The 689,332-nt window shown below is 73.0% G+C and carries 687 protein-coding genes, 13 tRNA genes, 1 other RNA gene, 2 pseudogenes and 2 riboswitches (1 of these 705 only partly in view); of the genes and pseudogenes, 489 read left to right on the top strand and 214 right to left on the bottom strand.

Translation table 11 applies throughout. The features are described from left to right. From BJZ21_RS20540 to BJZ21_RS20530, 3 genes are all read left to right on the top strand, one after another. Positions 1–363: hypothetical protein (locus BJZ21_RS20540; RefSeq protein ID WP_218851574.1), on the top strand; the 363-nt coding region annotated here is incomplete at its 5' end. Between the two features lie 239 nt (positions 364–602). After that, entirely contained in the window at positions 603–1,040 is a 438-nt protein-coding gene (locus tag BJZ21_RS20535; protein WP_179665404.1) for a hypothetical protein, read from the top strand. After that, complete coding sequence (locus tag BJZ21_RS20530; protein WP_179665403.1) at positions 1,037–1,738, top strand: hypothetical protein; 702 nt, start codon at positions 1,037–1,039, stop codon at positions 1,736–1,738. Before BJZ21_RS20535 ends, BJZ21_RS20530 begins: the two co-directional genes overlap by 4 nt. A 93-nt stretch (positions 1,739–1,831) precedes the next feature. Here the strand turns inward: BJZ21_RS20530 and BJZ21_RS20525 are convergent, their stop codons facing one another. Next, positions 1,832–2,125 carry a hypothetical protein gene (locus BJZ21_RS20525; RefSeq protein ID WP_179665402.1) on the bottom strand — a complete coding sequence of 98 codons (294 nt, stop codon included), beginning with the start codon at positions 2,123–2,125 and terminating at the stop codon, positions 1,832–1,834. A 42-nt stretch (positions 2,126–2,167) separates the two neighbouring features. On the opposite strand from BJZ21_RS20525, the gene BJZ21_RS20520 reads away from it, so the two are divergent. From BJZ21_RS20520 to BJZ21_RS20445, 16 genes are all read left to right on the top strand, one after another. Then, positions 2,168–2,437 carry a hypothetical protein gene (locus BJZ21_RS20520; protein ID WP_179665401.1) on the top strand — a complete coding sequence of 90 codons (270 nt, stop codon included), beginning with the start codon at positions 2,168–2,170 and terminating at the stop codon, positions 2,435–2,437. Between the two features lie 273 nt (positions 2,438–2,710). Continuing rightward, complete coding sequence (locus BJZ21_RS20515; RefSeq protein WP_179665412.1) at positions 2,711–2,983, top strand: hypothetical protein; 273 nt, start codon at positions 2,711–2,713, stop codon at positions 2,981–2,983. A 400-nt stretch (positions 2,984–3,383) separates the two neighbouring features. Next, positions 3,384–4,625 carry a hypothetical protein gene (locus BJZ21_RS20510; RefSeq protein ID WP_179665411.1) on the top strand — a complete coding sequence of 414 codons (1,242 nt, stop codon included), beginning with the start codon at positions 3,384–3,386 and terminating at the stop codon, positions 4,623–4,625. Beyond that, positions 4,607–5,749: a phage portal protein gene (locus tag BJZ21_RS20505; protein ID WP_179665398.1), complete on the top strand. Its 1,143-nt coding sequence runs from the start codon at positions 4,607–4,609 to the stop codon at positions 5,747–5,749. Before BJZ21_RS20510 ends, BJZ21_RS20505 begins: the two co-directional genes overlap by 19 nt. Next, a complete protein-coding gene (locus BJZ21_RS20500; RefSeq protein ID WP_179665397.1) occupies positions 5,746–6,411 on the top strand; it encodes an HK97 family phage prohead protease in 666 nt (221 codons plus the stop codon). The genes BJZ21_RS20505 and BJZ21_RS20500 overlap by 4 nt, the downstream gene beginning before the upstream one ends. A gap of 142 nt (positions 6,412–6,553) precedes the next feature. Next, positions 6,554–7,786, top strand: a complete 1,233-nt coding sequence (locus BJZ21_RS20495; RefSeq protein WP_179665396.1) for a phage major capsid protein — start codon at positions 6,554–6,556, stop codon at positions 7,784–7,786. A 78-nt stretch (positions 7,787–7,864) separates the two neighbouring features. After that, positions 7,865–8,107 carry a hypothetical protein gene (locus tag BJZ21_RS20490; protein ID WP_179665395.1) on the top strand — a complete coding sequence of 81 codons (243 nt, stop codon included), beginning with the start codon at positions 7,865–7,867 and terminating at the stop codon, positions 8,105–8,107. 78 nt (positions 8,108–8,185) lie between these two features. Beyond that, complete coding sequence (locus BJZ21_RS20485; protein ID WP_179665394.1) at positions 8,186–8,530, top strand: hypothetical protein; 345 nt, start codon at positions 8,186–8,188, stop codon at positions 8,528–8,530. Next, complete coding sequence (locus BJZ21_RS20480; protein ID WP_179665393.1) at positions 8,527–8,904, top strand: hypothetical protein; 378 nt, start codon at positions 8,527–8,529, stop codon at positions 8,902–8,904. The genes BJZ21_RS20485 and BJZ21_RS20480 overlap by 4 nt, the downstream gene beginning before the upstream one ends. Continuing rightward, entirely contained in the window at positions 8,901–9,173 is a 273-nt protein-coding gene (locus tag BJZ21_RS20475) for a hypothetical protein (RefSeq protein WP_179665392.1), read from the top strand. Before BJZ21_RS20480 ends, BJZ21_RS20475 begins: the two co-directional genes overlap by 4 nt. A 28-nt stretch (positions 9,174–9,201) precedes the next feature. Beyond that, positions 9,202–9,624: a hypothetical protein gene (locus tag BJZ21_RS20470; RefSeq protein ID WP_179665391.1), complete on the top strand. Its 423-nt coding sequence runs from the start codon at positions 9,202–9,204 to the stop codon at positions 9,622–9,624. A 54-nt stretch (positions 9,625–9,678) separates the two neighbouring features. After that, entirely contained in the window at positions 9,679–10,020 is a 342-nt protein-coding gene (locus BJZ21_RS20465) for a hypothetical protein (RefSeq protein WP_179665390.1), read from the top strand. Beyond that, a complete protein-coding gene (locus tag BJZ21_RS20460; RefSeq protein ID WP_179665389.1) occupies positions 10,017–10,343 on the top strand; it encodes a hypothetical protein in 327 nt (108 codons plus the stop codon). The genes BJZ21_RS20465 and BJZ21_RS20460 overlap by 4 nt, the downstream gene beginning before the upstream one ends. A 134-nt stretch (positions 10,344–10,477) precedes the next feature. After that, positions 10,478–14,275, top strand: coding sequence for a phage tail tape measure protein (locus BJZ21_RS20455; protein ID WP_179665388.1), 3,798 nt, complete (start codon positions 10,478–10,480; stop codon positions 14,273–14,275). Beyond that, positions 14,272–17,559: a tail fiber domain-containing protein gene (locus tag BJZ21_RS20450; RefSeq protein WP_179665387.1), complete on the top strand. Its 3,288-nt coding sequence runs from the start codon at positions 14,272–14,274 to the stop codon at positions 17,557–17,559. The genes BJZ21_RS20455 and BJZ21_RS20450 overlap by 4 nt, the downstream gene beginning before the upstream one ends. A gap of 42 nt (positions 17,560–17,601) precedes the next feature. Continuing rightward, on the top strand, positions 17,602–19,779 hold the full coding sequence (locus BJZ21_RS20445) for an alpha/beta hydrolase family protein (RefSeq protein ID WP_179665386.1): 2,178 nt from the start codon (positions 17,602–17,604) through the stop codon (positions 19,777–19,779). On the opposite strand, the gene BJZ21_RS20440 is transcribed toward BJZ21_RS20445, so the two are convergent. Further along, on the bottom strand, positions 19,776–19,967 hold the full coding sequence (locus BJZ21_RS20440; RefSeq protein WP_179665385.1) for a hypothetical protein: 192 nt from the start codon (positions 19,965–19,967) through the stop codon (positions 19,776–19,778). The genes BJZ21_RS20445 and BJZ21_RS20440 overlap by 4 nt on opposite strands. Positions 19,968–20,130: 163 nt before the next feature. On the opposite strand from BJZ21_RS20440, the gene BJZ21_RS20435 reads away from it, so the two are divergent. The 9 genes from BJZ21_RS20435 to BJZ21_RS20400 all read left to right on the top strand — a co-directional run bounded on the left by BJZ21_RS20435 (position 20,131) and on the right by BJZ21_RS20400 (position 25,511). Next, positions 20,131–20,511, top strand: coding sequence for a hypothetical protein (locus BJZ21_RS20435; protein ID WP_179665384.1), 381 nt, complete (start codon positions 20,131–20,133; stop codon positions 20,509–20,511). Positions 20,512–20,579: 68 nt separating this feature from the next. Continuing rightward, positions 20,580–21,245 (top strand): hypothetical protein, encoded by a 666-nt coding sequence (locus BJZ21_RS20430; protein WP_179665383.1) that lies wholly within the window; start codon positions 20,580–20,582, stop codon positions 21,243–21,245. Continuing rightward, positions 21,242–21,955 carry a hypothetical protein gene (locus BJZ21_RS20425; protein ID WP_179665382.1) on the top strand — a complete coding sequence of 238 codons (714 nt, stop codon included), beginning with the start codon at positions 21,242–21,244 and terminating at the stop codon, positions 21,953–21,955. The genes BJZ21_RS20430 and BJZ21_RS20425 overlap by 4 nt, the downstream gene beginning before the upstream one ends. Continuing rightward, positions 21,955–22,155: a hypothetical protein gene (locus tag BJZ21_RS20420; RefSeq protein WP_179665381.1), complete on the top strand. Its 201-nt coding sequence runs from the start codon at positions 21,955–21,957 to the stop codon at positions 22,153–22,155. The genes BJZ21_RS20425 and BJZ21_RS20420 overlap by 1 nt, the downstream gene beginning before the upstream one ends. A gap of 2 nt (positions 22,156–22,157) precedes the next feature. Further along, on the top strand, positions 22,158–22,280 hold the full coding sequence (locus tag BJZ21_RS21610; protein WP_281380853.1) for a hypothetical protein: 123 nt from the start codon (positions 22,158–22,160) through the stop codon (positions 22,278–22,280). Between the two features lie 104 nt (positions 22,281–22,384). Beyond that, on the top strand, positions 22,385–22,627 hold the full coding sequence (locus BJZ21_RS20415; RefSeq protein WP_179665380.1) for a hypothetical protein: 243 nt from the start codon (positions 22,385–22,387) through the stop codon (positions 22,625–22,627). A 13-nt stretch (positions 22,628–22,640) separates the two neighbouring features. After that, positions 22,641–22,883 (top strand): DUF3263 domain-containing protein, encoded by a 243-nt coding sequence (locus BJZ21_RS20410; RefSeq protein WP_179665379.1) that lies wholly within the window; start codon positions 22,641–22,643, stop codon positions 22,881–22,883. Between the two features lie 382 nt (positions 22,884–23,265). Beyond that, complete coding sequence (locus BJZ21_RS20405; protein WP_179661906.1) at positions 23,266–24,672, top strand: tyrosine-type recombinase/integrase; 1,407 nt, start codon at positions 23,266–23,268, stop codon at positions 24,670–24,672. Positions 24,673–24,737: 65 nt separating this feature from the next. After that, positions 24,738–25,511, top strand: a complete 774-nt coding sequence (locus BJZ21_RS20400) for a DUF3800 domain-containing protein (protein ID WP_179661905.1) — start codon at positions 24,738–24,740, stop codon at positions 25,509–25,511. 197 nt (positions 25,512–25,708) lie between these two features. Here BJZ21_RS20400 and BJZ21_RS20395 read toward each other — a convergent pair whose 3' ends face one another. Together BJZ21_RS20395 and BJZ21_RS20390 are read right to left on the bottom strand one after the other, a co-directional pair. Beyond that, positions 25,709–26,122 carry a hypothetical protein gene (locus BJZ21_RS20395; RefSeq protein WP_179661904.1) on the bottom strand — a complete coding sequence of 138 codons (414 nt, stop codon included), beginning with the start codon at positions 26,120–26,122 and terminating at the stop codon, positions 25,709–25,711. A 38-nt stretch (positions 26,123–26,160) separates the two neighbouring features. Then, entirely contained in the window at positions 26,161–26,601 is a 441-nt protein-coding gene (locus BJZ21_RS20390; RefSeq protein ID WP_179661903.1) for a helix-turn-helix domain-containing protein, read from the bottom strand. A 112-nt stretch (positions 26,602–26,713) separates the two neighbouring features. On the opposite strand from BJZ21_RS20390, the gene BJZ21_RS20385 reads away from it, so the two are divergent. The 34 genes from BJZ21_RS20385 to BJZ21_RS20220 all read left to right on the top strand — a co-directional run bounded on the left by BJZ21_RS20385 (position 26,714) and on the right by BJZ21_RS20220 (position 42,713). Continuing rightward, positions 26,714–26,923, top strand: a complete 210-nt coding sequence (locus BJZ21_RS20385) for a helix-turn-helix domain-containing protein (protein WP_179661902.1) — start codon at positions 26,714–26,716, stop codon at positions 26,921–26,923. Continuing rightward, a complete protein-coding gene (locus BJZ21_RS20380) occupies positions 26,920–27,144 on the top strand; it encodes a hypothetical protein (protein ID WP_179661901.1) in 225 nt (74 codons plus the stop codon). Before BJZ21_RS20385 ends, BJZ21_RS20380 begins: the two co-directional genes overlap by 4 nt. Continuing rightward, positions 27,141–27,458: a hypothetical protein gene (locus BJZ21_RS20375; RefSeq protein ID WP_179661900.1), complete on the top strand. Its 318-nt coding sequence runs from the start codon at positions 27,141–27,143 to the stop codon at positions 27,456–27,458. The genes BJZ21_RS20380 and BJZ21_RS20375 overlap by 4 nt, the downstream gene beginning before the upstream one ends. A gap of 199 nt (positions 27,459–27,657) precedes the next feature. Continuing rightward, on the top strand, positions 27,658–28,140 hold the full coding sequence (locus BJZ21_RS20370) for a hypothetical protein (RefSeq protein WP_179661899.1): 483 nt from the start codon (positions 27,658–27,660) through the stop codon (positions 28,138–28,140). Further along, positions 28,137–28,499: a hypothetical protein gene (locus BJZ21_RS20365; protein WP_179661898.1), complete on the top strand. Its 363-nt coding sequence runs from the start codon at positions 28,137–28,139 to the stop codon at positions 28,497–28,499. Before BJZ21_RS20370 ends, BJZ21_RS20365 begins: the two co-directional genes overlap by 4 nt. Next, positions 28,496–28,885, top strand: a complete 390-nt coding sequence (locus tag BJZ21_RS20360; RefSeq protein WP_179661897.1) for a hypothetical protein — start codon at positions 28,496–28,498, stop codon at positions 28,883–28,885. Before BJZ21_RS20365 ends, BJZ21_RS20360 begins: the two co-directional genes overlap by 4 nt. Next, positions 28,882–29,724 carry a DUF2303 family protein gene (locus BJZ21_RS20355; RefSeq protein ID WP_179661896.1) on the top strand — a complete coding sequence of 281 codons (843 nt, stop codon included), beginning with the start codon at positions 28,882–28,884 and terminating at the stop codon, positions 29,722–29,724. Before BJZ21_RS20360 ends, BJZ21_RS20355 begins: the two co-directional genes overlap by 4 nt. Before the next feature lie 138 nt (positions 29,725–29,862). Continuing rightward, positions 29,863–30,051, top strand: a complete 189-nt coding sequence (locus tag BJZ21_RS20350; protein ID WP_179661895.1) for a hypothetical protein — start codon at positions 29,863–29,865, stop codon at positions 30,049–30,051. Positions 30,052–30,136: 85 nt separating this feature from the next. Further along, positions 30,137–30,385, top strand: coding sequence for a hypothetical protein (locus BJZ21_RS20345; RefSeq protein WP_179661894.1), 249 nt, complete (start codon positions 30,137–30,139; stop codon positions 30,383–30,385). A gap of 119 nt (positions 30,386–30,504) precedes the next feature. Further along, positions 30,505–31,428: a PD-(D/E)XK nuclease-like domain-containing protein gene (locus BJZ21_RS20340; protein ID WP_179661893.1), complete on the top strand. Its 924-nt coding sequence runs from the start codon at positions 30,505–30,507 to the stop codon at positions 31,426–31,428. After that, positions 31,425–32,348, top strand: coding sequence for a hypothetical protein (locus tag BJZ21_RS20335; RefSeq protein WP_179661892.1), 924 nt, complete (start codon positions 31,425–31,427; stop codon positions 32,346–32,348). Before BJZ21_RS20340 ends, BJZ21_RS20335 begins: the two co-directional genes overlap by 4 nt. Further along, complete coding sequence (locus BJZ21_RS20330) at positions 32,348–32,806, top strand: DUF3850 domain-containing protein (protein ID WP_179661891.1); 459 nt, start codon at positions 32,348–32,350, stop codon at positions 32,804–32,806. Before BJZ21_RS20335 ends, BJZ21_RS20330 begins: the two co-directional genes overlap by 1 nt. Next, entirely contained in the window at positions 32,803–32,973 is a 171-nt protein-coding gene (locus tag BJZ21_RS20325; RefSeq protein ID WP_179661890.1) for a hypothetical protein, read from the top strand. Before BJZ21_RS20330 ends, BJZ21_RS20325 begins: the two co-directional genes overlap by 4 nt. Next, complete coding sequence (locus tag BJZ21_RS20320; RefSeq protein ID WP_179661889.1) at positions 32,966–33,460, top strand: hypothetical protein; 495 nt, start codon at positions 32,966–32,968, stop codon at positions 33,458–33,460. Before BJZ21_RS20325 ends, BJZ21_RS20320 begins: the two co-directional genes overlap by 8 nt. Then, positions 33,457–33,693: a DUF1508 domain-containing protein gene (locus BJZ21_RS20315; protein WP_179661888.1), complete on the top strand. Its 237-nt coding sequence runs from the start codon at positions 33,457–33,459 to the stop codon at positions 33,691–33,693. The genes BJZ21_RS20320 and BJZ21_RS20315 overlap by 4 nt, the downstream gene beginning before the upstream one ends. Next, positions 33,690–33,839 carry a hypothetical protein gene (locus BJZ21_RS20310; RefSeq protein WP_179661887.1) on the top strand — a complete coding sequence of 50 codons (150 nt, stop codon included), beginning with the start codon at positions 33,690–33,692 and terminating at the stop codon, positions 33,837–33,839. The genes BJZ21_RS20315 and BJZ21_RS20310 overlap by 4 nt, the downstream gene beginning before the upstream one ends. Before the next feature lie 13 nt (positions 33,840–33,852). After that, positions 33,853–34,314 carry a hypothetical protein gene (locus BJZ21_RS20305; protein WP_218851190.1) on the top strand — a complete coding sequence of 154 codons (462 nt, stop codon included), beginning with the start codon at positions 33,853–33,855 and terminating at the stop codon, positions 34,312–34,314. Then, positions 34,311–34,532 (top strand): hypothetical protein, encoded by a 222-nt coding sequence (locus BJZ21_RS20300; protein WP_179661885.1) that lies wholly within the window; start codon positions 34,311–34,313, stop codon positions 34,530–34,532. Before BJZ21_RS20305 ends, BJZ21_RS20300 begins: the two co-directional genes overlap by 4 nt. A 68-nt stretch (positions 34,533–34,600) precedes the next feature. Continuing rightward, the gene (locus BJZ21_RS20295; RefSeq protein ID WP_179661884.1) at positions 34,601–35,116 is read left to right on the top strand and encodes a hypothetical protein; all 516 of its coding nucleotides are present in this window, start codon (positions 34,601–34,603) and stop codon (positions 35,114–35,116) included. Continuing rightward, a complete protein-coding gene (locus tag BJZ21_RS20290) occupies positions 35,113–35,382 on the top strand; it encodes a hypothetical protein (protein ID WP_179661883.1) in 270 nt (89 codons plus the stop codon). Before BJZ21_RS20295 ends, BJZ21_RS20290 begins: the two co-directional genes overlap by 4 nt. Then, complete coding sequence (locus tag BJZ21_RS20285) at positions 35,379–37,208, top strand: DNA cytosine methyltransferase (RefSeq protein ID WP_179661882.1); 1,830 nt, start codon at positions 35,379–35,381, stop codon at positions 37,206–37,208. The genes BJZ21_RS20290 and BJZ21_RS20285 overlap by 4 nt, the downstream gene beginning before the upstream one ends. Continuing rightward, positions 37,205–37,609: a helix-turn-helix domain-containing protein gene (locus tag BJZ21_RS21275; protein WP_179661881.1), complete on the top strand. Its 405-nt coding sequence runs from the start codon at positions 37,205–37,207 to the stop codon at positions 37,607–37,609. Before BJZ21_RS20285 ends, BJZ21_RS21275 begins: the two co-directional genes overlap by 4 nt. Next, a complete protein-coding gene (locus tag BJZ21_RS20275; RefSeq protein ID WP_179661880.1) occupies positions 37,606–37,836 on the top strand; it encodes a hypothetical protein in 231 nt (76 codons plus the stop codon). The genes BJZ21_RS21275 and BJZ21_RS20275 overlap by 4 nt, the downstream gene beginning before the upstream one ends. A 29-nt stretch (positions 37,837–37,865) precedes the next feature. Continuing rightward, positions 37,866–37,988 (top strand): hypothetical protein, encoded by a 123-nt coding sequence (locus BJZ21_RS21605; RefSeq protein ID WP_281380807.1) that lies wholly within the window; start codon positions 37,866–37,868, stop codon positions 37,986–37,988. Further along, positions 37,985–38,362, top strand: coding sequence for a hypothetical protein (locus BJZ21_RS20265; RefSeq protein WP_179661878.1), 378 nt, complete (start codon positions 37,985–37,987; stop codon positions 38,360–38,362). The genes BJZ21_RS21605 and BJZ21_RS20265 overlap by 4 nt, the downstream gene beginning before the upstream one ends. Next, positions 38,359–38,682: a DUF4031 domain-containing protein gene (locus BJZ21_RS20260; RefSeq protein WP_179665410.1), complete on the top strand. Its 324-nt coding sequence runs from the start codon at positions 38,359–38,361 to the stop codon at positions 38,680–38,682. Before BJZ21_RS20265 ends, BJZ21_RS20260 begins: the two co-directional genes overlap by 4 nt. Next, entirely contained in the window at positions 38,675–39,013 is a 339-nt protein-coding gene (locus tag BJZ21_RS20255) for a hypothetical protein (protein WP_179665409.1), read from the top strand. The genes BJZ21_RS20260 and BJZ21_RS20255 overlap by 8 nt, the downstream gene beginning before the upstream one ends. A 367-nt stretch (positions 39,014–39,380) precedes the next feature. After that, positions 39,381–39,989 (top strand): hypothetical protein, encoded by a 609-nt coding sequence (locus BJZ21_RS20250; protein WP_179661876.1) that lies wholly within the window; start codon positions 39,381–39,383, stop codon positions 39,987–39,989. Continuing rightward, positions 39,982–40,137, top strand: coding sequence for a hypothetical protein (locus BJZ21_RS20245; protein WP_179665408.1), 156 nt, complete (start codon positions 39,982–39,984; stop codon positions 40,135–40,137). Before BJZ21_RS20250 ends, BJZ21_RS20245 begins: the two co-directional genes overlap by 8 nt. Then, positions 40,119–40,529 (top strand): DUF4326 domain-containing protein, encoded by a 411-nt coding sequence (locus BJZ21_RS20240; RefSeq protein ID WP_179665407.1) that lies wholly within the window; start codon positions 40,119–40,121, stop codon positions 40,527–40,529. The genes BJZ21_RS20245 and BJZ21_RS20240 overlap by 19 nt, the downstream gene beginning before the upstream one ends. Then, on the top strand, positions 40,526–40,903 hold the full coding sequence (locus tag BJZ21_RS20235; RefSeq protein WP_179665406.1) for a hypothetical protein: 378 nt from the start codon (positions 40,526–40,528) through the stop codon (positions 40,901–40,903). The genes BJZ21_RS20240 and BJZ21_RS20235 overlap by 4 nt, the downstream gene beginning before the upstream one ends. Before the next feature lie 52 nt (positions 40,904–40,955). Beyond that, complete coding sequence (locus BJZ21_RS20230) at positions 40,956–41,339, top strand: hypothetical protein (protein ID WP_179665405.1); 384 nt, start codon at positions 40,956–40,958, stop codon at positions 41,337–41,339. A 238-nt stretch (positions 41,340–41,577) separates the two neighbouring features. Continuing rightward, entirely contained in the window at positions 41,578–42,015 is a 438-nt protein-coding gene (locus BJZ21_RS20225; RefSeq protein ID WP_179665404.1) for a hypothetical protein, read from the top strand. Then, positions 42,012–42,713, top strand: coding sequence for a hypothetical protein (locus tag BJZ21_RS20220; protein WP_179665403.1), 702 nt, complete (start codon positions 42,012–42,014; stop codon positions 42,711–42,713). The genes BJZ21_RS20225 and BJZ21_RS20220 overlap by 4 nt, the downstream gene beginning before the upstream one ends. Positions 42,714–42,806: 93 nt before the next feature. Here BJZ21_RS20220 and BJZ21_RS20215 read toward each other — a convergent pair whose 3' ends face one another. Beyond that, positions 42,807–43,100 carry a hypothetical protein gene (locus tag BJZ21_RS20215; protein WP_179665402.1) on the bottom strand — a complete coding sequence of 98 codons (294 nt, stop codon included), beginning with the start codon at positions 43,098–43,100 and terminating at the stop codon, positions 42,807–42,809. A 42-nt stretch (positions 43,101–43,142) separates the two neighbouring features. On the opposite strand from BJZ21_RS20215, the gene BJZ21_RS20210 reads away from it, so the two are divergent. From BJZ21_RS20210 to BJZ21_RS20135, 17 genes are all read left to right on the top strand, one after another. Further along, positions 43,143–43,412, top strand: a complete 270-nt coding sequence (locus BJZ21_RS20210) for a hypothetical protein (protein ID WP_179665401.1) — start codon at positions 43,143–43,145, stop codon at positions 43,410–43,412. Positions 43,413–43,600: 188 nt separating this feature from the next. Further along, positions 43,601–44,056 (top strand): hypothetical protein, encoded by a 456-nt coding sequence (locus tag BJZ21_RS20205; RefSeq protein WP_179665400.1) that lies wholly within the window; start codon positions 43,601–43,603, stop codon positions 44,054–44,056. A gap of 55 nt (positions 44,057–44,111) precedes the next feature. Further along, positions 44,112–45,458 carry a terminase large subunit domain-containing protein gene (locus BJZ21_RS20200; protein WP_179665399.1) on the top strand — a complete coding sequence of 449 codons (1,347 nt, stop codon included), beginning with the start codon at positions 44,112–44,114 and terminating at the stop codon, positions 45,456–45,458. 11 nt (positions 45,459–45,469) lie between these two features. Beyond that, positions 45,470–45,601: a hypothetical protein gene (locus BJZ21_RS21600; RefSeq protein WP_281380854.1), complete on the top strand. Its 132-nt coding sequence runs from the start codon at positions 45,470–45,472 to the stop codon at positions 45,599–45,601. Beyond that, a complete protein-coding gene (locus tag BJZ21_RS20195; protein WP_179665398.1) occupies positions 45,583–46,725 on the top strand; it encodes a phage portal protein in 1,143 nt (380 codons plus the stop codon). Before BJZ21_RS21600 ends, BJZ21_RS20195 begins: the two co-directional genes overlap by 19 nt. Further along, on the top strand, positions 46,722–47,387 hold the full coding sequence (locus BJZ21_RS20190; protein ID WP_179665397.1) for an HK97 family phage prohead protease: 666 nt from the start codon (positions 46,722–46,724) through the stop codon (positions 47,385–47,387). Before BJZ21_RS20195 ends, BJZ21_RS20190 begins: the two co-directional genes overlap by 4 nt. A 142-nt stretch (positions 47,388–47,529) precedes the next feature. Next, positions 47,530–48,762: a phage major capsid protein gene (locus BJZ21_RS20185; RefSeq protein ID WP_179665396.1), complete on the top strand. Its 1,233-nt coding sequence runs from the start codon at positions 47,530–47,532 to the stop codon at positions 48,760–48,762. Between the two features lie 78 nt (positions 48,763–48,840). After that, entirely contained in the window at positions 48,841–49,083 is a 243-nt protein-coding gene (locus BJZ21_RS20180; RefSeq protein ID WP_179665395.1) for a hypothetical protein, read from the top strand. A 78-nt stretch (positions 49,084–49,161) separates the two neighbouring features. Next, positions 49,162–49,506, top strand: a complete 345-nt coding sequence (locus BJZ21_RS20175) for a hypothetical protein (RefSeq protein WP_179665394.1) — start codon at positions 49,162–49,164, stop codon at positions 49,504–49,506. Continuing rightward, complete coding sequence (locus BJZ21_RS20170; RefSeq protein ID WP_179665393.1) at positions 49,503–49,880, top strand: hypothetical protein; 378 nt, start codon at positions 49,503–49,505, stop codon at positions 49,878–49,880. Before BJZ21_RS20175 ends, BJZ21_RS20170 begins: the two co-directional genes overlap by 4 nt. After that, on the top strand, positions 49,877–50,149 hold the full coding sequence (locus BJZ21_RS20165) for a hypothetical protein (RefSeq protein WP_179665392.1): 273 nt from the start codon (positions 49,877–49,879) through the stop codon (positions 50,147–50,149). The genes BJZ21_RS20170 and BJZ21_RS20165 overlap by 4 nt, the downstream gene beginning before the upstream one ends. 28 nt (positions 50,150–50,177) lie before the next feature. After that, on the top strand, positions 50,178–50,600 hold the full coding sequence (locus BJZ21_RS20160; protein ID WP_179665391.1) for a hypothetical protein: 423 nt from the start codon (positions 50,178–50,180) through the stop codon (positions 50,598–50,600). A 54-nt stretch (positions 50,601–50,654) separates the two neighbouring features. Beyond that, positions 50,655–50,996, top strand: a complete 342-nt coding sequence (locus BJZ21_RS20155; RefSeq protein ID WP_179665390.1) for a hypothetical protein — start codon at positions 50,655–50,657, stop codon at positions 50,994–50,996. Beyond that, on the top strand, positions 50,993–51,319 hold the full coding sequence (locus BJZ21_RS20150) for a hypothetical protein (protein WP_179665389.1): 327 nt from the start codon (positions 50,993–50,995) through the stop codon (positions 51,317–51,319). Before BJZ21_RS20155 ends, BJZ21_RS20150 begins: the two co-directional genes overlap by 4 nt. Positions 51,320–51,453: 134 nt before the next feature. Further along, entirely contained in the window at positions 51,454–55,251 is a 3,798-nt protein-coding gene (locus BJZ21_RS20145; RefSeq protein WP_179665388.1) for a phage tail tape measure protein, read from the top strand. Further along, entirely contained in the window at positions 55,248–58,535 is a 3,288-nt protein-coding gene (locus BJZ21_RS20140) for a tail fiber domain-containing protein (RefSeq protein ID WP_179665387.1), read from the top strand. Before BJZ21_RS20145 ends, BJZ21_RS20140 begins: the two co-directional genes overlap by 4 nt. A 42-nt stretch (positions 58,536–58,577) precedes the next feature. Further along, on the top strand, positions 58,578–60,755 hold the full coding sequence (locus BJZ21_RS20135) for an alpha/beta hydrolase family protein (protein WP_179665386.1): 2,178 nt from the start codon (positions 58,578–58,580) through the stop codon (positions 60,753–60,755). Here the strand turns inward: BJZ21_RS20135 and BJZ21_RS20130 are convergent. Further along, positions 60,752–60,943 (bottom strand): hypothetical protein, encoded by a 192-nt coding sequence (locus BJZ21_RS20130; protein WP_179665385.1) that lies wholly within the window; start codon positions 60,941–60,943, stop codon positions 60,752–60,754. The two genes, BJZ21_RS20135 and BJZ21_RS20130, sit on opposite strands and share 4 nt — an antisense overlap. Positions 60,944–61,106: 163 nt before the next feature. Here BJZ21_RS20130 and BJZ21_RS20125 point away from each other — a divergent pair, with 163 nt between their 5' ends. From BJZ21_RS20125 to BJZ21_RS20100, 7 genes are all read left to right on the top strand, one after another. After that, entirely contained in the window at positions 61,107–61,487 is a 381-nt protein-coding gene (locus BJZ21_RS20125) for a hypothetical protein (RefSeq protein ID WP_179665384.1), read from the top strand. A gap of 68 nt (positions 61,488–61,555) precedes the next feature. Further along, a complete protein-coding gene (locus BJZ21_RS20120; RefSeq protein WP_179665383.1) occupies positions 61,556–62,221 on the top strand; it encodes a hypothetical protein in 666 nt (221 codons plus the stop codon). Next, entirely contained in the window at positions 62,218–62,931 is a 714-nt protein-coding gene (locus BJZ21_RS20115) for a hypothetical protein (protein ID WP_179665382.1), read from the top strand. Before BJZ21_RS20120 ends, BJZ21_RS20115 begins: the two co-directional genes overlap by 4 nt. Then, entirely contained in the window at positions 62,931–63,131 is a 201-nt protein-coding gene (locus BJZ21_RS20110; protein WP_179665381.1) for a hypothetical protein, read from the top strand. Before BJZ21_RS20115 ends, BJZ21_RS20110 begins: the two co-directional genes overlap by 1 nt. A 2-nt stretch (positions 63,132–63,133) precedes the next feature. Then, positions 63,134–63,256, top strand: coding sequence for a hypothetical protein (locus tag BJZ21_RS21595; protein WP_281380853.1), 123 nt, complete (start codon positions 63,134–63,136; stop codon positions 63,254–63,256). Between the two features lie 104 nt (positions 63,257–63,360). After that, the gene (locus BJZ21_RS20105) at positions 63,361–63,603 is read left to right on the top strand and encodes a hypothetical protein (RefSeq protein ID WP_179665380.1); all 243 of its coding nucleotides are present in this window, start codon (positions 63,361–63,363) and stop codon (positions 63,601–63,603) included. Positions 63,604–63,616: 13 nt separating this feature from the next. After that, positions 63,617–63,859 carry a DUF3263 domain-containing protein gene (locus BJZ21_RS20100; protein ID WP_179665379.1) on the top strand — a complete coding sequence of 81 codons (243 nt, stop codon included), beginning with the start codon at positions 63,617–63,619 and terminating at the stop codon, positions 63,857–63,859. A 420-nt stretch (positions 63,860–64,279) separates the two neighbouring features. Here BJZ21_RS20100 and BJZ21_RS20095 read toward each other — a convergent pair whose 3' ends face one another. Next, positions 64,280–64,813, bottom strand: a complete 534-nt coding sequence (locus tag BJZ21_RS20095; protein ID WP_343052249.1) for a winged helix-turn-helix domain-containing protein — start codon at positions 64,811–64,813, stop codon at positions 64,280–64,282. Positions 64,814–65,319: 506 nt separating this feature from the next. Between BJZ21_RS20095 and BJZ21_RS20090 the strand changes: the two genes are divergently transcribed. The 3 genes from BJZ21_RS20090 to BJZ21_RS20080 are packed head-to-tail and all read left to right on the top strand — an operon-like array spanning position 65,320 to position 68,778. Beyond that, complete coding sequence (locus BJZ21_RS20090; RefSeq protein WP_179665378.1) at positions 65,320–66,465, top strand: radical SAM protein; 1,146 nt, start codon at positions 65,320–65,322, stop codon at positions 66,463–66,465. Then, positions 66,462–67,715: an MFS transporter gene (locus BJZ21_RS20085; RefSeq protein ID WP_179665377.1), complete on the top strand. Its 1,254-nt coding sequence runs from the start codon at positions 66,462–66,464 to the stop codon at positions 67,713–67,715. Before BJZ21_RS20090 ends, BJZ21_RS20085 begins: the two co-directional genes overlap by 4 nt. A gap of 52 nt (positions 67,716–67,767) precedes the next feature. Continuing rightward, the gene (locus BJZ21_RS20080) at positions 67,768–68,778 is read left to right on the top strand and encodes a LuxR C-terminal-related transcriptional regulator (RefSeq protein WP_218851572.1); all 1,011 of its coding nucleotides are present in this window, start codon (positions 67,768–67,770) and stop codon (positions 68,776–68,778) included. A 32-nt stretch (positions 68,779–68,810) separates the two neighbouring features. Here the strand turns inward: BJZ21_RS20080 and BJZ21_RS20075 are convergent, their stop codons facing one another. From BJZ21_RS20075 to BJZ21_RS20060, 4 genes are all read right to left on the bottom strand, one after another. Next, positions 68,811–69,098 (bottom strand): hypothetical protein, encoded by a 288-nt coding sequence (locus BJZ21_RS20075; RefSeq protein WP_179665376.1) that lies wholly within the window; start codon positions 69,096–69,098, stop codon positions 68,811–68,813. 365 nt (positions 69,099–69,463) lie between these two features. Continuing rightward, positions 69,464–70,234: a hypothetical protein gene (locus BJZ21_RS20070; protein WP_179665375.1), complete on the bottom strand. Its 771-nt coding sequence runs from the start codon at positions 70,232–70,234 to the stop codon at positions 69,464–69,466. 1 nt (position 70,235) lies between these two features. Then, positions 70,236–71,108, bottom strand: a complete 873-nt coding sequence (locus tag BJZ21_RS20065; protein ID WP_179665374.1) for an ABC transporter permease — start codon at positions 71,106–71,108, stop codon at positions 70,236–70,238. Then, the gene (locus BJZ21_RS20060; protein WP_179665373.1) at positions 71,105–72,046 is read right to left on the bottom strand and encodes an ATP-binding cassette domain-containing protein; all 942 of its coding nucleotides are present in this window, start codon (positions 72,044–72,046) and stop codon (positions 71,105–71,107) included. The genes BJZ21_RS20065 and BJZ21_RS20060 overlap by 4 nt, the downstream gene beginning before the upstream one ends. Before the next feature lie 150 nt (positions 72,047–72,196). On the opposite strand from BJZ21_RS20060, the gene BJZ21_RS20055 reads away from it, so the two are divergent. Beyond that, a complete protein-coding gene (locus tag BJZ21_RS20055; RefSeq protein ID WP_179665372.1) occupies positions 72,197–72,751 on the top strand; it encodes a Dps family protein in 555 nt (184 codons plus the stop codon). A gap of 68 nt (positions 72,752–72,819) precedes the next feature. After that, positions 72,820–73,479 (top strand): hypothetical protein, encoded by a 660-nt coding sequence (locus BJZ21_RS20050; RefSeq protein ID WP_179665371.1) that lies wholly within the window; start codon positions 72,820–72,822, stop codon positions 73,477–73,479. A 54-nt stretch (positions 73,480–73,533) separates the two neighbouring features. On the opposite strand, the gene BJZ21_RS20045 is transcribed toward BJZ21_RS20050, so the two are convergent. Both BJZ21_RS20045 and BJZ21_RS20040 read right to left on the bottom strand, forming a co-directional pair. Beyond that, positions 73,534–74,979, bottom strand: coding sequence for an ATP-binding protein (locus tag BJZ21_RS20045; RefSeq protein WP_179665370.1), 1,446 nt, complete (start codon positions 74,977–74,979; stop codon positions 73,534–73,536). 55 nt (positions 74,980–75,034) lie between these two features. Further along, positions 75,035–75,718 (bottom strand): response regulator transcription factor, encoded by a 684-nt coding sequence (locus BJZ21_RS20040; RefSeq protein WP_179665369.1) that lies wholly within the window; start codon positions 75,716–75,718, stop codon positions 75,035–75,037. Between the two features lie 54 nt (positions 75,719–75,772). Here BJZ21_RS20040 and BJZ21_RS20035 point away from each other — a divergent pair, with 54 nt between their 5' ends. Further along, on the top strand, positions 75,773–77,062 hold the full coding sequence (locus BJZ21_RS20035) for an MFS transporter (RefSeq protein WP_179665368.1): 1,290 nt from the start codon (positions 75,773–75,775) through the stop codon (positions 77,060–77,062). Here the strand turns inward: BJZ21_RS20035 and BJZ21_RS20030 are convergent. Continuing rightward, positions 77,043–77,270 carry a hypothetical protein gene (locus BJZ21_RS20030; RefSeq protein WP_179665367.1) on the bottom strand — a complete coding sequence of 76 codons (228 nt, stop codon included), beginning with the start codon at positions 77,268–77,270 and terminating at the stop codon, positions 77,043–77,045. The two genes, BJZ21_RS20035 and BJZ21_RS20030, sit on opposite strands and share 20 nt — an antisense overlap. A gap of 174 nt (positions 77,271–77,444) precedes the next feature. Between BJZ21_RS20030 and BJZ21_RS20025 the strand changes: the two genes are divergently transcribed. From BJZ21_RS20025 to BJZ21_RS20015, 3 genes are all read left to right on the top strand, one after another. Further along, a complete protein-coding gene (locus BJZ21_RS20025; RefSeq protein ID WP_179665366.1) occupies positions 77,445–77,945 on the top strand; it encodes a glutathione peroxidase in 501 nt (166 codons plus the stop codon). Further along, positions 77,942–78,412 carry an SRPBCC family protein gene (locus BJZ21_RS20020; protein WP_179665365.1) on the top strand — a complete coding sequence of 157 codons (471 nt, stop codon included), beginning with the start codon at positions 77,942–77,944 and terminating at the stop codon, positions 78,410–78,412. Before BJZ21_RS20025 ends, BJZ21_RS20020 begins: the two co-directional genes overlap by 4 nt. 120 nt (positions 78,413–78,532) lie before the next feature. Next, positions 78,533–79,912, top strand: a complete 1,380-nt coding sequence (locus BJZ21_RS20015; RefSeq protein WP_179665364.1) for an NAD-dependent malic enzyme — start codon at positions 78,533–78,535, stop codon at positions 79,910–79,912. 9 nt (positions 79,913–79,921) lie between these two features. Here the strand turns inward: BJZ21_RS20015 and BJZ21_RS20010 are convergent, their stop codons facing one another. Next, positions 79,922–82,060 carry an MMPL family transporter gene (locus BJZ21_RS20010; protein ID WP_343052248.1) on the bottom strand — a complete coding sequence of 713 codons (2,139 nt, stop codon included), beginning with the start codon at positions 82,058–82,060 and terminating at the stop codon, positions 79,922–79,924. A gap of 63 nt (positions 82,061–82,123) precedes the next feature. Here BJZ21_RS20010 and BJZ21_RS20005 point away from each other — a divergent pair, with 63 nt between their 5' ends. Beyond that, complete coding sequence (locus BJZ21_RS20005) at positions 82,124–82,705, top strand: MarR family winged helix-turn-helix transcriptional regulator (protein ID WP_179665363.1); 582 nt, start codon at positions 82,124–82,126, stop codon at positions 82,703–82,705. Here the strand turns inward: BJZ21_RS20005 and ppgK are convergent. Next, positions 82,675–83,436, bottom strand: coding sequence for a polyphosphate--glucose phosphotransferase (gene ppgK / locus BJZ21_RS20000; protein WP_179665362.1), 762 nt, complete (start codon positions 83,434–83,436; stop codon positions 82,675–82,677). The two genes, BJZ21_RS20005 and ppgK, sit on opposite strands and share 31 nt — an antisense overlap. 300 nt (positions 83,437–83,736) lie before the next feature. Here ppgK and BJZ21_RS21590 point away from each other — a divergent pair, with 300 nt between their 5' ends. Continuing rightward, positions 83,737–85,170: a fatty acid desaturase gene (locus tag BJZ21_RS21590; protein WP_179665361.1), complete on the top strand. Its 1,434-nt coding sequence runs from the start codon at positions 83,737–83,739 to the stop codon at positions 85,168–85,170. A gap of 23 nt (positions 85,171–85,193) precedes the next feature. Here BJZ21_RS21590 and BJZ21_RS19990 read toward each other — a convergent pair whose 3' ends face one another. Beyond that, on the bottom strand, positions 85,194–85,823 hold the full coding sequence (locus BJZ21_RS19990; RefSeq protein WP_179665360.1) for a fasciclin domain-containing protein: 630 nt from the start codon (positions 85,821–85,823) through the stop codon (positions 85,194–85,196). Between the two features lie 129 nt (positions 85,824–85,952). On the opposite strand from BJZ21_RS19990, the gene BJZ21_RS19985 reads away from it, so the two are divergent. Next, positions 85,953–86,549 (top strand): TetR/AcrR family transcriptional regulator, encoded by a 597-nt coding sequence (locus tag BJZ21_RS19985; RefSeq protein WP_343052247.1) that lies wholly within the window; start codon positions 85,953–85,955, stop codon positions 86,547–86,549. 55 nt (positions 86,550–86,604) lie between these two features. Further along, complete coding sequence (locus BJZ21_RS19980) at positions 86,605–88,011, top strand: DHA2 family efflux MFS transporter permease subunit (RefSeq protein ID WP_179665359.1); 1,407 nt, start codon at positions 86,605–86,607, stop codon at positions 88,009–88,011. Positions 88,012–88,096: 85 nt separating this feature from the next. Here the strand turns inward: BJZ21_RS19980 and purU are convergent, their stop codons facing one another. Further along, the gene (gene purU, locus BJZ21_RS19975) at positions 88,097–88,984 is read right to left on the bottom strand and encodes a formyltetrahydrofolate deformylase (RefSeq protein ID WP_179665358.1); all 888 of its coding nucleotides are present in this window, start codon (positions 88,982–88,984) and stop codon (positions 88,097–88,099) included. Between the two features lie 101 nt (positions 88,985–89,085). Between purU and BJZ21_RS19970 the strand changes: the two genes are divergently transcribed. The 11 genes from BJZ21_RS19970 (at position 89,086) to BJZ21_RS19920 (ending at position 100,976) form a co-directional block, all read left to right on the top strand. Further along, positions 89,086–90,375, top strand: a complete 1,290-nt coding sequence (locus BJZ21_RS19970; RefSeq protein WP_179665357.1) for a M15 family metallopeptidase — start codon at positions 89,086–89,088, stop codon at positions 90,373–90,375. A gap of 51 nt (positions 90,376–90,426) precedes the next feature. Continuing rightward, positions 90,427–91,407: an NADPH:quinone oxidoreductase family protein gene (locus BJZ21_RS19965; RefSeq protein WP_179665356.1), complete on the top strand. Its 981-nt coding sequence runs from the start codon at positions 90,427–90,429 to the stop codon at positions 91,405–91,407. Positions 91,408–91,570: 163 nt separating this feature from the next. After that, the gene (locus BJZ21_RS19960; protein WP_343052246.1) at positions 91,571–93,523 is read left to right on the top strand and encodes a M13 family metallopeptidase; all 1,953 of its coding nucleotides are present in this window, start codon (positions 91,571–91,573) and stop codon (positions 93,521–93,523) included. 1 nt (position 93,524) lies between these two features. Continuing rightward, positions 93,525–94,187, top strand: coding sequence for a response regulator (locus BJZ21_RS21895; RefSeq protein ID WP_179665355.1), 663 nt, complete (start codon positions 93,525–93,527; stop codon positions 94,185–94,187). Continuing rightward, positions 94,178–95,506, top strand: coding sequence for a sensor histidine kinase (locus tag BJZ21_RS19950; protein ID WP_179665354.1), 1,329 nt, complete (start codon positions 94,178–94,180; stop codon positions 95,504–95,506). The genes BJZ21_RS21895 and BJZ21_RS19950 overlap by 10 nt, the downstream gene beginning before the upstream one ends. Positions 95,507–95,554: 48 nt before the next feature. Continuing rightward, positions 95,555–96,388: a COG4705 family protein gene (locus tag BJZ21_RS19945; RefSeq protein ID WP_179665353.1), complete on the top strand. Its 834-nt coding sequence runs from the start codon at positions 95,555–95,557 to the stop codon at positions 96,386–96,388. A 190-nt stretch (positions 96,389–96,578) separates the two neighbouring features. Then, entirely contained in the window at positions 96,579–96,953 is a 375-nt protein-coding gene (locus tag BJZ21_RS19940) for a TetR/AcrR family transcriptional regulator (protein WP_179665352.1), read from the top strand. Position 96,954: 1 nt separating this feature from the next. Further along, entirely contained in the window at positions 96,955–97,314 is a 360-nt protein-coding gene (locus BJZ21_RS19935) for a hypothetical protein (protein WP_179665351.1), read from the top strand. A 227-nt stretch (positions 97,315–97,541) separates the two neighbouring features. Continuing rightward, positions 97,542–98,063 (top strand): hypothetical protein, encoded by a 522-nt coding sequence (locus BJZ21_RS19930; protein ID WP_179665350.1) that lies wholly within the window; start codon positions 97,542–97,544, stop codon positions 98,061–98,063. Between the two features lie 77 nt (positions 98,064–98,140). Further along, positions 98,141–100,318, top strand: coding sequence for a RecQ family ATP-dependent DNA helicase (locus BJZ21_RS19925; protein WP_179665349.1), 2,178 nt, complete (start codon positions 98,141–98,143; stop codon positions 100,316–100,318). Between the two features lie 118 nt (positions 100,319–100,436). Further along, positions 100,437–100,976 carry a hypothetical protein gene (locus BJZ21_RS19920; RefSeq protein ID WP_179665348.1) on the top strand — a complete coding sequence of 180 codons (540 nt, stop codon included), beginning with the start codon at positions 100,437–100,439 and terminating at the stop codon, positions 100,974–100,976. 98 nt (positions 100,977–101,074) lie between these two features. Here the strand turns inward: BJZ21_RS19920 and BJZ21_RS19915 are convergent, their stop codons facing one another. Further along, complete coding sequence (locus tag BJZ21_RS19915; protein WP_179665347.1) at positions 101,075–101,563, bottom strand: glutathione peroxidase; 489 nt, start codon at positions 101,561–101,563, stop codon at positions 101,075–101,077. A 112-nt stretch (positions 101,564–101,675) separates the two neighbouring features. On the opposite strand from BJZ21_RS19915, the gene BJZ21_RS19910 reads away from it, so the two are divergent. Next, on the top strand, positions 101,676–104,558 hold the full coding sequence (locus BJZ21_RS19910) for a DEAD/DEAH box helicase (protein ID WP_343052245.1): 2,883 nt from the start codon (positions 101,676–101,678) through the stop codon (positions 104,556–104,558). After that, positions 104,555–105,220 carry an SWIM zinc finger family protein gene (locus BJZ21_RS19905; RefSeq protein WP_179665345.1) on the top strand — a complete coding sequence of 222 codons (666 nt, stop codon included), beginning with the start codon at positions 104,555–104,557 and terminating at the stop codon, positions 105,218–105,220. The genes BJZ21_RS19910 and BJZ21_RS19905 overlap by 4 nt, the downstream gene beginning before the upstream one ends. Positions 105,221–105,299: 79 nt before the next feature. Here the strand turns inward: BJZ21_RS19905 and BJZ21_RS19900 are convergent, their stop codons facing one another. The 5 genes from BJZ21_RS19900 to trxA form a co-directional block, all read right to left on the bottom strand. Further along, positions 105,300–105,734 carry a hypothetical protein gene (locus tag BJZ21_RS19900; RefSeq protein ID WP_179665344.1) on the bottom strand — a complete coding sequence of 145 codons (435 nt, stop codon included), beginning with the start codon at positions 105,732–105,734 and terminating at the stop codon, positions 105,300–105,302. 418 nt (positions 105,735–106,152) lie between these two features. Further along, positions 106,153–106,725: an SACE_7040 family transcriptional regulator gene (locus BJZ21_RS19895; protein ID WP_179665343.1), complete on the bottom strand. Its 573-nt coding sequence runs from the start codon at positions 106,723–106,725 to the stop codon at positions 106,153–106,155. 70 nt (positions 106,726–106,795) lie between these two features. Next, entirely contained in the window at positions 106,796–107,059 is a 264-nt protein-coding gene (locus tag BJZ21_RS19890) for a metal-sensing transcriptional repressor (RefSeq protein ID WP_179665342.1), read from the bottom strand. A gap of 2 nt (positions 107,060–107,061) precedes the next feature. Further along, the gene (locus tag BJZ21_RS19885) at positions 107,062–107,496 is read right to left on the bottom strand and encodes a DUF302 domain-containing protein (RefSeq protein ID WP_179665341.1); all 435 of its coding nucleotides are present in this window, start codon (positions 107,494–107,496) and stop codon (positions 107,062–107,064) included. Continuing rightward, the gene (trxA, locus tag BJZ21_RS19880; protein ID WP_179665340.1) at positions 107,496–107,867 is read right to left on the bottom strand and encodes a thioredoxin; all 372 of its coding nucleotides are present in this window, start codon (positions 107,865–107,867) and stop codon (positions 107,496–107,498) included. Before trxA ends, BJZ21_RS19885 begins: the two co-directional genes overlap by 1 nt. A 188-nt stretch (positions 107,868–108,055) precedes the next feature. Between trxA and BJZ21_RS19875 the strand changes: the two genes are divergently transcribed. Next, positions 108,056–109,687: an amidohydrolase family protein gene (locus BJZ21_RS19875; RefSeq protein WP_179665339.1), complete on the top strand. Its 1,632-nt coding sequence runs from the start codon at positions 108,056–108,058 to the stop codon at positions 109,685–109,687. Positions 109,688–109,724: 37 nt separating this feature from the next. On the opposite strand, the gene BJZ21_RS19870 is transcribed toward BJZ21_RS19875, so the two are convergent. Beyond that, positions 109,725–110,159: a VOC family protein gene (locus BJZ21_RS19870; RefSeq protein WP_179665338.1), complete on the bottom strand. Its 435-nt coding sequence runs from the start codon at positions 110,157–110,159 to the stop codon at positions 109,725–109,727. 75 nt (positions 110,160–110,234) lie between these two features. On the opposite strand from BJZ21_RS19870, the gene BJZ21_RS19865 reads away from it, so the two are divergent. From BJZ21_RS19865 to BJZ21_RS19840, 6 genes are read left to right on the top strand one after another with little or no spacing between them, the layout of a single operon-like run. After that, positions 110,235–111,806 (top strand): carboxyl transferase domain-containing protein, encoded by a 1,572-nt coding sequence (locus tag BJZ21_RS19865; RefSeq protein WP_425490531.1) that lies wholly within the window; start codon positions 110,235–110,237, stop codon positions 111,804–111,806. Positions 111,807–111,814: 8 nt separating this feature from the next. Further along, on the top strand, positions 111,815–113,764 hold the full coding sequence (locus tag BJZ21_RS19860; RefSeq protein WP_179665337.1) for an acetyl/propionyl/methylcrotonyl-CoA carboxylase subunit alpha: 1,950 nt from the start codon (positions 111,815–111,817) through the stop codon (positions 113,762–113,764). A gap of 40 nt (positions 113,765–113,804) precedes the next feature. Then, complete coding sequence (locus BJZ21_RS19855; RefSeq protein ID WP_179665336.1) at positions 113,805–114,788, top strand: hydroxymethylglutaryl-CoA lyase; 984 nt, start codon at positions 113,805–113,807, stop codon at positions 114,786–114,788. Then, positions 114,785–115,882: a hypothetical protein gene (locus BJZ21_RS19850; protein ID WP_179665335.1), complete on the top strand. Its 1,098-nt coding sequence runs from the start codon at positions 114,785–114,787 to the stop codon at positions 115,880–115,882. The genes BJZ21_RS19855 and BJZ21_RS19850 overlap by 4 nt, the downstream gene beginning before the upstream one ends. Positions 115,883–115,916: 34 nt before the next feature. Then, complete coding sequence (locus BJZ21_RS19845; protein ID WP_179665334.1) at positions 115,917–117,059, top strand: hypothetical protein; 1,143 nt, start codon at positions 115,917–115,919, stop codon at positions 117,057–117,059. After that, complete coding sequence (locus tag BJZ21_RS19840; RefSeq protein ID WP_179665333.1) at positions 117,056–118,270, top strand: hypothetical protein; 1,215 nt, start codon at positions 117,056–117,058, stop codon at positions 118,268–118,270. The genes BJZ21_RS19845 and BJZ21_RS19840 overlap by 4 nt, the downstream gene beginning before the upstream one ends. Here the strand turns inward: BJZ21_RS19840 and BJZ21_RS19835 are convergent. After that, on the bottom strand, positions 118,231–118,911 hold the full coding sequence (locus BJZ21_RS19835; RefSeq protein WP_179665332.1) for an EcsC family protein: 681 nt from the start codon (positions 118,909–118,911) through the stop codon (positions 118,231–118,233). The genes BJZ21_RS19840 and BJZ21_RS19835 overlap by 40 nt on opposite strands. Positions 118,912–118,956: 45 nt before the next feature. Here BJZ21_RS19835 and aat point away from each other — a divergent pair, with 45 nt between their 5' ends. From aat to BJZ21_RS19820, 3 genes are all read left to right on the top strand, one after another. Next, positions 118,957–119,658, top strand: a complete 702-nt coding sequence (gene aat, locus BJZ21_RS19830; RefSeq protein ID WP_179665331.1) for a leucyl/phenylalanyl-tRNA--protein transferase — start codon at positions 118,957–118,959, stop codon at positions 119,656–119,658. Between the two features lie 183 nt (positions 119,659–119,841). Next, a complete protein-coding gene (locus tag BJZ21_RS19825; protein ID WP_179665330.1) occupies positions 119,842–120,330 on the top strand; it encodes a hypothetical protein in 489 nt (162 codons plus the stop codon). A gap of 484 nt (positions 120,331–120,814) precedes the next feature. Next, entirely contained in the window at positions 120,815–121,135 is a 321-nt protein-coding gene (locus BJZ21_RS19820; RefSeq protein WP_179665329.1) for a putative quinol monooxygenase, read from the top strand. A 194-nt stretch (positions 121,136–121,329) separates the two neighbouring features. Here the strand turns inward: BJZ21_RS19820 and BJZ21_RS19815 are convergent, their stop codons facing one another. From BJZ21_RS19815 to BJZ21_RS19790, 6 genes are all read right to left on the bottom strand, one after another. After that, positions 121,330–122,670 carry a lanthionine synthetase LanC family protein gene (locus BJZ21_RS19815; RefSeq protein WP_218851571.1) on the bottom strand — a complete coding sequence of 447 codons (1,341 nt, stop codon included), beginning with the start codon at positions 122,668–122,670 and terminating at the stop codon, positions 121,330–121,332. 93 nt (positions 122,671–122,763) lie between these two features. Next, entirely contained in the window at positions 122,764–123,309 is a 546-nt protein-coding gene (locus tag BJZ21_RS19810; RefSeq protein ID WP_179665328.1) for a hypothetical protein, read from the bottom strand. A 169-nt stretch (positions 123,310–123,478) separates the two neighbouring features. Next, positions 123,479–123,796: a cold-shock protein gene (locus BJZ21_RS19805; RefSeq protein ID WP_179665327.1), complete on the bottom strand. Its 318-nt coding sequence runs from the start codon at positions 123,794–123,796 to the stop codon at positions 123,479–123,481. 51 nt (positions 123,797–123,847) lie between these two features. Further along, positions 123,848–124,402, bottom strand: coding sequence for a hypothetical protein (locus tag BJZ21_RS19800; protein WP_179665326.1), 555 nt, complete (start codon positions 124,400–124,402; stop codon positions 123,848–123,850). Between the two features lie 564 nt (positions 124,403–124,966). Further along, positions 124,967–125,302, bottom strand: coding sequence for a rhodanese-like domain-containing protein (locus tag BJZ21_RS19795; protein ID WP_179665325.1), 336 nt, complete (start codon positions 125,300–125,302; stop codon positions 124,967–124,969). A gap of 55 nt (positions 125,303–125,357) precedes the next feature. Further along, positions 125,358–125,726, bottom strand: a complete 369-nt coding sequence (locus BJZ21_RS19790; protein ID WP_179665324.1) for an ArsR/SmtB family transcription factor — start codon at positions 125,724–125,726, stop codon at positions 125,358–125,360. Positions 125,727–125,776: 50 nt separating this feature from the next. Between BJZ21_RS19790 and BJZ21_RS19785 the strand changes: the two genes are divergently transcribed. Continuing rightward, on the top strand, positions 125,777–126,826 hold the full coding sequence (locus tag BJZ21_RS19785; RefSeq protein WP_343052244.1) for a cation diffusion facilitator family transporter: 1,050 nt from the start codon (positions 125,777–125,779) through the stop codon (positions 126,824–126,826). Positions 126,827–126,830: 4 nt separating this feature from the next. Here the strand turns inward: BJZ21_RS19785 and BJZ21_RS19780 are convergent, their stop codons facing one another. Then, positions 126,831–127,697: a DNA-formamidopyrimidine glycosylase family protein gene (locus BJZ21_RS19780; RefSeq protein WP_179665322.1), complete on the bottom strand. Its 867-nt coding sequence runs from the start codon at positions 127,695–127,697 to the stop codon at positions 126,831–126,833. Between the two features lie 88 nt (positions 127,698–127,785). Between BJZ21_RS19780 and BJZ21_RS19775 the strand changes: the two genes are divergently transcribed. The 5 genes from BJZ21_RS19775 (at position 127,786) to BJZ21_RS19755 (ending at position 131,752) form a co-directional block, all read left to right on the top strand. Then, the gene (locus tag BJZ21_RS19775; RefSeq protein ID WP_218851570.1) at positions 127,786–128,043 is read left to right on the top strand and encodes a hypothetical protein; all 258 of its coding nucleotides are present in this window, start codon (positions 127,786–127,788) and stop codon (positions 128,041–128,043) included. Positions 128,044–128,195: 152 nt separating this feature from the next. Beyond that, positions 128,196–129,410, top strand: a complete 1,215-nt coding sequence (locus tag BJZ21_RS19770) for an AAA family ATPase (protein WP_179665320.1) — start codon at positions 128,196–128,198, stop codon at positions 129,408–129,410. 108 nt (positions 129,411–129,518) lie between these two features. Further along, positions 129,519–129,887 carry a VOC family protein gene (locus BJZ21_RS19765; protein WP_179665319.1) on the top strand — a complete coding sequence of 123 codons (369 nt, stop codon included), beginning with the start codon at positions 129,519–129,521 and terminating at the stop codon, positions 129,885–129,887. 133 nt (positions 129,888–130,020) lie between these two features. Next, positions 130,021–130,800, top strand: a complete 780-nt coding sequence (locus tag BJZ21_RS19760; protein ID WP_179665318.1) for a glycerophosphodiester phosphodiesterase — start codon at positions 130,021–130,023, stop codon at positions 130,798–130,800. A gap of 10 nt (positions 130,801–130,810) precedes the next feature. Then, the gene (locus tag BJZ21_RS19755; RefSeq protein WP_179665317.1) at positions 130,811–131,752 is read left to right on the top strand and encodes a DUF5926 family protein; all 942 of its coding nucleotides are present in this window, start codon (positions 130,811–130,813) and stop codon (positions 131,750–131,752) included. Positions 131,753–132,085: 333 nt separating this feature from the next. On the opposite strand, the gene BJZ21_RS19750 is transcribed toward BJZ21_RS19755, so the two are convergent. Both BJZ21_RS19750 and BJZ21_RS19745 read right to left on the bottom strand, forming a co-directional pair. Beyond that, positions 132,086–133,201, bottom strand: a complete 1,116-nt coding sequence (locus BJZ21_RS19750; RefSeq protein ID WP_343052243.1) for an adenylate/guanylate cyclase domain-containing protein — start codon at positions 133,199–133,201, stop codon at positions 132,086–132,088. Positions 133,202–133,220: 19 nt separating this feature from the next. Then, positions 133,221–133,598 carry a cyclic nucleotide-binding domain-containing protein gene (locus BJZ21_RS19745; RefSeq protein ID WP_179665316.1) on the bottom strand — a complete coding sequence of 126 codons (378 nt, stop codon included), beginning with the start codon at positions 133,596–133,598 and terminating at the stop codon, positions 133,221–133,223. A gap of 123 nt (positions 133,599–133,721) precedes the next feature. On the opposite strand from BJZ21_RS19745, the gene BJZ21_RS19740 reads away from it, so the two are divergent. After that, on the top strand, positions 133,722–134,231 hold the full coding sequence (locus BJZ21_RS19740; protein WP_343052242.1) for a SigE family RNA polymerase sigma factor: 510 nt from the start codon (positions 133,722–133,724) through the stop codon (positions 134,229–134,231). Next, positions 134,228–135,445: a hypothetical protein gene (locus BJZ21_RS19735; RefSeq protein ID WP_179665315.1), complete on the top strand. Its 1,218-nt coding sequence runs from the start codon at positions 134,228–134,230 to the stop codon at positions 135,443–135,445. The genes BJZ21_RS19740 and BJZ21_RS19735 overlap by 4 nt, the downstream gene beginning before the upstream one ends. A gap of 84 nt (positions 135,446–135,529) precedes the next feature. On the opposite strand, the gene BJZ21_RS19730 is transcribed toward BJZ21_RS19735, so the two are convergent. The 5 genes from BJZ21_RS19730 to BJZ21_RS19710 form a co-directional block, all read right to left on the bottom strand. Continuing rightward, complete coding sequence (locus tag BJZ21_RS19730; protein WP_179665314.1) at positions 135,530–136,762, bottom strand: arginine deiminase; 1,233 nt, start codon at positions 136,760–136,762, stop codon at positions 135,530–135,532. 185 nt (positions 136,763–136,947) lie between these two features. After that, a complete protein-coding gene (locus BJZ21_RS19725; protein ID WP_179665313.1) occupies positions 136,948–137,544 on the bottom strand; it encodes a TMEM165/GDT1 family protein in 597 nt (198 codons plus the stop codon). An 8-nt stretch (positions 137,545–137,552) separates the two neighbouring features. Continuing rightward, complete coding sequence (gene larC / locus BJZ21_RS19720; protein ID WP_179665312.1) at positions 137,553–138,761, bottom strand: nickel pincer cofactor biosynthesis protein LarC; 1,209 nt, start codon at positions 138,759–138,761, stop codon at positions 137,553–137,555. Then, a complete protein-coding gene (larB, locus tag BJZ21_RS19715) occupies positions 138,758–139,483 on the bottom strand; it encodes a nickel pincer cofactor biosynthesis protein LarB (protein ID WP_179665311.1) in 726 nt (241 codons plus the stop codon). The genes larC and larB overlap by 4 nt, the downstream gene beginning before the upstream one ends. Before the next feature lie 45 nt (positions 139,484–139,528). After that, positions 139,529–140,377, bottom strand: a complete 849-nt coding sequence (locus tag BJZ21_RS19710; protein ID WP_179665310.1) for a prephenate dehydratase — start codon at positions 140,375–140,377, stop codon at positions 139,529–139,531. 157 nt (positions 140,378–140,534) lie between these two features. Between BJZ21_RS19710 and BJZ21_RS19705 the strand changes: the two genes are divergently transcribed. The 3 genes from BJZ21_RS19705 to BJZ21_RS19695 all read left to right on the top strand — a co-directional run bounded on the left by BJZ21_RS19705 (position 140,535) and on the right by BJZ21_RS19695 (position 143,485). Beyond that, on the top strand, positions 140,535–140,933 hold the full coding sequence (locus BJZ21_RS19705) for a DUF4446 family protein (protein WP_179665309.1): 399 nt from the start codon (positions 140,535–140,537) through the stop codon (positions 140,931–140,933). A gap of 137 nt (positions 140,934–141,070) precedes the next feature. Continuing rightward, positions 141,071–141,871 carry a hypothetical protein gene (locus tag BJZ21_RS19700; protein WP_179665308.1) on the top strand — a complete coding sequence of 267 codons (801 nt, stop codon included), beginning with the start codon at positions 141,071–141,073 and terminating at the stop codon, positions 141,869–141,871. 69 nt (positions 141,872–141,940) lie between these two features. Continuing rightward, positions 141,941–143,485 carry a DHA2 family efflux MFS transporter permease subunit gene (locus tag BJZ21_RS19695; RefSeq protein ID WP_179665307.1) on the top strand — a complete coding sequence of 515 codons (1,545 nt, stop codon included), beginning with the start codon at positions 141,941–141,943 and terminating at the stop codon, positions 143,483–143,485. On the opposite strand, the gene BJZ21_RS19690 is transcribed toward BJZ21_RS19695, so the two are convergent. From BJZ21_RS19690 to BJZ21_RS19675, 4 genes are all read right to left on the bottom strand, one after another. Beyond that, the gene (locus BJZ21_RS19690) at positions 143,467–144,147 is read right to left on the bottom strand and encodes a response regulator (RefSeq protein ID WP_179665306.1); all 681 of its coding nucleotides are present in this window, start codon (positions 144,145–144,147) and stop codon (positions 143,467–143,469) included. The genes BJZ21_RS19695 and BJZ21_RS19690 overlap by 19 nt on opposite strands. Next, a complete protein-coding gene (locus BJZ21_RS19685) occupies positions 144,144–145,712 on the bottom strand; it encodes a sensor histidine kinase (protein WP_179665305.1) in 1,569 nt (522 codons plus the stop codon). The genes BJZ21_RS19690 and BJZ21_RS19685 overlap by 4 nt, the downstream gene beginning before the upstream one ends. A 477-nt stretch (positions 145,713–146,189) precedes the next feature. Beyond that, on the bottom strand, positions 146,190–148,175 hold the full coding sequence (locus BJZ21_RS19680) for an APC family permease (RefSeq protein ID WP_425490530.1): 1,986 nt from the start codon (positions 148,173–148,175) through the stop codon (positions 146,190–146,192). A 119-nt stretch (positions 148,176–148,294) separates the two neighbouring features. After that, entirely contained in the window at positions 148,295–149,869 is a 1,575-nt protein-coding gene (locus BJZ21_RS19675) for a bifunctional phosphatase PAP2/diacylglycerol kinase family protein (protein ID WP_343052240.1), read from the bottom strand. 173 nt (positions 149,870–150,042) lie between these two features. Between BJZ21_RS19675 and serS the strand changes: the two genes are divergently transcribed. From serS to BJZ21_RS19650, 5 genes are read left to right on the top strand one after another with little or no spacing between them, the layout of a single operon-like run. Continuing rightward, positions 150,043–151,332, top strand: coding sequence for a serine--tRNA ligase (gene serS, locus BJZ21_RS19670; RefSeq protein WP_179665304.1), 1,290 nt, complete (start codon positions 150,043–150,045; stop codon positions 151,330–151,332). Continuing rightward, complete coding sequence (locus tag BJZ21_RS19665) at positions 151,332–152,189, top strand: HAD-IIB family hydrolase (protein ID WP_179665303.1); 858 nt, start codon at positions 151,332–151,334, stop codon at positions 152,187–152,189. Before serS ends, BJZ21_RS19665 begins: the two co-directional genes overlap by 1 nt. Then, complete coding sequence (locus BJZ21_RS19660) at positions 152,186–152,689, top strand: GNAT family N-acetyltransferase (RefSeq protein ID WP_179665302.1); 504 nt, start codon at positions 152,186–152,188, stop codon at positions 152,687–152,689. Before BJZ21_RS19665 ends, BJZ21_RS19660 begins: the two co-directional genes overlap by 4 nt. Continuing rightward, positions 152,686–153,504: an HAD family hydrolase gene (locus tag BJZ21_RS19655; RefSeq protein ID WP_179665301.1), complete on the top strand. Its 819-nt coding sequence runs from the start codon at positions 152,686–152,688 to the stop codon at positions 153,502–153,504. Before BJZ21_RS19660 ends, BJZ21_RS19655 begins: the two co-directional genes overlap by 4 nt. Positions 153,505–153,521: 17 nt before the next feature. Continuing rightward, positions 153,522–154,199 (top strand): hypothetical protein, encoded by a 678-nt coding sequence (locus BJZ21_RS19650; RefSeq protein ID WP_179665300.1) that lies wholly within the window; start codon positions 153,522–153,524, stop codon positions 154,197–154,199. 219 nt (positions 154,200–154,418) lie between these two features. On the opposite strand, the gene BJZ21_RS19645 is transcribed toward BJZ21_RS19650, so the two are convergent. From BJZ21_RS19645 to mobA, 4 genes are all read right to left on the bottom strand, one after another. After that, the gene (locus BJZ21_RS19645; RefSeq protein WP_179665299.1) at positions 154,419–155,033 is read right to left on the bottom strand and encodes a bacterial proteasome activator family protein; all 615 of its coding nucleotides are present in this window, start codon (positions 155,031–155,033) and stop codon (positions 154,419–154,421) included. Between the two features lie 347 nt (positions 155,034–155,380). Beyond that, entirely contained in the window at positions 155,381–156,358 is a 978-nt protein-coding gene (locus tag BJZ21_RS19640; RefSeq protein ID WP_179665298.1) for an NAD(P)H-quinone oxidoreductase, read from the bottom strand. 50 nt (positions 156,359–156,408) lie between these two features. Then, positions 156,409–156,732, bottom strand: coding sequence for a DUF6457 domain-containing protein (locus BJZ21_RS19635; RefSeq protein WP_179665297.1), 324 nt, complete (start codon positions 156,730–156,732; stop codon positions 156,409–156,411). Between the two features lie 64 nt (positions 156,733–156,796). Next, positions 156,797–157,375, bottom strand: coding sequence for a molybdenum cofactor guanylyltransferase (gene mobA, locus BJZ21_RS19630; RefSeq protein WP_179665296.1), 579 nt, complete (start codon positions 157,373–157,375; stop codon positions 156,797–156,799). 52 nt (positions 157,376–157,427) lie between these two features. On the opposite strand from mobA, the gene BJZ21_RS19625 reads away from it, so the two are divergent. The 3 genes from BJZ21_RS19625 to BJZ21_RS19615 all read left to right on the top strand — a co-directional run bounded on the left by BJZ21_RS19625 (position 157,428) and on the right by BJZ21_RS19615 (position 159,591). Then, positions 157,428–158,201, top strand: coding sequence for a carbon-nitrogen hydrolase family protein (locus tag BJZ21_RS19625; protein WP_343052239.1), 774 nt, complete (start codon positions 157,428–157,430; stop codon positions 158,199–158,201). 11 nt (positions 158,202–158,212) lie between these two features. Then, complete coding sequence (locus BJZ21_RS21575) at positions 158,213–159,262, top strand: hypothetical protein (protein ID WP_179665294.1); 1,050 nt, start codon at positions 158,213–158,215, stop codon at positions 159,260–159,262. A 95-nt stretch (positions 159,263–159,357) separates the two neighbouring features. Continuing rightward, positions 159,358–159,591, top strand: coding sequence for a biotin/lipoyl-binding carrier protein (locus tag BJZ21_RS19615; RefSeq protein ID WP_179665293.1), 234 nt, complete (start codon positions 159,358–159,360; stop codon positions 159,589–159,591). Positions 159,592–159,644: 53 nt separating this feature from the next. Here the strand turns inward: BJZ21_RS19615 and BJZ21_RS19610 are convergent. Together BJZ21_RS19610 and BJZ21_RS19605 are read right to left on the bottom strand one after the other, a co-directional pair. Further along, positions 159,645–159,729 (bottom strand) — tRNA-Ser (locus BJZ21_RS19610). Positions 159,730–159,812: 83 nt separating this feature from the next. Then, a complete protein-coding gene (locus tag BJZ21_RS19605) occupies positions 159,813–160,235 on the bottom strand; it encodes a hypothetical protein (protein WP_179665292.1) in 423 nt (140 codons plus the stop codon). A gap of 136 nt (positions 160,236–160,371) precedes the next feature. Between BJZ21_RS19605 and BJZ21_RS19600 the strand changes: the two genes are divergently transcribed. Both BJZ21_RS19600 and BJZ21_RS19595 read left to right on the top strand, forming a co-directional pair. After that, on the top strand, positions 160,372–160,833 hold the full coding sequence (locus tag BJZ21_RS19600) for a hypothetical protein (RefSeq protein ID WP_179665291.1): 462 nt from the start codon (positions 160,372–160,374) through the stop codon (positions 160,831–160,833). Between the two features lie 179 nt (positions 160,834–161,012). After that, positions 161,013–161,105: transfer RNA gene (locus BJZ21_RS19595), tRNA-Ser, on the top strand. 531 nt (positions 161,106–161,636) lie between these two features. On the opposite strand, the gene BJZ21_RS19590 is transcribed toward BJZ21_RS19595, so the two are convergent. From BJZ21_RS19590 to BJZ21_RS19580, 3 genes are all read right to left on the bottom strand, one after another. Beyond that, positions 161,637–162,650: a phospholipase D-like domain-containing protein gene (locus BJZ21_RS19590; protein WP_179665290.1), complete on the bottom strand. Its 1,014-nt coding sequence runs from the start codon at positions 162,648–162,650 to the stop codon at positions 161,637–161,639. A gap of 118 nt (positions 162,651–162,768) precedes the next feature. Next, positions 162,769–164,592, bottom strand: a complete 1,824-nt coding sequence (locus BJZ21_RS19585; protein WP_179665289.1) for a phosphoenolpyruvate carboxykinase (GTP) — start codon at positions 164,590–164,592, stop codon at positions 162,769–162,771. A gap of 244 nt (positions 164,593–164,836) precedes the next feature. Next, positions 164,837–165,409: a hypothetical protein gene (locus BJZ21_RS19580; protein WP_179665288.1), complete on the bottom strand. Its 573-nt coding sequence runs from the start codon at positions 165,407–165,409 to the stop codon at positions 164,837–164,839. Positions 165,410–165,514: 105 nt separating this feature from the next. Here BJZ21_RS19580 and BJZ21_RS19575 point away from each other — a divergent pair. After that, positions 165,515–165,587, top strand: a tRNA-Arg gene (locus tag BJZ21_RS19575). 79 nt (positions 165,588–165,666) lie between these two features. On the opposite strand, the gene BJZ21_RS21890 is transcribed toward BJZ21_RS19575, so the two are convergent. Together BJZ21_RS21890 and BJZ21_RS19565 are read right to left on the bottom strand one after the other, a co-directional pair. Further along, positions 165,667–166,467 carry a siderophore-interacting protein gene (locus BJZ21_RS21890; RefSeq protein WP_343052238.1) on the bottom strand — a complete coding sequence of 267 codons (801 nt, stop codon included), beginning with the start codon at positions 166,465–166,467 and terminating at the stop codon, positions 165,667–165,669. A 49-nt stretch (positions 166,468–166,516) separates the two neighbouring features. Beyond that, positions 166,517–167,353 (bottom strand): DUF1206 domain-containing protein, encoded by an 837-nt coding sequence (locus BJZ21_RS19565; RefSeq protein WP_179665287.1) that lies wholly within the window; start codon positions 167,351–167,353, stop codon positions 166,517–166,519. A 170-nt stretch (positions 167,354–167,523) separates the two neighbouring features. Between BJZ21_RS19565 and BJZ21_RS19560 the strand changes: the two genes are divergently transcribed. Then, positions 167,524–168,405, top strand: a complete 882-nt coding sequence (locus BJZ21_RS19560; protein WP_179665286.1) for an aldo/keto reductase — start codon at positions 167,524–167,526, stop codon at positions 168,403–168,405. A 54-nt stretch (positions 168,406–168,459) separates the two neighbouring features. After that, positions 168,460–168,858 (top strand): hypothetical protein, encoded by a 399-nt coding sequence (locus BJZ21_RS19555; RefSeq protein WP_179665285.1) that lies wholly within the window; start codon positions 168,460–168,462, stop codon positions 168,856–168,858. A 23-nt stretch (positions 168,859–168,881) separates the two neighbouring features. On the opposite strand, the gene BJZ21_RS19550 is transcribed toward BJZ21_RS19555, so the two are convergent. After that, the gene (locus BJZ21_RS19550; RefSeq protein ID WP_179665284.1) at positions 168,882–171,008 is read right to left on the bottom strand and encodes a PP2C family protein-serine/threonine phosphatase; all 2,127 of its coding nucleotides are present in this window, start codon (positions 171,006–171,008) and stop codon (positions 168,882–168,884) included. A 141-nt stretch (positions 171,009–171,149) separates the two neighbouring features. On the opposite strand from BJZ21_RS19550, the gene BJZ21_RS21255 reads away from it, so the two are divergent. Then, complete coding sequence (locus tag BJZ21_RS21255) at positions 171,150–171,464, top strand: chorismate mutase (RefSeq protein ID WP_179665283.1); 315 nt, start codon at positions 171,150–171,152, stop codon at positions 171,462–171,464. Between the two features lie 39 nt (positions 171,465–171,503). Here the strand turns inward: BJZ21_RS21255 and BJZ21_RS19540 are convergent, their stop codons facing one another. After that, on the bottom strand, positions 171,504–171,965 hold the full coding sequence (locus BJZ21_RS19540) for an Lrp/AsnC ligand binding domain-containing protein (protein WP_179665282.1): 462 nt from the start codon (positions 171,963–171,965) through the stop codon (positions 171,504–171,506). Positions 171,966–172,096: 131 nt separating this feature from the next. On the opposite strand from BJZ21_RS19540, the gene pdhA reads away from it, so the two are divergent. From pdhA to paaK, 4 genes are all read left to right on the top strand, one after another. Next, on the top strand, positions 172,097–173,191 hold the full coding sequence (gene pdhA / locus BJZ21_RS19535; protein ID WP_179665281.1) for a pyruvate dehydrogenase (acetyl-transferring) E1 component subunit alpha: 1,095 nt from the start codon (positions 172,097–172,099) through the stop codon (positions 173,189–173,191). Further along, the gene (locus tag BJZ21_RS19530; RefSeq protein WP_179665280.1) at positions 173,188–174,174 is read left to right on the top strand and encodes an alpha-ketoacid dehydrogenase subunit beta; all 987 of its coding nucleotides are present in this window, start codon (positions 173,188–173,190) and stop codon (positions 174,172–174,174) included. The genes pdhA and BJZ21_RS19530 overlap by 4 nt, the downstream gene beginning before the upstream one ends. Then, positions 174,174–175,622: a dihydrolipoamide acetyltransferase family protein gene (locus BJZ21_RS19525; protein ID WP_179665279.1), complete on the top strand. Its 1,449-nt coding sequence runs from the start codon at positions 174,174–174,176 to the stop codon at positions 175,620–175,622. Before BJZ21_RS19530 ends, BJZ21_RS19525 begins: the two co-directional genes overlap by 1 nt. Before the next feature lie 510 nt (positions 175,623–176,132). Beyond that, positions 176,133–177,440, top strand: a complete 1,308-nt coding sequence (gene paaK / locus BJZ21_RS19520) for a phenylacetate--CoA ligase PaaK (RefSeq protein WP_179665278.1) — start codon at positions 176,133–176,135, stop codon at positions 177,438–177,440. A gap of 197 nt (positions 177,441–177,637) precedes the next feature. On the opposite strand, the gene paaZ is transcribed toward paaK, so the two are convergent. Further along, positions 177,638–179,680 carry a phenylacetic acid degradation bifunctional protein PaaZ gene (paaZ, locus tag BJZ21_RS19515; RefSeq protein WP_179665277.1) on the bottom strand — a complete coding sequence of 681 codons (2,043 nt, stop codon included), beginning with the start codon at positions 179,678–179,680 and terminating at the stop codon, positions 177,638–177,640. 94 nt (positions 179,681–179,774) lie between these two features. Between paaZ and paaA the strand changes: the two genes are divergently transcribed. Genes paaA through paaI form a run of 8 tightly spaced genes read left to right on the top strand, consistent with a single transcriptional unit; the run spans position 179,775 to position 185,792 of the window. Then, positions 179,775–180,776, top strand: a complete 1,002-nt coding sequence (paaA, locus tag BJZ21_RS19510) for a 1,2-phenylacetyl-CoA epoxidase subunit PaaA (protein ID WP_179665276.1) — start codon at positions 179,775–179,777, stop codon at positions 180,774–180,776. After that, positions 180,773–181,078: a 1,2-phenylacetyl-CoA epoxidase subunit PaaB gene (paaB, locus tag BJZ21_RS19505; protein ID WP_179665275.1), complete on the top strand. Its 306-nt coding sequence runs from the start codon at positions 180,773–180,775 to the stop codon at positions 181,076–181,078. The genes paaA and paaB overlap by 4 nt, the downstream gene beginning before the upstream one ends. 43 nt (positions 181,079–181,121) lie before the next feature. Further along, positions 181,122–182,081: a 1,2-phenylacetyl-CoA epoxidase subunit PaaC gene (gene paaC / locus BJZ21_RS19500; RefSeq protein ID WP_179665274.1), complete on the top strand. Its 960-nt coding sequence runs from the start codon at positions 181,122–181,124 to the stop codon at positions 182,079–182,081. A 5-nt stretch (positions 182,082–182,086) separates the two neighbouring features. Continuing rightward, a complete protein-coding gene (gene paaD, locus BJZ21_RS19495; RefSeq protein ID WP_179665273.1) occupies positions 182,087–182,611 on the top strand; it encodes a 1,2-phenylacetyl-CoA epoxidase subunit PaaD in 525 nt (174 codons plus the stop codon). A 7-nt stretch (positions 182,612–182,618) separates the two neighbouring features. Then, a complete protein-coding gene (gene paaE / locus BJZ21_RS19490) occupies positions 182,619–183,716 on the top strand; it encodes a 1,2-phenylacetyl-CoA epoxidase subunit PaaE (protein WP_179665272.1) in 1,098 nt (365 codons plus the stop codon). Continuing rightward, positions 183,713–184,468 (top strand): enoyl-CoA hydratase/isomerase family protein, encoded by a 756-nt coding sequence (locus tag BJZ21_RS19485; RefSeq protein ID WP_179665271.1) that lies wholly within the window; start codon positions 183,713–183,715, stop codon positions 184,466–184,468. The genes paaE and BJZ21_RS19485 overlap by 4 nt, the downstream gene beginning before the upstream one ends. Beyond that, positions 184,465–185,307, top strand: coding sequence for a 3-hydroxyacyl-CoA dehydrogenase family protein (locus BJZ21_RS19480; RefSeq protein WP_179665270.1), 843 nt, complete (start codon positions 184,465–184,467; stop codon positions 185,305–185,307). Before BJZ21_RS19485 ends, BJZ21_RS19480 begins: the two co-directional genes overlap by 4 nt. Then, complete coding sequence (paaI, locus tag BJZ21_RS19475) at positions 185,301–185,792, top strand: hydroxyphenylacetyl-CoA thioesterase PaaI (RefSeq protein ID WP_343052237.1); 492 nt, start codon at positions 185,301–185,303, stop codon at positions 185,790–185,792. The genes BJZ21_RS19480 and paaI overlap by 7 nt, the downstream gene beginning before the upstream one ends. A gap of 44 nt (positions 185,793–185,836) precedes the next feature. On the opposite strand, the gene BJZ21_RS19470 is transcribed toward paaI, so the two are convergent. Continuing rightward, entirely contained in the window at positions 185,837–186,457 is a 621-nt protein-coding gene (locus BJZ21_RS19470; RefSeq protein WP_179665269.1) for a TetR/AcrR family transcriptional regulator, read from the bottom strand. A 282-nt stretch (positions 186,458–186,739) separates the two neighbouring features. Between BJZ21_RS19470 and BJZ21_RS19465 the strand changes: the two genes are divergently transcribed. Then, positions 186,740–187,198: a PGPGW domain-containing protein gene (locus BJZ21_RS19465; protein ID WP_179665268.1), complete on the top strand. Its 459-nt coding sequence runs from the start codon at positions 186,740–186,742 to the stop codon at positions 187,196–187,198. A gap of 31 nt (positions 187,199–187,229) precedes the next feature. Here BJZ21_RS19465 and BJZ21_RS19460 read toward each other — a convergent pair whose 3' ends face one another. The 3 genes from BJZ21_RS19460 to BJZ21_RS19450 form a co-directional block, all read right to left on the bottom strand. After that, positions 187,230–188,429 carry a 4-hydroxybenzoate 3-monooxygenase gene (locus BJZ21_RS19460; protein WP_179665267.1) on the bottom strand — a complete coding sequence of 400 codons (1,200 nt, stop codon included), beginning with the start codon at positions 188,427–188,429 and terminating at the stop codon, positions 187,230–187,232. Positions 188,430–188,490: 61 nt separating this feature from the next. Then, a complete protein-coding gene (locus tag BJZ21_RS19455) occupies positions 188,491–190,152 on the bottom strand; it encodes a sensor histidine kinase (RefSeq protein WP_179665266.1) in 1,662 nt (553 codons plus the stop codon). 37 nt (positions 190,153–190,189) lie between these two features. Continuing rightward, positions 190,190–190,648 carry a response regulator gene (locus tag BJZ21_RS19450; RefSeq protein ID WP_179665265.1) on the bottom strand — a complete coding sequence of 153 codons (459 nt, stop codon included), beginning with the start codon at positions 190,646–190,648 and terminating at the stop codon, positions 190,190–190,192. A gap of 137 nt (positions 190,649–190,785) precedes the next feature. Between BJZ21_RS19450 and BJZ21_RS19445 the strand changes: the two genes are divergently transcribed. From BJZ21_RS19445 to BJZ21_RS19435, 3 genes are all read left to right on the top strand, one after another. After that, complete coding sequence (locus tag BJZ21_RS19445; RefSeq protein ID WP_179665264.1) at positions 190,786–191,151, top strand: hypothetical protein; 366 nt, start codon at positions 190,786–190,788, stop codon at positions 191,149–191,151. 32 nt (positions 191,152–191,183) lie between these two features. Further along, positions 191,184–191,882 carry a response regulator gene (locus tag BJZ21_RS19440; RefSeq protein WP_179665263.1) on the top strand — a complete coding sequence of 233 codons (699 nt, stop codon included), beginning with the start codon at positions 191,184–191,186 and terminating at the stop codon, positions 191,880–191,882. A 176-nt stretch (positions 191,883–192,058) separates the two neighbouring features. After that, positions 192,059–192,212: riboswitch (cyclic di-AMP (ydaO/yuaA leader) on the top strand. 1 nt (position 192,213) lies between these two features. Then, entirely contained in the window at positions 192,214–192,735 is a 522-nt protein-coding gene (locus BJZ21_RS19435) for a C40 family peptidase (protein WP_179665262.1), read from the top strand. A 33-nt stretch (positions 192,736–192,768) separates the two neighbouring features. On the opposite strand, the gene BJZ21_RS19430 is transcribed toward BJZ21_RS19435, so the two are convergent. Then, on the bottom strand, positions 192,769–193,515 hold the full coding sequence (locus BJZ21_RS19430) for an IclR family transcriptional regulator domain-containing protein (RefSeq protein WP_179665261.1): 747 nt from the start codon (positions 193,513–193,515) through the stop codon (positions 192,769–192,771). Positions 193,516–193,585: 70 nt separating this feature from the next. Between BJZ21_RS19430 and pcaH the strand changes: the two genes are divergently transcribed. From pcaH to BJZ21_RS19405, 5 genes are read left to right on the top strand one after another with little or no spacing between them, the layout of a single operon-like run. Then, positions 193,586–194,389 (top strand): protocatechuate 3,4-dioxygenase subunit beta, encoded by an 804-nt coding sequence (pcaH, locus tag BJZ21_RS19425; protein ID WP_179665260.1) that lies wholly within the window; start codon positions 193,586–193,588, stop codon positions 194,387–194,389. Then, complete coding sequence (pcaG, locus tag BJZ21_RS19420; protein ID WP_179665259.1) at positions 194,386–194,967, top strand: protocatechuate 3,4-dioxygenase subunit alpha; 582 nt, start codon at positions 194,386–194,388, stop codon at positions 194,965–194,967. The genes pcaH and pcaG overlap by 4 nt, the downstream gene beginning before the upstream one ends. 4 nt (positions 194,968–194,971) lie before the next feature. Beyond that, positions 194,972–196,252, top strand: coding sequence for a lyase family protein (locus tag BJZ21_RS19415; protein WP_343052236.1), 1,281 nt, complete (start codon positions 194,972–194,974; stop codon positions 196,250–196,252). Further along, the gene (gene pcaDC, locus BJZ21_RS19410) at positions 196,249–197,523 is read left to right on the top strand and encodes a bifunctional 3-oxoadipate enol-lactonase/4-carboxymuconolactone decarboxylase PcaDC (RefSeq protein WP_179665258.1); all 1,275 of its coding nucleotides are present in this window, start codon (positions 196,249–196,251) and stop codon (positions 197,521–197,523) included. Before BJZ21_RS19415 ends, pcaDC begins: the two co-directional genes overlap by 4 nt. Positions 197,524–197,567: 44 nt before the next feature. Beyond that, positions 197,568–198,374, top strand: coding sequence for an IclR family transcriptional regulator domain-containing protein (locus tag BJZ21_RS19405; RefSeq protein ID WP_179665257.1), 807 nt, complete (start codon positions 197,568–197,570; stop codon positions 198,372–198,374). Positions 198,375–198,542: 168 nt separating this feature from the next. On the opposite strand, the gene BJZ21_RS19400 is transcribed toward BJZ21_RS19405, so the two are convergent. Beyond that, positions 198,543–199,097 carry a VOC family protein gene (locus BJZ21_RS19400; protein ID WP_179665256.1) on the bottom strand — a complete coding sequence of 185 codons (555 nt, stop codon included), beginning with the start codon at positions 199,095–199,097 and terminating at the stop codon, positions 198,543–198,545. Between the two features lie 114 nt (positions 199,098–199,211). Here BJZ21_RS19400 and BJZ21_RS19395 point away from each other — a divergent pair, with 114 nt between their 5' ends. The 6 genes from BJZ21_RS19395 to BJZ21_RS19370 all read left to right on the top strand — a co-directional run bounded on the left by BJZ21_RS19395 (position 199,212) and on the right by BJZ21_RS19370 (position 205,067). After that, a complete protein-coding gene (locus tag BJZ21_RS19395) occupies positions 199,212–200,417 on the top strand; it encodes an acetyl-CoA C-acyltransferase (RefSeq protein WP_179665255.1) in 1,206 nt (401 codons plus the stop codon). Further along, positions 200,414–201,070 carry a 3-oxoacid CoA-transferase subunit A gene (locus BJZ21_RS19390; RefSeq protein WP_179665254.1) on the top strand — a complete coding sequence of 219 codons (657 nt, stop codon included), beginning with the start codon at positions 200,414–200,416 and terminating at the stop codon, positions 201,068–201,070. The genes BJZ21_RS19395 and BJZ21_RS19390 overlap by 4 nt, the downstream gene beginning before the upstream one ends. Further along, the gene (locus tag BJZ21_RS19385; RefSeq protein ID WP_179665253.1) at positions 201,067–201,744 is read left to right on the top strand and encodes a 3-oxoacid CoA-transferase subunit B; all 678 of its coding nucleotides are present in this window, start codon (positions 201,067–201,069) and stop codon (positions 201,742–201,744) included. Before BJZ21_RS19390 ends, BJZ21_RS19385 begins: the two co-directional genes overlap by 4 nt. 192 nt (positions 201,745–201,936) lie before the next feature. Beyond that, on the top strand, positions 201,937–202,911 hold the full coding sequence (locus tag BJZ21_RS19380) for a TerC/Alx family metal homeostasis membrane protein (RefSeq protein WP_343052235.1): 975 nt from the start codon (positions 201,937–201,939) through the stop codon (positions 202,909–202,911). Between the two features lie 97 nt (positions 202,912–203,008). Beyond that, positions 203,009–204,481, top strand: a complete 1,473-nt coding sequence (locus tag BJZ21_RS19375; RefSeq protein ID WP_179665252.1) for an MFS transporter — start codon at positions 203,009–203,011, stop codon at positions 204,479–204,481. A gap of 31 nt (positions 204,482–204,512) precedes the next feature. Continuing rightward, positions 204,513–205,067, top strand: a complete 555-nt coding sequence (locus BJZ21_RS19370; protein WP_179665251.1) for a universal stress protein — start codon at positions 204,513–204,515, stop codon at positions 205,065–205,067. Between the two features lie 91 nt (positions 205,068–205,158). Here BJZ21_RS19370 and BJZ21_RS19365 read toward each other — a convergent pair whose 3' ends face one another. From BJZ21_RS19365 to BJZ21_RS19350, 4 genes are all read right to left on the bottom strand, one after another. Further along, the gene (locus BJZ21_RS19365) at positions 205,159–206,112 is read right to left on the bottom strand and encodes an acyl-ACP desaturase (protein WP_343052234.1); all 954 of its coding nucleotides are present in this window, start codon (positions 206,110–206,112) and stop codon (positions 205,159–205,161) included. A gap of 109 nt (positions 206,113–206,221) precedes the next feature. Beyond that, on the bottom strand, positions 206,222–207,244 hold the full coding sequence (locus tag BJZ21_RS19360; protein WP_179665249.1) for an App1 family protein phosphatidate phosphatase: 1,023 nt from the start codon (positions 207,242–207,244) through the stop codon (positions 206,222–206,224). A 69-nt stretch (positions 207,245–207,313) separates the two neighbouring features. Further along, positions 207,314–207,517 (bottom strand): cold-shock protein, encoded by a 204-nt coding sequence (locus BJZ21_RS19355; protein WP_179665248.1) that lies wholly within the window; start codon positions 207,515–207,517, stop codon positions 207,314–207,316. A 242-nt stretch (positions 207,518–207,759) separates the two neighbouring features. Then, positions 207,760–208,644: a LysR family transcriptional regulator gene (locus tag BJZ21_RS19350; protein ID WP_179665247.1), complete on the bottom strand. Its 885-nt coding sequence runs from the start codon at positions 208,642–208,644 to the stop codon at positions 207,760–207,762. Between the two features lie 73 nt (positions 208,645–208,717). Here BJZ21_RS19350 and BJZ21_RS19345 point away from each other — a divergent pair, with 73 nt between their 5' ends. The 5 genes from BJZ21_RS19345 to BJZ21_RS19325 all read left to right on the top strand — a co-directional run bounded on the left by BJZ21_RS19345 (position 208,718) and on the right by BJZ21_RS19325 (position 219,058). Beyond that, complete coding sequence (locus BJZ21_RS19345) at positions 208,718–209,689, top strand: EamA family transporter (RefSeq protein ID WP_179665246.1); 972 nt, start codon at positions 208,718–208,720, stop codon at positions 209,687–209,689. Positions 209,690–209,755: 66 nt separating this feature from the next. Beyond that, complete coding sequence (gene recC, locus BJZ21_RS19340) at positions 209,756–213,124, top strand: exodeoxyribonuclease V subunit gamma (RefSeq protein WP_179665245.1); 3,369 nt, start codon at positions 209,756–209,758, stop codon at positions 213,122–213,124. A gap of 50 nt (positions 213,125–213,174) precedes the next feature. Further along, on the top strand, positions 213,175–216,576 hold the full coding sequence (locus BJZ21_RS19335; RefSeq protein WP_179665244.1) for a UvrD-helicase domain-containing protein: 3,402 nt from the start codon (positions 213,175–213,177) through the stop codon (positions 216,574–216,576). Beyond that, positions 216,573–218,330, top strand: a complete 1,758-nt coding sequence (gene recD, locus BJZ21_RS19330) for an exodeoxyribonuclease V subunit alpha (RefSeq protein ID WP_179665243.1) — start codon at positions 216,573–216,575, stop codon at positions 218,328–218,330. The genes BJZ21_RS19335 and recD overlap by 4 nt, the downstream gene beginning before the upstream one ends. 119 nt (positions 218,331–218,449) lie before the next feature. Then, positions 218,450–219,058, top strand: coding sequence for an ACT domain-containing protein (locus tag BJZ21_RS19325; RefSeq protein ID WP_179665242.1), 609 nt, complete (start codon positions 218,450–218,452; stop codon positions 219,056–219,058). Positions 219,059–219,065: 7 nt separating this feature from the next. Here the strand turns inward: BJZ21_RS19325 and BJZ21_RS19320 are convergent, their stop codons facing one another. After that, on the bottom strand, positions 219,066–219,512 hold the full coding sequence (locus BJZ21_RS19320; RefSeq protein ID WP_179665241.1) for a nitroreductase family deazaflavin-dependent oxidoreductase: 447 nt from the start codon (positions 219,510–219,512) through the stop codon (positions 219,066–219,068). Between the two features lie 77 nt (positions 219,513–219,589). Between BJZ21_RS19320 and BJZ21_RS19315 the strand changes: the two genes are divergently transcribed. The 9 genes from BJZ21_RS19315 to BJZ21_RS19275 all read left to right on the top strand — a co-directional run bounded on the left by BJZ21_RS19315 (position 219,590) and on the right by BJZ21_RS19275 (position 228,889). Beyond that, a complete protein-coding gene (locus BJZ21_RS19315) occupies positions 219,590–220,525 on the top strand; it encodes a 1,4-dihydroxy-2-naphthoyl-CoA synthase (protein WP_179665240.1) in 936 nt (311 codons plus the stop codon). 49 nt (positions 220,526–220,574) lie between these two features. Further along, a complete protein-coding gene (locus tag BJZ21_RS19310) occupies positions 220,575–221,207 on the top strand; it encodes a class I SAM-dependent methyltransferase (RefSeq protein WP_343052233.1) in 633 nt (210 codons plus the stop codon). Next, on the top strand, positions 221,204–221,962 hold the full coding sequence (locus BJZ21_RS19305) for an SDR family NAD(P)-dependent oxidoreductase (RefSeq protein ID WP_343052232.1): 759 nt from the start codon (positions 221,204–221,206) through the stop codon (positions 221,960–221,962). The genes BJZ21_RS19310 and BJZ21_RS19305 overlap by 4 nt, the downstream gene beginning before the upstream one ends. A 66-nt stretch (positions 221,963–222,028) precedes the next feature. Then, a complete protein-coding gene (locus tag BJZ21_RS19300; RefSeq protein WP_281380848.1) occupies positions 222,029–222,133 on the top strand; it encodes a Sir2 family NAD-dependent protein deacetylase in 105 nt (34 codons plus the stop codon). Between the two features lie 113 nt (positions 222,134–222,246). Continuing rightward, positions 222,247–222,879, top strand: coding sequence for a class I SAM-dependent methyltransferase (locus tag BJZ21_RS19295; RefSeq protein WP_343052231.1), 633 nt, complete (start codon positions 222,247–222,249; stop codon positions 222,877–222,879). A 91-nt stretch (positions 222,880–222,970) separates the two neighbouring features. Further along, positions 222,971–223,921 (top strand): ABC transporter ATP-binding protein, encoded by a 951-nt coding sequence (locus BJZ21_RS19290; protein WP_179665239.1) that lies wholly within the window; start codon positions 222,971–222,973, stop codon positions 223,919–223,921. Continuing rightward, positions 223,918–225,282, top strand: coding sequence for an ABC transporter permease (locus BJZ21_RS19285; RefSeq protein ID WP_179665238.1), 1,365 nt, complete (start codon positions 223,918–223,920; stop codon positions 225,280–225,282). Before BJZ21_RS19290 ends, BJZ21_RS19285 begins: the two co-directional genes overlap by 4 nt. Before the next feature lie 3 nt (positions 225,283–225,285). Next, on the top strand, positions 225,286–228,075 hold the full coding sequence (locus BJZ21_RS19280; RefSeq protein WP_179665237.1) for a bifunctional YncE family protein/alkaline phosphatase family protein: 2,790 nt from the start codon (positions 225,286–225,288) through the stop codon (positions 228,073–228,075). Between the two features lie 121 nt (positions 228,076–228,196). Continuing rightward, positions 228,197–228,889 (top strand): NAD-dependent deacylase, encoded by a 693-nt coding sequence (locus tag BJZ21_RS19275; protein ID WP_179665236.1) that lies wholly within the window; start codon positions 228,197–228,199, stop codon positions 228,887–228,889. Here the strand turns inward: BJZ21_RS19275 and BJZ21_RS19270 are convergent. Further along, entirely contained in the window at positions 228,886–230,355 is a 1,470-nt protein-coding gene (locus tag BJZ21_RS19270; protein ID WP_179665235.1) for an amidohydrolase family protein, read from the bottom strand. The two genes, BJZ21_RS19275 and BJZ21_RS19270, sit on opposite strands and share 4 nt — an antisense overlap. Before the next feature lie 119 nt (positions 230,356–230,474). Between BJZ21_RS19270 and BJZ21_RS19265 the strand changes: the two genes are divergently transcribed. The 12 genes from BJZ21_RS19265 (at position 230,475) to BJZ21_RS19215 (ending at position 243,599) form a co-directional block, all read left to right on the top strand. Further along, positions 230,475–231,905: a serine hydrolase domain-containing protein gene (locus tag BJZ21_RS19265; protein WP_179665234.1), complete on the top strand. Its 1,431-nt coding sequence runs from the start codon at positions 230,475–230,477 to the stop codon at positions 231,903–231,905. Between the two features lie 46 nt (positions 231,906–231,951). Continuing rightward, positions 231,952–233,547, top strand: coding sequence for an ABC transporter substrate-binding protein (locus tag BJZ21_RS19260; RefSeq protein ID WP_179665233.1), 1,596 nt, complete (start codon positions 231,952–231,954; stop codon positions 233,545–233,547). Positions 233,548–233,565: 18 nt separating this feature from the next. Beyond that, positions 233,566–234,576, top strand: coding sequence for an ABC transporter permease (locus tag BJZ21_RS19255; protein ID WP_179665232.1), 1,011 nt, complete (start codon positions 233,566–233,568; stop codon positions 234,574–234,576). Next, positions 234,576–236,474 (top strand): dipeptide/oligopeptide/nickel ABC transporter permease/ATP-binding protein, encoded by a 1,899-nt coding sequence (locus tag BJZ21_RS19250; RefSeq protein WP_179665231.1) that lies wholly within the window; start codon positions 234,576–234,578, stop codon positions 236,472–236,474. The genes BJZ21_RS19255 and BJZ21_RS19250 overlap by 1 nt, the downstream gene beginning before the upstream one ends. Further along, positions 236,471–237,226 carry an ABC transporter ATP-binding protein gene (locus BJZ21_RS19245; RefSeq protein ID WP_179665230.1) on the top strand — a complete coding sequence of 252 codons (756 nt, stop codon included), beginning with the start codon at positions 236,471–236,473 and terminating at the stop codon, positions 237,224–237,226. The genes BJZ21_RS19250 and BJZ21_RS19245 overlap by 4 nt, the downstream gene beginning before the upstream one ends. Next, complete coding sequence (locus tag BJZ21_RS19240) at positions 237,223–238,644, top strand: serine hydrolase domain-containing protein (protein WP_179665229.1); 1,422 nt, start codon at positions 237,223–237,225, stop codon at positions 238,642–238,644. The genes BJZ21_RS19245 and BJZ21_RS19240 overlap by 4 nt, the downstream gene beginning before the upstream one ends. After that, positions 238,644–239,063 carry a M20/M25/M40 family metallo-hydrolase gene (locus BJZ21_RS21250; RefSeq protein WP_246298526.1) on the top strand — a complete coding sequence of 140 codons (420 nt, stop codon included), beginning with the start codon at positions 238,644–238,646 and terminating at the stop codon, positions 239,061–239,063. Before BJZ21_RS19240 ends, BJZ21_RS21250 begins: the two co-directional genes overlap by 1 nt. Next, entirely contained in the window at positions 239,041–239,787 is a 747-nt protein-coding gene (locus tag BJZ21_RS21245) for a M20/M25/M40 family metallo-hydrolase (protein WP_343052229.1), read from the top strand. The genes BJZ21_RS21250 and BJZ21_RS21245 overlap by 23 nt, the downstream gene beginning before the upstream one ends. After that, a complete protein-coding gene (locus BJZ21_RS19230; protein ID WP_179665228.1) occupies positions 239,784–240,584 on the top strand; it encodes a GNAT family N-acetyltransferase in 801 nt (266 codons plus the stop codon). Before BJZ21_RS21245 ends, BJZ21_RS19230 begins: the two co-directional genes overlap by 4 nt. Beyond that, on the top strand, positions 240,581–241,705 hold the full coding sequence (gene menC, locus BJZ21_RS19225) for an o-succinylbenzoate synthase (RefSeq protein ID WP_425490543.1): 1,125 nt from the start codon (positions 240,581–240,583) through the stop codon (positions 241,703–241,705). The genes BJZ21_RS19230 and menC overlap by 4 nt, the downstream gene beginning before the upstream one ends. Positions 241,706–241,794: 89 nt before the next feature. After that, on the top strand, positions 241,795–243,414 hold the full coding sequence (locus BJZ21_RS19220; RefSeq protein WP_343052228.1) for a PucR family transcriptional regulator: 1,620 nt from the start codon (positions 241,795–241,797) through the stop codon (positions 243,412–243,414). Then, the gene (locus BJZ21_RS19215) at positions 243,411–243,599 is read left to right on the top strand and encodes an SIR2 family protein (protein ID WP_179665226.1); all 189 of its coding nucleotides are present in this window, start codon (positions 243,411–243,413) and stop codon (positions 243,597–243,599) included. The genes BJZ21_RS19220 and BJZ21_RS19215 overlap by 4 nt, the downstream gene beginning before the upstream one ends. Before the next feature lie 46 nt (positions 243,600–243,645). On the opposite strand, the gene BJZ21_RS19210 is transcribed toward BJZ21_RS19215, so the two are convergent. Next, a complete protein-coding gene (locus tag BJZ21_RS19210; RefSeq protein ID WP_179665225.1) occupies positions 243,646–244,428 on the bottom strand; it encodes an IclR family transcriptional regulator in 783 nt (260 codons plus the stop codon). A 123-nt stretch (positions 244,429–244,551) separates the two neighbouring features. On the opposite strand from BJZ21_RS19210, the gene BJZ21_RS19205 reads away from it, so the two are divergent. From BJZ21_RS19205 to BJZ21_RS19195, 3 genes are read left to right on the top strand one after another with little or no spacing between them, the layout of a single operon-like run. Continuing rightward, entirely contained in the window at positions 244,552–245,610 is a 1,059-nt protein-coding gene (locus BJZ21_RS19205) for an aromatic ring-hydroxylating oxygenase subunit alpha (protein ID WP_179665224.1), read from the top strand. Next, a complete protein-coding gene (locus BJZ21_RS19200) occupies positions 245,607–245,852 on the top strand; it encodes a hypothetical protein (RefSeq protein ID WP_218851566.1) in 246 nt (81 codons plus the stop codon). Before BJZ21_RS19205 ends, BJZ21_RS19200 begins: the two co-directional genes overlap by 4 nt. After that, complete coding sequence (locus BJZ21_RS19195) at positions 245,849–246,820, top strand: PDR/VanB family oxidoreductase (protein WP_179665223.1); 972 nt, start codon at positions 245,849–245,851, stop codon at positions 246,818–246,820. The genes BJZ21_RS19200 and BJZ21_RS19195 overlap by 4 nt, the downstream gene beginning before the upstream one ends. A gap of 37 nt (positions 246,821–246,857) precedes the next feature. Here the strand turns inward: BJZ21_RS19195 and treZ are convergent, their stop codons facing one another. From treZ to glgX, 3 genes are read right to left on the bottom strand one after another with little or no spacing between them, the layout of a single operon-like run. After that, the gene (gene treZ, locus BJZ21_RS19190; protein WP_179665222.1) at positions 246,858–248,633 is read right to left on the bottom strand and encodes a malto-oligosyltrehalose trehalohydrolase; all 1,776 of its coding nucleotides are present in this window, start codon (positions 248,631–248,633) and stop codon (positions 246,858–246,860) included. Then, positions 248,630–250,972 (bottom strand): malto-oligosyltrehalose synthase, encoded by a 2,343-nt coding sequence (gene treY, locus BJZ21_RS19185; protein WP_179665221.1) that lies wholly within the window; start codon positions 250,970–250,972, stop codon positions 248,630–248,632. The genes treZ and treY overlap by 4 nt, the downstream gene beginning before the upstream one ends. 8 nt (positions 250,973–250,980) lie before the next feature. Continuing rightward, positions 250,981–253,170 carry a glycogen debranching protein GlgX gene (gene glgX / locus BJZ21_RS19180; protein ID WP_179665220.1) on the bottom strand — a complete coding sequence of 730 codons (2,190 nt, stop codon included), beginning with the start codon at positions 253,168–253,170 and terminating at the stop codon, positions 250,981–250,983. A gap of 174 nt (positions 253,171–253,344) precedes the next feature. Here glgX and BJZ21_RS19175 point away from each other — a divergent pair, with 174 nt between their 5' ends. The 3 genes from BJZ21_RS19175 to BJZ21_RS19165 are packed head-to-tail and all read left to right on the top strand — an operon-like array spanning position 253,345 to position 256,795. Beyond that, positions 253,345–254,802, top strand: a complete 1,458-nt coding sequence (locus BJZ21_RS19175; protein WP_343052227.1) for an MDR family MFS transporter — start codon at positions 253,345–253,347, stop codon at positions 254,800–254,802. Positions 254,803–254,853: 51 nt separating this feature from the next. Beyond that, a complete protein-coding gene (locus BJZ21_RS19170) occupies positions 254,854–255,999 on the top strand; it encodes an acyl-CoA dehydrogenase family protein (protein WP_179665218.1) in 1,146 nt (381 codons plus the stop codon). 55 nt (positions 256,000–256,054) lie between these two features. Continuing rightward, positions 256,055–256,795 carry a VIT1/CCC1 transporter family protein gene (locus BJZ21_RS19165; RefSeq protein WP_179665217.1) on the top strand — a complete coding sequence of 247 codons (741 nt, stop codon included), beginning with the start codon at positions 256,055–256,057 and terminating at the stop codon, positions 256,793–256,795. 94 nt (positions 256,796–256,889) lie between these two features. Here the strand turns inward: BJZ21_RS19165 and BJZ21_RS19160 are convergent, their stop codons facing one another. Continuing rightward, positions 256,890–257,906, bottom strand: a complete 1,017-nt coding sequence (locus BJZ21_RS19160; protein WP_343052226.1) for a LacI family DNA-binding transcriptional regulator — start codon at positions 257,904–257,906, stop codon at positions 256,890–256,892. Positions 257,907–258,011: 105 nt separating this feature from the next. Here BJZ21_RS19160 and BJZ21_RS19155 point away from each other — a divergent pair, with 105 nt between their 5' ends. The 10 genes from BJZ21_RS19155 to BJZ21_RS19110 all read left to right on the top strand — a co-directional run bounded on the left by BJZ21_RS19155 (position 258,012) and on the right by BJZ21_RS19110 (position 266,966). Then, complete coding sequence (locus BJZ21_RS19155; RefSeq protein ID WP_179665215.1) at positions 258,012–259,313, top strand: extracellular solute-binding protein; 1,302 nt, start codon at positions 258,012–258,014, stop codon at positions 259,311–259,313. A gap of 82 nt (positions 259,314–259,395) precedes the next feature. Continuing rightward, positions 259,396–260,424 (top strand): carbohydrate ABC transporter permease, encoded by a 1,029-nt coding sequence (locus tag BJZ21_RS19150; protein ID WP_218851565.1) that lies wholly within the window; start codon positions 259,396–259,398, stop codon positions 260,422–260,424. Further along, positions 260,424–261,344 carry a sugar ABC transporter permease gene (locus BJZ21_RS19145; protein WP_179665214.1) on the top strand — a complete coding sequence of 307 codons (921 nt, stop codon included), beginning with the start codon at positions 260,424–260,426 and terminating at the stop codon, positions 261,342–261,344. The genes BJZ21_RS19150 and BJZ21_RS19145 overlap by 1 nt, the downstream gene beginning before the upstream one ends. Positions 261,345–261,425: 81 nt before the next feature. Then, positions 261,426–262,016, top strand: coding sequence for an RNA 2',3'-cyclic phosphodiesterase (gene thpR, locus BJZ21_RS19140; protein ID WP_218852155.1), 591 nt, complete (start codon positions 261,426–261,428; stop codon positions 262,014–262,016). 42 nt (positions 262,017–262,058) lie between these two features. Then, entirely contained in the window at positions 262,059–263,198 is a 1,140-nt protein-coding gene (locus BJZ21_RS19135) for a Rossmann-fold NAD(P)-binding domain-containing protein (protein WP_179665212.1), read from the top strand. After that, entirely contained in the window at positions 263,195–263,539 is a 345-nt protein-coding gene (locus tag BJZ21_RS19130) for an NAD(P) transhydrogenase subunit alpha part 2 (protein ID WP_179665211.1), read from the top strand. The genes BJZ21_RS19135 and BJZ21_RS19130 overlap by 4 nt, the downstream gene beginning before the upstream one ends. Then, entirely contained in the window at positions 263,539–264,918 is a 1,380-nt protein-coding gene (locus BJZ21_RS19125; RefSeq protein ID WP_179665210.1) for an NAD(P)(+) transhydrogenase (Re/Si-specific) subunit beta, read from the top strand. The genes BJZ21_RS19130 and BJZ21_RS19125 overlap by 1 nt, the downstream gene beginning before the upstream one ends. A 49-nt stretch (positions 264,919–264,967) precedes the next feature. Then, a complete protein-coding gene (locus BJZ21_RS19120; RefSeq protein WP_179665209.1) occupies positions 264,968–265,549 on the top strand; it encodes a helix-turn-helix domain-containing protein in 582 nt (193 codons plus the stop codon). After that, on the top strand, positions 265,546–266,763 hold the full coding sequence (locus tag BJZ21_RS19115; protein WP_179665208.1) for an MFS transporter: 1,218 nt from the start codon (positions 265,546–265,548) through the stop codon (positions 266,761–266,763). Before BJZ21_RS19120 ends, BJZ21_RS19115 begins: the two co-directional genes overlap by 4 nt. Before the next feature lie 29 nt (positions 266,764–266,792). After that, the gene (locus tag BJZ21_RS19110; RefSeq protein ID WP_179665207.1) at positions 266,793–266,966 is read left to right on the top strand and encodes a hypothetical protein; all 174 of its coding nucleotides are present in this window, start codon (positions 266,793–266,795) and stop codon (positions 266,964–266,966) included. A gap of 7 nt (positions 266,967–266,973) precedes the next feature. On the opposite strand, the gene upp is transcribed toward BJZ21_RS19110, so the two are convergent. Further along, positions 266,974–267,615, bottom strand: a complete 642-nt coding sequence (gene upp / locus BJZ21_RS19105; RefSeq protein ID WP_179665206.1) for a uracil phosphoribosyltransferase — start codon at positions 267,613–267,615, stop codon at positions 266,974–266,976. A 148-nt stretch (positions 267,616–267,763) separates the two neighbouring features. Between upp and BJZ21_RS19100 the strand changes: the two genes are divergently transcribed. From BJZ21_RS19100 to BJZ21_RS19090, 3 genes are all read left to right on the top strand, one after another. Further along, positions 267,764–268,249: a tRNA adenosine deaminase-associated protein gene (locus BJZ21_RS19100; RefSeq protein WP_179665205.1), complete on the top strand. Its 486-nt coding sequence runs from the start codon at positions 267,764–267,766 to the stop codon at positions 268,247–268,249. A 63-nt stretch (positions 268,250–268,312) separates the two neighbouring features. Then, positions 268,313–268,762, top strand: coding sequence for a nucleoside deaminase (locus BJZ21_RS19095; RefSeq protein ID WP_179665204.1), 450 nt, complete (start codon positions 268,313–268,315; stop codon positions 268,760–268,762). Between the two features lie 250 nt (positions 268,763–269,012). Continuing rightward, positions 269,013–270,275: an FUSC family protein gene (locus BJZ21_RS19090; RefSeq protein ID WP_179665203.1), complete on the top strand. Its 1,263-nt coding sequence runs from the start codon at positions 269,013–269,015 to the stop codon at positions 270,273–270,275. Positions 270,276–270,336: 61 nt separating this feature from the next. Here the strand turns inward: BJZ21_RS19090 and BJZ21_RS19085 are convergent, their stop codons facing one another. From BJZ21_RS19085 to BJZ21_RS19065, 5 genes are all read right to left on the bottom strand, one after another. Then, a complete protein-coding gene (locus BJZ21_RS19085; protein ID WP_179665202.1) occupies positions 270,337–271,788 on the bottom strand; it encodes an HNH endonuclease in 1,452 nt (483 codons plus the stop codon). A 78-nt stretch (positions 271,789–271,866) separates the two neighbouring features. Then, entirely contained in the window at positions 271,867–273,225 is a 1,359-nt protein-coding gene (locus tag BJZ21_RS19080; protein WP_179665201.1) for a TIM44-like domain-containing protein, read from the bottom strand. 140 nt (positions 273,226–273,365) lie between these two features. After that, entirely contained in the window at positions 273,366–275,144 is a 1,779-nt protein-coding gene (locus BJZ21_RS19075; RefSeq protein WP_179665200.1) for a glycoside hydrolase family 15 protein, read from the bottom strand. A 1-nt stretch (position 275,145) separates the two neighbouring features. Beyond that, the gene (locus BJZ21_RS19070; protein WP_179665199.1) at positions 275,146–275,622 is read right to left on the bottom strand and encodes a hypothetical protein; all 477 of its coding nucleotides are present in this window, start codon (positions 275,620–275,622) and stop codon (positions 275,146–275,148) included. A 111-nt stretch (positions 275,623–275,733) separates the two neighbouring features. After that, a complete protein-coding gene (locus tag BJZ21_RS19065) occupies positions 275,734–276,204 on the bottom strand; it encodes a nuclear transport factor 2 family protein (RefSeq protein WP_179665198.1) in 471 nt (156 codons plus the stop codon). A gap of 111 nt (positions 276,205–276,315) precedes the next feature. On the opposite strand from BJZ21_RS19065, the gene BJZ21_RS19060 reads away from it, so the two are divergent. Then, positions 276,316–276,618 (top strand): hypothetical protein, encoded by a 303-nt coding sequence (locus BJZ21_RS19060; protein ID WP_179665197.1) that lies wholly within the window; start codon positions 276,316–276,318, stop codon positions 276,616–276,618. A gap of 6 nt (positions 276,619–276,624) precedes the next feature. On the opposite strand, the gene BJZ21_RS19055 is transcribed toward BJZ21_RS19060, so the two are convergent. Continuing rightward, on the bottom strand, positions 276,625–277,746 hold the full coding sequence (locus BJZ21_RS19055) for an aminotransferase class V-fold PLP-dependent enzyme (RefSeq protein WP_179665196.1): 1,122 nt from the start codon (positions 277,744–277,746) through the stop codon (positions 276,625–276,627). A gap of 115 nt (positions 277,747–277,861) precedes the next feature. Between BJZ21_RS19055 and BJZ21_RS19050 the strand changes: the two genes are divergently transcribed. Together BJZ21_RS19050 and BJZ21_RS19045 are read left to right on the top strand one after the other, a co-directional pair. Continuing rightward, positions 277,862–278,482 (top strand): DedA family protein, encoded by a 621-nt coding sequence (locus BJZ21_RS19050; RefSeq protein ID WP_218851563.1) that lies wholly within the window; start codon positions 277,862–277,864, stop codon positions 278,480–278,482. Then, positions 278,475–280,007 (top strand): GNAT family N-acetyltransferase, encoded by a 1,533-nt coding sequence (locus BJZ21_RS19045; RefSeq protein ID WP_179665195.1) that lies wholly within the window; start codon positions 278,475–278,477, stop codon positions 280,005–280,007. Before BJZ21_RS19050 ends, BJZ21_RS19045 begins: the two co-directional genes overlap by 8 nt. Before the next feature lie 39 nt (positions 280,008–280,046). Here the strand turns inward: BJZ21_RS19045 and BJZ21_RS19040 are convergent, their stop codons facing one another. Further along, a complete protein-coding gene (locus BJZ21_RS19040) occupies positions 280,047–281,606 on the bottom strand; it encodes a peptidase associated/transthyretin-like domain-containing protein (RefSeq protein WP_179665194.1) in 1,560 nt (519 codons plus the stop codon). A gap of 88 nt (positions 281,607–281,694) precedes the next feature. Between BJZ21_RS19040 and BJZ21_RS19035 the strand changes: the two genes are divergently transcribed. Together BJZ21_RS19035 and BJZ21_RS19030 are read left to right on the top strand one after the other, a co-directional pair. Next, on the top strand, positions 281,695–281,943 hold the full coding sequence (locus BJZ21_RS19035; RefSeq protein ID WP_179665193.1) for a hypothetical protein: 249 nt from the start codon (positions 281,695–281,697) through the stop codon (positions 281,941–281,943). Between the two features lie 76 nt (positions 281,944–282,019). After that, complete coding sequence (locus BJZ21_RS19030) at positions 282,020–282,361, top strand: metallopeptidase family protein (RefSeq protein WP_179665192.1); 342 nt, start codon at positions 282,020–282,022, stop codon at positions 282,359–282,361. Positions 282,362–282,482: 121 nt separating this feature from the next. On the opposite strand, the gene BJZ21_RS19025 is transcribed toward BJZ21_RS19030, so the two are convergent. Further along, a complete protein-coding gene (locus tag BJZ21_RS19025; protein WP_179665191.1) occupies positions 282,483–282,824 on the bottom strand; it encodes a hypothetical protein in 342 nt (113 codons plus the stop codon). A 62-nt stretch (positions 282,825–282,886) separates the two neighbouring features. On the opposite strand from BJZ21_RS19025, the gene BJZ21_RS19020 reads away from it, so the two are divergent. Together BJZ21_RS19020 and BJZ21_RS19015 are read left to right on the top strand one after the other, a co-directional pair. Further along, entirely contained in the window at positions 282,887–283,240 is a 354-nt protein-coding gene (locus BJZ21_RS19020; RefSeq protein WP_179665190.1) for an MmcQ/YjbR family DNA-binding protein, read from the top strand. Between the two features lie 85 nt (positions 283,241–283,325). Then, a complete protein-coding gene (locus BJZ21_RS19015) occupies positions 283,326–284,972 on the top strand; it encodes a phospholipase D family protein (protein WP_179665820.1) in 1,647 nt (548 codons plus the stop codon). A 10-nt stretch (positions 284,973–284,982) separates the two neighbouring features. Here the strand turns inward: BJZ21_RS19015 and BJZ21_RS19010 are convergent, their stop codons facing one another. The 3 genes from BJZ21_RS19010 to BJZ21_RS19000 form a co-directional block, all read right to left on the bottom strand. After that, complete coding sequence (locus BJZ21_RS19010) at positions 284,983–286,212, bottom strand: sigma-70 family RNA polymerase sigma factor (protein WP_179665189.1); 1,230 nt, start codon at positions 286,210–286,212, stop codon at positions 284,983–284,985. Then, positions 286,209–286,532, bottom strand: a complete 324-nt coding sequence (locus tag BJZ21_RS19005; protein WP_179665188.1) for a YciI family protein — start codon at positions 286,530–286,532, stop codon at positions 286,209–286,211. The genes BJZ21_RS19010 and BJZ21_RS19005 overlap by 4 nt, the downstream gene beginning before the upstream one ends. A 93-nt stretch (positions 286,533–286,625) precedes the next feature. After that, a complete protein-coding gene (locus BJZ21_RS19000; protein ID WP_179665187.1) occupies positions 286,626–288,167 on the bottom strand; it encodes a DHA2 family efflux MFS transporter permease subunit in 1,542 nt (513 codons plus the stop codon). A gap of 145 nt (positions 288,168–288,312) precedes the next feature. Here BJZ21_RS19000 and BJZ21_RS20665 point away from each other — a divergent pair, with 145 nt between their 5' ends. From BJZ21_RS20665 to BJZ21_RS18970, 6 genes are all read left to right on the top strand, one after another. Beyond that, on the top strand, positions 288,313–289,020 hold the full coding sequence (locus tag BJZ21_RS20665) for a VOC family protein (protein WP_218851562.1): 708 nt from the start codon (positions 288,313–288,315) through the stop codon (positions 289,018–289,020). Positions 289,021–289,086: 66 nt separating this feature from the next. Continuing rightward, a complete protein-coding gene (locus tag BJZ21_RS18990) occupies positions 289,087–289,884 on the top strand; it encodes an aldo/keto reductase (protein ID WP_218851561.1) in 798 nt (265 codons plus the stop codon). A gap of 143 nt (positions 289,885–290,027) precedes the next feature. Beyond that, the gene (locus BJZ21_RS18985; RefSeq protein ID WP_179665186.1) at positions 290,028–290,792 is read left to right on the top strand and encodes a (Fe-S)-binding protein; all 765 of its coding nucleotides are present in this window, start codon (positions 290,028–290,030) and stop codon (positions 290,790–290,792) included. Then, positions 290,789–292,330, top strand: a complete 1,542-nt coding sequence (locus tag BJZ21_RS18980; RefSeq protein WP_179665185.1) for a lactate utilization protein B — start codon at positions 290,789–290,791, stop codon at positions 292,328–292,330. The genes BJZ21_RS18985 and BJZ21_RS18980 overlap by 4 nt, the downstream gene beginning before the upstream one ends. Next, positions 292,327–292,953: an LUD domain-containing protein gene (locus BJZ21_RS18975; protein WP_179665184.1), complete on the top strand. Its 627-nt coding sequence runs from the start codon at positions 292,327–292,329 to the stop codon at positions 292,951–292,953. Before BJZ21_RS18980 ends, BJZ21_RS18975 begins: the two co-directional genes overlap by 4 nt. A gap of 13 nt (positions 292,954–292,966) precedes the next feature. Next, positions 292,967–293,515, top strand: a complete 549-nt coding sequence (locus BJZ21_RS18970; RefSeq protein ID WP_179665183.1) for a hypothetical protein — start codon at positions 292,967–292,969, stop codon at positions 293,513–293,515. Between the two features lie 9 nt (positions 293,516–293,524). Here the strand turns inward: BJZ21_RS18970 and BJZ21_RS18965 are convergent, their stop codons facing one another. Then, on the bottom strand, positions 293,525–294,478 hold the full coding sequence (locus tag BJZ21_RS18965) for a DMT family transporter (protein ID WP_218851560.1): 954 nt from the start codon (positions 294,476–294,478) through the stop codon (positions 293,525–293,527). 67 nt (positions 294,479–294,545) lie between these two features. Here BJZ21_RS18965 and BJZ21_RS18960 point away from each other — a divergent pair, with 67 nt between their 5' ends. From BJZ21_RS18960 to BJZ21_RS18945, 4 genes are all read left to right on the top strand, one after another. Continuing rightward, the gene (locus tag BJZ21_RS18960) at positions 294,546–294,845 is read left to right on the top strand and encodes a YciI family protein (protein ID WP_218851559.1); all 300 of its coding nucleotides are present in this window, start codon (positions 294,546–294,548) and stop codon (positions 294,843–294,845) included. A gap of 70 nt (positions 294,846–294,915) precedes the next feature. Beyond that, positions 294,916–296,004, top strand: a complete 1,089-nt coding sequence (locus BJZ21_RS18955; RefSeq protein ID WP_179665181.1) for a PLP-dependent cysteine synthase family protein — start codon at positions 294,916–294,918, stop codon at positions 296,002–296,004. A gap of 283 nt (positions 296,005–296,287) precedes the next feature. Next, on the top strand, positions 296,288–298,222 hold the full coding sequence (locus tag BJZ21_RS18950; RefSeq protein WP_179665180.1) for a CocE/NonD family hydrolase: 1,935 nt from the start codon (positions 296,288–296,290) through the stop codon (positions 298,220–298,222). A 55-nt stretch (positions 298,223–298,277) separates the two neighbouring features. After that, positions 298,278–298,367 (top strand) — tRNA-Ser (locus BJZ21_RS18945). A 465-nt stretch (positions 298,368–298,832) separates the two neighbouring features. Here BJZ21_RS18945 and BJZ21_RS18940 read toward each other — a convergent pair. Further along, positions 298,833–299,579: a DUF3626 domain-containing protein gene (locus BJZ21_RS18940; RefSeq protein WP_179665179.1), complete on the bottom strand. Its 747-nt coding sequence runs from the start codon at positions 299,577–299,579 to the stop codon at positions 298,833–298,835. Between the two features lie 71 nt (positions 299,580–299,650). Beyond that, the gene (locus BJZ21_RS18935) at positions 299,651–300,145 is read right to left on the bottom strand and encodes a GNAT family N-acetyltransferase (RefSeq protein WP_179665178.1); all 495 of its coding nucleotides are present in this window, start codon (positions 300,143–300,145) and stop codon (positions 299,651–299,653) included. A 48-nt stretch (positions 300,146–300,193) separates the two neighbouring features. Here BJZ21_RS18935 and BJZ21_RS18930 point away from each other — a divergent pair, with 48 nt between their 5' ends. Further along, complete coding sequence (locus tag BJZ21_RS18930) at positions 300,194–301,099, top strand: alpha/beta hydrolase (RefSeq protein ID WP_343052225.1); 906 nt, start codon at positions 300,194–300,196, stop codon at positions 301,097–301,099. A gap of 102 nt (positions 301,100–301,201) precedes the next feature. Here the strand turns inward: BJZ21_RS18930 and BJZ21_RS18925 are convergent, their stop codons facing one another. After that, complete coding sequence (locus tag BJZ21_RS18925) at positions 301,202–301,462, bottom strand: GlsB/YeaQ/YmgE family stress response membrane protein (protein ID WP_179665177.1); 261 nt, start codon at positions 301,460–301,462, stop codon at positions 301,202–301,204. A 106-nt stretch (positions 301,463–301,568) separates the two neighbouring features. On the opposite strand from BJZ21_RS18925, the gene BJZ21_RS18920 reads away from it, so the two are divergent. From BJZ21_RS18920 to BJZ21_RS18910, 3 genes are all read left to right on the top strand, one after another. Next, complete coding sequence (locus BJZ21_RS18920; protein ID WP_179665176.1) at positions 301,569–302,189, top strand: WHG domain-containing protein; 621 nt, start codon at positions 301,569–301,571, stop codon at positions 302,187–302,189. Further along, entirely contained in the window at positions 302,186–303,358 is a 1,173-nt protein-coding gene (locus tag BJZ21_RS18915) for an SGNH/GDSL hydrolase family protein (RefSeq protein ID WP_179665175.1), read from the top strand. Before BJZ21_RS18920 ends, BJZ21_RS18915 begins: the two co-directional genes overlap by 4 nt. A gap of 71 nt (positions 303,359–303,429) precedes the next feature. After that, a complete protein-coding gene (locus tag BJZ21_RS18910) occupies positions 303,430–303,699 on the top strand; it encodes a DUF1876 domain-containing protein (protein WP_179665174.1) in 270 nt (89 codons plus the stop codon). 83 nt (positions 303,700–303,782) lie between these two features. Here BJZ21_RS18910 and BJZ21_RS18905 read toward each other — a convergent pair whose 3' ends face one another. From BJZ21_RS18905 to BJZ21_RS20660, 6 genes are all read right to left on the bottom strand, one after another. Beyond that, positions 303,783–304,061: an HU family DNA-binding protein gene (locus BJZ21_RS18905; protein WP_179665173.1), complete on the bottom strand. Its 279-nt coding sequence runs from the start codon at positions 304,059–304,061 to the stop codon at positions 303,783–303,785. A gap of 191 nt (positions 304,062–304,252) precedes the next feature. After that, positions 304,253–306,802, bottom strand: a complete 2,550-nt coding sequence (locus BJZ21_RS18900) for a cation-translocating P-type ATPase (protein ID WP_179665172.1) — start codon at positions 306,800–306,802, stop codon at positions 304,253–304,255. Next, positions 306,765–306,971: a DUF1918 domain-containing protein gene (locus tag BJZ21_RS18895; protein WP_179665171.1), complete on the bottom strand. Its 207-nt coding sequence runs from the start codon at positions 306,969–306,971 to the stop codon at positions 306,765–306,767. The genes BJZ21_RS18900 and BJZ21_RS18895 overlap by 38 nt, the downstream gene beginning before the upstream one ends. Before the next feature lie 55 nt (positions 306,972–307,026). After that, entirely contained in the window at positions 307,027–307,884 is an 858-nt protein-coding gene (locus BJZ21_RS18890) for an ABC transporter permease subunit (RefSeq protein WP_218851558.1), read from the bottom strand. Beyond that, on the bottom strand, positions 307,872–308,870 hold the full coding sequence (locus BJZ21_RS18885; RefSeq protein WP_179665170.1) for an ABC transporter ATP-binding protein: 999 nt from the start codon (positions 308,868–308,870) through the stop codon (positions 307,872–307,874). The genes BJZ21_RS18890 and BJZ21_RS18885 overlap by 13 nt, the downstream gene beginning before the upstream one ends. Positions 308,871–308,994: 124 nt before the next feature. Continuing rightward, positions 308,995–309,669, bottom strand: coding sequence for a C40 family peptidase (locus BJZ21_RS20660; protein ID WP_218851557.1), 675 nt, complete (start codon positions 309,667–309,669; stop codon positions 308,995–308,997). 712 nt (positions 309,670–310,381) lie between these two features. Between BJZ21_RS20660 and BJZ21_RS18875 the strand changes: the two genes are divergently transcribed. Beyond that, positions 310,382–311,146, top strand: coding sequence for a crotonase/enoyl-CoA hydratase family protein (locus BJZ21_RS18875; RefSeq protein ID WP_179665169.1), 765 nt, complete (start codon positions 310,382–310,384; stop codon positions 311,144–311,146). A 34-nt stretch (positions 311,147–311,180) separates the two neighbouring features. On the opposite strand, the gene BJZ21_RS21955 is transcribed toward BJZ21_RS18875, so the two are convergent. Further along, complete coding sequence (locus tag BJZ21_RS21955) at positions 311,181–311,318, bottom strand: hypothetical protein (RefSeq protein WP_179665813.1); 138 nt, start codon at positions 311,316–311,318, stop codon at positions 311,181–311,183. A gap of 98 nt (positions 311,319–311,416) precedes the next feature. Then, a complete protein-coding gene (locus BJZ21_RS18865) occupies positions 311,417–311,743 on the bottom strand; it encodes a hypothetical protein (RefSeq protein ID WP_179665168.1) in 327 nt (108 codons plus the stop codon). Positions 311,744–311,887: 144 nt separating this feature from the next. On the opposite strand from BJZ21_RS18865, the gene BJZ21_RS18860 reads away from it, so the two are divergent. Together BJZ21_RS18860 and BJZ21_RS18855 are read left to right on the top strand one after the other, a co-directional pair. Beyond that, a complete protein-coding gene (locus BJZ21_RS18860) occupies positions 311,888–312,751 on the top strand; it encodes an AAA family ATPase (protein ID WP_179665167.1) in 864 nt (287 codons plus the stop codon). Beyond that, positions 312,748–314,130, top strand: coding sequence for a VWA domain-containing protein (locus BJZ21_RS18855; protein ID WP_179665166.1), 1,383 nt, complete (start codon positions 312,748–312,750; stop codon positions 314,128–314,130). The genes BJZ21_RS18860 and BJZ21_RS18855 overlap by 4 nt, the downstream gene beginning before the upstream one ends. Positions 314,131–314,206: 76 nt before the next feature. Here BJZ21_RS18855 and BJZ21_RS18850 read toward each other — a convergent pair whose 3' ends face one another. Next, on the bottom strand, positions 314,207–315,406 hold the full coding sequence (locus BJZ21_RS18850; protein WP_179665165.1) for an aminotransferase class I/II-fold pyridoxal phosphate-dependent enzyme: 1,200 nt from the start codon (positions 315,404–315,406) through the stop codon (positions 314,207–314,209). 115 nt (positions 315,407–315,521) lie between these two features. On the opposite strand from BJZ21_RS18850, the gene BJZ21_RS18845 reads away from it, so the two are divergent. Next, positions 315,522–317,012, top strand: coding sequence for a potassium/proton antiporter (locus BJZ21_RS18845; RefSeq protein WP_179665164.1), 1,491 nt, complete (start codon positions 315,522–315,524; stop codon positions 317,010–317,012). Between the two features lie 24 nt (positions 317,013–317,036). On the opposite strand, the gene BJZ21_RS18840 is transcribed toward BJZ21_RS18845, so the two are convergent. From BJZ21_RS18840 to BJZ21_RS18825, 4 genes are all read right to left on the bottom strand, one after another. Next, positions 317,037–317,546, bottom strand: a complete 510-nt coding sequence (locus BJZ21_RS18840) for a LytR C-terminal domain-containing protein (RefSeq protein ID WP_179665163.1) — start codon at positions 317,544–317,546, stop codon at positions 317,037–317,039. Continuing rightward, a complete protein-coding gene (locus tag BJZ21_RS18835) occupies positions 317,546–317,842 on the bottom strand; it encodes a type II toxin-antitoxin system VapB family antitoxin (RefSeq protein WP_179665162.1) in 297 nt (98 codons plus the stop codon). The genes BJZ21_RS18840 and BJZ21_RS18835 overlap by 1 nt, the downstream gene beginning before the upstream one ends. Positions 317,843–317,896: 54 nt before the next feature. Further along, entirely contained in the window at positions 317,897–321,877 is a 3,981-nt protein-coding gene (gene eccCa, locus BJZ21_RS18830; protein WP_343052224.1) for a type VII secretion protein EccCa, read from the bottom strand. A 134-nt stretch (positions 321,878–322,011) separates the two neighbouring features. Continuing rightward, positions 322,012–322,695, bottom strand: coding sequence for a hypothetical protein (locus tag BJZ21_RS18825; RefSeq protein ID WP_179665161.1), 684 nt, complete (start codon positions 322,693–322,695; stop codon positions 322,012–322,014). Between the two features lie 168 nt (positions 322,696–322,863). Here BJZ21_RS18825 and BJZ21_RS18820 point away from each other — a divergent pair, with 168 nt between their 5' ends. The 8 genes from BJZ21_RS18820 to BJZ21_RS18785 all read left to right on the top strand — a co-directional run bounded on the left by BJZ21_RS18820 (position 322,864) and on the right by BJZ21_RS18785 (position 331,281). Next, positions 322,864–324,264, top strand: a complete 1,401-nt coding sequence (locus tag BJZ21_RS18820) for an EsaB/YukD family protein (RefSeq protein ID WP_179665160.1) — start codon at positions 322,864–322,866, stop codon at positions 324,262–324,264. Positions 324,265–324,377: 113 nt separating this feature from the next. Next, the gene (locus BJZ21_RS18815) at positions 324,378–324,701 is read left to right on the top strand and encodes a WXG100 family type VII secretion target (protein WP_179665159.1); all 324 of its coding nucleotides are present in this window, start codon (positions 324,378–324,380) and stop codon (positions 324,699–324,701) included. Between the two features lie 26 nt (positions 324,702–324,727). Continuing rightward, positions 324,728–325,030, top strand: a complete 303-nt coding sequence (locus BJZ21_RS18810; RefSeq protein ID WP_179665158.1) for a WXG100 family type VII secretion target — start codon at positions 324,728–324,730, stop codon at positions 325,028–325,030. A 116-nt stretch (positions 325,031–325,146) separates the two neighbouring features. After that, on the top strand, positions 325,147–325,596 hold the full coding sequence (locus tag BJZ21_RS18805; RefSeq protein WP_179665157.1) for a hypothetical protein: 450 nt from the start codon (positions 325,147–325,149) through the stop codon (positions 325,594–325,596). Then, a complete protein-coding gene (locus tag BJZ21_RS18800) occupies positions 325,593–327,029 on the top strand; it encodes a hypothetical protein (protein WP_179665156.1) in 1,437 nt (478 codons plus the stop codon). Before BJZ21_RS18805 ends, BJZ21_RS18800 begins: the two co-directional genes overlap by 4 nt. Positions 327,030–327,163: 134 nt before the next feature. After that, complete coding sequence (eccD, locus tag BJZ21_RS18795) at positions 327,164–328,516, top strand: type VII secretion integral membrane protein EccD (RefSeq protein WP_179665155.1); 1,353 nt, start codon at positions 327,164–327,166, stop codon at positions 328,514–328,516. A gap of 6 nt (positions 328,517–328,522) precedes the next feature. Next, on the top strand, positions 328,523–329,983 hold the full coding sequence (locus BJZ21_RS18790; protein ID WP_179665154.1) for a type VII secretion protein EccB: 1,461 nt from the start codon (positions 328,523–328,525) through the stop codon (positions 329,981–329,983). Further along, entirely contained in the window at positions 329,974–331,281 is a 1,308-nt protein-coding gene (locus BJZ21_RS18785) for a S8 family serine peptidase (RefSeq protein ID WP_179665153.1), read from the top strand. Before BJZ21_RS18790 ends, BJZ21_RS18785 begins: the two co-directional genes overlap by 10 nt. A gap of 13 nt (positions 331,282–331,294) precedes the next feature. Here BJZ21_RS18785 and BJZ21_RS18780 read toward each other — a convergent pair whose 3' ends face one another. The 4 genes from BJZ21_RS18780 to BJZ21_RS18765 all read right to left on the bottom strand — a co-directional run bounded on the left by BJZ21_RS18780 (position 331,295) and on the right by BJZ21_RS18765 (position 333,713). Continuing rightward, on the bottom strand, positions 331,295–332,017 hold the full coding sequence (locus tag BJZ21_RS18780; protein WP_179665152.1) for an MOSC domain-containing protein: 723 nt from the start codon (positions 332,015–332,017) through the stop codon (positions 331,295–331,297). Between the two features lie 25 nt (positions 332,018–332,042). After that, positions 332,043–332,795 (bottom strand): TSUP family transporter, encoded by a 753-nt coding sequence (locus BJZ21_RS18775; RefSeq protein ID WP_179665151.1) that lies wholly within the window; start codon positions 332,793–332,795, stop codon positions 332,043–332,045. 50 nt (positions 332,796–332,845) lie between these two features. Then, complete coding sequence (locus BJZ21_RS18770) at positions 332,846–333,355, bottom strand: hypothetical protein (protein WP_179665150.1); 510 nt, start codon at positions 333,353–333,355, stop codon at positions 332,846–332,848. A gap of 269 nt (positions 333,356–333,624) precedes the next feature. Further along, positions 333,625–333,713, bottom strand: a tRNA-Ser gene (locus BJZ21_RS18765). 107 nt (positions 333,714–333,820) lie between these two features. On the opposite strand from BJZ21_RS18765, the gene ffs reads away from it, so the two are divergent. The 7 genes from ffs (at position 333,821) to BJZ21_RS18730 (ending at position 340,459) form a co-directional block, all read left to right on the top strand. Further along, positions 333,821–333,911, top strand: an RNA gene (gene ffs / locus BJZ21_RS18760) — signal recognition particle sRNA small type. Between the two features lie 112 nt (positions 333,912–334,023). Further along, positions 334,024–336,357, top strand: coding sequence for a DNA polymerase III subunit gamma and tau (locus tag BJZ21_RS18755; protein ID WP_179665149.1), 2,334 nt, complete (start codon positions 334,024–334,026; stop codon positions 336,355–336,357). A gap of 43 nt (positions 336,358–336,400) precedes the next feature. Continuing rightward, positions 336,401–336,775 (top strand): YbaB/EbfC family nucleoid-associated protein, encoded by a 375-nt coding sequence (locus tag BJZ21_RS18750; RefSeq protein ID WP_179665148.1) that lies wholly within the window; start codon positions 336,401–336,403, stop codon positions 336,773–336,775. Between the two features lie 17 nt (positions 336,776–336,792). Then, entirely contained in the window at positions 336,793–337,389 is a 597-nt protein-coding gene (gene recR / locus BJZ21_RS18745) for a recombination mediator RecR (protein WP_179665147.1), read from the top strand. After that, a complete protein-coding gene (locus tag BJZ21_RS18740; protein WP_179665146.1) occupies positions 337,386–338,015 on the top strand; it encodes a DUF5063 domain-containing protein in 630 nt (209 codons plus the stop codon). Before recR ends, BJZ21_RS18740 begins: the two co-directional genes overlap by 4 nt. A gap of 126 nt (positions 338,016–338,141) precedes the next feature. Further along, positions 338,142–339,416: an aspartate kinase gene (locus tag BJZ21_RS18735; protein WP_179665145.1), complete on the top strand. Its 1,275-nt coding sequence runs from the start codon at positions 338,142–338,144 to the stop codon at positions 339,414–339,416. Then, positions 339,413–340,459: an aspartate-semialdehyde dehydrogenase gene (locus BJZ21_RS18730; RefSeq protein WP_179665144.1), complete on the top strand. Its 1,047-nt coding sequence runs from the start codon at positions 339,413–339,415 to the stop codon at positions 340,457–340,459. Before BJZ21_RS18735 ends, BJZ21_RS18730 begins: the two co-directional genes overlap by 4 nt. Positions 340,460–340,516: 57 nt before the next feature. Here BJZ21_RS18730 and BJZ21_RS18725 read toward each other — a convergent pair whose 3' ends face one another. From BJZ21_RS18725 to BJZ21_RS18715, 3 genes are all read right to left on the bottom strand, one after another. Then, positions 340,517–341,182, bottom strand: coding sequence for a hypothetical protein (locus BJZ21_RS18725; protein ID WP_179665143.1), 666 nt, complete (start codon positions 341,180–341,182; stop codon positions 340,517–340,519). A 147-nt stretch (positions 341,183–341,329) separates the two neighbouring features. Beyond that, positions 341,330–341,406: transfer RNA gene (locus BJZ21_RS18720), tRNA-Pro, on the bottom strand. Positions 341,407–341,568: 162 nt separating this feature from the next. Further along, entirely contained in the window at positions 341,569–342,504 is a 936-nt protein-coding gene (locus BJZ21_RS18715; protein WP_179665142.1) for a metallophosphoesterase, read from the bottom strand. Between the two features lie 26 nt (positions 342,505–342,530). Between BJZ21_RS18715 and BJZ21_RS18710 the strand changes: the two genes are divergently transcribed. Continuing rightward, the gene (locus BJZ21_RS18710) at positions 342,531–342,992 is read left to right on the top strand and encodes a GatB/YqeY domain-containing protein (RefSeq protein ID WP_179665141.1); all 462 of its coding nucleotides are present in this window, start codon (positions 342,531–342,533) and stop codon (positions 342,990–342,992) included. 84 nt (positions 342,993–343,076) lie between these two features. On the opposite strand, the gene BJZ21_RS18705 is transcribed toward BJZ21_RS18710, so the two are convergent. Further along, complete coding sequence (locus BJZ21_RS18705; protein WP_179665140.1) at positions 343,077–345,479, bottom strand: penicillin-binding protein; 2,403 nt, start codon at positions 345,477–345,479, stop codon at positions 343,077–343,079. A gap of 198 nt (positions 345,480–345,677) precedes the next feature. Here BJZ21_RS18705 and BJZ21_RS18700 point away from each other — a divergent pair, with 198 nt between their 5' ends. After that, complete coding sequence (locus BJZ21_RS18700) at positions 345,678–346,016, top strand: WhiB family transcriptional regulator (protein ID WP_246298524.1); 339 nt, start codon at positions 345,678–345,680, stop codon at positions 346,014–346,016. Positions 346,017–346,059: 43 nt separating this feature from the next. On the opposite strand, the gene bagB is transcribed toward BJZ21_RS18700, so the two are convergent. After that, positions 346,060–347,244: an ArsA family ATPase gene (bagB, locus tag BJZ21_RS18695; RefSeq protein WP_179665139.1), complete on the bottom strand. Its 1,185-nt coding sequence runs from the start codon at positions 347,242–347,244 to the stop codon at positions 346,060–346,062. Next, a complete protein-coding gene (gene bagA, locus BJZ21_RS18690; protein ID WP_343052223.1) occupies positions 347,241–348,254 on the bottom strand; it encodes an ATPase BagA in 1,014 nt (337 codons plus the stop codon). Before bagA ends, bagB begins: the two co-directional genes overlap by 4 nt. Before the next feature lie 185 nt (positions 348,255–348,439). On the opposite strand from bagA, the gene BJZ21_RS18685 reads away from it, so the two are divergent. The 9 genes from BJZ21_RS18685 to BJZ21_RS21875 all read left to right on the top strand — a co-directional run bounded on the left by BJZ21_RS18685 (position 348,440) and on the right by BJZ21_RS21875 (position 354,618). Beyond that, entirely contained in the window at positions 348,440–349,219 is a 780-nt protein-coding gene (locus tag BJZ21_RS18685) for a 3-oxoacid CoA-transferase subunit A (protein WP_179665137.1), read from the top strand. A gap of 1 nt (position 349,220) precedes the next feature. Continuing rightward, positions 349,221–349,847, top strand: a complete 627-nt coding sequence (locus BJZ21_RS18680) for a CoA transferase subunit B (RefSeq protein WP_179665136.1) — start codon at positions 349,221–349,223, stop codon at positions 349,845–349,847. A 1-nt stretch (position 349,848) separates the two neighbouring features. Further along, complete coding sequence (locus BJZ21_RS21885; RefSeq protein WP_218851556.1) at positions 349,849–350,541, top strand: VOC family protein; 693 nt, start codon at positions 349,849–349,851, stop codon at positions 350,539–350,541. A gap of 126 nt (positions 350,542–350,667) precedes the next feature. After that, the gene (locus BJZ21_RS21880; protein WP_179665135.1) at positions 350,668–351,135 is read left to right on the top strand and encodes a DUF5709 domain-containing protein; all 468 of its coding nucleotides are present in this window, start codon (positions 350,668–350,670) and stop codon (positions 351,133–351,135) included. A gap of 33 nt (positions 351,136–351,168) precedes the next feature. Continuing rightward, positions 351,169–351,327 (top strand): Sp36 family protein, encoded by a 159-nt coding sequence (sp36, locus tag BJZ21_RS18665; protein WP_179665134.1) that lies wholly within the window; start codon positions 351,169–351,171, stop codon positions 351,325–351,327. Next, positions 351,324–351,788, top strand: a complete 465-nt coding sequence (locus BJZ21_RS18660; protein ID WP_179665133.1) for a RidA family protein — start codon at positions 351,324–351,326, stop codon at positions 351,786–351,788. Before sp36 ends, BJZ21_RS18660 begins: the two co-directional genes overlap by 4 nt. Next, a complete protein-coding gene (locus BJZ21_RS18655; protein ID WP_179665132.1) occupies positions 351,789–352,646 on the top strand; it encodes an NUDIX hydrolase in 858 nt (285 codons plus the stop codon). Continuing rightward, on the top strand, positions 352,643–353,491 hold the full coding sequence (locus BJZ21_RS18650; RefSeq protein WP_179665131.1) for an MBL fold metallo-hydrolase: 849 nt from the start codon (positions 352,643–352,645) through the stop codon (positions 353,489–353,491). The genes BJZ21_RS18655 and BJZ21_RS18650 overlap by 4 nt, the downstream gene beginning before the upstream one ends. A gap of 224 nt (positions 353,492–353,715) precedes the next feature. After that, positions 353,716–354,618, top strand: coding sequence for a DUF559 domain-containing protein (locus tag BJZ21_RS21875; RefSeq protein WP_179665130.1), 903 nt, complete (start codon positions 353,716–353,718; stop codon positions 354,616–354,618). Between the two features lie 61 nt (positions 354,619–354,679). Here BJZ21_RS21875 and BJZ21_RS18640 read toward each other — a convergent pair whose 3' ends face one another. The 3 genes from BJZ21_RS18640 to BJZ21_RS18630 all read right to left on the bottom strand — a co-directional run bounded on the left by BJZ21_RS18640 (position 354,680) and on the right by BJZ21_RS18630 (position 357,478). Beyond that, positions 354,680–356,107 (bottom strand): TolB family protein, encoded by a 1,428-nt coding sequence (locus tag BJZ21_RS18640; protein ID WP_179665129.1) that lies wholly within the window; start codon positions 356,105–356,107, stop codon positions 354,680–354,682. Continuing rightward, positions 356,104–356,601 (bottom strand): SigE family RNA polymerase sigma factor, encoded by a 498-nt coding sequence (locus BJZ21_RS18635; protein ID WP_179665128.1) that lies wholly within the window; start codon positions 356,599–356,601, stop codon positions 356,104–356,106. The genes BJZ21_RS18640 and BJZ21_RS18635 overlap by 4 nt, the downstream gene beginning before the upstream one ends. A gap of 199 nt (positions 356,602–356,800) precedes the next feature. Then, positions 356,801–357,478, bottom strand: a complete 678-nt coding sequence (locus BJZ21_RS18630) for a Crp/Fnr family transcriptional regulator (RefSeq protein WP_179665127.1) — start codon at positions 357,476–357,478, stop codon at positions 356,801–356,803. 144 nt (positions 357,479–357,622) lie between these two features. On the opposite strand from BJZ21_RS18630, the gene nth reads away from it, so the two are divergent. Genes nth through BJZ21_RS18610 form a run of 4 tightly spaced genes read left to right on the top strand, consistent with a single transcriptional unit; the run spans position 357,623 to position 360,814 of the window. Beyond that, entirely contained in the window at positions 357,623–358,327 is a 705-nt protein-coding gene (gene nth / locus BJZ21_RS18625) for an endonuclease III (protein ID WP_179665126.1), read from the top strand. Then, positions 358,324–358,929: a TlpA family protein disulfide reductase gene (locus BJZ21_RS18620; protein ID WP_179665125.1), complete on the top strand. Its 606-nt coding sequence runs from the start codon at positions 358,324–358,326 to the stop codon at positions 358,927–358,929. The genes nth and BJZ21_RS18620 overlap by 4 nt, the downstream gene beginning before the upstream one ends. Then, positions 358,926–359,642 (top strand): NUDIX hydrolase, encoded by a 717-nt coding sequence (locus BJZ21_RS18615; protein ID WP_343052222.1) that lies wholly within the window; start codon positions 358,926–358,928, stop codon positions 359,640–359,642. Before BJZ21_RS18620 ends, BJZ21_RS18615 begins: the two co-directional genes overlap by 4 nt. Next, positions 359,639–360,814 (top strand): MarP family serine protease, encoded by a 1,176-nt coding sequence (locus BJZ21_RS18610; RefSeq protein WP_179665124.1) that lies wholly within the window; start codon positions 359,639–359,641, stop codon positions 360,812–360,814. Before BJZ21_RS18615 ends, BJZ21_RS18610 begins: the two co-directional genes overlap by 4 nt. A gap of 109 nt (positions 360,815–360,923) precedes the next feature. Here the strand turns inward: BJZ21_RS18610 and BJZ21_RS18605 are convergent, their stop codons facing one another. The 8 genes from BJZ21_RS18605 to BJZ21_RS18570 all read right to left on the bottom strand — a co-directional run bounded on the left by BJZ21_RS18605 (position 360,924) and on the right by BJZ21_RS18570 (position 369,638). Then, on the bottom strand, positions 360,924–361,355 hold the full coding sequence (locus BJZ21_RS18605; RefSeq protein WP_179665123.1) for a phage holin family protein: 432 nt from the start codon (positions 361,353–361,355) through the stop codon (positions 360,924–360,926). A gap of 78 nt (positions 361,356–361,433) precedes the next feature. Beyond that, positions 361,434–362,789, bottom strand: coding sequence for a Na+/H+ antiporter NhaA (gene nhaA / locus BJZ21_RS18600; RefSeq protein WP_179665122.1), 1,356 nt, complete (start codon positions 362,787–362,789; stop codon positions 361,434–361,436). Positions 362,790–363,039: 250 nt separating this feature from the next. Continuing rightward, a complete protein-coding gene (gene acs / locus BJZ21_RS18595; RefSeq protein ID WP_179665121.1) occupies positions 363,040–365,028 on the bottom strand; it encodes an acetate--CoA ligase in 1,989 nt (662 codons plus the stop codon). Positions 365,029–365,098: 70 nt separating this feature from the next. Then, positions 365,099–365,713: an acetate uptake transporter gene (locus BJZ21_RS18590; RefSeq protein ID WP_179665120.1), complete on the bottom strand. Its 615-nt coding sequence runs from the start codon at positions 365,711–365,713 to the stop codon at positions 365,099–365,101. Positions 365,714–365,886: 173 nt separating this feature from the next. Further along, complete coding sequence (locus BJZ21_RS18585) at positions 365,887–367,404, bottom strand: sodium:solute symporter family transporter (protein WP_179665119.1); 1,518 nt, start codon at positions 367,402–367,404, stop codon at positions 365,887–365,889. 19 nt (positions 367,405–367,423) lie between these two features. Continuing rightward, positions 367,424–367,798: a DUF485 domain-containing protein gene (locus tag BJZ21_RS18580; RefSeq protein WP_179665118.1), complete on the bottom strand. Its 375-nt coding sequence runs from the start codon at positions 367,796–367,798 to the stop codon at positions 367,424–367,426. Beyond that, positions 367,795–368,520, bottom strand: coding sequence for a response regulator (locus BJZ21_RS18575; RefSeq protein WP_179665117.1), 726 nt, complete (start codon positions 368,518–368,520; stop codon positions 367,795–367,797). The genes BJZ21_RS18580 and BJZ21_RS18575 overlap by 4 nt, the downstream gene beginning before the upstream one ends. Further along, positions 368,517–369,638: a sensor histidine kinase gene (locus tag BJZ21_RS18570; RefSeq protein ID WP_179665116.1), complete on the bottom strand. Its 1,122-nt coding sequence runs from the start codon at positions 369,636–369,638 to the stop codon at positions 368,517–368,519. The genes BJZ21_RS18575 and BJZ21_RS18570 overlap by 4 nt, the downstream gene beginning before the upstream one ends. A gap of 95 nt (positions 369,639–369,733) precedes the next feature. Here BJZ21_RS18570 and BJZ21_RS18565 point away from each other — a divergent pair, with 95 nt between their 5' ends. Then, the gene (locus BJZ21_RS18565; RefSeq protein WP_179665115.1) at positions 369,734–370,366 is read left to right on the top strand and encodes an acetate uptake transporter family protein; all 633 of its coding nucleotides are present in this window, start codon (positions 369,734–369,736) and stop codon (positions 370,364–370,366) included. A gap of 78 nt (positions 370,367–370,444) precedes the next feature. Here BJZ21_RS18565 and BJZ21_RS18560 read toward each other — a convergent pair whose 3' ends face one another. Continuing rightward, positions 370,445–371,392 (bottom strand): class I SAM-dependent methyltransferase, encoded by a 948-nt coding sequence (locus BJZ21_RS18560; RefSeq protein WP_179665114.1) that lies wholly within the window; start codon positions 371,390–371,392, stop codon positions 370,445–370,447. Positions 371,393–371,460: 68 nt separating this feature from the next. On the opposite strand from BJZ21_RS18560, the gene BJZ21_RS18555 reads away from it, so the two are divergent. Continuing rightward, on the top strand, positions 371,461–372,189 hold the full coding sequence (locus tag BJZ21_RS18555) for a Fic family protein (RefSeq protein ID WP_179665113.1): 729 nt from the start codon (positions 371,461–371,463) through the stop codon (positions 372,187–372,189). Positions 372,190–372,499: 310 nt separating this feature from the next. Here BJZ21_RS18555 and BJZ21_RS18550 read toward each other — a convergent pair whose 3' ends face one another. Next, positions 372,500–373,300 carry an HAD family hydrolase gene (locus tag BJZ21_RS18550; RefSeq protein WP_179665112.1) on the bottom strand — a complete coding sequence of 267 codons (801 nt, stop codon included), beginning with the start codon at positions 373,298–373,300 and terminating at the stop codon, positions 372,500–372,502. 137 nt (positions 373,301–373,437) lie between these two features. Here BJZ21_RS18550 and ssd point away from each other — a divergent pair, with 137 nt between their 5' ends. From ssd to BJZ21_RS18515, 7 genes are all read left to right on the top strand, one after another. Continuing rightward, the gene (ssd, locus tag BJZ21_RS18545) at positions 373,438–374,484 is read left to right on the top strand and encodes a septum site-determining protein Ssd (RefSeq protein ID WP_179665111.1); all 1,047 of its coding nucleotides are present in this window, start codon (positions 373,438–373,440) and stop codon (positions 374,482–374,484) included. 83 nt (positions 374,485–374,567) lie between these two features. Then, positions 374,568–375,689, top strand: a complete 1,122-nt coding sequence (locus BJZ21_RS18540; RefSeq protein WP_425490542.1) for a TadA family conjugal transfer-associated ATPase — start codon at positions 374,568–374,570, stop codon at positions 375,687–375,689. Then, entirely contained in the window at positions 375,686–376,468 is a 783-nt protein-coding gene (locus BJZ21_RS21870) for a type II secretion system F family protein (RefSeq protein ID WP_179665109.1), read from the top strand. The genes BJZ21_RS18540 and BJZ21_RS21870 overlap by 4 nt, the downstream gene beginning before the upstream one ends. Further along, positions 376,465–377,193, top strand: coding sequence for a type II secretion system F family protein (locus BJZ21_RS18530; protein WP_343052221.1), 729 nt, complete (start codon positions 376,465–376,467; stop codon positions 377,191–377,193). The genes BJZ21_RS21870 and BJZ21_RS18530 overlap by 4 nt, the downstream gene beginning before the upstream one ends. Before the next feature lie 146 nt (positions 377,194–377,339). After that, the gene (locus tag BJZ21_RS18525) at positions 377,340–377,549 is read left to right on the top strand and encodes a DUF4244 domain-containing protein (protein WP_179665108.1); all 210 of its coding nucleotides are present in this window, start codon (positions 377,340–377,342) and stop codon (positions 377,547–377,549) included. Continuing rightward, entirely contained in the window at positions 377,546–377,920 is a 375-nt protein-coding gene (locus tag BJZ21_RS18520; RefSeq protein WP_179665107.1) for a TadE family type IV pilus minor pilin, read from the top strand. Before BJZ21_RS18525 ends, BJZ21_RS18520 begins: the two co-directional genes overlap by 4 nt. A 44-nt stretch (positions 377,921–377,964) precedes the next feature. Beyond that, positions 377,965–378,294, top strand: coding sequence for an Rv3654c family TadE-like protein (locus BJZ21_RS18515; protein WP_343052220.1), 330 nt, complete (start codon positions 377,965–377,967; stop codon positions 378,292–378,294). Positions 378,295–378,326: 32 nt separating this feature from the next. Here BJZ21_RS18515 and BJZ21_RS18510 read toward each other — a convergent pair whose 3' ends face one another. Further along, positions 378,327–380,666 (bottom strand): DEAD/DEAH box helicase, encoded by a 2,340-nt coding sequence (locus BJZ21_RS18510; protein WP_425490528.1) that lies wholly within the window; start codon positions 380,664–380,666, stop codon positions 378,327–378,329. Positions 380,667–380,834: 168 nt separating this feature from the next. Between BJZ21_RS18510 and BJZ21_RS18505 the strand changes: the two genes are divergently transcribed. After that, positions 380,835–381,173 carry an anti-sigma factor antagonist gene (locus BJZ21_RS18505; protein ID WP_179665105.1) on the top strand — a complete coding sequence of 113 codons (339 nt, stop codon included), beginning with the start codon at positions 380,835–380,837 and terminating at the stop codon, positions 381,171–381,173. A gap of 244 nt (positions 381,174–381,417) precedes the next feature. Then, the gene (locus BJZ21_RS18500) at positions 381,418–383,886 is read left to right on the top strand and encodes a sodium-translocating pyrophosphatase (protein ID WP_179665104.1); all 2,469 of its coding nucleotides are present in this window, start codon (positions 381,418–381,420) and stop codon (positions 383,884–383,886) included. A 74-nt stretch (positions 383,887–383,960) separates the two neighbouring features. On the opposite strand, the gene BJZ21_RS18495 is transcribed toward BJZ21_RS18500, so the two are convergent. Beyond that, on the bottom strand, positions 383,961–384,647 hold the full coding sequence (locus BJZ21_RS18495) for a hypothetical protein (RefSeq protein ID WP_179665103.1): 687 nt from the start codon (positions 384,645–384,647) through the stop codon (positions 383,961–383,963). A gap of 38 nt (positions 384,648–384,685) precedes the next feature. Between BJZ21_RS18495 and BJZ21_RS18490 the strand changes: the two genes are divergently transcribed. Next, positions 384,686–386,176: a DUF7059 domain-containing protein gene (locus BJZ21_RS18490; RefSeq protein ID WP_179665102.1), complete on the top strand. Its 1,491-nt coding sequence runs from the start codon at positions 384,686–384,688 to the stop codon at positions 386,174–386,176. 17 nt (positions 386,177–386,193) lie between these two features. Here BJZ21_RS18490 and BJZ21_RS18485 read toward each other — a convergent pair whose 3' ends face one another. Further along, positions 386,194–387,009 (bottom strand): hypothetical protein, encoded by an 816-nt coding sequence (locus BJZ21_RS18485; protein WP_179665101.1) that lies wholly within the window; start codon positions 387,007–387,009, stop codon positions 386,194–386,196. A gap of 266 nt (positions 387,010–387,275) precedes the next feature. Here BJZ21_RS18485 and topA point away from each other — a divergent pair, with 266 nt between their 5' ends. The 5 genes from topA to BJZ21_RS18460 all read left to right on the top strand — a co-directional run bounded on the left by topA (position 387,276) and on the right by BJZ21_RS18460 (position 393,738). Beyond that, the gene (topA, locus tag BJZ21_RS18480; RefSeq protein WP_179665100.1) at positions 387,276–389,990 is read left to right on the top strand and encodes a type I DNA topoisomerase; all 2,715 of its coding nucleotides are present in this window, start codon (positions 387,276–387,278) and stop codon (positions 389,988–389,990) included. Between the two features lie 106 nt (positions 389,991–390,096). After that, positions 390,097–390,759, top strand: a complete 663-nt coding sequence (gene tmk / locus BJZ21_RS18475) for a dTMP kinase (protein ID WP_179665099.1) — start codon at positions 390,097–390,099, stop codon at positions 390,757–390,759. After that, positions 390,756–391,943, top strand: coding sequence for a DNA polymerase III subunit delta' (locus tag BJZ21_RS18470; RefSeq protein ID WP_179665098.1), 1,188 nt, complete (start codon positions 390,756–390,758; stop codon positions 391,941–391,943). Before tmk ends, BJZ21_RS18470 begins: the two co-directional genes overlap by 4 nt. Next, positions 391,940–393,496, top strand: coding sequence for an alpha/beta hydrolase (locus BJZ21_RS18465; RefSeq protein WP_179665097.1), 1,557 nt, complete (start codon positions 391,940–391,942; stop codon positions 393,494–393,496). Before BJZ21_RS18470 ends, BJZ21_RS18465 begins: the two co-directional genes overlap by 4 nt. A 166-nt stretch (positions 393,497–393,662) precedes the next feature. Beyond that, positions 393,663–393,738 (top strand) — tRNA-Thr (locus BJZ21_RS18460). 294 nt (positions 393,739–394,032) lie between these two features. Here the strand turns inward: BJZ21_RS18460 and BJZ21_RS18455 are convergent. Next, positions 394,033–394,227, bottom strand: a complete 195-nt coding sequence (locus BJZ21_RS18455; protein ID WP_179665096.1) for a hypothetical protein — start codon at positions 394,225–394,227, stop codon at positions 394,033–394,035. A 342-nt stretch (positions 394,228–394,569) separates the two neighbouring features. Here BJZ21_RS18455 and BJZ21_RS18450 point away from each other — a divergent pair, with 342 nt between their 5' ends. After that, the gene (locus BJZ21_RS18450; protein ID WP_179665095.1) at positions 394,570–395,052 is read left to right on the top strand and encodes a hypothetical protein; all 483 of its coding nucleotides are present in this window, start codon (positions 394,570–394,572) and stop codon (positions 395,050–395,052) included. A gap of 19 nt (positions 395,053–395,071) precedes the next feature. Here the strand turns inward: BJZ21_RS18450 and BJZ21_RS18445 are convergent, their stop codons facing one another. Continuing rightward, complete coding sequence (locus tag BJZ21_RS18445; RefSeq protein ID WP_179665094.1) at positions 395,072–395,866, bottom strand: DUF2785 domain-containing protein; 795 nt, start codon at positions 395,864–395,866, stop codon at positions 395,072–395,074. Positions 395,867–396,116: 250 nt separating this feature from the next. On the opposite strand from BJZ21_RS18445, the gene BJZ21_RS18440 reads away from it, so the two are divergent. After that, on the top strand, positions 396,117–397,499 hold the full coding sequence (locus BJZ21_RS18440) for an NAD(P)/FAD-dependent oxidoreductase (RefSeq protein ID WP_343052219.1): 1,383 nt from the start codon (positions 396,117–396,119) through the stop codon (positions 397,497–397,499). A gap of 5 nt (positions 397,500–397,504) precedes the next feature. On the opposite strand, the gene BJZ21_RS18435 is transcribed toward BJZ21_RS18440, so the two are convergent. From BJZ21_RS18435 to BJZ21_RS18405, 7 genes are all read right to left on the bottom strand, one after another. Next, complete coding sequence (locus BJZ21_RS18435) at positions 397,505–397,996, bottom strand: MarR family winged helix-turn-helix transcriptional regulator (protein ID WP_179665093.1); 492 nt, start codon at positions 397,994–397,996, stop codon at positions 397,505–397,507. Then, positions 397,993–399,792, bottom strand: a complete 1,800-nt coding sequence (locus BJZ21_RS18430) for an MFS transporter (RefSeq protein WP_179665092.1) — start codon at positions 399,790–399,792, stop codon at positions 397,993–397,995. Before BJZ21_RS18430 ends, BJZ21_RS18435 begins: the two co-directional genes overlap by 4 nt. 117 nt (positions 399,793–399,909) lie before the next feature. After that, positions 399,910–400,377, bottom strand: coding sequence for a PTS sugar transporter subunit IIA (locus BJZ21_RS18425; RefSeq protein ID WP_179665091.1), 468 nt, complete (start codon positions 400,375–400,377; stop codon positions 399,910–399,912). 75 nt (positions 400,378–400,452) lie between these two features. Next, entirely contained in the window at positions 400,453–401,736 is a 1,284-nt protein-coding gene (locus tag BJZ21_RS18420) for a cation:proton antiporter (protein WP_343052218.1), read from the bottom strand. A gap of 4 nt (positions 401,737–401,740) precedes the next feature. Then, entirely contained in the window at positions 401,741–402,223 is a 483-nt protein-coding gene (locus tag BJZ21_RS18415; RefSeq protein ID WP_179665090.1) for a cation:proton antiporter regulatory subunit, read from the bottom strand. A gap of 40 nt (positions 402,224–402,263) precedes the next feature. After that, a complete protein-coding gene (locus BJZ21_RS18410; protein WP_179665089.1) occupies positions 402,264–403,559 on the bottom strand; it encodes an MFS transporter in 1,296 nt (431 codons plus the stop codon). A 118-nt stretch (positions 403,560–403,677) separates the two neighbouring features. Continuing rightward, positions 403,678–405,930, bottom strand: a complete 2,253-nt coding sequence (locus BJZ21_RS18405; RefSeq protein ID WP_179665088.1) for a SpoIIE family protein phosphatase — start codon at positions 405,928–405,930, stop codon at positions 403,678–403,680. A 131-nt stretch (positions 405,931–406,061) separates the two neighbouring features. Here BJZ21_RS18405 and BJZ21_RS18400 point away from each other — a divergent pair, with 131 nt between their 5' ends. Further along, positions 406,062–406,421 carry an STAS domain-containing protein gene (locus BJZ21_RS18400; RefSeq protein WP_179665087.1) on the top strand — a complete coding sequence of 120 codons (360 nt, stop codon included), beginning with the start codon at positions 406,062–406,064 and terminating at the stop codon, positions 406,419–406,421. Positions 406,422–406,450: 29 nt separating this feature from the next. On the opposite strand, the gene BJZ21_RS18395 is transcribed toward BJZ21_RS18400, so the two are convergent. Together BJZ21_RS18395 and BJZ21_RS18390 are read right to left on the bottom strand one after the other, a co-directional pair. Further along, positions 406,451–406,879 (bottom strand): ATP-binding protein, encoded by a 429-nt coding sequence (locus tag BJZ21_RS18395; RefSeq protein ID WP_179665086.1) that lies wholly within the window; start codon positions 406,877–406,879, stop codon positions 406,451–406,453. 13 nt (positions 406,880–406,892) lie between these two features. Continuing rightward, positions 406,893–407,204 carry an STAS domain-containing protein gene (locus tag BJZ21_RS18390; protein WP_179665085.1) on the bottom strand — a complete coding sequence of 104 codons (312 nt, stop codon included), beginning with the start codon at positions 407,202–407,204 and terminating at the stop codon, positions 406,893–406,895. Positions 407,205–407,345: 141 nt separating this feature from the next. On the opposite strand from BJZ21_RS18390, the gene BJZ21_RS18385 reads away from it, so the two are divergent. After that, positions 407,346–408,011 (top strand): biliverdin-producing heme oxygenase, encoded by a 666-nt coding sequence (locus BJZ21_RS18385; protein ID WP_179665084.1) that lies wholly within the window; start codon positions 407,346–407,348, stop codon positions 408,009–408,011. Between the two features lie 27 nt (positions 408,012–408,038). On the opposite strand, the gene BJZ21_RS18380 is transcribed toward BJZ21_RS18385, so the two are convergent. After that, positions 408,039–408,872: a M55 family metallopeptidase gene (locus BJZ21_RS18380; RefSeq protein WP_179665083.1), complete on the bottom strand. Its 834-nt coding sequence runs from the start codon at positions 408,870–408,872 to the stop codon at positions 408,039–408,041. A gap of 64 nt (positions 408,873–408,936) precedes the next feature. Then, positions 408,937–409,731 carry a putative protein N(5)-glutamine methyltransferase gene (locus BJZ21_RS18375; RefSeq protein WP_179665082.1) on the bottom strand — a complete coding sequence of 265 codons (795 nt, stop codon included), beginning with the start codon at positions 409,729–409,731 and terminating at the stop codon, positions 408,937–408,939. 52 nt (positions 409,732–409,783) lie between these two features. Here BJZ21_RS18375 and BJZ21_RS18370 point away from each other — a divergent pair, with 52 nt between their 5' ends. Further along, positions 409,784–410,167, top strand: coding sequence for a hypothetical protein (locus BJZ21_RS18370; RefSeq protein ID WP_179665081.1), 384 nt, complete (start codon positions 409,784–409,786; stop codon positions 410,165–410,167). Then, on the top strand, positions 410,160–410,639 hold the full coding sequence (locus tag BJZ21_RS18365) for a hypothetical protein (RefSeq protein WP_343052217.1): 480 nt from the start codon (positions 410,160–410,162) through the stop codon (positions 410,637–410,639). Before BJZ21_RS18370 ends, BJZ21_RS18365 begins: the two co-directional genes overlap by 8 nt. Here BJZ21_RS18365 and BJZ21_RS18360 read toward each other — a convergent pair. The 3 genes from BJZ21_RS18360 to BJZ21_RS18350 are packed head-to-tail and all read right to left on the bottom strand — an operon-like array spanning position 410,621 to position 412,827. Beyond that, positions 410,621–411,379, bottom strand: a complete 759-nt coding sequence (locus tag BJZ21_RS18360) for an FG-GAP repeat domain-containing protein (RefSeq protein ID WP_179665080.1) — start codon at positions 411,377–411,379, stop codon at positions 410,621–410,623. The genes BJZ21_RS18365 and BJZ21_RS18360 overlap by 19 nt on opposite strands. A gap of 57 nt (positions 411,380–411,436) precedes the next feature. Next, a complete protein-coding gene (locus BJZ21_RS18355; RefSeq protein WP_179665079.1) occupies positions 411,437–411,892 on the bottom strand; it encodes a GNAT family N-acetyltransferase in 456 nt (151 codons plus the stop codon). Beyond that, a complete protein-coding gene (locus BJZ21_RS18350) occupies positions 411,889–412,827 on the bottom strand; it encodes an alpha/beta hydrolase (protein WP_179665078.1) in 939 nt (312 codons plus the stop codon). Before BJZ21_RS18350 ends, BJZ21_RS18355 begins: the two co-directional genes overlap by 4 nt. Positions 412,828–412,958: 131 nt before the next feature. Between BJZ21_RS18350 and BJZ21_RS18345 the strand changes: the two genes are divergently transcribed. The 8 genes from BJZ21_RS18345 (at position 412,959) to BJZ21_RS18310 (ending at position 423,231) form a co-directional block, all read left to right on the top strand. Next, on the top strand, positions 412,959–413,552 hold the full coding sequence (locus BJZ21_RS18345) for a carboxymuconolactone decarboxylase family protein (RefSeq protein WP_179665077.1): 594 nt from the start codon (positions 412,959–412,961) through the stop codon (positions 413,550–413,552). Positions 413,553–413,632: 80 nt separating this feature from the next. Further along, positions 413,633–414,445 carry an RNA polymerase sigma-70 factor gene (locus BJZ21_RS18340; protein ID WP_246300008.1) on the top strand — a complete coding sequence of 271 codons (813 nt, stop codon included), beginning with the start codon at positions 413,633–413,635 and terminating at the stop codon, positions 414,443–414,445. 92 nt (positions 414,446–414,537) lie between these two features. Further along, positions 414,538–414,658, top strand: a riboswitch (TPP riboswitch). Then, positions 414,648–415,715: a thiamine ABC transporter substrate-binding protein gene (locus BJZ21_RS18335; protein ID WP_343052216.1), complete on the top strand. Its 1,068-nt coding sequence runs from the start codon at positions 414,648–414,650 to the stop codon at positions 415,713–415,715. (Overlaps the previous riboswitch by 11 nt.) A 7-nt stretch (positions 415,716–415,722) precedes the next feature. Next, positions 415,723–417,381 (top strand): ABC transporter permease, encoded by a 1,659-nt coding sequence (locus BJZ21_RS18330; protein ID WP_343052215.1) that lies wholly within the window; start codon positions 415,723–415,725, stop codon positions 417,379–417,381. Between the two features lie 21 nt (positions 417,382–417,402). Further along, a complete protein-coding gene (locus BJZ21_RS18325) occupies positions 417,403–418,428 on the top strand; it encodes an ABC transporter ATP-binding protein (RefSeq protein ID WP_179665075.1) in 1,026 nt (341 codons plus the stop codon). Between the two features lie 4 nt (positions 418,429–418,432). After that, positions 418,433–419,479, top strand: a complete 1,047-nt coding sequence (locus BJZ21_RS18320; protein ID WP_343052214.1) for a phosphatase PAP2 family protein — start codon at positions 418,433–418,435, stop codon at positions 419,477–419,479. 314 nt (positions 419,480–419,793) lie between these two features. Continuing rightward, the gene (locus BJZ21_RS21550; RefSeq protein ID WP_179665074.1) at positions 419,794–421,170 is read left to right on the top strand and encodes an NlpC/P60 family protein; all 1,377 of its coding nucleotides are present in this window, start codon (positions 419,794–419,796) and stop codon (positions 421,168–421,170) included. 63 nt (positions 421,171–421,233) lie between these two features. Further along, positions 421,234–423,231, top strand: coding sequence for an acyl-CoA dehydrogenase family protein (locus tag BJZ21_RS18310; RefSeq protein WP_179665073.1), 1,998 nt, complete (start codon positions 421,234–421,236; stop codon positions 423,229–423,231). A 59-nt stretch (positions 423,232–423,290) separates the two neighbouring features. Here BJZ21_RS18310 and BJZ21_RS18305 read toward each other — a convergent pair whose 3' ends face one another. After that, positions 423,291–423,794 carry an inorganic diphosphatase gene (locus BJZ21_RS18305; RefSeq protein ID WP_179665072.1) on the bottom strand — a complete coding sequence of 168 codons (504 nt, stop codon included), beginning with the start codon at positions 423,792–423,794 and terminating at the stop codon, positions 423,291–423,293. A 124-nt stretch (positions 423,795–423,918) separates the two neighbouring features. Here BJZ21_RS18305 and dacB point away from each other — a divergent pair, with 124 nt between their 5' ends. The 14 genes from dacB (at position 423,919) to BJZ21_RS21865 (ending at position 436,559) form a co-directional block, all read left to right on the top strand. After that, a complete protein-coding gene (gene dacB, locus BJZ21_RS18300) occupies positions 423,919–425,352 on the top strand; it encodes a D-alanyl-D-alanine carboxypeptidase/D-alanyl-D-alanine endopeptidase (RefSeq protein WP_179665071.1) in 1,434 nt (477 codons plus the stop codon). Positions 425,353–425,383: 31 nt separating this feature from the next. Beyond that, complete coding sequence (locus BJZ21_RS18295) at positions 425,384–426,511, top strand: zinc-dependent metalloprotease (RefSeq protein ID WP_343052213.1); 1,128 nt, start codon at positions 425,384–425,386, stop codon at positions 426,509–426,511. A 55-nt stretch (positions 426,512–426,566) separates the two neighbouring features. Further along, positions 426,567–427,547: a tRNA lysidine(34) synthetase TilS gene (tilS, locus tag BJZ21_RS18290; RefSeq protein ID WP_179665070.1), complete on the top strand. Its 981-nt coding sequence runs from the start codon at positions 426,567–426,569 to the stop codon at positions 427,545–427,547. Positions 427,548–427,628: 81 nt separating this feature from the next. Further along, the gene (locus tag BJZ21_RS18285; RefSeq protein WP_179665069.1) at positions 427,629–428,375 is read left to right on the top strand and encodes an Ig-like domain-containing protein; all 747 of its coding nucleotides are present in this window, start codon (positions 427,629–427,631) and stop codon (positions 428,373–428,375) included. An 83-nt stretch (positions 428,376–428,458) separates the two neighbouring features. Further along, complete coding sequence (gene hpt / locus BJZ21_RS18280) at positions 428,459–429,010, top strand: hypoxanthine phosphoribosyltransferase (RefSeq protein ID WP_179665068.1); 552 nt, start codon at positions 428,459–428,461, stop codon at positions 429,008–429,010. A gap of 204 nt (positions 429,011–429,214) precedes the next feature. Beyond that, entirely contained in the window at positions 429,215–431,272 is a 2,058-nt protein-coding gene (gene ftsH / locus BJZ21_RS18275) for an ATP-dependent zinc metalloprotease FtsH (protein ID WP_179665067.1), read from the top strand. Continuing rightward, positions 431,269–431,883, top strand: coding sequence for a GTP cyclohydrolase I FolE (folE, locus tag BJZ21_RS18270; protein WP_179665066.1), 615 nt, complete (start codon positions 431,269–431,271; stop codon positions 431,881–431,883). The genes ftsH and folE overlap by 4 nt, the downstream gene beginning before the upstream one ends. 92 nt (positions 431,884–431,975) lie before the next feature. Continuing rightward, the gene (locus BJZ21_RS18265; RefSeq protein ID WP_179665065.1) at positions 431,976–432,446 is read left to right on the top strand and encodes a hypothetical protein; all 471 of its coding nucleotides are present in this window, start codon (positions 431,976–431,978) and stop codon (positions 432,444–432,446) included. A gap of 44 nt (positions 432,447–432,490) precedes the next feature. Continuing rightward, positions 432,491–433,324 carry a dihydropteroate synthase gene (gene folP, locus BJZ21_RS18260; protein WP_218851552.1) on the top strand — a complete coding sequence of 278 codons (834 nt, stop codon included), beginning with the start codon at positions 432,491–432,493 and terminating at the stop codon, positions 433,322–433,324. Continuing rightward, complete coding sequence (gene folB, locus BJZ21_RS18255; RefSeq protein WP_179665064.1) at positions 433,321–433,707, top strand: dihydroneopterin aldolase; 387 nt, start codon at positions 433,321–433,323, stop codon at positions 433,705–433,707. The genes folP and folB overlap by 4 nt, the downstream gene beginning before the upstream one ends. After that, a complete protein-coding gene (folK, locus tag BJZ21_RS18250; RefSeq protein WP_179665063.1) occupies positions 433,704–434,273 on the top strand; it encodes a 2-amino-4-hydroxy-6-hydroxymethyldihydropteridine diphosphokinase in 570 nt (189 codons plus the stop codon). The genes folB and folK overlap by 4 nt, the downstream gene beginning before the upstream one ends. Continuing rightward, on the top strand, positions 434,270–434,761 hold the full coding sequence (locus BJZ21_RS18245; protein ID WP_179665062.1) for a DUF3180 family protein: 492 nt from the start codon (positions 434,270–434,272) through the stop codon (positions 434,759–434,761). The genes folK and BJZ21_RS18245 overlap by 4 nt, the downstream gene beginning before the upstream one ends. Positions 434,762–434,770: 9 nt before the next feature. After that, complete coding sequence (locus BJZ21_RS18240; protein ID WP_179665061.1) at positions 434,771–435,361, top strand: hypothetical protein; 591 nt, start codon at positions 434,771–434,773, stop codon at positions 435,359–435,361. A 94-nt stretch (positions 435,362–435,455) separates the two neighbouring features. Further along, complete coding sequence (locus BJZ21_RS21865) at positions 435,456–436,559, top strand: GNAT family N-acetyltransferase (RefSeq protein WP_218851551.1); 1,104 nt, start codon at positions 435,456–435,458, stop codon at positions 436,557–436,559. Positions 436,560–436,719: 160 nt separating this feature from the next. On the opposite strand, the gene BJZ21_RS18230 is transcribed toward BJZ21_RS21865, so the two are convergent. Then, complete coding sequence (locus tag BJZ21_RS18230; RefSeq protein WP_425490527.1) at positions 436,720–437,766, bottom strand: ABC transporter ATP-binding protein; 1,047 nt, start codon at positions 437,764–437,766, stop codon at positions 436,720–436,722. A 3-nt stretch (positions 437,767–437,769) separates the two neighbouring features. On the opposite strand from BJZ21_RS18230, the gene BJZ21_RS18225 reads away from it, so the two are divergent. The 8 genes from BJZ21_RS18225 (at position 437,770) to BJZ21_RS18190 (ending at position 449,978) form a co-directional block, all read left to right on the top strand. Continuing rightward, complete coding sequence (locus BJZ21_RS18225; protein WP_343052212.1) at positions 437,770–438,477, top strand: ABC transporter permease; 708 nt, start codon at positions 437,770–437,772, stop codon at positions 438,475–438,477. Further along, positions 438,474–439,238, top strand: a complete 765-nt coding sequence (locus BJZ21_RS18220; protein ID WP_179665060.1) for an ABC transporter permease subunit — start codon at positions 438,474–438,476, stop codon at positions 439,236–439,238. Before BJZ21_RS18225 ends, BJZ21_RS18220 begins: the two co-directional genes overlap by 4 nt. A 66-nt stretch (positions 439,239–439,304) precedes the next feature. Further along, positions 439,305–440,267 (top strand): ABC transporter substrate-binding protein, encoded by a 963-nt coding sequence (locus BJZ21_RS18215; protein ID WP_179665059.1) that lies wholly within the window; start codon positions 439,305–439,307, stop codon positions 440,265–440,267. Positions 440,268–440,351: 84 nt separating this feature from the next. Beyond that, the gene (locus tag BJZ21_RS18210; RefSeq protein WP_179665058.1) at positions 440,352–443,474 is read left to right on the top strand and encodes a CDP-glycerol glycerophosphotransferase family protein; all 3,123 of its coding nucleotides are present in this window, start codon (positions 440,352–440,354) and stop codon (positions 443,472–443,474) included. Positions 443,475–443,543: 69 nt separating this feature from the next. Next, positions 443,544–447,077 carry a CDP-glycerol glycerophosphotransferase family protein gene (locus tag BJZ21_RS18205; RefSeq protein ID WP_179665057.1) on the top strand — a complete coding sequence of 1,178 codons (3,534 nt, stop codon included), beginning with the start codon at positions 443,544–443,546 and terminating at the stop codon, positions 447,075–447,077. Positions 447,078–447,126: 49 nt separating this feature from the next. Further along, entirely contained in the window at positions 447,127–448,182 is a 1,056-nt protein-coding gene (locus BJZ21_RS18200) for a sulfotransferase family protein (protein WP_179665056.1), read from the top strand. After that, positions 448,182–449,267, top strand: a complete 1,086-nt coding sequence (locus BJZ21_RS18195) for a sulfotransferase family protein (RefSeq protein WP_179665055.1) — start codon at positions 448,182–448,184, stop codon at positions 449,265–449,267. The genes BJZ21_RS18200 and BJZ21_RS18195 overlap by 1 nt, the downstream gene beginning before the upstream one ends. 69 nt (positions 449,268–449,336) lie before the next feature. Beyond that, positions 449,337–449,978 carry a sulfotransferase family 2 domain-containing protein gene (locus BJZ21_RS18190; RefSeq protein WP_179665054.1) on the top strand — a complete coding sequence of 214 codons (642 nt, stop codon included), beginning with the start codon at positions 449,337–449,339 and terminating at the stop codon, positions 449,976–449,978. A gap of 28 nt (positions 449,979–450,006) precedes the next feature. On the opposite strand, the gene BJZ21_RS18185 is transcribed toward BJZ21_RS18190, so the two are convergent. Further along, entirely contained in the window at positions 450,007–451,428 is a 1,422-nt protein-coding gene (locus BJZ21_RS18185) for a bifunctional cytidylyltransferase/SDR family oxidoreductase (protein ID WP_218851550.1), read from the bottom strand. 113 nt (positions 451,429–451,541) lie between these two features. On the opposite strand from BJZ21_RS18185, the gene BJZ21_RS18180 reads away from it, so the two are divergent. From BJZ21_RS18180 to BJZ21_RS18150, 7 genes are all read left to right on the top strand, one after another. Then, entirely contained in the window at positions 451,542–452,648 is a 1,107-nt protein-coding gene (locus tag BJZ21_RS18180) for a hypothetical protein (protein ID WP_179665052.1), read from the top strand. Between the two features lie 150 nt (positions 452,649–452,798). Continuing rightward, a complete protein-coding gene (locus tag BJZ21_RS18175) occupies positions 452,799–453,725 on the top strand; it encodes a Rossmann-like and DUF2520 domain-containing protein (RefSeq protein WP_179665051.1) in 927 nt (308 codons plus the stop codon). Beyond that, the gene (gene panC / locus BJZ21_RS18170) at positions 453,722–454,714 is read left to right on the top strand and encodes a pantoate--beta-alanine ligase (protein WP_179665050.1); all 993 of its coding nucleotides are present in this window, start codon (positions 453,722–453,724) and stop codon (positions 454,712–454,714) included. The genes BJZ21_RS18175 and panC overlap by 4 nt, the downstream gene beginning before the upstream one ends. Before the next feature lie 4 nt (positions 454,715–454,718). Next, positions 454,719–455,138, top strand: coding sequence for an aspartate 1-decarboxylase (gene panD / locus BJZ21_RS18165; protein ID WP_179665049.1), 420 nt, complete (start codon positions 454,719–454,721; stop codon positions 455,136–455,138). A gap of 9 nt (positions 455,139–455,147) precedes the next feature. Beyond that, positions 455,148–456,881, top strand: a complete 1,734-nt coding sequence (locus tag BJZ21_RS18160) for an L-aspartate oxidase (protein WP_179665048.1) — start codon at positions 455,148–455,150, stop codon at positions 456,879–456,881. A gap of 20 nt (positions 456,882–456,901) precedes the next feature. After that, entirely contained in the window at positions 456,902–457,804 is a 903-nt protein-coding gene (gene nadC / locus BJZ21_RS18155) for a carboxylating nicotinate-nucleotide diphosphorylase (protein ID WP_179665047.1), read from the top strand. Positions 457,805–457,806: 2 nt separating this feature from the next. Continuing rightward, positions 457,807–458,580 (top strand): type III pantothenate kinase, encoded by a 774-nt coding sequence (locus BJZ21_RS18150; RefSeq protein WP_179665046.1) that lies wholly within the window; start codon positions 457,807–457,809, stop codon positions 458,578–458,580. Between the two features lie 58 nt (positions 458,581–458,638). Here BJZ21_RS18150 and BJZ21_RS18145 read toward each other — a convergent pair. Next, positions 458,639–459,309: pseudogene (locus BJZ21_RS18145) on the bottom strand (transposase); the annotation flags it as partial. Between the two features lie 295 nt (positions 459,310–459,604). Here BJZ21_RS18145 and BJZ21_RS18140 point away from each other — a divergent pair. Beyond that, positions 459,605–459,940 carry a histone-like nucleoid-structuring protein Lsr2 gene (locus BJZ21_RS18140; protein WP_179665045.1) on the top strand — a complete coding sequence of 112 codons (336 nt, stop codon included), beginning with the start codon at positions 459,605–459,607 and terminating at the stop codon, positions 459,938–459,940. Positions 459,941–460,211: 271 nt separating this feature from the next. Continuing rightward, positions 460,212–462,794, top strand: coding sequence for an ATP-dependent Clp protease ATP-binding subunit (locus tag BJZ21_RS18135; protein WP_179665044.1), 2,583 nt, complete (start codon positions 460,212–460,214; stop codon positions 462,792–462,794). A 151-nt stretch (positions 462,795–462,945) separates the two neighbouring features. On the opposite strand, the gene BJZ21_RS18130 is transcribed toward BJZ21_RS18135, so the two are convergent. Next, on the bottom strand, positions 462,946–463,812 hold the full coding sequence (locus tag BJZ21_RS18130; RefSeq protein WP_343052211.1) for an HhH-GPD family protein: 867 nt from the start codon (positions 463,810–463,812) through the stop codon (positions 462,946–462,948). 69 nt (positions 463,813–463,881) lie between these two features. Here BJZ21_RS18130 and BJZ21_RS18125 point away from each other — a divergent pair, with 69 nt between their 5' ends. Next, the gene (locus BJZ21_RS18125; RefSeq protein WP_179665043.1) at positions 463,882–464,697 is read left to right on the top strand and encodes a hypothetical protein; all 816 of its coding nucleotides are present in this window, start codon (positions 463,882–463,884) and stop codon (positions 464,695–464,697) included. A 15-nt stretch (positions 464,698–464,712) separates the two neighbouring features. Here the strand turns inward: BJZ21_RS18125 and disA are convergent, their stop codons facing one another. Then, positions 464,713–465,795 (bottom strand): DNA integrity scanning diadenylate cyclase DisA, encoded by a 1,083-nt coding sequence (gene disA, locus BJZ21_RS18120; protein WP_343052273.1) that lies wholly within the window; start codon positions 465,793–465,795, stop codon positions 464,713–464,715. A 194-nt stretch (positions 465,796–465,989) separates the two neighbouring features. Then, a complete protein-coding gene (radA, locus tag BJZ21_RS18115; protein WP_179665042.1) occupies positions 465,990–467,426 on the bottom strand; it encodes a DNA repair protein RadA in 1,437 nt (478 codons plus the stop codon). 137 nt (positions 467,427–467,563) lie between these two features. Here radA and BJZ21_RS18110 point away from each other — a divergent pair, with 137 nt between their 5' ends. Then, a complete protein-coding gene (locus tag BJZ21_RS18110) occupies positions 467,564–468,631 on the top strand; it encodes a LacI family DNA-binding transcriptional regulator (protein ID WP_246298522.1) in 1,068 nt (355 codons plus the stop codon). A 36-nt stretch (positions 468,632–468,667) separates the two neighbouring features. Here the strand turns inward: BJZ21_RS18110 and BJZ21_RS18105 are convergent, their stop codons facing one another. From BJZ21_RS18105 to BJZ21_RS18095, 3 genes are all read right to left on the bottom strand, one after another. Continuing rightward, on the bottom strand, positions 468,668–469,354 hold the full coding sequence (locus BJZ21_RS18105) for a class I SAM-dependent methyltransferase (RefSeq protein WP_343052210.1): 687 nt from the start codon (positions 469,352–469,354) through the stop codon (positions 468,668–468,670). A gap of 62 nt (positions 469,355–469,416) precedes the next feature. Next, positions 469,417–470,055: a VOC family protein gene (locus BJZ21_RS18100; RefSeq protein ID WP_179665041.1), complete on the bottom strand. Its 639-nt coding sequence runs from the start codon at positions 470,053–470,055 to the stop codon at positions 469,417–469,419. Between the two features lie 144 nt (positions 470,056–470,199). After that, the gene (locus BJZ21_RS18095; RefSeq protein WP_179665040.1) at positions 470,200–470,979 is read right to left on the bottom strand and encodes a DUF3109 family protein; all 780 of its coding nucleotides are present in this window, start codon (positions 470,977–470,979) and stop codon (positions 470,200–470,202) included. Between the two features lie 42 nt (positions 470,980–471,021). Between BJZ21_RS18095 and BJZ21_RS18090 the strand changes: the two genes are divergently transcribed. The 8 genes from BJZ21_RS18090 (at position 471,022) to BJZ21_RS18055 (ending at position 477,841) form a co-directional block, all read left to right on the top strand. Continuing rightward, on the top strand, positions 471,022–471,957 hold the full coding sequence (locus BJZ21_RS18090) for a Ppx/GppA family phosphatase (RefSeq protein ID WP_179665039.1): 936 nt from the start codon (positions 471,022–471,024) through the stop codon (positions 471,955–471,957). An 11-nt stretch (positions 471,958–471,968) separates the two neighbouring features. Further along, positions 471,969–472,772, top strand: coding sequence for a sugar phosphate isomerase/epimerase family protein (locus BJZ21_RS18085; protein WP_179665038.1), 804 nt, complete (start codon positions 471,969–471,971; stop codon positions 472,770–472,772). Between the two features lie 35 nt (positions 472,773–472,807). Then, positions 472,808–473,434 (top strand): TetR/AcrR family transcriptional regulator, encoded by a 627-nt coding sequence (locus BJZ21_RS18080; RefSeq protein ID WP_343052209.1) that lies wholly within the window; start codon positions 472,808–472,810, stop codon positions 473,432–473,434. Positions 473,435–473,564: 130 nt separating this feature from the next. After that, positions 473,565–474,278 (top strand): ABC transporter ATP-binding protein, encoded by a 714-nt coding sequence (locus tag BJZ21_RS18075; protein WP_179665037.1) that lies wholly within the window; start codon positions 473,565–473,567, stop codon positions 474,276–474,278. Next, positions 474,275–475,024 (top strand): ABC transporter permease, encoded by a 750-nt coding sequence (locus tag BJZ21_RS18070; protein WP_179665036.1) that lies wholly within the window; start codon positions 474,275–474,277, stop codon positions 475,022–475,024. The genes BJZ21_RS18075 and BJZ21_RS18070 overlap by 4 nt, the downstream gene beginning before the upstream one ends. A 109-nt stretch (positions 475,025–475,133) precedes the next feature. Then, on the top strand, positions 475,134–476,069 hold the full coding sequence (locus BJZ21_RS18065; protein ID WP_218851549.1) for a proline dehydrogenase family protein: 936 nt from the start codon (positions 475,134–475,136) through the stop codon (positions 476,067–476,069). A gap of 21 nt (positions 476,070–476,090) precedes the next feature. Beyond that, positions 476,091–476,894 (top strand): pyrroline-5-carboxylate reductase, encoded by an 804-nt coding sequence (gene proC, locus BJZ21_RS18060; RefSeq protein ID WP_179665035.1) that lies wholly within the window; start codon positions 476,091–476,093, stop codon positions 476,892–476,894. A gap of 32 nt (positions 476,895–476,926) precedes the next feature. Continuing rightward, positions 476,927–477,841, top strand: a complete 915-nt coding sequence (locus BJZ21_RS18055) for a haloalkane dehalogenase (protein WP_179665034.1) — start codon at positions 476,927–476,929, stop codon at positions 477,839–477,841. A gap of 115 nt (positions 477,842–477,956) precedes the next feature. On the opposite strand, the gene BJZ21_RS18050 is transcribed toward BJZ21_RS18055, so the two are convergent. Beyond that, the gene (locus BJZ21_RS18050; RefSeq protein ID WP_179665033.1) at positions 477,957–478,523 is read right to left on the bottom strand and encodes a VanZ family protein; all 567 of its coding nucleotides are present in this window, start codon (positions 478,521–478,523) and stop codon (positions 477,957–477,959) included. A gap of 102 nt (positions 478,524–478,625) precedes the next feature. Between BJZ21_RS18050 and BJZ21_RS18045 the strand changes: the two genes are divergently transcribed. Both BJZ21_RS18045 and BJZ21_RS18040 read left to right on the top strand, forming a co-directional pair. Beyond that, positions 478,626–478,940 carry an ArsR/SmtB family transcription factor gene (locus BJZ21_RS18045; RefSeq protein ID WP_179665032.1) on the top strand — a complete coding sequence of 105 codons (315 nt, stop codon included), beginning with the start codon at positions 478,626–478,628 and terminating at the stop codon, positions 478,938–478,940. Continuing rightward, positions 478,937–479,464 (top strand): SRPBCC family protein, encoded by a 528-nt coding sequence (locus BJZ21_RS18040; RefSeq protein WP_218851547.1) that lies wholly within the window; start codon positions 478,937–478,939, stop codon positions 479,462–479,464. Before BJZ21_RS18045 ends, BJZ21_RS18040 begins: the two co-directional genes overlap by 4 nt. 152 nt (positions 479,465–479,616) lie before the next feature. Here the strand turns inward: BJZ21_RS18040 and trpS are convergent, their stop codons facing one another. Next, a complete protein-coding gene (gene trpS / locus BJZ21_RS18035) occupies positions 479,617–480,570 on the bottom strand; it encodes a tryptophan--tRNA ligase (protein ID WP_179665031.1) in 954 nt (317 codons plus the stop codon). 224 nt (positions 480,571–480,794) lie between these two features. Here trpS and BJZ21_RS18030 point away from each other — a divergent pair, with 224 nt between their 5' ends. The 5 genes from BJZ21_RS18030 to BJZ21_RS18010 all read left to right on the top strand — a co-directional run bounded on the left by BJZ21_RS18030 (position 480,795) and on the right by BJZ21_RS18010 (position 484,861). Next, the gene (locus BJZ21_RS18030; protein ID WP_179665030.1) at positions 480,795–481,982 is read left to right on the top strand and encodes an acetoin utilization protein AcuC; all 1,188 of its coding nucleotides are present in this window, start codon (positions 480,795–480,797) and stop codon (positions 481,980–481,982) included. A 184-nt stretch (positions 481,983–482,166) separates the two neighbouring features. After that, on the top strand, positions 482,167–482,373 hold the full coding sequence (locus tag BJZ21_RS18025) for a helix-turn-helix domain-containing protein (protein WP_179665029.1): 207 nt from the start codon (positions 482,167–482,169) through the stop codon (positions 482,371–482,373). Positions 482,374–482,537: 164 nt separating this feature from the next. Continuing rightward, positions 482,538–482,639, top strand: coding sequence for a 30S ribosomal protein bS22 (locus BJZ21_RS18020; RefSeq protein ID WP_008356322.1), 102 nt, complete (start codon positions 482,538–482,540; stop codon positions 482,637–482,639). 13 nt (positions 482,640–482,652) lie between these two features. Continuing rightward, complete coding sequence (locus BJZ21_RS18015; protein WP_179665028.1) at positions 482,653–483,714, top strand: NAD-dependent epimerase/dehydratase family protein; 1,062 nt, start codon at positions 482,653–482,655, stop codon at positions 483,712–483,714. Further along, positions 483,707–484,861: a 1-acyl-sn-glycerol-3-phosphate acyltransferase gene (locus BJZ21_RS18010; RefSeq protein WP_179665027.1), complete on the top strand. Its 1,155-nt coding sequence runs from the start codon at positions 483,707–483,709 to the stop codon at positions 484,859–484,861. Before BJZ21_RS18015 ends, BJZ21_RS18010 begins: the two co-directional genes overlap by 8 nt. 85 nt (positions 484,862–484,946) lie before the next feature. Here the strand turns inward: BJZ21_RS18010 and BJZ21_RS18005 are convergent, their stop codons facing one another. The 3 genes from BJZ21_RS18005 to BJZ21_RS17995 form a co-directional block, all read right to left on the bottom strand. After that, positions 484,947–486,155, bottom strand: coding sequence for a DUF5667 domain-containing protein (locus tag BJZ21_RS18005; protein ID WP_179665026.1), 1,209 nt, complete (start codon positions 486,153–486,155; stop codon positions 484,947–484,949). A 169-nt stretch (positions 486,156–486,324) separates the two neighbouring features. Continuing rightward, on the bottom strand, positions 486,325–487,119 hold the full coding sequence (locus tag BJZ21_RS18000; RefSeq protein WP_179665025.1) for a sigma-70 family RNA polymerase sigma factor: 795 nt from the start codon (positions 487,117–487,119) through the stop codon (positions 486,325–486,327). Positions 487,120–487,255: 136 nt separating this feature from the next. Further along, complete coding sequence (locus BJZ21_RS17995; RefSeq protein WP_179665024.1) at positions 487,256–488,140, bottom strand: HAD-IB family hydrolase; 885 nt, start codon at positions 488,138–488,140, stop codon at positions 487,256–487,258. Between the two features lie 77 nt (positions 488,141–488,217). On the opposite strand from BJZ21_RS17995, the gene BJZ21_RS17990 reads away from it, so the two are divergent. From BJZ21_RS17990 to hemB, 7 genes are all read left to right on the top strand, one after another. After that, a complete protein-coding gene (locus BJZ21_RS17990; RefSeq protein ID WP_179665023.1) occupies positions 488,218–489,810 on the top strand; it encodes a class I adenylate-forming enzyme family protein in 1,593 nt (530 codons plus the stop codon). 45 nt (positions 489,811–489,855) lie between these two features. Continuing rightward, positions 489,856–490,104 (top strand): glutaredoxin family protein, encoded by a 249-nt coding sequence (locus BJZ21_RS17985; RefSeq protein WP_179665022.1) that lies wholly within the window; start codon positions 489,856–489,858, stop codon positions 490,102–490,104. 196 nt (positions 490,105–490,300) lie between these two features. Then, positions 490,301–490,999, top strand: coding sequence for a redox-sensing transcriptional repressor Rex (locus BJZ21_RS17980; RefSeq protein ID WP_179665789.1), 699 nt, complete (start codon positions 490,301–490,303; stop codon positions 490,997–490,999). Then, positions 490,996–492,291 (top strand): glutamyl-tRNA reductase, encoded by a 1,296-nt coding sequence (locus BJZ21_RS17975; protein WP_179665021.1) that lies wholly within the window; start codon positions 490,996–490,998, stop codon positions 492,289–492,291. The genes BJZ21_RS17980 and BJZ21_RS17975 overlap by 4 nt, the downstream gene beginning before the upstream one ends. After that, complete coding sequence (gene hemC / locus BJZ21_RS17970; protein WP_179665020.1) at positions 492,288–493,265, top strand: hydroxymethylbilane synthase; 978 nt, start codon at positions 492,288–492,290, stop codon at positions 493,263–493,265. Before BJZ21_RS17975 ends, hemC begins: the two co-directional genes overlap by 4 nt. Next, positions 493,262–494,929, top strand: coding sequence for a bifunctional uroporphyrinogen-III C-methyltransferase/uroporphyrinogen-III synthase (locus BJZ21_RS17965; protein WP_179665019.1), 1,668 nt, complete (start codon positions 493,262–493,264; stop codon positions 494,927–494,929). The genes hemC and BJZ21_RS17965 overlap by 4 nt, the downstream gene beginning before the upstream one ends. A 7-nt stretch (positions 494,930–494,936) precedes the next feature. Continuing rightward, positions 494,937–495,938 carry a porphobilinogen synthase gene (gene hemB / locus BJZ21_RS17960; RefSeq protein WP_343052208.1) on the top strand — a complete coding sequence of 334 codons (1,002 nt, stop codon included), beginning with the start codon at positions 494,937–494,939 and terminating at the stop codon, positions 495,936–495,938. A 149-nt stretch (positions 495,939–496,087) separates the two neighbouring features. Here hemB and BJZ21_RS17955 read toward each other — a convergent pair whose 3' ends face one another. Continuing rightward, positions 496,088–497,287, bottom strand: coding sequence for a lytic transglycosylase domain-containing protein (locus tag BJZ21_RS17955; protein ID WP_179665018.1), 1,200 nt, complete (start codon positions 497,285–497,287; stop codon positions 496,088–496,090). A gap of 295 nt (positions 497,288–497,582) precedes the next feature. On the opposite strand from BJZ21_RS17955, the gene hemL reads away from it, so the two are divergent. From hemL to ccsB, 6 genes are read left to right on the top strand one after another with little or no spacing between them, the layout of a single operon-like run. Beyond that, positions 497,583–498,980, top strand: coding sequence for a glutamate-1-semialdehyde 2,1-aminomutase (hemL, locus tag BJZ21_RS17950; protein ID WP_343052207.1), 1,398 nt, complete (start codon positions 497,583–497,585; stop codon positions 498,978–498,980). Continuing rightward, positions 498,977–499,657, top strand: a complete 681-nt coding sequence (locus BJZ21_RS17945) for a histidine phosphatase family protein (RefSeq protein ID WP_179665017.1) — start codon at positions 498,977–498,979, stop codon at positions 499,655–499,657. The genes hemL and BJZ21_RS17945 overlap by 4 nt, the downstream gene beginning before the upstream one ends. 2 nt (positions 499,658–499,659) lie before the next feature. Beyond that, positions 499,660–500,253 carry a TlpA family protein disulfide reductase gene (locus tag BJZ21_RS17940; protein WP_179665016.1) on the top strand — a complete coding sequence of 198 codons (594 nt, stop codon included), beginning with the start codon at positions 499,660–499,662 and terminating at the stop codon, positions 500,251–500,253. Then, a complete protein-coding gene (locus BJZ21_RS17935) occupies positions 500,246–501,007 on the top strand; it encodes a cytochrome c biogenesis protein CcdA (RefSeq protein ID WP_179665015.1) in 762 nt (253 codons plus the stop codon). The genes BJZ21_RS17940 and BJZ21_RS17935 overlap by 8 nt, the downstream gene beginning before the upstream one ends. After that, on the top strand, positions 501,004–502,671 hold the full coding sequence (resB, locus tag BJZ21_RS17930) for a cytochrome c biogenesis protein ResB (protein ID WP_343052206.1): 1,668 nt from the start codon (positions 501,004–501,006) through the stop codon (positions 502,669–502,671). The genes BJZ21_RS17935 and resB overlap by 4 nt, the downstream gene beginning before the upstream one ends. Beyond that, entirely contained in the window at positions 502,668–503,750 is a 1,083-nt protein-coding gene (gene ccsB / locus BJZ21_RS17925; RefSeq protein ID WP_179665014.1) for a c-type cytochrome biogenesis protein CcsB, read from the top strand. Before resB ends, ccsB begins: the two co-directional genes overlap by 4 nt. Before the next feature lie 39 nt (positions 503,751–503,789). Here the strand turns inward: ccsB and BJZ21_RS17920 are convergent, their stop codons facing one another. Next, positions 503,790–503,990, bottom strand: coding sequence for a hypothetical protein (locus BJZ21_RS17920; RefSeq protein ID WP_218851546.1), 201 nt, complete (start codon positions 503,988–503,990; stop codon positions 503,790–503,792). A gap of 44 nt (positions 503,991–504,034) precedes the next feature. On the opposite strand from BJZ21_RS17920, the gene BJZ21_RS17915 reads away from it, so the two are divergent. Further along, positions 504,035–504,304, top strand: coding sequence for a DUF4229 domain-containing protein (locus BJZ21_RS17915; protein ID WP_179665013.1), 270 nt, complete (start codon positions 504,035–504,037; stop codon positions 504,302–504,304). Positions 504,305–504,392: 88 nt separating this feature from the next. Here the strand turns inward: BJZ21_RS17915 and BJZ21_RS21545 are convergent, their stop codons facing one another. The 3 genes from BJZ21_RS21545 to BJZ21_RS17905 form a co-directional block, all read right to left on the bottom strand. Further along, a complete protein-coding gene (locus BJZ21_RS21545; RefSeq protein WP_281380847.1) occupies positions 504,393–504,521 on the bottom strand; it encodes a hypothetical protein in 129 nt (42 codons plus the stop codon). Positions 504,522–504,585: 64 nt separating this feature from the next. Further along, positions 504,586–505,476 (bottom strand): 1,4-dihydroxy-2-naphthoate polyprenyltransferase, encoded by an 891-nt coding sequence (locus BJZ21_RS17910; RefSeq protein WP_179665012.1) that lies wholly within the window; start codon positions 505,474–505,476, stop codon positions 504,586–504,588. A gap of 8 nt (positions 505,477–505,484) precedes the next feature. After that, a complete protein-coding gene (locus tag BJZ21_RS17905) occupies positions 505,485–506,771 on the bottom strand; it encodes an MFS transporter (RefSeq protein WP_343052205.1) in 1,287 nt (428 codons plus the stop codon). Positions 506,772–506,808: 37 nt separating this feature from the next. Here BJZ21_RS17905 and BJZ21_RS17900 point away from each other — a divergent pair, with 37 nt between their 5' ends. The 5 genes from BJZ21_RS17900 (at position 506,809) to BJZ21_RS17880 (ending at position 514,701) form a co-directional block, all read left to right on the top strand. Continuing rightward, positions 506,809–507,861 (top strand): AMP-binding protein, encoded by a 1,053-nt coding sequence (locus BJZ21_RS17900; RefSeq protein ID WP_179665010.1) that lies wholly within the window; start codon positions 506,809–506,811, stop codon positions 507,859–507,861. Positions 507,862–507,866: 5 nt separating this feature from the next. Further along, on the top strand, positions 507,867–508,871 hold the full coding sequence (locus BJZ21_RS17895; protein WP_179665784.1) for an o-succinylbenzoate synthase: 1,005 nt from the start codon (positions 507,867–507,869) through the stop codon (positions 508,869–508,871). Then, positions 508,868–510,484 (top strand): 2-succinyl-5-enolpyruvyl-6-hydroxy-3-cyclohexene-1-carboxylic-acid synthase, encoded by a 1,617-nt coding sequence (gene menD, locus BJZ21_RS17890; RefSeq protein WP_179665009.1) that lies wholly within the window; start codon positions 508,868–508,870, stop codon positions 510,482–510,484. The genes BJZ21_RS17895 and menD overlap by 4 nt, the downstream gene beginning before the upstream one ends. Positions 510,485–511,738: 1,254 nt before the next feature. Further along, positions 511,739–512,611 (top strand): LysR family transcriptional regulator, encoded by an 873-nt coding sequence (locus BJZ21_RS17885; protein WP_179665008.1) that lies wholly within the window; start codon positions 511,739–511,741, stop codon positions 512,609–512,611. Positions 512,612–512,826: 215 nt separating this feature from the next. Next, the gene (locus BJZ21_RS17880) at positions 512,827–514,701 is read left to right on the top strand and encodes a cation:proton antiporter domain-containing protein (RefSeq protein ID WP_179665007.1); all 1,875 of its coding nucleotides are present in this window, start codon (positions 512,827–512,829) and stop codon (positions 514,699–514,701) included. A gap of 88 nt (positions 514,702–514,789) precedes the next feature. On the opposite strand, the gene BJZ21_RS17875 is transcribed toward BJZ21_RS17880, so the two are convergent. Next, on the bottom strand, positions 514,790–515,284 hold the full coding sequence (locus tag BJZ21_RS17875) for a GNAT family N-acetyltransferase (protein WP_179665006.1): 495 nt from the start codon (positions 515,282–515,284) through the stop codon (positions 514,790–514,792). Between the two features lie 126 nt (positions 515,285–515,410). Here BJZ21_RS17875 and BJZ21_RS17870 point away from each other — a divergent pair, with 126 nt between their 5' ends. Then, positions 515,411–516,046, top strand: coding sequence for an MBL fold metallo-hydrolase (locus BJZ21_RS17870; protein WP_179665005.1), 636 nt, complete (start codon positions 515,411–515,413; stop codon positions 516,044–516,046). Between the two features lie 64 nt (positions 516,047–516,110). Here the strand turns inward: BJZ21_RS17870 and BJZ21_RS17865 are convergent, their stop codons facing one another. Together BJZ21_RS17865 and BJZ21_RS20655 are read right to left on the bottom strand one after the other, a co-directional pair. After that, positions 516,111–517,388 (bottom strand): isochorismate synthase, encoded by a 1,278-nt coding sequence (locus tag BJZ21_RS17865; RefSeq protein WP_179665004.1) that lies wholly within the window; start codon positions 517,386–517,388, stop codon positions 516,111–516,113. An 84-nt stretch (positions 517,389–517,472) separates the two neighbouring features. Further along, entirely contained in the window at positions 517,473–518,606 is a 1,134-nt protein-coding gene (locus tag BJZ21_RS20655) for a L,D-transpeptidase family protein (RefSeq protein WP_218851544.1), read from the bottom strand. Positions 518,607–518,749: 143 nt separating this feature from the next. Between BJZ21_RS20655 and BJZ21_RS17850 the strand changes: the two genes are divergently transcribed. From BJZ21_RS17850 to BJZ21_RS17770, 17 genes are all read left to right on the top strand, one after another. Beyond that, on the top strand, positions 518,750–519,442 hold the full coding sequence (locus BJZ21_RS17850) for a demethylmenaquinone methyltransferase (RefSeq protein WP_179665003.1): 693 nt from the start codon (positions 518,750–518,752) through the stop codon (positions 519,440–519,442). A gap of 93 nt (positions 519,443–519,535) precedes the next feature. Next, entirely contained in the window at positions 519,536–519,958 is a 423-nt protein-coding gene (locus BJZ21_RS17845) for an HIT family protein (RefSeq protein ID WP_179665002.1), read from the top strand. 334 nt (positions 519,959–520,292) lie between these two features. After that, a complete protein-coding gene (locus BJZ21_RS17840; protein ID WP_179665001.1) occupies positions 520,293–520,652 on the top strand; it encodes an NADH-quinone oxidoreductase subunit A in 360 nt (119 codons plus the stop codon). 96 nt (positions 520,653–520,748) lie between these two features. After that, positions 520,749–521,303, top strand: a complete 555-nt coding sequence (locus BJZ21_RS17835) for a NuoB/complex I 20 kDa subunit family protein (RefSeq protein ID WP_179665000.1) — start codon at positions 520,749–520,751, stop codon at positions 521,301–521,303. Beyond that, positions 521,300–522,073 carry an NADH-quinone oxidoreductase subunit C gene (locus BJZ21_RS17830; RefSeq protein ID WP_179664999.1) on the top strand — a complete coding sequence of 258 codons (774 nt, stop codon included), beginning with the start codon at positions 521,300–521,302 and terminating at the stop codon, positions 522,071–522,073. The genes BJZ21_RS17835 and BJZ21_RS17830 overlap by 4 nt, the downstream gene beginning before the upstream one ends. Positions 522,074–522,158: 85 nt before the next feature. Then, entirely contained in the window at positions 522,159–523,502 is a 1,344-nt protein-coding gene (locus BJZ21_RS17825) for an NADH-quinone oxidoreductase subunit D (protein WP_179664998.1), read from the top strand. After that, positions 523,499–524,323, top strand: coding sequence for an NADH-quinone oxidoreductase subunit NuoE (gene nuoE / locus BJZ21_RS17820; RefSeq protein ID WP_179664997.1), 825 nt, complete (start codon positions 523,499–523,501; stop codon positions 524,321–524,323). The genes BJZ21_RS17825 and nuoE overlap by 4 nt, the downstream gene beginning before the upstream one ends. Then, a complete protein-coding gene (gene nuoF, locus BJZ21_RS17815; protein ID WP_343052204.1) occupies positions 524,320–525,636 on the top strand; it encodes an NADH-quinone oxidoreductase subunit NuoF in 1,317 nt (438 codons plus the stop codon). Before nuoE ends, nuoF begins: the two co-directional genes overlap by 4 nt. 1 nt (position 525,637) lies before the next feature. Then, the gene (locus BJZ21_RS17810; RefSeq protein ID WP_179664996.1) at positions 525,638–528,118 is read left to right on the top strand and encodes an NADH-quinone oxidoreductase subunit G; all 2,481 of its coding nucleotides are present in this window, start codon (positions 525,638–525,640) and stop codon (positions 528,116–528,118) included. A gap of 32 nt (positions 528,119–528,150) precedes the next feature. Then, complete coding sequence (nuoH, locus tag BJZ21_RS17805) at positions 528,151–529,446, top strand: NADH-quinone oxidoreductase subunit NuoH (protein WP_179664995.1); 1,296 nt, start codon at positions 528,151–528,153, stop codon at positions 529,444–529,446. Next, positions 529,446–530,069, top strand: a complete 624-nt coding sequence (gene nuoI / locus BJZ21_RS17800; RefSeq protein WP_179664994.1) for an NADH-quinone oxidoreductase subunit NuoI — start codon at positions 529,446–529,448, stop codon at positions 530,067–530,069. The genes nuoH and nuoI overlap by 1 nt, the downstream gene beginning before the upstream one ends. Further along, positions 530,066–530,875, top strand: coding sequence for an NADH-quinone oxidoreductase subunit J (locus BJZ21_RS17795; protein ID WP_179664993.1), 810 nt, complete (start codon positions 530,066–530,068; stop codon positions 530,873–530,875). The genes nuoI and BJZ21_RS17795 overlap by 4 nt, the downstream gene beginning before the upstream one ends. Further along, positions 530,872–531,171 carry an NADH-quinone oxidoreductase subunit NuoK gene (gene nuoK / locus BJZ21_RS17790; RefSeq protein WP_179664992.1) on the top strand — a complete coding sequence of 100 codons (300 nt, stop codon included), beginning with the start codon at positions 530,872–530,874 and terminating at the stop codon, positions 531,169–531,171. Before BJZ21_RS17795 ends, nuoK begins: the two co-directional genes overlap by 4 nt. A gap of 13 nt (positions 531,172–531,184) precedes the next feature. Continuing rightward, positions 531,185–533,113 carry an NADH-quinone oxidoreductase subunit L gene (nuoL, locus tag BJZ21_RS17785; protein ID WP_179664991.1) on the top strand — a complete coding sequence of 643 codons (1,929 nt, stop codon included), beginning with the start codon at positions 531,185–531,187 and terminating at the stop codon, positions 533,111–533,113. Then, on the top strand, positions 533,110–534,648 hold the full coding sequence (locus BJZ21_RS17780) for an NADH-quinone oxidoreductase subunit M (protein ID WP_179664990.1): 1,539 nt from the start codon (positions 533,110–533,112) through the stop codon (positions 534,646–534,648). Before nuoL ends, BJZ21_RS17780 begins: the two co-directional genes overlap by 4 nt. A gap of 11 nt (positions 534,649–534,659) precedes the next feature. After that, positions 534,660–536,282, top strand: coding sequence for an NADH-quinone oxidoreductase subunit NuoN (nuoN, locus tag BJZ21_RS17775; protein ID WP_179664989.1), 1,623 nt, complete (start codon positions 534,660–534,662; stop codon positions 536,280–536,282). Further along, the gene (locus tag BJZ21_RS17770) at positions 536,282–537,289 is read left to right on the top strand and encodes a polyprenyl synthetase family protein (protein ID WP_179664988.1); all 1,008 of its coding nucleotides are present in this window, start codon (positions 536,282–536,284) and stop codon (positions 537,287–537,289) included. Before nuoN ends, BJZ21_RS17770 begins: the two co-directional genes overlap by 1 nt. Positions 537,290–537,444: 155 nt before the next feature. Here the strand turns inward: BJZ21_RS17770 and rarD are convergent, their stop codons facing one another. The 3 genes from rarD to BJZ21_RS17755 are packed head-to-tail and all read right to left on the bottom strand — an operon-like array spanning position 537,445 to position 541,425. Next, positions 537,445–538,353, bottom strand: a complete 909-nt coding sequence (gene rarD / locus BJZ21_RS17765; protein WP_179664987.1) for an EamA family transporter RarD — start codon at positions 538,351–538,353, stop codon at positions 537,445–537,447. 31 nt (positions 538,354–538,384) lie between these two features. Next, on the bottom strand, positions 538,385–539,455 hold the full coding sequence (locus BJZ21_RS17760; protein ID WP_343052272.1) for a 2-oxoacid:ferredoxin oxidoreductase subunit beta: 1,071 nt from the start codon (positions 539,453–539,455) through the stop codon (positions 538,385–538,387). Positions 539,456–539,493: 38 nt separating this feature from the next. Further along, positions 539,494–541,425, bottom strand: coding sequence for a 2-oxoacid:acceptor oxidoreductase subunit alpha (locus tag BJZ21_RS17755; protein WP_179665781.1), 1,932 nt, complete (start codon positions 541,423–541,425; stop codon positions 539,494–539,496). 203 nt (positions 541,426–541,628) lie between these two features. Between BJZ21_RS17755 and BJZ21_RS17750 the strand changes: the two genes are divergently transcribed. The 4 genes from BJZ21_RS17750 (at position 541,629) to BJZ21_RS21215 (ending at position 545,326) form a co-directional block, all read left to right on the top strand. Beyond that, positions 541,629–542,657 (top strand): sulfate ABC transporter substrate-binding protein, encoded by a 1,029-nt coding sequence (locus BJZ21_RS17750; protein WP_179664985.1) that lies wholly within the window; start codon positions 541,629–541,631, stop codon positions 542,655–542,657. Positions 542,658–542,749: 92 nt separating this feature from the next. Next, the gene (cysT, locus tag BJZ21_RS17745; RefSeq protein WP_343052203.1) at positions 542,750–543,523 is read left to right on the top strand and encodes a sulfate ABC transporter permease subunit CysT; all 774 of its coding nucleotides are present in this window, start codon (positions 542,750–542,752) and stop codon (positions 543,521–543,523) included. After that, the gene (locus tag BJZ21_RS17740; RefSeq protein WP_343052202.1) at positions 543,516–544,349 is read left to right on the top strand and encodes a sulfate ABC transporter permease; all 834 of its coding nucleotides are present in this window, start codon (positions 543,516–543,518) and stop codon (positions 544,347–544,349) included. Before cysT ends, BJZ21_RS17740 begins: the two co-directional genes overlap by 8 nt. Then, positions 544,346–545,326, top strand: coding sequence for a TOBE-like domain-containing protein (locus BJZ21_RS21215; protein ID WP_179664983.1), 981 nt, complete (start codon positions 544,346–544,348; stop codon positions 545,324–545,326). Before BJZ21_RS17740 ends, BJZ21_RS21215 begins: the two co-directional genes overlap by 4 nt. A 136-nt stretch (positions 545,327–545,462) precedes the next feature. Here BJZ21_RS21215 and BJZ21_RS17730 read toward each other — a convergent pair whose 3' ends face one another. After that, positions 545,463–546,083, bottom strand: a complete 621-nt coding sequence (locus tag BJZ21_RS17730) for a hypothetical protein (RefSeq protein ID WP_179664982.1) — start codon at positions 546,081–546,083, stop codon at positions 545,463–545,465. Positions 546,084–546,274: 191 nt separating this feature from the next. Then, positions 546,275–546,766: a YajQ family cyclic di-GMP-binding protein gene (locus tag BJZ21_RS17725; RefSeq protein ID WP_179664981.1), complete on the bottom strand. Its 492-nt coding sequence runs from the start codon at positions 546,764–546,766 to the stop codon at positions 546,275–546,277. 130 nt (positions 546,767–546,896) lie between these two features. Here BJZ21_RS17725 and BJZ21_RS17720 point away from each other — a divergent pair. From BJZ21_RS17720 to BJZ21_RS17700, 5 genes are all read left to right on the top strand, one after another. Next, positions 546,897–546,978, top strand: a tRNA-Tyr gene (locus BJZ21_RS17720). Between the two features lie 548 nt (positions 546,979–547,526). Next, a complete protein-coding gene (locus BJZ21_RS17715) occupies positions 547,527–548,567 on the top strand; it encodes a TRAP transporter substrate-binding protein (RefSeq protein ID WP_179664980.1) in 1,041 nt (346 codons plus the stop codon). Between the two features lies 1 nt (position 548,568). After that, positions 548,569–550,515 (top strand): TRAP transporter large permease, encoded by a 1,947-nt coding sequence (locus tag BJZ21_RS17710; protein ID WP_179664979.1) that lies wholly within the window; start codon positions 548,569–548,571, stop codon positions 550,513–550,515. After that, positions 550,512–551,576 carry a substrate-binding domain-containing protein gene (locus tag BJZ21_RS17705; protein WP_179664978.1) on the top strand — a complete coding sequence of 355 codons (1,065 nt, stop codon included), beginning with the start codon at positions 550,512–550,514 and terminating at the stop codon, positions 551,574–551,576. The genes BJZ21_RS17710 and BJZ21_RS17705 overlap by 4 nt, the downstream gene beginning before the upstream one ends. A 1-nt stretch (position 551,577) precedes the next feature. Then, a complete protein-coding gene (locus tag BJZ21_RS17700; RefSeq protein WP_179664977.1) occupies positions 551,578–552,339 on the top strand; it encodes a 3-oxoacyl-ACP reductase FabG in 762 nt (253 codons plus the stop codon). 75 nt (positions 552,340–552,414) lie between these two features. Here BJZ21_RS17700 and BJZ21_RS21535 read toward each other — a convergent pair. From BJZ21_RS21535 to BJZ21_RS17675, 5 genes and pseudogenes are all read right to left on the bottom strand, one after another. Next, positions 552,415–552,552, bottom strand: a pseudogene (locus BJZ21_RS21535) (CapA family protein); the annotation flags it as partial. Between the two features lie 122 nt (positions 552,553–552,674). After that, positions 552,675–553,460, bottom strand: coding sequence for an ATP-binding cassette domain-containing protein (locus BJZ21_RS17690; protein ID WP_179664975.1), 786 nt, complete (start codon positions 553,458–553,460; stop codon positions 552,675–552,677). Continuing rightward, the gene (locus tag BJZ21_RS17685; RefSeq protein ID WP_218851543.1) at positions 553,457–554,371 is read right to left on the bottom strand and encodes an ABC transporter permease; all 915 of its coding nucleotides are present in this window, start codon (positions 554,369–554,371) and stop codon (positions 553,457–553,459) included. Before BJZ21_RS17685 ends, BJZ21_RS17690 begins: the two co-directional genes overlap by 4 nt. A 216-nt stretch (positions 554,372–554,587) precedes the next feature. Beyond that, positions 554,588–555,553 carry a substrate-binding domain-containing protein gene (locus tag BJZ21_RS17680; RefSeq protein ID WP_218851542.1) on the bottom strand — a complete coding sequence of 322 codons (966 nt, stop codon included), beginning with the start codon at positions 555,551–555,553 and terminating at the stop codon, positions 554,588–554,590. Between the two features lie 118 nt (positions 555,554–555,671). Further along, positions 555,672–556,454 carry a nucleoside/nucleotide kinase family protein gene (locus tag BJZ21_RS17675; RefSeq protein WP_179664972.1) on the bottom strand — a complete coding sequence of 261 codons (783 nt, stop codon included), beginning with the start codon at positions 556,452–556,454 and terminating at the stop codon, positions 555,672–555,674. 147 nt (positions 556,455–556,601) lie between these two features. Here BJZ21_RS17675 and BJZ21_RS17670 point away from each other — a divergent pair, with 147 nt between their 5' ends. Further along, positions 556,602–557,618 carry a LacI family DNA-binding transcriptional regulator gene (locus BJZ21_RS17670; RefSeq protein WP_179664971.1) on the top strand — a complete coding sequence of 339 codons (1,017 nt, stop codon included), beginning with the start codon at positions 556,602–556,604 and terminating at the stop codon, positions 557,616–557,618. A gap of 70 nt (positions 557,619–557,688) precedes the next feature. Here BJZ21_RS17670 and BJZ21_RS17665 read toward each other — a convergent pair whose 3' ends face one another. Then, on the bottom strand, positions 557,689–558,201 hold the full coding sequence (locus BJZ21_RS17665) for a MarR family transcriptional regulator (RefSeq protein WP_218851541.1): 513 nt from the start codon (positions 558,199–558,201) through the stop codon (positions 557,689–557,691). A 25-nt stretch (positions 558,202–558,226) separates the two neighbouring features. Here BJZ21_RS17665 and BJZ21_RS17660 point away from each other — a divergent pair, with 25 nt between their 5' ends. After that, the gene (locus BJZ21_RS17660; protein WP_218851540.1) at positions 558,227–560,053 is read left to right on the top strand and encodes a chloride channel protein; all 1,827 of its coding nucleotides are present in this window, start codon (positions 558,227–558,229) and stop codon (positions 560,051–560,053) included. Here BJZ21_RS17660 and BJZ21_RS17655 read toward each other — a convergent pair. Beyond that, the gene (locus BJZ21_RS17655; protein ID WP_179664968.1) at positions 560,047–561,237 is read right to left on the bottom strand and encodes a permease; all 1,191 of its coding nucleotides are present in this window, start codon (positions 561,235–561,237) and stop codon (positions 560,047–560,049) included. The two genes, BJZ21_RS17660 and BJZ21_RS17655, sit on opposite strands and share 7 nt — an antisense overlap. 63 nt (positions 561,238–561,300) lie before the next feature. After that, the gene (locus tag BJZ21_RS17650; protein ID WP_179664967.1) at positions 561,301–562,419 is read right to left on the bottom strand and encodes a CapA family protein; all 1,119 of its coding nucleotides are present in this window, start codon (positions 562,417–562,419) and stop codon (positions 561,301–561,303) included. A gap of 142 nt (positions 562,420–562,561) precedes the next feature. On the opposite strand from BJZ21_RS17650, the gene BJZ21_RS17645 reads away from it, so the two are divergent. After that, a complete protein-coding gene (locus BJZ21_RS17645) occupies positions 562,562–563,347 on the top strand; it encodes a ribosome hibernation promotion factor (RefSeq protein ID WP_179664966.1) in 786 nt (261 codons plus the stop codon). Positions 563,348–563,417: 70 nt separating this feature from the next. On the opposite strand, the gene BJZ21_RS17640 is transcribed toward BJZ21_RS17645, so the two are convergent. Then, positions 563,418–564,365, bottom strand: a complete 948-nt coding sequence (locus tag BJZ21_RS17640) for a metallophosphoesterase (RefSeq protein ID WP_179664965.1) — start codon at positions 564,363–564,365, stop codon at positions 563,418–563,420. A gap of 61 nt (positions 564,366–564,426) precedes the next feature. On the opposite strand from BJZ21_RS17640, the gene BJZ21_RS17635 reads away from it, so the two are divergent. Further along, positions 564,427–565,719, top strand: coding sequence for a hydroxyacid-oxoacid transhydrogenase (locus BJZ21_RS17635; RefSeq protein ID WP_179664964.1), 1,293 nt, complete (start codon positions 564,427–564,429; stop codon positions 565,717–565,719). 192 nt (positions 565,720–565,911) lie between these two features. Here BJZ21_RS17635 and BJZ21_RS17630 read toward each other — a convergent pair whose 3' ends face one another. Next, positions 565,912–566,808, bottom strand: coding sequence for a TetR-type transcription factor C-terminal domain-containing protein (locus tag BJZ21_RS17630; RefSeq protein ID WP_218851539.1), 897 nt, complete (start codon positions 566,806–566,808; stop codon positions 565,912–565,914). Positions 566,809–567,006: 198 nt separating this feature from the next. Here BJZ21_RS17630 and BJZ21_RS17625 point away from each other — a divergent pair, with 198 nt between their 5' ends. From BJZ21_RS17625 to BJZ21_RS17610, 4 genes are read left to right on the top strand one after another with little or no spacing between them, the layout of a single operon-like run. Then, a complete protein-coding gene (locus BJZ21_RS17625; RefSeq protein ID WP_179664963.1) occupies positions 567,007–567,960 on the top strand; it encodes a cyclase family protein in 954 nt (317 codons plus the stop codon). 26 nt (positions 567,961–567,986) lie between these two features. Further along, positions 567,987–569,654 carry an AMP-binding protein gene (locus BJZ21_RS17620; protein ID WP_218851538.1) on the top strand — a complete coding sequence of 556 codons (1,668 nt, stop codon included), beginning with the start codon at positions 567,987–567,989 and terminating at the stop codon, positions 569,652–569,654. A 53-nt stretch (positions 569,655–569,707) separates the two neighbouring features. Further along, the gene (locus BJZ21_RS17615) at positions 569,708–570,724 is read left to right on the top strand and encodes a phosphotransferase family protein (protein ID WP_343052201.1); all 1,017 of its coding nucleotides are present in this window, start codon (positions 569,708–569,710) and stop codon (positions 570,722–570,724) included. Positions 570,725–570,727: 3 nt separating this feature from the next. Beyond that, positions 570,728–571,933, top strand: coding sequence for an acyl-CoA dehydrogenase family protein (locus tag BJZ21_RS17610; protein ID WP_179664961.1), 1,206 nt, complete (start codon positions 570,728–570,730; stop codon positions 571,931–571,933). Between the two features lie 109 nt (positions 571,934–572,042). Here the strand turns inward: BJZ21_RS17610 and BJZ21_RS17605 are convergent, their stop codons facing one another. Further along, complete coding sequence (locus tag BJZ21_RS17605; RefSeq protein ID WP_179664960.1) at positions 572,043–573,008, bottom strand: type IV toxin-antitoxin system AbiEi family antitoxin domain-containing protein; 966 nt, start codon at positions 573,006–573,008, stop codon at positions 572,043–572,045. 388 nt (positions 573,009–573,396) lie between these two features. Between BJZ21_RS17605 and BJZ21_RS17600 the strand changes: the two genes are divergently transcribed. The 6 genes from BJZ21_RS17600 to BJZ21_RS17575 are packed head-to-tail and all read left to right on the top strand — an operon-like array spanning position 573,397 to position 582,006. Next, positions 573,397–575,571 carry a malate synthase G gene (locus BJZ21_RS17600; RefSeq protein ID WP_179664959.1) on the top strand — a complete coding sequence of 725 codons (2,175 nt, stop codon included), beginning with the start codon at positions 573,397–573,399 and terminating at the stop codon, positions 575,569–575,571. Next, on the top strand, positions 575,568–575,999 hold the full coding sequence (locus BJZ21_RS17595) for a heme-binding protein (RefSeq protein WP_179664958.1): 432 nt from the start codon (positions 575,568–575,570) through the stop codon (positions 575,997–575,999). Before BJZ21_RS17600 ends, BJZ21_RS17595 begins: the two co-directional genes overlap by 4 nt. Before the next feature lie 11 nt (positions 576,000–576,010). Continuing rightward, positions 576,011–577,537, top strand: coding sequence for an FAD-binding oxidoreductase (locus tag BJZ21_RS17590; RefSeq protein ID WP_179664957.1), 1,527 nt, complete (start codon positions 576,011–576,013; stop codon positions 577,535–577,537). Further along, a complete protein-coding gene (locus BJZ21_RS17585; RefSeq protein ID WP_179664956.1) occupies positions 577,537–578,799 on the top strand; it encodes an FAD-binding oxidoreductase in 1,263 nt (420 codons plus the stop codon). Before BJZ21_RS17590 ends, BJZ21_RS17585 begins: the two co-directional genes overlap by 1 nt. Beyond that, entirely contained in the window at positions 578,799–580,226 is a 1,428-nt protein-coding gene (gene glcF / locus BJZ21_RS17580; RefSeq protein ID WP_246298521.1) for a glycolate oxidase subunit GlcF, read from the top strand. Before BJZ21_RS17585 ends, glcF begins: the two co-directional genes overlap by 1 nt. Before the next feature lie 25 nt (positions 580,227–580,251). Continuing rightward, positions 580,252–582,006 (top strand): L-lactate permease, encoded by a 1,755-nt coding sequence (locus BJZ21_RS17575; protein ID WP_179664955.1) that lies wholly within the window; start codon positions 580,252–580,254, stop codon positions 582,004–582,006. A gap of 58 nt (positions 582,007–582,064) precedes the next feature. Here the strand turns inward: BJZ21_RS17575 and fahA are convergent, their stop codons facing one another. After that, positions 582,065–583,282, bottom strand: a complete 1,218-nt coding sequence (gene fahA, locus BJZ21_RS17570; protein ID WP_179664954.1) for a fumarylacetoacetase — start codon at positions 583,280–583,282, stop codon at positions 582,065–582,067. Further along, positions 583,279–584,139: a hypothetical protein gene (locus tag BJZ21_RS17565; RefSeq protein ID WP_179664953.1), complete on the bottom strand. Its 861-nt coding sequence runs from the start codon at positions 584,137–584,139 to the stop codon at positions 583,279–583,281. Before BJZ21_RS17565 ends, fahA begins: the two co-directional genes overlap by 4 nt. Before the next feature lie 76 nt (positions 584,140–584,215). On the opposite strand from BJZ21_RS17565, the gene BJZ21_RS17560 reads away from it, so the two are divergent. The 3 genes from BJZ21_RS17560 (at position 584,216) to BJZ21_RS17550 (ending at position 587,255) form a co-directional block, all read left to right on the top strand. Then, positions 584,216–585,418 (top strand): homogentisate 1,2-dioxygenase, encoded by a 1,203-nt coding sequence (locus BJZ21_RS17560; RefSeq protein ID WP_179664952.1) that lies wholly within the window; start codon positions 584,216–584,218, stop codon positions 585,416–585,418. Positions 585,419–585,595: 177 nt separating this feature from the next. Further along, a complete protein-coding gene (locus BJZ21_RS17555) occupies positions 585,596–586,591 on the top strand; it encodes a pirin family protein (protein WP_179664951.1) in 996 nt (331 codons plus the stop codon). A gap of 85 nt (positions 586,592–586,676) precedes the next feature. After that, on the top strand, positions 586,677–587,255 hold the full coding sequence (locus BJZ21_RS17550) for a DNA-3-methyladenine glycosylase I (RefSeq protein WP_179664950.1): 579 nt from the start codon (positions 586,677–586,679) through the stop codon (positions 587,253–587,255). Between the two features lie 58 nt (positions 587,256–587,313). Here BJZ21_RS17550 and BJZ21_RS21195 read toward each other — a convergent pair whose 3' ends face one another. Further along, a complete protein-coding gene (locus BJZ21_RS21195) occupies positions 587,314–587,760 on the bottom strand; it encodes a MarR family winged helix-turn-helix transcriptional regulator (RefSeq protein WP_343052200.1) in 447 nt (148 codons plus the stop codon). A 76-nt stretch (positions 587,761–587,836) separates the two neighbouring features. Here BJZ21_RS21195 and BJZ21_RS17540 point away from each other — a divergent pair, with 76 nt between their 5' ends. Next, positions 587,837–588,181 (top strand): hypothetical protein, encoded by a 345-nt coding sequence (locus BJZ21_RS17540; protein WP_179664948.1) that lies wholly within the window; start codon positions 587,837–587,839, stop codon positions 588,179–588,181. A gap of 20 nt (positions 588,182–588,201) precedes the next feature. Here BJZ21_RS17540 and eda read toward each other — a convergent pair whose 3' ends face one another. The 3 genes from eda to zwf are packed head-to-tail and all read right to left on the bottom strand — an operon-like array spanning position 588,202 to position 592,191. Beyond that, on the bottom strand, positions 588,202–588,825 hold the full coding sequence (gene eda / locus BJZ21_RS17535; RefSeq protein ID WP_179665776.1) for a bifunctional 4-hydroxy-2-oxoglutarate aldolase/2-dehydro-3-deoxy-phosphogluconate aldolase: 624 nt from the start codon (positions 588,823–588,825) through the stop codon (positions 588,202–588,204). After that, a complete protein-coding gene (gene edd / locus BJZ21_RS17530; protein WP_179664947.1) occupies positions 588,818–590,683 on the bottom strand; it encodes a phosphogluconate dehydratase in 1,866 nt (621 codons plus the stop codon). Before edd ends, eda begins: the two co-directional genes overlap by 8 nt. Beyond that, the gene (zwf, locus tag BJZ21_RS17525; RefSeq protein WP_179664946.1) at positions 590,680–592,191 is read right to left on the bottom strand and encodes a glucose-6-phosphate dehydrogenase; all 1,512 of its coding nucleotides are present in this window, start codon (positions 592,189–592,191) and stop codon (positions 590,680–590,682) included. The genes edd and zwf overlap by 4 nt, the downstream gene beginning before the upstream one ends. Positions 592,192–592,291: 100 nt before the next feature. Between zwf and BJZ21_RS17520 the strand changes: the two genes are divergently transcribed. Both BJZ21_RS17520 and BJZ21_RS17515 read left to right on the top strand, forming a co-directional pair. Beyond that, complete coding sequence (locus tag BJZ21_RS17520) at positions 592,292–593,560, top strand: ROK family transcriptional regulator (protein ID WP_179664945.1); 1,269 nt, start codon at positions 592,292–592,294, stop codon at positions 593,558–593,560. An 86-nt stretch (positions 593,561–593,646) separates the two neighbouring features. Further along, positions 593,647–595,047: an amidase gene (locus BJZ21_RS17515; RefSeq protein ID WP_179664944.1), complete on the top strand. Its 1,401-nt coding sequence runs from the start codon at positions 593,647–593,649 to the stop codon at positions 595,045–595,047. A gap of 120 nt (positions 595,048–595,167) precedes the next feature. On the opposite strand, the gene BJZ21_RS17510 is transcribed toward BJZ21_RS17515, so the two are convergent. Continuing rightward, on the bottom strand, positions 595,168–595,977 hold the full coding sequence (locus BJZ21_RS17510) for an acyl-CoA thioesterase domain-containing protein (protein WP_218851537.1): 810 nt from the start codon (positions 595,975–595,977) through the stop codon (positions 595,168–595,170). A 29-nt stretch (positions 595,978–596,006) separates the two neighbouring features. On the opposite strand from BJZ21_RS17510, the gene BJZ21_RS17505 reads away from it, so the two are divergent. The 6 genes from BJZ21_RS17505 (at position 596,007) to BJZ21_RS17480 (ending at position 598,417) form a co-directional block, all read left to right on the top strand. Further along, positions 596,007–596,079, top strand: a tRNA-Thr gene (locus tag BJZ21_RS17505). A 53-nt stretch (positions 596,080–596,132) separates the two neighbouring features. After that, positions 596,133–596,206, top strand: a tRNA-Met gene (locus tag BJZ21_RS17500). A gap of 39 nt (positions 596,207–596,245) precedes the next feature. Continuing rightward, positions 596,246–596,416, top strand: coding sequence for a 50S ribosomal protein L33 (gene rpmG / locus BJZ21_RS17495; RefSeq protein ID WP_121804265.1), 171 nt, complete (start codon positions 596,246–596,248; stop codon positions 596,414–596,416). 174 nt (positions 596,417–596,590) lie between these two features. Beyond that, positions 596,591–596,998 (top strand): FAS1-like dehydratase domain-containing protein, encoded by a 408-nt coding sequence (locus BJZ21_RS17490; protein WP_179664943.1) that lies wholly within the window; start codon positions 596,591–596,593, stop codon positions 596,996–596,998. After that, positions 596,995–597,372 (top strand): MaoC/PaaZ C-terminal domain-containing protein, encoded by a 378-nt coding sequence (locus BJZ21_RS17485; protein ID WP_179664941.1) that lies wholly within the window; start codon positions 596,995–596,997, stop codon positions 597,370–597,372. Before BJZ21_RS17490 ends, BJZ21_RS17485 begins: the two co-directional genes overlap by 4 nt. After that, positions 597,365–598,417, top strand: a complete 1,053-nt coding sequence (locus BJZ21_RS17480) for a UDP-N-acetylmuramate dehydrogenase (protein WP_179664939.1) — start codon at positions 597,365–597,367, stop codon at positions 598,415–598,417. Before BJZ21_RS17485 ends, BJZ21_RS17480 begins: the two co-directional genes overlap by 8 nt. Before the next feature lie 137 nt (positions 598,418–598,554). Here the strand turns inward: BJZ21_RS17480 and BJZ21_RS17475 are convergent, their stop codons facing one another. Together BJZ21_RS17475 and BJZ21_RS17470 are read right to left on the bottom strand one after the other, a co-directional pair. Beyond that, positions 598,555–599,577 (bottom strand): adenosine deaminase, encoded by a 1,023-nt coding sequence (locus tag BJZ21_RS17475; RefSeq protein ID WP_179664938.1) that lies wholly within the window; start codon positions 599,575–599,577, stop codon positions 598,555–598,557. A 1-nt stretch (position 599,578) separates the two neighbouring features. After that, positions 599,579–600,826: a pyridoxal phosphate-dependent aminotransferase gene (locus BJZ21_RS17470; RefSeq protein WP_179664936.1), complete on the bottom strand. Its 1,248-nt coding sequence runs from the start codon at positions 600,824–600,826 to the stop codon at positions 599,579–599,581. 226 nt (positions 600,827–601,052) lie between these two features. Here BJZ21_RS17470 and BJZ21_RS17465 point away from each other — a divergent pair. From BJZ21_RS17465 to BJZ21_RS17325, 29 genes are all read left to right on the top strand, one after another. After that, a tRNA-Trp gene (locus BJZ21_RS17465) sits at positions 601,053–601,125 on the top strand. Between the two features lie 110 nt (positions 601,126–601,235). Then, complete coding sequence (gene secE, locus BJZ21_RS17460; protein WP_179664934.1) at positions 601,236–601,484, top strand: preprotein translocase subunit SecE; 249 nt, start codon at positions 601,236–601,238, stop codon at positions 601,482–601,484. A 103-nt stretch (positions 601,485–601,587) separates the two neighbouring features. Next, complete coding sequence (gene nusG / locus BJZ21_RS17455; RefSeq protein WP_425490526.1) at positions 601,588–602,436, top strand: transcription termination/antitermination protein NusG; 849 nt, start codon at positions 601,588–601,590, stop codon at positions 602,434–602,436. 152 nt (positions 602,437–602,588) lie between these two features. Further along, positions 602,589–603,020 (top strand): 50S ribosomal protein L11, encoded by a 432-nt coding sequence (gene rplK, locus BJZ21_RS17450; RefSeq protein ID WP_179664932.1) that lies wholly within the window; start codon positions 602,589–602,591, stop codon positions 603,018–603,020. Positions 603,021–603,099: 79 nt separating this feature from the next. Beyond that, positions 603,100–603,822 carry a 50S ribosomal protein L1 gene (rplA, locus tag BJZ21_RS17445; RefSeq protein WP_179664931.1) on the top strand — a complete coding sequence of 241 codons (723 nt, stop codon included), beginning with the start codon at positions 603,100–603,102 and terminating at the stop codon, positions 603,820–603,822. 68 nt (positions 603,823–603,890) lie between these two features. Then, entirely contained in the window at positions 603,891–604,841 is a 951-nt protein-coding gene (locus BJZ21_RS17440; protein ID WP_179664929.1) for a D-2-hydroxyacid dehydrogenase family protein, read from the top strand. Between the two features lie 284 nt (positions 604,842–605,125). Continuing rightward, positions 605,126–605,797: a 50S ribosomal protein L10 gene (gene rplJ / locus BJZ21_RS17435; RefSeq protein ID WP_179664927.1), complete on the top strand. Its 672-nt coding sequence runs from the start codon at positions 605,126–605,128 to the stop codon at positions 605,795–605,797. An 86-nt stretch (positions 605,798–605,883) separates the two neighbouring features. Continuing rightward, positions 605,884–606,276, top strand: a complete 393-nt coding sequence (rplL, locus tag BJZ21_RS17430) for a 50S ribosomal protein L7/L12 (RefSeq protein ID WP_179664925.1) — start codon at positions 605,884–605,886, stop codon at positions 606,274–606,276. Between the two features lie 321 nt (positions 606,277–606,597). Further along, entirely contained in the window at positions 606,598–607,551 is a 954-nt protein-coding gene (locus BJZ21_RS17425; protein WP_179664923.1) for an ABC transporter ATP-binding protein, read from the top strand. Between the two features lie 13 nt (positions 607,552–607,564). Next, positions 607,565–608,350, top strand: coding sequence for an ABC transporter permease (locus BJZ21_RS17420; protein WP_179664922.1), 786 nt, complete (start codon positions 607,565–607,567; stop codon positions 608,348–608,350). Between the two features lie 5 nt (positions 608,351–608,355). After that, positions 608,356–609,183, top strand: a complete 828-nt coding sequence (locus tag BJZ21_RS17415; RefSeq protein WP_179664920.1) for an MlaE family ABC transporter permease — start codon at positions 608,356–608,358, stop codon at positions 609,181–609,183. A 4-nt stretch (positions 609,184–609,187) separates the two neighbouring features. Further along, positions 609,188–610,465: an MCE family protein gene (locus tag BJZ21_RS17410; protein WP_179664918.1), complete on the top strand. Its 1,278-nt coding sequence runs from the start codon at positions 609,188–609,190 to the stop codon at positions 610,463–610,465. Next, a complete protein-coding gene (locus BJZ21_RS17405; RefSeq protein ID WP_179664916.1) occupies positions 610,462–611,505 on the top strand; it encodes an MCE family protein in 1,044 nt (347 codons plus the stop codon). The genes BJZ21_RS17410 and BJZ21_RS17405 overlap by 4 nt, the downstream gene beginning before the upstream one ends. Next, entirely contained in the window at positions 611,505–612,470 is a 966-nt protein-coding gene (locus BJZ21_RS17400; protein ID WP_179664914.1) for an MCE family protein, read from the top strand. The genes BJZ21_RS17405 and BJZ21_RS17400 overlap by 1 nt, the downstream gene beginning before the upstream one ends. Before the next feature lie 6 nt (positions 612,471–612,476). Then, positions 612,477–613,610 (top strand): MCE family protein, encoded by a 1,134-nt coding sequence (locus BJZ21_RS17395; protein WP_343052198.1) that lies wholly within the window; start codon positions 612,477–612,479, stop codon positions 613,608–613,610. 11 nt (positions 613,611–613,621) lie between these two features. Beyond that, positions 613,622–615,031 (top strand): MCE family protein, encoded by a 1,410-nt coding sequence (locus tag BJZ21_RS17390; RefSeq protein WP_218851536.1) that lies wholly within the window; start codon positions 613,622–613,624, stop codon positions 615,029–615,031. Then, positions 615,028–616,314, top strand: a complete 1,287-nt coding sequence (locus BJZ21_RS17385) for an MCE family protein (RefSeq protein WP_179664910.1) — start codon at positions 615,028–615,030, stop codon at positions 616,312–616,314. Before BJZ21_RS17390 ends, BJZ21_RS17385 begins: the two co-directional genes overlap by 4 nt. Next, complete coding sequence (locus BJZ21_RS17380; RefSeq protein WP_179664909.1) at positions 616,311–616,859, top strand: hypothetical protein; 549 nt, start codon at positions 616,311–616,313, stop codon at positions 616,857–616,859. Before BJZ21_RS17385 ends, BJZ21_RS17380 begins: the two co-directional genes overlap by 4 nt. Next, positions 616,856–617,656: a J domain-containing protein gene (locus BJZ21_RS17375; protein WP_179664908.1), complete on the top strand. Its 801-nt coding sequence runs from the start codon at positions 616,856–616,858 to the stop codon at positions 617,654–617,656. The genes BJZ21_RS17380 and BJZ21_RS17375 overlap by 4 nt, the downstream gene beginning before the upstream one ends. 257 nt (positions 617,657–617,913) lie before the next feature. After that, on the top strand, positions 617,914–621,378 hold the full coding sequence (gene rpoB, locus BJZ21_RS17370) for a DNA-directed RNA polymerase subunit beta (protein ID WP_218851535.1): 3,465 nt from the start codon (positions 617,914–617,916) through the stop codon (positions 621,376–621,378). A gap of 86 nt (positions 621,379–621,464) precedes the next feature. Beyond that, positions 621,465–625,370, top strand: a complete 3,906-nt coding sequence (locus tag BJZ21_RS17365) for a DNA-directed RNA polymerase subunit beta' (protein ID WP_179664904.1) — start codon at positions 621,465–621,467, stop codon at positions 625,368–625,370. 139 nt (positions 625,371–625,509) lie between these two features. Beyond that, complete coding sequence (locus BJZ21_RS17360) at positions 625,510–626,019, top strand: DUF4232 domain-containing protein (protein WP_179664902.1); 510 nt, start codon at positions 625,510–625,512, stop codon at positions 626,017–626,019. Between the two features lie 95 nt (positions 626,020–626,114). Continuing rightward, entirely contained in the window at positions 626,115–627,368 is a 1,254-nt protein-coding gene (locus BJZ21_RS17355) for a geranylgeranyl reductase family protein (protein ID WP_179664901.1), read from the top strand. Next, positions 627,368–628,162, top strand: coding sequence for a lysophospholipid acyltransferase family protein (locus BJZ21_RS17350; RefSeq protein WP_179664899.1), 795 nt, complete (start codon positions 627,368–627,370; stop codon positions 628,160–628,162). The genes BJZ21_RS17355 and BJZ21_RS17350 overlap by 1 nt, the downstream gene beginning before the upstream one ends. Before the next feature lie 5 nt (positions 628,163–628,167). Beyond that, complete coding sequence (locus BJZ21_RS17345) at positions 628,168–629,067, top strand: NUDIX hydrolase (protein ID WP_179664897.1); 900 nt, start codon at positions 628,168–628,170, stop codon at positions 629,065–629,067. Positions 629,068–629,185: 118 nt separating this feature from the next. Then, positions 629,186–632,008: an FAD-binding and (Fe-S)-binding domain-containing protein gene (locus BJZ21_RS17340; protein WP_425490540.1), complete on the top strand. Its 2,823-nt coding sequence runs from the start codon at positions 629,186–629,188 to the stop codon at positions 632,006–632,008. Positions 632,009–632,090: 82 nt separating this feature from the next. Beyond that, positions 632,091–633,347: a methyltransferase gene (locus tag BJZ21_RS17335; protein ID WP_343052196.1), complete on the top strand. Its 1,257-nt coding sequence runs from the start codon at positions 632,091–632,093 to the stop codon at positions 633,345–633,347. Further along, positions 633,340–634,344 carry an SdiA-regulated/phytase-like domain-containing protein gene (locus tag BJZ21_RS17330; RefSeq protein WP_179664893.1) on the top strand — a complete coding sequence of 335 codons (1,005 nt, stop codon included), beginning with the start codon at positions 633,340–633,342 and terminating at the stop codon, positions 634,342–634,344. Before BJZ21_RS17335 ends, BJZ21_RS17330 begins: the two co-directional genes overlap by 8 nt. Before the next feature lie 141 nt (positions 634,345–634,485). Beyond that, positions 634,486–635,490: a DNA topoisomerase IB gene (locus BJZ21_RS17325; RefSeq protein ID WP_179664892.1), complete on the top strand. Its 1,005-nt coding sequence runs from the start codon at positions 634,486–634,488 to the stop codon at positions 635,488–635,490. Positions 635,491–635,678: 188 nt separating this feature from the next. Here BJZ21_RS17325 and BJZ21_RS17320 read toward each other — a convergent pair whose 3' ends face one another. Beyond that, on the bottom strand, positions 635,679–636,509 hold the full coding sequence (locus BJZ21_RS17320) for a GNAT family N-acetyltransferase (protein WP_179664891.1): 831 nt from the start codon (positions 636,507–636,509) through the stop codon (positions 635,679–635,681). A 62-nt stretch (positions 636,510–636,571) separates the two neighbouring features. Here BJZ21_RS17320 and BJZ21_RS17315 point away from each other — a divergent pair, with 62 nt between their 5' ends. After that, the gene (locus BJZ21_RS17315) at positions 636,572–637,072 is read left to right on the top strand and encodes a macro domain-containing protein (RefSeq protein ID WP_179664890.1); all 501 of its coding nucleotides are present in this window, start codon (positions 636,572–636,574) and stop codon (positions 637,070–637,072) included. On the opposite strand, the gene serC is transcribed toward BJZ21_RS17315, so the two are convergent. Next, positions 637,051–638,199, bottom strand: a complete 1,149-nt coding sequence (gene serC, locus BJZ21_RS17310; protein ID WP_179664889.1) for a phosphoserine transaminase — start codon at positions 638,197–638,199, stop codon at positions 637,051–637,053. The genes BJZ21_RS17315 and serC overlap by 22 nt on opposite strands. Before the next feature lie 96 nt (positions 638,200–638,295). On the opposite strand from serC, the gene BJZ21_RS17305 reads away from it, so the two are divergent. Next, positions 638,296–638,733, top strand: coding sequence for a zinc ribbon domain-containing protein (locus BJZ21_RS17305; protein ID WP_179664888.1), 438 nt, complete (start codon positions 638,296–638,298; stop codon positions 638,731–638,733). Further along, positions 638,726–639,259, top strand: coding sequence for a GNAT family N-acetyltransferase (locus tag BJZ21_RS21530; RefSeq protein WP_281380846.1), 534 nt, complete (start codon positions 638,726–638,728; stop codon positions 639,257–639,259). Before BJZ21_RS17305 ends, BJZ21_RS21530 begins: the two co-directional genes overlap by 8 nt. Here BJZ21_RS21530 and BJZ21_RS17295 read toward each other — a convergent pair. Continuing rightward, positions 639,181–640,227: a TerC/Alx family metal homeostasis membrane protein gene (locus tag BJZ21_RS17295; protein ID WP_179664887.1), complete on the bottom strand. Its 1,047-nt coding sequence runs from the start codon at positions 640,225–640,227 to the stop codon at positions 639,181–639,183. The genes BJZ21_RS21530 and BJZ21_RS17295 overlap by 79 nt on opposite strands. 194 nt (positions 640,228–640,421) lie before the next feature. Here BJZ21_RS17295 and BJZ21_RS17290 point away from each other — a divergent pair, with 194 nt between their 5' ends. Next, positions 640,422–641,003: a VldE C-terminal domain-containing protein gene (locus BJZ21_RS17290; protein WP_179664886.1), complete on the top strand. Its 582-nt coding sequence runs from the start codon at positions 640,422–640,424 to the stop codon at positions 641,001–641,003. A gap of 57 nt (positions 641,004–641,060) precedes the next feature. Here the strand turns inward: BJZ21_RS17290 and BJZ21_RS17285 are convergent, their stop codons facing one another. Next, the gene (locus tag BJZ21_RS17285) at positions 641,061–642,164 is read right to left on the bottom strand and encodes a citrate synthase 2 (RefSeq protein ID WP_179664885.1); all 1,104 of its coding nucleotides are present in this window, start codon (positions 642,162–642,164) and stop codon (positions 641,061–641,063) included. 112 nt (positions 642,165–642,276) lie between these two features. On the opposite strand from BJZ21_RS17285, the gene pdxH reads away from it, so the two are divergent. The 7 genes from pdxH to BJZ21_RS17250 all read left to right on the top strand — a co-directional run bounded on the left by pdxH (position 642,277) and on the right by BJZ21_RS17250 (position 651,287). After that, on the top strand, positions 642,277–642,948 hold the full coding sequence (gene pdxH / locus BJZ21_RS17280) for a pyridoxamine 5'-phosphate oxidase (protein WP_179664884.1): 672 nt from the start codon (positions 642,277–642,279) through the stop codon (positions 642,946–642,948). A 46-nt stretch (positions 642,949–642,994) separates the two neighbouring features. Beyond that, the gene (locus BJZ21_RS17275) at positions 642,995–644,044 is read left to right on the top strand and encodes a S66 family peptidase (RefSeq protein ID WP_179664883.1); all 1,050 of its coding nucleotides are present in this window, start codon (positions 642,995–642,997) and stop codon (positions 644,042–644,044) included. Between the two features lie 100 nt (positions 644,045–644,144). Next, entirely contained in the window at positions 644,145–644,768 is a 624-nt protein-coding gene (locus BJZ21_RS17270) for a TetR/AcrR family transcriptional regulator (protein ID WP_179664882.1), read from the top strand. Next, positions 644,768–646,504, top strand: a complete 1,737-nt coding sequence (locus BJZ21_RS17265) for an ABC transporter ATP-binding protein (protein ID WP_179664881.1) — start codon at positions 644,768–644,770, stop codon at positions 646,502–646,504. The genes BJZ21_RS17270 and BJZ21_RS17265 overlap by 1 nt, the downstream gene beginning before the upstream one ends. Before the next feature lie 194 nt (positions 646,505–646,698). Then, positions 646,699–648,594 carry an ABC transporter ATP-binding protein gene (locus BJZ21_RS17260; RefSeq protein WP_179665770.1) on the top strand — a complete coding sequence of 632 codons (1,896 nt, stop codon included), beginning with the start codon at positions 646,699–646,701 and terminating at the stop codon, positions 648,592–648,594. Between the two features lie 513 nt (positions 648,595–649,107). Further along, positions 649,108–650,829 carry an MDR family MFS transporter gene (locus BJZ21_RS17255; RefSeq protein WP_343052195.1) on the top strand — a complete coding sequence of 574 codons (1,722 nt, stop codon included), beginning with the start codon at positions 649,108–649,110 and terminating at the stop codon, positions 650,827–650,829. Further along, positions 650,826–651,287, top strand: a complete 462-nt coding sequence (locus tag BJZ21_RS17250) for a MarR family winged helix-turn-helix transcriptional regulator (RefSeq protein WP_179664880.1) — start codon at positions 650,826–650,828, stop codon at positions 651,285–651,287. Before BJZ21_RS17255 ends, BJZ21_RS17250 begins: the two co-directional genes overlap by 4 nt. Before the next feature lie 91 nt (positions 651,288–651,378). Here BJZ21_RS17250 and BJZ21_RS17245 read toward each other — a convergent pair whose 3' ends face one another. The 3 genes from BJZ21_RS17245 to BJZ21_RS17235 all read right to left on the bottom strand — a co-directional run bounded on the left by BJZ21_RS17245 (position 651,379) and on the right by BJZ21_RS17235 (position 655,184). Continuing rightward, complete coding sequence (locus BJZ21_RS17245) at positions 651,379–652,983, bottom strand: glycoside hydrolase family 13 protein (RefSeq protein ID WP_179664879.1); 1,605 nt, start codon at positions 652,981–652,983, stop codon at positions 651,379–651,381. Positions 652,984–653,052: 69 nt separating this feature from the next. Beyond that, positions 653,053–653,832 carry a hotdog family protein gene (locus BJZ21_RS17240; protein WP_179664878.1) on the bottom strand — a complete coding sequence of 260 codons (780 nt, stop codon included), beginning with the start codon at positions 653,830–653,832 and terminating at the stop codon, positions 653,053–653,055. Next, complete coding sequence (locus BJZ21_RS17235) at positions 653,829–655,184, bottom strand: cryptochrome/photolyase family protein (RefSeq protein ID WP_179664877.1); 1,356 nt, start codon at positions 655,182–655,184, stop codon at positions 653,829–653,831. Before BJZ21_RS17235 ends, BJZ21_RS17240 begins: the two co-directional genes overlap by 4 nt. Before the next feature lie 80 nt (positions 655,185–655,264). Here BJZ21_RS17235 and BJZ21_RS17230 point away from each other — a divergent pair, with 80 nt between their 5' ends. Then, positions 655,265–655,951, top strand: a complete 687-nt coding sequence (locus tag BJZ21_RS17230; protein WP_179664876.1) for an iron-dependent transcriptional repressor DtxR — start codon at positions 655,265–655,267, stop codon at positions 655,949–655,951. Positions 655,952–655,984: 33 nt separating this feature from the next. Here the strand turns inward: BJZ21_RS17230 and BJZ21_RS17225 are convergent, their stop codons facing one another. After that, positions 655,985–656,869, bottom strand: coding sequence for a Sir2 family NAD-dependent protein deacetylase (locus BJZ21_RS17225; protein WP_343052194.1), 885 nt, complete (start codon positions 656,867–656,869; stop codon positions 655,985–655,987). Positions 656,870–656,982: 113 nt separating this feature from the next. Here BJZ21_RS17225 and BJZ21_RS17220 point away from each other — a divergent pair, with 113 nt between their 5' ends. Further along, a complete protein-coding gene (locus BJZ21_RS17220; RefSeq protein WP_179664875.1) occupies positions 656,983–658,236 on the top strand; it encodes an MFS transporter in 1,254 nt (417 codons plus the stop codon). Between the two features lie 33 nt (positions 658,237–658,269). On the opposite strand, the gene BJZ21_RS17215 is transcribed toward BJZ21_RS17220, so the two are convergent. Then, the gene (locus BJZ21_RS17215; RefSeq protein ID WP_179664874.1) at positions 658,270–658,542 is read right to left on the bottom strand and encodes a DUF2277 domain-containing protein; all 273 of its coding nucleotides are present in this window, start codon (positions 658,540–658,542) and stop codon (positions 658,270–658,272) included. 122 nt (positions 658,543–658,664) lie between these two features. Here BJZ21_RS17215 and BJZ21_RS17210 point away from each other — a divergent pair, with 122 nt between their 5' ends. Beyond that, on the top strand, positions 658,665–659,855 hold the full coding sequence (locus tag BJZ21_RS17210) for a saccharopine dehydrogenase family protein (protein WP_179664873.1): 1,191 nt from the start codon (positions 658,665–658,667) through the stop codon (positions 659,853–659,855). Positions 659,856–659,898: 43 nt separating this feature from the next. Here BJZ21_RS17210 and BJZ21_RS17205 read toward each other — a convergent pair whose 3' ends face one another. Further along, entirely contained in the window at positions 659,899–661,110 is a 1,212-nt protein-coding gene (locus BJZ21_RS17205; RefSeq protein ID WP_343052193.1) for an MFS transporter, read from the bottom strand. A gap of 37 nt (positions 661,111–661,147) precedes the next feature. Between BJZ21_RS17205 and BJZ21_RS17200 the strand changes: the two genes are divergently transcribed. Further along, complete coding sequence (locus BJZ21_RS17200) at positions 661,148–661,714, top strand: CGNR zinc finger domain-containing protein (protein ID WP_179664872.1); 567 nt, start codon at positions 661,148–661,150, stop codon at positions 661,712–661,714. Here BJZ21_RS17200 and BJZ21_RS17195 read toward each other — a convergent pair. From BJZ21_RS17195 to BJZ21_RS17185, 3 genes are all read right to left on the bottom strand, one after another. After that, positions 661,711–662,406 carry a response regulator transcription factor gene (locus BJZ21_RS17195; protein WP_179664871.1) on the bottom strand — a complete coding sequence of 232 codons (696 nt, stop codon included), beginning with the start codon at positions 662,404–662,406 and terminating at the stop codon, positions 661,711–661,713. The genes BJZ21_RS17200 and BJZ21_RS17195 overlap by 4 nt on opposite strands. Before the next feature lie 84 nt (positions 662,407–662,490). Next, positions 662,491–662,563 (bottom strand) — tRNA-Arg (locus BJZ21_RS17190). Between the two features lie 201 nt (positions 662,564–662,764). Further along, the gene (locus BJZ21_RS17185; protein WP_179664870.1) at positions 662,765–663,973 is read right to left on the bottom strand and encodes a hypothetical protein; all 1,209 of its coding nucleotides are present in this window, start codon (positions 663,971–663,973) and stop codon (positions 662,765–662,767) included. 164 nt (positions 663,974–664,137) lie between these two features. Between BJZ21_RS17185 and BJZ21_RS17180 the strand changes: the two genes are divergently transcribed. Then, positions 664,138–664,641 carry a SigE family RNA polymerase sigma factor gene (locus tag BJZ21_RS17180; protein ID WP_179664869.1) on the top strand — a complete coding sequence of 168 codons (504 nt, stop codon included), beginning with the start codon at positions 664,138–664,140 and terminating at the stop codon, positions 664,639–664,641. Beyond that, complete coding sequence (locus BJZ21_RS17175; protein WP_179664868.1) at positions 664,641–665,525, top strand: hypothetical protein; 885 nt, start codon at positions 664,641–664,643, stop codon at positions 665,523–665,525. Before BJZ21_RS17180 ends, BJZ21_RS17175 begins: the two co-directional genes overlap by 1 nt. 91 nt (positions 665,526–665,616) lie before the next feature. Here BJZ21_RS17175 and argS read toward each other — a convergent pair whose 3' ends face one another. Then, a complete protein-coding gene (argS, locus tag BJZ21_RS17170; protein ID WP_179664867.1) occupies positions 665,617–667,356 on the bottom strand; it encodes an arginine--tRNA ligase in 1,740 nt (579 codons plus the stop codon). Positions 667,357–667,492: 136 nt separating this feature from the next. Here argS and BJZ21_RS17165 point away from each other — a divergent pair, with 136 nt between their 5' ends. Further along, complete coding sequence (locus BJZ21_RS17165) at positions 667,493–668,722, top strand: LCP family protein (protein ID WP_179664866.1); 1,230 nt, start codon at positions 667,493–667,495, stop codon at positions 668,720–668,722. 10 nt (positions 668,723–668,732) lie between these two features. After that, on the top strand, positions 668,733–668,906 hold the full coding sequence (locus tag BJZ21_RS17160; RefSeq protein WP_179664865.1) for a hypothetical protein: 174 nt from the start codon (positions 668,733–668,735) through the stop codon (positions 668,904–668,906). A gap of 8 nt (positions 668,907–668,914) precedes the next feature. On the opposite strand, the gene BJZ21_RS17155 is transcribed toward BJZ21_RS17160, so the two are convergent. The 4 genes from BJZ21_RS17155 to BJZ21_RS17140 form a co-directional block, all read right to left on the bottom strand. Next, complete coding sequence (locus BJZ21_RS17155; protein ID WP_179664864.1) at positions 668,915–669,688, bottom strand: SDR family oxidoreductase; 774 nt, start codon at positions 669,686–669,688, stop codon at positions 668,915–668,917. A 22-nt stretch (positions 669,689–669,710) separates the two neighbouring features. Further along, entirely contained in the window at positions 669,711–670,073 is a 363-nt protein-coding gene (locus tag BJZ21_RS17150) for an MscL family protein (protein WP_179664863.1), read from the bottom strand. A gap of 53 nt (positions 670,074–670,126) precedes the next feature. After that, positions 670,127–670,765 carry an SAF domain-containing protein gene (locus tag BJZ21_RS17145; RefSeq protein ID WP_179664862.1) on the bottom strand — a complete coding sequence of 213 codons (639 nt, stop codon included), beginning with the start codon at positions 670,763–670,765 and terminating at the stop codon, positions 670,127–670,129. A gap of 74 nt (positions 670,766–670,839) precedes the next feature. Continuing rightward, positions 670,840–671,190, bottom strand: a complete 351-nt coding sequence (locus BJZ21_RS17140; protein ID WP_179664861.1) for an FmdB family zinc ribbon protein — start codon at positions 671,188–671,190, stop codon at positions 670,840–670,842. A gap of 136 nt (positions 671,191–671,326) precedes the next feature. Between BJZ21_RS17140 and BJZ21_RS17135 the strand changes: the two genes are divergently transcribed. Beyond that, complete coding sequence (locus tag BJZ21_RS17135; RefSeq protein ID WP_179664860.1) at positions 671,327–673,966, top strand: penicillin acylase family protein; 2,640 nt, start codon at positions 671,327–671,329, stop codon at positions 673,964–673,966. Positions 673,967–674,122: 156 nt separating this feature from the next. On the opposite strand, the gene BJZ21_RS17130 is transcribed toward BJZ21_RS17135, so the two are convergent. Beyond that, entirely contained in the window at positions 674,123–674,767 is a 645-nt protein-coding gene (locus tag BJZ21_RS17130; protein ID WP_343052192.1) for a 5-formyltetrahydrofolate cyclo-ligase, read from the bottom strand. Positions 674,768–674,789: 22 nt separating this feature from the next. Here BJZ21_RS17130 and BJZ21_RS17125 point away from each other — a divergent pair, with 22 nt between their 5' ends. From BJZ21_RS17125 to BJZ21_RS17060, 14 genes are all read left to right on the top strand, one after another. Continuing rightward, positions 674,790–676,199 (top strand): UTP--glucose-1-phosphate uridylyltransferase, encoded by a 1,410-nt coding sequence (locus BJZ21_RS17125; RefSeq protein WP_179664859.1) that lies wholly within the window; start codon positions 674,790–674,792, stop codon positions 676,197–676,199. Next, positions 676,192–677,424, top strand: a complete 1,233-nt coding sequence (glp, locus tag BJZ21_RS17120) for a molybdotransferase-like divisome protein Glp (protein ID WP_179664858.1) — start codon at positions 676,192–676,194, stop codon at positions 677,422–677,424. Before BJZ21_RS17125 ends, glp begins: the two co-directional genes overlap by 8 nt. Before the next feature lie 22 nt (positions 677,425–677,446). Next, on the top strand, positions 677,447–677,926 hold the full coding sequence (gene moaC, locus BJZ21_RS17115) for a cyclic pyranopterin monophosphate synthase MoaC (RefSeq protein WP_179664857.1): 480 nt from the start codon (positions 677,447–677,449) through the stop codon (positions 677,924–677,926). Further along, entirely contained in the window at positions 677,923–678,399 is a 477-nt protein-coding gene (locus BJZ21_RS17110; RefSeq protein ID WP_179664856.1) for a molybdenum cofactor synthesis domain-containing protein, read from the top strand. Before moaC ends, BJZ21_RS17110 begins: the two co-directional genes overlap by 4 nt. A gap of 22 nt (positions 678,400–678,421) precedes the next feature. After that, on the top strand, positions 678,422–679,006 hold the full coding sequence (locus BJZ21_RS17105; protein WP_218851531.1) for a GNAT family N-acetyltransferase: 585 nt from the start codon (positions 678,422–678,424) through the stop codon (positions 679,004–679,006). Between the two features lie 174 nt (positions 679,007–679,180). Further along, positions 679,181–680,131: a divisome protein SepX/GlpR gene (sepX, locus tag BJZ21_RS17100; RefSeq protein ID WP_179664855.1), complete on the top strand. Its 951-nt coding sequence runs from the start codon at positions 679,181–679,183 to the stop codon at positions 680,129–680,131. A 68-nt stretch (positions 680,132–680,199) separates the two neighbouring features. Continuing rightward, positions 680,200–680,275, top strand: a tRNA-Ala gene (locus BJZ21_RS17095). A 392-nt stretch (positions 680,276–680,667) separates the two neighbouring features. Further along, complete coding sequence (locus BJZ21_RS17090) at positions 680,668–681,669, top strand: substrate-binding domain-containing protein (protein ID WP_179664854.1); 1,002 nt, start codon at positions 680,668–680,670, stop codon at positions 681,667–681,669. A gap of 322 nt (positions 681,670–681,991) precedes the next feature. Further along, on the top strand, positions 681,992–683,569 hold the full coding sequence (gene arfA, locus BJZ21_RS17085; RefSeq protein WP_343052191.1) for an arabinosylfuranosidase ArfA: 1,578 nt from the start codon (positions 681,992–681,994) through the stop codon (positions 683,567–683,569). Further along, a complete protein-coding gene (locus tag BJZ21_RS17080; RefSeq protein WP_179664852.1) occupies positions 683,562–684,650 on the top strand; it encodes a carbohydrate ABC transporter permease in 1,089 nt (362 codons plus the stop codon). The genes arfA and BJZ21_RS17080 overlap by 8 nt, the downstream gene beginning before the upstream one ends. Beyond that, entirely contained in the window at positions 684,647–685,537 is an 891-nt protein-coding gene (locus BJZ21_RS21860) for an ABC transporter permease subunit (protein WP_218851529.1), read from the top strand. The genes BJZ21_RS17080 and BJZ21_RS21860 overlap by 4 nt, the downstream gene beginning before the upstream one ends. A 46-nt stretch (positions 685,538–685,583) precedes the next feature. Further along, on the top strand, positions 685,584–686,945 hold the full coding sequence (locus tag BJZ21_RS17070) for an extracellular solute-binding protein (RefSeq protein WP_179664851.1): 1,362 nt from the start codon (positions 685,584–685,586) through the stop codon (positions 686,943–686,945). Between the two features lie 24 nt (positions 686,946–686,969). After that, positions 686,970–687,206, top strand: coding sequence for a LuxR C-terminal-related transcriptional regulator (locus tag BJZ21_RS21525; protein WP_179665763.1), 237 nt, complete (start codon positions 686,970–686,972; stop codon positions 687,204–687,206). A gap of 155 nt (positions 687,207–687,361) precedes the next feature. Then, a complete protein-coding gene (locus tag BJZ21_RS17060; protein WP_179664850.1) occupies positions 687,362–688,090 on the top strand; it encodes a ZIP family metal transporter in 729 nt (242 codons plus the stop codon). Between the two features lie 24 nt (positions 688,091–688,114). On the opposite strand, the gene BJZ21_RS17055 is transcribed toward BJZ21_RS17060, so the two are convergent. Then, the gene (locus BJZ21_RS17055; RefSeq protein WP_179664849.1) at positions 688,115–688,519 is read right to left on the bottom strand and encodes a TIGR03618 family F420-dependent PPOX class oxidoreductase; all 405 of its coding nucleotides are present in this window, start codon (positions 688,517–688,519) and stop codon (positions 688,115–688,117) included. Positions 688,520–688,578: 59 nt separating this feature from the next. Between BJZ21_RS17055 and BJZ21_RS17050 the strand changes: the two genes are divergently transcribed. Beyond that, positions 688,579–689,332, top strand: the 5' portion of a protein-coding gene (locus BJZ21_RS17050) for an SDR family NAD(P)-dependent oxidoreductase (RefSeq protein ID WP_179664848.1). Its footprint extends 218 nt past the window's final position; the window shows 754 of its 972 coding nt (coding positions 1–754); its start codon is at positions 688,579–688,581; its stop codon lies beyond the right edge, outside the window.

Here is a 689,332-nt window from a genome sequence, read left to right as displayed (position 1 = left end):
GCCGAGGCGCCCAAGTCGCTCACGCTCGCCTCGTGGCCCCGCGAGGTCCGCCTCGCCTGGCACTACCTCTCGATGTACCTCGACGACTCCGGCCGCGGCGTCGACGACCCCCGCCTCGTCCTGGCCGAGTGCTTCCCGCTCGACCGCGACGTCACCGAGAAGAAGATGACCGGCTGGCTCGACCTCATGGGCGTCCCCGGCCCAAGCTCAAGCCCAACGACGACCCCGCGCTGTGCCGCTACGTCGTCGCCGGCGTCCGTTACATGCACACGCCCAAGTTCCGAGCCCACCCAGAAGATCAACCGGCCGACGAAGAGCAAGCTCCCGCCGTGCCCGATCCATGAGCCGGACGGGCTGTGGTGATGACCGACTCACCCCAGACGCGCACGGACTCACTGTCGGACTCACTGACTCGCGCACGGAGGACTCACTGAGCACTCACCCCCGGAACAAGGGAACAACGGGAACAAGGGAGTGAGGGAAGGGAAGACGGTGGTCACCCATCCATGACCCTCACTGGTCCGCGCGAGGCTTCGCGACCCGGGCCTGTGGATAACCCACGGGCTGCCGCCGTGCCCCAGGTCATGGATGGACCAGTCCCGATGAGCGTCTCCCGCCAGCAAGCCGACTGGCTCGCCCCACTCATCGCCGACTGCCGCCCCCACGGCGCACGACGCTGGGACATCCCCGGCATCCACGCCGCCATCGCACGCGTCAACCAACGCCAGCTCGTCGAAGTCATCCGAGCCTTCACCCGAGGCGCCGAAGACCGCACCGCCCACACCCCCAGCGTCGTCGTCACCAACCCCACCTACTGGCGCGAACCAGCACTCGAACAACTCGCCACCCGGGCCCAGTACTGCCGCACCCACAGCACCGCACTCAAAGCCGGCGTCTGCCCCTCCTGCCGCGCCGACCAGATCGGCGCCGACGGACCCGCAACCACCGCCCGCCCCAGCCGCGGCCTACCCCGCGACCAAGTCGCCGCCATCGTCGGCGAACTCCGCGACCACGCCCACCACACCCCGGAGACCCAGTGACCACCGACGAGCCCGACATCCACACGATGATGGCCGAGCTGACCCGGCCACACACCCACACCGAGGAGTACGCCGTCGACCTCGGCGGAACCCGCTGGTCACGACGACACCACACCCGCGTCCCCGCCCTCGTCCACCAGCTGCTCGGCGCCACCCCAGCCCGCACCGGCGCCGAATCCGGCAGCGGCCCCGTCTCCAAGCCCGCAGCACGCATCGAAGCGCTCGACACCCTCATGCTCATCGACGACGAAGCAGGGGAGTGGATCGACCGCCTCGGAGGCGTCATCCCAGCCGACACCATCGACCACCGCACCCAACGCACGGTCGCCGGCTCAGGGACCCTCGCCCGCCTCCTGCGGCTCAACGGCCTCCGCGACACCCACCGCTGCGACCGCCCCCGCGGACACCGCGACGAGAACGGCGCCTGGTGCTGCTCGGCCCACCACATCGAGCACGACGTCCGCCGCTGGTGGCACCAAGCCCGGATCATCACCGGCTGGGACACGCCCGCCTACCGACCCTTCAGTACCTGCCCGGTCTGCGAGCACCGCGGCGGCCTGCGCATCAACCTCGAACTCCAGGCCGGCTTCTGCGTCGAGTGTCGCTCGGTCTGGGACCGCACGCAGATCGGACTACTGGCCGAGCACATCCGCATCGAGAACGCCGAGCAGGAGGCCGACACGCCGGAAGGCGAGTAATGACGCCACCGCTTGACCACACCGGCCCCGTCGGGCACACTGGCGTCGACCAGTTTCGCGACCCCAGAACCCGCACAGGGCTTGGGGTCGCGGTCAGTTGTAGCCGTCGTTGTCGCAGTTCTCCGGCACCCACGCATCGCCCATCGACTTGGCCGGTGTGTCCAGGCAGTCCGCGACCTTGGCCGCATCCTTGACGCAGAGACGGTAGCCGTCGGGGTTCTGGTACCGGTCCAGGTCCATGCCCCGCCCGAGGTACTGCCCCGCGCTCGCGCATAAGTCCTGGGCCCGCTGACGGTCCTTGGCGCTCGGCCCACCATCGCCGCCGCCACCGCAGCTGGCGAGCAGCAGGGCCATGACGACGACAGCGGGCAACCCGAGCTTCTTCACGCCGACCAAGGTAGCCCCGCCGGAGCGAGGTGTCAGGCAAAGATGGCCAAGGCCCAGCACCGCACGCCGGAGTACCGCGCCGCCTACCAGCAGCTTCGACGAGCACAGGCCGCCGGCCAGTGGCTGGTCTGCGTCGAGTCGGAGTGCAAGCGCTCGAGCCGCGACATCTCACCGCTCGATCGAGCCTCGATCAGCCACGACCAGACCGGGACCGTGATCCTCGGCCCATCGCATCTCGGGTGCAACCTCTCGGAGGCGGCGAGCCGCGGCAACCGGATGCGCGCAGCGCGAGTCCGCCGTCTCGTGCTGTGACCCGACGGTCGAGTCCTTCAGGGATTCGAACAGGCCTTCGATTCTTTGGGTAGGGAGGTCGCAGAGACCGCCGCAGTCTCGCTGCACACACACGCGTTTTCCGCCAAGCCCATCGACGGCCGAAGGTCTGCAGCACGTCGGCCCGCTCCGGGCCACTTTCGACCGATCCGGGGAGGTTCTGAGACTCATGGCAGCCCGACGCCGACGCTGCGCGTTCTGCTCGACCCCGCTGCCGAAGGACGCCCGGCCCAACCGGAAGTACTGCAACGCCGATTGCCGCGCTGGCCGCCGAAGCCCGAGGCAGCGCCGAAGCCGAAGGCAGCGCCGAAGGCCGAAGGCAGCGCCGAAGCCGAAGGCAGCGCCGAAGCCGAAGGCAGCGCCGAAGCCGAAGGCGAAGGTCGCTATGTCGGTTGCCGACGCGGCGAAGAACGGACCGAGCGAGACCTGCTCGAGGCGATGCGCGACCGAATCGCCGAGGCGATCACCGATCCCGACTGCCCGAAGCGCGAGCTCGCCGCGCTGACCCTCCGCCTGCGAACATCGTGAAGGAGATCAAGGCGGTCGAGTCGGCCGAGGGCGATGACGCCATCGGTAAGGCCATGGACACGCCAGATGACAACTTCGACCCCAACGCTCTCTGAGGCAGCGCGGTACGTAGTCCTGCCGAAGGACATCGTCTCTACCGGCTGGCCGGCGGTGCGGGATACCTGCCTCCAGGTCGGGATCACCTTCGACCCCTGGCAGGACGGCGCCGGCAAGGCGATCCTCGGTAAGCGGAAGGACCACCTCTACGCGGCCGAGGCGGTCGTCCTGTCGATCTCCCGGCAGGTCGGGCAAGACCTACCTGATCGGCGCGATCATCTTCGCGCTGTGCCTGGCGAACCCGGGCACGCTGGTGCTCTGGACGGCTCACCGCTACCCGACCGCGAACGAGACGTTCCAGTCGATGAAGACGATGGTGGAGCAGCCCAAGCTGCGGCCGCACATCGTCTCGGCGACGAACCCGGGCGGCAACGGGGTCATCAAGTTCCGCAACGGCTCCCGGATCCTGTTCGGCGCCCGCGAGCGGGGTTTCGGCCGTGGCTTCCAGAAGGTTGCCGTGATCGTGTTCGACGAGGGGCAGATCCTCACCCAGTCGGCGCTGGACGACATGATCCCGGCGACGAACACACACCCGAACCCGCTGGTGTTCTTCATCGGCACGCCGCCCAAGCCGACCGATCCGTCAGACGTGTTCCTCAACATGCGGCACGAGGCGCTCTCGGGTGAGTCCGGGGACTACCTGTACGTCGAGTTCAGCGCCGACGAGGACGCGGACCCCGCCGATCGGGAGCAGTGGGCGAAGGCGAACCCTTCGTTCCCGCACCGCACGCCGGCCCGAGCCATGTTGCGCATGAAGCGGCTCCTTGGGATGGAGTCGTTCCTGCGCGAGGGCCTGGGGATCTGGGACCGGGTTGGCGGCCTGGGGATCTTCACTGCCGGCGCCTGGTCGCGGTGCTTCATCGGCTACGGCGAGGACGGCGAGACGCCGCTGGAGCCGGTCGGGGAGCCGCTCGCCCTCGGGATCGCGGCCGACCTTGACCAGACGTGGCTGTCGCTCGGCGCCGCCGTCGGCAACGACGGGAAGCACCACCTCGGGTCGGTGCTCAGGTGTCGAGCTGACGTTGACGCCGAGCGGTTCGTCGCTGAGGTCAAGCGCATCCAGGTGGAGCGCGGCGTCCCCGTCGGGATCGACAAGAAGGGTCCGGCGTCGTTCCTGATCCCGGCCCTCGAGGACGCGGGCGTTCAGCTGACGTATCTGGGGCTCGACGACTTCGTCCAGTCCTGCTCCGACCTCCGGACGGCCGTGGAGCAGGGCACGGTCACCCCACGGCGACTACGACGACCTCAACACGGCGGTCGACGCCGCCGGCTGGCGCAAGGTCGGAGAGCGGCGGGTGTTCGCCCGGAAGTCCGGCGACATCTCCTCCCTCGAGGGAGTCGCCATCGCCCGCTGGACCGCCGACAACGCACCCGTCTACGACGTGCTCGACTCGATTCTGTGAAGGAGGCAGCGATGCTGACCACCGCGCTCGACCTCCTGGGCGTTGCCTGCCTGGCCGGCTTCGCCTGGTTCGTGTGGCCGCCGGCCGCTCTCCTCGTCGTCGGCGCGGTCGCCCTGCTCGTGTCATGGCGGTCGACGCGGTGAGCCTGTTCTTCCGCGGCCGCACCGAGCAGCGGTCCATGCAGTCCTGGGTTGACGCCGACGGCTTCACGCGTCAGCCGAACGAGACCAGGGCTACGCGCCTCGGCCCCGTCTTCGCGGCGATCCGCCACATCGTCGACTACGGGTCCACACTGCCGTTGGACTCCTACCGCAAGCTGTCCGAGGCCGAGCGCATCCAGATGCCGCTCCCTCGCCTCCTGAGCCGGCTCGAGGAGCCGGGCGGGATCGGCGTCGACCAGTGGATCGGGCAGGCGCTCTACGGGCTCGCGGTGCACGGCAACGCCGTCGGCTGGGTCAGCGATGTCGACGGCTGGGGCTACCCGCTCGCGGTCACCTGGCTGCAGCGCGGGGACTGGGAGTGGAGCGAAGCCGCGCAGCGGTGGTACGTCTTCGGTGCCCCGGTGCCGTTCGCGAACGTCGTGCACATCCCATGGCTGGTGCCGTCGGGGAAGCGGATCGCGATGTCCCCGATCGAGCACTACGCCTCGATCACCTGCGCCGGTCTCTCGGCCCAGGAATACGCGGACATGAAGCGCGGCGGCGGCCTCCCGCCGATGGTGCTCCGCAACAGCGAGCGGCTCCTCGACGCCGCGGCCGCCGAGAAGGTCAGCGACCGACTGACCTCCCGCCTGGCGCTCGGCAAGCCGTTCGTCACCGGCAAGGACTGGGACCTGACGGCCCCCGAGATCCCCCCGAACCACCTGCAGTTCATCGACACGCTGAAGCTGACCGCCACACAGATCGCGGCGATCTACGGGATCGACCCGGTCGAGCTCGGCGGCGCGGCCCCGAACTCGCTGACCTACCAGACCGAGGAGCTGCGGCAGATCCGCCGCGCATCGGACATGCGGCCCTACCTGGTCCGGGTCGAGAACGCCCTCGCCAGGCTCCTGCCCAACCGGCAGTACGTGAAGTTCAACGTCGACGCCACCATGCGCGTCGACATCAAGACCCGCACCGAGATCACGGGCGCCCAGATCGCCGACGGGCGCCTGTCGGTGGACGAGGCCAGGGCGCTCGAGGACCGCCCGCCAGTGGCCGGCGGCGACCGCCACAACGTCCCTGCGCCCAAGCAGGAGCCGAACACACGAAAGGAACAGCCATGACCGACGCCGAGCGTCGTTTCACGTCGGTGCGGGTCGAGGTCCGTGCCGGCTCCGACAAGGCCCTGACCATCGGTGGGTACGCCGCCAAGTTCGAGCGGTTCTCCCAGAACCTCGGCGGCTTCGTCGAGCGCATCGCCCCGAACTTCTTCAACAAGTCCCGCGGCGACAACTGGCCCGGCGTCGTGGCCCGCTACAACCACGACGACAACATGCTGCTCGGCACCACCCAAGCCGGCACCCTGCGGCTCGGGGTCGACGACGTCGGCCTCGACTACCAGGTCGACCTCCCCTCGGCCAGGGGCGACGTGTACGAGCTCGTGCAGCGCGGCGACGTCGCCCAGTCCTCGTTCGCCTTCATGGTGTTCGAGGAGGAGTGGACGACGACCGACCAGGGGTTCCCACTCCGCACGCTGGTCTCCGGCCGGCTCATGGACGTCGCACCGGTCAACACCCCGGCCTACGAGGACACCTCCGTCGCCCTGCGCCACCTCGCCCAGAAGTTCGACGCTGCGCCGGAGGAGGTCCGCTCGCTCGCCCAGCACAACGAGCTGACCAAGTTCTTCAAGCGCACCGACAGGGGCGCTCCGGTGAAGCGTTCGGCCGCCGTCGCCTTGGCCGCGGCGAAGGCCGTCGACCTCAGCCCCCTCAAGGCCAAGCACTGACCACTGCCTACGCGCGGGCAGGACGAACCCACCCGCGTCGGGCAGCAGCACCACCCCAGCGCCGGGGCACGGCGCATCCGGCAGGGCGACCCCACCGGGATGACCAGCACCAACCAACTTCGTCCCGGAAAGGGGATCAGCCATGACCTCCGTGGCAGACCAGCTCATGGAGCGCCGCGCGGCGCTCGTCAAGGACATGCAGAACCTCGCCAGCGGCGCCGTGCAGGAGGGCCGCGACCTCTCGAGCGAGGAGCAGTCCAAGTTCGACGCGATGAACGCCGAGGTGGACGCCCTCGCCACGCGGGCGCAGTCGATCATCGACGGCGAGACCCGCGCGAAAGAGCTCGAGGACTCCTTCCGCAAGGTCACCGGCCGCGAGCCCGAGGAGCGCGGCAACGACGCCGAGTCCGAGTTCGCGAAGTGGGCCCGCGACGAGAGCCGCGGCGCCTACGACATCCCGGCCGTCCGGGGCCTCCTGACCCGGCTCACCGAGAGCCGCCGCGCCGAGGAGAGCCGCGACATGTCCGGCGCCGGCGGCCTGGGCAAGGCCGGCGTCTACGGCCAGCTGTGGGAGTACGCCCTGGCGGCCTCCGAGCTGCTGCAGGCCGGCGTGACGCTGTTCGACACCTCGGATGGCAACACCATCCCGATGCCGAAGGCGACCGCGCACGCCGACGTCGACGGCGCCGTCCTGAACCCGAACGACCCGGTCGTCGAGTCCGACTCCACCATCACCACGGTGGACCTCTCGGTCAGCAAGTACGGCTTCATCACCAACGTGCCGAACGAGCTGATCCAGGACGCCACGTTCGACCTCGAGGGCTACCTGGCCCGGAACGCCGGACGCCGCCTGGGCAACAAGGTCGCCGCCATCGCGGCCGCCGCTGCTGCCTCCGGGTTCACCACCGCCGGTGTGACCAGCCCGGCCGGTGTCCTGACCAACCTCGGTTCGCAGGACACCGCTGGCCAGGGCTCCGACCTGCTGATCGACCTGTTCCACTCGGTGCTCCCGGCCTACCGGACCGGCGCCATGTTCGGCATGAACGACCAGGCCGCGGCCGTGGTCCGCAAGCTGAAGACCTCGACCGGCGAGCCTGTGTGGCAGCCGGCCCTGGTCGCCGGCGACCCGGACATGGTTCTCGGCAAGCCGGTGAAGATCGTCCCCGAGTTCGACGGGTTCGCCGCCTCGAAGAAGCCCATCTTCTTCGGTGACTGGTCGGCGCTGTACGTCCGCATCGCGGGCGGCCTGCGCTTCGAGCGGTCCACCGACGCGGGCTTCGAGAACGACCAGACCAAGTTCCGCGGCATCGTCCGCACGGGCTCGGTCGCGATCGACCCCAACGCGGTCAAGCACCTCGCCACCCCGGCGGCGTGACCTGAGGTGACGGCCGCCCAGGGCTAGACCTTGGGCGGCCGTCCCCCGCCGACCACTGAGCGTCGAAGGAGAGAGCACATGAAGGTCCGCATCAAGGTCGCCCAGACGGGGCTCTACAACGGCGCCCCCTGGCCGGCAGTCGGCAAGACCATCGATCTGCCTGACCACGTCGCCAAGGGCATGATCTCCGCCGGCCACGTCGAGCAGGCGTCCGGCGGCAGCAAGGACGCCCCGAAGGTCGAGACCCGGCCGGCCCCAGGCGGGAACGTCGAGACCCGCGAGAAGACCGCCAAGAAGGCCACCCCGGCCAAGAAGGGCTGATCGCCAAGGACGCGCTGCCGTCCGTCGTCCTCGTCGACGGGCGGCAGCGCCAACCAACTTCGAAGGAAGGACCGGGCCATGGCTGTCGACGCCACCCAGTTGCGCGCCGAGCTCAACAACGTCCCGGCCGCGACGGTCAGCGATACGGTCCTCAGCAACTGCGTGAGCGTCGCCAATGAGCTGCTCAAGCAGTACGCCGGCGCCACCTACCTGACCGACCTGCCGACCGTGATTGCCGAGAAGGCTTGGCTCGCGGTCGCGGTCGAGCTGTTCAACCAGCGCCGTGCCCCGAACGGTGTGCTCACCCAGCAGTTCAGCACCCCTGACGGCGGCGCCTCTGTGCCGGTGCGGATCGGCGCCGACCCTCTGCGCCCCGCTTACGGCCTGCTGAGCCGCTGGATCACCGACATGGGGTTCGCGTGAGCGCCCTGGTCGCCAAGCGCACCGAGCTCAAGGACGCGCTGACCGCTGCCGGCTACTTCGCCTTCAGCACCGTCCCCGAGATCGCTCAGCCGCCGATGGTCTACGTGGCCCCGGCCGAGCCCTACATCTCGCTGGAGGGGGCGGCGTTCGGCGGGGTGATCGTGCACCACCAGATCGTGGTGGTCGCGGGCCCAGGCGTGAACGAGCAGCGCGCCGACGAGCTAGACGGCCTGGTCGAGGGCGTCCTGTTCGTCATCGCTGATCTGGTCGGCCTCTTCGAGGTCGGCCGGCCCGGCTCCATCGAGCTCAGTGGCCAGGCCTACATCGCCGTGGCCATCACCACCCAGACCGAGATCCAGCTGGAGGCATCATGACCGACACGACCGAGCGGGCCGAGAAGAAGCCCGCGCCGCGGACGCCGAAGGCCCGCCGGGTCGGGTCGCTGTGGGAGCTGAAGGTCAGCACCGACGCGCCTGTCGTGTTCGAGGTGTCCGGCCCGACCGGAACCCGCCGCGTCTCCGCCCGCCCAGTCGGGGCGGACCAGGTCGCCGTGTTCGTCCTGGACGCACCGGGCGACTTCACCGCCGTCGCGCACGTCGACGGCGCCGACAACGTGGGCGGCTTCGCCGTCACCGCCAAGTAGCACACCCACCTCAAGAAAGGCGCACGCCATGGCTGCCCTCGGAACCCGCTCCCTCACGCTCAAGCTCGCCGCGACGGACGTGACCGTCCAGGTGTCCAACTGCCGGATCACCTCCGGCGCGGGGGACTCCGACTTCACCAGCTTCGCCGACGCCGCCGCTGGCGGCTCCCGGGTCTACAAGCTGACCGGCACGGCCAGCCAGAACATGGAGACCGGCTCGATCTGGGACTACATCTGGAACCACGCCGGGGAGACGGTCGCGGCCATCATCGCCCCGAACGGCGGCGCGGCGGCGTCGGTGACCCAGCCGACGTTCACGGGCAACGTGATCATCACCGAGCCCGACGGCGACCTGCTCGGCGGCGAGGCCAACGCCTCGGCCACCGCGAAGTTCACGGTCGACTTCGAGTGGGAGTTCACCGCGAAGCCGACCATGGACACCGGCGTCTGATCGGTCGTCTGAGCCATGCCATCGGGCGGCGTCCGGGTCACGGGCCTCTCGGCCGTGGTCCGGGCGCTGCTCGAGATCGGTCTGGAGGTCAACGACCTCAAGGACGCCTTCTCCACCATCGCCGCCGAGGGCGCCCGCCTCGCGTCCAGTTACGCCCCGCACCGCTCGGGCACTCTCGCCGGCGATGTGCGAGGCAACAGAGCCCGGTCGTCGGCCCACGTGGCCGCCGGCCGGGCCTCGGTGCCCTACGCCGGCCCCATCAACTACGGGTGGGCCAAGCACCACATCGCCGCCAACGGGTTCATGCAGCGCGCCGACAAGGCGTGGCAGCCGTTCGCCCTGAAGCGGCTCGAACAGGAAATCAACGCACAGATCACGAGACGAGGACTCAGATGATCGAGAAGAGCACCATGGGCACCAGCGAAGTTCTGGAGTCGCTCACCGGCTACGACGAGCAGGAGATCGAGGCGCGCTTCGGCGCCATGCCCGACGTGCTGCTCACCACGAAGCCGTCCACCGGCCTGCGGGCCCTGGCCATGGTCGTGGTCGGCCGTGACCTCGATGCCCAGGAGATCAAGGACGCGAAGGGCAAGGCCTACCGGCACGTCATGGGGCTCACCCTCGCCCAGGTCAGCGACTTCTTCCCCGACGACGTTGAAGAGGTCGATCCGGACGAGCCGGAGACTCCGGCGGGGGAAGGCGACTCCTCCGCCGACTGAGGGCGGAGGACATGGGGTCCTGGTGCTATCTGACGCGCCAGCCCCCCGAGGTGTACATGGCGCTGTCTCGCCTCGAGCGGGATGCGTTCGTTCGGATGACCGAGAAGCTACGCGAGAAGGGCTGGTGAGCTGACATGGCCGGGCCCATCCGCATCGCGATCTTGGCCAACGGCCGGCAGGCCCGCGCCGAAGCCGCGCTCACCGCGCGCGCCTACGGCACCATGGGCAAGGGCGTCAGCCGGGCCAGCAAGGCTCTCGCCGGCGTCTTCGCGATCGGGGCCCTGGTCAAGGCTGGCGCGGCGGTCACGAAGACCGGCGGGGCCTACGTCACCACGCTGAACAAGATCCAGGCGCTCACCGGCTCGAGTAGTGCCGAGATGAAGCGCGCGGCAAGCACCCTCGAGAACAACGCCCAGCTCTACGCGAAGATGGGCCAGACGACCGGTGACGCTGCGTCCGGGGTCGTCGAGCTCGCGAAGTCCGGCCTGACCCTGAACAAGTCGCTGAAGGCCATCAACGCGACGATGATCCTCGCCAAGGCCGGCGAGCTCTCGGTGGCCGACGCCTCGACGTTCGTCTCGAACACCCTGAACACGTTCTCGCTGAAGGCCAGCCAGGCCGGGCACATCGCCAACAGCCTCGCGAACGCAGCGAACATCTCCTCGGCCGACGTCTCCGACCTGGCCGAGTCGTTCAAGTACGCCGCCCCGCTGGCTGCCCGGGCCGGCGTGGGCATGGACCAGCTCAACGCCCTGCTCGCCGAGCTCGCCAACCAGGGCATCAAGGGGTCCCAGGCGGGCACCGGCCTGCGGCAGATGTTCATCCGGCTGCAGGCGCCCACCACAGCCGCGAACATCACGCTGCAGCAGATGGGCGTCCACATCTTCGACGCCACCGGCAAGATGCGACCGTTCCGCGCGATCATCGGCGACCTCGCCCAGGGCATCGACAAGCTCAAGGGGCAGGACAAGGCCTACGCGCTGAAGAACCTGTTCGGCGTCAACGCCTCGACCGCTGCGTCGGTGATCCTGAAGGACGGCGTCAAGACCCTCGACGACTACACCCAGGGCGTCAAGAAGGCCGGGGCCGCGCAGAAGCTCGCGAACGCCCAGTCCAAGGGCTTCCTCGGCACCCTGCAGAGCCTCAAGGCGACCGGGGTCTCGGCCATCCAGTCGCTGTACCGGCAGTTCTCGCCGAAGCTGAACAAGCCGCTCTCGGAGGCTGCGGACTGGCTGGCGAAGAACCAGGACAACATGATCGCAGCTGGCGAGGCCGCGACGTCGAAGCTGGTGCCGGCGCTGAAGATTCTGGCCTCGATCGCCGGTTCGGCCGCAACTGCGCTGAAGGACACCGCGGTGCCGCTGGCCGAGGACCTCCTGCCAGCCGTGAAGACGCTGGCGGACCTCGCCATGTCCGCAGCGACGGCGGTCGACGCGCTGCCGCAGCCGATCAAGACCATCGGGGTCCAGGCCGCCATCGCGGCGCTGATCTTGCCCAGGCTCACCGGCGCGTTCACCTCGGCCACCGGTGCCGTGACCCTGAACATCGCGCGGATCCAGCAGTGGCGGGCCGAGATGACCTACGCCGAGACCCGGGCGCAGAACACCACGGCCCTCATGGGCCGCCTGGGGGCTGCCGCGCGCACCGCGGCCGGCGTCGGTGGCATGGTGGCTCTCATCCAGGGGGCCCACGCCAGCAACAAGGCCGTGGGGGCGCTGGAGACGACGCTGGGGGGCGCCGCGACCGGGTTCGCCGTGGGCGGTGTCGTCGGGGCTGGCCTCGGCGGCCTGGCCGGCCTGTTCGTCTCCATCGCTCGGAACAGCCGCAGCGCCGGGGACAAGGCCCGTGAGAGCTACGCGAAGATCGCGGCCATCAAGCCGATCGAGCAGGCCAAGAGCGGCCTGCAGTCGCTGAAGGACACCCTCGACCAGGTCACCGGGGCCTACACGGGGGCGACCCGGGCCGCGGTGCTGCAGAAGCTCCAGCAGTCCGGCCTGATCACCACCGCGGCGAAGTACGGGATCTCGTCGCGGCAGGTCGTGAACGCCGCACTCGGGCAGAAGAGCGCGATGGGGCAGCTCGGCGCCGTGGTCGGCGACTACAAGCGCAAGATCGCCGACCTGGACGCACAGCAGCGCGCGATCGCGACGAACCCGAACAACTTCGACCCCGCCGGCGGGCTCACCAAGTCGGCCACCGAGGCCGAGACGGCTCTGGAGAAGCAGAAGAAGGCGCTGCAGACCAACATTGCCGAGCTCAAGCAGATGCCCGGCGTGCTGCGGGGTCAGGCCCGCGAGGTGCGCGCCACGGCCGCGGCGACCGCCGACTACACGGGCAAGCTCAAGGCGATCCCGAAGAACGTGCGCGCCAAGATCGAGGCCGTGGGCATCATCCCCACCACGCGGGGTGTCGCGAAGATCGCCCAGCAGTACAACCTGCTCAGCAAGAAGAAGGTCCGGACCCTCATCCAGGCCTCGGGCGCCGACACCACGGTGAAGGCCGTCCAGCGCGTCACCCGGGCGGCCGACAATGCCCGGCGCTCTGCGGCCAGCAAGCTCGACATGGGGCCCTTCCTCAACAGCCTGAACGCCGGCATCACGAAGGGGTTGCACCAGGCGTCGTCCGGTAGCCAGGGGGTGCGGAAGAACCTCGAGAGCGGCCCCAAGAACGCCCGCGCGGACCTGAGCGGGTTCTCTGGCAGCCTGCAGTCTTCGGCCGCGCGCGCCGCGGGCGTCGCCCACAGCGGCGGTACCCAGATCGGTGGGGCGATGAAGGCCGGCGTCATCGCCGGGTTCTCCGGCACGGCTGCCCAGCTGGCCGCCCAGGCCGCCGCGGCGGTGGCTGGCGCGATCGGCGCGGCGAAGAAGGCCGGCGCCATCCGCTCGCCCTCGCGGAAGATGCGCGAGGTCGGTCAGTACCTCGGCGACGGTCTGGCCGACGGGCTCGCGCGGCGCAAGGGCAAGGCCAAGAACGCCGGTCAGCGGCTGGTGCACGAGGTGCTCAAGGGCGTCGACAAGGGCCTCTCGGGCGTGAAGTCGGCCCTGGACAAGATCGACCACCTGATCACGTCCCGGCTCGACGGGAAGAAGCAGGCCGGCCGCCGCAAGGCGCTGCTGCGCAGCCTGAAGGACGAGAAGGCGGCCCTGCTGGCCAACGGGCGGGCCCAGGACCACAACAGCAAGCTGCTCGACAAGGCCGTCGAGAAGTACAAGCAGCTCAAGCACGCCGCCGACGACTTCGCCAAGTCGATCCGCACGGGCTACCGGGACTACGGCAGCGTTGTGGGCCTCGGGACGGTCGGCGGGGGCACCGCGGTCACGCTGCCCGCCCTGCTCTCGCAGCTCGCGGCCCGGGCCAGTGTCGCCCAGCAGTTCTCGGCTGTGATCGAGAAGCTCAAGGGCAAGCTGAACAAGACGAGCCTGCGGCAGATCCTGAACACGGCGGCGTCCGGCGACCTCGAGGGTGCGCTGGCCACGGCCCAGGCGATCGCCTCAGGCGGGTCCAGCGCGGTCAAGCAGATCAACCAGCTGACCTCGAAGATCAGCAAGGCCGGCGGGAAGCTCGGCAGCGACATGCGCACCCAGTTCTACGGCGCCGGGCTGCGGGGCGCTGAGGGCGTCGTGAAGGGGCTGGAGAAGCGCCGGCACAAGCTCGACCAGATCGCCGACCGCCTGGCCGGGCGCCTGGTCAACCAGGTTCGCCGTGAACTGCACATCTCGGTGCAGAAGATCAGCCCCGCCCAGACGCACGCCGGCAACCGGTACTCCACGATCGGCCACGCTCCGGCAGCGAAGCAGGGTGACACCCACATCCACCTCGAGGTGAAGGTGCCCGTGGGCGCACGGGGCCCGGAGGTCGGCCGGGAGATCGCCCACTACCTCGACGACTACTTCAAGGCCGGCGGCCGGACCAAGGTTCGGTGGTCGAAGTGAGCGTGCGCGTCGACCAGCTGCTGCGCCTCGAGGTCGAGCGCGACCCCGACCCGGGCGAGCTGCTCAACCTGGTGCCCAACCCCTCGGGCGAGCTCGGCGCGTGGGGGTGGGTCACCCCGGTCGCCGGTTCACTGCTGCGCTCGGTGTCGGGCATGGGCCTGACGTACACCTCCCCGGGCGGGGCGGACAGCTACTTCTACACCGAGCCGATGCCGGTCGCCGCAGGCGGCTACGTCGCCGCGTCGTGGCAGGCGCCCTCGGTCGACGGCAAGTACACCGCGCAGATCGAGTGGCTCGACGTCTCCAAGACGCTCACTGGCTCGACGGCGCCGACCGCGCAGCTGCAGGGGTCGCTGACGTACCGGCAGATCGGGTCCACCGCGGTGCCGGCTGGCGCGGCGTACTGCCGGCTGCGCTTCGACCACTACGCCGCCGACGGCGGGCAGCCGATCGCCTCGACGTGGATGGCCGTTCTCGACGTGACGGTGACAGAGGCCGCCGCCTCCGACGGCCTGGTGTGGCAGCGCACCAACCTGATGCCGACCCCCACCGGGGCGCAGGGTGTCGGGGGCTGGAGCGCCCACGGCGGCGCCTCGGTGGGCACCTCGTCGTACCACCAGCTCGACGGCGAGGCCTCGCTGACGATCACCAAGACCGGCGACACGACCGGCCCCGCGCGGCTCGCCTCGGAGCTGATGCCGGTCACGGGTGGCCGGGACTACCTCCTCGCGGCGCGCAGCCGTCCGGGCGGGCACAGGCGCGACGTCACCCTCTCGGCGCGCTGGCTGAAGGCCAACGGCGACGAGATCGCCACGGTGGCGCTGCGGACCGTGACGGAGACGCCGGACGACTGGACGGCGCAGATCACCGCGCTGGCGACCGCACCCACCAACGCCACCCACGTGCGGCTGCGGGTGGAGTACGGCAACCTCGCGCCGGGAGAGGTGCACTACGTCAACCAGGTCCAGGTGGAGCCGTTCCGCGGGTTCGGCTTCACGTCGTTCTTCGACGGCGCCAGCACCCCGACCGCCGGGGAGACCTACGCGTGGGCGGGCACCCCATACGCCTCCGCCTCGATCGCGACCTCCGCGACCGGCGACGTCGGCACGCTGGTGCCGGTGCCGTACCAGAACATCCTCGGCCCGTCGGCGAACATCACCGTGGACCGCGAGGACCTCAACGTCGGCTCGATGAGCGTGCAGCTGTTCGACGCGATCCTCGACCCCACCCAGAACGACCTGATCCGGCAGGGCCGGCGCATCCGCCTGGTCACCGTCGACGGGGACGTGCTCTTCGCGGGGAAGGTGCTCACCGGGGCGGTGACCTACCACCTGCTCCAGGCCAACGAGCAGAAGCGGGCCGAGGTCAACCTGACCGCCGTCGACCCGATCAACACCCTGGCGGGCACGCCGCGCCTCGAGGGCGTCGCGACGATCGCCGAGCTGCCGTACCTGCTCGAGGGCGCGGGCGTGCCGTGGTCGTGCAACGGGTCCGGCGACCAGGTGGCGGCCGCGACGGTGGTGGCCTACAACGGGAACGCCTCGGTGCTCGACCAGGTGGCCGTCACCCGCGACACGGTGCTCGGCTTCGCGTGGGTGGACCGCAACGGCGTGCTGCAGGCATGGGACCGCGACCAGATCGACTCGACGGTGGCAGCGACGCTGGACGAGACGTCGTACAACACCGACCTCGACATCGCCTTCGACCTGGACAAGGTCATCAACTCCGTCACCGTCCGGGTGCTACGGGTGATCGCTACCAGCGGCTCGACCGAGGAGCTCGTGTTCGGGCCCTACGTCGACCAGGCGTCCTACCAGCAGTACGGCGAGCACGCCGCGGAGTACACGGTGCAGGGCTTCGACCCGGCCGACGCGGCGGGGATCCAGGCCTACGCCCAGCAGATCCTCGACGTCAACGCCACCCCGGCGCTGCGGGTGAACTCGATGGTGCTGCCGATCCGGGGCACCGACGACCTGGCGAAGGCGAAGCTGGACCTCTACGACCTGGTCGCGGTCTCGAACGACCGGGCCGGCCTGGCTGACGACTCGCGGATCACCACGATCACCCACACGATCACGCCGGGGAAGTGGCTGGTCACGCTCGGCTTCACCGTGGACGGCGCGGTCGCCTCGGCCAACGCGGTGCCGGCCCCGCCGCCGGGCGTGGGCGGGGTCAAGGACGACATCGACGGCACCCTCGACGGCGTCCAGGGCAACCTCGACCAGCTCAACAACGTCACGCTGCCGCAGGTGCAGTCCGACCTGTCGCAGGCCAAGACGGACATCTCGGGGCTGCAGGGGAAGTTCCCGATCACCTCGACGAGCATCAGCGACGGGGCGATCACCACGCCGAAGCTGGCCGCGAACTCGATCACGGGCGACAAGATCGTCGGCAACACCATCACGGGCAGCAAGATCGTGGGTCTGTCGATCACGGGCGACAAGATCGCGGGCAACTCGATCAGCGGCGACAAGATCGTCGGCAACAGCATCACGGCCGACAAGCTCGACGCCAACGCCATCAACGGCAAGACCATCACCGGCTCGACCCTTCAGACCGCGGCCTCCGGACAGCGCGTCACAGTCTCGACCTCTGGGGACATCAAGCTATACACCGGAGACGCCAGCGAGGTGTCGCCAGGCGGCCTGTACTCGCTGGTCACGGGCGGATGGCTGCAGACACGGCTGTTCTCTCCGCAGAGCTCGACTGGTGCGGCCTCATCGATCTGGCTGAACGGTGACCTGTCCACCAACGGCGATATCGAACTCCTCCCACGTGGAGGTAACGGCAACACCCTCAACTACGGCCAGATGCACTCCACCCAGGGCCTGTTCGACGACTCCGAAAACGGAGGCGGCAACGGCCGGGCGGCCAACTTCAACAACCTCGGCCGTCTCGTCCCCGCTTCTAGTTCGACACTCGAGGTGAAGGACAACGTCACCGCGCTGCCCGACGATGACGACCTGGCCCGCAAGTACCTGGAGCTGCAGGGCTACACGTTCACGATGAAGGGCGAGGCTGACGACCCGGCCAAGCGCACCTACGCCGGGTTCATCGTCGACTACGTCGAGGCCATGGGCGCGGAGATGGAGCCCTGGCTGCTGCGCGACCAGGACCACGTCGCCGGCGGGATCTCCTACGACCGCGTCCCAGCCCTTCAGCAGGTCATCCTGCGCTACCACGAGCGCCGCGCCGACGCCCTCCAGGCCGAGGTCGACGACCTGCGCACCCAGCTCGAGGCCCTCGCCCAGCGAGTCACCGCCCTCGAGCAGCCGGCTTCCTGACCGCCTTCCCGTCTCGACCACCCCTGATCGAAGGAGCCCACGTTGCCGGACCTCGACTACGCCAAGGTGATCGGCCGCTTCGGGCTCACCGTGGGCGACACCGGCGGCGACCCGGACGACAACCCGGACACCGTGTGGTGCACCGCCGGCCGCGTGCTGATCACCCCGCTGAACACCTTCGTGAAGGTCGCCGCCGGCTCCCCGGTGCCGTGGACCGGCGGGAACGCGGTCATCGAGTGCGCCATCGACGCCGACGGCTACCTCACGTACACCGCGCCGGCCGGCGGGGCCACGAACCCGTTCGTGTACGTCGTCGACCTGACCAGCACCAAGGTCAACCCCCAGGTCCCGGCCGGCGCCGCCACCCACCGGGTGACGTTCTCCGAGGTGTACGCGGGCACGACGCTGGTCGACTTCCCGGAGTTCACCTGCCGTCTCACCGCGGCCGGCGATGGCACCAGCGGAGCCGGGGTCAACGACCTGACGATCGTCGCGCCGATCAAGCCGGGCGAGGCCACGCCGATCACGCGGGGTGAGCAGGGCACCAGCGTCACGGCCGTCGCCATCCAGGGCGCCGACCTGGTCACCACGCTCAGCGACGGCACCACCGTCAACGCCGGCGAGCTGCCGGTCGGCCCGGGCGGCTCGGACGCCGGCGTGGCCACCTACATGGACGACCCGGCCTCGGACACGAGCACCACCACCGCGGCCAAGGCGAAGGATCCCGCCCACCCCCTGGGGGCCGCCCTTACTGCCACGATTGCCACGCAGACAGCCGACCACGCCAAGGCCCCCGACACCCTGTCCCTGCGCCGCCTGGAAGTGCTGGGCCGCGCCGACTCCATGAAGTCACTGGCGCTGTCCCGGCAGCGGTACGAGGACGCCGCCAGCCTCAACGAGACATGGGCATCGCTGGCGAACTGGGCCACCACCAGCACCGTGCAGGTCTCTGCCGGGAAGCTCTACTACCTGTCGGGAACTGCTGCCACCATGACCTACGACGGCCTCTCGCTGACCTCGGGTCGAGCCCGCCTCAAGACCACGCTCACGGTCCCCGCAGCCGGCGGCGCCGGGTCTGTCGTGATCGGCGTCGTCACCAGTGCCACCGGCTCGCCCGCCACCAGCGTCCTCTACGGAATCCAGATCAACAACGCCGACAACAGCGTCAAGGAGTGGCGGAAGTCATCGGGTGCTGTGGCTCTCGCCAACCCGACCAGCAACGCCTTGACCACGCTCGCAGCGGGGACCTATGCGGTTGTCGTCTCCGTCGACGAGAACGGCACGTCGGTGGCCCTCAGCGAACTCGACGGCAACAAGACGGCCCTCATGTTCAACGCGCGCACCGGGACTGCGCCCGCCCGGTTCGCCATCTACCAGGGCGACAACCGGGGCACTTCGGGCATCGGGGTCGGCGCCACGGTCATCCGGGCCGAGTCGGTGACGAGCAGCAACCGCGCGGTCGAGGGGGCCGCCCCGTCCGCCGAGTGGCGCTACGACGCCGCCGACGCCAGTCACCCCATCCACCTCACGCTCCCGGCGACCTACGACAGCCGCAAGCCGGTTCCGCTCGTGATCCACCACCACGGCGCCGACCAGAACGAGCTGGACATCTTCACCGACTCCGCCTCACCCTCGGTGTACGAGGCCCTGCTGGCCGCCGGGTACGCCGTCCTCTCGGTCAACGGCGGCGGCAACAACTGGGGCAACGACGCCGGCCAGGCGAAGATGCTCTCGGCGTACAAGTACGTCCGCGACCACTACGCCATCGGGCCGATCCTGCTGTGGGGCACCAGCATGGGCGGGATCGCCACCCTGAACGCCCTGATGCAGCGAGCCATCCCCGGCATCGCCGGGTGGCTCGGCACCTATCCGGTGTGCAACCTCGCCTCGATGTTCGCCAACAACGCGGGCACCTACGCCGGTCAGATCCGCACCGCCTACGGCATCGCCGCAGACGGCTCCGACTACGCCACCAAGACTGCTGGACACGACCCCGCCGCCGCGGCCGCTGCCGCGTTCCGGGGCGTGCCGATGCGGTTCTACGCCAGCCCGAGCGACACCACGGTCAGCAAGGCCGACAACAGCGACACCCTCGCCACCTTGGTCGCCGGCTACGCGCCCGAGGCCACCGTGGTCGCCTGCACCGGCAACCACGGCGACGCCAGCCACTTCCAGCCGAGCGACTACGTGGCCTTCTTCAACCGCTGCGTCGGCGCCTAACGACGCGGCAGTCCTCCCAGTGGGTACAACTCATCCGAGACCATTTCCTGCACCCGCCGCGCCAAGTCGGGCAGGGGCAAGGCGGTCGCCTCCGAACGGACAGCCTCCACGATGCCGAGGCCGACCGGGAGGTCGACGCCCATGCTCGTCGCGAGCGCCAGTAGAGCGATATCGGTCTGGTCGGCCATGCCGCACACCCTATGACACCGGCGCCCGACAGTGCGGCCTACTGCTCGGTATGCACGGCACCCAGCGGGCCTGACCGGGCCCTGACGAGCTCCTGACAACTCCAGACCGACTGCCACGAGGAGGCCGCCGTGAACCCGACGACCAGCCGAAGGGATCGAGTGTGTGAGTGAAGCAATCTGGGTGGCGCTGATCGCGACCATCGTCAGCCCGCTCGTGCTGCTGCTGCTCAACCGGGCGTTCGGCCACCGTCGGGACGAGGTCGAGACCGAGGCGTCGGTCTCCGCCCAATGGCAGGCGTGGTCCGAGGAGCAGGGGAAGCGCATCGAGAAGCTCGAAGCTCGCGTCACCGACCTCGAGCAGGCGCTGATCGAGGAGCGCCGCACGAACGCCTCGCTGCAGGAGCAGAACCGGCGGCAGGCGTCGATGCTGACCTCGCTGATCCGCTGGGCGATCTTGCTGCGCGACGAGGTGATCCGCCTGGGCGGCGACGTGCCGCCCGCCCCGATCGAGGTCGAGTCCGCACTGACGACGCTCGACCCCTGACATCCGTCTTCGTCTAGCCCTCGGCCGCCTGGTCGCGGGTCCACTGTCGCGCCCCCCAGGAGGCCCCCGTGCCCGACTTCACCGTCCACCGCTACGGCACCGACACCAGCGGCCGGGGCATCTACCTCACCGCCTACATGCACGACTGGTGGCAAGCCGTCGTCGCCGACCTCGGCTTCGAGCCCACGATCGTCCAGGGCGCCTTCATGACCCGCAACGGCGGCGGCGCCGCGGCCTCGGCCGGCTACCACGACCAGGGCGGCTGCATGGACGTCCGCATCTGGGACCTCACCGGCTCCCAGGTCGACAAGCTCGTCCGCACCATCCGCGAACACGGCGGCGGCGCATGGCGGCGCGACAAGACCCCGCAGCACGGCGGCATGGACCCCCACTGCCACATCACCCTCGGCACCGACCAGCCGCTCTCGGCCGGCGCCGCGGCCTCGTGGCGCTCCTACCTCGCCGGCTGCAACGGCCTGGCGAACAACGCCCCCGACTACGAGTGGCGACCCCGCCCGCTCGTCACCACCCCACCACCCCAGCTGGAGGACGACATGCCCGCATACCGTGACTGGAAGCCGGAGGACAAGCAGGCCATGGTCCAGGACCTGCTCGACGCCGACATGAACCTGCACGACCCGAAGGGCTCGCCCGACTTCGTCGGCGAGACCGTCCGCTCGGTGCTCAAGAAGATCGCTCAGGTCACCGGCGCCGTGGGCGGCCCGGGAAAATGACCCGCCCCGGCCGGCGCGGGACCTTCCGGCTCGCGCACACCAACATCGAGTCCCCGGACCCGGCCCGCCTGAACGCCGAGACGATCACTGATGCTCTCGCGCGCGGCGACGTCGTGACGTTCAACGAGGCCAAGGAGAAGACCTCCCACGAGGTCCTCCGCTCGGCCGAGGGCTTCTCCTGCCACATCGCTGGTGAGAACGCCATCTCCTGGCTCGTGGAGAGGTTCCGCGAGAAGGCGGTCGGGCGGCACGTGGTGATGCGCGGAGGCCACGTCGGCGCCGGGCTGCGACGGACCGACCGCCGCCGCGTCGGGCCCAGCCGCGAGCTGGCGTGGGCGCTGCTCGAGGACCTCCACACGGATGGCCTCCTCATCGCGGCCACCCACCACGCGGTGGCGAAGGCCGACACCACCGCGAAGTGGCGGCGCCGGCGCCGGGCCCGCGGGTTCCACGCCGTCGCCAAGGAGCTGCGCCGCATCCTCGCCCAGCACCCCGGGGCCGCGCTGGCGCTGACCGGCGACATGAACACCATCGGCCGGATCGTCTTCCGCGTCCACGGACTGCGCGAGGTGAAGACGCCGGCAACCTACGGCCGCCGCCGCTACGACCGGCTCTTCGTCCTCCGCTGCAAGGCGAGGCACGTCCGCGCGTTCCGTACCCACGCCGACCACCTCGGCCTATCGGCCGACATCACCCCCGAGGAGAACTGATGAACCCCCTGACCAACCTGCTCCAGTCCCTGCCCGCCCGAGTACGGCTGGCCATCTACGCCGCCGCCTTCCTCGCGACCCTCATCTGGGCCGCCTGGCAGGCCGCGGACGGCGACTGGGCCACCTTCATCGGCGCGCTCATCGGGGCCCTGGTCTCCGCACTCGCGGGCAGCAACGTGCCGAAGCGGCCCCGGAGCTGACCGTGTTCGAGCGGCTCGCGATCCTCGTGCTCGGCATGGGCATCGGCGCTTGGTGCACGCCGCCGGCCAGCGAGATCGTCGTGCGTCTGATCATGGGCAGGGCCGCGCTCCACCCCGACCGCTGACCGAAGCCTTCACCCGGCCCACTGAAGGCCGCGGCCTGAACCGCCCCCGTCACCCTCGCGCAGGGTGGCGGGGGCTTTCGGCATGCCGGTGGCAGGCTGGCCCGATGGCCAAGCAGCGCATCGTCTACGCCCCGATCGACCGGCCCGACGTCGAGGTGCTCGTCGACGACGCCTGGTGCCCAGGCGAGCTGCGCGCCTGGACCCAGCACGACGACGACACCTGGACCGCTGACGTGCAGTACCGGCCGCCGGGGGAGCGGTCCTCGTTCATCGCCACCTTCACCGCGGCGGACGTGCGCGCGGACACCGTCGACCGCTCCCACGGCCGTGGTGTCGGCGAGCAGTGACAGGCTCGTCGGCATGGCTGACCTGACCGACCGTGAACACGCGATCCTCGACTTCGAGCGCGCCTGGTGGAAGTACGCCGGCGCGAAGAACGCCCGGATCCTCGACGTCTTCGGTGTCTCGCCCACGCGCTACTACCAGGAGCTGAACGCGCTGCTGGACCGGCCGGCCGCGCTCGCCCACGACGCGGTGCTCGTGCGGCGGCTGCAGCGGGTGCGCGACGGGAGGCGTCGGCAGCGGGCGGCGCGACCCGCCTAGTCGGCCGCCTTGATGACCATGTCCAGCCCCGTTGTCCGGATGGAACGACCACTCCGCCGTGTAGTGCCGGTCGCGCGGGCGGACCGGAGACGCACAAACACCACCGGGGCGTGTGCACGAGATACACACAGAGACACAAAGCAAGGGTCTACAATCAGCAGAGACAAACGAGAACGCGCAGGTCAGAGGCCGTTTTCGCTGGTCAAGGGCCAAGCCCGAAGGGGGTTCAACTCCCCCCTCGCGCACACGAAGCACTTCGGCCCCTGGCCTGCGGAAACGCAGACCGGGGGCCGAAGTGCATTTCGCCTAAATGCACTCCCGTACACACCGCCCCCTGTCGGTGCCCGCGACTAGCGTCCGGCCACGACGACAGGAGACACCGATGCGCAAGGTCGAGACCCTCACCAACAGCGACGGAACGACCACCTACCGGGTCCGGTTCCGGCACGGCACCAGCCCGAAGACCGGGAAGCCGCTGCAGACCTCCGAGTCGTTCACGAAGAAGAGCGACGCAGAGACCTTCTCGAAGTGGCTCGACGCGCTCGGCCCGCAAGGCGCGCTCGACAAGCTCTACGAGGGCGAGCAGGAGAAGGGCATCCCGACGCTGGACGAGATCGCCGCCGACCACATCCGGCTGCTCACCGGCATCGAGGAAGGAACCCGCCTCGGCTACGAGCGCCTCTGGTCCCGGAGCTGGGGCCACCTGATCGGCACTACGCGCGCCGACCAGCTCACCGCCGACGTCGTCCGCCAGGCCGTGAACGACCTCGCCGCCGGCAAGGGCGCGACCGGCGAGGCCTACTCGACGAAGAGCCTCGAGAACCAGCGCGGCCTGCTCTCGGCCGTCGTCACCCGCTGCATCGAGCTCGGCCACCTCAACCGCAACCCGGCCAAGGGCGTCCGCCTGCCGGAGGGCCGGCGCGTCGCCGTCGACTCCGAGGACGACGAAGACGACGCCGAGATGGTCTGCATGACCCACGCGGAGTGGGACGCGCTCTACGACACCTTCCACCCGCACTACCGCCCCTTCCTCCGCTTCCTGGTCGGGACCGGCTGCCGCTGGGGCGAGGCCGTCGTCCTCCGCCGCGGCGACGTCGACCTCGGCGCACGCACCGTGAAGATCCGCCGCGCACTCAAGTGGTCCAGCGACGGCCAGCGCGTCATCGGGCCGCCCAAGACGAAGAAGGGCCGCCGCACCGTCGTACTACCGGCCGAGGTCGTCGAGGACCTCCGGCCGCTGCTCGACGGCAAGGCCGGCCGCGACCTCGTCTTCACCGCGCCCCGCGGCGGGATGATCGTCCACCGCACCTTCTGGTCGAAGAACTGGCGCCCCGCGCTCTGGCGCGCCCAGCACTGCCCGACCCACACCCCGGCGGCCTGCCGGTGCGGGACCGGCGAGCCGCAGCGGTGCAAGCTCCACAAGACCCCGCCGGCGCCGTGCGGGTGCACGGGCACGCTCGCCCAGGCCCCACGGATCCACGACCTCCGCCACACCCACGCGTCCTGGCTGCTCGCCGCCGGCACGCCGATCCACGTCGTCCAGGCCCGCCTTGGCCACGAGTCGATCCAGACGACCGTCGACACCTACTCGCACCTGCTCCCCGACGCCCAGCTGCTCGCCGCGGACGCTGCGTCCCAGGCGTTCGCCGGCCGGACCTCGACCGGTTCATGGCTCCCGCGGGTCCAGTCACTACCCGATGACGCGCTGCGCCAGCTCGCGGCCGCGCTTGCCGACGAGGCCGAGCACCGTGGTCTGCAGCTCGGGCCAGCGGCCATCGACGCTGCCTGATCGGTTCTCCACAGGCCACGCCGGCCTGCGCGCTGCCGGGGGAGCCCGACCGTAAGGTTCTGGCCGTGACCGCTACCACTGGACGCCGGCTGCTCCGCGTCTACATCGACGAGACCGGCGATCGGGGAGTTGGCCCGAAGGCCTCCCCGTTCTTCGCCTTCTCTGCCGTGCTGGTGGCGGACGAGGACGAGGCCCACCTGATGCAGGCCGTCCGCGATCTACGCCAGGACTTCGGCATCCCCGCAGGCAAGGCGCTCCACTGGAACGAGCACGTGAAGACCTTCCCGCGCCGACAGCGCGTCGCGTCCCTCCTCGGCGCGCTGACGCCTGCGATGGTGGTGCACGTCGCCGTCGAGAAGGCCGGGATCCCGCAGCAGGCCGGAATGAGGAACGATCACGCCCTCTTCTACAACTTCGCTGCCGGCATGGTGATGGAGCGGGTACTGCTTGCCGCCCGGGACTGGCCCGGAGGAACCCGCGATGCGCTCGTCCGCTTCGGCCACGTTCGCGGCTTCAAACACGACACCACGGCGGACTACATCGACCACCGCCGTCGTAGCAACAACCCGCACTGGGTGCCGTGGCACCTGATGCACAGCCTGCACTTCGACGGCCAGGCGAACTACCTCGGGCTCCAAGCCGCAGACCAGTACGCCGGCATGCTCGCGCTGGCCTTCCGACCGGACGAGTTCGGCGGCTTCGAGGAGCACCACTTCCTACGCACGGCGCACCAGATCCGCGCGGTCAACGGACGGCGCGTGAACTACGGCTTCAAGTGGCTCGGAAGGCCGGCGACCCTGGCCGCCATCCCGTGGTGGCGCCAGGCGGCGTGGAGATGAGGAAGCGACTGCTCGAGGGGCCCGGGGGCGCTGCATCCGGTCGAACCGGAAGGGTCTGGCAGCAGACCAAGCGCATCCCCGCGACCTCTCCAACAGCCGCTATATCCCGAATCTAGCGCGGTCCTGTTCGGGCGTACACATCCTCGGCGTGTTCAGCGCGCCGCGGCTTCTCAGAAATCCCGCCGGTCACGGGGCACTCACTCCGCCTGCGCCAGCCGGCGCTCGAGGTAGTGCAGCTCGCTGGGGTGCAGGTGCCGCAGCCGCTTGCGCAGGACGTATAGGTCCACGCCGAGCTCCTCGGCGGCCTCCATTGGTGTGTGCGCCCAGGCCAGGGCCTCACCGACCTGCCAGATGTCCGGGAGCATCTCGCGCGCCGTCTGGCGCCGGACGGTCTCTTCCTCCTTCGCCTTCAACCCGAACGGCTGGGGGCCGTTGTCCAGGTGGAGAAGCTCGTGCAGAAGCGTGCATCGGCGCTCCTCCCAGGTGAGGCCAAGTCGAAGGCTCACGGTCTGGGTGCCGTGGTCGACCTGGCCCATCTTGCCGCCCTCATGCCACTGGAGCGTGACGTGCGCAAGCTCTCGGAGCTGGCGCCAGGGGTGGGGAAGTGGCACGGGCGGGACCATAGGTGCCAGCTCCGACAGAGCTGCGGTCACTCGTCCCCCATGCGGGGTTTCTCGCGGTCTTCGTCGCGGGCGGCCTGGTCGGCTTCGTCGAAGGAGAACATCGGGCGCCGGGCGCGAATCGGGGTCGGCTCGGCGCTGGCATCACCCTGCAGCGCGTCGGCCACCAACTCCACAATCGCCGGCATTAGCCGGGCGCGCTCGTCTGTCGCCAGCCGCTGGAGCAGGGGCCCCAGCATGGCGACGAAGTTGCGGACGTCTGGGTCGAGCTCGAGCGACTGGGTCAGCCCGAGCGCCGTGAGGATCCGCTTGAGCACGTCGGTCTGCGCCGTCGTGTCTCCGCGCTCGATCGATCCGATCGTTCGGCGGGTCGTGCCCGCCATCTGCGCGAGCTCTTCCTGATCGATCTTCTGCGCCTTGCGCGCCTCACGGATGAGCGGGCCCCAGGCCCGCCTCTCATGTGCATCCATAGTGTCAAGCGTGCCTGATTCTTTCCCATTTGTGAAGTATCTGGGAAAGAATCGCCCAGGTTAGGCATGACCACCCTTGCCCCGATGGGAAGAAAAGATTAGGTTTCTTCCCATGACGGAAAGCATCAGCACCGGAGGGGTCGGCCCCGCTTTGCGCGCCCTTCGGCTCGCCGCCGACATGACGCTCGAGCAGGTTGCCGAGGCGGCCGGCGTTAGCCCCTCCTACCTCTCACGCGCCGAGAACAACCGGGTCACCCCGACCGCCGGCTGGGTCCAGCTCGTCGCGGTCGCGATCGGCGATCGGCTCGCGAGCGCGGCATGACCGACGCGAAGGTCTTCACTGTCTACGAGGTCGCCGAGGAGTTCCGCTGCGGACGCCAGAAGGTGGCCGACGTAGCCCGCGAACACGGCATCGGCGCCCAGCTCGGCGGCCGCGCCGGCTGGCGGTTCACCGAGGCCGACAAGCGTGCGCTCTGGGAAGCGATGAAGCCCAAGGAGAAGGCGCCCGTATCGCGGCGCCGGCGACGGAGGTCTGCCGCATGATCGCACCACCGGGTACTGCCCACGTTGCGGAGCCGCTGCCGGGCTATCAGGCAGGTGGGAGAACCGCCCCCACATCGAAGCGAGACGCGTTCCGCATCCTCCGTGCAGAGCTCGGCGTCACGGGTGCCCAGGCACACGCGCTGTACGTCGCCTACGAGCGCGACGTCGCCGACGCCATGCGGATCGGCAACGACACCGGCCGGTCGGACTTGACGTTCATCGACTGGCTGATGCGCCAGGCGCCCTCCCAGCGGCCCAGGTCGCGACGCCGCTGGCGCGTCGGTGAGGGCGGCGGATGGGCGGTGACGTCGTGAGCCATCGAGGCAGCAGCCCGCGCCCAGCGAGCATGGGTCGGCGCCGGATCGAGACCACCGACGAGCAGGACGTGCACACCCGGTGGTACCGCGTCATGACGAGCTACCGACGTTCCCGGAACCGGGCGAAGGTGAAGCGCCTGACGCGCCGTCGCGAACGGATGCAGGCGCGGCGCGAGATGCGATCCGAGGAGACCTGGTGAGCGGCGCGGGTCAGCCGCGCCACGCGCGCGCCGAGATCCGGGCATTCGCTAAGTGGCTGCGGACCAACGGCTGGGTGTACGAGTCGGTCGACTCCTCCGGGCACACGATCTGGTCGCACCCGAAGGCCTCCGGTCAGTACAAGCTGCCGGAGACCCCGACCCACTTCAGCGTGCAGGCCGCCCGCCGCGACGTCGCCCGCCTCCTGGGGCAGAGGGTGCCCGGGAAGCGGAAGGGCAAGGGGAAGCCGAAGCCCGAGCGCCGCGACTTCGCCCTCCAGCAGGCCCAGCGGCAGGCCGCGGTCCGCGAGCGAGAACGCGCCAGCAGTGAAGAGTCACGAGCCAGCGAGCGGCCGGTCCCATCGGGGCCGGCCGCTTCTGTTCGGCGCCCGGCGCGGCGCTTGCCGTGGGAGGACGGGGACGAGGACTACGACCGCGGGATCGAGCGGCTCATGCGCGAGATCCCGGGCGGCCGGAAGTGACCGCCGTCGGCATCGGCCCGCTCGACGAACCGGACCTGCTGATGCTGCTCGCCGACACGGTCACCCCGCTCGGGCACGTGCGCATGGACGACTTCCGCGCCGCGTGCCGCACAGACGCCGAGGCGCACGACGGCTGGGTCCACCCGTCCCGGGTCTCCGCGCTGCTCCACGCCCGGTTCGGGGAGATCAACCCGCAGAGCTTCTCGGCGAAGTGGGCGCCCGCCTGCGGCCCGGACGGGTTCCTCGACAAGACCAGCCGCCTCGACCCCATCAACGCCGAGCACTCGCGGGGCAACGGCAACAAGAAGGTCCCGCTCCGCCGCTGGCGCGGGTGGGCAGACACGGAAGGAAACGAATGACCGACACCAGCGCGGACGACGACCAGGTCGTCCGCCCCTTCGCGGACTGGCTTCGCGAGCAGGCCGGGGGCAAGTCGCACGACGAGCTCTCCGAGGCCCTCTTCGACCTGGTGCAGCGCGTGCGCGACACCGGCAAGAAGGGGTCCGTGCAGTACACGATCTCGGTCGGCCCGATGAAGGGCGACAAGGACGTCCTCGTCATCGACGACCAGATCAAGCTGAAGCTCCCCGAGCACGACCGCAAGGCGAGCCTCTTCTACACCGACAAGACCGGCAACCTCACCCGCAACGACCCGAACCAGCTCGCGTTCGAGTCGCTCCGCGAGGTCGGGGACGGGCAGGTCGTCGACACCCAGACCGACGAGCTCAAGGAGATCCAGGCGTGACCACCGACAACAGCAACGCCCAGGCCGTCATCGACGCGGCCACCCGCGCCACCCAGCCCGCCGAGCTCGTTGGCAGGTTCTTCACCGTCGTCTCCCCGGACGGCACGGTCAGGCTCATCGACCTGGAGGCCGAACGCGAGAAGGCGGAGTACGCCCACAAGCCGCGTCGGAAGACCGGCGAGTACCGGGTGCACGACGCCGAGAGCTTCGTCGCCTACCTCGCCAAGCACGCCGACGCCGACACCGAGGTGTGGGCCGACGCGGTCGCCGCGAAGATCACCGGCGTCCTCGACGCGAACACCACGGTCGACGGCCCTCGCCACGAGGAGCACCGCGTCATCTACGGCGTGCTGCTCACCGAGGCGTGGAAGACCTGGGCCAAGTACGACGGACACCTCCCCGACCAGCAGGTGTTCGCCGAGCTGATCGAGGAGCGCGCCACCGACGTCGTCACTCCCTCCGGGGCCGACATGCTGGAGATCGCGCAGACCTTCAAGGCCACGATCGGCGTCAACGTCGAGTCGTCCAAGCGGCTCTCCGACGGGCAGCGGCAGTTCGAGTACCGCGAGACCGTCGACGCGAAGGCAGGCAAGGCCGGCCGGATGGAGATCCCCGAGACGTTCGTCCTCGGCCTCCGCCCGTTCGAGGGCGCCGACGCTTTCAAGGTCACCGCGCGGCTCCGGTACCGGCTCGCCGACGGTGCGCTGCGGATCGGCTACAAGCTCGACCGGCCCGAGGACGTCCTCCGCGAGGCGTTCCTGTCCGTCGTCCAGAAGGTCGAGACCGGCATCACCGAGCTCGAGCTCATCAACTCCCCGGTCTTCCTCGGCTCCCGCTGAGGACCATCAGCTCCACCCCATAGAGCGCGGTGCCGGCTACCTAGCCGGAGCACCGCCACCCCCGGCGAAGGCCGGTCACCGCATCCCCCAGCGGTGGCCGGCCTTCGCGTTTCCCAGCCTCCCGAATGCGAGGAACCGATGAACACCACTGGCCTAGGAGCCGAGCACCCCGAGGAGCCGACCGACATGGCCGCGCGCGTGATCGACGCGCACGGCGTCGAGTGGGCCATGAGCGGCCGCGGCTGCTGGTTCGCGAGCCGCGGCCAGATCGACTGCTGCACGTGGGCCGAGCTCACCGCGCGCGGACCCCTGGAGGTGCGGTCGTGACCGACTTCCTGATCGCCCTGTGGCACCTCCTCCCGATCGCCGCCGTCGCGGCGCTCCTCCTGGCCGCCGCTGCCCTGGGGTCGGCATGAGTGCCGCGACCGGGGCGACCACGGTCGCGGCGACCGCCCCGCTGCAGTGCCAGGTCGAGGCCGGCCGGTTCTCCTCGACCGTGGTCGACGCCGAAACGGTCAGGGCCAGCACGATCAGGCTCGCCCTCCGCGAGCTCCGCGCCGGGCATGGCCGGGGCGCGGCGCTCGAGGTGATGTACGCGGGGCTGAAGGACCAGTGCCCACTAACCTTCCGCGCCCCAGCCACACCCGGTGGTGTCGCGTGAGCGGGAAGACATCGACCCGTCGGCCGCGCATCACGGGCTTCTGCAACCCAAGCAACCCGGCCGACTCTCACGCACGGTGCACCGGCGACTACCTACGTGGCCCGGCGTTCGACCCGGCCGTGTGCGAGTGCGACTGCCACCGCGCGCCGGAGCGCGACGTACAGCCCACGCTCACGGACGACGTTTCCGCAGGTCAGGAGCGTCGTACAGGCGAGACGCGGCTGGGCGTCTACGAGGACCTCGACGAGCTCGTCTACCACGCAGACCCGACCTCGGTCTCCGCCTCAGGGATGAAGCAGATCCTCAAGTCGCCGGCCCACTTCCTGCACTCCCGCACCCACCCGCAGACCTCGGCCGCGCTCGACCTCGGGACGGTCGCGCACTCGATGGTCCTCGGTACCGGGCCCGGGTTCGTGGCCGTCGAGGGGAACCGGAACCGCAACGACGTCAAGGCCGCGATCGCCGAAGCCGAAGCCGAGGGCAAGGTCGTCCTCAAGCCCGAGCAGCTGGCCGCCGCGGAACGGATGGCGGACGCCGTCTTCACGCACCCGAAGGCGTCGCGGCTGCTCACCAGCCCCGGCCGGTCCGAGTTGTCGATGTTCTGGCGCGACCCGGCTTACGACGTCATCCGGCGCTGCAGGTGGGACCGGCTCGGCGACGACGGGATTGGGGTCGACCTCAAGACGTCCCGCACGTCGGACCCGGCCGCCCTGCCGAAGCACATCGTCGAGTACGGCTACGACCTATCCGCGGCCTGGTATCTCGACGTGGCCGCCGGGCTCGGCGTCGACATCGCCGCCTACGCCCTCGTGTTCGTCGAGTCCACAGAGCCGCACCCCGTCGTCGTCGCCGAGCTCTCGGGCGACTTCCTCGAGCGCGGTGCCGCGCTCGCCGGCAAGGCACTGGCCACCTACCGCCGGTGCCTCGACACCGGCACGTGGCCGGCGTACTGCGACGACGACTTCCTGACCATCCACCCGCCCCGCTGGGCGGACACCGCCGAGTTCATCGCCAACACCATCCCCGAAGGGACAGCAGCATGACCGAGATCCAGCAGTACCAGCAGCCGACCGACCTCCTGCCCGGCAGCACCGAGACCCGCGTCGCCGGTTCGGCCCTCATCCGCGAGGCCGCAGCCGTCATGGCCGACGCGCGCGCCCTGGCCGAAGTCATCTGCCGCACCTCGATGGTCCCCGACCACTTCAAGGGCAAGACGGACGAGACCGCGGCCGCCATCCTCTACGGCTCCTCCCTCGGCCTCGACCCCATGCAGGCCGTCAAGGCCGTCTACGTCGTGCACGGCAACGCCGCGCTGTACGGCCGCTCCATGGACGCTCTGGTGAAGGCCGCGGGCCACCAGACCTGGACCATCGAGGCAGGCCCCGAGAAGGTCGTCATGGGCGGCCGCCGACGCGGCAGCAACACGGTCGAGACCGCCGAGTGGACCATCGAGCGGGCCACCAAGGCCGGATACGTCCCCGTCATCGACGAGAGCACCGGCAAGTACGCCGTGAACAAGAACGGCAAGATGCTCGGCAACGAGAAGTACCTCACCGACCCCGAGACGATGCTCCGGGCCAAGGCGACCGCCGAGATCTGCCGAACGATCGCCCCCGACGTGCTCAACGGCGTCTACTCCGTCGAAGAGCGCGAGATGGAGTACATCGACGCCGAGGTCGTCACGGTCAGGCGGCCCAGCGCGCCGAGCAAGGGCCTCGCGGCTGCACTCGAGCAGCCCAAGGACGACCCGGCGCCGACCCAGATCACGAAGGCGCAGATCTCCACGATGGGCCAGCTGATGAAGCAGGCCGGCGTGGACGGCAAGGACATGGCCCTCGCCTACGTCGCGGACGTCATCGGCCGGCAGGTCGAGCGCCGCGAGGACCTCTCCAGCGACGAGGCCCAGGCAGTGAACGACGCCCTGGCCGCCGAGGTCGCCGAGCAGCAGAAGGTGGAGAGCTGATGGCGCACCACACGCTCAAGACCTGGCCGAACTTCTTCGAGGCGGTCTGGCGCGGGGACAAGACGTTCGAGGTCCGCATCGACGACCGCGGCTACCAGAAGGGCGACACGGTCACGCTCTCCGAGTGGGACCGCAAGGACCCCTGCGACTGCTCCGGGAGCGACCACGGCGACCGCTGTGCGAAGTTCTCGGGCCGCACGGTCACCGCCCGCGTCGGCCACGTCATGGCATCCACCCCGCCCCGGGGCAGCCAGCGTGGCTTCGTCGGCAACGGCTACGTCGTGTTCTCGCTGTGCGACCCAGAGAGGCACGACGGCCGGGCCCGCGCCGACTCGTCCGGACAGTCGCGGGTCAACGTCCTCATCGACACGACCGACGCGAGCGAGGCGTCACGGATCATGGCCGCCGCCAATCGAGCGGCAGCCGCCGCGAAGGCAAATCTGGAGGGCCGATCGTGACGCGCCAACGCTCGCGGACCAGCTACCACGGTTCGGGGCTCGCGTCGTCGTCGATGGAGAACGAGTGCCACCGGTGCGGGCGGGACATCGAGGACTGGCGGCAGGCCACCAAGGTCAAGGACCGCTGGATCCACAAGACCTGCGCGGGAGGTGCAGACGATGAGTAGCGCCGTGACGCTCACCGGTCAGGAGCTCCGAGAGCTCTACGGCCCGATCGGCAACGAGGACGCCTACCCCGAACTCCCGGGAGTGGTTGGCGAGATCATCGACCGGCGCCTCGCCGGCGCCCCCGACGCTCTCGACCGCGTGAAGGACCTCCTCTACGACTGGGGCCAGGACTTCGCCGAGGACGAGGACGTGCGGATGCTCGACGTGCTCGAGGACATGTGGTCCGCGATCGCCGGGATGCCTGAGGGCACGAAGGTCGACGCCCTGCCCAGCCGTGCGCCGGTTGTCTGCCCGCACCTGCGCGAGGAGCAGCCGGCGTTCGCCGCCACCTGGGACTCCCTCTGGGAGGAGCTGACCCGGCTGCGCGCGGCTCGCGACCGGATCCGCGGGGTCTGTGACCTCGCTCAGCAGATCGCCAGCAGCGTCGCTGGGCCCCCGATCCTCGCCGTCGACGACGTCCGCACTGCGCTCGGAGGCGGCTCGTGAGCGACCGATTCGAGATCGTGCACACCGACGCCGGATGGCACGCCAGGTTCCGCGCCGCCAACGGTCGGGTCGTCTGGACGACCGAGAGCTACTCGCGGCGACGGACGGCCGCATCCGCGATCACCACGTTCGGCAAGGGTCCGCTCCACAGGACCGTCGTGCCCGGCGTCTACGTCAACGGTGAGTGGGTCGAGGTCCGTGACGTCGACGAGCGGACGGAGGCCACCCGGTGACCGCCCAGCAGATCGCCGTCGTCTCGATCATCCTCGCCGCCCCGGTGGCCCACGTGATCGCCGACGTGCTCGCAGTCCGATGGCTCGAGCGGTGGGAGCGCCGGTTCACCGAGGTCACCGACACCCGGGAGGCCACCGATGCCTGAGGCTCTCAAGCCCGTGAGGGCGCAGCTCACGGGGGACGAGTACATGGCACTGCTGCAGGAGCGCCAGGCAGCTTACGTCGCCGAGCACCCGCCGGCCAAGCCGTGGCTGGTTCCGCTCCTGGAGTGGTTCATTCGGGCCGGCGACGAGCTCCTGTTCACGCCACCCAAGGAGACCTCGCAACCGAAGCGGAGGACCAAGCCGCCGAGGACGTACCGGAGCGCCGCGTCGCTGCGCGACGAGCGCGCCAGGCTGATCGCCCAGCGCGCCCCTCTGCTCGAGCCGATCTCGCCCGACCGTGCCGCGTCCGGAGGCGTCGCGCTCGGCCCGAAGCGCACCGCGCGGATGCAGCGACGCGAGGACTCCCGACTGCAGAAGTACGTCGCCCTCACGCGCCGCATTGACTCCCTGACCAACCGCATCGAACGAGCAGAGATCCGCGAACGGAAGGCCAGCGGCGGCGGTGGTGGATCGTGAGCGCCCCGAGGAAGTTCGAGGCCCGCTACCCGGGCCGGTGCCCGGCCTGTCACGAGCCGATCGACGTCGGCGACGACCCGGTCATGGAGGACCACCGGGCCGTGCACTTCGAGTGCGCCGGCGACCAACCCCGCCCGCAGCTGGTGCCGCGCGAGATCTGCCCCCGCTGCTTCACCGAGAAGTCCGTCAGCGGCGCCTGCGCCTGCGACGACGCCTGAACCTCCCTCCCGCCGCCCGAGGCCATAGCCAGCGGCGGGAGGGACCCAACCCGAAAGGACGCACCCACATGGTGCACCGCCGGATACTCGCGATCGACCCGGGCAACATCGAGTCCGCCTGGGTCGTGCTCGACGCCGACACACGGCGCCCGCTCGCGTTCGCCAAGGAGCGCAACGAGCATCTGCTCGACATCATCTCCGGCACCGACGACGGGCCGCCTGCGGACCACTACGCGATCGAGATGGTCGCGAGCTACGGCATGCCGGTCGGCGCCGAGGTGTTCGAGACCTGCGTCTGGATCGGCCGCTTCCAGCAGACCATCGACCACTGGAGCCCGTCCGCGCCCTGCGACCTGGTGAAGCGGCAGCCCGTGAGGCTCCACCACTGCCACTCGACGAAGGCGAAGGACTCCAACGTCACCCAGGCGCTCGTCGACCGCTTCGCACCCGGCCAGCCCAACAAGGGCAAGGGCACCAAGGCCGAGCCCGGCTGGTTCCACGGCTTCCGAGCCGACGTCTGGCAGGCCTACGCCCTCGGCGTCTACATCGCCGACACCACCTCCGAGGAGACCACTCGACCATGAGTCACCAACCCACCACCCAGCAGCCCCCGGCGGCGCCCGAGACCCAGGTCTCAGGGCGCCGTTCTGTTTCTCCGGGCGACGTCGTCCTCCGCGCCATCCGCACTCACGCGGACTACGAGGTCGCCGACATCGACACGGACGGCCCGGACCGCTGCACCTGCGGAGCCGGGCTGGAGTGGTCGCGCTACGCGTCGATCGACGAGGTTCACCAGGAGCACCAGGCCGACGCCATCCTCGCGGCGCTGCTGCGGGAGGTGCTCGCGTGAGCCTCACCGTCACGGACCTGTTCTGTGGCGGCGGCGGGTCCTCGACCGGCGCCATCCAGGTTCCCGGCGTCGAGATCCGCATGGCCGCCAACCACTGGGACCTCGCCGTCGAGGTCCACAACCAGAACCACCCGACCGCCGACCACGCCGCGGTCGACCTCCACGAGGAGGACCCCCGCTACTTCCCCCGCACCGACATCCTGTGGGCCTCCCCGGAGTGCACGAAGTGGTCCCAGGCGTCCGGCGGCAAGTACGCGTCCGTGTCGGTCGAGGCGGACCTGCTGAGCCTCCTCGACCCCGAGCTCGTCGACGAGGACCCCGAGACCGCCATCGTGCAGCGGTCCCGGCTGCTGATGTTCGACGTCCTCCGGTTCGCCGAGCACCACCGGTACGCCGCCATGGTCGTCGAGAACGTCGTCGACATCGCCACGAACCCGAAGTACGCCGAGGCGTGGGCGCTGTGGAAGAAGGGCCTGCGGAACCTCGGCTACGACTTTCGGGTCGTGTCGCTCAACTCGATGCACGCCCAGGCCCACGGCGACCCGGCCCCGCAGTCCCGGGACCGCCTCTACATCGTGTGCTGGCTCCGTGGGAACCGGGCGCCGGACGTCGACGAGGTGATGCGCCCGCTCGCCTGGTGTCCGACCTGTCAGGGCGTGGTCGAGTCGCAGCAGGTGTGGAAGAACGGCCGGACCGTCGGGAAGTACCGCGCCCAGTACGTCTACCTCCACGGCGCCTGCGGGACCACCGTGGAGCCCGGCTACCTCCCGGCCGCCGCCGCCATCGACTGGTCGATGCGCGGTACCCGGATCGGGGACCGCACGAAGCCGCTGGCCGAGAAGACCCGCCGCCGCATCGCGGCCGGGATCGCGAAGTACTGGGCCCCGTTCCACATGGAGCAGGGCGGCAACCAGTACGACGCGGCCGACCCGAAGCACGCATCGTTCGGTGACCCGAACGGCTACTACCGGGCGTGGTCGACGCACGACGTGCTCCGGACGCTCCACACGATGGAGACGAAGGCCCTCGTGGTGCCGCTCGAGGGCCGCGCCGGCGACCGGTGCTCCAGCACCGACCAGACGCTGCGCACGCAGACGAGCCGCCACCTCGACGCCCTCGTCATGCGGAACAACGGAGAGAAGGGCGGCCACCCAGCCAGGCACACGACTCCGGCTTCGGAGTACCTGCGCACGCTGACCGCGAACGGGCCGATCCCGTCCCTCATCGAGCCGCCGTTCATCGCCGAGCTCCGCGGCGGCGGATCCACCGCCCGGCCGGTCTCCGAGCCCGCCTCGACCTTCACGGCGTCCGGTAACCACCACGGCCTCGTCGTGCCTGCCGGGGGGACGTGGAACGACGACGCGCGCCCGACCGACGAGGTACACCGCACGATGACCACCCGCGAGACATCGGCGCTCGTCATGCCCTACTACGGCTCCGCCCAGTCCTCGCAGCCCACCGACAAGCCGATCGGCACCCTGACCACCGTCGACCGGTACGCCCTGATCCAGCGGCACAACTCCAGCAAGGGCGACGGCGCCGAGATGGTCACCCCAGCCAGCGAGGTCATGCGGACGCTCACCACGAGCGGCCACCAGTCGATGCTGACGCCCGGCGACATCGCGGCGGCCGAGGCGCAGGTCGACGACTGCCTGTTCCGGATGCTCGAACCCCACGAGGTGGCCGCCGGCATGGCGTTCCCCGCCGACTACATCTGGGGCGGCACCCGCCGGCAGCGCGTGAAGCTCTGCGGCAACGCCGTCACCCCGCCCGCCGCACGCGACCTCATCGCCGCCGTGGCCAAGTCCCTCGGGGGTGCAGTGTGAGCCGCCTCGACGACCTCCTCCAGCTGCGCCGCCAGCTCGACCAGGAGATCGAGCGGGAGAAGGCCGCCGAGGCCCGGGTGCGGCGCCTCGCGGTCCAGGCCGCAGCCACCATGACCCGCGGCAACTGGTCCACCCGCGTCTTCTACGCCGCCTGCGAGCACTTCGGCGTCACGCCCGACCACGTCCTCGCCGGCCACCGCGACAAGACCAGCACGAACGCCCGCCACGTCGCCATGTGGCTCATGCGCGACGCCGGCCGCTCGTACCCCGAGATCGGCAGCCAGTTCGACATGGACCACACCACCGCCCTCAACGGCGTCCGCCGCGTCGAGGGCGACCCGCAGCTCCTCGGCGCCGCCACCCAGATCCGGACCGACCTCACAGGGGAGAACGCAGCGTGAGTCCCGAGGACCGCAGGTACCTCGACGGCCTCCGCGACGACCTCTGTGCGCGCTGGGGCTTCACCTGGCGCGACGTCGAGCGGGCAGAGCAGCGGCGACGGCTAGCCGATCTGACGGCCTTCGTCGACGCGACTTGGGCGAAGTTCGCGGCGAGCTTGGCGTCGTTCCGCGAGGCGTTCGCCGCACCCACCACCACCCCCCGAGACACCCACGAGGAGACCCGATGAACTGCAAGTGCAACGACGGACGCCACGACATGAGGACCGCACTCTGGCACCGCGCCTACTGCAACTGGTTCGACCACGACCGGGCCGGCCACAACGTCCGCGCCGCCGTGTGGGGTTGGCTGGCTGACCGGCTCGTGAGGTTCGTCCGATGAGCTCCGACCAGCGACTCACCTGCACGACCTGCCGAGCGAGCGACGTCGACGCCGAACACGTCGATCGGTGCGCAGCCCGGGCCAAGGCCCGAGCCGACGCCATCGCTCACGGCCGCGGCGACACTGGCATCCACGCCACCAAGACCGCCGACCTGTGGGCCCATATCCACACCCGCACAGGTGACCCGGAGGTGGCCCGCGACATCACCAAGCAGGTGATCGACCTCGGGTGGCGGCCAGTCGTCGGCCATCACGACCTCTGGACCGCGCCGAGTGGACGCGGGGACGAGACCGACCGCGCCATCCGCGCGCTGACCACCGACCCGCGTGCGACCGCCCGCGAGACCACCGAGCCTGAGGAGGGCGAGCGATGACCGTGTACGTGGACGACATGCGACGGCCGGCGCGGCTGACCGGACGGCCCGCGAAGTGGTCGCACCTGATGGCCGACACGTCCGACGAACTGGAGGCGTTCGCGGCGGAACTGGGGTTGAGACCGTCGTGGCTCCAGCACGAGGGCACGCACCGCGAGCACTACGACGTGACCGAGAGTCTCCGCGTCGAAGCGATCCGGCTCGGGGCCGTGCCGATGTCCTACCCGCGCGGGACGGGGGCACTGCTGGCCCGCAAGCGCGCCACCTCGCCCACCTCGCCCACCGTGGCGACCGAGGGCGACGGGGACAGCGATGTCTGAGGATCGTTGCGCCTGCGGGTCGCTCACGCTGAGTACCACCGTCAGCGAGCGGCACGACCGGGGCCTGCATGGCGCGGACGGGTGTGTCGGCGTCCTGCCGTGGCTCCGCCCCGCTCCCGACTCCACGCCAACGGAGCGCCTTGAGGAGGCCGTGGAAGCGGTGCTCACCGCAGACAGCCGGCGCACCGACCCCATCCCCATTGATCTCGCAGACGCCCTCGACCAGTTGCGCCGCTGCCGCTACGGCGCGCGGCGGCTCCTACCTGCCAACGCCGACCCGCGTGCGACCGCCCGCGAGACCACCGAGCCTGAGGAGGGCGGACATGTCTGAGCAGCAGAGGCCCGAGAAAGACGTGCCTGACGACGTGCGGGATTGCGGCCACGAACGCTGCCAGTGGGACGACGAAGCGTGGGCATCGTGCGTCATGGCGAGCGCCCGGTCGGGCGTCCCGGTGCCGCCCTCGCCGCCGAAGCGTGTCGGACGCCCTCGCATCATTCCGCCCGGAGTGCCCACCTCATCCACCGTGGCGACCGAGGGCGACGGGGGTGAGGGTCGTGGGTGAGGCTGTCGTGCACGGCATTGACCGGCGCACGCAGGAGCACCTCTGCGGAGCCCTGGCCGGGCTCGGGACCGATGCCCTGGCGCCCGGCATGAAGATCACGTGCCCGGCGTGCGTCGAGCTCCTTGGGGCGTACCGATGAGCGAGGACTTCCGCGAGTCGCTGCGGCGCCTGCTCGCGTTCAACTCCCGCGACTGGGCGCAGGACCGCGCGGACGCCTGGCTCTGGGGGGTCGTGCTCGGATGGGACGCCGACGAGAACGAGGTCGGCGAGGAGTCCGCAATGGACGAGGTCGCAGCTCGCCACGGCTGGGACGCTTCCGAGGTCGCCCGTCTGCGACGCTTGCACGCACAGTTCGCTGCCCCCGACTCCACGCCCACGGAGCGCGAGGCCGGGGACGTGGGGGAGGTCGCGGCGGTGCTGGCGGCGCACGTGACGCGCGTCGGCCCCATCAGCGGCGCATGGCATTGCCCGTGCGGTGCCACGAGCAGCAACGGGGACATTCGCGAGGGCAACCTGACGTCCCGCGCAGAACGAACCACTGAGTTCATCACCCATGTTGCCGAATCACTCGCACCCCTGATCGCTGAGCGTGAGCGGGCTGCTGGTGCGCGGGCGCTGCGGGAGGCGGCGGACGCATGGGAAACCGACGTCACCGACCCGACTCCGCGCACGGGGGCACATGCCGACTGCTGGCTCCGCGAGCGGGCCGACACCTACGCCGAGGGAGGCGAGCACTGTGGCTGAGCACCAGGTGTGGGAGCAGCGCATCCCCGGCACCGACGTCCCCACCACGAGGCTCCACATCGACATCGACGACCAGGGCCGCGCCCGCGTGCACGAGGCCGTGCTCGCCCAGCTGCTGCTCGACGCCGGATGGGAGCGCGCCCAGTGAGCGCCCCCAAGCGGATCCAGCGCCAACGCACCGCCGGGTGGCGCATGCCAGTCGACACGGTCTACGTCGGCCGCCCCACGCCGTGGGGGAGCCCGTTCCCCATCGCCTCCAAGGGCGGCGAGCTGTTCCCGCGTGAGGACTCGGTCCGCATGTACCGCGAGCTCGTCACCACCGGCGAGACCACCTTCACCGACGCCGGGGGAGTAGCCCACCGCTTCACCCGGACCGAACGCTCCGGCCCGCTCCACGTCCCCACCATCGACACCATCCGGCGCATCCTCGCCGGCCGCGACCTCGCCTGCTGGTGCCCCCTCACAGACACCGACGGCCAGCCCGTCCCATGCCACGCCGACGTGCTCCTCGAGCTGGCGAACTCGAGCGAGCACGGGTGACGACGACGTTCACCAACGTCCACCAGGGCCGCTACTACGGCTACAGCTACAGCGGACCGAAGTGGCGGTGCGCCGTCTGCGGCCGAACGGGCTACGGCGACCCGGCCACCGCCGGCCGCCACCACTGGTCGGAAGCGTGCAAGCGCGGCCACTCGCCCTGCGAGTGGTGCGGCCGGCTACTCACCCTCCGGCTCGATGGCACCCCACGGGTGCACGCCCGCTGCCCAGAACGGCCAGAGGACGTCGAACTTCTCCGCCTGCTCGCCGCCGAAGTCCGCACCGACACCCGGGCCGCCGTGCGCGGGCCCACCACCGACACCGCCGCCGCTCTCCTCGAGCGCCTCACCACCGACCTCCCAGGAGGAGACACCTGATGAGCCAGACCATCACCATCGCCACCCCGGCCGGGCTGGAGTGCTCGCACTGATGGCGCGCATCCGATCGATCAAGCCCGAGGCGCCCAAGTCGCTCACGCTCGCCTCGTGGCCCCGCGAGGTCCGCCTCGCCTGGCACTACCTCTCGATGTACCTCGACGACTCCGGCCGCGGCGTCGACGACCCCCGCCTCGTCCTGGCCGAGTGCTTCCCGCTCGACCGCGACGTCACCGAGAAGAAGATGACCGGCTGGCTCGACCTCATGGCGTCCCCGCCCAAGCTCAAGCCCAACGACGACCCCGCGCTGTGCCGCTACGTCGTCGCCGGCGTCCGTTACATGCACACGCCCAAGTTCCGAGCCCACCAGAAGATCAACCGGCCGACGAAGAGCAAGCTCCCGCCGTGCCCGATCCATGAGCCGGACGGGCTGTGGTGATGACCGACTCACCCCAGACGCGCACCGGACTCACTGTCGGACTCACTGACTCGCGCACGGAGGACTCACTGAGCACTCACCCCCGGAACAAGGGAACAAGGGAACAAGGGAGTGAGGGAAGGGAAGACGGTGGTCACCCATCCATGACCCTCACTGGTCCGCGCGAGGCTTCGCGACCCGGGCCTGTGGATAACCCACGGGCTGCCGCCGTGCCCCAGGTCATGGATGGACCAGTCCGATGAGCGTCTCCCGCCAGCAAGCCGACTGGCTCGCCCCACTCATCGCCGACTGCCGCCCCCACGGCGCACGACGCTGGGACATCCCCGGCATCCACGCCGCCATCGCACGCGTCAACCAACGCCAGCTCGTCGAAGTCATCCGAGCCTTCACCCGAGGCGCCGAAGACCGCACCGCCCACACCCCCAGCGTCGTCGTCACCAACCCCACCTACTGGCGCGAACCAGCACTCGAACAACTCGCCACCCGGGCCCAGTACTGCCGCACCCACAGCACCGCACTCAAAGCCGGCGTCTGCCCCTCCTGCCGCGCCGACCAGATCGGCGCCGACGGACCCGCAACCACCGCCCGCCCCAGCCGCGGCCTACCCCGCGACCAAGTCGCCGCCATCGTCGGCGAACTCCGCGACCACGCCCACCACACCCCGGAGACCCAGTGACCACCGACGAGCCCGACATCCACACGATGATGGCCGAGCTGACCCGGCCACACACCCACACCGAGGAGTACGCCGTCGACCTCGGCGGAACCCGCTGGTCACGACGACACCACACCCGCGTCCCCGCCCTCGTCCACCAGCTGCTCGGCGCCACCCCAGCCCGCACCGGCGCCGAATCCGGCAGCGGCCCCGTCTCCAAGCCCGCAGCACGCATCGAAGCGCTCGACACCCTCATGCTCATCGACGACGAAGCAGGGGAGTGGATCGACCGCCTCGGAGGCGTCATCCCAGCCGACACCATCGACCACCGCACCCAACGCACGGTCGCCGGCTCAGGGACCCTCGCCCGCCTCCTGCGGCTCAACGGCCTCCGCGACACCCACCGCTGCGACCGCCCCCGCGGACACCGCGACGAGAACGGCGCCTGGTGCTGCTCGGCCCACCACATCGAGCACGACGTCCGCCGCTGGTGGCACCAAGCCCGGATCATCACCGGCTGGGACACGCCCGCCTACCGACCCTTCAGTACCTGCCCGGTCTGCGAGCACCGCGGCGGCCTGCGCATCAACCTCGAACTCCAGGCCGGCTTCTGCGTCGAGTGTCGCTCGGTCTGGGACCGCACGCAGATCGGACTACTGGCCGAGCACATCCGCATCGAGAACGCCGAGCAGGAGGCCGACACGCCGGAAGGCGAGTAATGACGCCACCGCTTGACCACACCGGCCCCGTCGGGCACACTGGCGTCGACCAGTTTCGCGACCCCAGAACCCGCACAGGGCTTGGGGTCGCGGTCAGTTGTAGCCGTCGTTGTCGCAGTTCTCCGGCACCCACGCATCGCCCATCGACTTGGCCGGTGTGTCCAGGCAGTCCGCGACCTTGGCCGCATCCTTGACGCAGAGACGGTAGCCGTCGGGGTTCTGGTACCGGTCCAGGTCCATGCCCCGCCCGAGGTACTGCCCCGCGCTCGCGCATAAGTCCTGGGCCCGCTGACGGTCCTTGGCGCTCGGCCCACCATCGCCGCCGCCACCGCAGCTGGCGAGCAGCAGGGCCATGACGACGACAGCGGGCAACCCGAGCTTCTTCACGCCGACCAAGGTAGCCCCGCCGGAGCGAGGTGTCAGGCAAAGATGGCCAAGGCCCAGCACCGCACGCCGGAGTACCGCGCCGCCTACCAGCAGCTTCGACGAGCACAGGCCGCCGGCCAGTGGCTGGTCTGCGTCGAGTCGGAGTGCAAGCGCTCGAGCCGCGACATCTCACCGCTCGATCGAGCCTCGATCAGCCACGACCAGACCGGGACCGTGATCCTCGGCCCATCGCATCTCGGGTGCAACCTCTCGGAGGCGGCGAGCCGCGGCAACCGGATGCGCGCAGCGCGAGTCCGCCGTCTCGTGCTGTGACCCGACGGTCGAGTCCTTCAGGGATTCGAACAGGCCTTCGATTCTTTGGGTAGGGAGGTCGCAGAGACCGCCGCAGTCTCGCTGCACACACACGCGTTTTCCGCCAAGCCCCATCGACGGCCGAAGGTCTGCAGCACGTCGGCCCGCTCCGGGCCACTTTCGACCGATCCGGGGAGGTTCTGAGACTCATGGCAGCCCGACGCCGACGCTGCGCGTTCTGCTCGACCCCGCTGCCGAAGGACGCCCGGCCCAACCGGAAGTACTGCAACGCCGATTGCCGCGCTGGCCGGCCGAAGCCCGAGGCAGCGCCGAAGCCGAAGGCAGCGCCGAAGCCGAAGGCAGCGCCGAAGCCGAAGGCAGCGCCGAAGCCGAAGGCAGCGCCGAAGCCGAAGGCGAAGGTCGCTATGTCGGTTGCCGACGCGGCGAAGAACGGGACCGAGCGAGACCTGCTCGAGGCGATGCGCGACCGAATCGCCGAGGCGATCACCGATCCCGACTGCCCGAAGCGCGAGCTCGCCGCGCTGACCCTCCGCCTGGCGAACATCGTGAAGGAGATCAAGGCGGTCGAGTCGGCCGAGGGCGATGACGCCATCGGTAAGGCCATGGACACGCCAGATGACAACTTCGACCCCAACGCTCTCTGAGGCAGCGCGGTACGTAGTCCTGCCGAAGGACATCGTCTCTACCGGCTGGCCGGCGGTGCGGGATACCTGCCTCCAGGTCGGGATCACCTTCGACCCCTGGCAGGACGGCGCCGGCAAGGCGATCCTCGGTAAGCGGAAGGACCACCTCTACGCGGCCGAGGCGGTCGTCCTGTCGATCCCCCGGCAGGTCGGCAAGACCTACCTGATCGGCGCGATCATCTTCGCGCTGTGCCTGGCGAACCCGGGCACGCTGGTGCTCTGGACGGCTCACCGCTACCCGACCGCGAACGAGACGTTCCAGTCGATGAAGACGATGGTGGAGCAGCCCAAGCTGCGGCCGCACATCGTCTCGGCGACGAACCCGGGCGGCAACGGGGTCATCAAGTTCCGCAACGGCTCCCGGATCCTGTTCGGCGCCCGCGAGCGGGGTTTCGGCCGTGGCTTCCAGAAGGTTGCCGTGATCGTGTTCGACGAGGGGCAGATCCTCACCCAGTCGGCGCTGGACGACATGATCCCGGCGACGAACACACACCCGAACCCGCTGGTGTTCTTCATCGGCACGCCGCCCAAGCCGACCGATCCGTCAGACGTGTTCCTCAACATGCGGCACGAGGCGCTCTCGGGTGAGTCCGGGGACTACCTGTACGTCGAGTTCAGCGCCGACGAGGACGCGGACCCCGCCGATCGGGAGCAGTGGGCGAAGGCGAACCCTTCGTTCCCGCACCGCACGCCGGCCCGAGCCATGTTGCGCATGAAGCGGCTCCTTGGGATGGAGTCGTTCCTGCGCGAGGGCCTGGGGATCTGGGACCGGGTTGGCGGCCTGGGGATCTTCACTGCCGGCGCCTGGTCGCGGTGCTTCATCGGCTACGGCGAGGACGGCGAGACGCCGCTGGAGCCGGTCGGGGAGCCGCTCGCCCTCGGGATCGCGGCCGACCTTGACCAGACGTGGCTGTCGCTCGGCGCCGCCGTCGGCAACGACGGGAAGCACCACCTCGGGTCGGTGCTCAGGTGTCGAGCTGACGTTGACGCCGAGCGGTTCGTCGCTGAGGTCAAGCGCATCCAGGTGGAGCGCGGCGTCCCCGTCGGGATCGACAAGAAGGGTCCGGCGTCGTTCCTGATCCCGGCCCTCGAGGACGCGGGCGTTCAGCTGACGTATCTGGGGCTCGACGACTTCGTCCAGTCCTGCTCCGACCTCCGGACGGCCGTGGAGCAGGGCACGGTCACCCACGGCGACTACGACGACCTCAACACGGCGGTCGACGCCGCCGGCTGGCGCAAGGTCGGAGAGCGGCGGGTGTTCGCCCGGAAGTCCGGCGACATCTCCTCCCTCGAGGGAGTCGCCATCGCCCGCTGGACCGCCGACAACGCACCCGTCTACGACGTGCTCGACTCGATTCTGTGAAGGAGGCAGCGATGCTGACCACCGCGCTCGACCTCCTGGGCGTTGCCTGCCTGGCCGGCTTCGCCTGGTTCGTGTGGCCGCCGGCCGCTCTCCTCGTCGTCGGCGCGGTCGCCCTGCTCGTGTCATGGCGGTCGACGCGGTGAGCCTGTTCTTCCGCGGCCGCACCGAGCAGCGGTCCATGCAGTCCTGGGTTGACGCCGACGGCTTCACGCGTCAGCCGAACGAGACCAGGGCTACGCGCCTCGGCCCCGTCTTCGCGGCGATCCGCCACATCGTCGACTACGGGTCCACACTGCCGTTGGACTCCTACCGCAAGCTGTCCGAGGCCGAGCGCATCCAGATGCCGCTCCCTCGCCTCCTGAGCCGGCTCGAGGAGCCGGGCGGGATCGGCGTCGACCAGTGGATCGGGCAGGCGCTCTACGGGCTCGCGGTGCACGGCAACGCCGTCGGCTGGGTCAGCGATGTCGACGGCTGGGGCTACCCGCTCGCGGTCACCTGGCTGCAGCGCGGGGACTGGGAGTGGAGCGAAGCCGCGCAGCGGTGGTACGTCTTCGGTGCCCCGGTGCCGTTCGCGAACGTCGTGCACATCCCATGGCTGGTGCCGTCGGGGAAGCGGATCGCGATGTCCCCGATCGAGCACTACGCCTCGATCACCTGCGCCGGTCTCTCGGCCCAGGAATACGCGGACATGAAGCGCGGCGGCGGCCTCCCGCCGATGGTGCTCCGCAACAGCGAGCGGCTCCTCGACGCCGCGGCCGCCGAGAAGGTCAGCGACCGACTGACCTCCCGCCTGGCGCTCGGCAAGCCGTTCGTCACCGGCAAGGACTGGGACCTGACGGCCCCCGAGATCCCCCCGAACCACCTGCAGTTCATCGACACGCTGAAGCTGACCGCCACACAGATCGCGGCGATCTACGGGATCGACCCGGTCGAGCTCGGCGGCGCGGCCCCGAACTCGCTGACCTACCAGACCGAGGAGCTGCGGCAGATCCGCCGCGCATCGGACATGCGGCCCTACCTGGTCCGGGTCGAGAACGCCCTCGCCAGGCTCCTGCCCAACCGGCAGTACGTGAAGTTCAACGTCGACGCCACCATGCGCGTCGACATCAAGACCCGCACCGAGATCACGGGCGCCCAGATCGCCGACGGGCGCCTGTCGGTGGACGAGGCCAGGGCGCTCGAGGACCGCCCGCCAGTGGCCGGCGGCGACCGCCACAACGTCCCTGCGCCCAAGCAGGAGCCGAACACACGAAAGGAACAGCCATGACCGACGCCGAGCGTCGTTTCACGTCGGTGCGGGTCGAGGTCCGTGCCGGCTCCGACAAGGCCCTGACCATCGGTGGGTACGCCGCCAAGTTCGAGCGGTTCTCCCAGAACCTCGGCGGCTTCGTCGAGCGCATCGCCCCGAACTTCTTCAACAAGTCCCGCGGCGACAACTGGCCCGGCGTCGTGGCCCGCTACAACCACGACGACAACATGCTGCTCGGCACCACCCAAGCCGGCACCCTGCGGCTCGGGGTCGACGACGTCGGCCTCGACTACCAGGTCGACCTCCCCTCGGCCAGGGGCGACGTGTACGAGCTCGTGCAGCGCGGCGACGTCGCCCAGTCCTCGTTCGCCTTCATGGTGTTCGAGGAGGAGTGGACGACGACCGACCAGGGGTTCCCACTCCGCACGCTGGTCTCCGGCCGGCTCATGGACGTCGCACCGGTCAACACCCCGGCCTACGAGGACACCTCCGTCGCCCTGCGCCACCTCGCCCAGAAGTTCGACGCTGCGCCGGAGGAGGTCCGCTCGCTCGCCCAGCACAACGAGCTGACCAAGTTCTTCAAGCGCACCGACAGGGGCGCTCCGGTGAAGCGTTCGGCCGCCGTCGCCTTGGCCGCGGCGAAGGCCGTCGACCTCAGCCCCCTCAAGGCCAAGCACTGACCACTGCCTACGCGCGGGCAGGACGAACCCACCCGCGTCGGGCAGCAGCACCACCCCAGCGCCGGGGCACGGCGCATCCGGCAGGGCGACCCCACCGGGATGACCAGCACCAACCAACTTCGTCCCGGAAAGGGGATCAGCCATGACCTCCGTGGCAGACCAGCTCATGGAGCGCCGCGCGGCGCTCGTCAAGGACATGCAGAACCTCGCCAGCGGCGCCGTGCAGGAGGGCCGCGACCTCTCGAGCGAGGAGCAGTCCAAGTTCGACGCGATGAACGCCGAGGTGGACGCCCTCGCCACGCGGGCGCAGTCGATCATCGACGGCGAGACCCGCGCGAAAGAGCTCGAGGACTCCTTCCGCAAGGTCACCGGCCGCGAGCCCGAGGAGCGCGGCAACGACGCCGAGTCCGAGTTCGCGAAGTGGGCCCGCGACGAGAGCCGCGGCGCCTACGACATCCCGGCCGTCCGGGGCCTCCTGACCCGGCTCACCGAGAGCCGCCGCGCCGAGGAGAGCCGCGACATGTCCGGCGCCGGCGGCCTGGGCAAGGCCGGCGTCTACGGCCAGCTGTGGGAGTACGCCCTGGCGGCCTCCGAGCTGCTGCAGGCCGGCGTGACGCTGTTCGACACCTCGGATGGCAACACCATCCCGATGCCGAAGGCGACCGCGCACGCCGACGTCGACGGCGCCGTCCTGAACCCGAACGACCCGGTCGTCGAGTCCGACTCCACCATCACCACGGTGGACCTCTCGGTCAGCAAGTACGGCTTCATCACCAACGTGCCGAACGAGCTGATCCAGGACGCCACGTTCGACCTCGAGGGCTACCTGGCCCGGAACGCCGGACGCCGCCTGGGCAACAAGGTCGCCGCCATCGCGGCCGCCGCTGCTGCCTCCGGGTTCACCACCGCCGGTGTGACCAGCCCGGCCGGTGTCCTGACCAACCTCGGTTCGCAGGACACCGCTGGCCAGGGCTCCGACCTGCTGATCGACCTGTTCCACTCGGTGCTCCCGGCCTACCGGACCGGCGCCATGTTCGGCATGAACGACCAGGCCGCGGCCGTGGTCCGCAAGCTGAAGACCTCGACCGGCGAGCCTGTGTGGCAGCCGGCCCTGGTCGCCGGCGACCCGGACATGGTTCTCGGCAAGCCGGTGAAGATCGTCCCCGAGTTCGACGGGTTCGCCGCCTCGAAGAAGCCCATCTTCTTCGGTGACTGGTCGGCGCTGTACGTCCGCATCGCGGGCGGCCTGCGCTTCGAGCGGTCCACCGACGCGGGCTTCGAGAACGACCAGACCAAGTTCCGCGGCATCGTCCGCACGGGCTCGGTCGCGATCGACCCCAACGCGGTCAAGCACCTCGCCACCCCGGCGGCGTGACCTGAGGTGACGGCCGCCCAGGGCTAGACCTTGGGCGGCCGTCCCCCGCCGACCACTGAGCGTCGAAGGAGAGAGCACATGAAGGTCCGCATCAAGGTCGCCCAGACGGGGCTCTACAACGGCGCCCCCTGGCCGGCAGTCGGCAAGACCATCGATCTGCCTGACCACGTCGCCAAGGGCATGATCTCCGCCGGCCACGTCGAGCAGGCGTCCGGCGGCAGCAAGGACGCCCCGAAGGTCGAGACCCGGCCGGCCCCAGGCGGGAACGTCGAGACCCGCGAGAAGACCGCCAAGAAGGCCACCCCGGCCAAGAAGGGCTGATCGCCAAGGACGCGCTGCCGTCCGTCGTCCTCGTCGACGGGCGGCAGCGCCAACCAACTTCGAAGGAAGGACCGGGCCATGGCTGTCGACGCCACCCAGTTGCGCGCCGAGCTCAACAACGTCCCGGCCGCGACGGTCAGCGATACGGTCCTCAGCAACTGCGTGAGCGTCGCCAATGAGCTGCTCAAGCAGTACGCCGGCGCCACCTACCTGACCGACCTGCCGACCGTGATTGCCGAGAAGGCTTGGCTCGCGGTCGCGGTCGAGCTGTTCAACCAGCGCCGTGCCCCGAACGGTGTGCTCACCCAGCAGTTCAGCACCCCTGACGGCGGCGCCTCTGTGCCGGTGCGGATCGGCGCCGACCCTCTGCGCCCCGCTTACGGCCTGCTGAGCCGCTGGATCACCGACATGGGGTTCGCGTGAGCGCCCTGGTCGCCAAGCGCACCGAGCTCAAGGACGCGCTGACCGCTGCCGGCTACTTCGCCTTCAGCACCGTCCCCGAGATCGCTCAGCCGCCGATGGTCTACGTGGCCCCGGCCGAGCCCTACATCTCGCTGGAGGGGGCGGCGTTCGGCGGGGTGATCGTGCACCACCAGATCGTGGTGGTCGCGGGCCCAGGCGTGAACGAGCAGCGCGCCGACGAGCTAGACGGCCTGGTCGAGGGCGTCCTGTTCGTCATCGCTGATCTGGTCGGCCTCTTCGAGGTCGGCCGGCCCGGCTCCATCGAGCTCAGTGGCCAGGCCTACATCGCCGTGGCCATCACCACCCAGACCGAGATCCAGCTGGAGGCATCATGACCGACACGACCGAGCGGGCCGAGAAGAAGCCCGCGCCGCGGACGCCGAAGGCCCGCCGGGTCGGGTCGCTGTGGGAGCTGAAGGTCAGCACCGACGCGCCTGTCGTGTTCGAGGTGTCCGGCCCGACCGGAACCCGCCGCGTCTCCGCCCGCCCAGTCGGGGCGGACCAGGTCGCCGTGTTCGTCCTGGACGCACCGGGCGACTTCACCGCCGTCGCGCACGTCGACGGCGCCGACAACGTGGGCGGCTTCGCCGTCACCGCCAAGTAGCACACCCACCTCAAGAAAGGCGCACGCCATGGCTGCCCTCGGAACCCGCTCCCTCACGCTCAAGCTCGCCGCGACGGACGTGACCGTCCAGGTGTCCAACTGCCGGATCACCTCCGGCGCGGGGGACTCCGACTTCACCAGCTTCGCCGACGCCGCCGCTGGCGGCTCCCGGGTCTACAAGCTGACCGGCACGGCCAGCCAGAACATGGAGACCGGCTCGATCTGGGACTACATCTGGAACCACGCCGGGGAGACGGTCGCGGCCATCATCGCCCCGAACGGCGGCGCGGCGGCGTCGGTGACCCAGCCGACGTTCACGGGCAACGTGATCATCACCGAGCCCGACGGCGACCTGCTCGGCGGCGAGGCCAACGCCTCGGCCACCGCGAAGTTCACGGTCGACTTCGAGTGGGAGTTCACCGCGAAGCCGACCATGGACACCGGCGTCTGATCGGTCGTCTGAGCCATGCCATCGGGCGGCGTCCGGGTCACGGGCCTCTCGGCCGTGGTCCGGGCGCTGCTCGAGATCGGTCTGGAGGTCAACGACCTCAAGGACGCCTTCTCCACCATCGCCGCCGAGGGCGCCCGCCTCGCGTCCAGTTACGCCCCGCACCGCTCGGGCACTCTCGCCGGCGATGTGCGAGGCAACAGAGCCCGGTCGTCGGCCCACGTGGCCGCCGGCCGGGCCTCGGTGCCCTACGCCGGCCCCATCAACTACGGGTGGGCCAAGCACCACATCGCCGCCAACGGGTTCATGCAGCGCGCCGACAAGGCGTGGCAGCCGTTCGCCCTGAAGCGGCTCGAACAGGAAATCAACGCACAGATCACGAGACGAGGACTCAGATGATCGAGAAGAGCACCATGGGCACCAGCGAAGTTCTGGAGTCGCTCACCGGCTACGACGAGCAGGAGATCGAGGCGCGCTTCGGCGCCATGCCCGACGTGCTGCTCACCACGAAGCCGTCCACCGGCCTGCGGGCCCTGGCCATGGTCGTGGTCGGCCGTGACCTCGATGCCCAGGAGATCAAGGACGCGAAGGGCAAGGCCTACCGGCACGTCATGGGGCTCACCCTCGCCCAGGTCAGCGACTTCTTCCCCGACGACGTTGAAGAGGTCGATCCGGACGAGCCGGAGACTCCGGCGGGGGAAGGCGACTCCTCCGCCGACTGAGGGCGGAGGACATGGGGTCCTGGTGCTATCTGACGCGCCAGCCCCCCGAGGTGTACATGGCGCTGTCTCGCCTCGAGCGGGATGCGTTCGTTCGGATGACCGAGAAGCTACGCGAGAAGGGCTGGTGAGCTGACATGGCCGGGCCCATCCGCATCGCGATCTTGGCCAACGGCCGGCAGGCCCGCGCCGAAGCCGCGCTCACCGCGCGCGCCTACGGCACCATGGGCAAGGGCGTCAGCCGGGCCAGCAAGGCTCTCGCCGGCGTCTTCGCGATCGGGGCCCTGGTCAAGGCTGGCGCGGCGGTCACGAAGACCGGCGGGGCCTACGTCACCACGCTGAACAAGATCCAGGCGCTCACCGGCTCGAGTAGTGCCGAGATGAAGCGCGCGGCAAGCACCCTCGAGAACAACGCCCAGCTCTACGCGAAGATGGGCCAGACGACCGGTGACGCTGCGTCCGGGGTCGTCGAGCTCGCGAAGTCCGGCCTGACCCTGAACAAGTCGCTGAAGGCCATCAACGCGACGATGATCCTCGCCAAGGCCGGCGAGCTCTCGGTGGCCGACGCCTCGACGTTCGTCTCGAACACCCTGAACACGTTCTCGCTGAAGGCCAGCCAGGCCGGGCACATCGCCAACAGCCTCGCGAACGCAGCGAACATCTCCTCGGCCGACGTCTCCGACCTGGCCGAGTCGTTCAAGTACGCCGCCCCGCTGGCTGCCCGGGCCGGCGTGGGCATGGACCAGCTCAACGCCCTGCTCGCCGAGCTCGCCAACCAGGGCATCAAGGGGTCCCAGGCGGGCACCGGCCTGCGGCAGATGTTCATCCGGCTGCAGGCGCCCACCACAGCCGCGAACATCACGCTGCAGCAGATGGGCGTCCACATCTTCGACGCCACCGGCAAGATGCGACCGTTCCGCGCGATCATCGGCGACCTCGCCCAGGGCATCGACAAGCTCAAGGGGCAGGACAAGGCCTACGCGCTGAAGAACCTGTTCGGCGTCAACGCCTCGACCGCTGCGTCGGTGATCCTGAAGGACGGCGTCAAGACCCTCGACGACTACACCCAGGGCGTCAAGAAGGCCGGGGCCGCGCAGAAGCTCGCGAACGCCCAGTCCAAGGGCTTCCTCGGCACCCTGCAGAGCCTCAAGGCGACCGGGGTCTCGGCCATCCAGTCGCTGTACCGGCAGTTCTCGCCGAAGCTGAACAAGCCGCTCTCGGAGGCTGCGGACTGGCTGGCGAAGAACCAGGACAACATGATCGCAGCTGGCGAGGCCGCGACGTCGAAGCTGGTGCCGGCGCTGAAGATTCTGGCCTCGATCGCCGGTTCGGCCGCAACTGCGCTGAAGGACACCGCGGTGCCGCTGGCCGAGGACCTCCTGCCAGCCGTGAAGACGCTGGCGGACCTCGCCATGTCCGCAGCGACGGCGGTCGACGCGCTGCCGCAGCCGATCAAGACCATCGGGGTCCAGGCCGCCATCGCGGCGCTGATCTTGCCCAGGCTCACCGGCGCGTTCACCTCGGCCACCGGTGCCGTGACCCTGAACATCGCGCGGATCCAGCAGTGGCGGGCCGAGATGACCTACGCCGAGACCCGGGCGCAGAACACCACGGCCCTCATGGGCCGCCTGGGGGCTGCCGCGCGCACCGCGGCCGGCGTCGGTGGCATGGTGGCTCTCATCCAGGGGGCCCACGCCAGCAACAAGGCCGTGGGGGCGCTGGAGACGACGCTGGGGGGCGCCGCGACCGGGTTCGCCGTGGGCGGTGTCGTCGGGGCTGGCCTCGGCGGCCTGGCCGGCCTGTTCGTCTCCATCGCTCGGAACAGCCGCAGCGCCGGGGACAAGGCCCGTGAGAGCTACGCGAAGATCGCGGCCATCAAGCCGATCGAGCAGGCCAAGAGCGGCCTGCAGTCGCTGAAGGACACCCTCGACCAGGTCACCGGGGCCTACACGGGGGCGACCCGGGCCGCGGTGCTGCAGAAGCTCCAGCAGTCCGGCCTGATCACCACCGCGGCGAAGTACGGGATCTCGTCGCGGCAGGTCGTGAACGCCGCACTCGGGCAGAAGAGCGCGATGGGGCAGCTCGGCGCCGTGGTCGGCGACTACAAGCGCAAGATCGCCGACCTGGACGCACAGCAGCGCGCGATCGCGACGAACCCGAACAACTTCGACCCCGCCGGCGGGCTCACCAAGTCGGCCACCGAGGCCGAGACGGCTCTGGAGAAGCAGAAGAAGGCGCTGCAGACCAACATTGCCGAGCTCAAGCAGATGCCCGGCGTGCTGCGGGGTCAGGCCCGCGAGGTGCGCGCCACGGCCGCGGCGACCGCCGACTACACGGGCAAGCTCAAGGCGATCCCGAAGAACGTGCGCGCCAAGATCGAGGCCGTGGGCATCATCCCCACCACGCGGGGTGTCGCGAAGATCGCCCAGCAGTACAACCTGCTCAGCAAGAAGAAGGTCCGGACCCTCATCCAGGCCTCGGGCGCCGACACCACGGTGAAGGCCGTCCAGCGCGTCACCCGGGCGGCCGACAATGCCCGGCGCTCTGCGGCCAGCAAGCTCGACATGGGGCCCTTCCTCAACAGCCTGAACGCCGGCATCACGAAGGGGTTGCACCAGGCGTCGTCCGGTAGCCAGGGGGTGCGGAAGAACCTCGAGAGCGGCCCCAAGAACGCCCGCGCGGACCTGAGCGGGTTCTCTGGCAGCCTGCAGTCTTCGGCCGCGCGCGCCGCGGGCGTCGCCCACAGCGGCGGTACCCAGATCGGTGGGGCGATGAAGGCCGGCGTCATCGCCGGGTTCTCCGGCACGGCTGCCCAGCTGGCCGCCCAGGCCGCCGCGGCGGTGGCTGGCGCGATCGGCGCGGCGAAGAAGGCCGGCGCCATCCGCTCGCCCTCGCGGAAGATGCGCGAGGTCGGTCAGTACCTCGGCGACGGTCTGGCCGACGGGCTCGCGCGGCGCAAGGGCAAGGCCAAGAACGCCGGTCAGCGGCTGGTGCACGAGGTGCTCAAGGGCGTCGACAAGGGCCTCTCGGGCGTGAAGTCGGCCCTGGACAAGATCGACCACCTGATCACGTCCCGGCTCGACGGGAAGAAGCAGGCCGGCCGCCGCAAGGCGCTGCTGCGCAGCCTGAAGGACGAGAAGGCGGCCCTGCTGGCCAACGGGCGGGCCCAGGACCACAACAGCAAGCTGCTCGACAAGGCCGTCGAGAAGTACAAGCAGCTCAAGCACGCCGCCGACGACTTCGCCAAGTCGATCCGCACGGGCTACCGGGACTACGGCAGCGTTGTGGGCCTCGGGACGGTCGGCGGGGGCACCGCGGTCACGCTGCCCGCCCTGCTCTCGCAGCTCGCGGCCCGGGCCAGTGTCGCCCAGCAGTTCTCGGCTGTGATCGAGAAGCTCAAGGGCAAGCTGAACAAGACGAGCCTGCGGCAGATCCTGAACACGGCGGCGTCCGGCGACCTCGAGGGTGCGCTGGCCACGGCCCAGGCGATCGCCTCAGGCGGGTCCAGCGCGGTCAAGCAGATCAACCAGCTGACCTCGAAGATCAGCAAGGCCGGCGGGAAGCTCGGCAGCGACATGCGCACCCAGTTCTACGGCGCCGGGCTGCGGGGCGCTGAGGGCGTCGTGAAGGGGCTGGAGAAGCGCCGGCACAAGCTCGACCAGATCGCCGACCGCCTGGCCGGGCGCCTGGTCAACCAGGTTCGCCGTGAACTGCACATCTCGGTGCAGAAGATCAGCCCCGCCCAGACGCACGCCGGCAACCGGTACTCCACGATCGGCCACGCTCCGGCAGCGAAGCAGGGTGACACCCACATCCACCTCGAGGTGAAGGTGCCCGTGGGCGCACGGGGCCCGGAGGTCGGCCGGGAGATCGCCCACTACCTCGACGACTACTTCAAGGCCGGCGGCCGGACCAAGGTTCGGTGGTCGAAGTGAGCGTGCGCGTCGACCAGCTGCTGCGCCTCGAGGTCGAGCGCGACCCCGACCCGGGCGAGCTGCTCAACCTGGTGCCCAACCCCTCGGGCGAGCTCGGCGCGTGGGGGTGGGTCACCCCGGTCGCCGGTTCACTGCTGCGCTCGGTGTCGGGCATGGGCCTGACGTACACCTCCCCGGGCGGGGCGGACAGCTACTTCTACACCGAGCCGATGCCGGTCGCCGCAGGCGGCTACGTCGCCGCGTCGTGGCAGGCGCCCTCGGTCGACGGCAAGTACACCGCGCAGATCGAGTGGCTCGACGTCTCCAAGACGCTCACTGGCTCGACGGCGCCGACCGCGCAGCTGCAGGGGTCGCTGACGTACCGGCAGATCGGGTCCACCGCGGTGCCGGCTGGCGCGGCGTACTGCCGGCTGCGCTTCGACCACTACGCCGCCGACGGCGGGCAGCCGATCGCCTCGACGTGGATGGCCGTTCTCGACGTGACGGTGACAGAGGCCGCCGCCTCCGACGGCCTGGTGTGGCAGCGCACCAACCTGATGCCGACCCCCACCGGGGCGCAGGGTGTCGGGGGCTGGAGCGCCCACGGCGGCGCCTCGGTGGGCACCTCGTCGTACCACCAGCTCGACGGCGAGGCCTCGCTGACGATCACCAAGACCGGCGACACGACCGGCCCCGCGCGGCTCGCCTCGGAGCTGATGCCGGTCACGGGTGGCCGGGACTACCTCCTCGCGGCGCGCAGCCGTCCGGGCGGGCACAGGCGCGACGTCACCCTCTCGGCGCGCTGGCTGAAGGCCAACGGCGACGAGATCGCCACGGTGGCGCTGCGGACCGTGACGGAGACGCCGGACGACTGGACGGCGCAGATCACCGCGCTGGCGACCGCACCCACCAACGCCACCCACGTGCGGCTGCGGGTGGAGTACGGCAACCTCGCGCCGGGAGAGGTGCACTACGTCAACCAGGTCCAGGTGGAGCCGTTCCGCGGGTTCGGCTTCACGTCGTTCTTCGACGGCGCCAGCACCCCGACCGCCGGGGAGACCTACGCGTGGGCGGGCACCCCATACGCCTCCGCCTCGATCGCGACCTCCGCGACCGGCGACGTCGGCACGCTGGTGCCGGTGCCGTACCAGAACATCCTCGGCCCGTCGGCGAACATCACCGTGGACCGCGAGGACCTCAACGTCGGCTCGATGAGCGTGCAGCTGTTCGACGCGATCCTCGACCCCACCCAGAACGACCTGATCCGGCAGGGCCGGCGCATCCGCCTGGTCACCGTCGACGGGGACGTGCTCTTCGCGGGGAAGGTGCTCACCGGGGCGGTGACCTACCACCTGCTCCAGGCCAACGAGCAGAAGCGGGCCGAGGTCAACCTGACCGCCGTCGACCCGATCAACACCCTGGCGGGCACGCCGCGCCTCGAGGGCGTCGCGACGATCGCCGAGCTGCCGTACCTGCTCGAGGGCGCGGGCGTGCCGTGGTCGTGCAACGGGTCCGGCGACCAGGTGGCGGCCGCGACGGTGGTGGCCTACAACGGGAACGCCTCGGTGCTCGACCAGGTGGCCGTCACCCGCGACACGGTGCTCGGCTTCGCGTGGGTGGACCGCAACGGCGTGCTGCAGGCATGGGACCGCGACCAGATCGACTCGACGGTGGCAGCGACGCTGGACGAGACGTCGTACAACACCGACCTCGACATCGCCTTCGACCTGGACAAGGTCATCAACTCCGTCACCGTCCGGGTGCTACGGGTGATCGCTACCAGCGGCTCGACCGAGGAGCTCGTGTTCGGGCCCTACGTCGACCAGGCGTCCTACCAGCAGTACGGCGAGCACGCCGCGGAGTACACGGTGCAGGGCTTCGACCCGGCCGACGCGGCGGGGATCCAGGCCTACGCCCAGCAGATCCTCGACGTCAACGCCACCCCGGCGCTGCGGGTGAACTCGATGGTGCTGCCGATCCGGGGCACCGACGACCTGGCGAAGGCGAAGCTGGACCTCTACGACCTGGTCGCGGTCTCGAACGACCGGGCCGGCCTGGCTGACGACTCGCGGATCACCACGATCACCCACACGATCACGCCGGGGAAGTGGCTGGTCACGCTCGGCTTCACCGTGGACGGCGCGGTCGCCTCGGCCAACGCGGTGCCGGCCCCGCCGCCGGGCGTGGGCGGGGTCAAGGACGACATCGACGGCACCCTCGACGGCGTCCAGGGCAACCTCGACCAGCTCAACAACGTCACGCTGCCGCAGGTGCAGTCCGACCTGTCGCAGGCCAAGACGGACATCTCGGGGCTGCAGGGGAAGTTCCCGATCACCTCGACGAGCATCAGCGACGGGGCGATCACCACGCCGAAGCTGGCCGCGAACTCGATCACGGGCGACAAGATCGTCGGCAACACCATCACGGGCAGCAAGATCGTGGGTCTGTCGATCACGGGCGACAAGATCGCGGGCAACTCGATCAGCGGCGACAAGATCGTCGGCAACAGCATCACGGCCGACAAGCTCGACGCCAACGCCATCAACGGCAAGACCATCACCGGCTCGACCCTTCAGACCGCGGCCTCCGGACAGCGCGTCACAGTCTCGACCTCTGGGGACATCAAGCTATACACCGGAGACGCCAGCGAGGTGTCGCCAGGCGGCCTGTACTCGCTGGTCACGGGCGGATGGCTGCAGACACGGCTGTTCTCTCCGCAGAGCTCGACTGGTGCGGCCTCATCGATCTGGCTGAACGGTGACCTGTCCACCAACGGCGATATCGAACTCCTCCCACGTGGAGGTAACGGCAACACCCTCAACTACGGCCAGATGCACTCCACCCAGGGCCTGTTCGACGACTCCGAAAACGGAGGCGGCAACGGCCGGGCGGCCAACTTCAACAACCTCGGCCGTCTCGTCCCCGCTTCTAGTTCGACACTCGAGGTGAAGGACAACGTCACCGCGCTGCCCGACGATGACGACCTGGCCCGCAAGTACCTGGAGCTGCAGGGCTACACGTTCACGATGAAGGGCGAGGCTGACGACCCGGCCAAGCGCACCTACGCCGGGTTCATCGTCGACTACGTCGAGGCCATGGGCGCGGAGATGGAGCCCTGGCTGCTGCGCGACCAGGACCACGTCGCCGGCGGGATCTCCTACGACCGCGTCCCAGCCCTTCAGCAGGTCATCCTGCGCTACCACGAGCGCCGCGCCGACGCCCTCCAGGCCGAGGTCGACGACCTGCGCACCCAGCTCGAGGCCCTCGCCCAGCGAGTCACCGCCCTCGAGCAGCCGGCTTCCTGACCGCCTTCCCGTCTCGACCACCCCTGATCGAAGGAGCCCACGTTGCCGGACCTCGACTACGCCAAGGTGATCGGCCGCTTCGGGCTCACCGTGGGCGACACCGGCGGCGACCCGGACGACAACCCGGACACCGTGTGGTGCACCGCCGGCCGCGTGCTGATCACCCCGCTGAACACCTTCGTGAAGGTCGCCGCCGGCTCCCCGGTGCCGTGGACCGGCGGGAACGCGGTCATCGAGTGCGCCATCGACGCCGACGGCTACCTCACGTACACCGCGCCGGCCGGCGGGGCCACGAACCCGTTCGTGTACGTCGTCGACCTGACCAGCACCAAGGTCAACCCCCAGGTCCCGGCCGGCGCCGCCACCCACCGGGTGACGTTCTCCGAGGTGTACGCGGGCACGACGCTGGTCGACTTCCCGGAGTTCACCTGCCGTCTCACCGCGGCCGGCGATGGCACCAGCGGAGCCGGGGTCAACGACCTGACGATCGTCGCGCCGATCAAGCCGGGCGAGGCCACGCCGATCACGCGGGGTGAGCAGGGCACCAGCGTCACGGCCGTCGCCATCCAGGGCGCCGACCTGGTCACCACGCTCAGCGACGGCACCACCGTCAACGCCGGCGAGCTGCCGGTCGGCCCGGGCGGCTCGGACGCCGGCGTGGCCACCTACATGGACGACCCGGCCTCGGACACGAGCACCACCACCGCGGCCAAGGCGAAGGATCCCGCCCACCCCCTGGGGGCCGCCCTTACTGCCACGATTGCCACGCAGACAGCCGACCACGCCAAGGCCCCCGACACCCTGTCCCTGCGCCGCCTGGAAGTGCTGGGCCGCGCCGACTCCATGAAGTCACTGGCGCTGTCCCGGCAGCGGTACGAGGACGCCGCCAGCCTCAACGAGACATGGGCATCGCTGGCGAACTGGGCCACCACCAGCACCGTGCAGGTCTCTGCCGGGAAGCTCTACTACCTGTCGGGAACTGCTGCCACCATGACCTACGACGGCCTCTCGCTGACCTCGGGTCGAGCCCGCCTCAAGACCACGCTCACGGTCCCCGCAGCCGGCGGCGCCGGGTCTGTCGTGATCGGCGTCGTCACCAGTGCCACCGGCTCGCCCGCCACCAGCGTCCTCTACGGAATCCAGATCAACAACGCCGACAACAGCGTCAAGGAGTGGCGGAAGTCATCGGGTGCTGTGGCTCTCGCCAACCCGACCAGCAACGCCTTGACCACGCTCGCAGCGGGGACCTATGCGGTTGTCGTCTCCGTCGACGAGAACGGCACGTCGGTGGCCCTCAGCGAACTCGACGGCAACAAGACGGCCCTCATGTTCAACGCGCGCACCGGGACTGCGCCCGCCCGGTTCGCCATCTACCAGGGCGACAACCGGGGCACTTCGGGCATCGGGGTCGGCGCCACGGTCATCCGGGCCGAGTCGGTGACGAGCAGCAACCGCGCGGTCGAGGGGGCCGCCCCGTCCGCCGAGTGGCGCTACGACGCCGCCGACGCCAGTCACCCCATCCACCTCACGCTCCCGGCGACCTACGACAGCCGCAAGCCGGTTCCGCTCGTGATCCACCACCACGGCGCCGACCAGAACGAGCTGGACATCTTCACCGACTCCGCCTCACCCTCGGTGTACGAGGCCCTGCTGGCCGCCGGGTACGCCGTCCTCTCGGTCAACGGCGGCGGCAACAACTGGGGCAACGACGCCGGCCAGGCGAAGATGCTCTCGGCGTACAAGTACGTCCGCGACCACTACGCCATCGGGCCGATCCTGCTGTGGGGCACCAGCATGGGCGGGATCGCCACCCTGAACGCCCTGATGCAGCGAGCCATCCCCGGCATCGCCGGGTGGCTCGGCACCTATCCGGTGTGCAACCTCGCCTCGATGTTCGCCAACAACGCGGGCACCTACGCCGGTCAGATCCGCACCGCCTACGGCATCGCCGCAGACGGCTCCGACTACGCCACCAAGACTGCTGGACACGACCCCGCCGCCGCGGCCGCTGCCGCGTTCCGGGGCGTGCCGATGCGGTTCTACGCCAGCCCGAGCGACACCACGGTCAGCAAGGCCGACAACAGCGACACCCTCGCCACCTTGGTCGCCGGCTACGCGCCCGAGGCCACCGTGGTCGCCTGCACCGGCAACCACGGCGACGCCAGCCACTTCCAGCCGAGCGACTACGTGGCCTTCTTCAACCGCTGCGTCGGCGCCTAACGACGCGGCAGTCCTCCCAGTGGGTACAACTCATCCGAGACCATTTCCTGCACCCGCCGCGCCAAGTCGGGCAGGGGCAAGGCGGTCGCCTCCGAACGGACAGCCTCCACGATGCCGAGGCCGACCGGGAGGTCGACGCCCATGCTCGTCGCGAGCGCCAGTAGAGCGATATCGGTCTGGTCGGCCATGCCGCACACCCTATGACACCGGCGCCCGACAGTGCGGCCTACTGCTCGGTATGCACGGCACCCAGCGGGCCTGACCGGGCCCTGACGAGCTCCTGACAACTCCAGACCGACTGCCACGAGGAGGCCGCCGTGAACCCGACGACCAGCCGAAGGGATCGAGTGTGTGAGTGAAGCAATCTGGGTGGCGCTGATCGCGACCATCGTCAGCCCGCTCGTGCTGCTGCTGCTCAACCGGGCGTTCGGCCACCGTCGGGACGAGGTCGAGACCGAGGCGTCGGTCTCCGCCCAATGGCAGGCGTGGTCCGAGGAGCAGGGGAAGCGCATCGAGAAGCTCGAAGCTCGCGTCACCGACCTCGAGCAGGCGCTGATCGAGGAGCGCCGCACGAACGCCTCGCTGCAGGAGCAGAACCGGCGGCAGGCGTCGATGCTGACCTCGCTGATCCGCTGGGCGATCTTGCTGCGCGACGAGGTGATCCGCCTGGGCGGCGACGTGCCGCCCGCCCCGATCGAGGTCGAGTCCGCACTGACGACGCTCGACCCCTGACATCCGTCTTCGTCTAGCCCTCGGCCGCCTGGTCGCGGGTCCACTGTCGCGCCCCCCAGGAGGCCCCCGTGCCCGACTTCACCGTCCACCGCTACGGCACCGACACCAGCGGCCGGGGCATCTACCTCACCGCCTACATGCACGACTGGTGGCAAGCCGTCGTCGCCGACCTCGGCTTCGAGCCCACGATCGTCCAGGGCGCCTTCATGACCCGCAACGGCGGCGGCGCCGCGGCCTCGGCCGGCTACCACGACCAGGGCGGCTGCATGGACGTCCGCATCTGGGACCTCACCGGCTCCCAGGTCGACAAGCTCGTCCGCACCATCCGCGAACACGGCGGCGGCGCATGGCGGCGCGACAAGACCCCGCAGCACGGCGGCATGGACCCCCACTGCCACATCACCCTCGGCACCGACCAGCCGCTCTCGGCCGGCGCCGCGGCCTCGTGGCGCTCCTACCTCGCCGGCTGCAACGGCCTGGCGAACAACGCCCCCGACTACGAGTGGCGACCCCGCCCGCTCGTCACCACCCCACCACCCCAGCTGGAGGACGACATGCCCGCATACCGTGACTGGAAGCCGGAGGACAAGCAGGCCATGGTCCAGGACCTGCTCGACGCCGACATGAACCTGCACGACCCGAAGGGCTCGCCCGACTTCGTCGGCGAGACCGTCCGCTCGGTGCTCAAGAAGATCGCTCAGGTCACCGGCGCCGTGGGCGGCCCGGGAAAATGACCCGCCCCGGCCGGCGCGGGACCTTCCGGCTCGCGCACACCAACATCGAGTCCCCGGACCCGGCCCGCCTGAACGCCGAGACGATCACTGATGCTCTCGCGCGCGGCGACGTCGTGACGTTCAACGAGGCCAAGGAGAAGACCTCCCACGAGGTCCTCCGCTCGGCCGAGGGCTTCTCCTGCCACATCGCTGGTGAGAACGCCATCTCCTGGCTCGTGGAGAGGTTCCGCGAGAAGGCGGTCGGGCGGCACGTGGTGATGCGCGGAGGCCACGTCGGCGCCGGGCTGCGACGGACCGACCGCCGCCGCGTCGGGCCCAGCCGCGAGCTGGCGTGGGCGCTGCTCGAGGACCTCCACACGGATGGCCTCCTCATCGCGGCCACCCACCACGCGGTGGCGAAGGCCGACACCACCGCGAAGTGGCGGCGCCGGCGCCGGGCCCGCGGGTTCCACGCCGTCGCCAAGGAGCTGCGCCGCATCCTCGCCCAGCACCCCGGGGCCGCGCTGGCGCTGACCGGCGACATGAACACCATCGGCCGGATCGTCTTCCGCGTCCACGGACTGCGCGAGGTGAAGACGCCGGCAACCTACGGCCGCCGCCGCTACGACCGGCTCTTCGTCCTCCGCTGCAAGGCGAGGCACGTCCGCGCGTTCCGTACCCACGCCGACCACCTCGGCCTATCGGCCGACATCACCCCCGAGGAGAACTGATGAACCCCCTGACCAACCTGCTCCAGTCCCTGCCCGCCCGAGTACGGCTGGCCATCTACGCCGCCGCCTTCCTCGCGACCCTCATCTGGGCCGCCTGGCAGGCCGCGGACGGCGACTGGGCCACCTTCATCGGCGCGCTCATCGGGGCCCTGGTCTCCGCACTCGCGGGCAGCAACGTGCCGAAGCGGCCCCGGAGCTGACCGTGTTCGAGCGGCTCGCGATCCTCGTGCTCGGCATGGGCATCGGCGCTTGGTGCACGCCGCCGGCCAGCGAGATCGTCGTGCGTCTGATCATGGGCAGGGCCGCGCTCCACCCCGACCGCTGACCGAAGCCTTCACCCGGCCCACTGAAGGCCGCGGCCTGAACCGCCCCCGTCACCCTCGCGCAGGGTGGCGGGGGCTTTCGGCATGCCGGTGGCAGGCTGGCCCGATGGCCAAGCAGCGCATCGTCTACGCCCCGATCGACCGGCCCGACGTCGAGGTGCTCGTCGACGACGCCTGGTGCCCAGGCGAGCTGCGCGCCTGGACCCAGCACGACGACGACACCTGGACCGCTGACGTGCAGTACCGGCCGCCGGGGGAGCGGTCCTCGTTCATCGCCACCTTCACCGCGGCGGACGTGCGCGCGGACACCGTCGACCGCTCCCACGGCCGTGGTGTCGGCGAGCAGTGACAGGCTCGTCGGCATGGCTGACCTGACCGACCGTGAACACGCGATCCTCGACTTCGAGCGCGCCTGGTGGAAGTACGCCGGCGCGAAGAACGCCCGGATCCTCGACGTCTTCGGTGTCTCGCCCACGCGCTACTACCAGGAGCTGAACGCGCTGCTGGACCGGCCGGCCGCGCTCGCCCACGACGCGGTGCTCGTGCGGCGGCTGCAGCGGGTGCGCGACGGGAGGCGTCGGCAGCGGGCGGCGCGACCCGCCTAGTCGGCCGCCTTGATGACCATGTCCAGCCCCGTTGTCCGGATGGAACGACCACTCCGCCGTGTAGTGCCGGTCGCGCGGGCGGACCGGAGACGCACAAACACCACCGGGGCGTGTGCACGAGATACACACAGAGACACAAAGCAAGGGTCTACAATCAGCAGAGACAAACGAGAACGCGCAGGTCAGAGGCCGTTTTCGCTGGTCAAGGGCCAAGCCCGAAGGGGGTTCAACTCCCCCCTCGCGCACCATCACCATCGAGGGCCCCGGATGACTCCGGGGCCTTCGTGCATTTTCGTGCGCTGCATGTCGGCCGGCCGTGTCCGGGCGTGTCGGGTGGCGGCGATCCGCAGCCGCAACCCCGGCCGCCGACGCCTCCCCCCGTCCCCTCGTCCCACCAGTCGTCCCCGCTCGTCGTCCCGGTCAGCGGCGCAGCCGGTAGCCGAAACCGCGCACGGTCTCGATCACCTCGGCCCCGACCTTGGCCCGCAGCCGCTGGACATGCACGGTGACCAGGTGCTTGTCGGTCGTCCACTCGTCGTAGTCCCACACGCGCGAGAGCAGGCTCTGGGCCGACAGGACCGTGCCGCGGGCGTCGACCAGCTCGAGCAGCAGCCGCAGCTCCGTGGGGGTGAGTGAGAGCCGCTCGCCGTCGCGGAACACCTCGAGGGCGTCCCGGTCGAGCGTGAGGGAGCCGATCTGCTCCGGTCGCGAGGGCTGGTCCGCGTCCGCGGTGCGTCCCTCGGCCCGTCGTACGACGCTGCGCAGCCGGGCCAGCAGCACCTGCACGTCGAAGGGCTTGGTGACGTAGTCGTCGGCGCCGGCCTCGAGACCCCCGACGACGTCGACCGCGTCGTCGCGGGCCGAGATCATCACGAACGGGACGGTGGAGGACTCCCGGACCCGCCGGCACAGGGTGACGCCGTCGATGCCCGGCAGCATCACGTCGCTGAGCACCAGGCCGAAGGTCGTGCCCCCGTCCCGGCTCAGCGCGTGCCAGCGTCGAGCCCGTCGGTGAGCCAGGTGACGTCGTAGTCGTGTCGCTCCAGGTGCAGCTTGGTCGCCTCACCGATGACGGGATCGTCCTCGACCAGCAGCAGGTGCACGCGGCGAGGCTACGCCGCACCGCTGGTCGGGGCCGGTCAGGGCCCCGCGCGTCGGGTGCACCTGGCGCCGGCTCGTGTCCGGTTCCGGCCTCGTGGTGGTGCGGCCGCATCTGACCACTTCTGGCACCGGCGCCGGCGGCCGAAGGATGTGCGCACCAGCACCGGACACGACCTCGGGAAGGAGGTGGCCTCATGACCACGATCACCGCGAAGCTCGCCCGCGTGCTCGGCTTCTCGCGCACCGAGATGTTCGAGGACAAGTGCCCGGCCCGCGCCTGAGCCGGCCCAGCCGCCCCCGCCCTGTCCGCCGACGTGCCGACGGGGCGGGGGCGTCCCACCCACCACCCAAGGATCCGCATGCGCATCGTCACCGGCCCCTCGACACACTGGATGATCGACGCCGGCAGCGCCGTGCGCCTGCCCCGCTGGGCCGTCGGGCGCGGTGGCGGCCTGCGGCCCGGCCTGACCCCGCTGCTGCGTGCCGCGCAGGGCCCGCGCCCGCTGCCGCGCTACCACCTCACCGTCCTGACGACGACGGCCTGCAACCTCGGGTGCGGCTACTGCTTCCAGAACGTCACCCTCAACGAGGCGAACCCCTTCCAGCCGGGCCGGATCCCGTCCCGCACGCTGACGCCCGAGGTGGCCGGCCGGATCGGGGGCTTCGTCAGGCGGCAGATGGAGTTGGGTGAGTACGACGGCCTGGACCTGCTCGTCTTCGGCGGCGAGCCGCTGCTCAACCCGCGCGCCGTCTACGCCCTGCTCGAGGAGCTCCGCTCCTTCGATCGGTTCCGGGCCCACATGGTCAGCAACGGCGTGCGTCTCGACCGACGCACCGCGATCCGGCTCGTCGAGCTCGGCATGAGTGAGGTCCAGGTGACCTTCGACGGACCGCGCGACGAGCATGACATGGTCCGCGTGGACCACCGGGGGCGCGGCACCTTCGACACCATCTTGCGCAACGTGGGCGACGCGGTGGAGCACACCTCGTTGAGCTTCAACCTGCGGGTGAACGTGACGTTGGCGAACGCCACCGGCATCGCCGAGATGATCGACGAAGTCGGCCGCCGCATCGACCCTCGCAGGTGTCGTCTCCACTTCGCTGTCGTGGACGCCAACCAGACTGGGTTTGACGCCACGGCGTCCGCCGACGACCTTGAGCGCCACTTCATCGACTGGCACCTGCGTGCCCTGTCGGCCGGCTTCCGCGTCGACCCGCCTGTCGTGGCGAAGTCGTGTCGCTACTGCGACACCGTTGGCGGCCGCGACGGTGCCGTGGTGAGCGCGGACGGCAAGCTCTACAGCTGCTGGGACTCCGCAGGTCAGTCCGGGTTCGAGGTCGGCGACCTCGATTCGGGCTACGCGCCAGAAGCGGAGATCGCCGAACGCTGGGTCAGCTGCGGGTACCAGGCGGAAGGCCAGGCAGCTGCGCTCTGCGACGATCTCCTGGACCGCGCAGCCGGTGCGGTCCTCGAAGCCGGCTGGAGGAGCGGGGGAGCGCGATGACGACAGCCGTCCGCCTGCTCGGCTCGAGGCAGCTCGCGGCGCTCGATCCCGGCGAGCGGGCCGGCGTGCGACGGCTTGCCTTCACCAGGCTTGTCACCGAGCTCGGCACCCGGGCGGCTTTCGTCGCCCTGGTCCTGCGGGCCCAGGCGCTCACCTCGTCGGCCACTGCGGTCTCGTTCGCACTCGCGCTGACCGTCGTGGTCGACGCGCTGGCGACGCCGCTCGCGGGCGTCGCCGGCGACCGGTGGAACCGGCGCCGCGTGATGGTCGTCTCCGACCTCTGCGCGGCCGCGCTGTACCTGCTCCTCGCCGGCACCACGGACTTCGCGGCGTTCGTCGCCGTGGCGGCGGTCGCGGTCGCGGTCGAGTCGTTCTACTTCCCGGCCGCCGGCGCCGCCCTGCCCAATCTCGTGCGTCTCGAGCACCTCGGCACGGCCAGTGCCATGGTGAGCCAGTACCGACTCGTCGGCACGATCGCCGGCCCCGTGGTCGCCGGTCTCATCGCGGCCGCCGCCGACGTGAGGTGGGTCTTCGTCCTCGACGCCGCCACCTTCCTCGCCGCAGCTTGGATGGTCTCGGGCCTGCGAGGAAGCTTCCAGGCGTCCCGCGACGCAGGCCCTTCCCCAGAGGAAGTCACGGCCACGTTCTTCTCCCTCCTCGCGCGTTTCCCCCAAGTGCCGACCTTCATGCTGCTCTGGGTCGTGATCCAGCTCGGGGCGGGACTGCTCTGGGTGGGGCTGCCGGGGCTGGCGCGCGAGCTGGACACGCCGACGATCGGCTACCCGACGCTGCTGACGCTCGGCAGTGTCGGCAGCCTGGCCGGTGCGACTCTGGCGGTCCGGCTCTTCAAGGTGGCGACCACTCGGCGGCTCCTCGTCATCGCTCTCGCCTGCCAGGGCGGCTTCCTGCTCGTCACGTCGTGCTCGCCGCACCTGGTGATCGCTGCCGTCGCGGTGATCGGCTTCCGGATGGGCGAGAGCATCTCGGGCACCTCGGCCTTCACCGCGTTCCAGACAGCCACCCCGGACGCGGTCCGGGCGCGTGCGTCGGCGTGGGTCGACACCGCGACCATCGCCGCGTTCGGAGTCGGTGTGGCAGCCGGTGGTCCGGTCGTGGATCATCTGGGCGCCCGCTGGTGCTTCGTGCTCGCGGCCTTGGCTGCGCTGACGGGTTGCGCAGTCGCCGCGTGGCTGACCGGTCCGCGCCTGGCCGCCCGTGTGCCCCAGGCCACATCTGCTCGGCTACCCTGACGCGGCCGACGCCCGCGAGGGCGGGCGTCCCGGATCCACTCGGGGGACGCGCATGTCGTTGGAGCTGTTGGGTCTGGGAGCTTCCTCCCGGGTCGTCTACACGCTGATGCTCGAGAGGCCCGGGCTCGACCTGGCCGGGCTGCAGGCGGCCCTGGGGATCGACGAGGCGGAGCTGCGCGCCGCACTCGACGACCTCGCTGACCTGGCACTGGTCCGCTGGGCACGTCCGGGTGCGGAGTCCGACCCCCCGCTGCTGACGGATCCCGATGTCGCTCTGACAGCGATGATCACGCGGCGTCAGGTCGCGCTGGCCGAGCAGCAAGCCCAGGTGGAGCAGAGCCGGGCGGCTATCACCGAGCTTCTCGCGTTGCGCAGCTCCGCTCCTGCCGGGTCGACGGCGCCCGACTCCGAGCGGCTCCTCGGGGTCAGCGCCGTTCGCGACCGGATCACCGACCTCGCCCGCGAGTGCCAGCGAGAGATCTGGTCCTTCAGCCCCGGCGGCCCGCAGTCCGCGGCCAACATGTCGCGCTCGCGCCCGCTCAACGAGGAGACCCTCGACCGCGGGGTGCGGATGCGCACGGTCTACCTCGACAGCGTCCGCAACGACGAGGCCTCGATCGAGCATGCGCGGTGGCTCACCGAGCGCGGCGCGGAGGTGCGCACGGTGCCGACCCTCCCCCTGCGGATGCTCGTGGTCGACCGCGAGCTGGCGCTGGTGCCGCTCGACGAGAACGACTCCTCAGCGGGCGCCCTCCTGGTTTCGGGACGAGGCATCGTCGCAGCCCTGTCCGCGCTGTTCGTGTCCGTTTGGAAGGGGGCCCATCCGCTCGGTCAGCGCCGTGCCCGCCAGCCGGAGCGTCCCAGCGAGCAGGAGCAGCAGGCACTGCGCGGGTGGGTCCAGGGCGACACGGACCACCTGGTCGCCCGGCGTCTGGGAGTCTCGGAACGCACGGTGCGCCGCATCAGCGACAACCTCGCCGAGCGGCTCGGGGCGAGGAGCCGCTTCGAGCTGGCTGCCCGCGCGATGGAAGCAGGCTGGCTGTGCGCTGACGACCTGGTGTGACAGCTCAGGCGACCGCAGCACGGTCGACGGCCTCAGCGCGGGAGCCGGAACCACTCGGTCACGACCTCGACGTCCAGCACATCGGGGCGCACGGGCAGCGACGCCGCGGTGCGAATGACCAGCGCCTGGACCGCCGCGCGAGCCATCCCTGCGGTCGGGCTGTGCACGAACATGGCCAGCCGCCATTCCTCGGCGTCGTCCTCGACGCGGACGTGTGCGATCTGGTCGGCCGGCGCGGTGCTGGCGTCGAGCACCGTGTGCAGCCGGGCGGTCGTCCACCCGGGGGTCCGTGGACGCCACCGCACCAGGACCACTTGCATCAGCACAACTGCCCGGGCGCGCTCACTCCCAGCCCCAGTCCTGGCCGTCAGGTCCCACGGCAGCCGTCACGCTGTAGCCCGCCGCCGTGGGTCCGGCGTCGACCCTGGTCACGGCAGGATCGGATGCCCGGACGGACGCCGTAGCCGGAGTGGCTACGGCCAGGAAAGCGGCCAGGACCAGGGCGATGCGGGTCGGTCGGGCGAGAGTCATGTCTGCTCCTCGAGGTGGGGTGCCACGAGTCTCCGAGCGGACGCGGACCTGCGGGAGAGGTCGGATGCGGCCATGACCGGGACCGGCCACGACAGGGGGCTCCGGTGCGTCGTACGAACGCGCAACGGAGCCCCCGACGGGGTGAGTGCCCCGATCAGCCGCCCGTGACGGGCAGCGTGGTGCCGGAGGAGCCGACGCCGCGCTGGTAGGTCAGGGCGAGGTCCACGGACTTCACGCCGGCCGGCAGGGCGGGCAGCGTCAGCTTGGCGGTCTCGTTCTCGGCCAGGTCGAACGGCACCGAGCCCAGCTTGCGGCCGTCCGCGGTGGTGACCGCGATCGACCCGGCGCAGCCGTGAGCGCCGGTGGCGCACAACACCGGGACGGTGGCCCTGCCCTGCGCGTCCGGGGCCAAGGAGGTGGCGGTGAGCATCAGCGCCGAGGGGAAGCTCACCCCGGTCGGCGCGTTGGACGAGCCCGGGTCGAAGCAGACGTCCCACTCGTACGCCGGGTTGTTGACCGTGCGTCCCTGCTTGTCGGTGATGGTCTGGAACCCGGCCAGGGAGCTCGGGCTGCCCGCGGTGTAGCAGTCGTTGCTGTGCACGTTGAGCTCGAAGTGGCCGTAGCCGGTCGACGGCATCGGGGTGTTCGGGTCGTGCCAGCTCATCAGGCAGCTCCAGCTGGAGCCGGGACCGACGTTGTCGGCGCCGTCGTCGCACATCGCCTTGGCGTGCATCGTGGCGGGGGTGACGCCCTTGTGCCCGAGGAGCTTGGCCTGCTGGCTGTAGACCTGCGAGAACGACGTGGTCAGCGACCGCTCGAGGCGGGCCTTGGTCACGGTGCTTCCGCTGCCGGTGGCGACGGCGACCGAGCCCAGTCCCACGAGCACGATGAGGGCCACCAGGGCGGTGATGAGTGAACGTCGCATGTCAGCCTCCGGTGATGTCGCGACGGCGGAGCAGGGCGTAGGCGATGGCCAGCGTCACGGCCGCCCAGGCCCCCGAGGTGAGCAGGCCCTCGAGGAGCGGGCCGGTGAAGCGCGGCGCGGCCAGCAGGCCGTGCCAGGCCTCGTACGGCGTGGTCAGCAGGTAGGGGCGCAGTGCCTCCACGCCCCCCATGGCGCCGACGAGCTGCATGACCATGCCGATGACCACGGGCGTCGCGATGCCGACGGCCGGGTTGCGCGACCACACCGAGAGCAGGATCGCCAGGCAGGCGAAGCCGATCGTCGGGGGGATCGTGGTCAGCCAGCTCGCGGCGACCAGCTGCAGGGCGGTCGAGGACGGGACCAGCTGGCCGCTCAGGCCGATCAGCGGCTGGTGGCCGCCGACCAGGATGCTGCTGACGATGGTGGACGTCGAGAGGATCAGGAGTGTGAGCACGGCGAACCCGACCGCGGTCACGGCCTTGGCGACGAACAGCTGGGCGCGGCTGGCCGAGCGGGTCAGGACGGTCTTCCAGGTGCCGTGCTGGTCCTCGCCGGCGAAGATGTCACCGGCCACGACCGCGGTCAGCAGCGGCAGCACCCACTGGGCGGCGAAGCCGAGGACCAGCAGGGCCAGCGCGAAGCCGTTGGTCGTGGCGTAGCGGCCCATCAGCGTGTCCTTCGGCGGCTTCCCCTGCGCGTGGATGATCAGCGCGATCGGGATCGGCCCCAGCAGGGCGCCGAGCAGCACGGCCTTGGTGCGACGCTGGGCGCGCAGCTTGCGCAGCTCCCAACGCACGGCGCCGCCGAGACCGGGGCGGCCGGGCGTGCCCGCCGTCACCGGGCCGGCCGCGGGCAGGGTCGAGGTCGCGCTCATGCGGCCGCCTCCTTGGCAGACTCCTGGGCGGTCAGCATGAAGAAGAGCGACTCCAGCGGGGTGCGGGTCGGGGTGAAGGCCTTGAGCTGGATGCCGGCGCGCACCAGGTCGGCGACGTACGCCGCCACCGCGGGCTGCGGGCCGACGACGGTGAGCGACTCCCGGTCCGGCTCGGTCGCCTCGACCTGCACCCCGAGGTGGGCGGCCCCGATCTCGCGGGCGCGGCCGTTGTCGGTGGTGTCGAGCAGGTGACCCGGGTCCGGCGCCATCGCGCGCAGGTCGGCGATGCTGCCGTGGAAGGCCACGGTGCCGCGGTTCATGATCGTGACGTTGTCGCAGATCTCCTCGACCTCGTCCATGTTGTGCGAGCTCAGCAGTACCGTGAGTCCGCTGGCGGCCAGCCGCTTGACCAGCGCCCGCATGTCCCGGATGCCGGCGGGGTCCAGGCCGTTGGCCGGCTCGTCGAGCACCAGCAGCCGAGGCTCGCGCAGCAGGCTCGCCGCCACGCCGAGGCGCTGGCGCATGCCGTAGGAGTAGCCGCCGACCTTGCGGTCGGCACGGTCGGTCAGGTCGACGACGTCGAGGACCTCCTCGACCAGGCCGGGCCGCGCGCCTCCGTCGAGCAGCGCGAGGCCCTCGAGGTGCTGGCGGCCGGTGAGGTAGGGGTAGAAGCCGGGAGCCTCGATGAAGCCGGCGACGCCGTCGAGGACGCCGATCCCGTCGGAGTCCCAGGACCTGTCGAAGACCCGGAGGGTGCCGGCGTCGGGGCGGATCAGGCCGAAGAGCATCCGCAGGAAGGTGGTCTTGCCCGCGCCGTTGGGCCCGAGCACGCCGTACACCTCCCCGGGAGCGACCTGGATGGTGATGTCGTCCACCGCGCGGACCGACCCGAAGGCCTTGGTCACGGCCACGGCGTCGACTGCTAGTTGTGTGGTCACCGGGCGGACGCTAGGTACCGGCGGATGAGCGGACGGTGAATCGTGGTGTCTCGAGAGGCGGGTGTGACCGGCGCCTCCCTCCGCCCCGAGTGGTGCGACTTTCAACCAGTACGTCGTTTGCCCGGCCCCGCCGCTGGGTATCGGGGGGACATGTCTGCCAACTCCAAGCTGCACTTCACCACTCCCGGCCTGACCGAGGCGGACGCGTCGCGCGTCGTGGAGCTCCTCCAGGACCGGCTGAACGCCTGCAACGACCTGCACCTGACGCTCAAGCACGTGCACTGGAACGTCGTCGGCCCGCACTTCATCGCGGTGCACGAGATGATCGACCCCCAGGTCGAGGCGGTCCGCGGGTTCGCCGACGACCTCGCCGAGCGGATCGCGACCCTGGGCGGCTCGCCGCAGGGCACCCCCGGCGCGCTGGTCGCCGCCCGGAGCTGGGACGAGTACTCCATCGGCCGGGCCAGCACCCAGGAGCACCTCGGCGCGCTCGACCTCGTCTACCGGGGCGTGATCACCAGCTACCGCGAGGGCATCAAGGAGCTCGACGAGCTCGACCTGGTCACCCAGGACATGTTCATCGCCCAGACCGAGCAGCTGGAGCTCTTCCACTGGTTCGTGCGCGCGCACCTGGAGGACAAGGGTGGCCGGCTGGCCACCGAGGGCGCGGACTCCGAGCGCCAGGCCGCCGACCAGGCCGGGTAGTCCCCGACCCCTGCCCGGGCGCCCTCCCGGGGGCGCCCGGCGGGGGGCGGCGGGCGATACTGACGCCCATGAAGCGTCGCCCGAGACCCAAGGCGGTCCTGCTGGTCGCCCTGCTGGTCGTGATGATCAACCTGCCGTGGGCGCACAGCGCGCTCCAGCGCTGGGAGCTCGGGCACCGGGGCACCGACCTCACCGTGCCCCTGGTGGCCAGCCGGGTCATCGGCTCCGGGGCGGACGCCCAGCACTACATCTCCTTCTCCTATCCCGAGCGGATCGACCCCCAGCACGGCACCTGGCTGGCCCTGGTCGACGGGGCGGCGTACGACGCGGCGCTGGCCCGGCACCGGGTCGAGGTCCGGGTGCTGCCCGGGCATCCCTCGGTCTACACGGTGCAGGGGCAGGTGCGCTCCCACGCCGGCCTGGTCATCACCGTGGGCCTCGACCTGCTGCTGGTGCTGCTGGTCTGGCTGTTCTGGCGCTTCCGCAGCCGGCTGCGGCCGCGGCTGCGCGCGGTCGCGGTCGCGGACGTCGCGCCCGGCGAGCCCGGCGGCCTGCTGGACCGGCTCGAGGACGGGGCCTACCTGATCCGCGGCCAGATCACGCAGATCGACGGCGACGAGCTGCTGCTCGACCTCGGCGACCGGCTCGTGGTGGTCGCCCTCGACGGGCACGCCAACCCCGTGGGTCACCGCGAGGTGGCCGAGGTGCGCGGGCTGCTGGTCGGCTGACGCACCCGGCCCGGGCGTCCGGCCCGGGCGTCCGGTCGGTTCGACCCGAGGCGGTCAGGCCTCCTGCTCCAGCGAGGGCAGCAGCACGGTGACGGTCATCTCCTCGCCGTGCGTGCACGGCACGTCGAGGCGGGCGCCGTACCGCGCGTGGTGGCCGCGGCAGCACAGCCGCAGCTCGCCCTGGGCGCGGCTGACCAGCGTCTCGACCAGCGACAGCCCGAGCCCGAAGCCGCCGCGGCCGCGGGCGGAGTCGGCCCGGGCGAACCGCCGGGTGGCGGTCTCGAGGAGCTCCGGCTCCATGCCCGGGCCGGCGTCGCTGACCTGCAGGCACACCAGCTGGGCGACCCGGTCCACGACCACGGCGACCGGCGCGGCGCCGTACCGCTGCGCGTTCTCCAGCAGGTTGGCGACCAGCTGGCCGGCGGCCGCCTCCGACAGCGGCACCGCGGCCTCGGTCAGCGTCGCGCGCACCGGGGACGCCCCGAGGGTCGCCCGGGCCACGGCGTTGCGGCGCTCGACCTCCGCGCCGACCACCGCGGCCAGGTCGCAGCCGCCGTCGTCGACCCGGCCACCGGTGCCGACCTCCAGCAGGTGCTCGGCGAGCTGGACCAGCCGGACCACGTCGGTCTCGATCTCGGCCAGCACGGCCTCGTGCTCGGCGACCGTGCGCGGTCGCCGGCGGGCCAGCTGCAGCCGGGTGGTCAGCAGGGTCAGCGGCGTGCGCAGCTCGTGGCTGGCGTCGTCGACGAACCGCCGCTCCCGCTCCACGGCTCCCTCCAGCGCCTCGAGCATCGCGTTGAGGGTGTCGCCGAGCCGGGTCACCTCGTCGTCGCGGCCCGGGGGCACGTCGAGCCGGACCCCGGCCGCGCCGGAGGCGATGTCGGCGGCCTGCGCGCGGTACCGCTCGACCGGCCGCAGCGCGAACCGGGCCAACAGGTCGCCGACCACGGCCGTGGCCACGAGCGCGCCCAGCCCCGCCAGGGCCAGCTGGGCGAGCAGCTCGAGCAGCGCCTCGTCGCGGTGGTCGCGGCGCACCGCGACCAGCAGCACGGCGGCCCGGTGGTCCCCGGGCAGCGCGGTGGCGTAGACCCGCAGCGGGTCCTTGGTGGTGGGCAGCAGGTCGCCGATGTTGCGGAACATCGGAGCCTCCAGCGCCGCCGCCGTCCGCTGCGGCGAGATCAGGGGGTGCTGGGGCATCGCGGGGCTGGCGGTCAGCAGCCGCCCCTGGGCGTCCAGCACCTGGTAGAGCTCGCCGCCGGCCACGCTGGTGACCCCGGGCCCGACCTTCCCGTCCGGCCGGACGTACGGCGCGACCCGGTGGGCGTCACTGGTCAGGTCGCCGTTGAGCTGCCGGTCCAGCGCGTACTGCACCCGCCAGTAGACGAAGCCCCCCGCGGCGGTGAGGACCAGGAACATGGTGGCGGAGAAGCCGGCCACCAGGCGGGCGCGCAGCGGCAGCCCGGCCAGGCGCGCCCGCAGCCGCGCGAGCCGCTCCGTCATCGGTCCCTCACTCGCCCCGTCATCCGCCCCGTCATCCGCCCCGTCGTCCGCCGGGTCAGGCCGGCGCCGGCGGGTCGACGCGGTAGCCGGCGCCGCGCAGCGTGGTGATCGTGTCGGTGCCGAACGGCCGGTCGATCTTGGCCCGCAGGCTCGCGACGTGGACGTCGATGACGTTGCTGCGCAGGTCGGTGTCGCCGTCCCACACCTCGTCGAGGATGGTGTAGCGGCTCACCACCCGCCCGGCGCGCTCCAGCAGCAGCCGCAGGATGTCGAACTCGCGCGCCGACAGCTCGATCTCGGTCTCCCCGCGCCGGCAGCGCCGCGCGGCGGGGTCCAGCACCAGGTCCCCGGCCCGCAGCGGCTGGTCCTCGTCGCCGGCCGAGCGCCGGTGCAGGGCCCGCAGCCGGGCCACCAGCTCGTCGAGGTCGAACGGCTTGACCAGGTAGTCGTCGGCGCCCGCCTCGAGCCCGGAGACCCGGTCGGGGACGCCGGTGCGGGCGGTGAGGATCAGCACCGGGGTGCGCACCCCCGCCTCGCGCAGCCGCCGGCACACGGTCACGCCCTCCATGCCGGGCAGCATCCAGTCCAGCAGCAGCACGTCGTACGACGGGTCGCCGAGCGCGACGCCGTAGGCCGACCGGCCGTCGGACACCACGTCGACCTGCCAGTCCATCTCGGTGAGGGACTGCTCGAGCAGCGCGGCGAGCCGCGGCTCGTCCTCGGCGACGAGCACCTTCATGCCGACTCCCGCTGCTCCACGCTGCGACGGTAGCGTCCCGAGGGTGAGCGCCCGATGAAGACCGGCCACCCGGGGAGCCCGAGTCGCCCGGGCAGCCGCGGGTCGACGCCGCCCTGGTCGCCGTGGCGCACGGTGGTGTGGTTCGGCATCGTCAGCCTGTCCGCCGACATGGTCTACGAGGGCGCCCGGTCGATCACCGGTCCCTACCTCGCGGCGCTGGGCGCCTCCGCGCTGGTCGTGGGGGTCGTGACCGGCGCCGGCGAGGCCGCCGCGCTCGCGCTGCGGCTGGTCTCCGGGCCGCTGGCCGACCGCAGCGGCGCCTACTGGCCGCTCACCATCGTCGGCTACGGCCTCACCGCGGTCTGCGTGCCGCTGATGGCCGTCGCCCCGTTCCTCGGGGCCGCCGGCCTGGCCTTCGGCGCCGCGATGGTGCTGCTCGAGCGCACCGGCAAGGCGATCCGCAGCCCGTCGAAGTCGGCGCTGCTGGCGCACGCCGCGCGCGCCGTCGGCCGGGGCAAGGGCTTCGCGGTGCACAAGGCCCTCGACCAGGTGGGCGCGTTCGCGGGTCCGCTGCTGGTCGCCGGCGTGATCGCCCTGGCCTCGGTGCAGTGGCCGGGGCTGGCGGTGCTCGCGATCCCCGGCGCGGTCGCGATGGTGCTGCTGGGCGTGGTCCGGGTGCGGATCCCGGACATGCGCGTCTACGACGAGCCCGAGCCCGAGGTGCTCCCGGCCGCCACGGCCACCCCGGCCGACACGGCCACCGCGGGCGCCGAATCCGCCCCGCGTCGGCTGCCGGTGGTGTTCTACGCCTTCGCGGTCTCCTGCGCGGCCAGCACGCTGGGGCTGATGACCTTCGGGCTGATCGGCTTCCACCTCGCCGACGCCGGGCTGGTGCGGCCGGCGCTGGTGCCGGTCGTCTACGCGGCCGCGATGGCCGCCGAGGCGGTGGCGGCGCTGGCCACCGGCTTCAGCTACGACCGGGTGGGTGCCCGGGTGCTGCTGGTGCTGCCGTTCCTCGTCGCGGCGGTCCCGCTGCTCGCGCTCGCCGACCGGCTGCTGGTCGCCGTGGTCGGCGTGCTGGTGTGGGGCGCGGCGACCGGTGTGCAGGACTCCACGGTCAAGGCGCTGGTGGCCGACCTGGTCCCGTCGCGCCGGCTGGCCACGGCGTACGGCGTCTTCGCCGCCTTCCAGGGTGGCGCCGCGCTGCTGGGCGGCCTGGTCGCCGGCAGCCTCTACTCCGGCGGTCGGGCGGACCTGGTGGTGGTGGTCGGCCTGTGCCAGGTGCTGTCGCTGGTGCTGCTGGTCTGGGTCCTCCGGCGGCCGGTCAGGCAGCCAGCCGGGTGACCACGGCGGGCGACCCGTCCCGCGCGTCGTCCCCGCGGTCCGCCCCACCGCGCCGCTGACGGGCGGCCCGGCTCTCCGTGGGGTCGGACGCCACGGGGACCGCGCGTCGCGCCGGGGCGCCGTACACGAGGAGCACCATCACCATGGCGATCGGCACGAGGATCGTGAAGCTCATGGCAGTGGCGGTGAACACGGCGACGAACGACATCTCGAGCTGCTCCTTGTGACTGTTGACGAAAGCCGGCCCGGCTGGACGGTCGGCCGGCTTCCCTGCAACAACAACGTGCTCAGTGGACGCGCAGTTGAAACATTTTCGCGCCCCGCGGGCCGCGTGATCGCGCTCACGACGACGGCCGACCACGGCTTTGTCACACTCGATGTCATGCCCACCCTCTCCGACTTCCGCGCCCGCGGCATCGACGGCCGCGAGGTCGACCTCGCGGCCTATGCCGGCCAGGTCGTGCTGGTCGTCAACACCGCCTCGCAGTGCGGCTTCACCCCGCAGTACCAGGGGCTGCAGCAGCTGCACGACGCCTACGCCGACCGCGGCTTCACGGTGCTCGGCTTCCCCTGCGACCAGTTCGGCCACCAGGAGCCGGGCGACGAGCAGGAGATCGCCTCCTTCTGCCAGCGGAACTTCGGGGTGACCTTCCCGCTGTTCGCCAAGGTCGACGTCAACGGGGCCGACGCGCACCCGCTGTACGGCTGGCTGCGGTCGCAGAAGAAGGGCCTGCTCGGCGGCCGGATCAAGTGGAACTTCACCAAGTTCCTGGTCGACCACCACGGCCGGGTGATCGGCCGCTACGGGCCGACCACCAAGCCGGAGGCGCTGCGCGCCGACGTCGAGGCGGCGCTGGCCGACGCCGGCGAGGTGGCCGCGTGACCCGGTTCTCCGCGCGGACCGAGGCCCGGGCGGTGGTCGGCGCGGACCGCGCCGAGATCTGGGACGCGCTGACCGACCCCGGCCTGGTCGCCCGGCTCACGCCGTTCGTCACCCGGATCTCCGAGCGCGGCCGGCACTGGTTCTGGGAGATGAGCGGCCTGCAGGTGCTCGGCGTGGGCCTCACGCCGGCGTTCACCGAGCAGATGGCGTTCACCGACAAGGAGCGCATCGAGTTCTCCCACGACCCGCCCGCCGGGGAGAAGGAGCGGGCCGGTGCCTACGGCTGGTACGACCTGGCCGACCACGAGGACGGCACCACGCTGTCCACCCGGCTCGAGATCGCCGTGGACCTGCCGCTGCCGCGCGCCTCGGCGCCGGCGGTGCACGCCGCCATGCGCGGCGTGATGGGCCAGATGGGCGACCGGTTCTCGCGGAACCTGTGCCGCCACCTCGGCCTCGAGGGCTGACTGCTCCGAGGGGTGCCGCAACGGTCCCGGGCGTGATCACGCTCACTCCCGGCCCCGATTTCGGTCGTTACGGTCGCAGCTGACTTGCCGGTAACCGGGCGCCGGGAGCAAGGTTCGACCATGGCCGCCACCACGTCGTCGTACTCCATCACCATGCGCCTCTACACCGCGCCCGACCACGGCGTGGTCGGCGCCGTCGCCACGGCGATCTCGGAGGCCGGCGGCATCGTGATGGCCCTCGACGTCGCGGAGTCCAGCCACGAGCGACTCGTGGTCGACGTGACCTGCTCGGCCAGCGACGCCGACCACGCCGCGCTGCTGCGCACCGCGGTGGACGCCGTCCAGGGGGTCGAGGTCCACAAGGTCAGCGACCGGACCTTCCTGCTGCACATCGGCGGCAAGATCGAGGTCAGCTCCAAGGTGCCGCTGCGCAACCGCGACGACCTGTCGATGGCCTACACCCCCGGCGTCGGCCGGGTCAGCAAGGCGCTGGCGGAGAACCCCGACGACGTGTGGCGGCTGACCGCCAAGGGCAACTCGGTGGCGGTCGTCACCGACGGCTCCGCGGTGCTGGGGCTGGGCAACATCGGGCCCGGCGCGGCGATGCCGGTGATGGAGGGCAAGGCGGCGCTGTTCAAGCGGTTCGCGGGCATCGACGCCTGGCCGATCTGCCTGGCCTCCCAGGACACCGACGAGATCGTCCGGGCCGTGGAGATGATCGCCCCCGGCTTCGGCGGCATCAACCTCGAGGACATCGCGGCGCCGCGCTGCTTCGAGATCGAGCGCCGGCTCCGCGCCAGCCTCGACATCCCGGTCTTCCACGACGACCAGCACGGCACCGCGATCGTGGTGCTGGCCGCGCTCACCAACGCGCTGCGGGTCGTGAAGAAGGACCTCGCCGAGGTCCGCATCGTCGTCTCCGGCGGGGGCGCCGCCGGCACCGCGATCGTCTCGCTGCTGCTCGCGGCGGGCGTGAAGGACATCGTGGTCGTCGACCGGGCCGGCGCGCTGTCGGCCGACGACGAGGCGCTCTCGCCGGCGCACCGCGAGCTCGCCGAGGCCACCAACCCGCGCCGCGCGCGGGGCGACCTGCATGCGGTGCTCACCGGTGCCGACGTCTTCATCGGCGTGAGCGCGCCGGGGATCTTGAAGGCCGAGTGGATCCAGGACATGGCCGACGACGCGGTGGTCTTCGCGCTGGCCAACCCCGATCCGGAGGTCGACCCGGCCGAGGCCGAGAAGTACGCCGCGGTGGTCGCCAGCGGCCGGTCGGACTACCCGAACCAGATCAACAACGTGCTCGCCTTCCCCGGCGTCTTCCGTGGCCTGCTCGACGCCCGCGCCCACGAGATCACCACCGAGATGCTGCTGCGGGCGGCCGAGGCGATCGCGCTGGTGGTCAAGGACGACGAGCTGAACCCGAACTTCATCATCCCCACGGTCTTCCACCCCGACGTGCCCAAGGCCGTCGCGGCGGCGGTGCGCGGCGCCGACTCCTGAGCCTCCCGCTCACGCGGGCCGGCGCGGCCACCAGAACCGGTCGCCGAGCACCAGCGCCAGCGCGGGCACCAGCAGCGTGCGGACCACCAGCGTGTCCAGCAGCACGCCGAGGCAGATGATCGTGCCGAGCTGGGCCAGCACCACCAGCGGCAGCACGCCCAGCACCGCGAAGACCGCGGCGAGCAGGATGCCGGCGCTGGTGATCACCCCGCCGGTGGCCGACAGCGACCGCAGCATGCCCCCGCGCGACCCCGCCTCGGCGGCCTCCTCGCGGGCCCGGGTGACCAGGAAGATGTTGTAGTCCACGCCGAGCGCGACCAGGAACAAGAACGCGAGCAGCGGCACGCTGCTGTCCAGGGCGTCGAAGCCCAGCGGCCCGGTGAACAGCCACCAGGACGCACCCAGCGCGGCGACGTAGGTCGCCACCACGGTCAGCACCAGCAGCACCGGGGCCACGACCGCGCGGAGCAGCAGCGCGAGCCCGACGAGGACCAGGACCAGGATCAGCGGCAGGATCAGCAGCCGGTCCCGGCCGGAGGCGTCGCGCGCGTCCAGGGCCTGCGCGCGGGGGCCGGTGACGTGGGTGTCGTCGTACGACGCCAGGGCGCTGCGCAACCGGTGCAGGGTGCCGGTCTCGTCGTCGGTGGAGAGCACCGCGTCCACCACCGTGATCCCGGCTCCCGACCCCGAGATCCGGGCGGAGGTCACCCCGTCGGTGCTGCGGACGGTGTCCAGCACCTGCCGGCCGTCGTCGGTGGTGACGACCGTCGTCGGGTCGGCCAGCCCGGCGGGGAAGGACTGGGCGAGCCGCTCGGAGGCGGCGATCGACTCCGGCCGGTCGAGGAACTGGTCGGCCTGGTCCAGGCCCAGCCGGATCGAGCCCAGGCCGGTGGCCAGCACCGCGAGCAGGACCAGCGTGCCGGCCACCACGACGCCGGGCCGCCGGGCGACCCGCTCGCCGACCCGGTGGAAGACCGTCCCGGACTCGCTGGTCACCTGTTCGCCCAGGTGGGGCACCTTGGGCCAGAACACCCAGCGGCCGCAGACGACCAGCGTCGCCGGCAGCACGACCAGGGCGAACGCCGCGGCCACCACGACGCCGACCGCGCAGGCCAGGCCCAGCCCGCGGGTGGTGGGGAAGACCGACAGCAGCAGCGTGAGCAGGCCCAGCACCACGGTCGTGGCACTGGCCAGCACCGCCTCGGAGGTACGCCGCAGCGCGGTGGCCATCGCGGCGTGCCGGGACTCCTGGCGGCGCAGCTCGTCGCGGTAGCGGGAGATCAGCAGCAGCGCGTAGTCGGTGCCGGCGCCGAAGACCAGCACCGACAAGATCCCGGTGGTCGAGCCGTCCCAGGCCACGTCGAGGGCCGCCATCAGCTGGGTCGCGGCCACCGAGGCGAACCGGTCGGCGATGCCGACCACCAGCAGCGGCACCAGCCACAGCACCGGGCTGCGGTAGGTCACCACGAGCAGCACCGCCACCACCAGCGCGGTGACGAGCAGCAGCCGGGTGTTGGCGCCGTCGAAGACCGCCGCGAGGTCGGCCTGGACCGCGGCGGGACCGGTCACCTGGGCGGTCACCCCGTCGGGGGCGAGCCGGTCGGCCTCGGTGCGCAGGTGACCGACCTCGTCGGCCACCTCGGTCGCCGAGCCGGACGGGAGCGCCACGACCGTGAGGGCGGCGGTGCCGTCCTGGGAGGGCAGCAGCCCCGGCCCGCCCTGGTCCGGGCCGCTCTGGTCCGGCCCGGCCCCGGTCGGGCCGGACTGGGTCGGGCCGGACTGGGTCGGCACAGCCCCGGTCGGGCTCGTCCCGGTCCGGCCCAGCTCGGCCGCGGCGTCCTGCAGCCGGGCCAGCTGGTCGCGGGTCAGCTCGCCGGCGTCGGCGGTGAACAGCACCACCGCGGTGGTCGTGGTGTCCCGCGGCAGTCGGTCGAGCAGGGCGGTCCCGGCCGTGCTGTCGTAGCCGTCGGGCAGCCCGTCGGTGCTGCGCGTCGTACGCTCGCCCTCGCCGACCCCGACCATCACGGCAACGGCCAGCAGCACCGGCACCAGTGCGACCGCCCAGGCGGTGCGTCGGCCGGTGAGCAGGTCCGCGATCCGGTGTGAGGGTCGGGCTCGGCGGTCCGGTGCCGTCCGGGTCGTGGTCACGGGGCGCTCCTGGAGGTCGGGGTAGATTGTTAAGTAGATTAGACATCAAGTGGGTGAAACAAAATGTCGGGTGAGCAGCGGCCCGCGGGACCGGCGGGCGAGTACGTCGAGTCCTGGCGGCAGACCGGCAGCCTCCTCGCGCTGCGCGAGGTGGTCGCCGCCGGCGGGCGGCTGCGGCACACCATCGCCCGCCGTGCCGGCCTGACCGAGACCGACCTGGTCGCGATGGAGCACCTGATGGGCACGCCGGCCGGCCCCGGCGAGCTCGCCCGGATGCTCGACGTGACGACCGCGGCCGCCACCGGGCTGGTCGACCGGCTCGTCGGGCGGGGGCACGTCGAGCGGCGCCCGCACCCGCAGGACCGGCGCCGGACCAGCGTCGAGGTGACCCCGTCGGGCCGGGAGGAGGTGCTCGCGCACCTGCTGCCGATGTTCGTCGCGCTCGACCGGCTGGACCGGTCCTTCACGCCCGAGGAGCGCGCGGTCGTGGAGCGCTACCTGCGCGGGGCGGTCGAGGCGTTCGCGGCGGCGGAGGCTGCGCCCTCCGCGTCACCACAGCCGTCGCCCCAGCCGTCGCCTCAGCCGTCGCCCCAGCCGTCGCCTCAGCCGTCGCCTCAGCCGTCGGCCCCGGCTTCGGAGGCGTAGACGGCGGCGCCCACCACCCCGGCCCGGTTGAGCAGGGTCGCCGGAACGATCTCGGTGTCGAGGTCGAGCAGCGGGAGGAACTCCTCGGCCCTCTTGCTCACGCCGCCGCCGACCACGAACAGCTCGGGGGAGAACAGCCGCTCCAGGGTCCGGTAGTACTTCGACAGCCGGCCGGCCCAGTCCGCCCAGGACAGGTCCTCGGCCTCGCGGACGCTGTTGGCGGCCCGCTTCTCGGCGGCCACGCCGTCGATCTCGAGGTGGCCCAGCTCGGAGTTCGGCACCAGCACGCCGTCGTGCACGAGCGCCGAGCCGATTCCGGTCCCGAGCGTGGTGAGGATGACCAGGCCCGAGCGGCCCCGGGCCGCGCCGTATCGCACCTCGGCCAGGCCGGCCGCGTCGGCGTCGTTGACGACGTGCACGTCGCGGCCGGTGGCGTCGGTGAAGAGCCGGTCGGCGTCGGTGCCGAGCCAGGCGTCGTCGATGTTCGCCGCGGAGTGCACCACGCCGTGCCGCACGATGCCCGGCACGGTCACCCCGACCGGCCCCCGGGTGTCCGGGAAGTGCGCCAGCAGGTCGCTGAACACCGCAGCGACCGCGGCCGGCGTCGAGGGGTGCGGCGTGCGGACCCGCACCCGCTCCGCCGCGAAGTCGCCGGCCACCAGGTCCACCGGGGCGCCCTTGATGCCGGTGCCGCCGAAGTCGATGCCGACGGGCAGGTCGCTGGTGGTCATGGGTCCAACATCCATCCGGGTGCGGGCCAAGGCAACTCGGTCGCTCGCGGGGTGTCCGTTCAATTGCTCGGACTTCCGGGGGTTACTGGCTAGTAGGCCGGTCGATCTCCAAACAATTGAACGAAGGACCGACCCCAGGAGGCGCGGCAGGACCCGGCGCGGCCGGCCGCACCCGGTCCGGGCGGCGAGCCGAGCGGGAGGGCGCGGGCCGGGTCGCCGTACTTGACAACCGATCACCCCTTGTCAAGGAGGTTGACAGATTCTATGGTTCTGTAAACCTCTCGGCAGGAAGGCGACCCGATGATCCCCGCCACCAAGAGCACCGTGCCCGCCGGCTCGACCGCGCAGTGGACGGACAAGAAGCGCTACCTCTGGCTGATCGGCCTGGTGGTGCCCTCCCTGGCCTTCGTCGGCTGGGGGATGTGGTCGCTGACCGGCTGGGGGGTGTGGTTCTGGATCGGCCCGATCGTGATCCTGGTCGTGGTCCCCGCGATCGACCTGGTGGCGGGGCTGGACCGCTCGAACCCGCCCGACGACGTCATCGAGGCGCTGGAGAAGGACCGCTACTACCGGTGGATCACCTACCTCTTCCTGCCGATCCAGTACGCCGGGTTCGTGGGGGCGATGTGGCTCATCTCCGGCGGCCCGGCCGGTGCGAGCGGCCTCGCGATGTGGGACAAGGTGGGGCTGGCGGTCTCGATCGGCTGCATCGGCGGGATCGGCATCAACACCGCCCACGAGCTCGGCCACAAGAAGGAGAGCCACGAGCGCTGGCTGTCGAAGATCGCGCTCGCCCAGAGCTTCTACGGCCACTTCTACATCGAGCACAACCGCGGTCACCACGTCCGGGTGGCGACGCCGGAGGACCCGGCCAGCAGCAGGATGGGCGAGAGCTTCTACCGGTTCTGGCCGCGCACGGTGCTCGGCTCGCTGAAGAGCTCGTGGCGGCTGGAGAAGCGCCGCTACGCCCGCCGCAAGCAGCACCCGTTCCGTCTCGGCAACGATGTGCTCAACGCCTGGCTGATGTCGGCGGTGCTCTGGGGCGCGCTGGTCGCGTGGCTCGGCGTCGGGATCCTGCCCTACCTCGTGGTCCAGGCGGTCGTCGGCTTCTCGCTGCTCGAGGTCGTCAACTACATGGAGCACTACGGGATGCTCCGGCAGAAGGTCGGCGTCGGCGAGCGGCGGCGCTACGAGCGGGTCGATCCCTCGCACTCGTGGAACTCCAACAACATCGCCACCAACGTGCTGCTCTACCACCTCCAGCGGCACAGCGACCACCACGCGAACCCGACCCGGCGCTACCAGACGCTGCGCGACTTCGAGGAGAGCCCGGTGCTGCCGACGGGGTACGCCGGGATGATCGTGCTCGCGATCGTGCCGCCGCTCTGGCGACGCGTGATGGACCCGCGGGTGCTGGCCCATTTCGACGGCGACCTGAGCCGGGCCAACCTCAGCCCGCACCGGCGCGAGCGGCTCCTCGCGGCCTACCCGCCTCCGGTCCCGGTGGCCGCCGATGAGCACCCCGACGCCACCCCCGGGGCGGTCGCGGAGGTGCTCGCGGCCCGCTGCCCGAGCTGCGACTACGTGTACGACGTGGCCGCCGGCGACGAGCACGAGGGCTTCGCGGCCGGCACCGCCTGGGCCGACATCCCCGACACCTGGTGCTGCCCCGACTGCGGGGTGCGGGAGAAGGTCGACTTCGTGCCGCTCGAGCGCGAGGTGGGCGCCGCCTGACGCGCCGTGCCGACCGGGCGCCCTCAGTCAGGACTGATCACCCAGCTGATCCCGTGCGCGATCTGCCGGTTGCCCGCGTTGATGTCCCGCAGGGCGGGGATCACCCGCGCGTTCGGCGAGGCCGGGTTGTGGTCGTGGAGCAGCAGCCGGCCGTGCCGCTTCCGGACGTCCACGGACCCCCCCTGCATGGTCCGCAGGCTGGTCGGCGCCGCCTTCCGGGCCTGCGCGTAGGTGAGGGTCGCACCGCGGACCAGGTGGTAGAGCAGGACCCGCTCGGTGCCCCTCAGGCCTGCGGTGCTCCAGATCCCGCGGAAGACCTGCCGCTCCGAGCCGTAGTGGCGGTCGTTGATGTCGGAGATCGTGCGCCGCATCGCCCCGTCGGTGGGCAGGAACGCGGTGAGGCGTCGCGAGCCGTCGGTGAGGATCGCCAGCCGACTGTCCGGTTTGCGGGTCAGGACCCGGGTCACCAGCTTGTCGAGCACGTCGAAGTCGTGCGGATTCTTGTCGAAGTGGTGGCCGTCGGCGGCGAGCACCGTCGCGAGGCTGCGGTCGCCGGCGCCGGGACGTGCCGCGGCCTGCGCCGGCCCCGGGGTGGCGAGCGCGGTGCCGGTGAGCAGCAGGGCCGCCGCGGCGGCCGTCAGTCGAGGCTTCATGTGTGTTCCTCCGGGGAGTCGTCGGCTGGTGCTCCCCACTCTCGGCCGCCCCCGCCGCCCGAGGGCAGGGACGAACGCCCCGCGGGCTCGGGACCCGACCCGGCGTACCGGCCTTCCTAGACTGGGGGCGTGACCACCGCCGCCGCGCACGCCTCCGTCCCGACCATGCGCGAGCGCGTCGTCGACGTCGGTGTGGCGCTGACCCTGGAGCTCGGGTGGGCGCGGGTCACGATGGGGACCGTGGCGGAGCGGGTCGGCGTGAGCCGGCAGACCGTCTACAACGAGGTCGGCACCAAGGCCGGGCTGGCCGAGGCGATGATCCTGCACGAGCTGGACCGGTTCCTCGGGGTGGTGACGGAGGCGTTCGACGCGCGCCCGGAGCACGGTCCCGGGGACCTGGTCGAGGCGATCCGGGCCGCCGCCCGCGGGGTGCTCGAGCTGGCCCAGGACAACCGGCTGCTGCACGCGGTCGTCTCCGCCACCCATGGCGCGGACACCGAGCTGCTGCCGCTGCTCACCACGCACGCCGAGTCGCTGCTCGCGGCGGCCAAGCTGGTGATCGGGCAGCGGATCGCGGCGTACCGGCTCGACCTCGACGAGGCGCACCTCGAGGCCGCGATCGACATGGTCGTGCGCGTGGTGCTCAGCCACGTGATGCAGCCCTCCGGTCCGCCCGGACGGACCGCCGACGACATCGCCTGGATCGCGGCCCGGGTGCTGCGCTGAGACCGCCGTACCGCTCCCGGACGCCGCCCGCCCGACTCGGGAGCAGACTGGGCCCGTGACGCCCGCCGACCACCCCGCACCGGTGCGGGCCGGCACCCCCGCCGGTCGCTACGTGGTCGCCGCCGCGGTGCTGGGCTCGGGCATGGTGCTGCTGGACGGCACGGTGGTCAACGTCGCGCTGCGCACGGTCGGCCGGGACCTCGGCGCGAGCCTCGCGCAGCTGCAGTGGATCACCGACGGCTACCTGCTCGCGCTCGCGAGCCTGATCCTGCTCGGCGGGTCGCTGGGGGACCGGTTCGGCCGGCGCCGCGTCTTCGTGATCGGCACGGTGTGGTTCGCGCTCGCCTCCCTGGCTTGCGGCCTGGCGCCGACCCCCGGGGCGCTGGTCGTGGCCAGGATCGTGCAGGGGGCCGGGGCGGCGCTGCTGACGCCGGGCAGCCTGGCGATGATCCAGGGCGCGTTCGACGCCGAGGACCGCGCCGAGGCGATCGGCTCGTGGTCGGGGCTCGGCAGCATCGCGGCCGCGCTCGGCCCGCTGGTGGGCGGCGGGCTGGTCCAGCTCGCCTCGTGGCGGTGGATCTTCCTGGTCAACCTGCCCGTGGCGGTGGTCACCGTCGTCGTCGCCCGCCGGCACGTCCCGGAGACCCGGGACCCCGGCGCGCCGGACCGGTTCGACGTCCCCGGGGCGGTGCTCGCCACGCTGGCGCTCGGGGGCGCGACCTACGCGCTGGTCCAGTGGGGTGATCCGGGGATGGCGTGGGCGGTGGCGCTGGCGGTCCTCGCCGCGGCCGGGTTCGTCCTGCGCGAGCGGACCAGCGACCACCCGATGCTGGCGCTGGGCATCTTCGCCGACCGCACCTTCAGTGCCGCGAACGGGCTGACGGTGCTGGCCTACGCCGCGCTCGGCGCGCTGCTGTTCTTCCTCGTGCTGCAGCTGCAGGTGGTCGGCGGCTACGGCCCCCTGGCCGCCGGGCTGTCCACGCTCCCGATCACCGTGTGCATGCTGCTGCTGGCCGCCCGCGGCGGCCGGCTCGCGGCCCGCACCGGGCCGCGGATCCCCCTCACGCTCGGCCCGCTGGTGATGGCTGCGGGGAGCCTGCTGCTGCTCCGGGTCGGACCCGAGGTGCGCTACACGACCGACGTGCTGCCGGGCCTCACGGTCTTCGGGCTGGGGCTGGCGCTGATGGTGGCGCCGCTGACCGCGACGGTGCTGGCCGCGGCGCCCGCGGAGCACGCCGGCATCGCCAGCGGGGTCAACAACGCCGTGGCGCGCACCGGTTCGCTGCTCGCGGTGGCCGCGCTCCCGGTCGCGGTGGGCCTCTCGGGCAGCGAGTACGCCGACCCGCTGACCCTCGACCCGGCGTACCGCTCGGCGATCCTCGCCTGCGCCGGGCTGCTCGCCCTCGGCGGGCTGGTCTCGTGGCTGACCATCCGAACGCGGGTGGTCGGGCGGCGACCCTGACCTCCCGGGCGCAGCGCGGCGACCCTAACGGCCCCCGCGCCCCCGCGCCCCCGCGCCCCCGCGCCCCCCGACCCGGGCGGCGCGGTCAGCGGAAGACGACGGTCTTGTGCCCGTTGACCAGCACCCGCGACTCGGCGTGCCAGCGCACCGCCCGCGACAGCACCTGCGCCTCGACGTCGCGGCCGGCGGCGACCAGCGCCTCCTGGTCGTAGCCGTGGTCGACGCGGATGACGTCCTGCTCGATGATCGGCCCCTCGTCGAGGTCCGCGGTGACGTAGTGCGCGGTCGCCCCGACCAGCTTGACGCCGCGGTCGAACGCCTGGTGGTAGGGCTTGGCGCCCTTGAAGCTCGGCAGGAACGAGTGGTGGATGTTGATCACCCGGCCCGACAGGCTGCGGCACAGGTGGTCGGAGAGCACCTGCATGTAGCGGGCCAACACCACCAGGTGCACGTCGAGCTCGTCGACGAGCCGCAGCAGCTCGGCCTCGGCCTGCGGCTTGGTGTCCGCGGTGACCGGGACGTGGTGGAACGGCACGTCCCAGGAGCGCACCAGCGGCTCCGCGACCGTGTGGTTGGACACCACGCCGGCGATCTCGACGCCGAGCGAGCCGGTGCTGGCCCGGAAGAGCAGGTCGTTGAGGCAGTGCAGGTGCCCGGAGACCATGACCAGGGTGCGGTACGGCGCCGCGGCGTCGCGCAGCTCGACGTCCATGCCGAACTCACGGGCGATCGGCGCGAAGTCGGTGCGCAGGGTGGCCAGGTCGGGCGCGCCGGGCGCGAGCACGAACGAGATCCGCATGAAGAAGCGGCCCTCGAGCTGGTCGCCGAACTGCTGGCTCTCCACGATGTTGCCGCCGTGGCCGACGAGGAAGCCGGAGACCGCGTGCACGATGCCGGGCCGGTCCGGGCAGGCCAGCGTGAGGACGTAGTGGCCGGGCGGGGACCCCGGCCGGGGTGGGGCGACGTGGACCATGACCAACCTCGGGGGCGTGAACGGGAGGGTCACAGGGTAGTGACCCGGGCAGCCGGGTGAGGTGGGGCGTCATACCCTGAACGGCACGGGGAGGGAGAGCCATGCGCGGAGGGCGTACGGCGGCGCGGTGGCTGCCGGCGGTGCTGGCTGTGCTGGCGCTGACCGCGGCCTGCGCGACCACCCAGGCCGAGGACCCGGGCGACCCGGCCACCACCTCGACCGGCCCCGCGACCGGCCCCGCGACCGGCCCCGCGACCGGCACCGGCACCTCGACCGGCACGTCCACGTCCCCCTCCGCGACCGGGTCGGCGAGCGCGAGCGCGCCGCCGGTCGCCGACCCCGCGCACGCCGTGGACCCGCCCGGCCCGCGCACCGGCCAGGTGGGGATCGCCGACCTGATCGTCTACAGCACCCGCACGCTGCGCCCCGACATGGTCCGGGCGATCAAGCACCTCAAGGGCGTGACCCGGGTCGAGCCGATGGCCATGGGCCAGGTCGTGATCGAGAACAAGGCGCTGACCGTGGCGGCGGTCGACCCGGCGACGTACCGCAACTTCACGCCGTACGCCTCCGCCGAGACCCGCCAGGTGTGGGCCCGGGTCGCCGGCGGCGAGGTGGCGCTGCGGCCCGGGCTGCGGGGCAAGCTGCCCACCGACAAGCAGGACTACGTCCGGCTCGGCAGCGGCAAGGACGCCCCGCAGCTGCACGTGGGGGCCTGGGCGCCGCAGACCCCCGAGGTCGACGCGGTGGTCAACGACACCTGGATCGAGCCCCTCGGCATGCAGCCCGACAACGCGCTGCTGGTGACCACGGGGCTGGCCTCCCCGGAGTCGATGCGCAAGCCGATCGAGCGGATCGCGGGCGGCGGGGCGTCGGTGCAGCTCACCGACGTCGTGGCCCGCAAGGGGCTGGACACCAGCGTGCAGCAGACGGCGCTGCTGGTCGGCACCGTGGCCGACGCGGTCGGGACCTTCAACTACACGGTGCTCGGCGGCGGCCACATCGCGCCCGACCCGGCCTGGGTGCGCAGCCACATCACCACCGCGCCGGTCCCGATCCTCGGCGACGTCACCTGCAACCGGCTGATCTTCCCGCAGCTGCGGGCGGCGCTGCAGGAGGTCGTCGACCGCGGCCTGGCCTCGAAGATCCACCCGCAGGAGTACGCCGGCTGCTACTACCCCCGCTTCATCGCCGGCACCACCTCGCTGTCCAACCACTCCTTCGGGCTCGCGCTGGACCTCAACGTGCCCGGTAACCAGCGCGGCACCGCCGGCGAGATGGACCGCACCGTGGTGGCGATCTTCGAGAAGTGGGGCTTCACCTGGGGCGGCGACTGGCACTACACCGACCCGATGCACTTCGAGATGAACGCGCTGGTCAAGCCCCGCTGACGACCCGTCCGGCGGGCTCCCGCCGACCGCACCCCCGGTAGCGTCCGGGGCATGCGCGCCGTCCAGGTCCTCAGCCCCACCGGTCCCGCCGACGTCCAGGTCCGGGAGGTGGACGAGCCGACGCCCGGCCCGGACGACGTGTTGGTCGAGGTGCACCGGGTCGGGGTCTCCTTCCCCGACCTGCTGCTGAGCCGGGGGGAGTACCAGCTCAAGCCGGAGCCGCCGTTCACGCTCGGCGTGGACTTCGCCGGCACCGTGCTGCGCCCCGCCGAGTCCGGCGCCGGCGGGTTCACCGAGGGCCAGCGGGTCGCCGGGGTCGGGCCGTACGGCGGGGCCGCGGAGCGGGTCGCCTCGCCGGCGATGTCGACGTTCCCCCTGCCCGACGGGGTCTCGTTCGACGAGGGCGCCGCGCTGCCGATGAACTACCTGACCGCCCAGTTCGCGCTGGCCGAGCGCGGCCAGCTCCGCTCGGGGGAGACCGTGCTGGTGCACGGCGCGGCCGGTGGCGTCGGCACCGCCACGATCCAGGTCGCCAGGGGGTACGGCGCCCGGACCATCGCCGTGGTCAGCACCCGGGAAAAGGCGGGGGTCGCCGAGCGGGCCGGCGCGGACGACGTCGTCCTGCTCGACGGCTTCAAGGACGCGGCGATGGCGCTGACCGCCGGGGTGGGCGTCGACGTCGTCGTCGACGTGGTCGGCGGGGAAGTGTTCACCGACTCGCTGCGGGTGCTCGCGCCCCAGGGCCGGCTGCTGGTCGTCGGGTTCGCCGCCGGCCAGGGCATCCCCCAGGTCAAGGTGAACCGGCTGCTGCTCAACAACGTCGACGTGCGCGGCGTCGGCTGGGGCGCCTACGCGATGGTCCGCCCGGGCTACATGGCCGACCAGTGGCAGGCGCTGGTGCCGATGATGGAGCGCGGCGTGGTGCGCCCCCCGGTCGGCGCGACCTTCGCCCTCGAGGAGTTCGGCCGCGCGCTCAGCGACATGGAGCAGCGCCGGACGCTGGGCAAGTCGGTGGTGCGGGTCCGCGACTGAGCGGGCGGGCTGCAGGAATCCCCGGCCAGCCGGGGATCCCCTCGGTGGGGGGCCGTTGCAACGCCCATCAAGCGCAGGAAGAGGCCATCCACCCCGCCGCCGCGCCCGCGCCGCCGTCGCGGTCGTCTCGGTCGGCTCGGTCGGCTCGGTTAGGGTCGGCACCGTGACGATCCTCGATGACGCCCGCTCGGGCATGAACCCCGACATCCGGCCGCAGGATGACCTGTTCGGCCACGTGAACGGACGCTGGCTGGACGAGACGGAGATCCCGTCCGACCGGTCGAGCTGGGGCCCGTTCGTGCAGCTCGCCGACGCCGCCGAGGAGCAGGTCCGCGCGATCATCGAGTCGCTCGGCGAGGCCGTCACCCGGGGCGAGGAGGGCCTGTCCGAGGACGCCCGCAAGATCGGGGACCTCTACGCCTCCTTCATGGACACCCAGGCGATCGACCGGCTCGGCCTGCGCCCCGCCCGGCCGCTGCTCGACGCGGTCGCGGCCCTGCGCGACGTGCGCGACCTCGCCGCGTTCCTCGGGGAGTTCGAGCGGCTCGGCGGCCACGGCCTGTTCGGCTCCTACGTCGACACCGACGCCAAGGACTCCGACCGCTACCTGTTCCACCTCGGCCAGGGCGGCCTCGGCCTGCCCGACGAGTCCTACTACCGCGAGGACAAGTTCGCCGAGGTCCGGGAGAAGTACGTCGCCTACCTCACCGCGCTGCTGACCCTCGCCGAGATCGAGGACCCGGCCGGCAAGGCCGCGACCGTGCTCGACATCGACACCCGGCTGGCCCGCGGCCACTGGGAGCGCGCCGAGACCCGCGACGTCCAGAAGACCTACAACCTGCGCACGGCCGAACAGATCCGGGCGATGTGCCCGTCCTTCGACTGGGACGCCTACGTCACCAACCTCGGCGGCAACGACCGGACCCTCGCCGAGGCGTGCGTGCGCCAGCCGTCGTTCTTCGAGCACCTCTCCACGGTCCTCGACGAGGTCCCGATCGAGCAGTGGCGGGCCTGGATGCTGGTCCACGTGCTGCGCTCGGCCGCGCCGTACCTCACCGACGACTTCGTCGAGACCAACTTCGACTTCTACGGCCGCACCCTCAACGGCACCCCCGAGCTACGGGCCCGCTGGAAGCGCGGGGTGGCGCTGGTGGAGTCCTCGATCGGCGAGGCGGTCGGCAAGGAGTACGTCGCCCGGCACTTCCCGCCGGCCTCGAAGGCGATGATGGACGACCTGGTCGCGAACCTGCTCGCCGCCTACCGCGACTCGATCTCCCGGCTGGACTGGATGACCGAGGAGACCAAGCAGCGGGCCTACGAGAAGCTCGAGACCTTCAACCCCAAGATCGGCTACCCGCAGGAGTTCCGCGACTACTCCGCGCTGCAGGTCCGGCCCGACGACCTGCTCGGCAACGTCGCGGCCGCGTCGGCGTTCGAGACCGACCGCCAGCTGGCCAAGATCGGTGCGCCGGTCGACCGCGACGAGTGGTTCATGCTCCCGCAGACGGTCAACGCCTACTACAACCCCGGCACCAACGAGATCTGCTTCCCCGCGGGCATCCTGCAGAAGCCGTTCTTCAGCCCCGACGCGCACCCGGCCGAGAACTACGGCGGCATCGGCGCGGTCATCGGCCACGAGATCGGCCACGGCTTCGACGACCAGGGCGCGCAGTACGACGGGCAGGGGAACCTCAACGACTGGTGGACCCCCGACGACAAGGCCGCCTTCGAGGTGAAGTCGAAGAAGCTGATCGAGCAGTACGACGCCTTCGAGCCGCGCGACCTGCCCGGGGAGCACGTCAACGGCGCGCTGACGGTCGGCGAGAACATCGGCGACCTGGGCGGCCTGACGATCGGCCACACCGCCTACCTCCTCTCGCAGGGCGGCGAGGCGTCGGTCGAGGAGCGCCGGCGGCTGTTCATGAACTGGGCGTTCTGCTGGCGCACCAAGCGCCGCAAGGAGCAGGCGCTGCAGTTCCTGACCGTCGACCCGCACAGCCCGGCGGAGTTCCGCGCGAACATCGTGCGCAACCTCGCCGAGTTCCACGAGGTCTTCGAGAGCACCGAGGGCGACGGTCTGTGGCTCGACCCGGAGGACCGGGTCCGGATCTGGTGACGTGACCACGATCGGCGTCTGCGAGGACGACCGGCAGCTGCGGTCGGTCCTCGTCCGCGCGCTGAAGGCCGAGGGGTACGACGTGGTCGCGGTGGCCACCGGGGCCGAGGCGCTGCGGGCGTTCACCGGCCGTGGCCCCGACGTCGTGGTCCTCGACCTCGGGCTGCCCGACATCGACGGCCGGGACGTGTGCCTGGCGCTGAAGGCCAACGGTGTCGCGGCCCCGGTGCTGATGCTCACCGCCCGGGGCGGCGTGCACCACAAGGTCGCCGGCTTCGAGGCCGGCGCCGACGACTACCTCGGCAAGCCCTTCGAGCTCGCCGAGCTGATGGCCCGGCTGCGGGTGCTCGAGCGCCGGGCGCGGGCCCAGCGGCCGGTGCCGCAGGGCCCCACCCTCGACGCCACCACCCATGCGGTGGAGCACGAGGGCGTCTCGGTGGCGCTGACGCCGACGGAGTTCGCGGTCCTCGCCCGGCTGATGGGGACCCCGGGTGAGGTCGTCCGCCGCCGCGCGCTGGTGGCGGCCGGCTGGCCGGACGGGGCGATGGTCTCCGACAACACGCTCGACTCCTACGTGCGGCGGGTCCGGGCCAAGCTCGCCGAGCTCCCCGAGGGCGGACCGCGGATCGCGACCGTGCACGGGGTCGGCTACGCATGGCGCTGACCCGCGGGCCGGGTGGTGCGCGGGTCCGCGGGCGGCTGCGGACCCGCCTGGTCGCGGTCACCATGGTGATCACGGCGCTGGTCGTCGCCGCGGTGGTCGTGCTGCTGCAGGTCTACCTCGCTCGCGTCAACGACACCGACGCCACCGAGGTGGCCCGGGCCAGGGCCGCGGCGGTCGCCGGCACCGTCCGCGTCGCCGACGGGCAGGTGCGGGTGCTGGAGTCCGGCCCCAACGCCCTCGACCGGGACGTGTGGGTCTTCGGGGCCGACGGGCGGCTGGTCGACGGCCGGCTGCCGGCCGGCGACGCGGGCGCGATCACCCGGCTGGGCGCCCGGCCGGTCGCCGCCACGGCCTCGATCGGCGAGCAGATCCGGCTGGTGGCCCGGCCGGTGGTGGCCCAGGGCCGCCCCGTCGCCACGGTGGTGGCCGGCGTCGACCTCACGCCGTACGAGCATGCGGAGCGGCGCGGCCTCTGGCTCTCGTCGGTGCTCGGCCTGCTGACCGTGCTGGCGGCCGGCGTCGCGGCGTGGGAGGCCGCGCGGCACGCCCTGGGTCACGTGCACTCGATGGTGCGCAGCGCCCAGGACTGGGAGGAGCACGACCTCGACCGCCGCTTCGGCCTCGGGCCGCCGGTCGACGAGATCACCGAGCTGGGCCAGACCCTGGACCACATGCTCGACCGGATCGCGGACGCGCTGCACACCGAGCGCCGGCTCTCCGACGAGATGGCCCATGAGCTGCGCACGCCGCTGGCGGTGATCCGGGCCGAGGCCGAGCTGGCGCTCGCGACCGCCGGGCCGGCCGGCGAGGAGTCGCTCCGGGCGATCGTCGAGGCCGCCGGGCGGCTCGACGGCGTGGTCGGCTCGATGCTGGACGCGGCCCGGTCGCGACACGACCGGGAGGCCACCTGCGAGATGGCCCGGGTGCTGGCCGCGGTCGCCCGCGACGCGGCGTACCCGGTCGAGGTGCGGGTGCGCCCGGTCCCCGCCGGGCTGGTCGCGGCGGCCGCACCCGCGGTGGTGCGGGCCGCGCTCACGCCGCTGCTCGACAACGCCGCCCGGCACGCGCGCAGCAGGGTCGAGCTCGACGCGCAGCGCCGGGGCACCCGGGTGGTGGTGGCCGTCCACGACGACGGCCCCGGGCTGGCGGCCGCGGAGGTGGACCAGGTCTTCCGCCCCGGCCACCGGGGCGAGGGCGGCGGCACGGCGGGGCTGGGCCTGGCCGTCGTGGGCCGGCTCGTGGAGTCCGTCGGCGGCAGCGTGCGGGCGCTGCCCGGGCCGGGCGGCTGCTTCGAGGTGGAGCTGCCGGGCGGGGAGTGAGCCTCGCAGTCAGGAGTCCGGCAGGTCCCGGCCGCCATCGTGGTCACCATGACCATGACCACGAACGACCCGCGCCTGACCCTGCGGCCCGGGGTGACCCTGAACAAGGTCCCCGAGGTCATCGCGATCTTCTGGATCATCAAGGTGCTCGCGACCACCGTCGGTGAGACCGCCGCGGACTACCTCAACGAGACCCTCGGCTTCGGCCTGACCAACACCACGGCCGTGATGAGCGTGCTCTTCGTGGTCGTGCTGGCCGTGCAGTTCTCGCTGGAGCGCTACCTCGCGCCGGTCTACTGGCTCACCGTCGTGCTGATCAGCGTGGTCGGCACCCTGATCACCGACAACCTCACCGACGGGCTCGGCGTCCCGCTGATCGACAGCACGATCGTGTTCGGCCTCCTGCTCGCGGCCACGTTCACCGGCTGGTACGCCGTGGAGCGCACGCTGTCGATCCACTCGGTGGTCAGCCGGCGTCGGGAGGCCTTCTACTGGCTGGCGATCCTGTTCACCTTCGCGCTCGGCACGGCGACCGGGGACCTGATCGGGGAGCAGTTCGGGCTGGGCTACGGCACCTCGCTCGCGCTCTTCGCCGGCGTGATCGTGCTGGTCGCGATCGCGTTCTACGGCTTCCACATCAACGCCGTACTGGCCTTCTGGGCCGTCTACGTGATGACCCGGCCGCTGGGTGCCTCGATCGGCGACCTGCTCTCGCAGACGAAGGCCGACGGCGGGCTCGGCATCGGGACGACCGCCACCAGCTTCGTCTTCCTCGCCGTGATCCTGGCCCTGGTGGTCTACCTGACCGCGACCAAGCAGGACGTCCAGGAGCTGCACCGGCACCCCCACTACGACCTCGACGGCGAGCCCGAGGCCGCCTGAGCCGAACGAGTCAGTATCGCCGCTGATCAACCCGCCTATTGAGGCATCCATGTTCCACCACTGTGGCGGTCATCGACCACTGCTCCTCCTCGGCTCAGGCGAGCACGCTGGGCAGGTGCTCGGCCGCGACAGGTCGATCGCGTCATCGTTTTGTTGAACGAACGGTCGGTTATCTAATACGCTGTCCCATATGGGAAGGCAGCGCGGCTACGACGAGGGTGTGGTTCTCGACCAGTCCGCAGGGGCCTTCTTGCGGGCTGGCTACGAGGGCACCTCGATCGAGGAGCTGGTGGGGGCCACGGGTTTGCACCGCGGGAGCCTCTATCAGGCGTTCGGCAGCAAGCGGGGGCTGTTCATCAGCTGCCTGCGCCGGCGCCTGGACGAGCATCCGGAAGGCGAGGACACGACCGACCTGGTGCTCGTCGCATTGCTCGAGCTGGCCCCTCGCGACGAGGAGATCCGGGCCCTCCTCGCGAGGCACTTGAGCCGGCACGGCGTGACCGCGACCGACCTGGGCCGACGCTTGCTGACCCGCGCCCTGATGGACGAGACGAAGGACGACTGACATGCGCAACGACGTGACCCTCACCGGCGATCAGCTGGTCGTAAGGCCCCGTGGCCTCGACAAGCTGTGGGGCTTGCGCCGGCGGATCGAGGTGCCGCTGGCGCAGGTGCGCGGCGCGACTTACGACCCAGAGGCCTTCTACTCCGGCAAGGGACTGCGGGCGCCAGGCCTAGCGTTGCCGAACGTGAAGTGGGTCGGCACCTTCTTCCGCGACGGGCAGCGGACCTACTGGAACGTCCGGCGGGGCGGCCAAACGATCGTGATCGAGCTCGACTCGAAGGCGCCGTTCGCTCGGCTGTACCTGTCGGTCGACGACGGCCGCACGCTGGTCGACAGAATCAACGCCGCTATCACCGCTTGACGGCTGCAGAGAGGAGCCAGCCCACGCTGCGCTCGACGCGATGATCACGAACACTTCCGCGTCGCCCCCGCCCTCGCCGTGACACCTGCCCTTCAGGCAGCGCTCGCCCACGTCCACGGTCTCGTCCAGTGGGTCAGGGTTTAGCCGCCTCCGGGCCCTGAGCCCGCCCCGCGAGCAGGCCGGGGCGGGCCAGGCCCGGCCTTGCGTTGCGGAGTAATACTGATTACATGATTACGAGCGAGAGTGTGGAGCGGGTCCGTGGCTGGTTCACCGGCCGCCTGCCCGAGGAGTGGATGGTCGAGCGGCCCCGGGTGACGGTGGACCGCGAGGAGGTCACGGTGCTGCTGACCGTGGCCGACGTGCCGGCGGGCGAGGACGTCTCCGAGGTCGAGCTGGCCGAGGCGCGGGCCGGCCGGTCCCGGGCGTTCCGGGAGGACACCCGGGAGCGCCGGATGGAGATCGCGCGCGAGGCCGAGCACCGGTTCGAGCGCAAGGTCTCCTGGGGTGTCCGGGTCGGCGAGCGCGAGGAGCTGTGGACCCACGTCGCCGCGCCGGTGATGACCCGGCTGCGCCAGCCGCAGCGCATGGTGCTGGACACGCTGGTCGACGCCGGCGTGGCCAAGTCCCGCTCCGACGCGCTGGCCTGGTGCGTGCGGCTGGTCGGGCAGCACGAGGGTGACTGGCTGGCCGAGCTGCGGCAGGCCATGGAGTCGGTCGCCGACGTCCGCGGTCGCGGGCCCGCGGCCTGAGGGGCCCCCGACCGGTCGGGGTCCCGCCCGTGGAGGGGCCGCGGCCGGTGTCGCCGCCCGCTGGTAGACAGGGCGCCATGACCCCGCCGTCGAGCCCCGTCCACGAGCAGGCCCCCGAGCAGCGCCCCGAGCTGACCCGTGAGCAGGCCCGCGAGCGCGCCGAGGCGCACCTGCGGGCGCTGGTCGGTGTCCGTGAGGGGCGCGCCGAGGCCCGGCTGCGCGAGGACCAGTGGACCGCGATCGAGGCGCTGGCCGTCGACCGGCGCCGGGCCCTGGTCGTGCAGAAGACCGGCTGGGGCAAGTCCGCGGTGTACTTCGTCGCCACGCTGCTGCTGCGTGAGGCCGGCGCCGGGCCGACCGTGATCGTGTCGCCGCTGCTGGCCCTGATGCGCAACCAGATCGCGGCCGCCGAGCGGGCCGGCATCCGCGCGGTCACCATCAACTCCACCAACACCGAGGAGTGGGAGCCGGTCCAGGAGGCGATCCGCGCCAGCGACGTGGACGTGCTGCTCGTCAGTCCCGAGCGGCTGAACAACCCCGGCTTCCGCGACCAGGTGCTGCCCCGGCTGGCGGCCACCTGCGGCCTGCTGGTGGTCGACGAGGCGCACTGCATCTCCGACTGGGGCCACGACTTCCGTCCCGACTACCGACGGATCCGCACGCTCCTGGCCGACCTTCCGGCCGGCATCCCGGTGCTGGCCACGACCGCGACCGCCAACGCCCGGGTCACCGCCGACGTGGCCGAGCAGCTGGGCGTCTCGCGCGCCGTGGCCCAGGGCCACGCCGAGCACGACGAGGTGCTGGTGCTGCGCGGCTCCCTCGACCGGGAGTCGCTGCGGCTCGGCGTGGTCCGGCTCAAGACCGCCGAGCAGCGGCTGGCCTGGCTCGCCGACCACCTCGCCGAGCAGCCGGGCTCCGGGATCATCTACTGCCTCACGGTGGCCGCCACCCAGGAGATCGCCGACTACCTGCGCTCGCGCGGGCACCACGTCGCGGCGTACTCCGGCCAGACCGAGACCACCGAGCGGCACGCGCTGGAGCAGGACCTCGCGGCCGGGCGGGTCAAGGCGCTGGTGGCCACCAGCGCGCTCGGCATGGGCTTCGACGCCACCCTCGGCTTCGTCGTCAACATGGGAGCGCCGTCCTCCCCGGTCGCCTACTACCAACAGGTCGGCCGCGCCGGGCGCGGCATCGACGAGGCCACCGTCGTGCTGCTGCCCTCGACCGAGGACCGCGACATCTGGGCCTACTTCGGCTCGCTGGCCTTCCCGCGCGAGGAGCTGGTCCGCCAGACGCTGCAGGTGCTGGCCGAGGAGGGCCGGCCGATGAGCACCGCCGCCCTGGAGACGAGGGTCGAGCTGAACCGCACCCGGCTGGAGACGATGCTCAAGGTGCTCGACGTCGACGGCGCGGTCCGCCGGGTCCGCGGCGGCTGGGAGGCGACCGGCCAGGAGTGGGTGTACGACGAGCCGCGCTACCGCCGGGTGGCCGAGTCCCGGTCCCGGGAGCAGCAGGCGATGCTGGACTACCTCGACACCGACCGGTGCCGGATGGCGTTCCTGCGCGACCAGCTCGACGACCCGGCCGCGCAGCCGTGCGGGCGCTGCGACAACTGCGGCGGCCTCGAGCTGTCCACCGACGTCTCCGCGGCGGCCGTCGAGGAGGCGGGCGCCCGGCTGGCCCGGCCGGGCGTGGTCGTGGAGCCGCGGAAGATGTGGCCGACCGCGCTTGCCAACCTCGGGGTGGACCTGCGCGGCAAGATCACCGAGGCGGCGGCCGAGGGCCGCGCGGTCGCCCGGCTCACCGACCTCGGGCACGGGCCCGCGCTGCGCGCGCTGTTCCGCCCGGACGCCGAGGACGGGCCGGTTCCGGTGCCGCTGGTGCGGGCGGTGGTCGAGGTGCTCGGCGACTGGCAGCCCCGGGTCGAGGGCATCGCGGTGGTGGAGTCGGCGACCCGGCCGCAGCTGACCGCCGACCTGGCCGACGGCCTCTCCCGCTACCTGCGGGTGCCGGTGGCCGGCCGGTTCGCGATCGTCGACCCGTCCGTCGGGCCCGGCCAGGGCGCGATGAACTCCGCCCAGCGGGTCGCGGCGGTGGGCCGCCGCTTCAACCTGGTCGGCGCCATGCCCGCCGGGCCGGTGCTGCTGGTCGACGACCTGGTGGTCACCGGCTGGACCCTCACGATGGCGGCGCGGGCGGTGCGCCGCGCGGGGGCCACCGAGGTGCTTCCGCTGGCGCTGGCCCTTCAGTCCTGACCTCGGCGTGCCGAAGACATGGGGAGAGCCCGGTCGATACCGGGCCGGGCGCTCCGGCGCCGACCAGTCCGACCCACCGCCGAACGGGGGCGGCACTCATCTCGCGGAGGTTCCCCACATGCACCCTTCCACCCTGCTCGCCGCCGGCCTGCTGACCGGCTCGCTGGTCCTCACTGCCGGTGGCGCCTGGGCCGACAGCGACTCGGTCAAGGACAAGGCCGGTGACGCCGCGCCCGCCGGCGACATCACCAAGGTCACGGTCCGCAACACCGGCAAGGCGCTGACGATCCAGACCAAGCTGAAGAAGGCCTCGGCCGGCCGCACCCATGTGGTGGCCACGCTGACCTCGGCCACCGAGGGCGCCGCCACCTACGTGGCGCGCACCGTCGAGAGCGGTCACGGCCACCGGGTCGGCGCGACGCTCGAGACCAGCGCGCCCGACGCCACCGACCCGACCACGACCGTGGCGACGCCGGTGGACTGCCAGCGCCTGCACGCCGCGGTCTCCTCGGGTCGCAACGGCATGGTGACGATCAGGATCCCGCAGTCCTGCTTCGGCGCCGACGCCGGCACCTTCACCGTCGCGGTGACCACGGTCACGCCCGCGGGTGCGGTCGTGGACCAGACCTCGAGCGACCCGACGGTCGACGAGGGCTGAGCCCCGGGTCGTGTGGCCCCCCGTGCACCCGCGTGCACCCGGGGCCGCACGACTGCCGGTCAACCCGGCAGATCAGCCCGGCAGGTCAGCCCGGTAGATCAGCCCAGCAGGCGCTCGACCGCCTCGACCAGCCGCGGGTCGTCCGGCTCGACGCGCGGGGAGAAGCGCGCCACCACGGCCCCGTCGCCGTCGAGGAGGAACTTCTCGAAGTTCCAGGCGACGTCGCCGGTGCGGCCCTCCTCGTCCGGGGTGTCCACCAGGACCTGGTAGACCTCGTGTCGGCCGGGCCCGTTGACCTCGATCTTCTCCGACATCGGGAAGGTGACCCCGTAGGTCGCCGAGCAGAACTCCGCGATCTCATCGGCGCTGCCCGGCTCCTGGCCGCCGAACTGGTTGCAGGGCAGCCCGACCACCGCGAAGCCGCGGTCGGCGTACGCCTCGTGCAGCCGCTCCAGGCCGGTGTACTGCGGGGTGAGCCCGCACTTGCTGGCGACGTTGACCAGCAGCGCCGGGCCCCCGCCGGTGAGTCCGCCCAGGCTGTCGGGGGTGCCGTCCAGGCGGGCGATCTTGGCGTCGAGGATGCTCATGCCCCGACGATACAAAGGCCCCGCAACGCCGGGCCGGCTGCCGCGTCGTCCGGCCGTCGGTGCGGGTCGCTACCGTCGGGAGCCCATCGTCCCCGGTCCCGAGGTGCCTCCCGTGAGCTTCGTCCCCGTCACCGGTCCGGCGACCTTCCGCGCCGGCGACCCGCCGCGGTCGGGGGTCGTGGAGTTCACCGGGCCGCATCGCCAGGTCGCGCTGCCGGTCCGGGCGGCGTTGCCGGTGCTCACCCGGGCCCACGCGCGCGACGACCTGCACCCCAGCGTCGCGCTGCTCTCCGGCGCGGTGCTGCTGGGCATGCGGCTGGTCGCGGCCGGCAGGCTCGAGCCGGCCCCGGCCGACGCGGGCTCCGGTGCGGGCCCCGGTGCTGGCCCTGGTGCGCGCTCGGGTCCGGCATGGCGGCTGGCCGGGCTCGACGAGGCCGACGAGGACCGGGTGCGGATGCTGGCGCGGGCGCGGGCCCACGAGGCGGTGGGCGTCGAGGAGGCCGAGGCGCTGGTGCGCCGGGTGCTGGACGCCGTCGCCGACGCGATGCCCCGCAGCGCCCCGTCCCCCCGGCGGCCCACCGCCCCGGGCACCCGGCCGACCACCGGGTCGGGGGCCACCACGAGCCGTCCCGCGTTCACCGAGCGGCTGCGCGAGCGCCTCGAGCGCCAGCACGCGGCCGCCCGGCGACCCCAGCTGGTCGGGCTGTCGCTGCGGGTCGAGGCCGACGAGGAGGAGCTGGTCGCCGGCGCGGTCCGGCTGGTGCTGCAGGCCCACGACGTCGAGGACCCGCTGCACGTGTGCGACGCCGCGCTGCTGTGGACCGAGGACGGCGAGGTGCACGGCTTCGGCGACCGCGCCCGCACCCACGCCTCGATCGCGCTGCGCGCGGCCGCGGAGGCCTGGCCGGTCCTCGACCGGCTGCTGGACCGGCTGCTGGACCGCGGGGTGCCCGACGAGATCACCCTGGACACCGACGAGCTGGTCAGCCTGCTCGACGAGGGCGTCGCGGCGCTGGCGGCGCGCGGCGTCGACGTGCTCTGGCCGAGGTCCCTGGGCCGCGACCTGACCACCCGGGCCGAGCTGGACCGGGCCCCGACCCCCCGCGAGGGCGAGCTGGTCAAGGGGCTGCTGGGGGCCGAGGAGCTCTTCGCGTTCCGCTGGCAGGTCGCCCTCGACGGCGAGCCGCTGACCGAGGAGGAGATGACGCAGCTGGCCGCCTCGGCGTCCCCGGTGATGCGGCTGCGCGGGGGCTGGACGGTCGTCGACCCGGCGGTGGCGCGCCGCGCCAGGCGCCGACTGATCAGGACCGTGCCGCCGGCGCAGGCGATCGCCGCCGCGCTCACCGGCGTGCTGGAGGTCGGGCCGGCCGGGGGCGCCGAGGCCCCCGAGGAGACCCCGGTGGTGGTGGGGGCGAGCCTGCTGGGGGTGCGCGAGCGGCTGCTCACCGCGGCCGGGCGCGCGACGGTGCCGGCGCCGGCGGGTCTCTCGGCCACGCTGCGCGGCTACCAGCTCCAGGGGCTCACCTGGCTGACCGAGCTCACCGACCTCGGCCTGGGCGCCTGCCTCGCCGACGACATGGGTCTGGGCAAGACCGTCACCCTGATCGCGCTGCACCTGCACCGGGCGGCGCGCCCGGGGGCCGGGCCGACGCTGGTCGTCTGCCCCGCCAGCCTGCTCGGCAACTGGGAGAGCGAGATCGCGCGGTTCGCGCCCGGCGTCCCGGTCCGGCGCTTCCACGGCGGCCGTCGCTCGGTGGCCGACCTGGTGGCCGGGCCGGGAGATGGGCCCGGGGACGAGCCGGCGGACGGGCCTGGGGCAGGGTTCGTGCTCACGACGTACGGCACCCTGCGCAACGACCACGAGGTGCTCGCGGAGGTCGGCTGGGGCCTGGTCGTCGCCGACGAGGCCCAGCACGTCAAGAACGCCCGCTCGGCGACCGCCCGGGCCCTGCGCGCGGTGCCCGGCCGGGCCCGGGTGGCGCTCACCGGCACCCCGGTCGAGAACGACCTCACCGAGCTCTGGTCGATCCTGGACTGGCTGGTGCCCGGCCTGCTCGGCAGCCGGCAGGCGTTCCGTCGGGTCTGGGCCGCGCCGATCGAGTCCGGCGAGGAGCCGACCAAGGCCCGCCAGTTCGCCGACCTGATCGGCCCGTTCCTGCTGCGGCGCCGCAAGTCCGACCCCGGCATCGCGCCGGAGCTGCCCGCCAAGACCGAGACCGACCACCTGCTGGCCCTCACCCGGGAGCAGGTGGTGCTCTACGAGGCGTTCGTCCGCGACACGATGGCGCGCATCGAGCGGTCCGACGCGCAGGCCCGGCGCGGCCTGGTGCTCGCGCTGCTGACCGGGCTCAAGCAGATCTGCAACCACCCGGCCCACTTCCTCAAGCAGCAGGCGGTGCGGCTGCCCGGTCGCTCGGAGAAGCTGGACCTGCTCGACGAGCTGCTCGGCACGATCCTCGCCGAGGACGGCGCGGTGCTGGTCTTCACCCAGTACGTCGCGATGGGCCGGCTGCTCGAGGCGCACCTGACGCGCGCCGGCATCCCCCACCAGTTCCTGCACGGCGGCACCCCCGTGCGGGAGCGGGAGGCGATGGTCGCCCGCTTCCAGGCCGCGGAGGGCGAGCAGCGGGTCCCGGTCTTCCTGCTCTCGCTGAAGGCCGGTGGCACCGGGCTGAACCTCACCCGCGCCGACCACGTGGTGCACGTCGACCGCTGGTGGAACCCGGCCGTGGAGGAGCAGGCCACCGATCGCGCCTACCGGATCGGGCAGACCCGGCCGGTGCAGGTGCACCGGCTGATCACCCGCGGCACCATCGAGGAGCGGATCGCCGAACTGCTGCAGCGGAAGCGGGTGCTCGCCGACGCCGTGCTCGCCCGCGGGGAGGCGGCGCTGACCGAGCTCGGGGACGAGGAGCTGCGCGACCTGGTCACGCTGCGCCGAGAGGGCCGGGAGGCCCGGGAGGCCGACGCGCGCGGGCCCGCGGGTGCGCCGTGACCACGGTCGTGCACCCGGCCGGGCCGGGTTGGCGGCGGGGCGGCCGGCCCGCGACCTGGTGGGGCCGGGCCTGGGGGCGCGCGGTGGAGGAGGCGGCCTACGATGAGCAGGCGCTGGCGGCGGGCAGGTCCTTGGCCCGGGCGGGAGCCGTCGGGGCGGTCACCACCGAGGCCGGGCGGTTCGCCGCCGACGTGGCGGACGGCTCCGAGACCTGCCGGGTCACCGGCACCCTGCCGGTCCTCGACCCGACCGGCCGCGAGAGCCTGGTCGAGGCGGTGGCCGCCGGCGGTGGCCGGCTCGCGGCGCTGCTCGCCGGCGACCTGCCGCACGACCTCGTCGAGCACGCCGAGGAGGCCGGGGTCGAGCTGCTGCCGTACGGCGGGGAGCTGGTCACCGGCTGCACCTGCCGCGGCTGGACCGACCCGTGCCGGCACGCGCTGGCGCTGCTGACCCGGCTCACCTGGCTGGTGGAGGCCGACCCCCTGGTGCTGCTGCACCTGCGGGGGCTTTCGCGCGAGGAGCTGCTGTCCCGGCTGCACGCGGGCGGGCCGGCCGGCGACGCGGACGAGGACCTCGACGTCGCGCTGGACGCCGCGCTGCGGGCGGCCGCCGTGCTGCGCGTGCTCGACGACGACCACGCCCGGATCGAGCACCTGCTCTGACCGGGTGTGTCCCATGTCAGCGTGAGCTCGGCCCGGCGGCCTATCGGATCTTCGTAGGCGCGGGCCTCGCACCTGGCGATCAACGGACGCGTACGACAGCGGCTTGGCCGTACTCCGGGACCAGGGTCGCCCGGCCGGGCTTGACCTCCATCGGGAGCTCGACGGCCCAGGTCACCGCGCCGAAGTCGTCGTGTGTGGCGCGGGCGTCGGCGGTGCCGAGGGGCCACGTGCGTCCGTTCTGGCGCAGCGTCAGGGTGATGCCGCTCATCGGCTCGGGCTCGGGACCGTAATCGCAACTGCTGCAGCCGGGCGTGGCGGAACACGAGCCGGTGTCCTGGCAGCCGTCGGCGAACCCGGCGCCGTCGATCTCGGCGCTGGCGCCGTGGCGGAGCACCAGGTGGTCGGTGCCGATGAGGGAGGGCGCTGCGCACGAGGCGGCTGCCGGCTGTTGCCCGAACGGCAGGAGGGTTGCGGTGGTCAGGGCCGCGAGCAGAATCGCCGGTGCAGGTCGCATGCTGCTTCGACGTCGGCGGCGCGCCGGAGGTTCCCTCGCGTTACGGGAGGGCGCCGTCGCCGGACTCCGCGTCCCCGCGGTCCTGGAAGGTGGGTCCACTGTTCGAGGCACCCCGGGCCAGGTGGACGTCTCCTCGCCACGGCAACAGGGACACACCCAGTGAGCGCGTGGCCGGGCCCGGTCGCCCGTGGACAAGGATCTCGCCGGCTGGAGGTCGACGACCCGCCCAACCCGGCAGCGTGCCCAACTCGACCCGGCAGCGGGCCCAACTCAACCCGGCGGGGGGCCCAACTCGACCCGGCAGCGGGCCCAACTCAACCCCAGAACACCCCTTGTCGACCACGACGCGGACCTGCCGGGTGACGCGCAGGTAGTCGTTGACCATGCTGTCCGAGGCCCCGCGCGGGTAGGGAGGAAGTCAGCCGGCGGAGGGCAGCCCGAGCGCGCCCAGCGCCATCTGCGAGAGCAGCCCGTGCATCGGGGCGTCGGGCAGCAGCCCGCTGTGCGGGGTGGAGTTGATCAGGCCGAACGCCGCGTGCGCCATCGCGCGGGCCCGGTCGGCGGGCAGTCCGGGGTCGAGCGCGCGCAGCTGCGCGGCCCAGAGGTCGACGTACTCCCGTTGCAGGACCCGCACCCGCTCGCGCGCCGCCCCGGGCAGCGACTGCCAGTCCCGGTCCTGGACCACGATCAGCGGCCGGTGCCGCAGCGCGAAGTCGACGTGCCAGTCGACCAGGGCGGACAGGGCGGCGGCCGGCTCGGGCGCGGCGGCCGCCCGTTCGCGGCCCACGCTGAGCAGCTCCTCGCTGATCGAGACCAGCATCTCGGCGAGGACCGCGTCCTTGGACGCGAAGTGCTTGTAGAGCGCCGGCCCGGAGATGCCGCAGGCCGCGCCGAGGTCGGCGACCGAGACCCCGTGGAAGCCGCGGGCGGCGAACAGCTCGGCCGCGGTGGCCAGGATCTGGTCGCGACGCGCGACGGGCTCGGCACTCACCGGCCCAGGTTAGCGCTCGTTAACTGCGTGCGGGCCGGCACGCCACGGGCCGGGACCGGGGGGCGGACCGTCAGGCCAGCGAGAGGAAGAGCTTCTCCATCTTCTTGGCGTCGACCGAGTCGATGCCCTCGCCCTCGGCCAGGCACTGCTGCAGCCCGGTGGCGACGATGGCGAAGCCGGCCCGGTCCAGGGCGCGGGAGACCGCGGCGAGCTGGGTCACGACGTCCTCGCACTCCCGGCCCTCCTCGAGCATCCGCAGCACGCCGGCGAGCTGGCCCTGGGCCCGCTTGATCCGGTTGATCACCGGACTCATCGACTGGGGGTCGAGCTCCACGGTCAGTGCTCCTCGTCAGTGTCGGCGGCGGGGTCGGCATCGGGGTCGGCGGCGTCCAGGCCTGCCAGGACGGCGGTGAGCCGCCGGCGGGCGTCCGCGGCGACCTCGCCGAGCGCCTCCCCGGCCAGCTGCGTCATCGCGTCGGGGTCGAAGGCCTCGACGGTGGTGGTGGTCTCGTCGACCGCGCGGACCGCGACGTTGCACGGCAGCATCGTGGCGACGGCCGGGTCGATGCCGAGCGCCTGGTGGGCCAGCTGCGGCCGGCAGGCGCCCAGGATCACGTGCGGGGCGACGTCGACGTCGAGCTTGGCCTTCAGCGTGGCCCGCAGGTCGATCTCGGTGAGCACCCCGAAGCCCTGCTCGGCCAGCGCGTCGCGGACCTCGGCGAGCGTGCGGTCGAAGGGCCGCGCGACGGTGGTGGCCAGCGTGTAGCCCATCAGGCCTGCTCCCCCTCGGTCGCGGCGACCTGGGCGTGCACGTCCTCCATGTCGAGGTCGCGCACGGCCTGGATCAGCTGCTCGAGGGCCGGCGCGGGCAGCGCCCCGGGCTGGGAGAACACCAGCACGCCCTCCCGGAAGGCCATCAGCGTGGGGATCGAGGTGATCCGGGCGGCACCGGCGAGCGCCTGCTCGGCCTCGGTGTCGACCGAGCCGAAGAAGACGTCGGTGTGCTGCTCCGACGCGGCCTCGTAGACGGGCGCGAACTGGCGGCACGGGCCGCACCAGGAGGCCCAGAAGTCCACCAGGACGATGTCGTTCTCGGCGACGGTGGTCTCGAAGTTCTCGGCGGTGAGGGTGTTGGCGGCCATGCCTGCGTCCTTCTCTCGGTTGGTGGGAGGATACCCCCTGGGGTGTCCAAGGGCTCACCGGCTAGAACGCCTCATACCCCGACGGGTATTCCGCGCCAGCGCCCCCGACCGGCTGCCTGACCCGGCTGCCTGACCCGGCTGTCTGACCCGGCTGCATGACTCGGGCCCGGGCGGGGCATAACAGTTGCGTGAACGCACACATCTTCCTCCAGGCCCAGCTCTTCGACGGACACCGGTACGCCGGGGCGGACGCCCTGGGCGTGCGCGACGGACGGATCGTGGCGATCGGCGACCCCGCCGACGTCCGGGACCGGGTCGGCCCCGGCGCGCAGGAGGTCGACTGCGGCGGCGGGCTGCTGCTCCCCGGCTTCCAGGACGCCCACATGCACCCGATGGTCGGCGGCCTGGAGCGGCTGCGCTGCGAGATGAGCGGCCTCAGCGGCGCCGAGGAGTATCTCGACGCGTTGCGCGACTCCGCCGAGCGGCAGTCGGGTGCGGCCTGGTTCCGCGGCGGCGGCTGGTCGGTCGCCGCGTTCGGCCCGCAGGGCCCGACCGCCGAGCTGCTGGACCGGGTGATGCCGGACAAGCCGGCCTTCCTCCCGAGCACCGACCACCACGACGCCTGGGTGAACACCCGGGCGCTGGAGGTGGCCGGGATCACCGCGGACACCCCCGACCCCGAGGACGGCTGGATCGAGCGCGACGACCGGGGCAACCCGACCGGCACGTTGCGCGAGGGCGCCCAGCGGCTGGTCTGGGACCACGTGGAGACCACCCGCGAGGAGTACGCCGCCGCGCTGCGTGAGGCCCAGTCCTACCTCGCCTCGTGGGGCATCGTCGGCTGGCACGACGCCCTGATCGGCGGGTACGCCGGGCTCGACGACCCGACCCAGGCCTACCTGGACCTGAAGGAGGCCGACGACCTGCGCGCCCACGTGCGCTGCTCGCAGTGGTGGGACCGGCACCGGGGCCTCGAGCAGGTCGAGGAGCTGCTCGCCGAGCGGGACCGGCTGGCCGCGGCCGGCCTGACCGCGGACTCGGTCAAGGTGATGATGGACGGCATCGCCGAGACCTTCACCGCGACCGTGGAGGAGCCCTACCTCGGCCAGCTGCACTGCGCCTGCGGCGACCGGGGGCTGGCGTTCCTCGACGCCGAGCAGGTGCGCGAGGTGGTCGTCGCCCTCGACGCCGCCGGGCTCGCCTGCCACTTCCACGCGATCGGCGAGCGGGCCGTGCACGACGCGCTGGACGCGCTCGAGGCGGCCCGGGTCGACAACGGGATGCGGGGGCTGCGCCACCAGGTGGCGCACCTGCAGCTGGTGCGGCCCGGCGACCGGGCCCGCTTCTGGGCGCTGGGCGTCACCGCCAACGTGCAGGGGATGTGGGTGAGCCGCGACACCCCGGCGGTGAAGATGCTGCTGCCCCACCTCGACGAGGAGCGGGCCTCCTGGCACTACCCGCTCGCCGAGATCGCCGGCACCGGGGCGCACCTGGCCGGCGGCAGCGACTGGCCGGTCAACCCGCCCGAGCCGGTCGCCGGCGTGCACGCGCTGGTGAACCGGGCGTCGTACTCCTCCGACGGCGACGCCCCCGAGCCGCTGGTGCCCGACCAGGCGCTGAGCCTGGAGCAGGCGCTGTCGGCCTACACCAGTGGCACCGCCTGGGTGAACCACCGCGGCGACTCCGGGGTGCTCCAGGTGGGTGCCCGGGCGGACCTCACGCTGCTCGACCGGGACCCGTTCCGCGCCCCGGCCGAGGAGATCGGGGCGGCCGAGATCGTGGCCACCTGGTTCGGCGGCGAGCGGGTCTACGAGCGCTGACTCGGACCCGGAGCCGGTCCGCGCGGCCGGTGGGCGGTCAGCCCGGCGGCAGCGCCCGCAGCACGCAGAACTCGTTGCCGTCGGGGTCGGCCATCACCACCCAGGAGGTGTCTTGCTGGCCGATGTCGACGCGACGGGCGCCGAGGCCCTCGAGCCGGGCCACCTCGGCGCCCTGGTCCACCGGGCGCAGGTCGAGGTGGAGCCGGTTCTTGACCACCTTGCCCTCCGGGACCCGCACGAACAGCAGGTCCGGGCAGACGCCGTCCTCGGGGCTGCCGGCCGGCGGCTCGAGGACGACCTCGGTGTCCGCCTGGTGGGTGCGCCGCCAGCCGAGCGCCTGCTCCCAGAAGGTGGCGATCGCCGCCGGGTCGGCGGTGTCGACGCACACGCACTGCCAGCGCAGGGCCGGCGGGGAGGCGGCGGGGGGCGCCACGGGGGACGCCGGGGACGGGACGGGGGGCAGGTCGCTCATGGCGGCAGCCTCCCAGCGGGGCCGCGCCGGGGGCACCGCATTTACGGCGGGGTTAACGATCGCTAACCTAGGTCTGTGGCTCATGAGATGAAGGCGCTCGTCGACGAGCTGCGCGACCGGCTGGCCCTCGCGCGACGCGGCGGCAGCGAGAGCGCGCGCACCAAGCACACCGACCGGGGCAAGCTGCTGGTCCGCGACCGGGTCGACCGGCTGCTGGACCCGGGCAGCCCGTTCCTCGAGCTCAGTCCGCTGGCCGCGACCGGGATGTACGGCGCCAAGGACGGCGAGGAGGCCGTCCCCAGCGCCGGCATCGTCACCGGCGTCGGCCGGGTGAGCGGCCGCGAGTGCGTGGTGGTGGCCAACGACGCGACGGTCAAGGGCGGCACCTACTACCCGATGACGGTCAAGAAGCACCTGCGGGCGCAGGCCGTGGCCGCCGAGAACAACCTGCCCTGCCTCTACCTGGTGGACTCCGGCGGGGCGTTCCTGCCGATGCAGGACGAGGTGTTCCCGGACCGCGAGCACTTCGGGCGGATCTTCTTCAACCAGGCCAACCTCTCCGCGCGCGGCATCCCGCAGATCGCCAGCGTGATGGGCTCGTGCACCGCCGGTGGCGCCTACGTGCCGGCGATGTCGGACGAGACCGTGATCGTCAAGGAGCAGGGCACGATCTTCCTCGGCGGCCCGCCGCTGGTGAAGGCCGCCACCGGCGAGGTGGTCACCGCCGAGGAGCTCGGCGGCGGCGACGTGCACGCCCGCACCTCCGGCGTGGTCGACCACCTGGCCGAGGACGACGCGCACGCGCTGGCGATCGTGCGCAGCATCGTGGCCACCTTCGAGCGGCCCACCGCCGCGGGCTTCCCGCAGCACGAGGTGGAGGAGCCCCACGAGGATCCCGAGACCCTGTACGACGTGGTGCCGGCCGACACCCGCACGCCGTACGACGTGCGCGAGGTGATCCGCCGCGTGGTCGACGCCAGCCGGTTCCACGAGTTCAAGAAGCTCTACGGCGAGACGCTGGTCTGCGGCTTCGCCCGGATCCACGGCTACCCGGTCGGCATCGTGGCCAACAACGGCATCCTGTTCAGCGAGTCCGCGCTCAAGGGCGCCCACTTCATCGAGCTGTGCAACCAGCGCGGCGTGCCGCTGGTGTTCCTGCAGAACATCACCGGCTTCATGGTCGGCCGCGAGTACGAGAACCGCGGCATCGCCCGGGACGGCGCCAAACTGGTCACCGCGGTCGCCTGCTCGGTGGTGCCGAAGTTCACCGTGGTGATCGGCGGCTCGTTCGGCGCCGGCAACTACGGCATGTGCGGGCGCGCCTACGACCCCCGGTTCTTGTGGATGTGGCCCAACGCCCGGATCTCGGTGATGGGCGGCGAGCAGGCCGCCAGCGTGCTGGCCACGGTCCGTCGCGACGGGCTGGAGGCGCGCGGCGAGCAGTGGTCCGCCGAGGACGAGGAGTCGTTCAAGGCCCCGCTCCGGGACCAGTACGAGCACCAGGGCTCGCCGTACTACTCCACCGCACGGCTGTGGGACGACGGCGTGATCGACCCCGCCGACACCCGACGGGTGCTCGGCATGGGGCTGGCCGCCGCCGCCAACGCGCCGGTCCCCGAGCCGTCCTACGGCATCTTCAGAATGTGAGTTCACCCATGCTCGAGTCCGTCCTGATCGCCAACCGCGGCGAGATCGCGCTGCGGGTCATCCGCGCCTGCCGGGCGCTCGGGGTGCGCAGCATCGCGATCCACTCCGACCTCGACAGGGAGGCCCCGCACGTGCGGGCGGCCGACGACGCGGTGCGGGTCGAGAGCTACCTCGACATCGAGGCGGTGGTGGCGGCCGCCCGGGTTTCCGGGGCCGCCGCCATCCACCCGGGCTACGGGTTCCTCTCCGAGCGGGCCGCGTTCGCGCAGGCCGTGGAGGACGCCGGGCTCGTGCTGGTCGGCCCGTCCGCCCGGGTGATGGAGCAGATGGGTCGCAAGGACGCGGCCCGCGAGATCGCCGTCAAGGCCGGCGTGCCCGTGGTGCCGTCGTACGCCCTGGACGACCCGGTCGAGGACATGCGGTTCCCGGTGCTGGTCAAGGCCGCCGCCGGTGGCGGCGGCAAGGGCATGCGGGTGGTCCGGGAGCCCGGCGACTTCGCCGAGGCCGTGGCCGCCGCGGGCCGCGAGGCCGCCAGCGCGTTCGGCGACGACACGCTGCTGGTGGAGAAGTACGTCGAGCGCGGCCGGCACATCGAGGTGCAGGTGCTCGCCGACGGCCACGGCCGGGTCGTGCACCTCTTCGAGCGCGACTGCTCCACCCAGCGCCGCCACCAGAAGGTGCTGGAGGAGGCGCCGGCGCCGACGATCACCGAGGAGACCCGCCGCGCGGTCACCTCCGCGGCCGTCGCGCTCGCGACCGAGGTGGGCTACGAGAACGCCGGCACCGTGGAGTTCCTGCTCGACGAGGCCACCGGGGAGGCCTACTTCCTGGAGATGAACACCCGGCTGCAGGTCGAGCACCCGGTCACCGAGTCGGTCGTGGTGTGCGCCGGCCCCCAGCAACGCGCGACCGGGACCGCCGGCGAGCACGTCGACCTCGTGCAGCTGCAGCTGCGGATCGCCTCGGGCGAGCCGCTGCCGTTCACCCAGGCCGACCTCGGCCTGGCCGGGCACGCCATCGAGGCCCGCGTCTACGCCGAGGACTCCTTCCACGGGTTCCTGCCCCAGGCGGGCACCGCCGTGCTGGTCCGCTGGCCGGCCGCCGCCCGGGTGGACGCGGCCCTGGAGAGCGGCCAGGTCGTGAGCACGGCCTACGACCCGATGCTCGGCAAGGTCATCGCCCGCGGCCCGGACCGCGAGTCGGCCCGCAAGGCGCTGGTCGCCGCCCTCGACGACACCGCGATCCTGGGGCTGACCACCAACGTCGGCTTCCTGCGCGCGCTGGCCGCCGGCGAAGAGTTCCGCGACGCCACCATCGACACCGCCTGGCTGGACCGGCACCAGGTCGCCGAGCCGTCGCCGGAGACGGCCCGGGTGATCGCGGCGTGGACCGCGGCGTTCGTCTGGACCCAGGACGCCGGCGGCGGGGACCCGTTCCGCGCCGACGGCTGGCGGCTCGGCGCCGAGCCCGCTCCGGTGCTGGTGGAGCTCGACCGGCCGGTGCGCGTGGACCGGGCCCGCGGCCTGGTCGACGCCGGGGACGGCCCGGTCGCCGTGCAGCAGTTCTCCGCCGAGCAGCACACGGTGGTGCTCGGCGTCGACGGCACCCGGCACCGGGCGGTCGTGGACGTCGGCGCCCACGCCGTCGAGGTCGTGCACCGGGGGCACCGCTTCGTCTTCGAGCGTCCCGACGTCTTCGGCGACCACGCCCTCGACCTCAGCGACGGCGCGATCCTGGCGCCGATGCCCGGCACCGTGCTCGACGTGCGCGTGGAGCAGGGGCAGGACGTCGCCGAGGGCGAGGTGCTCGGCGCGCTGGAGGCGATGAAGATGGAGCTCGCGCTCAAGGCGCCGTTCGCCGGCACGGTCACCGAGGTCGGGGCCGGCGTCGGCGACCAGGTCGCGCTCGGCGCCCGGCTGTTCCTGGTCGCGCCGCTGGAGCAGCAGGCGGCCGGATGACGCCGCCCAGCACCCCCCGCGAGCCCCGAGGAGAGGCCTGATGCGCACCCCCACCGTGGTCCCGGCCACCGTCACGCCGGTCGCGTCGATGCCCGAGCGGGTGACGATCTACGAGGTCGGCCCGCGCGACGGGCTGCAGAACGAGAAGGCGCTGGTCCCGACCGAGGTCAAGGCCGAGTTCGTCCGCCGGCTGCTGGCCGCCGGCCTGCCGGTCGTCGAGGCCACCAGCTTCGTGCACCCGCGCTGGGTGCCCCAGCTGGCCGACGCGGCCGAGCTGATGGGCCTGCTGGGCGCCGCCGGCCGCGACTGCCCGGTGCTGGTGCCCAACGAGCGCGGCCTCGACCGGGCGCTCGAGCTGGGCGTGCGGCACATCGCGATCTTCGGCTCGGCCACCGAGACGTTCGCGCAGAAGAACCTCAACCGCAGCCTCGACGAGCAGTTCGCGATGTTCGAGCCGACCGTGCGCCGCGCCCGCGAGCACGGCCTGGACGTCCGCGCCTACGTCAGCATGTGCTTCGGCGACCCGTGGGAGGGGCCGGTCCCGGTCGCCCAGGTCGTCGAGGTCGGCAAGCGGCTCTTCGACCTCGGCGCCAGCCAGCTCAGCCTCGGCGACACGATCGGGGTCGGCACCGCGGGCCACGTTTCCGCGCTGGTCCGGGCGTTCGTGGAGGCCGGCATGGGCACCGACCAGCTCGCCATGCACTTCCACGACACCTACGGCCAGGCGCTGGCCAACACCTACGCGGCCCTGCAGTCCGGGATCACGACGTACGACGCCAGCGCCGGCGGGCTCGGCGGCTGCCCGTACGCGAAGAGCGCCACCGGCAACCTGGCCACCGAGGACCTCGTGTGGATGCTGCGCGGCCTGGGCATCGAGACCGGGGTCGAGCTCGAGGAGGTGGCCGCCGCCAGCGTCTGGATGGCGGGGCACCTCGGTCGCCCCAGTCCCTCGGCGGTGGTGCGCGCGCTCGCCCCGGCCAGTGCGGGGGACGCCGCAGGTGGTGCGGCACAATCTGGCGCATGAGCCGGCTCGTCTACCTGCACGTCGGTGCCCCCAAGACCGGGACGACCTACCTGCAGGACCGGATCGGGTTGAACGCGCGCTCGCTCGCCGACCACGGCGTGCACGTGCCGACCGGCTCGCCGCTGGTCAGCCCCGCGCTGTCCCAGTTCCGGGCGGCGCTCGACCTGCTCGGCCAGGACTGGGGCGGCGCCCCCGGTCACGCCGCGGGCGCCTGGGAGGCGCTGGTGAAGAAGGTCCGGCGCCGTTCCGGGACCGTGCTCATCAGCCACGAGATCCTCGCGCCGGCCGCGCCCGAGGCGGTGGCCCGGGCGATGGCCGACCTGGGCGCGGGAGGCGACACCGAGGTGCACGTGCTCTACTCCGCCCGGGACCTGGCCCGGCAGCTGCCGGCCGCCTGGCAGGAGAGCGTCAAGCAGGGCCGCAAGTGGTCCTACCGGAAGTTCCTCAACCGCTCCGAGCGCGGTCGCACCTGGTTCCAGCGCGCCTTCGACCTGCCCGCCGTGCTCGGCACCTGGGGTGCCGAGCTGCCCCCCGAGCGGGTGCACGTGCTGACCGTCCCCGCCCCGGGCAGCCGGGGCGACTCGCTGTGGGAGCGCTTCTGCCGCGCCACCGGCGTCGACCCGGCCTGGGCCCCGCAGGACAGCGACCGCGCCAACCGGTCCCTGGGCATCGCCGAGACCCAGGTGGTCCGGCAGCTCAACCGGCGGATCAAGCGCGCCACCCGTCGCGAGGCGGAGTACGACGAGCTGATCCGGCAGCTGCTCGCCCAGGACCAGCTGGTCCGCCGCTCCTCCCCGCCGGTGCGGCTGCCCCCCGAGCGCTTCGACTGGGCCGAGGACGAGGCGCAGCGCTGGATCGACTGGATCGACGGCAGCGGTGTCGACGTGGTCGGCGACCTCGAGGACCTGCGGCCGGTGCGCCCCGCGGAGACCGAGCGCTGGCGCAACCCCGACCGGGTGGCGGCGAAGAAGCAGCTGCGGGCCGCGCTCGACGCGCTGGCCGCGATGACCCAGGAGGCCGCCAGCCGGCCCGACCCCGAGCGGCAGCTGGTGCGGCGGATGCGGGCGCAGGCGCAGCGCCTGCGGCAGTCGTGACCGGGCGCGGCCGCGTCCCCCCGGCGGCCCGCCGATGACCGGCCCCGGCGAGGACACCCCCGGCGTACGCCGGGCCTGGGGTTGGGCCGCCCACCTGGCGGACGGCGGGACCACCCCGTGGCGGGACTGGACCGGCGCCGGCCCCGCCGGCGGCCGCTACCTGCCCGGCGCCCAGCAGCTGGAGCTGCTGCGCCGGCTCAACGCCGCCGGTGCCCCCTCGCCGCACCTGGTCGAGCGGGTGCTGGCCGCGTCCGCGCCCGGGCGCGGACGGCCCGACCTCGAGCTGGCGGGCTCGGTCGAGCGACCCCGGTTCGGGCCGCCACCGGTCGACCCCGCCGACCTGGGCGAGGACGAGCTGCTCCGGGTGGCCGCCCTGCTGGTGGCCGAGGACCTGGTGGGGCGGGCCGGCGGGCCCGCGGGCGGCGCGCCGCCGGCCCCCGCGCCGGGCTGGGTGCGCCCGTGGCGCACCCGCTACCGGCTGCGCGGCGACCCCGCCCTCACCGTGCCGCTGCGCACCGAGCTGGTCCGCCGCGGCCGGCCGCCGGGCGGACGTCGGGCGCCGGTGCTGGTGCTCGGCACCGACCTTGGCCTGATGCTTGCCGACGCCTGGACCCACCGCTGCTTCGGGCAGGGCGGGCCCGGGTGGCGGCGCTGGCTGGACGGGCTGGTGCGCCGCGACGAGCTGCCGCCCCGGGCCGACCTGCCCGCACTGGCCCGGGCCGCCGCGGCGCGGACCGGCCGGGACCGGGTCACGGTCGTGCTCGACCCGGCCGCCGCACCCCGCCTGCTCGGGGCCCGGCGGGTGAGCGTCGCCCGGGCGGAGATGTCCGCCGAGGGCGCCGACCTGGCGCGCCGGGTGGCCGCCGGGCTGGGGCTGCTGGTGCCGCCCGCGGAGCGCGAGGCGCTGCTGCGCCGGGCCCTGCGGCCGCGGCTGGCCGCGGAGCCGGGGCCGGCGGTCGGGGTGCCCGCACGTCACGCCACGTGGGTGCACGACCGGGCCGTGCGGATGCGCGACGGGCTGCTGCGTGCTGGCTACGCTGTGCACGGCGACCCGGACGCGCTGCTGCCGCGCGAGCGCGGGGGGGTGGCCGGGCCGACGGAGGCCGGGGTGCTGTCGCTGGCGCTGCGGCTGCTGCTCGAGGAGGACTCGGACGACGATGAGGTGACGGCCCGGTGAGCAAGCGGGTGCTGCTGCACGTGGGCACGCCGAAGACCGGCACGTCGTACCTCCAGGACGTGCTGTTCCGCAACCGCGAGGTGCTGGAGGGGCACGGCATCCGCTATCCCGCGGACCGGTTCGACGCGCACTTCCTGGCCGCGCTGGACCTGATGCGGCTGCCCTGGGGCGGCCTGGAGCAGGAGGCGGTCGGCGCCTGGGACGCGCTGGCCGAGCAGGTGCGCCGGTGGCCCGGCACCGCGATCATCAGCCACGAGATCCTCGCCACCGCCTCGCGGGCGCAGGTGGGCCGCGCGCTGGCCTCGCTGGGGCACGGCGAGGGCGTGGAGATCCACGTCGTGCTCTCGGTGCGCGACCTGGTCCGCCAGATCCCGGCGGAGTGGCAGGAGAACGTCAAGCACCGCCGCACGCTGAGCTACGCGCGGTTCCTCGAGCAGATCCGCGACCCGCGCCGGGAGGGCGCGATCGCCACCTGGTTCTGGGGCGTGCAGGAGGTGCCGGACATCCTCGACCGCTGGGGCCACGACCTGCCGCCGCACCGGCTGCACGTGGTCACCGTGCCGCCGCCCGGTGGGCCCCGGGCGCTGCTGTGGCAGCGGTTCAGCCGGGCGCTGGGCCTGGAGGGCCTCGACCTGGACCTCGAGCCGATGCGGGCCAACCCCTCGCTGGGGGTCCCCGAGACCGCGCTGCTGCGCCGCGTCAACCAGGCCGTGATCAAGGACCTCGACCCGCCGGCCTACCGGCCGCTGGTCCGCGAGCTGCTCGCCCACCAGACCCTGTCGCGGCGCACCGGCTCGCCCCGGCTGGCCCTCCCGCCGGACGTGCACCCGTGGGCGCAGGAGCTGGCCGCGGCGTGGGCCGCGGAGATCAAGGAGCGGGAGTACGACGTGGTCGGCGACCTGGCCGACCTGACCGGGGCCCCGGTGCGGCCGCGGTTCGCCGACCCCGACCACCCGCGGGAGAAGCAGGTCGCGGGGGCGGCCGTGGACGCGATCACCGCGCTGCTGCTGGACAACGCCCGGCTGCGGCAGGCCGAGGCGCGGCTCGCCGGGGAGCTGCACGAGACCCGGCAGGCGCTGGACCGGGCCTACCTGCGGCCGTCGTACCGGCTGCGGGAGAAGCTGGTGCGCCGCCTGGAGGACGGCCGGGCCGGGCGGCTGCTGCTGCGGGCCTACCGGATGGCGCGGGGCAGGAGCTCGCGGTCGGCGTAGCGGCCGATCCGCCACGTCGCGTAGCCATCCACGCCCGCGCCCACGACGCCGCCGACCACCGGCACCCGGCGACCGACCGTCGTCGCCAGCCGCTTGCCGGCGACCCGCCGGATCAGCTCGCCCGCGACCTCGGCGGAGATCAGCAGGTCGAGGTCGGGGTCGTGGGTCGGGGCGGTGGCGATCGCCATCGGCGGCGCCGGCAGCCGCCGCTTGCGCACCAGCTGGTCGACCTGGTCCTCGCCGAGCAGGCAGGCCAGCAGCGCGTTGCGGGTGCGCGGGTCGTCGAGGTCGTAGCCGCGCAGGTGGCCGATGCCCGCGATCATCCGGCACTGCAGCATCGCCACGCCCGCGATGTTGGCCGGCATCGCGAACGCCGCGGTCACCACGCCGCCGAGGTTCGTGGCGAAGCCCTGCACCCCGGCGTACCGCACATGGTTCTCGATCACCTCGTGGACCGCGCGCTGGCGGTCGCCGCGCTGCTCCGCGAGCTGCTTGTCGGCGGCCGCGGCCGCGGGCGGCAGCGGCCCCACCCCGGCGATGGCGCGGTGCAGCGCCTCCCGGACGAAGCTCGTGGTCAGGCCGGGGACGGTCTTGGTGAGGTGCGGCGCCAGCCGCTTCCCGATGTTGCCGGAGACGCTCATGGTCACGATCGTAGGAGAGCCCCGGCTGCGCACTACCGTGGACGCGTGCGCACCCCCGTCGAACCGCCGGCGTCCGCATGGTCCTTCGGCGACCCCACCGACTACGACCCGCTCGACGACCTGGTCGCGATCGGCGCCGACCTCGAGCCCGGGACGCTGCTCGCGGCCTATCGGCGCGGGCTCTTCCCGATGCCGTCGGGGACGCCGGGCGACCCGGCGTACTGGTTCTGCCCGGTGCGCCGCGGGGTGCTGCCGCTGGACGGGCTGGTGGTGTCCCGCTCGCTGCGCCGGGCGCTGCGGGACTTCGAGATCCGCGTGGACACCGCCTTCGACGAGGTCGTGGCCGGCTGCGCCGACCCCACCCGGGAGTCGGGGTGGATCGACCACGACATCCGCCGGGCCTACCGGCGGCTGCACGAGCTCGGCTGGGCGCACTCGGTCGAGGCGTGGCAGGACGGCCGGCTGGTCGGCGGGTTGTACGGCGTGGCCCTCGGCGGGCTGTTCGCGGGCGAGTCGATGTTCCACCGGGTGCGGGACGCCTCCAAGGTGGCGCTGGTCGGCCTGGTCGGGCTGCTCCGCGACGAGCACGCCGGGGACCGGGTGCTCGACGTGCAGTGGCAGACCCCCCACCTGGCCAGCCTGGGGGTGGTCGAGATCAGCCGGACGGCGTACCTGCGCCGGCTGGGCCGGGCGCTGGAGGTGCCGACGCCCGCGGGGTTCGCCCGGCCGGGTCCGGCCGGGGGGTGAGGCGGACCCCCGCGGCTCGGCGGCGGCGCAGCGGCCGGGCCAGCGTCCGGCCGCGTCCGGCTCGCTTCGCGTCACGCCCGTCACACCGGTGTCCGGTCCGTGGTCCCCGCTCAGGTTGCCGTCAGGTTCGCCTGTCATCGTGGGCGACTTGTACGCATTGACTCCCAGGAGGGGACCCACCTCATGAAGCACGCCCTGATCGCCGCCACCCTGCTCACGGTCGGCGGCCTCGCTGTCGGCTGCGGGGGCAACAACTCGGCCGACAGCGCGTCGGGATCCGCCTCCGAGACCCCCAGCAGCGCCTCCACCTCGGCCTCCGCCGGCGCCGGCTCCGCGCAGAGCCTGTGCACCGCGCTGTCCTCGGGCGCGAGCATCCAGAACGGGCAGGACGTGGCGAACTTCGTCGACACCCTCAAGCAGGCCGGCACGCCCTCGGACGCCCCGGCCGAGGCCAAGAAGGGCTTCGACGTCTACGTCGGGGTGCTCGGCAAGATCGACCCGAAGGCCACCGCGAAGGACCTGCAGAAGATGGGCCAGGTCAAGCTTAGCTCGACGGAGAAGGCCGAGGTCCAGCAGTTCCTCGGCTACGCCTCCCAGACCTGTGCCCCGGCGGCCCCCTCCGGTGCCAGCACGGACGGTGGCAACCCCTCCGGCGGCGCCAGCTCCAACTGACGCCCTCCGCGGCGGCCGTCGGCGACGTCGGGCGGATCGTGGTCAGGAGACCTCGGTCGGCCCGGCGCCTGGCGGCGTGACCCCGGCCACCTTGAGATCCGCGCGGTGAACCAGCCACCGTTTCGTCGATCGATCCGGTGGCTGAGTCACCTCTGGCTCGTCTCGAGCACGGTCGGCGGGGACCTAGCCACCGTTTCACTCAGGAAATGGTGGCTGCTCCACCGCTGACACTCGGTCCGCCCTGAACTCGGCATGAACGGCCGCCCGGATCGCCGCATGAGCGTGCACTTCTCCCTAGCCTCGGAGCGTCCCGAGAGCTGATCGGCGAGCGGGACACCGACTTCACGCTCAGGCAGAAGCCAGTTGACCGGGTGACCGGTAAGTCCTGGGTGGGGCCAGCCCTAGGGGCGGCAACCGTGCCAGAGTGCGAGTCAGGGCAGGCGGACCCCGGACCTGCCGGCGCACCCCAACCGAGGAGAACGTCTTGATCTACATCACCGTGAAGAAGAAGCTCAAGCCCGGCACCGCGGACGCCTACCTCGCGGCCAGCCAGACCTACACCGACGCGACGCGCGCCGAGCCCGGCAACAAGTTCTACGAGCACTACCGCAGCGTCGACGACCCCGACACGATTCTGACGATCGAGGCCTTCGATGACGCAGCGGCCGGCGAAGCGCATGTCAACTCGGAGCACTTCCAGCAGGGGGTCGACGGCAGCGCGAAGCAGTACATCGCCGAACGCCCCGACATCCTCTACATCGACCTCCCGGATCGCGAGGGCTGGGACAAGATGTCGGAGTTCTGAGCCGACCGGCGGCGCTCGCAGCTAGTCACGGGGCCCTTTCGCGCACGATCGAATGCGGGCGCGGCCCCGAGCGTCGCCGCGAACCGGGAACCGTCCAGGTCTGTCGTGCGGATCGGCATGCGGAACGCCCGATGGGATCGGCTCGTGGTCACGCTCAGCGGCAGATGAGGGCGTTCGAACGGCGCTCCGCCGCACTAGAACGCGTCGAGGAACCCGGCCGGCGCCGAGCTGCAGCGCACCCCGGCTGGGACTGCCCACCACTCGTCCGGTCGATCGATGACCGGGGCGTCCAGCCCGTTGTCGATGACCCGCGCCAGGCGGAAAAGGAACGCTGCGATGCCCGCAGCACCCTGCATCCACGACGTGCCCGGTGGAAGCAGCGGCGGTTCGTGACGGTGCTCGACGAACCTCCAGAACGACCGATCCCCGACCCGGATCGAGCGTTCAACCAGGGCGTCGCCCATCGCCCTGGCCGCGGCCAGTAACGCGGCCGCGTCCACGGCGTCCGGCGCGTCCTGCGCCGCGTCGAGCAGTACGTCGCCGACACCGGCCGTGCCGCAGCACCGCCCGTCGTTGTCCCAGAAGCCCGGGCGCAGCCGTTGCGGGACGCCGGAGTCGAGGACGGACCGGAGGCACCGCCGACGCAGGTCGTGGACCCCGAGGCCGTTCACCTCGGTGACGCCGGCGTGCGCGAGCGCCGCGAAGAGGTGGGACGTTCCTGTCGGCCCGTGGCACCAGTTGTAGGTGGTCGGCTCAACCTCACGCTTGGACGGCGGGATGGTGTGCGGAACGACGAAGCCTCCGTCGTCCAACCTCCCGACGGCCAGCAGGTGCTTTGCCCCCAGCACGGCCGCCTCCACCAGATCCGCTCGCCCATAGGTCGCACCCGCAACGGCCAGTGCGCTGGCGATGCCGGCCGTGCCGTGCGAGTAGTTCGGTCCTCGGGAGGGTGCTCCCGGCCACGACCCCCAGTCCAGGCCCACGGTCCGGTCCGCCGCCTCGAGCAACGCGTCGCACCCAGTGAGCGCGATGGACTCCGCCTCGTCACCGCCCACCCAGGTCGCCGCCATCACCACCCCGGCGGTGCCCGTGACCACGTCGGTCAGGAACCGCTCCGGTGCGTCTTCGATTAGCGTCGTAACCCAGCCGTCGAGGGTCATCAGCTCCGCCAGCCGGTGCAGGGCGATAGGGGCGTGCGCCGGCGCAAGCATCCGCAGGGCCGTCGCGTCACCAGCCAGCCCGTCGTACAGCGAGGCCTCAGTTCTCGTCGCAGCCTTGGCCGAGAGCCGATCGACGATCCGCACGGCGAGTCGTCGCTCGGCGACGGTCAGTGGCCGGGACTGCGCGATCTCGCTCAGCACCGGAGCGAGCCCCGCGATCCCGGCGTACAGGCAGTCGCGGTCCGCCGCCGGCCCCGCGTCCTGCCAACCGTCGGTCACGGACACGGGGAGCCACGGCCCCTCCTCCTCGCGGACATGATCGAGGACCCACATCCACGCGGCTTCCGCGACCTCTCGGTGCGCATCCGTCGTCACCAGGGCAGGCTACTCGTGCCCTGCTTCGACCTGCACGAGTCCGAGGGCCGCGAAGTTCGCTCATATGGCACGCGCGGGTGACTCCACTGGGACTCACGAGTCATCGCATCCCTCGCCACGTCCGCTCGCATGAGTCCCTGCTGGGCACAGGACGGCGTCGAGAGCGGTTCGTGCCGAGCGCGCCTCTCCGTCGACCTCGTAGTGCACGGTGACCGTTCGGACAACGACCGGTGCTGAGTCGGGCGACAGGACGACGGCGATGTCGAGCGAGCAGCCAGCAAGGGTGCCCCCAGTGTGGCTTGTCGCCGTGACCGGCTCGTACGCGGCGGGTGGTCGACCGGGCTTTGCGAGCACCACGGGCGAGTCATCGTTCCACGTGGCCAGCGTCGCCACGTGTCCGTTGCGCGGCGATGTCGTGACGCCGGTGACCATCACGTCGAGCGGATTGCTGCCCTTCGCCAAGCAGCCGGAGGTTCTGAACCAAACGCCCGTGTCGACCGGGTCGACGACCATGCCGCCGTTGCCCTGGAGCCTCAGGGGTTCGGCAGTGTCCTCCGCACAGCCGGTGACGCCGCCAGCGAGCAGCAGCGCCGCAACGACGAGCCAGGCCCCAGAGGTCAAACGCACGTCGCACATCATGCGTGCTGAACATCGCCACCGAGCGGTGAACGCCCCAAACCGAAAGCGGTCCCGAAGCCGAAGCATCGGGGCGACGGGGCCAGCAGCGCACGAACAGGGACAGCCGAGACGCGCAGGGCAACGCTCAGCCCTCCTCGCGGTGACTGGACGCCGACCAGGCGGTCAGGGGTCAGCTGCTGCCTTCATCCTCGTCGTCGAAGGCGAGGGTCAAGGTGGAGCGGTAGGCCGCGGACGGACCGGAAGCCTCCTGGGTGGTGCGGACCGGCGCCTGGTCGGCCGGCCATGCCTCGACTGTCCGGAACGCGTAGCCGTCCTGTTCCGCAGTCTCGAAGGCAAACCTCACGCGCTGCCCCGTCCGCAGGCTCTTGTAGCCCGCGACGAGGACAGACGAGAAGTGCGCCCAGCAGCCACCTGGCGTGGCGTCCGAGTCGATGACTCCCCACCCGTCCGCGTCGCGCCAGAACCGAACCTGTCCCAGCGACGTCATGCGAAAAGTATCCCGTCTGTGGATGACAAGGCGCCCCCGGAATCGAGCCGGTCAGGCGCGCGACTCATCCAAAGGCGGAAGGTTCCGCCGGTCGTGGCCCCGGCCGGCCCAGTAGTGGGTGTTCTCGTCCCAGGCTGGGCGAACGATGACCGCGTCGGTGCGGGCGCGGGCCCATGCGAGGGCATCGCGGAGATCGGCGCAGTAGGGGCCGTCTTCGCACCAGTCGACTTGCCCGCGGTCGGACTGCCAGGACACCCAGTAGCCGGGCTGCGGGCCGTGCTCGCCTACGGGGTCTTCGGCGTTGTCGCTGTCACGGCCTTCCCAGGCAATCCACACGGTGCCGGTACGGCCGTGTCGAATGGTGGCGTCCGCGCTGGCCAGGCTGGCCAATTGCGTAGCCCTCTCTCGGAATCGCGAGGGCACGTGGTCAGCCGCAGAGATCCCGTGGAGCCGCTCGGCCACAAGGGCGCGGTGTGCGTCATCCCTCACCGTGCCGGTCTCCGGCACGACCTCGAGGAGCGCGGCGGCCAGGTCGCGGTATCCGTCGGCGCGCAGGTCGCGACCCAGGACCAGCGCGGATTCCTCGAACGAACGATCTTGCGCCACCTCAGCAAGGTAGGACATCAGGCGGCATCGACCTACACCCCGGACCGCGGCATGCGGGCGTCTCTCGCCTGTCGTCCCGGAGGTGGCAGTCAGTCGGTGCACTGGCTCAGGACCTCAGCACGCCAGACCCCGGCGTCGGTCCGCGTCACCTTGACTTGAACCAGACGTCGGCCGTTGCGGTTCAGCAGGTCCACCACGCGGCGGACATGCCGGTCGCTCACGTGGAGGGCGTCGCGGGCGCTGGCGCCTCGCGCTTGCGTCCGCACCGATACGACCCGGCCTCGCCCCGTATACCCCAACATTGCGTCCTTCAGGCGATCCCAGGTGGGAGCGCTGGCGACGGGGTCGGACCGCTCACACTCGACGCCACCGCTCGGGTCGCCTGCGCAGGCACTGACGGTGCCGCAGGCGAGTACGGCGAGGCCCATTCGCACAGACGCGGCCATGCCCATAGGACGCAGTCTGCCTGCCCGGGTTCCGAACGGGCGGACAACGCCCATCGGCAGATCCGACAAACCGGCAAACCGCCGCCCCGCGGCTCAACCTCAGATGGGACTCACCCGGTCAGACCACGTGCGGCCGCTGGCCGGTCTCGCTGACCATCGCCCGGCCGGCCTCGGCCCAGCCGATCATCCCGCCGTCGAGGTTCACCGCGTCGATGCCCTGCTGGACCAGGTAGCCGACGGCCTGCGCCGAGCGGCCGCCGATCTTGCAGACCACGAGCGCCTGGCCCTCGGGCAGCTCGGAGAAGCGCTGCGGGAGCTGCATCAGCGGGATGTGCAGGGCGCCGTCGATGTGGCCGTGCTCCCACTCCACCGGCTCGCGCACGTCGAGCACCACCAGCCCCGGCGGTAGCGGGTCCGGGACGCCGTCGACGCTGACGGTCGGGATCTGGTGCATGTTTCTCTCCTGGCTCTCCCCGGCTCCCCGGGGTGTCTGCGAGGTCGATCCGGGCTCAGGGCACCGGCGGTGGGCCCCCGACGCGGGAGCGGTCCACGGACCCGAGTCTCACGTGCTCGGCGTGGTGGACCGCCTGGTCGATGAGCTCCGCGACGTGGTCGTCGTGCAGCTGGTAGACGACGTGGCGTCCGTGGCGGTCGCCGACGACCAGCCCGAGGTTGCGCAGCAGCCGCAGCTGGTGCGACACCGCGGGCTGGGCCATGCCCACGGCCTCGGTGATCTCCCGGACGGTGCAGGGACCACCCCGCAGCGTCGAGAGGATCAGCACCCGGCTCGGGGTGGCCAGCGCCTGCAGCGTGGTCGCGACCTGCCGGGCGACCGCCGCGTCGAGACGCCTCGGTACGTCGTCTCGGCTGTGCCCCATGCCGACCAGTGTAGTTGCATGAACACATCTGCATGTGTTGAATGCGGTGCGTGCTTCGGAGCGACCCCCACCACGACCACGAACACGACCACGTCCATGCCCACGACGAGGGCGGGGGCCACGGACATGAGCACGGACATCAGCACGGGCACGGACTGCTCGGTCACCTCCGGGAGCTCTTCGGCGGGCACAGCCACGACAGCGCCGACGCGGTCGACGACGCGCTGGAGGGCAGCGCCGAGGGGATCCGCGCGGTCCGGACCAGCCTGGTGGTGCTCGGAGTCACGGCGATCCTGCAGGCGGTGCTGTTCGGGCTCACCGGGTCCGTCGCGCTGCTCGCGGACACGATCCACAACGTCGCGGACGCGCTGACCGCCGTACCCCTCTGGGTCGCCTTCGTGCTCGCCGGCCGGTCCGCGAACCGCCGCTACACCTACGGCTACGGGCGAGCCGAGGACCTGGCCGGGGTGTTCATCGTCGCGATGATCGCGCTCTCGGCCGTGTTGGCCGGCTGGGAGTCCCTGCGCCGGCTGGCCGACCCCCAGCCGCTGGCCGACCCCTGGGTGGTGATGGTGGCCGGACTGGTGGGGTTCGCGGGCAACGAGGCAGTGGCGGCCTACCGCATCCGCGTCGGCCGGAAGATCGGCTCGGCCGCCCTCGAGGCCGACGGCGTGCACGCGCGCACCGACGGGTTCACCTCGCTCGCGGTGGTGCTCGGCGCGCTCGGTGCGCTGGCCGGGTGGGACTGGGCGGACCCGTTGGTCGGCGTCCTGATCACGGTCGCGATCGTGGCGGTGCTGCGCGGCGCCGCGCGCGACATCTACCGCCGGTTGATGGACGCGGTCGAGCCGGAGCTGGCCGACCGGGCCGAGGACGTCCTCGCCGGGACCCCGGGGGTGGTGGCGGTGCCCGACCTGCGGCTGCGCTGGGTCGGCCACCGGGTGCGGGCGGAGGCGACCATCGCGGTGGCGTCCGACCTGTCGCTGCGGGAGGCCGACGAGGTGGCGGTCGAGGCCGCCGCCCGTCTCCGCACCGGCGTGCCGAAGCTGGTGGCGAGCACCGTGCAGGTCCGGCCGGCGTCCGGGACCCCGACGGCCTGAGCGGCTACTTCAGCAGCCGGGACAGGCGGCGGTCGGCGAGCGGCTTGCCGCCGGTCTGACAGGTGGGGCAGTACTGCAGGCTGGAGTCCGCGAACGACACCTCGCGGACCGTGTCCCCGCAGACCGGACAGGGCTGGCCGGTGCGGCCGTGCACGGCGAGGTGGGACTTCTTCTCGCCCTTGAGCTCGCTGGCCGCGAGGCCGCGGGAGCGGTCCACCGCGGCCCCGAGCACGTCGCGGATCGCGGCGTACAACGTCTGCAGCTCGGTCTCGTCGAGGCTGTTCGCGGGCTTGAACGGCGACATCCGGGCTGCGTGCAGCAGCTCGTCGGAGTAGGCGTTGCCGATCCCCGCGATGGTGCCCTGGTGTCGCAGCACGCCCTTGATCTGCTTGCGGCCCTCGCGCTGGAGGATCTCGCGCAGCATCTCGAGGGTGAAGTCGTCGGTGAGCGGGTCCGGCCCGAGGGTGGCGATGCCGGGCACGTCGAGGGGGTCGCGCACGACGTACATGGCCAGGCTCTTGCGGGTGCCGGCCTCGGTGATGTCCAGCCCGGACCGGTCCTCGAGCACCACCCGCGCCGCCAGCGGGGACTTGTTGCTGGGCCGCGGCGGGGTGGTCGGCAGCTCGTCGCGCCAGCGCACCCAGCCGGCCCGGGCCAGGTGCAGCACCAGGTGCAGGCCGGAGGCGTCGATGTCGAGGAACTTCCCGTGCCGGGTGACGTCGTCGACCAGCGTGCCCTCGAGCGCCGAGATCGGCGGGTCGAAGGTCTTCAGCGCGCTGAACGCGGCCAGCTGGACCTGCGCGATCGCGTGGTCCCGCAGCCGGCCCCGTAGGTCGAGGGCCAGCGCTTCCACCTCGGGCAGCTCGGGCACGCCGGCCAGTCTAGGCGCGGGTCGGGCCGCCGGGGCCGGTCCTCACGAACCGCTGGTGGTCATGGGCCCCACGGAGCATGATGTGACGGTGACCATCACCCGTCCGCTGCCGGAGGCGGGCTCGATCTTCCTCGACGCCCGCGGAGCCGACCGCGCGCTGCGCGTCTCGTGGCACCACGAGGCGGGCCTGGTCGTGCTGTCGCTGTGGCGGGACAACGCCTGCGCCGGCTCGTTCCGGCTCGAGGTCGACGAGGTGCCGGAGCTGATCGCGATGCTGCGGGCCGGGCTGGACCGGGCGTACGACGTGGCGGTGACCCAGCCGGTGCGCGCCCGCCGCGGTGCCTGAGCCGACCCCCGTGGCGGGTAGTCCGTGACGTTCGGGCCCTCAGGAGGGCCGCCGAGGGGCCCGATCGTCACGGACTATCCCGTCGGCTGCTACCTCTACGCCACGCTTGCGAAATCTACGGCGATCGCTAGAGACGCCGATACGGTCCTCGCGTGGACCCGATCCGGAACCCCTACGCGCCCGGCGCCGGCCAGCGCCCGCCCGAGCTGGCCGGTCGTGACGAGCAGCTCGCGGCCTTCGACATCGTGCTGGAGCGGGTCGCCCGCGGGCGGCCCGAGCGCAGCCTGGTGCTGACCGGGCTGCGCGGGGTCGGCAAGACCGTGCTGCTCAACGCGCTGCGGTCCTCGGCGGTCCGCCGGCGGTGGGGCACCGGCAAGCTCGAGGCCCGCCCCGACCAGGGGCTGCGGCGGCCGCTGTCCAGCGCGCTGCACCAGGCGGTGCGCGAACTCGGGCACCCCCAGCCCGACGACGTCGACCACGTGCTGGGCGTGATCAAGTCCTTCGCGCAGCGCGACGCCGGGGCCCAGGCGAAGCTGCGCGACCAGTGGAGCCCCGGCATCGACGTGCCCGCGGTGAAGGGGCGCGCGGACTCCGGCGACATCGAGATCGACCTCGTCGAGCTGTTCACCGAGGTCGGGGGGCTGGCCGGCGACGTCGGCAAGGGGATCGCGGTCTTCATCGACGAGATGCAGGACCTCGGGCCGGACGACGTCTCGGCGCTGTGCGCGGCCTGCCACGAGATCAGCCAGTCCGGGTTGCCGGTGATCGTGGTCGGCGCCGGCCTGCCGCACCTGCCCGCGGTGCTCTCGGCGAGCAAGTCCTACTCCGAACGGCTGTTCCGCTACCAGCGCATCGACCGGCTCGCCCGCGAGGCCGCCGACCGGGCGCTGAGCGCGCCGGCCGAGGACGAGGAGGCGGCGTACACCGAGGACGCGCTGGCCGCGATGTACGCCGCGACCGGCGGCTACCCGTACTTCATCCAGGCCTACGGCAAGGTCGTGTGGGACCTCGCGCCGTCCTCGCCGATCGGGGCGGACGACGTCGCGGTGGCCGCCCCGGAGGCGGAGCGGGAGCTCGCGGTCGGCTTCTTCGGCAGCCGCTACGAGCGGGCCACGCCGGGGGAGCGGGAGTACCTGCGGGCGATGGCCGACGCCGCGGTCGCGATCGCCGAACGGGGGACCGAGGAGCTCGACGACATCCAGAGCGTCCCCACCGCCGAGGTCGCGGGGCTGCTGGGCAAGCGGCCGCAGTCGCTCTCGCCGGCGCGCGACGCGCTGCTGAAGAAGGGGCTGATCTACTCCGGCGAGCGGGGCCGGATCGCGTTCACCGTGCCGCACTTCGGCCGCTACCTGCTCGCGCACGCCTAACCGACGGCCGCTACCCGGTCCTCGGCCAGCTCACGCAGCGCCGGGCCGGCGGCGACGACGGCCTCTAGCATCCCTAACACTCAGGATCACCAACGAAGGGAGCCCGTCGTGGACCTCGTGCAGATCGCCCAGCGCGCCGACGACCTCGAGCGGGCCACCGCGTTCTACGCCGACCTCCTCGGCGTCGCCCCGCTGGCGAGCTTCGACCCGCCCGGCCTGGTCTTCTTCGACCTCGGCGGGGTGCGGCTGCTGCTGGACCGGGCCGCCCCCAGCGCGCTGCACTATCTCGGGGTGGCTGACGTCGAGGCCACCGTCGCAAGGCTCCGGGCTCGCGGGGTGCAGATCGAGACGGAGCCGCACGTGATCTTCGAGCACGAGGACGACACCCTGGGCCCAGCGGGGACCGCGGAGTGGATGGCGTTCGTGCGCGACTCCGAGGGCAACCTGGTCGGGCTCGTGGAGCACCGCCCCCGCTGACGCCGACGGCCCGGGCAGGCGACCCGCGCCGTCGTCCCGCGCCGGGTCGGGCGGCCCACCGAGTCCCGACGTACCCTCCGCCACACGGACCCCGCCACCCGCAACCGCTCGGACCGCGACCAGAATGTCCGCCATGAGGCCGCAGGTCGTCGCCCACCGGGGGGCCAGCCACGAGAACGCCGAGCACACCCTCGGCGCCTACCTCGCGGCCCTCGACGACGGTGCGGAGGCGCTGGAGTGCGACGTCCGGCTGACCGCCGACGGCCACCTGGTCTGCGTCCACGACCGCAACCTGCGCCGCACCGCCGCCAACCGGCGCATCGTGTCCACGATGGAGCTCGCCGACATGGACGCGCTCGACTTCGCCGCGTGGAAGAACCCCTGGGCCGACCTCGACGACGAGGCGCCCGAGCGCGACGAGGACCTCGGCCGGGTGCTCACGCTGCGCAAGCTGCTGGAGACCGTGGCCGACTACCCCCGGCCGGTCGAGGTGGCGATCGAGACCAAGCACCCCACGAGGTACGCCGGGCTCGTGGAGCGGCGCGTCGTCGACCTGCTGCGGGACTTCGGCTGGGACGCCCCCGGCTCGCCGGTGCGGGTGATGAGCTTCTCCTGGACCGCCCTGCAGCGCATCGAGCGGCTGGCCCCGGGGGTGCGGCTGGTGCAGCTGCTCGAGCGCGCGCAGTACTGGCCGATGCTGAAGAACCGGATCGGCCCGGACTGGATCGTCGGCCCCGGGGTCCGGGAGCTGCAGGACCATCCCCGGCTCGGCCCGCGCATCATCCGGGCCGGCCACGAGATGCACGTCTGGACGGTCAACAGTCCCGACGAGCTCGAGCTGTGCCGGCGGCTCGGGGTGCGCGCGGTCATCACCGACCGCCCGGCGTACATGCTGGAGCTGCTCGGCGTATAGGTTCGCGCCCATGGCGAAGCGTTCCCGCACCAAGGCCCGTGAGTCCCAGCCCGTCGAGGGGGCGGTGGGTCCCCGGCAGCCGTGCCCCTGCGGCTCGGGCAAGCGCTACAAGGCCTGTCACGGCGCCGCCGGCGGCGTGGCCTCGGTCTTCGTGGGCCGCCCGTTCGAGGGGATGCCCTCGGAGTGCGACGTGGTCGCGCTGCGCGAGCTGGTGCCGGCCGCGACTGCGCCGCTGACCCTGGCCGAGCCGGACCGGCAGGGCCGCAGCGTGCAGCTGTGCTCGCTGCTGCCGATGGCCGCCCCCGCGATGGTCCGCGACAGCGGGCAGATCTGGCTGGGGATGCAGGTCCAGCACAACTTCGGCGACCCCGCCCGCGACCTCGGCGCGGTGCTGCAGAAGGCGCTGGCCACCGACGAGCCCGGCATCATCGGGCTCACCGACCCGCCCGGCGAGGGCCCGCGCCTGCAGGACCTGATCACCGACGAGCGGCTCGACGTCACCGTCCACGACGGCTTCGACTACTGGATCGCCGACGTCGAGGACACCTCCGGCATGGCCGCCGCACTTGAGCAGGCCAACGAGGCCGCCAACCCGACCGCCCGGCTGACCACCGTGGAGGCGGCGTACTGGACCCACGTCGGCACCAAGGAGCACTTGCGCTGGGTGATGCCGCAGCCGGAGGACCGGCTGCTCGACGCCCTGGCCCGCCTGCACGCGGCCGGGCGGGACGACCTGGCGCCCGGCTCGCGGTTCGTCGGCATGTTCCGGGCCCACGGGCTGCTGGCCCCGGTCTGGGACCTCCCGGTCGGCACCGGCCCGGAGGCGCTGGAGGAGCCGGCGGAGCGGTTCGCCGCCGACCTCGCCGAGGCGCTCGCCGATGAGAGCCCGCTCACCTCAGAGCAGCGCGCGGCCCGCAACGGCCTGGCGAACCGGCAGGTCACGATCCGCTGATATCCCCAACTTGTCCGAGATCACCCAGAAAATCGACCTCGGGGATTGTGTGACCACTCCCCGTCCCGTAGATTTCACTCGCCCGGTCGTTGTTGTGTCCCCCGTCGACAACGGCCGGGCGCTTCAATTTTCTACGGCGGAAATGGTGCGGGAAACCCGCCGGCGCCGCCCCCGAGCCCCGATCGGACTCCTCAGGAGCCGGATCGGGGCTCGTTGCGTTTCCCGAGGCTCGGGCGGAGCCCCGGAACCGGGTCCACGGCGTGCCGGTAGGAGGCTCCACGACTCCACGCGCCAGATCCGCGCGGTGGCTCAGCCACCGTTTCGTCGATCGGGTCAGCGGCGGCGCAACACCCAGGGCTGGAGCCGGGAGTAGCCCTTGACCGGGGTGCGCCGCGTCCGCCGGAAGGAGTACGCCGAGTCCGCGCCCTCGTCGTCGGGCCCGGCCGACTCGTCGTCCCCGACCCGGCCCGAGAGCGCCTCGTAGGCGCCTCGGTCGACGAGCACCGTGCCGGGCCGGGCCACGGAGGTCAGCCGGGCCGCGACGTTGACGGTGGGCCCGAAGACGTCGCCGAGCCGGCTCACGACCTCGCCGTAGGCGAGGCCGGCGCGCACCTGCGGCAGCCGGTCCTCCGGATCGGCTCCCCGCGCGGTCATCGCCAGCGCGACGTCGGCGGCCGCGGCGGCGTCATCGGCGACGAACAGCACCTCGTCGCCGATGGTCTTGATGATCCGGCCGCCGTGGTCGACGACCAGCCCGGTCGCCGCGTCCTCGAAGGGCTCGAGCCAGTCGACCAGCTCGCGCTCGGTGAGGTTCTTGCTCTGCGAGGTGTAGCCGACGATGTCGACGAAGCAGACCGCCTGCTGGGTGACCGAGGAGCCGGTGGAGTCGACGGTGAGCATCCGGCTGGTCGCACTGGCCAGGTGGCGGCGCCACACGTAGCTCTGGAGCTTCTCCACGCGGGGCAGCACCGAGCCGGCGAGCTCGGTGAGCCGCTGCTGCGGGTCCGGCCCCTCGACCGCCACGTCGGCGAGCAGACTGGTCTGCCACTCGGCGAGCCGAGCGAAGCTGCGCCCCCAGGTGCGCACCAGCGCGGCCTGCGAGTCGGGACCGAGGATGCCCAGCTCCGTCAGGTCCTGCGCGAGCCGCAGCGCCTCGACGTCGGCCGGCGTGAACGCGACGCTGTCGTCGTCCTGGTTGGGGAAGCCCAGCAGCCGCCACATCTGCTCGGCCACCGCCAGCGATACCCCCGCGCGCTCGGCAACCTGCAGCCGGGTCAGACTGGGCTGATCGCCGAGCAGGAAGTCCTCCACGACCACCAGCGCGTCGGCGAGGTCGGGCAGCTCGACGGGCTGATCCGCGCCGCCGGGCCCGTCGCTCGCCCCGCGGCCGTAAACGTCGCTCGGAACGTCGCCGAACCGGCCGTCCCCCTCGGCCGCCCGGGGATTCACCGCACTCACCGCGGCGGGTTCACCGGGTCGGGTTGAGCCGCTCGTCGGCGGCCGTGCGCAGCGCCTCGGCGAACGCCGGCATCTCGTCGCAGAGGCGCCGTACGGCCTGATCGGTGAAGTGCACCAGCTCCAGCGGGGTGAGCGCGACGATCGAGGCGGTGCGCAGCGAGTGGTTCACGATCGCGGCCTCGCCCATGATCTCGCCGGGGCCGAGCTGGGCGATCTCCTCGCCCTTGCGGCGGACCGAGACCGTGCCCTGGAGGAGGATGTAGGCCTTGTCGGCCGGGGTCTTCTCCCAGATCGGCGACCAGCCCGCCGGCACCTTCACCGCGGTGCCCGCCGCACAGATGCGGGCAACCTCCTGCGGGCTGAACGAGTCGAAGAACGAGACAGCCATGAGCACGCCTTTCGGGGTCGATCCCTCCCGTGGGGATCCTCGCGGACCCGCCCGGGCGTGTCCAGCGTGGCCCGATGTGATCCGTGACTGAACCTGAGTGCGGTCCGCGGAGTCAGGGGAGATGTGAACGGGGAGACGACCACCAGGCCGCTGCACCTGGTGGCGAGCTACGAGGAGTTCGTCGCTGCTCGCGCCGATGCGCTGCACCGCTCGGCGTACCTGCTGGTCGGCAATGCCGCCGACGCCGACGACCTGCTGCAGACCACCCTGGTGAAGCTGTACGTCGCGTGGAGCCGGGCCTCGGCGGCGGACTCGGTCGAGGCCTACGCGCGTCGGGTCATGGTCAACGCCCTGATCTCCGCCCGCAAGCCGGCCCGGTGGCGCCGGGAGCGGCCCATGGGTTCGGTCCCCGAGGCCGGGCGCAGCGACCCCGACCCCCTCGACCGGATCGACACCTGGCCGCTGGTCGTGGCGCTGCCGCCGCGGCAGCGGGCGGTGATCGTGCTGCGCTACTACGAGGGTCTCAGTGAGAAGGAGATCGCCGACGCGCTGGGCTGCGCGCCCGGCACGGTGAAGTCGACCGCCTCGGCGGCCCTGCGTGTGTTGCGCGCTCGGATGGAGGAGCAGGAATGAGCATCGAGGAGCAGCTGCGGAGCGATCTCGCGCGGGCCGCCGACCGGGCACCGCGCCGGGACGTCCAGATCGCGACCCTGGAGCTGCTCGGCCGTCGCGAGCAGGTGCGGCGGCGTTCGATCCGCGGCGCTGCCGTCGCCGCGGCGGCTGTGGTGGCCCTGGTCGCGGTGGCCACGGTGCCGCGGCTCACCGGCGCCGCACCCGAGCCCGCCGCTCCCACCCCGCGTCCGCCGGAACGGCCGGCGTCGCTGGAGGACCTGCCCGCCGGCGCCGCGAGCGGCGTGCCGTGGTGGCGGGCGGGAGTGCTGCACGTCGGCGGGCGGGAGATCGCAACGCCCTACCGCGCGCTGGTCTCCTCCGGCGGTACGACGGTGGTCGGCGCCAGCGGCCCCGACCGCGGGGCGCGCTGGTTCGTGGTGGCTGGGGACCGGCTCGTGCCGCTGGTCGACTCCGACCGGCCCGTGCAGCCGGTGGTCTCCGCCGACGGGCGGAGCGTGGTCTGGGCGATGGCGACCGGCGCGACGGGCCGCCGCCTGGTGGCCTACGACGTCGCCTCGGGCGCCGTGCGCGGGGCCGAGGAGGTCACCGTGCACCCGGTCTGCTGCGACCAGGGCGGCGAGCTCGTCGTGCTGGGCGTGGATACCGACGGCCGGGTCGCCTACGAGATCCTCGGCGAGGGTGCCCACGTGTGGACGCCGGGCGGCGACGACCTCTCGCTCACCGGCCTGCGCGGCCGGCAGCTGGAGCAGGCCGGGTGGCCCGGCGGCGTGCAGTGGCAGGCCCGGTCGGGCGACCCGTTCGGCGCGCTGGCGGGCGTCTACGCCGCGGTCGACCGGTCGGGGGCGGTGCGGCGCGTCGGCACCGTGCCGGCGGATCAGCTGGGGACGTGGAACACCGACGGGACGGCGTACGCCTATCCGGGGCAGGACGACGGCGGCAGCGCGCCGAAGTCCCCGATGACCGACGTGTGGGTCGACCACCTCGACGGCCGGCCGACGCGGCTGCTGCTGCCGGAGGACCGGACCTTCGCGCTCGTCGGCTGGGAGTCACCCACGAGCGTGGTGCTGCAGGCCCGCGACCCGTCCGACGGCTCCGGGGCGGCCGGTGGGCCGGCGGGGCCGGTCGCGCTGGTCCGCTGCCGGGCGGACACGGGCGCGTGCGAGCGCACCGCCGACGAGGTCAGCGGCGACGTGGTGCTGCCCACCCCGCGCTGACCGGCCCGCCGCAGACCGCCCGCCCGAGCGGTGACTCACCGCTGCCGCGGGGACTCGCTGCCCCGGGGACTCACCGGCGCCGGCTCAGCCGACCGGCAGCGGCGCCCGCGTGACCGGGCAGCTCATGCAGCGCGGCCCGCCGCGCCCGGAGCCGAGCTCGGAGCCGGCGATCCGGACGACCTCGATGCCGGCCTCCTCGAGTCGCGCGTTGGTCTCGAGGTTGCGCTCGTAGGCGACCGCCACCCGGGGCGCGAGCGCGAGGGTGTTGTTGCCGTCGTCCCACTGCTCGCGCTCGGCGGTGACCGGGTCCAGGCCGGTGTCGATCTGGTGCAGCGTGTCGATCTCCATCGCCTTCGCCGCGGCGACCAGGAACGGCTCGGCGGGGGCGACCTCGAGCACCAGGTCGCCCTCGCCGGCCGACCCGTCGCGGGTGGTGACCGCGTGGGCCTGCAGGGAGTCGGCGACGTTGGGGTACATCACGATCTTGTCGACGTCGACCATCGTGCAGACCGTGTCGAGGTGCATGGTCGCGCGCTCCTGGGCGATGGGTACGGCGAGCACCGTGTGCGCGAGCCCCGCGTGGAAGACCTGGCGGGCCAGCCGCTCGACGCCGGCCGGGGTGGTGCGCTCGCCGACACCGACCGCGATCACGCCGGGCGCGAGCAGCAGCACGTCGCCACCCTCGACGTGCTCGTGGTGCCAGCCGTGGATCTTGCGGGTGCCGCGGAAGCGCGGGTGCTCGGTGTAGATCAGCTCGGTCAGCTGGGTCTCGCGCCGGCGGGCCGGCATCGCCAGCGAGGTGACCGCCACCCGGTCGCGCACCCAGACGCTGGAGTCGCGGGTGAACAGCAGGTTCGGCAGCGGGTCGATGAGGAAGTCGTCGCTGGCCAGCAGCGAGGTGACCAGCCCGAAGCCGCCGCGCACCTCGTCGTTGCGGATGCCCGCGGTCAGGTAGCCGGTCAGCGCCGCCGGGGAGGCGTCGCGCAGGAACCGGGCCAGGTAGCCGCGCATCGTGTCCCCGAGGTGCAGCCCGGCCAGCGCGGTGGTGATCGCGTGGTTGCGGGCGGCCTCGCTCTCGAGCGTCTCGGTGATCAGCTCGGTCAGGTAGAGCACCTCGACGCCGCGGTCGCGCAGCGCCTGCGCGAACGCGTCGTGCTCGTCCTGCGCGCGCGCCACCCACGGGATGCCGTCGAAGAGCAGCCGGTCGTTGTTGCGCGGGGTCAGCCGCTTCAGCTCGTTGCCCGGCCGGTGCAACATGACCGTCTGGAGGGTGCCGACCTCGCTGTCGGCGCCGTGGGCGCTCGGGGGCTGATTCATGGGCGCCACTCTAGTAGCGCCCGGTCCGGCGCCGAGGGGTCAGGAGTCCCGCTGGCTCCGGGCCCGCTCCTCGCCCGGCCCTCCGGAACAATTGCTCGGAGATTTGCGGGTTACTCGTGAGTAGCCCCCCGGGTTCTCGAGCAATTGAACGGCAAGCGGCCCGCCCCCCCGGGGTCGGGTGGCGGTCAGGCGAGCAGCTCGTACGCCGTGAGCGCGGCCAGCAGCAGGCAGACCGCCGCGCCGACGTAGTGCAGCACGTGCAGCGAGATGAACCGCAGCAGCGCGCGCCCGGAGACGGCGGCCAGCCCGCTGACCACCAGCAGCGCCCCGAGCGCCCCGACGAACACGCTGACCGGGTCGTCGTACTTGGCGACCAGCGAGATCGTCAGCAGCTGCGACAGGTCGCCCCACTCGGCCGCGAACAGGATCAGGAAGCAGGTCAGCACGGCCTTCCAGCCGGTCGCGGCGGTCGCCTTCGCGGCGTACTCCTCCTCGTCCTCGCTGGCCTGGTGGTGGCTGCGTCCCTCGCGGAACAGCAGCACCGCGCCGACCAGGAAGATCGCGCCGGCGACCGCGCGGACGACCTGCTCGGGCAGGTAGGTCACCGCGTGGCCGAGCAGCACGGCGACCAGCGTCTGCACCAGGAACGCCGAGCCGACCCCGATCCAGACCAGCAGCGGGCGGTACTTGGTCGCCAGCACGAGCGTCGCGACGAAGGTCTTGTCGGGCAGCTCGACCACGAAGATGGCGGCGAAGGTCAGGGCGATGACGGCGAGGTCCATCGGCGGGTTCAGGGCTCCTGGGGGATGAGGGCGCGGCTGGCGGCGGCGGCGTCGGCGAGCACGTCGACCACCGGGCGCCCCAGCGCCGAGGCGGCGCGGGCGACGTCGTCGTACTCCGGCTGGGCGTTGACCAGCACGCCCTCGTGGCGGGCCAGCTTCACCGCGATCCGGTGGCCGCCGACGTCGACCGACACCATCTCACGGTCCAGCGCGTGCTTGCCGAGCGGCTGCTCGCGCAGCCCGATGGTGGTGGTCTGCCGGAAGATCTCGGCGCGTACGCCGGGGGCGCGGTCGGCGGCGACGAGCACGCTGAGGGTGTGCGCCGGCCGCCCCTTCTTCATCAGGATCGGGGTCAGCCACGCGTCGGAGGCGCCGGCCTCGAGCAGCGCGGCGATCACCGCCGGCCAGACCCGCGGGTCCAGGTCGTCGACGTTGGTCTCCACCAGCAGCGGCGCGGCGGTCGCCTCCGCGGGCCCGGGCGCGCCCTCCCCGAGCAGGAGCCGCACCACGTTGGCGTGGCCCTCGGGGTCGCGGCCGCCGGCCCCGACGCCGATCGCCCGGGTGGTCATCGGCGGCTGCGGGCCCCAGCCGGTGGCCACGGTGGTGAGCACGGCCGCGCCGGTGGGGGTGCACAGCTCCATCGCGGGGGCCGAGGGCGGGCCGGCGTACGACGGGACGCCGCGCAGCAGCTCCGCGACCGCGGGCGGCGGCACCGGCAGCGAGCCGTGCGCGCTGCGGATCGTGCCGGACCCGACCGCCACCGGCGAGACCACGACCCGGTCCGCCGCCAGGTGCACGAACCCCGCGCAGGCGCCCACCACGTCGGCGATCGCGTCCAGCGCGCCCACCTCGTGGAAGTGCACCTCGTCGGGGTCGTGGCCGTGCACGGCGCCCTCGGCCGCGGCGAGCCGCTCGAACGTGCGCAGCGCCAGGTCGCGCACCGGTCCGGCGAGGTCGGCGCCGGCGAGCAGGGCGCGCACGTCGCGCCAGGTGCGGTGCGTGACGGAGTCCGCGACCTCGACGTGGCAGCGGGTGGCGGCGAACCCGTTGCGCGAGACCCGCTCCACGGCGAGCGCGACCGGCTCGGGGGCGATCGCGTCGACGGCGGCCTGCAGCACCTCGACCGGCACGCCGGCGCCCAGCAGCGCGCCCAGCAGCATGTCGCCGCTCGCGCCGGCGGAGGCGTCGACCCAGGCCGTGGTGGGGCCGGGGGTCATCCGGGCTCGCCCGACCGGGGCGCGGCGTTCCGGGCCACCCGGGCGGCGTGCACGCCCGCGCCGTACCCGTTGTCGATGTTGACCACGGTGATGCCGGGCGCGCAGGAGTTCAGCATCCCCAGCAGGGCGGCGATGCCGCCCAGCGAGGCGCCGTACCCGACCGAGGTCGGGACGGCCACCAGCGGCACGCCGGTCAGGCCGCCGACGACCGAGGGGAGCGCCCCCTCCATGCCGGCGACCACCACCAGGCAGTCGGCCGCGGCGAGCCGCTCCTGCACCGCGAGCAGCCGGTGCAGCCCGGCCACGCCGACGTCGTCGACGCGGTCCACGCCGGCGCCGTGCACGCGGATGGTCAGCGCCGCCTCGGCCGCGACCGGCGCGTCGGAGGTGCCGGCGGCGACCACGGCGACGGTGCCGCGCCCGGTCGGGAGCGGGCCGAGGGTCACCGCGCGGGCGACGGGGTCGATCTCGGCGTCGGGCAGCGCGCCGGCGACCGCGACCAGCGCCTCCTCCGAGACCCGGGTGGCGAGCACGGCCCGGTCCGGGTGCCGCTCGTGCAGGGTCCGCAGGATGGTCACGACCTGGTCGGGGGTCTTCCCGGCGCCGTAGACCACCTCAGGGTCCCCGGTGCGGGCCGCCCGGTCGACGTCCACGCGTGCGAAGCCGAGGTCGGCGACCCGCGGGTCGGCCTCCCGGCGGTCGGTTCGGTCGGGCGTGTCCACGCAGAGGAACCTACCGGGGGGACCCACCGGGGCGCTCGGGGCGGCTCAGTCCCGCCGGAACGGCGAGGCGGGGTAGACGCCGAGGATCTTCACGTCGGTGGTGAAGAACGCCAGCTCCTCCAGCGCCCGCTGCACCGGCAGGTCCTCGGGGTGCCCGTCGACCTCGGCGAGGAACTGGGTGGCGGTGAACTGGCCGTCGACCATGTAGCTCTCGAGCTTGGTCATGTTCACGCCGTTGGTCGCGAAGCCGCCGAGCGCCTTGTAGAGGGCGGCCGGCAGGTTGCGGACGTTGAAGATGAAGCTGGTGACCACCGGCCCGTTCCCGGCGGCCGCCTCGAGCGGGTCCCGGGAGAGCACCACGAACCGGGTGGTGTTGTGCTCCTCGTCCTCGACGTCCTCGGCGAGCACGTCGAGGCCGTAGATCTCCGCCGCCAGCGGCGGGGAGATCGCGGCCTGGGTGGGATCGCCCGCCTCGGCCACCTCGCGGGCGGCCCCCGCGGTGTCGCCGGCGATCACCGGGGTCAGGCCGTGCTCGCGGATCACCTTGCGGCACTGCCCGAGGGCGTGCACGTGGCTGTGCACGGTGCGGATGCCGTCGAGGGTGCTGCCCCGCACCCCGAGCAGGTTGAACCGGATCCGCAGGAACTGCTCGGCGATGATGTGCAGGTTCGAGGCGGGCAGGAAGTGGTGGATGTCGGCGACCCGGCCGGCGATGGAGTTGTCGATCGGGATCATCGCCAGGTCCGCCTCGCCGGCCTCGACGGCGGCGAAGACGTCCTCGAACGACGCGCACGGCAGCGCCTCGAGGTCCGGGTAGTGCTCCCGGCACACGAGATGGGAGTTGGCGCCCGGCTCGCCCTGGTAGGCGATCCGCTTCCAGCTGGCCTCGGTCACGGGCCCATGCTCGCACGCGTGCCGCCGCCGGCCGGCGGGCCGACCACAGGGCGGGCTCCGGGTCGCCGCCGGAGGGCTCCCCGCGCCCGCCAGGTCGGGACCGGGTCGACGGGCGAGGCACCGCCGTACGACGCGTTCGGCTCTCTAGGCTTCGCCCGTGCTCACCGTCGCCATCCTCGCCCTGCTCGTCGCCGTCGCCGCCCTGGTCCTCGCGGTGCTGGCCCTGCGCCGGCTCACGGCGACCCGCCGCCGGTCGGGCGCGGACGCGCTGCCGGAGGACGTCTACGGGCTGCGCCAGGAGGTGGCGGCGCTCCGGGCCGAGGCCCGCGACGCGCTGCGCCACCTCGCGGTCGTGCGGTACGACGCGTTCGGTGACATGGGCGGCCACCTGTCGTGGTCGGTCGCGCTGCTCGACGACGCCGGGCACGGCGTGGTGCTGACCTCGATCCACGGGCGCAGCGACTCCCGCACCTATGCCAAGAGCATCACCGCCTGGAGCTGCGAGCAGCAGCTCTCGCCGGAGGAGCAGGAGGCCATCGAGGGCGCCCGCCCGTAGGAGCGGCCGCGCGGCAACCGGACCCGCGGCAACCGGCCCGGCCCCGGGGGCGTCCCACCGGCATGATCTCCCGGCCGGCCCCCTGGTCCAGTCCGATGCGGCCCCGCCGTGGACCCGCCACCCGTACGGTGGTCGGGGTGCTCGCCGCCGCGCTGCTGGCGCTGCCGACCGCCTGCGCCGCCCACCCGCCGCGGCCGGCCACCAGGACGGCCACCAGGACGGTCGCCGGGACGGCCACCGGGACGGGCGCGCCGGCCGCCGCCGACCCGATCACGCTGTCGGACCCCGCCCGGCCGACGCCCGCGTCGGCGGGGAAGCGGTGCCGGGACCGGCGCACCGACCCCGCGCCGCGGCGGTGCGCGGCCGGGGAGGACCCCGGTCCCCGGGTCGGGCCGCACCGGGACCTCCCGGCGCTGTTCCCGGCGGCCGAGGGGAGCGCCGGGATCGGCGAGCCGGTGAGCGTCGGCGACGGCCGAACCGTCGAGCTGCGGGGCCGCGCCCGCCCCGAGCTCCGCGCCGGTGACGTCCGGCTGGTGCTCGAGGACGGCACGTCCGCGGTCGCGGCGGCGGTGCCGGCCGGATGGTCGCCGGCCCTGCTCCGCCAGCCGGTCGACGGGTCCGACGGGCCCGGGCTGGTGATCAGCCAGGAGGGCGGTGACTCCGACACCTGGACGGTCTTCGTCCGGCAGGGCGCCACCCTGATCCGCGCCACGGCGGACGACGACCCCCTCGGCGGCGGCTTCACCGCCGACGGCGAGCACGCCTACCTCAGCTGGCTGACCCCCGAGGGCCGGCTGTTCACCCGGATCGGCCTCGACCGCGAGCACCACTTCCAGGTCCTCGAGTGGACGCTGGACGGCGCCGTGCTGCACGCGCACGACCTCGGCGAGGTCTGCCTGGACCTGCAGGCCGACCCGGCCGCCTACGGCCGCTGCTGAGCGGTCGCGTCCGGCTGGGAGGCGCTTCGCCGGCTGGCTACCGTGAACCGGAACGGGAAGGGGCGAGCCGTGGAGCGCAGGTGGTGGACGCTGGTCGCGGTCTGCACCGGGGTCTTCATGCTGCTGCTCGACATCACGATCGTGAACGTCGCGCTGCCCGACATCGAGCAGCAGCTGCACGCCTCGCTCTCGGACCTGCAGTGGGTGATCGACGCCTACGCGCTGAGCCTGGCCGCGCTGCTGCTGACCGCGGGGTCGCTCGCCGACCTGTTCGGCCGGCGCCGGGTGTTCGTGATCGGCACGGTGCTGTTCACGGTCGGGTCGTTCCTGTGCGGCCTGGCGCCGACGATCCACTTCCTCTCGATCGCCCGCGCCGGGCAGGGCATCGGCGGCGCCGCGATGTTCGCCACCGCGCTGGCACTGCTGTCCAACGCGTTCACCGGGCGGGAGCGCGGGGTGGCGTTCGGCGCGTTCGGCGCCACCACCGGGGTCGCCGTGGCGATCGGCCCGGTCCTCGGCGGCGTGCTCACCAGCGGGCTGTCGTGGCGCTGGATCTTCTGGGTCAACCTGCCGATCTGCGTGGTCGCGATCACCGTCGCGCTGCTGCGGGTGGAGGAGTCGAAGGACCCGCGGGCCGGCCGGCCGGACTGGCTCGGCTTCCTCACGTTCAGCTCCGGGCTCGGCCTGCTGGTGCTCGGGCTGATCCGGGCCGGCGAGGACGGCTTGGGCGCCGGCCCGGTCCGGTGGAGCCTGGTCGGCTCGGCGGTGCTGCTGGTGCTGTTCCTGGTCACCCAGCTGGTCCAGAAGAGCCCGATGTTCGACCTCGGGCTGCTCCGCAAGCCGACGTTCACCGGTGGCCTGGTGGCGGCCCTGGGCGTCTCCGCCTCGATCTTCTCGCTGCTGACCTACCTGGTCATCTACGTGCAGAACGTGCTCGGCTACTCCGCCGTCCAGGCCGGCCTGCGGTTCCTGTTCCTCTCCGCCGCCTCGTTCGTGGCCGCCACCGCGGCCGGCCGGCTGACCAGCCACGTCCCCACGAAGTGGCTGATCGCGCCCGGCTTCGCCGTGCTCGGCGCCGGGCTGCTGCTGCTCATCGGGATCACCCCCACCGACGGCTGGACCCACCTGATCCCGGGCCTGGTGGTCGCGGGCCTGGGCATCGGCCTGATCAACGTGCCGCTGGCCTCCACCGCCGTCGGCGTGGTCACCCCCGAGCGCTCCGGCATGGCCTCCGGCGTCAACTCCACCTTCCGGCAGGTCGGGATCGCCACCGGCATCGCCGCGCTGGGCTCGATCTTCAGCCACCAGGTGGCCAGCGGCGTCGCCGACCGCCTGGCCGGCACGCCCGCCGCCGGCCACACCGCCCAGGTCGCCGCCGCCGTCACCGGCGGCCAGGTCGACGCCGTGACCCGCGCGGCCCCGCCCGGGGCGCGGCAGACGATCGCGGACGCGGCGGTGGCGAGCTTCGTCGACGCCCTCAACCACATCGGGCTGATCGCGGCGGTGATCGCGTTCGCCTCGGCCGTGCTCTGCCTCGGGCTGATCCGGCAGCGGGACTTCGTGGTCCACGGCGGGCCGCCGAGCGAGGAGGCCGCTCAGGGCTCGAGCGTGTAGCCCAGCCCGCTCGTGGTCACCAGGTGCCGCGGGTGGGAGGGGTCGTCCTCGAGCTTGCGCCGCAGCTGCGCGGCGTACACCCGCAGGTAGTGCGTCTCGTGCTCGTACGCCGGGCCCCACACCTCCCGCAGGATCTGCTGCCGCGGCACCAGCCGGCCCAGGTTCCGCGCGAGCAGCTCCAGGAACGCCCACTCCGTCGGCGTCAGGCGGACGTCGGCGCCGGCGCGGGTCACCCGCTTGCGGGCGAGGTCCACCAGGAGGTCGCCCACCTCCACCACCGGGCTGGTCGGCGCCGGCTCCTGGCTGCGGCGGACCGCCGCGCGCAGCCGGGCCAGCAGCTCGTTGGTGCCGAACGGCTTGGTCACGTAGTCGTCGGCGCCGAGGTCGAGCGCCTCCACCTTGTCCTCGCCGTGCTGGCGCGCGGAGAGCACCACGATCGGCACGCTCGTCCACTCCCGCAGCCCGGCGATCACCGCGGTGCCGTCCATGTCGGGCAGGCCCAGGTCCAGGACCACGACGTCGGGCTTCCGCTCCGCGGCGGCGACCAGGGCGCTGCGGCCGTCGGCGGCCGTGACGACCTCCCAGCCCTCCGCGCGCAGGCTGATCGCGAGCGCCCGCACCAGCGTCGGCTCGTCATCCACGAGGAGCACGCGGGGACTCACCGGACCTCCGTCTGGGGCTCGCCGGGCGGCGCGGGGCGGTGCCGGGGCACGTCGAGCAGCATGGTCAGCCCGCCGCCGGGGGTGTCCTCGACCCGAAGGTTGCCGCCGACGGCCCCGGCGAGGCCGCGGGCGACGGCGAGGCCCAGTCCGAGACCGCCCGGCGCGCCGTCGTCGAGCCGCTGGAACGGCTCGAACATCCGGTCCCGGTCCTCGGGGGGTACGCCGGGGCCGCGGTCGGTCACCTGCACGGTGATCTCGTCGGGCTGCACCCGCGTGCCCACCCGGACCGGCGTGCCGTCCGCGAACCGGACCGCGTTGGTGACCAGGTTGGCGACCACCCGTTCGAGGAGCCCGGGGTCGGTGAGGACCAGCGGCGTGGACTCGTCGAGCTCGAGCACCACACTGCCGGGTGGCTGGTCGGCCACCGCCGGCGGCAGCACCTCCTCGAGGCTGACCGGCCGCAGGACCGGGTGGAGCAGCCCGGTCTGCAGCCGGGACAGGTCGAGCAGGTTGTCGATCAGCGCCTGCAGCCGCTCCACGGCCGCGCCCAGCGTCTCGATCAGCACCCCGCGGTCGGCGTCGCCGACGGCCGGGGCCGCCAGGCCGTCGAGCGCGGCGCGGATGGTGGCCAGGGGGGTGCGCAGGTCGTGGGAGACCCCGCGCAGCAGCGCCGTGCTGGTCGCCTCGGCTCGCTCCAGGGCGGCGGCGCGGCTCTCGCTCTCGCGCAGCCGGCGGTACTCCATCACCAACCCGGCCTGCACCGCGAACGCCTCGAGCACCCGCTGGTCGCCCGGTCGCAGCGCCGGGCCGCGCAGCACCAGCACGTGGTCGGGGTCGACCGGCACCCGGGTGTCCGCGTCCTCGGGCCGGCCGACCGCCGGGCCGGCGCTGGCCAGCGGCCGCCAGTCGCCGCCGGTGCGGCCGAGCAGGGTCGCGGACTCCTGGTCGAAGGCCGCGCGCAGCCGGGTCACGACGACCTGGGCGGTGTCCTGCCCGGTCAGCACGGAGTGGGACAGCGAGGCCAGCGTGGCCGCCTCGGCGCGGGCCCGGGCGGCCTCCGCGGCCCCTCGGGACGCCCGGTGCACGACCGTGGCGACCCCGGACGCGACGGCGACGTACACCAGCAGGGTCACGAGGTCGGTGGGCTCGGCGATGTTCCAGCGGCCCACCGGTGGGGTGAAGTACCAGTTGAGCAGCAGGAACCCGAGGATCGCGCTGGCCAGCGCGGGCAGCATCCCGCCCTCGAGGGCGGCGAGCACGGCCGCGGCCAGGAAGAGCAGCACGGCGAGGGGGAGCCGGCCGGTGGCCAACCCCCGCAGCCCGGCGGTCAGCAGCAGCGGCAGCACCAGCGCGAGGACCCAGCCGACCAGCCGGCGCCGGCCGCTGAGCGCTGGCTCGTCGCCGTGGCCGCGCGGGAGCGGGCCACCGGTCGACGTCTCGCCGGTCGACGTCTCGCCGATCGCCGCCTCGCCGATCGCCGCCTCGCCGGACGCCTCGCCGGACGTGTCGCCGGGAGGCGCCCGGTGGTGGCGCACGCTGCCGTCGCGCTGCGGCCGCTCGCTCATCTCTCGCTCCTGCCAGCCGGGGCACCGGGCGGGCCCGCATCCGGGAGGGTGTGGACTCCTTGATGGTTCCCTGACGTCAGGGAACCATCAAGCGGCCTGCTGCGACACGCGCCCGGACCGTTGACTGGGGACATGAGGACGGACCCGGGCGCTCGGGTGGGACGGCGGCCCACGCTGCTCGGCGTCGCCGAGGTGCGGTGCGGACTGGCCCAGCTCGCGGTGGCCGTGACCGCGGCCGGGTGCGTTCGCGCCGGGGCCGGAGTCCCGACCGGACTGGTGGTGCTGGCGCTGGTCGCCACGGCCGGCAGCCTGGTGCTGCCGGTGCGGCTCGCCGGCCTCACCGGCCTCGCCGCCTGGGCGTTCCTGACCGGCTTCGTGGTGCACACCGGCGGACAGCTCACGTTCGGAGCGGCCGACCGGGCACGTCTGCTCGTCGTGGTCGGTTGCGCCGTGCTCGTGCCGGTGGTCGTCGCCGCCTCAGCCCACGTGCACATGCGGGCGCCGCGACCGGTCGGGCTCGGCGATGCGCAACACCTCGCGGGTGACCGGCGCCACCTCGCCCACGCCGAAGAAGAGGAAGCGCAGCAGCTGGGTCACCGGGTTCCCCTCGGTCCACTCGAAGTAGATGTGCGGGTTGACGCCGGTGCGGTCGCGCACGGCCAGCAGCAGCGACGCCAGCGCGTTGGGGACCGTCGCTGACTCGAACGTCAGCACGCGGCGGGTGCCGTGGTGCACCTCGCCGTGCACCCGCAGCGTGGTCTCGAACTCCGACGGATCGGTGACCTTGACCTCGACGAAGATGATGTCCCCCTCGTCCGGCAGGTCGTGGTCGGCCACCACCTGCCGGGTCTTCTGGACGTACTCCTCGGCGCCCCCCGCATCGGGCTCGTTCGCGACCAGCCGGATGCTGCGGCGCGCACAGTCGCGCAGGAACCGCTCGGCGGTGGCGTCGAGCTCCACCGAGGCGGTCCGCAGCTCGAAGGCCCGGCGTACCCGCGACCAGAAGGACACCGCGAGGATCGCCGCGATGAAGCAGGCGCCGATCTTCACACCGTCGGGACGCTCGATCACGTTGTCGACCGTGGTGTAGACGAACACCGCCGAGATCACCGCGAACGCGACCGTCCGGCCTCGCTGCCCGGCGCGGCGGCAGGCCAGCGTCACCGCCACGGCGGCCGAGGTCATCAGCACCAGGACGCCGGTGGCGTAGGCGCCGCCCTGGGCGTCGACCGAGGCGTGGAAGATCCAGGTGACGAGGAACGCGGTGGCGGTCAGCACCAGCGTGAGCGGGCGGACCGCCCGGGCCCAGTCCGGCGCCATCCCGTAGCGCGGCAGGTAGCGCGGGATCAGGTTGAGCATGCCGGCCATCGCCGAGGCGCCGGCGAACCACAGGATGGCGATCGTCGAGAGGTCGTAGACCGTGCCGAAGGCGCTGCCCAGGTGCTCGTGGGCGAGGTACGCCAGGGCCCGGCCGTTGGCGCTGCCCCCGGGCTCGAACTGGGCGGCCGGGATCAGCAGCGTGGTGACCAGGCTGCTGGTCACCAGGAAGACGCTCATGACCAGCGCCGCGGTCGTCAGCAGCCGGCGGGTGCCGCGGATCCGGCCGGTGGGCCGGCCCTCGGTGTCGTCGGGGTCGCCCTCGACCTGCGGCATCACCGCCACGCCCGTCTCGAACCCGGACATGCCCAGCGCCAGCTTCGGGAAGACCAGCAGCGCCACCCCGACCATCGCGAGCGGGTTGCCGTGCGCCTGGGTCAGGCCGGCGCGCCAGTCGGCCAGCACCGACGGGGAGGACGCCACCAGCCACAGCCCGTCGGCGACCACGACGGCGTTGAGGGCCAGGTAGACGACCACGAGCACCACCGCGATGCCGATCGCCTCGGTGAAGCCCCGGAGGAACACCGCGCCGAGCGCGCCGAGCAGCACCAGGGTGAGGGCGACCTGGTGCCCCTGGAGCAGGCCCTGGACGTGGGGGTTCTCGACCAGGTGGGCGGTCGCGTCCGCCGCGGACAGGGTCATCGTGATCAGGAAGTCGGTGGCGGCGAAGCCGAGCAGGACCAGCACGAACAGCTTGCCCTTCCAGAAGGACAGCAGCCGCTCGAGCATCGCGATCGAGCCCTCGCCGTGCGGCGACTCGGCGGCCACCCGCCGGTAGACCGGGAGCGCCCCGAGCAGGGTGAGGCCGACCAGCACCAGCGTGGCCATCGGGGACAGCAGCCCGGCCGCCAGCGCCGCGATCCCCGGCTGGTAGCCGAGCGTGGAGAAGTAGTCCACGCCGGTCAGGCACATCACCCGCCACCACGGGTGCCGCGGCTGCTCCGCGGTCGGGACCCCGTGGGGGCCCTGGCGGGTGCCGCTGTGCTCGGTGATGTCGGTGAGCAGCCAGCCCCGGAGACCGCCCGGCGGCTGCTGCCCCGCCCGCGGCCGCGGGAGCGTGGTCGTCTGGAGCGCCGGACCGGTCATGGTTCCAGCCTGCCCGCAGCGGCGCCCCGGCCCAGGGTCGGAAGTGCCCTCGTGGCGGATCCTTGACGGATCCTTGACGCCCGCGCGTCTCCGGCCGCGGCTGGACCGGCCGGCCCGCCTCAGCGCGGGACGCGCACCAGCAGCCGGCCCTGGAGGCACTGCATGCGCAGCTCGCGGCCGGCCCCGACCGAGTCGCCGTCAAGCTGGCGCGGGGTGTCCACGCCGGCGCGGACGACGACGCTCGAGCCGGTCATCCGGTTCACCAGCTCGTCGGTGTGCTTGCGCTTGAGCAGCACCCGCCACGCCAGCGGGATCCAGGCGAGGAAGTTGCGCGGGTGCAGGATCACGACGTCGAGCAGCCCGTCGTCGATCGCGGCGTCCGGCAGCAGCGGCAGCCCGGCCTGGAGGAAGCCGACGTTGCCGACGACCACGGTCCGGGCCCGGTGCCGGGTGAACTCGGCGCCGTCGACCGAGACCTCGACCCGGACCGCGGGGAACATCAACGACTTCAGCGCCGACCAGACGTAGGCCACCCAGCCGACCCGCTTCTTCAGGTCCTCGTTGACGCCCTCCATGATCGCGGCGTCGAACCCCATGCCGGCCATCACCAGGAAGGTGGTGTCCGCGAGGCCGTCGCCGGCCACCTCGACCATGTCGATCGCGCGGTCCTGGCCGTGCAGCGCCACGTCGATCGCGGCGCGGAGGTAGAGCGGGATGCCGAGGTTGCGGGCCAGCAGGTTGCCGGTGCCCGCGGGCACGATCCCGACCGGGATGCCGGTGCCGGCGAGCTCCGCGCAGACCTCGCGCACGGTGCCGTCGCCCCCGCACACGATCACCAGGTCGGCCCCCGCGACCGCGGCGGCCTCGGCCATCCCGCGACCCGGGTCCGCCACCGTGGTCAGGTGCCAGCTCGGCTCGGCCCAGCCGGCCTCGCGCGCCATCGCCGACACGATCGCGCGGAACTGGCCGGCGTCCTCGACCTTGGAGGGGTTCAGCACCACCGCGAGCCGGCGCTCGCTGGGCAGCGCCTCGGGCATCGGCTCGGCGGTGTCGGCCAGGCTGCGCGGCAGCGGGCTGTAGATGCTGAGGCCGAGCAGCACCATGCCGACGCCGAGCAGCACGCCGGCGGTGACGTCGGTGATGTAGTGCCGGCCGAGCAGCACCCGGTCGGCGCAGACGATCAGCACCCACACCGCCAGCACCGTGTAGAGCGTGCGGCGGGTGCGGGCCCGGCGGACGAACATCACCACGAGCACGACGCACAGCAGGGCGTAGGCCGCGGTCGAGGAGGCGTGCCCGGACGGGAAGGAGTTGGTGTGCAGGAAGCCGGTCTGGTCTTGCCACGGCGGTCGGCCGCGGCCGACCGTGAGCTTGATCAGCGTGGTCATCAGCGAGGTCGCGATCATGACGACCACGACGAAGACCGCGGCGCGGCGGTGCTTCTTGAGCAGCAGCCCGCCCGCGAGCAGCACGGTCAGGACCGTCATCCCCCAGGTGGCGAACGCGAGCTCGACGTACTTCAGCACGACCCGCAGCCCGCCCTCGGCGGTGGCCCAGTGCTCCGCGGGATCGCCGCGGTGGTCGAGCGTGGTCAGCGGACCCCACTCGTGCGTGACCAGGAACGCGAGGGCGGCGAAGACCGCGAAGCAGAGGAGGGCCCAGCTCAGCATGGTGAGTCGAGGACGGTCGAGCACGCGGTTCCCTTCGGGGTGGGCGGGGGCGCGACCAGTATGCCCGCGCGCGAGGGACGTACCCGGTGCGGCGCGTAACTCGCGTGAGGCCGCCCACGTACGACGGATAGCCTTGCCCCCATGACCTCACCCCACAGAATCGCTCGCTGCGCTCTCGATTCCGCGGGGACCCCGAGATGATCGACCCGCGACTGCTCCGTGACGACCCCGACCGCGTGCGTGCCGCCCAGGCCAAGCGCGGCCTGTCCGCCGACGTCGTGGACCGGGCGCTCGCCGCGGACTCCGCCCGTCGTGCCGCGATCGGGGAGTTCGAGGCCAAGCGCGCCGAGCAGAAGCAGCTCGGCAAGCTCATCCCCCGCGCGCAGGGGGAGGAGAAGGCCGACCTGCTGGCCCGCACCAAGACGCTGGCCGCCGAGGTCCGGGCCGCCGAGGCCGCGCAGGGCGCCGCCGAGGAGGAGTGGCAGGCGGCCCTGATGAGCATCCCCAACCCGGCCGCCGACGAGGCGCCCGCGGGGGGCGAGGACGACTTCGTCGTGCTCGAGACGGTCGGCACGCCCCGCGACTTCGCCGCCGAGGGCTTCGAGCCGCGCGACCACGTCGAGCTCGGCCGGATGCTCGGCGCGATCGACCTCGAGCGCGGCGCCAAGGTGTCGGGCTCGCGGTTCTACTTCCTGACCGGGGTGGGCGCCGAGCTGGAGTTCGCGCTGATCAACCTCGCCAACGAGACCGCCCGCGACCACGGCTTCACCCAAGTCATCGCGCCGTCGATGGTCAAGCCGCGGGCGATGGACGGCACCGGCTTCCTCGGCCAGGCGGCCGACGACGTCTACCGGATCGAGGGCCAGGACATGTACCTGGTCGGGACCTCCGAGGTGCCGATGGCGGCGTACCACTCCGAGGAGATCCTCGACGGCCAGTCGTTGCCGCTGCGCTACGCCGCGTTCAGCCCGTGCTTCCGCAAGGAGGCAGGCTCGCACGGCAAGGACACCCGGGGGATCATCCGGGTGCACTGGTTCGACAAGGTGGAGATGTTCGTCTACACGACGCCGGAGGAGTCCTTCGCCGAGCACCAGCGGCTGCTGGAGATCGAGAAGGCCTTCCTCGACAAGCTCGAGCTGGCCTACCAGGTGATCGACACCGCCGCCGGCGACCTGGGGCTCTCGGCGCAGCGCAAGTTCGACTGTGAGGCGTGGATCCCGACCCAGGGCCGGTACCGCGAGCTGACCTCGACCTCCAACTGCACCGAGTTCCAGACCCGGCGGCTCGACATCCGGGGCCGGTTCGCCACCGACGGCGGCTCGGAGGTCCGGCACCTGGCCACGCTCAACGGCACGCTGTGCGCGGTCCCGCGGGCCATCGTGGCGATCCTCGAGACCCACCAGCAGGCCGACGGGTCGGTGCGGGTGCCCAAGGCGCTGCAGCCCTGGCTGGGCGGCCGCGAGCTCCTCCAGCCGGTGGCCGAGTAGTGGTCGACTCCGCGCTCGAGCCCGGCTCGTCCAGGACCGGTTGGCAGCCCCGGCTGGTCGCCCTCGACATCGACGGCACCCTGCTGAAGTGGGTCGAGGGCGGCGGGCTGACCCACGAGGAGATCGCGCCGCCGGTCTACGACGCCGTGCACCGCGCCCTGGCCGCCGGCGCCCACGTGGTGCTCGCCAGCGGCCGGTCGGCCCACGGCATGACGACCGTGGCGGACCTGCTCGACCTGCACGGCGAGGAGCGGGACCGGCTCTGGGTGGTCTCCAGCAACGGCGCGGTGGTCTTCCGCTACCCGCCGGTCGAGGTCGTGCACGAGGAGACCTTCGACGCCCGCCCGGCCGTCGAGGCGATCCTCGAGCACCACCCGGACGCGCTGGTCGCGGTCGAGGAGCGCGGCGTCGGCTACCGGGTGAACCGGCACTTCCCCGACGGCGAGCTGACCGGCGAGATGACGCTGGCCGAGATCGAGGAGATCGTCTCCGGGCCGGTCAGCCGCGTGATCATCCGCGACCCGAACGCGACCGCGGAGGACTTCGTGCGGCTCGGCGAGCGGCTGGGCCTGCACGGCATCAACTACGTCGTCGGGTGGACGGCCTGGCTGGACCTCGCGCCGGTGGGGGTCTCGAAGGCCTCGGGCCTGGCCCGGGTCGCCGGTGAGCTGGGGGTCGGGCCCGAGCACGCGCTGGCCATCGGCGACGGCCGCAACGACATCGAGATGCTGCAGTGGGCCGGCCGCGGGGTGGCGATGGGCCAGGCGGTCGACGAGGTGCGGCAGGCCGCGCACGCGGTCACCGAGAGCGTGTACGACGACGGCGTGGCCGTCGAGCTGGACCGGTGGTTCGGATGAGCCTGCCCGCCGGCGCCCTGCCCGCGGAGGTGGCCACGGTCCGGCTCCGGCTGCCGCTGGTCACCCGCGAGGAGCGCGACGACATGCTCGCCGGGCGGCGGCGTCCCGGCTGGCACCCCGACTACCCCCGCGAGGACGACCGCGACGCCGCCTCGCTGATCGGGGACGCCCCCGACCCGTGGGGGCCGCGGCACGTCGTACGCGCCGTCGACGGGCTGGTCTGCGGCTCGGTCGGCTTCTTCGGCCCGCCGGCCGAGGTCGACGGGGTCCCGGAGACCGAGGTCGGCTACGGCCTGGTCGCCGACGCCCGCGGGCACGGCGTGGCCACCGAGGCGCTCCGCGGGCTGCTCGCCGAGACCGACCGGCTCGGCGTGCGGATCCGGGCCAGCGTGGAACCCGAGAACGCCGCCAGCATCCGGGTCCTGGCCAAGTGCGGATTCACCGAGCTGCGGGGCGCCAACGAGGACGGCCAGCTGGTGATGGCCCGCCCGCTGCCATGAGCGCCGCCGAGTCCTCGCCGGCACACCGGCCGCGGCTGGTCGCCACCGACCTGGACGGCACCCTGGTCCGCTCCGACGGCACGGTCTCGCCGTACACCCGCGAGGTGCTGACGCAGGTCGAGCGGCTGGGCGTGCCGGTGGTGTTCGTGACCGGCCGCCCGCTGCGCTGGGCCGAGGAGGTCTTCGAGTACGTCGGCGACCACGGCCTCGCGGTCGTCTCGAACGGGGCGCTGGTGTGGGACGTCGCCGGCGCGCGGCCCCGGCTGGAGCGGCCGATCGACCCGGCGCTCGGGCTGGAGATGTGCCGGATGCTGCGCGAGGCGGTCCCGGGCACGTCGTACGCCGTGGAGACGCTCGCGGGCATCGGCCTGGAGCCGGCGTTCCTGGAGCGGCACCCGCTGCCGGAGGAGGCGCGGCGGGCGGAGATCGAGCAGCTGTTCACCGAGCCCGCGCTGAAGCTGCTCGCCCGGCACGAGCGGCTCGCGCCGCAGGAGTTCTGGGACCTCGCCGAGGAGGTGGTGCGGGGCCGGCTCGTGATCACCTGGTCCTCCGCGACCGCGCTGCTCGAGATCAGCGGCCCGGAGGTGACCAAGGCGACCACGCTCGCCCTGCTCTGCGCCGAGCTGGGGGTGGCCGCCGGCGACGTGCTGGCGTTCGGGGACATGCCCAACGACCTGCCGATGCTGCGCTGGGCCGGCACGTCCTACGCCATGGCCGACGCGCACCCCACCGTGACCGAGGCCGCCAGCCACGTCGCGCCCGGGCACGACGAGGACGGCGTGGCCCGGGTCCTGGCTGGTGTCTTCGACCTGTGATCTGTTTCGATGGGCGGGTGCGCGCCCCTGTCTCCTCCGCCGACGGCTCCGCCCGGGCGTCCGCCGGGGCGTCCGCCCGGGTGTCCGCCGGGGTGTCCGCCGTCGGGCGGGCCGTCGCCGCGCTGCTGCTCGCCGGGTCTGCGGTCGTGCTCGCGCAGGTGCCGACCCAGGCCGCGGCGCCGACGCGCGCGGCCGCCTGCCCGAACGTCCAGGTGGCCGACCAGGCCCGCCGGGCCGATGACGTGTTCACCGGCACGGTGACCGGCCGGTCCGTCGCGAGGCGGTCGGGCACCACGACCACGACGTACGACGTCGACGTGGAGCGCGTCTACAAGGGCCCCGTCCGCGACTCCTCGGTCCAGGTCAGCTCGCGGGCCTCCAAGGGCGCGCCCGCGCTCGCGGGCCTGGTGAAGGGCTCGCGCTACGTGTTCTTCACCTCTGAGCAGGGCACCACGCTCGCGACCGACCGCTGCAGCGGCACGGCCCGGGCCGGGGACTCACTGGTGGGCCAGGTCGAGAAGCTGCTCGGCAACGGTCACCTGCCGGTGCCGCCCGCCCCGCAGAAGGCGTCGTTCACCAAGGTGGCCGACGCCGCGCCCACGTCGTTCACCCGCCTCGCCGCCCCCGGCGCGGCGATGGTGCTGGTCGGACTGCTCGGGCTGGTCGTCGTGCGACGGCTCGCCCGCCGCGCCTGACCCTTCGTTTGCCCGGTGCCGGCGGGGTGTCGGCGGGGTGTCGGCGGGGTGTCGGCGGGGTGTCGGCGGTGGAGCAGCCACCGTTCCCCCGAGTGAAACGGTGCATGGTGCACCGCTGACCGTGCTCGAGACGAACCGGAGGTGCCTCAGCCACCGGATCGATCGACGAAACGGTGGCTGAGCCACCGCGAGCGGCTCAGGCGCAATAGGGACACCCGGTCAGAGGTACATGCCCCCCGACTCGCCGGGGCGCGGCGAGCCCTCGGGTCCGCCCGGCTGGCCGGTCTGGCCGGGAGCACCCTGGCCCTGCGGCACCATGCCCTGGGGCAGGGCGCGGCGGATCTGCTCGAACTGGGCCCGCGCCGCCATCTGCTGGGCGTAGATCGCGGTCTGGATGCCGTGGAAGAGCCCCTCGAGCCAGCCGACCAGCTGGGCCTGGGCGATCCGGAGCTCGCCCTCGGAGGGGGTCTTGTCCTCGGTGAACGGCAGGGTGAGCCGCTCGAGCTCCTCGACCAGCTCGGGCGCGAGGCCGGCCTCGAGCTCCTTGATCGAGGCCTGGTGGATGTCCTTGAGCCGGTTGCGGCTGGCCTCGTCGAGCGGGGCGGCCTTCACCTCCTCGAGCAGCTGGCGGATCATGCTGCCGATCCGCATCACCTTGGCGGGCTGCTCGACGAGGTCGGTGAGCGCGCGCTCGTCCTCACCGTCGCCGTCGGCCTCCTCGCCGTCGGCGCCGGGAACCTGCGAGATGGCCGACGCGGGCACCGACCCCATCGGCTGCCCGTCGGGCCCGATGATGACGACCTGCTGCTCCTGCTCGTCGGGCTTCTCAGTCATGCGCCCCAGCCTAGGCGGTGCGGAAATCCCCGCCCGCCCGACGGTGAGCGGGCCATCCCAGCAACTCTCAACCCGCCGAGACGGCGATCGCAGCAACTCTCAGGATGCCGAGACGGCGATCCGGGGAACTCTCCGGACCTCGAGACGGCGATCGGGGGAAGGGGACGGACAGACCAGAGTGCCTCCGAATGCCCGCTCGCGCTGGTGAGAGTGCCTCCGAATGCCCGCTCGCGCTGGTGAGAGTGCCTCCGAATGCCCGCTCGCGCTGGTGAGAGTGCCCCCGAATGCCCTCTCGCGCTGGTGAGACTGCCTCGGAATGCCCTCTCGCGCTGCAAGCGGTCAGGTCCTCAGGTGGTGAGGACGATCTTCCCGCTGTGGTCCCCGGCCTCCATCAGGGCGTGGGCGGCGGCGGCCTGGTCCAGGGGCATGGTGGTGTGCACGATCGGTCTGACCTGCCCGTCGCTGACCAGCGGCCAGACGTGCTCGACGACCGAGGCGCAGATCGCCCCCTTGTCGGCCGGCGGCCGGGCCCGCAGCGCCGTGGCGACGACGGCTCCGCGCTTGCGCAGCAGGGTGGCGATGTCGAGCTCGCCCCTGCTGCCGCCCTGCATGCCGATGATGACCAGGCGGCCCTCGGTGGCCAGCGCGTCGACGTTGCGGCCGAGGTACTTCGCCCCCATGTTGTCGAGGATCACGTCGGCGCCGTGCCCGTCGGTCCGCTCCTTGACGACCTCGACGAAGTCCTCGTCGCGGTAGTTGATGGTCACATCGGCGCCGAGCTCGCGGCAGAAGTCCAGCTTCTCCGGCGTCCCACCGGTGGTGATCACGCGCGAGCCGTTGGCGGCGGCGAGCTGGATCGCGAACGAGCCGATCCCTCCGGCGCCCCCGTGCACGAGGAAGTTCTCCTCCGGCCGCAGGGCGGCGATCATGAACACGTTCGACCACACCGTGCACGCGACCTCGGGCAGCGCCGCGGCCGTGATCAGGTCCACGCCGGCGGGCACCGGCATCACCTGGCCGGCGGGTACGACGACCCGCGTGGCGTAGCCGCCCCCGGCCAGCAGCGCGCAGACCTGGTCGCCGACCTGCCAGTCGGTGACCTCCGGGCCGACCGCGGCGACGGTGCCGCTGCACTCCAGCCCCAGGATCTCCGAGGCGCCGGGCGGCGGCGGGTAGTGCCCCTGGCGCTGGAGCAGGTCGGCCCGGTTGATCGCGGTCGCGGCGACGTCGAGGAGCACCTCGCCGGGGCCGGGCTCGGGGTCGGGCAGCTCGGCGAGGGACAGGACGTCGGGGCCCCCGGGCTCCGAGACGATGACGGCGCGCATGCCCGCCACCCTAGGAGATCGATCCCCCGCGCGGGGCTGGCGGGATGCGGTCAGTCCTCGAACCGGTCGGAGGTGTGGTCCACCAGGCTGTCGTCGGGGATCTCCTCGTCGACGTCGTCGGGGTCGGGCGCGTCGGCGGGGCGGTCCCAGCCCTCGGCCAGCCGCTGGGCCCGGGCCGCGAGCGCCTCGGTCTGCTCCGGGCCGGCGCCGGCGGCACCCGCCGCGAGCCCCAGCATGTACGCCGTCACCGGCGCCGCCGGCCGCTCCACCGTGTGCGCAACCGTCCGGGCCAGGTCGAGGACCAGCGCCTCGTCGATCTCCGCCTCGAGGTCGAGGACGTCGCTCAGCTCGTCGATCCAGTCGTGCAGGTTCACGCCCTCAGGTTTCCCGGAACCGCCCGGGGCCGCAAGCCCCGGGCGGCGCGTCGCCCCGGATTGCTCACGATCCCTGCAGGTCACGGACGTCCGCCCAGGTGTCCACGTCGCGACATTCCTCGCCCACCGGCGCGACCAGCGCGAGGTCGAGCCCCTCCAGGAGGCGGCGCACGGACATGCCGTGCTGCGCCTCCAGCCCGGGGCGGACGTCGTCGAGCCGCGCCGCGTCGAGCACGCCGGCGAGCTGGCGGCGGCCCTCGTGGTCGACGAGGAACGCCCCGTCGCGGCCCTCGGCCGCCGCGTGCAGCCGCCGGAACGTGTGCGCGGTGACCCGGGGCATGTCCACCGCGAGCACGCCGAGGGTGCGCGGCGGGCGGACCAGCGCGTCGTACCCGGTCAGCAGCGCGGCCACCGGGCCGCCGTAGCGGGGGTTCTCCCGGGTGAACGTGACCGGCCGGCCGGTCGGCCGCGGGTCGCCGACGACCACGACCTCCTCGGCGTCGAGCAGCGCGTCGAGGGACCACTCCAGCAGGGTCCGGCCGCCGTGCTCGATCGAGGACTTGTCCGCGCCGTCCAGACGGGCGGCGGTGCCGCCGGCGAGGACGACGGCGGCGAATCCGGTCGGTCCGAGTAGCGGGTCCATGGGGCCACTGTCCCACCGGGCGTGCCGCCCCCGCAGGTGGCAGGCTGGGACCGTGACCGATCCCACGCAGCTGCGCGTCGCCCTCGTCCAGCAGGCCTCGGCCCTCGAGCCCGAGGCGAACCGCCGCCGGCTGGCCGAGCTGACCCCGCAGGGCGCGGACCTCGTGGTCTTCCCGGAGGCGTTCGCCCGCGACTTCGGGGAGGCCGGCTCCGACGTGAGCGGGTACGCCGAGCCGGCGCACGGCCCGTTCGGGACCGAGCTGGCGCGGGTCGCCGAGGAGCGCGACACGACCGTGGTGGCCGGGATGTTCGAGCCGGGGGAGGACCCGGGCCGCCCGTTCAACACGCTGCTGGTCCGCGGCGCCGCGGAGGCGTCGTACCGCAAGATCCACCTCTACGACTCCTTCGGCGACCGCGAGTCCGACCGGCTCACGGCCGGCGCCGTCGACCCGGTCACGGTGAAGGTCGGCGGGTTCACGCTGGGGTTGATGACCTGCTACGACCTGCGCTTCCCCGAGCTGGCACGGGCGCTGGTCGACCGGGGCGCGGAGGTCCTGGTGGTGCCCGCGGCCTGGGTGGCCGGGCCCCGCAAGGTGGATCACTGGACGACGCTGGTGCGCGCCCGGGCGATCGAGAACACCGTCTACGTGCTCGCGGCCGGGCAGCCCGGGCCCCGTTACAGCGGCCACTCGCTGGTCGTCGACCCGCTCGGCGACGTGCTCGCGGAGGCCGGTGGGGAGTCGGCCCTGGTGACGGCGACCCTGGACCGCGACGTGCTCGCCCGGGCGCGCCGGACCAACCCCTCGCTGGCGAACCGGCGAATGTAACCTTCCGGGTCGTGCCCTCGACCCCACCGCGCCGTCGCGCCGGCCGGCCGCCGTCGCGGGCCGCGCGGGCGCAGGCGGCGCTCGCCGCGATGGCGGCGTCCCGGCTGCCCCTGGCCGCTGGTGTCGTCGCGGTGCTCGTGGCGGTGGCCGCGCTGGTGCTGTCGCTGGTGCCGGTCGGGCCGGCCTGGCTGCCCGGCGCCGGCGCCGTGGTGGTGGTCGGCGTCTACTCCTGGGCCCTCGCGGCCCGGACCGGTGGCCGGCCGGTCGTGTTCGGCAGCCTCGCGCTCGCCCTCGGCGTGGCGGTGGTGGTCAGCGACCAGCCGGTGCTGCGCACCGGCGCCGCGGTGATGACCTGCGTGGTCGCCGCGGTGCTCGCGGTGATGGCGACGGTGCCGGCCGTGACGTTCCTCCGGGCCGCCCGGGAGGTGGTGGTCGCGGTGCTCGTCGCCGCGGTCGGCGCGCTCGCCACGGTGGGCTTCGAGCCGGTGATCACCCTGGCCCGGTTCGAGTACGCCACCCTCGGCCTGGCCGTCCTGGGGGCCTTCGGCGTGGTCTACCGGCTCGGGGCCGGCCTGCACGGCCTGGGCCGCCGCGGCGTCGTCACGGTGCTGGTCGGCGCGGTCGTCCTCGCCCTGACCCTGGCGTACGCCGAGCTGCTGCGGCGCTACGGCACCCCCGGCCTGGTGGCGGCGCTGCTGGACGGGGTGGTCTGGAGCCGCGAGCACCTGGGGGCGTTCCCCCGCCCGATCGAGAGCGTGCTGGGCATCCCGGCGATCGCGTGGGGCTGCCACATGCGGGCCCGGCGCCGGCAGGGCTGGTGGGTGTGCGCGTTCGGCGTCGCGGCCACGGCCCCGGTGGCGCAGGCGCTGCTCAACCCGATGGTCAGCCTGACCGAGTGCGGGCTCTCGGTCGTGTACGGCGTGCTCGTCGGCCTGCTGATCGGCTTCGTGGTGATCCGGCTGGACCTGCGGCTGACCGGTCCGCGCGGCCGGCGGGGGCGCCGGGCCGAGGAGGCCACGGCGGTCCGTCCCGAGCCCCGGCGTACCGCCGCCCTGCAGTGAGCTCCCGCCCGTCCGCCCGTCCGGCCGCCTGTCCCGCTGCTCGCCGTGCCGCGGCCGGTTGCCCGGTACGCGTCGGTAACGGCTAGGTTCGCTGCATGGCCCGCGAACAGGTGACCGAGATCGTCGCGGAGATGGTGGCCAACGTGATGAGCGTGGCCGTCGCTCCGGGGGACGCCGTCGCGTTCGGCGACACCGTGGCGCTGCTGGAGTCGATGAAGATGGAGATCCCCGTCATCACCGAGGTGGCCGGAACCGTACGGGCGGTCAAGGTCGGCCCCGGCGACGTGGTCCAGGAGGGCGACGTGCTGCTGGAGCTGACGCTCGCCTGACTGCCTATGGCCCGGCTCGATCGGTCGATCGGTGGGCCCAGCCAGCCAGCCAGCAGAGGGGGCGGGATTCGAACCCGCGGTAGGTCTCCCTACGACCGCTTTCAAGGCGGTTCCGATCGGCCACTCCGGCACCCCTCCGTGCCGCCCGCGGGCGGACACCGGAGCAGTCTAGGTGCTGGCCGGCCGCCTGCCGCGGCGTGCCCGGGTGCGCCGGCCGGGCGCTAGTCCTCGCCGCCGAGCTCGAGCTCGACCGCGTCGTAGGCCAGGTCGTGGCGGCGCTGCACGTGGTGGGCGACGTCGGCGAGCAGGCGCCGCAGGTCGGCCCGCACCGCGCCGGTGTCCGGGCTGTCCAGGACGGCGCTGCCGAGGGCCGCGGTCCGGCGGCCCAGCGCGTCCCGCTCCCGCGCCAGGACGCCGCCGCGGGCCACGAGCCAGGCGTCCTCGGTGGGGACGGCCTCCGCGGCCAGGGCGGCGCGCAGGTCGGCGAGCCGCTGCCGCACCAGCCGGCGCCAGCCCTCGAGCCGGTCGCGGTCCTCGGGCGGGTCGTCGAGCGTGAGGTCGAGCGCGAGGTCCAGGGAGCGTACGGCGGTCGCCACCGCGCGATCGGCCGGGGCGAGGCCAGGTGACGGGACGGGTGCGGACACGGTTGCCTCCCGGGGAGCTCGGCGCTCGGGACTCAGGGCTCAGGGCTCAGGGCTCAGGGCTTCGAGTCTCCCCCCGACCACGGGTCGGGACAACCCGGTGGGGGCCGCGGATCCGGGGTCTTGTTCAATCTTCTGCATGTCCGCTCCCACCGCGTCCGACTATCGGCTCGCGCCGGCGATGGTTGCCCGGCTGGTGGGCACGCTGCTGGTGCTGCTCGCGATCCTGCTCTTCGCGGTCACCACGCTGGCCGCCCTGCTGCACCTCTCGCTCGACCTCGTGGTGCTGGTCGCCGCGGCCGGACTGGTGGCGGTCTTCGGGCTCGGCTACGTGCTGACCCGCCGGGCCGTCGTGGTCCACCTCGACGAGCAGGGCTACCGGGTCCGGCTGATCCGCGGCGCCGGCGTGTCGACCGCGCCCTGGACCGACGTCAACGCGGTCGCCGCCTCGACCGCCCGCGGCCTGGACTGCCTCGTGCTCACCCTACGCTACGGCCGCACCACCACCATCCCGGTAGCCGCGGTGGCGGCCGACAAGGACGACTTCGCGCGCGACGTGCGCCAGCACGCCGAGCGCGGGCAGGGCCTCCGACCCCTGTGACCCCGGCGGCGCCCTGCAGTGGTTGCTGGTCGCCTGCAGGAATCCCCGGCCGGCCGGGGATTCCCTCGGTTGGGGGGCGTTGCAACGCCCATCAACCGCAGGAACGGGCTATCCAGTCAGGCCCCAGCCCCCTGATTGGTCCCCGGACGCGGGGTCCTTGTAGCCTGTGCTGGCTGTCGGGAGGCGTCGCCTAGTCCGGTCTATGGCGCCCGCCTGCTAAGCGGGTTGAGGGCAAACCCCTCTCGCGGGTTCAAATCCCGCCGCCTCCGCCAGTGTGGTCGGCCCCCGGTGGACGGTAGAGTCCCCGGGGGCCGACGCCTTTCTCTCGGGTCGACGCCTTGTCTCGGGCTGCTGCAGGGTTCTGCAGCGGCCCGCCCTCCTGCAAAGAAATGCAATGCAAAAATGTGAGTCAGGGTTCGGCTCGCATTCCGGTCGTCTCCTGCCCCAGACTCTGGGACGTGGCCAATGGGCCAAGAACGTCGAAGTTGGAGGGGACCCAATGAACTTTGTACGCAAGGCGGTCATCGCGCTGGCGGCTGCTGGCCTCAGCCTCGGCCTTCTCGGGATCAGCGCTCCGGCGCAGGCCGACACCAGCTGGGGCTACTCCGTCAACAGGTGAGGTCCCCCACCCAAAGCAAACTCAAGACGTGAGACGGGGACCCAACTCACCCCCCACCTTGTTCGGTCCCAGTGCCACCCCCCGGCCCGTCTCATCACGCGAGGGCAGTGACCATCGGTCGCTGCCCTCGCGAACATTTCGGCCCGCGCAGCCGGCGCGCACGCCCGCCTAGCGGGCAGCACGTTCAGCCCTGGGCCTCGGACTCGGCCGACTCCGTCCCGGAGATCCCGCGCTGGCCGATGACGTAACCGAGCTGGAAGCGGGTCTCCACCTCGAACTCGTCCTTGAGGTCGGCGATGTAGCCGGCGTAGGTGCGCGGGCTGACGCCCAACCGCTTGGCCGAGACCGGGTCGGAGTGCCCCTCGACCAGCATCCGCAGCGTCATCGCCCGCTGCTCGACGGCGATGTCCTTCATCAGCGAGGTCTCCCGGCTGGCGAACGGCCGGGCCCGCTCCCAGGAGCGCTCGAACACGTCGACCAGGTAGGCCACCACCGACGGCTCCCGGACTGCGACGGCCACGGAGAGGTCCTCGCCGCTCGGGATCACGGCCACCCGGCGGTCGATGACGATCATCCGGTTGAAGAACTCGTCAAGCGTGCGGACCTCGGCGCCGCGGTTGCTGACGGCCGCGACGTACTGCCGAGTGATCGCGCTGCGGCGGGCACTGTGCTGGTAGAGCGTGCGGATCTTCGCGCCCCGCTCCAGCAAGTTGGTGTCCCGCAGCGCGGCGAGGGCGAGCTTGCGCGGGTCGCGACCGCTCTGCGGCTGGGCGGTGAGCGTCTCCTCCTCGCACTCGGCGACGAGCGCGGCGATGAACGGGTCGATCGCCTCCTCGTGCAGGTAGGTGAACGGCCCGCTGTCGGAGGGGCGTGACGCGCGGCGCCAGGCGTGGTCGAGGGTGCCGAAGGCCTGCGCCCAGTGGGAGGACTCCGTGAGCAGGTCGGCGGCCTGTTGGCTCAGCGGCGAGACCACCCGCGACTGCACCGTCGTGGGGTCCAGGGCCTGCCAGAGGCCGGTGTCCCGGTCGCGGCTGAGGAGGTTGAGCCGGCGCAGCAACGTGAACGCCTGCTCGCGGTCACCGCCCTCGGCGATGCTCGGGTCGTGCTCCGAGATGCCGTTCTTGGCGACGATCTCCTCGTAGAGCTCGGTGGCCTCGGTCTCGAAGAGTGCGCGGTCCTCCGGGCTGTAGCCGTCCACCGGTCCCCCTTCCGCTCGCCCCGTCGATGTCGGTCGACCTCATGCTTCCACAGCCGAGACGCCACGAGGGCCCCAACCGCGCACGGTCGGGGCCCTCGAAGGGGTGAAAGTTCGGCTGTCAGCCGCCCAGGCGGGCGCGCAGGCCGTCCAGCTCGGTCCAGAGCACGGCGGGCAGGTCGTCGCCGAACTTCTCGAACCACTCCTGGATCTGCGGGATCTCGGCCTTCCACTCCTCGACGTCGACGGCGAGAGCCGCCTCGAGCTGCTCGGCGGTCATGTCGAGGCCGTCGGTGTCCAGCGCCTCGGGCGGCGGCACGTGGCCGATCGGCGTCTCGACCGCCGCGGCCTGGCCGTCGATGCGCTCGACGACCCACTTCAGCACCCGGCTGTTCTCGCCGAACCCGGGCCACAGGAAGTCGCCCTTGTCGTCGCGGCGGAACCAGTTGACGTAGAAGATCTTCGGCAGCTTCGCCGCGTCGTTGTCCTTGCCGACGGTGATCCAGTGGTTGAAGTAGTCGCCGGCGTTGTAGCCGATGAACGGCAGCATCGCCATCGGGTCGCGGCGGACCACGCCGACCGCGCCGACCGCGGCCGCGGTGGTCTCCGAGGAGAGCGTGGCGCCCAGGAACGTGCCGTGGGTCCAGTCCCGGGCCTCGAAGACCAGCGGCACGGTCGTCTTGCGCCGGCCGCCGAAGAGGATCGCGTCGATCGGGACGCCGCGCGGGTCGTCGTACTCCGGGGCGAGGATGTCGCACTGCTTGATCGGGGTGCAGTAGCGGCTGTTGGGGTGGCTGGAGAGGAAGTCGCTCTCCGGCGTCCAGGCCTCGCCCTTCCAGGAGGTGGCCTTGGCCGGCGGGTTCTCCAGGCCCTCCCACCAGATGTCGCCGTCCTCGGTGAGCGCGACGTTGGTGAAGACCGAGTTGCCCTTGTTGATGGTCTTCATCGCGTTGGGGTTGGTGTGCTCGTTGGTGCCCGGAGCCACGCCGAAGAAGCCGTACTCGGGGTTGACCGCCCACAGGCGGCCGTCCTCGCCGACCCGCATCCAGGCGATGTCGTCACCCAGGGTCTCGACCTTCCAGCCCGGGATCGTGGGCTCGAGCATCGCCAGGTTGGTCTTGCCGCAGGCGCTCGGGAACGCCGCCGCGACGTACTTGGTGACGCCCTGCGGGCTGGTCAGCTTGAGGATCAGCATGTGCTCGGCCAGCCAGCCCTCGTCGCGGGCCATCACGCTGGCGATGCGCAGCGCGTAGCACTTCTTGCCGAGCAGGGCGTTGCCGCCGTACCCGGACCCGAAGGACCAGATCGCGCGCTCGTCGGGGAACTGCACGATGTACTTGGTGTCGTTGCACGGCCAGGCGACGTCGGCCTGGCCCGGCTCCAGCGGCATGCCGACGGAGTGCAGGGCCGGGACCCAGTGCACGTCCTGGCCGGCGGCGTCGAGCTCCTCCATCCGGCGCAGCACGTGGGTGCCCATGCGCGCCATGACCCGCATCGAGGCGGTCACGTAGGCGGAGTCGGTGATCTCGACCCCGAACATCGGCTTCTCGGCCTCGAGGTGGCCCATCACGAACGGGATGACGTACATCGTGCGACCCCGCATGCAGCCCGCGTAGAGCTTGCGCATGAGGTCCTTCATCTCGTTGGGGTCCATCCAGTTGTTGGTGGGCCCCGCGTCGCGCTTGTCGACCGAGCAGATGTAGGTCCGGTCCTCGACGCGTGCGACGTCGATGGGGTCGGAGGCGGCGTAGAAGGAGTTGGGCTTGATCGCGGGGTTGAGCCGCGTGAACGTCCCCGTCGCGACCAGAGCGTCGGTGATCTCGGTCCACTCCTCGTCGGAGCCCGTGCACCAGTGGATGCGGTCGGGCTGGGTCATCGCTGCGACTTCGTTGACGAAGTCCAGGATGCCCTGGTGGGTGGTCGGTGCCTGCGTCTCGGCGGTCATGCTTGATGGTCCCTCTCGCGCATTCGCGGGGCGCCTCCGTTGCGGGATGGCGCCGCCGGCCGTCGAGCGTATCGACGGTGTGTCGTGGAGTCGTGGTGGATCGCTCGGCGTCGTTGTCGGCGACTTGGGTCCGGGGACGAGTGTCTCCAGCCCCGGGATGGGCCGAGAGTACCCCCGCGTTCCGGCGCCACCTATTGGATCGTTCAACGATGGGCTTCGCCCGATCCGGCGGGCCTGGGACCGGTCAGTCCGGCGCGAAACCCTCCACCAGGGACCACGCCGTGGGCTTGTCGAGGCCGGTGAGTACGGCGGCCCCGCCCTCGATGGTGCTCGGGGGGATCGCCGCCAGGACGCCCCGGTCCGCGTCGAGCACCAGCACCACGCCACCCGTCGCCGTGGCCTGCTTCGCCGCCCGCCGCAGGGCCGTCCGGTCGGCCTCGGCGAACCGGACGGCGGTCGTCCAGGACGTGTGCTGGTCCGCCAGGTGCGTGCGCACGTCGGTCACCGTGACCGGGCGGGGGGAGCCGAGCGGCGCCCAGCTCCGGCTCCGGTCCACCGAGCAAACCCGGCGGGCCTCGGCCGGGTCGCACCGCTCGGCGGTGAGCACCGCCAGGCCGACGCCGAGCCGCACCGGGAACGGTCCGTTCGCCCGGGGCGCCGGCGCCCTGACCGGGATCGAGGACGGCGGGGACGAGGCGGGCGGCGTGCTCGAGCCGTGCGAGTCCTTGGTGCACGCCCCCAGCCCCGGCAGCAGGGCCGTCAACGCGAGCGCGGCTCCGAGGTGCCGAGCGGCCGGCGTGCTCGCGACGAAGCCCATGCCGCGATGATCGGCTCCCGGGCCGCCGCAGTCGAGGGGAACGGGCGATTTCGGCATCCCCCGGCCCGTCCGCTATCCTCGTCCAGTCGTTCGCGAGAGCGGCGGGCGCCTGTAGCTCAACGGATAGAGCATCTGACTACGGATCAGAAGGTTTGGGGTTCGAATCCCTACAGGCGCGCAGGGTGCAGAAGCCGCAGGCCGACAGGTCTGCGGCTTCTTCCATGTCTGGCGGGCGGGCTCGACCCCGATTCGCGGGCCTAGGCGAGGTCGAGCTCGGCCTCCATGGCGCCGACGTACTCGCGCTTGACCTGCCGCCACGCCTCGTCGGTCATGGTGCGACGCCAGTAAGGCGAACAGGACATCTGGGCGCGCTCGAGGCCGCGGTCGGTGAGCAGGTGGCGGCGGATCGCCCGGATCTCGTCGGCCTCGCCGTGCACGAACGCGTGCACCCGTCCCTCCGGGAAGCGGGCGGCCCGCACGGCGGCCGGCAGCGGCGCCGGGTCCTCCGGCTGCCGGTGCACCCACGCGAGGTCGAGGTCCGCGGCCGTCTCGAGTCCGACCTCGTGCTCCGGGCCGTCGGCCACGAGCCGTACGACGGCGGTGGTTCCGGCGGCGAGCGCCTCGAGGGAGGCGGCGATGGCCGGGAGTGCCGACTCGTCACCGATCAGCAGGTGCCAGTCGGCGGTCGGGTCCGGCCGGTAGCCGCCCCCGGGCCCGGTGAACACCAGCAGGTCGCCCGGCCGGCAGGTCGCGGCCCACGTGCCCGCGACGCCCTCGCTGCCGTGCACCACGAAGTCCAGGACCAGGTGCCGCTGCTCCGTGTCCCAGTCGCGGACCGTGTAGCGGCGGCGCGCGGGGCCGAGCTCGGGGCCGTACCGCGCCCGGACCTCCTCGGGGTCGAACACCGGGCCGTACGGCGCTCCCGGCGGCGCGATCGCCACGTTGACGTAGGCGTCGGTCTCCTCGGGTCGGCGGAATTCCGTCAGCCCCGGGCCGCCGAGCACGACCCGCACCATTCCCGGGCTGATCCGCTCGGTCCTCACCACTTCACCGTGCACGCGCACCTCCTCGTGGCCCGAGGCTAGTGCGCCCCGGCCGCGGCCCCGGTCACTCCCCGGTGAGCGCGTCCCGCTCCAGGTGCCGGGCGCGGGCGAGCATGAACAGCCCGAAGCAGCCGACGCCCACGGCGATCACGACGATCGCGACCTTGCCGAGCGAACCGCCGAGCAGCCGCATCAGCGCCTGGTCGAGACCGCCGGACTTCTGCGGGTCGTGCGTCCAGGCCGCCCAACCCAGCAGCACGCCGACGACCACGAAGGCCACCCCCTTGGCGACGTAGCCGAACCGGCCGAGCACCACGACCGGGATGCGGCGACCACCGTCGCGGCGGGCGCGCTCGTCCAGCTGCTCGAGGAACCGCTTCTGCCAGCCGAAGATCGCGAGCCCGATGCCCACGCCGGCGATGGTGGCGCCCACCAGCGCGACGAGCCAGGGGCCGGCGGGCAGGGACATCAGCTTGGCGGTCGTCGAGTCGGGGCTGCTGCTGGCGCTGCGCCCGGCGATCGCCAGGCTCGAAGTGGCCCCCGCCAGGTAGCCGAACACCGCGGCCCGGCCCAGCGCCCCCAGCCGCAACAGGTGGCGGCGCAGGCCGTCGTGGTCGCGGTAGCCGATCGCGGCCGCCGCGAGCTGCCAGACCACGAGCACCGCGAACCCGACCGCGAGCGCGCCCAGCGTCACCCGGCCGGCGGTGTCCCTGGCCAGCTGGGCGAGCGCGCCCTTGCCGGTGGCCGACCCGCTGTTCGAGCCCAGGATCAGCCGGATGGCGACGAAGGCCACCAGCAGGTGGACCAGCCCGTAGCAGACCAGGCCGACCCGGACCCCCCACGACACGGTGTCGGAGTGGCGGGCCGTCCGATCGGCTTGCTTCGCTGTCGTGCCGGCCACGCTGTGCCTCCTGCTGGTGGATGAGTCTTCCTCGTCCGGTACCCCGGCGACCGGTTCCGACCACGTCCTGTGCGGAGTCTCACGCCCGCGAGACTGCGGCCGCGCGGCCACCACCCGGCCCCCGGCCGGGAGCGTTTGCGCCCCCTGGGGGAGCGGGTACTCCTCCTCCCATGCACACACGAGCACTGGGCAACGACACCGTGGGACGCACGGAGGTCGGCGCGATCGGGCTGGGACTGATGACCTTCGACCAGTCCGGCACCCAGCCGCGCGAGCGGCTGGCCGCCACGATCCGGGCCGCGCTGGACGCGGGGGTCACCCTCCTCGACACCGCGGACGCCTACGGTCCGGCCGGCGACCTGGGCGCGCGGGCGATGGGCGCCAACGAGCGGCTGGTCGCCGGCCTGCTCGACGAGCTGGGCGTGAGCGACCGGGTCCTGCTCGCCACGAAGGGCGGGCACGTGCGCACCGAGGACGCCGGATGGGACCTCGACAGCTCGCCCGATCACCTGCACGCCGCTGTCGACGCCAGCCTGCAACGACTGGGCGTCGAGCAGATCGCGCTGTGGCAGCACCACCGGCCGGACCCGAAGGTCGACTACGCCGACGTGGTGGGCACGCTCAAGGAGATCCACGACTCTGGCAAGGTGCGGATGATCGGGCTGTCGAACGCCGACCCCGACCAGATCCGCCTCGCCCACAAGGAGCTCGGGGACGCCCTGGTCAGCGTGCAGAACCAGTTCTCGCCGGCGTTCCGCAGCAGCCGCCCCGAGATCGACGTGTGCGAGGAGCTCGGCCTGGCGTTCCTCCCGTGGAGCCCGCTGGGTGGGCTCAACGACGCCAAGAGCCTGCACGAGAAGCACCCGGCCTTCGCCCGGGTGGCTGAGGCGCGCGGCGTCAGCGCCCAGCAGGTGGCGCTCGCCTGGGAGCTCGCCCAGTCCCCGGTGGTGATCCCGATCCCGGGCGCCAAGCGGCCCGAGTCGATCCGGGACTCCGCCGCCGCCGCCGACCTGGAGCTGACCGCCGAGGAGCTCGTCTCGCTGGACGCCTGAGCCGGGCCCGGCCCGGCCGCGACACGCGAGTCGCCGACCCGGCATGCTGGAGCCATGCGCTTCACCGAGCACGAGCTGACCGCCGCCCTCACCGGCGCCGCCAAGACCGTCCTGGCCGCCCAGGACAAGGACGTACGCCGGGGCAAGCGGGACGTCGACGCGGTGTGGGACGAGCTGGACCGGTATCAGCGCTACGTGATCCTCGACGGTCTCAGCGGCGAGGTGCTGCCGGTGCTCGTGGCGCTGCCCGACGTCGAGGTCGAGTCGGGCACCCGGCCCACCTTCACCGACGAGCAGGTGACCCAGACCGTCGAGGGGCTGGTGGGCGAGGACGTCGGACGGGTGAAGCGGGCGATCGTGGTCAAGGCACGGGTCGCGCTGGTGCAGGCCGCGCTCGCCCACGTGCCGCCGCGCAGCGACCCCGACGCGCTGATCGTGCCCGACCACCTCTGATCGGAGCCGGGGGCCGAGCGGGCTCAGGCCGGCAGCGGCTGCGCGCCGACGTCCCCACGCGGTGGCTCCGGCGGCGCGGCCAGCGGCCCGTCGAGGCGGACCACCATCAGCGCCACGTCGTCGTCGCGGTGGTCGGTGCCCGACCAGGCCAGCAGCCGGTCGGTGCACCCCTCGAGGTCGAGCTGGAACCTGTCGCGCAGCGACTCGGCGGTGCGCGAGAGCTCGTGCATGCCGAAGTCGAGTCCGCTGACCCGGTCCTCGACCAGCCCGTCGGTGTAGAGCACCAGCACGTCGCCGGGACGCAGCTGCAGGTCCGCCTGGACCCGGGCCGCACTCGGTGCGCCGAGCGGCGGTGAGCCCCCCGGTACGACGTACCGCGTCCGCCCCCGTCGCGGGACCAGCAGCGGGGGCACGTGGCCGGCCCGGCCGATGCTCAAGCCGCCCGAGGAGAGGTCGAGCAGGGCGTAGGTGACGGTCGCGATCTCGTCGATGTCCAGCTCGTGGGTGAGCTCGTCGAGTCCGGTGAGCACCTTCTCGGGGGCGGGATCGAGCCGTGCCAGCGTGCGCGCGGTGGTGCGCACCTGGCCCATCACCGCGGCCGCGTGCAGGCCCTTGCCCATCACGTCGCCGACGACCAGCGCGACGCGTCCGTCGGGGAGGCGCAGGCAGTCGAACCAGTCGCCGCCGACCCGCAGGCCGCTCTCCCCGGGCACGTAGCGGGCCGCGAGGCTGAGCCCCGGCGGCGGGGTGAGGCCGGTGGGCAGCAGGGAGGCCTGGAGCGTCGCGGCGGCGTGGGCCTGGGCCTGGTACGCCGAGGCGCGGCCCCAGGCCTGGCCGGCCTGGTTGACCAGGTTCGCGATCACGCGGCGCCGGGCGAGGGGCAGCGCGTGCGGGTGCTCGCCCCAGGCCACCAGCAGCGCCGGGGGCGCCTGCGGGGAGACCAGGGGGACCAGCACCAGCGCGCCCAGGGTGGAGGCCGGTCCGTGCCGGCCGGCCAGCCAGCCGGCCACCTCGTCGGCGGTCTCCAGGAAGACGCCCTCCCCGGTGGCGTAGAGCCGGGACATGGTGAGCCCGGCCTCGCGGGGCCACCGGTCCCGCTCCTCGGCGGGGGGCGTCGCGCCGACCTGGGCCAGCGCGGTGGGCTCGCGGAGGTCGTGCCACACGACCAGCTCGGACCGCGGCAGCCCGCTGAGCATGGCGGTCTGCTCGCACAGGGTGGCCGCCACCTCGTCGGGGGTGGTGGCCCGTGAGAACAGCTCGGCCGAGGCCATCAGGGCGCTCGCCGACTGCAGCGCCTGGCGCAGCTGGCCCTCGCGCCGGTCGAGCTCGGTCTCGCTGTAGCGGTCGAGATCGCGCAGCTGCAGCACCAGGGTCGTGACGACGCCGAGCGCGAGCACGGCGTAGGTCAGCACGCGCAGCGACAGGCTGCCCCACCAGACCGGGACGAAGCGTTCGCTCGCGAGCGCGTTGAGCACGAGGTCGTAGACCGAGAGCAGCAGCGCCACGCCGATCCAGCCGCGCAGCGCCGGTGTCGACCGGCCGCCCGTCGGCAGGATCCAGGCCACGGTGGCCACGGCGACCCAGGCGGCGAGCACCCACTCGGCCACGAGCAGCGTCGTGGTGTAGGTCCGATCGGGGCTCAGCAGCTCGGGCAGCGGCACCGCGCCGAGCGCCAGCAGTACGGCAAGCACCGCCGCCGAGCCGCTCAGCAGCCAACGCCGGCGGGCGGGCGCCCGGAGCGCGGCCAGCAGGACGCCGGCGCCGACGGACAGGTGGAAGAGCAGGTAGAGCGCGGCGTTGCCCTGGTCGTCGGTCCCGAACGGTCCGCCGCCCGGATCGACCAGGGGGTAGGAGATCAGCTGGAGCCCCATCGCCACGATCCCGCCGGTCAGGCCGGCCGCGAACCAGGCGAGCCATGGGTCGGGTGCTTCGCGCTGCCGCAGCTCGAGGGCCACCAGCGCGACCAACGCGAACGCCGGCGTCGCGGTGGACAGGATCACCGAGGCGGGGCGAGGTGGCGTGGCCCCGAGCAGGAGCGTAACCAGGTAGACGGTGGCGGCGAGCAGGGTGGTCGCCGCCGCGACCAGCAGGTCCAGCCGGCGGCCGGGGGCGGGTCGTCGAGGGTCGACGACGTCACGGTCGTCGGTCATGTCGACCCTCCCAGGGGCGTACGAGGAGTCAGCACCCTCCACCGTGGCGCGTCCCGCAGGTGGCCCGACAGGGTCCTCCGCCCCGGTCCGCGGGGCGGAACCGCCCCCGTCGGGCCCCGGATCCGTGCTTGGATCGGCCCCGTGAGCGATCAGCAGACGACCGACCAGGCGACGGCGGAGCTGGGGCGGCTGCGCGCCAGCATCGACAACCTGGACGCCGCCCTGGTGCACCTGCTCGCGGAGCGGTTCAAGTGCACCCAGGAGGTCGGCCGGCTCAAGGCCCGCTCCGGGATGCCGCCGGCGGACCCGGCGCGCGAGGCCTTCCAGATCGAGCGGCTGCGCACGCTGGCCCATGACTCGGGTCTCGACCCGACCTTCGCCGAGACCGTCTTGAACCTGATCATCAGCGAGGTCATCCGCAACCACGAGAAGATCAAGCAGGCCGGGGGCTCCTGAGGGTCATCGGCGTCCGGGAGCGAAGGCCAAGCTGCCCGCTCAGTCCGCGTCGAACGCGCGACCCAGCGGCTCGGGCTCCTCGAAGACCAGCAGCGTGCGGGTGTTGACCACCCCGGGCATGCCCTGGATCTCGTCGAGGACCAGCCGGCGCAGGTCGGCGTTGTCGCGGGCGCGGACCAGCAGGATCACGTCGAACTCACCGCCCACCAGGCCGATGTGCGCGATGCCGGGCAGCGCGCGCAGCGCCTCGCGGACCTGGCGCCAGTCGGCCTGCTGCACGTTGAGCGTGACGTAGGCCGAGGTGCCGAGCCCGGTGGCCGCGGGGTCGATGTCGGCACGGAAGCCCTTGATCACGCCGGAGGTCCGCAGCCGCTCGACCCGGGCGTAGGCGTTCGCGCGGGAGATGTGCAGCCGCTCGGCCAGCGTGCGCATGGACATCCGGCCGTCGCGCTGGAGCTGGTCGAGGATGCGGTGGTCGGTGGCGTCCAGGGTGCTGGCCACGTGTCTCGTCTCCGGGGGTCTGGGGGGACTGCTGCTGGACGATCGGCCACGAGAAGCGGCCGTTCGGGCTCCATCTTCTCGGATCTCCGGCCGAAGTGGCGCGCGAATGGCCGCTGGACGACCATCGAGTCATGACACGTGATCCGGATCTCCTGCTGCCGTCGGCCGAACCGGTGATGCTCATCGACCCGCAGGGGCAGCGGGTCGACGGCTCGGCGTACGAGATGTCCGACGGCGACGCGCTCGTGGAGGCGTACGCCGCGCTGGTCGCCGGCCGGCGCCTCAACGACCAGGCCTACGCGCTGGTCCGCCAGGGCCGGCTCGCGGTCTACCCCTCCTCCCACGGGCAGGAGGCCTGCCAGGTCGTGGCCGCCCAGGTGCTGGCCGAGGGCGACTGGCTGTTCCCGACCTACCGCGACACGGTCGCCGCCGTCGCCCGCGGGGTCGACCCGGTCGAGGTGCTGGTGCTGCTCAAGGGCGACTGGCACTCCGGCTACGACCCCTACGAGAAGAAGGTCGCCCCGCAGGCCACGCCGCTGGCGACCCAGCTGCTGCACGCGGTCGGCGTCGCGCACGCCGCGAGGCTGAAGGGCGAGGACACCGTCGTGCTCGCGATGTGCGGCGACGGCGCCACCAGCGAGGGCGACTTCCACGAGGCGATGAACTTCGCGGCCGTCTTCGACGCACCGGTCGTCTTCTTCGTGCAGAACAACGAGTACGCCATCTCGGTGCCGCTCGCCCGGCAGAGCGTCGCGCCGTCGCTGGCGCACAAGGGGGTCGGGTACGGCGTCCGCGCCGAGCGCGTGGACGGCAACGACGCCGCCGCGCTGCTGGCGGTCCTCGGCGAGGCGGTCAACCGGGCCCGGGCCGGTGAAGGGCCGCAGCTGGTCGAGGCGCACACCTACCGGATGCAGGCGCACACCAACGCCGACGACGCGACCCGCTACCGCGCCGACGCCGACGTGCAGGCCTGGGTCGAGCGCGACCCGATCACCCGGCTCGAGGCGCACCTGCGCGGTCGCGGGCTGCTCGACGACGCCGCGGTGGCGGCGTACGCCGAGGACGCCGAGCGGCTCGCCGCCCACACCCGCGAGGGCCTGAACCGCGACGTCGAGCCGGATCCCGACGACCTGTTCCGGCACGTCTACGCCGAGCCGACGCCGCAGCTGGCCGAGCAGGCGGCCCTCGTCCGCGACGAGCTGAGCCGAGAAGGGGACGCCCGATGACCCACGAGAAGCTGACCATGGCGCAGGCGCTCAACCGCGCGCTGCGCGGCGCGATGGCCGCGGACCCCGCCGTACTGATGTTCGGCGAGGACGTCGGCCCCCTCGGCGGGGTCTTCCGGATCACCGACGGGCTGACCGCCGAGTTCGGCGAGGACCGCTGCTTCGACACCCCGCTCGCGGAGGCCGGCATCGTCGGCTTCGCCGTCGGCCTGGCCATGAACGGCATGCGGCCGGTGGTCGAGATGCAGTTCGACGCGTTCGCCTACCCGGCGTTCGAGCAGATCGTCAGCCACGTCGCGAAGATGCGGAACCGCACCCGGGGGGCGGTGTCGGTGCCGCTCGTGATCCGGGTGCCGTACGCCGGCGGCATCGGCGGCGTGGAGCACCACTGCGACTCCTCGGAGTCCTACTACGCCCACACCCCCGGTCTGCACGTCGTCGCACCGGCGAACCCCGCCGACGCCTACGGGCTGCTGCGCGCGGCGATCGCCTCCGACGACCCGGTGGTGTTCCTGGAGCCGAAGAAGCTCTACTGGGCCAAGGAGGAGGTCGACCTGGCCGCCCCGGTGGCGCCGATCGGCCGGGCGGCCGTCGTGCGGGAGGGCACCGACGCGACGCTGATCGCCTACGGGCCGTCGGTGCCGGTCGCGCTCGAGGCCGCGGAGGCCGCCGCCGCCGAGGGACGCTCGCTGCAGGTGGTCGACCTGCGCTCGATCGTCCCGTTCGACGACGAGACCGTCTGCGCCGCGGTGCGCTCCACCGGGCGGGCGGTCGTGGTCGCCGAGGCGACCGGCTTCGCCTCGGTCTCCTCCGAGATCGTCGCCCGGGTCACCGAGCGGTGCTTCCACTCGCTGGCCGCGCCGATCCGCCGGGTCACCGGCTTCGACATCCCGTTCCCCCCGCCGAAGCTCGAGCACTTCCAGCTGCCCGGCGTCGACCGGGTCCTCGACGCCGTCGACGACCTGCAGTGGGAGTGGTCCTGATGGCTGAGCACACCTCTGGCCAGACGTTCCTGCTGCCCGACCTCGGGGAGGGGCTGACCGAGGCCGAGGTGGTCCGCTGGCTGGTCGCCGAGGGTGACGTCGTCGTCGTCGACCAGGCGCTCGTCGAGGTGGAGACCGCCAAGTCGGTCGTCGAGGTGCCCTCGCCGTACGCCGGCACGGTCGAGACCCTGCACGCCGCCGAGGGCCAGACCGTGGACGTGGGCCGGCCGCTGATCACCGTCGCCGCGGCCGGGGCGTCCGCCCCGGCCCCGGTGGCCGCCCCGTCCCCGGCCGTCGACGGCCAGGCGTCGCGCGGCGAGTCGGCGTCGGCGTCGGCCGAGGCGTACCGCGAGGAGGAGAAGGCCGGCTCGGGCAACGTGCTGATCGGCTACGGCACGGCCGCGGCCGCCGGGTCCGGTCGCCGCCGCCGTCCGCGGCACGCCGCGCCACCCGTGACCGCCGCCGGCTCGGCGTCGACCGACCAGTCCGGCCCGTCCGGCCGGTCCGACCCGTTGGGCCCGGCCGGCACGTCCCGCTTCGGCGCGACGGTGCCGCGGGTGATCTCCCCGCTGGTGCGCAAGCTCGCGCACGACCACGAGGTCGACCTGCACGCGCTCGAGGGCACCGGGCTCGGTGGCCTGGTGGTGCGCGCCGACGTGGAGTCCGCGATCCGGCGTACGACGGCGCCCGCGGCCGCCGCGGAGACCGCCCCTGCCGCGGCCGCCGCGGCGCCGCTGCCGGCCGCGCCCGCCGGGGCCGGCGAGCGGCGGATCCCGCTGAACGGTTTCCGCAAGACCGCCGCGGCCGCGCTGTCGCGGAGCCGGGCGGAGATCCCCGAGGCGACCGTGTGGGTCGACGTGGACGCCACCGCGCTGTGGGAGCTGCGCGAGAGCGCCCGGACCGCCACCGACCCCGGGCCGGGGATCCTGGCCTACCTCGCCCGGTTCGTGGTCGCGGGGCTCAAGGAGCACCCCGTCCTGAACGCGCGGCTGGACACCGAGCGCGACGAGATCGTCACCTACGACACCGTCAACCTCGGGCTGGCCGTGCAGGGCGACCGGGGACTCGTCGTGCCCGCGGTGCTCGGCGCGGACCGGATGACCACCGCCGGCCTGGACGCCGCGATCCGCGACCTCACCACACGGGCACGGGTGGGCCGGGCGACCGCCGAGGAGCTGTCGGCGGGCACCTTCACGCTGAACAACTACGGCGGGTTTAACGTCGACGGCAGCGCCGCGATCATCAACCACCCGCAGGTGGCGATCCTCGGCTTCGGCCGGATCATCGACCGGCCCTGGGTCGTCGACGGCGAGCTGTGCGTCCGCAAGATCACCCAGATGTCGTTCGTCTTCGACCACCGGGTCTGCGACGGCGGCACGGCGGCCGGCTTCATGCGCAGTGTGGCCGACGCGGTCGAGAACCCCGCGTCCGCGATCGCCCGGCTCTGAGCTGCGGCGGGCGCGGAAGAGCTTCCCTAGGTAGGTAGGCGACGTGGTCACTCCCAAGGCGAATTCGCCTTGGGAGTGGAGCTTCAGCGACATACCTAGGGAAAGCTGTCCCCCGCGGAGCTCGCCGACGACCGGCTCGGGCGCAGACCCCTGGTGCTCGCCTTCCTGGGGGCACCCTGTCGTCGCCGGAACTCCAGCAGCTCGGCGCGGTCGACCCGGGCGACGGTGCCGATCGTGACCATGGCGCCGAACGCAGGCGGGCTGCCCAGCCGACGCGGTCCGAGGCTGGTCGCCGTTCAATTGTTCCGACTTCCGGGCGCTGAGCCGCCCACCCGCCCCGACTTCGGAACAATTGAACGCGATCCCGACGATGTGGGGACCGGTGCCTCGCCGAGGGGGTAGGCCGATCTGAATGCACCGGGAGGCCCGACCCAACGCCCTCTGGTGCTCGCCGGCACACCTCTGCTTAACTGACCGATGGGTCAGTAAAGCGTGGAGATGAGGGTGTCGATGACCGTGAGCGCGTCGGGCATGGGTGAGCTGGAGCCGATCGAGACCGCGTCGGTCGACGAGCTGCGCGGGCTGCAGCTCGAGCGGCTGCGCTGGACGGTGCGGCACGCCTACGACCACGTCCCGCACTACCGCAAGGCCCTCGACGCGGCGGGCGTGCACCCCGACGACGTCCGCGAGCTGAGCGACCTGGCGAAGCTGCCGTTCACCTCCAAGGCCGACCTGCGCGAGAACTACCCGTTCGGGATGTTCGCGGTGCCGCGCGAGCAGGTCGCCCGGGTGCACGCCTCGTCGGGTACGACGGGCCAGCCGACCGTGGTCGGCTACACCGCCGAGGACATCGACACCTGGGCGACCGTGATGGCCCGCTCGATCCGGGCGGCCGGCGGCCGGCCGGGCGACATCCTGCACAACGCCTACGGCTACGGGCTGTTCACCGGCGGGCTCGGCGCCCACTACGGCGCCGAGAAGCTCGGCTGCACGGTGGTGCCGGTCTCCGGCGGGATGACCGAGCGCCAGGTCCGGCTGATCGCCGACTTCGAGCCGCGGATCATCATGGTGACCCCGTCGTACATGCTCGCGGTCGTCGACGAGATGCGCCGCCAGGGCATCGACCCCCGGGAGACCTCGCTGCAGATCGGCATCTTCGGCGCCGAGCCGTGGACCAACGAGATGCGCCGCGAGATGGAGCAGGTGCTCGGCATCGACGCGGTCGACATCTACGGGCTCTCGGAGGTGATGGGCCCGGGCGTCGCGCAGGAGTGCGTGGAGACCAAGGACGGGCTGCACATCTGGGAGGACCACTTCTACCCCGAGGTCATCGACCCGGTCACCGGTGAGGTGCTGCCCGACGGCGAGGAGGGCGAGCTGGTCTTCACCTCGCTGACCAAGCAGGCGATGCCGGTGATCCGCTACCGCACCCGCGACCTGACCCGGCTGCTGCCCGGCACCGCACGGACGATGCGGCGGATGGAGAAGATCACCGGGCGCACCGACGACATGATCATCCTGCGCGGCGTGAACCTCTTCCCGACCCAGATCGAGGAGCTGCTGCTGCAGATCGAGGACCTCTCGCCGCACTTCCAGTGCGTGCTGAGCCGCACCGGCACGCTCGACGAGATGACCGTGCGGGTCGAGACCCGCGAGGGCGTCGGGGAGTCCGCCGCCCGGACGGCCGGGCAGGAGCTGCGGCACATGGTCAAGAGCACGATCGGGGTCTCGGTCGCGGTCGACGTCGTCCCTCCGGACGCCATCGAGCGGTCGGTCGGCAAGATGCGCCGGATCGTCGACGAGCGCCCGAAGCGGTAGCCGGTCGCCCTGTCGATGGCGACCCTGTACGAGCGCCCGAAGCCGACACTCCTCGTCATCGACCCCCCAGCGGGTCTGCGGTCGATCCGACGTGCCAGGCGCCTCGGATCGACCGCGAACCGAGGCCCCCAAGGTCGGAGCATCGAGGGCCGGCTGCGCGACAACCTCCGCGTGGGAGATGGTGAGCCGGCGCCGGCTCAGCCCTCCTGCGGCCAGGTCTTGGCGACCAGCGTGAGCACGTCGTACGTCGCGGCGACCTCGCCCTCGGCGTTGGTGACGACCGCATCCCAGCGCACCTCGCCGTAGTCGGCGTTGGTGCGCGGGGTGATCTGCTTGACCGTCAGCGTTACCGAGATCGTGTCGTCGGCCTTGACCGGCGTGAGGAACCGCAGGCTGTCGACACCGAAGTTCGCCAGCACCGGTCCCGGGGCCGGGTCCACGAAGAGCCCGGCGGCGAGGGACACCACGAGGTAGCCGTGGGCGACGATGCCGCCGAAGAGCGGGTTCTTCTCCGCGGCCTCGCGGTCGGTGTGCGCATAGAACGTGTCGCCGGTGAACTCCGCGAAGTGCTCGATGTCGGCCAGCGTGACGGTCCGCGGAGCGGAGGCGATGGTGTCGCCGACGCGCAGCTCGGCCAGGCTCTTGCGGAACGGGTGCACGTCCTCGACCCGGCGCTGCGACCCGGTGGTCCAGCGCCCGGTGATCGCGGTGAGCATGTCGGGCGAGCCCTGGAGCGCGGTGCGCTGCATGTGGTGCAGCACGCCGCGGATGCCGCCGAGCTCCTCGCCACCACCCGCGCGGCCCGGACCGCCGTGCACGAGCACCGGCAGCGGCGAGCCGTGGCCGGTGGACTCCTTGGCGTCGTCGCGGTCGAGGACCAGGATCCGGCCGTGCCAGGGCGCGGCACCCAGCACCACCGATCGCGCGACGTCGGGGTCGTGGGTGACCACCGAGCCGACCAGCGAGCCCTTGCCGCGGGCGGCCAGCTCGACCGCCTCCTCGACCGAGTCGTAGGTCAGCACGGTGCTGACCGGGCCGAACGGCTCCACCTCGTGCGGCTCGACCGCACCCCGCGAGGCGCGCAGCAGCACCGGGGAGAGGAACGCCCCGCGCTCGGCGTCGGCGTCGACGAGCTCGACGCGGTCGGGGTCGCCGTACACGATCTCGGCCGAGCTGCGCAGCGCCTGGATCGCCTTGCGCACCTCCTCGCGCTGCTCGAGGCTGGCCAGCGCGCCCATCCGCACCGACTCGTCGGCCGGGTTGCCGACCGTGGTCGAGGCCAGCCGTGCCGAGATCGCCTCGACGACGTCCCCGGCGATCGCCTCGGGCACGATCACCCGGCGGATCGCGGTGCACTTCTGGCCGGCCTTGACCGTCATCTCGGTGACGACGCCCTTGACGAACAGGTCGAACTCCGGGTCGCCGGTCGACACGTCCGGCCCGAGGATCGAGCAGTTCAGCGAGTCGGCCTCGACGCCGAGCTGGACGCCGCCGTGCAGCACGTTGGTGTGGGTGCGCAGCATCCCGGCGGTGTGGGCGGAGCCGGTGAACGCCACCGAGTCCTGCACGGTCAGCTCGTCGAGCAGGGTGCCGGCGCTGCCGGCGAGCAGCTGCAGCGAGCCCTCGGGGAGGATGCCGGACTCGATGATCCGGCGGACCACGAGCTCGGTGAGGTAGGCCGTCTGGCTGGCCGGCTTCACGATGCTCGGCAGCCCGGCGAGGAACGCCGGCGCGAGCTTCTCGAGCATGCCCCAGACGGGGAAGTTGAAGGCGTTGATCTGCACCGCGACGCCCGGCCGCGAGGTGTAGACGTGCTGGCCGACGAACGTGCCGCCGCGGCCGAGCTGCTCGAGCCCGCCGTCGAGCACGACCGTGTCGTTGGGCAGCTCGCGGCGGCCCTTGCTGGAGTAGGACAGCATCGTGCCGAGGCCGCCGTCGATGTCGACGAAGGAGTCCCGCTTGGTGGCGCCGGTGCGGTAGGAGAGCGCGTACAGCTCGTCCTTGTCGGCCATCAGGTGCAGGCCGAGCTCCTTGAGCAGCGCGGCGCGCTGGTGGAAGGTCAGCTCGCGGATCGCCGGGCCGCCGACCCGGCGGGCGTACGACGTCATCGCGCCCAGGTCGAGCCCCTTGCTGGAGATCCGGGCGACCTCCTCGCCGGTGGTCGCGTCGAGCAGCGGCGCGCCCTGGTCGTCGGCCCGGAACCACCGTCCGGCGGCGTAGCTCTCCAGCAGTGCACTCATGCGAGCAGTCTCCCTTGCGTGGTGGCGGTCGGCCGTGCCACAGTATTACAGACCGTTCGGTCAGTAAATACGCTCTGCCCTGCCCGGAGGCACGATGACGACCACCCCCAGCGCCCCTCTCGACGCGCCCGACGAGGACCGGCTGCTGGCCGGCTTCGACGCGACGATCGCGAGGAACGACCGGATCGAGCCGCGCGACTGGATGCCGGAGGGCTACCGGAAGACGCTGGTGCGCCAGGTGGCCCAGCACGCCCACTCCGAGATCATCGGCATGCAGCCCGAGGGCAACTGGCTCACCCGCGCGCCGTCGCTGCGCCGCAAGGCGATCCTGCTGGCCAAGGTGCAGGACGAGGCCGGCCACGGGCTCTACCTCTACTCCGCGTGCGAGACGCTCGGGGTCTCCCGGGCCGAGCTGACCGAGATGCTGATCGAGGGCCGGCAGAAGTACTCCTCGATCTTCAACTACCCGACGCTGTCGTACGCCGACGTGGGCACCATCGGCTGGCTGGTCGACGGCGCCGCGATCTGCAACCAGGTCCCGCTGTGCCGCACCTCCTTCGGCCCCTACGGCCGCGCGATGATCCGCATCTGCAAGGAGGAGTCCTTCCACCAGCGGCAGGGCTACGAGCTGCTGATGACGATGATGCGCGGCACCGACGAGCAGCGCGCGATGGTCCAGGAGTCGGTGGACCGGTTCTGGTGGCCCGCGCTGATGATGTTCGGCCCGCCGGACGCGGAGTCGCCGAACACCGCCCAGTCGATGGCCTGGGGCATCAAGCGCAACACCAACGACGACCTGCGCCAGCGGTTCGTCGACATGACCGTCCCGCAGGCCGAGGCGCTCGGCGTCACGCTGCCCGACCCCGACCTGGTCTGGAACGAGGACCGCGGCCACCACGACTTCGGTGAGCCGGACTGGGAGGAGTTCATGGCCGTGGTCAAGGGCAACGGCCCGTGCAACGCCCAGCGGATCGCCCACCGGCGGCGCGCCCACGAGGACGGCGCCTGGGTCCGGGAGGCCGCGACCGCGTTCGCCGCACGCAGCCGAATTGCCGGGGCCCAGCAGGCCCGCGTCGAGGAGGAGAGCACCCGATGAGCGAGCAGACCCCTCCGACCAGCGCCGAGTGGCCGCTCTACGAGGTGTTCGTGCGCGGCAAGCGCGGCCTCAACCACGTCCACGTCGGCTCGCTGCACGCGCCCGACGACGAGATGGCGGTCCGGCACGCCCGCGACGTCTACACCCGCCGCAACGAGGGCGTGAGCATCTGGGTGGTCCGCTCCGACGCGATCACCGCCTCGAGCCCGGACGAGAAGGACCCGATGTTCGCGCCCAGCGGCGACAAGGTCTACCGGCACCCGACGTTCTACTCGATCCCCGACAACGTCCCCCACATGTGAACCCACCGGGGGCACCGCCCCCGGCCACGGATCAGGAACCCAGATGAGCGACATCTCCCACCAGCCCTCGCACTCGGCGCCGGACCCGAACGACGAGCACGGCAGCATCTTCGACGGCCTGCTCGGCACCGACTCCTCGCAGTGGGCGTTCGGCACGGACTTCGAGGACCCGCTGGCCGGCGTCGACACGACCATCCCCGAAGGCGTGGACGCGGCCGGGCTCGCGACGTACTGCCTGATGCTGGCCGACGACGCGCTGGTCGCCTCCCACCGCCTCGCGGAGTGGTGCAGCAACGCGCCCGACCTCGAGGAGGACATCGCGCTGGCCAACATCGCGCTGGACCTGCTCGGCCAGGCCCGGCTGCTGCTGGCCCGGGCGGCCGCCGCCGACGCGGACGTGGTGCCGGCGCTGCCGGAGGGCTCGCCGGTCCCGGCCGAGGACGCGCTGGCGTTCTTCCGCGAGGCCGCGGAGTTCCGCAACACCCGACTCGCGGAGCTGCCGAACGGCGACTTCGCCCACACGATCGTGCGCCTGCTGCTGCAGGCGACCACCCGGCTCGCCGTGCTCGAGCGGCTCACCGCCAGCCGCGACACCGTGCTGGCGGCGGTGGCCGCCAAGGGCGTCAAGGAGCTGACCTACCACCGCGACTACGCCGGCCGCTGGTTCCTCACCCTCGCCCGGGGCACCGAGGAGTCCCGGCGCCGGCTGCTGGCCGCGCTGGCGGAGCTGTGGCCGCTCTACCCCGAGTTGCTCGCCGGCCACCCGGTCGAGCGGGCGATGGCCGAAGCCGGCGTCGGCGTCGATCCCGCCGGCCTGGCCGACGAGGTCGACGTGGTGCTCGAGCAGGTCTTCACCATGAGCGGCGTCGAGCGACCGCAGCGCGGGGCGCTGGCCGGCGTCTCGGGCCGCACCGGCCGCGACGGGCTGCACACCGAGGCGCTGAGCCGGATGCTCGCCGAGATGCAGGTGGTCGCCCGCGCCCACCCGGCGGGCCAGTGGTGAGCCTCATGGAGACCGTCGGGACCGACCGGGAGGCGCTGCGCGAGCGGGCGTACGACGTGGCTCGCACGGTCACCGACCCCGAGATGCCGATGCTGACGCTGGCCGACCTCGGCGTGCTGCGCGGCGTGGACGTCACCGACGACGGGGCGGCCGTGGTCGCGATCACCCCGACCTACTCCGGCTGCCCGGCCATGGCCACCATGCGCGACGACCTGGTGCACCGGCTCACCGACGCCGGCTTCACCGAGGTCCGCGTCAAGGTGGAGCTCTCACCGGCGTGGTCCAGCGACTGGATCAGCGAGCGCGGCCGGCGGGCACTGGCCGACGCGGGGATCTCGGCGCCGGGCCCGGCCCGGCGTACGACCGGGCCGATCGCCCTGGACCTGCTGCCCGCCCGGCGCGCCGTGTCCTGCCCGCGCTGCGGCTCGGCCGAGGTCGAGCTGACCAGCGAGTTCGGGCCGACGTCGTGCAAGGCGCTCTACCGCTGCACCGGCTGCCTCGAGCCGTTCGAGCACGTCAAGGAGATCTGAGACCGCCATGACGACCGTCGCCACCGCGGCCCCCGAGAGGGTCAACAGCCGCACGGCCCCCTTCCACCCCCTGACCGTCGCCGGGATCGAGCGGCTCACCGACGACGCGGTCGCGGTGACCTTCGACGTGCCCGACCACCTCGCCGAGGCCTTCGACTTCGCCGCCGGCCAGGCGCTGACCCTGCGCCGGGTGATCGACGGCGTGGAGCACCGGCGCTCCTACTCCATCTGCGCGCCGGCCGGCTCCCGCCCGCGGATCGGCGTCCGGGAGATCCCCGACGGCATGTTCTCCTCCTGGCTGGTGCACGAGGTGCAGCCCGGCACCGAGATCGAGGTGCAGCCCCCGACCGGCAGCTTCCGCGCCGACCCGGCGACCGGCGGCCGGCACCTGTGCATCGCCGCCGGCTCCGGCATCACCCCGATGCTGTCGATCGCGAGCACCGTGCTGACCCACCCCGAGGCTGAGGTGACGCTGCTCTACGGCAACCGCACCAGCGGCTCGGTGATGTTCGCCGAGGAGCTCGGCGACCTGAAGAACCGCTACGGCCCCCGCTTCTCGGTCGTGCACGTGCTCTCCCGCGAGCCCCGGGACGTCGAGCTGTTCTCCGGCCGGCTCGATGCCGACCGGCTGCGCCGGCTGCTGGGCGCGCTGGTGCCGGTCGGGTCGATGGACCACGTGTGGCTGTGCGGGCCGTTCGCGATGATCAACGACGCCCGCGCGGTGCTCGCCGAGCTCGGCGTACCGCCCGAGCGGGTGCACTTCGAGCTGTTCTACGTCGACGAGCCGCCGCCGGAGCTGCACCGCGCGGGCCCGGTGGTCACCGGCGAGACCAGCGACGTGACGGTCGTGCTCGACGGCCTCTCGGCGACCGCGCCGATGCCGCGGGACCGGACGATCCTCGACGCCGCCCAGGCCGCCCGCTCGGACCTGCCGTTCGCCTGCAAGGGCGGGGTGTGCGGCACGTGCCGGGCGCTGGTGCGCGAGGGCGAGGTCGACATGCGCCGCAACTACGCCCTGGAGCCGGCCGAGGTCGACGCCGGGTTCGTGCTGACCTGCCAGACCTACCCGGTCGGCGACTGCGTCACCGTGGACTTCGACGCATGAGCGCCGCGAGCCCGGTCCTGGTCGAGGAGACCGAGGACCGCGTGGTCCTGCGGCTGAACCGGCCCGAGGTCCGCAACGCCATAGACGCCGACACGGTGGCCGCGCTGCACGCCGTCTGCGCGCTGCTCGAGGAGCGGCCCCGGGTGGCGCTGCTGGTGGGCGAGGGGGGGAACTTCGCGGCCGGCGCCGACATCGCCCAGCTGCGCGAGCGGCGGCGCGAGGACGCGCTGCGCGGCATCAACTCCTCGATCTTCGACCGGGTCCGGCGGCTGCCGATGCCGGTGATCGGGCTGCTCGACGGCTACGCGCTGGGCGGCGGCGCCGAGCTGGCCTACGCCTGCGACTTCCGGATCGGCACGTCCGCGGTGCGGATCGGGAACCCCGAGCCGGGGCTCGGCATCCTGGCCGCCGCCGGCGCGTCCTGGCGGCTGGCCGAGCTGGTCGGCGAGCCGGTCGCCAAGGAGGTGCTGCTCGCCGGGCGGATCCTGTCCGCCGAGGAGGCGCTGGCCGTGCACCTGCTCACCGAGGTCGTCGAGCCCGACCAGCTGGTGGCGGCCGGGCACCGGCTCGCGGACCGGATCGCGAAGCAGGCGCCCCTCGCCGTACGCCTGACCAAGTCGGTCTTCCACGCGCCCCGCGAGGCGCACCCGCTGATCGACGACGTCGCGCAGGCGGTGCTGTTCGAGACCGAGGACAAGCAGCGACGGATGACGGCGTTCCTGGAGCGCAAGAGCACGAAGGAGAAGTCATGAGCCTGCCCGAGGTCGTCGGGGTGTACGGCGGGGGCCGGATGGGGGCCGGGATCGCGCACGCGTTCCTCGCCTCCGGCTCGACCGTGGTCGTGGTGGAGAACGACGACGCGGCGGCCGAGGCCGCCCGCGACCGGGTCACCACCAGCCTGCAGCGCGCCGAGGAGCGCGGCAAGCTGTCCGGCGCGCTCGGGGCGCACCTGGAGCGGTTCAGCGTCACCACCTCGGCGAGCGACCTCGCCGACGCCGGCCTCGTGGTGGAGGCCGTCCCGGAGGACACCGCGCTCAAGCAGCGGATCCTGGCCGCGGTGGAGGCCGCGGCGCCCGAGGCGGTGCTGGCGAGCAACACCAGCTCGCTGTCCATCGGCGCGCTGGCCTCCGGGCTCACCGCCCCCGACCGGTTCCTGGGCCTGCACTTCTTCAACCCGGTCCCGGCCAGCGACCTGGTCGAGATCGTGGTGGGGCCGAAGACCGACGCCGCGCTGGTCACCGCCGCGCAGGGCTGGGTGGCCGCGCTGGGCAAGACCGCGATCACCGTGACCGACTCGCCGGGCTTCGCCAGCAGCCGGCTCGGCGTCGCGATCGCGCTGGAGGCGATGCGGATGCTCGAGGAGGGGGTCGCCTCGGCCGAGGACATCGACACCGCGATGACGCTCGGCTACCGCCACCCCGTGGGTCCGCTGCGGACCACCGACCTGGTCGGCCTCGACGTACGCCTGGCGATCGCCGAGCACCTGGCCCGCGAGCTCGGGCCGCGGTTCGAGCCGCCCCGGCTGCTGCGCGACCTCGTCGCGGCGGGCAAGCTGGGCCGCAAGAGCGGCGAGGGCTTCTACACGTGGTGAGCCCCTCGGAGCGGGAGACCGCCCAGGCGACGGCCCAGGAGACGGCCCAGGAGACGGCCCAGGCGTTGGCGGAGCGCAGCGCCAAGGTGATGTGGTCCGGCGACGCCGCGTCGCGGTCGCTGGGGATGTCGCTGGACGCGGTCGCGCCGGGGCGTGCCGTCGTGTCGATGACGGTGCGGCCCGACATGGTCAACGGCTGGGACGTCTGCCACGGCGGGCTGATCGCCTCGCTGGCCGACTCCGCGTTCGCGGTCGCCTGCAACTCGCGCGGCCAGGTCACGGTCGCCTCCGGCTTCGACGTGTCGTTCCTCGAGTCGGGGCGGCTCGGCGACGTGCTGGTCGCGACCGCCGAGGAGCGGGCGCTGCGCGGCCGCTCCGGGCTGTACGACGTGACCGTGGTGCGGGGCGGTGCGGCCGGTGACGGCACCGTGATCGCGGAGTTCCGCGGCCGCAGCCGCTCGCTGGGCCGGGCGATCGAGGGCTGACGCCGCCCCCGCTACCGCCCCGCTATCGCCCGGTTACCGCGTGGCTACCGCCGGCCGGCGGCCAGCCCGTCGAAGGCGATCGTGGTGATCGCGTCGGAGATCTGGTCGGCGTCCACGGGGCCGCCGGGGCGGTACCACTCGACGAGGCTGTTCACCATGCCGAACAGCAGCCGGCTGACCAGGTCGGGGGCGACGTCGTCGCGCAGCGAGCCCTCGACGACGGCGGCGCGCACCAGCGCGGCGAGCCGGGCGTCGATCTCGCGGCGCCGGCGCAGGGCGGTCAGCTCGACGTCGCTGTTGCCGCGCACCCGCAGCAGCAGCGTGACCGCGGGCTGGTGGGCGACCAGCACCTCGACGCTCTGGTGGACCACCTGCCGCAGCCGCTCGTAGGCGCCGACGGACCCGTTCTCCTCGGCCGCCGCGATCACCGCCTCCAGCCCGTCCAGCGCCTCGTCGAGCGCCTGCTCCAGCAGGTGGGACTTGCTCGGCACGTGGTGGTAGATCGCGGACTTGGTGAACCCCAGCTCGCGGGCCAGGTCGCCCATGCTGGTCCCGTCGTACCCCCGCCGGTTGAACAGCTCGACCGCGCGCCGCAGCACGGTCTCCTGGTCGTGCCCCGGCCGCCCGCGCCGGGCGCCGCCCGTCTCGTTCGCCGGCTGGGTCATGGCCGAAGGATGTCACAGCGCTCGGCCGCCCTAGTGCCCATGCACCAGGCCGAACGGCCCACGCGGCTCAGGCCCCGCGGGCCGCCGGCGCCGAGAATGGTGGGGTGGCCGGTTCCCCCGTGCCGGCCAACCACGGACGCCCGGTCCGGCGAGTTCCGCGAGCCCCCCGTCAGCGGAACCGCCGGACCGGGCCCGTCCGCCGGCCGGGGCCACGGGCGAGTGGGGCGCGGCCCCGGGCGAGTGGGGCGCGCGCGGCGTGGGCGGGTCTGACAGGCTGGGGTCATGAAGCAAGCCGCTCGCCGGGTCGTCCTGGAGACGCTGGGCTGGGTGCTGGTCGTCGCGGGTGTCGCCGCGCTGGTCCTGCCCGGGCCGGGTCTGCTCGCGATCTTCGCCGGCCTGGTGCTGCTCTCCCAGCAGTACGAATGGGCCGAGCGGCGCCTCGAGCCGGTCAAGGCCAAGGCGCTGAGGGGTGCCGCCGAGAGCGTCGAGACCTGGCCGCGGATCGTGGTCTCCACCGCGATCGCGCTGGCGCTGGTCGCGGCCGGGGTGCTGTGGACCGTGCGTCCCGCGGCGCCGGCGTGGTGGCCGGTCGACGAGCGGTGGTGGCTGGCCGGCGGCTGGCCCACCGGGCTCACCGAGATCGTCTCGGGCCTGTTCGCCCTCGGGATGATCGTCTACAGCTACCGCCGGTTCCACGGCCGCGACGACGCCCCCGCGGAGTCCGAGAGCGCCGAGGCCTGACCCGGCCGACCGGCGCTCGGAGGCGGGCGGGTCAGAAGCCGATCGGCAGCCCGGCGTAGTTCTCGGCCAGTCCGGTGGCGCCGGCCTCGCTGGAGGCGACCCAGCGGAGCTGGGAGAGCTGCAGCTGGGCGTCGAACGGGTCGCCGCTGGTGTGCAGCATCGAGGTCATCCACCACGAGAAGTGGGTGCAGCGCCAGACCCGGCGCAGCGCGGTCTCGGCGTACGCCTCGGCCGGCCGCCGGTCGCCGTCGACCAGCCACGCGGCCAGCGCCGGCGCGAGCAGGCCGACGTCGGCGACCGCGAGGTTGAGCCCCTTGGCCCCGGTGGGCGGCACGATGTGGCCGGCGTCGCCGGCCAGGAAGAGGCGTCCGTGCCGCATCGGGGTCTGCACGAAGGACCGCATCGGCAGCACGCTCTTCTCGGTCACCGGGCCCGGGGTCAGCTGCCAGCCGTCCTGGCCGTGCCCGAGCCGGGTGGCCAGCGCCTCCCAGATCCGGTCGTCGGACCAGTCGTCGACGTCGGTGCCGTTCGGCACTTGCAGGTAGAGCCGCGAGACCGTCGAGGACCGCATCGAGTGCATCGCGAAGCCGTCCGGGTGCCAGGCGTAGATCAGCTCGTCGGTGGAGGGCGCGACGTCGGCCAGGATCCCGAGCCAGGAGTAGGGGTAGGTCTTCTCCCAGGTACGCCGGGCCGCCTCCGGCACCGCCGCGCGGCTCGGCCCGAACGAGCCGTCGCAGCCGACGACCACCTCCGCCGCGACCCGGCGGGCCCGGCCCGCGCGGTCGGTGAAGGTCACCGACGGGTGGTCGCTCTCGAGGTCGTGCAGCGCGGTGTCGCCGATCTCGTAGTGGACCCGCTGGCCGGCGGCGGTGCGGGCCGCGACCAGGTCCTTCTGCACCTCGGTCTGGCCGTAGACGTGCACGGTGCGGCCGGTCAGGGCGACGAAGTCGAGGTGGTGCCGCTCCTCGGGCCACTGCAGGTAGATGCCGCGGTGCTCCTGGGCCTCCCGGTCCAGCCGGCCGGCGAGCCCGGCCTCGCGGAGCAGGTCGACGGTGGACTGCTCCAGGATGCCGGCGCGGATCCGGCTGGCGACGTACTCCTCCGAGCGGGACTCGAGCACGACCGACTCCACACCGCGCTGGGCCAGCAGGTGGGCGAGCAGCATGCCCGACGGACCGGCTCCGATGATCGCGACGCGGGTGCGCTCCTCGAGGACAGGGGATGGGGTCATGGGGTGAAGTGAAGCGGCCCACGTCCGGTCGCGCCCACCCGTTGCTTCCACTGGACGGAAGTCAGGAGACCACGGCCCACGTGGTCCGGCGCGGCAGCCAGTAGCGCACGGTGGTGCCGGGGGACCCGGCCTCCAGCCGCAGCCAGCCGCCGCCGACCGCGGCCCGGTCCCGCATGGTCCGCACCCCCCGGTGGCCGGGGCTGGGCCGCTCCACCTCGGGCAGGCCGACCCCGTCGTCGCTGATCGCCACCTCGACGCCCCGGGGCCCGGCGCAGAGCACGACCCGCACCTCCCCGGCCCGGGCGTGCTTGCGGACGTTGGCCAGGGCCTCCTGCGCGATCCGCAGCGCCGTGGTCACCACCTCGTCGCCGAGCCCCGCGGCCCCGGCCCCGGCCCCGTCGCCGTCGCCGTCGCCGTCGCCGGCCCCGTCGCCATCGGCGGCCCCGTCGGCGACCTCGACCGAGAACCGGGTGGCGGTGCCGTCCAGCGCGTGGGCCGCGGCGTCGCGGAGCAGCTCGGCCAGGTCGGAGCCGGGCGGCACCGGCTCGAGGTCGAAGAGCAGGTGCCGCAGCCCGGCGGTCACCGAGGCGTTCAGCGCCTGCAGCTGGGTGACGGTGGGCTCGAGGTCGGGTGCGTCCTGGCGCACCCGGCGCAGCAGCAGCCCGAGCCGGAGGTCCATCGCGGCCAGCGACTGGACGGAGTCGTCGTGCACGTCGGCCGCGATCCGGGCCCGCTCCTCCTCCTGGGCGACCACCAGCCGCTGCAGGAGCTGGCTGCGCTGCAGCGCCGAGCGCACGAGCCGGGTCCGGGCGTCGAGCACCTCGAGGGCGTAGGAGACGTTGTCGGCGACCTGCACGAGCAGCGCGCGCATCCGGTCGTCGAAGACCTGCGGGTGCGCCGACCAGAGCGTGAACGCCGCCATCGTGCGCCCGTCGCGGCGCAGCGGCAGCGTGGCCAGCCCGCGGACGCCGAACCGGGCGGCGTGCCGGTGCCAGGGGGCCAGCTGCGGGTCGTGCAGGTAGTCGTCGTGGAACGAGGTCACGCCTTCGCGCAGCGCCAGGGCCGTGGGCCCCTGGCCGGTCGGCTGGTCGGGGTCGGTGGTGACCTGCAGGCCCTCGACGTACTCGTCGATCGCGCCGGCGCGGGCCAGGGTGCGCACGGTCCAGCCCTTGCCCCGGCAGGCGATCCAGGCGCCGAGGAAGCCGCTCTCCTCGACCGCGGTGCGGCACACCTCCGGGAACAGGTCCGCCACGTCGGGGGCCCGGATGATCGCCTCGTTGACCCGCGCCAGGGCGAGGTAGGCGCGGTTGGCGGCCCGGACCCGCTGCTCACCGCGGACCCGCTCGGTGACGTCGGTGGCCGAGACCAGCCACCACGGGCCGGTGGTGGTCGCCAGGAGGGTCAGCCGGACCTCCACGTGCACGACCTCCGCGCCGCGCCGGAGCGTGGCCGCGGCGGTCCCGGCCGGGCTGCCGGGCCGGCCGGCCGTGGTGGCCGCCTCCAGCCCGGCGGTCCCGAGCGGGACGCCGGCCTCGTCGGCCAGCAGCGTGTCCAGGGGGAGGCCGACCAGCTCATCCGCGCGGCGACCCAGCAGCCGGAGGGCGCTGGCATTGGCGTAGTCGACGAGGCCGGCCTCGTCGACGCCGAGGACCGCGTCGGGTGCCCCGTCGAGCAGCGCGCGCATCGCCTCGGGCGGCACCTGGCGTGGCAGCGCGGCGGACATCGGTCGCTCCCGTGGTTCCTGGGTCCCCGGACGCTGCTCACAGTACGACGGGCGCGGGGGCGAGGGGCGACAACGCCACCAGCCGGCGCAGCGCCTCGGTCGCGCCGGGGGCGGCGAGCACCACCTCGCCGGCCGCGGCGCGGGCGACCAGGTCGGGCAGCCGGTCGCCGAGGCTGCCCTTGGCGAGGAAGCCGACCGCGCCGGCGCGCAGCATGGCGAGGATCGCCGTGGTGCCGTGCTGGGCCGAGACGGCGACCACCAGCGGACGGTGACCGTCCCCGGTGGTGAGCGCCCGGACGGCCGTGGGGCCGCCGCCGGGCATCCGGACGTCGACCAGGGCCAGGTCCGGCGCCGTCTCGGCGACCAGGGCGAGCAGCTGCGCGCCGGTGCCGGCCGCGCCGACGACGTCGAACCGGGGATCGGCCGCGAGCACGTCGACCAGGGCGTCGGTGAAGACGGGGTCGTCGTCGGCGACGACGACGCGGATCGCGCGCATGGGGCCTGCCCCCCTTCTCCGTCCCCGCCATCATCACCGGGACCGGACGGGACGGGAGCGGCCGCGCGCACCAGTCCGTCTAGTACCTTCGCACTAGCAGCGGTCGAGCAGGCGGCCGCCGGTGAGGGGGAGCACGCGTGACGGGGCACGACGATCCGGCGGCGTCGCTGGTGGCGCGGACCTGGACCTTCACGCCCGAGAGCCACCCCACGCGGGAGTCGCTGGACGAGATGCTCGACGCGCTGCTGCCCTCGATCGAGTGCCTGCCGGGGTTCCGCGGGTGCACGGTCCTGGTGGACCGCGAGGACGGCTCGATCCACGCGACGGTGTTCTGGGCGGACGACGCGGCCATGCGGGCCGCCCTGGACCGCGAGTCCAACGCCGCCCGCGGCGCCCTGGTGCTCACCGGCAGCAGTGAGTCGCGCACGGCCGTGCACGACGTGCTGGTCAACCGTCCGGCGCCGGCCGTCGTAGACCGCGAGCTCGGCGCGGACCGCTGGTGAGCGACCCCGTGACCCACCCGACGAGCGACCCCGTGAGCGGCCCCGTGAACGGTGCCGTGGGTGACGCGGTCGACGGCGGTGGGCCCGCCGCCGCGCCGATCCGGGTGCTGGTCGTCGACGACCACGACGTGCTGGCCAGCAGCCTGGCCGCGGTGCTGGACCAGGAGCCCGACCTGCTCAGCGTGGGCGTCGCGGCCACGCTGGAGCGGGCGCGGGCACTGATCCGCACCGCCGCTCCCGACGTGGTGCTGCTCGACCACCGGCTGCCGGACGGGGACGGGGTCGCCGCGATCGGGGAGCTGCTCGCGCTGCGCAGCGGGCTGCGGGTCGTGGTGCTCACCGCCAGCTCGGCCGACCACGTGCTGGTGGCCGCGATCGAGGCCGGCGCGGCCGGCTTCCTGTCCAAGACCCGCAGCCTGGCCGAGGTGACCGCCGCGGTGCGTGCCGCGGCCTCCGGAGAGGCGGTGATCTCCCCGGAGCTGCTGGCCCGGCTGCTGCCCCGGCTGCAGCGCGACGGCCGGCCGCCCCACGAGGCGCTCACCGGCCGCGAACGCGAGGTGCTGGGGCTGGTGGCCGGCGGGCTGACCAACGCCGCGATCGCCGAGCAGCTGGTGGTCAGCGTGCACACGGTGCGCAACCACGTCGCGAACCTCTCGGCCAAGCTCGGCGCGCACTCCAAGCTCGAGGCGCTCTCGATCGCCGTGCGCGAGGGGCTGCTGCCGGACCGCTGACCCGGCCTCGGGGCGAGGCCCGGCGGAGGCGAGCGTGTCGACCGTCACGGCCCCCGGGGCGCCCGCGCATTTGGCGATCCCGGCGATCCCCTGCCTATCGTCTGCGGGTTTGCAAGTGAACAGCCGGCCCCGGGTACGCCGAGTCCTGCCCGCCCGTGGCGCCGGTCCGTGCGGTGACCCTGTGGTCGCCGTCGACACACGGGCAGGAGTGGGGGAACCAGCGTTCCACGCGGTCCCCGACCGCTCGGGGTGAAGCCACCGACCCGTGGCCGGGCACCTTCCTCGCCCGAACCCGACAGCTCACCTCACAGGCGTGGGAAGGGAGAACCGCATGTCCAACTCCATGCCGACGCTGCTGCGCGCCTCCGCACGCTGGGGAGCCCGGGCCCTGACCAGCGGCGCCCTCGCCATGGGTGTCCTCGCCACGGCTCCGATGACCACCGACGCGCACGCTGCCACCAGTCACCACCACCGCACGATCGCGCACCGGGTCGGCCACGCCACCCGCGTCGCGGTCCGCCAGAAGGGTGACCCCTACAAGTACGGCGCCGCCGGCCCGAGCCGCTTCGACTGCTCCGGGCTGACCTACTTCAGCTTCCGCAAGGCGGGCTTCAAGCACATCCCGCGGACCTCCTCGGCGCAGGCCAGGTGGGCCCACCACATCAAGAAGAGCAAGGCCCGTCGCGGCGACCTGGTCTTCTTCAGGAACAGCCACGGCGTCTACCACGTCGGTGTCTTCGCGGGACGCCGTCACGGCGCGAAGTACGTGCTGCACGCGCCGTACTCGGGGGCCCGGGTGCGCCGCGAGAGGATCTGGACCAGCCACTGGTTCGCGGGCGCCGTGCCGCGCTGAGCGGGAGCGACGCCCGGCGTCGGCCGCAGTCCGTCAACCCAGGCTGCGGCCGACGCCCTGGGCGGCCACCTGCAGCGCGGCGACCAGCCGGGGCCGGTCCTTCTTCAGGCTGGGCACCACGATCCCGAGCGCGGCGACCACCTCCTCGTCCTGCCGGATCGGCACCGCGACCGAGCAGGCGCCCAGGCTCATCTCCTCCACCGTGGTGGCATAGCCCTCGCGCAGCACCCGGGCCAGCTGGCGGCGCAGGAGCCCGGGCTGGGTCACGGTGTACGGCGTGACCCGGGTCAGCCGGGCCAGCGCCTGCTCCTGCACCGGCGCCGGGGCGTGGGCGAGCAGCACCTTGCCGACGCCGGTCGCGTGCAGCGGCAGCCGCGAGCCGATCCGGCTCACCACCGGCACCGAGGCGTGGCCGGACAGCCGGTCCAGGTAGAGCACCTCGACCCGGTCCCGCACGGCCAGGTGCACGGTGGCCAGGGTGGTGCCGTAGAGGTCGTGGAGGAACGGCGAGGCCACCTGGCGCAGGCCGGTCTGCACCGGCGCCAGCAGCCCGAGGTCCCACAGCCGCCGGCCCACGACGTACTCCCCGGAGCCGGTCCGCGCCAGCGCCCCCCAGGCGACCAGCTCGGCGACCAGCCGATGCGCGGTCGCGACCGGCAGCCCGGCCCGACCGGCCAGCTGGCTGAGCGTGAGCCGGCGATGCCGCTCGTCGAAGGCGCCGAGCAGCGCCAGCGCCCGCGAGGTCACGCTGGCGCCGGGACTGCCACTGTTGCCGGCCACCCGCCCAGTCTTCCACTGGACGGAACTTGGGGCTCGGTTGCCGGGCCTTGCGACCCGTACGGTCTGCGACGTGACCGACAACCGTGCCTCCTCCGACGCGGCCGCCACGACCCAGGCCGAGGTCACCGAGGAGATCCAGCAGATCGCCAAGGCCTACGAGGGCGGGCGCGACGGCGGGCCGACGGACGGCGTCGAGACCCAGCCGCGGCTCGACTACCCGCCGTACCGCTCCAGCGTGCTGCGCCACCCGACCAAGGACCTCCACCACGCCGACCCCGAGGGCATCGAGCTGTGGTCGCCGGTCTTCGGCCAGGCCGACGTCGACCCGCTCGAGGCCGACCTGACGATCCAGCGCCGCGGCGAGCCGGTCGGCGAGCGGATGGTCGTGACCGGCCGGGTGCTGGACGGCGAGGGCCGGCCGGTGCGCCACCAGCTCGTCGAGATCTGGCAGGCCAACGCGGGCGGGCGCTACATCCACAAGCGCGACCAGCACCCCGCCGCGATCGACCCGAACTTCACCGGCGTCGGGCGCTGCCTGACCGACGGCGACGGCGGCTACCGGTTCACGACGATCAAGCCCGGCCCCTACCCGTGGAAGAACCACCGCAACGCCTGGCGGCCGGCGCACATCCACTTCTCGCTGTTCGGCCGGGAGTTCACCCAGCGGATGGTGACCCAGATGTACTTCCCGGGCGACCCGCTGTTCGCGCTCGACCCGATCTTCCAGGCCGTCGTCGACCCCGCGGCCCGGGCCCGGCTGGTGGCGACCTACGACCACGACGTGACGCAGCACGAGTGGTGCACCGGCTATCGCTGGGACATCGTCCTGACCGGCAGCCACCGCACCCTGATGGAGGAAGAGGTCGAGGCATGAGCCGCACCCCCGGAGACTCCGCCGTGAGCAGGGCGGCCACCCCCGGCCAGACGGTCGGGCCGTTCTACGGCTTCGCGCTGCCGTACGCCGGCGACCACCTGCTCGTGCCCGCCTCGCACCCCGACGCGGTCCGGCTGCACGGCCGGGTGCTCGACGGCGCCGGCGACCCGGTGCCGGACGCGTTGCTCGAGCTGTGGCAGGCCGACCCGGCCGGCCGGGTGCCGCGCGCGACCGGCTCGCTGCGCCGCGACGGCTACACGTTCACCGGGTGGGGCCGCTGCGCGACCGACAACGAGGGCCGGTTCTCGTTCACCACGCTGCGCCCGGGCGCGGCCTCGGACGGGGCCGCGCCGTACTTCGCGCTCACGGTGTTCGCCCGCGGGCTGCTGAACCGGCTCTTCACCCGGGCCTACCTGCCCGGGGAGCCGTCCGTGCTGGACGCCGACCCGCTGCTGTCCTCGGTGGCGCCGGCGCGACGGGGCACCCTGGTGACGCGCCCGGACGAGCACGGGTTCGCGTTCGACGTCCGGCTGCAGGGTGCGGACGAGACGGTCTTCCTCGCCTATCCGCGACACTGACCGGGTGAGCGATCATCTGCCCGACCTGTTCTGGCCCGGGGACGAGCGCGCCGGCGGGCTGATGGGCTCGCCCGCGCTGCTCGAGGCGATGGTGCGCGTCGAGGGCGCGTGGCTGGCGGCCCTCGTCGCGGCCGGCGTCGCGCCGCCCGCGGCCGCGGCCGGTCTGGACCGGCCGCACGGCCTCGGCGCGCTGGTCGGGCCGGACGACGTCGCGCCGCTGGCCTCGGGGGCGGAGGCCGGCGGTAACCCGGTCATCGGCCTGGTCGCGCTGCTCCGGGAGCGGGCCGAGGCCCGCGACGCCGACACGGCCCGCTGGCTGCATCGCGGGCTGACCAGCCAGGACGTGCTGGACACCGCGCTGCTGCTCTGCACCCGCGATGCGGTCGCCGAGGTGCGCGGCCAGCTCACCGCGCAGGTGGCCCGACTCGCCGAGCTCGCCGACGAGCACACCGGGACCGTGATGGCCGGGCGGACGCTGACCCAGCACGCGGTGCCGTTCACGTTCGGGCTGAAGGCGGCCGGCTGGCTCTCGGGGGTCCTCGACGCCGACGAGGCGCTGGCGGCGCTGCGCTGGCCGGTCCAGCTCGGCGGCGCCGCCGGCACCCGCGCCGCCTGGGTGGAGCTCGCCGCGGACCTCCCCGAGCCGGAGGGCGTCGCGGCCGCGCTGGCCGCCGACGTGGCCGCCCGGCTGGGGCTCGCGGCCGCCGACCCGTGGCACACCACCCGGACCCCGATCACCCGGGTCGGCGACGCGCTGGTCGGCTGCACCGACGCCTGGGGCCGGCTCGCCAACGACGTGCTGACGCTGTCGCGCCCCGAGCTCGGGGAGCTCTCCGAGGGCACCGGCGGCGGCTCCTCGACGATGCCGCACAAGGCCAACCCGGTGCTCTCGACGCTGGTACGCCGGGCCGCGCTCACCACGCCGCAGCTCGGGGCGACGCTGCACCTGGCCGCGGCCGAGTCCGTCGACGAGCGGGCCGACGGCGGCTGGCACGCGGAGTGGGCCACGCTGCGCGACCTGGCCCGGCGTACCGTCGTGGCGGCGGCGCACGCCACCGACCTGCTCGCCGGGCTGCGGGTGCACGCGGACCGGATGCGCGCCCACCACGACGCCGCCGCCGCGGACCTGCACGCCGAGCAGCGCACGATGGCCGGCCTCGCCGGCCGGACCCCGTCGGCGCACTACCTGGGCGTCAGCAGCCGGCTGGTCGGCGCCACCGTCGCCCGCGCCCGCCAGCACCTGGACCACCCGACCCCCCTGCCCCACCTCGAGGAGAACCGATGATCCCGGCCGTCACTGCCGTCCGTCTCACCGGCGCCCGCAACCGCGCCGACCTGCCGCTGCTGGTGCTCGGGCCCTCGCTCGGCACCTCCGCGGCGACCGTGTGGACCGACTGCGCGGCGGCCGGACTGACCGAGGTGTTCGACGTCGTGGCATGGGACCTGCCCGGCCACGGGCACAACCGCTCGACGCCCGAGGAGCCGTTCACGATGGCCGAGCTGGCCGCCGGGGTGCTCGCGGTGGTCGACCAGCTCGACGAGGGCCGCGCGTTCCACTACGCCGGGGACTCGGTCGGCGGCGCGGTGGGCCTGCAGCTGCTGCTCGACGCGCCGTCGCGGGTGCTGTCCGCGGTGCTGTTGTGCACCGGTGCCCGGATCGGGAGCGTGGAGTCGTGGACCGACCGGATGGCCCGGGTGCGGGCCGCGGGCACGTCGTCGATGGTCGCGGGCTCGGCCCAGCGCTGGTTCGGCCCCGGGTTCCTGGAGCGGGAGCCCGACCGCGGCTCGGCGCTGCTGCACGCGCTGTCGGAGGCGGTCGACGAGGGGTACGTCGCGGTCTGCGGCGCGCTCGCCGACTTCGACGTCCGCGACCGGCTCGGCGAGATCACCGCGCCGGTGCTCGCGGTCGCCGGCGCCAACGACGTGGCCACGACCCCGGACCACCTCCGCGAGATCGCCGAGGGCGTCAAGGACGGCCGGCTCGAGGTGCTGCCCGACGTCGCCCACCTGGCGCCGGCCGAGGAGCCGGCCGGGGTCGCGACGCTGATCCGGCAGCACTGCCTGGGCGAGGCCCCGGCCGCCCCGGCGCCCGCGGCATGGGCGCCCGAGCGGACCCGCGCGCAGGTGCACGCCGACGGCATGGCGGTGCGCCGGGAGGTGCTCGGTGACGAGCACGTGGACCGGGCCGTGGCCGGCACGACCGAGTTGACGCGGGACTTCCAGGAGCTGATCACGCAGTACGCCTGGGGCTCGATCTGGACCCGTCCCGGCCTCGATCGCCGGTCGCGCTCGATGATCACGCTGACTGCGCTGGTCGCCCGCGGCCACAACGAGGAGCTGGCGATGCACGTGCGCGCCGCCCGCCGCAACGGGCTGAGCGCGGAGGAGATCAAGGAGGTGCTGCTGCAGAGCGCGATCTACTGCGGGGTGCCCGACGCCAACACGGCCTTCCGGGTCGCGCAGCGGGTGCTGGCCGAGCCGGGCGAGCCGGGCGGCCCGGGCGAGCCGGGCGAGCCGGGCGAGTCGGGCGAGTCGGCCGACCCGGGCGAGGCTTGAGCGTTGCCGGCCTGCGCGGTGGGGCCGGCCCTATGCTCACGCCCATGACCGGACCGGACGCCGCTGCCGGCCCCGGGAGCCCCGCGCCGGGGGACCAGTTCGTGCAGTCGCTGGCGCGCGGGCTCAGCGTGATCACCGCCTTCGACGCCGACCACCCGTCGATGACGCTCTCCGACATCGCGGGCCGCACCGGGCTGACCCGGGCCACGGCCCGGCGGTTCCTGCACACGCTGGTCGAGCTGGGCTACGTCCGCTTCGACGGCAAGTGGTTCACGCTGACCCCGCAGGTGCTGCGGCTCGGCACGGCGTACCTCTCCGGTCTCGGCCTGCCGCAGATCGCGCAGCCGCACCTGGAGCAGCTCTCCGCGCGGCTGGGGGAGTCGACCTCGGCGGCGGTGCTCGACGGCGACGAGATCGTCTACGTCGCCCGGGTCGCGACCCGCCGGATCATGACGGTGGGGATCACCGTCGGCACCCGGTTCCCGGCGTACGCCACCTCGATGGGGCGGGTGCTGCTCGCCGGCCTGCCCCCCGAGGAGCTCGAGGCGCACCTGGCCCGCACCGATCTTGCTGCCCTGACCGGGCACACCGTGGTCGAGCCGGACCGGCTGCGGGCGGAGCTGGACCGGGTGCGCGCGCAGGGCTGGGCGCTGGTCGACCAGGAGCTCGAGGCCGGGCTGCGCTCGGTCGCGGCTCCGCTGCGCGACCGCGACGGCGAGGTCGTGGCCGCGATCAACGTCTCCACCTCCACCCACGCGCTGCCCGAGCTGCCGCGGGAGTACGTCGACGCCGTGGTCGCCACCGCCGCCACCATCAGCGCCGACCTCGCCTCCTCCGGCATCCGCGCCTGACCGCCCCCGCCCCGGCCGGGTCGAGCCGTTCGGCCCGTCCGGGGGTGGCTGGTCCGTTCAATTGCTCGGACCTCGGTGGGTTACTGGTGGGTAGGGGGCCGATCTCCAAACAATTGAACGGACCGACCGGCCCCCAGTCGCCCCCGGTCGCCCGGCGACCGACGCGGGTCAGAGCACCTGCTGGCCGTACATCTCCCCGAGCGGGTCGGCGATCAGCTCGATCCGCGCGCCGTCGGGGTCGCGGAAGTAGACCGAGACCCCGCTGTGCACCTCGTGCTCGATCCCGGCCGCCTCCAGTCGGGCCACCAGCTCCTCCCAGTGCTCCGGCGAGGCCGAGATCGCCAGGTGGTGCAGGCCGCCGAGCACCTCGGCGTACGGCCCGACGTCGAGGCCAGGGAAGTCGAAGAACGCCAGCAGGTTGCCGTGGCCGATGTCGAAGAAGAAGTGCGAGGAGCCGGGGTAGTCACGGTTCTCGATCAGCTCGGTCAGCGGGAAGCCCAGCACGTCCTGGTAGAACCGCACGGTCCGCTCCACGTCGCTGCTGATCAGCGCGGTGTGGTGCAGCCCGCGGGCGGTCGACGCGGGGCGGGTGGCGGTGGGCCGGAGGTGGGCGTCGCGGATCCGCGCGCGCTCGGCCTCGATCGCCGCCAGGTCCCGGGCCGGGTCCCCGGCCGGGTCCCGGTCCGGGGCATGGTCCCGGGTCTGGCTGGTCTCGCTGGTCATCTCGGGTGCTCCTCCTCGACTGGGCCGCGCCGCGGCCTTCCCCCAGCCTAGGCGGCGCGCTAGAGTGGGTTCGCAGAGCGCACATGCGTTCGCATCTCGAACATAGGAGCCCCGGTGAGCTCGTCCTTCGTGTACGCCGCCGTCCGCACTCCCTTCGGCCGCTTCAACGGCGCGCTGGCCGAGGTCCGGCCCGACGACCTGGCCGCCGTGGCCCTGACCCGGGTGCTGGACCGTACGCCGGATCTCGACCCCGAGCAGATCGGCGACGTGGTCTGGGGCAACGCCAACGGCGCCGGCGAGGACAACCGCAACGTCGGGCGGATGGCGGTGCTGCTCGCCGGCCTGCCGAGCAGCGTGCCCGCGACCACCGTGAACCGGCTGTGCGGCTCCTCCCTCGACGCCGCGATGATCGCCTCGCGCACCATCGAGACCGGCGACGCCGAGGTCGTCCTGGCCGGCGGCGTCGAGTCGATGACCCGGGCCCCGTGGGTGCTGCCGAAGCCGTCGCGCGCCTTCCCCGCCGGCAACGTCACCGCGGTCTCCACCACGCTCGGCTGGCGGCTGGTCAACGAGCGGATGCCGAAGGAGTGGACGGTCTCGCTGGGCGAGGCCAACGAGCAGCTGCAGGAGCGGTTCGGGATCTCCCGCGAGCGACAGGACGAGTTCGCCGCGCGCAGCCACAACCTGGCCGACAAGGCCTGGAACGACGGGTTCTACGCGGACCTCGTCGTGCGGGTCCCGGGCAAGGACGGCCAGAGCCTCCTCGAGCGCGACGAGGGCATCCGTCCCGGCAGCAGCGCGGAGAAGCTGGCCGGGCTCAAGCCGGCGTTCCGCCCCGACGGCACCATCACCGCCGGCAACGCCTCGCCGCTGAACGACGGCGCCTCCGCGCTGGTGCTCGGCTCCGCGGCGGCCGCGTCGATCATCGGCCGTGACCCGGTCGCCCGGGTCGCCGGCCGGGGGGCGCACGCGCTGGAGCCGCAGGCGTTCGGCTTCGCGCCCGTGGAGGCGGCCGAGAAGGCGCTGCAGCGGGCCGGGATCACCTGGGCCGACGTGGCGGCGATCGAGCTCAACGAGGCCTTCGCGGTGCAGTCGCTGGCCTGCGTGGAGGCCTGGAAGGTCGACCCGGAGATCGTGAACGCCAAGGGCGGCGCGATCGCGATCGGCCACCCGCTCGGCGCCTCCGGGGGCCGCATCCTCGGCACGCTCGCGCACCGCCTGCAGGAGTCCGGCGACCGGTACGGCGTGGCCGCGATCTGCATCGGCGTCGGCCAGGCGCTGGCGGTCGTCCTCGAGAACGTCTCGGCGGGCGTGCGGTGACCACGATCTGCGAGACGGCCGACGAGGCGGTGGCCGGCGTCCGCGACGGCGACACCGTGCTGATCGGCGGCTTCGGGATGGCCGGGATGCCGGTGCAGCTGATCGACGCGCTGCTCCGGCAGGGCGCGTCCGACCTGACCGTGGTGTCCAACAACGCCGGCAACGGCGACACCGGGCTGGCCGCGCTGCTGGCGGCGGGCCGGGTGCGCAAGATGGTCTGCTCGTTCCCGCGGCAGACCGACTCCTGGGTCTTCGACGGCCTCTACCGCGCCGGCGAGATCGAGCTCGAGGTGGTGCCCCAGGGCAACCTCGCCGAGCGGATGCGCGCCGCGGGCGCCGGGATCGGTGCGTTCTACTGCCCGACCGGGGTCGGCACGCCGCTCGCGGAGGGCAAGGAGACCCGGGAGATCGACGGGCGCACCTACGTGCTCGAGTACCCGATCCGCGGCGACGTCGCCCTGGTCGGCGCGCACCGCGCCGACCGGATGGGCAACCTCGTCTACCGCAAGACCGCCCGCAACTTCGGCCCCGTGATGGCGACCGCCGCGGCCAGCACGGTGGTGCAGGTGAGCGAGGTCGTCGAGACCGGCGACCTGGACCCGGAGGCGGTCGTGACCCCCAGCATCTTCGTCGACAAGGTGGTGGCCGTATGAGCACCCGTGAGCACCCCGACCGGGGCCCGCTGAGCCGGGACGAGATGGCCGAGGTCGTGGCCCGCGACATCCCGCGCGGCTCGTTCGTGAACCTCGGCATCGGGCAGCCCACCAAGGTCGCCGACTACCTGCGCGCCGACTCCGGCGTCGTGCTGCACACCGAGAACGGCATGCTGAACATGGGTCGCGCGGCCGTCGGCGACGAGGTCGACCCCGACCTGACCAACGCCGGCAAGGTGCCGGTGACCGAGCTGCCGGGCGCGGCGTACTTCCACCACGCCGACTCCTTCGCGATGATGCGCGGCGGCCACCTCGACGTCTGCGTGCTCGGCGCCTTCCAGGTCTCGGCCGGCGGCGACCTGGCCAACTGGCACACCGGGGCGCCCGACGCGATCCCGGCGGTCGGCGGCGCGATGGACCTCGCGATCGGGGCCAAGCAGGTGCTGGTGATGATGACGCTCTTCGCCAAGGACGGCTCCTCGAAGCTGGTCCCCTCGTGCAGCTACCCGCTCACCGGCGTCGGCTGCGTGGACCGGGTCTACACCGACGTCGCGACGTTCCGGGTCGGGCCCGAGGCCGCCGAGCGCGGCGTCGAGGTGCTGGAGACGTTCGGCACGTCGTACGACGACCTCGCCGCCCGCCTCGAGGTGAAGCTGCGCCCGGCCGAGGGCTGACCGGCTCCGCGCCGGCGGACGGGTTCGATCGCCGGCCGCCGTGACCGGTAGGGTCCCTCCTCGTTGGAGGGGAGTATTCCCACTCTCGGACCGTCGTCATCACGGACAGGCCCAGTCCTGGCCCGGCGCCCGAGGCCGGCGTACGCCGGTGGAAGAGACCTCCGGAGCCCCACCCTGCCTCCGGAGGTTTCAGTGATCAGTGCCGTCCCGCTCTCCGCCTGGGTCGCGACCCTCGCGTTCCTCGCCGTCATCGTGTACGTCGACCTGCGGGTCATCGCCCGGCGCGACCACGAGGTCACGCTCAGCGAGTCGGTGCGCTGGGTGACGTTCTACGTCGCTCTCGCGCTCGCCTTCGGCGCCGTCCTGGCGTTGACCGCGGGAGGGCACACCGGTGCGGAGTTCTTCTCCGGCTACATCACCGAGTACAGCCTCTCGGTGGACAACCTCTTCGTGTTCGTGATCATCATGGCGAGGTTCGCGGTGCCGCCGTTGGCGCAGGACAAGGTGCTCTACATCGGCATCGTGCTGTCGATGGTGATGCGCGCGGTCTTCATCCTCGCCGGGGCGGCGCTGATCGCGGCCGCGTCGTGGACCTTCTACCTCTTCGGCGTGCTGCTGATCTACACCGCGGTGACGCTGCTGCGCGAGGACGACGACGAGCCCGACTTCCAGGAGTACCGCCTGCTGAAGGCGCTGCGCCGGGTGCTCCCGCTGACCCGCGACTACCACGGTGACCGGCTCGCGGTCCGGGAGGACGGTCGGCGCAGCTACACGCCGCTGGTGATCGCGATCGCCGCGATCGGGCTGGCCAACGTGGTCTTCGCGCTGGACTCGATCCCGGCGATCTTCGGCCTCACCCAGGACGCGTTCGTCATCTTCACCGCCAACGCCTTCGCGCTGATGGGCCTGCGCCAGCTCTACTTCCTCGTCGGCGGGCTGCTCGAGCGGCTGGTCTACCTCAACATCGGGCTGTCGGCGATCCTCGCCTTCATCGGCGTGAAGCTGATCATCGAGGCGCTGCACGGCTCGCAGATCGACCACCTCGGGTCGGTGCCGCTGCCGGAGATCGGCATCCTCACCTCGCTCGGCTTCATCGTCGTGGTGCTCGCCGCCGCGGCGCTCGCCAGCCTCGCGAAGAACCGGATCGACGAGCGCGCCAACGCCTGACCCGGATCCGGGTCAGGCCCCGCTCGCACATTCGGACGTTCAAGATGACCTTCCTCCGGGTATCTACCTCTGGCGAGTGCCTAGAGGGAGGTTGCCCATGTCCAGTTCGGCGGCAGCGCAGGACCGGCCGATCAAGAGCCTGATACCGGCCCGGATGCACGACATGCCGTGGGCGCGGTTCCACTGGATGGTCATCTTCGGACTGGGCACCGCCTGGATCCTGGACGGCCTGGAGGTGCAGATCGTCGCGGCCGGCGGCTTCGAGAAGACGCTGGACATGACCGCGGCCCAGGTCGGCCTGGCCGGCACCGTCTACCTCTTGGGCGAGGTGGCGGGAGCGTTGCTGTTCGGGCGGCTCACCGACCACCTCGGTCGCAAGAAGATGTTCACGATGACCCTGCTCGTGTACCTGGTGGGCGCGGCGCTGGCGGGCCTGGCACCCAACATGTGGGTGTTCCTGGTGTTCCGCTTCGTCTCCGGCATGGGCATCGGCGGTGAGTACTCGGCGGTCAACTCGGCGATCGACGAGCTGATCCCCGGCAAGCACCGCGGCCGGGTGGACCTGGCGATCAACGGGACCTACTGGGCGGGTGCCGCGCTCGGCGCCGTCGCCAGCTCGATCCTCCTGGACACGAGCCGCTTCGGGCAGGACGTCGGCTGGCGGATCGCGTTCTTCATCGGGCCGGTGCTCGGACTGGGGATCATCTACCTGCGTCGACACATCCCCGAGAGCCCCCGGTGGATGGTCACTCACGGTCGCGCCGACGAGGCCGAGGAGATCGTGGACTGGATCGAGGGCCAGGTCCGGGACTCCGGCGAGGAACTCCCCGACCATGACGACTCCGAGGCACGCTGGATCAAGGCCGGCTCCGGACTCACGCCCAAGCAGTTGCTCCATGTCTTCTTCAAGCTCTATCCGACCCGGACGGTGCTCGGCCTGACGCTGATGATCACGCAGAGCTTCCTCTACAACGCCATCTTCTTCACCTACGCCTTGGTGTTGAAGAACTTCTACGGTCTCAGTTCCGCACAAGCAGCGTTGTTCTTCTTCCCCTTCGCGATCGGCAACCTGCTCGGCCCGCTGCTGCTGGGTCCCTTGTTCGACACCGTCGGGCGTCGCAAGATGATCGGGGGGTGTTACGCGATCAGCGGGATCGTGCTGGCCGTCTCGGCGTTCCTGTTCCAGGCCGACGCCCTGAACGCGATCACCCACACGGCCTTCTGGTGCGTCGCGTTCTTCTTCGCCTCCGCCGGAGCCTCCGCCGGCTACCTCACCGTCTCGGAGATCTTCCCCCAGGAGGTCCGCGGCCAGGCGATCTCGTACTTCTTCTCCATCGCCCAGGTCTTCGGTGCCATGGGTCCGGTGCTCTACGGCGCGCTGATCGGGGACGGCACGGACCGCACCCCGATGTTCTGGGGCTACCTCCTGGCGACCGGCGTGATGCTGCTCGGAGCCGTGGTGGCGGCGATCTGGGGCGTCGACTCCGAGGGCAAGTCGCTGGAGGAGATCGCACCGCCCCTGACCGAGTTCGACGAGGATGGCAACCAGAAGACCCTCCTGCCGGTCTGAGCGGAGGAACGCACGAGAAGCCGAGGACGTCATGACCAACCAGGACAAGCCCTACACCGTCGTCGTGGGCGTGAGCGCGACGTCGAAGTCCCCCGGTGCACTGGCCTGGGCGCGCGCCCAGGCCGAGGCCAACGGCGGGCGGGCGATCGCGGTGCGCGTCCACCAGGTGGCCCTCGCCGCGGCCGGGCCCTCGGGCAGCTCGTCACGGCCACCCCAGGACACCGACAGCCTGCGCGCGCAGCAGCACGCCCAGCTGGCGCGAGACGTCGCCGAGGTGCTGGGTGATGACCACGGGGTGGAGATCCGGGTCATCCACGGCAGCAGGCGTCGTGGCCTGCTGAACGAGGCCCGCGAGGCGGACCTGTTGGTGATCGGCGCGCCGCGGAGACCGTCGATGTCACCGCTGCTGGCCCATCGGATCGTGTACGCCGCCACCTGTCCCGTCGTCGTGATGCCCCCGTCGATCTCCGGCGTCCCCGAGCCCGCGATCTCGCGGTCGGCCCGCTCGCTCGGACGAGCCGCACTGCGCTCGGCCGGGACCAGCGGCCGACCCGGATACCGGCCGCCGAGCGCTCCGGGCGACTGAGGGGCCGGCTGACGACGCACGTCCTCCGGACTCCTCAGCACCCACGCGCGCCCGCGCCCGTGGCCGCCGGACGGGCGGTTGCCGACTGGGCTCAGGAGGCGATGTCGGGCGTCTCGTCGCTGTCAGACTGGGCGGCGACGCGGGCACGGTGCTCCGCACGGCGCTCCACGAAGCGGGACGCCTGGGTGTCCAGGCCCTCCAGGAAGACGGCGAGGTCTTCGCGGGCCTGCTCGCCGACCTCGCCGAGGCCGGTGCGATCGAAGACGTTCCAATGGCGCAGGATCGGCATGATCACGTCGTCGTGGTGCAGCCGCAGGTCGTAGATGCCAGCCTTCGCGATCATCATCGAGTTGCGACGGAAGCCGGCCATCGTGGCGCCGGGCATCTCGAATCCGATGACCTCATCAGCGATCGCTCGCATGGTCTCGTCGGGCGCGATCTCCAACGCGGCCGCCACGATGTTGCGGTAGAAGACCATGTGCAGGTTCTCGTCCTTGGAGATCCTGGCCAGCATCCGGTCGGCGATGGGGTCGTTGGTGACCTTGCCGGTGTTGCGGTGCGAGACCCGAGTGGCCAACTCCTGGAAGGACACATACGTCACCGCCTCCAGCGGAGTCTTGTCGCCGGAGTCGTAGCCGGACGTCATGTAGTCCATCCGGGCGCGCTCGAGCTCGACCGGGTCCACCCCGCGAGTCACGACCAGGTAGTCGCGCATGGCGATCCCGTGTCGGTTCTCCTCGGCGGTCCAGCGACCGACCCAGGTGCCCCAGGCGCCGTCGCGCCCGAACCGGGTGGCGATCTCGCGGTGGTAGGAGGGCAGGTTGTCCTCGGTCAGCAGGTTGGTGACCATCGCTGCCTTGGCGGTCTCGGAGAGCCGTGACTGCTCCGGAGCCCAGTCCTCGCCACCGAGCAACGCGAAGTCGCGGCCCTCGCTCCACGGGATGTAGTCATGGGGGTGCCACTCCTGGGCCAGCCCGAGGTGGCGGTCGAGATTCTCCGCGACGACCGGCTCCAACGCCTCCAGCAGATGCTTCGGACTACTCACGGGCACTCCCTCGTTCGGCTGCCGACGAGCCTACGCCCCCATCCGGGTGGCCCACCTCCAGCTCACCGTCGCCGGGCTCGCCGGCCTCGACCGGGGGGCCGGGGGCGGATCAGAGCAGGCCGACCGCGACCGCGTGCCGGCGTAGGGCGTCGGTGTCGGCCGCGACCACGAAGGGCACGTCCTCGGACCAGGTGCCCGAGACCTCCTCCACCCGACCGTCGCCCGGATCGAGACGAACCTCGCGGATGTAGATCGCGAGAATCCGCCCCGGGTTCGCCCGAGCGATGGCGGCGTAGATCTCGGGATCCTTCTCTCCGGAGTCGCCGATGAGCACGAACCGGAGCCGGGGATGAAGGTCGAGGACCTCCTGGATGCGGCCCGACTTCTGCTCGCGACCGGCGGACGTTCCGAGGAGGTCGCGAAGCAGCAACGGCCCCATCGGGAACTTGTGGTGTCGGAGGAACGCCACCAGGAAGCCGTGCAGGTTCCAGGGGCTGGAGGAGACGTAGAAGACGGGGTTGGCCCCGGCCGCCGCGAGGTCGCCGTAGAGCTCCGGCGCGCCCGGGAAGGGCGTCCGGGTGAGGGCGTTGCCGGTCAGCGTCTGCTGGATCATCCGCCCGACTCGCTGGACGCCGGTCTCGAGGATGGTGTCGTCGACGTCCGAGATGACCCCGAACGTCGCGTCGTGGCTCGGGACCAGGACCTCGAACGACGTGCTCCTCGGATCGGTGATGCCGCGGTACTCGTCGGTGAGCTCGACGGTCCCGCTGGTCCACGGGACGGTGAGCTGGTCAGGCTCCGGCTGCAGGTGCACCCGGAAGTAGCCGTCGGCGTCGGTGACGGTCTCGACAGCCGTCCCCGCGACGGTGACCCGAAGGGGCACACCCGGCAGGTCGTCGGTCAGGAACCGTTGCACGGTACGGCGTACCGCGGCGCCGACGCCCTCGCCCTGCTCGGCCTCGGGAGGACGCGGATCATCCAGGACCCGTCCGCGCGCCACCACCCCTTGGTCACTGCCGTGGCCGACGTACGGCTCGATCCGCAGGTCGACTGGCGGTCGGGAGCCGGCTCGCCGTCGCCGGCCGCCGTCCCACGCCTGCTCCAGCCGGCGGGCCCAGTGACTCGCACTCATGGGCACACTCTAGGCAGCACGTACGAAGAGCCCCGACCGCGTCTGCGGTCGGGGCTCTTCGCGCTGAGATCAGGAGACGCGGACGTTCTCCGCCTGGGGGCCCTTGGGGCCCTGGGTGAGGTCGAACTCGACCTTCTGGTTCTCGTCGAGCGACTTGTAGCCGCCGGACTGGATGGCGGAGAAGTGGACGAACACGTCCTCGCCGCCACCATCCTGAGCGATGAAGCCGAAGCCCTTGTCAGCGTTGAACCACTTGACGGTGCCCTGAGCCATGATCTGTTCCTTTGTTCGGTATCGAGGACGATGTGCCCTCGAGGCGCTGAAGACATCCACCTGTACTGATGTCCAGCGAACCGAAACCAGGAGTACGAGATACGAGCCGCGACGTCGTGTGCGGCCAGGACAGCCGGTAGGGCCATCCCTTCAACGAGGTCGAGCCTACCGCATCGGCGGCAGTTCCGGGCTTCCGCGGAGGCGCTCCCTGCCTGCGGCTCCCTCGTGCGCCACCTGGGGCGTCAACCCACACGTGCCGCCTCGGCGACGAATGCGTCGACCACGGCGGCCACGGCGGGACGCCGCGTTGCGCCGGGGCGAGTGGCCAGGTCGTAGATGCGGGCGGCCCGCACCCCGACGAGGTGGACCCGTCTCACATCGGGATGTGTCGAGGCGTGCGTCGGCATCAGCGCGATCCCGTGATCGTGGGCGACCAGCTCCTCGGTCACGCGGAAGTCGTTGATGCGCTGCACCACGCGCGGTTGCATCCCGGTGACCGTCGCGATCGAGTTGAGGATGTCGTCAACGGGAAACCCGCCGCGCACGCTGATCCAGCGCTCGCCGGCGAGGTCGTGGATGTCGACGGACTCGTCGTCGGCGAAGCGATGGGTCCTCGGCAGCACGAGGTCGATGGGCTCGCGCATCAGGGTGCGCACCGCGACACGGGGTGCGGCCGCCGAAGGCGACCGCTCGTCGCGATGGGTCAGGACGATGTCGTAGTCGGCCAGGAGCCGACTCACCTCGGACGCGGGGTAGTCCTCGTCCCCCGCCACGAGCTCGACTCCGTCGAGTCGGTCGAGCACGCCGGGGAGGAGAAGCGCGGCGCCCGACGGGAACATCGCGACCCGCACCGTTCCGCGCGGTGAGCCTCGGTAGGAGTCCATCTCCGCCTCGGCCCGGGCGAGGGCACCGAGAACGTCCTCGGCGCGCAGGACGAGGGCGCGACCGGCATCGGTGAGACGGACGCGTCGACCGTCGGGTTCGAGGAGGGCGACGCCGGCCTCGCGGGCGAGGACTTTCAGCTGCTGTGACACCGCTGACGGGGTCAGGTTCAGCGACGCCGCCGTCGCGGCGACGGTTCCTCGGTCGGCCAGCTCCCGCAGGATCCTCAGCCGCTCCGTGTCCATGAAGTGAATCTACATTGATAGGTCACTACGATTCGCTTGTGCTGATGGTTCGTTGGCGACCACAGTTGCTGTCGTGACCACTCATGACAAGCTGCTCGGGGTCGGGGTCGCGGTGCTGTGGGGGCTGAACTTCCTGGCGATCCGCGCCGGGTTGGACCAGTTCCCACCCTTCTTCTTCGCGGCTCTTCGCTTCCTGTTCATCGCCGTTCCCGTGGTGCTGTTCGTGCCGCGCCCTCGTGTGCCCCTGAAGTGGTTGCTGCTCTACGGGTTCGGGTTCGGCTTCCTGCAGTTCGCCTTCCTCTTCTCCGCGATGAGCATCGGCATGCCGACCGGATTGGCGTCGCTGGTGCTGCAGTCGTCGGCGCCGTTCACCGTGATTCTCGGGGCACTCCTGCTGCGTGAGCAGGTCGGCCGTCGGCAGTGGATCGGCATCGGCATCGCCATCGCCGGCATGGTCTTGATCGGGTGGGATCGCGCGGTCGGGGCGGGGCTGCTGCCGGTGGTGCTGACAGTGTTGGGGGCGCTCGGCTGGGCCGTCGGGAATCTGGGGAGTCGCCTGGCCAAGGCGCAGGACCCGATGCGGCTCATGCTCTGGATGTGCGTCGTGCCCGTGCTGCCGATGCTGGCGCTCTCGGCCGTCGTCGAGGGTCCGGGGACGGGGTGGGCGGCGCTCGGCAACGCAGTGTCGACCGGGCAGTTCTCCGGTCTGATCGGGCTCGTCTACGTCGTGGTCGTCGGCACGATCGTGGGCTCGGGACTGTGGACGGTGCTGATCAGCCGCTACCCCGCGGGCGTCGTCGCGCCGTTCTCGCTGCTCGTTCCGGTCGTGGGGATCGGAGCTTCCTGGCTCGTGCTCGACGAGACGCCGAGCGTCGTCTCGCTGGTCGGAGCGGTTGCGGTGATCGGTGGCTGCGGGTGGGGGTTGCGCAGGAAGCCGCCGGCGGCGGTGGCGGGGAGCGACGCACCCCCACTGGCACGCGCACTCGTCTACAGCACGCCGGCACCGAGCAGCAGCACGGCGGACGGGGTCACCTCCGAACCGTGAGGGCGGCCGGCCCGGGACGCGCCGCCGTCCCAGCCGCCGTCGGCGGGCCCGCATAGGGTGCGGTCCGTGACGCTCCACCTCCACCGCGCCCCGCGCACCGACCGGCTCGCCGACGCCCTCGGCGAGCTGCTCGCGCAGCCGCTGGCGGACCCGTTCGCGGAGGAGGTCGTGGTGGTCCCGGCCCGGGGCGTGGAGCGCTGGCTGACCCAGCGGCTCTCGCACCGGCTCGGCACCGGCCCGCGGGGTGGTGACGGGGTGTGCGCGGGGGTGCGGTTCCTCAACCCGCGGTCCCTGGTCTCGATGCTGCTGGACCGCGAGCGCGACGACGTCTGGGACCCCGACCGGCTGGTCTGGCCGCTGCTGGAGGTGCTCGACGCGAGCCTCGGCGAGCCGTGGGCGGCCACGCTCGCCGCGCACCTCGGGCACGGGCTGGAGGGGGAGGAGGGCCTGCTGCGGCGCAACCGCCGCTGGTCGGTCGCCCGCCGGCTCGCCGGGCTGTTCTCGTCGTACGCCGTCCAGCGGCCGAGCCTGGTCACCGACTGGCGCGAGGGCCGGGACACCGACGGCGCGGGCGGTGACCTCGACGACGACCTGCGCTGGCAGCCCGAGCTGTGGCGCCGACTGGTCGCGCACGTCGACGAGCCGGCCCCGGACCTGCGCCACGCGCAGACCCTGGCCCTGCTGCGTGCCGGCGGCGACGGACTCGAGCTGCCCGGCCGGCTCTCGCTGTTCGGGCACACCCGGCTGCCGGTGACGGAGGTCGAGCTGCTCCAGGCCCTCGGCGTGCACCGCGACGTGCACCTGTGGCCGCCCCAGCCCTCGCCGGCCCTGTGGGACGAGCTGACCGGTCTCGGCGGCCCGGTGCCCCGGCTGGAGGACGACTCCGTGGACCGGGTCCATCACCCGCTGCTCGCCTCCCTCGGCCGGGACACCCGCGAGCTGCGCCGCACCCTGCACACCGTGGCCACGACGCCGGTGAGCGGGACCGCCGGGGACCCGGGGGAGGCAGGGGGGCCAGGGGTCCCGGGCGGCGCCGGCCCGGAGACGCTGCTGGGCCGGCTGCAGCACGACCTGCGCGCCAACCGCGCGCCCGACGCCGCCGCGCGGGCGGCGCGCCGGCACGACCCCGCCGACCGGTCGGTGCAGGTGCACGCCTGCCACGGGCCGGCCCGCCAGGTCGACGTGCTGCGCGAGGTGCTCGTCGGCCTGCTCGACGACGACCCGACGCTCGAGCCGCGCGACATCCTCGTGATGTGCCCCGACATCGAGACCTACGCGCCGCTGATCTCCGCCGGGTTCGGCCTCGGTGAGGTCGTCGAGGGCGACCACGGCCACCCCGCGCACCGCCTCCGGGTCCGGCTGGCCGACCGCGCGCTGACCAGCACCAACCCGCTGCTCGCGGTCGGGGGCGCGCTGGTCGAGCTCGCCGGCGGCCGGGTCACGGCGACCGGGGTGCTCGACCTGGCCGGCCGCGAGCCCGTGCGCCGGCGCTTCCGGCTCACCGACGACGACCTCGCCCGGATCACCCGCTGGGTGAGTGAGGCCGGCATCCGCTGGGGCCTGGACGCCGAGCAGCGCGGCGGCTTCGCGATGAGCGGCTTCGCCCACAACACCTGGCGGTCCGGGCTCGACCGGATCCTCCTCGGGGTCGCGATGAGCGGCGACGGGCACCGTCACCTGGGTCGTGGCCTGCCGCTGGACGACGTCGGCAGCGGCGACCTGGACCTGGTCGGCCGGTTCGCCGAGCTGCTCAACCGGCTCGAGGCGGTGCTGACCGCGCTGGCGGACGCCACCCGGGTCGAGCAGTGGATGGCCGGGCTCCACGAGGGGGTGCGCGGGCTCACCGAGGTGCCGCCCGAGGACGCCTGGCAGGTCCCGCAGCTCGAGCGGGAGCTCGCCCGTGCCACCGACGCCGCCTCCGACGGCGCCGGCGTCGACCTCCGGCTGGCCGACGTCCGGGCGCTGCTGGCGTCCCGGCTGCGCGGCCGGCCGACCCGCGCGAACTTCCGCACCGGCACCCTCACCGTCTGCACGATGGTTCCGATGCGCTCGGTGCCCCACCGGGTGGTCTGCCTGGTCGGCCTCGACGACGGGCTGTTCCCGCGCAGCAGCGCGGTCGACGGCGACGACGCGCTGGCCCGGCGCCCGCTCACCGGCGAGCGCGACGTGCGCAGCGAGGACCGCCAGCTGCTGCTCGACGCGATCCTCGCCGCCACCGAGACCCTGGTGGTCACCTACACCGGCGCCAACGAGCACTCGGGCGCCGGCCGGCCCCCCGCCGTACCGCTCGGCGAGCTGCTCGACGCCCTCGACCGGACCACCGACGCGCCGGTGCGCGACGCGGTGCTGGCGGCGCACCCGCTGCAGCCCTACGACGCGCGCAACCTCACGCCCGGCGGCCTGGTCGTGGGGGACCGGCCGTTCAGCTTCGACAGGGCCGCGCTCGCGGGCGCCCGGGCGGCGGCCGGCGAACGGCACCCGCGGCCGGCGTTCCTGCCCGGGCCGCTGGCCGACCGGCCGCGCGAGGACGTCTCGTTGGCCGACCTCAAGGCGTTCCTGGTGCACCCGGTCCGCGGCTTCCTGCGCGGTCGGCTCGACGTCTCCGCGCCGCTGGAGGCCGACGAGGTCGCCGACGCGATCCCGGTGGACCTCGACGGCCTGGGTCGCTGGGCGATCGGCGACCGGCTGATCACCGCGGTGATCGCGGGGGAGAGCCCCTACGACGTGATGCTCGCCGAGCAGCTGGCCGGCAGCCTGCCGCCGTTCCGGCTGGGCGAGCTGACGCTGCAGCGGATCACCGCGGAGGTGCAGGACCTCTTCCGCGGCACCGTCGAGCTGCGCGCCGGCGCCGCCGGCTCGCACGACGTGGCCGTCGACCTCGGCGACGGGCGGCGGCTGGTCGGCACCGTCTCCGACGTGTACGGCAACCGGGTGGTCCGGGTCGGCTACTCCCGGCTCCGGGCCAAGCAGCGCCTCGCCACCTGGGTAGACCTGCTCGCGCTCAGCGCGGCCCGGCCCGACCAGAACTGGACCGGGCACACGGTCGGCAAGGGCTCGGCCGGCGCCCAGCGGGCCACCGCCGGGCCGCTCGACCACACCGCCGTCGATCGGCTGCGGGAGCTGGTCGAGCTGCGCGACCTCGGCCTGTGCCGGCCGCTGGCCGCGCCGCTGGCCACCGCGCACGCGTGGGCGGAGGCGCACGCCCGGGAGCTGCGCGGCGACGACCGGTCGCCCGCGCACGCCGCGGCCCGGGAGTGGGTCACCGACCCCAACAACAGCTGGGGCATCGAGGGCGAGGACGCCGATCCCTGGCACGTGCGCGTCTACGGCGAACGCGCGCCGCTGTCCCGGCTGCTCGACGACGGGCTGGCCACCTACGCCTGGCAGATCTGGGAGCCGCTGGTGACCGGTGCCGAGAGGGTGGGGCCGCTGTGAGCGCAAGCGAACCCTCCGAGGCTGTGAGCGCAAGCGAACCCTCCGAGGCTGTGAGCGCCGCGACGACCGCGACCGACCACTTCGACATCTGCGGGCCGCTGCCGACCGGCACGACGCTGCTCGAGGCGAGCGCCGGCACCGGCAAGACCTGGACGATCGGGGCGCTGGTCGCCCGCTACGTCGCCGAGGGCCACGCCCGGCTGGAGCAGATGCTGGTGGTCACGTTCGGGCGCGCGGCCAGCCAGGAGCTGCGGGAGCGGGTCCGGGCCCAGCTGGTCGAGGTCGAGCAGGCGCTGGCCGAGGACCTCCCCGGTCCCGGCCGGCCGCCGCAGCCGCGCTCGGACCTGGTCGAGCTGCTGCTCGACTGCGACGCGGCCGAGCGCCGGCTCCGGCACCGCCGGGTCGCCGAGGCGCTCGCCGGCTTCGACGCGGCGACGATCGCGACCACCCACCAGTTCTGCTCCCTGGTGCTCGACTCGCTCGGGGTCGCCGGCGACACCGACTCCTCGGCCCGGCTGGTCGAGGACCTCGACGACCTGCTCGGTGAGGTGGTCGACGACCTCTACCTGCGGGCGTTCGCGCGGGTCGAGGACGCGCCGCCGTTCACCCACGCCGAGGCGCTCGCGATCGCCCGGCGCGCGGTCGGCGACCCGCAGGCGCGGCTGGAGCCCGCCGGCGAGGCCGCCGAGACCCTGGCCGGGCGCCGGGTGGCGTTCGCGGCCGCGGTGCGCGCCGAGATGGAGCGGCGCAAGCGGCGGCTCGGGATCCTGTCGTACGACGACCTGCTCAGCCAGCTCGCCGACGCGCTGGAGTCCGAGGACGCGCCGGCCCGGGCGCGGATGCGGCAGCGCTGGCGGATCGTGCTGGTCGACGAGTTCCAGGACACCGACCCGGTGCAGTGGACGGTGCTCGACCGGGCCTTCAGCGGGCACGCCACGATGGTGCTGATCGGCGACCCGAAGCAGGCCATCTACGCCTTCCGCGGCGGCGACGTGACGACGTACCTCCAGGCCGCCGGGACCGCCGACACCCGCCGCACCCTGGGCGTGAACTGGCGCAGCGACGCCCCGCTGGTCGAGTGCCTGCAGACCGTGCTGGGCCGCGCCGAGCTCGGCGACCAGCGGATCGTGGTCCACGACGTCAGCTCCTGCCACGACGGGAGTCGGCTGGCCGGCGCACCGTCGGGCGCGCCGTTCCGGCTGCGGGTGGTGACCCGGGCCCAGTTCGGCAAGCGCGGCACCCGCCCGCTCACCGTCGGCGACGTGCGCCCCCACGTGGCCCGCGACCTGGCCCTGGACATCCGCGCACTGCTCGCCTCGGACGCCACGTTCGACGGCCGGCCGCTGGAGCCGCGCGACGTGGCCGTGATCGCCTACCGGCACGCCGACCTGGCCACCGCGCGCGAGGCGCTGCTGGAGGTCGGGGTGCCCGCGGTGATCGCCGGCGGCGGCAGCGTGTTCGCGACGCCGGCGGCGGTCGAGTGGCTCGAGCTGCTCGAGGCGCTGGAGCAGCCGCACCGCAGCGCCCGGGTGCGGGCCGCGGGGCTGACCTGCTTCCTCGGGCACACCGCCCGCGAGCTCGACGAGCGCGGCGACCAGCTCACCGAGGACGTCTCGGACCGGCTGCGCTCCTGGGCGGAGGTGTTCGTGCTGCGCGGCGTCGCGGCCGTGCTCGAGGCCGCCACGGCGGCCGGCCTGCCCGCCCGGGTGCTCGCCGAGACCGGTGGCGAGCGCCGGCTGACCGACCTGCGCCACCTCGGCGAGGTGCTGCACGAGACCGCGCTGACCGAGCGGTTCGGGCTGCCCGCGCTGCTGACCTGGCTGCGCGGCCAGGTCGCCGAGGGCCGGGCCGGCCGGGGCGCCGAGCGGACCCGGCGGCTGGACTCCGACGCCGCGGCGGTGCAGCTGGTGACCATCCACGCCAGCAAGGGCCTGCAGTACCCGATCGTCTACCTGCCCGCGCTCGCCGACCGCAACGTCCCGAAGCCCTCGATGCCGCTCTTCCACGACGCCGAGGGCCGGCGCTGCGTCGACGTCGGTCGGGGCGGCGCCGGCTGGGACCACCACGTGCGCCGCTGGCGGGCCGAGGAGGGCGGGGAGTGGCTGCGGCTGCTCTACGTCGCGCTGACCCGGGCCCAGTCGCAGGTGGTCGCCTGGTGGGCCCCCACCCGCAACACCCCGGCCTCACCGCTGCAGCGGATCCTGGTCGGTCGCCGGCCGGGCCTGGGCGCCGTGCCCGAGGAGTTCGACCACCGCAGCGACGAGGAGGTGGCCGACTTCCTCGAGCGCTGGTGCCGTGCCGGAGGCCCGGTGCCGGAGCCCTCGGTCCCGGCCGCCCCGGGCGCCGAGCCGCGCCGCCCCGAGGTGCCGGGGCTGGCGGTGCGCCGGTTCGGTCGCACCGTCGACGTCACGTGGCGACGGACGTCGTACTCCGCGTTGACCGCGGTCGACAGCGCCGCACCGCCCCCGGTGGGCGGGGTCGCCAGCGAGCCCGAGGTGGAGGCCAAGGACGACGAGGAGGTGGGCGCCGCGAGCACGGCCACCGCTGCGTCCGGCGGGGCGGCGTGCGCCGAGGTGGCCTCGCCGATGGCCGGCCTCCCGGTGGGCGCGACGTTCGGCTCGCTGGTGCACGCGGTGCTCGAGCACGCCGACCCCGGCGCCGCCGACCTGCGCGCGGAGCTGCTCGCCCACGTCGACGAGCAGCTGGTGCGCTGGCCGGTGCCGCTGGACCGCGAGGAGCTGGCCGAGGCCCTGGTCGCGGTCTGCGACTCGCCGCTGGGCCCGCTCGCCGACGGGACCACGCTGCGTCGGGTCGCGCTGGCCGACCGGCTGCGTGAGATGGAGTTCGAGCTGCCGCTCGCCGGCGGCGACCTGGCCGACCGGGATCCCGCCGCGCCGGGCGTCGCCGACGTGCGCCTCGGCGACCTGGCGCCGCTGCTGCGCCGCCACCTGCCGACGGGCGACCCGGTGCGGTCGTTCGCCGACGCCCTGGACGCGCCGGCGCTGGGCGGGCAGAGCCTGCGCGGCTACCTCACCGGCTCGGTCGACGTCGTGCTGCGCCTCCCCGGCCCGCCGGGCGGCGCGGGGCCGCGCTACCTCGTCGTCGACTACAAGACCAACTGGCTCGGCGGCGCCGACCGGCCGCTGCGCGCGCACGACTACCGGCCCGAGGCGCTGGCGGCGGCGATGGGCCACTCCGACTACCCGCTGCAGGCGCTGTTGTACGCCGTGGTCCTGCACCGGTTCCTGCGCTGGCGCCAGCCCGCGTACGACCCCGAGCAGCACCTCGGCGGCGTGCTCTACCTCTACCTGCGCGGCATGTGCGGCCCGGACACCCCGGTCGTCGACGGCCAGCCGTGCGGGGTCTTCAGCTGGCGGCCGCCGGTGGCGCTGGTCGAGGAGCTGTCCGACCTGCTCGACGGGGCCGCCCGGACCGCCGAGGGGGCCCGATGACCGAGCTGTTCGAGCCGGCCGGCGAGCACGACGCCCGGCTGGTGCTCGGCGCCGACGGGCTGCTGGGCGACCTCAACCGCGGTGGCGTCCTCGAGGCCCCCGACGTGCACGTCGCCCGCCGGCTCGGCGAGCTCGGCGGCGAGTCCGACGAGCGGGTGCTCGCCGCGGTCGGGCTCGCGGTGCGCGCCGTCCGGCACGGCTCGGTGTGCGTGGACCTCGCGACGGTGCCGCAGGTGGCGCCGGCGCTCGGGTGGCCCGAGCCCGCGGCCTGGCAGGCCGCGGTGGCGGGGTCGCCGCTGCTGGAGGCCGGCGCGGTGCGTCTCGAGCACGGGCTGCTCTACCTCGACCGCTACCACCGGCTCGAGGAGCAGGTCGTCGCCGACCTGCGTGAGCGGGCCGCCCAGCCGCCCCCGGTGGTCGACGAGCCGGCGCTCGCCGCGGCGGTGGCGCGGGTCCGCGGCGGCCACCTCAGCAGCGAGCAGGAGGAGGCGGCGGTGCGCGCCGTACGCCGGTGGACCACCGTGCTCACCGGCGGCCCCGGCACCGGCAAGACCACGACCGTGGCCCGGATGCTCGCGCTGGTCGCCGACCAGGCGGCCGGTGCCGGGCGACCGCTCTCGATCGCGCTCAGCGCGCCCACCGGGAAGGCCGCGGCCCGGCTGCAGGAGGCGGTGCTCGGCGAGCTCGCCGGCCTGCCCGACCGCGACCGCGACCAGGTCGGCCGGGTCGAGGCGATGACCCTGCACCGGCTGCTCGGCTGGCTGCCCGACAACACCACCCGGTTCCGCCACGACCGCGGCAACCGGCTCAAGTACGACCTGGTCGTGGTCGACGAGTCCTCGATGGTCGAGCTCACGATGATGGCCCGGCTGCTGGAGGCGGTGCGCCCCCAGGCCCGGCTGGTGCTGGTGGGCGACCCGCGCCAGCTGACCTCGGTCGGGGCCGGGGCGGTGCTCTCCGACCTGGTGGCCGGCTACGACGGCCAGCCCGACTCGCCGGTGGTGTCCCTGACCCACAACTACCGCTCGACCGAGGACATCAAGGCGCTCGCCGAGGCGCTCCGGGTCGGCGACGCCGACGGGGTGCTCGCGGCACTGCGCACGGACTCGCCCGAGGTCGAGTTCGTCGAGACCGAGGACGCCGCGCCCGTCCTGCGCGAGGGCCTGGTCCACCACGCCCTGCGGGTGCGCCAGGCGGCCGAGTCCGGGGATGCGCGCGCCGCCACCGAGGTCCTCGACGAGCACCGGCTGCTGTGCGCGCACCGCGAGGGCCCGCACGGCGTCCGGCACTGGAACCGGCTGGTCGAGCAGTGGCTCGGCGAGGAGACCGGGGTGGAGATCCACTCCGAGTGGTACGCCGGCCGCCCGCTGCTCGTGACCGCGAACGACTACGCCGTCAACGTCTACAACGGGGAGACCGGCGTGACGGTCCGGCGTCCGGACGGCCGGCTGCGCGCGGTGATCGCCGGCTCCGGCGGGCTGCTCGACCTCGCGCCCGGTCGGCTGGACGCGATCGACACCATGCACGCGATGACCATCCACAAGAGCCAGGGCAGCCAGGCCGAGGAGGTCACGGTGCTGCTGCCGGCGGCCGACTCGCGGCTGCTGACCCGCGAGCTGTTCTACACCGCGGTCACCCGGGCCCGGTCCCGGCTGCGGGTGGTGGGCACCGAGGAGGCGGTCCGCGCCGCGGTCGCCGCCCAGGCCCAGCGCGCCACCGGCCTGCGCCAGCGGCTGACCGACCGTCGGGCCTGACCCGGGCCCGCCGGACGGCCCGCCGGCCGGCCGGCCGGAACGCTCTCACGGGCCGGTCGCCGAAATCCGCCGGAAACAGGCCACCGCTAGGGTCGGGTCACCCGAAGAGTGGAGATGAGATGCCGTTCCTGCTGCGCGTGGAGCTGCCCGACGTGCCCGGTTCGCTGGGCCGCGTGGCGAGCGCCATCGGTGAGGCGGGTGGCGACATCGAGGCCATCGAGATCGTCGAGAAGCGCCACGACGACGGCGTCGCGGTCGACGACGTGCTGCTCGAGGTCGCGCCGGGCACCATGCCCGACTCGATCGTCTCGGCGTGTACCGCGCTCGACGGCGTGCAAGTGGTCTGGATCAGCCGGTACGCCGCCGGCGGCAACCTGATCCTCGACCTGGAGGCCGTCGAGGAGCTGACCGCCGACCCGGCCGGCGCGCTGGACAAGCTGATCGACCTGCTGCCGGTCACGTTCCGCGCCGAGTGGGCCGCCCGCGTCCACGACCAGGACGGCGTCGTGCACGCCACCAACGGGGCGCCGCCCGACCTGGCGTTCACCTCGATCGGCAAGGCCACCCGGGTCCCGACCGACGACGACAACGTGCACGTCGGCGCCCGGCTGAACAAGCACGAGATCGTGCTGATCGGCCGCCGGGGCGGCCCGGAGTTCCTCGACTCCGAGCTCGCGCGGCTCGGCCACCTGGTCGCGCTGGCGATGTCGATCGCCCGGGCCGGCTGACGGCGAGTCAGTCGATCCGCTCGAGGAGGAAGAGCGGGATCTCCCGGTCGGTCTTCTGCTGGTACTCCGCGTACGGCGCGAACTGGGCGACGGCGCGCTCCCACCACTCGGCGCGCTCCTCGCCCTCGGCGACGCGCACCGAGTACGTGTGCTTCTCCGGGCCGTCCTGGAGGTCGACCTCGGGGCGGGCCAGGAAGTTGTGGTACCAGGTCGGGTGGTCCGGAGCGCCGCCCTTGGAGGCGACCGCGGCGTAGACGCCGTCCTTCTCCACCCGCATCACCGGGTTCTTGCGCAGCTTACCCGACCTGGCGCCGCGGGAGGTGATCACGACGATCGGCCAGTCGGGGTTGCCCCGCAGGATGTTGGCCCGCCGGCCCTCCGAGGCCTCGAACTCCTCGACCTGGTCACGGACCCACTGCTGCGGGCTCGGCACATACTCTCCGGTCAGCGTCATGTGATCCACAACACCTGCGCGTGGAGCCGCATTCCGGCGCGCGGTCCGGGAGCCGGGCGCTGAGTAGGGTCGCGCTCATGAGCGCCATCGACGGAGTGTCGGAGACCTTCGACCCCGACGCCTGGGACGCCGTCCCCGGCTTCGAGGACCTGACCGACCTGACCTACCACCGCGCGAGGGCGCACGGCACGGTCCGCGTCGCGTTCGACCGGCCCGACGTGCTCAACGCGTTCCGGCCGCACACCGTCGACGAGCTGCTCCGCGTGCTCGAGCACGCCCGGACCTCCGCCGACGTCGGCTGCGTGCTGCTCACCGGCAACGGGCCCGCCGCCACGCACGGCAAGCGGGCGTTCTGCTCCGGCGGCGACCAGCGGATCCGCGGTCGGTCGGGCTACCAGTACGAGTCGGGCACCGAGGGCGGCGTCACCGACGCCCGCACCCCGGCCGACCAGGCCCGCCTCGGCCGGCTGCACATCCTGGAGTGCCAGCGACTGATCCGGTTCATGCCGAAGGTCGTCGTCTGCCTGGTCAACGGCTGGGCGGCCGGCGGCGGGCACAGCCTGCACGTGGTCAGCGACCTGACCCTGGCCAGCCGCGAGCACGCGCGCTTCAAGCAGACCGACGCCGACGTCGGCTCCTTCGACGGCGGCTTCGGCTCGGCGTACCTCGCCCGCCAGGTCGGGCAGAAGTTCGCCCGGGAGATCTTCTTCCTCGGCGAGGAGTACTCCGCCGAGGACGCCCACCGGATGGGCATGGTCAACAAGGTGGTCCCGCACGCCGACCTCGAGCGCGAGGCGCTGGAGTGGGGCCGGAGGATCAACGGCAAGTCGCCGACCGCCCAGCGGATGCTCAAGTACTCCTTCAACCTGATCGACGACGGGCTGGTCGGGCAGCAGCTCTTCGCCGGCGAGACCACCCGACTGGCGTACATGACCGACGAGGCGGTCGAGGGCCGCGACCAGTTCCTGGAGAAGCGGGAGCCGGACTGGTCGCCGTTCCCCTGGTACTACTGATGTCCCGGCACACCACGCTCGCCATCAGGGCCGACGGAGAGGGGACCCCGTGACCGCCCCCGACGAGGGCACCCGCTGGCAGCGGATCGCCCGCCGCACCGTCGGCGAGGACTACGCCCGGACCTACGCCGAGCGGTTCCGCGCGATGGCCGGCCGCGGCGAGGACGTGCACGGTGAGGCGACGTTCCTGGCCGGGCTGGTCGAGCCGCCGGCGTCGGTTCTGGACGCCGGCTGCGGGACCGGCCGGATCGCCGTCCGGCTGGCCGAGCGCGGCTTCGACGTGGTCGGCCTCGACGTCGACGCGGCGATGCTGGAGGTCGCCCGGGACGAGGCGCCCGACCTGGACTGGCGCCACGCCGATCTCGCGTCCTTCGACCTCGGTCGCCGCTTCGATGTGGTGCTGCTCGCCGGCAACATCGTGCCGCTGCTCGAGCCCGGCACTCTGCCGGCGGTGGCGGAGCGGCTGGCCGCCCACGTGGCGCCGGGCGGCCGCGTGGTCTGCGGCTTCGGCCTCGACGCCGCCCATCTGCCGGCCGGTTGCCCGGTCACCCCGCTGGCCGACTTCGAGGCGGCCATCCGCCCCGCCGGGCTCGAGCCGGCGGCCCGCTGGTCGGGCTGGGACCGGAGCTCGTTCGAGGAGACAGGCGGTTACGTGGTGACCGAGGACAGGAGGAGCTCGTGAGCGACGACGCACGCGGGGTGCTGGTGACCGGCGGCTCGCGCGGGATCGGCGCCGCGATCGCGCGCGCGTTCGCCGAGCGGGGCGACCGGGTCGCGGTCCACTACGGCAGCTCGGCCGACAGCGCCGAGGCGGTGCGCTCCTCGCTCCCCGGCGACGGCCACGTCACCGTCGGGGCCGACCTGGCCGACCCCGAGGAGGTACGCCGGGTCGTGGACGCTGCGGCCGAGCGGCTCGGCCGGCTCGACGTGCTGGTCAACAACGCCGGGATCTTCCGCGCGCACCCGCCCCTGACCACGTCGTACGACGACTGGCAGGCGGCCTGGTCGCAGACCTTGGCCACCAACCTGGTCGGCGCCGCGAACGCCGCCTTCTGCGCGATCCCGCACCTGCGCGCCGCCGGCGGCGGGGCGATCGTCAACGTGTCGAGCCGCGGCGCGTTCCGCGGCGAGCCGGCGAACCCGGCGTACGGCGCCTCGAAGGCCGGGCTGAACGCCTTCGGCCAGTCCCTGGCGCTGGTGCTCGCGCCGCACGGCATCTCGGTCGGGACCGTCGCGCCCGGCTTCGTGCAGACCGAGATGGCCCGCGAGGTGCTCGACGGGCCCGGCGGCGACGCGGTGCGCGCGCAGTCCCCGTTCGGGCGGGTGGCCCGACCCGAGGAGGTGGCCGCGGCGGTGCTGTGGCTGGCCTCGCCGGAGGCGAAGTTCTCCACCGGCACGATCATCGACGTCAACGGCGCCTCCTACCTGCGCAGCTGACGACGACCGGCGGACCCGCGCCGGGCCGCGGTGAGGCGGCACCCGCGACGTCGTACCCTCGCCGGCATGAGGGCCGGGGTCCTGACCGGCGCCGGCATCTCCGCCGAGAGCGGGGTGTCGACCTTCCGCGACGCCGACGGGCTGTGGGAAGCGGCTCGGTGCGCTGTATGAGCCCCTGGCTGCGCAGAGCGTCGGGGCGCCCGGTCGGGCCCGGCCGCTAGATTCGGCCCCATGGACCCGGACCCGGTTGTGCAGCGCCCCTCCCGACGGTGGGCGGCCCGGTGGTGAGCGCCGAGGAGGGCACCCGCTGGCAGCGGATCGCCCGCCTTACCGTCGGCGAGGACTACGCCCGGACCTACGCCGAGCGGTTCCGCGCGATGGCCGGCCGCGGCGAGGACGTGCACGGTGAGGCGACGTTCCTGACCGGGCTGGTCGCGCCGCCGGCATCGGTGCTGGACGCCGGTTGCGGCACCGGCCGGATCACCGTGCGGTTGGCCGGGCTCGGGTACGACGTGGTCGGGCTCGACGTCGACCCGGCGATGCTGGAGGTCGCCCGGGACCAGGCGCCCGACCTGGCCTGGCACCATGCCGACCTCGCGTCCTTCGACCTCGGCCGCCGCTTCGACGTGGTGCTGCTCGCCGGCAACATCGTGCCGCTGCTCGAGCCCGACACCCTGTCCGCCGTGGCGGAGCGGCTGGCCGCCCACGTGGCCCCCGGCGGGCGGGTGGTCTGCGGCTTCGGTCTCGACACCGACCACCTGCCGGCCGGCTGCCCGGTCACGCCGCTGCGGGACCTCGACGCCGCGATGGCGGCGGCCGGGCTGGGACCGCTGGCCCGTTGGTCGGGCTGGGACCGGGCCCCCTTCGCCGAGGCGATCGGTTATGTCGTCGCCGAGCACGGCCCAATGGACCGCTGAGGTTCGCCCGCCGTTCGACTAACGGACCCGCCGGGGCCAACCCGCGTCGCCAAGGTTCCTCTCGCCGTCGTCAATCTCGGGAGGAACTGGCATGGCAGAAAGCCGCGCAGTTCGGGCGCGCGGGCTCACCAAGTGCTTCGGCGACGTCGTCGCCCTGGACGGGGTGGACCTGGACGTGCCCGCCGGACAGGTCCACGGGCTGGTCGGTCCCAACGGGGCTGGCAAGACCACACTCCTCGGCCTGCTCCTGGGGCTCGCGGTCGCCGATCGCGGCCGCCTGGAGATCCTCGGTACGCCGGTCGGGCGGAGCCTCGCCGTCGCCGACCGCGTCGCCGGGTTCGTGGACGGGCCCGGCCTCTACCCCACGCTGACCGCGCGGCAGAACCTGGCGGCGCTCGCCTCGCTGCGTGGTGGCCCCGGCAATCGCGGGACCCGGGCAGCCGGCGTCGACGAGGTCCTCGAGCAGGTCGGTCTCACCGACGTTGCCGACGACCGCGTCGGCGGCTTCTCCCTCGGCATGCGCCAGCGGCTCGGCCTGGCGGCCGCGCTGCTGACCCGGCCGCGGCTGCTGGTGCTCGACGAGCCCGCCAACGGCCTCGACCCCTCCGGCAAGCGCCGCGTCCACGACGTCCTCGACGGCCTGGCCGCGGACGGCGCCACGGTGATCCTCTCCAGCCACCGCATGGACGACCTGGCGGCACTGTGCTCGGAGGTCACCCTGCTGGCCGGGGGACGCGTCGTCTTCTCCGGCCCGGTCGAGAAGCTGGCCGGTGAGTGCGGGGACCTCGACCACCGGCTCGTCGTCTCCGACCCGGCTGCCGCTCGGGCGGTGGCCGGTGAGGTGGCCGGGCTGCGCGTGCTGAACGGATCGGAGCTCGGGCACCACATCGGGGCCTCGGCACTCGTGGTCCGGGCCCCGGTGCCCTGTGTCGAAGAGCTGGTCGTCCGGCTGGTCGGCGCCGGCGTGGCGGTGCGCGAGGTCGCGCCGACGGTCTCCCCGCTGGAGTCGGCGTTCCTGGCCCTGACCGGGGAGGCTCGATGAGCGTGGACCTCGCCGTGCGGCGCGACGAGCTGCGGGCGGCGGCGCCCTCGCCGCTGACGCGCGGCCTGCGGTTCGAGCTGGTCAAGCTGCTCTCCCTGTGGCGGATCCGGCTGCTGGTCGCGCTGTGCTGGACCGCGCCGGCGGCGTTCGTCGCCGTGGTGGGCCGGCAGAGCTCGTTGCCCACGGACACCGTCTTCGGCCGCTGGATGCATGCCAGCGGGTGGGCCGGGTCGCTGGTCGTGCTCGGGTTCGCGTGCACCTGGGTGCTGCCGCTGCTGACGGCGCTGGTCGCCGGTGACGTCTTCGCCGCCGAGGACCGGCTGGGCACCTGGCGCCAGCTCCTCGTCGCGGTGCGCTCGCCGCGGCGGATCTTCGTGGCCAAGGCGCTCGCCAGCCTCACGGTGGTCGTGCTGGCCGTGGTCGGCCTCGCGGTGGCGGCCACCGCCGGCGGGCTCGCGTCCGCGGGCGACCGGCCGCTGGTCGGGCTGGACGGCCATCTCCTCACCGCGGGCGAGGCCGCCCGCACGGTGCTGCTCGCCTGGCTGAGCGTGCTGGCGCCCACGCTGGCCTTCGCGGGCGTCGGCCTGCTCGGCTCGGTGGCGCTGGGCCGCTCGCCCATGGGGCTGCTCGCCCCGGCAGTGCTGGCCTTCGTGCTCCAGCTGGCCCAGCTGCTGCCGCTGCCGGCGGCGCTGCGGCTGGCCCTGCCCAGCAACGCCTTCCTCGCCTGGCGCGGCCTGGTCACCGCGCCGCCGCAGCTCGGGCCGCTGTTGGCCGGGCTCGCGGTCAGCGCCGCCTGGGCGTTCCTGGCCACCGCGCTGGCCTACCGGCTCTTCGTCCGCCGCGACTTCACCGACACGACCTACGACGGGTCCGGCCGGCGCGTGCTGACGGCGGGCGCGCTGCCCCTCGCCGCCCTGCTGGGGCTCTCCGTGGCCGTGGTGGCGGTGGCCACGCCGGTCGCCGGCTCGGGCATCGACCGCGCCAAGCTGGAGGACTCGCTGACGACGTCGTTCTCGCACCTCTACGTGCTGCAGACCGAGGAGCTCCACCGGCCGGCGGTGAGCGAGGCCCAGCTCCACGCGACGACCCGCTGCGACAAGGGCGGGGACGCGGTCGAGGACACGGGGCCGGGCAACGACTGGCGCTGCGTCGTCACCTGGACGCTGCCGGGCGCGACCGCGACCGGCACCGCCCTCTACCAGCTCGACGTCACCGCAGACGGGCGGTACGTCGCCGACGGCGATGGACCGAAGGAGGTGAACGGTTCCTTCCGGGTGCGCACCCCCACGGGTGACGCCCCCAACCCCCTCTGGCAGGTCGACGGCAACCTCGACCTGCTCACCAGTTCCTCGAAGGGATGATCAATGCACGTCACGCGCCAACGCCGGCGCGTCTCGGAGGTCCGTCTCGGGCTCTTCGGTCGACGCACCACCCGCCGCGTCCGCATCCTCGCGGCCGGCACCGCCGCCTTCGCCCTGGCCGGCGGCGGAATCGCCTACGCCACCACGGGCGGCTTCGGTGACCACCAGGTCGGCAGCCAGTACGCCGACGGCCTGCAGATCTCGTCCGACCAGGTGGTGAAGCCACTGGGCGAGCGACTCATGACGCCGTACGGCAAGTTCATGGGTTCCACCGTCAGCCCCGACGGCCGGTTCCTGGCGGCCACGTCCACCGACCGCTCGGTGTCGCTGCAGGTCTTCGACCTGTCGAGCTACAAGCTCATCTGGCGCGGGGGCACCGCCTCGGGCGTCGACGCGCGGCTCTCCGACAACACCGTCGGCCAGGAGGGTCCCCTCTACTCGCCCGACGGCAACTTCCTCTGGATGCCCAACTCGACCGGCCTGACCCGGTTCCCGGTCAACGACGACGGGACTCTCGGCGCCGGCACCAAGGTGTCGATCCCGACCGTGGACGGCAAGCGGGCGCTGACCGCCGGCCTCGCGTACTCGCCCGACGGGTCGACGCTGTACGCCGCGGCCAACGGTCAGAACACGGTCGTCGCGATCGACCCGGCTGCCGGGACGATCGCGAAGACTTGGGACGTCGGCATCGCCCCGCGCCAGCTGAGGTTCGTCGGCACGAAGCTCTACGTCAGCGACGAGGGCGGCCGCAGGGCCCTTCCGGGTGACCAGACGCAGGGGTCCTACGGCACCGAGGTCCCCGCCGACCCGAAGCTCGGCACCTCGACGACCGGGGTGCTCAGCACCATCGACACCGCCGACACCTCCGCACCCGTCGGGCGCATCGAGGTGGGGCTGCACCCGACCTCGATGTACGCGAAGGACGGCGTCCTCTACGTCACCAACACCAACGACGACACGGTCTCGGTGGTCGACACGACCAGCGACCGGGTCGTCCAGACGATCGCCACCCAGCCGTGGCAGGGCTCGAAGGTGGGCTACGAGCCCGATGCCGTCACCGTCCACGACGGTCGCCTGCTCGTCAGCCTGGGTCGCGCCAACGCGATCGCGGTCTACAAGCTCGGCGAGAACGCGCTCGACCCGGTCAGCTACGTCGGGCTGGTCCCGACCGACTACTACCCGGAGGACGTCTTCGGGGTCGGTGACCAGCTGGTCGTGACCAACCGCCGCGGGATCGACGCCCGCGGCCCGCTCCTCACGTTCGACAAGGGGTACGGCACCGAGCCGGCGACCGGTCACGGCACCCACGGGACGACGGCCTCGCTCACCCGGTTCACCCTCCCGAGCGACAGCGAGATCAAGAGCACCTGGACCCGGACGGTCTTCGACCAGAACGGCTGGGGCCCGGCGGACACTGACACCAAGCACGCGAACGGCCAGCGCGCCAGCGCCGTCCCGGTGCCCCGGCGCATCGGCGACCCGTCGACGATCAAGCACGTGTTCATGGTGATCAAGGAGAACCGGACCTACGACCAGATCCACGGCGACATGCCCGAGGGCAACGGGGATGCGTCGCTGGCCCAGTTCGGTGAGCAGGTCACGCCGAACATCCACGCGCTGGCCCGCCAGTTCGGGCTCTACGACAACACCTACGACATAGGCACCAACTCCGCCGAGGGTCACAACTGGATCATGCAGGGCGACGACCCGGAGTACACCGAGTCGTCCGCGGGGGAGTACGTCCGCTCCTACGACACCGAGGAGGACGTGCTCGGCCACCAGCGTTCGGGCTTCCTCTGGAACGCCGTCCAGGACGCCGGCAAGAGCGCGAGGAACTACGGCGAGTTCCTCTACAACGAGGGCAGGGCGTCCGGCTCATGGCAGCAGTACTACTGCGCCAGCCAGGACGTCGAGAACGGCGGTGACCCCGCCCAGCTGACCTCCCCGGAGCTCAAGGGCGACTACGGCTCGGTGATCCCGTCGCTGAACGCGATCACCAACCCGACCTCCCCGCCGTTCGACCTCTCGATCCCGGACCTCTACCGCTACCAGATCTGGAAGCAGGACTTCGAGAAGAACGGGCCCGCGGACTTCAACATGCTGTGGCTGTCCGACGACCACACCGGTGGCCCGGTGTCCCCGCGCGCGGAGGTCGCCGGCGGTGACCTCGCGCTCGGCAAGGTCGTGCAGACGATCTCGCACAGCAAGTACTGGAAGGACTCCGCGATCTTCGTGCTCGAGGACGACAGCCAGAACGGCGCCGACCACGTGGACGGGCACCGCGCCCCGATCCAGGTGATCAGCCCGTGGGCCACGCACGGCAAGACCGTCTCGACCTACTACTCGCAGATCTCGATGGTGCGGACGATGGAGCAGATCCTCGGCGCCGAGCCGCTGAACCAGAAGGTCGCTGCGGCCACCCCGATGTTCGACGCGTTCCAGTCCAAGCCGGACGACACGCCGTACACGGCGAAGCCGAACCGCATCCCGCTGACCGAGAACATCGCGACCCCGCCGTCGTGCGGGCTCGACACGCCGAAGGGCGGGCAGGCGGCCGAGGCGACCCCCACCCCGCAGCGTCACGTCTCCCAGGCGGCGGCCTGGCAGAAGTGGGCGAGCAAGCAGCACCTGACCGGCAGGCACGCCCGGCCGGACTTCGCCAACCCTGAGCAGATGAACCGCTACACGTGGTACGAGACGCACCACTGGATGCTGCCCTACCCGGGGGACCCGAAGATCTACCTCCCCGGTGAGGTCCCGGGTGCGGCGCTGCCGGGCTCGGAGACCGAGTGACAACCTGAGCGACACCCTGAGCGACACCAGGTCGGCCCACCGGGTTCCCCGGTGGGCCGACCTGCGGTTCCGGCACGGACCGGGGCCGGTCGTCACCGCCCGGCGTCGTACCCTCGCCGGCATGAGGGTCGTGGTGCTGACCGGTGCCGGCATCTCCGCCGAGAGCGGGGTGCCGACCTTCCGCGACGCCGACGGGCTCTGGGAGGGCCACCGGGTCGAGGACGTGGCGACCCCGGAGGCGTACGCCGCCCAGCCGGCCGTCGTGCACAGGTTCTACGACGCCCGCCGGGCCGCGCTCGCCGGCGTCGAGCCCAATCCCGCCCACCGGGCGCTGGCGCGGCTCGAGGAGCACCTCGGTGACGACCTGCTCGTGGTGACCCAGAACATCGACGACCTGCACGAGCGGGCGGGCTCGACCCGGGTGCTGCACATGCACGGGGAGCTGCTCTCCGCGCTGTGCCGCGCCTGCGAGGGCCGCGTGAGGTGGGCGGGCGACCTGGGCGACTTCCCCGACTGCCCGTCCTGCGGGGTGAGCGCGCTGCGTCCCGACGTGGTCTGGTTCGGCGAGATCCCCTACCAGATGGACCGGATCCAGGAGGCGCTCGAGCGGGCCGACCTGTTCGTCTCGATCGGCACCTCCGGCGCGGTCTACCCGGCGGCCGGCTTCGTGCAGTACGCCTCCGGGCACGGCGTCAGGACCCTGGAGCTCAACCTCCAGCCCAGCGAGGTCAGCCGGCTCTTCCACGAGGCCCGCCAGGGGCTCGCCGGTGAGCTGGTGCCGGTGTGGGTGGAGGAGGTCCTGGCCGGGGGCTAGCCCAGCACGCCGCGGATCGCTTGCCCCGGGTAGGCGCCCGTGTCGAGCGCCCCGTCGCGCACCACGAACGTCCCGTCCACCAACAGGTGCTGGACCCCAGCGGAGGGGCGGGTGGGGTCGACGTACGTCGCCCGGTCGCTGATCGCCGACGGGTCGAGCACGACGAGGTCGGCGTCGGCGCCGACGCCGAGCCACCCCTTCGTCGCGGCAACCGGAGCGAAGCCGGCGACCACCTGGGCGGGGAGGTAGGAGCACCGGCGGAACGCCTCGACCCAGGTCCACAGCCCGGTCTCGACGACCATGCGCCGCAGCGAACGCGCGAACGTGCCCGCGGTGCGCGGATGCGTCTGGCCGCCGGCTGGCAGCGGCCACGCGCGAGTGTCCGTCGAGCCGTCCGGCCACTCGACGGGCATGGCGTCGCTGGCCACGATCGCGTCGGGGAAGGCGAGGGCACGCTGGAGCAGGGCGTCGTCGGCCGGGTCCTCCTCGTCGAGGAACCGGACCACGCAGGCGGCGCCGGGGTCGGTGGTGCGCAGTTCGGTGAGCCGGGCCACCGACTCGATCCGCTCGCCGGTCGCCACCATCGAGATCGAGGACGGTGTGAGGCCCCAGGCGGGCAGCCGTTCGGGGGCGAGGAAGAAGGCGCCGATGGCGGTGCTGCCGGCGCCGTACGGGTAGGCCTCGACCGTGACGCGCGAGCCGTTCGCGCGGGAGCTGTCGAGAAGGCTCAGCACCCGGTCGACGTGGCGCCGCGAGGTGCTGTTGACGTGACAGTGGTGCATGGCCGCGCCGGTCTCGCCGGCGGCCCGGGTGATCTCCAGGGAGCCGTCGATGGGCGTGGTCGGGTCGGCCTCGACGATCTCGCGCACGTGCGTGAACGTCGCCGTGCCGGTGCGCGCGGCGAGCCGAGCGACGTCGAGGAACTCCTCGGGGTCGGTCCGCGGGGCGTAGCCCATGAGCACCCCGACGCCGAGGGCGCCGGCCTCGAGCTCCGACTCGAGCAGCCCCAGCCACGTGGCGCGCTCGGTCTTCGTGGACGTCCGCTGCCACTCGGGGTTGCCCAGCAGGGCCAGCGACGCGTTCAGGTCCGCCGAGGGTGTCATCCCGAGGTGCGCAGCGGCCCGAGCGTCACCCCAGGAGGCCGAGAAGCCGTAGTGCAGGGGGCGACCGTCGGCGGCCGCCCGGGCGTAGGCCGTCTCGACCGGCATCAGGCCCGCCTCGAGGTCGAGGGTGGCGGTCACACCGTCGAGCGCCTGCAGCCGCTGGCCGGCGATGGAGTGCACGTGGCTGTGCAGGTCGACGAACCCGGGGCCGACCACGAGGCCGGTGACGTCGACGACCGTCGCACCCTCGTCGGGCAGCGACGGACCGACGGCCACCACGGTGCCGCCGTCCACCGCCACGTCGGCCACCTGCTCGGAACCGGAGCGCGGGTCGACCACGCGCCCGCCGCGGAGAATCAGCACCCCGCCATCCAACACCCCGGGCCCCGCGGGGCTCACTGGAGGATCGGACAGTGCGGAGGGCTTCCGCCTGTCCGTTCGGACGAATACAGGCGTCCGCGCCGCAACCTACGGTGGCCGCCATGTCGAACACCGAGAGCTCGCAGCGCGCCCTGGGCCCGGACGAGGTAGCCCGCTGGCTCGATGAGAACTTCGTCCGGCTCGTGGCCGAGCGCGGCGTGCCCGGCGCGAGCGTCGCCGTGCTCGCGGGCGGTCAGGTCGTCGGCGCCGCGGGCGCGGGCGTCACCAGCCTCGCCACCGGCGTCGCCGTCGACACCGACACGGTGTTCCAGATCGGCTCGATCACGAAGATCTGGACCACGACCCTCGTCATGCAACTGGTCGACGACGGGCTGCTGGACCTCGACGCGCCGCTGCTCGACTACCTGCCCGAGCTGGTCATCGGCGACATGGACGCCGCCAAGGTCCTGACGCCCCGCCACCTACTGACCCACACAGCCGGCTTCGAGGGCGACATCTTCACCGACACCGGCCGGGGCGACGACGCCGTCGAGAAGTACGTCGCCACGCTGACCGAGCTGCCCCAGCTCTTCGCGCCCGGGGAGACGTTCTCCTACAACAACACGGCGTTCGTGCTGCTCGGCCGCATCGTCGAGGTGCTCCGCGGCAAGCCGTACGACGAGGTCCTGGTCGAGCGCCTCGCCCGGCCGCTCGGCCTGGAGCGCGTCAGCCCGAGCCCCTACGAGGCGATCCGCCACCGTGCCGCCACCGGCCACGTCCCCGGTGAGGGCGCCGAGGCCGAGCTGGCGACGGCGTCGACCTGGGCGCTCGCGCGGTCGAACGCGCCGGCCGGGTCGATGCTGGCGATGACCCCGACCGACCTGCTCGGCTTCGTGCGGATGCACCTCGACGAGGGCATCGCTCCCGACGGCACCCGCGTGCTCAGCGCCGACTCCGTGCGGGACATGCAGACCCGTCAGGTCGACCTGCCGCTGCTCTCCGGCATGGGTGACGCGTGGGGCCTGGGCTGGGAGCTGTTCGACAGCCCGCAGGGCACCGTCGTCGCCCACGACGGCGGCACCATCGGGCAGGCGGCGTTCCTGCGCATCGTCCCGGAGGCGGGCGTGGCGATCGCCCTGCTGACCAACGGCGGGGACGTCTTCGGGCTGTTCACCGACGTGGTCGTCCGGCTGCTCGCCGACGTCGCCGGCGTCCGGCTGCCCGAGCGCCCGACCCCGCCGGCCGACTCCCAGCAGGTCGACGTCCGCCGCTACCTCGGTCGCTACGCCGACACCATCTACGACATCAGCGTCAGCCAGGACGCCGACGGCGCCCTCTGGCTGGACCGGGAGCCGAAGGACATCCATGCCGAGATCGGCGAGCAGCCCGTGCGGTTCCGGCTGGTCCACCTCAGGGGCGACTCCCTGATCTCGGTCGAGCCCGTCCGCGGCCTGCACGTCGTCTTCACGTTCCTCGGGGACGTGCCCGGCCCCGACGGCTCGAGCAGGGCCAAGTACGTCCACTACGGGCGCGTGGTCTCGCGCGCCGACTGACCCCAGCTCCGACCCCTTCGCCCACCCTGCAGAAAGAGGAACACCCATGAGGCCGGTCCACTCGAGCGCCATCCTGGCGCTCACCCTCTCCGTGGCCGCCGTCGGCCTCACCGCCTGCGGCGGAGGCTCCGCCGGCTCCAGCGCCGGGGGTGGTCAGTACGTCGACGGCAAGACGTTCACGCTGGCGCTCTCCGGCGACCCGGGTGCGCTCGACCCGCAGGCCAGCGCGTCGAGCCCGCTGTTCCAGGTGAGCAGGCTCGCCTACGACAGCCTCGTCACGGTCGACGCCAAGGGCGAGGTCCAGTCGCAGCTGGCCTCGAAGTGGGCGGTGGACGGCAAGACCGTCACCTTCGACATCAAGGACGGCGTCACCTGCGCCGACGGTACGCCGTTCACGGCGCAGACCGCGGTCGACAACATCGCGTGGGTGGAGAACCCGAAGAACAAGAGTCCGTTCCTGGGCGTGTTCGTCCCGGCCGGCGCCACCGCGAAGGCCAGCGGCAGCACGGTCACGGTGGACCTCGTCAGCGCCTCGCCGTTCGTCCTGGACTCGTTCGCGAACCTGCCGATGGTCTGCGACGCGGGCATGAAGGACCGGTCCACCCTCAAGGCGGGCACCGACGGCACGGGTCCGTACACGCTCCAGGAGGCGGTGCCCGGCGATCACTACACGTACGCCATCCGCAAGGGCTACACCTGGGGCCCGGACGGCGCGACGACCGCCACGACCGGGATGCCGGCGACCATCGAGGTCAAGGTCGTCCCCAACGAGACGACGGCCGCCAACGAGCTCCTCTCGGGGTCGCTGAACGCCGCGGCGGTCCACGGGCCCGACGCGGCCCGGCTGGAGGCGGCGAAGCTCGACCACGCCGACGCCCAGGCGATCGTCGGCGAGCAGTGGTACAACCAGAACCAGGGCCACGCCGCCGCCGACCCGGCCGTGCGCGCCGCCCTCACCCAGTCCCTCGACCTCGGCCAGCTGCAGAAGGTCATCACGTCCGACCGGGGCGGTCCGGCGACCCAGCTCGCCGTGGTCGCACCGGCCGGCTGCACCGGGTCGTCGGTGGACGGCAACGTGCCGGGCACCGACGTCGCCGCCGCCGAGGCGGCGCTCGACAAGGCCGGCTGGGTCAAGGGTTCGGACGGCATCCGGGCCAAGAACGGCCAGCGGCTGTCGCTCTCGTTCCTCTACGACTCCTCGCTCGGCTCGGGCGGCAGCGCCGCCGCCGAGCTCGCGGTCGCGGCGTGGAAGAAGATCGGCGTCGAGGTCAAGGCCAAGCAACTCGACGAGACCGGCATGGTGAACGCCATGTTCGGCACCGGCGACTGGGACATCGCCTGGGAGCCGCTCAACATCAACACGCCCGAGCAGGCGGTCCCGTTCTTCTCCGGTCCGGGCACCGCGGACGGCGGCAACAACATCTCCGGGATCCAGAACGCCGCCTACGAGGCCGGCGTCGAGAAGGCGATGGGCGAGGTCGGCGCCGACAGCTGCCCCGACTGGCTCGCCGCCGAGGGTGCCTTGTTCAAGGACAACGACCTGGTCCTGTTCGCCAACAGCGTGCTGCCGTTCTTCAGCAAGGGCGCCGAGATCGACGTCCTCGGCGAGGTCGTCCCGACCAGCATCCGGATGCTGGGCTGATCGGAGTCTGATCGCGTCATGTCGACACTGACACCGGCAGCCGCTCCGTCCCTGCCCACCCCGAAGTCGAAGGGCCTGGTGGGCGGGAGGTGGAGCCGCTTCGCGCTCCGCCGGACCGGGCGGCTGCTGGTGTCGCTCTGGGTACTGATCACCCTGTCCTTCCTGATGATCCACCTGGTGCCGGGCGACCCGGTCCGGGCGGCGCTCGGGATGACGGCCCCGCCCGAGCTCGTCGTCGCGAAGCGGCATGCGCTCGGGCTCGACGACCCGCTGCTCACGCAGTACCTGCACTACCTGGTGAACCTGCTCCGCGGCGACCTGGGGGAGTCCATCAGCACGCAGCTCCCGGTCTCGGAGACCATCGCGCAGCGGCTCCCGGCCACCGCGTCGCTGGCGGTCCTCGCGTTCGTCGTCGCGATCCTCGTCTCGGTGCCGCTGGGCGTCGTGGTCGCGGTCGCGACCCGGCGCTCCCGGCGCCGGCGCACCGAGCTGACGTTCGCCGGCGCGAGCGTCGTACTCGGCTCGATCCCCGACTTCCTCGTCGGCGTCGCCCTCGTCTGCGTCTTCGCCGTCAACCTGCCGTGGTTCCCGGTGGCCGGCCGCGCCGGCGCCTCCTCCTACGTCCTACCCGCCCTCGCGCTGGCGATCGGGCCGGCCGCGGTGCTGGCCCGCATCGTCCGCGTCGAGATGCTCTCGGTGCTCGAGACCGACTACATCCGCACCGCCCGCGCCAAGCGGCTCCCGGCGCTCCGGATCCACCTGCGGCACGCCCTGCCCAACGCCGTCACCGCGACGCTCACGCTGGCCGGCATGATGCTGGCCTCGATGATCGCGGGCACCGTACTGGTCGAGAACGTCTTCGCCTGGCCGGGCCTGGGCAGCACGATCGTGCAGTCGATCGTGACCAAGGACTACCCCGTCGTCCAGGGCACCGTCCTCGTCTACGGCGTCGGGGTGCTCGTCATCAACACGCTCGTCGACGTGGCGCTCGCCGTGCTCGACCCTCGCTCCACGATCGGTGACCTGTGATGTCCCGCCGCTGGTCTCGCATCTACAAGACCCCCGTCGGCATGGTCGGGCTGGGCCTGCTCACCCTCACCGTGCTCCTGGCGGTCCTGGCCCCCATCCTCTGGGGCGACCGCGCCAGCGCCGTCGACACCGAGCACCTGCTGGCCGGTCCCTCGGCGCAGCACTGGTTCGGCACCGACAACCTGGGCCGCGACCTGTTCTTCCGCGTGCTCGTCGCGACGCGACTGTCGCTGGTGCTGACGCTCCTCGCGACCGCGCTCGGGACGGTGGTCGGCCTGCTGCTCGGCGTCGCACCGCTGCTGCTCGAAGGGCGGCTCGGAAGGCTGGTCACGGCGGTCGTCAACGTGTTCGTCGCGTTCCCCGGCCTGCTGCTGGTCCTGGTGTTCGCAGTCATCTTCGGCGTCGGCGCGCGCGGCGCGGTGCTCGCCATCGGCATCGCCGTCGCGCCGGGCATGGCCCGGCTCTGCCAGACGCTGGTCGCCGGCGTCGCCGGCCTCGAGTACGTCGCGGCCGCCCGCGTCGCCGGCGTCGGCCGGTTGCGGATCATGGCCCGGCACGTGCTGCCCAACGTGGCCGAGCCGCTCGTCGTGAACGTCACGATCACGGCGGGCGCGATCCTGCTCAGCTTCGCCGGCCTGTCCTTCCTCGGGCTCGGCGTGCAGGCGCCGGCCTACGACTGGGGCCGGCTGATGCAGGACGGCCTGAGCGGCATCTACGTGCACCCGCTGGCCGCGCTCGCGCCCGGCATCATGGTCGTCATCGCCGGCCTGGCCTTCAACCTCACCGGAGAGGCGATCGCCGGGGCCTTCGGCATCTCGGCGGCGACCGGCCTCGGAAAGGCGCTGCACGCGCCGAGCGGCGAGACGCCGGCGTCCGACCTCCGGCACGACCACGTGGCAGACCGCGAGCTCGTCCTGGACGTCCGCGATCTGCGGGTCACCTTCCCGGGCGCGGACGGGCCGATCCGGCCCGTGCGCGGACTGTCCTTCGGCATCCGTGCCGGGGAGGCCGTCGGCGTCGTCGGCGAGTCGGGGTCCGGCAAGTCCTTGACGGCCTTGGCGATCGCGCAGCTGGTCGAGGAGCCCGGCCGGGTCGACGCGAAGCACCTCGCCTTCTGCGGCGCCGACCTGCTCGAGGGCTCGCACGACAAGCTGCTCGGCACCTCCCTCGCGGTCGTCTTCCAGGACCCGATGACGTCCTTCAACCCCACCATGCGCATCGGCAGCCAGCTCGCCGAGGTCGGCCGCCACCATCAGGGCCTCAGCCGCAAGTCGGCCTCCGCCCGCGCCGTCGACCGGCTGGGCGCGGTCCGGGTCCGCGAGCCCGAGCGCCGGGCCCGCCAGTACCCCTTCGAGTTCTCCGGCGGCATGCGGCAGCGCGCCATGATCGGCATGGGCCTCATGGGCAGCCCCCGGCTCATCATCGCCGACGAGCCGACCACCGCCCTCGACGTGACGGTGCAGAGCCAGGTGCTGGCGCTGCTGCAGGACGTCCGCCGCGAGGAGGGGGCCGCGCTCCTCCTGATCAGCCACGACGTCTCGGTGGTCTCCGACGTCTGCGACCGCGTCCTGGTCATGTACGCCGGCCGGATCGTGGAGGACCTCCCGACCGCGGACCTGCGGACCCGGGCCCGTCACCCGTACACCCGGGCGCTCGTCGCCGCCGTCCCGGACATGACCACCGACATCAACGCCCCGCTGGCGACCATCCCCGGTCAACCGGTCGACCCCTCCCGGGTCCCGACAGGCTGCGCGTACGCCGCCCGCTGCCCGCTCGCCACCGACGTGTGCCGCGAGCAGGACCCCGCGCTGGACGCCGACCCGGCCGGGCACCGCGTCGCCTGCTGGCACGCGGGGGAGCCGATCGAGGTCGTGGCCGCCGAGGAGGCAACCGCATGAGCGAGCTCCGCTTCGACCGGGTCACGGTCCGCTACGGCGCGAGCACGGTCCTCGACGACGTCAGCCTGACCGTGCCGGACGGCGAGATCGTCGGCCTGGTCGGCGAGTCGGGGTCGGGCAAGTCGACGCTGGCCAAGGCGGCGGTCGGCCTGGCTCCGGTGCACGGCGGCCGGATCCTGCTCGACGGCGAGCCGATCCGGTACCGCGGGCGCCGCCCGATCCAAATGGTGTTCCAGGATCCGTTCTCCTCGCTCGACCCGCGGATGACCATCGGCGAGAGCATCGCCGAGGCCATCCCCACCCGGCACTCGCGCGCCGACCGCCGGGCCGAGATCGCCCGGCTGCTCGAGCTGGTCCACCTCGATGCCGACCGGGCCGTGCAGCTGCCCGGCCAGCTCTCGGGCGGCCAGCGCCAGCGGGTCGCGCTCGCGCGTGCCCTCGCCGGGCGTCCGCAGGTGGTGATCGCGGACGAGATCACCTCGGCGCTCGACGTCTCGGTGCAGGGCGCCGTCCTCAACCTGGTCCGCGAGATGCAGCGGCAGCTCGGCCTCTCGATGCTGTTCATCTCGCACAACCTGGCAGTCGTCCGCTACGTCGCGACCCGGGTGGCCGTGCTCGAGGGCGGCCGCATCGTCGAGCACGGCCCCACGGCTGAGGTGCTCGGACGTCCCCAGCACGAGTACACCCGCCAGCTCCTGGCCGCCATCCCCGGCGGCCACGGCACCCACCCGACGAAGGAGACCCGCCCATGACCACCACCGCAGCTGACTCTGGAACCGGCCCCGCGATCGACGCCGCCCACTGGGAGGCCCGCTTCGCCGAGCTGGTGAAGAAGCACGGCATCCCCGGGGCCCAGCTCGGCATCCTGCGCCTGAGCACCGATGGCGGCGAGGACGAGGTCTTCACCACCGCGACCGGCGTCCTGCACGCCGGCACCGGCCAGGTCGCCACCACGAACTCGGTCTTCCAGATCGGCTCCGTCTCGAAGGTGTGGACCGCGACGGTGGTCATGCAGCTGGTCGACGAGGGTCGATTCGCCCTCGACACCCCGGTCGTGGAGATCATCCCCGAGCTCTCCTTGCGCGACCCGGAGGTCACCAAGAAGGTGACGGTCTGGAACCTGCTGACCCACACCAGCGGCATCGACGGCGACGTCTTCACCGACACCGGCCGCGGCGACGACGCGCTCGAGAAGTACGTCGCCCAGCTGGGCGAAGCCGCCCAGAACCACCCGCTCGGCGCCACCTGGTCGTACTGCAACTCCGGCTTCTCGCTGCTCGGACGGATCATCGAGGTCGTCACCGGGCACACCTGGGACCAGGCCATGAAGGAGCGCCTCTTCGCGCCGCTCGGACTGACCCACACCACGACCCTGCCCGAGGAGGCGATGGTCTTCGGGCACGCCATGGGCCACCTCAAGGGCGGCGACGACCCCCAGACCGCCCCGGTGTGGGGCCTGCCGCGCTCGGTCGGCCCGGCGGGCCTCATCACCTCACGGCCCGAGGACGTGCTCGCGTTCGCCCGGATGCACCTGACCGGTGGCCTGGCCAAGGACGGCACCCGCCTGCTGTCCGAGGCGAGCGTCGCGGCGATGGCCGACTACCAGACCGAGTGCCCCGAGAAGATCCTCCTCGGCGACTCCTGGGGGCTCGGCTGGTTCCGCTGCGACTGGAACGGGACCCGCGCGATCGGCCACGACGGCAACACCATCGGCCAGGCCGCCTTCCTGCGACTGCTGCCCGAGGCCGGCATCGCGGTCTCGGTCAACACCAACATCGGCAGCGCGATCCCGCTCTACCAGGAGCTCTACGAGGAGATCTTCTCCGCCCTCGTCGACGTGCACCTCCCCGCCCCGTTCGAGCTTCCGGCCGAGCCGGTCGAGGTCGACCCCACGCCGTACCTCGGGACCTACGCCCGCGAGTCCGTGGTCGAGGAGGTCTACGTCGAGGACGGCCGGACCTGGATGCGCACGACCGTCTCCGGGCCGGTGGCGGAGGCCTCGGGCGATGCCGAGCCGGAGACACACGAGCTGATCCCGGTCGCCGAGGCGCTCTTCGCGGTCAAGCCGGACAAGAGCGAGGCCTACTACCCGGTCCGCTTCTACTCGCTGCCCACCGGCGAGGAGTACATCCACTTCGGCGCCCGAGCCACCCCGAAGAAGCCAGCCTGATGACGATCGGGACCACGAGCTCCACCCCGGCGCTCGACGCCCTGCTCGCCGACCTGCGTGAGCTCGTCGAGTGCGAGTCGCCCTCGAGCGACCTGGGCGCGGTCGAGCGGTCGGCCGACCTGGTGGCCCGGCTCGGCACGGAGCGGCTCGGCGTGGCACCCGAACGCATCGTGATCGGCGGCGTCCACCACCTGCGCTGGCGGTTCGGGGACGCGCGGGCGGCGGGCACGGTGCTGGTGCTCGCCCACCACGACACCGTGTGGCCGGTGGGGACGCTCGAGCGGGCGCCGTTCACCGTCACCGGCGGTGTGCTGCGTGGACCCGGCTGCTTCGACATGCTCGCCGGGCTCACGATGGCGCTGCACGCCATCGCCGGCCTCGCCGACCCCGCCGGGGGTGACCCTGCTGGTCACCGGTGACGAGGAGCTGGGCTCGGCGACCTCGCGGGAGCTGATCGAGGACGAGGCCCGCACGGCCTCGGCGGTGCTGGTGCTGGAGGCCTCGGCCGCCGGTGGCTCGCTCAAGACCGCCCGGAAGGGCGTGTCCCTCTATGAGATCGACGTCGTCGGCCGGGCGGCCCACGCCGGGCTGGAGCCCGAGAAGGGCGTGAACGCGACCATCGAGCTGGCCCACCAGGTCCTCGCTGTCGCCGGCATGGCCGACCCGGCCGCCGGCACGACGGTGACCACCACCGCGGCGACCTCCGGCACCACCACCAACACCGTGCCTGCAAGCGCGCGGTTCGCGGTCGACGTACGGGCGTGGACCGCGGTCGAGCAGGAGCGGGTGGACGCGGCGCTGCGGTCGCTGCGGCCAGTGCTGGCGGGGGCGAAGGTACACGTCAACGGCGGCATCAACCGGCCCCCGCTGGAGGAGAGCGCGTCGCTCGGGCTCTTCGAGCGGGTCCGGGCGGTCGCCGCCCGGCTCGGGCTGCCGGAGCCCACCCGGGCGTCGGTGGGCGGGGCCTCCGACGGCAACTTCACCGGCGGCGTCGGCACCCCGACCCTCGACGGCCTCGGCGCCGTCGGCGGCGGGGCGCACGCGGACGACGAGCACGTCCTCGTCGGCCGGCTGGTCGACCGCACCGTCCTGCTCCGGGCACTGCTCGAGGACCTGCTGGCACCACACGGGGAGCGGGGATGACCACGCAGGCATGGGCGTCGTACGACGCGGCGGCCGTCCGGGCCCGCGTCGCCGTACGCGAGCTCTCGGGGGTCGGGGAGCTGCAGGAGGCCGCGGCGGTGCTCGGCCGGATCTGGGGGGTGCCCGACAACCCTCCGATGAGCGCCGAGCTGCTGCGCGCGATGGGCAAGGCGGAGAGCTACGTCGCCGGCGCGTACGACGCGGACCGCCCGGACGGCGCGATGGTCGGGGTCTGTGTCGGCTTCCACTCCACCCCGGCCGCCCGCACGATGCACAGCCACATCGCCGGCGTGACCCCGGCCGTGGCCGGCCGGCACGCGGGCTTCGCGCTCAAGCTCCACCAGCGCGCGTGGTGCCTCGACCGCGGCATCGAGCTGATGGAGTGGACCTACGACCCGCTCGTCTCCCGCAACGCCTACTTCAACCTCGCCAAGCTCGGGGCGCGCGTCGCGGAGTACCTCCCCGACTTCTACGGTGCGATGACCGACGGCATCAACCGTCACGACGAGAGCGATCGCATCCTGGTCCACTGGTCGCTGGCCACGCCCGAGGTCGACGCCGCGTGCGCCGGCACCCGGGTGCGCGCGGTGGTGCCGAGCGGTGCCGCCGCCTCCTGGGTGCACGTGCCGCGTGACATCGAGGCGCTGCGCCTCGCCGATCCCGAGCAGGCCCGGGGCTGGCGCACCAAGGTGCGCGACCAGCTGCTCGTCGCGCTGCAGGCCGGCGGCCGCGTCGCCGGGTTCGACAAGGAGCAGGGCTATCTCGTCCTGCCGTACGAAGGAGACGCTTGCCAGTGAACGTGAAGCTCGAGGGCGTGGAGCTGCGACGCATCGCGATGCCGTTGGTGTCGCCCTTCCGGACGTCGTTCGGCACCCAGACGGCGCGGGACATCCTGCTGCTGCGCGCCGTCACCGCGGACGGTGAGGGCTGGGGGGAGTGCGTCGCCATGGCGGACCCGCTCTACTCCTCCGAGTACGTCGACGCGACGGCCGACGTGCTGCGCCGGTTCCTGCTACCGGCCCTCTCGGACGCCGCCGAGGAGCTGCAGCGGCACGGGGCGCCCGCCGTCAACGCCGTGCTGCACAAGTTCAAGGGCCACAGGATGGCCAAGGCGGCCCTCGAGATGGCGGTGCTCGACGCGGAGCTGCGCGCGGCCGGCCGGTCGTGGGCCCGCGAGCTGGGGGCGGTCCACGACCGCGTCCCGTCGGGCGTCTCGGTCGGCATCCACGACAGCATCCCGGCCCTGCTCGACGTGGTGGGCGGCTACCTCGATGCCGGCTACGTCCGGATCAAGCTGAAGATCGAGCCGGGCTGGGACGTGGAGCCGGTACGCGCCGTCCGCGAGCGCTTCGGTGACGACCTGCTCCTCCAGGTCGACGCGAACACGGCGTACACGCTGCGGGACGCGCGGCACCTCGCCCGGCTGGACGCGTTCGACCTGCTGCTCATCGAGCAGCCGCTCGAGGAGGAGGACGTGCTCGGTCACGCCGAGCTCGCGCGGCAGATCCGCACGCCCGTCTGCCTCGACGAGTCGATCGTGTCGGCGCAGACCGCCGCCGCCGCCATCTCGCTCGGCGCGTGCTCGATCATCAACATCAAGCCGGGTCGGGTCGGCGGCTACCTCGAGGCGGTCCGCATCCACGACCTGGCCGCGGCCCACGGGCTCGCCGTGTGGTGCGGCGGGATGGTCGAGACCGGTCTGGGCCGGGCCGCGAACGCCGCCCTGGGCGCGCTGCCCGGATTCACGCTGCCGGGCGACATCTCGGCCTCCGACCGGTTCTACCGCACCGACATCACCGAGGCGCTGACGATCTCCGAGGGCTACATGGACGTCCCGGACGGGCCGGGCCTGGGCGTCACGCCGGTCCCCGACGTGCTCGAGGAGGTCACGACCGCCACGGAGTGGATCGCGCTCTGAGTCGTACGCCGGCTCGCGCCTCCCGCGGCCGGGCGGCTGTCACCGAGGCCGGGCAAGGAGTCCCCCCGCGCATGAATACGCTGGAGCCCGTGAGTCATCGACCCCGTGCGAGCCTGGGCCGGGTCCTCCATGACCTGGGCGACTCGCTGCTCGAGCTGCTCGCGGGCGACCCCGAGCACGACGGCGAGATCGGCGGGATCGTGATCCACGACCCCGACGACGAGCCGGTGCAGCCACCGGCGGCGCTGGTGCTCGGGGTCGGGATCCGCGCGGCGGACCTCCCCGAGCTGGTGCGCGACGTCGGCCGGCGGGGCGCCGTCGGGCTGGTCGTGCGCTCGCCGGTGGCGCTCACGCCGGAGCTGCGCGACGGGGTCGTCGAGTCCGGTCTCGCCCTGCTGGGGCTGCGCCGCGGTGCGACCTGGGCGCAGCTGACCGCGCTGCTGCGCTCGGTCCTGGCGGAGGGCGACATCGGTCCGGCGGAGCCGGAGTCGATCGGCGGGCTGCCATCGGGGGACCTGTTCGCGGTCGCCAACGCGGTAGGTGCCCTGCTGGACGCCCCGGTCACCATCGAGGACCGGAGCTCGCGCGTGCTCGCCTTCTCCGGCCGGCAGGACGAGGCGGACCAGTCCCGCGTCGAGACGATCATCGGCCGGCAGGTGCCGGAGCGCTACGCCCGGATGCTGACCGAGCTCGGCGTCTTCCGGGAGCTCTACCGCGAGCACCGGCCGGTGGTGGTCGACCCCGCGCACCTGGGCGCCGCGTCGATCAACAAGCAGCGGGTCGCGATCGCGGTCCGCGCCGGCGACGAGGTACTGGGGTCGATCTGGGCCGCCATGGACGGCGAGGTGACGGAGGAGAGGGCGGCGGCGCTGCAGGACGCCGCCAAGCTGGTCGCGCTCCACATGCTTCGCGTCCGGGCCGGCGCCGACGTGCAGCGGCGCCTGCGCACCGACCTCGTCGCGACCGTCCTCGAGGGCGGCCCGGGCGCCCGGGACGCGCTCGCCCGGCTCGGGCTGGCCGGCCGGCGGCTGGTCGTCCTCGCGGCGTCCCTCCGCGCGGAGACCGACGAGCCGATGCCGGCGACGGGGGCCCTCGAGCGGGTCGCCGACGCGCTCGCCGTGCACCTCTCCGCGTCGGTCCCGACCTCCGCGGTGGCGGTCGTGGGCGGGATCGTGCACTCGCTGTTGCCCGTCCAGGTCGACGACGGGGACGCCGAGCAGCGGGCGGCACGGCTGGCGGAGGAGTTCTGCGAGCGTGTCGGTGCCCGGCTCCCGGCCGTCGTCGCCGTCGGGCCGGTCGGCTCCGAGGTCTCCGGCGTCACCGCCTCGCGGGCGGTGGCGACCCGGGTGCTCCGGGTGCTGCGCGAGGGCCACGAGCAGCGCCGGGTGGCCCGCCTGTCCGACGTGCACACCCAGTCGCTCGTGCTCGAGCTGCGCGACCTCGCGGCCGTGCGCGGCGAGCGGCCGGTGGGCCCGATCAGCGTCCTGCTCGACTACGACGAGCGCAACGACTCCGGCCTGGTCGAGACGCTCAGAGCGTGGCTCGACGCGCTCGGTGACGTGCGGGCCGCTGCGGCGGGTCTCTTCATCCACCCCAACACGTTGCGGTACCGGCTGCGACGGCTCGAGGAGGTCAGCGGGATCGACCTCGCCGACCCCGAGCAACGGTTCGCGGCGATGCTGCAGTTGCGCATCCTCACGCCGCGGTGACTGCTCACGCGGCCGGCTTCGTGCAGTTTGCCGTCGGCCACGGCGTCAGGACCCTGGAGCCCAACCTCCAGCCCAGCGAGGTCAGCCAACTCTTCCACGAGGCCCGGCAGGGGTTCGCCGGTGAGCTGGTGCCGGTGTGGGTGGAGGAGGTCCTGGCTGGGGGCGGTCGGCTGGGTAGTCCGTGACGTTCTGGCCCCTTCCGCGGGCCCGGAGGGGCCAGAACGTCACGGACTACCCAGGCAACCCGGACGGACGCCGCTGCGCGCCCGGGTGCCCGAGGGCCCGGGAGATGCTGCGGCTCGCGGCCCGTACGGCGGGGGCCGCGGCCCGGGCCGAGGCGCCGTCGGCGTGCATCACCACCGACAGGGCCGCGACCACTGCGTCGCTGCGGTCGCGGACCGGGCAGGCGACCGAGAGCGCGTCGTCGGTGACCTGCCGGTCGCTGATCGCCACCCCGGTCTGGCGGATCTCCGCGAGCGTGGCGCGCAGCCGCGCCGGGTCCGTGATCGTCCGATCGGTCCACCGGCGCAGCGGACCGGCCAGCACCTCCTCCTGCACCTCGTCGGGGGCGTGCGCGAGCAGCACCAGGCCGACCCCGGTCGAGTGCAGCGAGAACCGGCCGCCCACCCGGGTGAGCACCCGGACCGCGCCGCGGCCGGTCAGCCGCTCGACGTACACGACCTCGAGGCCCTCGCGCACCGCGAGCTGGACGTTCTCGTGGGTCGCCTCGTAGAGGTCCTCCATCGCCGGCAGCGCCAGCTCGCGCAGCGGAAGCCCCCGCGGCGCCAGCGAGGCGATCTCCCACAACCGCAGGCCGACCTGGTAGCCGCCGCGCGCGCTGTGCTCCAGCGCCCCCCAGCCGACCAGGTCGCTGACGATGCGATGGGTCGTGGTGAGCGAGAGCCCGCTGGCCCGGCTCAGCTCGGAGAGCGTGAGCCGCGCGCGGTCGGTGGAGAACGCCGACAGCACGTCAAGCGTCTTCAGGCTCAGCGAGCGGGGGTCACCGGCCGGCATCGGCCCGCGCCCCGCACCCCGGCGTACGTGAAATGCTTCCGTTCATCGGAAACAACAGTGCCACGGAGGGGGTGGCGTGGGTCACGGTTCGGGAGTCCCGACCCCGACCCTCCAGGAGCAGCCATGCCGAGTTGGCCCCTCAACCAGTGGTACGTCGCGGCGTACTCGCGCGAGATCACCGACGGACTCCTCGGACGGACCATCTGCGGCGAGCCGCTGGTCTTCTACCGCACCTCCGACGGCGAGGTCGTCGCGCTGGCCGACCGCTGCGTGCACCGCCGCTACCCGCTGTCGCTGAGCCACCTCAAGGACGACCAGATCATCTGCGGCTACCACGGGTTCACCTACGACCGGACCGGCGGCTGCGTGGCCGCGCCCGGCCAGAAGCGGATCCCGCGCACCGCGCGGGTGCCCGCGTTCGAGGTGCGCGAGGTCGACAGCCTGGTGTGGGTCTGGATCGGCGAGCAGGACCGCGTCGACGACGCGCTGCTCCCGCGGGCGCCCTGGCTGGACTCGCCCGACTACACGACGGTGCGGGGGATGGAGCCGCTGCAGGCGCGCTACGGGCTGCTGGTCGACAACCTGATGGACCTCTCCCACGAGACCTACCTGCACGGCGGCTACATCGGCACCCCCGAGGTCGCCGAGACCCCGATCACCACCGAGGTCGACGAGGACGCCCGGGTCGTCTACGTCAGCCGGCACATGGCCGACGCCGCCTGCCCGCCGTTCTATGCGAGGTCCACGGGCATCGAGGGCCGGATCACCCGCTGGCAGGACATCGAGTACCACCCGCCGTGCCTCTACCTGCTGCACAGCCGGATCGCCCCCGTCGGCGTGGAGCCGCCGGCGGACGGTCCGGACGACCGGGCCTTCCACGTCGAGGTCGTCTACGCGATCACCCCGGAGACCGAGCACTCCACCCACGACTTCTGGATGGTCGCGCGCGACTTCGCGCTCGAGGACCAGGAGGTCTCGGACTTCCTCGCCGAGAACAACCGGACCGTCGTGCTGCAGGACGTGGTGGCGCTCGACGTGCTCGAGCAGGTGGTCGAGGGCGAGAAGGAGAACTACCAGGAGCTGAGCATCAACATCGACACCGGCGGGCTCGCCGCGCGCCGCCTGCTGGCGGCGATGGTGAAGGACGGTGAGGAGCAGCCGGCCCCCGTGACCGCGCGATGACCGCCGACCTGCCCGCCCCGGAGCGGATGCTCACCGGCCGGACCGTCTACCGGGTGGTGTGGAAGCTCAACACCGACGTGCTGGTCGGCTACTGCTGGTGCGGCGCGCCGCACGAGAGCGAGGACCCGATCGAGCTGTGGGAGTGGCTGCTCGCGCACCCCGACCAGCACGACGACGCCTCCGGCGAGGGCGGCTCCGACGCCCCGGCCCCGAGCGACCAGCGGGAGCTGGTGTCGCGATGAGCCGCAGCACCGACCAGGAGCACGAGCTGACCCTGCACGTCGACGCCCTCCTCGAGCCGGTCGACGGCGTACGCGTCCTGGAGCTGCGGCGCGCGGACGGCGGCGAGCTGCCGCCCTGGACGCCCGGCGCGCACGTCGACCTGGAGCTCGACGAGGGGCTGGTCCGGCAGTACTCGCTGTGCGGGTCGCCCTCGGACCGGGACCGCTGGCGGGTGGCGGTGCTCCGCGAGCCGGCGGGCCGCGGCGGGTCGAGCTGGGTCCACGACAAGCTGGCCGTCGGCGACACGGTGGCGGTCCGCGGGCCCCGCAACCACTTCCCGCTCGTCCCCGCGCCGCGCTATGTCTTCGTCGCCGGCGGCATCGGGATCACGCCGCTGCTGCCGATGATCGCCGCGGCCGACGCGGCGGGGGCCGACTGGCGGCTGGAGTACGGCGGTCGCAGCCGGCGCTCGATGTGCTTCGCCGAGGAGCTGACCGCGACGTACGGCGGCCGCGTCCGGCTGCACCCGCAGGACGAGGTCGGCCAGCTGCCGCTCGGGGAGGTGCTGGCCGGGGCGGGCGACGACGAGCTCGTCTACTGCTGCGGCCCGGAGCCGCTGCTGCGCGCGGTCGAGGAGCGGTGCGCCGACCGCGGGCCGGGCGCGCTGCACCTGGAGCGGTTCAGCCCGCGCGAGCAGACGGACTCCTCCGGGGACGTGGCCTTCGAGGTCGAGCTGGCCGACTCCGGTCGGGTGCTGGCGGTGCCGGCCGACACCTCGGTGCTGCGGGTGCTCGAGGACGCCGGGGTCAACATCTTGTCCTCGTGCACCGAGGGCACCTGCGGGACCTGCGAGACCGGCGTGCTGGGCGGCCGGGTCGACCACCGCGACTCGCTGCTCACCCCGGAGGAGCGGGCGGCCCACGACGTGATGTTCGTCTGCGTGTCCCGGGCCGACCCGAGCTGCCCGCGGCTGGTGCTGGACCTCTGACGACCCTGCCCGGCGACGCCGGGGGAGGCGGCGCAGCCTAGGCCGGCGCCACCAGCGCCCCGGCGTGCGGCGGCAGCGAGAGCACGCCGTCCTCGAGGTCGACGCCGTCGCCGGTGGTGAACAGCAGCCCCGCAGCAGCGTCGACGGGGAGGGTGGCGGGGGCGTCGCCGAAGTTGACCGCCATCGTCAGCGCACCGCGGCGCATCACGAAGGACCGGGACGCCTCGTCGACCGCGCACGAGACCGAGCCGAAGGCGGGGTCGGTGAGCTCGGGACGGGTGCGGCGCAGGTGGGCGAGCCGCCGGTAGGCCTCGAGCAGCCGGGCGTGCCGGCCCCGGCCGACCTCGTCCCAGTCCAGCTTCGACCGCTCGAAGGTCGCGGGGTCCTGGGGGTCGGGGACCACCGCGGGGTCCCAGCCCATCCGCTCGAACTCCTTGATCCGGCCCTCCGCGGTGGCCCGGCCCAGCTCGGGCTCGGGGTGGGAGGTGAAGAACTGGAACGGCGTCGACGCCGCCCACTCCTCGCCCATGAACAGCATCGGGGTGAACGGCCCGGCCAGCGTCAGCATCGCCGCGCAGCCGAGCTGGTGGTCGTCGAGCACCTCGGTGAGCCGGTCGCCGCGCGCCCGGTTGCCGATCTGGTCGTGGTTCTGGTTGCAGACCACCAGCCGCCAGGTGGGCATCACGTCGGTGGCGATCGGGGCGCCGTGGTCGCGGCCACGGAACGAGGAGTACGTGCCGTCGTGGAAGAAGCCCCGCTCGCAGACCTTGGCCAGTGCCGACAGCGGCTCGAAGTCGGCGTAGTAGCCGGAGGTCTCCCGGGTCAGCGCCACGTGCACCGCGTGGTGGAAGTCGTCGCTCCACTGCGCGTCCAGCCCGTAGCCGCGCGCCTCGCGCGGGGTGACCAGCCGCGGGTCGTTGAGGTCGGACTCGGCGATCAGCGTCAGCGGCCGGCGCTGGTGGGCCGACAGCGCGGCCGCCTCGACCGCCATCTCCTCGAGCAGGTGGGTCGGCGAGGAGTCCGACAGCGCGTGCACGGCGTCGAGCCGGAGCGCGTCGACGTGGTAGTCCGCCAGCCACATCCGCACGTTGTCGAGGATGTAGCGCCGCACCTCCGCCGCGCCCGCCCCGTCGAGGTTGAGGTGGTCGCCCCAGGTGTTCGCGCCCTCGCTGGAGAGGTACGGACCGAAGCGGGGCAGGTAGTTGCCCGAGGGTCCGAGGTGGTTGTAGACGACGTCCTGGATCACGCCGAGCCCGGCCGCGTGGCAGCCGTCGACGAGCCGCTGGTAGGCCTCGGGGCCGCCGTACGGCTCGTGCACCGCGCCCCACAGGACCCCGTCGTACCCCCAGTTGTGGCGGCCGTTGAAGGCGTTGACCGGCATCAGCTCGACGAAGTCGACCCCGATCGAGACCAGGTGGTCGAGCCGGCCCAGGGCGGCGTCGAGGGTGCCCTCGGGGGTGAACGTGCCCAGGTGCAGCTCGTAGATCACCGAGCCGGGCAGCTGCCGGCCGGTCCAGCCGCGGTCCGTCCAGGAGAACGCGTCGGGGCGGAAGGTCCGCGAGCGGCCGTGCACGCCGTCGGGCTGGCGGCGCGAGCGGGGGTCGGGCAGCGGCGTGGTGTCGTCGTCGAGCAGGTAGCCGTAGTCGATGTCCTGGTCCCACACGTCGGGCACCGGCTCGGCCGGGGCCCACCAGTCGTCGGTGCCGCGGACCATCTCGACGACCTCGGCCGGGTCGCCGAGGGCCAGCCGGACCCGCTGGGGCCTCGGGGCCCACACGTCGAAGCGTCCGCGGGAGGTCGAACGGGGTGTCATGCATCCTCCTTCGTCAGCAGCGCCACGGGCAGCTCGGCCAGCAGGTCGGCGAGGCGTACGTCGCCCTCGAGGCCGCGACCCGGTCCGAGGGCGGACGTCCAGCGGCCGGCCGGCAGCGGGAGCACGGTGTCGGCCCAGCCGCCCCGCGCGGCCAGCCCCCGGGGCAGCCGGGTCACCACGGTGAGCGCCCCGCCGCGGTCGAACGCGAGCGCGTGGCCGGCGGCCGGGCCGGTGGCGGCCAGGCCGGCGTACGACGTGAACAGGTCGGCCCGGTCGCGCCGGAGCGTGAGGGCGGTGTGCACGACCCGCAGCTTGGCGGTGCCCGGGTCGTCGGCCCCGGCGGTCAGCCCGGGCCGGGCGCCGGCCCGGAGCTCGTCGAGCAGGCGGACGCGCCGCTCGAAGTCGACCGGGCGGCGGTTGTCGGGGTCGACCAGGCTCTGCTCCCACAGCTCGCTGCCCTGGTAGACGTCCGGCACGCCGGGCATCGTGATCGAGAGCAGCTTCGCGGCCACCGCGTTGCTCCAGCCGGCGCCGGCCACCGAGTCGACCAGCCCGGTGAGCACCTCGCGCACCCGCGGGTCGTCGTACGCCGCGTCGACGGCGGCGTGCACGGCCTTCTCGTAGGTCTCGTCCGGCGCGGTCCAGGTGGTGCGGTCGCCGGCCTCGCGCATCGCCTTCTCGGCGTAGGCGTGCAGCCGCTCCCGCGACAGCGGCCAGGCGCCCAGCGCGGCCTGCCACAGCAGGGCGGCGAACCCCGGGTCGGGCACCGGGGCGAGCTCGAGCAGCCGGTCGAGCGCGGCCTCCCACTCCGCGGGCGCCTCGGCCAGCGCGGTGACCCGGGCCCGCACGTCCTCCCCGCGCTTGGTGTCGTGGGTCGACAGCGTGGTCATCGCGTGCGGCCAGTCGCGCTGCCGCTCGCCCATCAGCTCGTGGAAGCGCTCCGGCGCCAGCGAGAAGACCTCCGGGTCGCCGCCGACCTCGTTGAGCGAGGTCAGGCGGGAGTAGCGGTAGAACGCGCAGTCCTCCACGCCCTTGGCCATCACCATCCCGCTGGTCTGCTGGAACCGCCTGGCGGGGTCCGCGGCGGGGTCGCCGAGGAGCGGCTCGAGGAGGTCGTACGCCGCGGCCAGGTCCGGCCGCCGCTCCCGGGCGCCGGCGAACGCCTGGTCGAGGTGCTCGCGTCCCTCCGGCAGGTAGGAGCGGTAGACCGGGAAGCAGGCCAGCAGCTCGGCGACCGCGTCGCGCAGCACTCCCTCGGCCGAGGCGCCCTGCTCGACCAGCGGCAGGCACTCCCGCACGATCCGCCGCACCTCCGACTGCAGCATCCCGTCGGCGACCTCGCGCTTGCGGTCGTGCACCAGCTGCGGCCAGTCCACGGGCGCGCCGCGCAGCCGGGCCTCGAGCGCGTCCAGCGCGGGCTGTGCCGCGGGGTCGGTGAGCACCCGGTCGACGTGGGCCAGCGCGTCGTAGCCGGTCGTCCCGGCGGTCGCCCAGGACCGCGGCAGCTCCTCGCCGGGCTCGATGATCTTCTCCACCAGCACGTAGCCCTCGCCGGTGAGCCCGGCGAGGTCCTCGAGGTACCCCCGCGGGTCGCGCAGGCCGTCGGGGTGGTCGACGCGCAGCCCGTCGACCAGCCCCTGGTCGAACCAGCGCCGGATCTCCACGTGGGAGGCGGCGAAGACCTCCGGGTCCTCCACCCGCACCCCGGCCAGGGTGTTGACGGCGAAGAAGCGCCGGTAGTTCAGCTCGGCGTCCGCGCGCCGCCAGGACACCAGCTCGTAGTGCTGGCGCGCGTGCACCGCGTCGGGGTCCGTCCCGTCCGCCGCGCCCGTCCCGTCGGCCAGCGGGTAGCGGTTGTCGTGGTAGCGCAGCTCGTCGCCCACCACCGTGAGGTGGGCGATCCCGCCGTCGGGCAGCAGGTCGTCGTCGCCGACCACGGGGATCCGGATCCGGCCGTCGCCGGCCGCCCAGTCGACGTCGAAGGCGGGGGCGTACGCCGAGCCGCGGCCCCGGCGCAGCAGGTCCCACCACCAGCCGCACTCGACGGGGGTCGCCACCCCGACGTGGTTCGGGACGATGTCGACGAGCACGCCCATGCCGAGCCGCCGCGCCTCGGCCGAGACCGCGGCGAGCCCCTCGGCGCCGCCGCGGGACGCGTCGACCCGGTCGTGCGCGACCACGTCGTAGCCGTGGTCGCTGCCGGGCTCGGCGGCCAGGATCGGCGAGAGGTAGACCCAGTCGACGCCCAGCGCGTGGAGGTAGGGCAGTCGCCGGGCCGCCTCGTGCAGGTCGTGGTCGGCGGTGACCTGGAGCCGGTAGGTGCTGGTCGGTGCGCGCATCGACCCGCTCAGCCCTGCCCCGCCTGCGCGGCCACGGACGCGGCCACCGAGTGGTCCGGCTCGGCCTCGGGCTGGCTGTGCTGCTGGAGCACCATGAGGCTGTGGGTCTCCAGGGGCAGCGTGCCCCCGGCCTTGAGTGGCCCGGAGCCGTCGGCGGCCCCGCCGGTGTCGATGACGACGTCCCAGGCCGCGGCGTACTCGTCCGGCGGCAGGGTGACCTCGGCCGGGCCGTCGGCGTTGAAGTAGAGCAGGAAGTGGTCGTCGACGATGGGCTGCCCGCGCTCGTCCCGGCCGGCGATCCCGTCGCCGTTGAGGTACATGCCGATCGCCTTGGACTCGCCGTGCCAGTCCCCGTCCTCCATCGGCCGGCCGTCGAGGTGCAGCCAGACGATGTCGTTGAGCCGCTCCTGGCCGGGCTCGCCGATGCGCACCGTGGACCCGGTGAAGAACCGCTTGCGGCGGAAGGTCGGGTGCTCCTTGCGCAGCCGGGCGACCGCCGCGGTGAACTCGACCAGCGGGTTGTCCACGCGGTCCCAGTGCAGCCAGCTGATCTCGGAGTCCTGGGCGTAGGTGTTGTTGTTGCCGTCCTGGGTGCGGCCGAGCTCGTCGCCGTGCAGGATCATCGGCACGCCCTGGCTCAGCAGCAGCGTGGCGAGGAAGTTGCGCTGCTCGCGGGCGCGGGCGGAGAGGATCTCGGAGTCGTCGGTGGGGCCCTCGACGCCGTGGTTCCAGGACCGGTTGTGGCTCTCGCCGTCGTTGTTGTCCTCGCCGTTGGCGTCGTTGTGCTTCTCGTTGTAGGAGACCAGGTCGCGCAGCGTGAACCCGTCGTGGGCGGTGACGAAGTTGATGCTCGCGACCGGGCGGCGCCCGGAGTGCTCGTAGAAGTCCGAAGAGCCCGCGATCCGCGAGGCGAACTCGCCCAGCGCCGGCTCGCCGCGCCAGAAGTCGCGGACGGTGTCGCGGTAGGCGCCGTTCCACTCGGTCCACTGCGGCGGGAAGTTGCCGACCTGGTAGCCGCCGGGGCCGATGTCCCACGGCTCGGCGATCAGCTTCGCCTGGCTGACCACCGGGTCCTGCTGCACGAGCTCGAAGAACGTCGCCAGCCGGTCGACGTCGTAGAACTCGCGGGCCAGGGTCGCGGCCAGGTCGAAGCGGAAGCCGTCGACGTGCATCTCGGTGACCCAGTAGCGCAGCGAGTCCATGATCAGCTGCAGCGAGTGCGGGTGCCGCACGTTGAGGCTGTTGCCGGTGCCGGTGTAGTCCATGTAGTAGCGCTTGTCGTCCTCGACCAGGCGGTAGTACGCCGGGTTGTCGAGGCCCTTGAAGCTCAGCGTGGGACCCAGGTGGTTGCCCTCCGCGGTGTGGTTGTAGACCACGTCGAGGATCACCTCGATGCCGGCGGCGTGCATCGACTTCACCATCGACTTGAACTCCTGCACCTGCTGGCCGTCCCGGCCGGGCTCGCGGGACGCCGCGGCGTACTCCGAGTGCGGGGCGAAGAAGCCCAGGGTGTTGTAGCCCCAGTAGTTGCGCAGCCCCTTGTCCAGCAGCGTGCTGTCCTGCACGAACTGGTGGACCGGCATCAGCTCGATCGCGGTCACCCCGAGCTTGGTGAGGTGCTCGGTGATCGCCGGGTGGGCGAGCCCCGCGTAGGTGCCGCGCTGCTCCTCGGGGATGTCCGGGTGCAGCTGGGTCAGCCCCTTGACGTGGGCCTCGTAGATGACCGTCTCGTTGTAGGGGATGTCGAGGTGGCGGTCGCCCTCCCAGTCGAAGAACGGGTTGATGACCACGCCGTGGGTCATGTGGCCGGCCGAGTCGTCGTCGTTGCGCGAGTCCTCGTCGCCGAAGTCGTAGCCGAACAGCGACTGGTCCCAGTCGATCTCGCCGGCGGTCGCCTTGACGTAGGGGTCGAGCAGCAGCTTGTTGGGGTTGCAGCGCAGCCCCTGCGCGGGGTCCCAGGCCCCGTGCACGCGGTAGCCGTAGTGCTGGCCGGGCTGCACGCTCGGCAGGTAGCAGTGCCACACGAACGCGTCGACCTCGGTGAGCTCGAGCCGGGTCTCCGCCCAGCCGCCGTCGCCGTCGTCGTCGAACAGGCACAGCTCGACGCGGTCGGCGACCTCGCTGAACACCGCGAAGTTGGTGCCGCTGCCGTCGAACGTCGCGCCGAGCGGGTAGGCGGCGCCGGGCCAGATCTCCATCGGAGTCACTTTCGCGAAGAGGGGGCGGGCCCCTGAGGGAGCCCACTTTGGAACGATCAAAGCACACGACCGCACGGGGCCATCCCCGCGCGATCTGCCTCCTCTTACCCGCTCCGGGCGCGCCTGAACCAATCGGTGGGAATGAATCGCCGGCGGGTCGCGGTTCGATCCCTCGTGACCGCCTCGCCTCCCGCCCCCGGCATCTCCCGCGCCTCGGTCGGCCTGCGCAGCGAGCGCGGCCCGGTCCTGCTGGCGGTCATGCTCAGCACCGGGCTGGTCGCGATCGACGCCACGATCCTCGCCACGGCGGTCCCGGCGGTGGTCTCCGACCTCGGCGGCTTCACCCAGTTCCCGTGGCTGTTCTCGGTCTACCTGCTCGCCCAGGCCGTCTCGGTCCCCCTCTACGGCAAGCTCTCGGACCTGGTCGGGCGCAAGCCGATCATGCTCGTCGGGATCGGGCTGTTCGTCGTGGGGTCGCTGCTGTGCGGGGTGGCCTGGAGCATGGCGGCGCTGATCGTCTTCCGGGTGCTCCAGGGCCTCGGGGCCGGTGCGGTGCAGCCGGTCGGCATGACGATCATCGGCGACATCTACTCCACCGCCGAACGCGCCAAGGTGCAGGGCTACATCGCCAGCGTGTGGGCGGCCGCCTCCCTCGTCGGGCCGACGCTGGGCGGGTTCTTCGCCGACTACCTGTCGTGGCGGTGGATCTTCTTCGTCAACCTGCCGATCGGCGTCGCCGCCGTCTGGATGCTGAGCCGGAACTTCCACGAGCGGCTCGAGCGCAAGCGGCACCGCATCGACTACGCCGGCGCGACGCTGCTCGCGCTGGGCGGCACCGTGCTGCTGCTGGCGCTGCTCGAGGGCGGGGTGCGCTGGGGCTGGGGCTCGGCGATCAGCGTGTCGCTGTTCGTCGCCTCGGCGGTGCTGCTCACCGCGTTCGTCGCGGTCGAGCGGCGGGCGGCCGAGCCGGTGCTGCCGATGTGGGTGCTGGGGCGCCGGGTGCTCAACGCCACCAACGCCGCGGCGCTGGTCGCGGGCGCGCTCACGCTCGGGCTCTCGTCGTACGTGCCGCTCTTCGCGCAGGGCGTGCTCGGCACCGGCGCGGTCGTGGCCGGGTTCGCGCTCGCGGCGATGACGATCGGCTGGCCGATCGCGGCCTCGGTGGCCGGCCGCTTCTACCTCACCGTCGGCTTCCGGGCCACGATGCTGATGGGCTCGGCGTTCGCGGTGGTCGGCTCGGCGGTGCTGCTCACCGTCGACGGCTCCAGCACCGTGCTGCACCTGGCGCTGGCCTGCTTCCTGATCGGGGTGGGGCTGGGCTTCGTGGTCAGCCCCTCGGTCGTGGCCGCCCAGTCCTCGGTGACCTGGCGCTCGCGCGGCGTGGTCACCGGGACCTCGATGTTCGCCCGCTCCGTGGGCAGCGCGGTCGGCGTCGCGGTGTTCGGGGCGATCGCCAACGGCGTGGTCGCCCGGCGCCTCCACGGCGCCCCGACGGACCTGCAGCACCTGCCGGCCGGCGTGCTGGAGCCGGCCGTGCACGCGGTGTTCATCGCCTCGACCGTCGTGGCGGTCGCGATGGTCGCGGCGGCGGCGCTGATGCCGGCCCGGGTCGAGGAGCCGGAGGCCGACTGACGGCCTCGGCCGCCTCGGGCGCGCTTCCTACTCGGCAGTAGGATCCGCGGCATGAAGCGCTCCATCTACGACGAGGACCACGAGGCCTTCCGTGCGTCCGTCCGCGAGTTCCTCGAGCGGTCGGTGCTCCCGCACGTCGAGCAGCACGCCCGGGACAAGGCGCTGCCGCGCGAGTTCTGGCTGGAGGCGGGCAAGCAGGGCTTCCTCGGCCTCGAGATCCCCGAGGAGTACGGCGGGGTGGCCGCCGGTGACTACCGCTTCAACGCGGTGCTGCTCGAGGAGCTGAACAAGGTCAACGCCGCCCTCGGCTCGTGCGTGGGCATCCACGCCGACATCGTGGCGCCGTACCTCGTCGAGCTGACCACGCCGGCGCAGCGCGAGCGCTGGCTGCCCGGCGTCGCGAGCGGGGAGATCCTGGCCGCGATCGGTATGACCGAGCCGTCCGGCGGGTCCGACCTCGCGGCGCTGAAGACCACGGCGGTCCGCGACGGCGACGGCTGGGTGCTCAACGGCTCCAAGACCTTCATCACCAACGGCTACTCCGCCGACCTGGTGGTGGTCGCGGCGCGCACCTCCCCGGAGAAGAAGGCGCGCGGCATCACCCTCTTCGGCGTCGAGACGAAGGCCGAGGGGTTCTCCCGCGGCCGCAAGCTCGACAAGGTCGGCCAGGACGAGTCCGACACCGCCGAGCTGTTCTTCGAGAACCTCCGGGTCAGCGACGACGACATCGTCGGCGAGCTCGACAACGGCTTCATCCACATGATGCAGAACCTGCCGCAGGAGCGGCTCGGCTGCGCGATCTCCAACCTCGCCCACGCGAAGCAGATCCTGCTGGAAACCCTGGACTACGTGAAGGAGCGCAAGGCCTTCGGGGCGCCCGTGGGGTCCTTCCAGCACAACAAGTTCCTGCTCGCCGAGCTGGTCACCCAGGTCGACGTCACCCAGGCCTACGTCGACGAGTGCGTGGTCGCCCACGCCGCCGGCGAGCTGACCCCGATCGACGCCGCGAAGGCCAAGTGGTGGACCTCGCAGGTGCAGAACGAGGTCCTCGACCACTGCGTGCAGCTGCACGGCGGCTACGGCTTCATGAACGAGTACCGCGTGGCCCGCGCCTGGCGCGACGCCCGGGTCTCGAAGATCTGGGCCGGCTCCAACGAGATCATGAAGGAGCTGATCGGCCGCGACCTCGGCCTCTGATCAGCCCAGGCTTGCCTTGCTTGCGAGGCCCCGCGCCGCCGACAAGGATCGCCCCATGACCTCTGACCCCGTCCCGGCGGACCTGCAGGCCGGCCCCCACGAGGACGAGCCCCACGAGGGCGGCATCGGCAACCGGCTGAACTGGCTGCGCGCCGGCGTCCTGGGCGCCAACGACGGGATCGTGTCGACCGCGGGCATCGTGGTCGGCGTCGCGGGGGCCACCAGCGACCGGACCTCGATCCTGATCGCCGGGGTCGCGGGGCTCGCCGCCGGCGCGCTGAGCATGGGGGCGGGGGAGTACGTCTCGGTCAGCACCCAGCGCGACTCCGAGCACGCGCTGCTGGAGAAGGAGCGCCGCGAGCTCGAGGAGGAGCCGGAGGAGGAGCTGTCCGAGCTGGCCGGCCTCTACATCGGGAAGGGGCTCAGCGAGGACCTCGCCCTCGAGGTCGCCCGCCAGCTCACCGAGCACGACGCGCTGCGGGCGCACGCCGAGGCCGAGCTCGGCATCGACCCCGACGACCTCACCAACCCCTGGCACGCCGCCTGGGCCTCGATGCTGTCGTTCACGGTCGGGGCCCTGCTCCCCCTGCTCACGATCGCGCTGGTGGCCACCGGCGCCCGGGTCCCGGTCACCGTGGTCACCGTGGTCCTCGCCCTCGCCCTCACCGGCTGGATGAGCGCGAAGTTCGGCTACGGCTCGACCCGGGCGGCGGTCCTGCGCAACGTGGGTGGCGGCCTGTTCGCGATGGTGGTCACCTATCTCATCGGCGCGGCGATCGGCACCCAGATCGGTTGAGTTGGGCCCGCCACCGGGTTGAGTTGGGCCCGCCACCGGGTTGAGTTGGGCTTGCCACCGGGTTGAGCTGGCGTCCCTGCCGGGGAGGCCCGCCTCAACCGGTGGGGGCGCGGCCGGTGGTGGAGCGGACGACGAGCTCGGGGCGGAACAGGTACTCGTGGGAGGGGGTCGGCTGGCCCTCGATCGCGTCGGCGAGCGCGGCGACGGCCGCCTGCCCCATCACCTGGACGGGTTGGCGCACCGTGGTCAGCGGCGGGTCGAAGAACTGGGTGAGCCTGGAGTCGTCGAAGCCGACCACCGAGACGTCGCCGGGCACCTCCCGGCCGGCCTCGCGCACCGCGCGTACGGCGCCCAGCGCCATCGGGTCCGACCCGCAGACGACCGCGGTGGCCCCGCGCTCCAGCAGCCGGCGGGTGGCGGCGGCCCCGCCCTCGAGGGAGTAGAGCGCCTCCTCGATCCAGCCCTCCGCCTCCTCGGGCGACTGGCCCAGGCGGCGGCCCAGCGCGGCCACGAACCCTTCCCGCTTGCGCAGCGCCGGCACGTAGCGGCGCGGCCCGATGGCCAGCCCGATCCGGGTGTGGCCGAGCTCGGCGAGGTGCGAGACCGCCAGCGTCATCGCCTCGTGCTCGTCGGTGGAGAGGAACGGGGCGTCGAGCTCCTCGGCGTGGCCGTTGACGAACACCACGGGCAGCCCCCGGGCGATCAGCGCGTGGTAGCGCTCGTGGTCGGCGGCCCGGTCCGCGTGTCGGCCGGAGACGAAGATGATGCCGGCGACCCCGTGGTCGAGCAGCGACTCGACGTACTCGTCCTCCGAGATCCCGCCGGGCGACTGGGTGCACAGCACCGGCGTGTAGCGGCGCGAGGAGAGGGCGTCGTCGATGACCTGCGCGAACGCCGGGAAGATCGGGTTGTCCAGCTCGGGGACCACGACCCCGACCAGGCCCGAGCTGCGCCGCCGCAACCGGGTCGGGCGCTCGTAGCCGAGCAGGTCGAGGGCCACCAGCACGGACTGGCGCGCGGCCTCGCTGACCCCGGGCTTGTCGTTGAGGACGCGACTGACCGTCGCTTCGCTCACGCCCGCCTCGACGGCGATCTCGGCCAGGGTTGCCACCCGCCAATGAAACTCGATCGGCCGGCTTTCTGCAAGAGCTTCCATTTCTTGCAAAGTTCTTGCTAACGTCACGCGACCTTCATCACAACCCAAGGGAGCACCTTCATGCGCCGCACCTTGCCTGCGCTGGCCGGCACCGCCGCGCTCGCCCTCGTCCTCGCCGCCTGCGGCGGGAACAGCTCGGACGAGAAGTCCTCGGCGAACCAGCCCGCCGCGAGCAGCACCGACCCGGCCAGCCTCAAGGCCGACCTGACCTGGTGGGACACCTCGGACCCGAGCACCGAGGGTCCGGTCTACGACGAGCTGATCAAGAAGTTCAACGAGCAGTACCCGAACGTCAAGATCGACCACCAGATGGTCCCGTTCGGCGAGGCGCAGAACAAGTTCAAGACGGCCGCCCAGTCGGGCTCCGGTGCCCCCGACATCCTGCGCTCGGAGGTCGCCTGGACCTCGGAGTTCGCCTCGCTCGGCTACCTCTACTCGCTCGACGGCACCCCGCTGCTGGAGGGCAACGACTACCTCTCGGCCCCGCTGTCGAGCAACGTCTACGGCGGCAAGACGTACGGCGTCCCGCAGGTCACCGACACCCTGGGCCTGATGTACAACAAGAAGCTGCTCGATGAGGCCGGCGTCGACGTCCCCACCACCTGGGACGAGCTGAAGCAGGAGGCGCCGATCATCAAGAAGAAGACCGGCGCGACCGCGATCGCGCTCGGCAGCGGCGGCTACTACCTGCTGCCGTTCATCTACGGCGAGGGCGGCGACCTGGTCGACACCGACGCCAAGAAGATCGTCGTGAACAGCGACGCGAACGTCAAGGGCATGCAGACCGCCCAGGACCTCGTGCAGAGCGGCGCGTCGGTCAAGCCGGTCGCCAACGATGCCGACGCGACGCTGCAGACCCTCTTCCAGGACGGCAAGGTCGCGATGATGATCAACGGCCCGTGGACGGTCTCCGCCGTGGAGAGCGCCAAGGGCTTCGGCGGCCTGGACAACCTGGGTGTCGCCCCGGTCCCGGCCGGCTCCGCGGGCGCGGGCGCCCCGGTGGGCGGTCACAACTACGTCATCTACTCCGGCATGGACGAGAACAAGGCCCAGGCCGCGATCGCGTTCGTGAAGTTCATGACCTCGGCCGACTCCGAGGCGTTCACCGCCGACCAGCTCGGCACCCTGCCGACGGTCGAGTCGGCCTACGCCAAGGTGACCAACGAGAAGGTCTCGATGTGGCAGGACGCGATGAAGGTCGCGCACCCGCGTCCGTGGATCCCCGAGGGCGGCCTGTTCTTCGCGCCGCTCGACGTGATGGGCACCAAGGTCATGGTGCAGGGCGTGGACCCGAAGAAGGCGCTGGACGAGGCCGCCGCCTCGTTCAAGTCCGACGTGGTCCCGGACTACTCCGTCCAGTGACCCCCGGTCGTCCGCGGGGCCCGGTGCGCCGGGCCCCGCGGGCGGCGCCCCCCGCCTGAACCCGCAGTTCACTGGAGACCCGATGTCCGTCACCGATGTCACGCCCGAACCCACCGCGCCACCCGAGCCCGGGACCCGTCGTACGCGACGTGAGCGGGGCCGCCTGCGCCGCAGCTTCGACCGGCACTGGTACGCGTGGGCGATGGTGCTGCCGACCGTCGCGGTGCTCGGGCTGCTCGTGCTCTTCCCGCTGGTGCAGGGTGTCTACCAGTCGTTCACGAACCTCAACGAGTCCAACCAGCGCAGCGAGATCTGCACCAAGGTCCTCGGCGGCGCCGAGACCTGCACGCCGAACCCGCACGCGGCGAAGTTCGTCGGCCTGGACAACTACATCGACGTGCTCAGCGGGCACCGCGGCCAGTTCTGGCTGCAGTTCAGCAACACCCTGGTCTGGACGGTCAGCTGCGTGGTCCTGCACTTCGCGATCGGGCTCGGCCTCGCGGTGATGCTGAACCGGAACATGCGCGGCCGGGCGTTCTACCGGGTGGCGCTGATCGTGCCCTGGGCGGTCCCGGCGTTCGTGGCGGCCTTCGCCTGGCGCTTCCTCTTCGACCAGCAGTTCGGCCTGATCAACGCGGTGCTGCCGCACCTGGGCCTGGACCCGGTGGAGTGGTACGCCAACCGCTGGACCTCGTTGTTCACCGCGATCACCACCAACGTCTGGCTGGGCGTGCCGTTCATGATGGTGGCGCTGCTGGGCGGACTCCAGGCGATCCCCGGGGAGCTCTACGAGGCGGCCGAGATCGACGGCGCCACCCCGTGGCAGCGATTCGTGAACATCACGCTCCCGGGGCTGCGCCCGGTCAGCTCGACGGTGATCCTGCTGGGCACGATCTGGACCTTCAACATGTTCCCGATCATCTACTTCGTCACCCGCGGCCAGCCGGCCGGGCAGACCGAGATCCTGGTGACCGGCGCGTTCCGCGCGGCGTTCGAGGGCGTGCGCAACTACTCGCTGGCCGCGACCTACGGCGTCCTGATCCTCTCGATGCTGACCCTCTACGCCGGCATCTACCGCCGGGTCCTCGCCAAGCAGGGAGAGGTGTTCTGATGAGCTCGCCGCGCGCCATCGAGGTGCTGCCGGAGGTCGCCGGCCCAGGCCCGGACCGGGGGACCGGCCGGACGAAGCAGGTGCGTCGCCGCTCGCAGCGCTCACCGCTGGCGAGCCTGGCCCTGCACGGCACGCTGGCGCTCGCGACGTTCATCGCGTTGTTCCCGGTGGCCTGGGTGCTGCTCAGCTCGTTCAAGCCCGCCTCGGAGATCCGCAGCTCGCAGATCCAGCTGATCGCCGACCCGTCCCTGGACAACTACCGCCAGGTGCTGTTCCACACGAACTTCCCGTCGTGGTTCCTCAACTCCGTCATCGTCGCGGCGTTCACGATGGTGATCGGCATCTCGATGTCGGCCCTGGCGGGTTACGCGATGAGCCGGTTCAACTTCCCCGGCCGGCGGGGGCTGATGTGGGTCTTCCTGCTGACCCAGATGTTCCCGGTGGCGATCCTGATCGTGCCGATCTACACGATCATGGCCAAGCTCGGCCTGATCGACACCAAGGCGTCGCTGGTCATCGCCTACTGCACGGTGGCGGTGCCGTTCTGCGCCTGGATGCTGCGCGGCTACTTCGACACGATCCCCAAGGAGCTCGACGAGGCGGCCGCCCTCGACGGCCTCGGCCCGTTCCGGACGTTCTGGCGGGTGGTGCTTCCGCTGGCCCGCCCCGGGCTGGCCGTGACCGCGTTCTACACGTTCCTCACGGCGTGGGGCGAGGTCGCCTACGCGATCGCGTTCATGCAGACCGACGACCACTACACCCTCGGCGCGGGCCTGCAGCAGTTCGTGCCGCAGTTCCAGCCGCGCTGGGAGCTGCTCACGGCCGGGGCGGTGCTGATCACGATCCCCGCCGGCCTGGTGTTCTTCATCGCCCAGAAGCACCTGGTCGCCGGCCTCACCGCGGGCGGCACCAAGGGCTGACCCGGGGCTGACCCGGGCCGGCCCGACCTGCGGTGAGCCGCCCGGACGCTCCACGCTGGGGCTACCGTCGGACCCGTGCGGATGTTCGTGGCACTGGTGCCGCCCCGTGAGGTGCTCGAGCACCTCGAGGAGTTCCTCGAGCCGCGGCGCGAGGCCGCGGAGCTCCGGTGGACGGCCGCCGAGCAGCTGCACGTGACGCTGGCGTTCCTCGCCGACGTCGAGGAGCGCCGGCTCGACGAGCTCGGCGAACGGCTGGAGCGGGCCGCGGCCCGGCGTACGCCCCTCGGCACCAGGATCGCCGGCGGCGGCGCCTTCCCCCACGTCGGCCGCGCCCGGGTGGTCTGGGCGGGCCTGGAGCTCGACGACGCCGGACGCACCGAGGTCCGCCGGCTGGCGACCGGCGCCCGCGCCGCGGCGGCCCGGTCGGGGGTCGAGGTGGCCGGCAAGCGGTTCACGCCGCACGTCACGGTCGCCCGCCTCGGCCGGCCCGCCGAGGTCTCGAACTGGGTGCGCCTCCTCGACGCCTACGCCGGCCCCGCCTGGACCGTCGACCGGCTCACCCTGGTCGCCTCCCACCTCGGCGAGGGCCCCCGCGGCCGGCCCCGCTACGAGGTGGTCGAGGAGTTCGCGCTCGGCCGCCGACGTGGTGACCCTCACGTCCAGCAGGACTGAGCCCCCTGTTCGGGGCGGCGGATCTGCCCTAGGTTGCGGCGGGTGAGGATCGCAGTTGCCAGGGAGACCCGCCAGGGCGAGGCCCGGGTGGCGGTGGTGCCGGAGCTGGTCGGGAAGCTGACCACGCTCGGGTACGAGGTGCTGGTGGAGCCCGAGGCCGGGCACCACGCGCTCATCGCCGACCGGGAGTACGCCGAGGCCGGGGCCAGTGTGGACGCCGACGCGCTCGCCGTCGCGGACGTCGTGGTGTCGGTGCAGCCGCTGCCCACCGCGTCGATCAGGAGGCTGAGGCCGGGCGCCGCGACGATCTCGTTCCTGCCGACCCAGCAGGAGCCCGACGCGGTGCGCGACCTGCGCGACTGCGGGGTGACCTCGTTCGCGATGGAGCTGGTGCCGCGGATCTCCCGCGCCCAGTCGATGGACGCGCTGAGCTCGCAGGCGCTGGTCGCCGGCTACCGGTGCGCGATCGTGGCGGCCGGGATGCTGCGCCGCTTCTTCCCGCTCAACATGACCGCGGCCGGCACCGTGCCGCCCGCCGAGGTCGTCGTGCTCGGGGCGGGCGTGGCCGGGCTGCAGGCGATCGCGACCGCCCGCCGGCTGGGCGCGGTGGTCAAGGCCTACGACGTGCGCGCGGCCGCGGCGGAGGAGATCCGCTCGGTGGGCGCGCAGTCGATCGACCTCGAGCTCGAGACGCTCGAGGGGTCCGGCGGCTACGCCCGGGAGATGACCGAGGACCGGGCCGCCCGGCAGCGCGAGCTGCTCACGCCCTACATCGCCGCCGCCGACGCGCTGATCACCACCGCCGCGGTGCCCGGCCGGCAGGCCCCGGTGCTGGTCACCCGGCAGATGGTCGAGCAGATGGGGCCCGGCGCGGTGGTCGTCGACCTGGCCGCCGAGTCCGGCGGCAACGTCCAGGGCTCCGAGCCGGGGGAGGTGGTCCGGATCGGCGACGCGCAGGTGTGGGGCGGGCGCAACGTGCCCAGCCAGATGCCCGGGCCGGCCTCGCGCCTCTACGCCCAGAACGTCGTCAACCTCGTCGCGCTGATGACCCGCGAGGAGGACGGCGAGGTCCGGTTCGCCCCCGACTTCGACGACGAGATCGTCGCCGGCGCCTGCGTCACCCACGACGGCGCGATCCGCCACGAGCCCACCCGGCTGGCCCTGGAAGGGGAGAGCGCATGAGCGAGCCCGTCGTCTGGCTGACGATCTTCGTGCTGTCGATCTTCGTCGGCATCGAGGTGATCTCGAAGGTCTCCTCGACGCTGCACACGCCGCTGATGTCGGGCGCCAACGCGATCCACGGCATCATCCTGCTCGGTGCGGTGCTGGTCACCGGCGCCACCGACAGCACCGTGGCGCTGGTGGTCGGGCTGGTGGCGATCGTGCTCGCCGCGGTGAACATGGTCGGCGGCTTCGTGGTCACCGACCGGATGCTGCAGATGTTCACGCGCCGCAAGAAGCCCGCCGCCACTGGGCCCACCACTGGGTCCACCACCGGTGGCTCCGCGGGAGGTGCGGTCTGATGCCGACCTGGGTCCAGCTCGTCTACCTCGCCTGCGCGGTCTGCTTCATCCTCGCGCTCAAGGGCCTCTCGGGTCCGCGCACGGCCCGCACCGGGAACCTGCTCGGTGCCGCGGCGGCGGTCGTCGCGGTCGTCGTACCGTTCCTCTACCTCGACCTCCACCACGTCCCGCTGATCCTGCTGGCGATCGCGGTCGGCACGGTCGGCGGGGTCGTCGGCGCGCGGCGGGTGCAGATGACCCAGATGCCGCAGATGGTGGCGCTGTTCAACGGCGTCGGTGGTGGCGCCGCGGCGCTGGTGGCGCTGCTGGAGCTCAAGGAGCTGGTGCCGGACTCCGGCTCCGTGGGCTGGTTCACGCTGGCCGCGACCGCGTTCACGATCGCGGTAGGCGCGATCTCGTTCGCGGGCTCGGTGGTCACCTTCGCCAAGCTGCAGGAGCTGATGACCTCCCGGCCGGTGGTCTTCGTCGGCCTGCCGATCGTCTTCGGCGCCGGCCTGGTGGCCGCGCTGGTGCTCGGCGTCCTGACCGTGACGAGCCCCGCGGTGTGGATCGGGGTCGTCCTCGGGCTGCTCGGGCTGCTGCTCGGCCTGCTGCTGGTGCTGCCGGTCGGCGGCGCCGACGTCCCGATCGTGATCTCGCTGCTCAACGCGTTCACCGGCCTGACCGTGGCCGCCGGCGGCTACATCCTGCAGAACACGCTGCTGCTGGTCGCCGGCACGCTGGTCGGCGCCTCCGGCACCTTCCTGACCCTGCTGATGGCCAAGGCGATGGGCCGCTCGGTGGCCAACATCCTCTTCGGTGCGCTCAAGGGTGGCTCCACGCTCGGCGCCGGCGTGGCCTCCGACCGGCCCGTGAGGTCCGCCGGGCCGGAGGATGTCGCGATCCTGCTCGGCTACGCCGACCGGGTGATCATCGTGCCGGGCTACGGCCTGGCCGTGGCCCAGGCCCAGCACACGCTGCGCGAGCTGGTCGACGTGCTCAGCGGCCGGGGCACCCGGGTCGACTACGCCATCCACCCGGTCGCCGGCCGGATGCCCGGCCACATGAACGTGCTGCTCGCCGAGGCCCAGGTGCCCTACGAGCAGCTGGTCGAGATGGACGAGATCAACGGCGAGTTCAAGCACACCGACGTGGTCCTGGTGGTCGGCGCCAACGACGTGGTCAACCCGGCCGCCAAGACCACGCCGGGCGCCCCGATCTACGGCATGCCGATCCTCAACGCCGACGAGGCGAAGCAGGTCGTGTTCATGAAGCGGTCGATGCGCCCCGGCTTCGCCGGCATCGAGAACGAGCTGCTCTTCGACCCGAAGACCACGCTGCTCTTCGGCGACGCCAAGGAGTCGCTCGGCAAGCTGCTCAACGCCGTCAAGGCGCTGTGACCGCGACCGACCTATTGCAAGAGGTCTTTCGAAAGGATACTTTCGATGGGTGACTGGGCGACGCCTCTCTGACCCCCGCGAGCTCACCGCGCTCGCCCACCCGGTGCGCATCGCCATCGTCGAGCAGCTCAGCCTCGACGGTCCGCTGACCGCGACCGAGCTGGCCGAGCGGCTGGACGAGTCGCCGGCCAACTGCTCCTGGCACCTGCGCAAGCTCGCCGAGCACGGTTTCGTCGAGGAGGCGCCGTCCGCCGGCGGGCGGCGTCGCCCATGGCAGATGGTGCAGATCGGGTTCTCGTGGAAGGACGCCGACGAGACCCCGGAGGGTCGGCGGGCGGCGCTGGCCCTCTCGGAGCTGGTGCTGAACCGCTCGCTGGCGCGCCTCCGCGAGGCCGACGAGCGTGCGGCCGAGGAGCCGCGGGAGTGGCGCGAGGCCTCCAGGAGCGCGCAGAACATGGTGTGGGTGACCGCCGAGGAGCTGGGCGAGCTCAACGCCGAGATCGCCGAGGTCGTCCTCCGGTTCCTCGGCCGGTTCGAGGACGCCGCCGCCCGTCCGCCCGGCTCCCGACTCTGCGAGCTGGTGGCGTGGGGCGTGCCCACCTACATCCCGGGCCAGGAGCCCACGCCGTGAGGGCCGCGTTCGCGCGGCCCGGCTTCGCCCTGCTGTACGCCGGCCTGTCGACGTCGATGCTCGGCGACTCGATCATGCTGCTGGTGCTGAGCATGTGGGTGAAGACGCTCACCGGCTCCAACGCGCTGGCCGGGCTGACCTTCTTCTTCATGGTGGTCCCGGCGATGGGAGCGCCGGTGCTCGGCGTCTGGGTCGACCGGCTGCCCCGCCGGACGGTGCTGGTCTGGGGCAGCGCCGCCTCCGCAGCGGCGGTGCTGCCGCTGGTGCTGGTGCGGGACGCCGGGGACCTGTGGCTGATCTGGCTCGTCGCGTTCGCCTACGGCATCAGCTTCGTGGTGCTGCCGGCAGCCCTCAACGGGCTGCTGAAGGACCTGATGCCCGACCACCTGCTGGTCGAGGCGAACGCGGCGCTGCAGACCACCAAGGAGGGCTACCGGCTCTTCGGCCCGCTCGTCGGCGCGGGTCTGTTCGCGGCGGTCGGCGGCTGGGCCGTGGCCGTGGCCGACGCGGCCAGCTTCCTGGTCGCCGCCGGCCTGATCGCCGCCATCCGGGTGGAGGAGCAGCCGCTCGTGCCCGACGAGACGCCCTTCCGCGAGCAGCTGACCGCCGGCCTGCGGTTCCTCGGCACCGACCGGGTGCTCAAGCACGTGCTGGTCGGCTTCGGGGCGATGATCCTGGTGATCGGGTTCTTCGAGGCCTCCATCTACGCGCTGCTCGACGCCTTCGACCGGCCCGCGACGTACGCCGGGTTCCTGGTGACCGTGCAGGGCGTCGGCGCCGTGGCCGGTGGCCTGCTCAGCAGCCGCGTGGTGCGGGCGGTGAGCGAGGTCGGCGCGCTGGTGGTGGGGCTGGGCCTGCTGGCCGTCGCCACCCTGGGCGCCGCGCTCGCCCCGAGCATCGGCGCGGTCCTGGGCTGCCTGGTGGTGATGGGGTTCGGCCTCCCGGTCACCTTCGTCTCGTTCATGACGCTGATGCAGCGGCGCAGCCCGCGCGAGCTGATCGGCCGGGTCAGCGGCGCGGTCGAGGTGCTGATGGCCACCCCGCAGGCGGTCTCGCTGGCGGTGGGGTCGGTGCTGGTCAGCGTGCTGAGCTACCGGCAGATCTTCCTGGTGATCGCGGCCGTGGTCGCCCTGGGCGCCGCCTACATCGCGGCGCGGCTCCGCGACGCCATCGGCCGGACCGGCCGGACCGAACCGGTCGACGTCACCGAGTGACCCCGGAGCCTCGCGCTCGTTGGAGGGGCATGGCTGAGCAGGACGAGGAGCGCTTCGCGCGCCCCGACGGGCACCGCTACGACGAGCCCGAGTCGGACGAGAGTCGGGTCAGCAAGGAGTGGACCTACGCCGCCCTGGGGCTGGTCGTGGTCGTGCTGCTGGTGCTGATCGCCACCGGGAAGGTGCCGATCTTCCCGACCTGAGGCCGCCTCAGCCGGCCACGCCGTAGAGCCGGTCGCCCGCGTCGCCGAGCCCGGGGACGATGTAGCCCTTCTCGTTGAGCTTCTCGTCGAGCGCGGCGGTCACGACCGTCACCGGCACGGCCAGGCCGGACAGGTCGTCCTCGAGCCGCCGGCAGCCCTCGGGGGCGGCGAGCAGGCAGATCGCGGTGATGTGGTCGGCGCCCCGGTCGGTGAGGAACCGGATGGCCGCGGCCAGGGTGCCGCCGGTCGCCAGCATCGGGTCGAGCACGTAGCACTGGCGCCCGGAGAGGTCCTCGGGCAGCCGCTCGGCGTACGTCGAGGCCTCGAGCGTCTCCTCGTTGCGCACCATCCCCAGGAAGCCCACCTCGGCCGTCGGCAGCAGCCGCATCATCCCGTCGAGCATGCCGAGGCCGGCGCGCAGGATCGGCACCACCATCGGCTTGGGGGTGGCCAGCCGGACGCCCGTGGTGGGGGAGACCGGCGTGGTGATCTCGACGGGCTCGACGCGCACGTCGCGGGTCGCCTCGTAGGCCAGCAGCGTCACCAGCTCGTCGGCCAGCCGGCGGAAGGTCGGCGAGTCGGTCGTCTCGTCGCGCAGGACGGTGAGCTTGTGGGCGACGAGCGGGTGGTCGACGACGTGGGTGCGCATGGCCCAGAACCCTAGTGGAGACGGGCGCAACGGGACACGCCGGAATGGGTCGAAAGGGGGTTGGCCGACCCGGCGGCGTCTGTCAGGCTGAGGGTGTTTCGCAGGGTGCCGCACAGAGCGCTTGGCAGGGGGACGAGGAGGAGTCCGGATGGCCGACCAGATCGACGCAGTCGACTTCGCCCTGGCCGCCTACCGCGAGGAGGGTGACTGGCAGGTGCAGGAGCTCGCGCCGGACGTGTTCGAGGACGTCACCACGCTCGCCCACGCGCTGCGCCGGCTGCCCGGGGACACCGGGGCGCTCGGCATGATCGCGATCGACGAGGACTTCTTCGTGATCGTCCGGGTCGCCGGCCCCAGCACCCGGGTGCTGCTCTCCGACGTGACCGCCGCCGACGAGTGGGAGCTGGCGAGCTCGGTCGTGGACTTCCTCCACCTGCCCGACGTCGAGGACGAGGACGAGCAGGTGCCCGCCGGCGACCTCGACCTGGTCGGCGACCTGGGCATGAACGCCATGGACATGGCCGTGCTCCTCGACGACGTGGACCTCTACCCCGACGAGATGCTCTCCGAGGTGGCCCGCCGCCTCGGCTTCGGCGCGCTCTTCGACGAGGCCGTCGGCCTCGCCAACGCCTGAGGTCGGATGCCGACGCCGTACGACGGCCGGGCCGACGCCCGGGCCGCAGCCTGGCACGAACCCATGCGCGCCGCCCTGGAGGAGGCGCGCGCGGCACTGGCCACCGGTGACGTCCCGATCGGCGCCGTGGTCGTGGACCCCTCCGGGCCTCTGGTCGGCCGCGGCCGCAACGTCCGGGAGGCCGACGCGGACCCGACCGGCCACGCCGAGGTGGTCGCGCTGCGCGCAGCCGCCCAGGCGCGCGGGGAGTGGCGGCTGGACGGCTGCACGCTGGTGGTGACCCTGGAGCCGTGCACGATGTGTGCCGGTGCGGCGGTGCTGAGCCGGGTCGACCGGATCGTTTTCGGCGCCTGGGATCCCAAGGCCGGCGCGGTCGGCAGCCTGTGGGACGTCGTGCGGGACCGGCGGCTCAACCACCGTCCCGAGGTGGTCCCCGGCGTGCTCGCGGAGGAGTCGACCGCGCTGCTCGAGGAGTTCTTCCGGGCCCATCGCGCCGGGGCCGCCGAGGTCTAGTGCGGGGCCGCCGACTCAGCGGCGGGCGTTGCGCACGAGCACGGCGACCACGCACAGGATCGCCAGAGCCGCGAAGATCAGCAGGTAGAACATCGCGGCCTCCCGCGGTCGGTTGTCCAGATCCTCCCTGGCCGGTCCGGCCGCCCGCCTCGTCCGCCCCGGACGAGGGCGGGGTCACCCCGGCGCCGGTGCGTCATGATGGAACGTGCGCGAGCGGTGGCGAGGACGGGTCTCCCGCGAGTTGAGGCGGGTGCGCAGCGAAGGGCGCGGCGCGCTGCTCTGGTCGCTGCGGATCACGAGCGCAGCGACCGCGAGCTACGTCGTCGGCACGCTGATCTTCCCGGGCACCCAGCCACTGTTGGCGCCGCTGACCGCGATGCTGGTCGTCCAGGTCACGCCGGTCTCGCTGCTGGCCAGCGGGCTGGACCGGGTGATCGCGGTCGTGACCGGCGTGTCGCTGGCGGTGGGGTTCGCCTCCGTCGTACCGCTGGAGTGGTGGAGCCTGGCGATCCTGATCTTCGTCTCGCTCCTGATCGGCCAGGCGCTGCGGCTGCAGTCGAACCTGATCGAGGTCGCGATCAGCGGCATGCTCGTGCTCGGCGTGGGCGTGCTGAGCGCGGAGTCCGCCGCCTGGCAGCGGATCGCGGAGACGCTGGTCGGCGCCGCGGTCGGGATCGCGGCGAACCTGCTCGTGCCGCCCCGGATCCCCACCGCCGACGCCGGACGGGCGATCGAGGGGCTCGCCGACGCGGTCAGCGACCTGCTGAGCAGGTCGGCGGACGCGCTGGAGCAGTTGGCCACCGAGCACCAGCCGGTGGGCGCGGCCGCCGCCGCGTGGCTGGGCGACGCACGCCGGATCACGCACCACGACGTACCGCGGGTGGGGGCCACCGTGCTGCACGCCGAGCAGGGCCGCCGGCTCAACGTGCGAGCCGTCGGCACGGCCGACCTCGGGCCCGGGCTGCGGCACGGTCTGGAGGCGCTGGAGCACACGGCGGTCACGGTGCGCTCGATGTACCGCGCGCTCGCCGACGCCACCTCGGGCGGCGCGGCCTGGACGGCGGAGGACACGGCGGAGGACGTGGTGCTGGGCCTGGTGCAGACGTTCCGCGAGCTCGCGGCCGCGGTCGACGCCTTCGGGGAGCTGGTGCGGCTGGAGGCGGCGCCGGCGCGGAAGATGGGCTCCGCGGACTTCGGAGCGCTGCGAGCGGCGATGGACGGGCTGCCGGAGGCGCGCAGCCGGCTCGAGGAGCTGGTGATGGCCGAGACCGACCCGGACCTGCGCGAGCTGCACGCGTCCGTGCTCTCCTCGGTCAAGCGGGTGCAGCAGGAGCTGGACCTCGAGCACCGGGTGCGACGCCAGCTGCAGCTGCGCCGTCCGGTCCGCACCCGGCCCGCGCCCCTGCGGCCGCACGCCGCCCGCCGGCGGCAGCCCTCGCCGTTCGCCGAGGCGGAGCCGGACGCGGAGACCCAGCTGATGCCGAAGCTCGACGACGACATCGAGGACCAGTGAGTCCGTCGCCACGGCGCTGACCCCGCCACCGCACCGGCACCGCACGGGCCGGTGAGCAGGCTCAGGCAACCTCGAGGGCGAGGGCGAGCTCGGGTCCCCCGTAGACCAGGTGCAGCTTGGGCTGGTGGGTGGCCGGCCTGCTCGGCCGCGGACGGTGCCGGGCGGGTCGAGCGCGGGCTGGTGGCGCGGTGGAGCGGTAGGTGTGACCGGTGGGAGTGATGGTCTCGATGGTGTGTCGGGGGCCGGGTCGTGGTCGGGCGCGCCAGCCGCGTGCCTGTTTGGCGTGGTTGCAGGCCTCGCAGAGGCCCTGCCCGTTGGCGGCGCTGGTGGGGCCGCCCTGGTCGTGGTCCTGGGCGTGGTCGAGGTGGCGGATGGGCGCGTCGCACCAGGGCGTGCGGCAGGTCCGGTCGCGGAGCCGGAGGAAGCCGGCCAGCCCCGGGGGGAAGAGCCGGGCGCGGGAGTCCATCGCGACCAGTGCCCCGGTGGCGGGCGTGGCGTAGAGGCGGCGGACCCAGACCTCGAGGCCGGCCTCGAGGCGGGCGGCGACGAGCTCGAGGAGCAGGTCGGCGGGGACGTGGCCGTGGCCCTCGAGGTAGCCACCGGCCGTGTCGGCGTCCTGGTCGGTGCTGCCGTGGCCGAGCAGGACGGTGTCGGGGACCAGCACGTTGAGGGTGAGGGGGAGCTGGTCGCCGCTGGCGACGGCGGCCAGGTGGGGGTGCAGGACCCGGTGGACGAGGGTGTCGGCCATGAGCTGTCCCCGGCTGCGGGGGTCGCCGGTGGCCTTGAGGTGGTCGGCCTCGCGGAGCAGGGCGGCGTGGACGGAGACGCCGTCCTTGACCGGGAGCAGGGCGGAGAACCAGGTCATGGTGTCGGGGGCCGGGCGCAGGGTGGTGTGGCGGTCGGACTCGGCGCGGCGGCGCCGGGCGGCGACCGAGGCGGGGTCGAGGGTGCAGGCGTGGTGTCTGACCGCGGCGACCAGCTCCCCGTCGCCCAGGGCCTCGAGGGCCTCGGGGTCGCCGGCGATGTCGGCGTCGACCCGTTGCCGGTCGGCGAGGGTCAGGCAGTCGGTCTCGCGGGCGATCGAGGTGGCCCGCCATTCGGTGATCCGCCCGGCCCGGAAGGCGGCCATGGTGTGCGGGAGCTCGTCACGCAGCACGCGGGCGAGCCGGAGGTGCTGTTGCCCGCGGTGGGGTGATTCGCGGCGGGCCAGGGCGATCTGGGCCGCGATCCCGCGGTGCTGTCGGGCGGTGGGTACGCCGGCCGCGGCGGCCCGGGCGCGTTGGGAGGCCTCGAACTCGCCGGTGAGCACCGCCTGCGCGGCCCCAGCCGCGCACGTCAGGCGCTCCAGGGCCCGGATCAGGTCGATCCGCGCGGCGTCGTCGAGGGGCTCGCCGTCGTGCTGGAGACGCTGGATCCAGCCCTCGACCTCCTCGGCGCCGGGCAGCGTCTCGGACGCCAGCGCGGGGTGCTCGGCCGGCTGGCCCGTCCCCGTGTGGTGCCCGGTCTCGATCATGTCCCAGACCCTAGGACCGGCCACCGACAGCCCGGGGACCTGCGACCAGCTCGCCTGTGGATGCGGACCCGGACGCGGTCAGCCGGCCGCCTGCACCCCGGTCACCGTCCACCCTGCCGCGGAGTCATCGGCCAGGCGCATCGTGAAGGTGAACCGCACCGCTCGGCTCGCGTGGGCGTCGCCCGCGACGACCTCCTCGGTCCTGCGGTCGACCTCGTAGTAGATCCCCTGCGCCGCGACCATGACCCGGAAGACGATCGGCTCGCGCGAGACGAGCTCGCGCACCTCGATGTCGTGGACCGTGGCGGTGCGCATGACGGTCCGGTTCGCGGTGCGGACGGCGGTGAAGTCCAGGCTGCCGTCGTTCATCTGCCACTCCTCGAGGAACTGGGCGATGGCCACCTCGAGCACCGACTTGTCGAAGCGTGCGTCGACAAGACTCAGGTCACCGGCCGCCTTGTCGGCGTCGTCGGCCCACGAGATGTTGGTCAGGGACAGCACGTCGGACACCCGCGCCGCCGACGTACGGTCGGCGACCTCGAGCATGGCGTCGCGCGCCACTGACTTCTGGCTCCACGTGTCGAGCTCGATCGCGTCGGTGAGGTGGTGACTGCCGTCCTCGGCCTGCTCGATCGACGCGACGATCCACTCGCCGCCGTGGTTCTTGCGCAGCGTCCAGTACTCGACCGGTCGGGTCGAGCGGTCCTTGCGGGTCGAATGCGCTCCGGACCAACCGTTGAGGACGTAGTCGTTCAGCGTTGCGGTGATCCGGAAGGTCACCGTGTCATCGGACTCCCCGGTGCGGTTGGCCACGTTGACCATCTCCACGGCCGGGCCCCGGACGATCTCGACGACGTTGACCTCACCGCGCGCCTCGTAGGCGTGCAGCTGCTCGGTCCACTTGCCGTACAGAGCCGGCGCGAGAATCGTCCTGAGCGTCGCGTCGTCGCGGGCGGTCCAGGCCCGCTGGGCCGTGACGTAGAGGGTGACGGCGCGCTGCTTGAGTGCTTCCACGTCGAAGGTGGCGTCGGTGTCGGCCAGTGCGTCGACCTGGGCCTGCACGCGCGCGGCCCGTGCACCGGCCTCCTTGTCGGAGCGGTGAGCCACCCGGTCCGACGTGGTGTTCATGGTGCGGCTGGTCTGGCGACGCTGCAACCAGCTCTTGATCAGCATGTACGCCACGACCAGCAGGATGAGGATGACCAGGCCGGTGCCGCTCCCCCCACCAGTGCCGCCGCTACCGAAGAAGATGAGGCCACCCCCGCCGCCGCCGAAGTGACCGCCGCCGCCGCCTCCGAACCCGTGGCCGCCGCCCCCACCCCGGGCGTACGCCGTCGTCGGCGCCAGCAGCACGGGCACGCAGGCCAGACCGAGGATCGTCGCGACAGCGGTGGCCAGTCGACGTGTGCGGTTGCGGCGACCAGGTGTTGCGTCCATGGTGGGGCCTTCTGGAGAGAGGGCGGGCTCGTCAAGTCGCACAGTACGCTCCGCCCCTCGTGCCGAATCACCGAGCGCCGGCGGCGTCGAGCAGGCCGACAGCGCCAAGGGCCTGTCGACGAGGAGGAGAGCCGCCGGAACTACGCTTCGGGCTCGCGGAGGGCCAGGGCGGCCTGCACCAGTGCGGCGTGGGTCAGTGCCTGCGGGAAGTTGCCCAGATGCGCGCCGGTCGTCGGGTCCATCTCCTCGGCGTACAGCCCGAGCGAGCTGGCACGTGCGAGCAGGTCCTGGAAGACCCGGAGGGCCTCGTCTCGCCGGCCGGTGCAGGCGAGGGCCCGGACCAACCAGAACGAGCACGGCAGGAACGCGCCTTCGGTCCCGTCGAGCCCGTCCCGGCCCGGCGGGTAGCGGAAGAGCAACGGTCCGCCTGCGGAGAGCCGCTCACGAATGGCATCCACCGTGCCCCGTACCCGGCTGGAGTGAGGGTCCTCAAGGCCGACCAGTGGCAGGACGAGCAGCGCCGCGTCCAGGTCCGGTGAGCCATAGCTGCGGGTGTAGCTGCCGAGGGCCGAGCTGTACCCCGCCGCCCTGACGTCGACGCCGATCGCGTCTCGCGCGGCGAGCCAGCGTCGACGCCGGCGGTCCGAGAGGCGATGTGTCTCGGCGATGCGCAGCCCGCGGTCGACCGCCAGCCAGGCCATCAGCTTGGAGTGGACGTGCTGCACGGCGTCCCCGCGGATCTCCCAGATCCCGGCGTCCGGCTCGCTCCACCGCTCCGAGACCCGGTCGACGAAGCCGCGGATGGCCCGCCATGTCTCTGAGTACAGGGGGTGCCCAGCCCGAACCATGACCCAGGCCGCGTCGACGACCCAGCCGTAGCCGTCGAGCTGGTGCTGGTCGGCGGCGCCGTTGCCCACGCGGACCGGCGTGCTGGCCGCGTAGCCGGGCCAGCCGCGCAGGCTCCGTTCGGCCGGTGGCAGGCGTCCGTCCAACGTGAGCAGCACCGGCAACCTGGGACGTTGCAGCCGGCTCGCGTGCAGGAGCCACCACAAGAAGCCGCGGGCCTCGTCGCCCAGGCCGGCCCCGAGAAACGCCGCGACCCCGATGCTCGCGTCGCGGGGCCAGGCGTAGCGGTAGTCCCAGTTGCGGAGTCCACCCGGCTGTTCTGGCAGTGACGTGGTCGGGGCGGCGACCGGCGCGCCCGAGGGCGAGTAGGTGAGGAGGCGCAGGGTGAGGAGACTGCGGATGACGGCGTCGCGGAACGGTAGGTCCGGGTCGACCCGTCCGGCCCAGGCCGCCCAGCGGGACCCGTCCGCCTCCAGCAGGGCCCACGCCGCGTCCGGACTGACGTGGACGAGGGGCTCGCGATGGGCGATCGTGACCACGAAGGTCACGGGCCGCCCCGGGCTGACCGTGAGCGTCGTCGACCTCCCCACCTCGAGGGCCGCCCCCTCCTCACAGGTCAGGGACAGGGCCAGCGTCCCCCACTCGCACACCAGGTCCGTGCCGCGGCGCCGGACCCGGGGCGGGCGATGCCGTTCACCGAGCCGGGGGTCGAAGTGGACCCGCGCTCGTGCGGGCGCGCCCTCGGCGGAGAGCCGGCGCACCAGCAGGGTGGCAGGCAGCAGCTGGCCGCCGACGTCGGCCACCATGCCCTCGGTCAGCGTGAGGCGCCCGTCTGGTGCGGCCCACGAGGTCTGCAGGGTCGCGGTGTGCTCCCGGTAGCGGCGGTCGGCGACCGGGAGCGGTACGGCGGGTCCGAGCCGGAAGCTTCCGGCGGCGGATCCCCCGACCAGACGACCGAAGACGGGTTCGCCGTCGAACCGGGGCACACACATCCAGTCCAGCGAGCCGTCGCTCGAGGACAGGGCGGCCGTGCGGGTGTCCCCGAGCAGGCCGTAGTCGGCGATGGGTGTCATCTCATCGAGCCTGGAGCAGCAGACCGAGCGCGGCGCCGTACACGAGGTGGGCGGCCAAAGCGACGACCGGCGTCTGGACGCCGTAGTTCAAGCCCAACAGGCCCGGCGGTTCCAGCACCGCTCGACTCACCGGGCCGGCCCGGTGCGAGGCCATCCGCGGATGCAGTCCTGGCAGCACCGGCAGCAGCACCATCAGCACCACGGCCACGTGCAGGAGTCCCAGCAGCCCACCGAGCCACCACGTGGCCCGGTGCAGCAGCGCGAACACCAAGGCGTAGCCGAGGGCGAAGACCTGACCGACGCCGAGGTGGATGACGAAGCCGGCGAGCCGGGCCCGGTCCGGGTCCTCGGTCAGGATCGTGCCGAGCACGAGCGGGAGGTCCAGGCGCGTGAGGCCGGCGAGCTGCGCGGTGGTCATGACCGCGGTCAGCACCGAGGTGGCCACCAGTCCGAACACCGCCCACCCGGCCCAGTCCATGATTCGGATGGTACGAACCCCTGAGCCGCAGCGTGCCCCCCATGAGTCACCGGGTGCCGTTGCCTTGGTCAGCCCCAAGAGGCCCGAGCGCTGCGCCCGGGTCGGCTCAGGTCACAGGTCGAGGTCGCTCAGCCCGGGATGGTCCGCCGGGCGCGGTCCGCCCAGGTCCCAGTGGAACTTCCGCTGCCCCTCGTCGATCGGGACGTCGTTGATGCTGGCATGGCGTCGCATCATCAGCCCGTACTCGTCGAACAGCCAGTTCTCGTTGCCGTAGGAGCGGAACCACGAGCCCTCGGCGTCGTGCCACTCGTAGGCGAACCGGACCGCGATGCGGTCCCTGTCGAAAGCCCACATCTCCTTGATCAGCCGGTAGTCGAGCTCCTTGGCCCACTTCCGCGTCAGGAACTCCACGATGGCGGCACGACCGGTGAGGAACTCCGAACGGTTGCGCCATCGGCTGTCCGGGCTGTACGCGAGCGCCACTCGCTCCGGGTCGCGAGTGTTCCAAGCGTCCTCCGCGCCGCGCACCTTCTTGATCGCGTCGTCACGGCCGAAGGGCGGGACCGGCGGTCTTGCTTCCATGGTCTGCTCCTCCCAGGAGGCGCTCGGGATCGACTGGAACAGGGAGGCCGACGAGGCCGTGAGAAGACTACCCGGAGACGTCAGGCTTCTCGCGCGCCTAGGCTCCTGCTCATGACCCCTGACGAAGTCGGTCGGTACGCGGAGTCGCTGCCCGGGGTCAAGCGCAAGGGGACCGAGGCGCGACCGGCCTGGTACGTCGATGACCGCTTGGTCGTGCGCCTGCATGACCAGGACACGCTGGTGATCCGCGTCCCGATGAGCGAGCGGGAGTCGCTGCTCGAGACCTACCCGGACAGCTTCGGCGTACCGCCTCGCATGGAGGCTCACCACAAGCTCGAGGCCTATCTCGCTCATGCGGAACCCGGGGCGGTTCGCAGGGCGATCGACCTGGCCTGGGCGATGCAGCACCGCTAGGCCGGGTCAGTGCCCGAGGTGGGCTCTGAGCCGCGCCACGGTCCCCTCGACGTCGGTGAGCTTGTCGAGGCCGAAGAGCCCCACCCGGAAGGTGGAGAAGTCCGCGCCCTCGCCGCACATCAGCGGGACGCCGGCGGCCACCTGGAGGCCCTGCGCCTTGAACCTCGCGCCGCTGCGGATCTCGGGATCGTCGGTGTAGGCGACCACGACGCTCGGGGCGGCGAACGCCTCGGCGGCGACGGAGGCGAAGCCGAGCTCCGCGAGCACGGCGCGGACCCGCGTGCCGAGGGAGAGCTGTGCCTGGCGCAGCTCGCCGAGTCCCGCGTCGCGGGTCTCGAGCATGAGCGCCGCGTCGTGCGCGAGCGTGTCCGTGGGCATCGTGGCGTGGTAGGGGGTCTGGCCCTGGGTGTAGGCCTCGGTGATCGTCAGCCACTTCTGCAGGTCGACCGCGAAGCTGGTCGAGGTCGTCGCCATGACCTGGGCCCGTCCGGCCGCACTGAGCATCACGTAACCCGCGCACGGCGAGCCGCTCCATCCCTTCTGGGGGGCGCTGAGCAGCACGTCGACGCCGAGCTCGGTCATGTCTACCCACAGCGCCCCCGAGGCGATGCAGTCGAGGACGAACAGCCCGCCGGCTGCATGGGTCGCCGCGGCGACCCTGCGGACGTAGTCGTCGGGCAGCACCATGCCGGCTGCGGTCTCCACGTGCGCCGCGAAGACGACCTCGGGACGGACGCGCTCGATGGTCTCGATCACCTCGTCGACCGGAGCCGGAGCCCAGGGCGCGTGGCGCTCATCGGACACCGGGCGGGCGCTGCAGACGGTCGTCTCGGCGGCCACCGCGCCGGCGTCGAAGATCTGCGACCAGCGGTAGGAGAACAGCCCGTTGCGTACGACGAGGCAGCGCCGCCCCGTCGCCAGCTGTCGGGCGACGGCTTCCATCGCGTAGGTGCCGCCACCTGGGACGACCGCGACCGTCTCGGCAGCGTAGGTCGTGCGCAGCACGTCGATGATGTCCTGCATCACCCCGACGAAGCGTTCGGACATGTGGTTCAAGGACCGGTCTGTGAAGACCACCGAGTACTCGAGCAGGCCGTCGGGATCGATGTCGGGGCGGGGAAGGCTCACCTCCGCAGATTGCCACAGTCCCGGTCCGCGTGCGGTGGCCGGTGGGGGATCTACGACCGCGGCGGGCCGTCGATGTGCGGCCGTCCGCGCGGGAGCCGCAGGTACATTCCTCGGAATGATGCAGAGCGTGTTGGACGCGATCCGGTCCGTGCCGCCCGCGGTCGCCTACACGATCATCGCCCTGCTGACCTTCGGCGAGGCCGCCGTCTTCGTCGGCTTCGTCCTTCCCGGCGAGACGGCCGTGCTGCTCGGCGGCTTCCTGGCGAGCCGGGGCCACCTGAACATCGGCACGCTCATCGTGGTCGTCGTGGTCAGCGCGGTCGTCGGCGACACGGTCGGGTACGAGGTCGGCAAGCACCTGGGCCGGCGCGTGCTGGAGCTGAAGATCCTCCGCAAGCACCAGGGCCGGCTCGACAAGGCGCAGGACCTGCTCCGCCGGCGGGGCGGGCCCGCGGTCTTCCTCGGCCGGTGGACCGCGTTCTTCCGGGCCGTGATGCCGGGGCTGGCCGGTCTCAGCAAGATGCACTACCCGACGTTCCTGTTCTGGAACGCCCTCGGCGGGATCAGCTGGGGCATCACCTTCTGCCTGGTCGGCTACTTCGCCGGCGCCTCCTACCAGAAGGTCGCCTCCTCCATCGGCGAGGGTGCGGCGGTCGTCGTCGCGGTCGTGGTGATCGTCGCGCTGGTCGTGTGGCGGGTCCGCCGGCGCCGGCGCAAGCAGGCCGAGGATGAGTGAGCGTGACGCCCGTGCCGCGCTGGAAGCCTTTCCGGGCCTGACCTGGGCGCCGCTCGAGCGGGACCGCCTCCCCGCCGTCGCCGAGTTCTACGCCGAGTGCGAGGCGTACGACGCGAACCCGGAGCGCCGGTCACTCGCGGGGCTGGAGGAGTTCTGGGACTCTCCGCGGTCCCGACCCGAGGAGGACACGCTGGTCGGCTCCGACGAGACGGGTCGGGTCGTCGCGGTGGCCTGGGCCGGCTGCAACCGGGTCGTGACCGAGAGGCGGGGCGTCCACCTCGGGGGCGCGGTCCGGCCGGACCGCCGGGGCGAGGGCCTCGGCACGGCGGTGCTGCGGTGGCAGCTGGCGCACGGCCTGGCCTGGGACCGGGCCACCCGGCGCGAGGGGTTCGGGCCACTGGTGATGCGCCTGCACGCGCCCGTGGACCAGGCCGACGTCCGCGACCTGGCCGAGCGTCACGGGCTGGCGGTGGAGCGCTACTTCTTCGAGATGGCCCGCCCGCTGGGGGTGGATCTCGCAGTCCCGGCCGTCCCCGGCGTACGCGTCGTCGACTGGGACAGCGCGCGCAGCGAGGAGATCCACGCGATGGTGGACGCCGCGTTCCGCGACCACTGGGGTCATGTGGACCGGACTCCGCAGATGTGGCAGGAAGCGGTGACCGCCCGGGCGTTCCGGCCCGGGTGGTCGGTCCTCGCGCTCGACGAGGAGACCGACGCGGTGGTCGGAGCCGCGCTGAACTGCGCCTACGAACAGGACTGGGAGGCGACCGGCGTCCCGGAGGGCTATACCGACGAGCTGGCCGTCGCGGCGACCCACCGCCACCGGGGCATCGCCGGCGCCCTCCTGCGCGAGTCCCTGCGACGGTTCGCCGCCTCCGGCCTGGAGGCGGCGGCGCTGAGCGTGGACACCGCCAACTCCTCGGGGGCGCTGCGGCTCTACGCGGGCCTGGGCTACGAGCCGAGGGCCCGGACGTGTGTCCACGCCGTCGCGGTAGCGGATCCGGCCGGTCCCGGTAGGGTCACGCCCGTGAGAGCACCCCACCCCACGTACGAGCAGCTCGCCGGGATGCCGGCGTACGCCGAACAGCCCGTGCCGATCGCCTTCGAGGACGTCAACGGCCACCTCAACGTCCGTCACTACACCGGCATCGCCAGCGAGGGGCTGGACGAGTCCCTGGTCGCGCTGGGGATCCCGCAGAACTGGCCGGCCAGCGGGCACGCGTGCTTCTCCGCCGAACACCACCTGAGGTACCTCGCCGAGCTGCGCACCGGCGACCGGATGTCGGCGCGGGTGCGGCTGCTCGGGCGTTCGGAGCGGGCCGTGCACGCCCTGGTCTACCTGCTCGACGAGTCGCACCGGCGGGTCAGCTTCGTGATGGAGGAGATCTTCCTGCACGTCGACATGCAGACCCGGCGCACCGCCCCGTGGCCCGAGGACGTCGCGGCCGCGATCGACAAGCGCATCGCCGAGGACGCGAGCCTGCCCTGGGAGCCGGACCTCTCCGGCTCCATGGCCCTGCGCTGACCGGCCTCCGCCTGCCGCACCGACCCCGGTGCGGGTGTCTCAGCAGCTGGAGTAGGGGGCGCTGGGCAGCGCCCTCCGGCTCGTGACCTGCCGGCCGTGACGCAGCGTCCAGGACCGCTGCCAGTCGGAGTTGACCTGCGCGCCGTTCATCTCGACGTCGGGCTCGCCGATCAGGCTCAGCCGCGGCACCAGCTTGACCCCGAGCTGGGCGCGATCGTCGGTCACGCTGCCGATCGGCTTGCCGTCGCGGAACCAGGTGAGGTGGCCCTTGGCGACCTCGACGGCGACGTTGAACGGCTGGTCGGCCAGGCGCACGTGGGCCAGGCGCCGCTGCCACACGGTGCCGGCGCTCTGGGATCGCACGCCGAACGCCAGCCCGGGTGACCCCATGGTCACGTCGGCCAGCACGATGCTCTGCGGGGAGCAGTCGGTGACCTCCGAGTGGGCCGGGACGAGCTCGAGCCGGAACCGGTAGGGCTGGGCGCCGGTCTCCCAGGTGCGGCCCTGGAGGCGGAACTCCCACCGGCCGTACCGCTGCGCGGCGCCGTGCATGGTCGCGGTGGTCGTGCCCCGGTCGCCCGGACCGACGTGCCGGAGCTTGCTCTGCAGCACCAGTCCGCCGTTGAACGGCGTGGCCCGCCCGGTGCCGTCGGAGGTGTCGCGCCAGCGGCCGCCGCGGACATCGCCCTTCGACGGGGGCGAGTCGAGGTCCTGCCCGTGCTCCCAGGCGAAGTCGTACCGGACCCGCCCCCACCGGTAGTGCTGGGAGGCCGTGGGACGGTACGGCGACTGCGGGGTCCGGTCGCGGACCGTCGCGTGGGTGCTCGGTTCGTCGACGGTGCCGTCCCCGGAGACCGCGAAGTAGGCGGGGAACGACGCGAACCAGCCGATCTCGCTCCCGCCCTCGGTCCACCGCTCCTGGCGGGCGCGGAGCACCTCGGTCCCCGAGGCCGGCGCGGTCACGGTGAACAGGGCCCGGCCGTCGGCGTCGGTGGTGCCGGTCCCGATGGTCTCCCACCGGTCCGGGGCGGTCCGCTCCTGCAGCGTCACGGTCCGGCCGGGGATCGGTGGCGGGGTGCCGAAGGTGCCGCGCACCGAGGGGGTGGTGTCGACCACCGCGGTGAACGGGGTGCCGGCGGGCACGCGGTAGAACGGGTACTCGGGATCCCCGCCGAGCGGGGTGAGGGTCAGCTCCTGGGGGCTCGCGGTGAACAGGTACGACGGGGTCGCCCTGCCGCCTGCGACCACGCGGTAGCTGAGGTTGAACATCGCGGGCGCGCGGAACGAGAAGTCGAAGTCGCCGGTGTCGTCGGTGCGGAACGCCGAGTCGGGCACGTCGACCCAGGTGTCCCCGGGGCGGTTCATGTTCGACTGCAGGTGCACGGCGCGAGCCCGGTTGCCGAGGTGCCCGCGGAACCGGACCGCCTGCCCGGCGATGTAGCGGGCCGGGGTCACCGACAACGAGCCGGTGGTGGTCGCGGCGACCGCGGAACCGGCCGACGCGAGCAGGGCGCCGGGAGCGACGGCGGGGGCGAGCGCCGGAGCGAACGCGGCGAGTGCCACGACCGAGACAGCCCGCACCCGAACAGGCATCGACATGACGAACTCCCAAGACGACCGGCAGTGGTTCCAAGGGCTCTATCGGTCCGTCGCGACGCGAACATGAGGAACGCGGCATGATCGAGCTGTGACGACACCCAGGACGGTAGGTAGCCGGCCGGCTGGCCCCGTCGCCGGCGTGCTGGCGGGCGTCCTGGCCGGCACCCTGGTCTTCCTCGCCTGGGTCAACGACCTGCTGCTCGGGGTCGCGGTCGGCGGGATCGCCGCGGGCCTGATCGCCTGCATGCTGTGGGCGGTGCCGGAGTGGCACTGGTTCGGCGTCGGCCTGCTGCTCGGCACGGTCGTGACCGCGGCCGCCTGGTTCGTGGCGTTCTAGCCGGCGGCTCCCGGGGTCCGGAGGCCCCGGGTCCGGGGCCCCGGGGTTCCTGGGGGCTTGGCGGAGAATCGGACCCATGGTCGAGGTCGCTCCCGAGCGGTTCGAGGAGATGGTCACGGAGGCGCTCGACGGGCTGCCTGCGGAGCTCGGCGAGCTCATGGACAACGTCGCCGTGACCGTGGAGCACGGTCCCGGGCCGCCGGGCCTGCTGGGCCTCTACCGCGGCATCCCCCTGACCAGCCGCACCACGGCGTACGCCGGCGCCCTCCCCGACCGGATCACGATCTACCGCCGCGCGATCTGTGCGGTCTGCGGCACCGAGAACGAGGTCGTGGAGCAGGTTCGCCGGACCGTGGTCCACGAGGTCGGCCACCACTTCGGCATCGGGGACGCGCGGCTGCGCGAGCTCGGCTGGTGACCCGGCCGACGGCCGGGCGATACTCCGTCCATGGCCGGGGAGGAACGACTCAGCCACCCGGAGGCTCAGTCGCCGTTGCGCGCCTCCTTGCCCGGATGAACGTGACCGAGGTCCGGACTCCTCAGGTGGCGTTCTCGTCGGGGACGGCGGTCGGGTCGGCCGCCCGCTGCTCGCGCCGCTCGTGGAGGCGCTGCTGGGCGGCCGGCAGGAAGGCCAGGCACGGCGCCTCGGCGTCGGGATGCTTCTCGTGCAGGTGGAAGATCCAGCGGTCCATCGCGGCCATGAAGCCGTTGTCGTCGCCGGGACGGTAGGCCGACCAGCTGCGGTCGCCCTTGAGGACGCAGGTCGTGCAGCTGATCTTGTAGACGAACTGCTGGTCCGCGCCCAGGTCGATCTTCACCCGCGCCAGCGGGCCGGCCTCGGCCGCCGCCTTCTTCTCCCGAGCGGTTCGGCTCGCCACCATGTCGCACTCCTGTCGTCTCGGCGTCGTGAGCCTACGTCGGCAGGTGCTGGCAGGATGACCGGGTGACCGGCTGCAGCATCGCGGACTTCTTCGAGCTGGCCGACCAGCTGCCGGAGGTCACCCGTGCCGATAACGGCCGCTACTGGCGGATGGCGGTGAGCGGCCACACGTTCGGCTACCTCTGGGAGCCCACCGGCACGGTGGGGCTCAAGCAGACCCTCGCCGAACAGCTCGCCCTGGTCGCCGAGCGCCCGGAGACGTTCGAGGTGCAGTTCACGACGCGTGGCTTCGGCTGGGTGGTGGTCCGGCTGGCCGGCGTCGAGCGTGACGAGCTGGCCGAGCTCGCCTTCGAGGCGTGGCGGCTCACCGCGCCCGCGGTGCTGGTCGAGCGGCGCGGCGACCGGCTGCCCGGCTGACAGATTCGTGAACCCCGCCGGCTGCGGCATGCCGGCCCCGGGAGTGCCGCAGCCCCGGGCCGGGCATGCTGGGCGGGTGAGTTCTATGGAAGACGAGTGGACGCCGACCGGCTGGCTGCTGACCAAGGGGGAGCGGGACAACCACAGCACGCGGATCGACGCGCAGCACCCGGGGGAGCAGGCGTGGTCGGAGGGCAACCTGGTCCGCGCGCTCGTGCACGGGGCGACCTACTTCGCCGAGCTCTACGAGCGCCTCGAGGCCACCCGCGCCGGTGACCTGGTGCTCTTCACCGACTGGCAGGGCGACGCGGACGAGCGCCTGACCGGGGAGCCGGGCAGCGAGGTCGCCGAGGTGCTGGGCCGCGCGGACGAGCGGGGCGTCGACGTGCGCGGTCTCGTGTGGCGCTCGCACTGGGAGAAGCTCGGGTTCACCGCGCGGCAGAACCGACGGCTGGGGCAGCAGCTGCAGCAGCGGGGGGCCGAGGCCCTGCTGGACATGCGGGTGCGGACCGGCGGCTCGCACCACCAGAAGTTCGTGGTGATCCGGCACCGTGGGGAGCCGTCGCGAGACATCGCCTTCGTCGGCGGGATCGACCTGTGCCACTCGCGCCGCGACGACGCCGACCACCACGGTGACCCGCAGGCCATGGACCTCGCGAAGGAGTACGGCCCCACCCCGCCGTGGCACGACGTGATGGCCGCGATCCAGGGACCGGCCGTCTTCGACGTGGAGACCGTGTTCCGGGAGCGGTGGGAGGACCCGACCCCGCTGAGCCGCAACCCCGTGCGCATGTTCATGGACCGGGTCCGCGACCTGGACACCTCGCCCGACCCGCTGCCGGCGCAGGCGCCGCCGCCTCCCCCGGTCGAGGGCGGCACGCACGTCGTCCAGATCCTGCGCACCTATCCCAACCTGCGGCACGGCCGGGACTACCCGTTCGCCAGGGGCGGGGAGCGCAGCGTGGCCCGGGGCTACGTCAAGGCGCTCGGGCAGGCGCAGCGGCTCGTGTACGTCGAGGACCAGTACCTGTGGGGCGACCACGTGGGTGATCTGTTCACCGAGGCCCTGCGTCGCGATCCCGGCCTGCACGTGATCGCCGTCGTGCCGCTGCACCCGGACCTGGCCGGCCTGTCGCGTCCGCCGCAGCTGCTCGGCCGGCGCCGGGCGATGGCCGAGATGACGAAGGCCGGCCGCGGGCGGGTGGCGTTCTACGGCCTCGAGAACCACGCCGGCACGCCGGTGTACGTGCACGCCAAGGTCTGCGTCGTCGACGACCTGTGGGTGTCCGTCGGCTCCGACAACTTCAACCGCCGGTCGTGGACCCACGACTCGGAGCTGTCCGCGACCGTCGTCGACCGCGCCGTCCACCGCGACGAGGACGGCGGGATGCACGGGGCCTATCCGCTGCGGCTCCGGCTGTCCCTGGCCGCGGAGCACCTGGACCGCCCGTTCGACGCCCGGGTCGACGAGGACGAGGACGCCTCGCTGCTGCGGGTGATGGCCGACTGCGTCGACCCGGCCGGCATGTTCGAGCAGTACGCCGCGACCGCGCGTGCTCTCGACGCCTGGCACGAGGGCGGGTGTCGAGGGCCGCGACCGCCGGGCCGGCTCCGTTCGCTGCAGACGCCCCGCCTGCGTCCGCTCGCGGCGGCGCTGGCGCTGCCGTCGTACCTCGCGCTGCACGACCCGGACGGCCGGCCGCGGCCGCTGCGCCGGCGGGACACGTTCTGACCGGGCCTCGCTACCCCAGCTGGTCGCGTCGGCGGGTCAGGTAGGCGGTCTCGGCGGTGTTCCCCGCCAGCGCGATGGCCTCGTCGTACGCCGCGCGCGCCTGCTGAGGGCGGCCCAGCCGGCGCAACAGGTCGGCGCGGGTCGCGTGGAAGGCGTGATAGCCGGCCAGCTGGTCCCGGAGTCGGTCGACGAGCGCCAGCGCCGGCTCCGGGCCGTCGAGCTCGCCCACCGCGACGGCCCGGTTGAGGGCGACGATCGGCGTGGGGTGCAGGCGGACGAGCTGGTCGTAGAGGGCGACGACCTGCGACCAGTCGGTGTCGCGTGCGTCGCGGGCGGACGTGTGCACGGCGTTGATCGCGGCGAGGATCTGGTAGCGGCCCGGAGCGACCCCGGAGGCCAGGCGGTCGCGCACCAGCCGATGTCCCTCGGCGATCAGGGCCGCGTCCCAGAGGTCCCGGTACTGCTCGTCCAGGGTGACCAGCTCGCCGCTCGCCGAGACCCGGGCGGTGCGACGGGCCTCGGTGAGCAGCATCAGCGCCAGCAGCCCGGCCACCTCGCCGTCCTCGGGCAGGAGGGCCCGCACCATGCGAGTGAGCCGGATCGCCTCGGCGGTCAGGTCCCGACGTACCGGATCGGTGTCGGGGCCGCTGGCCAGGTAGCCCTCGTTGAAGACGAGGAAGAGCACGGCGAGCACGCCGGTGACGCGGGCCGGCAGGTCCTCGGCGCCAGGCACCCGGTAGGGGAGGCGGGTGGCCTTGATCTTGGCCTTCGCGCGGGTGATCCGCCGTCCCATCGTGGCCTCCTGCACCAGGAAGGCGCGGGCGATCTCGGGCACGGTCAGGCCGCCCAGGAGGCGCAGCGTCAGCGCCACCCGGGCCTCCATCGCGAGCGCCGGGTGACAGCAGGTGAAGATCAGCCGGAGCCGCTCGTCCTCGATGGCCCCGGCGGGCCGGGGCGGCTCGTCGTAGGACATCTGCGCCTCCCGCTGCTTGTCGGCGCGCTTGCTCTCGCGCCGGATCCGGTCGATGGCCTTCCGGTTGGCGGTGGTGGTCAGCCAGGCGCCGGGGTTGGGGGGTACGCCGTCGGCCGGCCACCGCTCGACGGCGGTGGCGAAGGCTTCGGCGGCCGCCTCCTCGGCGATGTCGAGGTCACCGAAACGCCTGGTCAGGGCGGCGACCACCCGCGCCCACTCCTCGTGGTGGGTCCGGATGATCACCTCCCGGACCCCGTCGCCGTTCACAGGAACGGACGCACCTCGATCTTCCGGTTGCAGGCCTTCGAGCCGTCGGCTGCGAGCTTCAGCGCCACGTCGAGGTCGGCGGCCTCGATGATCCAGAAGCCGGCGAGGTGCTCCTTCGCCTCTACGAACGGGCCGTCGGTGAACACCGGCTCGGCGCCCCGGTTGTCGACGACGGTGGCCGGGTCGGGCGAGCCGAGACCGCCGGCGAAGACCCAGTGGCCGTCGGTCCGGAGCCGGTCGTTGAACGCGTCGATGTCGGCCTCCTCGGTCGGGGTGGCCCGGCCGGTGCCGTCATCGATCACGGAAACCAGGTACTTCATCCAGATCATCTCCTGTGATCGGGGCCGCCCCTGGTGGGCGTCCGCTCACCCCTGCAACGAACTGCGTCGCGTCGATCCGACACCCGGCCCGGTTCAGTGCACGGAGACCGGCGGGACGCTCTCCTCGTCGAGCACGTGCATCTCCTCGTGCTTGCGGGGCAGGAACAGCGCCGGCACCACCGTCAGCAGCACCAGCACCCACGCCACCCAGTAGGTGTCGGCGAACGCCGCGGCGGCGTCCTCCAGCCCCTTCGCGATCGCGGCCGGCGAGAGGCCCGTGGCGTTGGCAGGGCTCCGCAACGACGCCATCGCCGGCCCGGCGAGCGAGGAGGCCTGGAGGTGGTTGGTCAGCAGCACCGACATGGTCGCGACCCCGACCGAGCTGGCGATCTGCTGGGTGATGTTCAGCAGCGTCGAGCCGCGCGCGACCTCGTGGGCCCGCAGCGTCTTCAGCGCGGAGGTGAACAGCGGCATCATCGTGGCGCCCATCCCCAGGCCCATCACGAACAGCTCGGCGATGATGAGCGGGTACGGCGTGGTCGCGGTGATCTGGGTCAGCCCGAACATGCCGATCAGGATGAAGACCAGCCCGAACGGCACGATCCGGCCGATGGGGTGCTTGTCCACCTGGGACCCCGCGATCGGCATCGTGATCATCGCGCCGATGCCCTGCGGGGCCACCAGCAGCCCGGCCTGCAGCGTCGACTCCCCGCGGACCTCCTGGAAGTAGGTCGGCACCAGCAGCAGCCCGCCGAAGAAGGCCGCGGCGAACAGGAACATCGTGATGATCGAGACCGTGAGGTTGCGGTTCCGGAACAGCCGCAGGTCGAGGAGCGGGTGCGCGGGGCGGAAGGAGTGGAAGACGAAGAGCACCATCAGCACGAGGCCGATCAGCATCGAGATCCAGACCCGCGGCGCCGCGGCGGTGCCCTCGGAGGGGATCGAGGAGACGCCGAACAGGAACAGCGCGAGCCCCGGCGACATCAGCGCCATGCCGAGGAAGTCGAAGGACTCCGACGGCTCCGGGGTGTCCCGGGGCAGCACTCGCCAGGCGTAGATCAGCGCGACCAGGCCGATCGGGGCGTTGATGAGGAAGATCCAGTGCCAGCTCGCGACCTCGATCAGCCAGCCGCCGAGGATCGGGCCGAGGATCGGCCCGAGCAGCATCGGGACCCCGAGGATCGCCATCAGGCGGCCCATCCGGTGCGGGCCCGCCGCCCGGGTCATGATCGTCATGCCGAGCGGCATCAGCATGCCGCCGCCGAGCCCCTGCAGCACCCGGAAGCCGATCAGCGCGCCGATGCTCCACGAGGCCGCGCAGAGCACCGAGCCGCCGACGAACAGCGCGATCGCGGTCATGTAGAGCCGCTTGGTGCCGAAGCGGTCGGCCGCCCAGCCGGTCATCGGGATGACCGTGGCCAGCGCGAGCGTGTACGCCGTCACCGTCCACGCGACCGTCGAGTAGGCGATCGGGTTGCCGTCGGACCCGAAGACCGTCTGGAACGTCGGCAGCGCCACGTTGACCACCGTGATGTCCAGGATGGACATGATCGCCCCGAGGACCACCACGCCGGCGATCTTCAGGACGGCGGCGTCGATGTGGTCGGGCAGGTCGGTCTTGCTGGTCGCAGACATGGCGGTGCTCCTGGCTCGGGGGTCCGGCCAAGTCTAGGCGCGCCCACCCACGGCGTCGGTGCCGTGGGACGGTCGCGACCCCGTACCCCCGCATGGGTTCTCGCGCAGTGGGCACCGACAAGGTTCGCGAAGGAGAGGACCTGACATGGATCCCCACATCGCACGAAGCCTGCTGCGCGACCTGGCGGCGCGGACCCTGGTGGCCGCCTACGTCGAGAGGGACGGCGGCCGGTCGCTGACCAAGATCGACCCCGCCACCGGCGTGGCCGCCACCGAGACGGAGCCCGCCGAGGTGGTGCGCGCGGTGCTGCAGTGGCACGGTGCGGGGTGGGCCGGCGAGATCGCCCCCGGCTGGCACTGCTTCGTCGACGACCGCTACCTGTTCACCCCCGGCCCCCGCTCGGACCTGCGGCGGGCCGTGGACGTGGCGCTGGGCCTGGTCGACGAGGTCGACGCTGAGCAGTCGGCGGGCGGCGTCGGGGACCTCCACCTGGCCCCGGTCGTGGTCGGGGTCCGCGACATGGCCCGCGCGGTGGCCTTCTGGACCGCGGCCCTCGCCTACCTCCCCCGCGACCCCGAGCCCGATCCGGACTGCACGGTGCTGCTGGACCCCGCCGGTGAGGGGCCTCCGCTCTCGCTGCAGGCGGCCGGTGTCCCGGCGAGCGAGCCGGTCCGGCTGCGCCTCGACCTGCACACCTGTGACCCGGCCGGCCAGGTGGCGCGCCTCGTGGACCTCGGTGCGACCCAGGTGCTGGGCCCGCCCCGCCCTCTCGACGCCGTCGGCGCCGACCTCGTCGTGCTGCGCGACCCGGACGGCAACGAGTTCTGCGTGATCGACCATGCCGAGGAGTAGCGGCTGCGCGCGCCGTCGTCCCGGCACCCGTGCAGCCGGTTGGGTCCGGGTGCCTAGCATCGCGGCATGACTGCCACCGACCCCCAGGTCCCCGACGCCACCGTCAGCCTCGCCAACGGCGCCCGCATGCCGCTCCTCGGCTTCGGGACCTGGCAGATCAAGGGCGACGACGCCGTTCGTGCGACGTCGGCCGCTCTCGAGGCGGGCTACCGGCATCTCGACACCGCCACGGTCTACGGGAACGAGGGCGAGGTCGGTCGCGCCCTGTCGGAGAGCGGCGTGGCCCGCGACGACGTCTTCCTCACCACCAAGTGCCCGCCCGACCGGGCCGGACGCGAGCTCGCGACCCTGCGCGAGAGCCTCGACCTCCTGCAGACCGACCACGTCGACCTGTGGCTCATCCACTGGTCGGCCGGCGGGTCGGAGAACGTCGACCTGTGGCGCGCGTTCGTCGAGGCCCGCGAGGCCGGCCTGGCCCGGGAGATCGGGGTGAGCAACTTCGACACCTCGCTCCTCGACGAGGTCACCAAGGCCACCGAGGTGCGTCCCGCGGTGAACCAGATCGAGTGGAGCCCGCTGCTGTTCGACGCCGAGACGCTGGCCGAGCACCGTGCGCGCGACGTGGTGCTCGAGGGCTACAGCGCCCTGCGCGGGGGCACCCTCGACGCCCCGACCATCGGCGAGATCGCCGAGCGGGTCGGCCGGACGCCTGCCCAGGTGATCATCCGCTGGCACCTCCAGCACGGCGTCGTCGTGATCCCGAAGTCGGTCAACCCCGAGCGCATCCGGTCGAACGCCGACGTCGGCGGGTTCACCCTGACCGATGAGGACATGGCCGCGATCGACGCGCTCGGCCGGAGCTAGGTCCGGCAGCACCCGCTGCGCCGCCCCGACCCCGGCGACGGACGGGCCACGATCAGCACGGGCTCGACTCGGGCTCGACTCGGGCTCGATTCGGAGGGTGCCGAGCGTCGCCTTCCGGCCGCGGACGGGTGATGATGGGCCGCATGCGTGTCGCGCTGATGGTGACCTGCGTCAATGACGCGATGTTCCCCGACACCGGGAGGGCAGTGGTGCGGCTGCTGAGACGGCTCGGCGTCGACGTCGACTTCCCGGCGGCCCAGACCTGCTGCGCCCAGCCGATGGTCAACACCGGCTACCTCGACGAGGCGGTGCCGGTCGTCCGGACGTTCGTCGACGCGTTCGCGGGGTACGACGCGGTCGTGGCCCCCTCGGGATCGTGCGCCGGCTCGGTCCGGCACCAGCACTCGCTCGTCGCGCGCCGCTCGGGCCACCCGGGCCTGCAACAGGCGGTGGCGCAGACCGCCCCGAAGGTCCACGAGCTCTCGGAGTTCCTCGTCGACGTGCTCGGCGTGACCGACGTGGGCGCCTACTTCCCGCACCGGGTGACCTACCACCCGACCTGCCACTCGCTGCGGCTGCTCGGCGTGGGGGACCGGCCCCGGCGGCTGCTCGAGGAGGTGCGCGGGATCCGGCTCACCGACCTGCCGGCGGCCGAGGAGTGCTGCGGCTTCGGCGGCACCTTCGCGGTCAAGAACGCCGACACCTCGGTGGCGATGGGGGCCGACAAGGCGCGCCACGTCCGCGAGACGGGGGCGGAGGTGCTGGTCGCCGGCGACAACTCCTGCCTGATGCACATCGGCGGGATGCTCTCGCGCCAGCAGTCCGGCGTGCGGGTCATGCACCTCGCCGAGATCCTGGCCGCGACCGAGGACCAGCCTGCGGGCCTGGCGGAGGTGGTCGGAGGATGAGCGCCACGTTCGTCGGGATGCCGGCCTTCCCGACCGCGGCCCGGGCCGCGCTGGCCGACAGCCAGCTGCGGCACAACCTCGCGCACGCCACCACCACGATCCGCAACAAGCGGCTGCGGCTGGTCGACGAGGTCGACGCGTCCATCGTCGGCGCGGAGGGGGTCGGCGGCGAGGGGGCCGGGTCGGGCTGGGAGCAGCTGCGGCTGGCCGGGGCGGCGGTCAAGGAGTCCGCGCTGCGCGAGCTCGACCGGCACCTGCTGGACCTCGAGGCGTCGCTGACCGCCAACGGCGCGGTCGTGCACTGGGCCCGCGACGCCGAGGAGGCCTGCCGGATCGTGGCCGAGGTCGTCCGCGGCCACGGCGTCGACGAGGTCGTCAAGGTCAAGTCGATGGCCACCCAGGAGATCGGGCTCAACGAGGCGCTCGCCGCGGAGGGCATCGCCGCCTGGGAGACCGACCTCGCCGAGCTGATCGTGCAGCTCGGCGACGACCTGCCCAGCCACATCCTGGTGCCGGCGATCCACCGCAACCGCGCGGAGATCCGCGAGATCTTCAAGCAGAAGATGGCGGCTGCGGGCCGGGCCGCCCCCGACGACCTGACCGACGAGCCGGCGGTGCTCGCGGCCGCGGCGCGCCAGCACCTGCGCGAGAAGTTCCTGCGGGCGAAGGTCGGGATCTCCGGCGCGAACTTCGCGGTCGCCGAGACCGGCACGCTGGTCGTGGTGGAGTCCGAGGGCAACGGCCGGATGTGCCTGACCCTGCCCGAGGTCCTGGTCAGCGTGGTCGGCATCGAGAAGGTCGTGCCGACCTGGGACGGCCTCGACCCGCTGCTTCGGCTGCTGCCGCGCTCGTCCACCGGCGAGCGGATGAACCCCTACACGTCCATGTGGACCGGGGTCACGCCCGGCGACGGTCCGCAGGAGGTGCACGTCGTACTGGTGGACAACGGGCGGACCCGGGCGCTGGCCGACCAGGTCGGCCGGCAGGCGCTGCGCTGCATCCGCTGCTCGGCTTGCCTGAACGTCTGCCCGGTCTACGAGCGGGTCGGCGGGCACGCCTACGGCTCGGTCTACCCCGGCCCGATCGGCGCGATCCTCAACCCGCTGCTGCGCGGGGTGGGCCACGACGAGCAGATCGACTCGCTGCCGTACGCCTCCTCGCTGTGCGGCGCCTGCTTCGAAGCCTGCCCGGTGCGCATCGACATCCCCGAGGTGCTGGTGCACCTGCGCACCGAGGTGGTCGACGCGCACCGCGGCGACCGGGTCCCCAAGGCCGAGGCGGTCGCGATGAGGTCCGCGGCGTACGCGTTCTCCGACGCCCGCCGGCTGGCCTGGGTCGAGCGGGCCTCGGGGCTGGCCGGGCGGGTGCTCGGCCGGCTGGGGCGTACGACGATGCCCGGCGGCCGGCGCGCGGCCGGGCGGATCCCAGGGCCGGGCGCCTCGGCGTGGACCGGAGCGCGGGACCTCCCCGCGCCGCCGCGCGAGTCGTTCCGGGCCTGGTGGAAGCGGACCGACGGCGGACGGGAGGAGCAGCGGTGACCCGGGCAGGTGACGGTGCCCGCGAGGAGGTCCTGCGCCGGGTGCGCTCGGCCCTCGCCGACGTCGAGGGCGTGACCCACGGCGGCCTGCCCGAGCCGCCCCGGCGCACCCCGTTGGAGGGCGAGGCCCTGGTCGCCCACTTCGCCGAACGGGTCGCCGACTACCACGCGGTGGTCGAGCGGTGCGCCGCCGCCGACCTCGAGGCGACGGTGGCGGCCGCGCTGCCGGCGGGGGCGAGCGTGGTCGTGCCGCCGGGGCTGGGCTTCGAGGTCGCGGGCGCCGCGGTCGACCACGCGATGACCGCCGCCGAGCTCGACCACGTCGACGCGGTGGTGACCGAGGCGCGGGTCGGGATCGCCGAGACCGGCACGATCGTCCTCGACCACGGACCCGGCCAGGGCCGCCGCGCGCTCACGCTCGTGCCGGACCGGCACGTGTGCGTGGTGCGGGCCGACCAGGTCGTGCTCGACGTGCCCGACGCGGTCGCGGAGCTCGGTGCGGCCATGCGCCAGGGGCGGGCGCTGACCTGGATCAGCGGGCCCTCGGCCACCAGCGACATCGAGCTGGACCGGGTCGAGGGCGTGCACGGGCCACGCAACCTGCACGTGATCATCACCACCTAGGTACCTTGCTCCCGTGCGCGCATCTGTAGGGCTGCTGTTGCTGGGTGTCCTCCTCGCGGTGTCGGGTTGCTCCGGTGGCCCCGCCGACGGCCCGGTGGACTTCGAGGACCACTTCGCCCAGGTCGAGGGCGGCCAGGACGGCGCGGCGTACTTCAGCGTGCCGCTGTGCGTCCAGGACGGGCCCGCCTCGGTCAGCTTCGACAGCGTCGAGGTGCTGCACACCTCGGGCACGGACCAGCCGGTCACCGTCCGCGTCGCCTGGCCCGACGGACCGGCGTTCGACCGGCAGAGCGCCGGTCACGGCACGGTGCCGGCCGCCTACGTGCCGGTGGAGGGCGCCTCGGGCGAGGTCGGCACCTGCGGTGCGAACCGCTGGCGGTTCGCCGTGCTCGCCGTCGTCCTCCCGCCCACGGGTAGCAAGCCCATCACCGTGAAGGACCTCCGGGTCGACTACCAGGTGGCGGGCGAGTCCTACAGCGAGGTCGTGCGCGTCGGGTTCACCCAGTGCCCGCGGGGGACCGGCCCGCACGTCGACGCCGAGGGCTGCCAGCGGGGCGCGTGAGCGTCCGGGTCAGTGCGGCTCGGGCTGCGGCGGCCGGGAGCGCCGCCCCAGCGAGGCGATCGCGAGCACGATGAGCAGCGAGCCGGCCAGCCCGGCCACGCCCAGCCGTTCGCCCAGGAACACCGCCGACAGCGAGACGGCGGCGACCGGCTCGAGCAGCGTGGCGACCAGCGCCGCGCCGCTCGGGGTGGTGCGGAGGCCGGCGTACAGCAGGCCGTAGGCCAGCGCCATCGTCACCGCACCGAGGTAGACCAGCCCGCCGACCGCGACGGGGTCGGCGGTGGTCACCGGCGCGCCGCGCACCCCCGCGACGACCAGGCCGAACGCGCCCATGGCCACGCTCGCGACCACCATGGTCGCGGTGGCCAGGCTGAGCGGGTCGGTGCGGCGGCTGAGCGGCTCGCTCAGCGCCGTGGCCGCGGCGTACGAGATCCCCGCGACGACGGCGGTAAGGACGCCCAGCAGCGGGTGCGGGCCGGTGGTGCCCGCGCCCGACCCGCCGCAGACGAGGGCCAGGCCGGCAACCGCCGCGACGACGGGCAGCTGCAGCAGCGCGCGGGCGTCGCGACGGCGGACGCTGTCCACCGCGACGAGCAGCACCGGCGCCAGGCCGAGCGCCACCACCGTCGCCACGCTCACGCCGACGGCCACGACCGCGACGAAGTAGCACAGCTGGAAGGCCGCGGTGGTCAGGCCCGCGGCCACCACCCGGCCGCCGTGGCTGCGGACCAGCAGCAGCACGGCGGGGACCCGACGAGCCACCAGGGCGGCCGTGACGACGACGAGGCCGGCGACCACCGCGCGCCAGCCGCCGATGGTCAGCGCCGACAGCGGCGCGTGCCGGTGGACCAGCTGGACGAACACCCCGATCGTCCCCCAGAGCAGGCCCGCGGCGCAGACCTGGGCGAGGCCGACGCGGGCCCGCAGGTCGGTGCGGGCGGGCGGGGAGGTCTCGGTGGCCACGGTCGGCAGTATCTCCGGCACGAGACCGGCTACCGCGCCGAGGTCGGGAACCTCTAGGGTCGGCCCCATGTCGCGCCTGTTCGTCCTCGACGTCCACTACGTCGCGGACCTCGCCGAGATCGACGCCCTGCTGGAGCCGCACCGCGAGTACCTCGCGCGTCAGTACGACGCCGGCGTGTTCCTCGCCTCCGGGCGCAAGGAGCCGCGCACCGGCGGCGTCATCCTCGCCACCGGCGAGCGGGAGGCGATCGAGGCGGTCGTGCGGACCGACCCGTTCACGGTGCACGGCGTCGCGACCTACGCGATCACCGAGTTCCTGCCGACGATGACCGCCCCCGTCCTGGAAGGCCTGCGGCACCGGGCCTGACCCGACCGGACCCGGCCCGAGCGGGCGGGTGCCGGCCACGTCGCGACCCGGATCTGGCAGGCTCCGCAGCATGCCCGCCGAGACGCAGCCCTCCGAGGCCGACCGCGCCCGCGCCTGGGTGACCGAGGCGATCCGCCGGATCGAGGCCGACAGCAACCGCAGCGCCGACACCCACCTGCACGTCTTCCCGCTGCCGCGGTCGTGGGGCGTCGACCTCTACCTCAAGGACGAGTCGGTGCACCCGACCGGCTCGCTGAAGCACCGGCTGGCGCGCTCGCTGTTCCTCTTCGGGCTCGCCAACGGCGACATCACCGAGGGCACCACGCTGGTCGACGCCACCAGCGGCTCGACCGCGATCTCCGAGGCGTACTTCGCCGGCATGCTCGGCCTGGAGTTCGTCGCGGTCGTGCCGGCCGCCACCACCCGAGCCAAGCTCGACCTGATCGAGCGCGCCGGCGGGCGCTGCCACCTCGTGGAGCGGGCCGAGGAGATGTACGCCGAGGCCGAGCGGCTCGGCCGGCAGCCCGGCCACCACTACCTGGACCAGTTCGGGCGCGCCTCGGTGGTGACCGACTGGCGCGGCAACAACAACATCGCCTGCTCGATCTTCGAGCAGCTGGCCCTGGAGCGGCACCCCGAGCCGGCCTGGATCGTCGTCGGCGCCGGCACCGGCGGCACCAGCGCGACGATCGGGCGCTACTGCCGCTACCGCCGCACCGGCACCCGGCTGGCCGTGGTCGACCCGGAGGGGTCGGTCTTCGCCGAGGCCTGGCGCACGCGCAGCTGCGAGGTCACCGGCCCCGGCTCGCGGATCGAGGGGATCGGCCGGCCGCGGGTGGAGCCGTCGTTCGAGCCCGGCGTGATCGACGAGGTCCTCGAGGTGCCCGACGCCGCCTCGGTCGCGGCGACGCGGGTCGTGGAGCGGGTCGTCGGGCGTCGGGTCGGCGCCTCGACCGGCACCAACCTCGTCGGCGCGCTCGCGCTCGCGGTCCGGATGCGGGACGCCGGCCAGCCCGGCTCGATCGTCACGCTGATCTGCGACGGCGGCGACCGCTACGCCTCGACGTACTGGGACGACGACTGGGTCGCCGCCCAGGGCTGGGACCTCGCCCCCCACCTCGCCCGGCTCGAGCAGCTCCTCCAGCTCACCCCCCGTTGAGTTGGGCCCCCCACCGGGTTGAGTTGGGCCCTCCACCGGGTTGAGTTGGGCCCCGCGCCGGGTTGAGTTGGGCCCCCCACCGGGTTGAGTTGGGCCCCGCGCCGGGTTGAGTTGGGCCCCCCACCGGGTTGAGTTGGGCCTCGCGCCGGGTTGAGTTGGGCCCCCTGCCGGGTTGAGTTGGGCTTCGCGGGGGTCGTGACGCCGCGGCGCCGCCGTGACACCCGTCACGTCTCGTGACCTCGGCCACCCCGGCCGCGTTGGGCCTCCGAGACCAGGAGGCCCGATGACCCGCACCCGCCCTGCCGCCCGCGCCGCCGCCCGTGCCGCCGCCGCGCTCGCCGCGGCCGCCACGCTGTTCACCGGCGGTCTCGCCGCGGCGACCACGTCGTACGCCGACCCGGGCTCGCCGGCCCGGGCCGCCGCGGACGCCGGCCCGCGGCTCGACCTGCCCAGCGGCTGGCAGCCGCGGCCGGCCCGCTACCCGGGGACCGTGACCGAGAAGGACCTCGCGATCCCGATGTCGGACGGCACCGTCCTGCGCGGCGACCTGACCCTGCCCGCCCGCGCGGACGGCACCGCGGTGGACCGGCGGCTGCCGGTGATCGTCACGATCACCGCCTACAACAAGTCCGCGCAGGGCTCCTCGGGGCTCGCCGGCGCCGACCCGGGCTACCTGGTGCGTCGCGGCTACGCCCAGCTGGTGGTCGACGCCCGCGGCACCGGCAGCTCGGAGGGCAGCTGGGACGCGTTCGGCCCGCGGGAGAACAGGGACGGCAAGGAGATCGTCGAGTGGGCGCACTCGCGCCGGCGTTCGTGGAGCAACGGGCACGTGGGCATGAGCGGCCCGTCGTACATGGGCATCAACCAGCTCTTCACCGCCGCCCAGCACCCCCGGGGCCTCGACGCGATCTTCCCGCAGGTGCCGGCCGGTGACGTCTACCGCGACGTGGTCGCCTCCGGCGGCCAGATCGACGTCGGGTTCATCCCGCTGTGGCTGGGCCTGGTCACCGCGACCGGGGTGGTGCCGCCCGCCACCCTCGGCAGCGACCCGCAGTCCGGGATCAGCACGCTGCTGGACCACCTCTCCGGCGCGGGCACCTTCACCGCGCCGCTGCTGCTGGACGCGGCGCTCGGCGGGGACGCGGCGTACGACGGGCCGTTCTACCGCGAGCGCTCGCCGCTGCGGGTGATCGATCGGGTCGACGTGCCGACGTTCCTGGTCGGTGGCGAGTACGACCTGTTCCAGCGCGGCACGCCGATGCTGTTCGAGCACCTGCAGCGCAACGGCGTGCCGACCCACCTGATCGTCGGGCCGTGGAACCATCTCCAGGGCTCCTCGGGCGAGGGCGTCGCCGACGCCGGCTACGGCACGCTCCCCGAGCTGCAGCTGCGCTGGTTCGACCACTGGCTGCGCGGCCGTCGCGACCCGGGGCTGGACCGCGACATCGCGCCGGTCACCCGCTACGAGCTCGGCAGCGACCGGTGGCGGACCACCGACCGGTGGGTGCCGGCCGGCGCCCGGGCCCGCAGCTACCGGCTCTCGGGCAGCGCCACCACCGGTGGCGAGCACGGCGTCCTGACCCGGGGTACGGCGAGGCCCGGCACCGCCGACGTGCTCCCGGTGCCGGTCTCGGGGCTGTGCACCCGCTCGGCCGACCAGTGGACCGCCGGCCTGCCCAGCGCGGTCTGGGCCGACAACCCCTGCTTCACCGACAACGCGCCCGACGACTCCTCCGGCGTGGTGTTCGAGACCCGGCCCGTCAAGCACGCCGTGCACCTCGCCGGCCCGATCGACGCGCACCTGTGCACCTCCAGCGTCGGCGGCGACGGCATGCTCTCGGTGGCCGTCGAGGACGTGGCCCCCGACGGCACCGTGAGCCGGCTGACCGGCGGCTGGCAGGTGCTCTCGCAGCGGGCGCTCGACCGCTCGCGCACCCGCTACCTCGACGGCAAGGTGCTCCAGCCGTTCCACCCGTTCACCCGCGCCTCCCGGAGGCCGGTGGCGGACGGCCGGGTCGTCCCGGTCGACGTCGAGGTCTTCCCGACCACGGCCGCCATCGAGCCGGGCCACCGGCTGCGGATCGCGGTCCAGGCCTTCGACGTGCCGCACCTCGCGCCGAGCGCCACCGAGGCGCCCGGCTCGCTCACGGTGATGACGCTGCACGCGTCCGCCCGCTACCCCTCGGAGCTGACCATCCCCTGGGTCCGCGGGCGCTGACCCGCCCCCGGAGGCCGATTTCTCGCCGCGGAGCGCCTCCGGTACATTCTGCGGCGGTGACGTGTCCGAGCGGCCTAAGGAGAACGCCTCGAAAGCGTTTGTGGGTGCAAGCCCACCGAGGGTTCAAATCCCTCCGTCACCGCCAATGGGTTCCGGCGAAATTCGGAGCCCGGACCGACGAGAGTCGGTGAGAGCCGCCTCCGGCCCGAGAAATCGGGACCGGAGGCGGCTCTCCTCGTTTCCGGAGGCGTTCGCTGGTCCCTGGGCGCGCCTCCGGGCCGGTCCACAGCGCCTTCCGGGGGCAGTCTCGATGTCAGCCGCCGCCGGATCCGGCTAGCGTGACCGGACTCGTCGGCAGGCTCGCCGGGAGCCCGGCGTACCGACCCCGCCTGACCTGCCCGTGGCCCGGTTGCCCCGGGTCCCCATGTTCCGTTCAATTGTTTGGACTCGAGCCGGTCTACTGGCCGGTAACCCCCCAAGACTCGAGCAATTGAACGAGTCGCCGAGCCCGCCACGGTCGACCGGGCCGGTCCACAGCACCTTCGCCCGACCGGCGACGTGATGGCGCTCATCCAAGCCGCGACCACTCGATAGCAGGTGGGCGAGCTTCCTACCGGGTGCGTCGTCCGAACCGGGCGAGGCAGTGCCACACCTTCTTGATGGACTGCGGGTCATGAACGCCTGCGCGTGCGGCGTCTCCGAGGATGCCGGGGGTCAGTTCGTCACCCAGTGACCGAGCCAGCTCGACGATGTGGGAACCCCGATAGTCCGGGTCGAAAGCCGACGGGGAGGCCGTGAAGCCTGGATGGAACTCCACCGCGCAACCCAGCCGGCGAGCGGAAGCCTCAACCTCGGTGCCCTGGAAGCACGGGTCGAGCACAACCGCTTCAACGTCCGTGCCGAACCGAACCGGTCCGTGCACCTGCGCCTCGACACAGTCGTCGAGATCGTCGAACCCGGACCCGTCGGCCAGGGCGCACAGGTGCGGCAACAGATCAGCCGCCCCGAAGTCAGTGGGCTCGTGCACCGAGTCCGGAAAACAGAACGTGGACCGCTCGACCACCTCGGCGCGAAGACGCACGTACGACGAGCCGAACCTGATCGCCCCGCCGTAAGGGTCGGCTCGACGATTCCAGGCCCCGTACACCGGCCGCTCGGCTCCCGGGACGCCGTCGTACCGGCCAGCGAACAGACGGCTCTCCCAGTGCCAGCGATCCCCACCCACGAACGCGGTGAGCCCGCCGTTGGAGATGCCGGTGGCGAACTGCGACCGGTACATGCCCGTCTTGGCCATCGACTCGATGACCATGCCTCCCTCGTGAGGCCAGTTCGGGTGGAACTGCAGCGTGAGCGTCACCGACGGCACCACGCCTCGCCAGCGCGCCGCCTCGAGCGCACCGACGAGCGGCCACGGACCATGGCGGCATGCTAGAGGGCGGCGTGCCTTGCTGCCGGGTCCAGCTCGAGCTTCATGCCGACGTGGGTGGCGGTGAACCCCAGCGCCTCGTAGGCGCGGTGGGCGTCGGGTCGGCCCGCATCGGTGGTCAGCTGGACGAGTCCGCAGCCGCGCTGGCGGGCCTCTTCCACGGCCCAGCCGAGCAGCGCCCGCCCCAGCCCTGTGCCGCGCCGGTGGGAGGCGACCCGGACCGCCTCGATCTGGGCGCGCTCGGTGCCCGCGCGGACCAGGTGGGGCAGGAAGGACAACTGCAAGGTGGCCGCGATCTCGCCGTCGTCGAGGACCACGAGCCGGTGCCGAGGGTCGGCTCGGATCGCCTCGAACGCGATCCAGTACGACGCGGGCAGCGGCTCGGCGGCCTGTTCGCGTGCCCGACCGAGGGGATCGTCGGCGTACAGCGCGACGACGGCCGGCACGTCTCCCTCACGGGCATCCCGGATCTTGCCGGCCCAGTCGGTCTCGGTCACGCGGTCATCCTTCCAGGCGGCCGGGGCCCGGCCGGGGATGATGGACGCGTGAGCGGATCGCGACCCCGTCCCGGGCTCTCCCGGCGCGGACTGCTGGTGGCCGGTGGTGCCGTCGCCGGCGTGGCGGTCGCCGGCGCCCTCGGCGTCGAGGAGGAGGTCCTCCCGGGACGCGGCTGGCTGCACCGGACGCTCGGCCTCGACGGGCCCGACGGCACCGTCCCCGACGTGCCGCCCGGACCCCTGACCAGCGGGTCCTTCGTCTCCCCGGCCCGGCTCGGGCAGCGGGTCGGGTGGAGCATCGCGCTGCCGCCCGATGCCCCGGACCACCTGCCCGTGGCCGTGGTGCTGCACGGCCGCGGGGGCGACCACACGTCGGCGTTCGCGCCGGACTACCTCGCGCTGGGCAGCTTCCTCGCGGCGGCGGTGGCGGCCGGGAGCTCGCCGTACGCCCTGGCCAGCGTGGACGGCGGCGAGGCCTACTGGCACCCGCGTGCCAACGGCGACGATCCTCAGAAGATGGTGCTGCAGGAGTTCCTGCCGCTGCTGACCCGGCACGGCCTCGACACCCGCCGCCTGGGGTTCCTGGGCTGGTCGATGGGCGGGTTCGGCTCGCTGCACCTCGCGGGCACCCTCGGCGCGCGCCGGGTGGCAGGCGTCGCGGTCATGAGCCCGGCGCTGTGGCACGACTACGCCGACACCGCACCGGGCGCCTACGACGACGCCCGGGACTTCGCGGCGGTCGAGGTGATGACCCGCCGGTCCGACCTCGACGGCATCGCGCTGCGGGTCGACTGTGGGGAGGAGGACCCGTTCTACGCGTCGACCCGGGACTACGTGGCGGGCTTCGCCGAGCGTCCGGCCGGCGGCTTCGAGCCCGGTGACCACGACATCGGCTACTGGCGGCGGAGGGCGCCGCGCGAGGTCGCGTTCCTGGGTCGCGCGCTGGCGGGCTGACCAGACGGGCTGCTCAGACGGGCTGCTCAGACGGGCCTGGCGCACGTCACCCGGGTGGCCGTCACGTCCGGGTGACGCCCACCCGTTTCGCCGGCGAGACCTTCAGACGTGGGTGCGGTTGCGGCCGCTCATGCCCTCGGCTGTGCCGATCAGCAGGACCGCCGCGACCACCGCGAGGACGAAGCCGAGGATGTTCAGCTCCCAGATGCTGCCGGTGCCGAGCAGCCAGGCGATCGTGCCCCCGATGAGCGAGCCGACCAGGCCCAGACCGAGCGTGGCGAGGATGCTGAGGTTCTGCTTGCCGGGCTTGATGAGGCGGGCCAGCGCGCCGATGACCAGCCCGGCGACGAGGAATCCGATCATGCCCCCAGCCTAGGTCGGCCCCGGGCGCGAGGCCCGGGGTAGGCCGGCCACGACCCGTGTTAATCTACGAGCATTAGGGAAACGCCAACAGAGCATAGGGGACGGCGTGGCACGCAGTGGACTGACCGCCGAGCGACTGGTCCGGGCCGGGGCCGAGCTGGCCGACGAGGTCGGGTTCGACGAGGTCACCGTCTCGGCGCTGGCCCGCCGGTTCGAGGTGAGGCCCGCGAGCCTCTACTGGCACCTCGCGAGCTCCCAGGAGCTCAAGACCCGGATCGCGCTGCTCGCGCTGGAGGAGCTGGCCGACCGGGCCGCGCTCGCGCTGGCCGGCCGGGCCGGCCGGGACGCCCTGGTCGCGCTCGGCGACGTCTACCGCGACTACGCGCGCGAGCACCCGGGGCGGTACGCCGCCGCGCGGTTCCGGCTCGACCCCGAGACCGCCGCCGCCAGCGCGGGCGTCCGGCACGCCGAGATGAGCCGGGCGATCCTGCGCGCCTACGACCTGGCCGAGCCCGACCAGACCCACGCGGTCCGGCTGCTCGGCAGCGTGTTCAACGGCTACGTCACCTTGGAGTCGGCCGGCGGCTTCGACCACAGCACCCCCGACAGCCAGGCGTCCTGGGAGCGGATCATGGACGCGCTCGACGCGCTGCTCCGCCACTGGCCCGCCCCCACCGGCGTCCCCACTGGCGCCCCCAACGTCGACACAGGAGACCGACCCGAATGATCACGACCCCGATCACCCCCGACCTGCTGCGCGGCGCCGCCGAGCTGGAAGACACCGGCCGCGGCCTGCTGCCGCACCGGCTGCCGGCGTGGGCCCGCGCCCAGTGCGCCGATCCTCAGCTGGCGATGGCGGAGTCCCAGCCCTCGGGGGTGCGGCTGGCGCTGCGCACCCGGGCCACCGTCGTCGAGCTCGACACGCGGCCGCTCAAGCGGGTGTACGCCGGGGCCCCGCCGCGCCCCGACGGCGTCTACGACCTGCTCGTGGACGGCCGCCTCGCCGGCCGGGTCACGGCCGCCGGCGGCGACACGCTCGAGATCGAGATGGCCACCGGCGCGGCCGAGCACCGGCCGGGGCCGGTCGCCACGGTGCGCTTCGCGGGGTTGCCCGATCACGTCAAGGACGTCGAGATCTGGCTGCCGCACAACGAGACCACGCAGCTGGTCGCCCTGCGCACCGACGCCCCGGTCGAGCCCCTCCCGGCCGCGGGTCGCCCGGTCTGGCTGCACCACGGCAGCTCGATCAGCCACGGTTCGGACGCCGCCAGCCCGAGCACCACCTGGCCGGCCCTCGCGGCGTCGTACGCCGGGGTGGAGCTGGTCAACCTCGGGCTCGGCGGCGGCGCGCTGCTCGACCCGTTCACGGCCCGGGTGATGCGGGACACCCCCGCCGACCTGATCAGCGTCAAGATCGGCATCAACGTGGTCAACACCGACCTGATGCGGCTGCGGGCCTTCGCGCCCGCCGTGCACGGCTTCCTCGACACGATCCGGGAGGGCCACCCCACCACGCCGCTGCTGGTCGTCTCCGCGATCTACTGCCGGGTCCAGGAGCAGACGCCCGGCCCGCTGGCGTTCGACCCCGAGGGGCTCGCCGCCGGACAGCTGCGGTTCCGGGCCACCGGCGACCCGGCGGAGGTGGCGGCGGGCCGGCTGACGCTCACGGTCATCCGCGAGGAGCTCGCCCGGATCGTGCGCGAGCGCGCGGTCGCCGACCCGCACCTGCACCACCTCGACGGCCTGGAGCTCTACGCCGCGGCCGACTACGCCGAGCTGCCGCTGCCCGACGAGGTGCACCCCGACGCGGCGACGCACCGGCGGATCGGCGAGCGGTTCGCGGCGCTCGCGTTCGGCGCCGGGGGACCGTTCGCCGGTCGACGGTCAGCCGGGTGACCTTCGTCCCTGCCCTGGGCGGCCGCGCCTCGCTCGAATGGAGGCACCACCCACGCACCCCGGGAGACCCCATGCACACCACCACCTGGTCGGTCGAGATCTTCATCGGCGAGCACGAGGACCACACCCACGCCGAGGCCCGGCTCACCACGGCGAAGTCCGGGCGCGAGCTCTCCGGCGAGGGCACCGCGCGCCGCAACCCCAGCGACCCCGACGTCCCCGAGATCGGCGACGAGCTGGCCACCGCCCGCGCGCTGTCCGACCTCGCGCACAAGCTGCTCGAGACCGCGGCCGACGACATCGGCTCGATGACGCACGAGCGGGTGCACCTCTACCGCTGAGCGACCGCCCGGACGCACAGGAGCCGCCCCCGCCCGGTGGGCGGAGGCGGCTCCTGTCGGGAGGCCGGTTCAGGCCTCGGAGGTCACGAGCCGGCGACGGCCTGCTTGAACGCGGTCGCGGGCTTGAAGCCCGGAGTCGTGGTCGCGGCGATCTGGATGGTCGCACCGGTCTGCGGGTTGCGACCCTCGCGGGCGCTGCGCTCGCGGGGCTCGAAGGTGCCCAGGCCGGGGATCTGGATCTTGTCGCCACCGGCGACGCCGGCGGTGATGGTGTCGACCACGGCCTTGAGGGCGCGGTCGGCGTCGGCCTTGCTCAGGTCGGCGGACTCGGCGATGGCCTGGACGAACTCGTCCTTCTTCATGGGTACTCCTCTTGATCTGTCAGGTCGGAGCGCCGGTCCCGGCGCCCCGGAGGTCACGTCTGCGGGCACACGCTACGCGGTCCGGGCCAGTGGGCGCCCGGGGTGGGCCGGTTTGTCCGCCCCGCCGGACCGCCGGCGGACCGCCGCGGCGGCGCGCGGGCGGCGCGTGGGCGGCGCGTGGGCGGCCGGCCTCAGCGCCGCAGCCGCTCCCGGAGGAGCACCGCGAGGCCGGGCACGACGGCGAGCCCGAGGGCCGCGGCGGCGGCGGCGGGGGCGAGCGCCTGGGTGCCGAGCAGCTGGCGCAGCACGGGCAGGTAGACCCCGCCCAGCTGGAGCAGCAGCGCCCCGAGCACCGCGTAGTCCAGCGGGCGCAGCAGCGGCCTCCGCCCGGGGGCCCGCAGCGCCAGCGCCACCCCCAGCTGGGCCACCCCCAGGGTGAGGAAGACCGTCGACTGGACGTGCCAGCCGACCGCGTGCGCCCACAGGCCGACGCCGAGGCTGACCACGCCGATCAACGCGCCGACCCAGCCGATCTGGGCGGCCAGCCCGCCGCCCAGCACCGACTCGCGCGGGGAGCGCGGCGGCTGGTGCATGCTGGCCGCGCGGACCGGCTCGGTGCCGAACGCGACCCCGGGCAGGCCGTGGGTGAGCAGGTTGATCCAGAGGATCTGCGCCGGCAGCAGCGGCAGCCTCAGCCCGACCAGCGGGCCGAGCACGACCACCAGCACCTCGGCCGTCCCGCCGGCGACCGCGTAGCGCAGGAAGGTGCGGATGTTGGCGTAGATCCGGCGCCCCTCCTCGACCGCCACCACCACCGTGCGCAGGTCGTCGTCGGCGAGCACCAGGTCGGCGGCCTGCCGGGCCACCTCGGTGCCGCCGCGGCCCATCGCGACCCCGATGTCGGCGGTGCGCAGCGCGGGCGCGTCGTTGACCCCGTCCCCGGTCATCGCGACCACCTCGCCGCGCTCCTGCAGCGCCCGCACGATCGCGACCTTCTGCTCGGGCCGGATGCGTGCATAGACGCGGGTGTTCTCCAGCTCGCCGGGGTCCAGGCCGTCCTCGACGTCCGGGCCGGTGATGGTGGCGGTGGAGTCGTCGGCGATGCCGAGGACCCGCGCGATCGCGGTCGCGGTCCCCGGGTGGTCCCCGGTCACCAGGACGATGTGGATGCCCGCGTCGTGGCAGTCGGCCACCACCCCGGAGGACGCCTCGCGGGGCGGGTCGGCGATGCCGACCAGGCCGACCAGCTCCAGCGTGCCGGGCCGCACCCGGCCGTCGTCGTACGACGGGGCGTCGGCGACCGCGATCACCCGGTAGCCCTGGTCGGCCAGCCGGGCCGTCTCGGTGGCGATCAGCCGGCGCAGCTCGGCCGGCGGGGCCACCAGGTCGACCACCGCCTCGGGGGCGCCTTTGACCACGTGCAGCCCCGGGTGTCCCGAGCGGTGCCGGTGCGTGGTGGACATCCACCCCCGCTCGGCCTCGAACGGCACCTCCTGCTCGCGCGGCCAGGTGCGGTGCGCGTCGACTGCCTCGACCCCGCCCTTGCCGGACAGCGCGAGCAGCGCGGCCTCGAGGGTGTCCCCGGCCGCGCCCCACGGCTCCGCGGGATCGGCCGGCTCGACCAGGCGTGCGTCGTTGCACAGCGTCACGTCGCGCAGCAGCCGGTCGATCGCGCCGTCCGGGGCGTCGCGGCCCACCGGCGACAGGGTGCCCTCGGGGGCGTAGCCGGTGCCCGACACGTCGTAGAGGTGCGCGGGCGGCAGCCACAGCGCCCCCGCCACCATCCGGCCCTGGGTCAGCGTGCCGGTCTTGTCCGAGGCCAGCACGGTCACCGACCCCAGCGTCTCCACCGCCGGCAGCCTGCGGACCAGCGCGTGCCGCTGGGCCATCCGGTGCGCGCCCAGCGCCAGCGAGATGGTCACCACCGCCGGGAGCGACTCAGGAACCGCGGCCACCGCGAGGCTGACCGCCAGGATCGAGGTCTGCACCAGCGGCTCGCCGCGCAGCAGCCCGAGGGCCACGACGACGACGCCGATCGCCAGCACCAGCAGCACCAGGTCGCGGGAGAGCCGGCGCAGCCGCTGCTGCAGCGGGGTCTCCCGGACCCGGGCGGTGCCGATCAGGCCCGCGATCCGGCCCAGACCGCTGTCCGCGCCGGTGCGGACCACCTCGCCGAGCGCCCGGCCGCGGGTGGTGACCGTGCCGGCGAGCAGCTCCTCGCCGACCACGCGATCCACCGGCTGCGACTCCCCGGTCATCGCGGCCTCGTCGACGCTGAGCGTCGCCGCCTCGAGCAGCCGCAGGTCCGCGGGCACGATCGCCCCGGCCTCCAGGCGCACCAGGTCACCGGGCACGACGTCGGCCGCGGGCACCTCCTGCCGGTGGCCGTCGCGCACCACCTCCGCCACCGGCGCGGTCAGCTCGTCGAGCTCGGCGATGGCCTGGTCGGCCCGCGCGTCCTGGGTCACGCCGACCGCGGTGTTCACGACCACCACCAGCGCGATCACCAGCGCGTCGCTGGCGTCGCTGACGACCACGGTGACCACGCCGGCGGCGACCAGCAGCAGGATCATCGGGTCCCGCAGCTGCGCCAGCACCCGCTGGACGGTCGAGACCGGCCGCGGCCGGGGCAGCGCGTTGGGCCCGGCCGTCGCGAGCCGGGCGGCAGCCTCCGCGCCGGTCAGCCCCGCCGGCGCGGAGGGCTCAGGCCTCGGAGTCCTCGTGCTCGAAGTGCTGGACATAGGCGTCCGGGCCGGGGAAGGTCAGCGACTCGTGGCCGTTGTCCGACCAGCGCACCAGGTAGGGCGGCCCGCCGTTCTCGCCGTGCACCTCCAGGATCTCGCCGTCGCGGACGGCCTCGTCGACGTGGGCGCTGCGGATCACCAGTCGGTCACCCTGCTTGGCATACATGGTCATCTCCTTCGTGGGCTCGATGGGCTCGGTGGGCGCTTGCGGGTCGGATCGGTCAGCCGGGTGCCGCGATGTCGCGACGGTCCAGGGCCGGCAGGGTCAGCAGCAGGAGCAGCAGGCTCCCGAGGGCCAGCCAGAGGAAGTCCAGCGGCAGCCCCCCGCCGAGCGGTCCGCTGGCCAGGGCCTGCTCCATCGGTGAGAGGTGCTGCCAGGGGTCGACGCCCTCGACGACCAGGCCCGCCACATAGAGGACGTACGCCGCCACCGCGGCCGCCGCCGGCACCGCGACCGCGAGCGACCGGCGACCGGTGGCCGCGCCCACGCCGAGGGCCAGCAGCCCGAACTCGCTACCGAGCAGCACCATCGCCAGGCAGCCCTCGAGGGTGTCCACGGGCCCGATGCCCAGGCCGATCGCCCAGCTGCAGCCGAGGGTGGCGACGTACAGCGCGAGCCCGAGCAGCAGCACCGTCGAGACCAGGGCCAACGCCTTCTCGAGCAGGATCCGCCGGGTCGACAACGGGGTCACGAGCAGCACGTCGAGGGTGCCGCTCTCCTCCTCGCCCGCCACCAGGCGGGCGCCGCGCCCGATGGCGTGCACCAGGAACAGGGCCGGCAGCAGCAGCGTGTAGAGCTCGGCGTTGATGAACCCCCGGCCGCTGGTCATCGCGCTGACGTCGAAGAGTCGCTGCAGGTAGTCGGGGTACTGCGCGAAGAGCCGTTCGAGGTCGGGCACGTCCCGGAACGACGGCCAGATCAGCGACTCGGTCAGCACCAGCAGCGCCAGGCCGGCCGACCAGCCGAGCAGGCCGTGCCGGTGGTCGCGCAGGCTCTTGAGGTAGACGCTGCGCAGGAACAGCGGCGCCCGGGTCGTGCCCGGATCGAGGGCGGGCGGGGTCGTGCTCAGGCCGGCCACGGTTGGTCCTCCCGGTCCGGCTCCTGCCGGGACTCCTGGTCCCGAGCCTGGTCCCGAGCCTGGTCCCGGTCCTGGTCCCGGCCCTGGTCCGGGCCGTCCTGGCGATCGGTGTAGTAGCGCAGGAAGACCGAGGCCAGGTCGGGCTCGTGCGTCTCGAGGTTCTCCACGCCGTACGGCGCGATCGCTCGCAGCAGCTCGCCCGCGGAGCCGACCAGCGCGAGGTGGGCGGTGTTCCCGTGCAGCCGCAGGTCGCGCACCCCCGGGCACGAGGCGAGCACCTCGGCCGGTGGCGCGCCGGTGAAGGTGAGGTCCCAGCGGCGGACGACCCGTTCCCGGAGCTCGGGGATCGTGGCGGTCCGGACCAGCTCGCCCGCGCGCAGGATCCCGACGGTGTCGGCGACCGCCTCCACCTCCGAGAGGATGTGGGAGGAGAGGAAGAGCGTCGTCCCCGCCTTGGCCTCCTCGGTGACGAGGGTCAGGAACTCCTGCTGCATCAGGGGATCCAGCCCCGTGGTGGGCTCGTCGAGGACCAGCAGGTCGGGGCGGTGCATGAACGCCTGCACGAGGCCGACCTTCTGGCGGTTGCCGTGGCTGAGCGTGCCGATCCGCTGGCCGAGGTCGAGGTCGAACCGGTCCGCGAGTCGCTCGACCTCGCGCCAGGCGACGCCGCCGCGCAGGGCGGCCAGGAAGCGGAGGTAGTCGGCGCTGCTGAGGTCGGCGTACGCCACGAAGCGTCCCGGCAGGTAGCCGATCCGGCGCTGCGCCGCGTCGGGGGCGCGGGTCACGTCGAGGCCGAGCACCTCCGCCCGGCCCGCGGTCGGGCGCAGCAGCCCGGTGAGCAGGCGGATCGTGGTGGTCTTGCCCGCCCCGTTGGGCCCGAGGTAGCCGAACACCGAGCCGCGCGGCACGACCAGGTCGAGGCCGTGGAGCGCGACCGTGCCGCGGAACTCCTTGCGGAGCCCGCGGGTGCGGATCGCGGCGTCCATGCCCGACCTCCTCGCGCTCGCCTGACAGCGACGCTAGGGGCCCCCGCCGGACCACTTCAGGGGCATAGGTCCCGCCCCCCGGGTGCGCTTCGCCACGCGGCGCGGGCCCGGGCCCGGCGCCGCGTCAGCGCACCCGGCCGACGAAGTAGTGGGCCGTCCACAGGTGCTCGCGGTGGACCACCGTGCCGGTGTGCGGGGCGTGCCAGATGCTGTGGTGGCCTGCGTAGATGCCGACGTGGTAGACGCGCCGGTGCGAGGCGAAGAAGACCAGGTCGCCCGGCCGGGCGGCGCGGTGGCTGACGTGCCGGGTGGCCCGGGACTGCTCCGCGGCGGTGCGCGGCAGGTGGACGCCGACCCTCCGGTACACCCACGACGTGTAGCCGGAGCAGTCGAAGGACCGCGGTCCGGTGGCGCCCCAGCGGTACGGCGCGCCGCGGCGGGAGGCGGCGGCGTGGAGCACGCGTGCGGCCCGAGAGGCGTGGTGGTGCCGCTTGTGGTGGTGGCGCTTGTGGTGGTGGCGGTGGCACTTCGCGTGGTGGTGGCGGTTGGCGTGGTGGTGACGCTTGTGGTGGTGGTGCCGCGCCCGGTGGTGGTGCCGCCCGGCGTGGTGGTGCCGCGTCCGGTGATGGTGTCGCGCCCGGTGGTGGTGCTTGTGGTGGTGGCCGGTGTGGCAGTGGGCGGCGTGCCGCGCGCCGGCGGCGGCCGCCGCGCCCGGCGTACCGGACAGGACCAGGCAGCCGACGAGCAGGAGCAGGGAGGCGGTCGCGGTCGCGAGGGACCGCGCGATGGTGCGGGGCATGGACATCTCCGGCGCACGCCTGCGACTGATGACCTGTCGGGTTCGGGCGGCCGTGCCCGGGCAGGAAGCCTGCCTTCACCCCGAGCCGGAGTCCCCTCGAGGGGCCGGCGTGCAGCTGGGTCAGCCGTGCTCGTCACCACATGTTCGGTTCGTGTCCAACCCGGCGACGTGACGAGCCTCGGCGCGGTCCGGGAGGGCCACCGGCCGGGCTGCCGGGGCGCAAGGTGCTTTCCGCGAGTCATCGGCAGCCGCACGCCCCCGGTTGAGGCGTCCCGCTGTGATCCACCGCACGGCTCGTCTCACCGGGTGCCCCGGCGGTGACGACGCGTCGAGGGTAGGTGACCTTCGGCCCCTGGCCCGCGGCGGGTCGCCGGGGTGCACTGGTGGTGCGGCGGGGAGAGCCAGAAACGGGTAGCGGGACTGTTCCCCCGGAGACGGGGCGCCGGCCGAGACTCACTTCTCGTGTCAAACGGGATGAGGCTCCCTCGCCGTCTCTTTTCGGGCCGTCTCTCTCGGCCGACTCGCTCGGGCCGCGGTCTAGGTCGAGGAGGGCCGGGCAAGGGGTCCTGGTGCGGGTTGAACATACATTTGTTCAACCGGGAGACGGGGTGCCGGCAGCCGGCCCGCCGAGCACCGGCCCGACCCGCCGGCCTGCCCGCACCGCCCGCCCGCAGGGGGCGCCCGGCCCGCCGCTCCTCATTACCCTGACCCCATGACCGTGCGCGTCGAACGATCCGGCCCCGTCACCACCGTCGTGCTCGACCGGCCGGCCGCGCGCAACGCGGTGGACGGGCCGACCGCCCAGGCGCTGGCCGCGGCGTTCCGCGCGTTCGACGCCGACGAGGAGGCCGCGGTCGCCGTGCTGTACGGCGCCGGCGGGACGTTCTGTGCCGGCGCCGACCTCAAGGCCGTCGGGACCCAGGCCGGGAACCGGGTCGAGGAGACCGGCGACGGCCCGATGGGGCCCACCCGGCTGCGGCTGGGCAAGCCGGTGGTCGCGGCGATCGAGGGGCACGCGGTCGCGGGCGGGCTCGAGCTCGCGCTCTGGTGCGACCTGCGGGTGGCCGCGGCGGACGCCGTGCTGGGGGTGTTCTGCCGGCGCTGGGGCGTGCCGCTGATCGATGGCGGGACGGTCCGGCTGCCGCGGCTGATCGGCACCGGCCGGGCCCTGGATCTGGTGCTCACCGGACGCGCGGTGGCGGCCGAGGAGGCGGAGCGGATCGGCCTGGTCAACCGGGTGGTCGCGCCCGGCACCGCCCGCGCCGAGGCCGAGGCGCTGGCCGCGTCGCTGGCCGCGTTCCCGCAGGAGTGCCTGCGCCAGGACCGGCTCGCGCTGCTGGAACAGGAGGGGCTGCCCGAGGCCGACGCGCTGCAGGTCGAGCTGCGCCACGGCCGGGTCTCGCTCGCCTCCGGTGCGCTGGACGGCGCCGCCCGGTTCTCCGCCGGCGCGGGCCGGCACGGCAGCTTCGACGGCTGACCCGCTGGGCAGTCGCCCCGTCGGGCGGCTGCGGTCAGCAGCTCTCCCGCTCCTCGGCGGTGCACGTGTCGTGACCCGGTCCACCCTCGGCCTCGTCGTGGCCGGGGCCGCCGTAGAGGTGATCGACCCCGCTGCCGCCCTCGACGTCGTCGCTGCCCGGCCCACCGCAGATGAGATCGTTGCCGCCCCGCCCGCACCGAAGTGGCTAGGGCCACCATGCCCGGCCGGCGATGTCCAAGGCCTCGTCGACGGCGCCGTCGCCCTCTGCGCTCAGGGGCGGGGCCGCAGGCAGACCGCGACGAGCGAGCCGGCGCCGTCGCGCCGGAAGACCTTCCAGCCCCGGTCGAAGCTGACCACCGCGACCGTGCCGTCGGGGTGCCGGATGATCGAGGACCGGGGGATCTGCTGGTCGCCGAACCCCTCGGTGCTGCAGCGGTAGCGCTGCATCAAGTGCTGCACCCGGGCGTCCGAGGGCGCCTGGAGCTGGGCGCGCACCGCGGGCGCCGTCGCGTCGCCGGTGCGGGCCATGTCCAGCCCACCGGGCAGCAGGGCGGCGACGACGCCCCCCGCGACCAGCGTCACACCGGCTGCGTTCACGAGCAGGTGCCTCAGCGTTCGCGGTGCTTGACAGGTCAGATGGTTCACGTGGGGTCAACGAGACGCCGCGTGGGAGGTCACGGCGGACGAAGGTCACGCCGCCGGCACGCATGGCGGGCTCGGGAGCGGGCATAGGCTCGCGGCGTGCCCGCTCCCTGGTTCACCTCGCCGGCCGACGCCGCGGAGCGTCTGGCCGCCGCCGGCTACCTCGCCGACGGCGCCACCGCCACCACCTCGTTCCTCGCCGGCGCGCTCGGCAAGCCGCTGCTGGTGGAGGGCCCGGCCGGGGTCGGCAAGACCGAGCTGGCCAAGGCGGTCGCCCGGGCGACCGGCGCGGGGCTGGTCCGGCTGCAGTGCTACGAGGGCCTCGACGAGGCCCGGGCGCTCTACGAGTGGAACTACAAGAAGCAGCTGCTGCGCATCCAGGCCACGGGCGAGCAGAGCTGGGCGGACGCCCACGACGACATCTTCTCCGAGGAGTTCCTGCTCACCCGGCCGCTGCTGACCGCGATCCGGCGGGAGGAGCCGACCGTGCTGCTCGTCGACGAGGTCGACAAGACCGACGTGGAGGTCGAGGGGCTGCTGCTGGAGGTGCTCGCCGACTTCCAGGTCACGATCCCCGAGCTCGGGACGGTCACCGCCGTACGCCGTCCGTTCGTGGTGCTCACCTCGAACGCGACCCGCGAGCTGTCCGAGGCGGTCAAGCGCCGGTGCCTCTACCTGCACCTGGGGTACCCCGACGGCGAGCGCGAGCGCGAGATCGTCACCAGCCAGGTGCCCGACCTCGAGCGGCGCGTCGCCGAGCAGGTCGTGGCCACCGTGGCCCGGCTGCGCGAGCTCGAGCTGAAGAAGGCGCCCTCGATCGCCGAGTCGGTCGACTGGGCGCGCACCCTGGTCGCGCTGGAGATCCGGAACCTGGACGAGAAGGCGGTCGCGGACACCCTCGGCGTCGTGCTCAAGCACGCCTCGGACCAGGACCGCGCGGTCCGGGAGCTGCGGCTGCGATGACCGAGCGGTCCGGGCTGGTCGACCGGCACGTCGCGTTCCTCCGGGCGTTGCGTGAGGCCGGGCTGGCGGTCTCGCTCGCCGAGGGGCTGGACGCGGTCGCGGCCCTGCGGGCGCTGCCGTGGGACGACCGGGTCACCCTCCGCGACGCCTACGCCGCGACGCTGGTCAAGCGGCAGGCCCAGCGGCCCACCTTCGACGCGCTCTTCGACGTCTACTTCCCCCGGCTGGTCGGGGAGGGCGCCGAGGCGGCGGCGGAACCCGCGGGGGAGCCGGGGGGCGCGCGCGACGGCGCCGACGACCTGGCCGCGTTCCGCGGCGAGCTGCGCGCCACGCTCACCGACGGCGGCCAGCCGGCGCTCGAGCGGCTGGCCACGCAGATGGTGGGCCGGTTCGGCGCGATGCCCGGCCGCGGCCCCGGGCTGTCGTCGTGGTCGGCCTACCAGGCCACGCGCCGGGTCTCCCCCGAGGAGCTCGCCGACCAGGTCGTGGCGGCGCTGCTCGCGCAGGGGATCGCCGAGGAGGAGGCGGCCGGTCTCGCCGGCCGCCGCCTGGCGTCGTACGCCCGGATGGTGGAGGACGACGCCCAGCGCCGGATCGCGGCGGAGAAGGGACCCGACCACGTCGCCCGGGTGGCGGTCCGGCCGACGATCGACCGGCTGGACTTCCTCGCCGCGCGCCGCACCGACCTCGAGGCGATGCGTCGCGAGATCTATCCGCTCGCGCGGCGGCTGGCCACCCGGCTCACGCGAGAACAGCACGCCCGGCGCCGCGGCCCGCTCGACGTGCGCCGCACCGTGCGCGCCTCGGTCTCCACCGGCGGGGTGCCACTGGTGACGCACCACCGGCCCCGCCGCCCGCACCGCAGCGAGCTCGTGGTGCTCTGCGACGTGAGCGGCTCGGTCGCGAACTTCGCCCAGTTCACGCTGCTGCTCGTCTACGCGCTGCGCGAGCAGATGCAGAACCTGCGGGCCTTCACGTTCGTCGACGACGTCCACGAGGTCACCGACCGGCTGCGGCCGGGCGCCGACGTCGCCGACGTGATGGCCGACCTCGCGGCCAGCACCGCCCACGCCTCCCGCTTCGGGCGCACCAGCTACGGCCGGGCGTTCACGGAGTTCGCCCAGCGGTTCCCCGACGCGCTCGGCCCCAAGTCCTCGCTGCTGGTGCTCGGTGACGCCCGCTCCAACTACAGCGACCTCGCCGTGCCGGTGCTGCGCGAGCTCGCGGGCACCGCCCGGCACGCCTGGTGGCTCAACCCCGAGCACCCCCGGCACTGGGGGACCGGCGACTCCGCCGCCCGGCAGTACGCCGAGGTGGTGCCGATGGTCGAGTGCCGCAACCTGGCGCAGCTCGCCGAGGTCGTGCACGACGTGCTCTGACCCCTTGACCGAGCAGAAGGTCGGCCCGGCCCCAGGGCTGGCGTCGGACGTACCGCCGCGGATCCGGTCCGGTCGCTCAGAGGACCGAGGACAGCCGGTCCAGCGCGCGCTCGATCTCCTCGCCCGGCCCGGCGAAGCTGAGCCGGAGGAACCGGCCGCCGTCCACGGTGTCGAAGTCGATGCCGGGGGCGAGCGCGACGCCGGTGCGGACGAGCAGCTCGCGCGCGAACGCCATGGTGTCGTCGGTGAGGTGCCCGACGTCGGCGTAGACGTAGAACGCGCCGTCGGCGGGGGCGAGCCGGGTGATGCCCAGCCGGGGCAGGCCGTCGAGGAGCAGCGCGCGGTTCGCGGCGTACCTGCGCACGTGGCCGTCGAGCTCGGCGTAGGACTCCTCGTCGAACGCCGCGAGGCAGGCGTGCTGGGCGAGCACCGGCGGGCAGATCGTGAAGTTGCCGGTGAGCACGTCGACCGCGCGGCGCAGGTGGGCCGGCGCGAGCATCCAGCCGATCCGCCAGCCGGTCATCGAGAAGTACTTGGAGAACGAGCTGAACACCACCGCCGAGCGGCTGGTCTCCCAGGCGCTCCGGGCGAGCGGGGCGTGGCCGTCGAGCGGGGCGTACTCGATGCCGTGGTAGATCTCGTCGGAGATCAGCTGGACCCCGTGGTCCTCGCACCACGAGGCGAGTGCCGCGAGCTCCTCGGGCAGCAGCATCGTGCCGGTCGGGTTCGCCGGGCTCGCGACCACCAGCCCGCGCAGCGGCCGGCCGATCCGGGACCGCTGCTCGTGCAGCGCCGCGAGCTGCTCGACGGTCGGCTGGAACCGGGTCGCCGGCCCGGTCGGGATCTCCACGACCTCGCACCCGAGGGCGGCGAGCACGTTGCGGTAGCAGGGGTAGCCCGGCCGGGCCATCGCCACGGTGTCGCCGTGCTCGAAGGCGGCGAGGAAGGCGAGCAGGAAGCCGCCGCTCGAGCCGGTGGTCACCACCACCTCGTCGGGGTCGACGTCGATGCCGTGCGTCCGCTTGTGGTGGGCGGCGATCGCCTCGCGCAGCTCGAGGATGCCGGTGGCCGGCGTGTAGCCGAGCGGCTGCCCCGACTGCAGCAGCCGCACCGCCTGCTCCCGCACCGGCCGCGGGGCGCCGGTGCTGGGCTGTCCCGCGAGCAGGTTCAGCGCGTCCCCGTGGGTGCGCTGCCGCTCGGCGGCCGCCGCGAGGAGGTCCATGACGTGGAACGGCGGCACGTTCGCCCGGGTCGCGGCGGTGAGGCGGTCGGTCACCCCGCCGACTCTAACCGCGGCATCCCGCTCGCCGGCCGGCCGGTGACGGGGCCGGGGCGCCCGGCGCCCCCGATAGACTGCGCACCCGACGCCCTGTTGAGGCACGAGGTGACTTGTGAGGTTCGACGTCCACCAGCTCGACACGTTCGTGCTGGTGGGCTCCGCGGTCACGCTGTTGGCGATCCTCGCGGTCCGGTTGTCCACGCGCGCGGGGTTGCCGAGCCTGCTGATCTACCTGCTGATGGGCGTCGCGCTCGGCGAGGCGGGCTTCGGCATCCAGTTCGAGAACGCCGAGGCCGCGCACTCGCTGGGCTTCGCCGCGCTCGTGGTGATCCTCGCGGAGGGCGGCCTGTCGACCCGGTGGGCCGAGGCCCGGCCGTCGATGAAGCTGGGCCTGTCCCTGGCCACGCTGGGCGTGGGGGTCTCGGTGGCGGTGGTCGCGGTCGCCGGGCACTTCCTGCTGGGCCTGCCGTGGGAGCTGGCGGTCCTGCTCGGCGCGGTGACCTCGCCGACCGACGCGGCCGCGGTCTTCTCGGTGCTCCGGGTGGTCCCGCTGCCCCGCCGGCTGATCGGCGCGCTGGAGGCGGAGTCCGGCCTCAACGACGCACCGACCGTGGTGCTGGTGACGCTGGTGTCCACGGGCGCGGTCGCCGACCACGGCGTACTCGCCGTCGCCGGCATCATCGGCTACGAGCTGGTCGCGGGCCTCGTGGTCGGCCTGCTGGTCGGCCTCGGCGGGGCCTGGGCGCTGCGGCGGGCGGCGCTGCCGTCCTCCGGGCTCTACCCGCTCTCGGTGCTCACCTTGACGTTCCTGGCGTACGGCGCGGCCGCGTACCTGCACGCCTCCGGGTTCGCAGCGGTGTACGTCGCGGCCCTGGTCCTCGGCAACTCCGAGCTGCCCCACCGTGCGGCGACCCGCTCGTTCGCCGAGGGCGTCGCGTGGCTGGCCCAGATCGGGCTGTTCGTCATGCTCGGGTTGCTGCTCTCCCCGGGCCGCATCGACCTGGGGACGGTCGGGCTCGCGGTGCTGGCCGGGCTGGTGCTCACGTTCGTGGCCCGGCCGCTGTCGGTGCTGGCCAGCTCGGTGGTGCAGCCGATGCCGTGGCGCGAGGTGTCGTTCCTGTCGTGGGCGGGGCTGCGCGGTGCGGTGCCGATCGTGCTCACGACCATCCCGCTGGCGGAGGGGGTCGACGGGTCACGCCGGCTCTTCGACCTGGTGTTCGTGATGGTGGTGATCTACACGTTGCTCACCGGGCCGACGTTGCCGGCCGCGGCCCGGGTGCTGGGGGTGGCGCGGCGCGCCGACCCGCGCGGGCTCGAGCTCGAGGCGGCGCCGCTGGAGCGGATCGCCGCCGACCTGCTGCAGGTCTCGATCCCGTCCACCTCGCGGATGCACGGGGTGGAGGTCGGGGAGCTGCGGCTGCCGCGCGGCGCCTCGGTGAGCATGGTGATCCGCGACGGGGAGACGCTGGTGCCCGAGCTGCGCACGGTGCTGCGCCACGGCGACGACCTCCTGGTCGTGACCCCGCGCAGGCTGCGGGAGCGGACCGAGGCGCGGTTGCGCCAGGTCAGCGAGGGCGGCCGGCTCGCGCAGTGGCTGACCTGAGGGCTGGCCTGAGCATCGGGAGGGTCACTCGACCGGTGGCGAGCAGATCTCGGCGTTCCCGCGGGCACGGACGAACCTCGTCTTGTGGCCGAGCCCGCGGAAGCCGTCGCCGACCACGACGGTCACGCCGGCGCCCAGGGGCTTGTGCTTGACCACCGAGTGGCGCGGCCCGAGCTGGCGGGCGACCAGCTGGACGGCCGGGTTGTGGGGGTGGGTGGTCCACACCTGCACGACCGGCACCTTCTTGCCGCCGCGCGGCGCGTTGCCGCTCTCGCCCTCCCGGAACCCGCGGTCGGTCAGCATCGTCATGGTCCGCCCGGCCAGCCCCGCGCGCTCGCCGGCGTTGTAGACGCTGACCACCACCTGGGTGGGGAACACCTTCGCGCCCTTCTTCACCGCGGTGTTCTCACAGATCGGGGCGTCGGCCTTGCCGGGGAACGGCGCGGTGAGCGCCGACCAGCCCCAGACGGCACCCCCGAGCAGTAGGAGGCAGAGCACGGCCATGGTGGCGGCCGTCCGGGTCCCGGCGCGCATCAGTCCTCCATCACGTGGACGCGGGCGTGCAGGACGTTGCGCTGCTGCAGGGCGGCGCGCAGGGCGCGGTGCAGGCCGTCCTCGAGGTAGTACTCGCCGCGCCACGCCACCACGTGGGCGAACAGGTCGCCGTAGAAGGTGGAGTCCTCGTCCAGCAGCGCCGCCAGCTGGAGGGTGTCCTTGGTGGTGACCAGCTCGTCGAGCCGGACCTGGCGGGGCGGCACGGCGGCCCACCCCCGCGACGACAGCCCGTGGTCGGGATAGGGGCGTCCCTCGCCGACCCGCTTGAAGATCACGCCGCGACTATAACGAGGACCGCGCGTCGAGGGGGCCGGGTCGGGCGCCGGCGCTCAGAGCGAGGGGGCGGTCCACGCCGTCTGGACGACCTCGACGCCGCGGTCGCGCGAGACCAGCCGGCCGCGGCCGGGAGGCGCGGGCAGCGGCTTGAGGTTGCCGAGGAGCGGACCCTCGTCCGGACTGCCGGAGAGCAGCAGCCCCGGCATCGCCAGGTCGCGCATCGACTGCACCACCGGCTCGTACAACGCCCGGGAGGCGCCGCCGGAGCGCCGCGCCACCACGACGTGCAGGCCCACGTCGCGGGCCTGGGCCATCAGCGGCTGCAGCGACTGGACCGGCGAGGCCTGCTGGGTGGCGACCAGGTCGTAGTCGTCGACGACCACGAAGACCTCCGCGCCCTGCCACCAGGAGCGGTTGCGCAGCTGCTCGGGCGTCACGTCGGGGCCCGGGATCCGGTTCTGCAGGTAGCTCGCGAGGTCCTGCAGCGCCGGCTGCGCCTGGGTGGCCGAGGTGAGGTAGTTGAGGAGGTACTCCTCGGGCACCTCGCCGAGCAGCGAGCGCCGGTAGTCCACGAGCACGATCTGCGCCTGCTTGGGGGTGCGGGTGCGCATGATCTCGCGGACGTAGGCCCGCAGCACCGCGCTCTTGCCGGACTGGCCGTCCCCGAAGACCAGCAGGTGCGGCTCGGTGTCCACATCGAGCGCGACCGGGGCGAGCTCCTTCTCGTTGATGCCCAGCAGCAGGCCGGTCTCGCCCGCCGCCGGCGCGGCCCGCCGGCGCACCTCCTCGAGGTCGATCCGCTCCGGCAGCAGCCGCAGCTTCGGCCCGGTCGGTCCGGTCCACGCGGCCGCCACCCGCTTGACCAGGTCCTCCACCCCGTCGCCGAGCGAGTCGGCGTCGGGGGCGCCGTCGATGCGGGGGAGCGCGCCGAGGAAGTGCAGCTTGCCGGGCACCAGCCCCCGCCCCGGCCGGCCGGCCGGCACCAGGGCCGCGACCTTGCGGTCGATCTCGGAGTCCATCGGGTCGCCCAGGCGCAGCTCCAGGCGGGTGCCGAACAGGTCGCGCATCGCGGCGCGGAAGTCCGCCCAGCGCGGCGAGGCCGCCACGACGTGGAACCCGAAGGTCAGGCCCCGGGTGGCCAGCTGCTGCAGCTCGACCTCGAGGTCGTCGAAGTCGGCGCGCAGCGTGCTCCACCCGTCGACCACCAGGAACACGTCGCCGTAGCCGTCGTCGACGCGGCCGGCGGCCCGCCGCGAGCGGTAGGTCTCGATCGAGTCGATGCCCTGGGCGCGGAAGTAGGCCTCGCGGCGGTCCACGACGCCGGTGACCTCGGCGACGATGCGGCGCACCACGTCGGGCTCGGCGCGGCTGCCGACGCCGGCGACGTGCGGCAGTCCGGCCAGCGGCGCGAACGTGCCGCCACCGAAGTCGAGGACGAAGAACTGGCTCTCCAGCGGGGTCGTGGTCAGCGACATGCTCGCGACCACCGTGCGCAGCAGCGTGCTCTTGCCGCTGCGGGGGCCGCCGACGACCGCGACGTGCCCACTGGCGCCGGCGAGGTTGACCGTGAGCGTGTCGCGGCGCTGCTCGCGCGGCCGGTCCACGGTGCCGAGCGGTACGACGAGCCCGCCGAGCCGGCGCCACTGCGGCGAGACCAGGCCCAGCCGGGCGTCCTCGGTCAGGTCGCCCATCAGCTCGTCGAGCGTGTCGGGGACGTCGAGAGGCGCCAGCCAGACCTGGTGGGCGCCGGGGCCGTGGCCGACCATGTGGGAGACCGCGATGTCGAGCACCGACTCCTGCTCGCCCGGCTCGCGCACCGGCTCGGGCTCCGGCTCGGTCTCGGGCAGCTCCAGGGTCTGCACCTCGGAGATCGTGAACGGCAGGATGCCCCGCAGGTGGCCGCCCTCGTCGCGGCGTACCCGGGCCCGGCTGGTCGGTGGCCCGGAGACGTAGCCCGCCTTGAACCGCTGCAGCGTCGACGGGTCCGGCTTGAGGTAGCCCAGGCCGGGGACCGCGGGCAGCTCGTAGGCGTCGGGGACGCCCAGCACAGACCGCGACTCGGCCGCGCTGAACGTGCGCAGCCCGATCCGGTAGGACAGATGGGACTCGAGGCCCCGGAGCCGGCCCTCCTCCAGCCGCTGGCTGGCCAGCAGCAGGTGCAGGCCCAGCGACCGGCCCAGGCGCCCGATCGCGACGAACAGGTCGATGAACTCCGGCTTGGCCGAGAGCATCTCGGAGAACTCGTCGACCACGATGAACAGCGACGGCAGCGGGGCGAGGTCCTCGCCGGCGGCCCGGGCCTTCTCGTAGTCGCGGACGGAGGCGAAGTTGCCGGCCTCGCGGAGCAGCTCCTGGCGGCGCACCATCTCACCGGACAGCGCGTCCTGCATGCGGTCGACGAGCGTGAGCTCCTGGGCCAGGTTGGTGATCACCGCCGAGACGTGCGGCATCCGGGACATGCCCGCGAAGGTCGCGCCGCCCTTGAAGTCGACCAGCACCATGTTCAGCTGCTCGGGGGAGTGGGTCAGCGCGAGCCCGAGCACCAGCGTGCGCAGGAACTCCGACTTGCCCGACCCGGTCGCGCCGATCACCAGGCCGTGCGGGCCCATGCCCTGCTGGGCGGACTCCTTGATGTCGAGGTGGACCACCGCGCCGCCCTCACCGAGCCCGATCGGGACCCGCAGCCGGTCGCGGGCCGGCCGCGGGCGCCAGGCCGCGGTGGGGTCGAAGCCGCGCACGTCGCCGAGCGCGAGCAGCTCCAGGAAGTCCGTCGGGCCGGTGATCTCGCCGGAGGTGTCCGGTGAGGGGCCGGCGGCCACCGTGTGCAGCGGGGTGAGCCGGCGGGCGCACGCCTCCGCCGTGGCCAGGTCGCACTGGTCGACGCGGGCGGCGATCTCCTCCTCGCGCAGCCGCAGGGCCCGGACCGGGTGCCGGCCGTCGGGGGTCGGCTCGCCGACCAGCTCGAGCCGCAGCCGGCTGGGGTCGTCGAGCTCGTCCCAGCGCACCGGCAGGTCCAGGAGGGTGACGCCGTGCAGGCCGTCCGGGGGGACGACGTGGTTGCCGGGCGGCAGCACCGCCCCGTCGGTCACCAGCAGGATGTGCGGCGTGGCGGGGCGCTCGTCGGCGCCGAACCGGGGCCGGTCCGCGAGGTCGGCGGGCAGCAGCGCGGCCAGGTCGGTCAGCGAGGTCGACACCAGCCGCATCGGGCCGACCGCGTCGGACTGGCGGGTGCTCTGGCTGTGCGGCAGCCACTTGACCCAGTCCCAGTGGGCCAGCGTCTCCTCGGTGCACAGCACCGCGATCGCGAGGTGCTCGGGGGAGTGGAAGGTCGCCGCCGAGCAGATCATCGCCCGGGCCAGCGCCCGGGCCGGCCCCTCGGCGCCGCAGACCTCGATCCGGTCGAAGGCGCGCAGGTCGACCGACGCCGGCAGGTCCGGCTGGAGCCGGTGCACCACCAGCAGCCGGTGCAGCGCGGAGGCGGCCACCGGGTCGACCTGGTCGATCGGGGCGGACTCCGGCGGCACCAGGTCCAGGGAGAGCGGCTGGGCGCACACGCCGTACCGCACGTGCAGGAAGCCGGGGTCGCTCGCGCCGTGCTCCCACACCCGCGAGCGCTCCTCGACCAGCGCCGGCAGCGCGCCCGGCTCGGGATGGTGCCAGCTCAGCGCCCGGCGCTGCTGGTCGGCGGCGTCCCGGGCCATGGCGCGGACGTTCGCGAGGTAGCGGAGGTACTCGGTGCGGGAGCCGGTCACCTGCTGGGCCCGCTGCTTCCGCTGCCGGTCGAGCTGGACCACGATGAAGCCGAGGGTCGCGAAGAGGAACATGCCGGCGGCCAGGTAGCTGCGGCCGCCGGTGTCCTTGCCCATCGTGGCGACCAGCACGATGGAGCCGAGGCTGCCGAGCATCGGGATGGCGTTCATCAGCACCCCGCTGGCGCCCTCGTTGGCCTCGATCTCCGGGGGCGGCTGGAGGACGAGCTGGCCGCTCGGCATCTCCGGGGGGTCGAGCCTGGTCCCGCGAAGCGTCGTACTCACCAGGTCCCCCTGTCGATCCTGCGTGTCACCCGGGCGTCCCCGGCCCCGTCACCGACCCGGACGCCCGCATCATAGGGGCCCGCGGCCCCTCCGGCGCGGGCTCGTTCCACAGGGCCGGCGCCGCGGCCCGAGCGCTACTTCCACTGCCAGGTGGCCAGGATCGAGCGCAGCAGCCGGAGGTTCTCCGCCTTCTCCCCGTAGGAGGTCACCGTCAGGTGCACGATGTGCCCGTCGTGGGTGAGTCCCGCCTCGCTGACCACGAGCCCGGGCCGGCTGGCGAGCAGGAGGTACGCCGGCTCGCCGCCCATCGTCGTGGTCCTGCCGAGCGGCGCGTGCTCCAGGCCGTAGGCGGAGCTGCGCTGGTAGCGGGCGAGCTCCCGGAGGGAGTACTGGTGGCCGTTGAGGGCCACGATCCCGATCCCGATGTCGGCGCCGGGCCCGTTCACCGAGATGGAGAAGTCCTCGGCCATCACCTTGACCCTGAAGTGCCTGGGTGCCCGCGCGGTGAAGTAGCTGGTCTCGATGGCCGGGCCGGCGGCGGGGTCGACGCCGGGGAAGGCGCCGGCGGAGTTGTCGGCGGAGGTGCCGGCGGAGGTGCCGGCGGAGGCGTCGGGAGAGCCCGAGGCGGAGCCGGTCGGGGACCCCGCGGTCGGGCCGGAGGACGCGGACGGGCCCGGATCGGCCCGGCCGTCGTCGGCGCAGCCGGCCAGCCCGACCGTGGCGGCCACGGCCAGGGTGGCCAGCGCGGCCGGCCCCGCCAGGCGCGCCAGGCGTGCCGGGCGCCGGCGTGCGGCACGGTCCCGAGAGGTGGTGGTCACCGGTGCTCCTGTCGTCGGCGGCCGCTCGATCCTAGAGCCGCGGCCGTCCCGTGGCGACCGGCCGCCGAGCGACTACCCTGCACGGGCGGGCGACGGGCGCCCGAGCGCGCGACGGCAGCGCCGGCGCGGCGCGGCAGGCCGGAGACGGGCCGGAGACGGGGAGGCGGCGTGGGTGCAGGTTCGGGGGGCCTCGCGCTGAGCGTGCACGGGCCGGCCGGCGTGGTCGACCTGGTCGTCCCGCTCGGCGCCTCGACGGCGGACGTCGCCGGCGAGTACGCCCGGCAGGCGGGACTGCCGGTCCGGCCGGGCCTGTTCACCCGGCTCGGCGCCCCCCTGCGCGCGGACCGGTCCCTCGCCGAGGCGGGCGTGCGCAGCGGCGACCTCCTGGTCGCCGCGGACCCCGCGGACCCACCCGGGGTACCCGGCTCGGCCGGCTCGGTCGTCGGCCCCCCGGACCCGCGCGCGGCGCTGCCCGGCCCGGCGGCGCGGCCCACCGTCGCGGCACCGGTCCCGGCGGCCGGGCTGGTGGGCTGCCTCGCCGCGGCGGCCGCGCTGCTGGCCGGCTGGTCGGCCGCGCAGGCGCCGGCCGGCCCCCGCGGGGCCGCGGTCGGCCTGCTCGTGCTGGCGGCGCTCCTGGGGGTCGCCCCGGTCGGCCGGCTCGCCGGGCGCCGGGTGGTCGCGGCGCCGGCCTTCGGCGCGGCCGCGGCGTTCGCGGTCGCGTGGGACCCGCACCCCGCGCGACTGCCCACGATCGTGGGCGTCTCCGCGCTGGCCGCGGCCGTGGTCGCGGCGCTGGGCCGGGCGCTCGGCCGCCATCACGAGGAGCCGCTGCGGGTGTGGATCGCGACCGGGTCGGTGCTGTTCGTGTGGACGACGGGGGCCGCGCTGCTCGGCCTCGGGGCGCAGGTCTCCTGGGCGGTGCTGCTGCTGGCGGCGATGCTGGCCGCGCGGCTGCTCCCGGGCTACGCCGTCGACGTGCCCGACCCGCTGCTGCTCGACCTGGACCGGCTGGCGGTCACCGCCTGGTCCGCGCGTGAGCGTCCCCCCGCCCGGCGGGTCCGCACGCTGGTGCCCCCGGCGGCCGTCGCCGCCGTGGCCGCGCGGGGCGCCCGGCTGATGACCGCCTACGCGGTGGCGGTGCTCGCGGTCGCGGCGCTGAGCGCTCCGCTGCTGCTGGCCTCCGCGACCCTGCCGATCGACCGGATCGGGGCCCGGCTGCTGGTGCTGCTCTGCGGCGGCGGGCTGCTGCTCGCGGCGCGCAGCTACCGGCACGTCGCCGCTCGCCGGATGCTCCGGCTCGCGGGCCTGGCGTGCCTGGCCGCGCTGGTGGCCGCGCTGGCCCCGGCCGCCTCCGGGCGGACGCCGACCGTCGTGCTGGCGCTCGCCGTGCTGCTCGCCGCCGGCCTCGTGCTGGTGGCCGTGGCGACCGGGCGGGGCTGGCGCTCGGCCTGGTGGGCGCGGCGCGCCGAGGTGACCGAGGCGCTGTGCGGTGCCGTCGCGGTGGCGACCCTGCTGGTCGCCTGCGGGGTTTTCCGCAGTATCTGGGAGTCGATCCATCTTGACGTTTAGGGCATGATGCCGGGGGTAAACGCCTCGTTGTCCAGGCGCGGGACCGGGCCCGGATCGACGGATCAAGCTACACGGATCTCGAGCGGCGATGTGCCGCGGGGGAAGGAACAGGCATGTCGAACAGTGCAGCCGAGATGGGACAGGGCGAGAAGACCCTCTCCCGTGCCGCCGGGATGGTGGCGGACGCCAAGACCGACTTCGACGGCATGAGCCGGCGTCTGGACGGCCAGATCGCGGGCCTGCGAGGCAAGTGGGCCGGTGCCGGAGGCACCGCCTTCTTCGCGCTCCACCAGGCATGGACCGAGAAGCAGGGCGTGATCGTCAACGCCCTCAACGAGTTCGAGGCGTCCCTGCAGTCCACCGAGCGGGACAACATGAACACCGATGAGGCCCAGTCGGCCAACTACAGCCGGACCGCCGGTCGCCTCGGCGGCTGACCCGACCAGGACCTCAGGAGATCACGATGAACATGAACCTCGACGGACTTCGCGTCAACCACGCCGGCCTCGACACCGCGGCCGAGGACATGTACCGCACGGTCAAGGACATCGACGACCGGCTCAACCGGCTCGAGAACGAGCTCGCCCCGCTGCGCAGCGACTGGAGCGGTAGCGCCCAGCAGGCCTACCAGGCGGCCAAGGCCAAGTGGGACAACGCGATCCAGGAGATGAAGGGCCTGCTGGACGAGACCAGCAAGACCGTCATGCAGTCGAACGCCGAGTACAAGGCCGCCGACCAGCGCGGCGCGGCGTCGTTCGACATCTGACACCCCCCGACGGGGCCGGGCACCGACCGGCCCCGTCGTCGCTCCTCGTCACGCGCCTCCACGCCTGACTTCACGCCTGACTTCACACTTGACTTCCCGGGGGTAGGTACCCGCTCATGGCCTCATTCGACCCCTTCCTGGGGGTGGCCCAGCTGGTGGATCAGGTCGAGCTGCTGATCGACCAGGCGGCCATCGACCACGTCAAGCGGACGCTCGACCAGAACGCGGGCAACGTCCACCACAACAACTTCAAGAACCTGCACGTGCCGCCGGGTGCCTTCGGCGGCAACGGTGCGGCGGCGGCGCTGGGCACCAACCACCTCCAGGCCCACGAGGTCATCCGGGCCACCCTGCAGGGCGTGCTAGACGACCTGCACGCGTTCCGGGTCGGGCTGGACCGCGCCGAGAGCCTGATCCAGGACGCCGACGAGGGCAGCGCCGCCGACCTCGACCGCAAGCGGGCCTCCGACATCCTGACCGGGCTGGCCGGCCGGGACACCGCCAGCACCCGCAACCACGAGGCGCGCAACCAGGTCCTCCGCGGCCAGGGAGGTGCGTCGTCGTGACCGAGGGACCCAACGTCGCGCGGTTGCGGACCGCCGTCGCCGGCGCCCAGCCCCACCTCGTCGCCCACGCCCACGAGGAGTGGTCGCAGTGCTCCAACCTGCTGCGCGAGGTGGCCAGCGCGCTGCAGCAGGCCGCGCCCAACATCCAGGACCAGATCGGCGAGACCGGCCGCCGGGCGGCCGAGGCGTTCACGACCGTGTCCGGCCGGGTGCAGGACCGCTCGGTGCAGATGAGCGCGGCGGCCGCGGCCCTCTCCTCGGCGCACGTCGCGCTGCAGGCGGCCCACGACCTGATGAGGTCCTTCGCCGATGCGCCGCTGCAGGAGCCCAGCCGGCCCGACATCGCGCCCGGCTCCAACCACCCCGACGACGTGGCCGAGCAGCACCGCTACGACTCGGACAAGGCCGCCTACGACGCCCAGTACGCCGATCGCGAGGCCAAGGCGGCCGCCGCGGTCCAGCGGATGGACGTGGTCTATGCGAGCTCCACCCGGACCATGCAGGAGGTCCACGGTCAGCCGGACCCCGTCGCGCAGGTGCCCGCCGACGGCGGCCGAAACGGCGGTGGCAACGGCAGCACGCCCACGCCCAGCAGCAGCACCGGCGGCTACACCCCGGGCAGCGGTGGCCACCCGTACGCCACGACGACCACCCACGCCGCGCCCGCGCCCAGCAGCACCGGCACGAGCGGCAGCCAGTCCACGTCCACGACGTCGACCACGTCGACCGCGCCCACGACGTATCCGCCGCACCAGCCGCACGGGTCCGGTCCCGGCGCCGACAACGGCTACGTCCCGGCCGGCCCCACGGGCGACGCCCAGAGTGGGACCCCGATCGGCGGGCTCGGCCCGGCCGGCCCCGGGGCCGGCGTGCCGATCGGCGGCAGCACGGCGGGCGCTCCCGCCGGCGGCCTGGGCGGCTCGGCCGCGGGCGGCCTGGCCGGCGTGATCGGCGGCGGCGCGCTGGGCGGCCTGACGGGCATCTCCGGCGCCGTGCGCGGGCCGTCGGCCGTGCCGCTGGGGGGCACGAGCGGCGTCGCCGGGTCCAGCGCCTCCTCGGGGGCGCGCCCGATCGGCGCCACCACCCGTAGTGCGGTCTCCGGGACCCTCGGCCGCGGCGGGGCGGTCCCGGAGGAGGCCGTCGGCACCTCCGGGCGCGGCGCGGCGACGGCCGGGGCACGCGGTGCCTCGGCGTCCGGCGGGCGGGGCACCGGCCTGGGCAGCAGCACCTCCCGGCGCGGCAGCAGCACCTCCTCGCGCGGCAGCGGCACCCGCGGCGCCGCGGGTGCCCGGGGTGCCGGTGGCCGGGGTGCCGCGGGTGCCTCGGGCGGCGGCCGCAGCCGGAAGGACCCCCGCAAGTCGGACCCGGACTTCTTCCTCGAGGAGCAGGACTGGGTCGAGGACGAGGGTGCCGCCCCCGGGGTCCTGGACTGACTCCGCCGGCCGGCGCGGGCGGTAGCATCTCGGCTGCCCGGTCCGGCCGGAGCCCCGGCCGCGCCCTGCAGGCCGCGGGGCGGCGGGGCCGCACGACAACAGGGGTACGTCTTGGGGACCTTGGGGGAGACACGATGAGCCAGGCGCCCGTCAGCACGTCCGGCCTGGTCCGGGTCACCGTCGCCTCGGGCACCCGGCGCGTCGACCTGGTGCTGCCGGGTGCGGTGCCGGTGGCCGAGCTGGTGCCCGAGCTGGCCCGCAGCGTCGGCCTGCTGGACCCGACCACGGTGTACGGCGGCTACCGCCTCGTGACCGCCGAGGGGCGCCGGCTGGCCGGTGACGCGGGCCTGGTGATCCAGGGCGTCGAGGACGGCGGCCTGCTCACGGTCACGGCCGGGGTCGACGACCCCATGCCCCGGGTCTACGACGACGTCGTCGAGGCGATGACCGACGTCGTGGAGCGGGACCTCGCGCCCTGGCAGCCGGCCGCCGGCCGGCGTACCGCCCTGGGCGCCGCGGCGCTGATGCTCGCGCTCGGGGCGGTCGCGCTGCTGATCCAGCGCGGGTCGCTGCTCGCCGGGGTCGCCGCCGCCGTCGTGGCGGCCGCGCTCGTGGTCGGCGGGATCGTGCTCTCCCGGGCCCAGCACGAGGCGGAGGCGGCCGTCGCGCTCGCGTGGATGGGTGCGGCGTACGCCGCGGTGGCCGGCCTGATGCTGGTCACCGACGGCCGGTTCTTCGCGCTGCCGGTGGCCTGCGCCGGCGCCGGGGCGCTGCTCGCGGGCCTGGTCTCGCTGGTCGGCCTCGCCGAGGGCCGCACGCTCGTGATCCCCCCGGTGTTGGTCGGCGCGGTCTTCCTCGCGACCGGTCTGGTCATGCGGGCCGCCGCGTTCGACCCGGCTGTGGTGCTGACCGCCGCGCTGGTGCTGGTGGTGCTGGCCGGCAGCGTGCTGCCCTGGCTGGCGCTGGGCGCCACCGGCACCACGGTGGACCAGTTCTACGCCACCGCCGACCTCACCTCCGACCCCGCCGAGATCGACCCCGCCCGGGTGGGCGCGGACGCCCGGGTGGCGCACGAGATCCTGGTGGCGGTCTCGGCGACCGTCGGGCTGCTGCTCGTCCTGGTCGCCCCGCTCGCGGTCTCGCTCGGCCTGGCCGGCACCCTGCTGGCCGTGCTGTGCTGCCTGGTCGTGATGCTGCGCACCCGGCAGTACCGCACCGGCCCGGAGGTCCTCGTCGGCCTGGGGTCCGGGGTCCTGGGGCTGGCGTCGGTGGCGGTCTCGATGCTGTGGCTGCATCCGGACTGGCGGCCGACCGCCGCGGTCCTGCTGGCCGCCGCCGGGGCGGTGCTGATGGCGGCGACCCTGGTCCCGTCGACGCCCTCGGTGCGCCGGGGCCGCTACGGCGACCTCGCCGAGACCGTCGCACTGGTCGCGCTGCTACCGCTGCTGGTGGTCGCCGTCGGCGTCTTCGCGGCGATCCGGGGCTGACCCGGCGTGGCGACCAAACGGGACCTCGTCGAGGCCTACCACTTCAACCGGCGGCGACTGGTCACCGCGTTCGTCTCCGGCGCCCCCGGGGGCCGCGAGGTGGAGCCCGCCCGGCCGGGCCGCACCCTGGTCGGCGGCCTGGCGCTGGCCGTGCTGCTGGTCGCCGGGGCCGCGGTCGCCGGCGTGTTCGCGCCGCGCGATCCCGACGACTGGAGGAAGCCGGGGCTGGTGGTCTCCAAGGAGACCGGCGCGGCCTACGTCATCCTCAAGGAGAGCGACCACCCGGTGCTGCGCCCGGTCATCAACATCACCTCGGCGCGGCTGATCCTGCAGGACGGGGCGACGCCGACGATCGTCTCCCAGGCCACCATCGACGACCAGACGATCGGCGACGACATCGGCATCCTGGGGGCGCCCGCGACGCTGCCCACCTCGTCGCTGCTCGTCGACTCGGGCTGGACCGCCTGCACCCGCGACGGTGGTGGCCTCAGCGTCGCGGTGCCGGGGGAGGACCACGTCCGGGCGGTCCCCGACGCCGGGTTCGTGGTCCAGAGCAAGGGTGTCTCGTACGTCGTGGCGCAGGGCACCGGGAAGGACGGCGAGCCGGGCGCCTACCGCTACGCGGTGCCCTCGGGCCAGGACGCCGGCGACCCCGACAACATGCTCGACGAGCTCGGCCTGGGCCCGCTCGGCTCCGCCGCCGAGGTCCCCGAGGAGTGGCTGGCCCTGTTCCCGGCCGGCGCCGACCTGGACTGGAAGTCCTTCGGCCTCCACGGCTTCGGCGAGCCGGTCCCGCACCGGGAGGACCCCGCGCTCGGGCTGCCGCCCCAGGCCCGGGTGGGGGACGTGGTCACGGTGGGCGACGAGTCGCTGCTGCTGACCGGCACGCGGATGCGCGAGCTCGACGACTTCGCGCTCGCCGTCTACCGGCACAGCACGACCCCCGGTGGCCTCCTGCAGGACGCCTCGGGCGGTTCGCGGCCCGGCCGCGGCCCGGTCGACTGGGAGCTCGAGCAGCTCCCGCGGCTGCGGCACGAGCAGCCGATCGGCGATGCGACCCACTGGCCGGCCGCGACGCTGGACCCGGAGCTCGGCGACGAGTGCGCGGTGCTGCACTCCTCGCCCGATGCGGCGCCTCGCGTCACCCTGGCCACCGACCCGACCGGCGACGCCTCGCCCGACGCGGCCGGCCGGGCCGACCGGACCGTCTCGGTGGCGTCCGGCCGGGGCGCCTACGTGCTCTCCGGTGACTGGACCGGCACCGACGGCTCGCCGTTCGTCGTCGACGCCAAGGGCTACGCCTACCCGCTCGAGGGGTCCGAGGCCGCCGCCCGGCTCGGGTACGCCGGCCACGCCCCGGCCGTCGTCCCCGACTCCTGGGTCGAGCTGCTCAAGGCCGGCACCCCGCTGTCGGTGGCCGCCGCGCTCTGTCCGCCCGGGCACGAGGGGAACTCCGCGTGCGACTGAGCCGCCCGGCGGTCGGCGCGCTGCTCGCCGCGGGCGCGCTGGTGCCGGCGACCCTGCTGCCCGCGACGCTGCTGCCCGCGGGCCCGGCCCGGGCCGAGCAGCAGTCGGTGCTGTGCAACAGCGTGGACCCCGACTCCCGCCCGGTCGTGCAGACCGGGATGGCCAGCCGGCCGCTGCAGCTGATGGACGTGCCCGCGGCCCAGCACCTCCTCGACGACGCCGGCCGGGCGCCGGGCGCCCGGGTCGCGGTCGCCGTGCTCGACTCGGGAGTCGCCGACACCGACCTGGTCCCGGTCGTCGCACGGCACCCCGCGGACTCGGGGAAGGGCCTGTCCTCCTACCACGGGACGGCCGTGGCCGGGCTGATCGCCGGCCGGCCCCGCGACCCGGGCGGCGTGACCGGCGTCGCGCCTGGCGCCGGGATCGTGGACGTGCGGGTCTACGACACCTCCGACGACAGCGGCAGCACCGAGGGCGCCCACCCCGACACGCTGACCCTCGCCGCCGGCCTGGAGTGGGTCGCCCGCCACGCCCACGACGAGCACATCAAGGTCGCCAACGTCTCGCTCGCGGTCAAGGACAGCACGCAGCTGGCCCGGGCGGTGCGCGACGCCTGGGACGCCGGGGTCGTGGTCGTCGCCTCCTCCGGCAACCGGCCGCAGCCGGGCCAGCTGAACGCCGACACGCTCGGCACCTTCCACCCCGGTGAGGACGCCGCCGGGCTGGTCTACCCCGCCGGCTACCCGAAGGTGGTCGCGGTCAACGCCACCGCCGGCGGGGTGGCCGGCGACCAGGTCGACCTGCACGCCTACGTGCTGGAGAACTCACAGACCGATGTCGCCGCGCCGACGTACGACGCCGTGAGCGTCGCGGTCAACGGCAGCACCTGCGTGCTGCAGGAGGTCGCGACCTCGTGGGCAGCGGCCGAGGTGAGCGGGGTGCTGGCGCTGCTCCGCTCGCGCTACCCCCACGACTCGCCCGCCCAGGCCGTGGCCCGGCTGGTCGGCACCGCGACCGGCTCGCCCCAGCACCCGACGCCGCTCGAGGGCGCCGGGGTCGTGCAACCGGTGGAGGCGCTCACCCGGCCGCTGCACGCCGACCGGGACGGCCAGCTCACCGGCACCCGGCCCGACGACGACGGCCCCGGCCGCGCGACGGCGCCCGAGCCGCAGGCCGACGTGCTGGCCGCCACCCGCGACCACGCCGTGTGGTGGGGGCTGCTCGGCGGCGGGGCGCTGCTGCTGGCCCTGCTGGCCCGGCCGGTGCTGGCCGGACGCCGGGACCCGTCGGACCGGTAGCCCGGGCGACCGCTCACCCGAGCAGGCGCGCCTCGTCCCCGGTGCGGACCCGGCCCGGCCGCACGACGCTCGCGAGCACGCCCAGGCAGCCGTCGCTGTGCTCGGTGAGCGCCTTCAGCAGCCCGCCGGCGACCGCCAGGCCGTCCTGGTCCAGGTCCACCATCACGCAGCGGGGCATCGGCTGGACCACCTCGAGCACCAGCTCCTCGCCGACGGCGACCCGCCGGCCCAGCCACTGCTGCTCCCGCGGCTGGTCGCCGCCGGTCCCGAGGACCAGGTTGGGCCGCAGGCGGCGCGGGTCGACCGGGCCACCCAGCACCTGCTCGGCCCAGCGCAGGCTCGCGGTCGTGACCAGGTGCAGCGGCCCGTCGTCGTGGTGCGGCACCTCGGCCTCGCGGGCCAGGGTCACCGGCCGGCCGACGTACGACGAGAGCGCGTCATGGACCGTCTCCTCGTCGCCCCGGACCACGCGGCCGTCGGGGAAGCGCACCACCGGCACATCCCCGTCGTAGGTCGCCCGCAGCCGCAGCAGCCCCTCCATCCGGCGGAACCGTCGGCTGGACTTGCCGCTGCCGAGCTTCCCGTCGGCGTCGCGCACCGCCCACATCCGGTCGCCGGCGACGCCGCGCTCGTCGACGTCGACGTCGCCGAGCAGCTCGCCGGCCAGGGACTTCACGGGGTAGCGGCGCAGGCTCTCGATCCGGCCGAGCGCGGCACCGCCGGTGGAGGACGCCATGGCCGGATCCTGCCAGAGCGGCCGGTCAGGCCGCGACCAGCGACGTGGCGCCGCGCAGCGTCAGGACCAGGCCCAGGACCAGCACGAGCAGGAAGACGTAGCGCTCGAACCGGTGCGCCGGGATCCGCGCGTGCAGCCGGTGGCCGAGCCAGGTCGCCAGGGCCAGGCCCGGCAGCGACAGCGCGAACAGCAGCGGCAGGTCGGGCGTCCAGGCGCCGCCCAGCGCCTGACCGCCGACGACGAGGACCCCGGAGAAGAGGAAGTGCGCCTGCAGCGTGCCCCGGAACCGGGCCGGCGGCCAGCGGCGCAGGGTGCCGAAGACCACGACCGGCACGCCGTTGAAGTTGTACGCGCTGCCGAGCGCCCCCGCGAGCAGGCCGGTGGGGTAGGCCCACCCGGGTGCGAGGGCCCGCGAGGGCACCGCGGCGAGGGTCGCGGGGCGCAGCGACCAGGCGGCGTAGAGCACCAGCGAGCAGCCGAGGACCGTGCTGGTCACGGGCTGCGGCACGAGCAGCAGCAGCGCGATGCCCCAGGGGATCCCGAGCACGGTGCCGACGCAGAGCCGGAGGAAGGCGTGCCGGTCGACCTCCCCGGAGCGGCTGGCCACGCTGAGCAGCGCCACCGTCAGGCCGGCCAGCCCGATGAGCGATGCGGACGTGTGCAGGCTGACCGGCAGCAGGGCCAGCAGCGGCATGCTCACCACCGCCTCGCCGAAGCCGAAGGTGGCCCGGGTGAGCGCACCGACGAAGACCGCCAGGACCACGAGCGCCTCGAGCACCCCGCCACCCTAGGGCAGGCGGCCCCCCGCGCCGGTGCTGCCGGGCCCGCTCAGCGGGCCACCCACGGATACCACGCGTGCCGGGCGGGCGCCCAGTCGTTCTGGGCGCCGTTGTCGGTCACCCGGCGGCTGTGCACCGAGACCCGCACCGGGCCCGGACCGCCCAGGCACCGCCGGGGAATGGTGAAGCGGGCCCGCTCGCTGGGGTCGCCGCCGTTCATGCCGATGTCGAAACCGCGGCAGGCCACTGCGGTGCCCTGCGTCCCCCACCCGTCTACGGCCCGGAGCTCCATGAAGTCGGACTCCGAGACGCCGCTGGCTCGGTACTCGGGCCCGCGGTCGTGCGGGTCCGTGTCGATCCAGAAGTCCACCCGGTCCGTCGAGCCGAGGTCGCGGAGCCGGGCCACCAGGTTCAGCCGCGCGCCGCCGTCGGCTCCGTTGACGACGCGAACCCGCAGGATGTCGTTGCCGCTGCGGATGTCGCCGTGGCGGTCCGTGAACGACGCCGAGTCGGCCTGGGCGGTCCCCGCGAGCACGGCCACGGAGGCGAGCGCCGTCACGACGGCCCCTGCCCGTGCCGCCGCCCTGGGACCTGCGGTGCTCAGGCGCATGGACGCCTCCCCGTGCTCCGGCTCGAGCCACGCCGGTGAACCCGGCTGTGGCGCCCCGTCTGCGGGACACCGCCAGCCTCCGTCGCGACTCGGCCGCACGGTCAGGGGCCAAGGTCCCGCAGCGCCCCCACCGCTGCTGGCCGGCCCGGGAGACCACGAACGCCGACCCGCCCGGGGCGGGCGATGGTCGGCGTTCTCGCAGGCCGTGGGCCTGTCAGTGGCGGAGGATAGGGGATTCGAACCCCTGAGGGCTATTAACCCAACCCGCTTTCCAAGCGAGCGCCATAGGCCACTAGGCGAATCCTCCGCGGAGGAGAGTACCGGTCGTCCTCGCCGGGGACGAAATCCCCCGTCGGAGGGGCCGGTGGTCGGCCGTCTTGGTCGGGTCGAGGGGCCTCCCCTACACTTCTGGCCAACCCCCCGTGTGGCGGCATCTTGCCGAACTCCCCCAGGGCCGGAAGGCAGCAAGGGTAGGCGAGCTCTGTCGGGTGCGCGGGGGGCCTTTTCATGCCCCGACGCCTGCCGCCGGGACTCGTCCCGAGAGCCCTCCGCCGGCCGTGCACAGCGGCTCCGCCGCCCGCCTACCGGCCGTCGGTGGCGGTGGTTAGGGTTCTTGCGTGGAGTCACCCCTCGCGTTGTACCGCCGGTACCGGCCCGAGACCTTCCGGGAGGTCATCGGGCAGGACCACGTCACCGAGCCGTTGCGCGCGGCGCTGGCCAACAACCGGGTGAACCACGCCTACCTCTTCTCCGGCCCGCGCGGCTGTGGCAAGACCACGTCGGCGCGCATCCTGGCCCGGGCGCTGAACTGCGACCAGGCGCCGGTCGCCGACCCCTGCGGGGAGTGCGACAGCTGCCGCGACCTCGCTCGCGGCGGGCCCGGCTCGATCGACGTCATCGAGATCGACGCGGCGTCGCACGGCGGCGTCGACGATGCGCGGGACCTGCGGGAGAAGGCGTTCTTCGCGCCGGTGCGGAGCCGCTACAAGGTCTACATCATCGACGAGGCCCACATGGTCACCACGCAGGGCTTCAACGCCCTGCTGAAGCTGGTGGAGGAGCCGCCGCCGCACCTGCGGTTCATCTTCGCGACGACCGAGCCCGACAAGGTGCTGCCGACGATCCGCTCGCGCACCCACCACTACCCCTTCCGGCTGATCCCGCCGCGACTGCTCACGTCCTACCTCGGCGAGCTGTGCCAGAAGGAGGGGGTGGCGATCGAGCCCGCCGCGCTGCCGCTGGTGGTGCGCGCCGGCGCCGGGTCCGCACGCGACACGCTCTCGGTGCTCGACCAGCTCCTCGGCGGTGCCGGGCCGGACGGCGTGACCCACGCGCTGGCCACCGGGCTGCTCGGCTACACCCCCGACACGCTGCTCGACGAGGTCGTGGACGCGTTCGCCGCCGGCGACGGCGCCGCGGTGTTCCGGGTCGTCGACAAGGTCGTGGAGACCGGCCAGGACCCGCGCCGGTTCACCGAGGACCTGCTGCGCCGGCTGCGCGACCTGGTGATCGTCGCCGCGGTGCCCGACGCGCCCGCCACCGGGTTGATCGACGTCTCCGAGGACCAGGGTGAGCGGCTGGTCGCCCAGGCGGCCCGCTTCGGGTCGGCCGAGCTCAGCCGGGCCGCGGACCTGATCGCGACCGGGCTCACCGAGATGCGCGGGGCGACCGCGCCGCGGCTGCTGCTCGAGCTGATCTGCGCGCGGGTGCTGCTGCCGGGCGCCGACCACGGCACCGACGGCCTGATGGCGCGCCTCGAGCGGCTGGAGAGGCGGGTCTCGATCAGCGGCACCCCCTCCGCGCAGGCTGCGCCGTCGGCGCCGCCCCTGCCGCCGGCCCAGGACCGGCCGGCCTCGGTGACGGTGCGCAGCGACGTGGTCGCGCCGACGCCGCAGGCCGCCGTGCCGGCCCGCCCGACGCCCGCTCCTCCCGCTCCGGCGCCCCCGGCAGCTCCGGCAGCTCCGGCAGCCCCGGCGCCGCAGCAGTCGGTGTCCGAGCCCGCGGCGCCGGCCCCCCACACCGCGCCGACCCCCGAGGTAGCGCCGGCCCCGACGACCGCCGCGCCGGCCCCGGCGCCCCCCGAGCAGACCGCCGTCCCGGCGGCGCCGGCCCCGACGGCCGCCGAGCCCGCCGCCGTCCCGGCGGCGCCGGCCCCTGCGACCTCCGAGCCGCCCGCTTCCGGGGCTCCGGCCGCCGGCGGCGGCCTGAGCCTGGTCGAGGTGCGCCGGCTGTGGCCCGACATCGTGGAGGCCACCAAGCTGCGGCGCCGGGTCACCTGGATCCACCTGACCCAGAACGCCCAGGTCGTCGCCGTCGACAACCGCACCCTCACGCTGGGCTTCAGCAACACCGGGGCCCGGGACTCCTTCGACAACGGCGGCAGCGCCGAGATCGTCCGGCAGGCGGCCATCGACGTGGTCGGCGCCGACTGGCGGATCGAGACGATCGTCGACCCGGGCGCCCACGTCGGCGACGTGGTCACGCGCCCGGCCGTCCCGCCGGAGTCGCCCCCCGCCGCACCCCCCGACCCATCGCCGGCCGCCCCGCCCGCGCAGGCACCCGAGGCGTGGGCGCCCGAGGCAGGGGCGCCCGAGGCGCCTGCGAGCGCTCGCTCCGAGCCGGCCGGCCCGCCCAGCTGGGCGAGCGACGCGCCGGCAGCCGGCCCGCCGGCGGAGCCGGCGGCCGAGCCGGCCCCGGCCGGCGCTGCCGAGCCCGGCGGCGCGTCCCCGCGCCGCACCGACCCCGGCGCCATCGCCGCCGCCCGCGGGGCGATCCAGCAGACCCGTCTCGGCGGCGGCGCCACCGCCGACCCCCGGGCGGAGGACCTGGCCGCCGCCGACGCCGAGGCGCGCCCCGACGACCTCGACGCCGAGCACCAGGGCCTCGACTCCGCCGAGCTGCTGCGTCGCGAGCTCGGCGCGCAGGTCATCGACGAGACCCGCCACCAGTGACCCCCGCGCCGTCCCACGGCCCGACCGAGAGGTGATCCCCACCATGAGCCAGAACCCCTTCGACGCCCTGGGCGGCGGTGGCTTCGACATGAACGCGCTGCTCCAGCAGGCCCAGCAGATGCAGGAGCAGCTGCAGAGCGCCCAGGCCCGCCTGTCCGAGACCACCGTGGAGGGCACCGTCTCCGGCGGCGCCGTGACCGTGGAGGTCAACGGCGTAGGCGAGCTGGTCGGCGTCCGGATCAGCGCCGGCGGCTTCGACGCCGCCGACCCTGACGACCTCGCCGACCTCGGCGACATGATCGTGGCCGCCTACCGCGACGCCAAGGCCCAGGCCGACGCGCTCGCCAGCGAGACCCTCGGGCCGCTGGCCGGCGGCGGCCTGCCCGGGGCGCCCGGCGGCGGCCAGCTCGGCTTCTAGGGCGAGGCAACAGCTCCGTGTACGAAGGCGTCGTCCAGGACCTCATCGACGAGCTCGGCCGGCTCCCCGGGGTGGGCCCGAAGAGCGCGCAGCGCATCGCGTTCCACCTGCTCCAGGCCGACCCCACCGACGTGCGCCGGCTCGCCGACGTGCTGATCGAGGTCAAGGCCCGGGTCAAGTTCTGCAGCATCTGCTTCAACGTCTCCGAGGAGGAGCAGTGCCGCATCTGCCGTGACCCGCGGCGCGACCCCTCGGTGCTGTGCGTCGTGGAGGAGTACAAGGACGTCGTCGCGATCGAGCGCACCCGCGAGTACCGCGGCCGCTACCACGTCCTCGGCGGCGCGATCTCCCCGATCGACGGCATCGGCCCCGACCAGCTGCGCATCCGGGAGCTGATGACCCGGCTGGCCGACGGCACCCTCACCGAGGTCATCCTCGCGACCGACCCGAACCTCGAGGGCGAGGCGACCGCGACGTACCTCACCCGGATGCTCAAGCCGTTGGGGTTGCGCGTCACGCGTCTGGCGAGTGGACTGCCGGTAGGCGGTGACCTCGAGTACGCCGACGAGGTCACCCTGGGCAGGGCGTTCGCGGGAAGGCGGAGCGCGGAATGACGGAGCCAGCTGTTTCAGCGGAGCCGGGTGTGGTGCGCGCCTCGGGCCTCGACGGCCAGACCGAGGACTTCGCCCAGCAGATCGCCGACCAGGTCGAGAGCTTCCTGCTCGCGCTGCGCGCGGTGGCCCGCGAGGCGGAGGGCGGCAGCGCGGTCTCGCTGCTGCTGCTCGAGATCAGCCAGGTGCTGCTCGCCGGCGCGCGGCTCGGCGCCCAGCAGGACTTCGTGCCGCCCGCGGAGTACCAGCCCGACGTCGGCCCCGAGGCCGACCTCGACCGGCTCCGGCTCCGGCTGGCCGCGATCCTGGACGGGGTGGACGCCTACAGCTTCGTCTTCGACCCCTACGTGCCGGAGGTCGTCGAGAGCACGCTCTCCGACGACCTGACCAGCGTCGCGGGGGACCTGGAGAACGGCCTGCGCCACTACCGCCGCGGCAACGTGCGCGAGGCGCTGTGGTGGTGGCAGTTCTCCTACGTCTCGTCCTGGGGCAACCTGGCGGGGGCGGTGCTGAACGCGCTGCTGTCGGTGGTCGCCCACGACCGGCTGGACGCCGAGTTCGAGGGCGAGGACGAGCAGGTCGCGGCCGCGGACCAGATGCTCGGGGGCGAGTCGACCGACCGCCCCTGAGACGTGCGTCCCGGCACGCGGACGTCCCGGTAGACTCTGCCACCGGTCGCGGCGCAGCGCGGCGTGGTCCGGCAGCCAGGCCGGGCGGGCGGCCGGGACCGCCGAACGACCCTCGAGGACTGACCAGTGGGCATTGTCGTGCAGAAGTACGGCGGCTCCTCGGTCGCGGACGCGACCGGGATCAAGCGAGTCGCCCAGCGGATCGTCGCCACCCGCAAGGCCGGACACGACGTGGTGGTCGTCGTCTCGGCGATGGGCGACACGACCGACGACCTGCGAGACCTCGCCGAGCAGGTCTCGCCGCTGCCGCCGCCGCGGGAGCTGGACATGCTGCTGACCGCCGGCGAGCGCATCTCGATGGCCCTGGTCGCGATGGCCATCGCGCAGCTCGGCCACAAGGCGCAGTCCTTCACCGGCTCCCAGGCCGGCGTGATCACGGACTCCGCGCACGGCAAGGCCAAGATCATCGACATCACCCCGAGCCGCATCGAGAACGCCATCAGGGACGGCGCCATCGCGATCGTCGCGGGCTTCCAGGGCGTCTCCCAGGACACCAAGGACATCACCACGCTGGGTCGCGGCGCCTCGGACACCACCGCGGTCGCGCTGGCGGCCGCGCTGGGCGCCGACGTCTGCGAGATCTACAGCGACGTCGACGGGGTGTTCACCGCGGACCCGCGGATCGTGCCCGCGGCCCGCAAGCTCGACCGGGTCTCCACCGAGGAGATGCTGGAGATGGCCGCCTCGGGCGCCAAGATCCTGCACCTGCGCTGTGTGGAGTACGCCCGCCGCTACGGCATGCCGATCCACGTCCGGTCCTCGTTCAGCCAGAAGCAGGGGACCTGGATCATCCCCGAGCCCCCGGAGGGAGAAGAGCCCATGGAGCAGGCGATCATCGCCGGTGTCGCCCACGACACCAGCGAGGCCAAGATCACCGTCGTCGGTGTCCCCGACAAGGTCGGTGAGGCGGCCCGGATCTTCGACGCGCTCTCGGCCGCCGAGGTCAACATCGACATGGTGGTGCAGAACGTCTCCGCCGCGGCCACCGGGCTGACCGACATCTCCTTCACGCTGCCGCGGGCCGACGGCCAGGCCGCGATGGGTGCGCTGGCGCGCATCCAGCAGGAGGTCGGCTACGACAAGCTGCTCTACGACGACCAGATCGGCAAGGTCTCGCTGATCGGCGCCGGGATGCGCTCCCACCCGGGGATCACCGCGAAGTTCTTCGCCGCGCTGGCCTCGGCCGGGGTCAACATCGAGATGATCTCGACCTCGGAGATCCGTATCTCGGTGATCGTCGACGAGGCGCAGGTCGACGAGGCGGTGCGGGCCACGCACTCCAGCTTCGACCTCGACGCCGACGAGGTCGAGGCCGTCGTCTACGGCGGGACCGGCCGATGACCGGCGTGCGCATCGGGGTCGTCGGCGCCACCGGGCAGGTCGGCGTGGCCATGCGCCAGATCCTGGAGGAGCGCGGGTTCCCCGTCGCCGAGATCCGGTTCTTCGCCTCGGCCCGCTCGGCGGGGACGGTGCTGCCGTTCGCGAGCCCCGACGGGGTGCGGAGCGTCGTGGTCGAGGACGCCGCCACCGCCGACCCCAGCGGCCTCGACATCGCGCTGTTCTCGGCCGGGGCGACCACCTCGCGTGCGCTGGCGCCGAGGTTCGCCGCCGCCGGGGTGACGGTCGTGGACAACTCCTCGGCCTTCCGGATGGACCCCGACGTGCCGCTGGTGGTCTCCGAGGTCAACCCGCAGGCGGTCGCCGAGGCCCGCAAGGGCATCATCGCGAACCCGAACTGCACCACCATGGCGGCGATGCCCGTGCTCAAGCCGCTGCACGACGAGGCCGGCCTGGTCCGGCTGATCGCCTCGACCTACCAGGCGGTCTCCGGCAGCGGGGTCGCCGGCGTCGACGAGCTCGCCGGCCAGGTCGCCGCCGCGGGGGACAAGGCCCGGGAGCTGGCCTACGACGGGGAGGCGGTCTCGTTCCCCGACCCGGTCAAGTACGCCCGCGCCATCGCCTACAACGTGCTGCCGCTGGCCGGCTCGATCGTCGAGGACGGGCTGGAGGAGACCGACGAGGAGCAGAAGCTGCGCAACGAGTCGCGCAAGATCCTCGGCATCCCCGACCTGCGGGTCTCGGGCATCTGCGTGCGGGTCCCGGTGTTCACCGGCCACTCGCTCGCGATCAACGCCGAGTTCGAGCGGCCGATGACCCCGCAACGGGCCCGCGAGCTGCTGGCCGGCGCTCCCGGGGTGGAGCTCGTCGACATCCCCACGCCGCTGCAGGCGGCCGGCAAGGACCCGTCGTACGTCGGCCGGATCCGCAGGGACCCGGGCGTCGACGACGACCGTGGCCTGGCGCTGTTCATCTCGAACGACAACCTGCGCAAGGGCGCGGCGCTGAACACCGTCCAGATCGCCGAGCTGCTCGCCGCCCGCTGAGACCCGTCGCCCCGCGGGAGGGCGCCCCGGCTCAGCGGCCGGGCTCAGCGGTCGGGCTCAGCGGTCGGGCTCGGCGAACGTCGAGGTCACCCAGTGCGCCAGGGCGTAGGTCCCCGCCGCGCACACCGGGACGATGATCGTCATCCACCAGGTGAAGATCACGCCGATGAAGAACAGCAGGGTGACCACGGCCAGCAGCCCGACGGCCAGGAAGCTGGTGCTCCCGGGGTCGGGGACCGAGGACAGCCGGAGCAGCGCGGCCCCGAGGAAGACCATCGCGACGGTGATCGCGAGCAGCAGCAGGAAGCCGGGCCCGCCCCCGCACGAGGAGGTGCCGCGCACGGCCTCGCAGCCGCGCTGCGCGGCCCAGGTGAGGCCGACGGTCACCAGCCCCACCACCACCCCGGTGAGGACCGCGGCCGGCATGCCGCCCAACCGGCGCCGGGGGCGCATCGCCCGCCGCGGGGCGGCCGCCGGCTTCTCGGCCAGGGGTGCGGACTCGACGGGCGTGGGGGCGACCCGGGTCGGCGCGGACGTCGCGGCGAGTCCCGGGGCCGGTGTCGCCTCGGCGGGTGAGCGTGGCTCGGGCGGCCGCACCGACGCCGCGGCGGGCGTCCCGGGCTCGGGGGAGCGGTCGTCCTTCCGGCGCGCCCGGCGGCGGGGGAGGCTCCACTTCGGCAGCTCCAGCGAGGGGCCCTCGCTCCCTCGATCCTCTTCGGCCATGCCCGGCAGTGTGCCAGAACCCGCAGCGCGTTCGTCGGCGTCCGTCCCCAGCCCCGAGCGGGCCGGGTGAGCGCGGTGCCGGGGGGCCCTTCCGTGCCCGGATACGCAGGGCCCCGATCCCTGGGGGATCGGGGCCCTGCGTTCTGCTGGTCGGGCTGACAGGATTTGAACCTGCGGCCTCCTCGTCCCGAACGAGGCGCGCTACCAAGCTGCGCCACAGCCCGATTGCGGGTCCGACCAGACGCTTCGGCCCCGCAAGCACGGCGAGCATACCCGAGCACCCCGGGGGGCTCGTAATCGGCCCCGCGGGCCGGACCCACCGCCCCGGCCGGGGCCCGGACACCGTCCCGGCCGGGGCCCGGACACCGTCCCGGCCGGGGCCCGGATCAGGCCCGCGGCACCAGCGTCAGCAGCGTCGCCTCGGGCCGGCAGGCCACCCGGATCCGCGTGTACGGACTGGTCCCGAGGCCCGCGGAGACGTGCAGCCAGGAGGAGCCCGGGTCGCCGGGCGCGGAGGCCGCCGGGTGCCGGTGCAGGCCCTTGACCCGCGCCGGCTCCAGGTCGCAGTTGGTGGTGAGCGCCCCGCGGCCGGGCAGGCAGACCTGGCCGCCGTGGGTGTGGCCCGCGATGATCGCGTCGTACCCGTCCCCGGCGAACCGGTCGAGGACCCTCAGGTACGGCGCGTGCGCCACCGCGAGCCGCAGGTCGGCCTCGGGGTCCGCCGGGCCGGCGACCTCCTCGAGCCGGTCGTAGCCCAGGTGTGGGTCGTCCACGCCGGCGAAGGCGATCCGCAGCCCGTCCACCTCCAGCGTCCGGCGGGTGTTGGTCAGGTCGACCCAGCCGGCCCCGGTGAAGACCCGGCCGAGGTCGCGCCAGGGCAGTTGGGGCACGTCGGTGTTGCGGGTGCCGTCGTCGGGCAGCAGGTAGCGCAGCGGGTTGCGCAGGGTCGGCGAGTAGTAGTCGTTGGATCCGAAGACGAACACGCCGGGTGCCTCGAGCAGGGGCCCGAGGCTGTCGCGGACCACCGGGACCGAGTCGCGGTGCGCCAGGTTGTCGCCGGTGTCGACGACCAGGTCGGGACGTAGGCCGGACAGGCTGCGCAGCCACTCCTGCTTGCGGCGCTGGCCCGGGGTCATGTGCACGTCGCTGAGGTGCAGCACCCGCAGAGGACGGCGACCGGGCGGCAGCACGGGCACGATCACCCGGCGCAGGGTGTACTGCCGGGCCTCCCACGCGGCGTACGCCGTGAGTGCGGTGCCCGTCGCCGCCAGGACGCCGGCGGCGGTGCGGAGCGGGCGCCGGACCTGGGGGGAGGGAGACATGCGGCAAGGCTGCCACAATGGCCGCCATGAGCTCCCTCAAGGACCGCCTCCGCACCGACCTCACCAGCTCCATGAAGGCGCGCGACGAGGTGCGCTCCTCCACGCTGCGCATGGTGCTGACCGCGATCACCAACGCCGAGGTGGCCGGCAAGACGCAGCGCGAGCTCAGCGATGACGAGATCGTCGGGGTGCTGTCCTCGGAGGCCAAGAAGCGGCGCGAGGCGGCCGCGGCGTTCCAGGACGGCGGCCGCGCCGAGATGGCCGCCAAGGAGATCGCGGAGGCCGCGGTGATCGCCGACTACCTGCCCGAGCAGCTCACCGACGAGGAGGTCGCCGCCCTCGTGGCCGCGGCCGTCGAGCAGGCGGGTGCCGCGGGCGAGGGCATGAAGGCGATGGGCAGGGTGATGGGCCTGGTCCAGCCCCAGGTGCGCGGGCGCGCCGACGGCGGCGCGGTCGCCGCCGAGGTGCGCCGCCAGCTCGGTGCCTGAGCCGCGCGCAGCGACCGTCACGGCCGTCCCGGCAGCCGGGTTGGCCGAGGGCTGACCGGGTTCGGCCGACCCGGTCGGCCTGCGTCAGTGGCCCCCGTGGCCCCCGCCGTTGCCGTGCCCGTTGTTGCCGCCACCGCCGTTGCCGCCACCGCCGTTGCCGCCACCGCCGTTGCCACCGCCGCCGGGCGGGGGTGCCACGTGCCCGGTCGACTGGTAGATCGTGACGGTGCTGCCGCTGCCGTAGAGGCTGCCGGCGGCCGGTGAGGTGTAGGCGACCGTGTCCAGCGGCTGCGTCGAGTCGCGGTAGCCGCCCAGCAGGGTCTGGAAGCCGGCGTCCTGGAGCACCTGCTGGGCCTGGGTCAGGCTCATCCCCGCGGTGCTCGGTACGGCGGTCTGCACGCCGGCGACGTCCTTGGCCGACGGCTTGACGAAGTCGGTGTCCGGCAGCCACTGCTGGATCACCTTCATCGCGTCACCCCACATCGGGCCCGCGGTCGTCGAGCCGTGCGCCGTGGCGACGTACCCGCCCTTGAGGGTCTGGCCGTTGAGCGAGATCCAGTGGCCGACGCTGTTCGCGCCCGCGATCATCGAGGCGGTGGACAGGGTCGGCGTGTAGCCGTTGAACCACACCGCCATGTTGTCGTTGATGGTGCCGGTCTTGCCGGCCGAGGGCTGGTTCAGCGAGATGCCGGCGTCGTACCCGAAGCCGCCGGGCTCCTGGACGCCGCGCAGGACGTCGTTGACCGCGTCGGCCGCCGAGGCCGGGATGACCTGCTGGCACTTCGAGGGGTAGCGCTTGAGGGTGTTGCCGGCGGAGTCGTCGATCTCGGTGACCGGGCGCGAGTCGCAGTGCAGGCCGCGGCCGGCGAAGGTGGCGTAGGCCTCGGCCATCTCCAGCGGGCTGGTGCTGGGCACGCCCAGCGTGAACGATGGGACCCGCTCGTGGGCCGGGTCGGTCAGCTCGATGCCCATCTGCTTGGCCAGGCGGTAGGGCATGCACAGGCCGGTCTTCTGCTCGAGCTGGGCGAAGAACGTGTTCACCGAGAGCCGGGTGCCCTGGTAGGCGTTGAACGTGCCGCTGTCGGTGGAGTTGTGGACCGTCCACACGCCGGTGCTGGGGTAGTTGTGGCCACCGCAGTCCGCGAAGGAGTTCATCGGCAGGGTGATCGTCGGCGGCGAGTGGATCTCGGTGCTCAGCGGGATGTGCTGCACGATCGCCGCCGAGAGCACGAACGCCTTGAACGTCGAGCCGGCCTGGAAGCCGGCCGAGTGGCCGTACTTCTGCGGGACGACGTAGTTGAGGTAGGTCTCACCGTGCGCCTTGTCGTTGCCCATCGGCCGCGACTGCGCGATCGCCTTCACGTCGCCGGTGCGGGGCTCGACCATGGCCAGCGCGCCGATCGCCTGGTCGGTCGGGCCCACGTGGGCCTGCACGGACTTGTCGGCCGCCGCCTGGTCGCGGAGGTCGACCGTGGTGCGGATGGTCAGGCCACCGGAGTAGAGCAGCTTCTTGCGCGCCTCCTCGGTCTTGCCCAGCGCCTTGTCGCGCATCAGGTAGGACAGGGTGTAGCCGCAGAAGAACGGCGCCCGGGAGTACACGCAGCCGTTGCGCGACGGTGTCGTGTGCAGCCCCAGCGACTGCTTCTTGATCTTCTCGGCCTTGGCCTGGGTGATGACGTTCAGCTCGGCCATCCGGTCCAGCACGACGTTGCGCCGCTCGATCGCCCGGTCGGGGTAGTTGGTCGGGTCGTAGCCGGTGGGGTTCTTCACCAGGCCGGCGAGCAGCGCCGACTGGCGCAGGTCGAGGTCCTTGGCGTTGACGTCGAAGTAGTGCCGCGCCGCCGACTGGATGCCGTAGGCGCCGTCGCCGAAGTAGGCGATGTTGAGGTAGCGCTCGAGGATCCAGTCCTTGGAGTAGTTCTGCTCGAAGGCGATGGCGTAGCGCAGCTCGCGCAGCTTGCGGGCGTAGGTGTCGGCCGTGGCGGCCTTCTGCTCGGCCTTGGTGTGCGCCTGGTTCAGCAGGGTCAGCTTGACCATCTGCTGGGTGATCGAGGAGCCACCCTGGACGACGCCGTTGTTGGCCTGGTTGGTGACCAGGGCGCGCAGTGTGCCCTTCAGGTCCAGGGCTCCGTGCTGGTAGAAGCGGTAGTCCTCGATCGCGACGATGGACTTGACCATCGTGCGGGAGATCTGGCTCAGCGGCACGCTGACCCGGTTCTCGTCGTACAGCGTGGCGATGATGTTGCCCTTGCTGTCGACGATCTTGGTCTTCTGGGGGAGGGCCTCGGTCTTGAGGGACTCGGGCAGGTTGTCCATGGTCCGGGCGACGTCGCGGGCGCCGAGGCCCACGACGCCGGCGAACGGGATGGCCAGGCCGGCCACCACGACGCCCAGCACGGCGGCGACCGCCAGCATGACACCGAGGTGGGAGGCCACGCGGCCGGCCGTGAGACGCTCACCTGGAGGGGTGGACCGGGGGCTCGACATGGACCCAATGTACGGGAGGGCGACACCCCCAACCCATTCATGGCCCGAAGTAACTAGTCAGTTTGGACTAGGACATTTGGGTAGAAGGTGTCTGCCGCATCGGGGGACGTATCCCTAACTTCTATACCCTGAGGGGACTTTCCCGGGTAGACGTCATGGGGACGCCGCCTATCTCGGAGACGATGTGGGGACATCATCATGTGGGTTGAGGATTGGACTGCCAAGGCTGCGTGCCGCCAGGCCCAGCCGGACCAGCTCTTCGTACGAGGGGCAGAGCAGAACAAGGCCAAGCAGATGTGCGCCGGGTGCCCGGTCCGCACCGAGTGCCTCGCCGAGGCGCTCGACAACCAGATCGAGTGGGGCGTCTGGGGAGGCATGACCGAGCGGGAGCGTCGCGCGCTGCTGCGTCGCAAGCCCAACGCCTCGTGGCGTGCGGTGCTCGAGGCGGCCCGGGACCAGGCCCCCGGCGCGCCCGTGGCGCCCGTCGCGTCCGTGGTGCCCGTGGTGCCCGTGGTGAAGGCCGCCACGCTCGCCTGAGCCCCGCAGGGTCCGGCCGGAGGCCGGGCCCGGGACGCCGCGGTCAGCCGTCGGCGAGGAGCTCGCCGATCCGGCGCAGCCCCTCGAGGTCGTGCACGTCGCCGGCGAGCGCCGGGACCACCGCCCGGGGCACCTCCGGGTGCGCGGCGGAGAACCGCTCGCACAGCCGGGCCTCGCGCTCGACCATCCGCGAGCGGTCGGCGTGCAGCCGCAGCAGGCCCGCGGTGCGGGAGGACGGGTCGCGCCGGCGCAGGCGGGCGGCGGCGGTCATCGCCTCGTCGGCGCTCAGCGACCCCGGCGGGGTCGGGCTGGCCCGGTTCACGACCAGGCCGGCCAGCGGCATCCGGTCCTCGGTGAGCCGCTCCACGAAGTACGCCGCCTCGCGCATCGCGTCCGGCTCGGGCGCGGCCACCACCAGGAACGCGGTCTCCTCGGCCTGCAGCAGCTCGAAGGTCTTCTGCGCGCGCTGCCGGAAGCCGCCGAAGAGCGTGTCGAAGGCCGCGACGAAGGTCTGCATGTCGCGCAGCACCTGTGCGCCGAGGACCTTGGTCAGCGCGTTGGTGACCACGCCCAGGCCGGCCGACATCATCCGGGCCGGGCCACGGGCCGGAGCCATCAGCAGCCGGATGAACCGGCCGTCGAGGAAGCTCGAGAGGCGCTCCGGGGCGTCGAGGAAGTCCAGCGCCGACCGCGACGGCGGGGTGTCGACGACGATCAGGTCGTAGCTGTCCTCGGCCCGGGCCCGCTGGTGGATCTGGCCCAGCTTCTCCATCGCCATGTATTCCTGGGTGCCCGCGAACGAGCTGGACAGCGCGACGTAGAACGGGTTGTCGAGGATCTGCCGCGCCTTCTCGGGGCTGGCCTGGCTCTCGACCACCTCGTCGAAGGTGCGCTTCATGTCCAGCATCATCGCGTCGAGCGAGCCGCCCGCCGCGGGGTCCACCCCGCGGACCGGCCGCGGGGTGTTGTCGAGCGCCTCGATGCCCATCGACTGGGCCAGGCGGCGGGCGGGGTCGATGGTCAGCACGACCACCCGTCGGCCCCGCTCGGCCGCGCGCAGCGCGAGGGCCGCCGAGGTGGTGGTCTTGCCGACGCCGCCGGACCCGCAGCACACGATGATCCCCGTGCGCCGGTCGTCGAGCAGGGCGTCGACGTCGAGGGAGGACGCCGGCCCGGCCTGCGGGCCGACCCGGGTGCGGGCGCGGGAGCTGCTGCGCTGCGTGGTCATGCCAGCCCCTGGTCGCGCAGCGCCTGCGCGAGCTCGTAGAGGCCGCCGAGGTCGATGCCGCCGGCCAGCCGGGGCAGCTCGTAGGTCGGGACGCCCAGGCCGTCGACGATCTCCCGCTGCGCGTCCTCCAGCGCCCGGCGCTCCGCGTGGTCGGCGGCCTCGGTCACCAGCCCGGCGACCAGGTCGGGGCCGTCCTCGACCCCCGCCTCCTTCAGGTCGTCCTGGATCCGGCCGCGGTCCAGGCCCCCGGACCGGGCCTCCTCGAGTGCCGCGGCGTCGAGGTCGCGGGGACGCACCAGGTTCACCACCACGCCGCCGACCGGCAGCTGCGCGGGCCGCAGCTCGCCGATGCCGTCGACGGTCTCCTGCACGGGCATCTCCTCCAGGACCGTCACCAGGTGGACCGCGGTGCGCGGCGAGCGGAACAGCGTCATCACCGTGTCGGCCTGGTTCTTGACCGGGCCCATCCGCGCCAGCCCGGCGAGCTCGGAGTTGACGCCCAGGAACTGCGCGATCCGCCCCGTGGGCGGGGCGTCGAGCACGACCGCGTCGTACCGGATCGCCTTCTTGTTGCGGCTGTTGCGCTGCACCGCCTCGAAGACCTTCCCGGTCAGCAGCACGTCGCGCACGCCGGGCGCGATCGTGGTCGCGAACTCGATCACCCCGAACCGGTCCAGCGCCCGGCCGGCGCGGCCGAGCTTGTAGTACATGGCGAGGTACTCCATCAGCGCGGACTCGGGGTCGATGTGCAGCGCGTGCACCACCCCGGGGGTCCCCTCCGGGTCGCGCAGCCCGGTGGCGATCCGGCGCTCCTCGTAGGGCAGCGGGTCCACGTCGAACATCCGCGCGATGCCCTGACGGCCCTCGACCTCGCAGAGCAGCACGTTGCGTCCGTGGGTCGCGAGCGCCAGCGCCAGCGCGGCGGCGACCGTGGACTTGCCGGTGCCGCCCTTGCCGGTCACCACGTGCAGGCGCACCCGCGGCCAGTCGTGCTTCTGCTGGTCGGACACACGTGCAGCGTAGGACGTCGTACCTGAACCGGTGGAGGAGCGGGCACCCGGGGGCCGGGCACCTCGCGACCGCCCCGCACCCCGGCGCCCGTCGGACGTGACCCGGGTCATGACTAGGATCGCGGTCGTCGGGGCCCGGTCGGCCCGCAGCAACGAGCCCGTCAGGGCTGAGGGAGGACGAAGGCGTGGACAAGGTCGTGGCGAACGCCGCGGAGGCCGTCGCCGACATGCCGAGCGGTGCGACGCTCGCGGTGGGTGGCTTCGGGCTGTGCGGGATCCCGTCGGTGCTGATCGAGGCGGTGCTCGAGTCGGGCGTCGACGAGCTCGAGGCGGTGTCGAACAACTGCGGTGTCGACGACTGGGGGCTCGGCCGGCTGCTGACGGCCAAGCGGCTGCGTCGGATGATCTCCTCCTACGTGGGGGAGAACAAGGAGTTCGCCCGGCAGTACCTCCACGGTGAGCTCGAGGTCGAGCTCACCCCGCAGGGCACGCTCGCCGAGCGGATGCGGGCCGGTGGCTCGGGCATCCCGGCGTTCTACACCGCCACCGGGTTCGGCACCCAGGTCGCGGACGGCGGACTGCCGTGGAGGTACGACGCCGAGGGCAACGTGGTGGTCTCCTCCCCGGCGAAGGAGACCAAGACCTTCGCCACGGCCGAGGGCGAGAAGGAGTTCGTGCTCGAGCACGCGATCGTCGCCGACTTCGGCCTGGTGCGCGCCTGGAAGGGCGACCGGCACGGCAACCTCGTCTACCGCGACTCCGCGCGCAACTTCAACCCGCTGGCCGCGATGTGCGGCCGGGTCACGATCGCGGAGGTCGAGGAGCTCGTCGAGCCGGGCGAGCTGGACCCCAACGAGATCCACACCCCCGGCGTGTTCGTGCAGCGCGTGGTCGCGCTGAGCCCCGAGCAGGCCGCGGACAAGCGCATCGAGAAGCGGACCGTGCGTCCGGTGGAGGGCAACTGAGATGAGCTGGACCCGTGAGCAGATGGCGGCCCGCGCCGCCTCGGAGCTGCACGACGGCTCCTACGTCAACCTCGGCATCGGGCTGCCGACGCTGGTGCCCAACTACGTCGGTGACGACGTGGAGCTGGTGCTGCAGTCCGAGAACGGCATCCTCGGCGTCGGCGCCTACCCTGTCGAGGGGGAGGAGGACGCCGACCTGATCAACGCCGGCAAGGAGACCGTCACTCTGCGCCGGGGCGCGAGCTTCTTCGACTCCGCGACGTCGTTCGGGATGATCCGCGGCGGCAAGATCGACGCCGCGATCCTCGGCGCCATGCAGGTCTCCAAGGGCGGCGACATCGCCAACTGGATGATCCCCGGCAAGATGGTCAAGGGCATGGGCGGCGCGATGGACCTGGTCCACGGCGCCAAGCGGGTGATCGTGCTGATGGAGCACGTCGCCAAGGACGGCTCCTACAAGATCGTGGACGAGTGCTCGCTGCCCTACACCGGGCGCGGCGTGGTCGAGCGGATCATCACCGACCTCTGCGTCATCGACGTGACCCCCGACGGGCTGAAGCTGGTCGAGCTGGCGCCGGGCGTGACCGAGGACGAGGTGCGGGAGAAGACCGAGCCCGAGCTGGTCTGAGGTGTCGGCGCGGGGACGTGTGCCGGTCGCCGCCTACAAGGACCTCTGCGTCGACGCGGTCGATGCCCCGGCCCTGGCGCGGTTCTGGGGCGACGTGCTCGATCTCCGGGTCCGGCCCCGCGAGGACGGGGTCGTGGCCCTGCTCGGGCCGACGCCGCAGCACACCGTATGGGTCAACCCGGTGCCGGAGCCGGTGACGGTCAAGCAGCGGGTGCACCTCGACGTGCACGCCGGCGACGTCAGGGACGTGCTGACCGCCGGCGCGACCCCGCTGGACCTCGAGTCGTTCCGCTGGAAGGTGCTGCGGGACCCCGAGGGCGGCGAGCTGTGCGCCTTCGAGCGCGACGAGGTGCCGTCGGACCGGCTGTACGAGATCGTCGTCGACAGCGCCGACCCGGAGCGGGTCGCCCGGTGGTGGGCCGGCGTGCTGGGCGGCCGGCTCGTCTCCGACGGGACCGGCGAGGAGTGGGCGGTCGAGGACGTCCCCGGTGCGCCCTTCGAGTGCCTGGTCTTCGGGGCGGTGCCGGAGCCCAAGACCGTCAAGAACCGGATCCATCTCGACGTCACCACCCCGAACGTGTCGGGGCTGGTCGAAGCCGGGGCCACGGTGCTGCGACACCCCGACGGCGTGATCCGGTGGACGGTCCTGTCCGACCCGGAGGGCAACGAGTTCTGCGCGTTCGGGGACCGGTGAGCGCGGTCCCCGCGTCAGGGTCCGCGCCGCGGCCGACCACGGACCCCGTCGTACCGGTCGGAGGGCCCGTTGCGGGCCGTGCCGGGCTGTCGCATGCTGGGGTCACGGCGAGTGTCAGGAGGGCACGTGACCCAGGACGACCCCGGACCGGACGACGGCGACCGGGAGAGCTACCACGGCTACAGCGTCGACGACGAGAACCAGCCCCAGGACACCGGTGACAGCCAGGCCGACGACCGGGGCCTGGCCGAGCCGCTGGACGAGGGGTACTCGCCGCCGGAGAAGTGGTCGGTGGCCGAGGGGTTCGGCAACACCCCGCTCGAGGAGCTGATGGGGGAGACCCTCGACATGCGGCTGCGCGAGGAGGTGCCCGAGGCCGACCCGTACGCCGAGGCCGAGCGGGGCGCCGGCGCCGACGAGGAGTTCCCCAGCCGCGAGGTCGGTGACGCGCGGGCCGGCCGGCTGTTCTCGCCGTACGCCGGCAGCGGCACCGACGACGACACGGACCTGGTCGCCGAGGACGCGGGGATCGACGGCGCGGGTGCGAGCGCCGAGGAGGCCGCGATGCACGTGGTGCCGGACGAGGAGGAGTGACGGGCTCCCGCCGACGGTGAGTAGGGTGCCCGCATGACCAAGTGGGAGTACCTGACGGCACCGATCCTGGTGCACGCGGCCAAGCAGATCCTCGACAACTTCGGCAACGACGGGTGGGAGCTCGTCCAGGTCGTGCCCGGGATGAACCCCGAGAACCTGGTCGGCTACTTCAAGCGGCCGGTGCAGGCATGAGCGGCCCAGAAGAGCGGCTCGCCGAGCTCGGGCTCTCGGTGCCGGAGGTGGCCAAGCCGGTGGCGGTCTACGTCCCGGCCGTGCGCACCGGCAACTACGTCTTCACCTCCGGCCAGCTGCCGATGCGCTCGGGCGAGCTGATGCTCACCGGCAAGGTCGGTGGTGAGGTCAGCCCCGAGGAGGCCGTCGAGTGCGCCGAGCAGTGCGCGCTGAACGCGATCGCGGCGGTGAAGGCCCAGATCGGTGACCTCGCGAAGGTCAGGCGGGTGGTCAAGGTCGTCGCCTTCGTCGCCTCGACGCCGGACTTCACCGGCCAGCCGCAGGTCGCCAACGGCGCCTCGGAGCTGTTCGGCAAGGTCTTCGGCGACGCGGGCGTGCACGCCCGGTCCGCCGTCGGTGTTCCGGTGCTGCCGCTGGACGCGCCCGTCGAGGTCGAGATCATGGTCGAGGTCGGCGACTAGATGATCCGGGTCCCGCTGCCGTCGCAGCTGGTCGAGCACGCGCGGGAGTACGCCGCCGGCACCCGCACCCCGGCCGAGCCGCGCAACGCGGCCACCGTCGTACTCCTCAGGCGCGCGAGCGCGGGCCTGTCGGTCTACCTGCTGCGCAGGCAGACCTCGATGGCCTTCGCCGGCGGGATGTGCGTCTTCCCCGGCGGCGGCGTCGATCCGCGCGACTTCGACGCCACCGTCGCCTGGCACGGCCCCTCGCCCGCGGCCTGGGCGGAGCGGCTCGGGACCGACGAGGCGACCGCCCGGGCGCTGGTGTGCGCGGCGGTGCGGGAGACCTTCGAGGAGTCCGGGGTGCTGCTCGCGGGCACCTCGCCCGACTCGGTGGTCGCGGACACCACCGGCGAGGACTGGGAGGCCGAGCGGGTCGCGCTGGAGGGCCGGGAGCTCGCGTTCAGCGAGTTCCTCACCCGGCGGGGCCTGGTGCTGCGCACGGACCTGCTGGGCGCGTGGTCGGGGTGGCTGACGCCGGTCTTCGAGCCGCGGCGCTACCGGACCTGGTTCTTCGTGGCCGAGCTGCCGGAGGGCCAGCGGACTCGGGACGTGTCCACCGAGTCGTCCTCGGTGCACTGGATGACCGTCGCCGGAGCCCTCGACGCGGTCGACGAGGGACAGCTCGGCATGCTGCCCCCGACGTACCTCACGTGCCTGGAGGTGTCGAAGTTCGCCGACCCGCAGGCGGTGCTGGCGGCCGCGGACGGTCGCCGGGTGGACATCTTCACGCCCGAGGTCGACGGCGAGGGGGACGCGGCCACCCTGACGATGCCCGACCGGCTGCGCCCGCTGGTCGAGGAGCGGCTGGGCCGATGACGGGCACCGGGGGCTGGAGCGGCGGGTCGTTCGGCGAGCGCGGACGCTGCGTGCTCGCGCCGAACGCGAACATGATGACGCTGGACGGCACCAACACCTGGGTGCTGCGCGAGCCCGGGGCCCGGCGCTCGGTCGTCGTCGACCCGGGTCCGTCGATCCTGGCCCACCTCGACGCGGTGGCGGAGGCCGCCGGCGAGGTCGGGGTCGTGCTGCTGACCCACCACCACGCGGACCACTCCGAGGCCGCGCGAGAGTTCGCCGAGCGGGTCGGTTGCGGCGTGCGAGCCCTGGACCCGGCGTACCGCCTCGGCGCGGAGGGCCTCGGCGAGGGGGACGTGGTCGAGGTCGACGGCCTGGAGATCCGGGTGGTGGCCACGCCCGGCCACACCGCGGACTCGCTGTCCTTCCTGCTACCCGCCGAGGGGGCGGTGCTGACCGGTGACACCGTGCTCGGGCGGGGCACCACCGTGGTCGCGCACCCCGACGGCCGGCTGGGTGCCTACCTCGGCTCGCTGGACCGGCTGCACGCGCTGGCCGACGCCCACGAGGTCGCCTCGATCTGGCCCGGGCACGGCCCGGTCATCGACGACGCGCTCGGGGCCCTGGACTTCTACATCGCCCACCGCCGCGAGCGCCTGGCGCAGGTCGAGACCGCCGTCGTCGCGCTGTCGGGGGAGCCCACTCTGGCCAGGGCGCTGCCGCACGTCGACCTGGACGCCGGGACCGGCGCCCTGCTCACCCCGCGTGCCGTGGTCGAGCAGGTCTACGCCGACGTCGACCCGGTCCTGTGGGGCGCCGCCGAGCTCTCGGTCCGCGCCCAGCTCGCCTACCTGACCGACCGTTGAGTTGGGCATCCCGCCGGGTTGAGTTGGGCGTGCCGCCGGGTTGAGTTGGGGGTGCCGCCGGGTTGAGTTGGGCGTGCCGCCGGGTTGAGTTGGGGGTCCCGCCGGGTTGAGTTGGGCCGCCCACCTGCGCCACAAATCATCCACAGAGGACCCAGCTGCGGACCTCTCCACAGGTCACTCCGGTGCTCCTGCGCGGAGCAGCTCGGGCGTACGACGGTGTCCCGGTGACCGTGACCGATGTCTTCCCGGATGCCCCGTTCACCCGCGCCCACGCGGCGAGCAAGGGCATCACCCATCACGCACTCGAAGAAGCGCTCGTCAACCGCACCATCCGGCGGCTGCTGCGGGGCGTCTATGTCAGTACGGCGGTGCCAGACGCGCCTCTGCTCCGGGCGCAGGCCGCGAAGCTGGTGATCTCGAAGCACGCCGTCGTCTGCGACCGCACGGCCGCCTGGATCCATGGCTGCGAGACGTTCGACTACCGCGAGCTCGACGTACTGCCTCCGATCGAGTGCTACGTGTTGCGTGGCCACGACCCCACCGACCGGCCCGAGTGTGCCGGGGGAACCCGCGACCTCAAGCCCGGGGACTGGATGGTCATCGAAGGCGTGCGCGTCACCACGCCCGTCCGCACTGCGATGGACCTCGGCTGCAAGCTGTCGCGGCGCCCGGCGATAGCCGTGATGGACGCTCTGCAGCGGCGGCACCGCTTCACCATCACGGACATGTATGACCTGTTACCGCGGTATCGCCGACGCCGGGGAGTGCGACAGCTACGTTCCCTCGTTCCGCTGGTCGACGGCCGTCCGGAGTCCATGGCCGAGAGCTGGGTCAAGGTCGAGATCGCCGACCGTGAACTGCCGATGCCGGAGCCGCAGTACTGGGTGTACGTCGACGGGGTGCCCACGTACCGCCTGGACTTCGCCTACCCGCACGCCAAGGTGGCGATCGAGTACGACGGGGAAGAGTTCCACAGCTCGCCTGCGGACCGTGAGGCGGATCGGGTGCGTCGTGAGTGGCTTCGTGCACATGGCTGGACCGTGATCGTCCTGACCAAGAAGGACTTCGCGCCCCAGGCGACGGATGCGTGGATCCGTGAGCTGCGGGTCGCGCTCGGGATGCGCTGACCGCCAGGCCGCCCAACTCAACGCGGCGCGGGGCCCAACTCACCGCGGCGCGGGGCCCAACTCAACGTTGGTCGCGCCGGCGGGCCAGGAGGGCGCCGGCCAACAGGAGCAGGAGTGCCAGAGCGGGGACGCCGAGGGTGAGGGCCCAGCGCTCGCTGGTCCAGGGCCAGTCGGGCTCGGGGCGGTCGACGGTGGGCTGGGCGGGCGTCATCAGGTCGGTGGCCAGGGTGAGGCCCGTGACACCGGGGTCGACGCCACCGACGAGGCGGTACGACGGGTGGTCGCCCACCGTGACGAGGGCGAGGCTCGACAGGGAGCTGTCGGAGCGTGCGTCTCGGCCCCGGCCCACGCGGGCGACGAGGTGCGTCGCGTCGATCCAACCGAGCGGTTCGACCCACGCGCCGTCGAGCGCCGAGGGCAGGCCGACCCGCTGGTGCCGACCGTCCACGTCGTAGGTGTCGAGCCGGTAGCGGGCGTTCATGTCCCGGACCCGGAGGTCGTGCAGGACGTCACCGACGTACGCCGCACCGAGGGTGACGTTCGCGCCGACGTGCAGGGGCACTCGTCCCGGCAGGTGCACGGTCAGTGACGAGCTGAACGCCGCCCCCGACGACGGCTCGGTCGCGCCCGGACCGTACCCGACGTACCGGGCGCTGTCGCCGAGCACGGACGCCTCGCCGGTGTCGGAGACCGCGAAGGAGGTGCGGAGGTTGTGGGTCATCGCCGGCAGCGGGGTCGAGGAGTCTCCGTCGGGGCTGACGATGCCGGCCACGGGGGAGCCACCACCCATCGACATGGTCGTCCAGGACGCCATCTGGTCGCCCGCCCAGACCAGCCACGTGCCGCTCGGCGACCAGCGGATGTCCGTGACCACGGTCCCCTCGCCGCCGTGGATCGGGACGGTGCGCACGTCTCCGTTGGTGAGGTCGACGACGCGGATGCCGCTCGGGATCGGCCGGTCAGCGGCATGGCGGCCGAACCGTGCGTAGGTGTAGGCCAGCTTCGATCCGTCGGGCGAGAGTGTCAGCCCGAGGTCCCCACCCTGCAGGCCGTGGGCGGTGAGCTCGTTGTTGCCGGCGAAGCCGGGCAGGTCGAGCAGGTGGTAGCCGCCGTCGTCCGCGCCGATGACCACCGGCAGGCCGCCGTCCATCACGTACGCCGCGGCCGCGCGACCGACCGCGAGGTCGCTGGTCACCTGGTCGCGCGTCCAGGACCCGTCGTTCGCACGCGCCGCCATCCGGTCCGGCACCAGCCACGTGTGGCGGGGCACGCCGGCGGCGGGCTGGCCGGCGACCGGCGACTCGGTATGGTGCTGGAGGGCGAGCGGGACGGTTCCGACGCCCACCAAGACGGCCACGACCGCCGCCAGCACGAGTGCCCGATCGCGGATCCGGGCCCGGCGGGCGCGCGCCCAGGTGTCCGGGTCGATCTCGGCCACTGGGGCCGTGTCGCCCAGTCGGGCGAGCTCCTCGCGGAGCCGGCCGGTCATGCGGGGTCCTCGACGAGCTCGGCGAGCTCCGGCGCGAGCGTGCGCAACCGGCCGAGTCCCTGCCGGGCGATCGACTTGACCGTGCCCGCCCCGATGCCGAGCACCTCGGCGGTCTGCACCTCGGTGAGGTCCTCGAAGTAGCGCAGCACGAGCACGGTCCGCTGCCGCACGGTCAGCCGCGCGAGCGCCTGCTCGAGGGTCAGTCGCAGGTCGCTGTCGGCGGCAGCCGCGGGGGCGTCGTACGCCCCGAGCGCCTGCTCGCGCACGTGCCGTCGCGAACGCCACCACGAGACGTTCTGGGTGTAGAGGATCCGCCGGACGTAGGCCTCCGGCGAGCCCTGGATGCGCCGCCAGTGGCGGGCTGCCTTGAACAGAGCCGTCTGCACCAGGTCCTCCGCGAGGTGGGCGTCCCCGGTGAGGAGGTACGCCGTGCGCGACAGGGCCGGTGTGCGTGCCACCACGAAAGCGTGGAAGTCGTCCTCGTCGTTCGCCATGGCAGTCCCGAGCCCCCTTTCAACCCGTACGACGCGCGCAGGGCCGGGCTCGGGGGTCACCCTCGCGGAAGAATTCCCGCCTCGAGCCGGTGCAAAGCCCAACTCAACCCGGTGCAACGCCCAAGTCGAGCCGGCGCGGGGCCCAACTGAACGCGGCGGGGGGCCCAACTCAACGCGGGGCGGGGCCCAACTCAACGGGTCAGCGGGCGCGGCGGGAGAGTCGCTCCACGTCCATGATCACCACGGAGCGGGGCTCGAGGCGCAGCCAACCGCGCGAGGCGAAGTCGGCCAGCGCCTTGTTCACGGTCTCCCGCGAGGCGCCGACGAGCTGCGCCAGCTCCTCCTGGGTGAGGTCGTGGTGCACGTGCACGCCGTCGTCGGCGGTGCGGCCGAAGCGGTCGGCCAGGTCCAGCAGCGCCTTGGCCACGCGGCCGGGGACGTCGGAGAAGACCAGGTCGGCGACCACGTCGTTGGCCTTGCGCAGCCGGCCCGCCAGCTGGGCGAGCAGGCCGCGGGCGACGACCGGGCGGCCCTCGAGCCAGCGCAGCAGGTCCTCGTGGGACAGCGAGGCGAACGTCGCGTCGGTGACCGCGGTGACCGTCGCCGAGCGCGGGCCCGGGTCGAACAGCGAGAGCTCGCCGAACATCTGACCGGGGCCGAGGATCGCCAGCAGGTTCTCGCGGCCGTCGGAGGAAGTGCGGCCGAGCTTCACCTTGCCGTCGAGGACGATGTAGAGCCGGTCGCCGGAGTCGCCCTCGTGGAACAGCACGTCGCTGCGCCGGAGCTTCGTCTCGGCCATCGAGGCGCGCAGCGCTGTCGCGGCCTCGTCGTCCAGCGCACTGAACAGCGGTGCCTGACGCAGTACGTCGTTGTCCACGAGTCCTCCTGGTGACATCACCCGCCCCAGACGGGCGGCCGCGGTGATCCTACCCAGTGGAGTTGGTCACAGAAACCACCGGACCTCCGCGGCCGCGCCCGGCGCCCCGTCGGAACCGTCGGAGTCGCGCCGTACGCTGGGCCCGTGCTCGATGCGGAGACCCCCACCGGCCTGGTCAGGCGTGCCCGGAAGATCGACCGGGTGCTCGCCGAGACCTACCCGGACGCGAAGTGCGAGCTCGACTTCGACAACCCCTTCGAGCTGCTCGTGGTCACCGTGCTCAGCGCCCAGACCACCGACAAGCGGGTCAACGCGGTCCGGCCGACGCTCTTCGCGGCCTACCCGGACGCCCGGGCGATGGCGGCGGCCGAGCGGGACAAGCTCGAGCAGATCATCGGCCCGCTCGGCTTCTTCCGCGCCAAGACCGAGTCGCTGCTGCGGCTCAGCCAGGCGCTCGTCGAGAAGTACGACGGGGAGGTGCCCCCGCGGCTGGCCGACCTCGTCACGCTGCCCGGGGTCGGGCGCAAGACCGCGAACGTCGTGCTCGGCAACGCGTTCGGCGTCCCGGGGATCACCGTCGACACCCACTTCGGGCGGCTGGCCCGCCGCTTCGGGTGGACCGAGGAGACCGACCCGGTCAAGGTCGAGCACGCGATCGGCGCGCTGTTCCCCAAGCGGGACTGGACGATGCTCAGCCACCACCTGATCTGGCACGGCCGCCGGATCTGCCACTCGCGCAACCCCGCCTGCGGCGCCTGCTCCGTGGCGCGCTGGTGCCCCTCGTACGGCGAGGGCCCCACCGACCCGGTGGCCGCGGCGAAGCTGGTGAAGACCGAGGGCCGCGCATGAGGAAGGGCTTCCTGGGCCCCGTCGCCGCGGCGGTGCTGGTGCTGTCCGGGTGCGGCGCCGGCCCGGCGCCGACCACCGCGTCGCCCAGCATCGACGTGGACACCCCGCAGCTGCGCCAGCTCAAGCAGCAGGCGGGCATCGAGCCGTGCCAGCACCAGACCGGTGACCCGGTCGACGGCGGGCTGCCGAACGTGACGCTGCCCTGCCTCGGCGGCGGCCCGGCCGTCGACCTCGCGGGGCTCCGCGGCCCGCTGGTGGTCAACCTGTGGGGCTCCTACTGCGGTCCGTGCCGCAAGGAGATGCCGGTGCTGCAGCAGTTCCACGAGAAGTACGGCGACCGCGTCGGCGTGCTCGGCGTCGACTACGAGGACGCCCAGACCGCCAGCGCCCTGGAGCTCGCCAGGAAGTCCGGCGTGACCTACCCGCTGGTCGCCGACACCGACGGCGCCCTCCAGGGCAACGGGCCGTTCCCGGTGCGGATGGGCCTGCCGCTCTTCGCGTTCGTCGACCAGGACGGCCACGTGGAGCTGGCCGCCGGCGGGGTGGGCTCGGTCGCCGAGCTCGAGCAGCTCGTGGACCAGCACCTGGGGCTGAACCTGTGACCAACCTGCCGGAGCTCCCCGAGTGGCTGCGTCCGGTGGCCGAGGGCGCCCGGCTGATCACCGTCGACGACCTGACCCGGTTCATGCCGCCCGAGGACGCCGACGCCCGGCTGGGCGCGGTCCTGATGCTCTTCGGCGACGGGCCCGAGGGCCCCGACCTGCTGCTGACCGAGCGCGCCCACCACATGCGCTCCCACCCCGGCCAGGTCTCCTTCCCGGGCGGCTCGGTCGACCCGGGGGAGACCGCGGTCCAGGCCGCGCTGCGCGAGGCCTGGGAGGAGACCGGGCTCGACCCGTCCGGGGTCACGGTCTTCGCCGAGCTGCCCGAGCTGTGGCTGCCGCCGAGCAACTTCGCGGTCACGCCGGTGCTGGGCTGGTGGCACGAGCCCACCGAGGTCACCGCCGTCGACCCCGACGAGGTGCACGAGGTCTACCGGGTCCCGCTGCGCGAGCTGGTCGACCCGCAGCACCGGATCGTCGTACGCCATCCCTCCGGCTGGCTGGGCCCGGGCTTCCTCATCGGCGACGACAAGGACGTCATCCTCTGGGGGTTCACCGCCGGGATCATCGCCCGGCTCTTCGAGTTCCTCGGCTGGACCGAGGACATCGCCGACGCGCCGATGCGTGATCTGCCGGACTACATGCTGCAGGGTGAGCCCCGACGCGCCCCGCGCGACATCCGTCCCAACACGCGATTCGAGGAGCGTCGGTGAACCCGCTGGACTGGCTGCTGGTGGTGCTCGTCGTCGCGTACGCGCTCTCGGGCTACTGGCAGGGCTTCATCACCGGTGCGTTCGCCACCGGGGGGTTGCTGCTCGGCGGCCTGTTCGGTGTGTGGCTGGCCCCGACCGCGCTCGGGGACGCCAACCCCTCGCTGCTGGTCTCGCTCGGCGCACTGTTCATCGTGATCCTGTCCGCGTCGCTGGGGCAGGCGCTGCTGCAGTTCTTCGGGGCCCGGATCCGCGACCGGATCACCTGGCAGCCGGTCCGGGCGATCGACGCGGTCGGCGGGGCGGCGCTCAGCGCCGCGGCGGTGCTGCTGGTCGCCTGGGCGCTCGGCGTCGCGGTGTCCGGCACCAGGATCGGCGGGATCACCCCCATGGTGCGCAGCTCCACGGTGCTCGGGGAGGTCGACCGGGCGCTGCCGACCTCGGCCGACGGGGTGCTCCAGGCGTTCAACAACGTCGTCGGCACCAGCTTCTTCCCGCGCTACCTCGAGCCGTTCGCGCCGGAGCGGATCGTCAACGTCGGCCCGGGCCCGAAGCGGCTGCTCAAGGACCCCGACGTCACCGCGGCCGCCCGCAGCGTGCTCAAGGTGCGCGGCACCAACGACTGCGGTCGCGGCGTGGAGGGCTCGGGCTTCGTCTACGCCCCCGACCGGGTGATGACCAACGCCCACGTCGTCGCGGGCGTGGACCACCCGGAGGTCATCATCGGCAACTCCTCCGAGCCGGCCGAGGTCGTCTACTACAACCCCGACATCGACGTGGCGGTGCTCGCCACCGACACGGGCTCGGCGCCGGCCCTCGGCATCGACGGCAGCGGCAGGGCCCAGCAGGGCGTGGCGATCCTCGGCTACCCCGAGGACGGGCCGTACGACGTGGAGCCGGCCCGGATCCGGGCCGAGCAGCGGCTGCGGTCGCCGAACATCTACGGCGACGGCGCGGTGGTCCGGCAGGTGTTCTCGCTGCGCGGGCTGGTCCGGCCGGGCAACTCCGGCGGCCCGATCGTCGACGCCGCCGGTGACGTGGTGGGCGTCGTGTTCGCGGCGTCGGTCACCGACCCTGACACCGGCTACGCGCTCACCGGGGAGCAGGTCGCGCACAGCGCCGACCTGGGCCGCTCCAGCAACGGCACGGTCTCCACCGGCGACTGCGCCAGCTAGGCGCCGAGTCGGCGCTGCTTGACGCCGGTTGTCGCTGTCGCTGTCGCTCTCGGTGTCGGTGTCCGGCGGACCGTCGCGTGCTCTGCGACGGCTCGACCCCAGCAGCCGGTCAGGCCTTGCCCTTGAGCGCCCGGGGGATCTCCTTGCCCTGGCTGATCGCCCGCTCCGGCGCGCGCACCTGCTTGACCTTGCGCACGCCGACGAAGACCAGCAGCGCGGCGAGCAGCGCATAGAAGCCGAAGACGATCAGGAAGGCCCAGTGCAGGGCGAGACCCTGCCCGTTCCAGTTGATGAAGTAGGCGATGGCCACCGACAGCATGATCACCGCCAGCACCAGCAGGAAGCCGGCCGCCGCGAAGAGCCCGACACCGGTGCCGCCCGCCTTGAGGCTGACCTTGAGCTCGGACTTCGCGAGCTGGATCTCCTTGGAGATCAGCGACGAGATGTCCCGGCTGGCGTCGGTGACGAGCCGGCCGATGGTCGGCTCCTCCTCCGGGGTGGACTCCGGGGTGGACACGGTGTTGACCGGCTCGGTTGCCATGCGGTTGATCCCCCTGCGGTTCGGGCGCTGGATGCTGTCGGGCGCTGCTGAGCCTACAGAGGGGGGCCCTAGGCGCGCTCAGGCGGCGCTCGGACCCTCCCGGCCGCCCCCGCCCTCCTGGTAGACATCGGGCACGCCGTCGGCGTCCTCGTCGCGCTCCTCGAGCTCGCACAGCCGCCAGTAGACCCGGTTGCGGGCCCGCAACAGCACCGAGGCCAGCGCCGCGGCGAGCACCGACCCCACCAGTACGCCGACCTTGACGTGCTCGGCCCGGCTGCTGCCCGGACCGAACGCCAGCTCGCCGATGAGCAGCGAGACCGTGAACCCGATCCCGCCGAGTATCGCGAGCCCGAGCACGTCGAGCCAGGACAGCTCGTCGTCGAGATCGGCGCGGGTGAACCTCGCCAGCAGCCAGGTGGAGCCGGCGATGCCGACGGTCTTGCCGACCAGCAGGCCCGTGACGACCCCGAGGGCGACCGGGTCCCGGAGCGCGTCGGCCAGTCCGGTGAGCCCTCCGATCGTGACCCCGGCCGCGAAGAACGCGAAGATCGGCACGGCGAGGCCGGCCGAGAGGGGGCGGACCAGGTGCTCGAGGTGCTCGGCCAGGCCCCGCCCGTCGGCCCCGTCCCGGCGCCGCACCGGCACGGTGAAGGCCAGCAGGACGCCGGCCACGGTCGCGTGCACCCCGGAGGCGTGCACCAGCGCCCACGCGGCCAGCGCGAGCGGCAGCAGCACCCAGCCGCTGCGCACCCGGCGCTGGACCAGGACGCCGAAGAGCCCGATCGGCACCAGTGCCAGCAGCAGCCACCCCAGCCGGAGGTGGTCGGTGTAGAAGATCGCGATGATTGTGATCGCGAACAGGTCGTCGACCACGGCCAGGGTGAGCAGGAAGGTGCGCAGGCCGGCGGGCAGGTGGGTGCTGATCACCGCGAGCACGGCCACCGCGAACGCGATGTCGGTGGCCGTCGGGACCGCCCAGCCGGCCAGGTCGCCGGCTTCGCCGAGGTTGACCAGGACGAAGACCAGCGCGGGCACCGCCATGCCGCCGGCGGCCGCCACCACCGGCAGCGCGGCGCGGCGTGGATCGCGCAGGTCGCCCGCGACGAACTCCCGCTTGACCTCCAGCCCGGCCACGAAGAAGAAGATCGCGAGCAGCCCGTCGGCGGCCCAGGACCCGAGGCTGAGGTGCAGGTGCAGCGCCGCGGGACCGACGGTGAGGTCACGGAGGGCGTCGTACGCCCCGGACCAGGGACTGTTGGCCCACACCAGGGCGGCCAACGTGCCGCCGAGCAGCAGCAGGCCACCGGTGGTCTCCGCGCGCAGCACCTCGGCGACGCGCGAGGCCTCCGGGAAGGAGCCGCGGGCGAAGAGCCGGGGGGACGGACGCCGGGGGGCCCGGCCGGGCGGCTGGTCACGGTGCGGGGGGCGGCTCACCGGGCTCCTCGGGGGTCGACGACGTCGTTGCCGACCAGACTTCCCGGCGCTCCACCGACCACCCTACCCAACGCCGACCACCCCCCCCGGGGAGACGCCGAGTCGCCGCTGGTTGACCCCCCGGAAACGCCGAGTCGGCGCTGGTTGACACCCCGGAAACGCCGAGTCGGCGCTCGTCGACGTACCTATGCGTCAACGAGCGCCGACTGGACGCGGTGCCGGCGTCAACGAGCGCCGACTCGGCGGTCGGTTACTCCTCGGCCTTGCCCGAGGAGAGCCCCTGGGAGATCAGGTCCATCACCGAGGAGTCGGCCAGCGTGGTGACGTCGCCGATCTCACGGTGCTCGGCGACGTCGCGCAGCAGCCGCCGCATGATCTTGCCCGAGCGGGTCTTGGGCAGCTCGGCGACGATCATGATCTGGCGCGGGGTGGCGATCGGGCCGATCTCCTTGCGGACGTGCTGGCGCAGCTCGGCCACGATGTCCTCGCCGCCGTCGCCGGCCTCCTCGCGGAGGATGACGAAGGCGCAGACCGCCTGCCCGGTGTCCTCGTCCTTCGCGCCCACCACGGCCGCCTCGGCGACCTTGGGGTGCGAGACCAGCGCGGACTCGATCTCGGTGGTCGAGAGCCGGTGACCGGCGACGTTCATGACGTCGTCGACGCGGCCGAGCACCCAGATGTCGCCGTCCTCGTCCTTCTTCGCCCCGTCGCCGGCGAAGTAGTAGCCCTGCTTGGCGAAGCGCGACCAGTAGGTGTCCTTGAACCGGTCGTCGTCGCCCCAGATGGTGCGCAGCATCGCCGGCCAGGGCTGGGTGAGGACCAGGTAGCCGCCGGAGCCGTTCGGCACCGACTCGCCCTCGTCGTTGACGACGTCGGCGGAGACGCCCGGGATGGCGGTCATCGCCGAGCCCGGCTTGCCGTGGGTGACGCCGGGGAGCGGGCTGATCATGATCGAGCCGGTCTCGGTCTGCCACCAGGTGTCGACCACCGGGACCCGGTCACCGCCGATGACCTGGCGGTACCAGATGTAGGCCTCCGGGTTGATCGGCTCGCCGACCGAGCCGAGCAGCTTGAGCGAGGACATGTCGAAGCGGTCGGGGATCTCCCGGCCCTGCTTCATGAACGACCGGATCGCCGTCGGGGCGGTGTAGAAGGTCGTCACCCCGTGGTCCTGGATGATCTTCCACCAGCGACCCCGCTCCGGGCTGTCGGGCGTGCCCTCGTAGAGCACCTGCGTCGTCCCGTTGGCCATCGGCCCGTAGACGATGTAGGAGTGCCCGGTCACCCAGCCGATGTCGGCGGTGCACCAGTAGACGTCGGTCTCGGGCTTGAGGTCGAAGACCGCCCAGTGCGTGTACGACGCGCCGACCAGGTAGCCGCCCGTGGTGTGCAGGATGCCCTTGGGCTTGCCGGTCGTGCCGGAGGTGTACATGACGTAGAGCGGGTGCTCGGCGTCGAAGAACTCGCAGGTGTGCTCCGGCGAGGCCTTGTCGACCGCGTCGTGCCACCACACGTCGACGGCGTCGTCCCACCCGTTCTCGCCCAGGTCCTGGCCGGTGCGCCGCACCACCAGGACCTTCTCGACCGTGTGGCCCTGCGCGGCGGTCTTGGCGCGCGCCTCGTCGACGGCCGGCTTGAGCGCCGCGGGGGCGCCGCGCCGGTAGCCGCCGTCGGCGGTGATGACGGCCTTGGCGTTGCAGTCGACGAGCCGCGAGGCGAGCGCGTCGGCGGAGAAGCCGCCGAAGACCACCGTGTGGGGGGCGCCGATGCGGGCGCAGGCCAGCATCGCGATGACCGCCTCCGGGATCATCGGCATGTAGATCGCCACCCGGTCACCGGTCGAGACACCCAGCTCCTGCAGGGCGTTGGCGGCCTTGCACACCTCGTCCTTCATCTCGGCATAGGTGATCGTGCGGGTGTCGTCCACGGGCTCGCCCACCCAGTGGAAGGCGACCTTGTCGCCGTGGCCGGCCTCCACGTGCCGGTCCACGCAGTTGTACGCCGCGTTCAGCTTGCCGCCGACGAACCACTTCGCGAACGGTCGGTTGTCCCAGTCCAGGACGCGTTCCCACTTCTGGTCCCAGGAGAGCCGCTCGGCCTGCTCGGCCCAGAAGCCCTCCAGGTCGTTGGCCGCGCGCTCGTAGGCCTCCTCCTTCAGGTTCGCGTTCGCCGCGAAGTCCTCCGACGGCGGGAACCGCCGCTCCTCGCGCGACAGGTTCGACAGGGTCTCGTTGCTCACTGCTGGCTCTCCTCGCTCGCGGACGTCTTCGGGTTCAGACTAGGCCGATGTGACCACGGCCACGAGGGGGTCACCGGGCCCCCGTGGGAACCAGCGCCCGCTTGTGGGTGAAGTTGGTGACGCCGGCGAAGGAGGCGTACCACGCGGCGAGCGCGGTCGCGATGCCGACCCAGCCGCCGGTCTTGGTGATGCCGCTGGACGTGGCGAACTCGCCCCAGGCGAGCAGCAGGAACGTGATCGTCAGCAGCACGAACACCGCCAGCACGGCGCCGCTGACGCGGGTCGCGGCGACGGTCATGTAGGCGGTGAAGATGCCCCAGGCGAGCAGGTAGAGACCGATCGTGTTCGAGACGTCGCCCTCGGCGATGCCCGAGAGGTCGGTGTGGCCGGTGAGCCACCAGAACGAGATCCAGAAGGCGCCGTACGACGAGAACGCGGTGGCGCCGAAGGTGTTGCCCTTGGCGAACTCCCACATCCCGGCCAGCAGCTGGGCCAGGCCGCCGTAGGCGAGGGCCAGCCCGAAGACCACCGGCTCGGCCTTCACGAGGTCGGCGTTGACGAAGCTCAGGATGAAGGTGGTCAGGGCGAAGGCCGCAAGGCCCAGGGGAGCGGGGTCGGCGATGTGCGCGCCGGGAAGCGTCTGTGCGGGCATGGGGGTCTGGGCGTGGTGCTCAGTCGTGGACATCAGGACTCCTCGGGTCGGTGTGCGGGGCCGACGCTAGGAACCGTGGACGGGGTGTGACAGGGGACACTGCGGTCGTTGCGGCCAGCGGCCGGAAGCCTGCGCCGTGTGTGCCGTCACGACGCGACGAGCGGCCGGTCCGTTGCGACGAACGGCGCGCCGGACCGGCCCCGGGGTCAGCCGCGGGCGCCCTTGGCCCGGTAGGAGCCACGGTCCAGCTCGAGGGCCTCGGGCGCGTGCAGCCGGACCATGGTCGGGCCCAGGTGCGGCGGCAGCCGGCCGGCGGTGGCCAACGAGACCACCACCATCGTCGCGAACGCCGCCGGCACCGTGCACATGGCCGGCTGCGCGAGCAGCGCCCCCGGCCAGCCGGCGGGCGCCACGCCGAGCATCGTCACGCCGACCGCGCCGGCGGAGAGCAGGCCGCCGACGACCATGCCCGCGACCGCCCCCGCCGCGGTCAGCCCGCGCCACCAGATGCCCAGCAGCAGCAGCGGGCAGAAGGTCGAGGCCGCCACCGCGAACGCGAGCTCGACGGCGTGGGCGACCGCCAGGCCGGAGGAGAGCAGCGTCAGCACGAGGGTGGCCAGCGCCCCGAGCGCCCCGGCCAGCCGGAACGCCCGGACCGGCTCGAACCACCGCCCCAGCACGTCCTGGCCGACCACGCCCGCGATCGAGACCACCAGGCCGGAGGAGGTCGACAGGAACGCCGCGAACGCGCCCGCGCCCAGCGCCGCGGTGAGCAGGTCGCCGGTCAGCCCGCCGAGCGCGTGGCCGGGCAGCGCGAGCACCACCGAGTCGGCGCGGTCCGAGCCGATCAGCTGGGGGACGTAGAGCCGGCCGAGGACGCCGTACAGCGGCGGCAGGAGGTAGAACGCGCCGAGCAGGCCGAGCACCGTGACGGTCGTACGCCGGGCCGCGCGGCCGTCGCGGTTGGTGTAGAACCGCACCGCGACGTGCGGCAGGCCCATGGTGCCGAGGAACGTCGCCAGGATCAGCGAGTAGGTCAGGTAGAGGCTGTAGGGCCCCTGCATCGGCTCCAGCCAGTCCGTCGCGTCGAGCCGGGCCCGCCCGGCGGGCGCGTGCCCGTGGGTGCGCACCAGCAGGAAGGCCAGCGGCAGCAGCAGCGCGCAGAGCTTCACCCAGTACTGCACCGCCTGCACCAGCGTGATGCTGCGCATCCCGCCGGAGACCACGTTGGTGAGCACCACCAGCGCGACCACGGCCGCGCCCACCCAGGTCGGGGCGCCGGTGAGCGTGCGCAGCGTGAGCCCCGCGCCCTGGAACTGCGGCACCAGGTAGAGCACGCCGATCAGCACCACCAACCCGCTGGCGACCCCGCGGGCGTGGCGGGACTCCACGCGCAGCTCGGCGAAGTCGGGGATCGTGTAGGCGCGGGACCGGCGCAGCGGGGCGGCCACGAACAACAGCAGGACCAGGTAGCCGGCGGTCCAGCCGACCGGGTACCACAGCATGTCCACGCCGCGGCTGAGCACCAGCCCGGCGACACCGAGGAACGACGCGGCCGAGAGGTACTCCCCGCTGATCGCGGAGGCGTTCAGGGCCGGGCCGACCGTGCGCGAGGCGACGTAGAAGTCGCTGGTCGTGCGGGAGAGGCGCAGTCCGAAGGCGCCGACCCCGAGGGTCAGCAGCGAGACGGCGAGGACCGCGACAACCGCGGTGGCGGCGCTCACCGGGGGCTCACTCGGGCGCTCACCGGGGGCCGACCAGGTCGTGGAAGGCGCGCTCGTTGCGCTCGGCCCGGCGTACGTAGAGCACCGCCAGCCCCAGCAGCAGCGGGTAGGCCACCAGCCCCAGCACCAGCCACGCCAGCGGCACCCCGAGCAGCCGGGCGCCCTGCAGCCCCGGGACGGTCGCGAACAGCAGCGGCACCAGGCCCAGCGTGAGCGCGAGCAGCGCGAGCACCCCCACCGCCAGCCGCAGTTGGCTGCGGATCAGCGAGCGCATGTAGACCTCGCCGAGCTCGGTCTGGGCGTCGATCTCCGAGGCCACGGAGGTACGCCGTCGCTGCCCCGCCTTCGGGCTGGTGACCCGGACCCGGCGCGGCGGCGGCGCCTCGGTGCTCACGACTCGCCCTGCCGGCTGCGGCGCAGCTGCTCGCGCAAGGTGTGGGTGAGGCGGCGGCTGACCTGCAGCTCGGTGCCGGAGACCAGCACCGAGCAGCGGCCGTCCTCGGAGCGGACCTCGTCGACGTGGTCCAGCGCGACCAGCAGCGAGCGGTGGATGCGCAGGAAGCCGGCGTCGCGCCACCGCTCCTCCAGGGCGGTCAGCGGCATCCGCACCAGGTGGCTGGCGCCGGCGGTGTGCAGCCGGGCGTAGTCGCCCTGCGCCTCGACGTAGAGCACGTCGGAGCGGGCGACGAACCGGGTGACCCCGCCGAGCTCCACCGCGATCTTGTCCTCGGGCGGCACCGAGGGCCCGGTGTCGCGGATCCGCCGCACCGCCTCCCGCAGCCGCTCCTCGCGCACCGGCTTGAGCAGGTAGTCGACCGCGTTCAGGTCGAAGGCCTCCACGGCGTGCTCGGTGTGGGCGGTGACGAACACGACCGGGGGCGGCTCCTTGAACCGCGACAGCACCGCGGCCAGCTCCAGCCCGGTCAGGCCCGGCATCTGCACGTCGAGGATCAGTGCGTCGACCGGGTCGTCCTGCAGCACCCGCAGCGCCTCGGTGGCGGACAGGCAGGTGCGCACCTCGCCGACCCGGTCGTCGCGACCGAGCAGGAACGCCAGCTCCTCGAGGGCGGGCTGCTCGTCGTCGACGACGAGCACCCGCAGCCGGTCGGCGCTCACGGGTGCACCCCCGGCGCGTACTTCGGCACCCGCACCGTCACCTTGGTGCCGGCGCCCGGCGCGGTCTCCACGACCAGGCCGTAGTCGTCGCCGAACGCCGAGCGCAGCCGCTCGTCGACGTTGCCGAGGCCGACCGAGTCCAAGGAGGCGTCGCCGGCCAGGGCGCGGCGCACCCGGTCCGGGGACTCGCCCACGCCGTCGTCCTCGATCGAGATCACCGCCTCGCGGTCGGCGTCCTCGGCCAGGATCGTGATGCTGCCGCCCTCGGCCTTGCCGGCCAGCCCGTGGCGTACGGCGTTCTCCACGAGCGGTTGGAGCGAGAGCACCGGCACGCTGACCGGGAGCACCTCCGGCGCGATCCGCAGCGTCACCCTGAGCCGGTCGCCGAAGCGCGCCTGCTCCAGGACCAGGTAGCGCTCGATCGAGCGGAGCTCCTCCTCCAGGGTGGTGTACTCCCCGAGCCGCTGGAAGGAGTAGCGGGCGAAGTCGGCGAAGTCCAGCAGCAGCTCGCGGGCGCGCACCGGGTCGGTGCGCACGAACGAGGCGATCGCGGTCAGGCTGTTGTAGATGAAGTGCGGCGAGATCTGGGCGCGCAGGGCCCGCAGCTCGGCCTCGGCGAGCCGGGTGCGGGACGCCTCGAGCTCTCCGAGCTCCAGCTGCCCGGAGACCCAGCCGGCCAGCTCGGAGGTGGCCTGCACCAGGCCGGCCGAGGCGCCGGAGCTGTAGACCTGCAGGGTGCCGACCACCCGCTCCTCCACGGTCAGCGGCGCGACCACCGCGTGCCTCGTCCCGCAGGCGGGGTCGTCGCAGGCGAACGTCCGATGGGGGTGGACGGTCGTGGATCCGGCGGCCACGCCGTGCCGCGCGAGCTCGCCGGCGTGCCGGGCGTGCCCGGCGCCCACCCCGTCCCAGGCCAGCAGCGCCTCGGTGTCGGTGAGCGCGGCCGCGGCGGTGCCCAGCAGCGAGCGCAGGTGGCGCACCGACTGCTCGGCCGAGCGTTGGTTGAGCCCGCCGCGCAGGGCGGTGGTGGTCAACGAGGCGGTGTGCAGGATGCGGAAGGTCTCCCGGTCCGCCTCGGTGCCGAGGTGGCCAGGCCGCAGCCACCGCCATCGCGCCATGGCGTCAGCCTAGGGCGTGCCTCTTCGGGGGGAGGCCGTTTGCGGCCCGGGGCGGTGTGGGTACGGAACCGCCGATCGCTCAGGAGGTGGTAGGCATGGCCGGTCCCGACGGACCGATCCCGGAACGGGTGGCACTCAGGCCGCTGGCGAACCCGCTGCCGGTGGGTTTCCTCGCGCTGGCGGTGGTGAGCACGACCTACGCCGGCGTGCAGCTCGGCTGGCTGCCGACCAGCCAGTCGCGGATCGCGGCGTACGTCGCGCTGGGCCTCGCGGCGCCGCTGCAGCTGGTCGCGGCGGTGATGGGGTTCTGGGGCCGGGACCCGGTCGCGGCCACCGGGCTGTCGCTGCAGTCCGGCCTGTGGGCGCTCGCCGGCGTGGTCACCCTGGCCACGCCGCCCGGCTCCACCGTGGCCGCGTTCGGCCTGGTCCACGTGTGCCTCGGGCTGGCGCTGCTGGTCCCGGCCGCGAACGCGACCGGCAAGCGCGTGGCGATGGCCGTCTTCGCCACGACCGCGACCCGGTGCTTCCTGCTCGCCGCCTACGAGCTGGGGGCCGGCCCCGGCTGGCAGACCACTGCGGGGATCGTCGGCCTGTTCCTCGGCGCGCTGGCCTGGTACGCCGCGCTGGCGTTCGAGCTGGAGGCCACCCACGGCAGGGCGGTGCTGCCGGTCGGGCGCCCCGCCCCGGTCACGCCGCAGGGCCAGCCGGGAGTCCGCGCCCGGCTGTAGCGGCGTCGGCCCGGCGGGGTCCGGTGGCCCGGCCTGCCCGCCGATCTCGCGGTGGCCGAGCCCCGGGAGGCACCCGGATCAGCGGAAGTCGATCAGCAGCATGTCGGTGTCGGTGCCGTCGGAGACCGACTCCTCGACGGCCTCCGGCGCCTCCGAGGCGGGCCCGTCGACCGGTGCGGCCCGCCGGGCGGGCCCCGGGCCGCTGTCCGGGCTCGTGTCCGGCTCGCCCGGCTCCTCCGGGTGGTCGGGAGCGGCGGCGGGTCGCTTCTGGTCGAGCACCTTGGTGCGGAAGCAGCGCGCCTCGTAGGGCAGCTGCATGCCGTCCATCCCGCGGCCGAAGTCGTCGTAGAAGGCGACCACCTCGGCCAGCTTGGCCGCCCGGGCCTCCTCGTCGAGGACGGCGACGTTGGACCGGGAGAGCACGAGCTGCTGGATCGACTGTCGGTCCACGGTCTGCCAGAAGCGGTACGTCGCGTCCTCGACGAACCCGAACAGGGCCGAGCGCACCAGCGGCTCGGCGGGCTCGCGCAGCTGGTCCTGGGTGCCGATGAGGCCGCCGAGGCGCCGCACCCACGGGATCCGCTCGTCGCGCTGGTTCCACACCACCGCCAGCCGGCCGCCCTGCTTCAGCACCCGGGCGATCTCGGGGAGCGCCCGGTCGAGGTCGAACCAGTGGAACGCCTGGGCGCAGACCACGACGTCGACCGAGGCGTCCGGCAGCGGCAGTTCCTCGGCGGCGGCCACCGAGGTGCGCACGTCGGGCAGGTCGCGGCGCAACACCGCGAGCATCGCCTCGTCGGGGTCGGTCGCGTGGACGTCGTGCCCGAGGGCGACCAGCTGGGCGGTCAGCTTGCCGGTGCCGGCACCGAGCTCGAGCACGGTCGCCGGGTCCTCGCCGGCCAGCCAGGCGGCCGCCTCCCGCGGATAGGACGGCCGGCCCCGGTGGTAGGCCTCGACGACCGAGCCGAAGGAGCGGGCCGGGTCGGTCGGCCCGCCGGTCGGGGGGTGCTGCGGCGCGTCGTTCATCACCGCTCACGGTACCGGCTGGGGTGCGGCCGTCCGGGCAGCCGGTGCGGGCCTCTAGATTGCCCCGCATGACCACCGATCCGCTGGCGTGGCTGACCGACCTGGAGGGCGTCCCCTCGGCGTACGCCGCGGCCCGGGACGGGATCGACGTGATGCTCCGGGACCGCGGGCTGCGCCGCACCTCCCCGGAGACGACCGCCGAGTCGCTGCTGCGCGGCGCGCACGCGAGCGCGGTGCTCGAGGGGTCGACGAGCACGCTCGCGCAGGTGCGGGACGGGCAGGCCGACGAGGCCGCCCGCGCCGCGGTCCGGCTCTCGACCGAGCTGCTCGGGCTGTCCCCGCTGCTGGCCCGCTCGCCGCTGCAGGCGCTGGCCCGGCTGCACGCGGTGGCCGCGGCCGGGTCGCTGCCCGAGGAGCGCCTGGGCCGGCCGCGCGACGCGGACGCGGCGGACCGATTGCGGACCCTGGCCGGGCTGCTGATCGCCGACACCTCGGCGCCGGCGCTGCTGGTGGCCGCGGTCGTGCACGCCGACCTGGCGACCGCCGCGCCGTTCCCCTCCCACAACGGCCTGGTGGCGCGGGCCGCGGAGCGGCTGGTGCTGGTGGCCCGCGGCGTGGACGAGAAGTCGCTGGTGGTCCCCGAGGCCGGGCACCTGGCGCTGCGCCCGGCGTACGAGTCGAACCTGCGGGGGTACGCCGGCGGCGGCACCGCGGGCGTGCACGCGTGGCTGCTCTACGCGGCCGAGGCGTACGCCGCGGGCGCCGAGGCCAGCCCGTTGCGCCGGTCGGCGCAGTAGCCCCGCCGGGCGGCCCAGTAGCCCTGGTCGGCGCGCGAGCGCCGAGGAGCGGTGAGGCCGCGGACATGCGAGCGGCACCCGGTTCTCGAGAGATCCGGATGCCGCCGCTGACACGTGACTCCGATGGCTACCAAGCGTGCATCAGCAACTGCTGCCCCGGGACTTCCCCGGTGTGGCAAGCGCCCTATCGGAAGGGTGGATCGCCGCGTGGGTACCTCGGCTCACGTGCTGCTCTCTTGACTTCTGACCCCGTTTCTACGCCGCTTGGCGGGCGGGTTCAAGGGTTGACATTTCCGCCCGGTGGTGGGGGTCAGGCGTCCAGGCGACGTCGCCGGGCATTGGCCCAGACCATGCTGCCGACGGCGACCACCCCGCCGACGGCCAGCGCGGCCAGCGTCGGCTTCGCGGGCGGGAGGGGCACCCGGCCCTGCAGCGCCACCGGCTTGGTGAAGACCAGCACCGGCCAGCCGTTGGTGGTGGCGATCCGGCGCAGCTCCCGGTCCGGGTTGACCGCGTGCGGGTGGCCCACCGCCTCGAGCATGTGCACGTCGGTCACCGAGTCGCTGTAGGCGTAGCTGTGCTCGAGGTCGTAGCCCTCGCGCTCGGCGAGCTCGCGGATCGCGCGCGCCTTCTCCTCCGCGTAGGCGTAGTACTCGATCTGGCCGGTGTAGCAGCCCTCGGCGATCTCCATCCGGGTCGCGACCACCCGGTCGGCGCCGAGCATCTCGCCGATCGGGCCGACGACCTCGGTGCCGGAGGTGGAGACGATCACGACGTCGCGGCCGGCCAGGTGGTGCTCCTCGATCAGCGACACGGCCTCGTCGTAGACCAGCGGGTCGACGACGTGGTGCAGCGTCTCCGCGACGATCTCGCGGACCGTCGCGACGTCCCAGCCGGCGCACAGCTGCGACATGAACTGCCGCATCTTCTCCATCTGGTCGTGGTCGGCCCCGCCCACGAGGTAGACGAACTGGGCGTAGGCCGAGCGCAGCACCGCGCGTCGCGAGATCAGCCCGCCCGCCTGGAAGGGTCGGCTGAACGCGAGCGTGCTCGACTTGGCGATGATCGTCTTGTCGAGATCGAAGAAGGCCGCGGTCGGGCGGGACGCCATGGGCTCATCGTAGGAGGCCGGAGGCTGGGCACTCGGGCGGCCCGCGTGTCGTCCACAGCCGCCCTTCCCGCGGCGTTCTCCCCAACCGTCGCGACCGCTGGTGGCCGCCGACCGCCTCGCCGGGCAGCCTGCCCGTCATGACCTCTCCGCTGTTCGTGACCCGCGACCCGGCGCTGCTCGACGAGCTGCTGCGCCTGGCGGCCGCCGCCGGCGTCTCCCCGGACGTGGCCGACGACGCGGCCGCCGCGCTGCGCGGCTGGGCCGCAGCGCCGCTGGTGGTGGTCGGCGCCGACCTGGCGGGGCAGCTGGCCGCGGTCGCGCCGCCGCGCCGGGCGGCCGTGCACCTCGCCGGCTGGTCGCCGGTGTCCCCCGACCTGTTCCGACTCGCGGTCGAGGTGGGTGCCGAGAGCGTGACGACGTTGCCCGACGCCGCGGCCTGGCTGGTGGAGCGGCTGACCGACCTCGGCGACCCCGAGGCCGCGCGTGGGCTGCTGCTCGGCGTCGCCGGGGGCGCCGGGGGCGCCGGCGCCACCACCTTCGCGTGCGCGCTGGCGCAGGTGGCCGCGCGCACCGGACCCGCGCTCGTCGTGGACGCCGACCCGCTGGGGCCGGGGGTGGACCGGGTGCTGGGCCTGGAGAGCCGCGAGGGGATCCGCTGGGACGCGCTCAGCCAGACCACCGGCCGGCTCAGCGCCCGGTCGCTGCGCGACGCGGTGCCCCGGCGCGACGGGGTCGGCGCGCTGACGTGGTACGCCGGGGCGACCGCCGCGCTGGACGCCCGGGCGGTCCGCGAAGCGCTCTCGGCGGCCCGGCGCGGGCACGACACCGTGGTGGTGGACCTGCCGCGCGCCTCCGACGCGCTGGTCGACGAGGTGGTCGCCCGCTGCGACCGGCTGCTGGTGCTGGTGGTGCCCACGGTCGCGGGGGTCGCGTCCGCGGCCCGGCTGTGCGCGCGGTTCGCCGACGCCACCCACGTGGCGCTGGTGCTCCGGGGTCGCGGCATCGACCCGGGGGAGGTGGCCCGGGTGGCCGGGACGCCGGTGCTGGCGCGGATGGCTGACCAGCGCGGGCTGGCCGAGACCATCGACCTCGGCCTGGGGCCGGTGCGCTCGTGGCGCGGTCCGCTGGGGCGGGCCGCGGCGGAGGTGCTGGAGTCCGTCGTGCGCCCGCGGGTCGCCGCGTGACGTCCGCGGAGCCCGGGCCGGGGGCGGGCCGCGCCGGCCCGGTCGGGCTCACCGACCTCACCGACCTCGCCGACCTCGAGTCGGTGCGGGAGCGGCTGGCCCGGGAGCCGGGCGAGCTCACGCCGCACCGGGTGGCCCGGGCGCTGCGGGAGAGCGGGCGACCGGTGGGGGACGCCACCGTGCTGGCCGTCTACGAGGCGCTGCGCCGCGACGTGGTCGGCGCCGGGCCGCTGGAGCCGCTGCTGCGGACCCCGGGGGTCACCGACGTGGTGGTCAACGGTCCGGGGTCGGTCTACCTCGACCGGGGCGCAGGGCTGGAACGCACCGACGTCCGGTTCTCTGACGAGGCGGCGGTCCGTCGGCTCGCCCAGCGGCTGGCGGCCGCCGGCGGCCGGCGGCTCGACGACGCCACGCCGTACGTCGACCTCCGTCTGCCCGACGGCACCCGCTTCCACGCGGTGCTGGCCCCGGTCGCCCGCCCCGGGACGCTGCTGTCGCTGCGGGTGCCCCGGGCCCGCGGGTTCACGCTGCCGCAGCTGCTCGCCGCCGGGGCGCTCACCCCCGAGGGTGTGCGGCTGCTCGAGGCGGTGGTCGCGGGCCGGCTGGCGTTCCTGGTCAGCGGGGGCACTGGCACCGGCAAGACCACGCTGCTCGCCGCGCTGCTGTCGCTGGTGGACCCCGCCGAGCGCCTCGTGCTCGTGGAGGACTCCGGTGAGCTCCGGCCCCAGCACCCGCACGCGGTGGCGCTGGAGGGCCGGCCGGACAACGTCGAGGGGGCGGGCGGGATCGACCTGCGCACGCTGGTGCGCCAGGCGTTGCGGATGCGGCCGGACCGGCTCGTCGTGGGCGAGGTGCGCGGCCCCGAGGTCGTCGAGCTGCTGGCCGCCATGAACACCGGGCACGAGGGCGGCTGCGGCACCCTGCACGCCAATTCCGCGGTCGACGTGCCCGCCCGGGTGGAGGCGCTGGCCCTCGCGGCCGGCCTGGGGCGGGCCGCCGCCCACAGCCAGCTCGCCTCGGCGGTGGACGTGGTGCTTCACCTGGCCCGGTCCCGGGACGGCACGCGCCGGCTGGCCGAGGTGGCGGTGCCGGAGCGGGGCAGCGACGGGCTGGTGCGGATGCGGGTCGCGGTCGCGTTCGGTGCCGACGGCCGCGCCGTCCCCGGCCCGGCGGTCGAGGCCCTCACCGACCGGCTCTGCGCGTGATCCTCCTCGCGGCCGGCCTGGCTGCGGTCGCCGCCTGGCTGCTGGTGCCGGGCCGGCCGCGGGCGACCCGCGGGGGGCCGGCTCCGGGGCCCGGTCACCCCGCGTCGGCGGGGTCGGTGGTCCTGGCGGCCGGCTTCCTCGCGGTGCTGGTGGTGGACCGACCGACCCTCGGGGTGCTGGCGGCGGTGGCGGGCGGGGGCGTGGCGGGCGCGTCGGCGCTGCTGCGGCAGCGGGCGCGACGGCGCGCGGCCACCCGGGTCTCCGGGCTGGTGCTGGAGTCGTGCGAGCTGATCGCCGCGGAGCTCGGGGCGGGCCTCCCGCCCGGGCGCTGCCTGGACCGCGCGGCCCGGGTGTGGCCCCCGCTGGCGGCGGTCGCCGAGGCGTTCCGGATGGGCGCCGACGTGCCGGGTGCGTTCCGGCAGGTGGCCGAGCTGCCCGGTGCCGGCGACCTGCGCCTGGTCGGTGCCGCCTGGCAGGTCGCCCACCGGACCGGCCAGGGGCTCGCCGACACCGTGCAGGCGGTCGCGGCCGACCTGCGCGCCGCCGCGGCCAGCCGCCGGGTCGTCGAGGGCGAGCTGGCCTCGGCCCGGGCCACCGCGCGGCTGGTCGGCGGCCTGCCGCTGCTGGCCCTAGCGATGGGCTCGGGGGCCGGCGGCGACCCGTGGGGCTTCCTGCTCGGCACGCCGCTCGGGCTCGGCTGCCTCGCGGGCGGCCTGGCGCTGGGGCTGGCCGGCCTGGCCTGGATCGAGTCGATCGCCCGGGACGTGGAGCGGCGGTGACCGTCTGGCTCCCGGCGGGGTGCGCGGCCGCGGCCGCGGCCCTCTGCCTCGCGCCGGCCGGTCGCCGGGCGCCCACCCGGGAGCCGCCGGGGCAGCCGGGGCAGCCGGGGCCGGCGGGCGGGGGCTGGATGCGCCGGTTCCGGGCCGTGTGGTGCGTGCTCGGCGGGCTCGGCGCGGTGGTCGTCGTGGGTGGCACGCCCGGCCTGCTGGCGGGCGTGGTGGTGGCCGGGGTCGTCGCCGTGCTGGTCGAGCGCGCCGAGACCCCCGCGCAGCGGCGCACCCGGGCCCTGGTGCGTCGCGACCTGCCGCACCTGGTGACCCTGCTGTCGGCCGCGCTCCGCTCGGGCGCCGCCCCCGCCGAGGCGGCCGCGCTCGCGTGCGCGGCCCTCCCCGGGCCCGCGGCCGACCGGCTCGCCGGCGCGGTGGCTCGGCTGCACGTCGGAGCGGACCCGGTGCAGGTGTGGGAGCGGCTGGGGGAGGACCCGGACCTCGGCCGGCTCGGCCGGGCGCTGGCCCGCTCCCAGGACAGCGGGGCCGCGGTCGTGCCCACGGTCGAGCGGCTGGCGGCCGACCTCGCCGAGCGGGCCCGCGCCGAGACCGAGGAGCGGGCGCGCGCGGTCGGGGTGAAGGCGGCGATCCCGCTGGGCGTGTGCCTGCTCCCGGCGTTCGTGCTGGTCGGCATCGTGCCCCTGGTCGCCGGGCTGCTGGCCTCGCTCCGGCTGTGAGCCGGTGCGGCCCGCGAACCGTCCACCGCGGCGCCTCCCGCGCCGCCCTCCACAGTGGGGTCCGCGGGCCCGGCAGCGGGGCCGTGAAGGGTCGAGAGTCGGGCCGAGCGGCCGCACCGGCGGCCGCCCGACCGGAGGAGAACCGCATGACCCGACCGCACCTCGTCCCCGCCCGTCTCGCCGCCCGTGCCGGTGCCAGGACGGACCGGGGGATCACCACGGCGGAGTATGCCGTCGGCACGGCCGCCGGCGCCGGGCTCGCGGGCCTGCTCTACAAGCTGCTGACCGGCAGCTTCGGTGAGCAGCTGCTGCGCACCCTGTTCGACCACGTGCTCGGGCTGCTGGGCATCGGGTGAGGCCCGGACCGGCGGCGCTCCGCGACGACGCGGGCGCCGCGACCGCCGAGCTGGCCCTGGCGCTGCCGCTGCTGCTCGCGGTGACCGTCGGGCTGGTCTGGCTGCTCTCGGTGGCCTCGGCCGAGCTGCGGGTGGTCGACGCGGCCCGGGAGGCGGCGCGCGCCGCGGCGCGCGGGGAGTCGGCCGCGATCGCCGTCGACCGCGGCCTGGAGGTGGCGCCCGCCGGGAGTCGGATCACCGTGCTGACCCGCGGGGACCGGGTCACGGCGTCGGCGGTCGGCACCGTCGCGGCGCCGGGCGGCCTGTTCGGCTTCCTGCCGGGGGCGACGGTCCGGGCGCGAGCGGTCGCGGCGGTCGAGCCCGCGTCGTGAGGGGCCCGGCGTCCGGAGCCGCCCCTCGGGGCGACCGGGGCTCGGTGAGCCTGTTCGTGGTCGCCTGCCTCGGGGTGCTGCTCCTGGTGGGCGCCGCCCTCGGGGTGGCCGGGGCGATGGTGCGGGCGCACCGGTCCGCCCAGGCCGCGGCCGACCTGGCCGCGCTCGCGGTGGCGTCCGCGCTCGGGCGCGGGGAGCAGCCGTGCGCGGTGGGCGCGGACGTGGCCGCCGCGAACGGCGCCCGGCTGGTCAGCTGCCGGCTGGACGGCCGCACCGCGCGGGTGCGGGTGGTGGTCGCCGGCCCGCACTGGCTCGGCCAGGACGCCGACCTCGCCGCCGAGGCCCGCGCCGGTCCCGCCGGCCCGCCCGGCTGAGCCGGGACCCCGGTGGTGGGGGTGGCGAGTCGTCAGCCGTCGCCGAGCAGCACGTCGAGCAGCCGGACCGCGCCGTCCTTGTCGAGCGGGTTGTTCTGGTTGCCGCACTTGGGCGACTGGATGCACGAGGGACACCCCTCCAGGCACGCGCAGGCCCGGATCGTGTCGCGGGTGGCGGCCAGCCAGGCCCGGGCGGCGTGGAAGCCGCGCTCGGCGAACCCCGCGCCGCCCGGGTGCCCGTCGTAGACGAAGACGGTCAGCCGGCCGGTGTCGGGGTGCACGGCCGTGGAGACCCCGCCGATGTCCCAGCGGTCGCAGGTCGCGAAGAGCGGCAGCAGCCCGATCGAGCAGTGCTCGGCGGCGTGCGCGGCGCCGGGGAGGTCGCGCTCGGCCAGCCCGGCCTCGGCCAGCACGTCCTCGGGGACCGTCCACCACACCGCGCTGGTGCGCAGCGACCGCGGCGGCAGGTCGAGCGGCTCCTCGCCCAGCACGTCGCCGCCGGGCTGGCGGCGCTTGAGGAAGGAGACCACCTGGTGGGTCACGTCGACCTCGCCGAACGAGAGCCGGCAGCCCGCCCAGTCGCGGTGCTCGCGCTCCTGCACGATCGAGATGTCGGTGACCTCGCGGGCCGAGGTGGAGTAGTCCGGCTCGGCCCGCTCGATCACGGCGACGTGCTCGTCGAGGTCGAGCGCGCTCACCAGCCAGCTCTCGCCCCGGTGCACGTAGACCGCGCCGGCGTGGGCGGTGCCGTGGGCGCTGCCGGCGTCGACGGTGCCGACCACCCGGCCGGTGCCGGCCTCCACCAGCTGCACCGGGGACCCGCCGGTGGACCGGATGTCGGCCAGGTCGGCGGCCCGTCGGCGGTCGGTCCAGAACCACCCGCGCGGTCGCCGCCGCAGCAGCCCGCCCTCGGTGAGCGCGTCGACCACCTCGCGGGCGGTGGGGCCGAACAGCGCGAGGTCGGCCTCGGTGAGCGGACGCTCCTGCGCCGCCGCGCACAGGTGCGGGCCGAGGACGTAGGGGTTCGAGGGGTCGAAGACCGTCGCCTCGACCGGCTGGTCGACGATCGCCTCGGGGTGGGTGACCAGGTAGGTGTCCAGTGGGTCGTCCCGCGCCACCAGCACGCCGAGCGCGTCGCCGGCGCCCCGCCCGGCCCGGCCCAGCTGCTGCCACAGCGCCGCCCGGGTGCCGGGGAAGCCGGCCATCAGCACCGCGTCGAGGCCGCTGATGTCGATGCCGAGCTCGAGCGCGTTGGTGGCGGCGAGGCCGCTGAGCTCACCCGAGCGCAGGGCCTGCTCGATGGCTCGGCGCTCCTCGGGCAGGTAGCCGCCGCGGTACGACGCGACCGGGGCCGGCAGCGCCGGGTCGACCTCGGCGAGCAGGGCCGCGGTGGTCATCGCCACCTGCTCGGCGCCCCGACGGGAGCGGACGAAGGCCAGGGTGCGGACCCCCTCGGCGACGAGGTCGGCGAGCAGGTCGGCGGTCTCCGAGGAGGCGGCCCGGCGCACCGGGGCGCCGTTCTCGCCGTGACCCGGGCCGAGCGGGGGTTCCCACATCGCCAGGGCCACCTCGCCCCGCGGCGAGCCGTCGCCGGTCACCGCCAGCACGTCGTCGCCGATCAGCCGTCGGGCGGCCACCTCGGGCTCGGCGACCGTGGCGGAGGCGAGCACGAAGGTCGGGTGCGCGCCGTACGCCGCGCAGATCCGCCGCAGCCGGCGCAGCACGTGGGCCACGTGCGCCCCGAACACGCCGCGGTAGTGGTGGCACTCGTCGACCACGACGTAGGCCAGCGAGCCCAGGAACCGGGCCCAGCGGGCGTGACCGGGCAGCAGCGAGCGGTGCAGCATGTCGGGGTTGGAGAGGACGTACTCCGCGTGGTCGCGCGCCCAGTCGCGCTGCTCGCGGGAGCTGTCGCCGTCGTGGGTGGTGACCCGGACGTCGAGGTCGAGGGCCTGCAGCCCGGCGAGCTGGTCCTGGGCGAGGGCCTTGGTGGGCGCCAGGTAGAGCACGGTCGCGCCGCGCCGCCCCCGGTCGCCCCGCGCCTCCCGGAGCGCGGTCAGGGCCGGCAACTGGTAGGCCAGCGACTTGCCGGAGGCGGTCCCGGTGGCCAGGACGACGTGCTGGCCGGCGTGGGCCGCCTCGGCCGCGAGCACCTGGTGGTGCCACGGCTGGCGGACGCCGCGTCGCTCGAACGCCGTGACCACCTCCGGCGCGGCCCAGTCCGGCCACGGCAGGTGCCGCGCCTCGCGCCGGGGCAGCAGCTCGAGGTGGGTGAGCCGGCCCTCGCGGCCGGGCACGGCGGCGAGTCGCCCGACCAGCTCGCCCATGCTGCGCGGGCCGGTCCGCACCGCCGCCTGCACCCCACCGTCCACCTCGTCAGTGTCGCAAAGGGCCCCGACACCGGGCGGCGCGCGTCGACAAAGGTCCCGGCATCTTGTGCGCTCCGGCACTCCGCGTGGTTTCATTGAGGTCGGTCGACCTGCGCGCTTGCCCGCCCGCTAGGCTCGGCGCCGACTACCAGTGCTGTTTGGGAGAATGACGTGGACCTGACTCTTGCGACGCGCGAGATCGATGGGAAGACCATCGTTGCCGTCGGGGGCGAGATCGACGTCTACACGGCGCCCAAGCTCCGGGACAAGATCACCGAGCTCGTCGCCGCCGGCGTCTATGACCTCGTCATCGACATGGAGGACGTCGAGTTCCTCGACTCGACCGGCCTCGGCGTGCTCGTGGGCGGCCTGAAGAAGGTCCGTGCCCACGACGGCTCGCTGCAGCTGGTGTGCAACCAGGACCGGCTGCTGAAGATCTTCCGGATCACCGGCCTGGCCAAGGTCTTCGTGATCCACGAGTCGGCCGACGCCGCGCTCGCCGGCAACTGACCCGCAACTGACCCGGTAGCCGACCCGCGCCCCGACGTACGCCGGAGTCCGGCGACCCGACGAACCCGCCGCCCCGTGCGGCGGGTTCGCGCATTTCCGGGCCCGCCGCGGCCCTCTGTGAGCCGGCACCCGCGACGCGCCGTGTGGGCCGGGTCACAACTTCGTGCTGTCCTACGGCCATTCGTGCGTAGACTCCCCGCAAGTTCGTGATCTGTATCACTCCCTGAGCTCGCAGGAGGAACACATGGCGGGGATCCAACCCTTCGTCGTGGACCTCTCCGGTGGCAACCTCGTGCTGGTCATCGTCGTCGCACTGATCGCGCTCGGCGCGCTCGCGATGGCGGCGATGTTCCGTCAAGAGGTCCTGGCCGCCGGTGAAGGCACCGACAACATGAGGAACATCGCCCAGGCGGTGCAGGAGGGTGCCAACGCGTACCTGACGCGACAGTTCCGGACGCTCGCGGTCTTCGCCGGCGTCGCGTTCTTCGCCCTGCTCGCGCTCCCCGCCGACGACATGACGGTCCGGATCTTCCGGTCGGTCTTCTTCCTGGTCGGCGCCGGCTTCTCCGGCGCGGTCGGCTACCTCGGCATGTCGCTGGCGGTCCGCGCCAACCTGCGGGTCGCCGCGGCGGCCAACGAGACCGGCCGTGACCCGGCCATGCACATCGGCTTCCGCACCGGGGCCATGGTCGGCATGCTCACCGTCGGCCTCGGGCTGCTCGGGGCCAGCATCGTCGTGCTGCTCTTCCAGGACCAGGCGCCCAAGGTGCTGGAGGGGTTCGGTTTCGGCGCCGCGCTGCTCGCGATGTTCATGCGGGTCGGCGGCGGCATCTTCACCAAGGCCGCCGACGTGGGCGCCGACCTGGTGGGCAAGGTCGAGCAGAACATCCCCGAGGACGACCCGCGCAACGCCGCGACCATCGCCGACAACGTCGGTGACAACGTCGGCGACTGCGCCGGCATGGCCGCCGACCTGTTCGAGTCGTACGCCGTCACCCTGGTCGCCGCGCTGATCCTCGGGTCGCAGGCCTTCGGGGACAAGGGCCTGGTCTTCCCGCTGCTGATCCCGGCGATCGGTGCGCTGACCGCGGTCGCCGGCGTCTACCTGTGCAAGCCGCGTGCCGGGGAGAACGGCCTGAAGACGATCAACCGGGCCTTCTACATCTCGGCCGCGATCGCCGCGGTCGCCTCGGTCGTGCTGTCCTTCGTCTACCTGCCGACCTCGTTCACCGCGCTCTCCGGAGTCGGCCGGAACACCCTGGACCAGCTCTTCGGTGGCCAGCCGAACGGCAACCCGGCACTCATCGCCTCGATCGCCGTCGTGATCGGCATCGTCATGTCGGCCGGCATCCTCGCCCTGACCGGCTACTTCACCGGCACCGAGCACCGTCCGGTCAAGGACGTGGGCAAGACGTCGCTGACCGGCGCCGCCACGGTCATCCTGTCCGGCCTGTCGGTCGGCTTCGAGTCCGCGGTCTACACGACCCTGGTCATCGCCGCGGCCGTGTTCGGTGCCTTCCTGCTCGGCGGCGTCTCGCTGACCGTCTCGCTGTTCGCGGTCTCCCTCGCCGGCTGCGGACTGCTGACCACGGTCGGGGTCATCGTCGCGATGGACACCTTCGGCCCGGTCTCCGACAACGCCCAGGGCATCGCCGAGATGTCCGGCGACGTGCACGCCGAGGGTGCGCAGATCCTCACCGAGCTCGACGCGGTCGGCAACACCACCAAGGCGATCACCAAGGGCATCGCGATCGCGACGGCCGTGCTCGCGGCCACCGCGCTCTTCGGCTCCTACTCCACCTCGGCGTTCGAGGCGCTCGCCAAGGCCCGGCCGACGAGCCAGGAGTTCAACGTCTCGGACTTCTTCGTGTTCAACCCGGCCGTCCTGGTCGGCGTGCTGCTGGGCGCGGCCGTGGTCTTCATGTTCTCCGGGCTGGCGATCAACGCGGTCGGGCGGGCGGCCGGTGCCGTGGTGTTCGAGGTGCGCCGCCAGTTCCGCGAGATCCCGGGGATCATGGAGGGCACCGGTCGTCCGGAGTACGGCAAGGTCGTCGACATCGTCACCAAGGACTCACTGCGCGAGCTGGTCACGCCGGGCATCCTGGCCGTCCTCGCCCCGGTGGCGGTCGGCTTCGGCCTCGGCGTCACGTCACTGGCCGGCTTCCTCGCCGGGGCGATCGGCACCGGCACCCTGATGGCGGTCTTCCTGGCCAACTCCGGTGGCGCCTGGGACAACGCCAAGAAGCTGGTCGAGGACGGCCACCACGGCGGCAAGGGCTCGGACGCGCACGCCGCCACGGTCATCGGCGACACCGTCGGCGACCCTTTCAAGGACACCGCCGGGCCGGCCATCAACCCGCTGATCAAGGTGATGAACCTGGTCTCGCTGCTGATCGCCAGCGCGGTGGTCTCCATGGGCGTCGGCAAGGACCAGAACGACGCGCTGCGGATCGTCATCGCGGTCATCGCCGTCGTGATCATCGCGGTCGCGGTCTACGTGTCCAAGCAGCGGGAGGTGGCCATCGGCGGGGCCGACGACGGCGGGCCGCCGCCCCCGGCGACGCCCGTGACCGGTGCGGCCGACCACGAGGCGGCCCTCACCCGGCCGCGGGCGTACGTGCCCGACACCCCGCCGCCGCCCCGGCCGCCTGCCGCTGGCCCGCCGAGCACCGACCCGGCACCGACCCAGCGGTTCGAGCCCCCGGCGCACTGAGACGCGCCGACCCGGGCCCCGCTGCGACGGCCCGTCCGAGGACCTCCTCGGGCGGGCCGTCGTCGTCCACGGGGTCAGCCGCGCACGACCACCTGGACCCGCGCCGTCGGGTAGCGCACGCCCGGCCGGAACCAGCGGTGGTAGTGCCGGGTCAGCGCGAGCAGGTCCTGCGGCGCCATCTTCACGCAGCCGTGCGAGCGGTAGTCGTTGATGCGCGGGTACTCCCACCGGCACACCTGGTCGCCCCGCCGGTCGGCGCAGGGCCGGTTGTGGGCACCGGTCTCGGTGTGGATGAACAGGTCGGTGCGCACGGTGCCGTTGCGGCAGGCCTTGTTCCCCAGGAAGAACACCCGGCCCTTGATCAGGTTGCCGCGGTAGTCGTCGTACTGGACGAAGGAGTAGTGCCCGTCGGGCAGCCAGCCCTGGTCGTGCACGCACTCGTCGGTCGTCGCCGGCCCCCCGAACCCCGAGCCGGCTCGCCAGGCGGCGTGGTCGACGAGCCGCCACCGGCCGCCGGGGCCCTGCCGCCACGCTCGCCACTCGACCCGGCTCCGGAACGGATGGTGGGCGTCCTTGGCGAAGACGATCCGGGCCCGGACCGGGGCCGACGCGGGGGTGTCGGCGTGGGCGTCGGCGCGGGTCGCGGCCGCCGGGCGGCCGGTCACCGCGAGCACCGCGGCCACCGTGACCAGCGCGACCAGGACGACCAGCGCGGCGCCGGGGGTCGCGGCGCTCGGGCGAGGTGTGACGGGTGAGGTCATGGCTGATTGAAGCACCGTCCTCCTCTAGGGTCGGCACAATGACCGACAGCGACCTCCCCCAGCGGCTGCGGTTCGCCCTCACCGCGGCCGGGTTCACCTACGACGCGGTGGCCGAGACCCTCGGGCCGCTGGCCCACCACGCCCTGGCCCGCAACGAGACGACCCCCGGCCTGCGCGCCACCACGGGCGGCTCCCCGCTCGAGACGCTGGTGCGGCTCTTCCTGCTGCAGGCACCGGTGCCGCTCGCGGCCGCGGAAGCGGCGCTGCCCGGGCTCGTCGACCGGATGGCCGTCGAGGGCCTGCTCGAGCAGGGCGTCGGCGAGGTCGCCGCCCGGATGGACGTGCGGCCCTACGCCACGGGCGAGGAGGGCGGGGACCGGGACCTGTGGGTGGTCAGCGACCTGACCCCCGGCCTGGACGGCCTGCCGGCGCGGGTCGGCGCCGACCACGTGCTCGGGATCAGCTCGGCGTCGACCTCGTTGGCCCAGCTCACGCTGCGGGAGCCCGTCGGGCGCTCGCTCGACCTCGGCACCGGCTGCGGCGTGCAGGCCCTGCACCTGGCCCGGCACAGCCGCCGGGTCGTCGCCACCGACGTGAACCCGCGCGCCCTGTGGACCGCCCGCTTCAACACGGCGCTCAACGAGGTGGCCGACCGGGTGGAGGTCCGCGACGGGTCGTTCTTCGAGCCGGTGCGCGGCGAGGAGTACGACCTGATCGCCACCAACCCGCCGTTCGTGATCTCGCCGGCCACCGGCGAGCGGCTGGTCTACCGCGACTCCGGGCTGCCCGGCGACCGGGTGGTCGAGGACATCGTGCGCACCGCCCCGCGGCACCTGGTCGAGGGCGGGTGGGCGCAGGTGCTCGCGAACTGGGTGATCAGCCGGGACCGGCCCTGGGACGACCGGCTGGCCTCGTGGGTGGACGCGGACGCGGACGCCTGGGTGGTGCAGCGCGAGGTGCTGGACCCCGCGGCGTACGTCGAGCTGTGGCTCAAGGACGCCGGGCTGCACGGCGCCGCCGACTACCCGGCCCGCTACGACACCTGGCTGTCGTGGTTCGAGGAGCAGGGGGTCGAGGGCATCGGCTTCGGCTGGATCAACCTGCGTCGCCGGGCCGGCTCGGCCGCCGGCGCGCCGGTGCGCGAGCTCCTCGAGTGGCCCTACGACGTCGAGCAGCCGATCGCGCCGGCGCTGCGGTCGTGGGCGGCCGCCTCGGACGTCGAGGTGCACACCGGCGCGCGGCTGGTGGTGCGTCCCGACGTGCAGCAGGAGACGCTCGGGGCTCCCGGGGCCGAGGACCCGGAGGTGGTCGTGCTGCGCCAGCAGCGGGGGCTGCGCCGGGCGCGCCGGGTCGACACCGTGGAGGCGGCCCTGGTCGGCGCCTGCGACGGCGAGCTGAGCGTCGGTCAGATCCTCGACGCGGTCGCCCAGCTGCTCGACCGGGACCCGGCGGCGACCCGGGAGGCCTACCTCCCGGCCGTGCGCGAGCTGGTCCTCGAGGGCTTCCTTGAGGGGCTGTCCCGGGGCTGACCGGGGGCTGACCGGGCTCAGGCGGCCCGGGCCTCGGCGTCGCGGGCCGCCTCCGCCCGGCGCCGGACCGCGACCAGCTGCGCGCGGGTGGTCGACGTGAGCAGGTCGGCCCTGCCCAACGGCAGCAGCGTGGGGGCGCCGTCGGGGCGCGAGCGCTGGTCCTCGCCGCAGGAGCGGTAGCCGACCAGCGCCCGCCGCACCACGGCGCCGTAGGTCGAGGGCGAGGGGTGGAGGTCCAGGGCGTCCTTCAGCAGGCCGATCCGCAGCCCACCCTGGGGGTGGAAGCAGCCGTTGGCCTTGCCGACCGCCCAGCAGATGCCGCCCGCGAGGTGGGCCGCGGTCGGCGCGTGCCTGACCGTGTCGGGGTCCTCCTGCCACAGCCGCAGCAGCGCCCGCCGGAACGCGACCAGGTCCTCGGGCGAGAACCAGCGTTCGGCCACCGCGGCGAGCAGGTCGTGGGCCGCCTCGAGCCGGCCGTGATCCCCGGGCTCGAGGTCCGGCGGGGGCGCCCAGCCGTCGTCGCTCAGCGGCTCGGCGTCCAGGGCCCGGACCGCGGCCGGGCCGCCGCACACGCCGGCGAGCCAGTCCAGCGCGCGTTGCCAGCGCGGGGTCGGTGGCGGAGCAGGCGGCCGCCGCTCGGCGTCGAACCGGTCGGCGTGCGGCTGCCAGCGGGTGCCCCGGACGGGTTCGGTCCAGACGTCCACGAGCCGGCCGTCCACCAGCACCAGGTGCGTGAGGCGGTCCAGCACGGTCCGGTCGGTGAGCGCCCCGACCTCGTACGCCGGGTCGTGGCGCCACCACGGGTAGTCGCCGGCGTAGGTCTCGTCGTACATGTCAGGTCCTCCGCGTGGGTCCGGTGGGGGTGCGGCCCCTACGCTGGCACGACTGGCCGGTCTCGCGCCGGCGTCATCCACAGCCCATCGGCAGGGGCCGGGGCGCCCGGTGACCGGCACCGGCGACCGGCACCGGTGACGCTCACGACGACCGTCTGTGGGGCAGTGTCGGGAATGGCTGCACGGTGGGACGCGCTACCGTGATCGGCCGTGGGCCCGGACGACCGGGTCCGCAGCGCAGCAGCGAGCAGGAGAAGGAAGCACACGTGGCACACAAGTTGGTGATCGTCGAGTCCCCGGCGAAGGCCCGCACGATCGGCGGGTACCTCGGGCAGGGGTACGTCGTCGAGTCCTCCATCGGCCACATCCGCGACCTCCCGCAGAGCGCGGCGGACACCCCGGCCAAGATCAAGGACAAGCCGTGGGGCCGGCTCGCCGTCGACGTGGACCACGGCTTCGAGCCCTACTACGTGGTTCCCCGCGACAAGCGGGCGCACATCTCCAAGCTCAAGTCCCTGCTCAAGGACGCCGACGAGCTCTACCTCGCCACCGACGAGGACCGCGAGGGCGAGGCGATCGCCTGGCACCTGCTCGACGAGCTCAAGCCCAAGGGCATCCCGGTCAAGCGGATGGTCTTCCACGAGATCACCAAGCCGGCGATCCAGGCGGCCGCGGCGAACCCTCGCGAGCTCGACATGGACCTGGTCGAGGCGCAGGAGGCCCGCCGGATCCTCGACCGGCTCTACGGCTACGAGGTCAGCCCGGTGCTGTGGAAGAAGGTCATGTCCGGGCTCTCCGCCGGCCGCGTGCAGTCGGTCGCCACCCGGCTGGTCGTCGACCGCGAGCGCGAGCGGATGCGGTTCCGCCTCGCGTCGTACTGGGACCTCGAGGGCACCTTCGACGCCGGCAGCAAGCACGAGCAGCGGATGTTCCCCGCCCGGATCCACAGCGTCGACGGCGCCCGGGTCGCGCGGGGCTCGGACTTCGGCCCCGACGGGCTGCTGAAGTCCTCCGCCGCCGGCAAGGTGGTCCACCTCGACCGCAGTCGCGCCGAGGCGCTCGCCGCCGGGCTCGAGGACACCACCTACGAGGTCCGCTCGGTCGAGGCCAAGCCCTATCGGCGCTCGCCGTACGCGCCGTTCCGCACCACCACGCTGCAGCAGGAGGCCAGCCGCAAGCTCGGCATGAGCGCCTCGGTGACGATGTCGGTGGCGCAGCGGTTGTACGAGAACGGCTTCATCACCTACATGCGAACCGACTCCACGACGCTCTCCGACGCCGCGGTCGGCGCGGCCCGGGCGCAGGTGCGCGAGCTGTACGGCGCGGAGTACGTGCCGGACGCGCCGCGCGTCTACGCCTCGAAGGTGAAGAACGCCCAGGAGGCGCACGAGGCGATCCGCCCCGCCGGCGACACCTTCCGCACGCCGGCGCAGACCGGTCTGACCGGGGAGCAGTTCCGGCTCTACGAGCTGATCTGGATGCGCACCGTCGCCTCGCAGATGAAGGACGCGGTCGGCCAGTCCGTGACCATCCGCCTCGGCGGCCGGGCGCAGACCCCGGCGGGCGGGCCGGGCGAGGACGTGGTCTTCTCCGCGAGCGGCCGGGTGATCACCTTCCACGGGTTCTTGAAGGCCTACGTCGAGGGCACCGACGACGCGTCGACCGCGAAGGACGACGCGGAGACCCGGCTCCCGGCCCTGGAGGAGGGCGACGCGGTCTCGGCCGCCTCGGTGACCGCCTCGGGCCACGAGACCAAGCCGCCGGCGCGCTACACCGAGGCCACGCTGATCAGGGAGCTCGAGGAGCGGGAGATCGGCCGGCCCTCGACGTACGCCTCGATCATCGGGACGATCCTCAACCGCGGCTACGTCTACAAGAAGGGCACCGCGCTGGTGCCGGCGTGGCTGGCGTTCTCGGTGATCCGGCTGCTGGAGGAGCACTTCCCGCGCCAGATCTCCTACGAGTTCACCGCGCAGATGGAGGACGTGCTCGACGAGATCGCGGCCGGGCGCAAGGAGCGCAACACCGAGCTCGCGGAGTTCTACTTCGGCTCCGGCGACGTCGAGGGGCTCAAGAAGCTCGTCGACGAGCTCGGCGAGATCGACGCCCGCGAGCTGGCGACCTTCCCGGTCGGGGACGCCGAGTCCGGCATCCACCTGCGGGTGGGCCGCTACGGGCCGTACCTAGAGGGGCCCGACGACGACGGCACGGCGTTCGCCCGGCGCGCGAACGTGCCCGACGACCTGCCGCCCGACGAGCTGACCGTGGCCAAGGCCAAGGAGCTGCTGGCGAACCCGGCGGGCGAGGAGATCGCCCTCGGCAGCCACCCCGAGACCGGGCTGGAGGTCGTGGCCAAGAACGGCCGGTTCGGGCCGTACGTCACCGAAGTGCTGCCCGAGGACGCCCCCAAGAATGCCAAGCCGCGCACCGGCTCGCTGTTCAAGTCGATGTCGCTGGACACCGTCACCCTCGACGACGCGGTCAAGCTGCTCTCGCTGCCGCGGGTCGTCGGCGCGGCCGAGGACGGCGAAGAGATCACCGCCCAGAACGGCCGCTACGGGCCGTACCTGAAGAAGGGCAGCGACTCCCGCTCGCTGGCCTCCGAGGACCAGCTGCTCTCGATCACCCTCGACGAGGCGCTGAAGATCTACGCCCAGCCCAAGCAGCGCGGCCGGGCGGCCGCCGCCGCCCCGCTCAAGGAGCTCGGCAACGACCCGGTCTCCGGGCAGCCGGTGGTCGTGAAGGCCGGTCGCTTCGGGGAGTACGTCACCGACGGGGAGTACAACGCCACCCTCCGCAAGGAGGACTCGGTGGAGTCGGTCACGATCGAGCGGGCCGCCGAGCTGCTCGCCGAGCGTCGGGCCAAGGGCCCGGCCAAGAAGGCGGCCAAGAAGGGCGCGAAGAAGACCGCGGCGAAGAAGACGACGAAGAAGTCGGCCGCGAAGAAGACGACGAAGAAGGCCGCGGCCAAGAAGTCGTGAGCCGGCCCGTGCGCTGCGGCGGACACCGCGCGCGGGCTCGGCCCCGGCCGGGCCGCTGTGGACCGGGGCGGCCACGCCGTCGGCCCCGCCGCCTAGGGTGTACGCCGTGAGCACCGGCGTCCACGCACCCACCGGGGTCTTCGTCTGCTTCGAGGGCGGCGAGGGCTCCGGCAAGTCGACGCAGTCCCGGCTGCTGCGCGACCACCTGGTGGCCGCGGGCTACGCCGTACGCCTCACCTTCGAGCCGGGGGACACCCCTGTGGGCCGGGACCTGCGCCGGATCGTGCTCAGCCCCGAGACCGGGGAGCTGTCCGACCGCACCGAGGTGCTGCTCTACGCCGCCGACAAGGCCGAGCACGTCGACACCGTCGTGCAGCCGGCGCTGGACCGCGGCGAGGTCGTCGTCACCGATCGGTACGTCGACTCGACGCTGGCCTACCAGGGCGCCGGCCGCACGCTGCCGGTCGAGGAGGTCGAGCAGGTGGCCCGGTGGGCGACCCACGACCTGCGCCCCCACCTGACCGTGGTGCTGGACCTGGAGCCGGTGCACGGCCTGGGCCGCTTCGAGGGACGCGACCGGATCGAGGGGGAGTCGGTGGAGTTCCACGAGCGGGTGCGCGAGGCGTTCCTGCGGATGGCGGCCGCCGATCCCGACCACTACCTGGTGCTGGACGCCCGGCGGCCGGTCGCGGAGATCGCCACCGAGGTCCGTGAGCGGCTCGCGCCGCTGCTGGCGCAGGCGACCAGGACGCCGGTGGTGGCGCCGTGACGGCGACGCCGACGGCCCTCGGGACGGTCTGGAGCAGGCTGGTCGGGCAGGCCAGGGCGATCGAGGCGCTCCGCACCGCCGCCGGTGGGCACGGGATGAGCCACTCGTGGCTGTTCACCGGCCCGCCCGGCTCGGGACGCTCCAACGCCGCGGTGGCCTTCGCGGCCGCGCTGCAGTGCGACCACACCGGCAGCGAGGGGGCCGGTTGCGGGCAGTGCCACGAGTGCCACACGGTGATGGCCGGCTCGCACGCCGACGTGCAGGTGGTGCGCACCGAGAAGCTGTCGCTGGGCGTGAAGGAGATCCGTGAGCTGGTCCGCCGCTCGGCCCTGGCCCCGGTCGGCCGCCGCTGGCAGATCCTCGTGGTCGAGGACGCCGACCGGCTGACCGAGCAGGCCTGCAACGCGCTGCTCAAGGCCATCGAGGAGCCGGCCGAGCGCACGGTGTGGATGCTGTGCGCACCCACCGTCGACGACGTGCTGCCCACGATCCGCTCGCGCTGCCGGCTGGTCACGCTCACCACACCGACCGCCGACGACGTCGCCGCGTTCCTCACCCGGGTCGACGGGGTGCCCGACGCGCTGGCGTCGTACGCCGCCCGCGCCAGCCAGGGCCACATCGGCCGGGCCCGGGCGCTGGCCCGCGACGAGGCCACCCGCAACCGGCGCCACGAGGTGGTCTCGCTGCCGGCCCGGCTGACGTCGCTGGGGGCCTGCATGACCGCCGCCGCCAACCTGGCCGAGGTCACCAAGGAGGAGGCCGACCTGATCACCGGCGAGCTCGACGCCCGGGAGAAGGCCGGGCTCGACACGGCGTACGGCGTGGTCGACCGCGGCCGCCGCCCCCGGGAGTACGCGCCGGCGCTCCGCGAGATGGAGAAGGACCAGAAGACCCGGGCCAAGCGGCGCCACCTCGACGTGGTCGACCGCGCCCTGATGGACCTGGTCTCGGTCTACCGCGACGCGATCGCGCTGTCCGCCGGCGCGCCGGGCCGGCTGGTCAACGAGGAGATCCGGGGCGACGTCGAACGCGTCGTCCGCGACGCCTCGCCCGAGCTGAACCTGCAGCGGATCAGCTGGATCTTCGAGGCCCGTGAGCAGATGCTGGAGTTCAACGTGCCGGTCGCGCTGGCGCTGGAGTCGATGATGGTGGCGCTGCGCGCGCCGGACAGCAGCGTGCGTTGAGACGCCTGCTCGGGGCGCTGCTCGCGCTGCTCCTGGTGGGTGGGCTGGTCAGCGCCGCGGTGGTGGCCTACGACGCGGGTCGTGCGGACGACCGGCCCTCCTCGCCACTCTCGGCGCCCAGCACGACGCCGGAGCCCGGGGCCACCCGCGCGCCGGTGCCGGGACTGGCCCGCTTCTACCGCCAGCGGCTGAGCTGGACGAGCTGTCGCAAGCAGTTCCTGTGCGCGCGGCTGACCGTCCCGCTCGACTACCGCCACCCCGGCGGGGCCACGATCCGGCTCGCGCTGCTCAAGGTGCCCGCCGCCGACCCCGCCCACCGGCTCGGCTCGCTGGTGGTCAACCCGGGTGGCCCGGGCGCACCCGGCACCGACTACGCCGCGCAGGCGGCCCGGGTCTTCCTGCCGCCGCTGGTGCGCAGCTACGACGTGGTCGGCTTCGACCCGCGCGGCACGGGGGCCAGCGACCCGGTGGACTGCCTCAGCGACGCGGAGCTCGACGCCTACGTGTCCGCCGACCCGACCCCGGACACGCCGGCCGAGCGGGCGGCGTACCTCGGCTGGGAGCAGAGGCTCGGCAGCGGCTGCGTGCAGCGCTCGGGGGCGCTCGCCGCGCACGTCTCGACCGCCGAGGCGGCGCGCGACCTGGATGTGCTGCGGGCGGCGCTGGGGGAGTCGACGCTCACCTACTTCGGCGCCTCCTACGGCACCAAGCTGGGCGCGACCTACGCCGAGCTGTTCCCGCACCAGGTCGGGCGGATGGTGCTCGACGGGGCGGTCGACCTCTCGATCGGCAGCCGCCGGCTGTCGCTGCAGCAGGCCCGGGGCTTCGAGACCGCGCTCCGCGCCTACGTCCAGAACTGCGTCGACGAGACCGACAGCTGCTTCCTCGGCGCCACCGTCGACGAGGGCGTGCGCCGGATCCAGGACTTCCTGGCGCGCACGGACGCGAATCCGCTGCCCACCGGCCTCGGCCGGCCGCTGACGGTGGGCAACGCGGTCTACGGCATCGTGGCCCCGCTCTACAACCGCGACTACTGGTACATCCTCTCCGCCGCGCTCAAGCAGGGCTTCGCCGGTGACGGGTCGACGCTGCTGCAGCTCTCGGACCTCTACACCTCGCGCGGCACCTCGGGCTACACCGACAACAGCACCGAGGCCAACTACGCCATCAACTGCCTCGACGACCCGTGGTCGCTTCCCGCGTCGAAGGTGCCCGCCGTGGAGCCGGCCTTCGAGCGCGCCTCGCCGACCTTCGGCGACGACTTCGCCTGGGGGCTGACCTCCTGCAGCGGCCAGCAGGCGCGGTCCACCGAGAAGCCGCTGACGATCCACGGCGCGGGCGCTGCGCCGATCGTCGTGATCGGAACCACCCGCGACCCGGCCACGCCGCTGTCGTGGGCCAGGCACCTGGCCGCCCAGCTCGACTCCGGCGTGCTGGTCACCCGGGACGGCGACGGGCACACCGGCTACAACGCCGGCAACAGCTGCGTCGACGACGCCGTGCACGCCTACCTGGTCGACGGCACCGTCCCGCGGGACGGCCTGGCCTGCTGAGGCTTGCCCCAGCAGCCCGCCGGACCGGGCGGGCGCGGGCGGCTCGACCGCCGCCCCACCACACGGAATCAGGGTGCCGGACGCCGGTTTCGCGACCGGGTGGACTCGTCCGTATACTTCCCCGGGTTGCCCGGAGCTGGTCCTCGGACCGGCGCCCGGGCAGCACGCCGCCTTAGCTCAGTCGGTAGAGCGATTCACTCGTAATGAATAGGTCGTCGGTTCGATTCCGACAGGCGGCTCCAAGGCCCATACCGGTGCTGACCTGGCGAACAGGGTTGGCCGGAATCGGAGGGCGCGACCAAGTTCACTCCTGCGGCCTTCCTTTCGGCCGAAGCAGCTCACCGAGTGAATGGCTCATCGGCTCGCGAGGACGCTCGACAGCGGGAGTCGACGAACACGGCTTGAGGCACCCGTTCGTTATGAACGAAAGTTATGAATAGGTGAGGCGGAACCCTTCGGGCCGTCGTTCGGCGCGAATCCACCGCTGGTCGCTGGTCGCGACGAGGTGACCGCGCAGGTGGCTGGGTAGTGCCCGATCACTGCTCGTGTCGGCGCTCCTGCCCGTCGGCGCGGAGGACGTCCAGGTTCCACAGCAGCGTCGCGCCCATCGCCCAGACCACGAGCAGGGCGAGGTCCAGCAGCCAAGCCGGCCGCAGGACAAAGCTGACGACCAGGTAGAGCACGCACCACAGCGCCAGCGAGAGCCAGCTCGCGCGGGACCGCCTCGCCATATGACACCCCCAACCGTCACCAGGCCCAGCTGCGGGCCGGGCGCAGAACTCAGCGAGCCGGTCCGGGACCGCTTCGCGCTCGGGCACCGGCCGGACGTTGCCGGGACTGATCCTAACGCCGCGGTCGACCACGAGGTAGATCATTCGGAGCGGCCGCAGAGTGTGGGAGACCTCGCGGGCACCGGTCCGCGCCACGGCGACCATGGCGACGAGGCCGAGCGAGGCGAAGGTACGCACGTGTGCTCAGTCGGTCAGCGGGGGCTGAGACGGCGCTCCGTCCGGCGCCTTCACATTCGCGAGTTCTCCGTGCCGGGCGCAGCGCCGGACAGTACGGTGCCGGGCATGACGCTGCCCCGCCGTGGGACGCCGTGCCGCCTTGCCGGGCTGGTCGTGCTGGCGGCCTTCGCAGTCGTGGGCTGCCAGGGGACGGGCGGACAGCCCGGGCTCGCCGACCTCCGCCGCACCCCCGGTGCCCGAGCGTCCTATCCCGGCGCCACGGAGTACCGCCGGCTAGAGGTTGAGGCCTCGGCCAACGCGATGGCGAAGAACCCGGCCCAGATCAAGGTGGACGCCTGCGCGGCCGACCCGCGGGGCCGGGTCCTTGCGTGGTTCGGCAAGACGCTCGAGGAAGCTGGGTGGTCCCGCGACCCGGGCGACACACCGGTCTCGGACCGGCGCGAGTTCCGGCCGGAGGCGACCGCATGGTCACGCGGCGACCGGCACTTCGAGCTGCGCTTCCTCACCGCCGAGTTCGCCGACCACCTCGCCGGTGAGGCCGGCCGGCGGTCCGGCTGCCCGGCGGCGTACGAGACGATCGTCGACTGACGCCGCGTCGGCCGCTGGGTCACCAGGCCCAGGGACTGGCTGGGTGCAGGACCTCGGCGATCCGGGCCAGGACGGCGTCGCGCTCGGGCGCCGGCCGGACGTCGTCGGGGCCGATGCGGACGCCCCGGTCGACGACCAGGTAGAGCATCCGGAGGGTCCGGAGTGTGTTGGAGACCTGCGCGGGGACCGGTCCGGGGCGACCCTCGGCGAGCACGTCGGCGACCGGGTCCAGCCAGCCCACGGCATCGGTCCGTGACAGGTCGGCGCGGGTCAGCACGCGCCCCACGGCGTACGCCAGCCGGTCGTCCTCCTGGGCCTGCCAGACCACGGGCGTCCCGGCCAGCATCCGCGTCGCCGCGAGGTCGAGCATCCGCCGCGCCGGGACGTCCGGGCGCAAGCCGAGCTCGCCGAGCAGGTCCGCGCCGTGGGCCACCGCGTGCAGCCAGCCCAGCTGTGGGTCGTGGCCGCGCAGGTCGCTCTCGGCGGCGTACCAGCGCTCGAAGGCGTCGACCCACGCCGGCTCGCACACCCCCCGGGTGGCGACCATGACGTCGAGGACCAGCGGGGCGAAGGTGCGGACCTGCACCTGGTCGGACCCGAAGCGCTGCACCATCAGGTCGCCCAACGGGCGCAGCTGGTCGTCGGGCACCACGCCCTCGTGGATCCAGGTCGCGAGCGCCGAGTACCCGAGCTCGTCGCGCGTCTCCGGGTCGGGTGAGGCGAGCATGTCGACGAGCTCGGCCACGAGCCGGGGGACGTCGCCGCCCTCGGGGACGCGGAAGTCGTTGCTGCGGATCGTCTGCCAGTCGGTCATCGCGGCAGGCTAGCCACGGCCGGGCGGTCCGCGCGCCCGCTTTTCCTGCCGGTCCTGGCCGGCGTCGCGGTGGACGAGCTCGCGCCGTACCGCCTCCTGAGCGTCACTGAGGATGGTTGGGCCTCCGCGCGAGGACAGGCTTCCGTGATGCTGCTTCTCCCGCGAGCAAGGTCCGCGGCATGATGCCCTCACGTGGTCACGCCACGACGCGCGGCGAGCGGCCGCGCGAGCGACGAGGAGGAGGGACGACGTGCCGGTGCCCGAGCGCTCCTGGCCGGTCTCCGCGCTCGAGGGGTCGGTGCTGCGGCCGCTGTGGCTGGACAGCCCCGCACGCCCGCAGCCGCGGCCTGGCCTGCCCGGTGACGTCGAGACCGACCTGCTGGTGGTCGGCGGCGGCTTCACCGGGCTGTGGGCGGCGCTCCGGGCGGTCGAGCGGGACCCCGGACGCCGGGTCGTGCTGGTCGAGGCCGACCGCATCGGCGAGCACGCCACCGGCCGCAACGGCGGGTTCTGCGAGGCCAGCCTGACCCACGGCGAGGCGAACGGTCGGGCCCGCTGGCCCGGGGAGTACGACACCCTCCACGCGCTCGGGCTGCGCAACCTCGACGAGATCGAGGAGACCGTCGCGCGCTACGGGATCGACTGCGGGCTGCGGCGCGGCGGTGCGCTGCAGGTCGCGACCCGGCCGCACGAGGTCGAGGCCCTCGAGCCCGACCGGCCGGGCTTCCTCGACGCCGCGGCCGTACGACGGGTCCTCGACTCCCCGTCGTACCTCGCCGGACGGTTGAGCCCCGACGAGTGCGCCGTCCTCGACCCCGCGCGGTTGGCCTGGGGGCTGGCCGACGCCGCGGAGCGGCAGGGTGTCCGGATCGCCGAGCACACCCGCCTGACCGCGCTGCGCCGACGGCGCGGTCGCGTCGAGGCGGCCACGTCGACCGGCACCGTCCGCGCGCGCAACGTCGTGCTGGCCACCAACGTCTTCCCGGGCCCCCTGCGCCGCACCCGGTGGTCGGTGGTGCCGGTGTACGACTACGTGCTGGCCACCGAGCCCCTCACCGACGCACAGCTCGCGAGCCTGGGGTGGGACCCGGCCATCGGCGTGGCCGACTCCGGCAACCGGTTCCACTACTACCGGGTCACGCCGGACCGGCGGATCCTGTGGGGCGGCTACGACGCGGTCTACCACTACGGCCGGTCGATCCGGTCCCAGCACGACGACCGGCGGGCGACGTTCGAGACCCTGGCGCGCAACTTCGGCCGCACCTTCCCCCAGCTCGACGGGATCGGGTTCACGCACCGCTGGTCCGGGGTCATCGACACCTCCACCCGCTTCTGCGCCTTCTACGGGCGCGCGCACGGCGGCCGGACGGCTTACGCCCTCGGCTTCACCGGGCTGGGGGTCGGCGCCTCCCGCTTCGCCGCCGAGGTGATGCTGGACCTGCTCTCCGGGCGCGAGACCGAGCGGACCCGGCTGGAGATGGTCCGGCGCAGGCCGGTGCCGTTCCCGCCCGAGCCGCTGGCCTGGCTGGGCGTCCGCGCGACCACGTGGTCGCTGGCCCGGGAGGACCGCACCGGACGCCGCAACGCCTGGCTACGGCTGCTGGACCGGTGGGGCCTCGGCTTCGACTCCTGAGGTGGTCACGCGGGACCGCCCGCGGGCCCCGTGCGGGCGCGGCCGAGCTGCCGCTCGGCGAGGGTGGTGAGCGCCGGCAGGGCGGTGGCGAGCGCGTCGCGCTCCGCCTCGGAGAGCGCGGCGATGTCGGCGTGCAGGTCGGCCGTGGCCTCCCGGCGCAGCCGCTCGAGCAGCTCCCGGCCGGCGTCGCTCAGCGTCAGCAGCGACGCGCGCCCGTCCTCGGGGTCCGGAGCGCGGGTCACCCAACCGCTCTCGACGAGGGCGTCGGCGAGGCGGGACATCGTGGGGCGGGCGATGCCCATCGCCTCGGCGAGGTCGCCGGCGCGGAGCGCGCCGCGCTTCGCCAGCGTCGCCAGCGCGGTGTAGCGCGAGGGGGTCAGGTCGAGCGTGTCGCCCGGCCGGCGCAGCGCATAGGCGAGCCGGTTCACCGCCACCCGGAGCTCGCCGGCCAGGCCGGCCACCTGGGCGCTGGCCGGGGAGGGAGTGGGCGTGCTCATGCGGGGGACCCCCCGGTCGGCGCGGCTGCGGCGGCGCGGGTCTCGGCGGGGTCGGCGGTGTCCGTGGGATCGGTCGGCTCGTCGACGTGGACGTACTTCCCGCCGCGCAGTGCGGAGGCCACCGCGGCGATCAGGCAGGCCGCGATGGCGAAGCCGAAGGCGACGCCGAGCCCGTCGGAGAACGGGCCGGAGATCATCTGCGGGAAGAAGCTCCGCCCGGTGAGGTAGTGCTGGTGGGCGGCCGGCAGCTGAGCCAGGGCGTGCCCGCCCAGCAGGGTCTGCACCGGGTTGTAGCCGAGCAGCGAGGCGAACAGCACGCTCACCGGCGGCAGCTGCGCCACCTGGGCGGCCTGGGCCGAGGAGACGCCCTGGGCGGTCAGTCCCTGGGTGAGCGTCTGCGGCAGCGTCGCGGCCAGCCCGGTGACCATCAGCGAGAAGAAGATGCCGATGGACAGCACCATCGCGGCGTTCTGGAAGGTGGCCGTCATGCCGGCGCCGACGCCGCGCTGGGTGGCGGGCAGGCTGTTCATGATGCCGGCGCGGTTGGGCGAGGCGAACAGCCCCATGCCCAGGCCGTTGAGCAGCAGCGCGGCCGCGAACTGACCGTAGGCGAAGTCGACCGGGAGCAGCAGCAGCCACACGAAGCTCAGCGCGGCGACCACCATGCCGCCGGTGGCGAACAGCCGGGCGCCGAACCGGTCGGAGAGCCACCCGGAGACCGGGCCGGCGACCAGGAACCCGACGGTCAGCGGCAGCATGTAGATGCCCGCCCACAGCGGGGTCTCCTCGAAGCTGTAGCCGTGCTGGGGCAGCCAGATGCCCTGCAGCCAGATGATCAGGATGAACATCAGCCCGCCGCGGCCCAGCGAGCCGAGCAGGCTGGCGAGGTTGCCGAAGGTGAAGGCGCGGATCCGGAACAGGTCGATGTGGAACATCGGGTCCGGCACCTTGGTCTCGATCACGCAGAAGCCGGCCAGCACCACCGCGCCGCCGATCAGCGCGGCCAGCACCCACGGGTCGGTCCAGCCCATGTCGTGGCTGCCGTAGGGCTGGATGCCGTAGGTGATCCCGGCCAGCACCGCGACCAGGCCGAGCGCGAAGGTGGCGTTGCCCCACCAGTCCATCCGGGCGTGGTGCCGGGTGCCGGTGTCGTGCAGCTTCAGGTAGGCCCACACGGTGGCGAACACCCCGATCGGGACCGAGACCACGAAGACGAGGTGCCACTCGATCGGGGCGAGCAGGCCGCCGACGACCAGCCCGATGAACGAGCCCGCGATGCCGGCGACCTGGTTCAGGCCCAGGCCCAGGCCGCGCTGGTCGGACGGGAACGCGTCGGTGATGATCGCGGCCGAGTTCGCCATCAGCATCGCGCCGCCGACGCCCTGGAAGACCCGCATCACGATCAGCCAGAGCACCCCGGCGGTGCCGTGCATCCAGGTGACCGCGAGCAGGATCGAGAACGCGGTGAAGATCGCGAACCCGGCGTTGTACATCCGGACCCGGCCGTACATGTCGCCGAGCCGACCGAGCCCCACCACCAGCACGGCGGTGACGACCATGTAGCCCATGATCAGCCACAGCAGCAGGCCGGTGTTGCCGGGCGAGAGCGGGTCGACGCCCACGCCGCGGAAGATGTCGGGCAGCGCGATCAGCAGGATCGACTGGTTGATCGTGGCCAGCAGCACCCCGAGGGTGGTGTTGGACAGCGCGACCCACTTGTAGTGCGGGCTGCGCAGGTCGCGCTCCGCCTTCGCCCGCGCCGCCCTGCGTCGGTCCTGGACCGCCGTGCCTGCCATCTGGTCCGTGCCTCCCGGGGTGCACCGATTAGTTCGCGTCGGCTAACCATATCTCCGGCCATATCTCCGGGGGATGGGGCCGGCCGTCGTCGAGGTCCGGTACGACGGCCGCCGGGGTCAGATCCGGCCGATGGCGCCGGTGACCAGGCCGGCGGCCTCGTCGGCGCTGCCGGCGCCGCGCAGCTCCGTCCGGAAGCTCGTCCGCACGCAGGCGCCGGCGATCTTGGCGAGCAGGGCGAGGTAGGACGAGGGATCCTCCTCGGGGGCCGCGATCAGCAGCACGACGTCGACGTCCGGCTTGTCGTCGTGGAAGGACACCGGTGCCGCCAGCCGGGCCACCGCGACCGAGAGGGTGTCGACCGCCGCGCTGCGGGCGTGGGGGAGGGCCAGGCCGCCGGGCAGCACGGTGGACTCGAGGGCCTCGCGCACCATCACCGCCTCGACGAACGCCTCCGCGTCGCTCACCCGGCCGGCGTCGGTGAGTCGGGCGGCGAGGGAGGCGACCACATCGCGCGCGTCCTGGCCGCCCGGGTGGTCGAGGGTGACGAGGTCGGCGGTGGTGAAGGGGGCGGGGGAGGACGTCATGACGTCATTGTCCCCACCGCGGGCCGATCCACGCGCACCGGTCCGCACCTCGGCCGCGGGGCCGGGCGGCCGGCGTCATCGGTCCTGGCGACCGGTTCGGATGACGTCGGGGTGGACGCCCGGGGACGACGCAGCGGTGGACGCCGGGGTCGAGGCCGGGGCGGAGGCGGAGCCGGGGGCGGAGGACGCCGCGCGGGCCTGGGCGCGCACGACGAGCCGGCGCGCCAGCGGGTCGGCCAGGCGGGGGGCGAGCGGGCCGACGACGGCCATCAGCAGCACGTAGGCGGCGACCGTGGGGGCGATCAGGTCGTGCACCGGGCCGGTGAGCAGGCCCACGATGATGATCGAGAACTCCCCGCGCGCCACCAGCGCGGCGCCCGCTCGCAGCCGGCCACCCGGGCCGACGCCGGCGCGCCGGGCGGCCACCCAGCCGGTGGCGACCTTGGTGGCCACCCCGACCACCGCGAGGCCCAGCGCGAGCAGCAGCGCCGAGGGCAGCTGGCCGGGATCGGTGGAGAGCCCGAAGAACACGAAGAACACCGCGGCGAACAGGTCGCGCAGCGGCCCGAGCAGGCCCTGGACCCGGTGGGCGAGCTCGCCGGAGAGGGCGATGCCGAGCAGGAACGAGCCCACCGCGGCGGAGACGTGCACGGCCTCGGCGGCGCCGGCGACCAGCAGCGCGACGCCGAGCACCCGCAGCAGCACCACCTCGTCGCTGCCGCCCGAGACCACGCGGGTGACCTGCTGCCCCCACCGCAGCGCGACCAGCAGCACCACGCCGAGCACGGCCAGCGCGATCAGCACCGAGCGGGTCGCCACCCACGCCCCGGACGCGGCGATCACCGAGGTCAGCACCGGCAGGTAGACCGCCATCGCGAGGTCCTCGATCACCAGCACGCTCAGCACCGTCGGGGTCTCCCGGTTGCCCAGCCGGCCGAGGTCGGTGAGCACCTTGGAGATGATCCCCGAGGAGCTGATCGCGGTGATGCCGAACATCGCGAGCGCCGCCACCGGCGGCCACCCCATCAGCAGCGCGAACACCAGCCCCGGAGTGCCGTTCAGCAGCAGGTCGAGCAGGCCCGCGGGGGCCTGCTGCCGCAGGTTGCCGACCAGCTCCTCGGCCGAGTACTCCAGGCCGAGCAGGAGCAGCAGCAGGATCACGCCCACCTGCGACCCCGTGGTCAGGAACCCCTCCGGCGCGCCCAGGGGCAGCAGCCCGCCCGACCCGAAGGCCAGCCCGGCGAGCAGGTAGAGCGGGATGGGGGAGAGCCCGAGGCGGCCGGCGAGCCGGCCGAGCATCCCGAGTCCGAACAGGACGGCACCGAGCTCGACGAAGAACGTCGCCACGTGCACGTGCACGAGCTCAGCCGTCGGCGAGCAGGCCGGCGACGGCGTGGACGCCGTCCTCGGTGCCGACCACGACCACCCGGTCCCCTGCCTGGAAGACGAAGTCCGGGCGCGGCGAGGCGATCAGTTCGCCGCCGCGGAAGACCGCGACGACCGAGGCGCCGGTGCGGGTCCGGATCGCGGCGTCGCCCAGCGAGCGGCCGGCGAACGGCGAGTCCTCGGCGACCAGCAGCCCTTCGGTGGAGATGCCCTCGATCTGCTCGCGCAGCCGGGCCAGCCGCTCGACCACTCTGGGGGCGCCGAGCAGCTCGGCGAGCACCTCGCCCTCCTGGCCGGTCAGCGTGATGACGGCCTGGCAGGCGTCGGGGTCCAGCGGGTCGTAGATGACCAGCTCCCGGGCGCCCGAGCGTTGGGAGACCACGCCCACGCGCCGCCCCTGCGCCGTCACGAAGTCATGGCGCAGCCCGATCCCGGGCAACCGCGTCTCCTCCAGGTCCATGCGCCCCACTCCTCGTCGGCTCGGCTCGGCGGGTCCACCCTCACACATCGGCCATGACCGGCGGCGCGTCCGGCCCCGCGGGCTCGGCCGGGCGGCCCGGCGCAGGCAGCTGCCCCGCGGCCGCGAGCGACGGCCTGGGCACGGCTCGGCGCAACCGCCGCTGCTGCGTCGCGGCGAGCACGACGGCCAGCGCCGTGACCGTGACGGTCACGGCGAACGCCGCGGTGTGCCCGTGCGCGTCGGCCAGCCGGCCGGCGACGCTCGAGCCGAGTGCGTAGCCCACGCCGGTGGCGCTGGCGAGCACGGTCATCGCGGCCGCGACCCGGGTCGGCGGCACGATCCGCTCGCCGAGGGTGAACACGCCGATCATGTACGGCGCGACCGCGAACCCCAGCAGGAACACCGCCGCGGTCAGCGGGCCGAGCGTGTCCACGACCAGCAGCGGCAGCGACAGCACGAACAGCGCGACCCCGGCCACCAGCACCCGGCGCTCCTGGCCGAACCGCTCGGGCACGAAGGCGGTGGCCAGGCCGGCGGCGGCGCTGCCGACCCCGAGCGTGGCGTGCACGAGCCCGGCCAGGCCGGCGTGCCCGGCCTGGGTCGCGAGCACGGTGGCACCGGTCTGGGTGGCGCCGAAGAGCGCGCCGATGGCCAGCTGGGCGAGCACGAGCACCGCGAACGCCGCGGTCAGCAGCCGCCCCGCGGGGGCGTGGACGGTCATGGCCGCGACGTACCGCCCGGAGGGGTGCAGCGCGAACGCGGTCCCGAAGACCGCCAGCAGGGCCGCGGCGACCAGTACGCCGCCGGACGGCGAGACGGCGACCGCCCCGAGGCCGATCAGCGCGGGGCCCACCGCGAACGACGCCTCGTCCGCGGCGCCCTCGTAGGAGAACGCGGCATCGACCAGCCGGCGCTGCTGGGCACCGGTGCCGGCGGTGAGCGGCCGCCAGCGCACCCGGGCCAGCGGGCCGACCTGGGGCAGGGCCAGGCCGGCGAGGGCCGCGGCCGCCACCAGGGTGCCGTACGACGAGCCGAGGTGGACCAGCCCGACCAGCAGGCCGAGCCCGGCGGCACCGGCCAGCGACTGGACGAGCACGACGGGGCGCTGCCCGAGCCGGTCGGCGAGGCCGCCGGCGATCGGGGCGCTGACCGCGTTGGCCACCGCCAGCGCGCCGGCGGCGGCGCCGCCCACGGCGTAGCTGTCGGTGGCGGTGGAGACCAGCAGCAGGGTGCCGAGCTGGCTCATCGCCAGGGGGAGCCGCCCGAGGAACGCGGTCAGGACGTAGGCCGGGCCGGCGAGCCGGAGCAGGCGTCGGTAGGAGGCGAGGGGAGACAACGGAGGGCCTTTCGGGTGCGTCACTACGACGCGCCGAACCCACCTCCAAGACGCGTGAAACCCTCTGCAGCCGCCATCCTAGCCGCCCGAACCGACGGGGAGCCAGGCCGCGAGGCGGTCAGTTGACGGTGATCGCGACCACGGTACGGTCGTCGTCCCCGGGCTCGGGCAACGACTCCAGCAGCCGGTCCAGCCAGACCTCGAGGTCCTCCTGGCCGGGGCCGACGTCGGCGATCCGGGCGAGCTGGTCCAGGCTCTCGAACAGGTCCACGCCGCGGCGCTCGATCACACCGTCGGTGAACATCACCAGCGTGGTGCCGGCCGGGACCTCCACCGCGGTGACCACGGCCTCGCCGCTGCCGAGCCCCAGCACCGGTCGCGGCACCGGCCGCAGCGGCTGCTCGGGGTCCGGCGGCAGCAGCAGCGGCGCCGGGTGGCCGGCGCTGGCCAGCTCGATCACCCGGTTCCGGCGGTCGATGACCGCGATCTGCGCCGAGGCGATCTGGTCGCCGAGCAGCGCGGACATGAAGCGGTCCAGCTGGTCGAGGCTGTGCCCCAGGTCGTTGCTGGCGAAGAGGTAGGCGCGCAGGGCGGCCCGGACCTGGGTCATCGCCGCCACCGCGGAGACCCCGTGGCCGGCGACGTCGCCGATGACGAACGCGACCCGCTCCCGGTCGAGGACCAGGCAGTCCCACCAGTCGCCGCCGAGCTGGTAGGACGCGGCCGAGGCGTAGCGCACCGCGACGTCCAGTCCCTCCAGCGTGGGCGCCACGTTGGCCAGGACGCTGCGCTGCAGCGACTCGGCGACCTCGATCTGGTCGCGGGAGCGACGCAGCAGCAGCCCGTTGACCCGGTCGCGCAGGTCGCGTGCGGCCTCGAGGTCCTCCTCGTCCCAGGGGCAGCTGCGCCCGCTGACGATCTCGCGCCACTTCTCGAACGACCTGCGCGGCGAGAGCCGCACCGTGCCGTCCTCGGCCGCGGCGAGCTCCTTGTTCCGGGGGTCGCCGCCCCAGTCCACGGTCTGCTCGATCTCGGGGCGGAACCAGACCAGGTAGCGGTCCGGCAGCACGCCGACCGCGAGCGCCCCGGGGGGCAGTCCCTCGGCTCGGGCCAGCGCCGGGTCGAGGTCGGCCAGCCGGTCACTGAAGCCGGCCACCCCCTCCTGTCCGTCGAGCAGCCGGTGCGCCACCAGCTCCACGGTCCGATGGTCGGGGACGTCGCCGAGCGTGCGCATCGCTCCGTCGTAGGACAGCGCCGCGCCGGTGGCGTCCATCAGCGCGAGCAGCTCGGGGTCGACGAGCAGCGCGTCGAGCGCGGCGTTGGTGGCGGCCGCCCGCCCGACGATCCGGCCGAGGGTGGAGGCGCGCTCCAGCGCGCGCTCCCGGGCGTCGCTGCGGGTGCGTTCGGCGATCTGCTGGGAGGCCACCTGGCCCAGGAACTCGGCGGCGGCCCGGGCGTCCTGGCTGGGGCGGTGCGGCCCGGAGTAGTGGTGGCACGCGACCAGGCCCCACAGCTCGCCCTCCACGACCAGCGAGATCGACATCGAGGCGGTCACGCCCATGTTGCGCAGGTACTCCAGGTGGATCGGCGAGACGCTGCGCAGCGTGGAGAAGGACAGGTCCAGGGGCCGCCGCGTGCCGGGGTCCAGCACCGGCTCGAGGGGGGCGGGCCGGTAGTCCACGTCGGCGATCAGCCGGGTCCAGTTGACGGTGTAGAGCTGCCGGGCCTGGGCGGGGATGTCGGCCGCCGGGTAGTGCAGGCCGAGGAACGCGTTGAGGTCGGGGCGCCGCTCCTCCGCGATCACCTCGCCGTTCCAGTCCTGGTCGAAGCGGTAGACCATGACCCGGTCGAAGTCGGTGATCTCGCCGACCTCGCGGGCCAGCTGCTCGCCGAGCCCGACCACCGAGGTCTGGGCGGAGAGCCGGGCCATCGCCGCGCGCGCGGACTGGTAGCTCAGCAGCACCGAGCGGGGCCGGCCGAGCGGCTCGACCTCCACCACCAGGCGCTCCCCGGACCGGTGCAGGCTGACGTCCACCTCGGCGCCGGCCAGCGCGCCGTCGCGGGTGTCGGTCAGCCGCACGATCATCGGCTCGTCGAACGCCTGCTCGGCCCACCGACGGCGTACGTCGGTGGCGACCGTCGCGCCGAGCAGGTCGGCCAGCGGGCGGCCGATCGCCGCGGCCGGCTCGGTGCCGAGCAGGTCGCCGGTGTTGGCCGACGCGACGACCACCTCGAGCGAGGCGGGGTCGAGGGCGAGGAGGCAGCCGTGCGGCTGGATGGCGCCGGGGATGTGGATCGGTTCGTCCTCGCAGTTGGTGAGGTCGACGGGGCCGTAGGCGGGCGTGTGCCCGGTCTGCGGTGCTGCGGTCATGGTGCCTTCCCCTCGACGTCTCGCCGCTGCTGGACGAGAGCGCCACACTAACGCCTGCGGAGCCAGCAGGCTCCTGCCTCACCTGTAGGGGTGAGGGCGCGCCTCACCGCTGCAGCCCTAGGCTGGCGGGCGTGTTCGACAGGACCTTCACCGCAGACCTCACCGACCAGACGCTGACCGTCCGCGGCGAGGTGGACGACTACGGCATCATCGCGCTGCGCAACCTGCTCGCCGAGCACGGCAGCGCGCCGGGGGCGCGGCTGGTGGTGGACCTGAGCGACGTGGACTACCTGCCCAGCGTGGGGGTGGGCGTGCTCACCCGCGGCCTGGGCGCCGCGCGTAAGGCCGGCGCCGAGATCGTGCTGGTGGCCCGGCCGGGCACGGTCGCCCAGCGGGTGCTGATGGTCTGTGCGCTGCCCTACCGCGAGTCGCTCGACGAGGTCTCCGGCCAGCTCTCCGACGAGGGCCCCGACACCGACCTGCTGGCCTGACACCCACGACCCGGCGTCCGCCTCGCCGGCTACTCGACGTCGAGGACCGCGGTGACCCGGGTGCCGCGGGTGTCCTCGAACCACCAGCTCGAGGAGAGCGCCGCCACCATCGCCAACCCGCGACCGCGGGGGGCATAGGGGTCGGGGGCGACCACGTGCGGCACCGAGGTGCCGCCGCCGTCGTACACGCTCAGGCGCAGCGAGACGCCGTCGAGGTGCCAGGAGACCTCCAGGCCGTCCTGGCTGTCGGGGCGGCCGTGGTCCACGCCGTTCGCGACCAGCTCGCCGAGCACGAGGACCGCGTCCTGGCGGACCCGCTGGCCCAGTCGCTGCCGCTCGGCGAACGCGGCCAGCAGGGCCCGGGCCGCGGCGTTGGCCCCGCTGCCGAACGGCAGCTCGTGGACCTCGCTGTGGGCGGCGGGCCGGGTCGACGGCGCCGGGCGCGAGCCCTCGGTCACGACCCCGTACCCATCAGGCGTTGGTGTGGTCGAGCCCGCAGATGGTCAGGACCCGCTGGGCGATCGAGCCCTCGGCGGCGATCATGCCCAGCTCGACCCCGGACTCCTCGGCCCGGCGCCGGGCCGTCGCCAGGACCCCGACCGCCAGGCTCGGGCAGTAGTCGACGTCGGTGAGGTTCAAGGTGATGGTGCGCTCGAAGTCGTGGGAGTACTTGGAGATCTCCTCACGCAGGGCGACACCACCCGCCTCGTCGATGTCCCCGCGCACGGTGAGCACCTGGGCCGTCTCGTCGAAGCTGGAGGCATAGGACTGCTGCTGTTCCACGCCCCGAGCATAGACCGCCGAGGCGCCGGCTGCCCCAGCCCGGGTCGATCGACCGGGCCCACGGGTGGCCCGCCGGTGTCCCGCCGGTGCCGTCCCGCTGTCGCTGCGGGCGCCGCCGTGGTGACGTAGCGTGGGCCGGACATGGACATCGACCACCAGCGCCCCGCCCCCGACGAGGGGCCGCACCTGCCGCTCTCGGTGGCCCTGCGCGAGGGGTCGGCCGACGAGCACCGCCGCGCCGAGGGCAGCGCGTTCGTGGGCGACCTGCTCGCGGGCCGCGCCACGGCGAACCAGTACGCCGGCTACCTGCAGCGGCTGCGCGTCGTCTACGCCGCGCTCGAGGCGGCGCTGCGCGCCCACCGCGCGCACCCGGCGGTGGCCGCGGTGTACGACGAGGACCTCGCCCGCACCGAGGCACTGGACCTCGACCTGGACCACTGGGCCCCCGGTGACCGACCCGCGGCGTCGCCGGCGGCGGTCGCCTACCGGGACCGGATCGAGACTGCCGCGGCCGTCCCCGAGCTGCTGGTGGCCCACCACTACACGCGCTACCTGGGCGACCTCTCCGGGGGCCGGATGCTCGCCCACGCGCTGCGGGCCGCCCGGGACGGCGACGACGTCGGCCTGGCGTTCTACGACTTCCCCGCGGTGCCCAAGCCGGTGCCCTACAAGCGGGACTACCGCGACCGCCTCGACGCGCTGCCGCTCACCGGCGCCCAGCGCCGCGCCCTGGTCGAGGAGGTCCGGCTGGCGTTCCGGCTCAACCGTGGCCTGCTCGACGAGGTGGCCTCGCCCGCGCCGGCCTGAGCCTGCCGTCCGTCCGGCCGGCCGGGGTCACTCGGCGATGTCGCGGGTGAGCAGCACCGTGGTGATGAAGCGGCGGAACAACCGCAGCGGGTCGTCGTCGGTGATCGTGACCGTGGTGGCCTCGTCGGGGTCCTCGCAGCGGCGTACCCCGTCGACCCAGGTGGCCATCTCGGCCAGGTCGGCGTTGCGGAAGCGCACCGCGAGCGCGGCGGGCAGCGCGATCCGCGGGGGCGTGGCGTCGGCCAGGCCGGCGATCGCTTCACGGGCCCGGTCCCGGATCAGCTCGCGCGCCACCGACGGGTGCAGGCTCTCGGCGGCGAACCGGGACACCGCGGACTTCACCACGGCGGTGCGGATCCCCGGGCAGACCGCCTCGGCCTCGGCGGCGGTGACGTCGTCGCCGGTCACCAGCACCACCGGTACGCCGTACGCCTGGGCGACGAGCGCGTTGATGCCGGACTCGCCCACCACCGTCCCGCCCAGCCGCACCTCGGCGATGGCGCGCGGGTTGTAGGTGTGCGAGAGCGGCGAGGCCGTCGACATCGAGCCGTGGTAGGAGACGAGGAAGACGGCGTCGAAGGACTCGTCGAGCCCCTGCATCATGTAGAGCGGCTTGTGCCGGCCGGAGAGGTAGCGCGCGTTCCCGGCCAGGGTGTCCGGGCGCAGGTTCTGCATCCGGGAGTGGGAGTCGTTGACCAGGAACTCCGTGGCGCCCGCCTCCTGCGCGCCCTCGATGGCCGCGTTGACCTCGGCCTGCAGCAGCGTGCGGTAGTACTCGTACTCCGGCTGCCCGGCCTGGCACTGCGACCAGTCCACGACCCCGGCGGTGCCCTCCATGTCGGAGGAGATGAAGACCTTCACGCTGCCCGAGGCTAGCCACCGGTGTCCCGGGCCGGGCGAGGGGCCGCCGTCGCGGCGGCCCGCGTCAGCGCCGGCCGAGCACCAGCGTGGCGCCGATCTCCTCGTCGTGCTCCACCGAGGCGGTGAGCCCCGCCGCGGTCATCAGGGCGGCGCTGGTCGGGGCCTGGGCGACGCTGCTCTCGACCAGCAGGGTGCCGCCCGGCGCCAGCCAGGCCGGCGCCCCGGCGACCACCCGCCGCTGCACCTCGAGACCGTCGGCGCCGCCGTCGAGGGCGACCCGGTGCTCGTGCTCCCGCGCCTCCGGCGGCATCAGGGCGATCCGGTCGGTCGGCACGTACGGCGCGTTGCAGGCCAGCACGTCCACGCGGCCGCGCAGCCGGTCCGGCAGCGCGGCGTAGAGGTCGCCCTGCCGGACCCGCTCCGGGGGCAGGTTGCGGCGCGCGCAGGCGACCGCCGCCGGGTCGAGGTCGGCGGCCCACACCTCGGCCGCCGGCTGCCGCGCGAGCACGATCGCGCCGATGGCCCCGGTGCCGCAGCACAGGTCGACCAGCACTCCGCGGCGCCCGACCAGGCCGGCGGCCCGGCGCGCCATCATCGCGGTGCGCTGCCGCGGCACGAACACCCCGGGCGCCACCCCGACCCGGGTGCCGCAGAGCTCGGCCCAGCCGACGACCACCTCCAGCGGCGCCCCGGCCACCCGCCGGGCGGTCATCCGCTCCAGCTCGGCGGCCGAGGAGGCCGAGTCCACGAGCACGGCGGCCTCGTCCTCGGCGAAGACGCAGCCGGCCGCGCGCAGCCGCGCCACCAGCCCGTCCGGGACGTCCCCGGGCGGCCGGTCGGGCGGTGCGTCGGCGGTCACGGGCCCTCCGGGCGGTCACGAGCGGTCGGGATCGGCAGGCGATGATGGTGCCATGCGCTCCGCCCTCGACACGCCGCTCGGTCAGCTCACGCTGGTCGCGGTGGTGTACGCCGGCCTGGTCACCCTGGTCGCCCTGGTCCTCACCCTGCGCCGGGTCCCGCGCCCCGCCTGGCTCGACCACATGGTCTGGATCCTCGAGCTGCTGTTGGCGGTCCGGGTCGTCGCCGGCGTCGGCAGCATGCTGAACGGCCAGCGGCCGGCCGAGACCTCGGCGCACATCGGCTACCTGGTCGCCGCGGTGTGCGTGCTGCCGATCGCGATGCAGTCGGTGGCCGACGAGCGCAGCACCTGGTCCACGGCGGTCGTGACGGTCGCCGCGCTGGCGGTCGCCGTGATCGCCGTCCGCCTGCAGATGACGTGGGGGCACGGTGCCTGAGCCGACCCCCTCCCCGGCGTCGCCGGCGCCCGACTCCCCGGCGCCCGACTCCGCGGCGCCGCGCAGCGGGCCGCACAAGGTGCTGCTGGCGCTCTACGCGCTGTTCACCGTGGCGGCCGGGGCGCGCAGCGCGGTCCAGCTCGCCACCGACGCCGGACGCGCGCCGGTCGCCTACACGCTCTCGGCGGTCGCCGCGCTCACCTACGCCGCCGGCTGGGTGGCGATCCGGCGGGCCTCGGTGGGCCGGACCGGGTTCGCCAGCGTGATGCTGTGGGTGGAGCTCGCCGGGGTCCTCGCCGTGGGCACGCTGAGCCTGGTCGTGCGGGACTGGTTCCCCGACGCCTCGGTGTGGTCCGACTACGGCATCGGCTACGGCTTCGTGCCGGCCGTGCTGCCGGTCCTCGGCCTGGTCTGGCTGCGCCGCCAGCGCCGCGGCGCCGCCATCGGGGAGGCTCAGGCCGCCCAGCCCTGAGCGTCCAGCCCCGGGCAGCGGGTGCTGGTCTCCGAGCGGACGCGGCCCGCCGCCACGGTCCGCCGGGTCACCGGGCCGTGGCGGGCGACGCCGGCGAGGATCGAGACAACCGCGTCGGTCAGCGTGGCCGCGCTGCCGTCATCGAGCGCCTCGAGCAGGTGCAGCCCGTCGGGCCCGCACCGGATCCCGGCGTACAGGTCGCCCCGCCCCTGGTCGAACCGCAGCCGCACCTGGCCGTCGTCGGCCCAGCGCAGGGGCCGCAGCCGGCCGTGTACGACCGCGAGGACCGCCGAGCGGGTGTCGGGCAGCCGGTAGGCGTCGCAGCAGCCGGCCGCCGTCGAGGCGACCAGCACCTCGGCGCGGCCGTCGCCGTCGAGGTCGGGCAGCGCCTGCAGCCGCAGCGTGGGGTCGGCCGGCAGCCGCGCGGCGCGGTGTCCGAGCCACGTCAGCTCGGCGGTGACCCGCCCGTCGGTGCGCACCTCGACCAGGTCCGCACGGCCGTCACCGTCGAGGTCGCCCAGGCCGTACGTCGCCGCCCGGTTGCTGTGCGGGGCGCGGGGGCTGGTCCGGGTGTGCATCTCGGCCGGCGGCGGCCAGCCGGGCTGGTGCCGCCCACCATCGGCGCCGGTCGCGCCCGAGGGCGCCGGGCGACCTGGAACGTCCCGGCCGGCCAGGGCCGTCGTGCCGCAGCCGGAGAGCAGCACTGCCAGCAGCACGACGGGCACGACGGGCGACCTCATGCCCTTCTGACGCGTGGGCCGGACCGGTGGTTGCGGGCCGGGGTCAGCGGGCGCGGGTCAGCGGGCGCGGGGCAGCCGCATCGGGACGTGCGGGATCCCGTCCTCGACGAACTCCGGCCCGGCCACGACGAACCCGTACGAGGCGTACCACCCGGCCAGCGGTGACTGCGCGTCCAGCACCACGTCCCGGTCCGGGCACTGGGCCAGTGCCGCCCGCATCAGCGGGTCGGACCCCCCGCGCCCGCGCAGGGCCGGCGCGAGCAGCACCCGGCCGATCCGCCACGCGTCACCGTCGTCGAGCACGCGGGCGTAGCCGCACAGGGCGCCGGTCTCGTCCGAGAGCAGCACGTGCCGGGTGCCGGGCTCGACGTCGCGGCCGTCGAGGTCCGGGTAGGGACACTCCTGCTCGACGACGAACACCGACTGACGCAGCCGCCACACGTCGTACGCCGTCCGCGCGTCGAGGTCGTCGAAGCCGACCGCGACGACCGCCGGCCGCGGGCCGGGCCTCATCCGAGGAACGCGACCGTCTGCCGCCACGCCCGCCCCGCCTCGGGCACCAGCGGCAGCAGCGGGTAGACGTGGATCAGGTCGGGCTCCTCGACGTAGGTGAGGTCCCAGGAGGTGCCCTCGGCCCGCGACGCGAGCAGCCGGCAGCCGGGCGCGAGGGTGTCGCGGGTGCCGCAGAACACCAGCGCGGGCGGCAGCCCGTCGAGCTCGCCGAGCGCGGGGGAGACCTCGAAGCGGGCCAGGTCGTCCGGCGTGCCGGCCCACCAGGCCGCGTAGGCGCGCAGCTTGCCGAGGAACAGCCACGGGTCGCGTCGCGAGAACGACTCGGTCTCGGGGGTCGAGGTGGTCAGGTCGACCCAGGGCGAGTGCAGCAGCAGGTGCGAGGGCTGCGGGCCCCCGCGGTCGCGCAGCGCCTCGGCGATCGCCAGCGCGAGGCCGCCGCCGGCCGAGTCGCCGGCCAGCACCACCGGCTCGGGCTCGGTGAGCCAGCGCGCGGTCAGCTCCACCACCGGCTCGTGGGAGTCGCGCCAGCTGTGCTCGGGGGCCAGCGGGTAGTCGGGCAGCACGACCCGCGCGTGCAGCCGGGTGGCCAGCCGCGCGGCGTAGCGGACGTGGAAGGGGTCGATCGGCGCCACGAAGCCGCCGCCGTGCAGGTAGACCACCGTGCGCCGCGGCTCGAGGTGTCGCGGCGTGAGGACGTACGCCGGGAAGCCGGCGCCGACCGGGTCGCCGGCCGCCAGGGTCTCGGTGACGACCGAGAAGCGCCGCTCGAACCGCGGCACCAGCCGGGTCGGCAGCGACCGGTCCAGCCCGGCGTGCCAGCGCTCGAGCCGCGCCCGCTCGGCGGCCTCGGTGTCCAGCTCGCGGGACCGGCGCACCCGGGGCACGGCCCGGGCCAGCAGCTGGTGACGTCGGCTGGGGACCCCGCGGGCGCTCATGGCGCCGAGGCTCTCACACGTCCGGTCGCCCGCCTCTGTCACACCGGCTTGTCACACGGGGTTGTCACACCGGCGCTGCCCGCGGTGTCTTGATGTCGACGGACCCATCACACCGAGCAGAGGAGCACCCCGTGGCGAGCACCTTCCGGATCCCGAAGGCCAGGTTGAGCGGCGTCTACGGCGCCGTGGTGAAGGCGGTCGCCCGGCGCATGATCGGCGACGAGCTGCCCGACAACCTCTTCGTCTACTTCCACAACAAGCCGGTCCTGAGGGCCGTGGTGTCCTTCGAGGGCAAGGTGTCGAGGTGGCGGGCGCTGGACCCCCACCTGAAGTCCTACGCGCAGCTCGCCAGCGCCGGCGTGATCGGCTGCAGCTGGTGCCTCGACTTCGGCTACTTCAAGGCGCACGACGACGGCCTGGACCTGGCCAAGGTGCGCGAGGTGCCGCGGTGGCGGGACTCCCGGGTCTTCACGGCGCTGGAGCGCGACGTGCTGGCGTACGCCGAGGCGATGAGCCTCACCCCGCCGACCGTCACCGACGAGATGGTGGCCGGCCTGGTCGACCAGCTGGGCGCCGCGGCGGTCGTCGAGCTGACCCAGATGATCGCGCTGGAGAACATGCGCTCCCGCTTCAACTCCGCCGCCGGGTTGCAGAGTCAGGGCTACTCCGAGGTGTGCGAGCTGCCCCTGTCGCAGCCCGCCGACGACGTACCCTCGGCCTCGTGAGCACCGCCGAGCACGGCTCCCGGGACGCCACCGACACCTTCGTGACCCACCGCAACCTGCTGTTCACGGTCGCCTACGAGATGCTCGGCTCGGCCGCCGACGCCGAGGACGTCCTGCAGGAGACCTGGCTGCGGTGGGCCGAGGTCGACCACGCCGCCGTCCGCGACCAGCGGGCCTACCTGGTGCGGATCGTGACCCGGCTCGGACTGAACCGGCTCCGCACCCTGCAGCGCCGTCGGGAGGAGTACGTCGGGCCGTGGCTCCCCGAGCCGCTGCTCACCACGCCGGACGTCGCGGAGGACCTCGAGCTCGCCGACAGCGTCTCGACCGCGATGCTGCTGGTGCTGGAGACCCTCGCGCCCACCGAGCGCGCGGTGTTCGTGCTCCGGGAGGTCTTCGCGCTGTCCTACGACGAGATCGCGGCGGCCGTGGACAGGTCGCCGGCGGCGGTCCGCCAGATCGCCCGCCGGGCCCGGGCGCACGTGGAGGAGCGGCGGCCCCGGGCCGAGGTGCCGGCGGGGCTGCGCGAGGAGGTCGTCGCCCGCTTCCTGACGGCGACCGCGACGGGCGACATCCAGAGCCTGCTCGACGTGCTCTCGCCCGACGTGGTCCTGGTGTCCGACGGGGGCGGGGTCAAGAAGGCGGCGCTGCGGCCGATCCTGGGGCGCGAGAAGGTGTTGCGGTTCCTCGACGCGGTCGCGCCCAAGGACGGCACCGCCCAGGCAGAGGTCGTGGTGGTCAACGGCGCCCCGGCGCTGCGCATCCGCGTCGGCGGCGAGCTGGACGCGATCGGGTCGCTCCTCGTGGAGGACGGCCTGGTCACCGCGATCTACTACGTGCGCAACCCCGCCAAGCTGGCCCGTCTCGACGAGGTGGTGCGGCTGACCCGGTGAGCCCGGGCCGCTGAGCAGCCCGGCCAGCACGGTCCGGCCAGCGCGGTCCGGCCAGCGCGGTCCGGGTGGTCGGGGCGGCCGGGTAGTGTGGCGGCACAAGACAGGGGAGCGCGCCCGTCCTGACGGACCAGCGTGCTGAGAGTGCGGAACAGCCGCAGACCCTCCGAACCTGCTCCGGTTAGCACCGGCGAAGGGAGTCCACGTGAAGTCCACACGCGCGCTCGGCGCACTCGTCACGATCACGGCCATGGCGGTCACCGCCTCGGGCTGCTCGGTGATCGGTGGTGACTCCGCCGACGACAGCAGCTCCTCGAGCAGCAAGGTCGTGCTGGTCACCCACGACTCGTTCACGCTGCCCAAGCCGCTGATCCGCAAGTTCGAGCAGCAGTCGGGCTACGACCTGGTCGTGAAGGCCGAGGGGGACGCCGGCCAGCTGACCAACAAGCTGGTGCTGACCAAGGACGACCCGCTCGGCGACGTCGCGTTCGGGGTGGACAACACCTTCGCGTCCCGCGCGCTCGAGGCCGGCGTGTTCGCGCCGTACTCCTGGGACGAGCCCGCCGGGGTCTCGGACTACGCGCTGCCCGGCGACGACGCCCACGCGCTCACCCCGGTCGACAACGGCGACGTCTGCGTCAACGTCGACGACACCTGGTTCAAGGCCCACCACCAGGCGCCGCCGCGGACGATGGACGACCTGACCGACCCGGCGTACAAGGGCGAGTTCGTGCTGCCCGGTGCCGCCACCAGCTCCACCGGCCTGGCGTTCCTGCTCGCCACGATCGCCAAGTACGGCGACGGCTGGCAGGGCTACTGGTCGCGGCTGATGGCCAACGACGCCGAGATCACCTCCGGCTGGGAGCAGGCCTACGAGGTGGACTTCACCCAGGGCGGCGGCAAGGGGGACCGGCCGATCGTGCTGTCCTACGACTCCTCGCCCGCCTACACGGTGCCGAAGGGGTCGAGCTCCTCGACGACCAGCGCGCTGCTCGACACCTGCTTCCGCCAGGTCGAGTACGCCGGGGTGCTCGCCGGGGCCGCCAACCCGAAGGGCGCCCAGGCGTTCGTGCGGTTCCTCGACAGCCAGCCGGCGCAGGCCGCGCTGCCGACGAGCATGTACGTCTTCCCCGTGGTCGACGGCGTGCCGTTGCCGAAGCAGTGGGCGAAGTTCGCCGTCCAGCCCGACCACCCGTACACCGTGGACCCGGCCGACGTGGCCGCCCACCGCGCGGAGTGGTTGCAGGAGTGGAGCGACGTCACCTCCCGATGAGCGAGCTGTGAGCACCCGCGCGGGCCGGCGCTGGTCGAGGCGCCTGGGCCTCGTCGGGCCTGCGGTGGTGCCCGTGCTGGTGCTGGGCGCGTTCTTCGTGCTGCCGGTCAGCGGCATGCTCGAGCGCGGCTTCTTCGCCGACGGCTCCTTCGACCCGGGCGCGGTCCTCGAGGTGCTGGGCCGGCCGCGGGTCCACCGGGTGCTGTGGTTCACGGTCTGGTCGGCCTCGGTCGGCACCGCGGTCGCGGTGCTGCTCGGGCTGCCCGCGGCGTACGCCCTCCACCGCCTGCGGTTCCCCGGCCGGGACCTGGTCCGCGCCGCGCTGCTGGTGCCGTTCGTGCTGCCCACCGTGGTGGTCGGCGTCGCGTTCCGTGAGCTGCTCGGCGAGGCCGGCCCGCTGGGGTTCCTCGGCCTCGACGGGACCGCGGCGGCGATCATCGCCGGCCTGGTGTTCTTCAACGTGGCCGTCGTGATCCGGGCGGTCGGGTCCACGTGGGAGTCGCTCGACCCCCGGCCGGCCGAGGCCGCCGCCGCGCTCGGTGCGAGCCCCTGGCAGGTGCTGTGGACGGTCACGCTGCCGGCGCTGCGCCCGGCGATCGTGTCCGCGGCCAGCGTGGTGTTCCTGTTCTGCGCGACCGCCTTCGGGGTCGTGCTCACCCTCGGCGCACCGCACTACTCCTCGGTCGAGACCGAGATCTACCTGCTGACCACCAACCTGCTCGACCTGCAGGCGGCCGCCGCGCTGTCGATCCTGCAGCTGGTCGCGGTGGTGGCGCTGCTGCTGGTCGCCGGCCGGCTGCGCCGGGTCGCCGACCCGACGGCGTCGAGGGTCCGGGCCCGGCCCCGCCGACCGGTGCGCGGGGACGTCGCCGCGCTGCTGTCCACCGCCCTGCTGCTCGTGCTCGTGGCCGCGCCGATCGCGACCCTGGTCGCCGGCTCGCTGCGCGTCGACGGGGGCTGGAGCCTGGGCAACTACCGGGCGCTGACCACCGACGGCACCCACCAGGCGCTGCTGGTGCCCGTGACCGACGCGCTGGTCACCTCGCTGCGCACCGCCGTGGACGCCACCTGGATGTCGCTCACGCTCGGCCTGCTGGTCGCCCTGGTGGTGACCCGGCGGTCCCGCACCCGCGCCGAGCGCCGGGTGCGCATCGGCCTCGACGGGTTCTTCATGCTGCCGCTGGGGGTCTCGGCGGTGACGCTCGGCTTCGGGTTCCTCATCACGCTGGACCACCCGCCGCTGGACCTGCGCGACTCGCCGATGCTGGTGCCGATCGCGCAGGCGCTGGTCGCGCTCCCGCTGGTGGTGCGCACGATCGCCCCGGTGCTCACCGGCATCGACGACCGGCAGCGCCAGGCCGCCGCCTCGCTCGGCGCCGGCCCGCTGCGGACGCTGCTCACCGTGGACCTGCCGGTGGTGTGGAAGCCGCTGCTGGCCGCCGCCGGGTTCGCGTTCGCCGTCTCGCTGGGCGAGTTCGGGGCGACGTCGTTCCTGTCGCGCGACGAGCACCCCACGGTCCCGGTCGTGATCTACCGGCTGATCGACCACCCCGGTCCGATGAACTACGGCATGGCCCTGGCCGCCTCGGTCGTCCTGGCCGCCACCACCGCGCTCGTGATGCTCCTGGTGGAGCGGCTGCGGGTGCCCTCCGTGGGCTCGCTGTAGCGGCCGCCCTAGGGTTCGCAGATGCTGCAGATCGACCGCCTGAGCGTGGCGTACGACGGGGTGCCCGCCGTCGTCGACGTCTCCGTCGACCTGCCCGACGGGGAGGTGCTGGCGGTCCTCGGGCCGTCCGGCTGCGGCAAGTCCACGCTGTTGCGGGCGGTGGCCGGGCTGGAGACGCCGACCGGGGGGCGGGTGTGCTGGGACGGGGGCGACCTGGCCGGCGTGCCGACCCACAAGCGGGGCTTCGCGCTGATGTTCCAGGACGGCCAGCTGTTCAACCACCTCACCGTCGCGCGCAACGTCGGCTACCCGCTGCGCATCCGGCGGCGGCCGGGGGTCCGCCGACGGGTGGCCGAGCTGCTGGCCGCCGTCGGCCTCGAGGGGTACGACGACCGCCTGCCGACCACCCTGTCCGGGGGCGAGCGGCAGCGGGTGGCGCTGGCCCGCTCGCTCGCCGTCCAGCCCCGGCTGCTGCTGCTCGACGAGCCGCTGTCCGCGCTGGACGCCGGGCTGCGCGAGCGCCTGGCCGGCGACCTGCGCGAGGTCCTCCGGGCCGCCGGCACCACCGCGCTGATGGTGACCCACGACCAGGAGGAGGCGTTCACGGTGGCCGACCGGCTGGCCGTGATGCGTGCGGGCCGGGTGGTGCAGACCGGTCCGATCGCGCAGGTCTGGCGGGCGCCGGCGGACCCCGAGACCGCGCTGTTCCTCGGCTACGCCGGGGTGCTCCGTGGCGGCCCGGCCCGGGTCCTGCTCGAGGCGGCGGGGCTGCCGCGGGCGGGCGCGGTCGCCGTACGCCGGTCCGCGCTGGTGGCCGGCGGGGGCGGCCCGCTGGAGGGGGAGGTGCTGTCCGGGCGGGTGACTCCCGAGCAGGTGCGCCTCGTCGTGCGCGTGCCCGGGATCGGCGAGATCGACGCCGTCGCGCCGCTGGACCTGCACCCCGGTCCGGGGGAGCGGGTCCGGCTCGCGGTCGAGCCCACGAAGCTGGCGGTCGTACCGGACGTCCAAGGGGCCGGTCCCGGCCGGGACGCGGGGTCCCTACACTGACCGGGTGTATCGCCGTGCCAATGCCCTGCTGATCGGGATCGCCGGCACCATGGGGGTGCTGGCGGTCGTGGCGGTGCTGTCGCTGGGCCGCGGCCTGGTGGACCCCGACGGGTTCCTCGGTCCCTCGTGGGCCCGGCTGCCGCTGCTGGTCGGCGCGGCGTTCCTGGTCGACCTGCTGCCGCGGACGCTGTGGGTCTCGCGGCTGAGGCCGCGGGCGATGCCGGCCGCCTTCCGGGACCGGGTGCGCACGCACTGGTCGCGTGACCGGGTCGTGCTGGTGGTGATGGGGGTGCTCTGCTTCTACATCACCTACGTCAGCTACCGGAACCTCAAGTCGTTCCTGCCCTTCATCATGGGCGAGACGAAGTACGACCGAGAGCTGCACCTGATCGACCACGCGCTGCTCTTCGGCCACGACCCGGCGCTGCTGCTGCACGGCTTCTTCGGCACCGGCGTCGCTGCGCACTTCTTCTCGTGGATCTACCTGTGGTTCCTCCCGCTGGTGCCGCTGGCGCTGACGGGCTGGCTGGTCTGGTCGCGCAAGCTGAGCTACGGCTACTGGTTCGCCACCTCCCAGTGCATGGCCTGGTCGCTCGGGACGCTGTCCTACTACGCGCTGCCGACGCTCGGGCCCGGCTTCCGCTACCCCTGGCTCTACGAGACCCTGCCGAACACGCCGGCCTCCTCGTTGATGGACGGGCTCTACAACGGACGCGACAACGTCCTGCACTACGGCGTGCAGGGAGCGGTGCAGTCGGTGGCCGGCTTCGCCAGCCTGCACTGCGCGATCACGCTGCTGATGGCGCTGATGGTGCAGTACACCCTGCGGACGAAGGTCCTGAGATGGGTGTTCTGGGTGAACTTCGTGCTCACGATCTTCGCCACCCTCTACTTCGGCTGGCACTACATCTCCGACAACATCGCCGGCATCATGATCGCGCTGATCTCCTTCTACATCGGCGGGATCGCCAGCGGCCAGAAGTTCGACCGCCACGGCCGCTCCGCGAAGCCCACCCCGACCACCGCCCCGGTGCCCGTCGAGCAGGACTGAGCCTTCCCACGCTCCCAGGGAGGACTCCCGTCGGCAGCCTCCCCTCGGGCAGCCTCCCACGGGCAACCTCAGCTGGGACGTCATCCCAGGAGAGGCCAGGAGGCCTCGAGCAGGGTGACGTCCGCGCGCGCTGCCGCGCCCGACGGCTGCCAACGTGTGAATTACATTCATGTGATTAGTCAACGCGACACGCCGATGAGCTCAGGAAAAGTTGAGCAAAATGTGGCGTTTGTGACGAATGAGCACTAGCGTGCTTCGAGTTGCTCGGGGAAACGGGCCATCGGTCCGGCGAGGAGCTCAGGAAGAGGTCGAGAGTGCGCGCATCGAGGATCGCGTCGGCGCTGGCACTGGCGCTGGTGACGAGTGGGGTCGCCGGCGTGGCGGTCGCTGACGACCACGCCGTCCCGTCCCGGCAGGACGTGCGGCACGCCCGCCAGGCCGCCGAGGACAAGGCGGCCGACGTCGAGACCGTCCGGGCCCGGCTGGTGATGGCCGACCAGCGGCTGGAGGCCTCCGCCACCCGCGCGGCCCAGGCCGCCGAGGCGTTCAACGGCGCGCGCTACGAGCTGCAGCAGGCCCGGCGGCAGGCGAGCGATGCCGCTCGCCGCTCGGGGGTCGCGCAGGCCGACGTCGACCGCCAGCGGGCGGCGTACGGCGCCGCCGTGGTCAGCTCCTACGAGATGGCGCCCGGCCTGAGCGCGCTGTCCGCCCTCGCCCGGGCCGACGGCATCGAGACCGTGATCGACCGCGCCACGACCGTGCAGAACGCCGAGGCCGCGCTCGACGACCGCTACGACTCGTTCCGGGCCTCGGCCACCATCGCCGACGTGGCCACGGCCCAGGCCCGCGATGCCCGTGCCACCGCCGCGGCCGCCGCGGACAAGGCCCGGGCGGCTCGTGACGCGGCCCGGCAGGCGGCGGACCAGGCGGCCGCCGAGGCCCAGTCGATCGCCGCCGAGAAGTCGCGGCTGATCGCCCAGCTCGCCGACCTGCAGCACACCAGCGTCCGCCTCGCGCAGCAGCGCCAGGCCGCGCTCGAGGCGCAGGCCGCGGCCGCCGCGGCCGCCGCCGCGCAGCACGCGGCCGAGGTGAAGGCCCAGCAGGAGGCCGCCCAACAGCTGGCCCAGCAGCAGGCCCAGCAGGCCGCCCAGCAGGCCGCCCAGCAGGCCGCCCAGCAAGCCGCTCAGCAGGCCGCCCAGCAGGCCCAGCACCACGCCCACCAGCACACGTCGGGGACCGGCGGCTCGTCGGGCGGCTCCTCGGGCGGCTCGACCCCCTCGCCCGCTCCGAGCGCCCCGCCGGCGCCCAGCGCTCCGCCGGCCCCGGCCGGTGGCGCCAGCGCCGCGATCGCGTTCGCCCGCGCCCAGCTCGGCGAGCCGTACCGCTGGGGGGCCGCCGGTCCGGACGCCTGGGACTGCTCGGGCCTGACCATGGGTGCGTGGCGCGCCGGTGGCATCTCCCTGCCGCACTACTCGGTCGCGCAGTACGAGCAGTCGACGCCGATCTCGGCCGGCGAGCTGCGGCCCGGCGACCTGGTGTTCTGGGGCTCCTCGAGCGACCCGTCGTCGATCTTCCACGTGGCGATGTACCTCGGCGGCGGCCAGATCATCCAGGCCCCCCGCACCGGGAGCGACGTCAGCATCGTGTCGATGTACTACTGGACGCCGCCGAACTTCTTCGCCCGCCCCTGACGCCGGGGGCCCCCGGACCGGACCGCCGGTGTAGACGGCGTCCTGGTGGGTAACTTGAGAGCCATGGCGACCGACACCGCGACGCCCCCGGCCGAGGGGGGCGCCGCCTCCGGCTCCGTGCGGCCACAGCTCGACGTCCCCGCGATCGACGTCCCCGCGCTCAAGACGCTGCTCGACGGGAAGTACGTCGAGATCCGCGACCTGGTCCGGACCAACCTCGCGGAGTACGCCTCGATCCTCGACGAGGCCGAGACGATGACCCGCGACGACTTCCGCGAGCGGGTCAAGGACGTGCTCGTCGAGATGGCCGCGACCGGCCAGACGGGCATGGGCTTCCCGCAGGAGTACGGCGGGGGCGGCGACATCGGCGCCTCGGTCGCCGCCTTCGAGACCCTGGCGTACGGCGACCTCTCGGTGCTGGTGAAGACCGGCGTCCAGTTCGGCCTGTTCGGGGGCGCCATCCTCCAGCTCGGGTCCGAGCACCACCACGAGGCCTACCTGCCGGACCTGATCACCGGCAAGGTGATGGGCTGCTTCGCGATGACCGAGACCGGGCACGGCTCGAACGTCCAGGCGCTCGGCACGGTCGCGACCTATGACCCGCAGGCCCAGGAGTTCGTGCTCACCACCCATGGCGAGCAGGCCCGCAAGGACTACATCGGCAACGCGGCTCGGCACGCCGAGCTCGCGGTGGTGTTCGCGCAGCTGGAGGTGGCCGGCACCCGGCACGGCGTGCACGCGTTCGTCGTACGCATCCGCGAGGGCGGTCGCCCGTGCGCCGGGGTGGGGGTCGAGGACGACGGCGCCAAGATGGGGCTCAACGGCGTCGACAACGGCCGGCTGTGGTTCGACGGGGTGCGCGTCCCGCGGACCGCGCTGCTCAACCGGTTCGCCGACGTGACGCCCGAGGGGACCTACGAGAGCTCGATCGAGAACCCGAACCGGCGGTTCTTCACGATGCTCGGCACGCTGGTCCAGGGCCGGGTCTGCGTCGGTGGGGCCGGCATCAACGCGGCGAAGGTGGCGCTGGCCGTCGCGGTGAAGTACGCCCTGAAGCGGCGCCAGTTCGAGGCCACCTCGGAGGACGAGGAGGAGCTGCTGCTCGACTACGGGATGCACCAGCGGCGGCTGTTCCCACTGCTGGCGCGGACCTATGCGCTGCACTTCGCCCAGGAGGTCGTGGCCGGCCAGCTGCACGACGTCTTCTCCGGCACCGGCCCCGAGGACGAGGACCAGGCACGCCGCCGGCTGGAGTCCCGGGCGGCCGGCACCAAGGCGCTCGGCACCTGGCACGCCACCCGCACGATCCAGGAGTGCCGCGAGGCGTGCGGCGGAGCCGGCTACCTCTCGGTGAACCGGTTCGCGGCGCTGAAGGCCGACACCGACGTCTTCACCACCTTCGAGGGCGACAACCACGTGCTGCTGCAGCTGGTCGCCAAGGGCCTGCTCACCGACTACGCCAGCGATTTCGAGGACCTGGACCAGTTCGGCATGGTCCGCTTCGTCGCCGGCATGGCGGTGGAGACCGTGATCGAGCGGACCAACGTGCACAAGCTGCTCGAGCGACTCAAGGACGTGCTGCCGGGCGGCGACCAGTGGGACCAGGAGGCGGGGCTGCTCGACCCGGACTACCAGCTGGCGATGCTGCGGTTCCGGGAGGAGCACATGCTCGCCGGCGTGGCCCGCCGCCTCAAGCGGGGCATCGACCAGGGCCTGAACCCGGGAGCCGTGTTCTCGCGGGTCCAGGACCACGTCATCGGCGCCGCCCGCGCCCACGTCGAGCGGTTGGTGCTGGAGGCGTTCGTCGACAAGGTCCGCGCGCTCCCCGAGGGCGATCAGCGGGCGGCGTTGAGCCTGCTGTGCGACCTGCACGCGCTGACCACGATCGAGGCGGACCGGGCCTGGTTCATGGAGCACGGCCGGCTCACCGTCGTCCGGTCCAAGGCGATCAGCCGGGAGATCGGCAGCCTGTGCCGCAGGATCCGGCCGCTGGCCGGCGACCTGGTCGACGCGTTCGCCGTGCCGCCGGAGATGCTCCGCTCCCCCGACCTCGTCGGCTGACGCGCTCCGGGGCCCGGACGGCGCCCCATCGGGGCGCCGTCGTCAGTGGGCGGGTCCGCTCAGTGAGCGGCGCCGGCCTCCGGCGCGGTCTTGTAGCGCTCGAAGGAGGCGTTGACCTCGGCCTCGGCCTCGGTCCGGCCGACCCACTCCGCGCCCTCGACGGACTTGCCGGGCTCGAGGTCCTTGTAGACCTCGAAGAAGTGCTGGATCTCCAGGCGGTCGAACTTCGACACGTGGCTGACGTCGCGCAGGTGCTCCAGGCGCGGGTCGGTCGCGGGGACGCACAGCACCTTGTCGTCGCCGCCGGCCTCGTCGGTCATGCGGAACATGCCGATCGCCCGGCACTTGATCAGGCAACCCGGGAACGTGGGCTCCTGGAGGATCACCAGGGCGTCCAGCGGGTCGCCGTCCAGGCCGAGGGTGTCCTCGATGTAGCCGTAGTCGGCGGGGTACTGCGTGGACGTGAAGAGGGTCCGGTCCAGACGGATGCGGCCACTGTGGTGGTCGACCTCGTACTTGTTGCGCTGACCCTTGGGGATCTCCACCAGGACGTCGAACTCCATCACGTCACCCTTCACCTCGGCGTCGTCGGCCCGCCATCGGGCCGGTTGTCTGGGTGGCCCGTCGCCGGGCCGGCTGCCAGTCTCCCGCACAATGTGCGCAAACACGCAGTCGGAAGGGGGATCGGTGGCTCGACGTGATCCACGCCACGTCGGCCGGACCGGCCGCGGCGGTGACCGCTGGCTGCACCTGCTGCCGGTCCTGCTGGTGCTGGGCGTGCTCGCCGCCACCGCGGTCGTCTGGCAGCTCGACGGCGAGGCGGGCGCACCCGCGGGCCCCCTGTCGGTCCCGCCGCCGGCCGGCGTCACGCTGCCCCCCGCCGCGGTCCCCAGCCCGGTTGCCGACCCGGTCGCGGCCACCGCGCTGGACGCCCGCAGCGTGCGCCGGGCGCTGGCCCACGACCTCGACGACCGCGAGCTCGGCAGCCACGTGCGCGCGCTGGTCACCCCGCTCGATGGCGGCGACCCGGCCTTCGTCAGCGGGCACGGCGTGGCCACCCCGGCCTCGACGATGAAGCTGCTGACCACGACCGCGGCGCTCGCGACGATGGGCCCCGACCACACCTTCACCACCCGGGTCGTCGACCAGGGCGCCGGGCGGATCGTGCTCGTCGGCGGCGGGGACCCGTACCTCGCGAGCCGCCCCGCCGGTGGGACGGCCTACCCGCCGCGCGCCGACGTGGTCACCCTGGCCCGTCGTACGGCGGACGCCCTGGCCCAGGCCGGCGAGAAGCGCGTGCGGCTCGGCTACGACAACACGCTGTTCTCCGGCCCGGCCGTCGACCCGCACTGGCCGGCCGACTACATCCCCGACGGCGTGGTCGCGCCCATCTCGGCGCTGTGGGTCGACGAGGGGCGCCCCGCCAGCGGGTTCGGCCGGGTCGCGGACCCCGCCCGAGCCGCCGCCGACGCCTTCGCCGCGGCCCTGGTCCGGGCCGGGATCCACGTGACGGGACGGCCGAGGCCGCAGCGGGCGGCCGCCGACGCGCCGACCCTCGCGACCGTGGAGAGCGCGCCGCTGTCGGAGATCGTCGAGGAGATCCTCACCGTCAGCGACAACGAGGGGGCCGAGGTGCTGGGCCACCACGTCGGGCTGGCCACCGGCGGCGAGGGTTCGTTCCGCGACGGCGCCCGCGGGGTGGAGCGGACCCTCAGCGGGCTGGGGGTGCCGCTGACCGGCGCGCGGATCCACGACGGCAGCGGGCTGTCCCGCCAGGACCGCCTCGACCCGGCCACCCTGGCCGCGGTGCTGGTGCTGGCCGCGGACCCCGCCCACCCGGACCTGCGGGCGGTGGTGACCGGGCTCCCGGTGGCCGGGTTCACCGGGTCGCTGACGTCCCGGTTCGACCAGGCCGACCCGGTGGCCGACGGGCACGTGCGGGCCAAGACCGGGACCCTGAGCGGCGTGTCCGCGCTGGCGGGGATCACCACTGACCTCGACGGCGACCCGATGGTCTTCGTGCTGATGGCCGACCGGATCCGGCTGCAGGACACCCTCGGTGCCCGAGCGGCCCTCGACGACCTCGCCGCCGGGCTGGCCGACTGCCACTGCGGCGGGTGAGCGGGCTTCGCCGCGCGGGTACGGTCGGTCCATGACTCGGTCCAACGCGCGGTCCACCGCACAGCACGCCGGCGAGCCCGGGACCGGAGCCGACGGCCGCGCAGGTGCCGGGGCTGACGTCCGTGCCATGGTCGACTGGGACCTCGCGGTCTCCCTCGGGTCGCGGCTGGCCGGCGACGGCCCCGCAGTCACCAGGGACGAGGCCGCCTCGGTGGTGGCCGAGCTGCGGGCGGGGGCCGAGCGCTCGACCGGCCTGGTCCGCGACTTCACGGGGCTGGTCGCGGCGGAGCGGACCGCACCGGTCGCCGTCGTCGACCGTCCCGGCTGGATCCAGGCCAACGCCGACAGCTTCGCCACGATCCTCTCGCCGGTCGTCGAGCGGCTGGCCGCCAAGAAGGGCCGGCCGGGCGGCGTCGCGCTGGCCGTGGGGTCCCGGGTCACCGGTGCCGAGGTCGGGGGGCTGCTCGGCTTCCTCGCCGGCAAGGTGCTCGGGCAGTTCGACCCGTTCTTCGGCGACGCCGGCCGGCTGCTCCTGGTGGCGCCCAACATCGTGCACGTGGAGCGCGAACTGCAGGCGCGCCCGCACGACTTCCGGCTGTGGGTCTGCCTGCACGAGGAGACCCACCGGGTGCAGTTCACCGCGGTGCCGTGGATGCGCGACCACCTGCGCGGCGAGATGGAGAAGATCGCCGACACCCTCGAGCCGACCCGGCTCCTCGACGACGGCGTGAAGCGGATCGGCGAGGCGCTGCGCGCCGCACGGTCCGGAGCCGGGGGCGGGGGCAGCCTGATCGACGTGCTCGGCACGCCCCAGCAGAAGGAGATCGTCGACCGGGTCACCGGCGTGATGTCGCTGCTCGAGGGGCACGCCGACGTCGTGATGGACGGCGTGGGCCCCCAGGTGATCCCCTCGGTCGCCGCCATCCGCCGCAGCTTCGACCAGCGCCGCAAGGGCGTGGGCGCCCTGGACCGGGTGCTGCGCAAGCTGCTCGGCCTCGACGCGAAGATGGCGCAGTACCGCAACGGCGCGACGTTCGTCCGCGGCGTGGTCGCCAAGGTCGGGATGGCGGAGTTCAACGCCGTGTGGGACCGGCCCGAGAACCTCCCCACCCGGGCCGAGATCGCCGAGCCGTCCGCATGGGTCTCCCGGGTGCTGTGACCCGCGGGCCGGGGGCCGGCCGGACGCGGGGCAGCCGGACGCGGGACAGCCGCGGATGAGCCTGCACCCCGCGGTGGCGGCGGTCCGGCTCGCCGTACGCCGGGGCCTCGCCGACCTCGAGCCGGGGGCGACCGTGCTGGTGGCCTGCTCCGGCGGCGCGGACTCCACCGCCCTGCTCGCTGCGACCGTGTTCGAGGCCCGCGGGGCCGGCTGGCGGGTGGTCGGCGCGACCGTCGACCACGGGCTGCAGGCGGGGTCCGCCGGCGTCGCGGACCGGGTCGTGGCGCGGATGGCGGCGCTCGGCACCGACGAGACCCTGACCGCGCGGGTCCGGGTCGAGGGCGCCGGGCTCGGGCCGGAGGCGGCCGCCCGCCGGGCGCGGTACGCCGTGCTCGGCCAGGTGCGCGAGTCGGTCGGCGCGGACGCGGTGCTGCTCGGGCACACCCGCGACGACCAGGCCGAGACCGTGCTGCTGGGGCTGGCGCGGGGTTCCGGCGGCCGGTCCCTGGCCGGGATGCGCCGCGGCTTCGACCACTACCGGCGCCCCCTGCTCGACCTGTCCCGGGAGGACACCCTCGCCGCCTGCCGGGCCGAGGGGCTCGAGGTCTGGGAGGACCCGCACAACGCCGACCCCGGGTTCGCCCGGGTCCGGGTGCGGCGCACCGTGCTGCCGGTGCTCGAGCGCGAGCTCGGGCCGGGGGTCGCCGCGACGCTGGCCCGGACCGCCGACCAGCTGCGCGTCGACATGGACTTCCTCCACGACCTGGCCGAGGCCGAGCACGCCGCGCTGCGCGGGGAGGGCGGGTCGCTGCCGGTGGCCGCGCTCCTCGAGCGCGCGGCCGCCGTACGCCGCCGCGTGCTCCGGCTCGCGGCCCTCGCGGCGGGGGCGCCGGCCTCGGAGCTCTTCCACGACCACGTCCTGGCCGTCGACGCGCTGCTCACCCACTGGCACGGCCAGAAGTGGGTGGAACTCCCGGGACACGTGCGCTGCGCGCGACGTGAGGGACGGCTGTGGTTCACCGGGGAGCCCGGCTAGCCGGCGGCCGCCCGAAGCCCTTCAGTCGGGTGCGTGGCGTGCCGATGATCGGATGCCACCCCACCATCCCCCGGAGGACCCATGTCTCGGAACCGCCCCCTCGCCGCCGCGCTGCTCCTGCCCCTGGCCGCGGCCGGCCTCGTCGCGACCGGCGTCTCGCCGACCGCCGCGGTCCAGGCCCACCTCGCCCCGCAGGCCGCCACCACCGGCACCTACCTGATCCAGGGCGTCGTCGCCGACACCTCGGGCCACTACCTCGACGACGTCTCCGTCGAGGCGATCAGCGACGGCAAGGTGGTCGCCTCCGCCCTGACCTACGCCAGCCCCCGCGACGACGGCCCGCAGCACGGCTACTTCTTCCTCGAGGTCCGCGCCACCGGGTCCTACACCGTGACCCTCAGCCGGGCGGGCTACCGCGGCGCCGCCGTCGCGGCCGAGGTGGGCCGCCGCCACCGCACGGACTCCCTCGGCGAGATCGACCTCGCGCGCAAGCCGGTCGCGACCAAGACCACCGCGCGGCTGAACACCGCCAGGATCAGCACCTCCGACAAGGGCCGGGTCACGATCACCGTCAGCACCGGCGCCACCGCGAGGCCCACCGGTGCCGTGGAGGTCCGCAGCGGGCGGAAGGTGCTCGGCTCCGACAGCCTCACCGCCTCCGACCGCGGCCGCGTCACCGTCGGGCTGAGCAGGCTCGATGCCGGCACCTACCACCTGACCGCGTCGTACGCCGGCTCGAGGAAGCAGGCCCTCCGCGCCTCGGCGTCCTCCGCGGTCACCCTGCAGGTGGTCCGGGTCCGGCACCACCACCGGCCGAACGCCTGGTGATCACGACCGGCCGCCGCCCTCGGCGACGGTGAAGGCCCGCCCGCGCGCACGCCCGGGCGGGCCTTCTTCTACCCTTGCCGATCATGGACGCGTCCCACGTGGAAGACGACCTCGTCAACGTGCTGTTCACCGAGGCGCAGATCCAGGAGCGCCTCGGCGAGCTCGCCCGGGAGATCGAGCAGGACTACGAGGGCAAGGACCTGCTCATCGTCGGCATCCTGCGGGGTGCGGTGATGGTGATGGCCGACCTGGCCCGCAGCTTCGGCCGGCACCTGGAGATGGACTGGATGGCGGTGTCGTCCTACGGCTCCGGCACCAAGTCCAGCGGGGTGGTGCGCATCCTCAAGGACCTCGACACCGACATCTCCGGGCGCCACGTGGTCATCGTCGACGAGATCATCGACACCGGGCTGACGCTCTCCTGGCTGACCTCGAACCTCTCCTCGCGCAGCCCCGCGAGCGTCGAGATCTGCACGCTGCTGCGCAAGCCCGAGGCGCTGCAGATGCCGGTCGAGGTGAAGTACGTCGGCTGGGACATCCCCAACGAGTTCGTCGTGGGCTACGGCCTGGACTACCGCGAGCGCTACCGCAACCTGCGCGACATCGGCACCCTCGCCCCCCACGTCTACTCCTGACCCCCGGTCCGCGCCCGGGCGGCCTCGCCGCCACCTCCCGGCCGCTCCCGCGTGCGCCGGCGGGTGTGCCGGCGTGTGAGGGTTCCCACTCCGGGGCACCAGCCTGCGACACTGGACGTTGTCGGGGTTGTGTACCGTCGTCAGTTCAGATGACCGTCCGCCCGTGAACGCGGGCGGACGGCAGAGCCGTGTCGAGAGAAGCCTGTGAAGCGCTTAGTCAAGGGTCCCTGGCTGTGGATCGTCGTCGCCGTCGTCGGCGTGCTCCTCGCCCTGCAGTACCTCTCCCCGAACGGGGGGTACGACCAGGTCAGCACGTCCCAGATGGAGTCCTACATCAACAAGGGACAGGTCAAGGAGATCACCTTCGTCGGGGGTGATCAGCAGATCCAGGCCACGCTCGACTCCGGCGTGCGCGACAGCGGGGACAAGGTCTCGACGTACTGGGTCGCCGGTCAGCAGCAGCGCATCCTCAGCGAGGTCGACAAGCAGGTCGCCAAGGGCACCATCGAGGAGTCGAACTCCAAGATCGCCAAGCCCAGCCTGATCGGGTCGTTCCTGTTCTCGGTGCTGCCGTTCGTGGTGATCTTCCTGGTCTTCATGTGGCTGCTGAACAACATGCAGGGCGGCGGCGGCCGCGGCGTGATGCAGTTCGGCAAGTCCAAGGCGAAGCTGATCTCCAAGGACATGCCGAAGACGACGTTCACCGACGTCGCCGGCTGTGACGAGGCCATCGAGGAGCTCGGCGAGATCAAGGAGTTCCTCCAGGAGCCCGCGAAGTTCCAGGCGGTCGGCGCCAAGATCCCCAAGGGCGTGCTGCTCTACGGCCCGCCCGGCACCGGCAAGACCCTGCTCGCCCGTGCGGTGGCCGGCGAGGCCGGCGTGCCGTTCTACTCGATCTCCGGCTCGGACTTCGTCGAGATGTTCGTCGGTGTGGGCGCCTCCCGGGTCCGCGACCTGTTCGAGCAGGCCAAGGAGAACGCCCCGGCGATCGTCTTCATCGACGAGATCGACGCGGTCGGCCGCCACCGCGGCGCCGGCATGGGCGGCGGCCACGACGAGCGCGAGCAGACGCTGAACCAGCTGCTGGTCGAGATGGACGGCTTCGACGTGCGCGGCGGCGTCATCCTGATCGCGGCGACCAACCGTCCCGACGTGCTCGACCCGGCGCTGCTGCGCCCGGGCCGCTTCGACCGCCAGATCGGGGTCGACGCCCCCGACCTGGCCGGTCGCCACATGATCTTGAAGGTCCACTCCCGCGGGAAGCCGATGGCCCCCGACATCGACCTGATGTCGATCGCGCGCCGGACGCCGGGCTTCACCGGTGCCGACCTGGCCAACGTGCTCAACGAGGCGGCGCTGCTGACCGCCCGCAACAACGAGAAGCTGATCACCAACCAGGCGATGGACGAGGCGATCGACCGGGTCATCGCCGGCCCGCAGCGCAGCTCGCGGCTGATGAGCGAGAAGGAGAAGCTCATCACCGCCTACCACGAGGGCGGCCACGCCCTGGTGGCCGCGGCGCTGCCCGGCACCGACCCCGTGCACAAGATCACGATCCTGCCGCGCGGTCGCGCCCTGGGCTACACGATGGTGCTGCCCGACGAGGACAAGTACTCCCAGACCCGCTCGGAGATGCTCGACAAGCTGGCCTACATGCTCGGCGGCCGGGCCGCCGAGGAGATGGTCTTCCACGACCCGACCACCGGCGCCGGCAACGACATCGAGAAGGCCACGAACCTCGCCCGGGCCATGGTCACCCAGTTCGGCATGACCGAGCGCCTCGGCGCGATCAAGCTGGGCGAGTCGAACTCCGAGCCGTTCCTGGGCCGCGACCTGGGCCACCAGCGCAACTACTCCGAGGACGTCGCGGCGAAGGTCGACGAGGAGACCAAGAAGCTGCTGGCGACCGCCCACCAGGAGGCCTTCGACATCCTCGAGGAGAACCGCGAGGTGCTCGACCGGCTGGTGCTGGAGCTCCTCGACAAGGAGACGCTCGACAAGCAGGAGGTCGCGCGGGTCTTCGAGCCGCTCAAGCGGCGTCCGACGCGCCCGGCCTGGACCGGCTCCCCCGACCGGCTGCCGTCGGCGCTGCCGCCCGTCGAGATCCCCGAGGCGATCCGGGAGCGGGCCAGGACCAACGGCCACAACCCCGGCGAGGTCGGCTCGATCATCACCCCGCCCGGCTCGGGCGGCGACGTCCACGGCGGCCAGCCCGGCGTGGGTGGCGGCGACAGCTCCGGTCCGGGCCTGCCGACCCCATGACCGACCCGATCGGCCTGGTCCCGCAGACCCTAGGCGAGGTGCCGCCGTTCGACGCCCCTCGCGCCGAGGCCGCCGTCCGGGAGCTGCTGATCGCGATCGGGGAGGACCCCGACCGCGAGGGGCTGCGGGAGACCCCCGCGCGGGTGGCCCGGGCCTACGCCGAGATGACGTTGGGCATGCGGCAGACGCCGGAGGAGGTGCTCACCACCACCTTCGACCTCGGGCACGACGAGATGGTCCTGGTCCGCGACATCGAGCTCTGGTCGATGTGCGAGCACCACCTGGTCCCGTTCACCGGGGTCGCCCACGTCGGCTACATCCCCGCCGACAGCGGCAAGATCACCGGCCTGTCCAAGCTGGCCCGGCTGGTCGACGTCTTCGCCAAGCGGCCCCAGGTCCAGGAGCGGCTGACCACGCAGGTCGCCGACGCGCTCATGGAGATCCTCGAGGCCCGCGGCGTGATCGTGGTCATCGAGGCCGAGCACCTGTGCATGACCATGCGCGGCGTCCGCAAGGCCGGCGCCCGCACCATCACCTCGGCGGTCCGCGGCATCATGCACAACGCGGCGACCCGCTCCGAGGCGATGTCGCTGATCAACCGCAGTCGCTGACGGCCGGGCTGCCGTGGCGCCGCTGGACGCCCTGGCCCCGGACTCCACGTTCGCCCGGCGCTGAGTGCCCGGACCGGGGGAGGATGGGGGACATGTCCGGTCCGCATCTGTCGGTCCTCGTCACGGCGCTCATCGACCCCGTGCTGGCCGGCACGCCGTTCGCCCCGGGCCAGACGGGCCGGCTCCCGGACGGCCCGGGGCGACTGCGAGTCGATCCGACTGCGCTGTCGCCGTGGCCCCGGCACTCCGCGGGCATCATCTGGTGCGCGTCGTACGTCGAGCTGCGCCGCGCCCTCCCGGGGCTTCCGCAGGCGCACGACCAGGACGACTGCCATCCCGAGGGAAGCTGCGTCGACCTCATGGTCGACTTCGACCGCGGCGGCCGGCTCGAACGGGCCGACCTGGAGGCCCTCGGACTGACCGAGACCCTCGCCGCGGTCGGCTGCCACGCCGAGGCGCTGGAGGCCGCGGTCCTCCTCGGCCAGCCGGCCGAGACCGTCTGCCCGGCGCTGGCCCGCCTCCTGGGCGTGCTGCTCGCAGCCGCCCGGGCGCCGCTGAGCTGACCGACGCGGACCGGTGGGGCGGGCAGCCACTAGCCTCGGGTGCCATGACGACCGGGCCGCTGCTGATGGGGGTCGTCAACGTCACCCCCGACTCGTTCTCCGACGGCGGCCGCTGGCTGGAGCCGGACGCCGCGATCGCCCATGGCCGCGAGCTGCTGGCCGAGGGCGCCGACATCCTCGACATCGGCGGTGAGTCGACCCGGCCGGGGGCGACCCGACCGCTGCTGGAGGAGGAGCTCGGCCGCGTGGTCCCCGTGATCACCGCGCTCGCGGCGGAGGGCGCGACGATCTCGGTGGACACGATGCGGGCCGAGGTGGCCGAGGCGGCGCTCGCGGCCGGCGCGAGGATCCTCAACGACGTCTCCGGCGGCCTCGCGGACCCGCGGATCCTCGAGGTGGCCGCGGCGGCGGACGTGCCGTACGTCGCGATGCACTGGCGCGCCCACAGCGACCACATGCGTGACTTCGCCACCTACGACGGGCCCGGCGGGGTCGTCGGGGCGGTCTGCGACGAGCTGGGCGCGCGGGTGGACGCGCTGCTCGCCGCCGGCATCCGGCCGGAGCGGATCATCCTCGACCCGGGCCTCGGGTTCGCGAAGGGGGCCGAGCACAACTGGGAGCTGCTGGCCCACCTCGACCGGCTGGCGGCGCTGGGCTACCCGCTGCTGGTCGGCGCCAGCCGGAAGACCTTCCTGGGCCGGCTGCTGGCCGACGACTCCGGCAGCCCCCGCCCGGTCGACCAGCGCGAGGCCGCGAACGTGGCCCTGACCACCGAGCTCGCCCGGGCCCGGGTCTGGGGCATCCGGGTCCACGACGTACGCTCCAGCCGCGACGCGTTGCGCGTCGTGGCGCGACTCGAGCAGGAAGGAGCCCGGTGACCGACGAACAGGCGGTCGATCAGCTGAGCGTGCTCGGCATCGAGTGCTTCGGCCATCACGGCGTCTTCGGGTTCGAGCGACGCGAGGGACAGGTGTTCCTCGTGGACCTGGTCCTCGGGCTCGACACCGGGCCCGCGGCCGCCTCCGATGACTTGCATGACACGGTGGACTACGGAAGTCTCGTGGCCTCGGTGAAGGCCGCCGTGGAGAACGATCCGGTCGACCTGATCGAGACCCTGGCCCAGCGCATCGCGAAGGTCTGCCTCTTGGACAGTCGTGTTGAATGGGCGCGGGTCACGGTCCACAAGCCGGACGCGCCCATCGACGCGACGTTCTCGGACGTCGCCTTGACGATCACCCGGACACGTGAGGACCCGACGTGACAGAGACCCCGAACCCGAACATCATCGACGCCGACACGCTGACCGGCGAGATGCGCCCGATCCGTCGGGCGGTGCTGGCACTCGGGTCGAACCTCGGCGAGCGGATGGCCAGCCTGCAGGGCGCTGTCAACGCCATCGCGGACACGCCGGACGTCTGGGTCACGGGCGTCTCGCCGGTCTACGAGACCGAGCCGGTGGACTGCCCCGAGGGCGCCAAGACCTTCCTCAACGCGGTCGTGCTGATCGACACCACCCTGGCCGCCACCCGCCTGATGGACCGGGCGCTGGCCATCGAGGACGCCTTCGCGCGGGAGCGCTCCGACGTCCAGAACGCCCCCCGCACGCTCGACGTCGACCTGATCGTGGTGGGCGACCGCCGCAGCGACGACGAGTTCCTCCGATTGCCGCACCCGCGCGCCGCGGAGCGTGCCTTCGTCCTGCAGCCCTGGTACGACCTCGAGCCCGAGGCGGAGTTCCCCGAGTGGGGCCCGATCGCCGACCTGCTCGAGAAGACCGACCGCAGCGGCCTGAAGCGGCGTGACGACCTGGAGCTCGAGCTCCAGTGACCGAGGACCCGTCCGGCGAGGAGGAGCCGTCGGGCGGGCACCTGCGACCGACCTCCGCGGGCGCCCTGACGGCGTGGCTCGTCGTGGGACTGGTCGGCGGTTGGCTGCTGCACCCGATCACCGAGCGGTGGCGGGGGAGCGCGCCGGTGATCGCCTGGTCCCAGCCGCTGGCGCTGTTCCTCGGCGCGGCGATCGTCGGCGCGGCCGCGTGGTCCACCTGGCGCTCGGTGCACGTGCACCGGCAGCGGCTGCAGCCGCACCAGGCGGTGAACCGGCTGGTGCTGGCCCGCGCCTGCGCCTACGTCGGGGCCCTGGTGGCCGGGGGCTACGCCGGGTACGCCGTCAGCTGGCTCGGCGTCGACGCCGAGCTGGCGGCCCAACGGGGCTGGCGGTCGCTGGCCGCCGCGGCCGCCGGTGTGGCGATCACCATTGCGGCACTGCTGCTCGAGCGCGCGTGTCGCGTCCGTTCTGAGGACGACGAGACATAACCTGACCCCATGGCTTCCCCCACTCGCGCCCCGGCAGCCCGCCGCCGGCAGCGCAGCGTCCGGCTGACCGTCGCTGTCGTGCTCCTCGTCGTCGCCGCGCTGCTCGTGCTCGGCGCGATCCTCAGCGGGTCCTGGCCGGTCCTGGTGCCCGCCGCCGTGGCCGCCGTGGTGCTCGGGGCGGCCGCCGCGCGCATCACGCACGCCGAGCTGCTGGAGGCCCGCCGCGAGGCGGCCCGCGACCGCGCCGAGCAGGCGCAGGCCTACCGCCGGCTCACCGAGCAGCGGACCGCGGAGCAGAAGTCCTTCACGAGCTCGATGCAGGCCCGCATCGACGCGCACCAGTCGACGATCACCGAGCTCGAGGACGCGCTGACCTCGGCGCAGAAGCGGGCCGCCGAGGCGACCCGGAAGGTGAACAGCGAGGCCCGGCGGGCCGACCTGGCCGAGCGCCAGGGCCAGGACACCACCGAGCGGCTGGAGGAGGCCGAGCAGCGCGCCGCCGAGGCGATCGTGCGCGTGGCCGAGCTCGAGCAGGAGCTCGACACGCTCCGCGCCGAGCTCGTGGCCTGGCAGGCGATGCCGGCCCGCAAGCACGCCTGACCCCCCGGCCCGACCGGCACCCCAGGCCCCGACCCGCCCGCGACCCGCGGGCGGGTCGTTTGCGTTGCGGCCCGATGCGGAAGAATCAACTCTCGTGATCCCCGAGGACTCCCGCTTCCAGAGCGACCCCGACCTGGTCATCCGCAACGAGATCGGCAGCCCGCCCGGACTGCCACCGGGTTGGGAGATCGGCACGCCCGACCCGTCCGACCGGTTCGAGGTGGCCCGGCTGACCCACCTGCTGCGCGCCCACGAGCGGCACGGCCGCGGCTGGGCCGCCTCCGGCGTCGACGACGTGCTGGTGGAGGTCTCCGAGCAGGGGCTGCGGATGCGGGAGAACGTCGTCGTCCGAGACCACAAGGGCGAGATCCGCGCCTGGGGCAGCGTCCACGACCGCTCCGTGGGCCGGATGCTGTTCGTGCACATCGTCGACCGCGACCTCGCGGGGGACGTCGCCCGCTGCTGCTCCGACGTGCTCGTCGACTGGGCGGTCGGCCAGGCCCGGGCCGTGGGCGCCGCTCGCGGGCTCGAGGTCCAGCAGATCGACACCGGGGCGTTCGCCGACGACGACCGCCAGCACCTCTGGCTGACCGAGGCCGGCTTCGAGAAGGTGCGCACCTGGTGGCAGATGAACCGTCCGGTCACCCCGGACGAGGCCGACCTGACCGGTCACCCCGAGCACTGGGAGAAGGACGGCGTCGTGTTCCGGCTGGTGCGCCGCTCCGGCTCCGGGATGCCCGACGAGGCGGACCTGCGCGCGGTCCACGACGTGCTCGAGGGCGCCTTCGTCGACCACTTCAACTCCAGCGAGGAGACCTTCGACGAGTTCCTGTTCCGGCTCCGCGAGGACCCGGGCCACACCTGGGACCACTGGTGGCTGGCCGAGCTCACCGACGGCGGGGAGACCCAGCCGGTCGGCGCCCTGGTCGGCACCGTGAGCGAGAGCAGCTCCGGCCCGGACGGCTCGTACGTCTCCTACCTCGGGGTGCTCGAGGCCGCCCGCGGCCGCGGCGTCGCCAAGGGGCTGCTGCGCACGATCATCGCCGACGCCGCCGGCCGCGGCCGGGACCGGGTCGGCCTCGAGGTCGACGCCGACTCCCCGACCGGCGCCTCCGGGCTCTACACGTCGATGGGCTGGCAGACCAAGTACGTCACCGAGTCCTGGCACCGGGACGTGACGGTCGACCCCGAGTCCTGACGCCGAGTCGGCGCTCGTTGACACCCGGACTGCGCCGAGTCGGCGCTGGTTGACGCCGGGAGTACGCCGAGTCGGCGCTGGTTGACGCCGGGAGTACGCCGAGTCGGCGCTTGTTGACGCCGACCTGCCGGTTAAGGCGTCAATGAGCGCCGACTCGCGGTCAGTCCGCGGCGGCCCGGCCGCCCGGGCCGCCCTCGCCGGCCCGGCCGTTGGTCTCGGCCAGGGACGCGCGCAACGCGGCGTGCACCCCGTTGGGGGTGAGCACCCCGACGAACCGGGCGCCGTCCTTGACGGCCACCATCGGCTTGTCCTCGCGCAGCATCACCGCCAGCGCCTGCTCGAGCGTGGCGTCCACGTCGATCGCCGCGCCCAGGTCGCCGGTGCGCACCCCGTCCAGCGGCTCGAGGTGGCGCGGGTCGATGGCCGTGACCGCCAGCCGTCGCAGGCCCCGGGTGGAGCCGACGAAGTCGCTCACGAACTCGTCGGCGGGCTGGCCGAGCAGGTCGGCCGGGGTGGCGTGCTGGGCGAGCCGGCCGCCGGTGGCGAAGACCGCGACCCGGTCACCCATCCGGACCGCCTCGTCGATGTCGTGGGTCACCAGCACCACGGTCTTGCCGAGGTCCTGCTGCAGGTGCAGGAACTCGTCCTGCAGCCGCACCCGGACCACCGGGTCGACCGCGCCGAACGGCTCGTCCATCAGCAGCACCGGCGGGTCGGCGGCCAGGGCCCGGGCCACGCCGACCCGCTGCTGCTCGCCGCCCGAGAGCTGGTGGGGGTAGCGGTCGGCGTACGTCGCCGGGTCCAGCCCGACCATCTCCATCAGCTCGCGCGCGCGGTCCCGGGCCACGGACCGTGACTCGCCGTAGAGCAGCGGCACGGTCATCACGTTGGTGAGCACCTTCTGGTGCGGGAACAGCCCGACCTGCTGGATCACGTACCCGATCCCGCGCCGCAGCTCGACGGGGTTCTGCCGGGTCACGTCCTGGCCGTCGATCTCGATGCGGCCGGTGGTCGGCTCGATCAGCCGGTTGATCATCTTCAGCGTCGTCGACTTGCCGCAGCCGGAGGGGCCGACCAGGCAGAGCAGCTCGCCCCGGCGTACCTCCAGGTCGAGCTCGTGCACGGCGACGGTGCCGTCGGCGTAGGTCTTCCCGACGCCCGAGAGCCGGATCATCGGCCGGTCGTCGGCGGAGCCGGTAACGTCCATGTCGTGACCCTACTGGTGCCGACCGCGGTCGCGGCCGACCCGAGCTGCTACAGCCGGCTGACCAACGAGTGGGTCTGCGGGCAGTACCTCCGCGACCGGCAGTCGGAGATCGTCGACGCCACGACCCAGCACCTCGAGATCACCGTGGCCGCCGTGCTGCTCGGCGTGGCGATCGCGTTCCCGATGGCGCTGGTGGCGCGTCGCCTCCCGCGCCTGTCGTCGTGGATCCTCGGCGTGAGCACCGGCATCTACACGATCCCGTCGCTCGCGCTGTTCCCGCTGCTGGTGCCGTTCACGGGCATCACCGCCACCACCGTGGTGATCGGGCTCGCGCTCTACGCCCTGACGGTGCTGGTGCGCAGCATGCTGGAGGGGCTGCGCTCGGTGCCCGACGACGTGCGGGAGTCCGCGATCGGCCTGGGGTACGGCCCCACCCGGCTGCTGGTCAAGGTCGAGCTCCCGCTGGCGCTGCCGGTGATCATGGCCGGGCTGCGGGTGGCGACGGTGTCCACGGTGGCGTTGACGACCGTCGGGTCCCTCGTGGCGTACGGCGGCCTCGGCAACCTGATCAAGGACGGGGTGCTGACCAACTTCCGCGCCGAGCTGCTGACCGCGTCGGTGCTGTGCGTGGCGCTCGCGGTGCTGCTCGACGTGGTGATCGTCGTCGCCCAGCGGCTGATGACGCCGTGGACCCGGGGGGTGCGCGCGTGAACGTCCTCGCCGACACCTGGACCTACCTCACCACCGCCGCGCACTGGCAGGGCGACGGCGGCATGCTCCAGCTGATGCTGCAGCAGCTGCTGCTGAGCATCACGGCTCTCGCGGCGGCGGCGGCCATCGGCCTCCCGGTGGCGATGTGGCTCGGACACCTCGGCCGTGGTGGGTTCCTGGCCATCAACATCTCCAACGTCGGCCGCGCCGTGCCGACCTTCGCCCTGCTGGCCCTGCTGGTCACCGCCGACCACCCGGGGGTGACGACGTTCGGACCCTACGGACGCGCCGGGGTGGCCACCTTGATCGCGCTGACGCTCTTCGCGCTGCCGCCGATCATCACCAACGCCTACGTCGCGGTCCGCGAGGTGCCCGCCGACGTCCGGCAGGCCGCCGACGGGATGGGCATGACCGGCGCCCAGAGGTTCCGGCGGGTGGAGCTTCCGCTGGCGCTGCCGCTGGTGGTCTCGGGGGTCCGTCTCGCGCTGGTGCAGGTCTGGGCGACGGCCACCATCGCGGCCCTCGTCGCCGGCCCCGGGCTGGGCCGGGTGATCACCGACGGCTTCTACCGCTCCAACTACCCCAAGGGCATCGCCGGAGCCGTCGTGGTGGCGCTCGTGGCGCTGGTCCTCGAGCTCCTGGCCGCCCTCGGTCAGCGGCTCGCCGACCCCCCGCCGCGGCGTACCCGATCCGCGCGCGGAGGCGCGATGTCAGGCTCCGGCCGTAGGGTGAACGAAGCAGCCGAACCACTCGGCAGCTGAGAGCGGCGTGCCGCTCACCTCCGGACACGCGCGGCGCGCGCCGCGGGACACAGAAGGTTGGTCACCATGCAGGTTCGACGCCCGTTCGCCGCGGTCCTCGCCGTCGGCACCCTCCTCCTCGCCAGCGCGTGCGCCGGCGACAACCTCTCCAACGGCAAGTCCGGCAGCAGCCCCTCCGACAGCGCGAGCTCGGGCAGCGCGGACAAGGGCGCCGTCCACATCGCCGGGCAGAACTTCCCCGAGGCCCAGCTGGTGGCCGCGATGTACGACGAGCTGCTCACCAAGGCCGGCTACGACACCGACGTGAAGCTGGTCGACAGTCGCGACGTCTACATGAAGACGTTCCCCGGCGCGGTCGACGTGGTGCCCGAGTACGTCGGCGGGATCCTGGACTACCTCAACACCACCCAGAACGGCGCGAAGGCGAAGCCGATCACCACCTCCGATGCCCAGGCGTCGATCGAGGCCGGCAAGTCGCTGCTCAGCGAGCAGGGCATCACCCTGCTCGACCCGTCGCAGGCCACCGACACCAACGCGTTCTTCGTCTCCAAGGACTACGCCAGCTCCGAGAACGTCTCCACGCTGTCGGACCTGAAGGGCAAGAGCGTGGTGCTGGCGGCGGCCCCCGACTGCGAGGGGCGCCAGGACTGCGAGGGCGGCCTGTCCGGTGCCTACGGCATCGACGTCACGAAGGTGCTGCCGCTCGGCTACGCGAGCGACCAGACCTACCAGTCGGTGCTCAAGGGCGAGTCGCAGCTCGGCGAGACGAGCACCACCGACGGGACGCTGGAGTCGCAGGGCCTGGTCCTGCTGGACGACGACAAGCACATCCAGCCCGCGCAGAACCTCGTGCCGGCGGTCAGCAGCGACTTCCTCGCCGCCCACCCCGACGTGGCCGGCACCCTCAACGGGCTGATGGCCGCACTGACCACCGAGAAGCTCACCCAGCTCAACGGTGAGGTCACCGTCGACCGCAAGACGCCCGCCGACGTGGCCGACGAGTTCCTGACCCAGGCCGGACTGGTCTGACACCACCCTCCCGGTGGGGGCGGGCCGCCCGTCGGTGGGGCGGAGGGGTCCGGTCGCGACCGGCGCGACGGATACCCTCCCCCCATGCCGGCCCGTCGTCCCACGCCCACCGGGCTCGCGCGCGCGGCGTTGCGCCGGCTGCCCGACCCGGTGCGCCGGCCGGTCGTGCGCGCGGCCACGCGGGCCGCTCGCCGGGCCGCGGCCGAGGACGCGGTGGCCCGGGTCAGCCTGGTCGTGCTGTGCGAGCGCGTCGACCTGCCCCGTCTCGCCGAGACCCTCGAGGCGGTCGCCGCCGAGTCCCCCCGCGAGATCCTGGTGGTGCCCGTCGGGCCGGACCCGGCCGCGGAGGTGGACCGGGTCGTGGCCGGGCTCGCCGACGCCCGGGTGCGCGTCCTGGCGCCCGCGCCCACCTGGCAGGACGCCGCCGCCGCGGGAGCGGACGCGGCCCGCGGCGAGTTCCTCCAGCTGCTCCGCGCCTGCGACCCACGCGTCCCCGGCGCCCTCGCGGCCCTCGCCGACTCCCTCGCGGCCAGCGGCTCCGACCTGGCCACCGGAGCGGTGTCCCAACGCGGTCGCCCCGCCCCCTGGCTGCAGCGGTCGACCCGGCTCGCCCACGCCCGGCCCGGCCGCGGCGTACCCCCCTCGGCGCGTCCCGAGCTCGCCGGCGACCTCGGCCTCGGCAACAAGCTCCTGCGGACGACGACCTGGCGGGCAGCCGGTCGTCGCCTGGGCCCACTGGACGGGTGGCTGCTCTCGCCGACGCTGGCCGCGCACCTGGCCGCCGCCGATCGTGTCGACGTGCTCGGCCGCCCCGTGCAGGAGCACCTCGGCGGACACGGCGTACGGGCCTACGGCGCCGCCCCGGACCACCTGCGCGACCTCGGCTGCTGGGACACGCGGGCGCAGGAGGTCGAGCGGCTGCTCGCCGGCAGCGGCCTCGAGCCGGGCTGGCGCCGGCACGTGCTGGACGTCGCGCTGCCCGGTTTCCTCCTCGACACCGAGCGGGCCACCTCGGAGGACTGGCAGCGGCTGCGCCAGGTGCTGGCCCGGCACGCGCCCGGAGCGACCGGAACGACCGGAACGACCGGCGTCGGGGAGGGGCCCGGCGTGGAGGCCCGCACCCTGGAGTGGTTGTGCGCCGAGGACCGGCGCGCGGACGTCGAGCGGCTCGCCGTCGCCCTCACCGACCTCGACGGCCAGGTGCCCACCCGCCTCACCCGGACCGGGGAGGTGCAGGCCGCCTGGCCCGAGCTGCCGCCGGACGTCCCCGCCGAGGTCCGTCGACTCACCGAGGTCGAGACGCCGCTGGTCGCCTCCGTCGTCCGGGTCGTGGGGCACGCCGAGTCGGCGCTCGTTGACACCCCCCGGCACGCCGAGTCGGCGCTCGTTGACGCCCCCGGGCGCCGGGTCGACCTCCACCTCCGGGTCGCCCAGGTCGACCTGCCCCCGACCGGCGTCGAGGTCACCGGCGCCCTCTCCGACGGGACCCCGGTGGCCGTGCAGGCCGGCCCGGACCCGGCGGCCGACCGCTGGGCCGCCAGCCCGTTCGCCCGGGCCCTGGCGGCCAGCGCCCGGGTGCCCGCCGACGCCGCGTCCCTCCGGCTGACGCTGGCCCTGGCCGCGGGCCTGAGCCGCACCGTCGAGGTCCGTCTCGCCGACCCCCGCCGGCGCCACCCCGACCCGGATCCCCGGGTGCTCGTCCGCGACGTGAGGCTCGAGGACGAGGACCTGGTCGTGGACCTCGAAGGCGAGGGCGCGCTGACCCTGGTCGACGAGGACGACCGCGAGCTCGGCACCGCCACCGCCGCACGCCCCCGGATCACCCTGCGCCACCCGCACTTCGGGCGCGACCGGCTGCTCCCCACCGGCCACTACCGGCTCGTCGTCGACGGCCGGCCGCCCCGGATGGCGGAGGCGCTCGTCGACCGGATCCCCGCCGAGCAGGTCGGCCGCCACCACCGCCTGCGCACCCTGCTCGGGCCGGCCGGCGGGCTGCTGCTCCACCTCGGGCCCCCGCTGGCCGACGACGAGCTCGGCCGCCACGCCCAGGCCCGGCTGGTGGCGGCGTACGCCGGGGACGAGCGGCCGGTCGACCCCGGCGTCTTCTACTTCGAGTCCTACGTCGGCCGGTCCGCCTCCGACAGCCCCCGCGACATCCACGACGAGCTGCGCCGCCGCCGGCCCGACGTGACGACCTACTGGGCCGTCGCCGACTCCTCCGTCCCGGCGCCCCCCGGCGCGAGGCCGGTGCTGCTGCGCAGCCGGGAGTGGTACGACGTGCTCGCGCGCGCCGGCTGCCTGGTGGTGAACACCGACGTGGAGGCGTGGTTCCGTCGCCGGCCCGGCCAGTTCCTGCTGCAGACCTTCCACGGCTATCCGTCCAAGGGCATGGGCCTGGGCCAGTGGCGGGCCGCCGGCCTGCCCGCGAGCCGGATCCGGGAGCTGCGCGCCCGCGGCGTGGACACGTGGAGCGCGATCCTCACGCCCACCCCGGAGATGACCCGGCACTACCGCGAGCAGTACGCCTACACCGGCCCGGCGTTCGAGCACGGCTACCCGCGCAACGACGCGCTGGTCGGCCCTGGGGCCGCCGACCGCCGACGCCGGACCCGCGAGCTGCTGGGCCTCGCCGAGCACCAGGTCGCCGTGCTCTACGCCCCCACCTGGCGCGAGAACCTCGCGACCCGGCCCCGGCGCGCCGAGCTCACCACCCACCTCGACGTGCACGCGGCCGCACGCGCCCTCGGCGACGACCACGTGCTGCTGCTGCGCGGGCACCGGTTCCACCAACGCCGCCAGGGGGCCCCGGGCGTCGTGGACGTCACCGACCACCCCGAGATCAACGACCTGATCCTCGCCTCCGACGTGGCGGTCCTCGACTACTCCTCGCTGCGCTTCGACTTCGCCCTCACCGGCCGGCCGATGGTCTTCCTCGTGCCCGACCTGGAGGAGTACGACGCGGGCAGCCGCAGCTTCCTCTTCCCGTTCGCCGAGTCGGCCCCGGGGCCGTTCGTCCGCGACACCGGCGAGGTGGTGGCGCGGGTCCGGGACCTGCCTGCCCTCCGCCAGCAGTACGCCCCCGCGATCGTCGCCTTCAACGCGACCTACAACCGCTGGCACGACGGCCACGCCGCCGAGCGCGTCGTCGACCAGCTGCTCGCGGCGCTGGCCGCACCGCCGTCGTCGCCGGGTCCCGGCGCTCGCTAGATTGTCGGCCATGCCCACCGCCGCAGACCCGACCGTGCCCACGGCCGACCCGCGGCCCGAGGCCGCCCGGTGAAGGCCGCGCGCGTCCGCGCCGCCCGGTCGCTCCCGCGCCGCGCCGCCCGCCGGCTCGCCCGGACCGGCGTCGGCCGGCGCCTGCGCCGGCCGATGGTCAGCCTGGTGGTGCCGTTCTACAACGTCGAGGAGTACCTCGCCGACTGCCTGGACTCGATCCTGCGCCAGTCGTTCACCGACTTCGAGGTGCTGCTGGTCGACGACGGGTCGCCCGACGGCTCGAGGGCGATCGCCGAGCGGTACGCCGCCCGCGACCACCGGGTGCGGATCATCACCCGCGAGAACGGCGGCCTCGGTGCCGCCCGCAACACAGGGGTCCGGGCCGCCCGCGGCCGGTTCCTGACCTTCGTCGACTCCGACGACCTGCTGCCGGCCAACGCGCTGGGCGTGCTGGTCGGCAGTGCCCGTCGTACCGGCTCCGACATCGTGGTGGGCTCCGTCGAGCGGTTCGACAGCCGCAGCACCTGGACGCCGGACTGGGTCGAGGACGTGCACCTGGAGCCGCGCGAACGGGTGCGGATCGAGGAGTTCCTCCCGCTGCTGCGCAACCTCTACACGTGGAACAAGCTCTTCCGCCGCGACTTCTGGGACCAGCAGGGGCTGTGGTTCCGCGAGGGCGTGGCCTACGAGGACCAGCCGATCGTCACCCAGCTGTTCGCCCGGGCGGGGGCGATCGACGTGCTGACCCAGATCGTCTACCGCTACCGCGCCCGTGACGACAAGAGCTCGATCAGCCAGCAGACCGCCAGCCTGAAGGACCTCCGCGACCGGATCGCCGCCTGGCGCGTCAGCCGCGACGCGTTCCGCGCCGAGCTCAGCCCCGTGGTGTACGACGGCTGGCTGCAGACCCTGCTCGCGGCCCACTTCCAGTGGTACCTCACCAGCCCCGGGACCGTCGAGGACGACTACTGGGACGAGCTCGTCGCCGTCGTCCGCGAGCTCACCGACGGGACGCCCTCGTGGGTCTGGGAGGCGGCCCCGCCGCCCGCCCGGGTGCTGGTCCGGCTGGCCCAGCTGGACCGGCGCGCCGACGCCCAGGAGTTCGTGCGCCGCGAGGGCACCAGGCTCGAGCAGTGGCCGGCGGTCGTCCGCGACGACGGGATCCTGCTGGAGCTGCCGCTGCTCGGCGACCCCGAGCTCGACGAGTCCCTGTTCGTGCTCGGCCCCGGCCAGATGCGGCTCTCCCACGCCGTCGAGAACCTGCACTGGATCGACCAGGCCGACGGCGGGCGGACCTGCTGGATCTCGGGCTGGGCCTACCTGCGCAAGGTGGACCTGGCGGTGCACGACCAGCAGGTCGTGGTCCAGCTGCGCAACCGGCGGACCGGCGAGGTCCGCTCCTTCGCCGCCACCGAGCGGCCCGCGGCGAGCTTCCCGATGCCGCGCGAGGACCTCTGGTGCGACTACGGCCCCGGCCGGTTCGGCGTGGAGATCCCGCTCGACGACCTCGACGCGGACGGCCAGGACGCGACCTGGGTCGTGTGGCTGCGGGTCTCCGCGGCCGGGCTGAGCGCCGAGCAGCCGGTCACCCGGCTGGTCCGCAGCGGCTCGGCCGGCGCGGTGCCGGCAGCCCCGCTGGGGCGCGGCGAGCGGCTGGTCGTCGACTGGCAGTACCTGCAGCCGCTGCGGCTGCGGGTCGACCGCGGCCACGTCTCGGCCGCCGACGTCGCGCTCGCGGGCCGGGAGCTGACCGGCGTGCTCGACCCGGCCGACGCGGACCGGGTGGCCCGGGTGACGGTCGAGGGTGGCGGCCGGGTGGCCGACGCGACGCTCGACGGCCGGGCCTTCCGGGTCGAGCTGCCGGCGATCGACCGCCCCGCCCCCGGCCGGTCGGTCACCTGGCACGTCGTCGCCAGGACCGTCGACGGCCGGCGCCGCGACCTGCTGCCGTCCGCAGCGAGCCGGGTGGTGCCCGGCGTCGGGTCGCTGGTGCTCGGCGCCCACCGCAACGGCGGCCTCGTCGTCCACGAGTGGTCGCTGGGTGCCCAGGCCGACGCGATCAGCGTCGACCGCGACGGGCGCCTCACGGTCCGCGGCCGGCTCCTCGGGCCGGGCACGGGCACCGTGCGGCTGGCCACCAACAACAAGCGCACGCGCACCTACGGCGCACCGGTCGTCGTCGAGGCGGGCCGGTTCGAGGCGGCCGTGCTGCTGGCCCACGAGCTCTACCGCTTCGGGACCCGGCCGCTGCCGGTGGGCGAGCACGACCTGTCCCTGTTGGTCGAGCACGACGGCGCCGAGGTGGAGGTGCCGCTGCTGGTGTCCCCGGCGCTGGGCGCGGACCTGCCGCTCGTGGTCGAGACCGACGACCTGGAGGGCCGGATCGTGCGCGGGCCGCAGACCGTCGTACGCGTGAGCCTGAACCGTCCGCTCGGCTCCGGGCGCGGGCGCTACCGGCAGAACGTGCTGCGCAACCAGGGGCCGACCCGCAGTGGGCTGACCCGCGGCGTGCTGATGCGCTCCTACTTCGGGGAGCAGGCCACCGACAACGGGGTCTCGATCCAGAAGGAGCTGGCCCGGCGGGGCAGCGACCTGCCGGTCTACTGGGCGGTGCAGGACCGGTCGGTGCCGGTGCCCGACGGCGGCATCCCGGTCGTGGTCAACAGCCCCGAGTGGTACGACCTGGTCTTCTCGGTGCAGTACTACATCGACAACATGTACCAGCCGGATTACCACCACAAGCCCGAGGGCCAGGTCCTCGTGCAGACCTTCCACGGCTACCCGTTCAAGCAGATGGGCCATCCGCACTGGCGCAACCTGCAGTTCTCCCAGGCACGCATCGACGCCTACGACGCCCGCGCCCGGGCGTGGGACTACCTGGTCTCGCCGGCGCGCTACGCGACGCCGCTGCTCGCCCGCGACTTCAACTACCCCGGCGAGGTCCTGGAGATCGGCTACCCGCGCAACGACGTGCTCAACTCCGCCGAGGCCGAGGAGATCCGCGCGCAGACCCGGGCGTCGCTGGGGATCGAGGACGGCCAGACGGCCGTGCTCTACGCGCCGACCTTCCGCGACTACCTCGCGCTCAACGACAGCCGGGCCGAGATGGCCGACTTCTTCGACTTCGAGCGCGCCACCCGGATGCTGGGCGAGGAGTACGTCCTGCTGGTCCGCGGCCATGCGTTCAACGCGCGGGCCCACGGCCGGGTCGGCAGCCGCCACGGCTGTGTCGAGGTGACCGACTACCCGGAGGTCTCCGATCTCTACCTCGCCGCCGACGCGGGCATCGTGGACTACTCCTCGCTGCGCTTCGACTTCGGGGTGACCGGCAAGCCGATGATCTTCCACGTCCCGGACCTGCAGCGCTACAAGGACACCCGGGGCTGGCTGTTCGACTTCGAGCCGACCGCCCCCGGCCCGCTGGTGGACACCACCGAGGAGGTGGTCGAGGCGCTGCTGGACCTCGACGGCGTCCGCAAGCAGTACGCCGAGGCGTACCGGCTCTTCCACGACGACTACCTCGACCTCGACGACGGCCACGCGGCCGAGCGCTTCGTCGACGCGGTCTTCGTGCCCCGGGGCGACGCGTGAGAGGCTGTCGCCCGCTGCCGACCGGCTCCGACTGGAGGATGATCTGACCGTGTCCATCCCTGAACGCGGCCTCGTCTTCGTCGTCGGTCCCGGCCGCAGCGGCACCAGCACGATGGCCGGGGCGCTCTCGTTCTCCGGCTACACCGTCCCGCAGGCGATCAAGGGCAACGAGACCAACCCGCTCGGCTTCTTCGAGCCGCGCTGGGTCGTGAACTTCCACCGCCAGCTGCTGCAGCGCACCGGTGTCCGCACGCTCGACACCGACCCCCAGGTCCTCGAGCGGCTGTCCGCGGTGCTGTCGGACGAGAAGAACCGCGACCAGGTCCGTGACTGGCTGGCCCCCCGACTCGAGCAGCACGGGCGCCTGGTGATCAAGGACCCGCGGATGGTCTGGTTCCGCGATCTGTGGGTGGCCGCCGCCCAGGACCTCGGCGTGGACCCGCGCTTCGTCGTCATGCTGCGCCACCCCGCGGAGGTCTCGGCGAGCCGCAGCAACTACTACGACGCCGACGAGATCCCCGCGGTGGCCGGCTGGATCAACGTGGCGCTGATGACCGAGCAGCTCACCGCCGGATCGCCGCGGCGGTTCGTGCACTACCCGAACCTCACCGCCGACTGGCGCACCGAGCTGGTCCGCCTGCGCGACGACCTCGGCCTCGCGCTGGACCCGGCCCCGGAGGAGCGCCCGCACCCGGTCGACGAGTTCATCGACCCGAAGCTGCGGCGGATGAAGCCGGGCTGGGAGGACTCCTCGGTGCCGGCCTACCTCCAGGAGCTCGGCGACCGCACGTTCGACGTGCTCGGCGACCTGGCCGAGCACGGGGACTCCGCGGACGCCGACGACATGGCCGACCGGCTGCAGGCGCTGCGGGGGGAGTACGCCCGCATCCACGGCGACGCGCTCGCGCTGGTCGCGCCGACCCTGAAGCGGGTCAGGGAGGACACCACGCGCAAGGTGCGCCGCCGGGTGCTGGCGCAGGCCGCGAAGCGGCAGGCCCGCCAGGCCCCGCCGCCCGCCGCGGCACCCCCCGCGGCGCAGGGCCTCGTGCACCGCGTCGTACGCCGGGCCCGGGCCGCGGCCGCCCGCCCGGCCAAGGAGTCCTGATGGGTCTGCTCGTCCTGATCACCGGGACCGGCCGCAGCGGCACCAGCACCATGTCCGGGACCCTGCACCACCTCGGCCTGCACGTGCCCGGGCCCTACCTGGGCGCCAACGAGTCCAACCCCAAGGGCTTCTTCGAGTCCAAGTGGGCCGTCGGCTTCCACAAGAAGATCACCGCCGCCGCGCGGATCAACGACTTCGACGGCCGGCCGCTGGCGTTCGAGCGCGCGCAGCAGGCGATCACCCCCGAGCTGCGCCGCGAGCTCGTCGACTTCCTGACCACCCAGGCCGCCGAGGGCGACCAGGTCGTCGTCAAGGACCCGCGCTCGGTGTGGGCCCAGGCGCTGTGGCGGGACGCGGCCGCCGAGGCCGGCCTGGACATCCGCTACATCTCGATGCTGCGGCACCCGGCCGAGGTCGTCGGGAGCCGGACGACCTACTACGCCAGCCCCGACGACGAGGAGAAGCGCCGCAACTACGAGATCTTCAACGTCGGTCGCTGGGTGAACAGCTCGGTCGTCAGCGAGCGTGAGACCCGCGGCCTGCCCCGGGCCTTCGTCCGCTACACCGACCTGCTCGAGGACTGGCGCCCGGTCGCGGTGCGCCTGCGCGACGAGCTCGGCCTGCGCTACGACGGGGCCGCGCTCGGCGAGGGCAGCCCGGTCGACGAGTTCATCGACCCCGGCCTGCGTCGCCACCAGGTGACGTGGGAGGAGCTGCGGGTGCCCGGGGAGCTGCAGGATCTCGCGGAGCAGATCTGGAAGGACCTCGAGCTGCTCGCGGCGGCCGGCGGCGAGGACGCGGCCGCGTCCGCGGACCTCGACGAGGCGGGGGCGCACTACGCCCGCCTCTTCCTCGAGGCCTCGGCGATCAGCCACGACGCCATGGAGGAGGCCCGGGCGGAGGCACGGCTGGCCGGCGCGAAGGCGGCGGCGCGGAAGCGGGGGAAGGGCCGGGGAGCGGGCAACGGGGGCCGTCCGGCCGGTCCCGTCCCGCCCGGTCGGCGGCCCGTCGACGAGGTCGCGGCCCGCGACCTGGCGCGGGAGCTCGTCCGACGCGCCCGGGCCCGAGTCACCCGCCGAGCCTGAATTTTCTCAGGCTACACTCAGGCGGAGCCAGCGACCCCCGGGTCGAGCCGTCCCCTGTCGAGGAGCGCCATGCGAGTGTCCGACTCCGCACGCGTCCTCTTCGTGCACGTCCAGAAGACCGGCGGGTCCACGATCGACCGGGTCTTCGACGAGGAGGTGCCCGACGCCCGTCGGGTCCCCGGTGTGAGCCGGCACGCGGCGTACCGCCGGCTGGTGGTGCTCGAGCCCGAGCTGGCCGACTACTGGTCGTTCGGCTTCGTGCGCAACCCGTGGGCGCGGATGGTCTCCTGGTTCGCGATGGTCTCGGGGATGTACGCCAAGCACGAGGCCGGCAACGTCCAGACGCTGCGCAAGTTCGAGCGCTTCCCGAAGACGTGGGGGCAGCTGGAGCCCTTCGCCCACGACTTCGACAAGTTCGTGCTCGAGGCGCCCCGGGCGATCGCCAAGGTCGGCCGGCTCCAGGTCGACGCGCTGACCACCCCCGCGGGTCGCCGGGTCGACTTCGTCGGCCGCACCGAGCGCTTCGTCCCCGACCTCAACGTCGTGCGCGAGCGGCTCGGGCTGCCCGCGGTCGAGGCCGCGCCCCGCAAGAACGTCAGCAGCCACGCGCACTACAGCACCTACTACAACGATCTCACCCGCCGCGCGGTCGCCGAGCACTACGCCGCGGACATCGAGGCGTTCGGCTACACCTTCGACGCCCAGCCCTGAGCGACCGGCCCTGAGCGACCGGCCCGCTTCAGGCCGGGCCGGCGTCCGGGCCGGCCAGCGGGTCGTCCTTGCGCACGTCGTAGATGTGGCCGGTGTCGCCGGAGAGCAGCACGTCGAGCGAGGTCTGGGCGACGGTGTCGGAGTCCAGCAGCGTGCCGGGGGGCTCCTGCCCGAAGGCGCGGGTGCGCATCGGGGTGGCCGTGCGCTCGGGGTTGATGCAGTTGACCCGGACCCGGTCCGTGGCCCACTCGTCGGCCAGCGCCTGGGTGAGGTTGACCGTCGCGGCCTTGGCCGAGGAGTAGAGGCTGTAGCCGCTGCGGCCCCGGGTGTAGGAGCTGGAGGTGAACAGCAGCATCGACCCCGAGGTCTTGCGCAGGTGCGGGAAGAACACCTGGGCGATGAAGACCGGCGCCAGGTAGTTGATCTCGGTCGCCGAGTAGATCGTCTCCTCGCTGGTGTCGAGCAGCGCCCCGCGCGGGAGCACGCCGGCGGTGTTCACGACGAAGTCGACGCGCCCGGTGCGGGCCACCACCTGCTCGGCGGCCGCGGCGATGTCGGTGCGGCGCTCGACGTGGGTGCCGGTGCTCGAGCGGCTGAAGGTGAACACGTCGGCGCCGAGCCGGGTCGCGAGCGCGGCGATGTCCGCGCCGATGCCGTAGCTGCCGCCGAAGACCACCACGCTCTTCCCGGCCAGGGCGGCCCGCCGCTCCTCCTCGGACCCGCGGACCGGCAGGTCGGTGCTGGTCAGCTGGAACAGCTTGTCGGCGAGGTAGACGTCGATGGGCTCGGTGACCTTCATGTTCCGCTCGTCCCCGCGGACCACCACGATGGGCTCCTCGGGCAGGTAGCGCAGCACCACCGTGCAGTCGTCGGTCGCCACGAAATGGGGGTCCCGGACCGCCTTGGCGTACGCCGCCCGGATCACCGAGGCGCGGAAGGCCTGGGGGGTCTGCCCGCGGCGCAGCGCCGCACGCGGCGGGATCTCGCGGATCGTGTCGTCCTCGCCGACCTCGATGATCGTGTCGGCCGAGGGGATCGCGACGTCGACGGCGGCGTACTGCTCGAGCGCGTCGAAGCACTCCTGGATGATCCGCGGCGTGACCAGCGGCCGCACCGCGTCGTGGAACAGCACGTGGCACTCGCCTTCGCCGAGGGAGTCCAGCGCCCGCAGGGTGGTGTCGTTGCGGGTCTCGCCGCCCTCGAGGATCTCGGTGACCTTGTCGTCGTAGCCCCCGTCCCGGACGATCGCGCGCACCGCGTCGAGGTGGCCCGGGGCCATCATGATCTTGATCTCGTCGACCGCCGGGTGGCTGTGCAGCGCGATCAGCGCGTGCTCGAGGATCGTCTTGCCCGCGACCTTGATCAGCTGCTTGGGGATGTCCAGCCCGATCCGGGCTCCCACCCCGCCCGCGAGCAGGACGGCGACGTTGCGGACGTGCGTGCGCTCCATGCCGGGCATCCTGTCAGAACCGGCTCGCCGGCCCCCAAAGCCGGGGCCGGCGCTTGGGTAGGGTGAGGCGATCCCGGTCGTGCCGGCCGACCCCGAGGAGAGAGACGCCACTGATGCCACCCGCCAGCCTGTTGTTGCCCGAGGCCGCCCGGCTGCTCCACATCGGGCCGCACAAGACCGGCAGCACGGCGATCCAGGTGGCCCTGCAGGAGGCCGGCGGCACGCTCGAGCAGTACGGCGCGTTCTACGCCACCGGCCCCCGGCACCGCCCGGACAAGGCCGGCTGGGCCCTGGGCCTCAAGGGCCGGCCCGCGGGGACCGGCCAGCCCCCGATCGAGCGCTGGAACTCGCTGGTGCGCAAGGTGGCCGATGCCGGCGACCGCCGCGTCTGCGTGAGCAACGAGGACTTCGGCCGCGCCACCGGGGAGCAGGTCGGCCGGATCGTCGGCGACCTCGGCGGGGACCGGGTGCACGTGGTCGCGGTCGCCCGGCGGCTGGACCGCTACCTGCCCTCGCAGTGGCAGGAGCGGGTCAAGGCCGGGGACCGGCGCGGCTTCGAGGACTGGCTGCGGGTGGTGCTCGACCTCGACAACCCCGACTACAGCTGGGACCGGCTCAACGTCTGGCACGCCCACGACCTCGAGGCGTTGGTCGGGCGCTGGGTCGACGTGGTCGGCCCGGACCGGTTCACGCTGATCGCCAGCGACGAGCAGGACCGGGAGCTGCTCCCGCACGCCTTCGAGGACCTGCTCGGGCTGCCGCGGGAGACGCTCAAGCCGAACCCCCAGCGCTCCAACCGGGGGCTGAGCTGGGCCGAGACCGAGATGGTGCGGGCGGCCAACCAGCACTGCGCCGAGGCCGGCTGGTCGCGCGCCGAGCGGCGCCGGTTCGTCAAGGCCGGCGTGCTGCGCGAGCTCCAGTCGCGCCCCACGCCGCCGGGTCCCAGGAACCCGCCGCTGCCGGGCTGGGCGCTGGACCAGGTCCGGCGGCTCAGCGAGCAGCGGGTGGCGCGGGTGCGCGGGCTCGGCGTACGCGTGGTCGGCGACCTCGACACGCTGCTGGTGCCCGACGACGTCACCGCCGCGGCCGGGCCGGTCGAGCTGCCCGAGGTGGACGTCGCCGTCGCCGGGGCCGCGATCGCCGCGGTGATGCGGGTAGCGCTGGGCGCGGGCAGCGGCGCGGACGCGGCCGGGGACAACGGAGCCGACGAGGACGAGTAGGCCGCGGCGCGGTGTGACCCACAGAACGGGTCCGGGCAGTTCCGCCCGGTGTTTGCGCCGCGTAGATTCTGGGCAGCAACGAGCAACCGTCTGGTACCCACACCGGCCCTCGACGAGGGTGGTCGGCGGGACTGAAACGTTAGGTTCGAGATGACCCACCGACCCCCGCCGTCAGGCCTGCGGGTGGGCGTGGTCGGCGCGGGTCGCGTCGGCGCCGTCCTCGCCGCCGCGCTGGAGGCCGCCGGCCACCCGGTCGTGGCCGCCGCCGGCGAGTCCGACGCCTCCCGCCGGCGGATCGCCGAGCTGCTGGTGCAGGCCCGCCACGAGAAGCCCACGTCGGTGGCCCGCGGGTGCGACCTGCTGCTGCTCACCGTCCCGGACGACATGCTGCCCAACGTCGTGGCCATGCTCGCCGCCAGCGGGGCGATCCACGAGGGCCAGTACGTCGTGCACACCTCCGGCCGGCACGGCCTGGCGGTGCTCGACCCGGCCGCGGCCGTGGGCGCCCGGGTGCTCGCGATGCACCCGGCGATGACCTTCACCGGCACCGCCGTCGACCTGCCGCGCCTGTCGGGCTGCGTCTTCGGGCTGACCGCGGCGCCCGCCGAGCGGGCCTTCGCCGAGGAGCTGGTCGCCGCGCTCGGCGGTCGGCCGATGTGGGTCGCGGAGGAGATGCGCACGCTCTACCACGCCGCGCTGGCCCACGGCGCCAACCACCTGGTCACGTTGGTCACCGAGGCGATGGAGATGCTCACGGCCGCCGGCGCCGGCGACCCCGCCGCCACCCTCCGCCCGCTGCTGGCCGCGGCCCTCGACAACGCGCTGGTCCAGGGGGACGCGGCGCTGACCGGCCCGATCGTGCGCGGCGACGTCGGCACGGTGCGCGCCCACCTCGCCGACCTCGTCGCCAACGCTCCGCAGACGCTCGGCTCGTACGTCGCGCTGGCGCGCGCCACGCTGGACCGGGCCGTCACCGACGGCCGGGTGCTGCCGATCCGGGCCGCCGCGATCCGCCGCGCCCTCGACCAGGCGGTCGACGCGGCAGCCGCCGCGCCGGCGCCCCGGACCACCCTGTGACGGGTCCCGGCAGCGGCCGCGGCACCCGTCTCGTCTCCACGCGCGAGGAGCTCGCCGGCCTGCTCGGCGAGGCCCGGGCCGGAGGTCGCCGGGTCGGGCTGGTGCCGACCATGGGCGCCCTGCACGAGGGTCACGCGAGCCTGGTCCGGGTGGCGCGTGAGCGGGTCGGCGACGGCCCCGTGGTGGTCTCGGTCTTCGTCAACCCGCTGCAGTTCGGCGAGGGGGAGGACCTCGACCGCTACCCCCGGACGCTCGCGGCCGACCTCGCGGTCTGCGAGCGGGAGGGCGTCGACGTCGTCTTCGCGCCAGGCGTCGAGGAGGTCTACCCCGGCGGGGAGCCGCAGGTCACGGTCGAGCCCGGGCCGCTGGCCACGGTGCTCGAGGGCAGCACCCGTCCCGGGCACTTCCGAGGCGTGCTCACCGTCGTGGCGAAGCTGTTCGGGCTGGTCCGCCCCGACGTCGCGGTCTTCGGCGAGAAGGACTACCAGCAGCTGGTGCTGATCCGCCGGATGGTGCTCGACCTCAACCTCGGCGTGGAGGTGGTCGGGGCCCCGACCCGGCGGGAGGCCGACGGGCTGGCGCTGTCCAGCCGCAACGCCTACCTCGACGCCGGGCAGCGCGCGCAGGCGGTCGGGCTGAGCGCGGCGCTCCAGGCCGCCCGGGACGCGTCGGAGCGGGGCGCCGCGGTGGCGCTCGACGCCGCGCGCGCGCAGCTGCGGCGCTGGCCGGGCGTCGACCTGGACTACCTGGCCCTGACCGACCCCGAGCTCGGTGAGCTGCCCGGAGGCGACGTACCTCCCGGCACCCCGGCGCGGATCCTGGTAGCCGCCCGGGTGGGCGCCACCCGGCTGATCGACAACATGCCCCTCACCCTCGGGGACCCACACGCTCGCCCGGCGAACCGCGAGCGAAGCGAGCCTGGTTCGGCGGAACCGAAAGTCAGCCCGGCGAAGCCGGCCCATGCCGTTCCCTACGAGCGAAGCGAGTAGCGAGATGTTGCGGACCATGATGACGAGCAAGATCCACCGGGCCACGGTGACCCAGGCCGACCTGCACTACGTCGGCTCGGTGACCGTGGACGAGGACCTGCTCGACGCCGCGGACCTGTTGCCCGGCGAGCTGGTGCACATCGTCGACGTCACCAACGGGGCCCGCCTGGAGACCTACACGATCGCCGGCGAGCGGGGCTCGGGGGTGATCGGGATCAACGGCGCGGCCGCCCACCTGGTGCACCCCGGCGACCTGGTCATCCTGATCGGCTACGGCCAGATGGACACCGAGCAGGCGCGGTCGCTGCGCCCGCACGTGGTCTTCGTCGACGCCGACAACAAGATCGTGGCCACCGGTGCCGACCCCGTCGAGACCAGCGGCGGCGCTGGTCTGGTCCGGGGGGACGTCCTCGTCGGGCGCTAGCCTGAACGGGTGAACGGCAGCGCGGTCGACGCCCCCGTACGACGGGTTCCGGGCCGGCTGGTCGCGCCGCCACCGGGGTGGACGACCCGTGCCGACGTGGTGGTGATCGGCTCCGGCATCGCCGGGCTGACCGCCGCGCTCCGGCTGCGCCACCAGGTCGGCACCGTCCTCGTCGTGACCAAGGACGTGCTCGCGGCCGGCTCGACGCAGTGGGCGCAGGGCGGCATCGCCGCGGCGCTGGGCCCCGAGGACACCCCCGAGCAGCACGAGGTCGACACCCTCGTCGCCGGGGCCGGCGCGTGCGACCTCGACGCGGTCCGGGTGCTGGTCACCGAGGGGCCCGACGCGGTGCGGGAGCTGATCGCGCTCGGCACCAGGTTCGACCACGACCCCGACGGCGTGCTCTCGCTGACCCGGGAGGGTGGCCACCACCGCGACCGGATCGCGCACGCCGGCGGAGACGCCACCGGCGCGGAGATCCAGCGGGCGCTGATCGCGGCTGTCGAGCGGGCGCCCGACATCGACGTGATCCAGCACGCGCTCGCCGTCGACCTGCTGCTCGACGAGGGCGGTGGGGTCGCCGGCGTGACTCTGCACGTGATGGGGGAGGGCCAGCGCGACGGTGTCGGCGCCGTGCACTGCCGCGCCGTGGTGCTGGCCAGCGGGGGCCTGGGCCAGGTGTTCTCCCAGACCACGAACCCCGCGGTGTCCACCGGCGACGGGATGGCGCTGGCGCTGCGGGCCGGTGCGACCCTGCGGGACCTGGAGTTCGTGCAGTTCCACCCCACGGTGATGTATCTCGGCGCCGAGTCGCGCGGCCAGCAGCCGCTGATCTCGGAGGCGGTCCGGGGGGAGGGCGCGTTCCTCGTCGACGGCCTGCCGGAGGAGGGCGGCACCCGCTTCATGCAGGGCGTGCACGAGCTCGCCGACCTCGCCCCCCGCGACGTGGTGGCCAAGGCGATCATGCGGCGGATGCGCGAGACCGGGCGCCCGCACATGTGGCTGGACGCCCGGCACCTCGGCGCCGCCGATCAGCGAGCGGCGAGCGCGGGGGAGCGGGCAGCGGGCGTGGCGAGCTTCTGGGAGCGCCGGTTCCCGACGATCCTGGCCACGGCGCGCTCCCACGGGGTGGACCCGGTCACCGAGCTGATCCCGGTCGCGCCGGCCTGCCACTACGCCTCGGGCGGGGTGCGCACCGACCTGTGGGGCCGCACCGACGTGCCGGGGCTCTACGCCACCGGCGAGGCCGCCTGCTCGGGGGTCCACGGGGCCAACCGGCTGGCCTCGAACTCGCTGCTGGAGGGGCTGGTCTTCTCCCGCCGGATCGCCACGGTGCTGGCCGCCGAGATCCGGCCCTGGTCGCGGCCGGCGCCGGACGCCCGCACCGCCGGCCTGGTCTCCGGGTCGGTGCGCCGCGACCTGCAGGAGGCCATGACCTCGCGGGTGGGCGTGTTGCGCAACGCCGAGGGCCTCGCCGACGCGGCGCTGCTGCTGGACAAGCTCGCGGGCTCCCCGGCGGACGTCGTCAACCAGGACGCCTGGGAGACCACGAACCTGCTCACGATCGCCGCCGCGCTGACCGACGCCGCCGCCCAGCGTCGGGAGACGCGCGGCTCCCACTGGCGTGAGGACTTCCCCGACCGCGACGACGCCGGCTGGGCCGGGCACTTCGACGCGGTGATGACCGACGGCTCGACGAGCCTGTCCTTCCGGCCCGCCCCCGCCACCGACCAGCTGGTCTGAGCCCTCCGAGGAGAACCACCGTGTCCGTCGCCCGCACCCCGTACGACGCGCTGCCGCCGGCGCTGCTCGCCGAGCTCCACGACGCGGGGCTGGACCCCAAGGCGGTCTACGACGACGTGGTCCGCGCCGTGGCGGAGGACCTCCCGGGCGACGACGTCACCAGCGTCGCGACCATCCCGGCGGACGCCCGCGGCGTCGCCGACTTCGGCGCCCGCGAGGCCGGCGTGGTCGCCGGGCTCGGCCTCGCGGCGATGGTGTTCCACTACGTCATGGGCGAGGACGTGGCGGTCATGGACCGGCTGCCCGACGCGACCCGGGTGGTGCCCGGCGACGTGGTGATGCGGGTCGCCGGCCCGACCCGCGGCCTGCTCACCGCCGAGCGCACGGCCCTCAACTACGCCTCCCACCTCTCCGGCGTCGCCACCGCCACGGCGGCCTGGGTGGACGCCCTGGCAGGCACCGGGGCGCGGGTCCTCGACACCCGCAAGACGCTGCCGAACTACCGTGCCCTGCAGAAGTACGCCGTGCGCTGCGGCGGCGGCGTCAATCACCGGTTCAGCCTGTCCGACATGGCGATGGTCAAGGACAACCACGCGGTGGCCGCCGGCGGCGTGGTGCCGGCCTGGCGGGCCGTGCGGTCGGCGTACCCGGACCTGCGGGTGGAGGTCGAGGTCACCGACTTCGACGAGCTGCGCGACCTGCTGGCCGCGGGCTGCGACCACGTGCTGCTCGACAACATGGACACCGCAACGATGGCCGAGGCCGTCCGGCTCACCGACGGCCGCGCCGTGCTGGAGGCCAGCGGCGGGCTGACGATCGAGCGGGCCCGGGAGGTGGCCGAGACCGGCGTGGACTTCATCTCGACCGGTGCGCTGACCCACTCGGTCGTGGTCTTCGACCTGGGCATGGACCTGCGGGGCTGACCGTGGCGCTGCTGGCCGCCGACATCGGCAACACCCACACCGTGCTGGGCCTGCTCGAGGACGGCACAGTGGGGCACGACTGGCGGATCGCCACCGACGAGCGGCGCACGGCCGACGACTGGGCCGTGGCGCTGCGCGGTCTGCTCGGCGGACTGCTGGAGCAGGTCGACGGGATCGCGGTCTGCGCGACGGTCCCCGCGGTGCTGCACGAGTGGCGGGAGATGCTGGCGACCCACTTCCCCGCGGTCCCGCGGGTGGTGGTCGAGCCGGGCGTGCGCACCGGCGTGCCCGTGCTGATGGACAACCCGCGCGAGGTCGGCTCCGACCGGATCATCAACGCGCTGGCCGCCGCCCGGGACTTCGGCGGCCCGGCCGTCGTCGTCGACTTCGGGGGCACCGCGACCACCTTCGACGTGGTCAACGGCCGCGGACAGTTCGTCGGCGGCGCGATCGCCCCGGGCATCGAGATCTCGCTGGATGCTCTCGGCGCCCGCGGCGCGCAGCTGCGCAAGGTCGAGCTGCTGCGGCCGCGTTCGGTCATTGCGAAGAACACCGTCGAGGCGCTGCAGTCGGGAATGCTCTTCGGGGTCGCCAGCCAGGTCGAGGGAATTGTCGCGCGGATGATCGCCGAGCTGGGCGAGCCGGCCTCGCAGGTGCGGGTGATCGCGACCGGATATCTCGCGCCGGTCGTGCTCGAGGAGTGCCGCTGCTTCACCGACCACGCGCCGTGGCTGACGCTGCGAGGGCTCGAGATGGTGTTCGCCCGCAACACCTGATCGCGTCGCCCGGCTTTCGGTGCGCGCGCCCACCGAGCGGTCGATATCGGTCCCATCCCAATCGCGGGTGTAGTTGGGGCCTGAATCCGCCGGTCTCGAGCAGTGATCTGGCGATGTGGTTGGTCAGGTTGCGGAACCCCAAGGCGGAGCCGCGGAGGTGCTCGAGTCGTCCGTCGATGGCTTCGGTTGGTCCGTTGCTGGTGCCGGGGCGGTCGAAGTGGGCGAGTACGTCCTCGGTGAGGTCGATGATCACGGTCACGTACTTCTCGCCACGTCGGGTGTGCCTCCACACGTGCTTGTCGACCCCAACGACCTTCACACCAGCGAACCGATTGTCGTCATCGATCAGGACCCGCCTGCCCTCGGCCAGGACCGCGCTGTTGACGGTGTCCCAGGCGACTCCGAGTCCCTCGGCGACCCGGGCGACGGTCAGGTGCTGCACCACGATCCCTTCCAGTGCCCACCGCAGACCTGCACGCGAGAGCTTCGCCCGCGGCTCGGCCGCCAGCCCAGCGGCTCGTGCGCCAGCCGACGGACCACGGTGTCGCGCGGGGTGCCCTCGCCACCGCAGCGCCGGCACCACTGGTCGGGTTCGACGACGCTGCAGGCCAGCACTGCTCGATCGGGTTCGAGTCGCTGCCCGATGACAGTGAGGCCGAGGCCGTCGAGTCGAGCGAAGGCGGTCAGATCATGCCGGGAGAAGGCCGGCACCACGATGGCGTCAGGCACGTCGAGGTCTTCCAGATGTCAGGTGTAGGCGCCTTCATCTTCGGAAGACCTCGACCCCTACCGGGCCACCGACGCGCCGACCGGGCACGCGACGTGGACTACACCCTCATCTGGGAAGAGTCCGATATCGGGGACACCGCAATTTCTCCCGAATACGGTGGTCGTGATATCGCTCCCGCCGGGATCCGCGTCGCACTCGTATCCACCTTCGCCGAGGTTGACATTCTCTATTTGGTTTCTGGCATAATGAATTCACCGGGTTTCCGGAATGCCAATTCTATCGGATGAGGTTTCCATGGCGCAGAAGGTCAACATCGTGCTCGTCGACGATCTCGACGGGAGCGAGGCGACGGAGTCGGTCTCCTTCGGTCTCGACGGCACGTCGTACGAGATCGACCTGAACGACGCGAACGCCGCCCGCCTGCGCGAGGCGATGGCGGAGTTCGTCGGCCACGCGCGCAAGGTCGCCAGCGGGTCGCGCCGCGGCGGCGGCCGCCGGGCCGCGGCGTCCGCGTCCGGGGGCCCTAGCGCCAAGGAGATCCGCGACTGGGCGCGCAGCAACGGCTACGACGTGCCCGAGCGCGGCCGCGTCTCGGCCGAGGTGCGCGAGGCCTACGCCGCCGCCCACTGACCCACCACCACGCCGAGTCGGCGCTCGTTGACACCCGCACCACCCCGAGTCGGCGCTGGTCGACGCCCAGGGCGTCAACCAGCGCCGACTCGGCGTCTGGCGGGGCCGAACGGCGCCGCCCACCGCGCCCACGCCGGGACGGTGTTCGCTCACAGCAGAGCGTGGACGCGGCCGAATCGGGAACGCGTAGGCTGTGGACGGGGTTAGTTCACATGTCCGGTCCCGTGGTCCATGAGCGGGACGGCCCCCGAACTCCGAGGAGAGTTGCCCAATGTTCGAGCGGTTCACAGACCGAGCCCGCAGGGTGGTCGTGCTGGCCCAGGAAGAGGCCCGCATGCTCTCCCACAACTACATCGGCACCGAGCACATCCTGCTCGGCCTGATCCACGAGGGTGAGGGAGTGGCCGCGAAGGCGCTCGAGAGCCTCGACATCTCGCTGGAGGCGGTCCGCGCCCAGGTCGAGGAGATCATCGGCCAGGGCCAGCAGGCGCCCAGCGGCCACATCCCGTTCACCCCGCGCGCCAAGAAGGTGCTCGAGCTGTCCCTGCGCGAGGCGCTGCAGCTCGGCCACTCCTACATCGGCACCGAGCACATCCTGCTCGGCCTGATCCGCGAGGGCGAGGGCGTCGCGGCGCAGGTGCTGCAGAAGCTCGGCGCGGACCTCAACCGGGTGCGCCAGCAGGTCATCCAGCTGCTCTCGGGCTTCCAGGGCAAGGAGTCGGCCTCCTCGGGCGCGACCACCAGCGGCGCGTCGAGCGACGCGCCCTCCTCCTCGCTCGTGCTCGACCAGTTCGGTCGCAACCTCACCCAGGACGCCCGCGAGGGCAAGCTGGACCCGGTCATCGGCCGGGAGCAGGAGATCGAGCGGGTCATGCAGATCCTGTCCCGCCGGACCAAGAACAACCCGGTGCTCATCGGCGAGCCGGGCGTCGGCAAGACGACCATCGTCGAGGGCCTGGCCCAGGACATCGTCAAGGGCAACGTGCCGGAGACCCTGAAGGACAAGCAGATCTACACCCTCGACCTCGGTGCGCTGGTCGCGGGCTCGCGCTACCGCGGTGACTTCGAGGAGCGCCTGAAGAAGGTGCTCAAGGAGATCCGCACCCGCGGCGACATCGTGCTGTTCATCGACGAGATCCACACCCTCGTCGGCGCCGGGGCGGCCGAGGGCGCGATCGACGCCGCCAGCATCCTCAAGCCGATGCTGGCCCGCGGCGAGCTGCAGACCATCGGCGCGACCACCCTCGACGAGTACCGCAAGTACCTCGAGAAGGACGCCGCCCTGGAGCGCCGCTTCCAGCCGATCCAGGTCGCCGAGCCGTCGATCGCGCACACGATCGAGATGCTCAAGGGCCTGCGCGACCGCTACGAGGCGCACCACCGGGTCACGATCACCGACGAGGCGCTGGTCTCGGCGGCGACGCTGGCCGACCGCTACATCTCCGACCGGTTCCTGCCGGACAAGGCGATCGACCTCATCGACGAGGCCGGCTCTCGGCTGCGCATCCGCCGGATGACCGCGCCCGCGGACCTGCGCGAGTACGACGACAAGATCGGCGAGGTCCGGCAGCGCAAGGAGGCCGCGATCGACGGCCAGGACTTCGAGGCCGCCGCGCGCCTGCGCGACGAGGAGAAGCAGCTGATGCTCAAGAAGTCCGAGCGCGAGAAGCAGTGGCGCTCGGGCGACATGGACGAGGTCGCCGAGGTCGACGAGGAGCTGATCGCCGAGGTGCTCGCCGTCGCGACCGGCATCCCGATCGTGAAGCTGTCGGAGGAGGAGTCCACCCGACTGCTCAAGATGGAGGACGAGCTGCACAAGCGGGTCATCGGCCAGGACCAGGCGGTCAAGGCGCTCTCGCGCGCCATCCGGCGCACCCGCGCCGGGCTGAAGGACCCGAAGCGGCCCGGCGGGTCGTTCATCTTCGCCGGCCCCTCGGGCGTCGGCAAGACCTGGCTGTCCAAGACGCTGGCGGAGTTCCTCTTCGGCGACGAGGACGCGCTGATCCAGCTCGACATGAGCGAGTTCGGCGAGAAGCACACCGTCTCCCGGCTGTTCGGCTCCCCGCCCGGCTACGTCGGCTACGAGGAGGGCGGTCAGCTGACCGAGAAGGTGCGGCGCAAGCCGTTCTCGGTGGTGCTCTTCGACGAGGTCGAGAAGGCCCACCCGGACATCTTCAACAGCCTGCTGCAGATCCTGGAGGAGGGTCGCCTGACCGACTCCCAGGGCCGGGTGGTCGACTTCAAGAACACCGTCATCATCATGACCACCAACCTCGGCACCCGCGACATCGCCAAGGGCGTCAACCTCGGCTTCCAGCAGACCGGTGACGCGGCCGGCTCCTACGAGCGGATGAAGAGCAAGGTGTCGGAGGAGCTCAAGCAGCACTTCCGGCCCGAGTTCCTCAACCGTGTCGACGAGGTCATCGTGTTCCCGCCGCTGTCGCAGGAGCAGATCATCTCGATGGTCGACAACATGATCGCTGGGGTCGAGCAGCGGCTCAAGGACCGCGACATGCAGCTCGAGCTGACGCAGGCGGCGAAGAACCTGCTGGCCCACCGGGGCTTCGACCCCGTCCTGGGTGCGCGGCCGCTGCGTCGCACCGTCCAGCGCGAGATCGAGGACACCCTGGCCGAGAAGATGCTCTACGGCGAGGTCGGCCCCGGCCAGATCGTGCTGGTCGACGTCGAGGGCGAGGCTCCCGCGCAGACCTTCACCTTCCGGGGCCAGAAGGTCGGCCAGCTGCCCGACGTGCCGCCGTTCGAGGCCGCCGAGATCGGCGGCAGCGAGGCGCCCACGAACGAGGGCCCCGACGACTCCGACAGCGGCACCGACGTCCCGCGGTCGCCGGAGTGACCTGAGGCCGAGCAGCACAGCGACGACCCGTCCGGCACCCGCCGGGCGGGTCGTCCGCTTCTCCGGACCGCCCGGCGGCGACCGCTGCAGGACGTGGCCCGAGGGCGGCCGGCCGCGTCGTCCAGCCGAGCTCGTCCGGCCGGGGTGGCGTTCAGGGCAGCGTGTAGGTGCCGCGCGGGGTGCGGACGACCAGCCCGTCCTCGACCAGGCCGGCGAGGCTGCGGGCCCGCTGCAGCTGGTCGTCCCAGGTGGCGTCGAGGCGCGCCTGGGTGACCTCGCCCTCGGTCTCGCGCAGCGCGGCGAGCAGCCGGCCGCGGCACTGCCGGTCGGTGCCGGCCCAGGCCTGGACCCGGCGCGGCGGCCCGTCGTACGCCGGGTGCCCGGCCCGCCGCCAGGCGCAGAGGCCGGCGACGGGACACGCGCCGCACCGGGGACCGGCCGCCGTGCAGACCAGCGCGCCGAGCTCCATCACCGCCACCGACCAGGTCGCCGCGGTGGGATCGTCCGGGGGCAGCAGCTCGGCCGCCAGCGTGCGCTCGGCCCGGGTCACCGAGGCGGCCGGGAGCTCGACGCCGGTGGCGACCCGGGCCAGCACCCGGCGCACGTTGGTGTCGAGCACGACGTGGCGGCGCCCGAAGGCGAAGGTCGCGATCGCGGCCGCGGTGTAGTCGCCCACCCCGGGCAGCGCCAGCAGGTCGTCGTACGACGGCGGTACCTCACCGTCGTGCTGCTCGACGATCGCGACGGCGGCCGCGTGCAGCCGCAGCGCCCGGCGCGGGTAGCCCAGCCGGCCCCAGGCGCGGACGGCCTCGCCGGCCGGCTCGGCGGCCAGGTCGCCCGGAGTCGGCCAGCGCCGCAGCCACGCCTCGTGCACGGGCAGCACGCGCGCCACCGGCGTCTGCTGGAGCATGAACTCCGAGACCATCACCGACCACGCGGTGGCCGCGGGCGAGCGCCACGGGAGCTCGCGGGCGTGCTCGTCGTACCACGCGAGGACGGGCTCGTGCAGGTCGCTCACCCGGCCATTCTCCGGGGTCGGCGGAGTGGCACCGCGAAGCGGGGTCGAAGGCTCGTTAGCGTTGCGCCCATGCCGCCCCTGACCCGTGGTCCCCTGCCGGCCCGCGTCTACTGGCGGCGCCGGATGCTGCTGCTGACGCTGGCCGTGCTGCTGGTCGTCGGCCTCGCCCGGCTGCTCGGCTCGGGCAGCGACGCCTCCTCCGAGCCCGAGGCGCGCCCGGCGGCCGCCACCGCGTCGACCGACGGGGCCGGCGCGATCGACGGGACGGGCGACCCCTCCTCACCCCCGGTGCCGACGGACGGCACCCTCGAGGCGACCCCGGACGGGACCCCCGCAGCCGGCAAGCACCACGCCAGCCAGGCGCCGGTCCTGGCTGAGCCCGACGGCCCGTGCGCGGCGAGCGACATCGTGGTGACCCCCGAGGTCAGGCACGCGGTGGCCGGGCCGGGCGACGGCGTCCGCTTCGAGCTGGGCCTGCAGACCCGCGAGGCGGCGGCGTGCACCTGGCACGTGTCGGCGCGGACGCTGACCATGAAGATCACCTCCGGCCACGACGAAATCTGGTCGAGCCAGCAGTGCCCCCATCGGGTGCCGAACGAGCAGGTCGTCGTCCGTCGCGACCAGCCGACCTCGGTGGTGGTGACCTGGAACGGCCGCCGCTCCGAGGACGACTGCCCGCGGCAGACGGACTGGGCGATGCCCGGCTACTACCACGTGAACGTGGCGGCGCTGGCCGGCGAGCCGACCGACCAGCAGTTCGAGCTGCGGGCCCCCCGCGCCCCGGTGATCACCCGCAGCCCCGAGCCGCAGCAGTCCGGCAAGCACGGCGGCGGCAAGCCCAGCTCCGACAAGCCCAGCGCCGGCAGCTCGGCGTCGGCCGACTGACGGGTCCGCGGTCGATCAGACGTAGCGCTCGAGGATCGTCGACTCGGCCAGCCTCGAGAGGCCCTCGCGCACGCTGCGGGCGCGCAGCTCGCCGACGCCCTCGACCGCCTGGAGGTCGTCGATGCCCGCGGAGAGCAGCTTCTGCAGGGTGCCGAAGTGGTCGACGAGCCGGTCGACGACCGAGCTGGGCAGCCGGGGGACCTTGGCGAGCAGCCGGTAGCCGCGCGGTGCCACGGCCCCGTCGAGGTGCTCACCGGTGCCGAGCCCCAGCGCGCGCGCCGCAGCGGCGGGGTCGACGAGCTCGGTGGGCGAGAGGGACTCCAGCCGCTGCAGCAGCGCCTCCGGGGTCTTGGTGCGCCGCCCCGCGGGCAGGTAGTCGCGGATCACCAGCTCGCGCTCGGCGTCCACCCCGGTGATCAGCTCCTCCAGCTGCAGCGAGAGCAGCCGGCCGTCGGTGCCGAGCTCGAGCACGTAGTCCTCGATCTCGCGGGCGATCCGGGTGACCATCTCGAGGCGCTGGGCCACCACCGCCACGTCGCGCACGGTGACGAGGTCCTCGATCTCCAGCGCCGAGAGCGTGCTGGCGACCTCGTCGAGGCGCAGCTTGTAGCGCTCCAGCGTCGCCAGCGCCTGGTTGGCGCGGGACAGGATCTGGCCGGAGTCCTCCAGCACGTGCCGGGTCGCACCGACGTACACCGCGATGATCTGCATCGACTGGGACACCGAGATCACCGGGTAGTGGGTCTGCCGGGCGACCCGGTCGGCGGTGCGGTGCCGGGTGCCGGTCTCCTCCGAGGGGATCGTGTGGTCGGGCATCAGGTGCACCGCGGCCCGGTAGATGCGGGTCACGTCCTTGTCGACGATGATCGCGCCGTCCATCTTGGCGAGCTCGCGCAGGCCGGTGGCGGTGAACGGCACGTCGAGGGTGAACCCCCCGGTGGAGAGCGACTCGACCGTCCTGTCGTGGCCGAGCACGATCAGCGCGCCGGTGCGCCCGCGCAGGATCCGCTCCAGCCCGTCGCGCAGGGCGGTGCCGGGGGCGATGGAGGCGAGGGCGGCGCGCAGGCGCAGCGTCTCGTCCGAGCGATCCGTGGCCACCACGCCGATTCCCTCCGTCCGGGTGCGGCGTTGGTCGGCCGCGCGCCAAGTCTAGGCGGACACCGGCGTGTTGTGCTTGCCAGTACGCCGGGCGGTCGACCCGCGGCGCCCGGGGGTCCCCGGGTCCCCGGGTCACCGCCCCCGGCAGTCCCGTAATCGACAGTCCCCGCACAGGGCGGACACCCAGGGCGGACTCACAGGGAGTGGGGTCGCTCGGTCTGCTCGCGGGTCACCTTGAGCATCTGCAACCCGGAGCGCACGTCGGGGACACCGATGACCTTCATGCCGTCGACGGTCGGCACCGGCGCCACGTGGTTGACGGCCTGCAACCGCCCGGGCGCCCGCTCGCCGGGCTCCATCGGCACCAGCGCGACCCGGAAGCCGAGCCGGGCGGCCTCGGCGATCCGCTGGGGCAGGTCGCGGACCCGCCGCAGCTCCCCGGCCAGGCCGATCTCGCCCATGGCGACCACCCCGTGCGGCGTGGGCCGCCCGAAGGCCGCCCCGGCGACCGCGACCGCCAGCGCGAGGTCGCTGGCCGGCTCGGTGAGCCGGGCGCCACCGACGGTGGAGGCGAACACGTCGTGGTTGTGCAGCCGGATCCCGCAGTGCTGCTGCAGCACCGCCAGCACCATGGCCAGCCGCGACCCGTCCAGCCCCGAGGTGGTCCGCCGCGGCCGCTCGGAGGCGGTGGGCGTCACCAGCCCCTGCACCTCGGCGAGCAGCGGTCGCCGGCCCTCCATGGTGACCGCGACGCAGGTGCCCGGGACGCTGGTGTGGTGGTTCTCCACGAACAACCCGGTGGGGTCGGTCACCGCGGTGATCCCGCCGGCGGAGAGGTCGAAGCAACCGACCTCGTCGACCGGGCCGAACCGGTTCTTCATGGCCCGCACCATCCGGAACCGGGAGTTGCGGTCGCCCTCGAAGTGGAGCACCACGTCGACGACGTGCTCGAGCACCCGCGGACCGGCGATCGAGCCGTCCTTGGTGACGTGGCCGACGAGCACCGTGGTGATGTTGCGGGTCTTGGCGACCCGCACCAGCGCGGCCGCGACCTCCTTGACCTGGGTCACGCCGCCGGGCACGCCCTCGACGCCGGAGGCGCCGATGGTCTGCACGGAGTCGACCACCAGCAGCGTCGGCCGGACCTGCTCGATGTGGGTCAGCACCGCGCCGAGGTCGGTCTCGGCGGCGAGGTAGAGCTCGTCGTGCACGCCGCCGGTGCGGTCCGCGCGCAGGCGCACCTGCGAGGCCGACTCCTCGCCGGTGACGTAGAGCGTGCGGTGCCGGCGGCGCGCGGTCTGGGCGGCCACCTCGAGCAGCAGCGTGCTCTTGCCGACCCCGGGCTCGCCGGCGAGCAGGATCGCGGCGCCGGGGACCAGCCCACCGCCCAGCACCCGGTCGAGCTCGGGCACCCCGCTGGGACGGAACGCCGACTCCTCCACCGAGACCTGGCCGATGGGGACCGCCGCGGTGGTCACCGGGCTCGCGGCGGTCCGCGAGACGGTGCCCGAGGACGACGCGGCCTCCACGACCGACCCCCAGGCCTGGCACTCGCCGCAGCGGCCGACCCACTTGGCGGCCTCCCAGCCGCACTCGGTGCAGCGGTACGTCGTACGTGGTGGCTTGGGCATGGCGGGAACGCTAGGGCACGCCACCGACACGGGATCGGTCACATCACCCGCCGAACCGGGTACCGGTCTGGTTATGATCCGCTTGGAACGTTCCAGACTCGCGGGGAATCTGGGCGGGCAGTGTGGAGGACGACCGGATGGCTGACCGGATGGCAGACGGTACGACAGACCGGCTGGCTAGGAGCCTGGGCAGGAGCCCCGCGGTGCCGCCCACGCTCGCCGACGTCGCGGAGCGGGCGGGCGTCTCCCGGCAGACGGTGTCCAACGCCGTCAACAACCCCGACCTGCTCCGGGCCGACACCCTGGCCCGGGTCCAGGAGGCCATCGACGATCTCGGCTACTCGCCGAACCGGGCCGCGCGCAACCTGCGCACCCGCGCCTCGCACCTGATCGGCATGCGGATCAACCCGGCCCAGGAGGGCACCGCCAACGCCACGATGGACCGCTTCGTGCACTCGCTGGTGGAGACCTCCGGCGAGGCGGGCTACCACGTGCTGCTCTTCGCCGGCACCCACCAGGACCCGCTCGAGGGGTACGACGACCTCCTGCGCTCGACCGCGGTCGACGCGTTCGTGGTCACCGACACCTACCTCGGCAACCCGCAGGCGGCGTGGCTGGAGTCGCGGCGTGCGCCGTTCGTGGCGTTCGGGCGGCCCTGGGACAACCCGGCGGCCACCCACCCGTGGGTCGACGTCGACGGCGCGGCCGGTGCCGAGCTCGCCACCACCCACCTGCTGGACCGCGGGCACCGGCGGATCGCCTGGATCGGGTGGCGCAAGGACTCCTTCATCGGCGAGGACCGCCGGGCGGGCTGGAGCCGGGCGCTGCGCTCGCGCGACCTGCCCACCACCGGCCTGGCCTCGCGGGTGGAGGACACCGTCGCCAGCGGGCGGGAGGCCAGCGCGGTGCTGCTCGACGAGGCGCAGCCGACCGGGTTCGTGTGCGCCTCCGACACGCTGGCGATGGGCGTGCTGCACACCCTGGCCCAGCGCGGCCTCGTCCCCGGCCGCGACGTCGCCGTGGTCGGCTTCGACGACTCCCAGGTCGCCCAGGTGGTGCCGCCCGGCCTGACCTCGGTGCGCCAGCCGCTCGAGGACGTCGCCGTCGGGATCGTCAAGGCGCTCGAGGACATCCTCAACCACCCCTCGCGTCCCCCCGGTGGCGTACTGCTCACGCCCACGCTCGCGGTGCGCGGGTCCAGCTAGCGAGGACGCGCCGGCGGCTCCGCTGCGGGCCGTCGCTCAGAAGCGCTTCCACCAGAGGTTGACCGCGTAGTCGACCTCGGTGCCCTCGTGCTCGGCCAGCACCTCCTCGGCCACGCGGCCGGGCAGCTCGATGCGCACCACGTCCTCCAGGTCCCGCCGGGAGTCGAAGGCCCATCGCAGGTCGAGCGGCACCCGGGTCCAGCCTCGGGTCGACCAGAACCGCTCGACGACCTCGGGGGCCGGCAGGTGCGGGTAGCCGCGCCGGAACCAGCGCCCGAACGTGGACCGGGAGGCGTCGTTGTCGATCACGAACGCCGTGCCGCCCCGGCCTACGACGCGGTCCAGCTCCGCCAGGCCGGGCTCGCACCCGGGACCGAAGAAGTAGGCCCAGCGGGCGTGCACGACGTCGACCGAGGCGTCCGGCAGCGGCAGCGACTGCGCGGTGCCCTGCAGCACCGTGACGTGGGGCAGGCCGCGGGTGCGTCGCCGGGCGAGCGCGGCCAGGTCCGGGTGCGGCTCGATCCCGGTCACGGTCGCCGCGGCCGCGGCCAGGCGCGGCAGGTGGAACCCGGTGCCGCACCCGAGGTCGAGCACCCGCCGGCCGGACCAGCCCGAGCCGCCCAGCAGCGAGGCCATGGTGGCCTCGAGCAGGCCGTCGGGGTCGACGGCGCGGTTCTCGGTCTCGTACGTCGCGGTGTGGTGCCAGATGTTCGGGCTCGGCACCGCCCCGGGCGGGAGGGCCGCTCTCGAGGCGTCCCGCGGGTTGCTCGCGGGCCGCTGCTCGGTCAGAGCCGGACCAGTCCGTTCGGGGTCTGGACCTGCGCCGCGATGATCCCCGGGGTGCCGTGCGGGGCCACCCACTCGACCTTCACGTCCTCCAGCGGTGCCTCGACGGTCTCGCCGAGCCACTCGCTGACCCGCTGCGGGTCGCCGGCGATCTCCAGGCAGGCCAGGGAGTACGCCGGGTCCGCACCGTTGCTGGGGTGCAGGTCGCGGGGGCTGTCCCACTCGATGAAGAACGGCAGCTGCGGGTCGGCCATCAGGCCGCTGATGCCGATCTGCTTCCAGTGCAGCTCGGTGCCGTCGGGGCGGTGCCGGTTGCCGGCCACCGCCTCGCGGCCGAGCCGCTGCTCGACCGGGGCGATGTCGTCGACCGCGACCACCCAGCCGAGCCAGCCGCCGCCGAGCGCGGAGCGGGCGCGCACGGCCTGGCCGAACGGTGCCTTGTCGGAGGCGGGGTGGTCGAGGACCTCCACGATCTCCAGGTAGGTGCCGTCAGCGAGCGGCATGATCATGTTCCGGGTCCCGAAGCGTGGGTGCACGCCTCCGTCGATGAACTCCCGGCCGAGCAGTCCCCCGATGCGCTGGGCGGTGCTGGCGAGGCCATCAGGTCCTGCTGCGTAAGAGAGATGGTCCAGGCGCATGCCAAGCATTCTCAGCCGTCTCGGAGCACGCCGCGACATCGGGGTCGGGGTCTCTTGATGTCGAGATTCTCTCAGGGTTCTCTCAGCGTCCGGGCGTGCCGGTACGACGCCGCGCGCACCCCGGCCGGGCTCGCGCCGACCCGGTCAGCGCGGGTCGGCGGGGTGCAGCGCGAGGGCCGAGCGGGAGCGGACGTGTGCCTCGCAGTGCCGCACCAGCTCGTCGTACGCCGCCTTGCCCATCAGCTCGGTCAGCTCCGCCTCGTTGGTGAGGTAGACCGGCTCGACGGCGACGTGGGCCTCGGTGTTGCCCGAGCAGTACCAGTCCAGGTCGTGGCCGCCCGGCCCCCAGCCGCGGCGGTCGTACTCGCCGATCGACACCTCGGTGTAGGTCGTGCCGTCCTGCCGCTCGACGTCGCGGAAGGTCCGCCGGATCGGCAGCTGCCAGCACACGTCCGGCTTGGTCTCCAGGGGGTTCTTGCCCAGCACGTAGGCCAGCGCGTGCAGCGCACAGCCCGCGCCCCCGCCGCCCTTCGCGGGCGCGAAGCCGGGCCGGTTCTGGAACACGCACGCCTGCTGGCCGTCCACCTCGACGGTGCGGGTCTTGCGCTCGCCGTCCTCGTCGACCTCGACCCAGTCCGAGCGCTTGACCCGGCGGCCCTGGGGCCGCTGCTGCCAGAGCTCGTCGTCGAGCATCTCGACGTAGGAGGCGACCCGTTTCTCGTCGCCCTCGTCGGCGAAGTGGGCGCCGAGCGTGCAGCAGCCGACGTCGGGGGCGTCGGCGTAGATGCCGGCGCAGCCGCGACCGAAGATGCAGGTGTAGCTCGAGGTCAGCCAGGTGAGGTCGCAGCGCATCACCTGCGTCGCGTCGGCGGGGTCGACGAACTCCACCCAGGCACGGGGGAAGTCCAGGTCCACTTCGGGCACGACCCCAACCTACCCGGCTGGGTGCCCCGGTAACTTGGTCCCATGCGCTTGGGCGTCCTCGACATCGGCTCCAACACCGGGCATCTGCTCGTGGTGGACGCGCACGGCGGCGCCGCGCCGCTGCCGGCGTACTCCCACAAGCAGCCGCTGCGGCTGGCGGAGCACCTCGACGAGCAGGGGGCGGTCTCGCCGACCGGAGTCGACGCGCTGACCGCGTTCACCGCCTCGGCCGTGCAGGTCGCCGAGGACCGCGGCTGCGAGGACATGCTGGCGTTCGCGACCTCGGCGGTGCGCGACGCGCGCAACAGCGAGGCGGTCCTCGACCACGTCCACGACCGCACCGGCGTGCGGATCGAGGTGCTCTCCGGGGAGGACGAGGCACGGCTGACGTTCCTCGCCGTACGTCGCTGGTTCGGCTGGTCCGCGGGCCGGCTGGCGGTCTTCGACATCGGCGGCGGCTCGCTGGAGATCGCCGGCGGCCCCGACGAGTCGCCCGACGTCGCCTGGTCGCTGCCGCTGGGCGCCGCACGGCTGGCCCGGCAGTTCTTCGGCGGTGGACCGCCCGACGAGGACGCGATCCGCGGCCTGCGCAAGCAGATCCGGGCCGAGATCGCCCGCGACGCCGGCCACCTGCTGCGCGCGGGGACGCCGGACCACGCGGCCGCGACCTCCAAGACCTTCCGCTCGCTGGCGCGCATCTGCGGCGCGGCCCCCTCCGGCGAGGGCCCGCTGGTGCCGCGCACGCTGCCGCGCGAGGAGCTGTCGGGGTGGATCCCCAAGCTCGTGGCGATGACGCCCCCCGAGCTCGCGGACCTGCCCGGCGTCTCCCCGAGCCGGGCCCACCAGATCGTGCCCGGTGCGCTCGTCGCCGAGGCCTGCATGGACATCTTCGACCTCGACGGGCTCGAGATCTGCCCGTGGGCGCTGCGCGAGGGAGTCATCCTCGAGCGCCTCGACCAGCTGAGCGTGCTCGGCTGACGGCGGCGAGCATGGCGACCGGCAACGCACCGCGGATCGGGCTCTCGACCGCCTCGGTCTACCCCGAGTCCTCGGCGCACGCCTTCGGCTACGCCGCCCAGCTCGGCTACGACGCGGTCGAGGTGATGGTGGGCATGGACGCGCTCAGCCAGCAGACCGCGGCGATCGCCCAGCTCTCCGCGCACCACGGCGTCCCGGTCTGCGCCGTGCACGCGCCGTGCCTGCTGTTCACCCAGCGGGTCTGGGGCACCGAGCCGTGGGGCAAGCTCGAGCGGTCCGCCGAGATGGCCGCGGCGGTCGGCGCCGAGGTCGTGGTCGTGCACCCGCCGTTCCGCTGGCAGCGGGACTACGCCCGCGACTTCGTCAACGGGGTCGCGGCGCTGGAGGAGTCGACGGGCGTCGCGTTCGCGGTCGAGAACATGTATCCCTGGCGGGCCAGCTCCAAGCGGGGCATGGAGATGTACCTGCCCGGCTGGGACCCCTCGACCGAGACCTACGCGAACACCACCATCGACCTCTCGCACGCCGCCATCGCCCACTCCGACCCGGTCGCGATGGCCGAGCGGCTCGGGCCGCGGCTGCGCCACATCCACCTGACCGACGGCACCGGGTCGGCCCGCGACGAGCACCTGGTCCCGGGCCGCGGCGAGATGGAGGCGGCGGCATTCCTGCGCCACCTCGCCCGCACCGGCTTCGCCGGCGAGATCGTCCTGGAGATCAACACCCGCAAGGCGGCCGACCGCCGGGAGCGCGAGGCCGACCTGCTGGAGTCGCTGCGGTTCGCCCGCGAGCACTCCGTGGTGGCGACGCCGTGAGCAGCGCGGCGGCCGCGTCCCCCGGGGTGCCAGGGGTGCCAGGGGTGCCCGGGGCGGCCGGGGCGCCCGGGGCGCCCGGGGCGCGACGCGGCCGGAGGCCGGGCGCGCCGGACACCCGGGCCGCGATCCTGGCGGCGGCCCGGGAGCGCTTCGCGGCGGCGGGCTACGCCGGGACGTCGATCCGGGCGGTGGCCGCGGCCGCGGGCGTGGACGCGGCGCTGGTGCACCACTACTTCGGCACCAAGGACGACCTGTTCCTCGCCGCCCTCGAGCTGCCGGTCGACCCGCGCGCGATGATCGCGCCGGTGGTCGCCGGCGGGCTCGACGGCGTGGGGGAGCGGCTGTTCCGGGTCTTCCTGCAGGTCTGGGACGACGAGCGCAACCAGGCCTCGCTGCTCGCGCTGGTCCGCGGGCTGGCCGAGCCGAGCGGGCAGCGGCTGCTGCGCGACAGCCTGCTGCAGATGGTGCTCGGCCCGGTCGGCCGGGCCCTGGACCTCGACCGCCCCGACGAGCGGCTGGCCCTGGTCGCCTCGCAGATGGTCGGCGTGGTGATCCTGCGCTACCTGCTGCGCGTCGAGCCGCTGGTCTCGATGGGCCCCGAGGAGCTCGTGGCCGCCTACGGCCCCACGCTGCAGCGCTACCTCACCGGGCCGGTGGGGTAGCCGGGGCGCTGCAGGAATCCCCGGCCGGCCGGGGATTCCCTCGGTTGGGGGCCGTTGCAACGCCCCCCGACCGAGAGAAGAGGCCGACAACCCCTTGGCGGCGGAGCGGTGTCGGCGCATAATTCAACGCATGATGAAAAACGCGGTGGAGGTCCGCGACCTGGTCGTCGTCCGCGGCGGCCGGACGGTCCTCGAGCACCTCGACCTCACCATCGGCGGCGGCGTCACCGGGCTGCTCGGCCCGTCGGGCTGCGGCAAGTCCACGCTGCTGCGCTCGCTGGCCGGCGTCCAGCGCCTGGCCGGCGGCAGCGTCCGGGTCTTCGGCGAGGAGGCCGGGAGCCGGGCGCTGCGCGACCGCATCGGCTACGTCACCCAGGCCGCCAGCGTGTACGACGACCTCACGGTGGCCGAGAACCTCGGGTTCTTCTCCCGGGTGCTCGGGGTGGGCCGCGACGAGGTCGACCGGGCGGTCGAGGCGGTCGACCTGGCCCGCCACCGCGACCAGGTGGTGGGCCGGCTCTCCGGCGGCCAGCTCAGCCGGGTGAGCCTGGCGGTCGCGCTGCTGGGCAGCCCCGACCTGCTGATCCTGGACGAGCCGACCGTCGGCCTCGACCCGGTGCTGCGCCGCGACCTGTGGGCGCTGTTCCACCGGCTCGCCGACGCCGGGGCCGCGGTGTTCGTCTCCAGCCACGTGATGGACGAGGCCGACCGCTGCGACCGGCTGCTGCTCATGCGCGAGGGCCGGCTCATCGCCGACGGCGCGCCCGAGCAGATCCGGCAGCAGACCGGCGCCGCGGACATCGAGTCGGCGTTCCTCCGCATCGTCGAGGAGGACGCGGCATGACCGGCCCGCTCAGCGCGCGGATCACCCTGGCGGTCGCCCGCCGGGTCCTCACCCAGCTGCGCCGCGACCACCGCACCCTGGCCCTCCTGCTGCTGCTGCCCTGCCTGCTGGAGTCCCTGCTGTGGTGGGTGTACGACGCCTCCGCGCCGACCGTCTTCGACCGGATCGGGCCGGCGCTGCTCGCGATCTTCCCGGTGCTGGTGATGTTCCTGGTCACCAGCGTCACCACGCTGCGCGAGCGCTCCAGCGGCACCCTGGAGCGGCTGCTGGCGATGCCGATGGGCAAGCTGGACTTCCTGGTCGGCTACGCGCTGGCCTTCGGGCTGGTGGCCGCGGTCCAGTCGGCGCTGGCGGTGGCGATCAGCGTCGGGCTGCTCGGCCTCGACGTGCTCGGCCCGATCTGGCTGCTGACGATCGTGGCGGTGGTCGACGCCGTGCTCGGGACCGCGCTGGGCCTGTTCGTGTCGGCCTTCGCGGAGACCGAGTTCCAGGCCGTGCAGTTCATGCCGGCGCTGCTGATCCCGCAGCTGCTGCTGTGCGGGCTGCTGGTGCCGCGCGACCTGCTGCCCCCCGCCCTGGAGCGGATCAGCGACGTGCTGCCGCTGTCCTACGCCGTCGACGCGATGCAGCACCTCACCGGCAGCACGTCGACCGGGCAGGTGTGGCAGGACATCGGCATCGTCGCGGTGTTCGCGGTCGCCGGGCTGGCCCTGGGCGCGGCCACCCTGCGCCGGCGTACCTCCTGAGCCGGCGGCCCGGGCCATCCCGGGCCATCCTGGGCCGTCCCTGGCCGCCCCGGGACACACGTGCTCGCCGCTTGGAGGCAGGCGGCCGCCCCGGCGTAACCTGTGCCGCATGTCCTTGCTCCGCCAGCCCATCCTCCTGCTGGCCCGCAGCTCGCGGGTCAAGAAGCTCGTCAGCACGATGCCGGTCTCGGCCGACATCGTGACCAGCTACGTCCCCGGCGAGACCACCGAGTCCGCCGTGGAGGCCACCGCCCGGCTGGCCGACGACGGGCTGCGGGTCACCCTGGACTTCCTCGGCGAGGACACCCTCGACGTGGAGCAGGCGGACAAGACGGTGGCGGCCTACCTTGAGGCCCTCCAGCAGCTGGCGGCCCGGGGCCTGACCCGCAACGCCGAGGTCTCGGTCAAGCTCTCCGCGATCGGCCAGGCGGTGCCGGAGATCGGCGACAAGGTGGCGCTCGAGCACGCCCGCACCATCTGCCGGGCCGCCCGCAACGCCGGCACCACGGTGACCCTCGACATGGAGGACCACACGACCACCGACCGGACCCTGGCGACGCTGCGCGAGCTGCGCAAGGACTTCCCCGAGACCGGCGCGGTGCTCCAGGCCTACCTGCACCGCACCGAGGCCGACTGCCGCGCGCTGGCGTACGAGGGCTCCCGCGTCCGGCTGTGCAAGGGCGCCTACAGCGAGCCGGAGTCGGTGGCCTTCCAGGACCGCCTCGAGGTGGACCGGTCCTACGTCCGCTGCCTGAAGGTGCTGCTGGCCGGCCAGGGCTACCCGATGATCGCGACGCACGACCCGCGGATGGTAGAGATCGCCTCCTCGCTGGCCAGCCGCTACGGCCGCGCGCAGGGCTCCTATGAGTTCCAGATGCTCTACGGCATCCGCCCCGAGGAGCAGAAGCGGTTGGCCGAGGCCGGTGAGGCGGTGCGCGTCTACATCCCCTACGGCCGGGAGTGGTACGGCTACCTCATGAGACGTCTCGCCGAGCGCCCGCAGAACCTGTCATTCTTCGCCAAGTCCCTGATCTCGAAGAAGTAGCGCCCTCCGGAGGGGGCTGACATGGCGCAGACCGCGATCCTCGGCGCCGGCGTGATGGGGGAGACCCTCCTCTCGGGGCTCGTCCGCGCCGGTCGCCGCGTCGACAACCTGCTGGTCGGCGAGAAGCGGCCCGAGCGGGCCCGCGAGCTCGAGGAGCGGTACGGCGTCGCCGTCGTCTCCAACGTCGAGGCCGCCGAGCGGGCGGACACCCTCGCGCTGGTCGTCAAGCCCCAGGACATGGGCGACCTGCTGGCCGAGATCGCGCCCCAGCTGCGCGCCGGCCAGCTGGTGGTCTCGCTGGCCGCCGGCATCACCACCGCGTTCATCGAGGCACGGATCCCCGACGGTGTCGCGGTGGTCCGGGTGATGCCGAACACCCCCGCGCTGGTCGACGAGGGGATGGCCGCGATCTCGCCCGGCTCGCACTGCGACGACAGCCACCTGGCGGAGGCCGAGGCGCTGATGGCCTCGGTCGGGCGGGTCCTGCGGATCCCGGAGCGACAGCAGGACGCGGTCACCGCGATCTCCGGCTCCGGGCCGGCGTACATCTTCTTCGTCGTCGAGTCGATGATCGAGGCCGGCGTCCACCTCGGGCTGCCCCGCGCCACCGCGACCGACCTGGTCGTGCAGACCCTGGTCGGCTCGGCGAAGATGCTGCGGGAGACCGGGACACACCCGGTGGTGCTCCGCGAGCAGGTCACCTCGCCGGCCGGCACCACCGCCGCCGCGCTCCGGGAGCTGGAGATCCACAAGGTGCGTGCGGCGTTCCTCGCCGCCATGGAGGCCGCGCGGGACCGCTCGAAGGCGCTCGCCGAAGGTTCCTGACCGCCGCCCGCCCGCCTGCCAGACTGGCCGGCATGCAGACGTTCCGGACGCCCGAGGACCGCTTCGCCGCCCTGCCCGACTTCGCGTGGAGCCCGCGCTACGCCGAGGTCGCGGACCCCGACGGCGGCACCCTGCGGATGGCGTACGTCGAGGCCGGGCCCGCCGACGGCCCGGTCGCGCTGCTGCTGCACGGCGAGCCGACCTGGTCGTTCCTCTACCGGCGGGTCATCGACGAGCTGGTCGCGGCCGGGGTGCGCTGCGTGGCGCCGGACATGGTCGGCTTCGGCCGCTCCGACAAGCCCCTGGCGGCGGCCGACCACAGCTTCGCGCGGCACGTGGAGTGGCTGCGCGCGCTGGCGTTCGACCACCTCGACCTGCACGACGTCACGCTGGTCGGGCAGGACTGGGGCGGGCTGATCGGGCTGCGGCTGGTCGCCGAGCACCCGGACCGGTTCGCCCGCGTCGTGGCCGCGAACACCGGGCTGCCGACCGGCGACCACGACATGCCGGAGGTGTGGTGGGCGTTCCGGCGCGCGGTCGAGCGGGCCGACGTGCTGGACGTCGGGCGGCTGGTCGCGGCCGGCTGCGTGCGCGGGCTCTCCGACGCGGCGCGGGCGGCGTACGACGCGCCGTTCCCCGACGAGGCCGCCAAGGCCGGGCCGCGGGCGATGCCCGGTCTGGTGCCGACCCGCCCCGACGACCCGGCCACCGAGGCCAACCGCGCGGCCTGGGCGGTGCTCGCGCGGTGGGAGAAGCCGTTCCTGACCGCGTTCAGCGACAGCGACCCGATCACCGGCGCGATGGCGCCGGTGCTGCGCAAGCTGGTGCCCGGGACCCGGGGGCTCGAGCACCCGGTGGTCGAGAAGGCCGGCCACTTCCTGCAGGAGGACGCCGGTGACGAGCTCGGCCGGGTGGTCGCCGGGTTCATGGCCGCCGATCACCGCTGATCACCGCTGATCACCGTTGGGCACCGCTGACCGGTGCCGCCGCCCGCGCCCGACCTCGGGCACGCCCACGGGGGTGTCCCTGCTCGCGCGGGTCGCGGCTAGATCCGGGCGGTGCCTAGCCGCTACCGGCACCCGCGTGATGCGCCGCAACCTCGTTCCTTCGGCCGGACCGGTGCCTGCTCGCGGCTTGAATCGAGACGGCCAAGGATGCGCCGATCATGCCGCCCACGGAATTGAGAACCACGTCGTCGATATCTCCGAACGAGCCGGACAACGATTGCCAGATCTCGATGGCTGCGGAGAACCCGGCCGCCGACAGGGCGCCGACGACGAATCCGCGACGTCGGACGAGCAGGGCGGCGAGCCACCCCACGGGAACGAACATTGCCACGTTCCCGAAGACATTCAGCAGCCCGAGTTCACGGTTGACGTTGTGGAGCTCACTGAGGATCGAGTCCCCTAGGCGCCAACTGAACCCGCCGCCGTCGTTGCCAAGACTGCCACGGCCCGTGACGGCAAGAATCGCCAGAATGCACGCGGCGAGGAGCGCCCAGGTGATCACCTGGGTTCGCGCAGACCGGACCCACGTCACGTGGACGACGAGCGTGAGGCCAACGAAGCCGGCGATCAATGTAGGGATCGGGCCGATCGGCGAATAGCGCCAGACTTCATCAGCGAGCACGTCGGTCAATCTAGGGCCCTGCACGACCTCCCGGTCACGACGCTTCTACACAGGACCAAACGTAACCTTGCGGGTACGTAACCATCTGGCTACATTAGCACCATGGACGCTGTGCTGCATGCGCTGGCTGACGAGAGCCGGCGCACGGTTCTCGAGATCCTCCGCAACCACCCGGCGAATGCGGGCGAGCTGGCCGAGGCTCTCCCGATCGCTCGCCCGGGGGTGTCCCGACATCTCCGCGTGCTGCGGGAAGCCGGGCTGGTCGACGTACATCAGGACGCGCAGCGCCGGATCTACACACTCCGCCCGGAGGCGCTCGTCGAGGTCGACGAGTGGCTGAGTGAGTACCGCCGCCTCTGGGAGAGCCGGCTCGACGCCCTCCATACCGAGATCGCACGAGGAAAGAAGACACGATGATGACCACGATCGCGACGATGCGAGCACTCGACGAGACCCGCGGAGCGGTCCGGGTCGAGGACCTTTACGACACCGACATCGACGACCTCTGGCAGGCGTGCACGACGCCCGAGCGGCTGGCCCGCTGGCTCGCCCGGGTCGGCGGCGACCTGCGCGTCGGCGGCACGATCCAGGTCGTCTTCACGAGCAGTTGGACGGGTCCGGCGCGCGTCGAGGTGTGCGACGCGCCCCACCACCTGCTGCTGACGACAGAGCCTGGTGCAGACGACGAGGGGCAGATCGAGGCGTGGCTCACCGAGGAGGGCCCCAAGACCCGGCTGGTGGTCGAGGAGCGCGGCCTGCCGAGGACGCACCTCCCGTTCCACGCCTCTGGTTGGCGGGTCCACCTCGAGGATCTCGGTCGGTCGCTGGAGGTCGACGGCCCGGTGCATCCGGAGGGCTGGGGCTCCGATGCCGGGGCGCCCGGCTGGAAGGCGCGCTGGGAAGAGCTCACGCCGACCTACCAGCAGATGGAGATCGTTTGATGTCGGACCTGCTCAGGCGCAGCCTGCCGACGGTCGATGCGCCCGACGCGAGCGCGCTCGCGCGGTTCTACGGTGGCTGGTCCACCGCCGACGATGCACAGCCCTGGCATCGGCAGATGGGTGCGCTTCGGTCTTAATAGGGACACACCCAGTCAGGCCAGCCCCATCGCCGCCTCGGCCGCGGCGAGCACCGGTGCGGTGACCGCCCGGCACCGGACGGCGCCGGCCGCGAACACCGCGTCGACCCGGGCCGGGTCGGCGGCGAGGTCGGCGTACCTCTTCTGCAGCGGCTCCAGCACCGCCACGACCGCGTCGGTGACCGACCGCTTCAGTGCGCCGTAGGACGAGAGCCCGTCGGGCGACCCGCCGCAGGCGAGCAGGATCTCCAGCAGGTTCGTGACGCCGGGCTTGGCCTCCCGGTCAGCCCGCACCGACGTGGGCCCGGTGTCGGAGTCGGTCACCGCGCGCGCGACCTTGCGGCGCACCACCTCGGGCGGGTCCAGCAGCAGGATCGAGCCGGCGGCGTCGGCGGACTTGCTCATCTTCCGGGTCGGGTCCGCGAGGTCCATCACCCGCGCGCCCGCGGCGGGCGTCACGATCTCCGGCACGGTGAACACCTCCCCGTAGGTCCGGTTGAACCGGATCGCGAGGTCCCGGGTGAGCTCGACGTGCTGGCGCTGGTCCTCGCCCACCGGCACCACCGAGGGCCGGTAGAGCAGGATGTCGGCCGCCATCAGCACCGGGTAGGTGAACAGCGACGCGCGCGTCGAGTCCTGCCCGCGCCCCTTCTCCTTGAACTGGATCATCCGGTTCAGCTCGCCGGTGTGCGCCGTGCACTCCAGCAGGTAGGCCAGCGCGGTGTGCGCCGGCACCGCCGACTGCCGGAACAGCGTGGCCCGTTCCAGGCCGGCCGCGAGCAGCAGCGTCGCCATCTCCGCGGTGCGCTCCCGCAGCAGTGCCGGGTCGTGACGGGTGGTCATCGCGTGCAGGTCCGAGAGCCCGTAGTAGGCGTCGTCCTGGCGCTCGGCCATCGGCCGCAGCGCGCCGAGCAGGTTGCCGAGCGTCAGCCGGCCCGACGGGGTGAGCAGCGAGAGGGTGGTGGTCATGGACGTGCTCCTGGGTGGTGGGCCCACGGGTGCACGCATGGCAACGGCCGCCCGTGGGCGGCCGGAAGAGGGTGTGCTGGAAGGAGGCGGCCGCCGTCAGGCGGGCCACCAGCCGAGGGTCGAGAGGTGACGGGTCAGCACGCCCACAGTTTGGCACAGAGCCGCGCGGTCTCGCAGCGCGACAGTACGACGGGGGCCGCACGGGCGACCGGTACCGTGCCCCCATGCCTGACTGTGCGGGACCCGCGACGGTCGTCTTCGACCGGTCGCTCACCGAGTACGACTTCGGCCCCGCCCACCCGATGTCGCCGGTGCGCGTCGACCTCACGATGCGGCTGGCCGAGGAGCTCGGCGTGCTCGACCGCGGGCTGCGGATGGTCCCGGCGCCGATGGCCGACGAGAGCCAGATCGCCACCGTGCACGACCCGCGGCTGATCGAGGCGGTCATCCGCGCCGGCAACAACCCCGGGGTCCTCGACGAGGAGTTCGGGCTGGGCACCGAGGACAACCCGACGTTCCCCGGCATGCACCACGCCGCGGCGCACGTGGTGGGAGCGAGCCTGGAGGCCTTCCGCCAGGTGTGGAGCGGGGAGAGCCTGCACGCGGTCAACATCGCGGGCGGCCTGCACCACGCGATGCGCGAGAGGGCCAGCGGCTTCTGCATCTACAACGACGTCGCGGTCGGCATCCGGTCCCTGCTCGATCAGGGCGCCCAGCGGGTCGCCTACGTCGACGTCGACGCCCACCACGGCGACGGCGTGGAGCGGATCTTCTGGGACGACCCGCGGGTGCTCACGATCAGCCTGCACGAGACCGGCCAGATGCTCTTCCCGGGCACCGGCTTCCCCAACGACTCCGGAGGTCCGGACGCCCAGGGCAGCGCGGTCAACGTGGCGCTGCCGCCCGGCACCGGCGACGCGGGCTGGATGCGGGCCTTCCACGCGGTGGTGCCCGCGCTGCTGCGGGAGTTCGACCCCGAGGTGCTGGTCACCCAGCACGGCTGCGACTCCCACATCGAGGACCCGCTGGCGCACCTGATGCTGACCGTCGACGGGCAGCGCGCGGCGTACCTCGCGCTGCACGACCTCGCCCACGAGGTCGCCGACGGGCGCTGGGTCGCGGTGGGTGGCGGCGGCTACGCCCTGGTCGAGGTGGTCCCGCGCGCGTGGACCCACCTGCTGGCGATCGTCGGGGGCCATCCCCTGGACCCGCTCACCGAGACGCCGGCGGGCTGGCGGGCCTGGGTGCGCGACCGGCTGGGCCGCACCCCGCCGTACCGGCTGACCGACGGCCGGGAGATCGCCTGGCGCGACTGGTCGGAGGGTTACGACCCCGAGACCTGGCTGGATCGGGCCATCCACGCGACCCGCACCGAGATCTTCCCCTTTCATGGGCTCGATCCGTTGCCATGAACGTGTCAGAGTGGGACTCAAGTAAAGAATTGGTGGGGAATGCAAGGAGACACGCCGGACCTCTGGCGTTTCTCTGGTCGAACTCTTCCCCACGAGTCACATCAGGCTCTATTCTCACCGTGCGCGTCGCGTGTGATCACCGGTGGGGAAGCCGGTGGCGCGTCGCAAAGAAAGTCGGTGCACGATGGCAAACAGCTCGTCCGGGGACATCTCCGACGCGAAGTTCCTGACCGTTGCCGAGGTAGCCGCGATGATGCGCGTCTCCAAGATGACCGTCTACCGCCTGGTCCACAACGGTGATCTGCCTGCCGTACGTGTGGGCCGCTCGTTCCGGGTCCGCGAGGAGGACGCGAACGAGTACCTCCGCAACAGCTACTTCAACGCCGGCTGACCGCTCGGGAGCACGCCGCACACCTCATCTCTCGGGACATCTCGGGGACGCCCACCGGGTGGACCCGGTCCGCCGGTTTCTGCCTGCCTCGCGCGGGCCGATAGGCTGTCCGGGTCCCCCGGGGGTCCACCCGGCCGGGCACCGCAAGCTGTGAAAGGTATCCCGTGGGTTCTGTCATCAAGAAGCGGCGCAAGCGCATGGCCAAGAAGAAGCACCGCAAGCTGCTGAAGAAGACGCGCGTCCAGCGCCGCAAGCTCGGCAAGTAAGCCCTTCCGTGCGATGGGCAGGGTCGGCAGAGTAGTCCTGGTCACCGGGGTCTCCCGCGACCTCGGTCGGCGGTTCGCACGAGCCGTCGCCACCGACCCTGCCGTCGAGCGCGTCATCGGCGTGGACGTGGTCCCGCCGCGGGGCGACCTCGGCGACGTCTCCTTCGCGCGGGCCGACATCCGCAACCCGGTGATCGCCAAGATCATCGCCAAGGAGGACGTCGACACCGTCGTCCACATGAGCGTGATCTCGACCCCCGGCAGCGTCGGGAGTCGGAGCACGATGAAGGAGCTCAACGTCATCGGGACGATGCAGCTCCTGGCGGCCTGTCAGAAGGCCCCCGGGTTGCAGCATCTCGTGGTGAAGTCGACGACGACGGTCTACGGCGCGAGCAGCCGCGACCCCGCCATGTTCACCGAGGACATGGAGCCGCGGCGGGCGCCGAGCTCGGGGTACGCCAAGGACGTGGCCGAGATCGAGGGCTACGTGCGCGGCTTCGCCCGACGGCGACCCGACGTCCGGGTGACCACGCTGCGACCGGCCAACGTGCTGGGCCCGCACGTCGCGAGCCCGATCACGTCGTACTTCCGGCTGCCGGTGCTCCCCACCGTGCTGGGCCACGACCCGCGGCTGCAGTTCCTGCACGAGCAGGACCTGCTCGCGGCGCTGCAGCACGCGGTCACCCACGAGGTGGCCGGCACCTTCAACGTGGCCGGCGACGGCGTGCTGATGCTCTCCCAGGCGGTGCGCCGGCTGCAGCGGCCGACGGTGCCGATGCCGGCCCGGGCCGTGGGCGCGGTGGGCTCGACCCTGCGCTCGGCGCGGGTCGCGGAGTTCTCTCCGGAGCAGCTGGCGTTCCTCACCTACGGCCGCGGGGTCGACACCACCGCGATGCGCGAGAAGCTGAAGTTCGAGCCGATGTACACCACCGCGGCCGCCTTCGCCGACTTCGCCGCGGCCCTCACGCCGACCGGCGGGTACGCCGACCGCGCGCTCGGCCGGCTGGCCGCCGCGCTGCCGCCGGCCGGTGGCGCGGACCGGGGAGCAGGAGCCGGGGGAGCAGCCCGTGGGTGACGCGGAGATCATCCCGATCGGGACCCGCGGCCGGCCCGGCCGCGGCACCGGCACGCAGCCGTCGCGCGCGGCGCGCAGCCTCGCCCCGGGTGGGCCGGCCCGCCGTACCCCTCCCGAGCCGGCGCCCGACGAGCCGACGGGCGAGTCTCCGGGCGAATCTCCGGGCCAGACCGCCGGTGAAGCGCCCCCCGCCGGCGCCGCCGCCGACCTTGCGCGAGGCCCGGCCAGTACCCGCGAACGGCTGCCGCGCGGCGGGATCCCCGCCGGCGACCTGCTCGCCGCCTTCCAGCACGCCGCCGCCGAGGTGTTCGGCGAGCAGTGGGAGCCCCAGCTCGCCCGGTTCCTCGCGTTCCTGCGACGCCGGGTCACCGGGGACTACGCGGTCGACGAGTACGGCTTCGACCAGGAGATCACCCAGCGCTTCTTCATGGCGGCGCTCCGGCCGATCGCGGAGAAGTGGTTCCGCATCGAGGTCCGTGGCGCCGAGAACGTGCCCGCCGAGGGCGGCGCGCTGGTGGTCTCCAACCACTCCGGCACGGTGCCCGTCGACGGGCTGATGACGATGGTGTCGGTCCACGACCACACCGGGCGCTTCCTGAGGCCGCTGGGTGCCGACCTGGTCTTCCGGCTGCCGCTGGTCAGCACGATGGCGCGCCGGAGCGGGGCCACTCTCGCCTGCAGCGAGGACGCCGAGCGGATGCTGCGCGGCGGCGAGCTGGTGGGCGTGTGGCCCGAGGGGTTCAAGGGCATCGGCAAGCCGTTCTCCGAGCGCTACAAGCTGCAGCGCTTCGGCCGGGGCGGGTTCGTCTCGGCCGCCCTGCGCACCGGCGTCCCGATCGTCCCGCTGTCCGTCGTCGGGGCCGAGGAGATCTACCCGCTGGTCGGCAACATGCCCTCGCTCGCCCGGCTGCTGGGGGTGCCCTACATCCCGATCACGCCGTTCTTCCCGCTGCTCGGGCCGCTGGGCCTGGTGCCGCTGCCCTCGAAGTGGCTGCTGGAGTTCGGTGAGCCGATCCGCACCGACGACTTCGAGCCGGGCGCCGCCGACGACCCGATGCTGGTCTTCAACGTGACCGACCAGGTCCGCGAGACCATCCAGCAGACGCTGTACTCGCTGCTCATGCAGCGGCACTCCGTCTTCCGCTGAGTCCGGCCGCCGGCCGGCCCCGCGCCCCGGGTCCGTCGTCACGGGCCGGTGTCATGGGCCGGTGTCATGGGCCGGCTCGGTGCGGTCAGTTCGACCCGTCGGTCAACCCGCCGGTCAACCCGCCGGTGACTCCGTCGACGGTGTCGCCCAGGCCGTCGACGGTGCCGTCGAGCGTGCCGCCGACGTCCGGGAGGGACGGGGTCTGGGTGGGGTCGCCGCTCGTGAGCCCCCCGGTCAGCCCTCCCGTCAATCCGCCGGTCAGGGGGTCGGTGAGCGTGCCGAGCGGGTCCTTGCTGGGGTCGCTGCCAGGGGAGCCGCCGCCGTCACCGGACCCGACGGGACCGAGCACGCTGCCGGGCGGCAGCGTCTGGCCGCCGAGCCCGGGCAGGGTCGGGGTGCCCGAGTGCGGGTGCGGCTTCGGGTCCGAGGAGGAGGACGAGGAGTGCTGGGCGCCCCCGGCGTCGCCCCGGGGCGAGGGCGACCCGCCGGAGGTCTGCGCGCTGGCGGCGAAGACCGGCGGGATGGTGGTGATCCCACCGCCGCAGGACGGGCAGGCCTGGTGGGCCGCGGCGTCGACGGCGACGAGGACCTGGGCCGCGTGGACCAGCTCGTCGCGGGCCTGGCCGGGCACGGCCGGCTCCAGCCCGGAAAGCCGGTCCAGGCTGGTCGCGGCGAACGCCCGCAGCTGGGCCACCGAGTCCTGCCGACCCGACTGCGCGTAGTCGGCGAGCAGCAGGTCGGAGGCCCGGGTGGCCTGGCTGGCGAAGTCGTCGAGCGTCGAGGAGACCCGGGCCTGGTCGCCGGCGTCGCTGCTGTGCGCGAGCGCCACGGCCTCGTCGAGCCGGTCCCCGGCGCTGGCCAGCACGGTCTGGCCCTTCTCGGCGTCGCCGAGGCTGAGCCGGGTGTGCACGTCCTCGATGGCGCGCTTGACGGGATAGAGCGCGTCGCCGGGCAGGGACTGCTCGGCGGCCATCGCCACCGACGTGGAGGCCCCGACGAGCGCGAGCCCGCCGACCACGGCGGCGATCCGGCGGTCCCGGGAGGTGCGGCGCGGGGGAAGGGTCAGCCGGGCGGTCTGCTCGGGCACGGTGGCGGTGGCCGCCTCGGCCATCAGCCGGGAGCGGAGGTCGGCCACGAACTCGGGCCGGGCCTGGGGGGCGGGCGTGCGCCGCATCGCGCCCACGACGTCGAGCAGCCCGGCGTACCGCGCGGAGTCGACACCGGTGGTCGAGGGGTCCTCGATCAGGGAGTCGAACTCCTCGGCACGCCGTCGCGCCGTGAACACGGGGCTCATCGCTGTGGTCCTGTCGTCGCGTCGTAGGGACTGCCGGGCTCGGTGAGGAGTCCGGACACGGAGCCCAACGACGGGCGGGCGCGGGAGGTTACGCGACGAAGGGCCCGGTCCGCAATGACCTGGGTCACCCCGCCGGTCGCCCCGCCGGTCACCTGCGTCAGGGCGCCCATCAGTCCCGGATCCCCTCGGGCATCAGCTTGGCGAGGTTGCGTACGCCGCGCAGCTGGAGCTGCTTGACCGCGCCCTCGCTGCGGTCGAGGACCGCGGCCGTCTCGGCGATGCTCATGCCCTGCAGGAAGCGCATGACCAGGCAGTCGCGCTGCTCCTCGGGCAGCTCGCGCAACGCCTCGAGGAGGATCTCGTTGGTGAGCCCGGCCAGCACGGCGTCCTCGGGGCCGTCGGTGGCGTCGTCGTGCGCGGCCATGTCCTCGGTGGTGAGCTCGAGGCGGGTGCGGCCGGCCTTGAAGTGGTCGGTGGCGAGGTTGCGGGCGATCGTCATCAGCCACGCGCCGAAGTCCTTGCCCTGCCACCGGAAGCTCGTCATGCTGCGCAGCGCCCGGAAGAACGTCTCCGAGGTGAGGTCCTCGGCCAGCGGGGTCGACCGGGTGCGATAGAAGAGGAAGCGGTAGACCGACGGCTGGTAGTGGTCGTAGAGCTGCCCGAACGCCTCGGCGTCGCCGCCGCGGGCCAGCTCGACGAGCGCGATCAGCCGGGTGCGGTCGGCCGGGGACTCCTCCGAGGAGGCCGCGAGCTCCTGGTCGCCGTACCGGTCCGGTCCGTCGGTCCCCGAGGGGACCGGGTCGGCGCCGTCGGCGAGCGACCCTCCGGCCTCGCGGCCCCGGGCCTCCGACAGCAGCACCTGCACGTCGCCGGCGAGCGCGGGCGTGGTGCCGAGGAGGACGCGGGCGACGGCGTGGCGCAGGGCGTCCAGCCCGTACGCCGTGTCCTGCCCGTGCCAAGCCATCTGAAGAGACCCTCCCGGTCGGCTTCCCCCGAAGCCTCGGTCATGGTAGGTCTCGGGCCGGTCGCCTGGGAACCGTCGCGCGCCAAAAGGTGTGCCACGACACGTCCGGCCCGAGGGGCAGCCGGCGGCCGCCGGCTCAGTGCCGGCGCCCGCGCAACGCGACGCCGGCGGCGACCGCGCCGGTGACCGCGCCGGTCGCCGCCCCGGCGAGCAGGCCGGCGCGGGCCGCCTTGCGTCCGGTGCGGTAGTCGCGGACCCGCCACCCCTGGGCGCGGGCGTGGGCGCGGAGCCGGGGGTCGGGGTTGATGGCGCAGGGGTCCCCGACCATGCTGAGCATCGGGAGGTCGTTGAAGGAGTCGGAGTACGCCGAGCAGGCGGCGAGGTCCAGCCCCTCCCGCGCGGCGAGCGCCTTGACCGCCTCGGCCTTGGCGGGGCCGTGCAGCAGCTCGCCGACGAGCTGGCCGGTGTAGACGCCGTCGATGTGCTCGGCGACCGTGCCGAGGGCGCCGGTGAGCCCGAGCCGGCGGGCGATGATCGACGCGATCTCGATCGGGGCCGCGGTCACCAGCCACACCCGCTGGCCCTCGTCGAGGTGCAGCTGCGCCAGCGCCCGGGTGCCGGGCCAGATCCGGTGCGCCATAGCCTCGTCGAAGATCTCCTCGCCCAGCTCCTCGAGCTCGGCGACGGTGTGGCCGGCGATGAAGCTGAGCGCGGAGTTGCGGGCGTCGGACACGTGCGTGGGGTCCTCGACGCCCACGACCCGGAAGTAGGTCTGCTTCCACGCCGCGGCCAGGAGCTCGCGGGTGGTGAAGAACTTGCGCCGGTGCAGCCCGCGCGCGAGGTGGAAGATGCTCGCGCCCTGCATGACCGTGTTGTCCACGTCGAAGAACGCCGCCGAGGTCGGGTCGGCCGGCGTCAGCAGCGCGGACTCCACCTCGGCCGAGGCGGCGGCGGCCTCGCCGGCCAGCGTCGAGCGCAGCTGGAGGTTCAGCGGGCGTCGGCTCCGGTCCGCAGGGGTCACCCGGGAAGCCTAGTCCGGTTCCGCCGGTCCGGCCCCGACCGGCGCTGCGCGCCGGGCGGCTGTGGAAGGATCGCTCCATGGCAGATCCCGCCGCGCCGTACGACCTCGCCGAGCTGGTCGCGGTGGCCGCCGGCGCGGCCCCGCAGCGACCGGCGCTCGTCGAGGTCGCCGGCCGGCGGCTGAGCTGGGCCGAGCTGGACGGCGAGGTCGCCCGGGTCGCCAGCGGCCTGGGCCGGCTCGGGGTCGTGGCCGGTCACCGGGTGCTGTTCGCGCTGGGCAACCGGGCCGAGTTCGTCACGGTCCACCTCGGGGTGCTGCGGGCCCAGGCGGTCGCGGTCCCGGTGAACCCGCGCTCGACGCCGGGCGAGCTGGCCCGGATGGTCGCCGACTCCGGCGCCCGCGTGGTGGTCGTGGACGCCTCGTCGGCCGGGGCCGCGCGCGAGGCGGTGGCGACGCTCGCCGCCGGGCTGGCCGGGCGGACCACCGACCTCGACGCCGGCCTGCTCGCCCGCGCGGTGGTGCCGCGGGTCGTGGTGGTGGGCGACCCGGCCGGGCCGGAGGAGACGTCGTACGCCGAGGTCGCGGCGACCGAGCCGCGGCCGGTGCCGCCGCTGCCGGACCCCGAGAAGCTCGCCGCCCTGCTCTACACGAGCGGGACGTCCGGCCTCCCGCGTGCCGCGATGCTCACCCACCGGGCGATGCTGGCGAACATCGCCCAGGTGGCCGAGGTCCACCCGCCGATGGTGCGCGAGGACGACGTGGTCCTCGGCGTGCTGCCGCTCTTCCACGTCTACGGCCTCAACGCGGTCCTCGGGGCGGTGCTGGGCCAGCGGGCCACGCTGGTGCTGGCCGAGCACGTCGACGCGGGCACCACCCTCGACCTGGTCGCGGCCCACGGCTGCACCGTGGTGCCGGTGGCCCCGCCGGTGCTCAACCGCTGGGCGTCGGTGCCCGACCTCGCCGAGCGGCTGGCCGGCGTGCGGCTGGTGGTCTCCGGCTCGGCGCCGCTGGCGGCCGAGGTCGTCGAGGAGGTCACCGCCCGCAGCGGGGTGCCCGTGCACCAGGGCTACGGCCTCACCGAGGCCGCCCCCGTGGTCACCAGCACCCTGTGCAGCCGGCACCCGGTCCGCGGCTCGGTGGGGGCGCCGCTGCCCGGGGTCTCGCTGCGGCTGCGCGCGGACGTCGAGGACCCGGGCGAGATCGAGATCTCGGGCCCGAACCTGTTCAGCGGCTACTGGCCCGACGGCGCCGGCGGCCCGGGGGACGGAGGCTGGTGGGCGACCGGCGACGTCGGCGTCCTCGACCCGGGTGGCGACCTGACGCTGGTCGACCGGGTCAAGGAGCTGGTCATCGTCTCCGGCTTCAACGTCTACCCCGTGGAGGTCGAGGAGGTCATCCGCGAGGTGCCCGGAGTGGCCGAGGTCGCCGTGATCGGCGTCGAGGACGAGCACACCGGCGAGGCGGTGGTCGCCTGGGTCCGCGCGCCGGGCCAGGACCCGGCCGCGGTCGCGGACGCCGTACGCGCCCACTGCGCCGGCCGCCTGGCTCGCTTCAAGCAGCCGACCCGGGTCGAGGTGGTCGAGCAGCTGCCGGTGACCGGCACCGGCAAGGTCCAGAAGGGCCGGCTCCGGGGCATGGAGCGCCGGCGCCGGCACGGACTCCTGGACTGACCGGGGAGTGAGGTGGGGTGATGGGGAGTGAGGAGGAGTGACGGCATGGCAGCACGGGTGACGCTCTACTCCCGCCGCGGCTGCCACCTGTGCGAGGCCGCCCGCGAGGTGGTCGAGCGGGTGTGCGCGGACCTCGGCGAGCAGTTCAGCGAGGTCTTCATCGACGCCGACGCCGAGCTGGTCGACCGGTTCAGCGACGAGGTGCCGGTGACCTTCGTCGACGGGCGCCAGCACGACTTCTGGCGGGTCGACGAGACCCGCCTGCGCGCCGCGCTCGCCGCCCCGCCGCAGTGAGCGGACCGCGCTCGCGCGACCCCGGCGGGCGTGGCCCTTCTCACATGTGCTAGCCGGGGATCCGACGGGGTGGCCGAGCCGCCCGCCGCTCGGTTTGTTCTCCCGTTCACAAACTCCTACAGTGATCGAGCCGCCGGTCGAGCAGCACCCCCGGGCCTCTCCCGGGTGGACCGACCCGCCCGGCCCGATCCAGGCCATGGAGACGAGAGCAGTGACTGCACGGACTTCCCCCGAGAGTGCCCGGGACATCCCCGAGGCCACCGTCGCTCGACTGCCCGTCTACCTCCGGGCCCTCACGACGCTGTCGGAGCAGGGCACCGCCACCTGCTCCAGCGAGGACCTGGCCGCCGCCGCCGGGGTCAACAGCGCCAAGCTCCGCAAGGACCTCAGCTATCTCGGCAGCTACGGCACCCGCGGGGTCGGGTACGACGTGGACTACCTGCGCTACCAGATCGCCCGCGAGATCGGCGTGACCCAGGACTGGCCGGTGGTGATCGTGGGCATCGGAAACCTCGGGCACGCGCTCGCCAACTACTCCGGCTTCCGCAGCCGCGGCTTCCGGGTCGTCGCGCTGCTCGACGCCGACCCCCGTCGTCACGAGGAGGTCGTGGCCGGCGTGGCGGTCCGGGCCTTCGACGACCTCGAGCAGATCGTCCGCGACCACGCGGTGGCGATCGGCGTCATCGCGACGCCCGCCCTCGCCGCGCAGGACGTCGCGGACCGGATGGTGGCCTGCGGGATCACCAGCATCCTCAACTTCGCCCCCGCCGTGCTCGCGGTGCCCGACGGGGTCGACGTCCGCAAGGTCGATCTCTCCATCGAGCTGCAGATCCTCGCCTACCACGAGCAGCGCAAGGCCCACGGCGAGCCGTTGGCGGGGGAGGCCGTGTCGTGAGCGTGCTGGTCGTGGGCATCTCCCACAACTCCGCCCCGGTCCACCTGCTGGAGACGGTCGCGCTCGACCGCGAGGGCGTGCAGAAGCTCGTCCAGGACGCGGCCGCGTGCGCGCACGTGACCGAGGCCACCGTGATCGCCACCTGCAACCGGCTGGAGGTCTACGCCGAGGTCGACCGGTTCCACGGCAGCGTCGAGGAGGTCTCGCGGCTGATCGTCGACCGGGCCGGGCAGTCCACCGAGGCGCTGCTCCCGCACCTCTACGTCCACTACGACGACGGCGCGGTCTCCCACCTCTTCCAGGTGGCCGCCGGGCTGGACTCGATGGCGGTCGGCGAGGGCCAGATCCTCGGCCAGACCCGCGAGGCGCTGCGCCTGGGCCAGGAGCTCGGCACCGTCGGCACGGGCCTGAACATGCTGTTCCAGCAGGCGCTGCGGGTCGGCAAGCGCTCGCGCGCCGAGACCGACATCGACCTGGCCGCCCCCACCCTGGTGACCGCGGCACTCGCCCGCGCCCACGGCAGCACCGGCGACCTCACCGGCCGCCGGGTCCTGGTGGTCGGCGCCGGCGCGATGGCCGGGCTGGCCACCGCGACGGTCTCCCGCGCCGGGGCGGCCGCGATCGTGGTCGCCAACCGCAGCCTGGAGCGCGCCGTCCGGCTGGCCGGCGAGTACGACGCCCGCCCGGCCCCGCTGGCCGACCTGCCCGTCGAGCTCGGCGAGGCCGACGTGGTGATCGCCTGCGCCGGCGCCGCCGGGCTGCTGGTCACCGCCGACATGGTGGCCGGCGCGCGCGCCGACGACCGCCCGATGGTGCTGATCGACCTCGCGCTGCCCCACGACATCGACCCCGCGGTCGCCGGCCAGCCCGGCGTCACGCTGGTGAACCTCGCCGAGCTCGCCGCCGAGCTGCACGAGTCCGACGCCGGCCGCGAGGTCCTCGAGGTCCGCCGGATCGTGACCCAGGAGGTCGCCGCGTTCCTCTCGGCCCGCCGGCAGGCCAGCGTCACGCCCACGGTGGTGGCGCTGCGCTCGATGGCCACCTCGGTCGTGGAGTCGGAGATGGAGCGCCTCGAACACCGGCTGCCCGGCCTCGACGAGGCGGCCCGCGCCGAGGTGCTGCACACCGTGCGCCGGGTCGCCGACAAGCTGCTGCACGAGCCGACCGTGCGGGTCAAGGAGCTGGCCAACGAGACCGGCGCGGTCTCCTACGCCGCCGCGCTCGCCGAGCTGTTCGCGCTCGACCCCGAGGCCGTCGACGCGGTCACCCGGCCCGAGGGGCTGGGCGAATGACGACCGACGCCGCGGGCCTGCCCACGCCCCGCCCGATCCGCGTCGGCACCCGCCGCTCGCTGCTGGCCACCACCCAGTCGGGCACCGTGGCCGAGCTGATCCGGACCCGGCTCGGCCGCGAGGCCGAGCTGGTCGAGGTGACCACCGAGGGCGACCGCAGCCAGGCCGACGGCACGCCGCTGGCGGCGGCCGGCGGCACCGGCGTCTTCGTGGGTGCCCTGCGCGACGCGCTGCTGCGCGGCGAGGTCGACCTCGCGGTGCACTCGCTCAAGGACCTCCCGACCTACCCGCAGGAGGGGATCGCGCTGGCCGCGATCCCCGGACGCGAGGACCCGCGCGACGTCGTCGTGGCCCGCGACGGGCTCACGCTGGGCGAGCTGCCCCCGGGCAGCAGGGTCGGCACCGGCTCCCCGCGGCGCGCCGCGCAATTGCTCGCGCTCGGCCTCGGTTTGGAGATCTCGCCGATCCGGGGCAACGTGGACACCCGGATCGGCAAGGTCCGCTCGGGTGAGTACGACGCGGTCGTGCTGGCCCGCGCGGGGCTGGCCCGCCTCGGTCGGCTCGACGAGGTCACCGAGGTGCTCGACCCGCTGCAGATGCTCCCGGCCCCCGGGCAGGGTGCGCTGGGGGTCGAGTGCCGGGCGGACGACGCCCAGCTGCTCGCCGAGCTGAGGGAGCTGGACGACGACCACGCCCGGGCGGCGGTCACCGCGGAGCGGGCCGTGCTGGCCACCTTGGAGGGCGGCTGCGCCGCCCCGATCGGAGCGCTGGCGGACGTGGTCGAAGGAGAGGACGGGAACGAGATCTGGGTCAGGGCCGTGGCCCTGTCCCTCGACGGGAGCCTGAGCGTGCGGATGTCCGCGACCGGGGCTCCCGCCGACGCCGAGGGTGTCGGCAGCCGGCTGGCGAGCGAGATGCTCGCCGACGGTGCAGGACGGTTGGCAGAACCAGCAGACAAGAGGCAGGACGCATGACGCGAGGCAAGTCCACCCCGACGACCGGCGCGGCCGAGAGTCAGTCGCCGACACGCGGCTGGGTGTCGTTCGTCGGCAGCGGCCCCGGCGACCCCGACCTGCTCACGGTCCGGGCGGTCGACCTGCTGCGCCAGGCCGACGTCGTCGTCACCGAGGTGCCCGAGCACGCCGGCCTGGTCCGCAGCCTGCTGGGCCTGCCGGAGCCGGTCGAGGGCGAGCCCGAGGCCGGGCCGGAGATCATCGACGGCGGGTTCGGCGAGGACGGGCAGCCGCTGACCCACGCCGCCCGCGGCAAGGTGGTCGTGCGGCCGGCCAAGAAGGGCGCCCGCGTCGTGCGGCTGCTCACCGGTGACCCCTTCCTCTACGCCTCCGGGCCCGAGGAGGCCCAGGCCTGCGTGAAGGCCGGGCTCGGCTTCGAGATCGTCCCGGGCGTGTCCTCGGTCGCCGCGGTCCCGGCGTACGCCGGCGTGCCGCTGACCACCAAGGACCACCGCGAGGTCGCCGTGGTGACCTGCGGGGAGAAGGTCGACTGGTCCCACTACGCCGACAACCGCACGCTGGTGCTGCTCTCGGCGGTCGGGATGATCGGCGACATCAGCAGGGCGCTGGTCGAGGCCGGCCGCTCGCCGCGGACGCCGGTGGCGATGACCCGGGTCGGCACCACCACCGAGCAGGCCACCGTCACCTCGACGCTCGAGCACATCGCGGCCGACGCCCGCGCGGCTCGGATGGCGCCGCCGGCGGTCACCGTGGTCGGCGACGTGGTCAACCTGCGCGAGACGCTGTCGTGGTTCGAGACCAAGCCGCTGTTCGGCTGGCGGGTGCTGGTGCCCCGCACCAAGGAGCAGGCCGGCTCGCTGTCCGCGCGGCTGCGCGGCTACGGCGCGGTGCCCGAGGAGGTCCCGACCATCTCGGTGGAGCCGCCCCGCAACCCCCAGCAGATGGACAAGGCGATCCGCGGCCTGGTCGAGGGCCGCTACGAGTGGATCGCGTTCACCTCGGTCAACGCGGTGAAGGCCGTCCGGGAGAAGTTCGAGGAGTACGGCCTCGACGCCCGGGCCTTCTCCGGGCTGAAGATCGCCGCGGTCGGCGACAAGACCGCCCAGGCCATCGCCGCCTGGGGGCTGCGCGCCGACCTGGTGCCGTCCGGCGAGCAGTCCGCGGCCGGGCTGCTGGCCGACTGGCCGGAGTACGACGAGGTCCTCGACCCGATCAACCGGGTGTTCCTGCCGCGCGCCGACATCGCCACCGAGAACCTCGTGGCCGGCCTGGTCGACCTCGGCTGGGAGTGCGACGACGTCACGGCGTACCGCACCGTCCGGGCCGCGCCGCCGCCGGCCCCGACCCGCGACGCGATCAAGACCGGCAAGTTCGACGCGGTGGTGTTCACCTCGTCCTCGACCGTGCGCAACCTGGTCGGCATCGCCGGCAAGCCGCACCCCTCGACGGTGATCGCGGTGATCGGCCCGGCCACGGCCAAGACCGCCGAGGAGCACGGCCTGCGGGTCGACGTCCTCTCGCCCAAGCCGGACGTCGAGGTGCTGGTCGACGCGCTCGCCGACTTCGGCGCCGCGCGCCGCGCCGCGATGGTCGAGGCCGGCGAGCCGGTCACCCGGCCCTCGGAGCGCAAGCCGTCGGCGCGCCGCAAGGCCCGGACCCAGTGAGCCGGCCGTGAGCGACGAGGTCCCCACCCCCGAGATCACCGGTCCGTCCGTGCGGCCCCGGCGGCTGCGCACCACCCCGGCGCTGCGCCGGATGGTCGCGGAGACGTCCCTGGAGCCGCGGCAGCTGGTGCTGCCGGTCTTCGTGCGCGAGGGCCTCGCCGAGCCGCAGCCGATCTCCTCGATGCCGGGCGTGGTCCAGCACACCCGCTCCTCGCTGCTCGCCGCGGTCAACGAGGCCGCCGAGCTCGGGCTCGGGGGCGTGATGCTCTTCGGGATCCCCGAGCACAAGGACGCCACCGGTACCGGCGGCATCGACCCCGCCGGGATCCTCAACCTTGCCATCACCGACGTGGTGGCCGAGGTGGGGGACGCCCTGACGGTGATGAGCGACCTGTGCCTCGACGAGTTCACCGACCACGGGCACTGCGGGGTGCTCACACCGGACGGCCGGGTCGACAACGACCGCACGCTCGGGCTGTACGCCGAGATGGCGCTGGCCCAGGCCGCCGCCGGCGTCGACATGGTCGGCCCCAGCGGCATGATGGACGGCCAGGTCGCGGTGATCCGCGCGGCGCTGGACGTCGCCGAGCACACCGACGTGTCGATCCTCGCCTACTCCGCGAAGTACGCCTCGGCGTTCTACGGCCCCTTCCGCGAGGCGGTGGACTCCTCGTTGCAGGGCGACCGGCGGACCTACCAGCAGGACTCCCCGAACGCCCGCGAGGGTGTCCGTGAGGCCCTCCTCGACATCGAGGAGGGGGCCGACATCGTCATGGTGAAGCCGGCGCTGGCCTACCTCGACGTCGTCCGCCGGGTCCGGGACGCGGTCGACGTCCCGGTCGCGGCGTACAACATCTCCGGGGAGTACGCCATGCTCGAGGCCGCGGCCGCCCAGGGCTGGATCGACCGGGAGCCGGCGATCCTCGAGACGCTCACCTCGATCCGGCGTGCCGGCGCCGACATCGTGCTGACCTACTGGGCCAGCGAGGTCGCCCGGCTGCTGCGCTGAGCGTCGGGTCCCACCTGTCCCACCCGTCTCAGGAATCCCCGGCTGACCGGTGATTCCCTCGCTTGATGGGCGTTGCAACGGCCCTCAAGCGAGAGTTTCCCCGGCTGGCCGGGGACTCCTGCAGCCCCGCGGCCCGCCCGCGGCCGGGATCAGTGCGTGTAGTCGTAGACGCACTTGTCGAAGGCGTCGTCGTTGCTCAGCGGGTTGTCGACGTAACCCTCGGTGGTGCACTGCACCACCGCCTCGGCCTCGGTGAGCAGGTCGTCGACGGGCGACCCGGTGGGCGAGGGCAGCGACGGCAGCGGGTTCTTCGGCAGGTGGACACCGCCGCCGCCGCCGTCACCGCCGCCACCGGTGCCGCCGCCGCCGGCGGGCGTGGCCGGCGCGGTGGTCGGCGGCGCGCTGGTGGGGGCGGGGGCGACGTTCTGCTGGTCGCCGCCGGTGCCGGACGGCGCGCTGTGGTGGACCTGCACGTGCGGGTGGTGGTGCGCCTTGGGCGGGGCCGCGGGGGTGCTGGTGTCCGGCGTGAAGTAGCCGCCGGAGGTGGTGCTGCTCGGCACCGAGGTGAAGTCGCCGGCGAGGTAGGCCTTCATGATCGCCAGCACCAGGTCGACGTAGGACCTGCTGTGGTTGTAGCGGTAGACCGCGGACCGCTGGCCCTGCGGGGTGGAGAGGTCGTCGTTGCCCGAGCAGAGGTAGACCGCGGTGGCCAGCGCGGCGTCGTTGATGTCCTGCGGGTTGCGCTGCGCGTCGCCGTCGGCGTCCACGCCCACCACCGACCAGGTCGACGGGATGAACTGCATCGGCCCCACGGCGCGGTCCCACTTGGCGTCGGCGTCGTACTGCCCGGCGTCGGTGTCGCGCACCCGCTGGGTGTGGTGGGTGCCGTCCAGCGCGATGCCGAAGATGCCCGGCTCCGCGATGCCGTCGGCGTCGAGGTGGTTGCCGTTGACGCGGCCGTGGTCGGACTCGACCCGGCCGATCGCGGCGACCAGCTGCCAGGGCAGGTGACAGCCCTTGTCGGCGGCGTTGATGACGGTCTCGGCGCGCTGGTAGGCCGACAGGGCGGCCGAGGGGATCCCCGAGGTCGCGGCCGAGGAGACGGCGTGGTGCTTGGTGCCGGCGATGCCGGGCGCCACGCGGCCGGGCTCGGAGACGCTGGCCGGCGCCCTGATCGCCTCGGTGGGCACCGTGGTGCCGTCGGGGAGCGGGGTCGTGGTGGTGCTGTCGGCCGCGGCCACGGTGGGGCCGCCGACACCGGCCACGCTCGCGGTCCAGGCCGCGGAGAGCAGCGCCAGGGGGACCAGCGCCATCGTCCGCTGGATCCGGCCGAACCTCGGTGTCGACATCGAGCTCTCCCCTTGTGTCCCCTGCGCCTGCTGGCTCTCGCGCCCTCCAGCGCGGTGAAGGTCCAACGAGCCGTCCACCCGACCGTTATGGGCACGGCACCGGTGCGACGTACTTCACATGGTGGGCTTCGGCGACGATCCTCCCCCGGGGGCGCGGGGTCGAAACCGATCCTGCCCGTCCATTCCCGCCCAATGGTCCAGCCAGATGGTCCAGTGCAGTGGTCCAGCGCACCCCGGTATACCCCGAACCGGGCCTGCCCGTCACCCGTTTTCCCACCTCGGGGACAATTGGCACGTGACTCCAGCCGACGCCCCGTCCGCAGCCGCCGCCGCCCGCCCGGGCACGGCGGGGTCGGCCGCACTGTTCGAGCGCGCGGTCGCGGTCACGCCCGGTGGCGTGAACTCCCCGGTGCGTGCGTTCAACGCGGTCGGCGGCACCCCGCGCTTCATCCGGTCCGCCCGCGGGGCCTGGCTCACCGACGTCGACGGCAACGAGTACGTCGACCTGATCTGCTCGTGGGGCCCGATGCTGCTCGGGCACGCCCACCCCGAGGTGCAGGCCGCCGTCGCCGACGCGGTCGCCCGCGGCACGTCGTACGGCACCCCCACGCCGCCCGAGGTCGAGCTCGCCGAGGAGATCGTGGCCCGCGCCCCGGTCGAGCGGGTCCGCTTCGTCTCCTCGGGCACCGAGGCCACGATGTCCGCGATCCGGCTCGCCCGCGGCTTCACCGGCCGCGACGTGGTGGTGAAGTTCGCCGGCTGCTACCACGGACACGTCGACTCGCTGCTGGCCGCGGCCGGCTCCGGGCTGGCCACCTTCGCGGTGCCCGGCACGCCCGGGGTGCCGGAGTCCTCCACCGCGCTGACGCTGGTGCTGCCCTACAACGACCGCGCGGCGGTGGAGCAGGCCTTCGCCGAGCACGGCGACCGGATCGCCTGCCTGATCACCGAGGCGGCGCCCGGCAACATGGGCGTGGTGCCGCCCGAGCCCGGGTTCAACGCGTTCCTCGCGCAGACCTGCGCCCGGCACGGCGCGCTGTTCATCAGCGACGAGGTGATGACCGGCTTCCGGGCCAGCCGGCTCGGGCAGTGGGGCCTCGACGGGGCCCTGGAGGGCTGGCGTCCCGACCTGGTCACCTTCGGCAAGGTGATGGGGGGCGGGTTCCCGGCCGCGGCGTTCGGCGGCCGGGCCGACGTCATGCACCACCTGGCCCCCGAGGGGCCGGTCTACCAGGCCGGCACGCTGTCGGGGAACCCGGTGGCCACCACCGCCGGCCTCGCCACGCTGCGGCTGGCCACCGACGAGGTCTACGCCACCGTCGGCGCGGCGGCCACCACCATCCGTACGGCGGCCTCCGCGGCGCTCGCCGAGGCCGGGGTGCCGCACCTGGTGCAGTCGACCGGCACCATGTTCTCGGTGTTCCTCACCGACCCCGCCGACGGCCCGGTCCGGGACTTCGCCGACGCGTCGCGCACCGACACGATCGCCTACGCGGCGTTCTTCCACGCCATGCTGGACCGGGGCGTCTACCTGCCGCCCTCGGCGTACGAGGCCTGGTTCTTGTCCTCCGCCCACGACGACCGGGCGGTGGAGACGGTGCTCGACGCGCTGCCCGCGGCCGCGCTCGCCGCCGCCCGTGCCCGCGACGAGGCCGGCAGCGGGGCCGGCAGCGATCCCCGAGGAGACGCATGAGCAGCCCCCACGACACGATCGTCCACCTGCTGCGGCACGGCGAGGTGCACAACCCCGACGGCGTGCTCTACGGCCGGATGGACGGCTTCCACCTCTCCGACCTCGGCCGTGCGATGGCCGAGAAGGTGGCCGGCGCGATCGGCGACCGCGACATCACCCATCTGCGGGTCTCGCCGCTGCTGCGGGCCCAGGAGACCGCGCAGCCGCTGGCCGCCGCGCGCGGGCTGGACATGGTGTCCGACCCCCGGGTGATCGAGTCCACCAACGTCTTCGAGGGCAAGCGGTTCGGCCCCGGGGACGGTGCCTTCCGCCGTCCGAGCACCTGGGTGCACCTGTGGAACCCGTTGCGGCCGTCCTGGGGCGAGCCCTACAAGGAGGTGGTCGCCCGGATGATGGCGGCCGTCGAGGACGCCCGGGACGCCGCCCGCGGCCACGAGGCGGTCATCGTCTCCCACCAGCTGCCGATCTGGATCACCCGGCTGGCGGTCGAGAAGCGGTCGTTCCTGCACGACCCGCGCAAGCGTCAGTGCACGCTTTGTTCGCTGACCTCGCTGCACTACGCCGGCGACCGGATCACCCAGATCTCCTACTCCGAGCCGGCCGGCGACCTGATCCCCACCCGCGACAAGCGGGCCCCGTTCTCGGCGGGCGGCGCGGCGGAGGAGCACAGGCCCTGAGCATGTCCCGTCCCTCGCGCCTCCTCACCGGCCTGGCCGGCCCCGTCCTGGCCTGCCTGCTCGCGCTCACCGGCTGCTCCTCCCTGCAGGGCACCGGTGACAAGGGCTACGTCTCCGGCGACGGCTCGGTCCGGGTCGTCGCGGCCGCCGACCGGGGCCAGCCGGTGCAGCTGACCGGCGAGGACCTCGACGGCAAGCCGCTGGACCTGACCGACCTGCGCGGCAAGCCGACCGTCGTCGTGGTCTGGGGCGCCTGGTGCGTGGACTGTCGGGCCGAGGCACCCCAGCTGGTGGCCGCGGCCAAGCGGCTCGGGGACCGGGCCGGCTTCGTCGGCATCGACGTGCGCGACGGCTCGCCGGAGCAGGCGCAGAGCTTCGTACGGCACTTCGGCGTGCCGTACCGCTCGTTCTACTCGCCCGACGGCCGGGCGCTGCTGCAGTTCCAGGGCACCCTGTCGCCGCGCACCATCCCCTCGACCGTCGTGCTCGACGGCGACGGCCGGATCGCGGCCAGCATCATCGGGCAGATCCCCTCCACGACCACCCTGGTCGACGTGGTCGAGGACGTGGCCGCCGGGAGGACCGTCCGTGGGTGAGTGGTTCCACCAGACGGCGGCGTCCGGCTCCCTGGTGCTGGCGATCCCGGTGGCGCTGGTCGCCGGGCTGGTGTCGTTCTTCTCCCCGTGCGTCATCCCGCTGCTGCCGGGCTACCTGTCCTACGCCACCGGCCTGTCCGGCGCCGACCTCGCGAGCGGGGCCGCTGACGCCCGCCGCGGCCGGATGCTGCTCGGCTCGGTGCTCTTCGTGCTCGGGTTCGCGGTCGTCTTCGTCGCGCTCGGCGCCCTGTCCGGCGCGGTGGGCAACTGGCTGAGCGCCTGGCAGCACACGCTGACCCGGGTCCTCGGCGTGCTCACCATCCTGCTCGGGCTGGTCTTCGCCGGCGCGGTGCCGCTGCTCCAGCGCGACTGGCGGGTGCACAAGGTGCCGGCGGTCGGGCTCGCCGCCGCCCCGCTGCTCGGGTTCCTCTTCGGCCTGGGCTGGACGCCCTGCCTGGGCCCCACCCTGGGGGCGATCTTCTCCCTGTCGCTCAACGAGGCGACCGCCGGCCGCGGCGCGCTGCTGGCCGCGGTCTACGCGATCGGGCTCGGCGTCCCCTTCATCGTCGCCGGCGTCGCCTACCGCTGGGCGCTCGGGGCGATCGGCACGGTCCGGCGCCACCAGGCCTGGGTCAGCCGCGCCGGCGGCGTGATGCTGGTCGTCGTGGGCGTGCTGCTGGTCAGCGGGCTGTGGGACCAGGCCGTCAGCTGGCTGCAGGTGCACCTGGTGGACTACTCGAAGGTGACAGTGTGAGCACATCCGACCAGGACCTCGCCCAGCGTCGGCCGGAGGGCCACTTCACGAACGCCCCCGAGCCGGGGGACCGACGCCGGCCCGGTGAGCTGACGCTGCGGGAGCTGCTGCGCTGGACCTGGCGCCAGCTCACCTCCATGCGCACCGCGCTGGCGCTGCTCCTGCTGCTGGCCCTCGCCGCGATCCCCGGGTCCCTGATCCCGCAGACCGGCGTGGACTCGCTGAAGACGTCGCAGTGGCAGGACGCCCACCCCCAGCTCACGCCGATCTACCAGAAGCTCTCGCTCTTCTCGGTCTACAACTCCCCGTGGTTCTCGGCGATCTACCTGCTGCTGATGGTCTCGCTGGTGGGCTGCATCGTGCCGCGCACGCTCGTCTACTGGCGGGGTCTGCGTGCCCAGCCGCCCGCGGCCCCCCGCAACCTGACCCGGATGCCCGACCACGCGACGTACGAGACCGACCTGGCGCCCGAGGACGTGCTCGCCGGTGCTCGGACGCTGCTGCGCAAGCGCCGCTACCGGATGCGCGAGTCCGGCGACGCGGTCTCCTTCGAGCGGGGCTACCTGCGCGAGGCCGGCAACCTGCTCTTCCACGTGTCGGTGCTGGTCGTGCTGGTCGGCTTCGCGATGGGCAGCATGTTCGGCTACAAGGGCGGCGTCATCCTCGTCGTCGGCAACGGCTTCTCCAACAACCTCACGCAGTACGACGACTTCGACCCCGGCAGCCTGTTCAAGGCCTCGGAGATGGAGCCGTTCTCCTTCGACGTCAAGCACTTCTCGGTGGACTGGCTGACCTCGGGTCCGCGCGCCGGCATGGCGCGGGCCTTCGACGCGACGCTGGACTACAAGTCCTCGCCGTCCGCGCCGTCCAAGGAGTACGACCTGAAGGTCAACCACCCGCTGACCATCGGCAACACCGAGGTGTTCCTCATCGGCCACGGCTACGCGCCGGTGATCACGGTGCGTGACGGCAAGGGGCACGAGGTCTACAGCGGGCCCACGATCTTCCTGCCGACCGACCAGAGCTTCCGGTCCTTCGGCGTGGTCAAGGCCCCGGACGCCGAGCCGACCCAGATCGGGCTCGAGGGCGAGTTCTACCCGACCGTGGCGTTCTCGAAGCAGACCGGCAGCTACTTCTCGGCCTTCGGCAACACGCTCTCGCCGCTGGTGTCGATGCTCGTCTACACCGGGGACCTGAACATGGACGAGGGCGCCTCGCAGTCGGTCTACGCGCTGGACAAGTCCAACACCACGATGCTGACGAAGAAGGACGGTGCGCCGTTCCGCGTCGACATGCGGCCCGGCCAGACCGTGAAGCTGCCGAACGGCCTCGGCACGGTCTCCTTCGACGGCATCAAGCGCTGGACCAAGATCCAGATCAGCCAGACGCCTGGCAAGTACCTCACCCTGGCCGGGGTGCTCCTCGCGCTGCTCGGCCTGCTCGGCTCGCTGTTCATCCGGCCCCGGCGGGTGTGGGTTCGTGCCCGGCGAGAGGGTGGGTCCACACTGGTCGAGGTGGCCGCGCTCGACCGCTCGGGTGGCGGGGACGTGGCCGGTGTGCTCGCCGGCGTCGTGGCGGCGCTCCCCGGGGCGCCCCGCAAGCCCGCCGAGGCCGCCAAGGCCGCCAAGCCTGACAACGACGCTGCAGGAGAGGACAAGTCGTGACCGACGCCGCATGGGAGACCCTCAGCAACCAGGCCGTGGCCGCCGCCGGAGTGGTGTACTTCCTGGCGCTGCTGGCCCACCTGGTCGAGTGGAGCGCGCTCCGGCACGTCCCGGTCGCCGGCGCGGCCACCGTGTCGGCCAGCACGTCGGTCAGCACGTCGGCCGGCACGGTCGCCGGGCGGGAGGGCGGCGGCGTCGCGGTCGCGACCGGACCGGAGTCTTCGGAGGCCGTCGTACCCCCGAAGGTGGACGAGAAGGCCGCCTACCGCTCGGAGCTGTTCGGCCGGCTCGGCCTGCTGCTGACCGGCATCGCGGCCGCGGCGCACTTCGTGGCGCTGGTCGGGCGGGGGATGGCCGCGGACCCGAACCGGGTGCCGTGGGGCAACATGTACGAGTTCACGCTGAGCGGCACCTTCGTGGTCGCCCTGCTCTACCTCGTCCTCAACCGCCGCTACGGGCTGGTCTGGATGGGCCCGATCGTCGTCGGCTTCGTGCTGGCGCTGCTGATGGTCGCGGTGCTCTGGCTCTACGACCCGGTCTCGCCGCTGACCGAGGCGCTGAACTCCTACTGGCTGGTCATCCACGTGGTCTCGGCGATCATCGCCACCGGCGCGTTCACGCTCGGAGGCATCTGCTCGGCGGTCTACCTGGTCAAGTCGCGCTGGCCCGGCCCGACCACCGGGCCGCTGGCGCGCGTCCCCGGCACCGACGCGCTGGACCGGATCTCCTACCGGATCCACTCCTTCGGCTTCCCCGTGTGGACCTTCGCGGTGCTCATCACCGGACCGATCTGGGCACACCAGGCCTGGTCGTCCTACTGGAACTGGGACCCCAAGGAGGTCTGGGCGTTCATCACCTGGGTCGTCTACGCCGCCTACCTGCACGCGCGGTCGACCGCCGGCTGGCGCGGGCGCAACGCCGCGATCCTGGCGCTGGTCGGCGTGGCCACGCTGTGGTTCAACTTCATCGGGATCAACTACTTCTCCTCGACCAGCCAGCACTCCTACGCCAACGGTGCCCCCGCGGTGGGTGTCGTGGTCGGCCCGGCGCAGCCGGGGCCGGTCGCCCGCGGTCTCTGACGCAGGGCGCTGCCGGGCGCTGCCTGGCGTGCCGGGCGCTCAGGCGTCGGAGTCGCCGGGGTGGCGCCGGCGCCGCTCCAGCTCGCGGAGGAACTCGTCGTCGTCGTCGGGGCCGAACGGACGCGGGGGCGTGTGGTCGCGGGGGCGGTCGGTGCCGATGAGGCCGCGGCGCTGGATCACCCGCACGAGGAGGTAGACCGCGATCGCGAGCAGGATCACGATCAGCAGGAACTTCAGCACACCTCCAATGTAGGCGGTTCCTGGTCACCGCCTACGCTGGAGGGGTGAAGGAGTTCGTCGTCTACACCCTGATGCGCATCGCGCTGTTCCTGGCCTCGCTGGTGGTGGTGTTCGCGGCCTGGTTCGCGATCGCCGGCAAGGCACCGGTCACGGGCGTGGTGATCGTCGGCTTCATCGTCAGCGGGATCGCGTCGTACTTCCTGCTCAACCGCCAGCGCGCGGCCTTCGCCGTGCGCGTGGAGGAGCGGGCGCACCGCGCGACCGCGCGCTTCGACGAGATGAAGGCGCGCGAGGACGCTGACGAGCAGCGCTGACCGGGCGCCGCACTGACGGGTCGCCGCACTTACCGGACGCCGGGGTGCGCGCACCTACCGCGCCCCTACGGAGGGGTTGCTGCGCGCGTCAGTGCTTGCGGCGGTTGAGCCGGCGCTCGATGCGGGACTCGGGCTGGCCGAGCACCTTCGCCAGGATCGGGACGCGGAACTTGTAGAGCACCACGGCCGCGATCACGACCAGCAGGATCCAGAGCATGGGTCGAGCCTACGTCGTGCCCGGGCGGAGCGGCCCGGCACGGCCCGGCGTGGCACGGGACCGGTCAGGCCACGACCGCCAACGGGACCGCGACCAGCACCGCCCAGAGCAGCTCGGCCATGCCGGTCTGCTGCAGGACCGGGATGAGGCCCGGTCCGGAGGCCCCGGCCAGCACGGTGCGGGTGGCGCGCCCGGCCACGACCAGGAAGCCCAGGCCGAGCAGCGCCCACCACGTGGTGGCCACGGCCACGGCGACGACCGAGGCCGCGGCGGCCAGGACCAGCAGCAGGTAGAACGAGCGGGTCCGGGCATCGCCCAGCCGCACCGCGAGCGTCCGCTTGCCGGCCACGGTGTCCGACGGCACGTCGCGCAGGTTGTTCGCGACCAGGATCGCGCACGCGAGCGAGCCGATGCCGACGGCGGCGTACAGCGCCGCCCACTCCCAGGTCTCGGTCTGGACGTACGTCGTGCCGACGACCGCGACCAGCCCGAAGAACACGAAGACCATCACCTCGCCGAGCCCGAGGTAGCCGTACGGGGTCGACCCGCCGGTGTAGAACCAGGCGGCGACGATGCAGACCACGCCGACCGCCACCAGCCACCAGGCGGTGGTCGCCGCGAGCACCAGCCCGGCAAGCCCGGCGACCCCGAAGGCGAGGAACGCCGCCCGCTTGACCGCCGCGGGCGTCGCCGCGCCCGAGCCCACCAGGCGCATCGGGCCCACCCGGGCGTCGTCGGTGCCGCGGATGCCGTCGGAGTAGTCGTTGGCGTAGTTGACCGCGACCTGCAGCGCCAGGCTGACGACGAGCGCGAGCGCCGCCTTCCACCACACGCCCTGCCAGTCCTCCCAGGCGCCGGCGTAGACCGCGACCCCGGTGCCGGCGAGGACGGGGGAGACAGCTGCGGGGAGCGTGCGCGGGCGGGCGCCGGCGAGCCATTCGGTGGGTGTGGCCACCGGAGGATTCAAGCAGGCGCCCCCGCCGGGTTCGCGGTGTGGTCGGCTCGCAGGAACCGCTCGGCCGCTCGGGTGGCGGGGTGGATCCCGATGGTCGCGAGCACCACGACCGCGCCGATCAGCAGCCAGCCGGCCGTGCCCCAGGTCATCGCGAGGAACGTGTACGCCGCCGGCGCCCACACCGAGCCGACGGTCCCGCCGAGCCGGGCCGCCCCCTGGTACTCCCCCCGCCGCTCGGGGTCGGACAGCTCCGCGACCAGCCCCCAGTGCGCGGCGGACTGGTAGAGCTCGGCGCCGGTCACCGTCACGTGGCCGACCCAGACCAGCGCGATCGTCACCCAGCCCAAGGTGCTGTGGGTGACCATGACGATGAGGCAGGAGAGCACGAAGAAGGCCGCGCTGCGCCGGGCCGCCCGCAGCGCACCCGGCACGGTCTCGGCGCCGCGGGAGGCCGCGACCTGCAGCAGCACCGCCATCACCGTGTTGGTGCCGACCAGCCAGGCCAGCAGCACCCGCGGCGCGTCGGTCTCCTGGACCAGCCACAGCGGGATCACCACGCTGAGCAGCACCTGGTTGGTCGACAGCACCCCGTCGCACACGTTGAGGGCGAGGAAGCCTTTGTTGCGCAGCGCGCCGGGGTTGATCAGCTGCTTCGGCGGCGTGGTCGCCCCCGGCGCCTGCGCGTGGCCGGCGTGGGGGAGCCGGCTGATCAGCAGCGCGTTCGCGGCCAGGATCGCGCCGGCGGCCAGCGGCACCATCCGGATCAGCGACAGGCTGTTCGCGGCCAGCGCCAGGCCGGCGAGCAGCGCGCCGAGGCTGAACCCGATGTTGAGCGCGGCCCGCATGAACGCCAGCGACCGGACCCGCTCCTCGCGGGAGAACAGGTCGAGGGTGTAGGCGCCCCGCCCGGCGCCGCCGGCGCCGCTGACGAGCTCGAGCACGACCATCATCGCGGCGTACGCCCAGAACCCCGAGATCAGCGGCCAGGCCAGGTAGAGCAGTGCCTCGGCGAGCGCGCCCAGCGCCCACATCCGCTTCGGGCCGACCCGGTCGGCGAGCCGGCCGAGCGGGACCGCGAAGAAGAACGTCACGACGCCCGCGATGGTCAGGCCGAGCCCGACCTGGGCCGAGGAGAGCCCCACCACCTGGGTGAAGAACACCGCGCTGCCGGTGAAGAAGACACCCTCGCCGACCGCGAACAGCACCGACTGGCCGCACAGCCGCCGGGCCAGCGGGTTCGGCGGCAGGACGCGGTCGAGGAGGCGGCCGACGGCGCGCTCGGAGAGGGGAGCCACGGGCGGGCATTCAACCACCCGGTGCGAGGATGCGCCCATGGATTACCTGCGTCCGGTCGCCGGCCCGACCGCGGACGTCGTGGCGGCGCTCGGCGACTGGCTGGCGGCTCCGCAGGAGCCCCGGCCGCTGGTCGTGGAGACCTCGGGCTCGACCGGCCGGCCCAAGCGGGTGGTGCTCCCGCGTCGCGCGGTGCTGGCCTCGGTCCGCGCCACCGAGCGCCGGCTCGGAGCCGGCGGGCGCTGGTTGCTGACGCTGCCGGTCGCGTACGTCGCCGGGCTGCAGGTCGCGTGCCGGTCGCTGGCCGCCGGCCACGCGCCCGCCCTCGCCGAGGAGCACCCCTCCTTCGTCGCGGCGACCGCGGCGCTGGTCTCCTCGACCCCGGAGGGCGTCGGCCTGTTCGTCTCGCTGGTGCCGACCCAGCTGCACCGGATGCTCGAGGACCCCGCGCAGGTGGTCGCGCTGCGCAGCTTCCACACCGTGCTGCTCGGCGGCGGACCGGCCGACCCCGCGCTGCGGGCCCGGGCGGCGGAGGAGGGCGTCCGGGTGGTGGCGACCTACGGCTCCTCGGAGACCGCCGGCGGCTGCGTGTACGACGGCTACCCGCTCGACGGGGTGGCGCTCGCGATCGGCCGCGACGGCCGGATCCGGATCGGCGGCCCCACACTGTTCGCCGGCTACGAGGACGATCCGGAGCAGACCGCCGCGGTGCTCGAGGACGGCTGGTTCCTCACCTCCGACGCGGGCCGGCTCGACGAGGACGGCCGGCTGCACGTGCTGGGGCGGGTCGACGACGTGGTGGTCAGTGGCGGCGTGAACGTGCCGACACCGGCGGTCGCCGTACGCCTGCGCGAGCACCCGGGGGTGGTGGCCGCCGAGGTGCTCGGGGTGCCGGACGAGGAGTGGGGGCACCGGGTGGTGGCCTACGTCGTGCCCGGGCCCGGCGCCGCGCCCACGCTGGAGGAGCTGCGCTCCTGGGTCGGCGGGGCGCACCCCCGCTCGTGGGCGCCGCGCTCGCTGGTGGTGCTGGAGGAGATCCCGCTGCTGGAGAACGGCAAGCCGGACCGGCTGCGGCTGCGGGCGCTCGCATGAGCTCGATGAGCTCGGTCGGCGGGGACGACCCGATCACGGTCTGGTCGATCCCGATGCGCACCCGCTTCCGCGGCCTCACGGTCCGCGAGGGCGTGCTGCTGCGGGGCCGCGGACCGTCGGGCGCGGTGGGCTGGGGGGAGTGGAGCCCGTTCCTGGAGTACGACGCTGCCGTCGCCGCCCCGTGGCTGCGGTGCGCCGAGGAGGCGGCCGCGGGCGACTGGCCCGACCCGGTGCGCGACCGGGTCCCGGTCAACGTGACCGTGCCGGCCGTCGACGCCGAGCGCGCGCACGCGATCGCCCTCGACGGCGGCTGCCGGACCGCCAAGGTCAAGGTCGCCGAGCCCGGTCAGACGCTCGCCGACGACCAGGCCCGGCTCGAGGCGGTCCGGGACGCGCTCGGCCCGGCCGGGCGGATCCGGGTGGACGCCAACGGCGGCTGGGACGTCGACACGGCCGTCGCCGCGATCCGGGTGCTGGACCGGGCCGCGGCCGGGCTGGAGTACGTCGAGCAGCCGTGCGCGAGCGTCGAGGAGCTGGCCCGGGTCCGCCGTACCGTCGACGTGCCGATCGCCGCGGACGAGTCGATCCGGCGCGCGGCGGACCCCTACCGGGTGCGCGACCTCGAGGCCGCCGACGTGGCCGTGCTCAAGGTCCAGCCGCTGGGCGGGGTCCGGGCGTGCCTGCGCATCGCCGAGGACATCGGGCTGCCCGTGGTCGTCTCCTCCGCGCTGGAGACCTCGGTCGGGATCGCGGCCGGGGTGGCGCTGGCGGCCGCACTCCCCGAGCTGCCCTACGCCTGCGGCCTGGCCACGGTCCAGCTGCTCACCGCCGACGTGGTCACCGAGCCGCTGCTGCCGGTGGACGGGGCGCTGCCGGTGCGCGTGCCGGTCGTCGACGAGTCGGCGCTCGACCGGCTGGCCGCGACACCGGACCGGGTGGCGCACTGGGCGGCCCGGCTGGCCGAGGTGCGCGCGGCCGGCGCCCGGCTGCGGCAGGATGACCGCTCGTGACCCCTCAGTCGAACGGCGGCGCCACCGAGCTGGCCCGCGCGGTCGTCTCGGCGCTGGTCGAGGCCGGGGTGACCGAGGTGGTGATCGCGCCCGGCTCCCGCAACGCCCCGCTGTCGTTCGCGGCGTACGACGCGGCCGCGGCCGGGCTGCTGCGGCTGCACACCCGCATCGACGAGCGCTCGGCCGGCTTCCTGGCCCTCGGGCTGACCCGGGTCGGGGCCCGGGCGGCGGTGATGTGCACCTCCGGCACCGCGGTGGCGAACCTGCACCCGGCCGTGCTCGAGGCCGCACACACGGGCCTCCCGCTGGTGGCGGTCACCGCGGACCGGCCGGCCCGGCTGCGCGGCACCGGGGCCAACCAGACCACCGACCAGGTCGGGATCCTCGGCCCCCTGGTCGCCACCGTCGACCTCGCCGAGTCGGCGCAGGTTGACGCGGCCGGGCTCGCCGCGGCGGCCGGGCCGACGCACTGGAACGTCCAGCTCGACGAGCCGCTGGTGCCCGACGGTCGCTGGCGCCCCGCCGACGTGCGGCGCGCTGACCAGCCGCGTGCGACGCGGCCGGGCGGCCGGGCCGGGACGCCCCGGCGGCTGCCCCTCGGCCCGCGCACGGTGGTGGTGGCCGGCGACGACGCCGGGCCACCCGCGCGGATCCTGGCCGAGCGGGCGGGCTGGCCGCTGCTGGCCGAGCCGACCAGCGGCTCCCGCACCGGCGCCAACGCGGTGCGCTGCTACCGCCTGTTGCTCGGCACCGACCTCGGCGACCGGGTCCAGCGGGTGGTGGTCGCCGGCCACCCCACGCTGTCGCGACCGGTGACCCGGCTGCTGGCCCGCGACGACGTCGAGGTGGTCACGACGACGGCGGCGGGCGTCTGGGCCCGGCGGCCGTTCCCGGTCGACCACCACGTCGAGGGGCCGGTCGAGGCCGACGGGACCGACGACCCCGCCTGGCTCGAGGAGTGGCGGACCGCGGACCGGTCGGTGGGGCGCCGGCTGGACGCGCTGCTCGCCGCCGAGGCCGACCTCACGCCGTACGACGTGGCCGGCGCGGTCAGCCGGGTCCTGCCGGCCGGCGGGCTGCTGCACGTCGGCGCCTCCAGCCCGATCCGCGACCTGGACCTGATGGTGCCGCGCTACGCCGTCGGCGACCGCCGCAAGGTGATCGCCAACCGCGGTCTCGCCGGCATCGACGGGACGGTCTCCGCCGCGATCGGGGCCGCGCTGGGCCGGCCGTGGAGCAGCCGGGCGCTGGCGCTGATGGGTGACGTGACGTTCCTGCACGACGCGGGCGGCCTGGTGCTCGGTCCGCGCGAGGCCCGGCCGGATCTCACGATCGTGGTCGTCAACGACGACGGCGGCTCGATCTTCTCCATGCTGGAGCAGGGCGCCGAGGAGTACGCCGAGCCGTTCGACACCCTCTTCGGCACCCCGCACGGGGTGGACCTCGCCAGCCTGTGCGCGGCCACCCGGACACCGCACTGGCGGGTCGACTCACTCCCGGAGCTCGAGCACGCCCTGGCCAACCCCAACGGCGGGATCGAGGTCGTCGAGGCCGTGGTCCGCCGCGACAACCGGCGCGATCTCGACGCGCGGATCCGGGCCCTGCGCCCCTGACCGTCGAGCCAGCCGCGGGGCTGCCAGCGAGACGGCGCTGACCAGCAGTCCCGACGCGACCAGCGTCGACCGGACGCCGAGCAGGCCGAGCACCGCGCCCCCGAGCAGCATCCCGACCGAGCTCGACGCGCTGACCACGACCGCCTGCCCGGAGAGCAGGGTGCGCCGTACCGCGCCCTCGGCGGTCCGGGTGATCGCTGCGTTGACGGCGGTGATGCCGACGACGACGGACGCCCCGGCGGCCGCGGCGGCCAGCCCGGCCCCGAACGGGGTCGGCCACACCCCCATCAGCACCCACGCCGCACCGGCCGCCGTCCATGCGGTGGAGACCACCGCCAGCACCCGGCCCCGTCGTACGACCGGGACGGCGAGCAGGGTGCCGACGACCGATCCGGCGCCGTAGCCGGTCATCCCCCAGGCGTAGAGCACCCCGGGTCGTCCCTGCTGTGCTCCCAGGACGGCCAGCCCGAGCGTGAAGGCGAACCAGACCGCGGAGTTGGTGCCGCGCAGCACCCAGCCGACCAGCACCTCGGGGCGGCCGACGAGTGCGGACCGGATCGCCGGTGTCGGCGGACAGCCGGGCCCGGCCGGGGCAGGTGTGCCGCCCGGCACCGGCCAGGCCAGCAGGCCGGCGACGAGCACGGTGGCCGCCTGGACCCACAGCAGTGCGGTGGTGAACCCCAACGCGACGCCGGCCGCGCCCAGCCCCGGACCGACCAGCATCCCGACCCGCCGCAGCAGGTCCTGCCAGGTGAGCAGCGTGATCGCGCGGTCGGCGCCGAGCCGGTCGCCGACCTCGGCGAGCAGCGCGGCTCGGCCGGGCCCGCCCAGGGTCTCCCCGACGCCGAGCAGCAGCCCCGCCCCGAGGAGCACACCGGCCGAGACGACACCGAGCAGGGCGGCGGCCGGCACCACGCTCAGCGCGGCCGCGTCGAGGACCGCGAGGCAGGCCAGCCGTCGGCCGCTGCCGACCCACTGCCGGGCGCGCCGGGCCCACCACGGCGACAGCAGCACCGGCACCCCCTCCGCCCCGGCGACCAGGCCGGTCAGGGCGACCGAGCCGGTGCTGCCGAGCACGACCAGCGGCAAGGCGACCTGCGCGAGCCGGAAGGCGAGGTCCTGGGTGGCCGAGCCGAGCAGGAGCGAGACCGCGTGGGTCAGCGGGTGCCGGAGGAGTCTCACCCGCCCAGCCTCGACGGGCCGGGCCGGCGAGGGTAGCCGGCGGGAGCGAGCGACGCGTCATAGGCTGCGCCTATGGACCCATCTCCGTCGGTCGACGACCTGCGGCTGGTCGCCGCCGTGACGCGGACCGGGTCGGTCGGCGCCGCGGCCCGGGAGCTGCGCGTCTCCCAGCCGTCCGCGAGCCAGCGGCTCGGCCGGCTCGAGCGCCGGATCGGGCTGGTGCTCTTCGACCGCGACACCCAAGGCGCCCGCCCGACCGTCGCGGGTCGCGAGATGGCCCACCAGGCCGAGCACATCCTCGGTCACCTCGGCCGGGTGTACGACGTGGTCCGCACCGCCACCGCCGAGCGCGAGCTGCACGTGGGCTCGTTCGACTCGATCGCGGCCTCGCTGTTCCCGGTGCTGGACGCCGCGCTCGAGGGCGTGCCGCTGCGGCAGCGGGTGGACCACGGCGACCGGCTGGTCGAGTGGGTGGGCGAGGGCACGATGGACGCGGCCTTCGTGTGCGTCGCCGACCAGCTGGTGCTGCCGCGCGGCGTGCAGGTCCACCAGGTCGGGGGCGACACGCTGGTGCTGTTCCTACCCACGGGCGTCCCGAGGCCGCGCGCCGGCCGGCAGCCGCTCCGCGGCCTCGCGACGCCGTACCTCACCTATGACCTCGGAGCCGCCGACCTGCACACCCGGCTCGCGGACCTCGGAGCGCGACCGCGCCGGGGCGCCACAGTCGGCGCCACTCTCGCGATGGCGCGGCGGCAGGCGCAGCCGGCGGTGGTGCCGCGCTCGGCGCTCGCCGAGGGCCTCCGCAGCGGCGAGCAGGTCGCCGAGCTGCCGTTCACCAAGCGGCTGGTGCTGAGCATGGTCAGCCGCCCCCACGTCGACGCGCGGCTGGTGCAGGTGCTGCCGCACCTGCGAGCCGAGCTCGGGCTGGTCCGGCCGCGCCCCTGACCTCGTTGAGTTGGGCCCCGCGCCGGGTTGAGTTGGGCCCCGTGCCGGGTTGAGTTGGGCCTCGTGCCGGGTTGAGTTGGGCCTCGCGCCGGGTTGAGCTGGGCCTCGCGCCGGGTTGAGCTGGGCCTCCCGAGGCGGGGAGGCCGGTTCGCTGCCGGGGGAGGGCCGGCACGACGACGCGGCTCAGATATGGGCCGGTCCGCCACAATGTCCCGGTGGAGATCGCCGCACTGCTCGTGCTGCTCGCCGTCGGCGTCCTGGCGCTGACCGCCCTGGCCGGCAGGCTCGGCGTCCCGGCCCCGCTGATGCTGATCGCGGTCGGCATCGCGGTCAGCTACGTGCCCGGGATCCCGGAGCTCCACCTCGGGTCCGACGTGGTGCTGCTGGGGCTGCTGCCGCCACTGCTGTACGCCACCGCGATCCAGAGCTCGCTGGTCGACTTCAACGCCAACCGCCGGGCCATCCTGCTGCTCTCGGTCGGCCTGGTCGTGGTGACCACCCTCGGCATCGGCGTGATCGTGCACGCGGTGCTGCCCGGCGTGACCTGGGGGTCGGCGCTGGCCATCGGCGCGGTCGTCTCCCCGCCCGACGCGGTGGCCGCCACCGCCATCGGCCGGCGGATCGGCCTGCCCCGCCGGGTGGTGACGATCCTCGAGGGCGAGTCGCTGCTCAACGACGCCACCGCGCTGGTCGCGCTGCGCACCGCCGCCGCGCTCATCGTGGTCGGCTCGGAGAACGTGGTGCCGTGGCGGGTCGGCCTCGACTTCGTGTGGGCCGCCGCCGGCGGGGTGCTGGTGGGCACGCTCGGCTACCTGGGGGTCGGCTGGCTGCGCCGGCACGTCACCGACCCGGTGCTGGACACCGGGATGTCGTTCGTGGTGCCGTTCGCGGCGTACCTCGCGGCCGAGGAGATCAAGGCCTCGGGCGTGATCGCGGTGGTCGTCGTCGGCCTGCTGCTCGGCCACCGGGCGCCGGTGCTGCAGACCGCCCAGTCCCGGATCGCGGAGGGGATCAACTGGCGCACGATCGCGTTCATGCTCGAGAACGCCGTGTTCCTGCTGATCGGGCTGCAGGCGCAGTGGCTGCTCACCGACGTCGCGGACAGCCCGATACCGCTGCTGCGGATCATCGGGGCCTGCGCGGCCACCCTGGTCGGCGTGCTGGCGCTGCGGATGGCCTGGGTGTTCCTCACCCGCTACGCGCTGGTGCGTCCCGGCCCCGACCCGGACCTCGGCGTGACGCCGCCGTGGACGTTCACGTTCGTCATCGGCTGGGCGGGCATGCGCGGCGTCGTCACGCTGGCCGCGGCCTTCGTCATCCCCGCGGAGGCCGCGCACCGCGAGGTGCTGCTCGTCATCGCGTTCACCACCGTGGCGGGCACGCTGTTCGTGCAGGGCCTGTCGCTGGGCTGGGTGGCGCGGCGGCTGCGGGTGCCGCCGCCGGACCCGATGGACGACGCCCTGGCCCGCGCCACCCTGCTGCAGCAGGCCTCCAAGGCCGGCTACGAGGCACTGGACCGGATGGAGTACGACGACCCGCACGGGGTGAGGGAGCTGATCGAGCAGCGCATCGACCAGCGCAACTTCGCGGCCTGGGAGCGGCTCGGCACCACCGAGGGCCAGGAGTCCCCGAGCGAGCTCTACGCCCGGATCCGGCACGAGATGCTCGACGCCGAGCGCCGGCGCGTGCTGGAGATCCGCCACGCCGGCAAGGTGGCCTCGGAGGTGGTCAGCGACGTCCTGTCCACCCTCGACGTCGAGGAGTCGATGCTCGAGCTCGCCCACCAGGAGCACGACCAGATCCGGGAGGTCAACCGCACGCGGCGCCCGCGCGGCTCGGTCTGCGAGCACCTCGAGAAGTACGCCGTGGCCGCCACGGCCGAGGACCCCGCCTGCCAGGAGTGCCTGGAGGAGGGCACCGAGTGGGTCGCCCTGCGCCAGTGCCTGGCGTGCGGGCACGTCGCCTGCTGCGACTCCTCCCCGCGCCAGCACGCCACCGCACACTTCCGCACCACCCAGCACCCGGTCATGGAGTCCGCCGAGCCGGGCGAGGAGTGGCGGTGGTGCTACGTGCACCACCTGGCCGCGTGAGGCGCCCCGGAGCGGTGACTGCGTCGCCCGTGTGCGGCGGCGCGGCTGCCGGGCAGCGGCCCGCGGCTGTGCGGTGCCGCGCGGAGGATCAGGTGCCCGCGCGCACCATCCGCACGTGCAGGCCCTCGTCGTGCTCGTCCCGGGTGCCGTCGAGCCGGAAGCCCTGGCGCTCGTAGAAGCCGATCGCCCGGTCGTTGCCGTGCAGCACCCACAGGTACGCCGCCCGGTCGCCGATCGCGGTCTCGAGCAGCGCGTAGCCGATCCCGTGTCCCCAGCGGGCCGCACGCACGTAGAGGGCCATCACCTCGGTGTCGGTGTCGACGTCGTTGTCCCGGCCCGGCCCGGCGCTGACGAAGCCCACCAGGCCGTCGTCGTCCTCGGCCACCCAGGTCGGGGCGCCGTCGGTGAGGATCGTGCGCCACTTCTCGACCCGGGGCGGCACGTCGGCGCGTCGCTGGTCCAGGAGGGCCTGGGGCATGAGCCCGGTGTAGGCGTCGTCCCAGCAGTCCAGGTGCAGTGCGGTGAGCGCCTCGGCGTCCTCGGGCACGGCGCGCCGGATGCGGATCCCGTCGGTGGCGGTCATGCCGCGATCGTACGGATCACCCGGCCAGTGACAGACCGGGGACGAGACCGGAGACGACCCACCACCAGCCCAGCGCCGAGCCCTGCGGCCGGGGCACGGCTGCGGCGACGTGATTACGGTGGGCGCATGCGGATCACGAAGTTCGGCCACGCCTGCGTCCGGATCGAGCACGCGGGACGCACGGTCGTGCTGGACCCGGGCATGTTCACCGACGCCGAGGCGCTGGACGGCGCCGACGCGGTGCTGATCACCCACGAGCACCCCGACCACTACCTGGCCGAGCACCTGCGCGGCACCGACGCCCCGGTGTTCACGATCGCCGACGTCGCGGCGCGGATCCGCGAGGACGCGCCCGACGTGGCCGAGCGGGTCACGGTGGTCTCGCCGGGGGAGTCGTTCGACCCCGGCATCCCCGCGCGCGCGGTGGGCGAGCTGCACGCGGTGATCCACCCCGAGTTCCCCCGCTTCCACAACTCCGGCTACGTGCTGACCTGCGGCGAGGAGTCGCTCTACCACCCCGGCGACGCGCTGACCGGGCCCGGCCAGGCCGTCGACGTGCTGTGCGTGCCGGTCTCGGCGCCATGGATGCGGGCCTCCGAGGCGATCGAGTTCGCCCGCGCCGTGAAGGCGCCCCGCAACCTCGCGATCCACGACCGGGTCTACTCCGAGGCCGGGCTGCGGATCATCGACCAACACATGGAGGCGTTCCTGCCCAAGGAGGGGCTCGCCTACGTCCGGCGGGACGACGGGCAGGACCTGTAGCGCGTCGGGTCGTGTGCCTCAGAGCGCGCCAAGGCGCGGGCGCAGGCACCTGCCCGAGGGGGGCTCAGGAGGAGAGCGAGTCCCGCACCGGGACGAACTTCGCCTGCGACTCGGCCAGCTCGGCCTCGGGGTCGGAGTCCGCGACGATGCCGCAGCCGGCGAAGAGCCGCACGGTCGGGCCCTCGAGCCACGCCGAGCGCAGCGCGATGCCCCACTCGCCGTCGCCGCTGGCGTCCATCCAGCCGACCGGGCCGGCGTAGCGGCCTCGGTCCATGCCCTCGATCGCGGAGATCAGCGCGGTCGCCACCGGGGTCGGGGTGCCGCCCACGGCCGCCGACGGGTGCAGCGCCTCGGCGAGCTGCAGCGAGGAGACGGTGGCCGCGTCGTGCACGACCCCGGCCACGTCGGTGGCCAGGTGCATCACGTTGGGCAGGTGCAGCACGAACGGCGACTCGGGCACGTTCATCGACGAGCAGTGCGGGTCGAGCGCGTCGGCGACCGAGCGGACGGCGTACTCGTGCTCCTCGAGGTCCTTCGACGACCGCGCCAGCGTGGCGGCGAGTGCCAAGTCGCGCTCGTCGTCGCCGGTGCGCCGGATCGTGCCGGCCAGCACCCGGGAGGTGACCAGGCCGCGCTCGCGGCGCACCAGCATCTCGGGGGTGGCGCCGAACATGCCGTCGACGTGGAAGGTCCAGCACATGGGGTAGGACGAGGCGAGCCGCCGCAGCGGCCACCGGACGTCGACCGGGGCCCCGGCCGTGGCGACCAGGTCGCGGGCCAGCACGACCTTCTCCAGGTCTCCGGCGTTGATCCGGGCGACCGCGTCCGCGACCACCGACATCCAGTGCTCGCCGTCGAGGGACCCGTCGGCGAAGCTCACGTCGACCGGCGCGGGCGGCTCGTCAGCGACCGTCAGCTGGGGGACGGCGACCTCGTCGGGGCCGATGGTGGTCAGCCAGGTGGTCTCGCCGCGACGGCCGACCACGACCTCGGGAACCACCAGCACCGAGTCGCCGGGCTCGTCGGCGAACGCGAAGGACCCGAAGCCGACCAGCCCGGTGCCGGGCTCGTTGACCTCGTCGCGCACCACCGTGCGGCCCGTGGTCTCGGCCCACCACTTGGCGGCGTCGGAGAAGCGGGTGGCGCCGTGGGTGCGCACCTCGGCCGCCACCCCCCAGCCGACCAGTCCCTCGCCGCGGCGCAGCCAGGTCACGGGCCGGTCGCCGGGCAGCAGCTCCACGAGCGAGGCCACCTGCTCCGGCGCCAGGTCCACCCGCACCGTGCGGGCCACGAGCGGGCCGGGGGAGGGCGGCTGCTCGCCCGGGGTCGCGCTGGTCGTCACGAGGGTGAAGCGTACGCCGGTGACAGAGACCACTCCCGGCCCCGGCGTCGCCCCCGGCCCCGCCGCGAGCGCCGCCCGGCCCCGTCACGACCAGTAGACGACCACCTCGTCGCCGACCCGGACCTGGCCGAAGAGCCAGGCCAGCCCGTCGTAGTCACGCACGTTCACGCAGCCGTGCGAGGCCCCGGCGTACCCCCGGGCGGCGAAGTCCGAGGAGTAGTGCACGGCCTGCCCGCCCGAGAAGAACATCGAGTACGGCATCGCGGAGCCGTAGAGGTGCGACACGTGGTCGGCGTCCATGTTGTAGACGTGGAAGACGCCCTCGCGGGTCGGGCTGTACGACGCGCCGAAGCGCACGTCCAGGGTCTTGAGCACCTTGCCGTCGACGACCCAGCGCAGCGTCTGGCTGGTCTTGTCGATGCACAGCACCCGACCGGTCCGGCAGCGTGCGTCGAGCGTGCCGGGGGTGTTGCTGCCCGTGTCGGGCGCCTCGTTGAACATCGCGGCATGGGTCGGGGCGACGGTCATCGCGTGCAGCCGGTCCATCGTGCGCTGGTCGACCTCGCCGGTGACCGGGATGGCGCGCTTGGCCTGGAACCCCTCGACCGCCTGCTCGGTGGTGCTGTCGTAGGTGCCGGACACGTCGCCGGTGAGCCACTGGATCGACTGCAGTCGGGCCTGCAGGTCGCGCACGTCGGTGCCCTCGTCGCCGGGGCCGAGCAGGGTCGGCCCGGGGTGGAGGACGTTGAACATCTGGTCGTGCGTGGGCGTCTCGGTCATCGCGACCAGGCGTCGCCAGGTGTGCTGGTCGACGACGCCGGTCGCCTCGATCCCACGCTTGGTCTGGAACCCGGCCACGGCCTTGCGGGTGGTGGCGTCGTACTTCCCGGTGGTGGTCTCGGGCAGCCAGGCCAGCTGGAACAGCCGGGACTGGAGCTCGCGGACCTGCTCGCCCTCGGTACCCGGCTCCAGCACCGGCTGCGGGTCGGGCCGCTCGGTCTCGCTCGGCGTCGGAGGTGTGCTCGGCGGTGCGGAGGACTGCTCCGACGTCGGGTCGGTCGCGCCGGTCGAGGAGGGCGCGACCGGCAGCGGATCGCGGGCGGACGCCGTCTCCCGTCCGTGCTCGTAGTGCTGGACGGCGACGCCGGCGCCGTACGCCGCGGCGCCGAGACCGGCCACGACGAGGATCGTCATCAGCAGGACGCGCAGTGCTCTCATGGGGTCCCCCGGAGGATGGGTCATGAACTTCCAGTGTCAGCCGGAGAGACGCCTCAGCCGGGGATTCGGTTGCACGGCGCGGCGGCCGTGACCGTTTCGTTGCCGATGGCGGGCCGGGGATCGCGCCCCCGTAGTCTCTGCGCGTGGCCCGTGCAGAGCTCGACAAGCAGCCGACCGACGTCCGTCGCATGTTCGATGCGGTGGCCCGGCGCTACGACGTCACCAATGACGTGCTCTCGCTCGGTCAGGACCGCCGCTGGCGCCACGCGGTCATCGACGCGGTCGACCCGAAGCAGGGCGAGCTCGTGCTCGACCTCGCCGCCGGCACCGGCACCTCCAGCCAGCCGTTCGCCGATCGCGGCGCGACGGTCGTGCCCTGCGACTTCTCGCTCGGCATGCTGCAGGTCGGGAAGAAGGCGAAGCCGCACCTGCCCTTCACCGCCGGGGACGGCACCCGGCTGCCGTTCGCGGACGCCACCTTCGACGCGGTCACGATCTCCTTCGGGCTGCGCAACATCGTCGACCCCGTCGCGGGGCTCGAGGAGATGCGCCGGGTCGCGAAGCCGGGGGGCCGGCTGGTCGTCTGCGAGTTCAGCCACCCGACCTGGGCGCCGTTCCGCACCGTCTACATCGAGTACCTCATGAAGGCGCTCCCGCCGATCGCCCGGGCGGTCTCGTCCTCCCCGGACGCCTACGTCTACCTCGCGGAGTCGATCCGCGCCTGGCCCGACCAGCGCGGACTGGCCGACCTGCTCACCCGGGCCGGCTGGGCCGGCCCGGAGTGGCAGAACCTCTCCGGCGGCATCGTGGCCCTCCACCGGGCGCTGGCGCGGTAGTCCGGGGCCGGCGCGCCGCGACGTCAGTGCCCTGAACTGCCGTCTCGGGCGGTTGAGAGTGCCGCGGACTGCCGTCTCGGCATGATGTCGGTCATGGACTGCGTCTTCTGCGCGATCGTGGCCGGTGACCTCCCGGCCAGCACGGTGTACGACGATGACCGGGTGCTGGCGTTCGCCGACATCCGTCCGGCCACGACCGGCCACCTGCTCGTCGTCCCGAAGCGGCACGCCGCGGACCTGGCCGCGCTGGAGCCACAGGATGGCGCGCGGATGTTCCAGGTCGCCCAGCGCCTGGCCGCCGGCCTGCGCAACAGCCCCTTGGAGCCCGAGGGGGTGAACCTCTTCCTGGCCGACGGCGAGGTCGCGGGGCAGGAGGTCTTCCACGCCCACCTGCACGTGCTGCCCCGGCGTACCGGTGACGGCTTCGGCGTCCGTGCCGACTTCGCGAGCCCGTCCCGGGAGGAGCTGGACCGGGTCGCCGGCCTGGTGCGGGACGCCCTCGGGGACCCCGGCTGACCCGGTCGGGAGTCGAGCTGCGCCGACTCGGCGAGGTGTCCCCCTCCGAGCCTCAGGGGCCGGCCCGGACCGCGACCACCGGCCGCCAACCAGCGCCGACTCGGCGCACCCGCGGTCTCGACCCGACGACCCGGAATCCCAACCAGCGCTGGGTTTTCCTCGCGCCAGCGCCTGAGGACGGGCTCGCCGCCACACCGGTTCCCGACACGGGGGCACCCCCGCGTGCGAGCGGGTCCCGGGAGTGGCAGTATGTGTTGCACGCCACTTAGTGATTCAGTTCACAAAGCCACAATCCGGTGGCTATCCGGGCGGGTGCGGACAGGAAGGACGGGGCATGGACCTCTACACGCCAGTGCTGGCGCTGGCCCTGCTCGCGGCGTTGTTCGCCGTCGGCTCGGTGGCGATGAGCGCGTTCATCGGGCCGAAGCGCCGCAACCGGGCCAAGCTGGACTCCTACGAGTGCGGCATCGAGCCCACCCCGCAGCCGGTCGGCGGCGGCCGGTTCCCGGTGAAGTACTACATCACCGCGATGCTGTTCATCGTCTTCGACATCGAGATCGTCTTCCTCTACCCGTGGGCGGTCTACTTCGACTCGATGCGGTTCTTCGGGCTGGTCGAGATGGTCCTGTTCATCGCCACCGTCTTCGTCGCCTACGCCTACGTATGGCGCCGCGGCGGCCTCGAATGGGACTGAGGCCCACGATGCCCGCACGCTGCCTTCGTCCTCGTCGGTCGCCCTCCTCCGCCTTGGCATCGCACGCGCCTCGTGACCCTCAGGGAGGTATCTGAGATGGGTCTTGAAGAAAAGCTCCCCAGCGGGGTGCTGCTGACCACGGTCGAGGGCGTCGCCGGCTACATGCGCAAGGCGTCGTTCTGGCCGGCCACGTTCGGCCTGGCCTGCTGCGCCATCGAGATGATGACGTCCGGCGGCCCGAAGTACGACCTCGCGCGGTTCGGCATGGAGGTCTTCCGCGCCAGCCCGCGCCAGGCCGACCTGATGATCGTCGCCGGCCGGGTGAGCCAGAAGATGGCCCCGGTGCTGCGCCAGATCTACGACCAGATGCCCGACCCGAAGTGGGTGCTGGCGATGGGCGTGTGCGCCAGCAGCGGCGGCATGTTCAACAATTACGCGATCGTCCAGGGGGTCGACCACGTCGTCCCCGTCGACATGTACCTCCCCGGCTGCCCGCCGCGCCCGGAGATGCTCATCGACGCGATCCTCAAGCTCCACGACCAGGTCCAGCACGCGAAGCTCGGCAGCAACCGCCGGCACGAGGTCGAGCAGCAGGAGAACGACGCGCTGCGGGCGCTGCCCACCTCCGACATGAAGGGCCTGCTGCGATGAGCCCCGAGGACAAGGGCGTCGAGAAGGGCGTCGAGAAGGCCGCCGAGAAGGACAGGGCCGTCGAGCAGCGCGCCCCCGAGCTGGGCGACGAGAACGTCCCCGCCCCCGTCGGGCAGGTGCACGCGGTCGGCGAGCGCCGCGGCATGTTCGGGGTCCGCGGCACCGGCGACACCAGCGGGTACGGCGGCCTGGTCGCACCGATCGTCTACCCCACCCCGGCGCAGCGGCCGTTCGGCGGCTGGCACGACGAGGTGGCCGACGCCCTCGAGGAGGGCCTGCGGGGCGGTGGCCTCGAGCACGCGGTCGAGTCGGTCGTGATCCACCGCGGCGAGATCACCTTCCACGTGCGCCGCGAGGACCTCCTTGCGGTGGCCCGGCTGCTCCGCGACGACGAGCGGCTGCGCTTCGAGTTCTGCTCGGGCGTCAGCGGCGTGCACTACCCCGAGGACCGCGGCCGCGAGCTGCACGCGGTCTACCACCTGCTCTCGATGACCCACAACCGCCGGATCCGGCTCGAGGTCACCGCCCCGGACGCCGACCCGCACGTCCCGTCGATCGTCGCGGTCTACCCGACCAACGACTGGCACGAGCGCGAGACGTTCGACATGTTCGGGATCGTCTTCGACGGGCACCCGGCCCTGACCCGCATCCTCATGCCCGACGACTGGCCGGGCCACCCCCAGCGCAGGGACTACCCGCTGGGCGGCATCCCCGTGGAGTACAAGGGCGGGAGCATCCCGCCGCCCGACCAGCGGAGGAGCTACAACTGATGCCATCCCACGACGTTCTTCTCCTCCTCCGCAACGCCTCAGCCCACGACCTTGCGGCCTCCCCCGCTCCTCGGAGTGATGTCTCATGACCACCGACGACATGTATGCCGGCACCGGCGAGACCACCGAGGGTCGCGTCTTCACGGTCACCGGCCAGGACTGGGACCAGATCGTGGCGGGCCTCGCCGACAGCGGCGAGGCCGAGGAGCGCGTGGTCGTCAACATGGGTCCGCAGCACCCGTCGACGCACGGTGTGCTCCGCCTGATCCTCGAGCTGGAGGGCGAGACGGTCACCGAGGCCCGCTGCGGCATCGGCTACCTGCACACCGGCATCGAGAAGAGCATGGAGTACCGCTCCTGGACGCAGGGCGTCACGTTCTGCACCCGGATGGACTACCTCAGCCCGTTCTACAACGAGATGACCTACGTGCTCGGCGTCGAGCGGCTGCTCGACATCGAGGAGGACATCCCCGAGAAGGCCCAGGTGATGCGGGTCCTGCTCATGGAGCTCAACCGCATCTCCTCGCACCTGGTCTGCATCGCCACCGGCGGCATGGAGATCGGCGCGCTGACGGTGATGACGATCGGCTTCCGCGAGCGCGAGCTCGTGCTCGACCTGTTCGAGCTGATCACCGGCCTGCGGATGAACCACGCGTTCATCCGCCCCGGCGGCGTCGCCCAGGACCTGCCGCCCGGCGCGCTCGACGAGATCCGCGACTTCATCGCCCTGATGAAGAAGCGCCTGCCGGAGTACGCCGCGCTCTGCAACGCCAACCCGATCTTCAAGGCCCGCCTGGACGGCGTCGGCCACCTCGACCTGGCCGGCTGCCTGGCGCTCGGGCTGAGCGGCCCGGTGCTGCGCAGCGCCGGCTACCCCTGGGACCTGCGCAAGACCCAGCCCTACAGCGGCTACGAGACCTACGACTTCGACGTCCAGACCTGGGACACCTGCGACGCCTACGGCCGCTTCCGGATCCGGCTCGCCGAGATGTGGGAGTCGCTGAAGATCGTCGAGCAGGCGGCCGACCGGCTCGCCCGGCTCGAGGGCGCACCGGTCATGGTCGCCGACAAGAAGATCGCCTGGCCCAGCCAGCTCGCCGTCGGCGGCGACGGCATGGGCAACAGCCTCGACCACATCCGCCACATCATGGGCGAGTCGATGGAGGCGCTGATCCACCACTTCAAGCTCGTGACCGAGGGCTTCCGCGTCCCGGCCGGGCAGGCCTACGTGCCGATCGAGTCGCCGCGCGGCGAGCTCGGGGCGCACGTCGTCTCCGACGGCGGCACCCGGCCGTTCCGGGCCCACTTCCGGGACCCGTCGTTCACGAACCTGCAGGCGACGAGCGTGATGAGCGAGGGCGGCATGGTCGCGGACGTCATCGTCGCGATCGCCAGCATCGACCCCGTCATGGGAGGTGTCGACCGATGACCGAGGTCTCGACAGGCTCGACCGGCGGCGCGCTCAGCGACGCCACGTACGACGAGCTGCGGCAGATCGCCGCGCGCTACCCCGAGGCCCGCTCCGGCCTGCTGCCGATGCTGCACCTCGTGCAGTCCGTGCAGGGCCGGGTCACGCCCGAGGGCATCGAGGCGTGCGCCGCACTGCTCGGCCTGACCGCCGCCGAGGTCAGCGGCGTGGCGACGTTCTACACGATGTACAAGCGTCGCCCGGTCGGCGACTACCACGTCGGGGTCTGCACGAACACGCTGTGCGCGGTGATGGGGGGCGACGCGATCTTCGAGCGGCTCAAGGACCACCTCGACATCGGCAACGACGAGACCACCGCCGACGGCCGGATCAGCCTCGAGCACATCGAGTGCAACGCCGCCTGCGACTACGCCCCGGTGATGACGGTCAACTGGGAGTTCATGGACAACATGACCCCCGAGTCGGCCACCCGGCTGGTCGACGACCTGCGGGCCGGCGCCGAGGTCAGCTCGACCCGCGGGGCCCGGCTGTGCACCTGGCGCGAGGCCGAGCGGGTGCTCGCGGGCTTCCCCGACGACCGCGCCGACGAGGGACCCGCGGCCGGGCCCGCCTCCCTGGTCGGGCTGGGCATCGCGCGCGAGCGCGGCTGGACCGCTCCCGACGCCGGCGGCGGCTCGGCGCAGCAGCTCGGTGCGGGGGACCGCGCCGGTGCCACCGAGGAGGCCGACACCTCCCGGGCCGAGAGCGAGGTGAAGGTCGACGAGTCGCCGGCCGACACCAAGCACGTCGACAACCCCGAGAAGGGGCAGGAGGCCCAGTGAGCAACGAAGTGGCGACCCTGACGCCGGTCCTCACCGACAACTGGGACGAGGAGCGCAGCTGGACCCTCGAGGCCTACGAGGCCCGCGGCGGCTACCGCGCCCTCGACAAGGCCCTCGGCATGGACCCGGCCGCGGTCATCGAGGAGGTCAAGGAGTCCGGGCTGCGCGGTCGCGGCGGCGCCGGCTTCCCGACCGGCATGAAGTGGGGCTTCATCCCGCAGGACAACCCGCGGCCGAAGTACCTCGTCGTCAACGCCGACGAGTCCGAGCCGGGCACCTGCAAGGACGTCCCGCTGATGATGGCCAGCCCGCACACGCTGGTCGAGGGCGTGATCATCAGCTCCTACGCGATCCGCGCCAACCGGGCGTTCATCTACGTGCGCGGCGAGGTGCTGCACGTCGTACGCCGCCTCCAGCGCGCCGTCCAGGAGGCCTACCTGGCCGGCCACCTCGGCACGAACATCCACGGCTCGGGCTACGACCTCGAGCTGGTGGTGCACGCCGGCGCCGGCGCCTACATCTGTGGCGAGGAGACCGCGCTGCTCGACTCGCTGGAGGGCCGCCGCGGCCAGCCCCGGCTGCGGCCGCCGTTCCCGGCGGTGGCCGGGCTGTACGCCAGCCCGACGGTGATCAACAACGTCGAGTCGATCGCCTCGGTGCCGAGCATCATCGCCAACGGCGCCGACTGGTTCTCCTCGATGGGCACCGAGAAGTCCAAGGGCTTCGGCATCTTCTCGCTCTCGGGGCACGTCGCGAGGCCCGGCCAGTACGAAGCGCCGCTCGGCATCACGCTGCGCGAGCTGATCGACCTCGCCGGTGGCATCCGCGAGGGCCACGAGCTGAAGTTCTGGACGCCGGGCGGCTCGAGCACGCCGATGCTGACCGCCGAGCACCTCGACGTGCCGCTCGACTTCGAGGGGGTGGGGGCGGCCGGCTCGATGCTCGGCACCCGCGCGCTGCAGATCTTCGACGACAGCACCTGCGTCGTGCGGGCGGTGCTGCGCTGGACGGAGTTCTACAAGCACGAGTCCTGCGGCAAGTGCACGCCGTGCCGCGAGGGCACCTGGTGGCTGGTGCAGGTGCTCGCGGCTCTCGAGCGGGGCCAGGGCAGCGAGGACGACCTCGAGCTGCTGCTCGACCAGTGCGACAACATCCTCGGCCGCTCGTTCTGCGCGCTCGCCGACGGCGCGGTCAGCCCGATCACCAGCTCCATCAAGTACTTCCGCGACGAGTACGTCGCGCACCTCACCCACGGCGGCTGTCCCTTCGACCCGGCCGCCTCCACCGTGTTCGCACCCGTGGGAGCCCGCTGAGATGACGACCACCCCGGAGAGGACCGACGTCGACCTCGTGACGCTCACCATCGACGGCGTCGAGGTCAGCGTTCCGAAGGACACCCTGGTGATCCGCGCGGCGGAGCAGGTCGGCGTGCAGATCCCGAGGTTCTGCGACCACCCCCTGCTCGCGCCCGTCGGCGCCTGCCGCCAGTGCCTGGTCGACATCCCCGACGCCGGCAACGGCCGCGGCTTCCCCAAGCCGCAGGCCTCGTGCACCATCACGGTCGCCGAGGGCATGGTCGTCAACACCCAGGCCACCAGCCCGGTCGCGGACAAGGCCCAGCAGGGGATCATGGAGTTCCTGCTGGTCAACCACCCGCTGGACTGCCCGGTCTGCGACAAGGGCGGCGAGTGCCCGCTGCAGAACCAGGCGATGACCAACGGGCGCGCGGAATCGCGCTTCTCCGCCCACGGCGGGGTCAAGCGGACCTATCCCAAGCCGATCAACATCTCCGCCAACGTGCTGCTGGACCGGGAGCGCTGCGTGCTCTGCGCCCGCTGCACCCGGTTCTCCGAGCAGATCGCCGGCGACCCGTTCATCACGCTCATCGAGCGCGGTGCGCTGCAGCAGGTCGGGATCTACGAGAAGGAGCCGTTCGAGTCCTACTTCTCGGGCAACACCATCCAGATCTGCCCGGTGGGGGCGCTGACCAGCGCCGAGTACCGCTTCCGCTCGCGGCCCTTCGACCTGGTCTCCACGCCCTCGGTGGCCGAGCACGACGCCTGCGGCGCGGCGATCCGGGTCGACCACCGCCGCGGCAAGGTGATGCGCCGCCTGGCGGGGAACGACCCCGAGGTCAACGAGGAGTGGCTCACCGACAAGGACCGGTTCGCCTTCACCTACGCGACGATGCCGGACCGGCTGGCCTACCCCCAGGTGCGGGAGACGCTGCCGGACGGAGGCCGGGGCGAGCTGCGTCCCGCGTCGTGGCCGGAGGCCTTCGCGGTCGCCGCCCGCGGGCTGCGCGCGGCCCTTCGAGACGCCTCGTCCCTCGGCTCCTCGGGAACCACCGGCGGGGTCGCGGTGCTCACCGGGGGCCGGGTGACCGCCGAGGACGCCTACGCCTACAGCAAGTTCGCCCGGGTCGCGCTCGGCACCAACGACATCGACTTCCGGTCCCGCCCGCTCTCGCAGGAGGAGACCGACTTCCTCGCCGCCGAGGTGGTGCTGCGCGGGCCCGGCGACGGCGGCGTGACGTACGCCGACCTCGAGGCCGCCTCGACCGTGGTGCTGGCGGGCCTCGAGCCCGAGGACGAGGCCGGCACGATCTTCCTGCGGCTGCGCAAGGCCGCGCTGGACCACCGCACCCGCGTGGTCGCGATCGCGCCGTACGCCACCCGGGGGCTGCACAAGATGAACGGCCAGCTGGTCGCCACCGCCCCGGGGGAGGAGGCGGCCGCGCTCGACGCGATGGTCTCGCACGCCGACTTCGGCCTGGACGCCACCGGCGTGGTCCTGGTCGGGGAGCGGCTCGCGACCTCGCCGGGTGCCCTGACCGCGGCCGCCCGGCTGGCCCGCACCACCGGCGCGCGGCTGGCCTGGGTGCCGCGCCGCGCGGGCGACCGCGGTGCGCTCGAGGCCGGCTGCCTGCCGACCCTGCTGCCCGGCGGCCGCCCGGTCGCCGACCCCGCGGCGCGCGTCGACGTCGCCACCACGTGGGGCGTCGACGGCCTGCCCGAGACGCCCGGACGCGACGCGGACGCGATCGTCGCGGCGCTGGTCGCCGGCGAGCTGGGTGGCCTGGTCGTCGGCGGCGTCGACCCCGACGACACCAGCGACCCGGCCGCGACCCGGGCCGCGCTCGAGGCCGCCTCGTTCGTGGTCGCCCTCGAGCTGCGCGAGACCGAGGTGACCCGCGCCGCCGACGTGGTCTTCCCGGTCGCCCCGGTCACCGACAAGGCCGGCACCTTCGTGACCTGGGAGGGCCGCCCGCGCGAGTTCGCCGCCGTCCTCGAGGACCCGCGCTCGCTGCCCGACCTGCGGGCGCTGGCCGGGATCGCCGAGGAGCTGGGCCGCCCGCTGGGCTTCCGCACCGTCGCCGAGGCGCGCGCCCAGATGCACGAGCTCGGCCCCTGGGACGGTGAGCGGGTCGCGCCGCCGGAGACCGCGCCTGCCGCGGCCCCGCCCGTATCGCCGTCCGGCGACGGGCTGCGGCTGGCCACCTGGAAGCTGATGATCGACAACGGCTCGATGCTGGTCGGTGACAAGGCGTTCCTGGCCACGGCACGACCCGCCGTCGCGCGGGTCAGCCCGGGGACGTACGCCGGCCTCGGTGCGGCCGTCGCCGACGGCGTCACCCTGACCGGCGACCGCGGCTCGGTCACCTTGCCGCTGGAGGTCGCCGAGGACATGGTCGACGGCGTCGTGTGGATGCCGGCCAACTCGGCGGGCGCCGGGGTGCTGGCCGGCCTCGCCTCGCCCGGATCCACCGTCACGCTGAAGGGAGCGGCGCAGTGATGCACCTGGCCTCGGTTGCGGGGATCGTCCCCATGGTCGACTACCCCACGACGGCTGACTTCGGCCACGACCCCTGGTGGATCATCATCATCAAGGTCGTCGCGATCTTCCTGGTCCTGGTGCTGCTCACGCTGTTCAACATCTGGTTGGAGCGCCGCGTCGTGGCCCGGATGCAGCACCGCATCGGCCCCAACGTGCACGGTCCCTTCGGCCTGCTGCAGTCCCTGGCCGACGGCGTCAAGCTGGCGCTGAAGGAGGACATCATCCCGACGGCGGCGGACAAGGTGGTCTTCCTCCTGGCCCCGGTCCTGGCCGCGGTCCCTGCGTTCGTCACGTTCAGCGTGATCCCGTTCGGCCCGGAGGTGGACTTCTTCGGCCACCGGACGCCGCTGCAGCTGACCGACATGCCGGTCGCGGTGCTGTTCGTGATGGCGATCGCCTCGATCGGCATCTACGGCATCGTGCTGGGCGGCTGGTCCAGCGGCTCGACGTACTCGCTGCTCGGCGGGCTGCGCTCGAGCGCCCAGATGATCTCCTACGAGGTCGCGATGGGCCTCGCGCTGGTCGCGGTGTTCCTCTACGCCAAGTCGATCTCGACCTCGGAGATCGTGGCGGCCCAGGACAAGTTCTGGTACGGCCTGATCCTCGCCCCGTCGTTCATCATCTACCTGATCTCGATGGTGGGGGAGACCAACCGCGCGCCGTTCGACCTGCCCGAGGCGGAGGGCGAGCTGGTCGGCGGCTTCCACACCGAGTACTCCTCGCTGAAGTTCGCGCTGTTCTTCCTCGCCGAGTACATCAACATGGCGACGGTCTCGGCGCTGGCCACGACGCTTTTCCTCGGCGGCTGGGCGGCGCCGTTCGGGATCGGCCACTTCTGGCACGGAGCGAACGAGGGCTGGGTCCCGCTGATCTGGTTCTTCGGCAAGGTGCTGTTCTTCATCTTCCTGTTCATCTGGCTGCGCGGCACCCTGCCCCGGCTGCGCTACGACCAGTTCATGGCGTTCGGCTGGAAGCGGCTGATCCCGGTCTCGCTGCTCTGGATCGTCGCGGTGGCCACGATCCGATCGGTCACCCTCGACGGCGGCATCGACCGGCGCTGGCTGCTGATCGGCATCGGCATCCTCGCGGTGCTCTTCCTCGTGCTGTTCTTCGTCGGCGGCGAGGAGACCGAGCCGGAGGCCGCACCGAGCCCCGGCGAGGCCTCCGGCCAGGTCGGCGGGTTCCCCGTGCCGCCGATGCCCGCCGGTGGTGCGGTGCGAGGTGCGGCCCGTCCGCTGTCGTTCCCGGCGGGACCGACCGTCGCCGCCACCGGTGAGGAGATCTGATGGCCCCGTCCGACCAGAACCAGTCCGGTGCCCGGACCCTCAAGGAACAGCTGTGGGACCCGGTCGCGGGCTTCGGCGTCACCTTCCGGACCATGTTCCGCAAGGTCGTGACCGAGCAGTACCCGTTCGAGAAGATGCCGACCGCCCCGCGCTTCCACGGGCGGCACCAGCTCAACCGCTGGCCCGACGGCCTCGAGAAGTGCATCGGGTGCGAGCTGTGCGCCTGGGCCTGCCCCGCCGACGCGATCTACGTCGAGGGCGCGTCCAACTCGGACCTGCCGGAGGGCGAGCGCTTCAGCCCCGGGGAGCGGTACGGCCGCGTCTACCAGATCAACTACCTGCGCTGCATCCTGTGCGGCCTGTGCATCGAGGCCTGCCCGACCCGCGCGCTGACGATGACCAACGAGTACGAGCTGGCCGACGACAACCGCGCGGACCTGATCTACGAGAAGTCCGACCTGCTGGCGCCGCTGCTGCCGGGGATGGAGCAGCCGCCGCACCCGATGCGGCTGGGGTCCGACGAGGGTGACTACTACCGCGGCGCCTACGCCGCGCCGGTGGTTGCCGAGGAGCCGAGGGACGAGGCGTCTCGAGAGGCGCCCACCGAGGAGACGCACGCATGACCGCCTTCTGGGTCCTGGCGCCGATCATGACGATCGCCGCCCTGGGCATCTTGTTCGTCCGCAAGGCCGTGCACGCCGCGCTGCTGCTGGCGGTGGTGATGATCAGCCTCGCGGTGCTCTACGCGGTGCTCGACGCGCCGTTCCTGTTCGCGGTGCAGATCATCGTCTACACCGGCGCGATCTTGATGCTGTTCCTGTTCGTGCTGATGCTGGTCGGCGTGGACGCCTCCGACTCGGTGGTCGAGACGATCCGCGGCCAGCGCGTGCTCGCGATCGCGGGTGGACTGCTGCTCGGGCTGGTGCTGGTGATCGGCCTCGGCCAGATCTCGCTCGGCACCGGCGTCGGCCTCGACCGGGCCAACTCCGGCGGCAACATCCAGTCCCTCGCCCAGATCCTGTTCTCCCGCTACGTCTTCGCCTTCGAGGTCACCAGCGCGCTGCTGATCACCGCGGCGATCGGCGCGATGGTGCTCGCCCACCGGGAGCGGCTCACGCCCAAGCCGACCCAGGCGTCCCTGGCCGCGCAGCGGATGCGCGACTACGCCGAGAAGGGCACCCATCTCGGCCCACTGCCGCCACCGGGCGTCTACGCCCGGCACAACGCGGTCGACACCCCGGCCCTGCTGCCGGACGGCACCGCCGCCGAGGCGTCGGTCTCCCGGGTGCTGGCCGCCCGGGGCACGGTCCGCTCGGCGCCCGCGCTGGCCGACGACGTGCGCGCGCTGCAGCAGCAGGTCGGCGACGCGCCGCACGCCGGCCGCGACGCCTCGAGCCCCGCGACCACGGAGGAGGAGTCCCCCGCATGAGCGTCACGCCGTACGTCGTCCTCTCGGCCATCCTGTTCACGATCGGCAGCGTGGGCGTGCTGACCCGCCGCAACGCGATCGTGGTGTTCATGTGCGTGGAGCTGATGCTCAACGCCTCGAACCTCGCGCTGGTGGCCTTCTCCCGCCAGCACGGCAACCTCGACGGCCAGGTCGCGGCGTTCTTCGTCATGGTCGTGGCCGCCGCCGAGGTGGTGGTCGGGCTCGCGATCATCATGACCATCTTCCGGACCCGTCGCTCGGCCTCGGTCGACGACGCGAGCCTGCTGAAGTACTAAGGAGCCCGCCCTGATGTATGCACTCGAGGCGGTCCACGTCCCGGTGGTCGCCCCCGCGTCCGCGACCGGCGCCTTCACCCTGATGTGGCTGGTGATCGCCCTCCCCGCGCTCGGGGCGGCGGTGCTGCTGCTCGGTGGCCGCGCCACCGACCGCTGGGGCCACCTGCTGGCCACGCTGCTGCCGATCGGCTCGTTCGTGATCAGCCTGGTGATGTTCCTGAGCCTGCTCGGCCGCGACGCCGGCGACCGCTCGGTGAGCCAGCACGTCTACGACTGGATCCAGGTCGGGCACTTCGACGCGCGGATGGATCTGCTCTACGACCCGCTCTCGGCGCTGTTCCTGCTGCTGATCACCGGCGTCGGCTCGCTGATCCACGTCTACTCGATCGGCTACATGGAGCACGACCCCCGGCGCCGGCGCTTCTTCGGCTACCTCAACCTCTTCGTCGCGGCCATGCTCATGCTGGTGCTCTCGGAGAACTACCTGGGGCTGTTCCTGGGCTGGGAGGGCGTCGGCCTCGCGTCGTACCTGCTCATCGGCTTCTGGCAGCACAAGCCGTCCGCGGCGGCCGCGGCCAAGAAGGCCTTCGTGATCAACCGGGTGGGGGACATGGGGCTCTCCCTGGCGATCGCGCTGTTCTTCGTGACCTTCGGCTCCACCAGCTTCACCGTGATCAGCGCGCACAGCGACCAGGCCTCGACCGGCACCCTGACCGCGCTCGGCCTGCTGCTGCTGCTCGGCGCCTGCGGCAAGTCCGCCCAGGTGCCGCTGCAGGCCTGGCTGCTCGACGCGATGGAGGGCCCGACCCCGGTGTCCGCGCTGATCCACGCGGCGACCATGGTGACCGCGGGCGTCTACCTCGTCGTCCGCTCCAACTTCGTCTTCTCGCTCGCTCCCGACGCGCGCACCGCGGTCGTCGTCGTCGCGGTGGTCACGCTGCTGTGGGGAGCGATCATCGGCTGCGCCAAGGACGACATCAAGAAGGTGCTGGCCGGCTCCACGATGAGCCAGATCGGCTACATGATGCTGGGCGCCGGCCTCGGCCCGGCCGGCTACGCGTTCGCGATCTTCCACCTGCTGGTCCACGGGTTCTTCAAGGCCAACATGTTCCTCGGCGCCGGCTCGGTCATGCACGGCATGGACGACGACGTCGACATGCGCCACTACGGCGCGCTGCGCAAGGCCATGCCGGTCACGTTCCTGACCTTCGCGATGGGCTACCTCGCGATCATCGGGTTCCCGGGGTTCTCAGGCTTCTGGTCCAAGGACAAGATCATCGAGACCGCGCTGGCCCAGAACTGGCTGGTCGGCGTGCTCGCGCTGCTCGGGGCCGGCATCACCGGCTTCTACATGACCCGGCTGATGCTGCTGACGTTCTTCACCGAGGAGCGGTGGGAGCGCGACGTGCACCCCCACGAGTCGCCGAAGGTGATGACGATCCCGCTGATCGTGCTCGCGGCCCTGTCGGCGCTCGGCGGCGTGATGCTGATCGGCAACTGGATCCAGGACTTCCTCGCACCGGTCGTCGGCACCGCGGTCGAGCACGCGCCGCCGCTGCCGGCCCTGGCGGTCACGACGATCGCGGTGGTCGTGGTGGCGGTCGGGGTCGCGCTGGCCTGGTTCCTCGTCGGCAAGAGAGACGTGCCCCGGATCGCGCCGCAGCGGGTCTCCTGGGTCACCCGGGCCGCGCGCAACGACCTCTACGGCGACGCGATCAACGACGGGCTCGTGGTCGAGCCCGGCCGCCGTACCGTCGCCGGGCTGCTCTCCTTCGACCACTACGGCGTCGACGGCACCCTCACCGGGGGACCGGTCGCCATCGGCGTGGTCGCCGGCCAGGCGCGCCGTGTCCAGAACGGCTTCGTCCGCTCCTACGCCCTGTCCCTGCTCGGCGGCGTGCTGATCGTCGTCCTGGCCCTCCTGGCGGTGAACCTCGCATGACCTCCTTCCCGTGGCTCACCGTGCTGGTGGCGGTGCCGTTCGTCGGCGCCCTGCTGGTGGCCTTCCTCCCGCGGACCCGGGGGCCGGTGCTGTCCAAGCAGCTGGCGCTGGGCGTCTCGCTGCTGACGCTGGTGGTCGCGATCGTGATCGCCGCGCAGTACGACACCGGCGGCGGCATGCAGCTGACCGAGCAGCACGCGTGGATCCCCGCGCTGGGGGTGCACTACGCGCTCGGTGTCGACGGCCTGGGCCTGCTGCTGATCCTGCTCACCGCCGTGCTGACGCCGATCGTGGTGGTCGCCTCGTGGCACGACGCCGACGACCGCAACCCCGCGGCGTTCTTCGGCTGGGCGCTGGCGCTGGAGTCGTTCTCGCTGATGGTCTTCTCCGCGACCGACGTGTTCTTGTTCTACGTGTTCTTCGAGGCCACGCTGATCCCGGCGTACTTCCTCATCGGCGGGTTCGGCCGCGAGGGCCGGGCGATGGCCGCGCTGAAGTTCCTGATGTACCAGCTCGGCGGCGGCCTGGTGATGCTCGCCTCGGTGCTGGGCCTCTACGTCGTCTCCGCGCAGGCCGGGAAGCCGTCCTACCTGCTCTCGGACCTGAGCAGCCTGGACATGGGCACCGGCGCCGAGCGCTGGCTGTTCGCCGGGTTCTTCATCGCGTTCGCCGTCAAGGCGCCGCTGTTCCCGCTGCACACCTGGCTGGCCGACACCACGCAGCGCGCGACCCCCGGCACCAGCGTGCTGCTGGTCTGCGTGCTCGACAAGATCGGCACCTTCGGGATGCTGCGCTACTGCCTGGGCATCTTCCCGAACGCCTCGCAGTGGGCGACCCCGGTGGTGGTGACGCTGGCGCTGATCTCGATCGTCTACGGCGCGCTGCTGGCCATCGGCCAGGACGACCTGCTGCGGCTGATCGGGCTCACCTCGCTGAGCCACTTCGGCTTCATCACCCTGGGCATCTTCGTGTTCACCACCCAGGGCGCCTCCGGCTCGATCCTCTACATGGTCAACCACGGCATCGCCACCGCCGCGCTGTTCCTGCTGGCGGGCTACCTGATCCGCCGGCGCGGCACCGCCTCGATCCGCCGGATCGTCGGCGTCGAGAAGTCCGCACCGGTGCTGGCCGGGCTGTTCCTCGTGGCCGGTCTCGCGACCCTCGGCCTGCCGGGGCTGAGCCAGTTCGTCTCCGAGATCCTGGTGCTGATCTCGGCGTTCGACTACCACTGGTGGGTCGGCGCGGTGGCCGTCACCGGCATCGTGCTGGCCGCGATCTACGTGCTGTGGATGTATCAGCGCACGATGACCGGGCCCGGGGTGCCGGGGGTCGAGGAGACCCCCGACCTGAACCGCCGCGAGATCGGCTCGGTCGCGCCGCTGGTGCTGGCCCTGGTGCTCTTCGGCTTCTACCCGATGCCGCTGCTCGACGTCAGCAACCCCACGGTCACCACGCTGCTGCAGCACGCGGGCGTGAGCGACCAGGCCCCCGTCGTACCGGCGGCGGGAGAGAAGGCGCAGGAAGGCCCGCAGTGAACGCATCCGTGATGGCTCTCGTGACCGGGACGGGCTTCGCCAAGCCGCACCTGGAGTACGCCCAGCTGTGGCCGATCCTCGTGGTCTTCGGGGTGGCGTGCGTCGGCGTGCTCGTGGAGGCGTTCCTGCCTCGCGAGCGCCGCTACGCGGTCCAGGTCGTGCTCACGCTGGCCGGCCTGGTCGTCGCCCTGGTCGGCACCTGCCTGGTCGGGGCCCACCTGCACTCCCTCGGCGGCGGCGTCGCCCGCGGCCTGATCGCCGCCCAGGGCACCATCGTGATGGACGGGCCCACCGTGTTCTTCTGGGGCCTGCTCCTCGTCTTCGCGATCGGCGGCGTGCTGCTGTTCGCCGAGAAGCGGCTCGAGGGCGGGCTGTCCTCGTTCGCCGGCCAGGCCGCCACGCTGCCGGGCTCGGACGCCGAGCGGGAGGCGTCGGCGCGCGGCCTGGACCACACCGAGGTCTACCCGCTGCTGATGTTCGCCCTCGGCGGCATGATGCTGTTCCCGGCCGCCGGCGACCTGCTGACGATGTTCGTCGCGCTCGAGGTGCTCTCGCTGCCGCTCTACCTGCTCTGCGGGCTGGCCCGGCGCCGGCGCCTGCTCAGCCAGGAGGCGGCGATGAAGTACTTCCTGCTCGGCGCGTTCTCCTCCGGCTTCTTCCTCTACGGCGTCGCGCTGGTCTACGGCTTCGCCGGCTCGATGAACCTCGGCGTGATCAACGAGGCGGTCCGCAACGACGTCGCGAACAGGGGCCTGCTGCTGATCGGCCTCGGCATGCTGTCCGTGGGCGTCCTGTTCAAGGTGGGCGCCGCGCCGTTCCAGGCCTGGACCCCCGACGTCTACCAGGGCGCCCCGACCGCGGTCACCGCGTTCATGGCGGCCTGCACCAAGATCGCGGCTTTCGGCGCGATGCTCCGGCTGTTCTACGTCGCGTTCGGCTCCGAGCGCTGGTCCTGGCAGCCGATGCTGTGGATCATCGCGATCCTGACCATGGTCGTGGGCGCGGTGCTCGCGGTCGTGCAGACCGACATGAAGCGGATGCTCGCCTACTCCTCGGTCGCCCACACCGGCTTCCTGCTCACCGGCGTCCTCGGCGTGCAGAGCGTCACCGACCTCGCGCCCGGCCAGATCACCTCGCTGCAGGCGGTGATGTTCTACCTGGCCACCTACGGCTTCGCGATGGTCGGCGCGTTCGCGGTGGTCACGCTGGTGCGGGACTCCGGCGGCGAGGCCACGTCGTTCGCCCGCTGGACCGGTCTCGGTCGGCGGTCGCCGCTGCTGGGCGCGCTGTTCGCGTTCTTCCTGCTCTCGATGGCCGGCATCCCGCTGACCGCCGGCTTCATCGGCAAGTGGGCGGTCTTCACCGTGGCCCTGGCCGCGGGCGCCTGGCCGGTGGTGATCGCGGCGGTGCTGTGCAGCATCGTGGCGGTGTTCTTCTACGTCCGCGTGATCGTGCTGATGTTCTTCGTCGACGGTGACACCTCCGGTCCGGCCGGCGAGGTTGCGGCGGTGGCCAGGCCCTCGCTGCTGACCAGCGGCACGATCGCGGTCGGCGCGCTGGCGACGCTCGTCCTGGGCATCGTGCCCGGCCCGGTTCTCGACCTGGCCGCGCATGCGGGACAATTCGTCAGGTGATGACTGGATCTGCCGCGGCCGGACTCGCGCTGCCTGTGACGGACGAGGCGCTGGCGACCCGGCTGCGCGAGCGCATGACCGTGATCGAGGACGCCCTCGAGGGGCACGTCCGCAGCCGCGCCGGCTTCGTGACCACGGCCGCGAGCCACCTGATGACCGCGGGCGGCAAGCGGTTCCGGCCGCTGCTGGTGCTGCTGGCCGCGGAGGCGGGGGAGCACCCGGACTCCGAGGAGGTCGTCACCGCCGCCTGTGTCGTGGAGCTGACCCACCTCGCCTCGCTCTACCACGACGACGTCATGGACGAGGCCGAGCTGCGCCGCGGCGCGGTCTCGGCGAACGCCCGGTGGGACAACCACGTCGCGATCCTCACCGGCGACTTCCTGTTCTCGAAGTCCTCCGAGCTCACCGCCGAGCTCGGCGCGGACGCGGTCCGGATCCAGGCGCGGACCTTCACCCGGCTCGTCGAGGGCCAGATCCTCGAGACCGTGCAGCCGGGGCCGGGCGAGGACCCGCTCGCGCACTACCTCGAGGTGGTCGCCGGCAAGACCGGGTCGCTGATCGCGACCTCCGCCCGCTACGGCGCCCGGTTCGGCGGCGCCACCCGGGAGGTCGAGGAGGCGCTGACGTCGTACGGCGAGATCGTGGGCTGCGCCTTCCAGCTCTCCGACGACATCCTCGACATCGCCTCGGAGTCCGGCGAGTCCGGCAAGACGCCCGGCACCGACCTCCGCGAGGGCGTGCCGACGCTGCCGGTGCTGATGGCCCGGGCCTCCACCGACCCGGCCGACGCCCGGCTGCTCGAGCTGCTCGCCGCCGACCTCAGCGACGACGCCCGGCACGCCGAGGCCCTCGGCCTGCTGCGCAAGCACCCCGCGATGGACGAGGCCCGCGCCTACGTCGTGGCCCGCGCCCAGGAGGCCAAGGCGCTGCTCACCGCCCTGCCCGCCGGCCCCGTCCGGGACGCCCTCGAGGCCTTCGCCGACATCGTCGCGATCCGCTCCACCTGACCCGTTGAGTTGGGCCCCCCGCCGGTGTGAGTTGGGCCCCCCGCCGGTGTGAGTTGGGCCCCCCACCCGTTGAGTTGGGCCTCCCGCCGGTGTGAGTTGGGCCCCCCGCCGGGACTCGGCCCCACTGAACGCGGTGCGGGGCCCAACTCAACGGGTCAGACGGCGCTGGCCTCGACAGCGAGGCGGAGCTGGCGGCGGCGGTGGGTGACCGCCTCGACGGTGAACAGCGCCAAGGCGATCCAGACCAGCCCGAAGCCGAACCAGCGGCCGGCGGGCATGTCCTCGTGGAACCAGAGCACGCCGAGTGCGAACTGGAAGATCGGCGCGAGGTACTGCAGCAGGCCGAGGGTCACCATCGGCACCCGGATCGCCGCCCCGCCGAAGCAGATGAGCGGCACGGCGGTGACGACGCCGGTGGTGAGGAACAGCAGCGCGTGCCCGACCCCGTGGTTGCCGAAGTTCGACTGCCCGTGGGCAGCCAGCCAGGCGATGTAGAGCGCGGCGAACGGGGCGATCACCGTGGTCTCGACCGCCAGGCTCTCGACGGCCGGGGCGTTGGCGAACTTCTTCGCCAGCCCGTAGCTGCCGAAGGAGAACGCCAGGATCAGCGCGATCCAGGGCAGTCGGCCGTAGTCGACGCTGAGCACGCCCACCGCGGCGCCGGCGACGGCCATCGCCAGCCACTGCAGCGGCCGCAACCGCTCGCGCAGGATCAGCACGCCCATCAGCACGGTGACGAGGGGGTTGATGAAGTAGCCCAGCGAGGTCTCGACGACCCGGCCGTGGTTGACCCCCCAGATGTAGGTGCCCCAGTTCACCGACACCACCACCGCGGCGAGGGTGAGGAGGCCCAGCCGACGGCGGTCGGTCACCAGGGCACGGACCCGATCCCGGCGCCGCAGCGCGACCACGAGCACGCCCATGGTCACCAGCGACCACAGCATCCGGTGGGCGAGGATCTCGAACGCGCCGGCGGGCTCCAGCAGCGGCCAGTAGAGCGGGAAGGCGCCCCACATCGTGTAGGCCGCGACTCCCAGCAGCAGTCCCCGGCGCGCGTCCCCCATGCGGATCAGGATATCCGGACAGCGGCTCCGCTCAGACGACGGTCCAGGTATCGCCGCCCGAGATGAGCGCCGCGAGCCGCGAGGTCGCGTCGCCCTGCACCGCGTCGCGTGCGGTCCGCACCTGCGCGCGCGCCTGGTCGTCGTACGACGGGCGCTCGACCTGGCGGAAGATGCCGATCGGCGACTGGTTGAGGTAGCCCGCATCGGTCAGCCGCGAGATCGAGAACGCGGTCGACGGGTCCGGGTTGTGCGCGTCGTGGACCAGCAGCGCGTCCTCGCCCACCTCGGACACGTCGACCACCTCGACCCCGCCGGTCCTCGGGTCGCGGGCCAGGCCCCGGGCACCCTTCCCGGACTCGTCCGGAGCGCCGAAGCGGATCGGCTCGCCGTGGACGAGCGGGATGATCGCGTCGGCCTTGGTGTCGGGGCCCTTGAGCGCGTCGAACGCGCCGTCGTTGAAGATCGGGCAGTTCTGGTAGATCTCCACGAACGACGTGCCGCGGTGGGCGGCCGCGGCCGAGAGTACCGAGGTGAGGTGCTTGCGGTCGGAGTCGATGGTGCGGGCCACGAACGAGCCCTCGGCGCCCAGCGCCAGCGAGACCGGGTTGAACGGGTGGTCCACCGAGCCCATCGGGGTGGACTTGGTGATCTTGCCGGCCTCGGAGGTGGGGGAGTACTGGCCCTTGGTCAGCCCGTAGATCCGGTTGTTGAACAGCAGGATCGTCATGTTCACGTTGCGGCGCAGCGCGTGGATCAGGTGGTTGCCGCCGATCGAGAGCGCGTCGCCGTCCCCGGTGACCACCCACACCGACAGGTCCTCGCGCGCGGTGGCGATGCCGGTCGCGATCGTCGGCGCCCGCCCGTGGATCGAGTGCATGCCGTAGGTGTCGAGGTAGTACGGGAACCGGGAGGAGCAGCCGATGCCGGAGACGAACACGATGTTCTCGCGGCGCAGCCCGAGGTCGGGCAGGAACCCCTGCACGGCCTTCAGCACGGCGTAGTCACCGCACCCGGGGCACCAGCGCACCTCCTGGTCGCTGGTGTAGTCCTTGCCGGTCTGGGTCTCGTCGCTGGTCGGGACCAGCTCGGTGCCGGTCCGCACCGCCGGGAAGGGGAGCTCGGTGCCGGTGGTCGGGGTGCTCACTGTCCTACCTCCGCGGAGTCGGTCGCCGAGGCGACCAGGTTGACGTCGACGCCCTCGGCCCGGGCGACCAGCTCGCCGATCGCCTCGGCCAGCTCGGCGGCCTTGAGCGGCAGCCCGCGGACGTGGTTGTAGCCGATGGCGTTGACGAGGTACTTCGCGCGCAGCAGCAGCGCGAGCTGCCCGAGGTTCATCTCGGGCACGAGCACCTTGTCGTAGCGCGCCAGGATCTCGCCGAGGTCCTTGGGGAACGGGTTGAGGTGGCGCAGGTGGACCTGGGCGACGTCGTAGCCGGCCTTGCGGACCCTGCGTACGCCGGCGCCGATCGGACCGTACGTCGAGCCCCAACCCAGCACCAGCACCTTCGCGCGGCCGCTGGGGTCGTCGACCTCGGTCGGCGGCAGCGACTCCGCGATCCGGTCGACCTTGGCCTGGCGGGTGCGGACCATCAGGTCGTGGTTGGCCGGGTCGTAGGAGATGTTGCCGTGGCCGTCGCCCTTCTCGAGCCCACCGATCCGGTGCTCGAGGCCGGGGGTGCCCGGCACCGCCCAGGGCCGGGCCAGCGTGTCCTGGTCGCGGAGGTACGGCCAGAAGTCCTCCGTGGTCGAGCCGTCCTTGCCGACCGACTCGTGGTTCGGGCCGGTGGCGAACGCCGGGTCGATGGTGGGCAGCTCGTCCACCTCGGGGATCCGCCAGGGCTCGGAGCCGTTGGCGAGGTAGCCGTCGGACAGCAGCATCACCGGGGTGCGGTAGGTGACCGCGATCCGCGCCGCCTCTAGGGCGGCGTCGAAGCAGTCGCCGGGGGACTGGGGCGCGACGATCGGCACCGGCGCCTCGCCGTTGCGGCCGAACATCGCCTGCAGCAGGTCGGCCTGCTCGGTCTTGGTCGGCAGGCCGGTCGACGGGCCGCCGCGCTGGACGTCGACGACGAGCAGCGGCAGCTCGGTCATCACGGCCAGGCCGATCGCCTCGGACTTCAAGGCGATGCCGGGGCCGGAGGTCGTGGTGACCCCGAGGCTGCCCGCGAAGGAGGCGCCGATCGCGGCGCCGACGCCGGCGATCTCGTCCTCGGCCTGGAACGTGGTGACGCCGAAGGCCTTGTGCTTGCTCAGCTCGTGGAGGATGTCGGAGGCCGGCGTGATCGGGTAGGAGCCCAGGAAGACCGGCAGTCCCGACCGGACGCCCGCGGCCACGAGGCCGTAGGCCAGCGCGAGGTTGCCGGTGATGTTGCGGTAGGTGCCGGCCGGCATCGGGGCCGGCTTGATCTCGTAGGAGACCGCGAACGCCTCGGTGGTCTCGCCGAAGTTCCAGCCGGACTTGAACGCGGTGATGTTCGCGTCGCGGATGTCGGCGACCTTGGCGAAGCGGCGCTCGAGGAAGCTGATGGTCGACTCGACCGGGCGGCCGTACATCCACGACAGCAGCCCGAGCGCGAACATGTTCTTGGCCCGGGCGGCGTCCTTGCGGGACAGCCCGAACTCCTTGACCGCGGCCACGGTCAGGCCGGTGAGGTCTACGGGGTGCAGGGCGTAGTCGGCCAGCGAGTCGTTCTCGAGCGGGTTCTCGGCGTAGCCGGCCTTGGTGAGGTTGCGGCCGGTGAAGTCGTGGGTGTCGACGATGATCGTCGCGCCCTTGGGCAGGTCGTCGAGGTTGGCCCGCAGCGCCGCCGGGTTCATCGCGACCAGCACGTCGGGGGCGTCGCCGGGGGTGAGGATGTCGTGGTCGGCGAAGTGCACCTGGAACGACGAGACGCCCGGAAGCGTGCCCTGGGGAGCGCGGATCTCGGCGGGGAAGTTGGGCAGCGTCTGCAGGTCGTTGCCGAAGGCGGCCGACTCCTGGGTGAAGCGGTCGCCCGTCAGCTGCATGCCGTCGCCGGAGTCGCCCGCGAACCGGATGATCACCCGGTCGAGCTGCTTGACCTGCTTGGACACCACGCGCCACTTCCCTCGCTGCTGAGCTGACCGGCTTCCCACGATAGTCGGGCCGCTGCGCGCTTCCGACCCGTCTCCCTCACTGGACCCGTGATCCGTGACACGCGGAAAAGTGCACTTAGTTGGTAAAGTCACCTAGGATGATAGACATTAGCTACTTGGGCCGCGCTCGACGACGGCCCCGGACGGAAAGAGAGAGAGCGATGAAGAGGACGATCACGATCGCCGCAGCCACGGGGGCGGCCGCCGGACTGCTCGCCCTGACGGGTTGCTCCGGCTCCTCGAGCGCGGACTCGGCCTCCACGGTCAACGTGGTCGGCTACTCCGTGCTCGAGCAGGCCAATGCCGAGCTCATCAAGGCCTTCGGCCAGACCGACCCCGGCAAGGGCGTCGCGTTCAAGGAGTCGTACGGCGCGTCCGGCGACCAGAGCCGCGCGGTGGCGGCCGGGCAGGACGCCGACGAGGTGCACCTGTCGCTCGAGCCGGACGTCACCCGGCTCGTGGACGCCGGCATCGTGGCCAAGGACTGGAAGGACAACGCCACCGACGGCATGTGCTCGCAGTCGATCGTCGTCATGGTCGTCAAGCCGGGCAACCCGAAGCACATCGCCAGCTGGTCGGACCTCACCAAGCCGGGCGTCGGCATCGTCACGCCGAACCCCGCCTCGTCGGGCTCCGCGAAGTGGAACCTGCTCGCGGCGTACGGCTCTGTCATCGCCGACGGCGGCAGCCAGGCCGACGCGGAGAAGTACATGAAGGCCTTCTTCGGCAACGTCGCCGCGTTGCCCGACAGCGGCCGCGACGCCACGACCGCCTTCACCCAGGGGACCGGCGACGTCCTGCTCTCCTACGAGAACGAGGCGATCCTGGCCCGCCAGAGCGGCACCGACTTCGACTACGTCGTGCCGGACTCCTCGATCCTGATCCAGAACCCCTGCGCGCTCACGAAGGACGCTTCCAAGCCCACCAAGGCCTGGATGGACTTCCAGAAGAGCGAGGAGGGACAGAAGCTGTACGCCGAGACCGGCTACCGGCCGCTGACCGACGTCGGCGACGTGACGGTCGAGGGAGCCAACGACCCGAGCCACCCGTTCCCGGAGCCCGCCAAGCTGCTGACCATCGAGAAGGACTTCGGCGGCTGGGACGTGGCGAACGACAAGTTCTTCGGCGACGGCACCGACGGCGCGCCGATGGGCATCCTCACGAAGCTCCAGTCGTCGGTGGGCCAGTAGCCATGGCCTCCCCGGTTGCCACCGCCTCCGCCGTGGCGGACGGTCGACCGGCGCACCCGCGCCGCTCGGCCCGCTCCGCTTCCTCCCTGTCCGTGACGTCGGGCCTCGGGCTCGGCGTGGCTATGGTCTGGTTCAGCCTGCTGGTCCTGATCCCGCTCTCCGCGATCGTCGTCAAGGCCGCCGGTGGCGGCTGGTCGACCTTCGAGCACGTTCTCACCAGCGACCAGACCCGCTCGGCGCTGCAGCTGACCGTGCTGTCGGCGCTCGCCGTCACCGCGCTCAACATGGTGATGGGCACGGCGATCGCCTGGATGCTGGTCCGCGACCGGTTCCGGGGGATGGGCCTGCTGGACCTGTTGATCGACATCCCGTTCGCGATGCCCACCATCGTCGTCGGGCTCGTGCTGCTCTCCGTCTACGGCACCGACAGCCCGATCGGGGTCTCGGTCAACAACACCCGCTGGTCAGTGCTGCTGGCGATGGGCTTCGTGACCCTGCCGTTCGTCGTGCGCACGGTCCAGCCGGTGCTCGAGGAGCTCGACACCGACGCCGAGGACGCGGCCGCCTCCCTGGGGGCCGGCCGGATCGCGACCTTCCGGCGGGTGATCCTCCCGGCGCTGGTGCCGGCGATCTTCGCCGGCGCGGCGCTGTCGTTCGCCCGGGGGATCAGCGAGTACGGCTCGCTGCTGCTCATCAGCGGCAACCTGCCCGGCCGGACCGAGGTCGTCTCGGTGCGGCTGTTCTCGTTCCTCGAGGGCGGCAACCTGGCGGCGGCCGCGGCCGTGGCCACCATCATGCTGGTGATCGCGCTGCTCGCGATCGTCGTGCTGGACCTGGTGCAGCGGCGGGTGGCGCGTCGTGGCTAGCACCAGCACCGCCGTCGGCACCGGCTCGCCGGTCGTGAAGTGGGTCCTTCGGGCCGTCGTCGTGGGCTACCTGTTCATGCTGCTGGTCTGGCCCACGGCGTACCTCGTGAAGAACACGTTCGCCAACGGCCTGACCGGTATCCAGGTGGCGCTGGCCGACCCCGACGTCGTCCACGCGCTGCAGCTCACCGGGCAGGTCGCGGTGGCGGCGGTCGTCATCAACACGGTCTTCGGGGTGGGCATCTCGCTGCTCCTGGTCCGGCAGCGGTTCGTCGGCCGGCGGGTGCTCTCGGTGCTCATCGACCTGCCGCTGTCGGTCTCACCCGTCGTGGTCGGCCTCGCCCTCGTGCTGGTCTACAACGGCCGGTTCGGCTGGTTCGGACCGTGGCTCGAGGCCCACGGCCTGCAGGTCGTCTTCGCGCGGCCGGGCATGGTCATGGCGACCTGCTTCGTGATCCTGCCGCTGGTGATCCGCGAGATCGTGCCGGTGCTCGAGGAGCTCGGTGACGACCAGGAGCAGGCCGCCCGCAGCCTCGGCGCCAACGCCTGGCAGACCTTCTGGCGGATCACCCTGCCCGGCATCCGCTGGGCGGTCGTCTACGGCGTGGTCCTCAGCCTCGCCCGCGCCCTCGGCGAGTTCGGCGCGATCAAGGTGGTGGCCGGCAACGTCGGTGGCGAGACCCAGGTGGCGACCGTCCTCGTCCAGCAGAAGTACCAGGGCTTCGAGCAGGACACGGCGTACTCCGTGTCGTTCCTGCTCGTCCTCGCGGCCGTGCTGTGCCTCGTGGTCGTCGCCCTGATCCGCCCGAAGGAAGGCAAGAAGTGAGCATCGAGATCCAGGGAGTCAACAAGCGGTTCGGCGACTTCGTCGCCCTCGACGACGTGTCGGTCTCGCTGCCGACGGGCCAGCTGACCGCGCTGCTGGGCCCCTCGGGTGGTGGGAAGTCGACGTTGCTGCGGATCATCGCCGGGCTGGACTCCGCGGACAGCGGCACCGTCACCATCGAGGGGAACGAGGCCACGCACCTGGCGCCGCAGAAGCGCAACGTGGGGTTCGTCTTCCAGCACTACGCGGTCTTCAAGCACATGTCGGTGGCCAGGAACGTCGCCTTCGGCCTGGAGATCAGGAAGCGCCCCAAGACCGAGATCGCCGAGCGCGTCGACGAGCTGCTGCGGCTGGTGCACCTGCAGCAGTTCGCCCACCGGCTGCCCTCCCAGCTCTCGGGCGGTCAGCGACAGCGCATGGCGCTGGCGCGGGCGCTCGCGGTGGAGCCGACGGTGCTGCTGCTCGACGAGCCGTTCGGCGCGCTGGACGCGAAGGTCCGCAAGGAGCTGCGCGACTGGCTGCGCCGGCTGCACGACGAGGTGCAGGTGACCACGGTCTTCGTCACCCACGACCAGGAGGAGGCCCTCGAGGTCGCCGACGAGCTCGTGGTGATCAACGAGGGTCGGGTCGAGCAGGTCGGGTCACCCGACGAGCTGTACGACGAGCCGGCCAACGACTTCGTCATGGGCTTCCTCGGCGAGGTGACCCGGCTGGGCGGCGTCAGCCTGCGACCGCACGACATCGACCTGGCGACCGTGCCGCACCTCGCCGGAGCCGTGGAGGCCCGGGTGAGCCGGGTGCTGCGGGTCGGCTTCGAGGTCCGGGTGACCGCGCTCACCGACGACGGTGAGGTCGTCACGGTCGTGGTGACCCGCACCCTCGCGCGGGCCATCGGGCTGGTCGAGGGGATGCCGGTGTGGCTGACGCCCGCCACCGGTGCGGTCACGGTTCCTGCCATGCGGTCCGTCGCGGGCTGAGCGCCGCCGAGTCGGCGCAGGTTGACGCGGGGGCACGCCGAGTCGGCGCAGGTTGACGCGGGAGCACGCCGAGTCGGCGCAGGTTGACGCCCCGGGGGGTGCGGTACGGCGGGCCCGGACCGCCCGGGCCCGGGCCTCAGGCCGACGGTGCGTAGAGCTTGGGCGGCCGCCCGCCCCACTGCTGGTGCGTCAGCGCGTTGTCGTAGTAGGTCGGGCCCTTCTTGCCGTAGGAGAGCTGGTTGAACAGCCCGAGCTTCACCCACCGGGCATCGTGGATGCAGCTGTTCGGGATGCGCATCGTCACCAAGTTGTCGCTGTAGCTGATGGTCCGGGTGAATCCGACGCACCGCTTGGCGCCGTCGTCGCCCTGGAAGTAGCGCTGGCTGGCGCGGTGACCGGGCGTGGACATGACGACCGCGTCCCACTGGTAGGCGCGGGTGCGCAGGTGCACCCAGAAGTTGTGGGTGCCGACCGGCTGGAGGTCGACGAACCGGGCGCGGACCGTGATCGCTGACGCGCCGTGGCGAAGAACCACCCGGGTCTCGTCCGCCCGCGGGTAGTGGTGCAGCCGCACCGACGTCTCGGTCTTGGGGTCCTCGCGCCACACGTCCCCGCGCCCGTCGTGGAAGACGGCCCGCGAGGGATGCTCGGCGGCGGCCGCGCCGGCGGCGGGGGCGGTGCCGGCGAGCGGCGTCGCCATGAGTCCGGCGGCCACCGCCGGAGCCAGCAGTGCGGCCAGTCTGCGTCGTACGGCCATGATCGCGCTCCCCGGGTCGGCCCGCACGTGGGACCGCTGCCCTACCTCCACGCTGGGCCGCCGCAGTGGCGGGCCGACAGGGACGGAGGTCACGGGGGCGGGGGGACGTCGCCGGACGTACGGCGATCGCCGAGTCGGCGCTGGTTGACGCGGGCGCTCCCCGAACTACCGATCTCGCTCGCTGCGCTCGCTCACCGGTAGTTCGTGAACTGCACCGCGAAGTCGTAGTCCTGGGCCTTGACCAGGGCGATGACGGCCTGCAGGTCGTCGCGCTTCTTGGAGGAGACCCGCAGCTCGTCGCCCTGGATCTGCGCCTTCACGCCCTTGGGGCCCTCGTCGCGGATCAGCTTCGAGACCTTCTTGGCGTCCTCGGAGCTGATGCCCTCCTTGAGCGTGATCGAGATCTTGCTCTGCTGGCCCGACGGCCGCGGCTCGGAGGCGTCGAGGACCTTCAGGCTCACGTCGCGCTTGACCAGCTTGCCCTTGAAGACGTCGAGGACCGCGTTGGCTCGGTCGTCGGCGGAGGCCGCGATCTCGATGGCGTGCTCGCCGGCCCACTCGATCGAGGCGCCGGTGCCCTTGAAGTCGAAGCGGGTGGAGATCTCGCGGGCGGTCTGGCCGAGCGCGTTGTCGACCTCCTGGCGGTCGATCTTGCTCACGATGTCGAACGACGAGTCGGCCATGGTGCTCCTCCACATGCGGTCAGCGGGTGCTGCGGTTCGAGAGACCCCGGCGTTTTCACCACGCGCGGGGGCTGCGCTATTCTTTCGCCTCGTCGTCGGAGGACCAAACGGGAGCCCGCGCGACACCCGAGGCAGGTTGCCCGAGCGGCCAATGGGAGCGGACTGTAAATCCGTCGGCTTTGCCTTCGAAGGTTCGAATCCTTCACCTGCCACGGACTGAGAAGAGGGGCTCCTGGCCAGCGGATGCTGGTCAGGGGCCCCTCTTCGTCGTCTGGACCTGTCCGACCGACCGGCCGGGGAGCTGTGGGGTAGGAGCCCCGACGGATTGCGTCGCCTCGCGCGAACAACCGAGGAGTCGACGAGCTGTTCGCGGGGGTGCGTCTCGTGGCGTCACCGCTGGCGCCGACTGACAGTCCTGAGTCGCAGATCGTCAGGGGAGCACTCGGCTGGAGCCGGCTTCGAGGAGCACACGGACGGCCCGATGCCCCGCTGCGGGGCATGCGAACGCTCGTCCGCGCTTCGTGACAAACGGGGGATGACCCCTTGTCGTTACGTAACCGGTTCGCTAGCATGACGCACCTCACAACCCCCGCCTCTCGCCGTAGTGTGGGGCGTATTCTGCCGCCTGTTCCTTTGGATCGAGCAGCTTGCGTCGCCGCGAAACCATGTCTTTGCCGCACATTTGCGTAACCGGTTACGTGCGTTGGACGCCCATATGCGTCGGCGCTCGAGGGGCTCGATGAAACCTAGGAGATGCGCGATGGTCGACCGATCAACGTCACGAAGGTCGTTCCTCAAGTTCGGATCGGGTGCTGCGCTTGCCGTCGCCGGTGCTCCGCTGCTCGCGGCGTGCGGCGCCGGAGCGAGTAGCAGCGGTGCTGGCGGCGTCACACTCAAGATGTCGTCGTCCATGTCCGGCCAGCCGGGCAACGCGCACAGCGCGTGGTTCGGCCGCTTCCAGCAGGCGCTGAAGAAGAACGTCGGCGACGCCGTCACCGTGGACTACTTCCCGGACAGTCAGCTCGGCGACGAGGCCAAGATGGTGCAACAGCTTCGGATGGGTGCCGCGGACATGATGATCTCCGGGTCATCGATCTGGTCGCAGGTCGCGCCGGACTTCGGCGTGCTGGACATGGGTTACCTCTTCGACAGCTGGGACCAGGTCGGGAGCGCCCTTGATTCAGGCGCAGGCACGACGTTGGCGACCACGCTGCAGGACAAGGCTGGCGTCAAGACGCTCGGATGGGCGTTCAACTTCGGCGCCCGCAACATGCTCACCAAGCCGCAGGTGACCAGCCCGGCGGACCTGCAGCAGCTCAAGATTCGCACCCTGCAGGCCCCCGAGGTCATCCAGACCGTCAACCTGATGGGCGCTGTGGCTACGCCGCTTGCCACTACGGAGGTCTACACGTCGCTGCAGACCGGGCTGATCGACGGCCTCGGGCACGACGCGCCGACCATCCTGCAGAACAAGTGGGACGAGCTTGCCAAGCACCTCGCGCTGACCGAGCACATCTTCAACCCACTTATCGTGGTCGTCGGTCAGTCGTCGTACAACAAGATCCCGTCGCAGCACCGCCAAGGATTCATGGACGCCGCGCGACAGGCCACGGAATACCAGCGAGGTCAGGCGGTCGCGGCGGAGGAGCAGGCGATGAGCCAGCTCAAGAGCAAGGGCGTCACCGTCACCACGGTTGACAAGTCCGCCTTCCAGCAGCGAGTGAAGCCGCTGTGGCAGAAGTTCGTCAGCGAGCATCCGTCCGCCCAGCCCGTCCTGGACGCGATCACAAAGCTGGCGTGACATGGCCGCCCGCACCCAGCACGTGATTCCGGAGGGGGCCGCCGGCCGCGCAGACGGGCCGGTGGGCCCGGCGGCGGCCGCCGCCGGGGCAGACCTCCCGCCAAAGGACCGCTTCAGTGCCGGCTTGGAGGTGGTCGTTGCGGCGGCCGCGGTCGCGGCGCTGATGGCGAGCCTGGTCGTGGTCTTCGTCTCGGTGGTCTCCCGCTACTTCTTCAACCACCCACTGGCTTGGGCCGGCGAGATCAGCTCGACAATGCTGGTCTGCGTGGGGTTCCTGGGTGGCGCGCTCGCGCTGGCCCGCGGCGAACACCTCGGGGTGAGTGCGGTGCGCAGCCGACTGCGTGGCCGCGTCGCCGAGATCAACGAGGGCTTGATCGCCTGGGTCATCGTGCTGGTCAGTGCCGGGCTGTGCTGGTCAGGCACCGAGATCCTCTCGACGGTGTCGGGGCAGACCACCGCAAGCGGCCTGCCTGAGTCGATCAACTTCTACCCGGTGCTGGTCAGTGCCGTGGTGATGGCTGCCTTCGCGCTTGCGGCCCTGCTGCGTAGCAGCCCGCGGGTGCTGGTCAGCTCCGCCGCGGTGCTGGGCGCGGTCGCCGCCCTTTGGTGGTTGGCCCTTCTGGCGCTTCCCATGAACGCCCATCCTGCACCGGTCTCCCTGCTTCTCGCCGGCTTCGTGGTCACTCTCGTCATTGGGGTGCCGATCGGTTTCGCGCTGGCCTTCGGTGCCCTGCTGTTCTTCTGGTTCGGCGGTAGTGCGCCTCTCGCGCTGTTCGCCCAACAGATGGAGGCCGGGGTCTCCAACGTCGTGCTGCTGTCCATCCCGTTCTTCGTGCTGGCCGGGCTGGTCATGGAGGTCAACGGCATGTCTCGGCGGCTCATCGACCTGCTGATGCTGGGCGTCGGCAACCGCCGCGGCGGTCTGCGCATCGTGATGGTGGCCGCGATGGCCCTGTTCTCCGGCATCTCGGGGTCCAAGAACGCTGACGTCGCGGCGGTCGGCACCACACTGCTTCCTGCGATCCGTCAGGCCGGCCAGGACGACAAGGACGCCGTCGGCCTGCTGGCCGCCTCCGCTGTGATGGGGGAGACCATCCCGCCGTGCATCAACATGATCATCCTCGGCTACGTCGCCAACCTGTCGATCGGCGGTTTGTTCATCGCCGGAATCGTCCCGGCCGCGGTTATCGCCCTCGCCCTGGTCGTCGTCGCGGTGGTCACCGCGCCTCGGCGGGTAGACAGCGCCGCGGCCGTCTACGGGCCGCGGCCGAGCCGGAAACAGCTGCTGCGACTCTTCGGCGGGGCGTCCACCGCATTGGTGATGATCGTCATCATCTTCGGCGGCATCCTGGGCGGCATCGCCACTCCCACCGAGGTCGCCGCCTTCGCGGTGGTCTACGCGCTGCTGGTCGGGGGTCTGCTGTTTCGTGAGATGCGGCCCCGGCCGACCGTGAACTTCCTGCTCCGATCGGCCTCCCTGTCCGGAATGATCCTCTTCATCGTGGCCGCCGCCCAGGCAGTCACCTACGTGCTCACCGTCGAGCAGATCCCGCAGAGCATGGCTCAGGCGCTCGTCAGACTGGCCCACAGCGAAGGCACCTGGGTGTTCCTGCTGCTGTGCATGCTGATGCTCGTCGTGATGGGCTCGGTGCTCGAAGGCGCGCCCGCGCTGATCATCTTCGGCCCGCTACTGCTTCCCATCGCGACGCAGCTCGGCGTCAACGAGCTACAGTTCGGGATCGTGCTCATCCTGGCCATGGGGCTGGGACTCTTCGCGCCGCCGCTGGGGGTCGGCCTCTACACCGCGTGCGCCATCGGGGGGGTACCTATGGAACAGGTGGCCCGGCCGGCCCTGAAGTACCTGGCGGCGATCGCGGCGGTGCTGTTGCTGATCATGTTCGTGCCCCAGTTGACACTGGCGCTGCCCCACATGCGAGGGCTCGGGTGACCAAGAAGCCGGCCCCCACGATCCGCAGCGTTGCCGCCGACGCCGGCGTTTCAGTAGCCACGGTCTCCGCGGTCATCAACGGCACCCGCTACGTCAGTCAGGAAGCCACCAGCCGGGTCCAGGATGCCATCGCCCGCAGCGGATACCGGCCGAACCGACTGGCCCGCGGGTTGAGCACGCATCGAACTCAGACCGTCGGGGTGGTGATGCCGACGATCCTCAGCCCGATCGCGCCGCTCCTGTTCAAGTCCGCCGCGGAGGTCCTGCACGAGCACGGCTTCTCGGTGCTGTTCTCCAACACGGAGCTGCAGGCAAGCCTGGAGGAGCAGGCATTGGAGCTGATGGCCGACTCCCAGGTTGACGGCATCCTGGTCGTGCCGACCGGGGAACGCCTGGACGCGGTGAAGCTGTTCACCGATGCCGGCAAGCCGGTGGTGCTGCTGCTGCACGGCGCTCAAGGTGCCCCTGGCTGCGACGTGATCCGTTCGGGGAACTTCAAGGGTGCCTTCGACGCGGCCGGCCACCTGGTCGCCCAAGGGGCACGGCGAATCGCCGTACTGGCGTTGCCAGCGGTCAGTGAGTCAGAGAGGGAGCGGATGAACGGCTTCCGCTCCGGGCTGCTCTCCGCGGGCCTGGACCTCGACGAATCGCTCGTGCGGGTGGGACTACCCAGCGAGAGCGGCGCCAGTGAAGGCCATGGGTACGACGAGACGCGGGCACTGATGGCTCTACGCACCCCGCCCGAAGCGATCTTCGCGATGAACCAGTACATGGCGATCGGTGCGCTCTCAGCGCTGAAGGACCTGGGCGTGCAAGTGCCCGGTGAGGTGATGGTGGTCGGGTACGACGACCTGATCTGGACCCGCCACCTGGAACCTGGGCTGTCGGTGATCGCCCAGCAACCGGAGGTGATCGGACGCTTGGGTGCTTCACGACTCATCCAGCGGCTCGCCGAGCAGGGGCCTCCTCCCCCGCCTGAGTCGGTCACGGTCGACACCCGCCTGCTCGTGCGGGCCTCCAGCGACAGGCAACTGCCCACTACGACCAAACAGGAGATCTGAAGTGACCACTAATCTGGACGGCAGGAACGCCCTCATCACCGGCGGCGGCGTGGGAATCGGCAAGGAGATCGCACTCGAGCTCGCTCGCGCCGGCGCTCAAGTGGCCGTGACCTACCTCAGCCACGAGCCGGACGAGGACTTCGCCCGTGAGATCAAGGAGGCGTCCGGCCACGCGTTGATCGCTCACCGACTGGACATCACCTCTGAGGAGGAGATCCGCAGCGCCATCGATGAGCTGGCGCGCGGCATGGGCAGCGTCGACGTGCTGGTCAACAACGCCGGAGGCTTGGTGCAGCGACAGACGATCGCCGACATGGACCCCGCGCTGTGGCGCAAGGTGATGGCGGTCAACCTCGATAGCACCTTCCTGGTCACCCATTACTGCCTGCCGCACATGACCACTGGCTGGGGGCGCATCATCAACATCGCCTCGTTGGCAGGCTTCAACGGCGGGCATCCCGGGGCGGTGGCCTACGCGTCGTCGAAGTCCGCGATCTTCGGGTTCACGCGTGGGCTGTCCAAGGAACTGGCGGCCCAAGGGATTACCGTCAACGCGGTCGCCCCTGGCTTCATCGAGGCCACGCCGTTCCACGACACGTTCACGACCGCGGAGTCCAAGGCCGCCACGATCAGCGGCATCCCGGTGCAGCGGCCCGGGGTGCCGGCCGACGTGGCCGCCGCGGTGGCCTGGCTTGCATCGCCCTCGGCGGGCTTCACCACCGGGACGACACTGAGCATCAACGGCGGCCAGTACTTCACCTGAGAGCAAGCTGCCGAGCGGATCGGCGAGACCGTCGGCCGGGGGGTGGGGCGGAGCGGAACGCACTCGCCGAGCGGCTCAGGCCACCGCCACCTTGGCCGACGCCAGCGCGTTAAGGGTGTCGCGTGGTCCGTCGGCCTCGTAGTCGAGCACGTGGTTGTTGGCAAGCACGCAGACGTCGGGCGGGGCCCGCGCGCAGGGCCCCGAGGTTGGAGGCCCCGCACAGTGAACTGTGCGGGGCCTCCTTCATTGCGCAACCCGTCGGCCGCGTTGCTGCGTCGTGCTGCCGGGCCCTCTCGTGCGTGGGGAAGCGCGTCAGCCGGGCCGGTGACGGCGGCTCACGCGCCGGATGTCGGCCGCGACTCCTCGAGCGTGGCGGCCCCCGTCATGATCGCCACCGCCTCGGCGGGGGTGTGGGACTGCGGTGTGATGACGCCGGCGCCGCGGCCGAGCCTCTGGATGTGGATCCGGTCCGCCACCTCGAACACGTGCGGCATGTTGTGGCTGATCAGGATCACGCCGAGTCCTCGCTCGCGAAGGTCGCGGACCAGCTGCAGGACCTGGCCGGACTCGCGGACTCCGAGGGCCGCGGTGGGCTCGTCGAGGATCACGACGCGTCCGCCGAAGGCGGCCGCACGGGCGACCGCGACCGCCTGCCGCTGGCCGCCGGAGAGCGTCTCGACGGCCTGGTTGATGTTCTGCAAGGTGCTGATGCCCAGGTCGTCGATGTGCTGTTTGGCCTCCCGCTTCATCCTCGGGGTGTCGAGCATGCGGAAGACCGACCCCAAGATGCCGGGGCGCCGGGGCTCGCGGGCCAGGAAGAGGTTGCTGGCGATGTCGAGCGCCGGTGCCACGGCCAACGTCTGGTAGACCGTCTCGATGCCCGCGTCGCGGGCCTCCTGGGTGCTACGGAAGTGCACCGGTCGGCCCTCGAGGAGCAGGTCTCCGGCGTCCGGCGTCATCGCGCCTGAGAGGCACTTGATCAGCGTGGACTTGCCGGCGCCGTTGTCGCCGATGACCGCGAGCACCTCGCCCGGGTGGAGGGCGAGGTCGACGCCTGCGAGGCCGACGACGTGGCCGAACTTCTTGACGAGGCCGCGAGCCTCGAGCACCGGCTCCGTCATGACTTCACGCTCCTGATCCACTGGTCGGCGGCCACCGCGGCGATGACGAGCAGACCGACCGCGAGCACCTGGTAGTTCGGGTCCATGCCTGCGAGCGCGAGCCCGTTGTCGAAGACCTGGACGATGAGGGCTCCGATCAGGGAGCCGACGACGGCGCCGCGGCCGCCGAAGAGGCTGGTGCCGCCGATGACGACCGCGGTGATGCTCTCCAGGTTCGCGTTGAGGCCGGCGTTCGGGTCGGCGCCGTTGATGCGGCCGACCAGGATCCACGCTGCGATCCCGAACACGGCTCCTGCGACGACGTACGCGCTGAGCAGCACCCGGTTGGTGCGGATGCCGGCCAGTCGTGCCGCTTCCACGTCGTCGCCGGTGGCGTAGAGGTGCTTGCCCCAGGCGGTCTGGCGCAGGGCGTAGGCGGAGAGGGCGTACAGCGCGAGCATCATCAACACCCCCACCGTGAGGTGGAAGCCCCCCAGGGAGATGTCCCTGCCGGTCCAGGTCAGGACGCCACCCGGGGTGAGGGAGATCGTCATCCCCTGGGCATAGATCAGGGTGGCGGCGGTGAAGATGCTGAGGGTGCCGAGCGTGACGATGAACGGTGGCAGGTTGATCTTCGTGACCAGGAGACCGTTCAGCAACGCGGCGACGACGGCGACGGCGAACCCGACCAGCAGTGCCACGATCCCCGGGAGCCCCCCGTCCGAGACGAGCTTGGCCATGACCAGGCTGGACAGCACCATGATCGCCCCCACCGAGAGGTCGATGCCGGCGGTGAGGATGATCAGGGTCTGCCCGACCGCCAGGGCGCCGACGACCGCCGCCTGCTGCAGGATGATCGACAGGTTCGTCGGCTGGATGAAGCGGCTGTTGGCGAACCCGAACACCAGGCACGCCAGGACGAGCACCAGCATGGGGCTCAGGGCGGGGTACCGGTGAAGCAGGCTGTGGACCCGCCGGGCCGGCGTCTCATCGATGGGGAACAGGTGGTCAGCCGAGGTCTCCTCGGCTGTGGAAACGTCGGCCATCGGTGGACCGCCTTCCTGGGTGTCTTCCGTATGGGTTCGATGCTGCCGGTCCGCCGGCACCGGGAGTGCTGACGGCCCGGCAGCATCATGCGCTGGGCCGGGTCAGCCCCAGCAGGACTGGGCTGCGGTCGCGGGGGTCTCGCTCTTGACGCCGTCGACCGGCTGAGCGGTGGTCAGCGCGGTGCCGGTGTTGATGAAGTCCTGCCCGGCAGGCAGGGACGGTGTCGATCCGCCACTGGCGAGCTTGGCGATGGCCTGCACGCCGAGGCTGGCCATCTTGCCGGGGTACTGCACGGCATCCGCGGCGATCTTGCCGTCCTTGACCAGGCTGTTGACGTACTTGCAGCTGCCGTCGATGGTCACCACCATGACGCCCTGCTTGCCGGCGTCGGCGAGAGCCTGCAGTGCGCCGTCGGCCGCCGGCTCGTTGATCGTGTACACGACGTTGATGTCGCCGTTCGCCGAGAGGCAGTTCTCCATCGCGGTCTTGCCGCCCGGGATGGATCCGGCGGTGGGCTGGTGGCACACGACCTGGTAGTCCCCGCCCTTGCCGCCGGTGTAGTGGCCGGTCTTCTGCTCCTTGCCGTTCTGGGTCGGGCTGCCCGGGTCGATGCCCATGCCTTCGAGGAAGCCGTGGTCACGCTGGACGTCCACCGAGACGACCTGGTCGTTGAAGTCGTCGAGCATGGCGATCACGGCCTTCTGCCCGTCGAGCCTCTCGGCGGCGTACTGGCCGATGAGCTTGCCTGCCTGCTCGTTGTCGGTGGCGTATGTGACGTCGACCGTGCTGGGCGGGTTCGGCACGGTGTCGAGGGCGATGACGAACAGCCCGGCGTCCCGGGCCTTCTTCAGCTCGGTGTTGACGGCGTCGCCGTTGGGGGTGATCAGGATGCCCTTGTCGCCGCGGGAGATCGCGTCGTCGATCGCGCTGATCTGGGTCTGGGTGTCGCCGTCGGTCTTTCCAGCGGCCACGGTGAGGTCGAGGTCCACCTTCTTGGCCTCCGCTTCGGCGCCGCTCTTCATCGTGACGAAGTACGGATTGCTCAGTGTCTTGAGGATCAGGGACACTCCCGGCTTGTCGCTACCGGAGGACCCGCAGCCGGCCAGTGCCAGTGCGCAGACCGCACTGCCGGCGACCGCTACCAGTCGCTTGGCCCGACTCGTCCTGACTCCCTTGTTCGTGAACCTAGTCACCGCTCAATTCCTTTCTCGGGTTGCCGCCGTTTGCCGGCGGCGCTGTCGGTGCGTCGTGTGCGTCGTGTGCGCCTGGAGGCGGCGTGCTCGACCCGTCGTCCGCCATGGCGCCCTGTGCGCCGTCTGGTGGCCGCCCCGGGTGCTGGGCGGGGGCGGCGTGAACCACCAGATCCGCGCGGTGGCGGGTGCGGGCGACCAGCTCGGCGTTGCGTTGGTCGCTGCCGTGCACCCATGCCCGCGCCTGGTCCGGTGTCTTGCCGTAAGTGATGTGCCTGCGCAACAGCTGCTCGAGGCGCGTCGCCTCGTCGATCTCGACGTACCAGACCGCGTCCAGCAGGGGACGCACTCCCGCCCAGGCCCCCTCGTCGAGCAGGAGGTAGTTGCCCTCCGTCACCACGAGCGGCACGTCGGGGGGCACCGCGACCGCCGCCGCGATCGCCTCCTCCAGACCGCGGTAGTAGGCCGGCGCGTAGACCGTGTCCGCCCCGCCGGCACGGAGCCGGCGGAGCAGTGCGACGTACCCGGCTGCGTCGAAGGTGTCCGGGGCGCCCTTCCGGTCGCGGCGCCCGAGACGATCGAGCTCGGCGTTCGACAAGTGGAAGCCGTCCATCGGCACGTAGCACGCCAGTGGCGCCAGCCGGTCCACCACCGCCCTGGCGATCGTGGACTTGCCGCCGCCCGGAGCTCCCGCGATGCCGAGCAGCTTCCGGCTTCCCGGCGACGCGAGCTGCCGGGCTGCCGCCACGGCCTCATCGAGCGTCTGCTCCCAGCTCACGTCGGCCCTCGCTCGTCGTCTCGATCTCTGTAACGTGAATCACCATAGGCCCCCGCAACCGCTTGCCGCAAGCGCTTGCGGCAAGCGGTTGCCTGTATGATCCGAGAGACGGCCCGGTGCGCGGGGTCGAGACCGGAGGGGGAGCGAATGGCGACCATGGCCGACGTGGCCGCGCGGGCGGGGGTCTCCACGACCACGGTCTCGCACGTGCTCAACGGCACCCGGCACGTGTCCGAGGACGCCCGCCAGCGCGTTCTCAGCGCGATCGAGGAGACCGGCTACACCCAGAACACGGTCGCGCGCTCGCTGGCCACGGCGAGCACTCGCACGATCGGCCTGGCCATGTCGGCGATCTCCAACCCCTACTTCATCGACCTCGTGCACGTCATCGAGGCGGAGATCCGTGCGGCGGGGTACCTGTTGCTGCTGGCGGACACCAGGGACGACCCGGAGGAGGAGCTCGCGGTCATCCGCTCGCTGCACTCGCGCAGGGTCGACGGCTACGTCCTCGCTCCCTCCGGGGACCCGGAAGGGCGAGCCCTCCGGTATCTCGCCGAGCAGCGACTCCCGACCGTCCTCGTCGACCGCCTCGCCTCCGAGGACTTCGACCAGGTCGGCGTGGAGAACCGGGAGGCGATGAGCCAGCTCGTGGAGCACCTCGCTGCCCAGGGGCACCGGCGCATCGCGTTGGTCGGCGGCCAGACCGGGCTCAGCACCACCGACGAACGACTCGCCGGCTACCGCCTCGGCCTGGCGCGCGGCGGGCTGGTGGAGGACCCGCAGCTGGTGGTCTCCGGTGCGAGCGAGGAGGAGCGGGCCCGGGCCGCCGTCCACGAGCTGTGGGCGCTGCCCGAGCCCCCCACGGCCATCGTCGCCGCCAACAACCGGATGACGATCGGCGTCATGCAGGCGCTGCACGACCTCGGTGTCGGCGTGCCCGGCGATGTCGCGCTGGTCGCCTTCGACGACTTCGAATGGGCCGACCTGTTCCACCCCCGGCTGACCGTCGTCGCGCAGCCGATCCGGGAGATCGGTACCGAAGCGGCACGATTGCTCCTGGCGCGACTCAAGGAGCCCGACCGGGCGCCGGCGACGTTGCGGCTGCCCGCGCGGTTCGTCCACCGGGAGTCGTGCGGCTGCCCCGCGGGTGGCGGGCGCCGCTGAGCGGGGATTCTCGGGGATCTCGGTTCGCCACGCTCACCTGCCACTGACGCCCCGGTCCTCGACCGGGGCGTCAGACATTTCCGGCGGTCGCTGAGCCCGTAGCCCAGCCCCACAGGATCTCCTCGACCGCGCCGACCCGGGGCTCCTCGGCGGCGTCGCCGAAGGCGTCCACCGCGGCCACGAACGCGGCCCGCGTCTCCGCGGGCATCCGGCGTACGATCCGCGCGATCTCCTTGCGCCGCCGCTCGGTGACCCGTTCGACGACCTGGCGGCCCTCGTCGGTGAGCTCGAGCGCGACCTGGCGACGGTCGGTGTCGCCCGTGCGCCGGGAGACCAGGCCGCCCGCGACCAGCCTCTCGACCATCCGCTGCGCAGTGGAGGCATTGACGTCGAGGCTCTCCGCGAGCGCGCGCAGCGTCGTACCCCCGCGCCCGGAGAGCACGACCAGGGTGCGGAACTGGGTCACGGTGACGACGTCCTCGACCTCGGCGAGCGAGCGCGCGGCCACCGCGACGAGCACGCGCGATGAGCGGAGCAGGGCGGTGACCAGGTCGTCGGTGGTGTCCGGCTTTTTGTCAGGCACAGTGCAATTATTGCATACTGCAAGGGTGTCGTCACCCTCCGCAGCCGCTCCTGCAACCCCCGCCCCCGTCCCGCAGGGCCGAGGCAGCGGGCTGCGCTGGGAGGGGCTGCGCTCCTCGGACACCGGCCTGCTCATGCTGGCGCTGCTGGTGGGTGCGGGCGCGGGGCTGGGGGCGGTGGTGTTCCGCTGGCTGATCGTCACGTTCACCCGAGTGCTCTCCGGGCACGACGACTACGCCGGCCTGGGCCACGTCGCCAACCCCCACGCGCCCTGGCTGGGCCCGTGGTTCGTGGTGCTGGCGCCGGTGGCCGCGGGCCTCGTGTACGGGCCGCTCGTGCACGGGTTCGCCCGCGAAGCGCGCGGGCACGGTGTCCCCGAGGTGATGTACGCCGTAGCTCGTCGGGGCGGTCGGATCCGTCCGCAGGTCGCCGCGGTCAAGGCGCTGGCCTCGGCGCTATGCATCGGAGGCGGCGGGTCCGTCGGCCGGGAGGGGCCGATCGTCCAGATCGGCAGCGCTCTCGGCTCCACCCTCGGCCGCGCCGTGGGGGCGGCGGAGGGTCGGATGCGCGTGCTGGTCGCCTGTGGCGCCGCCGGAGGGATCGCCGCCACCTTCAACGCCCCGCTCGCCGGCGTGTTCTTCGCGATGGAGCTGATCCTCGCCGACTTCGCCGCCCGAAGCTTCGGCATGGTCGTCCTCTCCTCGGTCACCGCCAGCGTCATCGGCCGGGCAGCGCTGGGCAACCAGCCGTTCCTGCACCTGCCGACGTTCACCGTCGAGCACCCGGCGCAGTACCTCCTCTTCGCGGTGCTCGGCCTGCTGGCCGGCCTCGTCGGAGTCGGCTTCACCCGGATCCTCTACGCGATCGAGGACGCCTGCGACTGGGCCTGGCGGGGGCCGGAGTGGCTGCGGCCCGGGGTCGGCGGCCTGCTGCTCGGGCTGCTGCTGCTGGCGGTCCCGGAGATGTACGGCGTCGGCTATCCGGTGCTCAGCAACGGGGTCGCCGGCCACTACGCGATCGGCTTCCTGGTCGTCCTGCTCGTGGCCAAGATGGTCGCCACCAGCCTCACCATCGGCATCGGCGGCTCGGGCGGCGTGTTCGCGCCGAGCCTGTTCATCGGCGCGATGCTCGGCGCCGGATTCGGCCAGTCGCTCGACCTCCTCGACTCCGGCCTGGCGGGACCGGCCGGGGCCTACGGGCTGATCGGCATGGGTGCGGTCTTCGCGGGTGCAGCCCGAGCGCCGATCACCGGCGTGGTGATCATGTTCGAGCTCACCGGGGAGTACTCCATCATCCTGCCGCTCATGGTCGCGATCGTGCTCGCCACCGGCGTCAGCCACCTGGTGTCGAAGGACAGCATCTACACGCTCAAGCTCAGCCGCCGTGGGGTCGACCTCAGCCACAATCCCCAGGCCGACGCGCTGCGGGCGGTCACCGTCGGCGAGATGATGACGCCGTTCGGGGCTGCCGTGGCCGCGGACCTGCCGCTGGCCGACGCCGCCACCCGGCTCAGCCACAGCAGCCTCGGAATGCTCCCGGTCGTCGACGAGGACGGCCGGGTGGTGGGTGTGCTCAGCTCGCGCACCGTCGCCGAGACATTGGCCGACGGTGAGCACGACGACGCGCGTGCCGCGGACGTGGTCGAGCGCACACCGACCGTGACGTCCGCCCAGCCCCTTGACGAGGCGCTCGACGTGCTGGACCGCTATGAGGTCGCGGCGGTCCCGGTGCTCGACGCGGACGACGCCGCGCCGGTGGGCTGGATCACGCACCGGCAGGTGCTCGCCGTGCTGCGGCGCGGCGGCACGCCCCCGCCTGAGCGCCGTACGGATCCGGTCCCACGGTCTCAGTGACCGTGCTGCCCGTGGCCGGAGTGGTCGCTGGAGGAGTCCTGGGAGGCGGGCTCGCCGCCCATCTCGCTGAGCATCGGCCAGCCGCCGTTCCGCGTGAAGTGGACCAGCAGGAACGTGGCCAGGCCGAGGAACACGATGTTCAGCCAGGTCGTGTAGTCCCACGACACCTGCGCCCCGACCACCGTGGCACTGCGCGACGTCGGTGTCAGGTGCAGCACCGCGAACAGCAGCTCCACGACGTACCCCGCGGCGACCATCGCGAGGTAGAACAGCCCGGTGATCCGCACCGCCGCCGCCGTGCCGTAGTACTTCCGGTAGATCACGATGATCGGCACGATGATCAGGTCGGCGAAGAGGAACGACACCACGCCGCCGAAGCTGATCCCGCCGTTCCACAGCACCGCCGCCAGCGGCACGTTGCCCACCGAGCAGACGAAGCTCAGCATCGCCACGACCGGTCCGACCACCGGCCCCCAGACCTGCGCCGCCAGACCGTGCCCGTCGAGGAAGAACGTGTGCAGCCAGTCGGTGGGCACCCACGCGGCGAACGCACCGGCGATCAGCACACCGATGACGATGTCGCGCAGCACCGAAGCCCAGTCCATGACGAAGTACGACGCGACCGAGTCCAGGCCCGCGCGCGAGAACAGCCGGCACCAGAGGCCGCCCTCGGACTGGACCGACATGTCCATCGCGGCATGGCCCTCCATCGAGCCGGCCAGGCCACGGTCGGCCTGCTCACGGGCCGCGTCCTGGATCCGTCGGGACACGAACATCCGGAACAGCACCGCCACCACCACGATCATCAGCGGCCCGCCGACGAACTCCGCCAGCGTGAACCGCCAGCCCATGAGCAGCCAGAGGATCAGGCCGAGCTCGAGCACGAGGTTGGTCGAGGCGATCTCGAAGGCCATCGCCGCGGTGAGGCTCGCACCCTTGCGGAAGAGCGAGCGTGCCAGCGCCACCGATGCGTAGGAGCACGACGAGGAGGCCGCACCGAGGCCGGTCGCCCACGCCAGAGGCCGCGGTGAGTCGCCGCTCAGCAGCCCGGTCACCTGCTCGCGTCGCACCACCGCCTGCACCGCGCCGGAGAGCGCGAAGCCCAGCACGAGGGGCCAGAGGATCTCCCAGGCCATCGCGCCGGAGGTCGCGAGCCAGTCGAGGACGGCGTCGATCACGGGCATGGTGGCCGCGTACCCCGACCGCTTCGCTCCATGCCCGGTACACCCGGCGGCGGCAGCCGGCAGTCACGCGACGTCCAGCGCCAGCCGGTTCGCCGAGGTACGCCGGACCCGCACCCCGCGGGGGTGGCTCCACCGATCGAGCGCGGCGGCCAGCCAGCGAGCGTCGATCGGGTCGGCCTGCTCCAGCCGCAGCCGCCGGGACCGGTAGGGGATGAGTTCGGCCGCGGCCAGGGAGCCGTCGGTCGTCACCGTGACCCGGTAGAGCAGCCGTAGCTCGTCGCGGTATCGCTCGAAGCCGCGGATCCCCTCGTAGTCGTTCACCAGGTCGCCGCAGCCGTAGAGGATCAGCCGGCCGGCGTACACCTCGAGCGGGCGGGGGTGGTGCGAGGAATGTCCGTGCACCACGTCGGCCCCCGCGTCGACCAGCCGGTGGGCGAAGCGCACCTGCTCGGCCGGCACCGTCCAGCCCCAGTTGGTGCCCCAGTGCAGCGACACCACGACGATCGAGCCGCGGGACTTCTCCGCGCGCACCCGGCCGGCGACCGCCACGGTGGTGGCGTCGGAGAGGTCGGGGAGCAGCGCGACGCCGGGCTCGTGCGGGCCGGCGGCCCAGGCGCGCGCCACCCCGGCGCTCGGGTGCCCCCAGGCCAGGACCACGACCCGCCGGTCCTCGTCGACGCGGGCGCGGGCCGGCGTCCACGCCTCGGCGACGTCGCGACCGGCTCCGGCCACCGCCATCTTCGCCGACGCCAGCGCCTCGAGGGTGTCGCGCAGTCCATCGGCCCCGTAGTCGAGCACGTGGTTGTTGGCCAGCACGCACACGTCGGGCCGGGCCGCGCGCAGCGCCCCGAGGTTGGCGGGGTTCATCCGGTAGTGCACGGTCTTGCCGGCCGCCGGTTCGCCGCCGCCGGTGATGCTGGTCTCCAGGTTGAGCACCCGCACGTGGACGCCCGGGCCGGTCAGCTCGGCCAGCGCTTCGCCCCACGGGTAGCCGTCCGCGACGGCGCGCGGCACCGGCCCGGAGACCTCCTCGCACAGCTCCACGTAGCGGCGCGCGTCGTGCACGCACGGCTCGGTCAGCGTCGGGTCGCCCGGGTGGGCGAGTACCTGGTCGATGCCGCGACCCAGCATCACGTCGCCGGAGAGCAGCAGCGTCACCGGCCCGTCCCCGGGTGCGGTCATGGATCCAGCATCGAGGGACCGGGGCGCGGCGTACCGGGTCGACCGCCGCGCCCACCCGGGACCTTGGCCACTGACGGCGAGCCACGTGACGCCCCTTGGATCGGGGGAGACGGCCGTGCCGGCGGCTCGGGAGGTGAGGACCATGACGGTGCCCGCGGGGTCTGCGGCGATCGAGGTCACCGCGCGGGGCGAGGTCGACGCCCGGATGCGTGCGTACGCCGAGGAGAAGGTCGGTGTGGCGCTCGCGGTGGCGCGGGACCCGATCATGCGCGCCCACGTGGTCCTCGGCCTGCGTCACGACCCCGCGGTGAAGGTGCCGGCGACCGCGGAGGCCACCGTCGACGTCGGCGGCACCGTGCTGCGCGCCCAGGCCGCCGCGCCGTCGATGACCGAGGCCATCGACGAGCTGGAGTCCCGGCTGCGTCGCCGCCTGACCCAGCTGCAGGACCGGACCCGCACCCGCCACCGCTGGACCGGGGTCGAGGCCGAGCACGAGTGGCGGCACGGCGACGTACCGCGGCGGCCCGTGGCCTGGTACCCGCGCCCCGCCGAGAGTCGGGAGCTGATGCGGCGCAAGACCTTCGCGGCGGAGCCGCTGACCGTGGACGAGGCCGCCTACGACATGGAGTCGCTCGACCACGACTTCTTCCTCTACACCGACAACGAGTCCGGCGAGCCCGCGCTGGTGCGCCGGCTCCCCGAGGGCGGTTACGCCGTGCAGGGCGGCGCCGGCCCCGAGGCGGTCGCGAAGTCGGCCGCCGAGGTGGTCCTCGAACCACCACCGCCGCGGCTGACCGACGACGAGGCGCGGGCGCGGCTGGACTCCGACTCCGAGGCGTTCGTGTTCTACCTCGACGCCGGCTCCGGGCAGGGCCGCGTGCTCTATCGCAGGTACGACGGCCACTACGGGCTCATCGTCACCGGCTGAGCCCGGTCGCTGGTGGTCTGCGGCGGCCCCGCCCCGGGCGCCGCCGGCCGTAGCGCCGGTCGTCGCCCCGTCAGGGCGCGCCGCCGCCCTCCTCGACCCCGTCGACCCGCAGCTCGCCGGTGTAGAGCGGGGAGTCCTTGCGGGAGACCAGGTCGCGGCGCTGCTCGGGCGTGAGCGCCTCGACCTGGGCCTCGACGGCGGCCGGGAACCCCTCCACTTCAGGCGCCGGCGTCACCGGCACGATCGTGTGCACGACCCGGTCGTCGTAGAGGTGCAGCATGTTCACCGCCTGGTGCCCGTCCACGCTGGACAGGAACCGGTCCCGCGCGCCGGGGTCGAGGGCGTAACAGGTCGCCGAGGCCACCGAGACCGGGATGCCGGCGAAGGTGGAGAAGCTCGAGAAGTGGAAGTGGCCGCCGAGGATGCTGCGCACGTCGGAGCCGGCGAGCACCTCGGCGAGGCGGTGCTGGTCGAGCAGCTCGATGAGCTCGGCCGCCCGCAGCATGGGCACCGGGATCGGCGGGTGGTGCAGCGCCAGCAGGGTGCCGTGCGGCGCCGGCGTCGCGAGCACCTCGGCGAGCCAGGCCAGCTGGTCGTCGGCGATCTCGCCGTGGTGGTAGCCCGGCACGCTGGTGTCGAGGGCCACGATCCGCAGCCCGTCGACCTCGTGCACCCGGTCCTGGGGGCCGTCGTCGTCGCTGTCGAAGAGAGCCTTCGCATAGGGCGCCCGCTCGTCGTGGTTGCCGATCACCCACACCACCTCGGCGCCCATCGCGGCCGCGGCCGGCTCGACGAGCTCGCGGAGCCGGGCGTACGCCGCCGGCTCGGCGCGGTCGGCCAGGTCGCCGGTGAACACCAGCACCTGCGGCCGGGGCCGGATCGCATCGAGCCGCGCCAGGGCCCGCTCGAGGTGGGCCGCGGTGTCGATCACGCCGTACTGCAGCGAGCCGGCGAGCAGGTGCGGGTCGCTCACGTGGGCGACGACGTGGCGCGGGGCGGGGTACTGACCGAACTGCACCTCGTCAGGTTAGGCGCATCCGCCTAGGGTGGCGGCACGGATCCGGGCAAGGAGGACAGCGATGTCGGAGCAGCACGCACAGCAGCAGTCCGAGACGGTCTTCACCTACGGGGCGCCCCAGCTGAAGTACGGCCCCGGCGCGTCGGACGAGGTCGGCTACGACCTCTCCCAGTACGGCGTCTCCCGCGCGCTCGTCGTCACCGACCCCGGCGTGGGCTCGACCGGGCTCCCGCAGCGGGTCGCCGACCAGATGGGCCGGTTCGGCATCGAGGCCGTGGTCTTCGACGGTGCGCACGTCGAGCCGACCGACGAGAGCCTGCAGCAGGCCGTGGACTTCGCGCGCGACGCCGGACCGTTCGACGCGTACGTCGCCGTGGGCGGCGGCTCGAGCATCGACACGGCCAAGGCCATCAACCTGATGATGACCAACGACGGCGAGCTGATGGACTACGTCAACGTCCCGGTCGGGCAGGGGCGCAACCCCGAGCGGCCGCTCAAGCCGCTGGTCGCGCTCCCCACCACCGCCGGCACCGGCAGCGAGAGCACCACCGTCTGCGTGCTCGACGTGCTCAGCCTGAAGGTCAAGACCGGCATCAGCCACCCGCGGCTGCGCCCGACCCTGGCCGTCATCGATCCCGACCTGACCCTCACCCAGCCCCCGGGCGTGACGGCGGCCAGCGGCATGGACATCCTCTGCCACGCGCTGGAGAGCTACACCGCTCGGTGGTACACCACCTACGACCGCAAGCAGCCCGAGCAGCGGGTGCCCTACTGCGGCTCGAACCCGATCGCGGACATGTGGTCGGAGAAGGCGATGACGCTGCTGGGCAAGGCCTTCCGCACTGCCGTCCACCACGGCGACGACCGCGAGGCCCGCCAGGACATGGCCCTGGCCGCCACCTTCGCCGGCATGGGCTTCGGCAACGCCGGCGTGCACATCCCGCACGCCAACGGCTACCCGATCGCCGGCCGGGTTCGCGACTTCCACCCCAAGGACTACCCGGAGGACCACGCGATGGTGCCGCACGGCATGTCGGTGGCGCTCACCGCGCCGGAGGCGTTCCGGTTCACCTTCGACGCGGCTCCGGAGCGGCACCTGCGCGCGGCGGCGCTGCTGGACCCGACGCGGTCGCCGGACGAGGGGGACCGCGACACGCTGCCGTCGGTGGTCATCGACCTGATGCGCGACATCGACATCCCGAACGGGATCGGCGCGGTCGGCTACGTCGAGTCCGACGTCGACGACCTGGTCGAGGGCACGCTCAAGCAGCAGCGGCTGCTGGCCACCTGCCCCAAGGAGGTCACCGCCGAGGACGTGGCCGCGATCTTCCGGGCCTCCCTGCAGCTCTGGTAGCTGCCGAGTCGGCGCTCGTTGACGCGGGGGTACGTCGAGTCGGCGCTGGTTGACGCGGGGGTACGTCGAGTCGGCGCTGGTTGACGCGGGGTGTACGTCGAGTCGGCGCAGGTTGACGTACCGGGGTGTCAACGAGCGCCGACTCGGCGGTGTGTGGGTGTCAACGAGCGCCGACTCGGCGGTGCGTGGGTGTCAACGAGCGCCGACTCGACGGGCTTCGAGTGGCAGGCCGAGCATGCTGAGCGCGAACCGGGCGTACTCCCGCGCCACCTGCTCCGGCGTCGTGGGTCCGCCGGGGTGGAACCACTGCGCCAGCGAGGTGCACATCGTGGCGATCGCCCTACCGGCGTCCGCGGGATAGGCGACGTCGAGGCCGCCGGCCGCGATCGCCTCGGCGATCTGGTCGTCGAGCAGCCGCTGGACGTCGCTGCGCAGCCGGGCGATGCGCCGGTAGTTCTCGGGGTCGAGGCTGCGCATCTCGCTGGCCCCGATGAAGGCCAGGTCGTTGCGGCGGGCGTGGAAGAGGGCGAGCGCCTCGACGACCAGGGAGACCCGCGCGACCGGGTCCCGACCCTCCGCCCGGGCCTGCTCCACGCGCCAGATCAGGTCGGTCATGGTCAGGTCGAAGACGCGCACCAACAGGTCCTGCTTGCTGGGGTAGTGGTGGTAGACCCCCGGCACGCTCATGCCGGCCAGCTGGGCGATCGAGCGCATGCTCGCACCGTGGTAGCCGATCGCCACGAAGGCGCGGATCGCGCCGGCGAGCACGCCGTCGATCGGGAGCGGCGCGAAGTCGCGCCAGTGCCCGGTCGGGGCGGCCACGGTGGGCTCGGCCGGGATCGTGGGGGCGGGGTGGGCGGCCACGGGCGTGGTCGCGGCGCCGGGCACCAGGGTGGCGACCGGGACGTCGAGGACCTCCGCCACCCGGTGCAGCCGCTCGAGGGAGATGCGGGTGCGCCCGTTCTCGATGGCGCTCACCGTCGCCGCGCTGACGCCGAGCCGGCCGGCCAGCTCGCGCAGGGTGATGCCGTGCAGCAGCCGTTGGCGGCGTACCTCCTCGCCCGCACCGAGGGTTCCCATGCTGACCATGTTGTTCAGGATATCTGAACATCCGGCCGTTCGGACCTCGCGACACGGCGCCAGGTCCTCGGCTGATATTTGCCTGAGAGGCGTTGACGCGGGCCGAGGGGCGTGTGACGCTGCTCTCATCCTGTTCAGTCACCCGAACGATCGTTCTGTTGTTGACGATCGTCCGCCCGTGATCCACACGTCTGCCCGGAGGTTGAGATGACCGACGTCCCCACCATGGATGAGCTGCTCAAGGACTCCCCGAAGAACTGGGGCAAGTGGGGGCCCGACGACGAGGTCGGCGCCCTGAACTACCTCACCGCCGAGGAGGTGCTGCGCGGGGTCCGGCACGTCCGGTCCGGACAGGTGTTCACGCTGCAGCGCCTGATCGGCGACCCGCTGGGCGACCCGGTCTGGCCGGGGCGCTCGCCGGCGGTCAAGACGATGATCCTCGACGAGTCCTCGTGGGACGGCGCGGACGCGCCCCAGTTCCCAGGTGGGCTGCACTACGCCGACGACAAGATCGACGCCTTCCTGCAGGGCTCCACGCAGTACGACGCGCTCGGCCACGTCTGGTACGGCGGCCAGATCTGGAACGGCTACGACGCCCGATCCACCGTCGGAGGTCTCGACCGGGCGAGCGTGGCGCCGATCGCCGAACGCGGGGTGGCCGGCCGCGGGGTGCTGCTCGACATGGCCCGGTTCCGGGGCAAGGACAACCTGGACAAGGCCGAGACGTTCACCCACGAGGACCTGCTCGCCTGCGCGAAGGCCCAGGGCGTCGAGATCGAGCCGCACGACGTGCTGGTCATCCGCACCAACTTCCTGCGGCTCTTCTTCGAGCAGGGCGAGAAGTTCTACGAGGGCTTCTGCGAGCCCGGCCTGGTCTACAGCCCCGAGCTGGTGTCGTGGTTCCAGGACATGGAGATCCCCAACCTGGTCACCGACACGATCGCCAACGAGGTGACCACCGACCCCAACAACGGCACCGCGCTGCCGCTGCACTGCGCGCTGATGCGCAACCTCGGCGTCACGCTCACCGAGATCTGCGACCTCGAGAAGCTCGCCGAGTCCTGCGCCGCGGACGGCCAGTACACCTTCCTCTACGCGGCCGCGCCGCTGAAGGTGCACCAGGCCAGCGGCTCGCCGGTGAACCCGTTGGCGATCAAGTGAGCCTGCGCAGCGGTCAAGGAGGCCACGTGACGACCTACACCGAGCGCCCGTGGCTCTCGCTCTACCGCGAGGGCACGCCGGCCGACATCACCCCCGAGCACCGGACCATGCTCGACCTGTTCGCGGCGACCCTCGCCCGGAGCCCCGATGCCGTGGCGATCCGGTACTTCGACGGGGTGCTCAGCTTCGCCGACCTCGACACCCGCTCCGACGCCCTGGCGGTGGCGCTGGCCGAGCGCGGCTTCGCCGCGGGCGACCGGCTGGCGATCTACACGCAGAACAACCCGGCGTTCGTCATCGGGCTGCTCGCGGCGTGGAAGGCGGGCGGCTGCGCGGTCGCGATCAACCCGATGAACAAGGCCCGCGAGCTGACCTACCTGCTCGCGGACTCCGGTGCCACCGCGCTGCTGTGCCTCGAGGAGCTCTACACGGCCGTGGCACGGGACGTGCTCGCGGCCGGCGAGGTCAGGGTGAGCACGGTGGTCACGTGCTCGCCGCTGGACGAGCAGACCCGCGACGACGAGCGGCTGTTCGCCGGCGCCACCCGTGGCGGCGCCGAGGGCGGCGCGCTCGACCTCGAGCAGGTCTTCGCCGAGTACGCCGGCCGCCGGCCGGACCCGGCCTCGCCGCAGGGCGAGGACGTGGCGATCCTGACCTACACCTCGGGCACCACCGGGGTGCCCAAGGGCGCGATGAACACCCACGCCAACCTGGCCTTCAACGCCCAGACCTACCGGGACTGGATGGGCCTGGGCGCGGACGACGCCGTGCTCGGGGTCGCGCCGCTGTTCCACATCACCGGCCTGGTCGGCCACGTGGGGATCGCGCTGCTGGCCGGCTGCCCCCTCGTCCTGGCCCACCGGTTCGAGGCGAACGTGGTGATGGACGCGATCCGCGAGCACCGACCGACGTTCACGGTCGGCTCGATCACGGTCTTCATCGCGCTCTCGGGCCTGGCCGGCGTGACGAAGGAGGACTGGTCGTCCTTCCGGATGCTCTACTCCGGCGGGGCCCCGATCGCCCCCGCGGTCACCGACGGGTTCGAGGCGAAGACCGGCCTCTACATCCACAACATCTACGGGCTGACCGAGACCAACAGCCCGTCCCACGCCGTACCGCTCGGGGTGAAGGCGCCCGTCGACCCCGCGTCGGGAGCGCTGTCGGTGGGCGTGCCGGTCTTCAACACGGTGGTGCGGATCCTCGACGAGGACGGCAAGGAGGCCCCGGTCGGGGAGATCGGCGAGATCGTCACCTCCGGGCCCCAGGTCGTGCCGGGCTACTGGCAGAAGCCCGAGGCCACCGAGCAGTCGTTGCCCGGCGGTGAGCTGCGCACCGGCGACGTCGGGTTCATGGACGAGCAGGGCTGGTTCTACCTCGTCGACCGCAAGAAGGACATGATCAACGCGGCCGGCTACAAGGTGTGGCCGCGCGAGGTCGAGGATGTCCTCTACGGCCACCCCGCGGTGCGCGAGGCTGCGGTGGTCGGTGTGCCCGACGAGTACCGTGGCGAGAGCGTCAAGGCGTTCGTCTCGCTCAAGCCGGGCGAGCACGTCACCGAGGAGGATCTGATCGACTACGCGCGTTCGCAGATGGCGGCGTACAAGTACCCGCGCTCCATCGAGTTCCTCGACGAGCTGCCCAAGACCACGACCGGCAAGATCTTGCGACGCGAGCTGCGCGCGTCGGTCACGTGAGCGACGGCGGGCCGGAGCCGGCGAGCGACCCCGGGCGGGGCGAATGGGCGGACGTGGTCCGTCCCGACCGCCTCGGCCCGGCGCTCGCCGCGCGGCTCGGCGACGACCGGTGGCGGACCTGCACGGCCACCCTGGTCAGCGGCGGCAAGTCCAACCTGACCTTCGAGGTCGCCAGCCCCGCCGGGGTCGTGGTGCTGCGCCGGCCGCCGACCGGTGCGCTGCTGCCCTCGGCGCACGACATGGGCCGGGAGGCGCGGGTGCAGCGCGCGCTGCGCCCCACCGACGTGCCGGTCCCGGAGATCCTGCTCGAGGACGACACCGGCGAGATCCTCGGGGCGCCCTGCTACGTCATGGAGCGGGTGGCGGGCCACGTCATCCGCTCCCGGCTGCCGGAGGGGTACGCCGGGTCGCCGGCCGGCAAGGTCGCGATCGCGGACGCGCTCGTCGACGTGCTCGCGCGGCTGCACGCGGTCGACATCGACGCGGTCGGCCTGCGCGGCCACGGCCGGCCGGAGGGTTTCCTCGAGCGGCAGATCCGGCGCTGGACCGGCCAGTGGGAGCGGTCGGCCACGCACGAGGTGCCGGCCGTCGACGAGCTCGGTCGCCGGCTGGCCGCCACGCTGCCCCCGTCGTACGGCTCCGCGGTCGTGCACGGCGACTACCGGCTCGACAACTGCCTGATGCACCCGACCGATCCCGGCCGGGTCGCGGCGGTGCTGGACTGGGAGCTGTCCACGCTCGGCGACCCGCTCACCGACCTCGGCCTGCTGCTGTTCTACTGGCGCGAGCCCGGGGAGCGCGAGCCGTCGCTGACGCCCGCGGTCACCCGGACTCCCGGCTTCCCGGGGCGGGCGCACCTCGTGGAGCGCTACGCCGCGGCCACCGGCGCGGACCTGCAGCACCTGGGCTTCTACGAGGCCTTCGCCCACTTCAAGTTCGCCGTGATCGCCCAGGGCATCGCCGCGCGCGTCGCGGCCGGGGCGATGGCCGGACAGCACTTCGGCGACCTCGACGGCGAGGTCGTCGCCACCGCCGAGGCCGGGCTCGCCCGGCTGGCACAGGAAGGATGAGCAATGGACTTCGCCCTCTCGCCGCGCGCCGAGGAGACCTGCGCCCGGATGTGGGACTTCATGCGCGAGGAGGTGTTCCCGTCCGAGACCGAGCACGCGGCGTACCTCCGCGAGCACGGTGAGCACGCCTACCCGCCGGTGCTGGAGCGGCTCAAGGAGTCCGCCCGCGGGCGCGGCCTGTGGAACCTCTTCCTCCCGCACCTGTCCGGGATGAGCAACCTGGAGTACGCCGCGGTCGCGGAGATCTCCGGCTGGTCGCCGGTGATCGCGCCCGAGGCGATCAACTGCCAGGCGCCCGACAGCGGCAACATGGAGACCCTCGACCTGTTCGGCACCGACGAGCAGAAGAAGCGGTGGCTCGAGCCGCTGCTGGCGGGGGAGATCCGTTCGGCGTTCGCGATGACCGAGCCCGACGTGGCCTCCTCCGACGCCACCAACATCACGACGCGAATCAGCCGGGACGGCGACGACTACGTCATCAACGGTCGCAAGTGGTGGATCAGCGGGGTCGCCGACGAGCGCTGCGAGATCTTCATCGTGATGGGCAAGACCGATCCCGACGCCCCCGCCCACCGGCAGCAGTCGATGATCCTGGTCCCGCGCGACACCCCCGGGCTCTCGATCGAGCGGCACCTGCCGATCTTCGGCTACCAGGATCAGCACGGGCACTCCGAGCTGGTCTTCCACGACGTGCGGGTGCCGGCCACGAACCTCCTCGCCGGCGAGGGCGACGGGTTCATGGTCGCCCAGGCCCGCCTCGGACCCGGCCGGATCCACCACGCCATGCGCGCGATCGGGATGGCCGAACGGGCGCTGGGGCTGATGGTCGACCGGGCGAAGTCCCGGGTGGCCTTCGGCCGGCACCTCTCCGAGCAGGGCGTCGTGCAGGAGCTGATCGCCCAGTCCCGCATCGAGCTCGACCAGGCCCGGCTGCTCGTCTACAAGACCGCCTGGCTGATCGACACCGTCGGCGCGAAGGGCGCCCGCACCGAGATCGCCGCGATCAAGGTGGCGGCGCCGGCGATGGCGACCGCGGTCGTCGACCGGGCGATCGAGGTGTTCGGTGCCGCGGGCGTCAGCGACGACACGCCCCTGGCCTACTTCTATGCGTGGGCGCGGGTGCTGCGCATCGTCGACGGCCCCGACGCGGTCCACCGGCGCTCGATCGCGCGCGAGGAGCTGCGGCGCGAACGCCCGTACGTCGGCTGACGCCGAGTCGGCGCTGGTTGACGCCGGGGAGGACGCCGAGTCGGCGCTGGTTGACGCCGTACGGCGGGCTCGGGTGTCAACGAGCGCCGAGTCGGCGCTCGTCGACCGGTCACAGGATGATCGTCGGGTTGCCCCGCCGACGCTTGACCTCCTCGAACGCGCGCCGCAGTCGTACGTCGGCGTCCTGCCCCCGGCCGTGGACGTTGCCCTTGTCGAACACCTCGATCCACCAGTCGCGCTGCTCGGCGAGCCAGGTGAGCCGGGAGGCGTCCTTCGCGACCTGGGCGGCGGAGGTGTGCCACTGCTCGCCGTTGTACTCCGCGGCGAAGAGGAGCTCCTCGAGCCCGATGTCGAGACGGAAGACCTCGCGGCCGTTGACCACCACGGAGATCTGGAGCTGTGGGGTCGGGAGCCCGGCGTCGTACCAGCGCAGGCGGAGCACCGACTCGCCGTACGACTCGGAGCGTCCGTCCGCGAGCGGCGCCAGCCAGCGCAGCTGCCTGACCCCCCGCTGTTTCGCGAACCGCTCGATGGCCAGGAGGAGCTCCTCGCGGGTGAAGACGCCGAGGGAGAGCAGCGCGTCCAGGGCGGCGATGGCCTGGTCGCGCCTCCGTAGCCGGCCCAGGTCGCAGGCGGTCCGCAGGGGTGTGGTGGTGAGCACGCCGCCGACGGTGGTCAGATCCTCGTCGGTGACGGTGCGTTCGCCGCTGACCGCGAGCGGGCTGCGGATCCGCCCGGCGTCGGCCAGGCGGAAGAAGCAGACCTTGGGCACGAACAGGTGCGAGTTGGGCGCCATGGCCATCCGCGCGCCGTGCAGCCACGCGGCGGTCTCGTCGCAGACGAAGGCACCCGGGGGCGCGACCAGTCGGACCACCCGGGCACGCAGGTCGGTGCTGTCGGGGACGTGTGCGCCGACGTAGACGCCGACGATCGGTCTCTTCAGCAGGCCTCGGCCCACCAGGAAGCGCAACCGCCGGTCGTTGAGGCCGGCGGCGAGCGCCTGCTTGCGGGTGAAGGGTTCGTCGAGGGGGAGCGGGAATCCGCCGTCGAGGGGCGGAATGCTGTCAGTTGTCATGCCGGGTTGATTCCCGGTGCGCCGCCCCGGGGCACGACCGATTCGGGCACCTGTGGACAACCGGGTACGCCGGCCGGCGGCCCGCCGTACCCGGGTGTCAACGAGCGCCGACTCGGCGTACTCCCGGGTGTCAACGAGCGCCGACTCGGCGTGGGTCCCGGGTGTCAACGAGCGCCGACTCGGCGTGGGTCCCGGGCGGGCGGGCCCTTTGGGGGAACTTGCCGGGCGGGGAGCATCTCCGCGCGGCCCCGGGGGTACCCACCGCGCCGAGCAGGTGTGACCCCGGTCATGGACCGACCGTTGCCAACGGTGCGGATCCTGCTTAGGGTTCCGATGGGCAGAACATCTGTTCCACGATGTGGAAATACTGTTTGCGGAGGGGTCGGACATGACGGGACGCATCAAGGTCGCGGGGCTCGAGGTGGCGGAGGAGCTGCACCGCTTCGTCGCGGAGGAGGCGTTGCCGGGATCCGGCCTGGAGGCCGAGGCCTTCTGGTCCGGGGTGGCCGCGATCCTGGCGGACCTGGCGCCGCGCAACCGGGCCCTGCTCGCCCGGCGCGAGGAGCTGCAGGCGCGGATCGACGACTGGCACCGCGAGCACCCGGGCACGCCGGACGCGCAGGCCTACGAGGAGTTCCTCCGCGAGATCGGCTACCTGCGCGAGGAGCCCGCCGAGGTCAGCGTGACCACCTCCGACGTGGACGAGGAGGTGGCCAGCATCGCGGGACCGCAGCTCGTGGTGCCGCTGCTCAACGCCCGCTTCGCCACCAACGCCGCCAACGCCCGTTGGGGCTCGCTCTACGACGCGCTCTACGGCACCGACGTGGTCCCGCGGGAGGGCGAGCTGGCTCCGGGCGACGGTTACAACAAGGCCCGCGGCGACGAGGTGATCGCCCGCGGCCGGGCGTTCCTCGACGAGCACTTCCCGCTCGCCTCCGGGTCGCACGCCGACGCCACGTCCTACGCCGTGGACGGCGACGGGCTGGCCGTGACCGTCAAGGACGACGTCCTGCGGCTCGCCGACCCGGCGCAGCTGGTCGGCCACCGCGGCGAGGCCGGCTCGCCGGAGGCGGTGCTGCTGGTCCACCACGGGCTGCACGTCGAGATCCAGGTGGACCCCGCCGACCCGATCGGCTCCACCGACGCCGCCGGGGTCAAGGACCTGCTGCTGGAGTCCGCGGTCTCCACGATCATGGACCTCGAGGACTCCGTGGCGGCGGTCGACGCCGAGGACAAGGTGCTCGGCTACCGCAACTGGAAGCAGCTGATGGAGGGCACCCTCGTCGAGGAGGTCACCAAGGGCGGCCGGACCTTCACCCGGTCGATGAACCCCGACCGGACCTACACGACCCCCGACGGCGGCGAGGTCACCCTGAAGGGCCGCTCGCTGCTGTTCATCCGCCAGGTCGGCCACCTGATGACCACCCCCGCGGTGCTCGACGCGGAGGGCCGGGAGGTCCCCGAGGGGATCCTCGACGCGATCATGACCGCGCTGGGCAGCATGCAGGACCTGCGCGGCGAGTCGGCGCTGGGCAACTCCCGGCACGGCTCGATGTACGTGGTCAAGCCGAAGATGCACGGCCCGGACGAGGTGGCGTTCGCGGTGGAGCTGTTCGGCCGCGTCGAGGAGCTGCTCGGCCTCCCGCGGCTGACCATCAAGGTCGGGATCATGGACGAGGAGCGCCGCACCAGCCTCAACCTCAAGGCCTGCATCGACGAGGCCCGCGAGCGGGTCGCCTTCATCAACACCGGCTTCCTGGACCGCACCGGCGACGAGATCCACACCTCCATGCAGGCGGGCCCGATGGTCCGCAAGAACGACATGAAGGGCGAGACCTGGATCAAGGCCTACGAGGACCTCAACGTCGACATCGGCCTGGAGTGCGGCCTGCTCGGCCGGGCCCAGATCGGCAAGGGCATGTGGGCCGCCCCCGACAGCCTCGCGGCGATGTACGACGCCAAGGTCGGTCACCCGCAGGCCGGCGCCAGCTGCGCCTGGGTGCCCTCGCCGACCGCAGCCACCGTGCACGCCCTGCACTACCACCAGGTCGACGTGCGCGCCCGGCAGGAGGAGCTCGCCGCGGCCGGTCGTCGCCGGCGGCGCGAGGAGCTGCTCCGGATCCCGCTCGGCGACCCCGCGACGTGGTCGGAGGAGGACCGGCAGCACGAGATCGACAACAACTGCCAGAGCCTGCTCGGGTACGTCGTGCGCTGGGTCGACAGCGGCGTGGGCTGCTCCAAGGTCCCCGACATCACCGGCGAGCCGCTGATGGAGGACCGGGCCACCTGCCGGATCTCCGCCCAGCACGTCGCGAACTGGCTCCACCACGGCGTGGTCACCCCCGAGCAGGTCGAGGAGACGCTGCGCCGGATGGCCCAGGTGGTCGACGAGCAGAACGCCGGCGACCCGGCGTACACGCCGATGGCGCCGGGCTTCGACGGCCAGGCCTTCCGGGCCGCCCACGACCTGGTCTTCGAGGGGCTCAGCCAGCCCAGCGGCTACACCGAACCGATCCTGCACCGGCACCGGGCGCAGAAGAAGACCGAGAGGAGCGACTCGTGAGCACGCTCGACCTGGAGACCGCCCGCCGGATCGTCGCCGGAGCGCGCGCCCACGCGCGGGAGGCGGGGCTCAAGCCGCTGACCGTGGTCGTGCTGGACGGCGGGGGACACGTGGTGGCCGTCGAACGCGAGGACGGCTCGTCGAACAAGCGCTTCGAGGTCGGGTTCGGCAAGGCGCACGGCGCGTTGTCGCTCGGCATGGGGTCCCGCTCGCTGATGGCCCGCGCGGAGCAGCAGCCGTTCTTCATCGCCGCGGTCACCTCGGCCGTGGGCGGCGCGCTGGTGCCGGTCCCGGGTGGGGTGCTGGTCCGGGACGCCGAGGGCACGCTGCTGGGCGCGGTCGGCATCACCGGTGACACCTCCGACAACGACGAGGCCGCGGCGGTCGCCGGCATCGAGGCCGCCGGCCTGTCCGCCCAGGTCGACTGAGGGGGCCGGGGATGTCGAGCGCGAGCGCCGGCCAGCAGACGCCGGCCGGCACGGCCCCGGGCCTGGCGCCCGATCTGGGTCCTGGCCTGGCCGCGGTGGCCGCCGTCGCCCGCCGGCTGCTGCCGGAGGAGTCGGTGATCACCGACCACGCCCGGCTGCGCACCTACGAGTGCGACGGGCTCGCCCACTACCGGGTGACGCCGGGCCTCGTGGTGATCCCCGAGGACGCCGGCCAGGTGGCCGCGATCGTGCGCGCCTGCGCCGAACAGCGGCTGCCGTTCATCGCGCGCGGCTCCGGCACCGGCCTCTCCGGCGGCGCCCTGCCCCGGGCCGACGGGGTCCTGATCGTCACCTCCCGGATGCGGGGGATCCGGGAGGTGCGGGCCGCGGACCAGCGCGCCGTCGTCGAGCCCGGTGTGATCAACCTCGACGTCACCCGGGCGGCCGCCCCGCACGGCTACTACTACGCGCCCGACCCCTCCAGCCAGCAGATCTGCTCGATCGGCGGCAACGTCGCGGAGAACTCCGGCGGTGCCCACTGCTTGAAGTACGGCTTCACCACCAACCACGTGCTCGCCGCCGAGTTCGTCACCCCGGACGGCGAGCTGGTGCAGCTGGGTGGCGCCGCACCGGACAGCCCCGGCTACGACCTGCTCGGGGCCGTGGTGGGCTCGGAGGGCACGCTCGGCATCGTCACCGAGGTGACCGTGCGGCTGGTGCGGGTGCCCGAGGAGGTCCGCACGCTGCTGGTCGGCTTCGAGTCCACCGACCACGCGGGCGCGGCCACGTCGGCGATCATCGCCGCGGGCATCGTGCCGGCCGCCATCGAGATGATGGACGCGCTGGCGATCGAGGCGGCCGAGGCCGCGGTGCACTGCAACTACCCCCCGGGAGCCGGCGCGGTGCTGGTCATCGAGCTCGACGGACCGGCCTCCGAGGTGGCCGCGGAGTACGACGACGTCGTACGCCTGTGTGAGGAGAACGGCGCCTTCGAGCAGCGGGTCGCCACGGACCCGGCCGAACGGGCCCTGATCTGGAAGGGCCGCAAGTCCGCGTTCGCCGCGGTGGGGCGGATCAGCCCCGACTACATCGTCCAGGACGGCGTGATCCCGCGGACCGCGCTGCCCGAGGTGCTGCGCGGCATCGCCGAGCTGTCCGAGTCGAGCGGGGTGCGGGTGGCCAACGTGTTCCACGCCGGCGACGGCAACCTGCACCCGCTGGTGCTCTTCGACGAGCGCGTCGACGGCGCCGCGGAGGCCGCCGAGCAGGTCAGCCGCGCGATCCTCGACCTCTGCATCGGCCACGGCGGCTCGATCACCGGTGAGCACGGGGTCGGCGTCGACAAGGCCGCGTACATGCCGCGGATGTATGCCGAGGACGACCTCGACACCATGCAGCTGGTCCGCTGCGCCTTCGACCCGGACGGCATCTCCAACCCCGGCAAGGTCTTCCCCACGCCCCGGCTGTGCGGCGAGGTCCCCGGGCGCCGGAAGGGAGCCCACCCGCTCCAAGAGGCCGGGCTGGCGGAGGTCTTCTGATGTCTGCGACCGCGATCGATGCCGCCGCCCGCGACACCGTCGCCGCCTGCGCCCCGGTCGGTGACCCCGAGCCGCTGGACGTGGTCGACGGGGTCGCCCCGGGCCTGGTCGTCCGGCCCGGCTCCACCGACGAGGTCGCCGCGGTGCTGCGCGCGGCCGCCGCGCACGGGCTGAGCGTGGTCCCACGCGGACGCGGCACCAAGCTGGGCTGGGGGATGCCGCCCAGCTCGGTGGACGTGCTGCTCGACCTCGCCGGCCTCGACGGCGTCACCGAGCACGCCGCGGGCGACCTGATCGTCACCGCCCGGGCTGGCACCCGCCTGGCCGACGTGCAGCGGCACGTCGCCGCGGCCGGTCAGCGGCTGGCGGTGGACGAGACCGTGCCCGGCGCCTCGGTGGGCGGCACGCTCGCCGCCGCGACCAGCGGCCCGGGCCGGCTGGTCACGGGCACCGTCCGCGACCTGCTGATCGGCCTCACCGTGGTGCGGGCCGACGGCGTCGTCGCCAAGGCCGGCGGCAAGGTCGTGAAGAACGTCGCCGGCTACGACCTCGGCAAGCTGATGGTCGGGTCGTTCGGGACCCTCGCAGTGGTCACCGAGGCGACCTTCCGGCTCCACCCGGTGCCGGCCGCCCGGCGCTGGGTCAGCGCGCCGGTCGAGGACGCCGCGCAGGCCCACGAGCTGGTGCAGCGCGTGGTGCACGGCCAGGCCGTCCCGGCCGCGGTCGAGATCGAGTGGCCGCCCGGCGGCGGCGGGGTGCTCACCGTGCTGCTCGAGGGCCGCGAGGCGGGCGTCGAGGCCCGGGCCGCCGTCGTCCGGGAGCTGCTCGGCAGCCAGGCGACCGACGCCGACCGGGCGCCGGCCGGCTGGTCGTCGTACCCCTGGACCGACACCGACCGCGAGGGCCGGACCGCGCTCAAGCTGACCTGCACGCTGTCCGGGCTCGCCGGGGTGCTCCGCACCGCGCGCGAGGCCGCCGAGGACGCGCCCGTGACGCTGCGCGGCTCGGCCGGCGCGGGCGTGCTCTACGCCGCGCTGCCGGCCGGCATCCCCGTCGACGCCGTGGCCCGCACCGTGGACCGGCTCCGCGAGACCTGCCGCCGGTACGGCGGGGCCGCGGTGGTGCTCGACGCGCCGGCCGCCGTGAAGGCGGCCGTGGACCTGTGGGGCCCGGTCCCGGCGCTGGACCTGATGCGCCGGGTCAAGGACCAGTTCGATCCCGACCACCGGCTCTCGCCGGGTCGCTACGTGGGAGGCATCTGATGGACCAGCAGGCGACCGGCAACCCGGCCACGGGCCCGGCGACCGACCACCTCGGGGAGACCGGGGGCGTGGTCGACCTCGGCATGCCCGCACCCGGCGGCGCCTTCGACGAGCACCACCCGCCGGACGCCGCGCTCGTGGGCGACTGCGTGCACTGCGGCTTCTGCCTGCCGACCTGCCCGACCTACGCGCTGTGGGGAGAGGAGATGGACTCCCCGCGCGGCCGGATCTACCTGATGAAGGAGGGCCTCGAGGGCGAGCCGATGACCGACTCGATGGTCGAGCACTGGGACGCCTGCCTGGGCTGCATGTCGTGCGTGACCGCCTGCCCCTCCGGGGTGCAGTACGACACGCTGATCGAGCAGACCCGGGCCCAGGTCGAGCGCCACCACCGGCGCTCGGCCTCCGAGCGGGCGCTGCGCGGCCTGATCTTCGCGATCTTCCCGCACCCCAAGCGGTTGCGGCTGCTGCGCGGTCCGCTGCGCGGCCTGCAGCGCACCGGGCTGGACCGCGCCCTGCGGCGCACCGGGCTGCTCGAGCGGGTCGCCCCGAGCCTGGCGGCCATGGAGAGCCTGGCGCCGCGCCTCGAGCGGCCCGAGCGGCTGCCGGAGCGGCTCACCGCCACCGGTGAGCGCCGCGCGGTGGTCGGCATGCTGACCGGCTGCGTGCAGGGCGCGTTCTTCCCCGGCGTCAACGCGGCCACGGGCCGGGTCCTGCAGGCCGAGGGCTGCGACGTGGTGGTGCCGCGCGACCAGGGCTGCTGCGGGGCGCTGTCGGTGCACAACGGTCGCGAGGCGGAGGCCCAGCGCTACGCCCGCCGGATCGTGGACTCCTTCGAGGCGGCCGGGGTGGAGTGGGTCGTGGTCAACGCCGCGGGCTGCGGGTCGACGATGAAGGACTACGCCCGGCTGCTGGCCGACGACCCGGCGTACGCCGAGCGCGCCGCCCGCTTCGCCGAGCGGGTGCGCGACGTGTCCGAGATCCTCGACGAGCTCGGCCCGGTGGCGCCCCGGCACCCGCTGGCGGTCACCGTGGCCTACCACGACGCCTGCCACCTGGCGCACGCCCAGGGCGTGCGTGCCCAGCCCCGCAGCCTGCTCCGCGGGATCCCCGGGCTGGAGCTGCGGGAGATCGCCGAGGCCGAGCTGTGCTGCGGGTCGGCCGGCATCTACAACATCCTCAACCCCGAGCCCGCGCGCGAGCTCGGCGACCGGAAGGCCGCCAACATCGTGGCCACCGGCGCCCGGCTGCTCGTCACCGCCAACCCCGGCTGCCTGATGCAGGTGGCCTCCGCGATCACCAGGTCCGGGCACCCGATGGGGATGGCCCACACCGTCGAGGTGCTCGACGCCTCGATCCGCGGCCTGCCGGTCAGCGACCTGCTGCCCGGCACCAACGCCGCCCCAGACGCCGTCAGCGCCGGCTGACGGTCAGCGAACACTCGGAGAAGCCATGTTCCAGCAGAGCCTCGACCCGGTCGGTGGGTCGCTCGCCCTCAGTGCGCTGTGCGGCGCACTGCCACTGCTCACCCTGTTCGTCCTCCTCGGCGGCCTGCGCATGCGGGCCTGGCTCGCCGGTGTCATCTCGCTGGCGGTGTCGCTGGTGGTCGCCATCGCGCTGTTCGAGATGCCCACCGGACAGGCGCTGCTGACCGCCAGCGAGGGCGCGGTCTTCGGGTTCTTCCCGATCATGTGGATCGTGATCAACGCGATCTGGGTCTACAACCTGACCGTCGCCAGCGGCCACTTCGACGTGCTGCGCCGCTCGTTCGGCCGGGTCAGCCCCGACCACCGGATCCAGGCGGTCATCATCGCGTTCTGCTTCGGCGCGCTGCTCGAGGCGCTGGCCGGCTTCGGCACCCCGGTGGCGATCACCGTCGTGATGCTGATGGCGCTCGGGCTGCCGCCGCTGAAGGCCGCCGCGACCGCGCTGATCGCGAACACCGCGCCGGTGGCGTTCGGCGCCCTCGCGGTCCCGATCACCACCCTGGCCACCGTCACCTCCGGCGTCAGCAAGGCCCCCGGCCTCGACGTCGACACCCTGGGCAGCATGGTCGGCCGCCAGACGCCGCTGCTGGCCGTGATCGTCCCGCTGATCCTGGTCTTCGTGGTCGACGGGCGGCGCGGCCTGCGCCAGGCCTGGCTGCCGGCGATCGTCGCCGGCGTGGTGTTCGCGATCGCCCAGTTCGTGGCGTCGAACTACATCTCGGTGCCGCTGACCGACATCGTCGCCTCGCTGGTCTCCGCCGCCGCGGTCGTGCTGCTGCTGCGGGTGTGGACCCCGGTCGAGGAGGTCACCGAGACGACCTCGGGTGCGGAGGTCGGTGCGGCCGGCGCCGGTGCCGGCGAGCCGGTCGCGGTGGGCGGCGGCTCGCGGGTCGCCCGCAGCGCCGGCGGCACCGGCGTCGCGGGGGCGCCCTCCGGCTCGGGTACGACGGGGGCCGGTGCGGCCCCGCACGACTCCCGGGCCGACGTGGCCACCGCGTACGCGCCGTACGTCGTGATCATCGCGCTGTTCGCGATCGCCAACATCCCGGCGGTCAAGACCGCGCTGGCCACCGAGCCGTGGGCGGTGGCGTTCCAGTGGCCGGGCCTCGACCTGCGCAACTCGGCCGGTGACCCGCTCTCGTCGATGACGTTCAACTTCAACTGGCTGCCGGCCGCCGGCACCCTGATGGTGATCGCGGGCCTGATCAGCATGGTCATCCTGCGGATCTCGCCGGCGAAGGCGCTGGGCACCTACGTCAACACCTACCGCGAGCTCAGCCGCGCGATCGTGACCGTGATGGCGGTGCTGGGCCTGGCCTACGTCATGAACGGCTCGGGGGAGACCACCAGCCTCGGCGTGTGGCTGGCCGGCGCCGGCTCGTTCTACGTGGTGCTCGCGCCGGTGCTCGGCTGGATCGGTGTCGCGGTCACCGGGTCGGACACCTCGGCCAACGCGCTCTTCGGCGCGCTGCAGGTGCAGACCGCCGCGAAGGCCGGGCTGGACCCGGTGCTGATGGCGGCCGCGAACTCCTCCGGAGGCGTGCTCGGCAAGATGGTCAGCCCGCAGAACCTCGCCATCGCCGCGGCCGCGGTGGGCATGGCGGGCCGGGAGGGCGACATCTTCCGCAAGGTCCTGGGCTGGAGCCTGGCGATGCTGGCGATCATGTGCGTCATCGTCGCGCTGCAGTCCACCGCCGTGCTCAGCTGGATGGTTCCCTAGCCGCCGACCGCTGGTCCCGGGTGGCCGTCGCCGTGCGCGGCGGCCGCCCGGCGGCCGCTCAGGGGCGGGCGGGCTCGATCCGGCCGGTGACCTCGCCGAGCGCGATCCGGCCGCCGAGGGCGCCGGGGGCGGTGTAGCGCAGCACCACCTCGTCCCCGTCCTCGAGGAAGGTCCGGCCGGTGCCGAACAGCTCCTCGCCGAACGGCTCCCGGCCGCCCCAGCTCAGCTCCAGGAACGAGCCGCGCTGGTCGCGCTCGGTGCCGCTGACGGTGCCGGAGGCGAACAGGTCGCCGGTGCGCGCCGAGGCGCCGTTGACGGTCAGGTGGGCCAGCATCTGGGCGGGCGACCAGTACATCGTGCGGTACGGCGGCCGGCTGACGACCCGGCCGCCGAGTACCACCTCGATGTCGATGTCCAGGCCCCGGGCCTCCTCGGGAGCGAGGTAGGGCAGCGGCAGCGGGTCCTGCCCGGGCAGGTCGGTCCAGGCCGCGCCGAGCGCCTCGAGCGGGGTGACCCACTGGGAGATCGAGGTGGCGAACGACTTGCCCAGGAACGGCCCGAGCGGCACGTACTCCCAGGCCTGGATGTCGCGGGCGGACCAGTCGTTGAGCCCGACCACGCCGAAGACGTGGTCGGCGAAGGCGCTCACCGGCACCCGCTCGCCGAGCGGGCTGCCGGCCCCGACCACGAAGCCGAGCTCGGCCTCGATGTCCAGCCGGGTGCTCGGGCCGTACGCCGGGGCCTGGTCGGCCGGGCCCTTGCGCTGCCCGCAGGGCCGCACCACCGGCGTGCCCGACCCGACCACGGTGCCGGCCCGGCCGTGGTAGCCGACCGGCAGGTGCTTCCAGTTCGGCAGCAGCGCCTCGGCGTCGGGCCGGAAGATCCGCCCGACGTTCGAGGCGTGGTGCTCCGAGGCGTAGAAGTCGACGTAGTCGGCGACCTCCACCGGCAGCTGCAGCGTGACGTCCGCCAGCGGCATCAGGTGCGGCTCGACCAGGTCCCGCTCGGTCTCGTCGGTGAGCAGGCCGGTGATCCAGCGGCGCACCGACCGCCAGACCCGCGGGCCCTCGGCCATGAACGCGTTCAGGGACGGCTCCTCGAAGACGTGGTGCACGTCGAGCATCTCCGCCGCCGAGACCGGGGCGAGGTCGAGCACCAGCTCGCCGATCCGGACACCGACGCGGGGCTCCTCCCCGGGACGGCTGAACACGCCGTACGGCAGGTTGTCGACGTCGAAGAGGGAGCCGGCGGCCCCCTCGACCCAGGTGGTGGTCACGGCTGCTCCAGGAGTCCGAGGGCGATCAGGTCGTCGAGCGGCTCCTGCACCGAGCAGGAGCCGAAGGAGGTGAACCACCGGCGCGCGCCGGCGAGGTCGGCCTCGCGGGCCGCGGCGGCGAGCGCGCCGGCGTCCCGCTGCTCGAGCGCGGCCACGACGTCCTCTTGCGAGGCGCCGTCGAAGGCGAGCCGGGTGGCGAGCAGCACGTTGAGGAAGCCGTGCTGGTCGACCGGCTCCACGAAGCCCTCGGCGGTGGTGTGCCGGACCGCGTGGTGCAGGCCGGCGGTGCACTTGAACGGCGTCTCCCGGTCCAGCGCCGCGTCGATCCACGAGCTCAGCCGGGGGGCGGTGGGGAAGTGGTGCGCGTCCACGCCGCCGGTGCGGAACTTCAGCCGGAGCTCCGCGGCGGCCACCTCGTCGGCGGCGGCGAGCCAGGCGTACGACGGGTCGGCCTGCGGCAGCTCGACGTGCACCGGCACGTCCTCGGCGAGGTCGCCGGCGGCGCGGGCGGCGTCGACGGCGGTGACCACGCGGCGGGCGTTGCCGGCGAGGTCGTCGAGGTCGCGCAGCGCGATCTCGAGGCCGGCCGGCTCGAGGCCGAGCCGGGCGCAGAGCGCGGCGGGGCCGGCGATCTGGCCGGCGCCCCCGGTGACGACGACCGAGACCCGGGCGGCGCAGCCGCGCAGCTGCGGCAGGTCGGTGTCGCGGACCACTAGGGAGCCGACCAGGTCGGCGTACGCCGTGTGCCGCCGCTCGAGGTGGGCGGTGGCCGCGTCGGCGAGGTCGGCGTTCCCGGGCGGGAAGATCGCGGCGTCGTCGACGAGCCCGGTCCAGGTGGGTTCCAGGACGGCGGTCATGCGGCTACTCTAGCCGGGAGGCAGATAACGGACGCAAACGTTCGATTAGCGGACGTGGCGGCAAGGGAGTGTGGTCATGGCGTACTACCGGCAGGTCGGCGAGGTCCCCCCGAAGCGGCACACGCAGTTCCGCGACGGCGAGGGCCGGCTGTTCCGCGAGGAGCTGATGGGCGAGGAGGGCTTCTCCTCCGACTCCTCGCTGCTCTACCACCGGGGGGTGCCGTCGGCGATCGTCGGCGCCGAGGTCTGGGAGCTGCCCGACCAGACGCGGACCCCCAACCACCCGCTCAAGCCGCGGCACCTGAGGCTGCACTCGCTGTTCCCGTCCGGGGCGGCCGACCCGGTCACCGACCGGCGGCTGGTGCTCGGCAACAACGACGTGCGGATCAGCTACGTCGTCACCGGGGACGCGTCCTCGGAGCCCTCGCCCTACTACCGCAACGCCATCGGCGACGAGTGCGTCTACGTCGAGGCCGGCAGCGGCACCGTCGAGACGGTCTTCGGCGCGCTGCGCTACCGCGCGGGCGACTACGTGGTGATCCCGCGCGCGACCACCCACCGCTGGGTGCCCGCCCCGGAGACTGCCGGGCCGAGCCGGCTGTACTTCATCGAGGCCAGCAGCCACATCGCGCCGCCGAAGCGCTACCTCTCCCGCTACGGACAGCTGCTCGAGCACGCGCCCTACTGCGAGCGCGACCTGCACGGGCCGGGCGAGCCGCTGCTCCGGGAGGGCGAGGACGTCGAGGTCCTGGTCAAGCACCGCACCAGCGCCGGCGTCGTCGGCACCCGGATGACCTACGCGACGCACCCGTTCGACGTGGTCGGGTGGGACGGCTGCCTCTACCCCTACACCTTCAACATCGAGGACTACATGCCGATCACCGGCAAGATCCACCAGCCGCCGCCGGTGCACCAGGTCTTCGAGGGCCACAACTTCGTGATCTGCAACTTCCTGCCCCGCAAGGTCGACTACCACCCGCTGGCGATCCCGGTGCCCTACTACCACTCCAACGTCGACAGCGACGAGGTGATGTTCTACGTCGGCGGCGACTACGAGGCCCGCAAGGGCTCGGGGATCGGCCTCGGGTCGATCTCGCTGCACCCGGGCGGCTATGCCCACGGCCCGCAGCCCTCGGCCATCGAGGCCTCGCTCGGCGCGGAGTCCTTCGACGAGTCCGCGGTCATGGTCGACACCTTCGCCCCGCTCGACCTCGGCGAGGGCGGGCTGGCCTGCGAGGACCCGGCGTACGCCTGGACGTGGGCGAGCGACCGGGGCTGAGCGGGGAACGAGATCAGGCCCGACGTCGCGAAGGCCGGGCGAGCGCGCGGCCGAGCCTGCGAAGGCGCGACCGCGGGTCGAGACCCAGTCGATCTCCGAGAGGCGAGGTCGGGGCCCGCGGCACCGCGACCGGCCGCGACGTACGCCGGCCCCTCGCCTCCGCGCCACACTGGGGGCGTGACCAACCCCGAGCGCGACCCCGCCGAGATCACCTGCCGGTCGGTGCCGGCACCTGGCGTCGAGGTGATGGAGCCGCGCGACGTGCCGCTCGGCGGGCCGCGGGCGATGACCGTGCGGCGCACGCTGCCGCAGCGGCACCGCTCGCTGATCGGCGCGTGGTGCTTCGTGGACCACTACGGGCCCGACGACGTCGCCGACACCGGCGGCATGCGGGTCACCCCGCACCCGCACACCGGCCTGCAGACCGTCAGCTGGCTGTTCACCGGCGAGGTCGAGCACCGCGACAGCGCCGGCCACCGGGCCCTGGTCCGGCCGGGCGAGGTCAACCTGATGACCGCCGGGCGCGGCATCAGCCACTCCGAGATCTCGACCGCGGCCACCCGGCGGCTGCACGGTGCCCAGCTGTGGGTAGCGCTGCCCGACTCCGACCGGGACACCGACCCCGGCTTCGACCACCACGTGCCGGAGCCGGTGACCGGCCCCGGCTGGGAGGCGCGGGTCTTCCTCGGGTCGCTGCTGGGCAGCACCTCGCCGGTCCCGACGTACACCCCGCTGCTCGGCGCCGAGCTGCTGCTCGAGCCGGGCACCACCCTCGAGCTCGAGGTCGAGGAGACCTTCGAGCACGGGGCGCTGGTCGACACCGGGGTGCTCGACGTCGGCGGCACCGAGGCCAAGCAGCACGAGCTCGCCTACGTGCCGCCCGGTGAGCGTCGGCTGGTGCTCACGGCGCACGACGCCGCGGTGCGGCTGCTGCTGCTCGGCGGGCCGCCGTTCGGGGAGTCGATCGTGATGTGGTGGAACTTCGTGGGCCGCAGCCACGAGGAGATCGTCGCCTTCCGCGAGGAGTGGCAGCGCCAGATCGCGCCGGGCGGAGCGGTCGTCGGCGACTCCCAGGACGTGGTCGACGGCCGGTTCGGGGTCGTGCTGGGCGACCGCCACGCCCCGATCCCCGCCCCGCCGCTCCCCAACGCGCGGTTGAAGGAGCGCAGCTGAAGGAGCGCGGCTGACCCGCCGGCGGGCCGGGGCCCGGGGCGGGCGAGCGGCGCGATGTCCGCGCCGGGTGACAGGATCGGCATCCATGGGACCGGTGATCGGCGAGGACGGGGTCGCCCGCTGTCCGTGGGCGGGCGGGCCGGGCGTGATGCGCGACTACCACGACACCGAGTGGGGCCGGCCGGTGCAGGGGGAGTCCGCCTACTTCGAGCGGCTGACGCTGGAGGCGTTCCAGTCCGGCCTGTCGTGGTCGACGATCCTGGCCAAGCGCGAGGCGTTCCGCGAGGTCTTCGCCGGCTTCGACGCCGAGGTCGTTGCGGCGTACGACGAAGGCGACCGGGCGCGGCTGATGTCCGACGTCCGGATCGTGCGCAACCGGCTGAAGATCGCCGCCGCGATCACCAACGCGCGGGCGACCCTGGCGCTGCGTGAGGCCGAGGGGCTGGAGGCGCTGGTGCTGTCCTTCTGCCCCGAGCGGCCGCCCGCGCCGGCCACGACCGAGGAGATGGGGACCACCTCGCCGGAGTCGAAGGCGCTGTCGAAGGAGCTCAAGCGGCGGGGCTTCGCGTTCGTGGGGCCGACCACCATGTTCGCGCTGATGGAGGCGATCGGGGTGTTCGACCCCCACCTGACCGGCTGCCACCGGCGCGGCGCGGCCGGCTGAACGCGCCCCGGCTGAGCGGCGCGGCCGGCTGAGCGGGTCCCGGTCGGTCGGAGCGGGCTCAGGGCCTCGCGGCGGCGATCACCCGGGTCAGCATGCCGTGCAGCCGCTGCAGCTCGGCGACCTCGATGCCGAGGGTCGCCACGACCGCGGCGGGGATCTGCTCGGCGTCCTGGCGCAGCGCCCGGCCCCGGGGCGTGAGGCGGACGGCGAGGGCGCGCTCGTCGGACGGGTCGCGTTCCCGGCGTACCAGCCCCGACTCCTCGAGCCTCTTGAGTAGCGGCGACAGCGTGGCCGGCTCGAGCTGGAGCAGCCGGCTCAGCTCGCGGACCGAGAGCGGTTGGTGCTCCCACAGCGCCAGCATCACGAGGTACTGCGGGTGGGTCAGGCCCAGCGGCTCCAGCAGCGGGCGGTAGATCGCGACCACGCTGCGGGAGGCGACCGACAGCGCGAAGCAGACCTGGTCCTCGAGGGCCAGCGGGTTGGCCGGCAGTGCGTCACTCGTCACATTGGTGAGTGTACAAAACGTTAGTACACTTACCAATAGCCCCGAGCAGGGGACCCCAGCAGTGGAGACGCCGCCGATGAGCCAGCCCGCCTCGACCCCACGCCGGCGCCGGCACCTGATGGACCCGAACAACCCGCGGCCCCAGGTGCAGGGCGGCATGAGCATGACGTCGGTCCAGAAGTGGGTGATGTCGGTGCTCGCGGTGACCACGATCGGCCACTTCTCGGCCGGCCTGGTGATCGCCGCGGTGTTCCTCGACACCCGCGGCGTCGGCGCCCAGGTGGCGCTCGACCTGATCGCCGGCCTGGTGGGCGTGCTCGGCGTCGCCGCCGGCTTCCTCATCCACGGCCGCCGACCGTTCACCCCCTGGCTGGTCGCCGGCCTGATCCCCGCCGCGATCGGCCTCTACTACATCCTCTGACCGCGGCCGGCCGGCGCCGGTCAGCGCAGCGCGGCGGCCTCGCGGGCGAGCCGCTCGACCCGAGCCCAGTCACCGGCGGCGAGGGCGTCCTTCGGGGTGAGCCAGGAGCCGCCGACGCAGCCGACGTTCGGCAGCGAGAGGTACGCCGGGGCGCTCGCCGCGGTGATCCCGCCGGTGGGGCAGAACCGGGCGGCGGGCACGGGCGAGGCGACCGAGGACAAGAACGCGGCCCCGCCGGAGGCCTCGGCCGGGAAGAACTTCATCTCGGTGCGACCGGTCTCGAGCACCGCCAGCACCTCCGAGACGGTGGCGGTGCCGGGCAGGAACGGCAGCCCGGTGTCGGCCATGCCCGCGAGCAGCGCGGGCGTCGCGCCGGGGGAGACGAGGAACTGGGCCCCGGCGGCACGGGCCTCCTCGGCCTGGCCGGGGGTCAGGATCGTGCCGGCGCCGACCAGGATCTCGGGCACCTCCGCGGCGATCGCGCGGATCGCGTCGAGCGCGACCGGGGTGCGCAGCGTCAGCTCGATGACCGGCAGGCCGCCGGCGACAAGGGCGCGGGCGACCGGCACGGCCTGGGCCGGGTCGTCGACGACGACGACCGGCACGACCGGCACTCGGTCGAGCAGGGAGCGGGACTCAGACACGGACAACGGAGACCTCCTCGGGTGGGACGGGCACGCCTGGGAAGACGCTGGCGCCGGCGTCGGCCGGGCCGACGGTGGCACGGAACGCCGCGAACAGCTCGCGCCCGGTGCCGGTCCACTCCGGTCCCTGGGGCGCGCGGCCGGTGGCCTCGCGAGCGGCGAGCTCGGCGCGGTCCACGTGCAGGTCGAGGGTGCCCGCCACCGCGTCCACGGTGACCAGGTCGCCCTCGCGGACCCGGGCCAGCGGCCCGCCCAGGGCGGCCTCCGGCGTCACGTGGATGGCGGCCGGGACCTTGCCGGAGGCGCCGGACATCCGCCCGTCGGTCACGATCGCGACCTGCTGGCCGCGGTCCTGGAGCACGCCGAGCGCGGGGGTGAGCTTGTGCAGCTCGGGCATGCCGTTGGCGGCCGGCCCCTGGTAGCGGATCACCGCGACCAGGTCGCGGCCGTCGAGCTCGCCGGCGTCGAAGGCGGCGAGGAAGTCGTGCTGGTCGTCGAAGACCACCGCGGGCGCGGTGACCGCCCGGTGCTCGGGCTTGACCGCCGAGGTCTTGATCACCGCCCGGCCCAGCGGGCCGGTCAGCAGCTTGAGCCCGCCGTCGGGGGAGAACGGGTCCTCAGCCGATCGCAGCACCGCCGGGTCCAGCGAGGCCTTCGGGCCCTCCTCCCAGGTCAGCTCGGAGCCACGCAGTCGCGGCTCGGTGGTGTAGCGCCACAGGCCATGGCCGGCGACGGTCCGCACGTCCTCGTGCAGCAGGCCGGCCCGCAGCAGCGTGTGGACGAGGAAGGCGATGCCACCGGCGGCGTGGAAGTGGTTCACGTCCGCCTCGCCGTTGGGGTAGATCCGCGAGAGCGACGGCACCACGGCCGAGAGGTCGGACAGGTCGTCCCAGGTCAGGTCGACGCCGGCCGCCCGCGCGATCGCCACGAGGTGCAGGGTGTGGTTGGTCGAGCCGCCGCTGGCCAGCAGCGCCACGCAGGCGTTGACGATCGCCTTCTCGTCGACGATCTCGCCGATCGGCGTGGGCTCCCCGCCCTGCGGGGTGATCGCGGTGACCCGCTCGCCGGCGGCGCGGGTCAGCGCCTCGCGCAGCGGGGTGCCGGGGTTCACGAACGACGAGCCGGGCAGGTGCAGGCCGAGCACCTCCATCAGCAGCTGGTTGGAGTTCGCGGTGCCGTAGAAGGTGCAGGTGCCCGCCGAGTGGTACGACGCGGCCTCGGCCTCGAGCAGCTCCTCGCGGCCGACCTTGCCCTCGGCGTACAGCTGGCGGACCCTGGCCTTCTCGCCGTTCGGCAGCCCCGAGGCCATCGGCCCGGCCGGGACGAAGACCGTGGGCAGGTGGCCGAAGGACAGCGCGCCGATCAGTAGGCCGGGCACGATCTTGTCGCAGACGCCGAGCATCAGCGCGCCGTCGAACATGTCGTGGGAGAGCGCGATCGCGGTGGACATCGCGATCACGTCGCGGCTGAACAGCGAGAGCTGCATCCCGTCGCGACCCTGGGTGATGCCGTCGCACATCGCGGGCACGCCGCCGGCGAACTGGGCGATGCCGCCGGCGCGGGCGACCGCCTTCTTCAGCTCCCGCGGGTAGGCCTCGAACGGCTGGTGCGCCGAGAGCATGTCGTTGTAGGCCGAGACGATCGCGACGTTGGGCTTGGTGCGCCCGCGCAGCGCCTGCTTGCCGGCGTCGTCCGCGGCGGCGAAGCCGTGGGCCAGGTTGGCGCAGGCCAGGCGGCCGCGGCGGGGACCGCGGTCGGAGGCGGCGCGGATCCGCTCGAGGTAGGCCGCGCGGCCGGGCGCGCTGCGCTCGGCGATGCGCGCGGTGACCTCGGTGAGGGTCGGGTGGAGCGTGGTCACTGGTCGGACTCCTGCCAGGATCGGCCATCGCGCTCGAGGAGCGTGGTGGCGGCTACGGGTCCGCTGGTGCCGGCCGGGTAGCGCAGCGGCTGGTCCGGCGAGGAGGCCCAGCGGTTGAGGATCGGCTCGACCCACGTCCATGCCGCCTCGACCTCGTCGCGGCGCATGAACAGGGTCGGGTTGCCCTTGATGACGTCCATCAGCAGACGCTCGTAGGCGTCGGGGAGGCGCTGGGCGAACGCGGTGGCGTAGCTCAGGTCCAGCGACACCGGGCGCAGGCGGATCCCGCCCGGCCCCGGCTCCTTGGCGGTCAGGTGCAGGCGCATGCCCTCGTCGGGCTGGACCTGGATGTGCAGCCGGTTGGGCTCGCTGACGCCCTCGCTGCCGGGGAACATGTGGTGCGGCGGCGCCTTGAAGACCACCACGATCTCGGAGGCGCGGCGGTCCATCCGCTTGCCGGTGCGCAGGTAGAACGGCACGCCCGACCAGCGCCAGTTCTGGACCTCGGTCTTCATGGCCACGAACGTCTCGGTGCGCGACCGGGCCCCGTCCAGCCCGGTGCGGCCGAGGTCGTCGGCGTACGACGGGACCGGCTCGCCCTCGACCAGCCCGGCGGCGTAGCGGCCCCGGACCGTGTGCTGGTCGATGTCGACCGGCGTCATCGGCTTGAGCGCCTGCAGCACCTTGAGCTTCTCGTCGCGGACGGTCTCCCGGCCGATGTGGGTCGGCGGCTCCATGGCGACCAGGCAGAGCAGCTGGAGCAGGTGGTTCTGCACCATGTCGCGCAGCGCGCCGGCGTTGTCGTAGTAGGGGCCGCGCTCGCCGACGCCGAGCGACTCGGCGACGGTGATCTGCACGTGGTCGACCCACCGCGAGTTCCACAGCGGCTCGAGGAAGGCGTTGGCGAAGCGGGTGACCAGGAGGTTCTGGACGCTCTCCTTGCCCAGGTAGTGGTCGATGCGGAAGATCTGGGACTCCTCGAAGACCCGGCCCACCGCGTCGTTGACCGCCTGCGCGGAGGCGAGGTCGTGGCCGATCGGCTTCTCCAGAACGACCCGGGCGCGCTCGTCGACCACGCCGATCTCCTCCAGCCGGGTGCTGAGGTCGCCGAAGAGCGAGGGCGCGACCGCCAGGTAGAAGACCCGCACGGTGGTCTCCGCGTGCGGGCGGTCCTTGAGCAGCGCGTGGAAGCGGTGCCAGTCCTCGGGCTCGCGGGCGTCCAGCACCAGGTGCCGCAGCCGCCCGAGGAACCGCGCCACGACGGCCTCGTCGAGGTCGCCGGCCGCGACGTGCGTCCGCAGCGCGGTGCGGACCTCCTCGCGCCAGCCCTCGTCGTCCAGCTCGGAGCGGGAGACCCCCAGCACGCGGGTGTCGGCAGGCAGCTGGCCCTCCAGGTCGCGCTGGTAGAGCGCGGGCAGCAGCTTGCGCAGCGCCAGGTCGCCGGTGCCCCCGAAGACGGTGAAGTCGCAGGAGTCGGGGACCGGGTAGGTGCTCGCGATCTCAGCCATGGTGACCACCGTAGGGAGAAGTTTGGATCGTTACAAGCAGGACTAAGGTATTTTTGAGATCGAAGTGCCGTTCAACGTCGGGCCGGGCAGGAGGAGGACCATGAGCGACGCCGACGCCGGGCCGGGCGCCCTCCGCGACCCCGAGCCCGTACGCCGTGAGCCGGCGCTGCGTGAATCGGTCCTGCGTGAGTCGGCGGCGCCGCCCACCGCGGGGGAGCTGCTCGACCTCGTCCGCGCCGGGCGCGCGCACACCCGCTCGGAGCTGCGCCGGCTGACCGGCCTCTCCCGCACCGCCGTGGTGACCCGGGTCAACGCCCTCACCGACGCCGGGCTGTTGCGGGTGGGCGAGGAGCTCGCCTCGACCGGCGGCCGGCCCCCCGGCGCGCTGCTGTTCAACCGGGAGGCCGGGGTGGTCCTGGCCGTGGCGGTCGGGCGGTCCCGCAGCCAGATCGCGGTCTTCGACCTCGACGGCGGCGAGCTCGCCGCCGACTCCGGCGACCACGAGGTCGGGGTCGGGCCCGAGCAGCTGATGCCCCGGATCGCCGAGCGGTCCGCGGCGCTGCTCGCGGGCGTCGGTCCGCGGGTGGTCGGCGTCGGGCTGAGCCTGCCCGGCACCGTCGACGTGGTCCGCGGGGTGAGCCTGGACTCGCCGGTGATGCGCGGGTGGGACGGGGTCGACCTGGCGCCGTACCTCGCCGGCGTCGCCGAGGCCCCGCTGTTCGTCGGCAACGACGTCGACGTGATGGCCCGGGCCGAGCGGCTGGCCGGGCGCGGCCTGCGCGACGCGCTCGTGGTCAAGGCGTCCACCGGCCTCGGGCTCGGCATCGTCGCCGACGGGCGGGTGCTCGCCGGCCACCTCGGGGCCGCCGGGGAGATCGGGCACACCTGGTTCCCGCCCGCAGCGGGGGTCGCCTGCCGGTGCGGGCGGACCGGCTGCCTGGAGGCGGTCGCCGGCGGCTGGGCGCTGGTCGCCCGGATGGCCCGGGAGCACCCCGACCGCGCGGTCGGGCACGTGCGCGGCCTGGTCGCGCTCGCGCAGCGCGGCGACCCGGAGGCGCGCAGCCTGCTCCGCGAGAGCGGGCACCAGCTCGGCGAGCTGCTCGCGGTGGCGGTCAACCTGCTCAACCCGGCCGAGATCGTGATCGGTGGGGACATGGCGGCCGCGTTCGACGTCTACGCCGCCGGCGTGCGCGAGAGCGTGTTCGCCCGGGCCTCGGCGCTGGCCACCCGCCACCTGCGCATCCTCCCGGCCACCCACGGCGACCGGGCCGGCCTGGTCGGCTGCGCGGCGCTCGCGCTGGACCACGTGCTGGCCCCCGCGGCCGTCGACGCCCACCTCGCGGCGCTGGCCGCGGCCGCGCCGCGCTGACCCGCGCCGCACTGACCCGCGCCGCACCGACCCGCGCGGGGCCGGTCCTCCGTCCCGGGCTGTGCCGGCCTCGATAGGTTGGCCCCATGGCACGCGTGCACGCGTTCGGTGACGACGCGCTCGGGGACCTCGACGCGGTCGGGCTGGTCGCCCGGATCCAGGACCGCAGCGTCTCGGTGCCCGAGGTGGTGGCCGCCGCGATCGCGCGGGTCGGCCGGCTGGACCCGGAGCTGAACGCGGTGGCCTTCCCGGCGTACGACCGCGCGCGCAGCGAGGCGGCGAACCCGCGCGGCGGGTTCTTCGCCGGCGTGCCCACCTTCCTCAAGGACAACGTCGACGTGGCCGGCATGCCCACCGGGCAGGGCTGCGACGCCTACGCCCCGCGACCGAGCGAGCGCGACGGCGACCTCGCGCGGATGTACCTCGCCACCGGGCTGCTGCCGCTGGGCAAGACCCGGCTCTCGGAGTTCGGCTTCAGCCCGTCCGCCGAGCACCCGCGGCTCGGTGCGGTGCGCAGCCCGTGGGACCCCTCCCGCACCGCCGGGGCCTCCTCGGCCGGCTCCGCCGCGCTGGTCGCCGGCGGCGCGGTGCCGATCGCGCACGCCAACGACGGCGGGGGCTCGATCCGGATCCCGGCCTCGGTCAACGGCCTGGTCGGGCTCAAGCCCACCCGGGACCGGCTGGCCCAGGACCGGCTGACGCGGGGCATGCCGGTCCGCATCGTCAGCGACGGGGTGCTGACCCGCAGCGTCCGGGACACCGCGGCGTTCCTCCGCGAGGCCGAGAAGGTCTACCGGGCGCTGCACCTGCCGCCGGTGGGGGACATCACCCGCCCCTCCCGCGCCCGGTTGCGGGTCGGCGTCGTCACCCGGGGCGTCGGGGTCGACGCCGCCCCCGAGGTCGCCGAGCTGACCCTGAAGACGGCCGGGCTGCTCGAGGGCCTGGGCCACCACGTGGAGACCGTGGACCCCCCGGTCCCGGACTCGTTCCGCGACGACTTCCTCCTCTACTGGGGGCTGCTCGCGCTGGCCATCGTCCACACCGGCCGCCGTCAGCACGGCCGGACCTGGGACCCGAGCCGCCTCGACAACCTCACCCTCGGCCTGGCCCGCCACGCCCGCCGCCACCTGCACCGGGTGCCGCTGGCCATCCACCGCCTCAAGCGGTCCCGCCGGGCCTCGGCCGCCTTCTTCCGTGACCACGACGTCGTGCTCTGCCCGACGCTGGCCTCCGAGACGCCGCCGGTCGGGTACCTCGACCCGACCCAGGACTACGAGACCGTCCTCGCGCGGGTGCTGGAGTGGGTGGCGTTCACCCCGCTGCAGAACGCCACCGGCGACCCCGCCGTCTCCCTGCCGCTCGCGACCACGGCGGCCGGGCTGCCCCAGGGGATGATGCTCGGCGCGGCCGCCGGTCGGGAGGCCACGCTGCTGGAGCTCGCCTACGAGCTCGAGGAGGCCCACCCCTGGGCCCGCATCCAGGACTGACGCCCTCCGATCCGGCGAGTCAGCGCAGGTTGACGCCGTACGGGCAGCACGGGCCGCGAGTCGGCGCATGTTGACGCCGTACGACGGGCCCGGGGTGTCAACGAGCGCCGACTCGCGGTCTCAGCGGGGGGCCACCAGCAGGGCCTGGGAGGAGCGGGCGACCAGGCCGCGCCGGTCGTGGACCGCGGCGGTGGCGACGCCGACCGAGCCCGGCCCGAGGGTCGTCTCGGCGTCCAGGCAGACCCACTCGCCCACGGGCGGTCGGAGCACGTGCACGGTCAGCTCGGTGTTGAGGAACGTCCAGCGTCGTACGTCGAGGGCCGCGCTCACGCCCGAGGCCGAGTCGACACAGGCCAGCAGCCGCTGCAGCGGGGTGATCGGCTCGCCCTCGACCAGGTCCGGCGGCCGCATCCACACGACGCCCGGTCCGGCCTCCTCGACCGACCCGACGACCCAGCGCCACTCGACGGCGTCGAGGTAGCCGCCGTGCCAGGCGGTCGGCCGCGGGTGCACCTTCCCGTCCTCTGGTCCGTGGACGGGCGGGGTCGGGCGCGCCGGGCCGGCCTCGGAGGCCGGGAACACCCAGGCCCGCGCCGAGGCGACCACCCGGTCGCGGCCGACGTCGTAGAGCTCGGCGCCGACCAGCTGCACCGAGCGGCCCGGGCGCAGCACGGTGGTGCTGGTGGCGAGCGGGCCCACCGGCACCGGGCCGTGGAGCTCCATGGTGAACCGGCCCACGACCCCGCCCCCGACACTCTCGACGGCACGGCCGAGGAGGGCCGCCGGCGGGCCGCCGTGCTGGGCCTCGGGGGACCACGGGCCGGCGGCCCAGGGGAGCGTGTCGACCGTCTCCCGACCCGCCGCCGAGCGGTCGCGCAAACGGTAGAAAGCCCGGTCGTGGGAGGGGTCCGGGGTCGATTTTTCGATCACGTCAGTCCTGTGTATTGTTCTCGCTCGTTGCCCCTTTAGCTCAGTCGGCAGAGCGTCTCCATGGTAAGGAGAAGGTCTACGGTTCGATTCCGTAAAGGGGCTCTGGGCGTGGGTTGTCGTCGGCCAGTATCGTGGCCGGCGTGCCCTGTCCCGGTGGCGGGGTAGCTCAGGTGGTTAGAGCACACGGCTCATAATCGTGGTGTCGCGGGTTCGAGTCCCGCCCCCGCTACTTAGTCTCGACCCTCGACCTAGCAACAAAGGACTTCCCGTGGCCAGCAAGAGCTCCGACGTTCGCCCCAAGATCACGCTCGCCTGCGTGGACTGCAAGGAGCGCAACTACATCACCAAGAAGAACCGCCGCAACGACCCCGACCGTCTCGAGCTGGCGAAGTTCTGCCCGCGCTGCCGCAAGCACACCGCGCACCGCGAGACCCGCTGAGCCCGGTTGCCGCACGGCGACCCGAGCGAGCCCCACTGGGATCCACGGCGATCCACAGACAGCGTCCCTCGAGGGCGGCCCCCGTCACGGGTGCCGCCCTCGAGCCGTTCCCGGGCGTGCTTTCGGGGGGCGTGAGTTCGGGGCGGGCCCGATGCCCTCACTAGGCTGGCCCCCATGCCAGTCGACCAGTCGCTCGTCGGACGGGTGTTCCCGCCGACCAGCCCCCACACCGTCTCCGAGCAGCAGGTGAGTGCGTTCGTCGCCGCCACCGGCGGGGAGTACGACGGCGGCCCGGCGCCGGCGACGTACCCCATCGTGCTGGCCTTCGACGCGATGAACGCCTTCCTCGAGGCCGAGGCCCTCGACCTGTTCCGGATCGTGCACGGCGACCAGAAGTTCGCCTACGAGCGACCGGTGGTGCCCGGCGACGTCCTGACCGCCACGCTGACGGTCGCGTCGCTGCGCCAGATCGCCGGCAACGACATCATCGGGACCACCAGCGAGATCCGCGACGCCGACGGCGCGCTGGTCTGCTCGACCAGCGCCACCCTCGTCCACCGCGGCCCCGAGGAGGGCGCATGAGCCTGCCGACCCGGACCTTCACGATCACCCGCGCCGACCTGGTCGCCTACGCCCACGCCAGCGGTGACCACAACCCGATCCACCAGGACGAGCAGGTGGCCCGCAGCGTCGGGCTCCCCGGCGTGATCGCCCACGGCATGTACACCATGGCGCTCGCGGCCCGGGCGGTCTCCAGCTGGTTCCCGGGCGCCGAGGTGCTCAGCTTCGGCTGCAAGTTCACCAACCCGGTGGTGGTCCCGGCCGAGGGGGGCGTCGACCTCGAGGTGGCCGGCGAGGCCAAGCCGGCCGAGGACGGGCTGACCGCCGTGTCGCTCACCGTCACCTGCGGCGGCCAGAAGGTGCTCGGCACGCCCAGGGCGGTCGTGCGTGCCTGAGCCCGAGCGGCTGCGCGACCACACCACGCTGCGCCTGGGCGGTCCCGCCCGGCGGTTCGTGACCGCGACCACCGAGGAGGAGGTCGTGGCGGCCGTTCGCGCCGGCGACGAGGCGGGCGAACCGGTCCTCGTGCTCGGCGGCGGCAGCAACCTCGTGGTCGCTGACGAGGGGTTCCCGGGGACCGTGGTCGAGGTCGCCACCCGCGGGGTGCGCGCGGACGTCGAGGACGGCGCCGACCCCGGCTGCGGCGGCGTGCTCGTGCGGGTGGCCGCGGGGGAGACGTGGGACGACCTGGTCGCCCGGGCCGTGGTCTCCGGCTGGGTCGGCGTCGAGGCGCTCTCGGGCATCCCCGGTTCGGTCGGCGCCACCCCGGTCCAGAACGTCGGCGCCTACGGCCAGGAGGTGTCCCAGACCATCGCGACGGTCCGGGTCTGGGACCGCGTGCTCAAGGGCGTGCGCACCTTCGCCGCCGCCGACTGCGGCTTCGGCTACCGGCACAGCCGCTTCAAGGCCGACCGCCTGGATCCGTGGGGCGGCCGCCACGTGGTGCTCGAGGTGACCTTCCAGCTGCGGCAGGGCGACCTCGGCGCGCCGGTCGAGTACGCCGAGCTGGCGCGCACCCTCGGCGTCGAGCAGGGGGAACGAGCGGCGGCGGCCGACGTCCGCGCGGCGGTGCTCGGCCTGCGCGCCGGCAAGGGCATGGTCCTCGACGAGGGCGACCACGACACCTGGAGCGCCGGGTCGTTCTTCACCAACCCCCTCGTCGATCCCGCGGAGGTGCCCGAGGGGGCGCCCGCGTGGCCGCAACCGGACGGCCGGGTGAAGACCAGCGCGGCCTGGCTGATCGACCACGCCGGGTTCGCCAAGGGGTACGGCGACGGCCCGGCCGGGCTCTCGACCAAGCACCCGCTCGCCCTCACCAACCGGGGCTCGGCCACGACGGCGGACCTGCTGGCCCTCGCCCGGGAGGTCCGCGACGGCGTGCAGGAGAAGTTCGGCATCCGGCTGGTCAACGAGCCGGTGCTGGTCGGCTGCGAGCTGTAGCGCGTCAGCGGTGGGCCTGCCACCGGTTCCGGTGTGGGATCGGTGGTTCAGGCACCGCCGGGCCGGTGTGGGTGGCGGTGAGCCTGCCACCGGTTCGGGTGCGGGATCGGTGGCTCACGCACCGCCGGGCCGCGAGCTCAGTCCCCGGGGTCGGCCTTCAGCCAGTCGTCGACCTCGCCCAGCAGCTCGTCCTTCAGCGACTCCGGCGCCCGCGACCCGCGGATCGACATCCGGCCCAGCTCGGCGAGCTGCTCGTCGGAGAGGTCGTGGGCGGCGCGCATGGTGGCGTACTGGCCCTCGAGCCGCGAGCCGAAGAGCAGCGGGTCGTCGGCGCCCAGTGCGACGGTGGCTCCCGCGGCCAGCAGCGTCGGCAGCGGCACCGAGGTGAGGTCGGAGTAGACGCCGAGCGACACGTTCGAGGTCGGGCAGACCTCGAGCACGACGCCCGCCTCCGCGATCCGCTCCAGCAGCGCCGGGTCCTCCGCGGACCGTACGCCGTGCCCGAGCCGGTCGGCGTGCAGCGCGTCCAGGCAGGAGCGGATGCTCGCGGGGCCGAGCAGCTCTCCCCCGTGCGGGACCAGGCTGAGCCCGGCCCGCTCGGCGATCGCGAACGCGGGGGCGAACTCCGAGGTGGTCCCGCGCCGTTCGTCGTTGGACAGGCCGAAGCCCACGACGCCGCGGCCGGCGTACTGCGCGGCGAGCCGGGCCAGGGTCCGTGCGTCGAGGGGGTGCCGGGTCCGGTTCGCGGCGATCACCACCGCGATGCCCAGCCCGGTGGACTCCGCCGCCGACCGCGCCGCGTCCAGCACCAGGTCGGTGAAGGCCGTGATGCCGCCGAACCGGGCGCCGTAGCCGCTGGGGTCCACCTGGATCTCCAGCCACCGGCCGCCGTCGCGCACGTCGTCCTCGGCGGCCTCGCGGACCAGCCGGCGCACGTCCTCCTCGGTCCTCAGCACCGACCGGGCGACGTCGTAGAGCCGCTGGAAGCGGAACCAGCCCTTCTCGTCCGCGGCCGAGAGCCGCGGCGGCCAGTCCCGCACCAGCGACTCGGGCAGCACGATCCCGTCGCGCTCGGCCAGCTCGAGCAGCGTCTCGTGCCGCATCGAGCCGGTGAAGTGCAGGTGCAGGTGCGCCTTGGGCAGGCGGGTGAGGTCGCGCAACTCAGGCGAACAGCTTCTGCAGCCGGGTGATGCCCTCGACCAGGTCGTCGTCGCCGAGCGCGTACGACAGCCGCAGGTAGCCCGGCGACCCGAACGCCTCACCCGGCACCACCGCGACCTCGGCCCGGTCGAGGATGTACTCCGCGAGCTCCGCGGAGGTCCCGATCACCCGGCCGCCGTGCTCCCGGCCGAGCAGCCCCTTCACCGACGGGTAGGCGTAGAAGGCGCCGTGCGGGGTCGGGCAGACGACGCCGTCGATCTCGTTGAGCATCGCCACGATCGTGCGCCGGCGCCGGTCGAAGGCGAGCTTCATCTCCTCCACCGCGGCGAGGTCGCCGGAGACGGCGGCCAGGGCGGCACGCTGGGCGACGTTGGAGACGTTCGACGTGGCGTGGGACTGCAGGTTCGTGGCCGCCTTGACCAGGTCGTCGGGGCCGATCATCCAGCCGACCCGCCAGCCGGTCATGGCGTAGGTCTTGGCGACCCCGTTGACGATCACGCAGCGCTCGGCGATCTCCGGGCACAGCACGGGCATCGAGCCGGTCTCGACGCCGTCGTAGACCAGGTGCTCGTAGATCTCGTCGGTGAGCACCCACAGGTCGTGCTCGGCGGCCCAGCGACCGACCTCGCGGATCTCCTCGGCGGTGTAGACCGAGCCGGTGGGGTTCGAGGGCGAGACGAACAGCAGCACCTTGGTGTGCTCGGTGCGGGCGGCCTCGAGCTGCGCGACGCTCACCTTGTAGTCCTGGGTCTCGTCGGCCAGCACCTCCACCGGCACCCCGCCGGCGAGCCGGATCGACTCGGGGTAGGTGGTCCAGTACGGCGCCGGCACGATCACCTCGTCGCCCGGGTCCAGCATGACCGCGAAGGCGGCGTAGATGGCCTGCTTGCCGCCGTTGGTCACCAGCACCTGCGACGGGGCGATCTCCAGGCCGCTGTCGCGCCGGGTCTTCTCGACGATCGCCTTCTTCAGCTCCGGCAGCCCCCCGGCCGGGGTGTAGCGGTGGTTGCGCGGGTCCCGGCAGGCCTCGACCGCGGCCTCGACGACGTACGCCGGGGTCGGGAAGTCCGGCTCGCCGGCACCGAAGCCGATCACCGGGCGGCCCTCGGCCTTGAGCGCCTTGGCCTTGGCGTCGACCTTGAGCGTCGCGGACTCCGCGATCGCGCCGACCCGCCGGGAGACACGGCGGTCGCGAGGGCTGGTCCCGGGCTGGCGGCTGCCGGGCTGGGTGGTCGAGGTCTCGGTCATGGAGCCATCGTAGGTGCCGCGTGCGGGGCCGGCACGGGCCCGCCGCCAGGGAAGACACCCGGGAAGACGCCAGGGAAGACAGCAGGGGAGGCCCCGGCAGGCCGGAGCGGGGACGGGTCCGGGTGGGCGGCGCGGCGGGACCCGCTTTGGTGGCAGGCGCCGGCTACCCGTAGACTCCCGTTTTGGTGGTTTCCCACAGGCTCCGGCCTGCCCGGAACGCCACCGGAGGGCACTAGCTCAACTGGCAGAGCATCGGTCTCCAAAACCGAAGGTTGGGGGTTCAAGTCCCTCGTGCCCTGCAGGATCAAGCAGGACAGCACCACCACGATGACCCGAGATTGAACAGCCACATCAGCTTGGTCGGCTGCCGGACGGCGACCAGAGCGTCGGACGAGGAGAGGTGACGCGCGTGTCGGACAGCAAGGCGGTCCGCGGATCGCGGGACAGCAGCACCGAGAAGCGCACCAGCATCCCCACGTTCTACCGCCAGGTGATCGCGGAGCTGCGCAAGGTGGTGTGGCCGACCCAGCAGCAGCTGATCACCTACTTCGTGGTGGTCATGGCCTTCGTCATCTTCATGATGGCGCTGGTCGCGGGACTGGACCTGGCCTTCGGCAAGCTCATCTTCGCGGTCTTCGCCGGCAACTCCGGTCAGTGACCGGTGGCGCCGGACGGCGCCCCAGTGCCTAGCCGCAGCGCCAACCAGAGTGACAACCAGCAACATCCAAGAGCCAGTGACATCTGAAGTGACGGAGCAACACGTGTCGGACCAGTACGACTCGGTCGAGACCGAGGAGACCCTCGAGGAGCCCCGGCTCGACGCCGAGGTGACCGACGAGGACACCGACCAGGAGATGGGCCTCGACGACACCGAGTCCGAGGCGACCTCGCAGGAGCTCGACGACGCAGCCACCGAGCAGGCGGACGTCGAGCAGGTGGACGCCGAGCAGGCGGACGTCGAGGAGGAGCCGGCCGAGGACGACCCGCTCGAGGCGTTCCGCCGCGAGCTGTGGGCGAAGCCGGGCGACTGGTTCGTCGTGCACACCTACTCCGGCATGGAGAACCGGGTGAAGTCGAACCTGGAGAACCGCATCATCTCGCTGAACATGGAGGACTACATCCACGAGATCGTGGTCCCCACCGAAGAGGTCGCCGAGATCAAGAACGGCCAGCGCAAGATGGTCAAGCGGACCGTCCTGCCCGGCTACGTGCTGGTCCGCATGGACCTCACCGACGAGTCCTGGGCCGCGGTGCGCCACACCCCGTCGGTCACCGGCTTCGTCGGCCACAGCCACCAGCCGGTGCCGCTGAGCATGTCCGAGGTCGAGGCCATGCTGGCGCCCGCCGTGGTCGCCCGCGCCGAGGCCGAGGCGATCGCCGCCGGCACGCCGGTCGCCGCCTCCGGTGGCGCGACGGCCGCGAAGCGCCCGGTCGAGGTGGCCGACTTCGACGTGTCCGACTCGGTCATGGTCGTGGACGGCCCGTTCGCCACGCTGCACGCGACGATCACCGAGATCAACGCGGAGTCCCAGCGGGTCAAGGCACTCGTGGAGATCTTCGGCCGCGAGACCCCGGTCGAGCTCAGTTTCTCCCAGATCCAGCGCGTCTGAGGCCGGTCCCGGGCCCCTGGGGCCCGGAGAGCCGGAGGACCGGATTTCACAGTCCGCGCGCAAGCACGCACAATAGATCGGTTGCCTGAGGGCAGCAGGTGGCAGAGGGCGCCGTACACCCTCGTCAGGACCACGAGACAGAAAGAGAAGCAATGCCTCCCAAGAAGAAGATCGCCGCGCTCGTCAAGGTGCAGCTCCAGGCCGGTGCGGCCACCCCGGCCCCGCCGGTCGGTACCGCCCTCGGTCCGCACGGTGTGAACATCATGGAGTTCTGCAAGGCGTACAACGCCCAGACCGAGTCCATGCGCGGCAACGTGATCCCGGTCGAGATCACCATCTACGAGGACCGCTCGTTCACCTTCGTCACCAAGACCCCGCCGGCTGCGGAGCTGATCAAGAAGGCTGCCGGCCTCCAGAAGGGCTCCGGCGTCCCGCACAAGGAGAAGGTCGGCAAGCTCACCAAGGACCAGGTGCGCGAGATCGCCCAGACCAAGCTCCCGGACCTCAACGCGAACGACCTCGACGCCGCGATGAAGATCGTCGAGGGCACCGCCCGCTCGATGGGCGTCACCACCGACAGCTGAGCCCCGGGCTCAGCCGATCCACTCGTTCCGTGGAAGGACCGCGCTGGTCCGCTCACCACGTCCTGAAAGTAGGAACCCCATGCAGCGCAGCAAGACCTACCGCTCGGCGGCGGAGACGTTCGACAAGGACGAGCTCTACGCCCCGCTGACCGCGATCAAGATCGCCAAGAACGCGAGCAAGAAGAAGTTCGACGAGACCGTGGACGTCGTCATGCGTCTCGGCGTCGACCCCCGCAAGGCCGACCAGATGGTCCGTGGCACCGTGAACCTGCCGCACGGCACCGGCAAGACCTCCCGGGTCCTGGTGTTCGCGAACGGCGACAAGGCGGACGCCGCTCGTGAGGCGGGCGCCGACGTCGTCGGTGGCGACGAGCTCATCGAGAAGGTGGCCGGCGGCTGGCTCGACTTCGACGCCGTCGTCGCGACGCCCGACATGATGGGCAAGGTCGGCCGGCTCGGCCGCGTGCTCGGCCCCCGTGGCCTGATGCCGAACCCGAAGACCGGCACCGTGACGCCGGACGTCGCCAAGGCGGTCTCCGACATCAAGGGCGGCAAGATCGAGTTCCGCGTCGACCGGCACGCGAACCTGCACTTCATCATCGGCAAGGCCTCCTTCGACGAGGCCCAGCTCGCGGAGAACTACGCCGCGGCGCTCGAGGAGGTGCTCCGGCTCAAGCCGGCCAGCTCCAAGGGCCGCTACCTGCGGAAGGTCACCGTCTCCACGACCATGGGCCCCGGCGTCCAGGTCGACCCGAACCGCGTCAAGAACGTCGCGGTGGAGGACGAGAGCACCTCCGCCTGATCGCAGGCGCTGACTACGCCGACGCCCCGGTCACCGTTCGGTGACCGGGGCGTCGTACGTTCTCGGCCATGCGCTGCGTGATCCTCGACGACTACCAGGGCGTCGCGACGTCGTACGCCGACTGGTCGGTGCTGCCCGGCGTGGAGGTCACCGCGCTGCGCGAGCACCTCACCGACGAGGCCGACCTGGCCGCCGCGATCGGCGACGCCCAGGCGCTGGTGGTGATGCGGGAGCGCACCCCGGTGACCGCGTCGCTGCTGGACCGGCTGCCCGGCCTCGGGCTGGTGGTGACCAGCGGGATGCGCAACGCCGCCATCGACCTCGAGGCCTGCCGCGGTCGGGGGCTCACCGTCTGCGGCACCGCGTCCGCCTCGACCCCGCCGGGCGAGCTGACCTGGGCGCTGATCCTCGGCCTGGTCCGGCACCTGGTCCCGGAGTCCACCGCCATGGCGACCGGCGGCCGCTGGCAGTCCACGGTCGGACGCGACCTCGCCGGGGCGACGCTCGGGCTGGTCGGGCTGGGCAGGATCGGCACCCGGGTGGCCGCGGTCGGCGCGGCGTTCGGGATGGACGTGCTGGCCTGGAGCCCGCACCTGACCGCGCAGCGGGCCGGCGACGGCGGCGCCCGCCTCGCCCCGTCGCTGGCCGCGCTGCTGGGGGAGAGCGACGTGGTCAGCCTGCACCTGGTGCTCTCCGACTCCACCCGCGGGCTGATCGGGCGTGCCGAGCTCGCCGCGATGCGGCCGACCTCCTACCTCGTGAACACCTCGCGCGCCGGACTGGTGGACACCGAGGCGCTCGTCGAGGCGCTGCGCGAGGGCCGGCTCGCCGGTGCCGGGCTCGACGTGTACGACGAGGAGCCGCTCCCCGCCGACCACCCGCTCCGGCGGCTGCCCACCGTGCTGGGCACCCCGCACCTCGGCTACGTCAGCGAGGGCAACTACCGCCGCTACTACACCGAGGCGGTGCAGGACGTCGCCGCTTGGCTGGCCGGCAGCCCGGTCCGCGAGCTCACCTGACGACCAGACGCCGCGGCCCTCGTCCGGCGCTCGTCCGGGCCGAATTGCCCGGGCCGATTTGGCCGGCCGGTGTCCCCGGCCGTAGAGTTCCCGACTGAAACCAGAGACCGCCGGTCGTCGTGCTGCTGTCAGCTCGACCGAAGGTACCGCGAAGAGCGGACGACCTGCGCAGGTGAGCAGAGCAAGGCCGGGCCCGCCCGGCCGTCCACGCCCTGAGCGCCCGTGCTCGGGGCGTTCGTCGTTCCCGGCCCCTTCCCGATGGTCTCGAGTCCGGAAGGAGACCCATGGCGCGGGCAGACAAGCAAGCCGCCGTCGCGGAGATCGTTGAGTCGTTCAACGGTGCCGCCGGTGCTGTGCTGACCGAGTACCGCGGTCTCACCGTGAAGCAGCTGCAGGAACTGCGGCGCTCCCTCGGTGCGAACGCCAACTACGCCGTGGTCAAGAACACGCTGGCCAAGATCGCCGCCTCCGAGGTGGGCATCGACGGCTTCCAGGACCTGCTGACCGGCCCGACCGCGATCGCCTTCATCAACGGCGACGTGGTCGAGGCGGCCAAGGGTCTGCGTGACTTTGCCAAGGCGAACCCCACCCTTGTGATCAAGGGTGGCGTCCTCGACGGCAAGCCCCTCGACGCTGCGGAGGTCGCCAAGCTGGCCGACCTCGAGTCGCGTGAGGTGCTGCTGGGCAAGCTGGCCGGCGCGATGCTGGCGTCGCTCAGCCAGGCCGTCTACCTGCTCAACGCCCCGCTCGCCCAGGCCGCCCGTCTCGCGGGTGCGCTGCAGGCGAAGGCCGAGCAGGACCCCTCGATCCTCGCAGGTGGTGCTGGCCAGGAGTCCGACTCCAGCCCCGTCGCCGCCGAGGAGGCCTCGGCGTCCGACGACGCTGCCGAGGCCCCCGCTGACGAGGCGCCCGCCGCGGCGGACGCCTCCGACGAGGGCGAAGCCACCGAGGCCTGAGCTCCCGCTCGGACCGAGGTACCCACCACCTGAAACCCGGCCCGGCCCCACGAGGGGCGGGCCACCGAATGGAAGGAACCGCCACCATGGCGAAGCTCACCACCGACGAGCTGCTCGACGCGTTCAAGGAGATGACCCTCATTGAGCTGAGCGAGTTCGTGAAGCAGTTCGAGGACACCTTCGGCGTCACCGCGGCCGCCCCGGTCGCCGTTGCCGCGGCCCCCGCCGCCGGCGGCGCCGCTGGTGGTGCCGAGGAGGCCGCCGAGCAGGACGAGTTCGACGTCGTGCTCGAGGCCGCCGGCGACAAGAAGATCAACGTCATCAAGGAGGTGCGCGCCCTCACCTCGCTCGGCCTGAAGGAGGCCAAGGAGCTGGTGGAGTCCGCCCCCAAGGCGATCCTCGAGAAGGTCGCGAAGGACGCTGCGGAGAAGGCCAAGGAGGCCCTCGAGGGCGCCGGCGCCACCGTCACCCTCAAGTGACCCGTCGCCGGGTCGACCAACCTCGACCCGGCGTCGCTCGCCAGGGGCGACCACCCGTCACGGGTGGTCGCCCCTGTCGCGTCTCCGGACCCCTCGCGGCCGGGCACTCCCCGGAGGTTTCCGTTCGTCGACTCGCGGGCAAGGAGAGGTCGGGAGCGTCGAATGTGGCGTGGCTCACTGGTGACGGGGTGGCAACTCACGCGTAACCTCGCCGCCGGTGTCCCGTTGTTACTCACCAGTGGGCCTCGGGGGAGACAGGGCCCCCGTGCCTGCGGGGGAGGACCCGCAGCGGGCGTGGGACGGTCGAGGGAGAGTGCCGGCATGGGCGTGGAGATCAAGGTCGAGGGCTTGTCGAAGTCCTTCGGCAAACAGTTGATCTGGGGTGACGTGACCCTGACGGTGCCGGCCGGTGAGATCTGCGTGATGCTCGGCCCCTCCGGCACCGGCAAGTCGGTATTCCTGAAGACCCTGATCGGGCTGCTCAAGCCCGACACCGGCTCGATCGTGATCGAGGGCACCGACATCGCCAGCTGCAGCGAGCGCGAGCTCTACGAGATCCGCAAGCTCTTCGGTGTGCTGTTCCAGGACGGCGCCATGTTCGGCTCGATGAACCTCTTCGACAACGTCGCCTTCCCGCTGCGCGAGCACACGAAGAAGTCCGAGTCCGAGGTCCGCGACATCGTCATGGAGAAGATGGACCTGGTCGGCCTGGTGGGCGCCGAGGACAAGCTCCCCGGCGAGATCTCCGGCGGCATGCGCAAGCGCGCCGGCCTGGCCCGCGCGCTGGTGCTCGACCCCGAGATCGTGCTCTTCGACGAGCCCGACTCCGGCCTGGACCCGGTCCGCACCGCGTTCCTCAACCAGCTGATCGTCGACCTGAACGCGCAGATCGACGCCACCTTCCTGATCGTCACCCACGACATCAACACCGCCCGCACGGTCCCGGACAACATCGGTCTGCTCTACCACCGGCACCTGGCGATGTTCGGCCCCCGCGAGATGCTGCTGTCCTCCGAGGAGCCCGTCGTACGCCAGTTCCTCAACGCCCAGCGGGTCGGCCCGATCGGCATGTCGGAGGAGAAGGACGCCGACGAGCTCGAGGCCGAGAAGGATCAGGAGCTCCCGCCGCTGCCCCCGATCCCGATGCAGATCGAGCCGTCCAACGGCATCCCGCGGCGCAGCCAGCGCGAGCCCGGCGCGTGGTGCCGCGAGAACGGCGTGACGCCGCCGCCCGGCTCGTTCGAGGACAACATGCCCCTGACCACCGGCGCCTGAGGGAGACATCGACGTGGCCACCCTCACCGCCAGCCGGGCCCTCGCCCCGGTCGGGACCGCAGGCAAGCTGTTCGCCTTCGGCCTCGACGTCGGGCGCGGGCTGTTCCGGCGGCCCTTCCAGCTGCGGGAGTTCCTGCAGCAGGCGTGGTTCATCGCCTCGGTGACGATCGTCCCCACGGCGCTGGTCGCCATCCCGTTCGGCGCGGTCATCGCGCTGCAGGTCGGCGGCCTGATCAAGCAGTTCGGGGCCCAGTCCTTCACCGGCTCCGCCGCGGTCCTCGCGGTGGTCCGCGAGGCGGGACCGATCGCGACCTCCCTGCTGATCGCGGGCGCGGGCGGCTCGGCGATCGCCGCCGACCTCGGGGCGCGCAAGATCCGCGAGGAGCTCGACGCGATGATGGTGCTGGGCATCGACCCGATCCAGCGCCTGGTGGTGCCCCGGGTGCTCGCCTGCATGTTCGTGGCGGTCTTCCTCAACGGCCTGGTCAGCGTCGTGGGCGTGGCCGGCGGCTACTTCTTCAACGTGGTGCTGCAGGACGGCACCCCAGGCGCCTACCTAGCAAGCTTCACCGCGCTGGCGCAGCTGCCCGACGTGTGGCAGGGCCTGATCAAGGCCCTGGTCTTCGGCCTGATCGCGGCGATCGTCGCCTCCTACAAGGGCATGAACGCCGCGGGCGGACCGAAGGGGGTGGGTGACGCGGTCAACGAGTCCGTGGTCATCACCTTCATGTTGTTGTTCGTCGTCAACTTCGTGATGAGCGCGATCTACTTCCAGCTCGTCCCGCCGAAGACGGGTTGAGGTCCATGGCCAGCATCAAGGCGGTCTACACCAGACCGCTCAAGACCCTCGACGGTCTGGGTGGAGAGCTCGCGTTCTACATCCGGGCGCTGCTGTGGACCCCGCGCACCGTGCGCCGCTACAAGAAGGAGATCCTGCGCATCCTGGCCGAGGTCACCCTCGGGTCCGGCGCGCTGGCGGTCATCGGCGGCACCGTCGGCGTGATCACCGCGATGTGCTTCTTCACCGGCACCGAGGTCGGCCTGCAGGGGTACGCCGCGCTCAACCAGATCGGCACCGCCGCGTTCGCCGGCTTCGTCTCCGCCTACTTCAACACCCGCGAGATCGCGCCCGTGGTCGCGGCGATCGCGCTGGCGGCGACCGTGGGCTGCGGCTTCACCGCGCAGCTGGGCGCCATGCGGATCTCGGAGGAGGTCGACGCGCTCGAGGTGATGGCGATCCCGTCGCTGCCGTTCCTGGTGACGACCCGCATCATCGGCGGACTGATCGCGATCATCCCGCTCTACGTCGTGGGCCTGCTCTCGTCGTACTTCGCCACCCGGCTCACGGTGACGGCGTTCTTCGGCCAGAGCACCGGCACCTACGACCACTACTTCAACGAGTTCCTGCCGCCGGGCGACGTGCTGTGGTCCTTCGGCAAGGTGCTGGTCTTCGCGGTGCTGGTCATCCTCATCCACTGCTACCACGGCTACAACGCCACCGGCGGCCCGGCCGGCGTCGGCGTGGCCGTCGGCAGGGCGGTGCGCACCAGCATCGTCGCCATCAACGTCATGGACCTGCTGCTGTCGATGGCGATCTGGGGCGCGAGCACCACCGTCCGGCTGGCGGGGTGAGGGCATGAGGATCCTGGGTCACGTCAAGCTGCTGGGCATCGTGTTCCTGTGCCTGCTGCTGGCCGGCGTCTACCTGACCTACGCGGTGTTCACCAAGAAGTTCGTGGACTACGACAAGGTCACCCTGCAGACCTCGGCGATCGGCCTCCAGCTGCCCAGGCGGGCCGACGTCAAGGTCCGCGGCGTCATCGTCGGGGAGGTCCTGGGCTTCGACGCGACCGCGAACGGTGCGGACGTCACGCTCGGGCTCTACCCCGACCAGGTCGACACCATCCCTAAGAACGTCTCCGGCTCGATCGTGCCCAAGACCCTCTTCGGCGAGAAGTACGTCTCGCTGGTGGTCCCCGACGACGCCTCCCCCCAGCACATCGAGGCCGGGGCCACCATCACCCACACCCGGGTGTCCACCGAGGTGGAGCAGGTGCTCTCCGACCTCTACCCGCTCCTGCGCACCGTGCAGCCGGCCGCGATCAACCAGACGCTCAACGCGCTGGCGACCGCCCTCGAGGGCCGCGGCAAGGAGATCGGCCAGAACCTCGAGACCGTCGACAGCTACCTCAAGCGGGTCAACCCGCAGATCCCGGCCCTGGTCCAGGACCTGCGGATGACCGCGGACGTCTCCGACAACTACGCCCAGGTGATGCCGCAGGTCGCGCAGATCCTGCGCAACACCGTGAAGACCACGGGCACCCTCGAGGACCGGCAGGCCCAGCTGCACGCGCTGTTCACCGACGTCTCGGCCTTCTCCGACACCGCCGCCAGCTTCCTGCAGCAGAACGGCGACAACCTGATCCGGCTCGGCCAGGTGGGCCAGGCCCAGCTCCGGGTGCTGGCGAAGTACTCCCCGGAGTTCCCGTGCCTGACCAAGGGCATCGTGAACGCCGGCAAGCTGCAGGCGGAGGCCTTCCGCGGCTTCACGCTGCACATCGTGCTCGAGACCCTGCCCAACCAGCCGCGGGGCTACGGCGCGCAGGACCGGCCGAGGTACGGCGAGGACCGTGGGCCCTCCTGCCTGCACCTGCCCGACCCGCCCTGGAACCAGGCCAACCCGGTGCGCCACCAGCCGAACTTCGACGACGGCGTCGACGAGCCCACCGGCAAGGGCACCGACCGGGTCGCGCCCGGCTACTACCGCGCCGACCTCGCCGGGAGCCCTCAGGAGACCGCCCTGCTCAAGTCCCTGCTGGCGCCCACGCTCGGCGTCACCGCCGACGACGTGCCGGACCTCGGCGTGCTGCTGCTCGGCCCGATGGCGCGCGGAGCGGAGGTGTCGCTGCGATGAAGCTGCTCGACCGGAGGACCACCTCCGACCTCACCAAGCTGCTGATCTTCGTGGTCGTCACCACGCTGGCCACCGGCGTCCTCGTGATCACCATCGGCAACCTGTCCTTCGCCCCGAGCAAGGACTACCGGGCCGAGTTCGTCGACGCCACCGGGGTGGTCAAGGGCGACGACGTGCGGATCGCGGGGGTGAAGGTCGGCACGGTCCAGGACATCTCGATCGTCGACCGCGACCGGGCGATGGTGACCTTCAGCGTCCGGTCCGACACCGCGCTGAGCCGGGCGACCCACGCGGCGATCCGCTACCGCAACCTGGTCGGCCAGCGCTACATCTCGCTGACCCAGGAGATCGGCGACGGGGCGCAGCTCCAGGAGGGCGACACGATCCCCGTCGCCCAGACCTCACCGGCGCTGGACCTGACGGTGCTGTTCAACGGGTTCAAGCCGCTGTTCCAGGCCCTGTCGCCCGCCGACGTCAACAAGCTCTCCTACGAGATCATCCAGGTCTTCCAGGGCGAGGGCGGCACGCTCGAGGACCTGCTGTCCCACACCGCCTCGGTCACCTCCACGCTGGCCGACCGGGACAAGGTGATCGGAAGCCTGATCGACAACCTCAACGAGGTGCTCGACCACATCGGGGACCGCGACGACCAGCTCAGCCAGCTGATCAAGACCTTCCGCACCTTCGTCGGCGGGCTGAAGGACGACCGCCAGGCGATCCTGGGCTCGCTGGACCAGATCTCGGAGCTGTCGGTGCAGACCGCCGACCTGGTCTCGGGGATCCGGCGGCCCTTCGTCGACGACGTCAAGCAGCTGCGGGCGGTGGCCGGCAGCCTCGACCGCGGCAAGAGCGAACTGGACCGGACGCTGCAGGTGCTGCCGATCAAGCTGCAGAAGGTCGGGCGGACCGCGATCTACGGCTCGTGGTTCAACTTCTACCTGTGCCACTTCCAGGGCCGGGTGCGGCTGCCCGGCGGCAAGTCGCTGCCGCTCGACTACAACACCGGGTCCGACCGCTGCGACCTCGGAGGGAACAACTGATGTCCGTGCCCTTCCGCGAGCGCAATCCGGTGGTGATCGGGGCCGTGAGCCTGGCCATGATCGCGCTGCTGATGCTCGCCGCCTTCCGCGCCCAGGACCTGCCGCTCATCGGCGGCGGCGACACCTACTACGCGGACTTCTCCGAGTCCGGCGGCCTCAAGATCGACGACGAGGTGCGGATCGCCGGCGTCCGGGTCGGCAAGGTCGACAGCGTCACTCTCGACGGGGACCACGTCCGGGTCGCCTTCAAGATCGACAGCAGCAGCGGGTTCGGCGACCAGACCCGGGCCGCGATCAAGGTCAAGACCCTGCTCGGGGCGATGTACCTCTCCCTCGAGCCCGCCGGGGCCGGCCAGATGACGGCGGGCACCGAGATCCCCGAGTCGCGGACCAGCTCGCCGTACAACGTGGTCGACGCCTTCTCCGGGCTGGCGCAGACCTCCGAGCAGATCGACACCAAGCAGCTGGCGACCTCGCTGACCACGCTGGCCGACCTGACCCGCAACACCCCGAAGGACTTCCGCAACGCCCTCGACGGCGTGTCGCGGCTGTCGTCGAACGTCGCCGCCCGCGACCAGCAGATCAACACGCTGCTGAAGAACCTCAAGCGGGTCAGCGGCGTCCTCGACCAGCGCGACCAGGACATCGTCGGGCTGATGAAGGACTCCGACGTGCTGTTCAAGGCCCTCGTCGCCCGCCGCCAGGCCGTGCACAACCTGCTGGTCTCCACCTCGACCCTGTCCAAGGAGCTGACCGCCCTGGTGAAGCAGAGCCGCGCCGACCTCAAGCCCGCACTGACCCACCTGGACAACGTCGTCGCCGTGCTGAACAAGAACGAGGACAACCTCGACAACAGCCTGCGGCTGATGGCGCCGTTCTACCGGGTGTTCGCGAACACCCTGGGCAACGGTCCGTGGTTCGACACCTACATCCAGAACCTTCCTCCGGTTCCGCAGGTCGGGTGAGCGGCCGTGCTGAAGAGACTCATCGTGCCCGCCGTGATCGTCGCGCTGCTCGCCACGGCCGCGGTCGTCATGTTCCGCGGGGGCGACCAGAAGACGCTGGTGGCCAAGTTCCCCCGGGCGGTCTCCGTCTACGAGGGCAGCGACGTGCGGATCCTCGGGGTGCCGGTCGGCGAGGTCGACTCGGTGACCCCGTCGGGCACCGACGTGGTGGTCAAGATGTCCTACGACCCGAGCGTGAAGATCCCGGCCGACGCCAAGGCCGTGATCATCGCGCCCTCGATCGTCGGCGACCGCTACATCCAGCTGACGCCGACCTACGAGCCGGGTGACCACGTGATCGCCGACGGCGCGGTGCTCGACACCGACCGCACCGCGGTCCCGCTGGAGCTGGACCAGATCTACGCCTCGGTCGACGACCTGACCGTGGCCCTGGGCCCCACCGGCGCCAACCACGACGGCGCGCTGTCGGACCTGCTGGAGACCACGGCGAAGAACTTCGGTGGCGAGGGCGCCCAGTTCCACCGGACGGTGCAGAACTTCAGCAAGCTCAGCGCCACCCTCGACGACAACAAGGACGAGCTGTTCGGCTCCGCCCGCCAGCTGGAGGGGTTCATCTCGACGCTGGCCCGCAACGACCAGACGGTGCGCAGCTTCAACACCTCGCTCGGCAACGTCTCCTCGATGCTGGCGGGGGAGCGGCAGGAGCTGAAGGCCTCGCTGCGCAACCTCGCCACGGCGATGGGGCAGGTGTCGTCGTTCGTCAAGGACAACCGCACGATCCTCGGCAAGAACATCTCCGGGCTGAACCGGGTCTCGAAGGTGCTGGTCAAGCAGCGCGGCGCCCTCGACGAGATCCTCCGCGACGCCCCGCTGGCGCTGAACAACCTGGCGCTCACCTACAACCCGCAGGCCGGCACGCTGGACACCCGCACCAACATCGGCCAGCTCGGCCAGCAGATCTCCGCCGACCCCGCCGCGTTCCTCTGCTCGCTCGTCGACCAGGCCGACCAGGGCGGCAAGTCCTGCGACCTGATCAGGCAGGCGCTGCCGCGGGCCGGCACGTTCGGCCAGGGCGGGGGCGCCCCGACCCACGACCTCTACGATCCGACCCTCGGCGGCCTGGTGGGAGCGTCCCGATGACCGGTCGCACGATGACTTCGCTCAGGCTCCTCCTCGCGCTGCTGGCCGGCTCGGTGCTGCTCAGCGCCTGCGACTTCGACGTCTACAAGCTCCCGCTGCCCGGCGGCACCGACACCGGCAACGACCCGATGACGGTCCACGTGATGTTCGCCGACGTGCTCGACCTGGTGCCGAAGTCCACGGTGAAGGTCGCCGACGTCAGCGTCGGCCAGGTCACCGACATCGCGCTGGACCACGGCGTCGCCGACGTCACGCTGGAGATGCGCAACGACACCTCGCTGCCCGCCAACGCCGTGGCGACGATCCGGCAGACCAGCCTGCTCGGCGAGAAGTTCGTCTCGCTCGCCCCGCCGTCGACCGACGCGAGCAGCCAGCGGCTGCGCGACGGCGCGACGATCCCGCTGGAGCGCACCGGCCGTAACCCCGAGGTCGAGGAGGTGCTCGGCGCGCTGAGCCTGCTGCTCAACGGCGGTGGCGTCGCCCAGCTGAAGACGATCACCCACGAGCTCAACCTCGCCCTGGACGGCCACGAGAGCGCGGCGCGCTCGGTCCTGGACCAGATCCGCACGCTGATGACCCAGCTGGACGAGAACAAGGCCGACATCGTCCACGCCATCGACTCGCTGGACAACCTCTCGGTCTCGGTGCGCAAGCAGGAGGACAGCATCGACCTGGCGCTGGAGAAGCTGCCCAGCGCGCTGACCTCGCTGGACAAGCAGCGCCACGACCTGGTCAAGATGCTGCGGTCGCTGGACCGGCTCGGGAACGTGGGCGTGCGGGTGATCAAGGCGTCGAAGGACGCCACCATCGAGAGCGTCCGCCAGCTCGACCCGGTGCTCACCGAGCTGGCTCGCGCCGGGGACGACTTCGTGAAGTCCTTCAACGTGTTCCTGACCTACCCGTTCGTCGACGAGGTGGTCGGCCGTGACCCGCAGGTCGCCCGCAACCTGCACATGGGCGACTACACCAACCTGTCGGTGGAGCTGGACCTCTCCCTCCCGGGCGCCGGCGCCTCCGGCCCCCCGACCCTGCCGACGAACCTGCCCTCGGAGATCGACCCCACGGTCATCCTCGACAACGTCACCAAGTGCCTGCGCAGCGGCGACCTCAACAGCAAGGCCTGCCGCAAGGTGCTCAGGACCCCGCAGCAGCTGCTCCAGCTCCGGCAGGAGTGCGCGAAGCGGAAGAACCGGAACAAGGACGTCTGCAAGGAGCTGAACCTGCTCCCGGGCCTGCCCACGCCCTCGGGCAGTGGGGGCGGGCTGCCGCTGCCGAGCATCTCGGTGCCCGGGCTGCCCCGCGCCGGGTTCGGCCCGACCACGCACTGGTCCCGCAAGCGCGGGCCCACGATGGGACAGCTGATGAAGGTCTACGACCCCGCCCTGGTCAGCCTGCTGGTCCCCGGGATGGTGGTCCGATGATCACCCGCCGCACCAGGCTGCAGCTGGTCGTCTTCGCGGTGATCACGCTGCTCGGCGTCAGCTACGTCGGGGCCCGCTACGCCCGCCTGGACCGCCTGGTCCACGACACCTCCTACACGGTCGTGGCCCACTTCAAGGAGTCCGGCGGGATCTTCGCCGGCGGCGAGGTGAGCTACCGCGGCGTCGGGGTCGGCCGGGTCGGGAAACTGAAGCTGACCGACTCGGGTGTCGACGTCTACCTCGACATCGACAACTCCTACGACACGATCCCGGCCGACACCCTCGCGGTGGTCGCGGACCGCTCCGCGGTGGGCGAGCAGTACGTCGACCTGCAGCCCCGGACCGACTCCTCGCCGTACCTGCAGGACAGCTCCGAGATCGCCGCGGCCGACACCCGCACCCCGATCCGGACCGACAAGTTCCTCACCGACATCACCAACACCGTGGAGTCGGTGGACAAGAAGTCGCTGCAGACCACCGTGAGCGAGCTGGGGAAGGCGTTCGGTGGCACCGGCCCGGACCTGCAGCGGATCATCGACACCGGCAACTCCTTCATCAAGGCCGCCAACGACAACTTCGACACCACCACCGCCCTGATCCGGGACGGCAACACGGTGCTGCGCGGCCAGGTCGCCTCGGAGGACTCGATCCGCCAGTTCGCCCGCGACCTGTCGCTGTTCAGCGGCACGCTGGCCGGCTCGGACAAGGCGTTGCGCGCGGTGATCGACAACGGCTCGGCCACCGCCGACCAGCTCCGCACGTTCCTGCAGGACAACCGGGTCGACCTCGCCGAGCTGATCAACAACCTGGTCACCACCGGCGACGTCGTGGTCAAGCACCTCGACGGGGTGCGGCAGATCCTGGTCGTCTACCCCTATGTCGTCGAGGGCGGGTTCACCGTCGTGTCGAAGTCGCCGGAGACCGGGCTCTACGACGCCCACTTCGGCATGGTGCTCACCCAGGACCCGAAGGTGTGCACGCACGGCTACGAGAGCACCAACATGCGCCCGCCGCAGGACGGCAGCAACGCGCCGATGAACACCAAGGCCCACTGCGCCGAGCCGCCCACCGTCAGCAACCCCCGCGGCGCCCAGAACGCCCCCCGGGCCGGCGCCGCCTACCGGGCGCCGGTCGCGTCCTACGACCCGGCCACCCACAAGCTCACGTGGGGTGGCAAGGTCGACCCCGCTCTCGCCTCGCCGGGCACCCCGGCCCCCGCAACCCTTGGAGAGGACTCGTGGAAGTGGTTGTTCCTCCAGCCCCTGGCCGACCCGCGCCGGTGACCGACGGGCGCTCGCGGGCCGCGACCTTCCGGGTCGCCGTGCTCGGCGTGCTCGTGCTCGTGCTGCTGGCCGGCTGCGGCACCCTGGTGTGGCTGGTCGCGGGCCGCCGCGGCCAGGCCGAGGAGGTCCAGCAGCAGCGGGAGGCGGTCATGTCGCAGACCGACCAGTTCATGCTGCGCATGGGCACCTACGGCCCCGATCTGCTCGACAGCAAGGGCGCGATGCCGGAGTACCGCAGCCGGGTGAAGGCCGTGATCACGCCGAAGTTCGCCGTGTCCTTCGACAAGCAGGCGGGCACCGCCGAGCAGCTGGTCGCCCAGTCCGGCGTCTCCCGCACGGCGAAGGTCTTCGCGACCGGGGTTTCGACCCTCGACGGCGACTCCGCCGAGGCGCTGGTCGCCGGCACCTTCACCGATGACTACAAGAAGGCCGGCCAGCAGGAGCCGATCCCGTTCCGCATCAAGGTGATGCTGGTGCGGACCGGCGGCAAGTGGCTGGTCGACAACTTCATGCCGGTGACCGGAGCGAACGGAGCGGGCCAGTGACCATGGTGGGCAACCCCAGCTGGTACGACCTGCTCGGCCTCGAGCACAGCGCCTCGCCGGCCGAGATCCGGTCCGCGTGGAAGGCGGCGATCGCCGACCTCGACCCGACCGACCGCCGCTTCGGCGTCTACAACCAGGCCGCCGAGGTGCTGCTGGACCGCAAGCGCCGCGCGGCGTACGACGCCGAGCTGGCCCGCCAGTCGGAGCCGGAGACCGCCACGCCGGCCGATCCGGCCACCGCCGACGGCGACCGGTCCGAGGCGAGTGCCGAGGACGGATCCGGCGTGGTGGCGACGGCCGGCCGCCGCACCGTCCCGGCGTGGCTGCTCGCGGTGGTGGGCCTGCTCGCCGCCGCCGCGGTGGTCGCCGCGGCCGTGCTGTGGGTCAAGGTGCCGTCCGACGCCTCGGTGGAGCAGTCGACGCGGGAGGCCCAGGCCGCCGCCGAGCGCGCGGTCGGCCCGATCCTGTCCTACGACTATCGCCGGCTCGACGAGGACCAACAGGCGGCGGACTCCTACCTGACCGCCTCCTACCGCCGGCAGTACGACAAGCTGTTCGCGGTCATCCAGCAGAACGCCCCGGGCGTGCAGGCGGTGGTGAAGGGCGACGTCGTCGCCTCGGGCATCGTGCGGTCCGGCGACGACCGGGTCGACGTGCTGTTGTTCGTCAACCAGTCGAAGACCAACAAGCAGCAGAAGCAGCCGGTGGTCTACAAGGACCAGGTGACGGTGACGATGCAGCGGGTCGGGGGCGACTGGCTGGTCGACGACATGGTGAGCTCGCCGGTGTCGAACTGAGCCGGGGCGGCGTCCCGGCCCGGTGCGTGGGGGCGCCGCGCCGCGCCGTCGGCGCGGACACTTGACCACATCCGTCACGCGGCGCATGATCATCGCCAACGTCTCGCCTCGTGGTGCATGCCGGTGTTGTGGCGCGCCTCGTTTTCGGGTACCGTAGCGCTTTGCGCCTGCCCTCAAATGCGAATCGCCTACCCGGTGGCTGATTTTGTGGTGGGCCGGCGCCATCCCAAGTGAGCGAACCCGTCGAAGGACACCTCTTGGCCGCGCGCACCACCACTGGTAACCCCCGCCGCATCTCTTTCGCAAAGATCGCCGAACCGCTCGAGGTTCCGCAGCTCCTCTCCCTCCAGACCAGCAGCTTCGACTGGCTGATCGGCAACGAGGCCTGGCAGGCCGAGGTCGAGCGTCGCCGCTCGCAGAACGAGGACGTCTCCGAGAAGTCCGGTCTGCAGGAGATCTTCGAGGAGATCTCCCCGATCGAGGACTTCTCCGAGACGATGTCGCTGTCGTTCGAGAACCCGGTCTTCTACGACCCCAAGTACACCGTCGACGAGTGCAAGGAGAAGGACTTCACCTACTCCGCCCCGCTCTACGTCTCGGCGGAGTTCACCAACAACGACACCGGTGAGATCAAGGGCCAGACGGTCTTCATGGGCGACTTCCCGCTCATGAGCGACAAGGGCACCTTCATCATCAACGGCACCGAGCGTGTCGTGGTCTCCCAGCTCGTCCGCTCGCCCGGCGTCTACTTCGAGCGCTCCGCGGACAAGACGTCCGACAAGGACATCTACACGGCCAAGATGATCCCCTCGCGGGGCGCCTGGCTGGAGTTCGAGATCGACAAGCGCGACATGGTCGGCGTGCGCCTGGACCGCAAGCGCAAGCAGAACGTCACGGTGCTGCTCAAGGCCCTCGGCTGGACCAACGAGCAGATCCGCGAGGAGTTCGGCGAGTACGAGTCGATGATGCTGACCCTGGAGAAGGACCACACCCAGGGCCAGGACGACGCGCTGCTGGACATCTACCGCAAGCTGCGCCCGGGCGAGCCGCCGACGCGCGAGGCGGCGCAGACGCTGCTGAACAACTACTACTTCAACCCCAAGCGCTACGACCTGGCGAAGGTCGGCCGCTACAAGATCAACAAGAAGCTGGGCCTGACCGAGGCGTTCGACCAGCAGACGCTGACCATCGACGACATCGTCGCCGCGATCAAGTACATCGTCGCGCTGCACGACGGCCGCGAGCAGCTCGAGATGCCGCAGGGCGCGATGGACATCGCCGCGGACGACATCGACCACTTCGGCAACCGGCGCATGCGCACGGTCGGCGAGCTGATCCAGAACCAGCTGCGCACCGGCCTGGCCCGCATGGAGCGGGTCGTCCGCGAGCGGATGACCACCCAGGACGTCGAGGCGATCACGCCGCAGTCGCTGATCAACATCCGGCCGGTGGTGGCGGCGCTGAAGGAGTTCTTCGGCACCTCCCAGCTCAGCCAGTTCATGGACCAGACCAACCCGATCGCCGGCCTGACGCACAAGCGTCGCCTCTCGGCGCTCGGTCCCGGCGGTCTGTCCCGTGACCGCGCGGGCATGGAGGTCCGTGACGTCCACCCGTCGCACTACGGCCGCATGTGCCCGATCGAGACCCCTGAGGGCCCGAACATCGGCCTGATCGGCTCGCTGGCCTCCTACGGCCGGATCAACCCGTTCGGGTTCGTCGAGACGCCGTACCGCAAGGTCGTCGACGGCCAGGTCACCTCGCAGATCGACTACCTCACCGCCGACGACGAGGACCGCCACGTCATCGCGCAGGCCAACGCCGCGCTCGACGACGAGGGCCGCTTCGTCAACGAGCGGGTGCTGGTCCGCCAGCGCGACGGCGAGGTCTCCGAGCTGCTGGCCGACGAGGTCGACTACATGGACGTCTCCCCGCGCCAGATGGTGTCGGTCGCGACCGCCCTGATCCCGTTCCTCGAGCACGACGACGCCAACCGCGCGCTGATGGGCGCCAACATGCAGCGCCAGGCGGTGCCGCTGATCCGCAGCGACTCGCCGCTGGTCGGCACCGGCATGGAGTACCGCGCCGCCGTCGACGCCGGCGACGTCGTGACCGCCACCAAGGCCGGTGTGGTCAAGGAGGTCTCCGCCGAGGTCATCGAGACGATGAACGACGACGGCACCTACTCGACGTACAAGCTGGCGAAGTTCCGTCGCTCCAACCAGGGCACCTGCATCAACCAGCGTCCGCTGGTGAGCGAGGGTGCGCGCGTCGAGGTCGGCTCCCCGATCGCCGACGGCCCGTGCACCGACGACGCGGAGATGGCGCTGGGCACCAACCTGCTCGTGGCGTTCATGCCGTGGCAGGGCCACAACTACGAGGACGCGATCATCCTCAGCCAGCGGCTGGTCCAGGAGGACGTCCTCACCTCGATCCACATCGAGGAGCACGAGGTCGACGCCCGCGACACCAAGCTGGGCCCCGAGGAGATCACCCGGGACATCCCGAACGTCTCCGAGGAGATGCTGGCCGACCTCGACGAGCGCGGCATCATCCGCATCGGCGCCGAGGTGACCACCGGCGACATCCTGGTCGGCAAGGTCACCCCGAAGGGCGAGACCGAGCTGACCCCCGAGGAGCGCCTGCTGCGCGCGATCTTCGGCGAGAAGGCGCGCGAGGTGCGCGACACCTCGATGAAGGTCCCGCACGGTGAGAACGGCACCGTCATCGGCGTCCGGGTCTTCGACCGCGAGGAGGGCGACGAGCTGCCCCCGGGCGTGAACCAGCTGGTCCGCGTCTACGTCGCGCAGAAGCGCAAGATCTCCGTGGGCGACAAGCTCGCCGGCCGTCACGGCAACAAGGGCGTCATCGCGAAGATCCTGCCGGTCGAGGACATGCCGTTCATGGAGGACGGCACCCCGGTCGACGTGATCCTCAACCCGCTCGGCGTGCCGCGCCGGATGAACATCGGCCAGATCCTCGAGCTCCACCTCGGCTGGCTGGCCAAGCAGGGCTGGGACCTCAACCTGTCCGCTGACGCCGGCGACGCCGACTGGAAGCAGCGGCTGATCAAGATCCACGCCGAGAAGGCCGAGCCGGACAGCCGCGTGGCGACCCCGGTGTTCGACGGTGCCCGCGAGGACGAGATCACCGGGCTGCTGGGCGCGACGATCCCCAACCGCGACGGCGAGCGGATGATCGACGAGACCGGCAAGGCCAACCTGTTCGACGGCCGCTCCGGCGAGCCGTTCCCGGACCCGGTCTCGGTCGGCTACATGTACATCCTCAAGCTGCACCACCTCGTGGACGACAAGATCCACGCGCGCAGCACCGGCCCGTACTCGATGATCACGCAGCAGCCGCTGGGCGGTAAGGCCCAGTTCGGTGGCCAGCGGTTCGGCGAGATGGAGGTCTGGGCGATGGAGGCGTACGGCGCCGCCTACGCCCTGCAGGAGCTGCTCACGATCAAGTCCGACGACGTGCCCGGTCGCGTCAAGGTCTACGAGGCCATCGTGAAGGGCGAGAACATCCCCGACTCCGGCATCCCCGAGTCGTTCAAGGTTCTCATCAAGGAGATGCAGTCGCTCTGCCTCAACGTGGAGGTGCTGTCCCAGGACGGCACGGCCATCGAGATGCGCGACGCGGAGGAGGACGTCTTCCGCGCCGCCGAGGAGCTCGGCATCGACCTGTCCCGTCGCGAGCCCAGCTCCGTCGAAGAAGTCTGAGCATCCGGCCGGCGCGCCTGCGACGGCGCGCCGGCCCCCTCAGTCCTCAGCCACACCAGAATTTCTAACGAAGGATTGCAGCCATCGTGCTCGACGTGAACTTCTTCGACCAGCTTCAGATCGGCCTGGCCACCGCGGACGACATCCGCACCTGGAGCCACGGTGAGGTCAAGAAGCCGGAGACCATCAACTACCGCACGCTCAAGCCCGAGCGTGACGGCCTCTTCTGCGAGAAGATCTTCGGTCCCACCCGGGACTGGGAGTGCTACTGCGGCAAGTACAAGCGCGTGCGCTTCAAGGGCATCATCTGCGAGCGCTGCGGCGTCGAGGTGACCCGCTCCAAGGTCCGCCGTGAGCGGATGGGGCACATCGAGCTGGCCGCGCCGGTCACGCACATCTGGTACTTCAAGGGTGTGCCGAGCCGGCTGGGCTACCTGCTCGACCTGGCGCCGAAGGACCTGGAGAAGGTCATCTACTTCGCGGCCTACATGATCACCTCCGTCGACGAGGACGCCCGGCACCGCGACCTGTCCTCGCTCGAGGGCAAGGTCGGCCTGGAGCGCGAGCGCCTCGAGAAGCGCCGCGACACCTCCATCGAGGACCGCGCCCGCAAGCTCGAGGAGGACCTCGCGTCCCTGGAGGCCGAGGGTGCCAAGGCCGACGCCCGCCGCAAGGTCAAGGACGGCGCCGAGCGGGAGATGAAGCAGCTGCGCGACCGCGCCCAGCGCGAGATCGACCGCCTCGACGAGGTGTGGAGCACCTTCAAGTCGCTCAAGGTCCAGGACCTCACGGGCGACGAGATGCTCTACCGCGAGATGAAGAACTGGTTCGGCAAGTACTTCGAGGGCCACATGGGCGCCACGGCGATCCAGAAGCGCCTCGAGTCCTTCGACATCGAGGCCGAGATCGAGTCGCTGCGCGACACGATCGCCAACGGCAAGGGCCAGCGCAAGGTCCGCGCCCTCAAGCGCCTCAAGGTCGTCGACGCGTTCCGCAAGACCGGCAACAAGCCGCAGGGCATGGTGCTCGACGCCGTCCCGGTCATCCCCCCGGACCTGCGTCCGATGGTGCAGCTCGACGGTGGCCGCTTCGCGACCTCCGACCTCAACGACCTGTACCGCCGGGTGATCAACCGGAACAACCGCCTCAAGCGGCTGCTCGACCTCGGCGCGCCCGAGATCATCGTCAACAACGAGAAGCGGATGCTCCAGGAGGCCGTCGACTCGCTGTTCGACAACGGCCGCCGCGGTCGTCCGGTCACCGGCCCGGGCAACCGGCCGCTGAAGTCGTTGTCCGACATGCTCAAGGGCAAGCAGGGCCGGTTCCGCCAGAACCTGCTCGGCAAGCGCGTGGACTACTCGGGCCGTTCGGTCATCGTGTCGGGTCCGCAGCTCAAGCTGCACCAGTGCGGTCTGCCCAAGCAGATGGCGCTGGAGCTGTTCAAGCCGTTCGTGATGAAGCGGCTGGTGGACCTCTCGCACGCGCAGAACATCAAGTCCGCCAAGCGGATGGTGGAGCGCGCGACGTCCGGTGCCCGGTACGCCGTGGTGTGGGACGTCCTCGAAGAGGTCATCACCGAGCACCCGGTGCTGCTGAACCGGGCGCCGACCCTGCACCGCCTCGGCATCCAGGCCTTCGAGCCGCAGCTGATCGAGGGCAAGGCCATCCAGATCCACCCGCTGGTCTGCTCGGCCTTCAACGCCGACTTCGACGGTGACCAGATGGCCGTGCACCTGCCGCTGTCGGCGGAGGCCCAGGCCGAGGCCCGGATCCTGATGCTGTCGACGAACAACATCTTGAAGCCGTCGGACGGTCGGCCCGTGACCATGCCGACCCAGGACATGATCATCGGCCTGTTCTTCCTCACCACCGACCGTGAGGGCGAGCCGGGCGAGGGACGGGTGTTCTCGTCCCAGGCCGAGGCGATCATGGCGTTCGACCGTGCCGAGATCAGCCTGCAGAGCAAGGTCAGGATCCGCCTCGACGACATCGTCCCGCCGCTGGACCTGGAGCTGACCGACTGGGAGGAGGGTCGCTCGCTGACCCTCGAGACCACGCTGGGCCGCACCCTGTTCAACGACACCCTGCCGGCCAACTACCCGTACGTGAACTACGAGGTGGGCAAGAAGGCCCTGGGCGCGATCGTCAACGACCTCGCCGAGCGCTACAGCAAGGTCGAGGTGGCGGCGTCGCTGGACGCGCTGAAGGACGCCGGCTTCCACTGGGCGACCCGCTCGGGCGTGACCGTCTCGATCGACGACGTGACCACCCCGCCGGAGAAGGCCGCGATCCTCGAGGGCTACGAGGCACAGGCGGCCAAGGTCCAGAAGCAGTTCGAGCGCGGTCTGGTCACCGACGACGAGCGCCGCCAGGAGCTCATCGAGATCTGGACCCAGGCGTCCAACGACGTGGCGAAGGCCATGGAGGCGACGTTCGACCGGACCAACCCGATCTTCATGATGGTCGACTCCGGTGCGTCCGGAAACATGATGCAGATCCGTCAGGTCGCGGCCATGCGTGGCCTGGTGGCGAACCCGAAGGGCGACATCATCCCGCGGCCGATCAAGGCGAACTTCCGTGAGGGCCTGACCGTGCTGGAGTACTTCATCTCCACCCACGGTGCCCGCAAGGGCCTCGCCGACACCGCGCTGCGGACCGCCGACTCGGGCTACCTGACCCGTCGCCTGGTGGACGTCTCGCAGGACGTCATCATCCGCGAGGACGACTGTGGCACCGAGCGCGGCCTGCCCAAGCGGATCGGCGAGCGGCGTGAGTCCCCGGATGGCTCGGGTGCGACCGTCGTCAAGCACGAGAACGCCGAGACCGCGGCGTACGCCCGTTCGGCGGCCACCGAGGTCACCCACCCGGAGACCGGCGAGGTGCTCGCCGCCGCCGGTGAGGACCTCGGCGACGTCAAGATCGGTGAGCTCATCGCCGCGGGGATCGAGGAGGTCAAGGTCCGCTCGGTGCTGACCTGTGACGCCAAGACCGGCACCTGCGCGAAGTGCTACGGCCGTTCGCTGGCCACCGGCAAGCTCGTCGACATCGGTGAGGCGGTCGGCATCATCGCCGCCCAGTCCATCGGTGAGCCGGGCACCCAGCTGACGATGCGTACCTTCCACACCGGTGGTGTGGCCTCCGCGGACGACATCACGCAGGGTCTGCCCCGCGTGGTCGAGCTCTTCGAGGCCCGCTCCCCGAAGGGCCGCTCGCCGATCGCGGAGGCCTCGGGCCGGATCACGATCGAGGAGACCGACAAGGCCCGCAAGGTCCTGGTCACCCCGGACGACGGCTCGGAGGTCCAGGAGTACCCGGTCTCCAAGCGTTCGCGCCTGCTGGTCGCCGACGGCGACCACATCGAGGTCGGCCAGATGCTCACGGTCGGTACCCCCGACCCGCAGGACGTGCTGCGCATCCTGGGCGTCCGCAAGGCGCAGGAGCACCTGGTGGACGAGGTGCAGAACGTCTACCGCTCGCAGGGCGTGTCGATCCACGACAAGCACATCGAGATCATCGTCCGGCAGATGCTGCGGCGGATCACGGTGATCGAGTCCGGTGACACGACCATGCTCCCGTCGGACCTGTTCGACCGGGTGAAGTTCGAGGAGGAGAACCGGCGCGTGGTCTCCGAGGGCGGCAAGCCGGCCTCGGGTCGCCCGGTCCTCATGGGCATCACCAAGGCCTCGCTGGCGACCGAGTCGTGGCTCTCGGCGGCCTCCTTCCAGGAGACCACCCGCGTCCTCACCGACGCGGCGATCCACGGTCGCTCGGACAGCCTGCGCGGTCTGAAGGAGAACGTGATCATCGGAAAGCTGATCCCGGCGGGCACCGGCCTCGAGCGGTACCGCAGCATCCGGGTGGAGCCGACCGAGGAGGCCCGCGCCGCGGCGTACTCCGTCACCGGCTACGACTCCTACGACTACGAGTTCGGCAGCACCGGCGGCCAGGCCGTCGCGCTGGACGACTTCGACTTCGGGTCCTACCAGTCCTGACGATCTCGTCGCTCGTCACGGAGCCCCCGTCACCCTCCAGGGTGGCGGGGGCTCCGCGCATCTGCGGGAAAAGGTCGCCCGGGCCGGCAACTCCTGGGGCTCCGGCGGTGTCCTATCTCCTGCAACGAGAGGAGAGATCGTGAAACTCATCAAGATGGCCGGCGCGCTCGCCGTCGCCGGACTCGTCGTCGCCGGGTTGGTGACGCCCGCCGGCGCCGCCCAGGCGCGGCCCGCGGAGTGCACCAACGCCGAGCTGACGGCGTCCTACCACCGCACGGACGCCGGCATGAACCACGTCTACGGCCGGATCGTGCTGCGCAACACCTCGGACCACGCGTGCACCGTCCGCGGCTACGGTGGGCTGTCGTTCGTCGGGCACGGTGACGGCACCCAGATCGGTGCCGCGGCCCAGCGGACCCCGAGCCGGGTCCGCACGATCGTGGTCCGGCCGGGCCAGCGGGTGGTCAGCGAGGTCGCGCAGGGCCGGACCGCGCCGTACCCGAAGCGCCGCTGCCACCCCACGCACGTCGACGGGTTCCGGGTCTACCTCCCCGACGAGACCCGCGCCCAGTACGTCCCGCACCCGACGAGGGGCTGCCGCAACCCGCACGTGCACCTGCTGGCGCACCAGGCCTACCGGCGGCCCTGACCGCCGGACGACGGGCAGCCCCGACCCGACGCACGGGGAGGCCCGACCCGACCGGTGTGCGGACCGGCGACCGGTGACCTGCGAGAATCGGGCGCGTGAACGCCGTGCCTCCCGCCTCCACCGACGTGTTGGTCGTCGGCGCCGGCCCCGCGGGGTCCGCGGCGGCCGCGTGGTCGGCCCGGGCCGGACTGGACGTGGTGCTGGCCGACGCGGCGGTCTTCCCCCGGGACAAGACCTGCGGCGACGGGCTGACGCCCCGCGCGATCGGTGAGCTGCAGCGGCTCGGCCTCGAGGACTGGCTGCGCGCCCACACCGTCAACCAGGGGCTGCGCGCCCACGGGTTCGGGCAGACGCTGCTGTTGCCCTGGCCCGGTGGGTCGCTGCCCGACTGGGGCTCCGCGGTGGCCCGCACCGAGCTGGACGACCACCTGCGCACGACCGCGATCAAGGCCGGGGCCACCGCCGTGGACGGCGCCAAGGCGATCGACGTGCACCTCGAGGACGGCCGCGTGGTCGCCGTGACGTTCGAGCGGACCGGCGCGGGCGGGTCGTCCCGCTTCGAGGTGCGGTGCCGGCGGCTGGTCGTGGCCGACGGCGTGCGCTCCCCGCTGGGCAGGCTGCTCGGCCGGGAGTGGCACCGCGACACCGTGTACGGCGTGGCCGGCCGCTCGTACGTCTCCTCGACGATGTCCGACGACCCGTGGATCAGCTCGCACCTCGAGCTGCGGGGAGCCGACGGCGAGATCCTGTCCGGCTACGGCTGGATCTTCCCGCTCGGGACCGGCGAGGTGAACCTCGGCGTCGGCACGCTGGCCACCGCCAAGCGGCCGGCCGACGTGGCCATCAAGCCCCTGATGCGCTTCTACGCCGACGAGCGCCGCGCGGAGTTCGGGCTCGGCGAGGAGCTGCGGATGCCCACCTCGGCGCTGCTGCCGATGGGGGGTGCGGTCTCCCACGTCGCCGGGCCCAACTGGGCGCTGATCGGCGACGCCGCCGGCTGTGTCAACCCGCTCAACGGCGAGGGCATCGACTACGGGCTGGAGACCGGGCGGCTGGTCGCCGAGGTGCTGGCCGACGGCGACGACCTCGGCACCGTGTGGCCGGCGCTGCTGCGCCAGCTCTACGGGGAGTCGTTCTCGATCGCGCGCCGCCTCGCCGGGCTGGTGACGGTCCCGCGGCTGTTGCCGACCCTCGGCCCGGCCGGCATGCGCTCGGACCGGCTGATGACGCTGGCGCTGCGCTGGATGGGCAACCTGGTGACCGACGAGGACCGCGACCGCGCGGCCCGGGTCTGGCGCTGGGCCGGCCGGCGCTCGCTGGCGCGCGACGCCCGCCCACCCTTCAGCTGATGCGCGAGGGCTGGTACCGGTCGGTCAACGTGCTCGGCCGGGTCCTGCTGTGGCTGCTGGGCATCTCGGTGCGGGTGCGCGGCCAGCAGCACCTGCCGCGGTCCGGGCCCGTGGTGCTGGCGTCGGTGCACGGCTCGTTCCTCGACTTCGTGCTGGTCGAGAAGGCGGCGCTCGAGCGCGGACGGCTGGTGCGGTTCCTGTGCCGGCACGACGTGTGGCGGGCCCCGTTGGTGGGACGCGCGATGGACGGCATGCGGCACGTCCCGGTCGACCGGGAGGCCCCGGCCGCGGCGTACCTCACCGCGCGCCGGCTGCTGGGCGAGGGCGAGGCGGTCTGCGTCTTCCCCGAGGCCGGCATCTCGCACTCGTTCACGGTCCGGTCGCTGATGCGCGGGGCCGCGGCGCTGGCGGTCGAGACCGGTGCGCCGCTGGTCCCGGTCGTGGTCTGGGGCGGCCAGCGGGTGCTGCCGCTGGGTCGCCACGGGCGGCGCCCGCGGCCCGACCTGCGGCGCGGCGCCCCGGTCGACGTCTGCTTCGGGCCCCCGCTGCCGGTGTGTCCCGGCGACGACCTCACCCGGCTGACCGAGCGGCTCGGCCACACCCTCACCGCGATGCTGGAGCAGGTCCAGCGGTTGCCCGCGCACCGGCCCGCGGAGGGGGAGTGGGCGCCCTGGTACCCCGCCCACCTGGGCGGGGACGCGCCCGACCGGCGGGCGGCGCTGTTGCTCGACGAGGTGCCCCGCGCGGCCCTCCCGCCGAGCTGGGGGCCCACGGTCGACGACCCACTACGGTGAGGCCCATGGGGACCCTGCCGAAGCGCCAGCGCGTGGGGGCGTACGCCGTCATCCTGCGCGACGACCGGATCCTGCTGAGCCGGCTGGCCCCGGTCGTCACCGCCGAGGAGCTGTGGACCCTGCCCGGCGGCGGCCTCGACCACGGCGAGGACCCCCGGGATGCGGTGATCCGCGAGATCCACGAGGAGACCGGGCTGCGGGCCGAGGTCGGCGAGACCGCCCGCGTCTACTCCGCCCATGTGCCCAGCGCCTGGCGCGACGGCCGGCGGATCGACGCGCACGCGCTGCGGATCGTCTACGACGGGTGGGTGCCGGTGGACGCCCCGGAGCCGCGGGTGGTCGAGGTGGACGGCTCCACCGCCGAGGCCGCGTGGCTCTCGGTGCGCGACGTGCTCGACGGCACCGTGCCGGTGGCCCCGATGGTCCTCGAGGCGCTGCGCGACCACCGGCCGTTCCGCAAGCAGCGGGTCGCGGCGTACGCGCTCGTGCTGCACGAGGACGAGGTCCTGCTCACCCGCATCTCGCCGCGCGGGCACCACGCCGGCTGGTGGACGCTGCCCGGCGGCGGCGTCGACCACGGGGAGTCGCCGCGTGAGGCGCTGGAGCGCGAGATGGAGGAGGAGTGCGGCGTCCCGTGCACGATCGGTGCGCTGCTCGACGTCCACGACGTGCACTTCAGCGGCACCGCGCCCAGCGGCCGGCACGAGGACTTCCACGCGGTGCACCTCGTCTTCGAGGCCACGGTCCCCGAGGACGCCGAGCCCCGGGTGGTGGAGCTCGACGGGACCACCGACGCGGTCGCCTGGGCGCCGATCGACGCGCTGGGCGGCGAGGACTGGCCGGTGCTCGACGTGGTCCGGGCGGCGCTGGACGCGCGTGCCGCCCGCCGCCGCGGAGCCCGCTGAGCCGCCCCCTATGGAGGCCGGCGTGACCCCGAGGGGCGGCCGGCCCGGGCGCGGGGTGGTCCGTGCCCATCCACCCCTCGGCGGCGGCGCCGGCGAGAACCTCGGCGACGGTTATCGTGTGCCCGTGGACGCGCCCGACGTTGTTGCCGAGCTCAGGGCCCGTGGGGTCGCCGACGTCGACGACTCGACGCTGACCCGGGCGCTCTACTCCTCCGACGCCTCGCTCTACCGCGTCGTCCCGCAGGCGGTCGCCCGCCCGCGGCACCGCGACGAGCTGCTCGCGATCCTCGACGTCGCCCGGAGCACGGGGGTGCCGGTCACCATGCGGGGGGCCGGCACGTCGATCGCCGGCAACGCGGTCGGCCCCGGCCTGGTCGTGGACACGCTGCGCCACCTCAACCGGGTCCTGGAGATCGACCCGGAGTCCCGCACCGCCCGCGTCCAGCCCGGGGTCGTGCACGCGGACCTGCAGCGCGCCGTGACGCCGCACGGGCTGCGGTTCGGTCCGGACCCGTCCACGCACACCCGCTGCACGATCGGCGGCATGATCGGCAACAACGCCTGCGGCTCCCGGGCCCTGGGCTACGGGCGGACCGCCGACAACGTCACCGGCCTGGACGTGGCCTTCGGGACCGGCGAGGTGGTCTCGACGGCCGGGACGGACGGCGCTCGGCCGACCAGAGGGGTGGCCGGGGACGCGCTCACCGCCCTGGTCGACCAGCACCTCGGCCACGTCCGCACCGGCTTCGGGCAGTTCTCCCGTCAGGTCAGCGGCTACTCCCTGGAGCACCTGCTGCCCGAGAACGGCCGCCGCCTCGACCGGTTCCTGGTCGGCTCCGAGGGCACCCTCGGGCTGGTCCTCGAGGCCACGGTCCGACTGGTGCCCGAGGAGGGCAACCGGCACCTGGTCGTGCTCGGCTACCCCTCGATGGCCGACGCCGCCGACGCCGTGCCCGCCCTGCTCGCGGCCACGCCCGGACGGCTGATCGCCTGCGAGGGCCTCGACGCCCGGATCGTCGACCTGGTCCGCGCCAAGGGCAGTGCCGTCCCGGACCTGCCGAAGGGCGCGGGCTGGCTGTTCGCCGAGGTCGCCGGCGAGGACGCCCCAGGGCTGGCCGAGCAGCTGGTCGCCGTCGCGGGGGCGCTGGAGCACCGGGTGGTCGCCGACGCCCGCGAGGCCGCGGCGCTGTGGCGGATCCGCGAGGACGGCGCCGGGCTCGCGGCCCGCAGCCTGCGCACCCCGGCGTACTCCGGCTGGGAGGACGCCGCCGTCCCGCCCGAGCACCTCGGCGCCTGGCTGCGCGACTTCGACGAGCTGCTGCGCGAGCACCAGCTCGACGGCGTGCCCTACGGCCACTTCGGCGACGGCTGCGTGCACGTGCGCATCGACTTCCCGTTCGAGCCCGGCCAGGACCGCGGGCGCACGGTCTTCAGGGACTTCCTCACCGCCTGCGCGCTGAAGCTGCGCGACCACGGCGGCTCGCTGTCCGGCGAGCACGGCGACGGCCGGGCGCGCTCGGAGCTGCTGCCGCTGATGTACGACGCGGAGTCGATCGCGCTCTTCGGCGCGGTCAAGGCGATCTGCGACCCCGCCGGCCTGCTCAACCCCGGCAACCTGGTGGATCCCGCACCGCTGGACGCGGACCTGCGGGCGGTCCGACCGCGCGCGTCGGTCGACTCCGCGCTGCGGTTCGTCCACGACGACGGCTCGATGGGCCGGGCCGTGCACCGCTGCACCGGCGTCGGCAAGTGCGTCGCCCCGAAGACCAACGGGGTGATGTGCCCGTCCTACCTGGCCACCCGCGAGGAGAAGGACTCCACCCGGGGCCGCTCCCGGGTGCTCCAGGAGGCGCTCGACGGGACCCTGGTGGGCGGGCTGGCCGACCCGGCCGTCGACGAGGCGCTCGACCTGTGCCTGGCCTGCAAGGGCTGCGCGTCGGACTGCCCGACCGGTGTCGACATGGCGACCTACAAGGCCGAGGCGCTGCACCAGAAGCACGACGTGCAGGGCGTGCGCCGCCCGCGCAGCCACTACCTGCTCGGCCGGCTCCCGCGGTGGGCCGCGCTCACCGCCCCGGTCGCGCCGGTGGCCAACGCGATGCTGCGGCTCGGCCCGGTCGCCCGGCTGGCGAAGGCCACCGCCGGGATCGACCAGCGGCGCTCGATCCCGTCGTTCGCCCCGACCACGCTGCGCCGCTCGGTCGCGAAGCAGGCTCGGGCGGCCCGGAGCGAGCCGGAGCGCACCCCCGGGGGCTCGACCCCCGACGTGTGGATCTGGGCGGACTCCTTCAGCGACCACTTCTTCCCGGACAACGGGCACGCCGCGCTGCGCTACCTCGACTCGGTGGGGGTGCGCGCCCGGGTGATCCCCGACGACGCCTGCTGCGGGCTGACCTGGATCACCACCGGCCAGCTCGACAAGGCCCGGGCGATGATGGAGCGCACGGTCGCCGCGCTCACGCCGTACCTCGACTCCGGGGTGCCGGTCGTCGGCCTCGAGCCCTCCTGCCTGGCCACGCTGCGTAGCGACGCCGCCGAGCTGACCGGTGTCGACCTCGGCGTGCTGACCTTCGCCGAGCTGGTCGAGCGGCTGGACCTGCCGCTGCCCGACCTCAGCGGCGTCCACGTGGTCGCGCAGCCGCACTGCCACCACGCCTCGGTGCTCGGCTGGGACGCCGACCAGCGGCTGCTGGAGAGGGCCGGCGCGCAGGTCACGAAGGTCGCCGGCTGTTGCGGCCTGGCCGGCAACTTCGGCATGGAGAAGGGGCACTACGAGGTGTCGGTGGCGATCGCCGAGACCCACCTGCTCCCGGCCGTGCGCGCCCACGCCGACGCGGTCGTGCTCGCTGACGGCATGTCCTGCCGGGTCCAGCTGGACGACCTCGCCGGCGTCCCCGCGATTCATCTGGCCGAGCTGCTCGCTCGTAGACTCGAGGCGTGAACCCGCGCCACCGTCGACTCGTGATCCCGGTGGCCCTGGTGGCCCTGCTGCTGATCGTCGTCGTGGCCGCGGTGGTCCAGCGGTGAGCGAACCGCTGCTCCGCGCGCTGAACCGGATGCGCGACCACCTGCTCGACCCCGACACCCTGGTCAAGGCGGTGGCCTCGGGCCGGCAGCGCGGCCAGCAGCCGCGCTGGAAGCGGGTCGAGCTGCGCTACGTCGACCTCAAGGCCGGCCTGCACCTGCAGGTCACGGCGTACGACGCCACCCAGGCGCACACCTCCAACCACCCGGCCGGCGACGAGGCCCGCACCGCCGTCGACGACCTGCTGGACCAGCCGTTCGGCAACTGGCACGTCGAGACCACCACCCAGAGCCACCAGCTGCGGGTCACCAAGAAGCTCGAGGCGGTCGTGCACACCACCGACCGGGACCCGACGGGCTCGACCACCGCGGACGGTGCCGTGGACCGGAGCCACGACAAGGCCAAGCGGCGGCTGCTGCCCGAGGACGACCCGGTGTTCCGGGCGCTCGGGCTCACCGACGCCCAGGGCCGGATGAAACCGTCACGGCAGGCGAAGTACCGGCAGGTGGAGGAGTTCCTCCGGCTGCTCGACGCCTCGATCACCGAGGCGATCGACAAGGGCCACCTGCGCCGGCCGACGCCGGAGGAGCCGCTGCGGATCGTCGACCTCGGCTGCGGCAACGCCTACCTGACCTTCTCCGCCCAGCGCTACCTCGCCCACGTGCGGGGGCTGCCGGTCCACCTCGTGGGCGTCGACGTCAAGGAGCAGTCGCGCGAGCACAACAGCGCCGTCGCGCGGGACCTCGGGGTCGACGCGGAGTTCGTGGTCGGCACCATCGCCGGGGCCCGGCTCGAGCAGCCGCCGGAGGTGGTGCTCGCGCTGCACGCCTGCGACACCGCCACCGACGAGGCGCTCGCGCGCGCCGTGGAGTGGCAGGCGCAGCTGGTGCTGGCGGCGCCGTGCTGCCACCACGACATCGCCGCCCAGCTGCGCAAGGCGCCCACGCCGGCGCCGTACGCCCTGCTCACCAGGCACGGCATCCTGCGGGAGCGCTTCGCGGACACCCTCACCGACGCGCTGCGCGCCTCGCTGATGCGGCTGCAGGGCTACCGCGTGGACGTGGTGCAGTTCGTGGAGAGCGAGCACACGCCGCGCAACACCATGCTGCGTGCGGTGCGCACCGGCGGCCCGGTCACCGGCGGCGGCGTCCGCAGGGAGTACGACGACCTGGTCGGCGCCTGGTCGTTGCGGCCGCGGCTGGCCCAGCTGCTGGAGCAGCCGCTGGCCCAGCCGCTGGAGGGTGGCGGTGCGTGACCGCTGGCTGGTCCTGGTCGCGGTCCTGCCGTTCCTGATGGGGGCGGGCTCCGCGCCCCACCACCCGGGGGTCACCGCGTTCACGTTCCGGGACCCGGCGATCGTCGAGTCCAGCGCCCTGGTCGTCGTCGACGGTGCGTTCGTCACCACCAACGACTCCGGTGACACCGGCCGGGTCTTCACCGTCGACCCGGCGACCGGGCGTACGACCGGGGTGACCCGCTGGTCCGCCGACCCGATCGACACCGAGGGGCTGGCGCCCGCGGGACACGGCGCGGTCTGGGTGGGCGACATCGGGGACAACACCGCCTCCCGCGACACCGTCCAGGTCGCCCGGGTGCCGGTCGGCCCGGGGGAGCGGACCGTGCACCCGCAGGTCTACGACCTCGCCTACCCCGACGGCGCGCACAACGCCGAGACGCTGCTCCGCGATCCCGCGAGCGGGCGGCTCTACGTCGCCACCAAGGGCGTCTTCGGCGGTGAGCTGTACGCCGCGCCCGATCGGCTGGACCCGACCCGGACCAACCGGCTGCGGCCGGTGGCCCCGGTGCTGGCGATCGCCACCGACGGCGCGTTCTTCCCCGACGGCCGGCACCTGATCCTGCGCGACTACGGCCGCGCGGTCGTCTACTCCTTCCCCGGTCTGGTCGAGGTCGGCTCGTTCACGCTGCCCGACCAGGACCAGGGCGAGGGGATCGCCGTCGACGGCGCGGGCCGGGTGTTCGTCAGCTCCGAGGGGCAGGCCGAGCCGGTGCTGCAGGTGCGGCTGCCGGCGCAGCTGCGCACCGCGTTGCGCCGTACCTCCCCGTCCGGGTCCTCGTCCGGGTCCTCGGGGCCGTCCGCCGCACCCAGCCCCGCCGCCGCCGACCGGGCGCAGGCGCCGGACCCGCGGCCCGAGGACCGGCCGGTGTGGCCGTGGTTCCTCACCGCCTGGCTGGTGCTCGGGGGCCTGGTGATGGTGACCGGCTGGATCGGCTCGAGGCGCCCCGGCGACTGACCCGGGGCCGGACGCCCGGCACTCCCGGCGGCCTGGCCGGGCGGTGGGTCAGCCACCTAATCCGGCGCGGGGTCGGTGGCCAGCTCACCGCTGGACCAGACAACGGGTTTGCTCGGGCAGCTCTCCGGCTACCTATGGCCCGTGCCGCACCTACGACGCACCTCACCGGACCAGCCGGGCTGGGGCCGCCGACGGGCGGGGCGCGGCTTCGTCTACCTCGACGAGGACGGCGGCCGACTGCCCGAGGAGCAGGTCGAGCGGATCCGGTCGCTGGTGATCCCGCCGGCGTGGACCGACGTGTGGATCTGCCCGTGGCCGAACGGCCACTTGCAGGCGGTCGGCACCGACGACGCCGGCCGGCGGCAGTACCTCTACCACCCCGACTGGCGGACCAGGCGGGACGCGGAGAAGTTCGAGCGGATGCGGAAGTTCGGCATGGCGCTGGCCAGGGCGCGCGAGCTGGTCGTCGCCGACCTCGGGCGCGAGGGGATGCCGATGGAGCGGGCCTGCGCGGCCGCCGTACGGCTCCTGGACCTCGGCTACTTCCGGATCGGCAACGACGTCTACGCCGAGGACAACGGCAGCTTCGGCCTGACCACGCTGGAGCGCCGGCACGTGCGCCGGCGCCAGGACCGGCTGGTGTTCACCTTCACCGGGAAGTCCGGGGTCGACCACCGCATCGAGATCGACGACGCCGCGGTGATCGAGGCGGTCGAGATCATGCGCCGGCGCCGAGGGCAGGACCTGCGGCTGCTGTCCTACAAGGAGCGCCGCTCGTGGCGGTCGGTGCTGCCGACGCTGGTCAACAAGTACGTCCGGGAGACCACCGGGATCGAGGCGACCGCCAAGGACTTCCGCACCTGGCACGCCACCGTCCTGGCGGCCGCCGCGCTGGCCAGCACCCCCGAGCACGGCGAGAGCAGGGCGTCGCGCAAGCGCGCGGTCTCGGGGGCGATGAAGGAGGTGTCGTCGTTCCTCGGCAACACCCCGGCGCTGGCCCGCAGCTCGTACGTCGACCCGCGCGTGATCGAGGCCTACGAGCGGGGCCGCACGATCAACGGCACCACCCGGCGCAGCTACAACAGCCCGGACGCCCGGCAGGCGGCCCTGGAGCGGGCCACGCTGCGGCTGCTCAAGGACTCGTGACCGGGCCGGCCGACCCGGCCGACCCGGCCGGCCGGCCCGGAGGGGGCGCGACGGGGGGCGGGGTGGAGGCTCGATCCGGGCGCGTACCCGGTGGGTTGTCGGCCCGTTCCCTCGCTTGGGGGGCGTTGCAACGGCCCTCAAGCGAGGGATTCCCCGGCTGGCCGGGGATTCCTGCAGCCCCCCGGGGCTCACCCGGCCGGCCGGAACACCCAGGCGGGCCGCAGGTACAGCTCGGTCAGCCCGAGCCGGCGCATGTTGTGCTGCGAGGGGTTGGGGTGGCCGGGCGACTCCGGCCAGGTCTCCGTCGAGACCCAGCGGCACCCCCGGGCGGCGCCCTCGCGGAGCCGGGCCGCCATCAGTGCGCCCTGGGCGCCGCGGCCGCGGGCCTCGGGCAGGGTCGCCGCGCCGCTGAGCGTGGCCACGTCGCCGTGCACGAACAGGTTGGCCACCGCGACCAGCCGGTCGCCGTCCCACGCGCCGACGGTCCACCAGTCCCCGTCGTACGACGGGGCCTCGGCGAACCACGCCTCCATCGCCGGGTCCTCGGGCATCTCGAACCCGGTCCGGATGATCCGGGCGTACTCCGCCGCGTGCTCGGGCCGCACCGGGCGGACGTCGAGGTCGGTGCGGCCCGGCAGCGTCGCGGGCAGCGGCCCGAAGAACTTCACGAACGCGGTCCCGGGGGTGAGGCCGCGCTCCTCGAGCAGCCGGGCGTGGTGCGCCGGCTCGGCGTGCGGGGCGACCTGGAAGGCCAGCGCCGGCACGCCGTGGGTCGTGGCCCGCGCCAGCACCTCCTCGATGAGCTCGCCGGTCAGCGGCTCGGTGATCCCGAGCCCGACGGCCTTGTTCCAGTAGCCGCCGGTGGGGTCCTCGCGGACCAGCGTCAGCACGCCGCCACCGAGCCGGAGCGCGTCCATGCCGAGCGCCTCGCGCGCGGTGGCGGAGGCGTCGGCGTTGAAGCGGTACATGAACTCGGCCTCGGCCAGCTCGGCCCGCACACCCCAGAGGTGGTCGGTCACCGTCCCAGCATCGCCCGCCGGCCGGGTGGGGCGCCAGGGTCCGGGCGGGCACAATCGGGCCCATGGAGATCACCGTCGTCCACGGCGACATCACCCGTCAGCAGGTCGACGCGGTCGTCAACGCCGCCAACCGGGGCATGCGTGGCGGCGGTGGGGTCGACGGCGCCATCCACGCGGCCGGCGGCCCGGCGGTGCTGGCCGACTGCGTCGCGCGGTTCCCGCACGGTCTGGCCACGGGGGACGCCGGCTGGACCACCGCGGGCGACCTGCCGGCCCGCTGGGTGATCCACGTGGTCGGACCCGACCACCGCTCGGGCCAGACCGACCGCTCGCTGCTGACCTCCTGCTACGCACGCGCCCTGGCGGTCGCCGACGAGCTGGGCGCGGGCAGCGTCGCGTTCCCGCTGGTGAGCGCCGGCATCTACGGCTGGCCGAAGCACGACGCGGTCGCCGCGGCGATCGAGACGCTGGCGGCCGCCGAGACCGCGGTGGCCGAGGCGCGGATGGTCGCCTTCGACCGCGGCACCTACCAGCTGATCGCTCAGAGCCTCTCGACCACGTAGTCGATGCACGCGGTGAGGGCCTCCACGTCGGCCGGGTCGACCGCGGGGTACATCGCGATCCGCAGCTGGTTGCGCCCCAGCTTGCGGTAGGGCTCGGTGTCGACGATCCCGTTGGCCCGCAGGTGCGCGGCCACGGCGTCGGCGTCGACCGCGTCGTCGAAGTCGATGGTGCCGATCACCAGCGAGCGGTGGCCGGGGTCGGCGACGTACGGCGTCGTGTACGCCGTCTTCTCGGCCCAGCCGTAGAGGATGTCGGAGGAGGCGGTGGTGCGTTCGACCATCCCGGCCAGGCCACCGGAGGCGTTCATCCAGTCCAGCTGCTCGGCCATCAGGAACAAGGTGGCCACCGCGGGGGTGTTGTAGGTCTGGTTCTTGCGCGAGTTGTCGATCGCGGTCGGCAGGTCGAAGAACGCCGGGACGTGCCGTCCGCTCGCGGCGATCTCGGCGGCCCGGTCCAGCGCGGCGGGGGAGAAGGTCGCCAGCCACAGCCCGCCGTCGGAGGCGAAGCACTTCTGCGGGGCGAAGTAGTAGACGTCGGTCTCGGCCAGGTCGACCGGCAGCCCCCCGGCGCCCGAGGTGGCGTCGATCAGCACCAGCGCGTCCGCCGCGCTGGTGCCCGCCGGGCGGGCCACCGGCGCCATCACCGCGGTCGAGGTCTCGTTGTGCGCCCAGGCGTAGGCGTCGACGCCCTCCTCGGCGACCGCCGCCGGGAGCGAGCCGGGCTCGGCGGCGATCACCGTGGGGTCGCCCAGCCACGGCGCGGCGGCCGCGGCCTTCGCGAACTTCGAGGTGAACTCGCCGAAGGACAGGTGCTGGCTGCGCGCCCGGATCAGCCCGAACGTGGCCACGTCCCAGAACGCCGTGGAGCCGCCGTTGCCGAGCACGACCTCGTAGCCCGCGGGCAGGTCGAACAGGTCGGCCAGGCCCTCGCGGACCCGGCCGACCAGGCCGCGCACGGGGGCCTGCCGGTGCGAGGTGCCCATCAGGCGGGTGCCGGTGGCGGCCAGCGCGTCGAGGTGGCTGGTCTGGATCTTCGAGGGCCCGGCACCGAAGCGGCCGTCCGCGGGGCGCAGGTCGGCGGGGATCTCGAGGCCCGTCGCGGGGCGAGGCTGGGCGGCGTCGGTCATGAACTGCCTTCCGAAAGGGTGGGAGTCGCTCCCTGACCACGCTGTCAGGAGACCTATTGTGTCACCGACCACGGTGACCGCTCTCGAGGAGTCCGCATGTCCAACAACCCCGGTCTCGTCGGCCAGGCCCGCTACCGCAACGCGTTCCGGGCCGCCGGCGCGGTCCTGCTGATCGTCGGGATCGTGGTCTTCGGCTACGGGATCGTCTCCGTCTTCGGCTCCGACGGCTTCCCGGGCGGGTGGCGGATCGCCTGCTTCATCGGCGGGCTGCCGCTGATCGGCTTCGGCATGATGCTGCTGCAGGCCGGCTTCCTGGGCGCGGCCGCCCGCTACGGCGCCGGCGAGACGATGCCGGTGGTCCGGGACAGCGCGTCGTACCTCACCGACGGCCAGGGCATCCTCGGCGTCGGCCGCACCGTCGACGACGGTGCCGTGCGGGCCGCGGGCGGGTCCGGGCCGTACTGCCGGGCCTGCGGGGTGCGCAACGACGCCGACGCGCGGTTCTGCGACGGGTGCGGGGCCTCGCTTGCCTGACCCGTCGTCCCCCGGGGGCCCGGGCCTCGAGATCCGGCGGGTCGGCTACGGCCAGCCCGACGCGATGCGGCTGATCGAGGAGGTGCAGGCCGAGTACGTCGTGCGCTACGGCGGCCGGGACGACACCCCGCTGGACCCGGTGATGTTCGAGCCCCCGCGGGGGAGCTTCTACGTCGCCTACCTCGACGGGGACGCGGTGGCCAGCGGCGCGTGGCGGCGGACCGACGTGGAGGTGTTCGGCACCCGCGAGACCGCCGAGGTCAAGCGGATGTACGTCGTGCCGCGGGCCCGCGGCCGTGGGGTCGCGCGCCGGCTGCTGGCCCACCTCGAGGCGACCGCGGCCCGGGCCGGGGCGCGGGCGCTGGTGCTGGAGACCGGCACCCGGCAACCCGAGGCGATGGCGCTCTACGAGAGCTCGGGGTACACGCCGGTGCCCGGGTTCGGCTACTACCGGGACGCGCCGCTCTCCCGCTGCTTCGGCAAGGCGCTGCCCGCGGTGGTCCCGGCCCCCGGCCCGTCCCGCTGAGCCCGCTGGTCGGCCCGCCCGGCCAGGACGCTGGTGGTGACGGTCACCGCAAGGATGCCGAGGATGACCGCCAGCGAGGCGAGCGTCGGGATCTCGGGCACCGCCGGCCACTGCAGGTGGGCCCAGTGCAGGGCCAGCTTGGCGCCGATGAAGACCAGGATCGCGGCCATGCCGTAGCCGAGGTGCTGGAGCCGCTCGAGGGCGCCGGCGAGCACGAAGAAGAGCGCCCGCAGGCCCAGCAGCGCGAACGCGTTGGTCGCGAACACCAGGTAGGGGTCGCCGGTGATCCCGTAGACGGCCGGCACCGAGTCGATCGCGAAGACCAGGTCGGTGGCCAGCAGCACGATCACCACCAGGCCGAGCGGGGTGAGGGCGCGCCGGGCCGTCCCGGCGGCGCCCCGGCGGGCGGTGAGCCGCGGCCCGTCGTACTCCCCGGTGACGGGCACCAGCCGGCGGACCAGGCGCACCACGCGCAGGCGGTCGACGTCGACCGCGTGGCCGGCGCCGGTCCGGGCGTCGCGCAGCAGCTTCACGCCGGTCACCGCCAGCACCAGCCCGAAGACCAGGAAGACCCAGTCGAAGGCCTCCAGCGCGACGGCGCCGAGCGCGATGAACACCGCGCGCAGCAGCAGGGCGCCGACGATGCCGTAGAGCAGCACCCGCTGCTGCAGCGGCCGGGGCACGGCGAACGCCGCGAGCAGCAGCATGAACACGAACAGGTTGTCGACGCTCAGCGACTTCTCGACGAGGTAGCCGGTGAGGTACTCCACGCCGCGGTCGCTCCCGTGCTGCCACCACACCCAGCCGCCGAAGGCGAGCGGGAGGGCGACGTAGAACGCGGACCAGGCGAGCGCCTCGCGCATGCGGACCGTGTGCGGACGACGGGTCAGCGCGAAGTCCAGCGCGAGCAGGGCGAGGACGAGGCCGATCGTGACGGCCCAGAGGGTGGGGGAGGCGATGCTCGACATGAGTTCCTCGGACGGGTGCGGTGTCCGAGGTCTCCCTCGACCGGCGGCTCGGCCGGTGGGCACCCGGGACGGTCGCGGGACCGACGTACTGACCGGGTGACGCTTGGGTGAGGTACTCCCCTCGTGTTCCTCAGTGTAATAGCCCTTTTCAAGAACCGGCTCCGGTGACGGCGGGGGCGACCTACCCTCGTGCGGTGTCTCGGACCCTCTCCGCCCTCGCCCTGCACCTCCTCGTGGTCGTGCTGCTGGGCCTCGCGCTCGCGCCGGCCGCCTCGGCGGGCACGCCGATCGAGGACCTCGCCGGCTACCACCCCCAGCGCCACTGCCACCCCGAGGCCAAGCCCGGGACGACGTTCCTCGGGCATCGGCTGGTCCGCCGCTTCGGCGGCGGGTTCGGCCCGATCGCCCGTCCGTGCCGGGTCGGTGGCACCTCCGAGCACAAGGAGGGCCGGGCCTTCGACTGGCTGCTGGACGCCTCGGTGAAGGCCGACAAGGAGCGGGCCCAGGAGTTCCTCGACTGGGTGCTGGCCACCGACCGGCACGGGAACCCGGACGCCCGGGCCCGCCGGATGGGGATCATGTACGTGATCTGGAACGACCACATGTACCCCGCGTGGACCGGCTTCCGGCGCGAGCCCTACCTGAGTGCGAGCTGCCCGTCGCGCAAGGAGTGCAGCACCACGTTGCGCCACCGCGACCACCTGCACATCTCGCTGTCCCGCAGGGGCGGCAAGGGGCTCACCAGCTGGTTCGTGCGGCGCTCGGTGGTCGACTAGCGAGCCGGCGTCGGTGGTCGAGTGTCGACGGCTGGCTGCTCCGACTGCGGAGCGCGGTCAGCCGGCCCACTCGTCGCGCCAGCCGTCGACCTCGTCGGCCTTGCGCTGGGACGGACCGACGTAGACCGCGGAGGGGCGGATCAGCCGGCCGGTGCGCTTCTGCTCGAGGATGTGGGCCGACCAGCCGCCGGTGCGGGCGCAGGTGAACATCGAGGTGAACATGTTGGCGGGCACCTCGGCGAAGTCGAGCACGATCGCGGCCCAGAACTCGACGTTGGTCTCGAGCACCCGGTCGGGGCGGCGCTCGCGGAGCTCGGCCAGCGCGGCCTTCTCCAGCGCCTCGGCGACCTCGTAGCGCGGAGCGTTGAGCTCGCGGGCGGTGCGTCGCAGCACCCGGGCGCGCGGGTCCTCGGCGCGGTAGACGCGGTGGCCGAAGCCCATCAGCCGTTCGCCGGAGTCGAGCAGGCCCTTGACGTACGCCGCGGCGTCGCCGGTCCGCTCCACCTCCTCGATCATGCCGAGCACCCGCGAGGGCGCGCCGCCGTGCAGCGGGCCGCTCATCGCGCCGATCGCGCCGGAGAAGGCCGCCGCGACGTCGGCGCCGGTGCTGGTGATGACCCGGGCGGTGAACGTGGAGGCGTTCATGCCGTGCTCGGCGGCGCTGCTCCAGTAGGCGTCGATCGCCTTGACGTGCTTGGGGTCGGCCTCACCCTTCCAGCGGATCAGGAACTTCTCCGCGAGGGTCACGCCCTCGTCGACCTGGGTCTGCGGCACCACCGGCATGTGCAGCCCGCGGGCCGACTGCGCGGCGTAGGAGAGCACCATCACCGCCAGCCGACCGATGTCCTCGCGGGCCTGCTCGTCGCTGATGTCGTAGGTCTGGCGGAACCCGAACGCCGGCGCCAGCATCGCCACCGCCGCCTGCACGTCCACGCGCACGTCACCGGTGTGCACCGGCAGGTTGAACGGCTCGGCCGGCGCCAGGCCCGGGGTGTAGGCGCCGTCGATCAGCAGGCCCCAGACGTTCTCGAACGGGACGCGACCCACGATGTCCTCGATGTCGACCCCGCGGTAGCGCAGCGCGGAGCCCTCCTTGTCGGGCTCGGCGATCTCCGTCTCGAACGCAACGACACCTTCGAGTCCGTGGTGTACCTCGGTCATCGGTCCGCGACTCCTCTGCTCGGCCGGGTGGGGCAACGGCGCCCGCGGCGCCGGCTGCATTCTGCCCCGCCGTGGTGCGTGGGGCTAGGGAGGAATGTCTATGGTCAATCTCATGACGGACCTGGAGGACGGCGCCGAGCCGGAGCAGACGATCGACCTGGCGGCGTTGCGGGAGGAGTACTCCCGGGCCGGGCTGGCGGAGTCCGACCTCGAGCCGGACCCGCTGGCCATGTTCGACCGGTGGCTGCGCGAGGCCCTCGCGGCGGACCTCTACGACGCCAACGCGATGGTGGTCGCGACCGTCGGCGCGGACTTCGCGCCGTCGTCGCGGATGGTGCTGCTCAAGGGGGTCTCCTCGCGCGGCTTCGTGTTCTACACCAACACCGGCTCGCGCAAGGGGCGCGAGCTCGCGGGCAACCCGCGCTGCGCGCTGCTCTTCCCGTGGCACCCGCTGGAGCGCCAGGTGCGGGTCGACGGGGTGGCCACGCCGCTGGGCCGGGACGCGGTCGAGGAGTACTTCGCCTCCCGGCCGCGGAAGTCCCGGCTGGGCGCCTGGGCCTCGCACCAGTCCCACCCGGTCCGCGGCCGCGACGAGCTGCAGCAGGCGTTCGAGGACGCGGAGCGGCGGTTCCCCGAGGAGGTGCCGGCGCCGGAGGAGTGGGGCGGGTACGTCGTACGCCCCGAGGTGATCGAGTTCTGGCAGGGCCGGCCCGGGCGGATGCACGACCGGCTGGTCTACCGGCGCGAGGGCGACGTCTGGCGGACCGAGCGGCTGGCGCCGTAGGCGGAATCGCGTGGACGGGCGCCCGCGGGGCTGATTGGCTCAGGTCATGCACCCGGACCCCGTCGTACCACCCAAGGCCGCCCCCGGAGACCGGGTCGCGATCCTCTCCCCGTCCTTCGCGGCGCCGGGCTTCGCGCCGGAGGTGCACGAGCAGGCGATGCGGCGGCTGGTGGAGGTCACCGGGTTGGTGCCGGTCGAGTACCCGACGACCAGGCGCCTCGGGGCCTCGGCGGCGGACCGGGCGGCGGACCTGAACGCCGCCTTCGCCGACCCCCGGATCCGGGCGGTGCTGGCGACGATCGGCGGTGAGGACCAGATCACGGTGGTGCCGCACCTCGACCCCGAGCTGGTGCGCGCCGACCCGAAGCCGTTCCTGGGCTACAGCGACAACACCAACCTGCTCAACTGGCTGTGGCAGCAGGGCGTGGCCGGGTTCTACGGCGGCTCCACCCAGGTGCAGCTCGGCCCCGGGCCGGCCGTCGACGACGTCCAGCTCGCGTCGCTGCGCGCGGCCCTGCTCACCGGTGGGCGCCTGGAGGTCACCGAGCCGGGGGAGTCGGAGGACTTCGGCAAGGACTGGCGCGACCCCCTGGCCCTGAGCGAGTACGGCGACCGCGAGCCGACCGAGCCCTGGACGTGGGCCGGGCCGGCCCGCAGCGTCACCGGCCGGACCTGGGGCGGCTGCATCGAGGTCGTGCAGTGGATCCTGACCGCGGGGCGCTTCCCGCCGGACCCGTCGGTGCTCGAGGGTGGGGTGCTGCTGCTGGAGACCTCCGAGGAGCTCATCCCCGCGCAGGAGTTCGGCTGGATCGCGCGCTCGCTCGGGGAGCGGGGCCTGCTCGCCGCGGTCGACGCGGTCGTGGTGGCCCGGCCGCCCAGCACCAGCTTCGAGGTGCAGCGGACCCCCGAGGAGCGGGCCCGGTGGCGGGCCGAGCAGCGCGACGTGGCCATCGAGACCGTGCAGCGCTACAACCCCGACGCCGTGGTCGTGGTGGGCATGCCGTTCGGCCACACCCGGCCGCAGTGGATCCTGCCGTACGGCGGCGCCGTGACCGTGGACGCCGTCGAGCGGCGGGTGTGGGCCGACTACTCCTGAGCCCGCCGGTCCAGCCCCCACCCGGGCCCGATCCGCAGCCGTGGTCGGCGTACACCGATATCGAGTTGTGAGTGAGCGCTCACTCACTTAGTCTGACCGCATGACCCCCCGCGCCACCGCGATGACCGCCGAGGACCGCCGCAAGGCGATCGTCGACGTCCTGATCCCGCTCATCGTCGACTCGGGCGGGGAGGTCAGCACCCGGGAGATCGCGGAGGCGGCCGGCATCGCCGAGGGCACGATCTTCCGGGTCTTCCCGGACAAGAGGAGCCTGATGCTGGCCGCGGCGGAGGAGGCCATCAACCCCGCCGACGGCCAGGCCGACTTCGACCGGGCGATGGCCGGGGTGCAGGGCCTGCGGCCCAAGGTGGTCGTCGCGACCGAGCGGGTGCTGCAGCGGATGCGGATGACGATGACCGTGATGATGGCCGCGCGCGTGCACCTGATGGCCGCCCACGAGGAGCACGAGCGGGAGCGGGACGGCAAGGGCCACCTGGGTCCGCCGCCGTTCGTGCTGAAGGCCCAGGACGACCTGCACCGCCGGCTCGTCGGGCTGTTCGAGCCGCACCGCGACGAGCTCGCGGTCGCCCCGGACGTCGCCGCGATCGCGCTGCGCTCGCTGATCTTCGGTGCCAGCCGGCCCGAGCTCGGCATGGCCCCCGTGCTCACCCCCGACCAGATCGCGGACCTGCTGCTCGACGGCGTCCGCCGGAGGGAGATCTGATGCTGCTCCGCCTGCTCCGCAGCCACCTGCGGCCCTACCGCGCGTGGCTGGGCATCATCGTCGTCCTGCAGTTCGTGAGCGTGCTGGCGATGCTCTACCTCCCGAGCCTGAACGCCGACATCATCGACAACGGCGTCATCCGCGGCGACACCGGCTACATCGTCCGCACCGGCGCGCTGATGCTGAGCGTCTCGCTCGCCCAGATCGTCTGCTCGGTCGGTGCGGTGTGGTTCGGCGCCCGCACCGCCATGGGCTTCGGCCGCGACGTGCGCGGCGCGATCTTCCACCGGGTCGGCACCTTCTCCCAGCGCGAGCTCCAGGACTTCGGCGCGCCCTCGCTGATCACCCGCAGCACCAACGACGTGCAGCAGGTGCAGATGCTGGTGCTGATGGCCTGCACGATCGCGGTCTCCTCGCCAATCATGATGGTCGGCGGCGTGATCATGGCGCTGCGCGAGGACCGCGGGCTGGGCTGGATCCTCGCGGTCGTCGTACCCGCGCTGTTCCTCAGCGTCGGCCTGGTGGTCAGCCGGATGGTGCCGAGCTTCCGCAAGATGCAGGCGCGCATCGACGAGGTCAACCGGGTGCTGCGCGAGCAGATCACCGGCATCCGCGTCGTCCGCGCCTTCGTGCGCGAGCCCCACGAGACCGAGCGGTTCGCCACCGCGAACGGCGACCTGACCCAGGTCGCGATCCGGGCCGGTCGCTGGATGGCGACGATGTTCCCGCTGGTGATGCTGGTCGTGAACGTCTCCAGCGTCGCCGTCATCTGGTTCGGCGGCCACCGCGTCGACACCGGCCAGATGCAGGTCGGGGCGCTGACCGCCTTCCTGTCCTACCTGATGCAGATCCTGATGTCGGTGATGATGGCGACCTTCATGCTGATGATGGTGCCGCGCTCCTCGGTGTGCGGCGACCGCATCGTCGAGGTCCTCGACACCGAGACCTCGGTGGTCCCGTCCGCCGAGCCGGTGGCGCCGGACCCGGACCGGCGCGGCTGGCTCGACCTCGACGACGTGGTGTTCTCCTACCCCGGTGCCGAGGCCCCGGTGCTCGACCACGTCCGGCTGCGCGCCCGCCCCGGGCAGACGGTCGCGGTGATCGGCTCGACCGGCGCCGGCAAGTCCACGCTGGTCAACCTGGTGCCCCGGCTCTTCGACGCCACCGGCGGCACGGTCTCGGTCGGCGGGGTCGACGTACGCCACCTCGAACCCGACCTGCTCTGGGCCCAGATCGGCCTGGTGCCCCAGAAGGCCTGGCTGTTCAGCGGCACGGTCGCCAGCAACCTGCGCCACGGCAAGCCCGACGCCACCGACGACGAGCTGTGGGCCGCACTCGAGATCGCGCAGGCGCGCGACTTCGTCGAGGCCATGCCCGACGGGCTCGACGCCGCGGTCAGCCAGGGCGGCACCAACTTCTCCGGCGGCCAGCGGCAGCGGCTGGCGATCGCGCGGGCGCTCGTGCGCCGGCCGGCGATCTATCTCTTCGACGACTCCTTCTCCGCCCTGGACCTCGCCACCGACGCCCGGCTGCGCGCCGCGCTCGGCCCGGTCACCACCGACGCGACCGTGCTGATCGTGGCCCAGCGGGTCTCCACGATCATCGACGCCGACCTGATCCTCGTGCTCGAGGACGGGCGGGTCGTCGGCCGCGGCACCCACGAGCAATTGCTCGAGGACTGCGAGACCTACCAGGAGATCGTGGACTCCCAGCTCACCAGTGAGGACGCGGCATGAGCGCCACCACCGACGGCAACGCCCCGCACGGCCGGGGTCCGGACGGCCGGGGTCCCGGCGGGCGGGGTCCGGACGGGCAGGGTCCCGACGGCCAGGCTCCGGAGGACCGGGGTGCTGGTGGCCGGGCCCCCAAGGGCAGGGCGCTGGCCGCCACCGAACGCATCCAGGCCGGGCCCGGGCCCGGCCGGGGCCCGATGGGCGGCGGCATGGTCGGCCAGAAGGCGATGGAGTTCGGCCCGTCCGCGAAGCGGATGATCGCCCGGATGCGTCCCGAGCGGGGCAAGGCGATCCTCGTCGTGGTGCTCGGCGTCACCAGCGTGGTGCTGATGTCGGTGGGGCCTCGGATCCTGGGCCGCGCCACCGACCTGGTCTTCGCCGGCCTGATCGGCCGCCACCTGCCCGCCGGGCTGACCCAGCAGCAGGCGGTCGAGGCTCTCCGGGCCCAGGGGCAGGACAAGCGCGCGGACCTGCTCGCGGGCATGCCCCACGTCGTCCCGGGCCAGGGCGTCGACTTCGACGCGGTCCGCAACGTGCTGCTGTTCGTGCTCGCGATCTACGCCGGCGCCGCGCTGCTCGGCTGGCTGCAGGGCTTCGTGCTCAACACGGTCGTGCAGAACACCGTCTACCGGATGCGTCAGGACGTCGAGGCTAAGATCAACCGGCTGCCGCTCGGCTACTTCGACCGCTCCCCGCGCGGCGAGCTGCTCAGCCGGGTCACCAACGACATCGACAACGTCAGCCAGACCCTGCAGCAGACGATGAGCCAGCTGCTGACCTCGCTGCTCACGGTCGTCGGCGTGCTGGCGATGATGCTCTGGATCTCGCCGCTGCTCGCGCTGCTGGCGCTGGTGTCGGTCCCGGCCTCGCTGCTGGTGACCCGCGCGATCATGAAGCGCTCCCAGGGACAGTTCGTGGCGCAGTGGCGCCGTACCGGCACCCTGAACGCGCACATCGAGGAGACCTTCTCCGGCCACGCGCTGGTCAAGGTGTTCGGCCGGCAGCCGGAGGTCGAGCAGACCTTCGCCGAGGAGAATGAGGAGCTCTACAAGGTCAGCTTCGGCGCGCAGTTCGTCTCGGGGCTGATCATGCCGTCGATGATGTTCATCGGGAACCTCAACTACGTCGTCATCGCCGTCGTCGGCGGCCTGCGGGTGGCCAGCGGGTCGCTGTCGCTCGGCGAGGTCCAGGCGTTCATCCAGTACACCCGGCAGTTCACCCAGCCGCTGACCACCGTCGCCTCGATGATGAACCTGCTGCAGTCCGGCGTCGCCTCGGCCGAGCGGGTCTTCGAGCTGCTCGACGCCGAGGAGGAGCCCACGGACGCCCCGGTGACCGCGACCCCGGCGGCCCGCCGCGGCGAGGTCGCCTTCGAGCACGTCGGCTTCGCGTACGACGAGGACCAGCCGCTGATCCGCGACCTCTCGCTGGTGGCCCGGCCCGGGCAGACCGTGGCGATCGTCGGGCCCACCGGCGCCGGCAAGACCACGCTGGTCAACCTGGTGATGCGCTTCTACGACGTCGACGCCGGCCGGATCACGATCGACGGTGTGGACATCACCGCGATGCCGCGGGCCGCGCTGCGCGGCCAGATCGGGATGGTCCTGCAGGACACCTGGCTCTTCGGCGGCACCATCCACGACAACATCGCCTACGGCCGCCCGGGCGCCACCGACGAGCAGGTGCTGGCGGCCGCCCGGGCGACGTTCGTGGACCGGTTCGTGCACTCGCTGCCGGACGGCTACGACACGGTGATCGACGAGGAGGGCAGCAACCTCTCGGCGGGGGAGCGGCAGCTGGTGACGATCGCCCGCGCGTTCCTGACCGACCCGGCGCTGCTGATCCTCGACGAGGCTACGTCCTCGGTCGACACCCGCACCGAGCTGCTGGTGCAGCAGGCGATGTCGGCGCTGCGCTCGGACCGCACCAGCTTCGTGATCGCGCACCGGCTCTCCACGATCCGCGACGCGGACCTGATCCTGGTCATGGAGCACGGCGACATCGTGGAGCAGGGCACCCACGAGGAGCTGCTCGCCGCGGGTGGCGCCTACGCCCGCCTGCACGACGCCCAGTTCGCCGCGCCCGTCGCCTGAGCGGTCGGGCGTGCCGGGCCGGTCGCGGGGGGTGGGTGCGTTCAATTGTTTGGAGATCGGCCCGCTACTGCTGGGTAACCCCCCGACTTCCGAGCAATTGTTCCCGCGAGGGTCGCACGTGCAGCCGACCCGGACCCCGTGGGCCCGGACCCGGTGACCCGATGAACCCGGGGAAAAGTGGTTGAAGGGTCCGGGAAGCGGGCCTACCGTGGTGGCACACGGGAAAGGAGGTGGTCCGGAAGATGAAGTCTTGTTGGACGCGTGAGGTGGCTGCCCGCTAGCAGCAACCGCGTGAGCGAAGTACTGCTCGCGAATCCACAGCAGCTACCCGACCCGCAGGCGATCCGGTCGTCACGTCCACCGGAGCGGGCCTCCTCGGAGGTTCACGCCTGCGGGTCGCTGCATGTCCGGGACGGTCCGGTGCTGTGTCCCGGGCCACGTTGGTTGTCATCGTCAACCAAAGAGAATATAGTTGCTGGCGGCAACCTTCTACTCCCCGTGAATCGAGCTCCCGTGTCCCACGCTGCACCACTCGCACCCGCCTCGGCCGAGGCCGAGGTGCGGATGTCGCACCGCGAGGTGCTCGAGGCCCTCAGCGGCCTCCTGCTCGCGATGTTCGTCGCGATGCTCTCCAGCACGATCGTCTCCAACGCGCTGCCCACGATCGTGTCCGACCTGCACGGCAACCAGACCGGCTACACCTGGGTCGTGGTCGCGACGCTGCTGACGATGACCGCGACCACGCCGATCTGGGGCAAGCTCGCCGACCTGTTCAGCAAGAAGCTGCTGGTGCAGACCGCGCTGGTGATCTTCTCGATCGGCTCGATCATCGCCGGCTTCGCCAACTCGATGGGCATGCTGATCGGCGCCCGCGCGATCCAGGGCCTCGGCGTCGGCGGCCTGACCGCGCTGGTCCAGGTCGTGATCGCCTCGATGGTGACCCCCCGCGAGCGCGGCCGCTACTCCGGCTACCTGGGCGCGGTGTTCGCGCTGGCCACGGTCTCCGGCCCGCTGATCGGCGGCCTGCTCGTGGACACGGTGGGCTGGCAGTGGTGCTTCTTCGCGGGGCTCCCGGTGGCGGTCCTGGCGTTCGTGGTCCTGCAGAAGACCCTGCACCTGCCCGTGGTCAAGCGCGAGGTGCACATCGACTACCTCGGCGCGCTGCTGATCGTCGGCGGCGTGTCGGTCCTGCTGGTCTGGGTCTCCCTCGGTGGCCAGCAGTTCGCCTGGAACTCCGCGCTGAGCTGGGCCCTGGTGTCGTTGGCCGTGGTGATCCTTGGCCTGGCCGTGCTGGTCGAGGCGAGGTTCGCCGTCGAGCCGGTGGTGCCGCTGCGGCTGTTCAGGGACCGTACGACGAGCCTGGCGACCCTGGCCTCGGTGCTGATCGGCGTCGCGATGTTCGGCTCCACGGTCTACCTGAGCCTCTACTTCCAGCGCGCCCGCGGCATGAGCCCGACCGACGCCGGCCTGATGTCGGTGTGCATGGTCGGCGGCCTGTTCGTCTCCAGCATCGTCTCCGGCCGGATCATCTCGACCACCGGCATCTGGAAGCGCTGGCTGGTCGGCGGCATGGCCACGGTGATCGTCGGGATCGGCCTGCTGTCCACGATCGACGCGACCATCGCGCTGTGGCGGGTGGGCCTGTACATGGCCGTGCTCGGCGTCGGCCTCGGGGCCACGATGCAGAACCTCGTGCTGGCCGTGCAGAACAACACCGCGCAGGCCGACATGGGCGCGGCCTCCTCCGTGGTCGCCTTCTTCCGCTCGCTGGGCGGCTCGATCGGCATCTCGGCGCTCGGCGCGATCCTGGCCCACCGCGTGGCCGCGTCGCTGTCCGAGGGCCTGCCCGCGCTGGCCGCGCTGGCCCGGCAGGACCCCGCGATCGGGAAGGAGCTGGCGGACTTCCAGTCCCGCACCCGAGGCGGCAGCATCCCCGACCCCAACACGCTGGGCGCGCACGTGCGCGGCCTCTTCGAGAGCGCGTTCGGTGACGCCACCGGCCGCATCTTCCTGGTCGCGCTGCCCTTCGCGGTCGCGGCGTTCATCTGCGTGCTGTTCATCCGCGAGGTGCCGCTGCGCACCACGATCGAGCACGAGGACGAGCTCGCCCGGGAGACCGCCGGCGTCGCTCCCGCCGCGGAGGTGACCCCGGTCGGGAGCCTCCCCGCGGACCCGGTCGGGAGCCTCCCCGAGGAGCTGGACGAGGGCGTGACCGAGGGCGTGGCCCCGCGATGAGCACCGCCACCCGGACCGGTCGCGTGGAGTCGCTGCGACTGCTCGAGCACGAGGTCAGCGTGATGCTGCGCCGGATCCGCCGGGTGCTCGCCGAGCGGGCCCGGGCGGTGCACCCGGAGCTGCAGAGCGGGTCGTACCTCATGCTCGCCTACCTCGCCGACCTCGGCGCGATGCGGGCCTCGGCCATCGCCGACGGGCTGTGCCTGGACAAGGGGGCGGTGAGCCGGCAGCTGCAGCACCTCGAGGAGATCGGCCTGGTCGACCGGGCGCCGGACCCGGAGGACCGCCGGGCCACGCTGGTCTCGGCCAGCGCCGATGCCGTGCACCGGATCGGCGAGGTCGCCTCCGAGCGGCGACGGTGGCTCGACGACCGGATGGGCGACTGGTCCGACGACGACCTCGCGTCGTTCGCCGCCCAGCTGGGCCGCTACAACGCCACGCTCGACGACCGGCCGTAACCCGGCCTACCCACACACGCAGACGGCGCCCACCCCCAGCGGGGTGGGCGCCGTCCTGCTCGGGTCGTCAGCTGACCCCCGGGCCTACAGATCAGCCGAGCCAGACCGCGGTGTCGGCGGGCAGCGTGCCGTCGACGGGCCCGCTGGCCAGCAGGACCTCGCCCTCGGGGAGCGCGACCGGCTCGGTGCCGCAGTTGAGGACCGCGGTGACCGGGCCCCGGCGGAAGGCCAGCACGTCGGCTCCCAGGTCGAGCATCTCCACCTCGTCGCCGGCGGAGGTCGCGAACCCACGACGGGCCGACAGCGCCTTCCGGTAGAACGAGAGCGTCGAGTCCGGGTCGCCGGCCTGCGCCTCGACCGTGATCGCCTCCCAGTCCGGCGGCTGCGGGATCCACGGGTGGCCGTCGCCGGAGCCGAACGCGAACGGCGGCCGGTCCCCGCCCCAGGGCAGCGGCACCCGGCAGCCGTCGCGGCCGGGCTCGCCGGTGCGGAACCAGGACGGGTCCTGACGGAACTCCGGCTCCACCTCGGCCTGCTCCAGGCCCAGCTCCTCGCCCTGGTAGAGGTACGACGAGCCGGGCAGCGCCAGCATCGTCATGGTCGCCGCCTTCGCGCGGGCCAGGCCCTGCGCGCCGCCGCCGTACCTGGTCACGTGGCGGACCACGTCGTGGTTGCTGAGCACCCAGGTCGGCGTCGCGCCGACCGGGCGCAGCGCGTCGAAGGTGCCGGTGATGACCGCAGCGAACTCCTGCGCCGACCACGGCGCGAGCAGCCAGGCGAAGTTGAACGACTGGTTCATCTCGTCGGGGCGCACGAAGCGGGCCATCGACTCGGGGGTCTGGGTCCACGCCTCGGCGACGTCCATCCGCTGCCCGTCGTACTTGTCGAGGATCCGCCGCCAGCGCCGGTAGACCTCGTGCACCTCGGGCTGGTCCCACATCGGCTCGTCGCGCATCCGGCGCTCGACCATGCTGCTGTCCCCGGCGGCCTGGGCGGGCTCGTCGGCGACCACCTGGTCGCGCAGGCTCTCCTCCTTGAACAGGCCATGGGCGACGTCGACGCGGAACCCGTCGACACCCCGGTCGAGCCAGAAGGTCAGCACGTCCTCGAACATGTCGCCGACCTCGGGGTTGCGCCAGTCGAGGTCGGGCTGGGTGCTGTCGAAGAGGTGGAGGTACCACTCGGCGGGTCGTCCGGAGCCTGGCGACGGGTCCTCGACCCGGGTCCACGCCGGGCCGCCGAAGACCGACTCCCAGTTGTTCGGCGGCTCGGCGCCGTCGGCGCCGCGGCCGGGCCGGAAGAGGTAGCGGGCCCGCTCGGGGCTGCCCGGCCCGGCGGCCAGCGCCGCGCGGAACCACGGGTGCGCATCCGAGGTGTGGTTGGGCACCAGGTCGACGATCAGCCGCAGGCCCAGGTCGTGGGCGGTCGCGATCAGGTCGTCGGCGTCGCTGAGCCGGCCGAACAGCGGGTCGACGTCGCAGTAGTCGGCGACGTCGTAGCCGTGGTCCTTCTGGGGGGAGGTGTAGAACGGCGTGATCCACAGGGCGTCGACGCCGAGGTCGCGCAGGTACGGCAGCCGCGCGGTGATGCCGGGCAGGTCACCGATCCCGTCGCCGTTGCCGTCGGCGAAGCTGCGCACGTAGACCTGGTAGACGGTCGCGTGCCGCCACCACTCGGTTTGATCGTTCCAACCCATGCGGGCAAGTGTCCCAGATCCGGGCCGACCCGCGTCAACTCGCCGGCCGCCGCGGGGCCCTCCCGGCGGTCAGCCGAAGACGGCCGGGTCGACGGCGATCCACAGGTGCTCGGCGCGGGCCACCACCCGGCCGTCGGCGTCGTAGAGCGCCGAGGCGGTGAAGGTCTTGCGACCCTCCTGGCCGCGGGCCAGGCCGACCAGCACGTGCTCCTCGCCGATCACCGGCAGCGCGTCGACCCGGGCGGTCATGCTCGCCAGCACCATCAGCCGCTCGGTGAGGTCGCCGGCCCAGCCGCCGATGCAGTCGAGCGCCGCCCAGGTCGCGGCGAGCGACGCGCGAGGGTGCTCGTCGGCGTACGGGTGGAAGTCCTCGCCGACGCTCGGGTGCGGGGACCAGGTCGCGGCGACACGGACCTGCCCGTCCTGGTCGGCGACCCGGCCGGGGAAGATCCGGAGCCCGTCGCCCTCCTCGCGGTCCACGCCGCAGGAGAAGCAGGTCGGGAACGGGTGGAAGGCCAGCCCGGGGTACGTCGCGGACGCGGCCCGGGCCTCGGCCGCACCGACCGGCTCGACCGTGACCGGGTGCTCGTCGACGACGCTCGCCGAGGCCACGACCGCACCGCTGGTGGTCGCGACCTTCGCGCCGTCGTCGCTGTGCACCGGCATCGGGGTGTCCAGCGGCGGGGGCTGGCGCAGCGCGACCCGGATCGTCGGCCACGACCGGCACCGGTCCTCGGGGCAGTCCTGGTCGATCAGCCCCGCCAGCGCGCCGGCGGTCCAGCCGCCGTTGCCCGAGGACGGCGGCCCGCAGAACCGCTTCGGGACGATGAGGTCCGGGCTCGTGGTCATCGGCGGATCTGCTCCCAACGGTCCAGCGCCTCCTGGCGCTCCTGCTTGTGGTCGACGACCGGGGCAGGGTAGTCGACCCGGCCCCGGGTCTGCGGGTCGGGCTCGTGCGGGTCCGCCACGACGTCCGGGTCGGCGAGCTCGGGCACCCAGCGCCGGATGTAGCCGCCGTGGGGGTCGAACTTGCGGCCCTGAGCGGTGGGGTTGAAGACCCGGAAGAACGGCGAGGCGTCGGTGCCGCAGCCGGCGGTCCACTGCCAGCCGTGCTGGTTGGAGGCGAGGTCGCCGTCGACCAGCCAGCGCATGAAGTGGCGGGCGCCGTGCTGCCATTCCACGTGCAGGTCCTTGACCAGGAAGCTGGCCACGATCATCCGCACCCGGTTGTGCATCCAGCCGGTGGCGCGCAGCTGGCGCATGCCCGCGTCGACCACCGGGAAGCCCGTCCGGCCGCGCCGCCACGCCTCGAGCTGCGCGCCGGGCTCGTCGTACGCCATCCGCGCGAACTCGGGCTTGAGGTACTCCCGGGCGGTCTCGGGCCGGTGGAACAGCACGTCGGCGTAGAACTCGCGCCACGCGAGCTCCTTGCGGTAGGTGGCCGGCCCCGAGGACCGGAACCGGGCCAGGTCGGCCAGCATCGTGCGCGGGTGGATCTCGCCCCACTTCAGGTGCACCGACATCCGGGAGGTGCCGTCGACGGCCATCCGGTCGCGGCCGTCGTCGTAGTCCTCGACGACCTCGTCGAGGAACTCCCGCCACCGGCGCAGCGCCGCCCGCTCGCCCGCCTCCGGGAGGGCGAGCCCGTCCGGCAGCGCCGGGTCGGGGATCGCGGTGGTGTCCTCGAGGGACAGCCACGAGCCGCCGCTCGGGGGGTCGACCGGCCCGCGCCAGCCGTGCTCGGCCCACGCCCGGGAGAACGGGGTGAAGACCTTGTAGGGGTCGCCGGACCCGTTGGTCACCCGGCCCGGCGCGACGGCGTACGGCGACCCGGTGCGGACCAGCTCCACGCCGTGCCCGGCCAGCGCCTGCTCCACCTCCCGGTCGCGCCGCTGCCCGTAGGGGCCGTAGTCGGCGGCGACGTGCACCCGGGAGGCGCCGACCTCCCGGGCCGCGTGCACCAGCCGCGACACCGGGTCGCCGTGCACCACCGACAGCGAGGCGCGACGCTGCCGCAGCGAGGCGTCCAGCGACCGCAGCGACGCACCGAGGTAGCCGCGCCGGCTGGGCCCGGCCGGCCCCCACAGGTGGGGGTCGAGCACGAAGAGCGGGAGCACGTCGCCGTCCGCGGCGGCCTCGAGCAGGGCGGGGTTGTCGCCGAGGCGCAGGTCGCGGCGGAACCACATGACGGCGGCGGACATCGCGCCCACTCTGCCACGCCGTCCCCCGGGCCGCAGGGCGCGGAGCCGGGGTGGTCCGCGGCATGGGTGAGAATGACCAGGTGAGCGACCTGATCGACACCACCGAGATGTATCTCCGCACCGTCTACGAGCTGACCGAGGAGGGCATCGTGCCGCTGCGCGCCCGGATCGCCGAGCGCCTGCACCAGAGCGGCCCGACCGTGTCGCAGACCGTGGCCCGGATGGAGCGCGACGGGCTGCTCACCGTCCAGGGCGACCGGCACCTCGAGCTGTCCGACGAGGGCATGCGGCTGGCCACCCGGGTGATGCGCAAGCACCGGCTCGCCGAGCGGCTGCTCACCGACGTGATCGGTCTGGACTGGGAGCTCGTGCACGAGGAGGCGTGCCGCTGGGAGCACGTCATCTCCGAGACCGTCGAGCGGCGCCTCGTCGAGCTGCTCGACCACCCCACCGAGTCGCCGTACGGCAACCCCATCCCGGGGCTCGACGAGCTCGGGGAGACCGCGGTGAGCGTGGACTTCCGCGAGGGGGTGGAGTCGCTGGCGAAGGCCGCCGGCGCCGAGGAGGCGCGGGTGATCGTCCGCCGGATCTCCGAGGAGATGCAGAAGGACGAGTCGCTGATGAGCGCGCTGCGCCGGGTGGGGGCGCTGCCGGACCGGACGATCACGGTCGTGGCCACCGCCGAGGGGGTCCTGGTGGGCTCGGGCGGGGAGTCCGCGGAGGTCGTGCCCGAGGCGGCGGAGCACATCTTCGTGCGCCGGCTCTGACCGGACGACGGGCCGGCGCCGGGCCGACCGTGGCTAGCCCCGGTCCTCCCGGGCCCGGAGCAGGGCGGCGAGGAACCCGCTGCAGCCCGCGTGCAGCTTGTGCGTGGCCAGCTCGTCGCCGCGGGTCCAGCCGCGGGTGACGATCACCACCGGGACGCCGTGGCGGGCGGCGCGCTTGACGAACCGCAGCCCGCTCATCACCGCCAGCGAGGAGCCCGCCACCAGCAGCGCGCCGCCGGTGTCGGCCAGCGCGTCGACGGCGGCGTAGCAGCGCGCCACCCGCTCGGCCGGCACGTTCTCCCCGAAGAACACCACGTGCGGCTTCAGCACCCCGCCGCAGGCGGCGCAGCCCGGCACCACGAACCCGTCGGTGTCGTCGAGCTCGACGTCGCCGTCGGGCCGGCTCGCCACCTCGGCGTACCGCTCGGCGAAGCCCGGGTTCAGCTCGGCCAGCCGTTCGTGCAGGCCGGCACGGGAGGACGTCGTACGACAGTCGAGGCAGACCACCTCGGCGATCCGGCCGTGCAGCGCGACCAGCCGCCGGGACCCGGCCCGCTCGTGCAGGCCGTCGACGTTCTGGGTGATCAGCAGCTCCGGGTCGAGCCGCGTGAGCGCGTGGTGGCCGGGGTTCGGCGCGGCCACGCGCATCCGGCCCCAGCCGAGGTGGCTGCGCGCCCAGTACCGCTGCCGGGCCGCGGGGCCGGCGACGAACTCCTGGTAGGTCATCGGCGTCCGCGCGGGGGAGCCCGGGCCGCGGTAGTCGGGGATGCCGGAGTCGGTGGACAGCCCCGCGCCCGTCAGCACCACCAGCGGCCGGCCGGTGAGCACGTCGAGCGCCGGTCGCCAGTCGTCCTCCCGGTCGTCCCCCCGGTGGTCGTCCCGGTGGTCGTCGAGGAGGGTCGGGGCCACGGCGCTCACCCCTCGAGGGTACGACGTGCCCGCCAGCACGCGGGGGCGGACGCTCGGCCGGGGGACGCGCGACACCCGGGCCGGGGCGCATGTCGGGGGGCGGGGCTCGGGTAAGGACGAGCGTGCCCACCCTCGAGAAGCTGTCCTCCCGCCAGCGGCTGTTCCTGGCCGCGCTGGGCGTCCCCGCGCTGGGGATGACGTTCACGGTGACCGTGGTCTCCACCTATGTGCCGGTGCTGGTGGACCAGGTGACGGGTCCGGTGGTGGTCGGCGCGCTGATCGGCGGCGAGGGGTTCTTCGGCATCTTCATGCCGGCGATCGTGGGCGGCATCTCCGACCGGCGCAGCCGCCGGGTGCGGGACCGGATGCCACTGCTGGTCGCCTTCGCCGCGGTGACCGCGCTGGCGGTCGCCGCCGTCGGGCTGCTGGCCGTGCTGGGGACGCTCTCGCTGTGGGCGCTGGCGCTGGCGCTGGCGGTGCTGTACGCCGGCTACTACTCCTTCCTCGCGCCCTACTGGAGCCTGTTCCCCGACCTGGTGCCCGACGAGCAGAGCGGACGGTCGGTCAGCGCGGAGAGCACCTGGCGGGTGACCGGTGTCGGCCTGGCCCTGATCGGCGGCGGGCTGATGATGGACCTCTCGCCCGGGCTGCCGTTCCTGGTCGCGGCGGTGCTGGTGGTGCTGGTCACCGCGCTGCTGCTGCGCGGGCTGCGGCACCGGCTCGACGAGCCGGTCCACCGCGACGGCGACGAGGGGGAGGAGGTGCTCACGAACCTCGGCGCGATCCGGCGGCTGCTGGCCGACGCCGACATCCGCGCCCTGTGCCTGGCCAACGGGCTGTGGAACTTCGCGCTGGCCGCGCTGCGGGCCTTCGTGGTGCTGTTCTTCACCGCGGGGCTGGGCCGGTCGTCGACGTTCGTGTCCACGGTGATCTTCCCGCTGGTCGCGGTCGGGATCGCCGTGGCCGCCCCGCTGTCGGGCTGGGCCGCCGACCGGTTCGGGCACGTGCGGCTGCTCGGCGCGTCGCTGCTGGTCTACGGCGTGCTGATGGTCGTCCCCGGCCTGACCCAGCAGACCTGGGTCGTCGCGCTGATCCCGCTGGTGGCCGCGGGCGCCGCGACGGTGATGACGCTCCCGCTGTCGGTGCTGATGCGGCTGCTCCCCGAGGACCGGCACGGCGCCGCCTCCGGGCTGTTCGGGCTCAGCCGGGGCATCGGCGCCACCCTCGGACCGGTCGTCGCCGGCGCCGCCATCGTGCTGCTCGGCCCGGTGTTGCCCTCGACGCACGGGTACGCCGCGATGTGGTTCGTCTGCTCCGCCGCCCTGGTGGCGAGCCTGCCGCTGCTGTGGCGGCTGCGGCACGACGACCGGCTCTGATCGTGCCCCGAGGTCGGACCCGGGCCCGGCGGTTCAGGTCCGGGCGTAGCGCTGCTGGGCGCGCGCCCGGGCCTTGGCGGCCTCGACCTCGCGGTCCTTCGGGGGCACGGCGGTCACCAGGTCGTCGAGCAGATGCCGGGTCGCGTGCGCGATCTCGGCGACCGCCCGGTCGAACGCGGCCTGGTTGGCCAGCGAGGGCTTCGTCGTACCGCTCACCTTGCGGACGTACTGCAGCGCGGCCGCGGTGACCTCGTCCGGGGTCGCCGGTGGCTCGAAGTTGTGGAGCGGTCTGATGTTGCGGCACATGCCGCCAGCCTAGGCGCTGAGCCGGGCTCGGACCGGGCGATCGGCGGGCCGGGCGGCGGGGCCGGGCGGCGAGCCGGGCCGGCCGGCCTGCCGGCGTTGGCGCGGGCGGCTAGCCTCCCGACATGGCAGGCAAGCAGGACCGCGAGTTCGACGTCGTGCTCTTCGGGGCCACCGGGTTCACCGGGCAGCTGACCGCGGCGTACCTCGCCCGGCACGCGCCCGCGGGCCTGCGCTGGGCGCTGGCGGGTCGGAACCAGGAGAAGCTGGCCGCGGTCCGGCTCCGGCTCGCGGCCATCGACCCGGAGCTGGGGCGCCTCGAGCTGCTGCGCGCCGACGTCTCCGACCCCGGGTCCCTCGCCGACGTCGCCGCCCGCGCGCGGGTCGTGATCACGACGGTCGGGCCCTACCTGACCTACGGCGAGCCGCTGGTCGCCGCGTGTGCCGAGGCGGGCACGGACTACGTCGACCTCACCGGTGAGCCGGAGTTCGTGGACCGGATGTACACCGCCCACCACGCCACCGCCGAGCGCACCGGCGCCCGAATCGTGCACGCCTGCGGCTTCGACTCGATCCCGCACGACCTCGGCGTTTTCTACACCGTGCAGCAGCTCGCCGCCTCGGGACCGGTGTCGGGACCCGTGTCGGTGCGCGGCGTGGTCCGCGCCAGCGGGATGTTCTCGGGCGGCACGTTCCACTCCGCGCTGACCGCGATGTCCCGGCCGCGGCAGATGAGGCAGGCAGCGGCCGACCGGCGTCGGGTCCAGCGGCGCCCGGAGGGCCGCTCCTCCCGCGCGGTGGCCGGGAAGCCGCACCGCGACGGCACGCTGGGGCTCTGGCTGCTACCGCTGCCGACCATCGACCCGCTCGTGGTGGCGCGCAGCGGTGCCGCGCTGGCGGCGTACGGCCCGGAGTTCCGCTACTCCCACTACGCCGGCACCAAGACGCTGCGCTACGCCGTCGGCGGGGCCGCCGGGGTCTCCGCACTGGCCCTCGCCGCCCAGGTCGGGCCGCTGCGCAACCTCCTCCTGGGTCGGGTCAAGCAGGGTGAGGGCCCCGACGAGGGCAAGCGCGCCCGGTCCTGGTTCACCGTCGACTTCGTCGCCGAGGGTGACGGGCGCACGCTGCACACCCGGGTGTCCGGGGGAGACCCCGGCTACGACGAGACCGCCACGATGCTGGCCGAGTCGGCCCTGTGCCTGGCCCTCGACGACAACCCGCCCACCGCCGGCCAGGTCACCATCGCCCAGGCGATGGGTGACGCGCTGCTGCGCCGCCTGCAGGACGCGGGGATCCGCTTCGAGGTGGTGGGGTAGCCGCCTGCAGGAATCCCCGGCCAGCCGGGGATTCCCTCGGTTGTCAGGCGGTGCAACGCCCCTCAAGCGAGGGAACGGGCTGACAAGCTGCCCGCAGCACGGGCTGGACGGCGGCCAGGAGGAGCGCCAGCCCGGCGCAGGCCAGCCACAGCGCCGCCGGCCCGGCGTGCGCGAGCAGCTGGGTGCCCAGCAGCGGGGCGACGACGGCCGCCAGGCCCCAGCAGGTGCCGTACGCCGCGAGGTAGCGCCCGGTCGCCCCCGCGGGCGCCAGCCGGGCGACCACGGCGTACGGATGGCCGAGCAGCAGCAGGTCGCCGGCGCTCCACACCACCGTCGCCACCAGGAAGCCGGTGAGCCCGTGGGCGGCGGCGGTGAGGGCCAGCCCGGCCGCGAGCAGCAGGTAGCCGAGCGTCATCGCGGAGAACCCGTCCCGTGGCTCCGGGAGACGGCGCAGCACGGCCTGGCCGCCGACGACCGTCGCCGCGGCCGTCGCCAGCAGCAGGCCGAGCCGGTCGGCGGGGAGCCCGCGCGCGACGAGGGTCAGCGGCAGCCCGACGAAGATCTGGAAGTAGAGGGTGGCGAACGCCGTGCCCGCGGCCAGCATCGCAAGCAGCCGACGGTCGCGCCACGGACCGGTGCCGGCGTCCGCGGCGGCACCGGCGGAGGGCCGGTCGGGCGGCAGGCCCCACCACACGAGGCCGGCCCCCAGCAGGCAGCTCATCGCGTCGGCGACCAGGAGCAACCGCAGATCGAGGCGGCCGAGCCAGGTCGCGAGCAGGCCCGCGAGCACCCCCGCGGCAGCCAGCGCCGCACCGAGCATCGCGAACGCCGCCGGACGCTCCTCCTCGGCACACAGGTCGGCGACGAGCGCCTGGCTGGGCGGCTCGTAGAGCTCGAAGACCAGACCGAGCACGACCACGGCGACGGCCGCCGCGGCGAGGCTCGGCGCGGCGGCGAAGGCCAGCTGGGCGGCGGCACAACCGGCGAGGCCGAGCACGATGGTCCGGCGCCGGCCGATCCGGTCGGCGAGCCGGCCGCCCGCGAGCCGCGAGGGGATCGTGGCCAGCCCGAAGCCGGCCAGCACGAGGCCAGCGGTGGTGACCGACGCGCCGTGCCGCTGCACCAGCACCAGGGCGGCGAACGGCAGCGAGAACGCCGCGAGCCGGTTCAGGGTCCGGGCCAGCATCAGCACCAGGACGGGTCGGGGCATCCGGCGGCGGATCCCGTGACTGGTCAAGGCGGTATCGTCAGTCACGACAGTGACTGTACGACGAGAGGATGTGACTGATCAAGTGCTGTTCGACAGTCACGTGTTGGCGCTGATGGAGGTCGCGGTCGGCCTGGTCAACCTGACGACCGGGGGCGAGGACCGCGGCACGCCGTACGACGTGCCCAGCGACCCGATCCTGACCGCGCCGGTCTCGACGCTGCTCGCGCGGGGCGGGCGGCGCCCGCGGGTGAGCGTCCACGACGTCGAGGTGCTGCGGCGCACTGCCGAGCGGGCGCGCGTGGTGTTCGAGTCGGTCGCCGACGGGGACGTCCCGCGGGCCGCGGAGGTCGTCAACCTGCTGTTGCGCGAGACCGGCGCCCGGCCCCAGCTGGACCGGTTCGACGACGGCGCGTGGAGCCTGCACTTCCACGGCCTCGACGACTCACTGGCGCACGGCTGGGCCGCGGGCGTGGCGGCCGGGCTGGCCCTCGCGGTGGGCAGCGAGCTGGCCGGACGCCTCGGCGTGTGCGCGGCGCCGGGCTGCGACCGGGTCTACGTCGACACCTCGCGCAACAGCCAGCGACGGTTCTGCTCGACCCGGTGCCAGAGCCGGGTCAAGGCGGCCGTGCACCGGTCCCGGCACCGTTAGCCAGGAACGGGAGGTCGCGGCACCAGCGCCGGCGGGCGCAGCAGGAGGGCACGGTCGATGGTGCGCAGCTTGTCGGGCTCGAAGCCGTTCCGCGCCCCCCACAGCACCGCCTGCGGGCGCCGCTGGACATCGATCTTGCGGTACGCGGTGCGGATGTAGGTCTTCACCGAGTTGATGCTCAGATAGATCCGATCCGCGATCTCCTGGTTGCTCAGGCCCTGGGTGATCAAGGCCAGGATCTCGGCCTCCCGGGGAGACAGCCCGGCCGACCGCCCCGGCCAGTCGCCGGCGCCGTCGACGCTCGCCTCGTCGTCGCCCGGAAGGACGACGACCTCGCCGTTCATGACCCGCTCGAGGGCGGCGACGATCTCGGGTCCGGACAGCACCTTGGAGAGATAGCCGCTGGCGCCACCGGCGAGGGCCTGCTGGATCATCTCGGGCCGGAGGTTCCAGCTGTAGACCACCACCCTCGCGCCACTGTCGCGGACGAAGTCCTCCAGATCGACGCCGGTTCCCTGGACCTGACCGAAGGTGTCGTAGAGGACGATGTCGACATCGGTGAGGACCGACAGCGACGCCCCGGTCTCGACGACGTCGATGCGCTCGGACGCCAGGAATCGAGCGACGCCGGCGACGACCACGGCATAGTCGTCGACGATGGCCAGCCGCAGCGGGCGCTTCGCTGGATCCATCGACCCAGACTAGTGCAGTGGTGACCTCGGGAGGTGCCGGAGCCGAGGGCTCCCGAACCTCGACGCAGGGCGAGGCCTCATCGGTGCCCCAGGTAGGAGTCGAACCTACGACCTTTCGCTTAGGAGGCGGCTGCTCTATCCACTGAGCTACTGGGGCGGGCCAGGTGCGCATTCGTGTCGAAGACGTCCACCGGCGGTGGTCATTTTGGCAGCAGACGGTGGGCATGACGAATGCGGGGCCTTGAGCGTGGCCGAGTCGGTCGGGGTTGGTCGGGGCTCAGGGCCGAACGAGTCGGCCAGCCGTCGTCTCAGGGACCGCCGGAGTGCAAGGAGCCGAAACGCCCTGGCTTCTCCCGATTCAACGCGTGAGGCGGTGCAGATCCCAACGCCACAGGGCCCACAGGTCGTCGACCCACTCGACCGGGACGCCGACGTGCTGAACGTGGATGGTGGTCAACTTGTCGCCGCTGTCGTCGTTGTACTCCATCAACGCCATGCGGATGATGCTCGGCGGGTCCAGCAACGAACGCACCGTGTCGACGTTGGGCTGTGCCGACTGAGGTCGCTGCCAGTTCCAAGTCTTGAAGATCGCCTCTGGCTCGTTGAGCATCTCGAAGGTCGTAGTGATGTGCCCGTACTCGCCGTCCCCGTCGGGACGGGTCCCGTCGTGAGTCCAGGTCGCTCCGACCGCCAAGTCACCAGCCGAACCACCCCGACACGAGGGCCACGCCACCAGGGAGGCGGCACGCGGGAAGATGATGCGACGGGACGCGGGCACCTCCCCGGTCGCGACCACATGTCCACGCCGCCCCGACAGCCTGCGCGCCGAAGGTCCACCCTCCACGTCGGCGAGGATGCGGCTACTGGCCTCCAGCCCAGCGTCCACGATGGCGTCGCCCTCTGAGGCACCTGCCTCGTCAGAATCACCCAGGGCCTCCCACAGGCCCTTGTCCTCACGCAGAACTCGGCCGTCAGAGGCGGGCTCCCGCCACACCTGCAGCAGATAGTGCTCCACCACGGGGCCATCGCCGAGATCCCAGTCGGGATCGTCGTCGCGAAGCAGTCCCTCGCGACGGCCCCGAGCACAGACACGCACACGGAAGTCGCCGGCCCGATCGACCAGCGTCGCCATCGGCCCGTCAATCATCTCGCACACGGTGACCTCGCCCTGACAGGTCAGGCTCAACTCGACCATGTCCAGCCAGTCATCATCGACCATCGCCGGTGGACCGTCGTGCTGCTCAACCGTGATCTCAAACGGACCCCACTGAGACCCGGTCAGCACCCACACCTCGTGCTGGTCGTCCGTAGTCTCGAACCTCACCAGCGAGTTGCTGGGTACCTCAAGCCCCCGCAAGCCGGAGGGGTACTCCTCACGCAGGACGAAGCACCGGTACTCGGTCTCGACCACCGCGACGCTTCTCGAGTCGATCACGCGGCGATTCTGCCAGCGGTCCATCGTCCAGACGTGCCACGTCGCCAGTACGTCCACGACGGCGATCGCGATCGCTACCCGGTGGCCGACTACCGCGCGTGGCTTGTTCCAGATTCTCAGAATCCTGTTCAAGTCGCCTCGCGCGGACCGTCGATTCTCGCGTAGCACCGGATGATCAACACGGTCTACTGGGGCGGGCCATGTGCACATTCGTGTCGGGGTTGGTCGGGGCTCAGGGGAACCCAGGGGCCCTGCCACCCCGTCCAAGGGGTAGGAGCGGAACCGACGGAGGACGGATGGATTGCGACGGAGACTTCTCCGCCTACGCGAGCGCACGCTGGGCGACACTCGTGCGCTCGGCGGTCTTCCTCGGCTGCACGCTCGACGAAGCGCACGACCTCGCCCAGACCACGCTGCTGCGCTGCTACACCGCGTGGCGGAAGGTCGAGAAGGCCCGCGACCGCGACGCCTACGTGTACAGGATCATGCTCAACTGCCACCGCGACAGCCGGCGCCGACGCTGGTGGGGTGAGCGGCCGGCCGCGACACTTCCCGACCGGGCCACCGAGGACCCCACCGAGCACGTCGAGGTGACCGACGCAGTGCACCGGGCACTTGCCGACCTGTCCCCGGTGCACCGAGAGGTCATCGTCCTGCGCTACTACGCGCACCTGAGCGAGCAGCAGACCGCAGACGTCCTCGGCATCGCCCCCGGCACGGTCAAGAGCCGCGTCGCGCGCGCCCTGCGTCTGCTCGCGACCAACGGCCATCTGGCCGACCTCGCCGAAGGAGGCCAGTGATGACCGACAAGACGCCCGCCGCCCTCGATCGGCTCTGGGACGACATCCCGACCGGACCGGCCCCCATCGGCGACCTCCTGGTCGCCGGGGGTGTCGCCAAGCGGCGCAAGCGCCGCGCCATCCTTTCCTGCACCGCCGCCGCGACCGCGCTCGCCCTCGGTGGAGGGTACGTCGCTGCGCACACCCTCCCTGGCCTCAACGCCCCGGTGGCCTCCGCATCCGGTGACCACCTGAAGGTTCAGGTCACGACCGGCATGGCACCCGGCGTATCGACCCTCTTCGACCAGCTGCGCACCAACATCGACCTCGCGGCGGCCGCGTGGCGGCCGAGCGACCAGGCCCTTGTCTACGTGTCCGAGATGGCCTACAGCAGCTCCTGCCCACCTACCGCAACCGCGGCCGCCACCCACGGCGGCAAGGTCACCCTCCGCATCCGTGACTACGACGGCGCAGGTGTGTGCACCGCCGACGCCGGACGCGTCACCGTGGTCATCGGCGGGCTCAACGACGCGCCGGCAAGACTCACCGTCGTCGCCGGCGGCACGACGAGCGTCATCCCGGTGGCCAGGGCAGGTCGCAAGCCCACACCGGTCGCACCGAACAAAGCGCTTGCCGTTGGCGAATCAGGCCCCGTGATGCTCTACCTGCACTGCGGACTGCAGTACGTCTCCGTCGGTGGACGGTTGTGGGAGACCGCCCCGCGCGGAAACGGCAATCCGCCCGTGGGCCTGCCTCAACGGCTCTCCGGCACCGCCACCCGCACCGGTGCGAAGACCATCGTGTTCACCAGCGACCGACTGGCGGCGCTGCACGGCGCCGACCTCGGCAGCGACCGGATCGTCTTCCACCCGGCACCGCGGTCGGACCGCTTCGTCTGCTACTGACCGGGCCGCTGCGCGGGCGGCCTGCTGGCCCCGGCCGGGGACCGCCCGGTCACGACCGCCCGGTCACATCCGCCCGGTCACATCCGCCCGGTCACATCCGCTCGGGGGCGGCGATGCCGAGCAGCCCGAGCCCCTGCTCGAGCACCCGCAGCGTCAGCCCGCACAACCGGAGCCGCGCGTCGCGGACCGCCGGCTCGGGCGCCTTCAGCACCGGGCACTGGTCGTAGAAGGTCGTGAACCGCTGGGCCAGGTCGAAGAGATAGCCGCACAGCCGGTGCGGCTCGAGCGCCGCGCCCACCCCGGCGACGACGTCGCCGAAGCCGAGCAGCGCGAGCATCAGGTCGCGCTCGGCGTCCTCGGTCTGCACGATCGGCCCGTTCACCGGGGAGACCCCGCCCTCCTCGGCCCGCCGCAGGATCGAGCGGATCCGCGCCGCGGCGTACTGCAGGTAAGGACCGGTGTTGCCGGTCAGCGAGACCATCCGGTCGAGGTCGAAGGTGTACTCGCTGTCGTGGGCCACCGACAGGTCGGCGTACTTGACCGCGCCGATCCCCACCTGACGGGCGATCCGGCCGCGCTCCTCGGGGGACAGCTCGGGGCGGGCCTCCTCGAGCACCGCCGCCGCCCGCTCGACCGCCTCCTCGAGCAGCGCGCGCAGCCGCAGCGGGGCGCCGCTGCGGGTCTTGAGGATCTTGCCGTCGGCGCCCAGCACGTTGCCGATCTGGACGTGCACGACCTCGACGTCGTCGGGCAGCCAGCCGGCCTTGCGGGCCGCCGCGAAGACCATCTGCAGGTGCAGGTGCTGCGGGGCGCCGACGACGTAGAGCACCCGGTCGGCGTGCAGGTCGCGCACCCGGTGCCGGATGGTGGCGAGGTCGGTGGTGCCGTAGCCGTAGCCGCCGTCGCTCTTGCGCACGATCAGCGGCACCGGCTTGCCCTCGCGGCCGGTGAACTCCTCCAGGAACACACACAGCGCGCCGTCGCTCACGGTCGCCAGGCCGGCGGCCTCGAGCTCGTCGCAGATCTGCGCCAGCTCGGCGTTGTACGTCGACTCGCCGGCCAGGTCGGCGTCGGTCAGCGTGACGTCGAGCAGGTCGTAGATCGAGTTGAAGTACGCCGTGGACAGGTCGATCAGCTCCTGCCAGAGACGCAGCGTGTCCGGGTCACCGGCCTGCAGCGCGACCACCCGCCGGCGCGCCCGGTCGGCGAAGCCGTCGGTGTCGGCGTCGAACTCCGCACGCGCCGCCTGGTAGAAGGCGTTGGGATCCGAGGCCAGCAGCTTCGCGGCCTCGGAGTCCTCGCCGACGTCGAGCAGGTGCTCGATCAGCATGCCGAACGGGGTGCCCCAGTCGCCGATGTGGTTCTGGCGCACGACCCGGTGCCCGAGGTGCTCCAGGGTCCGCGCCAGCGCGTCCCCGACCACGGTCGTGCGCAGGTGGCCGACGTGCATCTCCTTGGCGACGTTGGGCGCGGAGTAGTCGATCGGCACGAGCTGCGGCTGCTGGACGGGTACGCCGAGCCGCGGGTCGGCGGCCTGGCCGGTGGCCTGGGTGGCCAGCCAGTCGCCGCGCAGCGTGAGGTTGACGAAGCCCGGGCCGCTGACCTCGGGTGCCACGCACACGTCGGCGACGTCGAGGTGCTCGACGAGGGTCGTGGCCACCGCGCGGGGATTGCTGCCGAGCCGCTTGGCCAGCGCCAGCGCGACGTTCGCCTGGAAGTCCGCGAACTGGCTGGGTCGCAGCACCGGATCGGTCCCGGCGTACTCGCCGCCGAACGCGGCGACGAGGGCGCGCTGGAGGCGCTCGGTGAGGACGTCGGCGGGGCTGACCATGTCCGCAAGATTAGAAGGGGCCGCGGCGGGTACGACGTCGGGGTTTGTCTCGGACGGGCGGCGGGCAGCACTATTGGTGGGGTCGTGCGTAGGTTTGAGCCTGCGTAGAGCTGTTCCCTGACCCGAGGTGGAGTGCATGTCCGACGCCGAGCCGTCCCCTGCCGTGCCGGGGCCGGTTGCGCCCAAACGCCGGGGCAAGGGACGCAAGCGCCACACTGTCGCCAAGGTCGTCGTGGCCAGCCTCGTGGTGCTGGCGATGGCCACCGGACTCTCGGTGGTCTTCATCTACCGACACCTCAACGGCAACCTCAACGTCCAGGACCTCAGCGGCCAGCTCGGCGGCGACCGCCCGGACAAGAAGTACGTCGCCGGCTCGGGCGAACCGCTGAACATCTTGGTGATGGGCTCCGACGCGCGTGACTGCAAGGGCTGCAACATCGACAACCTCACCGGCATGGGCCAGCGGTCGGACACCACGATCCTGCTGCACCTCTCGGCCGACCGGACCCGGGCGTACGGCATCAGCGTCCCGCGCGACTCGATGGTCGACCGCCCGACCTGCCTCGGCGCGAACGGCGAGACCATCCCCGGGGGCACCCATGTGATGTGGAACGAGGCGTTCTCGATCGGCGGCCCGGCCTGCACGATGAAGCAGTTCGAGTCGCTGACCGGCATCCGCCTCGACCACTACGTGGTGGTCAACTTCGAGGGCTTCAAGAGCATGGTCGACGCGATCGGGGGGGTCGAGGTCTGCATCCCCGAACCCGGCTTCGTCGACCCCGCGCACGGCATCAACCTGCCGGCCGGCACCCGCAAGCTCGAGGGGGTGCAGGCGCTCAACTACGTGCGTGAGCGGTACGAGGTCGGCAACGGCTCCGACATCGGCCGGATGAAGCGGCAGCAGGCGTTCATCGCCTCGATGGCCCACCAGGTGGTCTCCGCGGGCACCCTGTCGCGGCCGGACCGGATCGTGAGCTTCCTCGACGCCGCGACCAAGTCGCTGACCACCGACCTGCCCAACCTGGTCAAGATCGGCCAGCTCGGCTACGAGTTCCGCAACATCGGCCTGGACCACATCCAGTTCCTCACGATCCCGAACACCGTCGACCCGACCAACCCGAACCACCTGGTCTGGACCCCGCAGGCCAAGCGGGTCTGGCGCAAGATCATCGACGACGAGCCGCTGACCAAGCGGCTGGCCACCGACGTGATCACCGCCGGCAACGTCCCCGGCGGCAGCCACCACTCCGGCGGGTCCGGCCACTCCTCCGGCTCGCCCTCGGGCGGCAGCTCCTCCGGCTCCTCCGGCACCGCCGCGCAGGGGCCGAGCCAGCAGGAGCTCGCCGACGCCGGTCTGTGCGCCTGAGCGGGACACGATGACCGGGGAGACCGACTGGGAGCGCCGCCGCCGGCTCGCGGAGGTCTTCGGCGACGTGCTGCCCGAGACCACCAGCGACGAGCGCGACCCCGAGGCGCGCCGGGATCGCGGCCGCGGCGAGGACGCCGGCGAGCGGTGGCTGAAGGACCAGGTGCCGCCGCACCACGGCTGAGCATCGGATCAGTAGGAGCGGACCAGCCCGCCGTCCACGCGCAGCTGCACGCCGGTGACGTAGGACGCGGCGTCGCTGGCGAGGTAGACGACGGCCGAGGCGAACTCCTCCGCGGTGCCGTAGCGGCGCGCCGGGATCGAGGCCTCCGCGGCCGCCTTGACCTCCTCGGGGCTGGTGCCGGTGCGATCGGCGCGGGCCCGGTCGAGCGAGGCCACCCGGTCGGTGGTGATCCGGCCGGGCAGCACCATGTTGACGGTCACGCCGTCACCGGCGACCTCGGCGGCGAGCGTCTTCAGGTAGCCCGCCAGCGCCCCCCGGCCGGTGTTGGACAGCGCCAGGCCCTCCAGCGGGGCCTGCACGCCGCTGGACCCGATCGCCACGATCCGGCCCCAGCCGCGCTCCCGCATGCCGGGCAGCAAGGCCCGCACGAGCCGGATCTGCTGCATCAGCAGGAGCTCCAACGCCTCCGCGGCGCTCTCGGGCGTCAACTCCGTCGCACCGCCGGGGCGCGGCCCGCCGCTGTTGAGCACCAGCACGTCGACCCCGCCGAAGCGTTCGGTCGCCGCGCCGACCAGCCGGTCGACGGCGTCGGCCTCGGTCAGGTCCACCCCGAGGCCGACCGCCGAGGGGAGTCGGGCGGCCTCCGCGGCGGCAAGGTCACCGCGGCGGCCGGCGAGGACGACGTTCGCGCCCTCCCCGGCCAGCAACCGGGCGGAGGCCAGCCCGAGGCCCGCGGTCGAGCCGGGCACGAGCGCGGTCCGGCCGCGCAGTCCGGTTTCCATGTCGGGGGTCGCCGCGCGGCCGTCAGAGCTGCCGCTGCGCGGCGAGCAGGTCGCGGATCTCCTGGAGCAGCTTCACGTCCTCCGGAGTGCCCGGCTGCGGGCCGGGGAAGTAGCGCTCCTTGGCCTTGGTGTAGGGCAGCACGATCAGGAAGTAGACGACCGCGGCCAAGACCAGGAACGCGATCAGCGCGGTGAGCCAGGCGCCGACGTGGATCCCGTGCGGCGCGTAACGGGAGAAGTTCGGCTGCCCGCCGACCTTGCCGACCAGGTCCATGATCAGCGCGACCGTGGCGGTCACCACCGTGGCGAAGGCGCCGCCCATGATGAACGCGATGGCCAGTTCGACCAGGTTGCCGCGGAGGATGAAGTTCTTGAACCCGGTCACTGCGTGTCCCCTTCGTCGGTGCCCGAGAGCCTGGTCGTCCCGGCGGGAGCATGCTAGCGGTCCCAGGTGAAGGTGAGGAAGTACCGCACCGCGGCCCCCGCGAGCGCCGGCACCTCGTCGGGCCGGGCGCCGAGCACCACCAGCCGGCCGGTCAGGCTGCCGTCGATCGCCCGCTCCCGGTCGTCGCCGGGCAGCGCGAGGACCGGGACGTCGGCGGCGACCACCCGCGCGGCCGCCGCGCCCTGGGGGTCGGCCGCGACCAGGTCGATCCGGTCGCCGACGCGCAGCAGCCCGGCCATGCCGGCGTCCGGCAGCCGGACCGGCACCGCGGCCAGGCCGGGGTAGGCGTCGGTCAGCCGCGGCCCGAGGAGGCGTACGTCGGTCACCGGCTCGCCCGCGCGCACGGGGGCGGCGACGATGCGGCCGACCGGGTTCCGGACCACCCCGGAGGGCACCGACCCGGGCGCGAAACCGGCCCGCACCAGGTCGTCGGCCGCGACCACCGCGCCCGGGGCCAGGTCGTGGGCGGCCACCGGCACGGGCACGCGCGGGGCCGGCGGGCCGGTCGCGGCCCGGAGCCCGGTCGCGACCGCGACCGCGACCAGCAGCGCCGCCAGCGGCCGGCGGCGGCGCAGCACCGCGCGGCGTACCGATGTCGGCAGCCGGGCGAGGCGGTCGCGGAGAGGGGGCATGAGCCGACCGTAGGCGGTCCGGCCGGTGCCCGCGCCGGCCTCTCCACAGGGCCGCGCGCGGCCCCGGGGGAGGGTCAGCTGGCGGCCGCGGCGGGCTTGCTCTCGGACTTCTTGGTCGAGGAGCCGGAGGTCGAGCCGGAGTCGGAGCCCGAGGACGAGCCGGACGAGCCGGAGTCCGAGGAGCCGCTCGCGGCCGCCCCGGTGCCGCCGGACGACCCGGACGCCGCGGACGACCCGGACGCCGCGGGGGACCGGCTGTCGGTGCGGTAGAAGCCCGAGCCCTTGAAGACGACGCCGACGGCGTTGAACACCTTGCGCAGTCGGCCGTCGCACTCGGGGCAGACGGTGAGCGCGTCGTCGGAGAAGCTCTGGAACTGTTCGAAGGCGTGGCCGCACTCGGTGCAGGCGTACTGGTAGGTCGGCACGGTTCTCCTCGGTGACGTCCGGTGGACGAGGTCCGCGGGACCCGGTGGCGCCTCGCACTGGCGTGGCATCGGCAGTGGCGCTGGCACTCGGCCCCGGCGACTGCCAATCATACGGCACGGCAGAATGACCGCCACCATGAGCGAGCAGCCCGCCCCCACCGCCTCGGCTCCCGCCGGCCGGGGCCCCACCGGGCCCGGGGCGTGGTGGCGCACGTTCCGCGGCTGGCCGGGTCCGGTGCGGGCCACGGCGTACGTCGCGGCCTTCCTGGTGCTGCTGCTGGTGGTCGCGACGATCACCGTGGTGGTGCTGGTCCGCATGCCGTTCCCGCAGACCACCGGCAGCATCGACGTCCCGGGGCTGCACGGCAAGGTCGAGGTGGTCCGCGACGAGCACGGCATCCCGCAGCTCTACGGCGGCTCGGTCGACGACCTGATGCGCGCCCAGGGCTACGTGCACGCCCAGGACCGGTTCTTCGAGATGGACGTGCGCCGGCACGCCACCGCGGGGCGGCTGGCCGAGATGTTCGGCCGGCCGGCGCTGGAGAGCGACGAGATGGTCCGCACGATGGGCTGGCGACGGGTCGCCGAGCGCGAGCTCGCGCTGGTGTCGCCGAGCACCCGCGCGGCGCTGCAGGCGTACGCCGACGGGGTCAACGCCTACCTCGACACGCACTCGCCGTCCCAGATCGCGGTGGAGTACACAGTGCTCAACGCGGGCGGGCTCGACTACCAGCCCGAGCCGTGGACCCCGGTCGACTCGCTGGCCTGGCTCAAGGCGATGGCGTGGGACCTGCGCGGCAACATGACCGACGAGATCGACCGGGTGCTCGCGCTGGCGAACCACAGCGCCGAGCAGGTCGCCGAGCTCTACCCCTCCTATCCCTACGCCGAGCACGCGCCGATCGTCGACCAGGGCGCGGTCGTCGACGGGGTCTACGAGCCGGACGCCACCTCGCCCGGGACCCGCAACCCCGAGCGGCCGGGGTACACCGCCGGCGAGCGGGCCGCGCTGGCCGGCCTGCGCCGGGGGCTGGCGAAGCTGCCCCCGCTGGTCGGGCACGGCGACGGGCTGGGCAGCAACAGCTGGGTCGTCGACGGCGACCACACCACGACGGGGGAGCCGCTGCTGGCCAACGACCCGCACCTGGGCGTCAGCCTGCCCGGCGTGTGGATGCAGATGGGGCTGCACTGCACGACCGTCGACCAGCGCTGCCCGCTCGACGTCAGCGGCTTCACGTTCTCCGGCGTGCCGGGGGTGATCATCGGCCACAACGCCGACGTCGCCTGGGGCTTCACCAACCTCGGCCCCGACGTCAGCGACCTCTTCCTCGAGCGGGTGGTCGGCGACCGGTGGCGCTACGACGGCAAGCTGCTGCCGCTGCGCCGGCGCACCGAACGGATCAAGGTCGCCGGCGGCCACGACGTGGTGATCACCGTGCGCTCGACCCGGCACGGGCCGCTGCTCTCCGACGTCTCCGACCAGCTCGCCGACGTGGGGGCGCAGGCCCGGGTCCCGGGACGCCCGGCCGGGGAGCGGTACGCCGTGGCGCTGCAGTGGACGGCCCTGCACCCCGCGCCGACCGCGGACGCGATCCTCGAGCTCGACGCCGCCACCGACTGGGACTCCTTCCGCGCGGCCGCCGCGGACTTCGCCGTACCGGCGCAGAACCTGGTGTACGCCGACACCGCGGGCCACATCGGCTACCAGGCCCCGGGGCGGATCCCGATCCGCAAGTCCGGCAACGACGGGCGGCTGCCGGTCGCGGGGTGGCAGCCGGAGAACGACTGGACCGGCCAGTACGTGCCGTTCAGCGGGCTGCCGAACGTGCTCGACCCGGAGGACGGGTTCGTGGTGACCGCGAACCAGGCGGTCACCGGCCCGGACTACCCCTACCTGCTCACCTCCGACTGGGACCAGGGCTACCGGTCGCAGCGGATCCGCGACCTGCTCGGCCGCGACCTCGCCGACGGGGGCAAGGTGTCGGTGTCGGACATGCTCGCGATCCAGCGCGACGACCGGAACCCGATGGGGCCGGTGCTCACGCCGTACCTCCTCGACGTGTCCCTGCCGAACGGCTACTACTCCGCCGGGCAGCGGCTGCTGCGCGGCTGGGACTTCGCGCAGCCCGCCGACAGCGCGGCCGCGGCGTACTTCAACGTGGTGTGGAGCAACCTGCTGCGGCTGACCTTCGACGACGAGCTGCCCAAGGACCTCTCGCCCGACGGCGGCGACCGGTGGTTCGCGGTGGTCAGCCACCTGCTGGCGAACCCGCGCGACCCGTGGTGGGACGACGCCGCCACGGACCCGGTCGAGACCCGCGACGACATCCTGCGCCAGGCGATGGAGGACGCGCGCGACGAGCTGACCGTGCGCGAGGACCTCGACCCGCGGCAGTGGACCTGGGGGCACCTGCACCGCCTCGAGCTGCACCAGCCGGCACTCGGCGAGTCCGGCATCGGGCCGGTGGAGTGGCTCGTGAACCGCGGCCCCTGGGCGGCCGCGGGCGGGTCGGCCGCCGTCGACGCGACGTCGTGGGACGCGTCCTCGTCCTACGAGGTGACCTCGGCGCCCTCGATGCGGATGGTGGTCTCGCTCGGCGACCTCGACGACTCCCGCTGGATCAACCTGACCGGCGTCTCCGGCCACCCCTTCGACGACCACTACACCGACCAGACCGACCTGTGGGCCGACGGTCGGACCCTCGCCTGGCCGTCCTCCTCCGCCGCGGTGCACGCCGCCGGCCGGGACACGCTGGTGCTGGCGCCGGGGCGGTAGGGGGGCTGCGGGAATCCCCGGCCAGCCGGGGACTCCCTCGGTTGGGGGGCGTTGCAACGCCCATCAACCGAGGGAAGAGGCCATCAACCCCCGAGCAACACCCCCGAGCCGCCGGGGCCAGGCTCGTCGGGCCCGGCGCCGCCGGACGCCGCCCGGTCAGCCGGTGACGCCGGCACCGCCGAACCGGCGCACCCCGGCCGGGCTGGCGACGGCGGTGACGGGGCGGTCGTGCGGTTCGCGGGGGACGTCGAGACCGACCTCGTCGTCATAGAGCAGCACGCAGGTGAAGGTGCCGACGGGGACCCGGGCCAGGGCGCGGTCGTAGGAGCCGCCGCCGCGGCCGAGGCGGACACCGTCGGGGGCGACGGCCAGGCCGGGGACGAGTACGGCGTCCGCGCGGGCGACCGCCTCGGGACCCAGCGGGGTGGCGGCGGGCTCGAGCAGCCCGCGCCGGGCCGGGACCAGCGACCCCTCGCCGTGGTAGGGCGCCCAGTCCAGGTCGCCGTCGGGCAGCAGCACCGGCAGCAGCACGTGCCGCCCCTGCTCGAGCAATTGCTCGAGCAGCAGCCCGGTGCCGGGCTCGGCGCCGATCGAGACGTACGCCGCGACGGTCGCGGCCCGGCGTACCTCCGCGGCGTCGAGCAGGTGCCCGGCCAGCAGCCGGGCCTCGGTGCCGACCTCGGCGACCGGCCGCCGGTGCCGCCGGGTGAGCAGCTGGTCGCGCAGCGCGAGCTTCGCGGCCGCCGCTCCCGGACCCGGGCCGGGGGTGTCAGCCTGTGAGGGCATTTGCGACGGCACCACCCGACAAGCCTACGATCGACTCATGGGTAGCGCTGGGTTGCACCGAGCACGCGACAAGATGGCCGACGCGGGCGTCGACGAGGTCGCCATCGAGACGTTCGCGCACTACTACCGGCTGCTCGAGCACGGTGAGACCGGGATGATCCCCGAGTCCGCGATCGAGCCGGTCGAGATGGAGCGGCTCGCCGACGTCGAGGTCTCCGAGGAGGCCGCCGCGCAGGCGATCCGCAGCACCGCGGTGATCAAGCTCAACGGCGGCCTCGGGACCTCGATGGGCATGGACCGCGCGAAGTCGCTGCTGTGCGTGCGGCGCGGACTGTCGTTCCTCGACATCATCGCCCGGCAGGTGCTCAACCTGCGCCGGGAGTACGACGCGCCGCTGCCGCTGCTGTTCATGAACAGCTTCCGCACCTCCGCCGACACCCTCGAGGCGCTGGCCCGCTACGAGGAGCTGCCGGTGGAGGGGCTGCCGCTGGAGTTCCTGCAGAACAAGGAGCCGAAGCTGCTGGCCGACGACCTCGCGCCGGTGTCCTGGCCCAAGGACCCCGACCTCGAGTGGTGCCCGCCCGGCCACGGCGACCTCTACACCGCGCTGCGCGGCACCGGGCTGCTCGACCGGCTGATCGAGGCCGGCTACCGCTACGTCTTCGTCTCCAACTCCGACAACCTCGGCGCGGTGCCCGACGCCCGGGTCGCGGGCTGGTTCGCCACCTCCGGCGCGCCGTTCGCGATCGAGGCGGTGCGCCGGACCCCCTCGGACCGCAAGGGCGGGCACTTCGCGCGCCGCCGCAGCGACGGGCGGATCGTGCTGCGCGAGACCGCGCAGACGCTGGAGGAGGACAAGGAGGCGCTGGCCGACCTCGACCGGCACCGGTTCTGCTCGACCAACAACCTGTGGTTCGACCTGGCCGCGATGAAGCACGCGCTGGACCTGCGCGACGGGATCCTCGGGCTGCCGCTGATCCGCAACGTCAAGAACGTCGACCCCGGCGACAGGTCCACCCCGGAGGTGATCCAGATCGAGACCGCGATGGGCGCCGCGGTCGAGGTCTTCGAGGACTCGCGGCTGATCGAGGTCGGCCGCGACCGGTTCGTGCCGGTGAAGACCACCAACGACCTGCTGGTGCTGCGCTCGGACGTCTACGAGATCGGCCCGGACTTCGTGCTCGACCAGGTCGCGACCGACCTGCCGTACGTCGACCTCGACGAGGAGCACTACAAGCTCGTCGGTGAGTTCGACAAGCGTTTCCCCGAGGGGGCGCCGTCGATGCGCAAGGCCACCTCGTTCACCGTCGAGGGGGACTGGAGCTTCGGGCCGGGGGTGCAGGTCATCGGCGAGGTGGCGCTGCACGCGGGCTCGGCGAACCGGGTCGAGGCCGAGACCGTGCTCAGCGGACCGTCCGACGAGTCGGACGGGCGTGCGGATGCCTGACGACCTGATCTCCGTCGACCAGCACCTCGAACGCATCCTGGAGGCGATCACGCCGCTCCCGGACTTCCCGCAGCCGCTGATGGAGACCCTCGGCCTCGCGGCCGCCGAGGACGTCATCGCCACGATGCGGCTGCCGTCGTTCGACAACTCCGCGATGGACGGCTACGCCGTGTGCCACCGCGACGTGGTCGGCGCCTCCGAGGAGCACCCGGTGCACCTGCCCGTGGTCGGCGAGATCGGCGCCGGGCAGGGCGGGCTGCTGGCGATGTCGCCGGGCACCGCGGTCAAGATCATGACCGGTGCCCCGGTGCCGGCCGGTGCGGACGCCGTGGTCCCCTACGAGTGGACCGACCGTGGCGTCGCCCAGGTGCGGATCGGCCGGGCGCCCGAGCTCGGCCAGCACGTACGCCGGGCCGGCGAGGACGTCGACGAGGGGGACCTGCTGCTCGAGCGCGGCACCGTGCTCGGGCCGCGCCACCTCGGGCTGCTCGCGGCGGTCGGCCGGCCCAGCGTCCGGACCCGGCCGCGGCCGCGGGTCGTGGTCCTCTCCACCGGGTCCGAGCTGCGCGAGCCCGGCCAGCCGCTGGGCCACGACGCGATCTACGACGGCAACTCCTACCTGCTGGCCGCCGCGGCCCGCCGGGCCGGGGCGCTCGCCTACCGGGTCGGGATCGTGCCCGACGAGCCGCGCGCGTTCCTCGACGCCCTGAACGACCAGCTGGTCCGGGCCGACCTCGTCGTCACCAGTGGCGGCGTCTCCCAGGGCGACTACGACGTGGTCAAGGAGGCGCTCAGCCCGCTCGGCACCGTCTGGTTCGGCGGGGTGGCGATGCAGCCGGGCAAGCCGCAGGGCTTCGGCGTGGTCGGCGAGGACGCCACCCCGATCTTCACGCTGCCGGGCAACCCGGTCTCGTCGTACATCTCCTTCGAGGCCTTCGTGCTGCCCGCGCTGCGCAAGCTGATGGGGAAGGCGCCGTACTCCCGGCCCTCCACCCGGGCCCGGCTCACCCACGCGGTCCGCTCCCCGGAGGGACGGCGCCAGTTCGTGCGCGGCGAGATCGCCGTGGACGCCGACGGGCTGGTCGTCTCGCCGGTGGGCGGGCACGGGTCCCACCTGATCGGTGACCTGGCGGCCTCCGACGCGTTGGTCGTGGTGCCCGAGGCCACCACCGAGCTGGCCGCGGGCGAGCAGGTGGACGTGGTCCTGCTCGACGAGGAATTCTGAGCGACCGGACGAGGGGGAGCACATGGACAGGTTGACCCACGTCGACGCGGCGGGTGCGGCCCGCATGGTCGACGTCTCGGGCAAGGACGTCACGGCCCGGACGGCGACCGCCTCGGGCCGGGTGCTGGTGGCGCCGGAGGTGGTCGCGCTGCTGCGCGGCGCCGGCGTGCCCAAGGGCGACACGCTGGCGGTGGCCCGGCTCGCCGGGATCATGGGCGCCAAGCAGACGCCGTCGCTGATCCCGCTGTGCCACCCGCTGGCGATCTCGGGGGTGACCGTCGACCTCGTCGTCGCGGACGACGCCGTGGAGATCGCCGCCACCGTGCGGACCACCGACCGCACGGGGGTGGAGATGGAGGCACTGACCGCGGTCTCGGTCGCGGCGCTCACGGTGATCGACATGGTCAAGGCCGTCGACAAGGGCGCGGTGATCACCGACGTGCGGGTGGAGACCAAGACCGGCGGCAAGTCCGGCGACTGGCGGCGGGAGGAGCGCGGGTGAGCCTGCGCGCGGAGGTCGTGGTCGCCTCCAACCGGGCGGCCGCCGGGGTGTACGCCGACGAGACCGGCCCGTTGATCGTCGACTTCCTCGCCGAGCTCGGCTTCGCCGTGGCCGCTCCCGTCGTGGTCCCCGACGGGGAGCCGGTGGGTGAGGCGATCGCCGCCGCCGCCGCGGGTGGCGCGCGGGTCGTCCTGACCACCGGCGGCACCGGCCTGACCCCGACCGACCGCACCCCGGAGGTCACCCGCGCGCTGCTGGACCACGAGGTCCCGGGGATCGCCGAGGCGATCCGGGCCCACGGCGTGGCCCAGGGCGTGCCCACCGCGGTGCTCTCCCGCGGCCTGGCCGGGGTGGTGGGCACCTGCCTGGTGGTGAACCTGCCGGGCTCGCGCGGCGGGGTCAAGGACGGGCTCGAGGTGCTGCGGCCGATCCTCGTGCACGCCGCCGAGCAGGTCGCCGGGAGCGACCATTGAGCGCCGGTGGCGGGGGCGACCGTTGAGCAGCGGCTGGCCGGTGTGGCTGGCCTCGCGCGAGGTCACGCTGCGGCCGCTGACCTACGGCGACGCCCGGTCCTGGCGGGTCGTGCGCCGGCGCAACGCGGCGTGGCTGCGGCCGTGGGACGCCACGGTCCCGCCCGGGGCGGACGCGCGGCCCTCGTCGTTCCGCTCGTTGGTGTTCCGGCTCAACCGCCAGGCGCGTGCCGGCACGACGTACCCCTTCGCGATCGAGATCGACGGCCGCTTCGTCGGCCAGGTGACGGTCAACAACATCGTGCGCGGCTCGGCGCAGTTCGCGTCCGTCGGCTACTGGCTGGACCGGGAGTACGCCGGCCGCGGGATCATGCCGCGGGCGGTCGCGATGGTCGTCGACCACTGCTTCTTCACCGCCGGCCTGCACCGGATCGAGGTCGCGATCCGGCCCGAGAACTCCAACTCCCTGCGCGTGGTGGAGAAGCTCGGGATCCGCGAGATCGGCTACGCCCCGCGCTACCTGCACATCGACGGTGCCTGGCGCGACCACCGGCTCTACGCCGTCACCGTCGAGGAGTGCCCCGAGGGCCTGGTCGCCCGTCTCGACTGACGTCGCCGGCCCTTGGACGGGCGGGTCGCCGCGACGGCGTCATGCGGATCGGGGTCTCTCGACCCCGGAATGCCCGCCGCCCCGCGCCGAGAATCTCACCAGTCACAGAGGTCATTTTGCGACACACCTGTTGACATCCGCGTCGGGGTGCGCAAGCGCTCCTAACCTCTGAGCGTGGACCTCAGCGCGCTCATCTTCGTCGCCCTCGCCGTGGCGTGGGCCGTCTACCTCGTCCCCAAGGCGCTCAAGCACCACGACGACGTGGTCCGCAGCCGCTCGGTGGACCGCTTCTCGCACACGATGCGGGTGCTCGCGCGGCGGGAGCCGGTCGACCGGCGCAACGCGCGCCTGGTCGTCAGCCCCGGCCGCGCGGCCGCCTCCTCGATCGTGACGACCAAGGCGACCACCCGGACCACCGAGTCCGTCACCGAGACGGTCGCCACGTCCGCCGCGCCGGCCACCCCGGTGAGCCCCGTGGCTTCGGCGACTTCGGCGGAGGCTGGCGCGCCGGTGGAGCCGACGCCGGCTCCGGCGCTCACGCCCGCCTCGCAGCAGGCCCGCCGGGCGGCGGCGAACCGGGCCGCCCGCCGACGCCGCAACGTGCTGGCCAGCATCCTGCTCGTCAACCTCGTCGTGCTCGCGCTGGCGGCGTTCTCGGTGCTGTCCTGGTGGGCCGTCGCGGCCCCCGCCGGGCTGCTGGTCGCCTGGCTGGTCGCCTGCCGCCTGATGGTCAAGCAGGAGCGGGCCACGGCCTCCCGCCGCGTGCGCCCGCGCCGGCAGCGCCGCCCCGCCGAGCGGTACGCCGACGAGGCCGGCCCCGAGCCGGACACCTCCGGGATCACGGTCGTCCCGGTCGACGACTGGACCGCCGACACCTCCTCGATCCCGGTCGCGGTCGTCGACCCGGCCCTGTGGGACCCGGTGCCGGTCACGCTGCCGACGTACGTCACCAAGCCCGCCGCCGCGCGCCGCACCGTCCGCACCATCGACCTGGACTCCACCGGCGTGTGGACGTCGGGCCGCACCGAGGGCGACGCCGCCCTCGCCCGGGAGGCCGAGCAGGCCGACCAGGCCCGCAAGGCGCAGACCGAGCGCGAGGCCACGCAGCGGGCGGTCGGCTCCTGAGGCGGGTCGATTCGGCGGCGTCCGCCGTCGGATGCTAACGTTTCGCACCGCGTCCCACGGACGCACCCGGGGCTGTGGCGCAGTTGGTAGCGCGTCTCGTTCGCAATGAGAAGGTCAGGGGTTCGAATCCCCTCAGCTCCACCACGGGGTCTTTGCAGAACGCTCACCGAGCGTGTGTGAGACCCAGAGGCACCCAGAGAGCCGCCGTCTTCCACTCGAAGACGGCGGCTCTCGTGCTGTGCGGGGGGTCGTCCGGCCCGAGATGGCGGGTCGCCGGCACTGGATGGACCCTCCTGGACCGAGATGACCCGTCGTAGGACATGACTCAGCGCCAAGCAGGAGCGGGGTGGCGGACATTCGCCCGACCATCGCGTCGTGAGTTGCCGCGGACCGCACGCAGCGGCCGGACGCAGCGGGTGGCCGCGCTCGCGGTGGTCCGGTTTCTCGGGTACGGGCGCGCCGGTGGCTGGGTCCGCCGCGTCCACGCCTCCTCGTCCGGCACCCTCCACTACGCTTCCCGGACGAGGGGGTGGACTGTGTCGGTTCGACTGAAGGACGTGGCGGTGCGCGCCGGCGTGTCGATCCGCACCGTCTCCAACGTGGTCAACGACTACCCGTACGTCCGTGCCGAGACGCGGGCGCGCGTCCAGGCCGCGATCGACGAGCTCGGCTACCGGCCCAACCTGACGGCCAGGCAGCTGCGGCGGGGCCGCACCGGGATGATCGCGCTGGCCGTTCCCGACCTCACCATCCCCTACTTCGGAGAGCTCGCCGGGCACGTGCTCATGGCTGCGGAACGCCATGGACTGACGCTCCTGATCGAGCAGACCGCGGGGTCCCGCGAGCGTGAGGTGATGCTCGCCCAGGGGCCCCGGGCGAAGTCGATCGACGGCCTCCTGCTCAGCCCCCTGGCCGCGGACGTCGAAGACCTGCCCACGGGGTCGGAGTCGGTCCCGCTGGTGCTGCTGGGGGAGCGCATCTATGACCCCAGGTTCGACCATGTGGCGATCGACAACGTCGCGGCGGCCGAGGCGGCGACCCGCCACCTCCTGGAGAGTGGGCGTCGACGGGTCGCCGCTGTCGGTGTGGCGTCGAGCGCCCGCAGCACCATGGCCGACCTGCGGCTCCGGGGGTACCGGCAGGCGATGGACGGCTACGGGCTCACGGTCGACGAGCGGCTGGTCGTGCGCACCACCTGGTTCCGCCGGCCGGACGGCTACGTGGCCACGAAGCAGCTGCTGGAGAGCGGCGAGCCGCCGGAGGCGATGTTCTGCTTCAACGACCTGATCGCGCACGGGGCGCTGAGGGCGCTGTCCGAGGCGGGCCTCCGCTGCCCCGAGGACGTTGCGGTGATCGGCATCGATGACATCGAGGAGAACCGGTACACCGTGCCGTCGCTGACCAGCATCGCGCCGGACAAGTCCAAGATCGCCCACCACGCCGTAGAGCTCCTGGTGCGGCGCATCGGGGGAGAGCGCCCCGACGGCGTGGACTACACGCCCGGTTTCAGCCTCTCGGTGCGCGAGAGCGCACCCTGACGGACGGCAGGCGCTCGCCCGGGGCGCCTGCGAGCTGCCCGGTGCTGGCCCAGGCCTACCGGAAGCGCAGCGCCGCGATGGCCCTGGCTGTCGCCATCTTCCTCGTGGCCCGTTCTCGTGGCGCCACTGAGGGCGGACCCGTCACGCGGCGGTGAGTGAGCAACCTGTGTCGCGCGGACCGGTTGCCGGCTCACCGCCGCCCGAGGCCCGAGGCTTGGACGCTCTTGCAACGTTGCAAGAAATCCGATAGACATCTCGCATGGCTGATGTGATCCACGACACTCCGACACCTGAGGGGTCCCAATCGGTGACGTCCGCTCGCGTGACTGCCCACGCCGACTACCAGATCGCCGAGATCGACCGTCGACTCTTCGGCTCGTTCGTCGAGCACATGGGTCGGTGCGTGTACTCGGGCATCTACGAGCCGTCGCACCCGGACGCCGACGAGGACGGCTTCCGCGGCGACGTCCTCGAGATGGTCCGGGAGCTCGGGGTGAGCGTCGTGCGCTACCCAGGCGGCAACTTCGTCTCGGGCTACCGCTGGGAGGACGGCGTGGGCCCCCGCGACGAACGACCCTCGCGCCTCGACCTCGCCTGGCGCGCCGTCGAGTCCAACCAGTTCGGCCTCAACGAGTTCATCACCTGGAGCCGGCAGGCGGGCGTGGAGCCGATGCTGGCGGTCAACCTCGGGACGCGGGGCGCCCAGGAGGCCGCCGACCTCGTCGAGTACGCCAACCACCCGGGCGGGACCCAGCTCTCGGACCTGCGCCGCAAGCACGGTCACGACGCCCCCCACGACGTACGGCTGTGGTGCCTGGGCAACGAGATGGACGCCCCGTGGCAGCTGGGCATGAAGACCGCAGCCGAGTACGGCCGGCTGGCCGCGGAGGCGGCGAAGATGATGAGGCTGGTCGACCCTCGCGTCGAGCTGGTCGCCTGCGGCAGCTCCATGCGGTCGATGCCGAGCTTCGCCGGCTGGGAGTCCGAGGTCCTCGAGCACTGCTTCGACCACGTCGACTACATCAGCCTGCACTCCTACTACGAGGAGCTCGAGCGCGATCTGCCCGGCTTCCTCGCCTCCAGCCGGGACATGGACCTGTTCATCGAGGAGATGATCGCGACCGTCGACCATGTGGCCGCCCGCAAGCGCAGCAGGCGCCGGTTGATGCTGTCCTTCGACGAGTGGAACGTCTGGTTCCAGCAGCACTTCGCGGGGCCGGAGTCACTGACGTTCCAGGAGCAGCCGCGCGTCATCGAGGACACCTACGACATCGCGGCGGCCCTGGTCGTCGGCACCCTGATCATCTCGCTGCTGCGACACTCCGACCGGGTCCGCGTCGCCTGCCAGGCGCAGCTGGTCAACGTGATCGGTGCGATCCGCAGCGAACCTGGCGGCCCCGCGTGGCGCCAGAGCATCTACTTCCCGCTGGCCCACGCCGCGCGACATGCGCGCGGCCTGGCGCTGAACCTGGCGGTGCACTCGCCGACCTACGTCGCCGAGCCTCACGGCGAGGTGCCGCTCCTGGAGTCGATCGCCACGTGGGACCCCGAGGACGGCGCGGTCACGTTCTTCATGGTCAACCGCTCCCTCGACCGGCCGCTCCCCGTCACCGCCGAGCTCGTCGGCCTGGGCGACCTCGTGGTGCACGAACACCTCGTCCTGGCAGCGGATGGCGACGTCCGGCGGCGCAACACCGAACGAGCGCCGGGGGCGGTGACCCCTCGCGCCTCCCAGGCGTCCTCGGTCACCGGGAACGCCCTGGCGACCACGTTGGACCCGCTGTCGTGGAATGTGGTCCGGCTGGTGCCCAGGACGCAGGCCCGGGCGGCAGCCGGTGCTCCGGCCGCGTCCGCCGAAGCGCACGCGGGGGCCGAGACCGGGAGCCGGCGCCATGGCTGAGCACACCGCCTCCCGCGGCAGGACGGCGCGCGGTGACGGGGCCGCCGCCCTGGTCTTCCTGTCGCCGTTCCTCGTCCTCGCCGTCGTGTTCATCCTCTACCCGGTCGGACAGGCGCTCTACATGAGCTTCTTCGACTTCGACCTGCTGACCCAGACGGCGACCAACTTCGGGTTGCAGAACTACCGCGAGATGTTCGGGGGGAGCGACCTCACGTGGTCGGCGACCTCGATGCTGACCTGGCGCATCCCGTTGCTGCTCCTGGCTGGCGCCGTGGTCGTCCGCGGGACGAGGAGGCCGGGCGCCAAGCGCACGCTGACCGTCGTCGCCGTGCTGCTGCTTCTCGTGGTGGCTCTCGGTGTGCACCCGGGTGCGCACGGGTCCTGGAACGACCAGCGGTTCTGGGCGGCGCTCCAGCACACGATCGAGTTCACGGTCATCTCGACGCCGCTGCTCATGGCGCTCGGGCTGGGTCTCGCCATCCTGGTCAACCGCCCGGGACGCCTGAGCACCGTCTACCGCACGGCGTTCTTCCTGCCCTACGTCCTGCCGGTCTCGGTGGTGACCCTGATCTGGATCTACCTCCTCAATCCCGATCGCGGTCTCGCCGTGAAGTTGACCGACGCCCTCGGGATCCCCCCGATCGACTACCTGAACTCGCCCAGCTTCGCGCTCCCCGCGGTCATCCTGACCACGATCTGGTGGACCGTGGGCTTCAACCTGGTGCTGTTCCTCGCGGGTCTGCAGGACATCGACCCTCACCTCTACGAAGCGGCGGCGCTGGACGGCGCGAGCCGGTGGGCCTCGTTCGTCAACATCACCGTGCCCGGGCTGCGCCGGGTCTCGATGCTGGTCCTGGTCACGCAGGTCGTCGCGTCGTTCCAGGTGTTCGGTCAGGTCTACATCATGACCCGCGGTGGCCCAGGAGACTCCTCGCTCGTGCTGATCCAGAACGTCTACCAGACGGGCATCCGGGACGCGAAGCTCGGCTACGCCTCCGCCCAGTCGATCGTGCTGCTGGCGCTCATCCTGGTGGTCTCGCTGGTCGAGCTCCGCTTTCTGCGAGAGGACGCGGACTCGTGACCGCCGCCGCGACCGCACCCGAGGCGGTGCGTGACCAGGCCCGGGCGTCATCGCCGAAGCCCCGCACTCGGCGGCGTCCCACGCTCTTCCACGTCTTCATGATCGTTGCCGTCGTGGTCTGGCTGCTCCCGATCGGGTGGATGGTGGTGCTGGCGGTCTCCGACAACCACCTGCTGCAGCTGAAGACCCAGACGTTGATCCCTCAGGGGTTCACGCTCGACAACATCGTCACCGAGTTGCGCGGCTCCCGGATCCCGCGGTGGTTCCTCAACAGCGTCGTGGTCACCGGGGTCACCACCCTGGGCACGGTCGTCACCTCGGCGATGGCCGGTTACGCGTTCGGCCGGCTGAAGTTCCGGTTCCAGACCCCGCTGTTCGTCCTGACGTTGGCGGGATTGATGGTCCCCCGGGAGGCCATGTTCATCCCGCTCTACCTGATGTTCAGCGAGACGGGGCAGCTCAACAGCTACCAGGGACTCTTCCTGCCCCGCATCGCGCTCCCGCTCGGCGTGTTCATCATGACCCAGTTCTTCCGGGCCGTCCCCCACGAGATGGAGGAGGCGGCGCGCATCGACGGCGCGGGCCACGCGCGGATCTTCCTGAGCATCATGCTGCCCCTGGCCCGGCCGGCGATGGCGGCCCTGGCGATCTTCGCCTTCGTCCAGTCCTGGAACGACTACCTGTGGCCGCTCGTGGTCGCGACCAATCCCCACTTCTTCACGCTCACCGTCGGTCTCGCCCAGCAACAGGGATCGTTCGACGCCGCGAACAGCCTCGGCAGCCTGATGGCGCGCGGACTGATCGGCAGCCTGCCGCTGGTGATCGTCTTCCTGCTCTTCCAGCGTCAGCTGATTCGTGGAATCGCTCTCGGGAGCGGCGAGAAGTAAGACCCGGCACCAAGAACGGTGCCGCAGACCAGAAGGAGATCCATCCATGTCGGTTCCTCACAGGCGCACGCTCGGCGCTCTCGCCGTGCTGCCGCTGCTGCTCCTGCCAGCCGCCTGCGGCGGCAGCTCCGCCGACGCGTCGAAGGACGCCGAGTCGATCACGAAGGTCAAGGACGGCCAGATGAAGGGGGTCAAGATCGCCACGGCGGACTTCTTCGGCGACTGCAGCGACGCGATCGGCAAGAACACCGACCTCGCCAAGGCCGTCGACGAGTGCTCGACCTTCCAGACGCTCATCAACAAGTTCAACGCCGAGAACAAGTTCGGCATCACCGTCACCCAGCAGGGAGCGGACTGGAAGTCGTTCTACGACTCGCTCAACGCCGCCTTCGCCGCCAAGCAGCCGCCGGACGTGACCCTCATGCACGAGTCCAACATCCCGGACTACTCCAGCCGCGGGCTGCTGCTGCCGTTGGGATCGGACTACAAGGTGGTGGGGATCGACCCCTCGGACCTCACTGACCCGGCCACGAGCGCGGTCACCGTCGACGAGAAGATCTACGCCGTTCCGTTCGACGAGCACGCGAACCTGGTCCATCTCAACATGGACCTGATGAAGCAGGCGCACCTCGTCAAGCCCGACGGATCCCCCATCCTGCCCACCAGTCCGGCAGAGCTGAAGAAGCAGGCCGCCCAGTTCAAGTCCGCCACCGGGATGCAGTACATGGCCTGGGGGAACGACTTCAACATCCCCTTCCGGGTCTTCTCCACGCTGGTCTCCCAGCAGGGCAAGGCCGTGGTCACCGACGACGGCAAGGTCCAGATCGACACTCCGGAGAGTCACAACGCGCTGACCCTGATCAAGGACCTCTACTCCTCCGGCATCGCCGACCCCAAGCAGACCTACGACTCCTCCCAGCAGGCGTGGCTCAACGGCAAGGTCGGAATGCTCGTCAACGGCACGTGGCCGGTCAACCAGTACGTCAACCAGACGACGTTCAAGTACGAGGCCACCGACTTCCCCACGCTCTACGGGCAGCCGGGGGTATGGGCCAACTCGCACACCTGGGTGATTCCGGTGCAGCAGGACGGCGACCCGGTCAAGTACCGCGCGGCCCTCGAGTTCGCCGCCTGGATGTACGACCACGACAAGGACTGGGCGCTCGGCTCGGGGCACCTGTCGGTCCGCAAGTCGGTGCTCGCCAGCTCCGCCTACAAGTCCGCACCCCAGCGTGCGAACTACGTCGCCACCGCCGACAACGCGGCTCTCGTGCCGCAGATCGTCGGCTGGCAGGGCGCCGAGGACGACCTGCAGCACGCCATCGAGAAGGTGTGGTTGTCCGGGACGAGCGTCGACTCCGCCCTGTCCGCCGCCCAGTCGCAGGTGGAGCAACAGCTGCAGAACTAGGTCGGGGATGTCGGGACGTCGCCCATCGCACCGATCGCGCACGAGCTGCTGATCAGCCTCAAGACCGTGCGCAACCACGTGTCGAACGTGCTGCCCAAGCTCCAGGTGGCTGACCGGGCCGCCGCCATCGTCAGGTGCGCGGAGCGGGCCCGGCCCACAAGGACTGAGGCGCCTGCGGGGGAGGACCGCGCGAGGAAGGCCCCGGGAAAAGTAACGAGCCGCCGGTGTCTCGGGTCACCGGCGGCTCGAGAAGAACGTTAACCGAGCAGGCTCCGGGAGCGGAGAGGAATTCCCTCAAGATCTCCTCAATTCGGTAGGCGCCTGGGTAGTCGCCGCTGCGCGGGAGGTGCGGGAGGTGCGCGGGGTCTCAGCGGCGTCGACGCATGGCCCCTGCCCGAACGGGCACGGTGGCTGGCATGTGGGAGGCATCGTTCTGGGGTTTCGTGGGTGGTTTCGCGCTCCTGGTCGGGGCGGCGGCCGGGATCTGGCTGCCGACGAGCCGACGCTTCGTCGGCCTGATCATGGCGTTCGGCACCGGGGTGCTGTTCAGCGCGGTGGCCTTCGACCTGACCAGTGAGGCCTACGACCGCTCGGGCGCGGAGGCCGTCGTGCTGGGCCTGCTCGGGGGAGCGCTGGTGTTCTTCATCGGCGACTGGCTCATCGACCGGCACGGAGGGCACCGCCGCAAGAGTCAGAACGGGTCGCCCGAGGGGGCCGGCGCGATGGCGCTGGTGCTCGGCGCGCTGCTCGACGGCATCCCGGAGTCGGCGGCCATCGGCGTGAGCCTGGTCGGCGGCGGCTCGGTGGGCGTGGCCGTGGTCGTGGCGGTGTTCCTCTCCAACATCCCCGAGTCGCTGTCCGCCTCCGTCGGCATGCGCAAGGACGGGCGCACGGTCACCTACGTGCTGGGCCTGTGGGGCGCGGTGCTGCTCGCCTCGACCATCTCCGCCGGCCTGGGCTACGGGCTGCTCGGCTCGGCGCCGGCGCTGGTCATCGCGGTCACGCAGTCCTTCGCGGCCGGCGCGATCCTCACCATGCTGGCCGACACGATGGTCCCCGAGGCGGTCGAGCACGCCGGCGCGCTGGTGGGGCTGGTGACCGCGATCGGGTTCACCTGCGCGTTCCTGCTGTCGATGACTGCCTGAGCCGGCCCGAGGGCCGGGCGGCGCTCAGAAGTCGCTCGAGTGCAGGAACCGGTCGACCTCGAGCCGGATCGCCACCCGCTCGGGGTTCGGGCGCGGGGTCCGGTAGCGGGCGGCGTACCGCTCCTCGGCGCGGGCCACCGACGCCGCGTCGCCGAGGACTACAGCGCGGCCCTCGAGCGTCGACCAGCGCCGCCCGTCGACCTGGCAGGCCGCGACGAGCGACGAGGCGGCCAGGTTGCGGGCCTTGCGAGAGCCGCGCGAGGTGATCACCCACGCGCAGCCCCGCTCGGGGTCCAGCGCGACGCCCACGGGCACGACGTGCGGCCGGCCGTCCGCGCGCAGCGTGGTCAGCGTGCACAGGTGCCGCTCGGTCCAGAACTCCAGCAATGCAGGGGGAAACTCCTGCCACCCGGGCACCCAGCTCGTCACGGCCCCATCGTGCCCGAGCCCGACAAGCGGCCTTGGCCGGCCCGCCTACCGTCGAGACCATGCTGCCGCTGCCGCGCCGGATCGCCGTGGGGATCGACACCGTGCTCGACCGGACCGTGGCGCCCGGCTACACCCGGGTCGGCCAGGCGATCCGCCGCCGGCTGCCCACCTGGCCGGCCGACCCCGACCCGGGCGCGCTGGCGGGCCGGGTCGCCGTGGTCACCGGCGCCACCTCCGGGCTGGGCCTGGCCACGGCCGAGGCGCTCGCCCGGCTCGGGGCCGGGGTCGTGCTCGCCGCCCGCGACCAGGTCAAGGGCCGCCGCGTCCAGCAGGAGCTGAGCGAGCGGCTGCCGCAGGCCGAGCTGCAGCTGGCGCGCTGCGACGTCAGCGACCTCGACGACGTACGACGCTTCGTCGACGAGCTGGACGTGCCGCGGGTGGACGTGCTGGTCCACAACGCCGGGGCGATGCCGCCCGAGCGCACCGAGTCCGCCCAGGGCCACGAGCTGACCATGGCCCTGCACGTCCTGGGCCCGGTGCTGATGACCGAGCTGCTGCGTCCGCGGCTGGCCGGCGGTCGGGTCGTCCTGGTGACCTCCGGCGGGATGTACGCCCAGCGGCTGCGCGCGGACGACCCGGAGTACCTCCAGGGCGACTACTCGCCGACCACCGCCTACGCGCGCAGCAAGCGGGCGCAGGTCGAGCTGCTGCCCGTCCTGGACCAGCGCTGGGCGCCCGAGGGCATCTCCGTGCACGCGACCCACCCGGGCTGGGCCGACACCCCCGGCGTGGTCGACTCGCTGCCCACCTTCC

This window comes from Nocardioides panaciterrulae (assembly GCF_013409645.1).
GTDB lineage: Bacteria > Actinomycetota > Actinomycetes > Propionibacteriales > Nocardioidaceae > Nocardioides > Nocardioides panaciterrulae.
Note: the sequence above shows the minus strand (reverse complement) of the source record. Positions and strands in the feature narration are given on the sequence as shown.

Excerpts from the sequence above, each read along its gene's own strand:
- recD (WP_179665243.1), top strand. The coding sequence starts at position 216,573 with ATGACCGAGCTGTTCGAGCCGGCCGGCGAGCACGACGCCCGGCTGGTG.
- BJZ21_RS19835 (WP_179665332.1), bottom strand. The coding sequence starts at position 118,911 with ATGAGCGTCTCCGGCAACATCGGGAAGCGGCTGGCGCCGCACCTCACC.
- BJZ21_RS18635 (WP_179665128.1), bottom strand. The coding sequence starts at position 356,601 with ATGGCGAACGACGAGGACGACTTCCACGCTTTCGTGGTGGCACGCACA.
- BJZ21_RS20415 (WP_179665380.1), top strand. The coding sequence starts at position 22,385 with ATGGCCAAGCAGCGCATCGTCTACGCCCCGATCGACCGGCCCGACGTC.
- BJZ21_RS20005 (WP_179665363.1), top strand. The coding sequence starts at position 82,124 with ATGTCGGGTGAGCAGCGGCCCGCGGGACCGGCGGGCGAGTACGTCGAG.
- mobA (WP_179665296.1), bottom strand. The coding sequence starts at position 157,375 with ATGGACCCGCTACTCGGACCGACCGGATTCGCCGCCGTCGTCCTCGCC.
- BJZ21_RS20390 (WP_179661903.1), bottom strand. The coding sequence starts at position 26,601 with ATGGATGCACATGAGAGGCGGGCCTGGGGCCCGCTCATCCGTGAGGCG.
- pdxH (WP_179664884.1), top strand. The coding sequence starts at position 642,277 with ATGACGGACCTGGAGGACGGCGCCGAGCCGGAGCAGACGATCGACCTG.
- BJZ21_RS17565 (WP_179664953.1), bottom strand. The coding sequence starts at position 584,139 with ATGACCGCCGTCCTGGAACCCACCTGGACCGGGCTCGTCGACGACGCC.
- BJZ21_RS20035 (WP_179665368.1), top strand. The coding sequence starts at position 75,773 with ATGAAGACCGGCCACCCGGGGAGCCCGAGTCGCCCGGGCAGCCGCGGG.
- BJZ21_RS20050 (WP_179665371.1), top strand. The coding sequence starts at position 72,820 with ATGAAGCGTCGCCCGAGACCCAAGGCGGTCCTGCTGGTCGCCCTGCTG.
- BJZ21_RS19075 (WP_179665200.1), bottom strand. The coding sequence starts at position 275,144 with ATGACACCCATCGCCGACTACGGCCTGCTCGGGGACACCCGCACGGCC.
- BJZ21_RS19920 (WP_179665348.1), top strand. The coding sequence starts at position 100,437 with ATGCACCCTTCCACCCTGCTCGCCGCCGGCCTGCTGACCGGCTCGCTG.
- thpR (WP_218852155.1), top strand. The coding sequence starts at position 261,426 with ATGTTCGTGGCACTGGTGCCGCCCCGTGAGGTGCTCGAGCACCTCGAG.
- BJZ21_RS19325 (WP_179665242.1), top strand. The coding sequence starts at position 218,450 with ATGCCGTTCCTGCTGCGCGTGGAGCTGCCCGACGTGCCCGGTTCGCTG.
- BJZ21_RS19585 (WP_179665289.1), bottom strand. The coding sequence starts at position 164,592 with ATGACCGCCGAGACGCAGGCACCGACCACCCACCAGGGCATCCTGGAC.
- BJZ21_RS19915 (WP_179665347.1), bottom strand. The coding sequence starts at position 101,563 with ATGAGCATCCTCGACGCCAAGATCGCCCGCCTGGACGGCACCCCCGAC.
- BJZ21_RS20240 (WP_179665407.1), top strand. The coding sequence starts at position 40,119 with ATGGGAGCGCGCCCAGTGAGCGCCCCCAAGCGGATCCAGCGCCAACGC.
- BJZ21_RS17710 (WP_179664979.1), top strand. The coding sequence starts at position 548,569 with ATGGCCGCCCGCACCCAGCACGTGATTCCGGAGGGGGCCGCCGGCCGC.
- folP (WP_218851552.1), top strand. The coding sequence starts at position 432,491 with ATGACGACCGGGCCGCTGCTGATGGGGGTCGTCAACGTCACCCCCGAC.
- BJZ21_RS17080 (WP_179664852.1), top strand. The coding sequence starts at position 683,562 with ATGGCTGAGCACACCGCCTCCCGCGGCAGGACGGCGCGCGGTGACGGG.
- BJZ21_RS20075 (WP_179665376.1), bottom strand. The coding sequence starts at position 69,098 with ATGCAAGTGGTCCTGGTGCGGTGGCGTCCACGGACCCCCGGGTGGACG.
- BJZ21_RS20225 (WP_179665404.1), top strand. The coding sequence starts at position 41,578 with ATGAGCGTCTCCCGCCAGCAAGCCGACTGGCTCGCCCCACTCATCGCC.
- BJZ21_RS17470 (WP_179664936.1), bottom strand. The coding sequence starts at position 600,826 with ATGACCGAGACCTCGACCACCCAGCCCGGCAGCCGCCAGCCCGGGACC.
- BJZ21_RS18185 (WP_218851550.1), bottom strand. The coding sequence starts at position 451,428 with ATGGAGCGCACGCACGTCCGCAACGTCGCCGTCCTGCTCGCGGGCGGG.
- BJZ21_RS20420 (WP_179665381.1), top strand. The coding sequence starts at position 21,955 with ATGAACCCCCTGACCAACCTGCTCCAGTCCCTGCCCGCCCGAGTACGG.
- BJZ21_RS18100 (WP_179665041.1), bottom strand. The coding sequence starts at position 470,055 with ATGCGCCTGGACCATCTCTCTTACGCAGCAGGACCTGATGGCCTCGCC.
- BJZ21_RS18485 (WP_179665101.1), bottom strand. The coding sequence starts at position 387,009 with ATGTACGACGAGACCTACGCCGGCGACTACCCGTGGTGGCGCCACGAC.
- BJZ21_RS19060 (WP_179665197.1), top strand. The coding sequence starts at position 276,316 with ATGACCCCTGACGAAGTCGGTCGGTACGCGGAGTCGCTGCCCGGGGTC.
- folE (WP_179665066.1), top strand. The coding sequence starts at position 431,269 with ATGACCGACCCGATCGGCCTGGTCCCGCAGACCCTAGGCGAGGTGCCG.
- BJZ21_RS21250 (WP_246298526.1), top strand. The coding sequence starts at position 238,644 with ATGACGATCGGGACCACGAGCTCCACCCCGGCGCTCGACGCCCTGCTC.
- BJZ21_RS20040 (WP_179665369.1), bottom strand. The coding sequence starts at position 75,718 with ATGAAGGTGCTCGTCGCCGAGGACGAGCCGCGGCTCGCCGCGCTGCTC.
- BJZ21_RS19210 (WP_179665225.1), bottom strand. The coding sequence starts at position 244,428 with ATGCCGGCCGGTGACCCCCGCTCGCTGAGCCTGAAGACGCTTGACGTG.
- BJZ21_RS17730 (WP_179664982.1), bottom strand. The coding sequence starts at position 546,083 with ATGGCCGTACGACGCAGACTGGCCGCACTGCTGGCTCCGGCGGTGGCC.
- BJZ21_RS20085 (WP_179665377.1), top strand. The coding sequence starts at position 66,462 with ATGACGACAGCCGTCCGCCTGCTCGGCTCGAGGCAGCTCGCGGCGCTC.
- BJZ21_RS19045 (WP_179665195.1), top strand. The coding sequence starts at position 278,475 with ATGAGTGAGCGTGACGCCCGTGCCGCGCTGGAAGCCTTTCCGGGCCTG.
- BJZ21_RS18550 (WP_179665112.1), bottom strand. The coding sequence starts at position 373,300 with ATGGCGTCCCGCCCGACCGCGGCCTTCTTCGATCTCGACAAGACGATC.
- BJZ21_RS19945 (WP_179665353.1), top strand. The coding sequence starts at position 95,555 with ATGACCATGACCACGAACGACCCGCGCCTGACCCTGCGGCCCGGGGTG.
- BJZ21_RS17440 (WP_179664929.1), top strand. The coding sequence starts at position 603,891 with ATGCGCTGCGTGATCCTCGACGACTACCAGGGCGTCGCGACGTCGTAC.
- BJZ21_RS18030 (WP_179665030.1), top strand. The coding sequence starts at position 480,795 with ATGCCTGACTGTGCGGGACCCGCGACGGTCGTCTTCGACCGGTCGCTC.
- BJZ21_RS17265 (WP_179664881.1), top strand. The coding sequence starts at position 644,768 with ATGCTGCTCCGCCTGCTCCGCAGCCACCTGCGGCCCTACCGCGCGTGG.
- BJZ21_RS20520 (WP_179665401.1), top strand. The coding sequence starts at position 2,168 with ATGGCCAAGGCCCAGCACCGCACGCCGGAGTACCGCGCCGCCTACCAG.
- BJZ21_RS17270 (WP_179664882.1), top strand. The coding sequence starts at position 644,145 with ATGACCCCCCGCGCCACCGCGATGACCGCCGAGGACCGCCGCAAGGCG.
- BJZ21_RS19660 (WP_179665302.1), top strand. The coding sequence starts at position 152,186 with ATGAGCCTGCCCGCCGGCGCCCTGCCCGCGGAGGTGGCCACGGTCCGG.
- BJZ21_RS18195 (WP_179665055.1), top strand. The coding sequence starts at position 448,182 with ATGGGTCTGCTCGTCCTGATCACCGGGACCGGCCGCAGCGGCACCAGC.
- BJZ21_RS20205 (WP_179665400.1), top strand. The coding sequence starts at position 43,601 with ATGGCAGCCCGACGCCGACGCTGCGCGTTCTGCTCGACCCCGCTGCCG.
- BJZ21_RS20385 (WP_179661902.1), top strand. The coding sequence starts at position 26,714 with ATGACGGAAAGCATCAGCACCGGAGGGGTCGGCCCCGCTTTGCGCGCC.
- BJZ21_RS19870 (WP_179665338.1), bottom strand. The coding sequence starts at position 110,159 with ATGAGCGACCTGCCCCCCGTCCCGTCCCCGGCGTCCCCCGTGGCGCCC.
- BJZ21_RS17160 (WP_179664865.1), top strand. The coding sequence starts at position 668,733 with ATGACCGGGGAGACCGACTGGGAGCGCCGCCGCCGGCTCGCGGAGGTC.
- BJZ21_RS20505 (WP_179665398.1), top strand. The coding sequence starts at position 4,607 with ATGGCGGTCGACGCGGTGAGCCTGTTCTTCCGCGGCCGCACCGAGCAG.
- BJZ21_RS19485 (WP_179665271.1), top strand. The coding sequence starts at position 183,713 with ATGAGCGCCGCGAGCCCGGTCCTGGTCGAGGAGACCGAGGACCGCGTG.
- serC (WP_179664889.1), bottom strand. The coding sequence starts at position 638,199 with ATGACCGACGCCGCCCAGCCTCGCCCCGCGACGGGCCTCGAGATCCCC.
- BJZ21_RS19795 (WP_179665325.1), bottom strand. The coding sequence starts at position 125,302 with ATGCACCAGATCCCGACCGTCAGCGTCGACGGCGTCCCGGACCCGCTA.
- BJZ21_RS20330 (WP_179661891.1), top strand. The coding sequence starts at position 32,348 with ATGGCGCACCACACGCTCAAGACCTGGCCGAACTTCTTCGAGGCGGTC.
- BJZ21_RS19085 (WP_179665202.1), bottom strand. The coding sequence starts at position 271,788 with ATGATCGAGACCGGGCACCACACGGGGACGGGCCAGCCGGCCGAGCAC.
- BJZ21_RS19965 (WP_179665356.1), top strand. The coding sequence starts at position 90,427 with ATGCGCGCCGTCCAGGTCCTCAGCCCCACCGGTCCCGCCGACGTCCAG.
- BJZ21_RS17385 (WP_179664910.1), top strand. The coding sequence starts at position 615,028 with ATGATCACCCGCCGCACCAGGCTGCAGCTGGTCGTCTTCGCGGTGATC.
- BJZ21_RS18310 (WP_179665073.1), top strand. The coding sequence starts at position 421,234 with ATGGCGACCGACACCGCGACGCCCCCGGCCGAGGGGGGCGCCGCCTCC.
- BJZ21_RS19155 (WP_179665215.1), top strand. The coding sequence starts at position 258,012 with ATGCGCCGCACCTTGCCTGCGCTGGCCGGCACCGCCGCGCTCGCCCTC.
- BJZ21_RS18265 (WP_179665065.1), top strand. The coding sequence starts at position 431,976 with ATGTCCGGTCCGCATCTGTCGGTCCTCGTCACGGCGCTCATCGACCCC.
- BJZ21_RS18110 (WP_246298522.1), top strand. The coding sequence starts at position 467,564 with ATGGCTGACCGGATGGCAGACGGTACGACAGACCGGCTGGCTAGGAGC.
- BJZ21_RS20470 (WP_179665391.1), top strand. The coding sequence starts at position 9,202 with ATGGCTGCCCTCGGAACCCGCTCCCTCACGCTCAAGCTCGCCGCGACG.
- BJZ21_RS17825 (WP_179664998.1), top strand. The coding sequence starts at position 522,159 with ATGACCACCGACGACATGTATGCCGGCACCGGCGAGACCACCGAGGGT.
- BJZ21_RS20265 (WP_179661878.1), top strand. The coding sequence starts at position 37,985 with ATGAGCTCCGACCAGCGACTCACCTGCACGACCTGCCGAGCGAGCGAC.
- BJZ21_RS19680 (WP_425490530.1), bottom strand. The coding sequence starts at position 148,175 with ATGACCGGTCCGGCGCTCCAGACGACCACGCTCCCGCGGCCGCGGGCG.
- BJZ21_RS19130 (WP_179665211.1), top strand. The coding sequence starts at position 263,195 with ATGAGCGAGCCCGTCGTCTGGCTGACGATCTTCGTGCTGTCGATCTTC.
- BJZ21_RS19350 (WP_179665247.1), bottom strand. The coding sequence starts at position 208,644 with ATGGACACGGAGCGGCTGAGGATCCTGCGGGAGCTGGCCGACCGAGGA.
- BJZ21_RS18955 (WP_179665181.1), top strand. The coding sequence starts at position 294,916 with ATGCCCGCCGAGACGCAGCCCTCCGAGGCCGACCGCGCCCGCGCCTGG.
- BJZ21_RS18495 (WP_179665103.1), bottom strand. The coding sequence starts at position 384,647 with ATGACCTCACCCGTCACACCTCGCCCGAGCGCCGCGACCCCCGGCGCC.
- BJZ21_RS17215 (WP_179664874.1), bottom strand. The coding sequence starts at position 658,542 with ATGTGCCGCAACATCAGACCGCTCCACAACTTCGAGCCACCGGCGACC.
- BJZ21_RS19900 (WP_179665344.1), bottom strand. The coding sequence starts at position 105,734 with ATGCGACCTGCACCGGCGATTCTGCTCGCGGCCCTGACCACCGCAACC.
- BJZ21_RS17945 (WP_179665017.1), top strand. The coding sequence starts at position 498,977 with ATGAGCAGCCCCCACGACACGATCGTCCACCTGCTGCGGCACGGCGAG.
- BJZ21_RS20180 (WP_179665395.1), top strand. The coding sequence starts at position 48,841 with ATGAAGGTCCGCATCAAGGTCGCCCAGACGGGGCTCTACAACGGCGCC.
- BJZ21_RS17240 (WP_179664878.1), bottom strand. The coding sequence starts at position 653,832 with ATGACCACGAGCCCGGACCTCATCGTCCCGAAGCGGTTCTGCGGGCCG.
- BJZ21_RS17875 (WP_179665006.1), bottom strand. The coding sequence starts at position 515,284 with ATGACCGCCACCGACGGGATCCGCATCCGGCGCGCCGTGCCCGAGGAC.
- BJZ21_RS20115 (WP_179665382.1), top strand. The coding sequence starts at position 62,218 with ATGACCCGCCCCGGCCGGCGCGGGACCTTCCGGCTCGCGCACACCAAC.
- BJZ21_RS19200 (WP_218851566.1), top strand. The coding sequence starts at position 245,607 with ATGACCGCCGACCTGCCCGCCCCGGAGCGGATGCTCACCGGCCGGACC.
- BJZ21_RS17835 (WP_179665000.1), top strand. The coding sequence starts at position 520,749 with ATGGGTCTTGAAGAAAAGCTCCCCAGCGGGGTGCTGCTGACCACGGTC.
- BJZ21_RS17630 (WP_218851539.1), bottom strand. The coding sequence starts at position 566,808 with ATGGTCAGCATGGGAACCCTCGGTGCGGGCGAGGAGGTACGCCGCCAA.
- BJZ21_RS17590 (WP_179664957.1), top strand. The coding sequence starts at position 576,011 with ATGTCGAGCGCGAGCGCCGGCCAGCAGACGCCGGCCGGCACGGCCCCG.
- purU (WP_179665358.1), bottom strand. The coding sequence starts at position 88,984 with ATGGTCCACGTCGCCCCACCCCGGCCGGGGTCCCCGCCCGGCCACTAC.
- paaE (WP_179665272.1), top strand. The coding sequence starts at position 182,619 with ATGACGACCGTCGCCACCGCGGCCCCCGAGAGGGTCAACAGCCGCACG.
- BJZ21_RS18910 (WP_179665174.1), top strand. The coding sequence starts at position 303,430 with ATGCACACCACCACCTGGTCGGTCGAGATCTTCATCGGCGAGCACGAG.
- BJZ21_RS17285 (WP_179664885.1), bottom strand. The coding sequence starts at position 642,164 with ATGACCGAGGTACACCACGGACTCGAAGGTGTCGTTGCGTTCGAGACG.
- BJZ21_RS20535 (WP_179665404.1), top strand. The coding sequence starts at position 603 with ATGAGCGTCTCCCGCCAGCAAGCCGACTGGCTCGCCCCACTCATCGCC.
- nuoK (WP_179664992.1), top strand. The coding sequence starts at position 530,872 with ATGAGCGTCACGCCGTACGTCGTCCTCTCGGCCATCCTGTTCACGATC.
- BJZ21_RS17840 (WP_179665001.1), top strand. The coding sequence starts at position 520,293 with ATGGACCTCTACACGCCAGTGCTGGCGCTGGCCCTGCTCGCGGCGTTG.
- BJZ21_RS18415 (WP_179665090.1), bottom strand. The coding sequence starts at position 402,223 with ATGGACCTGGAGGAGACGCGGTTGCCCGGGATCGGGCTGCGCCATGAC.
- BJZ21_RS17900 (WP_179665010.1), top strand. The coding sequence starts at position 506,809 with ATGGATTACCTGCGTCCGGTCGCCGGCCCGACCGCGGACGTCGTGGCG.
- BJZ21_RS20295 (WP_179661884.1), top strand. The coding sequence starts at position 34,601 with ATGGTGCACCGCCGGATACTCGCGATCGACCCGGGCAACATCGAGTCC.
- BJZ21_RS19655 (WP_179665301.1), top strand. The coding sequence starts at position 152,686 with ATGAGCGCCGCCGAGTCCTCGCCGGCACACCGGCCGCGGCTGGTCGCC.
- BJZ21_RS19050 (WP_218851563.1), top strand. The coding sequence starts at position 277,862 with ATGATGCAGAGCGTGTTGGACGCGATCCGGTCCGTGCCGCCCGCGGTC.
- BJZ21_RS20230 (WP_179665405.1), top strand. The coding sequence starts at position 40,956 with ATGGCGCGCATCCGATCGATCAAGCCCGAGGCGCCCAAGTCGCTCACG.
- BJZ21_RS20380 (WP_179661901.1), top strand. The coding sequence starts at position 26,920 with ATGACCGACGCGAAGGTCTTCACTGTCTACGAGGTCGCCGAGGAGTTC.
- BJZ21_RS18450 (WP_179665095.1), top strand. The coding sequence starts at position 394,570 with ATGACGCTGCCCCGCCGTGGGACGCCGTGCCGCCTTGCCGGGCTGGTC.
- BJZ21_RS19030 (WP_179665192.1), top strand. The coding sequence starts at position 282,020 with ATGGTCGAGGTCGCTCCCGAGCGGTTCGAGGAGATGGTCACGGAGGCG.
- BJZ21_RS19940 (WP_179665352.1), top strand. The coding sequence starts at position 96,579 with ATGGGAAGGCAGCGCGGCTACGACGAGGGTGTGGTTCTCGACCAGTCC.
- BJZ21_RS19805 (WP_179665327.1), bottom strand. The coding sequence starts at position 123,796 with ATGACGTCGCTGGGACAGGTTCGGTTCTGGCGCGACGCGGACGGGTGG.
- BJZ21_RS20165 (WP_179665392.1), top strand. The coding sequence starts at position 49,877 with ATGACCGACACGACCGAGCGGGCCGAGAAGAAGCCCGCGCCGCGGACG.
- BJZ21_RS19125 (WP_179665210.1), top strand. The coding sequence starts at position 263,539 with ATGCCGACCTGGGTCCAGCTCGTCTACCTCGCCTGCGCGGTCTGCTTC.
- BJZ21_RS20015 (WP_179665364.1), top strand. The coding sequence starts at position 78,533 with ATGGCCGCCACCACGTCGTCGTACTCCATCACCATGCGCCTCTACACC.
- BJZ21_RS18340 (WP_246300008.1), top strand. The coding sequence starts at position 413,633 with ATGCTCGGCTCGGCCGCCGACGCCGAGGACGTCCTGCAGGAGACCTGG.
- BJZ21_RS17985 (WP_179665022.1), top strand. The coding sequence starts at position 489,856 with ATGGCAGCACGGGTGACGCTCTACTCCCGCCGCGGCTGCCACCTGTGC.
- BJZ21_RS18190 (WP_179665054.1), top strand. The coding sequence starts at position 449,337 with ATGCGAGTGTCCGACTCCGCACGCGTCCTCTTCGTGCACGTCCAGAAG.
- BJZ21_RS20090 (WP_179665378.1), top strand. The coding sequence starts at position 65,320 with ATGCGCATCGTCACCGGCCCCTCGACACACTGGATGATCGACGCCGGC.
- glp (WP_179664858.1), top strand. The coding sequence starts at position 676,192 with ATGCCTGACGACCTGATCTCCGTCGACCAGCACCTCGAACGCATCCTG.
- BJZ21_RS19195 (WP_179665223.1), top strand. The coding sequence starts at position 245,849 with ATGAGCCGCAGCACCGACCAGGAGCACGAGCTGACCCTGCACGTCGAC.
- BJZ21_RS19580 (WP_179665288.1), bottom strand. The coding sequence starts at position 165,409 with ATGGGCTTCGTCGCGAGCACGCCGGCCGCTCGGCACCTCGGAGCCGCG.
- BJZ21_RS19450 (WP_179665265.1), bottom strand. The coding sequence starts at position 190,648 with ATGCGCGCGATCCGCGTCGTCGTCGCCGACGACGACCCCGTCTTCACC.
- BJZ21_RS19250 (WP_179665231.1), top strand. The coding sequence starts at position 234,576 with ATGTCCCGCCGCTGGTCTCGCATCTACAAGACCCCCGTCGGCATGGTC.
- BJZ21_RS17885 (WP_179665008.1), top strand. The coding sequence starts at position 511,739 with ATGGACCCATCTCCGTCGGTCGACGACCTGCGGCTGGTCGCCGCCGTG.
- BJZ21_RS18985 (WP_179665186.1), top strand. The coding sequence starts at position 290,028 with ATGCGTGTCGCGCTGATGGTGACCTGCGTCAATGACGCGATGTTCCCC.
- rplJ (WP_179664927.1), top strand. The coding sequence starts at position 605,126 with ATGGCGCGGGCAGACAAGCAAGCCGCCGTCGCGGAGATCGTTGAGTCG.
- BJZ21_RS19110 (WP_179665207.1), top strand. The coding sequence starts at position 266,793 with ATGGCTGAGCAGGACGAGGAGCGCTTCGCGCGCCCCGACGGGCACCGC.
- BJZ21_RS17350 (WP_179664899.1), top strand. The coding sequence starts at position 627,368 with ATGCGCGAGGGCTGGTACCGGTCGGTCAACGTGCTCGGCCGGGTCCTG.
- BJZ21_RS18705 (WP_179665140.1), bottom strand. The coding sequence starts at position 345,479 with ATGTCGAGCCCCCGGTCCACCCCTCCAGGTGAGCGTCTCACGGCCGGC.
- BJZ21_RS19095 (WP_179665204.1), top strand. The coding sequence starts at position 268,313 with ATGCGCGCCGCCCTGGAGGAGGCGCGCGCGGCACTGGCCACCGGTGAC.
- BJZ21_RS18925 (WP_179665177.1), bottom strand. The coding sequence starts at position 301,462 with ATGATCGGATTCCTCGTCGCCGGGCTGGTCATCGGCGCGCTGGCCCGC.
- BJZ21_RS19550 (WP_179665284.1), bottom strand. The coding sequence starts at position 171,008 with ATGACCGACGACCGTGACGTCGTCGACCCTCGACGACCCGCCCCCGGC.
- nuoN (WP_179664989.1), top strand. The coding sequence starts at position 534,660 with ATGGCTCTCGTGACCGGGACGGGCTTCGCCAAGCCGCACCTGGAGTAC.
- BJZ21_RS21605 (WP_281380807.1), top strand. The coding sequence starts at position 37,866 with ATGAGGACCGCACTCTGGCACCGCGCCTACTGCAACTGGTTCGACCAC.
- BJZ21_RS19950 (WP_179665354.1), top strand. The coding sequence starts at position 94,178 with ATGGCGCTGACCCGCGGGCCGGGTGGTGCGCGGGTCCGCGGGCGGCTG.
- BJZ21_RS19760 (WP_179665318.1), top strand. The coding sequence starts at position 130,021 with ATGAGGCCGCAGGTCGTCGCCCACCGGGGGGCCAGCCACGAGAACGCC.
- trxA (WP_179665340.1), bottom strand. The coding sequence starts at position 107,867 with ATGGCCGCCAACACCCTCACCGCCGAGAACTTCGAGACCACCGTCGCC.
- rarD (WP_179664987.1), bottom strand. The coding sequence starts at position 538,353 with ATGGGGGACGCGCGCCGGGGACTGCTGCTGGGAGTCGCGGCCTACACG.
- BJZ21_RS18740 (WP_179665146.1), top strand. The coding sequence starts at position 337,386 with ATGACGGAGCCAGCTGTTTCAGCGGAGCCGGGTGTGGTGCGCGCCTCG.
- BJZ21_RS18285 (WP_179665069.1), top strand. The coding sequence starts at position 427,629 with ATGTCTCGGAACCGCCCCCTCGCCGCCGCGCTGCTCCTGCCCCTGGCC.
- hemC (WP_179665020.1), top strand. The coding sequence starts at position 492,288 with ATGACGACCGACGCCGCGGGCCTGCCCACGCCCCGCCCGATCCGCGTC.
- BJZ21_RS17135 (WP_179664860.1), top strand. The coding sequence starts at position 671,327 with ATGAGCGAGCAGCCCGCCCCCACCGCCTCGGCTCCCGCCGGCCGGGGC.
- BJZ21_RS20025 (WP_179665366.1), top strand. The coding sequence starts at position 77,445 with ATGCCCACCCTCTCCGACTTCCGCGCCCGCGGCATCGACGGCCGCGAG.
- BJZ21_RS20455 (WP_179665388.1), top strand. The coding sequence starts at position 10,478 with ATGGCCGGGCCCATCCGCATCGCGATCTTGGCCAACGGCCGGCAGGCC.
- BJZ21_RS20185 (WP_179665396.1), top strand. The coding sequence starts at position 47,530 with ATGACCTCCGTGGCAGACCAGCTCATGGAGCGCCGCGCGGCGCTCGTC.
- BJZ21_RS18210 (WP_179665058.1), top strand. The coding sequence starts at position 440,352 with ATGCCGGCCCGTCGTCCCACGCCCACCGGGCTCGCGCGCGCGGCGTTG.
- BJZ21_RS18295 (WP_343052213.1), top strand. The coding sequence starts at position 425,384 with ATGACTCGGTCCAACGCGCGGTCCACCGCACAGCACGCCGGCGAGCCC.
- BJZ21_RS18305 (WP_179665072.1), bottom strand. The coding sequence starts at position 423,794 with ATGGAGTTCGACGTCCTGGTGGAGATCCCCAAGGGTCAGCGCAACAAG.
- BJZ21_RS17955 (WP_179665018.1), bottom strand. The coding sequence starts at position 497,287 with ATGTCGACACCGAGGTTCGGCCGGATCCAGCGGACGATGGCGCTGGTC.
- BJZ21_RS17305 (WP_179664888.1), top strand. The coding sequence starts at position 638,296 with ATGTCCAACAACCCCGGTCTCGTCGGCCAGGCCCGCTACCGCAACGCG.
- BJZ21_RS19000 (WP_179665187.1), bottom strand. The coding sequence starts at position 288,167 with ATGTCTGCGACCAGCAAGACCGACCTGCCCGACCACATCGACGCCGCC.
- BJZ21_RS19265 (WP_179665234.1), top strand. The coding sequence starts at position 230,475 with ATGTCGAACACCGAGAGCTCGCAGCGCGCCCTGGGCCCGGACGAGGTA.
- BJZ21_RS18085 (WP_179665038.1), top strand. The coding sequence starts at position 471,969 with ATGGCGACCGGCAACGCACCGCGGATCGGGCTCTCGACCGCCTCGGTC.
- BJZ21_RS20070 (WP_179665375.1), bottom strand. The coding sequence starts at position 70,234 with ATGCGACGTTCACTCATCACCGCCCTGGTGGCCCTCATCGTGCTCGTG.
- BJZ21_RS19640 (WP_179665298.1), bottom strand. The coding sequence starts at position 156,358 with ATGCGCGCCGTCATCGTCTCGGAGCCCGGGGGCCCCGACGTCCTGTCC.
- BJZ21_RS19300 (WP_281380848.1), top strand. The coding sequence starts at position 222,029 with ATGAGGGCCGGGGTCCTGACCGGCGCCGGCATCTCCGCCGAGAGCGGG.
- glgX (WP_179665220.1), bottom strand. The coding sequence starts at position 253,170 with ATGGAGATCTGGCCCGGCGCCGCCTACCCGCTCGGCGCGACGTTCGAC.
- BJZ21_RS21600 (WP_281380854.1), top strand. The coding sequence starts at position 45,470 with ATGCTGACCACCGCGCTCGACCTCCTGGGCGTTGCCTGCCTGGCCGGC.
- BJZ21_RS17550 (WP_179664950.1), top strand. The coding sequence starts at position 586,677 with ATGGGACCGGTGATCGGCGAGGACGGGGTCGCCCGCTGTCCGTGGGCG.
- BJZ21_RS17655 (WP_179664968.1), bottom strand. The coding sequence starts at position 561,237 with ATGCCCGTGATCGACGCCGTCCTCGACTGGCTCGCGACCTCCGGCGCG.
- BJZ21_RS20320 (WP_179661889.1), top strand. The coding sequence starts at position 32,966 with ATGAGTAGCGCCGTGACGCTCACCGGTCAGGAGCTCCGAGAGCTCTAC.
- BJZ21_RS20475 (WP_179665392.1), top strand. The coding sequence starts at position 8,901 with ATGACCGACACGACCGAGCGGGCCGAGAAGAAGCCCGCGCCGCGGACG.
- BJZ21_RS18885 (WP_179665170.1), bottom strand. The coding sequence starts at position 308,870 with ATGGACGCCGCGATCCGCACCCGCGGGCTCCGCAAGGAGTTCCGCGGC.
- BJZ21_RS20375 (WP_179661900.1), top strand. The coding sequence starts at position 27,141 with ATGATCGCACCACCGGGTACTGCCCACGTTGCGGAGCCGCTGCCGGGC.
- BJZ21_RS19615 (WP_179665293.1), top strand. The coding sequence starts at position 159,358 with ATGGCCCGCGAACAGGTGACCGAGATCGTCGCGGAGATGGTGGCCAAC.
- radA (WP_179665042.1), bottom strand. The coding sequence starts at position 467,426 with ATGCCCAAGCCACCACGTACGACGTACCGCTGCACCGAGTGCGGCTGG.
- BJZ21_RS17260 (WP_179665770.1), top strand. The coding sequence starts at position 646,699 with ATGGGCGGCGGCATGGTCGGCCAGAAGGCGATGGAGTTCGGCCCGTCC.
- BJZ21_RS17845 (WP_179665002.1), top strand. The coding sequence starts at position 519,536 with ATGGACTGCGTCTTCTGCGCGATCGTGGCCGGTGACCTCCCGGCCAGC.
- BJZ21_RS20110 (WP_179665381.1), top strand. The coding sequence starts at position 62,931 with ATGAACCCCCTGACCAACCTGCTCCAGTCCCTGCCCGCCCGAGTACGG.
- BJZ21_RS17410 (WP_179664918.1), top strand. The coding sequence starts at position 609,188 with ATGAGGATCCTGGGTCACGTCAAGCTGCTGGGCATCGTGTTCCTGTGC.
- BJZ21_RS18620 (WP_179665125.1), top strand. The coding sequence starts at position 358,324 with ATGAGGAAGGGCTTCCTGGGCCCCGTCGCCGCGGCGGTGCTGGTGCTG.
- paaZ (WP_179665277.1), bottom strand. The coding sequence starts at position 179,680 with ATGAGTGCACTGCTGGAGAGCTACGCCGCCGGACGGTGGTTCCGGGCC.
- rplL (WP_179664925.1), top strand. The coding sequence starts at position 605,884 with ATGGCGAAGCTCACCACCGACGAGCTGCTCGACGCGTTCAAGGAGATG.
- nuoI (WP_179664994.1), top strand. The coding sequence starts at position 529,446 with ATGGCCCCGTCCGACCAGAACCAGTCCGGTGCCCGGACCCTCAAGGAA.
- BJZ21_RS20210 (WP_179665401.1), top strand. The coding sequence starts at position 43,143 with ATGGCCAAGGCCCAGCACCGCACGCCGGAGTACCGCGCCGCCTACCAG.
- BJZ21_RS20250 (WP_179661876.1), top strand. The coding sequence starts at position 39,381 with ATGAGCGAGGACTTCCGCGAGTCGCTGCGGCGCCTGCTCGCGTTCAAC.
- BJZ21_RS20080 (WP_218851572.1), top strand. The coding sequence starts at position 67,768 with ATGTCGTTGGAGCTGTTGGGTCTGGGAGCTTCCTCCCGGGTCGTCTAC.
- BJZ21_RS19600 (WP_179665291.1), top strand. The coding sequence starts at position 160,372 with ATGTCCGCTCCCACCGCGTCCGACTATCGGCTCGCGCCGGCGATGGTT.
- BJZ21_RS19025 (WP_179665191.1), bottom strand. The coding sequence starts at position 282,824 with ATGGTGGCGAGCCGAACCGCTCGGGAGAAGAAGGCGGCGGCCGAGGCC.
- paaC (WP_179665274.1), top strand. The coding sequence starts at position 181,122 with ATGAGCGACATCTCCCACCAGCCCTCGCACTCGGCGCCGGACCCGAAC.
- BJZ21_RS19810 (WP_179665328.1), bottom strand. The coding sequence starts at position 123,309 with ATGATGTGCGACGTGCGTTTGACCTCTGGGGCCTGGCTCGTCGTTGCG.
- BJZ21_RS20030 (WP_179665367.1), bottom strand. The coding sequence starts at position 77,270 with ATGTCGTTCGTCGCCGTGTTCACCGCCACTGCCATGAGCTTCACGATC.
- BJZ21_RS17405 (WP_179664916.1), top strand. The coding sequence starts at position 610,462 with ATGAAGCTGCTCGACCGGAGGACCACCTCCGACCTCACCAAGCTGCTG.
- BJZ21_RS18065 (WP_218851549.1), top strand. The coding sequence starts at position 475,134 with ATGTCCTTGCTCCGCCAGCCCATCCTCCTGCTGGCCCGCAGCTCGCGG.
- BJZ21_RS19790 (WP_179665324.1), bottom strand. The coding sequence starts at position 125,726 with ATGGGGCACAGCCGAGACGACGTACCGAGGCGTCTCGACGCGGCGGTC.
- upp (WP_179665206.1), bottom strand. The coding sequence starts at position 267,615 with ATGCGCACCCACGTCGTCGACCACCCGCTCGTCGCCCACAAGCTCACC.
- BJZ21_RS17245 (WP_179664879.1), bottom strand. The coding sequence starts at position 652,983 with ATGGGTTGGAACGATCAAACCGAGTGGTGGCGGCACGCGACCGTCTAC.
- BJZ21_RS17585 (WP_179664956.1), top strand. The coding sequence starts at position 577,537 with ATGTCTGCGACCGCGATCGATGCCGCCGCCCGCGACACCGTCGCCGCC.
- paaA (WP_179665276.1), top strand. The coding sequence starts at position 179,775 with ATGACGACCACCCCCAGCGCCCCTCTCGACGCGCCCGACGAGGACCGG.
- BJZ21_RS19555 (WP_179665285.1), top strand. The coding sequence starts at position 168,460 with ATGCGCTTCACCGAGCACGAGCTGACCGCCGCCCTCACCGGCGCCGCC.
- BJZ21_RS20260 (WP_179665410.1), top strand. The coding sequence starts at position 38,359 with ATGACCGTGTACGTGGACGACATGCGACGGCCGGCGCGGCTGACCGGA.
- BJZ21_RS17390 (WP_218851536.1), top strand. The coding sequence starts at position 613,622 with ATGACTTCGCTCAGGCTCCTCCTCGCGCTGCTGGCCGGCTCGGTGCTG.
- BJZ21_RS17560 (WP_179664952.1), top strand. The coding sequence starts at position 584,216 with ATGGCGTACTACCGGCAGGTCGGCGAGGTCCCCCCGAAGCGGCACACG.
- BJZ21_RS17515 (WP_179664944.1), top strand. The coding sequence starts at position 593,647 with ATGGCACGCGTGCACGCGTTCGGTGACGACGCGCTCGGGGACCTCGAC.
- BJZ21_RS17070 (WP_179664851.1), top strand. The coding sequence starts at position 685,584 with ATGTCGGTTCCTCACAGGCGCACGCTCGGCGCTCTCGCCGTGCTGCCG.
- BJZ21_RS18565 (WP_179665115.1), top strand. The coding sequence starts at position 369,734 with ATGGCCGGTCCCGACGGACCGATCCCGGAACGGGTGGCACTCAGGCCG.
- BJZ21_RS17490 (WP_179664943.1), top strand. The coding sequence starts at position 596,591 with ATGCCAGTCGACCAGTCGCTCGTCGGACGGGTGTTCCCGCCGACCAGC.
- BJZ21_RS17725 (WP_179664981.1), bottom strand. The coding sequence starts at position 546,766 with ATGGCCGACTCGTCGTTCGACATCGTGAGCAAGATCGACCGCCAGGAG.
- trpS (WP_179665031.1), bottom strand. The coding sequence starts at position 480,570 with ATGACCACCACCCTCTCGCTGCTCACCCCGTCGGGCCGGCTGACGCTC.
- BJZ21_RS19845 (WP_179665334.1), top strand. The coding sequence starts at position 115,917 with ATGACCGGCCCCGGCGAGGACACCCCCGGCGTACGCCGGGCCTGGGGT.
- BJZ21_RS17540 (WP_179664948.1), top strand. The coding sequence starts at position 587,837 with ATGAGCCAGCCCGCCTCGACCCCACGCCGGCGCCGGCACCTGATGGAC.
- BJZ21_RS18140 (WP_179665045.1), top strand. The coding sequence starts at position 459,605 with ATGGCGCAGAAGGTCAACATCGTGCTCGTCGACGATCTCGACGGGAGC.
- BJZ21_RS20425 (WP_179665382.1), top strand. The coding sequence starts at position 21,242 with ATGACCCGCCCCGGCCGGCGCGGGACCTTCCGGCTCGCGCACACCAAC.
- nuoL (WP_179664991.1), top strand. The coding sequence starts at position 531,185 with ATGTATGCACTCGAGGCGGTCCACGTCCCGGTGGTCGCCCCCGCGTCC.
- BJZ21_RS18555 (WP_179665113.1), top strand. The coding sequence starts at position 371,461 with ATGACCACCGATCCGCTGGCGTGGCTGACCGACCTGGAGGGCGTCCCC.
- BJZ21_RS17575 (WP_179664955.1), top strand. The coding sequence starts at position 580,252 with ATGTTCCAGCAGAGCCTCGACCCGGTCGGTGGGTCGCTCGCCCTCAGT.
- BJZ21_RS18680 (WP_179665136.1), top strand. The coding sequence starts at position 349,221 with ATGAGCTGGACCCGTGAGCAGATGGCGGCCCGCGCCGCCTCGGAGCTG.
- BJZ21_RS18700 (WP_246298524.1), top strand. The coding sequence starts at position 345,678 with ATGTGGGTTGAGGATTGGACTGCCAAGGCTGCGTGCCGCCAGGCCCAG.
- BJZ21_RS18500 (WP_179665104.1), top strand. The coding sequence starts at position 381,418 with ATGGCGGGGATCCAACCCTTCGTCGTGGACCTCTCCGGTGGCAACCTC.
- BJZ21_RS18385 (WP_179665084.1), top strand. The coding sequence starts at position 407,346 with ATGGACATCGACCACCAGCGCCCCGCCCCCGACGAGGGGCCGCACCTG.
- BJZ21_RS19355 (WP_179665248.1), bottom strand. The coding sequence starts at position 207,517 with ATGGCTCAGGGCACCGTCAAGTGGTTCAACGCTGACAAGGGCTTCGGC.
- BJZ21_RS17415 (WP_179664920.1), top strand. The coding sequence starts at position 608,356 with ATGGCCAGCATCAAGGCGGTCTACACCAGACCGCTCAAGACCCTCGAC.
- BJZ21_RS19530 (WP_179665280.1), top strand. The coding sequence starts at position 173,188 with ATGACCCACGAGAAGCTGACCATGGCGCAGGCGCTCAACCGCGCGCTG.
- BJZ21_RS20440 (WP_179665385.1), bottom strand. The coding sequence starts at position 19,967 with ATGGCCGACCAGACCGATATCGCTCTACTGGCGCTCGCGACGAGCATG.
- BJZ21_RS18230 (WP_425490527.1), bottom strand. The coding sequence starts at position 437,766 with ATGGACGTTACCGGCTCCGCCGACGACCGGCCGATGATCCGGCTCTCG.
- BJZ21_RS17650 (WP_179664967.1), bottom strand. The coding sequence starts at position 562,419 with ATGACCGCACCCGGGGACGGGCCGGTGACGCTGCTGCTCTCCGGCGAC.
- BJZ21_RS17610 (WP_179664961.1), top strand. The coding sequence starts at position 570,728 with ATGGACTTCGCCCTCTCGCCGCGCGCCGAGGAGACCTGCGCCCGGATG.
- BJZ21_RS19240 (WP_179665229.1), top strand. The coding sequence starts at position 237,223 with ATGACCACCACCGCAGCTGACTCTGGAACCGGCCCCGCGATCGACGCC.
- BJZ21_RS19100 (WP_179665205.1), top strand. The coding sequence starts at position 267,764 with ATGGCCGACCAGATCGACGCAGTCGACTTCGCCCTGGCCGCCTACCGC.
- panD (WP_179665049.1), top strand. The coding sequence starts at position 454,719 with ATGTTGCGGACCATGATGACGAGCAAGATCCACCGGGCCACGGTGACC.
- BJZ21_RS19360 (WP_179665249.1), bottom strand. The coding sequence starts at position 207,244 with ATGAGTGCGAGTCACTGGGCCCGCCGGCTGGAGCAGGCGTGGGACGGC.
- BJZ21_RS20655 (WP_218851544.1), bottom strand. The coding sequence starts at position 518,606 with ATGAGAGCACTGCGCGTCCTGCTGATGACGATCCTCGTCGTGGCCGGT.
- BJZ21_RS19935 (WP_179665351.1), top strand. The coding sequence starts at position 96,955 with ATGCGCAACGACGTGACCCTCACCGGCGATCAGCTGGTCGTAAGGCCC.
- BJZ21_RS19320 (WP_179665241.1), bottom strand. The coding sequence starts at position 219,512 with ATGACGCTGACCGGAGAGTATGTGCCGAGCCCGCAGCAGTGGGTCCGT.
- BJZ21_RS17750 (WP_179664985.1), top strand. The coding sequence starts at position 541,629 with ATGAAGAGGACGATCACGATCGCCGCAGCCACGGGGGCGGCCGCCGGA.
- BJZ21_RS17795 (WP_179664993.1), top strand. The coding sequence starts at position 530,066 with ATGACCGCCTTCTGGGTCCTGGCGCCGATCATGACGATCGCCGCCCTG.
- BJZ21_RS17175 (WP_179664868.1), top strand. The coding sequence starts at position 664,641 with ATGACCGACAAGACGCCCGCCGCCCTCGATCGGCTCTGGGACGACATC.
- pcaG (WP_179665259.1), top strand. The coding sequence starts at position 194,386 with ATGAGCCGCACCCCCGGAGACTCCGCCGTGAGCAGGGCGGCCACCCCC.
- BJZ21_RS19825 (WP_179665330.1), top strand. The coding sequence starts at position 119,842 with ATGAAGCACGCCCTGATCGCCGCCACCCTGCTCACGGTCGGCGGCCTC.
- BJZ21_RS19170 (WP_179665218.1), top strand. The coding sequence starts at position 254,854 with ATGAAGCGCTCCATCTACGACGAGGACCACGAGGCCTTCCGTGCGTCC.
- BJZ21_RS18655 (WP_179665132.1), top strand. The coding sequence starts at position 351,789 with ATGATCCGGGTCCCGCTGCCGTCGCAGCTGGTCGAGCACGCGCGGGAG.
- BJZ21_RS18075 (WP_179665037.1), top strand. The coding sequence starts at position 473,565 with ATGATGAAAAACGCGGTGGAGGTCCGCGACCTGGTCGTCGTCCGCGGC.
- BJZ21_RS18730 (WP_179665144.1), top strand. The coding sequence starts at position 339,413 with ATGACCGGCGTGCGCATCGGGGTCGTCGGCGCCACCGGGCAGGTCGGC.
- BJZ21_RS17600 (WP_179664959.1), top strand. The coding sequence starts at position 573,397 with ATGACGGGACGCATCAAGGTCGCGGGGCTCGAGGTGGCGGAGGAGCTG.
- BJZ21_RS19400 (WP_179665256.1), bottom strand. The coding sequence starts at position 199,097 with ATGACCAGCGAGACCAGCCAGACCCGGGACCATGCCCCGGACCGGGAC.
- BJZ21_RS20410 (WP_179665379.1), top strand. The coding sequence starts at position 22,641 with ATGGCTGACCTGACCGACCGTGAACACGCGATCCTCGACTTCGAGCGC.
- BJZ21_RS20460 (WP_179665389.1), top strand. The coding sequence starts at position 10,017 with ATGATCGAGAAGAGCACCATGGGCACCAGCGAAGTTCTGGAGTCGCTC.
- BJZ21_RS17145 (WP_179664862.1), bottom strand. The coding sequence starts at position 670,765 with ATGCCCCCTCTCCGCGACCGCCTCGCCCGGCTGCCGACATCGGTACGC.
- BJZ21_RS20055 (WP_179665372.1), top strand. The coding sequence starts at position 72,197 with ATGTCTGCCAACTCCAAGCTGCACTTCACCACTCCCGGCCTGACCGAG.
- BJZ21_RS17870 (WP_179665005.1), top strand. The coding sequence starts at position 515,411 with ATGCGGATCACGAAGTTCGGCCACGCCTGCGTCCGGATCGAGCACGCG.
- BJZ21_RS21545 (WP_281380847.1), bottom strand. The coding sequence starts at position 504,521 with ATGCTCTGGATCCTGCTGGTCGTGATCGCGGCCGTGGTGCTCTACAAG.
- BJZ21_RS18525 (WP_179665108.1), top strand. The coding sequence starts at position 377,340 with ATGACCCGACCGCACCTCGTCCCCGCCCGTCTCGCCGCCCGTGCCGGT.
- BJZ21_RS19015 (WP_179665820.1), top strand. The coding sequence starts at position 283,326 with ATGGAAGACGAGTGGACGCCGACCGGCTGGCTGCTGACCAAGGGGGAG.
- ppgK (WP_179665362.1), bottom strand. The coding sequence starts at position 83,436 with ATGACCACCAGCGACCTGCCCGTCGGCATCGACTTCGGCGGCACCGGC.
- BJZ21_RS19230 (WP_179665228.1), top strand. The coding sequence starts at position 239,784 with ATGACCACGCAGGCATGGGCGTCGTACGACGCGGCGGCCGTCCGGGCC.
- BJZ21_RS18370 (WP_179665081.1), top strand. The coding sequence starts at position 409,784 with ATGCGCTCCGCCCTCGACACGCCGCTCGGTCAGCTCACGCTGGTCGCG.
- pcaDC (WP_179665258.1), top strand. The coding sequence starts at position 196,249 with ATGATCCCGGCCGTCACTGCCGTCCGTCTCACCGGCGCCCGCAACCGC.
- BJZ21_RS20145 (WP_179665388.1), top strand. The coding sequence starts at position 51,454 with ATGGCCGGGCCCATCCGCATCGCGATCTTGGCCAACGGCCGGCAGGCC.
- BJZ21_RS18750 (WP_179665148.1), top strand. The coding sequence starts at position 336,401 with ATGAGCCAGAACCCCTTCGACGCCCTGGGCGGCGGTGGCTTCGACATG.
- BJZ21_RS17780 (WP_179664990.1), top strand. The coding sequence starts at position 533,110 with ATGACCTCCTTCCCGTGGCTCACCGTGCTGGTGGCGGTGCCGTTCGTC.
- BJZ21_RS19855 (WP_179665336.1), top strand. The coding sequence starts at position 113,805 with ATGCGCACCCCCACCGTGGTCCCGGCCACCGTCACGCCGGTCGCGTCG.
- paaD (WP_179665273.1), top strand. The coding sequence starts at position 182,087 with ATGGAGACCGTCGGGACCGACCGGGAGGCGCTGCGCGAGCGGGCGTAC.
- BJZ21_RS18810 (WP_179665158.1), top strand. The coding sequence starts at position 324,728 with ATGAACATGAACCTCGACGGACTTCGCGTCAACCACGCCGGCCTCGAC.
- BJZ21_RS19465 (WP_179665268.1), top strand. The coding sequence starts at position 186,740 with ATGAAGCAAGCCGCTCGCCGGGTCGTCCTGGAGACGCTGGGCTGGGTG.
- BJZ21_RS17965 (WP_179665019.1), top strand. The coding sequence starts at position 493,262 with ATGACGCGAGGCAAGTCCACCCCGACGACCGGCGCGGCCGAGAGTCAG.
- BJZ21_RS18950 (WP_179665180.1), top strand. The coding sequence starts at position 296,288 with ATGACCCGCACCCGCCCTGCCGCCCGCGCCGCCGCCCGTGCCGCCGCC.
- BJZ21_RS18905 (WP_179665173.1), bottom strand. The coding sequence starts at position 304,061 with ATGAAGAAGGACGAGTTCGTCCAGGCCATCGCCGAGTCCGCCGACCTG.
- BJZ21_RS18135 (WP_179665044.1), top strand. The coding sequence starts at position 460,212 with ATGTTCGAGCGGTTCACAGACCGAGCCCGCAGGGTGGTCGTGCTGGCC.
- zwf (WP_179664946.1), bottom strand. The coding sequence starts at position 592,191 with ATGGCTGAGATCGCGAGCACCTACCCGGTCCCCGACTCCTGCGACTTC.
- BJZ21_RS18125 (WP_179665043.1), top strand. The coding sequence starts at position 463,882 with ATGCCGCCCCTGACCCGTGGTCCCCTGCCGGCCCGCGTCTACTGGCGG.
- BJZ21_RS19040 (WP_179665194.1), bottom strand. The coding sequence starts at position 281,606 with ATGTCGATGCCTGTTCGGGTGCGGGCTGTCTCGGTCGTGGCACTCGCC.
- BJZ21_RS18780 (WP_179665152.1), bottom strand. The coding sequence starts at position 332,017 with ATGGCGTCCTCCACCGGCGGTGCCGCGCTCGGCCGGATCGAGAGCCTG.
- BJZ21_RS18915 (WP_179665175.1), top strand. The coding sequence starts at position 302,186 with ATGATCACGACCCCGATCACCCCCGACCTGCTGCGCGGCGCCGCCGAG.
- BJZ21_RS20500 (WP_179665397.1), top strand. The coding sequence starts at position 5,746 with ATGACCGACGCCGAGCGTCGTTTCACGTCGGTGCGGGTCGAGGTCCGT.
- BJZ21_RS17770 (WP_179664988.1), top strand. The coding sequence starts at position 536,282 with ATGACTGGATCTGCCGCGGCCGGACTCGCGCTGCCTGTGACGGACGAG.
- BJZ21_RS20405 (WP_179661906.1), top strand. The coding sequence starts at position 23,266 with ATGCGCAAGGTCGAGACCCTCACCAACAGCGACGGAACGACCACCTAC.
- BJZ21_RS19145 (WP_179665214.1), top strand. The coding sequence starts at position 260,424 with ATGAGCTCGCCGCGCGCCATCGAGGTGCTGCCGGAGGTCGCCGGCCCA.
- BJZ21_RS20490 (WP_179665395.1), top strand. The coding sequence starts at position 7,865 with ATGAAGGTCCGCATCAAGGTCGCCCAGACGGGGCTCTACAACGGCGCC.
- BJZ21_RS19205 (WP_179665224.1), top strand. The coding sequence starts at position 244,552 with ATGCCGAGTTGGCCCCTCAACCAGTGGTACGTCGCGGCGTACTCGCGC.
- BJZ21_RS20175 (WP_179665394.1), top strand. The coding sequence starts at position 49,162 with ATGGCTGTCGACGCCACCCAGTTGCGCGCCGAGCTCAACAACGTCCCG.
- BJZ21_RS18605 (WP_179665123.1), bottom strand. The coding sequence starts at position 361,355 with ATGGCAACCGAGCCGGTCAACACCGTGTCCACCCCGGAGTCCACCCCG.
- BJZ21_RS17980 (WP_179665789.1), top strand. The coding sequence starts at position 490,301 with ATGGAGACGAGAGCAGTGACTGCACGGACTTCCCCCGAGAGTGCCCGG.
- BJZ21_RS20100 (WP_179665379.1), top strand. The coding sequence starts at position 63,617 with ATGGCTGACCTGACCGACCGTGAACACGCGATCCTCGACTTCGAGCGC.
- BJZ21_RS19070 (WP_179665199.1), bottom strand. The coding sequence starts at position 275,622 with ATGGACTGGGCCGGGTGGGCGGTGTTCGGACTGGTGGCCACCTCGGTG.
- BJZ21_RS19165 (WP_179665217.1), top strand. The coding sequence starts at position 256,055 with ATGACCTCTGACCCCGTCCCGGCGGACCTGCAGGCCGGCCCCCACGAG.
- BJZ21_RS18350 (WP_179665078.1), bottom strand. The coding sequence starts at position 412,827 with ATGAGCGCCCGCGGGGTCCCCAGCCGACGTCACCAGCTGCTGGCCCGG.
- BJZ21_RS17625 (WP_179664963.1), top strand. The coding sequence starts at position 567,007 with ATGACCGACGTCCCCACCATGGATGAGCTGCTCAAGGACTCCCCGAAG.
- paaK (WP_179665278.1), top strand. The coding sequence starts at position 176,133 with ATGACCGTGAGCGCGTCGGGCATGGGTGAGCTGGAGCCGATCGAGACC.
- BJZ21_RS18325 (WP_179665075.1), top strand. The coding sequence starts at position 417,403 with ATGCTGCAGATCGACCGCCTGAGCGTGGCGTACGACGGGGTGCCCGCC.
- treZ (WP_179665222.1), bottom strand. The coding sequence starts at position 248,633 with ATGACACCCCGTTCGACCTCCCGCGGACGCTTCGACGTGTGGGCCCCG.
- BJZ21_RS18640 (WP_179665129.1), bottom strand. The coding sequence starts at position 356,107 with ATGACCGGCCGGCTCCGCGAGGAGCTCGCCCGACTGGGCGACACGGCC.
- hpt (WP_179665068.1), top strand. The coding sequence starts at position 428,459 with ATGGACGCGTCCCACGTGGAAGACGACCTCGTCAACGTGCTGTTCACC.
- BJZ21_RS18360 (WP_179665080.1), bottom strand. The coding sequence starts at position 411,379 with ATGAGGTCGCCCGTCGTGCCCGTCGTGCTGCTGGCAGTGCTGCTCTCC.
- BJZ21_RS18430 (WP_179665092.1), bottom strand. The coding sequence starts at position 399,792 with ATGGCAGGCACGGCGGTCCAGGACCGACGCAGGGCGGCGCGGGCGAAG.
- BJZ21_RS17940 (WP_179665016.1), top strand. The coding sequence starts at position 499,660 with ATGTCCCGTCCCTCGCGCCTCCTCACCGGCCTGGCCGGCCCCGTCCTG.
- BJZ21_RS19375 (WP_179665252.1), top strand. The coding sequence starts at position 203,009 with ATGTCCAGTTCGGCGGCAGCGCAGGACCGGCCGATCAAGAGCCTGATA.
- BJZ21_RS17425 (WP_179664923.1), top strand. The coding sequence starts at position 606,598 with ATGGGCGTGGAGATCAAGGTCGAGGGCTTGTCGAAGTCCTTCGGCAAA.
- BJZ21_RS19385 (WP_179665253.1), top strand. The coding sequence starts at position 201,067 with ATGAGCACCCGTGAGCACCCCGACCGGGGCCCGCTGAGCCGGGACGAG.
- BJZ21_RS19730 (WP_179665314.1), bottom strand. The coding sequence starts at position 136,762 with ATGAATCAGCCCCCGAGCGCCCACGGCGCCGACAGCGAGGTCGGCACC.
- BJZ21_RS18490 (WP_179665102.1), top strand. The coding sequence starts at position 384,686 with ATGACCGACAGCGACCTCCCCCAGCGGCTGCGGTTCGCCCTCACCGCG.
- BJZ21_RS17895 (WP_179665784.1), top strand. The coding sequence starts at position 507,867 with ATGAGCTCGGTCGGCGGGGACGACCCGATCACGGTCTGGTCGATCCCG.
- tilS (WP_179665070.1), top strand. The coding sequence starts at position 426,567 with ATGAGCCTGCACCCCGCGGTGGCGGCGGTCCGGCTCGCCGTACGCCGG.
- BJZ21_RS19280 (WP_179665237.1), top strand. The coding sequence starts at position 225,286 with ATGCACGTCACGCGCCAACGCCGGCGCGTCTCGGAGGTCCGTCTCGGG.
- BJZ21_RS19435 (WP_179665262.1), top strand. The coding sequence starts at position 192,214 with ATGTCCAACTCCATGCCGACGCTGCTGCGCGCCTCCGCACGCTGGGGA.
- nuoE (WP_179664997.1), top strand. The coding sequence starts at position 523,499 with ATGACCGAGGTCTCGACAGGCTCGACCGGCGGCGCGCTCAGCGACGCC.
- nuoH (WP_179664995.1), top strand. The coding sequence starts at position 528,151 with ATGGTCGACTACCCCACGACGGCTGACTTCGGCCACGACCCCTGGTGG.
- BJZ21_RS20485 (WP_179665394.1), top strand. The coding sequence starts at position 8,186 with ATGGCTGTCGACGCCACCCAGTTGCGCGCCGAGCTCAACAACGTCCCG.
- BJZ21_RS19370 (WP_179665251.1), top strand. The coding sequence starts at position 204,513 with ATGACCAACCAGGACAAGCCCTACACCGTCGTCGTGGGCGTGAGCGCG.
- BJZ21_RS19885 (WP_179665341.1), bottom strand. The coding sequence starts at position 107,496 with ATGGGCTACACGCTGGCCACCACCGTCGCGCGGCCCTTCGACCGCACG.
- BJZ21_RS19290 (WP_179665239.1), top strand. The coding sequence starts at position 222,971 with ATGGCAGAAAGCCGCGCAGTTCGGGCGCGCGGGCTCACCAAGTGCTTC.
- BJZ21_RS19460 (WP_179665267.1), bottom strand. The coding sequence starts at position 188,429 with ATGACCCCATCCCCTGTCCTCGAGGAGCGCACCCGCGTCGCGATCATC.
- BJZ21_RS19150 (WP_218851565.1), top strand. The coding sequence starts at position 259,396 with ATGTCCGTCACCGATGTCACGCCCGAACCCACCGCGCCACCCGAGCCC.
- BJZ21_RS20290 (WP_179661883.1), top strand. The coding sequence starts at position 35,113 with ATGAGTCACCAACCCACCACCCAGCAGCCCCCGGCGGCGCCCGAGACC.
- BJZ21_RS17990 (WP_179665023.1), top strand. The coding sequence starts at position 488,218 with ATGGCAGATCCCGCCGCGCCGTACGACCTCGCCGAGCTGGTCGCGGTG.
- BJZ21_RS20665 (WP_218851562.1), top strand. The coding sequence starts at position 288,313 with ATGGATCCCCACATCGCACGAAGCCTGCTGCGCGACCTGGCGGCGCGG.
- BJZ21_RS17485 (WP_179664941.1), top strand. The coding sequence starts at position 596,995 with ATGAGCCTGCCGACCCGGACCTTCACGATCACCCGCGCCGACCTGGTC.
- BJZ21_RS20105 (WP_179665380.1), top strand. The coding sequence starts at position 63,361 with ATGGCCAAGCAGCGCATCGTCTACGCCCCGATCGACCGGCCCGACGTC.
- bagB (WP_179665139.1), bottom strand. The coding sequence starts at position 347,244 with ATGACCACGCAGCGCAGCAGCTCCCGCGCCCGCACCCGGGTCGGCCCG.
- BJZ21_RS17180 (WP_179664869.1), top strand. The coding sequence starts at position 664,138 with ATGGATTGCGACGGAGACTTCTCCGCCTACGCGAGCGCACGCTGGGCG.
- BJZ21_RS17275 (WP_179664883.1), top strand. The coding sequence starts at position 642,995 with ATGCACCCGGACCCCGTCGTACCACCCAAGGCCGCCCCCGGAGACCGG.
- BJZ21_RS18895 (WP_179665171.1), bottom strand. The coding sequence starts at position 306,971 with ATGTATGCCAAGCAGGGTGACCGACTGGTGATCCGCAGCGCCCACGTC.
- pdhA (WP_179665281.1), top strand. The coding sequence starts at position 172,097 with ATGACACGTGATCCGGATCTCCTGCTGCCGTCGGCCGAACCGGTGATG.
- BJZ21_RS19645 (WP_179665299.1), bottom strand. The coding sequence starts at position 155,033 with ATGACTGAGAAGCCCGACGAGCAGGAGCAGCAGGTCGTCATCATCGGG.
- BJZ21_RS19255 (WP_179665232.1), top strand. The coding sequence starts at position 233,566 with ATGTCGACACTGACACCGGCAGCCGCTCCGTCCCTGCCCACCCCGAAG.
- BJZ21_RS20065 (WP_179665374.1), bottom strand. The coding sequence starts at position 71,108 with ATGAGCGCGACCTCGACCCTGCCCGCGGCCGGCCCGGTGACGGCGGGC.
- BJZ21_RS17315 (WP_179664890.1), top strand. The coding sequence starts at position 636,572 with ATGGAGATCACCGTCGTCCACGGCGACATCACCCGTCAGCAGGTCGAC.
- larC (WP_179665312.1), bottom strand. The coding sequence starts at position 138,761 with ATGACCCCCGGCCCCACCACGGCCTGGGTCGACGCCTCCGCCGGCGCG.
- BJZ21_RS20660 (WP_218851557.1), bottom strand. The coding sequence starts at position 309,669 with ATGCCCCGCACCATCGCGCGGTCCCTCGCGACCGCGACCGCCTCCCTG.
- proC (WP_179665035.1), top strand. The coding sequence starts at position 476,091 with ATGGCGCAGACCGCGATCCTCGGCGCCGGCGTGATGGGGGAGACCCTC.
- BJZ21_RS20045 (WP_179665370.1), bottom strand. The coding sequence starts at position 74,979 with ATGACGGAGCGGCTCGCGCGGCTGCGGGCGCGCCTGGCCGGGCTGCCG.
- BJZ21_RS18175 (WP_179665051.1), top strand. The coding sequence starts at position 452,799 with ATGACCCACCGACCCCCGCCGTCAGGCCTGCGGGTGGGCGTGGTCGGC.
- BJZ21_RS19275 (WP_179665236.1), top strand. The coding sequence starts at position 228,197 with ATGAGGGTCGTGGTGCTGACCGGTGCCGGCATCTCCGCCGAGAGCGGG.
- BJZ21_RS18990 (WP_218851561.1), top strand. The coding sequence starts at position 289,087 with ATGACTGCCACCGACCCCCAGGTCCCCGACGCCACCGTCAGCCTCGCC.
- BJZ21_RS18405 (WP_179665088.1), bottom strand. The coding sequence starts at position 405,930 with ATGACCGCAGCACCGCAGACCGGGCACACGCCCGCCTACGGCCCCGTC.
- BJZ21_RS19745 (WP_179665316.1), bottom strand. The coding sequence starts at position 133,598 with ATGGCTGTCTCGTTCTTCGACTCGTTCAGCCCGCAGGAGGTTGCCCGC.
- BJZ21_RS18650 (WP_179665131.1), top strand. The coding sequence starts at position 352,643 with ATGACGGGCACCGGGGGCTGGAGCGGCGGGTCGTTCGGCGAGCGCGGA.
- BJZ21_RS18455 (WP_179665096.1), bottom strand. The coding sequence starts at position 394,227 with ATGGCGAGGCGGTCCCGCGCGAGCTGGCTCTCGCTGGCGCTGTGGTGC.
- BJZ21_RS18445 (WP_179665094.1), bottom strand. The coding sequence starts at position 395,866 with ATGACCGACTGGCAGACGATCCGCAGCAACGACTTCCGCGTCCCCGAG.
- BJZ21_RS17250 (WP_179664880.1), top strand. The coding sequence starts at position 650,826 with ATGAGCACCGCCACCCGGACCGGTCGCGTGGAGTCGCTGCGACTGCTC.
- BJZ21_RS20510 (WP_179665411.1), top strand. The coding sequence starts at position 3,384 with ATGAAGACGATGGTGGAGCAGCCCAAGCTGCGGCCGCACATCGTCTCG.
- BJZ21_RS18815 (WP_179665159.1), top strand. The coding sequence starts at position 324,378 with ATGTCGAACAGTGCAGCCGAGATGGGACAGGGCGAGAAGACCCTCTCC.
- BJZ21_RS17195 (WP_179664871.1), bottom strand. The coding sequence starts at position 662,406 with ATGGATCCAGCGAAGCGCCCGCTGCGGCTGGCCATCGTCGACGACTAT.
- BJZ21_RS20160 (WP_179665391.1), top strand. The coding sequence starts at position 50,178 with ATGGCTGCCCTCGGAACCCGCTCCCTCACGCTCAAGCTCGCCGCGACG.
- paaB (WP_179665275.1), top strand. The coding sequence starts at position 180,773 with ATGAGCGAGCAGACCCCTCCGACCAGCGCCGAGTGGCCGCTCTACGAG.
- BJZ21_RS18710 (WP_179665141.1), top strand. The coding sequence starts at position 342,531 with ATGAGCTCCCTCAAGGACCGCCTCCGCACCGACCTCACCAGCTCCATG.
- BJZ21_RS19480 (WP_179665270.1), top strand. The coding sequence starts at position 184,465 with ATGAGCCTGCCCGAGGTCGTCGGGGTGTACGGCGGGGGCCGGATGGGG.
- BJZ21_RS18240 (WP_179665061.1), top strand. The coding sequence starts at position 434,771 with ATGGCTTCCCCCACTCGCGCCCCGGCAGCCCGCCGCCGGCAGCGCAGC.
- BJZ21_RS18045 (WP_179665032.1), top strand. The coding sequence starts at position 478,626 with ATGGACGCTGTGCTGCATGCGCTGGCTGACGAGAGCCGGCGCACGGTT.
- BJZ21_RS19260 (WP_179665233.1), top strand. The coding sequence starts at position 231,952 with ATGAGGCCGGTCCACTCGAGCGCCATCCTGGCGCTCACCCTCTCCGTG.
- BJZ21_RS19925 (WP_179665349.1), top strand. The coding sequence starts at position 98,141 with ATGACCCCGCCGTCGAGCCCCGTCCACGAGCAGGCCCCCGAGCAGCGC.
- BJZ21_RS17125 (WP_179664859.1), top strand. The coding sequence starts at position 674,790 with ATGGGTAGCGCTGGGTTGCACCGAGCACGCGACAAGATGGCCGACGCG.
- BJZ21_RS17830 (WP_179664999.1), top strand. The coding sequence starts at position 521,300 with ATGAGCCCCGAGGACAAGGGCGTCGAGAAGGGCGTCGAGAAGGCCGCC.
- BJZ21_RS17345 (WP_179664897.1), top strand. The coding sequence starts at position 628,168 with ATGGGGACCCTGCCGAAGCGCCAGCGCGTGGGGGCGTACGCCGTCATC.
- sp36 (WP_179665134.1), top strand. The coding sequence starts at position 351,169 with ATGACCAAGTGGGAGTACCTGACGGCACCGATCCTGGTGCACGCGGCC.
- BJZ21_RS17685 (WP_218851543.1), bottom strand. The coding sequence starts at position 554,371 with ATGCTGGTGCTCGTCCTGGCGTGCCTGGTGTTCGGGTTCGCCAACAGC.
- BJZ21_RS19285 (WP_179665238.1), top strand. The coding sequence starts at position 223,918 with ATGAGCGTGGACCTCGCCGTGCGGCGCGACGAGCTGCGGGCGGCGGCG.
- BJZ21_RS19405 (WP_179665257.1), top strand. The coding sequence starts at position 197,568 with ATGACCGGACCGGACGCCGCTGCCGGCCCCGGGAGCCCCGCGCCGGGG.
- BJZ21_RS18005 (WP_179665026.1), bottom strand. The coding sequence starts at position 486,155 with ATGAGCCCCGTGTTCACGGCGCGACGGCGTGCCGAGGAGTTCGACTCC.
- BJZ21_RS19755 (WP_179665317.1), top strand. The coding sequence starts at position 130,811 with ATGGCGAAGCGTTCCCGCACCAAGGCCCGTGAGTCCCAGCCCGTCGAG.
- BJZ21_RS19860 (WP_179665337.1), top strand. The coding sequence starts at position 111,815 with ATGCTCGAGTCCGTCCTGATCGCCAACCGCGGCGAGATCGCGCTGCGG.
- ssd (WP_179665111.1), top strand. The coding sequence starts at position 373,438 with ATGACCTCTCCGCTGTTCGTGACCCGCGACCCGGCGCTGCTCGACGAG.
- BJZ21_RS18015 (WP_179665028.1), top strand. The coding sequence starts at position 482,653 with ATGGGCAGGGTCGGCAGAGTAGTCCTGGTCACCGGGGTCTCCCGCGAC.
- BJZ21_RS17605 (WP_179664960.1), bottom strand. The coding sequence starts at position 573,008 with ATGACAACTGACAGCATTCCGCCCCTCGACGGCGGATTCCCGCTCCCC.
- glcF (WP_246298521.1), top strand. The coding sequence starts at position 578,799 with ATGGACCAGCAGGCGACCGGCAACCCGGCCACGGGCCCGGCGACCGAC.
- BJZ21_RS17635 (WP_179664964.1), top strand. The coding sequence starts at position 564,427 with ATGTCGGAGCAGCACGCACAGCAGCAGTCCGAGACGGTCTTCACCTAC.
- BJZ21_RS20150 (WP_179665389.1), top strand. The coding sequence starts at position 50,993 with ATGATCGAGAAGAGCACCATGGGCACCAGCGAAGTTCTGGAGTCGCTC.
- BJZ21_RS18715 (WP_179665142.1), bottom strand. The coding sequence starts at position 342,504 with ATGTCTCCCTCCCCCCAGGTCCGGCGCCCGCTCCGCACCGCCGCCGGC.
- BJZ21_RS18560 (WP_179665114.1), bottom strand. The coding sequence starts at position 371,392 with ATGAACGACGCGCCGCAGCACCCCCCGACCGGCGGGCCGACCGACCCG.
- BJZ21_RS18055 (WP_179665034.1), top strand. The coding sequence starts at position 476,927 with ATGCAGACGTTCCGGACGCCCGAGGACCGCTTCGCCGCCCTGCCCGAC.
- BJZ21_RS20360 (WP_179661897.1), top strand. The coding sequence starts at position 28,496 with ATGACCGACACCAGCGCGGACGACGACCAGGTCGTCCGCCCCTTCGCG.
- BJZ21_RS18180 (WP_179665052.1), top strand. The coding sequence starts at position 451,542 with ATGCCACCCGCCAGCCTGTTGTTGCCCGAGGCCGCCCGGCTGCTCCAC.
- BJZ21_RS18855 (WP_179665166.1), top strand. The coding sequence starts at position 312,748 with ATGACCGAGCGGTCCGGGCTGGTCGACCGGCACGTCGCGTTCCTCCGG.
- BJZ21_RS20495 (WP_179665396.1), top strand. The coding sequence starts at position 6,554 with ATGACCTCCGTGGCAGACCAGCTCATGGAGCGCCGCGCGGCGCTCGTC.
- BJZ21_RS19990 (WP_179665360.1), bottom strand. The coding sequence starts at position 85,823 with ATGAAGCCTCGACTGACGGCCGCCGCGGCGGCCCTGCTGCTCACCGGC.
- BJZ21_RS18040 (WP_218851547.1), top strand. The coding sequence starts at position 478,937 with ATGATGACCACGATCGCGACGATGCGAGCACTCGACGAGACCCGCGGA.
- BJZ21_RS18570 (WP_179665116.1), bottom strand. The coding sequence starts at position 369,638 with ATGGCGCGATGGCGGTGGCTGCGGCCTGGCCACCTCGGCACCGAGGCG.
- BJZ21_RS19850 (WP_179665335.1), top strand. The coding sequence starts at position 114,785 with ATGAGCCGGCTCGTCTACCTGCACGTCGGTGCCCCCAAGACCGGGACG.
- BJZ21_RS19735 (WP_179665315.1), top strand. The coding sequence starts at position 134,228 with ATGAGCATCGAGGAGCAGCTGCGGAGCGATCTCGCGCGGGCCGCCGAC.
- BJZ21_RS19065 (WP_179665198.1), bottom strand. The coding sequence starts at position 276,204 with ATGGAAGCAAGACCGCCGGTCCCGCCCTTCGGCCGTGACGACGCGATC.
- BJZ21_RS19685 (WP_179665305.1), bottom strand. The coding sequence starts at position 145,712 with ATGAGCGAGCGGCCGCAGCGCGACGGCAGCGTGCGCCACCACCGGGCG.
- BJZ21_RS18900 (WP_179665172.1), bottom strand. The coding sequence starts at position 306,802 with ATGTCCAGCACTTCGAGCACGAGGACTCCGAGGCCTGAGCCCTCCGCG.
- BJZ21_RS18025 (WP_179665029.1), top strand. The coding sequence starts at position 482,167 with ATGGCAAACAGCTCGTCCGGGGACATCTCCGACGCGAAGTTCCTGACC.
- argS (WP_179664867.1), bottom strand. The coding sequence starts at position 667,356 with ATGGTCAGCCCCGCCGACGTCCTCACCGAGCGCCTCCAGCGCGCCCTC.
- BJZ21_RS21590 (WP_179665361.1), top strand. The coding sequence starts at position 83,737 with ATGATCCCCGCCACCAAGAGCACCGTGCCCGCCGGCTCGACCGCGCAG.
- moaC (WP_179664857.1), top strand. The coding sequence starts at position 677,447 with ATGGACAGGTTGACCCACGTCGACGCGGCGGGTGCGGCCCGCATGGTC.
- BJZ21_RS20350 (WP_179661895.1), top strand. The coding sequence starts at position 29,863 with ATGAACACCACTGGCCTAGGAGCCGAGCACCCCGAGGAGCCGACCGAC.
- BJZ21_RS18660 (WP_179665133.1), top strand. The coding sequence starts at position 351,324 with ATGAGCGGCCCAGAAGAGCGGCTCGCCGAGCTCGGGCTCTCGGTGCCG.
- BJZ21_RS18435 (WP_179665093.1), bottom strand. The coding sequence starts at position 397,996 with ATGAGCACGCCCACTCCCTCCCCGGCCAGCGCCCAGGTGGCCGGCCTG.
- BJZ21_RS19080 (WP_179665201.1), bottom strand. The coding sequence starts at position 273,225 with ATGGACGCAACACCTGGTCGCCGCAACCGCACACGTCGACTGGCCACC.
- BJZ21_RS19525 (WP_179665279.1), top strand. The coding sequence starts at position 174,174 with ATGGCTGAGCACACCTCTGGCCAGACGTTCCTGCTGCCCGACCTCGGG.
- BJZ21_RS17810 (WP_179664996.1), top strand. The coding sequence starts at position 525,638 with ATGACGACCACCCCGGAGAGGACCGACGTCGACCTCGTGACGCTCACC.
- BJZ21_RS19560 (WP_179665286.1), top strand. The coding sequence starts at position 167,524 with ATGCACACACGAGCACTGGGCAACGACACCGTGGGACGCACGGAGGTC.
- eccD (WP_179665155.1), top strand. The coding sequence starts at position 327,164 with ATGAGCCAGGCGCCCGTCAGCACGTCCGGCCTGGTCCGGGTCACCGTC.
- BJZ21_RS19725 (WP_179665313.1), bottom strand. The coding sequence starts at position 137,544 with ATGGACCTCGCCGTCATCGCCCTGACCTTCGCCGCCATCTTCGTGGTC.
- BJZ21_RS18725 (WP_179665143.1), bottom strand. The coding sequence starts at position 341,182 with ATGGCCGAAGAGGATCGAGGGAGCGAGGGCCCCTCGCTGGAGCTGCCG.
- BJZ21_RS18805 (WP_179665157.1), top strand. The coding sequence starts at position 325,147 with ATGGCCTCATTCGACCCCTTCCTGGGGGTGGCCCAGCTGGTGGATCAG.
- serS (WP_179665304.1), top strand. The coding sequence starts at position 150,043 with ATGATCGACCCGCGACTGCTCCGTGACGACCCCGACCGCGTGCGTGCC.
- BJZ21_RS17210 (WP_179664873.1), top strand. The coding sequence starts at position 658,665 with ATGGCAGGCAAGCAGGACCGCGAGTTCGACGTCGTGCTCTTCGGGGCC.
- BJZ21_RS19455 (WP_179665266.1), bottom strand. The coding sequence starts at position 190,152 with ATGTCCGCCGCGCTGCCACGCCAGGTGCCGCCCGAGGCGATGCGCGCG.
- BJZ21_RS17165 (WP_179664866.1), top strand. The coding sequence starts at position 667,493 with ATGTCCGACGCCGAGCCGTCCCCTGCCGTGCCGGGGCCGGTTGCGCCC.
- BJZ21_RS17520 (WP_179664945.1), top strand. The coding sequence starts at position 592,292 with ATGAGCGACGCCGACGCCGGGCCGGGCGCCCTCCGCGACCCCGAGCCC.
- BJZ21_RS19245 (WP_179665230.1), top strand. The coding sequence starts at position 236,471 with ATGAGCGAGCTCCGCTTCGACCGGGTCACGGTCCGCTACGGCGCGAGC.
- BJZ21_RS17155 (WP_179664864.1), bottom strand. The coding sequence starts at position 669,688 with ATGGAAACCGGACTGCGCGGCCGGACCGCGCTCGTGCCCGGCTCGACC.
- BJZ21_RS18000 (WP_179665025.1), bottom strand. The coding sequence starts at position 487,119 with ATGGCTTGGCACGGGCAGGACACGGCGTACGGGCTGGACGCCCTGCGC.
- rplA (WP_179664931.1), top strand. The coding sequence starts at position 603,100 with ATGCAGCGCAGCAAGACCTACCGCTCGGCGGCGGAGACGTTCGACAAG.
- BJZ21_RS19470 (WP_179665269.1), bottom strand. The coding sequence starts at position 186,457 with ATGACCCAGCCGGCGAACGAGACGGGCGGCGCCCGGCGCGGGCGGCCG.
- BJZ21_RS18960 (WP_218851559.1), top strand. The coding sequence starts at position 294,546 with ATGTCGCGCCTGTTCGTCCTCGACGTCCACTACGTCGCGGACCTCGCC.
- BJZ21_RS20190 (WP_179665397.1), top strand. The coding sequence starts at position 46,722 with ATGACCGACGCCGAGCGTCGTTTCACGTCGGTGCGGGTCGAGGTCCGT.
- BJZ21_RS20195 (WP_179665398.1), top strand. The coding sequence starts at position 45,583 with ATGGCGGTCGACGCGGTGAGCCTGTTCTTCCGCGGCCGCACCGAGCAG.
- rplK (WP_179664932.1), top strand. The coding sequence starts at position 602,589 with ATGCCTCCCAAGAAGAAGATCGCCGCGCTCGTCAAGGTGCAGCTCCAG.
- BJZ21_RS18355 (WP_179665079.1), bottom strand. The coding sequence starts at position 411,892 with ATGAGGCCCGGCCCGCGGCCGGCGGTCGTCGCGGTCGGCTTCGACGAC.
- BJZ21_RS20345 (WP_179661894.1), top strand. The coding sequence starts at position 30,137 with ATGAGTGCCGCGACCGGGGCGACCACGGTCGCGGCGACCGCCCCGCTG.
- BJZ21_RS18090 (WP_179665039.1), top strand. The coding sequence starts at position 471,022 with ATGCGCTTGGGCGTCCTCGACATCGGCTCCAACACCGGGCATCTGCTC.
- BJZ21_RS17400 (WP_179664914.1), top strand. The coding sequence starts at position 611,505 with ATGTCCGTGCCCTTCCGCGAGCGCAATCCGGTGGTGATCGGGGCCGTG.
- BJZ21_RS18875 (WP_179665169.1), top strand. The coding sequence starts at position 310,382 with ATGACCGTGCGCGTCGAACGATCCGGCCCCGTCACCACCGTCGTGCTC.
- BJZ21_RS18590 (WP_179665120.1), bottom strand. The coding sequence starts at position 365,713 with ATGTCCACGACTGAGCACCACGCCCAGACCCCCATGCCCGCACAGACG.
- BJZ21_RS20335 (WP_179661892.1), top strand. The coding sequence starts at position 31,425 with ATGACCGAGATCCAGCAGTACCAGCAGCCGACCGACCTCCTGCCCGGC.
- BJZ21_RS17295 (WP_179664887.1), bottom strand. The coding sequence starts at position 640,227 with ATGTCGAGCATCGCCTCCCCCACCCTCTGGGCCGTCACGATCGGCCTC.
- BJZ21_RS18425 (WP_179665091.1), bottom strand. The coding sequence starts at position 400,377 with ATGACGTCCTCCCCCGCCCCCTTCACCACCGCCGACCTCGTCACCCTC.
- BJZ21_RS17690 (WP_179664975.1), bottom strand. The coding sequence starts at position 553,460 with ATGACGGAGCCGGTGCTCGAGGCTCGCGGCCTCGTCAAGAAGTTCGGC.
- BJZ21_RS18215 (WP_179665059.1), top strand. The coding sequence starts at position 439,305 with ATGCAGGTTCGACGCCCGTTCGCCGCGGTCCTCGCCGTCGGCACCCTC.
- BJZ21_RS19970 (WP_179665357.1), top strand. The coding sequence starts at position 89,086 with ATGCGCGGAGGGCGTACGGCGGCGCGGTGGCTGCCGGCGGTGCTGGCT.
- BJZ21_RS19930 (WP_179665350.1), top strand. The coding sequence starts at position 97,542 with ATGATTACGAGCGAGAGTGTGGAGCGGGTCCGTGGCTGGTTCACCGGC.
- BJZ21_RS19005 (WP_179665188.1), bottom strand. The coding sequence starts at position 286,532 with ATGAAGTACCTGGTTTCCGTGATCGATGACGGCACCGGCCGGGCCACC.
- BJZ21_RS17670 (WP_179664971.1), top strand. The coding sequence starts at position 556,602 with ATGGCGACCATGGCCGACGTGGCCGCGCGGGCGGGGGTCTCCACGACC.
- BJZ21_RS18070 (WP_179665036.1), top strand. The coding sequence starts at position 474,275 with ATGACCGGCCCGCTCAGCGCGCGGATCACCCTGGCGGTCGCCCGCCGG.
- BJZ21_RS20130 (WP_179665385.1), bottom strand. The coding sequence starts at position 60,943 with ATGGCCGACCAGACCGATATCGCTCTACTGGCGCTCGCGACGAGCATG.
- BJZ21_RS18840 (WP_179665163.1), bottom strand. The coding sequence starts at position 317,546 with ATGCGCGCCGGGACCCGGACGGCCGCCACCATGGCCGTGCTCTGCCTC.
- BJZ21_RS17645 (WP_179664966.1), top strand. The coding sequence starts at position 562,562 with ATGACGGTGCCCGCGGGGTCTGCGGCGATCGAGGTCACCGCGCGGGGC.
- BJZ21_RS18980 (WP_179665185.1), top strand. The coding sequence starts at position 290,789 with ATGAGCGCCACGTTCGTCGGGATGCCGGCCTTCCCGACCGCGGCCCGG.
- treY (WP_179665221.1), bottom strand. The coding sequence starts at position 250,972 with ATGCGCGCACCGACCAGCACCTACCGGCTCCAGGTCACCGCCGACCAC.
- BJZ21_RS17715 (WP_179664980.1), top strand. The coding sequence starts at position 547,527 with ATGGTCGACCGATCAACGTCACGAAGGTCGTTCCTCAAGTTCGGATCG.
- BJZ21_RS17060 (WP_179664850.1), top strand. The coding sequence starts at position 687,362 with ATGTGGGAGGCATCGTTCTGGGGTTTCGTGGGTGGTTTCGCGCTCCTG.
- BJZ21_RS20255 (WP_179665409.1), top strand. The coding sequence starts at position 38,675 with ATGTCTGAGGATCGTTGCGCCTGCGGGTCGCTCACGCTGAGTACCACC.
- BJZ21_RS19315 (WP_179665240.1), top strand. The coding sequence starts at position 219,590 with ATGAGCGCCATCGACGGAGTGTCGGAGACCTTCGACCCCGACGCCTGG.
- BJZ21_RS17235 (WP_179664877.1), bottom strand. The coding sequence starts at position 655,184 with ATGTCCGCCGCCGTCATGTGGTTCCGCCGCGACCTGCGCCTCGGCGAC.